Consider the following 922,746-nt stretch of genomic DNA (forward strand, 5'->3'; position numbering starts at 1 on the left):
TTGGAACATATTGATGAGTTATGGGATAAAGTACTCTCAGAAGCGAAGCAGAAGATCTCCAAACCGAGCTTTGAAACTTGGCTCAAATCAACGAAACTTTTAGCCTATAAAGGCGATACTGTTACAATTGCTGCGCCCAATTCCTTTGGTCGCGAATGGCTTGAAAATCATTATGTACATTTAATCGCAGCTATTTTAGCTGAAATTACAGGTAAGGATTTGCATATTCGTTTCGTTGTTCAGCAGGATCCGAACTTAGAGGATTTTGATATCCCATCACCTAACATTCCAGAAAAACATGAAGAACATCCTGAAACTTCTTCAGGTATGTTGAACACAAAAAATACATTCGATACATTTGTCATCGGATCTGGTAATCGCTTTGCACATGCTGCTTCATTAGCAGTAGCAGAAGCACCAGCCAAAGCCTACAATCCGCTATTTATATATGGTGGAGTTGGACTTGGGAAAACGCACTTAATGCACGCAATTGGCCATTATGTATTGGAGCATAATCCAAATGCAAAAGTAGTTTATTTATCATCAGAAAAATTCACAAATGAGTTCATAAATTCAATCCGAGACAATAAGGCCGAACAGTTCCGGAATAAATACCGTAGTGTAGATGTACTTCTTATAGATGATATTCAATTCTTGGCCGGAAAAGAATCAACTCAGGAAGAATTTTTCCATACTTTTAATACTTTACATGAGGAATCGAAACAAATTGTTATCTCAAGTGACCGTCCTCCAAAAGAGATTCCTACTCTAGAAGATCGCTTACGTTCACGCTTTGAATGGGGACTTATTACAGATATTGCACCGCCAGATTTGGAAACTCGTATAGCTATTTTGCGTAAAAAGGCGAAAGCAGATAATTTAGATATTCCAAATGAAGTAATGCTCTATATCGCTAATCAAATCGATTCTAATATTCGTGAATTAGAAGGGGCCCTCATACGAGTAGTTGCGTATTCATCACTTGTAAACGAAGACATAACAGCAGAATTAGCAGCTCAAGCATTAAAGAATATTATTCCTAATGCGACACCACGAGCTCTAACCATTTTAGATATTCAAAAGGCTGTTGGTGAGCATTATCATATTAAACTTGAAGATTTTACGGCTAAAAAGCGAACAAAATCAATTGCATTTCCTCGCCAAGTGGCTATGTATTTATCTCGCGAAATGACGGACTTCTCCCTACCTAAAATCGGGGATGAATTTGGTGGACGTGATCATACAACCGTCATCCATGCGCATGAAAAAATATCAACTTTACTAAAAGATGATCAAGGTCTTCAACAAGATATTAAGCAAATTAAAAGTATGCTAGGTAAATAATTTTGCTGTGGATAACCCAAAAGTTAGTAACAAACTTACACACAGTCTATCTACATGTGGATAGACTGATTTTATTTGCTTCAATCAACTTATCCACAAATCCACAGCCCCTATTACTATATCTATTATTCTTTTAAATAATAAATAATAATAAATAATATATAAGTGAGGTCGTAAAAATGAAATTTGATATCATGAGAGATCGTTTACTTGATGGGCTAAATGATGTCATGAAAGCAGTAAGTTCAAAAACAACCATTCCAATTTTGACTGGTATTAAAATTGATGTTTCAACAGAAGGCATGACGATAACAGGTAGTGATGCAGATATTACTATTCAAACATCTATTCCTGTAGAAGAAGACGGAAAGCAATTAATCCACGTAACTGAACCAGGTTCTATTGTGCTGCAAGCAAGAATGTTCAATGAAATCGTACGCAAATTGCCAACGAATGATGTCGAAATTGAAGTTACAGAACAATTTCAAACTAGAATTCGCTCTGGTAAATCAGATTTCCACCTAATTGGACTTGATGCATCAGAATATCCTATGTTGCCTGAAATTTCCCCAGAACGCCAAATCACTTTACCTGCAGATTTATTGAAATCTATTATTAGAGAAACTGTTTTTGCCGTTTCTACAAGTGAAAGTCGTCCAGTGTTGACAGGTGTAAAGTGGCAAATTAAAGAAGATGGATTAGTTTGTATAGCTACTGATAGTCATCGTTTAGCTCGTCGTAAAGTGAAGTTAGAACAATTACCAACTGAAGAAGCAAATGTTGTTATTCCAGGTAAAAGCTTAACTGAATTAAGCAAAATTTTAAGTGACACAACAACTCCTGTTGATATATTTATGACGAACCAACAAGTATTATTCAAAACTTCTGACGTAATATTTTTCTCTCGTTTGTTAGAAGGCAATTATCCTGAGACTGCTCGTTTAATTCCAGATGAATACAATACAACTGTGACTATAAACGGGAAATCACTATTACAAGCAATAGATCGTGCATCATTACTTGCACGCGAGGACCGAAATAATGTCGTTCGCCTTTCGACTTTATCTGATAACAGTGTTGAGATTTCCTCTAACTCACCTGAAATTGGTAAGGTTGAAGAAGAAATTCCTGTTGAAACACTTGAAGGTGAAGAATTGCGAATTTCCTTTAGTGCAAAATATATGATGGATGCTCTAAAGGCAATAGACGGACAAGAAGTTGTCATTTCATTTACTGGTGCAATGCGTCCGTTTACAATTCGCTCAGTTCATGATGATGCAATATTACAACTAATTTTGCCTGTCCGTACGTACTAAAAGTTTTGTTAATATAATTACTACGAAATTATTTCCCAAATAAGATTAGTACCAGGTACTAATTAGATAAAATTAGACAGAATTAGACAAATTATTCTAAGAAGGATAGTCATTTTGGTGACTATCCTTTTTACTTATGCGCAAAAGTTCGGTAAAATAGAAGTAGACATGATATAGAAGCAGAGGATGAAAAATGTGAATGATATTGTATTAGAAAGTGAATTTGTAACACTGGGGCAGTTTTTAAAAATGACCGATGCAATTAGCTCAGGTGGAATGGCCAAATGGTTTTTGCAAGAAAATGATGTCTATGTAAATGGTGAAGTTGATCGAAGAAGAGGCCGTAAATTACATGTAGGAGATTTAGTTAACATTCCAGGATGCGGAAGATTCCGCTTGGTAGAATTGCAGAGCGAGAATTAGCATGTATATTGAACGACTAAAGCTAACCAATTATCGAAATTACGAATCTCTAGATTTATCCTTTTCGAATAAGATTAATGTTTTCATTGGTGAAAATGCACAAGGTAAAACAAACGTTATGGAATCAATTTATGTTTTAGCTATGGCAAAATCACACCGCACGTCGAGTGAAAAAGAATTGATACAGTGGGAGCAAGACTATGGTAAGATAGAAGGTGACGTTCAAAAGAAATATGGTCATCTACCGTTAGAGCTGACAATATCGAAAAAGGGAAAAAAGGCAAAAGTAAATCACTTAGAACAAAGTCGATTAAGTGATTATATCGGACAGATGAATGTAGTAATGTTTGCCCCCGAAGACTTAACTGTAGTTAAAGGCAGTCCTCAAGTTAGAAGACGTTTTCTCGATATGGAAATCGGACAAATTTCTCCAGTATATTTACATGATTTATTGACTTTTCAAAAGTTGCTAAAGCAACGCAATCATTTACTTAAACATAATCAAGGAAAAAAGACATTACACGATGTAATGTTTGATGTTTATACAGAACAATATATTGAAGCAGCTGTAAAAGTTATTCATAAAAGATTCCACTTTATGGAATTACTTCAAGAATGGGCAGGTCCAATTCATTATGGGATTTCTCGGAATCTTGAAGAAATGAAGATTCGTTATCGTCCGGTAAGTGGTATGGAAGCTGAATGGTCACAAGAACAAATGGCTGCTCATTTAGAAAAAAAATTAAAAGAGGCCCTTCCTAGAGAATTAGAAAGAGGCGTTACACTAATTGGTCCACATCGTGATGATTTACAGTTCATTGTAAATGGTTATGATGTTCAAACATATGGTTCACAAGGGCAACAACGGACTACGGCCTTATCACTTAAATTAGCTGAAATAGAACTTATTAAGCAAGAGATTGGGGAAGCGCCTATCTTGTTGTTAGATGATGTCCTTTCAGAATTAGATGATTACCGTCAGTCACATTTACTTAATACAATTAAAGGTGAAGTACAAACCTTTGTGACAACTACTAGGGTAGAAGGTATAGATCATGAAACAATCCAAGAAGCAAAGATGTTTCATGTGAAACGAGGTTCCGTGGATGCTGTGAAAGACTAGTATTCCGCGGATTTTGTAGGTTTAAGAGAATAATAAATAAAGCATACTAATGCCATGAAAGAGTAGGTGGAACAATAATGGCAATCGAAAATAATCAAAATCCTGTTGCTTATGATGCAGATCAGATTCAAGTCTTAGAAGGTTTAGAGGCCGTTCGCAAACGTCCCGGCATGTATATTGGTACAACAAGTTCCAAGGGGTTACATCATCTTGTTTGGGAAATTGTAGACAATAGTATTGATGAAGCATTAGCAGGTTTTTGTACAGAAATCACAGTAGCGATAGAAAAAGATAACTGGATTCGAGTTGAAGATAATGGCCGTGGTATTCCAGTTGATACTCAAGAAAAAGTTGGTAAACCAGCAGTTGAGGTCATTATGACAGTACTTCATGCCGGCGGTAAATTTGGCGGTGGCGGATATAAGGTATCGGGTGGTTTACATGGTGTTGGTGCATCCGTAGTTAATGCACTTTCTGTAGAAACGATTGTTCAAGTACACAGAGATGGACATATTCACGAAATTAGATTTGAACGTGGAAAAACTGTTCAACCATTAAAAATCATTGGGGATACAGACCATAACGGTACTACAACAAGATTTAAAGCAGACAGTGAAATTTTCAAAGAAACTACTGTTTATGAATTTGATATATTAGCACACCGCATTCGGGAACTTGCTTATTTAAATCGTGGCATAGTTATTTCTATTGTTGATGAACGCGGAGATGAAATACGAAAAAACACCTATCATTACGAAGGTGGTATCAAATCATATGTTGAACATATCAACGAGAAGAAAGAACCACTTCATGAAGCAATTGATTTGAAAGGTGAAAAAGATGGCATATCTGTAGAAATTGCTATGCAATACAATTCTGGTTTCTCATCTAATATTTTCTCTTTCGCAAATAATATCAATACTTATGAAGGTGGTACTCATGAGTCTGGCTTCAAAACAGCACTTACACGTGTGATCAATGATTATGCTCGCAAAAATCATTTACTAAAAGATTCTGATGCCAATTTATCTGGTGAAGATGTACGTGAAGGTTTAGTAGCCATTGTTTCAGTTAAACACCCTGATCCCCAATTTGAAGGTCAAACTAAGACAAAATTAGGGAACTCAGAAGTAAGTACTATTACAAATTCATTGTTCTCAGAACGATTCGAGAGATTTTTATTAGAGAACCCAACCGTTGCAAGAACAATTGTAGATAAAGGTTTAGTTGCATCACGTGCACGTGTTGCAGCGAAGAAAGCACGTGAAATGACACGTCGCAAATCAGCATTAGAAGTATCAAGCCTACCAGGTAAACTAGCCGATTGTTCTTCACGTCATCCAGAAGAATGTGAAGTTTACATCGTTGAAGGTGACTCTGCAGGTGGTTCAGCAAAATCAGGACGTGATCGCCACTTCCAAGCAATTTTGCCACTAAGGGGTAAAATCCTAAACGTCGAAAAAGCTCGTTTGGATCGAATTTTATCAAATGCTGAAATTCGAGCTATGATTACAGCAATTGGTACAGGAATTGGTGATGACTTTGATTTAGCAAAAGCGCGTTACCACAAGATTGTAATTATGACAGATGCCGATGTCGACGGTGCTCATATAAGAACTTTATTATTAACATTCTTCTTCCGCTTTATGCGACCACTTATTGAAGCAGGTTATGTGTATATTGCACAACCACCACTTTTTAAGGTGGCTCAAGGTAAGCATGTAGAATATTGTTACAATGATAAAGAACTACAAGAGATCTTAGAACGATTACCAAAACAACCTAAGCCAGGCATTCAGCGATATAAAGGTCTTGGTGAAATGGATGCAGAACAGTTATGGGATACAACAATGGACCCAGACCACAGAGTATTACTACAAGTTGAATTAGATGATGCTATAGAAGCAGATCAAACATTCGAACAATTAATGGGTGATGATGTAGAACCAAGACGTCAATTTATCCACGAAAACGCTGTTTATGTAGAAAACTTAGATATCTAGTAATTTCCGAAGGGAGGTCAGCACTTTGTCTGAAACAAACAACTCCGGTGTAAAAGGAGTTAATATTACTAAAACAATTAAAACTTCATTTTTAGATTATGCAATGAGTGTTATCGTCTCTCGTGCTTTGCCAGATGTCCGTGATGGCCTAAAACCAGTACAACGACGTATTTTATACGGCATGCAAGAATTAGGTAGCACATCAGATAAACCATATAAAAAATCAGCTCGTATTGTTGGGGATGTAATGGGTAAATACCATCCCCACGGTGACTCTTCAATCTATGAAGCAATGGTGCGTATGGCGCAAGACTTCAGTTACCGCTACATGTTAGTAGATGGTCATGGTAACTTTGGTTCTGTAGATGGTGATGGTGCTGCAGCAATGCGTTACACTGAATCTCGTATGTCTAAAATTTCAATGGAAATGCTGAGAGATATAAATAAAGATACAATTGATTATCAAGACAACTATGATGGAAATGAAAAGGAACCAGTAGTGTTACCAGCACGTTTCCCTAATTTGCTCGTCAATGGTGTTTCAGGGATCGCTGTAGGGATGGCAACAAACATTCCACCTCATCAATTAGGAGAAGTAATTGATGGCGTTTTAGCTGTCTCAAACAATCCAGCGATAACAACAGAAGAATTAATGGAAATCGTAACGGGACCTGATTTTCCTACTGGCGGTATTATTTTAGGTAGAAGTGGTATCCGCCGTGCTTACGAAACTGGCCGTGGATCTATTGTAATTCGTGCACGAGTAGAAATAGAGCAAAAATCAAGTGGTAAAGAAGTAATTGTTATACATGAACTTCCTTATCAAGTAAACAAAGCGAAACTAATTGAAAAAATAGCAGAACTAGTACGTGATAAGAAGATTGATGGTATTACAAATTTACGTGATGAATCAGACCGTACAGGAATGCGTGTAACTATAGATGTGCGCAAAGATGCGAATGCAAATGTCGTATTAAATAACTTATACAAACAAACTGCTATGCAAACAAGCTTTGGTATTAACATGCTAGCTCTTGTTGATGGCCAACCAAAAGTATTGAGTTTAAAAGAAACTCTTTACCATTACTTAGAACATCAAAAAGTTGTTATTCGCAGACGTACAGAATTTGAATTGCGTAAAGCTGAAAACCGCGCTCATATCTTAGAAGGTTTACGTATTGCGTTAGATCATATTGATGAAATTATTAGTTTAATCCGTGCATCTCAAACGACGGAAGAAGCAAAAAATGGCTTAATGGAAACATTTGATTTAAGTGAACGTCAAGCTCAAGCTATTCTAGATATGCGTCTACAACGTTTGACTGGTTTAGAACGTGATAAAATTGAAGCAGAATATCAAGAATTATTGGCACTAATAAAAGAATTAAAGGAAATACTCGCAGATGAAACGAGAATTCTCCAAATTATCCATGATGAACTACTTGAAATAAAAGAACGCTTTAACGATGCAAGACGTACTGAAATTACCTCTGGCGGCATGGAAATGATCGAGGATGAAGATTTAATTCCTGTCGAAAATTCAGTAATCACAATAACTCATAATGGCTATATTAAACGTCTTCCTGCTAACACGTATCGTAGCCAACGTCGTGGAGGACGTGGGGTACAAGGTATGGGGACGCATGAAGATGACTTTGTAGAACATTTACTATACACATCAACCCACGATACAATTCTATACTTTACTTCAAAGGGTAAAGTATTTAAGACAAGGGGCTATGAAATTCCAGAGTTTGGACGTACAGCTAAGGGTCTTCCATTAGTAAATTTACTGAATGTAGATAAAGGTGAAAAGGTAACTGCTGTAATCCGGGTACCATCTTACGATGAGGACGCATACTTTGTCTTTACCACTCGTACAGGTGTTACAAAACGTACACCACTATCAAACTTTGCCAATATACGTACAAATGGATTAATTGCGATTTCATTACGTGAAGATGATGAATTAATATCAGTTCGCTTAACAGATGGCAAAAAGGAAATTATTATTGGTACACATGATGGCATGTTAGTTCGATTTAATGAAGAGGACATTCGATCAATGGGGCGTACTGCAGCGGGTGTTCGAGGGATTAGACTAAGGAAAGAGGATTTTGTTGTTGGAATGGAAATCCTTGAACCAGGTCAGGAAATCCTTGTTGTAACTGAAAAAGGCTATGGTAAACGTACTCCAGAATTAGAGTATCGACTACAAAATCGTGGTGGCGTAGGAATTAAAACTTGCCACATTACGGATAAAAACGGTCCATTAGTAGCTGTTAAGACAGTTGATGGTCAAGAAGATATTATGCTTATGACAATTAACGGAATGCTTATTCGTATGGATATTGATGATATATCAATAACAGGGCGGAGCACTCAAGGTGTTCGTTTAATTCGCTTAGCTGATGATGAACTTGTTGCAAGTGTTGCAAAAGTTAAAAAAGAATCAGATGAAGAAGTGTTTGAAGAAAATGATAGCGAATTAGATGAATCAGAAACATCAGAAGAACAAGTTACAGATGACGAAACTACTGACATTGCTAATAATGACGAAACAACAGAAGAGTAATTAGTATGTTAAAGATATATTAATGAGAAGAGGAACGCATTTGCGTTCCTTTTTTATTTGTAGACTTTAGTCTGTTGATTTTATAGCCATGTGCTGAGTAGGCTGTAGAATAGTCTTTAAGGAGTTTAATACCTCTTCTACTGGCTGGAAACCACCTTTTTGAATACAAGCAAGTCATTTTTTTTAGTGTTGTAATTTCTGCCTCTTTATTTCCTGGGGAAGGATTTTCTTATATGGATTGATTACTTTTATAAACCAGTATTTGAAACCATCGATTAATTAAATGAATGATATACTTAAAAGGTCTTTGTAAATACTAATTAATGGATTTTAATATAAGGCTAAATGAGCTATCACTTCCTCCGTTTGAAACCATCCTTAAATATGAAACTCATATATAGCAATCTCTACACAGTGGAATACGTTTATGCATTTGAATGCCTCTTGGAGAAGTTCTAGTCCTGTTTTCATTTCATAAGTGGTTTCTTAAATATTATGAAATTCAACTCTGTAAAAATTGATTTAATTGTTATTGAACAAGTATTACTATTGCAATTGAAAAATAACTTGGTTACATTAAATCCTTTATATAATAAAATAGTCTAAAAGGAGGAATTTTAATGGATGCTAAATTAGTAAAAGTGTCAGAATTGCGTTTGGGCAGTATTATTGCAGAGGATATTATAGCTAATACAAATTATCCTATTATTAATAAGAATACGAAGGTTACTCGTGAACATTTACCAGTATTAAAGGCTTTCCAAATTCCACAAGTACCAGTATTTATTTTTTCTATCGAACATGTAACTGAAAAACAACAAGAAAATAACACAATTACAATTGACACAGAAGATAAGAATAATGAAGTTTACATACCTCCGTTTGAAAGAAAGTATCACGATGTTGTAGAAAAATTTAAATTAGAGTTTTTAAAATGGGAATCTGGTAGCAGAGTAGATATTACGAAAATAAGGGCAACTATTATACCGTTAATCAATGATATATTAAAAAATCGGGAAATAATATTTACTTTAAATGAGCTTTCTAATAGCAAAGATTACATTTACCACCACTCTGTAGCTTTAAGTTTAATTTGTGCAGTTATCGCACAAAAGATGGGATATAGCAAGGGGGACATTCTTCAAATTGCAATAGCAGGTGCGGTTGCTGACTGTGGTATGGCAAAGATTAATAAAAAGGTAAGAGATAAAGGTGGGCTTTTAACAGAGTTTGAATTTAAGGAGATAAAGGAACATCCTTATTACAGTCTTCAGATGATTAATGGTATATCAATCATAAAGAAGGACATGAAAATAGCAGTATATCAACACCACGAGAGATTAGATGGTAGTGGTTATCCACGGGGAGATAAAGGAAATACTATTTCAATATATTCTCATATAATTGCTGTAGCAGATGTATTTCATGCGATGACATGTGAAAGAGTATATCGCGCAAAAGAATCTCCATTTAAAGTTTTAGAAATGATACGTGAATCTGAATTTGGTAAATTCAATATTAAAGTCGTTCAAGCACTAATTACTTGTGTAATGGATTTGTCATTAGGGACAAAAGTGAAGCTCTCAAATGGATATAAAGGATTTATTGTATTTACTAATAAGAATTCTGTAACAAGACCGGTTGTCAAACTTGAGGAATCTAATAAAATAATTGATCTTACAAAAAATAGAGATATTTATATTGAACGGTTAGTTTTAAAATAATAAATAAAACCCTATTTCCTTTATAAATATCTTAATTTATGATTTTTATTATTGACATAATAGTATTAGGTAGATATAATATAAAAGTCGCAAATAAGTGATGAATAATTTTATATCAACTCTTTCAAAAATATCGTTTTAAAAAAGATATTGACGTTAAAAGACTATAATGATATAATAATTAAGTCGTTAAGATAACGACACGATATGAACCTTGAAAACTGAACAAGCAAGACGTTAATCAATAAACTTTGTTTGCTAACTTTTGTTAGTGACAAGGACAAACTATAGATATCATCTTTGATGATACGCTAGCAAAGCTAATGAGCTTTCAAACTTTACTTTTATGGAGAGTTTGATCCTGGCTCAGGACGAACGCTGGCGGCGTGCCTAATACATGCAAGTCGAGCGAATGACGAGGAGCTTGCTCCTCTGATTTAGCGGCGGACGGGTGAGTAACACGTGGGCAACCTGCCCTGTAGACTGGGATAACTTCGGGAAACCGGAGCTAATACCGGATAATCCATTTCACTTCATGGTGAAATGTTGAAAGGCGCTTTCGCGTCACTACAGGATGGGCCCGCGGTGCATTAGCTAGTTGGTGGGGTAACGGCCTACCAAGGCGACGATGCATAGCCGACCTGAGAGGGTGATCGGCCACATTGGGACTGAGACACGGCCCAAACTCCTACGGGAGGCAGCAGTAGGGAATCTTCCACAATGGACGAAAGTCTGATGGAGCAACGCCGCGTGAGTGATGAAGGTTTTCGGATCGTAAAACTCTGTTGTAAGGGAAGAACAAGTACGTTAGGAAATGAACGTACCTTGACGGTACCTTATTAGAAAGCCACGGCTAACTACGTGCCAGCAGCCGCGGTAATACGTAGGTGGCAAGCGTTGTCCGGATTTATTGGGCGTAAAGCGCGCGCAGGTGGTTTCTTAAGTCTGATGTGAAAGCCCACGGCTCAACCGTGGAGGGTCATTGGAAACTGGGAGACTTGAGTGCAGAAGAGGAAAGTGGAATTCCAAGTGTAGCGGTGAAATGCGTAGAGATTTGGAGGAACACCAGTGGCGAAGGCGACTTTCTGGTCTGTAACTGACGCTGAGGCGCGAAAGCATGGGGAGCAAACAGGATTAGATACCCTGGTAGTCCATGCCGTAAACGATGAGTGCTAAGTGTTAGGGGGTTTCCGCCCCTTAGTGCTGCAGCTAACGCATTAAGCACTCCGCCTGGGGAGTACGACCGCAAGGTTGAAACTCAAAGGAATTGACGGGGGCCCGCACAAGCGGTGGAGCATGTGGTTTAATTCGAAGCAACGCGAAGAACCTTACCAGGTCTTGACATCCCAGTGACCGCTCTAGAGATAGAGTTTTCCCTTCGGGGACATTGGTGACAGGTGGTGCATGGTTGTCGTCAGCTCGTGTCGTGAGATGTTGGGTTAAGTCCCGCAACGAGCGCAACCCTTAATCTTAGTTGCCATCATTTAGTTGGGCACTCTAAGGTGACTGCCGGTGACAAACCGGAGGAAGGTGGGGATGACGTCAAATCATCATGCCCCTTATGACCTGGGCTACACACGTGCTACAATGGACGGTACAAAGAGTCGCTAACTCGCGAGAGCACGCTAATCTCATAAAACCGTTCTCAGTTCGGATTGTAGGCTGCAACTCGCCTACATGAAGCCGGAATCGCTAGTAATCGCGGATCAGCATGCCGCGGTGAATACGTTCCCGGGCCTTGTACACACCGCCCGTCACACCACGAGAGTTTGTAACACCCGAAGTCGGTGAGGTAACCTTTTGGGGCCAGCCGCCGAAGGTGGGATAGATGATTGGGGTGAAGTCGTAACAAGGTAGCCGTATCGGAAGGTGCGGCTGGATCACCTCCTTTCTAAGGAATATTTCGGAATAGAGAACGTGGTTCTCTAAGATTAACGCTTGCTGTTCAGTTTTGAAGGCTCATCGCTTTCAAAACATTGTTCTTTGAAAACTGGATAAAACGACATTGAAAAATTCTTAAGTAACACATTTTTTTATATTAAGTTTTAAATTTTTAGGCTTAATAACTTATAGGTTAAGTTATTAAGGGCGCATGGCGGATGCCTTGGCACTAGAAGCCGATGAAGGACGGCACTAACACCGATATGCTTCGGGGAGCTGTAAGTAAGCTTTGATCCGGAGATTTCCGAATGGGGAAACCCACTATTCGTAATGGAATAGTATCTTGACGTGAATACATAGCGTCATGATGGCAGACTCAGGGAACTGAAACATCTAAGTACCTGAAGGAAGAGAAAGAAATTTCGATTCCCTTAGTAGCGGCGAGCGAAACGGGAACAGCCCAAACCAAGAGGCTTGCCTCTTGGGGTTGTAGGACACTCTATATGGAGTTACAAAGGAATGAATTAGACGAAGCGGTTTGGAAAGACCTACCGAAGAAGGTAACAGTCCTGTAGTCAAAAGTTCATTCTCTCCTGAGTGGATCCTGAGTACGGCGGAACACGTGAAATTCCGTCGGAATCTGGGAGGACCATCTCCTAAGGCTAAATACTCTCTAGTGACCGATAGTGAACCAGTACCGTGAGGGAAAGGTGAAAAGCACCCCGGGAGGGGAGTGAAAGAGATCCTGAAACCATGTGCCTACAAGTAGTTAGAGCCCGTTAATGGGTGATAGCGTGCCTTTTGTAGAATGAACCGGCGAGTTACGATTACATGCAAGGTTAAGTTGAAAAGACGGAGCCGTAGCGAAAGCGAGTCTGAATAGGGCGAATGAGTATGTGGTTGTAGACCCGAAACCAGGTGATCTACCCATGTCCAGGGTGAAGGTAAGGTAACACTTACTGGAGGCCCGAACCCACGCACGTTGAAAAGTGCGGGGATGAGGTGTGGGTAGCGGAGAAATTCCAATCGAACTTGGAGATAGCTGGTTCTCTCCGAAATAGCTTTAGGGCTAGCCTCGTGATAGAGAATCTTGGAGGTAGAGCACTGTTTGAACTAGGGGTCCATCCCGGATTACCGAATTCAGACAAACTCCGAATGCCAATGATTTATGCACGGGAGTCAGACTGCGAGTGATAAGATCCGTAGTCAAAAGGGAAACAGCCCAGACCACCAGCTAAGGTCCCAAAGTAATTGTTAAGTGGAAAAGGATGTGACGTTGCTTAGACAACCAGGATGTTGGCTCAGAAGCAGCCACCATTTAAAGAGTGCGTAATAGCTCACTGGTCGAGTGACGCTGCGCCGAAAATGTATCGGGGCTAAACAATTCACCGAAGCTGTGGATAGACATCTATGATGTCTGTGGTAGGAGAGCGTTCTAAGTGCTGTGAAGTCAGACCGGAAGGACTGGTGGAGCGCTTAGAAGTGAGAATGCCGGTATGAGTAGCGAAAGATGGGTGAGAATCCCATCCACCGAATGACTAAGGTTTCCTGAGGAAGGCTCGTCCTCTCAGGGTTAGTCGGGACCTAAGCCGAGGCCGATAGGCGTAGGCGATGGATAACAGGTTGATATTCCTGTACCACCTCCCTACCATTTGAGTAATGGGGGGACACAGTAGGATAGGGTAAGCGCACTGTTGGTTATGTGCGTCTAAATAGTAAGGCGTGAGAGTAGGCAAATCCGCTCTCTATAACGTTGAGCTATGATGGCGAGCGGTTTACCGCGAAGTTCCTGATTTCACACTGTCAAGAAAAGCCTCTAGCGAGGTAGGAGGTGCCCGTACCGCAAACCGACACAGGTAGTCGAGGAGAGAATCCTAAGGTGAGCGAGAGAACTCTCGTTAAGGAACTCGGCAAAATGACCCCGTAACTTCGGGAGAAGGGGTGCTCTAGTAGGGTGCAAGCCCGAGAGAGCCGCAGTGAATAGGCCCAGGCGACTGTTTAGCAAAAACACAGGTCTCTGCAAAACCGTAAGGTGACGTATAGGGGCTGACGCCTGCCCGGTGCTGGAAGGTTAAGGGGATTGCTTAGCGTAAGCGAAGGTGAGAACCGAAGCCCCAGTAAACGGCGGCCGTAACTATAACGGTCCTAAGGTAGCGAAATTCCTTGTCGGGTAAGTTCCGACCCGCACGAAAGGCGTAACGATCTGGGCACTGTCTCAACGAGAGACTCGGTGAAATTATAGTACCTGTGAAGATGCAGGTTACCCGCGACAGGACGGAAAGACCCCGTGGAGCTTTACTGTAGCCTGATATTGAATTTTGGTACAGCTTGTACAGGATAGGTAGGAGCCTGAGATACCGGAGCGCCAGCTTCGGTGGAGGCGTCCTTGGGATACTACCCCAGCTGTATTGAAATTCTAACCCGTACCCCTATATCGGGGTAGGAGACAGTGTCAGGCGGACAGTTTGACTGGGGCGGTCGCCTCCTAAAGAGTAACGGAGGCGCCCAAAGGTTCCCTCAGAATGGTTGGAAATCATTCGCAGAGTGTAAAGGCACAAGGGAGCTTGACTGCGAGACCTACAAGTCGAGCAGGGTCGAAAGACGGGCTTAGTGATCCGGTGGTTCCGCATGGAAGGGCCATCGCTCAACGGATAAAAGCTACCCCGGGGATAACAGGCTTATCTCCCCCAAGAGTCCACATCGACGGGGAGGTTTGGCACCTCGATGTCGGCTCATCGCATCCTGGGGCTGTAGTCGGTCCCAAGGGTTGGGCTGTTCGCCCATTAAAGCGGTACGCGAGCTGGGTTCAGAACGTCGTGAGACAGTTCGGTCCCTATCCGTCGTGGGCGTAGGAAATTTGAGAGGAGCTGTCCTTAGTACGAGAGGACCGGGATGGACACACCGCTGGTGTACCAGTTGTTCTGCCAAGAGCATCGCTGGGTAGCTATGTGTGGACGGGATAAGTGCTGAAAGCATCTAAGCATGAAGCCCCCCTCAAGATGAGATTTCCCATTACGCAAGTAAGTAAGATCCCTTGAAGACGACAAGGTAGATAGGTTCGAGGTGGAAGTGTGGTGACACATGGAGCTGACGAATACTAATAGATCGAGGACTTAACCAAACGTTATTTTAAGAACTTCAATGAAAGTTTATCCAGTTTTGAAAGAACAATTCTTTCTTTATAAATAGTCTAGTAATGATGGCAAAGAGGTCACACCTGTTCCCATGCCGAACACAGAAGTTAAGCTCTTTAGCGCCAATGGTAGTTGGGGGCTGTCCCCCTGCGAGAGTAGGACGTTGCTAGGCACACAAAAAAGCACGACTGATTATTCAGTTGTGCTTTTTTTTATTTTATATAAGTTCTTGGGGATGCTTATATAATTTTGTGCAGAATAAGACTCCAACTAATTTGGCAAATGTGTAAATTTAGTTGCCTTATCTCTTGAGAAAAAGAAAATATTTATTCTACAGGAATAAACGGAACACAAATGTGCATACAAGGAGTAACGGGGAATACTTCTATATTTAGAAGTACTTTCTAACACTTTGTGTAAAGATTCCACCATTGCCCAATCTAGAATTAATTCCTCTAGAGCTAACAGAATTTTGTAGGAAATTTGTTGAAGAAAAATCATTTGAAGAATACAGTTGTATTAAAGAGAACAAAAAGGAGGATAGAAAAATTGAATATATACGATTTTGTTGTAGAAAAGGCTAACGGCGAACAGCAATCATTAAAGGAGTATGAAGGACATCCGATGTTAATAGTAAACACTGCTAGTAAGTGTGGATTTACTCCTCAATTTAAAGAATTGCAAGATTTATATGAGAAATATAAGGATCAAGGTTTTATAATCCTTGGTTTTCCTTGTAGCCAATTCAATAACCAGGAATTTTCAAGTATTGATAAGACGTTAGCTTATTGCCAAATGAATTATAATGTTAAATTTCCAATGTTTGCTAAGGTAGAAGTGAAAGGTGAAAATGCTTCACCTTTATTCAAATATTTGATTTCAAAAAAGAAGGGAATCCTAACTGAAAATATCAAATGGAATTTTACAAAATTCTTGATTGATAAGAATGGTGAGGTTATTGCTAGATTTGCACCACAAACTGCTCCTTCAAAGATAGAAAATGATATAAAAACGTTATTTTAGAGAAAAATCTAAATAATCTTATTTATTTGTGAATCCTTGACAAGTAATCGTGTACGTTGTTAATCTTACAATTAATATATTTTATAGGAGGAGTTCAAGAAATGTGGGAAACAAAATTTGCCAAAGAGGGTTTAACATTTGATGATGTATTGCTTGTACCAGCACATTCCGAAGTATTGCCAAAAGAAGTGGACTTATCAGTTAATTTAACACCGACGATTAAACTAAATCTCCCTATTATCAGCGCAGGTATGGATACAGTAACTGAAGCACCAATGGCTATTGCAATGGCTCGTCAAGGTGGCTTAGGAATTATTCATAAAAATATGACGATTGAAGAACAGGCTGAACAGGTCGAAAAAGTTAAACGATCAGAAAATGGTGTAATTACAAATCCATTTTTCCTAACTCCTTCTCATCAAGTTTTTGATGCAGAGCATCTAATGGGGAAATATCGTATTTCAGGTGTTCCAATTGTTAACAGCATGGAAGATCAAAAACTAGTAGGCATTATTACAAACCGCGATTTGCGTTTTGTACAAGACTACTCTATTAAAATTGATGATGTAATGACAAAAGAAAATTTAATCACAGCACCAGTGGGTACAACATTAGAACAAGCCGAAGAAATGTTACAACAATATAAAATAGAAAAACTACCGATTGTTGATAATGATGGCACTTTAACAGGTCTGATTACTATTAAAGACATAGAAAAAGTAATTGAATATCCAAATGCAGCAAAAGATAAACACGGTCGATTACTTGTTGGAGCTGCTGTAGGTGTTACAAAAGATACAATGTTACGTATCCAAAAATTAGTTGAGGCACAAGTTGACGTGATTGTTATTGATACTGCTCATGGTCATTCACAAGGAGTGTTAAACCAAGTAAAAGCTATACGTAATGAATATCCAGAGTTAACAATCATCGCAGGTAATGTAGCAACAGCAGAGGCAACTAAAGCATTATACGAAGCTGGTGCAGATATCGTAAAAGTAGGTATTGGACCTGGCTCTATTTGTACTACTCGCGTTGTAGCTGGAGTAGGCGTACCACAAATTACTGCAATATATGATTGTGCTTCAGAAGCACGCCGTCAAGGGAAAACAATTATTGCTGATGGTGGGATTAAATACTCAGGCGATATAGTGAAGGCATTAGCCGCTGGCGGACATGCAGTTATGCTAGGTAGTCTATTAGCAGGAACTTCTGAATCACCAGGGGAAACTGAAATCTTCCAAGGACGTCGCTTTAAAGTATACCGTGGAATGGGTTCAGTAGCAGCTATGGAAAATGGATCAAAAGATAGATACTTCCAAGAAGATGCTAAAAAGCTTGTTCCAGAAGGTATTGAAGGTCGTCTTCCATACAAAGGTCCTCTATCTGATACAATTCATCAATTAATTGGTGGTGTTCGTTCTGGTATGGGTTATTGCGGAGCAAAAGATCTCCATAATTTACGTGAAAATTCACAGTTTGTTCGAATGACTGGAGCAGGTCTTAGAGAAAGTCATCCGCATGATGTACAAATTACGAAAGAAGCACCAAACTATTCATTAGCGTAAGATAGTATCTTTAGCACCCTTTTCGCTTCAATATATGGAGCGTAAAGGGTGTTTTTTATTACCAATGGTTGAAAGCATAGGTTCTGTGTTAAAATGAGCGAGATAAGCTTATACATAATTGGAGGTAGAATAGTGAAGACGTCAAGAAAAAGAAAAATTTTTAGCATTTTCGTAGCTGTTGCGCTCATGTTTACTATGTTTGCGGCAATTCCAGGCGGAAATACAGCAAGTGCTGAAGATAATCTAGGCTTAAATAATGTAAAAGGGGCTATCTTAATCGATGCTGTATCTGGGAAAATCCTATATGAGAAAAATGCCGATCAAGCCCTTGGTATTGCAAGTATGTCTAAAATGATGACAGAGTATATTTTGTTAGATGCGATTAATAAAGGTAAAATAACTTGGGATCAAAAATATAAAGTCTCAGATTATGCCTATAAAATCTCGCAAGACCGAGCATTAAGTAATGTTCCATTGCGAGCAGATGGAGAATATACAATAAAAGAACTATACGAAGCAATGGCGATTTACTCTGCCAATGCAGCAACCATCGCAATTGCCGAAACAATAGCAGGATCTGAAACAGAATTCTTAACATTGATGAACAAAAAGGCAAAAGAACTTGGATTAAAAGATTACCACTTTGTAAATGCTACAGGCCTTAACAACGCACAATTACAAGGTATGCAACCAAGCGGAACATCTGATAGTGATGAAAACAAAATGCCTGCTAAATCTGTAGCACAACTTGCATATCATTTATTGAAAGATCATCCAGAAGTATTAAAAACTTCAAGTATTTCAAGAAAAACATTCCGTGAAGGCACTGATGATGCAATTAAAATGGATAACTGGAATTTCATGCTACCTGGTCTTGTAGCTGAGTATGAAGGTGTCGATGGTCTTAAAACAGGTACTACTGATTTTGCTGGACAATGTTTTACGGGTACAGCAAAACGTAATGGTACTCGCTTAATAGCTGTTGTAATGCATGCAGAGGGAGCAGAACATCTTGCACGTTTTAATGCAGCACGTACATTATTTGATTATGGCTTTGGCCAATTTACTACAGAAAAGCTTGTTCCAGAAGGCTATTCCTTCAAAGGCCAAAAAACCATTAAAGTAAATGATGGGAAGGATTCTGAGGTTAAAATTGCTACAAAGAATGCTATTTCAATGATGGTAAAAACAAGTGAAATAGACAATTACAAAGCAAATTTAGTGTTGGACAAACAATCAATTAATGCACCTGCTAAAAAAGGTACCGTTGTCGGACATGTAGAGATTGATAAAAAATCTGGTAATGATTATGGATTTATCGATAATTCGGCAAATGGTACAGAAGTAGTAACTACAGCAACAGTAGAAAAAGCAAATTGGTTATCACTTACATTTAAAAAATTTGGTAAATGGATAACTGGATTATTTTAGTAGCATAAAAAAAAGGGTTGGCTCTAATGCCAATCCTTTTTTTTATCTGCCTTTATTCCCCAACAACTCATAAGTTGTTGAATAGCGTTAGGTATTTCATTTTCTTCTAATCCCCCAAATCCTAGCAAAAATTGATTATCTCGATTTTCTTTTGTCGGTGCAATTGTATATTCTTTAATAGGTGTAATCCGAATTCCATGCTCAATTGCAATTTGACTTAGTTCATGTGCGTTAAGAGTATGTTTTGCCGTTAAAACGACATGCATGCCAGCCTGTTCGCCAGAAATTGTGACGCAAGGTTCAAATGATAAAAGCGCATCAGTTAGTTTTTCTAATTTTTTTCGGTAAATTTTCCGCATACGATTCAAATGTTTTGAAAAGTGGCCATCTGACATAAATTGTGCCAAAATATGTTGCTCAAAACGGGGCACTGTAGATGTATAATAATTAAATATTTTATGATATTGCGATAATAACTTTTCGGGTAATACAAAATACGCTATACGCAAAGAGGGCATAAGTGACTTAGAAAAGGTACTAATATAGATGACTTTATCTCGATGGTCCATACCCTGTAGTGAGGCAATAGGTTTGCCAATATATCGAAATTCACTATCATAATCATCTTCAATAATAAAGCGTTCATTATCAGAAGCTGCCCAATTTAATAGCCGTGACCGACGTGTAGCGGAGAGAATTGCTCCTGTTGGAAATTGATGTGATGGTGTAACGTAAGCAATATTTGCGTTAGATTGTTCGAGTTGAGCGATTTGCATTCCATCATCATCTACATCAATTGGAACAACCTTTTGATGATATTGATTGAAAATATGATGAGTTAAAGTATAGCCTGGATTCTCAATTGCATATTGGTTATCATCGCCTAACAGTTTCAGAATCATGGGTAGCAGTTGTTCCGTACCAGACCCTAATACAATTTGTTCAGGAGAGCAGAGTACACCACGAGATTGATATAAATAGCTTGCAATTTCTTCACGTAATTCAATTTCACCTTGAGGAGAACCAATTAGCAATAAATCCTTTTCATGGTAGTCAATTGCATCTTTTGCATACTTACGCCAAGTGGTAAAGGGAAAAGATGAGGTATCAATTTTACCAGGGTTAAAGTCATATTTTATCTGTTTTTTTGGGATACTTTCCAGTTCTTTATGAGGAAGTGTCTTCTCTACATAAGCCAATTCTTCAATCGTTTCTACAAAGAAGCCAACACGTGCTTTCGATGTAATATACCCCTCCGCAATTAACTGTGCATAGGCTAGTTCAACTGTTGTTTGACTAATTGATAAAAACTCTGCCAGTTTTCTTTTCGAAGGAAGTTTTGTATTAACAGCAATAGTACCTTCAATAATGCCTTTTTTAATTTCTTCGTATAGCTGTTCATATAGTGGAGTTACCGAATCTTTTTCTAATTGAATCATTAGCATATCCATTTAATCGCCCCTAACTGACCATATAAAAAAGTTAATAACTGAATCTTTTTGTATGGTCAATTTTCTTTATACTTACATCATACTAGTTTTTGGGAGGGAAATAAATAAATGGTTATTCAAACAGGTACGGATCGAATTAAAAGGGGTATGGCAGAAATGCAAAAAGGTGGCGTCATAATGGACGTAATCAATGCAGAACAGGCTAAAATTGCAGAGGCAGCTGGTGCAGTAGCGGTAATGGCATTAGAACGTGTACCATCCGATATTCGTGCTGCAGGTGGCGTTGCACGTATGGCAGATCCACGGATTGTTGAAGAGGTAATGAATGCAGTTTCTATTCCAGTTATGGCGAAGGCACGTATTGGACATATTGTAGAAGCACGAGTATTAGAGTCTATGGGGGTTGATTACATAGATGAAAGTGAAGTACTAACACCGGCAGATGAAGAGTTTCATCTACTAAAAAGTGAATATACTGTACCATTTGTTTGTGGTTGTCGCGATTTAGGGGAAGCTGCCCGCCGAATTGGGGAAGGCGCTTCTATGTTACGTACAAAAGGTGAACCTGGTACAGGAAATATCGTTGAAGCTGTTAGACATATGCGTAAGGTAAATGCTCAAGTGCGTAAAGTTGCTAATATGACAAAAGATGAGCTAATGACAGAAGCTAAAGTTTTAGGAGCACCTTTTGAAGTATTACTGGAAATTAATCGTTTAGGTCACTTACCAGTTGTAAATTTTGCAGCAGGTGGTGTCGCTACACCAGCTGATGCTGCTCTAATGATGGAATTAGGTGCAGATGGTGTATTTGTCGGTTCTGGTATTTTTAAATCAGAAAATCCGGAGAAATTTGCTCGTGCCATTGTGGAAGCAACTACAAATTATCAGGATTATAAATTAATTGCCGAAGTATCGAAAGAACTTGGGATTCCAATGAAAGGCATAGATATTTCTAAGCTCGCACCACAAGATCGTATGCAGGATCGAGGTTGGTAATATGGTAACTGTGGGTGTTTTAGCCTTACAAGGTGCTATCCGTGAACATATAGAGGCTATTGAATCAATTGGAGCAAAGGCAGTAGCAGTTAAACATAAGGAAGAATTTCAAAATTTAGATGGTCTTGTTCTACCAGGTGGAGAAAGTACTACAATGAGGAAGTTAATTGACCGTTATGATTTAATGGAAGAATTGCGTTCATTTGCAGCCTCTGGAAAGCCAATGTTTGGTACTTGTGCTGGAGTAATTCTACTAGCAAATAAACTTGTAGGTTATGAACAACCACATATTGGAGTAATGGATGTGGAAGTTCTTCGAAATTCTTTTGGACGCCAAGTGAATAGCTTTGAAGTAATGCTTAACATAAAAGATATTGGGAACAACTTTCCAGCTGTGTTTATTCGTGCACCGCATATCGTAAATGCGGGTGTTGATGTGGAAGTTTTAGCTGAATATGATGGACGAATTGTACTTGCAAGAGATCGACAATTTTTAGGGTGTTCCTTCCATCCTGAGTTGACAAAAGATTTACGCATAATGGAATATTTCATCAATATGGTTGAGGAAAGTAAGGACGCAATACTTGCGTAACTTTCCGATGTATTGTAAAGTATGGTTAACTTAACATTTAACACGATGATAGGAAGTAGTAGCGAGTACGTTTTTTTAAGAGAGTCGGCGGTTGGTGAAAGTCGGTAAAAACGCTTGTGAATCCGTCCAGGAGTTGCTCAGCTGAATACATAGTAGGCTGCAGCCGGTTACAAAGCCGTTATGAAACAAGTGGATTAGATCTTTTTTCTAATCAATTAGGGTGGCAACGCGGGTATGCTCTCGTCCCTTATATGGGGACGGGGGCTTTTTTTGTCCATTTTTATAAGTGTTAGTACGAAGCTACTTTTCCAAAGTCGAATACAATTGGAGGAATTATATATGTTAGACATTAAACGTGTCCGCGCAAACTTTGCGGATATTAAAGAAAAATTATCTCATCGTAATGAAGACCTTGGAACAATTGATCATTTTGAGGAATGGGATCAACAACGTCGTGATTTAATTGCTAAAACAGAAGTGTTAAAAGCAGAACGTAATAAGGTTTCTGAAGCAATCGCACAAAAGAAACGTAACAAAGAAAATGCAGATGAAGACATTGCTCATATGCGCAAAGTTGGCGATGAAATTAAAGAATTAGATGCAAAATTAAATGATGTAGAAGCAAAATTTAATGATATGATGATGCGCTTGCCAAATATTCCACATGAAAGTGTACCAGTTGGTGACTCTGAAGATGACAACGAAGAAGTTTACAAGTGGGGCAACGTGCCAACTTTAGACTTTGAAGCTAAAGCTCACTGGGATCTTGGAACAGACCTTGGCATCATTGATTTTGAACGTGCCGGTAAAGTAACAGGCAGCCGATTTGTATTTTATCGTGGTTTAGGTGCTCGTCTTGAACGTGCGCTTTGGAACTTCATGATGGATTTACATGCTGATAAACACGGCTATGAAGAAATGCTTCCTCCATACATGGCAAACCGCACAAGTTTAACAGGTACTGGCCAACTTCCAAAGTTTGAAGAAGATGCATTTTTAGTAGAAGAACCGGATTATTTCTTAATCCCAACAGCTGAAGTACCTGTAACAAACTTTTACCGAGATGAAATTTTAGAGGGTGCTAAACTTCCACAAGCATTCACAGCGTTTAGTGCATGTTTCCGTTCAGAAGCAGGTTCTGCAGGACGCGATACACGCGGTTTAATCCGTCAACATCAGTTCAATAAAGTAGAGCTTGTACGTTTTGTTAAACCTGAAGACTCTTATGATGAGTTAGAAAAACTAACAGGACACGCTGAAGAAGTACTACAATTATTAGGCTTACCATATCGTAAACTAAAAATGTGTACATCTGATCTTGGCTTCACTGCAGCTAAGAAATATGATTTAGAAGTTTGGATTCCAGCACAAAACATGTATCGTGAAATTTCATCTTGTTCAAACTTTGAGGATTTCCAAGCCCGCCGTGCGAATATTCGTTTCCGTCGTGAACCAGGTGCAAAACCAGAATATGTACACACACTTAATGGCTCAGGTCTTGCTATTGGTCGTACAGTGGCTGCCATTTTAGAGAACTACCAACAAGCTGATGGAAGCGTGAAAATTCCTGAAGTATTAGTACCATATATGGGTGGAGTAGAAGTAATTAAAGCACCAGCTAAATAATTTATTGAATGCAAAAGCGATTCATCAACATTGTGGTGAATCGCTTTTTTTATTATTATGTTTGAAAAAGTACTACATTAAAACGCCTAGATATGCAGTAAAGAACATAATATTAACAGTGACATTAAGAAATAGTTTGTTCTAGGGATTTTATGAATTCCCTTCTTTTAGCTTTCTTGTTTTCTTTTCTTCCTTTTTTCGTGTACGTAAGTCTTTAAAAAACTTAGATAGCACAGTACCACATTCTTCTCCCAAAACGCCTTCTGTTACTTCACACTCATGATTAAAACGCTTGTCATTTAAAAGATGATATAGTGAATCAACACAACCGGCCTTGCTATCACGGGCACCATATACTACACGTGGAATGCGGGATTGCAAAATAGCACCTGCGCACATTGGACAGGGCTCTAATGTAACATACAAAGTAGTTTCTTCTAAACGCCAACTTCCAACAACATCACAAGCTTGTTGAATAGCCATTAGTTCTGCATGAGTGACAGCATTTTGTGAAGTCTCTCGTAGATTATGGGCACGAGCAATGATTTCATTTTGATAGACGATGATCGCACCAATTGGCACTTCTCCTAATGCGGATGCCTTCATTGCTTCTTCCATTGCTAATTGCATATAATAGTGATCTTTATTCATGATATTCTCTCCTTGTCAAATAGTTTAGCATGATTTGCAGGACAAAAGCATATGTTAGTAATCATGAAGAAATAGAGGAGGCTTTATTTGATATACGTTGTAAAGCAAGGTGATAGTTTAAGTAAAATTGCAAGAGATCATCATACAACATCTGCAACCATTGCCGCACTCAATGAACTACCAAATCCAGATGTACTAGTAGTAGGGCAGACACTTGTATTACCTGAAACACCAAATCCTAATCGTAGAACAATCGAAACAAATGCTTATGTCGAGTGGTATACAAATGATGTTCCAGTACTTCTTTCGAATGAATTGAGAAAACGAGCTCCTTTGCTCACGTATATGATGCCATTTGCATATGAAGTAAAAAGAAATGGCACATTAACCCCACTTAATTGGGGAGATTTAGGTGATATTGCAGCAGCAAATAGAACAGCATCAGCAGTTGTTCTGACGAATATAGAAAATGGAGCCTTTAGTGATACTTTAGCCCATGAAATCTTTATGGATACAAATTTACAGGATTTAATCATCGGAGCGGCAATTGAGGAGGCAAAAAAACACGGTGCAAAAGATATCCATATGGATTTTGAATATTTGCCACCGGAAGATAAGGAAAAGTATGTAGAATTTCTAAAAAGATTTGCTTCCAAGGCTCATCCAGAGGGGTTAACTATATCTGCAGCATTAGCACCTAAAACAAGTGCTAACCAGCCAGGGAAATGGTATGAGGGGCATGATTATAAGGCAATCGGAGAAGTTGTAGACTTTGTAGTCATCATGACATATGAATGGGGCTATAGTGGAGGCCCTCCAATGGCAGTATCACCCATCAATCCTGTAAGACAAGTGCTGGAATACGCCGTCACTGATATACCAGCAGCCAAAATAATGATGGGACAGAACCTATATGGATATGACTGGAAATTACCGTATAAAGTCGGAAACCCCTTTGCAGCTGCTGTTAGTGCTCAAGCTGCAATTGAACTTGCTAAACAAAATAATGCTGCAATATCATATGATGAAGTAGCTCAAGCACCATTTTTCCACTATTGGAAAGATGGCATTGAACATGTCGTGTGGTTTGAGGATGCCAGGTCTATTGAGGCGAAATTCAAACTATTGGATAGACTTGGACTAAAGGGGATAGCATATTGGCATCTTGGTTTTCCATTCCCACAAAACTGGGCACTTTTACAACAAATGTTTCATGTGAAACATATCGTCTGAATTTATAAAATATTTCAAAGCCCGGCTTAAAGCTAGGGCTTTTTGCTTTAGTTAAAGTAATTTTCCTCTCCATATAGTTCATTGGCCGGCTTTCGATTATACAATATATGTTGCTATATTCTCTAATTATTTACCGATAAATCGAAAATGGACATTATGTCAAATTTATTTCTTGTACTGTCCTTCACTTTTCTCCTGTGTTAGAATTATAGTCATTGACTAAAAGATTACTGAAGGGGGACTTCTGATGCCTGTTCCGTTTATCACGGTGGAGGGGCCTATTGGCGTCGGGAAAACGTCACTTTCTAAAATAATTTCGGAGACTTTCGGGTTTCATTTATTGAAAGAAATTGTAGACGAAAATCCGTTTTTAAATAAATTCTATGAAGATATTGATGAGTGGAGTTTCCAGACTGAAATGTTCTTCTTATGCAATCGGTATAAACAACTAAATGATATTAAAAAATATATCGTTGAAAATAATCGTCCAGTAGTAGCTGATTATCACATTTTTAAAAATTTAATATTTGCTAAACGTACATTACAACAATCTGAATTTCGAAAGTATGAAGAAATTTACCGGATTTTAACGCAAGATATGATAAAACCAAATGTTATTGTTTACTTGTATGCTAGTGTGGATACATTAATGAAACGTATTGCTAAGAGAGGTCGGGGATTTGAAAAGATGATTTCTCGCGACTATATGGAACAGTTAGTGATAGATTATCATGAATCTATCTCTTTATTTGAAAGGGAACATTCAGATATTCCTGTTATTCGCTTCAATGGTGATGACATAGACTTTGTACAAAATCCATCAGATTTGAGAAGCATATTGAATACTATAGAAGAAACGTTAGAAAAAGGGAGCTTTAAAGCATGAATTTAAGAGAAAAGTATGGCATCCCATCGAATGCCGTAATTACTATAGCAGGAACAGTCGGAGTCGGAAAGTCAACAATGACAAAAGCATTAGCACAAGCATTAGATTTCCGCACATCTTTTGAAAAGGTAGATACAAATCCATATTTGGACAAGTTCTACGATGACTTTAGTAAATGGAGTTTCCATTTGCAAATTTATTTCCTTGCTGAACGTTTTAAGGAGCAAAAGCGTATTTTTGAATATGGTGGGGGTTTTATCCAAGATCGATCCATTTATGAAGATACAGGAATCTTTGCCAAAATGCATTTTGATAAAGGAACAATGAGTCCAACTGATTATCAAACATATACAAATCTATTCGATGCAATGGTCATGACACCTTATTTCCCACATCCGGATTTATTAATTTATCTTGAAGGTTCAATTGATGATATTATTGCTCGTATTGAAGAACGTGGTCGTCCAATGGAACAACAAACAGATAAAGAATACTGGTATGAGATGCATAACCGTTATGAAAATTGGATTGATAATTTTAATGCATGCCCAGTACTCCGTTTAGATATCAATGATTATGATTTATTGCAAAATCCAGAAACAATTGAAGTTATTTTAGAGCGAGTTGGTCATTTTATGGGGCAAACACAACATTTACGTCGAAGATAAATGTTGTTAAATATAATAGGATCCTGAAGTGGCGAGTCACTAGATAAAGGGATGTGCGGAAGGTTAAGGCTAACTTTTTGTACATCCCTTTGTGCATAAAATTTAAGAAATTGCTGAAAATCTATTTATGGAATACCTTTCTAAGCAAGTTTATTTATAAGAATTCTTAATACTTTTCCTGTTCTATAGGTATGATAAATACACATATACATTTGATAATAGTATTTTAACTATTTGGTACATGGGGAAAAGCTTTGTAAATTTTATATTTAAGTTATGTAATATAGTTGGTATTTGGCAACTTGATAATTAAAATTAGGACGAATGAAAAGAAATGAATTGGTGGTGATTACTATATGCGTGTTGGAATTTATTGTGGTTCAAAAACAGGAGGCAATTCTCTTTATGCAGAAAAAGCAGAAGAATTAGGTGTATTTTTAGCTAAACACCATATCGGTATAGTATATGGAGGTTCTAATCAAGGATTAATGGGGAAAGTAGCAAATGCTATTCTTGAACATAATGGTGAAGTAATTGGCGTTATGCCAGATTTTTTACAGTGGAAAGAAATAACACATCAAAACTTAACGAAAATACACTATGTCACATCAATGTATGAACGCAAAGCGAAAATGCTGGAGCTAGCAGACGTTTTACTTGCATTACCTGGTGGTGCAGGGACGATGGATGAACTTTTTGATGTAATGACTTTATCTCAAATTGGCCATCATCAGAAGCCAATATGTTTATATAATATTAATAATTTCTATGAATTTCTTCAATTGCAATTGCAACATATGGTAAACGAAGGATTTATGCAACAAGAACAATTAAAAAGTATAATTACTATTCACAGCCCTACTGAATTATTTGAAATTATCGAAAGAGAGATTGTCTTACAAGATAAGAATTACCCTAAGGATAACATTGGGTAAATTCTTTACATATCAGATAAACAGATAAACTCCTATAAATGGAAAAACCAGTTCTAAAAGAAATGAGTTCCACAATTCTCTCAGAACTGGTTTTAATTAATATAAAAATAAAGCAAAAAAAAATCCGTTACATTATGTAACGGATGGATAGTTAAAAATATGGAGGAGGAAGAGGGATTCGAACCCCCGCGCGGTCTGACCCGCCTGTCGGTTTTCAAGACCGATCCCTTCAGCCAGACTTGGGTATTCCTCCAAAAAAATTATGTCCTTATTGACAAAATATAATTTATCACTACATTTGAGATTTGTCAATAGCTTAATGGAAAATGGCCGAAGTTTTTTAGTGCAACTAAGCAGTACAGAAAAGGGAAAGGTTATGTATCTTTTTCACTCTACACCAGCATATTAATTTGATTTAACGGAATATATCCGGAACAAAAGGGGTTATTGCCATGTAAGAATTATTCCGCAAGTAATATTATCTATACTGCTGATGGATAAAGGGACATAATAGAATCTCATATATAATATTTTGATTAATAAATCAATTACCTTATTTTAAATAATGTATTTTAGTTGATTTTTCTTTTTGATGTTTGTATACTAGTAATTACCGTGCTAGGTGGGAAGGTAGCGGTGTCCTGTAACTCGCAATCCGCTTTAGCGAGACTGAATCCCTTTTTGAGGCTGTCCGTATGTTTGGCCTGCCTCTTGCACGTGGTGTTGACGATTGGGTCCTGCGCAATGAGCCCCCACGAACCATGTCAGGTCCGGAAGGAAGCAGCATTAAGTGGTATCGCTCATGTGCCGCGGGGTAGCCTAATCCGAGCTAACGACAAGAGTAACGCTTATGTACGGCTGTCGAGGAAAGGTGCACGGTATAACCGTGTAAATTCAAACTCACTTGTCTTTTTGACAAGTGAGTTTTTTCTTTATATACATATATCACAATAAAGGCTTCTAACTAGCTCTTATGCTATAATTAAATTATCAATCTACAATGGCGAAAGGAGAGGGAAACATTGTCATATCAGGCTTTTTATCGAGTATATCGTCCGCAATCATTTAGAGAAATGTCAGGACAATCCCATGTAAAACGAACACTTCAAAATGCTCTCCTAGCCAATAAAACAACACATGCCTATCTATTTTCAGGCCCCCGTGGTACTGGTAAAACAAGTACGGCAAAAATTTTCGCAAAAGCTTTGAATTGTGAGCACGCGCCAACTGATGAACCATGCAATGAATGTGCAACTTGCAAAAGCATTACAAATGGTTCTCATCCAGATGTGATTGAATTCGATGCAGCTTCTAATTCTAGTGTAGATGAAATTCGTGAAATTATTGAAAAGGTTCGCTTTGCACCAGCTAGTGCCCGCTTTAAGGTTTATATCATAGATGAAGTTCATATGCTTTCTACAAGTGCTTTTAACGCTTTGTTAAAAACGTTAGAAGAACCACCATCACATGTTGTATTTATATTAGCAACAACTGAGCCACATAAAATACCAGCAACGATTATTTCGCGTTGTCAAAGGTTTGATTTTAAACGGTTATCTTCCATAGATATTTTAGATCGTATGAAAATTGTACTGGAAGACATTCAATTATCTTATGATGAACAAGCATTAAAGGTTATTGCAAAGTCTGCTGCTGGTGGTATGCGTGATGCACTTAGCATGTTAGATCAAGTTGTTTCTTTTAGTGGTGACAAAGTAACTCTTGAAGATGCATTGTTTGTAACAGGTTCTATTAGTCAGGATATCTTTTATGATTTGGCGAAAAGCTTGGCTCAAAAAGATGTAGCAAATGTTTTAGCGATGTTGGAACAATTAATGAGTGAAGGTAAGGATGCTGTACGTCTTTCAGAAGATCTTATTACATTCTTTAGAGACTTATTATTAATTCAATCAGCTCCTGATTTAGGCGATTTGCTTGAATTAGCAACAACCGACGAGAAATTTCAAACATTAGCAAATGAATTTACAATGGATGCGCTCTATAGTTACATCGATATTCTCTCAAAAACACAACAAGAAATGCGCCTTTCTTTGCATTCAAAAGTATATTTAGAAACAGCCTTATTGAAAATGTCACAATTAAGTAATTTCCGTTCAACTATTGTTGGTAGTGAGAACTCCGCTGAGACTACTCCTCAAATGGCGGATTTACAATCAAAGATTAATATGTTAGAAACAATAGTTCACCAATTGCAACAAGGTGTACCAGTTCAACAACAAACAGAAGTGCAATCTCAGCCAAGACAACGGGCGAAAACATCAAATGCCTTTAATGTTCATGTTGGAAGAATTCAGGAAGTATTAAAAGTAGCGACAAAGCAAGACATCCAAGCGATAAAAACTGCATGGGCAGATGTGCTGAATCAATTACCAAAATCTCAATCTGCATTACTGGAAGATTCAGAACCGGTAGCAGCGTCTTCGAGTGCTTTTGTGTTAAAATTCAAGTATGATATTCATTGTCAAATGGCAGCAGAAAACCAAGAACTTGTTTCTAACTTTAGTCGTTGCATGGCAGGAATTACAGGGAACCTTTACGAAATTGTATTTGCGCCAGAAGAAAGTTGGCTGAAAATTAGAGCAGATTTTATCCAACATCATAAGATGGATAAAAAGGATCAACAAGAAGATTTAGGTGGCGAACAGTCTTTAGAGGTTGTACAATCAATTTTAGTTGATGAACAACAAGCTTCAGAAGACCCGCTTGTCACAGAAGCCGAAAAGTTATTTGGCAAAGATTTCGTAGAAATTGAAGAATAAATTCAAATCCTAGGAGGAATTTAATAATGCGTGGAATGGGCAATATGAACAATATGATGAAACAAATGCAGAAAATGCAAAAGAAAATGATGCAAGCACAAGAAGAATTAGCTGCACAGACTTTTGAAGGTACTGCTAGTAATGGACTTGTAAAAGTAGTGATGAATGGTCAAAAGCAAGTGCAAGAAGTTGTTATTGATCCAGAAGTTGTAGATCCAGAAGATGTAGAATTATTGCAAGATATGATTATTATTGCTACAAATGCTGCTATTTCAAAAGTTGAAGAAACAACAAATGAAACAATGGGGCAATTCACTAAAGGAATCAACCTTCCTGGATTCTAGGAGGAATAAAGGATGCATTATCCTGAACCAATATCCAAACTGATTGATAGTTTTATGAAATTGCCAGGTATCGGGCCAAAGACAGCCTCCCGTCTGGCATTTTTTGTATTAACAATGCAGGAAGATACGGTGCTGAATTTTGCTAAAGCTCTTATTGATGCTAAGCGAAATTTAAGCTATTGTTCAGTTTGTGGGCATATTACGGATGTTGACCCTTGCCATATATGTCAGGATCCACAACGTGACCGTTCAACAATATGCGTTGTACAAGATACGAAAGATGTTATTGCAATGGAAAAGATGCGAGATTACCATGGTCTGTATCATGTTTTGCAAGGTGCAATTTCACCAATGGATGGTATAGGGCCAGAAGATATTAATGTTCCCTCTTTATTAAAAAGATTGCAAAATGAAGAAGTTCAGGAACTAATATTAGCCACTAACCCTACTATAGAAGGGGAAGCTACAGCTATGTATATTTCACGCCTTGTTAAACCATCTGGTATTCGCACTACCCGTATAGCCCATGGGCTACCTGTAGGTGGAGATTTAGAATATGCAGATGAGGTAACTTTATCAAAAGCATTAGAAGGTAGACGGGAACTATAGAATGGGGTGTGCAAGATCTTATGTTTTTTCGGAAACAAAAGTTGCGTAAAGAATACGATGATAAGCTTGTCCAACTAATGAGGCAAACTAAAGAAGATTGGCAACATACACAAGAAATAGAAAACCTAATGGCAGATTATGATTTGAATATTATCGCAGAACGCAAAATTGCCGAAAGTAAACACTTCTACTTATTTAAAGAAGCTCGCATTCGGAAAATTTTAATTAAATAACGAATGACAAACAGTATTCCTGTCATATATATCAGTTACATCATATATTAATGGAGCGTGATTATATGGCCAAGCTTGTAATTAGCTTGATAGGTATACTGTTTGTTTTTTATTTGGTTGTTCGAAAACCAAAGGGAATTAGAAAGGTACTCGAATTATTTTCGAGTGTTGCCTTTCGTATAACACTATCTTTTTGCATTTTGTATGCTTTGTCATATGGTGCAGGTTATCTAGGGATTTGGGTTCCATTAAATTTTGCCTCCATATTGATTGTTGCGTTGTTGGGTATACCAGGGGTTTTTTTAGTTTTATGCTTAGCCGGATTTAACTATTTTTTCATGTAGACATATTGCAATAACTATAGTGTAGTAATATATTAAATAAGTTGCTAAATGAAGCGATAATATAAATGAAATTAATTCATTTAAAAAAGCATTGACTTTAAATTAATATTTCGATATAATGGAATAGTCGCTTAAAGAGTGATAAAATAATTGGATTTCGATACAATTTAATGAAGTTTAAAAGTTGTTGACAAAACAACATATCTTTGATAAGATATAAAAGTTCGCTACTGAGTGAACTGAGATATGAACCTTGAAAACTGAACAAGCAAGACGTTAATCAATAAACTTTGTTCGCTAACTTTTGTTAGTGACAAGGACAAACAATAGACATCATCTTTGATGATGCGCTAGCAAAGCTAATGAGCTTTCAAACTTTACTTTTATGGAGAGTTTGATCCTGGCTCAGGACGAACGCTGGCGGCGTGCCTAATACATGCAAGTCGAGCGAATGATGAGGAGCTTGCTCCTCTGATTTAGCGGCGGACGGGTGAGTAACACGTGGGCAACCTGCCCTGTAGACTGGGATAACTTCGGGAAACCGGAGCTAATACCGGATAATCCATTTCACTTCATGGTGAAATGTTGAAAGGCGCTTTCGCGTCACTACAGGATGGGCCCGCGGTGCATTAGCTAGTTGGTGGGGTAACGGCCTACCAAGGCGACGATGCATAGCCGACCTGAGAGGGTGATCGGCCACATTGGGACTGAGACACGGCCCAAACTCCTACGGGAGGCAGCAGTAGGGAATCTTCCACAATGGACGAAAGTCTGATGGAGCAACGCCGCGTGAGTGATGAAGGTTTTCGGATCGTAAAACTCTGTTGTAAGGGAAGAACAAGTACGTTAGGAAATGAACGTACCTTGACGGTACCTTATTAGAAAGCCACGGCTAACTACGTGCCAGCAGCCGCGGTAATACGTAGGTGGCAAGCGTTGTCCGGATTTATTGGGCGTAAAGCGCGCGCAGGTGGTTTCTTAAGTCTGATGTGAAAGCCCACGGCTCAACCGTGGAGGGTCATTGGAAACTGGGAGACTTGAGTGCAGAAGAGGAAAGTGGAATTCCAAGTGTAGCGGTGAAATGCGTAGAGATTTGGAGGAACACCAGTGGCGAAGGCGACTTTCTGGTCTGTAACTGACGCTGAGGCGCGAAAGCATGGGGAGCAAACAGGATTAGATACCCTGGTAGTCCATGCCGTAAACGATGAGTGCTAAGTGTTAGGGGGTTTCCGCCCCTTAGTGCTGCAGCTAACGCATTAAGCACTCCGCCTGGGGAGTACGACCGCAAGGTTGAAACTCAAAGGAATTGACGGGGGCCCGCACAAGCGGTGGAGCATGTGGTTTAATTCGAAGCAACGCGAAGAACCTTACCAGGTCTTGACATCCCAGTGACCGCTCTAGAGATAGAGTTTTCCCTTCGGGGACATTGGTGACAGGTGGTGCATGGTTGTCGTCAGCTCGTGTCGTGAGATGTTGGGTTAAGTCCCGCAACGAGCGCAACCCTTAATCTTAGTTGCCATCATTTAGTTGGGCACTCTAAGGTGACTGCCGGTGACAAACCGGAGGAAGGTGGGGATGACGTCAAATCATCATGCCCCTTATGACCTGGGCTACACACGTGCTACAATGGACGGTACAAAGAGTCGCTAACTCGCGAGAGCACGCTAATCTCATAAAACCGTTCTCAGTTCGGATTGTAGGCTGCAACTCGCCTACATGAAGCCGGAATCGCTAGTAATCGCGGATCAGCATGCCGCGGTGAATACGTTCCCGGGCCTTGTACACACCGCCCGTCACACCACGAGAGTTTGTAACACCCGAAGTCGGTGAGGTAACCTTTTGGGGCCAGCCGCCGAAGGTGGGATAGATGATTGGGGTGAAGTCGTAACAAGGTAGCCGTATCGGAAGGTGCGGCTGGATCACCTCCTTTCTAAGGAATATTTCGGAATAGAGAACGTGGTTCTCTAAGATTAACGCTTGCTGTTCAGTTTTGAAGGCTCATCGCTTTCAAAACATTGTTCTTTGAAAACTGGATAAAACGACATTGAAAAATTCTTAAGTAACACATTTTTTTATATTAAGTTTTAAATTTTTAGGCTTAATAACTTATAGGTTAAGTTATTAAGGGCGCATGGCGGATGCCTTGGCACTAGAAGCCGATGAAGGACGGCACTAACACCGATATGCTTCGGGGAGCTGTAAGTAAGCTTTGATCCGGAGATTTCCGAATGGGGAAACCCACTATTCGTAATGGAATAGTATCTTGACGTGAATACATAGCGTCATGATGGCAGACTCAGGGAACTGAAACATCTAAGTACCTGAAGGAAGAGAAAGAAATTTCGATTCCCTTAGTAGCGGCGAGCGAAACGGGAACAGCCCAAACCAAGAGGCTTGCCTCTTGGGGTTGTAGGACACTCTATATGGAGTTACAAAGGAATGAATTAGACGAAGCGGTTTGGAAAGACCTACCGAAGAAGGTAACAGTCCTGTAGTCAAAAGTTCATTCTCTCCTGAGTGGATCCTGAGTACGGCGGAACACGTGAAATTCCGTCGGAATCTGGGAGGACCATCTCCTAAGGCTAAATACTCTCTAGTGACCGATAGTGAACCAGTACCGTGAGGGAAAGGTGAAAAGCACCCCGGGAGGGGAGTGAAAGAGATCCTGAAACCATGTGCCTACAAGTAGTTAGAGCCCGTTAATGGGTGATAGCGTGCCTTTTGTAGAATGAACCGGCGAGTTACGATTACATGCAAGGTTAAGTTGAAAAGACGGAGCCGTAGCGAAAGCGAGTCTGAATAGGGCGAATGAGTATGTGGTTGTAGACCCGAAACCAGGTGATCTACCCATGTCCAGGGTGAAGGTAAGGTAACACTTACTGGAGGCCCGAACCCACGCACGTTGAAAAGTGCGGGGATGAGGTGTGGGTAGCGGAGAAATTCCAATCGAACTTGGAGATAGCTGGTTCTCTCCGAAATAGCTTTAGGGCTAGCCTCGTGATAGAGAATCTTGGAGGTAGAGCACTGTTTGAACTAGGGGTCCATCCCGGATTACCGAATTCAGACAAACTCCGAATGCCAATGATTTATGCACGGGAGTCAGACTGCGAGTGATAAGATCCGTAGTCAAAAGGGAAACAGCCCAGACCACCAGCTAAGGTCCCAAAGTAATTGTTAAGTGGAAAAGGATGTGACGTTGCTTAGACAACCAGGATGTTGGCTCAGAAGCAGCCACCATTTAAAGAGTGCGTAATAGCTCACTGGTCGAGTGACGCTGCGCCGAAAATGTATCGGGGCTAAACAATTCACCGAAGCTGTGGATAGACATCTATGATGTCTGTGGTAGGAGAGCGTTCTAAGTGCTGTGAAGTCAGACCGGAAGGACTGGTGGAGCGCTTAGAAGTGAGAATGCCGGTATGAGTAGCGAAAGATGGGTGAGAATCCCATCCACCGAATGACTAAGGTTTCCTGAGGAAGGCTCGTCCTCTCAGGGTTAGTCGGGACCTAAGCCGAGGCCGATAGGCGTAGGCGATGGATAACAGGTTGATATTCCTGTACCACCTCCCTACCATTTGAGTAATGGGGGGACACAGTAGGATAGGGTAAGCGCACTGTTGGTTATGTGCGTCTAAATAGTAAGGCGTGAGAGTAGGCAAATCCGCTCTCTATAACGTTGAGCTATGATGGCGAGCGGTTTACCGCGAAGTTCCTGATTTCACACTGTCAAGAAAAGCCTCTAGCGAGGTAGGAGGTGCCCGTACCGCAAACCGACACAGGTAGTCGAGGAGAGAATCCTAAGGTGAGCGAGAGAACTCTCGTTAAGGAACTCGGCAAAATGACCCCGTAACTTCGGGAGAAGGGGTGCTCTAGTAGGGTGCAAGCCCGAGAGAGCCGCAGTGAATAGGCCCAGGCGACTGTTTAGCAAAAACACAGGTCTCTGCAAAACCGTAAGGTGACGTATAGGGGCTGACGCCTGCCCGGTGCTGGAAGGTTAAGGGGATTGCTTAGCGTAAGCGAAGGTGAGAACCGAAGCCCCAGTAAACGGCGGCCGTAACTATAACGGTCCTAAGGTAGCGAAATTCCTTGTCGGGTAAGTTCCGACCCGCACGAAAGGCGTAACGATCTGGGCACTGTCTCAACGAGAGACTCGGTGAAATTATAGTACCTGTGAAGATGCAGGTTACCCGCGACAGGACGGAAAGACCCCGTGGAGCTTTACTGTAGCCTGATATTGAATTTTGGTACAGCTTGTACAGGATAGGTAGGAGCCTGAGATACCGGAGCGCCAGCTTCGGTGGAGGCGTCCTTGGGATACTACCCCAGCTGTATTGAAATTCTAACCCGTACCCCTATATCGGGGTAGGAGACAGTGTCAGGCGGACAGTTTGACTGGGGCGGTCGCCTCCTAAAGAGTAACGGAGGCGCCCAAAGGTTCCCTCAGAATGGTTGGAAATCATTCGCAGAGTGTAAAGGCACAAGGGAGCTTGACTGCGAGACCTACAAGTCGAGCAGGGTCGAAAGACGGGCTTAGTGATCCGGTGGTTCCGCATGGAAGGGCCATCGCTCAACGGATAAAAGCTACCCCGGGGATAACAGGCTTATCTCCCCCAAGAGTCCACATCGACGGGGAGGTTTGGCACCTCGATGTCGGCTCATCGCATCCTGGGGCTGTAGTCGGTCCCAAGGGTTGGGCTGTTCGCCCATTAAAGCGGTACGCGAGCTGGGTTCAGAACGTCGTGAGACAGTTCGGTCCCTATCCGTCGTGGGCGTAGGAAATTTGAGAGGAGCTGTCCTTAGTACGAGAGGACCGGGATGGACACACCGCTGGTGTACCAGTTGTTCTGCCAAGAGCATCGCTGGGTAGCTATGTGTGGACGGGATAAGTGCTGAAAGCATCTAAGCATGAAGCCCCCCTCAAGATGAGATTTCCCATTACGCAAGTAAGTAAGATCCCTTGAAGACGACAAGGTAGATAGGTTCGAGGTGGAAGTGTGGTGACACATGGAGCTGACGAATACTAATAGATCGAGGACTTAACCAAACGTTATTTTAAGAACTTCAATGAAAGTTTATCCAGTTTTGAAAGAACAATTCTTTCTTTATAAATAGTCTAGTAATGATGGCAAAGAGGTCACACCTGTTCCCATGCCGAACACAGAAGTTAAGCTCTTTAGCGCCAATGGTAGTTGGGGGCTGTCCCCCTGCGAGAGTAGGACGTTGCTAGGCACACACTAGAGCACAACTGATTATTCAGTTGTGCTCTTTTATTTTTTTGTAGTTTTAAATAAACATGAGCTTTATTCAGCATTATGGCCAATTTTAATAGCGCATTTTGTGCAAAGGATTTAAGTTTGGACTCATTTTCATTAGGACTATGCTTACATTTACTCTATGTCCCTTTGAAACATTCACCTAGTTCCTTTTTTGTTGGGCAAAAATTCAATAATCATTTTGAGTCATTTTGTCAATGCCTCTAATGAGCATTCATCAAGACTTATGGTGAGCGCGAATGACAATGCAATGAATGCTTCTTTGTAAAAAAATTAGGTGGATCTGATTAATATTGAAACGCCATAAGTTACTTCAAAAGGCAATGCAAATTCGTATATTATTGAAATTTCAACCCTAAGTATAACCTTGCGAAAGTATAGCAGGTAGAACATATAGTTGGAGAGTTAAATTGTTGGGAGGGTGAATAGGAACCTTCATAAATAGAAAGGGATGTAGTCAGTATCAATGTTCAGAGTGCTCTGTATTGTTCACAACCATCAAAGGAAATTTGCTTATTACAAAAACGTAGACTAGATAAAGCAAGATTACAGGAATAAACGGCGATAGCATAGAGAGCGACAATAATGCGAAAGTACAAGTGCAAAAACAGAATGCATGCATTAGGTTCTACTCATCTATCAAAAACATTATTATAGGGTTAGAAGATTTACTTGAAAAGCGACTATTTTGCAATTATTACTAATGCATAAGCCAGTTCTATATTTTAATTTCAAGTTTCCTTATGAAAGATACAGATAATCTGTTGCAAATTTATCACTCCCTAGAATGTATTAACAGATGAAGAGATTTTTAGATTGAGTGAAGCAGCTTTAGTTAGGATAAACAACGATGTTAAATACAATTAATTCAATTAATCATAAAGCGTTATTTATCCTATGCTATTAAGATTAGGGAACAATTAATGATATATGTAATATTATATGGGAGTAGATTAGAAAATGCTCAGAAGAGTCGGATTTATAAATTTAATAGCTGGTAAAATAATCAATATTAAATGGTACAGTTTGAACGATGCCATATATATATTCAAAATCGTAAAGTTAAAAATTCTAATAGCAAAAATCAGATCACTTACTTAAGCACACACCAGAATAAATAATTTAAATCTATGGAAGTATAATATAATTTACTAATAATGTAGTGATGAAAAATATTGACCAATTTATTTTCATATGATATTATATTAAAGTCGCAAAAAGACAACGACAAATTTAATATGAATCTTTCAATAAACGATGAAAGTTATTGATTTCATTATATTAATGTGATAAGATAATTAAGTTGTTGTTAAAAGAAACGACAACAAAATAAATCTTTGATAAAAAGTTGTTGACAAAACAACATATATTTGATAAGATATAAAAGTTCGCTACTGAGTGAACTGAGATATGAACCTTGAAAACTGAACAAGCAAGACGTTAATCAATAAACTTTGTTTGCTAACTTTTGTTAGTGACAAGGACAAACTATAGATATCATCTTTGATGATACGCTAGCAAAGCTAATGAGCTTTCAAACTTTACTTTTATGGAGAGTTTGATCCTGGCTCAGGACGAACGCTGGCGGCGTGCCTAATACATGCAAGTCGAGCGAATGATGAGGAGCTTGCTCCTCTGATTTAGCGGCGGACGGGTGAGTAACACGTGGGCAACCTGCCCTGTAGACTGGGATAACTTCGGGAAACCGGAGCTAATACCGGATAATCCATTTCACTTCATGGTGAAATGTTGAAAGGCGCTTTCGCGTCACTACAGGATGGGCCCGCGGTGCATTAGCTAGTTGGTGGGGTAACGGCCTACCAAGGCGACGATGCATAGCCGACCTGAGAGGGTGATCGGCCACATTGGGACTGAGACACGGCCCAAACTCCTACGGGAGGCAGCAGTAGGGAATCTTCCACAATGGACGAAAGTCTGATGGAGCAACGCCGCGTGAGTGATGAAGGTTTTCGGATCGTAAAACTCTGTTGTAAGGGAAGAACAAGTACGTTAGGAAATGAACGTACCTTGACGGTACCTTATTAGAAAGCCACGGCTAACTACGTGCCAGCAGCCGCGGTAATACGTAGGTGGCAAGCGTTGTCCGGATTTATTGGGCGTAAAGCGCGCGCAGGTGGTTTCTTAAGTCTGATGTGAAAGCCCACGGCTCAACCGTGGAGGGTCATTGGAAACTGGGAGACTTGAGTGCAGAAGAGGAAAGTGGAATTCCAAGTGTAGCGGTGAAATGCGTAGAGATTTGGAGGAACACCAGTGGCGAAGGCGACTTTCTGGTCTGTAACTGACGCTGAGGCGCGAAAGCATGGGGAGCAAACAGGATTAGATACCCTGGTAGTCCATGCCGTAAACGATGAGTGCTAAGTGTTAGGGGGTTTCCGCCCCTTAGTGCTGCAGCTAACGCATTAAGCACTCCGCCTGGGGAGTACGACCGCAAGGTTGAAACTCAAAGGAATTGACGGGGGCCCGCACAAGCGGTGGAGCATGTGGTTTAATTCGAAGCAACGCGAAGAACCTTACCAGGTCTTGACATCCCAGTGACCGCTCTAGAGATAGAGTTTTCCCTTCGGGGACATTGGTGACAGGTGGTGCATGGTTGTCGTCAGCTCGTGTCGTGAGATGTTGGGTTAAGTCCCGCAACGAGCGCAACCCTTAATCTTAGTTGCCATCATTTAGTTGGGCACTCTAAGGTGACTGCCGGTGACAAACCGGAGGAAGGTGGGGATGACGTCAAATCATCATGCCCCTTATGACCTGGGCTACACACGTGCTACAATGGACGGTACAAAGAGTCGCTAACTCGCGAGAGCACGCTAATCTCATAAAACCGTTCTCAGTTCGGATTGTAGGCTGCAACTCGCCTACATGAAGCCGGAATCGCTAGTAATCGCGGATCAGCATGCCGCGGTGAATACGTTCCCGGGCCTTGTACACACCGCCCGTCACACCACGAGAGTTTGTAACACCCGAAGTCGGTGAGGTAACCTTTTGGGGCCAGCCGCCGAAGGTGGGATAGATGATTGGGGTGAAGTCGTAACAAGGTAGCCGTATCGGAAGGTGCGGCTGGATCACCTCCTTTCTAAGGAATATTTCGGAATAGAGAACGTGGTTCTCTAAGATTAACGCTTGCTGTTCAGTTTTGAAGGCTCATCGCTTTCAAAACATTGTTCTTTGAAAACTGGATAAAACGACATTGAAAAATTCTTAAGTAACACATTTTTTTATATTAAGTTTTAAATTTTTAGGCTTAATAACTTATAGGTTAAGTTATTAAGGGCGCATGGCGGATGCCTTGGCACTAGAAGCCGATGAAGGACGGCACTAACACCGATATGCTTCGGGGAGCTGTAAGTAAGCTTTGATCCGGAGATTTCCGAATGGGGAAACCCACTATTCGTAATGGAATAGTATCTTGACGTGAATACATAGCGTCATGATGGCAGACTCAGGGAACTGAAACATCTAAGTACCTGAAGGAAGAGAAAGAAATTTCGATTCCCTTAGTAGCGGCGAGCGAAACGGGAACAGCCCAAACCAAGAGGCTTGCCTCTTGGGGTTGTAGGACACTCTATATGGAGTTACAAAGGAATGAATTAGACGAAGCGGTTTGGAAAGACCTACCGAAGAAGGTAACAGTCCTGTAGTCAAAAGTTCATTCTCTCCTGAGTGGATCCTGAGTACGGCGGAACACGTGAAATTCCGTCGGAATCTGGGAGGACCATCTCCTAAGGCTAAATACTCTCTAGTGACCGATAGTGAACCAGTACCGTGAGGGAAAGGTGAAAAGCACCCCGGGAGGGGAGTGAAAGAGATCCTGAAACCATGTGCCTACAAGTAGTTAGAGCCCGTTAATGGGTGATAGCGTGCCTTTTGTAGAATGAACCGGCGAGTTACGATTACATGCAAGGTTAAGTTGAAAAGACGGAGCCGTAGCGAAAGCGAGTCTGAATAGGGCGAATGAGTATGTGGTTGTAGACCCGAAACCAGGTGATCTACCCATGTCCAGGGTGAAGGTAAGGTAACACTTACTGGAGGCCCGAACCCACGCACGTTGAAAAGTGCGGGGATGAGGTGTGGGTAGCGGAGAAATTCCAATCGAACTTGGAGATAGCTGGTTCTCTCCGAAATAGCTTTAGGGCTAGCCTCGTGATAGAGAATCTTGGAGGTAGAGCACTGTTTGAACTAGGGGTCCATCCCGGATTACCGAATTCAGACAAACTCCGAATGCCAATGATTTATGCACGGGAGTCAGACTGCGAGTGATAAGATCCGTAGTCAAAAGGGAAACAGCCCAGACCACCAGCTAAGGTCCCAAAGTAATTGTTAAGTGGAAAAGGATGTGACGTTGCTTAGACAACCAGGATGTTGGCTCAGAAGCAGCCACCATTTAAAGAGTGCGTAATAGCTCACTGGTCGAGTGACGCTGCGCCGAAAATGTATCGGGGCTAAACAATTCACCGAAGCTGTGGATAGACATCTATGATGTCTGTGGTAGGAGAGCGTTCTAAGTGCTGTGAAGTCAGACCGGAAGGACTGGTGGAGCGCTTAGAAGTGAGAATGCCGGTATGAGTAGCGAAAGATGGGTGAGAATCCCATCCACCGAATGACTAAGGTTTCCTGAGGAAGGCTCGTCCTCTCAGGGTTAGTCGGGACCTAAGCCGAGGCCGATAGGCGTAGGCGATGGATAACAGGTTGATATTCCTGTACCACCTCCCTACCATTTGAGTAATGGGGGGACACAGTAGGATAGGGTAAGCGCACTGTTGGTTATGTGCGTCTAAATAGTAAGGCGTGAGAGTAGGCAAATCCGCTCTCTATAACGTTGAGCTATGATGGCGAGCGGTTTACCGCGAAGTTCCTGATTTCACACTGTCAAGAAAAGCCTCTAGCGAGGTAGGAGGTGCCCGTACCGCAAACCGACACAGGTAGTCGAGGAGAGAATCCTAAGGTGAGCGAGAGAACTCTCGTTAAGGAACTCGGCAAAATGACCCCGTAACTTCGGGAGAAGGGGTGCTCTAGTAGGGTGCAAGCCCGAGAGAGCCGCAGTGAATAGGCCCAGGCGACTGTTTAGCAAAAACACAGGTCTCTGCAAAACCGTAAGGTGACGTATAGGGGCTGACGCCTGCCCGGTGCTGGAAGGTTAAGGGGATTGCTTAGCGTAAGCGAAGGTGAGAACCGAAGCCCCAGTAAACGGCGGCCGTAACTATAACGGTCCTAAGGTAGCGAAATTCCTTGTCGGGTAAGTTCCGACCCGCACGAAAGGCGTAACGATCTGGGCACTGTCTCAACGAGAGACTCGGTGAAATTATAGTACCTGTGAAGATGCAGGTTACCCGCGACAGGACGGAAAGACCCCGTGGAGCTTTACTGTAGCCTGATATTGAATTTTGGTACAGCTTGTACAGGATAGGTAGGAGCCTGAGATACCGGAGCGCCAGCTTCGGTGGAGGCGTCCTTGGGATACTACCCCAGCTGTATTGAAATTCTAACCCGTACCCCTATATCGGGGTAGGAGACAGTGTCAGGCGGACAGTTTGACTGGGGCGGTCGCCTCCTAAAGAGTAACGGAGGCGCCCAAAGGTTCCCTCAGAATGGTTGGAAATCATTCGCAGAGTGTAAAGGCACAAGGGAGCTTGACTGCGAGACCTACAAGTCGAGCAGGGTCGAAAGACGGGCTTAGTGATCCGGTGGTTCCGCATGGAAGGGCCATCGCTCAACGGATAAAAGCTACCCCGGGGATAACAGGCTTATCTCCCCCAAGAGTCCACATCGACGGGGAGGTTTGGCACCTCGATGTCGGCTCATCGCATCCTGGGGCTGTAGTCGGTCCCAAGGGTTGGGCTGTTCGCCCATTAAAGCGGTACGCGAGCTGGGTTCAGAACGTCGTGAGACAGTTCGGTCCCTATCCGTCGTGGGCGTAGGAAATTTGAGAGGAGCTGTCCTTAGTACGAGAGGACCGGGATGGACACACCGCTGGTGTACCAGTTGTTCTGCCAAGAGCATCGCTGGGTAGCTATGTGTGGACGGGATAAGTGCTGAAAGCATCTAAGCATGAAGCCCCCCTCAAGATGAGATTTCCCATTACGCAAGTAAGTAAGATCCCTTGAAGACGACAAGGTAGATAGGTTCGAGGTGGAAGTGTGGTGACACATGGAGCTGACGAATACTAATAGATCGAGGACTTAACCAAACGTTATTTTAAGAACTTCAATAAGGTTTTTCCAGTTTTGAAAGAACAATTCTTTCTTTATAAATAGTCTAGTAATGATGGCAAAGAGGTCACACCTGTTCCCATGCCGAACACAGAAGTTAAGCTCTTTAGCGCCAATGGTAGTTGGGGGCTGTCCCCCTGTGAGAGTAGGACGTTGCTAGGCACACACTAAAACACAACTGTTTATTCAGTTGTGTTTTTTCGTTTGCTAAAATTTTTATTTCCAGCGAACAATTCAATGACAGGAAGTATAAGAGTAGAAATAAATGCATTCATTATTTGCTATTAACGATGACTTATTCTAATGAGCTTGTTAAGCAATGCAACAAAAGGCACTATAAAAAGAGCAAATAAAGCGAATCGTTTGTTTTAAGTGCAAAAGAGAAACTGGATGCTTCAATAATAGAAAGATTGAAAATATGATACTTAAACGTCTTAGATTTCTTCGATATCCTTGATTATCAACCGGGAAATATAATCATTCTACAAATTGAAATTTAAAATCATTAGATGCTAATATTAATCAATAGATATATAAGTAAAAATATTATCCTGTTTTGTAAAGGAGTAAGTATGGCAAAAAAGATATATATGCTTAAAGCAATAACAATTATTTTTACCTTTACTCTAACGTTTTTTTTGAAAACTAAAAAGACAAAATAAGAGAATTGAATATAGGCTTATTCATCGCTTATTACATATTTTCGCGCATTCAATAGTATTATTAATTAGAGGATGTTGGCCAATCATGTATAATGTAATGTAATAGTAAAAATGAGAGGGTTTAATCATGGTAAATAAATTATTTATTTCATTTGAAGGTCCAGAAGGAGCGGGAAAAACTACTGTTCTTAAGCTGGTAGTTACAAAATTGCAAGAAGAGGGTATAGAGGTAGTAGCAACTCGCGAACCTGGTGGCAGTATTATAGCCGAAAAGATACGTGAAGTCATTTTGAATCCAGCACATACAGAGATGGATGCAAAGACTGAAGCATTATTATATGCTGCAGCAAGGAGCCAACATTTTGTCGAAAAAATAGAGCCATCTCTAAAAGAGGGAAAAGTCGTTTTATGTGATCGATTCATTGATTCGTCATTAGCATATCAAGGAATTGGCAGAGATTTAGGCATTTCAGGAGTAAAGGCCATTAATCAATTTGCTATAGGTGACCGTATGCCAGACGTGACAATTCTTTTTGATTTAGACCCTGAGATAGGCTTAGCACGCATTAACGCACACAAAGAGCGTGAAGTAAATCGCTTAGATGCTGAAAGTTTAGTATTTCATCAAAAAGTCCGTAAAGCTTATTTGGACTTAGCAAAGGAATTTCCTGAACGTATTCAGATTATTGATGCAAACCAACCATTAGAGTTAGTTTTTCAAAGCGTATGGAAAGTTTTGAGAAATGCCATGTAAAGAAATGAAGAGATATTAGGAAGTATGTTATAATTAGAATAGAACCTAAAAATTAAAGGGGTGAATGCCGATGAAGTTAGTTGTGGCAGTTGTACAAGATCAGGATAGTAACCGTCTTTCAAACGCTTTAACGAAAAATCAATTTCGCGCAACAAAATTGGCCAGTACTGGAGGATTTCTTCGCTCAGGAAATACGACTTTCTTGATAGGTACTGAAGATTCACTGGTTCAAAAAGTATTAGATATAATTCGCGATAATTGTCGTTCCCGTGAACAAATGGTGGCTCCTATTTCACCAATGGGTGGAAATGCAGATGCGTATATTCCATATCCAGTCGAAGTAGAGGTAGGGGGAGCAACTGTTTTTGTACTACCAATAGAGCAGTTTCATCATTTTTAGTAGTCGGAGGATATAAGTACGTGAAGATTAATCAGGATTTGCGTATAGGGTTAGATGCAACTAGACACAGGCTACCGAATCATCAGTCAACATCAAGTTTTGGTGATTTAGTTGTAAAATCTGGACAACGTATGCAGACAGAGCAAATTACAAGATTATTAGGTGATATTTCAACAGCGGGAGACCGCATTGCAAAATCTAAAAATTTACGTGATTTGGCAAAGTTTAAAATGTTAGTGAAGCGCTTTTTGAAGGAGTCTGTTTCGTATGGAATGGAGTTAAAACAATCTCATACTTGGAATCGCTTTGGAGAAGGTCGCCGCTTAAAAATAGTAGATACAATTGATGCTAAACTAATTGAGTTAACAGAAGACGTTCTCAGTGAAGAAAAGGATTCTGTTGATTTATTAGCTAAAATAGGTGAGATTAAAGGCTTGTTAATCAACCTATATACGTAAACCCCGTGTCTTTCGGAATTCCGAAGCACGGGATTTTTTCAAACAATGAAAAGGTGATGAAATGCACATGTATACAGCTGAAGAACTACTTAAATTACAACCAGTAGTGATGAAGCAGCTCCAAACAATTTTCGATAAAAATAGAGTGGGTCATGCGTACATATTCGAAGGTGGTAAAGGTACTGGGACAGAAGAAGCTATGCTTTTTTTTGTACAATTATTATTATGTGAGAATCCACAAAACAATGTTCCATGTGAAACATGTCGAAGCTGTCAGCGTATTAAGTCAGGAAATCATCCTAATTTTCATCAAGTATATCCTGAAGGCCAATTCATTAAAGTGGATGCAATCGAAGAGCTACTTAATGAGATGAGTAAAACGGGACTAGAGGCAGGACGTAAAGTATATGTTATCCATAGTGCAGAGAGGTTAAATGTAAAATCTGCAAATAAATTATTGAAGTTTTTAGAGGAACCTGAGGGTATTGTTACAGCAATATTTGTTACACAAAATATAAATGCCATTATTTCAACTATTCGCTCTCGTTGTCAGCATATTAAATTTCAAGAAATTCCACGTGATGAAATGATAAAAAGACTGATTACAGAAGGAATTACTATGTCAATGGCAGCAACTGTTAGTATGGTGACTAGTAATCTAGAAGATGCATTTTCTCTTGCAAAAGATGATGCGTTTGCACAGGCTAGAAAAACAGTGTTAAAATTGGTAGAGGCCACATTCAGAAATGTACATGAGTCAATGTTGGTTGTGCATGAAGAGTGGCTACCATTATTTAAAGAAAAAGAGCAAATAGGGTTAGCTTTAGAACTAATGCTGTTTGCCTTTCGAGATATAGTAGCGATAAAGGCAAATCCGGAAGCAATCTGTACGTATCCTGATTTACTTTCAACATGGAAGGAAGCGGCTCTTCATACAACTTTTGATAAGTTATCATCGCAGTTACAAGCGATACTAAAAGCTCGTAAGCAATTGCTAAGTAACATGAATAAAACGTTGATGATGGAGCAACTAATGCTGAATCTGCAGGAGGGAAAATCCTTTGTATAAAGTAGTAGGTGTCCGTTTTAAAAAGGCGGGTAAAATATATTATTTTGACCCTGGAGACTATATTCTAGAAAAAGGTCAATATGTTATCGTAGAGACAGCAAGAGGTATTGAGTATGGGAGAATTGTTGTTTCTATGAAACAAGTTGGAGAAAGCGATGTTGTTCTTCCACTTAAGCAAGTTGTTCGTCCAGCAAATGAGCGAGATCGCTTACAAGTTAATGAAAATGCGGTTGAGTCTAAGCGTGCATTTGATGTAGCTACAGAAAAGATTGCTGCGCATGAATTGAAAATGAAGCTAGTAGATGTTGAATATACATTTGATCGAAATAAGATAATCTTTTACTTTACAGCTGAGGGAAGAGTTGACTTCCGTGAATTAGTAAAAGACTTAGCAGCAATTTTCCGTACGCGGATAGAACTAAGACAAATTGGTGTGCGAGATGAAGCAAAGATGCTGGGCGGTATCGGTCCTTGTGGAAGAATGCTATGCTGTTCTACTTTTTTAGGAGACTTCGAGCCAGTATCAATTAAAATGGCTAAGGATCAAAACTTATCCCTTAATCCTTCGAAAATATCAGGATTATGTGGACGTTTAATGTGTTGTCTAAAGTATGAGAATGATGAGTATGAAGAAGCACTTGAACAAATGCCTGATATGGGAGAAACAATTACAACTCCAGATGGTAGAGGTAAAGTAACCGGGTTAAACATATTAGAACGAGTGCTTCAAATTGAGTTGTTTGAAGAACAACGAGTCTTAGAATATACTTTGGATGAAATTTTAGAGTATGAAAAAAGTTCAGTCCAATAGAGAAATAATGAGGTGGCTTGAGTGGAGGACCGTAATTTCTTAGATACTGTTATGGAGTTCGAACAACAGCTCGAATCGATGCAAAAACAATTTGAGGCATTGAAGAAATTCGTTGCACTCATGATGGAAGAGCATCAAACACTACAATTGGAAAATCGTCATCTTCGCACAAGATTAGAAGAAGTTCTCTCTGTAAATCCAGAGAAGCCTGATGAACCAGTTGCTGAAGAAAAGAAAAAAGAGATCATTGATGTGGGGGAAGGATATGATAATCTTGCTCGACTATATCATGAGGGATTTCATGTTTGCCATGTCCATTTTGGCAGTTCGCGAAAAGGCGAAGATTGTTTATTCTGCCTATCATTTTTAAATAAACAGTAATTGATAATAAAGACTGATTCCATCATAATAAATGGATGTCAGTCTTTTGTTATGTGGAGGGTAAATGAATGGAACAATGGTTGAAAGAAGATGAGAGAATGGATTACTTATTGGCAGAGGACCTACGTATTATTCAAAGCCCATCTGTTTTTTCATTTTCATTAGATGCCGTGTTATTATCGAAATTTGTAAGTGTCCCTTATCAAAAGGGAAATTTAGTTGATTTATGCGCTGGTAATGGAGCAATTCCACTGTTTTTAAGTGTACGTACAAAGGGTCACATTACGGCTGTTGAATTGCAAAATCGCCTTGTCGATATGGCAATGAGAAGTGTACAATATAACAATTTACAGGAGCAAATTACCATATTGCAAGGTGATGTTCGAACAATTTCACAACAAATAGGTGTAGAAAAGTATGATGTAGTAACATGCAATCCTCCTTATTTTCCTGCACATGAAGCTAGCGAAAAGAACTTAAAGGAACATGTTGCTATTGCAAGACATGAAATTTACCTAAAGCTGGATGAAATGGTTTACTCTGCTAGTAAGCTTTTAAAGCAAGGTGGTAAAGCTGCATTTGTTCACCGACCAGGTCGCTTACTCGATATCGTAACTGCAATGCGTGCTAATAGATTAGAACCGAAACGTATTCGCTTTGTATATCCAAAGGAAGGAAAAGAGGCAAATACATTATTAATAGAAGGAATAAAAGATGGAAAGCCTGATTTAAAAATTCTACCTCCATTATATGTATATGGAGAAGATGGTGAATATACTACCGAAGTGAGAGAAATGCTATATGGCGATAGGCAATAATCACGTTATGTATGTACTAGAATGTGCTGATGGTACTTACTATACGGGGTATACTAATAATCTTGAAAAAAGAGTTGCCGTTCACAATGCAGGAAAGGGTGCAAAATATACTAGAGCACGGAGACCCGTGCACTGTATTTATTTCGAAACCTTTGAAACCAAGCATGATGCGATGAGTGCAGAATATCACTTTAAACAATTAACAAGAAAACAAAAGGAAGAATTTTTAGCAACTAGGAGTGAAGATTGAGTGAAGACACAAAAAAGTGCGATGCATGAAAAGGGTAGTTGTTTATATTTAGTTGCTACGCCTATAGGTAATTTGGAAGATATGACAATGCGTGCAATCCGCATTTTAAAAGAAGCAGATATTATCGCGGCAGAAGATACACGCAATACTAGAAAGCTTTGCAATTATTTCGAAATAGAAACGCCATTGATAAGCTATCATGATCATAATCAAGAGCAAGGCGGAGAGAAATTACTTCAATTTTTGCGTGAAGGAAAAACGGTTGCCCTTGTAAGTGATGCAGGATTACCGTGTATTTCAGACCCCGGTGCAGATATCGCTATAAAGGCAATTGAGGAAGACTTTGCGGTCGTACCTGTACCTGGCGCAAATGCAGCATTAACAGCATTAATAGCCTCTGGATTAGCACCCCAGCCTTTCTTTTTCTATGGATTTTTAAGCCGTCATAAAAAAGAACGTAGGGAATCACTGGAGTCATTAAAAAAACGCCATGAGACTGTTGTTTTTTATGAAGCGCCACATCGTCTAAAGGAAACACTAAAGGATATGCAAGCGACTTTTGGAAATCGGCGGATTGTAATGGCACGAGAGTTAACTAAGAAATTTGAAGAATTTCTACGTGGAACTTTGGATGAAGCAATTGACTGGGCAAATAACAATGAAATACGTGGGGAATTCTGTCTAGTAGTGGAAGGGAATCTACAAGGAGTAGATGAAGTAGAAGAACATTGGTGGAGTGAATTAACAATTGTAGAACATGTTGATCGACTCATACTCGAACAAAAACTATCTTCAAAAGAAGCTATTAAAGAAGTAGCAAAAGTTAGAGGCATAGGGAAACGTGATGTTTACCAACAATATCATATTTTAGAACCATAAATCTTAGTAGTTCTAAATAAAAAGCCCATCAGAAATGGCGAATATTTCTGATGGGCTTTTTTATATATAAAATCACATTAGAAAACAAGGTAGGTAATAAAAAGGTTTTTTCATTAATATATATCTTGTCGATCGAATTGATTTACTACATATACTTATTTGTTTAATTTTGCTTGGATTTCTTTCATAAGAATTTGTGCACCTTCTGGGCTAAGGATTAAGTTACCTCCAGCTAAACGGAAGTTATCATCAGATACTTCACCAGTTACAGCACAAGTCATATTAGGCATATATTTTTTTAGAATGATTTTATCATCATCTACATAAATTTCTAAAGCATCTTTTTCTGCAATACCTAATGTACGACGAAGTTCAATTGGAATTACCACGCGGCCAAGTTCATCAACTTTACGCACAATACCAGTAGATTTCATAACGAGAGTTCCTCCTATTATTTCTTGAAATTATTTTTCGTCAAATTTCGACATATAATCTGTTTCTGTAAGATATCATACCAACTAATGCCATAAACGTCAATTATTTTTGTATGCATTTTTGTATATCCTTTCAAAAAATTTCCGTTCTTTAAGGTAATAAATCATATGGATTTGTTTTATTTTGCCCGAATTTTGTACTTTTATCCGCTTTTTTGATTATATTTTAAATAATAATAGTTCTTGTATATCATTCGACAAAATTAGACAAAATTGAGTAAAGTAAACTTTAATTGAAAGGTTTTTCGTACTCCGATAAAATAATAGGTATACTGTATAGCACTGGAGGAAGTTTTCGTGACAAAAGAAAAGAAAACATTCTATATTACTACACCAATTTACTACCCAAGTGGTAAATTCCATATCGGCACTGCATATACAACTGTAGCTGCTGATACAATGGCACGTTACAAGCGACTACGTGGGTACGATGTCCGTTTCCAAACAGGTATGGACGAACATGGTCAAAAGATTCAAGAAAAAGCAGAAGAAGCAAACAAACATCCAAAAGAATATGTTGATGAGATCGCAGCGGCTGCAAAAAAACTTTGGAAACTGATGGACATCTCCTATGATGACTTTATCCAAACAACAGAAGAGCGCCATACAAAGGCCGTAGAGAAAATCTTCAAAAAGTTCTTGGATAATGGCGACATATATAAAGGTGAATATGAAGGATGGTATTGCACGCCATGTGAATCTTTCTTCACGGATACACAACTAGATAACGGAAATTGTCCAGATTGTGGCCGCCCTGTTCATAAAGTGAAAGAGGAATCTTACTTCTTTAATATGAAAAAATATGCGGACCGACTATTACAATATTATGAAGAAAACCCACAATTCATAGAACCAGAATCACGAAAAAATGAAATGATTAATAATTTCATCAAACCGGGTCTTGAAGACCTTTCAGTATCTCGTACTTCATTTGATTGGGGTATTCGTGTTCCTGGAGATCCAAAGCATGTCATTTATGTATGGGTTGATGCCCTTACAAACTATTTAACAACTTTAGGTTATGATACGGAAAACGATGAAAACTTCAAAAAGTATTGGCCTGCAGATGTTCACGTGGTTGGGAAAGACATCGTGCGATTCCATACAATCTATTGGCCAATTTTCTTGATGGCTTTAGATTTACCACTTCCAAAAAAGGTATTCGCTCATGGTTTTATCATGATGAAAGATGGCAAAATGTCAAAATCTAAAGGAAATGTTGTATATCCTGAAATGCTAATAGAAAGATATGGTCTAGATGCTACACGATATTTCTTATTACGTGAATTGCCGTTTGGCCAGGATGGTGTATTCTCACCTGAATCATTTGTAGAGCGTACTAATTTTGACCTTGCGAATGACCTTGGTAACTTATTAAATCGTACTGTATCAATGATGAATAAATACTTTGATGGCGTTATACCTACTGAAGGTTTGGAACCAACAGAATTTGACGCTGCTCTAGATGCACAAGCAAAGGAAACGCAAGCTAAATATGAAGCAGATATGGAAAAAATGCAGTTTAGCGTTGTATTAGCAGATGTTTGGGCATTGGTATCTCGTACGAATAAATATATAGATGAAACACAACCATGGGTACTTGCTAAAGACGAAGAAAGTATTGGCCAATTAGCAACAGTAATGCATAATTTAGCTGAAAGTCTACGCCGCGTTGCAATCATGATTCAACCTTTTATGACGAATTCACCAAAGGAAATTGTACGCCAACTAGGTTTATCAGAAGAATTACTAGCGTGGGAAACATTAAATGAAGAAAATGTTATTAAATCAGGCACAAAAGTAATCGAAAAAGGTGTACCGATTTTCCCTCGTTTAGATTCAGATGAAGAAGTTACTTATATTCGCGATCAAATGCGTGGATCTGTAAAGACTATTGAACAGCCAAAGGTAGAAGAGGTTGAAAAGAAAGAGGAAGTTCCTGAAATTACAATCGATGATTTTATGAAAGTAGATTTACGTGTAGCGACAGTTACAGCTTGCGACAAAATTCCAAAAGCAAATAAATTATTAAAACTTCAACTAGATTTAGGCTATGAACAACGTCAAGTTGTGTCAGGAATTGCGGAATATTACAAACCAGAAGAATTAGTAGGCCGTAAAGTAATTGTTGTAGCAAACTTAAAACCGGTTAAATTACGTGGTGAATTATCACAAGGAATGATTTTAGCTGGTAGCAAAAATGGCATACTTACATTAGCAACAGTAGATGAAAAACTAGAAAACGGTGCTAAAGTTAAATAATTCTTTTACTTCATTTTAGAAGAAATGCATTTAGCATCAAGGTTATAAAAAATTAATAACTATTAGAACTAACTCCGCGCGCCCGCTATGGTCTTTTTCCCTCTATAAAATAGAGGAATGTAATTGATCAAGCTAAAGGGCGTGTGGAGTTTTTAATGTATGGGCAACCTAGTTAGATTGGTATTAGAAAGTTGAACTATAACATTTTTAGATTATGATTTGATAAATGAAATAGACGAAAAAATAAGCAATTTTCGAATGATTCTATCTAGCCTTTAAAATTGTAAATTAGCTAAAGTTTGACAATAAAACAATTCAAACGACATAAAATATTAGGTATAAATATCTATTTTGATAATAAAAAATAAATTACGACACCATGTTACATAGGTAGTAAGTACAATACTCGTTGTAATGTTTGTAATAAAAATGTAATTTTGTTGTGAACACTGAAATGTTTAATTTCGCTAAAATGTTAACCATGTGAGGAGAATGAAAATGTTTATAGACACGCATGTTCATTTGAATGCTGAACAATATGAGGATGATTTACAAGAAGTAATTGACCGTGCATTAGCAGCCAAAGTTAATAAAATGGTGGTTGTTGGATTTGACAAACCTACAATAACCCGTGCTATGAGGCTAATTGAGGATTATGATTTTCTTTATGCAGCGATTGGTTGGCATCCAGTTGATGCAATCGATTGTACTGAAGAAGATTTACAGTGGATTGAAAAGTTAGCAGCACATCCTAAAGTCGTAGCAATCGGTGAGACAGGACTCGATTATCATTTTGATAAATCACCGAAAGATGTACAACAGGAGTTATTAAGAAAACAAATCCAACTCGCTAAAAAAGTTAACTTACCAATTGTCATTCATAACCGTGAAGCAACTGAAGATTGTGTGCGTATTTTACAAGAAGAGCATGCTGAAGAAGTTGGTGGAGTGATGCATTGCTTTAGTGGTAGCGTAGAAACCGCTAAACGTTGTGTCAAATTGAATTTTATGATTAGTTTAGGTGGTCCTGTTACTTTCAAAAATGCCAAAAAGCCAAAAACAGTGGCAAAGGAAATCCCATTGCAATATTTGATGATTGAAACAGATGCACCATACCTTGCCCCACATCCATATCGGGGTAAGAGAAATGAGCCTTCATTAGTTCCATTAGTTGCTCAAGAAATTGCTCAATTAAAAGGTTTGACTATTGAAGAAGTTGCAAAACAAACAACTGAAAATGCTCATCGCTTTTTCAAGATTCAAGCTTAAAATTTTTAAAATACAAGCGTCTCCCACATTCAAAGTAAGACTAGCTCTTTTGTAAAATTAGGTAAACTACTATCGATTGACAGTCAAAAAGAGTCTTTAAAATTCAATGAGTGAAAAGGAGACGATTTTATGTCAAAGAATCCTATGGAAAACGAAAATTTAAAATCTAAGAGGTATCAGAAAAAGAAAAGGAACTTTGCAACGTTTATGCTTCCATTTGCTGTCGCCACAAGCGCAGTTTTGGGTACTGCAATTTATACTGTAAGTGCAAGTGCAAATGATGTACACAATGAATCACGAATTAACGATTTTGTAAGTTCACATATTTCAATCGAGAAATTAGCAGGAGAAACTTCGACTACGGTCGCTGACTTTTTAAAGCAACCCACAGTTGAGTCAGGAGAAAATAGCGATCTTCAAAAGAACAATGATACGCAAAAAGCAAATGACACGAAGGCATCTGGTGTTCGAGTAGAAAAGGCCATCGATGTAGTGGAAGAATCCCGTGATTCTGAAAATAAAAACTCAGGTAAAGAGATTACACAAGTAAGTCAACCAAGAACATATCACACAACAGCTAATTTAAATTTACGTAAAGGTCCAGGAACGAAATACGGAGTTAAGATTACAATTCCAAGGGGCAAGAATGTTACGTATAAAGGCAAAAAGGGAAATTGGTACAAGGTTTCGTATAAAGGCAAAATAGGCTATGTATCAAAAACCTATTTACGATCAGGTTCCATAAAAAAAGTGTCTAATTCTCTTAATGGAAAATCCATGTATGTGTCATCCACTGCATATACTGCCAATTGTAATGGTTGCTCTGGAAAAACAAGTATTGGTATTAACTTACGTAAGGACCCTTATAAGAAAGTAATCGCAGTCGATCCAAGAGTCATTCCTTTACGCAAAATGGTTTATGTTGAAGGATATGGACTTGCGATTGCCGGAGATACTGGCGGCGCTATCAAAGGTCATAAAATTGATGTCTTCATGCCAACAAAAAAGAAAGCTTTAAACTGGGGTAGACGTACCATTAAAGTTACAATTCAAAAATAAACAACTGAAAAAAAGAAGCTCATCTCACCATACTATGAGAAGAGCTTCTTTTTATTGTAAAGAGAATAGAGGGAATTAGAGAAATGTCTATTTTCCCCCACCTTACTGTACAATAAGTGTAGAAACGAAGTAAAATGGTCAAAGGAACTTTAGGAAAAGAGGATTTGAGGTTCGTGGATATAAAAGAAATTATTGTCGTAGAAGGAAAGGACGATACGACAGCAATCAAAAGAGCTGTAAATGCCGATACAATCGAAACAAATGGTTCAGCAATTTCAGAGGAGACTTTACGTAATATACAACATGCACAAGATGTGAGAGGTGTTATTGTTTTTACAGATCCTGATTATCCAGGTCGTCGTATTCGTGCTATTATAGAAGCTCGTGTAAAAGGTATAAAGCATGCATTCTTGCCAAAGCAAAAGACTATTGCAAAAAACGGTAAGGGCTTAGGAATAGAGCACGCAAAGGACGAGGATATTCGATTTGCGTTATCAAAAGTCTATACTCCAAAAGATTCAGAACAACAATCAACATGTACCATTACTATAGATGATTTAATAGCGACAAACCTAATATCTCATCCTAATGCAAAAAAACGTCGTGATCGTTTAGGAGAGCTGTTGAATATCGGTTCGACCAATAGTAAACAGCTTGTAAAGAGATTAGAAATGTTTCAAATTACAGAAGAGCAATTCGGAAAGGCAATTGCAACGATGAATCAGGAGGAACAAAATGCATAAAGATATAGCAACACCTTTACGCACACAAGAAATATTAAAAAAATACGGGTTTTCATTTAAAAAAAGTTTAGGTCAAAACTTTTTAATTGATCCAAACATTTTACGCAACATTGTAAGTTATGCGGACTTATCAAAGACAAGTGCAGCGATAGAAGTAGGACCGGGAATTGGGGCTCTAACAGAACATTTAGCACGCCAAGCGGGTAAAGTCGTATCCTTTGAAATTGACCAACGTTTATTACCGGTTTTAGAAGACACTCTTAGTTCATATGACAACGTGAAGATTGTACATTCTGATGTTTTAAAAGCTGATGTGGCTACTATTATTAAAGATGAATTATCTCAATACGAAAATATTATGGTGGTAGCAAATCTCCCTTATTATGTAACAACGCCTATCTTACTTAAACTTCTTATGGAGGATCTACCAATTCGCGGAATGGTTGTTATGATGCAAAAAGAAGTGGCGGATCGTATTTCAGCTGTACCTGGTACAAAAGCTTACGGTTCCTTGTCTATTGCGGTTCAATATTATATGAATGCGGAAGTAGTTATGACCGTACCAAAAACAGTATTTATGCCACAGCCAAATGTAGATTCAGCTGTATTACGATTAATTCGCCATGATGAGCCACCTGTAAAAGTAATTAGTGAATCATTCTTATTCGAGGTTACTCGTAGTTCATTTGCACAACGACGTAAAACGATATTAAACAATTTACAATCTCAATTGCCAAATGGTAAAGAAAAAAAGGAACAAATACTCTCCGCTTTAGCTGAGTCAAATATCGAACCTACGAGACGAGGGGAAACTTTATCGATTAAGGAATTTGGGCTGTTAGCAGACAACTTATATCCTCATTTTAAAAACTAAACCATATATTAGTATAATATTAAAAAATGTAAGGTGTTCAAAAAAAGTGATTGACATGGCTTTTTTATCTTGATAAAATATAATTTTTGTGTTGACAAAAATGGTTTTATTATGTATACTGGTTAATAGTGAGGTGTAAGCGAAAATGCCAAAAACTTTAGCCGACATTAAAAAGTCGTTAGATTGTCATTTGGGTAGACGTTTGCAATTGAAAGCAAACGGTGGTCGCAAGAAAACGATTGAGCGTGCTGGAATATTACGTGAAACTTATCGCGCAGTATTTGTAGTTGATCTTGATCAAGACGAAAACGCCTTTGAGCGTGTGTCTTACAGCTACACAGATATTTTAACAGAAGCAGTAGAGATTACGTTTGATGATGATGCAACTTCTCAAGTTGCAGCAGCCAAATAAGTACGTGTAATTATAATCGAATATTTAGTTCGGACACTTGTAGAACATTCTTTCTCGTTAAAGGAATGTTTTATGAGTGTATTTTATTTTTAGGGATATACTATTAGCGTCAGTAGCTAAAGGAGGAAAATTTCGTATGGCGAGAAAGTCAATTATGTCAGATCGTTTGAAAGTAGAAATCGCAAAAGAGTTAGGATTTTACGATACTGTTGAACGTGAAGGCTGGGGCGGAATCAAAGCACGAGATGCCGGCAACATGGTGAAAAAGGCAATTGAGATGGCAGAACGAGGGCAATTACTAGACGATAGTCAAAAGTAAAGTTATCTTAGTCATATAACCACATTAAGCATACTGACAAAAAGCAGTTCTCTATTATGGAGAACTGCTTTTAATTTTGAAAGTATCTTTTCCGTATACTTTTATAGACAATTGAAAATTCCATTTATGTTATCTATTAATTAATTTCTTAATAAGTTTTAAACATCCCACTGTTTATGAATCATTATTGTTGGGAAAGCTTTTACATATCAGCAGATGAATTATCTCAACATTCTTTTACTGTGGTAGAATAGAATTCAGTGAATAAAGAACGGAGATAGCTTCTTCTTTTTTATATTTTTCGAGAGGAGGCGGAGATATGCTTTATGTAAAAGCACCTGCCAAAATTAATCTAACACTTGATGTATTATATAAACGTCCAGATGGTTATCATGAAGTTGAAATGATTATGACGACGGTTGATTTAGCTGACCGAGTAGGCTTGAAAAATCGCCATGACGGACACATTCAAATTCAATCTAGTAGCAATTTCGTTCCTGATGACGCTAGAAATCTAGCATATCAAGCTGCGAAGCTTTTGCAAGATACATATAATATTAAGCAAGGTGTATCTATTACGATTGATAAACAAATTCCTGTTGCGGCTGGCTTAGCAGGTGGAAGTAGTGATGCAGCAGCTACATTAAAAGGACTCAATACGTTATGGAACTTAAACTTATCAATCGATGAATTGGCAAAGTTAGGTGCTGAAATTGGTTCAGATGTTTCATTTTGCATTTATGGAGGCACAGCAGTTGCTAGAGGACGCGGGGAAAAGATCGAACATATTGATGCCCCACCCACTTGTTGGGTAATATTAGCAAAGCCAACTATTGGCGTTTCAACAGCAGCAGTTTATGGTGGTTTAAATATTGACGGGATAGAACATCCAAATACGATGCAAATGAAACATGCTATAGAGGATAAGAATTATGTACAAATGTGCGAGAATCTTGGAAATGTATTAGAAAGTGTAACTCTAAAATTACATCCAGAGGTTTCCATTATTAAAGAACAAATGAGCAGATTTGGGGCAGATGCTGTATTAATGAGTGGAAGCGGGCCTACTGTTTTTGGCTTAGTACAAAATAAAGCTCGTGTCAGTCGTATTGTAAATGGACTTAGAGGTTTTTGCGATGAAGTGTATGCTGTACGTATGTTAGGTGAAAGAGATGCCCTTGCTTAAATGCGTATAATTGTGGTATTTTTTTAATAAAACATTCGTGTTTAGGAGAGGATTTTATGAAATGGAAGCGTAGCGAACGTCTAGTCGATATGACGCATTATTTAATGGAGCATCCACAGCAGTTAATCCCCCTTACATTTTTCGCAGAATTGTATCAGTCTGCAAAATCTTCAATCAGTGAAGATTTGTCGATTGTTAAGGATACATTTGAGGAAAGAGGGATTGGCCTTCTAATGACGGTCCCAGGAGCTGCAGGGGGAGTGAAATATATTCCTAAAGTACCAAACGCAGCTGTAAAAGAAGTGATACAAGAGTTAATAAAAGAATTGAGTCATTCCGATCGTTTATTACCAGGTGGATATTTATTTATGACCGATTTGTTAGGAAATCCTGATTTAATGAATCGAGTTGGTAAAGTTTTTGCTTCTGCCTTTTGCGATCAAGAAATAGATGTCATCATGACAGTAGCAACAAAAGGAATTTCAATTGCTCATGCAATTGCAAGACATTTAAATGTACCAGTTGTTGTAGTACGTCGTGACAACAAAGTAACAGAAGGATCTACTGTTAGTATTAATTATGTATCTGGCTCATCTCGCCGTATACAAACAATGGTTTTATCGAAACGTAGCATGAAAAGTGGCCAACGTGTATTAATTACCGATGACTTTATGAAGGTCGGGGGAACAATGAACGGGATGAAAAACTTATTGGAAGAGTTCGACTGTACTTTAGCAGGTGTTGCTGTGTTAGTAGAAGCTGAACATCCCGATGAGCGTTTAGTGGACGATTATTATTCATTAGTAAAACTCAATGAGGTAAATGAAAAAGATCGTACCATTGCTTTATGTGAAGGAAACTATTTTGAGAAGGGTGGAAATTAGTAATGAATGTTGTATCAACAAACAATGCACCAGCAGCTATTGGACCATATGTTCAAGGAATGGTTGTGAATAATCTTTTCTATAGTTCAGGACAAATTCCATTAACAGCATCAGGCGAATTCGTTGATGGTGATGTCACTGCACAAACAAATCAAGTTTTCGAAAATCTTAAAGCAGTTTTAGAGGAAGCAGGCTCTTCATTAGACAAAGTCGTGAAAACTACTGTATTTATTTCAGATATGGAAGATTTCGCAGCTATGAATGATGAATACGCACGACATTTTGGTTCTCATAAACCAGCACGTACAACTGTCGAAGTGGCAAGATTACCAAAAGATGCGAAAGTCGAAATTGAAGTTGTCGCTCTAATCTAGTAGCTCATTTCTAGACTTATTTCAAGGCATAAAATGTAAAGATTGTTATTATTAATAAATGGAATGTAAAGATTAGGCCACATTATTGTGGCCTTTTTGTATATATTGTAAATTTTTCTAAAAATATAAAAATAATTTTTTAAATTTTTAAAAAATTGATTATAATTAAGAAGGAAATAGTTATACTTTTCTTGAATATAAGTTAAGTAGATTTTAATTAAACACCAAAGAGGAGAGGTGGTGAAATAATGGAAGTAACTGATGTTAGACTTCGACGTGTAGAGACCGATGGCCGCATGCGCGCTATTGCTTCCATCACACTGGACAACGAATTCGTGGTGCATGATATCCGTGTAATTGATGGAAATACTGGGTTGTTTGTTGCAATGCCAAGTAAAAGAACTCCTGATGGAGAATTCCGCGATATTGCGCATCCGATCAATTCAGGCACACGATCCAAGATTCAAGAATCTGTATTAGCTGCATATGCTGATACTAGCTTAGAAGAAATGGAAGCTTTGGAAGAACCTGAATTACAAAGTTAATAAAGTAAGAGCCCTTCAAAGTATTGAAGTAGGCTCTTTTTTTATTGACTATATAAATGTTATTTTTGCAATACATATATTGAAATAGAAAATTATGCTGAACTAGAAGAACAAAGATTAACAATCTATTAAACATGATTTAGCATACGCTGTAGTGATAGTATCGCATCAATTGTAGTCTTAGTATCTACATGGATGGTATTGCCTTCCTTACCCTCTACAATGAGTTCTAAAGCCCATAGAAGATGTGGTAAATCAATTCGATTCATCGTCATGCAAGGGCACATATTTGGATTTAATGAGATGATGTGTTTGTCTGGATACTGCTGAATAAGTCGATTAACTAGATTCATCTCTGTACCGATTGCCCATGCCGAGTCAGCTTGCGCAGCTTTTATTGTATCGATAATATATTTCGTAGAGCCATTATCATCGCTTGCCTCTACCACTTCATGGCTGCACTCTGGATGTACAATGATACGCATTTCAGGGTACATTTCGCGTACTTTTTTAATATTAAAGAGATTAAACCCTTCATGAACCGAACAATGTCCTTTCCAAAGAATGACGCGAATATCCTCTAGTATTCCATCAAAAATCAACTCTTCTTTAATAGGATTCCAAACAGCCATATGTTCTAATGGTACACCCAAGTCAAATGCTGTATTGCGGCCTAAATGTTGATCAGGCAAGAATAGTAGTCGTTCTTTTTGTGTAAATGCCCACTTTACCATTGACTTTGCATTGGATGAAGTAACGCATGCACCACCATTACGCCCAGTAAATGCTTTAATGGCTGCTGTTGAGTTTACATATGTGAGTGGAATGATTGTGTCGCCAAATAGCTTTTGAAGAGCATCCCACGCAATCTCAGTTTGATGAATGTTTGCCATATCAGCCATTGAGCAGCCTGCACGCATATCTGGTAAATATACCTTTTGTCCATCTCCTGTGAGCATATCAGCAGTTTCTGCCATAAAGTGTACACCGCAAAAGACAATGTATTTTGCTTGTTCATTTTTAGCACAAATTTGTGCTAGTTGAAGAGAGTCTCCTGTTGCATCTGCAAATTGAATAACTTCATCTTTTTGATAATGATGTCCTGGTATAAAGAGTTCGTTTCCTAACTGCTCTTTAATAGTCCATATACGAGCTTCCATTTCTTCTGTTGTAAGGGTCCGATATTTATCAGGTAACTGCGACATTTTTTCAAATAGAGTAGGGTTAATTAGCATTTAAAGTAGTAGCTCCTTTCCATTGCACAAGTGCACTGATATCTAATGCTTTAACGGAGTGCGTCAAAGCACCAAGTGAGATCCATTCAATACCTGTTTTTGCATAGTCTTTAATATTTTCAAGTTGAATACCACCGGAAGCCTCCGTTGTAATATGCGTTGGTACAAGGGGTAACCATGCTTCAATTTCTTCGGGTGTTCGGTTGTCAAACATGATAATATCAGCGCCTGCTTCAATTGCTTCTAGTAGTTGTTCTTTGGTTTCAATTTCAACTTCAATTTTGGTGATATGTCCAATTTTTGCACGGACCGTTTTTATGGCGTTTGAAATTCCACCAGCAAAAGCAATATGGTTGTCTTTCAACATAACGCAGTCATATAGTCCGCTCCGATGATTAAAAGCACCTCCAATTCGTACCGCATACTTTTCAAGCATTCTTAATCCTGGAGTTGTTTTCCTTGTATCACAAATGCGTGTAGATGTCCCAATCGTTTCGTATACAGCAAGATGAGCAGCAGTCGCAATTGCAGACATACGTTGGAGTAAATTCAATATAACGCGTTCTCCCACAAGCAATGTGTGCATAGGCCCTTCTATTTCTGCAATAATGTCTCCTTTATGCAAAACATCTCCGTCATGTATAACTTGTGAAACAGTTACCTCTTTGCTTAATAATGCAAAGCCTGTTGCTATTATGTCTTCTCCACAAAATATCCCCTCTTCTTTTGCGTATAATGAGAAGACGCCTTTTGTATCTTTTGAAAATAGCCGTTCTCCTGTTAAATCACCATCGCCAATATCTTCTATAAAAAATTCTCTAAGCATAGACTGAAGTTTTATTTGATTCATACAATTCACTCCCATGAAATAATTGTTCAATTCTTTGGATATTCCTTTTTCCAGCTAGTAGCGAATTTTCCTTAGGATAGTCAGTACGGATATGAGCACCACGTGATTCTAATCGAGCAAGTGCACCTTGTGTGATGAGCTTTGCAACAATATGCATGAATAGGAGCTCCAGTTGTTCAATAGATAATTGCTCCAAATCAACCTTTGTTGGATCTATAAGAAAATTGAAATGATGAATAGCTTCTAACAATTGTTGCTCATTACGAATAATCCCTACGTTATTAGACATTAGTTGTTGTAGTTCATGTTTTTGCAACAAGGGCATTTCTATAAGGTTAGATATTGTTTCGACAGGTTGGAAATCAATCTTGCAGGTTTCTTCACGTAAGATGTAATCAGCCATCTGTTTACCAAATGTAATACCTTCTAAAAGAGAATTGCTTGCTAATCGATTAGCACCATGTACTCCTGTGCATGCAGCTTCTCCTACTGCATAAAGACCTTCAAGAGAAGTACGACCGTAAGAATCAGCAACAATGCCCCCCATCAAGAAATGGCTTCCAGGTGTAACAGGGATTTGATTTTTGGCTAAATCAATTCCAGCCTTTTTGCAAAGCCCTGTAATGGTCGGAAATTTCTCTTCAAACTGAGTGATAGATGAGATATCAATAAAAACCTCTTTACCAGATAACCGAGATTTATACATTTCGTATGCAGTGATATGGCGCGGAGCAAGATCACCAAGCGGATGAACACCTTCCATTAATGGATTTTTATTTCCATCTACAAAGCGCCCTCCGGCACCACGTACAGCTTCGGATACAAGACCTATAACTTGATTCTTTGCGAGTAAAAGACTTGGGTGGAATTGAACAAATTCCATATCTGCGACAATTGCCCCTGCTAAGTACGCAAGTGCTATGCCATCACCAAAGCTATTTGGGCGATTAGAGGTATGTGTATAAAGAGCACCTGCGCCACCTGTTGCAATAATAATATGTGGTGCGAAGTAAGTGTTTCTCACACCATCGACTCGAATAGTCTTCACTCCAATACAGCGCCCAGCATTATTTTTTAAGAGTTGATAGGCCATTTCAAATTCGTTAATCGTTACTTGGTCTGAAAGTTGATGGAGCAAATGTTCCACAACATGTCTACCAGTAGCATCCCCACCTGCATGAATAATCCGACGTCTGCTGTGAGCACCTTCTAGACCGAGTGAAATTCCCCCATCTTTAAATCGGTCGACTGGGAATCCATCTTCTATCATTTCCTCTATACATTTAATGCCTTCAGTAACGAGTGTTTCCACATTGCAAGAATCATTATGGTGAATACCTGCTTCGATCGTGTCTTTTACATGAAGCTTTCGAGAATCAGTTGAATCTTGTACAACAGCGATTCCACCTTGTGCATAATAGGAGCTACTACAACGCAACTGGGATTTGGTGATAATTTGTACATGACGCGTTTTTCCAAGTATACGAGCGGATTGTAGTGCTGCTACACCACTACCTAAAACTATGACATCTGTATAAATCTCCATTCCATTACCTTCTTTACAATTGTCTTGTCACATATCTTGACATAAAATATTAATTAAAACAAGTACTTTCAAGTAGATAGAATGGCAAAAAAAGAGGGGGAAGTTACATATATGATTTATGTTGATTACGCAGCAACAGCACCGATGAGTGAACAAGCAATAGCAACTTATGAAGAGATAGCAAAAAGGTTTTATGGTAATCCATCAAGCCCACATGATGAGGGAACAAGTGCTAAGCAAATCTTAGAAAACGCACGAGGTATGATTGCTGATTGTGCAGGTGTTCCGTCAGAGGGAATTTACTTTACTGGGAGTGGAACCGAAGCAAATTTGATAGCCATATTGTCCATTTCTCATGCAAATGCTCAGCAAGGAAAACATATTATTACAAGCGCTGCAGAACATACATCTGTACATGCTGCAATGAACGTATTAGAGAAGGAAGGTTTTCGTATAACAAGATTACCTTTGGACAAAAATGGATTAGTAAGCGTAGAAAAAATCCGAAATGAAATAAGCAAAGAAACGATTCTTATATCTGTTCAACATGTGAATCCTGAAATAGGTACAATCCAACCAATTGAGAAAATTGCTCGGTTAGCTAAACAACATGGTGTACGATGTCATGTAGACTGTGTTCAATCCTTTACAAAATTACCGCTCGAGCATTTTGCAACTATTGTAGATGCCATGACGTTTTCTGCACATAAAGTTGGCGGGCCAAAAGGATGTGGTGCTGTTTACATACATCCAAAATGTAAAGTTGCTCCTCTTTTCCCCGGTTTGACTCATGAGGGAGGCTTGCGAGGTGGAACAGTAGATGTACCGGGGGTTGCAGCATTTGCAGTAGCAGCGGTAGAGAGTAAAGAACAAACAAATATACCCTATCTTTCTTCTCTTCGAAATGCATTAAAAGGATTATTAGAAAATAGTCCTTATCAATTTGTTGAGGCACCAAGTACGTCTCAATATCCTGCTGTATGTGGGATGCGTATGAATGGCTTAGAAGGACAGTATATTATGCTACGTTTAAATCAACGTGGAATATATCTATCAACTGGTAGTGCATGTGATTCGTTTAGTGCGACGGGTACTAAAGCAATTATGGCGATGGGATATCCTATCGATAAAGCAAAGCAATTTTTCCGCATATCATTTAGTAGACAAACAAGAATGGAGAATATTGAACAATTAGCAGGAGCATTAATTGATCTTTCGAAGGAATTTGAAAAGGGGAAAGATGTTTAATAATTGAAATAGAGATAATTTTATTGAATACTTAGTAAAATAAAACAGATAAAATTTATAATATTAATTTGAAGTTCACTGTTTTGTCAAGTCAAATAGTCTTGAAAATTAACTAAATTTGCTTTATAGTCAAAAGAGAAAATCTGCTTAAATGGAGGACTTGTGAAATGACAAATATTTACGCAGTAATTTTGGCTGCTGGCCAAGGCACGCGTATGAAGTCCAAATTATATAAAGTTCTTCACCCAGTTTGTGGCAAGCCAATGGTTGAACACGTAGTAGAACATATCCAAGAACTGAATGCAGAACGTATTGTGACCGTAGTTGGTCATGGTGCTGAAAAGGTTCAAGAGCAATTAAAGGATAAAAGTGAATACGTATTGCAAGCTGAACAACTTGGAACAGCTCATGCAGTTCAACAAGCAGAACCACTTCTTGGTGAATTAGACGGCACAACAATTGTTATTTGTGGTGATACGCCATTAATACGTCCAGAAACAATGAAAGCGCTATATGAATATCATGAAGCAAATCATGCGAAAGCTACGATTTTAACGGCGATAGCCGAAGACCCAACAGGTTACGGTCGAATTATTCGAGGAGAAGATGGTCAGGTTGCTCAAATCGTCGAACAAAAAGACGCAACGCCTGAACAAAGAAAAGTAACTGAAATCAATACGGGCACTTATTGCTTTGATAACAAAGCATTATTTGAAGCTTTAAAATTAGTCAAAAATGATAATGCTCAAGGTGAATATTATTTACCTGATGTCATTGAAATTTTACAAAAACAAGGTGAAGTTGTAGCAGCTTATGTTACAGAAAGTTTTTCTGAAACACTTGGTGTAAACGATCGATTTGCTTTATCACAAGCAGAAAGTATTATGCGTGCTCGTATTAACGAGGTTCATATGCGAAATGGCGTTACAATCATTAACCCAGAAAACACATATATTAGCGCTGATGCTAAAATTGGTCGCGATACAGTTATTCAACCAGGTGTATTAATTGATGGCTCTACTATCATTGGAGAAGATTGTTTAATAGGACCTAATAGTCATATAAAAAATAGCCAAATTGGTAATCGAACTTCAGTTCACTCTTCTGTAGTAGAAGATAGCCAAATTGGCGATGATGTTGCAATTGGACCATTCGCGCATATACGCCCAGCATCAAATGTTGGCAACCATGCAAAGGTAGGTAATTTTGTAGAATTGAAAAAGACGACTCTTGGAGAAGGTAGTAAAGCATCGCATCTTACTTATTTAGGTGATGCAACAATAGGTACTGATGTCAATATTGGCTGTGGAACAATTACTGTGAATTATGACGGTAAAAATAAATACCAAACCATTATTGAAGACAACGCTTTTGTTGGATGTAATGCAAATCTTATAGCTCCTGTTACAGTTGGCAAAAACTCCTTTGTCGCTGCTGGCTCTACTGTTACAAACGATGTTCCAGAAAATGCACTTGCTATCGGTCGTTCTCGACAAGAAAACAAAGAAAACTATGTTAACAAATTAAATTCAAAATAATTATAAATTAACAGGAGGGCATCATGCCGTATCAATATGCTAACTCAAATTTAAAAATCTTTTCACTAAATTCAAACGAACCACTTGCTACAGAAATTGCTAAAGAAGTAGGTGTAGAATTAGGGAAAAGTTCTGTAAAACACTTCAGTGATGGAGAAATACAAATTAGTATTGAGGAAAGTATTCGTGGATGTGACGTATTTATCGTTCAATCAACTTCAGCTCCAGTAAATGAAAATTTAATGGAACTACTTATTATGGTTGATGCTGTGAAACGTGCCTCTGCACGCACAGTAAACGTAGTAATGCCTTATTATGGCTATGCTCGTCAAGACCGTAAAGCACGCTCACGTGAACCGATTACGGCTAAATTAGTGGCAAACTTATTAGAAACTGCTGGTGCAACTCGTGTAGTTGTTCTTGATTTACATGCTCCACAAATTCAAGGATTCTTCGATATTCTAATCGATCACTTAATGGGTGTACCATTGTTATCAGATTACTTTAAACAAAAAGGCTTCAATTCTGAAGATGTTGTTGTAGTATCCCCTGACCATGGTGGTGTAACACGTGCACGTAAAATGGCTGAACGACTAAAAGCACCAATCGCTATTATTGATAAACGTCGTCCAAAACCAAACGTTGCAGAAGTTATGAACATCGTAGGTAATGTCGAAGGGAAAATTTGTATCCTAATCGATGATATTATTGATACAGCCGGCACAATTACAATTGGTGCTGAAGCTCTTGTAAAAAGTGGTGCAAAAGAAGTCTTCGCTTGCTGCACACACCCTGTTTTATCTGGTCCAGCAATTGAACGTATCGAAAAATCTGTTATTAAAGAATTAGTTGTAACAAACTCAATTCAATTACCAGAGGAAAAGAAAATTCCAAAAATTAAAGAGTTATCAGTAGCTACATTACTTGCTGATGCAATTGTTCGTATTTACGAAAACAAATCTGTAAGTAAATTATTTGATTAATTTTTAGACAATAGTTTTAGGGATGAGCCAATCGTGATAAATATCACCTTTGGCTCATTTTTTTTGCCTGAGATTAAATTGAAGGATCAATAAATGTTTGAACCTCTATTTAAATGGGTACATTGTGTAATGTGATTATTTATTTAAAATGAGGAAGGGGATTCAAATAGATGAGTACAATAGTTCATGCAAACAAACGTGAGGCTGGCCATCGTTCAGTCATTTCAAATTTAAGAAAAAACGGTTTCGTGCCGGCTGTGGTATATGGTTATCAAACAGATTCAACATCCATTGCTGTGAATGCAAGAGATTTTGAAAAGACATTACGTGAAGATGGAAAAAATGCCGTTATTACGCTGGACATTGAGGGCAATCAAATTAAAGCTGTTATTAATGATGCACAAAGAGACACATTAAAAGGTCAGTTAATTCACTTGGACTTTTTAGCAGTAAATATGTCTGAATCGCTTGAAGTAAGTGTACCAATTGTTACCACAGGTGAATCGGTTGGTGTTAAGGAAAACGGAGTTTTACAACAACCAAATCGTGAAGTGACAATAAAAGTTAAGCCATCTGATATCCCCGAAAATATAGAAGTTGATATTACAAATCTAGCGATTGGCGATACGTTAACGATTGGTGATATACGTGAAAAAGTGAATTATACAATCGTGGGAGAAGATGATGTAACATTAGTAACTATTTCAGCTCCTGTTGAGTTAAAAGTAGATGAAAACGAGGAAGGTACCTCTGCAGATATAGGTACAGAAGATAATGAAGAACAGGAATAATCTATAGAACTAGATCAGCACCTTGCGCTTCATATAGAAGCGTAAGGTGTTTTTTTCTTTCTTGAAACAGTCTCTCGGTCAAAAGCTGGAAAGACGCTTTTGATTCGAGCATGAAAGCAACTGTCGGGGCTAAACGGGCGCCTTCAGCACTTATGTGGTATCCGCAGCGGCTAGACCCTCGAGGGTTCACAGGATGTGATCCCGATAGCCGTTGCCGCAGGACATGGCGCTCTTAGGCTATCTTCTTTGAAACAGTCCCTCGGTCGAAAGCCGAAAAGACGCTTTCGCTTCAGGACTTTCAATGATTTTCGGGTCTAAACGAGCCGCTTCAGCACTTATGTGGTAAAATAACAGTGATTAGTTTGTAAAGGAAGATGCCAAATATGAAGCTAATTATTGGCCTAGGGAACCCTGGGAGAGAATATGAACATACACACCACAATGTTGGATTTGATACAATTGATTTATTAGCAAAAAAATGGGGCATTGCGTTAAATCAACAAAAATTTAATGCTATGTATGGTACAGTCCATCGTCCAGAAGGAAAGGTAATGTTGATGAAGCCTCTTACATATATGAACCTTTCTGGAGAAGCCGTGCGCCCTATGATGGACTATTATGATATTGATTTAGAAGATATCGTTGTTATTTACGATGATTTAGATTTGGAAAAAGGCAAATTACGCCTTCGCCAAAAAGGTAGTGCAGGTGGTCATAATGGGATTAAATCATTGATACAACACCTTGGAACGCAAAATTTTAATCGTATTCGTATCGGAATTAGCCGTCCACCAGCAGGTATGAAGGTTCCGGATTATGTGCTTTCAAGATTTCTAAAGGAAGAACAACCATTGATGGAAGAAGCATTCGAACGTTCAGCGCAAGCATGTGAATACTGGCTAGAGAAATCATTTGCAGAAGTAATGAATCGATTTAACTAAATGAGTAAGCATAAAAAGGTCAAAAGCTGTCTATACTTTTTATAAAGGGAGGCATGCTTATGGCTATTCGTTACAGATGTCGTCATTGCAACACGGAGATAGGCGTATTGCCATTTGATTCTGAAGAAAGTATTCGAAAACTTCATCAACTAAATGAACAAGATGCTAAAGAATTTATCCGTCATGAGCAAAATGGAGACAAAACGGTAGAAAGTATATGCGAACATTGCGAAGACTCACTAAAGAAGTTCCCAAATTATTACGCATTAAAAAATTGGTTACAGTAAATTGCTTTGGCGCATTCGCGTCCAAGGCCTTTTTCTGTATATTCTAATAAATTAGGGATTTAAGTTTTTAGAGGGGAGGCCATTATGAAATTATTACGCCAATTATTAACCAAAGATCCACATGTACAAAGACTTTTGGAGGACATAAAAGGCCGTGAAGACGCTCAATTAATCACGGGGCTTTCCGGAAGTGCAAGACCAGCGTTTTTAGACACTATTTATGATTACATCAATAAGCCTATTTACATAATTTCACCTAATTTACTGCAAGCACAGAAAATGTTTGACGATTTAGTAAAACTTATTGGTGAAGACTATGTTCACTATTATCCGGCTGATGAATTTATTGCCGCAGACATGTCCATAGCAAGTCCAGAATTACGTGCTAACCGCATTGAAACATTAGACCATATGTTACATCACCAAAAAGGTGTTTATATCATACCCATTGCCGGTATGCGTAAAGTTATGGCTCCAAAAGAAGTTTGGCTCACATTACATCTTCAGGTTGCAGTAGGTGAAGAAATTAATGTTGAAGAGTGGCTACAAAAATTAATAACAATGGGTTATACGAGAAGTCAAATGGTAACTGCGCCTGGTGAATTTGCTTTAAGGGGTGGTATTTTAGATATTTACCCTCCGTATGTAGATAACCCTATACGTATTGAATTATTTGATACAGAAGTCGATTCTATTCGTACATTTTCAGCGGATGACCAGCGCTCTATAACAAAACAAGAGAGATTAAATATTTTACCTGCTTCTGAATTTGTATTAACGAAAGAACAACGTCTAAGTTTTGCGAAGAAGTTAGAAGATGCACTTTCAGATAGTTTGAAAAAGGTAAAAAAGAAGGAAGTTCAAGAACAACTATATCAACATGTACAATCCGATATAGAATTGCTTAAACAAGGAGAACTACCAGAATTTGCAAACCGCTATGGTTCACTCTTATATGATCACCCATCTTTCTTAGGAGATTACTTTGCTAACGATGGTCTTGTTGTATATGACGAACTTGGAAGAATTCAAGAAGTAATGGACGCATGGGAAAAAGAAGAAAGTGAATGGTTCCTATCTCTAATTGAGGAAGGCAAAATGGTACATGCAGTCAAGCCATCTTATTCTCTAAAGGAAATTATGGCCATGATTCATTTACCAGCTATTTACTTTGCACTGTTTGCAAGGACTTTCGCTGGAATCCGATTCACGAAAACAACAAGCTTTTCTTGTAAGCCTATGCAACATTTCCATGGTCAAATGCCGCTTTTGAAAAGTGAAGTAGAACGATGGGAACAAGGTAAGTTTACAGTACTCTTTGTAACAGAAGATGAAAAACGTCTTCCAACCATTCAAACAACTTTGGAAGATTACGATATTCATATACAAATTGGAAACCCACAAGAAGAAGGCATCTTTGCAATAACAGGTCAACTATCTGCTGGTTTTGAATTGCCATTGCAGCGCTTAGCACTCGTGACGGAGGAGGAGCTTTTTAAACAAAAGCCAAAGAAAAAAAGTCGACCTCAAAAAATGACAAATGCTGAGCGAATTAAAAGTTATACAGAGATAAAACCAGGAGATTATGTCGTACACGTCCATCACGGGATTGGTAAGTATATAGGTATTGAAACACTCGAAGTTAACGGTAAGCACAAAGATTATCTGCATATCCGATATCGTGCGGATGATAAACTTTATGTCCCTGTTGATCAAATAGATTTAATACAAAAATATGTGGGCTCAGAAGATAAAGAGCCTAAGCTTCATAAACTTGGTGGGGCAGAATGGAAGAAAACGAAAAGCAAAGTCTCCTCTGCAATTCAAGATATTGCAGATGATCTTATTAAGTTATATGCAAAACGTGAAGCTGAAAAAGGTTTTGCCTTTTCTCCTGATGGGGATGAACAACGTGCCTTTGAGGAAGCATTCCCATACGAAGAGACAGAAGACCAATTACGAACCATTCAGGAAGTTAAGATTGACATGGAAAAAGAGCGTCCAATGGATCGACTCGTGTGTGGAGATGTGGGATATGGTAAAACAGAAGTAGCTATTCGAGCTGCATTTAAAGCCGTTTTGGATGGCAAACAAGTTGCCTTTTTAGTACCAACGACAATTTTAGCGCAACAACATTTCGAAACACTTCAAGAAAGAATGCAAGATCAAGCGGTATCAATTGGTTTGTTAAGTCGCTTCCGTACACGTAAGCAACAAAACGAAACAATAAAAGGTTTAAAGGACGGAACCATTGATATTGTTGTCGGTACTCACCGCCTATTGTCAAAAGACGTAGTTTATAAAGACCTTGGGTTACTTGTGGTAGATGAAGAACAACGCTTTGGCGTAACCCATAAGGAAAAAATTAAACAGCTAAAAACAAATGTCGATGTATTAACATTAACAGCTACTCCAATCCCACGAACTTTACACATGTCAATGGTGGGGGTACGTGATTTATCTGTTATCGAAACGCCACCAGCAAATCGTTTCCCAGTGCAAACATATGTAATGGAACATAATGGAGCATTAGTACGTGAAGCGATTGAACGTGAAATATCGCGTGGTGGGCAAATATTCTATTTACACAATCGTGTAGATGATATGGCAAAAAAAGTTGAAGAAATCCAAATGCTTGTGCCAGATGCACGGGTTGGCTTTGCACATGGACGAATGTCAGAATCCGAACTTGAATCTGTCATTCTACAATTTTTGGAGGGAGAGTATGATGTCCTCGTTACAACAACTATTATTGAAACAGGTATTGATATTCCAAATGTTAATACATTGATTGTAAATAATGCGGACCGTATGGGGCTATCACAACTCTATCAATTGCGTGGACGTGTTGGTCGTTCCAACCGAGTTGCATATGCTTATTTCATGTATCAACGAGATAAAGTGCTAACAGAAGTTGCAGAACAACGTTTGCAAGCTGTTAAAGAGTTTACGGAACTTGGATCAGGGTTTAAGATTGCAATGCGAGATTTATCAATTCGTGGGGCTGGGAATTTATTAGGTTCTCAACAACATGGTTTTATCGACTCAGTAGGGTTCGATTTATACTCTCAAATGCTTGAAGAGGCAATTACTGAACGCCAAACAGGTGAGAAGAGAGAAGAAGAAAAGGAAATTGAAATCTTACTTCCGTATGATGCATATATTCCGGACTCCTATATTCCAGATGGGTTTCAAAAAATTCAAATGTATAAGCGGATAAAAGGAATGGATCAAGAGGAAGATTACTTCGAAATTATTGATGAGTTACAAGACCGATTTGGAAATCTACCAGCCGAAACAGAACGACTCTTACGTATTGCACGAATCAAAGTCTGGGCAAAACTTGTAGATGTAAATTCTATCAAAACCAAAAATAAAATAATCACCATTGATATTTCAGAAGAAGGAACTGCAAAACTCGATGGTGGTAAGATTGTTTCTGAATCTATGCAGTTTGGTCGTGCAGTGGGATTCCAATTAGAAGGCCAAAGACTTATTTTAACCATTGATGAGAAAAAGGCTGAGCAACAATCAACGTTTGATATTTTAGAATCACTGATGAAATTATTACCTGATGCAATTCGTGAAAGGGCGGAGCAAAAAGACTAATTATTGTCATGTATATTTTTTCCGTTTATGTACCATACTAGCGACAAGAACCATCATGAAAATTTGTCGAAAGTGAGGCAACACGAATGAAAGCAACAGGCATCGTACGTCGGATCGATGATCTTGGACGTGTAGTAATCCCAAAAGAAATCCGAAGAACTTTACGCATTCGTGAAGGGGATCCGTTAGAAATTTTTACTGACCGTGAAGGCGAAATCATCTTAAAAAAGTATTCTCCAATCAATGAGTTAAGTGATTTTGCACTTTCATATGTCGATACATTATTTGATACATTGGGTACAAGTGCAATTGTAAGTGACCGGGACGAAATCATCGCAGTAGCAGGAGTCTCAAAAAAGGATTATATGCATCGTCAAATATCTTCTTTCGCAGAAGACTGCATTTTACAGCGAACAATTCTCGTTGAAAAGCATGAAAACACAATAGAAATAGTACCTGGCCAAATCGAACAAATAAAATCCTATTGTATTGCACCTATTGTCGTTTCAGGAGATGCAATAGGAGCTGTCTATATCTTATCGAAGATGCATTTTATCGGCGATACAGAGCAAAAAGTAGCAGAAACAGCGGCACATTTTTTAGCAAAACAAATGGAAGATTAATCGCAAAAAGACCATTCAACTGTTGATAATACAAAATCAATAGAGAATGGCCTTTTTTTTCGGAGTCGTTTAAAGGCATGGGAGTAGTATGCTATACTGTTGTAAAATATTAGTATTGCAATTGACGTAATAAATAGGAAAGAGGAAGATCATGTCCGGAAAATGGGGGATGAAGGTTTACTTAAAGGGCGTTGCGTTGCTTACTGTAGCTGCACTTTTTGTGAAGATATTAAGCGTGGTTTACCGTGTACCATTTCAGAACTTAGTAGGAGACCATGGTTTTTATATTTACCAGCAGGTATATCCCTTTATAGCTTTATTCGTTACTTGGACATCTAGCGGTCTTGCAGTAGCAATTTCTAAAATGCTCGCAGATATAGAAAAAAGTGATGGACAAAATCAAAGAAATATAGTGTTACGCACGATATTTTACTTTTTAACATTACTTTCAATTGTTTGTTTTATTATATTGTTTTTTGGAGCACCACTCTTTGCCTATTTAATGGGGGATAGGCAACTTGCTGGATTGTTACGGATAGGCGCATTTGTTGTATTTTGCATGCCGCTACTTGCTATTTACAAAGGTATTTTCCAGTCAACAGGTACGATGCAACCAGTTGCATATGCTCAAGTAGTAGAACAATCTATTCGGGTAGCTGTTATTTTAGGGGGAACATGGATCATCATGTCCATGACAAAGTCCCTTTATGATGTAGGCAAAGTAGCAGTTGGCGGAACAGTTATAGGCGAGCTGGCTGGAATTTTATTATTATCATGGTTTATGAAAAAGCACGTATTCGACAGAACAAGAGTAAACCTACAAGTAAATTCAGATTTGGCAAAATGGCCAATACTTAAAAAGTTATTAATCCTAAGTATTAGTGTTAGTATGAGCAGTTTAGTATCGCTTGTATATCAATTAGTGGATTCGTTTACTATATATAGTGCATTAAAAGAATTAGGGTTTTCCTCTATAAAAGCAATGGAGACAAAAGGAATATATGACCGGGGTCAACCTTTAGTGCAAGTAGGACTCGTCATTGCATCTTCTCTTTCGCTAGCTATAGTGCCACTTATTGCACATGCATCTAAAAAAAATGATGGTCATAATACTGATCGATTTATAAAGTTAACGTATCGTGCCTCTTTATTATTTGGTATAGCTGCAGCGGTGGGCTTAATACTTGTTATGCCAGATATGAATATCATGTTATTTGAAACTGCCGACTTATCAAACGTTCTATCAATATTTGTATTACAAATCGTCTGGCTCTCATTAATTATGATATTAACTGCAATGCTGCAAGGATTAGATCGATTGAAAATACCCGCATTGTTATTAATTTTAGGAATTATCGTAAAGATCATTTGTAATAAATTATTTATTATGACTTTAGGGATTAAAGGAGCAGCATGGGCAGGAAACTTGGGGCTTTTTGCAACGACAGTTGGGCTTATATGGTATTTCAAAAAGACAAAGAGTATTCGTTTTGCAACAAATCATTTTTATAGTGGTGTGGGGGTTGCAACGCTTTTAATGGGGCTTTTTGTGTTATTATTTGCAATTCTAGTTGAACCTATCATTGTACCTTCAATACCTGAGCGAATACGAGCGGTAATCCTTTGTCTATTTAAAGCAGGAATTGGTGCCTTTGTCTTTTTAACAACCATCGCTAAGCTAAACGTGCTATCTGTTAGGGACTGGTATCTATTGCCTTTAGGCCGACATATGGCCAATTATCAGCTTTTTTTACATCGAAAAAATAAATAAAATAGGTGATTAACATGAATCAACTTACAATCATTGGTTTAGGCGCAGGAGATTTTGAACAATTACCAATTGGCGTCTATAGGAAATTAAAACAAGCAAAAAAAATATGTGTACGAACAAAAGAGCACGCAGTATTAGACGAATTGGCAAACGAAGGCGTTGTGTTCGAAAGTTTTGATGCAATCTATGAAAAACATGATGACTTTCTTCCTGTTTACGAGGAAATTGTGGCAACATTACTTGAACTTTTAGAAACAGGAGATATCGTCTATGCGGTACCAGGTCATCCTCTAATGGCTGAAATGACAGTCCAATTGCTTATACAAGCTGAAAAGGAAGGAAAGGTACAATTAAAAATTGAAGGTGGCCAAAGTTTTTTAGATGCTGTATTTGGTGCACTTCGAATCGATCCAATTGAAGGTTTTGAATTAGTGAATGGGACTACATTCTCTATTCATCAAGTCAATATGTATAAGCATTTACTGATTGCACAAGTTTACGACCAAATTAGTGCTTCAGAAGTTAAACTTACATTATTAGAAAAGTATCAGCCAGACTATCCAGTTACTATTGTGACAGCTGCAGGATCAAAAGATGAAAAAATCCTCACTGTACCATTATATGAATTAGATCATGTAGCTGAAATAAATAATCTAACTACAGTTTACGTACCACCGATTGAGCAAAAAGAAGATGCATTACGTGAATGGTCTACATTCCGTGATATTATATCAACTCTGCGTAGTCCAGAAGGTTGTCCGTGGGATCGTGCGCAAACACATGAAAGTTTAAAACGCTATATGTTGGAAGAGGTTCATGAGTTTTTACAAGCGATTGATGAGCAAGATGATGTTCATATGATTGAAGAACTTGGCGATGTATTGTTGCAAGTATTCTTACAAGCTCAAATTGCAGAAGACTCAGGATTTTGGAATCTAGAAGATATCTTAGAAAGTATTGCAGGTAAAATGATTCGACGCCACCCTCATGTCTTTGGAAATGTAGAGGTAAATAGTGTAGAAGATGTCAATGCAAACTGGGAAAAGATTAAGAAAAAAGAACACCAAGATGACCAAGAAGAACCACTTTTAAAAGGTGAATATCGTGCAACTTCATCATTGCAAACTTCTTATAACTATCAACGTAGAGCAGCAAAAGTTGGGTTTGAATGGCCAACTATTGAAGGTGTTTGGAACAAGGTAGAAGAAGAGTGGAAAGAGTTCCGCCAAGAAGTAGAAAACGGAACACAGGAAACAAGACTTGATGAATTTGGTGATGTATTATTTACACTTGTAAATTTAGCGCGGGTATATAAAATTTCAGCTGAAGATGCAATGCTCCATGCAAATAAAAAGTTTGCTAAGAGATTTGGACACGTTGAACAAAAAGTCATGGCAGGAAAAAAAGATTTTAAAGAATATTCTTTGGAAGAGCTAGATCAATTTTGGCAAGAAGCAAAACAAGAAGAAAAGAGGATATAATTATGAGACTAGATAAATTCCTGAAAAATTCCCGATTAATTAAACGTCGTACACTTGCAAAAGAAGTAGCAGACCAAGGTCGTATTACTATTAATGGAAAAGTAGTGAAAGCAAGCAGTGCCGTAAAAGTGGGAGACGAATTAGCTATTCGCTTTGGACAAAAAATAGTAACAGTACGAGTAGAAGAGCTATTAGATATAGTGCGTAAAGAGGATGCAGCGAAAATGTACACAATCTTAAAAGAAGAAAAATTAGATAGAATTGAACCTGAATTCATTGATGATGAAGATTAAAGAGTAAGTATAATTTGAAAAAAAACGCAAGAATAGTTAACTACATATTCTTGCGTTTTTTAATTGTTTTTTAATGTGTTTAATAGGGTATAGTTGTATGAGATTTCTGCGTAAATTTCTAGTTAAGACGGATTCTTTTATTTTCCACTTCATCTTCATATTTTAGAATGTCCAAGCATATAGTTAATGGACAGGACAAGGAGGGGAATAGAAGATGACATTTCAACAGGATAACGCGACTTATACAATTCCAACAGGAGATCACTTATTAACCGTTCGAAATCGTAAAAGAATGGATGTAACATCTGTAAAATCTATTGAACGTTTTGATCAAGAGGAGTTTTTAGTACTCACCTCTCAAGGACATTTGCAAATTCGCGGAGAAGAATTAAGAATTGTACATTTAGATGTAGATAAGGGGTTACTTACACTAGAAGGTACTGTAAAAACCCTACAATATGATGAAGAGGACAGTGGACTATCCCGCGGAATTTTGCATAAATTATTTGGATGACAATTTCAGAACAATTCCTTAGCATAGCATCACTAATTATTAGTGGTGTTATAGGAGCAGCTTGTATTGATTTGGTAAGAAATCTTAGTTATTACGGGCCACCGAAATCATTACGGCGAAAAGGCTACATCATATTTGAAATATCTACATGGATTTTTCTTGGGATTGGCACATTCCTATTGTTAATGATTGTAAGAGATGGAGAATGGCATTTTGTGGATTTCCTCTCGCAATTATTGGGCTTTTGCATATATCAGTTATTTTTGCAAAGACTCTTCCGATTTGCTGGACGAGTCTTCAATCGATTAGTGATTCAACCCATTTGGTTTATCTTCCATTTACTCGTGACTACCATACGACAAATCATTCGACTAATTATAGCAATTTTCAAAATCCTTATGTTTCCAATACTATATATCGTCAAAAAGTTTAAAAAGAAACCTCTTAAAAAATAGGTAAAAGTTAGATATAATAGCATTGATATGTAAATAGTGAGGATTATATTCAAAGGGAGGGTACCCGCATGTCACAATCATCTAAACAACCAAATAAAAAAACTACCCAAATGCCAACAGACTACACTAAAATTGAAACTCAAAAAAATAAGGCAAACCGTAACCGCAAAATTGGCTTATATCGACGCTTAACAGTTATGGCAATCGTGTTTGCTCTTATTGCAGGTTCCCTCGTCTTCACTTTGATTAAACAAAAGCAAGTGTTAGCAGAGAAAGAACAGCAAAAAGTTGAGCTAAAACAGGATTTAGCAAAGCAAAAAGAAAAAAAAGAGGACTTGAAGATTCAAATTGCTAAATTAAAAGATGATGACTACATCGCTAAGCTCGCACGAAAGGATTTATTCTTATCTGAAGATGGAGAAATTATTTTCTCAATTCCAAAATCGCAAGAAAAAGATAAGAAAAAAACAGATTCAAAAGAGTAGTCTTATTGACACTCTTTTTTTGTTGGATATAATTAAAGATAAGATTCACTAAAAGAATTACAAATTGATCATGGGCTTTTAAGCCGCTTACACATTTTAAGGAGGAGCATTTTTTTTATGTCAATTGAAGTGGGCAGCAAGGTACAAGGTAAAGTAACAGGTATCACAAATTTTGGAGCATTCGTGGAGCTGCCAAATGGCTCAACAGGTCTTGTTCATATTAGCGAGGTTGCTGACAACTATGTAAAAGATATTAATGACCATTTGAAGGTTGGAGAAATGGTTGAAGTAAAAGTTATGAATATTGAAGCTGACGGTAAAATTGGTTTATCAATCCGTAAAGCAAAACCTCAAGCAGAACGACCAGAACGTCCTCAACGTTCACGCCACAATAACAATCGTTCAAATGATCGTGGCGAAAATCGTCAACCGAAAGAAAACTTTGAACAAAAGATGGCACGTTTCTTAAAAGATAGTGAAGATCGTCTTGCAACATTAAAACGTGCACAAGATTCTAAACGTGGTGGCCGTGGCGCAAGAAGAGGGTAACTTGCTGGCTATTTTAATCGTAGAAAAAGTGTTTTATTAATATTTATAGGCTATCATATAATCGTAAAAACGATTATATGATAGTTTTTTTTTACAATTTAATTATCGACAAATATAAAAGAAGCTTCCAAAGTGAATGGAAGCTTCTTTTTCTTATAAGTAATAGATCATATCTACATAAATTTATCTAAAATATGGCGGCAGAGGGGATCGAACCCCCGACCTCACGGGTATGAACCGTACGCTCTAGCCAGCTGAGCTACGCCGCCTTCGTGAACAACCTAATTCATATTACAAGAATTATAAAATGAGTGTCAAGCGATTTTTGTTAAAATACTTTAGACTATGCTATTTAACGTCGAACGATTTTTGGTCCGTACTTTCACAAACAGACAAACTTTACACAACCTTCCAGGTATACTAGCAGAAATGTATATTGGAGGTTATGTGACGATGAGAAAAGCATTCGTACAACCAAACAAACTATCGATCCCTAATGTAGCTGTAAGTTTCAAACAACAATACCCCTTGTTATTTGCTGTATCGTTATGTTTTGCTGCTTTTTTGTTATCAAAAGCTGTACTATTCGAAGCAATTGTGCCGTTCTTTTTGCCAATATTAGCGGTAGCCCTAAAAAATCACCGAGATTATTTTATTTGGGCACTCATTGGAGGAATAATTGGTAGTTTTACACTTGGAATTGGTGAACTATCCATTCATGTAATTGAATTGCTGCTCTTTTGTCTATTTATGAAAACCTTTATACGTAGATGGCCATTAGCAATTGTTGTTGGTATCACTATCTTCCTCACACAAATTGGGTGGCAGATGTTCTCGTACCATGGAAATCCACCGATGATGATACTATTATATGTTGGATACGAAAGTATATTATCAATTTTCATGACTTTATTTTTAACTCAAGTTTTATTGCCAATGCCTGCTCTATGGACAGCTACGTGGTCTTTGGAACGTATGGGAGCAGGATTAATTGTTTTATCTATCATCCTAACTGCAACAAATAATATTGTTTGGAATGTATTATCGCCTACTTATATAGCATTGCAGTTCATTATATTAGTTGCTGCATATGTAGGGGGTGTCACGTTATCAACAGCCATTGCTGTTTTGATGGGGACAATCATCAGTCTTTCTCATTTGTCTTTTAGTGGAATGATTGCTGTATATGCCTTAACAGGACTCTGTGCAGGAGTATGTAATAGATTAGGAAAGTTTGGCATCATTTTAGGAAGTGCTATTGCAACAGCATTTTTTGCTCTTTATGACGCTACACTTCCTATCGATAAAACATATTTCACAGCATTAGCAGTTGCTACTCTACTATTTCTTACGATGCCAAAAAGTTGGCTGCAATATTGGCAACGTCAATTATATCCAAATCATGAAGATGTATTGTTAGAAAGGCAGCGCTGGCTCACTGAAAAAGTAACAATGAAATTAACCAATTTTAATGACTTTGTTGTATTCATGAAGGAACTAGTGAATGATCGTTTTGGAGTAACTGAACAACATGAAGCTATGGAAATTGAAGCAAGGCCTTTATCACCTTGCGAAAGTTGTTATAAATACGAAAAGTGTTGGGGAGCCGGAAGAAATGAAATGGAACAACTTGTACAACAATGGCTAATGGCAGAAACAATTGGCCATAATGCATCTAGGATACAATATAGTGATAAAATTAAAAATAGATGTGTTCGATCGACCCTATTCCTAAGTGCATTAGCTGAATTTGTTTCTAAACAACAACTTAGTGGGCAATTTCAACATGGTAAAAAGATGATTGCTTTACAGTTAAGAGATATGTCTGCACATATTGATAGCGTAATGAAAGACATGACAAACGATACTGTATCATTTCAGCAACAAGAAGATATACTGGTAAATCGATTTAAAGAAATCGGCATTGATTTCTTCCAAGTTGATATATTAAAAAACGATCCAGGAAGTAGAAAGGTCGTATGTTGTATTCCGTATAAAAAAGCACAATGGGAAACAGATCAAATGGTTGCGGAAAGATTAATACTTCCTGTTTTACAGGAGGTATTTAAAGAGCCGTTTGAAATTCACCAAACAATAAAGAAAACCAAACCATATTCACATTTGCAAATTACTTTCCAATCCGCAATCCGCTTTTCGATGCAATATGATGTATTATCCATGTCAAAAAACAATACGATGTATTCAGGTGATTCACATGCAGTATTTTCTCTCAATCCGGGATTAACAGCTATTATGTTATCCGATGGCATGGGACACAATAAGCGTGCGCATAAAGAAAGTAGAAAATTGATACGTTTAATGCGAGAATGTTTAAATCACCAAATGTCTCCAGAAACAGCAATGCACACGTTACATTATGTTATGTCACTAAAACAAGAAGAGATGTATGCAACAATGGATTTTGCGTTAATCGATTTGCAAAACGGTAAGTTATGGTCATGGAAAGCCGGCAGTATGGCAACCTATTTAGTAAGAGGGAGAGAAGTAACTAGGGTTGAAGGTGCAAGTGAACCATTTGGGTTGTTTTCTTCATTTTCAGTAGAAGCAGAACAAAGAAATCTAAAAGCTGGAGATATCATATTTATGTGTACTGATGGACTATTCTTTGAGGATATGCCATGGGAACAACAAGAAAAACTACTTCGTTATAGCTTGCTTCAAAACAGAAGCCTTCCAATTCACGAGATTTGTCCAGAAATATTGAATACTTTTCGTAATAATGATCAGCCGATTGATGATTGTACAATCGTCTGTGTCGAAATTCAGCATAAAACCGTAGATTGGTCATTATTTAAGCCTACTTTCCAAGAAATTTCCCGGGAAAGAATGGTAAAATAGTGATGAGGTGAGAAGATGTCTAAACTCGAACAAAAGGTTTATGAATATATACGGCAATATAATTTGTGTAAAACGGGCGATCGTCTTCTTGTAGCTTGTTCTGCAGGGGCAGATTCAATGGCATTGCTCTATTATTTATATCGTGAACAAAATAACTTAGGTGTTTCTGTCGCAGCTGTGCATGTAAATCACATGCTTAGAGGTGAAGATGCAGAAGGCGATCGTCGATTTGTAGAATCATTCTGTAAGGAACGCGACATTCCTGTATATGCCACAAATATTCCAATACCTGCTATATTAGAATCAGAACGCGGTAATATGCAGGCAGTTTGTAGAAGAGAACGCTACGCTTATTTTGAACAAATAATGCTTACGACAAATAGTTCAAAATTGGTCGTTGCTCATCAAGCAGACGATCAAATTGAAAGTGTATTAATGGCATTGATTCGAGGATCCCATGATATTGGAATACAAGGTATTAAACGATGCCGTCCATTTGCAAATGGAGAATTGATCAGACCATTTCTTTCAATAACAAGAGAAGATATTTTAGAATATCTACAAAAATATAACCAAGGGTATAGAGAGGATTCCAGTAATAAAAAAGATTCTTACACGCGTAACCGTATGAGGCACCATGTTGTTCCTCTACTAAGAGATGAAAATCCAAAGGTTGCAGAAGCAGTTATGCATTATACAGAAAAGGTGCAAGCAGATGAAGAATTATTACAGTCACTTGCTGAGCAAGCTTTGGAAGATGTATTAGTTGAAAAGCAGCCTGATTTATGGAAAATAAATATTAATACATTCCAAGTTAAACCACTTGCTTTACAAAGGAGAATCATTCTACTACTATTAAAATATCTATATAAAGATACAATCATTGCACAAAGTTACACTCTTTGGAATTCCATTCTAAGACTGACACAAACAACAGCTGGAAATGCAACAATTAATTTACCCAAAGGAGCAAAGGCAATTCGTCAGTATGATGAATTAGTCCTTATAAAGGCGGAGGTAAATACATCAAGTCCAATGCCTGTAGCGTTACTTTCTGGACATTGGACTAATTTACCGAACAATTTACGTGTTTATATGGGGAAAGCAGATGAAGTCACACCTCAAGATGTAACCCCAGAAGCTAAAAGCTACTTTGTAAATGCAACAAGTTTTGCACAACCACTACATATTCGTGGCAGAAAGGATGGGGACCGTATACAGTTGCTTGGTGCAAATGTACAAAAGCGGATTTCTCGTCTATTTATTGACGAAAAGGTTCCAATGGCTCTTAGAAAAGATTGGCCTGTTATCGTGTCAAATGATAATGAGGTATTAGCCGTCCCAGGGCTCCGTGTAAGCAGCTATTTTTCTAATAGCAAAAGATCGAATGATGATACGATATTCATCTTCGATCAACAAACTTTGTAGTGTCTATATACAATCAAGGAGGAACAAAAGATGCTTCAGAATGACATCGAAAAAGTATTAATTTCAGAGGAAGATTTACAAAACAAGATTAAAGAACTTGGGGAATCTCTAACAGCGGAATACCAAGATAAATTTCCATTATTAATAGGTGTACTTAAAGGTGCAATGCCATTCATGGCTGATTTGATGAAACGCATAGACTCTTATGTTGAAATCGACTTTATGGATGTAACAAGTTATGGAAATGCAACTGTTTCTTCTGGAGAGGTGAAAATTGTTAAAGACTTAAACACAAGTGTTGAAGGCCGTGACATTATTATTATCGAAGATATTATTGATAGCGGTTTAACTTTAAGTTATCTTGTGGACTTATTTAAATACCGTAAGGCAAAATCTATTAAAATTGTTACTTTATTAGACAAACCATCTGGCCGCAAAGTAGATTTACAAGCGGATTATGTTGGTTTTGAAGTTCCAGATGCATTTGTAGTAGGTTATGGATTAGACTACGCAGAAAAATATAGAAACTTACCATATATCGGAGTCTTAAAGCCAGCGGTTTACTCATTCTAATGTTGATTTTAGAATTTTGACAATTTTAATAAGAAACATCTAAAATGAGAGGCTTTTCATTTGTACGACAAAAAATTCATATGTTAAGATTTACTATAGTTTTTCTGTTTATCTTGTGAGGAGGCTGGGGATGAATCGAATATTTCGATACACCATATTTTATTTGTTAATTTTCCTCGTGATTATCGGGATTTTTGGTACGTTTAATAATGCGAACCAACCTACAAAAGAAATACAATATCACGAGTTCGTTACAGCATTAGAGAACGGCAAGATAACTGAAGCTGACATTCAACCAGATCAGTTAGTCTATGTCGTTAAAGGTAAGATGGAGGGATATAAACAAGGCGAATCATTCGTTACAAATATCCCTGTTGATGATCAAGAGTTGATGAATGAGATTCGTAAAGAAGCGAAAGCTAATACGAAAATCAACTTCTTAAAAGCTCCAGAAACTAGTGGATGGGTTCAGTTCTTTACTGGTATTATTCCATTCATCGTTATCTTTATCCTGTTCTTCTTTTTATTGAATCAGGCTCAAGGTGGCGGCAATCGTATGATGAGCTTTGGTAAAAGTAAAGCAAAACTGTATGACGATCAAAAGAAAAAAATTCGTTTTACAGATGTAGCTGGTGCCGATGAAGAGAAACAAGAACTTGTAGAGGTTGTAGATTTCCTAAAAGACCATACAAAGTTTGACCAAATTGGCGCACGTATTCCAAAAGGGATCCTATTAGTAGGACCTCCAGGTACAGGTAAAACTTTATTAGCCCGAGCTGTAGCTGGTGAAGCTGGCGTTCCATTCTTCTCAATTAGTGGTTCAGATTTCGTAGAAATGTTCGTCGGTGTGGGTGCTTCTCGTGTACGTGACTTATTTGAAAATGCTAAGAAAAATGCTCCTTGTATTATATTCATCGATGAAATCGATGCAGTTGGTCGTCAACGTGGTGCAGGCTTAGGTGGCGGTCATGACGAACGTGAACAAACATTAAACCAATTACTTGTTGAAATGGATGGTTTCAGTGGAAATGAAGGTATTATTATTATCGCTGCAACCAACCGCCCAGATATTCTAGACCCTGCATTATTACGTCCTGGTCGTTTTGACCGACAAATTACTGTAGGCCGTCCAGATGTAAAAGGCCGTGAAGCCGTACTTAAAGTACATGCTCGTAAAAAACCATTAGATGAAACAGTAGACTTAAAAGCAATCGCACAACGTACACCAGGGTTTTCTGGTGCAGATTTAGAAAACTTATTAAACGAAGCAGCGTTAGTCGCAGCTCGTCGAAATAAGAAGAAAATCGATATGGGCGATATTGATGAGGCAACAGACCGTGTTATTGCAGGGGTTGCTAAAACAAGTCGTGTCATTTCTGAAAAAGAACGTAACATTGTTGCATTCCATGAAGCTGGTCACGTTGTAATCGGCCTGACATTGGATGAAGCAGAAAAAGTGCATAAAGTAACAATTGTTCCTCGCGGTCAAGCAGGTGGTTATGCTGTAATGCTTCCAAAAGAAGACCGTTACTTCATGACTAAACCAGAACTTCTAGATAAAGTAGCTGGTTTACTTGGGGGACGTGTAGCTGAAGATATTGTCTTTGGTGAAGTTTCAACAGGTGCGCATAATGACTTCCAACGTGTTACAAGTATTGTTCGTTCTATGGTTACTGAATATGGTATGAGTGATAAATTAGGACAATTGCAATTTGGCTCTAGCCAAGGTGGCAACGTATTCTTAGGTCGCGATTTAAACTCTGAACAAAATTATTCAGATCGAATTGCATATGAAATTGACCAAGAAATGCAACTAATGGTTAAAGAGCAATATGAACGTACGAAAAGGATTTTGACCGAACGTCGCGATCTTCTAAATCTAATCGCTACAACTTTACTAGAAGTTGAAACGTTAGATGCTGAACAAATTGAGCACTTAGAGAAATACGGTAAACTTCCAGAACGCTCATATGACAATAAGAATAATAGAGCTGAAAAAGGAACAGATACTGGAATGAAAGAATCTACAGATGCAACTATTGTTCAAGAAACCAAAGTTGATGCCAGCCGCAACACTGACCCTACGACTAATGATTTACCTAAAGATTCAAATGGTGAACAATCAAATGGCGGTATTCAAGAAGATCGTAATTAAATGCATCCAAGAGCTGACCCCTCATAACTTTAAGGCGGTCAGCTTTTTTTAATCCAAAGATATGTGATATGATTCTTTGGAGAAATTGCGATAAGTGAGGAAAATTTTCATGATTTTAGTGATGGATGTAGAAAATATGAATATTTCAATAGGGATGTTTGATAATAATCATCTCAAGCATCATTGGCGATTGAAAACAGATTTATTAAAAACAGAAGATGAATATGCTATGCAAATTAAATCGTTGTTTACGCATGTTGCTTTATCTTTCGAGGATGTACATGGTATTATAATTTCTTCAGTAGTACCGCCAATTATGTTTACATTTGAAACAATGTTTCGTAAGTATTTTTCAATCGCACCAATCATAGTTGGACCAGGGGTGAAAACAGGGCTAAACATTAAATGCGAAAATCCAAGGGAAGTTGGATCTGACCGAATTGTGAATGCAGTAGCTGCTATTCACGAATATGGATCACCTCTCATAGTTGTTGATTTTGCAACTGTCACAACGTATTGCTATATATCTGCGAATGAAGAATTTATGGGTGGTGCAATTGCTCCAGGGATTTCTGTTTCTGCAGAAGCATTATTTATGAAGGCCTCTAAGCTTCCTAGAGTTGAAATAGTAAGACCACATCAAGTCATCGGAAAGAATACGATAACTTCTATACAGGCTGGTATTGTCTATGGTTATTTAGGTCAAGTTGAGGGAATTGTTAATCGTATGCGTGATGAAAGTAAAGAAGATGCACTAGTTGTTGCAACAGGTAGTTTTGCGAATATGTTATCTAAAGAGACGAAAGCTATAGATATTGTTGATCCGTTTTTAACGTTAAAAGGATTATATTTGATTTATAAAAGGAATCATTAGGAAAAGAGGAAAAAGAATGGCTGATTATTTAGTTAGAGGATTAGGATTTAATGGGAATGTTCGAGCGTTCGCAGTGCGTACGACAGAAACTGTAGGTGAAGCTCAACGTCGTCATAATACATGGCCAACTGCTTCAGCTGCACTTGGTCGGACAATGACTGCATCTGTCATGATGGGCGCTATGCTAAAAGGTGACGATGCTATTACAGTGAAAGTAATTGGTAATGGTCCAATTGGTCCTATGATTGTTGGCGCTAATGCCAAAGGTGAGGTACGTGGTTATGCTACTCACCCGCAAGTTCATTTTGATTTAAATCCACAAGGGAAATTAGATGTGCGTCGTGCCGTTGGTACTGAAGGTACTTTATCAGTTATCAAAGATTTAGGCATGCGTGAACATTTTACAGGACAAGTCCCAATTGTATCTGGTGAAATTGGTGAAGACTTTACTTACTATTTCGCGAAATCTGAACAAGTACCATCTTCGGTAGGACTTGGAGTTTTAGTTGACACGGATAACACAATTCTTGCAGCTGGCGGGTTTATTATTCAAGTATTACCAGGCGTGGATGATGAAACAATCACAGAAATTGAAAATCATCTTGCAAAAATTGAACCTGTTTCTAAAATGATTCAAAAAGGATATACACCAGAGCAAATTTTAGAGGCAGTGCTTGGAGAAGGAAATGTACAAGTGTTAGATACAATGCCTGTTAAGTTCCAATGTACATGTTCTAAAGAACGCTTCGGTGCAGCAATTCTTAGCCTTGGCGAAAAAGAAATTCAAGATATGATTGATGAGGATGGAATGGCAGAAGCGCATTGTCACTTTTGTGAAGAAAAATACCACTATTCAAAAGAAGAGTTGGAAGGATTTATTCAAGAAATTCAAGCACAAAAAGACTAACATAAGTAAAAATATGGTATATAGTCCGTTAATTATTCAATTGTTTTGAAAATAAGCAGCTTACATAAAAAATGTAGGCTGTTTTTTATTGACAAACTCTTCCTGAAAGATGTAAAATCAAATCAATAAAACCTATTCAAATACTAGGGATTGGGAGTGGAGAGATATGAGTAAATTAGTTAGTTCAGTAACAGAATTAATCGGTAATACACCGATCGTAAAATTAAACAATGTGACTGGTCCAAATGATGCAAATATGTATGTAAAACTAGAATACTTTAATCCTGGTAGTAGTGTGAAAGACCGTATTGCAGCTGCAATGATTGAAGCTGCAGAAAAAGAAGGTAAATTAAAACCAGGTAGCACAATTGTTGAACCTACTAGTGGTAATACAGGTATTGGTTTAGCAATGGTAGCAGCTGCTAAAGGTTATAAAGCAGTTTTAGTAATGCCTGACACAATGAGTTTAGAACGTCGTAATTTACTACGTGCATATGGCGCAGATTTAGTATTGACACCAGGTGCAGAAGGTATGAAAGGCGCTATTGCAAAAGTTGAAGAATTAGCAAAAGAAAATGGTTGGTTTATTCCACAACAATTTGAAAACCCAGCAAACGCTGAAGTTCACCGTAAAACAACTGGTCCAGAAATTATTGAAGCATTTGAAGGATTAACTCTAGATGCCTTTATCTCTGGCGTAGGTACTGGTGGTACAATTACTGGTACTGGTGAAGTATTAAAAGAAAAATATCCAGAAATCGAAATTATCGCAGTTGAACCAAAAGACTCTGCAGTTCTATCTGGAAACAAACCAGGTCCACATAAAATCCAAGGTATTGGTGCAGGTTTCGTTCCTGAAGTTTTAAATACTGAAGTATACACTTCTATTTTCCCAGTTGATAATGACGATGCATTTGAAGCTGCTCGTAAAGTGGCAAAAGAAGAAGGTGTACTTGGTGGTATTTCTGCAGGTGCTGCTATATTTGCAGCAATTGAAACTGCAAAACGCCTTGGCAAAGGTAAAAACGTATTAGCGCTTCTTCCAGACAATGGCGAACGTTACTTAAGTACATCTCTATACCACTACGACGACTAAGAAAAATACTTATTTATTCAAAAGGACACCCGTTTGTAATGAACGGAGTGTTCTTTTTTATTGACTTTCAAAGTTAACCAAGCATGTATTAAATTAGATTATACTTTTGCTTAATATAAGGTGTTGTTATACTGAAAACAGATATATAGATTTAGAAAAACTTAAATTTGCGGAGGTTTTCTATTGGGAATTCAACTGGTAAGGTCCAATTCTTTTTCGATAAACAAGGATGATTTTTTTAATAGTTATAAAAAGCAGACAGAAAATGAAATTCACCATATCTTTTTAGAAAGTGGAAGGGGTGGAGAAAAAACAATTGCTGCATGGAATCCACTTGCAGTTGTTCAATCCACAGAAAACGGGCTTCAAATTAATTGGCGTGACGGTAAAAGTGAGCATCGAATAGGCGAACCACTCCTATTAGTTGAAGAGATACTTTCTCAATACAAATTTGAAGCGCCAAGTGATTCCTTTTATGGAGGAGCTATTGGATTTATCACATACGATTATGTGCGGAGAATTGAAGTGCTTCAAAATATTGCAATGGATGATCTGTGTATTCCTGATATCTATTTTTATATTGTGGATTGCTGGACTGTACTTGACGTTAAAAATGAAATAGCAACAGTTATGAAATTATCTACTAGCGAGGTAAATGTAGAGGAGCTTGTGGAAAAATGGAAAACAGAATATTCTACATCTGTTTTCATGAATCGTACTGCCCAAGTAGTAGAAAGTGATGAGTCAAGGATAGTGGATATGACACGTGAACAGTTTAAGGCTGCTGTTGAACAAATACAGGACTACATTTCCCAAGGTGATGTATTTCAAGTGAATTTATCTGTGCGACAAGCAAAAGAACTTGAAGCAGAACCGCTATTAATGTATGAAGCGTTACGTGCTTTTAACCCTTCTCCTTATATGGCGTATATCCAATCACCTAACTTTGCGGTTGTTTCGGGATCACCTGAATTATTGATTCAAAAGCATAGTTCCTCTGTATCAACTCGCCCGATTGCAGGGACCCGCCCGCGCGGTAGAAATGATGCTGAAGATTTAGTTCTTGCAAATGAGCTAATTCAAAGTGAAAAGGAACGTGCAGAGCATGTGATGTTAGTCGACCTTGAACGCAATGATTTAGGACACATTGCAGAATACGGTACAGTCCATGTAGATGAGTTTATGGTTATCGAAAAATACTCGCATGTTATGCACATAGTATCCAATGTACGTGGCCGAGTGTCAAAAGGGCGTAGTAACGCAGAAATTATTCGTGCAGTATTTCCAGGAGGTACAATTACAGGTGCTCCGAAAATCAGAACAATGGAAATAATTGAAGAGTTAGAACCAATACGTAGGGGGCTATATACAGGTTCTATTGGATGGTTAGGATTTAATGGGGATTTGGAGCTTAATATTGTGATTCGGACTGCATTTATAAAAGATAAAATAGCTTATATTCAGGCAGGGGCGGGTGTTGTGATTGATTCAGATCCTGAGCGAGAATATGTTGAGTCACTTAACAAGGCAAAAGCACTCTGGCAGGCAAAGAAAATGGCGGAAGGGATGTGTGTACAATGATTCTAATGATTGATAATTATGATTCTTTCACATATAACTTGGTGCAATATTTAGGTGAGTTGGGAGAACAATTGCTAGTTAAGCGTAATGATGCAATAACTGTTCAAGAAATTGAAATTCTTCAACCAGAGATTATTGTCGTGTCACCTGGACCTTGCACGCCAAATGAGGCTGGGATAAGTCTAGATATTATTAGACACTTTGCAGGTATGATACCTATTTTTGGGGTATGTTTGGGACATCAATCAATTGCCCAAGTATTTGGAGGTAAGGTTATTCGCGCAAAAAGGCTAATGCATGGAAAGACTTCACAAATATATCATGACAATAGAGGGGTAAATAAAGGCTTACCTAATCCTTATGTTGCAACCAGATACCATTCATTAATTGTTGAGGAAGAAACATTACCTGATTGCTTAGAAATTACCTCTTGGACAGAGGAAAAAGAGATTATGGGAATTCGCCATAAAGAGTTTGCTATTGAAGGCGTACAATTTCATCCAGAGTCAATAATGACTGAAGGTGGAAAAAAGCTCTTAAAAAATTTTATCGATACGTATTGTAAGGAGCGGATATCATGATTTGCTGGATGAATGGTGAGTATATGGAGATTTCGAAGCTTTCTGTATCACCCCTAGATCATGGTTTCTTATATGGATTAGGATTTTTTGAAACTTTGAGAACATATAATCATGAACCCTTCTTGTGGGAGCAGCATTGCACACGTATAACTCAAGCTCTAGAAGAGTATCGAATTAGCATACCTTATACTTTTGGAGAATTACGAAGTGTTATAATAGAATTGAATAAACGGAATGGACAAACAGATGGCTATTATCGCTTAAATATTTCCGCTGGTGAAGGCGGAATTGGATTGGCACAAACAAATTATCCTAACCCAAACGTTATTATTTTCCGTAAAGACCTTCAGGTTGATCCGAGAGGACAAGAGAAGGATGCTGTATGGTTACAAACCATCCGTAATTCACCTGAACAAAAAATTCGTTTTAAATCTCACCATTATGCAAATAATGTCCTAGGTCGATTGGAGTTACCTTCTTTAAAGAATCTAGAAGGTTTTTTTGTGAATATGGATGGATTTGTCGCTGAAGGTATAACTTCGAATATTTTTTGGGTAATAAATAACGAATTGTATACTCCTTCAATATCTACAGGAATCTTGCCAGGTATTACTCGCCAACATGTATTAAATTTGGCTAATAAAGAAAATATTAACATCTACGAAGGCGAGTATACGCCAAAAGATTTAGAAAGTGCAGATGAATGCTTTGTTACGACATCCATTCAAGAATTGATTCCAATTCGATCTTTAAATGATAAAAGGTTCTCAGGCAATGAAGGGACAATCTATCGGAGATTACATAATTTGTACATTGAATCAATTGAAAAGAGGTAGCAAGATGAATTTAGATAAATATAAAATATTAACAATCGATGGTCATAAATTAGATTTCGCAAAAGAAACATTTGTTATGGGAATTTTAAATGTAACGCCTGACTCATTTTCAGATGGAGGAAAATTTAATTCCGTTGAAAATGCAGTAATGCATGCTAAGGAAATGGTTGCAGATGGTGCCAAGATTATTGATATTGGTGGTGAATCTACTAGACCAGGTCATACACCAGTTACCGCAGAGGAAGAGTTGTCACGAATCATCCCTGCAATTAAGGCTATTCGTGCAGAAGTGGATGTATTAATCTCAGTAGATACATTTAAATCAGAAGTGGCACGCGCTGCTATTGAAGCAGGTGCGCATATCATTAATGATATCTGGGGAGCACAATATGATTCTGAAATTGCAAGGGTAGCGGCAGAACTCGAAGTACCTATTATTTTAATGCATAATCGTACAAATGAAGAATATGGTGAAGATTTCTGGAAAGATGCTAAATCAGATTTAGATAAAAGCATAAAAATTGCGCATAATGCCGGTGTAAAAGATGAGTATATTTGGTTAGACCCTGGTATTGGTTTTGTTAAATCTCATGAGCAAAACATCGAAATGATGAAAGCATTGCCTGAACTAGTAGACATGGGCTATCCAGTATTACTAGCAACATCACGCAAACGTATGATTGGAACAGTACTTGACCTTCCTGTGGATGAACGAATGGAAGGCACAGGAGCAACCTGTTGTTACGGTGCAGATAAAGGTTGCCATATGGTTCGTGTACATGATGTGAAACCAATTGCACGAATGATGAAAATGATGGATGCATTGAAGTAAGAGCCTATAGGAGGAACAAATGGATTATATTCATGTTAAGGATATGGAGTTTTACGGATATCACGGCGTCTTACCTGAAGAAACAAAATTGGGCCAACGTTTTCGGGTAACGCTATCTATAGCTTGTGATTTGAAGCATGCTGGCGAAACGGATAATCTTGGTAACACAGTGAGCTATGCAGAAGTCTATGAAATTTGCAAAGAGATTGTTGAAGGAAAACCTTTTAAACTAATTGAGACAGTCGCGGAGAAAATTGCTCAGGAAATACTCAAAACATATCAAGCTTACGTAAGTGGAATTCGTGTGGAAGTTATAAAGCCTGATCCACCCATTCCAGGTAACTATAAAGAAGTATCTGTAGAAATTACTAGAGGGGTGTTTGCATGAACAAAGCTTATATCTCACTAGGATCTAATATGGGTGATAGAGAAGTGAGTTTGTGTCATGCAGTGCAACTATTACAAAAATATGATGCTATTGATGTTATTAAAGTATCTTCTATCTATGAAACAGATCCAGTTGGCTATGTAGATCAAGATTTATTCTTGAATATGGTAATTCTTGTGCATACTACATTAACAGCAGAGGAATTACTTGAAGTATGTCAAGAAGTAGAACAGGAGTTAAAAAGAGTACGAATTATTCGCTGGGGTCCAAGAACGATAGACCTTGACATTTTACTTTATAATCACGACAATATTGAAACAGAGACATTAATCGTACCTCATGCTCGTATGCACGAGCGTGCATTTGTTCTCGTACCGCTAGTTGAAATTGAACCAGAGTTGAAATACCCTAAAACAAATGAACCATTTAAAAGCCTTCTCTCTCATGTTGGGACAGAAGGTATTAGACGATGGAAGTCAATTTCTAATACTCAAGAATTCATCAATTCAGAAAGTGAAAATGTATAAGTAGATGAATTCAAATATTGCCAGATTTTTGGCAAGGAGCCAAACAAAAAATAGTAACCTTTTGAAATAAATTTTATAAAAGGTTAAAGCTAAGATTCACCTTAATAGAAGGAGGAAAAACGGTGACTTCAGTACAAGAAAAACCGTTCAAAATTGGCGATATCGTTATGAACAATCGTGTCGTACTAGCACCTATGGCAGGAGTTTGTAACTCTGCTTTCCGTTTAACTGTTAAAGAATTCGGAGCAGGTTTAGTATATGCAGAAATGATTTCAGATAAAGGAATTGTTCAACGCAATAATAAAACGATGAGCATGCTTTATATTGATGAACGTGAAAATCCGTTATCTCTACAAATTTTTGGAGGAGATAGGGAAACATTAGTAGAAGCAGCTCAATACGTAGATAAGTATACGACAGCTGATATTATCGATATCAATATGGGTTGCCCTGTTAACAAGATTATTAAATGTGAAGCAGGAGCAAAGTGGTTATTAGATCCGAATAAAATTTATGAAATGGTATCTGCAGTTGTTGATGCTGTAGATAAGCCAGTTAGCTGTAAAATGCGTATCGGCTGGGATGATGACCATGTCTTTGCAGTAGAAAACGCAAAGGCAGCAGAACGTGCAGGTGCTTCAGCTATTGCTATGCATGGGCGTACCCGACTTCAAATGTATGAAGGAAAAGCAAACTGGGATATCCTGAAAGAAGTAAAAGAAAACATTAGTATCCCGTTCATTGGTAATGGCGATGTTGAAACTCCAGAAGATGCAAAACGATTACTAGATTATACTGGTGCAGATGGTGTAATGATAGGTCGAGCTGCGCTAGGAGATCCATGGATGATTTATCGTACAGTTGAATACTTAGAATCAGGCAAATTAATGCCAGAGCCGCCAATCCGTGAAAAGATTGATGTTTGCTTATTACACTTTGAACGCTTAATGCAACTAAAAGGGGAAGTAATTGCTGTTCGCGAAATGCGAAAACACGCTTCTTGGTATTTAAAAGGTGTTCGTGGTAACGGAAAAGCTCGTAATCTTATCAACCATGCTGAAACAGCACTAGAATTACGAACAATTTTAAACGAACTTGTTGAAGAAATCGAAGAAAGCGATGCAGCTTCTAAATCTATTCAGATTGGCTAAGAGCCCTATGAAAAACTAAAAGTCGCCGCTAAATAAGTGGCGACTTTTTCCTCTTTATTGCATATAAAGTAAGGGTTAATGGGGAAAATGAGTAGAAAGACGTGAATCGTTAGTGAAAATTGTGTACAATAAGTACATTATGGACTGCTTAGCGGAACAAATATAAGGAGTGAAAATCGTGGCAGAAGAATTAAACGACCAACTTTTGGTGAGACGTCAAAAGATGGATTCTATAAAAGAAAAAGGGTTAGATCCATTCGGTCAACGTTTTGAACGTACACATCTATCAAACGAATTAAAAGAACAATATGCAGATCTTTCAAAAGAAGATTTAGAAGAAAACGAACATCCAGAAGAAGTTATTATTGCTGGTCGTATTATGACAAAACGTAGTAAAGGAAAAGTGGGATTTGCAAATATCCAAGATATAGGCGGACAAATCCAAATTTATGTACGAAAAGATGCAATTGGTGAAGAAGCTTACGATATTTTTAAACATGCTGATCTTGGTGATATTGTTGGGATTAAAGGGACAATCTTCAAAACACATGTTGGTGAATTAACTATTAAAGCATTAGAATTCACTTTCCTTTCTAAATCATTACGTCCATTACCTGAGAAATACCATGGTTTACAAGACGTAGAACAACGTTACCGTCAACGCTACTTAGATTTAATCACAAATGAAAGTAGTAAAAACACTTTCATCACTCGTAGCCAAATTATTCGTTCAATCCGAAGTTTCTTAGATAGAAAAGGCTATTTAGAGGTTGAAACACCAATGTTGAATTCAGTAGCTGGTGGTGCAGCAGCTCGTCCGTTCGTTACTCATCACAATGCATTAGATGCAACGATGTATATGCGTATAGCGATTGAACTATACCTAAAACGCCTAATTGTAGGTGGACTTGAAAAAGTATATGAAATTGGCCGTGTATTCCGTAACGAAGGAGTATCTACTCGCCATAACCCAGAGTTTACATTACTTGAGCTATATGAAGCATTCGCAGACTTCCACGACATCATGGATTTGACCGAAGATTTATTTGTTCATGTTGCAGAAGAAGTTCTAGGTACAACTCAAATTCAATATGGTGAAGATACAATCGATCTTTCAAAAGGTTGGAAACGTCTACACATGGTAGATGCAGTAAAAGAAGCTACAGGCGTAGACTTCTGGAAAGAAATGACGAAAGAAGAAGCACAAACATTTGCACGCGAACACCATATTGAAATCAAGGATACTATGGAAGTTGGACATATTATCAATGAATTCTTTGAACAAAAAGTAGAAGAAACATTGGTACAACCTACTTTTGTATATGGTCATCCTGTGGAAATTTCTCCACTTGCAAAGAAAAATCCAGAAGACCCTCGTTTCACTGACCGTTTTGAATTATTTATTGTACGACGTGAACATGCAAATGCATTCACAGAATTGAATGATCCAATCGATCAACGTGAACGCTTCGAAGCGCAAATGCGTGAAAAAGAACTAGGTAATGATGAAGCACACGAAATGGATGAAGACTTCTTAGAAGCATTAGAATATGGTATGCCTCCTACTGGTGGGTTAGGTATTGGTATTGACCGCTTAATCATGCTTTTAACAAACTCTCAATCTATTCGTGATGTTTTACTGTTCCCATTAATGCGATCACGTGATTAATCTTTAAAAAAATCAAGCAACGACGTTCTATGCACTATTAGAACGTCGTTATTTGTATTTTTGTATGTAAATTAGTAATGGTGTTAATCAACGAGTGAATAAGGGTATATAACTTTTTAATAAAAAGCTTGCAAGCAAAATAATATAGTGGTATATTAAATGAGTTGCTAATTTAGTTAGCATGTCATTACGAAAGAGACTTTTAAAAAAAGTTATTGACGCTGAATTGATAAATTGGTATAATAATTAAGTCGCTCAAATGAGTAAACTTAATTATAAAAGAATCGAAAATGAAAAAGTCCTTGACAAACAATTCCTTGTTTGATATAATAATTAAGTCGCTTACGGGTGATTATATGAACCTTGAAAACTGAACAAGCAAGACGTTAATCAATAAACTTTGTTCACTAACTTCTGTTAGTGACAAGGACAAACTATAGATATCATCTTTGATGATACGCTAGCAAAGCTAATGAGCTTTCAAACTTTACTTTTATGGAGAGTTTGATCCTGGCTCAGGACGAACGCTGGCGGCGTGCCTAATACATGCAAGTCGAGCGAATGACGAGGAGCTTGCTCCTCTAATTTAGCGGCGGACGGGTGAGTAACACGTGGGCAACCTGCCCTGTAGACTGGGATAACTTCGGGAAACCGGAGCTAATACCGGATAATCCATTTCACTTCATGGTGAAATGTTGAAAGGCGCTTTCGCGTCACTACAGGATGGGCCCGCGGTGCATTAGCTAGTTGGTGGGGTAACGGCCTACCAAGGCGACGATGCATAGCCGACCTGAGAGGGTGATCGGCCACATTGGGACTGAGACACGGCCCAAACTCCTACGGGAGGCAGCAGTAGGGAATCTTCCACAATGGACGAAAGTCTGATGGAGCAACGCCGCGTGAGTGATGAAGGTTTTCGGATCGTAAAACTCTGTTGTAAGGGAAGAACAAGTACGTTAGGAAATGAACGTACCTTGACGGTACCTTATTAGAAAGCCACGGCTAACTACGTGCCAGCAGCCGCGGTAATACGTAGGTGGCAAGCGTTGTCCGGATTTATTGGGCGTAAAGCGCGCGCAGGTGGTTTCTTAAGTCTGATGTGAAAGCCCACGGCTCAACCGTGGAGGGTCATTGGAAACTGGGAGACTTGAGTGCAGAAGAGGAAAGTGGAATTCCAAGTGTAGCGGTGAAATGCGTAGAGATTTGGAGGAACACCAGTGGCGAAGGCGACTTTCTGGTCTGTAACTGACGCTGAGGCGCGAAAGCATGGGGAGCAAACAGGATTAGATACCCTGGTAGTCCATGCCGTAAACGATGAGTGCTAAGTGTTAGGGGGTTTCCGCCCCTTAGTGCTGCAGCTAACGCATTAAGCACTCCGCCTGGGGAGTACGACCGCAAGGTTGAAACTCAAAGGAATTGACGGGGGCCCGCACAAGCGGTGGAGCATGTGGTTTAATTCGAAGCAACGCGAAGAACCTTACCAGGTCTTGACATCCCAGTGACCGCTCTAGAGATAGAGTTTTCCCTTCGGGGACATTGGTGACAGGTGGTGCATGGTTGTCGTCAGCTCGTGTCGTGAGATGTTGGGTTAAGTCCCGCAACGAGCGCAACCCTTAATCTTAGTTGCCATCATTTAGTTGGGCACTCTAAGGTGACTGCCGGTGACAAACCGGAGGAAGGTGGGGATGACGTCAAATCATCATGCCCCTTATGACCTGGGCTACACACGTGCTACAATGGACGGTACAAAGAGTCGCTAACTCGCGAGAGCACGCTAATCTCATAAAACCGTTCTCAGTTCGGATTGTAGGCTGCAACTCGCCTACATGAAGCCGGAATCGCTAGTAATCGCGGATCAGCATGCCGCGGTGAATACGTTCCCGGGCCTTGTACACACCGCCCGTCACACCACGAGAGTTTGTAACACCCGAAGTCGGTGAGGTAACCTTTTGGGGCCAGCCGCCGAAGGTGGGATAGATGATTGGGGTGAAGTCGTAACAAGGTAGCCGTATCGGAAGGTGCGGCTGGATCACCTCCTTTCTAAGGAATATTTCGGAATAGAGAACGTGGTTCTCTAGATTAACGCTTGCTGTTCAGTTTTGAAGGTTCATCACTTTCATTAATATTTAATCTCAAAAGGGGCCTATAGCTCAGCTGGTTAGAGCGCACGCCTGATAAGCGTGAGGTCGATGGTTCGAGTCCATTTAGGCCCACCATTTAAATACTCTTTTGGGGCCTTAGCTCAGCTGGGAGAGCGCCTGCCTTGCACGCAGGAGGTCAGCGGTTCGATCCCGCTAGGCTCCACCAATTGTTCTTTGAAAACTGGATAAAACGACATTGAAAAATTCTTAAGTAACACATTTTTTTATATTAAGTTTTAAATTTTTAGGCTTAATAACTTATAGGTTAAGTTATTAAGGGCGCATGGCGGATGCCTTGGCACTAGAAGCCGATGAAGGACGGCACTAACACCGATATGCTTCGGGGAGCTGTAAGTAAGCTTTGATCCGGAGATTTCCGAATGGGGAAACCCACTATTCGTAATGGAATAGTATCTTGACGTGAATACATAGCGTCATGATGGCAGACTCAGGGAACTGAAACATCTAAGTACCTGAAGGAAGAGAAAGAAATTTCGATTCCCTTAGTAGCGGCGAGCGAAACGGGAACAGCCCAAACCAAGAGGCTTGCCTCTTGGGGTTGTAGGACACTCTATATGGAGTTACAAAGGAATGAATTAGACGAAGCGGTTTGGAAAGACCTACCGAAGAAGGTAACAGTCCTGTAGTCAAAAGTTCATTCTCTCCTGAGTGGATCCTGAGTACGGCGGAACACGTGAAATTCCGTCGGAATCTGGGAGGACCATCTCCTAAGGCTAAATACTCTCTAGTGACCGATAGTGAACCAGTACCGTGAGGGAAAGGTGAAAAGCACCCCGGGAGGGGAGTGAAAGAGATCCTGAAACCATGTGCCTACAAGTAGTTAGAGCCCGTTAATGGGTGATAGCGTGCCTTTTGTAGAATGAACCGGCGAGTTACGATTACATGCAAGGTTAAGTTGAAAAGACGGAGCCGTAGCGAAAGCGAGTCTGAATAGGGCGAATGAGTATGTGGTTGTAGACCCGAAACCAGGTGATCTACCCATGTCCAGGGTGAAGGTAAGGTAACACTTACTGGAGGCCCGAACCCACGCACGTTGAAAAGTGCGGGGATGAGGTGTGGGTAGCGGAGAAATTCCAATCGAACTTGGAGATAGCTGGTTCTCTCCGAAATAGCTTTAGGGCTAGCCTCGTGATAGAGAATCTTGGAGGTAGAGCACTGTTTGAACTAGGGGTCCATCCCGGATTACCGAATTCAGACAAACTCCGAATGCCAATGATTTATGCACGGGAGTCAGACTGCGAGTGATAAGATCCGTAGTCAAAAGGGAAACAGCCCAGACCACCAGCTAAGGTCCCAAAGTAATTGTTAAGTGGAAAAGGATGTGACGTTGCTTAGACAACCAGGATGTTGGCTCAGAAGCAGCCACCATTTAAAGAGTGCGTAATAGCTCACTGGTCGAGTGACGCTGCGCCGAAAATGTATCGGGGCTAAACAATTCACCGAAGCTGTGGATAGACATCTATGATGTCTGTGGTAGGAGAGCGTTCTAAGTGCTGTGAAGTCAGACCGGAAGGACTGGTGGAGCGCTTAGAAGTGAGAATGCCGGTATGAGTAGCGAAAGATGGGTGAGAATCCCATCCACCGAATGACTAAGGTTTCCTGAGGAAGGCTCGTCCTCTCAGGGTTAGTCGGGACCTAAGCCGAGGCCGATAGGCGTAGGCGATGGATAACAGGTTGATATTCCTGTACCACCTCCCTACCATTTGAGTAATGGGGGGACACAGTAGGATAGGGTAAGCGCACTGTTGGTTATGTGCGTCTAAATAGTAAGGCGTGAGAGTAGGCAAATCCGCTCTCTATAACGTTGAGCTATGATGGCGAGCGGTTTACCGCGAAGTTCCTGATTTCACACTGTCAAGAAAAGCCTCTAGCGAGGTAGGAGGTGCCCGTACCGCAAACCGACACAGGTAGTCGAGGAGAGAATCCTAAGGTGAGCGAGAGAACTCTCGTTAAGGAACTCGGCAAAATGACCCCGTAACTTCGGGAGAAGGGGTGCTCTAGTAGGGTGCAAGCCCGAGAGAGCCGCAGTGAATAGGCCCAGGCGACTGTTTAGCAAAAACACAGGTCTCTGCAAAACCGTAAGGTGACGTATAGGGGCTGACGCCTGCCCGGTGCTGGAAGGTTAAGGGGATTGCTTAGCGTAAGCGAAGGTGAGAACCGAAGCCCCAGTAAACGGCGGCCGTAACTATAACGGTCCTAAGGTAGCGAAATTCCTTGTCGGGTAAGTTCCGACCCGCACGAAAGGCGTAACGATCTGGGCACTGTCTCAACGAGAGACTCGGTGAAATTATAGTACCTGTGAAGATGCAGGTTACCCGCGACAGGACGGAAAGACCCCGTGGAGCTTTACTGTAGCCTGATATTGAATTTTGGTACAGCTTGTACAGGATAGGTAGGAGCCTGAGATACCGGAGCGCCAGCTTCGGTGGAGGCGTCCTTGGGATACTACCCCAGCTGTATTGAAATTCTAACCCGTACCCCTATATCGGGGTAGGAGACAGTGTCAGGCGGACAGTTTGACTGGGGCGGTCGCCTCCTAAAGAGTAACGGAGGCGCCCAAAGGTTCCCTCAGAATGGTTGGAAATCATTCGCAGAGTGTAAAGGCACAAGGGAGCTTGACTGCGAGACCTACAAGTCGAGCAGGGTCGAAAGACGGGCTTAGTGATCCGGTGGTTCCGCATGGAAGGGCCATCGCTCAACGGATAAAAGCTACCCCGGGGATAACAGGCTTATCTCCCCCAAGAGTCCACATCGACGGGGAGGTTTGGCACCTCGATGTCGGCTCATCGCATCCTGGGGCTGTAGTCGGTCCCAAGGGTTGGGCTGTTCGCCCATTAAAGCGGTACGCGAGCTGGGTTCAGAACGTCGTGAGACAGTTCGGTCCCTATCCGTCGTGGGCGTAGGAAATTTGAGAGGAGCTGTCCTTAGTACGAGAGGACCGGGATGGACACACCGCTGGTGTACCAGTTGTTCTGCCAAGAGCATCGCTGGGTAGCTATGTGTGGACGGGATAAGTGCTGAAAGCATCTAAGCATGAAGCCCCCCTCAAGATGAGATTTCCCATTACGCAAGTAAGTAAGATCCCTTGAAGACGACAAGGTAGATAGGTTCGAGGTGGAAGTGTGGTGACACATGGAGCTGACGAATACTAATAGATCGAGGACTTAACCAAACGTTATTTTAAGAACTTCAATGAAAGTTTATCCAGTTTTGAAAGAATAATTAGCTTATCAAAAAAATATTGACTTTTCTTTAGATAAGTGATAAAATAATTCTTGTCCTTAAGAAGGATACATAGTCTAGTAATGATGGCAAAGAGGTCACACCTGTTCCCATGCCGAACACAGAAGTTAAGCTCTTTAGCGCCAATGGTAGTTGGGGGCTGTCCCCCTGCGAGAGTAGGACGTTGCTAGGCTGAATATGGAGGATTAGCTCAGCTGGGAGAGCACCTGCCTTACAAGCAGGGGGTCGGCGGTTCGATCCCGTCATCCTCCACCATATTTTAATTTGCCGGTGTAGCTCAGTTGGTAGAGCAACTGACTTGTAATCAGTAGGTCGAGGGTTCGACTCCTTTCGCCGGCACCATATTCTATTTTAAAGTGAGTCATTAGCTCAGTTGGTAGAGCATCTGACTTTTAATCAGAGGGTCGCTGGTTCGAATCCTGCATGACTCACCATTTTAAATAAACCTAGCGGGTGTGGCGGAATTGGCAGACGCACTAGACTTAGGATCTAGCGCCGCAAGGCGTGGGGGTTCGACTCCCTTCACCCGCACCATTTATTCTAAAACTTTATAATTGCCAGATTTTAAAAAAACTTGAAGCATATGCGGAAGTAGTTCAGTGGTAGAACATCACCTTGCCAAGGTGGGGGTCGCGGGTTCGAACCCCGTCTTCCGCTCCAAATATGCCGGGGTGGCGGAACTGGCAGACGCACAGGACTTAAAATCCTGCGGTAGGTGACTACCGTACCGGTTCGATTCCGGTCCTCGGCACCATCTTTATTTAACATATAAGCAATAATTAATATAAAATATGCGCCCATAGCTCAACTGGATAGAGCGTCTGACTACGGATCAGAAGGTTGTGGATTCGACTTCTGCTGGGCGCACCATATCGGGAAGTAGCTCAGCTTGGTAGAGCACTTGGTTTGGGACCAAGGGGTCGCAGGTTCGAATCCTGTCTTCCCGACCATTTAAAATTATATTGGGGCCTTAGCTCAGCTGGGAGAGCGCCTGCCTTGCACGCAGGAGGTCAGCGGTTCGATCCCGCTAGGCTCCACCAATTATTTTATGAACCTTGAAAACTGAACAAGCAAGACGTTAATCAATAAACTTTGTTCACTAACTTCTGTTAGTGACAAGGACAAACTATAGATATCATCTTTGATGATACGCTAGCAAAGCTAATGAGCTTTCAAACTTTACTTTTATGGAGAGTTTGATCCTGGCTCAGGACGAACGCTGGCGGCGTGCCTAATACATGCAAGTCGAGCGAATGACGAGGAGCTTGCTCCTCTAATTTAGCGGCGGACGGGTGAGTAACACGTGGGCAACCTGCCCTGTAGACTGGGATAACTTCGGGAAACCGGAGCTAATACCGGATAATCCATTTCACTTCATGGTGAAATGTTGAAAGGCGCTTTCGCGTCACTACAGGATGGGCCCGCGGTGCATTAGCTAGTTGGTGGGGTAACGGCCTACCAAGGCGACGATGCATAGCCGACCTGAGAGGGTGATCGGCCACATTGGGACTGAGACACGGCCCAAACTCCTACGGGAGGCAGCAGTAGGGAATCTTCCACAATGGACGAAAGTCTGATGGAGCAACGCCGCGTGAGTGATGAAGGTTTTCGGATCGTAAAACTCTGTTGTAAGGGAAGAACAAGTACGTTAGGAAATGAACGTACCTTGACGGTACCTTATTAGAAAGCCACGGCTAACTACGTGCCAGCAGCCGCGGTAATACGTAGGTGGCAAGCGTTGTCCGGATTTATTGGGCGTAAAGCGCGCGCAGGTGGTTTCTTAAGTCTGATGTGAAAGCCCACGGCTCAACCGTGGAGGGTCATTGGAAACTGGGAGACTTGAGTGCAGAAGAGGAAAGTGGAATTCCAAGTGTAGCGGTGAAATGCGTAGAGATTTGGAGGAACACCAGTGGCGAAGGCGACTTTCTGGTCTGTAACTGACGCTGAGGCGCGAAAGCATGGGGAGCAAACAGGATTAGATACCCTGGTAGTCCATGCCGTAAACGATGAGTGCTAAGTGTTAGGGGGTTTCCGCCCCTTAGTGCTGCAGCTAACGCATTAAGCACTCCGCCTGGGGAGTACGACCGCAAGGTTGAAACTCAAAGGAATTGACGGGGGCCCGCACAAGCGGTGGAGCATGTGGTTTAATTCGAAGCAACGCGAAGAACCTTACCAGGTCTTGACATCCCAGTGACCGCTCTAGAGATAGAGTTTTCCCTTCGGGGACATTGGTGACAGGTGGTGCATGGTTGTCGTCAGCTCGTGTCGTGAGATGTTGGGTTAAGTCCCGCAACGAGCGCAACCCTTAATCTTAGTTGCCATCATTTAGTTGGGCACTCTAAGGTGACTGCCGGTGACAAACCGGAGGAAGGTGGGGATGACGTCAAATCATCATGCCCCTTATGACCTGGGCTACACACGTGCTACAATGGACGGTACAAAGAGTCGCTAACTCGCGAGAGCACGCTAATCTCATAAAACCGTTCTCAGTTCGGATTGTAGGCTGCAACTCGCCTACATGAAGCCGGAATCGCTAGTAATCGCGGATCAGCATGCCGCGGTGAATACGTTCCCGGGCCTTGTACACACCGCCCGTCACACCACGAGAGTTTGTAACACCCGAAGTCGGTGAGGTAACCTTTTGGGGCCAGCCGCCGAAGGTGGGATAGATGATTGGGGTGAAGTCGTAACAAGGTAGCCGTATCGGAAGGTGCGGCTGGATCACCTCCTTTCTAAGGAATATTTCGGAATAGAGAACGTGGTTCTCTAAGATTAACGCTTGCTGTTCAGTTTTGAAGGCTCATCGCTTTCAAAACATTGTTCTTTGAAAACTGGATAAAACGACATTGAAAAATTCTTAAGTAACACATTTTTTTATATTAAGTTTTAAATTTTTAGGCTTAATAACTTATAGGTTAAGTTATTAAGGGCGCATGGCGGATGCCTTGGCACTAGAAGCCGATGAAGGACGGCACTAACACCGATATGCTTCGGGGAGCTGTAAGTAAGCTTTGATCCGGAGATTTCCGAATGGGGAAACCCACTATTCGTAATGGAATAGTATCTTGACGTGAATACATAGCGTCATGATGGCAGACTCAGGGAACTGAAACATCTAAGTACCTGAAGGAAGAGAAAGAAATTTCGATTCCCTTAGTAGCGGCGAGCGAAACGGGAACAGCCCAAACCAAGAGGCTTGCCTCTTGGGGTTGTAGGACACTCTATATGGAGTTACAAAGGAATGAATTAGACGAAGCGGTTTGGAAAGACCTACCGAAGAAGGTAACAGTCCTGTAGTCAAAAGTTCATTCTCTCCTGAGTGGATCCTGAGTACGGCGGAACACGTGAAATTCCGTCGGAATCTGGGAGGACCATCTCCTAAGGCTAAATACTCTCTAGTGACCGATAGTGAACCAGTACCGTGAGGGAAAGGTGAAAAGCACCCCGGGAGGGGAGTGAAAGAGATCCTGAAACCATGTGCCTACAAGTAGTTAGAGCCCGTTAATGGGTGATAGCGTGCCTTTTGTAGAATGAACCGGCGAGTTACGATTACATGCAAGGTTAAGTTGAAAAGACGGAGCCGTAGCGAAAGCGAGTCTGAATAGGGCGAATGAGTATGTGGTTGTAGACCCGAAACCAGGTGATCTACCCATGTCCAGGGTGAAGGTAAGGTAACACTTACTGGAGGCCCGAACCCACGCACGTTGAAAAGTGCGGGGATGAGGTGTGGGTAGCGGAGAAATTCCAATCGAACTTGGAGATAGCTGGTTCTCTCCGAAATAGCTTTAGGGCTAGCCTCGTGATAGAGAATCTTGGAGGTAGAGCACTGTTTGAACTAGGGGTCCATCCCGGATTACCGAATTCAGACAAACTCCGAATGCCAATGATTTATGCACGGGAGTCAGACTGCGAGTGATAAGATCCGTAGTCAAAAGGGAAACAGCCCAGACCACCAGCTAAGGTCCCAAAGTAATTGTTAAGTGGAAAAGGATGTGACGTTGCTTAGACAACCAGGATGTTGGCTCAGAAGCAGCCACCATTTAAAGAGTGCGTAATAGCTCACTGGTCGAGTGACGCTGCGCCGAAAATGTATCGGGGCTAAACAATTCACCGAAGCTGTGGATAGACATCTATGATGTCTGTGGTAGGAGAGCGTTCTAAGTGCTGTGAAGTCAGACCGGAAGGACTGGTGGAGCGCTTAGAAGTGAGAATGCCGGTATGAGTAGCGAAAGATGGGTGAGAATCCCATCCACCGAATGACTAAGGTTTCCTGAGGAAGGCTCGTCCTCTCAGGGTTAGTCGGGACCTAAGCCGAGGCCGATAGGCGTAGGCGATGGATAACAGGTTGATATTCCTGTACCACCTCCCTACCATTTGAGTAATGGGGGGACACAGTAGGATAGGGTAAGCGCACTGTTGGTTATGTGCGTCTAAATAGTAAGGCGTGAGAGTAGGCAAATCCGCTCTCTATAACGTTGAGCTATGATGGCGAGCGGTTTACCGCGAAGTTCCTGATTTCACACTGTCAAGAAAAGCCTCTAGCGAGGTAGGAGGTGCCCGTACCGCAAACCGACACAGGTAGTCGAGGAGAGAATCCTAAGGTGAGCGAGAGAACTCTCGTTAAGGAACTCGGCAAAATGACCCCGTAACTTCGGGAGAAGGGGTGCTCTAGTAGGGTGCAAGCCCGAGAGAGCCGCAGTGAATAGGCCCAGGCGACTGTTTAGCAAAAACACAGGTCTCTGCAAAACCGTAAGGTGACGTATAGGGGCTGACGCCTGCCCGGTGCTGGAAGGTTAAGGGGATTGCTTAGCGTAAGCGAAGGTGAGAACCGAAGCCCCAGTAAACGGCGGCCGTAACTATAACGGTCCTAAGGTAGCGAAATTCCTTGTCGGGTAAGTTCCGACCCGCACGAAAGGCGTAACGATCTGGGCACTGTCTCAACGAGAGACTCGGTGAAATTATAGTACCTGTGAAGATGCAGGTTACCCGCGACAGGACGGAAAGACCCCGTGGAGCTTTACTGTAGCCTGATATTGAATTTTGGTACAGCTTGTACAGGATAGGTAGGAGCCTGAGATACCGGAGCGCCAGCTTCGGTGGAGGCGTCCTTGGGATACTACCCCAGCTGTATTGAAATTCTAACCCGTACCCCTATATCGGGGTAGGAGACAGTGTCAGGCGGACAGTTTGACTGGGGCGGTCGCCTCCTAAAGAGTAACGGAGGCGCCCAAAGGTTCCCTCAGAATGGTTGGAAATCATTCGCAGAGTGTAAAGGCACAAGGGAGCTTGACTGCGAGACCTACAAGTCGAGCAGGGTCGAAAGACGGGCTTAGTGATCCGGTGGTTCCGCATGGAAGGGCCATCGCTCAACGGATAAAAGCTACCCCGGGGATAACAGGCTTATCTCCCCCAAGAGTCCACATCGACGGGGAGGTTTGGCACCTCGATGTCGGCTCATCGCATCCTGGGGCTGTAGTCGGTCCCAAGGGTTGGGCTGTTCGCCCATTAAAGCGGTACGCGAGCTGGGTTCAGAACGTCGTGAGACAGTTCGGTCCCTATCCGTCGTGGGCGTAGGAAATTTGAGAGGAGCTGTCCTTAGTACGAGAGGACCGGGATGGACACACCGCTGGTGTACCAGTTGTTCTGCCAAGAGCATCGCTGGGTAGCTATGTGTGGACGGGATAAGTGCTGAAAGCATCTAAGCATGAAGCCCCCCTCAAGATGAGATTTCCCATTACGCAAGTAAGTAAGATCCCTTGAAGACGACAAGGTAGATAGGTTCGAGGTGGAAGTGTGGTGACACATGGAGCTGACGAATACTAATAGATCGAGGACTTAACCAAACGTTATTTTAAGAACTTCAATGAAAGTTTATCCAGTTTTGAAAGAATAATTAGCTTATCAAAAAAATATTGACTTTTCTTTAGATAAGTGATAAAATAATTCTTGTCCTTAAGAAGGATACATAGTCTAGTAATGATGGCAAAGAGGTCACACCTGTTCCCATGCCGAACACAGAAGTTAAGCTCTTTAGCGCCAATGGTAGTTGGGGGCTGTCCCCCTGCGAGAGTAGGACGTTGCTAGGCACACACTAAAGCACAACTGATTATTCAGTTGTGCTTTTTTATGTTAAAAAATATACATACAAAGCTAAAAGAAAAGACGAATCACTTGCATCTTGTTATATACAATATAGAACAGAATCTGTTATACTAATTGCATAACAGATAGGAGGGATAAAGTGTTTCTACAAATAGAACCAAATTCAGATGTCCCTATTTATACACAACTAACGCAGCAAATAATTGAAGGCATTGCCAATAAGAATATAAAGCAAGGAGAATCACTACCTTCTGTACGAATGCTTGCAGCTGATTTAGGTGTAAATATGCATACAGTTAACAAAAGCTATCATGAATTAGAAAGGAAAGGCCTAATTTCTATTGTTCCTAAATCAGGCGCAATTGTGAACGTAATTGGTAAAAAGAGTAGTGATAGTGTACAGCAATTAGACTATATAGAGAAAATGCTGCGACCTGTCGTTGCTGAAGGAGTCGTCAAAGGATTAGAGATGAGCGATTTCGAAACTTTAATTGGTAGGATTATGGATAACTTAAATGAGGAGGTTGAAAAATGATGGGTTTTGGAATATCAATTATTATGCTTGTGTTTACAGGTCTAGTACAAATATTCATTCCATATATGGTGAAAAAAACAGTAGTATTTGGCGTTTCTATTCCCGCAACATTTATAAATCATATAATGGTAAAGCGAGTAAAAAGAATCTATAGTATGGCTTTAGCATCTATTTGGATTGTAATGTTCATTGGATATATTGTTTGGTGCCTTCTTATTCCAAGTAATGACGACCTTCAGGTTATCGTCGGCACTTCTTTATTGTTTCTATTAATCATTATGAGTATGCTATTTTACGCGTATTTCCATCGTAAATTGCAGTTAGAAAAGCAACAACAGCAATGGGGAATAGATTTAAAAGAGGTGAAATTAGTGGACACCTCATTACGAGGGAAAGATGAAATGTTGCCTCTTGCTTATTATATCGGTTTAGTAGTTATCCCATTGATATTAATTATTTATACTTATTCTCAATATCCTTTACTCCCTGAACAAATCCCAACACATTGGGGGGCAAATGGAGAGCCTAATGCTTTTACTGAGAAGAACCCTTTTACTGCAATATCATTACCTCTTATGATGCTTGTTTTGCAAATTATGTTTGCAGCTATGAGTCAGGGAACTAAAATATCTGGTATTAAAATAAGTGTCATTAATACAAAAGAATCTACTCGAAAACAAATAGAAAAAAGAAAATATACAAGTTGGTTTATGTTTTTAACAGCCTTGCTAATTACGATGTTATTTAGTCTTCTTCAATTAACTACTATACACCATAATGTAATTGGGCAAGGAATAATGCTAACTATCTTTATCATTTTTATGGTGGTCATTCTTGTGGGGAGCATTATTTTCTCCATTAAAGTTAGTAGTTTGGAGAAAAAGAATAAGTATCTAAACTATCCTAACGGGGTAATGGATGTAGATGAGGATCGTTATTGGAAAGGTGGATTACTTTATTTCAATAAGGATGATTCATCCCTCTTTGTAGAAAAGAGATTCGGAATAGGATGGACAATCAATTTTGCTAGACCTATGAGCTATTTGTTAGTATTTGTCCCACTTATTATTATTCTTTTCATTGCGTTTTTTTCTAGCTAGTAAGAAGCTCTCTTAACAGAAGGTAATACTTTTGAAAATGTCTTTAATGAGCCAGTTTTTAATATATCGTTGATAACAACGATTATTAAGGCTGGCTCTTTTTGTTGAACAATTAATTTATAATAAATTTTCGATTATTCACAGAAACAATTAAAAAACTCCCTTCTTTTGCCGATTCATTGTGGAAAAAGAAGAGAGTTTGCAAAATAAATGTGAAGCCTTTACTTCGAAGGCCTTTTTTGTAAAAGGGTAGGTAAAGACATACCGACTAATACTAAGACGATACCACATACTTGAAGAATTGTTAGTTTCTCATGAAGTACTATTACAGATGCCATTATAGCAACAGGTAATTCCATCGCGCTTAATATAGAAGCTAATCCTCCTCCAACTCTTGGAACGGATATGGTGAACAATAAAATTGGCAAAATAATACCGAAAAACCCTAGGGCTAGACCGTAGTAAAGTAATTGCGTTTCAAATAGTTTGCCGTTTACTATGATTTCAGGTGTTTGGAAAAGGCAAATCATGACCATAGCAAAGAACGACATAATTGTCATACGACCAATTGTTGATACTCCTTCTACAGGTCTAGAATTAAATTGCATAAAGCAAGCAAAGCTAAGGGCTGAAGCAAAACCAAATGCCCATCCACGCCAATCGAGACCGCTTAAATCGACATCTAAAATTCCAGCGGCTAAAATTGTACCAATTACAAGAAATACAAGTGAGATTAGCTCATTACGTGTGGGCCTCCGACGATGAAGTATGCAATCTAAGAAAAGGCCAATCCATGTAAATTGGAAGAGCATTACTACTGCAAGAGAAGCGGGTAGGTAGCGAACTGCTTGTCCATAAACAATACCAGTGTTCCCAGTTATAAGACCTGACAGCATAATAATTAAAAAGCCTTTACCAGTTACTTTTGGTAAAGAACGGTGAGTACAGATAAAAAGAATCAATGCTAGTATAAAGCCGATTACATACTGGCTTGTCACTGCTTCCTCTGTTTTAAAGCCGTGTTGCATTGCAACTTTAATAATTGTTGATAAAATCCCATAAGAACTCGAACCCAGTACAATAAGCAATGGAAATATTAAATTTTTGTTCATATAGACACTCCTGTATTTAAAAATACCAAAGAAAAATTATAACACGAATCGTATAAATTAATTGAAAAAATGCGCTATATGGCACTTTTTGCTTTTATCATCATAACAACTCAAACTATAATGAAAAAGGACATATGTCCAAAAGGGGGATAATCTATGAAAATAATTGAGGACGTATCGTTACTTTTTGAAAAGTTGACCAAATATAACTTCGAAGAAATTTTCTCAGATATTCATTCAACACCATTTGTCCTTCAAAAATATTGCGCAGGAGAAATTATACTAAATGAGGGCGTTGAACTTCATACACTTCTTTATTTAGTTGAGGGTAAGGTCAAGGCGACTTCAAGCGTAGAAACGGGGAAATCCCTATTACTACGATTCAGTCATCCTCTCTCAATTATTGGAGATGTAGAACTAATCCGTCATGTACCTGTTCAATCACAAATAACAGCAATAACCAATTGTTTATGTATAGCATTACCATTTGACTATATTTATATGAATGAAATGAGTAATCCATTGTTTTTACAAGACCTATTGAAGGCTCTAAGCTACAAACTTCAAACAGGTACCACGGCTTCTCGAGTCAACCTACTTTCTTCGGTGGAAGATCGCTTTGCAAGTTATCTATTATCCACTACTACTCCTGATAATGAGTTTGGTTTAGAATTACAAACCGCAAATATTGGGGAAATTGCTGACTTACTGGGTACAACCCATAGGCATTTAAATCGGGTCATTCAACATTTAAGTGAGCGGGGAATAATCAACAAAAGCAAAAAGGCCATTCGAATATTAAATGAACAAGCATTAGAGAAAATGTCGAAGGGGATTCGATATGAATGAGCAATGAAAAAAGATGACCGAAATGATGGTCATCTTTTTTTCAAAGAGAGTAATTTAAACTTTCTTCACCATATGATCAAATTCCTCACCAATAATCATCCATGGCTCTGCATAAACAAATCCCATTTTTTCATAAAGATGACGAGCGCGATCCTTATGTTTTTCGACATTTAGGGATACTTTACGATAGCCATTTTCTATTGCTACGTTGTCTGCATACTTTAGCAAAGTGGTGCCAACACCATGACCACGAAATAGTGGGGCCGTGCAAATAGTATCGATATAGAATTCGTCTGTATGTGCCTCAACTTCTATGGTTTGAGTATCTGCATGTTTTGCTGCTAACCACTCTTCTAAATTTTGATCTAATGTTGGTGCTAAATCCCCGCTGTAGACTACCATTATTCCCGCGACATTTCCTTTGATTTCAGCTATATACGTATTTTTATAGGAATGACGATTATCCTCTTGCTTAAATAACATTTCTAATTCATTAAGGATAGCTTGGGGATCATCTTCTCCTGTAAGGCGGTTCGCAATTTCGCCAATAGCATCAACGATTAAAGGTGCCGCAAAGGGAGCGTCTGCCAATTGTGCAGGTCTTACAGTAATACTCATAATATCTATCTCCTTTAACAACTAGTATATCAAAGTGGAATATTTTTGCTAAAGAAGCTGATATGTTTTGACGAATTTATCCAAAAGTCAGTGTATTTCTTCGTATCTTATGATTTTTTACCTAAATTGTTACTTAATTTACTTTTGTGTTGTCAGACTTCATGGTAGGATAGATATAAGATATCTTGTGAAGGAGTTTCGACATGTTAGAGTCCAGTAAAGAATTCGTTCTCGTCTATGGGGATGCATTTGTTGATTTTATAGCCAATGATACAACTAATACATCGTTTACAAAGTTTTTGGGTGGGGCAACTGTCAATGTAGCTGCCGGTATTAGCCGAATAGGTGCTCCTGCTGCGCTAATCACGGTAACAGGAGATGATGAAACATCTGAGTTTGTTCGCAATGAACTAGATCACGAAGGTGTTATCATGAATTATGCTAAGATCATTCCAGAAAAGCGGGTAAGTGGTGTTCACGTTCATTTAACGGAAGAACGTGAACGTATTTTTACAAATTATATGGATGATACACCTGATCTTCAAGTAGAAACAATTCACTTGCAAGAAGAAGCTTTTAAACGTGCTTCAATCTTTAATTTTTGTTCAAATACTATGTTCCATCCAATTGCTTTAGAAACTACAAAGGCGGCGGTTGCATTAGCAAAAAAACACAATACGCTTATAGCAATGGATGCGAATATTCGTCCTTTAAGATGGGAAAGTCCAAAAGTTTGTCATGATACAATAGCAGCTTTCTTAAAAGATGCTGATTTATTGAAGTTAGCAGTTGAAGAAATGCTCTTTTTAACACAAACAAAAACAATGGAGGATGGAATTCAAGCACTAAAAGAGTTCGATATTCCATTAACTTTGATTACTGTAGGTGAAAATGGAGCATATGTTGTATTTAATAATGAAATAAAACATGTACCCTCTATTAAAATTAACTGTGTAGATACTACAGGTGCAGGTGATGCATTTATGGCCGGTGTACTTCGCCAAGTTCATCTACATGGTATGCCAAAGACAATAGATGAAGCGTATCATTACGTTCGTTTTGCTAACAAATTAGGTGCATATGCTGCCACAAAAGCAGGTGCTATTACAGCCATGCCACATTATGAAGAGATTAAAGAATTGCTTCATGAGGAGGATACATGTGGAAAAGAACTATCAGCAATTAGTTGATAATCGTATTTTCTTTGGGGGAGTAGCTGATGCACAAACAGCCATTGCAAACGAAAATATTGATGTAGTAATTGATTTACGATTGAAAGAACCTGAAAAAGTAGATTACAATCGAATTCATGCACCTATTGCAGATGAGGAAGAAAAAATTATTCCATCCATTTTGTATGCATTAAACGAAGTAATGAATGCGTACAACAATGACAAAAAAGTATTCTTTCATTGCGGAAGTGGGAGTGGCCGAGCGGGTACACTTGCAACGGCAACATTATTAGAAATTGGACAGGCAAAAACAGTTGAAGAGGCAGAACAAAAGGCAAAAGAAATCCGTTCCAAAGTTAATGTACGGGAACCAATGAAAAAAGCATTAAAACAAATTTTTGAATAAAATATATGGATGAGAAAAAGGAGTTATACTTAAAATAGTATAACTCCTTTTTCAATAATCTAAAATAAGGGGATTATGTCGATTTATGAGAATATTTCCTGGGGAATTATAGGGAATAATGCTGCTTGCTAAAATGGGTAATTATTCTGTTTTATCATTCTTTGTTGACTTATTTTCTTCTCGGGTACATATATACAAAGAGCCATCTGGTTGAAATTGTGCATAAAAGACTTCTTCAATATTTTCTATATCCTTTTTCTTGAGTTTTTTTATTAACCAATCATCTGTTAAATTTAATTCTTCCATTGAGCTTCGCACGATTTTCCCCTCAGCAACTACCTCAACTGGAATATGTGGTGGAATCGAGACATCCGCATTTACATTTTGCTTTGTAGCAGGTTGTTCAGCAGGTTTCAATAGGATACTGAGTTCTCCATTTGTTTCTAAGATTGCATAGTGTACGTCCTTAATTGAAAAAACGGATTTCTCACGCAACATCATTAGCAGATCATCCATATGGAGTTTGGATGTTTTCATCGCCTGAACGGAAATCTCTCCATTTTTGATAATAATTGTTGGGCTACCATCAATGAGAAACCTTAGCTTGGTGGACTTAAGTGCAATAAAACTTGCTAAAATGGTTAAGATTGACCACCATACCAATGAAACGAGACCATCCATAAATGGAGTTTCTTCCACTGAAGCGATTTGAGCAGCTGTTGAACCAATCGTAATGCCGGTAATATAGTGGAAATAAGTAAGTTGACTTAATTGTTTTTTACCGAGTAGACGCGCTAATAAGAGCAATACTATAAAAGAAAGTGTTGTTCTTAGCATCATCTCCCAAAAATTCAATTCAAAGAAGTTATCCATTGTTTTAATCACTCCTCTTTCTAAACACATGCTTAGTATGAACATTAAAAAAGAGGATATTCTCACCTTAAACATTATTAATTGTTGAAAAATTGTTATAATTGTAGCATCAAATTTATTTGAACATTCGAATATTAAGGAAGTGAGATCTTATTATGTCAACAACATTAGCAAGGACGAGTCTAGGAAATCCTATTTATCCTATTATGGTGGCAATCGGTATTTGTCACCTTTTTAATGATACGATGCAAGCTGTTGTACCTGCGATGTTTCCTATTTTAGAAAAGGGAATAGGCTTAACTTTTACTCAGCTTGGACTTATAACATTTGTTTTAAATATGACATCTTCTGTATTACAACCAGTTGTAGGTTTCTTTAGTGACCGCAATCCAAAGCCATACGCATTGCCATTAGGAATGAGTTGTACTTTTATAGGTCTTGCTGGGATTGCAGTTGCTTCGAATTATTGGTTGATTCTTTTATCAGTCATATTCTTAGGATTAGGATCTGCTATTTTCCACCCTGAAGGTTCCAAAGTTAGCTTTATGGCTGCAGGACCAAAACGTGGCTTATCACAATCTATTTATCAAGTGGGTGGTAATTCTGGACAAGCTTTAGCCCCACTTATAAGTGCCTTTGTGTTAGTACCATTTGGTCAAATTGGAGCAGCATGGTTTTTAATTGTTGCAGCTGCCGGAATTCTGCTAACTTCACGGATATCGTCTTGGTATAAAGAACAATTAGAAGAGGAACGTGTAACGAAAAAGAAAAAGGTATTGGTTTCTAATTTACCTGTCTTAACGAAGAAGCAAGTTGGTATTGCCATTGGTCTATTAATGGCTGTAATTTTTATTCGTTCCTTTTACGTTACAAACATGACAAACTTTTATATTTTTTACTTAATGGATAAGTATCATTTAACTATTCAGAATGGGCAATTATTCATCTTTATCTTCCTTGCAGTTGGTGCGGTTGGAACGTTTTTTGGTGGTCCAATGGCCGATCGGATAGGCAGGAAAAATGTAATTTTGTTATCATTTTTAGTCCCATTGCCATTTGCTCTTTTACTACCATATGTTCCGCTATGGTTAGTTATAGTCTTCCTTACTGTGATAGGATTTTTCATTATGTTAAGTTTTTCTGTTACAGTAATTTATGCACAAGAGTTAGTGCCTAGCAAAGTTGGCACAATGGCAGGTCTAACAGTTGGACTTGCCTTTGGTATGGGAGCGATTGGTTCAGTAGTTATTGGTATGTTAATGGACCATTATGGTGTTTTTGATACTATGGTTTTCATATCTGTACTGCCTATATTTGCTTTTGTCGCATTTTGGCTCCCAGCAGATCACAAAGCAAAAGCATGATTTTTAGAAAACCTTCGATGAATTAAGGAATCTTTTTTATCGAATCTTTTTTCATTAATCGATAAATGAACTAATGCTTAATAAAGATTGATTAGGAAATATGGTTTAGAAAGTTAATACTCCAAAATATTGTTGAAGCTGAATGGATCTGCCACTCCATTATAAGTAGACGATAGAAGGGGATGGTTTCAATTGAAAATAATCTTAGAATTTATTCGCATTATGGTAATATTCCTTATACTTGGTGGTTTAATGGGTGCCTTTGTAAAGTTAGTATATTCTAGTTTTGGAATAAATGTAGATAATACCATAGGTACCTGGTTAGTTGGATTATCAATTCTTGTGATGCTTTTTGTATTGTATAGAAACAAACTCCAATTTTCTGGGTTTTACAATGGATCAGGAAGGGTGAAGCTTTCAAAAAGACTTAGAAATTCTCTAATTTTCTGTTCAGTAATCATGTTATTTTTAGCCCCCTTCTTTCACTAATAGATGTGTTTAATTTTAACAAGAATGGAGGAAACTCTGATTAACGGGGTTTCCTCTTTTTTTTTCAATGATTAACAAAAGCTTAACCAAGATTAAATGAACATTAAACAATTAGAGGAATAGCTTAAACAAAATACTGTTGGAAATCAGTGCTCCAAGAAATTGACTATGTACAAAAAGTGTTTTGATTGACAAGTTTTGAATAAAGGATGCATAGGATAAGCAGTATGAACAATTTGGAAGGTGGAATCCTTGTGTATTATCAAATTCCTCATCAAGTACCAAGTAATCAGATACGTGTCATCACAGTAACTGGCACCGGAAAGATTGATGTTGCGCCGAACTATGCTCAAGTCCAAGTGGAAGTTATTACTCAAGGGGATGATGTAAAGACGGCAGGGCAACAAAATGCTGCTACGATGAACCGTGTCATCCAAGCACTACTATCTCTTGGGATTTCTCGAGAGGATATTCAAACAGCACTTTATAATATTGCACCAAAATATGACTACATCGATGGGAAACAAGTTTTTAGGGGATATGAAGTCACTAATGCCGTAACAGTAAAGATAAGAGATATTAACCAGGTTGGAAATGTCCTTGATACGGCAGTAAAAAATGGGGCAAATAGTGTTTCTAGCATACAATTTAAAATTGATCATGAAGATCGTTATTATAACCAAGCCTTGTCCCTTGCATTGCGTGATGCACAGATAAAAGCAAAGACAATTACAGAGACTATGCATTTACATATTCCTCCGCATCCAATTGAAATTGTAGAAGAAAGTAATGCTCAACCTCCAATCGTCTATAAATCAGCAAGTTTAGCGACCCAAAACTTTGGAACACCAATCGAGCAAGGAACTATGACTATTAGTGCAAACTTAAGAGTGAAATTTCAATTTTAGTTTGATGAATGCTTATAACACCCTTATAACAACAATTTTAACCAATGTGTTCTATAATTTTTTTCTGTTGATTACACTAAAGTATAGGACAGACTAAACAAGGTGGAGATGACATGGCAAAAAGACTAGGCATTGTAGCGCTATTGTTATTTAGCGTTTATGCTGTAGGAATGTACTTTTATATTTTTCAAAGTAGTAGTGGAGAAATACCTGCTGCTTTGAAGGGAACGGTAGCAGATCCAGCTGTATTCATGTCCCAACATGAATTACTTCTAAGTGGCGAATATTCGAAAATAAGAAATTACCTTTTCTTTGTAGCAACACCTTTTGAATGGCTTTTATACCTCTTTATCTTATTAGCTGGCGTTTCTCGATTATTTGAAAAATGGTCTATTTCACGAGCTAAATCAACTCTTTTCCAAACGATGATTTATGTATTTTGGCTTTCATTACTGATGTATATCGTATTATGGCCATTAGATTTTTACAGATATCATTTAAGCAAGGATTATGGCATTAGCACGCAAGCTTTTTCTTCTTGGTTTAAAGATGGGCTGATTGATTTTGGTGTTAATTTTGTCACATCTGTATTAGTCATGTCAGTGATTTATTGGTTAATCAGAAAAAGCACGAAGAAATGGTGGCTATATGCATGGCTTTTATCTATTCCTTTTTCTATCTTTGTTATGTATATTCAACCGGTTGTAATTGATCCCTTATATAATGATTTCTACCCATTACAAAATAAAGAATTAGAAACTAAAATCCTCGCCTTAGCAGAGCAAGCTAATATACCAGCAGACCATGTATATGAAGTGAATATGGCAGAAAAGACTAATGCATTGAATGCCTATGTAACAGGGGTAGGAAGTAATTCTCGAATTGTTTTATGGGATACAACGTTAAATCGTTTAACAGATAGAGAAATACTTTTCATCATGGCACATGAGATGGCACATTATGTAGAAAAGCATATTTATATCGGCATCGCTTGCTATTTAGTATTATCATTTGTCGGATTGTGGCTTACTGCAAAAATAATGAATTGGATTATAGCGCGCTTTGGAAGTAGATTGAAAATCAATAAATTAGGGAATATGCATTCAATGCCACTATTTTTACTTGTCACTTCTTTTCTTCTATTTGCATCAAGTCCATTGTCTAATTATATTTCTAGATACCAAGAAAGTAGAGCAGATAACTATGCCATTAACTTAACCGGAGATCATACAGCAGCTGTTACTTCATTCCAAAAGTTGACGAAGGCTGGGCTAAGTGAAGTAAATCCGCCATTACTTGTGAAATGGTTCCGATATACACACCCACCTATGTTAGAAAGAATATATAAGGTATATGAGCAAAATCCAGATATAGAGCAAGAAAAGAAAGAAGAACGAAAGAAAAATAAATAGATAAATAAAAGGCTGTTCAGGAGGTATATGATTCTCTTGAACAGCCTTTTTGTATGGCATGCATTCTTCATTCAGGTAGTTCTGATGGTTTTGTAACGACATTATCAGAAATCTGTACTTCGTGCATTTTATTTTTGTGCATAAATTTGAAAATACCATTATCAAAATCTGTTCCAATTTCTTTGAAGAAAATGCCTGAATGATAAAATTCCTTAGGACAAGTGAAAGAGACCTTGTAGTCCTTAGCTTCCTGTACTAAATAAGCCCTTACGCCTTTTTCATAAATTGTATCTTTGTTTTGGACAAAGCGTTCAACAGAAACAACATGCATATCCACAAAAGGGAGTTCTTTTAAGAGTAAGTTCATAAAAGAACCTTTAGTGATTTCTTCCCAACGACTTTGTGCGGTTTGGCCGATAATTACTTGTGTAATATTAAGGTGATTAGCAACCTCTGCAATAACATGTTGAATTGGTTTATTCTCACGATCTCGAATGATAAATTCCTCGACATTATATTCTTCACAAAGCTCTTTCCAACGTTCGATGTATTCTAACTTTTCAGCGTCCAGCTCCGCGTATGGAAGCGAATCTACGGTAAGAATATAAAGTGGGCAATCAAGCATTTTTGCAATTTTATGTCCCCTGTTTATCAATCGCTCTCCATTCGGACCATAATATACACATACCAAAATCCTTTCATCCATACGACCGTGTAAATGTTTCACGCTCTATTCCACCTTCTTTTCAACAATTTTATGACTATTTTTTATAGATTGATAAGAAAATATAAGTTTTTAGGCACTTAAAAATAGGATTGTAGAGATAATCATGTATAATTTTATTAGATAATTAAATTTTCTAAATTTTAAATTTAATTATATTATTAGTACATTACTAGATTAATACTGTTATTGATTAGAAAAAAATCCACAATTTATAATCCCCATTTTTCATTTATTTCTATTTGGCTCCTTATTATGATGGCACTTTAACAGTAAGTCAAGTACCATAATTTATAAAAAATACCAATTAAACATTTACGTAAAGGAGGAAGGTTTTTGACACTATTGACAATTAATTTAGCAATCTTACTGCCATTCGCTATGGCAATTATAGTGCCGATAATGTATAAGCGGCTTAATAAAATACATATTGGCTGGTTAGCTTTAATGGTCCCACTCGTTGTATTCACTATGCTAGTCAGGCTTATTCCAAGCATAGCGACAGGACATACTTATACCCATACTTATCGATGGATTCCGTCTTTAGATATTAATTTTACAACGTATTTAGACGGCCTTAGCATGATTTTTGGTCTATTGATATCAGGTATAGGTAGTTTGGTTATTTTATACTCTATATTTTATTTATCTACTAAAGAAACTCTTCATCAATTTTACTGTTATTTACTTCTCTTTATGGGCGCAATGTTAGGTGTTGTATTTTCAGATAACCTGATGGTGCTTTACGTATTTTGGGAATTAACAAGTGTTTCCTCGTTTTTATTAATCGCTTATTGGCATCACAGAAAAGCATCCAGAGCGGGTGCACAAAAATCAATGCTCATTACTGTATTTGGTGGAGTATCAATGTTAGTAGGTTTTATCATGTTGCATATAATGACGGGGTCTTATAGTGTGCATGAAATCATTCATAACTTGAACAGTCTATCTAATCACCCATTATTTACCTCAGCAATGCTATTAATCCTTTTAGGTGCATTTACAAAATCTGCGCAGTTTCCATTTCATATATGGTTGCCAGATGCAATGGAAGCGCCAACCCCTGTTAGTGCGTATTTGCACTCGGCAACTATGGTGAAAGCGGGAATTTACCTTGTTGCACGTTTATCACCAATCTTCGGAGGCAATATGTTATGGTTTTGGCTTTTGACAATCGTCGGCTTTATCACGCTTATATGGGGGTCTTTTAATGCGGTGAAGCAAACAGATTTAAAAGCATTACTCGCATTTTCAACGGTAAGTCAACTCGGATTAATCATAAGTTTATTTGGGATGGGATCTGTTGCGTATGAATTAGATTATGGAGAAGATACAGTTATCTACACACAAGCTACATTTGCCGCATTGTTTCATTTAGTCAACCATTCGACTTTCAAAGGGGCACTTTTCATGATGGTCGGCATTATAGATCATGAAGTAGGAACAAGAGATATTCGCCGTTTAAGTGGTTTAATGTCTATTATGCCTTTCACATTTTCGATTGCAGTAATAGGTAGTTTATCGATGGCAGGTATGCCTCCATTTAACGGTTTCTTGAGCAAAGAAATGTTTTTTGCAGCAGCTCTTCAAATAAAAGACTTGGAGCTATTTTCTATACATTATGTAGGAATTTTATTCCCAATTATCGCTTGGATAGCAAGTGTGTTTACGTTTATCTATTGCATGATTATTATTTTCAAAGCTTTCTTAGGAAAAGCTTTTATACAAAAAGTAGACCGCTCTGTCCATGAAGCGCCTTTTTCAATGCTTGTAGCTCCATTTATTCTTTGCATGATTGTGGTTGGTGTTTTTTTCTTTCCAAACTTATTGGGACAATATATTTTGAAGCCAGCAATGACTAGCATTTATCCGAACCTTGCAAAACCAGAAATATTATCTCCTGAAATACATGCTTGGCATGGATTAAATGGGGAGTTGTTGATGACAGTGGCTGTGTTGTTTATTGGAATTATACTTTATCGGTTACTTGAAAATTGGAAAGACGTCTATCGGTTATTTCCATCTGGTTGGTCATTAAATGAACTTTACATGAAAACGCTATCGGGATCTGAACATATTGGATATAAATTGACAACTAGTTATATGACAGGTTCACTACGTCATTATACGATTTATATTTATAGTTTCTTTATCCTCTCAATTGGTGGCTTTTTTTTCGCTAATGATGTATTTCATTTTAGCCTTGACCATAATGCGCAGGTAGCTTGGTATGAGTTAGTTTTACTAGTGGTAATGTGTGCGGCAGCTGTATCTATGCTCGTAGTAAAATCACGCATTACCGCTATTATTTTAAACGGCGTATTAGGATTTGGTGTGACGATCTTTTTTGTGTTATTCAGAGCTCCAGACTTAGCATTAACACAACTTGTTGTTGAGACTGTGACAACCGCTTTATTTTTACTATGCTTTTACTATTTACCAGAATGGAGGAAAGAAAAAACTTCGAAGATTACTAAAGTTTCCAATGCTATTATTTCACTTGCGATTGGAATGATAGTTGTTGTTATTTCGCTTACAGTACTCGATTATGATCAATTTGAAAGGATTTCTATATACTTCGAGAATGCTTACGAATTAGCAGGTGGAGCTAATATTGTAAACACTATTTTAGGAGATTTCCGTGGGTTCGATACAATGCTAGAAGTGGTAGTCCTCTTTATCGCTGGACTTAATGTATACACATTAATCAAGTTTAAGGTGAAAAAAAGGGGGACTGATTTTGAAGGTTAACGAGGTCATTTTAAAAACTGTTACAAAAATCGTTGTATTTATCATTTTAACGATGGCAGTATATCTCTTCTTCTCCGGACATTATTCACCAGGAGGTGGATTTATCGGAGGTTTGGTGTTAGCTTCTGCTATTGTATTACTTTATCTAGTCTTTGATATAGAGACAGTTCATCAAGGTATGCCGATTGATTTTAAGATGATAGCTGCAATTGGTGTAATGCTTGCAACAGGTACAGGCTTTGCATCTGTTTTGTTTGGAGTGGACTTTTTGACGCAAACAGCAGTAACAGTATATTTTCCGTTGATTGGCGAAAAGGAATTAGCAAGCGTTGTATTATTTGAAGCAGGTGTAGCAATGACAGTGGTTGGCGTTGTTGTCACAATAATTTTAAGTATTAGTGAAGGAGGTGAGTAGCATTTGGAGACATTTATTATTTTGTTAAGTGGTTTGCTTGTATCAATCGCTACTTACTTAATTCTTTCAAGGAATATGATTCGAGTGATAGTAGGAACAGCTGTTTTATCGCATGCGGTACATCTATTGATCCTAACTATGGCAGGTTTGAAAAAAGGAAATGTGCCTCTTTTAAAGGAAGCAATTGGACCTTATACGGATGCGCTTCCGCAAGCATTAATATTAACTGCTATTGTTATTAGCTTTGCTGTAACTGCTTTTGTTTTAGTTCTTGCCTTTAGAATTTATCAAACAAACAAAGCGGATGACTTTGAAAGTTTGAGGGGGCAAGAATATGAATAATTTAATCGTGATGCCATTGGTTTTGCCCATCATGATGGGCATCGTCCTGGTGTTTTTTAGAAAACATATTCAATTACAAAGAGTTCTCAGTTTGTTAACGATGGTAGCTTTGATTGTGATAAGCATTGTCTTGCTACAAAAAATTCAAACAACTGGCATTATGCGTGTAGATTTAGGGGGATGGTTACCCCCGTATGGCATTTCATTTGTTGCAGATTCTTTTGCAGTTTTGCTTATATTAGTTGGGAATACAGTGGCAATGATTTGTTTATTTTATGCTTTTTCATCAATTGGTGATCAGCATGAGAAAATGTACTTTTACCCATTTTACTTGTTATTAGTTTCAGGAGTGAATGGTTCGTTTTTAACAGGGGACATTTTCAATCTTTTCGTTTGTTTTGAAGTAATGTTACTCGCTTCATATGCATTAATCACACTTGGGGGAGATAAAGTTCAACTTAGAGAATCCTTAAAATACGTACTGATCAATGTACTCGCTTCCTGGTTTTTCCTTGTAGCTCTCGCTTATTTATATGGAGCTTTAGGTACTCTTAATATGGCTCATCTATCTGTCCGGGTTGCGCAAGTAGGGCAAGATTCTCTTCTTACAACCATTGCTCTATTATTTTTGCTTGTTTTTGCATTAAAAGCAGGGTTGTTACTATTTTTCTGGTTGCCTGGTTCTTATAGTGCCCCTCCAACGGCAGTAGCTGCACTATTTGGTGCATTATTAACAAAAGTCGGGATTTATGCTCTTATTCGAATTTTCACTTTGGTCTTTTATCATCAACCTGAAGTAACTCATGTATTAATTGAAAGTATGGCTGTTGTTACAGTATTAGCGGGATGCCTTGGCGCGATTGCCTATAAGGATTTACGCCAAATTGTTGCATACAATGTTGTCATTGGTGTTGGCTTTGTTCTAATGGGACTTGGAGCAGCAACAGAGGCTTCCTTGCAAGGTTCAATCTATTATTTAATGCACGACATGATTGCAAAAGCAATGCTCTTCCTGGTTGTAGGTACAATGATTTCTTTAACAGGGAAAGGGAAGTTTGATCGAATAAGTGGGATGATCAGACATTACCCGTTATTCGGTTGGCTGTTTTTTGTGGTTATGTTAGCTCTTGCTGGATTCCCACCTTTAAGCGGATTTGTTGGCAAAATTCTTATTGGGCAAGGGCTTATTGAAACAAAATCTTATATTTTACTAGCGATTGCCTTTTTCTCAAGTGTGGTTGTGCTCTATTCCTTGTTACGGGTTTTTTTACAAGCCGTATTTGGAGAAACATCAGTTAGGATTGGTGATGAAAAACCGCTACCTAAAGGTCAATTAGTACCAATCATTTTACTAGCAAGTTGCACTATTTCCTTAGGAATTGGAACAGAGGGAATTTCTAACTTTGTAGAAGATGCCGCAATGACATTGAGTAATCCAGAAATTTATATACAAGCCGTATTAGAGAAATAACTGGGAGGAGGCTTATAGTGCCAGCACAGTTTTTATTGAATCTATTTATCGCTGTACTTTGGATGCTTCTGAAAGATGAAAATGAAGCGTATTTTACAACATTTTTCACAGGATTTTTAATTGGAGTCGGGATTTTATATGCTATGCATCGATTTTTTGGTATGCAATTTTATTTAAAGAGAATATTCTCCGTAGTGAAGTTATTTTCCATTTTTATTTGGGAATTGATCCTATCAAGCGTGCTTGTTTTACGGCAAATTTGCAGTCCAAAGCTTAAGATAACACCAGGGATTTTTGCATATGAGACGGCATTGCAAAGTGAAGGTGAAGTTACAACGCTTGCCATTTTATTAACATTGACACCGGGTTCTGTCGTAATGGAGGTTTCGCCAAATGGTAAAGTGTTTTATATTCATGCAATGGACATTGAAAAGTCTAAGGAGGATGTGCTGCGTTCAATTGGAAACTTCGAAAAAGTAATTATGGAGGTGACGCGAAAATGACTGAAAAGATATTAATCGTATCATTAGTTTTATTTTCTATAACAATTGCAGTTGCACTTTTTCGAATTATACGAGGTCCTTCTATGCCTGATCGTGTAGTAGGACTTGATATGATAGGTGTCAATCTATTATCCATGATCGCAATTATTTCCATTTTGTTGGAGACAAAGGCTTTTTTAGAAGTAATTTTAATATTAGGAATCCTATCATTTATTGGTACCATTGCCTATTCAAAGTATTTAGAAAGGGGGAAGATTATTGAACGCAAATCCAATTCTTGAGTGGACAGGAGTAATAATGATATTTATAGGTAGTTTAATGAGTGTTGTAAGTGCCTTTGGTATCATTCGGTTACCTGATGTCTATACTCGTTCACATGCAGCAACGAAAAGCTCCACATTAGCAGTAATGTTGTCATTGCTCGGAGCGTTTTTATACTTTTGGGCACATGATGGATTCTTTAGTATCCGGATTTTACTAGGCATTCTCTTTGTCTTTTTAACTGCACCAGTTGCAGGGCATCTTATCTGTAGAGCTGCATTTCGCTCAGGCGTAAAGCTATCAAATCAATCTGGCGAAAATGCACTACACCCTGTGTTGTTTTCTGGAGAAGTAGAAGAAAATAAGTCATCTTATCCAGAACAAGCTGGATAGGATGGCTTTATTAATCTTTTTTGGAAAAATATTTTGTGATTGATTAGAGGATGTTACAATAATGATTAGAAAAAAGGTGGAAGGGGAAATGCTATATGAAGCTCGCTGTTTTCGGTGCAACAGGTAGAGTTGGTAGCGAAATTGTCCGCTTGGCATTACAAGATGGTCATGATGTTTTTGCACTTGTTCGAACACCCCAAAAATTAAAATTGCAAAACCATTTAACAATTCAACAAGGTAATGTTTTTAAAAAAGAAGATATTGAAAAGACAATGATTGGAGCAGACGCATGTCTATGTGCACTAGGAACTGATCGTACCACCACTTTATCTGAAGGGATTCCACATATTATTTCCTCAATGAAGAAACATCATATAAAAAGAATCGTCACTATAGGCACTGCAGGAATTTTAGATAGTCGTATGGAACCTGGAAAATTACGTTTTCAGTCCAATGAATCAAAACAAAGGTTAACATTTGCAGCAGAAGAACATGCAAAAGTGTATAAAATGCTTGTGCAATCCAATTTAGATTGGACGATTATTTGTCCAACCTACTTACCGGATGGCGCAGCAACTGGAGAGTATCGCGTAGAAATTAATAAACTACCTCTTAATGGGGAGAAAATATCAGTAGGAGATACTGCTGAATTTGCATATCATGAATGTTTTAAACAGCAGTTTTTGCGTATTAGGGTAGGGATTGCCTACTAAATGATGGAAAGCAGATGGGGAATGAGGATAACATGAAAAAAAGTCATAAAGCTTTAATGGTTGCTCTATCTTTAGGTTTTGCTTTAGTGAAATACTCCAAAAACAAAAACGGTAAAATGACATTAATAAATGCTGTTCACCAACAAAATTTACCTGCAGTGAAAATGTCAATAAGTGGCGGCGCAGATTTAGATCAACAAAACGAACGTGGAAGAACGCCACTCATGATTGCTACATATAACAATGATTTAGATATCGCAAGAATCCTTATTGAGACAGGTGCTGATGTCAACATTCAGGATGATATGCAGAATAATCCATTTTTATATGCTGCAGCAGAAGGTTATTTAGAAATTTTACAATTAACTACAAAAGCTGGAGTTGACCCAACGATTATCGATCGTAATGGAAACACGGCCTTAATACCAGCAGCAGAACATGGCAATGTCAAAGTGTTGCAATGGTTATTAGATGAGACTCAAATAGATGTAAATCATATTAATAATTTAGGTTGGACAGCATTGCTTGAAGCAATCATCTTGGGAGATGGCAGCAAAAAGTATCAAGAATGCGTGAAATTATTATTACAGAACAAAGCAAATCCGAACATTGCTGACAAAGATGGAGTTACACCAGTTGAGCATGCCGAAAAACTTGGATATAAAGAAATCGAAGCATTATTAAAGAAATATGTATACTAATTTTGCGAAGCTCACCCTTTAATAGGTGAGTTTTGTTTTTATAGTCTAAAAAAGTTTCAAAAAGCTGAAAAAGCGAAAAAACGATAAGAAATGTTCATAAACTAAAGAAATGGTGAAAAAATTCTCTAGTTACCTATAGAAATTATGATAGAATCTAAATAATTACTTTTATATAAGGTTTGGACTGGAATTTTACAAAAGGGGGTCCTTTGATAGGACATGAGGGAACAAGAGAATTGGCCTTTACCAACTGTGTCGTTTGAAACGCATGATACTCAAAATGGCCAAAAAAACAACCAGAATTTATTAAATCTTGAAAAAATTGAAGCCATAAAGGAGCAATATAAACAAGATGCCAAAAAGAGAATGCATCAACACTTTTCAGCTGATAAGAGAATGAAAGTACAGGCGTTATCAAAGGAAGAGATTGAGACAAATGGATTGCCCAAAGAAATATTCTGGAAGATGGTTGAATTTAATGTTAGTGCAAGAGGTGGCGTATCATTTGAGCGAATATCTGCTATAGGGGAACATATTAATTTTTTAGCATCAGAATATAGTACCTATAAAGCCCGTATAAATCGGGACTTTGAAGGTGAAGAAAGAGAACAACAGCTTAGAAAATTACATGATATTTTAGGTCGAGGCTTTGAACGCCTTTCAAATGCATATGTTGATACAGTTGGCACTTTTTTTGAACGAAATGAAATCACAGGTGAAAAAGAGGTAATGCGTAAGTCAATTGCAGAACTATATCACCGTAAAATACAACAGTATGAGCAATTTATAAGTATCTATCCTGATTATGCTAATGTTAAAGGAAAAAGGGATGAATGGCTTGAAAGAGATTCCTATTTTATGGGGGATATCTTACGCTTAGTTGTATCAAGTGTCTATTCACAATGTATTATTCTTCCCAAGAATGTATATTCTGCACAAGACTTAGCTGCTGCTGGTGCTTTCTATCAATCAGCTCATCGATATTTAATCAACCAAAAGTCTACAGCGATTAGTGAAGAACAATTAGGCGTAGAACTCGGGTTTTTAGGGATGAAATTAGAAGTCTTGTTAAGTAAAAGGGAATTATCTAAAGGATTAAAAGATAAGTTAAGTAAAGTTTATCAATCGTTTACTACTTATAAAATCGAAGATATCAATAAACGCCAAGAAGAGTCAAAATACTATCCTTATACCCGTTCTAATGAAAAATACGGCAAATTAGATGAGACTGTTGTTCTGCATTGGGCGAAGATTATGAGAAGATGTGTAAGAGAAGAGCACATTGAAACGGTTTTTTTAGAGGTGATATCAGATGCATTCACTGAATTTCGGAAAAAGGTGGAGGCTGGCAGTCCACTTGAACGTTATCAAGAGCAAAATGATTGGGACGAGTTTTATGATAATGCAGAATCCATTACTTATCCTGCAGGAAAACCAGATGTCTTCCATTTTAATACGATGATTGAGGATTGGAATGCCTTTGTCGAAAAAATAGCACTTCAACCCTCTATGATTTTCTCTGCTAGCGATTGGTTCGCATGATATTCAGAATAGATTGAATCGTTGCAATTAGTTACTTTAGAGGGAAAAGTAGAGGAGAATATTCAAATAAAAAGGCGTGTTTTGATAATAATTTCAAAACACGCTTTTTCACTTTTACATTAATACTTTCGTCATCTGTTCAAGCAGTTGTTCAGCAGAAATTGTTGCTTCGCCACCACCTTGGACAAAGGTATCATTCCCGCCACCTTTACCATGTATTACTGGTAAAATAGTGTTTGCGATTTCCTTCATGCTTCCTACTTGCGCGGCAGTTCCTTTTGCAGCAACAAATTGTAATTTATCTGCTTGTTCCGATACGAATAATGCAGTGCTTTTTTCATTCTCTGAAACAATAGCACGCGCTAATTGTTGTATCTCTTGTACAGAGCGAGAAGTATAGGTGTTACTAATAAGATGGTCACCTGTTTTCTGTAACAATTCTTTTGCTTCAAAGGTTAATAATTCGTTTTTTGCATCAGCTAAAGCTTTTTCAAGTGCCTTTTGTGTATTTAAAAGTTTTGTCACAGCTTGTGCTGTATCTTCTTCAGGAACATTTGCGAGACGTGCTGTTTCAGATAATTCCTTTTTGCGCCAGTGTAATTCGTGAAGAACACGACCTCCACATACAAAATGCACACGTGTTTTCTTTTTTTGTTTTTCAGTCCCAAGAATTTTAATGCCTTGAACTTGTCCAGTTGAAGTAGGATGAGTACCTCCACACCCGTTGTAATCATAATCTGGAATGATTACAAGGCGAATCTCTCCCGTAACAGAGACAGCTTTTCGGAGTGAATAATTCGCAAGCTCTTCTTCTGCGACCCATTTTGTTTCGATTGGGCGATTTTCTAAAATAATGTCGTTCGCTCTTTTCTCTGCATCAGCCAGTTCCTCATCGGAAAGTTTTGCTGCATCAATATCGATTGTTACTGTTTCAGTCCCCAGATGGAAGCTCACTGTTGGGTAATTGAACAACTCTACAAATGCAGCAGTTAAAATATGCTGACCAGCATGTTGTTGCATATGATCGAAGCGCCGTTGCCAATCTAGTACACCATGTACTTTTGTAGCATTTGGTAAAAACCCAGTTACATAATGTCGAATTTCACCATCAACTTTCTCCACGTCGATTATTTCTACATCATTTAATGTTCCTGTATCATAAGGTTGCCCTCCACCGGTTGGATAAAAGGCTGTATTATCTAAAACAATAAATTTTCGGCCGTCATGATCTACCTCTTGTTTTAGAATTGTCGCATCAAATTCTTTCATCATAACATCTTGATAATAGAAAAGTTCCTGCATTTTTACTTCACTCCTTAGTAGTTACGCTTTTTAGGATTGTTGAATTAGGTCTTGATAAGAAAATCATTAAAAAGTGTTTAATGTGCTTTTCTTTTGCAAATAAATTAATAGTATCCATTTATAGCATTACCATAAAACTTTACTAATTGCCATTTTCCTATATTATAAAATAATGAAAGATACAAAAGGAGCGATTTTTTTTGGATATTTTAGCATATACAATGGAGGAAATTTTAGATCCAACCAACATTATTGAAGGAGAACGCTTCGAATTTCTATTGGATATCGAAGTAGATGAAGAGGACGAACTTTATACAGAGGGCGGTCTTGAAATTCGAGCAATCGTAGCTAAAAAGGAAGATGAGATTTCTTTGGCTAATTATTTTATTACTTCAAAAGCAGAAGAAAAGTTATTAGATTTTGCATTAGAAGAGGATGAAGAAGAACTGATTTTATCTTTTTGCAAAGAACATATCGCTACAGGGGAATAACTATACGCTTGTAAAATGCTTTTAATAGGAATAGGACATTCGGGAATGCTAATTTAAAGGACTCCTGGATGTCTTTTTTACTTAGTCAAAACTTAGAGAAACGAATGCTTATACACAACAAAAAAGAAGATGGCTGCAAAATCCTCCTAAATATTCACAAAAATTAAGTTTGATGCTAGTATAAAAATAATTCTCTTACAAGGAGGAATCGAAATGGGCGCATTATTTAATAATGCATACTCTAGAGCAAAAAACTTTGGTGCCTAAGAATACTCCATTAAAGTTTTTAAAAAATGCTTGTCTAAATCTATTTTTTATAAAGCTAAAACTTGGATCATTTCTTTAGGCATAACCTGAATTACCAGCCTAAATAATTGGAGTGATTTCAAATGGAAAGACAAACAATTCAACCGTTTTTATCAGTAGCAAACTATCACCTTATCGAACAACAAATGAATAAAATTATAAATGCCTTTACTACAACGAAAGATCGTAATGTGATACTTGCTGTTAAAGGATTAGCGGAAACAGAAATTGAACAAAATATCCAGCCTTCCGATGATCAATTGGATATAATTTCACAATTATACAGTATTACAGATCATGTGCAAGGTGATTTATATTTAGAAAGCTTGAAACCTTATGTTATTCCCTTCAAAGAAGTAACTGAAAGTAATTTAAAAAATCTTTTCAAAAAGGAAAAGAAATTAAAATTGCCTAATTTAGAAAGTATTGACCTACAACATACGTGTTATCTCACGTGGGATGATATTAGTACCCATAGAAAATATGTTGTATTCGAGCAACAGGGCAAACTAAAATCGATAAAAGGCCAAATCGATGCAAATTCAATTAAAGGGATTTGTGCAGTATGTAACCATCATTCAAATGTTAGCCTCTTTACAACAACCAAAAAAGGGAAAACGATGGATACCTTTACAAAGCACAGTAATTATATTTGTACCGATGGGCAAAGTTGTAATCGGAATGTTACTGATCACATGAGAGTCAGTGATTTTTTTGAGCGTGTAACTCAATAAGTATGATTGATAATAATGATTGAAATAGATTAGTATAAGAGAAAAAGCTCATGAATAAACAAAATGTTTTTCATGAGCTATTTTTTGTCTTTGAACTAAAATTATGAAATTTTCAACTCTAATTTCCTTGCAACAATGGATAAAGCAAAGTTAACAACCCAGTACATCAATGCAGCTAATAAGAAAATGGGAATAATAAAGTTTACATTTTGTGCGTTAATTACTTGAGCATTGTGCATTAATTCTGGGAGGGCGATGACAACTGCAAGGGATGTATCTTTTAAAAGTGAGATAAATTGGCTAACAATCGGTGGGATCATTCTTCGTAATGCTTGTGGCAGAATGATATGCCATAATGTTTGTATATATGTTAAGCCTGATGAACGTCCAGCTTCAATTTGACCCTTATCAATGGAGTTTAAACCACTTCGAATAATTTCTGATATCATGGCTGCTTCGAATATAGTTAAGGCTATAATAGCTGCCATTTCAATACTCATCTCGATCCCAATTTCTGGCAGTGCGAAGAAAGTAAAGAAGATGATTAACAGTAATGGCAAGTTTCGAATAACCTCAACAATAAGTGCTAGTACTTTAGAAAGAACAGGGATTTTGGTATAGCGAATAATACCAACCAATGCAGCTATAATAAAACTTGCAATAATAGAAATAACCGCTATTTTCAAAGTGATAAGAAAACCATCAAGCAAAAACTTTAAATGATCTTGTGAATAAGCCCCAGCAAAATCCATGACTAGACCCTCCTTTAATTACTCTTTGCTAGGCGTTTTTCTAAATAGTTAACACCGGTGCTAAGAGGTATAGTTAGAACTAAATAAAATATGGCAACGAAGATATACACATCAAATGTAACGAATGTACGTGTAGAGATTAAATCAGCTTGATACATCAAGTCTCCCGCTGCTAATATGGTTAAGATAGATGAGTTTTTAACGAGATTTATAAATTGGTTTCCAAGTGGCGGAATGACGATTTTAATAGCTTGTGGTAAAACGACAAGACGCATTGTTTGAATGTATGTTAAACCAGAGGATCTAGCCGCCTCTGTTTGGCCTTTTGGAATTGATAATATTCCAGCACGTACTGCTTCTGCGATGAAAGCAGATGTATAAATAATAAGTGCTAACGTACCCGCTTTAAAACCGTCTAATTGTATACCAATTGTAGGTAGGCCTGTGAATAAGAAGAACGCAATAATCAATAATGGGATGTTACGAAAAAACTCAACATAAATTGTTCCAATCCAATTTAATGGTTTAAATGGGGCGATTCGGAATATAGCTAAGATTGTACCGAAAATAAAACTACCTACTAGCCCAATTAAACTTATATAAATGGTATTGATAAAACCTTCTATGTACATATCCCAGTTCTCTGTCAAAATTGAAAAGTCCAGCATAATTGATCACCCCTTACTACGATTTAGTGTGCAATAGAGAAAGAAACGGACAGTATTTACCTAATATCTAATTCTATCCATTAGAATAGGTGAGACTGCCCGTTAAAATTACATCAAGCTCACTTCATAACTGTGAAAGGAATTAGTTGCTTGTTTTAATCCACTTTTTGTAAAGTTCATCATATTTGCCGTTGTCATGAAGTTCCTTTAAAGCATCATTGATTGCTTGAACTAATTCTGGACTATCTTTTTTCACAGCAATTCCATAGGGCTCGTCTGTGAAGAGGTCACCAACAACTTGATAATTTGGATCTTCATCCACCATGCCGTATAGAATAGCGTTATCAGTTGTTAAAGTATCCCCTTGTCCCGCTTTTAAAGCAGTAAAGGCTTCAGCATAGTTTTCAAATTCCAAAACAGTTGCATCAGGTGCCTTTTCACGGATATTCACTGCTGAAGTTGAACCTTTTACAGCAAGAACCTTTGTCCCTTTTTTGATATCAGCAATACTTTTAATTGGACTCCCTTTTTTGACTAATAATGCTTGACCTGCCTTAAAATATACATCTGAAAAGTCTACTTCCTTTTTGCGCTCATCTGTAATAGTCATTGTTGCGACGATTGCGTCAATGTCGCCTTTTTGAAGCATAGGAATACGAGTTTTCGATGTAACCTCTTTGAATTCAGCTTTTGATTCATCGCCTAATACAATCTTTGTGATTTCTTTTGCAATATCAATATCAAAACCTTCAACGTTACCCGTTTTCGGGTTTTTTAGTCCGAATAAGCGAGTATCGTTTTTGACCCCAAATACGATTTTATCTTTCTCTTTAATTGCTTCTAGAGAATTTTTACTGCTTCCGCTTGAATCACTTTTTGTAGAGTTTGACTTTTCCTTTGTCCCGCAAGCAGCTAGCATAAGTACTGAAATCATTGCGAAAAGCAAAACTGTAAATAATGCCTTTTTCTTTTTCAACATCCATTTCTCTCCCTTTTTATATTATCTATTAATGATTTAAAATCCGACTTAGGAATAACTTTGCACGTTCTTCCTTCGGTTCCTTATAAAACTCAGTCGGATTTGCATCCTCAAGAATTTGTCCCTTATCGACAAAAATAATTCGATCCGCTACTTCCTTTGCGAAGCCCATTTCATGAGTAACAACAACCATTGTCATGCCTTCTTTTGCTAAATGTTTCATAACATCTAATACTTCACCAATCATTTCAGGATCAAGAGCAGATGTTGGTTCATCAAATAACATAATTTCAGGATGCATAGCTAGTCCCCTTGCAATAGCAACTCGCTGTTGTTGTCCACCTGAAAGTTGTGATGGATAGGCATCTGCTTTATCTGGAATTCCTACTTTTTCTAAATAGGCTAGTGCTGTCTTTTTTGCCTCATCCTTCGATTGGCCAAGTGCCTTTACAGGAGCTAACATTATATTTTCTAATACGGTTTTATGTGGATAAAGGTAAAAGTGTTGAAAGACCATTCCGATTTTACGCCGAAGATTGTTGATATCTGTTTTTTTATCATTTAACTCGATACCATCAATCCTTAATGAACCGTCAGAAATTGTTTCTAAACGATTCATGCATCGAAGAAGTGTACTTTTACCAGAGCCTGATGGCCCAATGACCACTACAACTTCACCTTTTTTTATAGTAAGGTTAATATCTTTTAAAACTTGAAATTTTCCAAAATACTTATTTACACCTTTGAACTCAATCATGATAAATCCTCCTATGCAAACAAAAACGGAATGTTTGAGATTTGTGGATAATGTTGCAAATACAAATATATTATTTACAATAGTTGTTTCTGAATCATATGTATGAGGGCTATATAATTAGAACCATGTTTAAAAATAGGCATTCATAAAATTTACTCATTTTAAAAAGAACGATAGATTTAATTCAATGTTTTTGGATTATTGCCTGTGTATAACCATTTCAAATTAATGTGGATAATATAAAATAAAAATACTTTATGCACATTGAACATAAGACTTATGCACAAACTGTTCATAACAAGTGCATAAAATTAATTATTCACCCTTTATCCACAGTTTTTTCTTTTTTATGTATCAGAAAAAATAGAACTGTGAATTGTTTAAAATGGAAAGAGTTTTTGAAACTTAATCAAAGGTTTAGACGTAAATAGAGAAGAATAGAAGGAGTTGGTCAAATGTTAAAAAAACTAGCCTCAGATGCGCTTGGATTAAGCGATATTGGGATTGTCGTGCCAAAAGAAGAGTTTGATAAAACAGAATCCGATGATTTTGTGAAACATGAAGCAGGGGAAGTAGTGTATTTCTTGATTAAAACAAAGTCAGATGAATATTGCTTTACAAATGAAGCATTAATCCATGTAGACGGTGATTCAGCAATCAGCAAAAAACGTCTATTAAAACGATATGATTACCAAGATAGTACCATTTCCGATGTGATGTTAGAAACAGCAGGAACAATTGATCTAGATATCGAGATAAAGTTCACGATTGATAACATACCGATGTCAATTGATATTCACAAGAAATTTGATACCGAAATTAAAGATTTATATAAGGCATTACACACGATTTCAGTTGAAATGATTCATAATAAGAAAAACTTTGAAATCGCTCAAAATAGCTTGAGCTATGCAGCGCAATCTATTGGAAAGATCGAATCCGAAGAAGTAACGCCGGCACAATCTTTCGAACAAATTACGCGTTTTTCCAATGATTGGGTATTAAAAAACAAAGAGCAATATATAAAGAAAGATTATGGTGACATTTTCGAATTGTATATTAATCACTAAAAGTAAAAACCTTCGTGATGACAAATAAGAATCACGAAGGTTTTTCTTATGAACGAGCGCCCTTTTACATTATATTTATCCAGCTTCGGGCGCTAGACCCTCGAGGCATTTCAGCCCCTCATTCGAAAGCGGAAAAGATGCTTTCGATTCGGGTCTTCCAATGATTTTCGGGACTAGACGAGCGCCCTCAGCATAAAAAAAGGCCTTTAGCTTTCGCTAAAGGCCAAAAAAATTAGGTTTATACTCACACGAAGTTCAGTATTTTAATAATAAAATACTGAACTTTTAGGATTCTATCATACTATTAGTAGGCGTTCAATAAATGTTCAAGCCTTGTAAATATATTGACACAACAATGAGAATTATTACCATAGTAGTAGATTTTCCTTTATAATTTCTTATTGTTTCTTTTTAGGTTTTTCGTAACTAAAAACTGCGACGACTATATAGAGTAATAGGAAGAGGATAACAGATCCACCCCAGGTAACATCAATACGGTCAAATCCAGCAATAATACACTTTTTGAAAATAATAACACTAATCGCAAACTGAATAATAGTACTTAATGTATCCATTTTTCCTGTCAATTTTAAATTGCAACTTGCAATGACAAAAAGACTGATTAAATCCAGTAAAATAATCATTGAAATGATTAATACTATCAACCAGCCAAAATAGAAAAAGTTGTGATATCCATTTTCGAAAATCTCAATACTGGCAAGGCCGAATTTAGACATTATATTAAACAAGCCGTAAAACCCAAAAAAAGGAACGGAAATGGCAAGAGCAATGAAAATACATATAACTGCAATGATTAGTAGCAAAGCAGGCCATCCAGAAACTCGAATTTTAATCTTTTTATTTCTAAACATTGAAATCCCTTCTTTTACCTATAAAATAATATAGGATTTTATTCGTTAATAGTAAGAGTTTTTAAGCTCGGGGTATATCACATTATAAAACAGGGAAAATGACATTGCACTTGAACTATATGTTTTCTACTGAAATTTTCACCTTTTGTATATTTTTTAGAAAAACTATTACAAAATACATTATATAGTTCCTGTATTGAAAAGAATAATGTTGAAGCATTTTATATGAAATGTGAAGCAGAGTTGATAAGTTTGTAAGGGAATAATGCTCCATTTACATGTTACTATAAAAGTGTCAAAAAAAGTTCTTAAAGATATTGGAAATCATATAATCGTGATTCGATTAATTGAGCGGAAATTCTATTTATAATAAACTCCAGTCATAACAATATGAAATATAAAACGCCTAGAGCTTGATACTCTAAGCGTCTTCTATAATATTTAATCTTTTTTAAAATTTTGGTTCCATTTTCACACAAATGTGTTAACCTATATTTAATATAAGTTAACACAAGGGGTGGGAATCGAATGACAACAAATATTTCTGGAACAAAAAGTAAACTTACTACATTAGAAATTGTGTATTGTGGATTGTTTGCTACATTGATGATGATTGGAGCAAACATTACATCTTTTGCACCATTTTTGGTAGTAGGTGGGGTACCAATCACGCTACAACCATTATTTGCTATTTTAGCAGGACTAGTATTAGGTAGCCGTCTTGGTGCTATATCACTATCGGTTTATACATTACTTGGTTTGGTAGGGGCACCTGTATTTGCAAAGTTTAGTGGTGGGTTTTCTTCAATTTTAAGTCCAACATTTGGCTTTATTGTAACCTTTATTATAGCAGCATATGTAGTAGGGAAAATGGTAGAATTTCGACGTACCAAAACAATGTATATAGTAGCAGCACTTGTTGGGGTATTGATTAACTATTTATTAGGTACGAACTGGATGTATTTTGCATACAAGCTTTGGGCAGCAGCACCTGAAGGTTTTACTTATAAAATGGCTTGGTTATGGATGGTTCCTCCATTTCCAAAAGATGTTATTTTAGCTGTGTTTGCGGGGATTTTTGGCTTTAGACTACAAAAAATTATAAAGGTGGCGCACTAAGATGGATTATTCAAAATTAGCTCAAAATGTTATCGATGGATATGTAATCACGGATGAAGAAGCATTAGCAATTTTAGAATGCCCAGATACCGATTTGTTAAAAGTCCTTGATGCATCTTACCAAATTCGCCATCATTACTATGGAAATAAAGTAAAATTAAATATGATTATCAATACGAAATCAGGTTTATGTCCAGAAAACTGTGGCTACTGTGCACAATCTATTGTCTCAAAAGCACCAATTGAAAAATACCCAATGATGAAACAGGCAGAAATTATAGCTGGAGCAGATCGAGCAGCGTCATTAAATGTTGGAACATATTGTATTGTTGCAAGTGGTAGAGGTCCCGTGAACCGAGAAATTGATATTGTAGTTGATTCTGTAAAGGCCATAAAACAAAAGCATAAAGATATGACAATTTGCGCATGTCTTGGTATTTTAAAACCCGAACAAGCTGAACGCCTAAAAGAAGCTGGTGTAGACCGTTACAATCATAATATCAATACATCTGCTAGAAACCATGCCAATATTACAACATCCCATACGTATGATGATCGCGTGCAAACTGTTGAAAGAGCTAAAGCAGCAGGGATTTCTCCATGCTCAGGTGTAATCGTTGGAATGAAAGAAACAAAACAAGATGTCATTGATATGGCACGTAGCCTTCATGTTTTGGACGCAGATTCAATTCCAGTTAACTTTTTAAATGCAATTAACGGAACACCTCTTGAAGGTACGCATGAGTTAAATCCACGTTACTGTCTTAAGGTGTTAGCGCTATTCCGTTTCATAAACCCAACGAAGGAAATTCGAGTATCGGGTGGCCGGGAAGTAAATTTAGGTTCTCTACAACCATTTAGTTTATATCCTGCCAATTCAATTTTCCTTGGAGACTACTTAACAACTGATGGACAACCAGGTGAAGAAGATAAGAAAATTCTTGAAGAATTAGGATTTGAAATCGATCTAGCTCCGTTACAAGAAAGAGCTTGTATGTAACAATTTAGATTTTTTCTAATATTATATTGATAAAAGAGCATCCATTAGTAAATTGTTGAGGTAATTTTCATGGAATCTATTAATATACTAGTAACTATCTATATCGACTATTAATGAAAAACCCGGACAATAATTCTATAATGTCCGGGTTTTGTAGGTGGATTATGATGAAAACTTCAAACGTTTAATCTACTGTGCCTCTATCAAATTTAGGCAGAATTCTTCCTCCGCAAACTTCGAATTGTTGAACTTGTAATACTTTTAAGAAGATATCCACAACGATTTTTTCACGTAATCTTTCAAACGAACCTCCTGGTCTTACAGTTTCTGGTGAGAAGTCGAGCTCAAAGAAATTAGCCCCTAATAATTCACCAAAAGGTTGCTCATTGTATTTTACATCATTTTCGAAGAAGTTTTTATCTAATCGAGGGATTTCACCATTTTTATCATTTAAGAAATATGATTTACTGCTATCAGATATACCGATAATAGGGTTAATTAGGAAGTCGTCTTTATCAAGTTCAGCGAATCCAGAAAATGGTACATTAACGATTCGATCTTGCAATACACCTTGACATTCGTTAGAAGAATATTCAATATTTTTTCTAATAAAACCTGATACAAATAATTTTGCCTTTTTTACTTTGAAAAAGTCTGTTTTATCAATTCGCTCAAATTTTACAGGAACGAGTTTCACTTGCTCTAGGAAGACATTCTTTGTTACACGTTTAATTTCTGTTGCCCCTGGGTCTAGGTGAATATCAGCCTCTACTACAACTTGTAGTTTTCTTTCTGCAAGCACAACCGGTACTTTAAATATTGGCTTAAGATCATGAACTTTATGTGGTTTTGCATCCTCATCAAATAGTGGGATTTGCTGCTTAGCTCTTATCTCGCAATGTTGCTGATTGTTTGATCTACAATTGTTACAATTACAGTGATTATCCATTTTTCCTAACATCTCCTTTGGTTTTTTTTTTTTTGAGCTTTTTTAAACTCAATAGTAAGATATGTTGATTAAACCCTAGTGGATAGGCAATTAAAATGGTAGAAGATTAATTGTTAAAATAATTTTATATATCATTCAAGAGCCTAAAGAGAGTAGCTAACTATTACTTATAGCAATATCAAAAATAAAATTGGATATTAGCACAGTTTATTCATTAAAAATTTTCATTGAGTAAAATTGCAACTCATGTTTTGAAAGCTGAATGCATTAATTTTTCCTTTGTTATTTCATATATTATAAGGGAGTATTTATCTTGATGGTTTTCACAATAAACATCTTTCTCGTGCTCTATGTCATCATCGTTTTCTTGAAATATACTTGCATCATGGCTGAATCCGGCCGTATTGCTATTTGGTTGCTTAGATTGAAACCGCGTTAAACCATGGAATATCCATTTTTATTTACTTCTATAAAAATAGATTTCCTTCCTTATATTTATTTATGTTGCTCTTGGCTTTTTTCGGTCCTTGTAGCACATTGTTTGTCTGGCAACTGACTGTTTTTTTATCAAATACAACAGCGCTAATCTACTAACATAGGCATCTATATCATATTCAAACAAAAAGTTTGAATATAATACATCGCTGTTCATTTTTAAATAAATGAGAAGGGATGCTCAAAATGATTACAATTAGTCTTTGTATGATAGTAAAAAATGAAGAAGATACGCTTGCACGATGTCTTGATTCTTCAAAAGACATTGTTGATGAAATCAATATTGTAGATACAGGTTCTACAGATAAAACAAAAGAGATTGCGAGTTTATACACAGACAGAATTTTTGATTTTAAATGGGTAGAAGATTTTGCAAAGGCACGGAATTTTTCCTTTGATCAAGCGACCATGGATTATATTCTTTGGCTTGATGCAGATGATGAAATCTTAGAAAAAGACCGAAAATTACTAATGGAATTAAAGAATTCGTTGAGTACAGATGTAGATTCAGTTATGATGGATTATCACTTGGGGGCTGATGAATTTGGAAATGTGACATCTAAATTAAAGAGAAATCGATTGTTGAAGAGAAGTTGCTCATTTAAATGGATAGGTGCTGTTCACGAATATATAGAGGTTTGGGGAAACGTTATTTCAAGTGATATTGCCATTACGCATAAAAGTATTCATCATGATACGAATCGTAATATTTTGATATATGAGAAAAAGCTTGCTAGGCAAGAAGAGTTTACACCACGTGATTTGTTTTATTTTGCCAATGAGTTAATGGACCATCAAATGATAGGCAGTGCGATTAACTATTATGAGAAATTTTTGGAAACCAATAAAGGGTGGATCGAAGATAATATATCATCATGCGGTAGACTGGCTGACTGCTACCATAATATTGGTAATACAGAAAAGGAAGTAGATTCTATCCTTAGATCATTTCGTTATGATAAGCCTCGTCCTGAAATGTGTTGCCGTCTTGGGTTCTTTTTTATGAATAAAGAAGAATTTCAACCAGCCATTTATTGGTTTAAGGCTGCAATTGAATATGATCAGGAGGATAATGGAGGTATGGTAAATACTGAAGATTATACATGGCTTCCAAATTTACAATTATGTGTATGTTATGATCGACTTGGTAATTACGAACTTGCTTATTATCATAATGAGGTGGCTAGAGGTTACCGCCCAAAAGATAAAAGTATTCTCCATAATAAAAAATATCTAGAAACAGTCTTAGGGCGAGGTGATAAAGATGACATCCAACAAGCCTAAAATATTACTGGGATCTCCTATACATCAGAAGCCTGCTATACTTAAAGAGTTTTTATCAACTATCGCAAAATTACAAAATGAACATTATTATCTCAACTACTTTTTTATAGACAATAATGAAGATCCACTATCGAAAGAATATTTACGAGATTTTAAAAACAGTAATGACTGCACAAGTATTGAATATGCAGAAGATATAAATGTCTATGTTCGAGATGACCAAAGACATTATTGGAATGAACAGTTAATTTGGAAAGTAGCAGAATATAAAAACAAAATGATAGATAAAGCGATGGAAGAGGATTATGATTATCTGTTTCTCGTTGATTCAGACTTAATCTTACATCCAGAGACAATTAATTATCTATTAAAAGCGAATAAGGATATCATATCAGAAGTTTTCTGGACAAAATGGGAAACCCATGCAGATGAACAACCTCAAGTATGGATTTCTGATGAATATAAGCAATGGGTACAACAACGTGGAGAAACACTTTCAGAAGAAGAAGTTGTTGTGCGTTACCAACAATTTATATCAAAAATGCGTACACCAGGTGTTTATGAGGTCGGTGGTTTAGGGGCGTGTACGTTAATTAGTCGAAATGCGCTGCAAGCTGGTGTGAACTTTAAGCAGATTAAAAATTTATCGTTCTGGGGAGAAGATCGACATTTTTGTATAAGGGCTTGTGCACTCGGCCTATCATTGCATGTAGATACGCATGTTCCACCATTGCATCTATATAGGGATTCTGACTTGCAGAAAGTAGAATCATATAGAATGAATTGGAAAACTGAAAGCCCCCTCTCCAAAATAGAAGTTACTAAACGTAAACCAAAACTAACTCTTTCAATGATAGTAAAAAATGAAAGTGGACGTTTCCTTAAACAAGTGCTCAAATCACATCTAAATTATATCGACGAAGCAGTCATAATTGATGATGCAAGTACAGATGATACTGTAGAGATCTGTTTAGAAATTTTAAAGGATATTCCTGTTCGCTTAGTGAGAAATAAAAAGTCAAAATTCGCTAATGAGGTATCACTTCGCAGACAACAATGGGAAGAAACGATTAGTACGAATCCAGACTGGATTATCAATCTAGATGCTGATGAAATTTTTGAGGATAGCTTTGCAAAGGAAGTTCAACAGTTACTAGAACAAGATGATTTTGATGTATATAGTTTTAGACTATATGACTTTTGGAATTCAACCCATTACAGAGAGGACGAATTTTGGCAAGCACATCAAATCTATCGTCCATTTCTTGTAAGATATCGTAAAGAAGTTAACTATACCTGGAATGAAGTACCTTTACACTGTGGCCGTTTTCCTGAAAATATATTTGAATTACCCAATAGTATTAGTGATTTACGGATTAAACATCTAGGTTGGATCAATTCTGAAGAACGTTTAGCAAAATTTAAGCGATACCAAGCATTAGACCCGGAGTCAAAATATGGTAACATACAACAATATCTCTCGATAATGGACGAAAATCCAAAATTGATTCCTTGGGAAGAATGAGTAAACTTTACAAAAAAACTAAAAGTTATCTTAAATACTAAATCTTAGATTAGTATTTAAGGTAACTTTTTTTTAAAGAAAATATATGCTAAATCATTTAAAAAGGTGTATGCATATAGCATACACCTAAATATTAAAAGAAGATTAATTGTTAGAAATCCTAATAATAGTAATTGCAGCAGAAACGGAGTGATCTCCATTTATGCAATCGGAATTAATCGTTTCTTCGTCTCCTTTAAACTTCAGTCTAAGTGTAGAATTAGCTGGAATATTTTGTATTATTGACATTGTAATACCGTCTCTTTGAGAGTATAGTGTTGATGGTGAAATTTCGGAACCATTTAATTCTAATACAAACGCACTTGTTCCATCAAAGTTAACAAAGGCATTGACTAGATAGAATCCAGCGTTAAGAATGATAATTCTTGAGGAGTCGATCGTGATACCTGTTGTTCCATCAAAGTTTTGCCAATTGACGTATGGACTTGAGCTAGATAATCTTTGATCACTATTGCGACGAATATAAGCATATGGAGAATTTGATGAGGATCCAGTAGCGCCAGTACGTCCAGTAGCACCAGTACGTCCAGTAGCACCAGTAGCACCAGTAGCACCAGTACGTCCAGTAGCACCAGTACGTCCAGTAGCACCAGTAGCACCAGTAGCACCAGTACGTCCAGTAGCACCAGTAGCACCAGTAGCACCAGTACGTCCAGTAGCACCAGTAGCACCAGTAGCACCAGTACGTCCAGTAGCACCAGTACGTCCAGTAGCACCAGTAGCACCAGTACGTCCAGTAGCACCAGTAGCACCAGTAGCACCAGTACGTCCAGTAGCACCAGTAGCACCAGTACGTCCAGTAGCACCAGTAGCGCCAGTACGTCCAGTAGCACCAGTAGCGCCAGTACGTCCAGTAGCACCAGTAGCGCCAGTACGTCCAGTAGCACCAGTAGCGCCAGTACGTCCAGTAGCACCAGTAGCACCAGTAGCACCAGTACGTCCAGTAGCACCAGTAGCACCAGTAGCACCAGTAGCGCCAGTAGCGCCAGTACGTCCAGTAGCACCAGTAGCACCAGTAGCACCAGTAGCGCCAGTACGTCCAGTAGCACCAGTAGCACCAGTAGCACCAGTACGTCCAGTAGCACCAGTAGCACCAGTAGCACCAGTAGCGCCAGTAGCGCCAGTAGCGCCAGTACGTCCAGTAGCACCAGTAGCACCAGTAGCACCAGTAGCGCCAGTACGTCCAGTAGCACCAGTAGCACCAGTAGCACCAGTAGCGCCAGTACGTCCAGTAGCACCAGTAGCGCCAGTACGTCCAGTAGCACCAGTAGCACCAGTAGCACCAGTAGCACCAGTAGCGCCAGTAGCGCCAGTACGTCCAGTAGCACCAGTAGCACCAGTAGCACCAGTAGCGCCAGTACGTCCAGTAGCACCAGTAGCACCAGTAGCGCCAGTACGTCCAGTAGCACCAGTAGCACCAGTAGCGCCAGTACGTCCAGTAGCACCAGTACGTCCAGTAGCACCAGTAGCACCAGTAGCACCAGTAGCACCAGTACGTCCAGTAGCGCCAGTAGCACCAGTAGCACCAGTACGCCCAGTACGTCCAGTACGTCCAGTACGTCCAGTAGCACCAGTTTTGCCCATAAATCCTCTAGGCCCTCTAGTTCCACGAATTACATCTTCTTCCTCACCACAAATACATAAATATCTATTGCAAGAATTACATCTTCTTCTTTCTGAACTCATTTTCTCACCTCCAATCATAGTATCCTATTCACTTTGAACCTATCAGAACGGGGCAATTATCTCTAAATAAAACATTAAGATTTAAAAGATAGATGAACATTAATTTTGTATTGCCTCCAAAAAAGAGTATAAGAATAAGAATGTAAGGAAAAGAGCTAATAAAAAACGACTGCTCTTTTAGAACAGTCGTTTGTGCAAATTGTTATTAACTTAACTTTTTAATAAAAACTACTTTCAAATAATTAAATTCTGGAAAATCACGATTAGCTCGGAAATCTTTGGGCAATCCAAATTGATCAACAATTTTATATTTTATATTCATGTCTTTAAAGGCTTGATCGATAAAGGATTTAAACTTTTTCATACCGAAGCTTGCGTTATTTGTTGAAGCAACAATGATTCCGTTCTTTTCAGTAATTGCAATAGCATCAGCTAATAATTTTGGATAGTCCTTTGCAGTAGAAAAAGTCATTTTTTTCGTACGTGCGAAACTTGGTGGATCGAGAACAACTAAATCAAATTTCAATTCATGTCGTACGGCATATTTAAAGTAATGGAAAACATCCATTACTTTAATATCTTGAGCTTCATAATCGATGCCATTCACACTAAATTGTTCGATTGTTTTTGCTAGACTACGTTTTGCTAAGTCAACACTAGTCGTTTTTGCAGCACCACCTAATGCAGCAGCTACTGAAAATGCACCAGTATAAGAGAAAGTATTTAACATTTTTGTAGCATCTGCATAATGATCTCGAATCGCACGACGAACATCACGTTGATCGAGGAAAATACCTGTCATTGCACCATCGTTTAAATTAATGGCAAAATTCATGCCATTTTCTTTTATGATAATAGGGAAATCTCCCTCTGTACCCATTACAAAATCATCTTGGTCAATATACTGTCCCTTTGTATCAAAGCGTTTTTTTTCATAGATTCCTTTATATTCGACGAGTTCATTTAGTGCGTTGTATACATGTTCTCTAAATGTATAAATTCCTTCACTATACCAGCTTACCATATAGTAACCATCGAAATAGTCAATGGTTAATCCACCAATACCGTCACCCTCACCGTTGAAGATACGAAAAGCAGTAGTATCTTTGTCCTTGAAAAAGTCTTCGCGATGAGATAGTGCAATGGCTATCTTCTTATTAAAAAAGGCTTGATCGATTTGCTCATGTTCTTTTGTTGTTAGAACCCAACCAATCCCTTTGTTCTGATTGCCGTAATAACCAGTACTGATATAGTGGTTATGTTGGTCAACTAAGCGAATGATGTCGCCTTCTTCTTCTAATAATTCTTTATTTTGAATTGCGTCTTTTAAAATTAATGAATATCCTTTTTTTAAATCGTAAACATATTTAGGGTCTACTCGTAATGTATGAGTTGTCATCTTGTCATCCTTCACGTTTTTCGTTTCCCTCATTATCGCATTTTTTACTCAGAAAAGCGAAGTTAAGTCTATACCAGCTTATCCATAGTTTCATTAATTAATGCCTATTTTGTTTTTCATGAAGTCCTCTCCCTTATAAATTGACGAAGAAATCATGATTCCCATATACTTAAAAACGCAAATAATGAGATTACCAAACTTTTAGATTTAAAGGAATGGAGGAAAAAGCAAGCAAATTGTTTAGATAAGGTACAAAAAAATTCATCTAATACTGGTAAAGGATTGATACAAGATGATTAAATTAAGCAAATTTCTTAAACCGTTCCAGTTTTCAATCTTTATTGTTTTAGTTCTTATTTTCCTACAATCATTATCTGAACTATATTTGCCTACCTTAATGGCTGATATCGTCGATCATGGTGTTGTGAAAGGGGATACGCATTATATCTGGAAAATTGGCGGTATCATGCTTGTTGTTGCAGTAGTGGGCATGATTTGTTCTATTATTGCTAGCTTTTATTCTTCGAAAGTGGCATCTGGATTTAGTAAATCGTTGAGATCTAAAGTTTTTAATCATACAGAAAATTTTTCATTACAAGAATTTGACCAGCTAGGAACAGCTTCTTTAATCACGAGAACGACGAATGATATAGCACAGATACAACAAGTACTAATCATGATTTTGAGGATGATGATTAGTGCTCCAATGATGTGTATTGGTGGAATTATTATGGCATTATCAAAAGATGTTAAGTTAACGTTGGTATTAGCTGTAGCTATCCCGATATTAATACTGACGATTATCGTCATTGCAAAAAGTGTGATGCCATTATTTAAAAAAATGCAGTCAAAATTAGATACGCTCAATCGAGTATTAAGAGAAAACTTAACCGGGATTCGTGTTGTTCGTTCATTTAACAGAGTAAGTCATGAGGAAAAACGTTTTGATGAGGCAAACTTTGATCTTACTCAAACCGCTATTAAGGTCAATAAACATATGGCTTTTGTGATGCCAGTTATGATGCTTATTCTAAATCTAACCACAGTAGCAATCATTTGGTTTGGAGGCATTAGAATCAGTAATGGTCATATGGAAGTTGGTGATATGATGGCGTTTATACAATACGCAATGCAAATCATGTTCTCTTTTGTCATGCTTTCTATGATGTTTGTAATGGTTCCAAGAGCTTCTGTATCAGCAATGAGGGTTAATGAAGTACTAAATACAAATTATGATATAAAGGATTCAACGGTAACAGTAGAATCAGATGTTGAAAGAGGCATAGTAGAATTTCGCGACGTAACGTTTAGTTATCCTGGAGCAGAAATGCCTGCCATTTCCAATATCTCTTTTAAGATGAATCCGGGAGAAGTAACTGCTATTATCGGGGGGACTGGCTCAGGTAAATCAACACTTATTCACTTAATCCCTCGTTTTTATGATGTGAATCATGGAGAAGTTTTGGTGGATGGAGTAAATATTCGTAATATGTCACAAGAATATCTTCGAAAAAAGATTGGATATGTACCGCAACAGGCTCAATTATTTTCTGGAACGATATCAGAAAATATTAGATTCGGCAAAGAGGATGCTACAGATTATGAAGTTGAGCATGCAGCAAATGTAGCTCAAGCAATTGAGTTTATTAAAGATATGCCAGATGGATTCAACACAACCATTGTCCAAGGAGGTACGAATGTCTCAGGAGGACAAAAACAGAGACTATCGATTGCACGTGCATTAATAAGGAAACCAGAAATTTATCTATTTGATGATAGTTTTTCCGCATTGGATTTTAAAACAGACGCCAAGCTTAGAAAGGCATTAAGGGAAGAAACATCCAATACCACTTCTTCAATGTTAATCATTGCTCAGCGTGTAACAACGATTATGGATGCAGATCAAATTATTGTTCTAGATAATGGAGAAATCGCTGGAATTGGACAACACAAAGAGTTGATGGATACATGTGCGACTTACCGTGAAATTGTTACGTCACAGTTATCTGAGGGGGAAATCGCATGAGTAAAGAGTATAAAGAAACAAACACTCATAAGCGAAGAGGGGGACCTGGTGGATTTGGAATGCCTCCTCAAAAGGCCAAAAATTTTAAAGGGACATTAAGAAGATTAATTGGCTATCTTAAGCCGTATAAACTCCAATTACTATCCGTGTTGCTAGCAGCAGTTGTTAGTACAATCTTTTCTATTGTCAGTCCGAAAATAATGGGGAATGCGACAACGAAACTCTTCGAAGGATTGATGATGAAGTTAAAAGGAGTACCGGGAGCAAAAATAGACTTTGGCTATATTGGCCAAATTATTCTTCTATTAATAGGGCTATATATAGTAAGCTTCATTTTCGGCTATTTGCAACAATATATAATGGCCGGAGTAGCTCAAAAGACCGTTTATAATTTGCGTAATGAAGTGGTGGATAAGCTAAATCGTTTGCCACTAAAATACTTTGATTCTCGTAAGCATGGTGAAATACTTAGTCGAGCAATAAATGATATTGATAATATAAGTTCAACATTACAGCAAAGTTTAACCCAACTCATAACATCAATCATTACAATAATTGGTGTTATCGTCATGATGCTAACGATTAGTCCAATCATGACACTAATCGTACTATTAACACTTCCATTAAGTTTTATAAGTATTATGAACATCGCCAAAAAGTCACAAGGCTATTTTAAAAGCCAGCAGAAATCACTTGGTCAACTAAATGGACATGTAGAAGAAATGTTTACGGGGCATAAAGTAATAAAAGCTTTCGGACAAGAGAAAAAGTCTATCGAAAAATTTGAGGAAACAAATGAAATACTGTATCAAGCAAGCTGGAAAGCACAATTCATGTCAGGATTAATGATGCCAATATTGATGTTTATCAATAATATCGGATACTTATTAGTAGTGGCAGTAGGTGGCGTAATGGTTACAAAAAGGGCAATCGAAATTGGTGATATTCAAGCTTTTATTCAATATGCAAGACAATTTAGTCAGCCTATTGCACAAACAGCCAATATCGCAAATGTTATTCAATCAACAATAGCCAGTGCAGAACGTGTTTTTGAAATATTGGATGAACCAGAGGAAATTCCAGACCCTAAACAACCGAAACAAATCCCATCTCCGAAAGGGGAAGTGGTATTTGATCATGTTTCATTTAGTTATTCAAAGGATGAACCACTTATTGAAGATATGACAATACATGTTAAACCGGGGCAAAGAGTAGCAATTGTTGGACCAACAGGTGCTGGTAAAACAACGTTAATTAACTTACTTATGCGGTTTTATGAAATTAACAAAGGAAAGATTGAAATCGATGGGATTAATACAATAGAGTTAAAAAGAGAAGAACTCCGTGGATTATTTGGCATGGTTCTTCAAGAAACATGGCTATTCAATAATACAATTCGAGAGAATATAGCTTATGGCAAATATAATGCGACGGAAGAGGAAATCATCAATGCAGCCAAGGCAGCACACGCAGATCATTTTATCCGAACTCTTACTGATGGATACGATACAGTATTAAATGAAGAAGCATCAAATATTTCTCAAGGGCAAAAGCAACTATTAACAATTGCACGCGCAATACTCGCAAATCCAGCAATACTTATTTTAGATGAAGCGACAAGTAGCATTGATACACGAACAGAAATTCAAATTCAAAAAGCAATGGATCACTTAATGCATAATCGAACAAGCTTCATCATTGCTCATCGTCTATCAACCATTCGTGATGCAGATTTAATACTTGTGATGAATCATGGGAAAATTATTGAGCAAGGGAATCACAAGGAATTAATTGAAAGAAACGGATTCTACGCAGAGCTATATAATAGTCAATTTGCAAATAATCAAAAAGACGCTGGATAGATAATTGATATTTAAAAAGCATGTCGAAAGCTTAAAGGAGCTTTTGACGTGCTTTTTTTAAATTCAATAATGGAAAAAATATACATAAAGATTACTAAAATATTAAAAAGCATGCAAATTTATGTCACATTGTATTATTTGTAATAAAAAGTAATAGCTTTGTAAATGAAATCCCATTGTTTCTTCCCAGCAATTTCCGTAACATTAGGTAGGTAAGTTAATAAGAAAACAATATAATTCATCGAATACATCAAAAATTAACAAAAATAAAATTGACGGGGGATTAACATACATATGAAAATAAACAAGAGTAAAATTGTAAAGACCATTACCGCCAGTACATTGACATTAACATTAGGACTTAGCACATTACTAGGTGCAGCTCCACATCATACATTCCAAGCACAAGCAAAAACTAACATAGATCAACCTTCAAAAAACATTACCACTGTATCTAGCTCAAAAGCAATTAAGATCTCAGGTAAATATAAAACAAAAGCAGCACTTAACATGAGAAAAGGTGCTTCAACTAAATATAAAAGAATTATGACCTTAAAAAAAGGTGCAGTTGTAACAGCTACATATAAGAAAACAGTAAGTAATAAAAAATGGTATAAAGTAAAATATAAAGGCAAAACAGGATGGGTTTCAGCCACTTATTTAAAAAAATATACAAAAACTAAAAAAGTTTCAAATGCAGTAGCAGGCAGTAACGTTATTAGTGTTGGAAGACAATATCTTGGTGTACCCTACGTATGGGGCGGTATGTCACCATCAGGATTTGACTGCTCAGGATTTACAGCATATGTTTACAAAAAAGCAGGTTACGGTTCACTACCTCATAGCAGTCGTTCACAATATGCTGTTACAAAACGAGTAAGTAGCCCAGATGTTGGCGATTTAATCTTCTTTGGTGCAACACCAAGTAGTAATACGATTACGCATGTAGGAATCTATGCGGGAAATGGACAAGTGTTACATGCAGCTGGTAACAAAGTTCAATTCCAAAGTGTAGCAAAAGGTAGTTACTGGGCAGCACGTGTAATTGGTTACGGTTCACTATAATAAAAGAATTGTAGAGTCATACTTTTTATCCAAAACGGATAAAGGGTATGGCTTTTTTTCATGTTTAATTTCACTGGGAGATGGTAATGGATGAATATAGAAAAAACAAGGAGGTTATTTGAAATGGATATCAGCAAGCAACAAAAAGGTGGACAACCCGCACAAACGCAAAGTAAACAGCCAGGTATTGAGTCAATTATGAATCCTGCTCCCATTCAACCATTTGATTATATAGGAAGTAATAAGCTTAAAGACCGCGTAGCTATTATTACAGGAGGGGACTCTGGAATTGGACGAGCAGTGGCGATTGCCTTTGCAAAAGAAGGGGCCAATCTTGTTATCAATTATTTAGAGGAGCATGAAGATGCTAATGAGACGAAGAAACTTGTAGAACAGGAATCGGTTACATGTTTACTTATTCCAGGAGATGTTTCGAAAGAGGAAACTTGTAAAGAAATAGTAGATCAAACCTTGAAACAATTTGGTAAAATTGATATTGTTGTGAGTAATGCAGCAGTACAGTATCCGGTGAAAAACTTCACAGATATAACAACGGAGCAGTGGCATAAGACATTTGCAACTAATATTGATCCTGCGTTTTATTTAAGTAAGCATGCAATCCCACATTTAAAAGAAGGCAGCTCAATTATTAACACTACTTCTATTACGGCGTATAAGGGGCATGACCAATTAATTGATTATTCTGCTACAAAAGGTGCAATCGCAAGTTTTACAAGAGCGCTTGCGCAAAATGTAGCAGGAAAAGGCATTCGTGTGAATATGGTAGCACCTGGGCCCATTTGGACACCACTAATCCCATCTACATTCGATGCTAATCAAGTAGAAGTATTCGGAACAGATACACCTATGAAGCGTCCTGGACAACCACGTGAATTGGTGGGCGCCTATGTATTACTTGCTTCAGATGAAGGAAGTTATATGACAGGACAATGCATTCACGTTAATGGCGGATCAATTATGAATTCATAAACGAAAAGATATAACAAATAAAAAGGGCTCTAGTAAGATACTTAGTCATCTTACTAGAGCTTTGTTGTACATATTAAGCTTTAGTAGCTGTACCAATACTTGATACGATTTCTGCTACAACAATTTGGCTACCTAATAATGGGGATTCTTTTGGCGCTTCACCAGTTTTTGCTTCAGGGCGTTTATGAGCTTGTTTAAATGCATCACTTTCACGCCATTTTTTGAAGCCATCAAGATTTTCCCAATACATATTAACGCTCATTTCATCGTACTCTTCAAAATCTTTGCAAACTGCAACTTCAACTTTTATAAATCCTTCAAAAGATTGTAATGCACCAGGACGCGTGAAGTTTGGCGCCATCTTTTCTGCAAATCCTTTTTTCACTTTAATACGGTTCGTTACTACATACATGGAAAATCGCTCCTTTTTAAATGATATCTATTCAAAAATAGCGTATCTTATTTTAATCAATGAATGCAAATGAGAACTTCGAATAAAACAAAAAACACCAGTAGCCATTGAGGGGTGGATACCAGTGTCAAATAGGAGAGTTCTTCATTTTTGCCCTACAAATATATAACCTTAAAAGGATTGTAGCAAAAATTATAAACCTGCTAACACTCATGAAATGTCAGCTATCAAAATAAGAAGCTCTTAACTTCAATATTCCAATTGGATAGTATTATAAAATGTTAGCTTATTAAATGCAATAAAATCACTAAAAAATAATAAAAAAATTAGGTTTAACAAGCCTCTTCTAATAATATGGACATAATGTTAGTGTTTAATATTAATTTCATGTAAAATATAAGTAAAGAATATTCAGAACATTAGTCAACCGTATTAGCGAATGTATGTACATGTTAAGGGGATGGTTGGATGTTTAAAAAAATACTATGGTTATTAGGATTTATAAATGACGATTTAGATGATGATTATGATGATACAATAAACCGTTTTTATGCTTAATAAATAGAAAAAGCTAGACTGATGAGAGGAAATCAGTTTAGCTTTTTCTATGCATAAATTAATCTTTTAATCTAAAAATAAAAAATCTCAATATATAAGAAATTTCTTGTTCCTAAATTAGAAATACATTTATGAAATTGACTCAGTCAGGTAGAATAGAAGAAAAACAGTGAATAAGAGAGGAATAAATGAAAAAGTCTCAACTTAAACTGCAACATCTAATTATTGGTGTTGTGATTTTAGCGTTTATCTTAACGATTGCAAGTAGTCTATGGAGTAGTTATCGCATGAACAATGAAACATTGATGAATAACACACTTGAAACAAACAGAGTTTATGCAGAAAAGCTTGCTACAACGGCAAATAATTATTTAAAAGAAACACTTCAAACGCTGGTTTTTAATTCAAATACAATTGCTAAATACATAGACAACGAAGAAAAACTAAATACAGAAGCAGAACGTCTTAGGATGCAAACCAATACATTCAACTCAATTTCGATAGTTGCTAAAGATGGAAGGGTACTTTCTACCTCTCCACAAACACTACATATTAAAGGAAAAACATTAACATCTAAGGCGATTAAAGATGCCATAAGAGAACAAAAGCCAATGATTTCAGATCCATATAAAGGAATTACAGGTCGGGAGTTAATCTATATTTCTGCACCAATTTTTGATAAAACGGGTAAATATTTAGGTCTTGTAGGCGGAACCATTTATTTGGAAGAGGATAATATTTTGTATGAGCTATTAGGAAAACACTTTTATGACGATGGTTCATATGTTTATGTAGTTGATCGAAATGGGCGAATTATATATCACGAAGATCATTCACGTATAAATGATGTAGTAAAGAACAATGCAGTTGTAAAAAAAGTAATGAATCACAATATCACTGGTGCTCAAAGAGTGACCAATTCCAAAGGTGTAGATATGCTAGCTGGCTATTCAACAGTGGATACTGCTGGCTGGGGAGTGGTTTCACAAATAACAACGGAAATCGCGTTACAGCCTGCAGAAAATATGGTAAAAGAAATGCTCTATGTAGCATTACCATTACTGCTCATTACTTTAGCCATCATTATTTGGGCATCTATTAAAATTGCTAGACCCTTACAGCGATTAGCCGAATTAACAGAGAGTAGTATGAAAAGGGATGAAGGAAAGAAATTATCTACTGTACCTGCTTGGTATTATGAAGTCGTTCAACTAAAAAATGCATTGATTCGAAGCTTGACCTTTTTGCACGAACAAGTGAACTTCTTTATGGACCAATCAACAACCGATCCGTTAACAGGATTGACGAATCGACGGACATTAGATGCCAAAATGGAGGAAATGATAACAGCTAAAATACCATTTTCACTTATTTTAATGGATATTGATCATTTTAAATCCGTCAATGATACGTACGGACACGGTGAAGGGGATAAAGTTTTACAATACTTATCCTTTAAAATGAAGGCTGCTACAAGGGCAACTGATCTTTGTTGCCGATATGGTGGTGAGGAGTTTATAGTTCTCTTACCAAATGCAACAAGTGAAAATGCCTTTCAAGTTGCAGATATTTTACGTAAAGATCTAGAAAATTCAACCAGCCCAACAGGTAAAGCAATAACGATATCAGCTGGCGTTTCAGAATATAGAGAAGCTTCATGCACTGCTGCAGAGGTAATTGAACAAGCCGACAAATACTTATATCAGGCAAAAGAACAAGGGAGAAATCGCGTTATAATGGCGAATAGTTTAACCCCAACTAGATAAAAATAGTTGGGGTTTCATGGGAAATAGAGGAGGAATAAAAAGGAGGAAGAGAAAAGTGAGTTATTTAAGTTTAGTATTCTTTCAAGTTGTGGCTCCTATTCTAGTTTTACTTATTGTAGGCGGCATTATGCAACGCAAATTTCAATTTAATTTGAAAGCGTTGTCTAATTTAATTACTTATTGTTTAATGCCAGCTGCAGTATTTTTAAACATTTACGAAACAAAGGTAAATCCGCTAGTCTTGGGGAAAATCTTAGTCTATTTATTAGCTTTTAGCATAAGTTTGATGATTGTTAGTACAATTATTAGTAAGATGTTAAAGCTTGAAAAGAAGGAAGCAGCTATTTTCAAAAATAGTATTGTCCTTATTAATTCTGGGAATTATGGCATACCTGTCAGTCAGATGGTATTTCATACTCAACCACTTGGAACTGCTATTCAAATTATCATGGTCATTTATCAAAATTTAACTACATATACATATGGATTATATAATTTAATCTCTACTACAAAAACGGGATGGGGGATTGCGAAAAGTATTTTTAAATTACCCATCGTACATGGTTTAATACTTGGTATTATTTTAAATGTATTACATATTCAATTGCCGCAGTTTTTGTCTATTTCTATTGGACACATGGCAGAAGCGTTTGTAGCAATTGCTCTTCTTACTTTAGGAGCACAGTTATCAAAAATTAAGTTTAGCTCAATGTTTAATAAAACGCTTTATATGAGTTGTCTCGGTCGTTTACTTTTAGGGCCATTACTTGCATTATTGTGGATTAAAATTTTCGGATTCGATGGAGTTGTCGCACAATCATTGCTTATTGCTAGTTCTTTTCCAACATCACGAAACAGCTCATCACTTGCGCTTGAATATGATGTTGAGCCAGATCTTGCCGCACAAAACGTTCTTTTTACAACGCTCGTTAGTTGTATTACCGTGACTATTGTGATTTATATAGCTAAATTATTATATGTGTAGGTTTATAGCTATTAAAAATTTTATCTAAAGTGCAAAGAAAAAATAGTAGGGGACTTTTCCTTACTATTTTTTTTGTTGTGCATATTCAGTAACGAAGTGAATAAAATGCTGTACAGCAGGCGAAGTATAGCCTTGATTTCGCCAAATCATCCTTGTTACACGAGTACATTTTGGATGATTTATCTTAATAGATGAGACTTTTTCTTGGTTGAGTGTCAAAGCAATCGGAACTAATGCTACACCAAAATTAGCACTAACTAGATCAACTATTGTTTTTTCATCGATCCCTTCAAAAACTACTTTAGGATAGAAGCCAGCTTGTTTACAAAGTTCCTCAATTACATCTCTTAGAGCAGTTTCTTCCTTAAATAAAATGAAATCATCTTGTGCAACTTCAAATAAATCAATCTCCTTTTTATCACTAAATTTATGGCTTTTAGGTACTATAAGTACTAATTCTTCTTCCAATATTGTCAAAGTTGAAATGCCTTCATATGTACTAGAGGGGGAACAAAATCCAATGTCAATGCTATTTGTTTCAACCTGATTCATAATCTTTTGAGTAATGTCTTGGTACAATCGGAATTTTATATTCGGAAATTGTAGTTGGAAGAGTCTAATCAACTCAGGAATATAGCTTGAGCCAAGCGTTTGGATAAAAGCTAACTCAATTGTCCCACTGAGCGGATCTACTAAATCGTTAATTTGCTTTTTAGCAGTGTCAATTTCAAGAAGTGCATTCGTAGCATGTTCTAAAAATAATCTACCATAGCGATTAAGCTTTACTCCTCTACTTTCTCTCTCAAATAAAGGAACTCCTATTTCTGTTTCTAGACGTGCAATAGAACGACTAAGCGCAGACTGAGATAAACTTAAGAGTTCTGATGCTCGTGTAATATTTTCTGTCTTAGCTAATGTTTGAAAGTAATGTAGTTGATACCATTCCATCGGGTTTCCTCCATAATAATACTTGATATTACAATTATGCATAGTTACTATGATAAACACAATTATTTATACATAGCAAGAGGGCGTATAATAATATCCGTACTGATTTTTCGTATGAATGCTGGTCTTTTACAACATTCTATCAAAATTTAATAGGAGGATTTTTTATGACAAAAGAAAAGTTGTGGACAAAAGACTTTATAAATATAACAGTAATAAGCTTCTTTATTTTCTTAGTATTTTATATCCTAATAACTGCTTTGCCACTACTCTTAGTAGAAAAGCTAAATGCAGGAGCAGATAAAGCTGGACTTATTCTTACATTATTCCTTTTTGCAGCTATCGTTATTCGACCAATAGCTGGGAAATGGGTAGAAAAGGGTAATCAAAAGAAAATTCTAATTTACTCTGCAATCGCCTTTTTAGTTGGATGTGTCTTATATCTGTTCACGAATTCACTATGGGCCATCTTAGTTTTACGTGTTTTGCATGGTTTCACATTTGGTGTGATCACAACAGTTAAAGGAACAATCAGCGCTGAACTTATTCCTGCATCTAGACGTGGAGAAGGTATAAGTTACTTCTCACTTGCTATGGGGTTAGCGATGGTATTTGGTCCGGTAATTGGTTTAAACTTAGCTAATTTAGATATGTATACAACTAGTTTTATTTTATGTATCCTTCTTTCCGCAATCAACATTGTATTAGCTGTAACACTTAAAGTGCCTAAATTAGAATCTACATCTTCAACTAAAGAAAAACATAAATTCTCTTGGAATGATATTCTTGATAAGAATACGATTCCCTATGCGGTTCCAACATTCTTATTGGCTATTGCCTATTCATGTGTATCTGCATTCTTATCTCTATACGCAAAAGAATTAGATTTAGTTGCTGCTGCAAGTACATTTTTCATCGTTTACGCTGTGTTTATGATTGTGTTACGTCCATTTACTGGTAAATATTCCGATGTTTATGGACCAAAGGTAATCGTTGTGCCATGTATCATTATTTTTGGGATTGGTATGTTCGTCTTACAATTACCGCTTACTGGTTTCTTAATGATTTTAGCAGGTATTCTTATAGGTATCGGCTACGGTTCTGTTACACCAGTATTCCAAGCGCAAATTATTAGTTCTGTTGAAAAACATCGTGTTGGTATTGCCAACTCTGTATTCTTCAATGCAATGGACTTAGGTATGGCTGTTGGTGCTTTTGCACTTGGAATCGTTGCAAAAAATATAGGATACAGTAAAATGTATTTAGTCGCTTTATTTGTCATCGTTGTTACATTCCTTATCTATCTGTTAGTGACACGTAGTAAAAAGGCTAACGCGAAATAATATATTTTATTAATTTTAATCTACGGCAATGCTGTTGACTGTTTAATGATTGAATAGTAAATCGCATTGCTGATGCTAATAAATTCATTTTATTAATAAATAGTAAACCCATACTATTTAATCCAAAAAAGACTGTAGACAAATTTCCGTTGTCTACAGTCTTTTTTAATTGTGGATAATTGTCGAATTAATATTTTAAAGAATTTTAGTGGTATTGAACTTCTTTTAATACATCGATTGTGTTAATATCGATGCCCATTGCGTTTGCAACGCCTTCACCATATTTAGGATCTGCTTTGTAGCAGTGGATAATATGACGTTCTTTGATGAAATCTTCTACGCCTTCCATATTACGAGCTGTATTTTCAAATAAACGTTGTTGTTCATCTGGGCTCATGATGTTGAATAATTTACCTGGTTGTTCAAAGTAATTATCATCATCTTCGCGGAAGTCGTAGATATCTGCTGGACCTGCTTCTTCGCTTGGGTTTTTGAATTCTGGTTGTTCTTGCCATTCACCGTAGCTGTTTGGCTCATAGTGTAAAGTGCTGCCTAAGTTGCCATCTGTACGCATTGCACCATCGCGGTGGAAGTTGTGAACTGGGCATTTTGGAGCGTTTACTGGAATTAAGCTGTGATTTACACCTAAACGATAACGTGCAGCGTCAGCATATGCAAATAGACGTGCTTGTAACATACGGTCTGGTGAGAAGCTAATGCCAGGAACTACGTTTGAAGGTGCGAATGCAGCTTGTTCTACTTCTGCAAAGTAGTTCGCTGGGTTGCGATTTAATTCGAATTCACCCACTTCAATTAGTGGATAATCCTTTTTGTACCAAACCTTTGTTAAGTCAAATGGATTATCAGGATGATTTTTTGCTTGTTCATCTGTCATGACTTGGATGTACATTGTCCATTTAGGGAACTCCCCACGTTCGATTGCTTCATATAGGTCGCGTTGTGAGGATTCACGGTCCTTTGCGATCACTTCTGCAGACTCTTCATCTGTTAGATTTTGAATTCCTTGTTGTGTTTTGAAGTGGAATTTTACATATACACGTTCGTTTTCTGCATTGATCATTGAATAGGTGTGAGAACCAAAACCATGCATATGGCGGTAATCCGTTGGGATACCGCGATCGCCCATTACATAAGTAATTTGATGTAATGCTTCAGGAAGGTTTGTCCAGAAGTCCCAGTTGTTATTTGCTGAACGCATATTCGTACGTGGATCGCGTTTTACGGCATGGTTTAAATCAGGGAAGTGCATTGCATCACGGAAGAAGAAAACAGGCGTGTTGTTACCAACTAAGTCCCAGTTACCTTGTTCTGTGTAGAATTTCAATGCAAAACCACGGATATCACGTTCAGCATCAGCTGCACCGCGTTCGCCTGCTACTGTTGAGAAACGAGCGAACATATCTGTTTTCTTACCAACTTTCGAGAAGATAGCTGCTTTTGTATATTTTGTAATATCGTGAGTAACTGTAAATGTTCCGAAAGCACCTGAACCTTTAGCGTGCATACGACGTTCTGGAATAACTTCACGGTTAAAGTTTGCTAATTTTTCAATCAACCAAACGTCTTGTAATAGTACCGGACCACGCTTACCTGCAGTCATAGAGTTTGTATTACTTACAACAGGAGCACCAGCGGCAGTAGTTAACTTTTTGTTGTGACTATTTGTCATGAAATGATTCCTCCTAATAAGTTAATAATTTCTTAGAATTACCTCTTTGAACATAACTATAACAGACCGATAATTAAATGTAAATTATAATAATTCTATTTTAGTAATTTTTACTTTAAAGTATATGATATAAAATATCCGACTGTTAAAGTACTATATAAGTTGATATATGCGCTCATAAGACACAAAATAGAAACAATTGAATTTCAAGTATTATGTTATTTATAGTGTTATTTATAATATGAGAAGCTGATGAGAATAAGAAATGAATTTATTCAATCAATCTTCTCATTAATTTAAAAATAAAGTAATTAATTGCATATTATAATAATTATAATTATCAATTTAACTATAAAATAGGCCTTAATTGAAAATAGTGTTAAAGGTATTGGAAGTCATGAATCTTTGAAAGCGTGAATTTACATATTTATGAAATAATAATAAATTGATGAAAAGAGAAATTGGTTAGTGATTAAACTTTCATACTCCCTAAACAGTTTGTGAGCTAACTATAAAAGGAGAGTAGCAAGCAGATGAATTGTCCAGCTTGAAGTCTCTCTAAAACAGTATAAAATCTAATTGTTGATTGTTCAGTCGATTGTAGCAACAAGTGCATTCGTACCGTTTACCATTACCATATTTATGTTTGTATCCAGTATTTTATCTCCAATTGATATTAGAAAATGGGAATTTAATTTAAATTCTCTCGATAAAGATAAAAAAATGACGATGTATCATTATAAAGTCGAAATGAAACACCTCTTTTTGTATTCAACAGAGAACGATAAGTAACTAGATGAACTGGATATTAGTAAAAGCTCATCTCAGGAACTTCTATTCATTTTGAGAATTCTGAAACGTAAATCAGTATCTAATCTACATATTTTTTAGTTAAAATATTTCATTTATGATAGAGGTATTGAAGTTTTTAAGTAGGAGGTTTCTGATAAGAAAATGCCAATGTTAAATAAGGCAATTGATTTTATAAAGATGTATTATGCTGAGAAGAGTTTGCCAAAAGAGCAGTTGGAACAGCGGCTTAAAGAAGTGGAACAACAAATTTCAGAGCATGGGAGTTATTCTCATACGACAAATGAGCTAGAATTTGGTGCAAAAGTAGCTTGGCGAAATAGTAATAAGTGTATTGGGCGCTTATTTTGGCAAACGTTACAAGTAAAGGATCAACGAGAAATAGTAGATGAAGAAGCCATTTATGAAAAACTTTTAGAACATATTGAGTTTGCTACAAATAAAGGGAAAATACGGCCGACTATTTCCATCTTTGAACCAGAAAAGGTTCGTATTTGGAACCATCAGTTAATTCGTTATGCTGGTTATGAGCAAGAAGATGGATCTGTAATTGGAGATACTGATTCCATTGTTTTTACAAAGAAGTGTATTGAATTAGGTTGGCAAGGAAAAGGTGGACAGTTTGATGTATTGCCACTTGTTATACAGATTGGGGATAGAGAACCTCGTATCTTTGAAATTCCAAAAAGTTATATAAAAGAAGTGTCTTTACGTCACCCTGAATTTGAGTGGTTCGAAAGTTTACAGTTGAAATGGTATGCTGTGCCTATGATTTCTTCTATGAAGCTTGAGGTAGGGGGGATCGTCTATGCAGCTGCTCCTTTTAACGGATGGTATATGGGCACTGAAATCGGTGCTCGTAACTTGGCAGATGAATCTCGCTACAATCAATTACCGATTATTGCAGAGAAAATGGGATTAAATACGTCTTCGAACTCAAGTCTATGGAAAGACCGTGCGTTAGTGGAGCTCAATGTTGCAGTACTTCATTCTTTTAAGGAAGACGGTGTAAGTATTGTGGACCATCATACTGCTGCGCAACAATTTAAACGATTTGAAGCAAATGAAGAATCTGCAAATCGTGATGTTACGGGCAATTGGACATGGCTGATTCCACCCTTGTCACCTGCTACAACGTATATCTTCCACAAACCATTTGATAATACGAAAAAGTCTCCATCATATTCTTATCAGAAAAGTCCTTATTGAAATATTTGAGGGTTGCCCTGGCGTAAATAATCTAAAAATTAAATGAAAAGGGAGCAAACGTATTGTTGCTCCTTTTTGTCTTCTATTTCTCAGGTGTTACAAAGCGGTCTTTTGCTGATATCCAGGCAGCTATAAATAACCCTATTACGACAATAGCGTAAAGCATATTTGCCACATGAAAGCTGCTCCATAAATCATGAACGTATCCATAAAGTACGGGACCTATTGCAGCAAGTAGATAGCCAATGGATTGTGCAGTCCCACTAAGTTCTGCAGCTTCTATTGCATTTCGGGAACGGAGTGAAAAGAACATCATTACAAGACCGAATGATGCACCACCTGCAAGGCCAATTAGAACCATCCAAATAATCGTTAGAGACGTCCAGTTCAGCAATATTCCTGTAAAGCCAATTACATAAAATATAGTAAACAATGCTACTAAAGGACGTTGGTCTGTCCTACGCCCAGCGAGTATTGGAATCAGGAATGTCATAGGTAATTGTGAAAATTGCAAAATAGAGAACATCCAGCCCGCTTGACTTGCGCTCATACCTTGGGATTCTAACATTGCTGGAATCCAAGCAGCTGTTGTATAGAAGATAAATGATTGTAAACCCATGGCTACAGTGATAGCCCAAGTTAAAGGATACTTCCATATAGGTTTTCTTCCATTTTGTTTTTTTTCTTTTTCCTTTAATTCCGCTTGCTTCCTAACATGAGGTAACCATACGGCGATGGCGATTATGGTTAAAACAACCCAACACCCAAGAGCGCCTTTCCATCCTAAAGAAGTACTAGCTATTGGATAACTAACGCCTGCTGCAACACTTGCTGTAACGTTCATAGAAAGTGTGAAGATGGACGTTAATAGTCCTACTTGAAAAGGGAATTTTAGCTTGATTAGCGCAGGTAGCAATACATTACCAAAGGCAATTGCAATCCCGATTAATCCAGTTCCAATTAATAGGGAGAAAGTATTTCCAAGTGAGCGACTGAGAATCCCTATCGCTAAAATAATCATGGCACCAAGCAGTGTTTTTTCGAACCCAAAACGACTAGCCAATTTAGGGGCAAATGGGGATACAATCGCAAATGCTAGTAATGGGATTGTCGTGATGAACCCTGCTAATACATTTGAAATATCCAAACCTTCTTTTATGTAGGAAATAATAGGACCAACAGAAGTGAGTGGAGAACGTAGTGTAGAAGCAATGAAAATAATACCAAGAACAAGAAGCCAAGTACTTCGATTCCATGGTATTTTTTTGCTATTTCGAGTTGATTGTTGTGAAGCCAAGCTACATAACCTCCTCGTAAAACAGATTCTTTTAGCAACAGTATCATTAATAGAGAGTAAATTTCAATATTTAGTAAAAAATTAGAAAGCTAAGGTATTATAAAACTTAAATTGTATCTTTAAATCTATCAATTTACATCTTGTTAATAGAGCTTCTCTGTACTATAATGGGGAGCGTAATAAAAATTATATATTGCATGCCTCATCCAATAGATGGGGTAGAGGTCGCGATCTTCATAAGTATAATCGACGAGATGAAAAAGCATTATTGACTCGATTAAAAAGGGAATATCGCCGAAGTATTGTTAAGCTTTTTATTGGCAATGCTGGGGCTGTTATCGAAAGGGACAGAACTGTCACGCAAAAAATGCGTGTTGAGCTATCTTTATCAAGGTTGATGGGGAATTTAGATACCATCCACAAATATTTTGCGGTGGTTTTTTTATTTTCCTTTACCCGCCTCATCAGCAATGAAAATCGGAAAGAGGAGAATTATGAGTACAAAAAATACAGGCGATAGCGTTCAGCAGAGCTTAAATAGAGGATTAAAAAGTCGCCATGTTACGATGATTTCACTCGGTGGAACCATTGGTACAGGATTGCTACTTGCGAGTGGTAACTCAGTTGCTACTGCAGGACCAGGTGGCGCGATAGTAGCTTATGGTTTAATTGGGATAATGGTATTTTTCCTAATGACTAGTCTTGGAGAAATGGCTGCTTATATGCCAGTTTCAGGTTCATTTAGTACGTATGCATCAAAATTTATCGATCCAGCATTAGGCTTTGCATTGGGTTGGAACTATTGGTATAACTGGGCAATTACTATCGCAGCAGAAATTTCAGCTGTATCTATTGTGATGAAATATTGGTTCCCTGATAGTCCTTCCTATATATGGAGCGCATCATTTTTAATTCTTATTTTTGTTTTAAACTACTTATCTGTTAATAGTTTTGGCGAAAGTGAATATTGGTTTGCTTTTATCAAGGTAGCTACGGTTATCATCTTTATTATTGTAAGTTTCTTAATGATCTTTGGTATCCTTGGTGGACATGCACCGGTTGGGTTTACGAACTTCTTTAAGGGAGATGCACCTTTCCATGGTGGATTCTTTGCGACATTTGGTATTTTCTTAGCTGCAGGTTTCTCATTCCAAGGAACTGAATTACTTGGTGTTACTGCAGGCGAAACAAAGAACCCAAGCAAAACAATTCCAAAAGCAGTGAAACAAGTTTTCTGGCGTATTTTGCTATTCTATATTTTAGCGATTTTGGCAATTGGTTTGTTAATTCCATATACAGATCCACGTCTTGCGAATAGTGATGATGTAACTGTAAGTCCATTTACATTAGTATTTGAAAATGCAGGGATTGCCATTGCTGCATCTATTATGAATGCAGTCATTTTAACAGCAATTCTTTCTGCTGGTAATTCAGGTTTATATGCATCATCACGTACGCTTTGGGAATTAGCGATGGAAGGTCATGCACCTAAAATATTTAGAAAGCTAAACAAACGAGGAGTTCCAGTGGCGGCACTTGTTGCCACAGTGCTTGTAGCATGTCTATCATTTTTAGCATCCTTATTTGGTTCAGGTACAGTCTATACATGGTTATTAAATGCTTCAGGTATGTGTGGATTCATCGCATGGCTTGGAATTGCGGCTAGTCATTATCGATTCCGCAAAGCGTTTATAGCACAAGGTCATGATTTATCTGAGTTACCATATCGATCTAGGTTCTTCCCGTTTGGTCCAATTTTTGCATTTGTCTTATGTGCAGTTGTTGTATTAGGTCAAAATTATACAGCATTCACAGGTGGACATATTGATTGGTACGGAATATTAGTATCGTATATTGGCTTACCAATTTTCCTAATCCTTTGGTTCGCCTATAAATTGAAAAACAAAACAAAGATAGTAAAGTTAGAAGAAGCAGATTTGACATCAAATCGTCCAATTAAAGACTAATCAAAAGGCTAATCTCTTGTAGGGTAAAATACCTATATTGGATTAGCCTTTTTATCATGATTATTTTTAATTGAAATGAAAAATACGATAAAAATACATCAGAACGTTCGTAGATTAGCCTAATTTAAGCCGCTAAAACTGTAAATATTCGGTTTTTCGGAGATTTCTGAATTATTTTATATTTTGTGTTTTGTTGAAAAATAATACTTTCATGCTATAATTGTGACATTCTTAATATTACAACAAAATATCATTCACTCATATAATAGCGAGAATATGGCTCGCAAGTTTCTACCAGCTCACCGTAAATGAACTGACTATGAGAAGCAATATAGATTGGAAATAGACTATTCTATTTACCAATCCCATCGACTAAACTCGAAGGACTTGCTCCACTCATAGATGACTGGATGCAAAGTACTTCGAGTTTTTTTATTTAAAAGCGGAACACGCCCGTTAAGCCCCGACAATCGTTGGAGGGCCCGAATCGAAAGCGTACTTTCAGCTTTCGACCGAGGGAACGAAACGACTCGAGGGGCTGGCGTGTGGAGCTGGATAAGGTAAAAGCGGAGGTGGCTCGTTCAGCTGCGACAGTTGCTTGCGGGCTCGAATCGAAAGCATCTTCTCAGCTTTCCACCGTAGCTGGGTAATAGTAAAAACACAACACGCCAATAACTCTAAGTATATGAAATCAAGAAGGGAGTTCCTAAGTTTGAAAGCACTTCAGGACAAAATCATTAATGAAGGTAAAGTTTTATCAGGAGATGTATTAAAAGTAGATTCATTCTTGAATCACCAAATCGATCCACAACTTATGCAAGCGATTGGACAAGAGTTTGCAGAACTATATAAAGATGCTGGTTTAACAAAGATTTTAACAATTGAATCATCAGGAATTGCACCAGCAGTAATGGCGGGACTTATTTTAGGAATTCCTGTTGTCTTTGCTCGTAAAAGTAAATCTGTAACGTTAACTGATAACTTCTATACTACAGAAGTTTATTCATTCACAAAGAAAATAACTAGTACTCTTACAGTTTCAAAAGATTATGTAAAAGAAGATGATGTCATTCTAATCATCGATGATTTCTTAGCAAACGGTGAAGCAGCAAAAGGATTACTTGATATCGTAAAACAAGCAGGTGCTACTACTAGTGGTATTGGTATTGTCATCGAAAAAGGCTTCCAACCTGGAGGTAAGTTACTACGTGAACAAGGATATCGAGTTGATTCATTAGCAATCGTTTCTTCGTTAGAAAGTGGAAAAGTACAATTTGCTTAGGAGGCAACTAAACAATGAATAAGGCAAAACTGGCAACACTTGGTATTCAGCATTTGTTAGCAATGTATGCAGGAGCTATTTTAGTACCATTAATCATTGGTGGAGCGCTTAAATTTGATTCTACGCAGTTAACTTATTTAGTATCCATTGATATTATGATGTGTGGTATTGCTACATTATTACAAGTGGTTCGCGGTAAAGTTTTTGGAATCGGATTACCATTAGTTTTAGGATGTACATTTACAGCTGTAACACCGATTATTGGAATCGGTACTAAGTTTGGTCTAGGAGCTATTTATGGTGCGGTAATCGCATCAGGGTTAATCGTTGTTCTTATTTCAGGTGTTTTCGGTAAGTTAGTAAAATTCTTCCCGCCAATTGTGACAGGTTGCGTTGTTACAATTATCGGGATTACATTAATTCCAGTCGCTATTAATAATGCCGGTGGTGGTCAAGGAGCGCCGAATTTTGGCTCTGCCTCTAACATTTCACTGGCCTTTGGTACACTCATAGCAATTATTTTGTTATATCGTTTTACAAAAGGATTTGTACGTTCAATCTCTATTTTAATCGGTCTAGTACTTGGTACCGTTGCAGCAACGTTCATGGGTATGGTTGATTTTACACCAGTTAGTAATGCTGCATGGGGCCAATTGGTTACACCATTTTATTTTGCAAAACCAGAATTTCACTTTGTTCCAATTATGACAATGACATTAGTTGCAATTGTATCGCTTGTTGAATCTACTGGTTCTTACTTTGCCTTAAGTAACATGACTAAAACACCTATCAATGATAAAGCACTTGCTCGCGGCTATCGTTCAGAAGGTTTAGCCTCAATCATTGGTGGTATTTTCAACTCATTCCCTTATACAGCTTTTTCTCAAAATGTGGGTTTAATGCAAATGACCGGTGTAAAAAATCGCGCTGTAATTTTTATCACTGGGATTTTACTTGTGGCTCTAGGATTCTTACCTAAAATTGCTGCATTAACAACAATTATTCCGACAGCCGTACTTGGTGGAGCTATGATCGCGATGTTTGGTATGGTAATTTCTCAAGGGATTAAAATGCTAGGTACTGCTATCCAAGGTTCTGAAGGCAATGCAATGATTATCGCTTGTTCCATTGGTATGGGGCTTGGTGTGACAGTTGTTCCTGATATTTTCAAAGTATTGCCAGAAACTGTTCGTATCTTAACAAGTAATGGTATTGTAGCGGGAAGTATTACAGCAATCGTATTAAATATCGTATTTAATATGATTCCTTGGAGACGCGATGTGCAAGTCCAAGCAGAACCTGCACAAGTGAAGGATAAAGCAAAAGAAGCTACTCCTAATTTCACTGAAAAACATGCTTAACCGTTGAAACGTTAAAACGAGGTCTCATCCAATAAGGATGAGACCTTTTATATTTTATAGGTAATAGATAAAACATGCGTTTAGCGGATTCTATATTCTAATTCGACTAATCATGAATTAGAATAATAAATTAATTTTTAAGGAATAAAGTAGTTCAGAAACCACATAGATACTAAAATCTAAAAGATTTATAAAAAGATCCACCAAAATTAAATTTTGACTTTTTAAAAAATTAATTATATAAATATTCTATCAACATCAACTCCCTTAGTAATTTGACATTTACATATGGGGAGAAATGAATAAAGGGGGAATTATTGTGGAGTTGAAAAATCAAACTATAAATGGAAGCAAGCTAAATTATGCAGAATACCCAGGAAGCAAGGGGACGATTATTGCTATTCACGGATTAACAGGGAATAACAAGCAAATGCACTATTATGCAGAATTGCTTAAAGGCGAATATCGCTTTATCTCAGTAGATTTAAAAGGAAGAGGAAATAGCGCAGAGGCTCCAGAAAATACTGGCATCCAGCAACATGCCTCTGATATTAATCAGTTAATTGATGAATTACATATACAAAATCCAATTATTATGGGTTATTCTATGGGCGCTTTTATAGGCGCTACTGTAGCAAGCAAGCGGGATGATGTACAGGCGCTTATTTTACTAGATGGGGCTGCAACATGTACTGAACACCAAAGAAATATAGTCCAACCTTCGTTAGGACGATTAAGTAAACAGTATTCTTCTATCGAAAGCTACTTAGAAGAAATCCGTACAATTTATGGTAATCTAGGTGTCACTTGGACTGACCATCTTGAAGATGTCGGAGAATATGAAATCCACCAAGTAGGAGATCATTGGAAAAGTAAATCTGATGAAAAAAAGATAACCCAAGATTTTAATAGCTTCTATGAATTTGTGCCAAAAAATATACTTTCAAAAGTAGACTGTCCAGTGCTACTTGTCCATGCAAAAGGTCAAATAGGTCAAATGCCACCTCTATTTTATGCTGAGGCATATGAGGATACTAAGAAATATACTAAACATATTGAAACGTTTACATCTGAATGCAATCATTACACGCTTGTTTTTGAAGAACGCCCTGAAATCAATACCGTCATTACAGATTTTTTATTGAATATTCCAAAAAAGGACTGGACGCTAATCTGATTTTATGTAATATTTAAAGTATTAAATTAATATTAATGCCTATTCGATAGCCATAAAAAAATTACCTTTTTTTATGTAAACTATTGAACTTGTTGGCTACACCCTTCCTTTTATGTACTTTTAAATATAAGGAATGGTGTAGCTTTTTATTATTTTTAAGGGGGAAATCGAATGATTACTAGTACTGGTTTGGAATATTTCAAAAATATTTATGATGTTGTGCCTCAATGGGTTCAAAAAATGTATGACTATAATCCAGCAATATTGGATCATTATACAAATTTACGTAGTGAAGCTATGAAGGCTGGCTCTTTATCTGTAAAAGAAAAAGATACCCTGTTAGTAGGAATGAATGCAGCACGGTTATATGAACGTAGTATGGTTTACCATACAAAAGGAGCAATTGATGGAGGACTCACTTTACCAGAATTAGTGGAGTACCTACTTGTATCGTATTTATACAATAACGAAAAAGCTTTACTAGTTAGTGTAAAATCATTTGATTATGCATTGGAGTTATTAGGTATTGAAAAAACTACTAAAATTTTAAAATCTGATTCAGCATTAGATATTATCTCTTACTATAAATCCTATTTGAAACAAGAGGAAAGAAGCTATATTGAAAAAATTGAAGAGCTTTTAAAAGCTAATGATGAAAACGCTTTATCGAAAAAATTATTAGAGAATGGTTTTGTTTCTTCCCAATTAAAGCATGCATTAATGGTGGGAATATATACAACTGTACTTCAAAATCAACCAGTTGAAACTTGGACAGTAAAGGCGCGAAATATTGGCGTTTCGGAAGAGCAACTAGCAGAGGTCGGATATATTTGCCTTTTAACAGCAGGTATTCCAGCGTGGTTTGAGATTAGCGATTCTTTAGTTCAGAAATAAAGAGATGGGGTGTTTAGGATGAAAATTTTTGATACAGCAAAAGAAGCTCTAGAGTGTGTAGAAAGTAATCAAACAATTATGGTAGGGGGCTTTGGATTAATTGGTGCACCCTTAACTTTAATCGATGGGTTAATCGATAAAGACGTTCAAGGATTAACTGTTATTAGTAATAATCTTGGAGAAAAGGGTAAGGGATTAGGATTGCTATTAAATCAAAAAAAGATAAAAAAGGCAATAGGTTCATATTTTACAAGTAATCGCGATGTTGGCGATGCATTTCAAGCAGGGGAAATTGACCTTCAATTGTTGCCACAAGGCACTTTAGCTGAATCTATTAGAGCAGCTGGTGCAGGTATAGGTGGTTACTATACTAAAACAGCTGTAGGAACAAATTTAGCAAAAGGCAAGGAGACAAAAATTATTAAAGGTGTTGAATATGTGTTTGAGGAAGCTATTCATGCGGATGTCGCAATTATAAGGGCACATAAAGCTGATAAATTAGGCAATCTAGTATATTACAAAACGGCTAGAAATTTTAACCCGCTAATGGCAACAGCAGCGGATCGTGTCATCGTAGAAGTAGATGAAATTGTGGAATCAGGACAATTACCAGCAGAATCTATTGTTACGTCGCATCTATTTGTAGATGGCATTATTCTAGCAAAAAAAGTTTTGACGAAAGATGGTGTAGTCGAACATGGTTAATATACAAAAAACTTTAAGCGTTCAAGAAAAAATAGCAAAAAGAGCAGCAGAAGAATTAAATACACGTAGCATAGTGAATCTTGGGATCGGTATTCCAACACTAGTCGCAAAATATATTACTCATGACGAAGTACACTTTCATACTGAAAATGGCTTATTAGGTGTTACGGATGTCGACGAAGATCATATCGATCCCAACCTTGTAAATGCAGGGAAATTGCCTGTAGGTGAAGAAGTAGGCGCCTCATTCTTCGATAGTGCGGAATCTTTTGGTATGATTCGCGGTGGACATGTTGATGTAGCTATACTAGGTATCTTACAAGTTAATGAAAGAGGGCAAATTGCTAACTGGGCTGTACCTGGAAAGAATATTATGGGTGTTGGTGGCGCAATGGATTTGTTAGTAGGTGCAAAAAAGGTTATTGTCACTACTACTCATACTTCAAAAGACGGGAAAAGTAAAATATTAAAAGAATGTACTTATCCAATTACTTCAACTAGAAGTGTAGATATGATTATTACAGATTTAGCAGTGTTCTGTGTTGAAAATGAAACATTACATTTAATTGAATTAATGCCTGGAATTGAATTGCAGCAAGTTATTGATCATACAGAAGCAAACTTTGTAAATAATTTAGAGAAATAGATAGGGGAGAATTTGTTATGTCAATTCCAGAAGTAGTAATAGTTGAAAGCGTACGAACAGCTATTGGAAAGCTCGGAGGCGCATTAGCTAATGAGACAGTTGATTTTCTTGCATCTGCCGTCATGAAAGAAGTAGTAAATAGAGCAGGGATTGATCCGGAGAGGATTGATGAAGTCATTCTTGGCCAAGCAAAACAAAGTGCTGATGCATCGAACTTAGCGAGACTTGCGACATTGCGTGCAGGATTTCCAATAACTGTTCCAGGATATACTGTGCATCGGCAATGTGGTTCTGGCGTTCAGGCAATTAATAATGCTGCTCAACAAATTCAATTAGGATTAAGTAATGTCATTGTGGCAGGTGGTGCAGAATCTATGAGCACTGCTCCATATTATCTTCGTAATGCGAGATTTGGTTATAGATCTGGCAATGGAATGTTGCTCGATCCAAATACAGAAAGTCAAACTGGTTCACAGCCGTATGAAGAATATGGATTAACAGATATGGGTACAACAGCCGAGAACCTAGCAGAAAAATACCATATTAATCGTGAAGAACAAGATGCGTTTGCACATCGCAGTCAAGAAAAAGCGGATACTGCCATTAAAAACGGTTATTTCGTGAAACAAATTCTCCCATATGAAGTTAAACAACGTAAGCAAACAATCGAATTTAAAGTAGATGAACACCCTAGATTATCAAGCATTGAAAAGCTTGCAACATTAAAACCAGTTTTTAAAGATGGAGGTTCTGTTACTGCCGGAAACAGTAGTGGTCGTAATGATGGTGCAGCAGCATTATTATTAATGAATCAAAATGAAGCAGTTGCATTAGGTTTGCAACCTAAAGCGAGGATTGTGGCTCAAGCATCTGCAGGAGTTGATCCGAGAATTATGGGGATAGGTCCAGTACCTGCTACTCTTAAAGCCTTAAAACAGGCTAACTTATCTTTGGATGACATTGATATTATTGAGCTAAATGAAGCTTTCGCTGCACAATCTTTAGCTGTAATCAAAGAATTAGGATTAGATGAAGAACGTCTTAATCCTAATGGCGGCGCGATTGCAATGGGCCACCCAATAGGTGCAACAGGTGCAATTTTAATGACGAAGCTTGTACATGAACTAGAGCGCACTGGTAAACGATATGGCTTAGTTACCTTATGTATTGCTGGTGGGCTTGGAATTGCAACAATTATTGAAAACCTTCAAAGATAAAAAAGTGTTGCTCAAATTTTAATTTGGGCAACACTTTTGCAAATAATAAGGCTTTTTTAAGTCCTTTAAAGCAGTAATTTATTATCAAACGCCAAGTCCTATTTTTTCTAAATAACGTTTTTGCGCAGATTTTAAGGCCACAATAACAGAACCTGTAGAAGGCGCAAAATAATGCATTTCAATTCGTTCAACTAATTTATCAAGATTTGAACTAAAATCGTAGCCAATAATCAAACGTTTAAAGAAGTTTTGAGCTAGATTAGTAATAAAAGTAAATTCAGCATCGATAATTTTATGAGTTTCAGAATCAATCTCAAGAACGATTCCGGCATGTTTATAGTTTTCATACATTGCAGTACCTTGTGGCGCTTTGGCATATGCAGTTACTAATATTGAAGATAAAGATTTCATCATATTTAAACCTCCATAAGCAATAGGTTTTTATAAAATTATATCAGAACATACTAATTTATTGAAATATAAATAATTATTGACTCTTTCAGAAAATTAAAATAATATATAAATGTAATATATCTCTTTAATTATGAGAAGTTTTTCTAACAAAAGGCAATTTCTTAACGATGGAATCCACCAATTCCATTTAACTTAAGGGACCTAGCTTTCTGTAGAGGATAAGATTCTGTCTTATTGTCTTCATTCAGCTGGGTCTTTTTTACTTGAAAAGGGGGATTATATGGGGATTGATGAACACATAGCAATTATTGGCGCCGGAACAATGGGAAGAGGAATAGCCATCTATTTTTTAAAACAAGGTTGTAAAGTGAAATTAATAGATTATGATCAAGAAAGTTTATTGAAAGCTCTACAAAGTATACAAGAAAATTTGCCTTCAGAATGGCATGGTTCATTAGAGTTTGCAAATGCATTGAAAAAAGAAGATCAGATAACACTTGTAATTGAAGCAATTCCAGAAATCTTAGAAGCTAAACAGCAATTGTATAAAGAGATTGAAGCCATTGTACCTAAGGGTACCATTATTGCAACCAATACATCAGGTATTCCAATTAACCGATTAAGCGAATCTTTTATTCACAAGGATAGATTTCTAGGTATGCACTTTTACATGCCCGCTGATACAATTCCAGTCGTTGAAGTGATAAAAGGTGACAATACATCACAAGAAATAATTGATCATGTCATGAATTGGTTGAAGAGAATGAAGAAGATGCCAGTGTATGTCAGAAGGGATATACCAGGTTTTATAGGTAACCGGTTACAGCACGCAATGGCAAGGGAAGCAATTTCTTTGTTAGAGCAGGGGATAGCAACAGCTGAAGAAATAGATTTAATAGCAAAATATGCACTAGGAATACGTCTGGCGATTTCAGGTCCATTAGAGCAAAGGGATTTAAATGGCCTTGATGTACACTTTAATATCGCTGACTATTTATATAGACAATTAGAAAATAGTCAAATACCCTCTCAACTTTTAAAAGATAAGGTGGAAAGAGGCGAATTAGGTATTAAAACTGGTAAAGGGTTTTACCAATGGCCGGTTGAAGCGGAACAAGTAAAACAATGGAATAATGAAAAATTATTAAAAGTATTGAAAGCGCTTCAACAAGCTTAAACAAGGGGGAATTGGAATGGAAAAGTTGACAAATTTCTTTACAGGGGTAATGAGGAAGTATTTACCGGATCCATTTGTATTTGCAATTGGCTTAACGTTGTTAACGTTTATATTAGCTTTAGTTTTTGAGGGAAGTAATTTTATAGATTTAACTACTGCATGGGGAACTGGCTTTTGGGACTTATTAGCGTTTACTACCCAAATGGCTGTTATTTTAGCTGCAGGTTATGTACTTGCTACAGCACCATTAGTAGATAAGCTATTAAATAAAATTGCTAGTTATGTACATACCCCTCGAATGGCAGTTATTGTTGCAACTTTAGTTGGCGGTATAGGAAGTTACTTAAACTGGGGATTTGGATTAGTAATCGGTGGAGTAATCGCAAAAAAATTAGCTTTAAAAGTAAAAGGCGTTCACTATCCATTAATCATTGCTGCAGCGTATTCAGGTTTTACATTTTACGGATTAGGTTTGTCAGCAAGTATACCTATTTTAATCTCTACACCTGGACATCCATTAGAAAAAGCGATGGGTGTAATTGGTCTTCACGACACCATTTTCACATGGCCAATGATTGTTACAGCTATTGTTATGTTGATCACATTACCAATTGTGAATGCTATGCTACATCCAAAGAAAGCTGAAAATGTAATTGAAATTGACCCATCTCTTTATGAAGATAAAACAGCTGCAACGGTACATTTGTTAGAAGATAATACTTTTGCGACTAAATTAAATAATAGTCATATTTTATCTTATTTGATTGGTATTTTAGGCATTATCTATGTAGTGATTTATTTTACAAAAGGTAATACTTTGAATTTAAACGTTTTGAATTTTATCATTTTATTCTTAGGCATTATCTTGCTTGGAACACCAATCCGTTATGTTGAAAGTTTATCTGAGGGAATTAAAACTATCTCAGGAATTATTCTTCAGTTCCCATTCTACGCTGGGATTATGGCTATAATGGCTGCTTCTGGCTTAGTAGACTCAATTGCGAAAATATTTGTTAACTTAGCAGATGCACAATCGCTTCCGTTTTGGGGATTAATAAGTTCGTTCTTTATCAATTTCTTTGCTCCATCTGGCGGGGGTCACTGGGTTGTGCAAGGACCATTTATGATTGATGCTGCTAAAGAATTAGGCGCTTCACTATCTAAAACTTCTATGTCAGTAATGTTAGGAAATGCTTGGAATGATATGGTACAACCTTTCTGGATTCTACCAGCATTAGCCCTTTCTCGATTAAAGCTAAAAGATATTATGGGCTACTTAGTAATGATTATGTTCTGGGTTGGGCTTGTATATATTGTCTCTATTTTATGTTGGGGATATTTATTCTAATCAAGGAGTGGGTACCATGAAAGTTGTTGATTTATCAGTATTATTATATGACGGGTTAGTTTCTTTTCCGTCACATCCAAAAGTTGTATTTATGGATCATATCACACACGATTTTTCAAAACCTAGATATCAAGCTCCGTGCGAAGGATATGCAAGTAAAACCATTATTATGTCTGATCATAGCGGTACACATTTAGATGCACCCTATCACTTTTTCAAGGATGGTTTAACGGTTGAGGATATTCCAATAGAAGCGACAATGGGAAATGCAGTCCGTATTGATGTATCGCATAAGGCGGTGTATGAACCTGTAACTCGTGAAATGATTGAAAAAGTAGTTGAGGATAAAAATATTATTATAAAAGAGCATGATATTGTGCTATTTAGATGCTGGCAAGGGGAGTGGAATGCAGAAGGTTTTCACGATTGTATGTCATTAGATGCTTCAGTTGCGGAATGGGTACTGGACCATCATATAAAAGCCATCGGTCTCGATTTACCTAATGCAGATATTAATAGTAACATGCAAAGAACCGTTCATCTGGAATTATTAAGCCGTAATATTATGATAATGGAGAATATCGTTAACCTTGAAAAGCTTTCTCAAGATCGCTTTTACTTTATTGGCACTCCATTAAATTTAAAAGGATTAACCGGATCCCCTATCAGAGCGATAGCTATTGAAGAATGGTAGAAGTTTAAAGTTCAATAAAATTAGAAGTTGCTAATCTGAATAATAAGGAGGAGATTGAAGTTGAAAGCTGTCATTAAAGAACATGAAGAAAAAGGAATCACCATTAAAGATGTAGCTAAACCAATTCTTCAAGATGGGGAAGTATTAGTACAGATTGAAGCTGCTAGTATATGTGGTAGTGACTTGCACATGTATGAAAGTATGAAAGCGTATGAATGGGTACCAATGCCTGTTATTTTAGGACATGAGTTTGTTGGGAAAGTTGTAGAAGTTTCCAATACAGAACACCAACATTTAGTGAATCAACGTGTCGTCATTAATCCTTATATTCCTTGTGGGCACTGTGATAATTGTTTGAGAGGTAATACAAATCTTTGTGATGCTGGTACTGGTTCAATAAGTAAAACACCAACAGAATCATTACAGTATGGTTTTCGCAAAAATGGCGGAATGGCTGAATTTGCAGCAATCAATGCTTCAAATGTATTACCCATTCCGAATCAAGTGCTTGTTGAAGTAGCTGGAATGTTAGAAGCAATTGCTATTGGTGTTCATGCAATTGAAAGAGCAGATATCAAACCTGGTAGTACAGCAGTTGTGATAGGACCAGGACCAATTGGGTTAAGTCTAGTAACTAGTTTAAGTAATTTTGGTTTTGAAAAGTTAATTGTTACAGGGCTTCGAAAAGATGAGAAAAGACTCTCATTAGCAGAGGAAATTGGCGCTACGCATATTGTATACGCTGATGAAGAAGATGTTCTAGAAAGAATTTCTACATTAACGAATCATAATGGTGTAGACCATGTATTTGATACAAGTGGTTTTCATGGTTCGTTAGTAGAAGCAATCAGAATGAGTCGAAAAGGAGGGGAAGTGTTATTGGTAGGAATCAGCTCACTCCCTTCTGAAATACTAACGCATGAAATTGTGCGCGGTGAAATCACAATTAAAGGTGTTTACGGAGTTACAAAAGAAACAATGCAAAGAGCAATAGCAATGGCTGCATCTGGAAATTATGCATATAGCAAACTTGTATCTCATGTAATAGACCTTCATGATGCAAATAAAGGTTTTGAATTAGGGTTAGATAAGGAAGCGGTTAAAGTAGTACTAAAACCTTAGGTGGGGAGGTTTATATGCGATATGCAATATATCGAAAAAAGAAGTGAAATGCTAAATGTACTAAAACCAAATAATCCAATTATTGAAACCTATATACGAGATTATGAAAAAGAAGTATTAAAAGAAAGTGCATTATCTACTAAAGACAAAACTTTATTGTTAGTTGCGATTTGTGCTGCAAGAAGAGATGAGCAATCGATGCTTTATTACACTGAACAAGCTGTCATAGCAGGAAACGGGGTTGTTGAAATAGCTGAGCTCATTTCTAGCGCGATTATTTCTAGAGGTATTCCAACATGGTTGTCAGGAATTGAAGCTATTACCCATGCTATTTCAATCATAAGTGATGAAGAGTTGAAATTACAAAGAAATACGGGCCAAAAGCTGGATATAGCAACTTTTCAAACCCAGGAAGAGTGCATTCACTACTATCAAACTGAATTTAGTGTATTACCTAAATGGGTTCAATATTTAATAGATTATCAACCAGATATGCTATTGAAATACAGTAATCTTCGTATAACATCATTACGGGATGGCGAAGTTTCAAGGCTTTTGAAGGAGTTATTATTGTACGCTATTAACGTGAGTGACAATTATTCTAAAGGTATGGAAATTCATCGTACGAATGCATTGAATCTTGGTGCAACACAAGAAGTTCTCTTTGAGGTTCATATTCTTTGTACATTATTAATTGGATTTAAAGCAATTCAAAATCTTCAAAAGTAAGATAGAGAAAAGGTGTATTAAGCAAATTGCTTAATACACCTTTTTTAATTAAACACCATCTTGCATATGATCAATGTATGCGCTTTAAAATATTTTAAATATAAAAAATAGTTTGATAATTTAAGAAATTGGTATTATAATGGAAAAACATTAAAGGGGGGTTATTAACATGCAGATGTTAGAAAAGATTAGTAAATTTGCAGGGAATACCTTTGCAATCTGGGTATTGTTAGCTGCAGGCTTAGCGCTATATGCTCCGGACCAATTTGCGTGGATTGGACCTTATATATCATTATTACTTGGAATTGTCATGTTTGGTATGGGGATGACATTATCACTAGGGGATTTTAAATTAGTATTAAAACAACCTAAGGGAGTTTTTATTGGCGTATTAGCACAATTTATCATAATGCCTTCAGTTGCATATTTGTTGGCAAAAGTTCTTCATTTACCTGCTGAAATTGCAGTTGGTGTTATTTTAGTTGGAGCTTGCCCAGGAGGAACAGCATCAAATGTTATGACTTTCTTAGCTAAAGGGAATACAGCATTATCCGTAACGATTACTTCTATTACAACTTTACTTGCACCAATTTTAACTCCAGCTATTATTTATCTTTTAGCAAGTCAATGGTTAAACGTATCAGCTAGTGCTATGTTCTTCTCAGTTGTTAAAATAGTATTAATTCCTATTTTCTTAGGAATCATTGTGAAGGCAATTTTCAAAAATAAAACCGAAGTGGCAAATGGCGTTATGCCTCTTGTTTCGGTAGTAGCAATTGTAGCAATTGTGGCTGCAGTAGTAAGTGGTAGTCGTGACAAAATCTTAGAAACTGGTTTACTGATCTTCGCAGTGGTCATTTTACACAATGGCTTAGGCTTACTTTTCGGTTTCTTAGTAGCAAAAGTACTAAAGCTAAACTACGAGGATCAAAAAGCTGTTTCCATTGAAGTTGGGATGCAAAATTCTGGTCTTGGTGCAGCGTTAGCACTAGCCCACTTTAGTCCGCTGTCAGCTGTGCCTAGCGCAATCTTTAGCGTGTGGCACAACATCTCAGGCCCGCTACTTGCAACATATTGGGGATGGAGAGCAGAGCGTATAAAGGAGAAAGAGGAAAATGAAGAAGAGCTGGTAAAAGAAGGGCAAACTTCATAATCTTAAAAAGTTACTAATATGCAATGGCTCATCAGGGAAATGTGAACTGATGGGTCGTTTTTAATTTAGTGAAAAATAAATAAATAAGTCTATTTCATGAGTGTTAATTAAATGAGAGATATAAAATCTTTTCTAATTAGGTATCTATATATTTTAAATAAATAGGCATTTCTATATATGTATATCAGAAAATATAAAATAATTAGGCATTTATACTCTTGGGCGAAAGTATCATTTTAGGTAATTTCCCAATCATTTACTATAAATTCATATCTCCTTTACATTTGTTTTCTATCATCATAGTGAAAGAAACATAAAATAGGAGTGAATAAAAATGAAAAAGAGAAAAATGGTTGCACCACTATTAACGTTAGCTTTTTTATTTCCAACAGCTACAAATGCTTTTGCCGAGCCTCATAAAGCGGTGACTGTAGATAAAGTTGAGTTTATCGGAATGGATGCTCCAGATACAGATGAAGAAAAGTCAAAAATGTACACTGAAGCCTCGGTTAAAGTTACATATAATAACGGCGCCCAAAAGATCCTTCCGCTTGAATACAAATCATTGTTTAAACCAGGTGAAGTGATTAATGGAAAAACAGCAGGTGCTGCTTATGATGTAAATGGAAACTTAATTAAGAATGCGGATGGAAAAACCAATATCTCTTCTTCACCAGATAGCAATACCCTTTTAAAAGTGAATGGAAAACTTTTTATGGTGAACCACTTTGAAAGCATGGGTTCCAATGAAATTGGAAATATGCCTGAAAGTATGATGCTAAATACTGTTGAACAAGATAAAACTACTGGAGAACTTAAAATAACAGATATGACTCCAATTGATTTTTCAGCTGATGGGGGGATTTGGACACCTTGTGCTGGTTCATTATCTCCATGGAACACTCATTTAGGAAGCGAAGAGTATGAGCCAGATGCACGCGCACACGAAGCAAATCCTGAAAAGTCTTCTGTGACACAATTTGCGCGCAACTATTATAGCAGCAGCACAATAATTGGTAATCCTTATCTTTACGGACATGTGCCAGAAGTTAAAGTTAATCAAGACGGCAAAGCTACTGCAGTTAAACACTACAGTATGGGACGTCTTGCAACTGAAAATGTAAAAGTAGCACCTGATAATCGCACGGTCTATTACGGTGATGATGGATCTTATACAATGTCATTTATGTATATAGCTGACAAAGCAAAAGATTTATCTGCAGGGACCTTATATGCAGCTAAGTGGGTTCAAACAAGTGAAGAAAACGGCGGTTCTGCTGACTTGAAATGGATTAAGTTAGGCCATGCAAATGATAAAGAAATCAAAAAATTAGCTCAAACACTTAAGTTTAGTGATATCTTTGAAGTGACTACAGACGCACAATATGCGCAAGAAAATGGATTTAAAAAAGTAAAAGCTAATGGAAAAGAAGAGTGGTTAAAAGTGAAACCAGGCATGGAAAAAGCAGCCGCTTTCTTAGAATCACGCCGCTATGGTGCACTTTTAGGAGCCACTGCAGAATTCAATAAGATGGAGACAGTAGAAATCAATAAAGCTGACAATAAACTCTATATGACCATGTCAACAATCAGTGGCGGGATGACAGCAAGCACTACGGATCCTGTTGATGATATCCATGTGTCAAAAATCAATGCTGGCGGAATTTATGAGTTAAATTTAGCAAGTGGACAAAAGGATAGAGACGGTAAAAGAATTGACAGTAAATACGTAGCAAATACAATGTCTGGACTTATCTTCGGAGAAGACCTCCCATCCAAGGATGCCGCTGGAAATACAGCAAATCCTGATAAAATCTCTAATCCTGATAATATCGTATACTCTGAAAAAATGAGAACTTTATTTATTGCAGAGGATGGAGGTAAGCATCACAATAACTATGGTTGGGCTTATAATGTAGATACAAAGAAACTCTCTCGTATTATTTCAGCTGCTGATGGTGGAGAAGTAACAGGTATTCAAGCGATTGACAATTTAAATGGATTTACTTATCTTATGGTTGGTTCACAAAGCCCTGGAAACTCTGGTTATTTATCTGGTCTTCCTTCATTAGGAAATAACGGAGAGAATTTCAACCGTGATCAAAACAATAGTAAACAAGAAAATCAAAACAAACAACGATAATAATGTCGGGACTTTTAGGTTAAATGAATAATGACGCGATTAAGGACTTAGTGCTTTCAAGCTTATAATGGATACGTAAAAAGAGGTGAATCTTTAAATTTAGATTCACCTCTTTTATATTGTCTAATTTCAATTATTATGTGACAGTTCTAAAAAGTTACTTAGATTTAAACCAAAGCTTGTTCTTTTGCTAATGCTTCACCTAAAAATTTAGCAAGTTCTAGCATACCGTATTTTCCAGCTTTTGCTTCAGCATCGCTGTTGTAGTTTGTGTTTGTGTTGATATCGTATGTGTAAACTGTTCCATTTTCGTCTTTGATAAATTCGATACCAGCAACAGTAATGTTTTGTGCTTTTAAGAATTCTTCGTAAGACTTGATTTGATTCATATCTAATGCAGAATTATCTACAATTTGGAACTTCGGTTTTTCTTCAACTTGTTCGCCAACTGGGCAGAATAAGTCATTGATTTGGCAAGCATCTGCTGGGCATAACTCGAAGCCATTTGATGTATCTACTTGAACCGCATATACGAACTTCGCATTCACGAATTCAGCACGTGTGATGTATGACTCTGGAGATTTGATATATTGTTGGATTAATGTAATACCATCCACAGGTTCTTCATATAAAGGACCAAATACATAAGATTCTAGCGCTTCAATAGAGTTGAATAATTGAACACCAAGACCTTTTCCTGCACGATTATGTTTGGTGATGAAGGAAGGTGCATCGATTTTTCTAGCCGCTTCAATAATTTGTTCTTTACCAACAGCTGCAATTGTTTTTGGTGTACGGATGCCTGCCTTTTCTAGTGCTAAGTATTGATTCACTTTACTTAGTTCTAGTTTAAGGGCGTCTGTTCCGTTGAATACAGTGCGACCATGGAATTCTAACCAAGCAAGTACTGCATTCGCCAATTCAGGAGCGTAGCGGTGATCTCGTGTATGAGATGATGCACTCATGCGGCTATAAAAAACGCCTTCAGGTGGTACGGAATCTAAATCTACATTCCCTTGGTCAAGGAACCATTCTTCATAAGGAATATTTAATTCGTCTAAACGTTTTGTTAAATGAACAGTCCATTCGCTATTTTCATGAATAATATATACTTTTGACATTATTTTACTTCCACCTTTTCATTTCTAAATTGTTCTACTAATGGCATTACTTTTTCTGCAAAGATTTTCATTTCTTCGAGATGTGGGGAGAATTGAAGAATTAATAAGTTTAAGCCCACTTCTTCATATTTTAATATTTTTTTAGCGATTTGTTCAGGCGTACCGATTAAATTTGGACGTAAACCACGATTTGATACACAGTAGTCTTCCATGCTGACTTTTACGTTTAATTGTGATTTACCTACGAAGTCTTGGTATCCAGCATACGCTTTACTATCTGGGTTCATCGTTGTAACGCGTTCTAATTCCGCTTTTACTTCTTCTTCTGTATCGCGGCAAATAATGTACGCAGCCATACCAAATGTATCGAAATCTGGTTTGCCGAGTGCAGTGCGGAGACCATTCATCTCTTCAATTTTCGTTTTAATTTCTTCTAATGTACCACCATGCATAACGTAAGAATCACAAGTTTTAGCGATTGTTTGTTTACCAGTTTCTGATTCGCCACCAGCGTATAGTGGAATATGGTTATTATTCACTGGTTTTGGTACTAGATAAGTATTTTCAAATTCGTAAAAATCGCCTTTAAAAGAGGCAGGTGTTTTTGTAAATAATTCTTCTAACGAAGCCAAAAACTCCTCAGTACGTGCATAGCGTTCATCGTGAGCAGTAAATGCACCGCCATATTGACGAGCTTCTTCTGCCCACCATGCAGATACAACGTTTAATGCAAGGCGGCCTTTACTGATATTGTCGATATTAGAAGCCATTTTCCCGAAAGTTTGCGGGTTGTAATAACCGGGGCGAATTGCTGTAAGGATCTGAAGTTTTTCAGTGACAGCTGCAACTGCTGCAGTAGTAGACCATGCATCTAATGCTGGTTCCTCAATTCCTTTAATATCGTTTAAAAATAATTCAGCAATCAATGTCATATCAAAGCCGAGTTTTTCTGCTTGTTGTGCAACTTCTTTTACATAATCAAATGTTGCTGGCATTTGTTTGTACTCGTCCTCTATATTACGTAACCAACCTCCATAAAGAGGTGACCAATATCCATATTTCATTTCACCAACCGCCTTCCAATTAATTCAAATAGTCTGATTATTCTGTGGAGATATCTTAACATATAATTCTGCAATAAACAATACAATATCTACAAAACATAGTTGACAAATAGGAATTAAGGTATTAAGATTACGAAAATGGTTGATTCAGAAAATTTAAAATTATTAATTTTTTAATTTTGGTTTCTTAAGGTTGCGAATTGACATGAGAGTGTAAATTTGAAGAGGGGGAAATTACAAATGACTTTACAATTTGCTTATTGGGCACCAAATGTAAGTGGAGGACTTGTTGTTTCGGATCTTCCGCAAAAAACTGGATGGAACTTTGAGGATAATAAACGTTATGCACGGCTTGCAGAACAAATTGGTTTCGATTATGTATTATTGCAAACACGTTTTTTATCAAGTTATGGCGCTGAAAATCAATTAGAAGCAGCAACTCTAGCATCTGCATTAGCTGCATCTACGGAAAGATTGAATATTATTACGGCTGTTCTTCCAGGGTTATGGCAACCAGCAGTCTTTGCTAAAATGATGGCAACTATTGATCAAATCGGTGGCGGACGCGCATCTGTCAATGTTGTAAGTGGCTGGTTAAAAGATGAATTCATTAGTTATGGCGAATACTGGCTGGATCATGATGAACGATATCGCCGTTCTAAAGAATTTATCGAAGTCCTAAAACTTCTTTGGAATGAACCAGTGGCAAACTATCATGGTAATTTCTATCGACTTAACAATGCGACGTTAGAACCAAAGCCAATCAACCCGATTAAGGTTTTCCAAGGTGGATTATCTCGTGCAGCAAAAGAAATGGGCAGTCGTGTATCTGATGTCTTCTTTATGAACGGTAATACTCTTGAAGGTCTCAAAGAAACAATTGAGGATGTGAAAAAACTTCGTGAAGAAAACGGTCAAGGGCCAATTCAATTTGGTGTTAACGGCTTTGCAATCGTTCGAGATACGGAAGAGGAAGCGCAACAAGTATTACGTGATATAGTATCAAATGCAAATGAAAAAGCTGTTAAAGGCTTCAAAAAGTCAGTTCAAAAAGCAGGTGCCTCTTCTCCAGAGGGGAAAGGAATGTGGGCTGATGCATCATTAGAAGATTTGGTCCAATACAACGAAGGTTTTAAAACAGGTTTGATTGGCACAGCTGAACAAGTTGCAGATCGCATTATTGAATTGAAAAAAATCGGTGTGGATATTGTGTTAACTGGATTTTTACATTATGAAGAAGACTTAAAGGCATTTGGTGAAAAAGTTATACCTCTTGTACGCGAGAAAGAAGAAGCACTTAAATCAGTTACAATTTAATATAACAATGTCATAAAGAAACTGGGAATCCATTAGAATTCCCAGTTTTTCATTTGCTCTTCTTCCGCAACTACTTGCAAATCGTAAGCGTTAATTAGAAGGATTTCGTATTCATTTTTGTCTACATATTGCTCAGCCAGTTTTTTGATGTATTTCGGAGAGCCTTCATTTTCATCATCATAAACAATGAGTATGCCATCGGAATTCTTTAAAAAGAATTTGTTCTTTTCGATAAATTGCCAAGGTGCCTCATATGGGCGCTTTGTTAGACTTGTAACAAAATCGGCCTGAGCTAAAATCATTTCATACTTTTCTTGTTTTGCTTCGTTCCAATTCTTTTCTTGGTCTAGAAAAGGTGTCATGATGGCATATTTCAAATCTGGATAATCTAATTGTAAATCCATAACTACTTCCGCAGCCCATGTTTCAACTCCGAGTTGACCACTTAAAATGACCCATTCAAGCCCATTTTCTATAAGAGGAATCAGTCGATCCAAAATAGCTTTTTTAATAATAGGAATTCCAGGGTGGTTATCGTTGAAAATGCCTAGCTCATGAGCTTTATAGCCTGTAATGACAAGTCGGCTTAACAAGAAGAATCCCTCCTTTAAAATAATTTAATCATATATAGTTACATCTGGTGAGAATCATATTCCTTCTTCACGAGTTGAAATCTCCCATGTTTTCTCTTCAATTACAAGCTTTCTATAAATATAGCGTATTTTGATCTGAAATAAGTGTAGAATGCGTCTATTATCCAATTCTTCCATCCTCAAAGCTATTAGAGAATTGACGAATTTCTTAATTTATTTCTATCAATATTATCAACTTATTAGAATATATTGATTTACGCGAACATACTATGTTCACATACTCGAGTTTTTCAAACAAGGAGTATATAATGTTCGCCACATTTTAAGTTTATCGTTAATTTTAGTTGTCGTTCTATTTAATATATTTCAACTGTAGGCGCTGCATTGCTAGTTTTTACAATTGAACGTTATTTTACACTATAGGGGGATTAAAATGGAAAATATTAAAATTGGCTTTATTGGATTAGGAAACATAGGACTCCCAATGGCTACAAATTTAATCCGCGCGAACTATCAAGTAATTGGCTTTGATACTAATTCAGAAACAGTGAAAAAGTTTATTGAAGCTGGTGGAAAGGAAGCTTCCTCGGTAGAGACTTTGTCTAATCAATCAGATGTAATCATGACAAGCTTACCTACACCGCAAATCGTGAGACAAGTATATTTAGGGGTAGGTGGTATTTTAGAAAGCGCCAAGCCTACAAGTTTATTAATCGATTTTAGTACAGTTGATCCTGGATTGAATGATGAAATTAGAGCAAAATCTGAAGAGTTAGGATTGGATTATTTAGGAGCACCAGTAAGTGGCGGTGTTATTGGTGCGGTGAATGCAACATTAACCATTATGGTCGGTGGAAAACAAACTATTTATGAACGTGCTCTTCCTTACTTGGAACCTTTGGGTACTAAGCCATTCCATTTAGGGGAATCAGCTAGCATTGGTACGCAGATTAAGCTTTTAAATAATTTAATGATTGGTTTTTATACCGAGGCTGTTGCTGAAACAGTGACATTAGCTGAACAAGCAGGGATAAGCGCAGAAAAACTTTATCAGGTTCTACACGTAAGTTATGGACAGAGTAGTATCTATGAAAGAAATTATCAAGAGTTTATTAAAAGAGAAGACTATGAACCAGGATTTTCAACGAACTTACTATTAAAAGACTTAAAACTAGCTAGTGTAATGGCAGAACAAGTTGGATCCCCGTTGCCAATAGGAAATCAATTAATTGAACTTTACGAGAATCTAGTTAACGAAGGTTATGGTGAACAAGATATTTCAGCTGCTTATCTAGCTGTTAAAGATAAGGTATCAAAAAATTAACTATACAAAAGAATAGGTGAATTTCCTATACTTTGAACATTCCAGAATCAAATTCCATATCAGATAAATTCTCAAAAAAAGCTGTAGATACATCCCGTTTTTGAGGTATCTACAGTTTTCCTTCATATTTAAGCGAAAATCAGTTGATCAGCATTATCAGGAACAGGAGGTTTCACGTCGTCTGGAATACCTGCTTTAAATACTTGTCCATTACGGTTTTTCTCGAATTCAGCTTTAGCCTTTTCGATAATTTCAGGAGTAGTTAATGCATCAAGCGCAGCTCCAGCCATGATTTTCGCTGCGTAGTGCATTCCTTTCATACCAATTGATGAACCGAATGATGCAGTTGCTTGCCATGTATGCAGTTGTACAGAGGCAGAGGCGCAAGTTGTTGTGACTTGTCCCATTGGAGCAATCCATGAAACATCGCCAATATCAGATGAGCCAGTCATTGATTTGCGGAATGTTTCTGGAAGGTGGTAGAAGCCCCTGATTAATTCTTTAGAAACATCGATGTTTAGCGCAGCTGCTAATCGTATAGAACTTTCGATGATTGATGGATCGATATTTTTTTGAAGATTTGCAGCAAAAGTTAATTCTTCCTCTGTATATTCAATTGGTTTAATGATTTTAGATTGTTCATACATAGACTCGTTTAAAGTCAAGTTTGGTAATGTGTTATAGCAACCAGCTTTTATTTCGTAAGTGACTGTTGTTTCCGTCATTATTGAAGCACCCTCTGCCACTTTTATTATACGACGGAGTATATCATCTACAGATGGACGATCAACGCCTCTTAGGAAATAATAAACACTTGCTTTATCTGGTACGACATTTGGGGCCATACCGCCATTTGTAATTTGGTAATGAATGCGTGAGCCATCAGGAACATGTTCGCGTAAATAATTAGCACCAACATTCATCAATTCCACAGCATCGAGTGCACTACGACCTAGATGAGGCGCAGCTGCGGCATGTGCTGTTCGCCCTGAAAAGAAGAATTCAACTCCAGTTAGAGCTTGCATTGAGAAGTTTGTCGTCATATTAAAGGTACCGGGGTGCCAAGTATAGACAACATCTAAATCATGGAATACACCAGTACGGGCCATAAATGTTTTTCCAGATAATAATTCTTCAGCAGGACAACCGTAATAGCGAATGGTTCCTACGATATTGTTTTCTTCTAAGTAGTTTTTTAATCCGATTACTGCTTCAACACCAGCTGTACCTAATAAGTTGTGACCACAGCCGTGACCAGGAGCGTTTTCTACAACTGGATTGAATTCAGGGCTAATGCTTTGAGAGAGGCCGGGAAGAGCATCAAATTCTCCTAGGATTCCTACAACTGGTGATCCACTGCCGTATTCCGCGATAAACGCTGTTTCTACCTCACCGATATTCGTAGTGATTTTGAAACCAGCTTCCTTTAATACTTGTTGTTGTAGAGAGGATGCATACGTTTCGTTATAACCTAATTGTGGGTGATGCCAAATATCTTGGGAAATTTTGGTGAATTGTTCTTCGTGTTTTTCCATCCAATCAAATAGATCTTGCTTTGCCATATACATTCATCCTTTCTATACTTCTGATGTTGTTGCTTGTATTAGTACTTCTTTTCCTGATTTTAGAGGTAATGTAAGAGCAACAAGACAAGCCATGCCACATGATGCTGCTAGGAAGATAAAGGCTACATGGTATGAACCTCCTGATGCAGTAATTAAAGCACCCATAATGGTTGGAGATAAAATACCTGCAGCTTGTCCTCCAAAATTCACAATTCCGAATGCGCTCCCTACAACATGTTCTTCCATCACACGATGCGGTGCTGTGAAAATGAAAGAAAAGAGGAATCCCATAAATGCCATTGCAATAGATTGATACGTTATGATTATTGCAATGCTTTGTGCGTTAGACATAAGGAATAGCGTAATTGCTATTATTGCTGCACCAAGGACAACGCCATATTTGGCCTTGTCCCCAATTTTTGTTATGATTCGGCCACTGAAGAACATGCCTAATGCAGCAAAAACAGAAGGAATAGCTGCTATCAAACCGATACTAGAAAGATTAACATGATGCACCTTCATCAAATAAGATGGCATCCATGATAAGAGCCCCCAATTGGCAATGTTGACGAAGAAGAAAAGTAATAAAACTTTCCAAAGATAGCTGTTACGTAATAACTTTTTGTACTCGCCCTTCTCCATTTTGCGGGGCTCCTCTTGCTCGTTAGCATGATAGACCTTTGCGTTATGTGATGCCCACAAAAACCACACGATTATAAGAACTCCCAGAAGGGATATGACTAAAAAAACATGTCTCCAGCCAAGAGCTATGAGTAATGGAGCACATATTATAGGTGCAATTGCGGCACCAATTGAATTTGAAGACATCATAGTAGATTGTGCTTTTGTACGTTTCTTAGGAACAAAATAGGTCGCGATTGCCTTTGTACTAGCTGAAGGATAAGCACCTTCCCCAATACCAAATAAGAAACGAATCAACATTAAAGAGGTTAATGACCAAGCAAAACCAGTGAGTGCAGTAAAGATGGACCATCCTAAAATTGCAATTACAATGACTTTTTTTGAGCCGAATTTATCAGCTAAAAAGCCGCCTGGTATTTGCATAAGAGCGTAGCCCATAAAGAACGAACTCAAAATAACACCTAATTGAGACTCTGTGAAGCTCATATCAGCTCCAATATCAACGAGCGCTATGCTAATAGCTGTTCGATCGATAAAAGAAACAACCCATGCACAAAACAGTGCAGCTAATATAATATTTCCTTTGTTTTTTAAGACAGTTTCTTTCATACAATACCCCCTAAATAGTGATAATTAAATGGTATAAAATATAATGCAAAAATACATTGTTAGAATATATTAAATATTCTAAAATTAATTAGAAGATGTTCTAATAGAATATAAATGCACTGTAAAGAATTCTAATTATGTGTGTCATGGAGGGAATGATATGACAACTTTACGAATAGAGGATTATTTTGAACCTAAGAAATGTTCCGTTTATCGCCTTAATGCATCAGGGCAAATGAAAAAGATTTATGGACTAGGTGAGGAAACTCTACTTATTTTAAAAACGATGAAATGGAAACTCGCTGCTAACGGTATTCAGACATATTATGATGAGCCAGATTGGAAATTGTATATATATTTGCAATTAGAAGAATTGGACAATACGGATTTGATCGTATGTCTTAACTTAGAAAAACCAATACAAGATAATCAGGCAATGTTACTTGCAGTCCACACGTGCAATTATTTTTTCAAGAAACAGTTAATCAATTTGCAAAATCAGCAGAAGGCTTGGTATGAAGGGATGCGTGCATTAACCTCCTCGTTAGAGCTAACCGAACTACTTTCGACAATTATTGATAAGGCACTAACTGTTCTCCAAGGGGTAGTCCGAGGATTTTTCACTTTATATGATGAGGAATTACAGCTACTTATTCCTATTGCAAGCGCAGGTTTTACAGATTCTATATACTTTTTTAAGACGAAAGTTGGTGAAGGGATTGCGGGGAAGACGTTTGAAGATGGAATTCCGCGTTCTTATACGAATGAAGAAGCCGATAGGGCAATAGAAAATTTAACGCCAGAAAACTACCATCATCTAATGGTAGCGATGAATAATAAGGAACTTGGAAGTCAAATATCTATGGCAGCTCCTGTTAGATTAAAAGATAAGCGTTACGGTGTATTAGTTGTTCATCAAATCTCGACAATACCAGTGCAAAGTAATTTACAACTGTTGCAAAGTTTCGCAGATCAAGCAGCAATCGCAATTCGTAATGCACAGCTATATACCGAGATGAAGCAGATGAATGAAAATCTTATGAAGCAACAGCAAATTCATGATTTATTTACGGAGATGTCATTAAAGAACTATGGTATTCAGCAAATTGTGAAGGCATCTCAAGAATTAATCGATAAAGAAGTTGTTTTTCTGGATGTGCAACAATCGAAGTTGTATCCACAGCATGAGCAGCTTCAAAATTTCTTTAGACGATCTCAACAAATAGAGTGGTTACAAAAAAGTCCAACAATTATGGGGGTAGATGATGAGAGATACTATGTCCAACCAGTATTTAATAATGAACTGTTAATTGGATATTTCTTTGTAAAATCAAATATCGAAATACAGCTATTAGATTCAATTGTATTAAAGCAGGCTGGTGTTTTAATTGCTTTAAAAATTGTTAATACACAATCACTTTCTGATGAAATACATGCGCAACGACGAGAATTCTTTAATGAGCTAATCACTTCTAAAAATATAGGTGATCTATATAAACGTTTAAGTGGATTTGGACTTGACCAATATAAATCTTCTTATGTAATGCTTTGTCGATTTTTATTAAAAAAACAAAATCAGCCGTTTTTATCGATACGTATGCAACAGTTTATCGAAAGATTAGAATATGATTTGGGTATCTCGTTATTCTCGTTTAAGTTAAACGATCAACTAACCATTGTATTGCAAAACAATCAGAATTCTACATTCGAAAAACTTCATCAAAGTATTTCTTACTTTCAGGAAAGCCAAGAGGGAGATATACGGATTAGTATCGGAGGCGAATATAATTCACTTGCTCAAATACATAACAGCTACGATGAAGCGAAGCGTACGATGCGTTATTTAAATACCCGCAGCAAAACGGGGGTTATGCGTTATACCGATCTTGGTATTGGTCAACTGTTTGTAAATCAAGAAGGAGCAGTTATGGAACATTTCATTTCACATATTATGGGTCCACTTCAAACGCCTAAAAATAGAGCAATTCAATTGGAGGAAACTTTACGTGCTTATATCGAAAATAATCGTTCCATTGGCTTAACGGCGAAACAACTTCATATTCACCAAAATACTTTATATCACCGTCTACATAAAATCGAGGAGTTATTAGAAGTAAATTTAAATGATTGGAATGACTACTTAGAACTGTCATTGGCAATCCATTTACAGCATTTTTAATCAAGAGGAGAAACGGTGTATGGGGAATGGAAGAAAAGGTGAAAGTAAAGAATGCACCATGCATTCAATTATAATAGAAGGAATTAAGTGTCTATAAAAGATAATTTGAATTCCAGTTTATTTTTTGTAAAAAATCATTGACACTATTAAAATAATTAGATATACTATCAAAGTCGCTAAAAGATATAGCGATTAAGAAATAGAAACTTCAATAAAAAAAGTTGTTGACTTGTTTCGGGTAGTTTGATATAATAACTAAGTCGCTGAAACAACGACAAGATATGAACCTTGAAAACTGAACAAGCAAGACGTTAATCAATAAACTTTGTTTGCTAACTTTTGTTAGTGACAAGGACAAACAATAGACATCATCTTTGATGATGCGCTAGCAAAGCTAATGAGCTTTCAAACTTTACTTTTATGGAGAGTTTGATCCTGGCTCAGGACGAACGCTGGCGGCGTGCCTAATACATGCAAGTCGAGCGAATGACGAGGAGCTTGCTCCTTGAGATTTAGCGGCGGACGGGTGAGTAACACGTGGGCAACCTGCCCTGTAGACTGGGATAACTTCGGGAAACCGGAGCTAATACCGGATAATCCATTTCACTTCATGGTGAAATGTTGAAAGGCGCTTTCGCGTCACTACAGGATGGGCCCGCGGTGCATTAGCTAGTTGGTGGGGTAACGGCCTACCAAGGCGACGATGCATAGCCGACCTGAGAGGGTGATCGGCCACATTGGGACTGAGACACGGCCCAAACTCCTACGGGAGGCAGCAGTAGGGAATCTTCCACAATGGACGAAAGTCTGATGGAGCAACGCCGCGTGAGTGATGAAGGTTTTCGGATCGTAAAACTCTGTTGTAAGGGAAGAACAAGTACGTTAGGAAATGAACGTACCTTGACGGTACCTTATTAGAAAGCCACGGCTAACTACGTGCCAGCAGCCGCGGTAATACGTAGGTGGCAAGCGTTGTCCGGATTTATTGGGCGTAAAGCGCGCGCAGGTGGTTTCTTAAGTCTGATGTGAAAGCCCACGGCTCAACCGTGGAGGGTCATTGGAAACTGGGAGACTTGAGTGCAGAAGAGGAAAGTGGAATTCCAAGTGTAGCGGTGAAATGCGTAGAGATTTGGAGGAACACCAGTGGCGAAGGCGACTTTCTGGTCTGTAACTGACGCTGAGGCGCGAAAGCATGGGGAGCAAACAGGATTAGATACCCTGGTAGTCCATGCCGTAAACGATGAGTGCTAAGTGTTAGGGGGTTTCCGCCCCTTAGTGCTGCAGCTAACGCATTAAGCACTCCGCCTGGGGAGTACGACCGCAAGGTTGAAACTCAAAGGAATTGACGGGGGCCCGCACAAGCGGTGGAGCATGTGGTTTAATTCGAAGCAACGCGAAGAACCTTACCAGGTCTTGACATCCCAGTGACCGCTCTAGAGATAGAGTTTTCCCTTCGGGGACATTGGTGACAGGTGGTGCATGGTTGTCGTCAGCTCGTGTCGTGAGATGTTGGGTTAAGTCCCGCAACGAGCGCAACCCTTAATCTTAGTTGCCATCATTTAGTTGGGCACTCTAAGGTGACTGCCGGTGACAAACCGGAGGAAGGTGGGGATGACGTCAAATCATCATGCCCCTTATGACCTGGGCTACACACGTGCTACAATGGACGGTACAAAGAGTCGCTAACTCGCGAGAGCACGCTAATCTCATAAAACCGTTCTCAGTTCGGATTGTAGGCTGCAACTCGCCTACATGAAGCCGGAATCGCTAGTAATCGCGGATCAGCATGCCGCGGTGAATACGTTCCCGGGCCTTGTACACACCGCCCGTCACACCACGAGAGTTTGTAACACCCGAAGTCGGTGAGGTAACCTTTTGGGGCCAGCCGCCGAAGGTGGGATAGATGATTGGGGTGAAGTCGTAACAAGGTAGCCGTATCGGAAGGTGCGGCTGGATCACCTCCTTTCTAAGGAATATTTCGGAATAGAGAACGTGGTTCTCTAAGATTAACGCTTGCTGTTCAGTTTTGAAGGCTCATCGCTTTCAAAACATTGTTCTTTGAAAACTGGATAAAACGACATTGAAAAATTCTTAAGTAACACATTTTTTTATATTAAGTTTTAAATTTTTAGGCTTAATAACTTATAGGTTAAGTTATTAAGGGCGCATGGCGGATGCCTTGGCACTAGAAGCCGATGAAGGACGGCACTAACACCGATATGCTTCGGGGAGCTGTAAGTAAGCTTTGATCCGGAGATTTCCGAATGGGGAAACCCACTATTCGTAATGGAATAGTATCTTGACGTGAATACATAGCGTCATGATGGCAGACTCAGGGAACTGAAACATCTAAGTACCTGAAGGAAGAGAAAGAAATTTCGATTCCCTTAGTAGCGGCGAGCGAAACGGGAACAGCCCAAACCAAGAGGCTTGCCTCTTGGGGTTGTAGGACACTCTATATGGAGTTACAAAGGAATGAATTAGACGAAGCGGTTTGGAAAGACCTACCGAAGAAGGTAACAGTCCTGTAGTCAAAAGTTCATTCTCTCCTGAGTGGATCCTGAGTACGGCGGAACACGTGAAATTCCGTCGGAATCTGGGAGGACCATCTCCTAAGGCTAAATACTCTCTAGTGACCGATAGTGAACCAGTACCGTGAGGGAAAGGTGAAAAGCACCCCGGGAGGGGAGTGAAAGAGATCCTGAAACCATGTGCCTACAAGTAGTTAGAGCCCGTTAATGGGTGATAGCGTGCCTTTTGTAGAATGAACCGGCGAGTTACGATTACATGCAAGGTTAAGTTGAAAAGACGGAGCCGTAGCGAAAGCGAGTCTGAATAGGGCGAATGAGTATGTGGTTGTAGACCCGAAACCAGGTGATCTACCCATGTCCAGGGTGAAGGTAAGGTAACACTTACTGGAGGCCCGAACCCACGCACGTTGAAAAGTGCGGGGATGAGGTGTGGGTAGCGGAGAAATTCCAATCGAACTTGGAGATAGCTGGTTCTCTCCGAAATAGCTTTAGGGCTAGCCTCGTGATAGAGAATCTTGGAGGTAGAGCACTGTTTGAACTAGGGGTCCATCCCGGATTACCGAATTCAGACAAACTCCGAATGCCAATGATTTATGCACGGGAGTCAGACTGCGAGTGATAAGATCCGTAGTCAAAAGGGAAACAGCCCAGACCACCAGCTAAGGTCCCAAAGTAATTGTTAAGTGGAAAAGGATGTGACGTTGCTTAGACAACCAGGATGTTGGCTCAGAAGCAGCCACCATTTAAAGAGTGCGTAATAGCTCACTGGTCGAGTGACGCTGCGCCGAAAATGTATCGGGGCTAAACAATTCACCGAAGCTGTGGATAGACATCTATGATGTCTGTGGTAGGAGAGCGTTCTAAGTGCTGTGAAGTCAGACCGGAAGGACTGGTGGAGCGCTTAGAAGTGAGAATGCCGGTATGAGTAGCGAAAGATGGGTGAGAATCCCATCCACCGAATGACTAAGGTTTCCTGAGGAAGGCTCGTCCTCTCAGGGTTAGTCGGGACCTAAGCCGAGGCCGATAGGCGTAGGCGATGGATAACAGGTTGATATTCCTGTACCACCTCCCTACCATTTGAGTAATGGGGGGACACAGTAGGATAGGGTAAGCGCACTGTTGGTTATGTGCGTCTAAATAGTAAGGCGTGAGAGTAGGCAAATCCGCTCTCTATAACGTTGAGCTATGATGGCGAGCGGTTTACCGCGAAGTTCCTGATTTCACACTGTCAAGAAAAGCCTCTAGCGAGGTAGGAGGTGCCCGTACCGCAAACCGACACAGGTAGTCGAGGAGAGAATCCTAAGGTGAGCGAGAGAACTCTCGTTAAGGAACTCGGCAAAATGACCCCGTAACTTCGGGAGAAGGGGTGCTCTAGTAGGGTGCAAGCCCGAGAGAGCCGCAGTGAATAGGCCCAGGCGACTGTTTAGCAAAAACACAGGTCTCTGCAAAACCGTAAGGTGACGTATAGGGGCTGACGCCTGCCCGGTGCTGGAAGGTTAAGGGGATTGCTTAGCGTAAGCGAAGGTGAGAACCGAAGCCCCAGTAAACGGCGGCCGTAACTATAACGGTCCTAAGGTAGCGAAATTCCTTGTCGGGTAAGTTCCGACCCGCACGAAAGGCGTAACGATCTGGGCACTGTCTCAACGAGAGACTCGGTGAAATTATAGTACCTGTGAAGATGCAGGTTACCCGCGACAGGACGGAAAGACCCCGTGGAGCTTTACTGTAGCCTGATATTGAATTTTGGTACAGCTTGTACAGGATAGGTAGGAGCCTGAGATACCGGAGCGCCAGCTTCGGTGGAGGCGTCCTTGGGATACTACCCCAGCTGTATTGAAATTCTAACCCGTACCCCTATATCGGGGTAGGAGACAGTGTCAGGCGGACAGTTTGACTGGGGCGGTCGCCTCCTAAAGAGTAACGGAGGCGCCCAAAGGTTCCCTCAGAATGGTTGGAAATCATTCGCAGAGTGTAAAGGCACAAGGGAGCTTGACTGCGAGACCTACAAGTCGAGCAGGGTCGAAAGACGGGCTTAGTGATCCGGTGGTTCCGCATGGAAGGGCCATCGCTCAACGGATAAAAGCTACCCCGGGGATAACAGGCTTATCTCCCCCAAGAGTCCACATCGACGGGGAGGTTTGGCACCTCGATGTCGGCTCATCGCATCCTGGGGCTGTAGTCGGTCCCAAGGGTTGGGCTGTTCGCCCATTAAAGCGGTACGCGAGCTGGGTTCAGAACGTCGTGAGACAGTTCGGTCCCTATCCGTCGTGGGCGTAGGAAATTTGAGAGGAGCTGTCCTTAGTACGAGAGGACCGGGATGGACACACCGCTGGTGTACCAGTTGTTCTGCCAAGAGCATCGCTGGGTAGCTATGTGTGGACGGGATAAGTGCTGAAAGCATCTAAGCATGAAGCCCCCCTCAAGATGAGATTTCCCATTACGCAAGTAAGTAAGATCCCTTGAAGACGACAAGGTAGATAGGTTCGAGGTGGAAGTGTGGTGACACATGGAGCTGACGAATACTAATAGATCGAGGACTTAACCAAACGTTATTTTAGAAACTTCAATGAAAGTTTATCCAGTTTTGAAAGAACAATTCTTTCTTTATAAATAGTCTAGTAATGATGGCAAAGAGGTCACACCTGTTCCCATGCCGAACACAGAAGTTAAGCTCTTTAGCGCCAATGGTAGTTGGGGGCTGTCCCCCTGCGAGAGTAGGACGTTGCTAGGCACACACACTAAGCACAACTAGTTAATAGTTGTGCTTTTTTTTATTGTAAAGAAGAATGGGACATTTTTAATTAACATCTAATCAACTTTTTACCGAAATTTAAGTAACTTTTTCTGTCTAAATGGCACAATAAGAATTGTCTAAAGCGTTACTCTTTTAAGGCATACATTTAGTTGTGTAAGGAAAGGAGCCACTCCTATTTCTTTTATATGGTATTTGGGGAGAAGGTTAATATATGTAATGAAGAGGATAGTTTGATGCACAAAAATTGATGGAATTTATTTTAAAGGGAACTAAATTAACCATCGTTTATAAAAACAATGAAAGTAGGAGTTTTATATGAAGTTAAACGCTCATTTAATAAGTGCTTTTTTAGTAGCACTCGTATCAATTTTGGGATTTAGTTGTATGGCTATTTTTATTAGTACTCATAAAATTGTCTACTTTGATCAGACAATTATTTCTTTTATTCAAGGGTATGAATCCCCATCGCTTACTTTAGTCATGAAGTTTTTCACCTATTTAGGTGCATTTCCTGCTGTGATGGTTCTATTTATTGTCGTTTCGTATTATCTATATATAGTATTAAAGCATCGTGCAGAATTTGCTTTATTTGCAACAGTTATTATTGGAACGGCTATTTTCAATCAAATATTAAAACTCTTGTTCCATCGAGCACGTCCGGAATTTCATCGGTTAATTGAAGCAGGAGGTTATAGTTTTCCAAGTGGACATGCAATGACTGCATTCGCTTTTTATGGAATTGTTACATTCTTGCTATGGCGTCATATTTCAACTCGTATAGGTCGCACAGGACTGGTTTTGGCTAGCATCATTTTTATAGTTATGATTGGTACGAGTCGTATTTATCTAGGGGTACACTATCCAAGTGATATTGTTGGTGGCTATTTTGCTAGTGGTTTATGGCTAACGATTGCTATATGGTTTTATCAAAGATATAAAGAAAAACAATATGAAAGAAAATATGTTTCTTAAAATTGGGCCCTTTTGTTATTATGGATAGAGAAGATAATTGCCAGAGAGGAGAGCTAAATTGCAAAATTGGATTATAGAAGTGATGAATACGTATGGGTATATCGGTATTCTCCTTTTAATCGCTTTAGAAAATATTTTCCCGCCAATCCCTTCTGAAGTGATTTTGACATTTAGTGGTTTTTTGACAACTACATCAGATGCAACTGTTATTGGTGTTATTATTTTTTCTACGGTTGGATCAATTGTGGGAGCTATTGTGCTATTTGGAATAGGACGGCTTCTAGACGTAAAGAGATTAGAGAGAATTGTTGACAGATGGGGACATATTTTACGATTGACGAGGAAGGATATTCAAAAAGCAGATGCATGGTTTCGTAGGTTTGGGGTTTGGGCAGTATTGATTGGGAGACTTGTTCCGTTGGTACGAAGCTTAATCTCAATTCCAGCTGGTATGGCTCGCATGAACTTTGGCGTTTTCTTATTCTTTACAACAATTGGCTCATTGATCTGGAACACTGTCTTAGTATACTTAGGAGCAACAGTTGGCTCTAATTGGAGTACAATTGCTGGTTATATGGATACATATTCGAATGTAGTAGTAAGCATTTTGGGCGTGCTATTTGTATTGCTCATTATTTTGTATTTTAAAAGTAGAAAAAAGTAGAATTATTTTAGCTGTAGAGCGTTAATTGGAACGCTTCTACAGTTTTTCTTATTCATTTTAAAAAAATTTGAGAATATTAATACATTGCTTTCCTTGTACATAGTGAAAAAGCCAAGGCTGTGCATCCTTGGCTTTATTGATGGGTTATTTAAAAAAGTAATCATAAATATTTTTCGCAAGCAATGAGCATGTCACAATGATAAATAATACGCGTACATAGCCGGTTCCTTGTTTTAGGGCAAATTTAGAACCTACGATTGCACCGAAAATTTGTGCAATTCCCATTGGAATACCATAGGCATAATGAATTTGGCCTAAAGACATGAACATAAGTAATGCTGCAATATTACTTCCGAAGTTTAAGAATCGGGCATTGCCCGCTGCTTTAAGAAAGTCAAAGCCAACCATTAAAAAGGCGAAAATAAGAAATGAACCTGTTCCAGGCCCTAAGAATCCATCATAAAATCCAATAGCAAAAATAACGACTATAAAAAGGGCCAATTTGGCTTTTGATAACTTTTTATAAGTAGAAGTGCTGCCCCAATCTTTTTTGAAAATAGTATAGATAGCAACTGCTGCAAGCATAATGAGCATAAGAGGTTTTAGGACATTTGGATCCATTAAATGGACAATCCATGCACCAAGGGCAGAACCAACAAATACTAACGGGAAAAACTTTGCTACGGTTTTGAATTCCATTTTTCCTGAACGATAAAAGGTAATAGTACTTGTGAGAGACCCCATTGTACCAGCAAGCTTATTTGTTGCAACCGCTGCTGCAGGTGAAAGACCAACAAATAGAAGTGCAGGTAAGCCTATCAATCCGCCCCCTCCAACTACTGAATCTATAAATGCTGCTAAGAATCCAAAAATCACGAGTATTAGTAATAATGAATAATTAATATCTAAATCAAATGGCATGAAATCAACCTTTCTATTTAGTAACTACTACAATAGTAACTAAAAATATTTTGATTGTAAATAGTTCGAAAAGATTTGGTATGATAAAGGTAGATAATAACGGAGGAATGCAAAATGGAAAACTTAGTATTACAGTTAAAGGCAATGGGTTTTACTGAGTATGAAGCAAAATCCTATGTTTCCCTAGTTAAGCAAGGGACAGTAACTGCTTACCAAGTAAGCAAAGACTCTGGAATCCCTCGTGCACGAATCTATGATACTTTAAAAACTCTTGTGGAAAAAGGGATTGTGTTAAAAGAAGAAAAGACAGATGGTGCATTGTATTCGCCACTGCCTGTTGATGTTTTTCTTGAAAAGGCTCAGTCTACTTGGCAAAGCAACTATCAAAGCATGAGTAAAAAGTTAAAACAATTAGAAACAACTGTAGAAAAGCCTGACAACCAAGTCCTTACAATAAAAGAGAAAGAAACAATAATTAGTTATTGCAAAACGCTTATTAAAAAAGCAGAAAAGCGAATTATTATATCAATGTGGGATGATATGTATGAAGAAGTACGAGAGGATATAGAAGCGGTTTCACAGAAAGTGCAAATTCAAGGTATAACATTACATGTGCATCATCCCGTAGGTAATATAGAAATGCACCGTATTACATCATTTACTGAGGCACCAACTAGCGCAAAATGGTTTATTCTATCAGTAGATGCAAAGGAAATGATTTATGGCTCATCTCTTGATGATAGGAAATTAGCTTTTTATACAGACGATCCCGTACATATCTATTTATTAGAGGATTATGTTTGGCATGATGTGCTGGTCAACCGCTTAGTTCGACGTAGCAGTGATGATTTAGAAAAGTGGATTACAACAGAACGAAAAAGATTCTTCATGGAAGAATAGGTTGAGGTAAAATTCATTACAGAAAAAGAAAGACCCTCACTTAAAGCTCCTTTTACAAAAGGGCTTTAAGTGAGGGTCTATTATTTTAAGGTATAGTGAAAAGAATTAGCACCAATGTTATACTCGATGAATCGTTCTAATATGATCAAGGGTTATATAAGATAATTGACCTCTAGCTGTTTGAATTTCTACAATACGACCTATTATGTTGTTTATTCTCCCTAAATAATGGTTCTTTTCGCCAAGATTAACTACAACAAGTTCATGTTTCATTTGCTCAATTTCTTTTTCAAAAATGTTGGATAATGAAATATTATAGGGCTTAACTGAGAAAACAAGATCCGTTAACCCATAAGGCTTATTATTGTTAGGATATGGAATTATCCATTTTAAATGATCTAATGCGATATACATTGTTTTATATACTGGAGATTGAAATACAAAATAATCATCCATAATTTTTGAAATGTAGCCGTGTAGCGGAATGCTACCAGTTACATAAATTTCTGTATAGATGCCTTTTGCTGCCTCGAGTACCTTTGCTAGAGTTAAGTCACTATTCTCATCCTTTGAAAGAATGCTAGGAGGTTCAGTAGGTGCATCTATTGAATCATCATCATTACTACTAATCATTATATTATGGATATGGGTAAGTGGAATATAAAGGTAATCCGTTCCGTCAAAAATAACAATGATCTCGTTGCTCGAATCGATAATAGAACCGGTTATAAATTTACCTCCCGATATCTCGAGCTCAACGATTTCTTTATCAAAACCTTCAATCAGTTTATGCAAAATAATCATCCTCAAGTAAGATATTTTAAAACCTAAAAGCAATAGAAATATATAGGTACACCACAAAAGAAGGAAGGACGTGATACTTTTTAAGATATTATTTTTTTAATCGTTGGTTTCTTAAGTGAAGATACATTTTTTCAGCATGCTTCATTAATGCATAGTACTGTTTTTCAATCATTATTTTATCTTCAATGGAAGATTTCTCACTAACAAAAGGAATAACAAATGGATTAACAAGTTTTTTATTAGGACTTGAATTATAATAATAAACTTCATAATCCTTCTTATTTTTTTCTTGCTTTGATGATAATTGTTTTGGCAATTTAATAGGAGTATCATCAAACGAACTTTGGTCTGAAGGCGAAATATTCGATGTTGTTTCTAGATTCTTCTGTGTACTATCTATTATTGATGTATCAACGCCCGAAGTATTTATAAATCTTAGTTTTTTTGCCGTATTGTAACGATCTTTTAATAACTTTTCATAGTTTTTCTTATTCTTCTGTCTAGTGATAAATTGTTTATTAACCGGATTAACTTTCTCTGGATCGGGAAGATGTACAGAATTAGGATTTGAAATTTCAGTGATTTGGTTTTCGAGTTCTATCATGCCATGGCCAGTTTTAGTGAAAGAACTAGAATCTGATGTAGTAAATGTAGAAGCAGAAATAGAACTGGATTCTGGAGTAGAGCAATAACTGGATTCAGAATCAAAGAGAGATCTCGATTCAGGAGTAGATAAATAACTGGATTCAGAATCAAAGAGAGATCTCGATTCAGGAGTAGATAAATAACTGGATTCAGAATCAGAGAAAGATCTCGATTCAGGAGTAGGTAAATAGAGTTCTTTAGAATTTGAGAAGGAACTCGACTCAAGAGTAGGTAAAGAGTTAGATTCAGTTGCCGAGTAAGAATCCGACTCAATATTAATCAAATGGTTGGATTCAGAGACAGAGTAAGAATCTAAATCAAAAGTAGTTAAAGAATTAGATCTATAATCCGAGAGAGACTTCGACTCAAGAGTAGATAAATAACTTGATTCAGAATCCGAGAAAGACTTCGACTCAAGAGAAGTCAAATAGCTTGATGATTCAGAATCCGAGAAAGATCTCGACTCAGGAGTAGACAAATAACTTGATTCAGAATCCGAGAAAGACTTCGACTCAAGAGTAGATAAATAACTTGATTCAGAATCCGATAAAGACTTCGACTCAAGAGTAGACAAATAACTTGATTCAGAATCTGAGAAAGACTTCGATTCAAGAGAAGTCAAATAGCTTGATGATTCAGAATCCGAGAAAGACTTCGACTCAAGGGTAGACAGATAACTCGATTCAGAATGCGAGAAAAATCTTGACTCAAGAGTAGATAAATAACTTGATTCAAATTCCAAGAAAGAACTCGAAGACTCAGGAGAAATCAAATAGCTCGATTCAGAATCAGCAAAAGTTCTCGAATCAAGAGAAGTCAAATAACTTGATTCAAAATTAGCGAAAGAACTTGATTCAAGAGTAGATAAAGAACTCGATTCAGAATGCGAGAAAGAATTTGATTCAAGAGAAGTCAAAGAACTTGATTCAAAATCAGCGAATGAACTCGATTCAAAGGTAGAAAAAGAATTCGATTCAGAATCCGAGAAAGACTTTGATTCAAGAGAAGTCAAAGAACTTGATTCAAAATCAACGAAAGAACTCGATTCAAAGGTAGATAGTGAACTCGATTCAGAATCCGAGAAAGGTCTTGATTCAAGAGAAGTTAAAGAACTTGATTCAAAATCAGCGAAAGAACTTGATTCAAAGGTAGATAAAGAACTCGATTCAGAATGCGAGAAAGAATTTGATTCAAGAGAAGTCAAATAACTCGATTCTTTAGCAGAGAAAGATCTCGTTTCAGGAATAGACAAAGAGTTAGGTTCAAGGTTCGTTAAAGCGTTGGATTCAGCAACTATTGAAATCAGAGGCTCAAATAAAATAAATTTGCTGGATTTGAAATTTTTGAAAGAGCTGTAATAAGGTATCGCCAAAGGCGTATTTAAAGAATTAGATTCAGAAGCAGAAGCAGAATAAGAGTCAGAGTCAGGTTCTGGAGTCATATATGTATAAAAGTTAGATGCAGCGAAAGTAGTAAGTTTTAGAGTGGAGAAGGAGCTGGATTCTTGTGTAGAAGAAGTAGTAGGTTCAGAATTTGAACTTGGTTCAGATTCTGTGGATGAAGTATGATCAGATTCAATCAAAGAAGTTGATTCAGAATAAGAGCTCGATTCAGGTGTAGAAGAAGTTGATTCAGAGTAAGAGCTCGATTCAGGTGTAGAAGAAGTTGATTTAGAATAAGAGCTCGATTCAGGTGTAGAAGAAGTTGATTCAGAATAAGAGCTCGATTCAGGTGTAGAAGAAGTTGATTCAGAATAAGAGCTCGATTCAGGTGTAGAAGAAGTTGATTTAGAATAGGAGCTTGATTCAGGTGTAGAAGAAGTTGATTTAGAATAAGAGCTCGATTCAGGTGTAGAAGAAGTTGATTCAGAATAAGAGCTCGATTCAGGTGTAGAAGAAGTTGATTCAGAATAAGAGCTCGATACAGGTGTAGAAGAAGTTGATTTAGAATAGGAGCTTGATTCAGGTGTAGAAGAAGTTGATTCAGAGTTTGAACTAGATTCGGATTCTGGGGATGAACTAATTTCATCCTGTTTAGATTTAGATTGTTCAGCATTTTCTTCTTCGGGTTTATTTAAAACACCATTAAAAACATTGGTTATATACGACTTTTGAACAAAGAATTGTTCTGTATTATTTATTAAAATTATATAGTCTTCATAAACTCTACTCAAAATACCAGAAAAGGCTTGATTACTAATGCAATTGATAGTAATCCAGCTATATGTTAAGTCATTCAAAACATCCGTTAATTGTTTTTTATCTACATATGGAACATCTTCCGAGGAAACTTTAAAATATCTTGTGTTTTTGGAAAATGCCTGGATTTGCTCGAGAGCAAAGTAAATTACTCGTTGATCTACATTTACGATAATGTGATCGTGTTTAACAGCCAACAACGTGCCTTCCATGTACTGGTTTCCGTGAAGATAGAAACCAATTTTAACACCAATAAGACCCCCTATTGAATTATTAAATTTATTTTCCATCAAATAGGGGGCCCCTTTCAAAATGTATTTATAATTCATTATATGAAATGAGGTGGGTTATTGACCCTAAAAAAGACAAAAAAGTATTATGAAAAGTTTTACGTTTAACTTTTCTATAGTTAATTATGAATTTTCTTTATTACTGTTTTTAGAAGAAGAGTTTTCTTCCTCTTTTTGTTCTTCCTCTTTTTCAACCTTTAATCCATAGCTGATACTCCGTAGATGATATTTAGAAATGCGTACGATTTCATCGTTTGAGATAATTGTTAAAAAGTCATCATTGTGACTGTCTAGAACGCCTTCTAATTTTTCAGGGCCACCGCGATTGATTTGAACCCAGTATAAATTCAGTGAATCTAAAATACCGTTAAAGTCTTTGGCTTGCATAAATTCAAAATCCTCAGGGACTTCAGTATTGAATTCTAAACCGCCTTTAGCAGCATGTGTTATGCTTTTGATATGTTGAGTTCTGTAGTAAACAACACCGTCATTTTCTGTAAGTACTGTGATGTGATCGTCTTCAGCAGCTAACATCATGCCGATATTAGATTCAGGGCCACCTCTATCCACTTTAATTACTTTATTTAATAATGCACTAGCCATTTCCTTATTCATATTGCTAATTACCTCCTTTTTTTCGTTCATACTATCCATATGTATAATTAGAAATGAATTTAGGGCAGTAGCCCAAAATTTAATCAATAAATCATAAATTTAATCAATTAGGATCAAATGAAACGAGGATAAGCTAATGCAATGTAAGCTTGGCTGATTTTTCAAGGTCAAAAGTTTGAAATAAGGGAATGAATTGAAATTAATTAATTCAACAGAAGAGTCGGGAGCGCGATTTAAGATTCCTACTTTGTTTATCGCTTTTTTTATTGAAGCTAAAAGATGCTTTCTATAAATTCCTTTTCATTATGGAGAAACCTAACTTAACACATGAGGTCCCTTGCTTGATCTTTTGAATAAACGTTTTACCAATTAAGGGACCCCTTCAAATGTTATTTAGAAATTTATAGGTTAAACCTTCTCTCGATGAATAGCTATTTCTTATTACTGTTTTTAGAAGAAGAGTTTTCTTCTTCTTTTTGCTCATCTTCTTTTTCAACCTTTAATCCGTAGCTGATACTACGAATATGGTATTTTGAAACACGGATGATCTCATTATTTGAAATAAGTGTTAAAAAGTCACCATCGTGTTTGTCTAAAACACCTTCAAATTTTTCAGGGCCCCCACGATTGATTTGAACCCAATTTAAATAAAGAGAATCTAATATTCCGTCAAAGTCTTTTGCTTGCATAAATTCGAAATCCTCAGGGACCTCCGTATTGAATTCTAAACCGCCTTTAGCAGCTTGGGTGATACTTTTGATATGTTGAGTTTTGTAGTAAACAACTCCATCTTTTTCTGTAAGTACTGTGATATGATCGTCTGCTGCTGATAATACCATGCCTATACTAGATTCATGTCCACCTCTATCCACTTTAATTACTTTATTTATTAATGCTTTGGCTAATTCTTGATTCATTTCCTTCTTACCTCCTTTTTCTTTGTTCTTTATATCCATATGTTAGGTAAGAAATGTACTAAAGGCTTTAGCCCTGAATTTATCAATAAGATTATCTAACTTTGAATGAAGTGAAGTAATTACTTAAACGAATGCCTGTCATCCGATTATAGGAAAAGGGCCTGTTTATTATTATAAAATGGAGAGATGGCCTAATCGATCTTATACATATTATTGGAAAAAGGTACTATACTTTTCTTCTAATGAAGTAAGTAAACAAGATTTTGAAGAATGCTATAAAAAACAATAAAAAATATATTGACGTCATGGTGAATATCATGATATATTATTTGAGTCGCTGAAAGAAATAGCGATGATAGAAAAAAACAATAAAAAAGTTGTTGACAGCATTTACTGAGTTTGATATAATAATCAAGTCGCTGAAACAACGACACGATATGAACCTTGAAAACTGAACAAGCAAGACGTTAATCAATAAACTTTGTTCACTAACTTCTGTTAGTGACAAGGACAAACTATAGATATCATCTTTGATGATACGCTAGCAAAGCTAATGAGCTTTCAAACTTTACTTTTATGGAGAGTTTGATCCTGGCTCAGGACGAACGCTGGCGGCGTGCCTAATACATGCAAGTCGAGCGAATGACGAGGAGCTTGCTCCTCTGATTTAGCGGCGGACGGGTGAGTAACACGTGGGCAACCTGCCCTGTAGACTGGGATAACTTCGGGAAACCGGAGCTAATACCGGATAATCCATTTCACTTCATGGTGAAATGTTGAAAGGCGCTTTCGCGTCACTACAGGATGGGCCCGCGGTGCATTAGCTAGTTGGTGGGGTAACGGCCTACCAAGGCGACGATGCATAGCCGACCTGAGAGGGTGATCGGCCACATTGGGACTGAGACACGGCCCAAACTCCTACGGGAGGCAGCAGTAGGGAATCTTCCACAATGGACGAAAGTCTGATGGAGCAACGCCGCGTGAGTGATGAAGGTTTTCGGATCGTAAAACTCTGTTGTAAGGGAAGAACAAGTACGTTAGGAAATGAACGTACCTTGACGGTACCTTATTAGAAAGCCACGGCTAACTACGTGCCAGCAGCCGCGGTAATACGTAGGTGGCAAGCGTTGTCCGGATTTATTGGGCGTAAAGCGCGCGCAGGTGGTTTCTTAAGTCTGATGTGAAAGCCCACGGCTCAACCGTGGAGGGTCATTGGAAACTGGGAGACTTGAGTGCAGAAGAGGAAAGTGGAATTCCAAGTGTAGCGGTGAAATGCGTAGAGATTTGGAGGAACACCAGTGGCGAAGGCGACTTTCTGGTCTGTAACTGACGCTGAGGCGCGAAAGCATGGGGAGCAAACAGGATTAGATACCCTGGTAGTCCATGCCGTAAACGATGAGTGCTAAGTGTTAGGGGGTTTCCGCCCCTTAGTGCTGCAGCTAACGCATTAAGCACTCCGCCTGGGGAGTACGACCGCAAGGTTGAAACTCAAAGGAATTGACGGGGGCCCGCACAAGCGGTGGAGCATGTGGTTTAATTCGAAGCAACGCGAAGAACCTTACCAGGTCTTGACATCCCAGTGACCGCTCTAGAGATAGAGTTTTCCCTTCGGGGACATTGGTGACAGGTGGTGCATGGTTGTCGTCAGCTCGTGTCGTGAGATGTTGGGTTAAGTCCCGCAACGAGCGCAACCCTTAATCTTAGTTGCCATCATTTAGTTGGGCACTCTAAGGTGACTGCCGGTGACAAACCGGAGGAAGGTGGGGATGACGTCAAATCATCATGCCCCTTATGACCTGGGCTACACACGTGCTACAATGGACGGTACAAAGAGTCGCTAACTCGCGAGAGCACGCTAATCTCATAAAACCGTTCTCAGTTCGGATTGTAGGCTGCAACTCGCCTACATGAAGCCGGAATCGCTAGTAATCGCGGATCAGCATGCCGCGGTGAATACGTTCCCGGGCCTTGTACACACCGCCCGTCACACCACGAGAGTTTGTAACACCCGAAGTCGGTGAGGTAACCTTTTGGGGCCAGCCGCCGAAGGTGGGATAGATGATTGGGGTGAAGTCGTAACAAGGTAGCCGTATCGGAAGGTGCGGCTGGATCACCTCCTTTCTAAGGAATATTTCGGAATAGAGAACGTGGTTCTCTAAGATTAACGCTTGCTGTTCAGTTTTGAAGGCTCATCGCTTTCAAAACATTGTTCTTTGAAAACTGGATAAAACGACATTGAAAAATTCTTAAGTAACACATTTTTTTATATTAAGTTTTAAATTTTTAGGCTTAATAACTTATAGGTTAAGTTATTAAGGGCGCATGGCGGATGCCTTGGCACTAGAAGCCGATGAAGGACGGCACTAACACCGATATGCTTCGGGGAGCTGTAAGTAAGCTTTGATCCGGAGATTTCCGAATGGGGAAACCCACTATTCGTAATGGAATAGTATCTTGACGTGAATACATAGCGTCATGATGGCAGACTCAGGGAACTGAAACATCTAAGTACCTGAAGGAAGAGAAAGAAATTTCGATTCCCTTAGTAGCGGCGAGCGAAACGGGAACAGCCCAAACCAAGAGGCTTGCCTCTTGGGGTTGTAGGACACTCTATATGGAGTTACAAAGGAATGAATTAGACGAAGCGGTTTGGAAAGACCTACCGAAGAAGGTAACAGTCCTGTAGTCAAAAGTTCATTCTCTCCTGAGTGGATCCTGAGTACGGCGGAACACGTGAAATTCCGTCGGAATCTGGGAGGACCATCTCCTAAGGCTAAATACTCTCTAGTGACCGATAGTGAACCAGTACCGTGAGGGAAAGGTGAAAAGCACCCCGGGAGGGGAGTGAAAGAGATCCTGAAACCATGTGCCTACAAGTAGTTAGAGCCCGTTAATGGGTGATAGCGTGCCTTTTGTAGAATGAACCGGCGAGTTACGATTACATGCAAGGTTAAGTTGAAAAGACGGAGCCGTAGCGAAAGCGAGTCTGAATAGGGCGAATGAGTATGTGGTTGTAGACCCGAAACCAGGTGATCTACCCATGTCCAGGGTGAAGGTAAGGTAACACTTACTGGAGGCCCGAACCCACGCACGTTGAAAAGTGCGGGGATGAGGTGTGGGTAGCGGAGAAATTCCAATCGAACTTGGAGATAGCTGGTTCTCTCCGAAATAGCTTTAGGGCTAGCCTCGTGATAGAGAATCTTGGAGGTAGAGCACTGTTTGAACTAGGGGTCCATCCCGGATTACCGAATTCAGACAAACTCCGAATGCCAATGATTTATGCACGGGAGTCAGACTGCGAGTGATAAGATCCGTAGTCAAAAGGGAAACAGCCCAGACCACCAGCTAAGGTCCCAAAGTAATTGTTAAGTGGAAAAGGATGTGACGTTGCTTAGACAACCAGGATGTTGGCTCAGAAGCAGCCACCATTTAAAGAGTGCGTAATAGCTCACTGGTCGAGTGACGCTGCGCCGAAAATGTATCGGGGCTAAACAATTCACCGAAGCTGTGGATAGACATCTATGATGTCTGTGGTAGGAGAGCGTTCTAAGTGCTGTGAAGTCAGACCGGAAGGACTGGTGGAGCGCTTAGAAGTGAGAATGCCGGTATGAGTAGCGAAAGATGGGTGAGAATCCCATCCACCGAATGACTAAGGTTTCCTGAGGAAGGCTCGTCCTCTCAGGGTTAGTCGGGACCTAAGCCGAGGCCGATAGGCGTAGGCGATGGATAACAGGTTGATATTCCTGTACCACCTCCCTACCATTTGAGTAATGGGGGGACACAGTAGGATAGGGTAAGCGCACTGTTGGTTATGTGCGTCTAAATAGTAAGGCGTGAGAGTAGGCAAATCCGCTCTCTATAACGTTGAGCTATGATGGCGAGCGGTTTACCGCGAAGTTCCTGATTTCACACTGTCAAGAAAAGCCTCTAGCGAGGTAGGAGGTGCCCGTACCGCAAACCGACACAGGTAGTCGAGGAGAGAATCCTAAGGTGAGCGAGAGAACTCTCGTTAAGGAACTCGGCAAAATGACCCCGTAACTTCGGGAGAAGGGGTGCTCTAGTAGGGTGCAAGCCCGAGAGAGCCGCAGTGAATAGGCCCAGGCGACTGTTTAGCAAAAACACAGGTCTCTGCAAAACCGTAAGGTGACGTATAGGGGCTGACGCCTGCCCGGTGCTGGAAGGTTAAGGGGATTGCTTAGCGTAAGCGAAGGTGAGAACCGAAGCCCCAGTAAACGGCGGCCGTAACTATAACGGTCCTAAGGTAGCGAAATTCCTTGTCGGGTAAGTTCCGACCCGCACGAAAGGCGTAACGATCTGGGCACTGTCTCAACGAGAGACTCGGTGAAATTATAGTACCTGTGAAGATGCAGGTTACCCGCGACAGGACGGAAAGACCCCGTGGAGCTTTACTGTAGCCTGATATTGAATTTTGGTACAGCTTGTACAGGATAGGTAGGAGCCTGAGATACCGGAGCGCCAGCTTCGGTGGAGGCGTCCTTGGGATACTACCCCAGCTGTATTGAAATTCTAACCCGTACCCCTATATCGGGGTAGGAGACAGTGTCAGGCGGACAGTTTGACTGGGGCGGTCGCCTCCTAAAGAGTAACGGAGGCGCCCAAAGGTTCCCTCAGAATGGTTGGAAATCATTCGCAGAGTGTAAAGGCACAAGGGAGCTTGACTGCGAGACCTACAAGTCGAGCAGGGTCGAAAGACGGGCTTAGTGATCCGGTGGTTCCGCATGGAAGGGCCATCGCTCAACGGATAAAAGCTACCCCGGGGATAACAGGCTTATCTCCCCCAAGAGTCCACATCGACGGGGAGGTTTGGCACCTCGATGTCGGCTCATCGCATCCTGGGGCTGTAGTCGGTCCCAAGGGTTGGGCTGTTCGCCCATTAAAGCGGTACGCGAGCTGGGTTCAGAACGTCGTGAGACAGTTCGGTCCCTATCCGTCGTGGGCGTAGGAAATTTGAGAGGAGCTGTCCTTAGTACGAGAGGACCGGGATGGACACACCGCTGGTGTACCAGTTGTTCTGCCAAGAGCATCGCTGGGTAGCTATGTGTGGACGGGATAAGTGCTGAAAGCATCTAAGCATGAAGCCCCCCTCAAGATGAGATTTCCCATTACGCAAGTAAGTAAGATCCCTTGAAGACGACAAGGTAGATAGGTTCGAGGTGGAAGTGTGGTGACACATGGAGCTGACGAATACTAATAGATCGAGGACTTAACCAAACGTTATTTTAGAAACTTCAATGAAAGTTTATCCAGTTTTGAAAGAACAATTCTTTCTTTATAAATAGTCTAGTAATGATGGCAAAGAGGTCACACCTGTTCCCATGCCGAACACAGAAGTTAAGCTCTTTAGCGCCAATGGTAGTTGGGGGCTGTCCCCCTGCGAGAGTAGGACGTTGCTAGGCTATAAATGGAGGATTAGCTCAGCTGGGAGAGCACCTGCCTTACAAGCAGGGGGTCGGCGGTTCGATCCCGTCATCCTCCACCATTTATTTAAAATGAGTCATTAGCTCAGTTGGTAGAGCATCTGACTTTTAATCAGAGGGTCGCTGGTTCGAATCCTGCATGACTCACCATTTTAATTGAATATTAGCGGGTGTGGCGGAATTGGCAGACGCACTAGACTTAGGATCTAGCGCCGCAAGGCGTGGGGGTTCGACTCCCTTCACCCGCATTTTTAATGTATTTTGCGGAAGTAGTTCAGTGGTAGAACATCACCTTGCCAAGGTGGGGGTCGCGGGTTCGAACCCCGTCTTCCGCTCCAATTTATATGAATCTTTACTTTAAAAAAATAAGATATATATATGCGCCCATAGCTCAACTGGATAGAGCGTCTGACTACGGATCAGAAGGTTGTGGATTCGACTTCTGCTGGGCGCACCATATCCGGGAAGTAGCTCAGCTTGGTAGAGCACTTGGTTTGGGACCAAGGGGTCGCAGGTTCGAATCCTGTCTTCCCGACCATTACATATTATTTAAGATATTTGGGGCCTTAGCTCAGCTGGGAGAGCGCCTGCCTTGCACGCAGGAGGTCAGCGGTTCGATCCCGCTAGGCTCCACCAATTTATATTGTTTTTTTTTTGGAGGAATACCCAAGTCTGGCTGAAGGGATCGGTCTTGAAAACCGACAGGCGGGTCAAACCGCGCGGGGGTTCGAATCCCTCTTCCTCCTCCATATCATTAATTGGTCCGGTAGTTCAGCTGGTTAGAATGCCTGCCTGTCACGCAGGAGGTCGCGGGTTCGAGTCCCGTCCGGACCGCCATTCAATTAAAATATATGAAATTATTATGGGTCGGTAGCTCAGTTGGTAGAGCATTAGATTGAAGCTCTAAGTGTCGGCAGTTCGATTCTGTCCCGACCCACCATAGTAATTTGCCGGTGTAGCTCAGTTGGTAGAGCAACTGACTTGTAATCAGTAGGTCGAGGGTTCGACTCCTTTCGCCGGCACCATTTTTCGGAGGGGTAGCGAAGAGGCTAAACGCGGCGGACTGTAAATCCGCTCCTTCGGGTTCGGCAGTTCGAATCTGCCCCCCTCCACCATTTATAATGGGCCTATAGCTCAGCTGGTTAGAGCGCACGCCTGATAAGCGTGAGGTCGATGGTTCGAGTCCATTTAGGCCCACCATTTAATTATTCCGAAGTAGCTCAGTTGGTAGCAGCATCTGACTGTTAATCAGAGGGTCGCAGGTTCGAGTCCTGCCTTCGGAGCCATATTGGCCCCTTGGTCAAGCGGTTAAGACACCGCCCTTTCACGGCGGTAACACGAGTTCGAATCTCGTAGGGGTCATACTTATAATCCTTTAGAATCAATTTGATTCTAAAGGATTTTTTATTTTTAACGCCATCTATAGTCTATTCATCGGTAATGAAAGTCAAAATTGGTCTGGCTTGTTGAAATTTTTAAAGAATATCAAGGGTATTCATGCTGGCCAAGGAAATGGTTTAATGGTCAATAATATGTGGGTATAATTTCCAGAACAAAATTCATTCATAGACAACAGTCAGCTATTTGCAAAGAATCGAACAATTGTTGATATCTAAATGGATAACATTATATTTGTCATATTTTATCAATGACAAGGTATACTATTTCCACTATCTAAAATATTGAATAATAGAAATGAAGGGTGTGATTAGATGACGCAAGTTGTAAATATAGAAAATAGTTATAGTAAAAAAGAAGAGTTTTGGAATGCACTTACACATGGTATTGCTTTCTTGCTAGCATTTCCGGGATTATTTTTACTTGTTACAAAGGCGAATCAGACTGGATCAGAAATTGAATTATTTAGCTATATTGTTTTTGGTATTTCTATGATGATGTTATTTTTAAGTTCAACCCTTTACCATAGTGTTCCCACACACAAAAGCTTTTTTAAAAAGATGGATCATTGCTCGATTTTCTTATTAATTGCAGGTACATATGCACCGATTGCACTTGTGGCGGTGGGTGGAAAAATAGGATGGACAATCTTCTGGATTGTATGGATTCTAACGATTATTGGTATGGTGATGAAGATATTCTTTGTTTATCGGTTTAAGACCTTATCGTTAATTGTTTACATCGGAATGGGTTGGCTCATAATTTTCGCATATAAACCACTTGTAGCACATATCACGGGAAAAGGCTTTTTGGTATTGTTACTAGGGGGATTATTTTATACAGCAGGAACTTATTTTTATAAGAATAAACGTATCCCATATAATCATGCAATTTGGCATGTATTTGTTTTAGCGGGATGCGCAGCAATGTTTGCTAGTATTTATTTTTATATCTGATATTATGCTGAGTTAAGTTTTATAGAAGACATTTGAATTAACAACAATATCATATATTAACAATGGAGCTCTTACCGAATAGGTAAGAGCTTTTTTCTTCTTTTTATTATTTCATTAATTCCTCGGCTAGTTGCCAATAAGCATTTTAAGTAATTCTCTTGTAGCAAATGATTGATAAGCATCTTTTTTAGTAATGATACAAAGATTCCAGAGGAAGGGGTCTCCTCTAATAGGAATCATCTTAATATGAGGATTATTTTGTTTGAAAAAAATAGATTTTGGTAAAAGTGCAACTCCCATTTTAGCAGCGATTAGTTCAATTATTAAATCCCATTGTGAAGTTTCGTACGATACGTTTGGTACAAACCCATTTTCTTTGCATGCATTGATTACTGAATCATGTAGGGTGAAATCAGTTGAAAAGAGGATGAAGTTATCATCTTTTAATTCGCTAATAGCCAATGATTCACGATTGGCGAGTGGATGATCATCATAGAGAAACACAACAAATTCATCTGAAATAAACGGATAGACGTTTAGCTTTTCTTCAGGAACTGGCAAAACACTAATTCCTACGTCCACCTTGCTCTCTTCAACCAGATTGATAATTCGCTTCGCACCTAATTCAACGAGCTCAAACAATACTTTAGGGTACTTTGTATGAAATCTAAGTGCCATATCAGGAAATACAAGCGTTCCTACTAAAGGGGGGATCCCTATTTTAATACTCCCAGTAGTTACATTTCGAAGTTCTTCTAAAAGAATTTTCAATTCAGAAAGAGACTCTAATGATTTCTTGCCTTGCTGGTATACAATTTCTCCTGCATCTGTTAACCAAAGATGTCGTGTGGAACGGTCAAACAATTCAACTTGTAATTCATCTTCTAGTTTTTTTACAATTTTGCTGAGAGATGGTTGAGTTAAGTATGTTTGTTCTGCTGCCTTCGTAAAACTTTTGCAATCTGCTACTTTCATAAATAATTGTATTTCGCGTAAATCCATGTTCCACCCTCCATTTATTCGCCACATTCATGTTATTTATTCTATCTATGAATTTTACTTATAAAATATCAAAATGTAAACTTAAAGAGTAGTAAAAGTATCTTAGCAACTATTTACGTAGGGAGGTAGTTATATGAAAAAAGATAAAGTAATGGATTCATTTTTGGAAGCGGTTTCTGATATTAAAGACGGCTCTACTTTAATTGTCGGGGGCTTTGGACTTTCGGGAATTCCTGAATATACAATACAAGCACTAAAAGAACAAGGAACAAAAGATTTAACAGTTGTTAGTAATAATTGCGGGGTAGATGATTGGGGATTAGGTTTATTATTAGCAAATCGCCAAATTAAGAAAATGATTGCATCATATGTAGGTGAAAATAAAATATTCGAACAACAATTTTTGAGCGGTGAACTAGATGTTGAATTAGTACCTCAAGGCACACTTGCAGAACGTATACGTGCAGGCGGTGCAGGAATTCCTGGATTTTATACAGCTACAGGTGTGGGTACTCCAATTGCAGAAGGAAAAGAAACTAAGGAATTCGACGGAAAAACATACCTTCTTGAACGAGGAATTGTTGGTGACTTTGCACTTGTAAAAGCTTGGAAGGCAGATACTTTAGGAAACTTGGTATTTAGAAAGACTTCCCGTAACTTTAATCCAATTGCTGCAACAGCTGGCAAAATTACAATTGCTGAGGTAGAGGAAATTGTTGAACCTGGCGAATTAGATCCGGATGAAATTCACTTACCAGGTATTTATGTTCAACGCGTATTATTGGGTTCAAATTATCAAAAACGAATTGAGAAGCTAACAGTAAGAGAAGCTTAATATTTTAATAGAAGGGAGTTTCAAAAATGAAAGATACACATCTAAAAATAATAAAAAGAGCTGTAATGGAAATTGAAGATGGTATGAACGTAAATCTTGGCATCGGCATGCCGACACTTATTGCAAATGAAATCCCTGCTGATATCAATGTATTACTTCAATCAGAAAATGGCTTATTAGGCATTGGGCCATATCCTAAAAGTGGCACGGAAGACCCTGATTTAATCAATGCTGGTAAAGAAACTGTTACAGCAGTTCCAGGTGCTTCATTCTTCGATAGCGCAGAATCTTTTGCCATGATTCGCGGTGGCCATATCGATCTGGCCATTCTTGGTGGTATGGAAGTATCAGAACAAGGAGACCTAGCCAACTGGATGATCCCGGGAAAAATGGTAAAAGGTATGGGCGGAGCAATGGACCTTGTGAATGGTGCAAAAAAAGTAATTGTTGTTATGGAGCATGTGAATAAGTATGGCGAGTCAAAAATTAAAAAAGAATGCACATTGCCTCTTACAGGGAAACAAGTTGTGCAACGATTAATTACAGACTTAGCAGTTTTTGATTTTGATTCAAATAAAATGACACTTGTTGAATTGCGAGATGGAGTAACACTTGAAGAAGTAAAAGAAAAAACTGAAGCCTCATTTGAAATATCCGCTAATTTACTTGCGACAAAATAAATAATCTTAGGCGAAATAGTGAACAGGAGGGATTAACATGCAAGATGTTGTGATTGTGAGTGCTGTTAGAACGGCAATTGGGAGTTTTAGAGGGGCACTACAAAATACACCGGCTACTGAATTAGGCGCCATTGTCATTAAAGAGGCTGTAAAGCGTGCAGGAATACAACCTGACCAAGTAGATGAAGTAATCATGGGTAATGTCCTACAGGCTGGTCTCGGTCAAGGCCCTGCTAGACAGGCTGCTCTTCTTGCAGGTTTACCATTTGATGTAACTGCCACAACCATCAATAAATTATGTGGTTCTGGTTTAAAGGCTGTACATCTCGCTACGCAAGCCATTCAAACAGGGGATGCTGAAGTTGTCGTAGCAGGTGGTATGGAAAATATGACCATGGCACCATACCTTTTGATGAAAGGGCGCGATGGTTATCGCATGGGGGATGGAAAAGTCTACGACAGCATGATCTTAGATGGCCTCCAATGCGCTATTAACGATTATCATATGGGTATTACAGCTGAAAATATAGCAGAAAAATATAATATTAGTAGAGAAGCTCAAGATGAATTCGCTGCTTGGAGTCAGCAAAAAACAGAAAGAGCGATTAAAGAGGGTACCTTCAAAGATGAGATTGTACCAATTGAAATCCCACAACGTAAGGGAGAACCAATCATATTTGATACGGATGAATTCCCACGTGCTGGCGTAACTGCTGAGAAACTTGCCAGATTAAGGCCCGCATTTAAAAAAGAGGGAACTGTAACAGCAGGAAATGCTTCAGGAATAAATGATGGGGCTGCAGCGCTTATATTGATGAGCCGACAAAAGGCAGAAGAACTAGGTATAAAACCAATGGCTGTAATTCGAGGCAATGGGAGTGCAGGTGTTGACCCGAAAATTATGGGGATTGGCCCAGTTCCTGCCACGAAGAAGGCATTTAAAAAAGCAGGATTAACAATGGATGATATGGATTTGATTGAAGCAAATGAAGCATTTGCAGCGCAATCTCTTGCAGTTGGGCAAGAGTTGAATATTCCTAACGAGAAACTAAATGTTAATGGTGGAGCTGTTGCATTAGGCCATCCGATTGGAGCAAGTGGGGCTAGAATTCTTGTTACATTGTTATATGAAATGCAACGTAGAAGTTCACATTATGGATTAGCTACGTTATGTATTGGTGGCGGCCAGGGGGTTGCTACAGTTATTGAGATGTAGAATTAAGCAAGGGGAGTAGTCTTTTTAAGTCTTACTTAAATGAGATTGTTCATGTTTGATATACAGGAGGAAAAATATGGATGTAGTTATTATATTGCTTGCACTTGGACTCTTAATATTCTTTGCATATAAAGGATATTCAGTAATATTAATGGCACCAATCTTCGCATTATTTGCCGTATTATGTATAGATCCAGCCAATATTTTGCCATTCTTTACTGGCGTATTTATGGAGAAAATGGTTGGGTTTATTAAAAACTATTTCCCAGTGTTCTTATTAGGAGCGATTTTCGGGAAAATTATTGAAATGTCTGGTATTGCGGAATCCATTGCAAAAACGATTGTACGAATAATAGGCAAGAAACAAGCTATGTTAACAATTGTACTTCTAGGTGCAATTTTAACTTATAGTGGCGTTAGTTTGTTTGTAGCTGTTTTTGCAATTTATCCATTTGCTAAGCAATTATTTATAGAAGCAGATATTCCAAAAAGATTGATGCCAGCTACCATTGGACTTGGCGCGTTTACATTTACAATGGATGCACTTCCAGGTACGCCACAGATTCAAAATGTTATACCTACTACTTTCTTTGGCACCAATATTTATGCTGCGCCATTACTTGGAATTATAGGAGCAATTATTGTGTTAGGTGGTGGCCTTGCTTATCTTGAGTTTAGAAAAAGACAAGCTAAAAGAGCAGGGGAAGGCTATTATGGGCTAGCAGATGAAACCGCTGCTACAATAGAGATGGATTCAAATGAAGATAATACCAATTCTATTAATTTGAGTTCAAACCACTCCGTATTCCGTCAAATTTTCGCGTTTGTACCACTTGTTCTTGTGGCAGTGATGAATCGATATTTAACAACAGCTATTCCTAAATGGTATCCAAATGGATTTGACTTTGCTGCTATTGGCTTAGATGCTTACACGGTTGATGTAAAAGCAAATGCAGCAATCTGGGCAGTTGAAATTGCATTAGTTGTTGGTATTGTAACAGCACTTGCCTTTGACTGGAAACGCGTGATGTCAAAAATGAAAGAAGGACTCAATGAAAGTATTGGTGGTTCATTACTTGCAGTGATGAACACAGGTTCTGAGTATGGCTTTGGTGGAATTATTGCGGCACTTCCAGGATTTGCACAAATCAATCATGGTTTGTCAGGGACTTTTACGAATCCTTTAGTCAACGGTGCCATTACAACCAGTACGCTTGCAGGTGTTACAGGATCTGCATCTGGCGGTATGGGGATTGCATTAAGTGCGATGGCTGAAACATACAATAAGGCAATTACTGCTTCAAACATTCCACCGGAAGTTATGCACCGTATTGTAGCTATGGCATCAGGTGGTATGGATACACTGCCTCATAATGGTGCAGTAATTACTTTACTTGCTGTAACCGGACTAACACATAAACAATCATACGGTGATATATTCATGATCACAGTTATTAAAACATTGGCCGTATTTGTTGCGATTGCTCTTTATACTTGGTTTGGACTCGTATAAAAAGGGATATTCAATAGCTAAGGAGGAGTAACAAATGAGTAAATTACTAGAAGGCAAAGTAGCGTTTATCACAGGTTCTGCAAGTGGAATTGGCTTAGAAATTGCTAAAACTTTTGCAGAAGAAGGTGCGAAAGTTGTCATTTCAGATTTGAATAGTGAAAAAAGTGATCAAGTAGCAGCAGAACTAAAAGAGCAAGGATTTGAAGCTCTATCAGCACCGTGTGATGTGACGAATGAAGAAGCGTATAAAGAAAGTCTTGAAAATGCATATAATACTTTTGGAAGACTTGATATTCTAGTTAATAACGCGGGACTTCAACATGTGGCACCAATCGAAGAATTTCCAACAGAAAAATTCGAGTTGTTAGTGAAAATCATGTTAACTGCACCATTTGTTGGGATAAAAAATGTCTTTCCAATCATGAAAAAACAAGGCTTTGGACGTATTATTAATATGGCTTCGGTAAATGGTGTGATTGGATTTGCAGGCAAGGCTGCATATAATAGCGCAAAACATGGAGTAATTGGATTAACAAAAGTAGCAGCATTAGAAGGTGCTGAGCATGGAATTACAGTCAATGCATTATGCCCAGGCTACGTAGATACACCGCTTGTACAAAATCAATTACAAGACTTAGCAAAAACAAGAAATGTAAGTGTTGATAAAGTGGTAGAGGAAGTATTTTTCCCACTTGTTCCGCAAAAAAGATTATTAAATGTATCTGAGATCGCTGATTATGCTGCCTTCTTGGCGAGCGATAAAGCAAAAGGCGTTACAGGACAAGCTGTCATTCTTGATGGCGGTTATACAGCACAATAATATACTACTCATACAAAGGGGCCTATTTGATTGTTCGAATAGGGCTCTTTTTTTCTGTTCTCATACTGACGCTAAGCTATTATTGTTTCCCTAAGTATATACGGGGAGGATTTAAATGTTCGAGATTTTTCAGATTATTATGGTACTTTTTTAGATGCAGCTACGGTAGCGCAAACGGTTGTTTAGCTGCTAATCCCCCTATTTCTCTCTTATTAAATAAACGGGTAGCAGTATGGTTAGCAGTAACAATTGAAAAAATAAAAAAGCACCTACATAAAGTAGGTGCTAAAAACGTTATGAACACGTTAGATTATAAAAATTAGGAAGCCGCCTTTGCCGTAATTTTAAATACTGAAAGTTTTAAACCACCACTCCTCAAAGTGGGTGTTCGCAGAGCATTTCATGTTCGTCCGCATTAACGTGGAATGCGGCATACCAGTCCGTACTCAATTAAAACTCCCTATTACAGCTCAAAGGTTAAAACTTTATATTATTACGTACAACGCAGCTTGTATTCTTATAATACTGCATGAGTCATTAAACTGCAAGAAAGAACTCCTCAAAAATGTCGGGAATAAATGCCACATTTTAAACCATTCTAAAGTCGAGATTTTGTGGAGTATTTTTCCCGCAGAAGGGGAAAATAAATTGTTTAAATATTTAAAATTTTTAACGACTCCGTATTGTAATGTAAATCTTTCAATGCTAAAATAAACCCTATCAGCATATAGTTTATTATTCTTATAAAAAAACTATGTTTTAAAAGGTGCTTGTATAGGCTTTAGTAACAAGGAGGAACAAGAATGACAAAGAATTTCTATGATGCAGTTGAGGGTAGACGTTCTATTTATGGTTTGTCAGATGACTTTGTTATTTCTGATGACCGCTTAGAAGAAGTGTTACATACAGCAGTGAAGAGCGCTCCGTCAGCATTTAATTCACAAACAGGTCGGTTAGTGGTATTACTCGAGGAAAATAATAAGCTTTTCTGGGAACTAGCTTTCGAGGAGATACGGGATGGCCTTAGTGAAGAAAGATATGAACGCAATAAAAAGCGTTTTGAAGGCTTTGCGAGTGGGCATGGCACGGTATTATTTTATGAGGATGAGAAGGTAATTGAATCTTTCCAACAGAAGTTTGCCGATATGGCAGATCAATTTCCCATTTGGTCTCAACAAGGGACAGGAATGCTTCAGTATCTTGTGTGGACTACATTAGAAAATGAGGGATTTGGAGCAAGCTTACAACACTACAATCCTGAAATTTCATCTAAACAGAAACAACAATGGGGAATTCAGGAGGAATGGAAGCTGATTGCGCAAATGCCATTTGGTGCCCCAACTACATCTCCAAAGGATAAAGAAATTCAGCCGGTGGAAGAAAGAGTTATCATCGCAAAATAAAAGAGGAGGTATGTGTAATGACTCAACAAGAAGAGTTTAAAAAAGCATTAGGAAATTATCCAACGGGGGTAACGGTTGTTACAACTTTTGATCAGGAAGATGTCCCAGTAGGACTTACTGTTAATTCATTTGCATCCGTTTCAATTGATCCTTTATTAATCCTTTGGTCGATCGATAAAAAATCAAAATCCTTGGACGTATTTAAGAATGCCAAAAAATTCGCCGTTAATATTTTAGCAAGTGATCAAGATAAGCTTTGCTTCCTATTCTCAAGTAAAGTAATTGACCGATTCGCAGAATGTAAATGGAATCGTTCAGAAAACAGTTTGCCTGTATTAGAAGACACAGCATCTGTACTAGAATGTGAGACATACCAACAGGTAGAAGCAGGAGATCACTTAATTTTAATCGGTAAAGTTAAGAATATTGTGAATTCTGGAAAAGCACCATTGCTTTATCATCAACGTAATGTTGGGGAAATTCCTAAAACCTTTTATCAAACAATATAGAAACGATAAACTGCAAGCAACTAGGAATTAGATTGTTTGCGGTTTATTTTTTTGTAAAAAAAAAGCATATGCCTTATTTTTAAGGCTTAAGCTTCAGATAATACTTCTTCAGTGAGCGCAGTAATATCAACTGGTGTTTTTTCCGTAATCACATCCGCTAAAATGACGGTTTTGAAATAATCAACACTTTTGGGCAATGGAATAACTAACAATTTTTTTAAAGCCTCTTGATACATACTAACGAATTCTTTATCCGTATTGCCTCTTTTTAATTCTGCAAATGCTTCATAGAAAAGATCCAATTTATCTGCAAATTCAAGTAATCGGCCTTCGACAGTTGCGTCTTTACCTTCTTTCATTCGATTAAAGAAAATTTCTTGGAATTCTGCAGGAATTTCGTTGAATATGAACTTTTCCATCATTTTCTCTTCTACATGAGAAATCATTTGTTTTAACTCAGGTGAAGCATGTTTTACAGGTGTTTTAATATCACCAATAAATACTTCTGCGAAATCGTGATTGATTGTTTTCTCATATAAGGATTTCCAATCAATAATTGCACCGTTCATTTCTTCAATAGTTCCAAAAAACATGGCATATTGAGATACTTTCCAAGAGTGTGCTGCCACATTGTGCTCTTCAAATTTGAAGCGGCCCGGACAACGAATAATACGTTCTAAATCATTTAAACTTGTAAAAAATTTATGGATTCCTATAAAAATCCTCTCCTTTAAATTTTTATTTATTGTATGCTACTTTATCAAGAATGTGTGGGGATGTCCAATAATATGGATTTCTTCTTGATGTGACTATTATACAATAAAGTTTTTAGATAATTTACGTATTTACAAAGAACGAAAGATAATTTTACATTGTATTAATAAAGTTGTAAGCGTGTGTTCACCTTTTTGTCGATTGCTTGTATTTGTAAATTCAACTATTGTTGAAGTAAGAAATATTTAGAAAAGGAAGCCCTTAAAATGCTTTACTCTACAGTAGTTTTTTTACATGTTATAAGTGCAATTTTATCAATTGGGCCTTTTTTTGTAGTAATTCCTATGTTGAAAAAAATGGGGAATGCCAAATCACACGAAGAGATGACTGCATATGTCACAACATTCTCACTGGCGATTCAAATTGTAAAACATTCTGGTCATGTCCTGATTTTATCGGGAATCTATATTCTTATACGTGGAGGTTACTCGATTACAACACCTTTTGTCTCAATAACGATTGCTTTATTGATAGCATCTCTTGTCTTCTTAGCGAGAGCTTTTAAACCTACCATGCGAACGTTTAACACACCAGCATTTGACCAACAACAGTTTGTCAGGAAATTAACGAAAACAGTTTGGATTTATACGATTCTTTTATTAATAATGCTTTGGTTTATGGTGACAAAACCAGTATTGTGGTAAGAAATAAGGATGCCTCAATTAAAAATGAGACATCCTTTTGCGTCTTAACTCCCATAAGTTTGAAGTAACTTATTTTTCAAGATATTGAATCAAAGGCTTGGCAAGCTCTGTAGCTGTTTTGCCTATTTTTTTATGATCTTCCACAACAGACAATACCAAGAATTCATGTTTCTTTTTTGTATCAAAAGCGACAATAAAACTATTTTCTTGGCCTTCTGTACCTTGTGTTAGTTTTAACTCAGCAGTACCAGTCTTGGCTGCTAAGGTAGAGCTAATACCATTTAAACTATGTGCTGTACCGTTTGCATTTTGTACTACTGCAAGCATTTCCTTTTTGACGATGTTAGCAGATTTAGTGGTTACGGCTTTTTTTGATTTTGTCTTTTGGTCTTTTAATACATTCGCATATATTACTTTTCCGTTGTTCGCAAATGCGCTATACGTAATGGCTTGTTGAATAGGGGACATCAATACTTGTCCTTGGCCATATGCACTATCGGCTAACAAAATATCGGAACCAAAAGAATCTTTGTTTGAAATTTGAGCAGGCTTCATATCAAAGGGTAAATCTAATTCTTCGCCAAAGATAAATTTGTTGAATCCTTTTCGTAAAACATCCTCGCCCATTGCTAAACCTTCTTGGGCAAAATAGATATTATCAGAGTATATAAAAGCACTTTCTAGATTTACTTTAGGAACATCAGATACACGCGTTATAAAATAATTCCCCCAAGATTTGTCCTTTTGCCATTTTAGTCCGTGAATTGTACGAACCTTATCTGGGATTAAAGTTCCAGCATCAAGTGCAACACTCGCTGTTACGGTTTTTAAAGTAGATCCAGGTGCAAAGCGTTGTGTAAAGCGATTTGTAAATGGATTTCGTACGTCATTCATATAGGCATCATATTCTTTTTGAGAAATTCCTCGAATCATTTTGTTTGGATCGTATGTTGGCTTGCTGACAAGTGCGAGCAGTTGTCCTGTTTTAGGCTGCATTATAACAGTAGCACCAGTAGCATTTTTAAGCGCATCATATGCCTTAAGCTGCTTTTCTACATCTATTGTTAAATCAATATTCTTGCCATCTTCTCGGTAGGCTTCTAATAATACTTCTTTAACTTTGCCGTCTTTATTGATTAAAGAAATTTTTCCACCGTTTTTCCCACGTAATTCTTTATCATAGGCTCTTTCTAAGCCACTTTTCCCAATGATTGCATCTGCAGATAGTGTGGGGTTCTTTTTAATATCTTCTTGAGTGGCTTTTCCTGTGTAACCGATTAAAGTTGCAGCAGCTTCGCCTAGAGGATAATGGCGTACATCAACAGCTTGATATTGGACCCCAGCTATTTTCTTGATTTGGTTATTATCGATTATTTTCAATGGAACAAATAAATCCTCTTTAACCCATTTTTGTGCTAGCTTTGCTTTGATTTCCTTTTCTGTGACATCAAATTGTTTTGCAATAGTTTTTATATTGTTTTCTCTTGCAGTGCCTTTTCCTAAATCTTTTGGAATAATTCCTGCTTGGCGAAATTCTGCATTGGTTGCGAGTTTGTTGCCGTACCTATCTAGAATTTCCCCTCGAATGGCATCATCTTCTGTATAAGAAATTTTATCTGTTGCTTCCATATGAGGGAAGACTAAATCTGGACTCCAATCGACTACAAAGTCCTTGCCTTCTTTCACAATCTTTCCTTTGTAAGAAAGGGTAGGTATTTTGCCAAGTGCCGTTGTCATCTTTAACTTGTACATGAATTGATATTGACCTTTTTTCATTTTGGTAACAGACAAATCACTAGCTTGTATGTTTTCTGCGCCAATACCGTTAAAAATCTTTGAATATTTATCAATTAATAATTGCTTGTCGTAATTATATTTTTTCAGTTCTGTATTGGATACTAGTGATGGTAATTGTTCATATTGTTGTTTTGTAATTGTCGTGACAAATTCTTTGGCTTTATTTTCAGCCTTCTGTTCAGCGTTTTGCTGTGCCATATAATAAGAACCACCTGATATGGCAGCAATAACGATGATAATAATGCTAATTAGTAGCGTTTTTTTCAAGATTATTCCCCCCTTAACGATATTATCAATGAACTATTGTGAAAAGTATAATAGAAAGAATTATTAATGGTAAAATAATAATTGAAAATGCTATAAAGGGTTTAAAAGAGAGGATTATATATGAAGAAAACCAGAATAGGGCTTATTCTAATAGCTATTGTGCTTATTGTTCTTGGATGGACAGCTTATCAGGAAAAACAGGATAGGAAACAAATAAATTCGATTATAAATGAGCAACCAGGTGTCAATGGTATTGATATAAAAATAAACAAGACAGACAAAACTATATCCTTAGGCAAGAAGGACGCAGTTTTATATAAGGAACAATATCCATTAAGCCACATAGAAAAATTAGAAAAGGCAGAAGAAAGTTTATTTGCAAAAAAACCAGATTATATAATTACCTATAAAAAGAATGGTGAAGAATTATATTCAGTTGAAATTCTTCGTCTTTTAGACAAAAATAAAGCAGTCCCCAAAAAATTAAAGCCATTTTTATTTACTGTAAAAAGTGCCTCTTATATCATTTATTGGCCAGAACAAAATAAAATATTCGAGCAATCAGAGAATACGAAGGAATTATTAAAATCTCTATGAATTAAATAAAGTAGTTCAAGAAGTACAGCTATTAAGGCGGTGTTTTTCATGACAAAATGGTATAGAGTATTCCCTAAGAATCCAGTAATGAGTGCTGTTGCATGGATTGCTTTTTGCTTTATCCCTTTTTATCTCATATTTCATTCAGCACAGAAGCTTCAATTATCGATTGTATTAGCAGTATTAATCATGTATTTAATATGTTTCCGCTTTGCTTATGCTTCTAAAAACGGACTAGTGTATATGTGGATTGCACTCGGAATGTTGATTAATGCTTCCATGACCGTATTATTTGGTTATATTTATTTTGCTTTTTTCACATCATTTTCAATCGGGAAAATCCATCAGCCAGTTGGTTTTTATATTATGTATGGCCTTCATATTGCTATGACAGTAGGATCGGTAATTGGTGGGTTCTTTATAGAAACAGATTTGTTTATCCAAGAGCTTCCTTTAATTGTTGTCATCTTGTTTAGTGCAATTTTGGGACCTTTCTATCTTTATAGTGAAAGTAAAAGTAAAAAGCTTGAGGGTGAATTAGAAACCGCAAATGCACGTATATCTGAATTAAGTGTGTACGAAGAAAGACAACGTATTGCAAGGGATTTACATGATACTTTAGGACAAAAACTTTCGATGATCGGCCTTAAAAGTGATCTTGCTATGCGATTAGTGGAAAAGAATCCAGAAGCTGCAATACAAGAAATTCACGATATACGCCAAACATCTAGTATTGCATTAAAAGAAGTACGTGAAATGGTTTCAGATATGAAGAATGTTACATTGCAAGATGAAATTATACATGTGCAGCAGATTTTAAAAGCAGCAGATATTCATTTGAAAATGGAAGGAAATCCTCAGTTTGGGAAAATCCCAACAATGCTGAGTAACTCACTTAGTATGTGTTTAAAAGAAGCTGTTAATAATGTGGTACGTCATAGTCAAGCAACTGAGTGTACAATTGCTATACTACAAACAACGGATTTTATAGAAATAATCATTCGGGACAACGGCGTTGGTGTAACAAAAAGTGTTAAAAATCACTCATGCAATGGACTAAATGGCATGAAAGAACGCATTGAATTTGTTAATGGTGAATTGGATATTCGCGAAAAAAATGGAACAACAGTGAAAATAACAGCACCAATTGTTATTGCACATGCTAAAGAATAAACATGACTCGGATATCAATTGATATTCGGGTTTTTAATTTCAAAAACTAATTAGCAATAACGAAATAGTTAGCAAAAATTTGAAAAAGTTTTATTTTAAAAGATAAAATTCATTAAAAAGAAAAGGAATCTTCTGTTTAATGTCGAAATATTTAGTATAGTCATTATTTTAATCAGAAAGGTTGAAAGGGGAATGGATCAAAATCAAATTAATGCAATCCAAGATGATTATTCAGACGAATTTGCATGGTGTTATGGGTGTGGCAGATTAAATGATGAAGGTTTTCATGTAAGAACATATTGGAAAGATGACCAAACGGTTTCTATAATTCAACCAGATCAAAAATATATAGCAATACCCGGTTTTGTGTATGGGGGATTTTTGGCTTCCTTTATTGATTGTCATGGTACTGGTTCAGCATCATTAGCTTTACACCGGAAAAATGGACATGAGCCAGGAGAGGGCATAGAGCCACCGCGCTTTGTAACGGCTTCCTTGCATGTAGACTTTCTAAGACCAACACCACAAGGGGTGCAACTAAAAGCAATTGGTAAGGTCGAGGAAATTCATCCAAAAAAGTTCAAAGTAGAAATTCAAGTATTTGCAAACGATCTTCATGTGGCAAATGGGGAAGTAATAGCAGCTGTTATGCCGAAAAGCTTCATTAGAGGTTAGGCAAGTAATTATGTAAGCGTTTTACTTAGTTTAATTACAGGGGGAGAGATGAGAGAATGTTTAGTCCACAAGAATTTGGTTTAAAGTTAAAAGAGTTACGCATTCAGAATGGGTATTCAATGTTATCGTTAGGAAAAGCAATAGGAACATCCGCAAGTCGTATTAAAAGTTGGGAAATGGGTGAAAGCGTACCTTCTGCTAGTTGGATCGTAAAGCTTAGCAATATCCTGCAAGTTTCTGCTGATGAATTATTACTTAATATAATAGAAGAAGTACCATCTAAAGGGGAAAGGATGTTTCCGAAAAAAAGAAATGCTATTCTAAATGACTTAAATGCACTGTTACACGAACTAGATCAAAAAGATTTATGGGAGATTTATACATTAGTTGAATTGAAAACTATGCAAAAAGAAGTTATATCATAATAGAAGAGTTTATAAGTTTGATATGTAAGAAGAACTGTACAAAGTTGTTTTGTACAGTTCTTCTTTTTTTCTATCGTTTTCAGGGTAGAGAGATCTCTTTTCGAAGTAGCGCCACCCAAAAACATGTAAATTTCCAATATGAAGAAGAAACTTTGTAACATTTCGATCCAAAAAAAGGGGTTTTTTATTAATAAATTATAAAGATTTTACTTTTTTATATACAAATTGAAAAAAACTTATGAAATTTCTACTTCCTCTTTAACAATACATCGAGTAATTTTCTTTTGAAAGTTAATTTATTCCAAATGTTATGAAGCCTAGCATATCAATATTCTATTAATATTTGGAAAAAATATAATAGAAATCGTGAATGAGATGTCAGAATATTGGGAAAGAATGTAACACGATTGTTACAGTGTGTACATCGAATAGCAATATGAATGACATGTAGCGATGGTAAAGTTATTCGTGTTAGTACAAAGGAGGTCGTTTTTAAACGATGAAAAAATATTTAATTGCACTAGCAGGTGTTTTCGCACTAGGAACAGCAGTAATGACAACACAGGCATCTGCTGCAAGTTACAAAGTGGAAAAAGGGGATACACTTTGGAATATCTCTCAAGATCAAAATGTATCAGTGAAAGACTTAAAAGAATGGAATGACTTAGATTCAAATGTCATTGTTCCGTCTCAAGAATTGGAAGTTAGTAATAAACCATATAAAGTAAAAAAAGGTGACACCCTAATTGGAATTTCTAAAGATACAGGGGTCTCTGTAAGAGAATTGAAAGCAAATAATAATCTTACTAATGATGTTATTATTGCAGGTGAAACCATTTCATTAAATGGCAATTCAAATCATGCGAAAGTGGATACTGTTTCAAATAACAATCCACAAACACCAGCTAAAGCACAGCCAATGAAAAAACAAACTGTGGTAAATACAAAATCAACGAATACACAACCAACAACTAGTCAAGCAAATCCTACATCAGGTAAAACAATGACAGTAACAGCAACAGCTTATACGGCTAACTGTGCTGGTTGCTCGGGTGTAACAGCAACAGGTATTAATGTAAAATCAAATCCAAATGCGAAAGTAATAGCAGTAGATCCACGAATTATCCCACTTGGTTCAAAGGTTTGGGTTGAAGGCTATGGTACAGCAATTGCTGGCGATACAGGCGGCGCTATCAAAGGACATAAAATTGACCTGCTAATGGCAAACAATGGCCAAGCGAATAGCTGGGGCGTACGCACAGTTACCATTAAAGTATTAGATTAATTAAGTCATAATATTAGAAACTATACTTATGATTAAAATTAGCTATACAATTGGTATTATTAATAAAAAATCATATACAATTGATAAAAATCTACTTTTCTATTCTATAGAAGGGTAGATTTTTTTAGTTATCCATGTTGATTGCATAACCTACAACAAAGAAAATCAAAGTGAATTTTATCTTTCAGAACTCATACATATAAAGTTTTCAAAATAATGAAAACCTTGAGTTGGCTTTACTGCAAATATTTGTACATAATTGTATAGTAGAACTACGAAGATAAAAAATTGGGTGGTAATGGATGAAATTCAATAAATCAACGATTATTCAATGGCTAAAAGTCATTTTGCCAATATTGCTAATGATATTCGCTATTCACGAAATCGTTAAAATTATAGGGAATGTAAATGGACACGAAATTGCAACGAAATTAAAATCTCTAGATGTCCGAACAGTTGCATTATTAGCCCTACTCTCACTAGTACTTGTATTCCCTATGTTTTTTTATGATTTTTTTATTGTAAAAAAGTTAAAGATTAAAAGGCCGTTACGTCGTTTGTTGAAAGAGTCACTTATCATTAATTCTTTTTCAAATCTCATTGGTTTTGGCGGATTAGTTGGTGTGTTATTACGAACGCACTATTTTAAGAAGAAAGAAATGGATAGTACAACATTTTTTAAAACAATTGCTTCCGTGACTTTGTTTTATCTTGCTGGAATTTCACTATTTACTTGGGTATTGCCAATTTTCTATAGAGACTTTCCTATGTTTAAAGATCATAAAATATTAATAGTAGCGGCTGGTGCCATCGGATTGTACTTGCCATTTCTAATTATCAAGGCCCTTGTGCAATTGATGAAGGGAACAATTACAAATGTTCGCTTGCTTGGTGATACTGCATTATTAGGTGTTTCTGTATTAGAATGGCTTGGAGCGTTTATATTCATAACCGTTTTGGTGAATGTGCTTCAAATTCCAATCAGTATTGCTAATCTAATTCCTATTTTTATTGTCGCCTCATGTGCAGGAATTGTAAGTATGATTCCAGGCGGACTTGGTTCCTTTGACTTGGTTTTCATATGGGGAGCTCAGAGCCTACAAATTCCTGAAGAATCAATCTTAGTATTGCTTCTATTTTATAGAATTGGTTATTATGTTGTACCGTTTTTAGCGGGGCTTGTTTTATTTATCCGAGAATTATGGGGGAAATTTAATATCGGCTTTAATGCCATCCCGCGTTTCTTTTTAGAAAAAACAAGTCATATTTTAGCCACAGCTCTTGTATTTATGGCTGGACTTATTTTACTTTTGTCCTCAGTAGCTCCAGGAGTGATTGAACGTATTCGTTATGCGAAAGACTTGATGTCATTTCCAATCGTTAGTTTGTCCCATCAATTAGCAGTAGCAACAGGCTTTGTGTTATTAGCATTATCAAATGGGATTTCATATAAAGATAAAAGTTCCTATCGCATGACTATATTTGTTTTACTCTTTGCGTCAGCGTTATGCATTATTAAGGGCATTGAATATAAGCAGGCATTATTTATGTTATTTGTTGCAGGATTATTGTATTTATCACGCGGTCGATTTTATAGAGAGAGTTATATTGTCACCTGGGGCCGAAGTATTTTAAATACTTTTATTATTTTTGTGATTTTATTCCTTTATATTTTCACAGGTTTATTCACCAATCCGTCTATAAAATATTCAATTCCAGAAAAATTGAGGCCATTTGTGACAACAGATTCCACCGATTTATTAAAAAGTGCATTTATGGGCTTAATTGTCATTACTGTTGTTGTAATATTCGAAGTATCATTACGTAGACTTACACAGTTTAAAAAGATTCCATCATTAGATTATGAAGAGGAAATCTTCCTCCATCTAAATAAATACGGGGGAAAGGAACTATCGCATTTAATTTTCCTTCATGACAAGTATGTATACTGGAATAAGAAAAGGACAGTATTATTTCCTTATCAAGTAGTTGCAGATAAGCTTGTTGTATTAGGAGATTTAGTTGGGGAAAAGAACGACTTTAAAAACGCGATTGAGGAATTTATTACCTTTGCGGATTATTATGGATATACCCCTGTTTTCTATGAAATTGGTGATCAATTTGTGCCTTATTTACATGGCTTTGGCTATAGCTTTTTTAAATTAGGAGAAGAAGGTTATATTGATTTATCAGAACTGAAACGTTCAAAAGAGTTCATTCATAAGACAAACGAGATAAATGTACTCTTCCATAGCGAAGGGTATCAGTGTGAGATTATGCATCCGCCTTACTCAGCTGAAGTGATGAACCAGTTACGAGGTATTTCGGACGAATGGCTTGATAATCGAAAGGAAAGGGGCTTTTCATTAGGATACTTTAATGAGGATTATTTACAATATACGCCACTTGCTATTTTAAAAAACAACAACTTTGAAATAGTAGCTTTCGCCAATTTAATTCCTTTATATGATGATGAACGCACGGTAACGATTGATCTAATGCGTTCAAAAAGAGAAGGATTACCAGACCAAGCAATGGACCTATTCTTCTTGAAAATTTTCTCCGCCTCTGTAGAACAGGGATTTAAACGTCTAAATGTTGGAATCTCACCGCTCTCACATGTGGGCGTATCGCGATTTGCTGGGATTAATGAGAAAATTGCGGCACAAATTGTGGTAACTGGACAGGATTATTATAATTTCAAAGATGTACAAAGCTTCAAAGAAAAGTTTGCAAATATCTGGAAACCGAAGTATCTTGCTTATCGAAAGAGAATTACACTACCATTCACAATGCTACAAATCATGATGTTAACCGGTGACAATAAATATTCAATTATGAGGGAAAATGTAACAGAGGCAAAAAAATCCAGGAGAAACTAATAAGTGCTGAAGCGGCTCGTTTAGGCCTGACAGGCGTTGGAAGGCCCGAATTGAAAGCGATTTTCCAGCTTTCAACCGAGGGACTGAAACGACCCGAAGGCCTAGCCGCTGAAGCTGGATAAAAATAAGTGCTGAGGGCGCTCGTCCAGCTGCGACAAGCGCTGGAGGGCTCGAATCGAAAGCGTCCTTTCAGCTTTCGACCGAGAGACCGAAGCGACTTCGAGCAGCTAGCGCCCGAAGCCGGATAAAAATAAGTGCTGAGGGCGCTCGTATTAAGGAAGATAGCCTAAAAAGCGTGACATCGTGCCGCAACGGCTATCTGACCCACATCCTGTGGACCCGCGACAGCTGCTTCCGGGCTTGAAAGATGCGCGTCCTTTCAGCTTTCGACCGAGAAACAAAAAGTAAAGAACGTTTGATTCTTGACTTTTCTTAAACTCAGCAGAATTTAGCTCCATATCATGGTCAGGCTCAATTGGAAGATTCTTTGGTAAAAGCAAAAGTTTTGGAGTATGATGAAAAGCAAATGTATTGAGGTGATGAAATGACAGTCGATGAACAAATCCTTGAATGGTTCGATTACTTTCATGAACATCCAGAAATAAGCTGGAAGGAACATGAAACAACAAAGAAAATTGCAAGTATTTTAGATGATTTACATATTTCCTATCGATTATTTGGGGATGTACCTGGTCTAGTTGCAGAGATTGGAGAAGGGGACGAAATTGTTGCAGTCCGTGCTGATATTGATGCGTTGTGGCAAGAAGTAGACGGTGAATGGAGAGCTAATCATTCTTGCGGGCATGATGGTAATATGTCGATGGTACTCGGCGCATTATTACGCTTAAAAGATCAGCCGTTAACACATAAAGTAAGGTTTATCTTCCAGCCAGCAGAAGAGCTAGGAAATGGTGCAGTTGCTGCATTTGAACATGGGGCAGTAGATGGGGTTTCACATCTATTTGGGGTCCATCTAAGACCAATCGAAGAATTGAAGTTAGGGAAGATTTCACCAGCGATTCATCATGGTGCAGCAATTTTCCTTGAAGGGGAAGTACATGGCACGGATGCTCATGGTGCAAGACCACACCAAGGGCAAAATGCAATTGATGTAGTCATGAGTATTCATCAAATGATTAAAAGTATCTATATTTCACCATTTGAAGCACATTCGGCTAAACTAACAAAAATCCTGGCTGATGGCGGTAGTATAAATATTATTCCAGGTGCTGCAAAATTCACGATGGATATTCGTGCGCAAAAAAATGGGGTTTTAAAAGAGCTTCAAGGAAAAATTGAGCATGGTCTAAATTCAATCCAACAACAATTCAATATTGACCTTCGTTGGAAGTGGGTTGACTTTACTCCAGGAGCTGAAGTCTCAGATGAAGCAGCAAAAATGGCAGAGCAAGCAATTATTGAAACATTAGGAGAAGAACATTTAGCTCCACCAGTCATAACACCAGGCAGTGATGATTTCCATTTTTACACAGTAAAAAAACCAGAGTTGAAGGCAACCATGATTGGGATTGGTGCAAACCTTTCCCCAGGATTACATCACCCCAAAATGACATTTAGTCACGAGGCATTGTTAGATGCTTCGAAAGTTTTGGCTGCAGTATTAGCCAAATCCCCAATTAAATAACAAAATTAAACCATCTAACTTTGATTAGTTAGATGGTTTTTTATTTGAAATTGATACTTTAATTATAAGTTGGAAAGTTTAGCTCGTATATTGCGCGAGGCCGCCCTTGCTGATATGACATCTCTTCTCCTACAACTTTGGCATAGCCATGTTCAACTAACTTTTTTAAAATGCGTTCAGTAGTTCTTCTAGTAACTTGTAAGTATTCTGCTAAATCAGGAGCAGTGAATTGTATAGACTTTCTAGATATGCTAAACGCCATGATCTTCGAAATATTAAGTGGACTCAACTTTGTTTCTTTTGCCATGTGTAGCACATAGGGATCCCTTGTTTGTAATGCAAGCATTGTTGTTTTCTCCGGAAATGGACCTTGCAATTCTTTGTTTTCATTCATGACGAAAATAGCGTTCGGTGTTGCAAATTCTAATGCTTTCCGTGCGTTATTTTGAGCCTCTACTATAGAACTACCATAGCCGAATGTGAGTTTAATGGGATGTTCTGAAGAATCACTAAATGATTCGAATAAATTTTGTTGAAAAGCATTTTGGATATGGCCTAATGTAGTAAACAGCTCATAATGTTGAGCATCTATTTTTTGATAGGAAGCATGAGTAGCTGTCGCGATTTGTTGTAAAATAACTTCATGGCGGTTTTCTGGACCGAGAAGTTCTAACATACCAACAACCGCCTTTGCAGATTCAGACTTTGTCATTTGGGACAATGCTTTAGTCTGTTCTAAACGATGGATAATTGAACTTTTAGAATCATGCATTCGCATAGCTGGAATACCTTCTTTAGCAAGAGCATCGTATACACTATGGATACTAGTGATGACAAATTTGACTTTGCCTTCTTGCCATAATTGTTTATGATGTAGGAAGATATCATCAAAAGATTTTTCTATATGAATTTCTTGAACAAATGGTTCTCTCCCTTTATAAAGAATATCATTCATGACATTTAGGACATGTTGTGAATTCATCACATCTATCGAAATTTGAGATAGCTGTATATTAAAATTTGCAAATACAGATAGTATAGAAGTAGAGATAGCAAATTCATCTTGGCGTAAATATGTCCATGGAATTGGCCAATTTGCTAATAATGGCTTTGCATATAAATAAGGTAATGTACCTGACAATAACAATACATCGCATGGTTTAACTTGTTTCATCAATTTAGGTGTTTCTTCTGGAGACTTATAGATGTAAAATTCTAATTGGATATTCTCCACTTCTTGTGCAATACTTATTAAACGGTCTCTAAAGGCAAGAGAACTTATGACTGCAATTTTAGTAGACATTCGATTAATTCCTTTTCTATTTTTTTAACATCAATAACGACTATTTAACGACAATATATCAATCAGAAATTAATTTGTAAAGAAAAGAGTGCTAAGACATGAAAATAACTGAAGTTGAAATTTATGCAATAGAATTACCGTTAATTGAACCATTTATTATTAGTTACGATACGTATAACACAATGCCTTCTATCATTGTGAAAATGACAACTGATGAAGGTATCATTGGCTATGGGGAAGCAGTACCAGATGAACATGTAACAGGCGAAACATGGGAAAGCACATATGCCGTATTAAAGAACCAATTAGTTCCAGCAATAATTGGCCAAAACCCAATGGAATTTGAGAAAATCCATGACATGATGAACAAAACAGTGTATCAAGTACCAGCTGCTAAAGCGGCAATTGATATTGCTTGCTTTGATCTAGCAGGTAAAAAGTTAAATGTCCCTGTTTATCAATTAATCGGTGGCCGTTACCATGAAAAATTCCCAATTACACATGTATTAAGTATTGGAACTCCTGAAAAGATGGCAAGTGAAGCAGCTGAACGTGTAGCCATGGGGTATCGTTCATTTAAGATGAAAGTCGGTACAGAAGTTATGAAAGACGTAGAGCGAATCCAAGCTGTGCGTGAAAAAGTAGGAGAAGATATTGATATTCGCGTAGATGTCAACCAAGGATGGCATAATGCCTCTACTACTTTAAAAGGTTTACGTGCATTACGTAACGTCAATTTAGATTGGCTAGAACAACCTGTTGATGCAGATGATATTGATGCCATGGTTGAAGTTAAATCGAAAACAGATGTAACGTTAATGATTGATGAAGGATTACATGGTATAAAAGAAATGCGCGAAATTATTGCGAAACGTGCAGCAGATAAAGTGAATATTAAATTAATGAAATGTGGCGGTATTTATCCTGCGATGAAGTTAGCGAATATGGCCGAAATGGCTGGAATCGAATGCCAAGTTGGTTCGATGGTAGAATCTTCAATCGGTTCTGCAGCTGGTTTCCACGTAGCGTTTTCTAAGAAAATCATGAAGAGTGTTGAACTGACAGGACCACTTAAATTCTCTAAAGATGTTGGAAATCTACAGTATGACGTTCCATTTATTTGTTTAAATGATCGTCCAGGTTTAGGTGTAGATGTTGATGAAGAAGTAATACAAGAACTTTGCCGTTATTCATGCATGGTTCGCTAGGAGGATGTTATTAGATGACTTATATTGCACAAGGGTATCTTGGTGAAACACCATATAAAGTGAAGGTTTTAACATTGGCACAATTACCTCAACTTGAGAAATTACAAACAGAAGTAATAGAAGCATTATCTGATGAAAATACATTACAACCTCTTAGCGAAGAAGAATTCACCTACATTTTAGATGGTCATGGTCTAATGATTGGCATATATGTAGGAGAAGAAATAATTGCATTTAGAGCGTTACTTGAGCCACCGATTGACGATGAACATTTAGGAAGAGATTGTGGACTCTCTGAAGAAGAATTGTCGCGCGTATTATATCAGGAAATTTCCAATGTATCACCTCGATATCGAGGATATGGCTTACAGAAAAAAATGGCTCAAATTATTATGGAACAAATTGATCTTAGTAAATATGATTATATTTGTTCAACTGTAAAACCGATGAATATTCCAAGCTTAAAAGATAAATTTTCTCAAGGTCAACAAGTCAAAGGGCTAAAAGAAAAATATGGCCATAAATTACGCTATATTTTCTTTAAAAATCTTCATGAAGTAGATCCTCATTTCACAGAAGCTCGAGCTTTGTTAATGACTGATACAACAGGTCAACAACAATTATTAAAAGAGGGCTTTCTTGGAACAGATATGTTTGAAATAGATGGCAAATGGTTTGTTATGTATAGAAAATAGTTAAGATGAAAATTTTCCTGAAAAACGATACAATGACAAAAGAAAAGATAATTGATTGATGTTGTCTCTAGTTACACTCTAGACAGCCTTCGTGAGGAGTAGAATTTATGAACAAAACACCTGTAATAATAGACTGTGATCCAGGAATAGACGATGCAATGATGTTAACATTAGCCTTTTCTCGTCCAGAACTAGATATTTTGCTTGTCACAACAGAGGCAGGAAATGTGACAACTGATAAAACTACCTATAATGCCTTAAGCTTTTTAACATATATAGGACAAGACGTAGAAGTAGCTCGTGGTTTGAATCAACCTATTTTCCGTTCTCAAGAAATAGCCGATTATGTTCATGGTGAGGGAGGACTAGGTAATGTAAAATGGGCTGATCCTATTCTAAAAGAAAGTAAACGTCCAGCTATTACAGCTATGTATGAAACTTTACTTGATAGTGAAGAGCCTGTAGTCATTATTGCAACAGGTCCTTTAACGAATATTGGTGCACTATTACTTGCTCACCCAGAAGTAAAAGAGAAGATTAAATTGATTTCTTGGATGGGTGGAGCAGCTGTTGGAGGCAATACGTCTACAACTGCAGAATTCAATGCTTATGTTGATCCGCATGCAGCAGAACTTGTCTTCCGTTCAGGTGTACCAATCGTAATGAGCGGATTAGATGTAACACATAAAGCGTACATTACTCGTGATGAGATGAAAGAGCTTCGTACACAAGGTACACCATTTGCAGAAAAGTGCGCAGATATGATGAAATTCTATACATTTACACAATCGCAAACACCATTCTATGCGCCACATTATTCAGAACAGATTCGTGTGCATGATGTTTGTGCAGTTGCAGTATTAGTTGCGCCGCAAATTTTTAAAGGTGACGATTACTTTGTGGAAATAGAATTAGAAGGTCGCCTTACACAAGGCGCAACCATTGTAGACTACATGCACAAAACGGGAAAAACACCTAATGCAAAGGTTTTACATAGCGTAGATCGTGAAGGCTTTGTAAAACTATTCTTTGAAGCATGCGAAACCATTGGACAACAATTAGTCGAGGGAAAATAGAATTTTAAGAAGAGTAGCTAAATGCTACTCTTTTTTAATTGAACCGAAATTAATATTGAAGATTTCCTAAAATCTATAGGCATCAATACTGGAAAAAGGTAAATCAAAATTACAACAATCAGCTGAAAATAAAAGGAAGACTCAATCCCTCTAAAGAGTAATGAGTCTTCCACAAATAGTTACTATTTCTATGACCATTTGCCGTCATACTTGGCATCTTTGGCTTCGTTCTCGAGCCCCATAGCTTGTGATTCCATTGGGATCGAATCGACAGTGTGCATATCTTCATGTAAATCATAAATGCTGATATTTTCTGAATCTAACATATCAGGACGATCCCTATAGTCCATATCCACGAACTTCTTTTTATCTTTTGGCAATGAGTCTTTATTCATCGTATCACGCCTCCTTGTTTAAAGGTAGTGTGTTCAACGACTTCAATATTATGCACCAATTGCTGTTTGAATCAGGAGATAGATATTCAGGCAGACTACAATTGCTGCAACAATCCATCCCAATATAGTTGTTATCTTATGATTAACAAGCCCACCCATAATTTTCTTATTACTTGTGAACATGATTAGTGGAATTAATGCGAATGCAATCCCAAAGGATAAGATTACTTGGCTCCATACAAGTGCTTTTGTCGCATTGGCACCAAATGCAATGATTAAAAGTGGAGGAATCATTGTAATGGCTCTTCTTAAATAGATGTTGATATGTTTGTTTATAAATCCTTGCATCACAACGTCCCCGGATAAAGTACCAACAGAAGAGCTTGCTAAACCTGCGATTAAAAGGCCCAATCCAAACGAAATAGATGCCATGGGTCCGACCATATTACCCAGTGAATGAAAGGCTATATCTAAATCTTCAACATTCATCCCTTTAGTGTGAAATACTGCAGCTGCGATGATTAACATGCTCATATTGATGGCACCTGCAATAACCATTGCTATTAAAATATCGATGAATTCAAATTTGAAAATTTTCCGTTTTTCTTCTTCGTTACGACCAACAACGCGGTGTTGAGTTAGTGATGAATGCAAATAAATGGCATGTGGCATCACAGTAGCTCCTAAAATTCCAGTTGCAAGTAAAACAGAATTTACATCCTTAAATTGTGGAATAAATCCTGCAGCAATTGAGCTAGCATCAGGATGTGCTAAAAACGTTTGTAATGCGAATGCCAGAACAACCATCAAGACCATAGCAGATATTCCTGCTTCAAATGCGCGTACACCACGTCGTTGAAGTTCTAAAATGGCGAATGAACCAACAGCTGTAATAAGTGCAGCAGGTAGCATAGGAATATTAAACAATAAATACATACCTAGCGCTGCGCCGATAAACTCTGCTAAGTCCGTAGCCATAATGACGAGTTCTGCCTGAATCCAAAGTAGAATGGATGTTTTTTTAGAGAAGTTTTCTCGCGCAACTTCAGGTAGGTTTTTACCCGTTGCAATCCCAAGTTTTGCAGATAATGATTGGATTAATACTGCCATTAAATTTGAAAAGGCAATAACCCATAACAGCAAATAACCATATTCAGAGCCTGCGGTAATATTCGTAGCAAAATTTCCTGGATCTATATAAGCAACAGCTGCAATAAAAGCGGGGCCTAAGAAAGGAAGGATGCTCTTAATCCCATGTGTTTTGCCAGTTAGAACATCGTTAGCAGATAGGTGATTAAACTTAGAGCGTGTAGAGTGTTCGATTTGTTTACTCATAATTTTCCTCCGTTCCCAAAAGTGTTGTATTTGAAATAATGTTTCCTAAAGGAAAGTTTTTGTTATGAGTATTTTACTGCAATTACTGAAAAATGTAAAGGCAATGAGCCTACATTTTAGTGGTTTTATTTTTTACTAAAATAGGCATTCGTACACACTTATTGGGAATATTAAAATGACGAGAATTTACTTCAAAGGGCAAAATCCACACTGCATCCATCCAGGGATATCCTTAGAAAAACAACATGTCTTTCGAACAGGGATATGGATTAGTTTGGAAGGATGCTCGCCACCTGTATAGCTTTTAAAATAGGAGTGTTTTGCAAAAGAAGACCATAGTGAATCATCTTCTAATAACCCAATATCAGTTTGAGCCTGATCACTTGTTCCAGGGTTAGAAAATAAAACGTGAAAATGCCATAACATATATCCAAATACATTTTCCCACATTAGTTTTGGGGAAATAGACGTAATTTTACGAAGCTGAACGAAAATTGTATGGCAACCATTTAATATTTTTCTAAAGGTTTCTTCTCGTTTATCTTCATCAACCCATTGCCAATCTGCTGAATTTGTAAACATACATAAGGCTTTGTTGCCAAATTCCTCTTTGATACCAAACTTTAAATGATCAATTGGACCATCCCAAAACTCGTCATACATTGTCAGCATGTAAAATTGCATAGCGATGAACATTCCGTAACGACGTGTAAAATATGATAACGCGATTGTTTCAGAGTCAACTTGGCTGATTGTCTTAATAAGTGTTATAAAATCAGGCAAGAACTCATCGTTATGTAATTGTTTTAGGTTAAAGATAGTATTAGCGGAATCGTCTAAATAGATACTGTAGGATTGTAGTTGTTGTATTTGATCTCTAGATAAAGAACTCATCTTATCACCCCTTGTTTATTAATATACATTAAATATGCAATTTTCTAAAAGAATAGTTGAAAGTATTGACAATATAATTGATAATGATTATCATTGTCATATAGAGAGAAAAACCTCCTCTTAATTTGCAAGTAGAGCAGGATTAAATTAGCTACTTTTCTCCAAAACTTAGCTGATCAATAATGATATTCCTAAACCCCCCTCAAAAAATTTAGGAATACGAGATAAGACACTTAGCGATAAGATTTCAATCTTATCGTTTTTGTTTTACAAAAAAATTGCCCGAAAAGTTTTTTGGCTTTCGGACAATTAATTTCTTCTATTCTTGAACACTATCATCTGATGAAGCATGTATGATAACACTACTCTTTTTCTTTAACAACATAGTGTGATAGCTGTGTAGTGACATTCCGATAATAATAACAGCTATTCCAACAAGTGCAAGTGGTGCAGGTAGGGGAACTCCTAAAAGCAACATTTCTCCTAGAATAACAAATAAAATTTCTGCAGATTGTGTTGCTTCTACAGCAGCAAGTTTACCTTGATCATAACGTACTCGATCTGTAGCAACGAAGAATAAGACCGTTGCGATAACACCAGAGCTAATACCGACGATTAATGATTGAATTAATTGGCTAACAGATGGAAGTCCAACTGTTGAAAGTGCATAGATTGCAATAATAATCCATGCAGGCATAGAAGCAATGGTCATTCCAAGTACCCTTTGGAATGTATCTACGCGGCCATCGCAAACTTCCATCATCTTGCGGTTTCCAAGTGGATATGCAAATGCTGCAATGATAACAGGAAATATACCTAAAAATAAGCTTTCCAGTGATACATTATTTGCGCTTGGCATCTGTATTAAAATAATACCTACTAAAATAATGCTAGAAATAAATAAAGAAATAAGCGGTATTTTTTGACGAACCGCAAAGCCATTAACATATTGGACAAAAAAGGGCGCTAATAATACACCTGCAACAATTGTAAATTGCCAAGTTCCCGATACAAGCCAACCTGGTCCATATGCTGCTGCAAATGTAAGCGGTGCATAAAAGAGTACAAAGCCTACAAAACTCCAAAGTAGCCAAGCTTTGGGCTTTGCCTTGATTTCACCTTTTACAGCAGACAGACCTTTACGTGATGCAACAATGATGATTAAAAAGGGAAGCATGAAGAAATAGCGCAATGAAGAACTCCATAACCAGCTTCCACCTTCTAATTCCATCGAATGGTTCAAAATAAACGTAACAGCAAAAAATAATGAGGCAAAAATACCGATTGCTATTTCTTTCAAAAGGTCACCTACTTATTCGTTACCAATTATTATGCTTTTTGCTCAAACAATTGAACGATTTCTATGATTACTTCTGTAGCTTTGACCATTGTTTCAGCAGATACATATTCATATTTACCATGCATATTTTCGCCACCAGCGAAGATATTAGGCGTTGGAAGTCCCATGTATGATAATTGAGAGCCATCAGTACCGCCACGGATTGGTAAAATTAAAGGTTTTATATCTAAATTTTCCATTGCCTTTTGTGCAATGTCAACAATTTCTTTAACAGGTAGGATTTTTTCTGCCATATTGTAATATTGGTCTGATAGTTCAACAGTTATAGCATCTTCACCGTACTCCGCTTTGATTGCTTTTTCAGCTTCTTTAAATAGAGCTTTTTTTGCTTCGAATGCTTCGCGATTATGGTCACGAATAATGTATGAAAGAGTAGTGTTTTCAATTTCACCTTTAAAATACATAAGATGGATGAAACCTTCATGATCTTCTGTTGCTTCCGGAACAGCTTCTTTAGGCATCATTTCTTGGAATTTAATGGCCATTGTAATAGAATTGACCATTTTACCCTTAGCAGAGCCTGGATGAACATTCGTACCGCGAGTTGTTACTTTAGCTGCAGCAGCATTAAAGCTTTCATATTGAAGCTCTCCAAGAGGACCACCATCCATTGTGTAAGCATAATCAGCATTAAAACGCTCAACATCAAATTTGTGAGGACCACGTCCAATTTCTTCATCAGGAGTAAACCCTACACGGATTTTGCCGTGTTTTACTTCTGGATGTTGAATCAAGTATTCCATAGCAGTCATAATTTCTACGATTCCTGCTTTATCATCAGCACCAAGTAATGTTGTACCATCTGTTGTGATCAGTGTTTGACCAACATAGTTTGCTAATTCAGGTGAATTCTTTGGTGATAAAACAACATCAGCATTCAGTTGAATATCGCCACCATCATAATTGTCATGACGCTGAGGATTTACATTTGTACCAGTATAGTCAGTTGCTGTATCAACATGAGCTAAAAAGCCAATGGTTGGTAATTCCTTTTCAGAGTTTGCAGGTAATGTTGCAAATAAATAGCCATTTTCATCAACTGAAACTTCTTCCATACCAATTTCTTTTAATTCAATTTCTAATACACGTAGTAAATCCCATTGCTTTTCTGTAGAAGGCGTTGTTTGGCTTTCTTCGTTAGATTGAGTATCAATTTTAGCGTAACGAGTTAATCGTTCGATGACCGTTTCTCTCATTTTTGTGAATCCTCCTTAAATTTAAACCATTGTCATAATTCTAACACTTTCCTTCGAACTACGGAATATTTTAACAAGTGTATTGTAAAGAAAATAAAGTATATCTAAAACTTCCTTAGCTCAATTCTAAAAAATATCATTAATGCTTTTATTTTTACATTACAAAATGCGACAATAATACAGATATGACTAATTAATAACTAGATGTAAGGAATCGTCTAACATTTTCTTTATGCAATATTCTTTATAATTTATACCCAATAAATTTTGAAACAATAATTCATAAGTAAAAATAAATGAAACTTCTCAAGTTTAGAGTCGTATCTTAAATATGAGAAAGGATGAGTAAATATGACAACGACGTTAATCATGTCAGCGGTTATCGCAATTGTAGCGACTATATTAATCGTACCTCTAACGAGCAAAACGCCTGATGGTGATTATAAGACAAAGTTTAAGTTACAAATGGTTATTGCTATTTTTATCTTAGTTTTAATTATTGCAGCAGTAGGTTTTTATATTACAAAAACTGATCAAAACTGGTCGGGACTATGGCCAGCACTTCTTGTAATTTCAATAATAGGTACACTTTTATCTAATGGAAATGAAAGAAAGATTAAGGGAATCATAGCTTTGGCAAGTTTAGTGTTTGGAGCTTATCTTTTAGCAGCTCCACTTTTTAATGCAAATCAAAAATACCAATCAGCAGAGATGGCAAAGAAAGTTGAGCTAAAGGCGTTTGATGATACAAAAACGCCTGCAAGCGTACCACCAAAGTTTGCCCGCAATAAAATGAAGAAGGCATTTAGCCAAGTACCAAATACAAGTTACTATGAATTAGGCAATCTACAAATCCAAAAAGTAAAAGGTGAATACGTTTATATTGCACCTGTTGAATTCTCTGATTTCTTTAAATGGATGAAAGGGAAAGAATCTCCTGGTTATTTGATGATGAGTGCGACTAATTCGTCTGACAATCCTAAATTTGTTAGTTCGCCGATGGTGTATACAACCTCAGCCTATTTAAATAACAATGTGGAACGTCATATGAGATTAGCAAATACGAAGGAAATCTTCTATGGTGATGCACAATTAGAGGTTAATGATGATGGAAAGCCATATTATATCCGTACTTATGGGACATTTATATCTGGACGTAACGGCTTTGACCCAAAAGGGATTGTTATGATTGATGCAGAAACAGGAGATTCTAAAACATATGAATTAAAGGATGTACCTGAATTTATCGATGGTGCAATTTCTCCAGAAGCTGTAAGTCGCCAAAATGAATATTTTGGAAAATACGTCCATGGTTATTTGAATAGTATCTTTGGCAAAAAAGATGTCAAATTACCTTCAGATGAAGGAACAGAAGCAAATGTTAGTCCAGTATTTGATGAAAATGGAACAATGTTTTACTTCACGGATTTCACAAGTCCTAAAAAAGGCGTAGATTCTATGCTCGGTTATTCATTGACGAATGCTAGAACAGGCCAAGCTACGTACTATTCAGGAAACAAGCAAGAAGCATATATGGATTCACAAGGCGCTATACAAATTCTCGAAAAGAAATTCATCGAGAAAAAGTGGCAAGCTGCTATGCCAATTATTTATAACTTTTATGGTGAAGCAAGTTGGTTAGTACCAGTGCTTGACTCGAATGGCTTCTTACAAAATTATTCAATAGTTTCAGCAGCAAGCCCAGAGCTTTCTGTTTCAGCAGCTACGCCAAATGAGGCATTAAGACAATATAAAACAATTATTAACCGTTCGAAGAGCAGCTCTTTAAATAGTAGTTCTTCAAATGAAGAAAAAACGGCAAAAGGTAAAGTTGTCCGTGTTTACAAAGAGAAGAGTGGGGATTTCACTACCATCTCATTCCTATTAGACAACAAAGAAAACTATATTGTTAGCTCAGAAGCAGCTCCTCTTGCAGTTTATTTAAAAGAGGGTGACCAAGTAGTAGTAACCTATTTGAATTCTAATGATGTCTTTTTACCTGTTAAAGAAATGACAATTGCAGGTATTGAAAGTAAATAAAAAGAAAAGCAAGCTTGTCTTGTACCCACAAATTAAAAGAGAGCCACGAAAAGACTAAACACTTTTCGTGGCTCTTTCTTTATGATGATTTATGTTCGAAATGAATTATGTTACTTCCAAGTAAATCCTTTGCTTGCTAGGAATTCTTTCATATATGGTCGGCGTTGTTCAATTAGATAATCGGCCATTTGTTTAGTCCAATTGGCTGATTTCTTATTAGAAGAACGACTTTCATAATATTTTTCTAAGAGTGTATCGTATTCATCTAATAGTTGGTCATACTTTTCTACGTTATAGCTATTTTCGTGCAAAACTGCATCTAAAGGAAGACGAGGTTTTGTTTCGTTTCGTTTTGTTGGTGTACCAATAGTCATTGCAAATAGTGGGAAAACGTAATCAGGTAAATCGAATAAATCACTAATTTCAGCAGGTTTGTTGCGTGCACCGCCGATATAGCAAATACCATATCCTTTTGATTCTGCTGCAATAACAAAGTTTTGTGCGAATATGGCAACATCTGCAACACCGGCCAAAAGATTTTCTGCAGAATCAGCAACAATTTCTACACCTTGTTTTTTACCCGCAGATTGAAGACGTTTAAAATCTACACAAAACAAGAAAGCAGCTCCTGCTGTTTGGAATTGAAATTCATTATTGGATAGAACACCAAGTTTTTGTTGCTTTTCTTCATCGGATACCCAGATTACACTATATGCTTGGATAAAATGTGATGTTGCTGCCATTTGAGCAGTTTCAACTAAATCTCTCACAACATCTTTTGGAATTTTTTCGCCTGTATATTTTCGAACTGATGTATGACTGCGTAATAATTCTTTAACCATTCTTAAATGTCAGCTCCTTATATGGTAAGTTTCATCTCTACTATACGGGATTTTACTCAAAATTGCATCTCTGCTAATTTTGTTATTTAAAAAATTCAGAAAAATCTTGACTTTTATCCTAGTATTCTTCTATACTTACTTCAATAAGATGGAATAAAAACCAAATAACCTTTATCAAGAGCGGCGGAGGGATAGGCCCTGCGATGCCCAGCAACCAGTAACATACCGTTTACCAAGGTGCTAATTCCTACAGGTTCACATCGGATCTGAGAGATAAGGGGAGGATAATGCTAAATTTAACCCTCTTCTTACGTGAAGAAGGGTTTTTCTTTTTATAGAAACCCTTTTACACACCTCCGTTTTCCATCTATCACATTTAAATTTTAGGAGGAATTATCAATGACAGAATTACGTAAAGAGACTTTAGCAGTACATGGTGGTCAAACACCTGATCCAACAACAGGAGCAATTGCCGTTCCTGTGTATCGCACAACAGCATACAAATTCAAGGATTCTGAACATGCCCGTAAATTATTTGCACTTGAAGAACCAGGTAATATCTATTCTCGTATTATGAATCCAACTGTAGATGTTTTTGAGAAACGTATCGCATTGCTAGAAGGTGGTACAGCAGCAGTTGCCCTTTCTTCAGGTATGGCAGCTATTGCATTTTCAATTTTAAACATTGCTCGCGCTGGCGATCATATTGTTTCAGCAGCTAGTATTTATGGTGGTACTTACAATCTATTTGCAAATACATTGCCTCGCTATGGCATTACAACGACATTTGTTGATGAAAAAAACAATGCAGAATTTGAAGCAGCAATCAATGAAAATACAAAAGCAATTTATGCTGAAACAATTGGTAACCCAAGTCTTTCAATTGTAGATATTGAAGCATTAGCAGAAATTGCACACAAACATGAAATTCCATTAATTATTGACAATACATTTGCTTCACCTGTAGGTTGCAATCCAATCGAATTTGGTGCAGATATCGTTGTTCATTCTGCAACGAAATGGATTGGTGGTCATGGTACAACAATTGCTGGTGTAGTAGTGGATGCCGGTAAATTTGATTGGACCCGTGGAAAATTCCCTGATTACACTGAGCCAGATGCATCTTATCATGGTTTACGCTATGGTATTGATACGAGTGATGCAGCTTTCGCAACTCGTTTACGCGTTCAATTACTACGTGACTTTGGACCAACACTTAGCCCAGATGCAGCATTCAATCTATTACAAGGTTTAGAAACACTTCATTTACGTGTTCCATATCACAATGAAAATGCACGCAAAGTAGCAGAATATCTTCAATCTAATGACCAAGTTGAATGGGTACATTATAACGGATTTGATGACAGCGAATTTGCATCACTTGCTAAAAAATACTTAAAAAATGGTTTCGGCTCTGTACTTACATTTGGTATCAAAGGGGGCCGTGATGCGGGGCGTCAGTTAATCGACAATATTGAATTATTCTCCCATGTTGCAAATGTTGGGGATGCACGTTCATTAATCATTCACCCAGCATCTACAACACATCAACAATTGAATGCTGAAGAACTTAAAAAAGCAGGTGTTCCCGAAGAATTAGTACGCCTATCCATTGGTTTAGAAGCAGCAGAAGATATTATCAATGCATTAGAAACTGCGTTTGCAAAAGTAAACACAAAAGCAACTGCGAAATAAAGCGAAACTTTAATTAGTGGGGGTTTTCTGACGTACAGGAGGTATCAGTGCCAACGTTGTGATTGACGTGGCGGTTTTAGTTGGCCATACCCCACTAATTGTTAGTCCCGTTCTACTGTCGATTAGTTCAACTAAACCTCTGCTAACGCATCGGTAAGTTTCACTGTATCTCACCGATCGGGTTTTTACGGGCAGTTATCTCAACCGCTGCTTCTTCAAGTTCTTTAAAGCCTTGAGGTGGGAGGCAAAAGCCAGTTAATGCGGGATAAAAGAATATAGTCAGTTTCAACTATATGAAAGAGTGACGCTTTTATGGCAGTCACTCTTTTCTTTTCAAAAGTGTATTAAAATTATTTTTAATCTCCTACTAATCAGAAAATTCCATTAAATCAACGTTGTAAGCGCTTTTCATGACCTCCTAGAAAAAACAATTGTCTTTCTGAGAAAGATTTTCCTTGTAATCTGTCCGTAGGTAGTCTAAAATCATCAATAAGTAAAATTATTCAGTTTTTTTAATAGCGTTTTAGTTTAGTATTATTCATCAAGCTTAAGAAGAGCTTCACGTGGATAGGATGAACCTGAAAAAAGCAATTCTACAATATAAGAAAGAAAAAATTTGGAGGCGAGAAACATGACGGCAGTGAAGGTGGCAATTTTAGGTTTTGGAACGGTTGGCCAAGGTATTCTTCGTATTGTCAATGAGAAGCGTGAATACTTTAAAAACACTTTAGGTGTGGATATCGAAATCGCTAAAATTCTCGTAAATAATGTGAACAAACCACGCCCGCATGCACCAAAAGAATTACTAACAGATAATTTTGAGGATGTTTTAGCAATTCCAAACTTAGAGGTTGTATTTGAGGCTATCGTTGGCGAAGAACCAGCGTATAGCTATTTATCTCAAGCAATCAAAAAAGGTTGCAACATTATTACAGCGAACAAAGTGATGTTCTCAAAATATGGTTTAGCTTTACAAGAAAAAGCAAAACAATTTGGAGTGCAAGTTGGCTTTGAAGCTACTGTTGCTGGTGGGGTACCTGTGATCAAAACAATGCAAAATATTCTACGTGTAAACAAAGTTAGCCATATTCAAGGAATCCTAAATGGCACTTCAAACTACATCCTAACTCAAATGCGCAGTGAAGGCATGCCATTTAATGAAGCACTAAAAGATGCACAGAAGTTAGGTTATGCAGAAGCTGATCCATATAATGATATTTCTGGTCAAGATCCATTCCGTAAGTTAATGATTTTAAGTGCACTAGCATTTGGGGAACAGCCGAATTGGGATGATGTTGATGTGGTTGGAATCGATGGAATTACTGCCGAACAAGTAGAAGAAGCCAAGGCAAAAGGATTACGGTATCGCCATATTGCTGATGTACGCAAAGATGAAGCAACAGGTAAAATCATTGCCACAGTGGGTCCACAATTGATGGGGCCAGATCATCCGCTCTATTCTATAGAAGGAGTTAATAACGCAGTAGCACTTGATACAAATTATATCGGTACACTTACACTTGTGGGGCCAGGAGCAGGCATGTTCCCTACAGCTAGTGTTATGGTGGAAGACTATGCAGACATGTTAGTAAAAGCACCAGTAGTCGTTTCAATTTAATATTGCACTCATTCCTAGTGTTCTTAAATATTCTTCATTCATATTATATAATCGTAGTGGGTTGCTAATAGTGTCTTAATATTTAGTGAACAAATTAGCACCCCTGACGAGCTTATGCTTCTTATATAAAAGACGCCTACTGATACATAATAAATAAGAAAGTAAAAGAGGGATATGGTTAGGGTTGTACTTTAAAGCTTATAAGAGTGTTTTAAAAAAAGAACTTCTTTTTGCTTTTAATCATTGTAGTTTTATTATTTTTACATTTGGTATTTGGATGGAAATTCCTGTTTTTGTGATATTCCGCATTAACGGGCAGTAAGACTAACTGCGAGGCTATAGAAAATTCGAAGAAGCATAGGTGTGGGATAACTGCCCGTAAATGCCCGATTGGTTCAACTAACAATCAGCGGGGGAACCCCACTGATTGAAGTTTCACTTTATCAATATGGATTGAAAAAATGACTGCGAGTGGTGTTGATTTCGATAGGGGTATTGAATCAATTTAAAAGTAGCGCACAAGTTTGTGAATAACGGTAGAAACATTATTTGGATATTTCTTAAAATCGAAGTTTGTTTTATTTTCATATGTTGTGCAATTGTTGAATTAATCTTTCTACTCATTGTGATTCAATAAGAGGCATACCAAAAGTTAAGTATTCCTAACTTTTAGTATGCCTCTTATATTTAGTCTTCGTCTTTAATATCAATATCCTCAGGGATGGGTGTATTTTTCCATATTTCAATTTCTTCTTTTATTCTTTCTAGCTGCTCGTAGTATCGATCGAATTGATCACTACTAATCAATAACTGTTCTCCATCATAAACTGCACGAATGCGGCCTTCTAAAACATAACGCATCACTTGATGTTCTGGCATTGAGATATCCTTCGCAGTATCCACAATGGTTTTGTACATAGCGCTCGGCCTCCTTTGCATCATTATAATTGAAGAAAAGTATATCCTCAAGCTTACAGAATATATGAGTGGACAGAGAAAAAATAATCCACAATTAAAAGCAACAGTGAATAACTATGTGGAAAAACTGTTTTAAATGGCAAATAAGACATTAAAGCAGTTTTTTTTGTGGATAACTTTTGGAAGAATAATTACTGAATGCTATACAAAATGTAGCCTCACAAAAATTCTTAAGAAATTCTTCATTTTTATCCTCATTACTTTTTAAGATTTAATCTGTAAAATGATACCCATAAGAGAAACGAAGGGAGTGTAAAAAGTGACAACATATACAATTTTAGTGACAGATGATGATCAAGAAATTCGAGATGGCATCGAGATTTACTTGGAAAATGAAGGATATAACGTTCTGAAAGCAGCAAATGGCATGGAAGCTATCGAACAATTAATGGAACATGAAGTACATTTAATCATTTTAGATATTATGATGCCAGAATTAGATGGCATTCAAACAACATTTAAAATACGAGAAGAACGTAATATCCCAATTATCATGTTGAGCGCAAAAGTAGAGGATTCAGATAAAATTCATGGACTATCGGTCGGAGCAGATGATTATGTAACAAAGCCCTTCCATCCTTTAGAGTTAATGGCACGCGTGAAATCACAGTTACGTCGTTATGTAAAGTTAGGAACATACAGTGAGCAACAGGGAAAAGTGACAGTTGGAGGATTATCTTTAGATTCTGATGCCAAGACAGTATTGCTAGATGGAGAACCAATTAAATTAACGAAAATCGAATATAACATAACAGAGCTGTTACTAACAAATGCGGGTAGAGTATTTTCTATTGAAGAAATATATGAGCGCGTGTGGAATGAACAAGCCTATAATGCGGATAATATCGTGGCCGTACATATAAGGAAAATTCGTGAAAAAATAGAGGTTGATCCAAAAAATCCGAGATACTTAAAGGTGGTGTGGGGAATTGGCTACAAAATTGAAAAAGCATAGTTCATTCATATGGTCAATTATCGCCCTCATTTTAGCATTCTGTAGTTTACTGTATTGCTTAAGTTTTATATTTCATGTAATGGACTTTAGCTATGTCGAGTCATTTGCAAAACTAACACGTACGATGGGGGGAGTGTAGCATGAGGAAGTCTAAAAACACTATACTACTTTCCTTAATCTGTATGATTCTGATTGGTGGTTTTACATTTTGGGAATACGGTAGTCGATATTTTATGAAAAATTTCTTCGAGTCAGATATTTTTCAATCAGAATATGATAGTTTTACCAATCAACTGGGACCGCTTATACTAAACCCTATAGATGTAACCTTAGCAAAAAAGAATATTAGAGTGTCAAAATCAGAAATAGAGCAATATCGTACTTATTATGGAAGCTTAAGTGAACAAATTACTAATATCAATGCGCAATATACTGATAAAATTGAAGAAGCAAGAACCTCAAAAGCAACGTCTGTGGAAAAAGCCCTGATTAATGAGCGAGATAAAAAGATAAGAGATATTACAAAGAACTTTGAAGATGAGGACTATGTATCTCGTAAAATCATGAAGATAAAAGAAGAGGAAATTGAACAATATGAAAAATATATAGCGGATCAAAAACAGAATTTCCTCGATCAATATGGTTATTTTGCCTATGAATTAACTGATTTACAAACAGGCCAAACCTTTACTTCAGGACATTATTTACAAGACCCTACAGTTTATACTCGAAAATATAATAAGAACCAAAATGCATTGCAAACATCAACTATTGAAAACAACTATTATTCAGCAGTAGATGACAATAAAATTTCATTTAATATAGAAGATATAGTGCAGAATCCAAGGCATCAGTATACAGGGGAAATCTTAATTTTAAAGTCAGCATTTACGAATTCTGGATTCTATCAGGAATATAAAGATTTTAAATTCCGCCAAATATTTTTAATGTGTGTATGGATTTTAAGTTTATTGTCCCTAGTAGTATTATTCTTCAAAAGACCATTTAAATTAGAAATGAAAAATAACCATTCTTTGTTGCGTATTATTCGAAAATGGCCAATTGATATTCGAGCGATTTGCTTAATCATTAATGGATTTGGCATAATGACTAACTTGTTCATTATTTCGGATCATCTAGCTCTCGGATATTTACATAATCTGTTTTCATTTGTAGCTGTACTTGTCATAGCTACTGCTATATTGTATCTTCTTACTTGGTTTGCGGTGATGCAGTTACTTTCGATAATTGAAGATATGGATACAGAAGAAAAACGAATCATTCAATATAAAAAGTCAGTTACTTTACGTATAGCTCAAGATATTAGCAATCTATTTTTATCAATGAGTATTGGGCTCCAATCAGTGGCATTATTAGTCATAATATTTTTAGCGGGCGTTGGAGTAGTAGGTGCGTTTTACGATGGTCGATTATTGCTTATTTATCTATTCTTATTCGTTGTTGTAGCACTTCCTACAATTATTATTTTCTTACGTCGCATGGGCTATTTAAATAGTATCATGAAGCTAACTGAAGATATGCTAGAAGGACGATTGAATAGCGAGATTGCGGTGCGTGGTAAATCTGTATTAGCCAAGCATGCTGCAAATTTAAATCGATTGCGAGAAGGCGTTCGCATTTCATTAACGGAGCAGGCGAAAAGTGAACGTTTGAAAACAGAGCTCATTACAAATGTAAGTCACGATTTACGAACACCGCTTACGTCAATTATTACGTATACTGATTTATTGAAAAATCCAGAGTTAACAGAGGATGAGCGGAAAAGTTACGTAGAAATTTTAGATAGAAAATCACAGCGCCTTAAAACGCTCATTGAAGATTTGTTTGAAGTTTCTAAAATGGCTTCTGGCAATATCGAATTGCAAAAGCAAAAAGTCAATTTAAATCAATTGTTGCTACAAGCATTAGGAGAACAAGAAGATAATATGGAGAAAGCCACGATGGATTTCCGTATCCAAATAACAGATGAACCTTTAATGGCTTATGTTGACGGTCAGAAATGGTGGCGTGTACTAGACAATCTTATTAATAATGCGTTGAAATACACCCTGGAAGGAACGCGAGTGTATATCTCATTAGAACGAGTGGGTGATCAGGCACAGTTTGTGATTAAAAACATTGCAAAATACGAGCTTGGTAATCAAAATGTAGATGAATTATTTGAACGCTTTAAACGAGCAGATGCATCTCGTCATACAGATGGATCTGGACTTGGCCTTGCTATTGCGCAATCTATTGTAGAATTACATGGTGGAACAATGGATATTTCAATAGACGGTGATTTATTTAAGGTTATTGTCAATGTACCAATAGTTAAATAAACGAACATATAATAACCCCCAAAGCTATGACAAATAGAGTCAAGCTTTGGGGGTTATAATGATACAACTGTTAAATAATGTTTTCTACTATGATAAATCTTCCCACCCCTGGATATTTTCAATAGTATATACCACATCATTTGCTATTTGATAATAGTAAGTAGCCTTTTGATACTCCTCATTTTTACATAACAGATTACCAAGTAATGTCGCATATTTATAAACATTTTTGTAGTCCTTTATTTGTCGGAAATAGTCAATGCAACTTGAAATAAGATCCTCGTCAAAGTCAATAATATGGTGAATAATTTTATAGATAGAAAAATGATAGAAGAACTCGATTGCCTCCTGTTGTAAATGGGAATTTTCTATCAACTGTAATCCTTTTTCACACCATGTTTCTACACACGTTGTTCTTTTGAGCTTGGAATATTCTTTAACCATTGAATGAATTGTAATAAGAATCCGTAAAGGTGCAGTTTCGACAGCTAAACTTTTTCGAAAATAAGAAATGGCACCCCTAGAATCGCCTTCACATGCATAGACATTACCAATATTTTGGTAAATAGCTCCATGGTTCTCAGCCAAATTGTATTTAGAACATACTTCATAGCATTCATCAAGCTTTTCTAAAGCGGTACTATAATGTCCATTTTGGATATAGCATAGGCTTAACTGAATGGTACAATTAACCATTTGTTGAGGATGTTGTAATTCAGTGAATAGTTTCAATGCTAGTTGCGCGTATTTAATTGCATTTATTGTTTGATGCAATTGATAATAGACCGTGCTAAGCATACAATAATATCTAGCTTTTTCATCCTTCTTTAGTGGAACTTTCGGTAATAATAATCCAGCTTTTTCTAAGTAAGATAGTCCGTCTTGGAATTTTTTTTGACGTTTGCAATATAGATAACAGTTTATATAATAAATGAATTTTTGGGAATTATTTAATTTTTCTTCTACTGTAGAAAAAGCATCTCGAAATGTATCAATTTCTGAGAGTGGGACATCCGCTAAAAGATATAGATGAAATAGTCTTAAATTAAAAGAGTAGAAATTTTCAATTTTTTTAAATTCCAAATTCATGGAAAGATAGTGATCAATTGTTTTTTTCATTTCGACGCAATCATTTTTTAAAATAACACGATTAATTTCATTATAGCTATCACTCATAAATTGTTCTTCATCTACATGAATGTAATGTTCTAAGTTAATTTGTAGACGATTGATTAGGGCATTCATTACTTCATCTTGTGGTATTTGTTTGCCCCTTTCAATTTTACTTAGGTAAGATGTAGAACAAATATTTTCGGCCAAGGCTTTTTGGGTAATGTGTCGTTTAATCCGCTCAGATTTAATGATAGTTCCGATATTTTCCATAGTAACCCTTTCATTCTATTATCCTATTTATAAAATTATTTCATGATTTCGAGAGAATTTGAATCCGTAAAAAGGTTTATTTTACTCATTAATTTTACATATATCTGAAAATACTTTTATAAACTGGAAATAGAAAGGAAAAAACCACTAGTTTTAAGCGGTTTTTATCATTTAGTAGGGACGAGTTCATGGTTAAATGCATAAACGACTGCTTGTGTGCGGTCTTGTACTTCTAATTTGGAAAGAATATTACTTACATGTGTTTTGACGGTTTTTAATGCGATAAATAATTCGTTTGCAATATCTTGATTGTTTTTTCCTTGGGCCATTAATAGAAGGATTTCATGTTCACGGTCTGTTAGATCTTCGTGAAGCGGTTTATCCTTGTGACGCATACGTTGCATCATTTTATTGGTGACTTCAGGTTCCAAAACAGGCTGACCATTATATGTGTTGCGAATAGCATCAGCAATTTGTCTAGCATTAGTTGTTTTGAGTAGATAGCTGATAGCGCCAGCTTCTAGTGCAGGATATACTTTATCATCATCTAAGAAACTAGTGACAATCATGATTTTAGCTTCGGGCCATTGTTTAATAATTGCTTCTGTTGCTTCAGCTCCTGTCATTATGGGCATCACCATATCCATTAAAATAATGTCTGGTCGATGTTTTAGTGCTAATTCAACAGCTTTTTCGCCATTTTCTGCCTCTGCCACAACCTCCATATCAGGTTGTGCTTGTAAATATGCAGAAACACCAATACGTACCATTTCATGATCATCAGCTAATAGAATCCGTATCATTTTGTAATAGCTCCTTCTCTACCGGAATTTGAATTTCAACTACTGTACCTTGTGATGGGACAGAAATAATTTTACACGTTCCTCCAATTTCAACTGCGCGTTCTTCTATATTATGCAAGCCATAAGATCCTGCTTTTTCATCAACTTTCGTAAAGCCAATACCGTTATCTTGTATCCGAAAGATAACACGCTCATTTCGTTCAACTAGTAATAACTCTAATTCCGTTGCTTTTGCATGTCGCAAGGTATTGGAGAGAGTTTCTTGTGCAATTCGGAATAAGTGATCCTCAGCACCTTTGGATAGATGGACTTTTTCCAAACGATACTTAATCGAAAAGGCCACTTTTTGTTGTAGCTCAACGAGTAGGTCCTCAATGCCTTGTGTTATTGATTTATTATTCAACGCAACAGGTCGAAGGTGAAGTAAGAGTGCTCGCATTTCAAGTTGTGCCTGTTGAATAATTTGTTCAGTTTGTGCAAGTGTATTTTTTGTGAATTCAGGTATCTCTTCAGGTACAGTTTCGTTGACTGTTGAAAGCAGCATAGATGCAGCAAATAATTGTTGCGAGACGGAGTCATGGAGTTCTCTTGCTAATCGTTGTCTCTCCTGAATAATTTGCTCTTGTATGATTTGATCTTGATTGCTTGCTTTTTCATTTGTTAATTTTTGGAGACTTTTTCGTTGTGTACTGATTAATTCTTTTGTGTCGTTTAATGTTTTTTGTACACTAGGATCTACAATTATTTCCGGGGGAATATTGTCGTTTTTTAAGACGTATTGTAATGCTTGTAAAAATTGTCGCTCTTTTTGCTGAACTAAGAGCATACTCCAAACTGTGATACAAATGCTGAATATGAATAGTAAAATCAAAAATAAAAGGATGATTGGTAAACGCCAATAATTAGTCTCCCAAAGAAAGGCCCAATCAGTTAAATGTGTACCGTAAAGGATTATGAAAATCGTAGCTAAGATAATTATTTCAAAGAAGAAAATGCTTATGACTCGCGTCAAAAATTTCGTCATTGGCGAATCACCTCAACATCTCCAAAAAATGATGAAACTGTGATAATTAGTTCAGAGCTTGCTTCTTCAATATTTTCATATCCGTCACGAAGCGAAAGGGTATCGTGCCAAATACGTGGAAATGTTGTTCCAAAGCATTTTGCCTCACCAACAAACGTGTTGTAATGCAAACGGATAGGAACTTCGTAAGGGACAATAATCTGAACTTTTCCAAATCCTTGCCGAATAGAAATAAGCGAAGCGCCCTTTGGTAATACAGTTTGAGTTGTATCAATATGCAAGTTACCTACAAAACTTTGAATATGCACATCATGCCATTCATATGACTGTATTGGTGTACTTTGAAATGAAAATAAGTAGTTTTTAATTGGGTGACTAGAAGCATGTTTAGAAACTGGTTTTGCAAATGAAATATGTATCGGATCGCCTTTTTTCATTTGCCATAATACATAGATTAGGGTTACCACAACGATAATGCGCAAACTCCACATGCTTAGTAACGTAATCGCTATACAAAATACGCCAATCCAAAAAAGCCATTTCCGTCTTTTGCGCATGCTTATATAAATGAAAAAAGCACCCATTATCGCAAACATAATACTGCCATTTTGAAAGAATGTAGCTTCTATAAAGATAAGTAAGAATGCAGTAATCGCAAGCATTGTCAGCTTATTAGTTGAAAAACGCGTCATTGGTTGCCTCCTTCTGAATTTAATAAAGCAAAAAGAGAAGGACGTCCTTCTCTTTTTTAGTATAACGATAGTCAAGTGGAAGTCTAGTTATTGTAGCTTTTTACGGTAATTCTTTTTGTGAAACTTGATTTTCAAGTTGTGTTAGACGTTCTTCCATTGTAGTGATTTCATGTGCACGATCAATTTTTTGACCTAGACGTTCGATGTAGTTTTCCATTTCATCAAACGAAGCAAGTCTCTTATCCATATTTCCAGTAGATTCTGGATTTAGAACGTGATCCATTTGATTATGTGCACGAACGACATTTTCTTTTTCCATCAATTGCAATTGACGAACTTTCATATCTTTAATCTTGTGTTTCATTTCTTCAAATTTGCGTTCTAGACCGAATAATTGTTCAGTAGTTTTACCAATACTATTTTTTAAGACGTTGCTGCGCTCGGCGTATGCTTGAACTTCTTGTTCAGCAAAACTGATTAGATCGGATTCACCACTTAATTTTGCAAGTTCTAATTGTTGTGAGCGCTTTTCAACCATTTCCATCGTATCTTCAAGCTCTTTCTCAAGCTTTTGTTTCAGCATGCTTTGTCTTTCTAATAATTTGCCTGTTTCTTCAGTTTGTTTTTCTGCTTCGCGGACATATTGATTTAACATTGCGATCGGATTCTTTGCCTCTTTTTTATCAAAGAGATTATGAAGATCCGCTTCAATTGTATATTTTAAACGTTGTAATAAGTTGACCATGGATGGTACCTCCTGTTATTTTGTTAGTTCATTCCATTGATATTCGAAATTTGTGAATGGGTCGTCTTTTGTTGGAGCGATGAAAGAATTGCTTTGTTCTGAACTGTTCCATTTACGGATGATCACCCAGAAGATAGCAATTGCAGCTAATCCGATAAGGCCAGGAATATTAGCAGCGGTTGTTAATAATCCAGCAATAGCAACAAGTGCCCATACAATTTTTGAAAATGTAGAATTACTTTTCAAATAATAGTGAACCCCTGCAAAAAGGATAGCTGCTGAAATGGCTAGACCAGTTAAAGCTCCTAAAGAACATAATATTGTAATAGCGGCTATGACACCGATGATCAATAAACCAAACTTTTTCATTGGTTATTTCCTCCCTTCGTTTGTACCTTTATGATAGGCAAAAAAAGGATTTGCCAAAACGGGCTAGGAGTGGATTTTCCTCTAGGTCTGGAGGCTGAGTCCTTCTTATGAATTGAAAATAATCACATCGCTTTGTAAAATGTTTACAGGTATATGACACCTGAACTCTAAAAGGAGATTACCAAATATGCGAAAGAATATAATAGTAGGAATTTTAATTTTCGTTTTATATAATGCCATTGTTTTTTATCTTGGATTTAATGTGTACCATTGGTTAAATGGGGCATTTCATCTTAAGATGCCTATTCTGTTTACAATTATTTGGTTATATATCGCCTATAGTGTAGTAATAAGTAATTACAATGAACGGTTTCGAATAACAAAAGTAATTAGTGGTTATTGGATGATATTTTTTGAATATGGAATTTTTTTATTTCCTCTTGCCAATTTGTTGTTATGGTTCTTTCCTTCGATTCATATGGTCCTAGTAGGGTTTGTTGTTTTGATGGTTATGTTAGTAATTGTTGGTTTTGGTACCTACATGGCCTATTCACCGGTTGTTCATGAAAAAACAATTCAAATAAAAAAACAATCTTATAAAATGCAACATTTACGTATGGTGATTGCTTCAGACTTTCATCTTGGCATTATGTCTAACAAGAGACTTTTACAAAAATTTGTTACGCGTTCAAATAACGCATCACCAGATATCATCTTCCTTGTTGGGGATATTGTAGATGATCATCCATATTGGTATAAGGCATATAAAATGGATGAAGTCATGAAAACTCTCACTTCTACATATGGTGTTTATGGTGTATTAGGAAACCACGAGTACTATGGAAGACAAATTCCGTTGTTTATCGATGAAATGAAAAAGTCGGGCGTAACAATTTTGCAGGATGAAACAATTTGTGTTGCTGATTCGTTTTACATTACAGGTAGGGAAGACAAAACAAACAAAGATCGCAAAACTTTACAACAACTATCTTCTATTGTGAATCATCAATATCCATGGTTTGTCATGGACCATACACCTTCAGATTTAGTTACACCTGTTAAACTAGGCGTGGATTTACATCTTTCAGGACATACCCATCTAGGACAATTGTGGCCAAATCAGTGGATTACAAAGAAAGTCTTTGAACTCGATTACGGATACATGTTGAAAAAGACAACCCATATTCTAGTGTCTTCTGGTTTTGGCTTTTGGGGGCCACCGATTCGTACGAATAGTAGATGTGAGATGTGGGTAGTGGATGTTGAATTGATTGATTAATTTAATGAAATCTTAAGAAACCTTCTCATCCTAGTATGATATGATAGTTTTGCTCAAGTAAAATTGGAAGCATATGTTTTCTTAAATAAAAAAATAGAATAAAGGAGATACTATGGACTTTTTAGAGTTGTTAAAATCCATTATTTTGGGTTTTGTAGAAGGTATGACTGAATTCGCCCCTGTTTCATCTACAGGTCATATGATTATTGTGGATGATATGTGGTTGAAAACGAAAGACTTCTTAGGAGATTCTTCTGCTAATACATTTAAAATTGTCATCCAATTAGGATCCATTTTAGCTGTAGTGGTTGTAATGTGGAAACGAATGTTAAGTCTTATTGGTCTATATAAAATAGAGGGGCAAAGACCACATCATCGATTTAACCTATTGCATGTTATTATCGGGGTTATTCCTGCTGGTGTATTAGGTGTGTTATTAGAGAACTTCATTGATAGTCATTTATTTGGTATTAAGCCAGTAATCTTTAGTTTATTCTTTGGTGCATTATTTATGATTGTAGCAGACAAGTTTGGACCAAAGAGACCATCTGTTACTTCTTTAGATGATTTATCTTATGGGCAAGCATTTAAAGTGGGACTTATTCAATGTTTATCATTATGGCCAGGATTTTCTCGTTCTGGCGCGACAATTTCAGGTGGTGTATTACTAGGCTTAGATCACCGCACAGCATCTGATTTCACCTTTATCATGGCTGTGCCAATCATGGCGGGTGCTAGTGGTTTATCACTTGTAAAACACTTTGACCAAATCAATTTCGGCGACATGGGCTTCTATATCATAGGATTTATCAGTGCATTTGTCTTTGCGTTGATTTCTATTAAATTCTTCTTAAAACTAATATCAAAAGTGAAATTAGTACCATTCGCTATCTATCGTATTGTATTAGCAATAATACTTGCTATTATTGTTTATATGTAATTAAAAAGAGATTGTCTGATAAGTATATATTAAAAAATATAGTATAAAATTGATAAAAAGCTGTTTTTCTATTTTTAATAGTAAAAACAGCTTTTTTTGATATGTATATTAGTCTTCGAATGCTGAAATTCCTTAGGAGATTAATAAAATTTTGATTTGAATTTTTAATGTAGATTAGTAATCCAAAGATTATTGAAGTGGAATTGAGCTGCGACTCCCAGCTAGAAAAAGCGAGACAGGTGAGACCCCGCATCGAAGTGTGGAGACTCACAGCTCGCTTAGCTCGGAAAGCGAAGCTAATTCCACTTCTATTTAAAATTAAATTAGTATTAAATAGTTTATCAATACAATAAAAGGTTGAGGAGGATAAAAAATAACGCTCGACTTTACCGGAAATCAACCTATTAGAATTACCGATAATTTGTCGTTAATTCTAATCAGAAAATCAATTAGTATATCCTAGACAGTCCTTTTTCAAATTTGAATTCTCATCATTTTATAATCAATACATGGTACCATAAAGTGAAACTCAAATCAGTAGGGGCTTTCGACGTACAGGATGTACTAGTGCCAACGTTGCCACAGGACGTGGCGTTTTTAGTTGGCCTTTCCTCACTGATTGTTAGTCCCGTTCTACTGTCGTTAAGATCGCAGAGCGTACGCTCTGCGATCAATCGACAGTACGAACCCGATTAGTTCAACTAAACCGCTACTAACGCATCGGTAAGTTTCACTGTATCTCACCAATCAGGCGTTTACGGGCAGTTATCTCAACTGCTGCTTCTTCGAATTTTCTAAAGCCTTGAGATGAGAGTTTTACTGCTCGTTAACGCGGGATAAACGTAAGACGATAAATATTTAAACAAAAAATAGCAGGTGAATACAATATGCCAGAACGTATTTTAATAATCGAAGACGAAGAAAAAATTGCCCGCGTTTTGCAATTAGAATTAGAGTTCGAAGGCTATGAAACAGGAATTGCTCACACAGGCTTAGACGGACTTAATTTATACCAAGAACAAAAGTGGGACTTAGTATTATTAGATATCATGATGCCTGTAATGGATGGTATTAAAGTGCTAAAAAGAATCCGAGCAATAGAATTGACAACACCCATTATTATGCTCACTGCAAAGGACGAATTGGATGATAAAGTATCAGGTTTAGACCAAGGCGCTAATGACTATATTACAAAACCTTTTGCAATAGAAGAATTACTAGCCCGTATACGTGTGGCATTACGATTGAACAAGAACTATCAAAAAACGGATACATCTACTAAAAAACAAGATTTATTTTTGCACGAGTATGGTGGGCTTTCTATACATGAAAAAACGCGTGAAGTAATAAGAGACGGGGATTCAATTAATCTAACACCTCGGGAATTTGAACTTTTGCTCTATTTGCTAAAGCATCCCAAACAAGTACTTACGCGCGAACAAATTTTAGATAGGGTATGGGGATTCGACTATTATGGAGATACCAATGTTGTGGACGTTTATATTCGATATGTCCGTCAGAAATTAGATAAAGGTAGCAATAATCCGCTCATCCATACAGTGCGCGGTGTAGGCTATGTGCTAAAGGAACAAACAAATGAAGCTTAAGACAAAAATACATATATTCTCGACCTTACTAATGTTGATTATCTTAGTACTTACTACAATCGGTATCTATTTTATGTACAAGAAGATGGCATATGATACAGAATATCAGCAATTGTTAGATGAATCGAAGGAACTTGTAACATCGATTAATCAGACAAGCTCCTTTAACGATCCTGCAACTATTTTAAGAGCATATATTCCAGTGAATGGTGCCATTCGTATTGTAGACCATACTGGAAAGTTAATCGTTAATGTGCAATCGATAGAAGGTATTGAAAATTACAATCCTGAGCTACTTCTTAACAGCTATCGAGTAGAGGATTATCAAAGCAAAGCCATCTTATCGTTTAATGTCCCAGTAATTTGGAAAGATGGTTCTATTGTTTATGTGCAAATGATGAAATCGATGAAAAATGTAACGAATACATTATCGCTTTTACGACTTGTTTTAATTGGGATGATTACATTAGCAGCAATTCTTGTATTACTTTCTAGTATGACACTCGCTGAAATTGTTTTAAGACCCATTCAGAGTTTAACGTCCACAATGAAACGGATTAGTCGATCCGGTACATTTGAGAGAATTGATATGAGTAGAAAGGGTAAGGACGAGCTCGGAGAAATGAGCCAGACTTTTAATCATATGATGGCTCAACTGGAACAAGATTATCGAAAACAGGAACAATTTGTATCAAATGCTTCCCATGAGCTAAAAACCCCATTAACAGTAATAGAAAGTTATGCGCGTTTATTGAAACGTCAAGGCTTTAAAAATAAAGATGTGGCAGAAGAATCGGTAGAAGCAATTTTAAGTGAATCAGTGCGAATGTCTGAAATGATCCAGCAAATGCTTGAACTGGCAAAAAGTAAAGAACGAACATCGCTACAAATGGAAAAGGTTGATGTATATCATTTATTAAACCAAACATTACAGCAAATGCATCAAGCTTATAATCGAAATTTTTATCTACATGGAGAGGGGCCACTATTTATTACAACGCATGAGCAAAAAATCAAGCAATTGTTTTTAATTTTCCTTGAAAACGCTCGTCGTTATAGTGAAGAGGATATTCATGTTTTTTTAACAGCTAATCCCCTCGTTATTAAAATTCAAGATAATGGAGAGGGTATTGCGAAAGAACATATACCACACTTATTTGAACGTTTTTATAGAGTGAGCCAAGATAGAAATCGCAAAACAGGAGGAACGGGTCTTGGACTTGCGATAGCGTCAGAAATTGCTACACAACTCCATATCGATTTATCTGTTGAAAGCACGGTAGGAGAAGGAACTACTATGATTTTGACGTTTAACGAGCAAAAGGAGGAACGCCCATGACTAAAGTAAAGCATTGGACAGTCCTAACGTTTATCGTATTAATCATCATTGCTGTTCTGATCTTATTGTCAATGTGGAGTCATATAACCAACGAAAGTGATAAATCCACTTCAGAAGTTTATAAAACAATCAAGGAAATGTATGGTGGGGAAATTACCTCTTTTAAAAACAATGGAAAAGAGTATGTGATGGAGCTTTCGAAAAACGGTGCGAGATATCATGTAGAAGTTGAAGCAAAAGACGGTAAAATTACTAAAATGGAAAGAACAGATTTAGTAGGATTAAAGCATGAAGATTTAATTTCAGAAGATGAAGTGAAACAAATAATTAAGGAAAATTACGAAGGGAAAATAGTGCAATCACTGTTAAAGACAGAGCAAGATATACTTGTATACCAAGTGCAAATTGTTAATCAGACTAAACAGAAGAAACGAAATGTATTAGTTGACGCGACTACAGGTGAAATTCTAGCTGAAGCGGGGGAAGATACAAAAACTGCTAATGCCATCGTAAGCAAAAAGAAGGCTCAACAAATTGCTAAAAATAGGTTAAATGGTACGATTCGTGATACGACTTATTTTGAAACAAGTAGTGGAGGCTATTATTTAGTGGAAATTGTTTCTAATGGAAAAGTAACAACGTTTCAAATTCATGCAGTAACGGGTAAAATCATGTCTTTTACAAATAATTAGATTTCTAAATAAGATTCACACTTTATAATAATTACTTCAAAGCCACTTAAAAAGAGAATGGAGGGCTGAAAAATGAAGAAAATGATTATTGCATTAATAGTCACTTGCTCTCTAGCGGTTTCGGTTTCTTGTGTTGTGATAGCGCAGAATACGAGCCAACAACATATTTTGTCATCAAAAGAAATCTCTCAAAAAGCTTTAAACTATGCAACCGGGAAAGTATATAAAATTAAACTAGACAATAAAAAAGGTGATCCTGTTTATGTAGTGAGTGTAATGGATAAAAAAGCAAAGTATGAGTTGAAATTGAATGCTAAAACAGGTGAGCTCTTAGAAAAAACAACAGAGTATAAAACCTTAAGCATTGCAAGAGAAAAGATTAGCTTAGAAAAGGCAAAGAAAATTGCTTTAAAATCAGTAAAAGGTCAAATTCTAAGAGCCAAATTAGATAAAAAAGATAAAGTATACGAAATTACTATAGTTAAAGGAAAGCTCAAATATGAAATAGAGATTAATGCGATTACAGGAAAAATTGTTAGTAAAGAAAAAAAGACAGCCATAATTAGCAAAGCAATTAGTTTAAAAAAGGCAAAGAAAATTGCGTTAAATACTATGGGCGGAGTGGTGCAACAAGTTAACTTCAATCGCGATGGTGGTATTTATGAAATTCACGTAGTTAAAAACAAAACGTCTTATAAATTTAATATCGATGCCTATTCAGGAGAAATTATTAATCGTCAAAGTGACGGACCAACAGAACCTGATTCCGAAAACGGAATTGGACTTGAACAAGTAAAGCAGATAGCTATAAACACTGTAGGTGGAGCAGTAACAGAGGCTAATTTAGATCAGGGTAATAATATTTATCAAGTGAAAGTACAAAATGGAGATACTGTGTATGACATTGAAATTAATGCAAATACCGGTGCCGTAATTAGGCAAGAAAAGCAATCTGCTTCTCAAACTTTTGCAAGCTTAGAACCAACATCGATTGGGATTGATAAGGCCAAAGAAATTGCTTTATCCAAAATACCTGGAACAATAACTTCAGCAAATTATAACCAATCAGATGGAGTTTATGTCATTACAATTGCTGCTAATGGCAATGAATATACTGTTGAATTGAATGCCCAAACCGGTGAAATGGTTAGACAAGAGCAAAAAGAAAATAAAGTTTCAAATAATAGTAACGAATCTACTATTATTACAACCGAACAAGCATCTCAAATTGCTTTAACAAAAGCAAAAGGGACTGTTACAAAAATTAATTTAGTAAATAATATTTATGAAGTAGAAGTAAAAGATGGGACGTACTTATATGCAATTAAAATTGATGCGAATACAGGAGATGTCCTAAACTTTGATAAGGAATATGAAACAAAAGACTAATTAATTCCTATTAGAGAGTGTTATTTTCTTTAATTATGCTATTGTACTTGTGTAATATAAACACAATATGTTAGATTGTATATATCGAAAAACACAATATCTAGTATGTGAGCGGAAGTTGGTACCAGCAATGGTTTAATAGGGAATTCGGTTAGAAGCCGAAGCTGTCCCCGCAACTGTAAGTGTGGACATTTGTCAATTAGCCACTGAGCTATGCTTGGGAAGGATGACAAAATGGAGGAAACACAAGCCAGTAGACCTGCCAAATTTTCGTTTTGTGACACTTTCTTCGGGGCCTTAAGAAGTGGAAGTACATAATTCACAGTTGGTTTAGCTTGTATAAATCCCTTACTGTGACTTTATTTGTTTCCATTTCAATTAAAGCGACTATGCTGCCGATGAAGGCAGATAGTCGCTTTCTTTTTGGCTGATACGAATTAGCATAATGAAAAGGAGACTACAAATATGGTAACGATTAAAGAAGAAAAAGAAACGGTATTGCAGAGACTAGAAGATGAATTTGGCCAAGAGGAAATGAGTCCCTTACGCCGTAAGCATGAACGTTTCATGCAAAAACACCCTGATGCAACAGAAAAAGAATGGATAAAAGCATTAGCGCTCCATGCACTAAGTTTTCTCGATGAGGAAGAACCTTATTGGACTTTTGTTGCGGCAAAATTATTGCAAATAGAAATTTATCATGCTGCAGCAGATGTTAGACAAGTTTCAATTGAAAAAATATATCAAGTTTTTCCACAACATATTCGTAAATATGTTGGTAAAGGTCTATATAATCCTGTACTGATAGAAGCATATTCAGAAAATGAACTACAACAATTAGCGGCTGAACTTGACCCGAAACGAGATGAATTATTTACATATATAGGATTAAAGACATTAATAGATCGTTATGTTACGCGTGATTTTGACAAAACGCCAATCGAATTACCTCAAGAGCGCTGGATGATTATTGCGATGACATTAATGCAAAATGAAAAGGAAAATCGACTTGAAAAGGTAAAAGAAGCTTATTGGGCGATGAGTAATCTCTATATGACAACAGCAACTCCTACTCTATCAAATGCAGGTAAAACGCATGGTCAGCTATCAAGTTGCTTCATCGATACTGTAGATGATAGTTTGCAAGGTATATATGATTCCAATACAGATGTTGCGACACTTTCAAAATATGGTGGCGGTATCGGAGTTTACATGGGGAAAGTTAGAAGCAGAGGGTCTTCTATTCGGGGATTCAAGGGCGCTTCTAGTGGAGTCATTCCATGGATTAAGCAATTAAATAATACAGCTGTATCAGTTGACCAACTTGGACAACGCCAAGGGGCAATAGCCGTTTATTTAGATGTTTGGCATAAAGATATTTTTTCATTCCTTGATTTGAAATTAAATAATGGAGACGAACGTATGCGAGCTCACGATATTTTCACAGGCATTTGTCTTCCTGATTTATTCATGGAAGCTGTAGAAAACCGTGAAGATTGGTGTTTATTTGATCCTCATGAAGTTCGTTCGTTAATGGGGTTTGACTTAGAGGACTCTTATGATGAAAAGCGTGGTGAAGGCACATTCCGTAAGAACTATCTTGCTTGTGTTGCCAATACATTATTATCACGTGAAGTCGTTCCAGCAATTGATATTATGAAACGAATTATGCGTAGCCAGCTTGAAACAGGTGTACCATACATGTTCTATCGTGATGAAGTAAACCGCAAGAATCCAAACAAACATGAAGGTATGATTTACTCTTCGAATTTGTGTACAGAAATAGCGCAAAATATGTCAGCAACGGAATTTGAGTCTGTTGAGCTTGAAAATGATCTTATCGTTACACGCCGTAAACCTGGAGATTTTGTAGTATGTAATTTATCTTCCATCAACTTAGGAAGAGCAGTCCCTGAAAACGTATTAGAACGACTTATCCCAATTCAAGTAAGAATGCTGGATAACGTCATTGATTTGAATAATATCCCAGTAAAACAAGCACAACGTACGAATGCACGCTATCGCGGAATTGGTCTAGGAACTTTTGGATGGCACCATTTACTTGCAGTTACTGGTATTGCTTGGGAATCAAAAGAAGCTGTTGAATTTGCTGATCAATTGTATGAGAAAATTGCTTACTTAACAATCCAATCATCTATGAGACTTGCAGAAGAAAAAGGTGCTTATCCATTATTTGAAGGCTCTGAATGGAAAACAGGGACTTATTTTGAAAGTCGAGACTATCAAGATGCAAAATGGAGAGCCCTTCAAAAAGAAGTTGCAACAAAAGGAATGCGTAATGGGTATTTGATGGCTGTCGCTCCAAATTCAACGACTTCTATTATTGCGGGAAGCACAGCAAGTATAGATCCTATTTTCCAAAAAAGCTATTCGGAAGAGAAAAAGGATTATAAGATTCCAGTAACGGTACCAGATTTGAACAAAATGACAACCTGGTATTACAAATCAGCTTATTTTATCGATCAAAACTGGACAATCGAGCAAAATGCTGCGCGTGCACGCCATATTGATCAAGGGATTTCGTTGAATCTTTATGTACAAAATACGATTAAGGCAAAAGACTTGCTGGCACTTCACCTAAATGCATGGAACAGTGGTATTAAAACAACCTATTATGTTCGATCTACATCTGTTGAATTACTAGAATGTGAATCATGTGCAAGCTAAGGGGAGAGATGAATAATGGTTGAAGTAAAAAAACGCGAACTCATGGACAAAAAAGCACCCAATCGCGCTACGGGAATCGTTAATGGACGTTCATCCAATATATTAAATTGGGACGATGTTCAATTTAGTTGGGCATATCCTAAATATAAAAAAATGCTAGGGAACTTCTGGACGCCATTTGAGATTAATATGAGTAGTGATATTAAACAATTTCCGCAGTTAACGAAAGAGGAGCAACAAGCATTTAAAAAAATCATTGGTTTACTAGCACTACTTGATAGTATTCAAACAGATTATGCAGGAAGAATTGCCGATTATTTAACGGATTCTAGTTTGAATGCACTGATGATTATCTTGGCTCAACAAGAGGTTATTCATAATCATTCTTATTCCTATATTCTTTCTAGCCTTGTTTCAAAAGATGAACAGGATGAGGTATTTGACTTTTGGCGTACTGAACCGGTATTAGAAAAACGCAATGACTTTGTGATTAAAGGTTATAAACAATTTGCACAAGATCCAACTGTTCCACATATGTTAGACTCCATTGTCTATGATGTGATTTTAGAAGGGCTATTCTTTTATTCGGGATTTTCGTTCTTCTATCATTTAGCACGCAATCAAAAAATGGTAGCAACAAGTACAATGATCAACTATATCAATCGTGATGAACAATTACATGTTGATTTATTTGTGAAGATTTATAAGGAGTTGTTAGAAGCATACCCGGAATACAATACACAAGAACGTGCAAGTAAGGTTGAAAAAATATTCCGTGAAGCGGCTGAGCTTGAAATTGAATGGGGTCGGGAAGTAATAGGTGATAAAATCGATGGCTTGGATATTGAGGATGTAGAAGATTATATCTACTTCTATGCCAATGTTCGCTGTTCACAACTTGGATATGAGCGACCTTTTGAGGGCTATCGCAAAAACCCAATGAAATGGATTAAAGCTTATGAAGATGTAGATTTAGGGAAAACGGACTTTTTTGAACAACGCTCGCGCCAGTATGTGAAAGTTAATGTTCAAGATAATGGGTTTGATGAATTATAGATTACATAAAAATGCTGCACTAGTCATGTCTTTGACTAATGCAGCATTTTTAGTTTCCCAAAGCTTAAAGTCATTCAGCTTTAATCGTTACTGAAAAGGTCAAAAAGTCCGCCAATTCCTTTTTCGTCTGTTGATGAACCTCCAAATTTCCCTGGTGCTGCAGCAAATACTCTACTCGCTAGTCGGCTAAATGGAAGAGATTGAACCCAAACAGTTCCAGGGCCGCTAAGTGTTGCAAAGAATAAGCCTTCCCCGCCAAATAAAGCAGTTTTAACTCCACCAACAGCTTCGATATTATAATCTACTGAGCCTGTCATCGCCACAAGGCATCCTGTATCAATTCGAAGTTTTTCTCCAGGTTGGAGATCTTTGCGAACAATTGTACCGCCAGCATGAACGAATGACATGCCATCGCCTTCTAGTTTTTGCATAATGAAACCTTCACCACCGAAGAAACCTGTACCTAGTTTTCTTTGAAATTCAATGCCGATGGAAACACCTTTTGCCGCGCATAAGAAAGCGTCTTTTTGGCAAATGATTTTACCATTATATACACTTAAATCCATTGGGATGATTTTACCTGGATAAGGTGCTGCAAACGAAACATGTTTTTTTCCCGTGCCTTCATTTGTAAATGTAGTAACAAATAAACTTTCTCCTGTTACCAAACGTTTACCTGCACCCATTAACTTGCTCATAAAACCACCGCCACGACCAGAGCCGTCTCCAAATAACGTTTCCATACGAATGCCGTCTTCCATCATCATTAATGAGCCTGCTTCAGCCACAACAGTTTCATTTGGATCTAACTCCACCTCAACAAATTGCATATCATCGCCATGAAGCTTGTAATCAATCTCATGATTATTCATTCCAAATACCTCCAAATGGTTAGATTAGTTCAATATAAGTATAAATACGAATGGCAAATAAAAAAAGTTTCAACATTCAAACATATGTAAATAAGTGAAAAATATAGCTCATGAATTAATGGATATTATTTTTGTGTAAATTTTAATGTAAAGAAAGGAAAATGCATTGAATAGTTTGTGGCAAAAATGTTGGCTTTGGTCATAAATGAATTAAGTATTAGATTGTTCTTTTATCTTTGCTTTGCATTCACAGCAGATTGTACAGCATGATGTTCCATGAACATGCATACAGATATATTGGAAGGTTTAAACGGGACGACTAGATTCGAAGACACCTTTCTTAGTTCGATTTTTCCTAAGTATATTTTATTTAAAAAAAGGCTAATCCTACTCAAATCAATGTGAATAAGACAAAAGGGGGAGCAAAGTATGAAAATTGCAGTATTAGGTGCTGGTTTAATGGGTAAAGAGGCTGCTCGTGATTTAGTGAAAAATCCAAATATCGAGAAAGTTTTCTTGGCAGACTTAAATCTTGCACAAGCACAGCAATTTGCAGATACACTTCAAACGGACAAAATTGAAGTAATAAAATTAGATGCATCTGACGATCAACAACTAAAAGTAGTCATGTCTAAAGCAAACGTTGTAGTCAATGCACTATTTTATAAATTCAATGAAAAAGTCGCACGTACAGCTATTGAAGTAGGTGTACATTCAGTTGATCTAGGTGGACATATTGGTGGTGTAACGGACGAAATATTAAAGTTAGATAGCGCGGCTAAGGCAAAGGGGATTACACTTATACCAGATTTAGGTGTAGCACCAGGTATGATCAATATCTTAGCGGGATTTGGAGCTTCCAAATTAGATACTGCAAAATCTATTAAAATTTATGTAGGTGGTATTCCAGTGGAAAAAGAGCCGCCTTTAGAATATAATGTTGTATTTTCATTGGAAGGGGTTTTCGATCATTATACAGATACTTCCCATGTAGTTCGTAATGGAAAATTACAAGAAATACCATCCTTATCCGAAGTTGAACCATTTTACTTCAAGGGATTTAGTGGATTAGAAGCTTTCCATACATCGGGAGGATTATCTACTCTTCCAAAATCATATCCAAATGTTCAGACACTTGAATATAAAACAGTTCGATATTCCGGGCATGCAGAAAAGTTTAAATTACTTGTTGATTTAGGCTTAACTAGTAAGGAAACATTCGTTAAAGTAAACGGAGATACCATAAAAGTTCGTGATGTATTACGTGAAGTATTGCAAAGTAAATTAGAGCTTGGTAATAAAAAGGACGTTGTGTTACTTCGCGTCTTAGTAAGTGGAGAACGCAATGAGGAAGTGGTAACATACGAATACGAAATGGTCACATATAGAGATCAAAAGAATAATGAAACAGCTATGGCGCTAGCAACTGCTAATACGATTGCTGTAGTTGCTCAATTAATAGGGGATGGTACAATTACGGACCGAGGTGTATTCCCTCCGGAAAAAATTGTACCAGGAGAAGAATATATACGAGAAATGCAAGCGCGTGGTGTAAGCATTACTGAAACCAAACATCGCTCAACGAACATCGTCAAAGGATAAAAAAATAGGGCTTCTAAAAGTTCAAAAAGAATTTTTAGAAGCCCTTATTATTATTTTAATTGAGTTTGATTTAGCTCTGAAACTGTTACGAATGTATAGCCTTCTTTTTCAAGATAATTAAGAACTGCATCTAGGCCATCTGCAGTTGGCATATGGACATCATGCATTAAAATTATCGATCCTGAATGAGTTTCCTTTTTTACATATGCTAATATTTTTTTTGCGTTACGATGCTTCCAATCTAATGTATCAACATTCCACAAAGTGACAGGCAACGAAGTTTGAGAACGGACTCTTTTGTCAACACAGCCATAGGGTGGTCTAAATACAGTAGGATTACGACCAGTTGCTTTCTGGATAGCTTTATTTGTTTTGGCTATTTGTTCTTTAATTTGTTTGTTCGTAAGCGTTAGTAAATTCGGATGTGAATAAGAATGGTTCCCAATTTCGTGACCTGCATCTTTTACTTGTTTTGCAATTTTAGGGTGAGCGTTAACTTGCGCTCCAACCATAAAGAAGGTAGCTTTTGCATGGTGTCTTTTCAAGATTTTTAAAATTTTCGGTGTTACAGTATTATTTGGACCATCGTCAAATGTAAGTGCTACAACTTTTTTATTTGATACTATTTTTTTCTCTTCAACTTGAAAAGATTTTGCAAGTATACTGTTTATAGAAGATAATGGAATCGTTACAAGATTTACTTGTTGCATAAATTCATCATTGTTGAAATAAATAGTAAGCGTATCATCTGTAAGAGTAAAATTTTGAAAGTTTATCCAAAGTGGTTTTAAATCGTCATTTAAATCTTGCGTTTTTATAACTCTTTGTTGATCGTAACTTTGGGCTATTTGCTTCTTTGCAGCATTAGATAGAGGTGCAAGATGATCCTTAGTTTGTATAACATCTTGTAGTAATAGTTGTTTCTTGTTTTTTTCATCATACATAAAAGTTTTTACAATTTTTTGTTTAGAACCTATACCAGTATCAATAATTTGTGTTAAAACAAATGAGTAATAGTTTTTTTTGTGTACATTGGTTTTGAAGGAGATAGTGAGATTACCAACCTGACTACCATTTTTATGTAATAATACAGACATATCCTTTAAATATTGATCACGAATTGTATGTACAGTGTCTGTAACAGATTGATTGAATACTTTACTTGAAGTATAGGGATATTGAATACTATATGGAGCACTTTTATCGGTGGATTTTTCCGTTACAATATCTATACCATTAAATGTTGACTTTTCCTTTACAATATCTGACGATGCAGCAAGTGCGGTATGATTAGAATCGCCTTTTAAAATGCTTCTGTATTGCGAATTTAGTATGCAAAGAATTAAAACGGTGATCGTTAGAATAGCACTAATGAGGGTGAAATTTATCCAACTTATTTGCTTTCTTGGATGCAATGTAGCCATATTTCAAAACCTCCTTCTTATATTGTTGATATTATTCTAACTTATTCGACATAGATATGGAGTGAAAAGTTTTAGAAAATTACAGTAAATTTATATAAAATTACTATTGGATTATTTTATGTATGAGGTGAGGGGTAAAATGATTGAAACAACACAGGAAGAATTGGCAATCGATTGTTTTCTTCTCGCAGGTCGTCTGCTTATACAAAGTGGTGCAGAAACATATCGAGCAGAGGATACGATGTTAAGAATGGCCAACTCGCAAGGCTTAACAGATGCACAAAGCTTTGTGACCCCTACTGGTATTATTTTCTCTGCTGGGCATAAGCGACCTACTAGAATAGCTCAAATATCAAGTCGAACAACGGATTTAGAGAAGATTGCATTGGTCAATTCAGTCTCAAGAAAGTTGACTGCAGGTGCAGTTTCATTAGAAGATGCATATCAAGAGCTGTTGCAAATTGAACGTACAAATTTATTTTTCCCAATATGGGTGCAGGTTTTAGCTTCTGCCATTGCCAGTGGTTGCTTTTTAATCTTATTTAAAGGTCCATGGATTGACGTTCCATATGCTGTAATTATTGGTGGAATCGGATACCTAATCTTTTTATCTATGCATTCTTTGACAAAGGTAAGGTTTTTTGCGGAATTTACAGCTTCATTTTTTGTAGGATTACTTTCTGTATTGGTTTATAAAATTGGGTTAGGCTTACAACTTGATAAAATTGTTATAGGTTCCGTTCTGCCTTTGGTACCGGGGTTGCCAATTGCAAATGCTGTTCGGGATTTAATGGCAGGGCATTTTGTGTCAGGTGTAGCTAAGGGAATGGAAGCACTTCTTACTGCCTTCGCAATTGGTGCGGGAGTAGCGCTAGCGCTATCGTTTTAGGAGGAATATCATGGACTTTATTATTCAAGGAATTCTTAGTTTCATAGGAACTGCAGGATTCGGTATTATTTTTAACGCACCTAGAAAGACATTATTTCATTGTGGGCTAGTAGGTATGACGGGCTGGCTTATCTATTCTGCCTTTTTGCAACAGGGTGTTGATGCAGTTTATGCAACGTTTGCAGGTGCCTTTCTGATTTCCATTGTGGCGCATATTCTTGCAAGACGATTTAAAACGCCGATGATTGTATTTAGCGTTGCAGGCATTATTCCCTTAGTTCCTGGTGGGCTTTCCTATAATGCAATGCGTACAATCGTAGAAAATGATTATGTAGAGAGTATTCAATTTGGTGCAAGAGTATTTATCGTTGCAGGAGCGATTGTTATGGGCCTAGTATTTGCGGAAGTATTTATGCAGTTGATATTCACCGAATTAAGAAAGCGAAAAGCGAGGAAACTGGCAAAAGCCTCTTAATAGAAAAGGCTTCATCAAACGGTTTAACCATATCCAATGTATGATTGGTTCTAATTTATAAAATAAAAAAGCGATTGATTCCTTAAATTACAGGATTCAATCGCTTTTCCTTTACAATAATTTTTCGATTTCTACAGCCTCTACCGGTCGACTGATAAAATACCCTTGAATCGCATCACAGCCATATTCTGTAAGAATATCTTTTTGTTCCTGTGTCTCAACACCTTCTGCAAGAACGTTCATATTCATGGACTTTCCAAATTGGATCATACCACGAATCAATTTTTGACATGTATTTTGATATTGAATAGAAGAGATGAACGTTTTATCAATCTTAATTTGAGATAAAGGCAATAGCTGCATATATCTAAATGATGCATAACCTGTTCCAAAATCATCTAGTACAAAGACAACGCCATCATTTTGTAATTGTTTCATTTGTTGAATAATAGACGTTTCAGCCTCTGCTTCTAATGCGAACTTTTCTGTTATTTCAATAATAATTAGATTTGCTGGGCAACCGGTTTCTTCAAGGATTCGATGAATTTGACTAACCATATTCTTGTCGCGGAATTCACGTACAGATAAGTTGATGCTAACTTTTAAATCGAGTCCTTTTTTCTTCCAATTGACAGCCTGTATGCATGCTTGCTCAATCATAAATGTTCCAATGTCATTGATTAACCCTGTCTCTTCAGCAAGAGGTATTAATATATCAGGAGTAATTGTTCCGATTTCTTCATCATCCCAACGTACTAAGGCTTCTGCAGTCGTGATTTTTCCAGTTCTTAAATCCATTTGTGGTTGATACAAGACTCTCAAATCTTTTTTGTCCAGTGCTACAAGCAGACGTTTTTCGATAATTGACTTTGTATGTAATGCTTTGTGGTCGGCTTTTGATAGACTAACAATATTGCCCCCACCGTCAGACTGGACTTTTTGGATGGCAGCATGAGAAGCTTTCATCAATTGTGAAAATGAAATTTGGTCATCTGGATACTTCGTCATCCCTCCACTGATTGAAAGAGGTAAAGTAGTATTATTTATATAAATTGGGTGTTGTTCTAAATAAGTTAGAAAACCTTGGATAAACCATTCGCCAAGCGGAGTTAGAACAGCAAATTCATCGATATTCACTCTTGCCATTGTGCTATCTTGGAAATAAATCTTCATACGTTGTGTAAATTCTTGAAGCAATATTTGTTGAGCTTGGTTACCATATAGCTCTTTTAAAGAATAGAATTTATCGATTCTTAGATAGACTAAAGTAAAATGATGCTTTTCTGTTATCATTTCATTGACAATTTGCTCTAAACGGAATCGATTGATTAATCCAGTTTCTTGATCAATATAAGCAATCTTTTCAAGTCGATTTTGTAATTTTTTCTTTTCAGTTATATCATTTTCTAATAATAGAAAGCTTGACGGATTTCTTGGAGTACCAAAAATAGGGATGGCAGTAAGGTCTACCCAATATAATTGGCCATCTTTTGTTATTTTCTCAACTTCACCTTTCCATTGTTTTCCTTCTTGTAGAGATTCCCAAATCTTATCTGAAGTTTCAGAAGTTTGAGGGAACATTTGCCAGAAGGTTTTTCCAATTATTCGTTTCGGTGTCCATTTACTATATTTTAAGTATAAGTCATTTGCGTATGTAATTAACCCTTCGTCATCTACAGAAAGCATCATATATGATGATTCTAGACCATCACGGATACTTGAATACTCGCTATGTGTTAAAAGGTCTTGTTTTTCGAAATCACTAAATAGAAACTGGCAAGATACATAGCGATCACTATCAATAGTAAATGCTTTAAATGCGGCAGGAGCAAAAAGGATTTCGCCTTTTTTTGTTTGAAAATTCATTGATTCTATTTGTATAGGATCAGCGGAATGAATAATAGATTTCCAAAATTTACTATAAAAATATGCAGATTCTTTCTCATCAAAGGGCGTAAAAGACCCTATTATTTCATCAGCGCTATAACCGAATGTTTTTTCTGCTTGACGATTCCAAGCAACAACTATTCCCTCAGTATCCAAAATAGCCATTGGATAAGGCATTTGATTTAATATTGGATTAGTCGTATCAAAAATTGTTTGAATGTCATTCATGGATTCTACTTCTCCTCGAAATTTCTATATTTATTATTATAGTAAATAGAAAGTGATAAGTCATTAGTAATAGATAGGGTTATGAAAAATAATTTATTAGGACATATGATTAATAATTTCATTATAACTTAAAAGAATGTTGTTTTGAATTCAGTAAAATTTATTTAAAGTATATTTACAAAGTAGTGTTTTTACGGTTTGAATTTTAATTTATTGACTATTTCTAAAGTCCTATAAAAGGCAGTTGGAAGGAAATTAAACTTTATGCTTGATTGTGGCATAATAAGGTTTACCTACCATTTTATTTGCAATAAAACAATTTCATAATCCAATCCAATGACTAATTAAAAAGCAACATTCTATTCGATGTACAAAGTTACTGATTAATTGCCAAATAAACACTATATAAAATATTATCAGAATTATCTAATTATGCATTTTGAAAACCAACTTATTAATTAACTAGAAAAGCGCTTAGTTCAGAAGGGGGATTTATATTGAAGACAATTTTTCAATACATAAGACCATATAGAGTGCCTGCTATTATAGCTATTTTGCTTATGTTTGTTGAGCTTTTTGTCGAGCTTTCACAGCCTTTGCTGATTCGAAAAATTATTGATGAAGGCATAGTTCAAAAAGAGGGGCACACGATTCTAATTTGGGGAACTGTTATGCTAATGCTCTCGTTGCTATCATTTTTTGCTGGTATTTCGAATTCCTTTTTTTCAGGGTATGCAGCGCAAAATTTTGCTTATGATTTACGCAATGCGTTGTTTAGAAAAGTTCAATCATTTTCCATGACCACTTTTTTGCGCTTTCCAACTGCAGGTTTGATTACAAGATTGACAAATGATGTGTCACAAGTTCAACAAGTGTTTTTTATGAGTTTGCGTGTGATGATGCGAACGCCATTAGTAGTATTTGGTAGTTTAATCATGGCATTTTATGTGAACGCATCACTAGCAATTTATTTAGTCATTGGTGTACCCATACTTGTTCTATTCATTTATATGATGGTGAAAAAAAGTATTAGTCAATTTAGTGCGATGCAACGAAGGATTGACCGATTGAATCGAATGATCCAAGAGAATTTACAAGCAATGAGATTAGTAAAAGCATATTTACGAGGATTATATGAAGAAAGCCGTTTTCAAAAAGTGGCAAATGCATTAAAGGATGATACATCTAATGCTTTACGATTAATGGAATATATGCAACCAATCCTGTTAATGATTATGAATTTTGCGATGTTGGCAGTGTTATGGTTCGGTGCTGAGCAAATTCAAACAGAACAAACCAAAATTGGTGATTTAGCTGCTATTGTCAATTATACAATGAGAATGACAGGGTCCTTTTCCATGTTTGCATTCATCATCACACTCTTTTCTCGTGCAAAGGCGTCAGCTAACCGGATGGAAGAAGTCCTTTTGGTTGAAAGGGGAATAGAGGATGCTAGTGTAGATCATCAATCATTTTCGTCAACACAAAAAGGTGAGCTTAATTTCGAAAATGTTTCATTTCAATATCCATTAACAGATCGTTATGTATTGAAAGATATATCGTTTACTTGTAAACATGGTGAAAAGATTGCCATTATGGGTGCGACAGGTTCCGGAAAGTCCACTTTACTTCAGCTTGTTCCTAAATTTTATAACATTACAAGTGGTCGTATTCTAATAGATGGTGTTGATCTAAAAGATTGGGATGTAAAGAAGCTTCGCAACAAGATTGGCTATGTACCCCAACGCTCGTTACTTTTTACAGGGACCATTTTAGAAAATGTCACTTGGGGAAAAGTCGATGCATCGCTAGAAGAGGTTGAAAAAGCAGCAATACAGGCTCAAATTCATGATTCAATTATGCATTTTCCAAAAGGATATCAAACACGAGTTGGGCAAAAAGGTGTGAATCTATCAGGTGGGCAAAAGCAGCGATTATCCATTGCACGCGCTATTATACGGAAGCCTGAGTTTCTACTATTAGATGATAGTACGAGTGCACTTGATGTCAAAACAGAATCAGCGCTTTGGGAGTCACTTGCTGATGAACAAGCAACAATGCTTGTTGTAACGCAGAAAGTCCATACAGCAAAAGGGGCAGATCGAATTTTACTATTAGAAAACGGTGTAGCAATAGCTTTTGGAACGCATGATGAGCTGATGGAAGACTCACCAATGTATCAGAAAATTGCAAAGTCCCAAATGTCTAAGGGGGTGTTGTAATGCTTAAATCATGGCTACATTCGCATTTGTATGAGCCTATTCTTACAAAAGAAGATATCAAATCTTCTAAGAAGAAAAAAGGCGCAAGAGCAAGTAATTGGCAAAAGGCATTAAAGCGTATCTGGAAAATTGTTGATGAACAAAGAACCTTATTTATTGTCGTATTATTAATGGTTATTGTAAGTACTATTTTGTCATTATTAGGACCTTATTTAATAGGTAAGATCATTGATAAACATATAATAGCAAAAGATTTTGCTGGCCTTAAGACAATGATTCTAATACTTATTTTTGTTTATATTGGGTTATCAATTACACTTTTTTTACAAAACTATTGGATGATTGGTATTGCACAGCAAACTGTTTATCGAATGCGTTCGGATCTGTTCACAAAACTACAACGCTTGCCCATCTCCTTTTTTGATAAAAGACAGCATGGTGAGTTAATGAGCCGAATGACAAATGATATGGATAATATTAGCTCTACATTAAATAGTACCTTTATCCAAGTTTTCTCGAGTGTTTTAACGTTAGTAGGAACAATAATTGTCATGCTTTCAATGAGTCCGTTTCTAACATTGCTCACGATGTTAATCATACCAGCCATGTTCTTGGCAACACGATGGATCACAAGAAGAACAGGAAAATTATTTAAAGGCCAACAGCAAGCATTGGGTGAATTAAATGGGATGATAGAAGAAATTGTTTCAGGACAACGCGTGGTGAAGGCTTTCTCTCAAGAGCAAAGAGTGATGGAAGAATTCGCGGAAAAAAGTAGCCATCTTCGTCGAGTAGGATACTGGGCAAATGTCTATTCTGGTGGCATTCCGAAAGTGATGAACTTCTTGAACAATGCAAGTTTTGCCTTGGTAGCAGGCGTTGGTGGAATTATGGCATTAAAGGGATATGTATCGATTGGAACAATTGTAATTTTCGCAGAATATGCTCGCCAATTTACGAGACCATTAAATGATTTAGCCAATCAATTTAATAATGTATTATCAGCTATTGCTGGGGCAGAAAGAGTATTTTCTATTATAGATGAGAAAGAAGAACAAGATGAGGCAAAGAATGTGCCCATTCGTAAAATTCTAGGTGATGTCAAGTTTTGTGATGTATCATTTCAATATGAAACTTCTGAGGAAGAGCAGACGATTTCAGCTATCAATTTTCATGTAAAAAAAGGCCAAACAGCTGCATTGGTCGGTGCAACGGGGGCTGGTAAGACAACGATCATGCAACTGCTTGCTCGTTTCTATGATGTACAAAAAGGACAGATTTTAATCGATAATATACCAATTCAACAATATTCTCGAAAAAATATTCGAGAGAATATGGCATTTGTACTCCAAGAACCGTTTCTTTTTGAATCAACAGTAAAAGAAAACATCCGCTATGGCAGACTAGATGCCACTGATGAAGAAGTAATTGAAGCAGCGAAAAAGGCAAATGCACATGAATTTATCACATCATTACCACAAGGATATAATACGTTTTTACAAGCAGATGGCAGTGAAATCAGTCAAGGGCAAAAACAATTATTATCCATTGCTAGAGCACTTGTAGCAAACCCTTCGATCTTGTTACTAGACGAAGCAACAAGCAGCATCGATACAATCACCGAATTAGAAATCCAAGAAGCCTTAGAACACCTAATGGAAGGCAGAACAAGCTTCGTCATTGCCCATCGACTTAACACAATCCAAAAAGCCGATGTAATCTTAGTCATGCAACAAGGAAAACTAATAGAATATGGATTAAGAGAAGACCTTATAAAGAAAAAAGGCATATTTTATAGCATGTTGGAACAATCCAAGTTATAAGACAAGGGATTAGTTAATTTGTTAGCATAAATTAAATGTTAAGTAATTTCTTTTGTGATGAGCAACCGCAGGAGTAACCACTGAAAGGGAATGCTAAATGCATTCAAACTTTTACAAAAATAATTGAAATAAAAAAAGCTAGAGGCTGTCCAAGTATACTGTATGGTGTTTAATTTGCCTTTCTATTTGAAATGGAAAGGCAAATTTTTTTCTTTAATCTGTTGATTGTAGTGGAAGGCGAATCCTCTTTGACCCATTTTTGTGCTAGCTTTGCTTTGATTTCCTTTTCAGTGATATCAAATTGTTCTGCAATAGCAACGATTGGTTACTAAAAAGTTGGAGTGAAAGAATATTTTCAATAAAATTACAGGGAGAATTTAATGGAGATTAGTATCCCAAAATTATTGAAGTGGAATTAGCGAAGACTCCCGCGGGAAAAGCGAGATCAGGTGAGGCCCCGCAGTGAACGAAGTGAGCGAGGAGACTCACCGCTCGCCCGCAGGAAAGCGTAGCTAATTCCACTTCATTTCAAAATAAAATGAGTATAAGATTTGTTTCTCACTACCCTAGAGGAATTTCGTAACAATTCATCAAAGTATCCCATTTTTTAATGTCACACTGTTTTCGTCTTAACAGGATTCTTAAATCTAAAATTCCCCATTAATAGCCCTGCATATGGCATAAACCGTTTCATCAAAACAGAAATAATAATTGGGATTATGAGACAAATCAATGTATAACCAACTAGCCCATACTCAATAAAATCATTCATAAATTTATCGACTGAGATATGGAAATACATTATGGTAATGGAATGTACCTCAATAAACTCAAAAATCTTTAATCGAAGATGTTTTGTAACAAACTGGAAGATACCGAAAATCATAATAAGAAACGCCATTGGAATGACAATATCTAAAATTGGATGATTATAATGAACAAACTTCATACTTTGATGATAATCAAATCGTCCATTCCAAGTAAGCCACATAGCAGTCAATGCAATGACTGTACCTGTAATCCATAAAGGCAATTTTACATGTAAGAAAACTTCTTTAGCAAAATAACCAATTGCGAAATACACAACGGCAATTAACACGACATCTAAATTCCAAGGAATCAGAATTGTTTGGGAAGCTTCATCTACAGATCCACCAATAATATTGACAATATAATGACTTTCTACCTCAGCTAAAAAGTAACAAATAATAAGAACTAGGATTTGACCTACACGTTTTAAATAGCGTGTGATAAGTAAGAATAAGAGGTATGTGAAGAATAATGTAGTGATAAACCAAATAACCCCGTAAGAACCTCTGGCAAAACGGCCGCCAAAAATGATTGTAAGTAAATCGTGTAAATACCATCCAAGGTCCGTATTTCCTGTTACAAATGCTAGTATATAGCGGAAACATGTTATGATGGTTACAAAGAAAATATAAGGAACCATTAATTGCATAAATCGTTTTTTAATCGAAAGAATCATGGATTCATTTGAATCTGCTGGTTTAAAAAATAAGCCGCTAAGTACAAAAAATGCGGGCATATGAAACCAATAAATATACGTTAGCAAAGGGTAATCTAGATCTTTAGGGTAATGTCCAATGACTACTAAAACCATTAAAAGACCTTTTACTGCATCGACCCAAGTTAATCTTTTTTTAGACATTTTTTAAACCTCCAAAGCGATTTTATATCTTTAGTCGCAATGTGAGAAGTAGGTAAAAATAATATTTTAATATCATTTTAATTTCAAAACTGTTACAAAATGGAGGACTTATGGATATTTTTTTAATGAAAGCCTCTTTCCCTCTTGATGAATTGACAATTGATGAGATGAAAGAACTAATGCAGCATGCGAACACACTGGACCAACAAGAATATTCCCATTTATTCCATATGGATAGATTGGGTGAATATATGAATCAGGGCTTCGTTGTATTAGCATATAACGAACAAGATCAACTATTGGGCTATCTAAGCGCAATTGATTTATATGGACTAAATACTTATGAATGGAGTGCAATTGTACACCCTGATTATCGTCGCCTGGGTATTGGTACAGCGATGGTTCAAGGTTTTGCCAGTGCGTTAGCAGAACGTGATGCATTAGGTGAGATGGCTCTAACATTTAATAGTGAAGCGGGTCATCAATTCCTTGAGAAAATGGAGTACGAATACAGTTCTACGGAAGCAACATTACATGCTATTGCAAAAATCTGTACGATATCAAAGAATATTACCGTTCGGCCATTTGAAGAGCAGGACAGAGAAACACTCATAAAATTAATGCATGACGGCTTTGGTGATTTGCCTGAAGAAACGAATGAACTGATTACTTATAATACGGAAACACCAGGACGCACACTTTATATGGTAGAAGTTGAAAACCAAAAAGTTGCCACTGTATCATTAGTAGAAAATGATATGGGTATTTGGATAACTGCCTTTACAGTTCAACAATTGTTCAGAAGAAAAGGAATTGGCTCGGCTATACTACAATGGGCAAAAAACGAAACTTTTGAAAGACAACAGGAAAATGTGCTATTGGATGTAGAAATAGATAATAGAAACGCTCTTAGTGTTTACAAAAATGCAGAATTTACACCTATACAACAAGTAGATTTTTTCATAAAGAAATAAAAGCAAATTTAGATATGGAGAGTGTTATCGTGAAAGTAGTTTGCTTTGGAGATAGTATAACCGCAGGAACAGAAGGGCAACCAAAACCTATGTTAACATCCATGCTAGAAAAACAATTACCAAAACACCAATTCATCAATGCAGGTGTACCAGGAGATACAACTGTAAAAGCCGAAAAACGCTTAAAACAAGATGTATTAATTGAAAAGCCAGATTTGGTTGTCATCTTCTTTGGGGCAAATGATTCAGCAACGCATAAACTCGTACCAATAGAAGGTTATGAGGAAAATTTGCGAAGGTTTGTTAATGATATTGGAGCGGAAAAATCCATTCTCATTACACCTGCTCCAGTAGACGAATCGTTGCAACCACACCGCTTAAATGAACGGATTAAGTTGTATGGAAATTCAGTAAAGAACATTGCAAAAGATACAGGGAGTTCTATCATAGACTTTTTTGCAGAACTTTTTGAACGTGAAAATTATAAAGAACTCCTTGTTGGAACAAACAACGATGGATTACATTTTGGTGTATCAGGGTATTCTATTTTATCTAAACTAATTGCAAATGAAATTAAGGCAATTGAAGAAAGAAAATAAGGAATCAATTTTCCACAAAAGTAATCATATTTTTAGATTATCCTTTTACGGAACTCATATTTTGTAAAAGTGAACATATTTATTTAGATATAACGTACTTTTAGGAGGGAATATTCATGAGACTACCTGCATTGCAAAAAGTAGAAAGTTCACATAAGAATCTTTTTAGCCAAATCCTCTCTAAAATCGTGGGGCGTAATTTAAATAAACCAGAAAATCGAAAAAAACGTTATGACCCATTACATCGTCGAAATTAAAGGTGATATTCGCCTGTACTAAAAAAGCCGAAGACCTGTTAGTAATTTTCTACAGGACTATCGGCTTTTCTTTTTATGAACCATAATAAAAAAGAATATATTTTCTCTCAAAACAAGTGGAGTTGGCATATCGATTTGATTTATGTAGACTTATTCATCCTACAATAATAAATCTTCCTTTTTAGGTGCAACTAAATGTAATTCATGCATGGCACGAGTTAGGGCAACATATAAGAGCTTGCGGTCAATTGGTGTATCACGGAAAGGATGATCGATGGCAGCGATAATTACGGCATCAAACTCAAGGCCTTTCGCCAAATGACTAGGTACAATAAGCAAAGCCTCTTGATCAATTTCAGAAGTCTCTGATAGAGTTTGCACTTTTACTTTCGTTTTTTGTAATTGCTTCGCAGCTTTTTTCGCTTCTTCGGTTGTTTTGCAAATTAGCGCGATGGAATGATGACCCTTATCCCGAATTTGTTCATAAATTTCCGCAATTTCGATAGCATCAAAAGTAGCCATTTCATGAAATATTGGCTCAGCACCATGACGAACGACCGGTTCAACTAAAGGTAAATCTTCATCCATTTTCTCTAAAATTTGATTGGCCACTGCCATAATTTCGATTGTGGTACGATAACTCTTTTGCAACGTTTTGTAGCTAGCTCGAGGGAACAGTTCACGAACAGGAGCCCAATCAGTTAAAGAGCGATAGCTGTGAATACCTTGTGCAAGGTCACCAACCATAGTGAACATATCTGTTTCGAGTCCCTCTTTTAAAGCGGCAAGTTGAAATAAACTGTAATCTTGTACTTCATCTATAAAGACAACCTTCATCTTCCAGTCATCTTTGATCCCTTTGATTTTAGCTTGTAAATAAAAGATTGCAGCTAAATCTTCTAAAGCCCAAGTCTCTTTTCTGTGTGCTTCGAAAAATCGGTCATGTTCTTCTTTTGTCCAATTAGGAGCAAACTCTTCTTGTAGTACTCGATTGGTTAAAAACTCCCGGTAAAGCGGTTTAATCTTATATTTTTCAAAGCGTTTCATATAACGTGTGACAACGTTTTTTGCTTCTTTTTCGACGGCTGGAATTCGTTCATCACGCTCATCTATCCATTTTGTGACTACTTCTTTTCGCTTCGAATCATCACGGATACCAAACAATGCTTTGTCTAATACGGCATCATATCGTTTTTTGAGAGTGTATAGAAGCTGTTTCTTTTTTTGACGAACATGATTTTGCATGACTGCGCGGACCTTAGCGATTCTCTTTTCTAAAGGTAGATAATTATAATCTTCTAAAAAGAGCCTGCGTATATGGGAAGCTTTTAATATTCGATATTTTTCAATATAGACGTCTTCGAATTGATCTGCGATTTGATTTTCAATTTTTTTGACGTAACGAGACATTATGTCACGGTACTCTAAAGTTCCTTTCATTTTGGAAACCCATAGTGCGGTATCATCCGTACTTTCTTGTTGAACTATTTTTTCAAGTTGTTCATCTGGATTTTGCAATTTTAACTTGATACTTGTAGCATTTTGTACATATTCCGCATAGGTTGTTTGACATATGTGTCCAACACCGAGCTCTGGAAGAACATCCGCGATGTAATCGATGAATAATTTGTTCGGAGCTAAAATCATTAAATCTTGTGCGCGAAAATGTTCGCCCATAGTATATAAGAAATAAGAGATTCGGTGAAGGGCGATAGTCGTTTTTCCACTACCTGCAGCACCTTGCACGAGAATGGGTTGTTTTAAGTGCGCGCGGATGACTTCATTTTGCTCAGCTTGGATGGTTGAGACAATTTCAGTCAAGCGAACGTCAGCTTTTCCAGCCAAAGCATCTTGCAAAAGTTCATCATTTGTTGTGAGATCAATATCGCGAACTTCGAGTAACCGACCTTTTTCAATTTTATATTGTCTTTTAGAAAAGAGGTGCCCCTTAGATTCCTCGCCGTTTACTTCATATGTTAAGTCTCCAAGTCTGCCATCATAGTAGACATTTGCAACGGGTGAACGCCAATCAACGATGATTGGTTCTTGTGTTTCACGGTCAAATAGAGAGGTTTTTCCAATATATAATTTTTCTGCAGGTTCGTTTTCCTTCTGGAAATGGATGCGTGCAAAATACGGCTTTTGGCGAATGGCCTCTAATCCTTCACGTTGGTTTTTCGCCATATCAAAGAATCGAGCATTTGTTAGGATATTTTGATAGCTCAAACTAGAATCTAAATAATCTAAATCAGCCATGGCTGTACGAATATTTTCTTGAGCAGTTTGCACATCACGTTTTGATTCATCTAACAATTTTTGCATATAATATTTTGTGTATGCTAAATGTTGTTCTTCTTCCTTAAAATCAGGATGTTGTGTCAAGAAATCGACCTCCTATCTTTCATAGGGTGATTAACTATTACTATACTCTTTTTACTATTGTATATGAAGTTTTGCGTTATTTGAAAGGAACTGTGGTATAGAATAGAGAGCATAGAGAAATTGTATTGTTGGAGGAATGGAACAAATGGACATATTTGCACATCGAGGGGCATCAGGCAATTTTCCAGAAAATACATTAGCCTCATTTAAAGAAACAGCAAAATTACCTATATATGGAATTGAATTGGATGTTCAGCGTACTAAAGACGGTGTATTAGTGATAAACCATGACGAAAAAATCGATCGAACATCAAATGGCAAAGGCTATATCCGAGATATGACGTTTGAAGAAATTCGTTCCTACGACTTTGGAAGTTGGAAAGGGAAGCAGTTTACAGGAGAGAAAATTCCAACTCTTGATGAAGTGCTCGATTTATTTAGAGCAACTCACCATATGATTAATATCGAATTGAAAACAGACGTATTTGAATATCCGTGTTTAGAAGATGATGTGATAGAAACAGTGAAATCTCACGACATGATGGAACGTGTATTATTCTCATCATTTGATCATGAAATCGTAGAAAGAGTGATTGAAAAGGCGCCAAACAATGACGTAGGTGCCCTTTTTATGAAAATTTTAATAAACCTCGATGAGTACGGAAAGATGATTGGCACAAATGCCCTTCATGTGTCCTTAGTTGCAGCAAAGCGACAAGCCGTGAAAAAAGCAATTGAAGCGGGCAATCGCCTAAGAGTTTACACAGTCAACTCAACAGAGGACTACGATGAAATGGAAGAACTTGGGGTAAATGGAGTTTTCACAGACTACCCAGAAAAACTATATCGTCATGCCTATCATAAAAAGTATGGTGATTAGCGAAAAGATAAAAAGAATTGAATCCATCATTAGAAAGGGCTGTTCCAAAGTATATGTTTATACTTTGGAACAGCCACTTTCTTTTTTATTACCATTTTGCAATATGTTCTTCCACCGTTCCAAGCAATTGTTGAATAGGCAGCATGCGACCGTTTTGCAAACGAATACGACCGTTGTAGTAACCAACCATTTGATGAGTGGAAGACTTCATTAGTTTTATATCTGTTTTTGCTTCACGTTCAAAAAATGGTGTAAAAGTAAGACGGACATCATCTGTAAATTTCGTGGTAATCTGCCAAGGCTGCATATAATTTTTGCTATTATATTGGAATATAACATCTTCATGGATTTTTTGCATACGCCCGTCAATGAAGATAGCATTCTCGGTCATACCTGTTCCATCTGTCCACTTTCCACCAAAGTTTAAAGCAATACGCTTATGATTGCCGCATCGTTGCGAAGCCATGCCAAAGTTCCAAGTAGCTTCTCGTGGCCAAACACCTCGGCCGTAGTCAAGTACTGCAAAACAATCTTCTTCGTAAAAGTTATATCGTTTATCTCCAATCTTTACATAGCCGCTTGTTGGGAGTGAATGATGTTTTGCGGTGAACTGAAAGGTTTGACGATTCCAAGGGATGACAACGTTGAGCGAGTCATCCTCTTCCGGATGTAGGATTGTTAAGTCTGCATGTAAAAGGTCTCCATCAAAATCAGGAATTGTTACAGTCATTTGTGTTTCACCTTGACCATACAATAATTGTATTTTGAGGTCATTAGTATTGAATGACACGGTATCTAAAACCTCTTCTGGCATTTTCAATTTGTAACCAAGAGGAATAGTGACAGTTTTCTCAAAATAGCGTTGCGTTTCATATTCGAGAAAATAGACATAGCAAATTGCTGCGTAGTCTAGATGGCTTATGGTTGCAGAGAACATAATGTCGTCCCCGAAGATACACCAAGAGTTCCACTTTTTCTTACGCATCATATGCCCTTTTAAATTACTTATTATGATGGGCTTTCTTGAAAACCCTATAGCGGCAGGATTCAAGTTGCCTTTTCTATCACAGAGTAATGTCGCGTCAACAATCTCTTTTTCAGCGTGCTGTGTCAATTCGAACATCCTTTCAAACCATAAATTAGGAGATAGTAAATTATGTTGCTTTCATTGTATCAAAAAATATGTGAAATTGGTCACTCCTATTAGGAAAGTTGTAAATGTAATTAATTTGTCATATCAAATCCAAAATCAGTATCAATTGGCATTGATCTTACATACAGTAAAATAGGAGGTTATGGACTATGTATAATAGGCTAAAAGCAGTTGAATATGCAAATCGTTGGTGGAATAATTTCAATCCTGCTTTTCCAAAATTCGATGATGATTGCACGAATTTTATCTCACAATGTTTGTTAGCAGGTGGTGCGCCGATGACAGGAGCTCCAAACAGAGTGAAAGGTTGGTGGATGAAGGGAGGGACTTGGAGCTACAGCTGGACGACTTCAAACTCACTTCGTTGGTATTTAGAAACTTCGAAAAAGGGATTAAGAGGAATAAGAGTAAATAGTGTAGAAGAATTACAGCTGGGAGATTTAATTTTTATAGATTTTGATGGGGATGGTAAGATTAACCATACTTTAATGATTACAAGTATTATAAAAGGTGTTCCTTATGTCAATGCACATACAACAAACAGTTATCATCGTCTATGGACATACGAAGATTCAAGTGCATATACGCCAAATATAAAGTACTACTTCTTTAAAATTGAAGTCACTCCGTAGTTGCAGTTCTTTTAACTTTTAAACTGACTGTGGTAATGTGAAGAGGGTAATATACATACAAGTATATCCATCGTAAATTGTGTACGAATTATAGGAGTGATAATGTTGAACGAACAATCTTTAACGGTGAAAGAAGCAATACGTAGTCGTCGATCTATTAAATTATTTAACGGGCAACCTGTGAATCGCGAAGATTTAATGGAAATTATTAATGATGCTGTGTGGGCACCAAATCATGGTAATCGTCAACCTTGGCGTATTGTTCTAGCTGCTGGGACTGAATTAGACTCATTAATAGAGCTGATTCGTGAGTATGCAGTGCCTGATTGGAAAGAAATTTCTTCTGATGCACTAGTAAAGAAAATGTTGAAATTCTCTACACCGGGTGCTTATGCATTTATCATTGTACCTCAAGACGTTCGCCAAAAAGAACGTTACGAAGACTTTGCAGCTGCTAGTAGCTTCATTCAAAATATGCAATTATTAGCATGGGACAAAGGAATCGGAGCTTGTTGGAAAACACCAAACTGGATAGACAATCCAAAATTCCGCGAAGCATTAGGTGTAAAACCAGAAGAACGCATCATCAGTATGCTTCAATTTGGCTACTATGACGCTGTTCCAAAAGAAAAGCCACGCAAATCAGCTGAAGAAATTGTTACGATTTTTGGTGAGTAAATAAAAGCTGAAGCGATTTGCTTCAAGGAAGATAGCCTAAAAACGCCACATCGTGTGGCAACGGCTATCGGGTACACATCCTGTGCACCCTCGAGGGGCTAGCCGCTGAAGCTGGATAAAAATTAAAGCTGAAGCGATCTGCTTCAAGAAAGAAAAAGTAAAGCCAGCATTCCAAATTTAGAATGCTGGCTTTTTTGTAATTGTTTATTTTGATAATTTTTCGATTTCATAGTAATAATCACTAATCACGCGAAGACCTTTATCAAAGTTTTCTAAGTGGAAATGTTCATTTGGAGCATGGAAGTTTTCAGTTGATAAGGCAAAGCCCATCATGATAACAGGTGCACCTAAAATTTCATCGAACGTTGAAACGATTGGAATAGATCCACCAGCACGGATATAAGCTGTTTTCGCATCATATTGTGTTTCATATGAACGGCCTGCAGCTTGAATATATGGGTGATCAAGTGGTGTGATAAATGGTTTTCCTTTATCAAAGTCAGTGACTGTAATGTCAACACCAGCTGGTTTATGCTTTTCTATATGTGCACGTAATTGCGCTACAATTTCATCTGGATCTTGGTCTGGGACTAAACGACAAGTGATTTTAGCACCAGCAGTTGCAGGAAGTACTGTTTTAATACCTTCTCCAGAGAATCCACCAAATACACCGTTTACTTCTAAAGTTGGTCGAGCCCATGTACGTTCAAGGTAAGTGTAACCTTTCTCACCGTATAGTTCTTTAACACCAGCTTCTTCTTTAATGCCTTCTTCATCAAAGTCTAAAGCTTCATATGCGGCTTTTTCCTCAGCTGTAATAGGACGAACTTTATCGTAAAAACCATCTACTGCGATTGTGCCATGTTCATCATGGAAAGAAGAAAGAATATCTGCTAATGCATGAATTGGATTTTGAATGCCACCACCATAAATTCCTGAGTGAAGATCACCTTTTGCAGCACGAACATCGACTTGCACGCCTGTTAATCCGCGTAATGCATAACATACAGCAGGGCGGCCTGGAGCATAAAGACTAGTGTCAGAGATTAACACTAAATCTGTAGCTAATTCATCTTTGTGTGCTTCTACAAAAGCGGGTAGATTAACACTACCAATTTCTTCTTCGCCTTCAATTAGGAATTTAACATTTACAGGTAGTTCACCGTTTTCTTTCATAAAAGCTTCGATTACCTTTACATGCATAAATACTTGGCCTTTATCATCACTTGAACCACGAGCATATAAAATATTGTCTCGAATTTCAGGTTTAAATGGTTCACTATCCCATAACTCTAAAGGATCTACTGGTTGGACATCATAGTGACCGTATACAAGAACAGTAGGCTTGCCTTCAGCATGTAACCAATCTGCAGTCACCACTGGATGACCTGCTGTTTCATTAACTTTGATATTTTCTAGTCCTGCGTTTTTCATCGATTCGCCTAGGAAAGCAGCAGCTTTTTTCATATCTTCTTTATGTTCAGACAAAGAACTGATACTTGCGATGGACAAAAATTGCTTCATTTCTTCAAGGTGATTTTCGCGATTTGTAGTAAAGTAAGTATTTAATACTTCTAATTGACTCAACTTTATCCCTCTTTTCAATATTTCAATAACAGAACGATTATACCATAGCAGTCATTTTATAGAGAAAGGACAGCTTTCTAAAATGTGGTATTCACTAAATTATGGTATATTATGTAGTATAAATGATGCACGGAATATGAACGCTTTTTTGGGGAGGAATTTAGTTGGAATTTTTTTGGCTTGCCATCTGTTTGTTCATCTCCTTTTTCTTTTCTGGAAGTGAGACAGCATTAACAGCTATCAATAAGATGAAGGTCCAGCTACGGGCAAATCAAGGGGATCGTATGTCTCAAAAATTGAACTTATTAATAGAGCAGCCCGACCGCATGATTACAACGATTTTAATTATTAATAACACAGTCAATATTTTGATGCCTACTTTATTGACAATAATTGCAATTAGATATAACTGGCAATTATCAATTGCTACGACCGTCTTGACGATTATTGTAATTGTTTTTGCAGAGGTATTACCAAAAACGATTGCTGTAACATTTGCGGATCGATTAGCATATATTGTTGCACCAATTATTGCTTTGTTTGTGAAAATTCTAAGCCCGATTACTTGGATTTTACAAAGCTTTACGAATATGTTTATTCGGATTATTTCCAATGGAACAGTAACAGAGGCAACTTTAACGAAGGAAGAGTTTCGTAGTATGGTCGATGTTGCTTCAATAGAGGGGGCATTTGACGAAATAGAATCGGTACGTTTAAAAGAAGTGTTGGATTTTCCTGATAAGGATGTGTCAGACGTTTTAGGAACGCATCGAACAGATGTTGTTGGGTTACCAGTTGATGCTACATATGAGGAAGTACGAGATACAATACTTGAGTACTCATTTACACGTTACCCTGTTTATGAAGAAAGCTTGGATACGATTGTTGGGATGTTTTATTCTAAGAAATTCGTTGAATGGTCATTAGATCCAACAAAGAAGTTGGTAGACTTTATGGATCCTGATCCACTTTATGTTGTCTCTACAGTTAGCATTGAAAAAGTGTTTACATTAATGCTTACTCAAAAGAAACATTTAGCGATTGTACTAGACGAATACGGTGGAACACTGGGCATTGTTTCGCATGAAGATTTAATTGAGGAAATGATTGGGCTTGAAATTGAAGATGAATCGGATGAAGAAGAAGAGTCATTAATCTATGAGCTAACTGAAGATACATTAGTCTGTCATGGTCGTTTAGAAATCGAAGAGGCAAATCGTAAATTTACTGTTGAAATCCCTCAAGACCATGAAACTGTAGGTGGATTTGTGTTGGAACTGAGCTTGCATATTCCTGAACCAGGCGAATCATTCGATTTTGAAAATCTTCATATTGTAGTAAACGAAGTAGATGATAGTCGAATCACAAAATTAACAATTACCAAGAAGCAGCTTGAACAAGAATCAGATGAATAAGAAAACAAAAGAAGGCTTAGTAGAAATTGCTACTAGGTCTTTTTTTGTGCATAGGGAAGCGCGAAGTCTAATATGTATGGATATATAATACTCTAATTATTTAGGATGACACTGTAAAAGTGATTATAGAAAAATTTGTATCAGTACCACAAATGCTATTGAAGTGGAATCGGCGAAGACTCCCGCAGGAAAGCGTAGCCGACTCCAAAAACCCAATTAGAATTAAAATAGTTTCTCAGTGCCTTAAAGTGTGGCAAAGGAGAATGCTCAAACTCTAGGCTTCATGGAAAGCACCAACGGACTAGAACCGCAAAGAATATTCGTGCTTTTTAGAGATTGAATGATAGGACGAATTATTACATCAAAAGTATCCCAACCTTACACGAATGTAATGTAATTGAAAGTTAATCCGATAGAGTGAAATATATATTTTTGCGAAAATAGGTTTATCAAAGCAAGACGATAACCGGAGGATTTAAAAATGAAAACTACAATTGAAAATGTTTATGAAGAATTTAATCGTTATATATATCACTTATGTTTAAAATTAACTCGTAACAAATCTGAAGCTGAGGATCTAATGCAAGAAGTTTGGGTAAAAGTTGTTCGCTATGAATCTTATGTTGCTGAAGTAGAACATGTAAAAGCTTGGTTAACAACAATCTGTATGAATACATTCCGCGACCGCTATCGCAAAAATGTTCGTCGTAGTAAGTACATGATGAGTCAACCTGAAGCTTTAGACGTTCCAGTATTAGATTTGGTTCCCAACAATGAGCCATCTACTGAAGCGGTAGTAGAGCAAGAAGCCGTTTCTAAAATTGTGCAAGAGAAAATTAACCAATTAGACAGCATTTACCGTAATACTCTTTTATACTTTTATGTAAATCAATATTCTTTAGTAGAGATTGCAGAATTAATGAAAGTATCAATCGGTACCGTAAAATCACGTCTTTTCCGTGCAAAACAACGTTTAAAAGACATCATGATGTCTGATGTAACGTCAGCAGAGGTAGTTTTACCGGCTTAGTATGAACTACAGTCTTAAAATAGCAAAAGATAAAAAAACAAAACTCGAAACTCTTAATCATTTTGAAGAGTGACGAGTTTTTTTTATGGGAATTTAAATTTTTTAGCCTAATAGACATTTCGAGAAGATGTTACGTAAAGAATGAATCTCTTCTTCTGTCAGCATACCGAACATTCGATCAACGATATTCATAATATGTTCATGGGCAGTTTCTAAAAGCGATTGACCAGCATCAGTAATCTCTAGCTGAGAGGCACGGCGATCAGTTGCATTTTTGGTTTTTGTAATGTAGCCGGCCTTAATCAACTTTGTAGTGAGTACAGTCACACCACCTGTAGTAACGTGAAGTCTTTCTGCTAGAGAAGAAGGCCGCATGGGACCTTCTGTTTCAAGCAAATCGAGTATGAAGATATGTGTTTTGGACAATCCCATAGTATTGTGGCTATTCCATTCATTTGCCCATTTTCTTTCCACAGAAGATACAATTTCAAAAAGGGAAGTAATGCTTTCTCTTCTTGTTTCATTCATAATTTTCAACTCCAAAATGTACTATTAACATTCAAGCGACAAGCGTTGCATTTCATATAATTCATATTCACGAACCTTACGAGGTACAAAACGACGAATATCCATTTCATTGTAGCCAACTTGTAGGCGCTTATCATCTAAAAGAATTGGACTACGTAACATTTTAGGGTGGTCTTTTATAATTTCATAAAGTTCTTGGATTGATAATTGTTCAATATCGCAACCTAAGTTTTTGAAGTCCTTTGAGTTTTTAGAAATGATTTCATCTGTGCCATCTTCCGTCATGCTTAAAATACGCTTAAATTCAGGAAGTGTTAATGTTTCAGAAGTGATTCTTTTTTCTTTATAAGTAATATTATTATCTTTAAGCCATTGTAAAGCCTTTTTAGAAGAGGTACAGCTTGTTTGAGTGTAAATTGTAACAGTCATATAGATTCCTACTTTCCGTAATTTCATTATATTTATATCTTATCAGTAAGATATTTATAAGTCAATGTAGATTTATGAAAAAATGAGTCAAATTTGTGGATAAATGAGCATATCCTTAAATTTATCAACCCTATAGATTGCAGGTAAATGAAAAAATCACTGTATCAAAATGGATGCAGCGATTTGTTGTAGGATTAGTGAATATCTTTTTTCTTAAAGTTTCCCCCTTGAATTTCGGTCATATTACTAAATGCCAGGAATGCAGTGGAATCAACGTCTTCCACGATACTTTTAAGCTTTGCCTCTTCAAGTCGGTTAATAACACAGAAAATGACTTGTTTTTCATCTTTGGTATAGCCACCCTTACCATTGAGATATGTAATACCTCTTCCTAAACGGTCCATAATAGCTGAGCCAATTTCATCTGCTTGATCACTAATAATCCAAATAGATTTTGTTTGGTTGAAACCTTCTGATACTAAATCAATTGTTTTAAAAGCGATAAAATAAGCGATTAACGAATACATAGCACGGTCTAAACCAAATACAAAACTTGCACTCCCTAAAATAAATAGATTCATGAACAAAATAATTTGTCCAACAGAAAACGGAAGCTTTTTATTGAATAAAATGGCTAATGTTTCACTACCATCCAAGCATCCACCTGCACGAATCGCAATCCCTACACCAAAACCAAGCATAATTCCTCCAAGCACAGTTGCTAAAAGTGTATCATTTGTGAATGCGCTTCCATGTGGGAAGAAAGAAGTTGTTATTGATAAAATGACAATCCCATATGCTACTGAAATAGCAAAACTTTTACCAATTTGTTTATACCCTAAATATAGAAAAGGTAAGTTAAATAAGAAGAGGAAAATACCAAGTGATATACCCGTTATATGGGATGCCATCATGGCAATACCGGTAACACCACCGTCAATTAAATGATTGGGGATTAGCACCTTTTCAAGGCCAATTGCCATGATTAAAGCGCCTAGAGTAATTAAAGCAAAACGAATGAAGATTCTTTTATGTCTTGCTTTTCGTTTCGTTATACTGTCCGAACTGTCACTATTGCTCATATAAAACACCATCCTTACACCTTTTGTACCATGTTAATTATACGACTTCAAGCGATAGGTAATAGATGATGCAAAAGTGGAAAAAAGAGTTGAAGTATTCGGATATAAGAGTGGATTCTGAAATACGGGTAATTTTTGTATAAAATGGTATAATTGTTAGTGGTAACTAGTCGGGTGGGAGGTTGCCTTCATATTCCCTTGTTTTCGTAAATTGCGAGAGGGGGGAGGTGACCAAATGGAAATTCTAACGAGCGTATTAGTGGAAGCGGTTAAAGTGATTGTCAGTCAGACGATTATTTTATTATTTAAAGTAATTTCCACTAAAAAACGTAAAAAGAAGACCACCCGCCTTGCAACCAACAAAACCGGGAAGTCTTCTAGCAACAAATAAAGAAGCAACTGACCACGTTGGGTAGTTACCAGGCGAGATGTTACCGCATCTCGTCTCACTTATATATGTTTCATTATAACATAATTATACATATTATAAAAAACAAGAGCCTTTATTTGGTAGTGCAAAAAATCATTTTAGGAAAAATAAATGAAAAGGAATGGTACATTGAAGAGAAATGAGTTTACTACGATTAAATACACATTTTATATAATAACGTTAATTTCTTTTATTTATATTGTGTATCTCTTAATGTTTTCATCCTATGTATCAGAATATCTTCTTGCTAGAGCAGTACCTTGTGCTATTCTATTTTTCGCATCTTCAATTTGTAGCTGTATATTATTAGTGAATGAAAAAATAAACCACCTGAAAAAGAGTGTAGCAAAAAAACATCCCTAAACGGGATGTTTTTTGCTACAAATGAAAATTGAATTTTGATTTAGATGTCAAAAAGCTTTTATTATTGATGCCCTTGAGAGAACCATTCTGCTACATTCCAAACTTTTGTAACAAGGCCATCATAAAATTCGGGTTCGTGGCTGACTAATACGATTGTACCTTTGTATTCTTTCATCGCACGTTTTAATTCGTCTTTTGCATCGATGTCTAAATGGTTTGTAGGTTCATCGAAAAGCATCCAGTTACTTTCTTCCATCATTAATTTACATAAACGTACTTTTGCTTGTTCTCCACCACTTAGCTGATTTAGAGGGCGAGAGATATGTTCATTCTTTAATCCGGTTTTGGCAAGTAAGGCACGAACAGTTGCTTGCTCTAGTGAAGGGAATGCATTCCATACATCCTCGATCGGTGTAATATTACCTGCTTTGACTTCTTGTTCGAAATAAGAGGGGAATAAGAAATCTCCACGTTCTACTTTACCGCCTAGTGCAGGGATTTTGCCCAACATGGTTTTTAATAATGTAGATTTACCAACGCCGTTCATCCCAACAAGTGCAACTTTTTCCCCACGTTCAATTTGGAAAGTAAGTGGTGGAAGCAATGGTTTGTCCTTGTCATAACCAATTAGTAAGTTTTCAGCTTCCACTACAAAGCGACTTGAACTACGTGATTCTTTGAATGAGAATTGTGGTTTTGCAGCTGTTTCAGGACGGTCAATACGTTCCATACGATCCAATTGCTTTTGCCGAGATTTTGCACGACCGGTTGTAGAGAAGCGTGCTTTGTTCTTAGCGATAAATGTTTCTTGTTTTTTTATAAAATCCTGTTGCTTTTCATAGGCATCAATATGTTGGCGCTTATTAATTTCTGCAAGTTCAAGGAATTTCTCATAAGTTGCAGTATAACGTGTTAGTTTTGAAAATTCTAAGTGGAATATAACATCTACTACACCATTCATAAATTCAGTATCATGTGAGATTAAAAGAAAAGCGTGTGGATAATCTTTTAAATAAGTGCTTAACCAATTAATATGTTCTTCATCTAAATAGTTAGTTGGTTCGTCTAATAGCAAAACTTTTGGCTTTTCTAAAAGAAGTTTTGCTAATAATAATTTTGTTCGTTGACCACCAGAAAGGGCAGTAACGTCACGGTCTAAACCAATCGCATCAAGACCTAGACCACGTGCAACTTCTTCGATTTTCATATCTAATGTATAGAAGTCACCAGCATCTAAGGCATCTTGTATAGCTGCCATTTGTTCTAATAGGACCTCTAATTCTTCAGGTGTAGCATCCGCCATCTTTGTTGTGATTTCGTTTAATTCTTCTTCTTTTTTGTAAAGAGGTAAGAAAGCATCGCGTAATGTATCGCGCATAGTTCTACCTGGTGTTAATACAGCATGTTGATCTAAATAGCCATAGTGTGTGCCGGGAAGCCATTCAACACGGCCTTCATCATGGATTAACTCGCCTGTTAGAATATGCATTAATGTTGATTTACCAACGCCATTTGCGCCTACAAGACCAACATGTTCGCCTTCTACAATTCTAAAAGATACATCTTTAAAAAGGGTACGATCGCCAAAACTATGGCCTAATTTTTCAACGGTTAATATCATTTGTTTTATAGTCCTCCGTATCCATGCACTGATTAGAGCATGGGTAGTGTGATTTTTGGTATGTTGGTGAGTGTTTCTTAGTTAAAGGTTTTCAAAAATATATTCTTATTATTGGTAGTAAAGCTCCATAATAAGTTTAAAGGGGAGACCCTAAGTTGAAGTTTAAAATTAATTCACAGCAAAAAGCGCCTTATCAACAGGCGCTTTAGTCTTTAAAAGACTCTAATTGTTTATTTAGTTCAGCAAGTTGTTTTTCCATATCTGAAAGACGTTGTTCTGCTTTTTCAATTAGTTCTGGATAGCCAGTAGATTCTAGCTTTTCAATATCACCTTGTTGGCGAATATAGTCACTTTTAAGTTCTGCTATTTGATATCGTAATTCGTCTTTTGTTGGCATGTTGAAACTCCTTATTCATTAGGGCATTTTGTTCTGTCTTTTTTGTTATTGTATCATATCACTGGTTTTCTTGGCTTGTTCTTCTACTAAAAATGCTGCAGATTTTGAATGGCTTGTAAAGAAGCTTTTTAATAGTGATTGAATATATTGGTTATTTCTGTTTAAATCAATACTCAATTGCTTACGCACAGCGTGTTCGACTCTCGCTTCGTGTAAAAGAAACTCCATAACAGCATTTTGTAATAGGGACTGTTTTAGCTTTTTTCCCAATCCAAGATTGATGAATCCGTTTGCTTCAGAAGGGAAAATATGTTGCATTTCAATTTCATCATAGCAAACAACGATACATGGAATGCCAATGGTTGCAACTTTATAAGGAGTATATTTTGCGCCACAAATTACAATATCTGCCTCACCTAATAACTCATAGAGGGCATTGTCTTTTTGTATAATTTTAATGTTTTTTCGACTAAGAGCCATAAGTTTTAGTTCATCTACATCATGTTCATAACTGGATTGTACGATAACTGAAATTTTAATTGGGATTTGTAATTGTAATAAATGGCGTAAAATACGGTAACTTGTATTATCCGGATCCGTACCCTCAATCGATACAACGATGTGCGGCTTATCAGATGAAGTATCTGTTTTTTTTTGAATAGCTTGTAATTGTTTCGGTACGACATAAGAAGAAGGTCCGATTAAATAATGTGGCAATAGTTTTTCACGTTTTTCTTGATACAACGTGTGGAATACACAATCTGCAGCTGATCCGCCTTCTCCGAAATCATCAAAATGGATAATGGTAGGGATAAAAGTTTTTAAATGGTCGATTAAAGGTAATTCTGTACTACCTGCATCATGGATGAGTAAACTTGGTGATAATTTGGTAAGCTCTGAAATTAATTGCTTGTCATTTTTATAGACAGTAGGATTGAAACCCTTATTAATTAAATATTCAACTGCTCGATCGTCTTCTTTAACCAAAATTTGAGTATGTTGTCGATCGAACATGGCAGAAAGAGTAACGATTCTTTCAATTGGGTATAAATTATGGCAAGGAGTCACTGCTCCAATAAAAACGGTCTTTTTGGTTGTTTCCTCAGTTCGTTGAAATTTCATCATACATCTCCATCCTTTCCCCTGCTCTTTTCAATTTATGGGATGAAGCGGTGTAATATGTATAAAATTAAAGATTATGAGTTTACTTTGTTCAGGAGAATCCTAGGTTGTTTACTCTTTCCGTCAAAAGACTGAATTGTTGTGAATTGAAGTATTGCACCTTCTGAAAGCTATTTGCATTTGTTACAATAACTTTAGGAATTTTGAATTGGAGGTAACACCTAATGAAAATCTTACTTGTTGACGGCACCATTATTGGACGAAAAACAGGTGCTATTTTAGAGCAAGTTGAACAATATATAAAAGAATTTGATGACAGTTTAGAAATTTCTCAGCTCCATCTTGGTGATTTTGATCACCAATTTGTAGATGGTCGTCCATTTGATCAATACAACGATGATATGAAAAAGTTAATAAAAACATTAGAAGAAGCGGATGGCTATATTTTCGCAACTCCTATTTTCCAAGGTTCAATTCCAGGTGTTCTTAAGAATACGTTTGATTTTCTTAATCCAAAAGCCTTGAGATATAAACCAGTGTCAATCGTAGCGAATGGTGGTACATACCAACACCATTTAGTAGTAGAAAATCAACTAAAACCTATCCTTGATTATTTTCGTGCATTAGTGACGCCAAACTATGTCTATACACATGCTAGCCATTTTGATAAAGACAATAAAATTATCGATGAAAATATACATGATCGTCTTCGTGAAATGGCACGTGTCTTCGTAAAATATTGCGAACTCAGCCAAGATTTACCTAAGGAAACAATTGATCAACATTAATTCAAGTGAAAAAGCTGCTCAATTTTTTGAGCAGCCTTTTTGTTTCTTCAGGTAAAATTCATGCACTAGGAGATATAGGTCTATTTTCAAAAAATTCGATATATGTTATAATTCAAATAATTAAATTGAATCGGAGGTGAAAAGAATGAAAAATTCAGCTATGAAGACAGGTGTAAATTTAGATACAGCTATGTATTTTGCACGTGTCATTACTTTTGATTTTGCTAATAACGGGATAAGTATGTCCTTTTTTCAATGCAAATCAAATAAAAAACACGTAGCTGATTAACCATTCTTTTCACAAGTTTAGACTTGTAAAGACTGCTCGTTAATGAGCAGTCTTTTTCTTTTTGCTTTTATGGATTTTCGCTACGTAAATGGAGTGGATCAAATGTATATAAAAGCTGAAAACATCACCAAATCATTTGGTGGTCATCTAGTATTTGAAAATTTAACAGTTGACATAAAAGCGTCGGATCATGTAGCTATTGTTGGAAATAATGGCTGCGGTAAAACAACATTATTACAACTATTAGCTGGTGTTGAAACACTTGATGAAGGAAGAATTATTAAAAAGAAAGATAGTACCATTGGCTATTTACATCAAATTCCCTTTTATCCTAACTTCACAGTCAAAGAGGTTCTAATGGAGGCGTTCTCCAATTTATTGACTATTCAGCAGAAAATGGCTGAACTTGAGCTACAAATGTCTATCGAAGAAAACTTAGAAAAAATATTATCGGAATATGGTCGATTACAAGAGCAATTTATGCAACTTGATGGGTATGAAATTGATTCAAAAATGGCAAGTGTTGCAAATGGCTTAGGTATTCAAACATTACTTGATCAATTATTTATTGATTTAAGTGGTGGTGAGAAAACAAAAGTTATGTTAGGTCAAATATTGCTAAAAAATCCTTCTATTTTATTGCTAGATGAACCGACTAATCACTTGGATTTACATGCAATTGAGTGGTTGGAAGAGTATGTAAGTACTTTTTCTGGAACTGTTATTGTTGTCTCACATGACCGACAATTTATGAATAATGTCGTTCAAAAAGTAATTGAACTAGAAGATGGAGAAGCATCTACTTTCCTTGGAAACTACGATGCATACGTCAAAGGCAAAGAAGAAAAGATTGAACAAGAGTTTGCTCAATATGAGGAACAACAAAAGAAGATAAAAAAAATGAAAGAAGCAATCAAACGTTTAAGACAGTGGGCAAATGAGGCCATTCCTCCTAATCCTGACTTGTTTAAAAAAGCTAAAAGTATGGAGAAAGCTTTAGAGCGAATTGAGCTAGTAAAGAGACCCAAAGTCGAAAAGAAAATGAATTTACAATTAGATGTGTCAGATCGTAGCGGTAAAGAAGTTATAACGATTGAAAACGTTACGAAATCATTTAAAACACCTTTATTTAATGAAGTAAACTTTTCTGTTTATTGGCAAGATCGTATTGCGATCGTTGGTGAAAATGGAACGGGAAAATCAACTTTGCTGAAAATGATGCTTGGTCATGATAAACCTGATGAAGGGCGATGCATAATCGGGAGCAATGTAAAAATTGGTTATCTTGCTCAACAATTTGAAACGGTGGACGATCAAATTCGGTTAATCGATGCTTTTCGTGAAAATATTTCAATGACAGAGGAGGAGGCAAGACATGTACTCGCAAAGTTTCTGTTTTATCGCTATGATGTTTTCAAAAAAGTAAAGAATTTAAGCGGTGGAGAGAAGATGCGATTACGCCTTGCACAGTTAATGCAACAAGATATTAATCTTCTCATATTAGACGAACCAACGAACCATCTAGATATTGAATCGAGAGAGGTTTTAGAAGAAAATCTTCAAAATTTTGCTGGAACAATAATTGCTGTAAGCCATGACCGCTATTTTCTGCAAAAAATATTTACTAAAATTGCGTGGATTGAGCAGCAAAAAGTAGTAATACATCAAGGCGATTACCTATGGGCGAAGGAAAAGCAAAAGGCAAATAGACAAAATTCGATAAAAGAAAAAGACGCAAAAATCACTAAGCATCCAAAGCAACATACTTTGGAAGAAGAAATAGAAAAAGTTGAAAGGAAAATGTTGAAGCTAAAGAATTCGGAACTAGAATATGACAAGCTACAAAAGAAATTAGATCAGTTAAATGAAGAGTGGTTAGCTGAGTCTTAATATTTTTCTATAAAATAGGAAAACAACCTAAGGTATCCGATAAAATGCCTTAGGTTGTTTTATGAATTTTTATTAATACGCAACATTTTTCTATACAATCCCTATTTCCGTTATAATAGTAGACATTGAGAGGAGCGGAATTATGTCAAAATCTTTAGTTTTAGCTGAAAAGCCATCTGTAGCACGTGACATTGCACGCGTATTAGGTTGCCAAAAGAAAGGAAACGGCTTTTTAGAAGGTACACAATATATCGTGACATGGGCACTTGGTCATTTAGTGACACATGCAGACCCAGAACAATACGATAATAAATATAAAGAATGGAAAATGGAGGATCTTCCGATTATTCCTGACCCATTTAAATTGGTTCCGATTCGTCAAACAACGAAGCAATTTAACGCAGTTAAGTCGCAACTAGCACGCCAAGATGTCAATCAAGTCATTATCGCAACAGATGCTGGGCGTGAAGGAGAGCTTGTAGCACGCTGGATTTTAGCAAAAGCGAAATGTCACAAGCCGATTAAACGTTTGTGGATATCTTCTGTCACAGACAAGGCGATTAAAGACGGATTTGCACATTTAAAGGATGGACGCGCTTATAACAATTTATATGAAGCGGCCGTTGCTCGTGCAGAAGCTGACTGGGTTGTAGGGATTAACGCCACGCGTGCCTTAACGGTAAAATACAATGCCCAGTTATCAACAGGTCGTGTACAAACACCAACTTTAGCGATGATTGCAGAACGTGAAGAGCAAATTAAGAGCTTTAAACCGAAAACCTATTATGGTCTTCAAGCTATTGCAAATGATGCAACATTTACATGGTCTGAAAAGGGGACAAATCAAACCCAATCGTTCAACAAAGAGAAAATAGAACAATTACTTAAAAAACTAGACAATGTACAAACGGCAACAGTACAAGATGTACAAACTGTTCCTAAAAAGACATTTGCCCCGACACTATTTGATTTAACTGAGCTACAAAAAGAAGCACATAAACGATGGGGATGGTCTGCAAAAGAAACGTTATCCACATTACAAAATTTATATGAGCATCATAAAATCGTGACTTATCCACGGACTGATTCCAAACACTTAACATCTGATATGGTCGATACGTTAGCAGATCGTATTAAAGCATCAGCAGTTGGGGATAACCGTGCAGCAGCCAATACACTTTTACGAAATAAACAAGTCAAACCGCAAAAAGGGGTTGTGGATAACGCACGGGTTTCAGATCACCATGCCATTATTCCAACAGAAGAGCCTGCGATTTTGCCAAATCTATCAGATAAAGAGAAAAGACTATACGACTTAATTGCCAAACGCTTCTTGGCTGTGTTCTTTGGACCTTACCAATACGACCAAACAACCGTCACGATTGAAGCAGGTGGAGAGATCTTTAAAGTAAAAGGAAACACAGTTCGTGATGAAGGTTGGAAGAAAGTTTATCACCAAGATGATGAGGAATCTGCAAGCAAGTCTTTACCTCCATTTAAAAAAGGCGAGTCCATTAAACTTCGCGCGATTGCCATCACTCATGGTGAAACAAAACCACCAGCTCGTTTCAATGAAGGGACACTTCTTGCAGCAATGGAGAACCCTACCCAATTTATGAGCGGGGAATCAAAAGAGCTCATCCAAACATTACATGAAACAGGTGGTATTGGTACGGTTGCAACTCGTGCAGATATTATTGAAAAACTATTTAAGTCATTTGTTATTGAGAAAAAGGGTAAAGACTTATACACAACATCAAAAGGTCGCCAACTACTAGATCTTGCTCCAGCAGATTTAAAGTCCCCTGCATTAACAGCGGAATGGGAAAAAGAATTGACGAAAATCGCAAAAGGTTCAGCTAAGAAATCTGATTTTATAAATCAAATGATAGGTTTTACAAAAAAAGCGGTAAAAGACATTAAATCAAGTGATAAAAAATTCAAACATGATAATGTTTCTGGAAAACAATGCCCAGACTGTGGAAAACTTTTACTTGAAGTGAATGGCAAACGCGGTAAAATGCTCGTTTGTCAGGACCGCACTTGTGGATATAAGAAAAAAGTATCCACATTAACAAATGCACGCTGTCCTGTTTGCCATAAAAAACTAGAGTTACGCGGTGAAGGGGAAGGACGTATCTTTGTATGCTCCTGTGGACACCGAGAAAAACTATCTGCTTTTGAAAAACGCAAAGAAACAGCGGGTAATACAAAAGTGTCAAAACGTGATGTTCAAAAATATATGAAAAAACAAGAAGAGCCAGCAAATAATGCAATGGCTGAAGCATTACAAAAATTGTTTGGAAATAAAGAATCAGAGTAATACTTGCTAAAATAGTATATTTTTCCTTCGAATAGATTAGCTAAATATAAGAAATTATACATTTCTAATTCTCAAATATTGGTGCTACTATAATTTTAACTATTTTAGGGAAGAGGTGGTTGATTTGAATATTACTTCTCTTGTAAGTAATCGCTTTGCAGATGTGGAACATCGAAAGAGAGTGCTTCGTCACAAAACGGCAGATGCAATTTATCGTAGGAATGCTCAATACTTTAAACCTAAAACGAATCCAGCACTTGAAAATCTAGTGGATTTATTGACAGGGAAAAAAGAGCAAGAGCATAAGCCTGAAGTGCAATCTTCAATCCGCAAATTACAGCAATTGCATAAACACGATGACCAAGTAAATCAAACGATACAGGATGTTTCTTCAACAAGGATTACCATTCAAAGTCAATCATCTCAGATCCCTGATTCTGCAACAAGAACAAATCAAAAGAAAACTTATACAGATACTGCAAATTCATCTAAAACGACTGTCGAAGAAAAAGTAAAACACCGCTTGTTTGAAAAGGCAATATCTCATTACACTTTTCAAGTGCAAGTAGCAAAACAAGGATTTCAACTTGCACAACCAACTATTTATCTTTCAATCTGAGGAAGTGATGCTATAAATGGCTAAACATAAAATTCAAAAGACCAACGCTGTACGTCTATTAGATCAACAAAAAATTCCCTATATACTAGCAGAATATGAAGTGGAAGATGGCAAAATAGATGGTGTCTCTGTTGCAACGAAAATCAATGAACCGCAAGAATTAGTTTTTAAGACACTTGTAGCCACTGCAGGTAAAGGAAATCTCTACGTCTTCGTCATTCCTGTCGCAGAAGAATTAGACCTAAAAAAAGCTGCAAAAGTGGTAGGCGAAAAGAAAATTGAAATGTTACATGTAAAAGACTTACTACCAAACACAGGTTATATTCGAGGCGGTTGCTCACCTATTGGTATGAAAAAACATTACCCAACATTCATCGATAGCACTGCTGAACAAGTGGACAAACTATTCGTAAGTGCCGGTAAAATTGGTATGCAAATTAACATCACCCCAGAAAACCTAAAAAAAGCGACCAACGCCACATTCGTTTCACTTACTTAATAAAAGTGAAGTAAATTATTTTGGAAGCTATTATCATTTCAAAATGCCCCATTTCTTGATAAACTAGATAAGTTATTTTAAAGTAAGCCTTTTATGTCAATTCATAAATAGGCTTTTCTTTTCTCAAAAGAAAGAAGGATATAGATGAACAAAGCATATATATGGCGCTGGCTATTCTTTTTTATAGGTATTACAACCATTAGTCTTGGTATATCTTTGACAGTGAAAGGACAACGATTTGGCGTAAGTTCTTGGGATGTTCTACATATTGGATTATATAATCATTTGGGCTTATCAATCGGATTATGGTCCGATATAGCTGGTTTAGTCATTATTACGATTTCTTCGATTGGTTTACGCCAATTCCCTAAAGTTGGAACGTTTATCAATATGATTTGCATTGGATTAATACTCGATTTCTTTAACTGGCTTTTACCGGATGCGCATAGTATCTTAATCCAATTCTTCGACTTTATACTCGGTGTTATTTTGGTAGCAGTTGGAGGGGGCATTTATATTTCAGCTAATTTAGGTGCTGGTCCACGTGATAGTTTAATGTTACTAGCAGTTGAGAAGTTCCATTGCAGTATTACGTTAGCACGTACTATTATGGAGGTTGTTGTCGCATTTGCAGGTTACCTTCTGGGGGGACCTGTAGGAATTGGTACCATCATCATGGTGTTCGCTCTTGGTCCGATTGTCCAATTTTCACTAGGAATTTGTCGTAAATTACTGTTGAAATGTATTGGTGATCAACACGTTCCAATATATTAAAAATGAATAGAGTTCCCTAGTAGTAAGAGTTTCCCGAAAAGTTCGTCTGTCGGGAAACTCTTTTTTTGTCGATACTCTATGCATTTGATAATAATTCGAAATTCGAAAAATCGTTCTCTCGAATTATTTTCAGAAAAATCTATCATGTTAGAATATTTATTAAGAGTTTCAAATTATGGAATGGGGGAGGTTTTTTCTTGAAGAAGATGAAATGGGTTCCTTTATTACTTTCAAGTAGCCTAGTACTAGCATTATTGAGTCCTTTGTCGAGTGAAAAAGTCAGTGCAGAAACAAAATCTTATGAGAAGTGGAATACCGAGCGCTATGGTGATCGTATCGATATTGATCAAGAGTTAAATAAACAAACTGAAAGTGCTGATTTCCAAAAGAAAGCAGAGGAAAAGATTAAAGCACAAGCAGATGAGGCGAAGGAATTAACAGAATCACAGGAAGCAGCAGACCCTAATTTCACATATGATGGGGGCACCAAAGTATTTTTAAACAGGAATTTAGAATTTAAGGAATTTACTTTACGAAGCGTTGGCGACAATGTAGAAGTATGGGTGGCAAAGGATTTAGCATATGGACCGAATAACCCTCGAAAAGCTGATGTTGTCACACAAGCGCAAGTGGACAAGCTTCGTGATGAATTTGACAAAAATATATATCCGAAAGCAACCGATTTCTTTGGTACACCTAATCCGCTGGATGGATCTAAAGCGATTCTTCCAGGTTTAGTAGGATTACCTAGTGATTATTACAAAGGATCAGACAAGGTAATCATGCTTGTAGATAACATTAAAGACGAAGGGTGGAATAATCCAAACTATCCATTCTTTGTTGCTGGTTTCTTCTGGCAAACGTTAGAAAATTATATAAATCGTAACATTATAACAATTGATACTAACTCATGGGATACTCGCTTAGAATCTACTTACTTTGGTACAACGATTCATGAATTGCAACATCTAATCCAAGCAGATAATGACCCGTCTGAAGAAACTTGGGTCAATGAGGGGATGTCAACATTCGCTGAATATTTAGGTGGATATAGTCATGATGACGGTTCGATTAATTTCTTCCTCGACCACCCCGAAAACTCACTAGTGAACTGGGATGAACATTATAGTGCAGAAACGGGCCCAGAAACAATTGCAGATTATGGAGAAGTGTATTTGTTCATGCTTTATCTATACGATAAATTTGGCCATGACTTTATCAAATCGTTGGCAACTGATGGCACTTCCCAAGGCATTGAAAGTGTAGAAAAAGTCTTAAAACAATACAAAACAAACAAAGATTTTACGAAAGTCTATCAAAACTTTATGACAGCATTAGCACTAGATGATAGTACCGTAAGCAAAGATTATAATTTTGATAGTATCAATTTACGTGATTTAGTAGTGGATAATAAGGGGACAAAACGTGGGAAAACAGTCGATTTTGAAAAAGCGTTAACGTATGAAAAACAAGGTGTACCTGCATGGGGCGGTGATTTTAAGTCCCTTGATTTTACAAGAGAAATAAGAGGTATGAAATTTAATGGTGCGGACTTCTTGCCGCTACAATGGAAATCGGTAGCAGACCCACTAGGTTCAGGAAAACAAGTTCTATGGGGCAATACAGGTAGCCAAGCTGATAATCAGATGATTTTTGAAGCAGATTTATCTTCTACGAACAAAGCTACTTTAAACTTTGACCATTATTATAATATTGAAGAAAACTGGGATTTCGGGGCTGTTCAAGTATCTACAGATAACGGGGAAACATGGACAAGTCTAGCGAATGACCATACAAGGTCAGATATTGTTCCAGAAGGCTATCCAAATACAAAAGCTAATTTACCTGGTTTTACTGGAACAAATAAAACATGGACAAAAGAATCATTTGATCTATCCAAATACGCAGGCAAAAAAGTATTAGTTGCTTTCCGTTATATGACAGACTGGGGCTCAGAAGAAGCTGGCTGGTATGTAGACAATATTAGCATCCCAGAAATCGGCCTATCTAAATCAGGTGTATCAACTGACGGTTTTGAATCCATTGGCCAAGTGAAAAAAGATTATGTTGATTATACGGTGACATACATTCAAACAAAGAAAAATGGGAAACAACGTGTTTATCAAGTAAATCCATTTAATGTATCCGATGCACAAGCGCTTGATATTCAGAAAATACTAAGAGAGGGCAATGTAAAAATGATTACTTCTTACGCTGCGAAACCAGGTCAATTAAACCCGGTAGACTTTTCATATGAAGTAATCTTAAAAGGTGATCAACCAAACAAAGGGAAAAAGTAAGGTGAGTAATAGGGCATGCGGTAATTGCATGCCTTTTCTCTGTAAATACAACTGTTCCCCTCAAATGAACATTAGATGTTATTTTATTAGGGAATCTAATTAAAATAATAATATTAGTTCTTTTCAGGAGTACAAAACGGTTATTCGTTATGCTACAATATCGGTATAATCGTATGAAAGGATGATGACCTTGTCAAACGTACTCAATACTTTCGTTAATGACAATTTACAACAGCTTCGTGACCAAGGTTTATACAATGAAATTGACCCAGTTGAAGGTGCCAATGGTCCAGTAATACAAGTCCGTGGTAAGAAACTAATCAACCTATCTTCAAATAACTATCTTGGCTTAGCAACAAATCCTGAATTAAAAGAAATTGCTAAAAAAACAATCGATGAATACGGTGTAGGTGCAGGTGCTGTTCGTACAATCAACGGTACTTTGGATTTACATGTTAAATTAGAAGAAAAGCTAGCAGAATTTAAGGGAACAGAAGCAGCAATTTCCTATCAATCTGGTTTTAACTGCAATATGGCAGCTGTCTCTGCTGTTATGGATAAAAATGATGCGATTTTATCAGATCAATTAAATCATGCTTCCATCATAGACGGCTGTCGCTTATCAAAAGCGAAAATTATTGCATACAACCACTCTGATATGGAAGATCTTCGCCAAAAAGCGAAAGAAGCAACAGAATCAGGTCTTTACAATAAAGTCATGGTTATTACAGACGGCGTTTTCTCTATGGATGGCGATATTGCAAAACTTCCTGAAATTGTAGAAATCGCAAAAGAATTTGACCTTATTACATATGTTGATGATGCCCATGGCTCAGGTGTAACAGGTAAAGGGAAAGGGACTGTCAAACACTTCGGTCTACAAAATGAAATCGACTTCCAAATCGGTACATTATCTAAAGCAATTGGTGTAGTCGGCGGATATGTAGCTGGTAAGAAGAACTTAATAGACTGGCTGAAAGTTCGTTCACGTCCATTCTTGTTCTCAACTGCTTTACCACCAGGTGACGTTGCAGCCATTACTCGTGCTGTTCAAATGTTAATCGACTCAACAGAACTTTGTGACAGACTTTGGGAAAACGGCGATTATTTAAAAGCAGGATTGAAAAAACTTGGCTTTAACATTGGTCACTCCGAAACACCAATCACACCATGTATCATCGGTGACGAAAAGCTAACACAACAATTCTCATCCCGTCTAATCGAAGAAGGCGTATACGCAAAATCCATCGTCTTCCCAACTGTTCCAAAAGGCACCGGCCGTGTCCGCAACATGCCAACCGCTGCCCATACAAAAGAAATGTTAGACGATGCACTAGCTATCTATGAAAAAGTAGGGAAAGAACTAGGAGTTATTTCTTAAAGCTAGAAATCTTTATAAATGATAAAAAGGTGTGGATAAGTATTTGAAATACTTTATCCACACCCTTTATTATTTTGCTAACTCTTAATCCTTTTTTAAATTTGCGGCTAAACGATTGCCGAGGGATTGAACCACTTGAACAATCACAATTAATAAGAAAACTGTCGCATACATAACATCTACTTCATAACGTAAGTAACCAAAACGGTATGCGAGATCACCAAGACCACCAGCACCGACCATACCTGCCATTGCTGTTGCACTAATTAAACTAACGGTGGAAATTGTAAGAGCCAAAATAATGGAAGGTCTTGCTTCACGTAATATAACATTCCAGATGATATGGCGTGTTTTGATTCCCATTGCTGTATAGGCTTCTACTACACCAGCATCTACTTCTAATAATGCAGATTCTATTAAGCGGGCGATATAAGGGGCTGTATAAATAACAAGCGGAACAATTGCACCACGAACACCTATAGTTGTACCGACAATTGATTTTGTAAAAGGCAAGATAAAGAATAATAATATGATGAATGGAACAGAACGAACGATATTAATGAGTAAATTTAAAATTTGATAAACAAATTTATTTGCTAAAGCTTGTCCTGGTCTAGTTAGAACCACAAGAATTCCTAAAACAATCCCAATCACAACTGCAAATACTAGAGAAACCCCAACCATTTGGAACGTTTCTAAAATAGCTTTCCAAATGATAGGTAGCCATTGATCAATAAATTTTTCATAACGATCCATTAGTTTACACCCCGCAATTCTTCTGTACGGACACCTTGTCCCTCTAAATATTGAAGTGCTTTGTTAACATCTTGTGCATCTCCATTTAAATGGACGACGATATTACCAACAACACCATTTTTCAATTCAATAATATTTGCCGTTAAAATATTTGGCGTAACATTAAATAACTTACTGATTTCAGCTAATGCAGGTTTACCTGTACTTTCTCCAACGAAGGTAAGGCGAGTAACGCTCCCTGTTACATTTAGTTGTTCGATTAATGAACTGGATAAGTTACGCTGTGAAATAGTGTTTAAGAATTTTTTTGTAGTAGGTTGTTGTGGATTCGTGAATAAGTCAATCGTAGATCCTTGTTCAACAATATGGCCACTTTCTAATACATACACATAATCGCAAACTTTTTGAATAACGTTCATTTCATGAGTAATGAGTAAAATTGTAATCCCAAATTCCTTATTAATCTTAAGTAAAAGATCGAGAATGGAATCTGTTGTTTCTGGGTCAAGAGCACTTGTCGCCTCATCACTTAGTAAAATTTCAGGTTCCTGAGATAATGCTCTAGCAATAGCAACACGCTGCTTTTGACCACCAGATAATTGAGCTGGATAGTTATTTGCTTTGTCTTCCAAATTGACAATTTTTAAATACTTGTCAACCCGCTTTTTAACTTCTTTTTTATCAAAGCCTAATAGTTTAAGTGGAAGTGCAATATTGTCATAAACCGTAGCTGTTTTTAACAAATTAAACCCTTGGAAAATCATACCGATTTTTGTTCGGACTGTACGGAGATTCTGAGGCGAGAGATTAGTAATTTTTTCGTTGTCTATGTATATATCACCGTTTGTTGGCTTTTCAAGTAAGTTTACGCAGCGAATAAGTGTACTTTTCCCAGCGCCACTATAACCAATTACACCGTGAATTTCTCCTTTTTTGACATCAATATTGACATCATCTACTGCAGTAATCGTTTTATTATTAACGGTAAATTTCTTTGTAACATGCTCTAATTTAATCATCATATTACTCCTTTTTAAGGAGATTGCCACCGCCAAAGATGGCAATCTATTCTAATTAACTTCTACCAAGAAGGGATAAGAGAGCCTTCATATTTCTCTTCTATGAATTTCTTTATTTCGTCAGAATGATAAGCTTTCACGAATTTCTTAATAGTTGGGTCGTTTTTGTTTTCTTTACGTACAACAATTTGATTTGCATAAATTGAATCAGCACCTTCAACCAAGATGGCGTCTTTTTTAGGGTTTAGACCTGCTTCTAAAGCAAAGTTTGTATTAATTGCTGCTGCTGCAACTTCAGATAATTGTTTTGGAATTTGTGCAGCTTCTAGTTCGATAAATTTATAATTCTTTTTGTTTTCATCAATATCATAGATTGTTGGAAGATCGCTTCCCGTATCTTTTAATGTGATAAATCCTTCTTTTGCTAAAATCTCTAATGCGCGAGAGCCATTTGTTGGATCGTTCGGAATAGCTATTTTTGAACCATTTGGAATCTCATCAAAGTTCTTGTATTTTTTAGAGTAGATACCCATTGGACTTAAGATGGTTTTGCCAACAGCGACAAGATCGTCACCTTTGTCTTTGTTATATTGTTTTAAGTACGGAACATGTTGGAAGCTGTTTGCATCTAAGCTACCTTCGCTCAATGCTGTGTTTGGTAATACATAATCTGAGAATACTTTTAACTCGATATCTAATCCTTCTTTTTTAGCAATTTCAGCTACTTTTTCCGCGATTTCTTCATGAGGTCCTGCTGTCACACCAATTACCAATTTCTTGGTATTTAATGCAGCAGTTTTACTGTCTTCTGTTTTTTCGCTATTGCCACAAGCACTAACAATCGCTACAAGTAATAATAAGATCAATGCGAAACTAAATTTTTTCATTTGATTTCCTCCCTTTAATTTAAAGAATTTAAAAAAAGCCCCCCTTTTTAATAGCAAGAGGGGCTTCATCTTTTGGAGTTCGCCTCTCTTATCTATCAAAACGTTTTGCACGTCTTGCAGGATTTAGCACCTTTCCATGATTGAGAAGGTTGCCGAGCTTCATAGGGCCAGTCCCTCAGCTACTCTTAATAAGAGGTTTTTATTTAATTAAAAACTTTATGATAATTCAATCTACAGCAAAAATTCAGTATAGTCAATGATTTTTTGTATAATTCCACCTAGAATAGTAGGGATTTTAAATGCCTTTTTGTAGGGAATGCGGATATTTGCTGGTTTAAATGAATTTATTAAACTAAATGTTTTAATGGTTTTGCTATTATTAATTGTTTACTTGCTGTTACTCATTACAAAATTTTAATAAATATCTAGTAAAATTATATTATTCACTAGTATTTAACTAGGAATTATAAGAATTAATATTGACTTTTCATTTTCAGGCAATTACAATAAATTACAAGAAAAGGGGATTCGATTAAATTATTTAATAGTAACCTATTGTAAAGGGGAGAAATTTGTATGACTCAAAAGTTAAACGAGGATTCAGAACAAATTAGAGCCATTATTAAAGCGGTCCAAGGATTACAATTTGGTGAAGTGCATATAACGATTCAAGATGGAATCATCGTACAAATAAATCGTATTGAAAAACAAAGATTTAACAAATCAAAATCAAAATAGCACATGCCAGTTGGCTGGAAAACTTGAGCCACATAATCCGAATCAAAGAACTACATTTCTTTGATTGGGGTTATGTGGCTTTTTTCGACGTGTGAGTGGTAAAAAGGATTATATATCTGAAATAGTAAAGGTGTGAATCATACTAAAAAAGCTTGATCCACACACCATTTGTTTGATTTTTTATCGTCTAAATTATTGTTTTACAATGCTTAACTCTTTTGCATGTTTTACTTCAGTTATGCCTGCCATAGATAGAGTGACTTCTGTTTCTTTTAGAATTGTAGAGAAAACACGTTTGACCCCTTCTTCTCCAGCGATTGCTAGTCCGTAGACAAAGGGACGACCGATTAGGACGGCATTTGCTCCAAGTGCTAAAGCTTTCACTACATCGGTTCCTCGCCGAATACCACTATCAAATAATACAGGGATTTGTCCATTTATCGCTTCTACGATTGCTGGAAGTGCATCGATACTTGGAATCACACCATCCAATTGACGACCTCCATGATTGGAAACAATAATCCCATCTACACCATTTTCTAAAGCAAGTTTTGCATCTTCTGGATGAAGTATGCCTTTTATTAATACAGGTAATGTCGTTCGTTTCTTTAGTTCTTTGATATTTGCCCATTGTAGTGTCGGATGATGCAGGTTTGCAAGTATTCCTTCGATAATAGAGTTTAAATCATTGTTTGGTATTGATTTCAGAAAAGCTGGGTCGGTTGCCCAATTTCCTTTCCCATACCCTTCGCTAATAGGAGAGAACTGGTTACGCATATCAGTCTCGCGCCAACCAAGCATCATCGTATCAATCGTTAATACAATTGCTTCGTAGCCTGCTTGTTCTGCGCGTTTTACCATACTATAAGAAATCTCTGGATCACAAGGTGCCCAATATAATTGGAACCATTTAGATGAGTCAGGAGCAGCTGATGCAATTTCTTCAATGGAGTAACTTGAGACAGTACTTTGAATATAAGGTATGTTTAAATCCTTCAATGCACGTGCAACTGCTAACTCGCCTTCTGGTGAAATCATTTGTAATACGCCTACCGGAGCTGCTAACAAAGGGGTAGGATATTCTTTGCCAAATAACTCAATCGATGTATCCAACTTTGAAACGTCTTTTAAATAGCGAGGAATGATGGAATACTTCTGGAAAGCACTTTGGTTTTGGTGTAATGTTTGTTCGCCGCCAGCACCGGAGCGAACATATCCATATTGATTCTTAGGTAAGACGCTAGCTGCAGCTCGTTCTAGTTCAACAAACGAAATAGGAAATGTATCGTCTGGTGAAAGATCTTTGACTAGTAAATCCACATTTGTTGGATTTGTAGGTTGAGCCATTAAACTTGCCTCCTTGATATTTAGTTTTTTGCTAGTTCTTTGAATAGATTCAGCTTTTCAATTCTTTTAACAGCCTCCACTAGTCGCTCTTCATCTACTAATAAGCCAATCCGAATATATCCTTCGCCATGCTCTCCAAAGCCATTTCCAGCAGCTACTGCTACATCTGCTTTTTCCAATAGAAGGTCTGCAAATTGTTGACTTGTAAATCCTTCTGGTACAGGAAGCCAAGCAAAGAAGGATCCTTTTGGTGCTGTTACAGGCCAACCGATATTTTGACATGCGTTAATTAATGCATTTCTGCGACTTTCATACATATCAACTTGTCTTGAGACACAAGATTGGTCGCCAGTTAACGCTTCCACTGCAGCTTGTTGTACGGCAGGGAATAGACTAACGAAAAGGTGATCTTGTATTAAGTTTAGTGCTTCAATCATTTGAGCATTACCAACCGCAAAACCTACGCGCCAACCTGCCATATTATAGGTTTTGGATAATGTGTAAACTTCAACCCCGACTTCTTTAGCACCTTCTAATTGCAAGAAGCTAACGGGTTTTTTGCCTTCAAAGCCAATGGCACCATAAGCAAAGTCTTGAAGGACAGCGATATTATTCTCTTTCGCTAGTTTGATTGTTTCTTCGTAGAATTCTTTGGTAGCAACGCCACCTGTTGGATTGTTAGGATAGTTTAAATACATTAACTTGGCTCTTTTTTTGATGTCTTCAGAAAGCAAACTGTAATTTGGAAGGAAGTCATTTTCAGCTAAAAGTGGCATTGTTTCAAATTGAACGTCTGCTAATGTCACACCTGATAAATAATCTGGGTAGCCAGGGTCTGGCAGTAGCATCGTATCACCAGGATTTAGAATTCCAATTGGTAGTTCAACGAGGCCTGCTTTGGCACCGAAAAGAATTGAAACTTCTGTATCTGGATTGATGTACACACCGTATTCGCGTTTATAAAATGTGCTAACTGCTTTTTTTAGTTCAGGTATTCCACGAAAAGGTGAATATCTATGCATTTCTGGATTTGCTATTGCTTCTTGCATAGCTTTTACGATATGTTCTGGTGTTGGTCGATCAGGATTTCCTTGTCCTAAATTTATAACATCACGGCCTTCTGCAACTGCGATTGCAACTTGCTTCACAAGATTTGCAAAAAACTGCTTTGGTAAACTTTGTAGCTTTTTAGATAACTCCATCAATTTTTCCTCCTATTATGTTTAAGTGAGAATACTATACATTTCAATTATATATAGATAGAATAGTATAAAAGTGACTTTTCAGAATTGATTAAAAAAATAATTAGTTTTAGTGAAAATACTATAACCTTTTTAGAAAAATGTCTATAGGTGGTGCAGAAAATGAAGATAGGATGTATTCAATTAAATGTAGCATTTGGTGATGTTGAAAAAAACTTTACAAGAGCAGAATCATTTATCCGTGAAGCAGCGAGTAGTGGGGCCGAGCTTATTATTTTACCTGAAATGTGGAATACGGGTTATGCGTTAGAAAAACTAGAGGAATTAGCTGATATAAATGGTGAAAGGACGAAGAAATTCCTTCAATCATTAGCAACAGAGCTTCATATTCAAATTATAGGTGGTTCTGTGGCGACTAAAAAAGGTGAGGACTTTTTCAATACGATGTATACCGTAAATGATCGTGGGGAAATTGTAGGAGAATATGATAAAGCACATTTATTCCGCTTAATGGATGAACATCTATACTTGTCAGCAGGCGAGGGGAAAAACAACTTTGAGCTAGGCGATGTAAAAGCAGCTGGTGTGATTTGCTACGATATTCGCTTTCCAGAATGGCTTCGCCTTCACGCATTAAATGGTGCAAAGGTTTTATTTGTATCTGCACAATGGCCAACTGCACGAATCGACCATTGGAAAGTATTACTACAAGCCCGTGCAATTGAAAACCAATGCTTCATTATTGCGGTGAATCGTATAAGCAACAAACCTGAAAACTTCAATGGCCAGTCAATGGTGATTGAACCATGGGGCGAGGTATTGTGGACAGGTGGCGAAGATGAAGAACTTGCTATAGTTGATGTTGATTTTTCTAAAGTCGATGAAGTGCGTAAGAAAATACCTGTATATGATGATAGACGTCCGGAATTGTATGGAGTAATTTTGAAATAACAAAAGAGCTTATAGTCATAACGCATCGAATCAATTGATTCGATGCGTTTATTTTTATAGTTTATTCTTCTACAAACTTAACTAATCTGTTTCTCCTGACGTCATAGCTAAGAGTACGAACCCACTGCTTTTTGTATGGAAAGAAGTGTAGTGTTAAAGTGTACATTAACGCTAGAAAAACTTTAAAAAGTTCCCCAGTTTAAGAGTGAATACCCTTGACTTAAAGTGAACTTTAAATGTTAGATTCAATATATAGAATATTCGAGGTGAACAATATGAACATTTCACAGGTAGCAAAACAGTTTAATTTAACAGCAGCAACTCTTAGATATTATGAAAATGTAGGCTTAATCCCACCTGTTCATCGAAAAGAAAGTGGTATTCGAGATTATGATGAGCATGATATAAAATGGATTGAGTTTATTATATGCATGCGAAATGCTGGTTTAACTATTGAATCCTTAATTGAATACACGCATCTATTTATGGAAGGTGAAAATACGGTAGAGGAAAGGAAAAATATCCTTATTGTTGAAAGAGAAAAATTAATTGAAAAAAGAAATGAAATAGAGAACACAATCAAACGATTAGATGGAAAAATCATGAACTATGATGAGCTATTGGCTGAGAAAGAACTGGAACTCAAATTAAAGATTTAATAGAGAAGATTGATCAGTCATTTGTTTCTATAGCTAATAAAATTCTTTTGCCTATAGTGAAGTAAAACGATGACTGTAGGGTATGTTAGTTATGCCATTTACAAAAAGAGGTGGCAGCATGACATATTCAATTGGAGAATTTGCCAAAACGGTTGGTGTTGCAACAAGCACTGTCAGATATTATGAAAAAGAAGGTCTATTAATCCCTGAGCGCCATGAAAATAATTTGCGACAATTTACTGATCAAGATATAGGTTGGTTTCGCTTCTTACTTCATTTAAAATTTAAAGGGAACGGGCATGTCCATGAAAGAATTAAAACAATATACGAACTGGCGTGCAATGGGTGATTCCACTATATGCGATCGTTTGAATTTACTTGAGAATCGAAAAATTTTAGTTGATAAGAAAATTCAAGAATCACAACAAAATTTGGATGTGTTGAATCGTAAAATTGATTTTTATCATGAAAAGTTGGACGGAAAAAAAGCGAGTTTTTACTTTACTCTGATGAACAAGCGAATACTTGAGCAGGCTAAATATACTGTCACTGATATTGCCAAAGTTAGGGTTTCTGACAAACTAAATACCTTTATCTATCAATCGTGATTAAAGCATGTCTAAAATAGCCAAGATAAATAATTGCCATATGAAAGATAAGGGCATTCCATAAATGTATTTTTAAATATATTAATATATTAATTAGAGAGGCTAATATAGTAACTATAAATAGAAGGTAGTCAATAACTATTCTTGAAACTCAAAAACGATAAAAATTATGAATATGACCTATTTTTAATTGATTATATAGTGTATATTGTTGTATATTATTTAAGTCACTAAAAATATCGTGAATGAAAAAATAGTAATTGACAATTGTTTTAGTATTTTATATACTATTTAAGTTGCTGAAAAAACAACTTAAAATGTTTAAGTTGAAAGAATGCATGTCAAATTAATATTTAAAATTTATTGTTGACATAATGTAATTATTGCGATATAATAATTAAGTCGTTAAGATAACGACAAGATATGAACCTTGAAAACTGAACAAGCAAGACGTTAATCAATAAACTTTGTTCACTAACTTTTGTTAGTGACAAGGACAAACTATAGATATCATCTTTGATGATACGCTAGCAAAGCTAATGAGCTTTCAAACTTTACTTTTATGGAGAGTTTGATCCTGGCTCAGGACGAACGCTGGCGGCGTGCCTAATACATGCAAGTCGAGCGAATGATGAGGAGCTTGCTCCTCTGATTTAGCGGCGGACGGGTGAGTAACACGTGGGCAACCTGCCCTGTAGACTGGGATAACTTCGGGAAACCGGAGCTAATACCGGATAATCCATTTCACTTCATGGTGAAATGTTGAAAGGCGCTTTCGCGTCACTACAGGATGGGCCCGCGGTGCATTAGCTAGTTGGTGGGGTAACGGCCTACCAAGGCGACGATGCATAGCCGACCTGAGAGGGTGATCGGCCACATTGGGACTGAGACACGGCCCAAACTCCTACGGGAGGCAGCAGTAGGGAATCTTCCACAATGGACGAAAGTCTGATGGAGCAACGCCGCGTGAGTGATGAAGGTTTTCGGATCGTAAAACTCTGTTGTAAGGGAAGAACAAGTACGTTAGGAAATGAACGTACCTTGACGGTACCTTATTAGAAAGCCACGGCTAACTACGTGCCAGCAGCCGCGGTAATACGTAGGTGGCAAGCGTTGTCCGGATTTATTGGGCGTAAAGCGCGCGCAGGTGGTTTCTTAAGTCTGATGTGAAAGCCCACGGCTCAACCGTGGAGGGTCATTGGAAACTGGGAGACTTGAGTGCAGAAGAGGAAAGTGGAATTCCAAGTGTAGCGGTGAAATGCGTAGAGATTTGGAGGAACACCAGTGGCGAAGGCGACTTTCTGGTCTGTAACTGACGCTGAGGCGCGAAAGCATGGGGAGCAAACAGGATTAGATACCCTGGTAGTCCATGCCGTAAACGATGAGTGCTAAGTGTTAGGGGGTTTCCGCCCCTTAGTGCTGCAGCTAACGCATTAAGCACTCCGCCTGGGGAGTACGACCGCAAGGTTGAAACTCAAAGGAATTGACGGGGGCCCGCACAAGCGGTGGAGCATGTGGTTTAATTCGAAGCAACGCGAAGAACCTTACCAGGTCTTGACATCCCAGTGACCGCTCTAGAGATAGAGTTTTCCCTTCGGGGACATTGGTGACAGGTGGTGCATGGTTGTCGTCAGCTCGTGTCGTGAGATGTTGGGTTAAGTCCCGCAACGAGCGCAACCCTTAATCTTAGTTGCCATCATTTAGTTGGGCACTCTAAGGTGACTGCCGGTGACAAACCGGAGGAAGGTGGGGATGACGTCAAATCATCATGCCCCTTATGACCTGGGCTACACACGTGCTACAATGGACGGTACAAAGAGTCGCTAACTCGCGAGAGCACGCTAATCTCATAAAACCGTTCTCAGTTCGGATTGTAGGCTGCAACTCGCCTACATGAAGCCGGAATCGCTAGTAATCGCGGATCAGCATGCCGCGGTGAATACGTTCCCGGGCCTTGTACACACCGCCCGTCACACCACGAGAGTTTGTAACACCCGAAGTCGGTGAGGTAACCTTTTGGGGCCAGCCGCCGAAGGTGGGATAGATGATTGGGGTGAAGTCGTAACAAGGTAGCCGTATCGGAAGGTGCGGCTGGATCACCTCCTTTCTAAGGAATATTTCGGAATAGAGAACGTGGTTCTCTAAGATTAACGCTTGCTGTTCAGTTTTGAAGGCTCATCGCTTTCAAAACATTGTTCTTTGAAAACTGGATAAAACGACATTGAAAAATTCTTAAGTAACACATTTTTTTATATTAAGTTTTAAATTTTTAGGCTTAATAACTTATAGGTTAAGTTATTAAGGGCGCATGGCGGATGCCTTGGCACTAGAAGCCGATGAAGGACGGCACTAACACCGATATGCTTCGGGGAGCTGTAAGTAAGCTTTGATCCGGAGATTTCCGAATGGGGAAACCCACTATTCGTAATGGAATAGTATCTTGACGTGAATACATAGCGTCATGATGGCAGACTCAGGGAACTGAAACATCTAAGTACCTGAAGGAAGAGAAAGAAATTTCGATTCCCTTAGTAGCGGCGAGCGAAACGGGAACAGCCCAAACCAAGAGGCTTGCCTCTTGGGGTTGTAGGACACTCTATATGGAGTTACAAAGGAATGAATTAGACGAAGCGGTTTGGAAAGACCTACCGAAGAAGGTAACAGTCCTGTAGTCAAAAGTTCATTCTCTCCTGAGTGGATCCTGAGTACGGCGGAACACGTGAAATTCCGTCGGAATCTGGGAGGACCATCTCCTAAGGCTAAATACTCTCTAGTGACCGATAGTGAACCAGTACCGTGAGGGAAAGGTGAAAAGCACCCCGGGAGGGGAGTGAAAGAGATCCTGAAACCATGTGCCTACAAGTAGTTAGAGCCCGTTAATGGGTGATAGCGTGCCTTTTGTAGAATGAACCGGCGAGTTACGATTACATGCAAGGTTAAGTTGAAAAGACGGAGCCGTAGCGAAAGCGAGTCTGAATAGGGCGAATGAGTATGTGGTTGTAGACCCGAAACCAGGTGATCTACCCATGTCCAGGGTGAAGGTAAGGTAACACTTACTGGAGGCCCGAACCCACGCACGTTGAAAAGTGCGGGGATGAGGTGTGGGTAGCGGAGAAATTCCAATCGAACTTGGAGATAGCTGGTTCTCTCCGAAATAGCTTTAGGGCTAGCCTCGTGATAGAGAATCTTGGAGGTAGAGCACTGTTTGAACTAGGGGTCCATCCCGGATTACCGAATTCAGACAAACTCCGAATGCCAATGATTTATGCACGGGAGTCAGACTGCGAGTGATAAGATCCGTAGTCAAAAGGGAAACAGCCCAGACCACCAGCTAAGGTCCCAAAGTAATTGTTAAGTGGAAAAGGATGTGACGTTGCTTAGACAACCAGGATGTTGGCTCAGAAGCAGCCACCATTTAAAGAGTGCGTAATAGCTCACTGGTCGAGTGACGCTGCGCCGAAAATGTATCGGGGCTAAACAATTCACCGAAGCTGTGGATAGACATCTATGATGTCTGTGGTAGGAGAGCGTTCTAAGTGCTGTGAAGTCAGACCGGAAGGACTGGTGGAGCGCTTAGAAGTGAGAATGCCGGTATGAGTAGCGAAAGATGGGTGAGAATCCCATCCACCGAATGACTAAGGTTTCCTGAGGAAGGCTCGTCCTCTCAGGGTTAGTCGGGACCTAAGCCGAGGCCGATAGGCGTAGGCGATGGATAACAGGTTGATATTCCTGTACCACCTCCCTACCATTTGAGTAATGGGGGGACACAGTAGGATAGGGTAAGCGCACTGTTGGTTATGTGCGTCTAAATAGTAAGGCGTGAGAGTAGGCAAATCCGCTCTCTATAACGTTGAGCTATGATGGCGAGCGGTTTACCGCGAAGTTCCTGATTTCACACTGTCAAGAAAAGCCTCTAGCGAGGTAGGAGGTGCCCGTACCGCAAACCGACACAGGTAGTCGAGGAGAGAATCCTAAGGTGAGCGAGAGAACTCTCGTTAAGGAACTCGGCAAAATGACCCCGTAACTTCGGGAGAAGGGGTGCTCTAGTAGGGTGCAAGCCCGAGAGAGCCGCAGTGAATAGGCCCAGGCGACTGTTTAGCAAAAACACAGGTCTCTGCAAAACCGTAAGGTGACGTATAGGGGCTGACGCCTGCCCGGTGCTGGAAGGTTAAGGGGATTGCTTAGCGTAAGCGAAGGTGAGAACCGAAGCCCCAGTAAACGGCGGCCGTAACTATAACGGTCCTAAGGTAGCGAAATTCCTTGTCGGGTAAGTTCCGACCCGCACGAAAGGCGTAACGATCTGGGCACTGTCTCAACGAGAGACTCGGTGAAATTATAGTACCTGTGAAGATGCAGGTTACCCGCGACAGGACGGAAAGACCCCGTGGAGCTTTACTGTAGCCTGATATTGAATTTTGGTACAGCTTGTACAGGATAGGTAGGAGCCTGAGATACCGGAGCGCCAGCTTCGGTGGAGGCGTCCTTGGGATACTACCCCAGCTGTATTGAAATTCTAACCCGTACCCCTATATCGGGGTAGGAGACAGTGTCAGGCGGACAGTTTGACTGGGGCGGTCGCCTCCTAAAGAGTAACGGAGGCGCCCAAAGGTTCCCTCAGAATGGTTGGAAATCATTCGCAGAGTGTAAAGGCACAAGGGAGCTTGACTGCGAGACCTACAAGTCGAGCAGGGTCGAAAGACGGGCTTAGTGATCCGGTGGTTCCGCATGGAAGGGCCATCGCTCAACGGATAAAAGCTACCCCGGGGATAACAGGCTTATCTCCCCCAAGAGTCCACATCGACGGGGAGGTTTGGCACCTCGATGTCGGCTCATCGCATCCTGGGGCTGTAGTCGGTCCCAAGGGTTGGGCTGTTCGCCCATTAAAGCGGTACGCGAGCTGGGTTCAGAACGTCGTGAGACAGTTCGGTCCCTATCCGTCGTGGGCGTAGGAAATTTGAGAGGAGCTGTCCTTAGTACGAGAGGACCGGGATGGACACACCGCTGGTGTACCAGTTGTTCTGCCAAGAGCATCGCTGGGTAGCTATGTGTGGACGGGATAAGTGCTGAAAGCATCTAAGCATGAAGCCCCCCTCAAGATGAGATTTCCCATTACGCAAGTAAGTAAGATCCCTTGAAGACGACAAGGTAGATAGGTTCGAGGTGGAAGTGTGGTGACACATGGAGCTGACGAATACTAATAGATCGAGGACTTAACCAAACGTTATTTTAAGAACTTCAATGAAAGTTTATCCAGTTTTGAAAGAACAATTCTTTCTTTATAAATAGTCTAGTAATGATGGCAAAGAGGTCACACCTGTTCCCATGCCGAACACAGAAGTTAAGCTCTTTAGCGCCAATGGTAGTTGGGGGCTGTCCCCCTGCGAGAGTAGGACGTTGCTAGGCTGTACATATGGAGGATTAGCTCAGCTGGGAGAGCACCTGCCTTACAAGCAGGGGGTCGGCGGTTCGATCCCGTCATCCTCCACCATATTTTAATTTGCCGGTGTAGCTCAGTTGGTAGAGCAACTGACTTGTAATCAGTAGGTCGAGGGTTCGACTCCTTTCGCCGGCACCATATTCTATTTTAAAATGAGTCATTAGCTCAGTTGGTAGAGCATCTGACTTTTAATCAGAGGGTCGCTGGTTCGAATCCTGCATGACTCATCATTTTAATAAAATATTAGCGGGTGTGGCGGAATTGGCAGACGCACTAGACTTAGGATCTAGCGCCGCAAGGCGTGGGGGTTCGACTCCCTTCACCCGCACCATTTATTTTAAAACTATATAATTGCCAGATTTAAAAAAACGTAAAGCATATGCGGAAGTAGTTCAGTGGTAGAACATCACCTTGCCAAGGTGGGGGTCGCGGGTTCGAACCCCGTCTTCCGCTCCAAATATGCCGGGGTGGCGGAACTGGCAGACGCACAGGACTTAAAATCCTGCGGTAGGTGACTACCGTACCGGTTCGATTCCGGTCCTCGGCACCATTTTTATTTAACATATGTACAATGACTATTGTATAATATGCGCCCATAGCTCAACTGGATAGAGCGTCTGACTACGGATCAGAAGGTTGTGGATTCGACTTCTGCTGGGCGCACCATATCCGGGAAGTAGCTCAGCTTGGTAGAGCACTTGGTTTGGGACCAAGGGGTCGCAGGTTCGAATCCTGTCTTCCCGATTATTTCATAATATTTAAGATCTTTGGGGCCTTAGCTCAGCTGGGAGAGCGCCTGCCTTGCACGCAGGAGGTCAGCGGTTCGATCCCGCTAGGCTCCACCAATTTTATATTTAAATTATATTATGGCGGCCTAGCTCAGCTGGCTAGAGCGTACGGTTCATACCCGTAAGGTCGGGGGTTCGATCCCCTCGGCCGCCATAAACTCTGGAGGAATACCCAAGTCTGGCTGAAGGGATCGGTCTTGAAAACCGACAGGCGGGTCAAACCGCGCGGGGGTTCGAATCCCTCTTCCTCCTCCATTTAAACTTTATAATATTATCGCGGGGTGGAGCAGTTCGGTAGCTCGTCGGGCTCATAACCCGAAGGTCACAGGTTCAAATCCTGTCCCCGCAACCAAATGGTCCGGTAGTTCAGCTGGTTAGAATGCCTGCCTGTCACGCAGGAGGTCGCGGGTTCGAGTCCCGTCCGGACCGCCATTCTATAAATGATTTAATATATTATTGTGGGTCGGTAGCTCAGTTGGTAGAGCATTAGATTGAAGCTCTAAGTGTCGGCAGTTCGATTCTGTCCCGACCCACCATAATGCGGGTGTAGTTTAGTGGTAAAACCACAGCCTTCCAAGCTGTTGTCGGGAGTTCGATTCTCCTCACCCGCTCCATTTATGGGCCTATAGCTCAGCTGGTTAGAGCGCACGCCTGATAAGCGTGAGGTCGATGGTTCGAGTCCATTTAGGCCCACCATTTAATTATTCCGAAGTAGCTCAGTTGGTAGCAGCATCTGACTGTTAATCAGAGGGTCGCAGGTTCGAGTCCTGCCTTCGGAGCCATATTGGCCCCTTGGTCAAGCGGTTAAGACACCGCCCTTTCACGGCGGTAACACGAGTTCGAATCTCGTAGGGGTCATACTTAAAAATCCTTTAGAATCATTTTGATTCTAAAGGATTTTTTTATTTTTAATGTATGTATGTAAATTCGATTATAACTTCTCTGATTGTATAATCTCCTGTTATCGCCAATTGTTGGAAAAACACTACTTCCCACTTGTCATCTCATGTATCTCATTTTAAAATAAGAACAAATGTTCTTTTTGGAGGTGCTATAGATGTATGAGAATATGCCGAGAAGGTCGATTATGTGTGTAGATATGAAATGCTTTTATGCTAGTTGTATGGCATCTTGGGCTCATTTGGATGTACTAAAAGAGGCCATCGCTGTTGTAGGGAATTTTCAGCAAAAAGGTAGTATTGTTCTTGCTGCTTCTCCGCTTATGAAAAAACGATTTCAAGTGAAGACAGGAACAAGGGTTTATGAAATACCGAAGCATCCAGATATTCATTTGTTTGAACCAAAGATGGAATACTTTGTCCGCATGTCCGTCGAAATTACAAAGCTACTTCATAGCTATGTACCAAAGGAAGCAATTCATGTATATAGCATTGATGAAAGTTTTGTTGATCTCACAGGGACAGAGAAACTGTGGGGAGATCCGGTTGAAACAGCACACAAAATCCAAGAAGAACTTTATCGGCAATTTGAAATACCAAGCACTGTAGGAATGGGACCGAATATGCTTTTGGCAAAGCTTGCTCTTGATTTAGATGCAAAAAAAACGGGTTTCGCTAAATGGGACTTTGAAGATGTGGAAAGAAAGCTATGGCCTGTTACACCTTTGTCGAAGATGTGGGGGATCGGACATCGAACAGAACGTACGCTGAACAATATGGGGATTTTCTCTGTTGGAGATTTGGCTCACGCTGATTTAGCGACATTAGAAAAGAGATTCGGCATTATGGGCAATCAACTTTATCATCATGCATGGGGAATTGATTTGTCAAAGGTAGGCGAAGCACCACTTGTAGAAGGGCAAATTAGTTATGGTAAGAGCCAAATATTAATGCGCGATTATAACACTAAAAAGGAAGTGCTCGCAGTGCTCCTGGAAATGTGTGAAGATGTGGCGAGAAGAGCACGAGAAGCCTATAAAGTAGGGCGTACAATCACATTAGGTATTGCTTATAGTAAAAATGCCTTTGGAGGAGGTTTTCAGCGTTCACATACAATTGATGAAGCCACCAATGATACGATGGCTATTTATCACGTTTGTCAGCAAATATTAAGCGAACAGTACAATGAACGCCCAGTGCGCCAAATAAGTGTTAGTATAACAAAATTAGAATCAGAACATTCTATGCAGCTCAGCTTTTTTGATACATCCCGCTGGAAGCGCCGTAAGCTTGGTGCTGCAATGGATCACCTCCGAACACATTATGGCTCAACAGCGGTGTTGCGAGCAGTATCGTATACAAATGCAGGAACAGCAGTGAAGCGCTCCCAATTGCTCGGAGGTCATAAGAAGTAATTGGAACTTACAAAAGGAGGTATCCTATATGTTAAGAGATCGTGGGAATATTAAGTGGACGGCTATGATGTTACCAGAACATGTACAAAGACTGCGAAACTGGCAACAGGAGACAAAGCAAATTGCGAAGCCGATATATGACGAATGGACATTGCAAGCATTAGGAGAAGAACTCATGCAAGCATATTGTGGTCAGAAAGAAGTACTACTAGAAGTTTGGCATCAGCAGGCAAGTACTGAGTACAGAGGAATCATCACAGCGCTCAACAACGAAGATAAAAAACTATGTCTGTATAATATAATAAAAAGCCAAACGAGCTGGATTGAAGCAGAATTAATCCTTCATGTTCGAATATTTGATTAGAAGACACAATTCAATATTCAATAGTAGTAAGGCTAGTCATGGAAAAGTTGAAGTAATAGTTAATGATATTTTTAATTTAATTTCAATTAGCAATTTTTAGTGTACTAAATACCTATCCAAGGATTAAGGACACCGAGATATCGTGCCGCTAGAAAAAGTTAGCAAAGGGATGCAGACACAAAAGAAGTGACTCGGTTTCCTAAACGAAGCATGCAATCTCATTTCAAACAATACTTGTAATGTATAAATTAGTGGGAATATATTTTTTATATAGAAGAGAAAAATATTTTAAAATAGTTTACTTTTTCTAAAAATTCATTGACAAATGACGTAAAAGTAAATAATATAAATATCATAAACTTACAACTTAACAAATGGAATTTATCAAGAGTGACTGAGGGATAGGCCCGATGAAGTCCAGCAACCCCCACTAGGGAAGGTGCTAATTCCTACAGAATTTATTTCTGAAAGATAAATGAACGTCGATCATAAAGATACATCTTTCAGTTGAGAGATGTATCTTTTTTAGTAAAAATAGATAGTTTTCCGATAGAATAAGAGGATTTTAAAAAGCAATTTAACAAAGATTAGAGGGATGTATATGCTGGAAATACAAGAGGTATCAAAGGTTTACAAAACAAGAAAGAAAATAGTAACTGGTGTAGATCATGTCTCTTTAACTATTGGAGATGGAGAAATATTCGGAATAGTAGGTTATTCTGGAGCGGGTAAAAGTTCACTACTACGCTGTATTAACCTACTAGAACAACCAACAGATGGGCGAATATTAATCAATGGACAAGATTTAACAAAGTTAAAAGGAGAAAAGCTTCGTCAAGCACGTCTGAAAATCGGTATGATTTTTCAACACTTTTACTTAATCAGCCAAAAAACAGTTGGTGAAAATATTGAATTTGCTTTAAAAGCTGCAAAAATACCAAAGGGAGAGCGAGAGAAAAGAGTAAAGGAACTTCTCGAAATGGTTGGCCTAGCGGATAAAAAAGACGTATTTCCAGCACAACTAAGCGGCGGTCAAAAACAACGTGTAGGTATTGCAAGAGCATTAGCAAATAATCCATCTATATTATTATGTGATGAAGCTACATCAGCACTTGATCCGACAACAACCACTTCGATTTTGCGATTACTAAAAAAAATCAATCGTGAACTCGGTATTACGATAATTTTAATCACACACGAAATGGACGTCGTGAAAGAAATTTGCGACAGAATGGCAATTATGCAGGATGGGAAAGTAATAGAAGAAGGTTCTGTTTATGATATTTTCGCTGAGCCTCAAAAGCCATTAACAAAAGAATTCATCAGTAGTGTCGTGTCGTTCGATATTCCACAAGAGATTATGCAAAGTGTCACAGGACAAGTTGTGAAGATTCTATTCAAAGGTAGTGTAGCAGGTGAAGGAGTTATTTCAGATATGCTTCAACAGTTTGAAGTGCAAGGGAATTTCCTTCATGGCACTATTGAATATATTCAAGAAAGACCGCTTGGCATCTTCCTAATGGAGTTAAAGGGCCAAGTAGCAGATATTAATCGCTCGATTACTTATATGGAAAGCCGTGGCGTAACAGTGGAGGTGCTAAACGATGTTATTTGATCCAAGTCATTTTACTGAAATGCTACCAGATATTTGGAAGGCGTTTGGACAAACAATTGAAATGGTGGGCATTGCCTTAGCGATTGCGTTAATCATTGGTTTACCGCTGGGGCTCTTGTTATTCATCACAAGTAAGGGACTATTTTCAACAAGTAGAACAGGATTACTTGGAAATCGTTTCGTTAATGGAGTAGTTGGTTTTATCGTCAATCTTGTTCGTTCAATTCCATATATCATCCTATTAGTAGCACTATTCCCATTCACGAAATGGCTAATAGGCGACACAATCGGACCAATCGCAGCGAGTGTTTCTTTATCCGTTGCATCCATCCCATTCTTCGCGAGACTTGTTGAAACATCTCTACGTGAAATCGATAAAGGGGTGATTGAAGCTTCAATTGCTGCTGGTGCAACTCGTTGGATGATTATTAAAGACGTGCTACTTCCTGAAGCGAAATCAGGCGTTATTCAAGGGATTACAATGACAATTATTAGTTTAGTTGCATACTCAGCGATGGCCGGCATTATTGGCGGTGGTGGTATTGGTGACTTAGCCATCCGCTTCGGTTATTACCGATACGACAACACCATCATGATCGCAACAGTTGTCATCCTAATCATCATCGTCCAAGTAATCCAAATAGCAGGCGATACAATAGCAAAAGCAGTAGATAAAAGATAAAAGCGGAACACGCCCGTAAGGGAAGATAGCCTAAAGGCGCGACGTCGTGTCGCAACGGCTACCGGGTACACATCCTGTGCACCCTCGAGGGGCTGGCGTGTGGAGCTAGATAGAGTTAAAAGCGGAACACGCCCGCAACAGGGAAGATAGATGGAAAATCGCTATTATAGGATTTTTTCTATATAAATTAAAGAACATATAAAATGGGGGTTTTACAATGAAAAAAATTTTACTAACAATTTGTTTGCTAGTAGTAGCAACAGCTCTTGCTGCATGTGGAGGCGGAGATAACGCAAAAAAAGATACAAACAAAGCAACAGAAACAAAAAACATTAAAATCGGTGCAACAGCAGGCCCATACAGTGATATGTTAAAAAAAGCAATCGTTCCTGAACTTGAGAAAAAAGGCTACAAAGTAGATGTAGTAGAATTCAGTGATTATATCCAACCAAACAAAGCATTAGATTCAGGCGATATTGATGCAAACTTATTCCAACACTCAGTGTACTTAGAAAACTTCAATAAAGAAAATGGTACAAAAATTAAAGGCCTAATTATCGTACCAACTGCACCAATGGGTTTCTTCTCTAAAAAATATAAAACAGTTGACGAAATCAAAGCTGGCTCAACAGTAGCAATCGCCAATGACCCATCAAATGCAGCACGTACTTTAAAATCTTTACAAGAACAAGGCTTAATCAAAATTAATGGTAAAATTGATCAATTAAAAGCATCAACTAAAGATATTGAAGAAAATCCAAAAAATCTAAAATTCCAAGAAATCGAAGCAGCAGGTTTACCACGTGCAGTGGAAAGTGCTGACTTAGTAGGTGTACCAGGAAACTTCGCATTAGCAGCAAACATGAAGTTAGAAGATGCTGTATTCCTAGAAAATATGCCTGACCAATTCCGTAACGTTGTAGCAGTTCGTGAAGCAGATGAAAACTCACAACTATCAAAAGATTTAAAAGCAGTAGTAGAATCACCTGAATTCGAAAAAGTAATCGATACAGACTTCAAAGGCTTTGGTAAACCTGAATGGATGACAAAAAAATAAGAGTTAAGTGAGAAAAACACCTTGAACATAGACAATACAAAAGTCTAAGTTCAAGGTGTTTTTATATGCAAAAGTAAACAAAAAGAGAGGAAACAGTCAGGCTAAAGAGGATAGAACTCTCTAAAAAAGATATTCACTTAATCTTTTCTCCCAACTCATGAAAACTATGAGCGAGTAGATACTTTTGAATGCCTCGTGCTTGTTTAATAGCTTCAGATGAATGATGTTTAAAATTTATTTTATCCTGCTTTTTAAAGGAGATTAAACTTTCAATTGAGGACAACATCCATTTCTCCGTTAGGTTTGGCATTAAAGCATGTGCTTGTTCAAAATTTCCGAAGTACGCCTCACTATGGGCAATCATATAACTTTGATAAGGTTCCTTGGCGATTTTCTTTGCTTCGGTTATTGCCTGATCATAATTGTTTTCGAGAATAGCGAGTAATGATGCATAGTTGTGCTGTACATAGGGCTGTTTATATAAAGTGATGATTTTTTGAAGAGCCTCTCTTTGCTCTTCGATTGTTTGATTGGCGATGGCGTAAGGGTAGGCATAAATGGCACGATGTTTATTTGCATTAAGGAATCGATCCACAGTTTTTAAATTATTTGTCCAAAGTAATGCATTGAAATGAGGGTACATAGTAAATGAAGCAATATAAAGGAAAAGAACGATGAATATGAGCCATTTAGGGATCTCCATTAATAATAAAAATGTACAAGCAATAATTGCGATTAAATAAATGAACGTTAATTTCCATAATTGCATGAATTTCACTCCTTTTAAAGACATTATAATCTCAATTTTCTAAAAAGTCTTATTCCACATGTGTACATTGTTAAAAAACAAATATTGTGTTTTTAAAAAATACATCATATAATAACTTTAAAGAAAATGTTGATGTTTATTGTGTTTGTAAAACTACAATTGTGCATCCGAGAAATACAAATGTATTTTAAAACCAAATGTACATTCCTGAAATACAAATGTAGCCGTTAGAAGGAGGAAATAAGATGAAGAAAATTATGATTACAGGTGCATGCGGACAAATTGGTTCTGAGCTAGTAGCAAAACTACGTAAAGAATATGGTAATGAGAACGTATTAGCAACAGATATCAGAAAAGTATCAACACAAGCAGGACCTTTTGAAGTGCTTGATGTGATGGATGCAGAGCGTATGCATAATATTGCAAAAGACTTTGGTGCAGATACTATGATGCACATGGCGGCATTACTATCTGCAACAGCAGAGGAAAAGCCATTATTTGCTTGGAATTTAAACATGGGTGGCCTTGTGAATGCATTAGAAGTTTCTCGTGAATTAGGTATGCAATTCTTTACTCCAAGTTCAATCGGTGCATTTGGTCCTTCAACACCAAAACACAATACACCACAAGATACGTTACAACGCCCAACAACAATGTATGGTGTAAACAAAGTGGCAGGTGAATTATTGTGTGATTACTACCACACACGTTTTGGTTTAGATACTCGTGGTGTTCGTTTCCCAGGTCTTATTTCAAACGTAACGCCTCCAGGTGGTGGTACAACAGATTATGCTGTAGATATCTACTATAAAGCCGTCCAAGAAGGTAAGTATACATCTTACATTGCACAAGGAACTTATATGGATATGATGTATATGCCAGATGCATTACAAGCAATTGTTGATTTAATGGAAGCAAATCCTGATAAGTTAATCCATCGTAATGCATTCAACTTAACAGCAATGAGCTTTGAACCAGAAGAAATTGCAGCTTCTATTCGTAAACAAATGCCAAACTTTAAAATGGACTATAATGTAGATCCTGTTCGTCAAGCTATTGCAGATAGCTGGCCTGATTCACTTGATTCAAGTGCTGCAAAAGAAGAATGGGGCTTTAAAGCACAATATGATTTAGATGCCATGACCATTGATATGTTGAAAAAACTCGCAAAAAAAATTAGCCATTCAGCTTAAGTAATGAAATAAAATAGAGTGCGTCTGCAATCCTTAAAATTGAAGGGCTGCAGACGCACTCTTTTGTTTATCTGAAGTGGTAGTGAAGGGGACTTTTAGTTATTGTAATCCTTTTGCGATAATAATGAGTTTACCTTGGTCTAATTCCTTTTCTGCTGCTGCAGCTTCTTCTTTACTTAGACCAACAGCTTCCATTTGACTGCGTAATTCGTCACCACGAGAAACCACAAAGTTTTTCATCGTTTGAATAAAGCCTTGGTCCTTCATAGAAACTTCTCCAGTATCGAGTGCATCTGTAATATCTTCTTCGCGTTCAGTGAAATGAGCGAAGATATAGATATCATCTCGATCAATACCTTGTGATTCTAACTTCTCAACCTGACTTTTTGCCTGTACGGCATTCTCTACAGAAATGTTATTCATCATGAAATCTCCTCCTTATTGGATTCTACTTATGGTATTCCCGAAATGAAAAAGATTAAACATAGATTAATGTGAAAAAAATGATTTCCTTATTATAGTTGAGTGTCATATTTTTGAATAGAAAGTCATACATAGTAATTGGGTTAATAGAAGCTTTTATAGTAATCTAACGTGAATATTTTTTAAGTCCACTAAATATTAGAAAGACGTATTTGGATTCTGAAGTTGATGAATACAAACAAGGGAGTTGAGAAAAATATGATGCAGATACCATTAGTATTAACGGATTTTGTAAAGAGGGCTGAGCGTTATTTTCCAAATAAATATATTATTTCAAGAACGGCAGAAGATACGATTCACCGTATTACCTATAAAGAATTTGGGCAACGTACTAGAAAGTTAGCGTATGCTTTAACAAAGCTAGGAATGAAACGCGGGACAAAAGTGGGGACATTTGCATGGAATCATCATAGGCATCTGGAAGCCTATTTTGCTGTTCCTTGTGCAGGTGCAGTTTTGCACATGATCAATATTCGCCTATCTCCTGAGCATATAATTTATATTATCAATCATGCAGAAGATGAAATATTATTGATTGATGGAGATTTATTCCCATTAGTAGAGAAAGCAATCCCATTATTAAAAACAGTGAAATATATTGTTGTTATGCAAGATGGACAAGAATTGCCCAAAACCAATTTGCAAAATGTCTATTCATATGAACAATTATTAGCAGAAGCTGGAGATTACGAGTTCCCTGAAGATTTAGATGAAAATATGCCAGCAGGAATGTGCTATACAAGTGCAACTACAGGATTCCCAAAAGGCGTTGTTTATACACATCGTAGTTTAGTGCTCCATAGTATTGCACTAGGTTTAGCAGATTCGCTCGGAATTCGGGAAAATGATGTAGTAATGCCTGTTGTACCAATGTTCCATGTAAACGCATGGGGAATGCCATTTGCTGCAGTAAATTTCGGAACCACACAAGTATTGCCAGGCCCAATGTTTACACCTGGATTATTACTAGATTTAATTGAGCAAGAAAAAGTGACATTAACCGCTGGAGTCCCAACGATTTGGCTAGGCGCATTAAAAGAGTTAGAAGAAAAACCTAGAGACATTTCTTCGTTACGGACCATTGTATGTGGTGGTTCTGCCTCTCCGAAAGGATTGATTCAGATTTTTGAAGAAAAGTATAAAGTGCCATTTATCGTTGGGTACGGCATGACAGAGACTACGCCCATCGTAAGTCTATCAACTTATACTACTGAAATGGAGAATTGGTCTAAAGAGAAAAAGCTAGATATCCGTGCAACACAAGGGTTAACTGTTTCATTGGTTGAGACACGAGTTGTGAATGATGACGGGGAAGTTCCATGGGATGGCAGGACGATGGGAGAGCTAATCATTAGAGGGCCGTGGATTGCAGATGAATACTATAATGATGAAAGAACGGCAGAAGCATTCAAAAACGGTTGGCTTTATACAGGTGATATCGCTGCAGTCACTAAAGAAGGATATATTAAAATAATGGACCGTGTAAAAGATCTGATTAAAAGTGGAGGAGAGTGGATTTCCTCTGTTGATCTTGAAAACGCTTTGATGACACATGAAGCAGTTTTTGAAGCAGCTGTCATAGCTATTCCAGATGAAAAGTGGCAAGAACGACCATTAGCATGTGTCGTTTTAAAAGAAGGATACAAAACAACAAAAAAAGAATTACTGACTTATTTAGAGAGGCAATTTGCTAAATGGTGGGTACCAGATGATGTAGTGTTTTTAAAAGAAATTCCAAAAACCTCTGTCGGTAAATTCCTGAAAGCAAAGCTACGCGAGGATCTAGTTAAAAAATAAATAATAGGAAGCAATATTAAAAAAGAGCATTTCAATGTTAATTTACACATTGAAATGCTCTTTTTGCATATCAAGAATAAAGACTAATCTTCTATTAATTTACTAAGATTAATGCGTTTATTTAAAGCAGTCATAACAGGAATGCCGACAACCATTACCACGAATTCACCTACTGCACAAGTGAACCAAGTAAATAGGAACGGTAAGTCAATAGCAAGATGTAACTCAATCGCTATTAAGAACATTGTAAAAGTGAAAACGATTGTGTTGAAAATCATGCGTGTTAGAGTTCCTTTAATAAAGCGAGTGGAGAAGATAGTAATCGCTAATGCGACAATTGACTGACCCACACCAAATACTAAATCATATGTACCTAGTGGTGAGAAAAGGTTGGTAATGAATACGCCGATTACAATGCCAAGCATATATTTCTTGTTGAAAACCACAAGATGGTTGAACATTTCTGAAATACGGAATTGTATATTCGTAAAACCAAATGGTGCAATGAGCAGTGATACAGCGATATATAGTGCAGCAATAATTCCACTAACTGTCAAAGATTTAACTTTCATTTTTTAACCCCCTAGTTTTTTTACGTGGGATGGTTTCGAACCACGTTATTTTAGAAAACAATTAATTATTCTATATGTATTACAGAAGAATGTCAAACTTTCCTTAATGAATAAGGAAATAAAACAACAGAAGTCTTTATTAAAAAATAATTCGAAAAATTGTCACATTTAAATGGTGGTTTGCATAAACCTTTATAGATTGGTGATTTAGCGCTTTAAAGTACTGAACTTTAAGTAAATAAAGTTATTAGAAGATTCATAATATTATTGACGATTTGATAAGACTTTTGTAATATAACAATAATTAGTTATAACAATAGTAGAATGTGAGTTTATCGAAAGATGAGGGGGATTTTTATGGAGAAGACAAAAAAGTATTTATTGCTTTTAATGACAGCAATCATCGTGCTAGCTCTAGCTGCATGTGGTAGTAAAGCAGATTCATCAAAATCAAGTGACAAAGAAACAAGTGGAGCTACAGATGAAAAAACATATAAAATTGGTATTACTCAAATAGTTGAGCACCCATCTTTAAATGCGGCAACTAAAGGATTTAAAGCAGCACTTAAAGATGCAGGCTTAAAAGTTGATTATCAAACTGAAATCGCACAAGGTGACCAAAGTGTCAATACAACAGCTGCAAATAACTTAGTAGGTAGTGGAGTTGATTTAATCTTTGCTAACTCAACACCAAGCGCTCAAGCGGTAGCAGCAGCAACTACTGATATTCCAATTGTATTCACATCAGTAACGGATGCAGTTGGTGCTGAACTTGTAAAATCAATGGAAAAACCAGGTGGCAATGTAACAGGAACAGTGGATACTCATCCAGATGCAATTCCTAATACAATTAAATTCTTAAGTGAACAACTAAATGCCAAAAAAGTTGGTATGGTGTTCAACTCAGGTGAGCAAAACTCACGAGTACAAGTGGATGCAGCGAAAAAAGAAGCAAAAAATGCGGGCATTACAATAGTAGAAGCTTCAGCTGCTACTTCAGCGGAAGTAAAACAAGCGACTGAATCATTAGTAGGTAAAGTAGATGCCATGTACATCATTACAGATAACACAGTGGTTTCAGCTCTTGAATCCGTTTTAGATGTTGCAAATGAAAAGAAAATTCCTGTAATGGTAGGAGAACTTGATTCAGTGGCACGCGGCGGCTTAGGGGCTTATGGATTTAGCTACTATGATATTGGATATGAAGCAGGACAAAAAGCTGTGGAAATTTTAAAAGACGGTAAAAAACCTGCAGATATCCCAGTTGCATATCCAGCAAACCTAAAACTAGAAATTAATAAAACAACAGCGAACAAAATCGGCGTAAACATCAAAGAAGAATGGAAAGCAGAAACAGTCGACTAGATAGGGGATGATTCTATATGTTTATAGCAATTTTCGGCTCTGTGGAGCAAGGGATCATCTATGCAATAATGGCACTCGGAGTGTATCTAACATTCCGAGTGTTAGATTTTCCTGATTTAACAGTAGACGGTAGCTTTGTAACAGGCGCCGCAACAGCAGCAACGATGATTACATTAGGATACAACCCAATTATCGCAACAATATGTGCAACTGTAGCTGGCTTTGTTGCCGGTTCAATTACGGGAATTCTTCATACGAAAGCCAAAATCAACTCACTTTTATCCGGGATATTAATGATGATCGCTTTATACTCCATTAACTTGAGAATTATGGGGATGACAACAGATACGGCTGTTGGGCGTCCAAATATTCCACTCTCAAACGCAGAATCAATATTCACCTTATTCAATGGGTTTTGGGAAAAACTTGGATTAGACAAAGCGTTAAATGGCATGTTATCAAGCATGGGAGTAGAAAATGTACCTAAAACTTGGGGTATCATCTTCATCATGCTAATCTTAACTTTTGCGATTAAAATTATCTTCGACTGGTTCTTAAAAACCGAAATGGGCCTAGCAATTCGTGCAACAGGTGATAACGATAGAATGATTCGCAGTTTTTCAGCCAATACAGACACATTGACCATCTTAGGTTTAGGTTTATCCAATGGATTAGTGGCGTTATCTGGTGCACTAATCGCTCAATATGGTAAGTTTGCCGATATTGGTATGGGGATTGGGATGATTGTAATTGGATTGGCTTCAGTAATCATTGGTGAAGCTATTTTCGGTACAAAGACTATTGTACGCACAACATTAGCGGTTATTTTTGGTGCTATCATTTATCGAATCGTTTTAGCATTAGCACTACAAGTAGAGTTTTTAGATACAGGCGATATGAAGCTCATTACAGCTGTCATCGTGATTATTGCATTAGTCGTACCAACTATCAGAGCGAAACAAAAAGAAAGAGTTCGCATAGCCAGACGCCGGGTAGAACGTGAGACAGCGAAACAGGAGGCGAAGACAATTGCTTAAACTAGAAGGAATCAACAAAATCTTCAATGAAGCAACGCCTGATGAGAAAATCGCATTAGATGATATTAATTTAGACTTAAGAGCAGGAGATTTTGTTACAGTTATTGGAAGCAATGGTGCTGGTAAATCAACGATGATGAATATGATATCGGGAGCATTAAAGCCTGATCTTGGTCAAATTATAATCAATGGGAAAGATGTAACACGACTACCAGAACACAAACGTTCTCGCTATATCGGGCGTGTGTTTCAAGACCCAATGGCCGGAACTGCACCGATGATGACAATTGAAGAGAATCTAGCAATTGCGTATTCACGTAACAAAAAACGAACACTCCGGATTGGCGTTGATAAAAAGCGACGTGAATATTTCAAGGAGTCACTAGAAACATTAAATCTAAATTTAGAAAACCGATTAAATGCAAAAGTAGGTCTACTCTCTGGCGGGGAACGACAAGCATTATCATTATTAATGGCTACGTTCACAAAGCCGGATATTTTATTACTTGATGAACATACAGCAGCACTGGACCCATCACGAGCAGAACTAATCACAAACCTGACAAAACAACTTGTTGCAAAAGACCAACTGACGACATTGATGGTAACGCACAATATGCAACAAGCAATCGACTTAGGAAACCGCCTCATCATGATGGATAAAGGCCAAATCATTTTAGAAGTAGAACCAACAGCCAAAAGTGACCTGACAATAGACGATTTGATGGCCCAATTCCATCGTATCCGCGGTGAAAAAATGGTGTCGGACCGTACATTACTAAGCGTATAGCTGTAACGCACGCTAAAAGCGCAAAGCAAACCTTCTGTGTAGTCTTACAAGGTTTGATTTTGCGCTTTTCTTTACTTTACTTTCTCCTCTTCTTGTAATAGGATGAATAATATATTTAAAGCTATAAGATATAAAATTATTAAATTAAAAATATAAATACAGTCCTATCACTTAATATCCGTTATAATAGAATCAAATTGTAACAATAACTACCTTTAGCAATCAACGAGGAGCATATAGATGAATAAATTTTTGCCGAATTTATGGACTACGCTTTTATTGTTAATAGTGGGCCTTTTAAGTGTCGTTGGTGTCATAGAGCAAATTGCCAACAACCCAGATTTATACAATTGGAATTGGCGACAGTTGGTAATGCTTATTGCTTTGATACTTGTTTATTTTATATTTTCCTTTGTCGGTTTTTACTTCTTAATTTCCCGTATTAAAGCTCGTGGAATTTGTTGGGATTCAGAAGGAGTGTATGTTGACTTTAGTCACCATAAAATATATTGGTATGAAATAGAGGAAATACATCGCTTGGGTTATCCGGGAGTTGGGAAAGTAACAGTCATTTCAACTTCCTCAAAATATGAAAAAGACATTCAACATCGACTAGATAAATTAAAGACAACCATTTCAAAAAACTCTTTTGATATATTATGGATGACTGTCCAAAAGCCAAAAGCCATGCATGAGCAACTCCTTTATGAATTTGAATCGTATAAAGAAAAACATGCCCAATCAATAGTTAAATAATAGACAAAAGCCTCCAAAAGAATACTTTGGAGGCTTTTTACTTACTTGAGTAGAAGTTTGCTTTAAATACTTATACCAACAACGTAAACAACGTTGCATCATTATTCAATTCTTTAAAGGCAAAGTTGTTATTTTTCATACGTTTAATTAGCCCTGTGTATTCTTCAGGGTGTTTTAACTCGATACCAACGAGGGCAGGGCCACTTTCTTTGTTGTTTTTCTTCGTGTATTCAAAAGTAGTAATGTCATCTTCTGGTCCCAAAACTTCAGTTAGGAATTGACGAAGAGCACCCGCGCGTTGTGGGAAACTTACTAAGAAATAATGAAGTAATCCTTCGTGAATCATTGATTTTTCTTTGATTTCTTGCATACGCCCAATATCGTTATTACCACCACTGATAACGCAGACTACACATTTTCCTTTGATTTGTTCTTTGTAATAATCAAGTGCAGCTACAGAAAGTGCACCTGCAGGCTCTGCGATAATCGCATGCTTATTATATAAATCTAAAATCGTTGTACATACTTTACCTTCTGGTACTGCAACGATATCATCAACATATTTTTTAGAAATCTCAAATGTTTTTTGACCAACACATTGAACAGCAGCACCATCTACGAATTTATCAATGTGAGGCAATTCAACCGGATGATCTTGAGCTAACGCTGCTTTCATACTAGCAGCACCAGCAGGTTCAACGCCGATAATAGAAGATTGTGGAGAAACGTTTTTCACAAATGTCGAAATCCCAGAAATTAGTCCGCCTCCGCCAATACTTGCGAAAACGTAGTCCACAGGCTCTTCAATATCGTTCATAATTTCTACAGCTAACGTACCTTGTCCTGCGATGAGATCAGGATCATCGAATGGATGGATGAAAATATGGCCTTCTGCATTAGAGAATTCGATTGCATTTTTTGCGGATGCATCGAAAGTATCTCCAGCTAAAATAATTTCGACGAATTCACGACCAAACATACGTACTTGGTCAATTTTTTGTTTTGGTGTTGTTGTAGGCATGAAAATATGACCATGAATGCCTAAATGTGAGCAAGCGTATGCTACACCTTGTGCGTGGTTACCGGCACTGGCACAGACAATACCCTTTTCGCGAGCAGCATCTTCAATTGTTTTAATTTTGTAGTATGCTCCACGTATTTTAAAGGACCGAACATTTTGTAAGTCTTCACGTTTTAAGTAAACGCTACACTCATATTTTTCGGATAAATAATCATTCTTTTGTAATGGTGTGTGTGTGACGACATCTTTTAAAAGTTGATAGGCGATGAGTACATTTTCCACCTGTACAGTTTTTTCCTCTTTCACTGTCATATAAAAACCTCCTGCTTTCTTAAAAAATAATAATTTAACTTATTATATCTCTAAAATTATGAAATTTTAAGTAAATTCTAATTTTTTATCAAATTTAAAATACTCTGTACTTATTTGTTAAGAGAAAACAACAAAATCTTATTAAGAATGATTGTTTGATTATGTTTCAGTTATAATAGAAAGAACATAGAAAAGAAAGGTCAATGCAGTATGAATTATTTTGATAAGATGCAGGAATTGACTGGTGTCTTTTTAAACGAAGTACAACAAAAAGCAGTACGTTATTCTAAGGGACCATTATTATTACTTGCATCCCCAGGATCGGGGAAAACAACTACATTAAATATGAAAATTGGTTATCTATTATTGGTAAAAAAAGTTCCTGCACATAAAATTTTAGCAATCACCTTTAGTAAAGCTTCTGCTATGGATATGGCAAAGCGATTTGATCAATTTTTCTCTACAATCATTGATGAAACGGTTCATTTTTCCACCATTCATAGTATTGCCTTTCAAATTGTACGTGAGTATTTCTCGATTCATCACCAAAATTTCGAAATTATTGAAGGGAATATGAATCGCAATCTTGATAAAAAGGCGATACTTCGCAATATCTTTATTCAGCATCGCAAGACCACGCCTTCCGAGGATGAGATGGACGAGCTTATGTCCTATAGTAGTTTTGTTAAAAATAAAATGATTCCAGAAGAGAAACTGGTTCAGAAAAAAACGATGATGCCAGGGATTGTTGAGATGTATAAACAATATGAAGCGTTCAAAGTACAATATCCTGGGGTGGTATTGCTAGACTTCGACGATATGTTGACATATTGTTTTAAAGCTTTAACTGAAGATGCACGTTTGCGAAACAAATATCAACAACGATTTGAATATATTTTAACGGATGAAAGCCAAGATAATTCAGTGATACAGCATGAGATTGTCTATTTATTAGCAGCTCCGCAATTTAATATTTGTGTAGTGGCGGATGATGATCAATCTATTTTCATGTGGCGTGGGGCAGATGTAAATAGACTCCTTCAATTTAAGAAGATTTATCCTAATGCGAAGACAATGACGATGGCACAAAATTATCGTTCGACGAAAGAAATTGTTGATATAGCCAATACATTTATTAAACGCAATCGTCACAGATATCAAAAGAATATGTTTACAGAAAATGAGCAAGGTGAAAAAGTAGAAATTCATAATACCAAACGTTATGATTTGCAGTTGAATTACGTTGTAGAAGAAATACAAAAAGCAGACAACCCTTCTGAAGTTGCGATATTATATCGTAACAACAACTCAAGTATTCTCCTCGTTAACAAACTATACAAAGAGCAAATTCCGTTTTATATGAAAGATGTTGAACTGAAGTTTTTCCATCACTGGATTGTGGAAGATATCTTGAATATTATGAGACTTTCTTATAACGACTCACGAGTAGATATTTTAGAAAAGGTTTATACAAAGATGAATGCCTATATAAAGAAAAGCCAGATCGCACAGTTGCAAGAAACTGTAAGTAAAGTATCAGCATTCGATCGATTATTGGAAATAATCCATGCACCATATCAAGAAAATGTGTTAAAAAAAGCAAAGCAAAATATTCGTAAGCTTCAAATGCAGGAACCATACGAAGCGATACAAACGATTCGCCAAGATTTAGGGTACGACAAATCACTAAAACGAACAGCAGAACATTTGCGGATGAATGAAGAAAATTTGTTTGATATTTTAAATACAATTGAAATCATCGCAAAAGAACTCCCATCACTTGAGTCGTTTGCTTATCGATTAAATGATATTGAACAACTCATGCGTACGTCTAAAAAGTATAAGGGACAAAATGTGGTGACACTTTCTACTTTGCACAGTGCAAAGGGATTAGAATATGACCGTGTATATATAATTGACTTAATTGAAGGAATTCTCCCAAATAGGGAAGACATAAAAGCGTATGAAGCAGGGCATATAGAAGAAATGGAAGAAGCCACACGTCTCTTCTATGTAGGTATGACACGTGCACGTCACCATTTAGAATTACTAACCTATAATTCGCGAAGCGATGCTCACGTAAAAGAATCACGTTTTGTGCAAAATGTAAGGAAAATTATTTCACCAGAGCAAGTAAGTGAACCTCTTACACAGAATAAAGCCAAGCAACCAAAATACAAACCAATGTTTGAAAATGCCATAACAAAAGAATCAGAACTACAAATAGGGTTGAAAATAGAACACCATTTATATGGCCAAGGCCAAATTACAAACATAGTTGAAGACTCTATCGAAATCGATTTTGAAACAGTAGGGGCCAAAAACTTCATGCTCGACTTTTGTTTGAATCATGGATATTTAAAAATGGTTTAATGAAAAGCATCGATCTTCATCGATGCTTTTTTTATGGTAGTTATTATACGGTTTATTCAAACTGTATAACTAAAACTAGTTTACATAATTTTTCCAAAAGTAACTAAAGGATATAAATCAGCTAAAAAAGGAAAATTCTTTGATTTAATTTTTGCCAGATATTTAGAATGAATATCTTTTCTACTTTTTGACGATTCAATGGGAAATATGCCAGTTTGTATAATATCTCAAAAAACGGCAGTAAAAAGCGTGATTGCAAAATCCTACATAATAAGATAAAAAAGAAGAGGCGAATCAAAAGTGAACAGCTCACTTTGATTCGCCTTAATTACATATATTAAAAGCTTTCTTCAAAATCCTCATGCCAATTATAGGAATACATACGTTCAATTGTGAACCAATTATCCGCATCTGTGGCACCTTCAGCTCTACGTTTTGCTGCTTCTTGTAGCATCCATCCAGTTTGTGAGATATGTGCGCTCATTGAATTCCATTTATTATCTTTTACATCAACAATATCATTCACGATATCTGGTTCACCTAGACGCTCTAATGTGTTGTTTGCAAAAGCAACACAATATAGACGTGGGCGAGCGACTTCAGGCATTCTGCGAACAGCTCGTACAACAGCTCTTGCGGTTGCTTCATGATCAGGATGAACAGCATAGTTTGGATAGAATGTAATGATTAATGAAGGATTTAGTTCATTGATTAACTTGGTAATCATTTGAACCATATCTTCATCATCTTCAAATTCCACAGTTTTATCACGTAAACCCATCATACGTAAATCTTTAATACCAATTGCCTGGCAGGAAGCTTTTAATTCTTCTTTACGGATTAGCGGTAGCCCTTCACGAGTTGTGAAAGGTGGATTACCAAGATTACGGCCCATTTCGCCTAAGGTTAGGCAAGCATATGTAATGGGTGTACCTGCTTTTGCGTATTGTGCCAATGTTCCTGATACTCCGAAGGCTTCATCATCGGGATGTGGGAACACGACAAGAATTTGACGTTCAGGTTGTAGCATTCTCTTTCAACTCCTCTTAATATGCAAATGGTGTTTCGCTAATTTCTAATGCAACTGCCAATTTTCCATCATAACCATGGCCTGCCATTAGCAAACGATTTTGGTCGTCCAATTCAAAGTGGGTAATACCTTGTGCATATACCCAACCACCGTTAGCTAATTTCAATCCAACGCGGTGAGGTTCATCAGGTGTTACTTTACCTAGTTCATAACGTAAAAGTACATTCCGTATAAAGGCACCAGCATTAAATACTTTTTCATCGAAATGACTAGCATATGCACCATTGGTTGTTTCTAAGTGTATATAGACATCCTTATTCGCAAAGGAATTAAGAAGTTCTTGTAACTTTTTTGTATCTACTATTTCCATCTAAATGCTCCTTCCTAAAGATAGAATCCACTCTATAGTATAGATAATTATTTCTATAAATGCGATTGCTAAGCATTTTCAGTTATATAGCAAAAGCAATCATCAAGGTAAAACAATAAAATATATACAAAAAGATGGCGTTTTACTTCAAGGTATAACTAATTATTAAGGTAGAAAAAAATTCGTAATATAAAAATGTTTATAATTAAAAAGTCTATGGGAATAATAGTTATTGAGGTGACGCTGATGAAGCTTACATTACCAAATATAGTAGAGGAGCATATGATCTCCAAAGCATGGTTAATCACGATGATGCCATTTTCTTTCGTTGCAAAAAAAACTCATATGTTAGCTGAAGAGTTGCTCCATAATGGGTATTCTTTTTTTGACCTCCAAGATGTATCACAAGAAGCTACTTACTACGGTGATATCCATATCTCAAACATTGCCTTAAGTCAGCATTTTTTGCCTTACATAGAACGACGCCTTTTCCCTCGAAGTATGGATGAGGATGCATTTTATCGCTTTTCAAAATCAATCCTTCAAAACGGTGTAATGAAAATCCATAACCGGCAATATGCTTTTACTATTTTAAGTGTAGACGTAGTGCTTTGCCCATTCGGTATAGGCTTTGTATCGGTTCGTGTTGAGCTAAAACATGAATATTCCTTGTCAGAAACCTTGGACTTTATGCACCACTTTCGAATATTGGAGCCGAAAACGGTAGATGAAATTGGTATGGAAATTCAAGTTGAATCCAAGTCTTACGAAAGTATGAACAATTTGATTATGGATTTTCTTTGCCCAGAAATTCAAGCTTTTACAATACATGATGAAAGGCGTGATGGGTACTTTGGAAGTTTACCGTATTTTGAAGATGAACGTATGCTTGTCGCCACCTATATTGAAATAGATGAAGATGAAATACCGATTGAACAAATCTATAGAGCAAGCCAACTAGATGGTTTTACAGAAGATGGCTTACCTTTAATTTCTGCTGCAAATACCGAACATATGGAAGAGTATTTAAAAACGAGGATGAATACAAGGTATATGCCTAACTTCTGCGATATTATAACAGAGCATGTTCAAACAACCCTTGTATTCGGACAAGCAGATAATATATTGAAGGAGAAAATAAGAATCAGATTCATGGGAATCCATTATTACAATATATTACTGCACTATTTTTATAAATTAACGCTTTTAGAATTATCCTTTAGATATTGTGAATTGGCGTGGAAAAAAGATGCAATCTTTGTAGAACAGTTAATGAAGCAAATTACCATATTCTCAGCAAAATATTATTTTCAAGAAATAAGCAGTCGTTCATCTACCCGTGAGACAGGAAAGCGACTACGGACAATTTTCAAGATCGATGAATTATTTGCTGAAGTATCCAAAACACTCGATGCACTTTACATTAATCAGGAGAAGTTTTCAGATCAAAGACAAAACCAATTGCTATTCATCCTGACGGTGTTCACTGTATTATCTGGTATATTTGGTATGAATCTGGTCACCAATGATTGGGGAGATAAGTTTAATTGGTCAGAGATTTTCAAATATAACCTTTTTGAATGGATTTGTTTAATAACAGCAGTTTCAGGGATTCTAATGTCTGCTATATTATTGTTAAGCACCATATTCAGTTGGATTAAACGCAAATTTTTATTTAAAAAGAATAGTAAATTATAGCAGAGGATTGTATGTTAATTCCACTGCAACTAACAAAGATTAGTTGAATTCAATCATAAAATGCAAAAAAGCTTCCACTTATTACTTAGTGGAAGCTTTTATTGTATAACCAGTTATTTTGTAAAAGATTAATGGTAAAAAAAGAAATTTTTTTGAGAAGCCTTACCTTTCGACAAAAGGAGGGTTTTCTCGCTACAATACAAAAAGTAGAGTAATAGAAAGATATAATAGAAGTATGAAAAGAGGGAAGCTTATGTCTTTAAAAAATAGAGAGCTAGAAAAAGTGTTGCATGACTTTCAGGTAGAGGGACAACAAGCTGCAACAATCATGGAAGCTGCAACTAGTTCACATATGCATGTTCGAAACAATTGGATCATCAATCTATTTAAGAACTGGCAGACATGGGTAGCGATACTGATTCTATTAGCCATTTTAATATTGCCTTTTGCTTCATGGAAGTTAATGCAAGGAAGTAGTTTTGCTGAACAAAAAGGTGCCATTGTTGAACGAATTCAAAACTTAAACGAATTAACCACTGCCGAAGCTTATACAAAGGTGATGATAGAACAGGAGAATAATGAGCTCTTTGGTAAAGAAATTGGATTAGATATACCAGGCACTAAGCGAGAATTGTTAGTAGTGATTCCAGGTGGGGTAAAGGCAGGTGTGGATTTTTCTAGTGTAACGGAAAAAAACATTGACCTCGATGAAAAGAAGAAAACTGCAACGATTTATTTACCAAAAGCTAAAATACTTGGTGAGCCTGATATAGACTTTAAAAAGGTGCAAGTTTTCTCTAGTGAAGGATTATTCCGTAGCAGACCAGATATTACAGAAGCATATGGACTAGCAGCACAAGCCAAAAAGCAAATGATTGAAGAGGCTACGACACAAGGAGTATTAAAAACAGCTGAGAAAAACGCCGAAGCTTCAGTCGCAGATATGTTTTCACTTGTTGGGTATGATGTCACAGTTAAATTTGAGGAGTAGGTTATCTTGACGAAGAAAATTTTTGATAATGATTGGCAGGATGTTTTAGGAGAAGAATTTGAAAAGCCGTACTATTTACAATTAAGAGAGTTCTTAATACATGAATATTTTACAGAAACAATTTATCCACCGATGGAAGATATGTGGAATGCTTTTCGTTATACCCCTTACCATAAAGTGAAGGTGGTAATACTAGGGCAAGACCCCTATCATGGACCAGGTCAGGCTCATGGTATGAGTTTTTCGGTTAAACCGGGTGTTCCGCATCCCCCTAGCCTCCAAAATATGTTCAAGGAGTTACAACAGGATTTGGGATTTGCTATACCTCGTGATGGTACATTAACTAAGTGGGCCAAGCAAGGAGTATTGTTATTAAATACAGTACTGACCGTTCGAGCACATCAAGCTCATTCCCATAAAGGACACGGTTGGGAGCAGTTTACTGATACAGTCATACAAAAACTATCTGATCGAAATACGCCTATTGTTTTTGTACTATGGGGGAAACCTGCGCAGCAAAAAGAGAGACTTATTGATACAAGTAAACATGCAATCATTAAAGCACCTCACCCAAGCCCACTAAGTGCGCATAGAGGTTTCTTTGGAAGTCGTCCTTATTCAAAAATCAATAACCAACTTGAAATTTGGGGAGAACAACCAATTGACTTTGATTTGACAAAATAATAGAAGATAGTTGATATCTTTAAGCCTCAGGACTTCATTACAATAGAAAATCATGGTAAAGTGAAATTAATTGTTAGACAAGCACAGAAATAGTTAAGAATGTGACTTAAACTCTTAAGTCTTAGTCAAAAGAATTCGTCAGCAAGAATTACTTAAAGTTTGAAGAGAAGAAAGAGGGATTGACAATGATTTCATATGAAGTAGTTGTAGCCGAAATTGCGAGACACGTGGCACAAGCACAAGCCGTAAGAAATGAAGCACAAATGCGTGAAGAGCTGTCTGCTATTCGAGCATTATGTGATGTGGCATTACATAAACAAGGTCTTGAATCATCGATTAAAGCAATTCCTAAAATGATGACAAATACGGTCCCTCCACTAACGCAGAAAACTTCTGTACAGATGTCACAGTCTCTGACAGCAAATAAGCTAGAAGAAGACGATGCAAATGGCGATTCAATTTTTGATTTCTAGAAGGGAATGTAAAAGGAAATGAAATTTTATATTATTTTAGGTGCTGTATTTGCTTTTTTATCAGTAGCATTTGGTGCGTTCGGTGCACACGCATTAAAAAATATTCTAACTGATTCCTACGCTGCCGTATGGGAGACTGCTGTACACTATCAAATGTTCCATGCACTAGGCTTAATTGTAATTGGTATTTTAATGAGTAAGGGCTTAATTGGACCTACACCGTTACTATCACGTGCAGGAATTCTAATGTTCATCGGAATTCTTTTATTCTCAGGAAGTTTATATGTATTAGCTATCACCCAAATCAAAATATTAGGTGCAATTACACCGATTGGCGGAGTATTATTCCTAATCTCATGGGTTCTTATCATTGTAGCTGCTGCGAAAAACTTATAACTGCAAAATGGGGAACTGATTTCTAAAATATAAAAGGGGCGTCCAAAAGTCGAAAATACGACTTTGGACAGCCCCGTTTTATATACCTGGAGTTTGATTGAAATAAGCAAGTTCTTCATCAAATTCAGCATAATCAAAGTAAATCATTGGGAAAAGGTACCGATGATTTGTGGCAAGATCTCGTAAAATCACATGATCTCGCCCAGCTGCTTCTACAACACCTCTTATAGTTACTACATTTTGACCTGTTTGTGGCATAGCATGTTCAAAAGAAAAATGGAAATTCCCTGGTTTCCCACGATTTAAACGTAAAATATTTTCGATGTATGATTGCTCTCTTCCTAGTGTTGGAGTTGCAGGTTGTGCAGGAGGTAATTGTGAAGTACCAGTTGGAAATGTTGTACCACCAGGATAAGGCGTTGTACCAGTAGGATAGTTTGGTGTCCAATAATATTGAACCATGTCATCTTCCTTTCATTTGTAAATTATACTTGTGGAAAATTTGTGGATGGAGCATAAAAGCAATGCATTTGGTAACGGCATAATTTCTTCTGTTGTTAAGTGAAATCGATAGGCATTCATAACGTGTAAGAGCAAGCCTTAGAATATCTTGATGTTTAGCATGTTGAAGATGCATCCTTTTGTTTACATTAAAGCTCTTCTGGTTTTTGATAAAACGTTTGCTCTAGAGTGTGATTGTCGTGATAAGTCTAAAGATTCAGCTAGCCCCCCTGGGTTAACTTCAATATTCTAAAACCGTTAACACACCAAGATTCCTATCACTCTTTAGCCTTTAAAGCTGCAAGGCGAGCAATATGTCCACTTCTCATGGTGTTGCCTTCACAACAGGCATTGCAAACCTCCTCTTCTTTATATATGACTGTGAAAGAAAATAAGAACCCCATTTTGTGTATAAATTTGTCGGAAGTAGGGTAATAATTCAGATAATGAAACGTCCCTTCGTATGCAAAAAAGGCCAGAAGGTAGTGGAAGTTCACTAACTTTTTAGAGGTTCTAATACGGGAATGACTGAAAAATACAGAAGGAAGTGTTCGTTCATATGCAGTTTGTTTTCGATTTAGAGGGTACAATTTACTTTCAAGAAGATCATATTACGGAACCTATTCTATATAGTTTAGGTCATTTAACAGAAAAAGGGCATGAAGTAATTTTCACATCTTCTCAACCACTTCGCCACGTGTTACCGGTTCTATATAAGGGATTCCATGGCTATAAAATGGTGGGATTAAACGGTTCAATTATATGTAAAAATGGAAATGTAAAACATTGCGCAGAATTTGATTTGATGACGTTTAAAAAAATCAAATATTTAATGGAAGAATACCATGCTACGTATTTAGTGGAGAGCGTCTGGGATTATTCATATACTGGTCCTATCGGTCACCCTATTTTAGAAAATCTAGATCCGTATAAACTTGCGGTTAATAAACCTATTGAAAGATTAGATAATATTGTTAAAATTACAATTGTAACGGCATTTAACATGGCAAACTTACGAAAAAGATTAGCTAATTTAAATTGTATAATACATACTCACTATCAAGAGGGTATGTTAGATATTACGCCATGTGGTATTCAAAAATGGAAAGCCCTTAGAGCACTGGGTATCCAAAAGGGAAAATACATTGTATTTGGAAATGATGAAAATGATATTAACGTATTTGAAAACGCAAAACATAGCGTCATGATTGGCGAGCATCCTGTATTATCACATTATGCAGATGAGAGCATTAACTATGATTCATCCTTTGAAGAACATATCGTGGATAAAGTAGCTGAATTAGATAGTCGCTTTGCATATTAAAGATAGAGTAGAGACCTTATAACAACATGTTATAGGGTCTTTTTCTTGAATTAAGTAAGAAGTAAATTTAGAGAGGAAACAATTGAGCAGGTGTCAAAATATAGGGTATACAAACACTCTAAAAAGATAACAAAATCCAGAATAGCAACAACTACTCCAATATAAAAAGATGATCCCTGCACAGTACAGGAATCATCTCTAAAATAGTTTTTTAATGTAATTATTTTACATTCAAGAACTTTACTAATTTTTCATTGTCCATAATGTTACCAACGAAGAATTCACCAAATTCAGCATAACGAGCAGAAACTTCATCGAAGCGCATTTCGTAGATTAATTTTTTGAATTCTAGAACGTCATGTGCAAATAGAGTAACTCCCCATTCATGGTCATCAAAACCGATAGAACCAGAGATGATTTGTTTTACTTTACCTGCATAGCTACGGCCGATTAAACCATGAGAACGCATTAATTCACGGCGTGCATCCATTTCCATCATGTACCAGTTTGCGCCTTCTTGACGACGTTTGTCCATTGGGTAGAAACAAATATGTTCCCAACGTGGTAATTCAGGATATAAACGTGCACGTATATGTGGATTTTGGTATGGATCTTCTGCTGGTTCGTCACCAGATTTCTTACCAGCTAAGTAGTTAGAAAGCTCAACTACAGATACATAAGAATAAGTTGGAATCGTAAAATCAGCAATAGCCAATTTGTTGAATTCGTTTTCAATATCTTGTAGTTCTTCCATTGTTTCGCGCAATGTCATTAACACGAAGTCTGCTTTTTGGCCTACGATAGAGTAAAAAGCATGACTACCAGTTTTTTCAATGTCAGCTTCGTTGATTTTAGCTAGGTATTGGATAAACTCATCTACTGCTGCTTTTCGTTCCTCTTCAGAAACTAATTTCCAAGAAGCCCAGTCAATTGAGCGGAAATCATGTAGTACGTACCAACCATCTAGTGTTTGTGCTGCTTCGATCATTATTAAGACACTCCTTAACCTCTAGAATCATTCACATTTATTTTAACATAATTGCATTGAAGTAGTGAGTGGGAGCTATTGTTTCACTAAATTGACATGAGATATTTCGTCAAATATTGTATGCTTAAGTAAAAACAAAACGAATACAGGAGATCAAACGATGAAGGATTATTTACAACAATCAATATGGCGTTTTTGGGATCAATCTGTTAGTGGAAGAGGCCATTCGCCATTAGAATCATTTGCGGCTGATGATACACTTTGCCAGTTAGTTGGCCAAGGGCAATCTCCCGCTACCATTCGTACATGGGTTCACGATGCATCTGTTGTTCTTGGTATTCAAGATCACCGTTTACCACATATTCAAGATGGTATGGAATTATTAGAAAAACGCGGGTTTAAGCCAATTGTACGTAACTCAGGTGGATTAGCTGTTGTATTAGACCCAGGCGTATTGAATATTTCACTCATATTATCAGAACTTAAAGGCAAAATTGATATTAATACAGGTTATGATATTATGGTTGAATTGATCAAACGATTATTTCCACAAGTAGCAGATCAAATAGAAGCATATGAAATTGTAGGTTCATATTGTCCAGGTTCATATGATTTAAGTATAAATGGAAAGAAATTTGCTGGTATCTCACAAAGACGATTACGACAAGGAATCGCTGTGCAAATCTATCTTTGTATAGAAGGAAGCGGAGCTAATAGAGCACAACTTGTTCGAGATTTTTATGATATCAGCTTGCAAGGTGAAAAAACGAAATTCCAATATCCTGAAGTTCATCCTGAAGTAATGGCTTCTTTAAGCGAATTACTAGATGAACCTTTATCTGTCCAACAAACAGTGATTGCTCTACAACAATTACTTTCTTCTTTTTGTGATGAATTTAAAATAGGAACGTTGCAAGAAGATGAAATGGAGTTGTACACCTTTTATTTAAAAAGGGTCCTTGATAGAAATCAATCAATGTTATCAAAAGAATAATTCCTAAGAGAGTTATTTTCTATTTTGTCGATTTCCTGGGAAATATGCAAAAAAAGCTGATTGCTAAATTCTGAAATTTGCAATCAGCTTTTTGTTTTAGAATATGTTATTTTTAAGACTAAATTATTCTTCAACACTTACTGTAGAGTCTTCTTTTTTTACGAGATTTCCATTTCGCTCCATTGTAAATACTGGTGCGATATGTTCATCTTCTGTGCCAAGTGTCATTAGTCGTCTTGCACGATTCATTACTTGCATAAATTGATCGTAGTCTTTTTTCATATTACGATGTTCTTTTTCTAAACGAGTTACTTCTTTTTCCAATCGTGATGCTTTGTCGTTAGCAATATTTGCTAGATGGCGCCATCTCGTTACTTCTTCATCATGGAAGTCACTTTGTTGTAAACGCATTAAGTATGCGATGACAAGATCAATGGACATTGAAGAAAGTGGAATCGTGCGTGTTACTTCATTATGTTTTTCATTTGGTAGTAAATAGAGTCCTGCAGATCTTCTGCGAGCAGTAGTGCCATAAATTCTCATTCTCTCTTTTCGTTCTTTCTTTGCAGAAGATAGTTCTTTCTCATAGTTTTTGCGAACCACTGCATTCCAGCGGAAACCGCAAGCTGCAGCAGTACGATTTAACGCATCCCCAGCTTCTTCGAATGCAGTAAGTTGTGTACTACCTTCTTTTACATGACGTAAAACAGCTTCTGCTAATAATTCATCGTTTTCTGGTAACCAAGCATCCTGTCTTGTTTTCATCATTTTTAAACCTCCTATATGTTTCATAGGATTAGCGTAGACAGTTTTTATATTTTTTATTCATAAACTTGTAATAGCTTTATGAATATTATGTCTTGAATGAAAGATAGAAAATGCGATACACTATTACATAGACTTTAAACTGAGATATAGAAAGGGTTGTAGACAGATGGCAAACGAATTCCGTGTTTGCGATGAATGTCAGGCCGTTAATTTAAAAACATTAATTCCTAAATTAAAAGCAATAGATCCCGATGCTATAATAGATATTAAATGTCAATCTTATTGTGGGCCTGGACTTCGTAAAACATTCACAATCGTAAACAATCGTCCATGCGCAGCACACACAGAAGAAGAATTAATGCCTAAAATTATCGCCAAATTGAAATCACAAAAGAAACTACCGGAAAGTTATAAAGAATAAAAATAAATAAAAGCGGAATACGCCAAAAGGAGGATAGCCTAAGAGCACCGCGTCCTGCGGTAACGGCTATCTGACCCACATCCTGTGGGCCTCCATAATACGACTTTTTCCACCTTTCAATAAGGTGGTTTTTTCATTTATAATGATACAATATAGTACAATGAAGAACTCATTGATAGAGTGAGCGGAGGTGCTGAGATTTGAGTTATGCAACAAAAAAGTTAGCGGAAGAAAAGGTATTTAAAGATCCTGTCCATCGCTACGTACATGTGCGAGATCAAGTGATTTGGGATTTAATAGGTACTAGAGAATTTCAACGATTACGCCGTATTAAACAGCTTGGTACGACTTATTTAGTATTCCATGGAGCTGAGCATAGCCGTTTTAGTCACTCTTTAGGAGTTTATGAAATTGTACGTCGAATGGTTGATGATGTGTTCAAGGGTAGACCAGAATGGGATGAAAGTGAGCGTCTAGTTGTACTATGTGCAGCGCTATTACATGATTTAGGACATGGTCCATTTTCGCATGCATTTGAACATGTTTTTGACCTTGATCATGAAGAATTCACAAGAGCAATAATAAAAGGAAACACGGAAGTAAATGAAATCTTGAGCCGTGTGTCACCTGATTTTCCGCAAAAGGTTTCAGATGTAATTGCTAAAACATATGTAAACAAACAGGTTGTTAGTATGATTTCTAGCCAAATTGATGCAGATCGCATGGATTATTTACAAAGAGATGCATACTTTACAGGCGTAAGCTATGGACACTTTGATATGGAAAGAATTCTACGAGTCATGAGACCAAAAGAAGAACAGGTAGTCATTAAAGAAAGCGGTATGCATGCAGTAGAAGACTATATTATGAGTCGCTATCAAATGTATTGGCAAGTCTATTTCCACCCAGTGTCTAGAAGTGCAGAAGTAATATTGACCAAAATTCTTCATCGTGCAAAAGAATTGAGTCATGAAGACTATCAATTCATTCAAGAACCCACACATTTCAAAGCATTTTTTAATAATAAAATTGAATTAGAAGATTATATTTCACTAGACGAAAACATCTTATTGACCTATTTCCAATTGTGGACAAAGGAAGAAGATCCGATATTAAGTGATTTAAGTCGACGTTTTATTAATAGAAAGCTATTTAAATACATTGAATTTGATCCGGCAAATGAATATGAGAAGCTAAGAGATTTGGAAGATTTATTTATAAAAGTAGGTATTAATCCAAAGTATTATCTAGTACACGATTCTATATCTGATTTACCGTACGACTTTTATCGTCCAGGTGAAGAGGAAGAACGGGTGCCGATTCAATTACTAATGCCAAATGGAGAGATTAAAGAATTATCTCGTTGCTCTGAAATTGTTGATGCTATATCAGGAAAACGTAGATCAAACCATAAATTATATTTCCCAGAAGATGCATTACTACAAAATGGAAAGCAAAAAACGTTAAGAAAACAAATACTAAATGTATTGAGAGGATAATACTTCTCAAGAAGGGAGAAAAATGTGCTAGAAGAACACGCAAAAGTAGTACAATTTGTGTCGTTAGCAGGACAAGTCACTGGCCGAAAAAAATTGCAAAAGATGGTCTATATTGCAAAGAAGATGCAATTTCCATTTCACGAAAAATACCATTTTCACATTTATGGTCCTTACTCAGAAGAATTAACACTACGTGTGGATGAATTATGTACGATGGGTTTTTTAACAGAGCAAATGGAGGATAAGGGTTCGTATGTTCAATATTGTTATGAAGTAACAGATAAAGGGACGGACTTTTCCAATGCATTTTGCAAAGAACAACAAAATTTATATGAAGTCGTTGAAATATTAAACAGTAAAAGTGCACGATTTTTAGAGCTTGTTTCAACTCTATTATATTTTGACGAACTACCTAAAAATGAACAAATCGAAAAAGTACATGTAGTAAAAGGTAAATTGAAGTTCACAGAACAAGAAATGAATGATGCATTCGAATTAATTGAAATCCTTACAAAATACAAAGTGAATTAAAAAAGAATCCTATTAAAAAAACCGCTTTAAGAGCGGTTTTTTAATAGGATTTATTGTTCACTTTTGCGTACGCCACCAACAGCGTAATGTTCTTTTTTCATTTCTTCAATAATAATTGTGACACTTTCCTTTGATGCATCAACAGTCTCAGAGATCGCTTCTGTCACTTTTTCAACAAGATTGTGTTTTTGTTCATCTGAACGACCTTCAATCATTTTAATCGTAACTATAGGCATTTTAGGTCCTCCTCGTGTGAATTTTAGTGTATATTCGTTATAATAACAAAAGCGGAGGGATTAAGCGAATGGCAAATGAAGATAAACCTAAAAAAATGGAATTTACAATTATAAAAAATAATCCAACAGATGGCCATAAAGGTTATGGAATTGGCTCATTATCACTTGAAAATGTTTCACCAGTAATTATCGATGTCGAAGAAAAAACAGCTGAAGTGGATGTCGGTGCTATGCATGCTCGTAGTGCAGTAGAGAAAGGCATCAAATTTACAACAGATCGTGCCGATTCAGAAGGTGGAAAACCCTATTGGTTAGTATGGGTAACGATAGAACAAAAGCCAAATGGTGCCTATTACGCAGGAGTTACAGCATGCGAAATGGTAGTAAACCGCGAAAAACGCAGAGGCTATAAAATTCTTGCAGACCATGTAAATAAAATGGATAAATCCATGAAACGCCAAATTATCGTGGACAACATGGATGCTTCTTCAAAACAGGTTTTAGGAGAATACTTGAAGAATTTCAATGAAGAAATGTGGCAAAATAGCAACGCAAAATTGCGAGAAGAGTTAGGTTTTTAAATCAGTAAATCTTGAAAAAATCTGTGTCACTTTACAAAGCGTTTTCAAGTCAATAGTTGAAACTGTCATGGAAAGGAAGTAAACTTGAAATAAAGCTTACAAAAGTAAGCTAGGACATTTTATGGAATTGCATGAGACATATGACATTTTAAATTACCCAAGGAGATGCCTTATGCCCCCATCTTTTTCATAAACGTAAAAGCTTTTACTAAGCGGATAACGGACCTGCTTAGTGAAAGCTTTTTACGTTTCAAAGAGAGAATGTATTATTCTAAGCATTAAAAAAGCTTTGCTCAAAAATTGTGAGCAAAGCTTTTATTGACCCCATAACTTATTCGAAAAACGAAAACGGAAATAAGCTCCATGTATCTTTTGTATCCCTCGTCAAATCTTTAACAATCGAAGGGTCCGTACATTTTTTCTTCGGTACATCTTTTTTCTTTAAATAAACTAAACGTTGTCGGCTACAACTTTTGGTTGCAATACCGCCTGTCTCTACATCGACAATAGCAGCTTCAACGCCCTTAGGAGCAACAAATGGTTCACTTGGTAAATCTTTATGGGCATTTTCCATAAAGTCAATCCAGATTTGCTTAGTAGCCCGAGAATCTGCATCGCTCGTCAATTGTTTTCCTTGATCATAGCCATTCCAAACGCCAGCTGTTAAAGAAGGAGAAAATCCAATCATCATTTGATCTGTCAAAGTGGTACCAGATTTTGCAGCGTAAGGTCTTGTTTGTCTGTTACGAAGGCTAATACCTGTTGCTGGTGCATAATCATTAAACACAGGATCGAACATTCCTGTCATCAGCTGGGTCAAAATAAAGGAATCATCTTTTTTCATAATTCTCTTTGATTCTCTATCTTTTACTTTGTAAATTACGTTACCTGCCTCATCTTTAATCGATAAAACGGTAATCGGTGTTCTTTTTACACCACCAGCGGCAATGGTGTTATAGGCAGCGGTCATATCCTTTAACGTAACCTCTGTTGTGCCTAAAGCTACTGAAGGAGTATTTTGTATCGTTTCGCCTAAACCAAAGCGATCTAGCATTTGTTTGAATTTCTTATAACCAACTTCTTCATACGTTTTAACGGCATAAATATTATCTGAGATAGCAAGAGCCTGTGCTAACGACAATGGATGGTTTGCAAATTTACCATTTACGTTTTTCGGTTCATATTCAGACCGTCCGCTGTCATATGTGAAAATCGTTTGTTCAGCATTCATAAATGTTAAAGGCGAAAAATTATTCTCTAAAGCCGTAGCATATAGGAATGGTTTAATAGCTGAACCGGGTTGTCTTTTTGCTTGTGTTACACGATTATATGGACTCTTAACATATTGACTGCCACCAACTAAAGAAGTAATATAACCTGTTTTTGGGTCCATGCTGACAAATCCTACTTCAAGACCTGACTTCGGAAGATTCTTTGCAATTGCTTCTTCAGCAGCTTTTTGATGGTATGGATTTAACGTTGTCTGAATTGTCCATCCGCCTTCTTCAATACTATGTCCACTACGCTCTAATATTTTCGAAGCCTCCGCCCATACGGTATCGATAAAGTACGGTGCACTGATTTTACCGCTATCCCATTCATCATACTTAAATGTCACTTTTTCTTGTTGTGCGCGTTCTTTTGCTTCTTTTGAAATCAAATTCTGATTTTGCATTAAAGATAGAATAAGTTGTTGTCTAGTATGGTTTTTATCCTCATTCGCAAGGGGTGAGTAAATACTTGGTCCCTTAGGAATTGCAACCAATGCTGCTGCTTCTGCAAGTGTTAAGTCTTTAGCAGATTTTGCAAAGTAATAACGGCTTGCTGCTTCAATGCCATACATGCCATGTCCAAAGTAGACTGTATTTAAGTAACCTTCTAGGATTTGATCTTTATCATAAAAAGTCTCAAGACGGTAAGCATATAAAGCCTCATTTATTTTCCTCATCCATGTTTTATCATGTGAGAGGTATAAGTTTCTGGCATATTGTTGAGTAATTGTACTAGCACCTTCCACTTTTCCCATAGCTTTTAGATCTTTCAATAGGGCTCCGGCAATACGAGTATAGTCAAAACCATGATGATGATAGAAATCTTGATCCTCCGTTGCTATAAGTGCTTCTACTACGAAGGGAGAAATTTCATCTAAATCCACCCAATAACGCCTTTGTTGTGCAAACTTATCACCAATTTGTTCTCCATCGGCATCTAAGAAAACGGTCGCTTTCGGGACAGTTAAGGAAGGAGCTCCTGTGATTTGAGCATATACACGGAGTGACAACAGAACGGTTGCAAATGCTGATGCACACACGATAGCCCAAATAACTATTTGCTTGAGTCGTATTTTCTTTTTCCGCTGCCGATGATAATCAGCTCGTTTCATCAAAATCGCTTCCTTTCCAATCGATGAAACTAGTATGTGAAATGTTTGGATAAACTAAACGAAGGAAAAGCACGAAAATTGACAAATTAGTGATGATTTGTTCGACATGCATCTCTAATAAGCTTTTAGAACTTGAATTTAAAGGCGTTTATCACATAAAAAAAGATATCCAATTGATAAAATTCAATTGAATATCTTTTTAGATTAAGAGGAAGTATGAACATTATTAACATGAACAATTTGATTTTTACCTTGCATGGCAGCCTGATCTAAAGCCTGATTTGTTGCAATAATAAGAGAAGGAATATCTTCTCCATTATCAGGATAGTTGGCGATTCCTATAGATACAGCAATCTGGATTTTACGACCTTTTGATAGGATTATTGGATTTTGATGAATCTGCTTGCTAATAGCATGTGCATAATGTAAAGCAAATGCAGGTGCAGTATGTTTACAAACAACATAAAATTCTTCGCCGCTGATTCGAGCTGTATCCATACCATCATGTTCTAGAACAAATTGATTTAGGCACTTACCAATTTGCTTTAAAACCTCATCGCCAACAATATGGCCATAAGTGGTATTAATCTCTCTAAAATGGTAAATATCAATTAATAGTATTGAAAAGTCTTCGTTGTTTTGTAAATACTCATCTATTATACTTTTGAACTTTTTAATGTTCGGCAAATTAGTTAAATAATCTGTTTCTGCTAACTTTTCAATTGCATGTATTCTGTCAAATCGCTTTCTCATTAAATTTAAAACAAACACTGTAGCATAGAGAGCAGGGACGGAATTAATGATTAAAGTAATAATAAAGATAAGATCTTCTGAATCTTTGCTTAGTAGAGCAAGAGCAATACTAATTTGTAAAATAGTATAAACCAAGTAATAATGCATGTTACGAAGTGAAATAGGCTTCCATATCGCAAATAGTGAAAGGAATAATCCCATAATCATGGTGTTTAAACCAGCAAAAACTGAAGAGTAAGAAATACCCGCAATATAAATTCGAAATAAACCAATTAATACAGAAGAAACTGCTATTGAAATTGGACCACCGATTAATCCTGCAATGATTATAATAACATTTCGAATATCTTGAATGACATGATTATTAAAGTGAATCGCTGTTACCATTAGAAGTAGTCCAGTAATCGCCGATGCTACTCCAACATACCATGGATGTAAATCTAAATATGAATCAAGGATTTGTTGGAGATATTCATACACAAAATAAAAGAAAACAGTAAAAGTAAATAATAGTGAGAAATTGATAATTAAATCAAGGATCAATTGGAATCACCACCGAATTAGTACGTACATTATAACATCAAATTTTACATTAAATTAGCAAATTCGCTAAAATGTGACGTAAAATGAAATAATATAAAATAAATGATGTAATAATAAGAAGTTATATAAATGTTGTATCTTGAAAAGAAGTGTTATCCTATCCTATAATAAGAAGGTTATATTAAGAAGGAAGCTGAGGCGTCGTAATTTGTCAGATACACTTACAGCACCCATAAAATTAAAAATTATTACCACCATTAAACAACCAGATACTCCCTTAGAGAAATATGAACTTTGGTCTGAAGGTACAATTCTGAAAAAACGTGATCAAATCTATTTGCGATATGAAGAAGTACAAGAAGATCAACATATGAACACGACACTACGATTTGGTCAGGAAGACGCAATTATTATTCGCAATGGCGATCTTAAAATGCGCATGCCATTTGTACTTGGACAAGCTCAAAGAGGGCACTACAATAGTCAATATGGACAATTACCAATCGTGACAGTAACGAAAGTGATGAAATTCGAACCGTCAGAAACACTTCAAAACGGTCGATTTTATTTACAATATGAATTGTTTATCGGCGGAGAATCTGTCGGAGACTATGCATTAGAACTGAACTATACGGAGGGAAATCAATGAACGCAGTAGAACAAGTACAACAAGCCATTAAAGAAGCGCTTGTTGCAGCGATTCAAAAATCGGAACTAGTAGAAGATACAAGTTCTTTAGACATCCACTTAGAAACACCAAGAAATAAAGAAAATGGCGACTACGCTACAAATATTGCAATGCAACTGACTAAATTAGCAAAAAAACCACCACGTGCTATTGCAGAGGCAATTTTAGAAAATCTAGATACAGAAAATACTAATATTGAAAAAGTAGAAATTGCAGGACCAGGCTTTATGAATATCACTATCCGCAAAGACTATCTTGCAGATGTCGTAACAACTGTTCTTGATCAAGGTACTGAGTATGGCCGCAGCAATGCTGGAAAAGGCGAAAAAGTTCAAGTTGAATTCGTATCAGCAAACCCAACAGGTGATTTACATCTAGGACATGCGCGTGGAGCATCTGTAGGTGATTCTTTATGTAATGTATTAGATTTTGCTGGTTACAACGTATCACGCGAATACTATATCAATGATGCAGGTAACCAAATCACTAAATTGGCAAAATCTCTAGAAGCACGCTACCGCGAAGCGCTTGGATTAGATTCAGATATGCCTGAAGATGGTTATCACGGCAAAGATATTATCAAAATCGCAGAAGAATTATCAAAAGAATTTGGGAAAGATGTCTTAGAAAAATCAGAGGAAGAACGTTTTGAATTCTTCCGTGAACACGGTCTAAAACACGAATTCGGCAAACTTCAAAAAGATTTAAGAGACTTCCGTGTAGATTTCGATGTATGGTTCTCTGAAACTTCTTTATATAAAGATGGTAAAGTTCAAACTGCACTTCAAAAACTAAAAGACAATGGTCATGTTTTTGAACAAGACGGTGCTACTTGGTTCCGTTCAACTACGTTTGGTGACGATAAAGATCGTGTATTAGTTAAATCTGATGGTTCATACACATATCTAACACCAGATATCGCATACCATGAAGATAAATTAAATCGTGGTTTTGATAAGCTGATCAATATTTGGGGAGCTGACCACCACGGCTATATTCCACGTATGAAGGCAGCGATTGAAGCACTTGGCTACAACCGTGACACATTAGAAGTAGAAGTAATCCAAATGGTAAACCTTCTACGTGACGGCGAAAAAGTGAAAATGTCAAAACGTACAGGAAACGCAGTAACTCTTCGTGAATTAGTAGAAGAAGTAGGCCTAGACGCTGTACGCTATAATTTTGCAATGCGCGCAGGTGACACACACTTAGATTTCGACTTAGATCTAGCAGTAAAACAATCAAACGAAAACCCAGTGTACTATGCTCAATATGCACATGCACGAATTTGCTCTATCTTACGTCAAGCAACAGAAAAAGGCTTCACACCTTCAACTGAACATCTTGACACATTATCATCAGAAAAAGATATAGAAGTATTGAAAAAAGTGGGCGATTTCCCACAAGTTGTAGCAGATGCAGCTCGCGTACGCGCACCACATCGTATCGCAAACTACATCCAAGAACTAGCAGCAACATTCCACAGCTTCTATAACGCAGAAAAAGTACTAGACGCGGAAAACAAAGAACGCTCTGAGGCACGCCTTGCCCTAATCACAGCAGTCCGCACAACAGTAGCAAACGCACTAAAACTAATCGGCGTATCAGCACCGGAATCAATGTAGTGCTGAGGCGGCTCGTTCAGACCCGAAAATCACATAAGCTTTCGAATCGAAAACGTCCTTTCAGTTTTCGACCGAGAAAGCGTTGTGACTCGAGGGTCTAGCCGCCGAAGCCGGAAAAATGTAAGTACTTCAACCGCTCATTAAAGCGTAATAAAAAAGAATGATCTATAAATAAAAAAAGGACATCGCATATTTTAAATAATATGTAATGTCCTTTTTTGCTTCATTTGTATTAAATACATTCTAGTCTTTTTCCTCTTCAGTAAAGGAAAGTTCGCTATCTTTATATGGTATATGTTCTACGAAAACCTCTATTGCATTTCCGTTTGCATCTTTTCCGATTCTTTTATAAACATACTTGTCCTTCGTTACTTCTGTTAACTCAACAATAGATTTGGTTCCTTTGGATTTAGATATGAGGATACGAAAATTACCATCATTCGTTATAAAGAAAAACCCATAATCGCGACTCTGTTTTGTTGTTTTATCAAAGAATTCATATTTTGATGTTTGTGCATCATATTTTGCAAGACCAATAAAACCTGCATTTTCTTTTGTTAAATCATTATGATTTTTATCATAAACAATGGTTCCTTGCCAAGCAGTACTTCCAAGAATCCTTGAAATTCTCTCACCCTTACTTAATGAAGCTTCCTCATTTCCCTTTACTTCTGAACTAACCGGTATTTTTGTTTCATTTGCGGTAATATCCTTTTTGTCAAAAACCTGCCATTGACATGCGGATAAAATCATTACACTTGCAAGAATAACGACCATCAATATTCTTTTCATATTTCACCCTCCATATTTTACTATCAGTACCACTGTTACCGATTTTTAGACTTTTAATACTTTTAAAATATTTACTTTTTAAACTGAGTGGATGGAGGTAAGGGGAGGGGGTCTAAATAATCCTAGTAAGTCTAAGAACAGCTTGAGTAGATCTAATCCATGCTCGAGTGGTTGTAATCCTGCGCGAGTATTTCTAATCCAACCCAAAATACTCTACTCCCAAGACATAAATAACTACTTTCCATTCCACACCTTCCACAAAAACCAAATATTCGGTATAATGAAAAAGTAATTGAATTGATCAATACGGTTCTCAGGGATTATTTTTGTTTCTGAGTAAAAGGGGAAATCGGTGAAAATCCGATGCGGTCCCGCCACTGTAAGTGCAAGCAAATCGTAATGCCACAAAGACATTGCTTTAATTGGCATGAAAGCACAAGTCAGGATACCTGCCGTATTTAAAACCACCGTTACAACTACGAGGATAGATTAGGTGTTTAGAGTCATTTTATATGTCTGTAAACTAATCTCTCGTTTGTACGGGAGATTTTTATTTTTATAGGAGGCTTTACAGTGAAGAAAATATGGCAACTTGGGTTTATGCTTGTAATGGCATTCATTTTATTAGTTGGATGCAATCAATCAAGTACTCAAAAATCAGCAACTGACAAAACAGAAAAAACAACGCAATCTACTGAAAAAACAGCTACATATCCAATGACAGTAAAAGATGCATTAGGAAATGATGTGGTGTTCAAAGAAGCACCGAAAAAGATAGTATCACTGATTCCTAGTAATACTGAAATATTATTTGCCCTTGGTTTAGATGACAAAATCGTTGGTGTAAGTGACAACGATGATTACCCAGCAGCTGCTACGAAAAAGGAAAAAGTAGGCGGTATGGAATTTAACGTTGAAAAAGTTTTAAGCCTAAAACCAGATGTGGTTTTTGCACATGAATCTAGTGCAGAATCAGTAAAAACAGGATTACAACAATTAAGAGATGCAGGGATCAACGTCTTTGTTGTAAAAAATGCAGCAAACTTTGAAGAAACTTACCAAACGATCGAACAAATTGGTCAAATTACAGATCAAACAGAAAAAGCAGACAAAATCGTTGCTGACATGAAAGCAAAAGTAAAAGAAGTACAAGAAAAGACTGCTAAAGTAAAACAACGTACTGCATTTGTTGAAACTTCAGATGAACCTGAAATCTACACAGCGGGTAAAGATACATTTATGGAAGAATTCTTTAAACTAGCAAACATCAAAAATGTAGTAGATGATCAATCAGGTTGGTTTAAAATTGATTCAGAAGAAATCGTAAAACGTAATCCAGATACAATCATTGTTATGTACAATTACGTTCCAAATATCATAGAAAAAGTGAAGAAACGTCAAGGCTTTGATAGTATCACTGCAGTCAAAAATAATGCAGTTGTACAAGTCGATGCCAACTTAACAAGTCGTACAGGTCCTCGTCTTGCTGAAGGGTTAGAGGAAGTAGCGAAAGCTGTTTATCCAGAGGCATTTAAGTGAGGAAAATCTTCGTAAGATATATCGTGTCCATTGCTATTCTTGTCTTAAGCATTTGGCTTGGTATATCGATTGGTTCTGTAAAGGTTCCGATTAGTACGTTATGGAATATGGGAGCAGATGAAATAGCAACCAATATTTTATGGAAGATACGTATGCCTCGTGTCATATTAGCAGGTCTTGTGGGTGCAGCATTAGCGATTGCTGGTGCTGCCTTCCAAGCATTGCTAAAAAACCCGCTTGCAGATCCATATACGTTAGGAGTGTCATCAGGTGCCTCTGTAGGCGCTGTAATGACGCTCTTTTTCAGTATTTCGACCCCTATTTTAGGTATTTACACATTACCCACTTTCAGCATGATAGGGGCGTTATTATCATTACTTATCGTTATAGGGTTTGCTAAATTGGTCGATCGAACGATGAAAATGGAAACCCTTATTTTAACAGGAATTATCGTAAGCTCATTTTTAAGTTCCATCATATCCTTAATGATTGCTTTAACAGGAGAAGAACTTCGCCAAATTATTTCATGGTTAATGGGAAGTGTCTCCATGAGAGGGTGGCCATATGTGAAGATGATTTGGCCGTTTATTGCAATCGGCACAGTTCTTATTTGGATAAACAGACGTGAACTGAACGCTATTGTTTTTGGTGAGGAACGTGCAAAATATTTAGGAGTAAATGTTAAGAGAAGTAAGATGATGTTATTACTTGGTGGCTCCATGTTAACCGGTTCAGCTGTTGCAGTATCTGGCACGATTGGATTTGTAGGGCTAGTAGTACCACATATGACCAGGTTATTGTATGGTTCAGACCATCGCCATTTATTGCCGCTATCTTTTATAAATGGGGCATCATTACTTATCCTTTGTGATTTAATAGCACGTACAATTATTTCACCTACAGAATTACCGATTGGTGTCATTACAGCATTTTTGGGTGCACCTGTATTTGCTTATATTTTCTTCCGTCAACGTAGAACAAAGGGGGCATAATCGAATGCTTACTATTAAACAACTTAGTGGTGGTTATGATCCGAAAAAGCCAATCGTGAAAGATGTTACCTTTACGATTGAAAAAGGAAAATTCGTTGGAATTCTAGGACCAAATGGAAGCGGTAAATCCACATTAATAAAAGTAATTAGTGGCATTTTAAAGGCTTCAGCTGGTTCTATTAAGATTAATGACAAAAATTTAGAGGATTATTCCTCCAAAGAGTTAGCACGTACTATGGCTGTTTTGCCACAATTAAATGCTCAAAGTTTTTCTCATACTGTTCGCGAAACGGTTTCAATTGGCCGTTATCCACATCAAAATAGTTGGTTTTCCACATGGTCAGATGAAGATGAAGTAGCAGTGACAACCGCTATGAAACAAACGGGCATTATACAATATGAAAATCAACAAATAGAATTTCTCTCTGGGGGGGAACAGCAGAGAACCTTTGTAGCTCAAGCATTAGCACAAAGAGCAAATCTATTGCTATTAGATGAGCCAACAAATCATTTAGACATTGAGCATCAAAGAAAATTGATGGATATGATTCGATATGAAGTTGTACATAATGGTTTGACTGTTGTTTCAATTTTCCATGATATGAATTTAGCTTCGATTTATTGTGACCAGCTAATATTACTAGAAGATGGGCAAATCCATTCAATGGGTGAGCCACATGAAGTTTTAAAGGAACAACATGTATTGGATGTGTATCAAACAAAGGTTTCAAGATATCCTCATCCAATTTATCCAAAGCCACAAATTACGTTAATACCGGAGCTTCAAGAGAATGCTCAAAAGATAAATACGATTACAGCAGAACAAATTCAAATTCGGGATGAGTATGTAGAGCTGCAGACAACATTCCCATTAAAAACTGTCTCTTCTGCTGTTCACAATGCTGGTTTTGGATGGTTCCAAACATTTATCAATCGAACGGTAGAAATAACGTATATGATAGATAACGCACATGAAGAGCTAGAAGATTATTTAGAGAGACACGGGTTTTCTCCAACAAATACAGTAGCTATGATGACAGCGGTAGCAGCAAAACATGTGGTAGTTCGTGAGTATTCGTCATCAGTTGGAAGTATTGTAGTAGCAGTCACAGCAGGAGTAGGGAATGCAGTGGATGTATCAAAAGCATATGAACGTCAAGAATTGCCTCATATTGGAACGATTAATACATGGGTGTTTGTCAATGGAACTTTAACAGATGAGGCTTTTATGCAAGCGATGATCACGGCTACAGAAGCCAAAACCAAGGCTCTTACGGTAGAGAACATCAAAGATGATATTTCAAATACGATAGCGACAGGGACTTCAACAGATAGCGTACTTGTTGCCGCTACTCAAAAGGAACCATTCTTTGAATATGCAGGAACGGTTACAGGAATCGGTAAACTCATTGGTCGCGGCGTTTTTGAAACAACTCGAAAAGCGTTACAAGACTACAAGCGGGCGAAAGGGATGGCTTAATATGTTAGCACATGTAATCGCTTGTACACTTGGTGTCATTCTTGACCGTCTGATTGGGGATCCACCTAAATTACCTCATCCAGTCATGTGGATTGGCAATCTAATTCAATGGCTTACAAAACGTTTAAACAAAGGAAGATACAGAAAAGTAAAGGGACTGTTGCTCGTTATTTTAGTGGTCGGTATAACAACAGCGCTATCCTATTTCATTGTATTTGTTGCATTTAAAATTGGAACTGTTTTTGGAATCTTAGTCGAAGGAATAATGATTGCAATTGCTTTAGCACAAAAGAGCCTAAGTAGTGCAGCGATGGATGTCTATAATCCGCTAATAGAAGAGGATTTACAAGAAGCAAGAGTGAAGCTTTCGTGGATTGTAGGGCGAGATACGGAAAATTTATCTGTCCCAGAAATCACAAGAGGTGTAGTTGAAACTGTTTCCGAAAATACAAGTGATGGTATCACCGCACCATTATTTTGGGCATTTCTTTTTGGAGCGACAGGGATTTGGATGTATAAAGCAGTAAATACACTCGATTCAATGGTAGCTTATAAGAATGAAAAATATGGTGAATTCGGATTTGTCGCAGCACATACAGATGATGTATTTAATTACATACCAAGTAGAATCACAGGATTTCTTATGCTGATTGGAACGAAAAAAGAAACAACACATACCTTTTCTTACCGCTACAAAAGTTGGTTAAGAGATGCTAAAAAACATCCAAGCCCAAACAGCGGATTTTTGGAAGCCGCAACAGCTTATCAGCTTGGCATTCAATTGGGCGGTACAAATTGTTATGAAGGTGTGATTTCCAAACGAGCTAAGATGGGGGAACCTGAAACAGAGCTTGCACCAAGACATATTAAATTAGCCATTCGACAAATGCATACCGTCACTATTTTGTTTTGGTTATGCGGTGTCATCTTAGGAGGGGTTTTCATTGTCTTTACCTAGTCATGGTGCGAATCCGCATCGTTTATATGACCAACTAGCAATCAAGCAACCACTGGAAGTCATCGATTTTAGTGAAAATGTGAATCCAGCTGGGCCGCCAACATGTATAGAGCAAAATTGGAAAGCATTATTGAAGCGAGTGGCAAAATATCCAGACCCAAAGGGAGAGCCTTTTCTATCGGCAGTAGCAAAATATCATGATGTTCCAGTTAATCAAGTATTACTTGGTAATGGAGCAGCTGAAATCTTTTCATTACTTGCATCGATGTTTCAAAAAAAGAAAGCAATCATTATTCATCCGACATTTTCGGAATATGAAGCAACGTTAACTGCAAATCATGTTGAAATGATCCATTTAGAAGTGGAGGATATCATCACATGGAGGCTTCCAATCAATCGAATCATAGAAGAGATGAGACAAGCAGATATTCTATATCTGTGTACGCCAAATAATCCAACAGGAGTACTCCCTCCCAAAGAACAATTACTTTTGCTAATTGCAGAAGGAAAAAAGGCCAATTGCCATATCGTATTGGATGAAGCATTTATCGATTGGATTGATGAAGGGGTCTCAATGATTCCTTACTTAGCTGACAATCCACATGTGATGGTGGTGCGATCTATGACGAAAATGTATGCCATTGCAGGTGTTCGCCTAGGGTATCTAATTGCATCCCCCAACATTGTAGAAGATTTACAAAGCAGGACATCCCATTGGCATATTAATGGAATAGCTATAGAGATTGGCGCTTGGTGTTTAGAAGAGCAAGAATATCGTGTGAGTGCAATTGAATCGGCAAAGAAAACAAGAGAACAATTTATACACTTTTTACAACAACAAGGCTGTAAAACAACAGATAGCAAAACGAATTATGTAAGCTTTCAATTACCTTTAAAAGAACAGTCAAAGAGATTCTTTATGGCGATGCTTGAAAGGGGATTTGTTCTTCGTCATACAGAAAACTTTAGAGCGATGAATGGTGAGTGGTTTAGAGTAGGGATGAAACAAGAGGTTGCGATGAAGGCGTTGCAAGAGGAGATGAGCAAATGGCTAGAGCAGAACTCCTCTTTATAACAGGTGGTGTTCGAAGTGGCAAGAGTGCCTATGCGGAAAAACAAGTAAAACAGTTAGCAGACCAATATCATGCGAAGCGACTTGTTTATCTAGCAACAGGAGTAGCATTTGACGATGAAATGAGAAGACGGATAACAAGGCATAAACTAGACCGCGATAGTCAGCATCTCAATTGGGTAACGCTTGAACAGCCGACCGAAATAAGTCGTATAGTAAAAAACATACAACCTGGAGATGTGTTGCTTTGGGATTGCGTCACTACATGGCTGACGAACGAATTTTATGAAGGCTATGAAACGGGTCTTTGTCATTGGCAACAACCTGAAAAGCTAAACAAACGAATAATTGATATGAAAAATACCATTTTACAATTGCAAAAAAGTCGAATTCCTATTGTCATTGTTTCAAATGAAGTGCTCGATGAACCGCTATCTACAATGGAGGACGTTAAGCTTTATCAGCAATACTTAGGAAAACTTCATCAATGGTTTGTGCATGTTGCTACCCAAGCTATTGAAATTGAATATGGCTTTGTTCATCAATGGAAGTAATGAGGGAGATGGGTTTATGAAAACCATGATGAGTGGCATACTATTGGCTTTTCAATTTTTTACCATAGTACCGATTCAAAAAGAATTACCTTTAACTAAAAAAACGGTTACCGCTATGTTTTCTTTCCTACCATGGCTTGGAATGATCATAGGGATTGTGATGGCTGCCATATTTTATATACTTCAAACATATACCGATATAAGCTCATTGCTAATTGGATTTATATTAGTATTCGGTTACGTAATTTGGACAGGTGGATTACATTTAGACGGTTTTGTAGATATGGGAGATGCTTATTTTTCATATCGTAATATAGAAAAGCGTCAGGAAATTTTAGATGATCCAAGAATTGGAGCTTTTGGAGCGATATCATTACTCTTCCTGGTCTTAACGAAGATATTTTTCTTATCTGAATTAGTGGGAAAGCATAACTTGAATTGGGTTTGGCTTATGGCTGTACCGTTTTATGCAAGGCTTGGCATGTCTATTTATTTCGTTCAAACAAAAAGTTCTAAGGAAAAAGGGTTAGGGTATTTCTTTAAACAGCATTTACATACATCATCATGGCTTGTGGGCTTGATATTCTCGACAATTGTTGGGACTGCACTGTTGGTTTGGTTAAGTGGTGTTTGGCTTGTGCCAATTGTTATCCTTCTTGTAGTGGTGATAGTGGCATGGTGCTATAAATGGTGGACTATTCGAAATTTCCATGGTAGTTCTGGGGATTTACTCGGAGCATTTATAGAAGGTATGGAGGCGCTATTATGGATTACGCTGTTACTGTTTACTTAATACGCCACGCAAGGACAAAAAGTAATTTGGAAAGACGGTATCTTGGCTGGACAGATGAAGAAATCTTGCCTAATCAAGTGTTACCCATTCTTGATAACACATGTAGCACTGTTTTCGGAAGTGATTTAATACGTTGCAAACAAACAGCTAGAAGCTATTTTCCAAATGCTAAATATATAGGAGATAGTGGTTTTCGTGAAAGTAATTTTGGAGAGTTTGAAGGAAAAACCTATGAAGAGTTGAAAGATATAAAAGACTATCGGTTGTGGATTGATGACCCATTAGTCTTTGCACCACCAGCAGGAGAAACATTACAAGAAGTAACAAAACGTTGTATGAAAGCTTTCAAACATTTATCTAAAGGATGCAAGAAATATCCACTCATATTACATGGAGGAACAATTCGAACATTACTTGTAAAACTTGCACCAAAGCCTACTGAATTCTGGGATTGGCATGTGACACATGATGAAGTATATAAACTTCAATGGTCGACAAGAAAAGATTTCGAGGAGGGAAAACGATGCACATCTTTATCGGTGGTTCCCATAACGGAAAACATGAATATGTAAAAAAGTGGCTACAAGAAAAAGAGTTTTATGATGTGGAATGGTTCATAGGGCAACTTCCTAAAAACCCATCAAGCAAAACAATCGTTGTCTCAGGACTAGAAAATGTAATCAAAAAAGATCTAGAAAAAGATGAAATCACACTCGCAACCGAAATCACAGAACACCTCAAAACAATAGATGAAAACCATCAACTAATTGTCATAGCAACCGAAATGGGAAGAGGCATCGTCCCAATCGACCCAAAAGACCGACAACTAAGAGACACATCCGGAAGACTCTACCAACAGCTGTTTGAAGTTAGTGAACACGTAACAAAGATTTGGTATGGGATAGCGGAGAGGCTAAAGTGATTGTTTAAGGATATTAATAAGTAAGATTTGAAATTGCTAGTTTATGTATTATCCCTTTTACAGATTTTACATCTACGGTTTATTACTTTTTTATTTGGATATTTTTTAAATTCCAATTTAGTGTGTTAGAGATTAGTATTCGAGACTTAATAGTGAATTCAGAGAGAATCATGCTTAATTAAGAGGGATATTAAAAGAGTAGAGTGAGAATATTTTCATTAAAATTTTGACTGGCAACTTTTGATGGAGATTAGTACATCTAATTTGTAGAAGTGGAATCGGCGAAGACTCCTAGCTAGGAAAAAAGAGACAGGTAAGGCCCCGCACGTAGCGAAAATTCTTTTTGCCTGCAAAAAGAATTTTTTGCGACGAAGCTAGCGAAGCGATGCAGGAGCACGGGTTTTTGGAGACACACCGCTCGCCCGCAGGAAAGCGAAGCCGATTCCACTTCAAACTAAACCCAATTAGAATTAAATTTGTTTTCAGTGCTCTCAAGCATTGTGAAGGGGAAGACGCTTCGCTAGTCTAGCTAAGACAGGAAAGCTAATTCCACTTCAAATAATGTAAAATTGATAATTAGTTATTAAGTACCCTATTAACGGATTTAAAAGAATTTAATATACATTACAAATCAAGAGAGAGAAGGATGAAAAAATGAATCTATACACAAGAACAGGCGACAAAGGCAAAACAAGTATTATCGGTGGGAGAGTAGACAAAGACGACCTACGAGTAGAAGCATATGGCACAATCGATGAACTAAACTCATTCATCGGAAAAGCCATGACAGAACTAGACCAAGGAAAATTCCAAGATATCCTACAAGACTTAGAAAATATCCAAAATGAATTATTTGACTGCGGTGGCGATCTTGCAAATGTCATGAAAGAACGTCACTATAAAATGACCGATGCACCAATTGAAGAAATGGAAAAACGTATTGATATTTTAATGGATGAACCACCACTACTTGAGAGATTTATCTTACCTGGAGGATCACCTGCAGCAGCAACATTGCACATTGCTCGCACCGTTGCAAGAAGAGCAGAACGCCAAACAGTAACATTAATGAAAAATGCAAAAGAAGGAGACGTCTCTCCAGTTGTACAACGCTATTTAAATCGTCTATCAGATTATTTATTTGCAGCAGCACGTGTTGCCAACTCTCGAGTAAATGTTGCAGATGTTGAATACATCAGAAGCGCAAAAGTATTTAGAAATGGCGGCCGAAAAGACCAAACAAAGGACTAGATGAAAATGAAGTTACGAATAATTACATTAACAGCGATGATATCCGCATTATGTGCAGTAGGAGCTATGATTAAAATTCCAGTAGGGATTAGCTCAGCAGCTCTTGATTCAGCTCCGGCATTTTTAGGAGCTGTTTTTCTACCAGCCCCCGCAGCAGGATTAGCTGCAGCAATTGGACATCTTGTTTCAGCATATATAGGTGGTTTCCCAATGGGGCCTTTTCATATAATAATCGCAATCGAAATGTTTCTTGTAGTATGGGGATTTGCGATATTACACCAAAAAAATCATCCAATATTGAAATGGATTTTTGCAATAATTACCAATGGCCTTTTATCACCATTGCCATTCTACTGGTTAATTTCGCCGGAAGTGTTCTTTACTATAACACCAGAAATTTTCATTGCAACATTGGTGAATATAGCAATTGTAGCTGTTTGTATACCAATATTGTCAAAAGCGTTTGCAAGAAAAGAGGCACATTAATCAATGAGAAATGCGCTGCAATTGACGAATGGTTTTATCGTTACTACTGATAACTCAGGTGCTATTGGACAAAAAGAACAGGATGTAGTAAAAGTGCCTGATGATATTACAAGCTATTTTTCGGCTCGAGTTACATTACTCGAACAATGGGCAGCAATGGCTCAACCTGAAGCAGTGATTATTCATAATTTTAGTGGAGAAGATGCATGGGGACGCTACGTAAATGGCATCCGTCGACTATTTGGTGAAATCGGTATTGCGCTACCTAAAATCACAGGAAGCACAGAATCCAATATGCAAACATTACAATCAGGACTAGCTGTTACGATGATTGGTGAACCAACCAAAAGAATCTCATCAAAAGGTAGCTTAAATTGGTTTACATATGGCAAGCCCCTAGTAGGCGAGCAACTTATAGAAGAACCAGAGAAAATAGCAAACATGAAATCTATTTATGTGGCGATGCAACAAAGCATTGTTGAACGTATATGGCCAGTAGGATCAAAAGGAATCGCAAAAGAGCTTCAAGAACTTTTGGGTCATACAGTATGTAACTGTAAATGGGATATCCATACATCAGCAGGCCCGTCAACTGTTGTATTACTAGGCATCCATCAAGACAAAATTCAAGAAGCAAAGCAAATCTTCGGCGAATTATTAATACCGCTTGATTTAAATACATTATAAAAAAGTAGTGCCAACAAAAAATTATTAATAGTCTCGATACAAAATCGTTTAAGTCCAAAATAGTTATTTTTCATTTTTTATAAATAGTTAACATTTTTATAGTAAATATATACCACTATCCATGTATGAAAAAAATACTGTTTGATTATTCATATATTGCATTTTTTGGTAAAATGGGAATGTAAGATGTAATATATTGAAATCAAAGGACGCTAGAATTTAAGTAAAGTTAAATTCTTTGTCATCTATTCGTAAGAAGAAAGGATTTTTTTATGTGGATAGTAGCTATATTACTTATAATAGGACTGATTATTGCATGTCTACGTTTAAACTCAGAACGGATAAAATTACAGCAACAAATCAATCAATTAACCCCGATGATTCAAGTTGTAGAGAACTCAAAAGATATACTTTATTTTTGCGATATAAAACCCAAATTTAAATATCGTTATTTAAGTCCTGTGATTGATCATATACTTGGACCAAACTCATTAAAGGAACATTTAGAGTGTCCCGATAAAGTGTTTGAAATTGTTCATCCTGATGATTATGAGACGCTAGAAAAGAAAGTAACAGGTCAATTAGATTATGATAAACCCATTATTCAAAGATTGAAAAACCAAAGCGGGGAATATATATGGTTTGAAGAATACGCAACACCGGTCTATGAGAATGGTGAAATAGTGGCAGTTTTAGGGATACATAGAAATATAAATGAAAAAGTAGAGTTGCAGAAAAAGCTGGAGTATAAAGTTTCTCATGATGCTTTAACAAACATTTATAATCGTGAATACTTCGAATCAAAGTTTGAATATTTCGATAGGGAATGTGACACGCCAATTGCCATCGTTATCTGTGATTTAGATGAGCTTAAATTTGTAAATGATCACTTTGGACATAAAATGGGAGACACATTAATAAAAGAAACAGCTAAGTTATTAAATAGCATCACTAGCAAAAATAAAACTGTTGCAAGAATTGGTGGAGATGAATTTGCAATCATATTAAATGATACAAATCTACCAAAGATTGAACTGTTTATGGCTAATATTCAAAATGATATAGACTTATACAATAGCAGTAATCCATCTTTTCATATCAAGGTCTCAAAGGGCTATGCATATAGTTCCTCATCACTCTCAAAAATGATGGAGTTATTTATTGAGGCAGATAACCAGATGTATGAAGAAAAGAGAAATAAAAAGAAAGAACAATTATTAGTTGAATTAAAAAATCAGTATTAAGATCGTCTATTCACTTAAAACATCGTCTATATATTATGACGGTGTTTTTCTATTCTCTATTACTCGGTAAGCTTGCTAAAGTTCGTTTTCTTCTAACTTCTAAATATTTATAAATAACATAGAAAATTCCAATTAAATATGATAGAATATTTAAAAAACTTAGAGAATACGATTTAATAGAGAAATATTAATATTTTAAGAGAAACTATCATATATTATTTTTAGAATTAGATTGACTGAACGCTCATTCATATTTTACAATATATAAAACAACCAATTTTGAAAGCGTTTTATAATTGTTGGAAATGTCTGACCAGTCTAAAGCTAGGGGGGAAGAGGAATGAATCCACTATTATACATTAACTGGATTTTATTTTTAGCTGTAGTCGCTTATGGTTTAGCACTATTTACGTACCTAATTAAAACTCGCTATCAATTCATCAAAATGGGGAAAAAAGTTGAATTTGATAACGATGTAAAAGCGAGATTGAACAAAATTTGGGTTTATGTTTTTGGGCAAAAGAAATTATTAAAAGATAAAAAGAGCGGCGCGATCCATGTCATGTTCTTCTATGGATTCATATTAGTACAATTTGGTGCCATCGATTTTATCTGGAAAGGATTAAATCCCGGGTCACATTTACCTTTTGGACCAGTATATCCATACTTTACATTTTTCCAAGAAATAGTGACTCTAGTTATTTTAGTTGCGGTTGTTTGGGCGTTTTATCGACGTTATATTGAAAAGCTAGTTCGATTAAAACGTGGCTTAAAATCAGGGCTTGTATTGATCTTTATCGGGGGCTTAATGGTTTCTGTACTTGTAGGAAATGGGATGGGCATGATTTGGCATGGTGAAGAGGCTACTTGGTCAGAACCAGTTGCATCTGCAATTGCCGCAATATTCGGATTCTTACCACCAGTTGCAGCGATAACTGTGTTCTTTATCATGTGGTGGATTCATCTAGTCATCTTATTAACATTCTTAGTGTATGTACCACAATCTAAGCATGCACATTTAATCGCAGGACCTGCAAATGTGTACTTTAACCGTTTAACACCAGTTGGTAAATTAACACCAATTGATTTTGAAGCATTAGAAAGTGAAGATGAGGATGCAAGCGAGGAAATGCCGTCATTTGGGGTTGGGAAAATAGAAGATTTTACTCAATTACAATTGATTGACCTTTATTCATGTGTGGAATGTGGTCGCTGTACCAATATGTGTCCTGCAAGTGGGACAGGCAAAATGCTGTCACCAATGGATCTAATTACAAAACTTCGTGATCATTTAACATTTACAGGTGCTGTACAAACACATCAACAACCATGGGTACCGAAAATGATGTTCAAAAATACACAAGGAAATCAGCTTGCTATCGCTGCAGGTGCAGAAGCTGCAACAATCGAGGATGTTTACAGTCCATCACTAATAGGAGATGTCATTACAGAAGAGGAAATTTGGGCTTGTACAACTTGCCGTAACTGTGAAGACCAATGTCCTGTTATGAATGAACACGTAGATAAAATCATCGACCTTCGCCGTTATTTAACGATGACAGAAGGACGCGTAAACCCAGATGCACAACGCGCGATGACAAACATCGAACGTCAAGGAAATCCTTGGGGCATCAATCGTAAAGAAAAGGAAAACTGGAGAGATGCTCGTCCGGATGTACACATTCCAACTGTAAAAGAAGCTTCAAAAGCAGGGGAAGAAATTGAGTATCTATTCTGGGTAGGGGCAATGGGTTCATTTGATAATCGCTCACAAAAAATTGCTCTATCATTCGCTCATCTGATGAACGAAGCGGGCGTTAGGTTTGCCATTTTAGGTAACAAAGAAAAGAACTCCGGTGATACTCCGCGTCGTTTAGGAAATGAGTTTTTATTCCAAGAACTGGCTGAAGCAAATATTAAAGAATTTGAAAAAGCGGGGATTACGAAAATCGTCACAATCGATCCACATGCATACAATATCTTTAAGAATGAATATAGTGATTTTGGTTGGAGTGGAGAAGTATATCATCATACAGAATTATTATTTGAGCTTGTGCAACAAGGGCGTCTTAAACCACAATATGAAGTCAATGAAACCATTACGTTCCATGATTCTTGTTACTTAGGCCGATATAATAATGTATACGATGCACCACGTGAAATTTTAAAATCTATCCCTGGTGTAAAACTTGTGGAAATGGAACGTAATCGTGAAAGGGCAATGTGCTGTGGTGCAGGTGGCGGTTTAATGTGGATGGAAGAGCATGTTGGAAATCGTATCAATGTTGCTCGAACAGAACAAGCGCTATCAGTTAACCCTACAATCATTTCTTCTGGTTGCCCATATTGCTTAACGATGTTGTCAGATGGAACAAAAGCTAAAGAGGTAGAAGAACAAGTAGGCACATATGATATTGCAGAATTGCTAGAGAAATCCGTATGTGGTGATGTTCAAGTGAAACAAGAACAAGTAGAAGAAACTGTATAAGAAGCAGAAAAAAATAACGTATTGCATAAAATATGAAACTTTTATACAATTATTTACAAGAGAAAAAAGAGAGTGCAAGAAGCCCTCTCTTTTTTTCTAAAACTTAATTGAGCGAGCGTTCAGTCAAAATGTGCTTGTGATGAAGCGATTCGTTTTTATTATTTGTAAGCGTAACCAATGACAATAAAAGGGGTGTCCAACTTGCAAAAAGCGGTAATTATTGATGGAGCACGAACAGCCTTCGGAAAATTTGGCGGTAATCTTAGTGAGTTTTCAGCTAGTGATTTAGGTGGCGTGGCAATAAAAGAAGCATTAAAACGTTCTAATATTGGAACGGAGCAAGTAGATGAAGTCATTATGGGAACAGTTTTACAAGCGGGGCAAGGCCAGATTCCATCTCGTCAAGCAGCTACAAAAGCAGGAATTCCATGGAATGTAAAAACAGAAACCATCAACAAAGTTTGTGCTTCAGGAATGCGTAGTGTCACACTTGCAGACCAGTTGATCAGACTAGGGGATGAACAAGTGATTGTAGCTGGTGGAATGGAGTCTATGTCGAATGCACCGTATTATTTACCAAAAGGTCGATTTGGTTTGCGAATGGGAGACGCAAAACTAGTTGATGGCATGGTATATGATGGTCTCTCTTGTGCTTTTCATGAGAAAAACGTACATATGGGAACATATGGAGATGAAACAGCAACGAAATTTGAAATTAGAAGAGAAACGCAAGATGAATGGGCACTGCGTAGTCATCAAAAAGCAGTGGCAGCAATTTCTGAAGGTAAATTTGCAGAAGAAATCGTTGCTGTAACCATCCCACAAAGAAAAGGGGATCCACTTGTAATTGAAACGGATGAAGCACCACGAAAGGATACATCTCTTGAAGTATTAGGAAAATTGAAATCAGCATTCACTGCAAATGGCACAATTACTGCAGGAAATGCACCTGGGGTAAATGATGGTGCATGTGCCCTTGTTGTAACTAGTGAAAAATATGCAACGGAACAAAATCTATCTCCACTTGCATATATTGTTGGTCATGCAGAAGTAGGAGTCGAACCAAATGATTTTCCACAAACTCCAGGTCTTGTCATCAACAAGATTTTAGAAAAGACAGGGAAGTCATTAGAGGATATTGATTTATTTGAAATCAATGAAGCATTTGCTGTTGTATCACTTGCAAGCAGTCAAATTGCAGGCCTTGATTTAGAAAAAGTAAATGTTAACGGTGGAGCTGTTGCCTTAGGACATCCGATTGGTGCATCAGGAGCAAGAATTATTTTAACGCTTTGCTATGAACTACGTCGTCGTGGTGGCGGTCTTGGGATTGCAGCAATCTGCTCAGGTGGCGGTCAAGGGGATGCCATTATGATTGAAGTACCAAAACAAGGGGGAATGTAATTTGGCTATTCAAAAAGTGATGGTAATCGGAGCAGGTCAAATGGGTTCAGGAATTGCGCAAGTTTGTGCGCAAGCAGGCTTAGAAGTATTACTTAATGACATTAGTGAAGAATCATTTGCAAAAGGTATTCAAACAATCACAAAAAACCTTTCAAGAAACGTTGAAAAGGGAAGAATGACAGAAGCTGAAAAAGATTCCGTACTACAACGACTAACAAAATCTTTAACTCTTACGGATGCTGCAGATGTGGATTTAGTAATTGAAGCTGCAGTAGAGAATATGGAAATCAAGCAATCTATTTTTAGGACTCTTGACGAAATTACACCACAAAGAACCATTCTAGCTTCAAATACATCATCTTTGCCAATCACTGAAATTGCGGCAGTAACAAAACGAGCAGAACAAGTAATTGGCATGCACTTTATGAATCCTGTGCCAGTCATGAAACTTGTTGAAATCATTCGTGGTCTAGCAACTTCAGATGAAGTGTATAACACAATCGAAGAATTAACTAAAAAGCTAGAAAAAGTACCAGTAGAAGTAAATGATTTTCCTGGATTCGTTGCAAATCGAGTGCTGATGCCAATGATCAATGAAGCAATCTACACTCTTTATGAAGGTGTAGCAACAAAAGAAGCGATTGATGAAGTCATGAAACTTGGCATGAACCATCCAATGGGCCCACTAACTTTAGCAGATTTCATCGGACTAGATACATGTCTCTACATCATGGAAACATTACACGAAGGATTCGGCGACAGCAAATACCGCCCATGCCCACTACTACGAAAATACGTAAAAGCAGGCTGGCTTGGGAAGAAAACAGGCAGAGGATTTTATGTGTATTAAATAAAAGCGGAGGCGGCTCGCAACAAGGAAGATAGCCAAAGAGTAACACATCTAGATAAATATGAATGAAATTGAATACTCAAAAAGGGGGAGATTCAATGGATTTTCAATTCAACGAAGAACAAGTGATGATGCGCAATATGGTTCGTGATTTTGCAAAGGATGTTATTGCACCTAAGATCAATCAAATGGAAAATGGGGATTTTCCACGAGATGTTCTGGCGAAAATGGGAGAGCTAGGGCTTATGGGAATAACAGCACCAGCAAAATATAGCGGTTCTGAAATGGATTTTACATCCTATATTATCGCAATCAACGAATTATCTAAGGTAAGCGCAGTCATCGGGGTGATTTTGTCTGTGCATACATCGGTCGGAACAAATCCTATTCTCTATTTTGGTACGGAAGAACAGAAGCAACGCTATGTTCCAAAGCTTGCCACAGGAGAATATTTAGGCGCGTTTTGCCTAACAGAACCATCATCGGGGTCAGATGCAGGTTCATTAAAAACTAGAGCAATTAAAAAAGGGGATTTCTTTGAATTAAATGGTTCAAAGGTTTTTATTACGAATGGAGGAGAGGCGGATGTGTATATCGTATTTGCCTCTACCGATCCATCCAGAGGAGCAAGAGGAATATCAGCATTTATCGTTGAAAAAGGTACACCGGGTTTAATTATTGGGAAAAATGAAAAGAAAATGGGATTACATGGTTCGAGTACAGTACAGCTTACATTCGACCAAATGAAAGTCCCAGCCCAAAATTTGCTCGGGAAAATTGGAGACGGTTTCAAGATTGCAATGGCGAATTTAGATATAGGCCGCATCGGCATTGCTGCCCAAAGCTTAGGGATTGCAGAAGCAGCATTAGAAGCAGCAACTAAATATGCATCAGAGCGAAATCAGTTTGGAAAACCAAAAGCAGCTAATCAAGGTGTTTCATTCAAACTAGCTGATATGGCAACTTCTATTGAAGCAGCGAGATTACTAGTATACCGAGCTGCAAATTTACGCTCGCTCGGGAAACCATGCCGAAAAGAAGCATCTATGGCAAAGCTATTCGCTTCGAAAACAGCTGTTGAAGTCACTACAGAAGCAATTCAAATATTTGGAGGATACGGGTATACAGAAGATTATCCTGTAGAGCGTTACTTCCGAGATGCAAAAGTAACCGAAATCTATGAAGGAACAAGTGAAATTCAGAGAATAGTAATATCACGATGCTTATAAAAGGGGTTTTTTATAGATCAAGGCATTGCAAAAATAGCCTAAATATAAAACAAAGGGGATATAAGAGATGAATTTTACACTATCTGAAGAACATGAAATGATTCGCAAAATGGTAAGGGACTTTGCAGAGAACGAAGTAGCGCCTTCTGCTGCAGAACGTGATGAAAACGAAACATTTGATCGTGCGATTTTTGACCAAATGGCTGAACTGGGCTTAACAGGAATTCCATGGCCTGAAGAGTACGGTGGTATCGGCTCTGATTATTTAGCGTATGTCATTGCAGTGGAAGAATTATCACGAGTTTGCGCCTCAACTGCAGTAACACTATCAGCACATACTTCACTTGCTGGCTGGCCGGTTTACAAATTCGGTACAGAAGAGCAAAAACAAAAATACTTACGCGCAATGGCTGAAGGGAAGAAAATTGGTGCTTATTGTCTAACAGAACCAGGTTCAGGTTCAGATGCGGGTGGAATGAGAACAACTGCAAAACTGGATGGAGATCACTATATTTTAAATGGTTCTAAAATTTTCATCACAAACGGTGGTGTTGCCGATATATATGTTGTTTTTGCTGTAACTGATCCAGAAGCTAAAAACGGCACTTCTGCATTTATCGTAGAATCTAGATTCGAAGGCTTTTCTGTAGGTAAAAAAGAAAAGAAAATGGGTATTCGTTCTTCTCCTACAACAGAAATCATCTTTGATAACTGCCGTGTACCAAAAGAAAACTTACTTGGTTCTGAAGGCGATGGCTTTAAAATTGCGATGAAAACGTTAGATGGAGGTCGTAATGGTATTGCAGCTCAAGCTCTCGGCATTGCACAAGGCGCATTAGATGCAGCTGTTGCCTATTCAAAAGAGCGCGTTCAATTCGGTAAACCTATTTCTGCTAACCAAGGGATATCGTTTAAATTAGCAGATATGGCAACTGCTACTGAAGCTTCAAGATTATTAACTTATCAAGCAGCATGGTTAGAGTCGAATAATTTACCGTATGGTAAGCAATCAGCAATGGCAAAATTGATGGCTGGTGATACGGCGATGAAAGTAACTACTGAAGCAGTTCAAGTATTTGGCGGTTATGGATATACAAAAGATTATCCAGTGGAACGCTTTATGCGTGATGCGAAAATTACTCAAATTTATGAAGGTACACAAGAGATTCAGCGTCTAGTAATCTCTCGTATGCTTTTAAAATAATAGATGGAAAAAGAACAAAAAAGGCAGGTTCTATCATCTATTAAGGATGAAAGCTTAATAGAAAAAAGACGAACTGAATTAATCCACGCTGCAGTCCGTCTTTTTAAAGAAAAAGGCTTTCATCGAACAACGACAAGGGAAATCGCCAAAACAGCAGGCTTCAGTATAGGTACACTCTATGAATATATTCGAACAAAAGAAGATATACTCTATCTCGTTTGTGACAATATTTATCTAGAAGTTCGAAAAAGACTAGAACTCAGGAATAAACATGATGGCACAATCGATGGGGTGATCAAAGCAATTCATCAATATTATCATTTGGTAGATGATATGCAAGATGAAATGCTCGTTATGTACCAAGAGTCAAAATCATTGCCAAAAGATGCACTAGAATATGTCCTAACGAAAGAAATTGAAATGGTAGGTCTTTTTGAAAACTTACTATTAGAATGTTTGAAAACAGGAGAAATACAGTTACCTAAAAAAGAAATAAAACTACTAGCTCATCAAATTGTTATCCAAGGTCAAGCATGGGCTTTCCGCAGATGGGTATGGCGCAAGGAATTTAAAATAGAAGACTATATTCAAATGCAAACTAAAATATTATTGAATGGTATTAACTATTAAGGTTTAGTGATGCAAGGGAGAAAACACAAACAAACGATTGATTTGGGTTTTTACCCTTGCATTTTCTATTATGTTGCATTCTTCAAATGTTTAAGGGGGAGACTTACTATGTCAAAGGTGGGAGTATATAAACCACAACATCACGTTCGTTTTGTTACTGCATCCAGCCTATTCGATGGTCATGATGCATCCATTAACATCATGCGTCGTATTCTACAATCAAGTGGTGTAGAAGTGATTCATCTAGGACATAATCGTTCTGTAGAGGAGGTTGTGAATGCTGCTATTCAAGAAGATGCACAAGGAATTGCAATCTCTTCTTATCAAGGTGGACATATGGAATACTTTAAATATATGTACGACCTTTTAAATGAGAAAGGGGCACCACATATCGGAATCTTTGGCGGTGGTGGCGGTGTTATTTTACCGAAAGAAATAAAGGAATTACAAGAATATGGAGTCCAAAATCTATTCTCGCCAGAAGATGGATTATTGCTTGGATTACAAGGTATGATAAATAAAATGATTGAAAAAAGCGATTTTTCAACAGTTACCGATAATTTAGTAGATAAATTACATCAATTGAATACAGATAGACCTGAACTACTTGCACAGCTTATTACAGCAGTAGAAGAAGGGGATAGCTCTGAAGTGGATGATTTACTACAAACTGCTAGAGAATTAACTAAAAAGACTCCTGTTCTAGGAATCACAGGTACAGGTGGTGCTGGGAAGAGTTCTTTAACAGATGAACTTATTCGTAGATTCTTACATGAGTTCCCAGATAAGAAGATTGCGATTGTTTCAATTGATCCTACAAAACAAAAAACAGGCGGGGCACTGCTTGGAGATCGAATTCGTATGAATGCTATATTCAATAATCGTGTGTATATGCGAAGTTTGGCTACTCGTAATTCGCATACAGAATTGTCAGCTGCACTTGGTGATATATTGGATATTGTAAAAGTAGCAGGATTTGATTTGATTATGGTAGAAACAAGCGGGATTGGTCAAGGGGATGCAGCAATTACAAGTGTTTCAGACTTTTCGATGTATGTGATGACTGCTGAGTTTGGTGCGCCAACACAACTAGAGAAAATTGATATGATTGATTTTGCGGATTTAATTGTAATCAATAAATTTGAAAGAAAAGGCTCAGAAGATGCATTACGCCAAGTACAAAAACAATATCAACGTAGCCATGAATTATGGAATCAGGATCTTGATACAATGCCTGTTTACGGAACAATTGCGAGTCAATTTAACGATAAAGGAACAAACTCTTTATTCGCTGCATTAATCCAAATTATAAATACAAAATGTGGTTATGATTGGCAAACGTCTTATGAGCTTTTTGCAAAAACGCAAAAGCAAAATGTCATTATACCAAATGACCGACGCTATTATTTACGTGAAATTTCTGAAACAGTACGAGGATATCACAAAAAATCAGAACAACAAGTTGAGTTAGCTAGAAAGCTATTCCAACTAGAAGGAACTCTTAAAATAGTAAAAGAAAAATCACCAGAAGATGCACTAGTGCAATCATTACAGCAACTAATCAATGGAATCCAAGATCAGCTATCAACACAATCGAAGCAAATTCTAGAAAATTGGGAAACGTTAAAAGAAAGTTATAGTGGAGATGAATTAGTAACGAAAGTGCGTGATAAAGAAATTCGCACACTTTTAACAACGACAAGTTTAACTGGTTTGAAAATCCCTAAAGTCGTACTGCCTAAATTCGTCGATTATGGTGAGATCCTTCGCTGGGTATATGCAGAAAACGTACCTGGATCATTTCCATACACTGCTGGTGTATTCCCATTCAAACGACAAGGTGAAGACCCGAAACGTCAATTTGCTGGGGAAGGTACACCTGAGCGAACAAACCGTCGCTTCCACTATTTATCAAAAGATGATGATGCGAAACGTTTATCTACTGCATTTGATTCGGTTACATTGTACGGTGAAGATCCAGACGAAAGACCGGATATCTACGGTAAAGTAGGTGAATCAGGTGTTAGCATTTGCTCATTAGATGATATGAAGAAATTGTATGCTGGCTTTGATCTTTGTGCACCATCAACCTCTGTTTCCATGACGATTAATGGTCCAGCACCAATCATTTTAGCTATGTTCATGAATACAGCTATTGATCAACAAGTACAATTACGCGAAAAAGAGTTAGGTCGGACTTTAACAGTAGAGGAATTTACAGAGACAAGAGCTAAGACCTTAAATGTCGTACGTGGCACAGTACAGGCAGATATTTTAAAAGAAGATCAAGGGCAAAATACATGTATTTTCTCAACAGAATTTGCATTACGTATGATGGGGGATATTCAACAATACTTTATTGATCAAAAAGTTCGTAATTATTATTCGGTTTCAATATCTGGATATCATATCGCAGAAGCAGGAGCAAATCCTATTTCACAACTTGCTTTCACATTAGCGAATGGCTTTACGTATGTAGAGTACTATTTAAGTCGAGGTATGAATATAGATGACTTTGCGCCGAATCTGTCATTCTTCTTCTCCAATGGACTTGATCCAGAATATAGCGTCATCGGTCGTGTAGCGCGCCGAATCTGGGCAGTAACAATGCGCGATTTATATGGTGCCAATGAACGAAGTCAAAAACTAAAATATCATATCCAAACATCAGGAAGAAGTCTACACGCGCAAGAAATCGACTTCAATGATATTCGCACAACGCTGCAAGCATTAATGGCTCTACATGATAACTGTAATTCGTTGCATACTAATGCATATGACGAAGCCATTACAACACCAACGGAAGAATCAGTTCGTCGTGCAATGGCCATTCAAATGATCATTACAAAAGAACATGGTTTAACCAAAAACGAAAACCCATTGCAAGGTGCATTTATCATCGAGGAATTAACAAAACTCGTAGAAGACGCAGTACTTGCAGAATTTGATCGTATAAATGACCGTGGTGGGGTATTAGGTGCCATGGAAACACAATACCAACGAGGTAAAATCCAAGAAGAGTCTATGTACTACGAACACCTAAAACATTCAGGAGAACTACCGATTGTTGGGGTTAACACATATTTAAATCCAAACCCACCATCAGAAGAAGCCATCAACAGTATGGAAATCGCACGTGCATCAAAAGAAGAAAAAGATTCGCAAATTCAAAACTTACGCAACTTCCAACAACAACACGCAGAAGAAGCCAAAATAGCACTACAACAACTAAAAGAAACAGCAAAAGTCGGCGGCAACCTCTTCAAAGAACTAATGGAAACCGTAAAAGTAGCCAGCCTAGGCCAAATCACCAACGCACTATATGAAGTAGGCGGGCAGTACAGACGGAATATGTAATTAAATGCTGAAGCGGCTCGTTCAGACCCGAAAATCATTGGAAGGCCCGAATCGAAAGCGGCTTTTCAGCTTTCGACCGAGGGACTGATTTAAGGAAGATGGCCTAAGAACGCCGCGTCCTGCGGCAACGGCTATCGGGCACATATCCTGTGCACCCCGAGAGTCTAGCCGCTGAAGCTGGATATCACTGTAAGTACGAGCCCTCATGAATTAGAAGACCGCTCGTAGAATGCTACCAAGCTTATGTAAGAAAGCGGAAAAATCATGAATTGCTGTTTCAATTGCTGCTAACTGAAAAAATATGAATGGAAGAACTTTATAATAAAATTTTTGATTGAAAATTTTTAGTGGATATTAGTACTACAAATATAGTTGAAGTGGAATTAGCGTAGACTCCCGCGGGAAAAGCGAGACAGGTGAGGCCCCGCAACGTAGTGAGGAGACTCACCGCTCGCCCGCAGGAAAGCGAAGCTAATTCCACTTCTAACTAAAATTAATTAGTTTAAAATTATTTTCAATGCGTTAAACTTCCAAAGAGACTCACTAATTAGAATCAAGCTCAACAAGCCGTAACTTCTTCAATTAGTCTATAATCAATCAGTTTTATCCTTCTCCTACTTTACGAAAAAGCAATTGAGGAGTATGCTTATTCAACAGAGTAAAAAAATAGTAGCTTTGAACGAATTTATGTGACTACAAAAGAGTCTAGTCGAACGATTAGACCCCTTTTCGCGTTTATATAGAATACTGATTAGACTATATTGAAGGAGTGACGGTAAAGTGAAAATCGTCATGCATTTCATGGTAATAATATTGTTATTTGTACTAACTTACTATATTTACGATAAACAATTAGGAGCTATTTCATTCCTTCTTCTTGCAATTTACCTGTTTATCTATGGGTACTTCCGGTTAAGAACTGAAAAAAAGAAGAATTGAATGTGGCAAAAATAAAGTAAAATTGTTTATAATGGATATTATGTTTATGTAGAAGAAAGGACGTGCACGAATTGAACCTTCGTGAATTAAATCAAGAACAACTTACAGAAGAATCATTAATCGAATTAGCATATGCTATCTTAGAAGAAAAACATCAACCATTACTATTCGCTGAACTTATGCAAGCAATCATTGACTTAGGAGCTCGCACTTCAGAAGAAATGAAAGCTTCAGCTGCTCAGTTCTATACAGACATCAATATTGACGGCCGTTTTCTAGTATTAGGAGAAAACCGTTGGGGAATTCGCGAATGGTATGCAATCGAACAAGTTGAAGAAGAAACAGCACCAACTGTTAAAGTACGTAAGAAAAAAGCAAAAGCAGCAATCGTTGAAGATGATGATCATGAAGACGATGAAGAAATCGAATTTGACGAAGATTTCGACGAATTTGTAGATTCAGATGACTTAGATGACGATGATGATGACTTAGATGAAGAAGAAGACTTCGATAGTACAGACATTGATAACGATATCGACGAAGATGATTTGGATGAAGAAATTGAAATCGACGATGAAGAATTCGAAATCGATGACGACCTTGAAGAAGATACAGATGAAGAAGACTTGGAAGACGACAAAAAAGAAAAATAATAGCTTCTTGACAACTTAAGTATTTTCAATTACTCTTTTACTTGGGCTCCTTTTAAAAGGAGATTGACCGTATAAGTAATACGCTCCCCCTGCAAATTATTGCGGGAGGGGCGTTTTTTGTATTTTTTATAAGTGTTTTAGAAACACTAACATCAAGGAGGAATTTGCATTGACCAAATATATTTTCGTTACTGGTGGCGTAGTTTCATCACTCGGCAAAGGTATCACAGCAGCATCACTTGGACGACTACTTAAAAATAGAGGATTACAAGTAACAATCCAAAAATTTGACCCATATATCAACATCGACCCAGGAACAATGAGCCCATATCAACACGGAGAAGTATTCGTAACAGATGACGGCGCAGAAACAGACTTAGACCTTGGACACTATGAACGTTTTATCGATATTAACTTAGGAAAACATTCAACTGTAACATCTGGTAAAGTCTACTCAGCTGTTTTGAAAAAAGAACGTCGTGGCGATTACAATGGCGGAACTGTACAAGTAATCCCACATATCACAAATGAAATTAAAGACCGCATTCAACGTGCAGGTCGTGAAACAAATGCAGATATCGTAATCACTGAAGTTGGTGGTACAGTTGGTGATATCGAATCACTACCATTCCTTGAAGCAATCCGCCAAATGAAGAGAGACCTTGGAAATGAAAATGTACTTTACTTACACTGTACATTAATTCCATATATCGCTGCAGCTGGCGAATTAAAAACAAAACCAACACAACACTCTGTAAAAGAATTACGCTCTCTAGGTATTCAACCAAATATTATTGTCGTACGTACAGATCGTCCAGTACCTCAAGAAATGAAAGACAAATTGGCATTATTCTGTGACGTAAAATCACACGAAGTCATCGAATGTGTAGATGCTGAACATTTATACGAAATTCCTTTGAATTTACAAGCTCAAGATTTAGATGATATTGTTCTTGAACATTTCGGTATCCAAGCACCAGAAGCCGATATGGAAGATTGGAAAGCATTAGTTGATAAAGTGAAAAACCTTAAAAAATCAACAAAAATCGCTCTCGTTGGTAAATATGTAGAATTACAAGATGCATACATCTCAGTAGTAGAAGCACTTAAACATGCAGGTTATGTGTTTGATACAGACATTGAAGTCAATGCTATCAATGCAGAACATGTAACACCTGAAAATGTAAAAGAATTACTTGAAGACGCAGATGGTATCCTTGTACCAGGTGGATTCGGTGATCGTGGGGTAGAAGGTAAAATTCTTGCGATTAAATATGCTCGCGAAAACGATGTGCCATTCCTAGGTATTTGCTTAGGTATGCAACTTGCATCAATCGAATTTGCTCGTAACGTACTAGACCTTAAAGGCGCACATTCTACTGAATTAGATCCAAATACAAAATACCCAATTATCGACTTACTTCCAGATCAAATCGATGTAGAAGATCTTGGTGGTACACTTCGTCTTGGTTTATATCCATGTAAACTAAAAGAAGGTACTCGTGCTGCACAAATCTATGACGATGAATTAGTATATGAACGCCATCGCCACCGCTATGAATTTAACAACGAATACCGTGAAGCAATGGAAGCAGCAGGACTTGTATTCTCAGGTACTTCACCAGATGAACGCTTAGTAGAAATCATCGAACTACCAGAGAAAAAATTCTTCGTGGCATGCCAATTCCACCCAGAATTCAAATCACGTCCAAACCGCCCACAACAATTGTTCCGTGAATTCATTGGCGCATCAGTAAAATAATCAGTATTAAAAAACAGGTTCTTCTTTATCGAAGAACCTGTTTTTTTACATATTAAACACGAAATAAGCTTATTCTTTATTCTGTTACCATTTCATCATATGCTATCTTTATTGCTTCATAGATAAATAATGCAACCATCGTATACGGTAAAACAATACGTTCACCTAAATCATTAGGCAATAACCCTTTTTTGATACCCATTGAAACATAAGTATAAGCTAAATTAGTCATTTCCCCTGCATCTTCTTCGCTTTCACTCGCAATAACAGCAAATGGGATAAACCGATCAAATAAAGTTTGAGCTAATTTTAACGCATCAGGATGATTTGCATGGCGTGTGAAAATACATACACGATCTACATCCGTAATGTTTGCATCTTCAGTATATGGACGTAATTTTAAAAACGGTTCAGCTGCATGTAGTGCGTTAATCTCGATTGCTTGCATTTCATCAAAACAAGCAAAGTAAACGTAGCCTTGTCCTATACCAGCTTGAGCAAGTAAACGAGCCGTCTCTTCAATAGTCTCTTCTTGATTAGTAGCAACCCGTTGGAACAACCCACCAATTTGAGTAGTTAATATCTTTAACATTCTATTCACCTCATGCCATTTATTATAGGGATGGATGATATCAAATGCAAAAAAATGATAGATACCAACATCCGTACAATGAATAAATTTTTTTTAGTACCTTGTTCTGGCGATTTCTTCTTAAAATGAAGATATACAAACGTTTTAATTCTTATTAAGTATTCAAAAATGTCTTTTTGCTAACTCCCGCGGGAAATCTGAAAGGCAATGAAAAAGTATTGGCGAAAAAATTTTTATAAAATTATAATTTGACTAGAAGTTTTCAGTGAAGATTAATACCTCAAATATTATTGAAGTGGAACTAGTGAAGATTCTTAGCTAGAAAAAGCGAGACTGGCGAGGTCCCGCAACGCAGTAAGGAGACTCACCGCTCGTCAGCAGGAAAGCGAAGCTAACCCACTTCATATAAAAGAAAATTAGTATTAAAATTCTTTACTAAGAAGAGAAGGAGACTCGACGCTCTCAAAATTCTTATTTCCAACAGGAAAAGCTATATTTTTAAACTTCATGCAGGAGAAAACAATAAAGGCTCGAATAGTATATATTGAGCGAACAATAAGGAGTAGAGGTATAGTGAAAAAGATATTAATCGTTGATGATCAACAAGGAATTCGACTACTACTAAATGAAGTTTTTAAAAACGAAGGTTACGATACATTACTAGCTAAAAATGGTGCAGAGGCCGTTCAATATGTAGATAACAATGCAATAGATTGCGTTCTACTAGATATGAAAATCCCAGGTATGAATGGTTTAGAAATCTTACAACATATTAAAAAGTCATTTGCGCACCTACCAGTTGTTATGATGACAGGTAATAGTGATTTGGATTTAATTAACGATGCTAAGGACTTAGGTGCCAGCCACTTTTTTACAAAGCCATTTGATATTTTTGAGGTAAAAGATACGATTAACAAAATGTTGAAAGAATAAGTATAGACGGTGGTCATTACTTATTCTTTTTGTTATGATGATAGTGTCATTATTCAATAAAAGCACTATGCTATCATCCTAAAGGAGGATTTACTAATGGCTTTGGTTTCAATGAAAGAAATGTTAATTACCGCAAAAGAAAATGGTTATGCTGTTGGTCAATTCAACATCAATAACCTTGAATGGACTCAAGCAATTCTACAAGCAGCTGAAGAAGAAAAATCACCCGTAATTCTTGGTGTTTCTGAAGGCGCTGGAAAATATATGGGTGGCTTTGTTTCTGTTGTTCATATGGTTAAGGGACTTATGGAAAGTTATAAAACAACAGTACCAGTAGCAATTCACCTAGATCATGGTTCAAGCTTTGAGAAATGTAAAGAAGCTGTAGATGCAGGTTTCACATCTGTTATGATTGATGCTTCTCATCATCCTTTTGAAGAAAACGTTGAAATCACTTCAAAAGTTGTTGAATATGCACATGCAAAAGGTGTTTCAGTTGAAGCAGAACTTGGTACAGTAGGCGGAAATGAGGATGGCGTAATCGGTGGTATCATGTACGCTGATCCAGAAGAATGCCGTAAATTGGTTGAAGCAACATCAATTGATTGCCTAGCACCAGCACTTGGTTCAGTTCACGGTCCTTACCATGGTGAACCAAACTTAGGTTTCAAAGAAATGGAAGAAATCTCAAATTTAGCAGCACTACCATTAGTATTACACGGTGGTACTGGTATTCCAACTAAAGACATCCAACGTTCTATTTCACTTGGAACTGCTAAAATCAATGTTAATACAGAAAATCAAATTGCAGCTACAAAAGTAATTCGCGAAATCTTAGACAACGATAAAGAAGTTTACGATCCACGTAAATTCTTAGGTCCAGCTCGCGAAGCAATCAAAGCAACAGTTATTGGTAAAATGCGCGAATTCGGTAGCTCACAAAAAGCATAAGAAACACATATTTTATAGAGAGAAGTAGGAGAAGATATCGATTTTGGAATCGGATCTTCTCCATTTTTCCATCATATAGGAGGAAGTTAAATTGAAATTTTTCATCGATACAGCAAACTTTGAAGAAATTAAAGAAGCACATTCTTGGGGTATTATCTCAGGAGTTACAACAAACCCATCTTTAGTAGCAAAAGAAAAAAATGTTTCTTTCCATGATCGTTTAAAAGAAATCGCTAATTTAGTAGATGGTTCAGTAAGTGGTGAAGTCATTGCATTAGATGCTGAAGGTATGATTAAAGAAGGCCATGAACTAGCTAAAATTGCTCCAAACATTACTGTTAAATTACCAATGACTCCTGCAGGTCTAACTGCATGTTCTCAACTTTCAAAAGAAGGCATTAAAACAAACGTTACCCTTATTTTCAGTGCAAACCAAGCATTACTTGCAGCACGTGCAGGCGCAACTTATGTTTCTCCATTCTTAGGACGTTTAGATGATATCGGCCAAGAGGGTACGGAATTAGTAAGAGAAATTGCTGAAATCTTTGCAATTCACGAAATTCCAACTCAAATCATTGCTGCTTCAATCCGTCATCCACAACATATTACGGAAGCTGCCCTTGCAGGTGCACATATTGCAACAACACCATTTAAAGTATTAAAACAATTATTTAATCATCCGTTAACTGATAAAGGAATCGAAGGATTCATGAAAGACTGGGAAAATAAAGATAAATAATTAAGGAGATTCAAATGGACGTATATAAAATTGCAGGGGAAAAACATTTGAAAGGTACAATTAAAGTAAGTGGTGCTAAAAACAGTGCCGTTGCTTTAATACCAGCGTCTATCTTGGCTAATTCTCCTGTGACCATTGAAGGATTACCAGAAATTTTAGACGTTTGGACGTTAAAAGCATTACTCGAAGAAATTGGTGGAAAAGTTGAATTTAATGATGGTCATATGGTCATAGATCCAAGTTCAATGATTGATATGCCATTACCCAATGGTAATGTGAAAAAACTACGTGCCTCCTATTATTTGATGGGTGCTATGTTGGGCCGTTTTAAAAAAGCAGTCATTGGTCTTCCAGGGGGATGTCATTTAGGTCCTCGCCCAATAGATCAACACATTAAAGGTTTTGAAGCTTTAGGGGCACAAGTTACCAATGAACATGGTGCCATTTATTTACGTGCAGAAGAACTACATGGGGCGAAAATTTACCTAGATGTTAGCAGTGTAGGTGCTACGATTAATATCATGCTTGCTGCTGTCCTTGCAAAAGGTAAAACAGTAATTGAAAATGCTGCAAAAGAGCCTGAAATCATAGATGTTGCTACATTATTAACAAATATGGGTGCGAAGATTAAAGGTGCAGGTACGAATGTGATTCGTATTGAAGGTGTAGAAGAACTACATGGTACAAATCACACCATCATTCCTGACCGTATTGAAGCTGGGACATATATGATTATGGCGGCTGCTGTAGGGGATGGAGTTATTATCGATAATGTAATCCCGCTACATTTAGAAGCCGTAACAGCTAAATTACGTGAAATGGGTGTTGAAATCATTGAAGAGGAAGAACGCGTTATAATTCCGAAAACAAACGCCCTAAAAGCAGTCGATATTAAAACTCTTGTATACCCAGGTTTCCCAACTGACTTACAACAACCCTTTACTGTTCTTTTAACGCAAGCAACAGGATCATCAATTGTAACGGATACCATTTACTCTGCACGATTCAAGCACATTGACGAAATAAGTAGAATGAATGCTAATGCAAAAGTAGAAGGACGTTCGGCAATTATTACAGGTCCTAGTCAATTAGAAGCTGCTACAGTCACTGCAACAGATTTACGCGCAGGCGCTGCTTTAATCATTGCAGGATTACTTGCTAAAGGTGAGACAGAAATTCATGATATCTATCACATAGAACGCGGTTATAGTGATATTATTACGAAACTGCAAGCTTTAGGAGCGGATATCCATCGAGTTACAATTGAGCCTAACCCAAAGAGTGGCGTGACAAATAAACCAAATTGAAAAAAATCTGCAGAGAATTTTCTGTGTGCTATAATAGGTTTAGTTTGAAACGATTCCAGTCACAAAGACAGGAAAACGGGAGGAACAGTAAAAAATGAAACGCAGTTTATCAATGGAAGTAGTACGTGTAACAGAAGCGGCAGCAATCGCCTCAGCAAGATGGATGGGCCGTGGATTGAAAATGGAAGCAGATGACGCAGCAACAACAGCAATGCGTCAAGTATTCGACTCTATTCCAATGGATGCAGTTGTCGTAATTGGAGAGGGCGAAATGGATGAAGCACCAATGCTTTACATAGGTGAAAAGCTTGGTTGTGATCCAAATGGTCCTCAAGTTGACATCGCAGTAGATCCACTTGAAGGTACTAACATCGTAGCAGCAGGTAGTGGTAATGCACTAACAGTACTAGCTATCGCAGATCGCGGTAACTTACTCCATGCGCCTGATATGTATATGGAAAAAATCGCAGTTGGTCCTGAAGCAGCTGGGAAAATTGATATAGAAGCTCCGGTTATTGACAACTTACGTGCGGTAGCAGAAGCTAAAAATAAAAACATCGAAGACGTTGTAGCTACATTATTAAATCGCGAACGTCACCAACCAATCGTTGATCAAATTCGTGCAGCTGGTGCTCGAATTAAATTCATCTCAGATGGTGATGTAGCTGCTGCTATCAATACTGCATTTGATGAAACAGGTGTGGATATCTTATTTGGTACAGGTGGTGCACCAGAAGGCGTAATCGCAGCGGTTGCATTGAAATGTCTTGGTGGAGAATTCCAAGGTAAACTTGTTCCTTCAAATGATGAAGAAATAGAACGTTGTCACAAAATGGGAATCGAAGTCAATAAAGTCTTGAAGATGGATGATTTAGTCAAAGGCGATGACGCTATTTTTGCTGCTACTGGTGTAACAGATGGCGAATTATTAAAAGGTGTTCAATTTAAAGGTAGTCACTGTACAACAGAATCAGTGGTAATGCGTGCAAAATCAGGAACTGTTCGTTTTGTAGAAGGCAGACATAGTTTGATTAAAAAACCAAAACTATTTATGCAAGAATAAACTTCAATTTTTACTAACCCGGCTTTATGCCGGGTCTCTTCTTACTTTTCAATCCATTCAAAAATTCGTAATACTCACATACCTATATTCGATTTATCTTTCTAAACAATATTATATTAAGAGTGGTGTTATGCCTATGACAACAATGACAATTTCTCAACTTGAAGATATGAAATTAAAAGACTTGTATGCGCTTGCACGGGAATATAAAATTTCATATTATGGAAAGTTGACTAAAAAAGAATTAATTTTTGCTATTCTAAAATCTCGTGCTGAAAGTGAAGGGTATTTCTTCATGGAAGGCGTTTTGGAGATTATCCAACAAGAGGGATTTGGTTTCTTACGTCCTATTAACTATTCACCAAGTTCAGAAGATATCTATATTTCGGCATCACAAATTCGTCGCTTCAGTCTTCGAAACGGTGACAAAGTAACAGGGAAAGTACGCCCTCCAAAAGAAAATGAACGTTACTATGGTCTTTTACATGTTGAAGCAGTCAATGGGGAAGACCCTGAAATAGCAAAAGAACGTGTGTATTTCCCAGCACTTACTCCGCTATATCCTGATCGACAAATGAAACTGGAAACAACAACTACCAAACTATCCACACGTATTATGGATTTAGTTGCACCGGTTGGCTTTGGACAACGTGGCTTAATCGTAGCTCCCCCCAAAGCAGGTAAAACCTTATTATTAAAAGAAATCGCTAATGCAGTTACAGAGTTATATCCAGAATCTGAATTAATCGTCCTATTAATCGATGAACGTCCAGAGGAAGTAACGGATATTGAACGTTCAGTAAAAGCAGATGTGGTTAGCTCGACTTTTGATGAACTTCCAGAAAACCACGTAAAAGTGGCAGAGCTTGTTTTAGAACGAGCAATGCGTCTTGTAGAGCATAAACGTGACGTTATTATTCTAATGGACTCTATTACAAGACTTGCACGTGCATATAATCTAGTTATCCCTCCGAGTGGCCGTACGCTATCAGGTGGTATCGACCCAGCGGCATTCCATAGACCAAAACGTTTCTTCGGTGCTGCACGTAATATCGAAGAAGGCGGAAGCTTAACAATATTAGCCACAGCACTAATCGACACAGGCTCACGCATGGACGAAGTAATCTATGAAGAATTCAAAGGAACAGGGAACTTAGAGCTTCACTTAGATCGAAGTCTAGCAGAACGCCGAATCTTCCCAGCAATTGATATCCGTAGATCAGGTACCCGTAAAGAAGAATTACTCATTCCAAAAGACCAACTGGACAAACTATGGGCAATTCGCAAAACCTTCTCAGACTCACCAGACTTTGCAGAACGGTTCCTAAAAAAACTGCGTAATACTAAATCGAATGCCGAATTCTTTGAAACTTTGAACTCAGACATGAAAGCAGCGCGTAACGGTAAAGGACTAATATAGAAAAAAGGCAATAAAGCTTTAAAAAACGCTGTTTTACGAATACTTAGTGCAATTTTTAATATACTTAGCTTTATAAATTTGACTGTAACTGAATTGATTATTGATTGTTTATTGAAGTTTTAGTATTACAAACTGAGTTGAAACTTGATTCGTAATTTAAATTTGTGCTAGAATGCTTTTCATGCATTATATTGAAAAATATAACTAAAATAATATAGTTGCACGATTTAAAAATTCTTGTTATACTACCGTTATTGCATTTCATACGTGTTGCATATGCGACAAACTAATCTGGGTCGTGTAAGGCAACAGTTCTATAATACTCTGTTCCAGATGGTTCAGGGCGAGAGGAGATACCAAACATGAAACCAGGAATTCACCCAGAATATAAAGAAGCTACAGTAACTTGCTCTTGTGGTAATTCTTTCAAAACAGGATCAGTAAAAGAAGACATCACTGTTGAATTTTGCAGCGATTGCCACCCATTCTATACTGGCCGTCAAAAATTCGCGTCTGCTGATGGACGTGTGGATCGTTTCAACAAAAAATACGGTCTTAAATAATTTCTTTATGAAACCTAAATACCTGCCTAGCATTATTTTGCAAGGCAGGTATTTTTCTTGCGCTAAAACCCATTATCATGTAGTATAAATCTCGTTGTTTCTATTTAAATAGCCATCATACATACCACATAATTGAACGAAAAAAAGAGCAGTAAACGAGCTCAATTTTCGGTATGATGATTGATATACGTTTTGAAAGGAGTCTAGTCCATGTATGTTATGACTCAAAATGGCTGGATTGAAGTAATCTGCGGTAGCATGTTCTCAGGGAAATCGGAAGAACTGATTCGCCGTGTACGCAGAGCACAATTTGCAAAACAAAAAATTGCTGTGTTTAAACCTAAAATTGATAATCGATATAGTGAAGAATCAGTTGTTAGCCATAATGGTACAAGTGTGATAGCTCACCCAATTGAAAAAACTGCAGAAATGTGGGGTTTTCTTACTGATGATTTTGATGTGGTTGCAATCGATGAAGCACAATTCTTTGGAATGGACATAATCCAAACTGTTCAAGAACTAGCAAATCACGGATATCGTGTAATCCTTGCAGGTCTTGATCAAGATTTCAAAGGTGTCCCATTCGGCCCAATGCCAAAATTAATGGCAATTGCAGAGCAAGTCACAAAACTCCAAGCAGTTTGTAGTGTTTGCGGCTCACCAGCAAGCAGAACACAAAGACTCATTAATGGACAACCTGCAAAAGCAGACGATCCCGTCATCCTAGTGGGTGCGGCAGAAGCATACGAACCTCGTTGTCGTCACCATCACGTAGTACCAGCTGGACAAACCAATATGGTAAAATAAAGTGAAACTTTAATCAGTGGGGGGTCTCCATTGATTGTTAGTTGAACCAATCGGGCGTTTACGGGCAGTTATATCAACCTATGCTTCTTCGGATTTTTTGAAGACTTGAGGTGGAAGTTTTACTGCCCGTTAATGCGGGATAAATTCAAAAAGGAGGAGTGGCAAAATGCTATTCCTCTTTTATTTTGAACCTTAATGGAGTCAATGAAGTGAATTTAAGACGCAAAATATCAAGAAAAACACAAAATTACAATCCTCATTTCTAAAACAGTAGCGATAATAGCTATTTTTCATTATACTAATGTAGGAGCATTTGCACTAAAAATGCATATGCAGATCGAATAAACATAAACTTAGATCGAATTTAATAAATCGGATTTCCACTCTGCACACCTAACAAGCAAAGTGGGATGTACGAAAAAATCAAAATGGAAGCATACTATAAATAATATTTAGTCTTCCTAACTTTTGAGAAGTAATTATTTTAAACTCTATCCTATTGAAGTGGATTGGCGAAGACTAGTAAGAGGATGCCGTTGAGATAGTAAGAATGAGGAAATATTTTAATTAAACTATGACTGGAAAATTTCGGGCTTGATTAGTACCCAAAAAATATTGAAGTGGAATTGAGCTGCGACTAATAGCTAGAAAATGCGAGACAGGTGAGGCTCCGCAACGCAGTGAGGAGACTCACCGCTCGTTCCGCTTTAAACTAAAATAAATAAGTATTAATTAATTTTTCAGCACCTTAGCTAGAAACAGGTGAGAACCCATGATAAAAGAGTGGAGCCTCTCTTGTGTTCAGAAAGCAAAGTCATTTCCACAACAATAAAAATGATGGATAAAAGACCATCAAAATATAAATTGAATAAAGAAAGGTACAGGTGAATTTAATGTTTGATCGCCTACAAGCAGTCGAAGATCGTTACGAAAAGTTGAACGAACTTCTAAGTGACCCAGATGTCGTATCTGACTCAAAAAAATTAGCAAAGTATTCAAAAGAACAATCCGATATACATGAAACTGTGGATGTCTATCGCGAATATAAATCTGCAAAAGAACAACTAGCAGATGCAAAAGAAATGTTAGAAGAAAAACTAGATGCAGAAATGAAAGAAATGGTGAAGGAAGAAGTAAATGATTTAGAAAAACAAATCGTAGACTTCGAAGAACGCCTTCGCATTTTATTAATTCCTAAAGACCCGAACGACAACAAAAACGTTATCATGGAAATCCGTGGTGCAGCTGGCGGGGATGAAGCAGCACTATTCGCAAACACACTTTTCCGTATGTATAGCAAATATGCTGAAACACAAGGTTGGAAGATTGAAATTATGAACGCCAACCCAACAGAACTTGGCGGCTATAAAGAAATTGTCTTTATGATTAATGGTCAAGGTGCGTACTCTAAATTCAAATTTGAAAGTGGCGCACACCGTGTACAACGTGTACCAGAAACAGAATCACAAGGCCGTGTGCATACATCCACTTCAACTGTCGTAGTAATGCCAGAAGCGGAAGAAGTAGAATTAGACCTTCAAGACAAAGATATCCGCGTAGATATTTATCACTCATCAGGTGCAGGTGGTCAGCACGTCAACAAAACAGCATCTGCCGTGCGTATGACTCATATTCCAACAGGGATTGTAGTTGCCATGCAAGATGAACGTTCACAATTGAAAAACCGTGAAAAAGCGATGAAAGTCCTTCGCGCACGTGTTTATGATAAATTACAACAAGATGCACAAAGTGAATATGATGCAGAGCGTAAGTCAGCAGTAGGAACAGGAGACCGTTCAGAACGTATCCGTACGTATAACTATCCACAAAACCGTGTAACAGATCACCGAATCGGTTTAACTATTCAAAAACTCGACCAAATCATTGACGGTAAATTAGATGAAATCATTGATGCGTTAATTTTAGAAGAACAAGCCAAAAAATTGGATGCATTAAATGACACAACACTTTAAATATATTTATGAGGCCCTGAATGGGGCTTCTTCTTTTTTACTGGACAATGGCCGAGAAGAAGTAGCTGCAAGAATCCTACTGCAACATGTATTAAATAAATCATACACAGATTTATTAACAAGTATGCGTGAACCAATTTCTAAAGAAGATAGTGAAGCCTTTTGGCAAATGGTTGAATCCCATGCTAAAGGAATGCCAGTGCAATATATCACGGGCTCAGAAGAATTTTATGGCCGAACATTTACGGTAAATGAATCCGTTCTAATCCCTAGACCTGAAACTGAGGAATTAATTGTAGAAACAACAAAGCGTATTAAACGTATATTTGGCGAAAGCTCTGATTTAAACTTAGCAGACATTGGAACTGGAAGTGGGGCAATTGCCATCACCATGAAAAAAGAAATGCCGAGTTTAAATGTAACAGCTACGGATATCTCGCTAGATGCGTTAAATGTTGCGAAAAAGAATGCTGAACTGCTAAATGCAGATATTGATTTTGTAGAGGGCGATTTAACAACGCCGATAGAAAATCAAAAATGGCAAGTCGTACTCTCCAATCCTCCATATATTGCTTTAGATGAAGCAAAAGAAATGTCAGAAGTTGTGCTTGAACATGAACCACACACAGCACTTTTTGCAGAAGAAGATGGACTAGCACTTTATAAAAAACTAGCAAGGAATCTACCGAACTTGATGACGAAACCTAGTTTTATAGGAGTAGAAATAGGTTATGCACAAGGACCAGCCGTGGCAGCGCTGTTCAAAGAAAGTTTTCCACAGGCGCAAATTGATATTCTACAAGATATCAATGGAAAAAATCGAATGGTTTTTTGTGAATTAGGTGAATAAATAGTAATCTCTTTGTCCATGATAGTTTCATGGAGGGGATACAATATGATAGAAGATTACAACGCTATTAAACAACCTGAAGATTTATCTTATTACTCTATTAAACAACCAAAAAAACAATCACAAGTAAATATATTATTACAATTTATAACAGCGCTATTACTTTTACAACTAGGACTTCTAATTGTCCAAGGATACTTAACAAAATCATATAGCACGGAATTAGAACAACCTAGATTCCGCATTATTGCAAATAGCAACACAACAGCAGATCAAAACTACAAACATAAATTAGTAGAAGAAATCAAACCGATTCTTGAATACGAAGTTCAACATTCATCCACAGGGGTAAACTTATCAACAATTGAGGAAAAGCTAAAAAATAAATTATCCACAAAAATTGCATCTGGGGATATCCAAATTACAACAACGAATGCATTATTTCCACCAAAGCGTAATGATTACAAAATGTACGCACAAGATAAGTACCAAGCAATTATAGTAACAATTGGCGCTGGAAGAGGAGATAATTGGTGGTGTGGCTTGTTTCCTAAGATTTGTTACCGTGATGAAGAAGCAACAAGTGATGTAAAAGATAAAGAGGAAGTAAAAGAAGAAAAGCCGAAATTTTTTATAATCGAATGGATTAAAAGCCTTTTTGAAGATTAGAGTTACCCACAATACCTGAATAATTGTCCACAGTTTTCAGAAAGTTATCAACAAATTGTGCATAACTTTCTGAAAACTCTTTTATATAAGGAGGAAATAGCATGGAAACACAACGTCTCATTGTGGATAACAATGTGGATTCTGAAAAAAGTTATGCACAAGCAGTGGATTTATTAAATGCTGGAGAGCTAGTTTCTTTCCCTACAGAAACAGTCTATGGCCTTGGTGCAGTTGCTACAAATGATTCTGCAGTCAAGAAAATTTATGCAGCGAAAGGGAGACCTTCAGATAATCCACTTATTGTCCACATAGGTACTTTTGAAGAATTAGAAAAATATGTAGACGATATTCCAGATAGAGCAAGAAAATGTATGGATGCCTTTTGGCCAGGCCCTTTAACAATGATATTAAAAGTAAAGCCAAATGTTTTAGCAACAAGTGTGACAGCAGGACTTGATACAGTTGGAATTCGTATGCCCAAACACCCAGTTGCCATAAAATTATTGCAAAAGCTAGGTAAGCCCGTAGCTGCTCCAAGTGCCAATCTAAGCGGGAAACCAAGTCCAACTGAAGGGATTCATGTTGAACAAGACCTTGCTGGTAAAATCCCCTTAATATTAGATGGTGGTGCAACAGGAGTAGGGTTAGAATCTACAGTAATCGATCTAACTCGAGAAACACCTGTAATTTTGCGCCCAGGTGCAATTACAAAAGAAATGTTCGAAAAAATAATAGGTCCAGTAAACCAACCTACACATATCGAACAAAAAGCAGGTGCTCCACGTGCCCCAGGTATGAAATACACACATTACGCACCAAACGCACCAGTGTATTTAATAGAGCAAGATGAGCAACAAATTTCACAAGCAATTCAAACAATCCATCAACAAGGCAAAAAAGTTGCTTTGCTTGCTCCGCAAAGTTATGAACATCTTTCATCAAATTGGTTCTTTACATTGGGAGAAAACAAAGAAGAAATGGCTGCCAATCTGTTTCACGCATTACGAGCATGTGATTTAACAGATGCAGACATAGTATTGGCAACAGTAACCGGAACAGATGGTGTCGGCTCAGCAATCATGAATCGCCTCGAAAAATCAGCAGGCGGCAAATGGTTTGCAACAGATTATCAAAAGTAAATGATCTGGTGTAACCTTAAGGAATAGCGATGATTGAGAATATGCAATTAGTATAATGTAACAACTAAACTTGAGAAAAAATAAAAGAATCTGCTTTTCTAATTAAAAAAGAAGAGCAGATTTTTTGATGTTAATTGTTTGAACTACAGATCAACCTATGTTAATCCTAAAAAAGAATAGGAATATACTAAGAGATAAAATGACTGGCCTTTTGGTGAGAATTAGTACCCATAAGTTATTGAAGTGGAATCGGCGAAGACTCCCGCGGGAAAAGCGAGACAGGTGAGACCCCGCAGGAACGTAGTGACGAGGAGACTCACCGCTCGCCCGCAGGAACGCGAAGCCGATTCCACTTCATACTAAAACCTAATTAGTATAAAAATAAATTTCCAATTCTCTCACAAGAAGCAGAATGGAATCTAATTTGATAAAACTTTACCAACATAAAATAAACCGCATATATGATGAGCCTCTTTTCATAGGATATAGTGATTCCTAATAGAACGGAGGAACAAGAATGACAGAAATTCTTGCGGCTATTTTCACAGCTATTGACGTATTGACGATTTATTTACTACTACCGAATATAAAATACCGATTTTGGCTTTCGGTATGGACAGGTGCTCTACATATGCTATTTCCCTTCATTGGGTTTCATTTTGGTGAATGGTTAGCTTCCTATATATCCAACCTCACTCAAAATATTTCAGGTATATTATTAAGTATGATTGGTGTACAACTATTATTAGCCGCAAAAGACCAAAAAGCTGCACAGATTCCAGTCGTATTATTAGCAATTACAACAAGCTTAGATACCTTTTCAGTCAGCGTTTCTTTTGGTATGCTTCAATTAAGAGAAACATTGCTAATATTTAGCATGGGGCTCTTCGCTTTTCTTTTTTCATACACAGCATTGCTTATAAATAAAAAAGTTTCAAATAAAATAGGCGTATACTTACAAGTTGTTGCGGGTATAGCGTTACTTTTGATGGGTATTTTTTCATTTGATTTATAAAAAAAGTAGTACATTTAGACTGAATATTACTATATAATGAAGGGTAAGGTGGCATGATGAATATTTATTTTGTATGTACAGGGAATACGTGTAGAAGTCCAATGGCAGAAGCTATTTTAAAGTCTAAAAAGATTCCGTCAGTTGATGTGAAATCTGCGGGGATTTTTGCTATGTCTGGCAGCCCTATGTCGGAAAATTCACAATTGATTTTAAAAGAACAGCAAATTGACTATAATCATCTTTCTAAACCGGTTAGTCTAGAAGAATTGAAGTGGGCTAATTTAATATTAACGATGACTAGTGGTCATAAAGAAGCACTTTTACAAGTGTATCCTCAAGTAGCAGACAAGACATTTACATTGAAGGAATACGTCCTTGAAAATAATCATGACAGGGATGTACTCGATCCATTCGGTGGAGATCTTTCCATGTATCGTGTAACCTTTACAGAGCTTAATCAATTAATGGATGAACTGGAAAAGAAACTATTGGAGGAATAACCATGGAAAAAAAAAGTGCGCGGCATTCTTTTGGTTTAAAAAAGAAACTTATTCTATTTGTTACAGTGTTAGCTGTCATTACATATAGTGTTTGTTTCTTCTTTATCGACTATTTACAACCTCAATTTTTCCCTAATGTAAGTAAAAATTTATTTGGAATTATTACATATACTTTAGGTATTGTATGGTCCGGTATTTTAGCAGGAGTATTTAGCTCTCTAATGATAAAACCGTTGCAAAAACTTGAGAATGTTGCAATCGAAGCGGCTGAAGGTAAAATTCACAATGATATAGATATGCCGAAGAGCTCAGATGAAATTCGATCACTTTCTGAAGCTTTTCAAACTATGCTTGTCAGCTTACGTCAAATGGTTTCAAGTATCAATCAAAATTTCCAATCTACAAATAAAACTGTCCTAAACTTATCGGAAGAAACAGGACAAGCATCAAAACAAACAGAATCAATTGCTGAAACAATTACTAATATCTCTGAAGGTGCACAAAGCTCCGCAATCGCAATCCAAGAAACAGCAGAAGCATTAGAAGATGTACGCTTGTTAGCTGAAGAGGTAAACGTTCGAGCAGTAACTTCATCCAATCATTCAGCTCAAATGGTGAGTGAACTAAAACACACAACTGATGCTATTAACAAACTTGTTGAGGGAATCGAAAAAATAGCATCCGGAAATAAACTAGCCTTGCAAGACATACATCAACTTGAAAAAAACGCGTTAAAAGTTGAACAAATTATTCAACTAGTTGGGGATATTGCAGAACAAACCAATCTACTTGCACTAAACGCGTCTATTGAAGCAGCAAGAGCAGGTGAACATGGCAAAGGCTTCGCAGTAGTAGCAGAAGAAGTTCGGAAACTTGCTGATGAGAGCGCGGGAGCTGTAAAAGGAATCACGCAACTTATCCAAACAATTCAACTTGATGTGCAAACAGTCGTTGGGAAAATGACAGAACAAGTAGACATTGCAGAAAGTGAAGTAGCCCGAATCTCGGAAACAACCACAGCAGTCGATGGAATGACGGATATGGTCAACGAAATGGCCGGCTCTATCGTGGAAATTTCGGAGTTCGTAGGGAAACAATTACATAACATTGAAAGAACTGCACACCAATCACAAGAAGTAGCAGCTATAGCTGAACAAACTTCTGCGGGAGCCTTAGAAGTTCAAAGTGCAACGGACGAACAAGTTAGATCAATTGAACAAATTGATCAACTATCACAAATACTAAAAAAACAATCCGAAGAACTCTATCAAAAAATTCAACAATTCGAACGGTAAAAAACTAATTAAAAAGCAGGCAAAGGGAAAAGTTATTCTCTTTGCCTGTTTTTTATGAAAAAAGATGATTCCTTAGATTGAAATAATCTACCAAGCATTTCTCTTTTGGAGTTTTCCCTACTAAAAATACATTTATATTAGCAATAGATTGTGGGAAAAGTTAAAAAATTCTTATCTATACTAATATAAACATCCCTACTAATTTGTAAGATAAGCATAAGATAGATTGAATCTACTAATAAAGGAGGGATAGATATATTACTAAATGCAAAGCTCATTTCATGGGATCCTAGCACGGGTGAGTTGACCTACAGTGTTGCAGGTGTTACACAGACATCAAAAGTCGTGTCTACTACGACTCCGCACCGAGCGCCAATCAACCGTTTCTTGCCAGGCGACCAAGTTAGACCCTTGGTTTTGCGCTGGAACGAACCTATCAGAGGCATCAAGGGGAGGGTTTTTTTCGGAGACACGAATCCACCAACCGACATCCAAAACACCTTTAGTGGGATAACTGCTGATCTAGCTGCTGCAGGAGCAAATATGGCAATCCATCTCAAGCCCCATAGCGATATCGTAGCAGCTCTTCACCCGATACCTTTTATACCTCCTAATCCAGTATAATAAAGTGAAACTTCAAATAGTGGGGGTTTTTTCATCCCCCACTATTGCCTCTCAAAAGGTACAACTGTATCAAAAAGAGTAACAACTCCTCCGAAAAGGCGACAACCCTAAAATACCACAACAATTCTTTTGAAGCTAAAAATACTCAGTCACTCCAACCTTTATAAAAGACGAACTTAAAATAACAAAATAAGAAATATATTCGTATTTAATAGTAAATTACAACAAAATAAATCAATAAATAACAAAACATTCGTATTTCATGAAAGATACTATCGCATTTAGGCTAAATATATGTCATTATACATATAGAAGTGGTAAACTGGTGATGAATAACAATTGAAAAGAGGGAACCCATTGAAAATTGCAATTTCATCAGATCATGGCGGTAACAACTTACGAAAAGAGATCATAGCGTTACTTGAAGAATTAGGTATTAGTTATGAAGACTTCGGTCCAAAATCATCTAATTCAGTAGATTACCCAGACTATGCATTACCAGTTGCAAATGGAGTGGCAAATGGAGAATTTGACCGAGGCATTTTAATTTGTGGTACAGGTATCGGTATGTCAATTACTGCAAACAAAGTAAAAGGCATCCGTTGTGCATTAGTACATGACGTATTCAGTGCAAAAGCTACACGTTGCCACAATGACTCAAATGTTTTAGCAATGGGTGAAAGAGTCATCGGCCCTGGCCTTGCGCGTGAAATTGTTCAAACTTGGTTATCAACTGATTTTGAAGGTGGACGTCACGAACGTCGAATTGATAAAATCAAAGCATTAGAAGAACAAGAATAATAATAGATTCGAGGTCTTAAAAGATGAATTTACATCAAATTGAAGAACAACTACAAACGTTGCTAGCAGAATTTGAACAACAAGTGACTTTCCGTAAAGGCCAAATATTTGTAGTCGGTTGCTCCACTTCAGAAGTAAAAGGCCAAAGAATAGGCACTGCAGGTGGATTAGAAATTGCAGAAGCATTATATAAGCCATTAAAAGCATTTGCTGATAAACATGAATTATATTTAGCGTTTCAAGGTTGTGAACATTTAAATCGCGCCTTAACTATAGAAAGAGCTGCAGCAGAATACTATCGACTAGAGCCTGTCTCAGTTGTTCCAGTTCGTACTGCTGGTGGTTCGATGTCTACGTATGCGTTTAGTCAATTCGAAGATCCGGTAGTTGTTGAAGAAATTGCTGCGCATGCAGGTATTGACATAGGTCAAACATTAATTGGTATGCATTTGAAGAAAGTGGCAGTTCCTGTACGTACTTCCATCTCACATATTGGAGATGCAGTCGTGACAGTTGCAAAAACTCGTCCTAAATTGATTGGTGGCGAGAGAGCTATATACAACGAAAGTAAATAGGGGGATTAGGTCTAATGGAAAATCTTGTAGCACAAGAAAAATCAGTAATTGCATCTCAAGACAAAGCTGTATATGAAGCAATGGAAAAAGAATTTGCTCGTCAACAATCTAATATTGAGCTAATTGCATCTGAAAATATCGTTTCAAAAGCGGTATTAGAAGCTCAAGGCTCAGTTTTAACGAACAAATATGCTGAAGGCTATCCTGGTAAACGTTACTATGGTGGTTGTGAATTTGTAGATGTAGTAGAAAACATAGCACGCGATCGTCTAAAAGAAATTTTCGGCGCTGAATATGCAAACGTACAACCACACTCAGGTGCACAAGCAAATATGGCTGTGTACTTCACAATTCTACAACCAGGTGACACTGTTTTAGGTATGAACTTATCTCATGGTGGTCACTTAACACATGGTAGTCCTGTTAACTTTTCAGGTGTTCAATACAACTTCGTAGAATACGGTGTAACAGAAGATACAAACTTAATCGATTATGAAGATGTTCGTCAAAAAGCTCTTGAACACAAACCAAAGCTAATCGTAGCTGGCGCATCTGCATATCCACGAAAAATTGATTTTGCTAAATTCCGTGAAATTGCTGATGAAGTAGGAGCATATTTCATGGTAGATATGGCTCATATTGCAGGTCTTGTAGCTGCAGGAGAACATCCAAACCCTGTACCATATGCTGACTTTGTAACGTCAACAACTCACAAAACATTACGTGGCCCACGTGGTGGTTTAATTCTTTGTAAAGAAGAATGGGGTAAGAAAATTGATAAATCCATCTTCCCTGGTATACAAGGTGGCCCATTAATGCACGTAATCGCTGGTAAAGCAGTGGCATTTGGTGAAGCACAACAACCAGAATTCAAAGAATACATTAAACAAGTAGTCCAAAATGCTAAAGTATTTGGCGAAGCATTACAAGCTGAAGGAATCAAACTAGTATCTGGTGGTACAGACAACCACTTATTACTATTAGATGTCCGTTCTCTTGGATTAACAGGTAAAGTTGCAGAAAAACTATTAGATGATGTGAACATTACTGCAAACAAAAACACAATTCCATTTGATCCAGAAAGCCCATTTGTTACTTCTGGTATTCGTGTAGGTACACCAGCAGTTACTTCTCGTGGCTTCAAAGAAGAAGATATGAAAGAAGTTGCTTCTATTATTGCATCTGTATTAAAAAATCCAGAAGACGAAGCAATCAAACAAGAAGCAATCAAACGCGTAAAAGCGTTAACTGATAACCACCCAATCTATTCAAAATAATAAAGGCGTTACCCTTAAGCTGCTTTTGCCACAACGGCAAAAGCAGTTTTTTTATGGGGAAAGTTCACCATAAAAAATAATACTAAATAATGAAAATACAAAATGCGCAACCTAAATTAAAAACTAGCGTTATATTCAATGTGAGAGAAAGTCTATTTAACGAGCACGACATTGCATTAAACACGCAAAGAACATCGTAAGTAAGCAAGTAATCTACATTATAACTATCTACAATATGCTAGAAAAGAAAAACGTAGACAGTAAAACAAGCCAAATAAACCCACCGCAGAATAAAGACATTTTTAAAAATAAAAAAGCAAACCCATTAATTACTATTTAGATAATCGGATATTTTATAGTATTAAAGGCAACGAATTTAAAGACTAGAACGAAAAAAAGTCAAAATAGAAGGATGCCTTTTATAAAATTTAGTATCCCAAACAAATTGAAGAATAATCGGTGTAAGTTAAAAATCGAGAGTATCTTCTATAAAAGCATTAGTACTATTGTTAAAGTGGAATTGAGCTGCGACTCCTAGCTAGAAAAAACGAGACAGGTGAGACCCCGCACAGAGCGAAAATTCTTTTTGCTCTGCAAAGGGAATTTTCTGCGACGAAGCGATGTAGAAGCATATGCTTGAGACGACTCACTGCTCGCCCGCAGGAAAGCGAAGCTAATTTTGAAGTATTATATTAATTTTTCACTCCTTAAAAGCTAGAAGGACTGAACCTGCAACAATCAAGGATAAAAAGAGATCTTTATCAGTACATAAATCAATTTAAAATATACTAACTTTTCAAAAGATTAGAATATCCAAATGAACTATAAAAAATGTAATACCATTACATAACATGTTTTCTTTTCTGTTATAATAAGCAAGATAAACATATAGTAGGGAGAGAAAACCGTGGGTAAAGTATACGTATTCGATCATCCATTAATCCAACACAAACTAACATATATTCGAGATAAAAACACAGGAACAAAAGAATTCCGTGAACTAGTAGACGAAGTAGCAACACTAATGGCATTTGAAATTACTCGTGACATGCCAACTGAAGAAATCGAAATTGAAACACCAGTAACTAAAACACAAACAAAAGTATTATCTGGTAAGAAAATTGCTGTTGTGCCAATTCTTCGTGCAGGTTTAGGCATGGTAGACGGTGTCTTAAAACTAATCCCCGCTGCAAAAGTAGCTCATATTGGTCTATACCGTGACCCTGAAACATTAAAACCAGTTGAATATTATGCAAAATTCCCAGCTGATTTAGAAGAACGCGACTTTATCATTGTTGACCCAATGTTAGCAACAGGTGGTTCTGCAATTGAAGCTATTAACTCACTTAAAAAACGTGGCGCAAAAAATATTAAGTTTATGTGCTTAATTGCCGCTCCAGAAGGTGTTAAAGCAATCCAACAAGAACATCCTGATATTGATATTTATATTGCTGCTTTAGACGAAAAACTAAATGACCACGGTTATATTGTTCCAGGTCTTGGTGATGCTGGTGACCGTTTATTTGGCACAAAATAAATACGTTTAGGTGGTGCAAAGAAATTGTCTAAAAAGTGGAAAGTAATGACTGTGTTCGGAACTCGCCCAGAAGCGATTAAAATGTCTCCTCTAGTATTAGAGCTAAAAAAGCATACCGAGGAAATTGAAACAATTGTTACTGTAACTGCTCAGCATCGGCAAATGTTAGATCAAGTTCTTGATACATTTCAAATCAAGCCAGATTATGATTTGAATATTATGAAGAATCGACAAACGCTTATTGATGTCACAACAAGAGGTCTTGAAGGTTTGGATGCAATTATGAAAGAAGCTAAACCGGATATCGTTCTTGTACATGGTGATACAACGACAACATTTGTCGCAAGTTTAGCTGCGTTTTACAATCAAATTGCCATTGGACATGTAGAAGCGGGATTACGAACGGGCAATAAGTATTCACCTTACCCAGAAGAGATGAACCGTCAACTTACAGGGATTATGGCGGACATCCATTTTGCACCAACTGAACAAGCAAAACAGAATCTACTACGTGAAAATAAACTAGAAAAAAATATCGTTGTAACGGGTAATACAGCTATAGATGCATTAAAAACAACTGTGAGCGATCATTATGAACATCCTGTTATAAAGAAAATGGGTCAAGATAAAATGATATTACTCACAGCTCATCGTCGTGAAAACTTAGGCGAACCAATGCGTCATATGTTCAAAGCGATTAAGCGCTTACTAGTTGAGTTTGACGATATCCAAGTAGTCTATCCAGTACACTTAAATCCAGTAGTTCGTGAACTTGCAAATGAAATACTTGGTGATGAGGAAAAAGTACATTTAATCGAACCGCTGGAAGTATTTGATTTCCATAACTTTGCCTCAAGATCTTATATGATTTTGACAGATTCGGGTGGTGTGCAGGAAGAAGCGCCATCGCTTGGAAAACCAGTGCTTGTATTACGTGATACAACCGAAAGACCAGAAGGCATTGAAGCGGGTACATTGAAACTAGCAGGTACGAATGAGGATACGATTTATAAGCTAGCAAAAGAATTGATAATAGATAAGAGTGCCTATAAAAAAATGGCTCAAGCATCCAATCCATATGGTGATGGTCATGCATCTGAAAGAATAGTAGAATCTCTTCTATCATTTCTTTCGCAAAAATAATATTTAAACCTACCTTACAAATTCTATATAGACTTTGTAAGGTATTTTTTGTCTATATTTCAATAAAAAATATAATAATAATGAAATTTCCGTTCAAAATTTGTCTACAATTTGACAAATACGATAGGTTGTGAAGTTTTTCCCTCTAACCAATTGACATGAAATATTCACTATTGTATGCTTACAAAGGGTAAGAATGATAAGGGTTTCAGCTATAAATTATAACGGAAACTCTTTAGATACCAAGTTTCTACTAATTTTGCAGTGAATATCATTTACTGTAGAATTTTAGCGGTTTTTGTACGTCTATTTGATGTCCTTATGAAAGCGGTGGGTTATCATTAAGGCTTATCTCTCACAAATTGGATTCGATTCAGCTCAAGAAGATAGAGTTAAACCGTTTCCACCCCGCGTGTAGTTTTTAACTACTTATCCGACATCCATTCGGTGGTCAGCTATTACTTCCATCATTCGAAAATAAGATTCAGGAGATTAAGACCAATGCTAGAATTGCATCAGATTTTTGCAAAGCAGAAGAAATTGCTCTTTTTTTTGCTCGCATTTTGTGCGTTAGGCTGGGGATTTACTTCATTCAAAACAGTATTTGCTGGCCTTGCAGTAGGTGTGCTTTTTGGTCATTATAACTTTTGGATTCTCGTCCGAAGAATGGAACGTTTTGACCAAGCATTAAGTGAAGGTAAAAAGGCGCCATCTATTGGGTCGGGCCTACGCTTTGCATCCGGTGTTGCTGCTGCTGCAGTAGCAATCACATGGCCAAAGTATTTTCACTTAATTTTTGTGGTCATTGGGCTAATGATTCCGTACGTTCTGCTTTTAGTAGACAGGATCGTATTTCATGTAAAAACCAATAAGCACATTTGAAAGTGAGGTGAATGCAAAGTGCAACATGAAAATCCGCATTTTGATTTTTTGGGTCTAGGGTTTAACCCAGCTAATATCCTAGTATTACTGGTTACAGCTGTAATTGTTTTCTTAATTGCTTTCATTTCAACTAGAAATCTGAAGTTAAAGCCAACGGGCATGCAAAACTTTATGGAGTGGGTAATGGACTTCGTAAAGAACATCATCAACAACAATATGGACTGGAAAACAGGTGGTAGATTCCACGTTATGGGGATCACACTGATTATGTTCATCTTTGTTGCGAACATGCTAGGTCTTCCTTTCTCAGTTCAAGTAAATGGAGAACTATGGTGGAAATCACCAACGGCTGACCCAACAATCACAATGACTCTTGCCGTAATGATTTTAGTATTTTCTAACTACTACGGTGTTAAACTACGTGGTGCAAAACACTATTTCAAAACGTTTACTTCTCCAATGGCGTTCTTATTCCCATTGAAGATTATCGAAGAGTTTGCTAATACTTTAACACTTGGTCTACGACTTTACGGTAACATTTTCGCAGGTGAAATTCTTTTAGGTTTACTTGCAACATTAGGTACAAGTTGGCATGGCATGGGCTTCTTAGCAGCAGCAATACCAACATTAGTTTGGCAAGGATTCTCCGTATTTATCGGTTCAATCCAAGCATTTATTTTCGTTATGTTAACAATGGTTTACATGTCTCACAAAGTGAGCGAAGACCATTAAGTATAAATTTTGTTTAGCAAAAGCTAAACGGCTGACAACCATAAAAAAAAATAATAACATTTCCAAGGAGGAAAATTTACAATGGGTTTATTAGCAGCAGCAATCGCAGTTGGTTTAGGTGCACTTGGTGCAGGTATTGGTAACGGTTTAATCGTTTCAAGAACAGTAGAAGGTATCGCTCGTCAACCAGAAGCTCGTAGCGTTCTTCAAACAACTATGTTCATCGGGGTAGCATTAGTCGAAGCCCTTCCAATCATCGCGGTAGTTATCGCGTTCATCGTAATGAACAAATAATCGTCTTTAATTGTTTTATGAAAATGGCGAAGAAAATTCCATTTAATGAATCCTTCGCCATTCCTTTATGCCTATAAGTTTTTGGCATAGTTCCTTTTGAATTTATATCTTACTAAGAATCAATCATAAATGATTTGAACTCTAAGCTCTTGAAGGGAGTGAAACAATCGTGTTTTTAGACTATCTATCACTAGGTGAGGCAGCTCACGTTGGAGTTAACTGGGGAGATATCCTTGTAACTTTAATCGTTTTCATCGTCCTTATGTTGCTTTTGAAAAAATTCGCATGGGGTCCATTGATGGGCGTTATGCAACAACGTGAAGAACAAGTTGCTAGTGACTTAGACGCAGCTGAAAAAAGCCGTCAAGAAACGAAACAATTATTAGAAGAACAACGTAGCCTTCTTAAAGAAGCTCGTGTAGAAGCGCAAGCGATTGTTGAAAACGCTAAGAAACAAGCTGATCTTCAAAAAGAAGAAATTGTTTCTGCAGCTCGTAACGAAGCTGTACGTTTACAAGAATCTGCTAAACGTGATATCGAGACTGAAAAAGAAAAAGCAATCGCAGCTGTTCGCGAAGAAGTGGTTTCACTTTCTGTCCTTGCAGCATCTAAAGTGCTTAACAAAGAAGTCTCAGAAGAGGATAATCGTTCTCTAATCGAAGAAACGATTGCGAAGGCAGGGGAAAATCGATGAGTCAATCGACTGCAGCGAATCGCTATGCTAAAGCATTATTCCAATTAGCACAAGAACAAAATGTTCTTAAAGAAGTAACTGAAGATTTACGTGAAGTGAAAATCGCTTTTGAGGAAAACAATGAATTATTCCAATTACTTGATTCTCCTAAAATCGAAGATGATAAAAAGAAAGCAATCCTTTCTGAAATCTTCGCTTCCGTACAACCTATCATTGTGAATACAGTAAAACTTTTAGTTGATAAAAAGCGTATTCACGAAGTGGTAAGTGTAATTGATGCATTCGTAAGCCTTGCTAACAATGCTCAAGGTGTTGCAGATGCTATTGTATTCTCAACTCGTACACTTGACGAAAAAGAAAAAAATCGCATTTCTACTGCATTTGCTCAAAAAGTAGGGAAAACTGCGCTTAATATTACAAACGAAATCGATAATACACTACTTGGTGGAATTCGAGTTCAAATCGGAAACCAAATTTACGATAACTCTGTCGCAACAAAACTTGCTGGCTTAAAACGTGAATTAATCGGTTAATCCAATAATTATTTGAGAGGTGACAAACGTGGGCATCAAAGCTGAAGAAATCAGTGGACTTATTAAAAAACAGATGGAAAATTACCAATCTGAAATGCAAGTTAGCGAAGTAGGTACGATCATCACTGTTGGTGACGGTATCGCTCGTGCTCACGGCCTAGACAACGTAATGGCTGGAGAATTATTAGAATTCTCTACTGGTGTACTTGGTATGGCACAAAACCTAGAAGAAAATAACGTTGGTATCGTTATCCTAGGCTCAGCTAAAGGCATCAAAGAAGGCGATGAAGTTCGTCGTACAGGTCGTATTATGGAAGTACCAGTTGGTGAAGAACTAATTGGTCGTGTAGTAAACCCACTAGGTTTACCAATTGATGGACAAGGTCCAATCAATACTACAAAAACTCGTCCGATCGAAAGCCCTGCTTTCGGTGTAATGGCTCGTAAATCAGTTGACGAACCACTACAAACAGGTATTAAAGCAATCGATGCTTTAGTTCCAATCGGTCGTGGTCAACGTGAATTAATCATTGGTGACCGTCAAACAGGTAAAACATCTGTTGCTGTCGACACAATCTTAAACCAAGCTGACCAAAACGTAATTTGTATCTATGTTGCAATCGGCCAAAAAGAATCAACTGTACGTAGCTTAGTTGAAACTTTACGTCAAAATGGTGCACTAGATTACACAATCGTAATTTCAGCATCTGCAGCTTCTCCAGCTCCATTATTATACTTAGCTCCTTACGCTGGTGTATCAATGGGTGAAGAATTAATGCTTCAAGGTAAAGACGTATTAATCGTATATGATGATCTTTCTAAACAAGCAGCAGCTTATCGTGAACTTTCATTATTATTACGTCGTCCTCCAGGTCGTGAAGCATATCCTGGTGATGTATTCTACCTACACAGTCGTTTATTAGAACGTGCTGCTAAATTGAACGAATCTTACGGCGGTGGTTCTATCACAGCTCTTCCATTCGTTGAAACTCAAGCAGGCGACATCGGTGCTTACATTCCAACAAACGTAATCTCAATCACAGATGGTCAAATTTTCTTACAATCTGATTTATTCAACTCAGGTGTTCGTCCAGCAATCAACGCAGGTCTTTCTGTATCTCGTGTTGGTGGTTCAGCACAAATTAAAGCAATGAAAAAAGTTGCCGGTACACTTCGTCTAGACTTAGCTGCATTCCGTGAACTTGAATCATTCGCTGCATTCGGTTCTGATCTTGATGCTGCTACTATGGCAAAACTTGAACGTGGTAAACGTACTGTTGAAGTTCTAAAACAAGATCTTAACAAACCAATCAAAGTTGAAAAACAAGTTGTAATTCTATATGCATTAACAAAAGGATTCTTAGATGATATCCCAGTTCAAGACATCGTTCGTTTCGAACTAGAATTATATGCTTGGTTAGATGTTAACGACGACAATGGCGCCGGCGTTTTAAATCAAATTCGCACTACTAAAGGCCTTCCTTCTGATGAAGATATGGCTTCAACAATCAATGCATTCAAAAAAACTTTTGCTCCATCAGCTGAGTAAGATTGTATAGATTTAGTGAATTTAAAAATAAAACGGTAAGGTGGTGAAATACCAGTGGCATCATTACGCGAAGTCAAACAACGTATAAAATCTACAACTAGTACAAGTAAAATTACGAACGCGATGCAGCTTGTGTCATCTTCAAAAATGTCACGTGCTGAAGCAAACGCAAAAAGATACGTTCCTTATATGAATAAAATTCAAGACGTTGTTGCAGCGATTGCAGCAGGTACTCCAGATGGTTCACATCCAATGTTAATCACACGTCCTGTAAAGAAATCTGCTTACTTAGTAATCGCATCCGATCGTGGATTAGCAGGTGCATACAACTCTAACGTTATTCGTAAAGCTCTTGATGGAATGCAAAGCCGCAACCAATCAAAAGAAGACGTTGTTATTTTTGCAGTTGGTCGTGTTGTAAGTAAATTCTTTAAAAAACTAGGCTTTAACGTAGTTGATGAAGAAATTGGTCTACCGGACCAACCTTCATTTGCAGATATTAAACAAATTGCTCGTAAAGCTGTTGGTATGTTCACAGACGGTACATATGATGAACTTTATATGTACTATAGTCACTTTATCAGTGCAATTTCTAACGAACCTACGGAGAAAAAAGTATTACCAATTAGTGATATTACTCCGACAAGCGCTACAACAGCTTCTTATGAATTTGAGCCATCAGGCGAAGCAATCTTAGAAGTATTGTTACCACAATATGCAGAAAGCTTGATCTATGGTGCGTTACTAGACGGTAAAGCGAGTGAACATGCTTCACGTATGACAGCAATGAAGAGCGCTACAGATAACGCTCATGACTTAATAAATGATTTAACAATTCTGTATAACCGTGCACGTCAAGCGGCTATTACACAGGAAATTACTGAAATCGTTGGTGGAGCTGCGGCCTTAGAATAGGCCTCTCCCTAACTTTTGTAATTAGTTCGATAGGAGGGAATACAAGTATGAACACAGGACACGTTCTTCAAGTAATGGGTCCAGTTGTCGACGTACAATTCGATAACAACTCATTACCAGATATTAACAACGCGCTAACTGTAGAAATTAAACGTCCTAATGAAGAAGCTGTTACTCTTACTTTAGAAGTAGCCCTTCACTTAGGCGATAACGCTGTTCGTACCATTGCAATGTCATCTACAGATGGCTTACAACGTGGCGCAGAAGTAACTGATAAAGGTGCTGCAATTTCAGTACCAGTTGGTGAAGTAACTCTAGGTCGTGTATTCAACGTATTAGGTGATACAATCGACTTAAATGATCCAATCCCAACAGAAGCTCGCCGTGATCCAATTCACCGCGAAGCACCAAAATTCGAAGAACTTTCAACAAAAGTTGAAGTACTTGAAACAGGGATTAAAGTAGTAGACTTATTAGCACCATATATTAAAGGTGGTAAAGTCGGACTATTCGGTGGTGCCGGTGTTGGTAAAACCGTATTAATCCAAGAATTAATCAATAACATCGCTCAAGGACATGGTGGTATTTCCGTATTCACTGGTGTTGGTGAACGTACTCGTGAAGGTAATGACCTATTCTACGAAATGAGCGATTCAGGCGTTATTGCCAAAACAGCAATGGTATTCGGACAAATGAATGAGCCACCAGGTGCTCGTATGCGTGTAGCATTATCTGGTCTTACAATGGCTGAATACTTCCGTGATGAAATGGGACAAGACGTTCTATTATTCATCGATAACATTTTCCGTTTCACTCAAGCAGGTTCAGAAGTATCTGCCCTACTAGGTCGTATGCCTTCTGCCGTTGGTTACCAACCAACTCTTGCTACTGAAATGGGTCGTTTACAAGAACGTATCACTTCTACAAACAAAGGTTCTGTAACTTCTATCCAAGCGGTATATGTACCAGCCGATGACTATACTGACCCGGCTCCAGCTACAACATTCGCTCACTTAGACTCTACAACTAACCTTGAACGTAAACTTTCTGAAATGGGTATCTACCCAGCAGTTGATCCACTTGCATCAACTTCACGTGCTTTATCACCAGAAATCGTTGGTAAAGAACACTATGATATTGCTCGTCAAGTTCAATCAACATTACAACGCTATCACGAATTACAAGATATCATCGCTATCTTAGGTATGGATGAATTATCTGATGAAGATAAATTAGTTGTTGCACGTGCTCGTCGCGTTCAATTCTTCTTATCTCAAAACTTCCACGTAGCAGAACAATTTACTGGTCAACCAGGATCTTACGTACATGTAAAAGATACTGTTCGTGGCTTCAAAGAAATTCTTGAAGGTAAATACGATAAATTACCTGAAGATGCATTCCGTCTTGTAGGTGGTATCGAAGAAGTTGTTGCGAAAGCAAAAGATATGGGCGTAGAACTTTAATACTAGGGACTTGGAGGAAAAAATATGAAGACAACTGTAGTCAACATTGTCACTCCTGACGGCCCAGTATACGATTCAGAAGTAAGCATGGTTATTGTGAAAACTGTAACTGGTGAAATGGGGATTCTGCCTGGACATATTCCAACAGTAGCTCCATTAGCAGTTAGTGCTGTTCGTATTAAAAAAGAAAACAGCGCAGATGTTGTTGCAATAAGCGGTGGCTTTGTCGAGATTCGTCCCGATAAAGTTACAATCTTAACTCCTTCTGCAGAAATTGCCGAAGATATCGACATTGCTCGCGCAAAAGAAGCTGTTAAACGTGCTGAGTCTAGACTTCAAAGTAAGCAAAATGACATTGATTTCAAACGTGCTGAATTATCATTAAAACGCGCGATGAATCGTATCAACGTTAAAGAGGGTAACATCTAAGTAATAGATTAATTTGAAAGCGAGCAGAAACGGTTCTGCTCGCTTTTTAAAGGTTATGGAGGGGAAATATGAGTTCGGTATCATCTATAATCGGACAAAATGCACTACTTGGGATATGTTCACATATATTTTTTATCGGTGTAACGTTTTATGCATTACAAGCATTAATGTATGAGAAAATTTTCAAAAAAAATCACGTATTTCAAATTCAGCTTTTATTTATTCTAGTGAGTATTGCGATTGGATCAGCAGTGTCAAATTTCTTTTTAACTGTTTCTACATGGTCAAGACAATTACCTTTTTTATTTAATTAACAGTATTCTGTATGCAAAAGAAATAATGGCACAAACTTATTATACAAACGTTAGTATATTGTTCAGTACTCAAAGGATTTATACATTATAATAGAAGTATACGTTTTAACTGTTCTTGAAAGTGCTTTTACATTATTTCTTTTGCATTTAGAGTAACCATTACCCAGGAAATATTTTGTTGAAGATTGTTTTATTTCCGCAAATGAAGGGTAATTATCGATGGCACAGAGAATTGGAAATTTTGTAACACATTTCTAGCATTTTTACGTAATATAGTATTACTATAGTTATTTATTCGTAGAAACCTAAAATAGTGTAATCGGTTCTTGTCAACAAAGTGAAAAAACGGTAATATGTAAGATGCTTTGTTACTAATTATTGACATCAAACAAGTTAAAAACGTGAATTTTATGGACTGAAATATAAAGATTTTATTTAGAATAAGTTCGGAGGGACATATTGTGGAGAAAATTGTTGTAAAAGGCGGCAAGGTTTTACACGGAAATGTAAAAGTAGAAGGAGCAAAAAATGCAGTTCTACCAGTACTTGCAGCATCATTATTAGCGTCTGAAGGAAAAAATATAATTAATAATGTGCCGAACTTGGCGGATGTATATACAATTGATGAGGTGCTAAAAAGTTTAAATGTAAATTTATCTTTTTCACCTAAAGAAAATACCGTTGTGATTGATGCCTCTGGACAATTATCTTCAGAAGCTCAATTTGAATATGTACGTAAAATGCGTGCTTCTATTTTAGTAATGGGACCACTACTTGCTCGCAATGGTTATGCACGTGTAGCAATGCCAGGTGGATGTGCAATTGGTTCAAGACCAATTGATCAACATTTAAAAGGCTTCGAGTTAATGGGCGCTAAGATTTCAACAGGACACGGTTATGTAGAAGCATCAACTGATGGCCGTCTAAAAGGTGCTAAAATCTATCTTGATTTCCCTAGTGTTGGTGCTACTGAAAACATTCTTACAGGAGCAGCTCTTGCAGAAGGTACAACGATTATCGAAAATGCTGCAAAAGAACCTGAAATCGTGGATTTAGCAAACTTCATCAACGAAATGGGCGGAAAAGTTGTTGGTGCAGGTACTGACACAATCCGTGTTGAGGGCGTTGAGAAATTATATGGCACAACACATTCTATTATCCCTGACCGTATTGAAACAGGTACCTTTATGGTAGCAGCTGCAATTACTGGTGGAGATGTTATAATCGAAAATGCTGTACCAGAACATTTAACAGCTTTAATCGCGAAAATGCGCGAAATGGGCGTTGAGATTGAAGATGTAGATGCAGGTTTACGTATTCGTGCAAAACATCCTTTAAAAGCTGTAGATGTAAAAACAATGCCACATCCTGGTTTTCCAACGGATATGCAATCACAAATGATGTCACTAATGCTTGTAGCACAAGGTGCAAGTGTGATTACAGAAACTGTATTTGAAAATCGATTTATGCATGTTGAAGAATTTCGTCGAATGAATGCTAACACAAAAATCGACGGTCGATCTGTTATTATTAATGGTCCAAGTAAACTACAAGGTGCAGAAGTCGCTGCAACAGACTTACGAGCAGCGGCCGCTTTAATTCTTGCTGGATTAGCTGCAGAAGGAATCACACGTGTTTCTGAGCTTCAACATTTAGACAGAGGATATGTGGATTTCCATAAAAAATTAGCTGCATTAGGCGCAGACATCGAACGCGTCTCAACAGAAGAAATTCATGAAAAAGAATTACAAACAAACTAAGTATTTTAATTAATTCGTTTAAAAAAGTCTACCCATTACATTCTTAGTATGTAATGGGTATTTTTATACATAAATTTCGAAATTTATTTATTAAAAATTAAATTCTTTTCACAATCGTGAAATGTAGGTATGGTTTTATGCTCTCTAAACAAGTAAGGATTTAGAGGGGGATTTGGAGGGCTTTGAGAAAAGGAAGGTGCAATAAGTTTTAGAAATGAAGTAACCGAAAGAGTAAAAATAGAAGATTACATTAGAAATGCTTTTTACTGAAAGCATTTAAAGGAGATTAGTACCCTAAAGTAATTGAAGTGGACTCGGCGCAGACTCCTAGCTAGAAAAAGCGAGACAGGTGAGGCCCCGCACGTAGCGAAAATTCTTTTTGCTCTGCAAAAGGAATTTTCTGCGACGAAGCTAGCGAGGCGATGCAGGAGCAAAGGCTTTGCGTAGGAGGAGACTCACCGCTCGTCCGCAGGAAAGCGAAGCCGAGACCACTTCCAACTAAAACCCGATTAGTATTAAATTTGTTTTCAATTTCTTATTATATACGAGCAACAGCCTGGAATAAAAACTTGTACAAGCCAATACAACACATAGAGTACTACATTCATAAATAAAGCCTGTCCTTCATACGCTTCTATATGAAAAAAATACACCTTTATATTCTTATTATGATCGTCGTCCTATTCGCATTGCCTACTTTATTTATGAAGAAAGAAGAAACGAAAGCAATTCCTGCTTCAGATTCTGCAGCACTTGAACCTCAGCAAACAAGTAAAAAAACAGCAAACCCAAAGAACGATGAGTGCAACATCCTAATTCAAATTCAAGGGGAGGGAGAAAAGTATTCACTTGAAGAGTATATCGTAGGTGTAGTAGCAGCTGAAATGCCTGTATCCTTCGATATTGAAGCGCTCAAAGCCCAAGCCATTGCTTCCCGTACATTCGCCTTACAGCGCACAAATTTTGGTGAAAGTTCTATTGAACCAAGCGTCTCAGCCCAAGCCTTTGCAAATGAAGAACAGAGAAGAAAAGACTGGGGCAAAAGCTTTGAAAAAAATGAAGAAAAAGTCCGCAAAGCTGTACAAGCTACAAAAGGACAAGTTCTGGTTTATCAAAATAAGCTGATTACAGCGATGTTTTTTTCAACGAGCAATGGAAAAACAGAAAGCTCAAAAGACTTTAGTGGACAATCTATCCCGTATTTGCAATCTGTAACAGTTCCATCGACTGAAAAGTCATCTCCAAGATATCACACAAACTATAGCTTTACATTAGAACAATGGAATGCATTATTTAATCAGCCATGGACAAAGGCAAAGATACAAAATATGAAAATCTCTCGAAATGATTCAGGTAGAGTTGAAACAATTCAATCGGGAGACTTTAAATGGTCTGGTAGAGAAGTGCGAGAAACACTTCAATTAGCCTCAACAGACTTCACAATACAGTGGAATGATAGCGAGAAAAATGTACAGGTGAACACAACCGGATACGGCCACGGAGTAGGGATGAGCCAATATGGTGCCAATGCTCTCGCTGAGAAAGGAGCAAGTGTAAAAGAAATCTTGTATCATTTCTATCAACACGTAAAAATAGAAAATCTAAAAAAATCTTCTTCTCTATGTTTAAACTCTCAAGCTATTGACAACAATAGCAAATGAGGTGATGAAAATGAGAGAGGAAAATAATCAAAAACCTACTCCAGAAAAAGGAAACATGACAAAACAACGCTGGTTCTGGCCAGTAATTTACGCAGGATTTTCAGTTTTACTAGTAGGAGGTGTTTGGGGCTACTCAGCTTTAACAAATCCTTCAAGTGAAACAAAAGGTACCTTAACAGCTACTAATGCTCCTAGCCAAGAAGAGGATCCAAACAGTCCAACTGTCGAAACCAATGCAACAGCAGAATCTATGAAGTACCCATTTAAAGAAGCACTTTTAAAAGATGCCAAAGTTGTTCAGGACTTTTATGACGTTAATGCAGATGAAAAGCAAAGAGAAGGTGCATTACTTGTATTTAATCAAACATTCACTACAAGTGATGGTATCGCAATTGCAGTAAATGGAGAAAGCTTTGATGTTCTTGCTGCACTTAGCGGAACAGTTGAAGAAGTAAAAGAAGATCCATTCGTAGGAAACAAAATTACAATTTCACATCCTAATGGTATGACAACAATATACAGTTCTGTCGGTGAAATTGATGTCAAAAAAGGGGACAAGGTTGACCAAGGTCAAAAACTTGGTAAAGCAATCGATAACCAATGGAACCCTGCTGCAGGAACACATGTGTATTTTGAAGTAATGCAAGAAGGTAAATACATCAATCCAAAAAGTTTACTTGCATTTTAGTTAATTAGGCTAATTTCGTTCTAAGCTTCAATTTTTAGACATAAGGTGAAGAAACGTTCGTACATCATTGTGGAAAGGAAGAGAATGTGCACGAACATATTCGCAACCGCTGTCTAAAGCTTGGGTTTATGCTCAAAGAATCACAGCAAACTGTGAGAGCCTTAGCACAAAAAACGGGTTACTCCAAAAGTACCATTCATAAGGATCTCACTGAAAGATTATCGCAAGTGAATGAAGATTTAGCGAAAGAGGTAAGTGAGATCTTAGCTTACCACAAATCCATCCGTCATATACGCGGTGGAGAGGCAACACGCCAAAAATGGCTAACACGCAATACAGAAAAAGAGACACCTTCGCCTAATGAATAGCGAAGGTGTCTTTTCTTTGGTTTTTTATTTCAAAAAGGTTGAATGAAACAAGTAAAAAAAATACAAAATATAGAAGTCTAACTTTATGTGTAAAGTCTTATCGATATAACCTAAATTGCCTACAAATTTTGTATGAATCAGATGTATTTAACCCGCTGCTATGTTAAAATATTCAAGATACATATACATTTTTTAATTGTACTTGAAAAGGAAGAAAGGGGAAACAATATGTTTTCTAGAGATATAGGAATTGATTTAGGAACTGCAAACGTACTTATTCACTTAAAAGGCAAAGGAATAGTATTAAATGAACCCTCTGTAGTTGCAATCAATAAAAATACAAACAAAGTATTGGCAGTTGGAGAAGAAGCAAGACAAATGGTAGGTAGAACACCTGGGAATATTGTAGCGATTCGTCCATTAAAAGACGGAGTCATCGCTGATTTCGATGTGACTGAATCCATGTTAAAATATTTTGTCAATAAATTGAATATTTCAGGCTTTATGTCTAAACCAAGAATACTTATTTGTTGTCCAACCAATATTACAAGCGTAGAACAAAAGGCTATTCGAGAAGCAGCCGAAAAATCAGGTGGCCGAACTGTTTTCTTAGAAGAAGAACCAAAAGTAGCAGCAATAGGAGCTGGTATGGATATCTTCCAACCAAGCGGCAATATGGTAATTGATATTGGTGGTGGTACGACGGATGTTGCTGTACTATCAATGGGCGATATTGTTACATCAGAATCCCTTAAAGTAGCAGGCGATGTATTCGATAACGATATTCTCCAATATATTAAAAAACAGTACAAGCTATTAATCGGTGAACGCACAGCGGAAAATATTAAAATTACAATTGGTACAGTACAACCTGAAGGCCGCGATGCGAGCATGGAAATTCGTGGACGCGATTTACTAACAGGTTTACCAAGAACTGTTGAAATCCACTCAAAAGAAATCGAACGAGCATTGCATGAATCTGTAGCATTAATCGTCCAATCAGCCAAAAATGTACTCGAAAAAACTCCACCAGAACTTTCAGCAGATATCATTGACCGCGGTGTTATGGTAACCGGTGGTGGCGCCCTTATTCATGGTTTAGACCACTTATTGGCACAAGAACTTAAAGTACCAGTATTTATTGCAGAAAACCCAATGAATTGTGTAGCAGAAGGAACAGGAATTATGTTAGAAAATATCGATAGAACTACAAAACATCACAAAAAATAGTCGAAATAATAAATAGAATAATTAAAACGTACCAATTGTTCATCCCATGTTTTTCACGTATTTTGAAAAAATCACTTATATCGAAAGGATGAAAACCATGTTTCGCGGTTTTTACACAGTCGCTTCCGGCATGATTTCGCAACAACGCCGAACAGAACTTCTATCAAACAATATTGCAAATGCCAATACACCAGGATTTAAAGCAGATCAATCAACGATTCGCTCATTTCCAGAAATGCTTTTGACACGGCTTACTAAAAGCGGTCCTGCAAATGTCCAAAATGGTTTTGAAGGCAGTTCTGCAAATCAAGTAGGGGCTCTTAGTACAGGTGTTTATTTACAAGAAACATTACCAGACTATTCCCAAGGCCAGTTGACAGAAACACAGTTACCGACCGATTTTGCACTCGTAGATACCAATCTACCGACGAATAATCAAACGGGTAAAAAAGGTGCTATTTTCTTCCGTTTACAAAGTCCAACGGGGAAAGAGGCATACACTCGTAATGGGAACTTCACCTTAGATGCAGCTGGTAATTTAGTAACTGCACAAGGATATTATGTACTATCTGATCAAGGACAGAAAATTACATTACAAAATGATAATTTTAAGCTTACAGAAGATGGGGCGATTTTGGAGAATGGAAGACAAGTTGCACGATTAGGCGTTTCCTATTCAGCGCAGCCCGATACTTTAGCAAAACGCGGTACAGGTCTATATTACACAAGCAATGGTCAAAATCTACCATCTGCTTATACCACACAAAATCTTCGTCTTTCAACAAAACAAGGTTTTATCGAACGATCAAATGTGGATGCTACTCGTTCTATGACAGATATGATGACAGCTTACAGAGCCTTCGAAGCCAACCAAAAAATATTACAAGCTTACGATCGCAGCATGGACAAAGCTGTAAATGAAGTAGGGAAAGTTTAATCAGAATATCAGGAGGATTAACTGATGAATCGTACAATGATTTCTGCTGCCAATACAATGTCACAACTTCAACAACAATTAGATACCATTGGAAATAATATGGCGAATAGTAATACTCATGGTTATAAAACAAAAGAAACCAAGTTTAATGAATTACTATATCAACAATTCGAAAACGACGGACAAGACAAAGTACGTCGTCAGTCGCCTATTGGTATCCGAATTGGAGTGGGAGCAAGTCTTGCACAAGCGCAAATGAATTCCAAGCAAGGTACTATTCAACAAACGCAACGTGCGCTAGATTTTGCATTCACAAAAGAAAAACAATATTTTAATATTTTAATGCCAGACGGTAAAAACACCAAAACAGTCTATACACGCCAAGGTGATTTCTATCTTTCTCCATTAAAAAATGGTAATGTGATGTTAGTAAATACAGATGGCTATCCAGTAGCAGATGCCTTTGGTAATGCCATTGTATTAAAAGATGATGCAAAAGACTTTAGCGTGACTGCAGACGGAACGCTAAATGTTAAGTATAATAATAATACTAATGCAAAAATTGAATTGGGTGTAACTGAAATTCAAAATCCCGAAAGCATGGAGCATATTTCAGATACATACATTGGCTTGCCTACAAATTTTAATCAGCTTGGTGTAGCACAAAGAGATGTCCTGCAAAATTTAACAGGTAATCAGAGAAACCAAGTGGCAATGCAAAATGGAGGCCTTGAAATGTCGAATGTAGATATTTCAAAAGAAATGACCGACCTCATCAACACCCAACGTTCATATCAATTTAATGCAAGAACCATAACAATGGCCGATCAAATGATGGGACTAGTGAATGGAATCAGATAAGTAATTGATTAAAGAGGAGAACAGGTAATGACAAATAATTCAACAAAACAGAAAGCTGAAAACACATCTCCACAGCCACGTACGCGTAAAGAAGCAAAACAAAATAGACAAAATGCGACTGATACAAATGAACGTGATATCAAAAAATGGAGTTCTTCAGGTGCATTATCAATTGGTCTCCGATTGATTGTTATTGTTGTATTAATTGTAATTGCAGCAATTGCTGGCTCCATGATCGGTTACGGCGCTATCGGTTCTGGAAGCCCACTAAGCGTATTTAATCCTGCGACATGGCAACACGTATTTGATATCTTAAACGGAGTACAATCATCTAAATAATAATCAATTGGAGGAACAAAATGTTAACAGCAGATCAAATTCAACAAATCTTACCACATCGATATCCATTTCTTTTAGTGGATCGAATCATAGAAGTGGATGAAGGAAAAAAAGCAGTAGGCATTAAAAACGTCTCTATTAACGAACCATTCTTCCAAGGACACTTCCCAGGATACCCTGTAATGCCAGGCGTCCTAATCATCGAAGCAATGGCACAAGTTGGTGGCGTAGCACTTTTAAAATCCGAAAAATTCCAAGGACATCTTGCTTTCCTAACAGGCGTTGATAACGCACGCTTCAGACGCCAAGTCATTCCTGGAGATCAACTAACAATCGAAGTCGAATTCACTAAACTTCGCGGTGTAATGGGAAAAGGCCACGGCAAAGTAACAGTCGGTGACGAATTAATATGCGAAGCAGATATTCTATTTGCTATCGGACCAAAATCAGAAGCAGAATAAATATATCTAAAATGAAAAAAGAACCACTTTGAGCTTAGAAAGCTTAGAGTGGTTCTTTTTTAGAATAATGCATAAAAAATACTAAAAATATCAAATTAATATTATTGAACATGATTGAGTCTTGATGACTAAAATGGGACTTAAATTGTTACCAGTGTGGATGACCTGTTGCTTTCCGTAGGTATCGTCCGCAAAGTCGTGGATTAAAAAATCAATTACTCAAAAGCATTATTCGCGGAAGCAAATCGTATATCATTTAGTCTGGTGGCCGCGGACAAGGGAGCATTTCCTCTTTCATTACGAAGAAGCCATTCGATTTACCGTGGATAAACGCTCTATTCGCTATTTTTGCTTTCCAATTCGCTCTTTCTGCATTCCATTTCGCCCATTTGATACTCCAATTCGCTATTTTCACAACTCAATTCGCCATTTTCTAAAATGTGTTTGCATTCTAAGTAATTTAAGTCCTTACACACAGTAAGCATTCTACAAACGAAATATTATCCTATCTTGCAATTTCACGACAATCAATCTGAATGACTTTTTCTGTTTCCGTTTGATATGTGATTGTGACATACACTCCGAATTCATGATCGCCTTCTTGTAGCCATAGTTTAAACTTTTCGATTGTGGAGTCTTCTTTTGTTTCACTTCCTTGATGTAGGTAGTCGATGATTCTTGCGTTGGGGTATTTCGAATGGATAACTTTTATGGCAATTTATCCCCATTTTGCATAATTAGGAACTTTTTGGTTTGCTTCAAGAGTAATTGTTGGGGGTTGATTAAGAATTGGACTACTTGTGAGGATGCCAAGTGCGATCATGATTTTCTGCATGCAAAGCCTCCTTTAAATCGTGTTATTCTCCATTATTATCTCCAAATTAATCGAAATCATTTTTTTTATCAAAGGATAGTTTTACTTTTTCCGCACATGCTATTTTCGAATCGCACACAGTGTTGTAGTGGTTTAAAAAAATTGTGAAAGGAGTTATGCGAATATGTGGAAGAAATCTTCTGCAATCTTGCTTTTTTCAGCACTTTTATTAGTTGGATGTAGCAGCAACAAGGCCTATGAGGGTACTCGTACTGAAACGCCAATGGAGGATGTGAATAGACACGTCAATGAAGGTGTAACGGACGACGGCATTACAAATGACGGTGTCAACAACGGTATGAACAATGGTACAAACAATGTTGAAAGAGGCGCCAGTGATGTAACAGAGGACGTCAAAGAAGGAATTAATAAAGTTCTTCCTGGGACACCAGCAACTCCAGCACCAACAACTCCAGCACCAGGGACTCACGATAAAACAATCGTAGATGATAATATTGGAAATGGTGCCGCTCTTCCTCACGATAGAGACGACAATAAATAAAGTGAAACTTCAATCATGGGTATTAAAAGCCTGATGGGAGTTACTGCCCGTTATTTTGGGATAAAAAGAACTTGGCATATCAATAATGGTATGCCGAGTTTTTTTATTTTTAGCTTTTGAAATCTTTTAGTCGAGGTCGGGATTTCATATCGGCTTTGAATTTTTCCAGTAGTTCATTACCTGTTAGTCCTTGTTCAACGAGCTCTAGCAGTAATTGCTCAGCATACTGGCGGCGGATTGAATTTAATGTCCCTTTCAATAATACGGATACATGTTTTTGATCTGGCATTTTCACAATATCCTGAACAACGACACGGAATGTAGCAGGCTCGTTGTCTGGATACGAAATGACAGCACGAACGTTTAAAATTGTATCGGTAGCTAAATATGGAGAAAAATCAGCAGCATACTGCTCTTCTAAATATAATTCTAAAATCCAAGATTTATGGCTATTTTCTTGATTGATAATTATTCCATCAGTTAGGGGAAATGACTTTAACTGTTCATCTTTTAATAGTTCTAAGGATAACATTTTAAATGTTTTCATTTAGACTTATCACCTATCTTTCGACGAAAATATGCAAAATAATTATAACATACATAAAAACTGCTAAAACAGAATTTTGCATACTTTTTGAAAAATTAGGAAATGAGTAATGGCGCGTTTTTTTCAAGATAAGGCCTTTTTATAATTAAATTTCACAACCCAAAATGCTTAAGAAATCGACATTTCGCCATTTTGCGCAAAATATGCAATCCGATTATGATATGTGTAATTCAAGCGGGAGGAGGTGACAAATTGAATCGAGTTTCACTTGTAGGAAGGATCATTACAAAAGATCCTGAATTACGACATTTATCGGAAGGAAGGGTTCAAACAAGTTTTATCATTGCGATTAACCGAAACTTTAAAAATGCAAATGGCGAAATAGATGCTGATTTCGTAACATGTTCAATCTGGGGCAGGCTCGCTACTAATGTAGTGAAATATTGTGGGAAAGGTTCATTAATTGGGGTTGGTGGCCGACTACAATCAAGGTCCTATGAACGGGGAGACGGAAAACGTGTTTATGTCGTCGAAGTCATTGCAGACGAAGTACGCTTTTTAGCATTAAAAGAACGTGATGGGAACAACGATCAAAAAATAGAGCAAAAACAACAACTGAATACACAAACAAATGCAGAACCAGCAGTACCATCTGGTTTCACGTTACCAAAAGAAGAAGCAGAAGGATTACCAATGGGTTAAAACAGCTCCTATTGGAACGACCGCACCAATAGGTTTGATGAATTGGTCCAAATAAAATCAACCAATCGATCATCCAATGGAACAATTCAGATCGCTGTAAGTATGCTTGCAATATGCTTAATGAATACCAAGGGTTGTAAATGTAAGGGTACAAAATCAAATGAGAATAGAATAAATGTTATATGGGGATATAACAAAAGCGTTAACTGTCTTTGGGGAAGACAGCGGATGAAGTCATCAAGTATGGCTTTATCTGTACATATCAGCACTTTTTTTAGGTGCTAGACTATTATAAAATTCATAATAAATCCCAAAGCCTCATAGTAAAAAAGCTGCTCAGAAGTGAGGAAAACTACACTTCTAAACAGCATAATAACTTAACTAAAAGCTAAACGAAAGGAGATCCTTAATCTCATCATCATTTAATTCTGTAATCCATTGACTAGACTGGATGAGTTCTTCAGATAACGCTTGCTTCTCTGTTAGCAATGCATCTATCTTTTCTTCAATCGTACCTGTTGTGATGAACTTATGCACATGGACAAATTGCGTTTGGCCAATCCGATAGGCACGGTCTGTTGCTTGGTTTTCAACTGCTGGATTCCACCAACGATCGGCGTGTAGCACATGATTTGCTGCTGTTAAATTTAAGCCAGTACCGCCTGCTTTTAATGACAAGATGAAAATAGGAAACTCGCCATTTTGGAAAGACTCTACAAAATAGTCACGCTGTTGCTTTGGCATACTACCTGTCAAGAATGGTACATCAATATCATACAACTCGGACAAGCAGTGTTGTAACAGATGACCCATGCCAATATATTGCGTGAAGATCAAACATTGCTCTTGATTTGAAGCAATGTCAGATGCAAGTGTTACAATACGATCTAGCTTTTCTGAACGACTTAGCATATCTTCAGCTGCTTCAAATGGTTCCTTTAAATACAGAGCAGGGTGATTACAAAGCTGTTTTAACTTGTTCAGCATTTTTAAAATAAGCCCTTTACGCTCGAAGCCTGATAATGTTTCAAGCTTTTGTACCGTTTCTTGGATAAAGCTTTCATATAATACTGCTTGTTCTTCAGTAAGAGGACAGTATTCACGCTGTTCGAGCTTATCTGGAAGATTGAGCATAAGTGCTGGATCTTGCTTCGTACGGCGCAATAAGAACGGTTGAATTTTCTTACGTAAACGAAGTACTTGGCTTTCTGATTCATCACGTTCGATTGGGGCGATGAATTCCTCTTGGAAACGAGAAAAGCTACCAAGATACCCTCTATAGATAAAGTCGAAAATAGCCCATAACTCAGATAAGCGATTTTCTACGGGTGTACCTGTTAAAGCAATATGGTGTCCGCCATGTAGTTTGCGTATGGCTTTCGATTGCTTGGTATGCATGTTCTTAATATTTTGGGCTTCATCCAGTGTAATATTGGTCCATTGGAAGGATTCAAGCATTTCAACATCTTGAGTAATCGTACCGTATGTGGACAATACCACCTGAGGCTTTTCTTTTTCAATATACGTCATAAACGCTTCGTCTTTTAAACGATTGGCTCCATAGTGCAAATACACCTTTAAAGAAGGAGCAAAACGTTCTAATTCTTTTTGCCAGTTTCCAAGTACGGAGGTTGGACAAATAATAAGAGTAGGCGGTGCATCAAGATTTTGGTCATATATATTCAATAAGTAAGAAATAAGCTGAACCGTTTTTCCAAGACCCATATCATCCGCAAGACAAGCGCCAAAGTTTTGTTCACGCATAAAGACAAGCCATTCAAAGCCCTCTTGTTGATAAGGGCGTAACGTAGCATGAAGGCGGTCTGAAGGCTCAACAGATGGTAATCCTTTTTTATCAATCAATTTTTGCATATAATCACGCAATGATTTTTGCATTTCAAATTGGAAGAACGGATCATCTCGGTCTTCATCATCATCCTCATCTGGAATCAATAGCTCTTCAGGCAACTCCTGGAACAACAAATCTCGAACTGTCCAGTTTTCATTCTCAGCTCGATCCATTAATTTACGAATTTCTTGCATCCATGCTGCGTCTACGCGGACCCATTCTGTGCCTGCACGGATAAATTCTCGGTTATCATTAACCATTTGTTGGAACTCTTCTATAGAAATCTCTTGCCCATTTAAAGAAAGTTTCCAATCAAATGTTAAGATTTCTTGTAATCCAGCGGCAGATTTATAAGTTGACGACGTACTTGCACTTGCTCGAACTTTGATACGAGAGTCTTTTAAATCTTTTAACCAAGCTGGCAGAACAATTTCAAAGCCGAGCGCTTGTAGACGCGCAAAATCTGAGCGCAAAAATTCACGTACATCTGGATCCTTCATTTGAAGTGAAAGGAAATTGTTTGGATTCACATCTTGCATATAATCTTGTGTGTGTAGTAATTCTACCATTTGCTGTTGCAACTCTTTGATGCCAGTCGCATGCTCTGCCCATTTACCAGGTAATGCATTTTCAATTTGTAGTACACGCTTACGCATTGGGGGAGCCCAATAGTTCGTACTTTTCTTATTCCGAATCACCGTTTCGAGGAACCATTCTTCGCTATTTTCAGCGGGTTCGCGAAGACGTAACCCTACGTAAATTTCTTCGTCCACAGTTTTTGATTTAATTGGCCACCCACCATTACGGAAGAATGGCAGTAGGGATGGAAGATCATGGACGGTAAGACCAACTTCCACTAACTTTTGTGTTAAAGCCATATTCAAAAGCTTTTGGGACAACTCATCAACTGGTAAATCAAGCGTAAAACCGTCTTCATCAAGCGAAATATGGTTCCACAAATCTTCACTATACCAGTGAGTTGAAGCATTTGAAGAAGCGTTTAGGTAGCCAGTTGATTTTTCGTCCATTCCTTCATATGTGATAAATGGATGTTTTTGTTCATCTGAAAATAATTCCACCAGTTCAAGTGGGGTAAGTATAATTTTATCTGTTGAATGGTTTGCTGTTAGGCCATAAAAGGCTGGTTCATATTGAAAGAATAGGAAAGAAAGCCATTCACTTGTGGGCATTAGTTCACCATTTTGAGTATGTGCCTGTATAGAAAAAGATTGTCCTGATTCAGTTTCTATATCAAGTAAGATTGTTTTCAAAAAGGTATCAGGCACTTTTGCATTCATTGTCATAGCTTCAAGTTTCCTTTCTCCATTTCTTCTTGTAATGCACGAAGTCGTTTGTATTGGTTTCGAGTTTGGTCTACGTATTGATTCCAAAATTCATTTTTACCACTCTTTTTCGCTGCAGCCTTCATCTTTTTCCACACGCGAACGGCTTGTTTATAATGTTGACGTGATTTTTGATTGAGCTCATTTGTGGCTAGCACATGATACAACGGAAGGAGTGCCTCTGGTTTCTCTTCTAACACCGTTTTTAAGCCGCATAGCTCTAGGTAAGCGAGTGACGATGGAAAACGATGATGTAGTGCTGTCCATTCTTTAAAGCGACTACGTTCAATCAAAAACAGTGAATAAGGTTGCATCCCATACATACCAGAGGATGAAAACAAAACTTCCGCTTCCTCGTCATTAAGATTAACTTTCGAACATAGTTTATTGAAAGCGCTAACAAAGGCTGAACGGTACCTAGTATTTAACCAAGTATTGATAAAGCCATCCAAGACGGGTAGCATTGCTCGAACAATCATTGAAAGGGCATGATCATCTTCATTTCGATCGGCAAATCGTGCCAAATCCATCCAGATGAGCATGTCTTCTTCTTTAATACCTGCAACCGATTGTTCTAGCTGATCGTATTTTTTTAACATCACAAAGAACATCGATTCAATGCCGGTAAGATTAACGTCTTCAGCAATATGACGGTCATTATTAATCGAAGTTAGTTCAGTTTCTCGTCGAGATTTCTCATTAAACATGGATTCCCAGAATAAGGTATATATATATAGCCTATGTTCAAAATAACCAGTTTGGTGTAAAAGGAAATAGTTGACGATTTTTTGCAAAGTATCATAAAAAGGATCCGTCGCAAAAAGACGAGATTTTGAAGAGGTTACTCGAATGTGCTCCTTCACTTTCTCGGATTCATGCTCTATAAACTGGGTGTAATACGTTTTATATGATTCAGAAGTTGGTTCTAAATGCTTCCAAGTATGTGATAGTAGCGCTATATGTGTAAATAACTTATACAAACTTTGCCACTCACGTTCAAGTGGTGTTTGCTGATTAATTTGACGTTCCATATCTGCAAAAATACTCTCAATTAAATATGGATTGAAAGAAGATTGATTATATAAATTTGCTTTATAGATATTTTGCACAAGTCGTAACCAAGCTTCAGGGGATCGTTCTTCCTTCAAAAATTTTAATTGTGAAGTCTTTTTTGAACGAAAATTATCAAGAAAGGAAGATAAGGAATCAATATATTGATATAACACGAATAGGGCCGCCAACTTATGACGACACCATTTATTTTTCGGACAATCGCAAGTTAAACTATCAGTATTTATATGAAATGTAACATTCGTAGGTGTTGCATCTTGCACAACAAACGAAATCACATTACGTTCTTCACTAAAAGATGTAACTTTCACATAGTTGTGACGGGCCAAAAATGCAGCGCGTCGAATTAATTCTTCATCTTCAGCGTTTGAAGCATCAAGATCTAAGCCAATTTGGGCCATTTGATTACGAATAAAATCCTCGTAACTTTTGGCAATATCAGAAATATTCGTATTCATAGCATTCGCTCCTGCAAAAAAACTTTCCTTTCATTATAAAGCTTTTTAAGGCTATCCGTAAATGCAAAAGGAATTATTTCGTTAGAAGTCCAATTATATATTGGTTAAAGATAGGGAGTGTTCAGTATTTACGAGAAATATTTTTGTGTCACTTAAAGGTATTCCGTGATATTATATTAATAATCAGAATATTCCTTCAAAGGAGGGGCTTTGCATGTTAGAAGTGAAAAGAATGGAACCATTCTACACGAAACGAGATGGAGCGCGTTTGAAAATGGTGTTTGCGTACCAATACTTCTCCATTGTAAAGGATGAAGAGCTATTCCATTTCATCCCTGTAGAAGGAAAAGAAATTGTGATTAACTTAACTTCGTTGAAAATTGAAAACCTATCAGAAGTCTTCGTATTCCAAAAAGGAAGCAGGTTTATACGTTTACCTTTATATCAATTATTACTTGTTTCGAATATTAATGACCATCTTGAACTCATACTAGATGAACTTGAACTGAAAAGAGGTGTGCAACTCTTAAACGCGCCATCAGAAATCGACGTTCTAATTGAAGAACTGGAAGATTGCAACCGCTTGCGCCTAATCGATCATGCCTTAGCTACAGGCGACAAAGAACTATTCCATCAACTAGCTAAAGACTTAAAAACTACGGAGGACAAAAAGAGTTGAATAAGCAATTCCCATAGAAAGCACCTACTCATTCGTTAAACTGACTAGGTGCTTTTTGATTTCTAAATTTCCATTCAGAAAACATTCCCCTAAAAAATACATCCCCATATATTAAAAGTGACAAAGAATTAGCACACAATAAAAATAATATGCTCAATACTTTGAAATGTACCCTTATTTATGAAAATTTAATCTAAAATTTTGAATTTAAAAGAGAGCATATTTGCTTGAATCGTTCTAGAGAGGACTTAAATTATTATCAGCGTGGATAAACCAATGAAACCGTGGATTAGTTAGTTGGAACGAAGGATAAAGACTTTAAAGCCAAAGCACGAAAGAGAGGCCTATTTGCCACGACCAAAGGGAACCTTAACGAAAAGGTTGGTGAATGATGAGCGAAAACGTGTATTCAGTTATGCAGTATTTGCCTATAAACGCAAAGCTATTAGTACTACCAAATAAAGGACCTGCAATTTTATTAGCAGATTTAGACGGAGATTGGATCAATGAGCTAATCATTGCTTATCACTATCAAAATGAAAATTACCTAATGATATTGAAATGGTCGCACGGAAATTGGATACCGATTTTAAATAGTAAAGGAGCAGGATATGGCATAACTGATTTACAGGCGGTCCCTCTTACAAGGCCCGGCGTTAACACGTTGATAGTCGGTTGGCGAATTGGGAGCATTTGGTCGAAACTGGATTTATTGCAATGGATGAATCATCAATTTGTCCATCTGCCGACAAATAATATTGTGTACAGTAAGTTAGAAGTGGAAGACATGCCAGGAAAATATGGTCGCGATGGCCAGTTTGAAATGGCAGTCTGGGTACACGATACAGGGGAGGCCTACAAAGTACAGGTTTACCGACTTAACGGTTTAGTGTGGTCGGTTGCAAAAGATGCTTATCCATATTATTTCAAAAAAGTAGCAGCTTTTTATAAAAAGCAATTACAAAAAGATGATTACTCGTTTTACTGGTACTACTTAGCAGATGCTCAAATGAAGGCCGGTGAACTAGACCAAGCACTTCAATCCATCAATAGGGCCTTAACATTTCCAGACCCCTATCCATCTAAAGAAAAAATGTTGGAATTGAAAAATGAAATAATTCAACGTCTCTACTCAAACCTATCATCCGCGGCACAAAAGAGAAGTCAACATAGATAATTACTGCCACCGCCAAGCGAGCAATCAGGGGGTTAATTAAGTATTCAGCAAGAGATCGTTCGTTAGTGGTGACTTAAAGTGTTTGGAACGTGACTGTAATTGAGAAAATAGCGAATAGACGGGTCGAATGAGCGAATTGGCCGGCGGAAAGGGCGAATAGAAACGCCAAAAGAGCGAATTGGATGGTGAAAAGAGCGAATTGGCAATGAAAATGAGTAATCAGTGGTTTAATTAAGTGTTCAGCGGAGATCGTTCGTTAGTGGTGACTTAAAGTGTTTAGAACGTAACTGTAATTTAGAAAATAGCGAATAGACGGGTCAAATGAGCGAATGGGAACTAGGAAAGGGCGAATAGAAACGCCAAAAGAGCGAATTGGATGGTGAAAAGAGCGAATTGGCAATGAAAATGAGTAAATAGGATGCCCACCAAATAGAGAATAGCAGTACTAAGAGAATATGGCTGATCCAATGAACGAATAGCCCGACCAAAATAGGCAAGAAACCAGCTCTAATCGCAAGTGAAATCACCCACTCCCAAGCATCTTCTCCTTTTGCGCATACATTAGATAAAAGGGGTGGATGAGAATGAGCGAAAGCGAAGATTGGTTGAGAGACACCTTGCCACCGTCAGCAACAGTTCTGGAATTGCGAAATGCCAATAGACCGGCGATTTTATTGGCAGATATAGATGGAGATCGAGTAAAGGAATTAATAGTTGCTTATCAATATCGAGGAGAAAATTTCCTTCTACTATTTAAGAAATACTACAATCAATGGTATCCAATTGTAGAGATTAAAGGGAAGGGATACGCGATAACAGATCTAATGGTTGTTCCACTTACGAACCGCGGAGTCAATACATTGGTTGTTGGCTGGCAAGTAGGAGAAATGCGATCACAGTTGTTTTTACTGCAATGGTATACCCATGGATTTAAGAATCTACTAACAGATAGTGTGGAATATAGTAAGTTATATGCGGAAGATATTTATGGTAGATACGGGAAGGACGGTCAATATGAATTGGCTGTTTGGATTCATGATATAGGGGAAGCCTTTAATATTAATGTGTATCGTTATCATAATGTGAGAGGACTTATGAAAGCGAATGATTTTTATCCAAGTTATTTCAAGCGAATTGCGACGAATTACAAGCAATTATTACAGACAGACAACTTTCCTTACTACTGGTACTATTTAGCGGACGCGCAGTTTAAGGCAAAAGAGTTCGATGAAGCACTCATTTCGATAGAAAATGCCTTAACGTTTTCAGATCCATATCCATCAAAAGAAAAAATGATGGAATTGAAGAATGAAATCATAAGTAAGCAAACGCAAATGGGGTCCTCATGAAAAAAGCCCTATCAATTTTCTTCCCATTTTTCGACTGTTTGGTATAATAGATTTAAGAGTTCAAGTGAATGAAGAATGTGGGGGAGCTGGTAATGCCAGCTGAGAATGTATCCAATAGGTACTGACCCTTAGAACCTGATCTGGCTAACACCAGCGGAGGGAACATCACCTAAAAATCAAAGTAAATGTAAAACAACGACTTTTAGAATGAATGTTAACGTCCGGAATGGTTCCGGGCGTTTTCTTTTTTCTTTATATGACTCGGGAAAACGGTTCTATGACAATTCATAGAACGTGTCAAAAAATAATGGGGGCAAGAATGATGAAAAAGTTATATGCATTTCTATTAGTTGCCATACTTGTACTGGCAGGCTGTTCATCGAAGAGTTCTAATAGTACAAAAGAAAAAGCAACTGATTCTAAGAAAGAACTAAAGAAAGTAACAGTCGTTTTAGACTGGACACCAAATACTAACCACACGGGTTTATATGTGGCAAAAGAAGAAGGATACTTTAAAAAACAAGGATTAGACGTTGATATAATTCAACCTGGTGATACAGGAGCAGATCAATTAATCGCAACAGGTAAGGCTGATTTTGGTGTTAGTTACCAAGAAGGCATTACACAAGCTCGCGTACAAGGGGTTCCGCTCGTATCAATTGCGGCCGTAATCCAACACAATACCTCTGGCTTCGCTTCACCTGTTGCCAAAAATATTAAATCACCTAAAGACTTTGAAGGTAAAACATATGGCGGATGGGGTTCACCTGTTGAAAAAGCCGTCATCGATTCATTGATGAAAAAGGAAAATGCAGATGTCAAAAAAGTTGATATTATCAATGCTGGCGACGCAGATTTCTTCACAATGGTTAAAAAAGATGTAGACTTTGCTTGGATTTATTATGGATGGACAGGCATTGAAGCAGAACTTCGTGGCGAAAAATTAAACATGATTTATTTAACAGACTATAGTAAAAAATTGGATTACTACACACCGGTTTTAGCAACAAATGAAAAAATGATTCAAAACGCCCCAGATACAGTAAAAGCATTTGTCAAAGCAGCTTCACAAGGATACGAATATGCGATTAAAAATCCAGACAAAGCAGCTGATATCTTAGTGAAAGCAGCACCAGATTTAAATCCGAAACTTGTGAAGAAAAGTCAAGAATGGCTTGCTGACAAATATCAAGACGATGCAAAACAATGGGGCGAGCAAAAACTTGAAGTATGGGAAAACTACGCAAATTGGATGAGTGACAGAGGTTTATTAGAAGGTAAATTCGATGCCAAAAAAGCATTCACCAATGAATTTTTACCAAAATAATGGAGGAATTTAAAATGGCCAATTCTTTAATTAGTGTTCAAATCATACCAAAAACTAAAAAGTACGAAGACGTCATTCCTTTTGTTGATGCAGCAATCAAAATCATCGATGAATCCGGCGTAAAATACGAAGTACACCCTCTAGAAACAACAATGGAAGGTGAAATGACCGAAATAATGAGCATCATCACGAAGATGAATGAAAAAATGATTGAATTGGGATGTGTCAACGTTATTACACAAGTAAAAATCCTGTACCAACCATCTGGCATAACAATGGATACACTTACGGAGAAATATCGCTAATGAAATGGCTACGGAACAATGGAGGGGCAATTTTTCTGCTCCTCTTTCTTTTAGCTTTATGGGAAATCATCGTAAGAATAACAGACACACCCGCATGGTTATTGCCGGCACCATCTAAAATTTTTGCAGAAGGCTTCAACGTGATTCCAACTTTTTCAGTAGATATTCTCGCAACGACAAAACTATCCATACTTGGCCTTGTCATTGGGAGTGTAGTTGGATTCGCAATTGCTGTAATTCTACATATTTTACCGATAGTCCAAAAGATGACGTACCCATTGCTCATACTATCGCAAAACATTCCAATTATTGTACTCGCACCATTGCTCATTATTTGGTTTGGTTTTGGTATGATGCCAAAACTTATTGTCATAGGACTTGTTTGTTTCTTCCCAATTGTTGTTGCAGCACTTGATGGCTTTAAAAACACGGCACCTGAGCTTAAATATTATATGCAAATGGCGGGTGCATCCAAGACGCAACTGTTTTGGAAACTGGAATTGCCTAATGCATTACCATCATTATTCTCAGGGTTGAAAATTTCAGCGACCTACAGTGTGATGGGAGCGGTCATTGCAGAATGGCTAGGGGCAAAACAAGGAATTGGCGTGTATATGACGTTATCGCAAGCATCATTTCGTACAGATCGCGTATTTGTCGCTATCTTCACAATCATGCTTTTAAGCGTACTTTTATTTGGCCTCATTCGCCTAATGGAAAAGATGTTCATAAAAGGCAGGGAATAAAATGTTATTAAATATGGAACATGTAAAGAAGCGCTTTGCTGATACAGAAGTCTTGCAGGACATCGAACTCCATGTAAAAGAGGGAGAATTCGTTGCGCTGCTTGGCCCTTCAGGAAGCGGGAAAAGTACGATTTTCAACCTGATTGGCGGCATTATAGAGCCTGATGAAGGAACGATTACCTTAAATAATCGAAAAATTCACGGCAAGCGTGGGCTAATCGGCTACATGCCACAACAATCATCCCTTTTCCCATGGAGAACGGTGCTTGAAAATGTAGTGCTTGTACAAGAACTTTCAGGAAAGGCAAATAAAGAAGAAGCAAGAGATTGGCTAGCAAAAGTTGGCCTGCAGGAATTTGAAAATGCTTATCCAAACGAGCTTTCAGGTGGCATGAAACAACGTGTTGCCTTTATCCGAGCAATGTTAAGCAAACAAAATCTTCTATGCCTTGATGAACCTTTCTCAAGCCTAGATGAGTTCACGAGAATCAATATGCAAAAATGGCTGCTCTCTGTATGGGAAGAAAACAGAAAATCTATTCTATTCGTCACTCACAGCATTGAAGAAGCGCTGTTTTTAGCAGATCGAATTTATATTCTAACCAAGCGACCAACAAAGGTAAAAAAGGAAATTATCGTACCATTCGCAAGACCAAGAGAAGAAGGCCTTCTAAATGACGGTGAATTTTTCCGCATGAAGAAAGAGATTTTCGAACTACTAAAAGATGAATTGGAAGAGGGATAACTATGATTGTCGATGCACATATACACTTCGACCAATACAATGAGGAACAACAAGAACTGATTTTAAAAGAAATGCAAGATTATGACATCACACAACTGATTTCCGTTTCAACTGATTTAGATTCATGTGAAGCGAATTTGGCACTTTGCAAAAAGGATGGGCGAATACTACCGGCATTCGGTTTCCATCCAGAACAAAGCGTGCCAGACGAAGTAGCGGTGGCTATACTTTTCGATTGGATTAGGGAAAACAAAGATGCCATGATCGCAATCGGAGAAGTCGGTTTGCCTTATTATTTAAATAAAGGCGTTTCCTACGAACCCTATATTGAGTTATTGGAAAAATTCATCACGCTAGCGGCTGAGCTCAAGTTGCCCATCGTTTTGCACGCTGTCTACGAAGACGCACGTATTGCCTGTGATCTACTAGAAAAACATCAAGTAACGGCAGCTCACTTCCACTGGTTCAAGGGAGATCCACAAACCGTCGACAGAATGATTGCAAAAGGCTATCACATCTCCATCACTCCGGATGTCCTATACGAAGAAGAAATCCAACAACTCGTATCACACTATCCACTTGAACAAATAATGGTTGAAACAGATGGACCTTGGCCGTTTGAAGGACCCTTCACCGGACAAATGACGCACCCAAAAATGATCAAAGAAACAATCGGTAAAATCGCAGAGATTAAACAGGAACCAATTAATATAGTAGAAAGTAAATTGTTTGAGAATGCTAAGCGATTTTATCGTATTGGTGAATAGAGATATTTGAGAGGACAGTGCCTTGATGGGTGCTGTTCTTTTTTTGATTGTGTGTTCCTCCAGGTGGTGAGGAGGACTTAAAATGGTTGGATTGTCGGTGTAATTTAGAAAATAGCGAATAGGATGGTCAAAAGAGCGAGTAGACGAGCCGAATGAGCGAATTGGCCAATGAAAAGAGCGAATAGATCGACCAAATGAGCGAATAGAACCTCCACAATTCAAAGTCCAATAATTGTTCAAAACCCAAGAATACTCAAAAGCATCGTCCGCGACTCAAAAGTCATAACATCCACAAACAGATGCCGCGAACAATTAGAGCAACCAGGTTCCTCCTCGAAACAGCTGGGGGAGAATTGTATTCAGGTGCTGATAGAGGACTTAAAAAGTTGAGAACACCATTACAATTTAGAAAATAGCGAGTTGGTTATCCAAAAGAGCTAGTAGACCAGTAGAATGAGCGAATTGATCGTCCAAAAGAGCGAATTGTCTGGCGCCAACCCCGTCTTCCCCCCCAAAATGTTTGATTTTAGTAACTAATAGTAAATACTAATACTACAATCTTTTTAATAGGAGGGATTTCATGTGTAGGTTGCCTTGGGTGATGATGCAGGACTGGCATGATGTGTATTTTATTCATTGGCCGATTAATATGGAGGAAATACGTTTGTTTGTGCCACTGGAACTTGAGATTGATACGTTTGAAGATCAAGCTTGGATTAGTTTTGTCTATTTCCAGATGAAGAATATGCAGATTAGGGGGAAGGTTCCTATTCCATGGGGTCGCTCGTTTTTAGAATTTAATACTCGAACATATGTGAAGTACAAGGGTAATGTTGGGGTTTATTTTTTCAGTTTGGATGTGAATAAATTGCCAATGGCAAGGATGTCTGCAACAGGTGGATTTCTTCCTTTTCGATATGCGAATATTACATCAAAAATGGGACAGCAGGGGATTACTATTCAAAATAGATTTGAACAGACTGGTCGTGAGATTGAGGTGCTAAGGGCATCGGTGGAAGTAAAGGCAAATCCTATTTCGCGAACGCCATTTGAATATTGGATCACAGAGCGGCATTTTTTATGGACAAAGGTTGGAGGAATGCTATTTCGCCAATATAATGGCCATTCCCCTTGGATATTGCAGCCTGCCCATTGCACAATCCATGAAAACTCGATGGTGCCATTTTTGAATAGCCATATCCAAGAAACTCACCCCATTGCCCACTATTCCAAATTTAAAAGAGCTTTCCTTTACATGCCGGTAAAGGAAAGCTAGTATAAAACCTTCTAGCAATAGCATCTTGGAAAATACTGATAAAATTGCTTGATGACTGCTTCTGCAATCATATCAGACATGAGTAAAGCTTCCATTTCAATTTGGTCAAATATCTTAATGTCTTCTTCGTATTTTTTCTGAATCATTGTAACTGCTTCTTGTTTCGTCAAATCTAAATGAGTATAGAACATTTTTTTGACTTCTGATTCGCTTAAATAAGGGTTGATTCTACTTAAAAATAAAGCAATGTCATCTGCATTTTGATACCAAGCCTTTTCTTTAGCAGCCGCAGTTGCAGTATCACCTTTTGCAGCAGCTGATACAAGTTCCGCGGCAATTAACAAATGATCGTGGATAAGCGAAGCATAGCGATCTGCAATTTGGTCTCCATAAAATGGGCGAAGGCAATTTCCTAAATCAGTCGCGTTTCTAAGGAGTCTTGCTTCTACAAATTGTACATCTGGTAAGTTGAAAACAATACTTGTGATAGCCATCCTGGTCCAATTGACATGCTCCATCCAAAGCAATCGATTCATACTGATAAAATCAAACTCTAGCTTGCTTCTGCAGCGATTGTCATTGATGGAAGGCGGTTGCACTAGAAAATATCTTATGGGAGCAGTGTATTGTGAATGCGGTTGTCTATACATCTGTCCAAGTGAATACGAGTTAAAAACACTTGAATAAGGATACAAATGTCCATCCTCCTCTAATTAATACGCCTACAATGTTGGGCGAATGTTACCTATAAATTAGAATATGCGGAGGTACTCTTTGGTGATAATGAATTGATACTGTCGGTGAGTATTTATGCAAATGACTTATGAATATGAGTTAAAATTTAGAAAGATGCGGCATAAGGAATGGTAGAGAAATTAGCGAATATAAAAAAGTAAATCGATTTAGAAGATGTACAAAAAACGTTATTTATTTATACAAATACTGTATTAATCACAAAAACATGTTGTTTCACAATCAGAGAATGATCTAGGCAAGGTTAAAATAGACATCGACTGCATCAGAATCAATTGGTAAAGATTTAATTTTTGCAATGTCTTGTGTTTTAGACTCTTCAATCATCTTTACCGCGATACGACGTAATAACTCGTCTTCTAATAAACGTATAAAGTCAGGATTTAATTTATATGTTTTAGCTTCCTTATATGCCTTAATCAATAATTCGTCTGATAGTGTGTCCATTTAAAATTCACCTCCAACTATTTGAATATTTTTGTTCTAATATGTGAAATGGAAGAATATATTGATAGTTGCTAAGTTGTACACTTAATTTAGCAGATTGTTAAAAACAAGACAATATGCCATTTATCCACAGAAAATAGTGGATAAGTTGTTATTAAGTTGTGTGGATAAATTCGAAAATACAGATAAATCAGTGTGGAAATTGTGTATAAACTTATCCACAATTTACTAATTTGCTAAAATTTGTCGAAAAATTTTTTTTAAAACCACGAATTTACCTATCAATTCGAGTAAAATCGATAGAAAACAGACACAGATTTGAAACAACAACGGTTTACTAACTTCAATTTTTTTACATTCCGCCATAGTTTATTGACATATGAAATATAATTCTTAAGTTGGTTAAACAAACAATTGGTTTCTCAAATTATGCCATGATTATTCTTAAGGTAAAAAAAACTTTCTTTATTAGGTAATAAGATATTTAATTTTTCAGATTTATGTATATAATTGAATGTAACATCAAAAACGAAAGAAGGATTATTTCACATGTCTTTATCAATGAATCCGCGCGTGGATGAGCTAGGCTTGCCTGGTATTCGTAAATTTGCAAATCAGTTAGTCAACTATCCCGATGCGATTAATCTAACAATTGGTCAACCTGATTTTCCTACTCCAGAAGCAGTAAAAAAAGCAGGGATTCGATCAATAGAAAACAATTTAACAACTTATTCTGCAAATGCAGGTTTAATAGAATTGCGTAAAGCAGTGGCGGCCTTCTTCGAAGAAAAATATAATTGTCACTATAATCCGGTAGATGAAATCATTGTAACGAACGGTGCATCACAAGCTATTGACTCAGTTTTCCGAGTTATTTTAGAGCCTGGGGATGAAGTCATTTTACCAGCACCGATTTATGCAGGTTATGAACCGGTAATCACATATCATGGTGGAAAATGTGTTTACTTAGACACAACTGATACAGATTTCCAACCTTCTGCAGAGCGACTAGCAACATTGATCACGCCAAAAACTAAAGCAGTATTATTTAATTTCCCATCAAATCCTACTGGTGCAACCATTTCACACGAACAAATGGATGCTCTTGCAAATGTGCTAAAGGATCAAGATGTTTATATCATTTCAGACGAAATTTACAGTGAAAATACCTTTGCTGGAGAACATCGCTCATTTGGTTACTATCCAGAATTAAAAGACCGTCTATTCTTCATCCATGGATTATCAAAATCACATTCAATGACAGGTTGGCGTATCGGCTTTTTGATGTCAGATGCAAAGTTGCTTGCTGAGGTAACGAAAGTCCATTCGTTCAATGCCATTTGTGCAGCGCTTCCAAGCCAATATGCAGCAATCGAAGCCTTAACAAATTGCAAAGACAATCCACAAGAAATGAACAAAAGCTACATCAGACGCCGCAATTATGTGTATGACCGTTTAACCAAAATGGGCCTTGATGTGAGATTGCCAACAGGTGCATTCTATATTTTCCCATCCATCAAAAAATTCGGCCTAACATCCGAACAATTTGCACTTCGTTTGATGAAGAGGAAAGAGGGCGGAGTAGGCGTAATCCCTGGCTCAGTCTTCACACCATATGGCGAAGGTTACCTACGCATCACATATGCGTACTCCGATGAAGAACTAAAAGAAGGCATGGACCGTCTAGAAGCATTTATTAAAACACTTTAATAGATGAAATCATATGTCAATAAAGGGCTGCTCTCTGTAATAAGGGGGCAGTTCTTTATGTTTTTAGAGGTTGAATTTTGGTTCGCGGCTGCAAAAATTTATATCAATCAGTTTGTTCGCCGCGCCTAATGGAGCATTCATCAATAAAAAAACTCCCTCTAGCATTAAGCTAGAGGGAGTCTCATAACGCTATTTTACAGTAGTTGCAGCAGCGTTCAAATCTTTTTTAATTTTCGTAGTAGAAATGCCTTCTGTACGAGGAAGGTAGATGACTTCGCAGTAATCTTTTAAGAAATCGAATTTGCCTTCCCAGTCATGTCCCATTACGAAGGTATCTATGTTATGGTCTTTGACGTCTTGGATTTTTTGTTCCCAATTGTTTTCTGGGATGACTTCGTCTACATATTTGATGGCTTCAAGGATGGTTTTACGATCTTCGAAGCTGTAATAAGCTTTTTTACCTTTTAAAGCGTTGAATTCATCGCTTGAAATTGCAACAACTAGATAGTCGCCAAGTGCTTTGGCACGGCGAAGAATATTAATATGACCTACATGAAGTAAATCAAAGGTACCGTAAGTAATTACTTTTTTCATAATGTGCCTCCATTGATATGCTATTGCGTATTATAGTACACTTTTTTCAAAAATGAAAGAACCCTTAAATTGGTTCGTAGGTTTTACTTATTTGTTAAATAATCCGCTAATTTGCTACTCGCATGTCCATCTGAAAACTTGTTCCATGTATCAGAAAACGCTTTTATACGATCAAAGTCAAATTCATCCTTTTGCAAAACGTATACAAGTTCATCGTCGGTTGATACTACGGGTCCAGGAACTAATTCATGATAATCTGTCCAAAATCCACGTGCCATTTCGTACTTTTCTAAATCGTACGGGTAAAAAATTTGCGGTTTACCTAATAAAGAAAATTCAAATGGTATGGAAGAATAATCACTAATGACATAATCAGATACACATAATAATTTATTAATCGCCACATCATTTTTTACAGAGATAATGTTTGGATGATGTAAATCGCTCATATTTTGCGCAACAGCAGGGTGTAATTTAATAATCATAACGTAGTTTTCACCAAGAAGTTGCATTATATCCTTAAAATCTAAAGGAATACGTTGTGCCTCAAGTTGTTGGTCCCGGAAAGTAGGCGCATATAAGATTACTTTTTTACCCTTTATAATAGGGTATTTTTTCATTATTTCATTCTTTGCAGCATCCATTGCCTTTTGGTCATAAAAGAAATCCGTTCTAGGGATTCCTAAACGCAAAAATTGATGATCTTGCATGCCAAATGCAGATTTGAAAATTGGGATCATCTCATCTGAACCAACAACCACTTTTGTCATCCGTCCATAAACGTGCTTAAAGCGTCGGTTTGCAACAGGAGAACGGAATACTACACTTGGATCTTGTAAAGCAAACTTTTTCACCGCTCCTGCAGCATGCCATAATTGAATGCATTCCACATTTTCACGGAAACTTGTGGCGCTTAAAAGCGGAAAATAATTATCAAGTAAAATCGTCTTCGCAGTCGCAAGGTGATAAAGCCCTTGAAGATAGTCGAATATCTTTGTTAGCTTAAATGACAGCACCATGCGTGCTCCAGACTGTTTAAAACTTTCCTTACACTTTCCCGTACGTAAAACCACGATATCTTTATAATCTCGACTTGCGAGTTCTTCCACTACAAACCGTGCATTATCACCGAAATCACAAAGTAAAACGATTTTATTCTTTAAAGGAAATAAATTAAAAATAGAAAAAATACATCTATTAAAAAGTAAAAACAGTCCAATTAACCATTCTTTTCGCATTTATTCACCCAATCTAGAAATTTTAATCTATAAATATTAAGTATACCATATATTGCCCCTCTTTTTTCTGAAACTTACGTTATTACTAGAGCTCTTATGATAAAAATAAGATAAATATGGGTAAATTTAATTATTTTATACTAAATTCCATTAAAGGTCCCTTTTTTTCTCATCAAATTCTAATTTTTCCATGGGATAATTGAAAACACGCCTTAAAATTCCTCATTTTCTCGATTAACAGAGGAGAAATCAGGGAATCCAAGTGGAAAAGGGGAGTCTTAAATGGAACACATTGTTAGTGTAATCATACCTGTACATAATACCGCAGAATTTTTAGAAGCATGTTTGCAATCGATTATTAATCAGTCCTATGACAAGCTACAAATCATCATTGTGAACGATGCCTCTACAGATCAATCTGCGAAACTAATTGATAAATTTAAAGTAGAAGATTCTAGAATTGAATGCATCACCAATTATAAAAAAATGGGCGTCGGCTTCTCACGTAATGTAGCGATACAAAGTGCAAAAGGAGATTTCGTATTCTTCGTAGATAGCGATGATATGCTACATGAAAAAGCAATCGAATATCTAATGCAAGCAAGTGAGCCGGATACAATTTACACAGGAAATACCGTGAAAATCAATAAAAAAGATGAAATAGAAGCGTTAATCCATCAACAAGAGGAAGCACTTCAAACTAAATCACTTGGTTCTTTTGAATTTTTTAAAAAAATATCTGTATTAAGTACGCTTTTTCCAGCGAGACTCATTTCTGATTTACACTTACGATTTGACGAACAAGTAGGAAGTTATTCAGAGTTGTCTTTTTTAATGCCAATTTACAATAAAATTCAAATGGTTAGAATTAATAATTCTTACTATTTTAGAAGAGATCGCAATGATCCAATTTCCAATCCTTCTTTGACACAGCGTGAGAATGATGAATTATTACGTGATTTTGCTGATATCTACAGTCGTTTAAAAAGCACCTATTCAAACAATCAAGAAGTGAACTTTTTTTTAGACAAAGAATTTATCAGACTCTATCGCTCCAAATTCATCTTGTTGATGAAAGATGAAAAGAAGCAAAAGACAGCCTTTGAGGTACTTTCGCCTACTATGAAATTACTATCAGCACGTGAGCTGAAATCACAAAATTTCGTCATCCGTGGTGAGCTTCGTGCAATACAAAATGGTGAATATAAAAAATACTTGCGAATCCTAAAACTCCATCATTTCGGAAGAGATACGAAGAGGTCATTAAAAAGTATGAATAATTTCTATCGCCAAATTTATAATGATATCTTTTTGAAAAGACCGTTAAATGACAAAAAGGTAGTATTTAGCAGTTTCTTAGGAAAACAATATGCGGACAGCCCAAAAGCAATCTATGAATATATGGTGGAACATTATTCAGATTATGAGTTTGTGTGGGTGTTTAATGAAACGGGAAGAAAATTACCTGGCAATGCAAAGCAAGTGAAACGATTCAGCTTGGCTTATTACTACCATGTAGCGACAGCAAAATATTGGGTAAGTAATATGCGCCAACCGCTACATTTGAAAAAAAGAGAGGGTAATATTTTCTTAGAAACATGGCATGGTACACCATTAAAACGACTTGTTTTTGATATGGATGAAGTGTACTCAGCGAATCCAAAATATAAGAAAAACTTTTACCAACAATCACGGCTTTGGGATTATCTGATCGCTGCAAATTCCTATTCATCAGACATTTTCAAATCTGCGTTCAAATTTGATGGGAAAATGCTTGAATATGGGTATCCTAGAAATGACACATTGTACAAAAATAACAATGATGAATATATCAAAAAGGTCAAAAAATCACTCAATATGCCATTAGATAAAAAAGTGATTTTATATGCTCCAACATGGCGCGATGACGAATTTTATGAAGCAGGTAAATATAAATTCGATATAAAATTTGACCTACAAATGCTACGTGAAAATCTCGGCGATGACTATATCGTTATTTTACGTATGCACTACTTTATCGCAGATCATTTGAATATTGATGGCTATGAAGGCTTTGTTTATAACCTATCAAAACACGATGATATAGCAGATTTATATCTCATTTCAGATATTCTAATCACAGACTACTCATCCGTGTTCTTTGATTACTCAAATTTAAGAAGACCAATTCTTTATTACGCTTACGATTTAGAAAAATACAGAGACCAATTACGCGGATTCTATCTGGACTACGCAACCCAACTGCCTGGTCCAATCGTCAAAACTACTGACGAAATGATTCATGCAGTACAGCATATAAACGATGTTGAGGAACAGTATAAAGAAAAATACGATGAATTCTATGATAAAATCTGCAGCTGGGAAACAGGCCATGCAACAGAGAATATCGTGCAAGAAGTATTCGGCAGACAACCAATGCAAGGAACAGAGGAAGTTTTTAGGGAAATTAGTGCTACGAAATGATATAATTTACGTGAGAAAAAATCGGAAGTAAGGTAAATGACTTACAAGTAGAAGAAAAAACGATATGTTCGTTCTATTAACTGGAAAGAACAGGCCGTTTAAACTGGAAATATAAAGTTAATTGTCTATACATTTTGGAAAAAAGAGAGGGAAAATATTTTGAGCGAATCTAGTATATTAGTTACGGGAGCGGCAGGATTCATCGGTTCTCATACATGTGTTGAACTTTTAGAAGCGGGTTACAACATCGTAGCATACGATAACTTACAAAATAGTAGTGCCACTTCACTTGAAAGAGTAAAAGAAATCACTGGCAAAACATTTCCTTTTATCGAAGGAGATATAAGAGATGGCGAAATGCTCGATCAAGTTTTTGAACAATATAAAATTGATGGTGTCATCCATTTTGCAGGATTAAAAGCAGTAGGCGAATCAGTCGAAAACCCACTGATGTATTATGAAAACAATGTTCAAGGATCCATTGTGCTATTCCAAGCGATGAAAAGACATAACGTGAAGAAAATTGTATTCAGCTCATCAGCAACCGTTTATGGTATCCCAAAAACAGTTCCAATCAATGAAACATTCCCATTAAGCGCCATCAATCCATATGGCCAAACAAAACTAATGGTAGAAAATATACTACAAGATGTTGCGCATGCTGACTCACAATGGAGAGTGGCGTTATTACGCTATTTCAATCCAATTGGCGCGCACGAAAGCGGTAAAATTGGCGAAAATCCATCCGGCATTCCAAATAACTTAATGCCGTACATTACACAAGTAGCCGTTGGAAAACGCGAAAAGCTCTCTGTCTTTGGCGACGATTACGATACACCAGACGGCACTGGCGTACGTGACTATATCCATGTAGTTGACCTAGCAAAAGGACACCTAAGCGCACTAGAATATCTATCCGATCATTCAGGCGTTGAAACCTTCAACCTAGGCACAGGCAATGGCTATAGCGTACTGGATCTTGTTAAAGCATTCGAAAAAGTCTCAGGCAAAAAAATTCCATATCAAATCACAGACCGCCGCGAAGGAGATGCAGCAACTTGCTACGCCGACACAACCAAAGCAGAACAAATCCTGCACTGGAAAGCAAAATTTGGCGTCGAAAGAATGTGCGAAGATTCATGGCGCTGGCAGTCAAATAATCCGAATGGGTTTGAATAAAACATTTGAGAGAGTCACAAAAACAGCTTTTGTTTTTGTGGCTTTTTTTGTGGACTTTTTATGGGGATATGGAGCTGTGGTGTGGGGGAACAATCAGACGATGGGTGGCGGGACTTAAATTGTTTGGATTCCAGTGAAATTTAGAAAATAGCGAATTAGAGTAGGAAAAGAGCGAGTAGACCAATAGAAAGAGCGAATAGAATCGGTAAATGAGCGAATTGAACGGCGAAAAGAGCGAATAGAATTAATGGAGGAATGAAAGGATTCTAGCTAGAAGGGGAGTGGGAGGAAGACTTAAACTGTTGGGATTTCAGTGAAATTTAGAAAATAGCGAATTAGAGTAGGAAAAGAGCGAGTAGGCCAATAGAAAGAGCGAATAGAATCGGTAAATGAGCGAATAGAGCGGAGAAAAGAGCGAATAGAAAATGAAAGAACTGTCGGAGCGACAAGATTACTCCTACTCAAGAGGAAAACCCAAAATGCTCAAACCCATTATTCGCGGCACCAAATCCAAGTACAATCTGAAAAGTTGCCGCGGATGATGAGAGTAATTGGCTCAGCATCGTTGAAACCTCTAAGAGAATGGAGGGATGGGACTTAAATCGTTGGGATTCCAGTGAAATTTAGAAAATAGCGAATTGGAGTGGGAAAAGAGCGAGTAGACCAATAGAAAGAGCGAGTAGAATTGGTAAATTAGCGAATAGAACGGAGAAAAGAGCGAATAAAAAATAAAAGAACCGTCTGAGTGACAAGATCCCTCCAACCCAAGAGGAAAACCCAAAATGCTCAAACCCATTATTCGCGGCACTCAATCCAAGTACGAACTGAAAGTTGCCGCGGATGATGAGAGTAATTGGATTTGCTCCGCCGAATCCTCTAAAAGGGTGGAGAAGGACTTAAATTGTTGGGATTCCAGTGGAATTTAGAAAATAGCGAATTGGAGTGGGAAAAGAGAGAGTAGACCAATAGAAAGAGCGAATAGAATTGGTAAATGAGCGAATAGATTAACCAAAAGAGCGAATAGTCCCAACCTATGAGTACGTAGAAAAAATCCCTAATCTCTCAATAAATAAAAAAGTCTAAAATCATGCAAAATAAATTTTTGCATACCAAAAATAACTAATTTCACAATTTCATAGCCATTTTGGTAGTCAAAACTCAATTTCACCATCAAAAATGCTATAAAAGTTTGCTTCGCCATTTTGCTAAAAAAAGTAAAACCCGTTATGCTTTGATTAAAAACGGAATGGGAGAAGATACTGTGATTGTCAAAGCATATTCTGATACGCATTATTTACAAGCTATTAAAAATTTGAGCTATCGCCTTTCTTCAACAAACCCGAAAAGGCAGGAGCTGGAGTTCGAATATAATCGCATTAAAGCTGGGGATACTGGTGAGAAATTTGTCATGGAGAAACTGGCACAACTTCAGCTACCCTATGACTTCTATCTATTCCATAACTTATTTTTAAATTTAGGATCAAAAATGCAGATTGATATTCTTTTTCTAACAAAATATTATGCAATCATTTTTGAGATAAAAAATATAAAAGGCAAGATAGAATTTACAAAAAATCCTGATCAGCTTATGCGAACGTTACCAAATGGTGATATAGATGGCTTTGACAGTCCGGAACTTCAATTGAAGGAATATATCTATGAATTAAAAAGCTTTTTCTTGAAACAGGGTATGAATATCCCGGTGTCCGGTGCTATTATATTTCCTTTTTCATCAAGCTTTATTATGCGGCCGCCAACGGACACAAAGGTATTGCGGAAAAATGGAATTAAAGCATTTATTCGAGAAATGGAAACAAACAAAGTATTTCTAAATAATAATCAAATTGAATTTCTGAAAAAGCGTTTTCTCAGAAATCATTTAGAATATAATCCCTACCCATTAATGAATCGATATAATATTTCGAAAGAAAGTATTATAAAAGGTGTTTTGTGCCCAAAATGTGGAGTTTATGGGATGCAACGCTCTGCATATTATTGGTACTGCAAAAGTTGCCAACATAAAAGCAAAAATGCCCATGAAAATGCGATTAAAGATTATTTAACAATAATAAGTGATTCAGTTACGAATAAAGAATGTAGAGACTTTTTGAACGTTCAAGATATTGATCAAATGACTAAAATGTTAAGAAAGATGAACCTCAAAAAGGTTGGCAAATTTAGATACACAAAGTATATGTTAAATTGAAGTTGACCTTTATAAGTTGAAATTTCATATTAGGAAAAGACTTTAATTGCTTAGAAAGCCAATGCAATTTAGAAAATAGCGAATAGACAGGTGAAAAGAGCGAGTAGTCCCTTGAAAAGAGCGAGTAGAACATCGAAAAGAGCGAGTAGGCTCCAGAAAAGAGCGAGTAGAGCATCCACAAAAGAGCGAGTAGAGTATCCAAAAGAGCGAATAGCCACCCGAAAAGAGCGAGTAGAACATCAGAAAGAGCGAGTAGCCCATCGAAAAGAACGAATAGAACATCAAAAAGAGCGAATTACCTCAAGAAAATACCGAATGAAACCCCAAAAAATACTCAACCCCATCATCCGCGTCAACCAATCCAATAACAAACCGGAAAATCGCCGCGAACAATAAGAGCAATCAGATCTCTACCCTCGAATCCACCCCAAGCAAAAAAGCCACCCTGATAATGTCAGGGTGGCTCAATTTATATACTATCCACGAATCTCGCGATAGAAGTTTTCAATGGCGTTTTTATTATATTCTAGGTAGTCAAATTCTTTAAATGTCAATTCAGGTTCTTCGTAGATTTTCTTCATGGCACGATAGATGCTTTCGACTTCCGTATCTTCTGTTAGTAAGCCGTAGTCGCCATCGTCTAATGCTGCACGATTGGCCACGATGTTGGTTGCTACGATTTTCATTTTCAATGTGAGTGCTTCTAGTAGTACCATTGGTTGTCCTTCGTATTTTGATGAAAGGACGAAGACGTCGCATTGTTTCATGAATCCGAATGGGTTGTCTAATTGACCTGTTAAGAAGACGGAATCTGTTAGTTTTAGCTTTTTGGCTAATGAATCTAGTGACTTTCTTAGTTGACCGTCACCTAGTAAATACAACTTTGTATTTGGGTATTCTTCGTGAATTTTCGCGAAGGCTTTGATTAGCTTGTCTTGTGCCTTTTCCGGTGATAGGCGACCCATTGTGACGAATTTAAAGGAATCATCATCGTCTAATTTAATAATGTTGTTGCGAATATCAATCCAGCAGTTATAAGGTGTGACAGCACTTTTATTTACCCAGCCGATTTTTTTGTCGCCGTCATAAAGCAATGCAGAGTAACCATGACCTGTACGCATTTCCTTTTTCACGGTTAATGGTTTTGAATAGTATTCATCAGGTAGTATAAAATCAGCATCCTCTTGTGGAGTAGGGAGATCTTTGAATACTTCAACAGAATCTGCTCTCACAATTGCTGGATAAGTGATTTCTTTATCGTCAATGAATACAGAATAATCGTTTGGAACTAAACGGAGACTCTTACCATCCATCCAGCCTTCTAGATATTTACCTTTCTTTAAAAAGTAATAAGTGTGCTCCTTAAATACTTGTTTTTTATGAACGAAAACAAGTTCACCACGTAAATCCATTTTATGTTTGACAGGTTTGCTGTCTGGACGATTTGGTGGCGTTGTATAAAGTTTATAATCTTCATTTTCTAAAACATAGCCATATTGTTTGACTGGTTCCTCTGCTTTGGCAAGGCGACTCGCTTTATCAATCAATTCTTGGTGCTTGCTGTAGCTTGCTTTTACATAAGTATTTGCAACGGCACGTGAAAGTGGATTGCTATTTGCCATCGCTCCGATTTTCTCTAAAACAGTCACGGCATGATAGTTAATCCAGCCAAGTTCATTATGATCAATGGAAATGAGATAGTACGTATCAAACTGCGTAACGGCCTTTTTCGAAATATGAACGATCATATCTTTGAAAAATGTTACATCTGATTTTTTATGTGCATCTGGTTCACCAAAAGGTAAGTTCCACACATAATATTTTGGTGTGACGTTTGTCAGTTTTCCAAACATATTGACATCTTCATAGATAATTTCTGCATCTTGAACTTCTTCCACTTCTTTTTGAAGTAGCTGTGATTCCTTGCACCATCCAACATAAATATCATTAATTGAGATTTTGCAATATTCTTCGTTGTGCCAATGGTATTTTGCGAAAATATGCATTTCATCATCTGCTTGAACAACATGTTGCATTGTAGGATGATCCTGTACAATTTCATCTAGAGTTCGATAAATCAAAACGGTATTAGTAGAGACTTGCCATGTACCCATTTCATTTACGAGCTCAATATGATTGCTGTCTTGGTGATTGCCAATCTCGTTTTTCGGTGGGTTTAAGATACGATCTGGATCGATTGTATTGACGCAATAGCCAAATTGGTCGGCTGTTGTGAATCTTGTAAGTTTGGATATATTTAATTCCATCGTCGCTTTTGAAACGGCTAATAATTTATCATATTGATAATAAACAGAGAACATCGTCAGTAAATTTTGAAAGTGTGGTTTCACGCCATTTACTTTACGATTTCGATCGGCTGCCATATCACTGTGTAAGAAACAAATTTTCCGTCTACTATTAGAAGCAAGTACTAGTTTTGACCAGTAGAAGCTATAACCACTAAAGTCAATGGCATAGTCAAAATGTACGCCACCAGTTAGTCGGCGAATTTCACGTTCATAAGCTTTCTTAGGATAATGCGGTTTTAATTTTGGCGTTAAACCATGTGAACGGATGAGACGATCAAGAATTGCCTCTTGGAATGTATAAACCGGCACACCTGGTTTGAAAATGAAACGCACTTTTGGGTGAATCCGGTTTTGATTGTGCAATACTTCTGCTTTCTTTGAAGAAGAGACAAAAGCAGTCACATCGTAGCGGTCATAATCAATATTTTGCGTTAAGTTGATAAAGCTGTTTGTAATCCCATTATTAATCAGACCACCAGGATAGATGAAAATCTTCTCTTTTTTATTCTCAAATTTTACGATTTTCAAATCATCGACTTTTTCATTCTTAAATACTAATTGAAACAAACGCTCCGTAACTTTCCCGTCATCATAATTGACAAAGCGGTTTTTAGCTGCTCGATAAACATCTCGGTACTCATTTTTCACGTCATCAATATGAAGAATGGCATTTCCTACTTGTTCAATTTGTTCGTAAATAGGGCCAGGAAGTTCTTGATCTTCTAAGTACATACCGCGATTTTGGGAATATAAATCCTTATCCCATGCATAGAACAAGATAGGTTTGTCCGTTACTAAATAATCAAAAAATACACTTGAATAGTCCGTGATGAGTACATCCACGACACTTAGTAATTCGTTCATATCCATCTGATCAGAAATAAGACGTATACGTGCTTCTGGATAATTCGTTGCAACGCTATATAAAAATGGATGGACCTTCATCAAAACGTGATAGTCTGGTCCGATTTGCTCTGCTAATTTGTCCATTTCTGCAATGATTTGCTTCATATTATCATCTGCATTATTTGTATCTGTCCCTTTCCAAGTAGGGGAATACAAAACAATTTTCTCATCTGAAGAAACGTTCAAGCCTTGTTGATTTAGCTGTTTAATGACATCTTCGCGCTTTGAATTAAAGGTCAAATCATTACGCGGGTAACCCATTTCTAAAATAGACCCTTCGTAAATGCCGTCTAGTCGGAAAGCGTTCGCAAAAAGCTCCGTAGAATGTGCATTTGGACTAATAATATAATCAGCATTCAAATAGTTACGGACTACATTTTGACTACCTGAAGGATTTCCAGGAATATCATAGCCCATATACTTTAAAGGAGTGCCATGCCATGTATTAATGTAGATTTGTTCAGGACGTGGAACAAAAAATGATTGGAAAGTAGAGTTATTAAGCAGATACTTTGCTTGTGCAAGCCACTTTAAATAATCATCACTATTACGTTCAACAAAATGCACATTTGACATTTCACGATAAGGGGCAATCACCTTTTCTAATTCTTCAGAAGGCTGAATAGACCAAATATGTTGATATGTTTTATTGGTATCATGCTCTAATATATATTTAAATACGGCAAAGGGTGAGTCTGTCATACTTTGGCCGTCTCTAACTTCATATAAAATAGAGTGATCTATAATAGGTAACGTATCATAAAATTTTGCGTATAATTGATTTCTTCGATGAGCTTCGTTATGCTTACGGTCGTCTAAGACGTCTTTAAAGTTGTCATATAATTCATTTACGATCATCGAAAATCACCTCATTTATTTAAAAAATATTCCTATAGTATAGTAGCACTTTTTTATGGCAGTAAAAATATAATTAATGATAGTTTAATGAAAAAGTTACCAAATTTAAATTTAACGTCACAAAATCCGATTACTTATATTCCTTCAAATTGTCAAGAAATATACATCAATGTGCTGTTATACTAACGATTTCTAGTTTGAAGCACATCAGCAACTATGATATGATAATCTGCAGTTAATTTTTTAATATAAGATTGCGTACATAATGGTATTGAATTTTAAAAGCAAGTAAATTGAATGAGTATTTGATAGTAGCATATCCTAAATGAAATACCCGATGAACCAAATCCTACACAAAAAGTTCAAGATTATTGGATAAGAAGTCAATTTTCTTAAAACAGCAAGAAAGAGTGAGAAATGAATGGCAAATAAAACGTTTAAAAAATTTTTCGGTAAAGCTTTCCGATTTATCGGCCGTAAAGCGCCACGCATTAAGAACCTTGTCGTATTCGAAAGCTTTCATGGCAAACGATACAGCGATAACCCACGAGCGATTTATGAATATATGAAGGAACACAATCCGGAATATAAACTACTTTGGAGTGTGGATAAAGGCAGTATTCCATTGTTCGAAGAAATGGGCGTACCGTATATGAAACGCTTCACACTTAGATGGTTACTAACATTCCCACGGGCAAAATATTGGATCAACAACGTGCGCTACCCAAAATGGATGACAAGACCAAAAGACACAGTCTATGTCCAAACTTGGCACGGTACACCTCTAAAAAAACTAGGAACAGACATTGAAGAAGTTCATATGCCTGGCACGAAAACAAAGAAATATCGCAAAAACATCATTTCCGAATCAAAAAACTGGAGCTATTTAGTAGCACCAAACCCATATACACATGAAATTTTAGGGCGTGCATTCCACTTCAATGGACCAATGATTGACTCTGGTTACCCACGAAATGATGCATTACAAAACGAAGATCCAGCGAAAATAGCGAAAATCCGCAAATCACTGAACATCCCTGATGATAAGAAAATCGTCCTTTACGCACCAACATGGCGTGATGACCAGTTCTTCAAAAAAGGAAAATACAAATTCGAATTCCAATTTGATATTCAAAAACTAAAAGAACAATACGGTGACGACTTCGTATTACTAGCACGTATGCATTATCTAGTATCCGAAAACTTCGATTTCAGTCAATACGGTGACTTCATCAAAGACGTTTCAAACTATTACGATATCGCAGACTTGTATTTAATCAGTGACTTACTGATTACCGACTATTCATCTGTATTCTTTGACTATGCCATCTTAAATCGCCCAATCATCTTCTACATGTACGACTTAGAAGACTACCGCGATCGCCTACGTGGCTTCTACATCGACATCGAATCAGACGCACCAGGCAAAATCGTCCAAAACGAAGAAGACCTCTTCTCAGAAATTGGACGTGCTCTAAAAGAAGGCCACTATTCACAAGAACAATTCAATCGTTTCAACGAAAGATTCTGTGTATGGGAAGACGGCAAAGCCGCAGAACGCGTAGTGAAAGAAGTATTTGGAAAGTAGTAGGGATATGAACCAACGGAAATTTCGTTGGTTCTTTTTTTGTGGGAGAAGATTTTAAGTAATATCCACGCAAATGACAATTTAAGTCACAAACAGTACCTCACAAAAAAACATTCAAGTCAAAAATCCCTAAAAATACTCAAGTACCGTAATCTTTCTACAAGAAAAATAAATAATCTCACTCAATACTTTTATATTACGCAAATAAAGGGTATTAATAATAGATAAATAAATCGTAGTGTTTTTGGCGAAATAGCTCTTACAATATGGCCATTGCGCTATCGGAATAACTGGAATATGTTATACTATGTGAAGTGTTTTTCTAGGGATATCAAGGAATGTTATAGGAATTTCATTTGAAATGGCATAGTGATTTATTTAAATAGAGGAAACTAAAGAAAAGGCAACTTTCAAGAGTGAAATTCGTCGCTCTTTGAAGTAGCTAAAAGCTATTGAAATCGTTATAACATGATATAATTTCTAGAAATTCAAACTTACTAAATTCACTACATGAAATTGAGGAAATTTGAAATGAGAGCATTTATAAACATTATAAAAGAACAAGTGAATTCTTTTTATTTGATTATGCGCTTAGCAAAGTTCCAGTTGCGTATTGACAATCAGAATAACTATTTGGGATTTGCGTGGGAGATTCTCAATCCGGCAATTCAAATGGCGATGTACTGGTTTGTCTTTGGCTTTGCGATGGACCGCGGTATGATGAAAGGCGAAAATGGTAATGAGGTTCCGTACGTTTACTGGATGCTAGCAGGGATTTCGATGTGGTTCTTTATCCAAAAGGCGATACTAAATGGATCAAAATCGATTTACCAAAAATATTCAATGGTAGCCAAGATGAACTTTCCACTTTCCGTGTTACCAAGTTATATTATCATGGGAAGATTTTATGGACATGTTGCGTTAGTTGGCATCATTATGGTTGTCTTTTGGATTAGTGGATTTTATCCAAGTATCTATTATATACAGCTGATTTATTTCCTAGCGATGAGTTATATATTAGCATTTGCCATCACATTAGTGACATCTACATTAACTGTCGTTGTGCGAGATATTCAAATGTTAATCCAATCATTATTACAAGCCATGTTCTTCCTATCTCCAATTTTGTGGGATCGTTCAAAGAATATGCCGGATTGGATTCATAACATTTTGATGTTGAATCCATTCTACTATTTAGCAAACGGCTATCGTTCATCCTTGTTATTTAATGACTGGTATATCGTAACGCATTGGGAACTAACTTTGTATAACTGGGGACTGATTTTAGTGTTATTACTAATTGGTTCAGCAGCGCATTATAAATTCAGAAACCGCTTCTCTGACTTTATCTAAAAAACGTATGGAGGACAGTATTATGGCGGAATCAGTAATTATCAAAAACGTAACAAAAACCTATCGTATGTATAAAACAAAGGGTGAGCAGCTAGGGGATTTAGTTTTCCCTGGTAAAAAGGGCAGTGACTTCAATGCTATCGAGAACATTTCCTTCGCAGTAGAAGAAGGGGATGTTGTCGGTCTTGTCGGCATCAACGGCTCTGGTAAATCAACCCTTTCTAATATAATCGGTGGCATTATTCCTCCAACGTCAGGCGAGATTATCGTCAATGGGGAAGTCAATGTCATCGCGATCAATGCAGGATTAAACAACCAACTAACAGGTATAGAAAATATTGAATTCAAATGCCTACTCATGGGCTATAGTAAAGAAAAAATCGCCAAAGTGATGCCTAAAATTATCGAATTCTCAGAGCTCGGCGATTTCATCTACCAACCCGTGAAAAAATACTCAAGTGGTATGAAATCAAAACTTGGCTTTGCTATCAGCGTTACAGCTGACCCTGATATTCTAATCATCGACGAAGCCCTTTCTGTAGGGGACCAAACCTTTGCGGACAAGTCACTTGCTAAGATGAATGAATACAAAAAACGTGGCAAAACCATCTTCTTCGTCAGCCATAACCTTTCCCAAGTAAGAAGCTTCTGTACGAAAATTGCGTGGATTGAAGGTGGCCATCTAAGAGAATTCGGCCCAACAAACGTAGTCATGAAAAACTACTCAGCCTTCATCAAAAAATACCACAGCCTACCAGCAGAAGAGCAAAAAGCCTTCCGGGACAAGCTTGCAGACAGACGAAAACAAGGCTAGAAGTAAGGACAACCACACCAATCACGGATTAGACGAATAATCCGTGATCTTTACATAGTGCAAAAGGATGTGACAATCTGTTGAAAAGAACGATATTTATGACAGCATGGGATATGGATGTTGAAAAAGGCGGCGTCAACAAAGTAATGCTTCGCCGTTCAGCTTTATTCTCTAACCAAGACTATCGCTCAATCCTGTTAACCATGGACTTTAAAATGAATTACCCTGAAATTGCATCAGAACTACGTGCAACAGGACAACTTGGCCAAGACGTTGAAATCATGAATGTTTATGATTATTATCGCGAAAAATTTGCCTCAAAAGATGTCTCAAGCAAACAAGTAGAGATGTATAAACAAAATATAAAAAAATTCGAAGGGGACTACTGGGTTCAAGATGGCGACTATTTCGCGCGCTATTTCATGAACGGTTCCTATATCAAATATAAACAATGGGACGATGACGGCATCTTAAAATTCATCGATTACTTCGACGAAAATCGTGTCCGCACTCGTCGTGAAGAGTTCCACCCAGAAGGCTATAAAATTCGCGAAACATTGTACCATCCAGCCAACAATAAAAAGAATCAGGAACGCTATTTCACACCGGATGGCTTCTGTTTCTTAACAATGTGGTTCAACTATCAAACGGGTAGTCAACAACGCATCTACTTATTCGACCCTTCTCACAAAAAAGTATTGGACTTTGCCAACCGCGCAGAATTCCATACTTACTGGTTAGAAGAACTATGCCGAACAGAAGTAGCGAAACCAGTAATCATTGTAGACGGAGCAGCAACGGCAGAACGTGTGATCAATGTGGACGATGATTTAGCATATAAAATCTTCATGATCCATGCAAACCATTTCCAAGAACCATATACACTTGGCAGCCCATATCTAGAAGCAGTCCAACCGATTTTGGACATTATTCCAAAAGGCTACCCAGTAGTGGTATTAACAGAGTTGCAACAACTCGACTTGCATAAAGAAATCGGCAACCGTGGCAATATCCACGTTATCCCGAACTACGTAGAACTACCAGTAGTAAAGGCTGAGAAAGATCCAATGCTTGTCACTTTAGTAGCTCGACTAGCTAAAGAAAAACGCATTGACCAAGCAATCGAAGCTTTCATTGAAGTAGCTCGCGATGTACCGGGAGCGAAACTTGAAATCTACGGTATCGGCGACGAAGAAGCGGAATTGAAAAAGCTAATCAAAAAGCTAAAAATCAATCATAGCGTGAAGCTAATGGGCTACACCAACCGAATCGACGAAGTATTCGCCAAATCAACTGTCTCATTAATAACATCCAAAGCAGAAGGATTTAGCTTCGTCATGCTCGAATCATTCGCCAACCACACACCAGTAGTCAGCTACAATATCAACTACGGTCCAGCCCAAGTCATCAAAGATGGCGAAAACGGCTACCTAGCACCAGATGGCGATATCGAAGCACTAGCAGACCGTATTAAAAAGGTACTAGAAAACCCAGACGAAGCTGAACGCATGGGGAACAATGCATATAATTTAATAGAAGAAACATATACTCCAGAAATTTACTACAGCAAATGGAAAGACTTAATCGAGCAAACGATTGCTGAAGATATGGAAAAACCTTTGTTGTAATAGGGGAATAGCGAAAAAACAGCCGGATGGCTGTTTTTTTGTTTGCCTTTTTAACACTTAACCCCCCTCCCCTCGACATTTCCCGATATAATTTCCCATACTTCTGTTTAAACTCCTTCCAGTTTCGGTTACAATAACCATATATGCAACATACCAACCAACGAAAGGAGAGCAAGATGAATAGGTCTTTCAAAGCAATCGGATTCATTCTTACCATTTTTCTAGCTGCCATTTTCTTCTCGCAGGGACAAGCTTCAGCAGAAGAAAAGAAAGCTTTCATCAAAACTACGGTTAACGAGATTACTCATATTCAATCAAAAACCGACAAGATTTACCGAAGTCCTGATAAAAAAGACGACTTTATACTTGCCGGAACTACCTACACAGGCAGAGCGTATTATGCCAAGAGCAAAACGAAAATTGGCAAAACTACCTACTATCAACTTTTCCAAGGTTCAAAGGAAATCGGTTGGGTAGTACTAGGAGATTTAAAACACAACACTCGTTCATTGATTAACACAACGAAATCCACTGTATACATAGCGGGTTCAGGAGAAGCATACAACATGCCATGGGGCGGAACGAAAAACAAAATTTATACACTAAGTGACTACCGTGCAAAATCATTCAAAGTCACACGTACCGAGAAAATCGGAAAAGCCATTTGGCATCAAGGCACGCTAAACGGCAAAACCGTTTGGATCTCAGCTGCCTATGTGGAAACGAACCCATACATTGCACTCAACTTAAGAAAAAGTTCCAACATAACAGCAAAAGAAATGCAAGAGTTCTTAATAAAAAATGGAAAATCGAAAACAAACATCCTATATAAACTAGCACCAACGTTTATAACCATCCAAAAAGAAGCGGGCATCAATGCACAATTTATGTTCGCACATGCCATTCTTGAAACAGGGTGGGGTGGTTCAACAATTTCCCAATATAAAAACAACTATTTCGGCTACCAAGCGTATGATTCATGCGCGCTTACTTGTGCGAAATACTTCCCAACAGGAAAAGATGGCTTAAACGCCTATGCGTACAAAATTTATCATGACTACTTAACAAAAACTGGCCCATATTACAACGGCCCAACATTGCTAGGCATGAATGTTAGATACGCATCAGATAAAGCCTGGAGTGAAAAAATTGCCAACCTAATGGCTCTAATGAAACCTTACAGCAGCTCGTATTACAGCAAAGCAGTAGCAAGCACAAAGGTTTTCTCACAGCCAAAAGAATATAATAACGTCATTCCAGAAACGAATAAACAACCAGCACAATTCATGAAAATGCCATCAAGCATTACAGCAACAGTCGACGTAACAGCAGGTGCAACTGTGTACAGTATGCCGTACGTCTACGCAAGCCCATATGGCACATACAAAAAAGGTAAGAGCATCACGCTTAAGGCATATCACACAGATGTCCGCGACTTTAAAAACGATAGCGGCAAAACCGTCCGGTGGTATCGCATCAGCTACAGCGGCAAACAAGGATGGGTACGAAGCGACCAAATCGCCGTCTCAAACCTAGGCTTCACAACAAGTGACAGTGCCAACCTAAGAGCAGGTGCAGATACAAAATACACAAAAGTAGCATCCGTTAACAAGAACACACCTGTTAAATTTGTGAAAACTGGTAGCAAATACGTAACTAAAAAGGACAAGAACAAAACGCTTTGGTATCAAATTTATAAACCGGGTACTACTCAAAAAGTTTGGGTTAGTAGTTCTTTGATACAGATGTATAACTAATGGAAACGAGATCACTTTGTGGTCTCGTTTTTATGTTGGGGAAAATTTGAGTTGTTGCTGAATCAGGGGTTGAAGAGGACTTAAAATGTTAAGAACACCATTACAATTTAGAAAATGGAGAATAGAGTGGTGAAATGGGCGAGTTGACCATCTAAAAGAGCGAATTGGGCAATGAAATTAGCGAATAGATAGGCCAAAAGAGCGAATAGAACCTCCCAAATAACAATTCCTCAGCCATATAAAACCCAAGAAGATGCTCAAACCCATCGTCCGCGGCCCAAAAATCATAAAATCTACAATGGAATGCCGCGAACAATCAGAGCAATCAGGAGCCTCTTCGAATACTCTGGATGGAAGACTTTAATTGTTTCAGAATCAGGGGGCAAGAAGACTTAAAATGTTGAGAACACCATTATAATTTAGAAAGTAGCGAATAGAGTGGTGAAAAGAGCGAATAGACTAGCCGAAAGAGCGAATTGGCCAATGAAATTAGCGAATAGATCGACTAAAAGAGCGAATAGAACCTCTCCAATATCAAAACCTCAGCCGTATAAAACCCAAGAAGATGCTCAAACCCATCGTCCGCGGCTCAAAAATCATAAAATCCACAAATAGATGCCGCGAATAATAAGAGCAATAAGGATCCTCTTCGAATCCACTGGGGGAAGAGGACTTAAAATATTAAGAACACCATTACAATTTAGAAAATAGCGAATAGGATGGTGAAAAGAGCGAGTAGACAGGCTAAATGAGCGAATTGGCCAGTGAAAAGAGCGAATAGATCGACTAAAAGAGCGAATAGAATTTCTACAAATCAATTTCACAATCAAAATAAAAGTATATAAAACGTATGGGAAGTAGACAAAAGGAGATTTATTATGACCAGATTAGAAGGCGAGGGGTTCTATTTAATCTAATAAGCTCACAAGACTTACACCACATATGATTTGTAATACTTGTGTTCCAAAATGACATACACAATGCATCGTGTGAATGTCATTTTGGTAACCAGATTCAATTTTCCTTATGCGTTATACAATTAATTATTCTGGGCAGATGTATTGTTAGTTAAGTTTTTAGCAGGGTTTTTCGTGGATTTAACGTTTAGAATATAATATAGTACTACAAAAGTAAGAACAGCAAGAATGAAAATAGCAATCATAAAACTATTAGAGATAATATCCCATTCGCCGATTAATAATAGAATTGCAGGAATTGTACATGTAATCCACGATTGGATAAGAGCTACCCATCCAGTATAAATTGCAATATTTGCGCCCCTCGCTAATAATAAATAGAACAGCAACCAAAGGAATGACCACATAAGCCAAATAAGACCAAATTTTAAATCTGAAAAATAACTAATATTTATAAAAGCATAAATAAAAGCTAATATAGAGACCCAAAGGGAATAATAGCCCACACCATTAGAAGGAAAATCTGCTAAATTACTTATTCCTACATATAAATAAGTAAAGCCAAATAAAAATAAACCTGCTGCAGATAAAATAGTAGCAGAATCACCATTAGCTGTAATGATTAAATAAATAGGAGTGAATATTTGTAAACAGCCAATAAAAATATTAAACACTCCTGCACTTTTGCCATCAATTTTTCCTAGGATCATTAATCCATTTATAAATAAAATGCATCCGACATATAAAAGTCCAACATTAGACATTCAGTGTCCTCCCTCTATAAAATCTATAATAATTAATCGTTCTTTGAAAAGGTTAATTTGTTATTAGTTGTGCTGATCAAAATATCAAATTCTTTATCAGTGTATGTTAGCTCAGTTAAATACTTAGCTAACGGTACTTCAAGTAATTGGCGCAATTGTCTTTTCATAGCACGTGCTCCGTATTGACGGTTAAAGCCTTTATTTAAAATATAACGCTTTGCTTGATCGTCCAAGATTATCTTACAATTATGATTTTTAATCCTTTTATTTAAATCCGCTATCATTTTATTGAGAATAGAATCGAAGGTTTCATTTTCGAGCCAATTAAAAATTAAAATGTCGTCAATTCGATTAATAAACTCAGGAGCAAATTCTTTTTCCAATTCAGTATAAATAATCCTTTTCAAAATATCTTTATTGCTTTTCCCAAAATTTTTAGGTAACAATAACTGTAAAAAGCGACGGCATTTAGCTGTCCAAGAATTGTCAGTCCAACGAATAATTTGGCTAGCAGCAATATTACTAGTCATAAAAATCATTGTATTTCTAAAGTTGATAGTTCGTTCTCCATTGGACAAAATCATTTTTCCATTATCTAAAACATTCAATAATGATTGAATAACAGTTTTATCCGCTTTTTCAATTTCATCGAACAATACCATCCCCGGTTTACTAAATGAGCCGTTTATTTTTTCTTCATCAAATAAAGTACTACCTTCTTTACTTCCGATATATCCTGGAGGTGCTCCAGTTATTGCTGCAGCATAATGTTCTTGCGCAAGCGTATTCATATCTATTCTTGAAAAAGCATCCTTATCTTTATAAATTGCATCTGCTAAAACACGTACTGTTTCAGTTTTACCAACACCTGTAGGTCCCAAAAATAAAGCAACATATAATGGCTTATTTTTCTCTGTAATATCTGCTCGGACCACATGCAGCATATTAACTACTTGATCAATGATATCGGTTTGTCCGATAATTTCCTTTTGTAGTGTTTGTTGAATATTGTTAACATCAAATGTAAATCTAGATTTAAATTGAGAATTTGTAGAGTGTTTTACGTCAATTGATATTACTGGGGCTTCTTTACTTTCACTGAATTCATTATTTTTCATGCTCTGAATTCGGTCGCTAACAAATGGCATAGTTTTCCTCCTTTAAAAAGAAGCAAGCAGTCACAACTATTTAGCTATGACTACTTGCTTAGTGTTAAATGCCAGCTTCAAGTTTCTTTTCTTCATAAGGAATCCCCTCAATTGGGCATTCTGCTGTCCCTACAGTTTTGCGAGTAAATTGCTCTACATTTTCACGTGCCTGCTCGGCATCCATAACCCATGTACGATAGAAATCAAACGGACAATCTGCTACCCCTTTATCGCCATCACCAGATTTAATTGTACCTGTATAGCCGCGATGTAAAAGTTTAAATAAATGATTTTGTGATTGCCAGTTAGCACGGGCATCTCGAATTTGAGAGACCGATAATTCTGCGTACTGAACCCCATTTTCTTCAGTTCCACATTCACCTAATGTTCCGCCATCGAAACCAACGATACTAGAGTGGCCGAAGTAAGAATATACGCCATCAAAACCTGTTGCATTTGCTACTGCAACATAAGATGTGTTCATCCAAGCCATTGTTTTTGCAACCATGATTTGTTGCTCTTTAGCCGGATACATATATCCTTGGCAACGAACAATTAACTCTGCACCCTTCATAGCACAGTCACGCCAAATTTCTGGGTAGTTTCCATCATCACAAACGATTAAACTAATTTTCATACCTTTAGGGCCTTCTACTACATGTGTTGAATCACCAGGGTACCATGGTTCAATTGGATTCCATGGTAAAATTTTTCTATATTTTTGAACGATTTCACCGTGGTTGTTGATAAGAATTAATGTATTATAAGGTGTTTTATTTGGATGATCTTCATGTTGTTCACCAGTAATTGAAAATACGCCCCATACATTCGCTTTTCTACATGCGGCAGAAAAAATTTCAGTTTCTGGACCAGGGATTGTAGAAGCTGTTGCATACATTTCTTCTTCGTCATACATAATCCCTTGAGTACTATACTCAGGGAAAACAATTAAATCCATCCCTGGTAGACCAGTTTTGATGCCTTGAATCATTTCACTAATATTATGACAGTTTTCAAGTACCTCTTCTTTTGTGTGTAAACGTGGCATTTTATAATTGATTACCGCTACGCCAACTGTATCTTTAGAACTACTGATGTCTCCATGTCTCATAAGAACACTCCTCTTTAATTTTTTTATTAATAATTTTTGTATTTCTTGCTGTTCATATATTTACAAGCAAAAAGCATGCCAAACCCGTCAAGGTTGGTACTATCCATTTTCTAGTGAAAACTAAGAAATTAATTGTCTCATTATGATACAATTAATTTGAAAATTCCAAAAAAACGTTGAATTCTACATATCATGATTAGATGTATCATTTTGATACAATGGTTCACTTTAGGACAAGGGGGAGATAGTAAATGATAAAAATAGGCGGATTATTTTCTTTGACTGGTACAACTTCGATAACAGAAAGAGGTCAGTATCAAGCAGCATTGTTTGCATTACAGGAATACAATCAATCTGTTACTGAAAAAAGTAAACTAGTTGAATTTATAATTTGTGATATTCAATCAGATCCTCAAAAAACTTACAATGCTGTAGAAAAATTGATTGAGAATAACGTTAAAATATTTATTGGAACATATACATCTGCATGTAGAAAAGCATTATTAGAGATTTTAGAGAAGAATGATTGTTATTTAATATATCCTTCTTTATATGAGGGACAAGAATTGCATCCTAATGTTTTTTATGCCGGTGAAGTAACGCATCAGCAAATATATCCTACTCTACGATACATTATGAATAATTTTGGACCGAAGTTACATCTAATAGGAAATGATTATATTTATCCTAAAGCTACAAATAAGGAATTAAAAAGGTACTGGGAATTTTTAGGTGGTCAAATTACTGGAGAAGATTATGTCCCATTCGGTCATGAAAACTTTGAAGGAATATTTAGTAAATCAATTTCGCAACAATCGGACGCTATTTTTTCAACACTAGTAGGCGACAGTCTTATCCATTTTTATAGAATTTTTAAGCGATTAGGTCTATCGGCAACAACGTTACCAATCTTTAGCGCAACTACTAAAGAAAGTGAAATAAAGGAAATCGGGAGCGCTTATGTTGAAGGACACTATAGTTGTGGAGGATACTTTCAATCGATAGATTTTCCTGAAAATCATAGGTTTGTAGCCAAATTTAAACAGTCATTTGAAGAGGATCAAGTTATTTCTTCCGTTATGTTTAATACTTATATAGGAACAAAGCTCATTTTAGAGAAGTTAGCTAAATTAAATAAAGATGAGCCACTTCACTTTAAATTTTATGAAAGTAAATTTTTTTCACCGTCTGGTTTGTTATATATAGAGAAAGGAAGCAATCACTTTGCACGTTCAATAAAAATAGGAAAAGCTCAGAAAGATGGTCAATTTGCAGTTGTTTGGGATTCTAAGGAATTAATATCCGTGAAATATAGTAACGCAGATTCCGGTTATAATTTGTTAGAATGGACTGATATTTTTTCCAATCTAAATTCATCCCCAAAACACCCCATTTTTTTGATTAATCATTGTGATGAAGTGATATATATGAACGGTGTTGCGAAATCGCTATTCCCGTATGAAAAAGAGCAGATTGTATCATTTGAAACAATAAGACGGACCTATATCAATTGTGAATTTAAAATAGAGAGTATGGATAACAGTAATAATTTTAGAAAAGTTACCATTACAAATGAGTTGAATATTCCAAAGGTAGAAAGTGTAATGGAATTCGGTGAAATTTCAACTTTAAACTCAAGTTATAAAGAACAGTTATATCTAGCTGAAGCTGCAGCAAATTCAGATGCTAATGTACTAATTTTAGGTGAAACAGGTACAGGAAAAGACATCCTTGCTAATGAAATTCATAAAAAAAGCAAAAGAAATAAAGGACCACTAATTACAATTAATGCAGCTTCCATACCAAGAGAATTAATTGCAAGTGAATTATTTGGATATGTGGACGGTGCTTTTACAGGAGCATCTAAAAAAGGAAAGATAGGAAAGTTTGAGGCAGCAAATGGGGGAACACTGTTTTTAGATGAAGTTGGGGATATGCCATTAGATTTGCAAGTTTCGTTGTTACGTGTCCTTGAAAACAGGACTGTTACATCCTTAGGGGACAGCAAGGAACGAAAAATAGACGTTCGTATTATTGCAGCTACAAATAAAAATTTGAAGGAAGAGATAGCGTATCAAGGAACATTTAGAGCCGATTTATTTTATCGGTTAAATGTAATTTCAATACAGATGCCGGCACTACGAAACAGGAAAGAGGATATAGCTTTATTAATTAGGGAGTTCATCTCTGGGCTTAGTCATTACTACAGTAGCCAACCGAATGATATTACTGCAGAAGCTTTATCGCATTTAACGGCTTATTCTTGGCCAGGAAATATACGTGAACTTAGAAATGTTATTGAACGTTCCTATTTATTAGCAAAGGATCGCTCAGAATCGGTTATAGATTCGCATCATTTACCACCTGAGTGTAAATCATATGAATTCTCTGTTCAAAATCCTAAATTTAACCTAGAAAGAATAGAGCGTGAAACGATTCAAAAAGCTTTGAATGCATCTAGTACGTTAACCCAAGCTGCAAAGTTATTAGGTATTTCTCGAAGTACTTTATATAGAAAAATAGCATTACATCAATTAGAGATAAATCTTTAATAGTGTAACTTTGTAAGAGGCATAGTAGGAAATCAATCGACTCGTAATATTACATAAATGGTGAAGCAGGTTCTTTATTATGCTGTTCGAGAGGAGATAAGTGCGTATGAATTATCATTTAACTCAGAATTTAGCATTAACACAAAAATTATCGTTAACACCAACAATAAAGCAATCACTGGCTATTTTAGGTATGAACTCTCAGGAAGTTCTACAATTGGTAGAGGAGATGCTAGAGGAAAATCCATTTCTATCACATGAAAATAAATTATTATATCGTTTAATGAAAGAAGATAAAACTATCACTCGTAAATTTTGGGGAAGTTCATCAAAAGATACTTTTTATACAATTGCTACCTCTAGCGGTGGCATGGAGGAGTATTTACGCGACCAACTTTTATTAGAAAAAGAATGTAAAGGGAAGAAACGTCAAGGCTTGCTTTATTTAATACAAAACTTGACTGATCGTGGCTACTTAAAATGTTCTTTAGAGGAAATGCAGGCGAGATTTGAATTGACATCTGATGAGGCTACGAGTGTGTTAAAGGTACTACAAAGCTTTGAACCGGCTGGCATCGGTGCACGGTCCGTATCTGAATGTCTGCAATTACAATTACGCTCTTATTCCTGTATTCCACCTTACACCGAGTCAATTGTTATTCACCATTTAGAGCAAGTAGCAGCAGGAGACTTGAAAGCACTTTGTACAATTTATAATTGTAGTACAGATGAAATTCGTGATGCAATTGACTTTATTAAATCGTTAAACCCATATCCAGTAGATAATTTTTCTAATGAAGAAAGTCATTATATTGTGCCGGATTTAACTGCTCGTTTTTACAATGGAGAAGTTATATTAACCGTCAATGATTCTATTACTTCCGGTTTAATTATTGATGAAATGATGGAAGAGAATTATTTAGATGATGAATCCAAAATGAAGAGAAACGAGGCACTCTTGTTAAAGACCGGTATAGACAAGCGTTCGGCTACTCTATATCGAGTAAGTTTAGCAATTTTAGAAGCACAGCCTACATTTTTAGAACACGGTATCAAAGCACTGGGTTCGTTGAAGTTGGCCGATATTTCAAAAGTTGTAGGACTTCATGAATCTACTGTTTATCGAACGATACGTGGTAAATATATTGATACTCCTCATGGTTTATTCCAAATGAAAGATTTATTTATGAGAGGTTTAAAAAATTCTACAGGATTCGACCAAAGTATTCAATTGATAAAGAATCGTATTAAAGAACTTATTGCGATGGAGGATAGAACTCATCCTTACTCTGATCAAACTCTTTCAAATATCCTTAGACAGGAAAATATAGAGATAGCTCGCCGTACGGTTGCCAAATACCGTCAAAAAATGGGAATAAAAACAGCTAAAGAACGTTTTTTAACTTAAGGGATATCCATTTACTTTATTCAATTTGCTACTCGTTGGTATAGTTACTTATATTTCTTATCGGTGCTCTGATTATAATCACTTTAAGTATCGGTAATAATCCATCTACAATGCTAATAAGTAATGGAGCACTATCAAAAACACGCTTCAATTGACTAAAAGATTTCTATGAAGTTAATTATCTCGGTCCGAATAGACTGCAACGGATATTAAAGGTTCTAAAGGTAATAGTGGGCGAATGATCAACCCTTTCAAAGCAGCCATTAATTTATTTACTAAAGCATCTTTTTCTTATTAAAATCTATTGTTTAATAGTTATGGAGAAAATCAGCTTACACATGGAAGTAGACAATTACAACATGTATATCTAAGTTATTTGAAACAAATAGTATAACTATTAAAGTCAAAAGGAGGTGGCTACAATGGACGCACAACGAGCACAAGAAATTTCTTCTTCGCCAATTATGGCGAATGTAACCTTTAATGGAGAGGGTATTTACATTGAGCATGTGGATCGACATAATGGAACAGCTACAATCCATTTCCTAGATGATCCAAATAATAAAAAAAGCGTATCTGTAACAAGCTTAAGTGAACAATAATTTATCCGTAATTCCCACAATAAACCTCCACCTTCTGAGTGGAGGTTTTACGTTTGATTAACTTTAGTTGGATTCTCCTTCTTCTTTACAATAAAATGACGCTTTCTTTATCTTAAGAAAGGCGACAAAATTTGAAGAAGTTACTCTAATGTTTATCTTTCCCCAGCCTCATCCACTTCGCTTATTTTCAAATTTATCTTTTAATTCAATAAAGTATAATGTATAATAAAACCAAAATTGAATAGAAATAACTAGGGGAGTCCAATAAGTTGGGCTGAGAAAGAAACACGTTGAAGTTTCTTGACTCTTGGGACCTGATCTGGTTCATACCAGCGTGGGGAAGTTAGAAGCATCATTTTAGTTATACTACTTCTGTATACATATTAGCCGGGTCCAGCCATTTATTGGACACCGGCTTTTTTATATACTTCATAAGCTTGTATAAGCTCTCCACTTGTTTTGTTCTATATCTCGTCCTTCTATTCGAAAAAGGAGAGATTAACTATGTCAATGTCAACTTCTTCATCTAGCAAACAAAGTATTTCCATCATGTCTAATTTTCCAGGGAGCAAAAAAGTATATGTAACAGGCTCTAGACCTGACATTAAAGTTCCAATGCGTGAAATTGAGTTAAGCCCGACAACCGGAGCGTTTGGAGAAGAGGAAAATTCTCCAGTACGTGTGTATGATACTAGCGGACCTTATACAGACCCTGATTATTCTGTCGACATTACTAAAGGTCTTCCTGCCATTCGAAGTTCATGGATTCAAGAACGAGGAGATGTTGAGGAATATGATGGTCGTGTAATCAAGCCAGAAGATAATGGTTATAAAGATGAAAACGATCCTCGCACGACTCATAACGTATTTCCAGGATTAAAGCGGAAACCGTTACGTGCTAAAAAAGGGAAAAATGTTACACAACTTCATTATGCAAGAAAAGGAATTATCACGCCTGAAATGGAATTTATCGCAATTAGGGAAAATATGAAACCTGAATTCGTAAGGGATGAAGTTGCAAAAGGTCGAGCAATTATTCCTTCTAATATCAACCACCCAGAATCGGAACCAATGATAATAGGTCGAAACTTTCATGTGAAAATTAATGCGAATATTGGCAATTCTGCTGTTTCATCTTCTATCGAAGAAGAGGTTGAAAAAATGACCTGGGCAACACGCTGGGGGGCTGATAATATTATGGATTTATCAACCGGCAAAAACATCCACACTACACGGGAGTGGATTATCCGTAATTCATCGGTTCCTGTTGGCACTGTCCCAATTTATCAGGCACTCGAAAAAGTAAATGGTGTTGCTGAAGATCTTACCTGGGAGGTTTACCGTGATACCTTAATTGAACAAGCAGAGCAAGGTGTTGATTACTTCACCATTCATGCTGGTGTTCTTTTGCGATATGTCCCGCTAACAGCTAAACGTGTAACAGGTATTGTATCTCGCGGTGGGTCTATCATGGCACAATGGTGTCTATACCATCACAAAGAAAGTTTTTTATACACACACTTTGAAGAAATCTGTGAAATCATGAAATCCTATGATGTTGCATTCTCTTTAGGGGATGGTTTACGTCCTGGGTCTATTGCAGATGCGAATGATGAAGCACAGTTTGCAGAATTAGAGACTCTTGGAGAGCTAACAAAAATTGCTTGGAAGCATGATGTACAGGTGATGATTGAAGGGCCCGGGCACGTGCCGATGCACCTTATTAAAGAAAATATGGATAAACAATTGGAAGTGTGTCAGGAAGCACCATTCTACACACTTGGACCTCTTACGACGGATATCGCTCCTGGTTATGATCACATTACATCTGCGATTGGAGCTGCAATGATTGGTTGGTATGGAACAGCGATGCTTTGTTATGTAACGCCAAAAGAACATTTAGGTTTACCGAATAGAGATGATGTTCGTGTAGGGGTTGTCACATATAAAATTGCTGCACATGCTGCTGATTTGGCAAAAGGACATCCAGGAGCACAAAAAAGAGATGATGCCTTATCAAAAGCTCGTTTTGAATTCCGTTGGAGAGATCAGTTTAATTTATCTTTAGACCCTGAACGTGCAATCGAATATCATGATGAAACATTACCTGCTGAAGGTGCAAAAACAGCACATTTCTGTTCTATGTGTGGACCTAAATTTTGCAGTATGAGAATCTCTCAAGATATTCGTAATTTTGCAAAGGAAAAAGAACTAGATACGAAGGAAGCTATTGAATTAGGTATGAAGGAAAAAGCTGAACAATTTAAGCAATCTGGTGGTAAGATATATCAATAATTTTCATATGAAATAAAGCAAAGAAATGCCACAAACAACCTTGCCCTAATTACTTAGTTGAGGCAAGGTTGTTTAACTTTCTATTTTTAACTATTAGCTGTGAGGATTTCAGACACTTAATATCGTGTATACTAGCTTATCTCATGTAAATAATCGCCCAGAAACCGTGAAATCTCAGCTCTCAAACATGAATAAAACCCCACCTCAAAAAATCTCCTCAATTTCAAACTACCATTCTATTGACTCTCCCTCCATCTAACACTACAATGGGTAATGTAACGAAGTGAGGTGTCCAAATCATGAATATTCGTAAGTTCAAAATGCATGAAAGTGGATTGAATCGATTTTTTGGTCCACTGGAAGCGAAGATTATGGACGTTTTGTGGAGCAACTGTGAGATGACCATCAAGGATGTCCAACACGCGCTTGAGAAAGAAAAGGCAACGAACTTCAACACGGTGATGACAGTCATGAATCGACTAGTGGAGAAGGGGATTCTTCAAAAAAGAACAGAAGGAAGATCCTCGATGTACAAGCCTGTTCAGACGAGATGCGAGTTTTTGGATACGCAGTCCAAGGAAATGACTAACGAGCTCATGGACGAGTTCGGCAATGTCGTGGTAAGTCATATGCTTGATGCATTGGAAGATGTGGATGATGAGCTTGTTGCGAAACTTGAGATGAAGATTAAAGAATTGAAAAAGGATCGCTAGCCTATGGAAAAACGACAATCTACTTTTATGTTATTCGTGTCGCTTTTAATTTCGGGAACTATTTTTGTTCAAATGGCTTTATACGTAGCAGCTTATTTTGCTGGTTGGCAGATGAAATTCAACCTTGTTGAAGTATGCCACAGCACGCTAAAAGCAATAGGCATGTCATCGCTTGAATATGCACTCGATGCACTCGTTGTCTATACGCTACTCTTTACATTTTGGAAATTCACGTCGCAACTGTTTCACGCGATGAAAATGAAAAGGAAATTCCAGCAATATCAAGATACTTCGCAATCGCTTAAACTAAACGAGCATTACAGTACCAAAAACATCATGGTCATTTCATATCCAGTGCCGCTCGCAATTACGATGGGATTCATTTCACCGAAAGTGATTATCTCAACAGGATTGATGAATCTATTAAATCAAGACGAACTAGACGCTGTAATCTATCATGAAATGTATCACCAAAAGAACTATGACCCTTTGAAAATATTTTTGCTATCGCTGTGCGCATCGACTTTTGTCTACATACCGATTTTGAAATGGTTCAACCAAAAATATCGAATCATTCAAGAAATCATGGCAGACAATTTAGCGACTGAAAAACAATCGACTTCGATGTACATTGGCAGCGCATTGTTGAAAATGTTGAAAGCAGGGAAGGCAGAGCCGATGCCATTTATCTATGCATCGTTTGCCGATACGTCAGTCAATTACAGAATTGAATATATGCTCAACCCTTTGAAAGAATTTCAAATAAAGATACCAACTGAAATGGCCTTCAGATCATTTACGATTTTTGGCTTAATCTGTGCCTTTTTTATTTACGCGCTTGCGTAAATTTTTTACCCAATTACACTACATCACGTAGTTTATAAAGGAGTTTAAACATGTCTAAGAAAATATTTTGGATTATCGGCATTATCGCCGTATGTGTGATTGCCCTTATTGTGATTAATGGACAAAGTGGGAAATCAGGAAAATCATCCGCAGCAATTGACTACACAAATCAACCATTTTTAGGGGACAAAGATGCACCAGTTGAAATCGTGGAATTCGGCGATTACAAATGTCCTCACTGCGGCGAGTTTAACAAAAGCGTAGTACCATATCTAGACCAACAATTTATTGAAACAGGAAAAGCAAAACTATACTTCATGAACTATGCGTTTATCGCACCTGATTCAAAAACTGCAGCACTATTTGCAGAAACTGTTTATCAACAACTTGGCAACGAAAAATTCTGGAAGTTCCATGATTTACTATTTGCCAACCAAACAACAAAAGACGGTAAAGAAAACTTAATGACAGAAGACTTTTTGAAAACTGTCTTAAAACAAGTGGCTAGCGATGCTGAAACAGAAAAAGTTGTGAAAGCATTCAGTGATAATAAGGCGCAAAAAGCATTTGACCAAGATATGAAAACGGCGAACAAACTAAAAGTACAAGCAACACCTGCTATCTACATTGGTGGCAAAGAATTCAAAGGCCAAACAATGGATGATTTTAACAAGATGGTAGAAGAGGCAGCAAATGCTAAATAAACCGCTATTACTAGCATGGATTACATCAATTATTGCCATGGGAGGAAGCCTATTCTTCAGTGAATATATGGGCTTCATCCCGTGCGACTTTTGCTGGTATCAACGCATTATGATGTATCCACTCGTTATTATCTTAGGAGTCGCCTTTTATCATAACGATCAAAAGATTTACAGATATGTCCTACCTATTTCAATAATAGGAATGATTACAGCCGGCTATCACTACGCATTGCAAAAAATTCCGTCCATGCACGAATTCGCAACATGCACAAGCGGCGTTCCATGCTCAGGCCAATACATCAATTGGCTAGGCTTCATCACCATCCCATTCCTATCGCTTATCGCGTTTATCATCATCACCATCACGATGATTATACTTTTGAAAAGCAATAAGAAAGGAGAAGAGGTCCGTGAAAAATAAGAAAAAACGCTTTTACATCAGACTAGTCATTCTAGCTGTATTATGCGCAGCCATTATTTTCACCATCTATAACACGGCAACAAAAGACTCAGCTAAAATGATAAAAGTAGGGGACCAAGCACCAGACTTTGCGCTAATAGATATGAACGGCCAAAAACACCAACTATCCGAATACAAAGGCCAAGGCGTCTTCCTGAACTTCTGGGGAACCTGGTGTAAACCATGCGAAAAAGAATTCCCACTGATTGATAAACAATATCAACAAGACAAAAACAAAGGAATTGAAGTTCTAGCAGTCAACGTTGCTGAACCCGAACTGTCAGTACAGAAATATATAGACCGAAAAGGCTTAACCTTCCCAGTCCTAATCGATCACACCAAATCGGTCATGAGAGCCTATAACATCGACCCATTGCCAACAACGCTACTCATTAGTCCAGAAGGCAAAATCGAAAAAATTATCACAGGCGAAATGAGCGAACAAGATATTAAACAAAACATGCAACAAATTATGCCAGAATCATAAAAGGAGTGCCGGTATCGGCACTCCTTTTAATGTTTTTGAGTTAAAATTCATACCAACTAAAAAGAAATCCACGTCCATAAACAATTAAATCCCCACTTCTTTACCATTAAAAAGAAAATAATAGACTATAGTACCTATATAAATTACCTAAATAAACCAAAAAATTAATAGTATAATACAATTTAGGTCTCGCTTAATATATTAATATACGATAAAATGATATAATATCGATGTTTGATTTTAATCGAATTTTAATTTTCAGTTCGCATATTGAATGGTGAAGATGAGAATGAGTGTTTCTCATAGAATCTAAATAATCACTGTATGGATCAGTGATAGATTCGTAAAGAAATTCATAATCACACTACTACATCCAATAAGGAGTTTTCATGTTTTGATAAAAGAATGGAATTTACTTCGTGTAGTTGCCTGCTTATCAATCGTCATGTTGCATAGTACAACGCAAACCGGTTGGAAGCATGGTTATCCGGATATTGACCACTACCAAACGATTCGAGCAATCCTCTGTTACGCTACACCCACATTTGTAGTGCTTTCAGAAATTATATTAGCCAACAAATATCCAAATGGGTTACCAAAAGGATTTTGGCTAAAGAGATTTAAATTTATTTATTTACCTTTTCTTTGCTTTGCGATTATCGATGCATTAGCAACATTCTATCAAAATCCTAAAACAGATTTATTGACTAAGCTAAAAGACAATATTATCGAAGGCGATTTTGAAGGATACTTCGTGTTAATAATTATCCAATTCTATATATTGCATTATATTGTAACAAAATTTAAGTTTTCAATGCTGTGGTTCATCCCACTAAGCGTTATGATTATGGAACTTAGTTTAAATGTACTTCGACTAGAAATTCCATTTGTGTCAGATAACGAGCATAGATTAACGGTATCATTCACAACATGGATTGCCTATTTCGCAATTGCCTTTTTAATAGGAAAGCATTATACAGTAGTTGCGGAAAAATTAAAAATCTACAAATGGCATACCATTCTAATGGTCATCGCTTCCGTATTATATATATTCGTAATGTCTGAAACAGGCCTAGAAGGAGTCACATCACGACGCGTTGATTTACTACCATTAGTCGTTTCAATGAGCTTAATGGTACTAGCATGGGGACAATATATTCCGCAATCTAAAATTGTCAACCTAATCAGCAATTACTCATTCGGAATCTATTTGCTTCACTGGCAAATCCAAAGATTCATCGCACAATATACTGCAAACTATTTTAACCATACGTCAACACGCGTATTAGGACTATTCTTCATCTCATTAATCTTAAGTATGATCATCATAAAATTACTATCATACTTGCCATTCGGTAAATACATCGTCGGCAATACAACAAGAAAATGGGATAAAATGTTCAAAAAGAAAAAAATAAAAGAAATGCCATCAACTGAAACTGCAGATGTAAAACTGCATGCTTAGGGATTGATATAGAAAGAGTGCCGGTAATTTAATCGGCACTCTTTTTGTGTTTGGGGAAGGGGGTTTTGGAAGACTTAAATTGCTGAGGATGTGGTGAAATTTAGAAAATAGCGAATTGGATTGGGAAAGTAGCGAGTAGAACCGAGGAATGGGCGAATAGACAAGCCGGAAGAGCGAATGGAATCCAAAAAAGAGCGAATAGAATGATCGAATCTCCAAACCCCGAAAAGGAGAGATTAGAAGACTTAAATTGCTGAGGATACGATGAAATTTAGAAAATAGCGAATTGGGTTGGGAAAGTAGCGAATAGAACCGAGGAATGAGCGAATGGACAAGCCGGAAGAACGAATTGAATCCAAAAAAGGGCGAATAGAATGAGAGACTCCCCAAACCTTCTCTCTAAAACCCGAAAAGGAGAGAATAGAAGACTTAAATTGCTGAGAATACGATGAAATTTAGAAAATAGCGAATAGGATTGGGAAAGTAGCGAATAGAACTGAGAAATGAGCGAATAGACAAGCCGGAAGATCGAATTGAATCCAAAAAAGGGCGAATAGAATGATCGAATCCCAAACCTTCTCTCTCAAACCCCGAAAAGGAGAGATCAGAAGACTTAAATTGCTGAGAATACGATAAAACTTAGAAAATAGCGAATTGGATTGGGTATAAAGCGAATAGAACTGAGAAATGAGCGAATAGACAAGCCGAAAGAGCGAATAGAATCCCAAAAAGAGCGAATAGCCCCCTCCATTTCAACCCCAAAAGTTCAAAACCCCAACCCTAAAATGCTCAAAACCCATCATCCGCGGCCAAAAACTCCATATCATCAAAAACATAAGCCGCGCTCAAGCAAGAGCAATCATAAAATGATAGTACCAGATACCTAATCTACCACCAAATGCCCCCTTAAAACCCTTCTTCACCTACAAATCTCCCAAATTGTTAAGATTCCAATAATTCGCCACTATTCACCACCCTTTGTACTCCAATCCATGCTATAGTTAATAAAAATCCACTATTTTCATAGAAAGGAAGGATACACATGTCTTCACAGCAAAAGGCAGTTGCAAGACTAACTGCAGCAGCTCTATCCGCGACAATGCTGGCAACAACAGCTTCAATGGCTTTACCAGCGTTAAGAGCAGAGGCGCAAACTACGACTCAATCAAATACTGTCAAAACAACAAATACTAGTAGACTCGGCCAAATCAAATCTGGCACAGCCTTAATATATAAAACGCCCAATTCAAGCAAAGGAACAAAAGCAGGTACTTCGAAACTACAACTAACTTATTACATAAACAAATCAGCGAAGTACAAAAACGTAACGTATTACCAAATCAGTAATTATAAAAGCACAACAAAGACAGCAATCGGCTGGATTAAGGCACAAGATCTTACATCAAATGCCTATACGATTAATAAAAACACGACATCAAGATATATCACTGGGTCCGGCAAAGGCTACACAAGACCGTGGGGTGGCTCACGCAATGTGCTTTTATCATCACTAACAGCTTATAAAGGTGCGCTATTCAAAACCAAAACAATCGAAAAAGTTGGGAATGAAACCTGGTATAGTGGCACGCTAAATGGTCAAACAATTTGGCTTAAATCGAACCAAGTTACTACCAAAAATCCAGCCATAACAGTAAATAAACTAGGTCGCATCAAAACAGCAGCTGCCAAAGTATATTCAGATATTAACAACCTGACAAAACAATCCCAAGCATCATCAACTAAAGTAGGTAAGACTTATTACATTACAAAGCAAGTGACAATTGGATCGAGCACTTACTATCAACTAACTGGTATTGGATGGGTTAAAAGTACAGACGTAACAGCAGTAGCCCGAGCAACAGCTCAAAAGCCATCTGCAAAACAAGTACTAAACGGCACAGGATCAGGTTACAACATTCCATGGGGTACTACGAAAAATATCACGCTAAAAACGCTGAAAAAAGATGAAGCATTCACGATTAAAACAGCAACAAAAGCTGGCACTGAAACATGGTATCAAGGTACAACAGCAAATAACACAACCATCTGGGTTTCATCCAAACAAGTGAGTAACGTAACTCCAGTAAAACCAATAAACCCAGTAGAACCAACAGTCCCAGAAGAACCAACAAAGCCGACTGAACCAACAAACCCAGAACCACCAGCTCAACAACCAGAAACAACAGCAATTACTAAAGTCGGCACACTAAAAAGCACAACAACCAAGATCTATCAAGACCTAACCGATTTAAACAAAACAATCGATGCAGGCACTACCTATACAAAAGAGAACTTCTATGTATATAAACAAGCAACTGTAGATAACAAAACCTATTACCAAATCAGCCGAACAGATGGCACCAAAATAGGGTGGGTAGAAAAGGATCAAATTACCTTATCTGACATCACGTCATCTACAGCTGCAAACCTAAAACTATACCTAACAGGCTTCGGTACAGCTTATAACATCTCAAACGGCACAACAAACAATGTCGTTTATAGCTCACTAGCAAACTACCGAACAAAAGCCATCACAGTAAATAGAATTGAAATCATTAACGGCAAAACCTTCTACCAAGGCAGCATCGGAGGCAAAACCGTCTGGATTACACCTGAACAAACAGGTAATGACTATCTTGTAGAGAATTTGAGAAAAACATCCAATATTACGCAAAGTGAAATGGAAGCATATTTGATTAAGAAAAAAGGTACAAGCATTACATCAAACAATTTATACAAAATGATTCCAACTTTCCTTGAGGTTCAAAAGGAATACGGCATCAATGCTCAATTTATGTTAGCTCATGCGATTTGGGAAACAGGCTGGGGAAGTTCAACAATTTCACAATACAAAAATAACTTCTTCGGTTATCAAGCATATGATTCAGCACCATTCACATGTGCCCTTTACTTCCCAACAGGAAAAGAAGGTCTTGAATATTATGCTGATCGTATTTACTACAACTACCTAAAAGATGGCGGTCAATATAACAACGGTGTCAGCATCGCAGGTATGAATGTAAGATACGCTACCGACACAAATTGGGGTCGTAGCATCGCACGTCTAATGGAAGAAATGAAGCCATATGACAGCAAATACTATACTGGTAAAACAGTCAGCACACTAAATCCAGCACCGGTAACAGCAACATATAGCAACATCATCCCAGCGGACAAGCCACAACCAAGTGTGTTCTACACATTTGACAAAGGCATCACCGCAACAGCAACACTGACAACACCAGTCTACGGAATGCCATATAGCAGTTCAAAGACAATCGGCTCTCTATCAATTGGTAAAGAGATTACGATTCTTGGTCATAACGGTGACATCAAAGACTACAAAGATAAAAATGGCAAACTAATCGGGCGTTGGTTCCGAGTTAGCTATAACGGCAACGATCAAGCATGGGTAAGAAGCGACTATCTAAATATTAATAATTTATTAGTAACCAATGGAGATGGTTGCAACGTCCGCGACAAAGCAACAACAACAGGCTCTAAAGTTCTAAAAGTATTAAACCACGATGCATACCTAAAAATAGTAACAGACTCTAAAGGTAAAATTGTTACAGCAAAAGACGAAAAAGATACGACCTGGTACCAAATCATGATTCCAGGAACTACAACGAAAGCTTGGATTAGCTCAACAATTGTAACGAAGTTTTAAATAAAAAGAACTCAGTCAAAATTATGACTGAGTTCTTTTTCATGCTAGGAAACAACGTCTCCCTCTAAGTTCTTCCAAAGGTGATGAGCTTCCCTTGCGATATGTTCTAACAAATCCGGAGGCGAGGTTGTAACGAGTGCACAATGTTTGATTAAGTCATCTACTTCTAGTTTAAATTGCTCTAAACTTTTTGCTTCTTTAATAATCATTTGCTTGAAATTTGTTAAAACCGGTAACATTTCATTGCGTGGCATGCGTACCATTGTTTTTAATGCATTTGCTTGCAAAAACAACCGCTCGAATTTTTGCTTCATATTTGTTACTTGAAAGTTTATTTCATAATTAGATACATCAGAATAATGAAGGATATAGCCAAGGTGGTCTGCCATTTGCCTTAACCAAAATACAGTTTCATGTATAGTAGCATCTGCAGGTGTAACGTATCCACCACTCTCTATTAGTTGATAGACCTTTTGAGATTCTTCTGATTCCCTCATCATGTGGTCGAGAAGTGAAGCGGGTGTTGAAATAATTACATCACAGTGTAAGGATTTATCCAATGTAAAGCCAAGTAAACTGTGAAACTCGCGTGAAGCATGTTGCGCTTCATTGATTAAAGTACCGATATCCCCTTGTTTTGCTTCCGCCTTTTTCCATACCTCTCCTAAACGCTGAATATTATTCTGATTTGCACGGGCTAGTTCCATTTCATAATGGCTAATTTCCCTGTCAAAAAATCGGCCATGATCATAATCATTCCGTAACCAAAAAGCAATAACCCCATAGGTATCCCTTTCATACTTATCCGTATATGCCATTCCGCTTACCTCCCAATTAATATGATGGAAGAAAACATGAAAACTAAGTGATTTACATGAGATGTTAAAAGACTCAACAATGGGATTATATTCATGGTAAGCAACCTTTATGTTTTATTTTGTTTTAGTAAAAGGAATAGAATAAGAAAATGTAAGATTTGCAGAGCTAAGCATTTTGACACGATTCCTATGAAACAATACACAATCAACTGAACAACAAACCTAGCAACAGCAACGTTAAAAATTTGCGAAACATTATCGTTTGAATGAAACCCGTATATTAAAGTTTTTAAACTGCATTTATTCGACTATTGTTTTTTAGGAATAAAAAGATTCCCACCCCTAAAGGAGTGGGAACATTAATTTAATGCATAATCCAAAATCGAATGTGCACTACATAAGAATTATCTAATAATGAAGAAACTCATTCGGCAGGAAAAGTATAGATACATTTCTTTTCTTTTTTATTATGAATTATTTTTGTACTTCATCAATAGTAGCTGAAAGTGCTTCAGATACATCACCAGCTTGAGGAGAGCCATCTAATAACTCATTAGCATCTTTTGCAAAGTTTTCAGTATCAGCGTTTGCTTGGTTAATTTGATTGTTAGCTTCTTCTAGTTGTTTGTTTTTATCGTCAATTTCCTTATTACCTTTAGCAATTTCGCCATCAGCTTTTGTGATTTCTCCGTTCGCTTTATCCAATTCAGTGTTAGCAGCGGTGAATGCATCAGTAGCTTCTTTTTTATCGTTCGTTAAATTTTGAATAGTAACTTCATCAGCTTGTTTTTGCTTTTGAGCATCTGCTAATTGACCTTGAGTTTCTGTTAATTGTTTTTGTAGAGCTGCTTTATCAGTGATGGCTACTGCCAATTCTTTTTTAGTTTGTTCAAGTTCCGCTGATGTTTTAGACAATTCTTCTGTTTTAGCATTTAGTGCTGCTTTAGTTTGTTCTAATGATGTATTAGCTGTTTTAAGACGCTCTCTTAAACTAGCTGCTTCATTATTAGCTTGAGTTAACTTTTCTTTTGTAGATGTTAATTCAGCTTGAGTGGCTTCATTTGAAGTTACCAAAGCATTATATTTATTATTTAATTCCTCGTAGTGGTTGCCTGCTTCGGCAAGAGAAATTTTTAATCCTTTAATGATGTTTTCTTGTTCAGAAACTCTACCTCTTAAATTAGTAACATCATTTTCTAAGCCTGCTACACGAGTTTCTAAGCCAGCAATTTTTGTTTTTTGAGAAGCAATAAATGTATTAGCATCAGCAATTTTGCTGTTGGCATCCGCTGCTAAATCAGTTACTTTTCCTTTTAAAGCCTCTTCATTTGATTGAAATTTTAAAATTTCTGCACTTTGAGAAGCAATTTTAGATTTAACATTGTTTAATGTGTCTGAACCACCCCAAGTTGCAACGCTAACTGTACTTCCTACTAATATACTTCCTGCTAATACTAGTGCTTTTCCTGTGAATAATGGCATGTGATAATTCCTCCGATAAATTGTTATTTTTTTGAAGCAACGTAATTGTATTATGCAGAAAAATATTTGTAAATATCCCATAGTTGGTAAAAAATGTATCATTTGGTGTCTAAAAGATAGGGTAAAAGTATGTAAAAAAATGTAATTAAATAGATTGTTAATAAATAATGATTCAATAGATGCATTAAACAATATTTAAAAAATTCAAATTTCAAAGATAAATAATGAAATGTGACTATTATAAATATTTTAAATAAAAAAATTTTAGAATTATGTAGGTCTATGTATATAGATGTAAAAAAGAGTTGGAATAATTAGCTGCAATTTAAGTCTTAAAAAGAGAGTAAAGCCTAAAAAATTGAGTGAGATTTCTAGCATAAACTAAGTCGCCCCTTTATATGGCAGATTTAAACTAAATTAAAATTGAGTATCACAGCTGATTTTTTAAGAATGATTAACTGTAATTATTAATTAAGGTTTATTTTATGTGGCGGAAGGGTTTACAGTTTTTGGGGAATGATTTAGGTTTGTTGATTATCCCTCTAATTAAACCTGAGTCATTCTCTATGAACTAAGTGGTTACAAACGAGCTATTAGCATACTAGTAGCTGGATATATCAGCTTGTATATGGATTGAAGTCTGAACGAGGGCAGTACAACTTACGGAAATATTTAAATAAGTTCATTTAAAGAATGGAGTATATAGCACTAGTTCTTTTCATTTTAACTTTTTGTTAACAAGAGTTTAATATAAGGGAGAGAGATTTTCTCCAACTACAACGATGGATAATGAAAAATAGTAATGACTATATTGATGATAAACGAATTTAATAAGCTAACTATTATAGATCATAAATAAAAAATAGTCAGAATCAGAAAGGATGTTACCAATATGAAGTTAAGCATTTTAGATCAAGTACCAATCGCAAAAGGATTAAAACCTGCACAAGGATTAGAAAATAGCGAAAGATTGGCGTTGCTAGGGGAAGAGTTGGGGTATCATCGGATGTGGTTGGCAGAACATCATAGCATGCAGTCGCTTGCAAGTTCTGCACCGGAGATTATCGCTACACACTTAGCAGCAAAAACGAATCGGATTCGAATCGGCACAGGTGGCGTTATGATGATGCACTACTCACCATTAAAATTAGCGGAAGTGTTCAAGACGTTAAGTGCATTCTCACCAGGGCGCATTGATTTCGGCGTTGGCCGTGCACCAGGCGGAGACAACTATTCAACATTTGCGCTTGCAAAAGGGAGACGCCCGGAGATGAGCGACCAATACAAGGATATTGAATTGACGCTAAAATTATTGAGTGATCAAAGGCCAAATCATCCATTATATGATCCAGTAATCGCTTCACCAACACAAGTTGAACTACCAGAAGCGTGGCTGTTAGGATCTACAGGCAACAGTGCATTGCGCGCGGGAAGATTAGGGGTAGGTTACTCTTTTGCCCAATTCTTTAATGGTGGAATGACTAGAGAAATTTTCGACACGTACAGAGATAATTTCGAGCCATCTGAATTCATGCCAGAATCACAAATCCTTGTGACATATGCAGCAACAGTAGCCGAAACGAGAGAAGAAGCGGAATACTTAGCAAAACCAATTGATATCCAAAGAATGCTACTGATGAGAGGAAAGTTAATCCAAACAATGTCACCGGAAGAAGCAAAAGACTACCCATTAACCGAAATGGAAAAGACCTTCATCCAAGATAACCGAAAACTTAACCTAGTCGGAACTGCCAAAGATGTTGCGGATGTCATACTTTCAGACCAACAACAATACGGTTTTGACGAAGCCATGTTCAACTGCAATCAATACAACTTTGAAAGTAGAGTACAAAGTTTTACATTATTAGCGAAGGAATTAATATAGGGGAATTTGTAAAATATTTGCGGCTGGAGCATCTTAACATTACCGTAATAAATTCTTGCTTCAAATTTATTTAATATAAACCGATAAAGTTTAGAGAATGAATTAGAAAGAGGCAATTGTTTTGGATAGTAAAGAACTTATTCTTATAATTAATAAAGCAGTGGATGAATTGGATTTTGTTTCTGCAAGAAGATTAATGGAAGAAAATTTGGGATTTGTTGAACAATTCAAAGTACATTTAAAAAGTAACGCTAGAGAAATACTAAATTTTATCAATGAAAAATTAGAACAAGGTGAAAAGCCCTTAACACGTTCAGAAATAGGTACGATTAATGCAATCAACATTTATGCGTCTAAATTTGATGTGAGAGGTATAAAACTGACCATAAAAGGTAAAGAACAACTCTTCTTAAGAGAAGAAATTATATCTTATCTAAATGCTGACGCAAGGATTATGTTAGAAGGAATGGGAACAATAAAAAAAGCTTTTAAAAATGTAGCCAATCGACTAGCATAAGTTTTTATAAGACTCGAAATTTATTAAAGGTAAAATCTTCCTCTTAATCCAAAATTGTATCTTGGTTGGAGGAAGGTTCATTTGGGTATCTACTTTAGTGATTTTAGCATTAAATTATTCGGAAACACTAAATCATACGCTTAATAAAGGACCAGCCAAATCTATGACTGATCCTTTTCTTTTTACCTAGCACACAAAAAAAGACAAAGGCCAGTAACCGTAGTTACTGGCCCTTCTTTACTTCCCATCTTCCGGTAATTCCAAATGCTTTCGAAGTTCCTTAGATACACTAGCTAACTCGGTTGGATCCATTTTATAATACCAGATGCCATTCATGATTTCGCCTTGGCCCTTTTCAAAACTGATTTGTTCAATGTTGCCGATACAGTCTTTATAGTTTTGTTGTAGGCTGTTCAAATCAGATAGGGTAAAGCTTGTTTGTACGTTTTTACCTAGGGCATTGAAGATGGCATCATAGTTAGTTAGTGTTTTTGCTGATGTTACTTCTTGAAGGATACCTGAGATGATCTGTTTTTGGCGATTTTGTCTTCCAAAGTCACCTTGTGGGTCTTCGTGACGCATGCGAACATAGGCAAGGGCAGCATCGCCAGTTAGATTTACAGGACCTTTAGGGAAATTATATTTAAATTGTTTGAATGCTAAGTTGTTGTTTACTGTAATCCCGCCAACGGCATTGACGATGTCTTTGAAACCTTCCATATTAACCTTTGCGACATAGTCAATCGGAATGTTGAGCAAATTTTCTACAGAATCGGTGGCCATTTTGATGCCACCAAATGCATAGGCATGATTCAGTTTGTCTTCCGTTCCATGACCAACGATTTTTGTATACGTATCACGTGGGATACTCACCATTTTAATATCCTTGGTTTGTGGATTTGCCGTAAGAACAATCATGGTATCGGAACGGCCTTTGTCACCTTTTCGTTCGTCGACGCCCAATAACAAAATTGAAACAGGGTCGACTTTCTTAAGAGATACTTCTTTCGTTCGTTTGTCAGTCATATGTGTAACTTGCATTTTGGCAAAGTTTTTGTGAAAACTTTGATAGACATTAAAAGCATAAGCCCCACCAGCTACCAGAAGTACGGCGAATATGCCGACAATCCACCGTAATAAGTGCTTCTTCTTACGTTTCTTCGTTCGACGTTGCTCCATTTTAAAAAGCCTCCAATAGTAATCTATTAAATAAGAACTATAATTAATCAATCTTTCAAAATTAAAGATAGGAAAACGGTCATTCACTTCAAGAGCTTTCTATACTATAAGACCACAATATAGTTACATAGGTTTCATGAAAATGTCTATCACAAAATTTAAATAATTTACATAGAGATATCAAATGTACCTTTGTTAGGAATATTTTACTGTGTCATAATATACATACTATATAAACAAAGAAAAGGGGAGCATTGCGTGACACATATTCTATATAATTCATGGAAAAAAGCAGATTTACCAAAAGAGCTACAACAAGAACTTGGATCCATTGAAAATAACTCAGATGCGATTAACGACCGTTTCTACCAATATATAAAATTTGGTACTGCAGGTATGCGCGGTTTACTTGGTGTAGGTACAAATCGAATCAATATATTTACTATTCGACGAGTTGCATTTGGATTGGCTCAATATATTGTTAAAAATGGAAAAGATGCAATGGAGCGTGGTGTTGCTATTTCATATGATACGCGCCATTATTCACGAGTATTCGCATTAGAAACAGCTCGCGTTCTTGGTGCAAATGGGATTAAATCCTTTGTGTTTACGGAGCCACGACCTACACCAGAACTTTCCTTTGCGGTTCGGCACATACATGCTTATGCAGGGGTCATGATAACTGCGAGCCACAATCCAAAAGATTATAACGGCTTTAAAGTGTATGGTGAAGATGGGGCGCAGTTAACACCTGCACATGCAACGACCATTATTCAAATGATGAATCAGATTAATGATATTTTTGAAATTGAAGTAGAAGATGTCGAAATCTTGAAGAAAATGGAACTCTATACTGACATTCTAAAAGAAATCGACACAACTTTTCAAGAAAACCTTAGAACCATTTCTGAGCGGGAAGATATAAAAAGAGACTACTCTATTATTTACACACCACTCCACGGTGCTGGATGCATTCCTGTAATACAAGCATTAAAATCAGCAGGATATACAAATATTCATGTTGTAGATGAACAAGCAATTCAAGATGGTAATTTCCCAACAATAAGGAATCCAAACCCTGAAGAGCCAGCTACCTTTAAAATGGCTATGGATTTAGGAAAAAAAGTTTCGGCAGATCTATTATTAGCTACAGACCCAGATTCCGATCGATTAGGTGTTGCCGTTCGAAACGAGGATGACTATCAGTTGTTAACGGGCAATCAAATTGGCGCTTTAGTAACAGATTATTTAGTTAAATCAAAATCAGAGAAAAACACCTTACCAACAAATGCTGTGTTAATAAAAACAATTGTAACTTCTGAATTTGGTGCTAAAATTGCTAAAAACTATCAAGTGCAAACTATCAATACATTAACAGGATTCAAATACATTGCTGAAAAAATTGAAGAGTTTGAAATAACAGGTACTCATCGTTTTCTTTTTGGTTATGAGGAAAGCTATGGCTATTTAGTAAAAAACTTTGTCCGCGACAAAGATGCTGTTCAAATGGCATTGTTAATAGCAGAAATTGCCGGATACTATTCAACTAATAATCAGACATTATTAGACGCATTAGAAGAATTGTATATTACCTATGGTTATCACCGTGAAGCATTTGTCTCACAAGTATATGAAGGACAAAGCGGGGTTCAACAAATGTCGCTATTATTAGACAGATTGCGTGCACATCTTCCAAAAGAAATCGCGGGTATTCCTGTTTATTGTATAGAAGATTACCTAAGTAGTGAAGCAAAATTTGCAAATGAACAAGTAGAAGTATTAACCTTGCCGAAAGAAAATGTCCTTAAATTTAGGTTAGTAGATGAGTCGTGGATTGCTGTGAGGCCATCTGGTACAGAGCCAAAATGCAAGTATTATTTTGGCGTAGTTGGCACGACCGCAGCAGAAGCAGATGCAAAGTTAGAAAAAATTAAAAACGAATTTTTGAAAATGAATAGGGTAATTGAATAGGACTTTTAGTAAACATTGGATACTGGTAAAGTAATTTAAAATGGCCTTATTTCAATAGGTCATACAATCGTGATGGCCTAATTTGTGATAATGAGTGGATTTCATAGAATCATTCCAGTAGATAATGAATTAAACAATTGTTATTTGCCCGTATATAGGAAAATCTAATTATTATAAAAATAATTTAAAATATAATTTTAAAAAACTACTTATTTCTAAAGTGAAATCAAGTAGTTTTTTTATTTTACTAAATATTCAGTCCATTCTAGCTGATAAATCTTTTTACTCATTGGATGGATTTGGCATTACATCAATATTAACAACAAATATTTATATAAAAAAGATGTTTTGAATATTTTGATAATGGGAAGAAAAGGATATAAGAAAGCTAGTTAGTAAGTAGAAAAGTTATATCAAATTTTTACCTAAAAATACAAACTATAAAAAAAACCATACATTTTCCTTAGTAATATTTACTAATTCAGGTTATAAAATGTGTTAGTATGATAGCGAATGTTGAATATTGTGTAAAAAGGAAATATTTTTACTATTAATGGAGGTTATCGATTGATGGAGGAAATGATAAGTATCCGAGATGTGACGAAAATATTACGAAAGCGATGGGGGATTATAGCACTCATTACAATACTAGCAGTCGCTCTAACTGCAGCAATAAGTTATTACCTCCTAACCCCGCAATACCAAGCTACAACACAGATTCTTGTCAATAAAGAGTCGAAAGATAGGCAAACACAGTTTCAAGATACGCAAACAGATTTGCAGTTGATCAATACCTACAACGTTATTATTAAAAGTCCCGTAATTCTTAACCAAGTAATCAATAATTTATATTTAGATACTAAGGCAAGCCAACTTAATGGAAAAATTGAGGTGAACAATGAACAAAACTCCAAAGTTATGACTGTTGTAGTGACGGATACTAAGCCTGAACAGGCAGTGGCCATTGCAAATGAAGTAGCTAATGTTTTTGAAAAAGAAGTTAAAAAAATGATGAAAGTTGATAATGTCAATATCCTAATGCCTGCAGAATTAAGTGACAGCCTTGTTCCTGTTAAACCAAATCCTGAGTTAAATATGGCTATAGCGTTGGTAATTGGATTAATGGCGGGGATAGGAATGGCCTTTTTACTTGAATATTTAGATAAGACTTTCAAATCCGAGAAAGAAGTGGAAGAAATGCTTGGGTTACCGGTACTCGGTGTAATTAGTGTTATGCCAAAAATGAAAAAAAGCAAATCAACTGTACCTCGTCAATCAGAAACAGAGAAAAGGGAGGTTGTATCATGAGAAAAAAGAAAAAATTAAAACTACAGCAGGCAGCACGAAAGCTGATCGTACGAAAAAATCCTCAATCTTATATATCAGAGCAATTTAGGACATTACGCACCAATATTAAATTTTCGAAACCGGCGGATGAATTGCAAACGATTCTTGTTACTTCTTCATTTGCAAATGAAGGGAAATCCACAATTTCTGCTAATCTAGCTTGCCTTTTTGCAGAAGAAGGTAAAAAAGTATTATTTATCGATTCTGATATGCGCAAGCCCACTGTTCAATATACTTTCAATTTGACCAATACAACTGGTATATCTAGTGTACTATCCAAACAATCTAAATTAAACGAAGTAATTCGGAGGTCGGGTATCCCGAATCTAGATATTATAACAAGTGGCCCTATCCCCCCCAACCCTTCAGAATTACTTGGCGGGAAGATGTTGTCAGAAATCATTAATTATAGTAAAGAAAAATATAACATTATTATATTTGATGCACCGCCTATATTAGCAGTAGCAGATGCACAAATTTTAGCAAATGCAGTGGATGGCTCAATTTTAGTGATTAATTCACAGGAAACAGATCGAAAGGCAGCAGAAAAGGCTGTTGAAGTATTAAAATCATCAAATGCACAAATTTTAGGGACAGTATTAAATAATGTGAAAGTTGAAAGGAGTTCATATTATTATAATTCCTATTATAGCTATAGCTAAGATGTGTAATAAGGAGGAGCTTTTAAATGATTGACTTACATAGTCATATACTTTTTGGAGTTGACGATGGGCCATCGTCGGAAGAAGAATCGATTCAAATGTTAGAGCAAGCAGTTAAAGAAGGTATAACCGGAATCGTTTCGACTTCCCATGCAAAACAACCACAATACCATGTCGATGCAATTGAAGTAAAGAATCAACTTGATAAGTTGCAAAAAGAACTAGAGAAAAGACGAATACCGCTTACTCTTTATCAAGGTCATGAAATTCGTCTACATGAAAGGATTATTCCAGGGATAGTTGAGGAAGAACTACTCACATTAGCGGATTCAAAATATTTGCTATTAGAGTTACCATCTCAAAATGTACCACACTATGTATTTAGCGTGGTGAATCAGTTACTTTCTAACAATATTATTCCAATTATTGCTCACCCAGAACGAAATAAGGGGATAGCTGAAAAACCAGAACTATTAGCAAAATTAGTATGCCAAGGTGCAATGGGACAAGTTACAACTGGGTCTTTATGTGGACATTTTGGACGTGGGGTTCAGAAAGTTGCGCTAGAATTACTTGATGCCAATCTTGTACATACGATTGGATCAGACGCTCATAACTTAGACAATCGGCCGTTTCTATTCAACAAATGCCTTACTTATTTGGAAAAGCGTGGCCTAGGAGATTATATAGATATTCTTTTAGAAAATAATGAGAGAGTTATAACAAATAGAGATGTTATTTTGTTAGAACCAGAAACACCAAAGAAAAAAGCTTGGTGGAAAATAGGTGTTTAGAAATTTTGCTATTTGGAATATTAAGACTCTTTGAGGTTTCAAAGAATAAATAATAGGAGGTAAGTATGAGTGAAGCTGAAAAATAGAATGTTATTACTGGCTACTTTAGATTCAGTGATCGTTTTATTTTCGATTTTTGTTGGATATTTTCTTTTACATCCAACGATTAACCCCTTTAAAGAAAAAATTTTACTTGTAAGCTCTTTAACATTCTTTTTTGCACATCATGTTTCGGCCATGTATTACGGTCTATATCGAAAAGTATGGGAATATGCGTCTATAGGTGAGCTAACATCCATTTTCAAAGCAGTAACATATTCAATATTTATAGTAGCAATTGTTCAATTCATTTTTATTCGAAATATTATGTTCACTCCGTTAATGATTACATGGATGTTACATCTATTGTTAATTGGTGGTTCACGAATTTCGTGGCGAATGTTCCGCGATAAAATTTGCCATAAAAGTTGTCCCAAAAATCAAAAACGAACACTAATAATTGGCGCAGGGTCAACAGGTTCAATGATTGTACGACAACTTCAACGAAGCAATACCTCACGATTGAAGCCTGTGGCATTTTTGGACGATGATCCCTCTAAGGTTGGTTTAGAAGTACTTGGAATTCGAGTATTAGGAGGGAGACTTCAACTAAAACAAGTGATTGAAAGTTTTGAAGTAGAACATATTTTAATTGCTATCCCTTCTATGAATCGCAAAGATCTTGCGAACTTATCACAACAATGCCTAGCAACAGGAATCAAAACACAAACCGTCCCATTAATAGATGATTTACTCACTGGGGAAATTTCCATCAAAGAAATTCGAGATGTCAATATAGAAGACTTACTTGGTCGAGAAGAAATCAAGCTTGATATGAAAACTGTTTCAAACAAACTTACCGAGCAAATTGTATTGGTAACAGGTGCAGGTGGTTCAATTGGATCTGAAATCTGTAGACAGGTGATGAATTTTAAACCAAAGCAATTATTATTGTTAGGTCATGGAGAAAATTCTATTTACAACATTTATATGGAATTAAAAGGTATGGAAACTGTTCAAAACGGACAAACAGAACTAGTTGAAATTATTGCAGATATCCGTGATCGGAATAGGATTTTTGATATTATCAATAACTATCGACCAAATGTCATATATCATGCAGCTGCTCATAAGCATGTTCCTTTAATGGAGGATAATCCGATGGAGGCAGTTAAAAATAACATCTTCGGAACTAAGAACGTTGCTGAAGCAGCACATACCTTCAATGTTCGCAACTTTGTCATGATTTCAACAGACAAAGCTGTGAATCCACCTAATATTATGGGCGCAACAAAACGTTTTGCTGAAATGATTGTGCAAAATTTAGCGCAAGAAAGCAAAACAAAATTCGCAGCTGTGCGTTTCGGTAATGTATTAGGTTCTCGAGGATCTGTTATTCCACTTTTTAAAAAACAAATTGCAAAGGGTGGACCCGTGACTGTTACCGATGAACGTATGACAAGGTATTTCATGACCATTCCTGAAGCAGCTCGATTAGTGATACAAGCGGGATCGCTAGCAGAGGGAGGTGAGGTATTTGTTCTCGATATGGGGGAACCTGTGAAAATTGTGGATCTTGCCAAAAACTTAATTCGATTAACTGGGTACTCTGAAGCAGATATTCCAATCGAATATACAGGTGTTCGTCCAGGTGAAAAACTCTATGAAGAATTACTAAATGACAACGAAATTCAACAAGAAAAAGTATTTCCCAAAATTCATATCGGGAAAGCAGAACCGATGGAGAAAGAAAATCTATATGCAATTGCCGAATCTTTATCACATATGAGTCAAAAGGAATTGAAACAAACACTTCTCAACATAGCCAATACCAAGTATGGCAAATCTGATTCATTGATGAGCATTTCATAAACTTAATAAGTGAGGTTTCTAACATGAATATTACGAGTAATAGAAATATATCTTTTTCTCCTCCTGATATTACAGAACAAGAGATTTATGAAGTAATTGAAGCAATGAAGTCAGGCTGGATTACCACGGGTCCGAAAACAAAAGAATTTGAAAAGAGACTTGCCCAGTATGTGGGGGTAGAGAAGGCGGTTTGTTTGAATTCTGCAACAGCTGCTTTGGAATTAACATTACGAATTCTGGGCATCGGACCTGGTGATGAGGTTATCACAACAGCATACACGTATACAGCCACTGCCTCAGTCATCAACCATGTTGGTGCAAAAATAGTTTTAGTTGATACAGCACTAGATTCATTTGAGATGGATTACGAAAGGCTTGCTGCAGCAATTACTGAAAAGACAAAAGCCATTATCGCGGTGGACCTAGCTGGTAAAATGTGCGATTACGATACAATTTATGAGGTAGTTGAGGAGAAAAAAGAGCTCTTCCAAGCAAACACGAAATTACAGGAATTATTTAATAGAGTAATTGTCATCACAGATGCTGCTCATGCTTTAGGAGCAAAAAGAAAAGGTAAAAACTGTGGACAAGTTGCAGATTTTACATGTTATTCCTTCCATGCAGTGAAAAATCTAACAACAGCAGAAGGTGGCGCAGTCGTTTGGCGAGATATTTGTGGCTTAGATGATGAATGGCTTTATAAACAATTTATGCTGTATAGCCTTCATGGACAATCAAAAGACGCACTGGCGAAAACGCAAAAAGGTTCATGGGATTACGATATTATCTATCCAGCTTATAAGTTTAATATGACAGATATTACAGCAGGTATTGGATTAGCACAACTAAATCGATATGAAAGTTTGCTAGAGAGACGCAAGGAAATTATAGAAATGTATGATCAAAGTCTCTGTCCTTTAGGTATACAAGTATTAGAACATTTTGGTACAGATTATTCTTCCTCTGGTCATCTCTATATAACAAGAATTCCTGGTATCGATACGGAAAAGAGAGATGAAGTAATTTGCAAAATGGCAGCGAAGGGAATTGCTTGTAATGTTCATTATAAGCCCCTTCCAATGTTTACAGCCTACAAAAATTTAGGCTTTGACGTTGAGTATTATCCAAATGCATTGAACTTGTTTAAAAATGAAATTACTTTACCACTTCATACCTTATTAAGTAATGAAGATGTTACATATGTTATTCAATGTTTCAAAGATGCAATAAGATAAGTCGGTGATGTCCGGGGTGATAAAAAGTGTATAAAAAGTGCGTAAAAAGAGCGTTTGATTTAATCCTCGCAATAGTTGCGTTACCAATTTGGATTGTAGTTTTAGCAATCATTGCTCCCATTATATACATTCAAGATAAAGGTCCCATTTTCTACAATGCTTCAAGGTTAGGCAAAGATGGAATAGTGTTTAAAATGTATAAGTTTCGCTCTATGAAAGTAAATGCACCAGATCTACGCAATAATGATGGGTCTACTTTTAACGCGGAGGATGACCCTAGACTCACGAAAATAGGGAAATTTATCCGAAAGACAAGCTTAGATGAAACTCCGCAACTTTTAAACATTATAAAAGGAGATATGAGTATTATTGGTCCTCGCCCAGATTTACCAGAACACCAAAAGCTATATAGAGGGAATGAAAGTAGAAAGCTTGAAATTCGTCCTGGAGTGACAGGGTATAACCAAGCATATTTTAGAAATACCGTTCCGTGGAAAGAAAGAATTCAACATGATATTTACTATATTGATCATTTATCATGGTGGCTTGACCTAAAGGTTCTATGTAAAACAGTTATTTCAGTTTTAAAACGTAAGGACATTTATCTCACACAAGAATCTGTGGAGAATGATGAAACGAAGGCTGTATAGAAAGGAACATCCACATGACAAAAGTGATAGAAAGTGCTGTATGTTTTATTGAATTAAAGTGGGATACTGAATTTTTTGGAATTACTAGCGCCAAAGCTGTATTGAACAATACGCTGTCGTTGAAAGAGTGGGAAGAATTAAGAGGCAAAAGCAAAAGTTACCAATTTGTATCAATTATCAATCAATATTCAAATCCAACTAATGCACAACTAATTGGAAAGGACACACAAGCGTTTTTGGCAGATGTCAATATTCAATTTAGTAAGAAACTAGTAGCTTCACAGGAAAAACCCGAAAATATTACTTTTCATCAAGGACTAGAGAAAAATAATCAAATAGTAGAACTGGCTGATTTTTCTTTTTCAAAATTTATAGAAGATCCTGAGTTTGCTAAAAGAGGTGGAGAAAAAGTCTATAAACAATGGCTTTTAAATGCCTTTATAAAAACAGATAAATATTTTGCTCTATCAAAAAATAAAAACGGTGACATAAACGGTTTTATTTTATATTCCTATAATTCAGACCGCTGCATAATCGAACTAATTGCCGTTTCCCCTAAAGAGGCAAACGGAGGAATCGGAACAAAGCTATTTCGGGCTATTGAATACAAAGCTAAACAGCATGGTAGCAAGGAAATTAATGTAGGAACCCAAATTCGCAATATAGGCGCTATTAATTTCTATCATAAAGTAGGTTGTAGACAAACCGAATGTCACCAAGTTTATCATTTATGGAATTTAGATATATAACTAAAACTTTTAAGACAAGCAAGGAGATGGGAATTCTTTGAGAATACTTTATATTGCGACGTCCTTTCCAGAACCAACAAAAGGAGCCACAATTTATACTGATTTGGCGGAAGCATTACAAGGTGCTGGCCATCAAATGACAGTTGCTGTATCAGAACAAGCAAAAAACAAGCAACAAACAGAAATTAAAAAAGAGCGAGGATTCGATGTTCTTCGAATTGTGACGGGCAACTATTATGACGTGGGCTTTATAGAAAAAGGTTTTACTACGTTGAAAATGCCCGTACTTATGAAAAGAGGAATAAAAAAGTACTTAGGAAATAAGGAGTTTGACTTAATTTTATTTGAATCACCACCAGTCACAAATGAAAGTGTTGTGGCATGGGCAAAGCAACATTTTAACTGTCCAGCCTATTTAATGCTAAAAGATATATTCCCACAAAACGGTGTAGATATAGGGATTATCAAGAAAAACAGCATGATTCATCATTTTTTTATCAAAAAGGAAAAGAAATTGTTGGAAACGGCAGATTATATAGGTTGTATGTCGGATGCCAACAAGCTATATGTTCTTAAGCATAATCAATGGATAGATTCTTCAAAGGTTGAATTGTTTCCTAATACCAAAAAATTGACGGCTAATTTTGTTGTAAACAAATACTCCCTAAGAACGAAGTTTGGGATTCCAAAAGAGGCTTGTGTTTTCTTGTTTGGAGGGAATATGGGGAGACCACAATATATTGACCTTCTTTGTGAGGTCATTAAGGCTTGTAAAGATGATAGACAAATCTACTTTCTTTTTATAGGAAGAGGAACAGATCGTTATAAATTAGAGAAGACTATTGAAGAACATAGTATACAAAATGCTCAAGTAATTGGGAACTTACCAAGAACTGAATATGAACAAATTACAAAAGAGTGTGATGTTGGGCTAATTGTTCTTGACCCACGTTTTACGATTCCAAATTATCCCTCACGTATTTTATCCTATATGGAATATGCAAAGCCTATTCTAGCAGTAACAGACAAAGTGACGGATATAAGAGAATTAATTGCACAAGAGAAATGCGGTAAATGGGTTTGGTCAGGTGATGTACAAGCATTTATCGATATGGTAAAAGAAATGACATTAAGCAAAAACTTGCGATTGATGGGTATGAATGGTCGGAAATACTTAGAAGAAAATTTAAATGTGGAATGTTCAGTCGAAATTTTAGAACGTCATTTTGAAAAAGTGAGGTAGAGGGAATGTTTGAAGGTAAAACTTTATTAATCACAGGTGGTACTGGCTCATTCGGTAACGCTGTAATGAAAAGATTCTTAAATACAGACATCAAAGAAATTCGAATTTTCTCTAGGGATGAAAAAAAGCAAGATGATATGAGAAAACATTACAGAAGCGATAAATTGAAATTTTATCTTGGCGATGTGAGAGATCTAGCTAGTGTCAAAAATGCCATGCATGGGGTTGACTACATATTTCATGCAGCAGCACTAAAACAAGTACCATCTTGTGAATTTTTTCCTTTAGAAGCAGTGAAGACAAATATCGTGGGGACAGATAATGTACTAACTGCGGCTATTGCATTTGGTGTTAAAAAAGTAATTTGCCTTTCAACAGATAAAGCTGCATACCCCATTAATGCAATGGGAATCTCAAAAGCGATGATGGAAAAGGTATTTGTATCGAAATCGAGAACTGTCTCCCCTGATGAAACCATTATTTGTGGTACAAGATATGGCAATGTTATGGCATCTCGAGGATCTGTTATCCCATTATTCATAAATCAAATAAAAAGTGGACAACCACTAACTGTTACGGATCCCGAAATGACAAGGTTTTTAATGAGCTTAGAAGAAGCTGTAGAATTGGTAGTCTTTGCTTTCTGTCATGCACAGTCAGGGGACATTATGGTACAAAAATCCCCAGCAAGTACAATCGGTGATTTAGCTACGGCTGTTAAAGAACTTTTCGATGTGGAGAATGAAATTACAATTATCGGCACACGTCATGGGGAGAAAAGATATGAAACACTACTAACAAAAGAAGAGTTTTTAGTAGCAGAAGATATGGGCGACTTTTATCGAGTACCAGCCGATCAAAGAGATCTCAACTATAACAAATATTTTGAAGAAGGCGAACAAAAACTAACATTTGAGGAAGAATATAATTCTGATAATACTCAGATTCTTACAATTGAACAAATTAAAGAAAAATTACTAAAACTTGAATATGTTCAGCAAGAATTAGCGGAGTGGAATCAAAAAGTTCACGTAAACAATTAGAGGAGGCGGTTCTATGAATATCCTGATTACAGGTGCAAATGGCTTTGTTGGAAAAAACTTAGTAGCGGAGCTGAAAAATAGAGGATACGACCAAATCTTTACTTTTACAAAAGACGATAGCGAGTCTGTGCTTGATTATTATACAAAACATTGTGACTTTGTATTTCATCTTGCTGGTGTGAATCGACCAGCTGATAATAGGGAGTTTCTTCATATTAATTATGGACTAACAGAAAAGTTACTCGAATTACTAAAATTCCATAATAATCCTTCACCTATATTAATGACTTCATCGATACAGGCGGAAAGGGATAACCCATATGGACTAAGCAAAAGGGCAGCAGAAGGTTTACTTTTCGATCATGGAAAAAAGAATGGTTCGCCTGTTTATATCTATCGACTTCCAAACTTGTTCGGTAAATGGAGTAAGCCTAACTACAACACAGTTGTTGCAACGTTTTGTCATAATATTGCAAGGAACTTAAAAATTGAGGTACACCATCCAGGAGCAGAATTGAATCTTTGTTATATCGATGATGTATTAGAAGAGTTTATGAAAGCTTTGGAAGGAAACCCAACAAAGAAAGAAAATTACTGTGTTGTACCAGTTACACACTCCATTCGCCTAGGAGAGTTAGCAAAACTATTAAGAAGTTTTAAAGATAGTAGAGGGAATTTAAGTATTCCCAATATGGAAAATCCTCTAACGAAAAAACTGTATAGCACATATTTAAGCTTCTTACCAGAAGATGAATTTTCGTACGATCTCAACATGAATATAGATTGTAGAGGATCATTTACAGAATTCATTCGAACATCCGAATGCGGACAAGTATCTGTTAATGTTTCCAAACCTGGCATTACAAAAGGCAACCACTGGCATCACACGAAAAACGAGAAATTCTTAGTTGTAAGTGGTGAAGGGTTAATTCGTTTTAGAAAATGGGACTCAGACAAAATAGTTGAATATCGAGTAAGTGGTGATTCCTTACAAGTAGTTGATATCCCTATAGGGTATACCCACTCCATAGTGAATATAGGACCAAACGATTTAGTCACCATCATGTGGGCAAATGAATCTTTCAACCCTGAAAAACCCGATACATATTATCTGGAGGTGGAAAATGAAAAAGTTGAAAGTTATGACAGTAGTCGGTACTAGACCAGAAATTATAAGGCTTTCAGCAGTTATCAATAAATTAGAAGACTCAGATGCAATTCAACATTACCTTGTACATACAGGGCAAAATTATGATTATGAATTAAATGAAGTATTTTTTAACGATTTCCATCTAAAAAAACCAGACTTTTTCCTCGAGGCAGCAACAGGTACTGCCATTGAAACAATAGGAAATATATTAGTTGAAATTGACCCTATTCTAGCAGAAGTACAACCGGATGCCCTTCTTGTTTTAGGAGATACCAATAGTTGCTTATGTGCCATTGCAGCAAAGAAGAGACATATACCTATTTTCCACATGGAGGCTGGCAATCGTTGTTTTGACCAGAGAGTACCCGAAGAAACGAATCGTAAAATCGTAGATCATATTTCAGATATCAATCTAACATATAGCGATATTGCAAGAGAGTACCTATTAAAAGAGGGTTTACCAGCAGATAGAATTATCAAAACTGGGAGTCCAATGTTTGAAGTCTTGCATTCACGGAAAGATGACATTGAAAAATCGGATATTTTAAATCAACTGAATCTTGAGGCGGAAAAATATTTATTAGTCTCAGCACATAGAGAAGAAAATATTAATTCAGAAGAGAACTTCAAGGATTTAGTGGAAAGTTTAAATGAAATTGCAGAACGATATTGCTACCCAGTAATCGTAAGTACGCATCCTAGAACAAGAAAAAAGATTATAGAAAAAGGAATTGCCTTTAATCCATTGGTACAAACGATGAAGCCCCTTGGATTTAATGATTACAATAAGCTTCAAATGAATGCAAAAGCCGTATTAAGTGACAGTGGAACAATCAGTGAAGAATCCTCCATTCTTGGATTTAAAGCACTCAATATACGACAGGCTCATGAAAGACCTGAAGCTATGGAAGAAGCATCAGTCATGATGGTTGGTTTAAAGAAAGAAAGAATTCTTCAAGGATTAAGAATTTTGGTGACACAGGAGCCATCAACACTAAGAAAAGTTGCCGACTACAGCATGCCAAATGTCTCGGAAAAAGTTTTGAGAATCATATTATCCTATACAGATTATGTGAATCGGGTTGTTTGGTATAAATAACAAAATCATTTATGTAGTAATTAATCTGTTTAGAGGATTTATCTTACTACACAACCTAAAGCAATTATAGGGAGATAGTAAATGAAAAAAATTTGCATTTTAAGTACAGTGAATTTTAAACATATGACAATGATCTCATTATATACAGATTTTCTAGATCAAAATGGTATTCCATATGATGTGATTCATATTGATAAATATGACGAAACAGAAACGAATCATGCTAAAAGTGTGTATCGGTTTCCATTAAGGATTCATAGAGACTGGCCAATGTTAAAAAAAGTAATGAAATATTATGGCTTTAGAAAATATGCAAAAGGGATTATACAACAAAATAAATACGATTTCATAATTGTTTGGAATAGCTATACAGCTTTTATGTTCGCTGACTTTTTAGCATTCAAATATAGAAAAAGATATTGCTTAAATATTCGAGATTACAATAAGGAAAAACTTTTGCCAGTATATTTAATGATGAAAACTGCCATAAGATCAGCTACATTTACAACCATATCGTCAGATGGGTTTAAAAAATTCTTACCGCCATTGGATTATGTAAATGTATATAGCTTTAATGAAAAAATGTTGCAGTCTATAGAGCCTAGAAAATCTTTACAGAATAAGGACGAACCAATCCGAATATCGTTTATAGGCTATGTACGCTTTTATAATAATGACAAAAAATTAATCGATGCACTCGGAAATGATAGTAGATTTATAATCCAATATTTTGGAGAAGGTGCAGAAGCACTCGAAAAATATGCAATCGAAAAAGGCTATAGAAATGTTAAATGTCATGGGAGATTCGATTCAATCGATACACCTAAATTTTTAGCTGAATCGGATATTATAAACAATTTATATGGAATCGGAACATTGGACTTAGATACAGCTTTATCAATCAAGTTATATTATGCCGTATATTTGCGGGTACCTATCCTTGTTTATGGTGGAACATATATGGATGAAATAGCAAGTCAATATCATATCAATATAACGGTGGATCCTCAATCTTATGACCATCTAGGAGATTATATATATAACTCTTATATTAATAAGGATTTTAGCGATTTAAAAAATGGATGTGAAGAATATATCTCTCTTGTTAAAAAAAGTAACAACCATTTTCATGAGTTATTACTTAAAAATATGTAAAGAAAAATGGGGGATAAATATTATTTACGAGTATGAGGAATCTATATGAGAATTCTAATTTTAATTTGCTTATTTATTATTTCAATTTTAGCGTCCTGTATATCATGGATATCTAATAATCATACAGGGTATATGCTAATGCCATTTTTGCCAATAGGTTTTTATATTGCTTATTTATTATTTTTACAAAAGGCGATTTTTGGTAATAAATCAATCGTGGCTACTATCTTTAGTATTTTATCTTTTTTTAGATATATTGTTCTTCCTTTAACAGTGTCGTTAACACAAAATTATGGAATCGGATATATCCATATATCGAACGATACTTACTATCATAAAGCTTTTGCTTTAATGATTTTTGAGCTATTTGTGATTAGTATTATTATTTATCTTTATACAAATCGATATAGAAATGCATTTACATTTAAGCGAACAACAGCTCTAAAACTTTATGGGACAAGGTTTATATATTGCTTATTTCTTGGAGTAGCTATTCTTATTTACTTGGCATACCCAGGGGCTACAGAAATGCTTCAGTTTCTGAAAATAAATATTACTGGAGAGCGAATAGTTGAAGAAATTTCAACTACTGATATGATTGTTCGCCAAATTTTAACGACTGCTACGATTATTTTTTATTTAATTTGTTTAGACCATTTCCATAAATTATATGAAAGAACCAAATCAAGTAGATATGTCTATTTTTCAGTCATTATTTCTGTTATACAAATTTCAATCATTATTGGGGAAAGACGATCATTTCAGCTGTATACGACCTTTATCGTCTTATATATCTTATTAAAAATTTATAAAAATCATAAAAGAAAAATCACTCTAATCATTGTTTCAAGCGCCAGTCTAGTGTTGATTGGAATGAGTATCTATAAATTCTTATATGCATTCGAATATAATTCATATTTTGAAGCAATACAACAGAGTGATAAGAATTACTCAAATTTTGCTAATTACCTTCAATTATATTTATTGGGACCACAAAATATAGCGATAACTTTGGAATTTGCGGAGAATGTGAATACCAATATCAGTAATCTTTTATTTGATCTATGCAGGTCAACAATTGGATTAAGCTTTTTGGTTAAAAATCTAGATGTTATAAATACAACAGCATTATTTAATTCTTATATTTATGGAGGGGAGACAAACACAGGTCACCTGATCTCAAGTATAGGATATGGCTATATATACTTTGGCTTTTTATTGTCACCGATTTTTTCAGGAATCATCACTGTTTTTGCCCTTACTATAGAAAAGGCATTTAAAAAAGCCGATTCATATGAAGTCGTGTATTTATTGGGATACATACTAATTAGAGCAATGATGGGGATATTCACAGCAATTACTGCCTTATTAAATATAGTTTCCTTGATGTTTATAAGTCTTGGTATTGTTTACTTGGTTGCAAGAATCGCCCATATACTTTTGCCCAAAAAAGTAGTGAGTAAGAAATCAAGTAGGGAGGTTTCATATGAGCATTATCAAGAAAATATTACAAGTAAAATTCATTAGAAATGTTTTTGTCTTTATCAATAAGCTATTACTATCGCCTTTTTATGATCAAAAGTATTTATCCGGTTACTACTTTGATGTGAAAATAATGGGTTGGTTATGGGCATGGAAATCCATACCATTCAAGCTGATTGGAGTAAATAATAATATCCCTTGGCCAGCGTCCCCTGATATAAGAATTCATAAAGCAGAAAATATAATATTCCCGGTTGATGCGATAAATATATTTCAGTCTCCCGGCTGCTATTATAATAACTTCTCTGCAAAAATCATAATAGGAGATGGCGTTTATATAGCACCAAACGTTGGAATCATCACAGCTAACCATGATGTGAACGATTTAGATCGGCATATTCCAGGAAAAGATGTGGTTATTAAAAATGGCTCTTGGATTGGGATGAATAGTGTCATACTCCCAGGCGTAGAACTTGGTGAAAAAACAATTGTAGGTGCTGGTTCCGTCGTAACAAAAAGCTTTCCAGTTGGAAATTGTGTGATTGCTGGTAATCCGGCGAAAATAATAAAAATAATAGAAAAAGTGTAGTTGGGCAAATTTTATGATGATGTTAGAAAAAGTGCATAATAGCAAATTTATGAGAAATGTTTTAGTGATGTTTTCTGGGTCTATTCTCTCGCAGGTAATAGTGATTATTATATCTCCTTTATTAACAAGGTTATACACTCCTGCCGAGCTTGGACAGTTTACGGTATTTCTAACAATTTGTACGTTACTCTTACCTATTTTAAATGCAAGATATGATTTGCTTATTGTCAGTGTAGAGAAACAGGAAGAGGCTAATCTATTAACTACTCTAAGTTTGTACATATCAGTCATATTTTTAGCGTTTGCAAGTTTATTAATTTTTCTACTAAATATATTGAAAGTAGATATATTCGGTATTAATTTAGGGTATTTATATTTGGTCATACCGTTTATTGTTATTGGTTCTATCAACAATATACTAAATAGTTATATGAATAGATTAGGAAAGTATCAATTAATGTCTAGAGTTTTAATTGTACGATCACTTTTGCAATCGCTATTACAAATAGTATCAGGATTATATCATTTCAGTATTTTAGGGTTGGTTTTAGCATATGTAGTTTCGTATTTTAGTGGATTAATAGTTCAGAGCAAAGAGTTTTTGAAAAGTTATAAATTCACTTTTCCTAAGAAACGATTAAAATCATTATTTTTGAGCAATAAGGATCAACTATATTACTCTACACCTTCTATATTTTTTAATGGGCTCTCGTATTCTATAATCATTTTCTTAATCGCAAATTTATTTAATTCATATGAAGTAGGGATCTATTCGATTACCGTTCGAGTATTAGGTCTTCCATTAACCTTGCTTTCATTAAGTTTTTCTCGAGTTTTCTTTGAAAAAGCATCAAGAGATTATAATCAAAACGGTGAATTTAGAAGTATTTTGAAAAAGACTACTGTTTTGCTATGCCTAGTTTCAATTCCATCATTTACTTTATTGACTTTTCTATCTCCAATCCTATTTCCGCTTGTATTTGGAGAAGAGTGGGGAGACGCAGGAAAATATGTTGCGTTTTTAGCACCACTGTACGCAATTCGATTAGTTGTGTCAACCATTTCATTAGCAATCATAATCATTGCAAAACAAAAGGTTGAATTGTTGTTACAACTTAGTTTTGTAATAAGTTGTGCAATCGTTTATGTGATAACTAAATTATTTCATTTTGATATTTACACTTTCCTTGGCTTACTTTCAATTATGTTTTCTATCAATTATATTCTCTTTTATATCTATATATACAAGAACAGTAGTACAAAAATAAAAAAACGGAATTAAATATGAATCGTAAGGAGATCATTTAACTATGATTAATGTTATTGGATTAGGTTATATAGGCTTGCCGACTGCCTTAATGTTTGCAAAGAGTGGTATTAAGATAGTTGGCACCGATTATAATGATGAACTGGTAAAATCGCTAAACGACAAAAAACTAACTTTTGAAGAAGATGGTTTAATAGAGCTTTTCAAGGATGCTCTCTCAAATGGAATAGAATTTACTACGGAATATCAAAAGACTCATACATATATCATTGCAGTTCCTACACCTTATATAAAAGAAAGTAAAAAGCTAGATGCTCAGTATGTGATATCTGCAGTCAAGAGTGTCCTTGATGTTTGTGAAAAGGGAGCAGCTATTATTATCGAGTCAACGATTTCACCGGGGACAATTGATAGATTTATTCGTCCAGAAATAGAAAAAAAGGGTTATGTCATCGGCCAAGATGTACATTTATTCCATGCTCCAGAAAGAATTATCCCAGGAAACATGATTTATGAGCTTGAACACAACTCTAGAACAATAGGCGCAGATAACGTTGAAATGGGTAAAAAAATCAAAAGTTTATATGAAAACTTTTGTAAAGGTGAAATTGTAGTAACAGATATTCGTTCAGCTGAAATGTCGAAAGTTGTCGAAAATACCTTTAGGGATATTAATATAGCATTCGCAAATGAATTAACTAAAATTTGTCGTACTGACAATATGAATGTTTACGAAATTATAAAAATTGCTAATAAACACCCTCGAGTAAATATATTACAACCAGGCCCGGGAGTAGGAGGTCATTGTATCTCAGTAGACCCATGGTTTTTAGTTGGAGATTACCCGGATTTGACTAATCTCATTCTTACAGCACGTAAAACGAATGATTCCATGCCGAAATATGTCTTGGGAAGAATTAGAGATATTATGAGGGAACATAACATTAAGGATATAACGAAGGTTGGTCTGTATGGATTAACTTACAAAGAGGATGTTGATGATATAAGAGAAAGCCCCACTCTACAATTACTAGAGAGAATGGATGAGCACTTGGCATTTGGGGTTAAAGTATTTGACCCATTTGTAAAAGAAAGAATGGTCGATCACCAATTTTTAAACTTTGAAGATTTTTTAAATGAAATAGAGATTCTAGTGATTATGGTCGGTCACACCCATATAAAAAATAATCTGAATCTACTGAAGGATAAAATTGTTCTGGATACAAAAAATATCAGTGTAAAAGATTCTTATAAATTATAGAAAAAGTAGGTGAAATAATATGAAGAAAGTAATGGCTGTCTTCGGAACGAGACCCGAAGCGATTAAAATGTGTCCGTTGATTAAAGAACTAAAAAGTAGGGATAAGTTAGAAACAATTGTTTGCGTTACTGGTCAGCATAAAGAAATGTTAGATCAAGTTTTAAACGCATTTCATATAATACCTGATTACGATCTAGCAATTATGAAAGAAAAACAAACCTTAATTGAAGTAACAACCAATATTTTGGATAAAATAAAATCCGTCCTTGAAGAAGTAAAGCCAGATGTTGTTTTAGTACATGGTGATACTTCAACTACTTTTGTTACATCCTTAGCATGCTTTTATTTACAAATTCCAGTCGGCCATGTGGAAGCAGGATTACGTACTAATAATATTTATTCACCATTCCCAGAAGAATTTAATCGGCAAGCAGTTGGACTTATCGCAAAATATCATTTCGCTCCTACAGAAATGTCAAAAGAAAATCTTCTTAAAGAGGGAAAAGATGCTTCTACTATTTACGTAACGGGTAATACAGCAATAGATGCACTTAAAACCACAGTCAAAGATAATTATTCTCACGGACAACTTGATTGGGTAGGTAATAGCAGACTTATTCTCATGACGGCTCATAGAAGAGAAAATCTGGGTGAGCCAATGAAAAATATGTTTAAAGCTATTAAGAGAATTATTGATGAATATCCAAATATTAAAGCAATCTATCCAATTCATATGAATCCTTTAATAAGAGAAACAGCCAATGAAATATTGGGAGATTGTGAAAGAATCAGAATAATTGAGCCTTTAGATGTTTTAGATTTTCATAATTTTCTAGCAAAGTCCTATCTAATTCTGACGGATAGCGGTGGTATTCAAGAAGAAGCCCCAAGCTTAGGTAGACCTGTTTTAGTCATGCGAGATACAACAGAGCGTCCTGAAGGAATTAGAGCTGGGACATTAAAACTAGTGGGTACTGAAGAACAATATATATATCAATCTTGTAAGACACTACTCGATTTTAAGGGAGAATATGGAAAAATGAGCCACTCCAATAATCCATATGGGGATGGACAAGCTAGTAAAAAGATAGCTGATATATTAGAGCAATCTGAATTAGCAATTTTGGTCTAAGAGTTTTGAATTTGGAAAATGACGTCATACTTTCTTCAATTCCGATAATTTCCTAATCACAAACTATCTAGTATTCAAATAGATTTGGGATTGGTAATTATAAATAAAAAAAGAAAAGAAGGGTGAAAAAATGAAACTTACAAGTAAAAATCTTAAAAAAGCTTCAATTGCAGCTGCATTAGGAATGGGGCTTTCTGCATTTGGAGTAGTAGCAGAGCCGGGAAATACGGCTTCTGCTGCACAAAGTGGTCAAGCACATGCACAAAAGTTAGTAAATTCATTGGAAGCATTAAAGGTTGACCATGTTGATTATCTATACGCTTATCTTCAGTCTATCAGTTTGAGTAACTCAGAATATAAGGGAATTGTTCAGAATGCACATCAAGTTCGTAATATTGTTGGCGGGCAAAATGTTGCGAATCTTTCAAATGAGGAAAAAGCAAAAGTTTTACGCCTTTTCCTAGACAGTATAAAATTGGCTCATCTTCAAGCTTCTTTTGTAGATGATAAAGGTAATCCAATTGATGTGATAAGTTATCGTCCTGGAACTACGGGTCTAAATATTGTTTTAAAAGACTTAAAAGGGAATGTTCTTGCTACAATTGATCCAACCAAAGCGGATTTAACAGCAAGTGCTCTTTCAGCTAAAATTAACGCATTGGTTCAAGCTGTTAGTGCTAAAAGGGCATTAGATCAATCATCTGATAAATTTGTACCAATGCCAGTAGGGGAACTTCCAGATACAGATGCAAATAATTTGGAATATATGCTTCTTGGTGGCTTATTAATTGCAATCGGTTCAATCGCCTTAGTGCCTGCTACGCGATCTATCCGTAAAAACAGTAACATAGTAGAAGTATAAACTTCTATGAGAAAAAGTAGAAAACGATGGAAATGGGTTATTCTTGCAATACCCATTTTCATCATCTTAATTGGTTTGGGGATAGTCTTCTATTTTGGAATAGGCACATCCAAAGAGGCTGCGTTACTAGGGTATACAGCAGTAACAGATTATAAACCTGAATTACCAGACAAAGAATTCAATCAACCATGGTCTAAACTTCCGGAACCTGGTTCTAAAATAGGCGATTTGAAGTTTCCGAGTGTAGGGTTAGACGTACAAGTTGTACAAGGAACAGATGATAATGAATTAAAACAAGGTGCAGGTCACTTCGCTGGAAGTAGTTTACCTGGACAAGGTGGAAATGTTGTTTTAAGTGGACATAATGATACGGTTTTCAAAGATTTGGAGAATCTTAAAAAGGGGGATGAAATTACATTCACAACTCCATATGGTGATTTTGTCTATAAAGCAACCAAATTTAAAATTGTTAATGCGGATGATCAAACAATTATTGTACCAAAAGATTATGAAACACTTACACTCACCACCTGTTATCCTTTCAGTTATATAGGAGATGCACCAGAACGCTATATTATCTATACAAAACTCATAACAAGTCCCAAAATTGCATTAAAATAATTCCTAAATTGTGAGATTCCTCCTTCTATGGGAGGCGATAAATGGAATAACCAAATGATGGTTAAAGGAAGTATTTGAATGAGGAAACTTATAGTAATAATCTGGCTTGGTGTGATATTTTACCTTACAGCTTCTCCGTCCGCAACAGGGGCAAATACACAATATTATTTGGAAAAAATTTTGGGGATTGAAGCGCCACTAGCAAATACTTTAAATGCAATTATTAGAAGATTGGCACACATCATTGTTTTTGGCTTATTAGCAGTTTTTTTATACTTTGTTTTTAGCAAAAATAAACTCTTCTGGTCGTGGTTTTGTACAACTCTTTATGCGGCTACGGATGAATTTCATCAAACATTTGTAAGTGGTAGAACACCTGCTTTTTATGATATTGCATTAGATTCTTTCGCTGCAATAATTGCTTTAATGATTGTCAGGAAACACCAAATTTTACTAAATTACATAAGTGAAAGGTTATGGGGGTAATTGAATTGGACAGTAATATCAAGGAAATGCAAGAACATTTTAAAGAAACTCTGTTTTATGGTTACCAAAGAGGAATTGAAAATCGCTCAATCACTGCAAAAGAACTGGTACAAGAACTCACCGACAAGATGAGAGAATTTATGACTGAAGGTGAGTACACAAGAAACTGAAAGTCACAAGTAATATGAATATTGTTTCCAATCAAGCTTATGAAGATGATTTCTTTGTCTATGGAAATCATCTTTTAATTGTACGTTTCTAGTAATATCTAATGTACAGTTGAGTCTAACAATTACAGCTTGTGTTAAAGAATCTTTGACAGTTCACAGAAAGACTACATAATCGAAAACGGCTTATTGAGGATGAAGCCATTTTTTTATATTCAAACTTGGTGACTCAATAATGAATCTTAATTTTAGATATAGTTTAGCAAATAACATATAATTAATATAAATGTATGTTGCTGGCGTCTTGCCAATAATAGAATAAACTACTTCGAATAGAAAAAAGTTAAATGTAAATAATTACTCAGTAATCCCACTGTTCCAAAAGACATAAATTTATTTTTATTAAATGAAGAGAATAATTGGAAAAGAGGAACGAGAATGAAACTTTCAGGTAATACAATACTTATTACAGGTGGAAGCGCTGGGATAGGATTAGCTTTTGCAGAGCGCTTTATAAAAGCTGGAAATAAAGTCATCGTTATTGGAAGACGTGAAAATGTACTTGAAAATGCAAAAGAAAAATTCCCGGACCTTATTACTCATGTATGTGATTTGAGCAGTGAATCTGAGCGTGTTTCTTTGTTTGATTGGGTAACAGAGAACCATCCGGAAGTGAATGTGTTAGTGAACAACGCAGGGATTCAACAACGTTTTAATATATTAAAAGCGGATGCAAAGAACAATTGGTCTTATTTCGATAATGAAATCACAACCAATATTGAAGCACCTTTTCACCTATCTATGCTGTTTGCTCCCTTCTTTGCTTCAAAAGAAGCGGCAGCAATCATTAACATTACATCTGGGTTAGCTTTTACTCCGCTTGTCATTGCGCCAATCTATTCAGCAACAAAAGCGGCATTTCATTCATTTACAATGAGTCTACGTCACCAATTTTCTGATACTTCTGTAGAAGTAATTGAAGTTGCTCCTCCGGCAGTTAATACAGATTTAGGCGGAACAGGGTTGCATACGAATGGGGAACCAGTAGATGAATTCGCAGATGGGATTTTTAAAGGATTAGAAGAGGGTAAACAAGAAATTGGCTATGGCTCTTCACAGGAACGACTTCGCATGTCACGAAATCAGGTTGATGAATACGTAACAACTATGTACAATGCAATGAAAAATACAATTGAATAACAATCTCGCTTCATGTTGGAACATGAAAAAAACAAATCTTTAACTTCATTGTAAGTATAAATTAGATTACAAAAAAACGGATTCCTGTTGAACAGGAATCCGTTTTTTTATATTAATCTTACTGCGCACCTTCTAGTCTTTCGTTCAACACTTGTGTGGAATCATTAAATAATCTAAACGAATTCTTCCCACTATTTTTCGCGTCATATAAAGCAATATCAGCCTTTTTCATCAATGAATGCTTCGTGCATTCTCCTGAATGGGCCATGGCAATCCCCATACTTATTGTGACTGCTAAGACCTTATCTTCAATTTTCCATGGCCTCTGTATTACTTCCAAAATCTTTTCTGCTACGGCGATGGCATTGTCCACCGTTTGAATGCTAGGCATTAGGATGATGAATTCATCGCCCCCTAAGCGAGCAACCATATCGGTATCCCGAATAGTCTGACTTATTCTATGCCCTAATTCTTTTATCGCACCATCACCAATATCATGACCTAGGTGATCATTGATCGATTTAAAATTGTCAATATCGACCATGATTACAGCTAATCCATCTTTTTTGTCTTGAAAATGAATCAGTTCTTTTTCAAATTGTTTCATAAATAATAGGCGATTCGGCAGGCCAGTAAGTGAGTCATGATAAGCAAAATGCTCAAGTTTCTCTTCATACTTTTTCTTTAATTGGATGTCCCTGGTGATTACGACCATCTGGTGGAAATGATGATGTTCATCATAGATAGGCGTTCCATTCGTTTCATACCATCTCAAATCTCCGTTTTTAGTAGATTGTCTAAATTCAGCTTTAAAAGGTACACTATTTTGAATAGAATAGGTTAGTTTTTTATTTAAAATTACTTTATCATCTGGATGTACATTATGAAGAAATAGCTTTCCCATAAACTCTTCCTTATCGTAACCTAACGCTTTTTCATAAGATGGGGAAACATACTGGATGTATCCTTTATTATTAATCACCGTTATTAAATCATTGATATTCTCCGCAATAATTTGAAAGCGTTTTTCGCTTTTTATTAATTTTTTGGTAGATTCTATCGTTTCAGTAATATCCCTTATGATTCCGTATATTCCTCTCACTTCATCATTTAAGATTAGGGGAACAATTTTTATAGAAATATTAACTTGTTTTTTTGATTTGTGTTGAATAACCAATCGATAGCTTTCTGTTACACCAGCGATTGCTTTCGTCAAAAGATTATTAACTTTATAATGGGAGCTTTCTAATACCAATAAATTAAATGCTTTTCCCACAAGTTCAATTGGTTGATATCCAGTAATATGCTCAATGGCTATATTGCCATTTACGATCGTACCATTTAAGTTAAACAATAGTATCCCATCTGTGTTATGGGAAAATAAAGAATGGTAGCGTTCATTACTTTCAAAAAGCTTCGATAACGCTTCTTGACCATCTAATAGTGCATTTTTTTCGTTGGTAATATCTTTTACTACCGCTACGATATATTCGCATTCTTGTAAGTCATTGAAAATGGGGGTTAATGTTGTTTCTGAGTAAAAGTTTTCACCCAAAGACCCTATATATGAATCTTCATAAATAATAGTTTCCCGACTAGTCAGTACTTTTTTGTATTGCTTGTAAAAGAAATCTGCCGTTTCTCGAGAATACACATCATAAAAAGAAGTATGTAGAACATGCTCAGTTAGGCCTGTCTTTTCCATTGCTGAAAGATTTAAAAATTCATATAAAAACTCTGAGTTATTAACTACTTTTACTACAAAAACCATGTCACTAATTCCATGCATTAAGAAATTGAAATAAGCTTTTTCCATTAATGTATTAATCCCTGTTCTTTCTGTAAATTAAAATTTATTGAAATAGATTACTGCGCTTTCGGTTATAAAGTTTGTATCAGGTATTCTTTTATTATTTTTTAGTAAGGCACTCATTCGATTAATAATCGGTGCTAAAGAATCTTCGATGGAATGATTTGGATTGAATGCTACGCCATAATTAAATAGATGATGATCTTCTTCCATCCATCTTAAATGACCTTCTATTTCAAACGTTTCATTCATCAGTGTAAAGTTGAATTGAAATTTCATATTCGAATTGATCGGTAACTTTAAGGAAGACACGACTTTAATGCCCCCTAAACTAATATTCTCTAACAATATTTCAGTGGAACCGACATTCACTTTTCGATTATTTACTTCTATGATTGTCATGGTAGTCGTTACTGGATAGGGTAATTCAAAACGATAAAAGTTTCTTCTTTCGATCGTTATTGTTTTTTTCTCCATTTTCTTTTTAGGCTTAATCCATCCAAGCTTTAAAATCGGTTCAAATTGATCCTTTGGGATAGGGGGAGAAAAGAGATATCCTTGGATTATTTCGCAGCCTTGTTGTTTTAAAAACTCAAGCTGCTCATATTCTTCTACGCCTTCAGCGATTATTTCCATATTTAAGCTTTTACCAAAATGTAAAGTAGAAGATATGATTGCTTTTTCAACCTCACTACTTTGATGAAAATTTTGGATGAAGACTTGGTCAATTTTTATAGTATCTGGTTTGAACTTTCGTAAAGAATCTAACGAGGAATAACCAACGCCAAAATCATCAATAGCGATCGTAATACCAAGTGATCTTAGTTCTTCTAATGTTGAGAGAACATGTTTCTCATTTCTTAGTAGGGAAGACTCTGTGATTTCAAATTCTAAATAACTTCCTGGTATTTGGTAAAGTTCTAACTGTTCCTTTACTAAATCAACTAATCCCTTTTTCATAAAACGAATGGGCGAAACATTGATGGCAATGGGTTGAATAGTATAGCCACAATCTTTCCATATTTTCAGTTGGAAGCAAATTTGCCGTATCACCCAATCAGTAATGGAATTAATCAAATGATTTTCTTCCGCTAAGGGAATAAATTCTCCAGGCGATATTAATCCCCATTCATTATGATTCCATCTAATTAGCGCTTCAGCGCCGCGAAGAGATCCGGTATGTGGCTCTACTTTCGGTTGGAAATATAATTCAAACTCATTTTTTTCAATGGCATGATACATATCTTTATCGAGCATATATTTCTTTAAAGAAGGGATGTCCTTTGAATAAGAGTAGATTTGGTAATTTTTTTTTCCTTGTTGTTTTGCCTGATAAAGAGCTGAATGTGCATTTTCTAGTAATGTTAATTTATTGTCTCCATCTTCAGGGAAGAAGCTAATACCGATACTAGTAGAGATATGTATTCGATATTCTTCTACTGTAAAAGGCTCTTGAATCTTTTGGATTAACTGTTCTGCAAACGTATAAAGCTCATTTTTACATAGATAATTTTTAACAAGAATGATAAATTCATTGCTACTTAGGCGGGCGATAAATCCGTTTTTCGGAATCATCGCTGCAAACGTATCTGCAATTCTTTTTAAGGCTGCATTCCCTATTTGATAGCCTAGTGAATCATTTATCACACTAAAACGATCTATATCTAAGTAAAAAACGGCAAAATGTTCGTTTTGTTTGCAATATGTATCAAGCGTTTCATAGAGCTTTTGTTGATTAGGGAGCCCTGTAAGATAGTCATAATTCGCTAGGTTTTGAAATTGTTCTTTTATCTTCATGCTATCTGTTATATCTGTTACAATCCCAAATATATTTGTGATTTCTCCCTGGTCATTTAAAGTAGGAACGTTTTGCTCGAAAATCCATTTTTCTCCATTAACACTATCCATACAGTAAAAATACTGTACACTTTCTCCGTTTTTAAGTCGCCTGATATTTTCACATAGTTCTTGCTGATAGGCGGGGAGAATTCTTTCTTTCCAGATTTCTGAATTCTTGTACAGCTGCGTTAAAGGAATGCCAATAATATCTTCCAATCCTTTAGAGGCATAAATAATATTGTCATCAATATTTTCTCGCATCCAAACACCGGCTGATAAATTATCGAAAATATATTCATAACCTTCACTTTTTTCTTTCAATGCCTTTTCTAACATTCGTTGATCCGTACAGTCTTTAATGACGCCTATTACTTTATATGGCTGATTGTCTTTCAATAAAACGTCTGCCTGTACTTTTATGTAACGCAACTCTTTAGTTTTACCGTGATAAATACGAAATTCATTAGTAAAGCTTGTCCCTTTACAAGCTTCTACTATTTTATTGTAGGCACTGTCATAGTCTTCTGGGTGAACTAATTCATAAGGTCTTTTTATTCTGCTAAATTCAGATTTCTCCATACCAAAAATATCATGAAAATAATCTGAACAATACAAGCGATCTTCCTCAATCAAATATTCCCAACTACCAATTTCAGCAATTTGTTGGGCGTGATTTAAGTGCTTCTGGTTTAATTCCAATGACTGCTCTAACAGTATTTTGTCTGTAGTATCTTGTATAACTAAGTAAATACCTTCAACCTCTTTTTCCTTACCTAAAATAGGGATGAATTTGAGTAAAAGATAGTTCGTCTCGTTTTCTTTTGTTATAAATTCTATTTTTTGCCTATTTGACTTTCCTTTTAATGTAAGGTTAAACGTTGATTTGAATGTATTAAATGCTTCATTCGAAAAAAGAACCTTAAAATCTTGTATATTGGTGGGTATAAATCCTAAAAGTGACGCACTATTACTCTTATTTTGTGTGATAATCTCACCAGAAGGTAAAAAGAAAATTATAGTATCTGGATGATTGGTAACTAAGGAAGCATAGTAATCTAATAATGCACCATTATCTTCTTTTGACATTTTTTGTTGATCTTTTGATGCATCTTCTAAGTTGCTATTTTTTCTGAATGATTTTGTTAAATTGCTCATTTTCGTCAGTTTTCCCATATACTATATACCTCATTTTGAATTAACTTAAAATTTATAATAAATAAAAAGTAATAAAAAATAAATAGTTTTTTGATAATTTATTGATATATTTTGACTATTAAAGTGCTAAAATGGTCACAAAACTAAAACGAACTTACTGGATCATGACACAAACTAAAGACGGTTAACTTCAACTGTTCAAAAAAGGGCTTAACGATAACATCTTTTGCACCATTTTGTATCCCCTCTATCACAACATCACGCTGGCCTCCTACGGCTGTACATAAAATGACTTTCGCGTTTGGATCGATATTCATGATAATCTTCAATGCATCGATTCCACTCATACCAGGCATGGTAATATCCATGATGACAAGATCCGGTTTATATTGCTGATACAACTCAATTGCTTGTACACCACTATTTGCTTCAACTATATGATAGGAATTTGACTCATTTAGAATATTTTTTATATGCTTCCTCATAAAACGAGAATCATCTACGATTAATATACTTTTCACTTTAAAGCGACCTTTCTGTTAAAGTTTTATCATTTCATAAATGCTCATTTGGTTTAAAACACGGAATGCTATATTACATTACATATATGGAACTTATTTATACAACTCTTGAGCTGGTCGGCGCTGGTGATCTCCGTTCGATGAGTAGGATCTTGGGGTTAATATGCGTAGAGAAATTCTTAATGCAATAGCAAAAGAATTTATGGCGGTGTCTCACCTGTATCTGACTTGCAAATCATTGTTCTTATTAAAAAGTCCATCTTCAAAATTTGTGCTTTTATCAAAACGTTGATTTATGAAATTGGCTCATTTATATAACAATTCAACAAAAGTGAGATTTTCGACAAGTGACTATTGACTTATGCTAGGGAAATCACACTAGGAAATATATTAACACACTTATGTCAAAAGTTATAAAAAAAGATAATTCTTAAAGCATAGGTCATAAAGTATTATGAATTGTAGAAAATATCTATTATTTTAGTTCATATCTCGAATGTCATAAGAGTTTACAAAGCAATTTCACTATTCCTAGCTTCCTCTGCATATACCTCAATCATCTCCATCATAAACGCATCCAATTTTCTACTTAACCGATCATGCATATAACCAAATGGATTTCGAATAAACTTCTTTTTCATTTTTTGAATTGTTTCTTTAAACGCCGTAAAACTAATGTCTTCTAGTTTTTTTTCATTCGTTTTCCAAACATCCCATTTTAGAAGAGGATTTAGTTGCTTCTGGATGACATCAAGATATCTTTTCGTTTCTGATGTATTCCCGGTAGTGGAGGATAGGTAATGGAATATACGATTTCGTATTGTTGAATTTAAGACCGGGTACGTATGTTTTACATAATGATGTTTAGGATTAATAGAAAAGAATGGTTCTTCCTCAGTTTGTGTAGGTTCGTCCTTACGCTCACAAGCGATTTCAGCTTTTTCCTGATGTGACATGGCCGATGTGTCATGACAAGGCAAAATGGAAAAGATGTTAGCACCTTTAATGCCATTCATCTTTTTCGTTTGGATGCGTCGGATAATCTGAAGTTCTTCCAAATGCTTTAGACTCCGAAAAACAGTTCTCAAAGAAATATGTAATGCGTCTGCAATGGTTTGAGCCTTTAAATGTCATGCCCCTGGAAAGTCTAGTGCGTGTGAAGAGATTTTATAAAGGACTTTTTGGTCTGATGCGGTCAAATCATAAAAGTGTTTTCGAAAGTGAGATTCCACTTGCTCATCCATTTCTTGTACAGATTTAAAAGTGATATAAGGTGCCAAATAATCAAAACGTGCCATACTCTCCCTGCTTTCTACTCTTTTATCTATTAAATAGAAAGGAGAGGGATAATCAGGGACATGTTTTTGAAAATTTTGAGTGCCTATCATACCAAAACGTATTTATTGCACCAATGTAGGCAACACAAAAAATGCCTACGATCAAACAGGTGGGCATGTAAGTACATATGTTCTACTAATGGTAATAATAAAATCCACCTTTGTGTAGATGGATTTTATTAAATATTTAATTTGAATGGCCTATTACCTTTATACTTTCAGCTGTCATTTGTGGAACCGAATTAGAACCGCCAATTTTTGTATCATATTCTAATTTCTCTTCTAAGCTTCCCCAAACTTCTACAAAATCGCCGTCAATTGCGTCTGTAGTATTAGGATAATTAATAGCCATTATATCATCCCAGAAACCATATCCTTTATCAGTTAGTTCAACTAATAGCATTGTTTCTCCATTACTTTCCATAGCTTGCATTACATAGCCTTTGGTAATATGATATGGCTCTCCAATATAACCATCTTGTGATTTATTTAACATACCATAAGAAAGTTTCGCTTCATTATGTAAAGCGTCTTCCTTTTCTTTCTTTTGAGCAATAGCTCTTTGTTTGCTTTCGTAAATAGCGTTTGCTGTTGAATTATCTATCTCAATCATCTCTGATTGTGTATCATCATCTGAGATAAAATCTACGTAATACATACCTGAATCTTCTTTTTTGCTTATCTTTCCACTTAAAATATAATGATTACTGTCTTTTTTAGTAATGTTTGCACCGTCGTCTTCTGATAAGGTTGGAACATAACCATCAAGTACTTTAATGGGTACTTTAAAATCGCCATTATTATTGGCATTTGTGTTCGAATCTTTATAGCTGAATGCTACTGGTTTTTCTTTCTTTGTAGCCTTTGAATCATCGCTTGTAGATTTTACTGTGTTTGTAGAGTCATCTGCTGGGGACATTGCTCCACCAGCAAATCCAAAAATAAATCCCAATACGATTAATCCTGAAGATACTAGAATAGGTTTTTTATAACTTTTATGCCCTTTTTTAAACCTATTGATTACAAATAAAACCGTAAATACTATAACGCCAATGAAAGATAAAAATATTACTAACGTACCTATTAAAATTAATGCAGTACCCATAAAATCCTCCTGTTTTTATTAAATAAGTAATACTAACTAATACATAGAATGGTAGAAAGTCGATACAATATATCGATTATATCAAATATATATCGTTTTTGTATCAAATATATATCAAGTTTATCTTTTTTTGGCCTTTCTGTTTTCTAATGATTCATGAAAGCTATTCAAGACGCGCGCCATAATCTCTCCGCTATCTACTTTTTTTCTATTTAATAGAGAGAAGAGGACCAAGCAGTAACATGTTCAAAAAAAGTTTTGGTTAACGTACGGTACTTATGGATAAAAGTTTCGATCATCCTGTCCCTCTTTCCTGGAAAACTATCTATTTAAGAGGTGAGGAGGAGATCACATGATATATAAGGGAGTGCCCGTACTAACAACAAAAAACTTGGCAAAAAGACTAGAAGTAGGACCGAGAAGTTTGATTAGAGGGTTTGACCGTCGGCGTGAAAAGTTTATTGAGGGAAAGCATTTCTTTATCGTGACTGGAAATGATTTGGTCAAAGTAAAACGGGAGATCAATGATTCTAAGCGTGCTTGTATTCTTTATTTATGGACTGAGGAGGGGGCTTTTTTGTTGGTTCAATTTATGCGAGAGGGCAGGTCATGGGCAGAATATTGTAAGAATGTGTTTAGTTATTATGAGGAGAATAGGTAGCATCAAAATCTTTGAAAAACCCTTTTAGGATATGCCGGATGAGTAGAAAGTACACCATCCAGTGTTTTTTGAATTCTTCCCAAAAAGTTAAAAGGCGCAACAATCGCTGCGCCTTAAGGGTTCTATCTTTCACAAGCAATATGATCTTTATCTCGATCTAAATCAGAATTATATTTCATAGCTGTTTTATAAATACTTGCAGAAACTTTGGCAGGTGAATATTCATAAACGATTGTGCCATTACGTTTCTTAACCTTATTTTTAATCTTAGAAGAACTTTTTACACCATGATGATATTTACTGTTAAATGCTGTGCAATTTTTATAAATGCTCGCAGCTTGTACATTACCATCGTTATTGCTTACATAAGAAGTTCCAAAAATGCGGCTGCAGCAAAAGTTGTAGCCATGCCAAATTTCATTATTTTGTTCATAATATGTCCCCCTAAAAATTATATGATATAAATAATATATTTTTATCAAAAACAAATATATTAAATATTTGATATTTTTGATAAAAAACGATTTACCAATTATTACATATGTATTATCAGGATATTCTAGTTCATTCAGAATAATTCCTCTGCCATCCCACTTTGTCGTAGATTTTGATTAATAGAGATAAGGAGAGTGATCATTGTTAAAATAATGATTGCTCTTCTTTTGCTTTTTTTGTAGATTTAATTATAAACGGGATTGAAATGATAAAAATATGATATTGTGAGAGATTGGTTGTGGGCAAAACGTAGATATTTAATTTAAGAATTAAACACTGTTTTGAAGTTAGTTGCAATTAGTTAAGTTGGAGGGCAAATATGAAGAAAGTATTTATAGTCTTGTTGTTTTTGATGTGCATTCCTTTTGTTACCGCACATGCCTCAGAAGATAAAGTGGAAGAAATTGAAAAACTCAATTTGAATGTACCCACCTACACGGTTCCTAGTGATAAGAGTTTCCCGCAAGCGTCTGGGTATGGTGATGGTAAATATAGATTAACTGGAGGTTATGACCAAGAACCTTACCGAGGGGTGTTCTTTTTAGAAAAAGGATCTGAAAAATATTTATATAATGTAGATGAATCAGGCTATCTAAAGGTTAATTCACAGGTTGTAGATTTAGATAATCATGTGGTCTATTTTAATGTTTGGGGAATGGCTCATGAGGGAGTACAAATAGTTGATGGAAAAAAATATCTTTTTATTCACGGGATAATACAAAAAGGATGGTCAAAACTTACAAATGTTTCATATTTTGAGGAAGATAAAAAAAGAGATTACTGGAGTTACTCGGATGTAAACACGGGTGAGCTACAAACGGGGTTAGTTCAGATTAATGGTGAATATTATTTGTTCTCAGACTCTTATAGTAATGACACTTCTAATGGAAACTATTATAGTTCCTACTACCCTGGAAGTTTATGTCAAGACCAATTTGTATACATAGATGGAAAAACCTATTATGCAGATTCTGACGGGCACCCGGTAACGGGATTAAAAAAGCTTGTTCGTTCGACCTACAAAAGTGAGAAACTATTTTATTTTGATGAAAATGGGGTTATGCAGCAAGAGAAGTTAGTCAAGATTGGTGACGATTATTACTATTTTGAATTTGGGGGTGGAGCAGTTACCAACACGATCGGATATGTGTTTGACGGAAAAATATATGGATTTGATTCCGAGGGGAAAAATTATAAAGGTACCTGGGTAGGAGAATATTATTTTACTGATGATGGAACAGGTGCTGATGGCTTTGTGACAATCGACGGGAAACACTATCATTTCGGTTATTACAGTTATCAATATTCAAGAGGATTAATAAAGTTAATAAATCCAGAAACGCAAGAATTAGAAGATTATTTATTTGAAAAGAATGGACAAGCCTATGCAGGCATTCATAATCATTATAACTACAACCAAACGATCATAGCTAAATATTACACGGATGAATGGGGAAAAGTCATAAGATTAAGTAGTGGATGGAATCAAATTGATAATCGATTTATTTACTTTAATAGTGATGGCACAGTAAAAAGTTTATATGGTTTACAAACCATTTCGGATTCAAAGTACCTTTTGGATGAAAATGGGGTTGTTCAAACAGGACTCCAAACCATCTCAGGCAAAAAGTATTATTTTGGAGCCGATGGCAAAATGCAAACCGGTTGGCAAACCATTTCTGGAAAAAAGTATTATTTCGGAACAGATAGCACCATGAAAACGAGCTGGCAAACGATATCTGGAAAGATGTACTTTTTTGATACGAATGGTGTGTATCAATTAAAATACGGTATGCAAACCATTTCTGGATATATTTACTATTTTGGAACAGACGGAATAATGAAAACGGGCTGGCAAACTATTTCTGGAGCGAAATATTATTTTGATTCAAATGGGAAAATGAAAACAGGCTGGCAGACCATTTCTGGGAAGAAATATTACTTTGGAACAGATGGCAAAATGAAAACAGGCTGGCAAACAATTTCTGGGACGAAATATTATTTTAGTTCAAATGGTGTGTTCACTTTAAAATATGGTTGGCAAACGATTTCAGGATATGAGTATTATTTTGGCCTAGACGGAAAAATGAGAATTGGATGGCAATCTATCTCTGGTAAGAAATATTACTTTGGAACAGATGGTAAAATGAAAACAGGTTGGCAAACTCTTTCTGGGAAAAAATATTATTTTAACTCAGAGGGCATTTATACTCTGAAATTTGGCTGGCAAACGATTTCTGGAAAGAAATATTATTTTGGAATAGATGGCAAAATGAAAACAAGCTGGCAGACTATTTCAAAGAAAAAGTATTATTTTGGAACAGACGGTACAATGAAAACAGGTTGGCAAACCATCTCTGGGAAGAAGTATTATTTTGATTCAAGTGGTGTGTATAAGATCAAGTACAGCTGGCAGACTATTTCTGGAAAGAAATATTACTTTGGAACAGATGGAAAAATGAAAACAGGCTGGCAAACCATTTCCGGGAAAAAGTATTATTTTGATTCAAGTGGTGTGTATAAAATAAAGTATAGTTGGCAAACCATTTCTGGATATATTTATTATTTTGGAACAGATGGAAAAATGAAAACAAGCTGGCAGACTATTTCAAAGAAAAGGTATTATTTTGGAACAGACGGTAAAATGAAAACCGGAAAAGTTAAAATTGGTAAGGTGAATTATTTGTTTGATAAGAATGGTGTTTATATAAAAAAACTCTAAACTTTTGCAGATGATCGTTTACACCCTAATGCTTTAGATGAAAATAATGCCAATTTGGTTGTTTCTAAGATGAATAGATTGTCGCTAGCCTCACAATTTACGTGTAATAGCAACGCCTTCAACAGGATTTAATAAAAAACGAGTACGACAGCCGGATGGGCAATTCTTTATTTCATATACCCATCCTCCTTTATTATTGTAATAACCTTTTGACCGCCAAATGGCACCACATTTAGGGCATTTTAAAGTATCAACATCTGGGTTGGATGATTGGATTATTTTATTGGTATTCATAAAAAATCACTCCTATTTATAAATTTTGCACTATTATATCACCAAATAATTGAAAATTTTGTCGGAATATAGGCTTATTAGTAAATGTTAATAAATTATTCTGATTTGCATTTGGAACAAACTGTGTCGTAAAGTTTTACAACAACATTATTTGCTTTATGGTCAATCATTTTCTGGAAGTTGGGAATTTGCTTGGATATCATTGGTCAGAATCGAAGAAAGTTTTGAAGAAGATAAATTTGGATTAAATGTGAAGTTAGAATATATAAATGTACAAAAAAACGGATTCCTCATCGAAAAGGAATCCGTTTTTTCTATTCAATTACTGAGCACCCTCAGGCCCTTTATTAAGTTCATTTTCTTTTTCTTTCGCTTCAATTGTTTCTTCCAGCCACCATAGGGCATCTTCAGGGTCTTGTTTCAACACGGCCTTAAAGTCTTTTTTGGTATCAACAGTAGGGTAGGAGCCTTTAAGGGCAAGGCCTGATGTACTGGTGTGTAACCATGTAAAGACGATGAATCCAATCACACTTACGACCACAAGATAAATAGCAGGTGCCAATGAATTGCCTGAAGCATGGACGAGATAAGAGGCTACAAGTGGGGTTGTCCCACCAAAAATTGATACGGAGATGTTAAATGATACAGCTAACGCGCGGTAACGAACATCTGTGAAGAACAATGTTGGAAGAAGTGATGGCACTGTCCCTTCGTAACAACTTAAAAAGAAGCCTAGTAGTAAAATGCCTACAAAAACTAAACCAATATGCCCAGTGTCCATTATCATAAATGCGGGTATAGCAAGTACAAGTAACCCAACAAGTCCAATTTGCACAACCAATTTGTTGCCGATTCGATCACTAAGTCGACCGAAGAATAGGGCAAGGGGAATCATCAGAAGCATGACAATGAGTAACATGATTAGACTTGCTGTTTCTTTAATATGCAACGTCTCTGTCAAGTAGGATGGAATATAGGAGAGAACCATATAATTGGTAATATTATAAAAAGCAACAATCACGATACTTAAAAGTAAATCTTTTTTGTAATACTTCAATATATCTTTAAAAGTAGGTTGCTCTGCTTCTTCTTGCGCTTGTTCCATATCTTCATAAATAGGTGATTCATCTAAATTCTTACGCAAATACAAACCAATTAAGCCAAGAGGTGCTGCGATGAAGAATGGTAAACGCCAACCCCAAGACATCATTTGATCATTTGATAGAAATACGGTTAGCAATGTCACAATACCAGAAGCAGCGATATAGCCAACCAGTGTACCAATTTCAAGTCCACTGCCGAGTCTTCCGCGCTTTTTATCCGGTGAGGATTCAGCAATATAGACCATGGCGCCTGAATATTCGCCACCTGTAGAAAAACCTTGAATCATACGAGCTACTAATAAGAGGATAGGTGCCCAAATACCGATTTTTTCATACGTAGGAAGTAAACCGATGAGTAAAGTTGAAAAAGCCATCATGATAATGGTGACACTTAACACAATTTTTCGACCATGCTTATCGCCGATTCGTCCAAAAATAACTCCTCCGATTGGTCGAACTAAAAAGGCGACTGCAAAGGTAGCAAATGTAAAGACTAATTGTAGACCGCTATTGCCTACACCTGAGAAGAATAATTCACTAATTATTACGGCAAGATAAGCGTAAAGTCCAAAGTCAAACCACTCCATTGCATTCCCAATGCCTGTTGCGACGACCGCTTTCCTTGCCTTTTTCGTGCTAACGACATTTATATCGTTAGGCTCAATTGTTAAATTATCTTGATCCAAAAAAACCGCTCCTTATTGTTGGATAATGGCTATATAAAAGATTAATAGTATCGAATTGCCTTATCCGTCATTAACAATTTGTTTTTTAAATAAACACAGCTGTCCATATTAAAATACCCTGTTGTGTAAAAAGTAAACGTGAAAATGTAAATTTAAAATTTTAAGTTTAAACAATTAAAGATCGTGGTAAGAATAGATGTCATTACAAAAAAAGCAAAAACTATCAATTAAAAAGGTAAGCGGTCAAATCAAAAAACTACTATAAAATGGTTCACAACGTGCTACAAATTCACATATATTGGGGACGCATCAGACTGATATAGATCTATACTTAGCTTGCTTAAAACTTGAAATTGCTATGAAATAGATGGAGTATAATCGAGGGGAGTATTATTTGCATGAAATCACAATTAGTCTATTGTATATTATTTATTTAGAGACATCTTCCTTTTGGGAGTTGTTTTTTTGCTCTGATTGCATTAGATGGATAAGTTGGGCGACTGATGGATAAGGCCTCGGACAGTTGGATTAGAATAGGACTTAAGGTGTTTGAATACGAATTGATTTTGAAAATAATTCCAAAAATAATTTGGCAAAAGGTTGATTTCAATACAGGAAATCAACCTTTTTTGTCTAAATAATATCAGTGATAAGAACTTTTGTTATTAAGCTTAACGAGCTAATACTTCATCATCAATTTTTCCCTAGTAATAAGAGAAATCATTACTTTAAAAAAAACTAATGATAACATGAATTGCATCTCTTAATGTGATAGATTACAAGTTTACGATATGCGTACAATTCATTTATCTATAAAAATTGTGGGGGTAAATCAAATGACAAATCAAAAGGTTGTAGTAATTACTGGTTCGGGTCAAGGGATTGGAAAAGGATTAGCAGAACGTTTAGCAAAGGACGGATTTTCACTTGTACTTAGCGATATCAATGAAGAAACATTAAGTGAAACAGTAAAGGGATTTGAAGAAAAAGGCGTTAACGTCACTTCATTTGTAGGGAATGTTTCTAAATTAGAAGATCAAGTAGCCCTAGTTCAAAAAGCAGTGGATACATTCGGCAAAATAGATGTATTTATTAATAATGCAGGTATTGAAGGACAAGTGGCACCTCTAACAGATGCAGATCCAAATTCTGTTGACCGTGTTTTAGATATTAACGTTAAAGGTGTTATATATGGAATTCAAGCGGCTGCAAATCAAATGAAAAAGCAAGGAACAGGTGGCAAAATTATTAATGCATGTAGCATAGCTGGTCAGGAAGGTTTTGAAATGTTAGGGGTATATTCAGCATCAAAATTTGCTGTTAAAGGATTAACACAAACTGCAGCTAAGGAACTTGCAAAAGATAAAATCACAGTAAATTCTTATTGCCCTGGAATTGTCGGAACATCTATGTGGGAACGTCTCGATGAGAAAATGATGGAATATATGGGCACTAAAAAGGGTGAAGCCTTCAACCAATTTGCAGAAGGAATAGCACTTGGTCGATCTCAAACAGCTGATGATGTAGCGGATTTAGTAGCTTTCTTAGCATCCTCGAACTCTGATTATATTACAGGTCAAAATATTATTACCGATGGTGGTATGATTTACAATTAAGTTAATATCTGAAATTAAATAAAGGGGAGACCAGGGACATCTGGTCTCTCCATTTTTTATAATAAATCTATCCGAAGTTATTAAATCTTATCAACCTTCGCACGAACCTTCTCCAATATCCGCATTCGTCTCTTCTTCAACGCCGATACCGAAGCATGATATTTCACCGATAACTCTTCATAAGAATAGCCCAATATATAAAACTCTATCAGAAATTGTTGTTCGTCTTTTGATATTTTGTTAAGTAATCCTTCTAATAACATAGAAGCTTCCGAGTCTACTACCTGTGGTGCAAAGAATTCGATGATGTCATCTTGTTCTGGTTGGTAGTGTTCTGCGTAGCGGTTTTCACTCTGTAGTTGGTCTAGGATGCTGCCGCGGATGCAAGTGTAGGCATAGGGTGCAAAATCTCCTTCGCGGTCATTATAGTTTTCCCATGCTTTCCAAAGGGCGATGCGGGCAGTTTGCCGATAGGATTCGTGGTTTTTGAAAATACGACATTTGAAAATTGCGCTTGAGATCATTGGTTCATATTGCTTTAATACTTGCTCAAATTCATACATCAATGGTTTCCATTCTCATTGTGCACAACGGTTGTTTTCCTAGGTGCCTTGAGAATACTGGTTTTGATTGGAAACTGTAAAATCGCCAAAACTCACTTTTTGGGGGTGAAAACGTCGAAATAAACATGTCGAGGAAATGTAGTATTTTAGCGAAACCGCATCATTACTGGTTTTTTTTGATAGTAGGAATTTGATATGACGTAAATTGTTAAAGAGAATCGTGTACTTTTGCATATTTTTATAAAATTTAAAATATTGTGTATAATTTGTAAATTAACTGTGAAAATGAACAACTATAGAACTAAATATGCTACCGTAAATATGTAAAAAGATTCAATGGAAGGGAATCTTTTTAACAAATTATGATTAAGGAGCTGAACAACCGTGATAAATGTCATGGATGCAGTAAAGGATGAAGGCAAAAACGAAGTTTCGGAGGATGATGTTGTAATTAATACAACGAGAGGACGCTTCGCAGTTATCGATGGGGAATCAGGCTTTGGTCCATTTTCTGGGAAAGAAGCAGCAAAAATACTAGCTAATGCTTTGAGTAGTCCGAAATATAATGATTTATCATTGGAACAAAGTGTGATAGCTGCGAATAATGAATTAAGATTGATGAAAAAGGGCAATAAGATTTGGGAGTCTTATCCTGATGTACAGAAAGACATTCGAAATTCTTGTAGTTTTGCTGCTATCCAAGTGACGGATGAATGGCTCTATTATCTCCAAACAGGCAGCTGTATGATCTTCGTGCAGTATAGTAATGGCACAATTCGCTCACTAACTTACGACCATACTGCAAAATTTAAAGAAAAGTACATTGAGAAACATAAGAAATACTTTAATCAACTTAAAAAAGGCCTCAATCGCAATTACTCACAAAAGAAGCTAGAAGATTGCTATAAAAACGCAGCAATACTCAGTCAGGCATATCGAATGCAATGCCGCGAAAGTTCCAATACATATGAAGGCTTTGGTACAGTCGATGGCAGCAGAAATTCCTCAAGGTACTGGGAAAGCGGCCGAATCCCACTAATGGACATAAAGAAAATCCTCCTTTTATCAGACGGCTTACAAATACCTGGCCATAAACCTCCATGCCAAGAAACCTGGCTCCAAACCGCCAAACATATTTTTAACAAAAAACTCACGAGCACCAACAAGAAAATCAACCAAATGGAAAAAGACGACCCATTATGCCAACAATACCTAAGATTCGAGCAAAGTGATGATAAAGCAGGGATTTTGTTGGAAGTTGTAAGAGATTAGAAGATAGGGAATAGGCTAAACGAAACTCATCATTTTTGGTATGATGAGTTTTTTTGATTAAGTTGTCCTCTTTTGTACTAGCAGATCTATTTAATTAGTGGGGAGTGGTCGGAGGTGTTGGAAGAATGATGGTAGGTTGAATGAATGAAACCTTAGAGAAAGCTTTTTGACGTCCGCTTATAAAACAAATTGATATGACCAAGGATATAAATTGACCCTCATCATTATTTCAAACTGCCCCATTTATAGTGACCAAAATGATACGATATTTAATATAAGAAAGAAAAAAGAAAAAAGAGATAATATATGCTTCGACTGGCATCGAACTTAAAATCCTGCAAGGAGGGGATAACATGAACTTTCGAAATTATTTATTTATATGCCTAAGTATTCTATGGGCTTTCGTCATTTTCCTCATTACAGCATCACCTACAGCAACAGGATCCAATACACATGACATCATCCAAACATGGCTTGGAATCGATGGACGAATGGCAGATATTCTCAACTTTATCATTCGCAAACTTGCTCACGTTACAGTATTCGGCCTATTAGCTATCTTTCTATATTTTGCCTTTACTAAAAATAGGTTCCTCTGGGCATGGTTATGTATTACTCTATACGCGGGAACAGATGAATACCATCAATCATTGGTAGGAGGGCGTACACCATCTGTTTATGACGTAATGATAGATTTTGCGGGTGCGATCGTTGCTTTGGTGTTAATTCGATTTGTTGTGAGGAAGATACGGGAAAAAAGAATGAAAGTGAGCTAACTTCTGATTATAAGGAAGTTAGCTTTTTTGTAATGAAAAAGATACAGGATAGTATTAATGTTGAAAAGTTTTGATAACTTAGGTTGGTTAAAATAAGAAAAAACGGAATATAGTTTATGGAGGAAGTATTATTGTGACTACTGAACAATTACAAGAAGAATTTAAGCAAATATTGGCTTATGGATACCATAGAGGAAATGACGAAACTCCAATTTCAACTCAAGATCTTGTTCAAGAGTTGGTTGAGATGATGAAGAAAACGATGATGAAGATGGAAGAACAAGTATAAGAATAAAAATTATATGATAATATACATAGGAATTTATATCTATACATAAGTGTATGATATTTTATTATTTGAATTATCATTTTTGTAACATTTGTAATAGTAATGGAAATTCATGGTTGCGTAAACGTTTAATAGATAAGGCCGTAGAAAAAGATTTACCCCTCGTAAATACCTATATATAAAGGAAGAAACTCAAAATAATATCCAATTATCCCCGTTATAATTTTACCAATAATGCATAAATATAATATTTCATTTATATGAAATTATTACAATTGTAAAAATACAATATTATTTAGTGAAAATAGTAAAATATTGACCCCTAAAACAGTTCTGAATACCTAGTGCGCATGTGAAAATTGTATTAATACTATATAATTATCAAAAATAATTTAATTTTTAATAAAAATAATATTATTTTTCTGTCTATTTTATCAAAATGGTGATATTCTACTTTTTAAGTTCAATATTTTTACAGAAAAAAAGGTGGAAATTCTCCCTACGATAGTCGATAATTAGGCTAAAGCATGATTAGCTGTTAAACAAATACCAGCAAAATGCTAATCATATCCAATAAGGGAGGATTTTTATTCATGGCAAATTTCAAATTTGTTAAGTCTGCAACAGCACTTGTACTTGGTGCTTCAGTACTAACAACTGCAGTAGTTGTTCCAGGTGCAGATGCTTCAGCAAAAACTACTTATAAAGTAACTTCAAAAGGTACACTAGTAAACGCAAAAACTAACAAAGCAATCAAAGGTTACAAATCTTATAAAGGTAAACTTTACAAAGATGGTAAAAAATTCACTGGCCTTTACAACAAAAAGTACTATTATAAAAGCGGCGTTAAAGCTACTGGTACTTACGCAGGTGCTTACTACTACAAAGGTTATAAAAAAGTAACAACTGGTACTTACAATGGCGCTTACTACTATAAAGGCGTCAAAAAAGTAACAACAGGTACTTATAACAAAGCTTACTACGTAAAAGGTGTTAAAAAAGTAGCAACAGGTACTTATAACGGTGCTTACTATGTAAGTGGTGTTAAAAAAGTAACAACAGGTACTTACGCAGGTGCTTACTATGTAAGTGGTGTTAAAAAAGTAACAACAGGTACTTACGCAGGTGCTTACTACGTAAAAGGTATTAAAAAAGTAACAACAGGTCTTTATGATAGCAAATACTATAAAGACGGTGTACTTAACGTAGGTCTTGCATTATTCGGTGAAAAACTTTACAACGGTGCAGAAGAAAATAAAGGTTTAATTAAATTTGAAGAAAACGGTAAATTCTACTTCGATGCTGATTTAGCAAACGGTCTTCTAAAAGATGCAAACGGAGTTGAAAAATTATACAAAGATGGCGCAATTGTTGATCTTGCTGTTGACTCAGTAAGTGCGATTAACACTACTTCTGCTACTATCAACTTTAACCAAGCAGTATCAGCAGATACTTTAGATAAAGCAGCTGTAACAGTAACTAATAAAGCAACTGGTGAAAAACAAGTTGTTAAAGCTGTAACACTTTCTGATGACAAAAAATCTGCTAAAGTAGAATTCTACAGCGAAGTAGCTGCAAATACTACTTACACAGTATCACTTAAAAATGGTGAAGAAACTCTAACTGGTGATTTAGTTATTGGTTCATTAGCTCCAGCATCAGTTCAAGTAGCAGATCAAGTTCTTGAAAATAACGGTACAATCGCATACAAAGTATTAGATGCTAATGGGGTAGATGTAACTTCTTTATACCCAGCAACTTCTTCACAAGTAACATTTGATACTACTGCAACAAATGGTATCTCTACAGATGGTGTTGTAACATTAACAGCAGGAACTTCTGCTAAAGTAAAAGTTGTTATTAAAGATGCAACTGACGCTACTAAAGTATTAGCTGAAAGTGCACAAGTAAATGTATCTGTAGCTGCAAATGACTTATCATCTATTTCTACAGTAACATTATCAGATGGTTCATTTGATAAACCAAATACAACTATTTATGGTCCAACTGGTACTTTAAAAGCTGAATTTAAAGATCAATTTGGCAATAAATTTACAGCTGATGACTTTGCTACAGGTGAAGTATTTGCTGGTTACAGTGTTTCTTATGAATCTCAAAACCTAGATGTAGCAGTAGTAGATAAATCTACTGGTAACATTACTGCACTTTCTAACGGTACAGTTCCTGTAAAAGTAACTCTTACTAACAAAGATGGTAAAGTAGTATCTACAAAAACTGTAGAAATTACAGTGAAAGCTGCAAAAGCAACTGATAAAGTTGTAGCAGATAAATCATCTTTAACTCTTACAAACACAGTTGCAGATTCTGCTACAGTAACTTTAAATGTAAAAGATCAATATGGTAATGGATTCAACTCTACACCAACTGTAGCTGTATTTGAAGCAGATGGTACAACACCTGCAACAGCTGTATCAGCTGGATCTGTAACTCCAGACACAACTGTTGATTTTGATGGTCAATATACTTTTGATTTAACAACAGCTGTTGGTGCAACAGCAGGAACTTATGTTGTTAAAGTAACTGCTGATGATAAAACAACTACATTAAATGTAGTAGTTAAAGCTTCTGGTTCTGCTACACAATATGTAGTAAAAGATTTAAATTCAACATTTGACATCAAAGATAGTACTCCAGTTTCAATTGAACCATCTGTTTATACAGCTGATGCTGAAGGTTTAACTGTTGAAGATGTAACAACAGGTGCTACAATCGCTGTCTCTGGTAATGACAACTTTGAAGTAGCTAGTGGTAAAGTAGCAGCAAAATCAGGTTATACTCCAAAAGCTGGAGATAAATTCACTGTAACTGTTAAATATGGTGCTACTACAGTTGCACAAAAAGAAGTAACAATTGTTGACACAACTGCTAAATATACAACTGATTTCACAGCATATTCTGTATCTGCAAAAGCAAATGATACTTTAGCTGATAAATTAGAATCTATCGTAAAAGTTTATATCGATGGCAAAGAAGATACAACAAACACTTATACTGTAACTGGTTTAACTTTTGTATCAACAGATTCTAAAGTTGCAGATAATGCTGTTGTAAGTGGTGAAGACTACTCAGTAGGTACACTAGCTGAAGGTACAGCAACAGTATTGGTTAACTCTATTACAGTTAACGATGGTGCTGCAGATAAAACTATCACATTCTCAACACCAGTGAAATTCACTGTAAATGTTGCTAAATAATAAATTTATAATCTATCCCTTATAGGTTGATCGGGTTTTAATACAAAGAAGATCCTAATCTTTTCGGAGTTTAGGATCTTCTTTTTTATGGCTCTATACAATTTGTTAGGGTATACAAACAATTAAGATTTTCATACAATTATAGATAATAGACTGGAGATTAAGAACTTAGTCTCTGTCAATGAAGTGATGAAATATCCTTACCCTTTCCTTATTTGGCGAACGGATTCAAAGACTCCTATCTTCTTCGGAAGATGGGAGCTTTTTTGATTCATAGAGTAATGAATCTCTTTTTAAATATATATTATTATCTTAAATTACTAGCTCTCATGTATTTGTGCATGAGGGCTTTTATATTTAGGAGGGATATTCATGAGTGCTAAAAGAGTAAATATAGTGAGTCTAAAAATGGTGAAGAATAAGGGGTTAACTCATTATCAAAAATTGTAGTAAATTTTAAACGATTTTTTTATAAATAGAAATTGTAGCAAACATCAAAACAGTGTTCCAAATGATCAATAGTTGATAAATATAAGTTTTTTATTAAATTCATGTTTAAAATTTACAACAATGTCTATAATGGTAATGTTACTCTTTCAACAAAATGAAAGAGCATATAAGTTGGTCTTAATAAAGATAAACAATTAAAATTTTAAATTTGCTTAGTTTAAATTACTAATAAATATTACTGGTGACTATTATTTGGAAAACATCGATGTAGTCATGTTAATTAAATACTATAGGGTTATCGCGACCAATTGCGATAGCCCTTTTTCCCATGCTCTCGTATAAAAACAAAATATTTGGTAATAATGGTGCTATCACACCGATGTCGGAAATAACACCAAGAATAAAAAAGAAAGGAGATGAAAAAGGGTGAACCGTTCTCAGAATTATTGGCAATGCACCAATGAAGCTATTCCAATACAAGCTAAAACAATTTTAAACGAATACTTGCTAAGTTTAAAACTAGCAAATAAAGCAGAAGCAACCATTTCAAAATATTGTTCAATATTAGAGCGCTTTTTTAGTGAATGTGCTGTTCCTATCAATGATTTAACTTCAAACGACGTTCTAAAATGGTTCCAAGAATTCTCTGTCGGTAAAAAAGAAAGGACTTTGGATCTTGTGCTTTCGACGCTTTCTTCATTTTTCAAGTTTTGTATTGCTGAAGATTATTTGGAAACTATGGTCATTAAAAATCGTTGGCGACCAAAAATTCCTCATTCATTGCCAAAATACCTGAATGAGCATGAGTATGCTCGTGTCAAAATGGCTGCAGAACAATTACCTCTTCGGGATCGAGCACTAGTACTCTTTCTATTTTCCTCTGGATGTCGAAGATTTGAAGTCTCTCAATTAACCATTCAAGATGTCGATATAGATCGACGCACGGCCAAAGTTAAAGGAAAAGGGAAAAAAATAAGAAATATACACTTTTCTCAAGAATGCACAATCGTATTGAAAGAATACTTGCAGACTCGGTCAGGAAATCCAACAGAACCGCTATTCATGAACAAATTTGGCAATGCTCTTGGACAAACTGGAATTTACAAAATTACTACGAAACTTGGAAAAATGGCAGGTCTTGAGCAGACGTTACATCCACATTGTTTTCGTCATACGTTTGCCACAAACATGTTGGCAAGAGGAGCAGAAATTGAATTTATTGCGGATGAAATGGGTCATGCGGATTTGAATACGACACGAATTTATGCACGTATTCCCACTGAAGACATGATGTTAGCCTATCAAAATAAAATGGGGTAGATACCTATGAATCTTGAATCTTTGAAGTCTTTTTTTGATGATAATAGAGCTCGGTTTAGCCCAGAAACGATTCGAAGCTATAAAATAGCTCTCACACAATTTTTTTCGTTCTGTGAAAAAAATTACAATGAGATAAAGTCAACAGATATCCGTTCCTGGTTAGCTTCTATGGAGGAGCAAGGACTAAAACCGCGTACTATTCACTTAAGATTAAGTGCTATAAAATCATTTTATCAATATTGTATGGAAGAAAATAAAATAAAGAAAAATCCAACACTGACTATCCATACTCCCAAAAAGGATGATTCGCTTCCATATTATTTAAGTAAACGTCAAGTGGTCTTACTTCAAGAACAGACAAAGGAAAATCCAAGAGACCGGGCTATTGTAGAGGCTTTATATACAACAGGCGCAAGGGTAAGTGAGCTTTTGGAGATTAAACTGGAAGATATCAAATGGGAAACACGGCAGATTTGGATCCGAAAAGGTAAAGGAAATAAAGAGCGGTTTGTGCTATTTACGCATGATTGTGCAGAACGATTGAAGACGTATCTTTCTCAGCGAAAGTATAACAATGAATACTTATTTTCCAACAATCGTGGAGGACATTTAAGTCGAGTTTATGTGGAAATGAAATTCCGAGAGTATTCGCAGGCGCTAGGATTTAAAGTCAAGCCTCACACCTTGCGGCATACTTTTGCAGCACATTTGGCAGAAAAAAACATGCCACAAAGCTATATTCAGGAATTACTCGGTCATGCCAATATTAATAGCACAAGGATATACACTCGATTAATGGAGCATGCTCGGAAAAAACAATATGACCGATATCAGAGTTAAATAATAGAAGGAGATTAAGGCAAATGGACAATTACTGGGAGTTAACAAAGCAGTTATTGAATAAGGAAAACCAAGAGAAGGTTAGTGAATTTTTATTAAACCTAAAACTGTCCAATCACAGTGAGTCGACCATTAAAACATATCGACTATTTTTAGAAAAGTTTTTTATCAACCAACAAGAATCCTTTTCCTCTCTTTCCTCTGAAGCCATCATAAAATGGTATAGGGAGCATTATGAGCATGTAAAAGAATCGACATTCAAAAGATGTCTTAGCATTTTATCCTCTTTTTTTACATTTTGTGTACAAGAAGGCTATCTCGAACTTTCTCCTATCAAAAGGAGTTGGTTTCCTCGACTCCCCAAGCCTGTTCCAAAGTATTTAGATAAAGCAGATATTGCAAAAATACGCCAACAAAGTGAGAAAGGGCCCTTGCGAAATCAAGTCTTGGTTGAATTAATGCTAACATCCGGATGCCGCGTAGGAGAGGTTCACAGACTCAATTTAAAGGATGTGGATATGGAAAACCGTATAGCAACCGTTGTTGGAAAGGGAAAAAAGGTTCGCCAAGTTCATTTTAACGATAAGTGTGCCATTTTACTAGACCGCTATTTAGATACCAGAAAAGAAGTTTCATCCTCAGCTCTTTTTATTTCATTTACGACAGGCAAGCGTCTTGGCATTAGACAGATTCAAGGGATTATTGAAAAAACCGGTGAAAAAGCAGGACTAGATAAGAAATTACACCCTCATCGGTTTCGCCATACATTTGCAACAGAACTATTAGCAAAAGGGGCCGAATTAACATTTATTGGAGCGGAATTGGGGCATAGTGACATTGCGACAACACAAATTTATGCTCGACTCCCGAAAAAGGAGATTATTGCCGAATACCGAAAGTTTATGGGATAGGGGAATCAATATGGTTTATCAAGAATGTATGAAGAAATTCAAAGAAGATTATGAGTATAAGTTTGTGACAAGCACGCTTTCAGCTATTCAATGTAATGTATATCAATTTTTTGCGTACTGTAAAAAATCGATTCAGGATGTTACCTCCAGTGACATCCGTAGCTGGTTGATTCAATTACATGAAGATGGCTATGCATCTACAACAGTAAGAACAAAGTTATTTCGAATTAAGCCATTTTTTGGTTTTTGCTTAGAAGAGAAAATTATCACGCATAATCCAACGGTCTCAATAATAATTCCAGAAGAAAAACAAATAACTCCGCGGTACTTAGAAATAGACCAATTGAACCAACTGAGACAACTGGTATCAGGAAAATTACGTCAAAAAGCAGCGGTTGAATTGTTATACGCTACTGGAGTTCGCATTCGTGAATTATGTGCCATAAAGCAGGACGATATTAATTGGTCAGAACGGAGTATTCTCATTCAAAATGGAAAAGGTAAAAGAGAACGGATTGTATTGTTTACGAATGAATGTGGGAATCATCTAAAGGCATACTTACAAGAAAGAACGGATTCCCTTCCGTTTTTGTTTATAAACCGTTACGAGAATGGGCCAATTTCTCCTAGAGCCATTCAACGTTGGTTTGAAAACTATCAGAAAGAACTGGGGATTCAGATATCCCCTCATACCATGCGGCATACGTTTGCCGCACATTTAGCAATCAAAGGAATGTCGCAACTATATATCCAAGCATTATTAGGACACGAAATACCTCGACATACCGAATTGTATACCCGTTTATATAACCATGCGCGAAAGCAACAATATGATGAGTGGATGTAAGGATAGCATCCCCCTGTGGCAAGGGAAAACAGTTTCGTTTTCCCTTGCTACAGGGGGATGAGCTACTGCAGAAAATCTACATTACCCATAATCATAAATTAAAAGTAAAGCACTACAAACTCAGTAATACCAAGGGCTTGTGGTGCTTTTAATTGTGGGGAGAAGACATAGAAAGTGCGATTAACGCTAAATCTTTAAAAGTTACTTTCAACCAAGCTGCAAATGATGTAAAAGAATCTGATTTTTCTGTAGCTAAAGGTTCAGTTAAATCAAACGTTACAAGCGTTGTAATTGCAGCAGATAAAAAATCTGCAACAATCGAATTAACTTCAAAATTAACTAAAGGTGATTACACTGTATCTGTTAAAAATGGTGAATCAACTTTAACTGGTACTGTAACTGCTGCTGATGAAAAAGTTGCTGGTATCCAAGTGCTTTCTGATGTAGCTCCTTTAGCTGATGATAAAGCAACAGCAACAGCAGCACTTCAAGTAACAAACCAATATGGTGAAGATGTTACAGCTGCAAATTACAGTAACTTAGACATCACTGCTACTGGTACTTCAGTAAAAGCGGTAGCTGGCGAAACAGCTTCTGTAGATAACAAAGGCCAAATTACTATTAACTTAGATTCTACTTTAGCTAAAGCGGATGATAAAGTAGTTATTACAGCTGTTGATAAAACAACAGGTACAGTAACTAATAAAACAATCACTCTATCATCTTCAGCGGTAGCTTCAGATGTCGAAGTCGGTACTTTATACAATAAAGATGGCGAAACATTATCAGAAGATTCTACTGGTGATTTCTACCTACCAGTTACAGTGAAAGATCAATATGGTAAAGAAATTACTGATGCAGACGTTGCAAATACAGCAGTTCTTGTAACTAACACTAATGCTGCAGTAGCAACAGTACCATCATCTAATCCAATTGAGTCTACAACAATCAATGGTAAATCTGTTCTTGCAGTAAAAGTTACAAATGTAGCAGCTGGTTCAACAAACTTAGTATTTGTTGTAAAAGCAACTGGTAAAACTGCTCAAAGTACTGTAACTGTAAAAGCAGGTAAATCAATTGCTGGTATTACTCTTGGTGCTCCAACAAATGAAGTTGTAGCAGCTGGTGAAGATATTAAATTGCCATTGACTCTTACAGATAATGAAGGCAATGAAATTAAAACATTAAAAGAATACAATGCAATTAATTCTGCACGAGGTTTAAATGATTTAGATACATCAACTACAGGTTTAAGCATTCAAGAAATTAACGGTACTCTTTACCTTGTTAAAGATGCTTCTAAAGTAACAAAAGGAACTTCTAGTATTCTTGTAACTACAAAATCAGGAAAAATTGCTTCACAAGTTGTGACAGTAAAAGACGCAGCAGAAGCAACTACAATTACTGGTGTTCAAAAAGACTTCATCACAAGCTTACGTGAAAATGATACAACAGGTATTACATTCGATGCAGCAGACTTTGTTATCGAAGATCAATATGGCCGCACTATTGATACTGATTCAAGCTTATTATCTGGTGTAACAATTGAAGCAGTAGCAGCTTTAGGTGCTAACTCTCCATTTGATGTTACTACTACTCCAGGAACAGTTAAATTAACTTCAACTCCAGGTATTACTGCTACATCTGATACGATTACTTTTAACATTGATAATTCAGATGCAAAAGCTGAAGGCGCAAGTGCATATAGCAAAAAATTCACTGTTGTTAAAGATGCAGATTTAGCATCATACAGCGCAGTAGCAGTACCAACTGTAGCATTAGTAGCAGGAGATACAACTGATTATAAACTTGCTGGTGCTCCTTATACTGATGATTCAATTACTGTAAAAGCTTCAACTAAAGCAGGAGAAACAGTACTATTAGATGAAAGTGCTGGAGAATTCTCTGTAAAAGGCTTACCAACAGTAGCTGAACTTACAACAGCTGATTTCAAAGATGTAAATGGTAAAGATATCACAGAAAAAACTTACAATGCAACTGTTACAATTAATGCAACAGGTGAAAAAATCACTGTACCTGTGACTTACTCAATTGCACCATCTAAAGCTCAAAAATTAGATGTATTTACTAAAGATACTGATAAAGTAACTTCTACATTAAAAGTTGCAGATACTTCTGTAAAATACACTACTGCACAAGTATTAGATGCATTAGATTTCAAAACAACTGACCAATATAAAGTTCAATCTAGTGCATTATCTTCAGTTGATGAAGTAACATTCACAAAAGTTTCTGGAACTGTTTCATTTGAAGGTAACGGTACATCAACAGCTGCAGTTAAAACTGCATCTGCAGGTTCTGTAGTAAAAGCTACTGTAGTAGTAGATGGCCAATCAACAACTGTTGAAATTACTTTCGACGCAGCAGTTACTGCTGAATAATTTCTACCTGTAAAATCCCTTATTGATTTGAACGGTTAAAGAAAATCCTAATCTTTAAAGAGATTAGGATTTTCTGCTTTTATCTAACGATATAAATATTTAGTGCCAGTCACCGAATTTATTAATTAAATCCATCCCCTTACCTTATTGGGCGAACGGATTAAAAGACTCCTATCTTCTTCGGAAGATGGGAGTCTTTTTGTTTCATAGAGTAATGAATTTTTAAAATATATGTTATCTTGAATCACAATCTCTCGTGTATGTGTGAATGTGGGCTTATTTGTTTGAATAGTATCCTCAACCGCTTCGTTGAATCCATAAAAGAAGACCCCCGCCATGCAACCAACAAAACCGGGAGGTCTTCTAAACACAAGAAATAAAACTTAGAGGCAACTGACCACGTTGGGTAGTTACTAAGCAAGATGTTAGCGCATTTTATATTATATGCTATATAAAACAGATATATTCTAAAAATAAATTAAAATGAGCCACTATATATCCTAAACAATAGTAGCAATTTCTATTAGTTCAACATAATTTTGGATCAATTGAACCAACTAAGGCAACATATAACAGGAAAATTACGACAAAGAGCAGTTGTTGAATTGTTATATGCTACTGGAGGGCTGATATAAAATCGATAAAAATGAAACAATTTGATGATTATGCTCCTTAATATTTTTGTAGTAAAATTCTGTGTATAGACAAGGTTTGTCGGTATTAACAAATATTTGCTTAAAGAAAGGATAATTATGTCTAAATTCTCAACTGCATTTAATGAATACTTTTATGCTTGGGGCGATAATGACCCTAAAAAAGAAGTTTGGAGATACGGGAAATATGTATCATTAAAACAATTGCATGGATATGACGATTATGTATATTACAGACCACGTAGGCAAATGGCAGGAAGTGTAATCATTTTGGGTGGTTTAGCGAGTGGATATTGTCTATATAAAGGTGGCACTTACCTCAAAGCCAAGTATGATAAAAGAAAGACAGAAAATCTCTAGCCTATTTTGACTAGAGATTTTCTTTATACTATTTTCTGAAAGATTAAACACTATCGTTTGTATGACCTTGTATATAATCATACATTGGAAGCAATAGTTGTGGCTGCGAGGTTGTTTTGTAATGCTGTTTTGTAAAAGATTGTTGTTTTTAGTTAAAAATTTGGCTATGTAAAAAATAACGTTGAGTTTAAACTAACGACAGCATTAGTGAAAGAGGAACTAAATGATTTTTGGACAGAGGTCATATTTTTATTATTCCATTAAAGGGCGCTATTATTGAAGATCATAAGGATGAAGAAAAAGTCTACTCATCAGGACTGATAATGGGGAAAATAACATACATATGTAAATTAATACATCTTTAAATAATGTTAATGATACTTAATATTACTTAAACAAGGTTTTAATAATTTAATGTTTTACTAGTATAAGAGGAAAAATTATCTATTAAAGGAATATTACCTATAGATAGAGAAATTGATTTTGTGTTAATTGCATTAAGAAGAAGCAACAACAAATTCGAAATGAAGGAAGGGACTAATTAAAATGAGTAAAAGAAAATGGAAAAAGCCTGTAAATGCATTTTTATCGACACTTTTAGCAGCAAGTATCGTAACGCCAACTATTCCAACTTATGCAGAAACAGGACATGCTGCAGAATTGCTGATCTCTGAGTACATTGAGGGGAGTAGCTACAATAAAGCAATTGAACTTTATAATGGGACTGGATCTGCCATTGACTTAAGTCAGTATAAATTGGAGTTATATGCAAACGGAGCTACTTCAGCAAGTCAAGCTTTAACACTTTCAGGAACCCTTAATGCTGGAGAAATTTATGTAATTTATAATAATAGCGCGAATAGCGAGATAAAGAGTAAGGGGAATTTGGCTAATTCTATTGTTATTAATTTTAACGGGGATGATCCTGTCGTATTGAAAAAAGGAAATACTGTCATTGATTCAGTTGGACAAGTTGGTCAAACAGCAAAAACCTTGGAAAATGTAACATTAGTCCGAAAAGCCAACATTACATCAGGCGATACAATTATTAATGATGCATTTAATCCATCTAATGAGTGGAATCAATTTCCGATAGATGATGCAACTGACCTCGGCAAACATACAATGGATGGTTCATCTGTAGAAGAACCAGGAAACCCAGATGATCCAGGTCCAGCACAAGGAATTCAAATTCATGATATTCAAGGAGAATCGCATCAATCACCTGAACAAGGTGAGACAGTTTCAAGGGTAGAAGGAATTGTCACTTATGTATATAAAATAGGAAACAGCAACTATTTCCATATGCAAACACCTGATGATAAAAAAGACAACAATCCAAACACTTCAGAAGGTATTGTTGTTTATACTGGAAACACTGCAGCTAACGTTAAAATTGGTGATCTTGTAAGTGTTGATGGAAAAGTAGATGAATACCAAATTGATGGATATACTGACACGAAAAGAGACACAGATTTATCTGTCACAGAAATTAATGCTCGTAACGACCAAGGTGGTAAAGTGGCCGTTGTAAAGAGCAATGTCACACTTCCAGCACCAGTAGTAATTAATAGCGATAATTTGCCATCTAAAGTAATTGATAACGATGGGTTTAGTAAATTTGATCCTGAAGAAGATGCAATCGATTTCTGGGAATCTCTTGAAGGTATGAGAGTGGAAGTAGGCAATGTGAAAGCTGTAGCACCACAGGAACATGGCGATCTGATTACCGTTCTAGAAAACAGAAAAACGGATACTATTCATGGTGGGGTCCTACTTACAGCAGATAATGCAAATGCAGATAAAATTCAATTTAAACTTTATGATAATACGCAAGCTCGAGATTTTAAGGTAGCAACTGGTGATAAATTTGTTGGCCCGATTACTGGTGTAGTCAATTATGGCTTCCAAAATTATAAAATCTATGCTGATTATGATGAGATGAAAGCAAAGCATGTTGAAGGAAATACAGTTCCCGAAACAACCACAATCCAAAAGGAAGATGACAAATTAACTGTTGCTTCTTATAACTTAGAAAACTTCTCCAATAATACGAAAGAAACAACGGATGATAAAGCACGCAAATTAGCTCGCGCATTTGCAACTGATATGCAAAGCCCGGATATTATTGGTGTGACAGAAGTTCAGGATAATAATGGTTCTACTGCAGGAGGAACTGCTGCAGATCAAAGTTATCAACGCTTAATTTCTGAAATTGAAAAAGCTGGTGGCGTTAAATATAATTACGTCAATATTGACCCTGAGAACAATGCAGACGGTGGTGCACCGAATGCGAATATCCGTGTAGGATTCCTATATAATCCAGAACGTGTACAATTAACAAAAGACATTCCAGGTGGAGATGCTACAACGGCTGTAGATTATGAAAATGGGAAACTAACACTTAACCCGGGTCGAATTGATCCAACAAATAGTGCATTCAACAATAGCCGTAAACCACTCGCTGCACAATTTGATTTTAATGGCGAAAGTGTTGTAGTTATTGCAAACCACTGGAACTCTAAATCAGGTGATACACCATTATTTGGTTCAACACAACCACCTCAATTGGAAAGTGAAGTACAACGTCATAAAATTGCAAATGTAGTAAATGGCTTTGTAGAGAAAATTAAAGCGGATAACCCAAATGCCAATATTGTCTCTGTCGGTGACTATAACGATTTCCAATTCACTGATTCGTTGAAAATCCTTGAAGGAAAAAATATGACGAACATGATTAATAAAGTACCTGAAGCGGATCGCTATACGTACCTTTTCCAAGGGAATTCGCAAGTGTTGGATCATATTTTAGTATCGAACAATCTTGCTGATTCAACCAAAATTGATATTCTCCATATTAATGCTGATTTTACGGACATGGCTGGCCGTGCAAGTGACCATGATCCAGTAATGGTACAACTTGATTTATCTGATAATATTGTTGCTGAAAAAACATACAACATAACAAACATCAAAGAGAAAGAACTAACTTTTTCTGAGCCAAGCATTTCTGTGAACTTTGAAAGTGGCAAGATTACAAAAGGAATTACCATTACAAGTTCTAAATACGCTGAGCTAAAAGGGGCAGGATTCACGAGCAAAGGCTTTAATGGCTCAACCGTGACGATTAAACCAGAAGAAGCTGGTGCCATTATCGACTTCACAGGTCTTCCACTAAAAAAGGTCACAATTGATGGACCGAATGTGAAAGAAATTAGAGGCGCTGAAAATATCAAAAAAATCAAATATAAGAATGGAGCAAATCCAGAAAGCATTTTGTTTAAAGATTCAAAAGGTGAAGGAAATACGACACCTCCAACAACTGAAGAAAACCAAGCTCCATTAGCAATAAAAGCGTTTGAGAATAAAACTGTGGCGGTAGGCGAAAATGTAAATTTTTCTTTAACAGATTATTTTCATGATCCGGATAACGATGAACTAACATTTAGTTCTACATTAGGAACAATTAATGGTGCAACGCTGAATTTAAACAGTTTATCAATTGGCACACATACTGTGAAAGTTACAGCTACAGATGGTAAGGAATCTATCACTTCTAGTTTTACTGTAACTGTTACTGCTAAAGATACTACGGATGAATATTATAGCGATGCTATTGGGAAAAAGGGTCAAGCGTTAAAAGCTGCATTACATGATGCCATCGATAATAATCGTGTGCTTTCTTACAGTGAAGTGTGGGATGCATTAAAAATAACAGATGAAGATCCAAATAATCCGAATAATGTCATCCTCCTTTATACTGGGGAATCTCGTCCAAAGACTAAAGCCGGTGGCAATGTAGGAGACTGGAATAGAGAGCATACTTGGGCTAAGTCACATGGTGATTTTGGTACAAGTAATGGCCCGGGTACAGATATTCATAACCTACGTCCAAGTGACGTACAAGTTAACAGTTCAAGAGGAAATTTAGATTTTGATAATGGTGGCAGTGCGGTAAACAATTGTTCTGAGTGTAAAAGAGATTCTGATTCATGGGAGCCACCAAATGATGTAAAAGGTGATATCGCTAGAATACTATTTTATATGGCAACACGTTATGAAAAAGATGACAGAGTTGACTTAGAATTAAATGATCAAGTTAACAATGGATCAAATCCTTTCCACGGAAAGCTTTCTGTTTTACTACAATGGAATGAACAGGATCCAGTAAGTGAGTGGGAAAAACAACGAAACGAAAAAATATTCAATATTCAAGGAAATCGCAATCCATTTATCGACCATCCTGAATGGGTGGAAGAGATTTGGTAAGACATTAGTGGGTTCTAAGGTAAATCTAAGAATGGATGAAAAAAGTCTTATCATTATTAGTACATTAACCATCCTAAGAAGAAAAAGCAAAGAGCATGTTTTGTAAAAGATTTTTAATAGTTTACACCAATAAGAGGATATTACGGTCAATAAAAGAACATATTATCCTCTTACTTTTTTACATAATTAAATAATAGATATACAAGTTAGAAATAATATTGCATTTGGTGACTCTTAGTTCAACTCATACAAAAAAGGATATTGGATACTAAATTCGCTATATACCATCATTGATATGATAATATTTAATTAAGATATATACAAAAAAGAGAGGAAAACTCCTCTCTTTTCTTTTTGGCCGATCATGGACTTTCTTTAAGATTGACTTATAAATTTTATACAAACTGGATGGGGAATAGTAAGATTTGACTTAAGTAAAGTAAGCTTTCCTGTTTCTTTGTTTCGTCTATAAATAACCAGATTACTGGATTGCTGGTTCGATCCAATTAAATAATCTTCAGTTGGGTCTAAGGAAAAGTCCCGTGGCCAATCACCTCCTGAGGATATTGTTTCAACAGGAGCCAATAAATTGGTTTCTACATCAACGCTAAAAACGGCAACACTATTATGCCCTCGGTTACCAGCATAAATAAATCGGCCATCTGAAGAAATATGAATAAAGCTACCTTGATTATTTTCTGTAAAATCTGCCGGAATTGTAGAAATATATTGCTCTTCTGTAAATGTACCATTCTCAGTTTGATATCTTAATACAATAACTTCAGAACTGTACTCTGTCATGATATATGCATAGCGGCCATTAGGATGAAATACTAGATGTCTAGGACCGCTGCCAGCTTTTAATGTCAAATGCGTTATTTCTTGTAAAGCATTATTAACAATTTCATAAGTATATAAGTGGTCAATTCCCAAATCAACTACTACTACATATTTTTCATCAGGTGTGAAACATGCATAGTGAGTATGTGGAACTTGTTCAGGAGTTGCTCCTTGGTGCACAATGACAGAAGGATTAGCGTTAATCGTCCCCGTTTCTTTATTTAGGGTATACGCACTAATTGTCCCTTTATGGTAATTTGTTACTAGTAGGTAGCGTTGTTCACTATCTACAAAAAGGTGGCAGGGCTGAGGTCCTTCCGATAATTGCCTGTTTAGCTCTTGAAGCTTGCCTGTCGAACTATCGAGTGAGAAAGAAGCCACTCCACCCATGGTGCCTTCTTGTATAATGCTATATAAAAAACGTTTATTTTTTGAAATTGTTAAATAGGTAGGATTATCAATTTTAGCGGCAACTTGTAAATTTTCGATTTTGCTTGCGGCAATATCTAATTGAAAGGAATATATTCCCTCGCTGTTTCCTTTTGTATAAGTACCGATAAAGCCAATAAATTTATCCTGATTCATTATAATGTTCTCCTTTTTATTAGCTATCCTCAATCATGCTAGTATTATCATACCTTAAAGAAATGGATACTTTAGATCACTTAAAGTTTGAAATTGCTGTTAGAAGGTTGAGGGATATTACTTAATCAATCTTTATTCCAAATCTACACTAATTAGGTTGAAGTTTTATGACTTTCACAACATACTTGTTATTTTTGATCACTTAGATATACAAGTTCAATTTCATCTCGCACTTTATCTACTATTTGCAAGGTCGTATATGAATTTTTGTATGAATTAATAACAGACTCTGTTTTTCCATGTTGAATTAACTCAACAAACTCTTTCACTTCATAATACATAGGTGGGTGAGATTGTTCTATTGACAAAGGTTCTATTGTTCCATCATTGTAGTGGATTTCTACCTTTTCAGGCGTATGGATTTTATCAATAATGATACTTCCCTTTTCACCTTGAATTTCACTTGGTAAATAGGAGTTCGTAATTTTTGAATACATGATGATGGCATCTTTATCGTCATATCTTAAGAGTATACTTCCTTCACCATCTACACCTGACTCAAGCATCATACCGGTTGCCTTGACTTCGTTTGGTTCACCAAATAATACAATAAGTGGATATAGACAATAAACGCCAAGATCCATTAAAGAACCGTTTGAAAACTTGGGATTGAAGGCATTAAGGATTATCCCTTCCTTATATTTATCGTAACGGGATGAATATTGACAGTAACTTGAAAAGTATCTCCGAATGGGGCCGATTTTATTTAAGTGATCTTGAATGATCTTAAAGTTCGGAAGCAGTGTCGATTTCATGGCTTCCATTAATAAGACATGATGATCTTTTGCTGCTTGAATCATTTTTTTGGCTTCGGTAGCATTCGCAGCCATTGGTTTTTCACATAAAACATGTTTGCCGTTTTGTAAAAATAGAATCGCTTGTTCGGCGTGAAATGAATTGGGAGACGCAATATAAACGGCGTCTATTTCATCACTAGCAGCCATTTCATTTAAATCTGTATACCATTTTGATACATTATATTGGTTTGCAAATTCTTCAGCCCTTTCCAGTGTGCGAGAATAAACTGCAGTAAGTTTAAATCCCTGTACCATTCTAGCTGCCTCAATTAATCTACTTGTTATCCAATTAGTACCAATTACTCCGAATCGGACCATTTATTTGACCTCATTTCGTTATTTTATAAAATGAATTTTAATATAAAGGAAAGACCGCAAGTTCAACAAAGGAATCAATGCGGTCTTTCTGTTATTTATTTTGGGTGTATTTTATTCAAGATTGGCATGTTTGCCATACATTTTATTGGAATCCAAGCCCTTTTTCTCCATAAATCGCAAGATGACGGAATCATAAAATAACAACATCGTTTGCTCAAATAAAGATCCCATTGGTTGAATGGTCTTGAAATCACCTAGAGACTGATCTTTTGTTACTCCTGGTAATTTCACAATGATATCAGCTAATTTTCCAATGGTTGACTCGGGAGAAATCGTTATAGCTGCAACTATACCACCTAAGCTTTTCGCTTTTTCTGCAATGGCAACTAAGGTCTTGGTTTCTCCTGAACCTGAACCAAGGATTAATAAATCGCCTTTTTCCATGTTTGCTGTTACGGTTTCTCCTACTACATAGGCATCAATCCCCATGTGCATCATTCGCATCACAAAAGATTTACCCATCAATCCAGATCTGCCCGCACCAGCCACAAAGATTTTCTTGGATTCTAAAATTTGGTTTACTAATTTCTCTGTTTCAGCATCAGAGATTAAGTTGACTGTTTGACTTAATTCTTGAATGACTTCGGCTAAATACTGAGTAGTTTTCATTGTTGAATCAACCTTGTTGAATTAATTCTTGCATTTCGCGTGCAGTAGATTTTTTATCTTCTTTACTTGTGATACCACCACCTACAATTATAAGGTCAGGGTGTTCTTTAATAACTTCTGGAAGTGTTTCTAATTTAATTCCACCAGCAATAGCTGTTTTGGCATTTTTTACAACGCTTTTAATCGTGTGTAAATCTTCAAAAGAATTTTTCCCTACAGCTTGAAGATCGTAACCTGTGTGTACACAGATATAATCAGCACCAAGTTCATCTAATTCTTTAGCACGAGCTGCAATGTCTTTCACTGCAATCATATCCACGAGAATTTCTTTTCCTTGTTTTTTTGCTTCTTCTACTGCGCCTTTAATGGACTCGTCTTCTGCTGTTCCAAGAATAGTAATAATGTCTGCACCAGCAGCAGATGCTTGACTTACTTCATATCCAGCAGCATCCATAATTTTTAAGTCAGCTAATACAGTTAAGTTAGGAAATGCAGCTTTTACTTCTTTCACTGCTTTAAGACCTTCATTGATCACCACAGGTGTACCAATTTCTACAACATCAATATACTCTTCGACTTCTTTCACTACTTCAATTGCTTGTGGAATATTGACTAAATCTAAAGCTAATTGTAATTTCATTTATATTCGCTCCTTATAGATGATTTATATGTGTGATTATGCTAAGTGACTTTCTGTTAGGAATGTGTAAAAGTTTCCTTTGAAAATCTATTTACTCACTAGCACGATGTTAGTATACTCAGTATATATTTAAATTAAAAGTACGCACTTTAAAAGCATATAGTGCTAAAAAGTATACTATTGGTTAAAATAAGGGAGGAGGTGATGTGTATGCCAAATTTAGGTGAGAAAACTTTTAACTGCGAAAAAGAATTAACCCTTGCAATAATTGGCGGCAAATGGAAGATGTTAATTTTATGGCACTTAGGTAAAGAAGGAACAAAACGATTTGGTGAGTTAAAGGCCCTTATGCCGGGCATTACCCAAAGAATGCTTGTCAATCAATTACGAGAGCTTGAAGATCATTTAATTGTACATCGTGAAGTGTACCCCGTAGTTCCACCAAAAGTTGAATATTCATTAACTGAGTATGGGGTAAGTCTTATGCCGATTTTAGATGCAATGTATGAATGGGGCAAAGACTATATTGCGAACGTATTGGAAGGCGAAACAGAAGATCTGTCCAATGTTAAGTAAACAGCCTGTAAATAACAGTTGTAAGTTATGAGTAATTAGAAAAATAAAAACCACATTATAATAAAAATATTCCTAAAACCCTTTAGTAGTAATTAGTACATCATTGCTGCTAAAGGGTTTTTTATTTTTATAATTTTTATTATTTGCGGAAAAGTTTAAATGATGAATCCTATCCTCATTTATTATTTCTCATGTTTGTATTTTAAAGAATAGGGTTTAGATGGATGTATACTCTACACGTAGTATTGAAAGAAGGAAAAACGAGTGTCCGAAAAATATCCCTTTTTAACGCAAAACAAAGGCATTTTAATTTTATTAATAGTATCATTTTTAACACTATGTTCATTGGTTGGTACTATATGCGAATAAAGTGCGTACTTTTTAAAAATAACTATACATAATATACTGTTTGAGCAATAACAAGTTGTTTATGCGAAAGGAGAGATTCTAATGGAAAGACATAATGGGAAAGATTTTTGGGTTTGTGATAAATGTTTAACTATTACCCAAAATAATAAAAAATGTCCCAAATGTGGACATACTCATTTAAGAGAAATTAGGATTTGCAATTATGCGGGGAACCAAAACTTTCGTTTAGAAATAGGGGAGTAAGTAATCCTAAAACTCGAATCAGAATGTGAGGAATTTTAAATGGATTCTATGACTTTTGTATTATTTGGGGCAACGGGAGATTTAGCTAAAAGAAAAATCTATCCAGCCCTGTTTAATTTATATCTCAATCAAAAATTACCGCAGTCCTTCTCCGTTATTGGTGTAGGAAGAAGTGAATCTTCTGACAGTGAATTTCAATCAAGGGTCATTGATTCCTTGTATACATTTTCTAGACATTTGATGAATGATAAAACTAAAAAAGATGAGTTCGTCAAGGCGTTTCATTATTGTCAGTTAGATGTAACAGATTCTCAAGGCTATAAAAAATTATTAGAACTTGTTCAACAAAATGAAGAAAACCAGAATATTGAAGAGAATAGAATGTTCTATTTGTCAGTCGCCCCAGATTTTTTTGACGTGATTGCCATGAACATTAAAAATAGTGGATTGGGCGCAACAAATGGATGGAAACGATTGATTATAGAGAAACCATTTGGACATGATTTAAAATCAGCACAAGAATTAAATGAAAAGCTAAGTAGAGCTTTTGAAGAAGATGAAATTTATCGTATCGATCATTATCTAGGAAAACCAATGGTTCAGAACCTTGAAGTCCTAGCCTTTGCTAACCCTGTATTGCAATCATTATGGGACAATCGATATATTGCCAATATCCAAATTACGGCAAGTGAAATCGTTGGCGTTGAAGAAAGAGCTGGCTATTATGACAAAGCAGGAGCCATTCGTGATATGGTTCAAAATCACATGCTACAGCTGTTAATGATGACAGCCATGCATTTGCCTAACCGGATTACCACAAATGAAGTTCGCAATGAGAAAAGAAAAGTGTTGGAATCATTGCGGCCATTACAGCTGGAAACTGTAGGTGCTAACGTAGTCCGTGGTCAATATGGGCAAGGAGAAATAAACGGAAGCTCTGTAGTTGCATATAGAGAAGGGACTGGTGTTGACCCATCTTCTCAAAACGATACATTTATTGCGGCTCGTCTATGGATTGATAATTCCTACTGGGATGGGGTTCCGTTTTATATTCGGACAGGGAAAAGAATGAAGGAAAAGACAACAAAGATTGTCATTGAATTTAAAAATCCATTAAAGGGTTCCTATAGTTCTGAAATGGAACAGATTGAACCTAATCTTTTAACAATCAATATAAACCCAGTTGAAGGCGTGTCACTACGGTTAAACAGCAAAAATCCAATAAACGGGGAAATGGAACCTATCATTATAGACTTTTCCGCAGGTAAACAAGATGTTCCCGAAGCATATGAACTATTGTTATTTGATGCTCTTATTGGGGATGCAACATTTTTTGCACATTGGGACGAAGTAGAACTGTCTTGGAAATGGGTAGAGCCTATTTTAGAAGCATTTAAAGAAAATAGAGTTCCCCTTCACACCTATTTATCCGGATCAATGGGGCCAGAGGCAGCTCATCAATTATTAGAAGAGGATGGATATAAGTGGTGGTAAAATCACCGCGAATGTAATTCTAACCAGAAAGAATTATAAAAAGTAATTAAGAATTTAGGAGGAATAAATATGAAAGTTGGATTAATTGGATTAGGGAAAATGGGATTAAATTTAGGCAAAAATTTAATTGACCATAAACACGAAGTAGTCGCATTTGATCTTAATTTAAGTGCGGTGGAAGAAATGAAAAAATACGGAGCCAATGGTGTATCGAATTTACAAGATCTAGTTCAAGGGTTGGAAAAACCACGTGTTCTCTGGTTGATGGTCCCTCATTCTGTGGTTGATTCTGTTCTTGATGAGCTGACACCACTTTTAAATGAGGAAGATATCGTGATAGAAGCAGGTAATTCTCACTATAAGGAATCAATCCGTCGATATAATCAACTAAAAGAAATGGGGATCCATTTTATGGATGCTGGCACATCCGGGGGGATGGAAGGCGCTCGTAACGGAGCTTGTTATATGATTGGCGGAAATCCTGAAACATGGAATATCGTTGAGCCAATTTTTAAAGATACATCTGTAGAAAACGGATATTTATATGCCGGACAAGCAGGGAGCGGCCATTTCTTAAAAATGGTTCACAATGGAATCGAGTATGGAATGATGGCAGCAATTGGAGAAGGCTTCGAGGTATTAGAAAAAAGTCAATTTGAATATGATTACGAAAATGTAGCGCGGGTTTGGAATAATGGTTCCGTTATTCGTTCTTGGCTAATGGAGTTAACAGAGAATGCATTTACCAAGGATGCTAAATTGGATGAAATTAAAGGGATTATGCACTCATCTGGGGAAGGGAAATGGACGGTTGAAACGGCCCTAGATCTACAAGCTGCTACACCTGTTATCGCTATGTCATTATTAATGCGCTACCGCTCCTTAGACAAGGATACGTTTACAGGGAAAGTAGTGGCTGCTTTGAGAAATGAGTTTGGTGGACATGCTGTGGAAAAAGTTGACTAACTAAAATATAAGAAAAATCAAAATAGCTTTACTGGAGGAAAGAAAGATATGACTATTACATTTGATTACACTAATGCTTTACCATTTATGAAAAAGAGTGAACTAGAAGGATTAACCCAATTTGTAAAAGTGGCCCATGATATGCTTCATGAAAAGAAAGGTCTTGGTTCTGATTTTCTTGGGTGGGTTGATTATCCACTTTCATATGATAAAGAGGAATTTTCGCGTATTAAACAAGCTGCAAAGAGAATACAAAATCAATCAGATGCCTTGATTGTTATTGGCATAGGTGGTTCTTATTTAGGAGCAAGATCGGCTATTGAAGCTTTGTCTCATACTTTTCACAATCAAGTAAAGGGTAAGACTCAAGTATTTTTTGCTGGCAACAATATCAGCTCTATTTATTTGCTGCAACTATTGGATTTATTAGAAGGAAAGGATATTTCAGTTAACGTTATTTCAAAATCAGGAACAACAACGGAGCCTGCTTTAGCCTTTCGCGTCTTTCGTAACTATCTGGAACAAAAGTATGGTAAGGAAGAGGCAAGAAAACGTATTTTTGCCACTACTGATAAAGAAAAAGGTGCATTAAAGAAACTTGCTGACGAAGAAGGGTATGAAACATTTGTTATTCCAGATGATATAGGTGGTAGGTATTCTGTTCTAACAGCAGGCGGTCTCTTACCTATAGCTGTTGCTGGTCTAGACATTGATCAAATAATGGCAGGGGCTGCATCTGCTGCACGTAAGTATAATAATCCTGAACTCATGACAAATGAGTGCTACCAATATGCGGCAGTACGAAATGCATTCTACGATAAAGGAAAAGTGATTGAATTACTGGTAAATTATGAGCCATCCCTTCATTTTGTATCTGAATGGTGGAAACAATTATTTGGGGAAAGTGAAGGAAAGGATCAAAAAGGCCTCTTTCCTGCTTCTGTTGATTTTTCGACTGATCTACACTCGATGGGGCAATATGTACAGGAAGGTAGACGAGACCTGATCGAAACAGTATTACAAATTAAGAAACCTAAAATGGATATGACTATTCAAGAAGATCCAGACAATCTCGATGGATTAAACTTCCTTGCTGGAAAAACAATGGATGAAGTCAACAAAAGTGCATTTCGAGGGACTTTGTTAGCTCATGTTGATGGTAAAGTACCAAATTTAGTGATTGAATTCGATGAGTTGAATGAGTACACATATGGTGAATTGGTATACTTCTTCGAAAAGGCATGTGGGATTAGTGGTCATCTATTAGGCGTCAACCCATTTGATCAGCCAGGAGTGGAGGCGTATAAAAAGAATATGTTTGCGTTACTCGGCAAACCAGGATATGAATCAGAGAAAGAGGCCATTATAAAACGGCTATCTTTATCGAATCAATAGATAACAATACAGTGTACTATAAAATATAATTGTTGGTTTATAAAATAAGCATGATTACTAAAAAAAATGATGCATAGCAAATATTTCCGTATATGAAGCAAACGATAGCAATTCCCCAAGATATTAATTGACCAAATTTACTTATTCATAAAACAATATTGTAAACAACTACACTTTATCTTCGGTTACTTTTCTTCAATTAAGTCGAAAAATATTATTTAAACAAACATTGCAGGTTAGCGAAAGAATAATATAAAAAGCAGATTCATTATTGGATTGAATCTGCTTTATTATTTTAACAAGAACTGATTACCGTCTTCATCTGCACCTTTATTACGACATAAATATTGATTATCTTGATAATCAAATAGTTAAGTTAATTAGTGAAAGAAGTAGATACGTTTTTGAACAAGCTGCAAAATACAAATATTCAGCAAAGAAAAAAGGACATTACATATTAGTCAAATAAAATATGTAATGTCCTTTAATTTATCTATCTTTTTAAACTTAGCTCATGATAAATTCATTGAGCAAAAGACATGCTCTTATTTATGTTTTCTATAAAAAAGCTTTTTAAAAGACTCATTCATTTATGTTTGTAGTCTTTTCTTTAATACTATTAACAAAATCCATAACGCGTTTGTCTAGGATGACTAAATACTTTTTTCCAAGCGTGACACTAAAAATGATTAATGCAATGATGGCCAAATCAAATAATAATCCACCGCCATATATCCACTCTTTGAAGTTATTTATGTAGAAGGCGTCGATGATCGGTAAAACGATACTTGGTATATAATCCAACATTGCAATCAATAGTACGGATACCCATGATAATACTTTCGATTGAAAGAAATAGCGTGCAAAGACAAATACTATTGTAAAGACCCACCCCATAATTTCTGAGAATAGTAGGATATACCACTTATAATTTAAAATCGTTTCAATCAAATTGAGGTCCTCTCCTGAGTAAAATTAATTTGCCTGGTGTGCAAATGGATTTATCTCTTTAAGATTTTATCTCATAAAACATAATTACCTTTTTAACTATTTTACCCAACTTTCCACCCTTTTTTTCATATATGAATTTTAAAAATTAAGAATCAGTATGTATTGATTACATTTACAATTATAAAAGAAGTGAGTGTGAAAAAAACACACTCACTTCAAATTGTGTAGGCATATATGAGTAATATTTTTGTGGTTTAGATACCACATGGATATTGAACTTTTTGATTAGAATGGGTAGTCCATAGGTTTTACTTGTACTGATACCCATTTTGCTTGAGTGAATTCATCAACGATCCATGGGTTGCCGAAGCGACCGATACCGCTGCCTTTCATACCGCCGAATGGTGTATTAGATAGGCAGTTTACTGTTTGGTCATTGACATGTGTCATACCTGCTTCGATTTGTACGGCTGCTTTTTCGCCTTGTTCTAAATCACTTGTGAAGACAGCAGAGCTTAAGCCGTATTCCGTGTTATTTGCGATTTGAATTGCTTCTTCATCAGATGATGCTTTGATAAATGATACGACTGGTGAGAATAATTCAGTTTGTGCTAATTTACTGTCTGCATCAACATTGCCGAAGATGTAAGGTGTTAGGACATTGCCTTCACGTTTACCTTCTAATAATAGTTCATGACCAGCTTCTTTTGCTTTATTGATATAAGCAATTGCTTTATCCAATTGTACATGGTTGATAAGTGGTCCAATGACTGTTGATGGATCTTTTGGATCGCCGTATGGAAGTGATTTTGCATGTTCTACAAATTTACTTACGAATTCATCGTATAAATCTTCGTGAACAATGATACGGTTAATACTCATACAAATTTGACCTTGGTGTAAATATTTACCCATGATCGCTGATTTCACAGCTTGGTCAACGTCTGCATCTTTCAACACTACGAATGGGTTATTACCGCCTAATTCTAGTGCAACTCGTTTTAATAATCCGCCAGCAACTTCGCCGATATGTTTACCAACACCAGTTGAACCAGTAAAGCTGATGAATTTTGAATGTTGGTTTGTAATCATTTCATCGCCAATTTCAGGAACATCAGTAAGGATTGAGTTGAATACGCCTGCTGGGATGCCTGCTTCTTCAAATGCTTTTGCAATTACAGAACCGCCAGATAAACCTGTTTGAATATCTGCTTTATGAACAACAGTATTGCCTAGTGCCAATGCCGGTGCAATTGTACGCATAGACAAATAAAGAGGGAAGTTGAATGGAGAAATAGATGAAATAACACCAAGTGGTAAACGATATACTTTGTTTACTTTATCAGGAATCACTGACGACACTGTTGTTACTTTGCCAACTTGGTCGATCATTTTCAATGATTCTTCCATATCTGCAATAGTAAAGCTTACTTCGACACTACTTTTTAACACGCTGCTGCCAGATTCTGCAACAAGGATATCGACGATTTCTTGTTGATTTTCTTTAAAGAAAGCGATTGCTTTTTCAAGAACAGATTTACGTAATTCCGCATCTTTTGCCCATTCTTTTTGCGCGTTATTCGCAAGTTCGAATGCAGATGCTAATTGAGCTTTTGAAGCAATTGAGACAGTAGCGAATGTTGAATCATCAAATGGGTTTACATCGTTATAAGTACGACCTGTAGCGCCTTCAACCCATTCACCGTTAATATAACTTTTTGCTAATTCTTGTACGTTCATTATATTATCCTCCAATTTATAGGAAAGGGGAGTGAACCCCCATCCTTTTTTATGCTTTGTATTCTTTATCAATCACGAGGATTGGTTTAATGGTAGAGCCATTTTTTGAATCCTCGAAGGCTTGTTCGATATCTTCTAATTCATAAAATTTCACTAATTTATCAATTGGGAATTGTCCATTTTGATAGAACTTCACTAATTTTGGAATGATTAATTGTGGAACAGCGTCTCCTTCAATTACTCCTTTTAGTGTAATCGCATTCAAAACAACTTCATTTGTAACGTTGAATGTTAAATCACGTTTACCAACTGCAACTGTTGCACATTCACCTTTAATACATAGGCAACGTAGAGCAGATAAAGTTACTTCTGGTACACCAGTTGTTTCAAATGAGTAGTGTGCACCTTTACCAGTAATCTCTTTAATTTTTTCAACAGGGTCAACTTTCGTGCTGTTGATTGTATGTGTAGCACCTAATTCTTTTGCTAGTTCAAGACGGCTGTCATGAATATCAACTGCAATAATTGGGTAGCAGCCAGCAATCTTTGCTGCTAACATACCACTTAGACCAACTGCGCCTGTACCGAACACGACAAAGCTTGAACCTGGTTCTGGAGCCAATGAATTTAAAACAGTTCCACTACCAGTCATGATGCCGCAACCGAATGGTCCTAAGTAACGTAAATCAGCTTCTTTATCTACTTTCACGACGTTTTTCTCGTCAACTGTTGTATATGTTGCGAATGAAGATTGACCAAAGAATTGAGAAACTTCTTGTTCATCTTCTGTATGAATTGGAGAAACTCCGTATTTATTTTTTCCTGTAAAGTTTAATGCCATCATATTTTCACAGCCACCTGCATTACCGTCTAAACAGTTATCACAGTGACCACAATAAGCGAACCCAAGTACAACATGATCCCCCGGTTGGACAGTTGTCACGTTGCTACCTACTTTTTCAACAATACCCGAACCCTCATGTCCCAAAACAGCAGGATAAGGTACAGGTAAAGTGCGGTCCAAAACTGTAGCATCAGTATGACATACACCTGAAGCAACAATTCGAACTAGCACTTCATCAGCTTTCGGATCATCTAAAAGTAAAGTTTTTTTCTCAAAATCCTTTTCTGGTGTGGTCATCATAGCTTGAATTTCCATTATATAACCTCTCCTAACAAAACCTATTTGTATGAATTATATAGTTGAATTAGTTATAATTAACTACAAGCTCATTTTATTCGTAACATAATTGTGCTTCAATCACTAAAAATTCTTTTTTGTAACGGTTTTCACCATTTTTTTAATCGTGTACCGTTAGTCAGCGAAAAAGTTTCCTTGTACTGTTTTTCAACACTTTTTGAAGAAATGTTGTTTTAGGGGAGAGATTATGGAAAAGAAAGAGGATCGCAGAATTGAACGAACAAAGGACTCATTACGCACGACGTTTAAAGAACTTGTCCTTCAAAAGGGATATTCAAAAGTAAAAGTAAAAGATATTGTAGAAGTCGCTAATTATAATCGCACGACATTTTATGTGCATTATGAGGGGAAATTAGAATTAGCAGAAGAAATCATCCAATTGGAAATGGAACGATTCGTATATGAATTTTGTAAACCCGTTCGTGATAATCCGGTTTTAGATTTAAATGTGATGCAACCGGACGGAACAGATGTGTTTCATTATATAAAAGAGAACCGTAGCTACTATGATTTACTAGTTATAGAGGATACAGTTCCCGGAATGCATGCGGCATTATTAGATGAATTAAAAGAGATATTCCTTCATCGCATGTATTTTCTAGGGGACAAAGCTTCTGAAATTAATGCTCCGTATTTTACACATTACCGGGCCTATGGAATATATGGTTTTATTTTAGAATGGATCCGGCAAGACTATAATGCCTCACCATCAGAAATGGCAAGAAGAATTATTAATCTCCTACATTATCAATCTTCGTTTATGACTCAAATTGGAGAAGAGTAAACACAGTTGCAGCCAAATGAAAAATTAAGTCCTGTATCTCTTTGGAGGGGAAGGGCTTTTTTATTGGTATAAAATACCTCAGCAATCTAGTACAAAAATAATAATACCTACTAGTCATCGCTCAAAAATCATATTAAAATAGAGTGAAAATAACATAGACTGGGTAAAAGGTGGTTCTACCATGAGAAAATTGTCATACATAATTTTAATCGGAGCATTATTAGCTGGGTGTGGAAATAGTGATACGCCAAAAAAGAATGCAGAAAGTGATAATGCTACCTATACAAAAGCGGTGGAGCAGGGGAAACTGGCGTTAACGAATGGGGATATTGATAAAGCATTAGCCTCTTTTGGATTAGCATTAGATGAAAAGCCAAAAGATCCACAAGCTCAAAAATTCGTGACGCAATTAAAGAAAACGAAGGAAATTGAGCATTTAATCGAAGCTAAGGACTATAAAAAAGCGATCAATGAATCCAATGTCATGCTTGATGATACAGAGTTACTTAATAGTGTCAGCGGAGAAATAGAAAATTTACGTGCTGAAGCAAAAAGTAAACAAGAAAAAGCACAGTCTACCAAAACGAAAAAAGTAGAAACATTGCAAACGACAACAACTTCCCAATCTCAACCACAAGCACAACCAAAAGTGAATATGTATCAAGTGTATTCAAACAAAGCCTCTTCCATTGTGACAAATTATGATAACTATGCACAAAGTATTGACGGCACAACACAAGGATCAGAAGATAGAATGATCAACGCAGAAAATGCTCGTTATTCACAATGGGATGCGTTACTTAATAATATTTATGGCACATTAAAGACAAAATTGTCATCAGTTGAGTTTAATAATCTAAAAACGTACCAACGACAATGGATCCAAGACCGCGATGCATCAGCAGAACAAGCAAGTATTGATGCAGAAAACATGGATTCCTATACACCAAAAGTAATGCACGCCCTGACTTTAGCAGATGTGACCAAAGAGCGCTGTTATGAATTGCTGAATGATTATGCAGCTCAGTTACAACGATAAAGAGTTCATCGAGGTAAGTTTTAATCAAATCAACTTAGAGAATCAAACAAAAGTGTAGGATTGAATTCTGTATATATGAACTGCGCCCTTAATTTTGGACAGTTTAATAAAAGCAACCTTGCTACTTAAGCAGCTATAAGATGACTTCGGTATTCTACTGGAGTCATCTTATTTAGTTTCCATTGTCTTCTTGATTCGTTATAGAAGATTATGTAATGATCTACTAATTGTTTTAACTCTTCAAAAGTATGTACTTCTTTAAAATCCATTTGTGTTGAGCTGATGTCTTTATAATCCCCTTTACTACAAATATCTGGAGAAAACTCTACATAATTTACTTCCTCTCAACATTAGACATAAATTTCTTCTATGGAATTATATAAAATAATAGTATTTTAATAATACCTTGTTTTACCGTACTATTAATCTAAAGAAACACAAATTTTTTAGGGGAGGGAAATATATATGGAGAATTATGATGTAGTTGTAGTAGGAGCAGGGAATGCAGCTTTGTGTGCAGCCATTGCTGCAAAGGAAAAAGGTGCTCAAGTTCTGGTTTTAGAACGTGGTCCAGTAGAAAAACGTGGAGGAAATTCATTTTTTACAGATGGCGCGATCCGTGTTGCCTACAATGATTTAGATAGCATTAGGAAGATAATACCTGAGATAACAGATAAAGAAGCGGAAAAGATTGTAATGCCTGAATACAATTATTCTGACTTTTATGATGATTTAATGCGAGTAACAGAAGGAAAAAGTGATCCTGTACTTGCTAATCAGCTTATTTCTAAATCTTATGAAACAATCTCTTGGATGGCCGATTTAGGAATTAGATTTGAATTAAATGAAAATCAATCCTTCGAACAAGATGGTAAACTTCACTTTTGGGGCGGGCTTCCAATTAAAACCCAAAACAAAGGCGTGGGTTTAATACAAATGCTATTGGAGAGGGCAGAAAAAATAGGAATCGACATCTGGTATGATTCCCGTGCAATTGAGTTAATAGAGGACAATGACCAGATAACAGGGATTATTATTGATCAGAAGGAAAAAGTGATTACAGTCAATACATCTAGTGTAATTTTAGCATGTGGTAGTTTTGAGGCTAACAAAAAAATGAGAAGTGAACATCTTGGGGAAGAATGGGAAAAAGCAATTGTAAGAGGGACAGAATTCAATACTGGTGACGGAATAACAATGGCATTAGCGGTGGGTGCACAAAAATATGGCGAGTGGTCTGGCTGTCACTCTATAGGAACAGATTATAATGCTCCTAAAGTTGGCGATTTTAACAAACCAGGTGATATTTATAAAAAATCTTCATTTCCTCTTGGTCTAATGATTAATGGTAATGGAAATAGATTTGTTGATGAGGGCGCAGATTTTCGAAACTACACATATGCCAAATATGGTCGTGAAGTGTTAAAACAGCCTGGTCATACTGCTTTTCAAGTTTTTGACGCTCAGGTACGCCCTATGTTGCGAAAAGAATACAATTTAGAGGAAGCTACTTATTATAAGGCAGATAGTATTGAAGAGTTAGCAGAATTAATGTCAGTAGATAAAGATCAACTTTTAAAAACAATTACTGAATATAATTCAGCAGTTCAAGAGGGAGATTATAATCCGACAGTAAAGGATGGTAAAGGAACAGTTGGAATAACTCCACCAAAGACAAATTGGGCATTACGACTAGACCAGGCACCTTATTATGCATATCCACTTACTTGTGGTATCACCTTTGCTTTTGGTGGGTTACATGTAAATCAAGAAGGCGAGGTTTTGAACCAAGATGGGGAACCTATATCGGGGCTATTTGCCGCTGGTGAAATGATTGGTGGATTATTTTACCAAAATTACCCTGGGGGATCAGGATTAATGTCAGGGGCTGTTTTTGGAAAATTGGCTGGTACATCTGCTGCACATTATTCTAAAGAAAAGATTGAAATTTCATAGATTATAATCAAAAGAGCATCTGCCATTACTTCAGGCAGATGCTTGTGTTTTATATAAAATGTTACATAAAAGGTTATTTTATTACTTTTCCATAATAATTAGTAATTACTATCCTTTAGAGTTCGATTTTCAATAAATTCAACAAATGCCTTAACGATGTTTAATTTTAATGAATCCTCATGATAGATCATCCATGTTTTACGAATGATAGGTTCTCCGTCAATAGTTTTAATATCAGTCTTATAAACATCTTTACTATCATTTAAAATCATGCTTGGCAAAATAGCATATCCCAACCCATTGATAACCATTTTTTTACAAGTATCAGCTTTATCTACTTCTATGCTAACTAGTGGTGGTTGGGCGAAATGTTCAGACCACCAATTATCTATGGAATTCTTCAACAATGGGTCAGTATGATAATCGATTCTTGGTAAGTAAGGGAGGTTATGTACGTCTATTTTTTCTTTAGAAGCAATACAAATGGTCTCTTCAAATAATAAATGCTTTTGATCTTTCCAACTGTAATCCCCTCTAACAATACCAATATGGACATCTTGATTGTAAGCTAAATGAGCTATGTGACCGCTAAAGTTTGTTGTTACCTTGAATTCAATATTAGGATACTGTTCTTTGAATAATTTTAATAGGTTTGGAAGCATGTAATCCGTAAAAAATGTAGAAACACCTAGTCTTAATGTTCCTTCTAGGTTATCCTCCATATTTAGGACATTCTCTTTGATTTTTTGTATCTTTAATAACATTTCATGTGCACTTTTTGCCAAATATTCTCCTTGTGGAGTAAATTGAACTCCACGCCTACCTCTATTTACAATTTTCACGTTAAACTCATTCTCCAAATTTTGCAAGCGCGTTGTCAAACCTGGTTGAGAAATATGCAAATGCTGAGCTGCCTTTGTAATATTTTTTTCTTTATAGAGTGTTTGCAAAACCATCCAATCCCGTTCGTCCAAAATCCCCACCCCATTTCTGCCATAAATATTATTTATGGATAATTATAACGAAACAGAATTTTAATTATTTAGGAAATTATACTATATTTGATTTAATAAACAAAGGTTACAAAATAACTTCACATAAATAAATTATCGAAAGAAGGATGAGAATGGACAAATATGGGGGCTTTTTTCGATTTGTTTGGTTTATAACAGTAAGTGGATTAGGAGGATTTTTGCTTTCACTAACGGGTCTTCCTATTGGATGGATGATTGGGACACTCCTAATAGCAACTTCACTTTCTATTCTGCGTCCGAAGTTTTTGCAATTAGCTCATCAACCAACTGGTCTTCCAAAATATTGGTTATATATTGGACAGTGTATTTTAGGGATTGAATTAGGGCAAAAAGTGAATAGTTCTGTCCTATATACTTTTCAAGAAAACTGGTTAGCCATTACCATCATGCTTATTTTATCTATCTTATTTTCCTTAATTTCAGGTATTATATTGTGGAAGTACAGTAATTTGGATATGTTAACAAGCTTTTTTGCTACTGCACCCGGAGGCCTTTCTGCTATACCAGGTATTGCAGAAGAAGTTGGTGCTAACACCGGAGTTGTTAGTATTATTCAGGCGATGCGTGTATTTTTAGTAATACTAACCATTCCCGTAGTTATTTCATTCTTGGTTGCGGATTCTGAAGGGCATTTATATAACTCAATTCGTACAGAATTAACGAAATTTAACATTGAACAAGTTTCTGTGACAATTTTGTTTGTATTGATCGCGTTGATTGGATATTATATAGGAAAGTTTTTGAAGTTTCCAGCTCCCTGGTTGATTGGTAGTATCGTTAGTATTGCTGCTGTAAAATCTTTTAGCATAGGAATAATTGGATACGAACTTGTAGCTTGGTGGCCTCATAGTTTAATCATCCTATCACAAGTTTTAATCGGTGCAAGTATCGGCTCGCGTTTTCATAAAAAGATGTTTATAGGGTTAAAGAGAACGTTGTTCGTTTCACTTTCGTGTACTATTGGTTTAATTGTATTTGTTTTTATATGTGGGTATGTTGTATCGGTTATAACGGATATAACCTTTCTCACTGCAGGTTTAGCATTTGCACCAGGAGGTATTGCTGAAATGACAACTACAGCCCTTGTTCTCCATGGTGACGCGACATTTGTGGTAGCCGTCCAAGTGCTTAGGGTCGTAACGGTCTGTATCACTCTCCCTCCATTTTTTAGATTTTTAAAATACTTGGAGGGAAGAAAGAAATCGCATGCACACCTATCAGTATAGATTTAGTTATTTGAATTATTGAAAATAAGTTTAAGGGTGATGAGTGAGTGTGTCCTTTTTATTATGAAAAAGAAAAAAAGAGTGAAGTAGGATTTTCATACTATTTGAATTCTGAAGAAGTAGATGAAAATGAAATTGAATTATTAGGGCTTAAAATCAGTGAAATTATTCGCCAGTCATCACGGAAGTATAGCGATATTGTTTTTTTATGTATCGGAACTGACCGATATGTCGGCGATTCATTGGGCCCTTTAGTAGGATCAATGCTTAAAGATAGCGGAGTTCCTTTTCAGGTATATGGAACCTTAAAAGAACCCATACATGCATTTAACTTAAAAAAAGTATTAAAGGACATCCATAAACACATAAAAAATCCTGTTGTTATTAGTATTGATGCCTCTATAGGTAATAAAGAAGAAGTGGGTTATGTTTTGTTTAAAGAAGGGCCTTTAACACCAGGGACAGCACTTCAGAAGATACTTCCAAAAGTAGGGGATTACCACTTCATTGGGGTTATAAATTATATAGACCCTTTACCAACTTCTCAATTTTTAAATGATACAAGATTGTATACTGTCATGAATCTTGCAAAAACAATTGTAAAGGTGATTACTAAAATTAAGGTGTGCGACAATATAGTAATGGATAAAGACAGTTAGGCAATTGTCTTACCATGAAAAGGAAAAGCCATCCAAATCAAGTTCAAACTTGAGTTTGGATGGCTTATTTATTCCCAGTAAGTTTCAAGGCATAGGTTTAGCTGATAGCACTTGTTACAAAAGCAATAACAATGATGAATAAAGAGCAGAGAAGCGTCCATTTAAATGCAAAACGTTGGAATTCTCCAAGATCCTTTTTTAGCATTCCTGCTAATAAAAGAGTTGAAGCAACAAGAGGACTTAAAAAATGTACAGGTTGTCCTAAAACAGATGCTCTTGCAACCTCTAAAGCGTCCACCCCGTAAGCTGTTCCTGCTTGTGCCAGGATTGGCAAAACGCCAAAGTAATAAGCATCGTTGGATAAAACAAAAGTAAATGGCATGCTCGTTAGTGCAACGATTAGCGGGAAGAATCCTCCTACTGAATCTGGAATAATTGATATTAATGCATTTGAAATTGCGTCTACCATTTTCGTTCCAGAAAATATTCCAGAGAAAATACCAGCACCAAACACTAATACAACAACCGTTATAGCATTTCCTGCATGTGATATAATACGTTCTTTTTGTTCTTCTAAATTCGGATAGTTAATCACGGCAGCGAGTACAAATCCAATTAAAAATAAGACTGAAGGTGAAATAATCCCCATTATTAATAATCCAATGACTGCTATTGTTAAAATTAAGTTTACCCATCTTAATTTAGGACGTTTCAGCTCATTTTCTAGTGCACCAGCAGATGCTACCTCGATCAAATCTAAAGAGTGTTGTGGAATTTCCTCCATATTGATGATGCCAATTCTTGCTCTTTCTTTTTTTCCAAGAACATAGGCTATAAAAAGGATACTTACGATTCCTCCTAGCATTGTAGGTACTAGAGGCGGGAAAAATTCATTAGGATTGAGGCCAAGAGAAGCAATGGCTCTTGTAGCTGGTCCACCCCAAGGAGTCATCCCGCTCATTATACTAACAGATAGTAAAGAGATTGTTCCTAGAACAAGAGGATTCATACCAATCCTTAGATAAAGTGCCAACATAGCAGAAATAGTAATCATATGGGTTGTTGTTCCATCACCATCTAATGCGACAGTCATAGCGATTATTGCAGTTCCAATAGCTATTTTTACTGGATCCCCTTTAACAAATGCCATCATTTTATTGATTAGTGGATCAAATAGGCCCGCATCAATTAAAATTCCAAAAAACAAGATAGCAAACAGTAATAATGCAGCTGAAGGAGCAACTTCTTTTAAACCGTCTAACATCATCTTCCCGAGCTCTAAACGGAACCCAGCAATTAATGCAAATACAATGGGTACGATTACAAGAGCGGAGACCGGCGATAATTTTCTTGCCATAATTAAGTAAGTAAAAACGACAACCATTAAAATTCCTAATACTGTAAGAATAATAATTCCCCCTTTGTTGAAAACGCTTTTATTTTAAAAGACGCTAAATATTTTGTTATTTCAGATTATTATAAATACATTGATAAGTAAAATATAAATTTTTTTACTTGTTTCTAAAAAAAAACTAATAATCCACAAAAGGGGATAGCGCACTGACCTAAAGAATGAAACAAATAAACGAAAGTCAGTACCTTGTTTAGAGAGTTTCTCACCATATATGCTTAATGATAAGTTTTTACGAAGCATTTACGATAAAAAAATCAAGAAGTATAACAAGGCGCAAAGAATTTTTTTTATATTAAGAAGAAGCGCTTTGTAATAAGTTTGATATACCAATTTTAATTAGGAAAGTGTTGAACTGAAAATGTTAGTTATCTGAATAACAAGTTGAAAGAACCACAGAGCACTAGGGGGGGGGAGAAAGAGGAACCTCCTCCTTCTTAAAATAAAAATAATTACTCCGTACAATCCTTATTTTCATTTAAAAAATTTATGAAATTTTTAACTGTAGAAAGCTGTAATGAATCTAGATTATACATTAACCATGTATATCTATATACAGGTTCGCCATCGTTATAGAATAGTTCATAGGTTTGTAGATTGTCTGAAGGTTGTAAACAAATTTGAGGTACAATGGCAATACCTAAATCATTTTTGACCATTTCTTTACATGTTTCTAGTCGATCTGTTTCCATCATTATGAAGGGTGGTTCAGAATATCTGTCATGCCACCATGAAGTAATAAGAGCTTTTAGAGAATTATCCGTTTTATAATTGATAAATGGTAGTTCAGGTAAGTTCTCCATATCTATACTTCTTTTTGAAATTAAACAAAGTTTCTCCTTATGTAACAATGTCTTTTTTCCATACCATTCATAATTTCCACGCATTATTCCTAATTGAACAGTAGAGGAATTGAGAAGATCCATAATATCAACACTCCAACCTGTATTTATATTAAATTGTACATTTGGAAATTTAGATGAAAATTGTTTTAATAGCTTGGGTAACTTATATTGAGCAAAGTTACTTGAAACTCCTAATCTTAATGTTCCTCTTACCTCATTTTGCATATTCAACATATAGTCTTTCGTTTCTTGTAACTTGTTTACCATTTCCTCTGCGTACGCTACCAAGTGCAAGCCTTCAGTAGTAAACTCAATGCCACCCTTTGTTTTAAAAAATATTTTAGTATCAAACTCATTTTCTAAATTTTTAAGTCTATAAGTTAACGCTGGTTGTGAAATGTATAGACGTTCTGATGCACGGCTAATATGTTTCTCCTGATGTAAAATGCGAAGTGCGTTCCAGTCTTTTTCATCCATAGTGTTCTCTCCAATCGAATGATTATAAGTTTTTTATTGGATTTATCTAAGAAAATATCTATTTTACTTATGACATTGTATATCATACTATATTTTCATAAGCACCGGTACTTTGGAAAAAATATGAAAAGAGGTAATTTAGATGAGAGTGCCAGTAGTCGTTATGCGTGGAGGAACTAGCAAAGGAGTATTTCTTAACTTTGAAGATATGCCTACTAATCGTTTACTATGGGATGAATTTTTACTGGATATAATGGGAAGTCCAGACCGTAGACAAATTGACGGGCTCGGCGGGGCAAATTCATTAACGAGTAAAGTTGCAATCATCAAAAAATCAGATTTAGATGGGCTTGATGTAGAATACACATTTGCCCAGGTAAGCATTGCAAATAAATTAGTTGATTTTAAGGGGAATTGCGGTAATATTTCTTCTGCGGTTGGTCCTTATGCTATCGAACAGGGTTTAGTGCCAGCTGTTGAACCTATTACAACTGTCAGGATTTATAATACAAATACGAAAAAGATTATAATTGCTGAGGTAGAGGTTGAAAATGGTCAAGTAAAAACGGATGGTATGTGTTCGATTCCTGGAGTTCCTGGAACAGGCTCACCGATTTATCTATCATTTACTAATGCTGAAGGTGCAGTAACTGGAAAGCTGTTTCCAACTGGAAATCCTATTGATTTAATTCAATCATCTAAGGGCCCTATAAATGTATCTATTATCGATGTTGCCAATCCGTTAGTCTTTGTTAATGCTTCAGATGTTGATTTAACAGGATCTGAATTACCTCATGAGTTTACACAAGAAAAATTAATTGAATTAGAGGAAATCAGATCGATTGCAGCCGAAATGTGTCAATTAGCTCCCAGAGAAGATGCAACTATGAAATCACCTGCTGTTCCTAAAATGACAATTATTGCTCCTCCTATGGATTACATTGATGTAACAGGCATGAAAAGAAAAGCCTTAGATATGGACTGTAGAATAAGAATGATGTCCATGCAAGAGCCACATCAAGCTCTTGCAATATCAGGTGCCATTTGTACAACTGCAGGTGCATTTTTAGAAGATACAATCTTATCTGAAATTATGAAGGTGAATCAAGAGGTTATTCGATTAGGTCATCCCGGCGGAATAATGGAAACAAAAGTCGATTTAATTGCTGGGCATATTAGTGCAATTAAGGTAGTTCGTACAGCGCGTATTATTTTGGAAGGCCATGTATATACAAAGAAAAATTACAAGATTGCCGAAGTTACCTCTCAGGCATTGGCGTAAATTGTATACTTTCTTTGAAAAAGAATTGAATAGATAATCATTGTAAAATCGGAATATAAAAGCTAGTAAAACTTGGAGGAAGTTGGAGGAACTGTTTATGTGGATAATTACTATATTTTTAAACGAAACCTTGAAAATGTACGAATTTAATACAAGAGAAGAGGCAAATGCAGCCTTAAAGAACATTAACGGTAATAAATTTCTTTCTGAAATTCTTTAATATAACGATTCTTTTTAGTTTAAATATGTGTTTTTCTCTTATAACATGCTCTAATCTTTTTCTTATACAACTTTTTAATTGAATTGTAGCATATCTAAATTTCTCTCTATATTAATACGTGTATTTCCGATTACTCAAATAAAAGTAACTCCTCAATGTTAATTTTTGGTATTTACTTATTTTGTTTATAAAACAGTATTTAATAGAAGTAGTTTGCGAACATAGCCTTCATGGTTATCCGTTATCCTTCTTAAAAAGAGAAGTCCTTAACCTTCTAAGAGGTTGAGGACTTATTTAGTACTTTGTTTTTAGAATTGTTCCGGTGCCTGGCACCAACCTTTAGACTGCTTTGCTTTCAACCTTGCCATCTTGCTTGTAGACAATCTCCTTTTTTTCTCTCCAACGATAAAACATTTTCATCAAAGGCATAATGATAATAAAAATGAACAGTAGCCTAAATGTTTGGAACATCGAAACAAGCGAGACTTCTGCTTTAACTGAATGAGCTAGTAATACCATTTGATCTAAGCCACCTGGAGCTGTGCTTAGAAAACTTGTAGCGAATGTTGTGTCCAATACAAACGACATCAGGAAGCTTGAGCCAAAGGTTAGGGCAATCAGTGCTAATGCACTAACAACGCCACCAACAAGTACTCGTACTGGAAGCTTCACCATATCGGGCTTGAGCATTAGGCCAATATGGGCACCGATTAGTAGCTGTGCGATGACCATGATGAAACCAGGCACTTGTGGCATCGGGAGTGGTGTTAAGAGTTGCAACGTAATTAACAAAATAATTGGTGTGATGAAAAAGGCGACAGGCAAGTGAATGCGGCTCATTAAATAGGAACATCCCCATGCAAGGGCAATGATTAATAGTAAACTAATCGTTAGCTTCGCGTCAGTATGAGGCTTGCTGATTGCATGGCCTGCAACGATAAACGGTACGAAGACAACGACTAGTAACAGCCGAATGACTTGAAAATAAGAAATAACACCGATTTCTTCCACTTTTTCTTCCTCAGCAAATACGACGATTTGGCCTAAACCGCCTGGGATAGCGCCTAATATGGCAGCTTTCAATGGGATTTTTGTCCATTTACTCGTTAAGTAGGCGATGCCGATGGAGCCGCCTATTAAAATAACGTTTAATAGTATCATATAAAATAGTATGGAGCCTATCATACCAAATAAATCGATGTTAAATTGTACACCTATTACGGTACCGACCATGACAACACCTATATCACGCAATTGACCAGACCATTTGAGCGGTCCTTTATAAACAAATTGGGTTAACATGACAACAACAATTGGGCCGAGCATCCAAGGAATAGGGATGTGCAGCAGGTTAAAAATATAACCGCCAATTAAAGATAAGACCAACACTTTTAACATTGCCTTCAACTGTAACACTCCTTCTTATAAGGATTATCCCTATTCGTATTTATTACTCAAGAAACCACCAGCGTTCATCCTCATGAATACTGGTGGTTTAGTTATTACGCTTTTGTTAATTCTTTTTCTTGCGCTTCACGATCTACATCATCGCGGCGACGATCTCCCCAGTATGCAGAGCCGTTTTTCAAATATTCTTCATAAGTCCATTTCACTGGCTCCCAGTCAGGCTCGAAGATTAAGTATCCATTTGTAAAGATTTCAAGACGTAAACCACTTCCTGGATCTTTTACGTAAATATACATAGCTTGAGAAATACCGTGTTTACCAGGACCTACGAATTGTATATCCGCCTCACATAAAATATCAGCAGCACGTAGTAAGTCTTGTGCGTTGTCTAACCAGTACGCAATATGGTGCATTTCGTTTGGCTCTTTTGAACGTGGGGTAGACATGATGGCTACGTCATGAACTAGGTTCGTTACGGATAACCAACTTGCAACCTGTACGTCATCTGGATTTACGAAATATTCACGCAATTTAAAGCCTAGTGCTTCTTTTAAATATTGTACAATCTCAGCGTTGTCGTGAGATGTTTGTAAGTTTACATGGTCGATACGACGTGGAGATACACCTTTCGCCCAAGATTTATACGTTTGATTTTTAAGCACTGATTTACGCGTTTCATCAGCAGGCGTTTTTTCCATATCATAGTAAAGTTCAAAACGATGGCCACTTGGTAATTCGAATCGGATGGCTTCACCTTGTGCAACTTCTTCGCCAGCTTTTACGAAGCGGACTTCTGTGCCAGCATCCTCTAATAATTTTGCGAAAGTCTCTATATCCTCGCGACGTTTTGTACGCCAGCCGATATGATCGATATAAGATTTTTCACCAGCTGTAATGGATAATGTATGATGTTCGAAATCGCCCCAAGCTCGTAAATAGTGTACGCCATCGACAACTTCTGTTTCTTCTAAGCCAATTGTATCGCGGAAGAACTCTAAAGACTTTTCAAGGTTTGCTGATACTAAAGCTACGTGTCCTAATTTTGCAATTTCTGGTACGTAAATAAATTTTTCCATTTATATTCACCTCATAGATTGTTATTTTTATAAATCGGTATGTTTGTTACCCTTGAATGTTTGTATTAACACCGAATAAATGTCTACCGTAACCTAAAATGCCATCTTCATATAAAGAAGTAATGTGTGTTGCAATTGCCATTAAGTCACGCGTGAATAGTTCGACTGGGTGACCTTTTAATAATGCGTGCCCACCTAAAGTAAGTAGGGCTTTTACGCCGATTTGTGTACACTTATCAATAATTTTTGCACGGATTGCTTTATATTCGGCACCTTCGTATGGGCCGCCTTTATCTGTTTCCATCATTCTGATATATTCATTTAATAGAGTTTTAGCAGAAAGCATTTCAAGCTTTAACTCTGAAAGTACGCGTTGGCTCGTAGGTGAGTCTTTTTCATTTACACCAGAGAAGCGGACGCGACCTGCAGTATGCTTTTCAAATTCGTCAAGCACACGCTGTGCACCACCAACAGCCATTGCTGCGAACCCTACATAGAAGCCAGGGTAGAAAGGTGTGTTGTAGTATAAGTAGTCTTGATCAAAATCTTCATACGGTGGTTGGCTCTTTTCGATAATTTTGTTGAAACGTAAAATGGCATCAGGCTTAATGAAAACATCGTCGATGATTAATGTATTACTACCTGATCCACGAAGGCCAAATGAATCCCACGTTTTCACAACTTTTAAGTCAGAAACCTTTAATAAGATCCCTACACGCTCAGGAGTGTCACTGTCCTCAAATTTCATCATTGCGCCAACGCCAACCCAATCACAATAATTGATACCGCTTACAAAGTTGTACTTACCTGAAATGGTATAGCCGCCTTCAACTGGTTCCACTTTCCCGATTGGTGCAAATACATCAGCCACAAAGCCGCCTTGATTGATGACTTCATCTCGAATATGCTTTGGATAATAGCATACCCAAGAGTTATGCGCTGAGAAGAAATAGGTTAACCATGCAGCAGATAGATTGTAGTAACCAACTTTGCTTACCATATCAACAAAAGTGCGCCAATCAAGTTGTGGATAACCAAACTCTTTCGGTAAAATTAAACGATGAATTTTCTCTTCACGGATTATTTCAGCAATGCGTGGAGAAATTGTCGAGTTTTTATCAGCTTCGAGTGCTTCTAACTCTGCAGCTTCACCGATACGCTTTGCTTTTTGCATAATTTCTTCATAAAGCACTTTATTTTCAACTACTGTAACCATTTAATCATCCCTTCCAAATTAATGTTTGGTAATAATTTCTCAAACTTTTAAGCTGTATCAACTGGTGCAACAGTAAATCAAGTTGAGGATAGTCAAACTCTTTCGATAAAATTAAACGATGAATCTTCTCCTCACGAATTATTTCCGCAATGCGTGGAGAAGTTGTCGAATTACAATCAGATTCTAACACTGCAACTTCACCGATTCGATTTGCTTTTTGCATAATTTCTTCAAAAGGCATTTTATTTTCAACCACTGTAACCATTTAACCATCCCTTAAAAAATAGTCTATTGTGCTGAAACTGCTTGAACGTTTTCCGTTGCTAAAAAATCGCTGACAAGTTTGTTTACGATTTCTGGTTGGTCAGTTTGTGCTTGGTGACCGCAGTTTTCGATATATTCAAATTGAATGTTTGGCAATAATTTCTCAAGTTTATATCCTGTCTCAACTGGTGCAACAGTATCTTGGTTGCCCCAAATGAATAGGCCTGGAATCTTCAATTTTGGTAGTGCATCTTTAATGCAATAACGATCCCAAAGCTTTGGTTCTTCATTCATTCTTGCTAGATAAGCGTCGAATGCTTGATTGGATTCTTTTATGCCCGGGCGAGTTGCTGCCTGATGACGTAGTTGAATTAGTTCTTCAGGAATGACTGTGTCTTCACTTGAATTACGGTACATAAACTTGCGTAATGATTCTTCTGTATAGTCATAACCAATCACTTCTAAGAATGAACGTAGTTTTCTTTCAGGTACTTCTTGCATCGCCTGATAAACGGTATTACTGCCGATGTAAACAACTTTATTCACTTTTTCAGGATGGTCGATTGCATATTTAGCTGCAACGTAAGCACCTTGTGAGTTCCCGACAAGTGATACTTCATCTAGACATAATGCTTCAATGAAATCATGTACATGATCCACTAAGCTTTGATGACCATTTACTGGCCATGCTTGAGGGCGTGCATCTGTGAAGCCCATTGATAGTTGGTCTACTGCATATGCTCGGAATCCAGCTTTTGCTAACGCAGGTAACATAAAGCGCCAACCTGCTGCGCCGCAAGCTCCAGGTCCTGCACCGTGTAGTAATATGACAGCTGGTCCTTCTGTTCCAGCCCACGAATAATGTGTACGTACACCATTTGCTAAAACGTAACTATTATGAAATCCTTCAAAAATTGTCATTTTTTTGCCCCCTTGTGCTGATTGGTTAATCTTTATGTTCTGAGTATAACGTTTAAAGGTTTTGAACATCATAGCGATTTTTATTGAAATAATGATAAGAATCTTTAAAATTTATTGAAAATTCATTCCTATTTATGTAACATAGGGAATTAGAAAATCAAAGGGGATGTGATTTTGATGAATCAAGTTGCATTTAATTCTGGCGAAGCCCAAAATATTTTAATGTCTGCAAATGCTTTCCAGACATTAAAAAGTAATTTAGTGAACAACATTGGTTCTCATAAAACGAAAGGCTTTTTATTTCGATTTGGTAAACAGTTTGGGATGGAATCAGCAGCAAAAAACAAGCTCCAAAATACAGTAAATCCTGTCGGTAAAAGCCATTCGCGCTTAGGTCACGTAAAAGATGTTATTTTCATGGGGGAAATTGTGCGTCATACGGATGGCACGATTGAATGCATCGATACGTGGGGGCAATGGGTAGAGTCATTCGAAGCGGCGATGCATCTTAAGAATTACGGTTTATCTGAAGAATGTGTTTGTCATATGTTATGTGGCTTTGCGAGTGGTGCATTGTCATATGAGTTTGGCGAATCCATTATTGCCATTGAGCACAAATGCGTCGCAAAAGGTGATCCTTGTTGCGAGTTTGAAGTGCGTTTGGAGCACGATTGGCTTGAGGAAGAGGAGGAGCTAATTTCTCTTTATCAAAACGACAATATTTTGTCTGAACTAGAAATGACATACGATGCACTTTTGCATCATAAGCAAATGCTTGAAAAAATTTCAATATTTCAGGGTCAGCTCACACAAAAAGTAACAGACAAGCATTCATTAGACGAAATTGTGCAGACTGCTTATGATCTTTTGAACATTCCAATTTTGATAGAGGATATTCACGAAAATCCATTAAGTCAAATTGGTTTAACGGAAGAGCAGCAGCTAGAAATCAAAAGAGATACTGAGAAACTATTACGTTTTGACAATAAGCACAACGTTTCACATTACAAAGGTGATCGATATTGGAAGTTGACAGCTCCTGTTCTAATTAATAAAAAAAATTATGCCACATGCTCTTTTTTTTACTTTGATGAAGAGCGTCTAGATGAAAACGACCACTTATTTTTAGAGAGTATTTCGACGGTCGTGGCATTATGTATTTTATACGAGGAGGCACATTTTGAAGAGCAACAACGTATGCGCAGCTCGCTATTAGAACGCTTAATTCATAATCAGAATATTAAAGATATCGAATCTTACTATAAATTTTTACCCTTTAAGTTTCAGCCACCGTTTTCTACAGGTATTATTAGTGTGAAAAAGAAAAAGAAGAATAATGAAATTATTGACATTCATGAACAACTAACACAGCTATCAAAATTAGCAAAAAAGTGGGAATTGCCTTGTATTTTTGCGGTACTCGGGGAGGAAATCGCGCTCCTTAATCCACAAAATAGCAATAAGGAGCAAGGCTGGAAAAATAAAATGATGAAAATTTTCCAAGGATTAGAGAAGCAAAACAGCAATTATGCCTATTCGGTTGGAATCAGCGGAACATTTAGCAACTTTAAAGAATTCGAACGTTCGCTAAATGAGGCACGTATCGCACAACGTTTTCCAAACCAAAAACTAATTACAGATTACGAGGATTTAGGACTGCTAGGTGATATCGTCAAGAATATGAGTATTGAACAGCTACATGAAATGGCAAAAAAGACGTTAAAAGACTTATACGATTTTGATGACCCACGTAAAAAGGAATTGCTATACACACTTTACGTCTATTTACTAAATAGCCAACGCTTAAAAGAAACGACAGAAGAGATGATGTTATCCATCGGCGGTGTTCAATACCGTATAAAGCAAGTGGAAGAGAAACTTCAAGTTTCACTAAAGGATGCATCAGCAGCAGCCTATATTTTATTAGTTATTCAGGCACTTATATTATCAAATAGTTTAAGTTTTGAAGAATTTGCTAATTAGAAAGAGTCTATTTCTAGAGATAAAATTTCTAAGTCATGCTCCCGATGAATGAGGGAGCATTTTACTTGCGCTTTTCTAGGATTTACTTGTGTTTTTTAGTGGTTTATTTGCGAAATATGGATCAATACTTGCGTTTTTTTGAATTGTATTTGCATTTTCAACAATTTAAGTCACCCTGACCATGATTTTTTTATATATAAAAACTATTAAAATCTAAACTTAGTCATGCTCCCGATATATGAGGGAGCAATTTATTACTTGCACTTTTCAAGGGTTTACTTGCATTTTTAAGTAGTTTATTTGCAAAAAATGGATCAATACTTGCGTTTTTTCGAATTGTATTTGCGTTTTCGACAATTTAAGTCACAATAACAATGATTTTCTTATATAAAGTTAAGCAAAACAAAAAAAGACTATAAACAAACTCATTTTTAGAGCTTGTCTATAGTCGATTAGCTTGTCTTTAGGATAAATTGATTAATCTATTGCCACACCTAGATTCATTTCTTCTTCAGCATTACGATTTGCCTCGTCTTTTTCAGTTGCAGCTATTTTAGATTTACGTGTAGCAAATAACACGATGGTAGTTATAACGTATAAGCTAACGATAATTAACACCCCTGAATTGAAGCCAGCTCGTACGTCATTACCTGCAAGTGTAATTAAATAACCAGTAATCCATGGACCGATTATGCCCGCCATACTTGCTACAGATAACGAAATTCCAGATATACTGCCTACTAAGTTTTTCGGAATCATCAACGTTTGAATCGCAGCGTTTAGCGGTAATAGACTTGTGTTCATAACTAAACCTATCCCTAAGAAAATACATGCTAACACTGGTGAAGATACAATTGTTGTCATTGCATAAGAGGCAGCACCAACAAGTAATACTGTAACTAATACACGATCGTAAGACTTGACAAGGCTTTTATTTTTCTTGAATAAGATGTCTGTAAATTTACCTGCAAAAATCGCAAAAACTGTACCTGTGATACCCATTCCAGCAAATATTAAGCTCATACTTTTGGGTTCAAGACCAACGATTTTCGTTAAGTAAGTTGGTGCCCATGTAAGAACCCAAACGGTAATCCACATGGATACGAAGCCGATCACTAAAATTGACAATACATGAGGAGTAAATAATACTTTTAAAATATGTTTGAACGGTACTTCCTTGTTTGAAGCTAAAGTTTTTACATCTTCAACTAGTGGTTGCTTTGGCTCGTCCCTCATAAAGAAGAATAAGAGTGCCCACGCAAGACTTGCTACCCCTAACATGGCGAAAGTATGTTGCCAACCTAAATTGGTAATACCCGCAACAATCAGTGGTGCCGCTAAGTACGTACCAACTGTTGTACCAGAGGTCATAATCGCTGTAGCGAGACCACGTTGTGCACTAGTGAACCAACGTGCAAGGTGGACTAGGCACAAACCAAGCGTACCTCCCTCGAAGAAACCTAAAACAGCACGTAGTAAAATCAATTGTGGCAACGTATCTACAAAATAAGCACTTGCTAATGATAATGTCCATCCAGTAGCAATCATCATTAATAAATATTTTGAGTTGAAGCGATACGTTAATGTACCCAAAGCAATACTTCCAACAGCGTATGCAGCAAAGAAGCTACTTCCTACTAAACCAAACTGATCGTAGGATAAATGTAGTTCCTTCATGATTGGCTCTGCGGCTAAACCTAAAACCGATTTATCCGTATAGTTTAAAACAGATATTAAAAATAGAAATCCTAATACAACCCAACGCATAAAAGACCCCCTTGTATACCGTAATTTTCCATCCACTTTGTTTCTCAAAAAAGGATAATCACTTTCAATAGACTTAAGAAACATGTCCGCTTTCGTACATCTTAAATAGTTTGATTTTTCGGAAAACTATCAAGACAATTGTACGACTCTTTTTTCTACAAGACATCTGTTAGCGTTTTCAAAATGTACCGTTGGATCACTTTTCACCCCCATTCGTGTTTGCAAGAAACAGCGTTCATTTCAAGCGTTATTGAAAAAACAGTAGTGTTTTGAAGAAAAATTCGATAATACGAATCTTCCATGAACAGAATTCTATTTGAAAAAAAGAGGATTGACAAGAAAAAATTAGGACGGAAAAGTAGCTCATGTTTGAAATGTGAAAAAAGATAAAATGAAATTCCTATCAAAAAACCAAGATTATTCACAGTAGAAAATATTGATAAATCTATGTTTTTTTTAAAAGATTCACACAAAATTCAAATTAATTTTTAACATAAACTTTATTGATTATTTCTGAATTTTCAATAAAAAATGCAATGATATTTTTAAATCGACTCATATATCATGTAATTATTCAGTAAACGAATGGAGGAATTGGGATGGATGATCGGTTGTTTAGAGATGCAATGGGGAAATTTGCTACAGGTGTAACAGTTCTTTTAACAGAAAACGAAGGAGAAACACATGGAATGACAGCAAACGGTTTCATGTCCGTATCATTGGATCCAAAGCTTGTTGTCATTTCTATTGGACATAAAGCAAAATTTTTAGAGAAAGTTTCACAATCAAAAAAATATACAGTCAATATTTTAGCGGAAGATCAAGAGCATTATTCGCGTCATTTCGCTGGGAAGCCTGGTGAATTAGTAGAATTCGAGACATTAGCTGAGCTACCAGTATTAAAAGGGGCTATTGCTCAAATTGCATGTGAAGTCGTATCCGAACATGTTGAAGGTGACCATACATTATTCATTGGTAAAGTAGTAGATTTACATCTTGAAGATAAAAATCCGTTATTGTTCTTCGGTGGTAAATATCATCAATTAGCTCACTTAGAAAGTATTGAGTCATAAAGGGGAATGTCTATGAGTATTCAAAAAATGGCTGAAGCATTGCTTGAAGCAGAACAGTCGAAAAAGCCAATCGCACCATTAACTGAAACCAATGAAAGTATGACTGCAGCTGATGCATATGCCGTGCAATTAGCGCAAATTCGTCAAAAGATGGACGCGGGAGCGACCGTAAAAGGTCTAAAAATTGGATTAACAAGTAAGGCAATGCAAGAGATGCTGAATGTCTATACACCAGACTATGGCTTTATTTTAGATACGATGGTATATGACGAGGTAGAAGATTTACCAACTGAGCCGTTTATTCAACCAAAAGTAGAGTTTGAAATTGCTTTTGTGTTCAATAAAGAGCTAATGGGCCCAAATGTGACAGTAAAAGATGTCATCGATGCTACTGCCTATGTTGTACCCGCAATAGAAATAATTGATAGTCGTATCGAGGATTGGAACATAAAATTTGAAGATACAGTGGCAGATAACGGTTCTTCAGCAGGTGCGATTCTAGGTAAGAAACGCACACCACTTAAAGATATTGAAGACATTACAACTATTCCAATGATCGTAAAGAAAAATGGCGAATTTTTGGATGAAGCAACAAGCTCGGCAGTGTTAGGTAATCCACTTAATGCAGTTGTTTGGCTAGCAAATGAAGTGAGTGTTTATGACATTTCGATCAAGCCAGGCATGTTTGTGTTATCAGGAGCACTATCAAAAGCTGTACTCTTCGAAGCTGGCGATGAGTTCGAGGCTGACTTCGGTATACTCGGAAAAGTAAGCGTTAACATTTTGAAGGAAGTGGTGAAAAAATGACAAAGCTTAAGGTTGGCATTATTGGATCAGGAAATATCGGAACGGATTTAATGTATAAAATTGAGCGCAGCCCAGTACTAGAAATGAGTGTTATGGTCGGCATTGACCCGAACTCTGATGGTTTAAAACGTGCAAAAGGTCGCGGTTATGAAGTTATTTCAAATGGAATCGACGGCTTAATGGAACGCCTTGATTTAGTTGATATCGTATTTGATGCAACAAGTGCATATGCACATAAGCGGAATAGCGATTTATTAACAGAGGCAGGTAAAAAAGTAATTGACCTAACACCTGCAGCAATCGGACCCTTTACTGTTCCACCGGTCAATTTAAAAGAGCATATCACAAAATCAAATGTGAATATGGTTACATGCGGCGGCCAGGCAACGATTCCGATGATTCATGCAATAAATCGTGTTGTGCCTGTAGATTATGCTGAAATTGTGGCAACAATTGCTAGTCTTTCTGCTGGTCCTGGTACTCGTGCAAATATCGATGAATTCACAAGTACAACATCGAAAGCAATCGAAGTTGTAGGCGGTGCGAAAAAAGGGAAAGCCATCATCATATTAAACCCTGCAGAGCCACCAATAATTATGCGTGATACAATCCATGCCTTAGTTGAAGAAGAAGGACATGAAGAAGCAATATCGAAGTCACTTCAGGATATGTTAGCGGAAGTGCAGGCTTACGTACCAGGTTATACATTTAAAGCAGAACCCATTTTCGAAGGCAAAAAAGTATCTGTATTTATAGAAGTAAATGGTGCAGCAGACTATTTACCGTCATACGCTGGGAACTTAGATATTATGACGGCAGCTGCCGTGCAAGTTGGCAATGAAATGGCGCGTCACCTACAGCGCGAGAAGGAGGTCATCTCATGACATTAAATATTCTAGATGTATCATTACGAGACGGAAGTCACTCAGTACGTCATATGTTTACAGAGGAACAAGTACATGCAGCAGCAAAAGGTTTAAATGCTGCGGGTGTCCGCTATTTTGAAGTATCACACGGAGATGGCTTAGGTGGCTCTTCCTTACAATACGGTTTGTCGGGAACTGACGAATTAAAACTTATTGAAGCTGCTGTATCTGAATGTACAACTTCAGAAGTATCCGTGTTACTAATCCCTGGAATCGGAACAAAACAAGATTTAGAAAATGCAGCGAAATTAGGAGCAAAAATGGTTCGTGTAGCAACGCATGTAACAGAAGCTGATGTGGCTGCACAACATATTGAGCTAGCTCGTAATCTTGGCATGAAAACAGTTGGATTTTTAATGATGAGCCATATGGCATCCGCTGACAAAATTGTGGAACAAGCAAAATTATTTGAAAGTTACGGAGCTGAAATCGTTTATGTAACAGATTCTGCTGGTGCAATGATACCAAAGGATGTAACAGAGCGAATTACAGCACTGAAACAAACGATACAATGCGAAATCGGCTTCCATGCGCATAACAATTTATCATTGGCAATGGCAAATACAATTGCTGCAGTAGAAGCTGGAGCAACTTATATTGATGGCAGTATGCGTGCATTAGGTGCTGGCGCTGGGAATACACAAACAGAAGTTATGGTCGCTGTCTTAGAACGATTAGGTTATGAAACAGGGATCGATTTATATAAATTAATGGATACAGCAAATGAAGTGATTGCGCCACTCATGCAACAATCACAAGAAATAACTGGTGGCAGCTTAACTTTAGGTTATGCAGGAGTGTACTCAAGCTTTTTATTACATGCACAAAAGGCTGCCAAACAATTCGGTGTCGATGAACGTGACCTTTTAGTGAAAATTGGGCAAATGAAGGCTGTTGGTGGACAAGAAGATTTAATTTATGAAGTAGCACAAACGTTAGCACGATAAAAGGAGAAGGAGAGGATCTCAAATGTTGGTAATCTATGTGAATGCTGATAACTTACAAGACATTAAACAATCTTGTCCGAATGTAGCAATGGCACTTGGTTATTTTGATGGTGTGCATTTAGGGCACCAAAAAGTAATTCAAACAGCTAAAGAAAAGGCAAAAGCACAAAATTTATCACTAGCGGTTCTCTCTTTTTTCCCGCATCCTAAAAGTGTGTTATTTCCTGACAGAGAAGTTTCCTATTTAGAACCACTAGAACAGAAGATTGAAAAGTTAGAAAAGCTTGATGTAGACATTTTTTATATCGTAGAGTTTACAAAGGAATTAGCAAAAGTAGAAGCAAACGATTTTTTAGATGAGTATATTATCGGTTTGCATGCAAAGGAAATTATTTGCGGCTTCGACTACACATATGGTGCAAAAGCAAGTGGTACTGTTAGAACACTAGCAGTTTATGCGGCCACACAGCAAGTAGGCCTAACTGTTGTCGAGGAACTAAAGTGGAATAATCAAAAAATTAGTTCAACTTTGATTCGAGAACACTTAACAGAACGAAAGCTTAGTGAATTACCAAGTTTATTGGGAGGCTTTTATAAAACCAAGTATTGTCAAAAAAATGGTTTATTACCGAACTATTCGTTACCCAATGTAGGTAGTTATAAAGTATTGATTGAAAACCATCATTCTTATATTGAGTGTGTCGCTACGGTTAAGTGTAAAAAACATATACAGATTCATCATGAAATGTCCGCACTACCTGATTTATTAACGATACAATGGGTTGATCAATTAGAAACAATAACAAACTAATTTTTTAGCTTTTTAATGGACGCTATGGCTTTAGCGGATGTGACCAAAGAACGTTGTTATGAATTACTGAATGATTATGCAGTTTAGTTACAACGTTAAGGATTTCATCGAGGTAAAATTTTAATCAAATCAACTACTAAAAGAATCAAACAAAAATGTAGGATTGAATTCTGTATATAAACAGGAATCAATCCTTTTTTTAATCAGCAATATTTTTATATTTTACATATTACCTGCAAAAATTTTATTAATTTCCATAAAATTAAGGAATGTGATTCAAAATTCATATTATATATAGTACTATATGTTTATATATATAATGGAGGGAAAATAATGAAGATATTGCAAAAAGCTTTTTATGGACTTTTATTTATGTTGATCCTCATGGTCGGCATTGCAACGCCAAAAGCTGAGGCAGCAGAGGGGGTTGTTCTTCCGTCTGTAAATGAAAATCTATCTTATTATACGTTACAAGGGATTTTAGGAGATACACCATATCATACCAACGCTCTAGTAGAGAACAATAAGATTATTGACTTGATGACAGGGAATACTTTAAAGGAATTTGACGGTTATTATTACACGTCAGCAGTAAATCAAGATGGATCTATTTTTGCGTTTGGAAATTATAGTAATCTAACTATTTCTGATGGATTTAATGAAAAAGAGTATAACTTAAGAGAATTAACGGATGACTATGTAGACTTAGATTATTATAAAACAACTGATGGCTATTATTCACTTGATAGTTTCATTCCGAATGAAGATATTGTGTTGTTATCTTCTAAAACGAATTTAGTAGCATTTAATGTAAAAACAGGTCGAGTTGAGTATACAGTTGGCTTATCAAATTCTAACCATATTATCGCAACACCTTCTAATATTTTCTCAATATCAGATAACCAAATTAATGTCTATGATACTAAGGGGAATTATTTAGATGTTATTGTACCTGAAGGAACGATACAAACTGCTATTGTATCACCAGATTACACCAAATTATATGTAGCAACGACCGATAAGCAAATTAAGGTGTATGGCTTAACTTCTAATTTTGATGAGGTTTCTTTAAAATCAAATGCCTTTTATGTAGGGGATTATCCAGTAAGTCAAATGCATATTGATACAACAGGAAAATATTTGGCTACAACTTCAGAAAATATAGGTTTCAGATTATACGAAGTAAATACTGGATTACGCATTTACACACAAGAAGATGGGAATAGAGGCCCTTCATACGTAATGCCTAATGGTAAATTCCTTCTTATTGGTAACGAGCTATATAATGGTAAGAATTTAAATAAGTATGTGAAAGCTATTAAACTATCTACAAAGCTAGAAACGCTGGAAGTTGGAACGTCTTATACACCTGCAATTTTAGCCACTTTAGCAGACGGTACAACTCAAACCATTTCAACTGGCGTAAAACTTCAATCAAGTAGCTTACAAATCGCTTATTTTGATAAATACAAAAATAAACTTATGGCTACTAAAAAAGGTACAACCACAATTCGCGCAAGTTACTTAGGGTTTAATGTAGATAAGAAAATAAAAGTCGTAGATACAAAAAAACCTATCATCAAAGGAGCAAAAAACAAAACCATTTATCAATGGAGCTATTTTGGCATACGGAACGGCATCACAGCCTACGATGGGAACATTAATCTAACAAACAAGATTAAAATAACAGGTAAAGTAAACACAGCAAAACCTGGCACATATAAAATTACCTATTCTGTTTTAGACGGAGCAGGACATAAAACAACGAAAACCATTTCAGTGAAAGTGAAGAAATGGTAATGTAGGTGCGGTTGCTGTACAAGAAATTATCCAAAAACCGAAAATGAGGGATATGCTTGAAAAAGATAATAGTGACTATATTTAGTTTTGCTCTTCTTTTTACTACTTACTTTGTAAGCGAGGGTATAGCACATGCAAAAATAAATCAATCAGAAAAATGGAATAATCAAAAGATACTTTCTAAAAATGATCAAAAGAAATTGCTAGCACGTTACGAAATTTCTGGTGGTAGCGCGACCTATTATGCTCATAAAAACTTATATAAAGGTTTATTCAACGAACGCTATTTATTTAAATTTGAACCAAATTCTTATGCATGGCATAATGAAGATTATTTAAAATATGATGTGAAATTAAAGTCATCAAATAAAATTATGTTAAAAAAGATTAAAGTGACTGTCGGCAAAAAAAGTAAAACTATAAATTTACATTATCCAAGTTACTATGATGGGTTTGCAAGTGCAGAAGCTGGAAAGAGTAATGAGATGCAAGCATTCTTAAAAAAGAACATTCGCATGTCGAAAAAAGCAACAGTAACGTATTATACAAAAACTAAGAAAATAACAAAGACTTTAAATGCTAAGCAAAAAGAAGTTATTTTGGATAATATCACGTTACACACAAAAGTATTGCATTAAAACTAATTTGAAATATTTACCGAAGTGAATACCTGTACATATAGGTTTTCAGTATGTAACTTTTCCAAGTAAATATTTAGTAAAAATAAATCATATCAAAAAATACCCTGTATTAACTTGTTAATGCAGGGTATTTTTGTATGTACATATAATTAATTTAACATATATTTTTGTTTATTTCGCATGGATAAGGGAAGAGAAAAATAATAGGACGGGGACTAAATAGGCTTTAAAATCAGCTTTTAAATTAGAAAAAAAGTTATCTGGAAGAATCAGCTTATACCCAAAACTATACCTTGAGTCATAAAGATAACTATCCTAATTAAGCTTCTAATCTGTAAATGTATTGAGTAAATATTTGAAATAATTCTATCAAAGGAGTGAATACATGAAAAACGTAGTAAAATTCCTAACCGTACTCATGTTGTTGATCAGTATTTTTCCTATAGGAAATGAATCAAATGCTCAAGCAGCAAACAGCCTATCCTATAATCAAGTAAAAAAATATCAACCCAATAGCAAAAAGGTATCCTTTGTTTATCAACAATATGGCAATGGAATAACAAAAAAGGCAACACTTAAATACAATAAGGCAGTGGATGGATGGATTTCGAACAAAACGGATGTCATGCCTAATCTGGGATACAACATAGACAAAAAAAGATATCTAGTTGGTGCACCTAGCTCTGACTTCATTTACACGATGTTCGAAGTACCAATCAAAAAGGGAAATGTATATAAATTAAAAGATTTCGATGGAAGAGTGAATATCTATACAAAAGTAATAAGTACGCAGCAAACTGTAAAAGTCAAAGCGGGTACATACAAAAATTGTATTGTCATTAAAGACCAACTAAGTGGCGCGCATTATTATTTTGCTAAAAATGTTGGATTACTATTAATCAAATCAGGCAGCTCTCGTTTTGAACTTGCGAAAGTAATAAAATAATTTAAAATGCCAACTGGTAGTAATTTGAGACTACTAGTTGGCTTTATTTTGTATTGGGTAGAGGCCGAATCGCGTTGCGACAAGAATTTATCCATGCAAAGCAAAGCACTATCCACGTTAAAAATGAGTAAATCCATGGCATCAAGCCGTTTATCCACGCTTAGGGAAAATAAATCCACGCCGCTAAAAGTTAAGTCTCCCAAAACACATGGTTATATATAGTTCTAGACACTCATATCAATAATTGGGAGGTCTAGAATGAGAAAACAAAGAAAAATTTTTATCGTAGGAATACTTATGATGTTTGCTGTCTTGCTTTTCCAACCCCTTGGGCAAACTTCAGCGGTTGCAAAGGAATCCTTCAACGATAGTCTTTCAAAAGAATTAAATAATTATATAAAAAAGACGGGTGGCGATATTGCCATCGAGTACAACGATTTAGCAACGAATGAAACATTCAAAATGAAAAGTACAAAAGGATATATGGCCGCAAGCACGATTAAACTGCCACTTGCTTTGTATGTGATTGAACTAGCAGACAAGAAAAAATTGAATCTCAGCCAAAAACTAACCTATAAAAGTTACCATTATGTAGGCGGAAGTGGTGTCATTCAATATCAAAAGGTAGGCACCAAATACACCATCAAAGATCTCGTTCATAAAGCAATGAAATATAGTGATAATATTGCCTTTAATATGTTAAAAGAAAGAGTGGGAGAAACGAATTTTGTTAAGTATATGCGGAATTTAGGGGCAAGCAATAGTACACCAAATGCTCTTCGATATACATCTACCCATGATTTAGTGATTTACGCGAATCGGTTATATCAATATAGTAAAACAAGCAAAAATGGAAAAATGATAGTAGATTATTTGCAACATACTATTTATAACAGTGCAATACCTGCTGGAATCAAAGGGGGAAAAATATCACATAAAGTTGGCATGATGCCTATTTATAAAGTATCGCATGACTATGGAATTGTGTATGGAGAGGATCCCTATATACTTGCTGTGATGACAAAAGGATTTACATACGAACGATCCAACCATGTAATTGCAGGGATTGCCTCAATTGTGAATAAGCATCATCAAAAGAAATTGAAATACATTAAAACTTCAAAAGATACCGTAGTTTATAAATCGCAAGACGGAAAGACGATTATCGCTACGCTAAAAAAGGGAGAAATATTCCGATTCAAAACCATGACAAACAGTAAATGGCTAGGCATCCAAATAGGGAGCACAACAGGCTATATAAAGAATGATCAGGTTACAAAATATACGAAATCGCCAAAAGAAATAAACCATACAAATCGAGTGATGAATGGCGCCGTTATGACAATTGCCGAAGCAAATGTACTGGATAACGGCTCAACAAAAGCAACAACGTTTGCCACAATCAGCAAAGGTACGCGCATTTCAGTAGCAAAAGTTAACAAAACATACTATTGTACAACTTTTGGCACCCGTGTTGGCTATATCAAAGCTTCAGATCTCAAGACTGCGAAGTAATAGGATGATTACACATTCATAGTGTTAAAAAGATGGTATAAATTTTGTGCCATCTTTTTTTATTTTCAGTGTGGAATAAAAATACGAATACATAGGTATTTAAGTCATAGTTAGAAATAATGCATAAGTTATATAAATATGCTGTACACTATGCGAAAAGTGACGAGAGGTGAGTCAATGAAAAAGTACTTAGTATTGATTATTAGTGTATTTACGATGTGTTTATTTCTTTCAACAGGAATATCAGAAATAAAGGCACATTCATCTGAACCTAAAATAACCATTAAAAAATATAAGAATAACAAACATTACCAATATGCTGCTATAAGTGGTCTAAAGTATAAAGCTGCCAATGCAAGGATGCTAGCCTATACGAAACAAGTTTATAAAGATAATGAAAAACTTCAGCAACAGCTAAAAACTGATATAGAAAAGGGCTATGTCCCAACGGATATGGAATATTGGTCTATTGTAAGTTGTGAGAAAAAGTATAACAAAAAGTCAAAAGTAAGCATCTTATGTGTTAACTATACGTACACGGGAGGAGCTCATGGATTAGAAATATCCAAAACATTTAACTTTATCAATGGAAAAAGCACTAGTTTAAAATCAGCTTTCAAATCTGAAAAAAGCTATGCTGAAGGCAAAGCGTATGCCAAAAACTATATTTTGAAACATAAAGACAAATATCCTTTTGCTGATCAAACGACAACAATTGCGGGGCATTCATTTTATTGGACGACTGATGGTCTTAAAGTTATATTCGAGCCTTATGAAGTCAATGCCTATGCCTATGGATTTCAGTATGTAACAGTGCCGAGTAAATATTTGAAGTAGGGTAGTTACCACAAAATAGTCTGTATTAATCTATTTAGGTTAATAGAGGCTATTTTTTTATTAAATTTAATTGTGCAGATGAAAATTTGAGTCATGGAAATCTCCTATCAGACATCAATTTATAGATCAAATTGAAGAAGCAAATTAAGAACCTACAATTCTCAACATATCCAAAAATAAAAAATACTTACTTGACGTAACTAGATTCTGATTATATACTTAGTTACGAAAAGTAAGTAATAAAACATTTTTGGAGGAAAAATTAATGAAGAATTATGAATTAGGGACATTTATTTTACGTGTAGTGTTAGGGATTACCTTTTTAACTCACGGAATCTTAAAATTTAGTGCAGGTATCGCAGGCACAGCAGGTTGGTTTAGCAGCATTGGATTACCTGGATTTTTAGCATATATCGTTGCTATTATTGAACTTGTTGGTGGTTTAGCAATGATTCTTGGAATTGGTACACGTATCGTGGCAGTATTATTTGCAATTGTAATGGTAGGTGCTATCTTTACAGTGAAACTTTCTATTGGATTTGTAGGTAATGGACCAATGGCAGGTTGGGAACTAGATTTAGCATTCTTAGCTACTTCTGTATTTTTAATCCTTAATGGCAGTGGGAAATTTGCATTACTTTCTAAAAAGAACGATTAATTATTGAAATACTCGTAAAGCTGATTAGTGATTTTGCTAATCGGCTTTTTTGATTGAAATTTAAGACCTTTTTAAAATCTCATAACTAATAGGATTAGAACCCCTCACCACACATTGAGATTCACACTATAGAAAAAGAGAAAAGACCACCTAAAGTAAAGTGATCTTAAAAAGAAAATTAATGTAATTTGAAATCAACATCTTTTGTTTCTGGTCCCATTAGAGCTCCGATTGTGATGCAAATGCCGCCGACAACCAGGATAACAATTGGTGTATAGACGTATGGCATAAATGATTTTAATCCCAACATAATGTACGGTGTCAATGATGGTATGACTAGAGCTAGACTGTAGCCCACCCCGTATCCGGACGCACGAACACTCGTATCAAATCTTTCAGTAATATAGGAGGTTAAGACTCCGAAAATTGGAACTGATAGTACATGTAAAAGAATAGCTAGTCCAATTAAAGAGTAAACATTTTCGTATCCACCTCTAAGTAGGAAGAAGTAAATAATTGGAGCGATTGTGAAACTTGATACGCCAAATAATGTTAAGACTTTTCTTCGACCAACTTTTTGGCTAAAAGCGCCAGCAAGGATGAAGAATGCAAATAGGAATATGTTTGATGCAAATTGTGAGTACGTTGATAATGTACTATCCACTTGCAAAAATTTCAACATACCTGGCAATGATGAGATGATTGCATTGGTAATAAACCAAACACCGGTCATTAATACAAACACCTGGAATAGACTTTTTGAATGCTTTTTGCTAAATAAAGCTTTTAATGGATTTTCTGTTACTTTCGAATTTGCCCATACTTCTGATTCTGGAAGTTCGTAATAAGAGTAGATAAATAAACTAACAGAGATCAAAACGCCTAACAAGAATGGAATTCGCCAGCCCCAAAGTGAATAAAGAGCTGTTGCATCGCCAGCCGGTAAAAAGTGCAATGTAATGAGTGTTACTACCGATACAATAATAGTTGCAAATGGAAAACCTGCATTGATAATCCCACCAAATAATCCACGTTTTTTCTTTGGACTCATTTCCATTGCTAAGGGATTAGCCGAAGTATATTCTCCTCCCATAAATACACCGGAGAGGAATCGAAGTATGGCCATTAATACAATTCCTGTTAAACCCCATGTTGAGTACCCTGGCAAAATAGCGATAAGCAGTGTGGTAGCGCCAATTCCTGCAATTGCGATTAATGTTGTTTTTCGACGTCCAATTTTATCTCCAGCATAACCGAAGATAAATGAACCTATAGGACGTCCTAAAAGTGAAAGAATAAAGATTGTAAAGTAAATAGTCGTTGCTAAAGTTGGTGACAAATGACTTGGTTGGAAATAGATCATTGCTGGAGCTAAAGCAATGATTGGCAAGTAAACATCAATCATATCAATCGTAAAGCCCATAAAAGCTGTTAATAGTGTCTTTTTCCCATCCTTGCTCATCTTAGTGGGTGACGTTTCTTGGGTTGCATGCAATTCTTTTGCAGTACTAGTCATACATTACCTCCTATTATTGATATTCGTAGTCAATGCTTGTGTGTAATCTTTAAAGAAGGATACATCAGATCCCCATACTATATAAGGGATGTTATTTTCTAGTGCAAATTGATATTGCTCCATATTATTGACTGCGATGCCAACGAGCTTTTCGTTTTCTTTACATGTTCTTAAGATAGCTTCTACAGGATTCTTTAGGCCACCAGATATAAAGTTTGAGTCGGTTTGCAAAGAGACGCTTAAATCTAGCGGTCCAATAAAGAAAAGATCCGCATGCTCAACAGAAGTAAATTCTTTCAAGTTATTAAATGCACTTTCTGTTTCGATATGGATAGAGACGACTGTATTTTCATTTTCCTGCTCCATATAGTTAGTAGGTTGGTAACCATAAGATGCAGCTCGATGTCCATACGTCAATCCTCTTGAACCGATTGGTAAGTATTTAGCTCGATCAATTACTTGAGATACCTCGCTTACATTGTTTAATTGAGGAACCTGGATACCATCAGCGCCTAAATCAAGCGCTTTCAAAATTGAGCTTCCCGAATGATCAGGTATGCGAATAATAGAGTGTAATCCTGCTAAATGAGCAGCACGCGTCATATCTTCGGCATCTCTAAAAGTTAATGTGGTATGCTCCATATCAATGATAATGAATTGGAATCCTGATAATCCCAAGATAGAGATGAATTCCGGAGCATTCACTTTAACAAAAGTACCTAATTGCGGCTTTTGACTTTGCAGTTTCTGTTTAAATGTCATTTGGTTATTGGATGTCATATTCATCTCTTTTCGGTGTAAAGACATCAAGATTATAAACTGGTTGGTCGCCAACAACTTCCGCATAATGCATTATGTTTGGAGGAACAACTAGAAGCCCTCCTTTTTCTAATCGAACAACTTCTTCACCAATGTGAAAATCCACAACTCCGTCTAAAATGTAAACGATTTGCTCATAAGTATGACTATGTGGCTTTGGCTCATGATCGGGCTGTAAAACGTGCAAAGCTAATGTAGCGCCTTCGCCTCCAAAACCTTTACGTGTAACACCTTCACGAACAGTAATTTCTTTAATATCATCCCAATTGCTAAATTTTAGATTGCTAGATTTAATATTTGACATGTATTTTCCTCCTAATCAACTAAAAATGATGTATTTTCAACAGTCATTTGACGAATTTCTTCATCAGAAAATCCATTTGCTGCTAGTCTCTCTACAAAATCAATCATGCCTTCATCAGGATAAGGTGTATCTGTTTGGCCTAGGTCACTGGATAAAATGGTTTTAGACGTGCCAACGTAGTGCATTGTTTCATATAATTCGGGCCAATCAATTCCATAGTGAGGAGCAATAACGCCATAGCATTGTTCCATAAAAGCACCCATTTGTGTTAATTCTAACTGCTCTTCTTTGGTGAATTGAATAGAAGAAAAAGTAGGGTGAGTGACTACAACTTTTTTTAGTCCCATTTCTTTTGCTTTTTGAACTATTGCATAAGTTTCCTTTTTGCCTAAATGACCTGTAGCTAATATTAAATTTTGTTCTTTAATAATTGATAGAATTTCAAGTACTTCGTTTTTAATTTTGTCGTCATCCCAAATCGTAATCCCCGATGTTGCTTTTCCTTGTTCTTTCAATTCAAACTGTAGTTTAGCCCATGGTGGTAATTGCTCATAACTACTTTGATTGAACATATATTCCAATTCATTTGCTGCATCAAAAGTGGGCATCCAAATAATTTTAGCTCCATCCCTTGCAGCCATATCAACTGCAGCTGGATTTAACCCGCCTGAAGAATGATTTAATGTAAGGGCCCCAATTGGCGTCACATCTGGATAAATTTTTTTAACTAATCTTGCCCGTTCAGCAGAGCAGAAATAATGCGATTTAATTCCAAACCCCTTTAAACCAAGCTTGATAGCCCGCTCAGCCATTTCAAAATCATCAAGTTTCCTTTCATTTACATCTGGGCCAGTATGGATATGCAAATCATAACCACCTTCTAACAATCTATGTCCCATATAAATCACCCCTTTGATAATATATAATCTCTTTACGATTATATATTATTACAATTTTCAGATTATTACAATAGAATCGTATATAAAATTCTGGAAATAATATATAATATTAATAAATAAGCATAGAAAGGTTGATTAAATGACTTCTTTTAACCAAGTTAAAGGACATTCAAAATCAGAAAAGGTATACGATTACATAAGAAACGCTATCCTTACAGGAATATACAAGCCAGGAGATCGCTTAATCATTCGAGAGATATCCAAAAAACTGGGTGTCAGTGATATTCCAGTAAGAGAAGCAATCAAGAATTTAGAATCGGATGGGTTAGTACAATTAAAGAAAAACAGTGGGGCAAGAGTCGCTACTTTAGATTTAGAGACTTTAGAGGAAATATTCATGCTGCGCTTGGAATTAGAAACCTTGGCAACAAAACTTGCTGCGAAAAACCGAACGGCAGAGGAAGTAGAAGATATAAACTTTTATGTTGAAGTAATGGAAGCATGCTCAGAGAAAATGGATGTTGCAAATTATACAAGGTACAACAGAAAATTTCATGATACAGTTTATCAAGCCTCGCATTCTCCGATATTACTAGATTTTATTTCAAATTTATTAGTCAGAAGTGAAAATTCAAATAGCATTTTTAAGCATAATCCCGATCGAATCGAAACTTCTATTAATGAACATCGATCAATTGCTATTGCTATTGAACAAGGTAATGAACAAGAAGCTGAAAGACAAATGCATAAGCACAAAGAAGTAGGATTTGATATGGTGATGAATTCACTGAAATTTTCTCAATCTTATTTAGGCATTTAGCTCATATTAAAAGGACAGCGAAATTATTCGTTGTCCTTTTAATATGATTGAATTAATCCATGAATAGGGGAGGAGAGTCCGCTCTTTTTTAATTCACACTAATGAAGTTTAAGTCCTAAACAAAAAATACCCCCATCATCCGCAACAAAAAATTTTGTCGCGGACAATAAGAGCAATTAAAAGTAATCCTAATATTTAAATTTAGAAATCAATACCCGCAATTCCTCAGCCATTTCCGTTAGCTTTTGTGCGGAGGCAGAGATTTCTTGCATCGCGGCAAGTTGTTGTTCTGCTGAGGCAGCTACTTCTTCGGATGCAGCGGCATTGCTTTCTGCTAATGCGGCGTTTTCGCTTGTTCGTACTTCTACTTCTTGAATAGAAGCAGTTGCTTGTTGAACAGTTGCTGATACTTCTTCCATTTGAGGGGTTACTTTATTCATACTATCAATGATTTTATAGAATTTTGTAACAGACTCATTTGAAACTTCAACGCCATTTTCAACTTCTTTTGTTACTCTGGACATGATTTCAACGGTATTTTCTGTATCATGTTGAATAGCAGAAATAATGTCTTGTATATCCTTTGCCGATTCACGAGATTGTTCAGCTAGTTTTTTTACTTCATTTGCTACCACTGCAAATCCTTTTCCGTGCTCGCCAGCTCTTGCAGCTTCAATAGAGGCGTTTAGGGAAAGTAAATTTGTTTGTTCTGCAATGCCAGTGATGATTTTTAGAATAGAATCGACTTGTTTAGAACGTTCCGTTAAAGAATGGATGATCTTATTTGATTCTAAGACAGAGTCATGAATGGATTCCATTTGGTTGACTATTTTTCCAACGGATTCGCCACCTTCTACAGCTTGCTTCGATGCTTCCGTGCTAAGTTCAGTAACTTTTGAAGATAAGTCAACGATATGTACAGCACCATCTGATATTTCCGATAAAGCAAGCGCATTTGCATCAACGCTTTCCTTTTGTTTTTCAGCTGACTCTGCAACACTTTGAATAGATGAAGAAACCTGTTCAGTAGCCGCACTTGTTTCTTCTGAACTTGCTGATAATTCTTGAGCGGATGCAGCGACTTGTTCGGCATTTTGTTCAACATTTTGTAATAGTAACTTCAAATTCTCTTTCATCTCGATGAAGGCATGGCCTAATTGACCGATTACGTCTGTTGATTTTACTGTAATGGTTTTAGTTAAGTCACCTTTACTGATGGCCATTGCTTTTTCTTTCAAGTCCCTAATCGGTGCTACAATCGAACGAATGATAAAGTAGATTAGAACTGCTCCGATGATGATGGAGATGACGATGACCAAAAGTGTTGAACTCAAAATAGGTGCAGCCGCTTGGTCAATTTCGGAAGTATACATGTTTCCGCCAAGCTTCCATCCTGTTAAACCATTCGTTGTATAGGCCATGACCTTAGTTTGACCATTTAATGTGTATTCGAAAATTCCACTTTGACCCTTGTACATATTGTCATAGAAAGATTCCTTAGCATTTGAACCGGCCTTACTTTCAGGATGAACGATGAAGTTTCCTTTTCTATCTAATATTAAGGCGTATCCCTTTTTCCCAATATGGATTCGGTTTGTTAAATTTTTCAGATGGCTTAGTTTTAAATCAATACCGACAACACCTGAACCATCTTTAGTACTTTGTGAAATGGTAACGACGACATTATGGTTATCTGCAGAAACATATGGATCTGAAATAATCGCTCTCCCTTTTTGAGCAATAGCTTCTTTATACCAAGAGCGTTGTGTTGCATCAAAATTCGGCCCTAAATATGTATCCGGCTTAATAATTACTGACCCATCATTAAGGCCGACATACATTGATTCTACTTCTGGGTGAAGTTCAACATAATCACTTAAAAAATTTTCAATATCACTCTTATTTTTCTTTTTAAGGATATTTGTATTGAATTTTCCGGTGAACATTCGAACATCATTCATCTTTGGTTGAATCTCATTGTCTATTGAAAGATTTAAAGTGTTCAGATTCGCTTCGATGGAAGATTGAAGCTCATTGCTCACAGCTGCCTTTGCAGCAAAAAATGCTCGTGTACCAATCACAAGGGAAGGAACAATTAAAATAAGCGCAAAGGCAAGAATTAATTTTGGCTTAAGATTATTAAACCTAGGCAACCTCATTTTCTTCATGATGTATTTCCTTTCTGGATGAAAATTTATTTTTTAAATAATAATTACCATAATTAGTTGGTGGTGACATCTTAATGATGTTTCAATCTATTTATCGACAAAATATTATTAATTCTTAAGTACTAATTTTCAAAAAATTGCTTCTCAAAATCTTTAAAACGAACAATCAGTTCAATTGGCATTTATCTAAGAAAAGCCGAGCAAAATCCAAGTAAATGAAAATTTAAGTCCTATAATCCAGAAGCAACACAACTTAGGTAAGACTCCAAAAATAGTAGTTGAAAAATTTAAGAAATCTTTACAATTCTCTAATACTGGGCATACTTCAATATGATAAGTTTAATAAGTTTTCTTAGTATAATTTTTGGAGGAGTATCATGCAAAATGATGGAAAGTTAAAAATTCGTGATTCTAATTTTGAGTTGTTAAGAATCCTTTCGATGTTTATGATTGTAATTTTGCATATTGGTACGCATGGACTTTCGGAGTATGTAGATATCTCGCATTCTTTTGAAGAGAAAAATCAGTTTCTTTATTACTTTATTCGTTCAATGGCTATTATCGCCGTTAGCCTATATGTGTTGGTAAGTGGCTATTTTCTATCAAAATCAACATTTAAGTTAAAGAAATTAGTGAGCCTTTTTTTAGAAGTGAGCTTTTTTTCAACCATACTTTATGTAGTGAGCGTATTGGTTGGAAATGCGGATTTTCATGTGGGGATGTTCATCAAATCTGTACTGTCTGTATTTACAGGAGAATACTGGTTTGTAACGGTTTATTTTGCCTTGTATGCACTTTCACCATTTTTGAACAAATTACTGTCAAATTTGAACAAAAAAGAGCATGGCTATTTACTGATTACATTGTTCCTTATTAGTTGCGTTTGGCAATTCACCTATGATAATCAGTTTGTCGGTGTATCAAATGGATATGGTCTCATCTACTTTATTTTTCTATATTTTTTGGCAGCCTATATTCAAAGGTATGAATTTCTACTGTCTGATTTAAAGAGAAGTATCTATTTATCCATTTATATCATTGTGGCGCTACTGAATGGTTATCTGGTGTATCAATTCGGATGGGCCGATCAATTGTATTCTTACAATTCACCATTCGTGCTGATTATGTCGTATTGTCTATTCCAATTCTTTAAGAAAATAAAAATCCAATCACCGAAAATCAATTTTGCTTCGAAATATGTTTTTGGTATCTATTTAATCCATGAACATTTTACGATTCGACCTGTCATATGGAAGAAGCTCGGAATAATAGAAGACATTATTTCATCAAACGGGATTGTGGTAATCGCTAAAATCATTGGCTATTGTATTATTGTTTTTATCAGTTGTTGGGTATTGTCATTTATTCTCAGTACTATGTACAAGGCACTGTCTCGTAAAATCATTCGATAAAATAAAAAAGCACAAATCGTATTTGGATTTGCGCTTTTTTTTATTAGATAACCTCAATTTCTTCCGAACGAGCAGAAACTTTATGCTTAAAGTTGTTCACCGCGAATGCTTTCACATAATAGTTGCCAACTTGATCGAAAGTTACAGAAAGTACCGGGTCAGTAGAGTAGTTTGTTGTTTGAATACGCTCCTGATTACGATAAACATACCATGCAATCTTACACTTTTCCGAGTCAGTATTTGCGACAAATGTACATATTGAACCGATGGACTGTTTACCTCGCGCTGATTGGCTAATCTCAACTAAAGGAAAGTGCAAGTACTTTCGGATTTTGTCTTTAAAAATAGAAGGGAAGAATTTGCCGACATCACTGTGTTTACTATAGTTACCTAAATCAACATCAAACGGAATTTGCATAGTTTTCAATTTGGCTAATAGCGGTTTGACGTGATTTTCATAGTGAGGTTCATCTTTCCCTAGGTGAATGAAAATCTCCGGTTTGTTTTGTGTCTCCTCAATCATTTTCGGCATAATCTTATTTAAAAATTTGTGATCATCTTCACCTGAAGAACCAGACATAAAGTCCGTTACATCCTGTGAATTAGTCTGATCAAGCAAATAATCTCCTAAATAATATTGAGGAGAAGCAGCAATCACATAATCGAATCCATATTTAATGCCATAATATAATGCCGCATATCCGCCTTTACTGGAACCCGCTGTAATAACCTTATCAATTTGATTTTCTTCTATAATAATACGAATCAAAGAAATCACCGACTGCTCAATAGCAAAATCTTTCTTTTCGCAAAGATAGTAGCTCGCTCTACAACCAAAATCATCTAAGATAAATAGCTTATTGCAATCAAATTCTGATAAAGTTCGAACAAAATTATATCTCGGTTCACTACCTTTAGAAGGGAATGCCGAAAAGATGATGACTAGATTCGTAGTTTTGTTATATGATTTTTGAAACAAATATTTAATGGGTCTTTCGCTTTCGAATACTTTTTCGCCTGATAACATTAAAAATCTCCTTTAGTAGGAATAAATTTGTGAGTTTATTTTACTGCAATTGAAGTTAATAGTATTCGATTGTTAGTATTCTTTACGTTAAATTAACAATTTGCAGGGGAGAGTTATTGAGATTTGGGATTATACATGGAGGACCGTATCATAAGTAAGTGAGGTTTATTTAGGAAAATTTAAGTTGACTGAGACTATCTTATTTTTTGTTAATGCTGAACCCAATTTTCATGTTATTTAATTAATGGAGATTGGTTAATAATTCATTTGTTTGTGGTTCATTTCACCGTAGTTTAACAAATTAAGGTTATGATAAACTACGGTAACATTCAAATTTTAATCTATAGATATACTAAACAGTAAAACGAATGTTGCTATTATTGAAAATGCAGATTAGACGCTTAGAAAATAATAAAATCTTGATTTCGAAGTCTCATTTATGAAACCTCATTATGTTCTTCTATCCGGCTCCGAAAAACGCCATTTCTTCCATTGTTTTTAGCCTTGTAAAGGGCCATATCGCAATTTGTATAAAGGGTTTCCAATTGTGTATACTGCTCTGGAATGACGGTAATGATGCCCATACTAATTGTATATGTCACAGGCAGACTACGGCTGTTGGCACCATTAAGTGACTGTTTGATTCGCTCAGTCATCTTATTTGATTCGGCTACATCCTTTCCGGGCATCAGGATTCCAAATTCATCGCCTCCATAACGCCCAAACAAATCGCCTTTGCCTAGATGCTGTCGAATTTGTATAGTAAGGTCCTGCAGCACTTGGTCACCAATATGATGTCCATATGTATCGTTAATGCTTTTAAAATTGTCAATATCAAAAAGAATATAGGTTAGGGATTGCCCCCTCTTAGCATATTTAATAAGATGTTGTTTCGCATTTTCTGTAAAGGTTCTACGATTCAGTGTGCCTGTTAAATCATCATAACTAGCTAAACGGATTAACTCGTGATCTGCCTTTTCCTTCATTAACAGGATAAATCCCATACTTCCTAAATTCGTAAAAATATAAATAGATAGCAAAGAAATCAATTGGTAAGCTCCTGGAGTATAAAAGCTTGTCGAAAAAGTAGTTGAAAGTAGCGCAGTTACCCCTCTGACCAAAGTAGCTACGACAACAAGAAGGTAAATACTACCGATGATTCTCATAAGCAAGGTGAGGGCTTTCCCAATAACAATTCGATAAACCGGGATATAGATTACCGCAGTAACAAAGGAGAAATATGCAATCCGGACGTTCTCTTTGTTATAAAAGATATAAATGAGTTGAAATCCGATAATACTGAGGAGAGTCAAAACAAGATATATCATCTTTGTCCTTAAATGTAGAGATTGTTTTAAGCTCAATAGTGCGATTATTTCTAAAGAATATCCAATAAATAGTAGCGAGTTAGCAAAAGAAATTGATAGAAAATCATAAATTCCTCCACGCAAAATCATACAAAACCATGCTATAGTCTGAACGCATTTTGCTAAAAAAAAGGTATTGGCTGTTAAATTCTTTATGTGTTTATGTTCATAAGCAATAATCAGGATTAATGTAAATAAGTATCCTATACCAAGCAATAGAATAATTACTTTCGTATCTAAAGATAAATTCATTATGAGCCACCTGTTATTAGTGAGTTTCAAATCATTATGATTATAACAAAAGTAGGGGGCTATTTATACTATATATATTCCTTCTTTAGCGTTGCAAAAATACTCTACAAGGGATACTCACAAGACTATCTTTATACTAATACTTCAAATGACTTGCCAATGGATAAGTCATTTTATTATGAACAATATCCCTTTATATTCAAGTTATTTTAAGGTTTGTCAAATCTTTTAGAAGAACTTAAGACTTAGCTGAAGAGGGGGATATGGACATAGACACTATAATTAGATTTTTCAGTGGTTATATATAAAAAATCCCAACACCAAAGAGGGGTGTTGGGATTTACATATTAAAGCTCTAACTTATTTGCTTACTTTAACTGTACGAGCAGCGCTTTTGTTGCCTGCTTTGTCTTTTGAGTAGACTTTTAAAGTAGTGCCTTTCTTTTGCGCTTTGATTTTTAATTTGTATTCGCCTTTTGAATTAACTGTTACTTTACCTAGTAACTTGCCTCCGTTGTAGACTAATACTGTAGCATTAGCTTCTGTTTTACCAGTTACAGAAGTAGCTTTTTCAGTGATTTTGTTCACTGTTGGTGCTTTCGGTGCAGTTACGTCTGGCGCATTGATTACTTTAATAGTACGAGCAGAGCTTTTGTTACCTGCTTGATCTTTTGAGTAGATTTTTAGAGTAGCGCCTTTCTTTTGCGCTTTGATTTTTAATTTATAATCGCCTTTTGAATTAGCTACTACTTTTCCTAGTAAAGTGCTTCCGTTGTAAACTAATACTGTAGCATTAGCTTCTGTTTTACCAGATACATCAGTAGTTTTTTCAGTGATTTTATTCACTGTTGGTGCTTTTGGCGCAGTGAAGTCTGGCATATTCGTGAAGGATGGTAGGCCAGAGATGTAGCCGATACCGCCTGTTTTGTTGATACCGATTTGTGTATCGATTGCTTTTTCTAGTTCGTCTCTGTTCACTGCAGTAATTGCTTTTGTATCAAGTTCGTCACCAGGATGTTGGAAGTTACTGAAGATGTAAGAGAATCCATTACGGTTGTCTGCAGCGAATAATCCAGTTGATTCAGCTCCTGCTGGTACAGATAAAACGCGATCAAGTTTTTTTGTATCTACGTTATAAGCCCATACAAAGTTATTTGTGTGCTTACTACTATCTTCACCGATAAACAATGTGCGCATTTCATCAGAATAGCTCAAGTTGTCAGGGTTTGCGACTTTGTCCACGTTTGCTGTATTACCATAAGCATCCGCATCTTTCATGTCTTCACCTACAAGTAACCCGTTCATTGATGAAGCAACATATTTACTAAGAATTGTTTTCCCTTGGCTATCTTTTTGACCACCAGTCAAATTCAATTGATAGGTTACACCAGATTTGATTTTATCTAATTGAATATGGTCTGCTGGATCAGTTGGATTTTTTTCCATACCTTTACTTTGATCTGAAATCGCTACATAGACTTTTTTGTCTTTCGCGTTTAAAGTAACACCTTCCATTTTGTTAAATTCAGAAGTTGCTCCAAGGTAAGCTGCATAACGGCGAGATTCAAGGAAAGCAGCTGCTTTTTCCATACCTGGTTTAAGTTTTAAGAATTCTGTTTTCTCATATTGCTTAATTTGTTTGAAGCCTTCTTTAGCAGTATCAGATGTTTCGAAAATATCGCTGAATTTAATGTCACTGTCGATTAATGACTTTACTTCCTTATCAGTTGAGTGGCCAAGTTTAATCCATTGTAAGTTACCTGAACCCCCGTTATCTGTCCCAGTTTGGTTAAATTTAGCTGCATATAATGTACCTGAAGACAAATCTTTTTTCTTATCAGCTACGTACATGAACATCGTTGTATATCCACCATCGTCACCAAAGAATGCTGTACGTTCATCAGGCATTACTTTTACTAATTCGTGAGAGAAACGACCTGTGCTATAGTGTTTTTCAACTTTTGCATCGCCATCTTTTGTTACTGTAATTTCAGGAATGAAACCGTAGTAATAAGGATTTGCTTTTTCTACATCACCAAAATAGAATTTTGCGAAGCTTTCAGTTTGAATTCTGTCTTTTGATTTTGGATCATTTTCAAATGCACGAGCATCTGGTTCGTATTCTTCTGAACCCAGATGAGTGTTCCAAGGTGAGAGGGAACCATTACATGGAATCCAAAGTCCATTTACATCAGAGAAATCAATTTTCTTAACAGATTTTGCTTTTAACTCACCTGTTGTTTTATCTTGATCAAATTGTGTTAGAGACATAGAGGCAGGTACTAAACCGTAAGCAGATTGACCAGCAGCATCAACTGTTTGGTATTCATAGTGTGTAACCATGTAAAGTTTACCGTCAATTGGATTCAAGATGCTGTTTGAGTCTGGTGCATCTGATACGAAATATTTGTTTCCAGGAACACTTGGGTCAACGATTGGTTCGCCATAATAATCAATTGGTGTACCAGCTGGCACCATTGTACCGTTCACATTTGCTACTGGGTCTTCTGATTTAAATAATGATTTATAAGAAAGAGGGAAAGTTTTAACCTTGCCGTTACTGTATTTCACACTAACTGAAGCGTTTGTATATGTGTTTACCATTTGTTGAATAGTAGTTGGAGCATTCATTCCGTTAAATTGAACGGATTCAATTTTGATATTTTCTTTAGCAGCAGCTTGAGTTGGTGCAACAGCTGGAATTGCAATAGATAATGCCAATGCAGCAGCAATACCTTTTTTCACAAGTTTTTGATTTATCATTCTTATAAAGCCTCCTAGTGAGTTAGTTACATCTATACTCTATTAGATAAAAAAATTATTAATAGGATATTAATAGATTGTTAAGGTTGTGTTAGGATATGGTAAATAGAGTTAATAGTGGAGGATTTTGAATTATTATATTTATCTGAAGAGCTATTTGTTGTTTAAAAGAAGTTTATGTCGAAAAAATTTACATAATTATGTTTTAATTAATAGTTTTTTAGGGTAGTAAGTGATTGGTTGCTTAATGACTTATACCTTTTCTGAAATAATTAATGTTTTGAATGAAAAAAAATTTGGAGAATGGAGATGAAAATCAATTGGAGAGTAAAAATATACAAGAACAATTTAAAGAGATTTTGTTATATGGATATAAAAGAGGAAACGAAGATAGATCACTTTCTGCTCAAGATTTGGTCCAAGAGTTAACTGAGAAAATGAGAGAGTTATTATGGAGGGAAGAATATCAAGATTAAAATAATAGATAGGATAAATGAAAGAATGCTCCCCTTATTCGCGGAATGATTGGTCATTAAACCAATGATTATAGCCGTGGCTAAGGGGAGTATTTTTGGTTTTTTTCTCGTTCCAGATGGTAATTATTGACTTAATATTAATAATTCTATTTCAATTATTAATATTCTGTAAAATACATAGATTACTGACTCATTTTCTATATAATGGTATAGAAGAACTATTAAAATGATTATATAGTAGGGGGACACTTGAGTGGGAAAGTATAATTTGAAATTTGTTAAACCAATCGCGTCATTGATTTTGGGAGCAACAGTTGTATTGGGAGCAGTAGGTACAACACAATTAGAAGCGGATGCAGCTCAAAATAATTATAAACTTTCACATGGACAACTTGTTCACGCATCAAATGGTAAAGTAGCGAAAGGCTATAAAACATTTAAAGGGAAGCTTTACAAGGATGGCAAGTTATACACAGGTGTTAAAGGCAATGTTTACTATAAAAGTGGCAAAAAGGCTACGGGCAAATATAAAGGAATTTACTATGTAAGTGGAAAAGCATTTACTGGTGTTGATTCAAAATCAGGTAAGTATTATGTAAAGGGGAAAATTACAAAAGGTTTAGTTATTTACAAAGACAAATTATATAATAACGGCTCTTTAAATAAGGGGAAAGTAGTTTATAAAGGTAAACTTTATAACGGAAGTAAGTTGAATAAAGGGCTTGTAATTTTCGATAACAAACTATACAACGGTGCTACTTTAAACAAGGGATTTGTAACTTATAAAGGAAAACTATACAACGGCACTACTTTGAACCAAGGCCTTGTATTGTATAAAGGAAGTCTTTTTAAAGATGCAACTTTAAACAAAGGCCTTGTATTATATAAAGGTAGTCTTTATAACAATTCCAAATTAAATAAAGGTACTGTACAATTCGATGGACTTTGGTATGTAAATTCTAAAGTTGCAAATGGTCATATCAAAACTTCTGATGGTGAAATTCGTGTAGTAAATGGTAAGGAAGAAAACTTTACCCTTTCTGTTATGCACACAAATGATACACATGCACATCTAGATAATGTAGCAAAACGTGCAACAGCGATCAACAATGTAAGAGCGGAAAAACCAGATTCCTTGCTATTAGATGCAGGGGATGTATTTAGCGGTACGCTTTACTTCAATACATTTAAAGGACAAGCAGATTTAGAATTTATGAACTATTTAAAATATGATGCGATGACTTTTGGTAACCATGAATTTGACCTTGGTTCAAGTCCTAAGGGGCACCAAGCTCTTGCTGATTTCATCAAAGGTGCAAACTTCCCGTTTGTTAGTGCTAATGTAGACTTTTCAAAAGATGCTCGTTTTACAGGTCTATTCTCAGATTTAATCTCTAGTGATCCTGCAAATGGCAAAATCTACAATGGTATTATCAAAGAAATCGACGGTGAAAAAGTAGGTATCTTTGGTTTAACAACAGAAGAAACAGCAGGCATTTCAAGCCCAGGAAGTATTGCGTTTGAAAATTATATAGATGAAGCTAAAAAAGCTGTGAAAGCTTTTGAAGATAAAGGTGTAGATAAAATTGTTGCCCTATCACATATCGGCTATGATGACAATGCGACAATCGACAATGATTTAACATTAGCTTCATCCGTTAAAGGTATCGATTTAATCGTTGGCGGACATAGTCATACAAAACTTGATACACCGGTAGTCGTTGATAAAGACAATGAAAACAAAGCAAAAGATCCAACAGTGATTGTCCAAGCATATCAATACAGTGATTACTTAGGTACTGTTGATGTTGAGTTTGATGTTCATGGTAAAGTTTTAAAATCAAATGGTAAATTAATTGAAGTAGCGCCATTACAAGAAGATCCAAAGGCAGCTTCTATGTTGAAAAAATACTCTGATAAACTAAAAGAAGTTTCAGATGAAAAAATCGGCGTTAGCTTAGATAGTGATCTGATAAACCCAAGAACATCCGATCCAGGTAGCAATGGAATAAGTGTTCGAAACAGCGAAACAGCCCTAGGTGACATTATCACAGACGGTATGTTAGCGAAAGCAAAACAATATGATAGTAAAGTCGTAATGGCACTTCAAAACGGAGGTGGCATAAGATCTTCTATTCCAAAAGGTGACATCACAGTAGGTCAAGTGATCACTGTTCTACCATTTGGTAACACATTAGCTACTATGCAATTAACAGGTGCTGAACTAAAAGCTGCATTTGAAATCGGCGTTGGATCTGAGCTTCAAGAAAATGGTTACTTGAAGGAAAATGGTGGTTTCCTACACGTAGCTGGAGGAAAAGTGGAATATGATTCATCTAAACCAGCAGGTAGCCGTGTTGTTTCCATTTCATACAAAGATGCAGATGGTAACTTCAAACCAATCCAAGATAACGAAACATACACAGTTGCTACAAATGCCTTTACAGCAAAAGGTGGAGACAATTATACAGTCTTCGCTAAAGCCTACGAAGAAGGCCGCGTAACTGATCTTGGTTTGTCAGACTGGGAAAACCTAGAAGAACACTTGCAAAATCTAAAAACAATTACACCTAAAACGGAAGGCAGAATTGTCGACGTTAATAAGAAATAGTAAATTATTTAAACACACCATCTGGTCTTTGCCACCAGGTGGTGTTTTTTGATGGAGAAATGTGCAAGTATTCCTCTCAAATTCGCAATTGAAAAAATTCCAGTACAAACTCATTCCAGCAAATCAAAACAATTTCCAATTAACATCAAATAATCTCTGACTAGAAATTAAAATTTAGTACATATTAAACCTAATAAATCATCACAAACTTAACAATAATTTACCGTAGCATTTACAAAACTATGAAATCAATACCAATCGTTTACATTAAATTAATCCCTACTTTAAATACTATTTTTATAATGGAATTGAAGAGCTGTAAAATCAAGGGAGGAATCACGAAAATATGGCTAAGAAAATCGTTACATCCGCATTAGCAGCAGGAGTTATCTTTTCGTCACTAGGGCTTCAAGATATAGGGGTAAAACATACATATGCAGCGGGCACGGCTCCGTCTATTTTAATCACGGAATTAAATCCAAACACAACGAATGTTGGTAGTGCGGATGGTTATGAATTTATCGAACTTTATAATAACTCAAACAAGGAAATCTCCTTGAAGGATTATAAGCTATTCTATCGCTATCCAACTTCTAGCACCCCAGACGCAGAATGGGGATTCAATGAAGATAAAAAAATACCAGCTCATGGTACTGTTGTTGTTTGGGTTAAGAATGCTGATAATAAGGATTTAAAACTATCTGATTTCAATTCATTTTACAAAACGAATTTAACATCAGACCAAGTTGTAGAAATCGAAACGGCGGGTATGAGTAATACGACTGAGCGTACGTTAGTTGTCACTGATGCATTTAAAAATGAAATAGTGAGCGCTAAATATCTAGGTACAGATGTCAAAAATGATGTTGGTATTCAATATAAATGGTCAGGCGAAGGTAAAGCCATGTCCATTCTCAAAAATGACACGGGAGCAACACCTGGACAAACGATTGAAGGTCAAATTCCTGCACAACAAGGTGAAGTAATCGCAGATGTCAATTTACCTGTCATCGATCATACGCCAGTAACTAAAGTGAATTCTGAAAATGGTCTCAACATAAAAGCCAATGTGACAGATGATGTCCAAGTGAAAAATGTTCGACTTTCTTACCGATCAGATAACCAAGCAACTTGGACAGATATACCGATGACGATTACTTCTGACAATAATTATGAAGTAAATTTAACACCTGCACAGTTAACAGGGGATAACTTAACTTATAAGATTACTGCCTATGATGGAACGAACCTTGCGGAAACAGCGGAATATAAAACAGAAATTACGCATCCAAAATATAATCCACAAGATGTCCCATACCTATTGGTAACAGAGGTCGTACCTGATTCAACAAATGTCGGAACTGCAGACGGATATGAGTATATTGAAGTCTACAATAACTCTGACAAAACCTTGAACATGAAGGACTATAAGCTGCATTATCGTTATCCAGACGAAGGTCCAGCAGGGGATTTAATTTGGGGTTCAGAAAAAGAAGATATTGAATTAGCACCTGGTGAAACACTTGTGTATTGGGTCATCAATGGAAGCAATAAGGACAAGACAGTAGAGGATTTCAATAAAAACTATGGCACCAACTTAGTTGAAAACAAAAATATCGTCAAAATCTACAATAGTGGTATGTCAAACTCAGGTAAACGTGCACTTACTATTTCCACAAATACAAGTGAAGATATTTCCATTGCTTATTACAATGACAATGGTGCAACTTTAGACACTGCTAAGGATAAAGGAATTTTCTACACATTCTCTAAAACACCTGGCGACAAAGTGATGCAAAAATATAGTTCCAAAACAGACCTAGGTACACCGGGATCAGTGTCCCCATTTCAAGTTCCGAATGAAAAAGTGAAACTTGCCGAAGACTATAATGCACCGGATATTACCGACTTATCGAGTAACTTAGAAGTAACAGACCAAACGGATGTACAATTGAATTTTGATATTAAAGACGATCAAAGTGTAAAAACAGCTCGCCTTTATTATAAAAATGATCAAGAATCTACCTATCACTCTGTAGACTTGAAAAAGGATAACGCGGACGGTTTTTACAAATATAAAGTGTATGCAGCCAATTTAATTGGCAAAAAGTCACTTGACTATTATTTAGTAGCTTCTGATGGTACCAATGATGTGAAAACTGCTACAAAGAAAATTAGTGTCCATCAAGATCAACGTCCAGAAGGTCTTTCATTAAATGTTCAGGATAATTCATTACTTACTCAAAATGTTTTATTAAAAGCATTTCATTCAAAAGATAACAGCGTGACAAAACTTGCGCTCGATGGCAAAGATATAACAAATGACATCACTTACACGTTGCCAGATAAAGCATATTTCGCAGTTGATGTGAAAAAAGTGAATCTCTATTTCAAAAACGGTATCACAATTGGTGATGATGTATTGAAAATTTTCGATGATACGATCAACCAATATACAACATTAACCGTTCCGGTAGATCCAAAGTATTTTGAAAAAGGAAAGGATACCATGATTTCAATTCGTTCCGGGAACAAGGTATCACCATTCGATATGACTTCTACAGAAAATCGAGATGACTTTTATGTCAAAAATATTCGCTTAATTTTAACTGATGGTACTGTCATTTACGATCCAAAATACAATGATCCTACAAAGGAAATATCTATTGGCGATAGTAGTAATATGTCTCCTATTATTAGTGGAAACTTTACGATTCCAGAAGAAAAATTCACGGCTAAATCTTATGCGTGGGATACTAAAACGGCAACTGACGGTATACACACATTCAAGGCAGACAATGGCAACGATTCTGCAGAAGCAAAAGTATTAGTCGATAATACAGCTCCTGTCATTACACCATCTGTTGAAGAAGGTAAAGAGTACAAGGGAGATTTCACGCTACAAGCAGAAGCAGAAGATAAATTTTCAGGTGTTCATGAAGTAAAAGCAACATTAGATGGTAAAGAAATTACATTACCAATGAATACATCATCTGCCGAATTATCGCCTGGTGCGCACACATTCGAAGTAACATCAAAAGACTTAGTCGGAAATACCGCAACAAAAACCGTACACTTTAAAGTGGTGGAAGAGCAACCATATCAACCTGAATTGATTTCACCAAAAGATCAGGCAAAAAGAGTTTCTTTATCTCCTGACCTAAAAGTAAAAGTTTCAGATCCAACAAATGACCGACTAGATGTTACATTCAATCGTGGGTATCAATACACTGCGGACCAAAAAGAAAATATGACTGTTTATGAAAATAATGTAGACCGTGAACCGCCAAAAACTGTCACTTCTGAAGGTGAAAAAGTTGTGACAGATGTAGATAAGTTAACAAAAGCAGATGGAAAATATATCACAACAAAAGATAAAACAAAATATCCTTACCATCGATTTGAAATCAACCTTGATAAAAAAGTTGATGCAAATGATGAAATTGAAGTGAACTGGGAAGGTAAATCAATAATCGGCCGAAAAGTGTCCATGTATGTGTGGAATTATGACACGAATAAATGGGAAGTGAAGGAATGGAAAATCGCTGAAAATAGCGATAACTTCAAACTGCACGCATCATTTAAAGGCCAAGCATATATAAAAGACCATAAAGTCCAAGTGATGGTACAAGATGAAATCGCATCAACGAACCAATTTGATTATTCATTAGTCTGGATGTCAGATACACAATACTATTCTGAAAGCTATCCACATATTTACGACAAAATGACGAACTGGATTGCTAAAGAAAAGGAAGCGATGAATATCAAATATGTATTCCATACAGGGGATTTGGTCGATAAATCTTATCGGGAATATGAATGGCAAAATGCGGATAAATCGATGAAAGTGCTCGATCAAGCCGATGTCCCATATGGCGTATTAGCAGGGAACCATGATGTCAATCATAAAGATGAAGACTATACCAAATTCGGTCAATATTTCGGCGAAAATCGCTTTAAAGGGAAAGACTATTACGGCGCTTCTTACAAAAACAACCGTGGTCACTATGACTTAATTAGTGAAAAAGGTAATGATTTCATCATGCTTTATATGGGGTGGGGCGTAAACGAGGAAGATATGAAATGGATGAATAAAGTTCTTGCACAATATCCAGAACGTAAAGCGATTCTGAACTTCCATGAATATTTACTCGTATCCGGCACTCGTAGTCCAATTGGCGATGAAATTTTCAAAAATGTCGTTGTGCCAAATAAAAACGTAATTGCCGTATTATCCGGTCATTACCACGATGCCGAAACATTAGTCGATACGATTGATGACAACTTAGATGGTAAACCAGATCGTAAAGTTTACCAAATGCTTGCAGATTACCAAGGTGGTCCAGAGGGTGGACAAGGTTTCATGCGTCTCCTTCAAGTTAACCCAGTTGAAAACAAAATTTATATGAAAACTTACTCACCGTATCTAGATAAGTTCAATTTCTATGACACAACAGAGTATCCAAGCAAAGACGAATTTGTCATTGATACAGACCTAACACCAAAAGAAAAAGAAGTCTCAACAGATGCAATCAATGTTAATGTCTTCACAGATGATGAAATCGGCAAAGTGGAAAACGTCAAAAATGGAAAAACAGCATCTGTTAAATGGAAAAAACTTGATGGTAATAAAGTTTACCAATGGTTCGTCAATGTCACAGATCAATTCAAGGGAAAAACACGTTCTCCAATCTGGTCATTTACAACAGCTAACGACAAAAAATCACAGAACCAAAACGACAACGGAGAAAATAACCACAATAACGGAAACAATGGAAATGGTGAAAATAAGAACAACGGAAACAATGAGAATAAAGGAAACAACAGCAATAACGGAAATGGCAAAGCAAAAGAAGTCAACAAATCCGAAAACAGTGAAGTAGTAAATGAAAAGGGCACAAGCAATCAAGATAGCCAAAAGGCATACTCAATTACAATTAAAGATGACACCGGAAAGGTCCTAGCAACACAAACAATCCTTGATGGCGAATCCTTAAAAGAACCACAAAAAGCAGGGTATACATTCAAAGGCTTCTACAAAGATGATAAATATAAAACACCGTTTGATGTAGAGACTATAGAAGATAGTGATGAAACAACCATTTTCGCTAAATTTGAGAAAGACAAGTAAAAATCGTCAAAGGCACCACATGATTCTAGGATCGGGTGGTGTTTTTTATTGATTGTAGTGACCTAAATTGCTGAGAACGCAAACACAATTCCAAAAAACGCAAGTATTAATCCATTATTCGCAATTAAACCATTGAAAAATGTAAGTAAACTGCTGAAAAGTACAAGTGGATTTTTCTCATACATTCTGAGTATGACTGAATTAATATTAGATTTAATAGATTTTGTATTATAATAAGTTTTCAAATAAGTTATAATGTTACAATAATTGCAATATTAAAGAAGTGAAGCTGAAAATTCTTCGACTACTTTTTAAGATGCACTTTCTGCAAGTACACATTTCCTTTTTATATTCATGGCGGACGGTCATATTTTCATATTATCGAGTATGTCTTTACAAATCCGCAACATGATTTACCAAGTCCTTTATCGGACAATTAAATAAATAAGCAAAAACTTGAAAGAAGGCGACTTTTCATGAGTGAAAAATTACAAGAGAAGCTGGTAGCGTATCGACGTGAACTTCATGAAAATCCAGAGTTATCTCTTAAAGAATATGAAACTACAAAACGTATCCGTACATGGTTAACTGAAGCTGATATTGAAATTAAAGAATATCCTTTAGAAGTAGGTGTGGTAGCTGAAATTAAAGGTGAGCTTCCAGGGCCAACCATTGCATTAAGATCAGATATTGATGCATTGCCAATTTTTGAGCAATCAGGCGTACCATTCTCATCTAAAAACGAAGGCGTTATGCACGCATGTGGACATGATTTCCATGCAGCTTCTATTCTAGGTGCGGCTATTCTTTTAAAAGAAAGAGTAGCAGAGTTAAAAGGGACAGTTCGAATTATCTTCCAGCCTGCTGAAGAAACTTCGCAAGGTGCCGAATATGTAGTGAAGCAAGGTGTTCTTGAGGGGGTTGAAGCGATTTTCGGTATGCACAACAAGCCGGATCTTCCTGTTGGAACTATTGGTGTTAAAGCAGGTGCATTGATGGCAAGTGTTGATCGATTTGAGCTTGATATCATTGGTATTGGCGGTCACGCAGGCATTCCAAATGATGTCATCGATCCAATCATCATTGCAAGTCAAATTGTTTCAAATTGGCAATCCATTGTAAGTCGAAATCTAAGTCCATTCAGTAACACAGTAGTCTCTGTGACGAAATTCCAATCAGGCAACACTTGGAATGTCATCCCTGAAAAGGCGGAATTAGTGGGAACAGTTCGTACATTCCAAGAAGAAGATCGCGCTCTAACCCATGAACGTATGCAAAAGCTTGCTGAAGGAATTGCAGAAAGCTATGGTGCTCGTGCTGAATTCAGATGGTTCCCACATATGAATGTTGTGGATAATGATGAACGGTTTGTTGAGGTTGCAACAGAAGCTGCTCTTGATGCAGGTTTTGAAGTAGTTGAGGCGATGCCTGCTCCAGCAGGAGAAGATTTCGCGTATTATCAACAAAGAGTTCCAGGATTCTTTGTATGGATGGGCGTAGACGGACCATATGGTTGGCACCACCCATCATTTAAGCTCAATGAAGATGCAATAATTGTAGCGGCAACCTATTTTGCAAACTTAGCAGTGAAGGTATTGGAAAATGATAAAAAGCTTAACAGCAAAATTCTTTCAACAAATCTTTGAGGCAACTCCACTCAAAATGCCCTTATTATTCGCGGCAAGTTTAGAAGTTTTACCACTTCACTTGGTCGCGAACAATGAGGGCATTTTTTCTTTCCTTTCAAAGGCATAAATTGGTGTAAATGCAAGTAAACTTTGAAAAATCCCAAGTAAACCATCAAATTCTTCTAGTAAATCCCATCAAAATGCAAGTATCTAATCTGAAATTACAAGTAAACCAGTAGAGGATACAAGACTTCTTTTGATTAAAAAACAAGAGAGAGTGTATTAATAAGTTAAATAGTATAACACAATTAAAAATTATTTCATAAGTTCTTCAAAAGAGTGAAAATATTTTTAACGAAACTAACCCTGATTTCCTGCGTTTTCTACTAATCTTCTAACCAAATAATCTCGAAAATTCGTTTAGTATGTCACAATTAAATAATTGTGTTGACACATAATTAGATTTTAAGTATATTATGTGTAATCGATTACATATGTAATCGGTTACACAAAATAAAAGATTAATATTTTTCCTTGCAACACTAGAATAGCTGATAAAGGAGGGAAAGCATGGTAACGATTAAGGATGTTGGCAAGCATGCAGGTGTATCTGTTGCTACGGTTTCTAGGTATTTAAATAAAGGATACGTTAGTGAGGAAGCCAAACAAGTAATTGAGAAGGCAATCAAAGAATTAGATTATAAGCCAAATCAACTCGCGCGATCACTTAGCACGAAGAAAACAGATATCATAGGTTTGCTTGTCCCTGATATTACCAATCCTTTCTTTCCTGAATTAGCTCGAGCTGTGGAAGACACAGCTTTTGCACATGGCTATACCGTTGTGCTATGTAATTCCGGTGAACAAAAGGAAAAGGAAATTCATTATATAGAGTCGCTTCAGCAAAAGTATGCCGCGGGATTTATCGTGACAACCAATCGACTTGAAGCTGACTATTATCGCAATATCGAATTACCGATTGTGGCGCTCGATCGACGATTAGACCCGTCTATTCCAACAGTAACGACGAACAATGTGGAGGGCGCAAAAATTGCAACCGAGTATTTAATCGCTCGTGGCTGCAAGCATATTCTTTGCATGCGGGGCCCTGTTGGATTAGATGTTGCAGAAGATCGCATGACTGGCTTTGCCGAAACGATGAAGCTTCATCCAGACATTCAAGCTGATAGCATTACTAGTCAATTTGAGTTTGAAGAAGCAGAGCAAAAAGCATTTGATTTTCTGAAAACACATGAAACGGTTGATGGCATATTCGCTTCAAGTGATGCATCCGCAATCGGTGCGATGAAAGCAGCCCAATCACTCGGTATTCCTATTCCTGGAGAACTTCAAATCGTAGGTTTTGATGGAATCAGCATCGGGAAATTGCTTACACCAGAACTGACGACGGTAGCTCAAGACATCTACAAATTGGGTACAGTTGCGACAGGATTGTTAATACAAAAAATTGAAAATCAATCAATCGAAAATAATTTAATCGAATTGCCCACAACACTTGTTGTGAGAAGTTCAACCAAGTAAGGAGGATTTTAATGATCACTGTAATCGGCAGTATTAATATGGATTTAGTCGTAGATACAACGATATTTCCTAAACAAGGTGAAACGGTATTAGGAAATCGTTTTGAAACGGTACCTGGTGGAAAAGGCGCAAACCAAGCAGTGGCAGCGGCGAGACTAGGTGGAGACATCCATGTGGTGGGAGCAGTTGGTGAGGATGGCTTTGGTCGTGAGCTAACGACGAATTTGAAAAACGAAGGCATTAACACACAACATATTTCTTTCACAACACAAGCTGCTACGGGGATTGCGAATATTCTTCTTTATGAAAATGATAATCGGATTATCGTAGTACCTGGAGCAAATAACGAAGTAACAAAAGCAGAAGTAGATGCGGCAAAAGATCTCATAACTCAAAGTGACATGGTGATCATGCAACTCGAAATTCCTGCGACAACCGTTCAATATACGTTAAATCTTTGCAAAGAATTAGGCGTCCCTGTGTTATTAAACCCAGCGCCGGCAGAGAACTTTGATGAATCATGGATGGATTTAATAGCCTATGTAACACCAAATGAAACAGAATGTGCAGATATTTTCTCTGGTGATTTAGTTAGTGCATTAGAAAAATATCCTAATAAATTGATTGTCACATTAGGTCATGAAGGTGCTCGTTACTTTGATGGACAAGAACATATTTTTGTCAAAGGTTATCAAACACAAGCGGTTGATACAACGGGTGCAGGGGATACGTTCAACGGTGCTTTAGCTTATGCATTAACAACTGGACAATCTCTGAAAGAAGCAGTGCGTTTTGCGAACATTACTGCATCATTATCAGTTGAAAAATTTGGCGCACAAGGTGGTATGCCAACACTTGAAATGGTAGAAAATCGCTTGGGAGGACAATGATTTTGAAGAAACAAGGCATTTTAAATCGGGAACTAGCTGGAGTCTTCGCCAAAATGGGTCACACCGATACGCTGATGATTGCAGATTGTGGATTACCCATTCCAGATGGCGTTCCTTGCGTAGATCTTTCTTATACACTAGGAAAACCTAGTTTTGCAGATATTTTAGATACAGTTTTAGAAGATTTCCAAGCTGAAAAGGCTTGGATTGCAACAGAAATGAAAGCTCAAAACGAAGTGCTACACACACGTGTTCACGAAGTGCTTGATCTTCCAATTGAAACAGTCAGTCATGAAGAGTTAAAGCAACTTTCTGCAAAAACAAAAGTAATTATCCGTACTGGAGAAGCAACACCGTTTGCAAATATCATTTTGCAATCAGGCGTGATTTTTTAAATAAGGTGGTGACATCAAATGATTGAAATGACAGGCATTGATAAAGCTTTTAACGGCAATGTTGTGTTGAAGGATGTACAGTTTTCACTATTAGATGGTGAAATTCATGCACTAATGGGCGAAAACGGTGCTGGTAAATCAACGTTAATGAAGATTTTAACTGGAATTTACGGGCGTGATGCAGGTGTCATTAAAGTAGATGGCAAAGAAGTTGATTTTAAATCTCCGAAAGAAGCAGAAGCGATGGGGATTGCTGTTATTCATCAGGAACTCAATATTTTACCTGACTTAACGGTTGCCCAAAACCTATTCTTGGGAAACGAACAAACTTTTGGCAAATCAGGAATTTTAAAAACGAAAAAAATGAATGCAGAAGCAAGCCGTATTTTAAGCCAGCTTGGTTTAGATATTGATGTGAAAACATCTGCTGGCAATTTATCTGTCGGAAAGCAACAAATTATTGAAATCGCAAAAGCCATTGAAACGCATGCCAAAGTGATTATCATGGACGAACCAACAGCTGCCTTAACAGATCGTGAAATCGAAACATTGTTTAAAACCATTCGTAAACTTCAATCACAAGGTGTATCTTTCGTCTACATCTCACACAGAATGGAAGAAATTTTCGCTATTTGTGATCGAATTACGATTTTACGTGATGGCCAATATGTTGGTGTTCGAGTGATTAAAGAAACGAACTTCGATGAAATTGTCAAAATGATGGTTGGACGTGAACTAGGTGATCGATTCCCAGATCGTAATGCAGTAATCGGAGATGTTAAGCTTGAAGTGAAAGGGCTTACAAGAAATGGTTATTGCGAAGATATTAATTTTAAGCTAAGAAAAGGGGAAGTTCTTGCAATCGCTGGTCTAATGGGTGCAGGTCGTACAGAAGTAGCTCAAGCATTGTTTGGCTATCGAAAAATGAATAAAGGTGAACTATTCATCGATGGTCAAAAGGTGAAAATTTCTAATCCATTACAAGCGAAAAGACTTGGAATTGCCTATGTCACAGAAGACCGCAAATCAGAAGGTTTAGTGGTTGATTTTTCGATAAAAGATAATATTATGCTCACAAACTTGGACAAAGCATCGAATATGGGCATTATCAATGGTGCGAAAGAAATTAGTTTTGTAGAGAACTTAATGAAAAAATTAGGCGTTCGTTCATCAGGTGCGAACCAAAGAGCAAAATCATTAAGTGGTGGGAATCAACAAAAAGTTGTCATCGCCAAATGGTTAGGCAATGAACCCAAAATCTTAATATTAGATGAACCAACTCGTGGTGTTGATATCGGTGCCAAAAAAGAAATCTATCAAATTATCAATAACCTTGCAGAACAAGGTGTTGCCATCTTAATGATTTCATCTGAATTGCCAGAAGTCATCGGCATGGCAGACAGAGTACTTGTCATGCATGAGGGCAAGATTACAGGTGAAGTGAAAAAAGAAGAAATGACACAAGAAAAAATTATGTATTATGCAACTGGAGGCGACAAAGTTGTCTAAATCTAAAGATTTAGTTCAAAAACTTGGTCCATTACTTGGGCTACTTTTAATCATCATCATTATTTCCATTATGAGCCCGAGCTTTTTAACGGCTACTAATATATTCAACGTTTTACGCCAAGTTTCAATTAGTGCGTTAATCGCATTTGGGATGACTTTTGTTATCTTAACAGGCGGAATCGATTTATCCGTCGGTTCTACATTAGCGCTTACTGGTGCAATTAGTGCAGGTTTCCTAGCTAGCGGCATGGATCCATTTTTGGCAATGTTGATTGGATTAGCACTAGGAGCAGTTCTTGGTGGAGTTAATGGTTTCATCATTGCAAAAGGGAAAGTTGCTCCTTTCATCGCAACTTTAGCAACTATGACAATTTACCGTGGTTTAACACTTGTTTATACAGATGGTAAACCCGTTTCAGGTCTTGGAGATTCACTTGCATTTCAAATGTTCGGTAAAGGGTATTTTTTAGGTATTCCAGTACCCGTTATTACAATGATTGTCGCGTTCTTCGTTCTATTCTTTATTTTAAAGAAAACAACATTTGGCCGCCGCGTATATGCAATCGGTGGGAACGAAGAAGCATCTCGTCTTTCAGGGATTAATGTAGACCGCATTACTATCGCTGTTTATTCATTAACAGGTATGCTTGCAGCGTTATCCGCTTTAATCTTAACTTCTCGATTGAATTCAGCTCAACCAACAGCTGGAGCATCTTATGAACTTGATGCCATCGCTGCTGTAGTTCTTGGCGGTACTTCTTTAACTGGTGGTCGCGGTTGGATTTTCGGTACATTAGTTGGTGCATTAATCATCGGTGTTTTAAATAATGGTTTAAACCTAATTGGGGTGTCTTCATTCTTCCAACAAGTTGTGAAGGGTGTCGTTATTTTAATCGCGGTTCTTATTGACCGTAAAAAAACAGCATAGGAGAGAATTTAAAATGAAAAAACTATCTTGGACTCTTGCATTATCAGCTTCTTTACTACTAGGCGCATGCTCAATGTCACCAAATGGCGATACTGGCTCATCTGACAAAGCAGCAAAAAAATCAGCAGATGATATCAAAATCGGTATGTCTGTTTCAACATTAAACAACCCATTCTTTGTAACATTATCTGATGGTGCAAAAGATGAAGCGAAAAAAGAAAACGTTGATTTAACAGTTGTCGATGCACAAGATAACGCATCAAAACAAGCTTCTGACGTAGAAGACTTAATCCAACAAGATGTAGACTTAATCATCATCAACCCAACAGATTCAGAAGCAGTTGCTTCAGCAGTAGAATCAGCAAACTCTGCTAACATCCCAGTTATCACTGTTGACCGTTCTTCAGACGGCGGTAAAGTCGTATCACACATCGCATCTGATAACGTAAAAGGTGGCGAAATGGCCGGCGAATACCTAAAACAATTAGTTGGCGACGGAGCAAAAGTTGCTGAACTTGAAGGCGTAGCAGGTTCATCAGCAGCACGTGACCGCGGACAAGGCTTCCACAAAGTAGCAGACAAAGGCCTAAACGTAGTCAAATCACAAACTGCCAACTTCAACCGTTCTGAAGGCTTGACTGTAATGGAAAACATTCTTCAATCAAACCCAGACATCAAAGGTGTATTCGCTCACAATGACGAAATGGCTCTAGGCGCTCTTGAAGCAATCGAAGCATCAGGCAAAGACATCAAAGTAGTAGGCTTCGACGCAACTGACGATGCACAAAAAGCAGTCAAAGAAGGTAAACTAGCTGCAACAATCGCTCAAAAACCAACAGAAATCGGTGAAAAAGCAATCGAAACAGCTGTCAAATCACTTAAAGGTGAAAAAGTTGAAAAGAGTATTCCTGTTGATCTTGAATTGATTAAGAAATAATAAATAAAACTTATTATTAGTCCCAGCTCTCTATGAGGGTTGGGGCTTTTTTTTATGGTTTTTGTGGCTTTCTATGATTTACAAAAATTAGTAGCGTGCATATCTTGACTTTTCCTGATGTTTGAAAAGTATATATAAATTTTTTAGGTAGTTGACAAAGGGGACATTACATTATAAAATTATCTCGAATTCAAGATATTTGCGAGATAAGCTACTGAAAATGTGAAAACCAATTAAAGGTTTTTAATTTTTTTAGAAATATATCTCGAATTAAAAATATATGAATTCAAAATAAATGACAGTAATTGTTTAAATAAGTTTCAATCAATAAGAAGGCATGAGATTTGATTTGTAAAACTTGCTATGAATATAAAAGATACTTCAAATGAAGCAAGCATTAATTACAGAAGAAATTAATACCACAACGGAGAATATTTATGGAATTTCAGGAAGAGTATTTTCTTTGATTAAACGATTAGATTAACTGGTTAAAATATTATTAGTTCAAGTTAGATTGAGATATATGAGTTCGTGGTAATGGACGTAAAGGAAACAAAAAAAGGAGAGAATAAATATGAAAACAGAAGGAATCCACCATATTACTGCAATTGTTGGGCATCCACAAGAAAATGTTGATTTTTATGCAGGGATTCTAGGATTACGATTAGTGAAGAAAACGATTAACTTTGATGATCCGGGTACGTACCATCTTTATTTTGGAAATGATGGCGGTAAGCCTGGAACCATTATTACATTTTTCCCTTGGGCAAACGCTTATCAAGGCAAAATAGGCGGTGGGCAAGTTGGGGTTACGACCTATGCAATTCCAACTGGCAAAATGTCTTACTGGGAAGAAAGATTAGGGAAATTCAACATTAACTTTAAAAAATCAGAACGATTTGGAGAAACGTATTTACAATTTGAAGATTTCCATGGACTTCACCTAGAGCTTGTCGAACGAAAAGAAGGGGAGCTAAACCAGTGGACATTTGGAGATGTTACACCGGATGTAGCGATTAAAGGATTTGGTGGGGCGATTCTATACTCAGTACATCCAGAACAAACAATCCAAACACTTCAAGATGTATTAGGTTTAGAAAAAGTTGGAGAAGAAGGCGATTTAATACGCTTTAAATCTTATGGTGATATTGGAAATATTATTGATATCAAGAGAACTCCTATTGAACGGGGGCAAATGGGTGTCGGTACTGTTCACCATATTGCATGGCGTGCGAAGGATAATGAAGAGCAACTAGAATGGCAAAAATTCGTAGCGGAAAACGGCTATCATGTAACAGATGTCAAAGACCGAAATTATTTTAACGCTGTTTATTTCCGCGAACATGGCGATATTCTTTTTGAAATTGCGACAAACCCTCCAGGATTCGCTCATGATGAATCTTATGAAACAATGGGGAAAGATTTAAAACTACCCGCACAATATGAAAAATACCGTGAAAAACTGAATGACACGTTAATCCCAATTAAAGTTAGACAATTAGATTAGGAGGAACTTTTTTCTCCATTGAACTGAATGAGAATATAGAACAGTAAAATTACAAATTATTAATTGGCAGTATTATTCAAGGCTAACTTTTGAGACGCTCTCGCTAGAAAGACCAAAATAATGGAGGTAGAAGAACATGAATGATATTAAAGGAGTTCACCACGTAACAGCGATTACAAGTAGTGCAGAGAAGATTTATGAATTTTTTACCTATGTATTAGGGTTACGTTTAGTAAAGAAAACGGTAAACCAAGATGATATCCAAACGTACCATTTATACTTTACAGATGACGTTGGTAGCCCGGGAACAGATATGACATTCTTTGATTTTCCAGGTATTCCAAAAGGGGTTCATGGTACAGATGAAATTTCTAAAACATCTTTTCGTGTACCAAATGATGAAGCATTAGCTTATTGGGTAAAACGCTTTAATCGATTAAATATAAAACACGATGATATAAAAGAACAGTTTGGCAAAAAGACACTTTCTTTTGTGGATTTTGACGACCAACAATATCAACTAATATCAGATGAAAATAACCAAGGGGTGGCTTCAGGTACACCTTGGCAAAAGGGGCCGATTCCTTTAGAATATGCGATTACTGGACTAGGACCTGTCTTTGTCCAAGTTTCTAATTTTGATTATTTTAAAGCAATATTGGAAGAAGTCTACTTATTTAAAGAAATGGCACAAGAAGGTTCATCTCACTTGTTTGAAATGGGTGAAGGAGGTAATGGTGCTCAAGTTATTGTTGAATATAATGCTATTTTCCCTCGTGCTCGACAAGGATACGGAACAATACACCATGCGGCATTCCGTGTAGATAATCGCGCCGATCTAGATGAATGGATGAAGAGATATCAATCTTACCGTGTACCAAACTCAGGTTATGTAGAGCGCTATTACTTTGGTTCATTATACGCAAATATTGCCCCAGGCGTATTATTCGAATTGGCAACAGACGGTCCTGGATTCATGGGAGATGAACCTTATGAAACACTAGGCGAAAAATTATCGTTACCACCATTCTTTGAAGAAAAACGAGAAAAAATTGAAAACCTAGTTCGCCCTATCGACACAGTAAGAAGTACAAAAGAATTTGTTAAGGAATATGAAGACTAGATTGAAACATGACCTAAAAAATGAGGTGTAAAATAATGAAACATATCTTTCAAAAAGGAAATAATCAAGCCTTACCGACGTTGTTATTATTACATGGAACCGGCGGAACAGAACATGACCTGCTAGCTCTTGCAGACAAAATTGACCCAGATGCGAATGTTTTAAGCGTAAGGGGAAATGTATTAGAGAATGGCATGCCACGCTTTTTTAGAAGATTAGCAGAAGGCTTATTTGATGAAGAAGATTTGATTTTCCGTACAAAAGAATTACATGAATTCCTTGATGAAGCAGCTGAAAAATATGAATTTGACCGTGACAATATCTTAGCAATAGGCTATTCAAATGGTGCTAATATTGCTGCAAGTTTATTATTCCATTATCAAAATTCACTAAAGGGTGCAATCTTACATCATCCGATGGTTCCAAGACGTGGAATTGAGCTACCTGATTTAGCGGGGAAATCTGTATTTATTGCAGCTGGAACAAACGACCCGATTTGTTCACCATATGAATCAAAAGAACTCGTCTCTTTGCTAGAAGGAGCAGGAGCAAAAGTACAACTTCATTGGGAAAATAGAGGCCACCAATTAAGCATTAGTGAAGTAGAAGCTGCTAGAGAATGGTATTTGTCTTTATAGATAGTTTCTAGTGCAATTTTCGATTTAAGTATTTTTTAAAAACTACCGATTTCTTACAAAATGAGAAACCGGTAGTTTTTTTGGTGCGTTCAATTTTTGCTCTTTAATGCTCCGAAAATTCTTGTTATCTCAATAGTCAACATTCACTAATAAAACTTCAGAAAACTTTTACAATTGTACGGTAATTATTAACAAAAAGTTAACTTAGAAGGTTGTTGACAATGTATTTGATAACTTACTAAAATAAGATAGAATTAAGAGAAGAAGCGAAGATATCAACTGAAATACTAAGTGTTTATTTAGCTCTGTAATGAGAAACTTCTCCTACAGAGCTTTCTATATTTTTATCGTATGATGCAATCAATTTTCGTTTAGGATTTGAATTTTGCATTGCAAATAGTAAATTGGTATTGACTTCAGAGTAGGATAGAAGGTGGATGGTTGCATTAGGTACATATATTCATATAGCACCATCAAGACTAAAAGGAGAAGAAACATGACACTGAACGTACGGCCGTTAGTAGGTATTTTAAAACCAGAGAAATATAGAACGAATTTGCAGGAAGCTGAAGATTATTCACACTTTAAAATTAATATTTTTATACTTTTTATAATAAGTATTTGTGTTAGTGTTTTGAGTGGTGTTCTTGGATTAGGATCTGAGTCACTTTCAACCGAATTAACGAGCCTTAATGGAGATGCGTTTGAAGCTAGAAAGCAGTTATTTTTAGTTGGTAGAGTGTTCCAAGGGATTTTGATTCCTTGTGTATTTTTGTTTGCTAGTGCCTTGTATTATTTTGCTTTTCTAAATGGAAATTATCGCAAGCTGCTTGTTGTTCAAATGAATATTTTGGGCGTTTTCTTAATTGAAAAGATCATCCAAATTCCTTTATTTTTAATGCTGAATATTGATATGACTTCTAATGTTTTTTCATTTAGCATTATTGCACAATACTTTACGGATAATGAAGTAGCTATTCACTTTCTTAGTGAGATTACCCTTTTCCGCATCGCTATGATCATCTATTCCTACTATTATTTGTCTAGAGTAGTAGAAGTACGCAAAAAGTCATTAATTTTAGCTATCGGCATTTTGTATTTACTATTGTGGATTATTGCAAGTTTAATATCTTATATCAAAATAGGATTCTTTTTCTAAGGGAGGATGAGAAACTTGAAAAAATGGGGCAAATCTAAATCAATAATTGCTGCAGTGGCCGTTGTTTTTATCGGAAGTAATCTTTTCCTCTTATTAAAAGATGACAGTAAAGCAGCTAGAACGGTCAATATCAGTGAATGGACTAAAATTGAGCAAGGTCATGTGAAGAAGTTACTGCATACAACAGGTGTGACAAAGCCGGAGTCGGAAACACATGTGTACTTTGATAGTCAAAAAGGATCGCTCGATACCATCCTTGTTAAAGAGGGGGATGTGGTAACGACAGGAACTCCTTTATTTTCATATGATTCACACAAACTAGATCAACAAAAAGCAGACTTGGAGGATGAGGGAAGTCGATTGCAGGGAGAAATTGATAGTGCTGATCAAGAAATTTCTTCATTACAACAAATCACGCCAGATCAATCATCGGACGAGACTAGCTCAGCATCAGACGACAACAAAGTTAAAGTTGATGTGAATATGAATGTTTCTTCTATAGTAGATGGAAATGTTCAAGAAAGAATAGCAGAGGTTGAGGGCGAAAAGGGAAAACTGGAAGCAGCCTTATCAGCCAATGAATCTAAAATTTCAAGAGTGGAAGAGCAGTTGGCAGATTTAAGCGTATCAAGTACGGTAGATGGCCAAATTGTAAACATCAATGCAGATTTAAAAGATCCAATGATCACCATTGCCTCTACCATGTCAGTAGTGAAGGCAGTAGCAACTGCTAAACAAATTGAAGAAATCACTCAAGGCCAAAAAGTGAAACTGTACTCAACTTTGACGGATAAAACTTATAACGGGATCGTTTCACAAGTAATCACTTATCCGAACGAAGTGGAAAAAGACAATGCAGCTAAGAAAAATAAAGAAAAAACTACGCCAACTTATTCATTTTTGGTTAAGTTACAGGGAGAAGTTAAACCAAAAATCAAGAAAGCAAATGCAAGCCAAACAGCGAATACTCAATCTTCATCTAATGAGCAAACAATGCAAAATCAAACCACCGATGACGCTCAAAGTCAACAAGCTGACCAAGTTGAAGGTGCAGAAACAACTAAAGCAAACGTTGAAAAACCATTATTGGTCGGAACAGATATGAAATTACAAGTAACAGTAGCGGAAGCAGCAGGAACGCCGATAATCTCATCAAAATCAGTGTTGAATAACAACAAAAAACACTATGTATATCAATTAAACGATAAAGGTCTCGTACAAAAACAACCAATTGAATTAGGCGTGACATACAAAGGTAAAAACCAAATCGTGAATGGCCTGAAAATCAACGATATGGTTGTCAGCGACAAAGATGCCATCACACTAGCATCACCAGCAAACTTCATCACACCGCTGAAAACAAGTACGATACAAAATAAAGAAATAAAAAACATGCCTAAAAAACAACATGCAAAATATATTCTGATGGGGTTGTTTGAATAGAGGAGTTTAAGTCTAAAAGCTATACTTTTTGTCTATATGACAGGAGGTATGGCTTTTTTTCGATATGAATCCTCGCACCACAATTAGACCAACCCGCCACTTCCCGAAATATACTCCGCCTAAAAAATAACTTTACAAAACTTAATCTTTCCTTAATAAATCATTCACCACTGGTTAATATTTACTATTTATATTAAAAAATATAAAAGTCTTTTTCATTTCGCGTAAAAAGATTAGAAGATTATAAAGAAATGATGTGAACTGACAACATGAACAATTTTAAAGAGGCTAGGCATCAGTATATTTTGGATTTAATCAAAGTGAACAAACGTGTGTATGTTGCAGAAATCGCTAATCATTTTCGTGTTTCACCTGAGACGATTCGTCGAGATTTGCATGAGCTTGAGATGATGCAGCGTGTTTCTAGATTTCATGGCGGAGCAGTTGCATACAAAAAGAAGCCTATTTTCAATAAGTCAGGGTCTGATTACTAGAAATGGGGGCAAGCAAGCTAATAGGAGTTATATTCTGAGTGCTTGTATCTTGAATCTGAATGTAAGAATCAGGTTGAGTAAATAGAAAAAAGTTCCAACTCTCTTATAAGGGTTGGAACTTTAAAGGATTTTCAAAATTATCCGCTGACAATCAAACAAGCCAAATATTAATTAAACCGAAATTCGATTTAAACAAAAGTCCAAATCGTTTTGAAGATGTTCTTTCATTAATCTTTCGGCTTCGTCCCCGTTATGCAAAAGGATGGCCTGAAAGATTTTGTCATGTTCTTCTATCAAATTTGGGCGTTTGTGGTAGACTACGGTTTTGCGGAAAAGATAGATAATGGATTGCATGCGGTCGATGATGTCAATAATCATGGGATTGTTTGTTGCACCTACGATGATTTGATGGAAATCATAGTTTGCTGCCATAATTTCCTCGGTATTACCGGTAGTGCCGATTTCCACGCAAGTTCTTAAATCTTCTAGTTGTTTCTCTGTCATGTAGTTTGCACAAAATTTTGCTGCAAACCCTTCTAGTAGGATACGCACTTGGAAAATATGTCGAAGATCTGTATCAGTCGGATTCACAACACGTTTTTTTTGGATGAGACCCTCTTGCTCTAGTTTACGGATGGCTTCTCGTATAGGCGTTCTACTGATTCCCATCTCTTCGGCAAGTCGTTCCTCTGTGAGCTTTGTCCCGCGCTCCAATTCGCCATTTAATATGTGATCGCGAATATATTCATACGCCTGTACATAAGCTGGCACATTTTCCTTTTTTCTCAATATAATCGTCTCCTAAAGTCCTGTAGTTCTTAGTTAAAGTATAAAGTGAGGCACTATGTTTTAAAAGGATTAATTATTATTTAAAACAATATCAAATAAAAAAGAATATTTTTTCAACTATAAAAGAACTATTAAAATAGATTCGTTTGTATACAAATTATATAAAATTGTATACAATAAATAAAATGTATACAATATTATTAAACTTTTTCGAAAGGGCTTTATACGCGAAATATTAAAAAAACTCAAAAGGTTCTTAGTATAGGTTTCGATAGACAATTTTATAGATAAATAGAGCCCATAGTTTTCAGTTTTTGAAATCTGTGGGCTGTTTTAGTATCTAGATATTTAAAAATGACCTTTCTATAAGACTTAAAATATCAAATATGCAAATACAATTTGAAAAGTGCAAATAACTGTTCAAAAAATGCAAGTAGAGCATGTGTGTTGCAAGAACATTATTTGCAACACAAAAAATCTCCCTAAAAATAAAAATCTCCATTCTATAAAATGAATGGAGATAAAAAGAGTTAGACAGTTATTTATAGAAATCGCCTATTTTTGAATAGTTTAATTTCATAAGTTAGATAGATAAATAAATAAATTAAATAGCCATCCCGCCGCTTGCCGGCATTTGTTCTTTATCTTCATGGTCGACATCTATTTGTTGCAAATCATTCACTGGCTTGTCTAGTTGATTTGTTGATTTGGATGGCTTTTCTTTAACTGTATTTGAACCATCGTTTTCCGGAATGAGTAAATTGTCAATCTTACTATTCATGAAATCCAATGAAGTCGTGATGACAATTTTCAAATCGTCGATTGCGGTATTAATGTTTTCAGGTGTAGAAGCAAATAGACTCACGCCATTTTTCTTCAAATCAAAGAGGTCAGTGGAAGGATTATTCTTTGTATAATACGATCCTGCTACGAAAGATATCAAACCTATTAAAACAACACTCATTAACTTCTTAAGCATACATTCCACCTCCTTTTTCCTTAATAGATAAAACCATCCTTTCCATAAAAGTGAAAAAGTATACGTTCACTGGTAATTGAGGAAGTTTTGTCACCAATTATCGAAAGCTTTCAATAAAAATATCTTATAATTCATGTTATTTGTGGAAGGATAAAAGTAGTTATTGGAGGTGAATAAATGGGTAAAGATTTTTCGGAAAAAGACTCTAAACGAAACATTGATTTGAAGAAAGTGATGGAGGAAAACGCTCAACCAGATGCAACGAACAATGCGATTAAAACCATCGTTGGCGATTTTGGAGGAACGCAAACCTCAGCTTACAGCCATCCAGTGGATTATAATAAAACTCCGCTATTTTCTTCCGGTGGACTCAGTATCCATGAAGCAGAAGGGCAACCAGTTGTACCACTATCAACTGAAAACAGTGAAAACCAAATTGGTGCAGAGTAAAGCAGTTTTTAAATTATAAAAATAATGATTTCTATTCATAATATGTCTCTCAAATGGAAAACTAACCTATACGAAGGACGGAGGTGAAAGAATGGGCAAAAAATTTACATCTGTTGGAACGGACATTGACGAAGTAAAAAAGCAAAATGCCGAATCAGGACCATCTTATAACGAAATTAGAGATATCATCGCAGAGCATGATATAGGGTCAACCCCAACAAGTCAAGTTATCGACCATGATGAGCCAAAAAAGTATACATGGACTGGAACGGATATTAACGAAGTGAAACGACAAAATGCCGAATCTGGTCCTAGCTACAACGAGATTTATGAAATGCTAGATCAAAAATATGGTACCAAATAAAATTGGAAATTAGGCCTTATATGAGAGAACTCTGTCTAATAGTGTGACGGAGTTCTCTTTTTTATTACTTTGTTGTTGGTCTGGTTATCCACATATATTGTTAGAAAATTCATATTAATTAGGATATTATCAACAGAAATTGGTCATTTATCCACAGTGAACTGTGGAGAATCCACTTGAAATGTTCAAATTAAGCGCGATAGGAGATAAGGTCTAACCAAAAGCAATCACCGTGAAAATAAATCCGCGTTTATAAACAAGAAATCCACGCACAACAGGGAGTTATCCACGGGAATGGACCATTTATCCACGCAAAAGCAAGATGAATCCACGTTGGCGACAATTCAAGTCCTAAAAGTAGATTATTTTACAAAAGCTCAAATCAATTTAAGTCCTCCCATACCCCTTCGACATTAGTAACCATTCAATATTCCTTTTCATACTATAATTTTAGGCGAATAACTGATGGAAACGATTGGGTTTTAGATTACTTTAGGAGGGACAATATGCCTGCGATTACAGGGAGCCAATATATTAATCGGATAAATAACTTGAAGTCGAATGTTTGGCTTGATGGTAAAAAGGTAGAAGGGAATATTTCTGAGCATCCAGCGTTTAAGGGAGTAATGAAGAGTCAGGCTAGGCTTTATGATTTGCAAAATGATGATAATTTAAAAGATAAGATGACTTATATTTCTCCTTTAACAGGTGATGCTGTGGGGCTTTCTTTTTTAATGCCGAAGACGAAAGAAGATTTGGTCCGTAAAAGAGAGATGGTGCAGCTGTGGGCTAGAGAGAGTAATGGGATGATGGGGAGAAGCCCAGATTATATGAATACAACGTTAATGACATTTGCATCATCCGCTTATAAGATAGAAGGCGAAGAGAATTGCTTCCCCGAGAATATCAAGAAATACTATGAATATGTAAGAGAAAATGATTTATCTATGACTCATACTTTTATTGAACCACAAGTCGATCGAAGTAATCTTTATTGGGAAAAAACAAAAGAGCCAATTGCTGCGCAGATCGTTGATAGAACAGAGGAAGGCTTAGTTGTAAAAGGAGCTCGACTACTCGCAACACAAGGTGGTATTACAGATGAGATGCTGTTTTTGTCACCTGGTAGACCCTATGATGATGAGAGTGGTTATGCATTTTCTATTCCAAGTAATACGAAAGGACTTAAGTTTATCTGCAGAGAGTCCTTCGCTCCTGGCGATTCAAAATTTAACTACCCATTAAGCTCTCGATTTGAAGAAATGGATACGATTGTTGTGTTTGATAATGTAGTCGTTCCATGGGATCGTGTCTTTTTCTATGACAATATCGATGTTGCACAAAGTTTCTTAAGCCAAAGTTCGTTTCAACCGTTTGCGTTGCATCAAGTACTTTCCAGACAAATTGTCAAAACTGAATTTATGTTGGGGATTGTTCAATCTATTATTGAATCAATCAATATTTCTTTATACCAACATGTTCAAGAAAAGGCGACGGAAGTGATTATTGCGCTTGAGTCTTTAAGGGCGCTACTCATTAAGTCTGAGGTCGAGGCAAAAATAAATGAAGCCGGCTTAATGCAACCTGACTATGTAACTTTAAGAGTTGCGATTAGTCTTTTCCCGAAAGTATATCCGAGATTTACAGAAATCGTTCAACTATTAGGTGCGAGTGGGCTCATGTCCATTCCAACAGAGAACGCATTCCAATCTCCTATTCGAAAGGATTTAGATTTATATTTGCAATCTGCAGGGAATCAAGCAGAAGAGCGTGTTAAAATTTTTCGATTAGCTTGGGATGCAACAATGAGCTCATTCGGTACACGGCAAACACTATATGAACGATTCTTCTTTGGAGATCCAGTAAAAGTCGGAATGGCTCTCTATAGCGATTATGATAAAAAGCCATATGTGGAGAATGTGAAAAATTTCTTGAAATAGCTTCAGCAAAAGGAGAATCCACGCCAATAAAATATTTAAGTCTTAGGTAATGCTCAAATTTGTTCAGATAAAAATTTAAGTCCTAAAAATGAATGCTCTTAAAAGAATATTTCATCAACTTCCACCATCTGATTACTTCTCTTAATCAGGTGGTTATTTTTTAAAAATATATATACCACATCGTACATATAGTGAAGAGACGAGCATTCCATACAGTAAATTTAATAAGATTGGATGATGGATAGTTGGATAAGTCACTTCTTATGATGGTTATTTTGCGTATTATGTCAGGAAGTCTTGAAGTAACGGCAGCTTTGTTTATGCTGAAATTCAATAGTTTAGAAAAGGCTTTTTATATTAACACAATGTTGGCTCTTGTTGGGCCCACTGTTTTAATCGTTACAACGGCAATTGCTTTGTTTGGACTAGCAGATAAAATTTCAATCCCACGAATGATTTGCCTTTTTGCAGGCATAACGCTTATTCTTGTTAGTTTAAATACTAAATAAAAATGACTGATTCGCGTACCGCGAATCAGTCATTTTTACTTTGCCGTTTCCGGAGTGTCTTTTGATTTCTTGCCTATGGCATCAATATCAATACATTTGATCACTATAAATAATAAAATAAATCCTAAAATACCGGCAATAATATAACTTGTGTTTAAATGGTTCTTCATGACGAGTGACATGATGGGAGGACCTGCAGCTACGCCAATATACCGAGCAGAGCTATAGAAAGATGTTACTGTACCGCGTTCTTCTTTCTTAATATTCTCTGTAATGATTGCATCAAGTACAGGGAGTAGGGCACCTAAGGCAATACCAGCAATGCTTGTTATGATCAACAAAAAAATTAAATTTTCTTTAAAAAAACCGACGAATACAATACTAATTGAAACAATGATTAAGCAGATTAATATCATTCTTTTAATGATTTTAAGATCGGTACCGATTTTTCGTCCGGTTATAAAAGATGCAATACATAGCATGAGTAGTGGAATAGCTAAGACAAAACCTTTTTTTATGCCTTCTATATTGTGGATTTTTTCAAGTATTTCAGACAGAAAAAATAGCATGCCAAAAAGAACGAGCATGACATAAATACCATTTAGAAAAACTGTGAACAACCATTTCCCATCACGTTTAAATGTTTTTTTAACATTTTGGACGAATTCCTTGAATGCGATTGGTTCGTCTTTTTCCTTTGGTGCTTTTACAAAGAAGAGAATTAAAATAATGGAGATTAGACTAAAAGCGGAAATAGAGAAAAACGGTAAGAACCATAAAAAAGCTGCAAAAAGCGAACCGAGGATAGGGCTAAGAACCTTACCAAATGTATTAGAAGTTTCGATAATGCCTAAGCTTGCTGTCGTTTTTTCATCATCACCATTATAAAGGTCACCTACTAATGGAATAACAATAGGCATGGCACCTGCAGCACCAACACCTTGCAGAATACGTCCAATAATTATGATGAAATAAGGATTCTCTAGTTTCCATGATGCGAATGCAGAAATAAGACCACCAATCAGTGCTAAGGCTAAGCTTGGCAAAATAACAATTTTTCGGCCAAAGCGATCTGATAAATAACCGGCTACAGGAATAAGTAAGATTGCAGCAATAGAGTAACTGGTTATTATCATACTCGACTGAAACGAAGTGATACCTACTTTCTTCTCTAAGATAGGAAGAACAGGGATTAGCATTGAATTGCCTAGTGTCATAACAAGAGGAATCGACGCTAAGCTTATGATGCATAATATGCTAACTTTATTTTCGCTAGGCGCACTTTTTTGCATAAAAACACCTCTATCGATTTAATACTAATATTGTTTCCAGAAGTGTTTAATTTATGTGGAAGCGCTTAATTAATAATAACTATTTTAAAATAATGAATCGTAAGCAAGCATACCAAATCGAATTCCAAATCCAATCATTGAAATGGAGGAAATAATGGATATACCATTTAGAAATTTAGTGGATAAAATCTTCCGTGAACCACTTGACACAGAAGCTAGTATGAAATCGACTAAAATAATACCTAACAAAATACAGATACTATAAAGTCCAATTTGAATATGGTTTAAGTTATGGGAACCGCCTACAAGAACGGAACCGTAAATTCCTAGCCAGAAAAGAATGGTTAAAGGATTTAAAAGGGCAATTAGAAATCCAGAAAGAAATGAATGCCGCAAACGTGACATTTTCTTAAAGTTTGATTCCAACTTCATTTTGTGAAGGGTAAGTAAATTTTCAATCCCTGTGTACAGTAATACGAAGCAACCAAATGACCATAAAATCGATTTGATAAATGGATATTCAATAAAACGTCCAATCCCTAAGTAAACTAAAACCATATAAGTCAAATCGGTTGCAATTGCTCCAAGGCTAAAAAACCATGCATGAAAAAAGCCATTTTTGATTCCTAGATTTAGTAAGGTTGCTTTTACTGGACCAATTGGAGCAGCTAAAGAAACTCCCAGAAAAAAATAAGGTAAAATAGAGCTCATATGTTTTCCTCCATCTCGATTATACAAATAATGGTTCCTACTATCCTATTCTGATGAGACAAACACTATTCGGTGCATTATTGATATCAAATAAATTCATTTACAAAAAATATTTTATATGTTGTTTGTTGGATATCTTAAAGAGATATTGCCTATAACTGTCAGGGGCACAAAATCAGATGAAAATTATGAGGTGTAGTTAAAAAATGAAAGAATTTAAAGTCACATACTTTTTTGATCAAGAGCATTATGTTAGGAGGTTTATCTTTGTTGATTCACAAGAAGAGGCTGAACATCTAGTTCAGAGTGAAAGAGATCAGTATATTTCCTTTACAGACTCAAGGGGGATTTATCATGAATTAAATACAGGGAAAGCTCGGGTTATTCAAATTTCCGAATATCATAGAGTCGACAAAAGTAAAAAGATAAAAGAAGATGCAATGAATCACAATAACTTTTTCTCATAATTGGTGGATCATCGGAAATAGTAAGAAGGAGAGATGGAGGTGCTAAGTTGACAAATTTTAAACGGGATGGCTTTACTTCTGTTGGAACGGATATCAATGAAGTGAAACGTAAAAACGCTGAATCTGGAATGAGTTACAATGAAGTAAAAGCAATGCTTGCCAAAACAAATGGACAAGGAACTGCAATTTACAGCGATACAGACCCAGAAGAGATAAAAAAGAAAAATCAGATGAATATGTAAATATTTTTTTATACTAAAGGGATTCACTAATTTTAATTAGTGGTCCTTTTTTTATCAAAATTAAGTTTAATAGATTGGGGATTATGTAAATTTTATTAACTTTTCAACTTTTGTTGGTAAATTTGTAATATGAATTTGATGCTCTTATTACATTCTTGTCACATTAGCTCTCTATAATAGATTCTGCATATTAAATATTAAGGGAGTTAAGATAATTGAAGAAAACGATTCTATCAGTAGCAGCATTAAGTTCAATCATGTTATTTTCAAGCATAGGCGATCAATCAACTGCATCAGCAGCAACTAGTACATATACAGTAAAATCAGGGGACACTTTATCAAAAATTGGTGCTAAATATCATACATCATACAAAACAATTATGAGCTGGAATAACTTAAAATCTACGAAAATTAAAGTAGGACAAAAGTTGAAAATCAAATCTAGCACTTCTGCTAGTAAATCAACGACTTCAAAAAGTACAGCAACTTCAACCTATACAGTAAAACGTGGCGATACACTTTCAGGAATCGGTAAGAAGTATGGTGTGTCATACAAAACGCTGATGAGTTGGAATAACTTAAAATCAACAAATATTCAAGTTGGCCAAAAACTAAAAGTCAAAGGTTCAACTACTACTAGTAAATCAACAACAAAGAAAAGTACAGCAACTTCAACCTATACAGTAAAACGTGGGGATACACTTTCAGGAATCGGTAAGAAGTATGGTGTGTCATACAAAACACTGATGAGTTGGAATAACTTAAAATCAACAAGTATTCGAGTTGGCCAAAAACTAAAAGTCAAAGGTTCAACTACTACTAGTAAATCAACAACAAAGAAAAGTACAGCAACTTCAACCTATACAGTAAAACGTGGGGATACACTTTCAGGAATCGGTAAGAAATATGGCGTGTCATACAAAACATTGATGAGTTGGAATAACCTAAAATCAACAAATATCCGAGTTGGTCAAAAGCTTAAAGTGAAAGGTTCAACTAAAAAAGTAAGCAATAGTGTTACAACAGCATCTTCAAGTTCAAACCTGTCAAAAGCGGTATCAATCGCGTTGTCTCAACAAGGAGTACCATATGCATTCGGGGGATCAACACCAAGTGGATTTGATTGTAGTGGATTAATCTACTATGCATATAAAAATGCAGGTATTTCTGTTTCACGTACATCAGCTGCAGGCTTTTACTCTATATCAAGCCCTACAAGTTCACCTAAAGTAGGAGATTTAGTATTTTTCAAAAATACATATAAATCAGGTATCTCACATATTGGACTATATATGGGAAGCGGAAAATTTGTAAGTGCAAGTGGCTCAAAAGTACAAGTAAGCTCAGTTAACGAATCATACTGGAGAAGCCATTTCGCTGGATACAGACATTTATAATCAGTGCCTAGCACAGAAAATAAGATAAACATGTAGAAATTTTTTCTATAGGAAGAGGGCTCACTTAACTAAATTAGTGAGCCTTTTTTATAGAGAATACTATTTTGTCTCCAAAATCAGAATTAATAGAATAGATATGTATTTTTTAGTATATTTTCAACTTCTACCGACATATTTGTAACATAAATTTGATACTCCTATTACATTCCTGTTACATTAGCTCTTTATAATAGAGTTTGTAAATAGAATATTAAGGGAGTTAATATAAATGAAGAAAACAATCATATCGGCGGTAGCGTTAAGTTCGATTATGCTATTTTCAAGTATAGGCGAACAATCAACTGCTTCAGCTGCAACTAATACATATACAGTAAAATCAGGTGACACTTTATCAAAAATTGGTGCCAAATATCATACGTCATACAAAAATATCATGAGCTGGAACAACTTAAAATCTTCTACAATTAAAGTAGGACAAAAGTTGAAAATCAAATCTAGCAAAACAGCTAGTAAAACAACAACAACCACTACATCAACTTATACAGTAAAAAGTGGTGATACACTATCAGGAATTGCTAAAAAATATGGCGTATCATACAAAACATTGATGAGTTGGAATAACTTAAAATCAACAAATATTCGAGTTGGCCAAAAATTGAAAGTCAAAGGTTCAACTAAAAAAGTAAGTAATAGTGTTTCAACATCAAGTTCTACTACTAAACAATCAAATGCGGTTTCAATCGCATTATCATTACAAGGTGTACCATATGTATTTGGTGGATCATCACCAAGCGGAATCGATTGCAGTGGTCTAATCTATTATGCTTATAACAAAGCAGGTATTTCAGTTCCACGTACTTCAGCTGCTGGCTTCTATTCTATGTCAACTGCTACAAGCTCACCTAAAGTGGGGGATTTAGTATTTTTCAAAAATACATATAAATCAGGAATCTCACATATTGGATTTTATATGGGTAACGGAAAATTTGTAAGTGCAAGTGGCACAAAAGTACAAGTAAGCTCAGTTAATGAATCTTATTGGAAAAGCCACTTTGCTGGATACAGACATTTATAATCCGTTGATTGAAATATAATTTAAATCTTGAATTTGAAAAGAGAACTCAGTTATTAACAATGACAGAGTTTTCTTTTTTTATCCATGTGTTAGGTGAAGAATCCATATTTCTAGAACGCCCTATCCAAGCCGATACTAGTTAATACCCTGCTGAAGATAATTTAAAACATTAGCAGTCTAGATATAGAGATATAAAATTCATGGCGAATAAAAAATGCCAAGACTTATAAATAAGTCTTGGCATTTTCAAATATCAATTATCCAGATAACTACTAAACCTTAAATTTTGCAATGGATGTCCGAAGTTCTTCGGCCATTGATGCAAGGTTATTAGAGGAAGCGGTGATTTCTTCCATGCTTGCAGATTGTTCCTCTGAGGCAGCAGCTACATTTTGAATGCTACTAGCATTTTGCTCAACAATTACGCTTACTTCTTCCATTGAGTTTTCGATATTGTTAACACCTGTATTCATGGCATCAATGCTTTTATTGACTTGTGCCATTTGCGTTGTTAAATCGGAAACGGCTGTGTAGATTGTTTTGAAAGCTTCGCCTGCTTGATCGAAAGCTTCTACGCTTTCTTGAAGATTATCATAACTTTCTGCCATAGAATCTACCGCATTGGATGACTCTGCTTTGATAGAATTGATTCGATTACTTATATCGCTTGCAGCATCTCTAGATTGATCAGCCAGTTTTCTGACTTCTTCAGCTACAACAGCAAATCCTTTACCGTGTTCTCCTGCACGTGCTGCTTCGATTGAGGCATTCAGTGCAAGTAAGTTTGTTTGATCGGCAATTTCAGTAATGAGCGAAACAATTTGGCCAATTTCTTTTGTATAAATATTTAATCGGTTTACCACTTCAGAAGTGGAATGAATCTTTTCATTTGTACTATTCATTTTCTCAACCGCATTTTGAATAATTGCATTACCAGTCTCAGCAGTTGTTGTCGTACCGGTTGCCTTTAAAGTAACTTGTTTTGCATAGGTTGTAACATGGTCCATTTTAGTCGAAATATCATGAACATTAGCCCCGATTTTCTCGACCGAATCGGTTTGCTGATCAGAACCTGCAGCTACTTCTTGCATGGATGCGGTAACTTGTTCGATAGAAGCGCTTGTTTGTTCAGACGATGCGGATAACTCTTCTGACGTTGCGGCAACTTGTTCGGCATTCATACTAATTTGAGTAATAAGATGTCTTAAATCATCTACCATACGATAAACACCGTGGGATAGTTGTGCGATCTCATCTTTACCTTTTATCTTAAATTGTTTTGCTGCTAAATTTCCTTTTGCAACTTCCTCTACATAACGTTTGATTGCTTTTAGCGGCTTAATAATTTGTTTACTAATAATGAACGCAATGACAGCCCCAATTACTACAAACAATACTGTAAGGATAATTGCAGTCCATAAAGTATCATTTTGTACTTTATTGATAAATGATGCATCCATATCTAAACCAAATATAATATCTGTACCATTAAATGGTATGAAGATGGATTTATGAATACCATATTGGTCTTTATAAATATCACTAAACTTAATTTTTTGTTGATCGATTGCATCATTCATCTTTGGATCAAATGTATAGGAAGCATTATGGTTATCTGTATCACTTAAAGCAACAATATGTTCCTTACCATTTGAACGAGATAGAACATAAGCATTCTCAATACCATGATCCTTTTTCGCATTATTTAATGCTGTTAATAATCTATCGTATGCAACCTTATCGTTGTTATCTGCATTACTAACAAGATCAGAATCTAGATGTGTCATCACTTCATCAGAAACAAGCTGTAATTTATCATCAAATAGACTCATCACACGTTCTTTAATAATTTTGTTTGAAGAGTAGTACAAAATAATTCCGAATATTAAAGAAAAAATGGCAATCGGAATCGTTAAGGATAAAACAAACTTTAGAAACAGTGAATGTTTATTTTTCTTAAATAACTTCAAGATTTTCTTCCTCCTGCTCATGTATTGAGTGTTTAAGTGACTCAATAATTGCTGGAATATGTTCTACATTTGTATATGGAGAAATTGAGAAGAATTTAGCTACCCCAACAGGTATACGATTTTTACTGTCAGATGCCTCCACTGTACATACACGTGTTGTATCGCCAAAGAATACTTCATTACGGTGTTTCCCTAATATTTCGAATAGATCAGAATTTAATCTATTTATTGTTTCAATTTCAGATTCCGTATATTTTCCAGCTTGTTCAGCAATCCAATTGAAGCTATCAGGATACAAGCGGAATGCAGTAATCGGTCCGATATTGGTTACGTTAACAACTTGTAATGATGGGATTTCCACTGCTAGTTGTTTACGGAATGCAAGGTTAACCCGCACATAATTTGCTAGTATTTTTTGATAACCTGTTTTTCCAAACGCCATAAGGGCTGCATAGATTGCGATGGAGCTTCCCATTCGAGAACATTCAAGTGTATAGCCTGTATGATAAGAGCCGTATCCACGATTTCCTACATAAGGTGTATCGAAATCTTCTAAATCAAGAAGGCCTAATGCACTACCATCTTTTACTAAGAATAGACTCGTTAGATAAGGCGTTTGACCAAGTTTTTGGAAATCAAAACATAAAGAGTCAGCAATGTGTAAGTACTGCATGCGTGAACGAATGACGTTTAAGCTTTCAAGCACTTCATCTTCAAAGTGAAGGGGATTTTGTTCAAAATCATAATCATTGAAAAATGCATAGAAACCACCTAAAGCTGAGTCTGCATGAATATGTATTGGCTTTAAGCTGTATCGATTTTCAAGAGTAGTTGTAATTTCTTTTATTTCTTTAATATCGTCGATTGCAAAACTGTCAGTAGCACCAGTAGTCGCAACGATATAAACTGGAATTCCGCCTTTTTCAACAACCTTCGTTAATTGCTCTTGTAAATCATCCATATCCATAGAATGGTCTTTTCCAGCTTTGACACGGACTAAATGATTGCTTCCGATTCCTACTGCTTCAATGGATTTGAGTAAACTGTAGTGTGCATTTTCAGAAGCAAAGCAATATAAGTTATTTGGAATCCCTTTTTCTTTGGCATGAGGGAATTGTTTTGCGATTGCTACTCGTAAGCCGCTAAATACAGCTCCTTGTCCACCCCAAGTTGTGTAACCAAAGCTTTTTTTATAATCATAGCCAACCAACTTAGACATCATAGAAATGACTTTTACTTCAGATTCTGTCGCTGCAGGACCATAAACATCCCATAGATTATTACCATTTAATAATGAGTTCACAAATAAACCTAATACCCCTGGAACGCTCGCCATTGGTAAAACATTTGTGACAAAATTATGTGTATGGAATGGATGACCTTTCATTAAATTTGTTAATTCATGTACAACAGTATCTAATTCGAAACCTTCCATTGGAACTGTATGATTTTCCATTAATTCTTGATAAAAATTTGAAGAACGTTCTTGCATAGGGCCAAGTGTTGTCTTCGATGGATCTTTCAATGTATCCATTGAAGTTAGAATTTCCTCCAAATATTTTATTAGCTGTTCTCTCTGTACCTTATTACCATCTTCACTTTGAAAAAGTTCATGTATCTTGTTCACTATAATAAACACCTCTTCTAGTTCTTATATCATGAATATAAATTTCTTAAATATAGTTCATAATACATAACATTATATATAAAGGATATAAATAAATCTATCTATTTAGTAAAATAATGAAAATTCTAACAATTTTGTAAATAGGATAAACGCCCAGCTATTTATAAAATCCACTCATATGTTATGAAGAAGAATAAAGAAGGAGTGGAAGAAGAATGGTTCAACCATATGGCGGACAAAATTATGGGCACCACCCTGGACATGAAGAGTATTACCACCATCATTATCCATACCATCACTATTACCCAACTCATTACTATCCACATCATCATCACTATTACCCAACTCATTATTATCCACATCATCACTATCCAAGCCATCAATGGCATCAAGGATCGTGGAACCCTGGGCATCCATGGATGTAGTTTAGAGAAGCTTGTTACTGACATATCTTCGTAATAGGTCAAAAACAATTAAATCCATAATCAGAAAAGAAAAATGGTATCCAAATCTCTGTCATTTTGAGGAGATGGATACCATTTTTTATTTAATAAAAGCTTTCAGTATTTCAAGTCTTTTTGAATATATTGCATTATTATGCGCAAGACTTTAGTTTAGGGAACTGAATTTAAAGGGGGAATTAACTCTGGAAGAAAAAATTTCGACCAATTTACAATACAAACTTCCTATAATGGGGGCAGTTCTACTATTCTTATGTACTTTAGATGCACTATTCACGGACTTTGGGATTCGACATCATCATATATCAGAAGCTAATCCTATGATGAATTGGATTTATACAAATGATATCGTAGGATTCTATGGGATGAAAATCATGATGCCACTATTCTTAGTGTGGATTTTGAGCAAAATCCGGCCAACAAAGCTCATAAATTTTTTAATGATCACTGCAGTATGTATATATAGTGTAATCATACTTATACATTTCATCTGGATTGGAATGATTTTATAAAAAGTATTACGTAGAACTGTTTATTGAGTATAAATCATTGTTAATTTATAAATTAAGTTTGCTGTGGTGAAACCTAATAGCTAATAAGATTTTTGTACTATGAATCGAATATAAATGCAAAGGAAAGAATAATTGTAAAATCGCTGTAAATATGTAGTAAATGCTTCTGTATAAACATTTCACGAACTTTTTACAAAACGCATTTTATGGATAATTGAAAAACAAGCATAATTTGACAGTTGTTTGTACCTAACTCTAAACTGAGATAAATGGATTATATGAGTATGCTAAATTTACTATTACTTTGAATGATTCATTTATGAATAAGGAAAGGATGATTACTTTGTGCTGTTAAATGGAGTTCATGCTGTCAAATGGAGCGTGCAGCATCTAGAGGAATCTACAGTATACTAACCGTTTATGTAAATAGGATTCGTTATAGGAGGCTTTCGAGCAGAATGAAAGAAATTTATACAGTAAATGAAAATACTATCGCATTTATACCAACGATTAATGGCTTCGGAAATGTTCAAACAGATATTCTAGAAGTAGACCATCTTATAGAGTCACATCTAAGTCCGATTGAACTTGTGGATATGAATTTGCGTTTTTATGGCTCTAGTTTAAAAGGTGCACATGAAGGAACGCGTTATATTCTAGGAAGAGTAAATATGTGCCCAGTTATCATGAACCTCAAATATCATTTTGTTTGGTTCCCGACAGATTCTCCAAAGAAGAATGACTGTGTATGGTTATCGCTAAATCATATTAAAAGCTATCATGAAAATCCTAACAAAAGTACCCACATTATTTTTACAAACAATTCATCACTTACTTTAGAGGTCAATTATAACAAATTTAAAACGCGCATCAGTAATGCATACGAATTAAAATGTCGACTCGAATATAGTACAACCCATATGTTCATCTCTTCTAAGAACGACTTTATACAATTTGAAATTGTTAAAGATCATCATGATATGAATTATCAAATACATATGAGAGAAGAGGGGAATGATGAGGATTCCAATATCAAATAGCCATTAATAAAAAGAATAATTAAGAAGGTAATAAAAAAGCGACCCAAAATTTGAAAAGAATTGTCTACATTCTTTTCAGTTAATAGGGAAGCTTCTTCATTGTATTAATTTGTGTTGATCACATGAATTTTTTGCAGTAATCATTATCATACTACTTTAAAGGAATTACATGATTCCTTTAAAGGTGGATGTAGCAAGGCCAACAAGTTCTTGATCTTCGTCATATAGCCGCCCTTCCACAATAACAGTTGAACGAGTTTTAGTAATCACTTGACCAAGTGCTTGTACACGTCCTTGCGTAATTGGTTTCAGAAACCTTGTCTCCAATTGAATCGTAACGACTTTATCAAAACCGAGTGTATGTGTTGCAATGCCCATTACGGTATCAAGTGCTGCCATAAATACGCCACCATGTAAGGTTCCAACGACATTTGTAAGATCTTCTCTATAGTTAAAGGCAATTTCAGCCATACCATCTTCAGCTTGAACGAATTCAAATCCAAGTGTTTGCCAGAAAGTACTATCCTCAAAACGTTGTTGTACTGTTTTCATCGTTGTCAATAATATCTCCCCCTGTTACTAACTATAACTTTTTAAGTCTTTTTAGAAAAGAGTTTTCGTTTACGTTTTGTTATTGTGCTCAAAAAGTGAGACGCTATGACTTTAAAACAAGACCCATTAAATTTGTCGAAAAATGAGAATAAATCGAAATAACTTAGCGTTTCATTTTATAAAAGATGAAGGAGGTGATAGAATAGTAGTAAGTGATACATCACAAACCATCTATGGAGGGAATATTAATTGAAATTAAAAAAACTTGCGGCAGCTTTATTTGCAGCAACACTTACTTTTTCAACAGTTGGTACGATTGTAATGGAAAGCCATACGATTACAGCTGAAGCGAAATCTTACAAATCAGGAAAACGTGGATTCAATTCAAATGGAAACACTAATTCTTTTAATACAAATCCAAACCGAAATACACAAGACAACAATAAAAACTCAATTTTTGGTAATAAAACAAATAATAATAAAACAACTACAACAAATCCTACTACTAACAAAGGCGGATTCCTTAAAGGGATGATGGTAGGTGGATTAGCAGGTATGCTATTTGGCGGTATGTTAGGCCATATGGGCGCAATGGGTAATTTCTTCGGATTACTTGTCAATGTGATTGCTATCTTAGTGTTGATCATGATCGTTATGAAAATCTTCCAAATGTTTAAACGCAACAAGCGTAGAGATGAGGATCGTAACTCATGGAGACAATAACTTTATCCGAAGATCAATTGATCAATGCATTATGCGTTTACCATGCAAGACAAATCAACGTTATGCCTGAAAACGTGGAAATCGAACTTTGCTTCGATGACGAGGAAGGATATTCTGCAGAAGCCTACTACAACGGCCGAATGGACACGTATAGAGTAGCGAATATGCTATCAGCTATTCGCACATTTCTTCAAGAAGAAATGAATATCGACGCCTATGCAGCAAGTGTTCGCTTAGAAATTGATGATGAGCAGGGCATGGTTGCAATCGTAGAATAATTTAAAATGAAAACACATTAGAATCTAGTATTTTGGATTCTAATGTGTTTTTTGTTTTAAATTGGAATATAACCACTTCTGCATAGGGGGCATTGAAAAACTGATTTAATACTAATTTTATTTTACATGAAGTGGAACTAGCTTCGCTTTCCTGCGGACGAGAGGTGAGTCTCCTCCTTCGTGCGGGGCCCTCACCTGTCTCGCTTTTTCCGCGGGAGTCTTCGCTAGTTCCACTTCAAAAAATTTGAAGTACTAATTTTTATAAAAGATTCTAGTCATAAACTTTTTATCAATAATCTACTATTGGCTTATTCAGTTGTTTACTTTTCCACACAAATGAATCAAAAGCAATCCTATTCATTCAAAAAATAGGATTGCTTGAACTCTATGAAATATATTCATAATAGAAGAAACTCTCTAACTCGTCTATGATACAAGCCACATTATTTCTTCAAAGTTGCTAGTTTATCTTTTATCTTCGGTGACTTCACTGCTTTCTTAGCTACAGTTAAAAACTCAATTGCTGTTGCCTTTTCGCCTTTTCCTGCATAAGCATCCGCCAATAGTAAATGGAATCTTGCTGATTTTGGATGGATTTCTAAGGCTTCTTTTGTATAGTGGATACTTTCATCATATCTTTTCATTTTTATCAAAATCTCAATACGAAGTGCTAATGAACGATCATATTTGGGCGCTAATTCGATAGATCGATTAGCGAGATTGAGTGCCCAATTTAATTTGTTATGTCTTCTACAATGTATTCCCAACACACGATGATATTCAGCCGATTTTCTGCGTAATTGACGGTCATGCTCAGGGATTGGCTTTTCATTTAAAAACAATCTAACAATTTCCTTTAAAACACCTGTTTCTCTTAAATAAGTAGGAACTCGATGTCCGGCAAAATCATAATGTTTATAAATCCCATTTGGATAAGACTTTTGAATTTCTTTTGTAATATAAGGATTATCAATTCTCTCTTTTGAATCATAAGCAACAATTGGTTGTACTTTTGTATTTACAGGGTGTGATAACGGATGTGTAAACTTATTATACTTTCTTTCCTTGGTACCATAAGTTGGATGCACAGGATTTCTAGGAGCAAACGCTAGAATATGAATATCTGGAATCATGGAACCCATAAATAAAGCATTGTATCCACCTAAGCTTGTTCCATACGCAAACCGCTTATCATAATAAAGTACTAACTTTTCAATTGCTTGATAATAGTCTTCTCGCGTTAAATCTTGATGGTAATTGCTCATTGTTCTGCGTCGAAGTGAGATTAAATCAACAGACATTTTCTTCAATAGATTATATGCAAATGGCAGCCCTTTATCCGTTTTGTCAATTGCATCGAACGTTGCAACGACGCGTTTTGTAGGATGAATGGATTTGTAGAATTCGATTGAGCTTTCGCCATTATTGAAAATAACTAGTTTTACATAGTGATCAGCAGAAATTTCAGGAAGAATATCGGCATATTCCTCTCTGCAATAGGCAAATTGCTTGTCAGCTTCCTCAAAATCTCCACAAAGCATATGAACCATACCGATTTTCATATTAATTTTGGCGAGCTCAGTGGGTTCACTTATTAACACTTTAAGCTGTTCAAAATAAGGTAGTACCTCTTCAAAATGCCCTAAATTTAATAACTGTTGGATTACTTGTGTTAATAACTCGATATCCTGTGGACTTTTTTGTAACTGCTGTTTACTAACCGTAAGTGATGTTTTAAATTGATTATTTTTGGACAGAACATTTTGTAGATGTTCAAAATATTGAAGCGGTCTTTTCTTTACATACCTTTTAACCGTTCTAGGTATATGCAAAATCTTCTCATTTTTAGCGTGGTGTTTCGTATAAAATTTCCATAACGAGCGATGAAGCTGAATATTTGCGGGATACAGTTGAAGACCTTCTTGCAAAACATACTTAACATTTTTCGGTTGTTTCAACTCTTCGAAAAGTTTGGCAAGTAAGATATAGCTTCTCGCACTAGGCGTTGTTTCTTCATCAACTTGCTTTGCAATTTGTTCTGCCAAATTATCTGTGCTAAACGATTTATTCAAATGATGTGACTCCTTTAACTGCTTTACGTATTGAAATTAGTTTAGATTACACCTAATTTGCTACTCTTATTTGATTAATACATAAAAATATTATACAAAACCAAATCAATTTATAGTGTTATGTTACAAAAATTTAACGTTGAAGAAACGTTATTGATATATTATATGGCCCATGATGATTTATGTGGAAGGATAGAAATGAAAAGGATTTTTTACAAATAAATTCCCAAATTTAATTATAATAACATAATGTTACGTAGATTTAATAATCATGCGCGAATTGTAACGAAGAATAGTAAATTTTTGTGCTAATATATTCTCAAGGATTACCAAGAGGAGAGAAATGTGGAATGGAATCCATACATATGAGCTTGACAACAGGGGAATCCAATTTTGAAAAAAGAGGAGTTTTAAACATGAAAACATTCGCATTAAAATTCACAAAATCTGCAGCAGCATTAGCTCTAGGTGCTTCTGTATTAACTTCAGCAGTAGTGGTAACTGATTCAACAGCATCTGCAAAAAATACACACAAAATTTCACATGGTAAACTAATTGATTCAAAAACTCATAAAACAATCAAAGGATATAAAGTTTTTAAATCAAACCTTTATAAAAATGGCAAAAAATTCTCTGGTAACTACAAAGGTAAATACTATAAATTAGGTAAAGCATTCACAGGTGAAGTTGGACACCGTTACTATAAACAAGGTAAAAAGTTCACTGGGAAAGCTAATCGTGACCGTTATTACTTCAATGGCGTTCTTGCAAACGGTATCTATGAATTGAATGGTAAAAACGTTCAATTCAAAAACGGTAAAATTGTAGCCGATCGTATTGCTCCAATCATTACTCTTGAAAAAGATGCAAAACCTGTATACTTTGTTAAAAATGGTGAAGAATTTAAAGCACCAATTGCAACAGCAAAAGACAATTTAGACAAAACTGTTGATGTTACATCAACTATTTTCGATTCTCGTGGCCACAAATTGGATAAAATCGATACAACAAAACCAGGTACTTATTTTATTAAATACACTGCCAAAGATGCTAATTTCAACACTTCAAATGTAAGAGTGAAAGTAATCGTTGAATTAAAAGCAGTTGCTCCTGTAAATGAGAATGAAAATGCTCAAGGTGAACAAACTGAAAAAGAAGACCAAAACGCTCAAGGTGAACAAGCTGAAAAAGAAGATCAAAATGATCAAGGCGAACAAGCTGAAAAAGAAGATCAAAACACTCAAGGTGAACAATCAGAAACTGTAGAAAAATAGAACATTCTAATAGTAGAAACTAGAAATCTATAAATGAAGAGCTATATTAAAAGCGATTGAATTAACTTTTAATATAGCTCTTTTACTAATTTCTATTAATAAACATCACGAGAATGGGTATGTGTTATGTAAGGATGGTGTTTTTAAATGATTAAAACATATGGTTTAAAAATTTTACCCCAATATTTTAAAGATGTATGGAATGGGCGAAAAACTTTTGAAATTCGCAGAAATAACGGAGGTTTTGAAGTAGGTGATTGGCTTGTCTTAAGAGAATGGAATGGTAAAGAATTTACGGGCTCTATAATAACTAAACAGATCACATACATTACAGATTATGAGCAAAGGCCAGGATATATTGTTATGTCCATTAAATAATGAAAGTAGAATGATGAGCATGGCAAAATAAAAAAAGGGCAATATGAATTGCCCCTGTAGTTTACCCTTCGATATGGTCTACATGCATTGGAGGAGGAATGAGCCAACCTTTTTCTTTATTAAGTTTAAGAAGTTTCGCGCCGAATTGTTCTTTTTTCATATGGAATTGAGTAAACATCATCCCAATGTCTTCACGTGTTGACATGCCAATTGCTGCGCTACATGCGCCCAAACCAGTAGCTACATCGCGAGTAAGAGCAGCGCTTATTTCAGGATCATAGAATCTTGCACCAGCTGGAATATCCTCTAGTCTTGCATTTGGACGTTCAGGCGGCGCAGGAGGAAGAGCAACACCATTAATTTTTAAGATATTTTCTAATTGTTCATTCTCATCTTTACAACATTGAATGGATTCTTCAAGAATTTTCGCTAAATCTTCATCACCCGTGTGATTATAAAATGTTTGATACGCAGCTATTAATCCATTGTTAGTAGCTAGATTCGTCCAAACAGCCATTACTTCTCCATAGTGTAAAGGTTGATCCTTTGGATTTCCACTTAGAATACCCATAATAACACTCCAATTCAAATTATTTTGTTCACCGTAAATATATTGTGTAAAAAAGAAAAAATTATTCAAGTAAATAGGAACTTCACAAAACTATAACAAGAGCACACAAAGGTATGATTTTGAACAGTATAAAAATAAAATCAACTTTAAAGAATGCTCCAGATGAGTTGAATATTGATGTGATAATAATGAAATCCTCGTTAATAGAATGAAAATCCACGTATTACCAAAGAAAATCCACGGGAAATGAATAAGAATCCACTTACACGAAAATTTAAGTTCTCACAAAAGGAATCTTCAAAAGAGTAAACACAATAACGAAGTACAACCACAAAAAAATCTCTGTCAATACAATGATAAACAAAAATTCTACCCTAGGTAAAAAGTTAAATACAAATAGTACATAAATCTCTAAATGTCTTTTTCGACAATCATTTACAACCCTTTTTCAGCAAACTTAGTATAGAAATTTATTTTTAATAAAATAAAAAGTTTTAGTAATCATTTTGAAAAGAAAAAAAGATGTGTACACATATTTGTAACATCATTGCAAAATTTGTCGAATGAAAAATTCTGAAGTGCCATATTCAAAAGTTGAATAAAAAAATCAATAACTGATCTCCGAAATCTTTGTAATAAAGGTAATATGAATAGATTTTTGGTTAAAAGAAGTATATGAAATGTTCAATATGACGTATTTCGTAGTTCATTTGATGAGAGATGTTCACATTATACTAGTAAAATTTTGGGCGAATTAGAGATGAAAATAGGTTCATTTATCTACTGAAGTATGTTCAATAGTAAACGAAAATTGTTAAATAATTGAATTATTATAAGTTGATGATAGTAAGTTTTAGTCTAATTTATGTCCTAATAAGTAATGAGAATTGGTTAGTGTGAAAATACAACTATTAAACGCATAAGTTACCGTTATTAGGAATTGAATATACTAAATCACGAACGGGTGTCGAAAAAAGTCGAAAATAGTCGTTAATTTTTGTCGTAAATCCGAACATTTAGGTCAATTATAATAGGTTTTAGAGTAGAAGACTACGTGAATACCAATTGGAAAAACACCGTAAATAGTAGGCATTAGCGTACGAAATACCTTATAAATTAGCAATTTTTATTAAAAAAGGGCCTTCTGTTTGAATCCTGATTCCTTAATAAAAATCCTTTTTTGAATAGTGATGTAAAATTTATCAAATTGTTCCCTATATTTCTTTTGTATCTATAATTTTTAGTAGATTTTTCGTAACAAAAATAGGTAATTAATATAAAATTAATAGTAATAATTAATTATTATTCGTGTTTTTGATAAAAAAATAACTAAATCTATTAAAATCATTAATTTTTTGTGCTAGTATAGTCATTAAGGATTACGAGGTCGAGATATGGTGAATATCATCGAGTATGAAATGCAATTCATGTGATCCAAAAAGTTCATCTATAAGGAGAATGGAAAATGTCAAATTACAAATTAAAATTTGTTAAATCTGCAGCTGCATTAGCTCTAGGTGCTTCTGTTATTACTTCTGCAGTCGTAGTTGCCGATACTTCAGCTTCAGCAAAAACTACTTATAAGGTATCAAATGGTAAACTAGTTAACGCAAAAACTAAAAAAGTAGTAAAAGGTTATGTATCTTACAAATCAGTACTTTATAAAGATGGTAAAGCTTATACAGGTACTTACAAATCTAAATAATACAAATCAGGTAAACTATTCACTGGCGTAGTTAGCAAAACTTATTACAAGAATGGTGTAAAAGCTACTGGTACATACAAAGGCATTTACTACAAATCTGGTAAAGCATTCTCTGGTTACGTAGGTCAAGTGTATTACTATCAAGGTAAAAAATTCACTGGTCTTGCTAAATCAGGTATCTACTTAGTGAACGGAGTAAAATTCACAGGTTTCAAAGGTCAAGTATATTACTACCAAGGTAAGCCATTCACTGGTGTTTCTAAATCAGGTAATTACTTAGTAAACGGTTTATACGCAAACGGTATTTACACAATTAACGGCGTAAACGTTGAATACAAAAATGGTAAAGTTGTTGCAGATAAAACTGCTCCAGTTATCACTTTAGAAAAAGGTTCAGAATATTCATACAAAGTAAAATACGGTGAAGAATTCACAGCACCAAAAGCAACTGCAAAAGACAACTTAGATAAAACTGTTACAGTTGAAACTTCTATCACTGATGCAGAAGGAAACAAAATCGATAAAATCGATACAAATGTAGCTGGTCTTTATACAATTACTTACACAGCACAAGACAGAGCTAAAAATGCATCTGTTGTTCAAGTATCTGTTGAAGTTGAAGGCATTCCATTTAAATCTGTAAATGCACTTAACGAAAACACAGTTGTGGTTCCATTATCAAGCGATTTCAAACTAGATCTTAAAGATAAAAAAATCACTTTAACTACTGACAAAACTTCAGTAACTGCAACTTATGTAAGCACTGATAAAGATGTAGCTTCATTTAAACTTGATGGCGACGCTAAATTAGTAGATGCAAAAGAATACACTGTAACTTCTGATTGGGCTAAATTTGAAACTGGTTTTGTAGCTAAAATTGCAACTCCACAAGTTGCTTCATTTGAAAAAGTTACAACTGGTATTGCAGCAAAATCAGGAAATTCAGCACTTACTTTTGAAGCATTAAACCAATACGGTGAAAAAATTGCTCTTCCAGCAGCAAATACATCTGCAAAAGTAACAGTAAATGGTTTATCAACTCCTTCTACTTATGCTAACGGTATTGTAACAATCCAATCTGCATTACATGAAGGCGACGTTGTAAACGTTACATTAACTTACACTGATGGTGCAGCAACACCTAAAACATTAGCTGAAGATACATTTGACTACACTGTAGGGGCTGCACAAGATGTAAAAGTTTCTAAACTTACAGTTAACCCAACAAAAGTTTCTTTACCAGCTAAAGAAGCAACACCACTAAATGTTGCAGTTAGTGATCAATTTAACTCACTAATTGATAATGCAGAAGTAACTTACCAAGTAAATGGTAAAGTTGTAACAGTTGATGGAACAGACTCACCAATTCAAACTGTTGGCGGAAAAGTATCATTCCAAACTTCAACTCCAGGTGAATACAAAATTGAAGTATTCTCTAAAGCTGATTCAAAAATTCAAGATTCTGCAACTATTACAGTAGGATCTGCTACTCTAACTGGCTTAACAGTAACTCCTGTTGTTAATGCAACTGCAAACAACTTTGAATCTGCTGACCTAGGTACAGTAAAACCAAATGAAGGTGCAGCATTAGTAGCTTCAAACGTTAAATTTAACGTAACTTCTGCAACTCCAGGATTTAAAGCTGAAGATGTAACAGTAACAACTGGTACTGATAAAGATGGTAATATTACAGTTTCTGCAACAGCTACTAAAGCAGGTTCATATACTGTAACACCTTATGTTGGTGAATCATTCACTGCTGAAACAGCAATTAAAGGTTCATCATTCACATTTACATCATCAAAATTAGCAACTGTTGCTTCAATCAGCCCACTGTCATTTACAGCTAAAGAATTAAAAACTAGTAATGCAGTGAAAAAAGAAATCGTATTTAAAAACAAACATGATGAAGTATTAACAGCTGCTGAAGCAAATGCAACAGTTACTTCTTCAAATACATCAGTAATTGGCAATGCTCATATTACTTCTGATGAAGCTGGTAAAACTTATGTTGAATTCACTCCAGTAAAAGCTGGTCAAGCTCGTCTAAGCGTAGAAGCAGATAACCAATTATCAACTGCTTTATTGAATGTAGTAGACTCAGTAGTAACAACTATTGATGCTGGTTCTGACGTAACTGGTGTTGTTGCAGATGATGATTCTACTTTTGCAAAATACAATACTATTAAATTCTTCGACCAAGACGGTACTGAAATGACTAATCAAGCTGCCGATGTAACTGTTGCTGGACTACCAACAGGTGTAAATGCTAGCGAACTAGTAACACTAGGCACTGCAACTAAAGACCAAAATGGTAATGTAATAAACTTTGTATCAACAGGATTAAAATACAACGCTGTTAAAGTTAATCCAACAGATAAAGTTCCAGCAGGTACTTATACTGTTACAGTGAAAAGTAATAATGTTTCTAAATCATTCAAAGTAACTGTAGGCGCAGCTCGTGCATTAACAGCTACAACTGTAGAAACAGATTCATCTAAACTAGTACTAAACGGAACTACTGAAGTTCTTGTTAAACCAGTTGATCAATATGGAAATATTGTTGCTGCAAGCAAAGTAGCTTCAATTGATTTAGCTACTAACGCTAATGTATCTCTAGTTCAACAAGGTGAAGAAAAAGCTAATTTCACTGCTGTAGAAGACAAAGAAGGCAAATTACTTGGCTATAAAGTAATTGTAAAAGGTGACGCTAAAGGTACTTCAACTGCAACATTCAATGTAGTTCAAGGTTCAGGCACAACTGCGATTACTAAATCAGCAACTCAAGATTTCACTGTAGCATCTGTTGATGAAGCAATCAGCTCAATCACTATTGCTGATACTGCATTAACTTCAGCTGAAGACGCTTCTACTGATGGCATTGATTTAGCAGCTAAAACAACTGTAAAAGATATTGAAGGTAACAAAGTATCTGTTGATAAAGCAGAATTAACATGGTCTGTAAAATCTGTAAAAGATGCAGAAGGACATGTATACGCAGATAATGGTGATGATACATTCACATTTGACGGAAAAACAGTTACTGTAACTGTTGATAACGGGGTATTAAAAGTAACTGATGCTAATGGTGTCGCTATTACTGGTCTAAAAATCGCTGTAGAAGCTCAAGTTGAATCTGCAAACTTAAAAGCAGCAACTACAACTGTAACAGTTGATGGCTTTACTCCTGCATATGTATCAGGTTTAAAACTAAAAGCTGCAGCTAATGCAGTTACCCTTAATGACAAAACTCCTGTAACCTTATCATTTGAAGGTGTAAACCAATTTGGAAAATCAATTGATGTTACTCCTTCATCATTAACATCTGGTGATAAATCAGTTGTAACTGTAAATGGTTCAACAATTACTCCAGTTGGCAATGGTACAGCAACAGTTTATGCTAAATACGGCAATGATACTGTAAAAGTAACTGTTACTGTAACTAACCAAGATGTAACTCCAGCTCAATAATAATTTTATTAACTAAATTAGAAGAGGTTGCCCAAAGTCAGTAGACTAGGGGTAACCTCTTTTTCTAAAATTAAAATTCAATTATTTGCACCATAATCCAAATTCTAGTAAATTAAAACTAATCAAATAGAAAGAGGTGAAGCCAAATCATCATTGAAAGAAAGAAGTATCCAAGGATAGAGGCAATTGAGAGGTTATTACTTAGAATTCCTGATCAGGATTCTGAACTTGCGTTGCAACTACAACGAATGCATAGGACCATACAAGCTGGCATTCATGAAGAAATGAATGCTGATCAATTTGTTCAAGAATCTTATTTAGAGGAGCCATTTATCTACTGGCAAAATACGAAGTTACAAACTTCGCCAAATCTTAATACTCATCAGGATGCCAATCTTTTTACCCAAAACTTTTCTCGCCTATTTGAAGTGAATAATAAGCGAGGTACTATCAAATTCAAAGAGAACCCCTTCCACCTATCCCAAAGCGTAGAAGGCTATGAGAAAAATTATGAATATCCCCAAAACATAGTTATATTCAAACAACTACCCATATACTCTAAAATCATATTTTCTAATAGTAAAATCCAAAATTTAGATGAAAGTCCAAGAATCCTAACAAAACAAGAATTTGCAAATGTTGCAATTCAACCCCAAACGATGAAAAAACCATTAAACCCTTTTCCTTTATTAAAGATATTTGATTCTACAATTGAAATTATCGAAGGAATTATCTGCCGGTGCGGTAATAGCATTGATCTAAAAACAAATCCTATTAAGCATTGTCCTGCCTGCGGTTGCTCTAAAAGAGAATTCTTTGAACAAACGATGTCAGATTGGTTTACAATTTTTAGTTCAACGATAACAAATAAAGAGTGCAGGGAATTCTTAGGGATTGAGAATAAGGTTTATATTTCAAAACTATTTAGTCATATGAATTTGACAACTGAAGGAACAACATGGAATAGGGTGTATCACTATGACTATCAAAAGCCACTATTCAAATGAAATTTCCTTGAAAATAAAAAAGCCAGCTTTATAGCTGGCTTTTTAATCGTTATTTTGATTTTTTTACTTCTAATAGAAATTCCGGTATTTTCAACATTCGTTTGAAACGCGTTGGTTGAGTGATCAACCGGTAGAACCATTCAAGATTTAATTTAATGAAAAATTCAGGAGCTCGTTCAACTGTACCGGATAAGACATCAAGGCTACCGCCAATTCCCATCATGACAGCGTTTGCAAACTTATCGCGATGTTTTGCAATCCATTCTTCTTGTGATGGAGCGCCAGTAGCCACAAAAATAAAATTAGGTTGAAGATCCTCAATTTTCTTAGCAACTTCATCACCATCGCCATCTCCACCATAACCATCAGCTACACCTACAATGTTTATATGAGGATATAAAGATTTCGCATTCTCAGCAGCACGTTCAGCTATTCCAGGCTTTCCACCATAAAAGAAGAAACGGTTATAGTTTTTGTTTGCCGTTCTCAGAAAATCATGGACTAACTCATATCCAGGAATACGCTCCTTCAATGGCGTACCTAGTATTTTAGATCCAATGACAACCCCAATCCCATCTGCAACTACATAATTTGAGTTCAATAAACACTCTTCATACGTCTTATTTTCCTTTGCTAACATAATAATTTCAGGGTTCGCCGTCACAATACAAATCGGCTTTGTGCGTTCCTGCATCTCATCTATCACATGATCCACAAACTCAGCCTTCGTAGTATCGACTACCGGAATCCCCAGTATCTCAATCTTCTTCATAATCGTACCTTTCCACATACTCTGAAATAATATCTTCTATTATATACCACAAAATCATAACTTCAAATGAAGAACCAAAACTTAAAAAAACTAAACAATCAGAAAAAAATATAAGGTTAAAAACAATTTACCAATAGGACGAATAGACATGCAAAAAGATTCAAGAAAATTATTATAATTAAACTTATGCGATGTATAAAGAAGCAAACCCGTGAAAAACCAATTTTCGTGTGTGCAAGATTTCTATTAAATAATTTCGTTGGCAGCGGAAAATTGTGCACCCCCCTCCCATCACTCAAACACCATAAAAATCCCTCTCAAATCTATAAACTTTTTCTAGTTTTCCACGCATATTTTCTCGAAAATAGGGTAGAACATAAAAGGAGAATTTTTCTAAATAATAATCAAAATTTCTCACTCTATTTTAATGAAAATGTGCTATTATAGTCTTTGTGAAAATTGAATAGAGTGATGAGTTTAATGGTCATTTTGAAACTTAAGGTACGATTCATCCGTCTATATATAATAAAGAATTTTTAGAATAGGAAGTGGATGTGAAGTGACGAATAATCGACGGTATAAACCAAAGAAAGCATCCATCAAAAGAATTGCTGTTTCCATTATTTTGGTATTAGCAGTGGTATTGGGTGCATATTTGCTCCTAGCGAAAAATGATTCAGCAGCAAATGATCAAGATAATATTAAAGTTCAAACGATCCATAAGGCAACGAAGGAAGAGCCTACTGAAAAGAAAAAGGCCCCGGTGGAACAGAAGAAGGAAACGGCGGTAGCGGTCACGACGCATAAAGAGGGGACCGTTACAAAGAGTATTCAACCAACGACTGAGGATACTACGACAAAGGATAAAACAGATGTCATCATGCCGAAAAATGATACATCTGCCATTATTGCCAATGCCAAAACGCAAGTATATACCGTATATACTGATCTTCAACAAGGTTCAGGCTTCTTGTTCAATAAAAAAGGGGATATCATTACAAATGCTCATGTAGCAAAAGATGCCTCTTATGTATTTGTAACAAATGAACATGGTCAAGAATTTGAGGGACAAGTCATTGGGATTTCTAAAAAAACGGATGTTGCATTAATTCGAGTTCCTGATTTAGCAGGTAAGGATCCATTAGTATTAGATACAGCCCCAGCAAAAGTGGACACACCTGTTATTGCAATTGGTAGTCCGAATAATAAAGGCGGTACTTCAACAGAGGGGAAAATCACAAGCGTTGGCGCTGATTTTACGGATGAATACGATTATACTGGTTTATATGAAATGACTGCACGCCTACACTCAGGTTCAAGTGGTGGTCCACTCATCAACGCCCAAACTGGTAATGTTATCGGTATTAACTCAATTATACTTACTGACCAACCTGAAATTGGATATGCAATACCAATAAGTAAGGTCATGTCACTGATTACAAATTGGTCAAACAAAGATGTTAAAATTAACTTAGATGATAACCAAGATTTTTCTGATAATCATAAAGAAGAAGCGTATTTGGGTAAAAGCCTGATTAAAGATTACGTAGATGGCTTTTATGAATTATTCCCATACGCCATTAAAAACAAAGCGCAAAACTACTATGAAACATATATTTTACCAGGTAGTAGTGCCATCAATACCGCTAAAAAAATGGTTGATGGTTATTCAACAGAAGAAAAGAAATACAAGAACTTACAACATACAATCGGTAAAATAAACATATACGATGAATACGCAACAGCAGAGGTCAATTCAACCTTTGTATACACAGATAAAGCAACGAAGGAAGAACATAAACTAAATGAATCAATCATTTATACAATCGTGATTGATGATTATGGTGATTATCAATTTAAAAACATTGAAATCACAAGCTCATCTGATGATAGCCAACAAGCAAACACAGATACTCAAAATCAAGAAACAAAAGACCCTGCCCAAACAACAACTGAAGAGAACTCAAACACTACCACGGATGAGGCTACAACAGTTAAAAAAAATAGCGTAAATAATAAAGATGTTCAAGACAGTCAAGATACAACGAACAAGCAAGATACAACAAATAGTGAGGATTCATCTTCAACAAATAATCCATAACTTAAACAACCTCAGGCCTAATTGCCTGAGGTTGTTTTTTAGTGATGATTAACTGGCCAATGTTCGACTGAAGAGAAGGAGGGAAAGGGGAGCGGAGTAAAGAAACACTAAACAAATTTCTCTTCTTCTATGACATTTGTTTATGTAAGAGGCTCTTTTGAGAGGAATCACTCCATATTGAATTGCTCATGAAATGGAAGAAATAAAAAACCCTAAGCAAGAATTTTTTCTTACTTAGGGCCATACATTCGACGAAAAGTTGAGAATATTATTTATTTATCTTACTGTGCCGTAGCTGTGTACGTAATATTTCCAGTAAGTGCTCATTGTTTGGTATTGAACACGATTGCCTGCTGCGTGTACTAACATGCCGTTACCAGCGTAGATTGCAACGTGAGTGATTGCGCCACCACCAACGTTGAAGAATACTAAATCCCCAGGTTGTGGATTGTTTGTGTATTTAACAGCTGCGCGTTGTGCACGGCTTGTACGTGGTAAAGAGATACCGTGTTTAGCGTAAACGTAGCGAGTAAAACCGCTGCAGTCAAAACCAGCAGGAGTAGTACCACCATATACATAAGGAACGCCAAGATATTGTTTACCAGTGCTTACGATATCGCTTAATACAGTGCTTTCTGATGTTTTCTTAACTGCTGATCCTTTTTTAAGGTAGGCAGCTGACATCCAGCCTGTTTTACCTTTGACAGTAACTTTTAACCAAGTTTTGCTTCCAACAACTTTTTTGTATTTTGCAGAGACTGTTGTGTTTTTGCTGATATAAGCTAATGCTTTAGAGCTTGTAGAATAACTTGAACGTAAAGTTAGTGAACTAGCAGTAACGTGATATTTTCCGCTAATAGCTGTTGCTTGAGAATTAGCTACCATAGTGATTTCGTTATGATTTGATACTTTTGTTGTTGTTTCTCCATTTTCTGCGGCTTTTGCTTGTCCAAAACCAATTGTTAGTGCTAATGCACCAGATGCGATTGCTGTAAATAATGCTTTCGTATTCATCCTATTCCTCCAACTATTCTAGTGAATGTTTTATATGTATTGTTTTTTCGATAATATTCTTGTGTTGTTGTTTACGTTGTTCTTACATTTATAACTTTATAAAAAATCTGATAATAGAACAACCGCATTTCGTTTACAGATATATTACAGTTGTGTAACAAAGGCAGATTTTAGTATTTTCATAGGGGAAAAAGGGGGAATTTGTTGAATTTTATATGTATTTGTCGTTTGAGTCATAAAAAAGTTTAAAATATAAGAGACGATTTTTCCGTTTATAAGCGAAACAATAAATTAATTACTAATAATTTATAGAAATGAAGTGGAATTAGCTTCGCTTTCCTGCGGGCGAGCGGTAAGTCTCCTCACTTCGTTGCGGGGCCTCACCTGTCTCGCTTTTCCCGCGGGAGTCTACGCTAATTCCACTTCAACCTTTTAGGAGTACTAATCTCCTCCAATAGCATATTTAAATATATAAATTTTACAACTTTATACAAGCTTCTCCTTTTTACGACATGCTCTTAAAAGAGATTATATACGCCAGATAATTAGCTTGGTTTTTTCTATTTAATTAAAAATTAAAGTAACAAAATAAAAGACCGTATCATTTTTCCTGATACGGTCTCTAGTAAATATCAATATTAGTAATCTAAATCATAGAATCGTTTATAACTATCAAAATGGCTTTTCCAATAAGAGTCGTTTACTGATGAGACTTGGACATAGTCTCCTCCGGCGTGAACGAATTGGCCGTTTCCTATATAGATTCCTAAATGTGAAATGCCTTGTTTGTATGTGTTTTTAAAGAATACTAGATCTCCTACTTTAGGTGTTGAAACGTAGTAGGATCGTGCCTCGTAATCAGCAGCGCTTGTACGAGTTATGTTATTGTATCCTGCTTGTTTGTAAACATAATAGATAAAACCGCTGCAATCAAAGCCGCTTTTTGAAGAACCACCCCATACATATGGAATGCCTTTTAGAGATAGGGCTATTGACACAGCATTTTTCACTGCGTTAGAAGATGGTTGTGCACTTTGTGTTGGGTTTGAAACAGATGTTGTATTTTCTAATTGTTGTTGACTTGTGCTGGCAGAGTTTTTGACTGATAAAACTTGACCAACACGAATAATATCAGATGTTAACCCATTCCAAGATTTTAACTGTGTAATCGTAATGCCGTAGTGATTCGCAATGATTGATAATGTTTCACCAGCACTAACAGTATGCTTTGTCGCGTTAATCGAAGGTGTTTTTGATGGTGCATTAGTTGTTGTGCTAGGCTTTTGTGACGTACTAGAATTAGCGCTTGAACTGACTCCAGGAATCTTCAACGTTTGTCCAACATAGATTGTAGTGCCTTTTAGGTTATTGCTTTTTTGAATGGCTGAAATTGTTACATTAAATGATGAGGCAATTTTCCCTAAATAGTCACCTGATTTTACTTTATAGGAAACAGTTTTAGTAGAGGTATTACTAGTTGTACTTACTTTACTTGTAGATTCTGTCTTGGCATTTGATATACTAGCAACTTCAACAACTGCTGCACCCGGGATTTTCAAGGTTTGACCAACGTAAATTAGATCATTTTTAAGATTATTTGCTTGCATAAGAGCTGAAAGAGAAATATGATGTTGTGCTGCAATCTTCGCTACATAATCACCTGATTTTACTTTATAGGTCGTTGTCGTTTTTGAAGTAGTAGAAGATGTTTTTGAAGCTGTGGTATTACTTACTTTTGTAATTGGCTGTCCATTTGTTTTTAAAGCTTGTCCTACATAAATCATATCTCCGTTCAGGTTGTTTAGCTTTTTGAGTTGGGCAACGGTCGTATGATATTTTTGTGCGATTACATATAATGAATCCCCACTTTTAACCTTATATGTATTGGAGCTAGCTTCGGCATTATGTGTGTTAACGACAAACGCTGCCGTCCCAATGGCTAAAAAAGAATATATAGCTTTCTTCACAAAAATCACTCCTTTTTTGTTGGATAAAATCGTAGAGATGTCGTTATATCCATTTTAGAGAAAAATAGAAACTAAAACAATGTACTTATAAAAAAGGGTAAAATTGATAGATTAGTAATCAAATAAATTCGGTTATTAAATCGAAAATACATGTATTAAGGACTATGAAGAAGGGATTAAGAGTAAAATCTCGTTAATTTTTCTATGAAAATAACAAGCATTTAGATAAAAAAGAGCACAGTTTCTATTAAAAAATTGTGCTCTTTTATAATAAATTTATAATTTGAATGCTCGAATTGATTGATTAAGGGATTCAGCCATTTGACTTAATTCCTCAGTAGATGCAGTAATTTCTTCTATTATTGCATATTGTTCTTCAGAAAGACTAGCAATATGTTGTGTTTTGTCTGTGGTTTCTTGTGAAATCATGTTAATGTTCTCAAGTGAAGCAGCTGTTTCTTGAGAGGCCGCTGCTATTTCTTCTGCTACATTTGAAACTGCATGAATTTCAGTTGAAAGTGATAAAGACGTTTCATAGATTTCTTTGAATGCTTGATCGGTAGATTGAATACTTTCATATCCTAATTGTGCCTTATCGTGGACAATCTCCATTTGTTCCACCGTTTGCTTCATACTTTTTTGGATGTTTTCAGTAGTTTGGCGTATTTCATTTGCAGATTGAGCCGATTCTTCAGCAAGTTTTCGTACCTCATCTGCAACGACAGCGAAACCTTTTCCGTGTTCACCAGCTCTTGCAGCTTCGATGGCCGCATTTAATGCTAGTAAATTCGTTTGGTTTGATATATCCGTAATCGTACTTACCATAATATTAATTTGATCCGTACTACTAGCTAAATTTAAAAGAGAGTGTTGCGTTTCTTCAATTGATTGTTGAATTTCTTTTAAGTAATCTACAGAAGCTTTTAAATTGTTTCCTCCAGTTACAGTCTTATCGGTTGCTACGGCTGCAGATTGTGCAGCTGAAACAGCAGATGCTGCAACTGTCTGAATCTCGCTAGCTACAAGATTCATTGATTGCGTACCATTTGATACATATTGCATCTGAGTGCTCGCATCAAGTGAAAGTTGGTCAATTGCTTCACTTACTTGCTTTGTGGCTTCATTTGTTTGGTCAGTGCTTGCATTTAGCTCTTCTGAAGATGCAGCTAAATGCTCACTTGTTTGTGATACGGTTTTAATCATCTGTTTTAAATTGCTGTACATATGATTAAACGCAGTAGCTAGTTGTCCTATTTCATCTTTCGAACGATTTTGCAATAAATCTAATGTCAGATTTCCATTCGCTATTTCAGAAGCGAAATTAGTCATAGCATATAATGGACGTATTTTGCGATTTAATAGAATAAGAATAAAAATAAAATAAATAAGGACAAGGGCAGATGTAATAGCCGTCACAATCACACTTAATTTTACTTGTGAATTAGCGTATTGGACTTGCGCTTCTGTCCATTGCGAAAGCTTATTATTAAATGAACTTATGGTATTACTTACATTATCTTTGAGCAAACTATATTGTGAGCCATAAAGTAAATCTTTTGCTTTTGCAGTTTCCTCAGCCTTGACATGGTCAATTGCTTGTTCTTCAATCGGTTTTAAATGAGTAGATTGTTGAATGGCGTATTCAGCAAGTGCCAATGTTTCGTCAGGTAACTGGTCGCTTTTAAGTTGCTTGATAGTTTTATCGACATCAATCGATTCTTTATCTTCTCTTTGATAAGCTTGCAAAAATCGGTCGGATCCAGATTCTATATATGTACGAACGTTAGAAGATTTTGTTTCGACATTTTTCAATAAATTCACTGCAATTTGACCGTCACGTTGATCAATTTTCAAAGCTCTGGATTGATCGTTTAAGCTTTTTACTAAATAGCCAATACTCAAGCCGTTGAATAAAAGCAACACAATGGCTACGAGACTTGCGTATTTTAACATACTACTTATTTTCAAATTCCCACTCCTTACTGCTATGTAAAATTGTTCACTTATTTTGTGATATGTAGTACTTAACTATTATTCAATTATCATACTTATTGCCGTGACTTTCAATAGGGTATTAAACTATTTTACTAGGATTAAAGTAATGTGTGAGGATAAAATTGTTTAAACAGAGCAAAGAACCACTATCTAGGGGGGATAGCGGTTCTTTGCAGAGCTGAGGAGGTTAATTGTGCCAATTTGCAAAGAGATTTTATTTCAAATATAGAAATAAGCGATTTTATAAAAAAGGTTTCAATCATGTTTGGCTCAGAAGTTAAATAATTGAACTTCTGTATTTAAAGCATTCCCCAAAAATGGTGTTTTGAAACAACTTTAAATACTGATTATACTGATGATTTTGGACTTTCTGTAAAGCATTTGTAGTCATATTTACGTTTAAGATAAATAATAGTAAAATGGACTTCTATAAGCCGTAAAATAGTCACAAATTCAGGTTGAAGGGATGGAGGAATTGTTTTGTCAGTTCAAAATATTATTCGTAATCTAATAGTAGAAACACCGTCAAAACCAGGTAATTTTGCAAAAGTTGCAAAAGCAATAGGTGATCATGGTGGTGATATTGGTGATATTCAAACAATAAAAGTTGGGACATTGTCAACGATACGTGATGTTACCTGTACTTGTGAAAACTTAGCTCAATTAGATGAGATTGTGAGTGCAATTAATGCACTTGATTATATATCGGTTCATGCTGTTTCTGATGATGTGATGAAAGCACATGAAGGCGGAAAAATACATATGACTAGAAAGGTTGATGTGCGTTCCTTAAGTGATTTACGTCGTATTTATACACCTGGAGTAGCAAGTGTTTGTCAAGAAATTCAAGCGTCTCCAGAGAAGGCACATTATTTTACTAGCATTGGAAATACCGTTGCTATTGTGACAGATGGTACAGCAATCCTTGGGCTAGGGAATATTGGTCCAGTTGCTGGGATGCCTGTAATGGAAGGAAAAGCCGTATTATTTGACCAATTTGCAGATATTAGCGGAATACCTATTCTGTTAGATACAAGTGATCCGGATGAAGTAGTTGAAACAGTAAAACATATTGCATCAGGTTTTGGTGGAATCTTATTAGAAGACATCGGATCACCCCATTGTTTCGAAATCGAAGAACGTTTGAAAAGTGAATTACAAATCCCAGTCATGCACGACGATCAACATGGTACAGCAGTTGTAACCTTAGCTGCGGTTCTATCTGCTAGTCAATATGCAGATGTGAACTTAAAAGAAGCTGTTGTCGGTCAAATTGGACTTGGTGCAGCTGGACTTGCAATTAGTCGAATGTTATTAGAATACGGAGTAAAAGAGGTATGTGGTACAGACTTACAAGAAAGTTCACTTATTAGACTTCGCAACTTCGGTGGTGTTGTATTAAACTCTGTCGAAGAAATTATGGAACGCTGTGATATTGTCATTGCGACTACAGGTGTAAAAGATTTGATTAAACCAGAAATGGTAAGAAAAGGCCAAATCATCTTAGCATTATCCAATCCATATCCAGAAATTACGCCTGAAGATGCACTGAGAGCTGGAGCAGCCTACGCAGCAGACGGCCGCCTCGTAAACAATGTTCTCGGTTTCCCAGGTATTTTCCGAGGCGCCTTAAACGCTAACGCCAAAGCTATCACATACTCAATGCTCCTAGCCGCAGCTAATGCTATTGTAGAAGCAACCCACAACGGTGACCTAGTACCGCATCCACTTGATCCAAACGTCCACAAATTTGTTGCAAAAGCAGTTGAACGTATCGCACTCAAAGAAATGAGCTAATGGAAACAATATAATATAGTAGAAACTCATGAGAGAAGATCGCTTTGGCGGTCTTTTTTTTTGGGGTTTTTGGGGTGAGAGGGAGTGCACCTGGGACTTAAAAAGTGAAATATGCAAATACAAATTGAAAAAGCGCAAGTAAACTGTTTGAAAATGCAAGTATATCCCGGTAAAAAGCAAATATCGCTTGAGAAAATGCAAGTTAAAAAAAGACTCATCTTGCACGCGGCAAGGTATAGAGTACTAACAAAGAGAGGAGCCGCGAATAAGAAGAGTAGGTGGCCGTGGAGACTTGAAATGTTAAAAATGCAAATACTATTTAAAAATGTGCAAGTAAACTATTTGAAAGTGCAAGTATAACCCGGTAAAAGGCAAGATTTACTTGAGAAAATGCAAGTAAGAATGATAAAGAATAAAAAAACTCACAAAATTAAATTTTACACCTATTAAATTTTCCTAGAATCCCATCGTTACACAATCTTGCAAAATCAAAACTCAATTTCACTATTTAAAATGCCTCTAATTTTTAATTTTGCTATTTTGCAAAATTCATTAGTTCACTTTATACTGTGAAATCATAATAAAAATTGGAGGTAACTAATTGATAAAAAAGCCATATTCTTCAACGCATTATCTGGATGCATTAGGCAATTTAGCGAAACGACTAACTTTATCAAATCACAAAAGGGAAATGGTAGAAAATGAATATAATCGAATCAAGGCAGGGGATATAGGAGAAAAGTTTGTAATGCAAGCGCTAGAACAATTACATCTGCAGTATGACTTCTATGTATTCCATAATCTTTCTTTATTCATCGAAACAAAAATACAAATAGACATTTTAATAGTAACTAAATATTATTTAATTATTTTTGAAGTAAAAAATATCAAGGGAGCCATTGAATTCAGACAAAATCCGAGCCAACTTATTCGAACTTTACCAAATGATGAAATAAATTCGTTTAATAGTCCAGAAACCCAATTAGAAGAATATATTTATCAGCTAAAAACTTTTGTATTAAATCAAGGGATTAATATTCCAATCTATGGTGCAATCGTTTTCCCTTTCTCAACAAGCTTTATTAAGACTACTTCATCAAAAACTACTATTTTACTAAAAAGTGAAATAAAGCCCTTCTTACGTAAGATTCCAATAAAAAAAGAATATTTATCTGCTAGAGAAGTTGAACAACTAACAGCATATTTATTAACCAAAAACAATGACTACAATATATATCCTTTACTAACTCGTTATAATATCGCACGTGAACAAATTTTAAATGGAGTAATTTGCACAAATTGCGGAGAACTAGGAATGAAGAGAAGTGGACACTTTTGGTTTTGCCCAAAGTGTAAAATCAAGAGTAAAACTGCACATGAACCTGCCATTTATGATTATTTAAAAATAGTAAATAACACAATAACGAATGCGGAATGTCGAGAGTTTCTAAATTTAAGAGATATCTATCAATCCAGTCGAATATTAAGGAATATGAATTTAGAAAAGTTAGGTAATTATAGAGGTGCAAAATATAGGATTCCGAGGAAGCGTTAATTTGGGAGTATTTTATGTGAATCAAAGAAGAGTTGGTACCGAGAAAGGAGTTATCTAATGACATATAAGTTCAAAAACGCAAATACAATTCAAAAAATCGCAATTAAGGTATCTAAATTGGCAAGTAAACCCCTAAAAAATACAAATCGCCAATTTGAAAATACAAATAAACAAAATGCTCTGCTTGCACGGGGCTCAGAAAATCTGATTCCGAAAGATTGATCCACGTGAAATAAGAGTAATTATAATAAATCTATTAAAAGTATAAAAATCCCCTTGCAACCAAGTTGCAAGGGGATTCATTTCAACCATTCTATTATCCAACTCTTTTAACAATTGGATTTTGGTCAGGTGTTTTCTTTTCAGTTAAGTTTTCAACTGAGAAGACGCGACCATAATCGTCTTTGTATACGATGTGTTGGCTGTTGAATTTAGTTGGTGAGTCTAGGCCAGCAGCAGCAGCTACTCGGAATAGACCCTCACGCATAGTTAGAATATAGTTTGTTACACGGTATTTCTTTTCATCTACGATTAAACCGTTTTGTAATTTTGGATCTGTTGTTGCTACACCGACAGGGCATTCGTTTGTATGACAACGTTGAGCCATGATACATCCAACAGAAATCATAAATCCACGTGCAACATTGATTAAGTCAGCACCTAAGCCAAGGATAACAGCGGCGCGGTCTGAAGTAATAATTTTACCAGATGCAATAATTTTTACGCGATCACGTACACCGTGTTTTACAAGAGCATCATGTAAAAGAACAAGTCCTGAATGAAGTGGAAGACCAACGCTATCTGCTAAGTCTTGGAATGTTGCACCAGTACCACCTTCAGCACCATCAATTGTGATGAAGTCTGGGCCTTTACCAGATTGTTTCATATAAGCAGCAAGGTCATCTGCATCTTGTGGACTACCAATAACGATTTTAATACCTACTGGAAGTCCGCTAGCTTCACGAATTGTGTCGATAAATTTAAATAATGATGGGAAATCATCGAATTCGTGGAAACGGTTTGGACTGTTGATTGTTGTATGTGGTTCCACATTACGAATTTTAGCGATTTCTTCTGTTACTTTATCAGCTTCAACGTGACCACCACGAGTTTTTGCACCTTGAGCAAGTTTCAATTCAAAGGCTTTGACTTGTGGGATAGCAGCTTTTTCTTTCACCAAATTAATATCAAATTCGCCTTCTTTTGTACGGAAGCCGAATAATCCAGAACCAATTTGAACGATTAAGTCTGCGCCACCATCTAAGTGATGTGGAGATACGCCACCTTCACCAGTGTTCATCCAAGAACCTTTTGCTAATCGAATACCTTTAGATAAAGCAGAAATTGCATTTTTACCAAGTGCACCGTAACTCATTGCAGATTGCCCAACCAAACTACGAACGTTAAATGGTTCACGGCAATTAGGTCCAATTACAACTGCATCTTCTTTAGGTAGTAACCAAGGTTTAACTGTAACTTTTTCTGTATGTTCTTTACGGTTGAACAAACCATCTTCATCTATTACATATTTTTGTGTTTCAACTGTTTCGCTTTGATCTACGCGCATTTCTTCTACTTGTTTAGTAAACATAGCATTACGGATGTAGAATCCTGCTTCTTCAAAATTCCGCTTAGAACCAAACCCTATGACATTACCCAAGTATTTCCCAGGTAATACGACATGTAAATAATCTTCTCGACTAAATGGTTTAGCTTTATTGTCGTCATCAAATAAATATTGTCGAAGTTCAGGTCCGATTTTTTCTGTAATGTAACGCATTCTACCTAGTATCGGGAAATTTCTTAAAATCGCATGTTGGCTTTGATGTTTATCCTTTTCATAAAAAGATAAAATTGTGATTAGTGCTATTGCTAATAGAACAGCAATTATTGTTAATACTATTACCATAATATTGTCACACCCCGTATTTTTCCTTTGTGTCTAAAATGTGAATGTATCTCATTTGCGTATTAAATATATCACAATTTGAGATAGATTCAAGATGTAAAATGAAAAAATTTAATTATTTCATGATAAAGTTGAAAACGTTTACCTTAAAAAGAAATTCTGTGATGTTTAAGAGAGGTAGAGTAGTATTAAAGAGAGGGAAAGTGGTGCCAATAAATCTGATAATCGAACTACATAAAAAGACGATCAGAGATTTAATCTCTGATCGACTTTATCTTCTTCTATTTAATTGAAGTTATTTTTTAGTAACTAATGAAATAATATAACCTACAATAGCTCCAACGATTGCTGGGATTAGCCAACCAATGCCTGTTGAGTATAGTGGAATATGGTTTAGTAAGTTTTCATAGCCAGTAAAAGTGATGCCAGCGCCTTTGATTCCGTCATAAATACTGACAAAGGCTGTGAAGATTAGGGCTGTGATGTATACAGCGCGTGCATCATTAAACCATTTTGAAGCAAGTGTTAATACCATTAGTACGATTGCAAGTGGATAAATTGCTAATAGTACTGGTAAAGAAATAGCGATTAATTGTGCTAATCCAATGTTTGCAACAAAAGTAGAGAAGATTGCAAAAATCCAAACCCATCCTTTATAAGATACTTTAGGGAAGATTTTGTGGAAAAACTCAGATGATGCAGTCATTAAACCAATTGAAGTTGTCAAACATGCTAGTAAAATAACAGCTGTTAATAGAATGTTACCAAATTGTCCGTAAAGAACATTTGCAGATTTTGTAATAATATCTGCACCATTATCGAATCCGCCAATTGTTTCGAAACTTGAAGAACCGATATAACCAAGTGATAAGTAAACTAGTGCTAGTCCAGCAGCTGCAATGAATGCAGCGAAGATAGTAGTTTTAACAACAGTTGGTTTATGCGTAATATTTTTTCCTTTTAAAGCTTCAACGATTACAATCCCGAAAATTAGGGCTGCAAGGAAATCCATTGTTAAGTAACCTTGAACGAAACCTTCACCAAATGGATTTGAAACATATTTTCCTACAGCTTTGCCTGCACCATCCATTGGTGTAACGATTGCTTTCACTGCAAGAGCTGCGATTACGATTAATAATGCCGGAGTTAGCATTTTACCAACGCGGTCAATTAATTTACTAGGATTCAAAGCATAGAACATTGTGATTGCAAAGAAAACAATAGAGAAGATCAACAATGGCCAAAATGATGCACTAGTTGCTTCTGAAAGATAAGGTTTTACACCTAATTCATAAGATACTGTACCTGTACGAGGCATAGCGAAGAATGGTCCGATTGCTAAATATACAATTGATGTGAAGATAACCCCGAACATTGGACTGATTCGACCAGCCATGTCTTGTAATTCTCCACCAGATTTTGCTACTGTAATAACCCCTAATAATGGAAGACCAACGCCTGTGATTAAGAAACCGATAATTGCTAAGCCGAAGTGATCACCAGATTGTTGTCCAAGTAGAGGAGGGAAGATAATGTTTCCGGCACCTAGGAACAATGCAAATAGCATAAATCCTACCGAAACCTTTTCCCAAAGAGAAAGATGTTGATTTTGCATAAAAAAGACTCCTTTATAGATACTTGCGTATAATCTCTTTAAAAAGTTATGAAATTAAAACGCATTTGTAATATTATTAAATATTCGTTGTTATCAGAAAATTTAAATTACAACGGTTGTAAAAGTTACTTGATTAGATTATCACGAATAAGGGAATAATGGAATATCAAATTTTAAAAAAATAGTGAAAATTTAAATCTTTATGCTCGACTTTTGAAAAATATGGAGGAAATTGTAGGTAAATGGTATGCGAATTGGAATATTATTATAATTTTGTATTAGATATAAAGATGTATGTCTGATAGAAAAAAAGAATTGAGCAGGTAATTCTGCATGCTTTAAAAGTTTGATGATGTATGATTTGAGGAATTAAATAGAGTATTTGAATTGTAATTCATTCAATTTAGGCAAATGGAACTTTAATTATAAAAATACGATTCTTTCTATATAAATGATTGCGAAAGTATCATCAAGTGTAAAATATAAAATGTGCAAGAATACTAGATGGTCAAACAAATAAGTAAATACATAGAATTTTCGTAGGGTTGTCTTAGCGTTGCAAAAGGAGTATTATAAGCATCTGCCAACTACAGAGAAGAAATGTTGGCAACAAACATAATGAACTGACAAAGAAGTGAGCAAAGTGAAACATTTTAATGCATCACAGCGTCATAAAAGCAGATTAAATAAAAAAGTATGAATATAGTAATGTACTAAAGAATTAATTGAAACAGAGTGTTATTTTCATAAAATCGTGCTATAATACTTCTTGTATTCGATGATGAACAATTGAATGCGTTTTTTATTGCGCATTATTAATATATGTAGAGTTTCTAAGGAGGATGGGTAAATGATTTACCTAGCATTAGTTGTAGCCTTTGTCGCTTCAATTCTTTTGACTCCGCTTGTTAAACGACTCGCATACCGTGTAGGTGCCGTCGATAAACCAAATTATCGTAAAGTGCACGACCATATCATGCCACGACTTGGCGGATTAGCTATTTTCATAGCATTCCTAATAGGCGTAGTTATTTTACGACCAATGGATGAATCAATGATTGCGATATTAATCGGAAGCTTTGTTATTATTGTGACAGGCGTCCTTGATGATATGTATGAAATCTCACCAAAAGCTAAAATGTTAGGGCAAGCAATTGCTGCTGCCATCGTTATTTTCTTTGGTGACATTCAAATCGAATTTATCAACCTACCATTTGGTGGGGAATTAAATTTTGGTTATTTAAGTATTCCATTAACATTAATTTGGATTATCGGTATTACAAATGCGATCAACTTAATAGATGGATTAGATGGCCTAGCAGCCGGCGTTTCAACAATTGCTTTATTAACACTTGCTGCAATGGCAGCTATTATGGGCAACGTGTTCGTACTTGCTATTGCATTATTACTTGCAGCAAGTTCTAGCGGTTTCTTATTTTATAATTTCCACCCAGCTAAAATTTTCATGGGTGACACAGGATCATTATTCCTTGGGTTTATGATTTCTGTCCTTGCATTACTTGGTTTTAAAAACGTAACATTTGTATCTTTAGTAATTCCAATTATTATGTTAGGTGTTCCAATTTCAGATACTTTCTTTGCGATTGTGCGTCGTTTGTTAAACAAACAACCACCATTTAGCCCAGATAAATCTCACTTGCACCACCGTTTAATGAGTATTGGCTTTACACATCGCCAAACTGTTTTAATCATTTACGGTATTGCTGCAATGTTCGGTTTAGCAGCGATTATCTTCTCAATGGCAAAACTTTGGGGAGGCATCCTATTAATCGCAGTATTACTAATCGCAATCGAGCTATTTGTAGAAGTCATTGGACTAGCTGGACAAAACTACCGTCCACTTTTAAATCTAGTACGAAAAAAATAACTTATAAGATAAAAAGAGTGACTTAAAAGATCCTTGGTAATCAACGATCTTTTGGAGTTGCTCTTTTTTTTATTTTGTTGGATGTTTAACATATTTGGGATGGTGGAATTAAATTAGTAATTGATTTTTAAAGTAAGAAGAGTGAAGAATGCTCATCTTATCCGCGAGGCTATAAGGGGATAATAGGAATATTCTTACCGCGAACAATTAGAGCAATTTGAGAACGTAATTTGTTTGGTGCGATAATGGAATTTAGTTAATAGCGAATAGAATGGTAGAAAGAGCGAATTGGACAGGTGAATGAGCGAATAGAACGACTGATTCAGCGAATAGAATCTTGAAAAGAGCGAATAGACAAATCCAAGAGTGGAATGGTAAAAAGCGATTTTGATAGGCGAGTGAGTGAATAAATAAAGTCTTGAGGATATAAGCTGTATGGGGATGAAAATAGAATTTAGTCAATAGCGAATAGAATGGTAGAAAGAGCGAATTGAACAAGCAAATGAGCGAATAGATTAATCAAATCAGCAAATAGAACTTGGAAAAGAGCGAATAGAATATGCGAATAGAATATCCAAGGGTGTGTTAAATGGTAGAAAGCGATTTTGATAGGCGAGTGAGTGAATGAATATAGCCTTGAGGATATAAGTTGTATGGGATGAAAATAGAATTTAGTCAATAGCGAATAGAATGGTAAAAAGAGAGAATTGGGCAACCGAAAGAGCGAATAGGACGGCCACATCAGCGAATAGAATCTCGAAAAGAGCGAATAGACCACCCAAGAGCGAAGCAAATCGGCGAATAAACTCAAAATGCCTAATTATGAACTCAACAAAAAAAGCATCTAACACCATTCCATTCTGATGTTAGATGCCTTTTTATTATTGGCCACTATACGTATTATTATTCGAATTGTAGTCTGAACTAAAGTTGCTGCTATTATTAGTTCCACTATTATTCGTATTGGTGTTGCTGTTTGTTGTGCCTGTTTGTGTGTTGGCCTGATTAATGTTATTTTGTCCTAGTTGATTTTGCAGGGTTTGTTTGATTTCTGCAAGATTATTATTATCTAATTTGTAATAGTAGACTCCTGTTGACATGTCATCATAACCTTTTAGTGAAAGGGAATCAACTTTTGGCATGCCACCTTTTACGTAAGCTGCAAGTGATTTCATTTCGCCGAATGTCATGTTAGTTTTCATGTTTTTGCCTACTGCAGCAAGGATGTCATCGTATTTTGTTAATGATTGAACGGATGAAGCTTTCTTGATGATTGCTTCAAGAATCATTTGTTGGCGTTCACCACGTTGGATATCGCTATCCTGATGTCGTGTACGTGCAAGTGCTAAAGCTTCGCGACCATTTAGTAATTGTTTACCCGGTTTTAAGTTCACTGTACGTTTATCGTTTTCATCAAGTTCGTGAAGTGCATAAGGTACATTTACTTCAATCCCACCAAGAGCATCTACGATATCTATGAAAGCATCAAAGTTTAAACGATAGTAATAATCGACTGGAACATTTAATAGATTTTCGACTGTATCGATTGTTGCCTGAGTGCCACCATAAGCATGTGCATGCGTGATTTTATCTTCATACCCGACATACGGAATATATACATATGAATCACGTGGAATGCTTAGTAGTTTAACAGATTTGTCTTTGTTATTTAATGTTGCGAGCATTAAAGCATCTGAGCGAGAGTGGTCTGAACCTTGTTCTCGTTCTTTACTATCATCGATCCCAACAAAAAGAATCGTTATATTGTCTTTCAATGGTTCTACTTTTGAATCCCTTAATGCGGATTTAACACGGGTGTTTGATTTATCGAAAGCTTGATTGGCAGCTTTTTCGCCTGATTTATATAGATGGTAAGCATAACTTCCGCCAGAAATAAGGATTAAAGCAATTAATACAAAGAAGGTTTTTAGAATCGGATGTCTTTTCTTTTTCTTCGGTTCCTTCTTTATACGCTTCTCCTTTTTGGCCTGTACTCTTGAATTTGTCATATATAATCTCCTCTAAAATAGGAATACTAACCTTTGTATTTGACGTCGGCACAAAAAATAAAGTTGCTACATTTTTAGTGTAACGAACTTTATTATACTATGAGGAGATAAATCAGTAAATTTAAATTCTGATGTTTTTCGTTACCTCTTGTCAAATTCCAGAAATAATTTGTCGTCACATGTAATAATTGCTTGGCCACTTGTACATTCTGTTATCCATTCTGAAAAAGATGATTCCTCTTCTTTTTCTACATAAACTAAAAATTCGACATGTTCCGCATAATTTATGTCTTTTAATATATAGGAAGAATTTCGAATTTCATTTTCGAGTTTTCCTAACCATCCATAGTCTATGACGACTTTCATGAGATGATGCAGACGTCGTTCCACAACACCTGATGCATCAATTCCGGCTGTAGTCGCTTTACCATAAGCACGGACTAATCCTCCTGCACCTAATTTAATACCTCCAAAGTACCGCGTGATAACAACTGCCGTATCTTGCAAATGCTGTTTCTTTAGTACTTCTAATATAGGTACACCCGCCGTGCCACTTGGCTCGCCATCATCATTTGCTTTTTGAATTTGATCATGCTCACCGATTATATAGGCAGAGCAATTGTGTGTTGCTGAATGATGTTCCTTCTTTATGGATAGGATAAAATCCATAGCCTCTTGTTCTGATTCCACTCTTTTACAAGTAGCGATAAAGCGCGATTTAGAAATCACAATTTCACTAGTTCCAACAGCTTTTACTGTTAAATAATTTTTTCGCATGTTACACTCCTCATCATATAGGTAATAAATAATGAAACCTTTGACATCTGTCTGTCATCATAATTTAATAGTCTTAGGACTGACAAATGATATAATAAATTTTGGGATGCAGTAAAAAAGATATATTTTTTGTGAATCTTTTCTGTGTATTATTTATTTTAAATGTAGCACAAAATGTAAGGGTGATGTAAATTGGCAAATGAGAAAATTGATTTGAAATCATTAGACTTGATATTCAATCGAATGGTTAAAACGATTGATGAGTCGAAAAATGACATCTTTACGATTAGTGAACAAAGTAGACAAAATTTTGACGAAATGAAACTTGAACTTGAAGAAGTTCGTTCTAATATAGAGCATGTTATTGCTGAAAACGATGTTCTCGAAGTGAAATCAAGGCTTTCAAGACGTCGCCTAGCTGAAGTATCCAAGAATTTTAAAATTTTTTCTGAGGAAGAAATTCACAAAGCTTATGATCAAGCCAATCAAATACAAATCCGCTATTCCGTTCTCCAAGAAGAAGAAAAGAGACTTCGGGAGAAACGTGACGATTTAGAGCGAAGGATGAGAAATCTACTCGATACCATTGAAAGAGCAGATCATTTAGTAAATCAAGTGAATGTCGTGCTCAATTATTTAACCTTCGACTTAAAACATATTGGCCCTGCACTTGAGAATGCCAAGATGAAAGAAGATTATACAATTAAAATTATTGAAGCAACAGAAGAAGAAAGAAAACGTATCTCAAGAGAAATCCATGATGGACCAGCTCAAATGCTCGCAAATGTGTTATTACGCACAGATTTAGTTAATCGAACATATCAAGAAAGAGGTATTGAAAAAGCACTACAGGAAATATTAGAATTAAAGGACATGGTACGAGACGCTCTACATGAAGTAAGGCGTATTATCTATGATTTGCGGCCTATGGCATTAGATGACTTAGGTATTGTACCAACGTTAAATAAGTATCTAAAATCTGTAGAAGAGTACAACGAAGGGACTATTGTTCACTTTAATTCTAGAGGCGAACAAGTCCGTTTAGGTACAAATTATGAAGTAGCTGTTTTTAGATTAGTTCAAGAATGTGTAAATAACGCAATCAAACATGGTCACGCAAGCGATATATTAGTAAATTTTGAATGGTGTAAAGAATATGTCAATATTACTATTAAGGACAATGGTACAGGATTCGATACAAATATTGTAAAAAAGAATTCATTTGGTCTTATCGGTATGCGCGAAAGAGTTGAGTTATTAAATGGTGAAATGGATATTACATCGATTGTACAAAAAGGGACGCGTCTTTCATTTAAAATCCCAACACATCAAGAATAGAAAAAATTAACGTACTCATTAGGAGGAAACACTCATGACGAAAATTATTATTGTAGATGATCACCAATTATTCCGCGAAGGCGTAAAACGAATCTTAGATTTTGAAGATTCATTTAATGTAATAGCAGAAGGTGATGATGGTATAGATGTTTTAAATTTATACGAGACTTACCAACCTGATGTTGTGTTAATGGATATCAATATGCCACAAAAAAATGGTGTAGAAGCTACATCTGAACTATTAGAAAAACACCCAGATGCAAAAGTAATCATCCTATCTATCCATGATGACGAATCTTATGTATCACATGCGCTTAAATCAGGTGCTCTAGGTTATATGTTAAAAGAAATGGATGCCAATGAAATCGTCGATGCGATTAAAATCGTAGCAGCTGGTGGTTCATACTTACATCCAAAAGTAACGAAAAACTTAGTGGCAGAATACCGTCGTTTAAGCGAACGTGAAAACAAAGGTTCATTCCACCAAACAGAAATTCGCCGTCCTTTCCACTTACTTACAAAACGTGAATGTGAAGTACTTCAACTTTTAACAGATGGTCAAAGTAACAGAGCAATCGGTGAAACACTGTTCATCTCTGAAAAAACAGTTAAAAACCATGTATCCAGCATTCTTCAAAAAATGAACGTAAACGACCGTACACAAGCCGTTGTTACTGCAATCAAAAACGGTTGGGTAGAAGTTCGATAAACTAATCACAAGATTTAAGTCTAAATTAGAGCTAGAGAGACTGAAGAAAAGTCACTCTGGCTCTTTTTTGCACTATTGGCATGTTGGAAAACTACTAAACTTCTATTCCCCTGGAAAAAGTCTCCTAAACAGGAATTTATAAATTATCAATAATGACAGATGAATAGATTCTAGTTATACTAACTTAAGTATGTCGAAACATATTTTTATTTTCCGCGTCTTATCTTTTTGAAGATTACAGAAATTATGAATTATAGAATTTTTGGGTATTCTATGCTTAAGGAGAATGTAGGAGGGTTTAAAAATGATTTTTAGAAAACTAGCACTTGTCTCAATTTGTGCGCTAATGCTCGCAGCTTGTGGCAATAATAACAGTGCTAAAGAAACAAATGCTCAATCTGGCTCTACAAGTGATACGGATTATACTTCACAAAATAACTCGATTAACCATGGAATAACAGATACAAAACAAGCTGAACCAGAAGCTGGTACACCTACGGAAGATTCAACAGCAAATTCAAGTTCAACTAAAGAAGAAACAAAATCAACTAGTAAAGATGAAACGAAATCTACTAGTTCACAAGCAGATGATCAAATAGGTTTTGAGCTAAATTCAGATGGGAAAGTGGACGAAGCAAAATCCATTCCATCAGATGAGAAGAAAGCAATTGTAGGTGTATTTAACGAATATATTGATGCATTTAACGACCAAGATATCGACCGATACGCAAAAACAATCTCCAAAAATCCAAAAGGCTTTAATTACGATGAAGAAATCGATTATACCAAACAAGCCTTCAAAGAATACAAAGTAACACGCACAGCAAAAAATATTACGATTAAAAAATACAAAAAAGATTATGCAGAAGTATTTGCCAATATCAAAACAGTAGTAAAGCAAGACAACAACTCATTTACACAACCACTAAACCAAGTCACAGTGATGACGAAAGAAAATGGAAAGTGGGGCATTTCAGCTGTATATGTAATGGGTACAAAAGAATAAGATTGTTTTTATGAGAGAATGCAGGGGAATGCCTTGCATTCTTTTTTTGTTGGAGGAAATAGAGACTTTACAATACTGGTAGTTCATTTCATATGAAAAGTAAGTTACTATAGTATTATGTTAAAGCTAGGAGTGTGAATATTTTTTATGACGACAGCAATAGTAACAGATAGTACAGCCTATTTGTCCGAAGCTGAAAAACAACAATATAACATTCACGTAGTACCGCTCAGTGTCACTTTTGATCAAGAAACGTATGCAGAAGGCGTCGATATTGACGTTACTACTTTTTATAATAAAGTTCGCGAAGCAAAGGAGCTTCCGAAAACGTCTCAGCCACCCATTGGCTCATTTGCTACTTTATTTGAACAGCTTGCAAAGGATTATGATGAAATAGTCACAATCCACTTATCAAGCGGTATCAGTGGTACATACCAAGGCGCTGTCCAAGCAGGGGAAATGGTCGAGGGAGTCAAAGTCTTTGGCTTCGACAGCCAAATTGCCTGTGCTGCTCAAGGTTTCTATGTGATAGAAGCCGGCAAAATGGCTAGTGAAGGTGCAACCGCAAAAGAAATCATCGCAAAGCTCGATGAAATAAAAAAATCAATGCGCGCGTATTTCATGGTAGATGATCTCTCTCATCTGCAACGCGGGGGACGACTATCTGCAGCCTCTGCATTAATCGGTGGCTTATTACAAATAAAACCCATCCTGCATTTCCAAGACAAAGTAATCGTCCCATTCGAAAAAATCCGCACACGCAAAAAAGCGCTAAAGCGAGTGGAAGACTTACTTGGCGAAGACGTAGCTACTCATCCAAACATCCAAGCAGTCGTGATTCACGGGAATTGTGAAGAAGATGGAAAAGAGTGGATTGCTACACTTCAAGAAAAATATCCATCTGTTGACTTTAAATTAAGTTATTTTGGACCTGTAATTGGTACACATTTAGGAGAAGGTTCGTTGGGGATGGCGTGGTATAAAAGATAATTTGGTTGGACCCCATCAAGCTTGCTTGATGGGCTTTTTATGATGATCTTAATAATCCGCGGCCATTTTCTCCATCCAGCACTATTCCTGTCTGCGAACAACTCTTCTTGCAATTCACCACCATATTTTGTAAACTAAACTCAATCCAACCCCAGAATTGGAGGAATCTATTGCACTTCAAACTAAGTAAATCACAACCAGCAAAAAACCCTTCCCCAACCAAACTATTCAACTATCAACTTCGAGATTTCTTAACTGGTCGTTTATGGCTTCGCGAACATTCCCCATTCAAAGCCGAAACAATTGATCGCCATATCCAACTGGGCTATATTCAAACGCTATCTGGAATTCAATCAATCCAATCTACTAAAAAACTATTCTCAAATACCAAATATATTTGCAATCGTTGTCGAAATCAGAATCAGGAATTTTTCGCAACTTTTCATTGTGCGAAATGCGAGCAAATCTGTGTTTACTGTCGCCATTGTATCAACATGGGTAGGGTGAGCAGCTGTTCTGATTTGATGAAATGGGTAGGTCCACAACGTAAATCAAACCTGTCAAGCAAAAAACTTTTCCAATGGAATGGCACTTTTACTCCGCAACAAATGCGAGCATCTGAAGAATTGATAGAGAGTGTACAAATGAATCGATCGCATCTTACCCATGCAGTTTGTGGAGCAGGGAAGACGGAGATCTTATTCCCAGCTATTGCAGAATGTCTCAAGCAAAATAAACGTGTTTGTGTAGCAACGCCAAGAACAGATGTTGTTCTCGAGCTGACTCCGCGTATTCAAAAGGTTTTTCCAACTACTTTTGTACAAGCACTACATGGTGGGGCAACTGTTGAAAATCGTTATTCGCCCCTCATTATTGCCACAACGCATCAGCTGTATCGATTTGAAGATGCATTTGATGTGGTCATTGTCGATGAGGCAGATGCATTTCCGTATACATTTGATGAAACGCTGCAAGAAGCAGTCCAGAAAGCAAAGAAACCAGATGCACCAATTTTATTCGTCACGGCAACGCCTTCTGAAGAATTAAACGACAAAGTGAAGAAGCTAAATGGAGGATACTCGTTTATCCCGAGAAGATATCATGGCCATCCACTCCCTGTTCCACGATATGATTCACTTTTTAATTACAAAAGACAAATAAAGAAAGGGAGGATTCCAGAAAAATTGAAAGAGTGGACAGACATGTGCCTCTCGAATAATGAGCCATTTTTAATCTTCTTTCCTACTATTGAGTTAATGGAAAGGGCAGTAAAGCTTTTTCAAAAGCTACATCCTGAAATTGAAGCCGTGCATGCAGAAGACCATGACCGCAAGGAAAAAGTAATTGAACTTAGAGAAAATAAGGTACCGGGATTATTGACGACAACGATTTTAGAACGAGGTATTACGATTCCAAGAGTACAAGTGGCTGTTGTTGGTGCGGAAAGTGGCATCTTCACTTCAAGTGCTCTCATACAAATCGGAGGGCGAGTAGGTCGGTCTGCTGATTGTCCTACGGGAGATTTAGTATTCTTTCACCATGGCATAACGCTTGAAATGGATGCAGCGCGTAAAGAAATCTTAAAGCTCAACAAGATGGAGGTGCTGACATGATGCGAACCACAAACCATTGTTATCTATGCAGCACACCCTTACAAAAAAAGCCCACATGGCACACGCTACTCACAAAAACAATTGAACCTGTTATGTGCGAAAAATGTTTTCAAAGATTTAAAGCGGTCACACCTGATCAGCAAAAATATAAAGATATTAAATCGCTATACCACTATAACGAAGCAATGAAAGACTTCCTACATCGCTATAAATTTTTCAAAGATGTGGTGCTTGCAGAAGTGTTTCGGGAACAAATCTATGATTATTTAAAAGATCAGCAAGCAACTATTGTTCCCATTCCACTGCACTCTGAAAAATTGAAGGAAAGAACATTTGCACATATTGATGAGTTGTTGAATGCGGCAAATATTCCATATAAACATTTACTTGAGAAAACTACTACCGCCACGCAATCAAGTAAATCAAAAATAGAGCGGGAGCAGTCTGAGCAACTTTTTCAACTAAAATCAAATACCCAAATTGAAGCAGTACACTATCTACTAGTCGACGATATTGTAACAACAGGCACCACTTTAAAACATGCAAAATCACTACTACTGAATGCTGGAGCACAAAAGGTTACAGCATTTACGCTAATCCAAGGTTGAGGTAGCTAAAAAATCTCAAATTATTAACCGATATACTATCTAAAGTACTATTATATTGCTATGATATAAGTCGAAAAGTAATATGGATTAGCAATTGATCGAGATAGATTTGGAGGTTTTTTATTTGGGTGAGTTACGAAATTGTCCGAAATGTGGGGGATTCTTTAATTACACGAGAGTTAGTGAAGTGTGTCCGAAATGTGCGCAAGCAGAAGAAAAACAATACGAAGAAGTTTATCGTTTTTTACGTAAAAGAGAAAATCGTGCAGCAACTGTTGAGAGAATAGTAGAGGTAACAGGTGTTGAAGAGGATTTATTATATAAATGGGTAAGAAAGAATAGACTACAGCCTGCTTTATTTCCGAATTTAGGTTATCCATGCGATAATTGTGGTCGTTTAACAACGAGCGGCAAACTTTGTGAGAATTGCAGAAAAGAATTGAAGACGGATTTAAATAAGTTCGAAGCAACTCGTGAATTCAGAGAGACTGTTGCGAAAAATGAGCGCACTACTTATTTATCGAATAGTCGAAATAAATAAAAGACCTATGACTCCGTACGTGGATATTTCGTATGGAGTTTTATTTTTGAAAGGAAAATAGCCCTATACTTGTGTAACGACACTAGTAAGTCTTTCGCTTTTCTTCGTTTTTACTTAACATCACGTTAAAATATCCGAAACAATAGGTATACAATAGAACGATGAGAGGTGGTCATGAACGTGAAAATTAATAACTATGGTGTCAATAAGATTAACCCATATCAAAATCAAGCGATGAAAACTGACCAAATTAAGAAAAGCACAAAGAAAGCTATCGACCAAGTTGAAATTTCATCTGCTGCGAAGGATCTTCAAGGAATGAAAAGCTATGCAGACGAAAGAGCTGAACGTGTTCAAAAACTAAAGGAACAAGTTGATTCAGGTAATTATCAAGTTGATCCACAAAAACTAGTAAAAGATATATTGAAATATTACCGCGGTTAAAAAGGAGTATGAGAAATGTCCATTAATCCACTACTATCCATTATGGAGAAACTCGAAAAAATGCATAAGAGCCTACTCAATCTAGCATATCAAAAAACAGAGCTGATAAAAGTTGGGGACATGGATGGACTTGATCAAATGCTCAAGGACGAGCAAACACATATAGCGGCCATTTCACAACTTGAGCAACAACGCCAAAAAACGGTAACGGATTACCTGGGAGCAAAAGGGATTGCTCCATCTGGCCAAGCTACTGTTGCCGATGTTTTGAGGGTAGCTGATGAACCGAAAGAAAAAGCAAAATTAGACGCAATCAGTAAGAGATTAATGCTTAACATCGATGAATTAAAACAGCAAAACGATTTAAACCAAAAATTAATTTTCCAATCCTTACAATTCGTCAATATGTCACTAGAATTGCTTCGCCCACAGCCTAATCAGATTAACTATTCAAAATCGGCAGTGCGTGGTCAAGGCATGCCAAAAACACATTTTGACTCACAAATTTAAAGCACCTTTGAAGAAAGGTGCTTTATTTGTTAATTAAATCTTCAAAAACAAACATTTCATCCGATTAAATACATAGATATTATCGAAAATATGAAATAAACTGCACATAGCGATTTTACATAGGAGGGAATACAATGAGCTCCACTTTCATGGGCCTAGAAACAAGTAAACGAGGCCTATCCGCACAACAATCGGCACTATACACAGTTGGGCACAATATTTCAAACGCCAATACAGAAGGCTATTCGCGCCAACGAGTAAATTTACAACCAACTCAAGGCTTTCCTGGAATGGGTACAAATGCGCCTAAAATGCCTGGTTTCCTTGGTACAGGCGTTGAAGCAGGCTCTGTTGAACGAGTTCGAGATAAATTTATTGATAACCAATTCCGCCAAGAAACAAATAAATTAGGCTATTGGCAATCAAAATCTGAAGTCATCACACAAGTAGAAGATATCTTAAATGAACCTTCTGATTACGGTCTTGCCCAAACATTAAATGAATTCTGGAATTCACTACAAGATTTAAACGTCAATCCAGAAGATGGCGGTGCCCGTGCAGTCGTTGCACAACGCGGGGTAGCAGTAGCCGATTCTTTCAACTATATGGCCAATTCTATTTCTCAAGTTCAAGAGAATACAGGAAATGAAATCGGCATCTCATTGAAAGACATCAACTCCGTTGTAGAGCAAATTGCGAATCTAAATAAACAAATCAAAGATATCGAACCAAACGGCTATCTACCTAATGATTTATATGATGCACGTGATACATTACTCGACCAACTTTCTACATACTTGCCGCTTGATTTGAAATACACAAATTCAGGTGGTAATGCTGTTGCACAAGCAGAAGGTGCAGTTACTGTTTCAATCAAATTAGCGGATGGCAGTAAGTTGAAACTTGTAGATGGCCAAAACTTTGCACAGCTTCGAACAGCAGGAGCAACAGATGGAGTAACACCAACAAGTACAGTTACAGGTCTATATTTAGTGAAATCAGAAAAAGCCCAAGATGGTACAGAAGTATTTTTAAACAAAGATTGGACAACAGAAGGTACGCAAGAAATTCAAAATGCAACGAATTTCACCGATGTTGGGAAATTAAAATCATTAATTAATTCTTACGGCTATTCTGCAGATGGAACGGCAACTGGTGCCTTAAAAGGTGTATTACCAGATATGCTTGCAAATTTAAACAAAATGGCGAAAGCCTTTGCCACAGAGTTCAATAGACTGCATACAAGTGGAACTGATTTAAAAGGAAATCTTGGACTAGAGTTCTTTGTAAAAGATAATGCGACCGATACAGATATCACTGCAGCTAATATTAGCGTTGCGCAAACAATTATCGATGAACCAAGTACAATCGCAGCATCCGATTCGACTACAGTTGGCACACCAGAACCAGGGAACGGCAACCTTGCATTACAATTAGCGAATATGAAATTTACAGGTCTGCCAGGTTTAGGTGGCGTAAGTACACAAACTTATTTTGAAGGTTTAATCGGCCAACTAGGTGTCGATGGTCAACAAGCATCTCGTCTACAATATAACTCAGAAACATTACTGCAGTCCGTAACAGAACGCCGAGCATCCGTAAGCTCTGTGTCTCTAGATGAAGAAATGACCAATATGATTTCATACCAAAAAGCATACAACGCATCGGCTCGTATGATTACAGCAATCGACGAAACACTAGATAAAATCATCAACGGCATGGGCCGTGTAGGACTTTAATAGGAGGTACAAACAATGCGCGTAACCCAATCTATGCTATCCAATAATATGCTGCGTAACTTATCCAACAGCTACAACAAAATGGGTCAACTACAAAGCCAAGTAGAATCCGGCAAAAAAGTAAACCGCCCATCCGATGACCCTGTAGTAGTCATGAAAGGAATTGGCTATCGAACAGCATTAGATAAAGTTACCCAATACCAACGCAATATTGGGGAAGTCAATAACTGGTTAGATACATCCGATAACACATTGGATAAAGTGAATTCAGCATTACAACGTACCAATGAATTACTTATAGAAGCTTCAAATGATACAACAACAGCCGATGACCGTGAAAAAATTAAAGCCGAAGTAAACCAACTAAGACAACATGTCCAAGACTTAGCCAACACAAAAATCGGTGAAAAATATATTTTCAGCGGAACGAAAACATCAACTGCACCATTTGATAAAGCTACAGGAAAATACCTGAATCCAACAACTGATACAGCACTAGAAAAACCTGTTGAAATCGAAGTATATGATGGTATTACATTGCAGGCAAACACCACACCAATTCAAACATTCCAAAGTATTGATCAAATGTTTGCGGACTTAGATAGTGCTACAACATCCGGAGAGTTTTCAAACATGCTATCAGATTTAAATGATAATATGAATAAATTATTGACAACACGTTCAGATATCGGTGCTCGCCAAAACCGTGTAGAACTAATGGATGACCGTCTTTCATCACAAGAAATCATTGCAACAAAGCAAATGTCTGACAATGAAGATGTTGACTACGACCAAGCAATCACCAATATGATTACACAAGAATCCATCCACCGAGCAGCACTTTCAGTAGGTTCTAAAATCATTCAACCATCATTAGCAGACTTTTTAAGATAATGTAAAAAGCGTTTGGATTATAAAGTCCAAGCGCTTTCTTTAAAAGAGGTGAATCATATGGACATGCCAAAACTTCAACTAGAGTCAACACCTGCAAGACTAGGATTAAACATTCAAAGACCTGTTCAAGAAATCGAACAGCCACCAGCGCAATTAGACATTCAGCAACCGGCGGCAATTTTAGCCATGTCTACAAGAAAGCCTCAGCTTAACATTGACACAACGGAAGCACGAGCTGATGTAGATTTAATGAGTAGCATCAGAAGAACAGCAGAAGTTGCAAGCTACAGTAAACAACAAGCATTAAATGGCATCGGAAGAAGAGCTGAACAAGGTGATGAACTAATGCGAATTGAAAACGGCGGCACTCCCGTCGCATCTCAAGCTACGGAGTGGGGGTATCAACCTTACTCGGAAATAGGAATCAAATTCATCCCATCATATGGCAGTGTCAAACTATCATTTGAACCAGGCAAAGTGGACATCCAAGCACAACCACAAAAAGTTATAAATAACACTAAAATCAATAAGCCAATCCATCAATATACACCAGGAAAAGTAACAGCGGAAATGTTACAGTATCCTTCTCTTAAAATTGATTGGCTAGTTTAAGGGGCAAATATCTTATGAAAATCAAAACTGCTTATCTTGGAGAAGTAGAAATTGAACAATCTCAAATTCTACAATTTGAACATGGGATTCCAGGGTTTGAAAACGAAAAGCAATTTGGCTTGTTACCGATTGAAAATAATGATGCATTCCATGTGTTGCAATCAATCCAAACAGAACAACTGGCATTTATTGTTACGAATCCTTATGAAATAACAATAAATTATAATTTTGAAATAGACGAAGCAATTGTACATGCTTTGCAAATTGAAAAAACTACAGAAGTTGCAGTTCTTACTATCGTATCTTTAAAAGAAACAATCGAACAATCTACTATCAATTTAAAAGCACCAATCGTTTGGAACACAACTAATAACAAAGCAAAACAGGTTATCTTAAACAACGATGAATATGAAATCCGTCACCTTATTTCAACAGAAAGTGTGAAGGAGTGATGAGATGTTAGTATTATCACGTAAAGTAGGAGAAACCATCTGGATTGGCGAAAACGTAGAAATAATCATCACAGAAATCAAAGGCGACCAAATCAAGCTTGGCATCAAAGCTCCGAGAAATATTGACGTTATTCGAGGGGAATTAAGAATAGAAATTTCAGAATCAAACGCAGAAGCATTACTTAAGAATTTTGACATTTTTAAACCTGAAATATAAAAAAATCTCTCTAAACTATTAAACAATCTACTAATTCTCCGATATTAAGATTGTAACAGGGAAAACGGGGTCCGGCCGGCGGCTCGATTCCCTTGGTACATACCAAGGTTCACAAGGACGTGAACTATATAATCCAAGGAGGAACTAAATATGATTATCAATCACAATATTGCGGCTCTTAACACACATCGTCAATTGAACAATGCTTCTGAAGCACAATCTAAATCAATGGAGAAATTATCTTCAGGTCTTCGAATTAACCGTGCTGGAGATGATGCTGCAGGTCTAGCAATATCAGAGAAAATGCGTGGACAAATTCGTGGTTTAGACATGGCTTCTAAAAACTCACAAGATGGTATCTCTCTAATTCAAACAGCTGAAGGTGCTTTAAACGAAGTACATTCAATTCTTCAAAGACAACGTGAACTTGCAGTACAATCAGCTTCTGACACAAACGTTGCTGCAGATAGAACTGCTTTAAAGGATGAATTTACTCAGTTAACATCAGAAGTTTCTAGAATATCAGGTCAAACTGAGTTCAATACAATGAAATTGTTGGATAAATCAGCTGGTACTGCTGGAGTACTTAAAATTCAAGTAGGTGCAAATGCAACTCAATCTATGGATCTTGATTTAAGTACTGCTGGGGTAGATTTAACTGCAGTTAATACTGCTCTAGCAGCAGCAGATATTTCAACTCAAACTGGTGCTGATACTGCTTTAACAACATTGGATACACAAATTGCTTCAGTTTCATCAGGGAGAAGTTATCTTGGTGCTACTCAAAACCGTTTAGAGCACACAATCAATAACTTAAACACATCTTCTGAAAACCTAACAGCTGCTGAATCTCGCGTACGTGACGTAGACATGGCGAAAGAAATGATGAATCAAACTAAGAACTCTATCCTTGCTCAAGCAGCTCAAGCTATGCTGGCTCAAGCTAACCAACAGCCACAAGGTGTTCTTCAATTATTACGTTAATTTTAGATTACAAGAAGGGGACTCTAATTTTACTAGGGTCTTCTTTCTATTTTGTGAGGTATCAGTTTGATGGTATTTTCAAAAGGTGATAGGGTTAAAATAATACATATAAATTATCATCATGCACGTGTTAACCAACAGATGCCTATAATTGAAGGTGACGGTGACGCTTATAACACAAAACAAGATGATGGAAATTTAGTTTTATTATATGATGAAATAGAAATATTGTTTTTTAACTAATTAGATTAACCCATTTACAATAAATCAACTCAACTATATATCATAACATTGTCATATTTGTACACAGGGCTTTTATCTACGGAGGAAAGTCCCTTTTCAATTTTGATGGATGGGAAAATTGAAGGTATTGAGTAAGATCCGTGATGTTCGGCAAATAGGAAAATTAGAAACTTCAACAGAAGTCATCAGGTACTTGGTACAAGAATGATATGCTTTACAATCCTTAACTTGAGATATATTAACACTACTTCATAAAATAGCAAAATATACATATATTTATTTTTCTAATTAACGACTGAAAATCTCCACAATCTTTCCGATACAAAAGATAAAGTAAAGTCAAACGCTAATTATAATTGGAGGAAACCATACATGCGAATTTCTTCACAAATACCGCCGATTGAAGCGTCGAATAATGGAGCAACAACGCAGAAAAACGCTCCTGTAAAGACAGAAACAAATACAAAAATCATGCAAAAAGAAGAACAGAATCAATTTTCAAAAGCAATATTTCAAAAGACCGTAGACAAGCTAAACGAGTTTATGGAAGTGCATAATAATAATTTGAAATTTATTTATCACGAAGGATTAAAAGAATACTATGTAGAAGTGGTTAACTCCAAAACGGAAGAGGTTGTTCGAGAAATACCTTCAAAAGAGTTATTAGATGCTTATTATGAAATGCAAAAAATTATTGGTAATATCGTAGATGAAAAGATTTAAGGAGGAGTTTTAATGGCAAGCGTTTCTTCCAATTATTCATATATGCAAACAGCAAATAATCGGATCACAGGTTTAGCATCAGGTATTGATACAGAATCAATGGTTGAAAAGTTAATGAAGGCAGAAAGTGCCCCAATGGAGAAATTGCAACAACAAAAACAACAATATGAATGGCAACGTGATGCTTATCGTGATGTGAACACGAAATTATCGACGTTTAGTACAACTTTGTTTGATCAATATGCGTTGCAGGGTAATTTCTCATCAAAGACTGTCAGTGTTTCAGATATCAATAAGGTATCAGTGACTGCATCATCAAATGCATCAGGGACACTTAATATACAGAGTGTTAGCCAATTAGCAACTGTAGCATCTATTACTTCTACTCTTACTGGATATACTTCTAACTTATCTACATTAAAAGATTTGGGAATAACAAATGATGGTAGTGTCACATTAAACGTTATACAAAGTGATGGTTCAATAAAAGAAACAACAATTGACTATAAAGCAAATGATACGCTTGATACATTTATGAAAAATCTTAATAATTCCGGAGCGGGTATTACAGCACTAGAAGCTAATGGCAATATGTCTTTAACTGCAAATGCTACTGGCTCAATTGCAGGAGGTGCTATTGCTGTAAAATCTGATACGAATAGTACAAGCGGAGTTTTTCAGAAAATGGGTTTTTTGACAGATTCCTCAGGTGAAATTGCTAATGGACAGAATGCCAAATATACAGTCAATGGTTTAGACATGGAAAGTACTTCAAACACATTTACCATTTCTGGCTATAGCGTGACATTGAAAAATCAACTTGATGCAACTGCTTCTCCAATTACCATCTCATCTTCTACAAACGTAGATGCCATGGTAGATAAAATCAAAGATTTTATCAAAACATACAACGACTTAATCACATCTCTAAACGATAAAGTAAACGAAGCAAAATACAAAGATTATCCACCGTTAACTGATGCGCAAAAATCGCAAATGTCTGAAGATCAGATTACGAAATGGGAAGAAAAAGCGAAATCTGGTTCGCTTCGCAGTGATTCAATTGTTCGAAATGCACTATCTAATCTTCGTGGTACACTGTATAAAACTGTTGATGGCGTAGATGGAAAATATAATGCGCTCTACACAATTGGCGTGACAACAACTAGTTCCTATACAGATGGTGGTAAACTACAAATCGATGAGACAAAACTTCGCGAGGCTTTAAACAGCGATCCGGATAGTGTGATGAAACTCTTTACTCAATCAAAAACAGGCGTTGTCGCTCAAATGCGAACAATTGCGCAAGATACGGTTAAAACAATTGAAGCAAGAGCAGGTAAAGCATCTTCTGTTGATAATACGTATACACTAGGTAAACAATTAGTAGATATAAATGGTAAAATTAGTGATTGGAAAGATCGTTTGAAGGATATTGAAAATCGTTATTTTAAACAGTTTTCCGCTATGGAAGATGCTATTCAAAAAGCCAATTCACAAGCTTCTTACTTCTCACAAGGCTAGATTATATTTAAAGGAGTTGTTCCATTTTGCAAGCACAACAAGCCTATAATGCTTACAAACAAAACAGTGTGACGACCGCGTCTCCTGGAGAATTGACATTAATGCTTTACAATGGTTGCCTTAAATTTTTACATCAAAGTAAAAAAGCCATTGAAGCCAAAAATATCGAGATGAAAAATACTAATCTCTTAAAAGCTCAAAATATCATTAAAGAATTGATGTCTACTTTAAATATGGACGTTACTGTATCAAAAGACATGATGGCTTTGTATGACTATATGAACCGTCGCCTTATTGAAGCAAATATCAAAAATGATATAACTATTATTGATGAGGTAGAAGAACTCGTAACAGAATTCCGTGATACTTGGAAAGAAGTCATCAAAATCAATCGTCAAAAACAATTTGCAGGGAATCAGCTGTAATGGAGTTACTCCAAGAATTACTGCAAGTTTCGGCACAACTTTATAAGCTTTTGACAAAATTACCATCAGAAAAAGATCGCGATGAGTATATCAAGAAAGTTGATGACTATTTGGACAACCGTGGTGCGATTATTGAACAGTTGCAACAACTTGAAGTGAACCCTTTACCTTTTGAGAAACAATTGTGCGAATTGGATTCTGGTATTCGTAAACAATTAGAATCCTTAAAGTCTGAGATTGCCCAAGATATGAAAAACTTACAAAAGTCGAAAAAGACTGAGCGTCGCTATGTAGATCCATATGCCAGTGTTCGCGTAATGGACGGGACTTATTTTGATGGACGAAAATAAATTTTTTCTACTATTAATTTGCTGATGAAAGTATCATGTTTTCATCAGTTTTTTTCTTAAGTCTTTTTCGATATTTTATTTCCTCCAATTAACAAAGTCTATATAATAAGTACTATCAAAAAAGAAGGTGACGTGTTCTATGATATATAATCGTAAAGAGTCTTTTCGTCTTGAATTAGAGCGAGCAGTAGATGTTCAATATAAATTGATAGTAGAAGAAGCTGATAGCGGTCAGCTTTCGAATTTAAAAGATTGCCAAATGATTGAGATTAGTCCAAGCGGTGCAAAAATTGTTATGACAGAAAATTTACAGACAGCCCATTTAATCCAAATTGAATTGAACTTTGTATTATATGCGAAGCCCTTTTCCATACAAGGTGAAATAAAATGGAAGCGTATCAAAAACGCTGAGGAGTATCTCTACGGAGTCGAATTGGATACAGATGAAATGACAAAAGCATTGATTATATCCGAATTAAAACTACGTCGCCATCAAGAAGTGTTTGAAAAAAGTAAATAGGATTATTTACAGATTCTCGTATAAGATAGAAGATTCTTATGCGAGGATTTTTTGTGTTTGTTAAGTTTCTTTTAAGTAAGATAAATTGCAAATCACCTAATACTCTTAAAATTTTTTAGCTAAAACCGATATTAAAATTATAAGTTTATATTCAATAATCAAAAAAGAAAAAGATTGTTAAAATAATAGTTCTTGAAAAGGGAGGATTCTAGTGCGTATAAAATCATTCGTTTCAATGGGATTAGCCGCTATGTTAATTGCGCCGACACTTATAACAGCAGCGAACCCAGAGCTGGCGCATGCCAAAACAGCTTCAAAGACTTCATCTAAAAAAGTTAGTGCAAAAGCAAAGTCAGTCATTGCAAAAATAAAAGCAATTAACCCTAAAAAGACCAACTATATTGCAAATACCAAATCAGCTGAAAGTGCTTATAAAAAGCTATCCAGTAAAGATAAAAAGATGGTTTCTAACTATGCCATCCTCAAAAAGCATTGGAGTAAAATTCAGCCATCTTTAAAGAAGATTAATAACCTTACCAAAAAAGTTGCTACCTTAAACACGAAAAACTATGCAACGAAAATTGCATCATTAAAAAAACAATACGACAGTCTAAACAGAATTACGAAAGCAGCAGTTCCAAAAACAACTGTTACAAAGTTAAACTATTATGATAATCGAAAGGCAAATTTAGTGATTGCACAGATTAAAGCAATCAATTCGAAAAAATCCGATTACATAGCAAAAACAAAATCAGCAATGAGTGCCTATAACAAACTATCTAAAACGGATAAAAAGAAAGTTACGAACTATTCGACGCTCAAAAAACATTGGACAAACATACAACCATACCTAAAAAAAGTAGATTCATTTAACAAGAGTGTCTCTACATTAAGCAAGACCAATTTTGCAACGAAATCTGTAGCTCTAGAAAAACAATATGATAGCTTAAACACGATAACAAAAGCAGCTGTCCCAAGCACAACTCTAAAAAAGCTTAGTTACTATACAGATGTCGTAGGCACACAAAAATTAATGTTGATGTCTGTAGCTCCAAGTACTACTGTAGGTACTCCAGATGGAACAAACATTTTAAATACCATTAATGCTTACAAAAAATTATCTGGTGCGCAACAAGTATTATTGAGGGATTTGGTTGACAAAACTACGACTGATTCGAATGGAGAAACAAGTTTACAAAAACTTGATCGATATTTAGCTTTAGAAGATGTAGTAAAAGATGCAGCTGACATTCAAAAGAAGTATGTAGCGGTAAAGCCTTCTAGTAAAACCTATGCTCAGGATTTAGTCGCTGTGTTGAATGATTATAATGCAGTAAAGGGTAAATCAATCGATTATACAAATAAAGATAATAATGTTACTACATTTAAAGTAAGTGAATTTGTACCTCAAGCTAGTAAAATTAGTGACATTGGGACAGCTTATGCTACACAAATTTCAGCAAAAGATAGCTTTACTAACGCTGTAGATGGATTAACAAGCGCTTCAACGAATAATGATGTTCAAACTGTTGTAACAAAGTATAAAAGTATTCAAGCGAAGAGCCCTGCTGATAATTCCGTATCTGGCAATTACCCATCATTAGCACCAATTGATTTGGTAGGTAAGACCACGCTTACAACTTATAACAAATTTGCACCAATACCTGATATGGTTAAGAACTTTGGTAACTTGCCAACATTCCCAACTACACCTGGGTCTTTAAATTCAACTGCTGTTTCGAATGCAGCGAATTTACTAACTCAATATAATAAATTAGGTGCAGATCAAAAATCGATTGTGCAAAATACTCTTGCAACAGCTTCTAATAATGCGAAAGACTATCTGCCAGAAGCTAAAAATATTTCTAGTGCACAAGCAATCGATAAAAGCTATGACACAGCTTTAAAAAATAAAGCGAAACCTAGCTATTTTGTAGATTTATTGAAAGCTCATGACGCTTATATAAATGCAATTCCTGAAGTACAACGTTTTGTGGTAAATGCTACTGCGATTAATAAAATTCCGAGTGATTCAGGTTATAGCGCAGCAAAAACAGCTGTCGACAATTTCACAAATGCTGTTAATTCAATTCCAAGTGCAACAGATAGTACAACTGCTAATGATGCGATAACCAAAATAAACGGAGTAATGAATCAATACAAAACCATTTCATCCAAGCCTTCTTGGTTAGCGCTTGTTGATAGAACAACATTAACAACCTATAACAACTATGCTCAAGTTCCAGATGTTTTAAGTTTAGGTGCTAAATTGCCATCTTCAGTGCCGTATCAAGCAAAAGACATCACCAATATCCTATCTGCTATTAGTGGATATAAAAAACTCGCTACACCACAAAAACAAATTGTGGATATTAAATATCCATCACTCAGTGATTTTGTAGCGGATAGTGCCAATATTAATGCAGCGCAAAAAATAGATAGTTCTTATTTAAAATTGAAAAAGTCAAGCAACACATATCCAAAAGATGCAAAAAACGTGTACGATACGTTTAATGACGCCTCAGCTGGTGTTCAAAAATATGTAGTAAATAGTTCTAAAATTAATAGCCTTTTGTCAGCTTTTACGCCTTCTCAAAATATAGCTAATACTTTTGAAAATAAAGTCAATGCTTTGAGTAAAAAAAGTAACCCTAGCGATGTAGAGGGAGTAGTTGATTTTTATACTACAAATATTAGTACAAGTCCTAAAGTTAGCAGCTTGGTGGATAAAGCAGTGCTGAAAAAATACAATGATTATGCTCCAGTCTCAAATGTTGTGAGACTACTTAGCCTGATTAAAGAGTCTTATGTGAATTCACCAGCAGTTACGCCAACTGATGTGAAGTATATTCAACAAGCAACAATTGCTTATAACGCACTAAAGCCTGATCCAAAAATGATTATAGATGATGCAGACCGTTCAAAATTCCCATTCTTATATGATGGGAAATATATTAAAGAAGCTGTAGCTATTGATCAGGCTTATGAAAAAGTGAAACCAACAGATGATAAATATGAATTAGAAATACTTGATGTCTATTACAAAATGTATGATCGTGCACCCGCGATTGTACAAAAATATGTGGCGAATAAAGCAGAACTTGATAAAATCGGCACACGCTATCAACCACAATTAACAATTGCAAGAGATTTTGAAACAAAAGTAAGGCAAATGTCGCATATTAGTGAATCTGGTTTTACACCAACAATCATTACTGTTCGTAGTCTTGAAAAATATTATGATGATAATGTGAAATATAATAAAATTAATGCTAAATATAATGTTCCGTTATCGACGTTGATCGACCCGAATATAATGGAAGAGTACCGTAAATATTCATTGATTTTACAAATACAAGATATTGCTAAAACAATCTATGTACTATATGGGAAATTATTTAATGATGAAAATGTGGAATTTGACAAAGTAAAAGATAATTTTTATTGTAATAATGCTCCGACTAAGGATCCAAGTCGTTGTCATCCTAAAAATGGTGAGCCTAGTGACTATTATGAAATTTCCAAAAAAGGATTTACGGATTCTGGAAGAAAAGACGGAAATCCTATTAAAATCACAAATCCAAATGATATTAAACTGATTTATAAAGCAATCGATTATTTCCAACAATTAGATACGCCGCAAACTTCCATTTTGAAGAAAGCACCATCGTCACTAACAGACACATATTATAAAGATCGATATGGTGGTAACAATAATCCTAATACGGAAGAAGGGGATGTTCACCTATCTATCCCAATGAGTGATGGAGAAATTAAAAACTTCCTAAAGGCACAAGAAATTGATAAAGAATATGAAGCTCTAAAACCATCAAGCAAAACATATATTCAAGATGCTATTGTGCTGTATTATAAGTTTTATAAAGCTGGAAGACCGGTTCAACTATATGTTATTCATGAAAAAGATTTAAAAGCTTTTAAAGATGGCTACGGTCAAGCACCAAACAACAAAATAGACAAGTTAATCAATGGTGTTGATACTTTTGTAAAAGCTGTGAATTTATTGTCAAATGATAGTTCTCTTAGTGACGTTGTAGACGGTGTTGTTGATCAATATAATAAATTAAACGAAGCCCAATTAGCTGTTATTGATCAAGGTGTTTTATCAAAATACAATGCGTATGCACCGATAGCGGATATTGAGGCCTTAACAAAAACTTTACCGGCAAGTGGAGCATATAGTGATCCCAATATTGATAACATGCTCAAGGCGATTGCAATTTACAAAAAGCTAGCAAAAGATCCAAAAGCAATCGTTGCAAACCTAATAAAAAGCGATTCAAATTATTACTATTTAGCAGATGAAACAGAAATAAAAGCGGCTCAAAAAGTGGATAAATCTTTCAAAGCCTTAGATAAAAGTGATGATAAATATTTAACAAATCTTAAAAGTGTCATTAAAAGTTATGATGCCTTATCTTCAACTGCTAAGACATATGTTACTTCTAATATTGAAGTAGCTAGACAAAGTGCCATTTATGCAAATCCTAATACTGCAGCTTCCGATTTTGAAAAAGCCGTAAATGATTTGCTTGATAAGTATCCAATGACCTATACGAATGTAAAAGATGTAGTAGATAAATATAATCTTTTGAGTTCTAAAGCGAAATCGCTTGTAGATAGTAACGTATTAAAAACTTACAACAAATATGTACCAATTGTAACGGTAGTAGCAAATCTAGGTGGGATAACTCTTCCGGATTATAATAATCTTGATGACGATCCAACTACATCTAAACCACCTGTTATTGGATATTATCAAAATAACGGCGAAGGAGATGTAGGCACGGTTATTCTTGATGCTATCCAGCTATACAACAAACTTGGTTCAATTCAAAAAGATATTGTTTTAAATACAGTTTCGACTAGTCTTCCAGTGACTTCAGATAAACCATTGACTGCTCAACAATTTGCATTATTAAAAGAAACCAACAACATCAAAGCTGCACAAGCATTAGATAAAAAGATTGCAGCTATTAAGCCTAAAACTTCAAGCTATATAAATGGAATTATTGATGCTAAAAAAACATTAGAGGTAATGCCAAAAGAGCAAAGGGTATACCTACTCAATGCTGCAACACTTGATGGTTATGAAACAAAATCTCAAACAAAAAAAGCTATTGATGATTTATCTACATTTGAAAAGGGTGTCCAACAAGTTGATCAATGGACTTCTGAAATCCAAAAAGATGCAAGTGGAAATATCATTGGTACATGTAAGGATACGACTACGAATCCTGAAACGGATGCCGCTTGTAACACTTTAATTACTAATAAAATGGTGGAATTAAAAAATCTATTCGATTTATTAAATACACCAAGAATTGTTGATGGGGCAGAAATTACATTAGCTCCATTAATTGACCGAACAATATTGACACGCTATCAATATTTCCGTGCAATATATGATGTCATCGATCAATTATAAATAGAATCAATCTGATAAATATTAATATTTACTTCCCTCACTTCAATATAGAGAGGGAAGTTTTTGGTTGAATAAAGATTCAATTGGCGAATAACTCCATAATGATTACCTTGAATAAAATTTTATGGTATTTCCATAAAAGAATTGATATTAGAATTGGGCATTTGAAAAATTTTTTATACGATATGATTTCGATAGAGAAATTAACCAGTTTACTTGCATATTTAGAAGATTTACTTGCGTTTTTACAAATTGTATTTGCATATTCAACATTTTAAGTCCTAACAGCTATCTTTGTTTCCACGCAATAAGGTGAAACATCATCATATTTTAAACATCTTAACTACATTTCCAAAATTTACAATAACTTAACAAATACCAATAGTAGACTAAGAAATCTTAACATACATTTAAAAGAAGGTCTCTGCCTAACTACTTTTTCATAGAAAGGATGTTTGTTAAACGGATTTTTAATAACAATCATGAATAGTTCGTATGAATATCAAAAATTTGATATTAAAATCTTGTAATTGTAATAATTTGCGTATTTTTTTGAGAATAATAGACAAAATTCGCGCAATTACTAGTTCAAAAAAACGTAAAAAATTAAATTGTTTTTAGGTTTTAAGAAGGACTTTTTGGGGAAAATGTAGAATATGTAAGTAAGGTTTAATAAAGGAGGAGTTTACATGCTAACATTTAACATTCGTGGTGAAAACATTGAGGTAACTCCAGCGATTCGCGAGTATGTTGAAACGAAAATTCAAAAATTAGAACGTTATTTCAATAATGAATTAACAGCAACTGCTAACGTGAATTTAAAGGTTTACAATGATAAGAATACGAAAGTGGAAGTAACGATTCCTATGAAAAACTTAACATTACGTGCAGAAGAACGTCATGCTGATATGTATGCTGCAATTGACTTAATCTTAGCGAAATTAGAACGTCAAATTCGCAAACATAAAACAAAAGTGAACCGTAAATTCCGTGATCGTGAAGGTGTTGGTCTTTATTTCGCAAATGTTCAGTCTGAAAACTCACCTACAGCAGTAGCGGATGATGAAGATGATTTATCTGTAGTTCGTACAAAACAATTCTCTTTAAAACCAATGGACCAAGAAGAAGCGATTCTTCAAATGAACCTTCTTGGACATGATTTCTACATTTTCACAGATGCAGATTCCGATGCTACCAATATCGTTTATAAACGAAGAGACGGTAAGTACGGATTAATTGAAACAAACTAAGTTCATGTGTAACTTTAACCAGTTACTTATATTAAAACCCAGTTGATTAGTCTCAACTGGGTTTTTTAATGGTCAGAAACAAATTCACTTCAAGTTACCGAATTATAAAAGACCTAAATGTTTACGTAATGTAACTGAAACATGCGCTAATTCTTTTGGATCCATGATGTAATACCAAACGTCGTTGACGATTTTATTTTCTCCTTTTATAAATTCAATTTGTTTAATATCGCTAAATGATTGTCGATAATTTTGTTGTAGGTCGATTAATTGATCAAATGTTAGATTTGTTGTGATGTTGCTGCCTAGAATTTTGAAAATGTCTTGATATTTCATCATCGTTGATAAGGCTGTTCCTTTATCAATGATGGATTGAATGACAAGCTTTTGGCGATTTTGTCTTCCAAAGTCACCAAGCGGGTCTTCTTTTCTCATACGTACATAATCAAGTGCTGCAACTCCGTCTAATGTAATTGGACCCTTTCTAAAATAGTGGTTGTCTTGCTTGAACGCTGTTTCATTATGGACTTCAACACCACCCATGGTATCGATAATTTGTTCAAAACCTTCCATATTAATCTTTGCTACGTAGTCGATTGGGATGTTCAAAAGTTTCTCTACTGAGTTCATGGACATTTCAACCCCACCGAAAGCGTAAGCGTGGTTGATTTTGTCGCTTTTGTTTTTTCCTACGATGTTTGCATACGTATCGCGGGGAATACTGACCATTAATGTATTTTTTGTTTTGGGGTTTACGGTTAGAACAATCATCGTATCTGAACGTCCAATATCTTGACCCCGTCCATCAACGCCAAGGAGTAAGATGGAAAATGGCTGTTCTTCTTCGAAAGTAATTGGTTCATTACGTAGATTAGTTGATGTACGATTTAATGGTGTATACATTTCTTCAAATGTGGAAGCGGCATTATGATAGACTTTAAATGCGAATACACCTATAATAATGGCCAAAAATATAAATATGCCGATACACCATTTCAATACCCTACGTATTTTCAAATATGTAGCCTCCTTGAATTGTTTTTAAAAGAATTGCAATCTATTTTTTGATTGATACAAAAAGAAAGCGTTTCGTCTATTTTATGTTTTTCATAGCTTGATTATTTGTTCGTAATTATTAGAAAAATTATAGGTTCATAGTAAGAGGACATTTGCTTTAAATAGATATACAGTGTTAAAATGGAGCTTGAGACTATATAGGATGTGAAAATTAATGCCTAGTTTATTAAATAAAATTTTTGATCCAAATAAAAAAGAACTTAAACATTTAGAAAAAGTCGCAAGTGCTGTTGAAGCTCTTGCTAAAGATATGGAAAAACTTTCAGATGAGCAATTAAAAGCAAAAACTGATGAGTTTTATCAACGTTATTCAAATGGAGAAAGCTTAGACAGCATTCGTCCAGAAGCTTTTGCAGTTGTTCGTGAAGCATCTAAACGTGTATTAGGTATGTTCCCTTATCCCGTGCAAATCATGGGTGGTGCCACACTACATGAAGGAAATATTGCTGAGATGAAAACAGGGGAAGGTAAAACATTAACATCTACTCTTCCTGTATACTTAAACGCGCTTACTCATAAGGGTGTCCACGTAGTAACTGTCAACGAATACTTATCTAGTCGTGATGCTGAAACAATGCGTCCATTATATGAATTTTTAGGTTTAACAGTAGGTTTGAACTTAAATAGCATGTCTAAAGATGAAAAACGTGAAGCTTATGCGTGTGATATTACTTACAGTACAAACAATGAATTAGGTTTCGACTACTTACGTGATAATATGGTTCTTTATAAAGAAGAACGTGTTCAACGTCCCCTTTACTATGCGGTAATCGATGAAGTTGACTCTATTTTGATCGATGAAGCGCGTACTCCATTGATTATTTCAGGACAAGCCAATAAATCAGCTGCTCTTTACAAACAATCAAATGCCTTTGTACGTACGTTAAAACAAGATGAAGATTACAACTATGATGTTGAAACAAAAGGCGTTACGTTAACTGAGCAAGGGATTGAAAAAGCAGAAAAAGCATTCAATATTGATAACTTGTTTGATTTAACACATGTTGGATTAAACCATGCAATCAACCAATCTCTAAAAGCACATGCAAGTATGCATTTAGATGTAGATTACGTTGTACAAGATGGTGAAATTTTAATTGTCGACTCATTCACAGGTCGTATCATGCAAGGTCGCCGCTATTCTGATGGACTTCACCAAGCAATTGAAGCAAAAGAAGGCGTGGAAATTCAAAATGAATCGATGACAATGGCTACAATCACATTCCAAAACTACTTCCGTATGTACGAAAAGCTATCTGGTATGACTGGTACTGCTAAAACAGAAGAAGAGGAATTCCGTAATATTTACAATATGTACGTTGTTGTGATTCCAACAAACAAACCAATTGCTCGTGATGACCGTCCAGATTTAATCTATGCATCTATGCAAGGTAAATTTGAAGCTGTAGCAAATGATATTGCAGAACGTCATAAAAAAGGTCAACCAGTGCTTGTTGGTACAGTAGCCATCGAAACTTCTGAGTTGATTTCACATTTATTATCTAAACGTGGCATTCCTCATAATGTGTTGAACGCGAAAAACCATGAACGTGAAGCAGAAATTGTAGCAGAAGCAGGTACAAAAGGTGCTGTTACAATCGCTACAAACATGGCTGGTCGTGGTACCGATATTAAACTTGGCGAAGGCGTGCTTGAACTAGGCGGTTTAGCTGTAATCGGTACAGAACGTCATGAATCACGCCGTATTGATAACCAATTACGTGGTCGTGCCGGTCGTCAAGGGGACCCTGGTGTTACGCAATTCTATCTTTCACTTGAAGATGAATTGATGAAACGTTTCGGTTCTGAAAGCATGAAAAACATGATGACGAAATTAGGTATGGATGATACGCAACCAATCCAATCTAAAATGGTATCAAAAGCTGTAGAATCTGCACAAAAACGTGTTGAAGGTAACAACTTCGATGCTCGTAAACGTTTATTGCAATATGATGATGTTTTACGTCAACAACGTGAAATTATCTACAAAGAACGTTATGAAGTATTAGAAACTGAAAACATGCGTGCATTAGTTGAATCTATGATTGATGAAGAATTAGTCAATGCAGTTCATTCTTACACTGCTGAAGAAAATGCAAATGACTGGAACTTAAAAGGTCTAGAAAGCTTCGTCGCTGCTAACTTACTTCCAGAAGGTGTTGTAACGGAAGCAGAACTTCGTGGTAAATCACCTGAAGATATCATTGAACTTCTTCGCACTGAAGTGAAGAAAGAATACGATAGCAAAGAAGAAGAACTTTCTCCTGAACGCATGCGTGAGTTTGAAAAAGTTATCTTACTTCGCGGCATTGACTCTAAATGGATTGATCATATCGATGCAATGGATCAATTACGTCAAGGTATCCACCTACGTGCGTACGCTCAAACAGATCCACTTCGCGAATATCAATCAGAAGGTTTTGCTATGTTCGAAGCGATGGTTGAGGCAATCCGCGCAGATGTCGCTAAATATGCGATGAAAGCTGAAATCCGCAACAACCTAGAACGTGAAGAAGTAGCAAAAGGTGAAGCAGTCAATCCGAAAGCAGATGAAAACGGACCTGCAAAACGCAAACCAGTCCGCAAACAACAAGACATCGGCCGTAACGACCTATGCCCATGTGGTAGCGGTAAAAAATACAAAAACTGTCACGGTGCCGTTTAATCTCAGGCACCAATAGATTCAAACATAAACAATGCTGGCAAAGGGGTTGCCCCAAAGAAATATCTCGGGCAACTCCTTTATGGCTTTAAAAGAGGGAACTGAAAAAGTAAGAATCCCTTATAAAATTTTGACTGAGCTTTTAATGGGATTAGTACACCTAAAATGATTGAAGTGGAATTAGCGAAGACTCCCGCGGAAAAAGCGAGACAGGTGAGGCCCCGCAACGAAGAGAGGAGACTCACCGCTCGTCCGCAGGAAAGCGTAGCTAATTCCACTTCAAACTAAAATAAAATTAGTATAAAATTAGTTATTAATCCTAAGACGAGCTAGTGAGAAGGCTCAGTGGCCATGCTTAGCGTATAGAATCTGTTACATTATATAGAAATGACTTTGGAGGAATAGAAATGATCGAATTATCAGATGTTCGAAATGAGTTAGATAATACGGCTAAAAAATTAGCAGACTTTAGGGGGTCTCTTTGACTTAGAAAACAAAGAGGCTCGTATACAAGAATTAGATGAAATGATGCTTGAACCATCATTCTGGAATGACCAAAACCAAGCTCAAAAAATCATCAACGAATCAAAAGGCTTAAAAGATGTAGTGAATGAATTCCATACATTAGTCGACACACAAGAAAATCTTGAAATGACTTTAGAGTTATTAAAAGAAGAACCAGACGAAGAATTACTACAAGAACTTGGCGACGAAATGAAAGAATTCACAAATCGAACAGCAGAATTTGAATTACAATTACTTTTAAGCGACCCATACGATCAAAACAATGCCATTTTAGAATTGCATCCAGGTGCAGGGGGTACAGAATCCCAAGACTGGGGTTCTATGCTTCTACGCATGTATACTCGTTGGGCTGAACAACATGATTTTAAGGTAGAGACATTGGATTATTTACCAGGTGATGAAGCAGGGCTAAAATCTGTAACGCTAGCAATTAGAGGTCATAACGCATATGGCTACTTAAAAGCTGAAAAGGGCGTTCATCGTCTAGTTCGTATTTCTCCTTTCGATGCAGCTGGTCGTCGTCATACATCCTTCGTTTCTTGTGATGTCATGCCAGAATTCACAGACGAAATCGTTGTTGAAATCCGTCCGGAAGATTTGAAAGTTGATACGTATCGTTCAACAGGTGCAGGTGGTCAGCACATAAACAAAACAGAATCCGCTGTCCGTCTTCACCATTTACCAACAGGTGTTGTAGTGGCGTGCCAAGCTGAACGTTCTCAAATTAAAAACCGTGAAAAAGCAATGGCGATGTTACAAGCGAAATTGTATCAACTAAAAGTAGAGGAACAACAAGCACAATTGGATGATATCCGAGGCGAACAAAAGGAAATTGGCTGGAGTAGCCAAATCCGTTCATACGTATTCCATCCATATTCAATGGTAAAAGACCACCGTACCAATACGGAAACTGGTAATGTTAATGCTGTCATGGATGGCGACATCGACCAATTTATCAATGCTTACTTACGCTCACAATTATAAAAACGAAAAAACTGTGGAAGAATGAAAATATTCTTCCGCAGTTTTTTTGTGCTTGCAGATAGGAAAAAGTTAATTCCAAATTTTACATCATCCATCTACTTGTCAAAAGTTAATCTACAATGTAATATGGTATTAGAACGTTTGTTCTTATTTTGGAGGTGGAATGATGTTAAACTTATCAAAAGAAGCAATCCAAATGCTAGAACAGGTTATTTACTTACCAATGATTTTACAAATATTACAAAGAGACTGTCAGGCGTTTGAACAAGGTACATTTAAATTAAAACAACCATATATAAAATTAGTCGAACAGACCATCCGCTTTGTTCAAAAAGAATTAGTGGAGGCCAAACGTTATTTACGTCAAAATCAATTACAAGTATTCCGTGGGGAACGAGACGATTTATTTTCAGAGTACATTTTTGTACGCCAAAGCGCACAGGATTGTCGCCGTTATTCCAATATCCGTCTACGCAATCATGTGGAGGATTTGCTGTCCTATTATTTAGCTAAGGCACAAGAAATAAGTCGTGTTGAATAGTCGTTTGTAAATGAGCTGGATAATATTGCTCGAGCATCTCATCCATATGACGGAAATATAAAATGGATGCATAGTATTGCTGCCTTGAAAGAGTAGTAAAGCTAATTTGCTCTTCTGTATAAACTCCATTTTTGAAATGTAAGCCGATGCTTCCATGATTATTGAGTGTTGAGTGTCCTCTAAAATTTTGCCATAAAATCCATGAGTTATGGTTTTTCTTAGGTGACGCAGTCGGAAAGAAAATATAAGATTGATTTAGAACAGACAAAGTGATTGGTAATTTAATCTTGTCTTTACCAGTATTATCATTTGAATCGCTGAAAATACTATTTGAATAAGCTAATGAATTATCTAATGTTGTTCCTAATGAAGCACAAATCCGATTCATCAACCGCGTCACTGAGCATGGTACCACATAACTCTTTTCTAACTCCAAGACAAACGAATAATGATGCCCATCGAATTCGAATGGCTTTAACATACAAATAGTGGGCGTTAAGCAAAAATCATAAAGTTCAACTATTCTATAACTCATCTTTAATTCCTCCATAAAATTTATACATTGAGTAAATCAAATCATCCTAAACATCAAGAAAATATAAGATATAAAATGTATTTAGTGGCACCTGCTTTCTTCCTTGAAAAGTGACATTAGAAGTAAAAAAGTGTGAATAATCATGAGGTTATTTTGATACTACCAAAAAGGGTTTGGCATAGAAAAATATCAAAAAGTCCGGTTTTATTGGCGATTTTAGTCGTTTTATTGGACTAAACATGGCCTTTGATTGGACATTATTATTTTAAATAAACTCTTTTTTTAGTTTACTTTTTCGTAAAATCTCCCAATGAAAGCAAAGCAAAAAAGACTTAAGTTTACTTTTAGCGAAAGGGAGTATGAATGAAAAACGTACGTTCGCACTTTTCTCGAAATTTCTTAACAGCTATGTTAAAATATAGCTAATTGATGACGATTTAGCAGGGAGGAAGAAAATAATGGGGCAGGAATTTGATTTACACTCGCACTACAAGCCAAGCGGAGACCAGCCGGCTGCTATTAAAGAGCTTGTAGAAGGTGTACGACAAAATAAACAACATCAAACATTACTAGGAGCAACTGGTACAGGGAAAACCTTTACCATTTCGAACGTAATTAAAGAGGTTAAAAAGCCAACATTGGTAATTGCTCATAATAAGACGCTCGCAGGACAACTGTATAGTGAGTTTAAAGAGTTTTTTCCTAACAATGCAGTAGAATATTTTGTTAGTTATTATGATTATTACCAACCAGAAGCTTATGTACCTCAAACCGATACGTATATCGAAAAGGATTCCAGTATAAATGATGAAATTGATAAACTACGACATTCTGCAACATCTTCATTATTTGAACGAGATGATGTCATCATTATTGCATCCGTTTCTTGCATTTATGGCTTAGGTTCGCCAGAGGAATATAATGAAATGGTTCTTTCAATTCGTACAGGAATGGAAATTGAGCGCAATCAGTTATTACGAAAGTTAGTTGATATCCAATACGAACGAAATGATATTAATTTCATTCGTGGCACTTTTAGAGTTCGAGGGGACGTAGTTGAAATTTTCCCTGTATCACGTGATGAACGTTGTATACGAGTAGAGTTCTTTGGGGATGAAGTTGACCGGATTCGTGAAGTAGATGCCTTAACAGGAGAGGTGTTAGGCGAACGTGAACATGTAGCGATTTTCCCAGCTTCCCACTTCGTAACACGTGAAGAGAAAATGTTAAAAGCGATTGAAATGATTGAAAAAGAATTACAAGAAAGATTAGCTCAACTCCGCTCAGAAGATAAACTTTTAGAAGCACAACGATTAGAACAAAGAACAAATTATGATTTAGAAATGATGCGAGAAATGGGCTTCTGCTCAGGGATTGAAAACTATTCACGTCCTTTAACATTACGTCCACCTGGGGTAACACCTTATACATTGCTAGACTATTTTCCTGAAGACTTTTTATTAGTTATCGATGAAAGTCATGTTACGTTACCTCAAATTCGTGGTATGTATAATGGAGACCAAGCGCGAAAGAATGTTTTAGTAGAACATGGTTTCCGCTTACCATCTGCACTTGATAATAGACCGTTAAAATTTGAAGAATTTGAGAAACATATTCATAACGCTATTTATGTTTCGGCAACACCAGGTCCTTTTGAATTAGAACATTGCCCTGAACCAGTAGAACAAATTATTCGTCCGACAGGTTTATTGGATCCGGAAATCGAAGTACGACCAATCGAAGGTCAAATTGATGATTTAATCGATGAAATTCATCAACGAATCGAACGCAATGAACGTGTTTTAATTACTACTTTAACAAAGAAAATGTCGGAAGATTTAACGGATTACTTAAAAGAAATAGGAATCAAAGTACAATACTTACATTCAGAAATAAAAACATTAGAGCGTATCGAAATCATTCGAGAATTACGCATGGGAACCTATGATGTTTTAGTCGGGATCAACTTGTTGCGAGAAGGATTAGATATTCCAGAAGTATCACTCGTGACGATATTAGATGCAGATAAGGAAGGTTTCTTACGTTCTGAACGTTCACTAATTCAAACAATTGGCCGGGCAGCGCGTAATGCGAATGGTCATGTCATTATGTACGCAGACCGAATGACAGATTCGATGACAAAAGCAATTGAGGAAACCAATCGTCGTCGCGCCATCCAAATTGCTTACAATAAAGAACACAACATTACACCTAAAACAATTCAAAAAGAAATTCGTGATGTTATTCGCGCAACGCAAGCAGCAGAGGAACCAGAAACTTATTTAGCAAAAGTAACAAATGGTAAGAAATTAACGAAAGCAGAAAAGGCAACCTTATTAGAATCGCTTGAAATAGAAATGAAAGATGCAGCAAAAGCACTTGATTTTGAACGAGCTGCAGAATTAAGAGATACTATGTTGGAATTGAAAGCGGAAGGATGAGCAGTTTGAAAAATCAAGAAATCGTTGTAAAAGGAGCACGAGCTAATAATTTAAAAAATATCGATGTAACCATTCCGCGAGACCAATTAGTCGTCATTACAGGTCTTTCAGGTTCTGGTAAATCCTCACTTGCATTCGATACGATATATGCAGAAGGACAAAGACGTTATGTTGAATCTCTTTCTGCCTATGCGAGACAATTTTTAGGACAAATGGACAAACCGGATGTAGATACGATTGAAGGACTTTCACCAGCCATCTCAATTGACCAAAAAACTACTAGTCGGAATCCGCGTTCAACAGTAGGAACCGTAACCGAAATCTACGATTACTTACGTTTACTCTTTGCGAGAGTAGGAAAACCGATTTGTCCTAATCACGGAATCGAAATTACATCTCAAACGATTGAGCAAATGGTTGACCGAATCGTACAATATCCAGAGCGTACCAAACTCCAATTATTAGCACCCTTAGTGTCAGGGAGAAAAGGTTCACATGTAAAATTATTAGAAGACTTGCAAAAGCAAGGCTTTGTACGCGCTCGTATAGATGGAGAACTACGTGATTTAGATGACAATATCGAATTAGAAAAGAATAAAAAGCATAATATTGAAGTGGTCATTGACCGAATTGTGTTAAAAGAAGGCGTTGAATCACGTTTAAGTGACTCATTAGAAACAGCTTTAAGATTAGCAGAAGGCCGTGTAATGGTTGACGTCATGGAACATGAGGAACTACTTTTCAGTGAGCATCATGCATGCCCGATTTGTGGATTTTCGATAGAAGAATTAGAGCCACGGATGTTTTCATTTAATAGCCCATTTGGTGCTTGTCCACAATGTGATGGTCTTGGAACAAAGCTAGAAGTAGATGAAACACTTGTGATTCCAGATTGGGATGCAACTTTAAACGAAGGTGCAATTGCTCCATGGGTTCCAACGAGTTCTCAGTATTACCCTCAATTATTAAAAGCAGTTTGCGACCATTACGGCATTGATATGGATATTCCTGTAAAGGACATTCCAAAAGACCAAATGGATAAAATCTTACATGGCTCAGGCACAGATAAAATTCACTTCCATTATGAAAATGATTTTGGCCATATTCGCGATCAAGATATTCAATTTGAGGGTGTATTACACAATATTGAACGTCGATTCAAAGAAACGTCTTCTGATTTTATCCGCGAGCAAATGGAAAAGTATATGGCGCAACAACCTTGTCCATCATGTCATGGTTATCGTTTAAAACCGGAAACATTGGCTGTTAAAATCGATGGCAAGCATATTGGGGAAGTAACGGAATTCTCCATTAAAGAAGCCTATACATTTTATGAAGAGCTAAAGCTATCAGAAAAAGATTTTCAAATTGCTCGTCTAATTTTAAGAGAAATTCAAGAACGGCTTAACTTCTTAATAAATGTTGGCTTAGATTATTTAACGTTAAGCAGAGCTGCAGGCACTTTATCAGGTGGGGAGGCGCAACGTATTCGTTTAGCCACTCAAATTGGCTCACGATTAACGGGTGTGCTCTACATTTTAGATGAACCATCCATCGGTCTACATCAACGGGATAATGATCGATTGATTGCAACACTACAAAGTATGCGTGATCTAGGAAATACGTTAATTGTTGTAGAACATGATGAAGATACAATGATGGCAGCAGATTATTTAATTGATGTTGGACCTGGTGCAGGTGTACATGGTGGTGAAATTGTAGCAGCTGGCACACCACAGCAAGTGATGGAGGATAAAAACTCATTGACTGGTCAATATTTAAGTGGCCGAAGATTTATACCTCTTCCAACAGAACGTAGAAAACCAGATGGTCGTTTCCTTAAAATTAAAGGTGCAAAAGAAAATAATTTAAAAAATGTAAAAGTTGATATCCCATTAGGGGTCTTTACAGCAGTTACTGGTGTATCAGGTTCTGGAAAAAGTACATTGGTTAATGAAGTGCTTTATAAAACATTGGCACAAAAGCTAAATCGCTCAAAGGTAAAACCGGGTGAAGTCAAAGCAATTGAAGGTATCGAACAACTAGAAAAAATCATCGATATCGATCAATCGCCAATTGGTAGAACACCACGCTCAAATCCAGCCACTTACACAGGAGTCTTTGATGATATTCGCGATGTCTTTGCGGTTACAAATGAAGCAAAAGTACGTGGCTATAAAAAAGGTCGTTTTAGCTTTAATGTCAAAGGTGGACGTTGTGAAGCATGTCGTGGTGATGGAATTATTAAAATTGAAATGCACTTTTTACCTGATGTTTATGTACCATGTGAAGTATGTCATGGGAAAAGATATAATCGTGAAACACTCGAAGTAAAATATAAAGATAAGAGTATTGCAGATGTGTTAAACATGACGGTTGAAGACGCATTGGAATTCTTTAAAAACCTTCCAAAAATCGCACGGAAATTGCAAACTTTAGTAGATGTAGGTTTGGGCTATATTAAATTAGGACAACCCGCTACCACACTTTCTGGTGGGGAAGCTCAACGTGTGAAACTGGCATCTGAATTGCATAAACGTTCAAATGGAAAATCAATATACATTTTAGATGAACCAACAACAGGTCTTCATGCAGAAGATATTGCCCGCTTATTAAAGGTATTGCAACGCTTGGTTGAAAATGGAGATACGGTTTTAGTGATTGAGCATAATTTAGATGTGATTAAAACAGTAGACTATATCATTGATATGGGGCCAGAAGGTGGCGATAAGGGTGGTACTGTCATTGCAAAAGGTACACCAGAAGAAGTCGCTGAAACAGAAGGTTCATATACTGGTATGTATTTGAAGAAAGTCTTGCACCGAGACCGTGAACGAATGGAAGAAGCCGTCACTAGTGCAGCGAACAGAGCTTAAAAGTGAATTCGATAGTGGGGAGTTTCACAAAAGTTTCTTTGGTAACTCAAATCAAGCTAAAGAAATATTATGAAACTTTTTTGTAGGCGAGTCGTAAATAATAGTAATACGAACAAGGAGGCCATTTTTAATGCAAGATGAACGTAAACGCATATTAGACTTAGTCGAAAAGGGCACCATTACAGCGCAAGACGCGATAGTATTATTAGAAAAACTTGAACAGCCAACGAAACAAACAGAAGAAAACACTAGTTCAACACATGCAAGCGAGCAGGCTTCGTTTGAACAAACACAGTCAAACACGCAACAAAATAATGATCATGAACAACCCTATTCACAATCAAATAGCGAATATAGTTCATGGCATCAACAAGGACAATCACAAGGACAATCTTCCCAAAATAATCAATCATCTAAAGGGATGGATGAAACATTCTTCGAGGATTTAAAAAAAGATTTTACCCAATTCAGCTCCAGATTTGTTGATCTTATGAATACTGCTGTTTCAAAAGTAAAAGAATTTGATTTTGAAAAGTCATTCATTGAGCCAAATACGTTTGAAACAGAACAAATAATTGAACCAACAAACTTTACAAATATCAGTATCGATATACCAAATGGTAATGTCGAAATAAAGCCATCAATTGACGACAATGCAAGAGCAGTTTATAAAGTGAAGCCTTCGTTTGTCAAAGTTAGTGATGATATTGAAAAAGAATTCCAAGGGCATTTTATTTGTAAAAATGATAATGGTACATTACGAGTAATTTGTACAACGAAGAAAATTCGTGTAGATGTTACTTTATATATTCCACAAGCTGACTATCATACAATCACCGTTCATCAGTTTAATGGTGGGTTCAGTACTCGAAACCTAAACATTGAAAAATTGAAAGTAAAAACGATGAATGGCGGAATTGAATGTAGAGAATTCCAATTCAGAAGAATCGATTTAGAAACAGCAAATGGAGCAATTGAAGTTCGGGAAGTTTCAGGCGACGAATTAGAAGCAGAAACAGTGAATGGCCGCATTTATGTTGATGGCGCAATACGTGAAATAGAGGCAGAGTCAGCAAATGGTCATGTCGTTGTAACAACACGATCTCAAGAAGCAAGAATAGTGAAAGCTAATACAGTAGCAGGAACAGTAGAAATTTACATTCCAAGCACTGTTTCATTACAAGGTGAAGTATCTTCAAACTTCGGCAAAATGGATGTTCGACTACCAGATGTTGAACGCTTAAATGAACAAAGTCAATTCTTGCAAAAGAGCGTTCAATTCTCTAAAAGAGTCGAAAACACTGAAGCTTTAGTCATAGATGGAGAAACCAAAACAGGCTCAGTCATTGTAAGATATAATTTATAAAATTAACATCTATATTATAGTTAACACCAAAAAAGGATTGAGAGTTTCTTCTCTCAATCCTTTTTTATTATTAAAAAGAGATTTAAAGTATTTTGTTATCCAACAAATCAAGTCAGTAGTAAATACAAAGTTAGTATGTAGTTAATTTTTATATTTTAAAGTTTTTGACTGAATATTTTGATGTAAATTTGAATTAGTATTCAATATTTCGATGTGGAATCGGCGAAGACTCCTAGCTAAGAAAAGTGAAACAGGTAAATTGCTTATGAAATTAATCATGGAAAAAAAGATATACCATTAAAAATTCGAGGCAGACGAAATTACCTCTTCTTCTATTTTTTTTGCTGTAATTCGACTATTAATATCTCTTAATATAAATTCAAACAAATGAAATAAAACTGTAATGATAGTCTTCTAGTACCATGTTATAATAGGCATGTTAAATTAATGGTTATGTTTTACTATAAAATAGGTGGTCAAAAAATGATAGAAATGAAAAATGTCTACAAGAAGTACCCGAATGGTGTCGTGGCGGTTAACGGAATTAACATTAAAATTAACCAAGGCGAATTTGTTTATATCGTTGGACCTAGTGGTGCAGGAAAATCGACATTTATTAAAATGATGTATCGCGAAGAAAAAGCGACAACCGGTGAAATTCTCGTCAATGGAATGAATTTATCCAATTTAAAAAATAAGGAAGTTCCTTATTTAAGAAGACAAATTGGTGTTGTCTTTCAGGATTTTAAATTATTGCCGAGATTAAATGTATATGAAAATGTTGCATTTGCATTAGAAGTTATTGAAGAAGATCCTGCGAAAATCCGAAAACGGGTTTTAGATGTCTTAGATTTAGTAGGCTTAAAAAAGAAAGCAAGAATGTTTCCTGATGAACTATCAGGCGGTGAACAGCAACGTGTATCAATCGCACGTTCCATCGTTAATGTACCGAAAGTGGTCATTGCCGATGAACCGACCGGAAATCTAGATCCTGATACATCATGGGAGATTATGAATTTGTTTGAAGAAATTAATGCTCGTGGAACAACGATAATTATGGCAACGCATAATAGAGAAATTGTGAATACGATGAGACGTCGTGTAATAGCGATTGAAGGCGGTCTGATTGTTCGTGACGAACGTGGAGGTGACTACGGTTATGAAATTTAGCACCTACAGACGACATGTGAGAGAAAGTTTTAAATCAATAGGACGAAATAGCTGGATGACGTTCGCATCAGTGAGTGCTGTAACCGTTACATTATTATTAGTTGGCGTATTCATGGTCATCATGATGAACTTAAATAAAGTTGCCAGTGATTTAGAAAATGATGTAGAAATCAAAGTTTTAATTGATTTACAAGCAGATGCAAAAACAGAAACCACCTTGCAACAACAAATTAAGGACATGCCAGGTGTAGAATCGATAAAATATTCATCAAAAGAACAAGAGTTAAATGGATTAGTCAAAGACTTTGGTGAAGATTTAAGTTTATTTAAACAAAGTAATCCATTACGAAATGTACTATATGTGAAAGCAGAGAATCCACAACAAACAGCAAAAGTAGCTAAACAAATTGATGCTTTAGATAATACATATGAAGTGTTATACGGAAAAGGCAAAATTGAAAAGCTATTTAATTTCTTAAATATTAGTAGAAATGTTGGAATTGTATTAATCATTGCATTGCTTCTTACTGCTACGTTCTTAATTTCTAACACGATTAAAATTACAATTGCTGCAAGAAGAAAAGAAATTGAGATTATGAAATTAGTAGGGGCAACCAACTGGTTTGTTCGAATTCCATTCCTTTTAGAAGGAATGTGGTTAGGGTTACTAGGATCCATCATTCCAATTGTCATTGTCACTGTCTTATATGTACAACTTCATGGTGTTGTTGCACCAAAATTACACGGAGAAATCTTCCAACTATTAGATGTTACGCCATTTATCTATGAAGTAGATTTATTGATTTTATTGATGGGTGTTGTGATTGGTGTTTGGGGAAGTTTTATGTCCGTGCGAAAATTCTTAAAAGTATAATGTCGGATATAAAGTAGGAGGAACACTGGTTGAAAAAGAGATTGCAGAATGTTTCAAGCACAATTGCCGCAACATTAGCACTAACATTAATCTTGCCAACAATAGATGTACATGCAGAATCTATCAATGATTTAAAAGATAAGCAACAACAGATAAACCAAAAAAAATCTGACTTAAACTCAACTATCCAAGAAAAATCATCAGAGATTCATAAAAACGCGTCTAAAATGGATGGCATCATGGAGCAAATTACAAAACTCGATCAGAAAATCCTACAGACAGATAAAAAGATTTCCATCGCATTAGAGAATATTGATCAAACAACATCTGATATTAATAGCCTAAAATCATCGATTGATGAATTAGAAAAGAAGATTAAAGAACGAGACATTCTTCTTCAAAATCGTGCTAGAGCTATTCAACAAAATGGCGGTTCTGTAAGTTATGTTGACGTTTTTTTAAGCTCAAAAAGCTTTAGTGATTTGATCGACCGAGTGTCAGCAGTAAATATGTTACTAGAAGCTGACCGAACAATCATGGAAGAACAAAGAAACGATAAAAAAAAGCTAGAGGAACAAAAAGCAACGCTAGAAACAAAATTATCAAAGCAAAAATTGTATCGCGATGAACTGACATCGTTAAAACAAACATTGGATGAAAAGAAAAAAGATAAAAACAAACTAATCGATGCTTTAGAAGCAGAGCAAAGTAAATTAAAATCTCAGAAAAAGCTATTAGAAAAAGAATATTCTGAAGCGCTAAGTATTAGTAAAGAGGTTGAAAATGATATTGCGAAAGAACAAGCGCGTTTAGCTGAAATTGCACGTAAACAAGCAGAGGCTGCAGCAGCAGAGAAACGCAAAAATGCAAGCTCTGCAAGTTCTAGCAGTAGTACTACTCAAGTTTCTAATCCTGTTGAAACTGGCGATATTCCAGAGGTTGCAAGTGGAACCTGGACAAAGCCAACAAATGGTCGCCTAACATCTGGTTTTGGATGGCGTAATATCGGTGCAGGTCCTGAATTCCACTATGGTGTTGATCTTGCAAATGTTCAAGGAACACCAATTGTTGCAGCCGCTGATGGTGTCGTATTCAAGGCTAGCCCATTATCAACATACGGCAATGTCATCATGATTACACATTCCATTGAAGGACACACGTTCACAACGGTTTATGCACACTTAAGCGGATATAATACAACCGTTGGACAATCTGTAAAAAAAGGACAAGTAATCGGCTATATGGGACAAACAGGCCGAGCATTCGGAAGCCATCTCCACTTTGAAATCCACACAACAGCATGGCAAGGACAAAGAGTTGGAGCAATCAATCCACTACGTTATATCTCTTTGTAACAAGGGTTAACTTTTAAGGCTAAATTAATAGTGTTTAATTATTGAAAATCTGCATTTCTATTTGAGATAGAATGCAGATTTTTGTTTTTGTACAGGTTAAATTGATTAAAATACATTTTAGACGGGGACCACTTAGTTAAATGAGGAAGCCATTGATTTAGTAAGAAGAGGAGAATATTTTTAAAGGATTTATCTAGAAAATTTTGATGTAGATTAGTACTCCAACTATTATTGAAGTGGAATTAGCGAAGACTCCTAGCTAAGAAAAGCGAGACAGGTGAGACCCCGCACGTAGCGAAGCGTAGGAGGAGACGCACCGCTCGCCCGCAGGAAAGCGTAGCTAATTCCACTTCACATTAAATTAAAGATTTAGTATTAAGTTAATTATTAAATGTCCTAGTATTGTTATCGAAAAGGCTTATCACTAGCTTACAAATAAGCACCAATGTAAATATAAAAGATGGTATGATTGAATTTGTACTAAGAGTTTGTGTATGCTGAATATAAATGGGATGAATTACTTGAACTATTTTTTGCAACCGAGGAGGTTACAAAGTTGAAAAAGAAAATCTTTGGTCTGCTACTAATTGTTGCATTAATCGCAATTGCCTTAACGAATGTAGTGAAATCAAAATTAGCAGATGAACAAAAAGTGGATACCTCATCCACACAAGTTTCAGCTCAAATCAATGAAAAAAGTGGCTTAGCTAACAATCAACTTGCACCTGATTTCAAATTAAAAACATTGGATGGTAAGGAAGTTAAACTTTCAGATTATCGAGGTAAAAAAGTTATTTTGAACTTCTGGGCAACTTGGTGTCCACCATGTAAAGAAGAAATTCCACATATGGAAGACTATTATAAAAAACAAGCAAAAGATGATAATGTTGAAATACTTGCGGTTAATTTGACAAAAGCAGATAAGGATAAAAATTATATTGCAGATTTTGCAAAATCTTATGATATCACATACCCGATTCTTTTGGACGAGGAAGGCAAACAACAAGAGCAGTATGAAATTGTGACCATTCCTACCACTTATTTAATTGATTCAACTGGTAAAATCCAAAAGAAAATTGTTGGGCCAATGGATCAAAAAATGATGGAAAAATCAATTACTACATTAAAATAATGATAAATGGCTACCATTTTTGAGTTTTATTTTTTGTTCTCTATTCATACATTAAATGGATATGGGAGGGACGAGATATATGCGAAAAAAATGGTGGCTTTATTTATTATTAGGACTTGTATTATGTGTTGGGGTTTTTGCTTTCGTTAAGAACCAGAAAGCAGATAAGGCAGTAAAAGCGGAAAATAACGTTTTGCAATCAGTTGGCGAAGCTTATGATTTAATTCGCAATGAGTCTGTCCATGAAACGACAGAGAAGCAGCTTGTTGAAGGCGCTATTAACGGGATGGCTGGAGCACTAAAGGACCCGTATAGTACATACTATACGAAGGAAGAAGCAAAACTTCATAGAGAACAACTAGCAGATGAGCGTGTAGGAATTGGTGCTGAAATTACGGTAAGCCAAGGGCGGTTTATCATCGTATCTCCGATGAAAGAATCTCCTGCTGAAAAGGCAGGGTTAAAACCATATGATGAAATTGTACAAATAGATGGTGTGCGTACGGATGGTAAATCGTTACCAGAAATTATTTCTCTCATTCGTGGGGAAACAGGTACAACCCTGAAAATGACGATCTTCAGGCCCCAAGAAAATCGTCATTTGGAATTGAAAATTACAAGAGCTGCGATTCCTCAAACTTCTGTAACAAACAAAGTGTTAGTTTCGGAAGGAAAAAACATTGGGTATATTTCCATTTCAGTATTTGGAGAGAAAACAGCGGAAGAATGGTACAAAAATACAAATGAGCTTCTAAAACAAAATATCACTGCATTAATCATCGATGTTCGAAGTAATCCTGGTGGTTATTTGAAGAGTGTTCAGCAAGTCATTGGTAGTTTGGTAAAACCTAATAGTACGTATGCTTATATGGAAGATGCATATGGACATCAGGAACCACTTAATATAACGAATAAGGATTTGGAATTTAAGTATGATGAGAAACTGAGAACATTGCCAACTGTACTTTTACAAGATGAAGGAAGTGCGTCTGCTAGTGAGGTGTTAAGTGCTGCATTAAAGGACTTGAAACGTGCATCTATTATTGGCGTAAAAAGCTTTGGTAAAGGAACAGTTCAAGAGACATGGCCATTGTCAAACGGAGGGGAATTGAAACTTTCAACTCATAAATGGCTGACACCGAAACGTGAATGGATTCATGGTAAAGGAATCAAAGCAAATTTAGAAGTCGAACAAAATCCATTATTCAATATGAAATTACCTCCAATGGCAGGTAATTTCAAAGAAGGGGATTTTTCTGAAGACATTCAAACCGTTCAAGAGATACTAAAAGCTGAAGGATTCCCTGTTAGTAGAGTTGATGGATATTTTGATCGCACAACAGCAGAGGCAATCAGTGCTTATAACAAAAAGCATCAATTATCAGAAAGTACACAAATGGATGAAGTATTCCTTACTTCACTCTATAAAGATATGGTGAAATATAGAAACGATATAAGTAATGACTTACAATTACAAATGGCTGTAGGCTACATCAATCATGAATTAAAATAATAAGATGAAACTTCATTCAGAGTAGTTACTCTAACTCTAGCTGATTGAACATAGAACGTATCGGGCATTATCCCAATTGAGGATTACTGCCCGTAATTCTTTAGAAACTGTAAATCTATTTGACAGATAGTTCGAAAATTACTTCGTTTTCACCTGGTCGTTTGGTACAATGAAGAGAAAACATATTTGTAGCAAATGATTGAAAGGTGATGCAAAACTATGTTCTTAGATTTTGTCATGGAAATATTAAAAGGCATCGGCCGCTTCTTTTTAAATCCGTTATTATATGTTGCGATTATTTTCTCAATTTTGATTGGTTATCGCCGCGTAAAAGATGAGAGAAAATCCCTTAATATTCGAATTTTTTGGGGATGGTCAGAAACCATTCTGATGATCAAAGAAGGTTGGCTACTTGGTTTAATCATTTCTATAATTAGTATTGCAATTGGATTAGTTGTACCGATTCAATTGATCATATTAAGTGCTGCTGTAGGTGTTATTTGCTTACTAACATTCTACTACCATCTTGCATCTGCAGCGTATTCTCTTGGGATAGCGTTTGTTATTCTTTGGTATACATATATTGCTGATGGCTCATGGCATTTCTTAAAATGGGATATAACAAGTGCTTCCATGCATATTGGAATGCTTGTAACCATTCCTGTCATGATTGGTATTTTACTAATTGCAGAAGGTTATTTAATCAAAAAGAATGCAGCATCTCTTGCATCTCCTAAAATCCTAAAGACAGAACGTGGATTACCTTCAGCAATCTACTTAGCAAAACGTTTATGGATGTTGCCAATATTCTTTGTACTTCCTGGTGGAACAATCCAAGAGTATGTTCCTTATTGGCCTCAATTTTCATTAGGTAGTGAATCATTTTCATTGATTCTGGTACCATTTGTCATTGGCTTCCAACAACGTGCACGTAAAATGCTTCCAGTCCACTTCTACCCACAACTTGGGAAAACAATTGAAATGTTAGGGTTACTCGTTTTGGCAGAAGCAATAATTGCTTATTTCTTACCGATTATGGGGATTGCATCCGTTTGTGTAGCCATTATCGGACGGGCATTAATATCCATCATCTATTCACTTAGTGAACGTCATGGTGGTTATGCTGTCACACCTCAAAATTCAGGCGTGATGGTAGCGGGTGTCTTACCGGATTCACCTGCAGAAGCTATGGGGATTCAAGTAGGAGAATGCATTCGCAAAGTAAATGGTATTCCTGTAAAAACAGAGGAAGAACTTTATGAAGCGTTGCAAATTAACGCTGCACATTGTCGACTAGAAGTAATCGATCAAGACGGAGAAGTTCGTCTAAGACAACATGTTATTTATCGCCATGACCATTTTAGAATCGGATTGCTCGTTGTCCGCTAAGGAGTGATCAGATGTCGGTGATGAAATTTTTGATGGCGCTTATTTTACCTGGTCTATTGGTTGTGTTATTTACAAGAATAACATTTCAACATTATGTAGGTTTAGCACTTTCGGTAGCATTAATGGCTGCTTCTATTTATGCGGGCTACACACATCCACCAATCTTGTATGTAATCGATGCGATTTCACTGACAATTGGTTTCTGGTATGCCTCTCGCATGAAAAAACAGCATAAGAATTAAAAAAGAAGCTTGTCCTTTATGGACGAGCTTTTTATGTTGATTAGGAATATTTTTCTATCCATTATGTCCTTTTACTTAAATTTGTAACTATTTTGACAAAAAGTCGAAAAATTGGACAAATGAATCCTTTCTAAGATGAAGAATAGTAGAACTATTGTATAATGTATGAAAGAATAGAATGCTTAAAAGTGATCGTTTTACATACATTGTAAATTCCTTTTTGTATACGTAGCTTTTCACAAAAAATAATTCTTAACTTGTTAAACAGAAGTTTGAAGGAGGAAAATAGAGTGCCAGAATGGTTATCTCTAGAATATTTTCAATCACTTGCACATGAATATCGCTTAATTGGTACTCTACTCGCTGTTTTCTTACCGTTTTTAGAAGCGTTTTTGCCATTTTTGCCATTGGCTGCATTTATTGTTGCGAATGCAAGTGCTTATGGATTATGGTGGGGTTTCTTATTTTCATGGGTTGGTTCAGTATTCGGTGCATATTGTGTATTTTTGCTCGCTCGAAAATTTGGTAAATCAAAAATGTTTCGGTTTATCACTCAAAAACCAACCGTCCAGAAATTAATTCATTGGGTGGAGTATAAAGGATTTACCCCATTGTTAATTCTTTTATGTTTTCCATTTACTCCTTCTGCAATCGTCAATATAGTGGCAGGGTTATCGAATTTAAAGCGGAAACATTATTTATTTATCATCATGTTAGCAAAATTAATGATGATCTTTATCATTAGTTGGATTGGTTCAGATTTACGTGCCTTAATCACAAATCCAGTTCGGACAATCCTCATTATTGTCCTTATTATCTTGCTGTGGTGGGGAGGAAAACAAGTGGAAGCTAGGACAAATAAGAAACTTGAAAATGAAATGAGAAATCCCCCTAAAAAGTAAGATTAAAATAGAACGTTTGTTCTTAAAATATGTTAAGATATGTATAGATATTATAGATAATAAGGAGGGGAAATTCATGTCTTTACGTATTGTAACAGGAAGGTCTGGGACGGGGAAAACGACATTCATACAAGAAGAGATAGTTGCTGAAGTAGAAAAACAGCCGATGGGTTCACCCATTTTCTTAATAGTGCCAGACCAAATGTCATTTTCTGCTGAATATGATATGACACATGATTACAATATTACTGGGTTAATCAGAGCACAAGTTACTACGTTTAAACGTTTAGCATGGCGTGTTTTGCAGGAAACAGGTGGGATTAGCCGTAAAGAAGTAAATGGCTTCGGTTATCGCATGCTTATTCGAAAATTATTAGAAAATCATAAAGAAGAGTTTGCATTGTTCCGTAAAGCTGCTGATAAACGTGGATTTACAGCAGAAATGGAGAGACTATTAAAAGAGTTTAGTCGCTATAGTTTAGATAGTTCGGCATTAGTAAACCTTGAAGAAAGTTTCGAACAAGTAGATGCGCCAAGAACGTTAAAAGATAAAGTGCATGATTTACAAATTCTTGTCCAAGCTGTCGAAGAATCATTAGGCACAACATATGTTGACAGCGAAGGATATTATCCATTACTTACTTCAAAACTAGTGAACTCTGAAATGATTAGACAGTCAGATCTTTATATAGATGGTTTTACAGCATTTACAACGAGAGAGTTTGAATTAGTTGAAGAGCTTTTAAAAGTGGCCAAACGCGTCACAATTGTTTTACCTATGGAAGCTGAAGCGGATGCTGATGACGAACAAGCTTTGTTTTATCAATCTGCGCGTACATGTGCAAGATTAAAAGAGATTGCTTTTGAAAATGGTATAGAAGTCGAACCAATTAAACATTGCTCACATCCACATCGATTTAAAACAGCGGATTTGCGACATATAGAAAGCCAATTTGAAGTCTTTCCACCTTATTCAAAAGATAGTGATGGAAGCGTGCAAATAATAGAAGCTGCAAATAGACACTCAGAAATCCACGAGGTTGCAAGGCAGATTCAAAATTTGACACAAAATGAACAGATGCGTTATCGAGATATTGCCCTTTTATACCGTCAACCTGATGCATATGATCCACTAATTTCAACGATATTCCCACAATACGATATTCCATTCTTTGTCAGTCAGAAAAAACCAATGCTCCATCATCCATTAATTGAATTGAGCCGATCAGCATTAGAAACGATTCAATCCGATTGGAAGTATGAGCCGATTTTTCGTGCGATTAAAACAGATTTATTTTTCCCTGCGACAAAAGATATCCAGGTTTGGAGAGAAAGAGCGGATATCCTTGAAAACTTTGTATTAGCACAAGGGATATATGGAAAACGCTGGTTCGAGGAAAGACGCTGGATTTATAAAAAATATCGTGGTTTAGAATTGTACACAAAAAATCAAACGGATGAAGAACGTGCATATCAACAAGAAATCGAAGCAGTACGTCAAGTTATCCGTGAACCAATCAAGTCTTTAGAAGATCAATTACAAGAAGCGATTACTGGTCGTGATATTGTGACAGCTCTTTATGATTTTATGGAAAGATTAGAGGTCTTTGATAAACTCCAAGCATTGAAAGACCGTGAAATTGAAAAAGGGCGTTTACTTGCTGCAAGTGAACATGAACAAGCATGGAACAAGTGGGTAGAGATCTTAGAGCAGTTTGATATGCTTTTTGGCGACCAACAAATGTCTTTAGATGAGGCATTAGAAATATTAGATGAAGGCTTTGATACATTAGAATTTTCTCGAATTCCACCATCTCTTGATGAAGTAACAGTTGCAAATGCTGATATTGCAAGGCTTACGAAGATGAAGGCAGTGTTTGTCATTGGAGTGAACGAAGGGGTTTACCCAAAACGTATGGATCACGAGGGGATTTTAGCTGATAGTGAACGTGAATGGTTTAGTCAAATTGGATATGAAATTGCCCCAACTTCCAAAGCACGGTTGCTAGAAGAGGAATTCATCACATATCATGCATTCACAATGGAGTCTGAGCGTTTAACCGTATCTTATGCCATTGCAGATGAGGAAAGCAAAGCACTATTACCATCACTCTATGTAAAACGGTTAGAAGAACAATTGAAAGGCATTAAGAAATCAATTGTTTTAATGGACCCTAGTGAATCAAAAGAAGAGCAAAGTGCACTTTCTTATATTACACATCCAAGAACATCTCTTTCTTACTTGATGAAACAACTCAGATTGCATCAAGATGACCATGAATTAGGTGCAGAGTGGCTTGCATTGCAACGATATTATGAAGAAGATCCTTATTGGAGCAGTGTATTAGAACGTTTAATGCGCCCATTAAAGACACATAACCAAGCAGAACATCTTACACCAGAAATTACAGAAGCTCTATATGGGGATACCTTAACTTCTAGTGTTTCGCGTATTGAAAAATTCTATCGTTGTCCTTTTGCGCATTTTTCAACCTATGGATTGCATTTAGAAGAAAGGGCAGAGTTCCGTTTGGAAACTCCTACAATCGGGGATTTATTCCACGCGGCCTTAAAATGGATTGGCGAAGAAACAGATCGATTGAACATCACATGGGCCCAATTATCAAGTGCCCAATGTGCATTATTAGCTAAACAAGCAGTGGAAGCAATATCCCCACTTCTTTACCATCAAATCTTGCTTAGTACCGCACGTTATCGTTATATCGCACGTAAGCTTACTTATATCGTACAACGAACATTACAATCCCTAAGTCAACATGCAAGAGTTTCAGGATTTAAGCCGATTGCAGTGGAAGCAGCATTTGGTCCTGGTGAACCATTACCACCACTAGTTATTCAATTGAATGATCATAAGAAAATGCAAATGCGTGGAAGAATTGACAGAGTCGATGCGACAACAATCAATGGTAAGCCGTATATACGTGTGGTGGATTATAAATCATCTGCTCATAAATTAGATTTAAATGATGTTTACAATGGATTATCACTTCAAATGCTAACCTATTTGGATGTAGCTATTACTAATTCAGAGGAATGGCTACCAATTCATGCAGAAGCGGGCGGTGTATTATATATTCATATCCATAACCCAATGATTAGTTCAAATAATAGCTTATCACAGGAAGAAGCCGAAAACGAAAGACTAAAAGACTTCAAAATGCGCGGATTACTATTAGATGACTACGATGCCATCATTGCCATGGACGATCAATTAGCTGATGGTGGGGGGTACTCTCAAGTCGTTCCGATTTATATGAAAAAGGATGGAAGTAGATCACCAAACAGGTCATCAATCATTGGTCCAGATGATATGAAGACATTAAACAGCTTTGTTCGACACAAACATAAAAGGGCGGGTGAACAGATTTTAGAGGGCTGTACAGATATTAGTCCTTTTAGGATGAATCAAAAAACAGCGTGTGAGTTCTGTTCGTTTAAGAGTGTTTGTCAGTTCGATACAACGGACACCGACCAGCATTATCGCCAATTACACGTAGAAAAGTCAGATGAAATCATCGAGAAAATAAGAAAGGAGGCAACGAGTGATGATACAAATTCCTAAGAAACCGGAAGAAGCAACTTGGACGGATGAACAATGGAAAGCCATTTGGGCAACCGGTCAAGATACTTTAGTATCTGCAGCAGCGGGTTCAGGAAAAACCGCAGTTCTTATTAATCGAATGATAGAAAAAGTTATTTCTACGACAGACCCTATTGATGTTGACGAGCTTTTAGTTGTGACATTTACAAATGCTTCAGCAGCTGAGATGCGACACCGCATGGCTGAAGCGTTGGAAAAGGAAATCACTAAAAATCCACAGTCTAAACATTTACGGAGACAACTAAGCTTAATCAATAAAGCACAAATTTCAACGTTGCACTCATTCTGTTTAAATATTGTTCGTCAATATGCCTATTTACTAGATATTGATCCAGGCTTTCGCATTGCAGATGACACGGAAGCGGCCCTATTAAAGGATGATACATTAGCTGAAGTTTTAGAAGCAGCATATGATGGCGAGCATGTTGAGGATGTGTATCGCTTGGTCGATAGTTTTACTTCAGACCGAGATGATCAAGCCATTGAAGTATTGCTAAATAAGTTGTATGAAATGTCTAGAGTAAATCCTGAACCTATTAAATGGTTACGTTCATTACCAGACCATTATGCAATTGATGAAGATACAACGATTGATGAATTGGAATTTACGCCACATATTAAAAAAGCGATATTACACAGTATCGATGGGGCAATTGCTCTTATAGAAGAAGTCAATCAGATTTCATTGCAACCGGATGGACCATATGCATACGGTGAAACTGCACAAAAAGATTTGATATTATTCCAAGAAGCAAGAGCGTTTATTTCTGAAAAATCTTGGGTAGAGACCTATGACTTCTTTCAAACTGCGAAACTGGACCGTGCAAAGGCTCAAAAAAAGGGAAGTTGTGATGAAGAGTTATTAGAACTTGCAAAGTCCAAACGAAAACAAGCAAAGGAATTGTTTGAAGGACCAATCGAGACATTCTTTAAACGGCCCCCTGACCGCCTATTAGATGAAATTCGATTTATGAAACCAATAATTGAAACATTGGTTGAGCTAGCAATTCAATATAGTGAACAATATGGCAAAGCCAAAAGTGCGAAGGGAATTGTCGACTTTTCCGATTTAGAACATTTTGCCTTATCTATTTTAACGGATGAAGTTGACGGCAAACTTGTGCCTTCTTCTGTAGCCCAAGATTATCGAGCACAGTTTAAAGAAGTGCTAGTAGATGAATATCAAGATACGAACCGCCTACAAGAAACGATTCTACAGTTAGTGAAAAGTGGGAATGCAGAAGACGGCAATATGTTCATGGTTGGGGATGTAAAGCAATCTATTTATCGTTTCCGATTAGCTGAACCGACATTATTTTTGCACAAATATTTAACATATAGTGATTCACCAACTGATACAGGATTACGCATTGATTTGAATGCTAATTTCCGTAGCCGACCGGATGTATTGCATGGGACGAACTTTATTTTTCAGCAAGTAATGGGGGAATCAGTCGGTGAAGTTGATTATGATGAGGCAGCTGCATTAAAACCAAAAGCACCATATGATCAAAAAGAGATGCCACTTGAATTGGCTATCTTACATACAGCTGAAAAAGAAGAAGAAGAAACAGATTCAGATTTAATAGTTGAAGAAGAGTTGAAAAAATCCCAACAAGAAGCACGTTATATCATTAAAGAAATTCGCCGTATTATGGATTCGAATAAGACGGTTTATGATCCATGGTCGAAAACTGAAAGACCTGCTGAATATCGAGATTTTGTGATTTTAATGCGTTCTATGACTTGGTCAGTAGACCTTGTAGAAGAATTTAAAGCAGCAGGTATTCCACTATACACTGAAATTTCATCAGGTTATTTTGAAGCACTTGAAGTTATGATCATGATTAACACGTTGAAGATTATCGACAATCCATATCAAGACATTCCGTTTGCTTCAGTATTAAGAGCTCCATTTGTTGGCTTAACTGAAAATGAACTTGCAAGTATTCGTTTAGCTGATCCTAAGGCCTCGTTTTATGATGCCTTAAAACAGTTTGTTCGAAATGAGGGAGCAGGGCTAAAATCTTCTACTGCGGAGAAATTACAACGCTTCTTATTACATCTAGAAGATTGGCGGGATTTAGCAAGACGTGGTTCACTTTCAGAGTTAATTTGGCGTGTCTATATGGATACGAATTATTATGAAATGGTTGGAGCTATGACCAATGGTAAACAGCGTCATGCTAATTTGCGTGCTTTATATGATCGTGCAGTTGCTTATGAAAAAACATCATTCCGAGGATTATTCCGTTTCTTACGATTTGTAGATCGGATGCGTTTACGAGGAGATGATTTAGGAGAAGCGCGTGCAGTTAGTGAGAAGGAAAATGTTGTTCGTTTAATGACCATTCACTCTTCTAAGGGATTAGAATTTCCATTTGTCTTTGTTGCAGGACTAGGAAGAGAATTTAATAAAATGGACTTCCATTTACCTTATTTATTTGACCAAGAATTCGGATTAGCTGTCAAAATGATTAATCCAGAAAAACGAATTCAATACACGTCACTACCTTTTCTCGCAATGGCTGAAAAGAAAACGTTAGAGATGAAATCGGAAGAAATGCGTATTTTATATGTTGCGATGACAAGAGCAAAAGAAAAATTATATTTAGTTGGTACTGTGAAGGATTGGGAAAAGACTAGAAAAACTTGGATGGATGCTAAACGTATCCCACCAGGTGAAATGCTTCCTGATTATTTACGAGCAAAAGCAAAGAGTTATCTGGACTGGATTGGACCAGCATTTGCAAGACACCCAGATTTTGAAGAAAATGAAGGAAACATTTGCGAATTATCACATTGGAAGCTAACTGTTATTGATACAGATGATTTTAAAACAACTAATGTACAAGCTACTGAAGAAGAGGCAACCGTTGAAGAAGAGCTGCCTGTTGTTGACGAAGCGATTTTAAAAGAAATTCAACAACGCTTTGATACGCCATATGCTTATGAGCGTGCTGTTAGTAAACGTTCTAAAACATCAGTTAGTGAGTTAAAACGTTTGCAACATTTAGAAGCACAAGTTGAGCCAGAGCTGTTTATTCAAACTGCAGCTAGTCAGCAAAGGGTAGCATCTAGACCTGCGTTTTTACAAAAGAAATCATTAACTGCAGCGGAAATTGGTACTGCCATGCACACCGTTATGCAACATGTCTCGCAAGAAGGACTACATGAAAAAGAAGCAGTCCAACAATTTGTTCAGACTTTGGTTGAGAAACAATTATTAACAGTAGAAGAAGGGTCTAGTGTACAAGCAGATAAAATCATTGCCTTTTTTGAAACTGAAATCGGGCACCGATTTATGGGAGCAACAGAGTTACACCGCGAAATGCCTTTTACAATTAGCCTTGAAGATCAAGATGGGGATACACAAATTGTTCAAGGGGTAGTGGACTGTTTACTAAAAGATACAGATGGAAATTGGATTTTGCTCGATTATAAAACGGACCGAATTCAACCAAGTATGAAAACTATTGAAGGATTGCGTAAAGCTATGATTGACCGATATGGTGTACAACTTTCAATATATAAGCAAGCATTAGAAGAAATTTTAAAAATCAATGTACATGAAAAAGTAATCTATGCATTTGATGCAATGCAGTCAGTGGAATTGTAGGAGGAAATAAGAAGTGAATAGTACACCAACAACTAGTAAACAACGAATTGATACATTAGATATCCTTCGTGGTATCAGTTTGTTGGGCATTTTACTAGTCAATATGTTTGCGTTTAGTACACCCTTGCCATACATTGATTTGAAAACGTGGTTTACAATCCCTGCAGACAAGCAATATCAACAATGGTTAGATATTTTCGTGCAAGGAAGCTTTTATCCATTATTTTCAATGTTATTTGGTTACGGGCTTGCCATGCAATATACAAAAACAACGCAGTTAGGTGATTCTTTTTATAAATTGAGCATGAAACGTCTAGTTGTGCTCTTCATCATTGGAGTGTTGCATGCAATCTTCATATGGTGGGGAGATATATTAATGACATATGCTTTTTGCGGTTTTGTGTTGATAGCACTTATTCGCTTACGACCAGGTTTTTTGCTTGCGATTGGTTTAATCTTCTATATGGGGATTAATGGATTAATGGCATTACTATCAGGGCTTGCCTCTATAGTAGATGGAGAAAATACAGATCCTGCTCAATTTGTAGATATTCAATCGGTAGAGAAAGCAATCAAAGCATATAGTGGAGGGTCATGGACGGAAGCATTTATGCAGCGTTTAGCAGATTTATCCGTTCAATTTTCTCCTTCTATGTGGATTATGGCGTTATTTACAATTTTACCGTATATGCTGATTGGAGCAGCTGCTTCTAAATGGCAATTGGTCGAAAAGGCAAAAAGTAAATGGCTATTATGGAGCATACTAGCAGTGATTATGATTCCATTAGGGGTTTATTTGAAATCATTACCCTATACAATGAATCGCAATTACTTTTTAGATTATATACAAACGTATTTTGGAGGACCTATTTTAACAGTAGGCTATGCAAGTGTGATTGTCTTAATTTGCTGTATTCCGTATGCGACTAGGATTTTATCACCTATTGTAAAAGTTGGTCGAATGTCGATGACCATTTATCTTATGCAATCAATCATCGGTACATTAATCTTTTATCATTTTGGTTTAGGGCTCTATGGGAAAATTGGAGTAGATACAGCAACTTTGTTAGCTGTTGGTATTTACGTAATCCAATTAATCTTTGCTACCATTTGGTTTATGCTCTTTAATCAAGGTCCGATTGAAACAGTTTGGAAGAGAATAACTTATGGAAAATCTGTATTAAAAAAAGAGGAAATAAATCTGTAAATGTTGTATCATTGTAAAAAAAGAAGGAGTGCCAATATTCATGAAAATCTTATCTTTTCGTTATAACGATGTTTTAAGTTTTGGTCCAAAAGTAAAAAAAGAAGAAGCTGTTTGGGACGTTTTAGCAATTCAAAAAACGCTTCAAGTACTCCCTTCTTATGCTAATACCATTGTAGAAGGTATGACAAACGGTTATGAATTTGTCGAACAAACTCGTAAACTAGTAAGCGCCGCACAAGAATCAGAAAATCCATCACAATTTAAACATGACTTTACTGAAATCGAATGGTTAGCTCCAATTCCACGTACTACGAAAAACATTATTTGCGTTGGTAAGAACTATGATAAACATGCAAAAGAAATGGGTGCTGAACAAGCACCAGAAGATATTATCGTATTTACAAAGGCACCAACTTCTATTGCAGCAGATGAACAAACATTATCATTACATGCAGAAGTCACTTCACAATTAGATTATGAAGGTGAATTGGCTGTTGTCATTGCTAAAAAAGGAAAAAACATTCCTAAAAATTTAGCATTTGATTATGTTTTTGGTTATACAATCGCAAATGATATTACTGCACGTGATTTACAAGATAAACATAAACAATATTTCTTAGGTAAAAGTCTAGATGGTTCATGCCCAATGGGACCATATTTAGTAACGAAAGATGAAATCCCTAATCCACAAAATTTAACTGTCGTTACAAAGGTAAATGATGAAGTTCGCCAAAATGGTTCAACTAGTCACATGATGCATACAGTTGAAGATCTCATTGTAGAGATTTCTAAATTAGTAACTTTAGAGCCTGGCGATGTTATTTTAACAGGAACTCCAGCAGGTGTTGGTAAAGGGATGAATCCGCCACAATATCTTAAATCAGGGGATGTTGTAAAGGTTTCAATTGAAGGAATCGGTACTTTAGTGAACCGCTTCGAATAAGATACTATATTGAATATTCACAATTTTGACAAGAGACCGGTGGAAGTAGTTTTCCACCGGTCTGTTATATTTGTATAGTTCTTACTGTTTTGATAGGATAAATGTGACTAGTAAAATTTAATATGGAGGATTTGAAAATGGTACACATGCATTTAACTTCGATTGTAATCGCAATCATTTTATTCTTTGTGTCAGCGTCTATGGCAACAGGTTCTAAAGGGCAAAAAGTGACACACATGATTTTACGTGTATTCTACATCTTGATTTTAATCACAGGTGGAATGTTATTCAGCACAGCAATGGCTGGCCCGATGGCAATGCAATATGGATTAAAATTACTAGGTGGTATTCTAGTAATTGGTATGATGGAAATGGTATTGGTTCGCAAAGAAAAAAGCAAATCTACTGGTGTACTTTGGACACTATTTGTGATTTTCTTACTCTTCACTTTATACATGGGCTTACATCTACCATTAGGTATGAAATTCTTGTAGGAAAAAAACGATTCCGTTTGACACATCCTGATTATGTTGGGGTGTGTTTTTTTGTTTTGCTCATTTTAAATTGAAAGTAACTTTTTATATAATTGTGGATGTATATGTTAGAACAATTGAATCTCTTGCTCAGGAAGCGAATTTAATCCCACTTCAAGTAGTAGCAGTTATGTCATGAAAACTAGTGTGTGCAAAGTACATGACACAGTTTTGACGAAATTGTGTATGTTTTTTTAGGAAAACATGGAGAGATTTGAAATGGTTTGTTAAAATTACTTAGGACAGTTCTGCAAAAGGAGGACTTGATAGTGAACGTTGCAAAATGGATAAGTACAGCTGTGGCTACAGCGTTGTTAGCTTCAACAATTGGCACAACAACGATTGCGCAAGCAAAAGAAGAAACAAATCATCAACTTCAAGATGAAAGTATATACGATGTATTAGTCGATCGCTTTTTCGATAAGAGTGTAGAAAATGACTATAATATTAATGCAAAAGATCCAAAAGCATTTCATGGTGGTGATTTTGCTGGGATTGAAACAAAGTTGAGCTATTTTCAAGATTTAGGTTTCACCATGATTTCGCTGGGCTCTGTTTTTTCATCTGCTACATATGATGGTAATGCTGTTGTTGACTATAGTAAGATCGAACGTCATTTTGGTACAAGTGCTGAATTTAAATCGTTAATAAATAATCTCCACAAAAATCAGATGAAAGCAATGATTGATTTCCCGATTAATAATGTCAGCAAAGATCATGCTTGGGTATTACAAAATGATCATAAGGATTGGTATACCTCTACTGATTCTGACCGCATTAACTGGAATACAAATAACAAAGAAGTGCAACAAGCATTAATCAATGCGGCTGTTGAATTTGTTGGGAAATATAAAGTAGACGGAATTCGCTTAACACAATTAGGCAATGCAGATACAGCATTTATCAATAAGATGATTGCTGCAATAAAAGAGCAAAATCCTAAACTATATGTTATTTCAAATGAAAAAAGTGATGCCAATTTTGATTTACAATATAATCCACAAACTCTTGATATTTATCAATCAATCTTTAAAAGTGTAAATCAAGATTCTTCTAAAATGGAAAAACCCTTCAAATCGTATGCAAACAATGAAACGCAAAAACCGGATGCCTTGATCATTGACGATTTGAATAGTGCGCGTTTTACTCATGCTGCTGCTACGGAAAATATGTTTCCACCAACACGTATTAAAGTGGCACTAGGGACTATATTGACATTACCAGGTGTGCCAATTGTTACTTACGGCACTGAGATTGCCCAAAATGGTGTGAAAACAACAGAAACTCATGCGCCAATGGATTTCCGTACAAAAGAAGATATCATTTCATATATTGGTGATGTTCAATCAATTCGTAACAAATCAGAAACGCTTCGCACAGGAAAATATAAATTATTAGAAAACAAAAACGGCTTAATGGTTTATGAACGTTATTCTGATAAAGAAAAATGGATTGTAATGGTCAACAATACAAGCAAAACCCAAAAGTACCAATTGGATCCTTCTGTTATTGGGAAGAATAAAGAACTTCATGGTTTATTTGAAAATGATATTGTCAGACAAGCGGATAATGGCAAGTACAATTTAGTAATAGAACGCGAAATTGTAGAACTTTACCAAGTAACTGAACATAAAGGAATCAATATTCCGTATATGATTGCATTAGGTATTGTTTATTTATTATTTATTGGCTTTATCGTTGTTATATTACGCAGAGGTCGGAAAAATAGAAAAGCATAAATAATAAAAAGAAAAGCCTCTTGATTTCTTCAATGAAATCAAGAGGCTTTTCGCATTATCCTACTAGAATATTATTCTGATAGCATTTTGTTTAGGAAGAATATTGCAATGGTTCCTATTCCTGTGTGTGCTGTGATGACAGAACCAATTGAATGAATTTCCACTGCTTTTGGATGGAAGTTTTCAATGATTAATGCTTTCATCTCCTCGGCAGCTTCAATGTCATTACTATGTGTGATGGCGATTACTTGTTCTGATAGTTGATCACCGCGTTCTTTCATGAGCTCAATCATTCGCTTCATCACTTTCTTGCGACCACGGTATTTTTCGATTGGTACGAGTTTTCCATCTTCCATTTGCAGTAAAGGTTTAATGCTTAATAGTCCACCGATAAATGCACTAGCTTTAGAAACTCGACCACCTTTTGCTAGATGATCTAAATCTTCTACCGTAAATAGATGTTCCATATGTTCAGCCATGAAACGAACTTTTTCGACAATCTCGTCTGCATGACAACCTATTTCGCGTAGGTGAGCGGCTTCTTTTACTAGTAAACCAACTCCTAAAGATGCGCATTTTGAATCGATGATGGTTAATTTTAAATCAGGGTATTGTTCCTTCACTTGTTCAGCCATCATAACAGCAGTGCTATAAGTACCTGAAAGTTGAGAAGAGAAAGCAATATAAATGCCTTCTTCTCCAGACTGACCAAGTGCTTTAAATTCTTCTAAAAAGAGTTCAGGAGAGGCTTGAGATGTTTTGAGCATCTCTCCTTGAGCAATAGCCTTGTAAATTTCTTGAATGTCGATACCAACCACATCATCGTACTCTTGGCCTTTCATTTGAACTCGTAAAGGTATTAGTTTGACATTATTCTGTTCGTAAAAAGATTTGGGTAAATCAGAGGCGCTATCCGCGAATATCTTCATTACTACATCCCCCTAATTTCTATATTTGAAGACGATCAATAAGAATTTCTGCGATTCCATCTTCATTATTTGATTTGGTAATTTCATTGGCAATATTTTTTAGCTGACCGATTCCGTTACCCATCGCAACACCGACGCCTGCATATTCAATCATTTCCAAATCATTGTCTTCATCGCCAAATGCAATGATTCGTTCACGTGGGATGCCTAGGTCCTTTGCTACATGAGATAGACCGACAGCTTTGTTTAATCCATGTCTAACAATTTCGATGACAGGGAAGGGATCTCCCCAACGTCTATGATCAATAAGCTCAGCCTTTGTATCCGCTAAATATTTTCGGATAGTCGGAACGCTTTTTTCATTTGATTGGATTAATAAACTGGTAGGATTCTCTTTTAAGTAATTCTTTAAGTCACCAGTTGTAACTTTCGGATCACCCATATTAAAAATATTGAGTAATTTTTCATCATGATATTGCACATATACATCATCCATTACTTCTGCTATCAAGTTTTCATATTGATCTCGATGTAGTGATTCAACTACATCTTTGACAACTTTTAAATCAATTGGGCTGTGTATAGTGTGCCAATTTTGATTTAATGGATGATGAACAAACGCACCATTAAAATTGACAATTGGTGTATGTAAGCCAAGTTCATGATAATATATTTTACTCGCACGATAAGGACGTCCAGTTGCAATCATTACTTCATGTCCTGCTTCTTTTGCCTTTAAAATCGTACGCTTTGTTTTGTCAGAAATCACTTTTTCATCGGTTAATAGGGTACCATCTAAATCTAAAACAATCAAATGGGGTTGTACCATTCGTAACACGCCCTTTCTAAATATGTTTAGTTTGTATTTTTTCTCTATTTTAGGTGATATATACGAGCTATATCGATGAAAGAGATGTCCATTATAGGAAATACTACTTACCTAAAGTTTATCCTTTCTACAAGCTTCTAGTCAAAGTTTTGTAACAGTTCCCTTTTTTTGTTACCATGAAGATATAGAAATAAGGGAGTGAATGAATTGAAAGTCGACCATGAGATTTGGGGCAACATCCCTTTACTTCATATATATAATGAGGAAACTGTTAATGATCAAACACCGGTTGTGATTTTTTTACACGGCTTCGAAAGTGCAAAGGAGCATAATCTTCACTATGCATATCAGCTAGTAAACAAAGATATTCGTGTAATCATGCCAGATGCTATTTTACATGGAGATCGCGAAGATCATTTGGATAAGATTCAACTGAGTCTACATTTTTGGGAAATCGTATTAACTTCAATTGAAGAAGTGAAATATTTATATGACCAATTAAAAGAACGAGGATTACTTACGAATGATAAAATCGCTCTTTCTGGGACTTCAATGGGAGCCATTATAACGATGGGTTGTCTTACTGTCTATCCATGGATTAAAACAGCAGCAGTGATGATGGGTGCTCCTGCCTATGTTGAATTAGCAAAATTACAACTGGCTGAAATGGAAGAAAGAGGATTTAAAATCCCTCTAACTGAAGAAGAGTTAGATAAAATGTTAACAACATTAAGTTATTTTGATATGAGCCAACATAAAGAAGCTATGGAGGGACGTCCAGTATTATTTTGGCACGGTAAAAAAGATCACATGGTCCCATTTGCTCCCACTTATACATTTTATGAAAGTATTAAGCAGGATTATGCAGAACATCCAAATGACTTAGCTTTCATCGTAGAAAAGTCTGCTGGCCATAAAGTAAATCGTTCAGGTATGCTAGCGGGAACAAAGTGGCTTGCAGACCATTTGGCATAAGATAGATAGTAATGTTATGATGGATATACACTGTAAAGAGAGGGGAAACATCATGGACGCAGATTTAAAAGAAAATATTATGGGAGCCTTAGAAAATGTCATTGACCCAGAACTTGGTATTGATATCGTGAATCTAGGTTTAGTATATGATGTAGACTTAAATGATGAAGGTTTATGTCTAGTCACAATGACACTTACATCAATGGGCTGTCCATTAGGTCCAATTATTGTTGATCAAATCCGTACAGCATTAGCTGATATCCCAGAAGTAAAAGATGTCGATGTAAATGTTGTTTGGAATCCACCATGGTCAAAAGATATGATGTCTCGCTATGCTAAAATGGCACTAGGCATTAAATAATATACAAAAGACTTAATCAGTGAGGAATAACATTGTCCTCACTGATTTTTTTTTGAGTCATAAATAAAATTCACCATTCTACGCTATATCAAAAAAGATATAGTGTATTTTTTTGCTTTGACACATTCCTGATACATTCACTTTATATACTTTGTTTGTAAACAAGAGATTGTCATGGATGATTTCAATTAGTACGAGCTCGGATTGGAATCATGATGATCAAAAAAATAGGACATCTTAAACAAATAAGGAGGATATGAAGTGAATTTTTTAAAGCGTGCTTTTTATAGTACAAAAGCGAAAAAAGGGAGAACCCTTCTATTAACTTTTGTATTCTCAGCGATATTAATTTTCATTTTAGCAGGTCTAACGATACAAAGTGCTTCACTTAAAGCAACCGAAAATGCCAAGAAGAGTATGGGGGCAACGGTAACGCTCACTACAAATATGAAGAATGCTTTTAAAAAAGCAAGCTCATCTAGTGACAGCAGTTCGACTGATACCAACAGTGATAGACCAGATCATGGTAGTTTCTCTATTACGCCAGTTGATATGAAAACGGTAAACAAACTAGCAAAATTGGACAATGTGTCATCTTATAGTCTTTCATCTTCTACATCGGTGAATGCAAAATCATTCGATGCCATCTCTTCTAATGATAGCTCAAGTACAGATGAATCTAGTAATGATCAAAATAGTCAACAAGGTGGGCCAGCAGGTGGCATGCGGATGATGGGGATGTCATCAGGTGATATCACGATTCAAGGTACGAATTCAACTGATACTGCAAGTAAATTTACTAGTGGTACTGCAAAGATAACTGAAGGTGTAGGGATTACAGCTCAAGATGAAGGTACAAATAAGGCTGTGATTGAAACGAACTTAGCAAAAGCAAATGATATTTCTGTAGGAGATACGATTAAAGTAACAAATACGGAAAATGAAGATATGGTTTACAAACTAAAAGTGGTTGGTATTTATAAAACTTCTGAAACAGCTGATGAAAGAAGTATGCGTATAGAAGCATTAAACCCATATAATGCAATTTACACATCGTATACATTAGCCAATAAAATGAAAGGTTCCGTCTACAAAAACACTGCAGATTCAGTAATCTATACATTATCAGATCCAGAGAAAATGGATACATTTGTGAAAGAAGCAAAAAAGGCAGGACTTGATACTGATACGTATAGCTTAACAACGAATGATCAAGTATATCAACAAATGATACAACCTTTAACAAATGTTGAAAGCTTTGCACAAAAGATTGTTATTCTTGTATCTGTCGCAGGAACAGTCATTTTAGCACTGATCGTTATTCTAATGATTCGTGAACGAAAATATGAAATTGGTGTATTGCTATCGCTCGGTGAAAAACGGAAGAAAATTATTAGCCAGTTCTTTACAGAACTACTTGCGGTATTAGTAATTGCTTTATGTATTGCGGGGGTGAGTGGCAAATTTGTAGGGAATATGGTTGGAAAACAACTTCTAGATCAACAAGCTACAACAACTGTTTCAGCCTCATATGGACAAAATGGTCAAGATGGTCCAGGACAAGGTCAACGAGCACTTGGAAATGGAGGACCAGGACGAACATTTGCTAACTTTGGCGCAGGGAGTGCTAGTGAGGCAAAACAAATTAAAGATCTTAATATAACAATGTCATTGGAAGAACTAGTTAAATTAGGTGGTTTTGGTTTAGCTATTAGTTTCCTAGCCATTATTATGGCATCAATTGGCGTAATGCGTATGCAACCGAAAAAAATCTTAATCTCATAAGAGGGTGATCCGAATGTTAGAAATAAAAGATGTGAATTATTGGTATAACAATAAGGAAGATGTATTGTATGATGATATTAACTTAACATTTGAAAATGGCAAGTTGTACAGTATTCTAGGTTCAAGTGGCTCAGGCAAAACGACATTTCTTTCTCTTCTAGCTGGCCTTGATGTTCCCAAAAAAGGTGAAATAGTATATGAAGGAAAACCATTGAAAAAGATTGGTTTGACCAACTACCGCAATAAATATGTATCAATTGTATTCCAATCCTATAACTTACTTCCGTATATGTCAGCAGTAGATAATATCGTATCTGCAATGGAAATTACTCGAAGTACGCAAGTAAACAGGAAGGATTATGCATTGTCCATGCTAAAAAAAGTGGGAATCACAAAGAAAATGGCGCAAAAAAATGTGCAACATCTTTCGGGGGGGCAACAACAGCGAGTGGCAATCGTTCGTGCGATGTGTTGTGATGCAAAACTAGTTGTTGCAGACGAACCAACAGGAAATTTGGACGAAAGAAATTCCTTAGAAATTATAAAATTATTTAAAGAACTAGCACATGAGCAAGATAAATGCGTCATCGTGATTACGCATGAAAGAGAAATTGCCAATCAATGTGATATAGTCCTTGAATTGAAAAATAAAAAATTCAACCAACTGCAGCTTCAACATTAATGTAAAGAATTATTATATAGAAAAAACACAAAAGCTTGGTCGCATATAAAGTTGCGTACCAAGCTTTTTGAATAGTTATTTTGTAGTTGGGTATATATAGTATGTCTATTAATCAATACGACAAACGCTCACAGGGCAGTTTTCACATTCACATGCTTCTTTTAAATAGTTTAATTTATGAACAGTTATGATGCCTTTGTCAAATGATAATATAGTCAATTTTTTTAATTCATGGAGCATTCGATTGATGACTTCACGGCTAGTTGCACACATATTTGCGAGTGCTGTATTGGTTAAAGGATAGTTGATTACAATATCTCCATTTTCCTGAGGAATGCCGTAAGTATTCGTTAATCGAATAATGGTAGAGTATAGAGCACCTTTTTTCCCATACAATAATAGATCGCGGAGTTTTGTCTGTGATTTTAAGTTTTGAAGTTGTAACCATTTAATACATTCTATTAAAACTTGGGGTTCTTGACTTAGATACATTTCAAAATGTTTTTTGTCCAGTGTCAGAATGATTGAGGCTTCTAAGGCTTTTGCAGTGTATGGATAGTTATCTGTATTACTTAAAATAATTCCATCGCCAATACAGTCGTTTTGATCACAAATACGAAGCGTTAATTCTTTTCCACTGACTGTTTCTTTGGATACCATTACTTTTCCAGAAACTACGAAGAAGATTTCCTTTGTAGGTTCTCCTTCTAAACATAAATGGCTCCCCTTTGAAACTTTCAGTGTAGAACCATTATTTTTAAAAATCTCTCTTAATTTAAATGGGAATGGCTCAATTTCATGGAAAGATTCCACAATCATCTCAACACCTGCTTATATTTTTGTTCATTATAACATAGTGATTTCGAATTAGTGGAAAGGTTTAAAATTGTCACACTTCGTTTGAAAATAGGTATTATTTATTTTCTCTATAATAATTATGTAACAGAAAAGAAGATGAGAATAATAGGAGAAAACACATATTTCATTTCAGATTGTAACCAAATATTGAATATGGAAGAGAGATAATGATTAGTCAAAAAAGGTCAAACAAATCGCTTTACTTTTAAAATAGATGGAACTATAATGTAATTAATCGAAAGGTCAAAAAAGGTCAAACAAAGGAGTTAGATCTTATGCAAATGCAAATGAATAACGAAGAACAAAAAAGTCCATTAGAACAATTCGGACGTAATTTAGTAGAAGAAGTTAAAAAAGGAAAAATGGATCCTGTTATTGGTCGAGATCAAGAAATTCGAAATGTCATTCGTATCTTATCTCGGAAGACAAAAAACAATCCTGTTTTAATAGGTGAGCCAGGGGTAGGTAAAACAGCTATTGTAGAAGGGCTTGCACAACGTATTGTGAAAAAGGATGTTCCGGAAGGTTTAAAGGATCATCTGATTTATGAATTAGATATGAGTGCTTTGATCGCAGGAGCAAGTTTCCGTGGTCAATTTGAAGAACGTTTAAAAGGTGTTTTAAAAGAAGTGAAAGAAAGTGAAGGTCGTATTATTTTATTCATCGATGAAATTCATACGATTGTAGGAGCCGGAAAAACAGATGGTGCGATGGACGCTGGAAATATGTTAAAACCAATGTTAGCTCGTGGTGAACTTCACTGTATCGGGGCTACAACTTTAGATGAATATCGTATGTATATTGAAAAAGACCCTGCACTTGAACGTCGGTTCCAACAAGTTTTAGTTCGTGAACCTTCCATTGAAGATACGATTTCTATCTTGCGTGGTTTAAAAGAAAGTTTTGAACTGCACCATGCAGTTAAAATTCATGACCGAGCAATTGTTGCTGCAGCAGAACTTTCTAATCGCTATTTAACTGAACGATTCTTACCAGATAAAGCAATTGATTTAATCGATGAGGCGTGCGCGATGATTCGTACGGAAATCGATTCTATGCCACAAGAATTAGATGAAGTGACACGCCGACAAATGCAATTAGAAATTGAAGAGCAAGCATTAATGAAAGAAAAAGATGAGGCAAGTAAAAAACGCCTTGTTGCGCTACGTGAGGAATTAGAAAAATTAAAAGAATCTTCAAAAGCTATGAAAGAACAATGGGAGTCTGAAAAATCCTCATTGCACAGAATACAAGAAAAAAGAGAAACTTTAAATAAATATCGCCGTGAATTAGAAGAAGCAGAAAACCAATACGATTTAAACAAAGCAGCAGTTCTTCGTCATGGTAAAATTCCTGAACTTGAAAAAGAGTTACATGAATTAGAAAACTCACTTCAAGAAGGAAATGAAACACGTCTTTTACGAGAAGATGTAACATCAGAAGAAATTGCTTCCATCGTTTCAAGATGGACAGGTATTCCAGTAACAAAATTAGTAGAAGGCGAACGCGAAAAATTATTGCATTTAAAAGATACTCTACACGAACGTGTAGTAGGACAAGATGATGCAGTACGTTTAGTAACAGAAGCAGTATGGCGTGCTCGAGCAGGTATTCAAGATCCAAACAAACCAATTGGCTCATTTTTATTCTTGGGACCAACTGGTGTAGGGAAAACAGAGTTAGCAAAAGCATTAGCTGCACAACTATTCGATTCTGAAGATCACTTTATCCGTATCGACATGTCAGAATACATGGAAAAACATAGTGTATCTCGTCTTGTCGGAGCACCTCCAGGCTATATCGGTTACGAAGAAGGTGGTCAATTAACAGAAGCTGTGCGTCGTAATCCATATTCAGTAGTTTTATTAGATGAAATCGAAAAAGCGCATCCAGATGTAGCAAATATTTTACTACAAATTTTGGATGATGGCCGTATTACAGATAGTCAAGGTCGTACAGTAAACTTTACGAATACTGTAGTAATCTTAACTTCTAATATTGGCTCAAATTATTTAATGGAAATCAAAGACCAAGAAAATGAACACGCAGTTGAAGATTTAGTCATGGCTGCATTAAAACAACATTTCAAACCAGAACTATTAAATCGTCTAGATGACATTATCATGTTCCATTCATTATCAAACGATCAATATTATGAAATTGCAAAGAAATATGTTGCGTTACTACAAAAACGCGTTGGTGAACAAGAAATTGAATTACAAGTGGAAGATGATGTCTTGCAATGGGTGATAAAAGAAGGTGTAGATCCTGCATTTGGCGCAAGACCACTACGTCGCTTCGTACAACGTCATATCGAAACACTCGTTGCCAAAGAACTACTAAAAGGTGAAGCGGTGGCTGGAGATAAAGTAATCGTCTTTATGAATGGCGATCAAACAGCTGCACGTGTAGAAAAATCAAATAGCTAATTTAAATTCAGCCGCAATAGTATGTATATTGCGGCTGTTTATTTTATAAAAGAAAAAATCCTGCCACTAAATGGGGCAGGATTTTAATTATTCTTGATGACCAATTTCTTTAGGTGAATCTTTTGGAATTACTGCATCAACGATTAATAATAATACAGAAATAACAAGTGAAATCCATAAGCCTTTTGTGAAAGCTGGGCCATCTAATGGTACATTGTTGATGGAGCTGACAACATAGTTTAATGTAGAAACTAATAGTGCAGACCAAATAACTAACATAATATATCTCATTTATTTCACCTCTAACTTACTTTTCTACCTATACTATAATATCACACAAAACCTCTAAATTAAAACAAACTTTTAAAGAGGTAAATGGCAAAGTGATGAAGAATTATTGAAATGAAAACAATAATTCGTTATAATTAAGACCAGATACTAATAATTGATAATAAAAGAAGAGAGGCGCTACCTCATGAATGCTGGTATTATTGGAGTAGGAAGATGTGTCCCAGAAAAGGTTATAACAAATTTTGACCTTGAAAAAATGATGGACACTTCAGATGAATGGATTCGCACTCGTACGGGAATTGAGCAAAGACATGTAGCAAGTGATGATCAAAATACATCAGACATGGCATTCGAAGCTGCAAAGAAGGCAATAGAAAATGCAGGTATTACTGCTGAACAAGTAGGTTTAATCCTTGTAGCAACTGTAACACCTGATACGCCATTTCCAAGTGTAGCTTGTATGATTCAAGAAAAGCTAGGCGCAACAAAAGCAGCTGCGATGGATATCTCAGCAGCTTGTGCAGGTTATATCTATGGATTAGTCACTGCAAAACAATTTATAGAATCAAATGCATACGATTATGTTTTAGTTGTAGGCGTAGAAAAGTTAACAAAAATTGTAGACTGGACTGACCGTAATACAGCAGTACTATTTGGTGATGGTGCAGCAGCTGCAGTAATTGGTAAGGTTTCTGAAGGAAGAGGTATTATTTCCTATGAACTAGGTGCAGATGGTACTGGTGGCAAATACCTTTATGAAAACGAAGAAAATCATATTGCGATGAATGGTAGAGAAGTGTTTAAGTTTGCTGTTCGCCAAATGGGCCAATCGGCGATCAATGTAATCGAAAAAGCAGGTTATACAAAAAATGATGTAGATTATTTAATTCCACATCAAGCGAATATTCGTATTATGGAAGCAGCAAGACAACGTTTAGATTTACCACCTGAGAAAATGTCAACAGTCATCCAAAAATACGGTAATACATCAGCTGCTTCTATCGGAAACGCTCTAGTAGAAGAATTAGAGTCTGATAAGATCAAAGACGATGATTTAATCGTATTAGTAGGATTTGGCGGCGGCTTGACTTGGGGCGCAGTAGCGATTAAATGGGGAAAATAACTCAAAAGAAGCGAGGAATAAAATCATGACAAAACGTCGAGTAGTAGTGACTGGTATTGGAGCAGTAACACCACTAGGAAACGATATTTCAACAACTTGGGAAAATATTAAAGCAGGGAAAGTTGGAGTAGGTCCTTTAACAAGACTAGATCAAGAAAAATTCCCTGCTAAAGTTGCTGCCGAAGTAAAAGACTTTGATATTGAAAAGTATATTGCTAGAAAAGATGCACGTAAAATGGACCGTTTTACACAGTTTGCACTTGCTGCATCAATCATGGCAGTAGAAGATGCTAATTTAGAAATTACACCAGAGTTAGGGTTACGTACTGGTGTATGGATCGGTTCAGGAATTGGCGGTATGGAAACATACGAACAACAATTTATGAACTTTATCGAAAAAGGACAACGTCGTGTAAGTCCATTCTTCGTACCAATGATGATTCCTGATATGGCAGCAGGCCAAGTATCTATTCACTTTGGAGCAAAAGCTATTAACTCATGTACCGTTACAGCATGTGCATCTGGTACAAACTCAATTGGTGATGCGTTTAAAGTAATTGAACGCGGTGAGGCAGATGTAATGATTGCTGGTGGAGCTGAAGCACCTATTACAAATATGGCCGTTGCAGGTTTCTGCTCAAATACAGCATTAACATTAAATCCAGATCCACTAACAGCATCACGTCCTTTTGATAAAAACCGTGATGGATTTGTTATTGGTGAAGGTTCAGGTATTGTTATTTTAGAAGAATATGAACATGCTGTAGCACGTGGAGCTAAAATCTATGCAGAAATCATAGGTTACGGTGCAACAGGTGATGCACATCATATCACAGCACCAGCTCCTGATGGTGAAGGTGCAGCTCGTGCAATGCAACATGCACTTGAAGATGCGGAAGTAACGCCTGAACAAATTGATTATATTAACGCACACGGAACAAGTACACAATACAATGATTTATTTGAAACAATGGCAGTTAAAACAGTGTTTGGAGAACATGCTTATAAATTAGCGATGAGCTCTACAAAATCAATGACAGGTCATTTGCTTGGAGCAGCTGGCGGTATTGAATCAATTTTCTCTGTTTTAGCGTTAAAAGAAGGCATATTACCACCAACTATGAATATTGAAACTCCTGATGAGCAATGTGATTTAGATTACGTACCAAACGAAGCACGTCATCAAGAAATTTCATATGCATTAAGTAACTCATTTGGTTTTGGTGGCCATAATGCATCATTATTGTTTAAAAAAATCTAATTGATAATTATGTTGATTTTTAATATAAACCACAGGGCATATTAGTCCTGTGGTTTTTTTGAATTCTTGACTATAAACTGCAGAATAGCAATTCATTTTTCGTCAAAAATAAATGCGAAACAATTCCCTTTACATACCCCTTATAGGTATAGTACAGTATTAGTGTAATACCCCTATACAGTATATACCTTATTATTCCTAAATAAATTTAGATAGTTAATGTTCATAATTGATAAGAGGGAGGTAAGTAAGATGAGTGCGGAACTGAAAGAAACCAATTTGCAAATAACAGGTATGACTTGTGCTGCTTGTGCGATGCGGATTGAGAAAGGGTTAAACAAGATGGATGGTGTTGAGCAAGCAAATGTAAACTTAGCGCTTGAGAGATCATCGATTCAATATGATCCCACCAAACTTAGTGAAGCCGATTTTGAGAAGAAAATTGAGGCATTAGGATATGGCGTTCTGAAGCAGAAAACAGAGTTAGACATTACAGGGATGACATGTTCAGCCTGTGCAACGCGTATAGAAAAAGGATTAAACAGAATGGAAGGAATCTCTTTTGCAAATGTCAATTTAGCTTTAGAAAAGGCAACGGTTGAATTTAATCCTTCCGATTTAGCTGTTTCAGATATCATTGCAAAAGTGGAAAAATTAGGTTACGGCGCACATCAAAAAGCAGAGTCACAAGATACAGAAGACATACGTGCTAAGACAATAAGAAAACAACAAATAAAATTTATAGTATCAGCTTGTTTATCTCTGCCGTTACTCTGGACGATGGTTGGACATTTTTCATTTACATCAATTCTATATGTACCGGATTGGTTGATGAATCCTTGGATACAGTTGATTCTTGCAACACCTGTTCAATTCATTATCGGTAAGCAATTTTATGTTGGTGCTTTTAAAGCTTTACGAAATGGTAGTGCAAATATGGATGTTCTTGTTGGCATGGGAACTTCAGCTGCCTATTTCTATAGTTTATATCAAGTTATCATATCGATTAATTCACAACATATGCCGCACCTATACTTTGAGACAAGTGCGATACTTATTACGTTAATTCTTTTAGGTAAATTATTTGAAGCGAAAGCAAAAGGACATTCTTCAGAAGCAATTAAAAAATTAATGGGTTTACAAGCTAAAACGGCGATTGTAGAAAGAGATGGAATGGAAAAAGAAATCCCATTAGAAGAAGTTGTATTAGGTGACATAGTGCTAGTAAAGCCAGGCTCAAAAATACCTGTAGATGGTGAATTATTAGAAGGAACCACTGCCGTCGATGAATCGATGTTAACAGGTGAGAGTCTTCCGTTAGATAAAAAACAAGGCGATCAATTATACGGTTCTACGATGAATAAAAATGGTTTCATTAAAATGAAAGCAACAAAAGTCGGACGGGATACAGCACTTGCACAGATTATTAAAGTTGTGGAAGATGCACAAGGTTCTAAAGCGCCAATTCAACGTTTAGCTGATAAAATCTCTGGTATTTTTGTACCGATTGTAGTAGGAATAGCAATAGTTACATTCCTTGTTTGGATTTTATGGATCAAACCAGGTGAATTGACGCAAGCGCTTGAAGCCTTAATTTCAGTACTTGTAATTGCTTGTCCGTGTGCTCTTGGATTAGCAACTCCCACCTCTATTATGGCAGGTTCGGGACGTGCAGCTGAGTTCGGAATTCTATTTAAGGGCGGAGAATATCTAGAACAAACTCAAAGCATTGATACGGTAGTTGTCGATAAAACAGGTACAGTAACTCATGGTAAACCCGTTTTAACCGATGTTATTGTAAAAAAAGATCAAGACAAAGACCATTTCTTATCTTTAATCGGTGCCGCAGAGAAGCAATCTGAACACCCATTAGCAGAAGCTATTGTTCAAGGAATTCAAGAAAAGGGAATTCACTTTGGTAATGTTCAGTTTTTTGAAGCAATTCCCGGTTTCGGAATCCGAGCAACTGTTTCTGGCCAAGGCGTCGTGGTAGGTAATCGAAAACTAATGCAGCAGTTTGGAATCGATATAAAAAGCATGGAAAAAACAATGGAACAGCTCGAGGGAAACGGTAAAACAGCTATGCTTGTAGGAATTAATGGGGAATTTTCAGGGATTGTTTCGGTAGCCGATACGATTAAAGAGACATCAAAAGAAGCTATTCGCCGCCTACATGAAATGAGTATAACTGTTATTATGTTGACCGGAGATAACAAGCTTACTGCAAATGCAATTGGCCAAGAAGTAGGGGTAAATCAAGTCATTGCGGAAGTATTACCTGAAGGCAAGGCCGATGAAGTAAAGAAACTCCGTGAGTCAGGTAAAAAAGTAGCAATGGTAGGTGATGGAATCAACGACGCACCTGCTCTTGCTACTGCAGATATCGGGATGGCAATAGGAACAGGAACAGATGTTGCAATGGAAGCAGCCGATATTACACTCATTCGAGGTGACTTAAACAGTATTGCAGATGCAATACTAATGAGTCGTAAAACAATGCGCAATATAAAACAAAATCTATTCTGGGCATTTGCTTATAATATTATCGGTATTCCAATCGCAGCAGCAGGATTATTAGCACCATGGGTAGCAGGAGCAGCAATGGCATTCAGCTCTGTTTCCGTAGTGTTAAATGCCCTTAGACTACAACGAATAAAACTATAAATAAAAATAGAGTTGGTTCAGATAGTTGAACCAACTCTTTATTATTGTTTAAGCTTTTTGGAATGAGCAGGATTACTCCAAGCCTAGAAATGAGTAGCTGAATCATTTCTATCAATACTCGATTTGTGGCTAATAGCAAAAGCCTTTTCTATGAATAGAGAAAGGCTTTTCCACATAGAATGTAAAAAATAGAAAAGGATTCGTGCTAATGAGAATATTATTTTTTCTAATTTTTTACGGCTTAATCGTTCTTACATCCACCCACATGATTTTATACTTAAACTATCATGCGTTAGGATATAGTTGGACATCCGTCTTTGCATTTATCTTACATTCTGTAGATTTCAAAATTTTCATTGGATCATGGATAGGAATGCTTATCGTCTTCTTCTTCCCAAGCCCATCGCAGTCTCCATCTTAGCAATCGTTTCGCTAGCAATAGCATTTGCTTTTTCAGCACCATGATCAAGGATTTCATCTAATTCAGGTGAATTGATTAATTCAGCAAATCTTTCTTGGATTGGCGTTAGATGGCTGATGATACTTTCAGCAACACCAGCTTTGAATGCACCATAGCCAAGGCCTTCATATTTTGCAACTAAATCATCAATTGAAACACCTGATAAAGCAGCTTCTATTGTTAATAAGTTAGAGACACCTGGTTTGTTTTCTGTATCAAATTTCACAATGCCTTCAGAATCTGTAACTGCAGATTTTACTTTTTTCTCAATATCTTTTGCAGGATCTAAAATACGAATCGTTGCTTTTTTGTTTTCATCTGATTTACTCATTTTTTTCAATGGGTCTTGTAATGATTTAATGCGAGCACCGTTTTTAGGTAAATGAATATCTGGAATTTTAAATGTATCCCCATAGCGTTTGTTAAAGCGTTCTGCTAAATCACGTGTGATTTCAAGATGTTGTTTTTGGTCTTCACCAACTGGAACGACATCCGTGTTATAAAGCAAAATATCTGCTGCCATTAAAGGTGGGTAAGTTAATAATCCAGCTGATACAGCGTCTTTGCCTTTTGATTTGTCCTTGAATTGAGTCATACGTTCTAGTTCACCAATATAAGAAGTACAAGTTAAAATCCATCCAGCTTGTGCATGTGCAGGTACTTCAGATTGGATAAATAATGTTGACTTATGTGGATCAATTCCTGCAGCAAGATAAGTTGCAGCTAGTGTACGAATGCTTTTGCTTAGTTCTTCTGGATCTTGTTGTACAGTGATCGCATGTTGGTCTACAATGCTGAAGATGCATTCATAGTCATCTTGTAATTCTACGAATTGGCGGAATGCACCGATATAGTTGCCTAGTGTAATAACGCCTGTTGGTTGAACACCTGAAAAAATTCTTTTCATAATGTAATTCCTCCTTAAAATAAAAAAACATCATGCATCCCTAATAGGGACGAATGATGTTTTGAAATCCGCGGTACCACCCAAGCTTGTCGAATAAATCGACCACTCAATCTCGTAACGTGAGAAAAACGAGCTTCACTACTCAACAATGTGGTTCATAAAGCCAACTCGGAAGTCCATTCCCCATAGTGTATGATCTGTTCACACCTTCCACAGACTCTCTTGACATACTTTCTATAAGTACTACTCTTCGTCTTCGTTTTACTATATAATGTGCAAATTATAATATAACTCAATTTAAATATCAAGTTTACACTCTGATTGTATTATATGTCATTCAATCATGGTTCATACATAACAATAAATGAATATAAATTTGAATTATTTTTATTAGGTAAATTGAAACTTTTTGAACTATTAAACGTAAATATAGTAGAATACAGATTATTTTCAATTCAAAATTCTAAATGAGAAAATTTATATTTAAAATTAAATGTTTAAGAGCTGAAAAAATTGGTAATAATGTATATGTGATTGTGAATTACTCAATATTGAAAACTTAAAAAGCTTAAAGTAATAGAATAATTAGACATAAATCAGTCGAAATTATTTCATTTAACTGTATATCCAAAAGAATTAATCTGTTGTATAATGTTGTTAGACCTCTTTATTAGAGTAATTCTAATTTAAAAATAGCTAAACGTTAATATAACTAAACCACATTTGAAAGGTTGTGTTAGATATGATGGTAACATTATTTACTTCACCAAGTTGTACTTCATGTAGAAAAGCAAAAGCATGGCTAGAAGAACATGAGATTCCATATAAAGAACGAAATATTTTTGCAGAACCACTTAGCATAAGTGAAATAAAAGAAATTTTACGAATGACTGAAGATGGAACAGATGAGATTATTTCAACTCGCTCTAAAATTTTTCAAAAACTTAAAGTGGATCTAGAATCCTTACCACTTCAACGTTTATATGAACTAATTCAAGAAAATCCAGGCTTATTACGTCGTCCGATTATTTTAGATGAAAAACGTTTACAAGTTGGTTATAACGAGGATGAAATTCGTCGTTTCTTACCTCGTAAAGTACGCGCATACCAATTACAAGAAGCACAAAAATTGGTGAACTAACCGCATAGTTCAAAGACTTATGTACAAGCTAAGCTAGAACTCTTTTTGGGGTTTTAGCTTTTTTGCTTTTTGTTTATTTATTGTATTTGAAGGGTATATAAGATGAATTGAGTGGCATTCTACATAATAGCAAAATAGTATTGTAATCCGAAATTATTACGAAATCATGTATTTTACTTGTATTTGTAAACATACTCTATTATATTTCATATACTATTGTTATTTCTTAAGATTTATTCTTTTCATTTTTCGCCATATCGTCATACAATAGTAAGAGACGCTGTTTAAAAGGTACACCTTCAATAATCTGGCTAACAGACAAATCTTTTAAGAAGTAGTGACCGGAGGGAGTTGTGTAAAATGGATATGGAGCGCATTAACGAGAATACACTAAAACTCTTCATTTCTTATCTTGACATTGAAGAACGCGGATTCACGAAGGACGAAATATGGTATAACCGAGATAAAGGCGAAGAACTTTTCTGGGTAATGATGGAAGAACTAAACGATGATATAGATTTTGAAATGGATGGTCCATTATGGATTCAAGTCGTAGCCAAAGAAAATGGCCTAGAGTTAACAGTTACTACAGCTAAATTTTCTGAAGATGGAACGTTGGATCTCCCAGCAAATCTAGAAGATAAAAGGAAGTTTTTTGAAAATGCATTTAACGGCATGGATTTGAAACCTCATGAGTTTGAGGAAATCTTCGGTGATGAGGAAGACTATTTAGACGGCTATACGTTCGTTCTAAATGATTTTGAAGATATCATTGATATCGCTCATAGAATGCCTGCAGAAGCAAAATTCGAAAATTCGTTATATGAATTAAATGGTAAGTATTACTTGCATGTTGAGTTTGATGAAGAGTCTACAATAGAAGAATTAGAAAATTATTTGAGTGTTATTTGTGAAAGTGCTGAAGAAGCAGACACGACAATTCATCTGTTAGAAGAGTACGGTAAACCAATTATGGCAGAAAATTGTTTTGAAACTGTTCGTAAATTTTTTTAAAGAATAAATAAAAAAGGAGTGACTAAAAAAGTATCGAAACTTACTTTTTAGTTACTCCTTGTTTTTTCGTTCTATTGATATTAGGCAATCATAATACTTGTAAATAATTCAGAAAATTCATAGAATTATAGCTGGAGGTGATCACATATTAACAGCATTTAATTCGAACAAGCAGTTAATTGTATTAACAGGACAAGATACTAAAGACAAATTGAAAGAACTTCGAAAAACAGAGCAGTTTTTCTGCCCACAATGTGAAGAAACTGTTCACCTGAAAATTGGACAAATTATGATTCCTCATTTTGCCCATCAAAAAAAGAGTACCTGCGCAGAGTCTTTTTCAGAAGGGGAGACTACGGAGCACTTATTAGGTAAACAGAAATTATATGAAATGTTTCAAAAGTTAAAGATGACAGTTCAACTTGAACCCTATTTGAAAGAGTTAGCACAAAGGCCTGACATTTTACTAGATTATAACAAAAAGCAGTTTGCTATTGAATACCAATGTAGTACGATTCCTATCCCCCATATGGAACATCGTACACGAGGATACCATCAATCAAATATAAAGCCAATTTGGATTTTAAAAACCCCGATTAACAAACTAACTTACAAAAATGGTATTCAACAAATTAAATTATCCCCATTTAAACAACAATTTATCTCATACATTCAAGGTCAGGCGCATATGATTACTTTTGATGCTGAATCAGGTGACTTTGTATATTTTTCCTATTTAATGCCGATTTCAGGATATCGGTATATTGCATTGGTGAAGCGTTTACCGATTGAAGCACAACGTTTTCCTTTTTTACAAGTAGAGGTGCCTACAGAACAGGAATTCTTAATCTATTGGAAGTTATGGAAGAAAGCTAGACTACAATTTTTAAAGAGTAGATTACTTAGTAGTAATAGAGGTGTGCAAGATACCTTTTTACGGGCATGTTATGATATGCGCTATCAATTGGGAAATTTACCTTTGTTCGTAGGCATTCCTGTATCTAAATCATTTGGGTTTTCAGTTTTTAATGCAGAATGGCAGCTTTTATGGATACACTATCTGGAGGAAATAGGAAAAGACCTTACCCATATATCTTCTTGTATCATTCATGGATTTAGGGAGAAATATCCAAATATTTTTATAAATAAACAAGCTATTGAATCAATAAAAAGTTATAATGAAATAATAAAAGGAATAAATATTTCTAAAATTAATAGTGCATTTGATGAAGAAATGTTATACCGGCATATATATGTTCAATTCCTTGCAAAGCATTGAGAAAATTGAGAAAATATGAGAAGTACTTCGTTTCTAGATAAAATTATATGAGGAGGTCATATTATGGCTGAAAATCAAAAAAGCAAAGTATTAACAAGGGAAGAGGTTCCTACAGAGTTAACTTGGAAACTAGAAGATATATTTGCAACGGATGCTGAGTGGGAAGAAGCCTTTAAGGAAATCAGCGAATTAGGTAAACAAGCTGCTACCTATAAAGGAACAATTAAAGACGGAGCCGAAGCATTACTTACGGTCTTACGCTTCCGTGATGATGTATATAGTAAGTTAGGACGCCTATATGCTTATGCTCATATGCGTAATGACCAAGATACAACAAATGGAGTTTATCAAGCTATGGACAGTCGCGCAAATACTTTATATGCGCAAATTTCTACAAGTCTTTCTTTCTTAACTCCTGAAATCTTATCACTAGATGAAGCAGTACTTGAAGGATATCTAGAACAAAACGAAGATTTAAAATTATATAAACATGAAATTGAAGAGATCAATAAAGAGCGTCCTCATATTTTACCAGCAGAACAAGAAGCAATCCTATCACAAATGTCTGAAGTGACAGGTGCATCTTCCAATGCATTTAGCATGTTAAATAATGCGGACTTAGAATTTCCAACAATTCAAGATGAAGACGGTGAACAAGTTCAATTAACACATGGTAATTATGTTCACTTTTTAGAAAGCAATGATCGTTCAGTACGCGAAGCAGCTTTCCATGCAATGTATGGCACATATGGCAACTTTAAAAACACATTTGCTGCTACATTAACAGGTAATGTAAAAGCTCACAATGTAAGTGCTCGTATTCGCAAATATGACTCTGCACGTCAAGCAGCAATGTCTGCAAATAGTATCCCTGAAAAAGTGTACGATCAACTGATTGAAACGATACACAAATACTTACCGCTTATGCACCGCTATATTTCATTACGTAAGAAAATTCTTGGTGTCGATGAATTGCATATGTGGGATGTCTACACACCATTAGTACCTGAATCTAAAATTGATATGACTTATGATCAAGCAAAAGAACATATGTTAAAGGCGTTAGCCGTGATGGGTGACGAATATGTAGGAATTCTTGATCAAGCATTAAAAAATCGTTGGGTAGATGTGGTTGAGAGTAAAGGTAAACGTAGCGGAGCCTACTCATCTGGCTCATATGGTACAAATCCATATATCTTATTAAACTGGCAGAACAATTTAGACAATCTATTTACACTTGTACATGAATTCGGACACAGTGTACACAGTTACTTTACGCGTAACAATCAACCATTTGTTTATGGAGACTATTCTATTTTCGTAGCAGAAGTTGCTTCTACATGTAATGAAGAATTACTAAATGATTACCTATTGAAAACAATCGATGATCCAAAAACACGTATTTACATTCTAAATCACTGGCTAGAAGGCTTCCGTGGTACAATTATTCGCCAAACAATGTTTGCCGAATTTGAACACATTATTCATGAATTAGACCAAAAAGGGGAAGCACTTACTGCTGAACGTATGTCAGAAGAGTACTTTAAATTAAACAAACAATACTTTGGTGAAGATATGGTTGTTGATGAAGAAATCGGTCTAGAATGGGCACGTATTCCTCATTTCTACTACAACTACTATGTATATCAATATGCAACAGGGAAGAGTGCAGCCATCGCTTTAAGCTCACAAATCCTATCAGAGGGCGATGCAGCGGTAGAACGTTACATTAACAAATTCCTAAAAGCAGGTTGCTCAGATTATCCAATCAACGTATTAAGAGCAGCTGGCGTAGACATGGAATCAGCCACACCAATTGAAGAAGCATGCAAAGTTTTTGAACGTAATTTAAATGAGTTAGAAAAACTTCTAGCTGAATAATACTACTAGTTATAAGCCTCGGAGGAAATATACTCTGAGGCTTATTTTTTCATACATAGACATAATAAGGATGCTAAATCTAAAGTAGTGATAATTTCTTTTGTTACACGAAATAAGATGCAGGAATTTAAACCTATAAAGTATAATTATTGTCAATTTCGTGTAAAAATATACATAAAAATACTCTAGAAACATTGGAAACGCTTACTATATGACAACTTTGTGAATATAAGTTTGAATCGTTGCTATAAAAGATTTTTCATGCTAAAGTTACAGATGTGAAATAAATCACAAACAAACATACACCCCTTTGTTTGAACGTGAACATTTCTCCCATCCCCTTTGTGAAAAGAAGCATCTCTCGTAGAGATGCTTCTTTTGTTTATGGTCAGAAAACAAGGGTATGTAAGTTACATAAAGCATAGTAGAAAAATTAATCAATCATTGCTTCTGATTCAATCTAACACGATGATCCCTTCAACTCTCCAAAAACTTATCCAAAACTCTTAGCATCAACATAACGTTCCGTATAATCGCATGCAATGAGTGAATTGTATATCATCCATCCATAAACAAAAAAACCAATCATAGTAATCTACTATGATTGGAAGAGAATCTAGTATTATTAAAATCTATTTTAAACGCCAGAGCGATAATTCATCACATGTTACTCGATCAAGCTTCTGTTGTAGCATCTTTTTCTTTAACTCACGTTCAGCAGTATTTTGAGAAATTTGATAAATAGCTGCAACCTCTTTAGTTGTTAAAGTATGATAACGTTGAAACAAATCTTCTACTGAAGGTGGTTGCTGACAAACTAATTTTTGATCTAATAGTTCTTCTAATATTTTTTCATATACATAAAAAGGATAGGAACCAGAAACTTTTAAACCCTCATCTTCAATGTTTTCATTGAAGAATACAAAACTTGGAACTTCGTCTACTTCCATTTCACGTGTAATACATAAATCACTTTGGAATGCGCGTGTTGCTTCCATTGATAGAAAGTCAGATTGGAATTCTTCAATATCTAATCCTATTTCATAAGCAATCTCTTGTAATGTACTACAAAGGGATACGTTTTTAATATTTGTCAAAGCATATTCCTGTAATTTCATTAAAAAGCGATAACCTGCTTTTTTTCCTTGAAGTTCGGCCGCTTTTACAGCAATTGAAGGAAGAACTGGATGGGATACATCAACAAGTTCTTCATGAGATTCACAACTATTAATACGTTGGCAAGCTGTGTTTAACGAATTCAATTCTGTACTTAGGACAATACGTAAGGAAAAATAATGTCCATAATTTAACTGTAATTGTCGGATTAATGATTGTAACTCCCAACAATCTGGAGAAAGCAAATCCATAAATACATAAAGCTCGATCGGTTTACTTAGGGCAGTAGAAGTTGATACAGTAGGTTTTTCAGTTAAATACTGAATCTTGTTCACTCTAAAACCTCCTCGTCTTCATCCGGTGAGTTAATCATATGGTGCGCTGTAAGGACGAGACGTTGATAATATACTTCTCGAAGTTTACCTTCAAGGCCTACTTCATCCATTGCTTCAGACATGCATTCTAACCAAGCTTGTGCGCGTTCCGGCGTAATCTTGAATGGTATATGTCTAGCTCTTAGCATTGGATGACCATGTTCTTCTGTATATAGGTTTGGACCACCTAAATATTGGGTCTGAAATTGTTTTTGTTTGCGGGCTGTCTCGGATAAATCATCAGGGAATATTGGCTTTAGCTTCGGATTTTTGGCAACTTTGGAATAGAAAATATCAATCATTTTATAGAGTTTTTCTTTACCAATTTCCTCATAAGGAATTATAGGTTTCTGCATCATAGATGATTCTCCTTTGCTTTAGCTGTAATTCTATTTTATCAACCTCCTCGTATTTTCTCAAACAAATGATTCGCTCAATACTCCGATTATCATATTTTACGATAAAAAAACCAACAATCGTTACAGCGATAAGCCGTTCATCTTAAAAAATAGAGGATGAATGAATAGTAGCGAAATTGTTGGTATTTTGTCAAATTATGAGTTGTATGTATTCATAATATTTGTTACGTAATTCATAGTTTCTTTATAGGGTGGAACTCCGGCGTATTTTGTTACTGTACCAGGTCCAGCGTTATAAGCAGCTAACATGAGAGGGAAGCTTCCGTTAAATTGGTCGTACAATTGTTTTAAATACTTTGTACCACCCATGATATTTTGCTCTGCATCGTAAACGTTAGAAACTCCTAAATAGTTAGCAGTGCCAGGCATCAATTGCATCAATCCACCTGCGCCTGCTGAACTTGTTGCACTTGCATTAAAGTTCGATTCTTGTTTAATTACAGATTTAATCATTTTCTCGGGTAAACCATATGTTTGTGCTGCTTTTTTAATAATAGAATCATAACTTGTATTTGCGGATTCACTATTTGAATCTGATTTTTTCGTTGTTAATTCATCCAAAGAAAAGTTTGAGTTGGTATTCAAAGATGCTGGTGTAAAAATAGGTGTTAGACCGCTGTAATTGACAGCGTAATTGTTCAGCGTTTCTGGATTGCTATAGCTACTTACACTTTGACTATCACTTGTTGTACTTAACTCAAGCCCACCTAGCAATTGGCTATAGTCAATTGGAGAGCTAGTACCGTACCCTAATGAATTATTAATCAAACTTGGTGAAGATAACAGCTGTGATAAATAGACATTACTGTTCGGGCTTGAAAGTGAATTCGTAAGTCCAAGAATTTGAGAAGCTTGCGAAGTACTAGATGATGGAGCAGTTAACTGTGACAACATTTGAGCGAATAAGCCAGAAGTAGGAGTTGAACTATTTGTCATACTAGTAGTACCAACGGAATTCATTCCTTGTAAATTTGGTAGTTGTGATAATGATTGCGTATACATCGATTACCCTCGATTCTTATTGACAGCGCTCATAAAACGAGCGACTTTTTTATCAGCTGGTCTTGATGGGATAGAATATTGTGCAAGAAGTTGTTCGAAGATTTTCTTTCCAGTCTCCTCATCTTGAACCTCATATTCTAATTCATAATCCTCAACTTCTGCGTAAATCGAATGATCAAATACTAAAAGACCGCCTTTATACTCTATTTCGGCTCTTTTTGTAGAGAGTGAACCTAATATTTGCAAATCTTCTGTATGGACGTTTAATGCATGCAGCCGCATTTCAACTTCTTCTGCATGAAGTGGAGAGTTGCCGGCTAAAATAGATTGAACTGTCTCCTGTTGAAGTAAGTCCGTTGTTTCGGTTAACCCGATGCCTTCAGCCGGTTCCTTTAATGTACATTCAAAGCGGTTTTGTACTTCTCGAATTCGTAAACCAGATCCTACATTTTTTAAAGCAAAATCAGGCGTATCAAAATAGTGATTTGTTTGTTCATGAAACTTATCTTTTGTTAAATTGAAGGAATGACATAACGTGTAAAATTCCTCTTTTGTTAACATATTTTTGAATTCGATTTCTAATTCTTGGGTCAATATCTACACACCCTTTCTATTTATGAATTATAGAGGAATTTTATAACAAAATGCAATTTGCATAAGAAAATGATACAAGCCCTGAAAAATCTCCGAAAAATTCGTTAGAAATGAAGAAGCCTATGATAAAATAGAGTGCATATTCACAGAAAGGAAGATCGGCCTTGCGTAAAACTTATTTAATTGAAAATGGTGTATTACAAGATTCTCAAATTTTCTTTGAGTTGCATAATCCTGAAAGTGATTTAGCAATTCAACCAGCGGGTAAGATGATTACTGATTCAGATGAAAAAGCATTTATATATTTATTGGATGAGAATGATGGTTATAGTTATTTGAAATTCCCTCAAAAAGTTTGGCCAATATTAGTCGAAACTCTACATTCAAAAGCAAATCCTGTGTTAAAATGGGGAATTGAGCGAATTGAATTAGTTGGTTTTTTGGATGAATTACAATCGCTAATATATAATATTGAAGGTAACTATAATTATGGAGAAGATTTTACAACTGCAGTTGAAAAAACTTTTGCACAATTACTTGAGTAAAGCCTAAACGTGTTAGGGGGACTTATCATGGGACAGTGGGATCGCTTTTTACAGCCCTATAAGCAAGCAGTAGACGAACTTAAAATAAAATTAAAAGGGATTCGTGCGCAATTTGAAAAGTCAAACACGACATCACCTATTGAATTTGTCACTGGAAGAGTTAAACCGCTTGCGAGTATTTATGATAAGACGTTAGAAAAAGGATTAATTTTTGAACCGTCAGATACACTTGGACATGAATTGCAAGATATTGCAGGGGTTCGTATCATGTGTCAATTTGTAGATGACATTCCAACTGTTATTGATTTATTACGTCAGAGAAATGATTTACATATCATTGAAGAAAAAGACTATATTACTAATGTGAAGAAAAGTGGATATCGGTCGTACCATATCATTATCGAATATCCAGTTGGTACCATCCAAGGTGAAAAGACGATATTAGCTGAAATTCAAATCAGGACACTTGCGATGAACTTTTGGGCATCAATTGAGCATTCACTTAACTACAAATATAAAGGGATTTTCCCAGATGATATAAAGCACCGTCTACAAAATGCGGCAGAGGCAGCGTTTAAACTTGATGAAGAGATGTCAGAGATTCGTGAGGAAGCTCTAGAAGCACAAGCCTATTTTACGGAATATAAAGAAGCGTCTAATCCTAAAGTACGTCATGAAAACACGAAAGGAGCTCACGAGGATATATGAAGAAATTTTCCATCCAATCACGTAATGATCCACAATCAAACGAACTCATGGAACGTGCAATTTCCTATTTAACCGATTTTGGACTTGAATTAGATGAAGAAAAACCGGATATTGTTCTATCGATTGGCGGTGATGGAACGCTTCTTTATGCGTTCCATCGGTACACCCATATGCTATCAAAAGTTGCGTTTGTTGGTATCCATACGGGTCATTTAGGATTCTATGCTGATTGGAAACCAAGCGAAATTGAAAAGCTAGTAAATTCAATCGCTAAAGGGGAAATGAAAGTGATCGAATATCCACTTTTGGAAGTTACGATCAATTATCAAAATAGCGAGGATAGTTATACGTATTTAGCGTTAAATGAATCTACTGTTAAATCCCCAGAAGTAACTCTTGTCATGGATGTTGAATTAAATGGGCGTCCTTTTGAACGATTTCGTGGTGATGGTCTTTGCATATCAACACCTTCAGGAAGCACAGCTTATAATAAAGCACTAGGCGGCGCAATTTTACATCCATCATTACATGCAATTCAATTAACAGAAATGGCATCTATAAATAATCGTGTATTCCGTACAGTGGGCTCTTCTCTTGTTCTACCCGCACATCATAACTGTATTTTAAAACCTGTTAAGGCTGAGGATTTTATGGTGACAGTCGATCATGTGCAACTGTTGCATAAAAATGTTAAGTCGATCCAATATCGTGTTGCGAAAGAGAAAGTGCGTTTTGCAAGGTTTAAAGCCTTCCCGTTTTGGCAACGAGTGCACGATTCTTTTATCGATAGTGATTTAAAAGATTAATGAAAGATTTTAGATATCGCCTCTCCTTTAAGGCGCAAAAAGACGGTCAATTATTGCGAGAAGCATTAAGTGACGTTGAAATTTCAAAACGTGCATTAACAGCGATAAAATTTGATGGTGGGACATTACTTGTTAATGGAGTAGAGCAAAATGTAAGACATCCATTAACAAGTGGTGATGAGGTAACAGTTATATTTCCTATAGAGGAAATTAGTGATGGATTAGTTCCGGAAACTGGTGTTTTAACTATCGTGTACGAAGATAATGAATTACTTATTATAGAAAAGCCTCCTTATCAAAGTACTATTCCATCTCATGATCATCCTACAGGGAGCATTGCCAATATAATTGCAGCACATCTTAAATCGCAACAGATTGCTTCAACTGTTCATGTTGTCACACGCTTAGATCGAAATACATCAGGGTTAATGTGTATTGCTAAACATCGCCATATACATCATCTTATGTCCATGGCTCAAAAAGAACATACCATCCACCGAACATATGAAGCTTTCGTTCATGGCAATATGCAAGAGGACTTCCAACAAATCATTGCACCAATAGGACGTAAAGATGGCAGTATTATTGAAAGAGAAGTCCGGCAAGAAGGCCAATTTGCACATACAGATGTGCAAGTGTTGAATCGTTTTTGCTTACAAGGTGAATTAGTTAGTCATGTAAGACTAAACTTACACACAGGAAGAACTCATCAAATTCGCGTGCATATGGCATCAATTGGTCATCCGTTGCTAGGAGACGATTTATATGGTGGAACAAGAGAACTTATAGATAGGCATGCACTACATTGCGTTACACTGGAACTTGAACATCCGATTACGCATGAGAAAATGGTATTTAGGAGCAAACTTCCAGATGAGATGAAGAATATTATTTCTGGAGAACTGTGAAAAAAGATGTCTCTACAATGAGTACATCTTTTTTTGACCTTTAAGACTTAATAAGGAATTGATAGGGAATAAAAAAAGAAGAGATTGAGTATCTTTAACTTTTAATGTTACTATTTATCTTGTTCCAAATTAATTTATTAAAAAGTAATTGCCCTTATGTAATGTTCGAACTATTATAATAGGGTGTTAAGTATTGTAAAACAGTCGAGAGGAGGGGACATGCATGATAGACGAAACAACGGATAAAGATGAAGTGCAATTTGATGAGGAACATTTAATATCGTTATTACTTAATGGCGAAACAGATGCTTTCAGGGAAGACTATTTGTCACTACATCCATACGATCAGGCACAGTTTTATGAGAAGGTGGAACCTGATATACGACAGATCATTTATCAGTATTTGTCCCCGGGAGAGATGGCGGGAATTTTCGAAGCTCTCGAACTTGACAATCAAGAATATAAAGGTTTCCTTGAAGAGATGTCTCCGGCATATGCTGCACAAATGATTGCTGAAATGTATACGGATGATGCAGTGGATGTATTAAATGAATTGGATAATGAGCAAATTAGTCATTTTCTTAAAATAATGGGGAATGAATCAGCAAAAGAAATTCGTGATTTACTGAATTATGAAGAGTACACAGCTGGTTCTATTATGACTACTGAATATGTTGCCATTCCCGAAAATTCAACTGTACGTTCAGCTATGACCATTTTGCGAAATGCTGCTCCAGAAGCTGAGACAATTTACTATATTTTCGTAGTAGACGAAACGAATCAATTGGTAGGAGTTATCTCTTTACGTGATCTCATCATTGCTGAAGAAGATACTCTAATTCATGATATTATGAATGAACGTGTTGTGAGCGTAAATGTCACAGACGACCAAGAAGATGTTGCTCAAATTATGAAAGACTATAATTTTTTAGCTGTACCTGTCATTAATTCAAAAAATATATTGCTTGGCATTATTACAGTCGACGATATTATCGATGTCATCGATGAAGAAGCATCAGAAGACTATTCTAAATTAGCCGGTGTCTCAGATATGGATACATTTAATACAAGTCCGTTTGCTGCGGCTAAGAAACGATTACCTTGGTTAGTTGTCCTATTATTCTTAGGTATGATTACTGCTAATTTAGTTGATTTGTTTGCAAATACTCTTGCAAAAGTTACTTTACTTGCTGCATTTATTCCATTAATAGGCGGTACATCAGGGAATAGTGGGACACAGGCTCTAGCAGTAGCTGTACGTGGGATTGCAACAGGTGATGTTGAAGGTGCAAGTAAGCTAAAGTTATTGTTACGTGAATTGATTACCGGAATGATTATGGGCCTTGTTTGTGGAAGCATTGCACTCGGAATTGTTTTCTTTTGGCAACATACATTCTTAATTGGTTTATTAGTAGGTGTAGCGATTTGTTGTTCAATCGTTGTTGCGACATTAGCTGGATCTTTTATTCCAATTTTAATGAGTCGATTAAATATTGACCCTGCTGTTGCTTCAGGACCTTTTATCACCACATTAAACGATATTACAAGTATATTAATCTATCTCGGAATCGCCTCAGCTTTCATCAATCATCTAATGTGAACCAAATTTGATTTTTGGGCATAATATGAAAATAAAAAAAGGAAGTGTTATCGTGGGAAATCGCCCACTCCTTTTTGTCAAAACACCACCACCTTTTTTTAAAGAGATTGAGGAAGCTGAAAAGGAAGTTCAACATGACGTTGAAGTATTTGTTAATGAAGAAGAAACCATTGAATCCATTGAAGAAATATCTGAAAATTTAACTGAAGAAGTGCCGATTATTGAAGATGGCGAATTACGTAAACGAAAAGAAAGGCTGATATTCTTATCTAATCCTTTCCAACAAAAAGCCTATCAACCCCTTGTGTTTATTGTGAATGATGGAAGAAAAATCCAAGGAGAAGTTCTTGAGGTGGATGAAGAATCTGCAGAAGTTGTTATTAAAACTGCCAATGAAGGGATCCAACCAATCGCCATATCGAAATTGGATGATCTTTTATGGAGAGGCAGATCGTTTTTATAGGGATTTGATATTAGATTTTGGAGTTTTTTCAATACTAGAGTAATAGTTAGAGCACAACACTTTAAAGAAATTTCTTTTACTTATTCAATGCCAATTTTCGTAAATCACATATATTAAATAGTAATTAACAAAAACGAGTATCAGAATGAATTCTGAACTCGTTTTTGTTTATATTAAAGATTGAAAATCAAAAATATTATTGTACTACTTGCTGAGGACGCTTTCGATTCGGGCCTTCCAATGATTTTCTGGGCCACAGGATGTGGGTCAGATAGTCGTTGCCGCACGATGCGGCGCAGTTAGACTATCTTCCCTAAAACGAGCCGCTTCAGCACTTAATAGATTTATCCAGCTTCACGCGCCAGCCCCTCGAGGGTTCACAGGAAGTGATTCCGATAGCCGTTGCCACAGGACGTGGCGAACTTAGGCTATCTTCCTTTTTTCGGTCTCTCGTTCGAAAGCTGACAAGCTGCTTTCGATTCGGGCCCGCAAGCAGCTTGTCGGGGCTAAACGGACGCGTTCAGCATTAAAATTAAAAAACGATTGCTTGATAGTAGTACCATCAAACAATCGCTTCTTTTATTCCGACGCTGCTTCACCTATCTATTAATCTTGGCAAACCCCTAAGAAAACATCACGAATACATTGCACTCCGCAGAAACAATTTAGGTCAACTGTTATACAGCTATCTGTAGCTTCAAAACGTCTTACTTTGCAAAGAGTTGTTAAGTCAACGTCAGTGCCTTTATCGTTCAGAATATCTACATCCATACCTTCTCTATCAAGTGGTTCTAGTACTCTCAAAGTAGCACAGCATCCATCGAAAACATCTTCTACGCGGAAAAATACTGAGAAGCAAGTGCAATCTGGTCTGCCTCTTTCTCTAAAGAATGCTTTAAATGGTGTTCCGTCTTTTGTAAGTAGCATGAATACTCGGGTATCAGCATTGTTTCTTGCAGGACTTACTAAACCTCCAAGTGGCTCTAGGAAACAATTGGTAGGACATTCACATTCTTCATTTACACCTTGGTTTTGAATATCTAAGATAGCGCGAACTACATCACATACACAGTTTCTAGAGTGACTTGATTTTGAGCCTGAAGAACTAGAACTCTCTCTTTCTCTTCCACACCCCATCTTGTTTTCACCTCCTCTTTCGAACTCTCTATACCATATGAGTATTTCAAATATTCACTCGGGCTGATGTCATACCTTGAATATTTTTATTAAAAAAGTTTCATACTAAATCTCAAAAAGGGTGAGAAGCATGAAAAAGGGACTTTTGTTGCTCGTGGTCTTCTTGTTAGTTGGTTGTAGTAGTTCAAAAACGGAATATTTTACTGCAAATCATGACGATAAGTTTAAGACGCAGCAACAAGACGTAGAAAACGTTGTAAAAAATGATAAACACATTAAAAGAGTAACTGCTCTTTTTTCAGAGGATGCGGCCATTATAGGAATAGAAGTCAAACAAGCATCAAAATGGAAAAAACAGAAATATGAAAAAGAATGGCAAAAAGAATTAGAAAAAGCTTTACCAAATCATAAGGTTTTGGTTAGTACAGATTTGAAAATCATTTGGGAAACCGAAAAATTAGCCAAACAAAAACTAGATGACCAACAGCTAAAAGAAAAAATTAAAAAGCTAAGAGATCTAGCTAAGGAGGAAACTTAATAATGGATGCAAAGCAATATGAAAACTTACAGCAGTCATTATCACCAAAACCATCGATTTTCGTAAATTGTATTAAAGCTTTTCTTGTTGGTGGTATTATTTGCACGATTGGCCAACTTATTACCTTCTTTTATATCGCTTATTTTGATTTTACGGAAAAGACAGCGGGAAATCCTACTGTTGCGACAATGATCTTTATTGCAATGTTACTAACAGGTTTTGGGCTATATAAAAAAATTGGACAAATCGGTGGAGCTGGTTCTGCAGTACCTGTTACTGGATTTGGTAATGCCGTTATTTCGTCAGCAATCGAACATAAAACAGAAGGTTATGTATTAGGAGTCGGCGGTAATATTTTCAAGCTAGCTGGATCGGTCATCGTTTTTGGCGTAGTATCAGCATTTGTTGTAGCACTAGTGAAACTTATCTTTGTATCAATGGGGGTGGCGAGCTGGTGATGGATCAAGGTGTAATTTATTTTCCCTCAAAGCCGGCGTTATTGGCATCTGGTGTAGTCGCGGGACCAGTAGAGAAACAAAGTGTATTTGCAACTGATTTTGATAAACTATTTGACAGTGAAAGAGCGGATGAGGATACAAATGAGAAGGGCCATCAAACAATGACAGAACAAGCATGTCAGATAGCCTTAGATAAGGCAAAAGTAAAAAAACAAGATGTAGATTTTATTATGAGTGGTGACTTGGTTAATCAAATGACACCATCCAATTTTGCAGCAGCTACAATTGGAGCTCCTTATATAGGGTTATTTTCTGCTTGTGCTACAGCAGTTTCCAGCGTCATTATTGCATCCTTATTAACGGAATTGGGCGCGAGTCGTTTTGCACTTGCGGGAGCTGCTAGTCAACATAATTCCATTGAGCGCCAATTTAGATATCCAGTTGAATATGGAAGTCAAAAACCTGGAACTGCGCAATGGACTGTGACGGCCGCTGGATATGTATTGGTTGCAAAAGGACAAATCAATACTCCTGCTATAGAGGCTGCAACCATTGGAAAAGTGATTGATTTGCAACAAACTGATCCGTTTCACATGGGAGCAGCTATGGCACCGGCTGCTTGCGATACTATTTCTAGCCATTTAAAGGGGAGAGGTCAAAAACTAAAGGATTATGACTTAATAATGACAGGTGATTTAGGAAAAGTTGGACTCTCCATATTAAAAGAAATGTTAATTAAAGAAGGAATGGCAGAGGAAGATGTAATGAAAATCAGAGATGGAGGAGCCGAATACTACGGCGATGATGATGGTTTCTTAGCGGGTGCAAGTGGTGCTGGTTGCTCTGCATCGGTGTTTTTTAGTTATATTCTAAAACAATTAAATGATAAAAAAGTTGAGCGAGTTCTTGCTATTGCAACTGGGGCATTATTATCACCATTAACAGTACAACAAAATGAATCAATACCTTGTACTGCACATGCTATTGAAATCACGATGAAATGAGGAATTGACATGATTGTATCACTTTTGATGGCTTTTATCGTTGGGGGTTTAATTTGTGTAATTGGACAATTATTAATGGATGTTGGAAAACTAACCCCAGCACATACTTTAAGTCTTTTAGTGGTTATAGGTGCAGTTTTAGATGGATTCAATCTTTATGAACCTTTAATTGATTTTGCGGGTGCAGGTGCGACGATTCCAATTACTTCGTTTGGTAACTCACTAACACATGGCGCAATGGCAGAAGCTGAACGGCATGGGTGGATTGGTGTACTTACGGGAATGTTTGAAGTAACGAGCTCAGGGATTAGTGCCGCCATTGTTTTTGGGATGATTGGTGCAATAATATTTCGTTCAAAAGGACAGCAACCCTAGTCATCCGCCCGATTCCTCTTTTGCTCCCTGCATAACATAAGGGAGAAAAGAGAGGAGGGATTGCAATGAATTCAGGATGGGGAGGATACGGATACGGTTGTGGATATCCATCTGGTGGCTACGGTGGCGGCTACGGTGGCAACTACGGTGGCTCAACTTTTATTCTAATCGTTGTTTTATTCATTTTGTTAATTATTGTTGGCACTAGCTTTATCTACTAAGGAGGGCGAATAGATGAATCCATATTTCTTTCGGAAAATCGAAGAGAAAACTGGAGTTCCAATGGAAGAAGTCTTCGCGCTAGCTAATGCTATTCAAAACGCTAATTTTCAGGATGAACGACAAGTCCGTAAAATTGTTCGTAAAGTTGCGAAACTAGCAAATAAGCCAGTTACAAAGGAACTTGAAGAACAAATTGTTGCGTCTATTCTCAAAAATGGTAAATCCTTGGATTTAAGCAGTATTCAAAAAATGATGTAAAGCATATCTAAGGCATATCTAAACTGCCCCTATAGTATCTTTTACTTTTAGAGCATAAAAGTAATTGTATTATAGGGGGGTTACTATGGGATATATTTTACCAATTAGTGATTTTCAAACGATACAATATATGAATCAATCTCTGCAAAAAAAACGTAAATATTCTTTTATCAATAAAATAGAAGAAATAAAAAAACAATCAAACTTTGGCAGAGAATTGGTACAAAGACATCAACAGTCTAAAAGTAAGTATTGTAATCGGCAGAAAATACAACAAGTTTATGATAAAAGTCTTACTTTATATGATTTGAATATTGCAGAATTGACTAGTAAAGGATTAAAATACGATTTTTGTATATAGACCAATCGGATATATCACAAAACACAATCATCATGAAAACGAACAAACTAATGCGAATTTACTTCCATATAAAAAGCTACGATGTGTTATGATTTTTATCTCATAGTACATCGTAGCTTTTTTTTAACTATCTAATACTTTTTCCATTGCTCGATGAGGAATTCCTGCATCTAAAAACTCAGGAGAAGTGATGTAATACTGTTGTTTTTCATAAAATGGAATAGCATGAGTTTGTGCATTAATTTTCACTTTTTTTATGTTAGATCCCTGGATGTATTGTTCTAGACTTTCCATCATTAAAACCCCAATTTGTCTCCTACGGAAATTTGGCAAGACACAGACACGGTCTACAGAAGCGATTAGATTTTCGGTAAAACGAACTCTACCCGCTGCTATTGGTCGATCATCAAAGTAAGCGACAAAGTGGGTAGCATTTTTATCATACTCATCTTTTTCTAATGGTAGAGGAATCCCTTGTTCTTTGACGAAAACTTCTTCTCGAACAAAGAAGGCATCTTGTAATTCTTTTTCACTTTCGACAATCTTTGCAAAAACCAAGTTTACGCCTCACCTGATAATCGATAAGTTTCATAAACAGTCCAAGAGCCATCCTCTAATTGATACAATAGATGAATACGGTTGATTGTTTCGCTAAAGTCAACATTTGTCATACGAAGCTGACCATAAATATCATCATGCTCACCAGAACTTAAATCTTGTGCAAGCGTAATATGAGGGACAAATTTATATTTAGCTTCCGTGCCAATAACTTTATTATGCAACTCTTCATGTAATTCTTGAAGTTGTTTAGTCACATCAACTTTTAAGTAGATTACATTGTTGACAGGTGCAAAAGAGCTTACTTTTGAAACTTGAATTTTAAGAGGAGAGAATTGACTACAAACCTCTTTAATAGATTCTGAAATTGTGTCAATTCGAGAATCATCTATTTCTGTTACTCCTAATGTAATATGAGGTGTAATTTGCGCGTAATGCGAGTCATATCTTTTTCGATAAGAATTTGCAAAGTCTTGTAATTGTTTAGATGGAAAGGCAACAATTCCGTATTTCATCGTGCAGAACCTCCTTGGATAATTTCTAATAGTTCTCAATTTTCAGTATAACAATAAAAATATTAACATGAAATAATTAACTATCCTAAATTCCAAATTTTTGTTTTATAGCTCTTTTCAAATCAGGTTGCCAATACTTCCATGAATGATTGCCCTCAAATTCTTCGTAAAAATGAGAGAACCCTTTTTCTTTTATTAAGTCATGAAGTTTTCGGTTTGGTGTTAAAAAGTCTTTAATCGTTTTATTTGTCGTCATTACTTCAAACTCCAATGTGCCTACTACATGGTAAATGGAAAATGCATGTGGATTCTTCACTTCTCGAACTTTATCCAATACCAAATCGTCAACATAAGGTGATTGTAAGATTACGTTGCCGAAAATATTTGGGTAAGCGATAGCAGCAAGGAGTGAAACGGTTGCAGCTTGTGAATCACCAATTAATGCTCGACTCATGCCCATACAATAAGTTGAATATTGCTGATCGATATATGGTACTAGTTCGTGAGCTAAAAAGCGTAAATAAGCAGCGTGTAGGTCGCCGTTAGGTAAATATTTACGTCTTCTATCTTCAATATTTTTATAGGGAACACCAACAATAATTAGATTTTCAATATCTTCTTTCTCTAAGTATTCATCTGCAACTCTACTTATACGACCTAATTGAAAATAATCTTTACCGTCTGAAGCAATTAAAACGGAATATTTATAAAATGGAGAATAGTTAGCTGGCATATAGATTAATAATTCCAGCTTTTCTTGTAGGGCTTCACTGTAAAACTCTACATCTGAAATGGTACCATGTTCCAAATTGAACACTCCTTTAACATGTATGTAGGGAAATTGTAACATATGCGTCAATAAAGGTATAATCTTATAATGATATAATTATTTAGGGGAAATGAGGTTTTTCAATGTATAATGAGAAACTGAAAGTGTCTTCAGATATTGTGGCAAAAGCAGCAAGAGAAGCATTAGAACGCCGTGGTGTAACGATTACTGATATTGCAGAAATAGTATATGAAATGCAATACCCTTATAATAATAATTTAACTTTAAAACATTGTATATGGTCAGTAGAACGCGTTCTAAACAAAAGGGAAGTGCAACATGCCCTTCTTGTAGGTATTGAACTCGATGAACTTGCTGAAAAAAAGATGTTATCCCAACCCCTTCAGCAGTTAATTGAATCAGATGAAAGCTTATTTGGAGTTGACGAAACCCTTGCAATTGGTTCTGTATTAACATATGGGAGCATAGCAGTAACAACTTATGGACATTTAGATAAGAATAAAACAGGAATCATTCAACAACTTGATACAAAAGGAATCAATGGCGTGCATACATTTTTAGATGATTTAGTAGGAAGTATCGCTGCATCAGCATCATCACGGTTAGCTCACCGAATTCGAGATCTTGAAGAATCAGGTGAGATAATTGGTGAAAAGGATAAAATTTAGTATTTTTATTTTACCTTTCTTCAATGAAATTTAAACATTATATTAAAGTGGAATTGGCAAAGCCAGCTTTTTAGAAAATAGGGTAGTAACCTGAAAGTGTGAAAAGCGAAGCCAATTCCACTTCCAACAATGATAAAATACAAAGTAAATAGTAAGAATGAGAGTGAATGTAATGATAAAATTATGGATGGTTGTTTTATGTAGTTTTGTACTCCTTGTTTTGGCAGGATGTACAATGGGACAATCTCTCAAATCTACCAAGAACCAAAACCAGAACCAGAACGAAAATCAAAACCAAGAACATGTAGAAGTCGTCAGTGTCATGGATGGCGATACAATGAAAGTAAAATATAATGGCGAAACGAAAAAAGTTCGGTATTTATTAGTAGATGCTCCTGAAATGTATCATAAAAAATTAGGTGAGCAACCATTTGGCCGTGAAGCGCAAAGAAGAAATAGAGAAATCCTAAATAATGCTAAAGAAGTCACTTTAGAATTTGACGTTGGTGGAAAAGAAGACAAATATGGCCGCTTATTAGCTTATGTCTATGCAGATGGAAAAAGTGTACAAGAACAATTAATTCGAGAAGGTCTTGTGCGAGTTGGTTACATATATGAACCAAACACAAAATATGTGGACAAGTATAAAGCGATTCAAGAAGAAGCAAAAAAAGAGAAAAAAGGTATTTGGCAATACAATGGATATGTAACAGATCGTGGTTTCGATAAAAGCGTTGTGAAAAATTGGAAACCAGGTGAAGATTCAACAAAGGGGACAACCAATAGTTCCTCTTTTGTAAATAACAAATCTCAAAATGAAGAGACACATGTAAACACAGGAGCAACCTGCAATATCAAAGGTAATATTAATAGCAAGGGGAAAAAGCTATATCATTTACCGGGTATGAATAATTACAATGCCGTTAAAGCAGAGAAAATGTTCTGCTCAGAAGAAGAAGCACAAAAAGCTGGCTTCTCAAAAGCATCCTAAAATAAAGTAGATTATTTTAAATGGGTAGCAAAGGTAGATACTAATCGCCTTTGCTATCTTTTATTTATTAGCAATAACTGGTTTTTGATTCAACTGTTAGCCTTTAAAATTATCCAGGAAGCATAGGTGAAGCAAAACTGACCGTAAAAGCTCGATTGGTTCAACTAACAATTAGGGAAGCTCTGATTGTATTGATTTAAAGAAATATAGTTGTGGTGTATTTTCCAATTTTTATGGTACTATGTTCTCAAAGTAAATAATGGGGTGTGTGTATGACAAGAATATTCATAGTGCGACATGGCGAGACAGACTGGAACTGTGAAGGAAGACTTCAAGGTGGAACAAATACGACATTAAATAATAGAGGAGAACAACAAGCAATTGCATGCAGAAGCTATTTTGAAAATATAAAATGCGATGCACTATATTCAAGTACTCTTCAAAGAGCAATGCTTACGGCAACGATTATGAACGAGGCTTTGCAATTACCATTCATACCAATTAAAGAATTTTCTGAGCGTACTTTCGGAATAGCGGAAGGGATGACTTACGAAGAGCGGAATAATGCATACCCACACAAAGAATATCCAAATCAAGAATCGATTGAAAATCTTCAAGAAAGAATAGCAAATGGACTGGAGAAAATTCAATCAGAGTACCCTGATGGCAATGTAATCTTAGTAACGCACGGAGCAGTTATTCATACGCTATTTACTATGGTAGAAAACCCACAATTATTTCCTCAAAGCGCCAGACTTTCAAATGGCGGCGTAAGCACCATTCATAGTCAAAATAAGTTGTGGCATTTAGATAAATATAATGAAGTTCAACATTTATCCTGCATTAACGGGCAGTAAGATTCAACTATAAAGCTGATTGAAGTTTCATTTTATTGGATTTATAAAAAGGATACGCAGATTGGCGTATCTTTTTTCTTTTGAAAGATATATTGTAAAGAATATGACAATAGGAAATAAAAGAAAAGTGTTCTATAAAAATAGAGAATTTACAATGGTGAAATTATATATTGACATGGTATTAAAGAATGTAACAAAAGAAAAAGTACTATCCTCAATACTTTCTACCGACTAACTCTACTTCAAATAACAAAAATTCGAGAAAAAACATGTTAAATAATTGAATAGTATTTTCGAATTTGTGAACGCTTATGTTACAGGATTGTAAATGTTACGTAAAGTTGTGTAAATTTAAGCGATATTTTTTAAATTTATTGTTAAGATATTTTCCGTTAAACAACAAGTTTTAGCACTAACTTTTCAGGAGGAATTTATGTTTAGTCGAAAAAAAGCAGATCCATTCTTTGAGGTATTAGCAAAAATTTCAGCCAACGTTCAAGAAGCATTACACTATGCGAACGATTTTCGTATACACAATTTAGAGGATTTATCAGAAATTAGCAAAAGAATGAAAATATATGAAACAGATGGAGATTCTCTTATCCATGAATTGATTGTAATGCTAAACAAATCATTTATGACTCCAATTGAAAGAGAAGATATCCTTGCTTTAGCAAATAGTATGGATGATGTTCTTGATGGTATGGAAGAATGTATTGCACATTTCGATATGTTTGCATTAACAGAAATTGATGAATCCATGAATACATTCATCAGTTATATCGTAAAAAGTACTGATGAAATCGTAAAAGCTATGGAGAAATTACAAAATAAAGAATTAGCTAGTATGCGAAATCATGCTATTTTAATAAAAGATTATGAAAGTAAATGTGATGAAGTATTGCGTACTTCTATTAAGCAACTGTTCTTACATGAAAAAGATCCAATCCGAATTATTAAATTTAAAGATATTTATGAACAACTAGAAGATATTGCAGATGATTGTCAAAACGTAGCAAATACGATGGAAACAATTATTATGCGTAATGCATAAGGAGCGAATGTAAACGAATGGATTCAATATTTGTACTGACCGTATTAGTCGTAATTTTCGCGTTAGCTTTTGATTTTATCAACGGATTTCACGACACAGCCAATGCTATTGCAACATCCGTTTCAACGAGAGCTCTGCCACCCAAAGTCGCTGTTGTATTAGCGGCAATTATGAATTTTATTGGTGCAATTACTTTTACAGGTGTAGCCAAAGCAATCACAAAAGATATCGTGGATCCATTTGCATTATCAAATGGTTCTCTTGTTATACTAGCTGCATTAATTGCAGCAATTATTTGGAATTTGGCCACTTGGTATTTTGGAATACCATCAAGTTCTTCACATGCCATTATTGGTGCAATCGCTGGAGCAGCTATTGCAGCAGCAGGATTTGGCATTTTGAACTACAATGGCTTTATTAAAATTCTTGAAGGGCTATTGATTTCACCAATTATCGCTATAGTGATGGGCTTCTTAATGATGAGCCTATTCAAAATAATTTTCAGAAAAGCACATCTTTATAAAACAAATAAAGGTATTCGCTTGTTACAAATTTGTACGGCATCATTACAAGCTTTTACACATGGTACGAATGATGCTCAAAAGGCGATGGGTATTATTACAATGGCGTTAATCGCTGTAGGTTGGCAGTCTGGTGATGATATCCAATTTTGGGTGCGTGTAGCAGCAGCTACTGCAATGGGGTTAGGTACTTCAATTGGTGGTTATAAAATCATCAAAACAGTAGGTGGTAAAATAATGAAGCTTCGACCTGTCAATGGAGCAGCAGCAGACCTAGCATCAGCTTCTGTTATCTTCGGAGCAACATTAATCCATTTACCTGTAAGTACGACTCATGTTATTTCTTCAGCTATTATGGGTGTAGGTTCTGCGCAACGTATAAAAAGTGTTAAGTGGGGAGTAGCACGTAAGATTGTACTGACATGGATTATTACGATGCCAATCGCTGCATCGCTTGCAGCAATTTGCTACTTTATTTTAAACATGCTTTTCTAAAAGTAAAACTGTCTAGCAGCATAGCTGTAGACAGTTTTTTTTATGTAATCTTGGGTTAGTAGGAGTGGATGATTATTGTATTAAATGCAAAAATAAAAAAAGCAGGCGCTCATCTGCCTGCTCATAAGAAAAGAACTCCCGGCAATCCGTGCCGTTACGGAGCTCTTTTTTGTGATGATTTACAAGTAAATCTCACATAGGTTTGGCACCTAAAATAAAATTATACATGAATTTGTGAAAAAAACAAGTGAAATATTTGGAAATGCATTTAATGAAGATTGATTAATGACTAAAAAGTAAAATGTAAGATAAAAAATTTGCGAATAGGGCTGGTTTTTTACTATAATAATTAAATAGGTTTATATTTTCCTATAAAAATATGCTCAAAATATGAGATTTTTTATATAAAAAACAATAATCTTAGATTATTTTGTGCAACATATTTTAAATGGAAGGTGTTTGGAATGCTAGTAGGAATTGCTGGATTAGTAGCTTTTTTAGTTATTAACATAACTGTTTTTAGTATTTGGGGAGATACTGAATACTAAGAATAAAAGCCTTACATATTTTATAATTGTGTAAGGCTTTTATTTGAGATTATTGTGTCTTAGCTATGTAAGAATCATAGTTTTCTATTGAGCAAAAGTCAATGGATAAAAAGTTATTTTAATATATAAAGCGGATACGAATTGTATCCGCTTTTTGTTTTTAATTAACATTAATGGAATAGACCTGAATCTCTTGATTTTTGTAACATCCTTCGTGTTAAATAATTTATGCGTTTTTTGAATATGCTCCCAAAAAGTATGATAAAGGAGAAAACAATGAATAAGAATAGAAAATCGGTTCTTATTTTTGACCATATAATGCCGCCAATTGCTTCTCTAGTCATTGAAATTGCATAAGTAAATGGCAAATATGGATTTATAGCTTGGAAAAACTTAGGCAGTAATTCGACTGGATACGTTCCTCCAGATCCTGCAAGTTGTAATACAAGCAAAATAACGGACAATGCTTTACCTATGTCGAAAAAGACTGAGACTAATGTATAAACAATTGTCATAAAAACAACGCTTATAAATAAACTAAATAAGCAGAACCAAACTGGCTCTTCAACGGATATCTTTAAAATGAAAAGATCACCCAATACAATAATGGAAGTTTGAAGCAGTCCTATTGTCCAAAAAGTGAGCAATTTCCCGAAATAAACTTCACGCGTTTTAAATTCGGATTCCTTTCTTAAATCGATTGCTAAAATGGAAATTAATAATAAACAGCCAACCCAAATGGCTAAAACAGAATAGAATGGCGACATACCTGTTCCATAATTTTCAATAGGAAATACCCGATGCTCCTTCATTTTAATAGGTTCCTCAAAGAAGGATTTTTCTGCAGTGGGATTATTCAATAATAATTGGATTAAACTGTTTAAGTCGGTCTCTTTTTCAAAAGCACGAATTTGATTAGCTAATCGATGAACCCTTTCATTTATTAATGGGTATTCACCAATAAAGGTATTAAGGTAATTATTTGTATCTCCAAGAAATCGATTTGTATTATTTAATAATGATTCTACACTAGGAATTGTTCCTTGTATATCTGTTAATACGTTCTTTGCTCCAGTTAAAGTTTGTTTTGCATTATTGATTTGATTAAAAATAGTTGGTTCTATTGTATCTGAATAGATGTTAATAAAATTGTCTAATCCACTAGAAGTATCTGAAGTAATTTGTTGCAACTGATTTAGGGAATTTGTGATTTCATGTTCTTTATCTGACAGTGTATTGTCAAATTTTTTTGAATTTATTTGTATTTCATTTACTATGTTTTGTGCATTTTCTGTTTGCGTAATTGCTTGATTCAATGTTTTCTCATTTGTCGTGTTATTATTTTTTTCATTGTATTGTTTCAAATTAAGTAGAAGTTGGTTAATAGATGAAATATTGTCTTTTGCTACTGAAATGCCATTATCTAAATTTGTTTTAATTGTTTTAATATCTGTAAAACTTATACCTGATTGATTTAATTGTTTTAGTAACTGATTTGCTTGCTTCGTAACCTGTTGTACGTTTTGCATGTCTTTTTTTACTTGCGGTGCGATCGCATTCAAATCAGATTCAGCTCGATCTATAAACTTTAGCGTCTCATTGACTGTTGAAAGACCTTGTGAAGTAAGTTCTTTTGCTTTGGGAATAGATTCTCTTGCATGATTGATAATTTGGGTAGCGTTGTTAGCATCTTGCTTAGCTGATTGTAGTTTTTTATATATAGTAGGTAAGTCTCTTTCAAGCGTAAATACATAATTCCTGAATTTTTCAATATCAGGTAAATCTTGTTTCATCGTGATGCCGAGACGATTTAATATTTCGAAAATTTTTCCATTGACCGTACCGACAAATTTGCTACTCATTGAATCTACTAGAACACTAGCGCCTTTACTTGTAATTTTTGGGGTAATAGAATTGATCTTTTCATTTACATAGTAATCAAGTTGCGCTTTTGTAGGTGTATCGTTTACGACAGTGGCAAGATGGTGAGAGAAGTCTTTTGGAATAATAATGACGGAAAAATAATCGCCATGCTCTAAATGCTCAAGTGCTTGTTTACGGTTGGTAAATTGCCAATTCATCTCATGATTCGTTTGTAGTTCTTTAATAAGCTCATTTCCAGCATTGAATTTTTGGCTTTGTAGTGTGGCACCATTGTCTTCGTTTACAATCCCCACTGGAATTTGGTTTGTCCTGCCGTATGGATCCCAAGTTGCTATGATATTAAGCCATGCATAGAGTGAAGGCAATAAGACAAGGGCACATATGATAATAGCTGATACCCAATTTGTACCGATGACTTTTATATCTTGAAGATATATTTTTAAGCTGTTTTTCATTTTGGACCACCTTTTAGAAGAGGAAAAAAGTATGTATACGGCTTTTTACCGTATACATACTAGGGAATGGAGTGGAGAAATAAAGATAAGAAAACAAATACTATGTTGAAACTTCTTCATTGGGATCTGAATCGCTTAAATTTTGCAAAAACAAGAATTCCTCTTCTTCTAACTCTTGTTGACGTTCAAGTGAAATACCAATTGACAAATCTCCGGAAAATAATGATTCCCACCAAGTTTTTGTTTTTAACATCGTCTGTTCTCCCTTCGCGAGTAGAATTCAAATTTTACAAATGGTACAATTTGAAAAGACAATACGTGCTGGCAAATCAACATGTTATTAGCTTGAAAATAGTATGGATGACAACACCTTTTTTATACGTTGAAAGGAGATCGCTATGGCGAATTTTACTGTACAAGATGTAGAGTTAATGGTTACGGAACAACGAAATTATTTTTTTTCGAGTGCTACAAGAAAGTTTGAATTTCGTAAAGAGCAATTAAAAAAACTAAAAAGTACAATTGTAAAATACGAAAAGGAAATTCTTCAAGCTTTATATGATGATTTACATAAAAACGAGTTTGAAGCTTACTCAACGGAAATAGGCTTGGTATTAGAGAGCATTAGTTTTATGCAAAAGTATTTAGAGGAATGGATGCATCCTGTTTCAGTTCCAACACCAATCCATTTTCTCCCTGCAAAAAGCTTTATCGTGCGTGAACCATATGGAGTAACCTTAATTATAGGACCATTCAATTATCCGTTTCAGTTAGTAATGGAACCATTAATAGGAGCAATAATTGGTGGTAACACAGCAATTGTAAAGCCATCTGAATCAGCACCGCATACAGCGGCAATAGTGAAGAAAATAATTCAAGAAACATTTGAAGAAAAGTATATATGTATTGTAGAAGGTGAAGTTGAAGAAACAAATGCTCTAATCCATGCATCTTTTGACTATATTTTCTTCACAGGAAGTGTTGCTGTCGGCAAAATTATTGCTAAGGCATGCGCTGAACGGTTAATCCCTTATACTTTAGAACTGGGCGGTAAAAGTCCTGTAATTGTAGATCAAACGGCCAATATAGATGTGGCGGTCAAACGGATTGTATGGGGAAAATTTACAAATGCGGGTCAAACTTGTGTGGCACCTGATTATGTACTTGTCCATGAGTCTGTGAAAGTGCCTTTTATCCGCCATTTGAAAAAAACTTTACAAAAATTTTATGGTAAAAATGCGAAAGAAAGTCCTGATTTTGGCCGGATTATTAATACGAAACATTTTAACCGCTTATCAGAATTATTGAAACAAGAACAAGATAATATTTTATTTGGAGGTCAATTAGATCGTGATGACCTCTATATTGAACCCACTGTATTACAAGACATTACATGGAATAGCCCGATAATGGAAGATGAAATTTTTGGTCCAATAATGCCAATACTAGTTTATGATGATTTGCGGCAGGCTATTCATCAAATTCGACAAAAACCTAAACCTCTTGCTGCATATTTCTTTTCAGAAACAGAAAAGGCAATCCAATTTTTCTTAGATGAATTACCTTTTGGCGGAGGATGTATTAATGACACGGTTACGCATGTTGGAAATGCATATTTACCATTTGGTGGAGTAGGAACATCAGGAGTTCATAATTATCATGGCAAAGCAAGTTTTGAATGCTTTACACATCCGAAATCTATTTTGAAAAAGTCAACAAAGTTAGCGAATAATTTGTTATTCCCACCATATAAGCAAAAGGCAAAATTGGTAAAAACAATTTTGCGATAGATGTCTGTTTTAGAGATTATGCCTAGGAACTTTCTTGCTTAGCAGATCAATTTCTTTAACGATAAATAAAAAGGATTGTCTAACATTAAGACAATCCTTTTTCTGCTGTACTTTTAATTTGTTCTAGACTGTGTTTACCTTCCTTAAATGGAAATTGAATTGTTATTTCAGTTCCGACCCCCACAGTGCTTTCAATCTTGATACATCCATTATGCTCACGAATGATTTTCTCAGTAATAATCATGCCCAAACCCGTTCCGTTAGCTTTGGTCGTGTAAAATGGCTCGAAGATATGTTTGATTACTTCCTCTTCCATCCCAGCCCCTGAGTCTACTATGCTTATTGAACAATATCCCTCTGGAGTAGTATCAGTTGAAATCGTAATGCATCCATCTTTTTCAATTGCTTCTACTGCGTTTTTGATTAAGTTAATGAGAACTTGCTTAATTTGATTTGGATCTCCAGAAATGATAAGGTCTTTAGCATGCAAATTTTCAGTTAAGAGTATATTTCTGATTTGTAATTCAGGTTTATATAAAGTAGATATTTCGGATACTACTTGGTCTACCTTAAAGTTTACTTTATTTATAGAATTCGGCTTAGATAGCTCTAAAAACTCACTAATAATTAGATTAACACGGTTTATTTCAGAATCGATTAAATTGACATAGTAGCTATAGGGCGAATTTTCAATATTGCTCATCATTTGTACAAAACCTGAAATAACGGTTAATGGATTACGAATTTCATGAGCAACACCCGCTGCAATTTCTCCAGCCATTTTGAGCCTTTCTGATTGGATACGCATTTGTTCTGCTTCTTTTTTATATGAATTATCACGTGTAATAACAGAAGTTGCAATAATTTTTCCGTTATTATCATGTATTGGTGCTAAAGAAATTTCTGCATCAAATATAGTACCATCTTTTTTCATATCTTTTGTTTCTAACAAGTGAAAGCTTTCTCCATTTAGCATTCGTCTAAATCGGTCATTTGCGCTTTCAATATCTTCTGGTGGAACAAGAGGAATAGATTGTCCAATACATTCACTCTTCTTCCAGCCATAAAGATTCTCGAAGGCTGGATTTACCGCTATAACGCGATTGTCTAAATCAAAAACAGCAATACTTTCTTTGGCATTTTCAAAGAATAATTTTAGGTAACCTTCTTTGGATAACATTTCTTGCTCTTTGTGATTTGCTTTTTGCTCTACCTTTTTCCATTTTCGATTTAAGTACGAACTTTGGATTATGCCAATGACGGCGATCAAGCTCATGACAAGAAAGAAAATCGTAATATCATTCTGATTATAGTAATGCGAAAAGTGATAATAATGGTATTTAAGTAATAAAGTAAATTCCAATATTGTGACAACCATCATAACAATGTTTAGCAAAAACGATTGATATAACGCAAGTACAAAAAGTAGTAAAATAAGAAAGATTAAATGATGCGTGTAGTCTGATTGTAAGTTAATCATCAAACCAATGCCATTTAGCCCAATGGATAGGAGAATACATATTAATCTTTCATCTGTTTTTAGCCAAGATAAGACAGTGATAAAAAGGCAATAGATAATCATGATTGTTGTGAGCAATATTTCACTTTTGGTCAGACCTAATAAACTAAACAATGTAAGAATTATAACGGTAGCCGTAAGTATAAATAAAACGAAATGATTTCTTTTGCGCAAAAATGCAGAGTGCTTCATCAAAACACCTCGAATATGGTTATTAATACCATCATACAACATTTAGCGTTGTCGTAAAATGTCATATTTTGATATTATAAAAGGATAAGCGGGAGGGATTACAATGAAGAGCGATTTTAATGAAAAGGAAACTGTCGAATTGTTAGGAGAATTAGTGAATATTGCTAGTCCGTCAGGTTATACGACAGAGATTATGAAATTTATCTCAAGATTATTAAAAGAATTAGGTGTACAATTTAAAAAAACCAATAAAGGCGCAATCATCGCAACAATCCCTGGAAAAAATACTGTGCGCCATCGTTTACTAACAGCACATGTAGATACACTAGGTGCCATTGTAAAAGATATTAAACCAAGTGGTCGATTAAAATTATCTATGGTTGGAGGTTTTAATTGGAATGCTGTAGAAGGTGAATATTGTACAATCAATACGGCGTCAGGTAAAAAGATTCGGGGCACCATTTTAATGCATGAAACTTCTGTCCATGTATATAAAGGAGCAGGAGATTTACCACGAAATGATGAACATATTGAAGTACGTGTGGATGAAAAAGTTTTAAATGATGTAGATACTCGTTCTAAAGGCATTGAAGTAGGAGATTTTGTTTCGTTTGATCCGCGTTTTGAAGTAACAGAAACGGGATTTGTAAAATCACGTCACCTTGATGACAAAGCAAGTACCGCTTTATTGCTTCAACTACTTAAAAGAATTACTACGGAAAAAATCGAATTGCCATATACTACTTATTTCTATTTTTCAAATAATGAAGAAATAGGATATGGTGGTAATGCAAGTATCCCTAATGAAGTTGTAGAATATATTGCTGTTGATATGGGAGCAATAGGTGACGGACAATCTACTAATGAATACACTGTTTCAATTTGTGCAAAAGATTCCAGCGGCCCATATCATTATGAATTGACTCATCAATTAGTAGCACTCGCAAATGCTAATGAAATAGATTATAAATTAGATATCTACCCATATTATGGCTCAGATGCATCATCTGCTATACGGGCTGGGTTCGATGTTCGACATGCGTTATTTGGTGCAGGCATTGAATCATCACATGCTTATGAACGAACTCATGTCGATTCACTACGCAATACAGCTGCATTACTGCTTGCGTATGTTACATCATCTATGATTGATGAATAATAGGAGGAACTAATTATGCAAGCAACACAATTATTACAATGTTTACCAACTAAACGAATTATAGGTACATTACCTGAGAATATAAAAGACATGGCAATTGATTCAAGAAGTGTTCAACCAAAAAGTATCTTTATCTGTATTAAAGGATACACAGTAGATGGTCATGATTTCGCACAAAAGGCAGTCGATAATGGAGCCATCATTGTTGTAACAGAACGCGAGTTAGACTTGAAAGGTGAAGTTGCTCAAATAATCGTTAAAAATACAAATCGAACTCTTGGGTTACTTGCTTCAAAATTCTTTGATTACCCTTCAAAAGATCTTACAATGTTTGGGGTTACAGGCACAAATGGTAAAACAAGTGTAGCCACAATGATTGAAACCATTTTACTTGGTTTAGGTGTTCCCTCTGCTTTAAAAGGGACAATTGGCTTTAATCTAAATGGCATTATGTATGAATCAGGAAACACAACAAGTGATGCGTTATCTACGCAACAAATGATTTTCCGGGCAAGAGCTGAAGGGTGTAGTTCCATGGTTATGGAGGTTTCATCTCATGGTCTTGTATTAGGAAGAGTTGCTGGGGTGGACTTTGATGTAGCCATCTTTACGAACCTTACACATGATCATTTAGATTTTCATGGCACAATGGAAAACTACGGAAATGCAAAAGGCTTGTTATTCTCTCAACTAGGTCAAGACCTTGAAAAAGACAAACATGCTGTCTTAAATGCTGACGATGAATGGACAGAAAGATATGCAGGTTTAACCCCGTATCCTATATGGACATATGGTTTGAAAAATGAAGAAGCTATTTTTAGAGGGATTAACTGCGAATATCATGATCATATGACTTACTTTGATATGGTGACGCCAGAAGGTACTTTCCCTGTCCAATTACATTTACTAGGCGAATTTAATGTGTATAATGCTTTAGCTGCCACTGCGGCACTATATTGTAAGGGCTTTGCAATCAAAGATATTATTGAACAATTAGAAGTAATGGAACCTGTAAAAGGTCGTATGCAACAAGTTTCACCAAAAGGCTTCCCAATTAGTATTTTTGTCGATTATGCTCATACGCCAGATGCAATTGAAAAGGCGATTACAGCAGCAATGCCTTATAAGAAAAATAAATTGATTTTCTTAATAGGAACTGGTGGTAATCGTGACAAATCAAAACGTCCAGATATGGCAAGAGAAGCATCAAAAGCAGATTATGTAATTTTAACAACAGATGATCCACGCTATGAAGAGTACGACAGCATCATGAATGATCTCGAAAAAGGTATGTTACATGATCAGTATAAATGTATCGGTGATCGAGCAGAAGCTGTGCGCTATGCTGTAGAAGTGGCTGAGCCAGGGGATATGATTATCTTCGCTGGGAAAGGCCATGAAGATTATCAAATTATTGAAAATACAAAATATCCACATAGTGATGCTGATATAGCACTAGAAGCAGCTAAAATAAAGTTCAAAATTACTAACAAATAACACATTACAAATGCTACAAATGTTACGAATAATTAACATTTGTAGCATTTTTTTGTGTTTTTTAGGAGAATGGGTAAATAGATGATAGAAAGATGTTATTATACATGTAAAGAAGGAAAATGAAGGGAGAATATAGGTCTATTGACATATAATAAAAAATTCAATAAAAAACGTGAATCAAATAAACTCTTAGTCGCAGGAATGTCAGCTATCATTACTACAACAGCACTTTCTACTGTTGCAGAAGCAGCAGTAAATAGTCAAAACGATAGCAACCAAGTAAGTATACAATCTTATTCAGTAAATTCGTTTATAAATGGCATTGCTCCAATTGCAAGATCTCTTGCAAATAATAATGGTTTATATGCTTCGGTCATGATTGCGCAAGCAACATTAGAAAGTGCTTATGGGACAAGTGCGCTTGCTTCCTATCCAAATTATAATTTATTTGGAATGAAAGGTTCATACTATGGAAATTCTGTATTATTCCCAACATTAGAAGACAACGGTAAAGGACAATATTCTCAAATAAATGCTAAATTTCGAAAGTATCCTTCCTACCAAGAATCGCTACAGGATTATGTGAGCTTAATTAAAAATGGGCTTTCATGGAATCCATTTTTCTATGCAAATGTTTGGGTAGCAAATACAAATACATATCGAGATGCAACTGCCGCATTAACAGGTACCTATGCGACTGATACGCGTTATGCAGCTAAACTTAATAATCTAATAGAAACATATAACTTAACACAATATGACACACTAAACGGGTATCAGGATACATCTACGGGGAATACTTCACAAACAAGTACCCCTACAGCAAATAATTCAAATACGACTTATACAATTGTAAGTGGAGACACACTATCAAAAATCGCACAGAAATACAAAGTATCAGTCGCTAATTTAAAGGAATGGAATAATTTAAAATCCGATACCATCTATGTTGGTCAAAAATTAACTCTTGGCAAAACCACCACAACACCATCTAAAACAACGAGTACAACAAATACGCCAACTACAACAAGCAGCATATATAAAGTAGCAAGCGGGGATACACTATCAAAAATCGCACAGAAATATAAAGTATCGGTTGCCAATTTAAAAGCGTGGAATAATCTAAAAACAGATACCATCTATGTTGGTCAAAAATTAAATATAAGCAAAATCACTACAACACCGACTAAAACAACAAGCACAACAACAACGCCAACTACAACAACTAGCAAGACGTATAAAGTAGTGAGCGGTGATACACTATCTAAAATTGCACAGAAATATAAAGTATCAGTTGCTAATTTAAAAGCGTGGAATAATTTAAAATCCGATAATATTTATATAGGCCAAAAATTAAATATAAGCAAAACTACCGTAACACCAGCTAAAACAACAAGTACAACGAAAACGACACAGAAAGCATCGACTACAACAACTAGCAAAACGTATAAAGTAGTAAGCGGAGATACGCTATCGAAAATCGCACAGAAATATAAAATATCAATTGCGAATCTAAAGGCGTGGAATAATCTAAAATCCGATAATATTTATATAGGCCAAAAATTAAATATAAGCAAAACTACCGTAACACCAGCTAAAACAACAAGTACAACGAAAACGACACAGAAAGCATCGACTACAACAACCAGCAAAACGTATAAAGTAGTAAGCGGAGATACGCTATCGAAAATCGCACAGAAATATAAAATATCAATTGCGAATCTAAAGGCGTGGAATAATCTAAAATCCGATAATATTTATATAGGCCAAAAATTAAATATAAGCAAAACTACCGTAACACCAGCTAAAACAACAAGTACAACGAAAACGACACAGAAAGCATCGACTACAACAACCAGCAAAACGTATAAAGTAGTAAGCGGAGATACGCTATCAAAAATCGCAAAGAAGTATAAAATATCAGTTGCGAATTTAAAAACGTGGAATAATCTAAAATCCGATCGAATATATGTAGGTCAAAAATTGAATGTAAGCAAAGCGATTATTACTAAGACAAGTAACTCTTCCGTTAAAACAACGGCAACTTCTATATCAAAAAGTCCAAGCGACTTAACCACTTATACAGTAAAAACAGGTGATTCACTATCGGTTATAGGGAAGGTTTATAATGTTTCAATCAATAATTTAAAAGCCTGGAATAATCTAAAAACAGATACAATATACGTTGGGCAAAAAATTAAAATCCAAAAGCCACAAAAGAATACAAATAATGTTACAATTTCTAATACGAAGTCAACATCTTCAAAGAAATATACCGTTCAAAGCGGTGATTCTTTATCAGTTATAGGTAAGATTTACGGAGTCTCCATTAACAATCTAAAGGTTTGGAATCATTTGAAATCTGATTTAATTTATGTTGGACAACAACTAATTGTAAAAAAATAAGATGCTTTATATAAAGTGGGGTATTAAAAGCTCCACTTTTTTTGTTATAATTGAAAGGTTAGGTTTTGAAGAAGAAAAATATTGGTAAACTAAATAAATAAGTAAGTAAGTAATGATAAACTTAAGGAACGTGATTTCCAGTGTAGAATAAGTTGTCATCAATAAGATGTAATTTATATAAAAAAGAAGAATTGATTAGAAGGAGAAAAAAATACATGAGTTCTAAGCTTGAACAAGATATATTAGCTCGTCGTACTTTCGCCATCATTTCCCACCCGGATGCTGGTAAAACGACTATGACTGAAAAGTTACTATACTTTGGTGGTGCCATTCGTGACGCAGGTACTGTTAAAGCAAAAAAATCAGGCAAATTTGCCACTTCTGACTGGATGGAAATCGAAAAACAACGTGGGATTTCTGTTACATCATCTGTTATGCAATTTGACTATAATGATTGCCGTGTGAACATTTTGGATACACCAGGACACCAAGACTTCTCTGAAGATACGTATCGAACACTAATGGCTGTAGATAGTGCTGTCATGATTATCGATGCGGCAAAAGGGATTGAGGCACAAACATTAAAATTATTTAAAGTTTGTAGTATGCGTGGTATTCCAATCTTCACATTCATCAACAAATTAGACCGTCAAGGGAAAGAACCACTTGAATTGATGGAAGAACTTGAAGAGGTATTAGGCATTCAAGCGTATGCAATGAACTGGCCTATTGGTATGGGAAAAGAATTTCTAGGTATTTACGATCGTTACAACCAACGTATTGAACAATTCCGTACAGAGGATGAAGATCGTTTCCTACCATTAGACGAAAATGGGGAATTAGCAGTAGATCATGAGATGAAAAAAACATCTTATTATACTCAAGCAATGGATGATATTATGCTTCTTAATGAAGCTGGAAATGAATTTTCTAAAGAGAAAATCATTAGAGGTGAACTAACACCAGTATTCTTCGGTTCTGCATTAACGAACTTTGGTGTCCAAACATTCTTGGAAACATATCTACAATTTGCGCCAACACCACAACCTCGTTTAACTGAAGAAGAAACAATAGTAGAACCATTAGACCAAGAATTCTCTGGTTTCATATTCAAAATCCAAGCAAATATGAACCCAGCACACCGTGACCGTATCGCTTTTGTGCGAATTGTATCAGGTAAATTTGAACGAGGTATGAACGTTACGTTGACTCGTACACATAAATCATTTAAGGTCACTCAATCAACACAATTCTTAGCCGATGACCGTGAAACAGTAGATGAGGCTGTCGCCGGAGATATCATTGGTTTATATGATACAGGTAACTACCAAATTGGGGATACCATCGTTGGTGGAAAGAAAACATTCAAATTTGAAAAGCTACCACAATTCACACCAGAATTGTTTGTTCGAGTTACTGCCAAAAACGTAATGAAATCTAAACACTTCCATAAAGGTATTGAACAACTTGTACAAGAAGGAGCGATTCAATACTACAAAACATTGCACACAGAAGATATTATCCTTGGTGCAGTGGGTCAATTACAATTTGAAGTATTCGAAAACCGTATGAAAAACGAATACAATGTAGACGTTCGTATGGAACCAATTGGCAACAAAATGGCACGTTGGATTGAAAATGAAGAAGATGTGAAAGAATCCATGTCAGGCCCACGCAGTACATTAGTACATGACCGTTATGATAATCTTGTATTCTTATTCGAAAACGAATTCGCAATGCGTTGGTTTACCGACAAAAACCCAGATATCAAACTGTACAGTCTGCTTTAATAACAAGCGCAAGACATTCGTATAATTTAATACGTATTATATAAATGTACCAGCACACTAAAAATTAGTGTGCTGGTACATTTTTTATGAGTAAGTATAAAATGATGTATAAATAAGTCTCATACAAATGCATTATTTGATATAAGCTAATGAATTGTCTCAAATTCAAAATTTATATTTTGATGAAAAGTAGAATAGAAGAATATTGTTTAAGAATATTATCTATAAAATTGTGTTCGGCAATTTTTGATGTAGATTAGTACTCCAAAAATTCTTGAAGTGGATTAGCAAAGACTCCCGCATCCACTTCAAACAAAATAAAATTGAATTAAAATATTTTCACAGTTTCTTAAGCGTCCTAGAAGATACACCATCTGAATTATTGAATTAACTTTTTAATCAGAAAAGTACCTATAAAATAGACTCAATTATTAAAGTTTTGTAAATATAATTAAGATTCATAATTATAACCTTGAAATATTGTTAATATAATTCTAATGGAATTAAAACTGGCCATTCTTATTTCAAATAGAAAGAGGGAATCCCAATGACAGTAGCGTTATTTACAGGCTTTCCAGGATTTATAGCTAGTAGAATTATTCGCGAGGCATTTGAAAAATATAATTATGATCGTATATATACTATTGTTCTAGCTACTCAATTTGAAAAGGCAGAAAAAGAGAAGAAAGCGATTCTTACACAATTTCCAGATAAAGAAATTGTGTTGATTGAAGGAGATATTACAAAATCTCAGCTTGATTTGAGCGATGAAACAATGATTTACCTTCAAGATCAAGTGGAAGTTGTCTGGCATTTAGCTGCCATTTATGACCTAGCAGTACCAAGACCTATTGCATGGACAGTGAATGTGGTTGGGACAGATATGGTAAATCGCTTTGTAGAAGAGTTACCGAATTTAAAACGATACATGTATTTTAGTACCGCCTATGTAGCAGGTACTCGAGAAGGAAACTTACTAGAAACAGAGCTAATACGGCCTGAGGGATTCAAAAACTTTTATGAAGAAACTAAATTCGAAGCTGAAAATTTAGTTCATATGCTAAAAAGTCGTGTACCTCTTACGATTATTCGTCCTGGAGTTGTTCGAGGTGATTCGAAAACAGGTGAGACTATTAAATTCGATGGTCCATATTTTTTCTTGAATATGATTGATCGATTGAAAAGGCTCCCTGTGTTACCGTATATCGGTAACACATCTTCTAGAATCAATGTTGTTCCAGTAGATTATATTGTTGAAGCGTCACTTTATTTAAGTGAGAAAGCCGAAGCTGTTGGGACTACAATTCACTTAACGGATCCAAATCCGCATCCAGTACAAGAAGTGTACCGTGCTTTTGTAAAAGAAATGACAGGGAAATCTCCAAAATGGCATATTCCATTAAATGTAGCAAAAGCATCATTAGGAATACAATCTATTCGCAAAAAGCTTGGCGTAGAATATGAATCACTTGATTATTTGACTTGGAATGCATCATTTGATACGTCAAATGCAACATCATTATTAAAAGACTCTGGGATTGAATGTCCTGATTTTATCAAAACAATTCCGACCATGATTGAGTATTACACAGCGCATAAAGACAATCAGAATTATCAAATTGAAATTAAATAATTATTGTTTACTTTAAGATAAATATTCGTTATACTAAGCTTACAAACGAATAAATACTTTTGACATTATTGTCAAAGGGGAGTAGCTATAGGGAAACCTAACTCATAGTCGTCATTACATGGCTTAACTGTCATCGGGTATGAGAGCAAAATTACTTTTAACAATTGCTAAGCGAGACCTTTGCCTTTTATAGGCAGAGGTCTTTTATTTTTGCAAAAAAGGAGGAAATTGGATGGAATCGATTATTTTGGAATATGGCTGGGTATTATTGGTGCTAATTATTTTGGAAGGATTATTAGCAGCGGATAATGCTGTAGTTATGGCAGTTATGGTAAAACATTTACCACCAATTCAACAGAAAAAGGCATTGTTTTATGGTTTAGTCGGTGCGTTTGTATTAAGATTTGCAGCACTGTTTTTAATTACTTTTTTAGTCAACTGGTGGTGGGTACAGGCGATTGGTGCGCTGTATTTACTATTCATATGCTGTAAACATATTTACGATATGAAAAAGCATAAAGAAACGAATGGCTCCGAGCAAAAGGAAAAGAAAGCTTCAGGATTTTGGGTTACAGTAGTTAAAGTAGAATTGGCCGATTTAGCTTTTGCAATTGATTCAATGCTAGCGGCAGTTGCACTTGCTGTTACTTTACCTGAATTAGGGAACATCCAAATAGGTGGGATTAATGGCGGTCAATTTATGGTAATGTTCTTAGGTGGAGTGATCGGATTAATCATCATGCGATTTGCAGCACAATGGTTTGTACGTCTTTTACAACAATACCCTTCGCTCGAAACTGCAGCGTTCATCATTGTTGGTTGGGTAGGGGTAAAATTAACTGTTATGACATTAGCTCACCCAAGAGTAGGAATTCTAGATGAACACTTTCCACATAGTACGCTATGGAAAAGTATTTTCTGGAGTGCACTAGTATTAATAGCACTAGGTGGTTATTTCACAAGTGTGCGAAGTAAGAAAAAAGAAAATATAAAAGAACCTAAGGGTATTAAAGAAATAGAAGAATAGAAAAACGAATAGATTTACATCTGCATTCCAGAATCACGCTCCTTAAAAGCGTCAATAGTCGAAAAATGAAAGTCTTTTCGATTATTGGCTTCTTTTTTTACCTTTTTTAAGAACAATTTGGATAATCTCTTTCCCTTATAGGCATTTTTAGTTGTAATTAGGGAATTGCTATTATAAGTGACATTGTAAAGTGAATCGTAGCTACTTTCTTTTTTCTTCATTTTTAACTACAATAGTTTGTAGCTTGTTTCAAGAGTGAAAGGATCGATATTATGGGAACTGCTAAAGATATAAATAAGCGTTCAACGCCATTCCAAGCGATCGTCTTATATTATTTTGGCGCAATAGCTCTTTCGTTTTGTCTATTAATCATACCAGGGGTGCATCGAGATGGTGTACATGTATCCTTATTAGATAGTTTATTTACAGCAGTAAGTGCAGTGAGTGTTACGGGATTAACTGTTGTAAACATTCAAGAGACTTATACTACATTTGGAATGGTGATGCTGTGTTTAATTATGCAGCTTGGAGCTATAGGTATTATGGCATTAGGAACTTTTACGTGGCTCTTATTTGGAAAGAAAATCGGTTTACGTGAGAGACAATTAATCATGGTAGATCATAATCAGTATAATTTGTCTGGTGTTGTACATTTAATAAAAGAGATTATGAAAATACTATTTGCAATTGAATTTGTTGGGGCAACCATATTAACTTTGTATTTTGTTCATTATTTTGACTCTTTCAAAGAGGCTCTTTATAACGGCTTATTTGCTGCAATATCTGCAACCACAAATTCTGGCTTTGATATTACAGGAAACTCACTCATACCATTCCATCACGATTATTTCGTACAATTGATTAATATGGTTATGATGGTACTTGGAACTATTGGTTTTCCAGTATTGATTGAAGTGAAAAGATTCCTCTTAAATAAGGATAAAAATTTTAAGTTTTCTCTATTTACGAAAATAACAACATCAACATACGCAATTCTTTTTGTAGTCGGTACATTGGGAATCTTATTATTGGAATCATTCCATGCATTTAGAGGAATGAGCTGGCATGAAGCATTGTTTACAGCCATGTTTCATTCTGTTTCTTCAAGATCATCGGGATTCATAACAATTGATATCACAAAATTTAATGAAGCGACAGACATCTTATTAAGCCTTCTTATGTTTATTGGGGCTTCACCAAATTCTGTTGGTGGTGGTATTCGAACAACCACTTTTGCAGTTGCTATTTTATTTTTAGTTAACTTTGCAAGAGGTAAAACAGAAATTCAAATTTTCCATCGTGAAATTCATACAGTGGATGTATATCGCTCTTATGTTGTTATTATTTTATCCATTTTCATGGTTGTCCTCGCTACGATGATTTTAAGTTTATCAGAAACAAATACAAGTTTAATGCAAATTGTTTTTGAAATAACATCTGCTTTCGGGACAGTTGGAATGTCTCTAGGGTTAACGGAACATTTATCTGGATTTGGTAAAGTTGTAATGATAGTTCTCATGTTTATTGGGCGAGTAGGAATTATTTCATTCCTTTATTCAATTGGAGGAAAAGGTAAAAAAACGAATTTCCATTATCCGAAGGAACGTGTAATTATTGGATAATAAATTAGTCAAATAAAATTGAATCAAAAAGGAATCTCACGTAAGCATGTAAGCTCACTATGAGATTCCTTTTTATGATTGTTACATAATCAAGATAAATATCTATACTAATTGTGATTCAGCAATTGTAGTGAAATATGGCGTTTGGTTTTGACGGAACAGTGTTAGTAAGTAGCCTTTTTGTTTTTTTATATCACCGTTTTTATATGCTTCATAATCAATAATAAAAGGTGTTAATAATGTATGTTTGTATAAATCTTTTTCGGAAAGATCCATTTTGGCAAATTCTTGACCTGCTATTTCAGGATTTTCACGTAATGCCTTGAATATGACTTTCGATGTAATTTCTTTCGTTCGGTTTTGCCACCAAATTTTACGTGGCTGGAATTGTTGGAATTTAAGATAATCCAACTGCATTAAATTGGTTACGATATCGAGAGGGACATTTCCTCGTTGTTCTAAAAAGTCTAACAATCGGGTAAATAAGTTTTCCAATTGATGTCCAATACGTGACCAACCTTGGTTGTCCCAATATGTTCCAAATTCTTGGAAAAAGTCGAATGGTGTTGGAAATACATTGGTTACCAAAAACTCAATTGTTTGATCCATGCGATGATCATTCCAATATTTTTCTAAAATATCCTCCGTCTGTTTAATATGTAGAATATCATCAAATGAGAGAACATTATTCGCGAATATTTCATATGGTGCCATATCAATATATTGGTATCCGTATTGTTCTGCTTGTATCCTTAGCCCAGTACCTCTTAATAACTTTAAAAAGCCTAGTTGTAGTTCTTCTGGACGCATAGCAAAGACATCATTAAATGTTTTACGGAAACTCATATAATCTTCTTCAGGCAATCCGGCAATTAAATCCAAATGTTGATCAATTTTGCCTCCTTCCTTCACCATATTTACGGTTCGAGAAAGTTTTTCAAAATTTTGCCGACGTTTAACTAAATCATTTGTTAGTTCATTTGTTGATTGGACGCCAATTTCAAAACGGAATAAACCACTAGGTGCGTTTTCGTTTAAAAACTGTATGACTTCAGGTCGCATAATATCCGCAGTAATTTCAAATTGGAATACAACATCTGAAGTATGTTCGTCTATTAGAAATTGGAACATTTCCATAGCATAACTTCTACTAATATTAAATGTACGGTCAACAAATTTTACCGTTCGCACACCGTGACTCATTAGATAACGAATATCTTCTTTAATTTTCTCTCTGTTAAAATAGCGCACGCCTACTTCGATGGAAGATAGACAAAATTGACAATTAAATGGGCAGCCACGACTTGTTTCAATATAAGCAATTCTGTTTGGAATATGTGGAATGTCCTCTTCAAAGCGGAATGGACTAGCCATTTCACGTAAGTCAATTTTAGGTGCTGCGGGATGAATTGTAACTTTCCCATCTTTTAAGTATGCAATACCTGGTACATCGTCTAATGAAATATTCCCATGTAAATAATGAAGTAATTGTTTAAAGGAAAACTCGCCTTCTCCCATAATGATGTAATCAATTTCATCGATTTGTTTTAACCATTCGTGAACATCATAAGAGACTTCAGGTCCACCTAAGATAATTTTCGTATTTGGGCTTACCTTTTTGAACATTCGTATGACACGAATCGTTTCTTCAATATTCCAAATGTAACAACTGAATCCGAGAATTTCCGGCTTTTTTTGATAAAGGTCTGAAACGATATTAAAAGACGGATCTTTTATAGTAAATTCAGCTAGAATAGGGTTGAATTCAGGATTTGCATAGGATTTTAAATACCGGATTGCAAGATTTGTATGAATATATTTAGCGTTTAGTGTAGCAAGAACAATGTTCATGTGAAAAACTCCTTTTAATTTTTTACTGCTCTTTATAAAGTGCGATTTTAGAATTAAAGAGATTGTGGGAATTTCTTGAATATTTTACACGAAACAATTAGAATAATAGTAAGCAGGGGAAAGTAAAATATTGTATTAATATGAGTATAAATACCTATTTAATATGAATGTAATTTATGGAATAATCTGAATATTAGTGTAGATATTAAATCAACTTACTATTATTACATTTTATATAATAAAAAAAGAATTGTCATAGTTTTTGGACAAGATTCATATATTTATAAAAAAAGAAGGGCTTGGTGAGTATCTAATGACTAAAGAAATTTTTCAAGTTTTTGATTTTTCGTTTCAAGAATGTGAAGAACCTATAATCATTGTCGATCATAGATACCATGTTTTGCACGCAAATGAATTAGCTCAAAATCTATTACAAATCGAAGAAGATACTAATTTTAGCGGTTGGTTTAACAAAGAATCCTACAAATCGTGGATGAGAATTTTTGAAAATACTAAAAATCATTCGTATGTATCTGAGAAAATGACGATTGATACTTTACATTACAAAATAGAAGATATGGAAGTCTCTTGTTATTATTCAGATTTATACGATTGGATTTTACTATGTTTCCATTACTCAAAAGCCCATTCTAAAATTGAAAAACACTATGATATTGAGAAGAAATTTAAAAGTGTTTTCGATCAACCTGGGAATGGACTTGTTTTAGCAGATTCTCATGGCAAAATTTTAGAAGTAAACGAAAAAGCAGAAAAATTACTTAATATTTCTAATAAAGGATTAATTGGGCAATATTCTACAGTATTAATGTCATTATTCCCTAAAGATAGATGTAAAATTCAAAACTTCTTTAGAAAGTTAAAAGAGACAAGTACTGCAGATGTAACGATACAAGTCCCAACAATAGACGGAATTCGATATGTACATATCACGTGTAACTATGATTGTCTTTCCGATATCCACTTGATAATATTACGTGATGAAACAGAAAAAACAATGTTATTAAGACAAATTGAGCATCAACAATCTCTACAAATGATTGGTGAAATGGCAGCAAGTATTGCTCACGAGATTAAAAACCCTATGACTTCTCTAAAAGGTTTTACTGATTTGATGAAAATGACTGCAACTGACGAAAATAAGCGCTATTTGTCAGTTATTGACAGTGAAATAAGGAGAATTGAAAGCATTGTAAATGAGTTTTTAAATCTTTCAAAACCTGGTGAATATGAGATGAATATTCTCTCAATTGGTGAACTTGTTGAGGAGACAATTGAGTTGATGCAACCTCAAGCATTAATACAAAATGTCCAAATGGTCTATGAGAAAGAAATTTTCCAAGACGATAATATCTTAGGTAATAAAAATAAATTAAAACAAGTGTTAATCAATTTAATCAAAAATGCAATTGAAGTATTGCCTACAGGTGGCAATATCATCATTCAACAGAATGTAGACTATTATGATCGTGTAACATTAGCAATCAAAGATAATGGGTCTGGTATGTCAGATGGCCAGCTTCAAGAGATTTTCCTTCCATTCTATACAACAAAGAAGGAAGGCACCGGATTAGGGTTGCCATTTGTAAGCAAAACTATTGAAGAGCATGGTGGGAAAATTATCGCATCAAGCAAAGTGGGTGAAGGTACAACTTTTGAGTTGACGATCCCATTAGTCGTGAAAAAAAATCAAAGAAATCAAGTAGCCGAAGAGAATATTCCAATGAATATTCCTCATTTAGAAATTCAACGTAATTTTTTATATCCAGTATAAACTACACGTTTTGACAAATCTTCTGTCCTATCGATATAATAGTTTTAAATCAAGACAATCGATATAGAGGATGAATAGTATGGAAATAGATGAAGTGAAACAATCGCTAAAATTGTTTATTGTTCTTTCTAGAGCAAATAAAGCGATTCATGAATGTACAAATCAATTTTTCCAAGAAAATGGATTAAATCCAACTGAATTTGCAGTATTGGAATTACTTTATCATAAAGGACGTCAACCCCTTCAAAAAATTGGAAGTAAAATATTATTAGCAAGTGGATCGATAACATATGTAATCGATAAGCTTGAAAAGCGTAACTTTCTTTCTAGAATTTCTTGCCCTTCAGATAGACGTATCACATATGCAGAAATAACAGATGAAGGTATTGCTTTTATGGACGAGCTTTTTCCAAAACATGAACAGCAACTTCACGAGTTAACAAGTGCTTTGTCTTCTGAAGAGAAAGAGCAAGCTATAGAACTATTGAAAAAATTAGGTCTCTCAATTAAAGACTTATCTTATTAAATTAACCAATTAAAACGAGTGATGGTATTTCATCACTCGTTTTAATTTAAAGGCAGAAAAGTATTTCATCAATATTATGTATTAATGTTTAAAAGATGTATTAAATGGTAATAATGGTATATAAATGCTAATATGGCGATATTAAGCATATTATAAAGAAAACGCTATGCAATAATTTTAATCATTGAATCAACTTTTTAATTCAAAGACTTGATAAAAATCAAAAAATAAATAAAAATTGTTATATGTCTATTAACATCTAAGATGTGGAAGAGATGACTGCTCATAGGAAGTACTAAACCCACATGAGGAATTTTTAGTAAAAATATTATTTAAAGGATTTTACCCTACTTACTAATTTTGTGCCTTCAGTAAAAGACAGTGTAGATTCTATAGAAATCGAAAGCTGGGTTTGAATGGCCTAATCTTTCCTAAGAGCTATAACGTTAAATAAAACCGTATAATACTTGAACACTATATTAGTGAAGCGAACTATTGAAATGCTCTTTAAAAAATAATCGTTTTAACTACATAAAATGCAGATGAAATGGATTTTAAATAAAAAAATATAGCCATTCTCCAATATAGAGAATGGCTACCAGCGAAATATGAAAAACATTTAAGCTTAGAGTCATGATCATAAGTTGTTAAAATTTGTTATGGAATATGTAGTACAAGAAAGTTTTTCTCGCTATTTTTCAGCAACATTTGCCAATATTTTATAGCGTTTATGGTTTACTACTGTTCTCTCTTCCATATCTAGTTGGTTGAAGTTTTCCATGTAAGTAAGGTTAACAATTACTGAGTTTTCATTGACTTTTTCTACAATTCCTTGTAGACCATCGCCAAATTCAATGACATTACCAATTTCTGCTATTTTCATGAAAATCATCCCCTCTTTCTACTAATACTTTACAGTTTGCCTTAATTTTGCCCTTACGTAAAGTAATAACTGTAGAGATTTTAGATTTATTTTATAAACAATATACGAAAAGGAAGTTATTACTATGAATGATTATAAAAATAAACTAGAAGACTTAAAAAACGGAGACATAAAGGAAATAAAAGTTGATAAGAATGAATTTTATGCTTTAAGAGAAGCGTTAGTTGAAAGAGAGGATTTTAAGCATTTTAAAGGGATTGCACAACAAGGTGGAAATATTGTCTATGTGTATTTAGAAGAAGCAAGAAGTTGATTTGTCGAATTTTGTCGGAAATTTCTTTTCCAAATATGTGGGAATAATAGTATAATAATGAACATGAATTTTGCTGAAAGGAGGATGGTGTATGTCTGAATCCATCTTGAGAAAGTTGGAAAGAACTAGGGAGAAAATGATACGCTCTGGAATTGAGAACGGTTTTTCAAATGTTGAGACCATCCGCTTAAGTAAAAAGCTTGACCAATTGTTAAATACGTATCAATTACAAAATTCATCAGAGATGAATGATTATTCTATAAAGTTGGATTTAATGAAGCATTAACTCTTAACTGATGAGTCAATCAGTTTTAATAATTTTTTCAAAATGATGTTTAAAAATTATAAATGGTGGAATATTAATAAAGAACACAGCAACAATCTCATTTCCCCCTTTATTTGGCAGATACCTTTTGTATCTGCTCTTTTTTTGCATTAACGAGCAGTAGGCTCCCACCTCAAGTCTTTAGAGAAATCGAAGAAGTATAGGTAGGAGCTAACGTTCCTTTATGTATTGTAAAAAAGTCTGTTACAATATGGATAAACATTCTTAATAACCAAAAATTTAGAGGAGGTATTAATAGTGACTAGTAAAAAGTCGATAGGTTTTATTGGAACAGGGGTAATGGGTACAAGTATTGTTAAACACTTTTTAAAAAATCAATATGACGTACATATTTATACTCGCACAAAGGCTAAGGCAGAACCGCTAATTAATTTAGGAGCAATATGGCATAATACTCCTGGTGAGGCTTCTAAGGAATCGGAAATCGTATTTACGATGGTTGGTTATCCAACAGATGTAGAAGAAGTATATTTTGATAATGATGGTATTTTTGCAAACAGTAAAAATGGCACAATTGTTGTGGATATGACAACGTCAAAACCTACACTGGCAAAAAGGATTGATGAGCATGCAAAAACTTTGCAAATGTATTCTTTAGATGCTCCAGTCTCGGGTGGAGACGTAGGTGCAAAGAATGGCACATTATCCATAATGGTTGGAGGGGAAAAGGCTGTTTTTGAGCAGGTGTTGCCGTTATTTGAATTATTCGGTGATAACATTGTTTATCAAGGTGGTGCAGGGGCAGGGCAACATACGAAAATGTGTAACCAAATTGCCATTGCAACAAATATGATTGGCGTCTGTGAAGCTTTGGCATATGGCATGAAAGCCGGGTTAGATATTGATACTGTTCTTAAGTCTATTTCTGCAGGAGCAGCTGGTTCTTGGTCATTAAGTAACCTTGCTCCGCGTATGATTAAAGGAGATAAAGAACCAGGCTTTTATATCAAACATTTTATTAAGGATATGCGTATTGCATTAGAAGAAGCTGAATTAATGGGAATCAATTTACCAGGTCTTAAACTTGCTAAACAGATGTATGTAGAATTATCTGAACATGGCTATGACGATAATGGAACACAAGCATTAATCGATTTGTATAATAAACACTAAGGTGAAGCCTCAATAAGATGAAACAAAAATGAGTTGATCAAATATTACGTTTGAACAACTCATTTTTTGTTATAAAATTGTAAATTTTTGTTATAGAATTGTAAATTTTAATTGAAATTTATGAAATGAAAAATAATTTATGAAATAATATTTTAACGGAGGTAGAGCATTGGAGAAACAGTTCGGTAATTCAAAAGTACGTAGATCACTTACTTTATATCTCTCTTTACCCATATTATCTTGGGCATTGTATGATTTTGCCAATACGATATTTTCATCCAATATTAACACGATATTCTTTCCTTTTTACATGGATGAAACATTAGGTTCAAATGAAGTAAAGCAACAGATCGCAAGTACATTTATTTCCTATGCTAACGCCATTTCGGGTTTTTTCTTAGTTATATTTTCACCACTCTTTGGAGTATGGATTGATCGTACAGGATTAAAAAAGAGATTTATCGTATGGTTTGCGCTAATTTCAATTCTTTTTACATTTCTAATGGGAGTATTTAGTTCGGTTGAATTTGGAACTTCTCATGCTGGTATTCCAATTAGTTTGTTTTATGTCGTCGTTAGTTTTGTTATAGCAAAATTCTTTTTCAATTCTAGTTTAGTATTTTATGATGCGATGATGCCTGATTTAGGAACAAAAGAGGAAATGCCACTGATTTCTGGCTTTGGTGTAGCGGTGGGCTATTTGGGTACGTTATTTGGATTACTTGTTTATCTTTACGTTGGAAATTCAAATTTCCACAAGGCTTTCATTCCAACTGCCGTACTCTATTTATTATTTTCATTGCCATTATTCTTTATCAATAAAGATCAGCCTATATCAAAAGAGGAACGAAGGAAATTTTTCTTTTTAGAAGGATATCGAGAAATCATTGCAACCTTTAAAGACATGAAACAATATAAAGCAATTTTCACTTTCATGATTGCTTACTTCTTTATAAATGATGCCATTGCAACGACCATTGCGATGATGGCAGTTTACGCTACAGCTATTGTAGGATTTACTTCGAATGAATTTATATTGCTATATTTAGTATCAACCGTTGCAACAATTATTGGCTCTTTAGCATTTGGTTATATTACAAAGAAAATTGGAGCCAAACGTGCAATAACCTGTGTTTCCATATTAATGATTATTGCATTAATTATAGCCGTTCTTGCAGTAGCTCCATGGATGTTCTGGATTGCAGGAAGTATGTTTGGAATTTCTCTTGGGTCGATGTGGGTTACTTCACGGACATTTATTATAGAAATGTCGCCTAAAGAAAAACGAGGACAATTTTTTGGATTATTCGCCTTCTCAGGAAAAGTATCATCAATTATTGGTCCAGCTATCTATGGAACAGTTACTTTATTACTAAGAGATTATGGTACGATTGCAAGTCGATTTGCCCTCTCGTCGCTAATTATAATGACGATAATTGGTTTGATTATACATTTGAGAGTTCGTCCAAATGTCACAAATTAAAGTAAATGCAATTTTGCTTGTATGATACAATAGACTTAGTATAAAGTGGCTTTTCAGGAGGCGAAACTAATGTATGAAAATAAAGGTATTTTATTAGAAAGTGGAACAAATGAACTTGAAATTGTTGAATTCGAAATCGATTCTAACAAATTTGGTATTAATGTAATTAAAGTGAAGGAAATTATCCAACCTACTCCATTGACCTTCATTCCACATGCTCATCCATATATTGAAGGCATTATTCAATTGCGGGGGGAAGTATTACCTGTAGTTGATATGAAAAAAGTATTAGGGTTAGCAAATACTCCTTACCAAAATCAACAAAAATATATCGTTGCAGAATTTAATAGACAAAAGGTAGTATTTCATGTTGATAATGTAACGAAAATTCATCGCATAACATGGGAATTAATTGAGAAGCCATCAGATATGTATCAAGGTAGTAATTCACAAGTAATTGGTGTCATTAAGCAAGATGACTTAATGTTACTACTATTAGATTTTGAAAAAATAATGGTGGATATTAATCCGGAATCTGGTATTAATGTAGCATCTGTAAGAAAACTCGGAAATCGAGAACGATCAGAAAAGAAAATTATTATTGTCGAAGACTCTCCACTATTGCGTAAACTGTTACATGATACCATGGCAGAAGCAGGGTATGTAAATGTTGAGCTATTTGAAAATGGTAAAGACGCATTAGAATATCTTTTGAGTATTGTAGATCAAACAGATGATATAAGTGATTTTGTTCAATTGATGGTAACAGATATTGAAATGCCTCAGATGGATGGACATCACTTAACAAAACAAGTGAAATCACATCCAATTTTAAAAAAATTACCAGTCATTATTTTTTCAAGTCTGATAACGGATGATTTACGTCATAAAGGTGAAGAGGTTGGAGCGGAAAGTCAAATTAGTAAACCGGAAATTGCTGAGCTAATTTTGAAAGTTGATGAACTAGTTTTATCCCGCAATAACGGGCGGTAAGCCTCAACCACAGGGTTTTAGAAATTTGAAGAGGCAGAGGATGAGATAACTGCCCGTAAATGCCCGATTGGTGAGATACAGTGAAACTTACCGAAGCGTTAGCAGAGGTTTAGTTGAACCAATCGGGTGGCCAACTAAAAACGCCACGACAATCGCAACGTTGGCACTAGTACATCCTGTACGTCGGAAAACCCTACTGATTGAAGTTTCACTTTATAAGAATAATAAAAAACCGGATATCTATTTAGTGAGATTCCGGTTTTTATCTAAAAAATGCATTAATGTCCATAAAAATAGCTGCTTGTTTTATAGTATTCATTTTTCTTCATTTGATCGTGAATTTTCCTTGGTGTTAAACGATTAGTATGAGCAACTTGCTTTGGATATGTTAATTCAAGGAAATCATTTAAGATACCTTTAGCAACATTGAGACTCATTTTTCTTCGAGGATTACGATAGGATTCATCAAGACTACCTAAATGGGGTAAGTGTTTAAAATCCTCTTTCTTTGGTAATGTGTGAAAATAATAATCACCGCATTTAATCACTACAGCAGATTGCTGCTGACTAAAACGAGGTTTATTGACAAAATGTAAACCAATTTTCGTAGCACGACCCGAACAAATCATTTTCTCGAGAGCTAGGCGTTTTAATGTGTAAAGTGGTCGATTATCGAGGGCAGTTTTTGCATGTTTGTTAACTGTATAAATAGCAGTTGCTATTTCTCCATCTTTATGTTGAGTACTCATAAAAACCTACCTTTCATAGAAATTAATTTTTACTTTAAGATATGAAGGAAAATTCTGACCATTCAATCTATAATATATTATAATACCAATATTATAATTCATTGTATATAGTAAGTGGACAAATCAAGAGGAAGTGACTAAATGCATTTTAAAACTGCAATTATTGATATCGGGTCTAATACGATAAGACTAGTTTTGTATAAATATACCCAAAAACAAGGGTTAAAGGAAATAGAAAATATCAAAGTAGTTGCACGTTTACGTAACTATATTTTATCTACTGGAGAATTGTCAGAAGAAGGAATTCTAAAACTACAAAATACTTTAGTCGCTTTTAATGATCTGTTAAATGACTATGGAATATTTGATATTCTAGCAACAGCTACTGCATCTATTCGCCAAGCTACAAATGGGCAAGAAATATTAGAAAAGATGAAAAAGGAAATTGGTATCGATATTCAGTTATTATCTGAGGAGCAAGAGGCATATTACGGTTATTTGGCAGTGACTCACACATTAGCTACCCCATCAGCGGTAACGATTGATATGGGTGGTGGAAGTACTGAAATTACATATTTTAAAGATAAAGAATTAATCTATTCCTATAGTTTTCCATTTGGGTCTGTTTCACTAAAACAACAATTTATGAATAGTAACACGTTATTAGCTGAAGAGCGTCAAAAAATCTATCAATTTGCGCGAGAGCAGTTTTCATCTTTGAAGTGGTTAAAGAATCTTCACCTACCTGTTATCGGTATCGGAGGTAGCGCGCGTAATATTGCCAGAATGGATCAGCGGAAAAAGGGCTATCCAATTTCCGGAATACACCAATATAAAATGTCAAAACTAGATTTTGATGCAATTCGTATAGAAATTGCAGAGTTAAGTTTTGAAGAGTTGAAAAATTTAGACGGTTTATCTAGCGACCGAGCAGATATTATTGCACCAGTTTTAGAAGTTTTTCAGGCGTTAATGGATGTTGTAGGAAGTCCTATCTTTCAATTTAGCAGAAAAGGGCTTAGAGAGGGTCTAGTGATTGAAAGAATACTTAAGGAAAATCCAAATGCTTTTGACAAACAACATGTTTTTGAAGCTAACGTAAATACGATAGCTCAAGAGTTTGGAAAATCAGAAGAACATAATCAGTATTTTATCGAGTTGTGTGAAAAAATATATCGTGAGTTTTGCAAAAATGGTGTATTGCAATATAAGTATGAAGAATTAGACATGATGATGCAAGCAGCAAAGTTATTTAATTTGGGTGAATATTTAGAAGCGGATGCAGCAAGTCAACATACATTCTACCTTCTATCAAATCGTTCAATAGACGGGTTAAGCCATAAAGATCGAATAAGATTAGCTTTGTTATCCTCTTATAAAAACAAAGACGATTTTAAAAGATATACTGAGCCGTTTCTTACATGGTTTTCAAAAGAAGAGTTAAAACAAATTCAGATAATTGGTGCTGTACTAAAGTTCACATATGCACTCGATGCATCAAAACGTAAAATAGTAGATGACATAAAGTTGGAGCCGAATGGACAAAATATGGACATTCAAATTTACACTAAAGGAAATGCATTAGCAGAAAAGTATAGAGTTAACCGTCAAAAAAAACATATAGAAAAGTTATTTCCAGGAACGGTTACTTTACACTTCTTTGAAAAGGATGGATAGATGATGGTAGCTACAAAAAATATTTTAAGTGAAATTGCAAAACCACAGTATTATAACAATCGAGAATTAAGCTGGTTGGCATTTAATGAACGCGTACTTCAAGAAGCTGAAGATAAAAATAACCCGCTTTTAGAACGATTGAGATTTTTAGCTATCGTTAGTTCTAATTTAGACGAATTTTTTATGGTAAGGGTTGCAGGGCTACAAGATCAAATAAGGGCTGGATACCATAAGCCAGAAAATAAAGCGGGTTTGACACCCAAGGAACAATTGACCCGAATAGCAGAAGATACACAATTACTTGTTAAACGTCAAAATGAAGTATATAAGGAATTAGTATTGAAACAACTTCCAAAAGAAAAAGTCTTTCTGCAAAAAACAAGATCGATTAATGAAGAACAAAAGAAATTCTTAAATGAATACTTTGAGGATATTATTTTTCCAGTATTGACACCCGTAGCAGTAGATGCGTACAGACCATTTCCTACTTTGCTAAGTAAAACGATGAACATTTTTGTACTCCTTGAACATGATGAAGCAGAACCAGAATTTCGTGAAAAAATAGCAATTGTACAAGTTCCATCTGTATTGGAGCGTTTTATAAAAATTCCATCTAAAGACGATGAAATTCGTGGCGTGTTATTAGAGGATGTCATTACTGCTAATATTGATAAATTATTTTTGGGTTATAAAGTAAAGTCTAGCCAAGTTTTCAGATTGACACGTAATGCAGATTTAACTCTTCATGAAGAGGGAGCACGAGATCTTCTTGTTGAAATTGAAAAAGAACTGAAAAAAAGAAAATGGGGTGCGGTTAGTCGCATTGAAATCAGTGCAGGTGAAATGGATCAATTCGTCTTACAATACCTTTTAAACACATTAGATGATTGGGAAGCAGATATATATAGTTTTGATTCCCCTCTAGATTTAACATTCTTATTCTCATTCTGCAACGAAGTTGCTAAGGGTAGGGAGTATTTAGAATATGAAAGTTTTATTCCTCAGGCTCCGCAGGATTTAGCTTCTGAAGAAGATATTTTCGAGAAGGCTTTAACCCAAGATATTTTCTTCCATCATCCATATGAATCATTTGTACCAATTGTTGATTTTGTAACTGAAGCAGCAGAAGATCCTTCTGTCCTTGCAATAAAACAGACTTTATATCGAGTAAGCGGTAACTCACCAGTGATTAAAGCATTAAAGCAAGCTGCAGAAAATGGAAAACAAGTTACCGTTCTTGTGGAATTAAAAGCAAGATTCGATGAAGAAAATAATGTACATTGGGCTAAAGAATTAGAACAAGCAGGTTGCTTAGTTATTTATGGAATGCATAATGTAAAAACACATTCGAAAATTACATTGGTTGTTCGAAAACGCCAAGGAAGAATTGAACGATTTGTTCATTTAGGTACTGGAAACTACAATGATGCAACTGCAAAAGTTTATACAGATATGGGCATCATTACAACAAATAAGAAAATTGGTATTGATGCAACAAACTTTTTTAATTATTTAAGTGGATATACTCAAAAACCTAATTTTAACCATTTAGTTGTTTCGCCCTACGATATTCGTGATGAATTTATTAAACTGATTGACGAAGAAATTGTATGTCAAAAGAAATATGGTAATGGCCACATTTATGCAAAGATGAACTCATTAACTGATAAAGAATTAATCATGAAAATGTATGAAGCATCCATTGCAGGGGTGAAGATAGATTTAATTATACGTGGTATTTGTTGTTTACGACCAGGTGTGTCAGGAATAAGTGATAATATTACAGTCACAAGTATTGTAGGAAGATTCTTAGAGCATTCACGCGTTTACTGGTTTGCTCATAACGGTGAGAATAAAGTGTATCTTTCCTCAGCAGACATGATGACGCGAAATATGGTAAAACGTGTAGAAATTTTATTTCCTATTTTCAATACAGACATTAAAAAACGTATTATGAAAATTGTGGAAACTGAAATTTGTGACAATGTAAAAGCACGTGTTCAGGGTTCAGATAGCATTTATCATTATAAAGAAAAAAAAGAATCTGATCCTTCAATTAATAGCCAAGAAATTTTCTTAAAAGAGGCATTCCGCGAATTGGCAGATGAAGAATAGTAGAGTAAATCAATAACGAATTTTCATAAAATTTTCAATTAATTTACTTTGTTATTGTATTCAATTTATTCGAAATCTATTAGAATAGTCATATAGTATATGTTTTCGTTGGAGGCAGTACATGAAAAAGACAACTTTAGACCTGATGCCTTTACGGGGAATTGAGAAGTACTACAGTGGATTCGAACAAAACTCCCTATTTTTTTTAATTCATCGTCTAGGAGATCAATTCAATATTATTTTTACAAATGATTATTGCCAAAAGAAATTTGGACATTTACACAAAGACGTTCAATTAGCGGAACACTATTTGCCGACAACTATTTGGTCGGTATTAAAACCTATGTTATTAAACCCAATATCTGATGTGATGATGGAAAGTATTGATTCAAATAAGCAAATCAGCGTGAATGTAGGAAAAGATGAATTTGATTCTTACTATTTTTGTAAGATAGTGAATCACCTTCATGATAGTGAATTCATAACTTTATTTGAAGAAAATTTAGACCCAATACTAATAATTGATTATAATAGTACAATCCTAAATAGCAACCAAGCAGCAAAAGCAAAATTTGGTTACATGGATGAATCAACGATTGGAAAGTCAATATATGAATTCACAACATTTTTTTCGAAAGACAATTTGCGTAAGTTGGTGGAAGAAACGCTTTTTCTAAAGTGCCCTGCTGAATTATCTGATTGTGGTATGAGAACAATAGAAGGAAAAACAATAGTTACATATATAAAAAGTGTCCCAATTATTGCAGAACAATCGGATGGTAATGTTTTACTCATATTACGTGATATTATTCCTGAAAGTGAAAAACTCATTAACTATTCTTACTTGTCATATCTTGATCAATTGACAGGATTAGGGAATAACAAAGCATTGAATGAACATTTTCTAGAAGTAATACAAGCAGCAAAAGAGAAAAAACAATTGGTAGCTGTCCTATCAATTGATTTAGATCGTTTTAAAAAAGTCAATGAAACATATGGTTCTACAATAGGGGACAATATTATAAGAGAAGCATCGAATCGTCTTTCTCAAATAACAAATGAAAATACCCATCTTTATAGAATAAATGGAGATCATTTTATTTTTATTGTCCAGGATGAAACTATAAAAGGAATTCAATCGATTGCCATGACTGCAATTGAAAAAATAAAAAAAACATTCATCGTTGCAGAATTAGAATTATCTATAACAGCATCTATTGGAATCTCCATTTATCCAAGTGAAGGGAAGAAACTTGAAGAATTGATCAGAAAGTCAAATCAAGCACTTTCTTATGTAAAAGAAAGAGGTCGTTCAGGATATCGCTTTTATCAAAATAATATGGAGGATCAATTCCGTAATACTGCACTTATAGAAGGGCATTTATGCAATGCAATAAATAAAAATGAATTAATGGTATATTATCAACCACAAATTGATTTAGAAACTGAAAAAATAACAAGCTTTGAAGCATTGCTTAGATGGCAAAATCCTAAATTTGGATTTGTCCCACCAAGTACTTTTATTCCAATTGCAGAGGATTCAGGATTAATAATAGAAATTGGTGATTGGGTATTAGAACAGGCCTGTAAACAACTATATGAATGGAAAAAACAAGGGATTTCTAATATTAGAGTAGCTGTGAATATTTCACCAAAGCAATTTAGAGAGGATAAATTTTCTTCTAAAATTTTCCGGTATTTAAAGGAATATGATATAAAACCAGAATTACTGGAGTTGGAAATTACTGAGAGTTCAATGACAGACGCTGAAGATACCATGACTATACTAAAACAGTTAAAAAGTATGGGGCTAATTATTTCTATTGATGATTTTGGAACAGGATATTCTTCATTGAGTTATATAAAAAGATATCCCATCGATATCATTAAAATTGATCAATCATTTATAAGAGATATGGATACAGATGAAAAAGACCGCGCCATTGCAAAAACAATTATTCACCTGGCACATAGTCTAGGATTAGATGTAATTGCTGAAGGCGTTGAAAAGGACGAGCATGTTGGTTTTTTAAAAGATCATCATTGTAAAAAAGCACAAGGCTTTTTATTTAGTAAACCATTACCAATCTGTGAATTAATGGAGAAAATACCAATGACAATGCTCACATAAATTGTACTTAAAATGATTTTTAGACTGTAGGTAAACTAAAAATAAGTTTACCTACAGTCTTTTTTATTTTCTTTGTATATGTAGTGTGAATACACGTGAACTTCCTGAGCCATAATATGATAAAAAGAAAGAGGGGATTTCTATGGGTGTATGGACTTGGCCATTAATTTTCGTCATTGTATTGATTAGTTTAGCTTCATTAGTATGGACAATGCGAGTTGCAAAAAGACAAGAAATACAAAGTGGAGCACATGATGAAGTCTATTCCAAAACAGTTGAAAATAATCCAACCATGTTGAATCCAATTATCTGGATGTATGGAATTGCTGGACTCTTTATAGGTTTAGTTATGATTTATTATATTTTATTGTATAGATAAAATCTAAGTGTACATGGCAACTTTTGATGAAAAGTGAGGGAAATGAAAATGCTTTCACGTACAATAATGGAAAACTTTGAATAGTCTATGGTAAGATGGAATTGTAGTTTTTGTTCAATTTTGAACAAGTGAAGGGGTAGAATATACTATGATTTCTATGACTAGCAGAGATTTTCTTGAAATGCCGATTACTGATTTGATTATATCTTCAGAAAAAGTTGCACATGTACAATTAGGAAATAATGCAGAGCATGCCTTACTTGTCCTCACAAAAACCGGTTATTCCTCTATTCCCGTACTCGATGCGCAATATCGCTTACATGGTTTACTAAGTATGCGCATGATTACAGAATCTATATTAGGACTCGACCATATTGAATTCGAAAAATTAGACAGCATTAAAGTAAATGATATTATGGAAGCAAATGTAGCTACGCTTAATATCAATGACAATTTTAAAAAAGCACTCGATCTCGTGATTAATCATGCTTTTTTATGTGTTGTAGATGATGAAGAAAAATTTGTTGGTATTATGACAAGACGTGTAATCCTTAAACAATTAAAAAAACATATCTATCAAGGTTAATTCTAAAATTTAAGATTGAAAGAAAAAGGGTCCATTTTTAATTTGGACCTTTTTTTCTTTTTATAAAAACGTAAAACTCGTCTATAATTATTCATGTATATAGAAAAGGAGGTACTTTGAATGACAACTACAGAGGCTCAAATCATCAAAGTTCTTTCTGAAGAAGGAAATATGCGAAAGGCTGCAGAACGGTTATTTCTGTCACAACCAGCATTATCCCAACGTCTACAGTCAATTGAAAAAGATTGGGGAGCGCAACTTTTTATTCGGTCACAAAAAGGATTAACCGCTACTCCAGCTGGAGAACTTGTTATTCAATATGCAATTGAGATGATAACAAAAAAAGAAGATATATACGAAATTATCCAATCGTCAAATTCTAAAGTCCATGGTACTTTAAAAATTGCTTGTGCATCTATCGTTGGTCATACATGGTTGCCAAAAGTGTTAAAAGATTATGTGACGCAATATCCAGAAGCGAAAATTTCACTCATCACAGGCTGGAGTTCTGAAATTATAAAAGCACTATATGATGGTGAAGCGCATGTTGGAATCGTACGTGGTCATATTGATTGGAAGGGTGTAAAGCAACATCTTTTTAGAGATACTTTATACTTAGTTGATAAAGAGATTACATCAATTGAAGATGTTTTTAATACGGATAGACCATTCATTCAATTTAAAAGTGATTCAAATTACTATCAAGAAATTCAACAATGGTGGCAACGACATTTTTCATCGAAACCTAGACATCTAATTACTGTCGATCAAATTGAAACCTGTAAACAAATGGCGTTAAATGGAATTGGTTATGCGATTTTGCCATCTATTACGTTAAGTGGACACGAAAAGGTTAATAAAATTCCATTAACGAATGATGAAGAAGAATTCGAGTTAACAAGAGATACTTGGTTAGTTGGGTATGAATCTTCATTTGAGCTAAGACAAGTAGCGGCATTTGTAGAACTTGTGAAAAAACGTGCAGAATGCTTGTATGATTATTCCAAAAATAAATGAAATTTTGTTATTTTTCATGTTACAATAGGGGCATATTGCATATTTATAGGAGGAATTGTCGAATGCAAAAATTAAACGCGCAAGAAATCATTTCATATTTAGCAAATGCTAAAAAAGCTACACCTGTGAAAGTTTATGTTAAGGGGAATAATGTATCTACCTTAGCATTTGGAGAAGGCAGCAAAGTTTTTGGAGAAGGCAATTCTGTAGTAGTATTTGGAGAATGGGCAGAAATCCAAAAAGCATTAGAAGACAATAAGGATCTTATTGAAGATTACGTTGTTGAAAATGATCGTCGTAATTCAGCAGTACCAACATTAGATCTTAAAGGTATCAATGCACGTATTGAACCAGGCGCAATCATTCGTGACCAAGTAACGATTGGTGATAATGCTGTTATTATGATGGGCAGTGTAATCAATATCGGTGCTGAAATCGGAGATCGTACAATGATCGATATGAATGCGGTATTAGGCGGACGAGCTACAGTTGGTAAAGATTGCCATATCGGTGCTGGTGCAGTTCTTGCTGGCGTTATTGAGCCACCAAGTGCAGATCCAGTAGTAGTAGAAGATAATGTTTTGATTGGTGCGAATGCAGTAGTTCTAGAAGGTTGTCGTATCGGAAAAGGTGCTGTTGTTGCAGCAGGCGCAATGGTAACAAAAGACGTACCACCTTATACTGTTGTAGTTGGAGCACCAGCTAGAGTCATCAAAGAAATCGATGAAAAAACAAAATCTAAAACAGAAATTATGCAAGACCTTCGTCAATTATAAGAGGTGTTGATACGTTGAAGTCTTTATTAGAGATAAGAAGGGATTTGCACAAAATCCCTGAAATTGGGTTTCAAGAGAAAAAGACACATCAATATTTATTAAATGTGATCGAGGAATTGTGGAAGCCGTATTTCAAAATTGATACGTGGAAAACAGGGATTATTGTTACCATTACAGGGTTAAATCCAAGCCTAAAATTAGGCTGGCGTTCAGACATTGATGCATTGCCAATTACAGAGAATACTGGTTTGCCTTATGCTTCAGAACATCCAGGATTCATGCATGCTTGTGGGCATGATTTCCATATGACAATAGCGCTTGGTTTGGTAGAAGCATTTTCAAAACAGCAACCTGAAAATACAATCATTATTTATTTCCAACCTGCTGAAGAGGGCCCTGGTGGTGCAAAACCAATGCTTGAATGGATGCAACAAGAACGTCCAGATCTATTACCAGACTATATCTTTGCGATGCATATTGCTCCGGAATACCCTGTTGGAACAGTCGCAACAAGAGCAGGTATGCTTTTTGCAAACACTTCAGAACTCTTTATTGATCTACATGGTGTAGGTGGGCATGCTGCGTATCCTCATAATACAAAGGATATGACAGTAGCAGCGGCTAATTTAATGATACAGCTTCAAACCATTATTAGTCGTAATCTTAACCCGCTTGATAGTGGTGTCATTACAATTGGTAAAATGACTTCAGGCTATGTGCAAAATGTCATTGCAGAAAATGCTCGATTAGAAGGCACAATCCGAACTATGTCTGCAGAATCAATGGCTCTAATCAAAAAGCGTATAGAAGCATTATGTAAGGCAACTGAAATTGCTTACGAATGCAAAGTAGAGATTGATTATGGCTCATCGTACTATCAAGTATATAATCAAGAACAATGTGCAAATGCGTTACTGACTTTCGCACAAGAAATGCCTGGAGTAGAAGCTTATGAGTGCCCACCAGCAATGACGGGTGAAGACTTTGGTTTCTTTTTAAAGGAAATTCCAGGAGCAATGTTCTGGGGTGGTGCAAATACTGAATTTGGATTACATCATGCATCAATTCAACCAGATGAGGATTTGATTGATGTAAATGTTCGTTTTGTTGAGCAATTTTTGCGAAAGATAACGTTATAATTGAATGACTTAGTTAGTAAAATTATTTAAATGATAAAAAGAGCAAAAGGTATAAGTTTACTTAATATCTTTTGCTCTTTTTTATCTTTCATTTTAGTTTCCATATGAGATTCAATATCGTTTTAATAGGAATTTTGTCATAATTAAATATTTTTTACAGTTATGGAACTTTTACTATCGAAAAAACGTATAAAAATCTGGGGGTATAGTATTAAAGAAAAGGAGGTTATTTTTTGAAGAAGAGGCTGACAATGTTTTTTGTATGTATGATTTTATTTATATCGTTCTTACTCTTAACAACCTTCTCGCTAAATGTTTCAGCCAAAACACAGTTAGATATCAAAGTAAATGCAGGTTTTGACAATAAGGGGAAAGAATCTAAAGGCCTTCCAGTTTTGTTGACAATAACAAATAAGGGTAATGCATTTTCGGGGGATCTCGTTATAGACCATCAACAAGGATATTCAGGCGGGATGGGAATAGTCGTTCCTTTAGATATTGGATCAAATGAGAAAAAGAACATAAAAGTAATGCTGGATTATTTCTCGACGATGTACTCAAATGGTAATCCTAACCAAAAAACAATTCATATTTATAAAGACAGTTGGAAAAAAAACGATGAGATAAGTTTTACAGGCGATAAACAAATAAAACCTCAAATGCGAGAAGCTGAAGATACATTTTTATTAACATTTACGAATAACGTAGATCGCTTATCTGCCCTTTCTAAATTATTTACAAACAATCCACATCCTTCAGAAATCATTCATCTTGGCCAAATGAAACAAGACCTAATTCCAACAACGGCAAATGGATGGTCAATGGCTGATATTATCGTGATAGATGAATACGCCATGTCTTCTTTAAATGAGGAAGAACAACGATCATTATTGGAATGGGTGAAATCAGGGGGAATTATTGTTATTGGAGCATCTGATAATTTAAGCGCTGAAATTGGAATATTCCAAAATTATTTACCTCTATCTTTAAGTAATAGAATGGTAGAAATTTCTCCCAAAGATATTCAGAAAGAAAAAATCAAGTTTTCTTCTAAATTATCCGTCTATCAAGCTATAAAAGAAAAACAAGCTAAAACAATACTAGAGATAAATAATAATATTTTAGCGGCAAAGGAAATCTTAGGAAACGGCCAAATTATCCAAACAACTTTTTCGTTAGGTGATGAGCCACTTTCAAATGAAAAAGACTATGATCAGCTGCTTGGAAAAGTGATTCCACTAAATAAAACAACAAGCGAAGCAAATGATAAAATGAGCTTTTTTGAAGGGAATGCTAATTCCAATGAATTGTTCCCAACGTTCCAAGTTTCAACTATGCTTTTGATTATAGTTATTATTATTTATATTATTATCGTTGCACCACTATTATATTATGTATTGAAAAGGAAGGATAAAAGGGAATATGCCTGGTGGATTATTCCAGCACTCTCTTTCTTGGTTTCCGTTTTGGTCTTTGCTTATGGAGCAAAAGATCGCCTAGCAAGACCACAAATTCAGCAATCTGCAGTTTATAAAATCAACGAGGATGATAGTATAAGCGGATACTATTTGAATTCTTTACTAACAAACCGTAGTGGTGATTTTACTTTTGCATTATCGCCATATAGTACGACAACATTAATGCAAAATTCCAATGATTCTGGAACGATTCATAAAAAGGTAATAGTAGAACAAGATCAAAATGAGAAGGAAGTAACCCTTCGCAACAATCGATATTGGTCAGTCGCCACTTTGGCGGGTGAAATGCATATTCAAAATATAGGTAGTTTCGTAATTGATTTGAAAGTTGCAGACAGTACGATAAAAGGTAGTATTAAAAATAATTTACCTTATACAGTAAATGATGTTTCGATTTGGTATGGTAGTCAGTGGCTAAAGTTAGGAACGATGAAGCCAAAACAAACACTAAAAGTAGCACAAACAATTAATGGCGCAATGTTGTTACCAGCGATGCCGATTATATCAAACAGCCAAAGTCCTGTGAAGAATAAAGAAGATATTATGGATAATCGAAAGCAATTCCTTAAATATTTTGCATACGATCTAATTGGCAATGCAGAAAATCCTGCATTGGTCGGTTGGATTGATGAATCCATTACACCAATAGACTTGAAAAATGGAAAAGTAGATATGTCAGCAGTTAATTTAGTTGTACAAAGCTTTACTCCGAGTACAAATTTGAAAGGAGAATTTGTCTTACCTGCCAACTCAATGAATATGGATCTATATCCGATTTCTAATGCTGGAAATGCCAACCAAGATCCACAAAACACTATGGTCTGGTATCTCGAGGAAGGTACGTATGACTTTATATGGACGATTCCTGAGATGCTAAAAAGTAAAAAAATTACCTGGAAAGAATTACAGTTAGCAAATACAGATACAGAAAATGTAAAGTTACAAATTTATAATGTAAAAACATCCAATTATGTACCAATTAATGAAAATCGTTTTACATTATCAAACAATATCGGAGAATATATCTCAAAAGATTCTAAAGTGAAATTTAAATTGGAGAAGAAAATGTCTGAAAATCCGGAAACGACAATTCCTACATTACAATTAAAAGGGGAGGTCAAACCATGATTGAAATTAAAGGATTATCAAAGAAATATGGTTCCTTTTATGCATTACAAGGTCTTGACCTAACGATTAAAGAAGGAACAGTATTTGGATTTGTAGGTGCTAATGGTGCAGGTAAATCTACGACATTTTCTATTCTTGCAACACTATTACAGCCAACAGCCGGTGATGTCTATATTGATGGAATCAGTGTTACGCAAAGCCCAGAGGAGATACGAAAACAAATTGGTTATATGCCTGACTTTTTCGGTGTATATGATCAACTAAAGGTGGAGGAGTACTTAGACTTTTTTGGATCGAGTTATGGAATTTCTGTCGAGCAAAGAGAAAAGCTGATTCCTCAGTTATTACAGCTAGTAAACTTATCACATAAAAGAAATGAATATGTCGATGTGTTATCTAGAGGGATGAAACAACGTCTGTGCTTAGCTAGAACATTAATCCATGATCCTAAAATTTTAATACTAGATGAACCTGCTTCTGGTCTCGATCCCAGAGCCCGTGTTGAGATGCGAGATATTCTAAAACATTTAAAAGGCATGGGGAAAACGATATTAATCTCATCTCATATTCTTCCTGAACTTGCAGAAATGTGTGATGAAATAGGCGTTATTGATCAAGGAAAATTAATTGCACATGGGTCTGTTTCTGAAATACAAGCCCAGTTAATTGGGGAAAGATTTATTACAGTAAAATATCAAGTTGGATTTGATATGAACAAGGCAGTTCAATATTTTAAAGAAAACCCATTCGTGTCAGCAATTGAAGTGAAAGAGCGTAAAGTACTATTTCGTTTTAGTGGTTCTGAAGAAGAGCAAATGGAATTACTAAAACAATCAGTGCTTCAAGGTTTTCCTATTTTATCCTTTGCAGAAGATGAGAAAGATTTAGAAGATGTCTTTATGTCTTTACTAAAGGAGGTAGACCAAGCATGAAGTCATTATGGCAAAATCCTGTATTGATAAAAGAATTGAAGCTTCGTTTTCGATCTTTTAAAAGCTTCACAGGTATTCTGTTTTATCTGATTGTTCTTAGTATATTCGTGTTTGGATTCATCTTCATTTCAACGAATTTTACTGGAAGCGGTTTTATCAATCCACAGCAAAGTGTCCTTCTCTTTGGTTTGTTGACTTATGTTCAACTAGCGTTAATTTTATTTATCACACCTGGTTTAACAGCAGGAGCAATTAGTACTGAACGTGAGAAGCAAACGTTGAATATTTTACTTACAACTTCTCAAAGTTCTTTTCAGATTATTTTCGGCAAAATGAGTTCATCTATTGTGTTTCTACTTCTATTACTGATTGCTGGACTGCCACTATATAGTTTAGTTTTCTTATTCGGTGGTATTTCACCGTCGCAATTACTGATTATCTTTGCATATTTAATTGTTACGATGATTGCGATTGCGAGTATTGGAATTATGTTTTCAACATTAATTAGAAAAACGATTATTTCTATGATTACCACATACGGATCCATGCTATTTTTGACAGGTATCACAGGTTTCTTTTTTATAATGGGGATTAGTATGATGGGGGATACAGTAGAAATAAAAACAGAGGCTGCCCCCATTTCACATTTTTGGGCAATGATTAATCCAATTGCATTAATGATTACATTAATTTCACCAGAAATATCAGACTCTCTTTATGAGATGACAAATATCCAGTTGCCTGTTTGGGCAGGCTATTTAATTTTTTATATAATCATTTCAGTGATTTGTCTTTCGATTTCTGTGAAAAAACTTCGAGTCAATATGAAAAAAGCAAAATAAAACTTCAAAATAAAAAAGAAAAGCGACACTATTTATAGTGTCGCTTTTAACTATTGTTTAACTGAAAAAGATTTTTTGTTCCAGATAAAAGTAATGCCATAACATAAAATCAAGACAATTGTTCCGAGTATAAACGGTAAATTTAAATGCCAATCAAGTAGCGTACCTGCTATTGCTGGACCAATCATATATCCTAAACTCATATAAGCATTATTCATGCCAGCCGCATAACCTTGCTCATCACCAGCTACTTTTGAGATAAGCGTATTTACTGCTGGTCTTATAAGCGTTGTGGAAGTTTGGAATACTGTTGTAACGAAAAGTATAGCAAAGTATTTGCTAACTAAAACCATACCAAGCATAGAGATGGCAGCGATAATAAGACCGACTAAAATAATGTTCATTTCGCCAAATCGCTTGAATAAGCGGTTAAGAAGAACCCCTTGAACGATTACCCCGGCAAATCCACCAACAGTCATAATAATCGCAATATCATTTGGCGTATATTGGAATTTATAAGTTAAAAACATCGTTAGAGTAGCTTGGAAATTTGCGATACCAAATGAAAATACAAGTACTACAAGCAAAAGGACAAAATAAGGTTTCTTAATTGAACGAAGTATTTCTTTAATAATATTATTTCCAGTTGGTTTTTCAACAACAGTAGGTTTAACATTTGGTAAAAAGAATAATGATAAGATTCCTGCTAAAATTGTAGCACTACCAGCTACGATGAAGGGGAAGTGAATGCTTACATTTGACAGAGCTCCACCAATTCCAGGTCCAATCATAAAACCAAAGGAAATAGCCGCGCCAATCAAGCTCATAGCTTTTCCGCGTTCTTCCAATGTTGTGATATCAGCTGTATAGGCCATAATAGGCGGAACTATAAAAGCAGAGCCAACGCCTGTTAAGAAACGTAAAACAAAAAGTTCCCATATATGAGTGGAAAAGCTAAATAAAATTTGAGTTGTACCATTTAAGATTAATCCAAAAATGATTAGCTTTTTTCGACCAATTCGGTCAGATAGACTCCCTGCGATGGGAGAAAAAATAAATTGTGCAAAAGCAATACAAGCAATTAAAAACCCAAGTACTTGACCTTTAGCACCAAATTCTTTTAAGTAACTTGGCATAATGGGGACAATTAACCCAATTGCACTCATCGTTATAAAAATATCAAACATTAATAAAATAAGCACAAATTTTTTGTGTTTGTTCATATATATATCTTTCTCCTTATTTTTCCGCATTAACGGGGCGGTTAGACTCCGACCCTATGGCTTAAGAAATGCGAAGAAGCATAGGTGGGGGATAACTGCCCGTAAATGCCCGATTGGTTAAACTAACATTCAGTGAGGGTGGAAGCAAAAAGCGCCACGACAATCGCAACTTTGGCACTAATCGTGCTGTACGTCGGAAAATTTCTACTGATTGAAGTTTCACTTTATTTCGTATTACTAAGTATTTTTGCGATAAATTCAATTATATATCTTGTTACTCCTTGAATCAATAAAATTGATTGATAGAAAATATTCTAATAGCAATTTAAAAAGACTGCCCTAGAATGATAAACTCATACTTGTATTGGACAGCCTTTAGAAAATTTTACCTTATAGACATTTTAAATTTCAAGAACAACTCATTGTATTCGCCAATTTTTTCTTTCCCTAAGTTTTTATATACATGAAGCTTACTACGCACTTCTTTTGAAGGATAGTATCGTTCATCATTAACAATCTCAGAATCAAGCAATTTTAATGCAGCTTTGTTTGGGGTAGAGTAACCAACATAATCTGCATTTTGAGCAGCTACTTTAGGATCCAACATGAAGTTGATAAATTTATGGGCACCTTCTATATTTTTAGATGTTTTGGGAATCACCATATTATCAAACCATAAGTTTGATCCTTCTTTTGGGACAGTGTATGTTAAATCTTCGTTTTCAAACATCATATCAGCTGCTTGACCTGACCAAGTTAATGCAACTTCAGCATCTCCATTGATCATCAATTGTGTTACTTCATCGCCAATAACTGCTTTTACATTGGGTGCCATTTTAATAAGCTTGTTGGTTGCAGCGTTTAATTCATCACTATTAGTAGAATTTAATGATTTCCCCATACTATTTAATCCAACACCCATAACTTCACGTGCACTATCAACTAAGATGACTTGGCCTTTTAGAGAAGGATTCCATAAATCATCCCAACTATTGAAGTCATAGCCTTTTAATAGCTTCGTGTTATAAACAATACCTACAGTTCCCCAAAAATAAGGGATAGAGTATTCGTTATCTTTATCAAAGTCTAGATTTAAGAAATCAGGGTCAATATTTTTTAAATTTGGAATTTGATTATGATCGATTTTCTTTAATAAATGACGTTCTTTCATCTGCTCAATCGTGTATTCAGATGGAACTGCGATATCATAATTTGTTCCACCTTGTTCAATTTTCGTCATCATGGCTTCATTTGAATCAAATGTTTCATAAATAACATGAATACCTGTTTCTTTTTCAAATTGTTTTAGTAAATCAGGGTCAATATATTCTCCCCAGTTATAAACAGTTAATATATTTTTGCCAGTCTTACCTGATGTTGAATCCAATGTATGCGCAGAATACATAAGTACAGCACACACTAATAAAATAGCAATGGTTGCTCGAATGATCGATTTCATTTTTGTGCCCCCGTTCTTGTTTGACGATTCGCAATGAAATAATATCCTAATACAAGGATAAGTGTTGCAGAGAATACTAATCCGGAAATTGCATTAACAGTTAAGGAAACACCGGCTCTTGCCATGGAATAGATTTCAACGGATAAAGTACTAAATCCATTACCAGTGACAAAGAATGTTACAGCGAAGTCATCTAAAGAATAGGTTAAAGCCATGAAGAAACCAGCGAAAATACCAGGTTTAATAAATGGCAAAATGACACGAGTCATGACATCTAGACGGCTAGCGCCCAAATCTAATGCTGCATCAATAAGCGAAGAACTCATTTCTTGTAATTTAGGTAATACCATTAAGACGACAATCGGAACACTAAAGGCAATATGTGCGAGTAATACAGATGTAAAACCTAATTTAATCCCGACTAATGTAAATAAGATTAAGAATGAAGCACCAATAATAACGTCAGGGCTAACAATTAGGATGTTATTCAATGATAATAGTATATTTCGTAATTTATAATTTTTAATTGCTATCATCCCAATCGCTCCAAGAGTACCAACAATCGTAGAGACTAGCGCAGACAAAAGGGCTACAACAACTGTATTGATCAAAATGACAATTAACCTGGAATCTTGAAACACATCTTTATAATGTGTTAAAGAAAAAGATTTAAAGTTCGTCATTGTATCACCACTATTGAATGAATAAAATACGAGGTAGAAAATTGGTGCATAGAGGACGGCAAATACAAAAAACATATACAATTTTGACTTTTTACTTAGTTTTTCCATGTTGTGCCGCTCCTTTTTCGTCTCTCACTAGTAATAAACATTATGATAAACATAAAGATGATTAAGAAAACAGCTATTGTTGAACCCATACCCCAATTTTGTGTGACTAAGAATTGTTCTTCAATCGCAGTACCTAGTGTAATCACATGATTTCCAGCAATTAATCGAGTAATCATAAATAAGGATAGGGATGGGATGAATACAGCTTGAACTCCTGCTTTAATCCCATTCATTGTTAACGGAATCACTACTCTTTGTAAAGTCATTAATTTTGAAGCACCTAAATCGCGTGATGCATAAATTAGTGCAGGGTTAAGTTTATCAAGTGCATTGAATATCGGTAATATCATGAATGGTATGAAGATATATACGGAAACAAATACGAAAGCATAATCTGTAAATAGTATTTGTTGATGTGGTAATCCAATCGCTTGAACAAATGCATTTATTGGACCCTTATTTCCGAATATACCGATAAAAGCGTATGTTTTTAATAGAAGATTAATCCATGAAGGAATAATGATTAAAATGAGCCAAAGACGTTTGTGTTTTAATTTCGTAATGACATATGCTGCTGGATAGGAGACCAATAATGAAAATAAGGTTATGAGAAATGCATACCAAAACGAACTTAATGTCATTTTTAAATAAACGCTTGTAAGGAAGTTTTTATAATTTTCAAGAGTAAAATGGCCATGTAAATCTAACAATGAATAGTACACTACTAAAAGAATCGGTGCGATGACAAAGAAAAGAATCCAAATATAGTAGGGGATAATAGAGCGTAAATTCCCTTTTTTACGCATTGGTAATATCTCCGTAAGATTCTAAACGTCTATCAAAATCTTCTTCGGATTCATTTAACCGCATAACATGGATTGCTTCAGGATCAAAATCCAAGCCGATTTTTGCACCAACATCTGCTTTTTTTAATGAGTGGACAAGCCATTCATTGCCATCTTGATCGTAAGTAGAAAGTTCATAATGAACACCGCGGAATAGCTGAGTATCTACGATTACAACAAGCTTACCGTTTGTGGCATCAGTTATTTCTAAATCTTCAGGTCGTATTACTACATCTACTTTTTCGTTTGGATTTAATCCTTTATCTACACATTCAAAAGTCTTTCCAGTAAATGTTACCTCAAAATCTTTTACCATTGTCCCTGTTACAATATTAGACTCTCCGATAAAATCTGCTACAAATCTGTTTATAGGTTCATCATAAATATCAACAGGAGAACCACTTTGTTCAATTTTTCCCTCATGTAGAACGAAAATTTCATCTGACATGGCAAGCGCTTCTTCTTGGTCATGTGTTACAAAGACAAATGTCTTGCCTAATCGTTGTTGCAATTCGCGTAATTCATATTGCATTTCTGTACGAAGTTTTAAGTCAAGAGCAGAGAGTGGTTCATCTAAAAGGATAATTTCTGGATCATTGACAATCGCTCTAGCAATGGCTACGCGTTGTCTTTGCCCACCTGACATTTCTGAAATTTCTCTTTGACTATAACCTTCTAAATTAACAAATTTTAAGGCTTCTTCTACTCTTTTTGTAATCTCTGTATTACTTATTTTTTTAATCCGTAAGCCAAATGCTACATTTTCAAAAACATTTAAATGCGGAAATAATGCGTAGTCTTGAAATACAGTGTTCACTTGGCGTTCGTTTGCGGGTACATGATTAATCTTCTTACCGTTAAAATAAATAGAGCCGCTCGTTGGTTCCATAAAACCAGCAATGAGACGAAGTATGGTTGTTTTCCCACAACCAGAAGGGCCTAGTAAAGTATAAAACTTACCACGCTCCAGTTCGAAGCTAATATCTTTTAATACATTGGTACCATCGCTATATGATTTCGAAACTTGATCGAAACGTATAATTGTGTTTTCCGACATTTACGGGCCTCCTTAGCTACAAATATGATTCAGTTACGACAAGTAAAATCTCGGTCTTTCCTGAATAATCATTGAATAATTGATGTTCATCTGAAGCATCAAAGTAGATCGTGTTTCCTTTTGGGGCAACAAATTCTTGTTTTCCTAAAACAAGTCTTATTCTTCCTGTTAACACATAAATAAAAGTTTCAGATTGAGATGGTTCAAATTGTTTGAATTCTCCATGACTTTCAAAGGTGATTAATACGGGTTCCATTTCTTTTTCATTTGAAGTAGGGATGAGCCATTCCATACAATACCCCTTTTCTTCATCTGTAAAAATGGTATGGTCTTCTTCTGTGTAAACAATTTTTTTGGCCTCTATATCATCATCAAAGAAATCTTTTGGGGTTGTGCCCAATACTTCTAATAGTGCAAAGAATGTCTCAATTGATGGAGAATTTAAATCTCTCTCTAGTTGAGAAATGTACCCTTTACTCAAATCAGTTCTTTCGCCTAATTCTTCTTGCGTAAGACCTTTTTTTAGGCGGAGACGTTTTATTTTTTGACCGATCTGCATGTTTCTTACTCCTTGTTTCGTTTGTTATTCTTAAATAACGAGAAATAGTTTACTTTTATTAAACTTACAGTAACAATAGTTTACTTTAACAAAACTTTTAGTTTACTAAACCGCTATCTATTATACAAAATAATTTACGTGTTTCAAGGCTTTTTTGATTAGATACAGAAATACACTTAAAAACAAATAAAAAAAGAGCCTATTAGACTCTTTTTTTATTTATCTATTGATAGCTAAAATTCTAAAACCCTCTTTACCTCATTTAGGTATGATTGACTGACAGTTAGTTCTGTGCCGTCTTGCATCGTGATGATTAGATTTGAGGAGAAGTCTCGTGTAATTCTATTGATTGCATGGATGTTAATAATATATGAGCGGTGAATTCTTAAAAAATAGTCTGGTAATCTTTTTTGTAGTTCTTTTAATGTTAAGTTAATTTTGTATTGTTCATTGTCAGCATAAAACCAGTTTTTCTTATTTAGACTTTCAAAATGTGAGATTTTTTCTATAGGAATGGGGGCCCATTCATCTTGTTGCTTACCTGTTACAAAACGCAAAAAATCCTTTTTCGTTTCTGGGATGTCTCGTGAATAAATGACAATTAAGGCAGCGTGTTCTCCTAAAAAATCGATGGGATACCCAACTTCAAATATGGATATATTTTTATTTTCCTGCTCTATAACAGCTTCGATTTTTATTCTTTCCTTAATCACACGCTCTGCTATACTTCCTTTTTCAATTTCATTTCCCTTTGCTAAAAGGATGTCAGTCGCTCCAACCTTATAATAGACATAAGAATTCCCAACACCTATAGCTATAGAGGAATCTTTAGGAATCCAATCTTCTAACACTCGACAATATTGCTCTGCTAATTCCTTAACTAAAATTGCACTGTTTTGTATCATTTAGCTCCTCCTCAACTCAACCTGAATAATCATTCATCTGTCGTCAAAAAAAGGGATTTTATCCAAAAACAATAACAAAATACATTATCTGTTGTATATTAGTTTACAACAACGGTAGCTGTTATGCAACAAAACATAGGGGTGCAATAATTTTATAAAGTTAGCTAGCGTTCAACAAAGGGAAGGTGTGAATTGATATGTTAACAAGACAACAACAAATCGAGCAACTTGAAAAAAGCTGGGCACAAGAAGAAAGATGGAAAGGGATTGTACGTCCATATACAGCAGAAGAAGTAGTAAAACTTCGCGGTTCTGTTCAAATTCAACATACGTTAGCTGAAAAAGGTGCACAACGTTTATGGAAGTCTTTACATGAAGAAGATTTCATCAATGCATTAGGTGCTTTAACAGGGAATCAAGCGGTTCAACAAGTAAAAGCAGGTCTTAAGGCAATTTACTTAAGTGGGTGGCAAGTAGCTGCAGATGCAAACCTTTCTGGCCAAATGTATCCTGACCAATCTTTATATCCTGCTAACTCTGTACCACAAGTAGTTAAGCGAATCAACCAAGCATTGCAACGTGCAGACCAAATTGATCATGCTGAAGGTCGCTTAGACAAATTTGACTGGTTTGCACCAATTGTAGCGGATGCAGAAGCAGGTTTTGGAGGACCATTAAATGTGTTCGAACTTATAAAAGGAATGATCGAAGCAGGTGCAGCCGGAGTTCATTTGGAAGACCAATTAGCTTCAGAGAAGAAATGTGGTCACTTAGGCGGAAAAGTATTATTACCAACTCAAAATGCAATCCGTAATTTAGTTGCAGCTCGACTCGCAGCTGATGTATCAGGTGTACCTACTATTCTAATCGCACGAACTGATGCAGATGCAGCTGATATGGTAACAAGTGATATCGATCCTCGAGATGCAGCATTCATCACAGGGGAACGTACACCAGAAGGTTTCTTCCGTACAAAATCAGGTATTGATCAAGCGATTGCTCGTGGTTTAGCTTATGCACCATATGCAGACCTAGTATGGTGTGAAACATCGAAACCTGACTTGGATGAGGCAAGGAAATTTGCAGATGCAATTCGTGCAAAATTCCCTAATAAGTTATTAGCGTATAATTGTTCACCTTCATTCAATTGGAAAGCAAACTTAGATGATGAAACGATTGCAAAGTACCAAGTAGAGCTTGGAAAGATGGGTTATAAATTCCAATTTGTAACATTAGCTGGATTCCATGCATTAAACCACAGTATGTTCAAATTGGCAAATGACTATAAAGACAATGGAATGGCTGCCTACTCAAAATTACAACAAGAAGAATTTGCAAGTGAAAAACAAGGTTACACAGCAACAAAACATCAACGCGAAGTAGGTACTGGTTACTTTGATGAAGTAGCTCAAGTTATTTCTGGAGGAACATCTTCAACTACTGCTATGAAGGATTCAACAGAAACAGCACAATTTATCTAATTCAACATATTTATTTATGCTGTTAGTTCCATGTCTAAATCTTACTTATGAGTATTTTTATCGCTTACAATAAAAATCAATATGCAAGAGTTAAAGATATGGTGACTAACGGCTGAAGAAAATAGGAAATTGAATGTGAAAGGATGATAGATTTTGAGTACTCAACAAGCTACCACACCTACAATTAAAATTATAGGTAAACAAAATGCATCAACCAAGCAAGTATTAACTCAGGATGCATTGCAATTTATCGCATCGTTGCAAACCTTATTTAATGATCGTAGAAAATCCTTACTCAAACAAAGAGAAGTACGCCAACAACAATTAGATTGTGGTGCTACACTAAACTTTTTAGAAGATACAAAGTCAATTCGAGAAGGGGACTGGACTATTGCTCCATTACCAGAAGATTTGCAAGACCGCCGTGTTGAAATTACAGGTCCTGTAACACGTAAAATGGTGATCAATGCACTGAACTCTGGAGCAAAAATGTTCATGGCTTGTTTTGAAGATGCAACTTCTCCAACTTGGGAGAATATGATAGAAGGTCAAATTAATATGATGGACGCAGTACGCAAAACCATTTCCTTCACTCAAGCTGCAAATGGAAAAGTATATCGTTTAAACAATGAAACAGCTACATTATTAGTTCGGCCGCGTGGGTTACATTTAATAGAAAGAAATGTAGAAATAAATGGAGAGCCAATGTCTGGAAGCCTTTTTGACTTCGGATTATTTTTCTTCCATAATGCGAAAGAATTAATATCACGTGGGTCAGGGCCATATTTCTATATTCCTAAATTAGAAAGTCATTTAGAAGCAAGATTATGGAATGACATTTTTGTCTACGCACAAGATTACGTTGGTATCCCACAAGGAACGATTAAAGCTACTGTACTAATCGAAACAATCACAGCAGCATTTGAAATGGATGAGATTTTATATGAACTAAAGGATCATTCTGCTGGTTTAAACTGTGGACGTTGGGATTATATTTTTAGCTATATTAAGCGTTTACGTAATCATTCAGATGTTATTTTGCCGGACAGAGGTCAAGTAACGATGACGTCACCATTCATGAGAGCATATACGCAATTATGTATACAAACTTGCCATAAGCGTAATGCTCCAGCAATGGGAGGAATGGCTGCACAAATCCCAATAAAAGATGATCCACAAGCTAATGAAATTGCCTTTTTAAAAGTAAGTGAAGATAAACGACGCGAAGCAAGTGATGGCCATGATGGAACATGGGTAGCACATCCAGGTCTAGTACCTGTAGCGATGGAACAATTTGATGAGCATATGAAAACACCAAATCAGATTCATCGTAAACGAGAAGATGTCCATGTAAATGCTTGCGATTTACTAGAAGTTCCAAAAGGTTCAATTACTGAAGAGGGTTTACGTGTAAACTGTAGTGTTGGCGTTCAATATATTGCATCATGGTTACGTGGTAATGGTGCAGCACCTATCAATAATATGATGGAAGATGCTGCAACAGCTGAAATCTCTCGCACACAAGTATGGCAATGGATTAGACATCCAGAAGGAAAACTGGAAAACGGTCAAAAAATTGATGAGACCTTGTTCAAAGCTATTTTACAACAAGAATTGCAGAAAATTGAAGATTTTGTAGGGCAAGAAAATTTCTTAATCGGACGGTACGAGGAAGCTGCTGAAATCTTTAGTAATCTGACATTACAAGATACATTCGAAGAGTTTTTAACTATTCCAAGCTATCAGCATATTAGATAAAAAAACTGGTAGCGAAACATTTACTTATAAATAGGAGGAGATTGTATGCAAAACGAGAAAAATGAAAAATATCCAAAGCTTTGTACTGAATGTGGGTGTGAGATTGTTGAGCAAGTCGAATCTATTATTTTTGAATGTGAACGCTGCCTAGGATCTAAAGAAGAATAGAGTTTAACTTGCAAAATGCTTATTACAAATTAAAAACAATGGATTGCATCTAATGAGGTGCAATCCGTTGTTTTTTTTTAGTGTTAAAATAGTTTTGCTTTATTAAGAAGATAATGAGTACTTGGACATGTATTGGTAGAAATATATCCGAGACAAAAGAATTGTTAAATATGTTAGTCTTCATAGAAACTATTTATGAATTTCGTAAATCAACAATAAATAACATTTTGTCACTTTAACACTTAATTAAGAACATTTTGTAAGCTAATTCTTTGATTTAAACAAATGTATTTGTTATTGTAATAAGTGGATTGTGGCACATATAGCTACATACATTTATACAATATTCACTTTTGGAGGGATTTATCAATGGCAGAACGTATGGTAGGAAAACAAGCTCCACGCTTTGAAATGGAAGCTGTAATGCCAAACAAAGAATTTGGTAAAGTTAGTCTTGAAGAAAATATGAAAAATGACAAATGGACAGTTCTTTTCTTCTATCCAATGGACTTCACATTTGTTTGCCCAACTGAAATCACAGCTATGTCAGATCGCTACGATGAATTCGAAGATTTAGATGCAGTTGTAATCGGTGCATCAGCAGATACAATCCACACTCACAAAGCATGGATTAATACAGATCGTGCTGATAATGGTATTGGTCAATTAAACTACCCATTAGCTGCTGACCATACTCATCAAGTAATTCAAGAATACGGCGCTTACATCGAAGAAGAAGGTGTAGCACTACGTGGTCTATACATCATCAACCCAGAAGGTGAATTACAATATCAAGTTGTACACCACAACAACATTGGCCGTGACGTTGATGAAGTTTTACGTGTACTTCAAGCATTACAAACAGGTGGCCTTTGCCCAGCAAACTGGCACCCAGGTGATGCATTACTAGAAGGTTAATTCGACTAGTATTGATTGAATTTTGAGGGCCTAACAAATTTTTGTTAGGTCCTTTTTTGAAAAAATGCATATAGTAAAACGTAAATTATTAAATCATGGGGTGATAAATTATGAAATTACGTTCAGAAATGCCTGAATTAGATGGAGAAGTAGCATGGTTAAATGGAGAAGTTTCAAAATCTGATTTAGTAGGTGAAAAACCAACTTTAATTCACTTTTGGTCAATCAGCTGCCATTTATGTAAAGAAGCTATGCCAGAAGTAAATAATTTCCGAGACAAATATAAAGACGAATTAAACGTTGTAGCAGTTCATATGCCACGTTCTGAAAAAGACTTAGATCTTAATGATATTAAAGAAGTTGCTGCAGAACATGGAATTACTCAACCAATCTTCGTCGATAGTAAAATGAAATTAACAGATACATTTGAAAATCAATATGTACCTGCATATTATGTTTTTGACAAAGACGGCAAACTTCGTCATTTCCAAGCTGGCGGCAGTGGCATGAAAATGTTAGAAAAACGTGTAAATCGTGTGCTTGATGAAGTTCGTAATGACTAATTAATGTTATAAATAAAGGTTGCTCTGTTTATTTTATTAAAAGTCAAGATTTTAAGTAATACACTTAATGCATCAGTATTCTTTATACAATGTGTAACATTATAATAAGTTATTTTAAAGCTTAACTAATTTTTGTATTAGTTAAGCTTTTATTTGTGTTTAAAGATATAACTTATGTTCAACAATCGGGACATATTGTTGAATAACATTCTTCTATGAAAGGTTACTCAAACGATACTTGATGAACATTATAAAGAAGGATATAAAATAGATTTGTCGAAAGAGTTATGTTATTAGGAGGGGAATTCAATGAAAGTTACCGATAAGGAAACACAGAAAAAAATTAGATATACATATATTGAAAATGATTCTAACACGGTATGTTTTATGTTATCAGGTTCAAATTATTTATACGACAAACCTCTAATGTACTATTCGAAAATGGAAATGCTTCAGAATAACTTTGATGTTGTTCAAGTTCATTATTCTTATGAACCAACAATTTTTGAAAAAGAAATAGACTATCTTAGTAATTTAATAATCGAAGATGTTGATTCTGTGGTTGAAGAAGTCCTTGCTACAAAGAAATATAAGGAAATTATTTTCTTAGGAAAATCTTTAGGAACAATACCAATTAGTTTTAAATATGCAAATAATGTTACTTCAAAAAAGACTAAATTCGTATTGCTTACCCCTTTACTAAAGCTTGAAGGTTTATATAAAAATATAATGCGAAGCTCGAATGATATTTTAATGGTAATTGGTACAAATGATGGTCATTATGAAACTAATAAAATTAAAGAAATTCAAGTGAAGCCTAATTTAAATTTAATTGAAATAGACGGTGCTAATCATTCATTAGATGTTGAACCAATCAACACAACTCAGTCCTTAAAAGCTATGATAAAAGTAAATGAGGCACTACATCACTTTATTACCAACAAATAAAAAAATGCACGTTACGTATAAGGTTCTTCAACAATCGGGCGCAATTGTTGAAGAAGCGTCTCTTTTCTTATTCAACAAAAGGGTGAATGAGAAAGTAAGGTAGCCTTGTTAAAAATATTTTAACAAGGCAATTTTGTATCTCATTAATTATCTATTTAAACTGCTCAAAATGATTAGCAACCCAACGCCTTTGATTCTCTGCTATATATTGCTCCATAGCTATCAGCTCGTTCACTAATTCTTCCTTTGAGAGCTTCATGTACTTCTTTTTAACAACATCTATATTACGTTTAGAGGAAATCTTTCTTAAAATTGATTCATCAAATTTAGGAGGCGTTTTGAGCTTTTTACGAACCCTATTTACTTTATATGTTTTGCTATGCTTTTTGTAATAAGTATACAATTCATCATTACTCTTTATTGTATTGGGATGAATCCCTTTACCTTGAGTGTCGAACTGTTTCGAATGCTGACTTATATTATGGTAGGTTACAGGGATACCTTGTTCGACGAGATATTCAATTGTGTCAATCCCTATGGAAACAGAACGCTCTTTACGCTGTTGATGCACTTTATCGAGCCATTGTCGCTTATCTGAATGGATTGTGTTGGATGGTTGGTTCATAGTGACGTTCCTCTCTATATTTCTTGATTAAATCAATTTCTTTCAATTCAATCTTTGCTTGTTTTGCCATTTCTTTGGCTTTCCGTACTTCAACTTCTAATCCTAACTCTTTAAAACGCTTCTCCATGTCTTTCGATAATTGAATAACTTCCAACAGTTCATCTTCTTGGTCTGGTTCAGGCACTTTTGCTTTACAACCTAAACATTGCATTTTCGTTGGACATACATAATCTGTTACACAAGTCCCACCTAATACTTTATTAAATACACCGACCTTTTCTGTATAATCGTCTAATTCTTTTTTTAGTTCTTGTGGACTTCTTAAATACGCATCATCAATATCAACATAACTTGAAATCACATCATGCAATTCACTAACCGACTCCGAAATTTGTGAAGGTGTTGGAGCTGAATAATAACCTGTTACGTTCAAATCCTTTTGATGCAACATTTTTGCAACAATATCAATCGGCATTTTTTGTCGTTGAACAGCTTCTGTTGCGAACGCATGACGTAAAAGGTGTGTCTTAATAGTTACAGCTTTCCCACTCTGTGTTTCAAAGACTAAACCATGAAGGAGAAAACGAATAGAACTGTAAATTGCATCTGTTTTCAATGCTTTCCCTTCATATTGAAAATAATAAGGTAAAGGTTGTGTGAATATGTGTTTTCTATCTCCTCTATATTGAACACTTGGAATTTTATCATCATTATAGTGTTCTCTTAGCATCCTTGATAAAGTCTGAATGTGTTCCATTGTTTGCTTGCTTACATAATATTCTTCTAATAAATCTCTACCTTTAGGAATGGCTTTGAATGAAAAATGTAGCTTGTTGTTAACTTTTTTCACTTCAATACATTCTTTTGTATTATTGATTTGAAGCAACTCATTAATTCTTGCCCCAGTTGTAGTTAAAATATCGATAGCTAATAAACCAAATGTACATGCTACATAAAATGGTTCTATATCTATTAATAAACCTTTAGCTTTGTCTTTGTGTAAAGACACAAATATGGAAGGCGTTAAAAGTCCTTTATGATATGAAGCAAATGGTATTGGTTTTTGCTGGTTTTCAGATTCATATCCCCATATTTTTAAAAAATCTAAGATGTTCTCATGTTCTTCAATAGGTCTATTCTGAGACCAAGCACCAATAACATTTTGCTCAATTAATTCATTAAACCAAAGACCATTTGCTGTTGATTCATTCTCTATTGATACTGCATGAATAAATTCAAGGAAATAAGTATTATTCTCATCCGAATAAGTTACTTTTCTTTGAGTAGCTTGTTTAATAATAGTATCGGAAAACTCAATTTGGTGATTTAACACAAAAGAAGGTTTATCCCATAAACGGAAATGAAATCGTTCCCCAACACGTTCAGGTTCGTCATAATAAAATTCTATCGGAAGGGATAATACTTCATTTTCAACTTTTTGAATTTGTTGATGAAAGGCATCCCGTAACCTTTTCATTTGATTCCATCTAAAGTTAGCTTCTGCACGTATCGTAGGAAGATGAGGAACAATGGCATCAGTTTCATCTTTACGAGTAGTTTGAGCCTCTTCGCTTGCTAATTTACGGAATGAAAAATCTCTTGAATCAAAAGATATATTTTGAAGTAAATATTGTCTAAAATACATTTGTTTTTCAACAGAAATATTACTCCTTATCCATTTATTCGTATGATTTAAAGATGTTCTATAATATCTAAATAAATCGTTTTTCATATTGTTAGTCGAATCATGAAGAACTTCCCCTTTTAAATATTTATACATATGAACATTTGCATTGAAATCAGCCATTGTTGAAAGTTTAAAGGCATTAAATATATCTTTGAATCTCAAGTGTAATACGCGTATAGGGTTATAGATACTTACGAAATCATTATTTCTATCTGTTTCAATAAGTGCTACTAATAATATATGATTTCTCCAGTCGTACTCTAAACAATTATTATTGAGATATTTCATAGTCCGTTCATCAATTTTATCAATTAAAAATTCACCTCTTCCATTTTGTAGACACATTAATTCTGTATCCATTTTTTCTTGCCAGACCTTATACCATTCTGTTGATGGTAATTGTTGTATCGTTTCATTCAAGCCTATTCCAACCCTTCTAATAACTCTTGTAAATCTGTATCTAATATTTCAGAATCAATTGTTTCTATGACTTTTAACTTTGGTTTTATTTTCTTCGAGGATTTAAGTTGTTTATTGTATTCTTTTTCTCTTAGTTCCATTTGCTTAAGCATTTGTTCGTGTGCTTCCCGATGTTTAACTTCATCAAAATGATGTTCATAAACAGTTATTGTTTTGGGATTTTTCCATTTTATATAATTAATTAATTCATTTTTTCGTTGATGAATTTCAGCTTCATTTTCTGATATGTTATAAATCACTCGCAATCGTGACGTTACAAACCAATGTCTTGATTTATGTGGATTTAAACTTAGTTCATTAGCTTTCATTGCCCGGCTCCAATGATAATACCAAGCAGGATAATTAAAAGAAGTACCTTTTTCTGTTAGAAAAATAGATGCATCATCTGATAATGAATTAAAATTTAAATGGTCTTTATCAAATTTTTTACGTTCAGATTCTATATAGTGAAACAAGAGTTTAACTGTTTCTTTGCTAAAGCGTAGAAACTTTATCTTCTTGCCATGGCTCCCTTTGTTAAACGTAATTACTTCTTGATGACTTTTACGCTGTCTATAATCCCCAACAGTTAGTTCAATAATTTCTGTTGCCCTTGCTCCAGTTTCAAATAGCATTCGTGCAATAACCATATCTCGTTGTGACCAATTAACTTTTTTACCTGCTTGATATACTTGATACGGTAAATCATCATCATCAATTATTTGAGGCTGCCATTCTTCATTAATAATTTTAAAATAAGAATCTGTTAATCTGCGATGAACGATAGGTTGTTCAGTTCCAGCAATGGAAGGCATTCTTGGCTTATCTTCTCGAACTCCCTTTAGTTCTTCTTTATACTGATGCAAGATAGCTTGACCATCAATTAATGGATTGTTATAGAGGTATTGTTTTAAACGAATCATAGATTTATAAAATGATTTTAATGCTGATAAGAAACGGCTAATTGTGTTAGGACTTTTATTTGTTAATTTCACAATACGAAATGAATCTTTATCACGAATCTTACAGTTCGATTCATGAATCAAATAATCCTCCACAGCTACACGTATTTTCTCTACTGAATCATTCCATTGCACTTGTTTCCCTTGAAAATTGCTCTCTTCCTCTAACCACTTAAAAAAGGGAAGTAAACACTTTAAATAGGATGTTGCAGAACTCTTATCAATTCTCCCTAAACAATCATGGTAGTAATCCGTTAAAGGTAAAAAAGGCTGATTTCCTTTGAACACAAGTAACTGATATTTACTTTCGATATGTTTCGGGCAATATTCATACCAATACATTTATTTGCACCTCACAGAATAGAACGTCAACTTTAACCTTTTCCCAGTTTATTGTAAATTATTCAACCATTTATTAAGCAATAGAAATGAAAGCAAAAAAATGTACATCACTAAATTGAATTTAGTAATGTACATTTTTATAATATGTGCAACATTATAAACAAGTTATGATGTAATGAACAATTAAGTACATTTACTTGTCTTTAATATTACAGAGTAGAGCAGCCTTTTTTATTTTTCAATTAAAAATGCTCATTTTGTTCAATAGCTAAAGCACCATCCAATCAGCAAAAATAGTTAACTTCTGCTAAAATAAGTAAAGAGCTTTTTAGATGTGCTATGGAATCGGAGGTATTTAGCTTGGAAAAAGAATTTGTTGTCATCGGTTTAGGAAGATTTGGGGGAAGTATTGTCAATGAACTTGTCAATCAAGGAGCAGATGTCATGGCCATTGATAAGCAACCGGAACGTGTCGATGAATTTGCATCTATTGCAACCCAAGCTGTTGTAGCAGACACAACAGATGAATCTGTATTAAAGTCTTTAGGAATTCGTAATTTCGAACATGTCATCGTTGCGATTGGTGATGATATACAATCAAGTATATTAACAACCCTTATGTTAAAAGAAATAGGTGTGCAGAAAATAACGGTCAAAGCACAGAATGATTATCATGAAAAAGTGCTTCGTAAAATAGGTGCTGACCATGTTGTGCATCCAGAACGTGATATGGGTATTCGTATAGCGAATAATATGATGTCTAACAATGTACTTGATTACTTAGAGTTATCAGATGAGCACTCCATTATGGAGATTAAAGCGAATCACCAACTTGAAGGTCATACAATCATTGGATTAGATATCCGTGCGCGATATGGTATTAATATTGTAGCCATTAAACGAGAAACTGAGATTATCGTATCACCTCAGGCAGACGAACCAATTCATGAAGGGGATATACTGATTGTAATTGGAGCAGATGCAGATATAAGTCGCTTCGAGAAAAAGATGTTGAATTAGAAATAAAACAAATCAAAATAATGCCTTAAATATTCTGGGCTGGGACATATATAAGAAGTAAAATTCCACCGGTTTTTTCATCTAAGAGGTGGGTTTTATCCCAGCCTCTCATGTATATACTCATGCTAGTCATTTCGATCAAACAATAAAATTATTGATGAGAATATTCATGGTAGTATAATCATCAAATACTGCGAAATAAGTAAAGGTTTTCGGAAAAAAACGGTTGACCAACATTAAAATGATAGTGAAGACTGCTTATTTATGAGCAGTCTTTTTTGTGTGTGTAAATATTTTCTAATGTGTCTGTTTTAAGAGCCTACCTTTTTTTTGAAAAAAGTGGTTGACATATTATTGTCGGTCATTTATTATAATTCCTATAGATTTAATAAGGTATAATATTTGGAAACATCACCACACATGAAGTGCTGATTGGACAACCGAAAGCACACGCCTATTTTAGATAAGCGTGTGCTTTTTTGTAGGTAACTTGAGAGGAGTGATGGCAATGAAATGCGACTGCGACTGTGATGGAAAAAAGGAAAAATTTATATTGCTGATCGGATAACCGAAGGCTCTCTGCTCATTTGAACAGAGAGCTATTTTTTTTAAGAAGGAGGAGCAAATATGGCTATTTCTATTCACGTGGATGAAAAAGCATTTGGATCGGAGGTGGTGTTAGACGACATCAACCTGGATATTCCAAAAGGAGAATTTCTAACTATTATCGGTCCGAGTGGTTGCGGAAAAAGTACTTTATTGAAAATCATCGCAGGTCTCGATACGGAATACAGCGGTGGCGTGGATATTAATGGAAGGAAAGTGAAAGGACCTGCAATCAGCCAAGGATTTATTTTTCAGGAGCACCGTCTTTTTCCTTGGTTAACAGTCGAACAAAACATTGCCGCGGATTTGAATTTGCGCAATTCTGATGTGAAACAAAAGGTGCAACAGTTGATTGATATCGTCCGATTAACAGGAAAGGAAAAGGCCTACCCGGCAGAGCTATCAGGAGGCATGTCACAACGCGTTGCTATTGCAAGGGCGTTGCTTAGGGAGCCGGAAATTCTTCTGCTTGATGAACCGTTTGGTGCACTCGATGCCTTTACACGTAAACATTTGCAAGATGTTTTAATTGACATATGGCATAAGAAAAAAATCACTATGATTTTGGTGACACATGATATTGACGAATCGATTTATTTAGGAACACAATTGGCGATTTTACGAGCCAATCCAGGACGTCTACAAAGATGGATACCCATTAAAATGCCTTTTCCGCGAAATCGAACTGACATGTCATTTCAACATTTACGAAAGGAAGTATTAGAGGAATTTGAAAAGACTGAATCTTCAATCTATTGATATCTTAAGGAGGGATACTATGAGAAAATGGTTGATTTTTATGATAGTCGCACTGTTTTTAGCGGCATGCTCTGCACAATCATCAGAAAAGCAAAAAGAATTAAAAGAAATAAATATTGGTATTCAGCAAAGTCTTAGCCCTCTATGGATAGCTAAAGAAAAAGGCTGGTTTGAAGAAGCATATGAAAAAGAAGGCATCAAAGTGAAATGGATAGAGTTTCAAAGTGGACCACCTCAATTTGAAGGACTTGCAGCAAACAAACTTGACTTTTCGCAAGTTGGTAACTCACCTGTAATTGGCGGTCAGGCAGCGGGTGTCAATTTTAAAGAAATTGCTCTTTCACAAGATGGTCTTAAAGCAAATGCTATTTTGGTGAAAGAAGGAAGTAATATCCAATCCGTTAAAGATTTAAAAGGAAAAAAGGTGGGAGTTGCTAAAGGGAGCAGTGGTTTTGACTTTCTTCATAAAGCTTTAAAAGATGCCGGTGTATCACCAGATGATGTAGAAATAATTCAGCTGCAGCCAGATGAGGCTATGCCGGCATTTGAAAATGGCACGTTGGACGCTTGGTCTATATGGGAACCTTTTATCTCGCTTCAAACCATTCAAAACCATGCGAAAATCTTAGCTAATGGAGAAACAATTAAATCATATTCACCAAGTTTTACCCTTGTCCGAAGCGGTTTTGCCAAGGAACATCCGAAAGAAGTAGAACGGTTCCTTCAGGTATATAACAAAACTGTCGAATGGCAGAAAACCAATAAGGAAGAGGCAATCTCGATTTATGCCAAAATCAAAAAATTGGATAAAAAAGTCGTGAAAAATGTCCTTAACAATACGGAGCAACTAAATGAACCAATCAATGGAGAGATCATTCAAGCGCAGCAGGAAACGGCTGATTTCCAATCTAAACTGGGCGTCATTAATAAGGAAATTGATGTCTCAAAAGTAGTTGATAACCAATTTATTGAAAAAGTTAAGAAGGAGGAAAAAGACGAATGAAAACAGTAGCCTATACGGAATTGAAAAGACGGGAAAAAGCAATAAAAGTGAAAAAAAGCCAAACAGTTCCCACATGGCTGAAAGGATTTATAGTCCCTGTCCTCATTTTAGTGCTATGGCAGTATGCAGGAACTGCAGGACTCATCTTACCTACAGTCCTTCCAACTCCTCTTGCCATTCTTACATCTTTTTATGAGCTGACGATATCAGGAGAATTGGCGGAGAATTTGCAAATCAGTATTATGCGTGCACTTGGGGGCTTTTTACTAGGCGGTGGACTGGGCCTTTTGTTCGGAATATTGATTGGTTTCTCAAAAAAGGCAGAGTCTTATCTAGATCCGACTCTCCAAATGCTCCGGACTGTTCCGCATTTGGCTGTAACGCCGCTTTTCATTTTGTGGTTTGGGTTTGATGAATTGTCTAAAGTTTTATTAATTGCTCTTGGTGCTTTCTTTCCAATTTATATCAATACGTTTCTAGGAATACGTAGCGTTGATGCAAAACTATTTGATGTAGCACGCGTACTGGAATTCAACTGGTATTCACAAATTACCCGGCTGATTTTGCCGGCAGCACTTCCAAATATTTTGCTGGGGGTGCGATTGTCTCTCGGTATTGCTTGGCTCGGTCTTGTTGTAGCGGAATTAATGGGGTCTAGTGCTGGTGTAGGATACATGATTATGGATGCACGTCAGTTTTCCCAAACAGAAAAAGTATTTGTAGGAATTATCATTTTTGCGGTTGTCGGCAAACTGACGGATTCGCTGGTACGATTTTTTGAACAGAAACTTTTAAAGTGGAGAAGTAGCTTCCAAGGAGTAAATAAAAAATAATAAGGGAGAGATATTAATGGAAATTTTATGGTTTATACCAACACATGGTGATGGTCGTTATTTAGGAACAGAGATTGGCGGGAGAGAAGCGGATCATACGTATTTCAAACAAATTGCACAAGCGGCTGACCGGCTTGGCTATACAGGTGTATTAATTCCAACTGGAAAATCATGCGAAGATCCATGGCTTACAGCTGCCGCACTTGCAGCGGAAACAACACGGCTGAAATTTTTAGTTGCGCTTCGGCCCGGCTTAATGCAGCCATCAGTTGCAGCACGTATGACATCAACGCTTGACCGGCTTTCAAATGGCCGTGTCCTAATCAATGTCGTTGCAGGAGGCGACCCTGTTGAACTAGCAGGTGACGGTCTTTTTCTTAAACATGACGAACGTTATGAGGCATCTGATGAGTTTTTAACTATTTGGCGTCGACTTCTCGCAGGGGAAAACGTTGATTTTGAAGGAAAGCATTTAAAATCAAAGGGAGGAAAGTTATTATTTCCACCTGTTCAGCAACCTGCACCGCCTGTTTATTTTGGAGGATCTTCTCCAGCTGGCCAGCATGTGGCGGCCAAACATTCGGATGTATATTTGACGTGGGGCGAGCCACCAGCACAAGTAAAGGAGAAAATAGACAGTGTACGTCTACAGGCTGAAAAAGAAGGTCGTACTGTACGTTTTGGAATACGTCTGCATGTTATTGTGAGGGAAACAAACGCAGAAGCATGGGCTGCTGCAGACAGGTTAATCTCCCATTTGAATGATGAAGTGATTGAAAAAGCGCAGAAAGCATTAAGCAGTTACGATTCAACAGGGCAAAATCGGATGGGTGCTCTGCATCAACAAGGAAAAGAAGCAAATTTAGAAATCAGCCCGAACTTATGGGCTGGAATTGGGCTCGTACGTGGAGGTGCAGGTACAGCACTTGTTGGCGATCCAGAAACTGTAGCGGCCCGAATTAAGGAGTACCAGAGTCTAGGTATTGAAAGCTTTATTTTCTCCGGTTATCCGCATTTAGAAGAATCATATCGGTTTGCGGAGCTTGTATTCCCGCTCCTTACATTTGGTCAAGGTGAAAATCTACATCGTTCACGAGGAAATTTGGGTGAAACGATTGGCAACAGTATTTTGGCAGGGGAAATCAAAAAGCAGCCTGTGTCTCATAAGACATCATGAAATTATTGGAACGCCATCACAAATAGTGGAGCAATTAGAAGAGTGGTTTGTAAATAGGGTAGCAGATGGATTTAATTCCATACACCGCTCTTTCCTGAGGGATTTGAAGACATAGTCAATTTAGTTATTCCAGAATTACAGCGTAGAGGATTATTCCGTATGCCGTACTGAGTATAGTGGTAAAAAACTACGCGATTTTTTAGGACTCCTCAAAGTACCTATACTACATGATAAAAACGTGGGAGTTCATTCAGAATAATAAAAGATAATGCAAATAACCCCCAACATTATAGAATGTTGGGGGTTATTGTTTGAAATATAATTAAAAGTAAGATAGATGCGTCTCATATCTTGGCCGATTGCGGGCCAAAGCGATAAGAATGTATGACCGTTTGGGCTAAACAAACGTTTACTTAAATTTATCTATCAAACTTCCATAATGATCGGTAAAATCATTGGACGGCGTTTAGTTTTTTCGAATAAGTATGGTCCTAATACGTCTGTAATCTCGTTTTTCAATTCAGACCATTGTGTTGGTTTTTCTTGTAGTGTTTGTTGTAAGTGTTTGTTTAACATCTGTTGAGCTTCGTTAATCATCATGCCTGATTCTCTCATATAAACAAATCCACGTGAGATAATGTCAGGACCAGCAACGATTTTTTGTTGCTCCATATCGACACTTACTACAACTATAACGAGTCCTTCTTCAGATAGGATACGACGATCACGTAGTACGATATTTCCGATATCACCAATACCGTTTCCATCAATATAGACAGCACCTGATTGGATACGACCTGCAACATGTGCTTCATCAGAACTTAATGCTAGTACTTCACCATTTTCCATAATGAAAATATTGTCAGGATCTACATCACAATCTTCTGCTAAGCTTGCATGCATACGAAGCATACGATACTCACCATGAATTGGCATGAAGAATTTAGGCTTGATAAGTCGTAGCATCAGTTTTTGTTCTTGTTGAGAACCGTGACCTGAAGTATGGATGTTATTTAGTGAACCGTGTATAACTTCTGCACCTGCACGATATAACAAATTGATTGTTTTGTTAACGCTAATTGTATTTCCTGGGATTGGAGAAGAAGAAAATACAACCGTATCGCCAGGTTGAATTTGTATTTGTCTGTGTGTACCGTTAGCAATACGTGAAAGAGCAGCCATTGGTTCGCCTTGACTTCCAGTACAAAGAATCATTACTTCATTTGCAGGTAAACGGTTTAAAGTTTGAGTATCTACAAATGTTTCTTTCGGAGCAGTAATGTATCCTAACTCACGTCCAATAGTAATCGCATTATCCATACTTCTACCAAAAACGGCTACTTTTCGACCGTGTTTTGCAGCAGCATCTGTAACTTGTTTAAGACGGTGAATATTAGATGCAAATGTTGCGAAAATAATACGAGATTCTACATTGCGTAGTATCTCATCAATACTTTCGCCGACTTTACGTTCTGACATTGTAAATTCAGGACGTTCAGCGTTTGTACTATCTGATAGTAAGCAAAGCACACCATCCCGACCGATTTCAGCCATTTTAGTCAAGTTAGCTGGCTCTCCAACTGGTGTAAAATCAAATTTGAAGTCACCAGTATGTACGATATTACCAGGTGGTGTTTTTACAACTATTCCAAACGCATCTGGAATACTATGAGTTGTTCTAAAGAAACTCACAGAAGTTTTACGGAATTTAATCACGTCATTTTCTTTAATTTCAATAAGTTTTGTTTGACGTAATAAGCCATGCTCGTCCAATTTGTTTCGTAATAATCCTAGAGCTAATTTGCCACCATAAACAGGTATATTAATTTGACGTAGTAAATATGGTATACCCCCAATGTGGTCTTCGTGACCGTGTGTGATAAATAGCCCTTTAATTTTATCGACGTTTCTTACTAAATAAGTGTAATCAGGGATTACATAGTCGATTCCGAGAAGATCATCTTCCGGAAATTTAATACCTGCATCAATTAAGATAATTTCATCTTGAAATTGAACTGCATACGTATTTTTACCGATTTCGCCCAGTCCGCCGAGTGCGAAAACCGCAGTTTGGTCATTTTTGACAAACTTCATTTAATTAGATTTGCTCCAATTTATAATGTTCACTTGCTTGTTCGTATTCTAAATAATTTCCTTCAAGCAATTGAATATATTCGATGTTGTAACCGCGGCCTTGAAGTTTTTCACGGACTTCACGAACTTCGTCTGCTTCAAGGTATAAGCTTTTAGTATTTTCGCGAACTGGTACTTCAAGCACATTTTCTTGGTAATAAATTTTGTAAATCATTTTTTTGCTCTCCTTTAACACGTTCAAAATATTTTCATTTCCTTTATATTATCATGTAGGTAAACTAAAATAAAGAAAAGCCCTTCAAAATATGAAGGGCAAAGTATTTTAAGCTATGGATTTTTTCTCGAGTAAGCCACGAAGCCTTTTCAATAGTTGTTTTTTAAGACGTTTGAACATGGCATATCACTCCTTATGCTTAGTATACTATATGATTTTTAAAATGTAAAGGTAAATTACTTAACAGTGACAAATATTAATGAAAGGTTGTTAGAAAAAGTATGGAAAAGAAATTGTTGTTTTTTGATATTGACGGAACGCTTTATAATTCAGAGAAAAAGCTTCCACAAGCAACCTATGACGCAATTCAACAAGCGAAGCAACTGGGGCACGAAGTTGTGATTGCAACGGGGCGTTCACCATTCTTTTTAAAGCCAGTATTAGATGAACTTGGTTTAAATTCATTTGTAAGTTTTAATGGGCAATACGTTGTTTATAAGGGACAGGTTATTTCGAAACGACCGATTCCTATTGAAACAATCGAAAGATTAGTAGCTCAAGCAACAAAGGAAAATAATCCAATTGTCTATTTAGATGATGTGAGAATGACTTCTGCAGCAAAGGATGATGTGAAAGTACGTGTAAGCATGGATTCGTTATTCTATCCGATGCCAGAAGTAGATGAAGAATACTATAAGCAATCTGATACGTATCAAATTTTGTTATATGTCGATCAAGAAGATGAAAAGAGATATGCCAAAATGTATCCTGAGTTAAAATTGATACGTTGGCATGAATTTTCAGTCGACGTCATTAATAATGATGTGTCAAAGGCATATGGTATTGAGCAATTTATAAAACATACTGATTTCAATATGGAAGATACAATTGCTTTTGGTGATGGACTGAATGATGTTGAAATGCTACAAGCAGTAGGCACAGGCGTTGCAATGGGAAATGCTCATGAAAAAGCGAAAGAAGTTGCCACCTTTGTAACGGACCATGTTGATTGTGATGGGTTATCAAAAGCTATGAAAAAATTAGGATTATGTCTATAAAAAAGGAGTTGACCAAATAAAAATGGGTCAACTCTTTTTTTCTTAATCTTCAAATGGTTGTGCATTTGGAATCTCAGCGAATGGGTTGTCCTTATTTATATGATCGTAGAACATAATACCATTCAAATGATCAAGCTCATGTTGGAAAGCGATAGCAGGAAGTCCTTTTAGACGCATTTTCTTTTCTTCACCTTCTGGAGTGAAAAATTTGACTGTAATGCGTGCATGTCTTGGTACATATCCGGGTATATCACGATCAACAGATAAACAACCTTCACCAACAGATATATATGTACCCTCAACGGAATGACTTACAATCTTAGGATTAATAACAATCAAACTAAGTTGCTTTCCTTTACTGTCAGGCAAATGTAGGGCAAATATTCTTTTTGATACATTCACTTGTGGAGCTGCTATACCGATTCCTGAACGTAAACCATGTTTATCGGAAAATTCAGGGTCTTGACTATTGATTAAAAATTGAAGTAAGTCCTCGCCGAGCTTTTTATCTTCTATTGATAAAGGGAAAGTCACTTCTTTTGCAACTTCACGCAAAGTAGGATGACCATCTCTAATTACATCATGCATTAAAATCATTTTGCTCTTCCTTTCAAAAAAAGTTCCTTACTAATTATAACTTACTATCTTTTTCATTCAATCAAAAGAAACTCCCTTAAAGTAAAAAAATTGTTATAGATATGCGGGAAAAGGTAATAATTGTAGTGACATAACTGTACTAACCTGTGCTAGTAAAGAGTTGAAAAGTAATACTGTTGTATAATACAGATAGGTTGAAAGGTGTAATACAGAAATTGAGAATCTAAATTCCAAAAAGTATACAATTATTACGCACACTAAGGTTGACCGATGAATTTTAATTCAGTATACTTTAAATTAATAGTTGTTGTATCACTAAATTTGGTTTATTATTATGATACAGATATAAAGGAGATGTGATAATATGGCTTCTAAGCAAGCTCAACAATTTGATCCTGTAGCTAATTTACACGAGATTGAAGAGAAGTTTGAAATGTTCCAAATTTTAAATGAAGAAGGGGAAATCGTAAATAAAGGGGTAGATCCACAGTTATCTGACGAAGAATTAGTGGAACTGATGAGTCGTATGGTATTTACACGTATTTTAGACCAACGTTCCATTTCACTAAACCGTCAAGGACGTCTGGGATTCTACGCTCCAACTGCTGGGCAAGAAGCATCTCAAATTGCTTCACATTATGCCCTTGAAAAAGAAGACTATATACTACCTGGTTACCGCGATGTACCACAAATCGTTTGGCATGGCCTTCCTCTTTGGAAAGCATTCTTATGGTCTCGTGGACATTTTGTAGGCGGCCAAATACCTGAAGATGTGAATGTACTTTCACCACAAATCATTATCGGTGCTCAATACGTTCAAACTGCAGGTGTTGCACTAGGTATTCAAAAACGTGGCAAAAAGGCTGTAGCCGTAACATATACAGGTGACGGTGGTTCTTCACAAGGTGATTTCTATGAAGGAATTAACTTTGCAGGAGCTTTCAAATCACCAGCAATTTTCATTGTACAAAATAACCAATATGCAATTTCAACACCACGTGAATTACAAACAGCTGCTTCAACAATCGCTCAAAAGGGTATTGCAGCAGGGATTCCAAGTATTCAAGTAGATGGTATGGATCCTTTGGCAGTATATGTAGCAACACGTGATGCAAGAAAACGTGCAGTAGCAGGTCAGGGTCCATCATTAATCGAAACAGTATGTTATCGTTATGGTCCACACACAATGGCCGGTGATGATCCAACACGTTACCGTACTTCAGAAACTGATTCTAAATGGGAAAAGAAAGACCCAATCGTTCGTTTCCGTAAATTTTTAGAAGCAAAAGGTTTATGGAGTGAAGAAAAAGAAGCAGAAGTAATTTCGAATGCAAAAGAAGAAATCAAAGCAGCTATCAAAAAAGCGGACGAGACACCAAAACAAAAAGTAACAGATCTAATCCGTAATATGAATGATGGCGAATTACCATATAACTTAAAAGAACAATATGAAATCTATGCAGCAAAGGAGTCGAAGTAACCGATGGCACAAATGACAATGATTCAAGCAATTACAGACGCACTTCGTTGTGAATTAAAAGATGACGAAAACGTGCTAGTATTCGGTGAAGACGTTGGTGTGAACGGTGGGGTATTCCGTGCAACTGAAGGTCTTCAAAAAGAATTTGGTGAGGATCGTGTATTTGATACACCGCTTGCTGAATCTGGTATTGGCGGACTTTCAATCGGTCTTGCATTACAAGGTTTCCGCCCAGTTCCAGAAATTCAGTTCTTCGGCTTCGTTTACGAAGTGATGGATTCAATTAGTGGTCAATTAGCACGCATGCGTTATCGTTCAGGTGGCAGTCTTAGTGCTCCTGTAACAATTCGTTCACCATTTGGTGGGGGTGTACATACGCCAGAAATGCACTCTGATAGTTTAGAAGGTTTGGTAGCATCACAACCAGGGTTAAAAGTGGTTGTCCCATCTACACCTTATGATGCGAAAGGTCTTTTAATTTCATCTATTCGTGATAATGACCCAGTAGTCTTTTTAGAACACTTAAAACTTTATCGTTCATTCCGTGAAGAAGTACCGGAAGAATCATATACAATTCCGCTAGGTAAAGCAGATGTGAAACGTGAAGGTAAAGATTTATCAATCTTTGCTTATGGTGCTATGGTGCATGAATCATTAAAAGCAGCTGAAGCATTGGAAAAAGAAAATTATTCTGTTGAAGTGGTAGATTTACGTACTATTCAACCATTAGATATTGAAACAATTATTGCATCTGTAGAAAAAACAGGCCGTGCAATCGTTGTTCAAGAAGCTCAAAAACAAGCAGGTATTGCAGCTAATGTAGTAAGTGAAATTACAGAACGTGCTATTTTAAGTTTAGAAGCTCCTGTGCTTCGAGTAACTGCACCTGATACAGTATATCCATTCCCACAAGCAGAAGCTATTTGGCTACCAAATTCAAAAGACATCATAGCAACTGCTAAAAAAGTTCTAGAATTCTAACTCTATTTATAAACGAAAGGGATGACTTACATGGCATATAAATTTCGCTTACCTGATATTGGTGAAGGAATCCATGAAGGAGAAATCGTAAAATGGTTTGTTAAACCAGGGGATAAGATTGAAGAAGATGCATTATTAGCAGAAGTTCAAAACGATAAAGCAGTAGTTGAAATTCCTTCTCCAGTAGAAGGTACAATTGAAAAAGTACTTGTTGAAGAAGGTACTTTAACAACTGTCGGTACAGTGCTTTTAGAAATTGATGCACCTGGATATGAAGATCTTGAACTTCATGGACATCAGGAAGAGGAAGATTCAGCTGAAACAGAAGCGCAAGTTCAAGCAACTGCTGAATCTGGAAAGAAAGTTGAAAAAGAACCTGCAGAAAAGCAAGGACAAACTGAATCTGCGGTAGAAGTTAAAGAAACTGAAGCTCCTTCTTCAACTACTCGAGTAATCGCAATGCCTTCAGTACGTAAATTTGCACGCGACAATGGCATTGATATTAACCAAGTAGTTGGTACAGGTAAAAATGGCCGAATCTTAAAAGAAGACGTTGAGGCGTTTAAAAACGGCGATTCAAAACAAACTGTAGTAGAAGCAGAAACTTCAAAGCAAGTAGTAGATGAAACAGCAGTAGAAGCTCAAACAGTACCTGTTAATCTAGAAGGAGAGTTCCCAGAAACTCGAGAAAAAATGTCAGGTATTCGTCGTGCAATTGCTAAAGCAATGGTTCACTCTAAACAAACTGCACCACATGTTACTTTAATGGATGAAGTAGATGTTACTGAGTTAGTTGCACACCGTAAAAAATTCAAATCAATTGCTGCAGAAAAAGGTATTAAGTTAACATATCTACCTTATGTAGTAAAAGCATTGGTAAGCACTTTACGTGAATTCCCTGATTTCAATCGTTCATTAGACGATGCAACACAGGAAATTATAAAAAAACACTATTACAACATTGGAATTGCAGCAGATACAGAAAAAGGTTTGCTCGTACCTGTAATTAAGCATGCAGATCGTAAATCTGTTTTTGCAGTATCTGATGAAATTAACCAATTAGCAACAAAAGCTCGTGAAGGCAAATTAGCTCCAAACGAAATGAAAGGTGCTTCATGCTCAATTACAAATATCGGTTCAGCAGGTGGTCAATGGTTTACTCCAGTAATAAACCATCCTGAAGTAGCGATTTTAGGTATTGGTAGAATTTCAGAAAAACCTGTAATAAAAAATGGTGAAATTGTAGCCGCACCTGTGTTAGCATTATCATTGAGCTTTGATCATCGAATGATCGATGGCGCGACTGCTCAACATGCATTAAATCATATTAAACGTTTGTTGAGTGAGCCTGAACTATTATTAATGGAGGCGTAAAAAAATGGTAGTAGGAGATTTTCCAATCGAAACAGATACAATTGTCATCGGTGCCGGTCCTGGTGGATATGTAGCAGCAATTCGTGCAGCACAACTAGGACAAAAAGTAACAGTAGTAGAACGTGAGTTTGTAGGCGGTGTATGCTTAAATGTTGGTTGTATTCCATCTAAAGCTTTAATCTCTGTAGGTCACCGTTTTGAACAAGCAAAACACTCAGAAGATATGGGTGTTGTAGTACCAGAAGTAAACCTTGATTTCACAAAAGCACAAGAATTCAAAAATTCTGTTGTTAAGAAATTAACTGGCGGTGTTTCAGGATTATTAAAAGGCAATAATATTGAAGTTGTGAAAGGTGAAGCTTATTTCCATGATGCTAACTCATTACGAGTGATCACAGAAAATTCAGCTCAAACTTACAACTTTAAAAATGCAATTATTGCAACTGGTTCTCGTCCTGTTGAAATTCCAACATTTAAATTCACAAATCGAGTGTTAAATTCAACTGGTGCACTTAATTTACAAGAAGTACCTGAAAAACTTGTTGTTATTGGTGGCGGTTACATAGGTACTGAATTAGGTTCAGCTTATGCTAACCTAGGTTCTGAAGTAACAATCCTTGAAGGCGGCAAAGACATCCTAGCTGGTTTCGAAAAACAAATGACAGCAATTGTTAAAAAAGGTCTTAAGAAAAAAGGCGTAACAATTGAAACAGAAGCTTTAGCACAAGGTGTTGAAGAAACTGAAACAGGCGTTACAGTTAAATACGAAGTAAAAGGCGAAGCAAAAACTGTTGAAGCTAATTACGTATTAGTAACTGTAGGTCGTCGTCCAAACACAAATGATATGGGCTTAGAAGAAGTTGGTATCGAATTTGCAGAACGTGGATTATTAAAAGTAGACAAACAATGCCGTACAAATATTCCAAACATCTATGCAATTGGAGATATCGTAGCAGGTCCTCAACTTGCTCATAAAGCTTCTTACGAAGGTAAAGTTGCTGCAGAAGCAATCGCAGGAGAAAAATCAGTAGTTGATTATCTTGCAATTCCTGCTGTATGCTTCACAGATCCTGAAATGGCTACTGTAGGTTTAACAGAAGCACAAGCTACAGAAGAAGGTTTCGAAGTATCTACTGGTAAATTCCCATTCGCTGCAAATGGTCGTGCATTAGCATTGAACCAAACAGAAGGGTTTGTAAAACTAGTTGCACGTAAAGAAGATGGCCTATTATTAGGTGCTCAAATTATCGGTGCTGGTGCATCTGATATGATCGCTGAATTAGGCTTAGCAATTGAAACTGGTATGACACTTGAAGATGTTGCTTTGACAATTCATGCACATCCAACATTAGGTGAAATTACTATGGAAACTGCAGAAGTTGCTCTAGGTAACCCAATTCACATTATCGCTAAAAAATAATAATAAATACGTAAAAAGCCTCTTAAGATGAAAATCTTAAGAGGTTTTTTTGCAGTTGATTTCAACTTTTAGTAAGCAGAAAGGTCTTATTCCTCTTCATTTACGATGACATTCTTACCACGCATTTTCATAAGTAAAGGTACTAGAATCCACGCAATTGCAATGACTAAAAAGACACAAGATAATGGCTTTGAGACAAAAATACTAAAATCACCATTAGATATGGTGAGAGCACGTCTCATATTATTTTCAATCATTGGTCCTAAGACAAGCGCTAACACAAGCGGTGCCACAGGAAAATCATTTTTAGCGAATAGATAGCCTAAAATTCCGCAAATCAATAATAAATATAAATCGAATGTTGTATATTGAACTGCATAAACACCGAAAAAGGAAATCGCAATTATTATGGGTAGTAAATATTTAGCTGGTGTTTGAATTACCTTTGCGAATACCTTAACTAGTGGCATATTTAATATTAATAACATAAGGTTGCCGATGAACATGCTGGCTATTAAACCCCAAGCAACCTGAGGATGTTCTTTAAACAATAATGGACCTGGTTGAATGTTATACATAATTAATGCACCCATTAAAATAGCAGTGGTACCTGAGCCTGGAATGCCAAGAGTCAGTAGAGGAATCATTGCACCACCAGAAGCTGCATTGTTAGCAGATTCTGGACCAGCTACCCCTGCAATATTTCCTTTACCAAAGGATTCTGGGTTTTTACTAAATTTTTTCTCAGCAATATAAGAGAAAAAGGAAGCAAGAGTAGCACCAGCACCTGGTAGTACACCGATAAAAAATCCAAGGATGGAACCCCTTGCAATAGGGCCTGTACTATCTTTCATATCTTGCTTTGTAGGCAAAATACGAGAAATTTTAGCAATTGGTCCATCATCTTTATCTTTGACAAGTATCGTTTTAAAAACTTCGCCAAGAGCAAATAACCCAACAGCAATCGTTAAAAATTCAAAACCTGAATAAAGAACTGGTAAATCAAAAGTAAAACGTGAAATACCAGAAACTGAGTCGATACCTACAGTACCAAGCATTAAACCCAGTATAGTCATAATTAATGCTTTAGTAATGGATTTCCCAGCAAGACCACTGACTGCAGCCAGACCGAGCAACATAAGTGAAAAATACTCTGCAGGACCAAATTTTAATGCTACAGATGATAAAGGTTTTGCTAATAATATAAGGCCAATTAAAGCTATGATACCAGCGCAAAAAGATCCAATAGCAGAAATCGCTAATGCTGCTCCTGCACGGCCTTGTTTAGCCATTTGATAACCATCAAGTGTTGTAACAACTGAAGATGATTCTCCAGGTGTATTTAACAAGATGGAAGTTGTAGAACCTCCATACATTGCACCATAATATACCCCAGCTAGTAGTATAATTGAGCTCGCAGCAGCATCACCAGTTGGCATACCAGAAGTAATACTTGCTGTAACTGGGATTAAAAGAGCAACACCACTCATAGGTCCGATGCCAGGAAGCACGCCAACTGCAGTACCAATAACAACTCCTACAAAGGCAAAAAGTATATTATGCCATTGGAGTGCGATAGTAAAACCATCCGCTAAAAATTGTAAAGTATCCATTGATTAACTCCTTTCTATTAAAATGTCGGAAATCCTGGTAGGGAACCACCAAGTAAATTGGAGTAGAAAACATAAACTCCAGCTGAGAAAGCAGCTGAGATTAAAACAGAATATATTAGTTTACTCCGTTCCATTGTTTGGAAAGTTACAAGTAAAAATAAAAATGTTGAAAGAATATAGCCAATCTTCTCAAGTAATAAAGCATAAAGAAATGCGCTAATAAAGATAATGAGAAACTTTTTAATTTCCAGCTTTGAAGATTCATTATTCGTGTTTTCTTTATATTTTTTAGTAAACGTTTCGTAAATAAGTCGTATGCTGAGTAAAATTAAGATAATACCTAATCCCATTGGAAAAGTTTTAGGGCCAATTTTAGAGCCATATGCACTATTCGAAATATGAAGACTACCGACAAAGAATAATATTCCGATGACTAAAAGAACAATTCCTGCATAGCGATCGAATAATTTATTCAACTTCTTTACACCTCCATGGTGAAGAAAAGACGACTATTAGAGTCGTCTTTAAAAAATTATTATTTTTGCATTTTTAAAGCAGTTAAAAGTTCGACAATTACTTTATCCTGTTCTTCTAAATAAGAAGTAAACTCTTTAGCATCGCGATATTCACTTTCCCAACCATTCTTTTGCAGCTCTTCTTTCCATTCATCAGAAGAAGCCATCACTTTTAGTTTTTCTGACCAGTAGTTAAATGCTTCATCAGACATGTCTTTAGGACCGAAAATTCCGCGCCAAATGGTAAATTCTGCGTCAATTCCGCTTTCTTTATAAGTCGGAACATTAGCTAATTCTCCTTTTAGTCGTTCAGAAGAACTTACAGCTAGTACACGAACATCTCCAGACTTTACATAAGAAACAATTGAGGAAGCATCTGTTGCTATAACGTCTGCGTTGCCACCAAGCAATGCTGCAATTGCTTCGCCACCACCATCATAAGATACATATTTTACAGAAGATGGCTCAATACCAGCCTTGTATGCAGGTAAAATACCTACTAAGTGGTCCATTGAACCTGGTGCAGAACCACCTGCAAGCGTGATAGCCTTTGGATCTTTTTTAATTGCATCTAAAAGGTCTTTTAATGTTTTATAAGGAGAATCCTTTTTAACTACAATTGCACCGTAGTCACGAGTTAGTTGTGCTAGTGGACGAGTATCTTTGTAGCCATAAGGACTATTTCCTTCCGCTTTGTCATGGTTGATTAAAATAGGTGGCGATTTAACCATTAACATATAATCGTTTTTAGCTTCTTTTGTAGCGAATTGCGCCATAAATACAGCGCCACCGCCCCCAGGCTTGTTTTCAACCTGAATTGGTTTTTCAATTAATTTTGTTTCATTCATTATTTTCGCGACAGAACGTGCAGTTAAATCCCATCCACCACCTGCTCCAGATGGTGCTACAATTGAAATATTACTTTTCGGATATTCAGATTTTGAACCGGAATTTGACGATTTACTACTAGAAGAACATCCTGTAATGCCAATTGCTAAAACACTAGCTAGTGAAATGGTTAATAATTTCTTCCACATGAATATACCCCCTATAAAATAAAAAAGATGATAGCGTTTTCATAACGCGTATCATCAATTTATCAGATAATTCTTTTAATTAGTTATTTTGATAATAAGGTATATAAGTAGCATAAACGTAATTGTGCTCATAAATTTCATGAGCGTTTAGAAAAATAGCGACGTTCTGGGCGACCAACCGTCCCGTAGATTAGCTCAGTGTAACCAAGATCAATTGAAATAATATATTCTAAATACCTGCGGGCTGTTGATCTGCTTACGCCAATTTCTTTTCCTAGTATTTCGGCAGTTACACCATTTTCTGCGGTAACCAAATATTCTAATACTTTATTTTTAGTAATAGAGTCAATTCCTTTAGGAAGAGATGTATCTTTTGATGTTGAATCAGAAGTAGTGGACCGATTCCATATGGTTTGTATTGTATCTTCATTTAAATTACCATCAGTCATTAGCAGTTGAAATTTAGCCTTATATGATTCTAAACTTTCTTTAAACCTTTCAAATGTAACAGGTTTTAATATGTAGTCGATGACGCCTTTTTTATATGCTTTTTTTACGATTTGACTTTCAGAAGCAGCAGTTATAAATATAATATCCGTTTCTGGTTTTTGTTCATGGATTAATTCTAATATATTCGTTCCCAATGTATCAGGTAGATATACATCAAGTAATACGAGATTCGGCGAAAAAACTGATAGCCAGTCAGATGCTTCTTCACCTGTTGATGCGCATCCTATTACCTTAAAACCAGAAAGTTTTTCAATGAACCGCTGATGTATTTTAGCAATACGTGTATCATCTTCTATAATTAGAACTTCAATTTCCCTAGACATGTCTAATTCCCCCTATAGGTATTGAAATAAGCGTCTTATAAATCCCCTTTTTCTAAATATATCGAACCAATAAAATTAGTCAATACATCCTATAATATTGTCATACTAACCTATTTTTAAAAATCTTATAATGAATTTTTCATAGTGTAAAATCTCTGTTATTGGGTATAGTTTTAAAGTGGAATCATTTTATATGAAATTTAGTAAAAAATCAGACTTTTTTTGCAATACTTTAAAGCATGTGAGCCAATTTATGCTCTAATAACACCAGATATGGTAAAGTAAAATGAAATTATAAAAAATATTAGCTAAAATGGTGAATAAAAAGGGTATACCGAATAAGAAATTATATTCTACAAAATAGTAAAACAATCACTTCCATCTATTAAAAGGTTATTAAGTTCTTTTGATTACCAAAAATACTTATTTAACCTACATTTTAACACAGGGCAAATTTAGTCCTGCTTTTAATTGAAAAAATTTTGAAGAAAATTAAAGGGGTGCATGAAATTGGAATTAGGCTTAAATGGTAAAGTGGCAGTGATTACTGGAGCAAGTAAGGGGATTGGCCTTGCAACAGCAAAAAAACTGGCAAAAGAGGGTGCAGAGGTTGTAATTTGTGCGAGAACAGGGTCATCACTTGATCAAGCAGCAAAAGTGATTAAAGAAGAAACGGGCAAAGAAGTGCTTGCTGTTGTAGCAGACGTAACAAATGAAAAAGATTGCCAAAATGTCATTGCAAAAGCAGTTGAGAAGTTTGGAAAAATCAATATTTTAGTTAATAATGCAGGTACTTCAGCAGCTCATGCATTTCAGGATGTTGAGACGAGCTATTGGAAAAGCGATTTAGATTTAAAAGTATTTGGTGCAATCAACACATCCATTGCAGCATTACCTTATATGGAACAAGCAGGTGGCGGGGCGATTGTTAACGTGACAGCTGTAGCAGGCAAAACGCCACCAGCATCTTCACTCCCTACATCTGTAAGTCGTGCTGCAGGAATGGCATTAACGAATGCAATGAGCAAAGATCTAGGTGCCAAGAATATTCGTGTTAATACCGTCTGCATTGGTTTAATCCGAAGTGCACAAATTGAACATAAATGGCAACAAGAAGAGCCAACATTATCTTGGGAAGATTACTCTAAAAAAGTGGGAGAAGATATACCTCTTGGTCGTATTGGTGAAACAGACGAAGCAGCGAATGTTATTACATTCTTGGTATCGGATGCCGCTTCATATGTAAGTGGAACTTCAGTCAATATTGACGGAGGAGCTGCTCCAGCATTATAAATCTCGAATAAACGCATTTTTTCTTATTTAGTAAAAAATATATTCAATAATAATAATTAAAACAACTCTAACTAAAAATGTTAGGGTTGTTTTAATTTATTTATAAGTATGAAAACGCATACTTTATGGAAAATAAAGGAATAATATTAATTTTTAAGTAAAAAACAGGGTGGTTTAAGCGCTTTCAAGAGGCGTTAGATGTATTTAAAAATCTATGTACACAAATTATTCAAACTAAAGCCACAAAACGTTCATAATCTAGTGAACTAATTGTGATATTGGTGGATTTTTTATTTTTTTATTAAATGTGTGGGAGTATAATGGCAAAGGAATCGAGTTATGATTGAAAGTTTCTATAGAGAAAAGGATGCGAATGTTATAAGGTATCTACTTTTCGTTATATAGATTATGAGGATAGTTTAATAACGTCCGTTCGTATGGCATGTAGTTTTTAATATAATGAGTGATTGTCATATGCTTATAATTTATAGCTATAGCAGAATTCAGTCGGATAACGATTTAAGTGTTCAATAGGTAGAACAAATTTTAGGAGGACAATATTTCAATAAAACATATTTTAATTGTTTTTTTGAGAAGGGAGTACATTATGAAGAAAAAAGTGCTAATTATGCCTGCAATTATGGCATTTTTGACATTGATGTTATCAGGATGTCAACCATTGATGATTTTCGATCCAAAAGGGCCAAATGCAAAAACATTATCCAATACAATTATCCTTTCCATAGTTGTTATGGTAGTTATCTTATTAGTTGTTTATATATTGCTTATCAACATGTTGACAAAATATCGCGCTTCAAAACAAGCAGCTGATTATGAACCACCACATGAAGAGGGCAGTCATGTATTGGAAATTATATGGACAGCCATCCCATTCTTAATCGTTGCTGCTTTGTCTGTTGTAACAATCGTTACAACTTCAAAAGTTGAGCATCAACAAACAGGTTATGAAAATAAAAAACCGCTTGTTATTTATGCTGCATCTTCTAACTGGAAATGGCATTTTAGTTATCCAGAACAAAATATTGAAACAGTAAACTATGTTAATATTCCAACTGACCGTCCTATTGAATTTAGATTATATTCATACGGACCAATCACAAGTTTTTGGATTCCACAATTAGGTGGTCAAAAATATGCAATGAGTGACATGGTCAACAAACTTCATCTTGCTGCTGATGTAGAAGGATCTTACATGGGCCGTAACTCAAACTTTAGTGGTGAAGGGTTCGCTCAAATGGAATTCGAAACACAAGCAATGAAACAAAAAGACTTTGATCAATGGGTAAAAGATGTAAAAGCAAATGAACCAAAATTAACAGAAACAGAGTTTAATAAATTATTAAAAACTTCCTTCGTTGGACGTGAAAGCTTTTCTTCTACTCACTTATCATTCAGACCAGCTCCTGAAATGGATATGAGCAAACATGGGGAAAAGAAAGCAGAAAATAAAGATTCTCATGATATGAGTAATATGGAAGGAATGGACATGTCTCACTAGTGAGACAAGAAAGGAGTAACACATATGAGTATGGAAGAATTATTTGCGCCGATGAAAGAGCCAATGATTTTAGCTGCTGGTATTAGTATTTTAGTTGGTGCTATTGCCGTTGTCGCTGGTTTAACCTTCTTCAAAAAGTGGGGCTGGCTTTATAAAAATTGGCTCACAACAGTTGACCATAAAAAAATCGGTGTCATGTATATATTCGTAGCATTGATTATGCTATTTAGAGGTGGCGTCGATGCATTATTAATGCGTGGACAAACTGCCATTCCTGAAAATGGTTTGTTAGATGCAAACCATTATAATGAAATCTTCACTACACATGGTTTAATCATGATTCTATTCATGGCTATGCCATTTATCATCGGTTTAATGAATGTCGTAGTTCCACTACAAATTGGGGCACGAGACGTAGCATTCCCACGATTAAATGCATTAAGCTTCTGGCTATTTGCTGCTGGATGTGGGTTATTAAATATTTCTTTCGTTATTGGTGGATCACCTAATGCTGGTTGGACTGCTTACTTCCCACTAGCTAATACAGAATTTAATCCAGGTGTTGGTAATAACTATTATGCTTGGTCATTACAAATTGCTGGTCTTGGTACACTAATGACAGGTATTAACTTCATTACAACAATTATGAAAATGCGCGCACCAGGTATGAAATTGCTAAAAATGCCAATGTTCACTTGGTCAGCATTAATTACAAACGTTATTATTGTCTTTGCATTCCCTGCATTGACTGTAGCACTTGTATTAATGACTTTAGATCGTCAATTCGGTACTAAATTCTTTGCAATGCAAGATGGCGGTATGGATATGCTTTGGGCAAACTTATTCTGGGTTTGGGGACATCCTGAAGTATATATTCTTATTCTTCCTGCTTTTGGTATTTACAGTGAGGTTATTTCAACATTCTCACGTAAAAACTTATTTGGCTATAAATCAATGGTCGGAAGTATGGTAGCAATTTCGTTACTATCATTCATGGTTTGGGCCCACCACTTCTACACAATGGGTCATGGTGTAATGGTTAACGGTGTATTCTCTATTACAACAATGTTAATAGCCGTACCTACAGGTGTTAAAATCTTTAACTGGTTATTAACAATGAGACACGGTAAGATTACATTCAGTGTCCCTATGCTTTGGGCAATGGCATTTATCCCTGTATTCACAATTGGTGGGGTAACAGGTGTAATGCTTGCAATGGCAAGTGCTGACTATCAATATCATAATACAATGTTCTTAGTAGCTCACTTCCACTATGTAATCATCCCTGGGGTAGTATTCGGGGTATTAGCAGGTTTTGATTTCTGGTGGCCAAAAATCTTTGGCTTCCGTTTAAATGAAAAAATAGGTAAAGCAGCATTCTGGTTTATCGTAATTGGTTTCAACGTAGCATTCTTCCCATTATTCATCTTAGGTTTAGATGGATATGCTAGACGTATGTACACATACTCAGCAGATACTGGTTTTGGACCTTTGAACATGCTATCCTTTATCGGAGCATTAGGATTGGCAGTAGGCTTTGTATTAATTTGCTATAACGTTTACTATAGCTTCCGTCATAGCCCACGTGATGAAACAGGAGATCCATGGGATGCTCGTTCTTTAGAATGGGCAACACATAGTCCAGTTCCAGAATATAATTTTGCTGTCGTTCCAAATATCAATCAACTTGATGAATTCTGGTTTGCTAAAAAAGAAGGAAGAGACATTACAGCTGGTAAATATGAAAGAATTCATATGCCAAACAATAGTGGTGCACCAATGTGGATGGCCGGTGTATTCTTCTTATTCGGTTTCTTCTTCGTATTTAGTATTTGGTCAATGGTTATCCTATTTGCTTTAGTAATCTTAGGATTTATGACTGTTCGTTCATTTGAAAAAGATGAAGGTCATTATATTGAAGTGGCTGAAATCGAGGAAACTGAACGTCGATTGAGAGGTGAACAATAATGTCAAAAGAAAATAAATCACTCCCTCTAGAGTATAGAACCGAAGAAAACCAAATGAAGATTTTTGGTTTCTGGGTATTCCTTGGAGCCGAAATCATGCTCTTTGCGACATTATTTAGTGTGTATTTTGCTTTAGAAAATCGCCCAGGTTCAGGTCCAACAGGTCATGAAATTTTCGAATTACCACCAGTTTTAATTGAAACATTTGTACTCTTAACAAGTAGTTTCTTAATCGGTTTGGGTGTTCATGCAATGCGTCTTGGACGTAAAACTGCAATGATGGTGTTCTATGCAATTACATTGTTATTAGGTTTAGTGTTCCTTGGCGTAGAAATCAATGAATTTCTAACATATATCCATGATGGTGCTAATATTACAACAAGTGGTTTTATGTCTGCATTAATGACATTACTTGGTACGCATGGTGCCCACGTAACATTTGGTTTCCTATGGGGCTCAAGTATTTTAATTCAAGTGAAAAAACACGGTTTAAATACAAAAACAGCTAACAAAGCATTCATCTTCTCACTATATTGGCACTTCCTTGATGTAGTTTGGATCTTTATCTTCAGCTTTGTTTACTTGAAAGGAGTGTTGTAATATGAAAGAACTATTTCCTAAAGAGCATTTACTTGGATTTATCGGTTCTCTTGTTTTAACACTCTTAGCATTAACCGTTGTTATGTTCAAAGGAATGTCATATGGTATTGCTTTAACAATATTACTTGTAACAGCTGCAGCTCAAGCGCTTGTTCAGTTAGTATTGTTCATGCATATTGGTGAAACGAAAGATAAAAATAGTCTGTATACTACAATCATCTATGCCGTAGTTCTTGCATTAATTACTGTATTTGGAACATTACTTGCAATGATTTGGGGATACAATTATTAAAAAAAGAGCAGCACAACTTTTGTTAGTTGTGCTGCTTTTTTATAACTCATCACAATATTGCTTTAGTAAAACATAAAGCCATCGTAAATCTTTATTTTTAGATAAATTAGAGGTCATTCCTTGTAGCAATGCAATTCGAGGATGATCTTTTTTTAGTTCTTCCATTAGGAGTTCGAAAGTATCTAGAAGAAAAGGATTATCTGAATATTCTTCTTTGCACTTTTTTATTCCAGCAATAATATCATCTTTATCTATATGACTGATGTTATGGTGGACATTTTCAAACATCTCTTTTGTTATTAATGTTTTTAACTTTGCGTGTACTAGCACATCAATTCGGTTTACCAAAAGTTTACTTAATTCGTAATAGTCTATTGTTTGTTTTTGAATTACAATAAATTCACCATAACCTTTGATCATTCCTTTGATACATATTAGTAAATCATATTGGCTCTCTGTAATTTGAGTTGAATAGACTTCTCTAAGCAACAATAAAGTCATTTGGTCAGAAGCTTGAAAATTTTTGTGTATTTTTTCTAATGCATCTTGATCAAAAATAGTAAATAGCTCGCGAATATGGCTTGTGATAAATGGCGAATATTTTTCAAGTAACTCAAATGACAAGACAAAAAATTGTATTAGCTTTTCTCTAGGCTCTGCTTGTAAATTTAATATCTCTTGATATTCATGTGTAGAATCATTGATGATGTACTCAAAAATAGCAATAAGAAGTTCCTCTTTTGATTTAAAAGAAAGATAAAAGGCCCCTTTCGATATACCACATGCATTGGTGATATCTTGAATAGATGTTGAGGCAATCGTACGTTTAGATAAAATTTCAATAGACTTCTTTATAATTATATCTCTTTTTTCCATTATTCCACTCTTTCTATCATTCTATATATGCTATAGTTTGACTTTTGACCTAGTAGTCATTATTATATTGAATTGTGACCAGAAAGTCAAAAAGGATGGTGTATGCATGAATTCGCTTATTAAGTTTGTCTTAAAAAACAAACTGGCTGTGTGGCTGTTAACAATAATAATTGCAGTTGCCGGTGTGTATTCAGGGTTGAAGATGAAGTTAGAAACACTTCCTGATATTACAGTTCCAGTTGCAACAATCACGACTGTATATCCAGGAGCTACTCCAGAGCAGGTAGCTAATGATATTTCGATTCCATATGAAAAGGCAGTGAATCATTTAAAAGGTGTATCTGCTGTCTACTCCAATTCATATCAGAATGCTTCTAGTCTACAAATAGAGTTTAAGTATGGTACTGACATGAAAGAAGCAGTAAGCAATATTAAGGAAGCACTTGAAAAAGTGACACTTCCAGAAACTGCGCAAAAACCAACAGTGGATCGTGTCAATATTAATGCATTTCCAGTTGTAGCGCTTAGTGTTGCTGATAAAAACCAATCTATAGCTGATTTAACGAAGACAACTGAAAACTATTTCGTACCTAAACTTGAAGGAATTGATGGTGTTTCTTCTGTAACAGTTTCAGGGCAACAAGTAGAAAAAGTTGAACTAAGATATGATCAAAAGAAATTAACTAAATATGGTTTAACAGAAGATTCTATTAAGCAATATGTAAAAGCAATGGATACAAAAGTACCGCTTGGTATGTTCCAATTTAAGAATGAGGAACAATCTGTTGTTGTCAATGGTAAAATGACAACGATTAAAGATTTGAAAAACCTAGAAATTCCCGTAGCGATGTCAAACAGTAGCAATTTGCAAGCTCAAAGTGCTCAAGCTCAAAAGATTGCAGCGCAACAAACTGTACAGGCAAAACCGTTTGTGAAATTAGGAGAATTAGCTTCTATTAAAGAAGTTGGTGAAATCGAATCTGTTTCACGTACTAATGGTCAACCTGCGATTTCAGTGCAAGTTGTAAAATCTCAAGATTCCAATACAGTAGATGTTGTTAATGCTGTTAAGGATCAGGCTAAACAATTTGAAAAAGAAAACAAAGGCTTGGATATTAATATTACCCTAGACCAGGGACAACCAATCCAGGATTCAGTTCAAACGATGTTAGATAAAGCATTATTTGGTGCAATCTTCGCGATCATCATTATTATGCTGTTCTTGCGTAATATTCGTTCAACAATTATTTCCATTGTATCTATTCCGATGTCATTATTAATTGCGGTGTTGATATTAAAACAAATGGATATTTCATTAAATATGATGACACTCGGTGCTATGACTGTGGCTATCGGACGTGTAATCGATGACTCAATTGTTGTAATCGAGAATATTTTTAGACGTATATATCTTGAAGGTGAGAAATTACAAGGTCGTGCATTAATTAGGGAAGCAACAATTGAAATGTTCAAACCAATTTTATCTTCAACAGTTGTAACAATTGCTGTATTCCTACCACTAGGCTTAGTTGGAGGTATGGTTGGCGAATTATTCTTACCATTTGGACTAACAATGGCGTTTGCCTTACTAGCTTCCTTAGCAGTAGCAATCACGATTGTTCCCGTAATGGCACATTCACTATTCAAAAAAGAACTTTATGGTAAAAAACGTTCTAAAAAAGAGGAACATGGTAAATTATCTAACGGATATAAACGCATTCTTTCATGGGTATTAGACCATAAACTAATCACTTCAATCGGTTCTATCGTTGTATTAGTAGCAAGCTTGTTCTTAGCTCCCTTAGTTGGATTTAGTTTCCTACCAGATGACCAACAAAAAATGGTGTACTTAACGTATACTCCAGCACCTGGTGAAACAAGAGACAAGGTAATCGATGAAGTTGAAGTAGTCGAAAAAATGATTATGGATAAAAAAGATGTTGATACTGTTCAGTCATCAGTCGGTGGTAATAATCCAATGATGCCAGGTTCAACAAATAGTGCGTTAGTTTATGTTATCTATAATCCTGATACTCAAAACTTTGGTAGTCTAAAAGAAAAACTGATTAAAGAAGTTACAAATACCAAACAAAAAGGTACATGGAAAAGCCAAGACTTTACATCGACAGGCTCAAATAATGAAATTTCATATTCTGTATATGGAAACACTGTAGAAGATATTAAGCCAGTTATTAAAGAACTTGAAACAATTATGAAAGACCAAAAGAATTTAAAAAATGTTAAATCTTCCTTAGCAGAAAACTATACAGAAAAGACCTTAGTTATTGATCAAGATAAAGCAAAAGTACTTGGTCTAACAACAGGACAAATTGCGATGGCAATCAATCCAAATGCACAAACAGAAGTATTAACAACTGTTACAAAAAACGGCAAGGAACTAGATGTTACCGTGCATAAAGAAGCTGCTTCGAAGGAAGAATTCAAAGATGTTTTAGCAGAGAAAATTGATACGCCTACGGGACAAAAAGTAAAAGTTTCAGACGTAGTCAAAGTTAAAGAAGGTATTACTGCATCACAAGTAAACCGAAGCAAAGGAAAAATCTATGCTAGTGTAACTGCTACTGTAACATCAAAAGATATTACAAAAGCATCTTCGGCTGTTCAAAAAGAAGTAGACAAGTTAGATTTACCTAACAGTGTTGAGGTGAATACTGGTGGTGTAGCTGCTGATATGCAAGATGCCTTCACAAAATTAGGTCTAGCAATTGCTGCCGCTATAGCGATTGTGTACTTCACATTAGTTGTGACTTTTGGAGAAGGATTAGCACCGTTTGCAATCCTATTCTCATTACCGTTTACTGTAATCGGTGCACTAGTCGCATTATGGATTTCAGGTGAAACAATCAGTGTATCTTCAATGATTGGATTATTGATGTTAATTGGTATTGTCGTTACGAATGCAATCGTATTAGTTGACCGTATAATTCATATGGAGCATGCAGGGATGTCAATGAGAGAAGCAATACTTGAAGCAGGAGCAACACGTTTACGTCCAATCCTGATGACAGCTATTGCAACGATTGGTGCATTAATCCCACTAGCAATGGGAGCAGAAGGCGGAGGTCTTATTTCTAAAGGTGTTGGTGTTACAGTAATTGGTGGTTTAATCAGTTCTACAGCACTTACATTAATCATTGTACCTTTGGTGTATGAACTAATTTCAAAAATCTTGAAAAAAGACCGTGCACATGAAAATAAAGTGGACTAACCTTACTGAAAATTGATATTAAAACAACGCTAGTTAGACTTCATTATTAAAATTGAATTTTAATTGAATAATTTAATAGGTACTTTGCCAGCTTTTATAGAATACTATATAAAGGCTGGTATTTTTTAATTACCTAATATGTATAATAATGGTAATTTATAAAAATTTTATATAATTCAAATGAAATGGAGGTTCTTTTATGCAACAACTAGGGCTAAAGTTGTTAAGATTAATAGCGCAAGTTTGTGCTTTATTTTTACTATCTGAATTAGGACAATGGATTATGGCAAGCTTACATATTAAATTCCCAGGTAGCATTGTTGGGCTATTCATTTTATTAATATTACTATTCACAAAAGTCATTCCTGAAAAGTGGATTGCGAGTGGAGCAGAATTACTACTTGCATATATGACGCTATTCTTTATTCCAGTAACGGTTGGAATCATTGGCTATCCAGAATTATTTTCATGGAAAGGACTACTTATAATTGGAATCATTTTAATAAGTACAATTTTATCCATTATTTCAGCAGGAAAAACAACTCAATTAGTAGAAAAATATTATATAGACAATCAGAATGAAAATCAAAATGAGAGTCAGAAAGAAGAAGTTTCGGAGACGCGTTTTGAAACAATCCCACAAAAAGGGGAGGTATAGTATGCTTGGAATACTTTTTGGTATCACTACTATATTGGTTTTTATTCTAATGAAAAAAGTTTATATACACTATAATCATCCGATTCTTTTTCCAGTATTTACAAGTTCAATTATAATTGTCGGTGTATTATTACTTTTCCATATTCCATACAATACGTATATGATTGGTGGACAATGGATTGATCAACTACTTGGTCCCGCTGTTGTAAGTATGGCATTACCGTTGTATAGAAATAGAAGGTTAATCATGAAGAATTATAAAGCGATACAGACTGGAATTGCAGTTGCTCTAATTACAGGAATAGGCAGTGTATTGTTGTTTGCAGAGTTATTTCGATTAGACAAATCATATATTAAAACTCTAATTCCAAAATCCATCACTTCACCTGTTGCAATGGAAATTAGTAAAGCAATTGGCGGCAATCCGACATTGGCAGCGGTATTTGTCATTTTGACGGGTATGATAGGTGCCATAATTGGTCCATATCTCTACAAAAAGTTCAAAATTGAGACACCAATTGCAAGAGGGGTAGCGCTTGGAAGCAGCGCACATGGAATAGGCGTTGGAAAGCTTACTGAGTATGGAGAAAGCGCATTGTCTATGGGATCAGTTTCAATGACCTTAACAGCAATTGTGGGTTCAATATTGTTACCGATATTGGTAATAATATTTTTATAGAATAAAGTCATTTCCCAGGGAATATACTAGAAACAGTAAAGAACAGTTGCAGTCTTTTCAAGAAGCAGTTTACAATAATATTTATAGTTCTTTTACTAAATACCATTGTAAAGGTAGGGGATCCAGATGGAATATTCTTATCCATTTTCAATCGATTGGTCTACAGATGAAATCGTCGACGTTATTGCATTTTTCCAAACAATTGAAAAGGCTTATGAAAAAGGCGTAAAACGTGAAGAAATTTTAACAAAGTATCGTCGTTTTAAAGAAATTGTACCTTCAATGGCAGAAGAAAAAACCATTTTTCGTGAATTTGAAGAAGAAAGTGGTTATGTTAGTTATGATATTGTTAAACAGACAAAAACAAGTCAAGATGGAACAATCATAAAAGGTACTAGCAATCGTAAAAGATAATAAAAGGCAATCGGCAGACTTTTCATAAAAGGAACAACCGATTGCTTTTATATTAATTATCCCTTTTTACCATAATTTTATAAATTGGTATCAGTTTATCAAAAGTTTTTTCAACTACCTTTGTAAATTCTTCAGGGGAAAGTTGTACCGCCTTTTCTTTTGGTAATTGCAGTCCTATCATAAATTCACCTTTTTTGATATCTCGCAAGCGAATTAACATTTTTTCTAATGAACCATCATTAATTGCATCTCTAAGTACAATGCCCTTTGGATCAAAATGATCACCTGTTATATAAAAGTTGCTTGGCAGCTTCTCTAAAGATTTCAGATTATTCAATAAATTAATAGCTATTTCTTTTTTTGAAGGTGCTTCATAAATTGCGCATAAAAGGATAAAAATATGTGATTTAAAAAGTCCAATTTCAAAATGGGGTAATGCCTTATAACCTCTTTTATTTGTTGCAAATGCCACCCAGCTGTCTATAGGAGGATTCACTTTTCTTCTTGCATGTTTTGCTACATGGGGGTAAAATTCTTCTCCAAGTTTTGATGAGAAGTATGTAGAGTACGTTGTTCCCATTTCTTCAAATTTAGGTCGTACCTTCTCAATCAATGCAGACATGCGTTGCTCAAGTCCCGGTATTGTAAACACTTCAAAGTCTGTGTCTGTCCATCTTACTTTCACTTTTTTCCTCTCCTTTGTTAACTTTATGTTTATTTTATTTGAAAAATGGGAAAAAATCTTGTAGAAGGACTTACCATTCTTTCTTAAGTGAATATAATGTATAAAACGATTAGAAATTTTAATTTCTAATCATTCATACCTCAAATTAAAGGAGATGATCAATATGAAACAGGTAGTTCATATTATTCGCAAAGTGGATTTTGAAAAGCAATATGTAAAGGGGCTCCAGTTAGAAGTGGATTATGAGTTAGCAACTTTATTTGATGCAATGCAAACAAATGATACAATTCAAATTGATCAAAGTAAGGCGAGGTTAGCTGAAATTCATATGGAGCTGGAGACATTCCATGCATTCGCCTAGGTATACTAAAAATATTTTATGGTGACACTTGCTTATCATTATGAGAAGCAGGTGTCTTTTTTGGTATAATATACAAAAAAATAAAAATATTTTAGGTATTCGAGGAAAGGTGGGGGAAACATGCACATTGATGAAGTTCATGAGTTTGCAAAAACAATTATATTGGAAGCTGGGGAACGTATACGTAAATCATTCTCAGAAAAATGGACGATTGAAACAAAAGCTGATGCAAATGATTTGGTAACAAATATTGACCGTGAAACGGAATTGTTTCTAAGGGATAAGATTAATGCTTCCTATCCATCACATAAGATATTAGGCGAAGAGGGAATGGGAAAGCAAATCGATTCACTTGAAGGGGTTGTCTGGATAATTGATCCAATTGATGGAACGATGAATTTTGTAAGACAACATCGTAACTTTGCAATTTCAATTGGAATTTATATAAACGGTACTGGTAAATTAGGGTTTATATATGATGTTATGAGGGATCATTTATACTACGCTGAGGTAGGAAAAGGTGCATTTGTGAATGGAGTGCCCCTAAAACCATTAAAAGAAATTACGTTAAATAAGGCAATCATTGGTCTTAATGCCATATGGGTTACGCCCAATAAAAGAATCAACCATGAACCAATGATTGAACTAGTTCATAAAGTGCGTGGGACAAGATCATATGGATCAGCTACATTAGAAATTGCCTCAGTAGCTAGCGGAAGAATGGATGCATATATTTCCATGAGATTATCACCTTGGGATATAGCGGGTGGGGTTATTATAGCAAATGAAGTCGGAGCTATTTCAAGTAATTTAATGAGTGAACCTATTAACTTATTAAAACAAGACACGTTTATAGTTGCCAATCCATCAATTCATAAAGAAATACTTCGTGACTACATTCAATTAAAAAATTGAAAATAACTAAAAAAGAGATTGTCTTACTAGCTGAAATAACAACTAGTAGGACAATCTCTTTTTACTTTATATTGTAATTACCATTATTAAAGTAATCCTTGGTCACGAAATTTACGTTTTGTTTTAAAGCCTAAGCCAAAAACTACAATAACAGCAACGATTCCACCGATAATCCCTGAAAAACTACCAGCAGCTATTGCATAACCAATTGAACATATAGCTAATAGCCCTGCTAATGCAAAGATAGCCATGACGATTTTTGCTCTATTCATAATAATCCTCTCCAAAAAATAATTATAATTCTATTCTCAAACGAAATACTAATATAAGCAAGGTTTTTACTTGAGAAAAATAAAAAAAGTTTAAAAAGCCAAGCAAATATGACAAAAAACTATTTTTTTATGTTATAATAGCACAGTTATGGACTCGAAAAAAGAATGTGGAGTGGAACAATGACAAATTTAAGAGAAGATCTCAGAAATATAGCAATTATTGCCCACGTCGACCATGGTAAAACAACTTTAGTCGACCAATTATTAAAACAATCAGGGACATTCCGTTCAAACGAACATGTAGAAGAACGTGCAATGGACTCTAACGATATTGAACGTGAACGCGGTATTACAATCTTAGCAAAAAACACTGCTGTTCACTACGGAGATACTAAAATCAATATCTTGGATACACCAGGACACGCCGATTTCGGTGGTGAAGTTGAACGTATCTTGAAAATGGTAGATGGGGTTTTACTAGTAGTTGATGCTTATGAAGGTTGTATGCCTCAAACTCGTTTTGTTCTTAAAAAAGCATTAGAACAAAAATTAACACCAATCGTAGTAGTAAACAAAGTTGATAAAGACTCAGCTCGCCCAGAAGAAGTTGTCGACGAAGTTTTAGACTTATTAATCGAATTAGGCGCAGATGAAGATCAATTAGAATTCCCAGTTGTTTTTGCTTCAGGTGTAAACGGTACTGCTTCATTAGATCCAGACCCAGCTAAACAAGAAGAAAACATGAAATGCTTATTCGAAGAAATCATTAGTCACATTCCTGCACCAGTAGATAATCGTGAAGAACCTCTTCAATTCCAAGTTGCGTTACTTGATTATAATGACTTCGTTGGACGTATCGGTATTGGTCGTGTTTTCCGTGGAACAATTTCAGTTGGCCAATCTGTATCTCTAGCAAAACTTGATGGTACAGTGAAAAACTTCCGCGTTACGAAAATGTTCGGCTTCTTCGGTTTAAAACGTGAAGAAATTCAAGAAGCGTATGCTGGTGATTTAATCGCTGTATCTGGTATGGAAGAAATCAACGTAGGTGAAACTGTATGTCCTCAAGATCACCTTGATCCACTTCCTCCAATGCATATTGACGAACCAACTTTACAAATGACTTTCTTAGTAAACAACTCACCATTTGCAGGTCGTGAAGGTAAATGGGTAACTTCTCGTAAAATTGAAGAACGATTACTATCTCAATTACAAACTGACGTTTCTTTACGAGTTGAACCAACAGATTCTCCAGATGCTTGGACAGTATCAGGTCGTGGTGAACTTCACTTATCAATCCTTGTTGAAAACATGCGTCGTGAAGGATACGAATTGCAAGTATCTAAACCAAAAGTTATCATCAAAGAAATTGATGGTGTTAAATGTGAACCAGTTGAACGTGTACAAATCGATGTGCCAGAAGAATCTGTAGGTTCAATCATTGAATCACTAGGTGATCGTAAAGGTGAAATGCAAGACATGATCAATGAAGGTAATGGACAAGTTCGTCTAATCTTCATGGTACCAGCTCGTGGCTTAATCGGTTACACAACTGAATTCATGTCACTAACTAAAGGTTTTGGTATCATTAACCATACATTCGATTCATATCAACCAGTTGCATCTGGGCGCGTTGGTGGCCGTCGTAATGGTGCACTTGTATCTATGGAAACTGGTAAATCTACAACTTATGGTATGATGCAAGTAGAAGACCGTGGTGTACTATTTGTACAACCTGGTACTGAAATTTACGAAGGTATGATTGTTGGTCAAAATTCACGTGATAACGACATTACAGTAAATATCACAAAAATGAAACAAAAAACGAATGTTCGTTCAGCTACAAAAGACCAAACAAACGTTATTAAAACACCAAAAATCTTAACTCTTGAAGAAGCTTTAGAGTTCTTAGACGATGATGAATACCTAGAAGTAACACCAGAGTCTATTCGTCTTCGTAAACAAATTTTAAATAAAAACGAACGCGAAAAAGCAGCTAAAAAAACTCGTAGCGCAGAAGTATAATTTTCGCTAGACTGGAGGATGTTGATCTTGTTTAAGTCCGGTTTATTATTAAAACTGAATTTTTTGCAAGCTGCTACATCTACATCTACTGATGGCCATGATTTAGTTTTTAATCGTATGTCTGGTATTGCTCGATATATTTATGAGAGTGCACCAAGCTACACGGTTGCAGGTTATATTCTACTTGTAGTTATTTTCTTACTGACTGCAATTGTTTATCATCTTGGATTTGCAAGATCGGCATTAAAGGCATGGCAAACAGCTGTGATTTATGTGTTTTTGTTTTTCGGATGTATTATATTAACCTTTTTAGCATTCTTCTTACCAATGGTAGAGGGATTAATCGTGGCAGCTTTAGTATTAATCGTCTACAAAATTCGTTTACGTAGAGATAAGAAAAAAGAAGCTACATCATAATATAAAAGAGATACCGGGTCATGACTTGGTATCTCTTTTTGATTTTAAATTTTATTCATCTAAATAAAAAACATGGCAGAGTACCTAAAGATACTCTGCCATGTTTTTTATAATTCTTCGTCTGTTTGTACAGCTCTTCTTATAAAATGGAATTTCCCTGTCGCAAGTCTTGCATTGGTCTTCTCTGTAATTCTGTCGTGACAAGTGGGACACATATATGTGTGTATAGGACGATTGCGTAATTTTTTTGCTTCTTGTGAGAAATCTGGAATGTCGTTTATAATATCACAGATTACGCATTTTACTCGCATAAAATAACTCCTCCTTATACTACTTGCATACCTACGATTCCTTTTATAGGATTTTCGTAGTTTGAGCCATCTTCTGCTAACAAGTAGACAGGACCATCCTCTTCTAGCATTTGACCTTCTTTACTAAATTGGAATATAAGCTTTTTGGCATCTTCAATGTTATAACGATATTCTTTACCGGCTGTTGTCTCAAAAATCACAGTTGTTGCATTCTCTTTTGGTTCAGCGTTATTTATAAAAGGCTCTATTTTTATACCGAAAGTACCTGTCGACATACTTTTACGGTCAAATTTTCGTTCTGATTTCAAAGTTGGTGGAAAAATTGCTCCTTCCATGATTTCGCGTGACCAGAACTTGCCGGCTTTTTCGATATATTCTTCATCAGCATTTACCTCAACAGGCTTTTCGATGAAATAGGTTTCTAAATTTAGTTTACGGTCATCAAAAATCCAAACTGAAGAATCTAATGTAATTTGAAAGTTGACGTTACCTTTAACTTGAATGATGGATTCCATTGATTTTCCTCCTCCAATGTTGCATTCCATCATTTAGTATACCGCTTTTTATATTGATATAGAAAGAAATAATATTATGATTCTCATTTTGAAATATAGATGCTTGCATTTTCTCTTAGCAAAAGATAAACTTTATTAAGATAGAATTGAAGAAATATCAGGTAATGGGGGCGTCCTCATGGATACAAAATCACAAAGTTCGTATCAGGAGAAAGCATTGGAACTCCTAATTGCCGATGCGGATAAAATAGTAAAATTAATTAGAGTCCAAATGGAGCATTTAACAATGCCACAATGTCCTTTGTACGAAGAAGTTTTAGATACGCAAATGTTCGGTTTATCGCGAGAAATTGATTTTGCAGTTAAACTGGGCCTGCTTGAGCGTGAAAAGGGAAAAGAAATTCTCGATTCACTTGAAAAAGAGTTGTCTGCATTGCATGATGCATTCACGAAAGAATAAGTAAAAAACTCAAACACAACGCTGTTTGGGTTTTTTTGCTAATAATGAATGAGGTTATATTATGAAAACATATTTCAAAAAGTATATGAAATTTTTTGATTACCCGTTGTTTTTTACATATGTAATATTGTGTCTTTTTGGGTTAGTAATGATTTATAGCGCTAGTATGTTCTGGGCAGTGAACACTTTACAAACAACACCAGATTATTTTTATAAAAAACAACTGATGAATTTAATTCTTGCTGCTGTTGCGTTTTTTGTAGGATTAGTCATTCCATATAAACGCTATAAGGATCGCAATATGATGTTATTAATTATTTCGACAATGCTCGCTTTATTGTTTGCAGTCTTTTGTTTTGGATATAGTCCTGGCCATTCAGGTGCAAAGAGTTGGTTGAACTTAGGCTTTTTTAACTTACAACCATCAGAACTTACTAAATTAGGTATGATCCTATATTTTGCAGCGTTTTTTTCAAAAAAGAGAGAAAAAGGAAAGTTGGATATTATTAATGAGTCCATTGTTCCACCATTAATGGTATTAGGAACAGCTATAATATTAATTGGTTTAGAGCCGGATTTAGGTGCAATTGGCTTAATTACAATAATCATCTTGTCGGTAATGGCTGCTAGCGGTATGAAGTTTGCTACTTTTGGTAAAATCTTTGGGTGTTTAATAGGATTGGCTGCAATAGCTCTTTTTGGACTTTTGATTTTCAAAGATTCATTTTTTACTGAACGTCGAATGGGCCGTTTAAAAGCATATCTTAATCCATTCCAGGACGCTGATGCATTTGGTTACCAAATGGTTAACGGCTATTACGCAATTGGCTCAGGTGGCGTAAAGGGTTTAGGGTTAGGACAATCAGTTCAGAAGATGGGATATCTTCCTGAACCTCAAACAGACTTTATTTTAGCTATTATTTCCGAAGAATTAGGTACTTTCGGTATTGCAATTGTTTTATTTGGTTTAGGATTTATTGTATTTAAAGCAATGCGTATTGCGATTAAAGCAAAAGATCCTTTAGCAAGAATGATTGCAGCTGGCATTGGAAGTTGGATTGGAATTCAAACTTTCGTCAATGTAGGGGGATTGAGCGGTATTATTCCATTGACAGGTGTACCACTTCCTTTTATTAGTTATGGCGGAACTTCGATAATTCTGTTATCTTTAGCTATGGGGATACTGGCAAATGTCTCCATGGTTGTTAAAAAAGATTACATAAGCTAAGGGGGATTTTTTATGGCGATTAATAAAATTTTAGTGGCGAATCGTGGTGAAATTGCGATTCGCGTATTCCGAGCATGTACAGAAATGAACATTCATACCGTAGCAATATATTCAAGGGAAGATAGCGGTTCGTACCATCGATATAAGGCAGATGAGGCTTATCTTGTTGGGGATGGCAAAAAGCCAATAGATGCTTATTTGGATATTGAAGGAATTATTGAAATCGCCAAAGATGCTGGAGTAGATGCAATCCACCCCGGCTACGGTTTTTTATCTGAAAATTTGGAATTTGCAAAAAGGTGCGAAGAGGAAGGGATTATCTTTATCGGTCCAACATCAAAACACTTAGATATGTTTGGCGATAAAGTAAAAGCTAGAGAACAAGCTCTATTAGCAGGGATCCCTGTTATTCCTGGTACAGATGGTCCTGTAGATTCTTTAGAAGAAGTTTTAGCTTTTGGGGAACAACATCAATATCCATTAATGATCAAAGCTGCCTTAGGTGGTGGAGGACGTGGGATGCGTGTTGTGCAAAATGCAGAGGAAGCAAAAGAAGCATATGATCGTGCAAAATCAGAAGCGAAAGCCGCGTTTGGTTCAGATGAAGTATATGTAGAAAAATGCATTCTTCACCCAAAACATATTGAAGTGCAAATTTTAGGTGATAAAGAGGGAAATCTTGTTCATTTATATGAACGTGATTGCTCAATTCAACGTCGTCATCAAAAAGTAGTAGAAATTGCACCGTCAAATTCTATTTCTCATGAGTTACGTGAGAGAATTTGTAATGCTGCCGTAAAGTTGATGGAAAATGTAAATTATATAAATGCGGGTACTGTAGAGTTTTTAGTAGCTGGTGACGATTTTTACTTCATCGAAGTAAATCCACGAGTTCAAGTTGAACATACCATTACAGAAATGGTTACAGGTATTGATATTGTTCACGCACAAATTAACATCGCAAATGGATATACATTGCATGGTGATGTGATTAATATTCCTGAACAATCTAAAATTCCGCTATTTGGATATGCTATTCAATCACGTGTGACGACAGAGGATCCACAAAATAATTTTATGCCTGATACAGGAAAATTAATGGTTTATCGTTCGAGCGGTGGCTTTGGTGTTCGTTTGGATGCAGGTAATGGATTCCAAGGAGCTGTTATTTCACCACATTATGATTCTTTATTAGTTAAAGTTTCAACTTGGGGAAATACATTTAAAGAAGCAGCATCTAAAATGGGGCGTAATCTACAAGAATTCCGTATTCGTGGTATTAAAACGAATATCCCATTCTTGGAGAATGTTGTAAAACATCCTAAGTTTATAGACGGTCAATTCGATACTAGTTTTATAGATACAACACCTGAATTATTCTTATTTAAACCGGCGCGTGACCGTGGTACAAAATTACTTAGCTATATTGGTAATGTAACAATTAACGGTTTTCCTGGCATAGAAAAGAAATCAAAGCCAATTCATCCAAAACCTCATAAGCCTCAAATTAATAGAATCGAAACAATTCCAGCAGGAACAAAACAAATTTTGGATGAGAGAGGACCAGAAGGGTTAGTAAAATGGATTAAAGAACAAAAGGATTTGTTATTAACAGATACAACTATGCGTGATGGTGCGTGATGCGCATCAATCATTACTTGCAACACGTGTACGATCTCGTGATATGTTTGAAATTGCTGATGAAACTGCGCGCATAATGAACAATTATTTCTCTCTAGAAATGTGGGGAGGAGCAACCTTTGACGTTGCATATCGTTTCTTAAAAGAAGACCCATGGGAGAGATTGCTTAAATTACGTGAAAAAATCCCAAATGTTATGTTCCAAATGTTATTCCGTGGGGCAAATGCAGTAGGGTACAAAAACTATCCAGATAACTTAATTAAAGAGTTTATCCAAAAATCAGCTGATGCGGGAATCGATGTATTCCGTATTTTTGATAGTTTAAACTGGATTAAAGGTATGGAGGTAGCAATTGATGGAGCAAGGAATGCAGGGAAGATTGCAGAAGCAACTATTTGCTACACAGGAGACATTTTAGACGACACTAGAGCGAAATATACTGTTCAGTATTATAAAGATATGGCGAAGGAATTAGAGGCATCTGGTGCGCATATTCTTGCCATTAAAGATATGGCTGGACTATTAAAACCTGAAGCAGCTTATCGATTAATTTCAGAATTAAAAGAATCGACTGATTTACCAATTCATTTGCATTCACATGATACAAGTGGTAATGGTATTTATCTATATGCAAAAGCAGCTGAAGCTGGAGTAGATATCGTAGATACAGCTTTAGGTTCAATGGCTGGGTTAACATCACAACCGAGCTCAAATAGTTTGTACTATGCGCTTAAAGGTAGTGAACGTCAAGTTCGTGCCAATATTGAAGGATTAGAAAAACTTTCTTACTATTGGGAAGATGTTCGCAAATATTACAAAGACTTTGAAAGTGGAATGAATAGTCCACATTCAGAAATTTATGTTCATGAAATGCCAGGTGGCCAATATAGTAACCTACAACAACAGGCAAAAGGAGTAGGGCTAGGGGATCGCTGGGAAGAAGTTAAAAAAATGTATTCTCGCGTAAACTTATTATTTGGTGATATTGTCAAAGTAACGCCATCATCAAAAGTGGTTGGTGACATGGCATTGTTTATGGTTCAAAATGATTTGGATGAAAAGTCAGTACTAGAACGCGGGAAAGTAATTGATTTCCCAGATTCAGTTATTGAATTCTTCCAAGGGTACTTAGGACAACCATATGGTGGCTTCCCTGAAGAATTACAAAAAGTAATATTAAAAGATCGTGAACCAATTTCAGTTAGACCAGGCGAACTATTAGAGCCAACTGATTTAATCGAAATCCGCGATAAATTATTTAATAAATATAATAGACCAATTACAGGTCATGAAATATTAGCATCAGCACTATATCCAAAAGTATTTGAAGAGTATATGGAAACGTATAATAAATTCGGTAATGTTTCTGTATTAGATACACTTACATTCCTATATGGTATGAAGCTTGGAGAAGAAATCGAAGTAGAGATTGAAAAAGGAAAAACATTAATTATTAAATTAGTGTCAATTGGTGAACCACAACATGATGGTACCCGTGTCATTTATTTTGAACTAAACGGACAGCCTCGTGAAATTGTCATTCAAGATATGACTGTTGAAGTAGCTGGTGAAAGAAAAGCAAAAGCAGATCCATCAAATGCAAATCAAATTGGTGCCACTATGCCAGGGACAGTATTAAAAGTGGTTGTATCACCAGGAAGTCCTGTAAAACGTGGTGAACATTTATTAATCACAGAAGCGATGAAAATGGAAACAACTGTACAAGCACCAAAAGATGGAATCATCAAAGAAATATTCGTCAGCGAAGGAGATTCAATTTCAACAGGTGACTTACTAATCGAAATGGAATCTTAAATTAAATGCTGAAGTGGCTCGTTTAGACCCGAAAATCATTGGAAGGCCCGAATTGAAAGCGTCTTTTCAGCTTTCAACCGAGGGACTGAAATGACTCGAGGGTCTAGCCGCTGAAGCTGGATAACTGTAGTAAATGCTGAAAACGCCCGTTTAAAGGAAGATAGCCTAAGAGCGCGACGTCCTGTCGCAACGGCTATCGGGTATACTTCATGTATCCCCTCGAGGGGCTGGCGTGTGAAGCAGGATATCTCTATTAAATGTATCACTAATGTCATAAGGGAATAGCTTAAGAAAACAAAAGCTTATTGAATACATCCTGTATTTCAATAAGCTTTTACACAGTAAAATGAGAAAACCCGTCTTTCATTTGAAAGACGGGTTTTTAGTAGGATTATTTCTCATAATGGCTTCTTGAAATGAGCATAATCATATAGCATAGTAGACCAAATAACAGAGAGATGAATAATGTGTGTAACAATGCAACAATGAGATTTAAACGCGTTAATACAACACCCATTCCTGCTAAAACTTGCAAACATACAATTCCAAATGCAGTAATCCAACCCCAATATAGAACAAGTTGATTCTTATAATTTTTTACTACATGGATTAGGATAATTAATATCCATATGAATATCAAAGCTGCTGCTAATCTATGACCCATTTGAACCCATTCATAAAAGTTGTCCGGTAAACCAATCGAATTATTATGACATAATGGCCAGTCGGGACAAATTAGACCTGAATTTGTATGACGTACGAGTGCACCTGTATAAACTACAAGATAAGAGTAAATCGTTACCCCAATCGTATGCCATTTTAGTGTACGACCGATATGTACATTGTTTGCATTGAACTTCTGATCAATTTCAAAAATAATTAATGTTAGTAATAATACCGCTGCAAAAGAAATGAGAGAGATACCAAAATGCAATGCTAAGATGAAGTCACCTTGTCCCCATAACACTTGTGCAGCCCCTATCAGAGCCTGTGCTATTAAAAAGAATAATGCCAAAAAGGAAAGAAATTTTACTTCACGTATGTGACCGAGTTTTCTCCAAGACCAAAATGATAATATGAAGATTAAAATTGATACCGAGCCAGTCACTACACGATGTGAAAATTCTATCAGTACTTCAGTTGTAATGTGTTTTGGTATTAAGGATCCGTTACAATCAGGCCAGTTTCTACCACAGCCCATTCCACTATCCGTTTTTGTGACGAGTGCCCCGCCCAATAAAATGAGCACCATTCCAATTGTTGCAGCAACAGCAAACCATTTCATGAATTTACTTTGTTGCATAATAAATTGACACCTACTTTAAATATAGTAATCACTTTTTTGTGATACCCTCAAATTTGATAATATCGAAAATAGGAAGAAAATACAACTTGTAAAAAAATATTGATATTTTGATACAATTTTATTTCACAAACTGTTCAAAAATTCTAACAATAAACTTCACATTTTCCAAGAATAAAATGATTTACTATAAATATGGTATATTAAAACACCGGTCTACTATTTCGACATGAATTTTAGCTTTCGTCTAGAAAAATTTCAAGATATTAGTTATAGTAAGGTTAACAGAATATGCTTATCAAATAGAAAGGAAGGGTATAATGTCTAATAGTCGGGCAATAGCTACCAGTGGAAATAGCGAGCCAAGAACCAGTTCATTCGTAAAAGCTTTTCTTGCACTTATTAAAATTGGAATTGTTAATTCAAATTTAGTAACTGCTTTTACCGGGCTGTGGTTAGCTTTTCAATTTACAGACAGACATTTTTTGCAGGAATTAGATATATTGTTCTATACTCTGATAGGCTCAGCTTTCATAATTGCTGGATCCGGAGCAATGAATAATTATATAGATCAAGATATAGATCCTGTAATGGCACGTACTAAGTCAAGACCAACAGTTACTGGTAGATTTACACCAAGATTTGTAATGACTGTAGCACTCATCCTTTTATTTGTGGGTGAATTTTTGTTATTTATGGCATCATTTGCTGCCGGTATGTGGGGACTAGCAGGTATTTTAAGCTATGTAGTCTTATATTCAATGTGGTCAAAAAGAAGATACGTTAGTAATACAATTGTAGGAAGTATATCAGGTGCTATTCCTCCTGTAATAGGTTGGGCCGCTGTCGAACCTTCATTAGGCTTAGGTGCATTTGCTTTATTTTGTATTATGTTTGCATGGCAGCCTCCGCATTTCTATGCACTTGCTATGAAACGTACTGAAGAATATCGAGAAGCGAATATACCTATGTTACCAGTTGTTAAAGGTTTTGATAGGACTAAAAAATCTATTCTTTTGTGGGTTGTATTATTATTTCCACTTCCGTTTCTATTAACTAAACTTGGAATCGGATTTATCATTCTTGCTACTACGTTGAACCTTGGTTGGTTCATACTTGCAATAACAGGAATTAAAGCCAAAGACGATTTAATATGGGCTAACAAAATGTTTATATATTCATTAAACTATATGACCATTTTATTTGTTTCCATGATTATTTTTTCTATCTTTAGCTAACTTTGGAGTTCTTTCTGTTAAAGAATTCATATAAATCAACCATAGTCCTGGTTACACATGAAATACGACAAAGAAAGAGGGGTTAATTAAGCTATGATGAAAGGGCTTAAAAAGTGGCGTCTATACGCTTTGCTAACAGCACTTATTGTTTTTCTTTCTGGTTGTGGTAAGGATTATTTATCAACTTTATCTCCAGCAGGTGAAGTCGGTAAAGAACAACACAATCTAATGCTATTATCAACAGCTATTATGGCGCTCGTTATCGTGGTAGTATTAGTAATTTATGTACTTGCACTTATTAAATTCCGACGTAAAAGAGTTGGAGAAAATGTTATACCAAAGCAAGTAGAAGGTAGTACTACTCTAGAAGTTATTTGGACAGCTGTTCCAATTATTTTACTTCTAATCTTAGCAGTACCAACAGTAGCTCTTACTTATAAGCTCGCTGATACAAAAGCGATGGATGCTAAAGACGCTAATGGTCATGCAAAAGCATTAACTGTAAATGTAACAGCGAAATTATATTGGTGGCAATTTGAATATCCTAATGAAGGAATTGTAACTGCTCAAGAATTAGTTGTTCCGACAGGTGAGAAAGTTTACTTTAATCTAAAATCAGGTGATGTAAAGCACTCATTCTGGATACCTACTATCGGTGGTAAAATGGATACGAACGTTGAAAATATCAACAAGTTTTATTTAACATTCGATAAAGAATCTAAAGATCTTGAAACTGGTGTATTTTATGGTAAGTGTGCAGAGCTTTGTGGTCCTTCACATGCATTAATGGACTTTAAAGTTAGAACTTTAAGTAGAGCAGATTTTGATACTTGGGTTAAAGAAATGAAAGCTTCTGATAAACAAGTAGCTACTGGCGCTCTTGAAAAACAAGGTGAAGCGCTCTTTAAAACAAGCTGTATCTCATGTCACGCAACATCTGGTGTAGGTACAGGCACAGGTATTGCACCTAACTTAGCTACATTCGGTGATCGTCATCGTGTTGCTGGTGTGTTAGACCATAACACTGAAAATATCAAAAAATGGATTAATGATCCGCAATCTGTAAAACCAGGCAATACAATGCCACAACCTGAAAAAATTAATAACGGTAAAAAATTCACAGATCAAGAGCTAGATGCTTTAGCTGCCTACTTAATGGGCTTATCTGTAGAAAAATAACGTTGAATTTTATTTGAATTATTCTGAAGGAGGTTAAAGTTGTGAGCTCAACAGCAAAGAAAAAGGGCTTCGGCGGTACTATATGGGACTTCTTAACAACTGTAGACCATAAAAAAATCGCCATTCTTTACCTTATAGCCGGTACACTCTTCTTCGTAATCGGTGGTATTGAAGCAATGCTCATCCGTATTCAACTTGCAAAACCTAATAATGATTTTGTAAGTGCTGGACTTTTTAATGAAATTATTACTATGCATGGGACAACAATGATTTTCCTTGCTGCTATGCCATTGTTGTTTGCATTTATGAACGCTGTTGTTCCATTACAAATTGGAGCACGTGACGTTGCATTCCCATTCTTAAACTCATTAGGTTTTTGGCTATTCTTCTTTGGGGGACTTTTCTTAAACCTTTCATGGTTCCTAGGTGGAGCTCCTGATGCTGGTTGGACATCTTATGCATCATTATCATTAGCTTCTCCAGGTCATGGTATTGACTTTTATACAATCGGTTTACAAATTTCTGGGGCAGGTACATTGATTTCAGGGATTAACTTCCTTGTGACAATTATTAATATGCGTGCTCCTGGTATGACGTTTATGCGTATGCCTTTGTTCACTTGGACAACTTTTGTTGCAAGTGCTTTAATTTTGTTTGCATTCCCTCCACTTACAATTGGAATATTCTTTATGATTTTTGATCGTCTGTTTGGAGCGAACTTCTTTGATCATACTATGGGTGGTAACACAATCATCTGGGAACATTTATTCTGGATTTTCGGTCACCCTGAAGTATATATTCTTGTACTTCCTGCATTTGGTATTTTCTCAGAAATATTCTCAACATTCTCACGTAAACGCTTATTTGGTTATTCATCAATGGTATTTGCGACAATCTTAATCGGTTTCCTTGGATTCATGGTATGGGCTCACCATATGTTTACTGTAGGTCTTGGCGCAACTGCTAATGCTATTTTCGCTGTTGCAACAATGGCAATTGCAGTACCAACTGGTATGAAAATCTTTAACTGGTTATGTACTATGTGGGGCGGTTCTATTAAAGTAACGACTCCAATGCTTTATGCACTTGGATTTATTCCATCATTCGTAGCAGGTGGGGTAACAGGGGTAATGCAAGCAGCAGCACCACTTGACTACCAATTACATGATTCATACTTTATCGTAGCTCACTTCCACTACGTTATCGTTGGTGGTGTAGTATTAGCTTTACTAGCAGGAACACATTTCTATTGGCCTTTAATGTTCAATAAGGTGTTAAATGAAACTTTAGGTAAAATAACTTTTGTATTCTTCTTTGTTGGTTTCCATTGTACATTCTTTGTACAACATTTCTTAGGTTTAATGGGTATGCCTCGTCGTGTATTCACATATCTACCAAATCAAGGACTAGATACATTTAACTTTATTTCATCAATTGGTGCATTATTAATGGCTATTGGTGTAATAATTTTAGTTATTAACGTAATTATCACAACTGCTAAAGCAAAACCATGTGGCCGTGACCCATGGGGAGATGGACGTACCCTTGAATGGGCAGTTCCACAACCGGTACCATTTTATAATTTCAAACAAACACCACTTGTTCGTGGTTTAGATACTTACTGGATTGAAAAAATGGAAGGAAATAAAGAAGGAATGTCATATGCTGAGCCAATTTCAGATATTCACATGCCTAATAATTCTTTCGTACCATTCATAATGGTTGTTGGTTTATTTATAGCAGGATTCGGTGCACTATATCATCCAGATGCTGATAAACCATGGTCTTTAGCAGTATTAATCGTTGGTTTAGCAATAACTGTTCTTTCAATGGCATATCGTTCATTAAAAGATGATTTAGGTTACCACGTCCATAAAGAAGAATTAATGAATGAAAAAGGGGGTAACAAATAATGGATTTGAAAACTAAATTTACCCCACAATCATGGCCAGAACACCCAGAGCAATCAACAGTTGAAGGGAAAAACAAATTTCTAGGATTTTGGATTTACTTAGGTAGTGATGCGGTTTTATTTGCAACTTTATTTGCTACCTACTTAGCTCTAAAAGACAAAGGTCCAAGTGGTATGGAGTTTTCTACTCATAGCTTATTTGAATTACCACTTTCGTTCATCATGACAATGTTACTGTTAACTTCTTCTTTAACAAGTGTGTATGCAATGTATCATATGAGGAACTATAATTTCAAATCAATGCAAGCTTGGTTAGCGATTACAGTAATTTTAGGTCTTGCATTCTTAGGATTTGAAATTTATGAATTTAATCATTATGTACACTTAGGATTTACATTTACACAAAGTGCTTTCGGATCTGCCTTCTATACATTAGTAGGAACTCACGGTTTGCACGTTGTTATTGGTTTAGTCTGGTTTATCTTATTGATGCTTCGAAATGCCAAACGTGGATTAAACCTTTATAATGCTCCTAAGTTTTTCATCGCATCACTATATTGGCACTTTATCGATGTAGTTTGGGTATTTATCTTCACAGTAGTATACTTGATGGGAGTGATGAAATAATGGCACATGACGAACATGTAGAAGCTAGAAGTGAGGCTGCATATAAACAATATCGCCGCCAAGCTGGTCAAGAGATGCGCAACCAAGTAACAGTTTTTGCGATCATGATTTTCTTAACATTTATCGCATTTGCTGCAGTTGAAGCTGGTTTTTCATTATATCTAGTTATACCATTGATTTTATTGTTTGCTGCTGTTCAAGTTGGACTTCAATTGTATTACTTCATGCACTTAAGTGCTAAGAATACAGGATTGATTCAATTCTTTATGTACTCAGCGGTTATCGTTGCATTCACCATGATTCTTACTTTTGTCACAATCATTTGGTGGTAATAAATTTAAAATTGACCGAGTCTATTGATGATAGACTCGGTTTTTTTAATTTTTTCTATTTCACATTTCGATTTTTTCTTAATATTTTACGTTACACCAATTCAAGAAGAAATTGTCAAGATTCGTTCATTGCTATTTTTGATGTAAGCACTTTATAATGAAGATATTGAATGAAAAGGAGCGAATTTCGATGCCTTTGAGTATTTTTGGATTTCGAGCACTGTGGAGTCCAACGTTAATTGGAGTGTTATTGTTTTTTACAGTGTTATATTTCTTAATTACAATTAAGTGGAGAAAAGACTTTAAATATAGTGAACCTTTAAAAAAGGGAGAAGCAATTTCGTTTGTATTTGCGATGATCATGTTATATATCATAGTCGGTTCGCCTATCGATTTAATGTCACATATAATATTCACAATGCATATGGTCCAAATGGCTTTCTTACTATTATTTATTCCTATTTTCTTTATAATTGGTATTCCAAATTGGTTATGGAAAAGTATGATTAATTTACCTTATATCAAACCGGTTTTTCACTTTTTAACTAAACCAATCATTGCTGTTTTCGTGTTCGTTTTTCTATTCTCTTTTTATCACTTACCTTTAGTGTTCGATTTTATTAAGTTAGATGCAACATTACATGGTATTTATACTTTTGTTCTATTTATGTCTGCATTATTTATGTATTGGCCATTACTTAATACGGTTGAAGAAGAACCTGTTATGAAGGATTTACATAAGTTCTTCTATATAATTGCAAATGCGGTCTTAATTACACCTGCATGTGCATTAATCATTTTCTCAACAACGGCATTTTATGCGACTTATACTGATGGTGAAACATGGATGAAAGCAATGGAACTATGTGTACCCACTTCTACATTACAAGGTTTATCGTTATCTGGACCGGAATTATTTACTAACATGTCACCAGTTGAAGACCAACAATTAGGTGGAGTTATTATGAAGATTTTGCAGGAGATTATTTTCGCATGTATACTTGGTAAAGTGTTTATTACTTGGTATAAAAACGATCAAAAAAATGCAGATCAGATGACAGAAGAGGCATTAAAAGAAAGAAAACGTTTATATGCCAATCAATACCATGAAAATATAGATTAGATTGTTAGGGGTTAAAAAATGAGTTTACCTATTTTACCGACGATTAGTACCTCATTTATCCTACTTAGTGCAATACTAATTGCAATAGGTTGGGGACTAATTAAACAAAGGAAAGTTGAAGCGCATAAGAAAACAATGACTGCTGCTGGTATTTCGGCATTGTTATTTTTCATTATCTATGTGTCAAGAACTGTGTTTATTGGTAATACTGCCTTCGGTGGACCGGATAATTTAAAAGTATTTTATACTGTATTTTTAGTATTTCATATTATCTTGGCAACTACTGGAGCAATTTTCGGATTGATTTCAATCATTACAGGATATACAAATAAGTTAGATGGCCATCGGAAAATTGGTCCGATAACAAGTGTTATTTGGTTTTTTGTTGCCATTACTGGTATTGCAGTTTATTTATTATTATATGTATTCTACAGTGGTGGTCCAACAACCTCTGTAATCAAAGCTATTTTGAACAATCATTAACAGAAAAAAAGACTAATTTCTAATTTAATAAAGAACTTAGTCTTTTTTATTTACATATACCCAGCTCTTTCGAAGTTGACCGATAACAACGACTAAAATGGCAACTAAAGGGCCTATCAAAAAGCCAATAAAACCAAACATTTGAAACCCAACATACATGCAAATAAGAGTAATTAATGGAGGTTGACCGAGGTGCTCACTGGTTACTCTTGTTTCAAGTATCTGCCTTAATAAAATAACTATTACAGCTAAAATTAGAAGAATTGTACCATCAAATGTTTGACCACTAATCCAACAAATGATTGCCCACGGTATTAAAACCATCATTCCGCCTAACATAGGGAGCAAATCTACAAACCAGACAAGAATAGACATGGGGAATGCAAATCGAGGTGTTATCCATAATAAAGTAACGATTGTCACGCAAAAAATCACAATACTTACAATTAACTGCGCTTTTAAAAATTCAAGTGTGCTTTTTTTGAAATGTTGTACAAAAGTCTTTGCATTGGGGTTATTTTCAATCCGTAACCATCTATTAAAGGATTTCATAATCCCTGGCAATTCAAGCATGGAGTAATAGAGTGCTAAAAAATAAATAAAAAGTTTAAAAACAGCCATCGGAACTCTCTGAAGGAAACTTAAGAGACGATCAGCTTGAAAATATGTCGTTACAACTTTTTGTAAACTACTTAACATTTGCTCAATCCATTGTTGCATGGAGAGAATTATTGGCCGAGGTAAATCATGAGTAAGATTCATTAGCTTAGATTGAAAATTAATCCATCTTTCATTCATTGTATCAACTAGCTGTGGAATCCATAGAGAAAGTTCACTAAACTTGAGAAGTATAAATACATATAACAAATAACAAAGAATAATCACCACAATGCTGAAAATGGAAAATAAAACAATAACGATAAAACGGCGAGACTTATCCCATTGTTTTTCATATTTATGAATTAGTGGATTAAAACAGAGTGCGGTCAAAAATGCTAAAAGAATTGGTTGAGCATAGAATATAGAGAACAGTAATGAAATCCCTAAAACGAGCCATGGAAAGAATTTTTTAATAATTTGTTGTAAAGCCATCCTAATCACCCATATATTTCTGACAAGTTTAGTATGGGAAGTTTTTAAAAAAACATTCTAAAGAATAGTACTTTTAGAAATTATTTTATAAATGAGTCATATGACGCTTTTATTAATCCTTCTAAATAATAATCATATTGTTCACATGTTGTAGCGTATTCTTGAGTAAGGTAGAAAGACTTTGATCGAATTATTATTTTTTCACCTATAAACTTGAGATAGGATTTTATACTTTTCATTGCTTTTTAAGAAAAGAACACATAAAAATGCCATACAAAGGAAAGAATTTCTTTGTATGGCACTTTCGTTATAATAATTATAGTATTAGTTCGAATTAAAATTTTTCTAGTTCTTTTGAAATTGAGTCTAGTACTTCTTGACAAGTTTTGACTATATTTGCTGGGTAGAGTTCATCTTCGCCATATTCAACGCCATGTGGATAGTAATGTTTGCCAAGAGCTGGTTTCAAAAGGGTAATGTTAGCATCGTTTGAACCATTATCACCTTCTTGAGTGTATCCAAATACTCTTAGATAGTAAATACCTTCACTGACATCGAACTTTTTATCCCAAGTTACTCGTTCATAGTCCCAACCTGTAGAACGGATTAAACCATATTTGCCCATAAGATCATCAAGTAATGTAATATGTGCAACTTTGTTTTCTAGTCCAGTGTTTTCAAAATACATTATAATATCCTCCTTCGACACTTTCGTACAATATACCTTCCATTTTATAATAGAGCAAATTGTCAATGGTTGCAATGCCAACATTGTGTATCAGAGTATGTAATTGGTATAATGAATTCATAAAATAATTGGAGAGAGATTAATTTGAAAGTCTTATTACGTGTATTAATTATTTTAGCGGCGCTCTTAGTCGTTTTTTACTATATTAACCAACCTGTTAAAGAAAATGAACCATTAAAGGCACCTAATTCAAATGGGATGGTAATCCCTCAAAAGGAGGCACAAAATGTTAACGTTTCTGCAGTTGAAAGACCAACAAATGGGCTATCAACACTAGTTGGTCAATCAACTAAAAAACTTCAAGAGAGACTTGGGACACCAAATCGAAAAAGCCCGTCAGCATATGATTTCGAATGGTGGGTATATAAGAAAACAGCTAATAATTATATACTTGTTGGTGTAGAAAATGATCGAGTTAAACAAGTGTATATGACTGGAGCAGATGCCAATGCATCTCCGTTTAAAATTGGCCAAAGTATTGATGAATTATATCGCAATACAATTACAGATTCCGAAGTTACTGTGAAGATTAAAGGAAATGTGTACACTTTTATCTTAAACGAAGAGGATTTACAGTCTCGAATTTTAGTCATGTATAATGGTTTGTATGCACAAGTTTACTTTGATGCAATCGACCAAACACTTGAAGCAGTTCGATTCATTGATGGAGAAACACTTGTGAAACAACAACCATATGACATGACCTATGTGGGGGATCTGATTACACCATCAATACCATCTTCATATAAGCAAGAAGAAATAGACCTGGAAAATCAAAGACAATTATATGAACTGACAAATGTTTATCGGCTTCAAAAGGGATACCCATCATTATCATCAGTAGAACAATTAAATGAATTGGCTATGGCACATAGCGAAAAACTTGCTGTAAAAAATCTTACTCAAGAAGAACAAGCAAGTGATGCGTTAAAAGATAGATTAAAAAATTCAACAATACAATTCGATTCTGCTGGAGAAAATGTTACTGAGGATTATTTGGACGCGCCAGAAGCAATTAACGGGCTGTTAAATTCTAAAAAGCATCGAAATACATTATTAAATAAGAATTTTAATTATATGGGTACAGGTGCTTTTGGTAAACATTTTACACAGGTGTTTATCCAAAATAATGCAACTAGTAAAGACTAAACGTCATCCGGATATACAAATGTTCCAGTTTCTAAAGAAAAGACGTTTCGAATATGCAGCGTGAGATGGTGTTGTTGCGCCATTTCCGCTGCTTTTTTTTGAATGATGGGATGCACACTATTCAAGAGTGTTAGAAATTTTGAATAGGAAAGTACTTTAATAAGTTCTGTATCTTTTTCTAATTGAGGATCTCCAGTCATAACACCAGGTACATCTTTGTAATACTCAATTATGACACTCGGCAATGTTGCACCTAAAACCACGGCAGTCAAATCACTGCCACCTCTTCCAAGGGTTGCGATTTCTCCATCTTTTGTAATTCCTTGAAATCCGGGAACGACAATACAATCATATTGATTTAGGGCGGAAAGAATAGTTTCTTCCCGAATATCAATAATCTCTGCATCTCCGAAATTATTAGTTGTAGTTATCCCCAATTGATCTCCATACAACAACAGATTTTCTATCCCAGATTGCATTAGCTCTGAAGATAGAACAGCAGCTGCTATAAGCTCTCCACATGCAGCTACTAAATCCTTCGCTTTTGTTGAAGTACTTAATGCATCCGTTATATTCAATAAAGTATCAGTTGCATAAGCATCACCAAATCTGCCCATTGCAGATACTACAACAATTGTTTTTCCATGTTCCTTTATTGCTCTTTGAATATGGAGCAGGCAATGCTTACGCGAAGCTTTTGATTGCATAGCAATTCCGCCAAATTTTTGAATAATCATTTTGTGACTCCTATCTCCTCGTGACATATTCTGCAGGTTCTTCATACGATATAAGTGGTGAAGGGGTTATAGTAATGTATTCATATTTTATTAAAAGGTGCAGGAGGAACATAGTTGATCTTGGCAGAGCTATTGAAGGAATGGCCGTGTGAATTAGAATGTGGTTCAATACGAACTGAAATCCATGGGATAACTGATCGTGCAAGTGACGTAATGCCGGGAGACATATTTGTAGCGAGAAAAGGAAAAAATTTTGATGGATGGGACTATAAAGAACTTGCTATAAAAAATGGAGCTGCAGCAATCGTACATAGTAGATACGAAGCAAAAGCTAATTTACAGCTTCCAGTAATTTGGGTACCTAATTGTTCAACTTTTTTATCGTATGCGAGTAAGAAGTTATATGGAGCTTATGATGAAAAGCTAACCATTGTTGCAGTAACTGGAACGAACGGAAAGACGACAGTCACTCATTTTATCGGTCAGTTATTACAATCACTTGAAACAAAAGTAGCAGTACTCGGGACGGTTGGTTTATTTATAAATGGAAAGAAACAAACCGTGAGACTTGAACCTTTAACAACTCCACTTGCAACAGAATTATATAGAATTTGCGCTTATTGTGTAGGGCAAGGCGTAACCCATCTCGTGATGGAAGCTTCATCACTTGCTTTATCAGAACATCGTCTGGATGATTGTAATATTGATATAGGTGTATATCTAAATGTTAGTAGAGATCATTATGAAGAACATGGCGGAGAAAAGTACTATCTCGCAGCAAAAAAGCGATTATGTCTATTCTCTGAGCAAATCATTATTAATATTGATGATTCATTCTGTAAACAATTGCAAAATGAACATCCCGTTGTAAAAAGTTTCGGTAAGAGCTTATTAGCGGATTGCAGTATTATTCATGAGCAACATACAGCAGACGGAATGCAATTACTCATTCAAGATAATGATATTCCAATAGATATTGCGATTCCGTTTCAAGGAGAGTATTTACAATATAATGTACTTGCAGCTATTACAACGCTTACAGAATTAGGATTTCCTTTACAAGAAATAGCTAAGCATACAAATAAGCTTACTTTACCTTCAGGAAGAATGCAGGAAATTACAAATTCACTAGGTTTTCGAATTATTATAGACTTTGCGCATACACCAAGTGCTTTAGAAGCTGTGCTTAGTGCATTGCGGTCGCAAGCATCAAAGAATTTAGTGGTCGTTTTTGGGTGTGGCGGAGATCGCGATCAAGGGAAAAGGATAGAAATGGGAGAAATAGCAGATGAATATGCAGATTACATTTGGCTAACTGATGATAACCCAAGAAGTGAGTCATCAAGCGCAATTTTAAACGCTATTGTAAAAGGCATTCACATGAAACCATACCGAATGGAGCCTAATCGCAAAAAAGCAATACAAAATGCAATCAAGAGTTGTAAACAAGGTGACATACTAGTAATTGCAGGTAAAGGCCATGAAGAAGGCCAAATCATTGCTGGTAAAGTCATTCCGTTTTCAGACGAAAAAGTAGTGAAAGAAATAATTAGCGTATTAGAGAACAAGCAAAATGATGATTAAAGTTACTAATTGAATTATTTTAAGTAAGTGGAATTGTTAAAGTGATGCTTGGGAAGCATAGACGATTCCACTTCAAACCTAACCCTCAATTAATATTAAATTAGATTTTCAGTGCTAAAGTGAAGGTAGAATCGCACCACTCACTAAGAACGAAAGCGCAATTTAAAGCAAATAAAAATAGAATATAATATATGAAAAAAATCAATCCTCTAATCATACAATTTCTTGATAAATCTGTTATGATAGAAGTAGATTGGGGGAAAAGAAAATGATGATAACTTCTGATTGGGTTTTGATTCTTGAAGAAGTTGAAATGTTGAACAAAATGATCCATTCCTCTGAACAATATACAAACCTTCAAAAGGCACATCAGGCGGTTTATACAGATGCTGATCTTATTCGTGAAATTAATGACTTTAAGCGAATAAAGGAACAGTATGAGGATGTTCAACGTTTTGGAAAATACCATCCAGACTATCAAACTATTATGAAATCCATTCGTGTAAAAAAACGTGCACTTGATGTTAATAATAAAATTTCTGCACTTCGAATTGCAGAAAATGAATACCAAGATTTATTAGATGAAGTGGCTCTACTAATTGGGAAAACAGTTTCTGAAGCTGTTAAAGTTCCTGTAAGCAACCCATTCTTTCAATCTGATTCATCTTGTAGTAGTGGAGGCTGCGGATCAGGCGGTAGCTGTTCATGTTCAGCCTAAGATAAGAAAAAAGCTATATCAAAAGTTGGATTTACCCATACTTTTGAATATAGCTTTTTTAATTTACAATTTTACAATCTTTATCGCCAAATCTGGGCGATCAGTAACAATCCCTCTAGCACCCAAATCGACTAATTTTTTCATGGTCATTGTATCGTTAATAGTCCAATAATGTACTGGGATATTTAAATCACTTAAAAACTGTATGAATCCTTGGGTATCTAAAGCTAACACGCCATACTTATCTGGGATTTGGAAAACATCGACTTTTGGATGATATAGATGTCCAAATTGACTAGTATATGAAGTATAAGCTTTCCGAACTTCTGCTTGTCCGGCACCTAGTGCAACTTTGTTTTGTGCATAAAGATTGAAACGGTCAATTTGCTCATCGTAGAAACTTGTAACAACTACACGACTAGTGGCATCAAGTTCTTCGATTAACCGCCATAGCTTAGAAGGCATCAGGCCACCTTCATATGTATCTGGTGCATCTTTCATATCTATATTTACAAACATGTTTGGGAATTGTGTCAAAAGTTCGCGCAAAGTAATGATTGATTCAAACTCATCTCGATATGAGAGATAGCCATCTAAATCTACAAAGTTATATCCAAAATTAAATTTTCTTAGTTCATCTATTGTTAAGTCAGCAACTCGTCCAGTTCCATCGCATGTACGATCTATATAATCATCGTGAATTACAACGATTTCTTCATCTTTTGATAGTCGAATATCAATCTCAAAACCATCTACTCCAAGTTCGTAAGCTTTTTGAAATGCTGCCATAGTATGTTCTGGTGCTAATAGTGATCCGCCACGGTGTGCCAAAACTACTGGACGCTCATAATTTAATGCATCTTTATTCTCGCGCTTTTGTGGTTTAGAAAGAGCCTTTGACCCTGCCCAAGCCGCAGCACTAGCCGCAGCAATTGCGATTGCTACTTTCGTTTTCTTACCCATATTAGTCCTCCTTAGAATGCAGACTTATTGTTCTATTATAACGGATTATCCTTCATTCTGTCAGCTAAACTCCGGTTGCGTGAAAATTCAATGCTATGGTATTCTTGATGGTAAGAAAAGAGGGAATCTAAATGAAAGATAGACAAGGCTTAATCGTATACGTACATCATTTAAAACAGGCAAAATCAATGCGCAGATATGGCCATGTACACTATATTTCACGCAAACTAAAGTATGTCGTAATATATTGTAATCAAGAAGACATAGAAAATACTATAGCCAAATTGACACGTCTCCCTTATGTGCGAGAAGTCCTGCCTTCTTACCGTCCATTTGTTTCAACTGAATTCGAAAATGCTAAACCTGATAAAGCAAAAGAGTATGATTACAAAGAAGGTCTTTAAAACTTTTACATTTATGTCGATACTATATTTAAGTAGCATTATATTAACACTTAAAATTCATAAGAGATTTCACTACAAAAGTATTTAGTGCATTGATGGGATGTAGTGATAAAGGCGTAATATGCCAATTAAATATTGATAATACAGGTCCTTTTCAACATAAACAGAGGAATGTTTTACTTCTAAAGTAATTAGAGTTTGATCTAATTCTTTTGCAGTTTCCTCGAAAATTTCTAAACGTTTTGAGGGCTTTTCAGTCGAATAAGGAATTCCTTCACGACAGATATAAATTGGTGTAAATTTACTGTCTCCTACTGGTTTAAAAATGGCAGCAATCGATGCTACTTTTTTATCACCTTTAGTTGCTGTAAATACAATGGTACGACTAATACGATGCTTATTTGTTCTCATGAGTTCGCATAATTCGTAAATATCACCGTAGCCTTCACCAAGTTCAATGAATTGTTGAATCATCAATCATACACGTCCTTTCTTAACACATAGTATCATGATTTGGAGGATTAGCATATGAAATTTGCAGCCAGTTTATTTTCTATCCTTTTGTTTATTAATGGTATTATGTTAACTTTTCAATACCATGTCTACTCAGATCAATTGACTGAAGAAGACAAGGCATTTCACTACAACCAAGATATTGATATTATTTATCGTAAAGGGGAACTGATTGTTCATCATCACTTAAGTTCTTTACCAAAGAATAGCGTGAAATTTATTTGGCCGACAATTAGTATCAAGAAAGAATGTTCATCAACAGACAAAAATAACTGTAATCGGTTAAATAAAACACTTACTGGTTTAAAGGGTGGGAGCACGGAGGAACAAACAGTTTCATATGTAATTCCAGTATCAAAAAAAGGCTTACAATCAGGGAAAATCTTGCAGGATGTTTTTTTAACTTTAGAAAAAGGATCTCCCCTACATTCAACTCTACATATTACTGACGAGACTCGTTCAGGGGGGCAATGGATTACTGGCTTACCTGAAGTGGATAGTAAATCATTGGCACTCGTTCAATATACAATGTTCAGTGGTGATGGACCAATCACCTCACTATATTGGCAAAAAAGTAAAATGAAAAAAGTTTTTACAAATGATCAAATGACTCTTTATGGTAATAATAGTATATCTAATGATTTAGCAAAATCTCTTAAAGATATCGAGTTAATGAACTTCGAACATGTGGCAATTATCGAAACGGATAAAAAGAAAAAATCTGCAGGCAGGATATTATTTACTTCTGAAATAAACGAAAAGTCAATTGAGCAAAAAGTAATCCTTTCTCAAATTTATCAAAAGTATAAATTTGGAACTAGTCCATCTTGGGTTCCATCGATTGTTGCATCTTATTTAACGGCGCATACGATGGGGAATGCAAAGGCTGAGAAAATGATCGATGTACTGAATGATTACATGAACCATGATCAATTGGCAACATGGAAAAAAGGATTAGAAAATTTACAAGGTAAAGAAGTCAATACGGATAAATTAGATGAGTTATTGTCTGATTCTATCGATTTAAAAACGTCATTCTTTAAGATGAATGCAAATAATGGATCTGAAATAGCTCCGCTATTATTTGAAGATAAACGTCCAATCTATTTAAATGAATTGCATCAGAAAAATCTACAAGCTATATTTAAAGATGGACGTATAATGTACTCAGTTAAACCTATTTTAAAAAGCATGGGATATCATTCAAAAGTTGGTCCACACGGATTTTATGTGACAAGTGAATCTAGGAATTTTAGATTTCCGATGGATGAACCTTTTTATGTATATAATGCCCATCGATATGATATTATTTCTCAACCAATAGAGAAATATGGAAATGATTATTATATAGAAGAAGCTTGGTTAGTTCGTTTATTCCTTGTAAATATCGAAAAGGCTGATAGCCGTATTGATATCCATACAACCAAGGAAAGTAGATAGAATGCGCCAATATTTTATGAACTAAAGGTATGGTGAACAATGAGAGTAATTTCGGGTGAACGGAAAGGAATGCCCCTAAAAGCAGTAAATGGCATGACCACACGACCGACAACAGATAAAGTAAAGGAATCTTTATTCAATATTATTGGTCCATATTTTAATGGTGGAATTGTATTGGACTTATTTGCAGGAAGTGGCGGGTTAGGTATCGAATCATTAAGTAGAGGAATGGATAAAGCCATTTTTATAGAAAAAGATGGACGTGCCTTCCAAAACTTAAAGGACAATATTACGAAATGTCGATATGAAGATCGTAGCGAATTATATAGAAATGATGCAACTCGTGCTTTGAAGATTCTTATCAAAAAAGAAGTTCAAGCTGATTTGATTTTTTTAGATCCACCCTATAAAAAACATCAATATTATGAAATGGTAGAGGACATTGTATTAAATAATGTCATTTCAAAAGAAGGTACCATTGTTTGTGAGCATGATACAGAAATTGAATTGCCAGTTGCATTCTTAGACTTTCATAAAGTTCGCGAAGAAAGATATGGTGGCACGATTATTTCATTCTATCGTCTAGCCGAGGAAGAAGGGGAGTAAAATGGATAAAATCGCAGTTGTACCCGGTAGCTTTGATCCTATTACAAATGGTCATTTAGATATTATTAAACGTGCTGCCGATATTTTCGATGTTGTTTATGTAGCAGTTATGAATAATTCAAGCAAACATCCATTGTTTGATGTTTATGAACGAATGGATTTAATTGAACAAGTAACACAGAATATGCCTAATGTTAAAGTGGACTCTTCTTCAGGCTTACTAATTGATTATGCAAAGTCGATTAATGCCAATGCTGTAGTCCGTGGATTACGAGCAATATCTGATTTTGAATATGAAATGCAAATTACTGCGATGAACCGGTATTTAGATGAACATATTGAAACATTTTTTATCATGACACAAAATAGATTTTCTTTTTTAAGCTCGAGTATTGTAAAAGAAGTATCTCAATATGGCGGAGATATTCATGGCTTAGTACCTGATATCGTTGAAAATGCTTTAAAAAAAAAATTCCAAATTCAAAAATAGGGGAAAACTGTCTTATAAAAACGTAAATTTACAGTGATCTTTTATTTGAATAAAGTAGGCTATCCTTTTAGGTGAGAGAAATCCATCACTATTAGGATAGCCTTCTTGTTCTGATTGCTCTTTATAAATATCTATTTTACATAAAGATCGTCCAATATAATAACGGGATTAATACAGCTTGGACAATTCTTGTGAAGAAATAGGGTACTAACGAAATTTGTGCCTCTTTTGCTAGTACAGCCACTTGCAAGTGTATACTCAAACCTTGTACAGATAAAATGGATAGTACAATTAACTCTAGCCATTTAGAACTTGCAAATAAATGATGGGACTCAGCTAAACCTGAAGTCATCTCAAGAAGACTAAATACAGAGAGCATCAATCCTTCTGGTAACTTTACAAAATGTAATAATGTCTCTGTCAATACGAAGCTTATTGTAGTAAAAAAAATCACAGTAGCAGCAACAAGTAAAACTGTAGGTAGGCTGTTTTTGATACTCTCTATAAGTGGAGAGGTTGATGAACTCTCTTCTTTATGAGACGCAGCAGGTAAAGAATTTAATTTTCGAAACTTGAGAATAAAAAAGGCGAGCATGACAATATTAACAAAATGGAATAGCGCAAGCATATACCAACCGCTAATTGGCTTATTTAGTATTTCGATACCAACAAAGCCAACTACAAACAAAGGACTTGGTGCATGACATATAGCTAATAATAGCGGTGCTTCTTTTTTGGTAATTTGATTTTGCTTATACAAAAAACTAATAGTTGCAGCACCTGTTGGAAAACCACCAAGTGCACAAAGAAAATAAACTTGTAAATAAAATCGCCATTTTGAGTGCTGTGGTATACTTGTGACATTTGTTAATCTCAAAAGCCACTGAGTAAGGATTAAATACGGAAGTAAGTATGGAAATAGATGGTCTATAAAAAGTGCCATACCTGTATCCGCGCCTTCATGGGCTAGTCCAGGTTGTAATAATAATAATAGAATAAAAAGCCAGCATAAAAGGATATTGCTGTAATGTAATACGATAACATCATCCATTCTTAAAGTTTTATAAATTATCGAACAAATTTTTTACCTTGGCGTCATATCATTTGCTAGAGATGGTTGTAATTTTGGAGGTGCAATTTAATGAAAATAAAAAAGTTTTTAGCACTATTAATATTAACAGTGCTTATAATAATCGGTTTTGTATATCCGATGCATTATTATATTATGCAGCCAGGCGGTGCATATGATTTAGATAATTATGTAAAAGTAGAGAATGCTGATGCACCTGGCAAAGGTAAACTCAATATGATGACTGTGGCAATGTCTGTAGCTACACCATTTACTTTTGCTTTAGCTCATTTTAGTGATGAAAAGGAAATTTTAAAAGATATTCAAGTGCGTAATCCCAATGAAAGTGATCGAGATTATAATACTCGTCAGTTTAAACTTATGTCTGATTCTCAATTCAATGCAAAATATGTTGCTTATAAAAAGGCTAATCTTGACTATAGAATTCATTTTAATGGTGTATATGTGTATTATATCGTTGCAAAAGGTGCTGCTGACGGTATTTTGAATACAGGTGATGAAGTAATTGGAATAGATGGTCGTAGTATTCATAAACATACTGAGCTTGTTAAATATTTAGAAACTAAGAAAAAAGGCGATCAAGTAAAAATCAAGATTAAACGTGATGGCAAAACAATGGAAAAGAATATTGAACTAAAAAAAATACCAGGTGCAGATGGTAAGATTGGTCTAGGTATTTCATTTATCGATAGTAAATCAATAACAACAAATCCTAAAGTAAAGATTAATGCAGAAGATATCGGTGGTCCATCAGCAGGATTAATGTTCACGCTGGAAATCACTGATCAAATAACAAAAGGTGATTTGACTAAAGGCTATAATATAGCGGGTACAGGTGAAATGCTCGAAACTGGAGAAGTTGGTCGTATTGGTGGAATTGATAAAAAAGTCATTGCTGCAAACAATGCAGGTGTTGAAATATTCTTTGCACCAAATGATACACTACCGGATATCGTCAAGAAAAGAAACCCTGGAATCCAAACAAATTACCAAGAAGCAGTAAAAGAAGCAAAAAAAATAGGTACGAAAATGAAAATCGTACCGGTGAAAAATGTAGATGATGCTTTGAATTATTTAGAAAAACTTCCAGAAAAAGAATAATAACTAATATCGAATGGGCGGGATTTTATAATCCAAGCCCATTTTATTTTTCGAAAGAGCATACATATATAAATCTGTTGCATGAATATCTTGTAATAACATCGAGTCGGATGAACTAGCAACTCGGCTTATTAAGGGCAATGTAAAACTCTTTTTTCTTTCTGATAAATAACGTTGCCCATTTTGGGTCATACCAAGTAAGCGAATATAGCTAGGGAGATTCGATGACCTTAATTGTTGCCAAGTAAAGTTAGTGAAAATATGGGTTAACATCCGTTGTATTCTTGTCCATGTATAACGTTTAGACTTTACTTTTTGCATAAAACTACTAAAGTCGTTGCAATCCTTCGCGGCTTCTAAAATCAAGAATTCAATCCCTTCAGTAACTTCTGCGTAAGAGGCAATTTGCTCAGGTTTTAGTCGAAGTATAGAAAATTTTAATAACGGCCAAAAAAGTTCCCAAGAAGCAAAATGATGATATTCATTATACCATTTTGTTAGCTCATTAAATGACGCTTCCGGTAAAAAAGTAGTGACACTATTTATGGAATCTTGATCTAAAATGGCTTGGCGAATTCCTGTAGCACTTGCAATAGTTGTACCTTCAGAAATTGCATCGTGGTAACCAGCTTGTATCCGTTTAATAGTAACTGGCTTAACTTTTGTGTGATATTTCATAGAATTTTCCACGTAATGGTAGCCTAGTATATTATTAGGTTTTGTTAAATCAGCGTATGTAACATCGCTATTTGGGATAAGCTGTTGATAGGCAATATTTAAGCTTTGCGGATAGCTTAATCCACTTTTAACATGTTCCTTTATACTTTGCTGAAATTCAGCACGTCGAGTTGTTAAAAGGCTGTAAGTGTCCAAAAAAGGCATAATGTCTCCTTGTTCACTACCAAAAGAAAAATAATCACATTGTAATGCTTCTAGTAGTAAGACGCCACCTTTGGCAAATTCACTTGCCTGAGCCGTTGCAAAGACATAAGGTAATTCAATCACCAAATCTGCGCCACTTTCTAGTGCCATTTTTGTTCTAGTCCACTTATCAACAAATGCTGGCTCACCCCTTTGCAAAAAATGGCCACTCATTACTGCAATCATTACATCTGCATCTGTATGTTCTCGTGATTGTTTGATATGATAGAGATGTCCGTTATGAAATGGATTGTATTCGACAATTACACCAGTTGCAATCAATTCTTCACCCCGTTTATACTTAGTATTATGATTATACGAGTACTTTTGCCTAGTGACAAGAAAATAACTTGACATCTATAAATTAGCATTATATAATCAACTTTGTTGTCTTGAGGTGATAAACGTATGAAATGGGCAATCCCACAATTATCTAAATATCGCCAAAACGGGATGCCAATTGACGAAATTGTTCAATTGGACGGACTTAAGCGTCGTAATACGGATATACGCCGTAGTACACCCGTTCATGTAGAAGGTTTCTGCACGTTTGGTGCAGGCCGAATTAACTGTCATTTCCATTTGACAGGCACACTTGTACTTCCTTGTTCACGAACATGGGAAGATGTTGAATTTCCTTACGATATTGAATCAGATGAAGTGTTTAGCTGGTCTGAATCAATTAATGCAGATGATTATGATAATGTTCATCCTGTGCAAGGGGAAGTAATCGATGTTGACCCTGTATTAGAAGAACTAATTTTATTAGAAATTCCAATACAAGTGTTCAAAGAAGGTGCTGAAAATCCAGCTCCCAAAAATAATGGCGATTGGTCATATTTGACGGAAGATGAATTTTTAAGTCAAAAAGAAAAAGACGCACAAAAAACGGATCCAAGACTGGCTGCTTTAGCTAAGTATTTTGATCAAACAGACGAATAACCGATCTGTAAGGAGGTGCCATCAATGGCTGTACCATTTAGAAGAACTTCTAAAACTGCGAAACGTCAACGTCGCACACATTTTAAACTAGCTGTACCAGGTATGGTTGCTTGCCCAAGCTGTGGTGAACTTAAATTGGCTCACCATGTATGTAAAGCATGTGGACAATACAAAGGTAAAGAAGTTGTGAGCAAATAATTCAGTATTTGTTCTGAAAAAGACTACTAGAGAGACCATGGCTCTTTAGTGGTCTTTTTTTATTTGGTGTAATTTCTATTTTGAAAATTCTTTATATGATAAAATGAATAATAATTTCTATTATTTCACAAGGGGGATGAAAACTATGGATTATTATTTTTCGGAACAAGATGGGGTTTTAACGTTTACTATTAATCGTCCAGAAAAACGCAATGCAATTAATGATGCTGTGATGGAAGGTTTTAAAGAAGTTATTGCATATGTACATAATCACGATTCAGTGCAGTTTTTAGTAATAACTGGCGAAGGTGAGAGAGCATTTTGTTCGGGTGGAGATTTAGCTGAGTTTCACGATCTCTATACAGAAGAACAAGCTTTTGGCATGTTAAGTAAGATGGGGGAAATACTATATGAAATCGCAACATTACCAGTTCCTACTATTGCACTTGTAAATGGTACTGCAGTTGGTGGGGGATGTGAAATCGCAACTGCATGTGATTTTCGATTAGTAAAAAAAGATGCTAAATGTGGCTTTATACAAGGAACGTTAGGTATTACTTCTGGATGGGGTGGAGGAACATACTTATTTGAAAGTGGAATGCGACATGATGTTATCTTGAAAATGTTAGTAGACGCCAAAACATATCCTGCATCATTACTTTATGAAATTGGCTTTGCGATACGAGTTTTTGAAAATGATAAAGAACAAGCGTTAACAGAATTTATATCAGATATGAAAAAAATCTATCCGAATGTCCATAAAGCTTATAAGGAAATAAAGTTACGTAAGTGGCGTGAATGCCATTTATATGAACGTGTAATGGATGAAATAAAAACATGTGCTAAGTTATGGGAAAGTGAAGAGCATCATAATGCTGTAAAACAGTTTCTATCAAAAACAAAATAACTTCTAAACTTAAAAAACTCGCATATAGTAATAAAAAATGCGAGGTGATATGTGTGGAATTGAAAAAGCGAAAAGACCAGTGGCTTCAACAAGACGATGACCGATTAGCACAAATTGTGCTTCAAGCAGTTAGTGAAGGACGCTCACAATTAGCAGGCTTCCAAGAGGCGGCAGACGCTTTAGGTAGAACGAAACAAGCTTGTGGGTTTAGATGGAATAAAACACTACGCAAAATTCATGAAAAAGAACTAGAAAATGCAAAATCACAACCTAAGCAAATGATGAGGACGCATTTAAAACAAGCACTAACTAGTTTTGATCAATTATCAGAAGCTTATTTTGAGCTGAAAGATGAATATGATCAACTTCAACATAATTATTCGGAGCTAATCCATTGGCTAGAAACAGGTACACAATTATTAAAAAAGGAAACATCTGAATAGATGTTTCCTTTTTTAATATAAAGCGTAACGCGACCGCAACAGCTATCTGCCCCATATCCTGTGGGCCTCCGACAGCTACTTTCAGTTCCAAATAGAAAGTGTGGTATCAGCTTTCGACTGAGGAACTAAAAGAGAATAAGAGGAGCTTGCGCGTGTATAGAATACATTAAATATATTATTTCTTCTTTAATATTCGAATTTTCTACTTAAGAAGTTTATAGAATAGTAAGTAAAGAGTCTATAAAGATTGAGGATGGGGGAATAATAGATGACAGAAGTATTGGCAACAATGGCAGGCATGGTATTTCATATTGATGTTCATGTTGGAGATGAAGTGACTGTAGGTCAAACAGTAGTCATATTAGAATCGATGAAGATGGAGATTCCTATAGAAGCAACTGTTGCAGGTAAGGTTAGCGAGATTCGGATTCAAGAAGGTGACTTTGTCAACGAGGATGATGTATTAGTTATATTAACTTAAATTTCTAAAAGTAGGGGAGGTGTATGAATGTCAAATGGTTCATCAAATTATAGCCGTTTAGCAACTGCTCTTGAGACAATCTTTGCAGGTGGTGATCAAAAGTATCATGAACAACTGGTAAAATCAAATAAGCTTTTTGTTCGAGACCGTTTGGAACTATTATTTGATAATGGAAAGTATGAAGAAGATGGTCGATTTGCAAACAACGAGGCAAAGGGTTTACCAGCAGATGGTGTCGTTACTGCTATTGGTAAAGTGAATGGGCAAACTGTGTGTGTAATGGCAAATGATTCAACAGTTAAGGCAGGATCATGGGGAGCACATACCGTTGAAAAAATTATTCGCATTCAAGAAACGGCAGAAAAAAGTCTGGTGCCCATGCTTTATTTAGTAGACTCTGCAGGAGCGAGAATTACAGATCAACTTGCTATGTTCCCGGGAAGAAGGGGAGCTGGACGTATTTTCCACAATCAAGTTCATTTATCCGGACTTATACCGCAAATTTGTATATTATTTGGCCCTTCTGCTGCAGGAGGAGCTTATATTCCTGCATTTTGCGATATTGTCATCATGGTAGAAGGGAATGCTTCTATGTATTTAGGATCTCCACGGATGGCTGAAAAGGTTATTGGAGAAAAAGTCTCACTCGAAGAGATGGGCGGAGCAACCATGCATTGTACAATTAGTGGATGTGGAGACGTTTTAGTAAAAACAGAGGAAGAGGCTATAAGAGAAGCTAGAAGATACTTAACTTACTTTCCAGAAAATTGTTTTGCTCAACCAGAAAATGGAGTATCAGTTCAACCTATAGAAGGAAGAGGTTTAATTGATATTATCCCACAAAATCAAAATGTACCCTTTGATATGTATGAAGCGATAGGTCAATTAATCGATGATGGTAGTTTTTTTGAAATCAAAAAATTATTTGCAAAAGAACTGATTACGGGATTTGCACGTATTAATGGAAAAGTAGTTGGAATAGTAGCAAATCAGCCAAAAGTAAAGGGTGGGGTGTTGTTCATAGATTCTGCTGATAAGGCGGCCAAGTTTATCACTCTTTGTGATGCGTATTCCATCCCGCTACTCTTTTTAGCCGATGTACCAGGATTTATGATTGGTACCAAAGTTGAAAGAGCTGGTATTATCCGTCACGGTGCTAAAATGATTTCAGCTATGAGCAGTGCCACAGTCCCAAAGATATCAATTATAATTCGAAAAGCGTACGGTGCCGGTTTATATGCGATGTGTGGACCTGCATTTGAGCCCGATGTATGTATTGCGTTACCAACTGCCCAGATTGCAGTAATGGGTCCTGAAGCTGCGGTAAATGCTGTTTATGCAAATAAAATTGAATCAATTGAAGACCCAAAAGAAAGAAGAAGTTTCATACAACAAAAACAACAAGAATATCAACAAGAAATTGATATTTTCAAATTAGCATCTGAACTCATTATTGATGATATCGTTGCACCAGAAAATCTTCGAGAAGCGATTATCCAACGATTAAATCATTTAGAGACAAAGCAAATATCAACACCTTATCGTAAACATCCAGTATATCCAGTATAATATTGTTAGCCAAAAGATCCGCTTATGTCTGGCGGGTCTTTTTTAGTAAAGAAATTGAGGTGTGAAAATGCATTTCGTAATCGTTGGTGGGGGTGCTGTTGGACTTGTAATGGCTAATTGCTTAACTCACCTTGGAAATACAGTCGAATTACTTGTCCATTCTGAAAAACAAAAAACAGCTATTGAAAAGCATGGTGTTTCATTTACAAATTATTATGGAGAAAAGAGAGTTCAACCATTTTTTGTAAGTACAAACCCAAAGAATCTAAATCAACATGCATTATGGATTATCGCAGTCAAATATCATCATCTAAATGGATTAACAACGTTATTTAATGATTTACCACAAGAAACGGAATTATTATTTATTCAAAATGGAATCTTACATATAGATTTTGCAAAGAGTCTTAAACAACAGACAATATTAATGGGATCAGTGGAGTTTGGTGCAGAAAAACTAGATGAATGTACTGTAATCCATCGAGGAATTGGCGCACTTAACATTGCCTACCTAAGAGGTCAAAATTCTAATATTGAAAAATATAGAATGGTTGCATCAAAAGAGTTTCCTATTGCTTTAGTGGATGATTACAGTAAAATGTTATTACGCAAAGCACTCTTAAATTGCTTTGTTAATACACTTACTACTATACTAAGAGTGAAAAATGGAGCGCTCATTGAAGGTCAAGCTAGCGCAAAAATTCTAAGGCAATTATATCTAGAAGTAATGACTGCCTTTCCTGAACAGCAATCACAACTATCATTTGAGGATGTATTAAATGTTTGTAAAAATACTTCACAAAATACATCATCTATGCTTGCTGATTACATGAATGGAAGAATGATGGAAATTGATACGATTATAGGTGGCATCATTGAACTAGCGCAAAGTAGAGGATATTCCGTATCAATGCTATCAACTTGTTATTCATTATTACAGGCGATTCAAGAAGGTGGTGGAAAAATTGATGGCAATCCTATCAATAATCCTTGAGATTATTGAGTTATGTCCATTTCTTATATTAGGAATTTTATATGTAACGTTAAAGAAATTCGCAAAAAAATCTATTAACTCTTTTGGTAGAGCAGCGGACATTACTACCGTAATTTTATTTTTTTCAATTCCAGCAACAATTAAGTTTTTTTGGGGTTACGATATAGGATATATGGTGCTAATAATAGCCACAATAATAGCTATTGTATTTACCGTTTTTGAATATAGTTCAAAAAAAGAAATGGAGTTAGTCCCATTATTCCAGAAGATATGGCGTTTTTTATTTTTAACCCTATTATTTACATATCTTGCAATATTGCTTGTAGGAGTAATTCAAAAAATAACTTTGCTGATTGCCTATTTCAATGGACAGTAAGAAGGAAAAAAGAAGTTGTACAATGGAAAGTGTTTTTAGAAAATTGTTTTCTTGAAAACTTATGAGCTTATTTTTTTTTATAATGAAAAGTAAATGCTATACTTCAATATAGTTAACTATTATAGAGGAGTTTACAATATTATGAAATTGGAACAAATTGAGATTCCTGTAACGAATCCTTTGCTTGACGATTATAACCATGAAAAATCGTCAATTTTATCATTTTTTCACTATCCGAATAATACAAACTCTTTTTCGCAACGATTAAAAGATTTAGAAAATCATCCAATTCGTCGAGAACAGTTGGTGGCGATTATACGAGATTTTATGTCACCATTAGAAATCTCTGAAAAGGCAAAAACACATTTAAAAGAGTTAGAAAATAATGCAGTTGTCATTGTTGGAGGGCAACAATCAGGTTTGCTAACAGGTCCTCTGTACTCTGTTCATAAAGCAATTACAGTTATATTGCTTGCTAAACAACAACGTGAAAATCTAGGTATACCTGTTGTTCCAGTATTCTGGATTGCTGGGGAAGACCATGATATTGATGAAATTAATCATACTTTTACAGCGGTAAATGGTCGTTTAGAAAAACATATATATGGTGAACGTTCTAAAAAGAAAACAATGGCGTCTACAACAAAATTAGATGTAGAAACAACCCGAAGTTTGATTAATGAAACGTTTAAACAATATGGTGAGACTGCTTATACTGAAAGTCTTCTTGAAAATATTGATACCATATTACGAAAAAGTACAACTTATACAGACTTCTTTGTGCAACTTATGAATTGGCTGTTTAAAGAAGAAGGATTATTATTCATTGATGCAGCACATCCAAAATTAAGGGAATATGAATCACCTTATTTTGAAAAGTTAATTCAACATTCAGAGACTATTGCAAATGTAGTAACTATTCGAGAAGCGGATCTCACTGAATTAGGATATGGTACTCCTATTGGTGCAACCAAAAATGCGGCCAATCTGTTCTATGTGAGAGATGGTGAACGATTTTTATTAGAACGTCATGAAGGTAAATTTATCAACCATATGGCAAATGTGCAATTTACAGAAAATGAAATGCTTGAATTGGCGAAGAAAGACCCAAACGCTTTTAGTAATAATGTTGTCACAAGACCATTAATGCAAGATATGGTATTTCCGGTACTTGCATTTGTAGGAGGCCCTGGTGAACTTGCCTATTGGTCAACACTAAAAGACGCATTTGAAACATTGAATATGAAAGTACCTGTATTTGTACCGCGTATGAATATGACCATTATTGATCGACAAGTACAACCTCTTCTAAATGAATTGCAAATTTCAGCACGAGATGCAATTGCTGGGAAAACAACATCATTGAAATCTTCTTTTGAAGAGAATGTATATGATGCAGATGCAAGAGATTATATTGAAAAAACAAAACAATTATTGCAAACCCAATATGACAAATTACAAGAACATTTATCTAAATCTCAAGTCCATTTAGAAAAAATTGTGGAGAAAAACTTATCAATTCATCGCACGCAACTAGACTTCATCTTGCGTAAAATAGAGCAAGAAGTACTTTTAAAACATGATGTGGAATTACGAAAATACAGAACAATTGAAGATTGTATTCTGCCTGAAGGTACTTTACAAGAAAGAATTTTCAATCCATTCCAGTTTATGAACGAATATGGTGTAGAACTAGTGGGAGATATGATGGCCTTACCGTTTTCTATAAATGGAAAGCATAATGTCATCTATTTATAACAATAGTACTAGTAAAAGAGTATGGTTTGCACAAATTTCGCTAGTGCAAACCACAAAAAAATATCACGATGAAAAAGGTTATCTCATAGAGATAACCTTTTTCTATGAGAAAAGTAATAAATGCTATGTTTAACTTAAAAATGAAATTTACAAAAAGCGCATGAATTACGCAAATTATCTATTTTACTGTGAAAATGTTGACTAAAACAAGATTTCAAGGACAATTTTCACATTTTTAAAGTTTGTCAATGATTTATCTATGAATTAGTGGTGGAAAGTGGGGGAATGTGGTACTCTATTTTCATATAGTGGGGTGAGTACCATGTTCATGGGGGAATATCAACACAACATCGATACCAAGGGGCGCTTAATTATACCCGCAAAATTTAGAGAGCATTTTGCAGAAGGTTTTGTCATCACTCGTGGGTTAGATCAATGTTTGTTTGGATATCCTATTGATGAGTGGGGCAAGCTTGAAGAAAAGCTTAAAAAGTTGCCTGTAACTAAAAAAGATGCACGTGCATTCACACGTTTCTTCTTTTCAGGTGCTACCGAGGTAGAAATCGATAAGCAAGGTCGAGTTAACATTCCCATGAATTTGCTCTCATATGCCCATATAGAAAAAGAATGCGTCATTCTCGGTGTGTCTAATAGAATTGAAATTTGGGCGCAGCAATCTTGGCAAGATTACTTTGCTGAATCTGAGGATTCGTTTAACGAGATTGCAGAGAATATGATTGACTTTGATATATAACAACAAGAGGAGGTTTTCAGTTGTTCAATCATACGACCGTATTACTGAAAGAAACCGTTGATGGATTGAACATTCGTCCTGACGGTGTATATGTGGACTGTACATTAGGTGGTGCAGGCCATAGTGAGTACCTAGTTAGACAATTATCTGACGAAGGACGCCTCATTTGTTTTGACCAAGACACGACAGCTATTGAAAATGCAAAAAAACGACTAGCTCCTTATTTAAATCGTTTAACATTTGTACATTCAAACTTCCGATATCTAAAAGAAGAGTTAGCAAATTTAGGTATTTCTAAAGTGGATGGAATTTTATACGATTTAGGTGTTTCGTCGCCACAACTAGATAATGCTGAAAGAGGATTTAGTTATCATCAAGATGCCCCTCTTGACATGAGAATGGATACAACGGCAGAACTGTCTGCTTATCATGTTGTCAATGAATGGGACTACAACGACTTAGTGAGAATTTTTTTCCGTTACGGGGAAGAGAAGTTTTCAAAACAAATTGCTCGTAAAATCGAAGAAGCAAGAAAATCACAACCAATTCACACTACTGGTGAATTAGTTGAACTGATCAAGGAAGGTATTCCAGCAGCAGCAAGACGTAAAGGTGGGCATCCAGCTAAACGAGTTTTCCAAGCAATTCGTATTGCAGTAAATGATGAATTAGGTGCGGAAGAGGAATCACTCCAACAAGCTTTAGATTTAATTGGAATAGGCGGACGTGTGAGTGTGATTACATTCCATTCACTTGAAGACAGATTATGCAAGACAATCTTTAAAGAGGCTTCATCTTTACCAGAATTGCCACCTGGCTTACCAGTAGTTCCAGAAGAACTATCACCCCCTATTAAACTTGTGACTAGAAAACCGATATTGCCTTCAGAGGAAGAGTTGCAAGAAAATAATCGTGCAAGATCTGCAAAACTGCGCATTGCAGAAAGAATAAAAGACTAAGAGGAGTTGATAAAATGGCACTACTTGATCAAAGAGAAGAACATGTTTATATAGAGCAACCTTCAATGCCTATAAAAACTGGCAAAAGAACAGCGCCTAAAACATTCAAAAGTAGAATCACGAAACTAGAAAAGATGATTATGATTGTAATGGTTGCAACAATTGCATTAATTGCTGTAGCGAATTTAAACACTCAATCTACTATCAATAACACTTCAGTAGAAATTCAAAATACTGAAATGAACATTGATGAAGCTAAAAAACAAAACTCAGAATTGTCTATGGAAGTAAGCGAACTTTCGACATATGATCGTATTTGGAAAAAAGCAAAAGCTTTAGGCTTAAAACTTAACGAAAATAACGTGAAAGTAGTGTCAGGACAATGAAAAACAGTAAGTTTCAATGGGGAGCCGCAACGATGCTAATCATCTATGGGCTCCTATTTTTTTTAATGTTTTTTAGAATTTTCTATATTCAAGTTACTGGACAAGCAGAAGGTCAACAATTGGCTGCCAAGGCCGCAGCAAGGTATGAAAAAACGAAAACTATTACAGCAAACAGAGGAAATATATTAGACAGACAAGGCAAAATTATTGCAAAAGATGGTATTAGTTACAAACTTGTAGCTGTTGTTAATCCGAAAGCGTCACAAGGTACAAATAAAAAATTGCATGTGGAAAATCCCAAAAAAACAGCTGCTATATTATCAAAGTATGTCCCAATGGACGAGGAAGACATTTATAAAAGATTAACACCAGCAAATAAGAATACTTACCAGGTTGAATTTGGTAAAGCTGGTCGTGATATTAGCCACGAAACCATGACTGCAATTACAAAGGAAAAGCTTCCAGGGATTACTTTCCTAGAAGATAATAAAAGATTTTATCCAAATGGTGTTTTTGCATCTAATTTAATTGGTATTGCAGGTAAACAAGATGGCACTAATAATACTGCAACAATAGGCAAAATGGGGTTAGAAGCTATATATAATAAGGAGCTTTCAGGCGTGAATGGTAGTCTCCATTATAAAAGTGACTTATTTGGATACCTCTTACCAAATAGTAAAAAAATGATTCAGCCTGCAAAAGACGGTGATGATATCTACTTAACAATCGACAGGACCATTCAAAATTTCTTGGAAGATTCAATGAGTACGGTATATGAGAAATACAAACCCGAGTCGATGATGGCCATTGTAGCAAATCCAAAAACAGGTGAAATATTAGCTGTATCGCAACGTCCAACTTTTAATCCCCAAACCGGCGAAGGATTAAACAATAGTTGGATTAATGATATGACAGAAACTACAATTGAGCCTGGTTCTACGATGAAAATTTTTACTTTGGCAACAGCAATTGAAGAAGGAAAGTGGAATCCAAATGATACTTTCCAATCTGGACAATATAAAGTGTTTGACCGGACCATCCGAGATGCTAATCAGGTTGGATGGGGAAGGATTACATATTTAGAGGGGATTCAACGCTCGTCTAATGTTGGTATGGCCAATTTGTTAAAGAAAATTGGAGATAAGACATTCATAAATTATTTAGGGAAATTTGGCTTTGGCCAAAAAACAGGAATCGATTTACCAAATGAATCAACAGGTAAAATCTTAGATGAATACCCAATTAACAGAGTAACAACTACCTATGGACAAGGGTCCACTGTAACGCCTATTCAAATGATTCAGGCATTAACTGCTGTTGCAAATAACGGTAAAATGATGCAACCATACGTAATTGATAAATTGGTTGATCCAAGTACTGGAAAAGTCATTAAAGAGCACACGCCTGTTGAGAAAGGACAACCTATATCAGCAAATACTGCTAAACAAGTTAGAGAGACGCTTGCAACAACAGTAACCTCTGATAAAGGGACTGCACAGAAATTTGCAAGTAAGGAATATGATGTAGCAGGTAAAACAGGTACCGCGCAAATTCCAAATCCTGCAGGTGGTTACTATTGGGGCAAAGATAATTTCCTTTATTCATTTTTAGGGATGGCACCAGAAAAGGATCCTAAGTTAATCATGTATATTGCAGTAAAAAAACCACATTTAGGTATTACAGAAGGTGGAACAGACCCTACATCACAAGTATTTAATAAGGTGATGGAAAGTAGCTTAAAGTACATGAATATTAAACCTTCAAAAACAGCTACTACAAAGTCAATAAGAATGGATCAATTAGTCGGCCAAAATTCAAACGAAGTAATAACCAATCTTGCGGCGAATAAAATTAACACTGTAATCATCGGGGCTGAGGGGAAAATTACCAAACAATATCCAGAAGAGGGTAATTCGATACTAGCTAATAGTCGTGTATTCATCAAAACTTCAGGGAATATCAAAATACCTGATTTTACAGGTTGGTCTATGCGTGAAATTTTAACCTATAAAACTATTTCAGGGATTGATATAAAAGTTAAAGGAGATGGTTATGCGCAAAGTCAAAATATTAAAGCAGGAACGATATATGAAGGAAATAATAAAGTAGTCGTAACATTAGAAAAACCACAAGCACAATACAGGTAGTTAGAAAAGAAATCATGTACTTTAGCATAGCTTGCTTTTTGTAATCATACTTTAAATGTAAAAAAGGTGTGATTTGCCGTACAATGTGGGTAACTAAACAAGCAAGTGTGAGATTGAAAATTGTCATTGGGATATTCTTCGTATTGGGTTGTTTGTTAATTGGGAAATTAGTATTCGTGCAGTTTATCCAACATGATTTTTTAACGAAAAAGGCAGAGCAAAACTGGGACAGAGAAGTACCAATGAAAAGTTTACGGGGGGATATAAAAGACCGGAATGGTAAGCTTTTAGTTGGAAATAGCTTGGCGCCTACACTTTACTTTATGCCAGCTCAAAATAAAGAACCAGCGCAGGTAGCAACACAACTTGCCCCCTTACTTCAAATGAATGAAAAAGAATTAGAAAAAAAGCTAATGCAAAAGGTAACTATTATTAAAATTGCACCACAAGGTAAAAATATCTCTTATGAATTAGCAGAGAAAATTCAACAATTGCAAATCCCTGGATTATATACAGGGTTAGATTATATTCGGGATTACCCATATGGTTCTTTACTTTCTAGATTATTGGGATTTACAGGAAGTGATATGCAAGGATTAGCAGGGTTAGAATATCAATATAATGATTTATTATTAGGTAAGGAATCAGCCATCCGCTTATTTACCGATGCAAAGGGAGCAAACTTACCGCATGTGGAAGATGGGTGGAAGGAAGGGCAAGATGGAGCTACATTAGAGTTGACCATCGATGTAGATGTGCAAAAGGTAATTGAGAGGGAATTATCTCAAGCGATGGAAAAGTATAATGCAGATCAAGCAATCGGAATAGCTATGAATCCAAAAACTGGAGAAATATTGGGATTAGCCTCTTTTCCTACATATAATCCAGCACAGTACCAAAAAGTAGATTCAAAGATTTATAATCGAAATTTGCCGGTTTGGATGACGTATGAACCGGGATCTACATTTAAAATTATAACTTTAAGTGCTGCTCTAGAAGAAAATGTAGTTGACCTAAAAAAGGATTCTTTTTATGATCCAGGTTATGCCATGGTTGAAGGGGCTAGGCTTCGATGCTGGAAAAGAGAAGGCCATGGACAAGAATCATTCCTTGAAGTTGTTGAAAACTCATGTAACCCTGGTTTTATAGAGCTAGGAAGACGTGTTGGTCCAACAAAGCTTCAACAGTATATACGTGATTTTGGATTTGGACAGGTGACAGGCTCTAATATGGCTGGAGAATCAACAGGTATTTTATTCTCCCCCAAAAATTATGGACCTGTAGAGCATGCAACAACTTCGTTTGGGCAAGGAATATCTGTTACACCTATTCAACAAGTGCAGGCCGTCGCCGCAGCTGTTAATGGTGGAAAACTAATGACACCATATATCGTCAAAAAGATTATTGATGGTAACAATGGTAGTGTATTAAAAGAATACGAACCCACTATGAAAAAACAAGTGATTCGTCCAGAGACTTCTGCAAAAGTTCGTGAAGCACTGGAATCGGTAGTAGCAAATGGATCAGGTAGAGGGGCTTATAGAGATCATCTTAGAATTGGTGGTAAGACAGGAACTGCCCAAAAGGCGGAGAATGGTCGTTATAAAAACGGAGAGTATATTGTATCATTTATAGGATTTGCTCCAGCAGATGATCCGCAAATTGTTGTATATGTAGCTATTGATAATCCAAAATATGGACCGCAATTTGGCGGGGTCATTGCAGCACCTATCGTTGGACAGATTATTGAAGATGTTCATCCAATTGTTGGAATTAAAGATCGTAAAGACCAACTAGAAAAACAATATCGGTGGGGAGATATTGAAAAAGTGCGTGTTCCTAACTTAGTAGGGAAAACGAAAGAAGAAATTTCCGGAATGTTGTATCCGTTCCGACTTGAGTGGCATGGAGAAGGAGATAAAATTGTTTCTCAACTTCCAAAAGCAGATGCACAAATCGTAAAAGATGGGACTATTCACGTTTATTTAGAAAAAGAGTAATGTTAGTCTTTAAAAATGTAATTGAAACTACTATTATAATACATGTACTAAAGAAGGTTAGAAGGAGAATTTTTTCATGTCAATCGCAACAATGCTAATTATATTAGCAATTTCATTTATTATTTCGGTCATATTAGGGCCGATTGTTATACCTATGTTAAGACGTTTTAAATTTGGTCAAAGCATTCGCGAAGAAGGGCCAAAATCACATATGAAAAAGGCAGGAACCCCTACAATGGGTGGTGTCATTTTCTTACTATCAATTATTGCAACAACCGTAATTATGAGTTTAGTAAAAGGTGCATTTACTTCTCAAACAATTATTTTGATTCTTGTATTGATTGGTTTCGGAGTAGTTGGATTTTTGGATGATGGACTTAAAATCATCTTCAAACGTAATTTAGGTTTGACTTCATTACAAAAGCTTATTGCACAAATTGTTATTTCGATTGCGGCCTATTTCTTAATGAAATTAGGAACGTTTCATAATATAGTTCAAATTCCGTTTACAGATTTTGCAATACATCTTGGTGTATTCTATGTTCTGTTTCTAATTTTCTGGTTAGTTGGCTTCTCTAATGCAGTCAATTTAACAGATGGATTAGATGGGTTAGTATCAGGTACAGCTTCCATTGCTTTCGCAGCTTATGGGGTGTTGGCACTGTTAAATGATCAATTGGATGTTGCTATTTTCGCATTTGCAGTTGTAGGTGCTTTACTTGGTTTCTTAATTTTTAATGCAAACCCTGCAAAAGTATTTATGGGCGATACCGGTTCACTAGCATTAGGTGGTGCACTAGCAATGCTATCCATCCTAGTTGGTCATGAATTACTATTATTATTAATCGGAATAATCTTTGTCCTTGAAACTTTATCTGTTATTCTTCAGGTAGCAAGTTTCAAATTGACAGGAAAAAGAATTTTTAAAATGAGTCCACTTCATCACCATTTTGAACTTTCAGGTTGGTCCGAATGGCGTATTGTCCTAACGTTCTGGTTATCAGCATTAGTGGCAGCATTGATTGCAGTGGTTCCGGAGGTATTATGATGAAAAACTTGAGCTTGATGGAACACAAAAAAGTACTAGTATTAGGTCTAGCCAAAAGTGGAGTAGCAGCCGCAGAATTACTTCATAAATTGGGTGCATTTGTTACTGTAAATGATGCGAAACCTTTTGAAGAAAATAAAGATGCACAAAAGCTCTTACAACAAGGAATTACAGTTATTTGTGGTCGTCACCCAGAAGATTTACTGGATGAAGGATTTGAATTAGTTATTAAAAACCCTGGTATTCCCTATACAAATATTATCGTTAGTGATGCAGTAAAACGAGGGATTCCGGTTTGGACAGAAGTCGAATTGGCTTACTTAATTAGTGAAGCACCTATGATAGGTATTACTGGTTCTAATGGTAAAACAACAACTACAACTTTGCTTTATGAAATTTTAAACGAAGGCGGCAAAATGCCATTAATCGCAGGTAATATCGGTACAGTAGCATGTTCAGTAACTGAGAACGCAACTGCAGAAAATGTTATTGTAACTGAATTATCTTCTTTCCAATTAATGGGTACTGAAACGTTTAAACCGAAAATCGCGATTTGGACGAATTTATATGAAGCACATATAGATTATCACGGTTCAATGGAAGCCTATGGAGAAGCGAAATTTGGAATTACTCGTAACCAAGATGCATCCGATTATTTGATTTTTAATGCAGATCAAGAAATTGTTTCTTCTTATGCGAAAAAATCTAATGCACATTTAATTCCATTTACGACGACTCAAATTAACACAGATGGTATTAGTGCAGATGATGAAATGATTTACTGGTTAGGTAAACCATTTATGAAACGCGATAAGATTGCACTTCCTGGAAAGCACAATTTAGAAAATGTACTAGCAGCTGTTGCAGCAGCGATATTGATGGACTGCCCTAAGGATAAAATGGAACATGTTCTACAATCATTTACAGGTGTTAAACATCGTACACAATATGTTCGTGAATGGGAAAAACGTAAAATTTATAATGATTCAAAGGCAACAAATACACTTGCCACTCGTAGTGCACTTGAAGCATTTAAACAACCAATTGTATTGCTCGCAGGTGGTTTAGATAGAGGACATTCATTTGAAGAATTACGACCATTTATGGAAAATGTACATGCGGTAGTTGTTTCAGGGCAAACTGCAGATCGATTTGCAGAGTTTGCTAAGTCTTGTGGTGTAAATACTATTATCCATACCGAAAATATTCAAGAAGCAGTACCTAAAGCAGCAGAAGTTTCAGTTGAAGGTGATGTCATATTACTTTCGCCTGCATGTGCAAGTTGGGATCAATATCCTAGCTTTGAAGTACGTGGAGATTTATTTATCGAAGCAGCTATGAAGCTAAAATAGTTGCCATATTACGTGATAGGAAGGATGCCTTGCCTGATACAGCGTGAAAGACTATGGTTAATGATTGCAACGTTATTTTTGACTTTCGTTGGCATTGTTTTTGTTTACTCGGCCGGTAGTTACTGGGGTAAGATTCATTACGGACAAACAGCACCGTTTTTAGTGAAACAGTTAGTCTATTTAGGAGTAGCGTTAATTGCATTTTACATTTGCGGTAACTATAAAGCTTTGCAATTGGAAAAGACCTGGACACTTTTTTATTGGCTGTCCATCATTCTACTAGTTGCCGTCCTAATTCCAGGAATTGGCGTTGTAAGGAATGGGTCACAAAGTTGGATTGCAGTAGGTCCGCTTAGTCTTCAACCTTCAGAACTTACTAAGATTGCAACAATCATCAAACTAAGTTTTATCTTAGCAAACCAGAAATCAACACAATCTAAAATCCATTGGCGGCATTTCTTATATTTGTTCATTCCAATTATTCTTATCATGTTGCAACCTGACTTTGGATCTGCGTTTATACTAATCGTCTCTGTTTTTATGCTTTTCTTTATAGCAGGATATCCAATTCGGTTTTATGCTTTTTTAATCATTGCCGGTATTTTAGGCCTTGTTGGGTTAATTCTTTCAGCACCGTACCGTTTAAAACGAATTGAAGCGTTTTTAGATCCATGGTCAGATCCACTAGGTAGTGGGTTTCAAGCAATACAATCATTACTTGCCATTGGACCAGCAGGGTTATATGGCCACGGTTTCGGGAATAGTAGACAAAAGTATTTGTACTTACCCGAGCCTCAAAATGATTTCATTTTCTCAATTATCGCCGAAGAGATGGGGTTTATCGGAGCAGCAGCAATAATTTGCGCCTTTGGTTTACTCATCTATTCGGGGTATAAATTAGCTTATAAATCGAGTCTAAAAGTTTCCTTATACAGTATTGCAACATTAGTCGGAATGATTGGTTTTCAAGCATTTTTGAATATCGGTGTTGTTTCAGGGTTATTACCAGTGACGGGTGTTACTCTACCATTCATTAGTTATGGGGGGACCTCACTCGTGGTTACTTGGATTGCTATAGGAATTGTTTGGAACTTTTCTAAACAGAAATAGTTATTATAGAAGGGAGTGATCAGTATGGAAAAAATAATAGATATCGAAGAACGGATACCAACATTGAAAGAACGCCGAAAAAAAAGAACAAATAGACGTTTTCTAATACTTATAGTTATTTTTATGGCTACCTTACTGACACTTCTATATTTTCAATCACCTCTTAGTCATATAAAAAAAATAACAGTTGAGGGAAATCATCTAAAGAGTAAAGAATTTTACATAAAACATAGTGGAATAGTAAAAGGAAACTCCTTATGGGAATTCAATAGCAGCAGAGTGGAATCACTATTAAAGGACCAGGGAATCGTACAGAATGTGTCGGTAAAAAGAAAGTGGATCAATGAAGTGACTATTTCTGTGTCTGAGTATAAGCAAGTAGCCTATATTAAAGAAAATGACCAATATAACTTGGTGTTAAATAATGGTGGCATTTTGCAATTGAATAGTACTCCTACTAGCTTGAGCGTTCCTATATTAGTAGGCTTTGAGGACGAAAAAGCGAGAAAGAAAATAATTCAACAGTTGAACAAGCTGGATGAAGAATTAATCTCTTTGATTTCCCAAATAAATGCGATTCCAAATGATACAAACCCTTATGCCATTCAAATGTTTATGAATGACGGATTTGAAGTAAGAGCATCTATTCCTACGCTTGCTTCAAAATTAAAATACTATCCATCGATTATTTCACAAATTAAAAAAGGTGAAAAAGGGGTAATAGACTTAGAGGTAGGAACGTTTTATCGCTCTTATAATAGCGAATATGGGGCATCTGAGAGTAATTAAAGCATTTAATTGTATAATTAATCTCTATTTTTGCTATTTCCATTAATAATCAGTTTTAAATAGATTCCAAATGTAGTAATCTTAGCTTAAAAGATGTTAATTTGAATATTTTAAACATTTCAGACTTTTACATCTAGCTTTTATCACGTCATAAATTATAAAAAATGCATCAAAAGTTAAAAAAAACAGTATAAATGAAGGAATTTCGGGTGGCTTTCAGGAATTTATTTAGACAAGTTCATCATTTTACAATAGAATAATTACTAACAGTAGTTGAAGGAGGTGCCACAGTTTTGAATCATTCAGAATTATACGTTTCATTAGATATAGGATCTTCTTCTGTAAAAGTCCTCATTGGAGAGGTTAATGATGAAACTGTGCATGTAATCGGTGTAGGCAATGTAAAATCAGCCGGGATACGTAGAGGTAGTATAGTAGATATTGATGCTACCGTTCAATCTATAAAAAAAGCAGTTGATCAAGCTGAAAGAATGGTTGGATTAAATATTAATAAAGTAATCCTTGGAATTCCTGCAAATCAGGTACAATTGCACAATGTAAAAGGAGTAGTAGCAGTAAATAGCGAGAATCGCGAAATTACCGATTTAGATTTGGATCGCGTAATTGAATCTGCTCAATTAATGTCCATACCACCCGATCGGGAATTAGTCAATATTGTGCCAACACAATATATAGTTGATGGATTGGATGGAATCAATGACCCAAGAGGTATGATTGGCATTCGCTTGGAAATGGATGGAACAATGATTACAACATCAAAAACAGTTTTGCACAATCTTCTACGTTGTGTTGAAAAAGCTGGTTTGGAAATCCAACAAATATATTTACAACCTTTAGCTTCAGGAGAATTTGCCCTAACTGAAGATGATCGCAATCGTGGGACGGCATTCATCGATATTGGTGGAGGTTCAACGACACTTGCTGTATTCAAAGATGGACATTTTATTGACACTGCTATGATACCAGTTGGTGGTGAAAATATAACTAAAGATTTATCCATCGTATTAAAAACGCCTACAGAACAAGCCGAGAAGATAAAAAACGAATATGGACATGCGTACTATGATGATGCTTCAGAAGATGAACTATTTGAAGTACCAGTAATTGGTGCTGATACAAAAGAGCAATTTAGTCAAAGATACATATCCGAAATTATTGGTGTAAGACTTGAAGAGCTTTTCGATTTAATTATTGATGAGTTGTATCGAAAGGGTATTCAAGATTTACCAGGCGGTGTGGTTTTGACTGGGGGCGTTGCGAAATTAGAAGGATTACCTCAACTAGCGCGTCATGTGTTACAAACTAGCGTAAAGATTTATGCACCTAATTACATTGGCGTAAGAGAACCTGAATATACTTCAGCAGTTAGCTTAATACGTTATGCTTATAAAGAATCGCAATTTAATCGAGATTTTAGTGATAACACACCGTTAGGACCAGTTGAGCATGAAGAACATCATATTGAACAACATAGTGCTACTTCAGCATTCGAAACAAAAGAACATCATGATGGAGTGCTAACGAAAGTTAAAGGATTCTTTAATAGATTTTTAGAATAATCTAGGTGATATTCTCTACACATTATGAGCTAAATTAGGAGGAATAGAGATGTTAGAATTTGAAATAAACGAGGAGCAACTGGCTGTAATTAAAGTTATCGGTGTCGGCGGCGGCGGAAATAATGCAGTCAATAGAATGATTGAACATGGTGTACAAGGTGTAGAATTTATCTCCGTAAATACTGATGCACAAGCGTTAAAATTATCTAATGCTGATGTAAAGTTACAAATAGGTGCTAAATCTACACGTGGCCTAGGAGCAGGTGCTAACCCAGAGGTTGGTAAAAAAGCCGCAGAAGAAAGTAAAGAACAAATCGAAGAAGCATTAGGCGGCGCAGATATGGTATTTGTTACTGCTGGTATGGGAGGCGGTACTGGTACCGGTGCAGCACCTGTTATTGCTCAAATCGCCAAAGATCTTGGTGCTTTAACAGTTGGTGTTGTTACACGACCATTCTCATTTGAAGGAAAAAAACGTCAAAAGCAAGCTCTTTCTGGTACAGCTGCAATGAAAGAAGCAGTTGATACATTAATCGTCATTCCAAATGATCGTTTATTGGAAATTGTTGACAAAAATACGCCGATGGTAGAAGCGTTCCGTGAAGCAGATAACGTTCTACGTCAAGGTGTTCAAGGTATTTCAGATTTAATCGCTGTTCCTGGCTTGATTAACCTAGACTTTGCCGATGTTAAAACAATTATGTCTAACAAAGGTTCTGCATTAATGGGAATCGGTATCGCATCAGGTGAAACACGTGCTGTTGAAGCTGCTAAAAAAGCTATTTCAAGTCCATTACTTGAAACTTCTATCCATGGAGCAAAAGGTGTTCTTATGAATATGACTGGTGGCTCTAACTTAAGTTTATATGAAGTTCAAGAAGCAGCTGATATTGTATCTTCAGCTTCAGATGAAGATGTAAATATTATTTTCGGTGCCGTAATTAATGATAATCTAAAAGACGAAATTGTTGTAACAGTTATAGCAACTGAGTTCAATGAAGAAGAAACACAATATGAAAATCACCGTAATGTTGGTAACCGTGGCGGTATTGGTACACAAAGACAACAACAAGCACCAGTACAAGTACAACAAATGACAAGTCGTGAAGTACGTACAGAAGAACCAGTACAACCTGTACAAGAAAGCCCTCGTCAAACGCCAAGTTATAATACAAATACACAAGACGAAGGATTAGATATTCCAACATTCCTACGTAACCGTAACAAACGTCGTTAATCTAAATAATCTCAGGTAAGCTATCTACTAAACTATTAGTAGATAGCTTATTTTTTTATATGATTTACTCCTTTTTATTATTCAATATTTTTTGAAAAACAAATTGGACTAATCTGAATGGTTGTCTTTCGAAGTTGCTTTCATTATAGGTCATATTTCAATTTTGATTGAAGTGATAAAGAAGATGATTTCTACATAGCATGAAAAAGCCGTTGGAAAAGAAAGAATGGAAGAATATTTATTATAAAATTCAGAATGGAAATTCCAGGGGTATATTAGTACTCCAAAAATTGTTGAAGGGGAATTAGCGAAGACTCACCACTCGCTTAGCTTAGAAAGCGTAGCTAATTACACTTCAAACTAAAATAAAATTAGTCTTAAACTAGTTTTCAGTATTCTGAATTTAGACGCCCATATATTCAATTAATCCATAAATTTATTCCCTAGAAAAATGAAAATTAGTGTCGGAAAGTTTCTTCTCCTATCATTCACCCTTTGACATTTTTTGAAGTATTTATGTGTTATTTTGTCTATGTGGGAGGTGGTGAATTGTATGGCGAAGTTCTAATCTTAATTAATGCACTCTTTAATTATGTCATTCTTTCCTTTACCAATTCAATTTGCTATATGCAGCAAAAAAGAGTGCGACTTTTAATTAGTGCTATAATTGCTGGTATTTGGATTGTTGTTTTTGGTCACCATTTTCTCATGATGGTAATAGCATTTGTGCTAATGATTACAACTGCTTTTGGTTTTCAGATTCGTAAATTATGGAAAGGGGCCCTGATGTGTTTTGTAGGGGCTTTATTTGCAGGAGGTTTATTAACTGCAGTAGAACCACTATGGATGAATAGATCCATTTTTACCCTAATGATTGTTTGGGGTCTTGTAGCAACTGCAGGCTTATATTTATTAAAAAGTCGAATACTTGTTGTACGTGGTGATAAATTACAACAAAATCTCGTTCAAATGTGTAAATTGCAATTAGATGAAATGATTGTTTCACTAAAATGTTTTGTAGATACAGGAAATACGACAGTTGAGCCGTTATCGGGAAAACCTGTTCATTTTGTTCGTTATAAAGCAATAGAACATTCCTTACCTGAGAAATTGAAAATGGCTTTGTTTCAATGGGATGTAAATGAGCCATATGATTTAGAAATGTTTTCAGATAAAGACCGTAAAAGAGTGGCTGTAATTCCTATTACAACTGTTCAAGAAAAGAAAACATATAGTTTAGCCCTTCGTTATGATAAGTGGCTTATCCAAGACGAAGAAACTCGCCCGATATCACCCGGTTTTTTAATTATTTCAATTCAAAACACCCCGTTTCCACAAGATGCAGATGCCATATTACATTTTACTGCTTTATATCACATTTAATGAATGGAGGTTTTTTTATGATTCGTCGTTTTTGGCGTTGGTTAATGGAAACTATTGCAAACTTTAGGCAGACAGGCACGTTTTATATTGGTAGTCATGAATCCTTGCCTACTCCTTTGAAAAAGGAAGAAGAGCATGAAATGATTGTTGCTTTTAAAAATGGAGATATGCATGCAAGAGATGTACTTATTGAACATAATTTAAGATTGGTTGTGTATATAGCAAGAAGATTTGATAATGCTAAAACACCAATTGAAGATTTAATTAGTATAGGATCTATTGGATTAATCAAAGCAATTGAAACATTCAATGCTGATAAAAAAATAAAACTAGCTACATATGCCTCTAGGTGTATAGAAAATGAAATTTTAATGCATTTACGTAAAACGAGTCGTATGAAAGGCGAAGTTTCATTAGATGAGCCATTAAATTCTGATGGCGACGGCAACGAGCTTCTACTGTCTGATATATTAGGAACAGATGAACATTTAATAACGGACGATGTTGAGAAAAAAATGGAACGTCAACATATGTTCCATGCTATTCAAAAACTAGATGAAAGAGAACGTTATATAATGGAATGCCGCTTTGGTCTTGCAGGAAAAGAAGAAATGACTCAAAAAGAAGTAGCGGATCATTTAGGTATATCTCAATCCTATATTTCCCGATTAGAAAAGAAAATTATTCAAGAATTGCGTAATCATTTAAATCAATTAACGTCATAATGGTTGAAATTGGAGAGAAATAATACGCATATTATTATCCATTCCGGACACACTTAACTTACTAACAGTGATAAAGCATCCGGAGGACAGAATATGCGAACAAAAGTTGAAATATGTGGTGTTGATACATCCACGTTACCTGTTTTGAAGCATGAAGAAATGCGACAATTATTTGTTGCATTGCAAAGCGGACAAGAAGAAGTCAGAGAACAACTAGTGATGGGAAATTTACGGTTAGTATTAAGCATTGTTGGTCGATTTGCCTATAGAGGCGAACAGGCTGATGATTTGTTTCAAGTTGGATGTATTGGGTTGTTAAAATCAATTGATCATTTTGATTTATCTCATAATGTTCGATTTTCAACTTATGCAGTTCCAATGATTATCGGTGAAATTAGAAGACACTTAAGAGACCATCATCCTCTACGTGTCTCAAGATCACTACGAGATATTGCATATAAAGCAATGCAAGCAAAGGAACAATTTTTGACAGAAGAATTACGAGAGCCAACATTAACGGATTTAGCAAGAATGACAGGCTTACCACAGGAAGATATTTTATTTGCTTTAGATGCAATTCAAGAGCCTATGTCATTACATGAACCAATCTATGCTGATGGTGGAGATCCTGTGTATATGATGGATCAATTGAAGGACCAAACAGTTTCAGAAGATCGTTGGTTAACGTATGTATCAATTAAAGAACAGATTCAAAAATTAGATAGAAGACAACAAAATATCCTTTCTAAACGATATTATTATGGCCATACTCAAACAGAAATTGCGAAAGACTTAGGTATTTCACAAGCACAAATTTCTAGATTAGAAAAAAGTGCGTTAAAAACAATACAAGAACAGGCAAGCGAAAAATAAATTCATACAAACTAATTAGCATCAATCATCAAGATTGATGCTTTTTTTTCATATAAATAAATAACATACATTTAGGAGGGATGTTTTTTGCGTTTTTCCGAACTTCAACGAAAAGAAATCATCGCTGCGAATAGTGGACGTTTTTTGGGCTATGTGGAAGATGCGGTTGTTCAACAAGATACTGGATATGTTATAGCATTTGTTGTAGCTGAACCCAAAAAAATCATGTCATTTTCAGGTGCTAAAAAGGAAACTTTGAAAATACCGATAGAAGATGTCCTCGTTGTAGGGAAAGATGTAATACTAGTAAAAGGATTAGACTGAAAAAAATGGGTATTCGTTGCTAAATCTCGGTATGCTTGATACAATTAAGTAACAAGTATCTTTGAAAAGATGAGGCTATTATGACATTAATTATTAATAATTTACATGATATTCAAAACAACATTGTAGCTGCTTGTAAACGAGCTGGAAGAAATGTTTCTGACATCACTATTATAGCCGTCACAAAGCAAGTTACAACAGAACGTGCAATTGAAGCACTGGAAGCAGGTTTAACTCATCTGGGTGAAAATCGCCCAGAAGGGTTATTAGAAAAATATGAAACCATTAAAGACCGAGCTACATGGCATTATATTGGCTCAATGCAAACAAGAAAAGTACGCAAAGTAATTGAACAAATTGATTACTTACATTCACTTGACCGTATTAGTTTAGCAGAAGAAATTGATAAAAGAGTAAATCGCCCTGTTAATTGTTTTGTACAAGTTAATGTATCAGGCGAAGAGTCAAAACACGGTCTTACATCAGAGGAAGTGCCTGCATTTATCGAGAAGTTGTCAGACTACCCAAATATACGTGTAGTTGGTTTAATGACTATGGCACCTAACACAGAAGACCAAGAAATTATACGAAATGTATTTAAAGGATTAAAAAAACTACAGTTAGAGATTGCTAGTAAGGGATATGATTATGCGCCTTGTACTGAACTATCAATGGGGATGTCTAACGACTATGAGATTGCAATCGAAGAAGGTGCAACGTTTGTCCGAATTGGCACAGCTCTAGTTGGCAATGAAGGAAGGGATTCTTATGAAGGTAAAAGATAAACTAAAAAACTTTTTCTATTTAGAAGAGGAAGAAACCTACGTAGAAGAGCAAGTTGAGAAAAAAGAATCTGTTCGTCAACAAGAAGCACCTCAAAGACAACAAATGAAGCCGGCAGTAAGCAGACCAGCAGCAATTAAAAAACCATCCGTTAAAGAACGCCCAAGATTTGTGGAACATTCAAACGTACCAAATCTTGTTAGTATCAAACAAAAAACTTCAAAAGTAATTTTATCAGAACCTCGAGTTTATGCCGAAGCACAAGATATCGCTGATAATCTGAAAAGCAAACGTGCTGTAATTGTAAATTTACAACGCATTGATCGTGAACAAGGTGTACGCATAATTGATTTTATCAGTGGGACTATTTTTGCTTTAGGTGGAGATATTAAAAGAATCGGTACAGATATTTTTTTATGTACACCTGATAATGTAGAAATAGATGGCAGTATTTCTGATTATTATTATGAAGATTTACAATAGAGGAGTATAACTTTTCATGTTAATTTTTACAATTGTAAAGTATTTATTTGAATTTTATTCGATTGCGCTAATTATTTATATTCTAATGTCTTGGATACCATCAGCGTATGATTCAAAGTTTGGAAGACTATTGTCTCAAATTTGTGATCCGTATTTAAATTTCTTTAGACGATTTATCCCGCCAATAGGCGTAATTGATATCTCACCAATTGTCGCATTATTTGTTTTGAATCTTATTCAAACAGGTGTCTTCTACGTTTTAAGTTATATTATATTTTAATTCACCTCCCCACATTTATTTTAAGGTGGGGATTTTTTTACGAAAGAAGGGAAATCGATGGAGGAAATTTTCCAACATTTTAGACCTGAAGAGAAACCATTTATAGAACAAGCAATGGGATGGCGAGATGAAGTCGAAGATCGTTATGCACCAAAATTGACAGATTTTTTAGATCCACGTCAGCAATTGATTGTACAATCTATCATTGGGAAAAATAGCAATGTCCTGGTGACGGCTTACGGATGTTTTGAAGAATCTGAACGCAAACGATTATTGATCTATCCAGACTATTATCAAGTATCTGATGAAGATTTTGAAATTGCCATTTGTGAGCTTCAATTCCCTTCTAAGTTTGTCCAATTAAAGCATCCGGATGTATTAGGGGCATTAGTCTCCCTTGGTTTAGAACGTGCTAAATTTGGAGATATCCGTCTAGATGAATCTTTTGTTCAATTTGCTGTTGCAAGAGAAGTAATTGACTACGTGCTTATGAATCTTATAAGCATTGGTAAAGCGAAAGTACAAGTGAAAGAATTGCCACAAAATGCTCGTTTACTTCCTTCTGAATCACACTTTATAGAACAAGTCATTACTTCCAGTTCTATGCGTTTAGATACAATACTTGCCTCAGTCTATCCCATATCTCGGCAAAAAGCGGCAATGCTTATTAATAGTGGTAAAGTTAAAGTGAATTTCGTTGTACGTGAACAAGTTGCTTTTGAATTACATGAATCAGATCTTCTGTCAATCAGAGGGCATGGTCGTTTAGTCATAAAATCTATAGAAGGAAAAACCAAAAAGGAGAAATTTCGCATAAAAATTGGTCGAATTGATCGTAAATAATAATTCACAGATTTGAAAAATAATTAAATAAATGAGAGCATTGTTATAGATTGTATTTTTCAACTGAAAAGCACTTGTGAATTTGACATAAATGATAAATTTATTTTAAATTTTTGTTTTTCTTGATGAACTTACCAATATACAAAGGTATAATAATGTATAAATGCTGCTAAGGAGAGGTGCAAAAATATGCCGTTATCACCACTTGACATACATAACAAAGAATTTAGTCGTGGTTTTAGAGGTTACAACGAAGATGAAGTAAATGAATTCCTAGAACAGATTATTAAAGACTATGAACTAATCTTGAAAGAAAAAAAGGAACTTGAAGACAAACTGCTTTCTAGCAATGAACAAATTGGGCATTATAATTCAATCGAAGAAACACTTCAAAAGTCAATTGTCATTGCCCAAGAAGCAGCAGAAGAAGTCCGCCGTAACTCTCAAAAAGAAGCAAAGCTCATTGTTAAAGAAGCAGAGAAGAATGCAGATCGTATTGTCAATGAGGCTCTATCTAAAGCACGACGCATTGCATTGGAAATTGAAGAACTAAAAAAACAATCAAAAGTTTTCCGTAATCGATTCAAAATGATTGTTGAAGCACAATTAGACTTAATTGAATCAGATGATTGGGATCATTTGATGGAGTATGAGGTAGATACAACAGAATTGGAACACTTAGATTTACCTCAAGATTAATTAAGATACTTGACTGCGTGGCTTCATTTTTCTATAATGTCAACATATCTATATAAAAAAAGTAATGATGGAGACAGTAATTTATAGGTGCGTACTCAGCGATTTGAGGATAGTGAAAGCTCAAACAAAACACTTATAAAAGAAAATCACTCCTGAACTAGGTTGCTGAAATACTTTAAAGTAAGCAATTTCGTATACACCACGTTACGGTGTCTTAAGAGGCGTCAGCAGTATTGACGCAATTAGGGTGGTACCGCGAGATAACTCCTCCTCGTCCCTTTTATGGGATGAGGAGGTTTTTTATATTTAAAAGGAGGAATTTATTCAATATGGAATACAAAAATACCTTATTGATGCCAAAAACAGACTTCCCGATGCGAGGAAATCTTCCAAACAACGAACCTAAAATCCAAGAAAAATGGGAAGAAATGGACATCAATGCAAAAGTTCTTGAACGTACAAAAGACCGTCCAGCCTTCATCCTACATGATGGTCCTCCATATGCAAATGGTGATCTTCATATGGGGCATGCACTAAACAAAGTGTTAAAAGACATGATTAACCGCCATCGCTCAATGACTGGATACTATGTACCTTACGTACCTGGTTGGGATACACATGGTCTACCAATCGAGCAGGCATTAACAAACAAAGGTCATGATCGTAAAAAAATGTCTATCGCTGAATTCCGCGAATTATGTAAAGACTACGCATATGAACAAGTAAGTCGTCAACGTGAACAATTTATGCGTATCGGTGTACGCGGTGACTGGAAAAATCCATACATTACTCTAAAACCAGAATTTGAAGCTCGTCAAATCGGTGTATTTGGTGCAATGGCTAAAAAAGGATATATCTATAAAGGTTTAAAACCAGTATATTGGTCTCCATCAAGTGAATCAGCACTTGCTGAAGCAGAAATTGAATATAAAGATATTAAATCACCTTCAATTTACGTAGCATTTAATGTATTAGACGGTAAAGGCGTTGTAAATAATGATGAAAAATTCATTATTTGGACTACAACTCCTTGGACAATGCCTGCAAACCTTGGTA

General features: G+C 36.1%; 779 protein-coding genes, 46 tRNA genes, 24 rRNA genes, 2 other RNA genes, 3 pseudogenes, 10 riboswitches and 3 other annotated features (1 of these 867 only partly in view). Of the genes and pseudogenes, 650 read left to right on the forward strand and 204 right to left on the reverse strand.

Features of this window, described 5'->3' with window-relative positions:
• The 13 genes from dnaA to ACWV26_RS00065 all read left to right on the forward strand — a co-directional run bounded on the left by dnaA (position 1) and on the right by ACWV26_RS00065 (position 19,545).
• Positions 1-1,344 (forward strand): chromosomal replication initiator protein DnaA, encoded by a 1,344-nt coding sequence (gene dnaA, locus ACWV26_RS00005; RefSeq protein ID WP_455896392.1) that lies wholly within the window; start codon positions 1-3, stop codon positions 1,342-1,344.
• 179 nt (positions 1,345-1,523) lie between these two features.
• Positions 1,524-2,660 carry a DNA polymerase III subunit beta gene (gene dnaN, locus ACWV26_RS00010; protein WP_455896393.1) on the forward strand — a complete coding sequence of 379 codons (1,137 nt, stop codon included), beginning with the start codon at positions 1,524-1,526 and terminating at the stop codon, positions 2,658-2,660.
• Between the two features lie 186 nt (positions 2,661-2,846).
• A complete protein-coding gene (gene yaaA / locus ACWV26_RS00015; RefSeq protein ID WP_455896394.1) occupies positions 2,847-3,083 on the forward strand; it encodes a S4 domain-containing protein YaaA in 237 nt (78 codons plus the stop codon).
• 1 nt (position 3,084) lies between these two features.
• Complete coding sequence (recF, locus tag ACWV26_RS00020) at positions 3,085-4,206, forward strand: DNA replication/repair protein RecF (protein ID WP_455896395.1); 1,122 nt, start codon at positions 3,085-3,087, stop codon at positions 4,204-4,206.
• Positions 4,207-4,289: 83 nt separating this feature from the next.
• A complete protein-coding gene (gyrB, locus tag ACWV26_RS00025) occupies positions 4,290-6,209 on the forward strand; it encodes a DNA topoisomerase (ATP-hydrolyzing) subunit B (protein WP_455898308.1) in 1,920 nt (639 codons plus the stop codon).
• Positions 6,210-6,234: 25 nt separating this feature from the next.
• Positions 6,235-8,784, forward strand: coding sequence for a DNA gyrase subunit A (gyrA, locus tag ACWV26_RS00030; protein ID WP_455896396.1), 2,550 nt, complete (start codon positions 6,235-6,237; stop codon positions 8,782-8,784).
• A gap of 620 nt (positions 8,785-9,404) precedes the next feature.
• The gene (locus ACWV26_RS00035; protein ID WP_455896397.1) at positions 9,405-10,508 is read left to right on the forward strand and encodes an HD-GYP domain-containing protein; all 1,104 of its coding nucleotides are present in this window, start codon (positions 9,405-9,407) and stop codon (positions 10,506-10,508) included.
• A 343-nt stretch (positions 10,509-10,851) separates the two neighbouring features.
• A 16S ribosomal RNA gene (locus ACWV26_RS00040) occupies positions 10,852-12,399 on the forward strand.
• A 181-nt stretch (positions 12,400-12,580) separates the two neighbouring features.
• Positions 12,581-15,510: ribosomal RNA gene (locus ACWV26_RS00045) — 23S ribosomal RNA — on the forward strand.
• Positions 15,511-15,578: 68 nt separating this feature from the next.
• Positions 15,579-15,695 (forward strand): 5S ribosomal RNA (gene rrf, locus ACWV26_RS00050).
• Together the 16S, 23S and 5S rRNA genes form the textbook arrangement of a ribosomal RNA operon.
• A 377-nt stretch (positions 15,696-16,072) precedes the next feature.
• Positions 16,073-16,546 carry a glutathione peroxidase gene (locus ACWV26_RS00055; RefSeq protein WP_455898146.1) on the forward strand — a complete coding sequence of 158 codons (474 nt, stop codon included), beginning with the start codon at positions 16,073-16,075 and terminating at the stop codon, positions 16,544-16,546.
• 101 nt (positions 16,547-16,647) lie between these two features.
• Complete coding sequence (gene guaB / locus ACWV26_RS00060; protein ID WP_455896398.1) at positions 16,648-18,114, forward strand: IMP dehydrogenase; 1,467 nt, start codon at positions 16,648-16,650, stop codon at positions 18,112-18,114.
• Between the two features lie 132 nt (positions 18,115-18,246).
• The gene (locus ACWV26_RS00065) at positions 18,247-19,545 is read left to right on the forward strand and encodes a serine hydrolase (RefSeq protein ID WP_455896399.1); all 1,299 of its coding nucleotides are present in this window, start codon (positions 18,247-18,249) and stop codon (positions 19,543-19,545) included.
• Positions 19,546-19,568: 23 nt separating this feature from the next.
• Here the strand turns inward: ACWV26_RS00065 and pdxR are convergent, their stop codons facing one another.
• The gene (gene pdxR, locus ACWV26_RS00070; protein ID WP_455896400.1) at positions 19,569-20,996 is read right to left on the reverse strand and encodes a MocR-like pyridoxine biosynthesis transcription factor PdxR; all 1,428 of its coding nucleotides are present in this window, start codon (positions 20,994-20,996) and stop codon (positions 19,569-19,571) included.
• 108 nt (positions 20,997-21,104) lie between these two features.
• Here pdxR and pdxS point away from each other — a divergent pair, with 108 nt between their 5' ends.
• The 3 genes from pdxS (at position 21,105) to serS (ending at position 24,210) form a co-directional block, all read left to right on the forward strand.
• Positions 21,105-21,992, forward strand: coding sequence for a pyridoxal 5'-phosphate synthase lyase subunit PdxS (gene pdxS, locus ACWV26_RS00075; RefSeq protein WP_455896401.1), 888 nt, complete (start codon positions 21,105-21,107; stop codon positions 21,990-21,992).
• A gap of 1 nt (position 21,993) precedes the next feature.
• Complete coding sequence (gene pdxT, locus ACWV26_RS00080; protein ID WP_455896402.1) at positions 21,994-22,584, forward strand: pyridoxal 5'-phosphate synthase glutaminase subunit PdxT; 591 nt, start codon at positions 21,994-21,996, stop codon at positions 22,582-22,584.
• A 36-nt stretch (positions 22,585-22,620) separates the two neighbouring features.
• Positions 22,621-22,835 (forward strand) — a binding site (T-box leader).
• Between the two features lie 88 nt (positions 22,836-22,923).
• Positions 22,924-24,210: a serine--tRNA ligase gene (gene serS, locus ACWV26_RS00085; RefSeq protein ID WP_455896403.1), complete on the forward strand. Its 1,287-nt coding sequence runs from the start codon at positions 22,924-22,926 to the stop codon at positions 24,208-24,210.
• A 150-nt stretch (positions 24,211-24,360) separates the two neighbouring features.
• Here the strand turns inward: serS and tadA are convergent, their stop codons facing one another.
• Complete coding sequence (tadA, locus tag ACWV26_RS00090) at positions 24,361-24,861, reverse strand: tRNA adenosine(34) deaminase TadA (protein ID WP_455896404.1); 501 nt, start codon at positions 24,859-24,861, stop codon at positions 24,361-24,363.
• Positions 24,862-24,948: 87 nt separating this feature from the next.
• Between tadA and ACWV26_RS00095 the strand changes: the two genes are divergently transcribed.
• The 4 genes from ACWV26_RS00095 (at position 24,949) to ACWV26_RS00110 (ending at position 28,583) form a co-directional block, all read left to right on the forward strand.
• Positions 24,949-26,094, forward strand: coding sequence for a glycosyl hydrolase family 18 protein (locus ACWV26_RS00095; RefSeq protein ID WP_455896405.1), 1,146 nt, complete (start codon positions 24,949-24,951; stop codon positions 26,092-26,094).
• A 247-nt stretch (positions 26,095-26,341) separates the two neighbouring features.
• Complete coding sequence (locus tag ACWV26_RS00100; RefSeq protein ID WP_455896406.1) at positions 26,342-26,980, forward strand: deoxynucleoside kinase; 639 nt, start codon at positions 26,342-26,344, stop codon at positions 26,978-26,980.
• Positions 26,977-27,648: a deoxynucleoside kinase gene (locus ACWV26_RS00105; protein ID WP_455896407.1), complete on the forward strand. Its 672-nt coding sequence runs from the start codon at positions 26,977-26,979 to the stop codon at positions 27,646-27,648. The genes ACWV26_RS00100 and ACWV26_RS00105 overlap by 4 nt, the downstream gene beginning before the upstream one ends.
• A 356-nt stretch (positions 27,649-28,004) precedes the next feature.
• A complete protein-coding gene (locus ACWV26_RS00110) occupies positions 28,005-28,583 on the forward strand; it encodes an LOG family protein (RefSeq protein WP_455896408.1) in 579 nt (192 codons plus the stop codon).
• A gap of 160 nt (positions 28,584-28,743) precedes the next feature.
• Here ACWV26_RS00110 and ACWV26_RS00115 read toward each other — a convergent pair.
• A tRNA-Ser gene (locus ACWV26_RS00115) sits at positions 28,744-28,836 on the reverse strand.
• Between the two features lie 360 nt (positions 28,837-29,196).
• Here ACWV26_RS00115 and ffs point away from each other — a divergent pair.
• The 21 genes from ffs (at position 29,197) to rsmI (ending at position 50,872) form a co-directional block, all read left to right on the forward strand.
• An RNA gene (gene ffs, locus ACWV26_RS00120) (signal recognition particle sRNA large type) lies at positions 29,197-29,462 on the forward strand.
• Positions 29,463-29,605: 143 nt separating this feature from the next.
• Positions 29,606-31,363, forward strand: a complete 1,758-nt coding sequence (gene dnaX, locus ACWV26_RS00125) for a DNA polymerase III subunit gamma/tau (protein WP_455896409.1) — start codon at positions 29,606-29,608, stop codon at positions 31,361-31,363.
• 26 nt (positions 31,364-31,389) lie between these two features.
• A complete protein-coding gene (locus ACWV26_RS00130; RefSeq protein ID WP_455896410.1) occupies positions 31,390-31,707 on the forward strand; it encodes a YbaB/EbfC family nucleoid-associated protein in 318 nt (105 codons plus the stop codon).
• A gap of 12 nt (positions 31,708-31,719) precedes the next feature.
• Entirely contained in the window at positions 31,720-32,316 is a 597-nt protein-coding gene (gene recR, locus ACWV26_RS00135; protein ID WP_455896411.1) for a recombination mediator RecR, read from the forward strand.
• A gap of 20 nt (positions 32,317-32,336) precedes the next feature.
• A complete protein-coding gene (locus ACWV26_RS00140) occupies positions 32,337-32,549 on the forward strand; it encodes a YaaL family protein (RefSeq protein ID WP_455896412.1) in 213 nt (70 codons plus the stop codon).
• Positions 32,550-32,614: 65 nt separating this feature from the next.
• Positions 32,615-32,893, forward strand: a complete 279-nt coding sequence (locus tag ACWV26_RS00145; protein WP_455896413.1) for a pro-sigmaK processing inhibitor BofA family protein — start codon at positions 32,615-32,617, stop codon at positions 32,891-32,893.
• A gap of 382 nt (positions 32,894-33,275) precedes the next feature.
• Positions 33,276-34,823: ribosomal RNA gene (locus ACWV26_RS00150) — 16S ribosomal RNA — on the forward strand.
• A 181-nt stretch (positions 34,824-35,004) separates the two neighbouring features.
• Positions 35,005-37,934: ribosomal RNA gene (locus ACWV26_RS00155) — 23S ribosomal RNA — on the forward strand.
• A gap of 68 nt (positions 37,935-38,002) precedes the next feature.
• A 5S ribosomal RNA gene (gene rrf / locus ACWV26_RS00160) occupies positions 38,003-38,119 on the forward strand.
• A 1,590-nt stretch (positions 38,120-39,709) separates the two neighbouring features.
• A 16S ribosomal RNA gene (locus ACWV26_RS00165) occupies positions 39,710-41,257 on the forward strand.
• A gap of 181 nt (positions 41,258-41,438) precedes the next feature.
• Positions 41,439-44,368 (forward strand): 23S ribosomal RNA (locus ACWV26_RS00170).
• Positions 44,369-44,435: 67 nt separating this feature from the next.
• Positions 44,436-44,552 (forward strand): 5S ribosomal RNA (gene rrf, locus ACWV26_RS00175).
• A gap of 627 nt (positions 44,553-45,179) precedes the next feature.
• Complete coding sequence (gene tmk, locus ACWV26_RS00180; protein WP_455896414.1) at positions 45,180-45,806, forward strand: dTMP kinase; 627 nt, start codon at positions 45,180-45,182, stop codon at positions 45,804-45,806.
• 70 nt (positions 45,807-45,876) lie between these two features.
• Entirely contained in the window at positions 45,877-46,206 is a 330-nt protein-coding gene (locus ACWV26_RS00185) for a cyclic-di-AMP receptor (protein ID WP_455896415.1), read from the forward strand.
• Positions 46,207-46,226: 20 nt separating this feature from the next.
• A complete protein-coding gene (locus ACWV26_RS00190; protein ID WP_455896416.1) occupies positions 46,227-46,664 on the forward strand; it encodes a YaaR family protein in 438 nt (145 codons plus the stop codon).
• 61 nt (positions 46,665-46,725) lie between these two features.
• Positions 46,726-47,733: a DNA polymerase III subunit delta' gene (gene holB, locus ACWV26_RS00195; protein WP_455896417.1), complete on the forward strand. Its 1,008-nt coding sequence runs from the start codon at positions 46,726-46,728 to the stop codon at positions 47,731-47,733.
• Positions 47,726-48,544 (forward strand): PSP1 domain-containing protein, encoded by an 819-nt coding sequence (locus ACWV26_RS00200; RefSeq protein ID WP_455896418.1) that lies wholly within the window; start codon positions 47,726-47,728, stop codon positions 48,542-48,544. Before holB ends, ACWV26_RS00200 begins: the two co-directional genes overlap by 8 nt.
• Before the next feature lie 21 nt (positions 48,545-48,565).
• The gene (gene yabA / locus ACWV26_RS00205; protein ID WP_455896419.1) at positions 48,566-48,925 is read left to right on the forward strand and encodes a DNA replication initiation control protein YabA; all 360 of its coding nucleotides are present in this window, start codon (positions 48,566-48,568) and stop codon (positions 48,923-48,925) included.
• 68 nt (positions 48,926-48,993) lie between these two features.
• Complete coding sequence (locus ACWV26_RS00210) at positions 48,994-49,743, forward strand: tRNA1(Val) (adenine(37)-N6)-methyltransferase (RefSeq protein ID WP_455896420.1); 750 nt, start codon at positions 48,994-48,996, stop codon at positions 49,741-49,743.
• Positions 49,727-49,993, forward strand: a complete 267-nt coding sequence (locus ACWV26_RS00215) for a GIY-YIG nuclease family protein (RefSeq protein ID WP_455896421.1) — start codon at positions 49,727-49,729, stop codon at positions 49,991-49,993. The genes ACWV26_RS00210 and ACWV26_RS00215 overlap by 17 nt, the downstream gene beginning before the upstream one ends.
• On the forward strand, positions 49,994-50,872 hold the full coding sequence (gene rsmI / locus ACWV26_RS00220; protein WP_455896422.1) for a 16S rRNA (cytidine(1402)-2'-O)-methyltransferase: 879 nt from the start codon (positions 49,994-49,996) through the stop codon (positions 50,870-50,872).
• Positions 50,873-51,027: 155 nt separating this feature from the next.
• On the opposite strand, the gene ACWV26_RS00225 is transcribed toward rsmI, so the two are convergent.
• Positions 51,028-51,306: an AbrB/MazE/SpoVT family DNA-binding domain-containing protein gene (locus ACWV26_RS00225; RefSeq protein ID WP_102693395.1), complete on the reverse strand. Its 279-nt coding sequence runs from the start codon at positions 51,304-51,306 to the stop codon at positions 51,028-51,030.
• A 357-nt stretch (positions 51,307-51,663) separates the two neighbouring features.
• Between ACWV26_RS00225 and metG the strand changes: the two genes are divergently transcribed.
• The 11 genes from metG (at position 51,664) to spoVG (ending at position 61,293) form a co-directional block, all read left to right on the forward strand.
• On the forward strand, positions 51,664-53,628 hold the full coding sequence (metG, locus tag ACWV26_RS00230) for a methionine--tRNA ligase (protein WP_455896423.1): 1,965 nt from the start codon (positions 51,664-51,666) through the stop codon (positions 53,626-53,628).
• A gap of 498 nt (positions 53,629-54,126) precedes the next feature.
• Positions 54,127-54,897 (forward strand): TatD family hydrolase, encoded by a 771-nt coding sequence (locus ACWV26_RS00235; RefSeq protein WP_455896424.1) that lies wholly within the window; start codon positions 54,127-54,129, stop codon positions 54,895-54,897.
• A 129-nt stretch (positions 54,898-55,026) separates the two neighbouring features.
• A complete protein-coding gene (locus ACWV26_RS00240) occupies positions 55,027-55,956 on the forward strand; it encodes a 3D domain-containing protein (protein ID WP_455896425.1) in 930 nt (309 codons plus the stop codon).
• 173 nt (positions 55,957-56,129) lie between these two features.
• Positions 56,130-56,699, forward strand: coding sequence for a ribonuclease M5 (gene rnmV / locus ACWV26_RS00245; protein ID WP_455896426.1), 570 nt, complete (start codon positions 56,130-56,132; stop codon positions 56,697-56,699).
• On the forward strand, positions 56,692-57,573 hold the full coding sequence (gene rsmA, locus ACWV26_RS00250) for a 16S rRNA (adenine(1518)-N(6)/adenine(1519)-N(6))-dimethyltransferase RsmA (protein WP_455896427.1): 882 nt from the start codon (positions 56,692-56,694) through the stop codon (positions 57,571-57,573). Before rnmV ends, rsmA begins: the two co-directional genes overlap by 8 nt.
• A gap of 145 nt (positions 57,574-57,718) precedes the next feature.
• A complete protein-coding gene (gene veg, locus ACWV26_RS00255) occupies positions 57,719-57,985 on the forward strand; it encodes a biofilm formation stimulator Veg (protein WP_455896428.1) in 267 nt (88 codons plus the stop codon).
• A 136-nt stretch (positions 57,986-58,121) separates the two neighbouring features.
• A complete protein-coding gene (locus ACWV26_RS00260) occupies positions 58,122-58,304 on the forward strand; it encodes a small, acid-soluble spore protein, alpha/beta type (RefSeq protein WP_455896429.1) in 183 nt (60 codons plus the stop codon).
• Positions 58,305-58,623: 319 nt separating this feature from the next.
• Positions 58,624-59,490: a 4-(cytidine 5'-diphospho)-2-C-methyl-D-erythritol kinase gene (ispE, locus tag ACWV26_RS00265; protein ID WP_455896430.1), complete on the forward strand. Its 867-nt coding sequence runs from the start codon at positions 58,624-58,626 to the stop codon at positions 59,488-59,490.
• Between the two features lie 56 nt (positions 59,491-59,546).
• Entirely contained in the window at positions 59,547-60,374 is an 828-nt protein-coding gene (purR, locus tag ACWV26_RS00270) for a pur operon repressor (RefSeq protein WP_455896431.1), read from the forward strand.
• A 2-nt stretch (positions 60,375-60,376) separates the two neighbouring features.
• The gene (locus tag ACWV26_RS00275; RefSeq protein WP_455896432.1) at positions 60,377-60,748 is read left to right on the forward strand and encodes a RidA family protein; all 372 of its coding nucleotides are present in this window, start codon (positions 60,377-60,379) and stop codon (positions 60,746-60,748) included.
• Between the two features lie 248 nt (positions 60,749-60,996).
• Positions 60,997-61,293, forward strand: a complete 297-nt coding sequence (gene spoVG, locus ACWV26_RS00280; RefSeq protein WP_455896433.1) for a septation regulator SpoVG — start codon at positions 60,997-60,999, stop codon at positions 61,291-61,293.
• Between the two features lie 128 nt (positions 61,294-61,421).
• Here the strand turns inward: spoVG and nadA are convergent, their stop codons facing one another.
• Genes nadA through nadB form a run of 3 tightly spaced genes read right to left on the reverse strand, consistent with a single transcriptional unit; the run spans position 61,422 to position 64,924 of the window.
• Positions 61,422-62,528: a quinolinate synthase NadA gene (gene nadA, locus ACWV26_RS00285; RefSeq protein WP_455896434.1), complete on the reverse strand. Its 1,107-nt coding sequence runs from the start codon at positions 62,526-62,528 to the stop codon at positions 61,422-61,424.
• Positions 62,518-63,378: a carboxylating nicotinate-nucleotide diphosphorylase gene (nadC, locus tag ACWV26_RS00290; RefSeq protein WP_455896435.1), complete on the reverse strand. Its 861-nt coding sequence runs from the start codon at positions 63,376-63,378 to the stop codon at positions 62,518-62,520. Before nadC ends, nadA begins: the two co-directional genes overlap by 11 nt.
• The gene (nadB, locus tag ACWV26_RS00295; protein ID WP_455896436.1) at positions 63,347-64,924 is read right to left on the reverse strand and encodes an L-aspartate oxidase; all 1,578 of its coding nucleotides are present in this window, start codon (positions 64,922-64,924) and stop codon (positions 63,347-63,349) included. The genes nadC and nadB overlap by 32 nt, the downstream gene beginning before the upstream one ends.
• Before the next feature lie 111 nt (positions 64,925-65,035).
• Between nadB and ACWV26_RS00300 the strand changes: the two genes are divergently transcribed.
• The 15 genes from ACWV26_RS00300 (at position 65,036) to ACWV26_RS00370 (ending at position 80,492) form a co-directional block, all read left to right on the forward strand.
• Positions 65,036-66,172, forward strand: a complete 1,137-nt coding sequence (locus tag ACWV26_RS00300; protein ID WP_455896437.1) for a cysteine desulfurase family protein — start codon at positions 65,036-65,038, stop codon at positions 66,170-66,172.
• Positions 66,173-66,339: 167 nt separating this feature from the next.
• A complete protein-coding gene (gene glmU / locus ACWV26_RS00305; RefSeq protein WP_455896438.1) occupies positions 66,340-67,710 on the forward strand; it encodes a bifunctional UDP-N-acetylglucosamine diphosphorylase/glucosamine-1-phosphate N-acetyltransferase GlmU in 1,371 nt (456 codons plus the stop codon).
• A 23-nt stretch (positions 67,711-67,733) separates the two neighbouring features.
• Positions 67,734-68,693, forward strand: coding sequence for a ribose-phosphate diphosphokinase (locus tag ACWV26_RS00310; RefSeq protein ID WP_455896439.1), 960 nt, complete (start codon positions 67,734-67,736; stop codon positions 68,691-68,693).
• Positions 68,694-68,863: 170 nt separating this feature from the next.
• Positions 68,864-69,484, forward strand: a complete 621-nt coding sequence (locus tag ACWV26_RS00315; protein WP_455896440.1) for a 50S ribosomal protein L25/general stress protein Ctc — start codon at positions 68,864-68,866, stop codon at positions 69,482-69,484.
• A 383-nt stretch (positions 69,485-69,867) separates the two neighbouring features.
• Positions 69,868-70,425 (forward strand): aminoacyl-tRNA hydrolase, encoded by a 558-nt coding sequence (pth, locus tag ACWV26_RS00320; protein WP_455896441.1) that lies wholly within the window; start codon positions 69,868-69,870, stop codon positions 70,423-70,425.
• Between the two features lie 59 nt (positions 70,426-70,484).
• The gene (locus tag ACWV26_RS00325) at positions 70,485-70,712 is read left to right on the forward strand and encodes an anti-sigma-F factor Fin (RefSeq protein WP_455896442.1); all 228 of its coding nucleotides are present in this window, start codon (positions 70,485-70,487) and stop codon (positions 70,710-70,712) included.
• An 84-nt stretch (positions 70,713-70,796) separates the two neighbouring features.
• On the forward strand, positions 70,797-74,321 hold the full coding sequence (mfd, locus tag ACWV26_RS00330) for a transcription-repair coupling factor (RefSeq protein WP_455896443.1): 3,525 nt from the start codon (positions 70,797-70,799) through the stop codon (positions 74,319-74,321).
• 86 nt (positions 74,322-74,407) lie between these two features.
• The gene (gene spoVT, locus ACWV26_RS00335; protein ID WP_455896444.1) at positions 74,408-74,944 is read left to right on the forward strand and encodes a stage V sporulation protein T; all 537 of its coding nucleotides are present in this window, start codon (positions 74,408-74,410) and stop codon (positions 74,942-74,944) included.
• A 151-nt stretch (positions 74,945-75,095) separates the two neighbouring features.
• The gene (locus tag ACWV26_RS00340; RefSeq protein WP_455896445.1) at positions 75,096-76,715 is read left to right on the forward strand and encodes a putative polysaccharide biosynthesis protein; all 1,620 of its coding nucleotides are present in this window, start codon (positions 75,096-75,098) and stop codon (positions 76,713-76,715) included.
• A 14-nt stretch (positions 76,716-76,729) separates the two neighbouring features.
• Complete coding sequence (gene yabN / locus ACWV26_RS00345; protein ID WP_455896446.1) at positions 76,730-78,196, forward strand: bifunctional methyltransferase/pyrophosphohydrolase YabN; 1,467 nt, start codon at positions 76,730-76,732, stop codon at positions 78,194-78,196.
• A gap of 2 nt (positions 78,197-78,198) precedes the next feature.
• On the forward strand, positions 78,199-78,489 hold the full coding sequence (locus ACWV26_RS00350; RefSeq protein WP_455896447.1) for an RNA-binding S4 domain-containing protein: 291 nt from the start codon (positions 78,199-78,201) through the stop codon (positions 78,487-78,489).
• Between the two features lie 214 nt (positions 78,490-78,703).
• Entirely contained in the window at positions 78,704-79,003 is a 300-nt protein-coding gene (yabP, locus tag ACWV26_RS00355; RefSeq protein WP_455896448.1) for a sporulation protein YabP, read from the forward strand.
• The gene (yabQ, locus tag ACWV26_RS00360) at positions 79,000-79,458 is read left to right on the forward strand and encodes a spore cortex biosynthesis protein YabQ (RefSeq protein WP_455896449.1); all 459 of its coding nucleotides are present in this window, start codon (positions 79,000-79,002) and stop codon (positions 79,456-79,458) included. The genes yabP and yabQ overlap by 4 nt, the downstream gene beginning before the upstream one ends.
• 68 nt (positions 79,459-79,526) lie before the next feature.
• A complete protein-coding gene (locus ACWV26_RS00365) occupies positions 79,527-79,943 on the forward strand; it encodes an FtsB family cell division protein (protein WP_455896450.1) in 417 nt (138 codons plus the stop codon).
• Positions 79,944-80,060: 117 nt separating this feature from the next.
• Positions 80,061-80,492 carry a S1 domain-containing RNA-binding protein gene (locus ACWV26_RS00370; protein ID WP_455896451.1) on the forward strand — a complete coding sequence of 144 codons (432 nt, stop codon included), beginning with the start codon at positions 80,061-80,063 and terminating at the stop codon, positions 80,490-80,492.
• Between the two features lie 195 nt (positions 80,493-80,687).
• Here ACWV26_RS00370 and ACWV26_RS00375 read toward each other — a convergent pair.
• Positions 80,688-80,761 (reverse strand) — tRNA-Met (locus ACWV26_RS00375).
• A 184-nt stretch (positions 80,762-80,945) separates the two neighbouring features.
• Here ACWV26_RS00375 and ACWV26_RS00380 point away from each other — a divergent pair.
• The 34 genes from ACWV26_RS00380 to ACWV26_RS00545 all read left to right on the forward strand — a co-directional run bounded on the left by ACWV26_RS00380 (position 80,946) and on the right by ACWV26_RS00545 (position 111,091).
• Positions 80,946-83,351, forward strand: a complete 2,406-nt coding sequence (locus ACWV26_RS00380) for a SpoIIE family protein phosphatase (RefSeq protein WP_455896452.1) — start codon at positions 80,946-80,948, stop codon at positions 83,349-83,351.
• Positions 83,352-83,366: 15 nt separating this feature from the next.
• Positions 83,367-84,779 carry a tRNA lysidine(34) synthetase TilS gene (gene tilS / locus ACWV26_RS00385; RefSeq protein WP_455896453.1) on the forward strand — a complete coding sequence of 471 codons (1,413 nt, stop codon included), beginning with the start codon at positions 83,367-83,369 and terminating at the stop codon, positions 84,777-84,779.
• Between the two features lie 30 nt (positions 84,780-84,809).
• On the forward strand, positions 84,810-85,352 hold the full coding sequence (gene hpt, locus ACWV26_RS00390) for a hypoxanthine phosphoribosyltransferase (protein ID WP_455896454.1): 543 nt from the start codon (positions 84,810-84,812) through the stop codon (positions 85,350-85,352).
• Positions 85,353-85,482: 130 nt separating this feature from the next.
• Entirely contained in the window at positions 85,483-87,507 is a 2,025-nt protein-coding gene (gene ftsH, locus ACWV26_RS00395) for an ATP-dependent zinc metalloprotease FtsH (protein WP_455896455.1), read from the forward strand.
• A 109-nt stretch (positions 87,508-87,616) separates the two neighbouring features.
• On the forward strand, positions 87,617-88,381 hold the full coding sequence (locus ACWV26_RS00400) for a type III pantothenate kinase (protein WP_455896456.1): 765 nt from the start codon (positions 87,617-87,619) through the stop codon (positions 88,379-88,381).
• A 16-nt stretch (positions 88,382-88,397) separates the two neighbouring features.
• Complete coding sequence (hslO, locus tag ACWV26_RS00405) at positions 88,398-89,288, forward strand: Hsp33 family molecular chaperone HslO (protein ID WP_455896457.1); 891 nt, start codon at positions 88,398-88,400, stop codon at positions 89,286-89,288.
• A 166-nt stretch (positions 89,289-89,454) separates the two neighbouring features.
• Complete coding sequence (gene cysK, locus ACWV26_RS00410) at positions 89,455-90,384, forward strand: cysteine synthase A (protein WP_455896458.1); 930 nt, start codon at positions 89,455-89,457, stop codon at positions 90,382-90,384.
• 189 nt (positions 90,385-90,573) lie between these two features.
• Positions 90,574-91,965 (forward strand): anthranilate synthase component I family protein, encoded by a 1,392-nt coding sequence (locus ACWV26_RS00415; RefSeq protein ID WP_455898147.1) that lies wholly within the window; start codon positions 90,574-90,576, stop codon positions 91,963-91,965.
• Complete coding sequence (gene pabA / locus ACWV26_RS00420; RefSeq protein WP_455896459.1) at positions 91,962-92,546, forward strand: aminodeoxychorismate/anthranilate synthase component II; 585 nt, start codon at positions 91,962-91,964, stop codon at positions 92,544-92,546. Before ACWV26_RS00415 ends, pabA begins: the two co-directional genes overlap by 4 nt.
• The gene (gene pabC / locus ACWV26_RS00425; RefSeq protein WP_455896460.1) at positions 92,543-93,382 is read left to right on the forward strand and encodes an aminodeoxychorismate lyase; all 840 of its coding nucleotides are present in this window, start codon (positions 92,543-92,545) and stop codon (positions 93,380-93,382) included. Before pabA ends, pabC begins: the two co-directional genes overlap by 4 nt.
• A 4-nt stretch (positions 93,383-93,386) precedes the next feature.
• Positions 93,387-94,214: a dihydropteroate synthase gene (gene folP / locus ACWV26_RS00430; protein WP_455896461.1), complete on the forward strand. Its 828-nt coding sequence runs from the start codon at positions 93,387-93,389 to the stop codon at positions 94,212-94,214.
• 19 nt (positions 94,215-94,233) lie between these two features.
• On the forward strand, positions 94,234-94,602 hold the full coding sequence (gene folB, locus ACWV26_RS00435; RefSeq protein WP_455896462.1) for a dihydroneopterin aldolase: 369 nt from the start codon (positions 94,234-94,236) through the stop codon (positions 94,600-94,602).
• The gene (gene folK, locus ACWV26_RS00440) at positions 94,599-95,129 is read left to right on the forward strand and encodes a 2-amino-4-hydroxy-6-hydroxymethyldihydropteridine diphosphokinase (RefSeq protein WP_455896463.1); all 531 of its coding nucleotides are present in this window, start codon (positions 94,599-94,601) and stop codon (positions 95,127-95,129) included. Before folB ends, folK begins: the two co-directional genes overlap by 4 nt.
• A gap of 122 nt (positions 95,130-95,251) precedes the next feature.
• The gene (dusB, locus tag ACWV26_RS00445; protein ID WP_455896464.1) at positions 95,252-96,280 is read left to right on the forward strand and encodes a tRNA dihydrouridine synthase DusB; all 1,029 of its coding nucleotides are present in this window, start codon (positions 95,252-95,254) and stop codon (positions 96,278-96,280) included.
• 178 nt (positions 96,281-96,458) lie between these two features.
• On the forward strand, positions 96,459-97,949 hold the full coding sequence (gene lysS / locus ACWV26_RS00450) for a lysine--tRNA ligase (protein WP_455896465.1): 1,491 nt from the start codon (positions 96,459-96,461) through the stop codon (positions 97,947-97,949).
• Positions 97,950-98,441: 492 nt separating this feature from the next.
• Positions 98,442-99,989 (forward strand): 16S ribosomal RNA (locus ACWV26_RS00455).
• Between the two features lie 99 nt (positions 99,990-100,088).
• Positions 100,089-100,165: transfer RNA gene (locus tag ACWV26_RS00460), tRNA-Ile, on the forward strand.
• A gap of 15 nt (positions 100,166-100,180) precedes the next feature.
• A tRNA-Ala gene (locus ACWV26_RS00465) sits at positions 100,181-100,256 on the forward strand.
• 97 nt (positions 100,257-100,353) lie between these two features.
• A 23S ribosomal RNA gene (locus ACWV26_RS00470) occupies positions 100,354-103,283 on the forward strand.
• Positions 103,284-103,409: 126 nt separating this feature from the next.
• Positions 103,410-103,526: ribosomal RNA gene (rrf, locus tag ACWV26_RS00475) — 5S ribosomal RNA — on the forward strand.
• Positions 103,527-103,533: 7 nt separating this feature from the next.
• A tRNA-Val gene (locus tag ACWV26_RS00480) sits at positions 103,534-103,609 on the forward strand.
• 11 nt (positions 103,610-103,620) lie between these two features.
• Positions 103,621-103,696: transfer RNA gene (locus tag ACWV26_RS00485), tRNA-Thr, on the forward strand.
• 16 nt (positions 103,697-103,712) lie between these two features.
• Positions 103,713-103,788: transfer RNA gene (locus ACWV26_RS00490), tRNA-Lys, on the forward strand.
• 15 nt (positions 103,789-103,803) lie between these two features.
• Positions 103,804-103,888: transfer RNA gene (locus ACWV26_RS00495), tRNA-Leu, on the forward strand.
• A 51-nt stretch (positions 103,889-103,939) separates the two neighbouring features.
• Positions 103,940-104,014 (forward strand) — tRNA-Gly (locus tag ACWV26_RS00500).
• Positions 104,015-104,019: 5 nt separating this feature from the next.
• A tRNA-Leu gene (locus ACWV26_RS00505) sits at positions 104,020-104,108 on the forward strand.
• 39 nt (positions 104,109-104,147) lie between these two features.
• Positions 104,148-104,224: transfer RNA gene (locus ACWV26_RS00510), tRNA-Arg, on the forward strand.
• Positions 104,225-104,227: 3 nt separating this feature from the next.
• Positions 104,228-104,304: transfer RNA gene (locus tag ACWV26_RS00515), tRNA-Pro, on the forward strand.
• A 14-nt stretch (positions 104,305-104,318) separates the two neighbouring features.
• Positions 104,319-104,394: transfer RNA gene (locus ACWV26_RS00520), tRNA-Ala, on the forward strand.
• A 144-nt stretch (positions 104,395-104,538) separates the two neighbouring features.
• A 16S ribosomal RNA gene (locus ACWV26_RS00525) occupies positions 104,539-106,086 on the forward strand.
• A gap of 181 nt (positions 106,087-106,267) precedes the next feature.
• A 23S ribosomal RNA gene (locus ACWV26_RS00530) occupies positions 106,268-109,197 on the forward strand.
• 126 nt (positions 109,198-109,323) lie between these two features.
• A 5S ribosomal RNA gene (gene rrf, locus ACWV26_RS00535) occupies positions 109,324-109,440 on the forward strand.
• A gap of 155 nt (positions 109,441-109,595) precedes the next feature.
• Positions 109,596-109,991, forward strand: a complete 396-nt coding sequence (locus ACWV26_RS00540) for a GntR family transcriptional regulator (protein ID WP_455896466.1) — start codon at positions 109,596-109,598, stop codon at positions 109,989-109,991.
• Entirely contained in the window at positions 109,988-111,091 is a 1,104-nt protein-coding gene (locus ACWV26_RS00545; protein ID WP_455896467.1) for a DUF1648 domain-containing protein, read from the forward strand. Before ACWV26_RS00540 ends, ACWV26_RS00545 begins: the two co-directional genes overlap by 4 nt.
• 221 nt (positions 111,092-111,312) lie before the next feature.
• Here ACWV26_RS00545 and ACWV26_RS00550 read toward each other — a convergent pair whose 3' ends face one another.
• On the reverse strand, positions 111,313-112,203 hold the full coding sequence (locus ACWV26_RS00550; protein ID WP_455896468.1) for an EamA family transporter: 891 nt from the start codon (positions 112,201-112,203) through the stop codon (positions 111,313-111,315).
• Between the two features lie 156 nt (positions 112,204-112,359).
• Here ACWV26_RS00550 and ACWV26_RS00555 point away from each other — a divergent pair, with 156 nt between their 5' ends.
• A complete protein-coding gene (locus ACWV26_RS00555) occupies positions 112,360-113,052 on the forward strand; it encodes a Crp/Fnr family transcriptional regulator (RefSeq protein WP_455896469.1) in 693 nt (230 codons plus the stop codon).
• A 54-nt stretch (positions 113,053-113,106) separates the two neighbouring features.
• Here ACWV26_RS00555 and ACWV26_RS00560 read toward each other — a convergent pair whose 3' ends face one another.
• Positions 113,107-113,670 (reverse strand): GNAT family N-acetyltransferase, encoded by a 564-nt coding sequence (locus tag ACWV26_RS00560; protein ID WP_455896470.1) that lies wholly within the window; start codon positions 113,668-113,670, stop codon positions 113,107-113,109.
• Between the two features lie 203 nt (positions 113,671-113,873).
• On the opposite strand from ACWV26_RS00560, the gene ACWV26_RS00565 reads away from it, so the two are divergent.
• Entirely contained in the window at positions 113,874-114,860 is a 987-nt protein-coding gene (locus ACWV26_RS00565) for a carbohydrate kinase family protein (RefSeq protein ID WP_455896471.1), read from the forward strand.
• Entirely contained in the window at positions 114,832-115,248 is a 417-nt protein-coding gene (locus tag ACWV26_RS00570; RefSeq protein WP_455896472.1) for a protein-tyrosine phosphatase family protein, read from the forward strand. Before ACWV26_RS00565 ends, ACWV26_RS00570 begins: the two co-directional genes overlap by 29 nt.
• Before the next feature lie 141 nt (positions 115,249-115,389).
• Here the strand turns inward: ACWV26_RS00570 and ACWV26_RS00575 are convergent, their stop codons facing one another.
• Complete coding sequence (locus ACWV26_RS00575) at positions 115,390-116,121, reverse strand: DUF421 domain-containing protein (RefSeq protein ID WP_455896473.1); 732 nt, start codon at positions 116,119-116,121, stop codon at positions 115,390-115,392.
• 155 nt (positions 116,122-116,276) lie between these two features.
• Here ACWV26_RS00575 and ACWV26_RS00580 point away from each other — a divergent pair, with 155 nt between their 5' ends.
• From ACWV26_RS00580 to ACWV26_RS00590, 3 genes are all read left to right on the forward strand, one after another.
• Positions 116,277-117,485, forward strand: coding sequence for an MFS transporter (locus ACWV26_RS00580; RefSeq protein WP_455896474.1), 1,209 nt, complete (start codon positions 116,277-116,279; stop codon positions 117,483-117,485).
• 743 nt (positions 117,486-118,228) lie between these two features.
• A complete protein-coding gene (locus tag ACWV26_RS00585; RefSeq protein ID WP_455896475.1) occupies positions 118,229-118,882 on the forward strand; it encodes an SIMPL domain-containing protein in 654 nt (217 codons plus the stop codon).
• 113 nt (positions 118,883-118,995) lie between these two features.
• Positions 118,996-120,294 carry a M48 family metallopeptidase gene (locus ACWV26_RS00590; RefSeq protein ID WP_455896476.1) on the forward strand — a complete coding sequence of 433 codons (1,299 nt, stop codon included), beginning with the start codon at positions 118,996-118,998 and terminating at the stop codon, positions 120,292-120,294.
• Between the two features lie 67 nt (positions 120,295-120,361).
• Here ACWV26_RS00590 and ACWV26_RS00595 read toward each other — a convergent pair whose 3' ends face one another.
• Entirely contained in the window at positions 120,362-121,021 is a 660-nt protein-coding gene (locus ACWV26_RS00595; RefSeq protein ID WP_455896477.1) for a universal stress protein, read from the reverse strand.
• Positions 121,022-121,363: 342 nt separating this feature from the next.
• On the opposite strand from ACWV26_RS00595, the gene ACWV26_RS00600 reads away from it, so the two are divergent.
• The 10 genes from ACWV26_RS00600 to ACWV26_RS00645 all read left to right on the forward strand — a co-directional run bounded on the left by ACWV26_RS00600 (position 121,364) and on the right by ACWV26_RS00645 (position 130,110).
• Positions 121,364-123,769, forward strand: coding sequence for a Na+/H+ antiporter subunit A (locus ACWV26_RS00600; RefSeq protein ID WP_455898148.1), 2,406 nt, complete (start codon positions 121,364-121,366; stop codon positions 123,767-123,769).
• Positions 123,759-124,184: a Na(+)/H(+) antiporter subunit B gene (locus ACWV26_RS00605; protein WP_455896478.1), complete on the forward strand. Its 426-nt coding sequence runs from the start codon at positions 123,759-123,761 to the stop codon at positions 124,182-124,184. The genes ACWV26_RS00600 and ACWV26_RS00605 overlap by 11 nt, the downstream gene beginning before the upstream one ends.
• Before the next feature lie 3 nt (positions 124,185-124,187).
• Positions 124,188-124,526, forward strand: a complete 339-nt coding sequence (locus tag ACWV26_RS00610; RefSeq protein ID WP_455896479.1) for a Na(+)/H(+) antiporter subunit C — start codon at positions 124,188-124,190, stop codon at positions 124,524-124,526.
• A complete protein-coding gene (locus tag ACWV26_RS00615) occupies positions 124,519-125,997 on the forward strand; it encodes a Na+/H+ antiporter subunit D (RefSeq protein ID WP_455896480.1) in 1,479 nt (492 codons plus the stop codon). The genes ACWV26_RS00610 and ACWV26_RS00615 overlap by 8 nt, the downstream gene beginning before the upstream one ends.
• Before the next feature lie 17 nt (positions 125,998-126,014).
• Positions 126,015-126,500: a Na+/H+ antiporter subunit E gene (locus tag ACWV26_RS00620; protein WP_455896481.1), complete on the forward strand. Its 486-nt coding sequence runs from the start codon at positions 126,015-126,017 to the stop codon at positions 126,498-126,500.
• Positions 126,497-126,781: a Na(+)/H(+) antiporter subunit F1 gene (locus ACWV26_RS00625; RefSeq protein ID WP_455896482.1), complete on the forward strand. Its 285-nt coding sequence runs from the start codon at positions 126,497-126,499 to the stop codon at positions 126,779-126,781. The genes ACWV26_RS00620 and ACWV26_RS00625 overlap by 4 nt, the downstream gene beginning before the upstream one ends.
• Positions 126,759-127,154 (forward strand): Na+/H+ antiporter subunit G, encoded by a 396-nt coding sequence (locus tag ACWV26_RS00630; RefSeq protein WP_455896483.1) that lies wholly within the window; start codon positions 126,759-126,761, stop codon positions 127,152-127,154. The genes ACWV26_RS00625 and ACWV26_RS00630 overlap by 23 nt, the downstream gene beginning before the upstream one ends.
• Before the next feature lie 95 nt (positions 127,155-127,249).
• A complete protein-coding gene (locus ACWV26_RS00635; protein ID WP_455896484.1) occupies positions 127,250-127,867 on the forward strand; it encodes an NAD(P)-dependent oxidoreductase in 618 nt (205 codons plus the stop codon).
• 32 nt (positions 127,868-127,899) lie between these two features.
• Complete coding sequence (locus ACWV26_RS00640) at positions 127,900-128,568, forward strand: ankyrin repeat domain-containing protein (RefSeq protein ID WP_455896485.1); 669 nt, start codon at positions 127,900-127,902, stop codon at positions 128,566-128,568.
• Between the two features lie 219 nt (positions 128,569-128,787).
• Positions 128,788-130,110: a hypothetical protein gene (locus ACWV26_RS00645; RefSeq protein WP_455896486.1), complete on the forward strand. Its 1,323-nt coding sequence runs from the start codon at positions 128,788-128,790 to the stop codon at positions 130,108-130,110.
• A 114-nt stretch (positions 130,111-130,224) separates the two neighbouring features.
• On the opposite strand, the gene ACWV26_RS00650 is transcribed toward ACWV26_RS00645, so the two are convergent.
• Positions 130,225-131,412 carry an alanyl-tRNA editing protein gene (locus tag ACWV26_RS00650; RefSeq protein WP_455896487.1) on the reverse strand — a complete coding sequence of 396 codons (1,188 nt, stop codon included), beginning with the start codon at positions 131,410-131,412 and terminating at the stop codon, positions 130,225-130,227.
• A 200-nt stretch (positions 131,413-131,612) separates the two neighbouring features.
• Between ACWV26_RS00650 and ACWV26_RS00655 the strand changes: the two genes are divergently transcribed.
• Both ACWV26_RS00655 and ACWV26_RS00660 read left to right on the forward strand, forming a co-directional pair.
• The gene (locus tag ACWV26_RS00655) at positions 131,613-131,903 is read left to right on the forward strand and encodes a DUF6509 family protein (RefSeq protein ID WP_455896488.1); all 291 of its coding nucleotides are present in this window, start codon (positions 131,613-131,615) and stop codon (positions 131,901-131,903) included.
• Positions 131,904-132,292: 389 nt separating this feature from the next.
• Positions 132,293-132,943, forward strand: a complete 651-nt coding sequence (locus tag ACWV26_RS00660) for a FusB/FusC family EF-G-binding protein (RefSeq protein WP_455896489.1) — start codon at positions 132,293-132,295, stop codon at positions 132,941-132,943.
• Positions 132,944-133,044: 101 nt separating this feature from the next.
• On the opposite strand, the gene ACWV26_RS00665 is transcribed toward ACWV26_RS00660, so the two are convergent.
• From ACWV26_RS00665 to ACWV26_RS00680, 4 genes are all read right to left on the reverse strand, one after another.
• A complete protein-coding gene (locus ACWV26_RS00665) occupies positions 133,045-133,695 on the reverse strand; it encodes an amino acid ABC transporter permease (RefSeq protein ID WP_455896490.1) in 651 nt (216 codons plus the stop codon).
• 14 nt (positions 133,696-133,709) lie between these two features.
• Positions 133,710-134,363 carry an amino acid ABC transporter permease gene (locus tag ACWV26_RS00670; RefSeq protein ID WP_455896491.1) on the reverse strand — a complete coding sequence of 218 codons (654 nt, stop codon included), beginning with the start codon at positions 134,361-134,363 and terminating at the stop codon, positions 133,710-133,712.
• 142 nt (positions 134,364-134,505) lie between these two features.
• Positions 134,506-135,342, reverse strand: a complete 837-nt coding sequence (locus ACWV26_RS00675; protein ID WP_455896492.1) for a transporter substrate-binding domain-containing protein — start codon at positions 135,340-135,342, stop codon at positions 134,506-134,508.
• Positions 135,343-135,370: 28 nt separating this feature from the next.
• Positions 135,371-136,099, reverse strand: a complete 729-nt coding sequence (locus tag ACWV26_RS00680; protein ID WP_455896493.1) for an amino acid ABC transporter ATP-binding protein — start codon at positions 136,097-136,099, stop codon at positions 135,371-135,373.
• Between the two features lie 455 nt (positions 136,100-136,554).
• Between ACWV26_RS00680 and ACWV26_RS00685 the strand changes: the two genes are divergently transcribed.
• The gene (locus tag ACWV26_RS00685) at positions 136,555-137,169 is read left to right on the forward strand and encodes a PH domain-containing protein (RefSeq protein ID WP_455896494.1); all 615 of its coding nucleotides are present in this window, start codon (positions 136,555-136,557) and stop codon (positions 137,167-137,169) included.
• Between the two features lie 398 nt (positions 137,170-137,567).
• Here the strand turns inward: ACWV26_RS00685 and ACWV26_RS00690 are convergent, their stop codons facing one another.
• Positions 137,568-138,041, reverse strand: a complete 474-nt coding sequence (locus ACWV26_RS00690; protein WP_455896495.1) for a hypothetical protein — start codon at positions 138,039-138,041, stop codon at positions 137,568-137,570.
• A gap of 528 nt (positions 138,042-138,569) precedes the next feature.
• Between ACWV26_RS00690 and ACWV26_RS00695 the strand changes: the two genes are divergently transcribed.
• Both ACWV26_RS00695 and bioB read left to right on the forward strand, forming a co-directional pair.
• Positions 138,570-139,160, forward strand: coding sequence for a biotin transporter BioY (locus tag ACWV26_RS00695; protein ID WP_455896496.1), 591 nt, complete (start codon positions 138,570-138,572; stop codon positions 139,158-139,160).
• A gap of 1 nt (position 139,161) precedes the next feature.
• Positions 139,162-140,160 carry a biotin synthase BioB gene (bioB, locus tag ACWV26_RS00700; RefSeq protein ID WP_455896497.1) on the forward strand — a complete coding sequence of 333 codons (999 nt, stop codon included), beginning with the start codon at positions 139,162-139,164 and terminating at the stop codon, positions 140,158-140,160.
• A 184-nt stretch (positions 140,161-140,344) separates the two neighbouring features.
• On the opposite strand, the gene ACWV26_RS00705 is transcribed toward bioB, so the two are convergent.
• The gene (locus tag ACWV26_RS00705; protein ID WP_455896498.1) at positions 140,345-141,109 is read right to left on the reverse strand and encodes a CsxC family protein; all 765 of its coding nucleotides are present in this window, start codon (positions 141,107-141,109) and stop codon (positions 140,345-140,347) included.
• Positions 141,110-141,790: 681 nt separating this feature from the next.
• Here ACWV26_RS00705 and ACWV26_RS00710 point away from each other — a divergent pair.
• The gene (locus ACWV26_RS00710) at positions 141,791-142,888 is read left to right on the forward strand and encodes a glycosyltransferase (protein ID WP_455896499.1); all 1,098 of its coding nucleotides are present in this window, start codon (positions 141,791-141,793) and stop codon (positions 142,886-142,888) included.
• Positions 142,869-144,413, forward strand: coding sequence for a glycosyltransferase (locus ACWV26_RS00715; protein WP_455896500.1), 1,545 nt, complete (start codon positions 142,869-142,871; stop codon positions 144,411-144,413). Before ACWV26_RS00710 ends, ACWV26_RS00715 begins: the two co-directional genes overlap by 20 nt.
• Positions 144,414-144,805: 392 nt before the next feature.
• Here the strand turns inward: ACWV26_RS00715 and ACWV26_RS00720 are convergent, their stop codons facing one another.
• Together ACWV26_RS00720 and ACWV26_RS00725 are read right to left on the reverse strand one after the other, a co-directional pair.
• Positions 144,806-146,083 (reverse strand): hypothetical protein, encoded by a 1,278-nt coding sequence (locus tag ACWV26_RS00720; protein ID WP_455896501.1) that lies wholly within the window; start codon positions 146,081-146,083, stop codon positions 144,806-144,808.
• A 281-nt stretch (positions 146,084-146,364) separates the two neighbouring features.
• Complete coding sequence (locus ACWV26_RS00725) at positions 146,365-147,558, reverse strand: class I SAM-dependent rRNA methyltransferase (protein WP_455896502.1); 1,194 nt, start codon at positions 147,556-147,558, stop codon at positions 146,365-146,367.
• A gap of 292 nt (positions 147,559-147,850) precedes the next feature.
• Between ACWV26_RS00725 and ACWV26_RS00730 the strand changes: the two genes are divergently transcribed.
• The 4 genes from ACWV26_RS00730 to ACWV26_RS00745 all read left to right on the forward strand — a co-directional run bounded on the left by ACWV26_RS00730 (position 147,851) and on the right by ACWV26_RS00745 (position 153,501).
• Positions 147,851-149,584 (forward strand): ABC transporter ATP-binding protein, encoded by a 1,734-nt coding sequence (locus tag ACWV26_RS00730; RefSeq protein ID WP_455896503.1) that lies wholly within the window; start codon positions 147,851-147,853, stop codon positions 149,582-149,584.
• Positions 149,581-151,446: an ABC transporter ATP-binding protein gene (locus ACWV26_RS00735; protein ID WP_455896504.1), complete on the forward strand. Its 1,866-nt coding sequence runs from the start codon at positions 149,581-149,583 to the stop codon at positions 151,444-151,446. Before ACWV26_RS00730 ends, ACWV26_RS00735 begins: the two co-directional genes overlap by 4 nt.
• Positions 151,447-151,740: 294 nt before the next feature.
• Positions 151,741-152,511 carry a C40 family peptidase gene (locus ACWV26_RS00740; RefSeq protein WP_455896505.1) on the forward strand — a complete coding sequence of 257 codons (771 nt, stop codon included), beginning with the start codon at positions 151,741-151,743 and terminating at the stop codon, positions 152,509-152,511.
• Between the two features lie 123 nt (positions 152,512-152,634).
• Positions 152,635-153,501, forward strand: coding sequence for an SDR family oxidoreductase (locus ACWV26_RS00745; protein ID WP_455896506.1), 867 nt, complete (start codon positions 152,635-152,637; stop codon positions 153,499-153,501).
• Between the two features lie 73 nt (positions 153,502-153,574).
• Here the strand turns inward: ACWV26_RS00745 and ACWV26_RS00750 are convergent, their stop codons facing one another.
• Positions 153,575-153,913 carry a heme oxygenase gene (locus ACWV26_RS00750; RefSeq protein WP_455896507.1) on the reverse strand — a complete coding sequence of 113 codons (339 nt, stop codon included), beginning with the start codon at positions 153,911-153,913 and terminating at the stop codon, positions 153,575-153,577.
• 746 nt (positions 153,914-154,659) lie between these two features.
• On the opposite strand from ACWV26_RS00750, the gene ACWV26_RS00755 reads away from it, so the two are divergent.
• Together ACWV26_RS00755 and ACWV26_RS00760 are read left to right on the forward strand one after the other, a co-directional pair.
• Positions 154,660-156,237 (forward strand): sensor domain-containing diguanylate cyclase, encoded by a 1,578-nt coding sequence (locus ACWV26_RS00755; RefSeq protein ID WP_455896508.1) that lies wholly within the window; start codon positions 154,660-154,662, stop codon positions 156,235-156,237.
• Between the two features lie 55 nt (positions 156,238-156,292).
• Positions 156,293-157,222, forward strand: coding sequence for an AEC family transporter (locus ACWV26_RS00760; protein WP_455896509.1), 930 nt, complete (start codon positions 156,293-156,295; stop codon positions 157,220-157,222).
• A gap of 63 nt (positions 157,223-157,285) precedes the next feature.
• Here the strand turns inward: ACWV26_RS00760 and ACWV26_RS00765 are convergent, their stop codons facing one another.
• Positions 157,286-158,170 carry a LysR substrate-binding domain-containing protein gene (locus ACWV26_RS00765; RefSeq protein ID WP_455896510.1) on the reverse strand — a complete coding sequence of 295 codons (885 nt, stop codon included), beginning with the start codon at positions 158,168-158,170 and terminating at the stop codon, positions 157,286-157,288.
• A 167-nt stretch (positions 158,171-158,337) separates the two neighbouring features.
• Here ACWV26_RS00765 and ACWV26_RS00770 point away from each other — a divergent pair, with 167 nt between their 5' ends.
• Positions 158,338-159,513, forward strand: coding sequence for an MFS transporter (locus tag ACWV26_RS00770; protein WP_455896511.1), 1,176 nt, complete (start codon positions 158,338-158,340; stop codon positions 159,511-159,513).
• A 205-nt stretch (positions 159,514-159,718) separates the two neighbouring features.
• Here the strand turns inward: ACWV26_RS00770 and ACWV26_RS00775 are convergent, their stop codons facing one another.
• Entirely contained in the window at positions 159,719-161,203 is a 1,485-nt protein-coding gene (locus ACWV26_RS00775) for a catalase (protein WP_455896512.1), read from the reverse strand.
• Between the two features lie 954 nt (positions 161,204-162,157).
• On the opposite strand from ACWV26_RS00775, the gene ACWV26_RS00780 reads away from it, so the two are divergent.
• On the forward strand, positions 162,158-163,222 hold the full coding sequence (locus ACWV26_RS00780) for a nitric oxide synthase oxygenase (RefSeq protein WP_455896513.1): 1,065 nt from the start codon (positions 162,158-162,160) through the stop codon (positions 163,220-163,222).
• A gap of 82 nt (positions 163,223-163,304) precedes the next feature.
• On the opposite strand, the gene ACWV26_RS00785 is transcribed toward ACWV26_RS00780, so the two are convergent.
• Positions 163,305-164,519 carry a CynX/NimT family MFS transporter gene (locus tag ACWV26_RS00785; RefSeq protein WP_455896514.1) on the reverse strand — a complete coding sequence of 405 codons (1,215 nt, stop codon included), beginning with the start codon at positions 164,517-164,519 and terminating at the stop codon, positions 163,305-163,307.
• A 211-nt stretch (positions 164,520-164,730) separates the two neighbouring features.
• Positions 164,731-164,909, forward strand: a riboswitch (Lysine riboswitch).
• 104 nt (positions 164,910-165,013) lie between these two features.
• Between ACWV26_RS00785 and ACWV26_RS00790 the strand changes: the two genes are divergently transcribed.
• The 8 genes from ACWV26_RS00790 (at position 165,014) to ACWV26_RS00825 (ending at position 173,768) form a co-directional block, all read left to right on the forward strand.
• Positions 165,014-166,486: an amino acid permease gene (locus ACWV26_RS00790; RefSeq protein WP_455896515.1), complete on the forward strand. Its 1,473-nt coding sequence runs from the start codon at positions 165,014-165,016 to the stop codon at positions 166,484-166,486.
• A gap of 238 nt (positions 166,487-166,724) precedes the next feature.
• Positions 166,725-166,826, forward strand: a riboswitch (purine riboswitch).
• Between the two features lie 345 nt (positions 166,827-167,171).
• Complete coding sequence (locus ACWV26_RS00795) at positions 167,172-167,768, forward strand: xanthine phosphoribosyltransferase (protein WP_455898149.1); 597 nt, start codon at positions 167,172-167,174, stop codon at positions 167,766-167,768.
• A 14-nt stretch (positions 167,769-167,782) separates the two neighbouring features.
• Entirely contained in the window at positions 167,783-169,129 is a 1,347-nt protein-coding gene (locus ACWV26_RS00800; RefSeq protein WP_455896516.1) for a nucleobase:cation symporter-2 family protein, read from the forward strand.
• A 319-nt stretch (positions 169,130-169,448) separates the two neighbouring features.
• The gene (locus ACWV26_RS00805) at positions 169,449-170,306 is read left to right on the forward strand and encodes an alpha/beta fold hydrolase (RefSeq protein ID WP_455896517.1); all 858 of its coding nucleotides are present in this window, start codon (positions 169,449-169,451) and stop codon (positions 170,304-170,306) included.
• A 171-nt stretch (positions 170,307-170,477) separates the two neighbouring features.
• Positions 170,478-171,200 carry a carboxymuconolactone decarboxylase family protein gene (locus ACWV26_RS00810; protein ID WP_455896518.1) on the forward strand — a complete coding sequence of 241 codons (723 nt, stop codon included), beginning with the start codon at positions 170,478-170,480 and terminating at the stop codon, positions 171,198-171,200.
• Positions 171,201-171,218: 18 nt separating this feature from the next.
• Positions 171,219-171,905 carry a CoA transferase subunit A gene (locus tag ACWV26_RS00815; RefSeq protein WP_455896519.1) on the forward strand — a complete coding sequence of 229 codons (687 nt, stop codon included), beginning with the start codon at positions 171,219-171,221 and terminating at the stop codon, positions 171,903-171,905.
• Positions 171,898-172,551, forward strand: a complete 654-nt coding sequence (locus ACWV26_RS00820; protein WP_455896520.1) for a 3-oxoacid CoA-transferase subunit B — start codon at positions 171,898-171,900, stop codon at positions 172,549-172,551. The genes ACWV26_RS00815 and ACWV26_RS00820 overlap by 8 nt, the downstream gene beginning before the upstream one ends.
• Before the next feature lie 17 nt (positions 172,552-172,568).
• Positions 172,569-173,768, forward strand: a complete 1,200-nt coding sequence (locus ACWV26_RS00825) for a thiolase family protein (RefSeq protein ID WP_455896521.1) — start codon at positions 172,569-172,571, stop codon at positions 173,766-173,768.
• A gap of 84 nt (positions 173,769-173,852) precedes the next feature.
• Here ACWV26_RS00825 and ACWV26_RS00830 read toward each other — a convergent pair whose 3' ends face one another.
• Positions 173,853-174,182 carry a DUF3870 domain-containing protein gene (locus ACWV26_RS00830; RefSeq protein WP_455896522.1) on the reverse strand — a complete coding sequence of 110 codons (330 nt, stop codon included), beginning with the start codon at positions 174,180-174,182 and terminating at the stop codon, positions 173,853-173,855.
• A gap of 280 nt (positions 174,183-174,462) precedes the next feature.
• On the opposite strand from ACWV26_RS00830, the gene ACWV26_RS00835 reads away from it, so the two are divergent.
• The 7 genes from ACWV26_RS00835 (at position 174,463) to ACWV26_RS00865 (ending at position 182,548) form a co-directional block, all read left to right on the forward strand.
• Positions 174,463-175,359 carry a 3-hydroxyacyl-CoA dehydrogenase NAD-binding domain-containing protein gene (locus ACWV26_RS00835; protein ID WP_455896523.1) on the forward strand — a complete coding sequence of 299 codons (897 nt, stop codon included), beginning with the start codon at positions 174,463-174,465 and terminating at the stop codon, positions 175,357-175,359.
• A 16-nt stretch (positions 175,360-175,375) separates the two neighbouring features.
• A complete protein-coding gene (locus ACWV26_RS00840) occupies positions 175,376-176,707 on the forward strand; it encodes a short-chain fatty acid transporter (RefSeq protein ID WP_455896524.1) in 1,332 nt (443 codons plus the stop codon).
• A gap of 16 nt (positions 176,708-176,723) precedes the next feature.
• Positions 176,724-177,401, forward strand: a complete 678-nt coding sequence (locus tag ACWV26_RS00845; protein ID WP_455896525.1) for a cyclase family protein — start codon at positions 176,724-176,726, stop codon at positions 177,399-177,401.
• 60 nt (positions 177,402-177,461) lie between these two features.
• Entirely contained in the window at positions 177,462-178,523 is a 1,062-nt protein-coding gene (locus ACWV26_RS00850) for a zinc-dependent alcohol dehydrogenase (RefSeq protein WP_455896526.1), read from the forward strand.
• Positions 178,524-178,544: 21 nt separating this feature from the next.
• The gene (locus ACWV26_RS00855; RefSeq protein ID WP_455896527.1) at positions 178,545-179,252 is read left to right on the forward strand and encodes a carboxymuconolactone decarboxylase family protein; all 708 of its coding nucleotides are present in this window, start codon (positions 178,545-178,547) and stop codon (positions 179,250-179,252) included.
• Between the two features lie 169 nt (positions 179,253-179,421).
• Entirely contained in the window at positions 179,422-180,405 is a 984-nt protein-coding gene (locus tag ACWV26_RS00860) for a bile acid:sodium symporter family protein (protein WP_455896528.1), read from the forward strand.
• 334 nt (positions 180,406-180,739) lie between these two features.
• Complete coding sequence (locus ACWV26_RS00865) at positions 180,740-182,548, forward strand: PhoX family protein (protein WP_455896529.1); 1,809 nt, start codon at positions 180,740-180,742, stop codon at positions 182,546-182,548.
• A gap of 167 nt (positions 182,549-182,715) precedes the next feature.
• Here the strand turns inward: ACWV26_RS00865 and ACWV26_RS00870 are convergent, their stop codons facing one another.
• Entirely contained in the window at positions 182,716-183,669 is a 954-nt protein-coding gene (locus tag ACWV26_RS00870) for an ATP-grasp domain-containing protein (RefSeq protein WP_455896530.1), read from the reverse strand.
• Positions 183,669-184,733 (reverse strand): LLM class flavin-dependent oxidoreductase, encoded by a 1,065-nt coding sequence (locus tag ACWV26_RS00875; RefSeq protein WP_455896531.1) that lies wholly within the window; start codon positions 184,731-184,733, stop codon positions 183,669-183,671. Before ACWV26_RS00875 ends, ACWV26_RS00870 begins: the two co-directional genes overlap by 1 nt.
• Before the next feature lie 240 nt (positions 184,734-184,973).
• Here ACWV26_RS00875 and sfnG point away from each other — a divergent pair, with 240 nt between their 5' ends.
• Positions 184,974-186,050: a dimethylsulfone monooxygenase SfnG gene (gene sfnG, locus ACWV26_RS00880; RefSeq protein ID WP_455896532.1), complete on the forward strand. Its 1,077-nt coding sequence runs from the start codon at positions 184,974-184,976 to the stop codon at positions 186,048-186,050.
• Between the two features lie 32 nt (positions 186,051-186,082).
• On the opposite strand, the gene ACWV26_RS00885 is transcribed toward sfnG, so the two are convergent.
• Positions 186,083-186,643, reverse strand: a complete 561-nt coding sequence (locus ACWV26_RS00885; protein ID WP_455896533.1) for an SLOG family protein — start codon at positions 186,641-186,643, stop codon at positions 186,083-186,085.
• A 400-nt stretch (positions 186,644-187,043) separates the two neighbouring features.
• Between ACWV26_RS00885 and ACWV26_RS00890 the strand changes: the two genes are divergently transcribed.
• Complete coding sequence (locus ACWV26_RS00890) at positions 187,044-187,967, forward strand: NAD(P)-dependent oxidoreductase (protein WP_455896534.1); 924 nt, start codon at positions 187,044-187,046, stop codon at positions 187,965-187,967.
• Positions 187,968-188,095: 128 nt separating this feature from the next.
• Here ACWV26_RS00890 and ACWV26_RS00895 read toward each other — a convergent pair whose 3' ends face one another.
• Together ACWV26_RS00895 and ACWV26_RS00900 are read right to left on the reverse strand one after the other, a co-directional pair.
• On the reverse strand, positions 188,096-189,529 hold the full coding sequence (locus ACWV26_RS00895; protein ID WP_455896535.1) for an amidohydrolase: 1,434 nt from the start codon (positions 189,527-189,529) through the stop codon (positions 188,096-188,098).
• Positions 189,530-189,544: 15 nt separating this feature from the next.
• Positions 189,545-190,783, reverse strand: coding sequence for an MFS transporter (locus ACWV26_RS00900; RefSeq protein ID WP_455896536.1), 1,239 nt, complete (start codon positions 190,781-190,783; stop codon positions 189,545-189,547).
• Between the two features lie 160 nt (positions 190,784-190,943).
• On the opposite strand from ACWV26_RS00900, the gene ACWV26_RS00905 reads away from it, so the two are divergent.
• The 6 genes from ACWV26_RS00905 (at position 190,944) to ACWV26_RS00930 (ending at position 199,884) form a co-directional block, all read left to right on the forward strand.
• Complete coding sequence (locus tag ACWV26_RS00905; protein ID WP_455896537.1) at positions 190,944-192,962, forward strand: helix-turn-helix domain-containing protein; 2,019 nt, start codon at positions 190,944-190,946, stop codon at positions 192,960-192,962.
• A gap of 417 nt (positions 192,963-193,379) precedes the next feature.
• Positions 193,380-194,928, forward strand: a 16S ribosomal RNA gene (locus tag ACWV26_RS00910).
• A gap of 181 nt (positions 194,929-195,109) precedes the next feature.
• Positions 195,110-198,039 (forward strand): 23S ribosomal RNA (locus ACWV26_RS00915).
• 68 nt (positions 198,040-198,107) lie between these two features.
• Positions 198,108-198,224, forward strand: a 5S ribosomal RNA gene (rrf, locus tag ACWV26_RS00920).
• A gap of 339 nt (positions 198,225-198,563) precedes the next feature.
• Positions 198,564-199,220, forward strand: a complete 657-nt coding sequence (locus ACWV26_RS00925; RefSeq protein WP_455896538.1) for a phosphatase PAP2 family protein — start codon at positions 198,564-198,566, stop codon at positions 199,218-199,220.
• A 58-nt stretch (positions 199,221-199,278) separates the two neighbouring features.
• Complete coding sequence (locus ACWV26_RS00930; RefSeq protein WP_455896539.1) at positions 199,279-199,884, forward strand: DedA family protein; 606 nt, start codon at positions 199,279-199,281, stop codon at positions 199,882-199,884.
• Between the two features lie 144 nt (positions 199,885-200,028).
• Here ACWV26_RS00930 and ACWV26_RS00935 read toward each other — a convergent pair whose 3' ends face one another.
• Positions 200,029-200,805, reverse strand: a complete 777-nt coding sequence (locus ACWV26_RS00935; protein ID WP_455896540.1) for a sulfite exporter TauE/SafE family protein — start codon at positions 200,803-200,805, stop codon at positions 200,029-200,031.
• A gap of 114 nt (positions 200,806-200,919) precedes the next feature.
• Between ACWV26_RS00935 and ACWV26_RS00940 the strand changes: the two genes are divergently transcribed.
• Positions 200,920-201,705 (forward strand): TrmB family transcriptional regulator, encoded by a 786-nt coding sequence (locus ACWV26_RS00940; RefSeq protein WP_455896541.1) that lies wholly within the window; start codon positions 200,920-200,922, stop codon positions 201,703-201,705.
• 117 nt (positions 201,706-201,822) lie between these two features.
• On the opposite strand, the gene ACWV26_RS00945 is transcribed toward ACWV26_RS00940, so the two are convergent.
• The 4 genes from ACWV26_RS00945 to ACWV26_RS00960 form a co-directional block, all read right to left on the reverse strand.
• A complete protein-coding gene (locus tag ACWV26_RS00945; RefSeq protein ID WP_455896542.1) occupies positions 201,823-202,500 on the reverse strand; it encodes a DUF2642 domain-containing protein in 678 nt (225 codons plus the stop codon).
• 97 nt (positions 202,501-202,597) lie between these two features.
• Positions 202,598-205,642 (reverse strand): hypothetical protein, encoded by a 3,045-nt coding sequence (locus tag ACWV26_RS00950; RefSeq protein ID WP_455896543.1) that lies wholly within the window; start codon positions 205,640-205,642, stop codon positions 202,598-202,600.
• Between the two features lie 123 nt (positions 205,643-205,765).
• Complete coding sequence (locus ACWV26_RS00955; protein WP_455896544.1) at positions 205,766-206,257, reverse strand: hypothetical protein; 492 nt, start codon at positions 206,255-206,257, stop codon at positions 205,766-205,768.
• A gap of 431 nt (positions 206,258-206,688) precedes the next feature.
• Positions 206,689-207,174, reverse strand: a complete 486-nt coding sequence (locus tag ACWV26_RS00960; protein WP_455896545.1) for a hypothetical protein — start codon at positions 207,172-207,174, stop codon at positions 206,689-206,691.
• 573 nt (positions 207,175-207,747) lie between these two features.
• Between ACWV26_RS00960 and ACWV26_RS00965 the strand changes: the two genes are divergently transcribed.
• The 19 genes from ACWV26_RS00965 to trhA all read left to right on the forward strand — a co-directional run bounded on the left by ACWV26_RS00965 (position 207,748) and on the right by trhA (position 214,966).
• Positions 207,748-209,295, forward strand: a 16S ribosomal RNA gene (locus ACWV26_RS00965).
• A gap of 181 nt (positions 209,296-209,476) precedes the next feature.
• A 23S ribosomal RNA gene (locus ACWV26_RS00970) occupies positions 209,477-212,406 on the forward strand.
• A 68-nt stretch (positions 212,407-212,474) separates the two neighbouring features.
• Positions 212,475-212,591: ribosomal RNA gene (rrf, locus tag ACWV26_RS00975) — 5S ribosomal RNA — on the forward strand.
• 7 nt (positions 212,592-212,598) lie between these two features.
• Positions 212,599-212,674, forward strand: a tRNA-Val gene (locus tag ACWV26_RS00980).
• A 12-nt stretch (positions 212,675-212,686) separates the two neighbouring features.
• Positions 212,687-212,762: transfer RNA gene (locus tag ACWV26_RS00985), tRNA-Lys, on the forward strand.
• A gap of 16 nt (positions 212,763-212,778) precedes the next feature.
• Positions 212,779-212,860: transfer RNA gene (locus ACWV26_RS00990), tRNA-Leu, on the forward strand.
• Between the two features lie 15 nt (positions 212,861-212,875).
• A tRNA-Gly gene (locus tag ACWV26_RS00995) sits at positions 212,876-212,950 on the forward strand.
• A 42-nt stretch (positions 212,951-212,992) separates the two neighbouring features.
• A tRNA-Arg gene (locus tag ACWV26_RS01000) sits at positions 212,993-213,069 on the forward strand.
• A 4-nt stretch (positions 213,070-213,073) separates the two neighbouring features.
• Positions 213,074-213,150 (forward strand) — tRNA-Pro (locus tag ACWV26_RS01005).
• A 22-nt stretch (positions 213,151-213,172) separates the two neighbouring features.
• Positions 213,173-213,248 (forward strand) — tRNA-Ala (locus ACWV26_RS01010).
• A 20-nt stretch (positions 213,249-213,268) separates the two neighbouring features.
• Positions 213,269-213,361 (forward strand) — tRNA-Ser (locus ACWV26_RS01015).
• An 11-nt stretch (positions 213,362-213,372) separates the two neighbouring features.
• Positions 213,373-213,449, forward strand: a tRNA-Asp gene (locus ACWV26_RS01020).
• A 27-nt stretch (positions 213,450-213,476) separates the two neighbouring features.
• Positions 213,477-213,552: transfer RNA gene (locus ACWV26_RS01025), tRNA-Phe, on the forward strand.
• Positions 213,553-213,561: 9 nt separating this feature from the next.
• A tRNA-Thr gene (locus ACWV26_RS01030) sits at positions 213,562-213,637 on the forward strand.
• Between the two features lie 6 nt (positions 213,638-213,643).
• Positions 213,644-213,727 (forward strand) — tRNA-Tyr (locus ACWV26_RS01035).
• A gap of 8 nt (positions 213,728-213,735) precedes the next feature.
• Positions 213,736-213,812: transfer RNA gene (locus ACWV26_RS01040), tRNA-Ile, on the forward strand.
• A gap of 9 nt (positions 213,813-213,821) precedes the next feature.
• Positions 213,822-213,898: transfer RNA gene (locus ACWV26_RS01045), tRNA-Asn, on the forward strand.
• Positions 213,899-213,902: 4 nt separating this feature from the next.
• A tRNA-Glu gene (locus tag ACWV26_RS01050) sits at positions 213,903-213,974 on the forward strand.
• Between the two features lie 350 nt (positions 213,975-214,324).
• A complete protein-coding gene (gene trhA / locus ACWV26_RS01055) occupies positions 214,325-214,966 on the forward strand; it encodes a PAQR family membrane homeostasis protein TrhA (RefSeq protein ID WP_455896546.1) in 642 nt (213 codons plus the stop codon).
• Positions 214,967-215,092: 126 nt separating this feature from the next.
• Here the strand turns inward: trhA and ACWV26_RS01060 are convergent, their stop codons facing one another.
• A complete protein-coding gene (locus ACWV26_RS01060; protein WP_455896547.1) occupies positions 215,093-215,968 on the reverse strand; it encodes a LysR family transcriptional regulator in 876 nt (291 codons plus the stop codon).
• Between the two features lie 133 nt (positions 215,969-216,101).
• On the opposite strand from ACWV26_RS01060, the gene ACWV26_RS01065 reads away from it, so the two are divergent.
• The 5 genes from ACWV26_RS01065 to ACWV26_RS01085 all read left to right on the forward strand — a co-directional run bounded on the left by ACWV26_RS01065 (position 216,102) and on the right by ACWV26_RS01085 (position 221,032).
• Positions 216,102-216,803 (forward strand): CoA transferase subunit A, encoded by a 702-nt coding sequence (locus ACWV26_RS01065; RefSeq protein WP_455896548.1) that lies wholly within the window; start codon positions 216,102-216,104, stop codon positions 216,801-216,803.
• Positions 216,804-216,829: 26 nt separating this feature from the next.
• Complete coding sequence (locus tag ACWV26_RS01070) at positions 216,830-217,483, forward strand: 3-oxoacid CoA-transferase subunit B (protein WP_455896549.1); 654 nt, start codon at positions 216,830-216,832, stop codon at positions 217,481-217,483.
• A gap of 37 nt (positions 217,484-217,520) precedes the next feature.
• Positions 217,521-218,699: an acetyl-CoA C-acetyltransferase gene (locus ACWV26_RS01075; protein WP_455896550.1), complete on the forward strand. Its 1,179-nt coding sequence runs from the start codon at positions 217,521-217,523 to the stop codon at positions 218,697-218,699.
• A 76-nt stretch (positions 218,700-218,775) separates the two neighbouring features.
• Entirely contained in the window at positions 218,776-220,212 is a 1,437-nt protein-coding gene (locus tag ACWV26_RS01080) for a GntP family permease (protein WP_455896551.1), read from the forward strand.
• Positions 220,213-220,246: 34 nt separating this feature from the next.
• Positions 220,247-221,032, forward strand: a complete 786-nt coding sequence (locus ACWV26_RS01085; protein WP_455896552.1) for a 3-hydroxybutyrate dehydrogenase — start codon at positions 220,247-220,249, stop codon at positions 221,030-221,032.
• Positions 221,033-221,352: 320 nt separating this feature from the next.
• Here ACWV26_RS01085 and ssrS read toward each other — a convergent pair.
• Positions 221,353-221,546, reverse strand: a non-coding RNA gene (gene ssrS / locus ACWV26_RS01090) — 6S RNA.
• 289 nt (positions 221,547-221,835) lie between these two features.
• Between ssrS and ACWV26_RS01095 the strand changes: the two genes are divergently transcribed.
• Positions 221,836-222,435, forward strand: a complete 600-nt coding sequence (locus tag ACWV26_RS01095) for a nitroreductase family protein (RefSeq protein ID WP_455896553.1) — start codon at positions 221,836-221,838, stop codon at positions 222,433-222,435.
• 17 nt (positions 222,436-222,452) lie between these two features.
• Entirely contained in the window at positions 222,453-222,944 is a 492-nt protein-coding gene (locus tag ACWV26_RS01100) for a flavin reductase family protein (RefSeq protein ID WP_455896554.1), read from the forward strand.
• 86 nt (positions 222,945-223,030) lie between these two features.
• Here the strand turns inward: ACWV26_RS01100 and ACWV26_RS01105 are convergent, their stop codons facing one another.
• The gene (locus tag ACWV26_RS01105) at positions 223,031-223,660 is read right to left on the reverse strand and encodes a YfbR-like 5'-deoxynucleotidase (protein ID WP_455898150.1); all 630 of its coding nucleotides are present in this window, start codon (positions 223,658-223,660) and stop codon (positions 223,031-223,033) included.
• Between the two features lie 342 nt (positions 223,661-224,002).
• Between ACWV26_RS01105 and ACWV26_RS01110 the strand changes: the two genes are divergently transcribed.
• Positions 224,003-224,362, forward strand: coding sequence for a hypothetical protein (locus ACWV26_RS01110; protein ID WP_455896555.1), 360 nt, complete (start codon positions 224,003-224,005; stop codon positions 224,360-224,362).
• A 69-nt stretch (positions 224,363-224,431) separates the two neighbouring features.
• Here ACWV26_RS01110 and pbp4 read toward each other — a convergent pair whose 3' ends face one another.
• Positions 224,432-226,426 carry a penicillin-binding protein PBP4(5) gene (gene pbp4 / locus ACWV26_RS01115; protein WP_455896556.1) on the reverse strand — a complete coding sequence of 665 codons (1,995 nt, stop codon included), beginning with the start codon at positions 226,424-226,426 and terminating at the stop codon, positions 224,432-224,434.
• Between the two features lie 120 nt (positions 226,427-226,546).
• Between pbp4 and ACWV26_RS01120 the strand changes: the two genes are divergently transcribed.
• The 7 genes from ACWV26_RS01120 (at position 226,547) to ACWV26_RS01150 (ending at position 235,108) form a co-directional block, all read left to right on the forward strand.
• The gene (locus ACWV26_RS01120) at positions 226,547-227,023 is read left to right on the forward strand and encodes a hypothetical protein (protein ID WP_455896557.1); all 477 of its coding nucleotides are present in this window, start codon (positions 226,547-226,549) and stop codon (positions 227,021-227,023) included.
• 48 nt (positions 227,024-227,071) lie between these two features.
• The gene (locus ACWV26_RS01125) at positions 227,072-228,196 is read left to right on the forward strand and encodes a sensor histidine kinase (RefSeq protein ID WP_455896558.1); all 1,125 of its coding nucleotides are present in this window, start codon (positions 227,072-227,074) and stop codon (positions 228,194-228,196) included.
• 192 nt (positions 228,197-228,388) lie between these two features.
• A complete protein-coding gene (locus ACWV26_RS01130; protein WP_455896559.1) occupies positions 228,389-228,871 on the forward strand; it encodes a PaaI family thioesterase in 483 nt (160 codons plus the stop codon).
• Between the two features lie 56 nt (positions 228,872-228,927).
• Positions 228,928-229,296, forward strand: coding sequence for a helix-turn-helix domain-containing protein (locus ACWV26_RS01135; protein WP_455896560.1), 369 nt, complete (start codon positions 228,928-228,930; stop codon positions 229,294-229,296).
• A gap of 499 nt (positions 229,297-229,795) precedes the next feature.
• Positions 229,796-230,581, forward strand: a complete 786-nt coding sequence (locus ACWV26_RS01140; RefSeq protein WP_455896561.1) for a LysM peptidoglycan-binding domain-containing protein — start codon at positions 229,796-229,798, stop codon at positions 230,579-230,581.
• A gap of 302 nt (positions 230,582-230,883) precedes the next feature.
• Entirely contained in the window at positions 230,884-233,463 is a 2,580-nt protein-coding gene (gene mprF / locus ACWV26_RS01145) for a bifunctional lysylphosphatidylglycerol flippase/synthetase MprF (protein ID WP_455896562.1), read from the forward strand.
• A 544-nt stretch (positions 233,464-234,007) separates the two neighbouring features.
• A complete protein-coding gene (locus ACWV26_RS01150; protein ID WP_455896563.1) occupies positions 234,008-235,108 on the forward strand; it encodes an amidohydrolase in 1,101 nt (366 codons plus the stop codon).
• A 58-nt stretch (positions 235,109-235,166) separates the two neighbouring features.
• Here the strand turns inward: ACWV26_RS01150 and ACWV26_RS01155 are convergent, their stop codons facing one another.
• Positions 235,167-236,411 (reverse strand): hypothetical protein, encoded by a 1,245-nt coding sequence (locus ACWV26_RS01155; protein ID WP_455896564.1) that lies wholly within the window; start codon positions 236,409-236,411, stop codon positions 235,167-235,169.
• Positions 236,412-236,509: 98 nt separating this feature from the next.
• Between ACWV26_RS01155 and ACWV26_RS01160 the strand changes: the two genes are divergently transcribed.
• From ACWV26_RS01160 to ACWV26_RS01170, 3 genes are all read left to right on the forward strand, one after another.
• Positions 236,510-237,619, forward strand: coding sequence for a mandelate racemase/muconate lactonizing enzyme family protein (locus tag ACWV26_RS01160; protein WP_455896565.1), 1,110 nt, complete (start codon positions 236,510-236,512; stop codon positions 237,617-237,619).
• Positions 237,620-237,633: 14 nt separating this feature from the next.
• Positions 237,634-238,314: a GNAT family N-acetyltransferase gene (locus tag ACWV26_RS01165; RefSeq protein ID WP_455896566.1), complete on the forward strand. Its 681-nt coding sequence runs from the start codon at positions 237,634-237,636 to the stop codon at positions 238,312-238,314.
• 107 nt (positions 238,315-238,421) lie between these two features.
• Entirely contained in the window at positions 238,422-239,390 is a 969-nt protein-coding gene (locus tag ACWV26_RS01170; RefSeq protein WP_455896567.1) for a nucleoside hydrolase, read from the forward strand.
• 188 nt (positions 239,391-239,578) lie between these two features.
• On the opposite strand, the gene ACWV26_RS01175 is transcribed toward ACWV26_RS01170, so the two are convergent.
• The 5 genes from ACWV26_RS01175 to pepT form a co-directional block, all read right to left on the reverse strand.
• A complete protein-coding gene (locus ACWV26_RS01175) occupies positions 239,579-239,785 on the reverse strand; it encodes a hypothetical protein (protein ID WP_455896568.1) in 207 nt (68 codons plus the stop codon).
• A 48-nt stretch (positions 239,786-239,833) separates the two neighbouring features.
• The gene (locus ACWV26_RS01180) at positions 239,834-241,120 is read right to left on the reverse strand and encodes an Nramp family divalent metal transporter (RefSeq protein WP_455896569.1); all 1,287 of its coding nucleotides are present in this window, start codon (positions 241,118-241,120) and stop codon (positions 239,834-239,836) included.
• Between the two features lie 186 nt (positions 241,121-241,306).
• On the reverse strand, positions 241,307-242,014 hold the full coding sequence (locus ACWV26_RS01185) for a Fe-S oxidoreductase (RefSeq protein ID WP_455896570.1): 708 nt from the start codon (positions 242,012-242,014) through the stop codon (positions 241,307-241,309).
• 319 nt (positions 242,015-242,333) lie between these two features.
• Positions 242,334-243,314, reverse strand: a complete 981-nt coding sequence (locus tag ACWV26_RS01190) for a DMT family transporter (RefSeq protein ID WP_455896571.1) — start codon at positions 243,312-243,314, stop codon at positions 242,334-242,336.
• Positions 243,315-243,343: 29 nt separating this feature from the next.
• Positions 243,344-244,570, reverse strand: a complete 1,227-nt coding sequence (pepT, locus tag ACWV26_RS01195; RefSeq protein ID WP_455896572.1) for a peptidase T — start codon at positions 244,568-244,570, stop codon at positions 243,344-243,346.
• A gap of 351 nt (positions 244,571-244,921) precedes the next feature.
• Between pepT and ACWV26_RS01200 the strand changes: the two genes are divergently transcribed.
• Complete coding sequence (locus ACWV26_RS01200; protein ID WP_455896573.1) at positions 244,922-246,610, forward strand: hypothetical protein; 1,689 nt, start codon at positions 244,922-244,924, stop codon at positions 246,608-246,610.
• A 110-nt stretch (positions 246,611-246,720) separates the two neighbouring features.
• On the opposite strand, the gene ACWV26_RS01205 is transcribed toward ACWV26_RS01200, so the two are convergent.
• On the reverse strand, positions 246,721-247,452 hold the full coding sequence (locus ACWV26_RS01205; RefSeq protein ID WP_455896574.1) for an NADPH-dependent oxidoreductase: 732 nt from the start codon (positions 247,450-247,452) through the stop codon (positions 246,721-246,723).
• 168 nt (positions 247,453-247,620) lie between these two features.
• A riboswitch (SAM riboswitch) is annotated at positions 247,621-247,732 on the forward strand.
• A gap of 119 nt (positions 247,733-247,851) precedes the next feature.
• On the opposite strand from ACWV26_RS01205, the gene ACWV26_RS01210 reads away from it, so the two are divergent.
• Both ACWV26_RS01210 and ACWV26_RS01215 read left to right on the forward strand, forming a co-directional pair.
• Positions 247,852-249,147: an O-acetylhomoserine aminocarboxypropyltransferase/cysteine synthase family protein gene (locus tag ACWV26_RS01210; RefSeq protein WP_455896575.1), complete on the forward strand. Its 1,296-nt coding sequence runs from the start codon at positions 247,852-247,854 to the stop codon at positions 249,145-249,147.
• 631 nt (positions 249,148-249,778) lie between these two features.
• Entirely contained in the window at positions 249,779-250,765 is a 987-nt protein-coding gene (locus tag ACWV26_RS01215) for a homoserine dehydrogenase (protein WP_455896576.1), read from the forward strand.
• A 687-nt stretch (positions 250,766-251,452) separates the two neighbouring features.
• On the opposite strand, the gene ACWV26_RS01220 is transcribed toward ACWV26_RS01215, so the two are convergent.
• Positions 251,453-251,683, reverse strand: coding sequence for a DNA-binding protein (locus ACWV26_RS01220; RefSeq protein WP_455896577.1), 231 nt, complete (start codon positions 251,681-251,683; stop codon positions 251,453-251,455).
• 319 nt (positions 251,684-252,002) lie between these two features.
• Between ACWV26_RS01220 and ACWV26_RS01225 the strand changes: the two genes are divergently transcribed.
• A complete protein-coding gene (locus ACWV26_RS01225; protein ID WP_455896578.1) occupies positions 252,003-252,698 on the forward strand; it encodes a response regulator transcription factor in 696 nt (231 codons plus the stop codon).
• A 140-nt stretch (positions 252,699-252,838) separates the two neighbouring features.
• Positions 252,839-255,040 (forward strand): sensor histidine kinase, encoded by a 2,202-nt coding sequence (locus tag ACWV26_RS01230; protein WP_455896579.1) that lies wholly within the window; start codon positions 252,839-252,841, stop codon positions 255,038-255,040.
• Positions 255,041-255,127: 87 nt separating this feature from the next.
• Here the strand turns inward: ACWV26_RS01230 and ACWV26_RS01235 are convergent, their stop codons facing one another.
• The 6 genes from ACWV26_RS01235 to ACWV26_RS01260 form a co-directional block, all read right to left on the reverse strand.
• Positions 255,128-256,423 carry a helix-turn-helix domain-containing protein gene (locus ACWV26_RS01235; protein ID WP_455896580.1) on the reverse strand — a complete coding sequence of 432 codons (1,296 nt, stop codon included), beginning with the start codon at positions 256,421-256,423 and terminating at the stop codon, positions 255,128-255,130.
• Positions 256,424-256,590: 167 nt separating this feature from the next.
• Entirely contained in the window at positions 256,591-257,226 is a 636-nt protein-coding gene (locus tag ACWV26_RS01240; protein ID WP_455896581.1) for a response regulator, read from the reverse strand.
• Positions 257,204-258,250, reverse strand: a complete 1,047-nt coding sequence (locus ACWV26_RS01245) for a sensor histidine kinase (RefSeq protein WP_455896582.1) — start codon at positions 258,248-258,250, stop codon at positions 257,204-257,206. The genes ACWV26_RS01240 and ACWV26_RS01245 overlap by 23 nt, the downstream gene beginning before the upstream one ends.
• Positions 258,247-258,942 carry a cell wall-active antibiotics response protein LiaF gene (gene liaF / locus ACWV26_RS01250; RefSeq protein ID WP_455896583.1) on the reverse strand — a complete coding sequence of 232 codons (696 nt, stop codon included), beginning with the start codon at positions 258,940-258,942 and terminating at the stop codon, positions 258,247-258,249. The genes ACWV26_RS01245 and liaF overlap by 4 nt, the downstream gene beginning before the upstream one ends.
• Positions 258,943-259,042: 100 nt before the next feature.
• On the reverse strand, positions 259,043-259,687 hold the full coding sequence (locus tag ACWV26_RS01255; protein ID WP_455896584.1) for a PspA/IM30 family protein: 645 nt from the start codon (positions 259,685-259,687) through the stop codon (positions 259,043-259,045).
• Positions 259,688-259,702: 15 nt separating this feature from the next.
• On the reverse strand, positions 259,703-260,056 hold the full coding sequence (locus ACWV26_RS01260; protein WP_455896585.1) for a lmo0954 family membrane protein: 354 nt from the start codon (positions 260,054-260,056) through the stop codon (positions 259,703-259,705).
• Between the two features lie 187 nt (positions 260,057-260,243).
• Between ACWV26_RS01260 and ACWV26_RS01265 the strand changes: the two genes are divergently transcribed.
• From ACWV26_RS01265 to ACWV26_RS01300, 8 genes are all read left to right on the forward strand, one after another.
• Complete coding sequence (locus ACWV26_RS01265) at positions 260,244-261,335, forward strand: metallophosphoesterase (RefSeq protein ID WP_455896586.1); 1,092 nt, start codon at positions 260,244-260,246, stop codon at positions 261,333-261,335.
• Positions 261,336-261,447: 112 nt separating this feature from the next.
• Positions 261,448-262,275, forward strand: coding sequence for an undecaprenyl-diphosphate phosphatase (locus tag ACWV26_RS01270; RefSeq protein WP_455896587.1), 828 nt, complete (start codon positions 261,448-261,450; stop codon positions 262,273-262,275).
• Between the two features lie 887 nt (positions 262,276-263,162).
• Positions 263,163-263,882 (forward strand): response regulator transcription factor, encoded by a 720-nt coding sequence (locus ACWV26_RS01275; protein ID WP_455896588.1) that lies wholly within the window; start codon positions 263,163-263,165, stop codon positions 263,880-263,882.
• Positions 263,872-265,221: a sensor histidine kinase gene (locus ACWV26_RS01280; protein ID WP_455896589.1), complete on the forward strand. Its 1,350-nt coding sequence runs from the start codon at positions 263,872-263,874 to the stop codon at positions 265,219-265,221. The genes ACWV26_RS01275 and ACWV26_RS01280 overlap by 11 nt, the downstream gene beginning before the upstream one ends.
• The gene (locus ACWV26_RS01285) at positions 265,218-265,913 is read left to right on the forward strand and encodes a PepSY domain-containing protein (protein WP_455896590.1); all 696 of its coding nucleotides are present in this window, start codon (positions 265,218-265,220) and stop codon (positions 265,911-265,913) included. The genes ACWV26_RS01280 and ACWV26_RS01285 overlap by 4 nt, the downstream gene beginning before the upstream one ends.
• Before the next feature lie 72 nt (positions 265,914-265,985).
• Positions 265,986-267,302 (forward strand): PepSY domain-containing protein, encoded by a 1,317-nt coding sequence (locus ACWV26_RS01290; protein WP_455896591.1) that lies wholly within the window; start codon positions 265,986-265,988, stop codon positions 267,300-267,302.
• A gap of 102 nt (positions 267,303-267,404) precedes the next feature.
• A riboswitch (cobalamin riboswitch) is annotated at positions 267,405-267,583 on the forward strand.
• 184 nt (positions 267,584-267,767) lie between these two features.
• Positions 267,768-269,990 (forward strand): ribonucleoside-diphosphate reductase subunit alpha, encoded by a 2,223-nt coding sequence (locus ACWV26_RS01295; protein WP_455896592.1) that lies wholly within the window; start codon positions 267,768-267,770, stop codon positions 269,988-269,990.
• 15 nt (positions 269,991-270,005) lie between these two features.
• A complete protein-coding gene (locus ACWV26_RS01300) occupies positions 270,006-271,046 on the forward strand; it encodes a ribonucleotide-diphosphate reductase subunit beta (RefSeq protein WP_455896593.1) in 1,041 nt (346 codons plus the stop codon).
• 80 nt (positions 271,047-271,126) lie between these two features.
• Here ACWV26_RS01300 and ACWV26_RS01305 read toward each other — a convergent pair whose 3' ends face one another.
• Positions 271,127-271,918 carry a TIGR00266 family protein gene (locus ACWV26_RS01305; protein WP_455896594.1) on the reverse strand — a complete coding sequence of 264 codons (792 nt, stop codon included), beginning with the start codon at positions 271,916-271,918 and terminating at the stop codon, positions 271,127-271,129.
• Between the two features lie 429 nt (positions 271,919-272,347).
• Between ACWV26_RS01305 and ACWV26_RS01310 the strand changes: the two genes are divergently transcribed.
• Positions 272,348-273,520 (forward strand): saccharopine dehydrogenase C-terminal domain-containing protein, encoded by a 1,173-nt coding sequence (locus ACWV26_RS01310; RefSeq protein ID WP_455896595.1) that lies wholly within the window; start codon positions 272,348-272,350, stop codon positions 273,518-273,520.
• Between the two features lie 50 nt (positions 273,521-273,570).
• Here the strand turns inward: ACWV26_RS01310 and ACWV26_RS01315 are convergent, their stop codons facing one another.
• Positions 273,571-274,944: a polysaccharide deacetylase family protein gene (locus tag ACWV26_RS01315; protein WP_455896596.1), complete on the reverse strand. Its 1,374-nt coding sequence runs from the start codon at positions 274,942-274,944 to the stop codon at positions 273,571-273,573.
• A 139-nt stretch (positions 274,945-275,083) separates the two neighbouring features.
• Here ACWV26_RS01315 and ACWV26_RS01320 point away from each other — a divergent pair, with 139 nt between their 5' ends.
• Together ACWV26_RS01320 and ACWV26_RS01325 are read left to right on the forward strand one after the other, a co-directional pair.
• Positions 275,084-275,833 carry a threonine/serine exporter family protein gene (locus ACWV26_RS01320; RefSeq protein ID WP_455896597.1) on the forward strand — a complete coding sequence of 250 codons (750 nt, stop codon included), beginning with the start codon at positions 275,084-275,086 and terminating at the stop codon, positions 275,831-275,833.
• Positions 275,834-275,843: 10 nt separating this feature from the next.
• Entirely contained in the window at positions 275,844-276,308 is a 465-nt protein-coding gene (locus ACWV26_RS01325) for a threonine/serine exporter family protein (protein ID WP_455896598.1), read from the forward strand.
• A 111-nt stretch (positions 276,309-276,419) separates the two neighbouring features.
• On the opposite strand, the gene ACWV26_RS01330 is transcribed toward ACWV26_RS01325, so the two are convergent.
• The gene (locus ACWV26_RS01330) at positions 276,420-278,423 is read right to left on the reverse strand and encodes an EAL domain-containing protein (RefSeq protein ID WP_455896599.1); all 2,004 of its coding nucleotides are present in this window, start codon (positions 278,421-278,423) and stop codon (positions 276,420-276,422) included.
• A 497-nt stretch (positions 278,424-278,920) separates the two neighbouring features.
• On the opposite strand from ACWV26_RS01330, the gene ACWV26_RS01335 reads away from it, so the two are divergent.
• Together ACWV26_RS01335 and ACWV26_RS01340 are read left to right on the forward strand one after the other, a co-directional pair.
• The gene (locus tag ACWV26_RS01335; protein WP_455896600.1) at positions 278,921-280,645 is read left to right on the forward strand and encodes an ABC transporter ATP-binding protein; all 1,725 of its coding nucleotides are present in this window, start codon (positions 278,921-278,923) and stop codon (positions 280,643-280,645) included.
• The gene (locus ACWV26_RS01340; protein WP_455896601.1) at positions 280,645-282,468 is read left to right on the forward strand and encodes an ABC transporter ATP-binding protein; all 1,824 of its coding nucleotides are present in this window, start codon (positions 280,645-280,647) and stop codon (positions 282,466-282,468) included. Before ACWV26_RS01335 ends, ACWV26_RS01340 begins: the two co-directional genes overlap by 1 nt.
• Before the next feature lie 613 nt (positions 282,469-283,081).
• Here ACWV26_RS01340 and ACWV26_RS01345 read toward each other — a convergent pair.
• The gene (locus ACWV26_RS01345; protein WP_455896602.1) at positions 283,082-284,137 is read right to left on the reverse strand and encodes an acyltransferase family protein; all 1,056 of its coding nucleotides are present in this window, start codon (positions 284,135-284,137) and stop codon (positions 283,082-283,084) included.
• A 110-nt stretch (positions 284,138-284,247) separates the two neighbouring features.
• Between ACWV26_RS01345 and ACWV26_RS01350 the strand changes: the two genes are divergently transcribed.
• The 3 genes from ACWV26_RS01350 (at position 284,248) to ACWV26_RS01360 (ending at position 285,967) form a co-directional block, all read left to right on the forward strand.
• Positions 284,248-285,111, forward strand: a complete 864-nt coding sequence (locus tag ACWV26_RS01350) for a GNAT family N-acetyltransferase (RefSeq protein WP_455896603.1) — start codon at positions 284,248-284,250, stop codon at positions 285,109-285,111.
• A 29-nt stretch (positions 285,112-285,140) separates the two neighbouring features.
• Positions 285,141-285,710: a GDSL-type esterase/lipase family protein gene (locus ACWV26_RS01355; protein ID WP_455896604.1), complete on the forward strand. Its 570-nt coding sequence runs from the start codon at positions 285,141-285,143 to the stop codon at positions 285,708-285,710.
• Positions 285,711-285,826: 116 nt separating this feature from the next.
• Positions 285,827-285,967 (forward strand): hypothetical protein, encoded by a 141-nt coding sequence (locus ACWV26_RS01360; RefSeq protein WP_455896605.1) that lies wholly within the window; start codon positions 285,827-285,829, stop codon positions 285,965-285,967.
• Positions 285,968-286,126: 159 nt separating this feature from the next.
• Here ACWV26_RS01360 and helD read toward each other — a convergent pair whose 3' ends face one another.
• Positions 286,127-288,289 carry an RNA polymerase recycling motor HelD gene (gene helD / locus ACWV26_RS01365; protein ID WP_455898151.1) on the reverse strand — a complete coding sequence of 721 codons (2,163 nt, stop codon included), beginning with the start codon at positions 288,287-288,289 and terminating at the stop codon, positions 286,127-286,129.
• Between the two features lie 205 nt (positions 288,290-288,494).
• Here helD and ACWV26_RS01370 point away from each other — a divergent pair, with 205 nt between their 5' ends.
• Positions 288,495-289,229, forward strand: coding sequence for a glycerophosphodiester phosphodiesterase (locus ACWV26_RS01370; protein WP_455896606.1), 735 nt, complete (start codon positions 288,495-288,497; stop codon positions 289,227-289,229).
• 88 nt (positions 289,230-289,317) lie between these two features.
• Here ACWV26_RS01370 and ACWV26_RS01375 read toward each other — a convergent pair whose 3' ends face one another.
• Positions 289,318-290,343, reverse strand: a complete 1,026-nt coding sequence (locus ACWV26_RS01375) for a DUF2804 domain-containing protein (protein ID WP_455896607.1) — start codon at positions 290,341-290,343, stop codon at positions 289,318-289,320.
• Between the two features lie 188 nt (positions 290,344-290,531).
• On the opposite strand from ACWV26_RS01375, the gene ACWV26_RS01380 reads away from it, so the two are divergent.
• Together ACWV26_RS01380 and ACWV26_RS01385 are read left to right on the forward strand one after the other, a co-directional pair.
• Positions 290,532-291,014 (forward strand): amidase domain-containing protein, encoded by a 483-nt coding sequence (locus tag ACWV26_RS01380; RefSeq protein ID WP_455896608.1) that lies wholly within the window; start codon positions 290,532-290,534, stop codon positions 291,012-291,014.
• A 105-nt stretch (positions 291,015-291,119) separates the two neighbouring features.
• Positions 291,120-291,692: a nitroreductase family protein gene (locus ACWV26_RS01385; RefSeq protein ID WP_455896609.1), complete on the forward strand. Its 573-nt coding sequence runs from the start codon at positions 291,120-291,122 to the stop codon at positions 291,690-291,692.
• A 204-nt stretch (positions 291,693-291,896) separates the two neighbouring features.
• On the opposite strand, the gene ACWV26_RS01390 is transcribed toward ACWV26_RS01385, so the two are convergent.
• Entirely contained in the window at positions 291,897-293,279 is a 1,383-nt protein-coding gene (locus ACWV26_RS01390; protein ID WP_455896610.1) for a dipeptidase, read from the reverse strand.
• A gap of 164 nt (positions 293,280-293,443) precedes the next feature.
• On the opposite strand from ACWV26_RS01390, the gene ACWV26_RS01395 reads away from it, so the two are divergent.
• Positions 293,444-294,694, forward strand: coding sequence for a hemolysin family protein (locus ACWV26_RS01395; protein ID WP_455896611.1), 1,251 nt, complete (start codon positions 293,444-293,446; stop codon positions 294,692-294,694).
• Positions 294,695-295,175: 481 nt separating this feature from the next.
• Complete coding sequence (locus ACWV26_RS01400) at positions 295,176-295,724, forward strand: RNA polymerase sigma factor (protein WP_455896612.1); 549 nt, start codon at positions 295,176-295,178, stop codon at positions 295,722-295,724.
• 102 nt (positions 295,725-295,826) lie between these two features.
• Here ACWV26_RS01400 and ACWV26_RS01405 read toward each other — a convergent pair whose 3' ends face one another.
• From ACWV26_RS01405 to ACWV26_RS01415, 3 genes are all read right to left on the reverse strand, one after another.
• Positions 295,827-296,252 (reverse strand): MarR family winged helix-turn-helix transcriptional regulator, encoded by a 426-nt coding sequence (locus ACWV26_RS01405; RefSeq protein WP_455896613.1) that lies wholly within the window; start codon positions 296,250-296,252, stop codon positions 295,827-295,829.
• A gap of 24 nt (positions 296,253-296,276) precedes the next feature.
• Positions 296,277-296,681, reverse strand: a complete 405-nt coding sequence (spx, locus tag ACWV26_RS01410; RefSeq protein WP_455896614.1) for a transcriptional regulator Spx — start codon at positions 296,679-296,681, stop codon at positions 296,277-296,279.
• A gap of 194 nt (positions 296,682-296,875) precedes the next feature.
• Positions 296,876-297,763 carry a YitT family protein gene (locus ACWV26_RS01415; RefSeq protein ID WP_455896615.1) on the reverse strand — a complete coding sequence of 296 codons (888 nt, stop codon included), beginning with the start codon at positions 297,761-297,763 and terminating at the stop codon, positions 296,876-296,878.
• A gap of 235 nt (positions 297,764-297,998) precedes the next feature.
• On the opposite strand from ACWV26_RS01415, the gene ACWV26_RS01420 reads away from it, so the two are divergent.
• Positions 297,999-298,154, forward strand: a complete 156-nt coding sequence (locus ACWV26_RS01420) for a hypothetical protein (protein WP_455896616.1) — start codon at positions 297,999-298,001, stop codon at positions 298,152-298,154.
• Positions 298,155-298,617: 463 nt separating this feature from the next.
• Here the strand turns inward: ACWV26_RS01420 and ACWV26_RS01425 are convergent, their stop codons facing one another.
• From ACWV26_RS01425 to ACWV26_RS01435, 3 genes are all read right to left on the reverse strand, one after another.
• Positions 298,618-300,177, reverse strand: coding sequence for an ABC-F family ATP-binding cassette domain-containing protein (locus ACWV26_RS01425; RefSeq protein WP_455896617.1), 1,560 nt, complete (start codon positions 300,175-300,177; stop codon positions 298,618-298,620).
• 205 nt (positions 300,178-300,382) lie between these two features.
• On the reverse strand, positions 300,383-300,574 hold the full coding sequence (locus ACWV26_RS01430) for an SE1832 family protein (protein ID WP_455896618.1): 192 nt from the start codon (positions 300,572-300,574) through the stop codon (positions 300,383-300,385).
• 45 nt (positions 300,575-300,619) lie between these two features.
• Positions 300,620-301,699, reverse strand: coding sequence for a PseG/SpsG family protein (locus ACWV26_RS01435; RefSeq protein ID WP_455896619.1), 1,080 nt, complete (start codon positions 301,697-301,699; stop codon positions 300,620-300,622).
• Positions 301,700-301,920: 221 nt separating this feature from the next.
• On the opposite strand from ACWV26_RS01435, the gene ACWV26_RS01440 reads away from it, so the two are divergent.
• From ACWV26_RS01440 to ACWV26_RS01480, 9 genes are all read left to right on the forward strand, one after another.
• Positions 301,921-302,484 carry an NADPH-dependent FMN reductase gene (locus tag ACWV26_RS01440; RefSeq protein ID WP_455896620.1) on the forward strand — a complete coding sequence of 188 codons (564 nt, stop codon included), beginning with the start codon at positions 301,921-301,923 and terminating at the stop codon, positions 302,482-302,484.
• Positions 302,485-302,629: 145 nt separating this feature from the next.
• Positions 302,630-302,773: an RAxF-45 family protein gene (locus tag ACWV26_RS01445; protein WP_455896621.1), complete on the forward strand. Its 144-nt coding sequence runs from the start codon at positions 302,630-302,632 to the stop codon at positions 302,771-302,773.
• 102 nt (positions 302,774-302,875) lie between these two features.
• Positions 302,876-304,663: a ribosomal protection-like ABC-F family protein gene (gene abc-f, locus ACWV26_RS01450; RefSeq protein WP_455896622.1), complete on the forward strand. Its 1,788-nt coding sequence runs from the start codon at positions 302,876-302,878 to the stop codon at positions 304,661-304,663.
• Positions 304,664-304,805: 142 nt separating this feature from the next.
• Positions 304,806-306,986: a DNA topoisomerase III gene (locus ACWV26_RS01455; RefSeq protein ID WP_455896623.1), complete on the forward strand. Its 2,181-nt coding sequence runs from the start codon at positions 304,806-304,808 to the stop codon at positions 306,984-306,986.
• Positions 306,987-307,110: 124 nt separating this feature from the next.
• Complete coding sequence (locus ACWV26_RS01460; RefSeq protein WP_455896624.1) at positions 307,111-307,605, forward strand: hypothetical protein; 495 nt, start codon at positions 307,111-307,113, stop codon at positions 307,603-307,605.
• A gap of 16 nt (positions 307,606-307,621) precedes the next feature.
• The gene (gene ybaK, locus ACWV26_RS01465) at positions 307,622-308,104 is read left to right on the forward strand and encodes a Cys-tRNA(Pro) deacylase (protein WP_455896625.1); all 483 of its coding nucleotides are present in this window, start codon (positions 307,622-307,624) and stop codon (positions 308,102-308,104) included.
• 144 nt (positions 308,105-308,248) lie between these two features.
• Positions 308,249-308,878, forward strand: coding sequence for a YczE/YyaS/YitT family protein (locus ACWV26_RS01470; protein WP_455896626.1), 630 nt, complete (start codon positions 308,249-308,251; stop codon positions 308,876-308,878).
• A 206-nt stretch (positions 308,879-309,084) separates the two neighbouring features.
• Entirely contained in the window at positions 309,085-311,178 is a 2,094-nt protein-coding gene (locus ACWV26_RS01475; RefSeq protein ID WP_455898152.1) for a choice-of-anchor J domain-containing protein, read from the forward strand.
• Between the two features lie 181 nt (positions 311,179-311,359).
• Entirely contained in the window at positions 311,360-312,559 is a 1,200-nt protein-coding gene (locus ACWV26_RS01480; RefSeq protein WP_455896627.1) for a glycine C-acetyltransferase, read from the forward strand.
• Positions 312,560-312,643: 84 nt separating this feature from the next.
• Here ACWV26_RS01480 and ACWV26_RS01485 read toward each other — a convergent pair whose 3' ends face one another.
• From ACWV26_RS01485 to ACWV26_RS01495, 3 genes are all read right to left on the reverse strand, one after another.
• Positions 312,644-313,315, reverse strand: a complete 672-nt coding sequence (locus ACWV26_RS01485) for a methionine ABC transporter permease (protein ID WP_455896628.1) — start codon at positions 313,313-313,315, stop codon at positions 312,644-312,646.
• Complete coding sequence (locus ACWV26_RS01490; RefSeq protein ID WP_455896629.1) at positions 313,315-314,334, reverse strand: methionine ABC transporter ATP-binding protein; 1,020 nt, start codon at positions 314,332-314,334, stop codon at positions 313,315-313,317. The genes ACWV26_RS01485 and ACWV26_RS01490 overlap by 1 nt, the downstream gene beginning before the upstream one ends.
• Positions 314,335-314,396: 62 nt before the next feature.
• Complete coding sequence (locus ACWV26_RS01495; protein WP_455896630.1) at positions 314,397-315,221, reverse strand: MetQ/NlpA family ABC transporter substrate-binding protein; 825 nt, start codon at positions 315,219-315,221, stop codon at positions 314,397-314,399.
• Positions 315,222-315,306: 85 nt separating this feature from the next.
• A riboswitch (SAM riboswitch) is annotated at positions 315,307-315,416 on the reverse strand.
• A 381-nt stretch (positions 315,417-315,797) separates the two neighbouring features.
• Between ACWV26_RS01495 and ACWV26_RS01500 the strand changes: the two genes are divergently transcribed.
• Positions 315,798-315,959: a YezD family protein gene (locus ACWV26_RS01500; RefSeq protein ID WP_455896631.1), complete on the forward strand. Its 162-nt coding sequence runs from the start codon at positions 315,798-315,800 to the stop codon at positions 315,957-315,959.
• A gap of 192 nt (positions 315,960-316,151) precedes the next feature.
• On the opposite strand, the gene ACWV26_RS01505 is transcribed toward ACWV26_RS01500, so the two are convergent.
• Positions 316,152-317,306 (reverse strand): alpha-hydroxy acid oxidase, encoded by a 1,155-nt coding sequence (locus ACWV26_RS01505; RefSeq protein ID WP_455896632.1) that lies wholly within the window; start codon positions 317,304-317,306, stop codon positions 316,152-316,154.
• A 20-nt stretch (positions 317,307-317,326) separates the two neighbouring features.
• Entirely contained in the window at positions 317,327-318,508 is a 1,182-nt protein-coding gene (locus tag ACWV26_RS01510; protein ID WP_455896633.1) for an aminotransferase class I/II-fold pyridoxal phosphate-dependent enzyme, read from the reverse strand.
• 162 nt (positions 318,509-318,670) lie between these two features.
• Here ACWV26_RS01510 and ACWV26_RS01515 point away from each other — a divergent pair, with 162 nt between their 5' ends.
• From ACWV26_RS01515 to ACWV26_RS01655, 29 genes and pseudogenes are all read left to right on the forward strand, one after another.
• Complete coding sequence (locus ACWV26_RS01515) at positions 318,671-319,459, forward strand: carbon-nitrogen family hydrolase (RefSeq protein ID WP_455896634.1); 789 nt, start codon at positions 318,671-318,673, stop codon at positions 319,457-319,459.
• A gap of 275 nt (positions 319,460-319,734) precedes the next feature.
• The gene (locus ACWV26_RS01520) at positions 319,735-320,118 is read left to right on the forward strand and encodes a MerR family transcriptional regulator (RefSeq protein WP_455896635.1); all 384 of its coding nucleotides are present in this window, start codon (positions 319,735-319,737) and stop codon (positions 320,116-320,118) included.
• Between the two features lie 118 nt (positions 320,119-320,236).
• Positions 320,237-320,647 (forward strand): annotated as a pseudogene (locus ACWV26_RS01525) (MerR family transcriptional regulator).
• Positions 320,648-321,285: 638 nt separating this feature from the next.
• Positions 321,286-322,833, forward strand: a 16S ribosomal RNA gene (locus ACWV26_RS01530).
• A gap of 181 nt (positions 322,834-323,014) precedes the next feature.
• A 23S ribosomal RNA gene (locus tag ACWV26_RS01535) occupies positions 323,015-325,944 on the forward strand.
• A gap of 68 nt (positions 325,945-326,012) precedes the next feature.
• Positions 326,013-326,129: ribosomal RNA gene (rrf, locus tag ACWV26_RS01540) — 5S ribosomal RNA — on the forward strand.
• A 9-nt stretch (positions 326,130-326,138) separates the two neighbouring features.
• Positions 326,139-326,214, forward strand: a tRNA-Val gene (locus ACWV26_RS01545).
• A gap of 11 nt (positions 326,215-326,225) precedes the next feature.
• Positions 326,226-326,301: transfer RNA gene (locus tag ACWV26_RS01550), tRNA-Thr, on the forward strand.
• Between the two features lie 16 nt (positions 326,302-326,317).
• Positions 326,318-326,390 (forward strand) — tRNA-Lys (locus ACWV26_RS01555).
• Positions 326,391-326,409: 19 nt separating this feature from the next.
• Positions 326,410-326,494: transfer RNA gene (locus ACWV26_RS01560), tRNA-Leu, on the forward strand.
• Between the two features lie 50 nt (positions 326,495-326,544).
• A tRNA-Gly gene (locus ACWV26_RS01565) sits at positions 326,545-326,619 on the forward strand.
• A gap of 5 nt (positions 326,620-326,624) precedes the next feature.
• Positions 326,625-326,713, forward strand: a tRNA-Leu gene (locus ACWV26_RS01570).
• Between the two features lie 39 nt (positions 326,714-326,752).
• Positions 326,753-326,829, forward strand: a tRNA-Arg gene (locus tag ACWV26_RS01575).
• Positions 326,830-326,833: 4 nt separating this feature from the next.
• Positions 326,834-326,907: transfer RNA gene (locus ACWV26_RS01580), tRNA-Pro, on the forward strand.
• Between the two features lie 25 nt (positions 326,908-326,932).
• Positions 326,933-327,008 (forward strand) — tRNA-Ala (locus tag ACWV26_RS01585).
• Between the two features lie 23 nt (positions 327,009-327,031).
• Positions 327,032-327,105, forward strand: a tRNA-Met gene (locus ACWV26_RS01590).
• Between the two features lie 8 nt (positions 327,106-327,113).
• Positions 327,114-327,206, forward strand: a tRNA-Ser gene (locus ACWV26_RS01595).
• A gap of 20 nt (positions 327,207-327,226) precedes the next feature.
• Positions 327,227-327,303 (forward strand) — tRNA-Met (locus ACWV26_RS01600).
• A 3-nt stretch (positions 327,304-327,306) separates the two neighbouring features.
• Positions 327,307-327,383 (forward strand) — tRNA-Asp (locus ACWV26_RS01605).
• A 28-nt stretch (positions 327,384-327,411) separates the two neighbouring features.
• Positions 327,412-327,487, forward strand: a tRNA-Phe gene (locus ACWV26_RS01610).
• Between the two features lie 4 nt (positions 327,488-327,491).
• A tRNA-Gly gene (locus ACWV26_RS01615) sits at positions 327,492-327,565 on the forward strand.
• 5 nt (positions 327,566-327,570) lie between these two features.
• A tRNA-Ile gene (locus ACWV26_RS01620) sits at positions 327,571-327,647 on the forward strand.
• 9 nt (positions 327,648-327,656) lie between these two features.
• Positions 327,657-327,733 (forward strand) — tRNA-Asn (locus ACWV26_RS01625).
• 4 nt (positions 327,734-327,737) lie between these two features.
• Positions 327,738-327,809, forward strand: a tRNA-Glu gene (locus ACWV26_RS01630).
• A gap of 199 nt (positions 327,810-328,008) precedes the next feature.
• Complete coding sequence (locus tag ACWV26_RS01635; RefSeq protein ID WP_455896636.1) at positions 328,009-329,265, forward strand: Y-family DNA polymerase; 1,257 nt, start codon at positions 328,009-328,011, stop codon at positions 329,263-329,265.
• Positions 329,266-329,293: 28 nt separating this feature from the next.
• The gene (locus ACWV26_RS01640) at positions 329,294-329,629 is read left to right on the forward strand and encodes a YolD-like family protein (RefSeq protein ID WP_455896637.1); all 336 of its coding nucleotides are present in this window, start codon (positions 329,294-329,296) and stop codon (positions 329,627-329,629) included.
• 378 nt (positions 329,630-330,007) lie between these two features.
• Positions 330,008-330,107, forward strand: a riboswitch (SAM riboswitch).
• 123 nt (positions 330,108-330,230) lie between these two features.
• A complete protein-coding gene (locus ACWV26_RS01645) occupies positions 330,231-331,244 on the forward strand; it encodes a methionine ABC transporter ATP-binding protein (RefSeq protein WP_455896638.1) in 1,014 nt (337 codons plus the stop codon).
• Entirely contained in the window at positions 331,234-331,926 is a 693-nt protein-coding gene (locus tag ACWV26_RS01650; protein ID WP_455896639.1) for a methionine ABC transporter permease, read from the forward strand. The genes ACWV26_RS01645 and ACWV26_RS01650 overlap by 11 nt, the downstream gene beginning before the upstream one ends.
• 217 nt (positions 331,927-332,143) lie before the next feature.
• Positions 332,144-332,983 (forward strand): MetQ/NlpA family ABC transporter substrate-binding protein, encoded by an 840-nt coding sequence (locus ACWV26_RS01655; protein ID WP_455896640.1) that lies wholly within the window; start codon positions 332,144-332,146, stop codon positions 332,981-332,983.
• A 133-nt stretch (positions 332,984-333,116) separates the two neighbouring features.
• Here the strand turns inward: ACWV26_RS01655 and ACWV26_RS01660 are convergent, their stop codons facing one another.
• The gene (locus tag ACWV26_RS01660; protein ID WP_455896641.1) at positions 333,117-333,752 is read right to left on the reverse strand and encodes a hypothetical protein; all 636 of its coding nucleotides are present in this window, start codon (positions 333,750-333,752) and stop codon (positions 333,117-333,119) included.
• 245 nt (positions 333,753-333,997) lie between these two features.
• Between ACWV26_RS01660 and ACWV26_RS01665 the strand changes: the two genes are divergently transcribed.
• On the forward strand, positions 333,998-334,945 hold the full coding sequence (locus ACWV26_RS01665; RefSeq protein ID WP_455896642.1) for an L-threonine 3-dehydrogenase: 948 nt from the start codon (positions 333,998-334,000) through the stop codon (positions 334,943-334,945).
• Between the two features lie 99 nt (positions 334,946-335,044).
• Here the strand turns inward: ACWV26_RS01665 and ACWV26_RS01670 are convergent, their stop codons facing one another.
• Positions 335,045-335,368 carry a general stress protein gene (locus ACWV26_RS01670; protein WP_455898153.1) on the reverse strand — a complete coding sequence of 108 codons (324 nt, stop codon included), beginning with the start codon at positions 335,366-335,368 and terminating at the stop codon, positions 335,045-335,047.
• A gap of 258 nt (positions 335,369-335,626) precedes the next feature.
• On the opposite strand from ACWV26_RS01670, the gene ACWV26_RS01675 reads away from it, so the two are divergent.
• The gene (locus ACWV26_RS01675; RefSeq protein WP_455896643.1) at positions 335,627-337,225 is read left to right on the forward strand and encodes a long-chain fatty acid--CoA ligase; all 1,599 of its coding nucleotides are present in this window, start codon (positions 335,627-335,629) and stop codon (positions 337,223-337,225) included.
• Positions 337,226-337,308: 83 nt separating this feature from the next.
• Here the strand turns inward: ACWV26_RS01675 and ACWV26_RS01680 are convergent, their stop codons facing one another.
• Positions 337,309-337,797, reverse strand: a complete 489-nt coding sequence (locus tag ACWV26_RS01680) for a QueT transporter family protein (protein ID WP_455896644.1) — start codon at positions 337,795-337,797, stop codon at positions 337,309-337,311.
• Positions 337,798-337,802: 5 nt separating this feature from the next.
• A riboswitch (PreQ1 riboswitch) is annotated at positions 337,803-337,847 on the reverse strand.
• 307 nt (positions 337,848-338,154) lie between these two features.
• On the opposite strand from ACWV26_RS01680, the gene ACWV26_RS01685 reads away from it, so the two are divergent.
• The 4 genes from ACWV26_RS01685 to ACWV26_RS01700 all read left to right on the forward strand — a co-directional run bounded on the left by ACWV26_RS01685 (position 338,155) and on the right by ACWV26_RS01700 (position 341,745).
• The gene (locus ACWV26_RS01685) at positions 338,155-339,162 is read left to right on the forward strand and encodes an ABC transporter substrate binding protein (protein ID WP_455896645.1); all 1,008 of its coding nucleotides are present in this window, start codon (positions 338,155-338,157) and stop codon (positions 339,160-339,162) included.
• Between the two features lie 17 nt (positions 339,163-339,179).
• Positions 339,180-340,199 (forward strand): ABC transporter permease, encoded by a 1,020-nt coding sequence (locus ACWV26_RS01690; protein WP_455896646.1) that lies wholly within the window; start codon positions 339,180-339,182, stop codon positions 340,197-340,199.
• Complete coding sequence (locus ACWV26_RS01695; protein ID WP_455896647.1) at positions 340,192-340,989, forward strand: ABC transporter ATP-binding protein; 798 nt, start codon at positions 340,192-340,194, stop codon at positions 340,987-340,989. Before ACWV26_RS01690 ends, ACWV26_RS01695 begins: the two co-directional genes overlap by 8 nt.
• 240 nt (positions 340,990-341,229) lie before the next feature.
• The gene (locus tag ACWV26_RS01700) at positions 341,230-341,745 is read left to right on the forward strand and encodes a hypothetical protein (protein ID WP_455896648.1); all 516 of its coding nucleotides are present in this window, start codon (positions 341,230-341,232) and stop codon (positions 341,743-341,745) included.
• Between the two features lie 70 nt (positions 341,746-341,815).
• On the opposite strand, the gene ilvA is transcribed toward ACWV26_RS01700, so the two are convergent.
• Positions 341,816-343,078, reverse strand: coding sequence for a threonine ammonia-lyase IlvA (ilvA, locus tag ACWV26_RS01705; protein WP_455896649.1), 1,263 nt, complete (start codon positions 343,076-343,078; stop codon positions 341,816-341,818).
• Between the two features lie 210 nt (positions 343,079-343,288).
• Between ilvA and ACWV26_RS01710 the strand changes: the two genes are divergently transcribed.
• Entirely contained in the window at positions 343,289-345,451 is a 2,163-nt protein-coding gene (locus ACWV26_RS01710) for an ATP-dependent helicase (protein ID WP_455896650.1), read from the forward strand.
• A 337-nt stretch (positions 345,452-345,788) separates the two neighbouring features.
• On the opposite strand, the gene bshB2 is transcribed toward ACWV26_RS01710, so the two are convergent.
• Positions 345,789-346,481, reverse strand: coding sequence for a bacillithiol biosynthesis deacetylase BshB2 (bshB2, locus tag ACWV26_RS01715; RefSeq protein WP_455896651.1), 693 nt, complete (start codon positions 346,479-346,481; stop codon positions 345,789-345,791).
• 16 nt (positions 346,482-346,497) lie between these two features.
• Entirely contained in the window at positions 346,498-346,851 is a 354-nt protein-coding gene (locus ACWV26_RS01720) for a YojF family protein (protein WP_455896652.1), read from the reverse strand.
• A gap of 246 nt (positions 346,852-347,097) precedes the next feature.
• On the opposite strand from ACWV26_RS01720, the gene ACWV26_RS01725 reads away from it, so the two are divergent.
• The 5 genes from ACWV26_RS01725 to ACWV26_RS01745 all read left to right on the forward strand — a co-directional run bounded on the left by ACWV26_RS01725 (position 347,098) and on the right by ACWV26_RS01745 (position 351,093).
• Positions 347,098-348,549: a hypothetical protein gene (locus ACWV26_RS01725; RefSeq protein ID WP_455896653.1), complete on the forward strand. Its 1,452-nt coding sequence runs from the start codon at positions 347,098-347,100 to the stop codon at positions 348,547-348,549.
• A 253-nt stretch (positions 348,550-348,802) separates the two neighbouring features.
• Positions 348,803-349,540 carry a DUF4230 domain-containing protein gene (locus ACWV26_RS01730; RefSeq protein WP_455896654.1) on the forward strand — a complete coding sequence of 246 codons (738 nt, stop codon included), beginning with the start codon at positions 348,803-348,805 and terminating at the stop codon, positions 349,538-349,540.
• Between the two features lie 6 nt (positions 349,541-349,546).
• A complete protein-coding gene (locus tag ACWV26_RS01735) occupies positions 349,547-350,224 on the forward strand; it encodes a uracil-DNA glycosylase (protein ID WP_455896655.1) in 678 nt (225 codons plus the stop codon).
• A gap of 185 nt (positions 350,225-350,409) precedes the next feature.
• Positions 350,410-350,697, forward strand: coding sequence for a YwdI family protein (locus ACWV26_RS01740; RefSeq protein WP_455896656.1), 288 nt, complete (start codon positions 350,410-350,412; stop codon positions 350,695-350,697).
• An 18-nt stretch (positions 350,698-350,715) separates the two neighbouring features.
• A complete protein-coding gene (locus ACWV26_RS01745) occupies positions 350,716-351,093 on the forward strand; it encodes a DUF423 domain-containing protein (protein ID WP_455896657.1) in 378 nt (125 codons plus the stop codon).
• Between the two features lie 78 nt (positions 351,094-351,171).
• Here ACWV26_RS01745 and gerQ read toward each other — a convergent pair whose 3' ends face one another.
• Positions 351,172-351,555, reverse strand: a complete 384-nt coding sequence (gene gerQ / locus ACWV26_RS01750; RefSeq protein WP_455896658.1) for a spore coat protein GerQ — start codon at positions 351,553-351,555, stop codon at positions 351,172-351,174.
• Between the two features lie 598 nt (positions 351,556-352,153).
• Between gerQ and ACWV26_RS01755 the strand changes: the two genes are divergently transcribed.
• Positions 352,154-352,918, forward strand: a complete 765-nt coding sequence (locus ACWV26_RS01755; protein ID WP_455896659.1) for an HAD hydrolase family protein — start codon at positions 352,154-352,156, stop codon at positions 352,916-352,918.
• Positions 352,919-353,138: 220 nt separating this feature from the next.
• On the opposite strand, the gene hemQ is transcribed toward ACWV26_RS01755, so the two are convergent.
• Positions 353,139-353,906, reverse strand: a complete 768-nt coding sequence (gene hemQ, locus ACWV26_RS01760; RefSeq protein ID WP_455896660.1) for a hydrogen peroxide-dependent heme synthase — start codon at positions 353,904-353,906, stop codon at positions 353,139-353,141.
• Positions 353,907-354,066: 160 nt separating this feature from the next.
• Between hemQ and ACWV26_RS01765 the strand changes: the two genes are divergently transcribed.
• Complete coding sequence (locus tag ACWV26_RS01765) at positions 354,067-354,900, forward strand: lipoate--protein ligase family protein (RefSeq protein ID WP_455896661.1); 834 nt, start codon at positions 354,067-354,069, stop codon at positions 354,898-354,900.
• Between the two features lie 123 nt (positions 354,901-355,023).
• On the opposite strand, the gene ACWV26_RS01770 is transcribed toward ACWV26_RS01765, so the two are convergent.
• Entirely contained in the window at positions 355,024-355,668 is a 645-nt protein-coding gene (locus ACWV26_RS01770; RefSeq protein ID WP_455896662.1) for an RsfA family transcriptional regulator, read from the reverse strand.
• A 166-nt stretch (positions 355,669-355,834) separates the two neighbouring features.
• On the opposite strand from ACWV26_RS01770, the gene ACWV26_RS01775 reads away from it, so the two are divergent.
• From ACWV26_RS01775 to ACWV26_RS01785, 3 genes are all read left to right on the forward strand, one after another.
• Positions 355,835-356,089 carry a DUF1450 domain-containing protein gene (locus tag ACWV26_RS01775; RefSeq protein WP_455896663.1) on the forward strand — a complete coding sequence of 85 codons (255 nt, stop codon included), beginning with the start codon at positions 355,835-355,837 and terminating at the stop codon, positions 356,087-356,089.
• Positions 356,090-356,289: 200 nt separating this feature from the next.
• Positions 356,290-357,588 (forward strand): HD domain-containing protein, encoded by a 1,299-nt coding sequence (locus ACWV26_RS01780; protein ID WP_455896664.1) that lies wholly within the window; start codon positions 356,290-356,292, stop codon positions 357,586-357,588.
• Between the two features lie 24 nt (positions 357,589-357,612).
• Entirely contained in the window at positions 357,613-358,119 is a 507-nt protein-coding gene (locus ACWV26_RS01785) for a YwgA family protein (RefSeq protein ID WP_455896665.1), read from the forward strand.
• Between the two features lie 50 nt (positions 358,120-358,169).
• On the opposite strand, the pseudogene ACWV26_RS01790 reads toward ACWV26_RS01785, so the two are convergent.
• Positions 358,170-358,385: pseudogene (locus ACWV26_RS01790) on the reverse strand (2-hydroxymuconate tautomerase); the annotation flags it as partial.
• A 38-nt stretch (positions 358,386-358,423) separates the two neighbouring features.
• Here ACWV26_RS01790 and ACWV26_RS01795 point away from each other — a divergent pair.
• Positions 358,424-358,936 (forward strand): YwhD family protein, encoded by a 513-nt coding sequence (locus ACWV26_RS01795; RefSeq protein WP_455896666.1) that lies wholly within the window; start codon positions 358,424-358,426, stop codon positions 358,934-358,936.
• Positions 358,937-359,267: 331 nt separating this feature from the next.
• Here ACWV26_RS01795 and ACWV26_RS01800 read toward each other — a convergent pair whose 3' ends face one another.
• Together ACWV26_RS01800 and ACWV26_RS01805 are read right to left on the reverse strand one after the other, a co-directional pair.
• The gene (locus ACWV26_RS01800; RefSeq protein WP_455896667.1) at positions 359,268-361,319 is read right to left on the reverse strand and encodes a transglycosylase domain-containing protein; all 2,052 of its coding nucleotides are present in this window, start codon (positions 361,317-361,319) and stop codon (positions 359,268-359,270) included.
• A gap of 204 nt (positions 361,320-361,523) precedes the next feature.
• A complete protein-coding gene (locus ACWV26_RS01805; protein WP_455896668.1) occupies positions 361,524-362,615 on the reverse strand; it encodes a GGDEF domain-containing protein in 1,092 nt (363 codons plus the stop codon).
• A 208-nt stretch (positions 362,616-362,823) separates the two neighbouring features.
• On the opposite strand from ACWV26_RS01805, the gene ACWV26_RS01810 reads away from it, so the two are divergent.
• Both ACWV26_RS01810 and argS read left to right on the forward strand, forming a co-directional pair.
• The gene (locus ACWV26_RS01810) at positions 362,824-363,264 is read left to right on the forward strand and encodes a DUF1934 domain-containing protein (RefSeq protein ID WP_455896669.1); all 441 of its coding nucleotides are present in this window, start codon (positions 362,824-362,826) and stop codon (positions 363,262-363,264) included.
• Positions 363,261-364,928: an arginine--tRNA ligase gene (gene argS, locus ACWV26_RS01815; RefSeq protein WP_455896670.1), complete on the forward strand. Its 1,668-nt coding sequence runs from the start codon at positions 363,261-363,263 to the stop codon at positions 364,926-364,928. Before ACWV26_RS01810 ends, argS begins: the two co-directional genes overlap by 4 nt.
• Positions 364,929-365,171: 243 nt before the next feature.
• On the opposite strand, the gene ACWV26_RS01820 is transcribed toward argS, so the two are convergent.
• A complete protein-coding gene (locus ACWV26_RS01820; protein ID WP_455896671.1) occupies positions 365,172-365,720 on the reverse strand; it encodes a DUF4822 domain-containing protein in 549 nt (182 codons plus the stop codon).
• Positions 365,721-366,010: 290 nt separating this feature from the next.
• Positions 366,011-366,191, forward strand: a riboswitch (cobalamin riboswitch).
• Between the two features lie 102 nt (positions 366,192-366,293).
• Between ACWV26_RS01820 and ACWV26_RS01825 the strand changes: the two genes are divergently transcribed.
• From ACWV26_RS01825 to ACWV26_RS01930, 22 genes are all read left to right on the forward strand, one after another.
• Positions 366,294-367,259, forward strand: a complete 966-nt coding sequence (locus ACWV26_RS01825) for an ABC transporter substrate-binding protein (RefSeq protein WP_455896672.1) — start codon at positions 366,294-366,296, stop codon at positions 367,257-367,259.
• A gap of 5 nt (positions 367,260-367,264) precedes the next feature.
• Entirely contained in the window at positions 367,265-368,251 is a 987-nt protein-coding gene (locus ACWV26_RS01830; protein ID WP_455898154.1) for a FecCD family ABC transporter permease, read from the forward strand.
• Positions 368,252-368,255: 4 nt separating this feature from the next.
• Entirely contained in the window at positions 368,256-369,731 is a 1,476-nt protein-coding gene (locus ACWV26_RS01835; RefSeq protein ID WP_455896673.1) for an adenosylcobinamide amidohydrolase, read from the forward strand.
• A gap of 1 nt (position 369,732) precedes the next feature.
• The gene (gene cbiB / locus ACWV26_RS01840; protein ID WP_455896674.1) at positions 369,733-370,689 is read left to right on the forward strand and encodes an adenosylcobinamide-phosphate synthase CbiB; all 957 of its coding nucleotides are present in this window, start codon (positions 369,733-369,735) and stop codon (positions 370,687-370,689) included.
• Positions 370,676-371,764, forward strand: coding sequence for a pyridoxal phosphate-dependent aminotransferase (locus tag ACWV26_RS01845; RefSeq protein ID WP_455896675.1), 1,089 nt, complete (start codon positions 370,676-370,678; stop codon positions 371,762-371,764). Before cbiB ends, ACWV26_RS01845 begins: the two co-directional genes overlap by 14 nt.
• Positions 371,737-372,315, forward strand: coding sequence for a bifunctional adenosylcobinamide kinase/adenosylcobinamide-phosphate guanylyltransferase (locus ACWV26_RS01850; RefSeq protein WP_455896676.1), 579 nt, complete (start codon positions 371,737-371,739; stop codon positions 372,313-372,315). Before ACWV26_RS01845 ends, ACWV26_RS01850 begins: the two co-directional genes overlap by 28 nt.
• Before the next feature lie 16 nt (positions 372,316-372,331).
• Positions 372,332-373,108 carry an adenosylcobinamide-GDP ribazoletransferase gene (gene cobS, locus ACWV26_RS01855; RefSeq protein ID WP_455896677.1) on the forward strand — a complete coding sequence of 259 codons (777 nt, stop codon included), beginning with the start codon at positions 372,332-372,334 and terminating at the stop codon, positions 373,106-373,108.
• Positions 373,081-373,680 (forward strand): histidine phosphatase family protein, encoded by a 600-nt coding sequence (locus ACWV26_RS01860; RefSeq protein ID WP_455896678.1) that lies wholly within the window; start codon positions 373,081-373,083, stop codon positions 373,678-373,680. The genes cobS and ACWV26_RS01860 overlap by 28 nt, the downstream gene beginning before the upstream one ends.
• Positions 373,632-374,030: a bifunctional adenosylcobinamide kinase/adenosylcobinamide-phosphate guanylyltransferase gene (locus tag ACWV26_RS01865; protein ID WP_455896679.1), complete on the forward strand. Its 399-nt coding sequence runs from the start codon at positions 373,632-373,634 to the stop codon at positions 374,028-374,030. Before ACWV26_RS01860 ends, ACWV26_RS01865 begins: the two co-directional genes overlap by 49 nt.
• Positions 374,031-374,684: 654 nt before the next feature.
• The gene (locus ACWV26_RS01870) at positions 374,685-375,281 is read left to right on the forward strand and encodes a cob(I)yrinic acid a,c-diamide adenosyltransferase (RefSeq protein WP_455896680.1); all 597 of its coding nucleotides are present in this window, start codon (positions 374,685-374,687) and stop codon (positions 375,279-375,281) included.
• A 6-nt stretch (positions 375,282-375,287) separates the two neighbouring features.
• Positions 375,288-375,767 carry an ECF transporter S component gene (locus tag ACWV26_RS01875; protein ID WP_455896681.1) on the forward strand — a complete coding sequence of 160 codons (480 nt, stop codon included), beginning with the start codon at positions 375,288-375,290 and terminating at the stop codon, positions 375,765-375,767.
• Positions 375,768-375,770: 3 nt separating this feature from the next.
• Positions 375,771-376,454 carry an alpha-ribazole-5-phosphate synthase gene (locus ACWV26_RS01880; protein ID WP_455896682.1) on the forward strand — a complete coding sequence of 228 codons (684 nt, stop codon included), beginning with the start codon at positions 375,771-375,773 and terminating at the stop codon, positions 376,452-376,454.
• A 272-nt stretch (positions 376,455-376,726) separates the two neighbouring features.
• Entirely contained in the window at positions 376,727-377,698 is a 972-nt protein-coding gene (locus ACWV26_RS01885; RefSeq protein ID WP_455896683.1) for a diguanylate cyclase domain-containing protein, read from the forward strand.
• A 340-nt stretch (positions 377,699-378,038) separates the two neighbouring features.
• Positions 378,039-380,186: a (Fe-S)-binding protein gene (locus tag ACWV26_RS01890; protein WP_455896684.1), complete on the forward strand. Its 2,148-nt coding sequence runs from the start codon at positions 378,039-378,041 to the stop codon at positions 380,184-380,186.
• A 201-nt stretch (positions 380,187-380,387) separates the two neighbouring features.
• Positions 380,388-381,590, forward strand: a complete 1,203-nt coding sequence (locus ACWV26_RS01895; RefSeq protein ID WP_455896685.1) for an acetyl-CoA C-acetyltransferase — start codon at positions 380,388-380,390, stop codon at positions 381,588-381,590.
• Position 381,591: 1 nt separating this feature from the next.
• Positions 381,592-382,440 carry a 3-hydroxybutyryl-CoA dehydrogenase gene (locus tag ACWV26_RS01900; protein WP_455896686.1) on the forward strand — a complete coding sequence of 283 codons (849 nt, stop codon included), beginning with the start codon at positions 381,592-381,594 and terminating at the stop codon, positions 382,438-382,440.
• A 98-nt stretch (positions 382,441-382,538) separates the two neighbouring features.
• Positions 382,539-383,669 carry an acyl-CoA dehydrogenase gene (locus ACWV26_RS01905; RefSeq protein ID WP_455896687.1) on the forward strand — a complete coding sequence of 377 codons (1,131 nt, stop codon included), beginning with the start codon at positions 382,539-382,541 and terminating at the stop codon, positions 383,667-383,669.
• Positions 383,670-383,736: 67 nt separating this feature from the next.
• On the forward strand, positions 383,737-384,873 hold the full coding sequence (locus tag ACWV26_RS01910; protein WP_455896688.1) for an acyl-CoA dehydrogenase: 1,137 nt from the start codon (positions 383,737-383,739) through the stop codon (positions 384,871-384,873).
• 3 nt (positions 384,874-384,876) lie between these two features.
• A complete protein-coding gene (locus ACWV26_RS01915) occupies positions 384,877-385,503 on the forward strand; it encodes a TetR/AcrR family transcriptional regulator (RefSeq protein WP_455896689.1) in 627 nt (208 codons plus the stop codon).
• 108 nt (positions 385,504-385,611) lie between these two features.
• On the forward strand, positions 385,612-388,860 hold the full coding sequence (icmF, locus tag ACWV26_RS01920) for a fused isobutyryl-CoA mutase/GTPase IcmF (RefSeq protein ID WP_455896690.1): 3,249 nt from the start codon (positions 385,612-385,614) through the stop codon (positions 388,858-388,860).
• Positions 388,861-389,861: 1,001 nt separating this feature from the next.
• On the forward strand, positions 389,862-390,452 hold the full coding sequence (rpoE, locus tag ACWV26_RS01925) for a DNA-directed RNA polymerase subunit delta (protein ID WP_455896691.1): 591 nt from the start codon (positions 389,862-389,864) through the stop codon (positions 390,450-390,452).
• A 169-nt stretch (positions 390,453-390,621) separates the two neighbouring features.
• A complete protein-coding gene (locus ACWV26_RS01930) occupies positions 390,622-392,214 on the forward strand; it encodes a CTP synthase (protein ID WP_455896692.1) in 1,593 nt (530 codons plus the stop codon).
• 76 nt (positions 392,215-392,290) lie between these two features.
• Here the strand turns inward: ACWV26_RS01930 and ACWV26_RS01935 are convergent, their stop codons facing one another.
• A complete protein-coding gene (locus tag ACWV26_RS01935; protein ID WP_455896693.1) occupies positions 392,291-392,806 on the reverse strand; it encodes a DUF2529 family protein in 516 nt (171 codons plus the stop codon).
• Positions 392,807-393,379: 573 nt separating this feature from the next.
• Here ACWV26_RS01935 and ACWV26_RS01940 point away from each other — a divergent pair.
• The 39 genes from ACWV26_RS01940 to fabZ all read left to right on the forward strand — a co-directional run bounded on the left by ACWV26_RS01940 (position 393,380) and on the right by fabZ (position 430,097).
• Positions 393,380-393,739: a response regulator gene (locus tag ACWV26_RS01940; protein WP_455896694.1), complete on the forward strand. Its 360-nt coding sequence runs from the start codon at positions 393,380-393,382 to the stop codon at positions 393,737-393,739.
• 96 nt (positions 393,740-393,835) lie between these two features.
• The gene (locus tag ACWV26_RS01945; protein ID WP_455896695.1) at positions 393,836-394,690 is read left to right on the forward strand and encodes a class II fructose-bisphosphate aldolase; all 855 of its coding nucleotides are present in this window, start codon (positions 393,836-393,838) and stop codon (positions 394,688-394,690) included.
• A 91-nt stretch (positions 394,691-394,781) separates the two neighbouring features.
• Complete coding sequence (gene fsa / locus ACWV26_RS01950; RefSeq protein ID WP_455896696.1) at positions 394,782-395,429, forward strand: fructose-6-phosphate aldolase; 648 nt, start codon at positions 394,782-394,784, stop codon at positions 395,427-395,429.
• A gap of 14 nt (positions 395,430-395,443) precedes the next feature.
• A complete protein-coding gene (locus ACWV26_RS01955; RefSeq protein WP_455896697.1) occupies positions 395,444-396,736 on the forward strand; it encodes a UDP-N-acetylglucosamine 1-carboxyvinyltransferase in 1,293 nt (430 codons plus the stop codon).
• A gap of 94 nt (positions 396,737-396,830) precedes the next feature.
• Positions 396,831-397,799: a class II fructose-bisphosphatase gene (gene glpX, locus ACWV26_RS01960; protein ID WP_455896698.1), complete on the forward strand. Its 969-nt coding sequence runs from the start codon at positions 396,831-396,833 to the stop codon at positions 397,797-397,799.
• Positions 397,800-397,935: 136 nt separating this feature from the next.
• Positions 397,936-399,219 carry a transcription termination factor Rho gene (gene rho, locus ACWV26_RS01965; RefSeq protein ID WP_455896699.1) on the forward strand — a complete coding sequence of 428 codons (1,284 nt, stop codon included), beginning with the start codon at positions 397,936-397,938 and terminating at the stop codon, positions 399,217-399,219.
• A gap of 362 nt (positions 399,220-399,581) precedes the next feature.
• Positions 399,582-399,782 carry a 50S ribosomal protein L31 gene (gene rpmE, locus ACWV26_RS01970; RefSeq protein ID WP_455896700.1) on the forward strand — a complete coding sequence of 67 codons (201 nt, stop codon included), beginning with the start codon at positions 399,582-399,584 and terminating at the stop codon, positions 399,780-399,782.
• Positions 399,783-399,992: 210 nt separating this feature from the next.
• Positions 399,993-400,589 (forward strand): thymidine kinase, encoded by a 597-nt coding sequence (locus tag ACWV26_RS01975; RefSeq protein WP_455896701.1) that lies wholly within the window; start codon positions 399,993-399,995, stop codon positions 400,587-400,589.
• Between the two features lie 893 nt (positions 400,590-401,482).
• Positions 401,483-402,562, forward strand: coding sequence for a peptide chain release factor 1 (prfA, locus tag ACWV26_RS01980; RefSeq protein ID WP_455896702.1), 1,080 nt, complete (start codon positions 401,483-401,485; stop codon positions 402,560-402,562).
• Positions 402,546-403,412, forward strand: coding sequence for a peptide chain release factor N(5)-glutamine methyltransferase (prmC, locus tag ACWV26_RS01985; protein ID WP_455896703.1), 867 nt, complete (start codon positions 402,546-402,548; stop codon positions 403,410-403,412). Before prfA ends, prmC begins: the two co-directional genes overlap by 17 nt.
• A 45-nt stretch (positions 403,413-403,457) precedes the next feature.
• On the forward strand, positions 403,458-404,081 hold the full coding sequence (locus ACWV26_RS01990) for a stage II sporulation protein R (protein WP_455896704.1): 624 nt from the start codon (positions 403,458-403,460) through the stop codon (positions 404,079-404,081).
• A gap of 101 nt (positions 404,082-404,182) precedes the next feature.
• Positions 404,183-405,220, forward strand: a complete 1,038-nt coding sequence (locus ACWV26_RS01995; protein WP_455896705.1) for an L-threonylcarbamoyladenylate synthase — start codon at positions 404,183-404,185, stop codon at positions 405,218-405,220.
• Between the two features lie 517 nt (positions 405,221-405,737).
• The gene (locus ACWV26_RS02000; RefSeq protein WP_455896706.1) at positions 405,738-406,235 is read left to right on the forward strand and encodes a manganese efflux pump; all 498 of its coding nucleotides are present in this window, start codon (positions 405,738-405,740) and stop codon (positions 406,233-406,235) included.
• A 53-nt stretch (positions 406,236-406,288) separates the two neighbouring features.
• A complete protein-coding gene (locus ACWV26_RS02005; protein WP_455896707.1) occupies positions 406,289-406,735 on the forward strand; it encodes a low molecular weight protein arginine phosphatase in 447 nt (148 codons plus the stop codon).
• Between the two features lie 2 nt (positions 406,736-406,737).
• The gene (locus tag ACWV26_RS02010) at positions 406,738-408,030 is read left to right on the forward strand and encodes a methyl-accepting chemotaxis protein (RefSeq protein WP_455896708.1); all 1,293 of its coding nucleotides are present in this window, start codon (positions 406,738-406,740) and stop codon (positions 408,028-408,030) included.
• Positions 408,031-409,011: 981 nt separating this feature from the next.
• The gene (gene rpiB / locus ACWV26_RS02015) at positions 409,012-409,455 is read left to right on the forward strand and encodes a ribose 5-phosphate isomerase B (protein WP_455896709.1); all 444 of its coding nucleotides are present in this window, start codon (positions 409,012-409,014) and stop codon (positions 409,453-409,455) included.
• A 23-nt stretch (positions 409,456-409,478) separates the two neighbouring features.
• Positions 409,479-410,030, forward strand: a complete 552-nt coding sequence (locus tag ACWV26_RS02020) for a TIGR01440 family protein (RefSeq protein WP_455896710.1) — start codon at positions 409,479-409,481, stop codon at positions 410,028-410,030.
• A 14-nt stretch (positions 410,031-410,044) separates the two neighbouring features.
• Positions 410,045-411,307: a serine hydroxymethyltransferase gene (glyA, locus tag ACWV26_RS02025; RefSeq protein ID WP_455896711.1), complete on the forward strand. Its 1,263-nt coding sequence runs from the start codon at positions 410,045-410,047 to the stop codon at positions 411,305-411,307.
• 907 nt (positions 411,308-412,214) lie between these two features.
• Positions 412,215-412,844, forward strand: a complete 630-nt coding sequence (gene upp, locus ACWV26_RS02030) for a uracil phosphoribosyltransferase (RefSeq protein ID WP_455896712.1) — start codon at positions 412,215-412,217, stop codon at positions 412,842-412,844.
• A 24-nt stretch (positions 412,845-412,868) separates the two neighbouring features.
• Complete coding sequence (gene wecB / locus ACWV26_RS02035) at positions 412,869-413,987, forward strand: non-hydrolyzing UDP-N-acetylglucosamine 2-epimerase (RefSeq protein ID WP_455896713.1); 1,119 nt, start codon at positions 412,869-412,871, stop codon at positions 413,985-413,987.
• Positions 413,988-414,488: 501 nt separating this feature from the next.
• Complete coding sequence (locus tag ACWV26_RS02040; RefSeq protein ID WP_455896714.1) at positions 414,489-414,869, forward strand: ATP synthase subunit I; 381 nt, start codon at positions 414,489-414,491, stop codon at positions 414,867-414,869.
• 18 nt (positions 414,870-414,887) lie between these two features.
• Positions 414,888-415,601, forward strand: coding sequence for a F0F1 ATP synthase subunit A (atpB, locus tag ACWV26_RS02045; protein ID WP_455896715.1), 714 nt, complete (start codon positions 414,888-414,890; stop codon positions 415,599-415,601).
• Between the two features lie 81 nt (positions 415,602-415,682).
• On the forward strand, positions 415,683-415,895 hold the full coding sequence (gene atpE, locus ACWV26_RS02050) for a F0F1 ATP synthase subunit C (protein WP_455896716.1): 213 nt from the start codon (positions 415,683-415,685) through the stop codon (positions 415,893-415,895).
• Between the two features lie 169 nt (positions 415,896-416,064).
• Positions 416,065-416,589, forward strand: a complete 525-nt coding sequence (gene atpF / locus ACWV26_RS02055) for a F0F1 ATP synthase subunit B (RefSeq protein ID WP_455896717.1) — start codon at positions 416,065-416,067, stop codon at positions 416,587-416,589.
• Positions 416,586-417,122 (forward strand): F0F1 ATP synthase subunit delta, encoded by a 537-nt coding sequence (locus tag ACWV26_RS02060; protein WP_455896718.1) that lies wholly within the window; start codon positions 416,586-416,588, stop codon positions 417,120-417,122. The genes atpF and ACWV26_RS02060 overlap by 4 nt, the downstream gene beginning before the upstream one ends.
• A 28-nt stretch (positions 417,123-417,150) precedes the next feature.
• Positions 417,151-418,671 (forward strand): F0F1 ATP synthase subunit alpha, encoded by a 1,521-nt coding sequence (gene atpA / locus ACWV26_RS02065; protein ID WP_455896719.1) that lies wholly within the window; start codon positions 417,151-417,153, stop codon positions 418,669-418,671.
• Positions 418,672-418,725: 54 nt separating this feature from the next.
• Positions 418,726-419,586: an ATP synthase F1 subunit gamma gene (atpG, locus tag ACWV26_RS02070; protein WP_455896720.1), complete on the forward strand. Its 861-nt coding sequence runs from the start codon at positions 418,726-418,728 to the stop codon at positions 419,584-419,586.
• Positions 419,587-419,633: 47 nt separating this feature from the next.
• Positions 419,634-421,049 carry a F0F1 ATP synthase subunit beta gene (atpD, locus tag ACWV26_RS02075; RefSeq protein WP_455896721.1) on the forward strand — a complete coding sequence of 472 codons (1,416 nt, stop codon included), beginning with the start codon at positions 419,634-419,636 and terminating at the stop codon, positions 421,047-421,049.
• A 24-nt stretch (positions 421,050-421,073) separates the two neighbouring features.
• Positions 421,074-421,478: a F0F1 ATP synthase subunit epsilon gene (locus ACWV26_RS02080; protein WP_455896722.1), complete on the forward strand. Its 405-nt coding sequence runs from the start codon at positions 421,074-421,076 to the stop codon at positions 421,476-421,478.
• A 68-nt stretch (positions 421,479-421,546) separates the two neighbouring features.
• Positions 421,547-421,792 carry a DUF1146 family protein gene (locus tag ACWV26_RS02085; protein WP_455896723.1) on the forward strand — a complete coding sequence of 82 codons (246 nt, stop codon included), beginning with the start codon at positions 421,547-421,549 and terminating at the stop codon, positions 421,790-421,792.
• Positions 421,793-422,253: 461 nt separating this feature from the next.
• Positions 422,254-423,552 carry a UDP-N-acetylglucosamine 1-carboxyvinyltransferase gene (gene murA / locus ACWV26_RS02090; RefSeq protein WP_455896724.1) on the forward strand — a complete coding sequence of 433 codons (1,299 nt, stop codon included), beginning with the start codon at positions 422,254-422,256 and terminating at the stop codon, positions 423,550-423,552.
• A 638-nt stretch (positions 423,553-424,190) separates the two neighbouring features.
• Complete coding sequence (spoIID, locus tag ACWV26_RS02095; RefSeq protein ID WP_455896725.1) at positions 424,191-425,213, forward strand: stage II sporulation protein D; 1,023 nt, start codon at positions 424,191-424,193, stop codon at positions 425,211-425,213.
• A gap of 10 nt (positions 425,214-425,223) precedes the next feature.
• Entirely contained in the window at positions 425,224-425,901 is a 678-nt protein-coding gene (locus ACWV26_RS02100; RefSeq protein WP_455896726.1) for a peptidoglycan DD-metalloendopeptidase family protein, read from the forward strand.
• Positions 425,902-425,987: 86 nt separating this feature from the next.
• The gene (locus ACWV26_RS02105; protein WP_455896727.1) at positions 425,988-426,269 is read left to right on the forward strand and encodes a sporulation transcriptional regulator SpoIIID; all 282 of its coding nucleotides are present in this window, start codon (positions 425,988-425,990) and stop codon (positions 426,267-426,269) included.
• Between the two features lie 228 nt (positions 426,270-426,497).
• Positions 426,498-427,499 (forward strand): rod shape-determining protein MreB, encoded by a 1,002-nt coding sequence (gene mreB, locus ACWV26_RS02110; protein WP_455896728.1) that lies wholly within the window; start codon positions 426,498-426,500, stop codon positions 427,497-427,499.
• Positions 427,500-427,596: 97 nt separating this feature from the next.
• Positions 427,597-428,436, forward strand: a complete 840-nt coding sequence (locus tag ACWV26_RS02115) for a flagellar hook-basal body protein (protein WP_455896729.1) — start codon at positions 427,597-427,599, stop codon at positions 428,434-428,436.
• A 24-nt stretch (positions 428,437-428,460) separates the two neighbouring features.
• Complete coding sequence (locus tag ACWV26_RS02120) at positions 428,461-429,297, forward strand: flagellar hook-basal body protein (protein ID WP_455896730.1); 837 nt, start codon at positions 428,461-428,463, stop codon at positions 429,295-429,297.
• 27 nt (positions 429,298-429,324) lie between these two features.
• Entirely contained in the window at positions 429,325-429,636 is a 312-nt protein-coding gene (locus ACWV26_RS02125) for a DNA-directed RNA polymerase subunit beta (protein WP_455896731.1), read from the forward strand.
• 20 nt (positions 429,637-429,656) lie between these two features.
• Positions 429,657-430,097, forward strand: coding sequence for a 3-hydroxyacyl-ACP dehydratase FabZ (gene fabZ, locus ACWV26_RS02130; protein ID WP_455896732.1), 441 nt, complete (start codon positions 429,657-429,659; stop codon positions 430,095-430,097).
• A gap of 505 nt (positions 430,098-430,602) precedes the next feature.
• Here fabZ and ACWV26_RS02135 read toward each other — a convergent pair.
• On the reverse strand, positions 430,603-430,815 hold the full coding sequence (locus ACWV26_RS02135) for a DUF3889 domain-containing protein (RefSeq protein ID WP_455898155.1): 213 nt from the start codon (positions 430,813-430,815) through the stop codon (positions 430,603-430,605).
• Positions 430,816-431,095: 280 nt separating this feature from the next.
• Between ACWV26_RS02135 and ACWV26_RS02140 the strand changes: the two genes are divergently transcribed.
• Positions 431,096-431,473 carry a hypothetical protein gene (locus ACWV26_RS02140; RefSeq protein ID WP_455896733.1) on the forward strand — a complete coding sequence of 126 codons (378 nt, stop codon included), beginning with the start codon at positions 431,096-431,098 and terminating at the stop codon, positions 431,471-431,473.
• A gap of 109 nt (positions 431,474-431,582) precedes the next feature.
• On the opposite strand, the gene ACWV26_RS02145 is transcribed toward ACWV26_RS02140, so the two are convergent.
• Positions 431,583-432,020, reverse strand: a complete 438-nt coding sequence (locus ACWV26_RS02145; protein WP_455896734.1) for a YwpF family protein — start codon at positions 432,018-432,020, stop codon at positions 431,583-431,585.
• 252 nt (positions 432,021-432,272) lie between these two features.
• Here ACWV26_RS02145 and ACWV26_RS02150 point away from each other — a divergent pair, with 252 nt between their 5' ends.
• Positions 432,273-432,722, forward strand: coding sequence for a single-stranded DNA-binding protein (locus ACWV26_RS02150; protein ID WP_455896735.1), 450 nt, complete (start codon positions 432,273-432,275; stop codon positions 432,720-432,722).
• Between the two features lie 381 nt (positions 432,723-433,103).
• Here ACWV26_RS02150 and ACWV26_RS02155 read toward each other — a convergent pair whose 3' ends face one another.
• Positions 433,104-435,875 carry a DEAD/DEAH box helicase gene (locus ACWV26_RS02155; RefSeq protein ID WP_455896736.1) on the reverse strand — a complete coding sequence of 924 codons (2,772 nt, stop codon included), beginning with the start codon at positions 435,873-435,875 and terminating at the stop codon, positions 433,104-433,106.
• Positions 435,872-437,443, reverse strand: a complete 1,572-nt coding sequence (locus ACWV26_RS02160; RefSeq protein WP_455896737.1) for a hypothetical protein — start codon at positions 437,441-437,443, stop codon at positions 435,872-435,874. Before ACWV26_RS02160 ends, ACWV26_RS02155 begins: the two co-directional genes overlap by 4 nt.
• Before the next feature lie 214 nt (positions 437,444-437,657).
• Here ACWV26_RS02160 and ACWV26_RS02165 point away from each other — a divergent pair, with 214 nt between their 5' ends.
• From ACWV26_RS02165 to ACWV26_RS02205, 9 genes are all read left to right on the forward strand, one after another.
• Positions 437,658-438,122, forward strand: a complete 465-nt coding sequence (locus tag ACWV26_RS02165; RefSeq protein WP_455896738.1) for an IDEAL domain-containing protein — start codon at positions 437,658-437,660, stop codon at positions 438,120-438,122.
• A 388-nt stretch (positions 438,123-438,510) separates the two neighbouring features.
• Positions 438,511-439,299, forward strand: coding sequence for a hypothetical protein (locus ACWV26_RS02170; RefSeq protein WP_455896739.1), 789 nt, complete (start codon positions 438,511-438,513; stop codon positions 439,297-439,299).
• A 584-nt stretch (positions 439,300-439,883) separates the two neighbouring features.
• On the forward strand, positions 439,884-440,648 hold the full coding sequence (locus ACWV26_RS02175; protein WP_455896740.1) for a hypothetical protein: 765 nt from the start codon (positions 439,884-439,886) through the stop codon (positions 440,646-440,648).
• A 69-nt stretch (positions 440,649-440,717) separates the two neighbouring features.
• Positions 440,718-440,827, forward strand: a riboswitch (TPP riboswitch).
• Between the two features lie 143 nt (positions 440,828-440,970).
• The gene (locus tag ACWV26_RS02180) at positions 440,971-441,975 is read left to right on the forward strand and encodes an ABC transporter substrate-binding protein (RefSeq protein ID WP_455898156.1); all 1,005 of its coding nucleotides are present in this window, start codon (positions 440,971-440,973) and stop codon (positions 441,973-441,975) included.
• 14 nt (positions 441,976-441,989) lie between these two features.
• Positions 441,990-442,280, forward strand: a complete 291-nt coding sequence (locus ACWV26_RS02185) for a thiamine-binding protein (protein WP_455896741.1) — start codon at positions 441,990-441,992, stop codon at positions 442,278-442,280.
• Positions 442,280-443,026, forward strand: coding sequence for an ABC transporter permease (locus tag ACWV26_RS02190; RefSeq protein WP_455896742.1), 747 nt, complete (start codon positions 442,280-442,282; stop codon positions 443,024-443,026). Before ACWV26_RS02185 ends, ACWV26_RS02190 begins: the two co-directional genes overlap by 1 nt.
• 1 nt (position 443,027) lies before the next feature.
• The gene (locus ACWV26_RS02195) at positions 443,028-443,771 is read left to right on the forward strand and encodes an ABC transporter ATP-binding protein (RefSeq protein WP_455896743.1); all 744 of its coding nucleotides are present in this window, start codon (positions 443,028-443,030) and stop codon (positions 443,769-443,771) included.
• Between the two features lie 2 nt (positions 443,772-443,773).
• Positions 443,774-444,538 (forward strand): TatD family hydrolase, encoded by a 765-nt coding sequence (locus tag ACWV26_RS02200; RefSeq protein WP_455896744.1) that lies wholly within the window; start codon positions 443,774-443,776, stop codon positions 444,536-444,538.
• Positions 444,539-445,118: 580 nt separating this feature from the next.
• Complete coding sequence (locus ACWV26_RS02205; protein WP_455896745.1) at positions 445,119-445,814, forward strand: YqjF family protein; 696 nt, start codon at positions 445,119-445,121, stop codon at positions 445,812-445,814.
• 11 nt (positions 445,815-445,825) lie between these two features.
• Here the strand turns inward: ACWV26_RS02205 and ACWV26_RS02210 are convergent, their stop codons facing one another.
• Both ACWV26_RS02210 and sda read right to left on the reverse strand, forming a co-directional pair.
• Entirely contained in the window at positions 445,826-446,509 is a 684-nt protein-coding gene (locus tag ACWV26_RS02210; RefSeq protein WP_455896746.1) for a hypothetical protein, read from the reverse strand.
• A 292-nt stretch (positions 446,510-446,801) separates the two neighbouring features.
• On the reverse strand, positions 446,802-447,014 hold the full coding sequence (gene sda, locus ACWV26_RS02215; protein WP_455896747.1) for a sporulation histidine kinase inhibitor Sda: 213 nt from the start codon (positions 447,012-447,014) through the stop codon (positions 446,802-446,804).
• Positions 447,015-447,563: 549 nt separating this feature from the next.
• Here sda and ACWV26_RS02220 point away from each other — a divergent pair.
• Positions 447,564-448,724: an aminotransferase class I/II-fold pyridoxal phosphate-dependent enzyme gene (locus ACWV26_RS02220; RefSeq protein ID WP_455896748.1), complete on the forward strand. Its 1,161-nt coding sequence runs from the start codon at positions 447,564-447,566 to the stop codon at positions 448,722-448,724.
• A gap of 189 nt (positions 448,725-448,913) precedes the next feature.
• On the opposite strand, the gene tagD is transcribed toward ACWV26_RS02220, so the two are convergent.
• Positions 448,914-449,318, reverse strand: a complete 405-nt coding sequence (tagD, locus tag ACWV26_RS02225; protein WP_455896749.1) for a glycerol-3-phosphate cytidylyltransferase — start codon at positions 449,316-449,318, stop codon at positions 448,914-448,916.
• Positions 449,319-449,401: 83 nt separating this feature from the next.
• Complete coding sequence (locus ACWV26_RS02230) at positions 449,402-450,556, reverse strand: CDP-glycerol glycerophosphotransferase family protein (RefSeq protein WP_455896750.1); 1,155 nt, start codon at positions 450,554-450,556, stop codon at positions 449,402-449,404.
• 282 nt (positions 450,557-450,838) lie between these two features.
• Between ACWV26_RS02230 and ACWV26_RS02235 the strand changes: the two genes are divergently transcribed.
• The 3 genes from ACWV26_RS02235 (at position 450,839) to ACWV26_RS02245 (ending at position 456,404) form a co-directional block, all read left to right on the forward strand.
• Positions 450,839-453,019, forward strand: a complete 2,181-nt coding sequence (locus ACWV26_RS02235; protein ID WP_455896751.1) for a bifunctional glycosyltransferase/CDP-glycerol:glycerophosphate glycerophosphotransferase — start codon at positions 450,839-450,841, stop codon at positions 453,017-453,019.
• Between the two features lie 159 nt (positions 453,020-453,178).
• On the forward strand, positions 453,179-454,198 hold the full coding sequence (gene galE, locus ACWV26_RS02240; protein ID WP_455896752.1) for a UDP-glucose 4-epimerase GalE: 1,020 nt from the start codon (positions 453,179-453,181) through the stop codon (positions 454,196-454,198).
• Between the two features lie 1,261 nt (positions 454,199-455,459).
• The gene (locus ACWV26_RS02245; RefSeq protein WP_455896753.1) at positions 455,460-456,404 is read left to right on the forward strand and encodes a nuclease-related domain-containing protein; all 945 of its coding nucleotides are present in this window, start codon (positions 455,460-455,462) and stop codon (positions 456,402-456,404) included.
• 476 nt (positions 456,405-456,880) lie between these two features.
• Here ACWV26_RS02245 and ACWV26_RS02250 read toward each other — a convergent pair whose 3' ends face one another.
• The gene (locus ACWV26_RS02250) at positions 456,881-460,477 is read right to left on the reverse strand and encodes a CDP-glycerol glycerophosphotransferase family protein (protein ID WP_455896754.1); all 3,597 of its coding nucleotides are present in this window, start codon (positions 460,475-460,477) and stop codon (positions 456,881-456,883) included.
• A 421-nt stretch (positions 460,478-460,898) separates the two neighbouring features.
• On the opposite strand from ACWV26_RS02250, the gene ACWV26_RS02255 reads away from it, so the two are divergent.
• From ACWV26_RS02255 to ACWV26_RS02275, 5 genes are all read left to right on the forward strand, one after another.
• Positions 460,899-462,065: a CDP-glycerol glycerophosphotransferase family protein gene (locus ACWV26_RS02255; protein WP_455896755.1), complete on the forward strand. Its 1,167-nt coding sequence runs from the start codon at positions 460,899-460,901 to the stop codon at positions 462,063-462,065.
• Positions 462,066-462,596: 531 nt separating this feature from the next.
• Positions 462,597-463,418 (forward strand): ABC transporter permease, encoded by an 822-nt coding sequence (locus tag ACWV26_RS02260; RefSeq protein WP_455896756.1) that lies wholly within the window; start codon positions 462,597-462,599, stop codon positions 463,416-463,418.
• Positions 463,419-463,440: 22 nt separating this feature from the next.
• Positions 463,441-464,232, forward strand: coding sequence for a teichoic acids export ABC transporter ATP-binding subunit TagH (tagH, locus tag ACWV26_RS02265; protein WP_455896757.1), 792 nt, complete (start codon positions 463,441-463,443; stop codon positions 464,230-464,232).
• Between the two features lie 80 nt (positions 464,233-464,312).
• Positions 464,313-465,860: a glycosyltransferase gene (locus tag ACWV26_RS02270; protein ID WP_455896758.1), complete on the forward strand. Its 1,548-nt coding sequence runs from the start codon at positions 464,313-464,315 to the stop codon at positions 465,858-465,860.
• Between the two features lie 176 nt (positions 465,861-466,036).
• Complete coding sequence (locus ACWV26_RS02275; protein ID WP_455896759.1) at positions 466,037-467,617, forward strand: glucosaminidase domain-containing protein; 1,581 nt, start codon at positions 466,037-466,039, stop codon at positions 467,615-467,617.
• Positions 467,618-468,656: 1,039 nt separating this feature from the next.
• On the opposite strand, the gene ACWV26_RS02280 is transcribed toward ACWV26_RS02275, so the two are convergent.
• The 3 genes from ACWV26_RS02280 to ACWV26_RS02290 form a co-directional block, all read right to left on the reverse strand.
• The gene (locus ACWV26_RS02280) at positions 468,657-469,298 is read right to left on the reverse strand and encodes an AmiS/UreI family transporter (RefSeq protein WP_455896760.1); all 642 of its coding nucleotides are present in this window, start codon (positions 469,296-469,298) and stop codon (positions 468,657-468,659) included.
• Positions 469,299-469,330: 32 nt separating this feature from the next.
• Positions 469,331-470,446: an AAA family ATPase gene (locus ACWV26_RS02285; protein WP_455896761.1), complete on the reverse strand. Its 1,116-nt coding sequence runs from the start codon at positions 470,444-470,446 to the stop codon at positions 469,331-469,333.
• Positions 470,447-470,510: 64 nt separating this feature from the next.
• The gene (locus ACWV26_RS02290; protein ID WP_455896762.1) at positions 470,511-471,557 is read right to left on the reverse strand and encodes an aliphatic amidase; all 1,047 of its coding nucleotides are present in this window, start codon (positions 471,555-471,557) and stop codon (positions 470,511-470,513) included.
• A 251-nt stretch (positions 471,558-471,808) separates the two neighbouring features.
• Here ACWV26_RS02290 and ACWV26_RS02295 point away from each other — a divergent pair, with 251 nt between their 5' ends.
• The 11 genes from ACWV26_RS02295 to ACWV26_RS02345 all read left to right on the forward strand — a co-directional run bounded on the left by ACWV26_RS02295 (position 471,809) and on the right by ACWV26_RS02345 (position 486,759).
• Positions 471,809-474,109: a transporter substrate-binding protein gene (locus ACWV26_RS02295; protein ID WP_455896763.1), complete on the forward strand. Its 2,301-nt coding sequence runs from the start codon at positions 471,809-471,811 to the stop codon at positions 474,107-474,109.
• A gap of 106 nt (positions 474,110-474,215) precedes the next feature.
• The gene (rpoN, locus tag ACWV26_RS02300; protein ID WP_455896764.1) at positions 474,216-475,517 is read left to right on the forward strand and encodes an RNA polymerase factor sigma-54; all 1,302 of its coding nucleotides are present in this window, start codon (positions 474,216-474,218) and stop codon (positions 475,515-475,517) included.
• Positions 475,518-475,939: 422 nt separating this feature from the next.
• Entirely contained in the window at positions 475,940-476,119 is a 180-nt protein-coding gene (locus ACWV26_RS02305) for a small acid-soluble spore protein H (RefSeq protein WP_455896765.1), read from the forward strand.
• A gap of 243 nt (positions 476,120-476,362) precedes the next feature.
• A riboswitch (TPP riboswitch) is annotated at positions 476,363-476,477 on the forward strand.
• 152 nt (positions 476,478-476,629) lie between these two features.
• Positions 476,630-478,414, forward strand: a complete 1,785-nt coding sequence (gene thiC, locus ACWV26_RS02310) for a phosphomethylpyrimidine synthase ThiC (RefSeq protein WP_455898157.1) — start codon at positions 476,630-476,632, stop codon at positions 478,412-478,414.
• A 299-nt stretch (positions 478,415-478,713) separates the two neighbouring features.
• Positions 478,714-479,127 (forward strand): BlaI/MecI/CopY family transcriptional regulator, encoded by a 414-nt coding sequence (locus ACWV26_RS02315; protein WP_455896766.1) that lies wholly within the window; start codon positions 478,714-478,716, stop codon positions 479,125-479,127.
• Positions 479,128-479,130: 3 nt separating this feature from the next.
• Positions 479,131-479,973: a M56 family metallopeptidase gene (locus tag ACWV26_RS02320; RefSeq protein WP_455896767.1), complete on the forward strand. Its 843-nt coding sequence runs from the start codon at positions 479,131-479,133 to the stop codon at positions 479,971-479,973.
• A gap of 50 nt (positions 479,974-480,023) precedes the next feature.
• Complete coding sequence (locus tag ACWV26_RS02325; RefSeq protein WP_455896768.1) at positions 480,024-480,677, forward strand: DsbA family protein; 654 nt, start codon at positions 480,024-480,026, stop codon at positions 480,675-480,677.
• Complete coding sequence (locus ACWV26_RS02330; RefSeq protein WP_455896769.1) at positions 480,667-481,098, forward strand: disulfide oxidoreductase; 432 nt, start codon at positions 480,667-480,669, stop codon at positions 481,096-481,098. The genes ACWV26_RS02325 and ACWV26_RS02330 overlap by 11 nt, the downstream gene beginning before the upstream one ends.
• Positions 481,088-481,624 carry a thiol-disulfide oxidoreductase ResA gene (gene resA, locus ACWV26_RS02335; protein ID WP_455896770.1) on the forward strand — a complete coding sequence of 179 codons (537 nt, stop codon included), beginning with the start codon at positions 481,088-481,090 and terminating at the stop codon, positions 481,622-481,624. Before ACWV26_RS02330 ends, resA begins: the two co-directional genes overlap by 11 nt.
• A 394-nt stretch (positions 481,625-482,018) precedes the next feature.
• Positions 482,019-483,089, forward strand: coding sequence for an acyltransferase family protein (locus ACWV26_RS02340; protein WP_455896771.1), 1,071 nt, complete (start codon positions 482,019-482,021; stop codon positions 483,087-483,089).
• A gap of 1,042 nt (positions 483,090-484,131) precedes the next feature.
• Entirely contained in the window at positions 484,132-486,759 is a 2,628-nt protein-coding gene (locus ACWV26_RS02345; protein WP_455896772.1) for a GW dipeptide domain-containing protein, read from the forward strand.
• Positions 486,760-486,803: 44 nt separating this feature from the next.
• On the opposite strand, the gene ACWV26_RS02350 is transcribed toward ACWV26_RS02345, so the two are convergent.
• Both ACWV26_RS02350 and ACWV26_RS02355 read right to left on the reverse strand, forming a co-directional pair.
• Positions 486,804-487,577: a DUF2935 domain-containing protein gene (locus ACWV26_RS02350; RefSeq protein WP_455896773.1), complete on the reverse strand. Its 774-nt coding sequence runs from the start codon at positions 487,575-487,577 to the stop codon at positions 486,804-486,806.
• Positions 487,578-488,051: 474 nt separating this feature from the next.
• The gene (locus ACWV26_RS02355; RefSeq protein WP_455896774.1) at positions 488,052-489,059 is read right to left on the reverse strand and encodes a hypothetical protein; all 1,008 of its coding nucleotides are present in this window, start codon (positions 489,057-489,059) and stop codon (positions 488,052-488,054) included.
• Between the two features lie 892 nt (positions 489,060-489,951).
• Here ACWV26_RS02355 and ACWV26_RS02360 point away from each other — a divergent pair.
• Both ACWV26_RS02360 and ACWV26_RS02365 read left to right on the forward strand, forming a co-directional pair.
• Positions 489,952-490,944, forward strand: coding sequence for an LLM class flavin-dependent oxidoreductase (locus ACWV26_RS02360; protein WP_455896775.1), 993 nt, complete (start codon positions 489,952-489,954; stop codon positions 490,942-490,944).
• A 121-nt stretch (positions 490,945-491,065) separates the two neighbouring features.
• Positions 491,066-491,461, forward strand: a complete 396-nt coding sequence (locus ACWV26_RS02365; protein WP_455896776.1) for a hypothetical protein — start codon at positions 491,066-491,068, stop codon at positions 491,459-491,461.
• 237 nt (positions 491,462-491,698) lie between these two features.
• Here the strand turns inward: ACWV26_RS02365 and ACWV26_RS02370 are convergent, their stop codons facing one another.
• Entirely contained in the window at positions 491,699-492,640 is a 942-nt protein-coding gene (locus tag ACWV26_RS02370; protein WP_455896777.1) for an LCP family glycopolymer transferase, read from the reverse strand.
• Between the two features lie 258 nt (positions 492,641-492,898).
• Between ACWV26_RS02370 and ACWV26_RS02375 the strand changes: the two genes are divergently transcribed.
• From ACWV26_RS02375 to ACWV26_RS02485, 23 genes are all read left to right on the forward strand, one after another.
• A complete protein-coding gene (locus ACWV26_RS02375; RefSeq protein ID WP_455896778.1) occupies positions 492,899-494,611 on the forward strand; it encodes a phospho-sugar mutase in 1,713 nt (570 codons plus the stop codon).
• 570 nt (positions 494,612-495,181) lie between these two features.
• Positions 495,182-495,919, forward strand: a complete 738-nt coding sequence (locus ACWV26_RS02380) for a YveK family protein (protein ID WP_455896779.1) — start codon at positions 495,182-495,184, stop codon at positions 495,917-495,919.
• Positions 495,916-496,620 carry a CpsD/CapB family tyrosine-protein kinase gene (locus ACWV26_RS02385; protein ID WP_455896780.1) on the forward strand — a complete coding sequence of 235 codons (705 nt, stop codon included), beginning with the start codon at positions 495,916-495,918 and terminating at the stop codon, positions 496,618-496,620. Before ACWV26_RS02380 ends, ACWV26_RS02385 begins: the two co-directional genes overlap by 4 nt.
• Positions 496,621-496,646: 26 nt before the next feature.
• Positions 496,647-497,414, forward strand: a complete 768-nt coding sequence (locus ACWV26_RS02390; RefSeq protein ID WP_455896781.1) for a tyrosine-protein phosphatase — start codon at positions 496,647-496,649, stop codon at positions 497,412-497,414.
• A 69-nt stretch (positions 497,415-497,483) separates the two neighbouring features.
• A complete protein-coding gene (locus tag ACWV26_RS02395; RefSeq protein ID WP_455896782.1) occupies positions 497,484-499,325 on the forward strand; it encodes a polysaccharide biosynthesis protein in 1,842 nt (613 codons plus the stop codon).
• A gap of 23 nt (positions 499,326-499,348) precedes the next feature.
• Positions 499,349-500,560: a DegT/DnrJ/EryC1/StrS family aminotransferase gene (locus tag ACWV26_RS02400; RefSeq protein WP_455896783.1), complete on the forward strand. Its 1,212-nt coding sequence runs from the start codon at positions 499,349-499,351 to the stop codon at positions 500,558-500,560.
• Positions 500,561-500,586: 26 nt separating this feature from the next.
• Positions 500,587-501,210 (forward strand): sugar transferase, encoded by a 624-nt coding sequence (locus ACWV26_RS02405; RefSeq protein WP_455896784.1) that lies wholly within the window; start codon positions 500,587-500,589, stop codon positions 501,208-501,210.
• Positions 501,211-501,224: 14 nt separating this feature from the next.
• Entirely contained in the window at positions 501,225-501,959 is a 735-nt protein-coding gene (locus ACWV26_RS02410) for a GNAT family N-acetyltransferase (RefSeq protein ID WP_455896785.1), read from the forward strand.
• Positions 501,960-501,996: 37 nt separating this feature from the next.
• On the forward strand, positions 501,997-503,202 hold the full coding sequence (locus ACWV26_RS02415; RefSeq protein WP_455896786.1) for a glycosyltransferase family 4 protein: 1,206 nt from the start codon (positions 501,997-501,999) through the stop codon (positions 503,200-503,202).
• 5 nt (positions 503,203-503,207) lie between these two features.
• The gene (locus ACWV26_RS02420; protein ID WP_455896787.1) at positions 503,208-504,245 is read left to right on the forward strand and encodes a polysaccharide biosynthesis protein; all 1,038 of its coding nucleotides are present in this window, start codon (positions 503,208-503,210) and stop codon (positions 504,243-504,245) included.
• Between the two features lie 13 nt (positions 504,246-504,258).
• Positions 504,259-505,407 carry a polysaccharide biosynthesis C-terminal domain-containing protein gene (locus ACWV26_RS02425; protein ID WP_455896788.1) on the forward strand — a complete coding sequence of 383 codons (1,149 nt, stop codon included), beginning with the start codon at positions 504,259-504,261 and terminating at the stop codon, positions 505,405-505,407.
• Positions 505,370-506,494: a non-hydrolyzing UDP-N-acetylglucosamine 2-epimerase gene (gene wecB, locus ACWV26_RS02430; protein ID WP_455896789.1), complete on the forward strand. Its 1,125-nt coding sequence runs from the start codon at positions 505,370-505,372 to the stop codon at positions 506,492-506,494. Before ACWV26_RS02425 ends, wecB (ACWV26_RS02430) begins: the two co-directional genes overlap by 38 nt.
• A gap of 81 nt (positions 506,495-506,575) precedes the next feature.
• Positions 506,576-507,649, forward strand: coding sequence for a capsular biosynthesis protein (locus tag ACWV26_RS02435; protein ID WP_455896790.1), 1,074 nt, complete (start codon positions 506,576-506,578; stop codon positions 507,647-507,649).
• Positions 507,650-507,787: 138 nt separating this feature from the next.
• Positions 507,788-509,176 carry a hypothetical protein gene (locus ACWV26_RS02440; RefSeq protein ID WP_455896791.1) on the forward strand — a complete coding sequence of 463 codons (1,389 nt, stop codon included), beginning with the start codon at positions 507,788-507,790 and terminating at the stop codon, positions 509,174-509,176.
• Positions 509,136-509,720, forward strand: coding sequence for an acyltransferase (locus ACWV26_RS02445; protein ID WP_455896792.1), 585 nt, complete (start codon positions 509,136-509,138; stop codon positions 509,718-509,720). Before ACWV26_RS02440 ends, ACWV26_RS02445 begins: the two co-directional genes overlap by 41 nt.
• 13 nt (positions 509,721-509,733) lie before the next feature.
• On the forward strand, positions 509,734-511,002 hold the full coding sequence (locus ACWV26_RS02450; RefSeq protein WP_455896793.1) for an oligosaccharide flippase family protein: 1,269 nt from the start codon (positions 509,734-509,736) through the stop codon (positions 511,000-511,002).
• A 28-nt stretch (positions 511,003-511,030) separates the two neighbouring features.
• Positions 511,031-512,248 (forward strand): nucleotide sugar dehydrogenase, encoded by a 1,218-nt coding sequence (locus ACWV26_RS02455; protein ID WP_455896794.1) that lies wholly within the window; start codon positions 511,031-511,033, stop codon positions 512,246-512,248.
• Positions 512,249-512,267: 19 nt separating this feature from the next.
• Positions 512,268-513,380 carry a non-hydrolyzing UDP-N-acetylglucosamine 2-epimerase gene (gene wecB / locus ACWV26_RS02460; protein ID WP_455896795.1) on the forward strand — a complete coding sequence of 371 codons (1,113 nt, stop codon included), beginning with the start codon at positions 512,268-512,270 and terminating at the stop codon, positions 513,378-513,380.
• A gap of 130 nt (positions 513,381-513,510) precedes the next feature.
• A complete protein-coding gene (locus ACWV26_RS02465) occupies positions 513,511-514,242 on the forward strand; it encodes a cell wall anchor protein (protein ID WP_455896796.1) in 732 nt (243 codons plus the stop codon).
• 6 nt (positions 514,243-514,248) lie between these two features.
• A complete protein-coding gene (locus ACWV26_RS02470; protein WP_455896797.1) occupies positions 514,249-514,863 on the forward strand; it encodes a class D sortase in 615 nt (204 codons plus the stop codon).
• Positions 514,864-514,941: 78 nt separating this feature from the next.
• Positions 514,942-515,349 carry a VanZ family protein gene (locus tag ACWV26_RS02475; protein ID WP_455896798.1) on the forward strand — a complete coding sequence of 136 codons (408 nt, stop codon included), beginning with the start codon at positions 514,942-514,944 and terminating at the stop codon, positions 515,347-515,349.
• 5 nt (positions 515,350-515,354) lie between these two features.
• Positions 515,355-515,519, forward strand: a complete 165-nt coding sequence (locus ACWV26_RS02480) for a hypothetical protein (protein WP_455896799.1) — start codon at positions 515,355-515,357, stop codon at positions 515,517-515,519.
• Positions 515,520-515,954: 435 nt separating this feature from the next.
• Entirely contained in the window at positions 515,955-516,716 is a 762-nt protein-coding gene (locus ACWV26_RS02485; protein ID WP_455896800.1) for an SDR family oxidoreductase, read from the forward strand.
• Between the two features lie 118 nt (positions 516,717-516,834).
• On the opposite strand, the gene ACWV26_RS02490 is transcribed toward ACWV26_RS02485, so the two are convergent.
• From ACWV26_RS02490 to ACWV26_RS02515, 6 genes are all read right to left on the reverse strand, one after another.
• A complete protein-coding gene (locus ACWV26_RS02490; RefSeq protein ID WP_455896801.1) occupies positions 516,835-518,532 on the reverse strand; it encodes a diguanylate cyclase domain-containing protein in 1,698 nt (565 codons plus the stop codon).
• A gap of 30 nt (positions 518,533-518,562) precedes the next feature.
• On the reverse strand, positions 518,563-521,538 hold the full coding sequence (locus ACWV26_RS02495) for an EAL domain-containing protein (RefSeq protein WP_455896802.1): 2,976 nt from the start codon (positions 521,536-521,538) through the stop codon (positions 518,563-518,565).
• Positions 521,539-521,663: 125 nt separating this feature from the next.
• Complete coding sequence (locus ACWV26_RS02500) at positions 521,664-522,041, reverse strand: response regulator (protein ID WP_455896803.1); 378 nt, start codon at positions 522,039-522,041, stop codon at positions 521,664-521,666.
• A gap of 509 nt (positions 522,042-522,550) precedes the next feature.
• Positions 522,551-523,099, reverse strand: coding sequence for a hypothetical protein (locus ACWV26_RS02505; RefSeq protein ID WP_455896804.1), 549 nt, complete (start codon positions 523,097-523,099; stop codon positions 522,551-522,553).
• A 72-nt stretch (positions 523,100-523,171) separates the two neighbouring features.
• Complete coding sequence (locus tag ACWV26_RS02510; RefSeq protein ID WP_455896805.1) at positions 523,172-523,339, reverse strand: hypothetical protein; 168 nt, start codon at positions 523,337-523,339, stop codon at positions 523,172-523,174.
• A gap of 226 nt (positions 523,340-523,565) precedes the next feature.
• A complete protein-coding gene (locus ACWV26_RS02515; RefSeq protein ID WP_455896806.1) occupies positions 523,566-524,483 on the reverse strand; it encodes a hypothetical protein in 918 nt (305 codons plus the stop codon).
• 352 nt (positions 524,484-524,835) lie between these two features.
• Between ACWV26_RS02515 and ACWV26_RS02520 the strand changes: the two genes are divergently transcribed.
• Positions 524,836-525,144: an ORF6N domain-containing protein gene (locus ACWV26_RS02520; RefSeq protein ID WP_455896807.1), complete on the forward strand. Its 309-nt coding sequence runs from the start codon at positions 524,836-524,838 to the stop codon at positions 525,142-525,144.
• 122 nt (positions 525,145-525,266) lie between these two features.
• Here the strand turns inward: ACWV26_RS02520 and ACWV26_RS02525 are convergent, their stop codons facing one another.
• Positions 525,267-525,632, reverse strand: a complete 366-nt coding sequence (locus ACWV26_RS02525) for an excalibur calcium-binding domain-containing protein (RefSeq protein WP_455896808.1) — start codon at positions 525,630-525,632, stop codon at positions 525,267-525,269.
• 326 nt (positions 525,633-525,958) lie between these two features.
• Between ACWV26_RS02525 and ACWV26_RS02530 the strand changes: the two genes are divergently transcribed.
• Positions 525,959-528,361: a hypothetical protein gene (locus tag ACWV26_RS02530; RefSeq protein ID WP_455896809.1), complete on the forward strand. Its 2,403-nt coding sequence runs from the start codon at positions 525,959-525,961 to the stop codon at positions 528,359-528,361.
• 90 nt (positions 528,362-528,451) lie between these two features.
• Here ACWV26_RS02530 and ACWV26_RS02535 read toward each other — a convergent pair whose 3' ends face one another.
• Together ACWV26_RS02535 and ACWV26_RS02540 are read right to left on the reverse strand one after the other, a co-directional pair.
• On the reverse strand, positions 528,452-528,655 hold the full coding sequence (locus ACWV26_RS02535) for a hypothetical protein (RefSeq protein WP_455896810.1): 204 nt from the start codon (positions 528,653-528,655) through the stop codon (positions 528,452-528,454).
• Positions 528,656-528,977: 322 nt separating this feature from the next.
• A complete protein-coding gene (locus ACWV26_RS02540) occupies positions 528,978-530,444 on the reverse strand; it encodes an MFS transporter (protein ID WP_455896811.1) in 1,467 nt (488 codons plus the stop codon).
• 836 nt (positions 530,445-531,280) lie between these two features.
• On the opposite strand from ACWV26_RS02540, the gene ACWV26_RS02545 reads away from it, so the two are divergent.
• Positions 531,281-532,060: an acetoin reductase gene (locus ACWV26_RS02545; RefSeq protein WP_455896812.1), complete on the forward strand. Its 780-nt coding sequence runs from the start codon at positions 531,281-531,283 to the stop codon at positions 532,058-532,060.
• A gap of 80 nt (positions 532,061-532,140) precedes the next feature.
• Here ACWV26_RS02545 and ACWV26_RS02550 read toward each other — a convergent pair whose 3' ends face one another.
• A complete protein-coding gene (locus tag ACWV26_RS02550) occupies positions 532,141-532,623 on the reverse strand; it encodes a sigma-70 family RNA polymerase sigma factor (RefSeq protein WP_455896813.1) in 483 nt (160 codons plus the stop codon).
• A 384-nt stretch (positions 532,624-533,007) separates the two neighbouring features.
• Between ACWV26_RS02550 and ACWV26_RS02555 the strand changes: the two genes are divergently transcribed.
• The 11 genes from ACWV26_RS02555 to ACWV26_RS02605 all read left to right on the forward strand — a co-directional run bounded on the left by ACWV26_RS02555 (position 533,008) and on the right by ACWV26_RS02605 (position 550,227).
• Positions 533,008-533,895, forward strand: coding sequence for a PP2C family serine/threonine-protein phosphatase (locus ACWV26_RS02555; RefSeq protein ID WP_455896814.1), 888 nt, complete (start codon positions 533,008-533,010; stop codon positions 533,893-533,895).
• Positions 533,896-534,248: 353 nt separating this feature from the next.
• Positions 534,249-534,671: a VanZ family protein gene (locus tag ACWV26_RS02560; protein ID WP_455896815.1), complete on the forward strand. Its 423-nt coding sequence runs from the start codon at positions 534,249-534,251 to the stop codon at positions 534,669-534,671.
• Positions 534,672-534,804: 133 nt separating this feature from the next.
• Complete coding sequence (locus ACWV26_RS02565) at positions 534,805-534,960, forward strand: hypothetical protein (protein ID WP_455896816.1); 156 nt, start codon at positions 534,805-534,807, stop codon at positions 534,958-534,960.
• 593 nt (positions 534,961-535,553) lie between these two features.
• Complete coding sequence (locus ACWV26_RS02570) at positions 535,554-538,175, forward strand: Ig-like domain-containing protein (protein WP_455896817.1); 2,622 nt, start codon at positions 535,554-535,556, stop codon at positions 538,173-538,175.
• Between the two features lie 876 nt (positions 538,176-539,051).
• Entirely contained in the window at positions 539,052-539,945 is an 894-nt protein-coding gene (locus ACWV26_RS02575; RefSeq protein ID WP_455896818.1) for a tyrosine-type recombinase/integrase, read from the forward strand.
• 6 nt (positions 539,946-539,951) lie between these two features.
• Entirely contained in the window at positions 539,952-540,785 is an 834-nt protein-coding gene (xerA, locus tag ACWV26_RS02580; protein ID WP_455896819.1) for a site-specific tyrosine recombinase/integron integrase, read from the forward strand.
• Positions 540,786-540,808: 23 nt separating this feature from the next.
• Complete coding sequence (locus ACWV26_RS02585; RefSeq protein ID WP_455896820.1) at positions 540,809-541,696, forward strand: tyrosine-type recombinase/integrase; 888 nt, start codon at positions 540,809-540,811, stop codon at positions 541,694-541,696.
• Between the two features lie 10 nt (positions 541,697-541,706).
• A complete protein-coding gene (locus ACWV26_RS02590; RefSeq protein WP_455896821.1) occupies positions 541,707-542,543 on the forward strand; it encodes a tyrosine-type recombinase/integrase in 837 nt (278 codons plus the stop codon).
• A 152-nt stretch (positions 542,544-542,695) separates the two neighbouring features.
• Positions 542,696-544,945 (forward strand): hypothetical protein, encoded by a 2,250-nt coding sequence (locus ACWV26_RS02595; RefSeq protein ID WP_455896822.1) that lies wholly within the window; start codon positions 542,696-542,698, stop codon positions 544,943-544,945.
• 752 nt (positions 544,946-545,697) lie between these two features.
• Complete coding sequence (locus ACWV26_RS02600; RefSeq protein ID WP_455896823.1) at positions 545,698-545,958, forward strand: hypothetical protein; 261 nt, start codon at positions 545,698-545,700, stop codon at positions 545,956-545,958.
• A 546-nt stretch (positions 545,959-546,504) separates the two neighbouring features.
• Entirely contained in the window at positions 546,505-550,227 is a 3,723-nt protein-coding gene (locus tag ACWV26_RS02605; protein ID WP_455896824.1) for an endonuclease, read from the forward strand.
• 375 nt (positions 550,228-550,602) lie between these two features.
• Here ACWV26_RS02605 and ACWV26_RS02610 read toward each other — a convergent pair whose 3' ends face one another.
• The 4 genes from ACWV26_RS02610 to hxlA form a co-directional block, all read right to left on the reverse strand.
• Entirely contained in the window at positions 550,603-551,655 is a 1,053-nt protein-coding gene (locus ACWV26_RS02610) for a lactonase family protein (protein WP_455898158.1), read from the reverse strand.
• Between the two features lie 185 nt (positions 551,656-551,840).
• The gene (locus ACWV26_RS02615; RefSeq protein WP_455896825.1) at positions 551,841-552,827 is read right to left on the reverse strand and encodes a Gfo/Idh/MocA family protein; all 987 of its coding nucleotides are present in this window, start codon (positions 552,825-552,827) and stop codon (positions 551,841-551,843) included.
• Positions 552,828-552,938: 111 nt separating this feature from the next.
• Positions 552,939-553,496: a 6-phospho-3-hexuloisomerase gene (hxlB, locus tag ACWV26_RS02620; protein ID WP_455896826.1), complete on the reverse strand. Its 558-nt coding sequence runs from the start codon at positions 553,494-553,496 to the stop codon at positions 552,939-552,941.
• 7 nt (positions 553,497-553,503) lie between these two features.
• Positions 553,504-554,136: a 3-hexulose-6-phosphate synthase gene (gene hxlA / locus ACWV26_RS02625; protein WP_455896827.1), complete on the reverse strand. Its 633-nt coding sequence runs from the start codon at positions 554,134-554,136 to the stop codon at positions 553,504-553,506.
• A 210-nt stretch (positions 554,137-554,346) separates the two neighbouring features.
• Here hxlA and ACWV26_RS02630 point away from each other — a divergent pair, with 210 nt between their 5' ends.
• The 4 genes from ACWV26_RS02630 to ACWV26_RS02645 all read left to right on the forward strand — a co-directional run bounded on the left by ACWV26_RS02630 (position 554,347) and on the right by ACWV26_RS02645 (position 559,179).
• The gene (locus ACWV26_RS02630) at positions 554,347-554,712 is read left to right on the forward strand and encodes a winged helix-turn-helix transcriptional regulator (protein WP_455896828.1); all 366 of its coding nucleotides are present in this window, start codon (positions 554,347-554,349) and stop codon (positions 554,710-554,712) included.
• A gap of 651 nt (positions 554,713-555,363) precedes the next feature.
• Positions 555,364-556,818, forward strand: a complete 1,455-nt coding sequence (zwf, locus tag ACWV26_RS02635; protein WP_455896829.1) for a glucose-6-phosphate dehydrogenase — start codon at positions 555,364-555,366, stop codon at positions 556,816-556,818.
• 69 nt (positions 556,819-556,887) lie between these two features.
• Positions 556,888-557,784: a phosphogluconate dehydrogenase (NAD(+)-dependent, decarboxylating) gene (gnd, locus tag ACWV26_RS02640; RefSeq protein ID WP_455896830.1), complete on the forward strand. Its 897-nt coding sequence runs from the start codon at positions 556,888-556,890 to the stop codon at positions 557,782-557,784.
• Positions 557,785-557,832: 48 nt separating this feature from the next.
• Positions 557,833-559,179, forward strand: a complete 1,347-nt coding sequence (locus ACWV26_RS02645) for a glucose-6-phosphate isomerase (RefSeq protein WP_455896831.1) — start codon at positions 557,833-557,835, stop codon at positions 559,177-559,179.
• Positions 559,180-559,761: 582 nt separating this feature from the next.
• On the opposite strand, the gene ACWV26_RS02650 is transcribed toward ACWV26_RS02645, so the two are convergent.
• The 3 genes from ACWV26_RS02650 to ACWV26_RS02660 all read right to left on the reverse strand — a co-directional run bounded on the left by ACWV26_RS02650 (position 559,762) and on the right by ACWV26_RS02660 (position 563,029).
• Entirely contained in the window at positions 559,762-560,130 is a 369-nt protein-coding gene (locus ACWV26_RS02650) for a hypothetical protein (RefSeq protein ID WP_455896832.1), read from the reverse strand.
• Positions 560,131-560,415: 285 nt separating this feature from the next.
• Complete coding sequence (locus ACWV26_RS02655; RefSeq protein ID WP_455896833.1) at positions 560,416-561,870, reverse strand: aldehyde dehydrogenase family protein; 1,455 nt, start codon at positions 561,868-561,870, stop codon at positions 560,416-560,418.
• Positions 561,871-561,919: 49 nt separating this feature from the next.
• Complete coding sequence (locus ACWV26_RS02660) at positions 561,920-563,029, reverse strand: NAD(P)-dependent alcohol dehydrogenase (RefSeq protein WP_455896834.1); 1,110 nt, start codon at positions 563,027-563,029, stop codon at positions 561,920-561,922.
• Positions 563,030-563,258: 229 nt separating this feature from the next.
• Here ACWV26_RS02660 and ACWV26_RS02665 point away from each other — a divergent pair, with 229 nt between their 5' ends.
• Entirely contained in the window at positions 563,259-563,855 is a 597-nt protein-coding gene (locus tag ACWV26_RS02665) for a TetR/AcrR family transcriptional regulator (protein ID WP_455896835.1), read from the forward strand.
• Positions 563,856-564,036: 181 nt separating this feature from the next.
• A complete protein-coding gene (locus ACWV26_RS02670; protein ID WP_455896836.1) occupies positions 564,037-564,894 on the forward strand; it encodes a lysozyme inhibitor LprI family protein in 858 nt (285 codons plus the stop codon).
• A 125-nt stretch (positions 564,895-565,019) separates the two neighbouring features.
• Here ACWV26_RS02670 and ACWV26_RS02675 read toward each other — a convergent pair whose 3' ends face one another.
• Positions 565,020-565,163: an IS3 family transposase gene (locus tag ACWV26_RS02675; RefSeq protein WP_455896837.1), complete on the reverse strand. Its 144-nt coding sequence runs from the start codon at positions 565,161-565,163 to the stop codon at positions 565,020-565,022.
• Positions 565,164-565,359: 196 nt separating this feature from the next.
• Here ACWV26_RS02675 and tcuA point away from each other — a divergent pair, with 196 nt between their 5' ends.
• Positions 565,360-566,850 carry an FAD-dependent tricarballylate dehydrogenase TcuA gene (gene tcuA, locus ACWV26_RS02680; protein ID WP_455896838.1) on the forward strand — a complete coding sequence of 497 codons (1,491 nt, stop codon included), beginning with the start codon at positions 565,360-565,362 and terminating at the stop codon, positions 566,848-566,850.
• A 98-nt stretch (positions 566,851-566,948) separates the two neighbouring features.
• On the opposite strand, the gene ACWV26_RS02685 is transcribed toward tcuA, so the two are convergent.
• Positions 566,949-567,824: a LysR family transcriptional regulator gene (locus ACWV26_RS02685; RefSeq protein ID WP_455896839.1), complete on the reverse strand. Its 876-nt coding sequence runs from the start codon at positions 567,822-567,824 to the stop codon at positions 566,949-566,951.
• A gap of 152 nt (positions 567,825-567,976) precedes the next feature.
• Here ACWV26_RS02685 and ACWV26_RS02690 point away from each other — a divergent pair, with 152 nt between their 5' ends.
• Together ACWV26_RS02690 and yyaC are read left to right on the forward strand one after the other, a co-directional pair.
• Entirely contained in the window at positions 567,977-569,110 is a 1,134-nt protein-coding gene (locus ACWV26_RS02690; protein ID WP_455896840.1) for an AbrB family transcriptional regulator, read from the forward strand.
• 47 nt (positions 569,111-569,157) lie between these two features.
• Entirely contained in the window at positions 569,158-569,769 is a 612-nt protein-coding gene (yyaC, locus tag ACWV26_RS02695) for a spore protease YyaC (protein WP_455896841.1), read from the forward strand.
• Between the two features lie 97 nt (positions 569,770-569,866).
• Here yyaC and ACWV26_RS02700 read toward each other — a convergent pair whose 3' ends face one another.
• Positions 569,867-571,177 carry a CitMHS family transporter gene (locus ACWV26_RS02700; RefSeq protein WP_455898159.1) on the reverse strand — a complete coding sequence of 437 codons (1,311 nt, stop codon included), beginning with the start codon at positions 571,175-571,177 and terminating at the stop codon, positions 569,867-569,869.
• Between the two features lie 455 nt (positions 571,178-571,632).
• Positions 571,633-572,502: a LysR family transcriptional regulator gene (locus ACWV26_RS02705; RefSeq protein WP_455896842.1), complete on the reverse strand. Its 870-nt coding sequence runs from the start codon at positions 572,500-572,502 to the stop codon at positions 571,633-571,635.
• A 142-nt stretch (positions 572,503-572,644) separates the two neighbouring features.
• Between ACWV26_RS02705 and ACWV26_RS02710 the strand changes: the two genes are divergently transcribed.
• Positions 572,645-573,784 carry a PrpF domain-containing protein gene (locus ACWV26_RS02710; protein ID WP_455896843.1) on the forward strand — a complete coding sequence of 380 codons (1,140 nt, stop codon included), beginning with the start codon at positions 572,645-572,647 and terminating at the stop codon, positions 573,782-573,784.
• Positions 573,785-573,881: 97 nt separating this feature from the next.
• A complete protein-coding gene (locus ACWV26_RS02715) occupies positions 573,882-574,004 on the forward strand; it encodes a hypothetical protein (protein ID WP_455896844.1) in 123 nt (40 codons plus the stop codon).
• Between the two features lie 339 nt (positions 574,005-574,343).
• Here ACWV26_RS02715 and ACWV26_RS02720 read toward each other — a convergent pair whose 3' ends face one another.
• The 5 genes from ACWV26_RS02720 to ACWV26_RS02740 all read right to left on the reverse strand — a co-directional run bounded on the left by ACWV26_RS02720 (position 574,344) and on the right by ACWV26_RS02740 (position 578,888).
• Positions 574,344-575,402, reverse strand: a complete 1,059-nt coding sequence (locus ACWV26_RS02720; RefSeq protein WP_455898160.1) for an AbrB family transcriptional regulator — start codon at positions 575,400-575,402, stop codon at positions 574,344-574,346.
• 104 nt (positions 575,403-575,506) lie between these two features.
• The gene (locus tag ACWV26_RS02725; RefSeq protein ID WP_455896845.1) at positions 575,507-576,487 is read right to left on the reverse strand and encodes a VOC family protein; all 981 of its coding nucleotides are present in this window, start codon (positions 576,485-576,487) and stop codon (positions 575,507-575,509) included.
• Positions 576,488-576,533: 46 nt separating this feature from the next.
• Positions 576,534-577,703, reverse strand: coding sequence for an acyl-CoA dehydrogenase family protein (locus ACWV26_RS02730; RefSeq protein WP_455896846.1), 1,170 nt, complete (start codon positions 577,701-577,703; stop codon positions 576,534-576,536).
• A 4-nt stretch (positions 577,704-577,707) separates the two neighbouring features.
• Positions 577,708-577,968 carry a hypothetical protein gene (locus ACWV26_RS02735; RefSeq protein WP_455896847.1) on the reverse strand — a complete coding sequence of 87 codons (261 nt, stop codon included), beginning with the start codon at positions 577,966-577,968 and terminating at the stop codon, positions 577,708-577,710.
• Positions 577,969-577,991: 23 nt separating this feature from the next.
• On the reverse strand, positions 577,992-578,888 hold the full coding sequence (locus ACWV26_RS02740; protein ID WP_455896848.1) for an alpha/beta fold hydrolase: 897 nt from the start codon (positions 578,886-578,888) through the stop codon (positions 577,992-577,994).
• A gap of 177 nt (positions 578,889-579,065) precedes the next feature.
• On the opposite strand from ACWV26_RS02740, the gene ACWV26_RS02745 reads away from it, so the two are divergent.
• Positions 579,066-580,871: a V4R domain-containing protein gene (locus tag ACWV26_RS02745; RefSeq protein WP_455898161.1), complete on the forward strand. Its 1,806-nt coding sequence runs from the start codon at positions 579,066-579,068 to the stop codon at positions 580,869-580,871.
• A 477-nt stretch (positions 580,872-581,348) separates the two neighbouring features.
• Here the strand turns inward: ACWV26_RS02745 and ACWV26_RS02750 are convergent, their stop codons facing one another.
• Positions 581,349-582,638 (reverse strand): MFS transporter, encoded by a 1,290-nt coding sequence (locus tag ACWV26_RS02750; RefSeq protein ID WP_455896849.1) that lies wholly within the window; start codon positions 582,636-582,638, stop codon positions 581,349-581,351.
• A gap of 599 nt (positions 582,639-583,237) precedes the next feature.
• Between ACWV26_RS02750 and ACWV26_RS02755 the strand changes: the two genes are divergently transcribed.
• The 11 genes from ACWV26_RS02755 to ACWV26_RS02805 all read left to right on the forward strand — a co-directional run bounded on the left by ACWV26_RS02755 (position 583,238) and on the right by ACWV26_RS02805 (position 593,599).
• Complete coding sequence (locus ACWV26_RS02755) at positions 583,238-583,711, forward strand: flavin reductase family protein (RefSeq protein ID WP_455896850.1); 474 nt, start codon at positions 583,238-583,240, stop codon at positions 583,709-583,711.
• A gap of 12 nt (positions 583,712-583,723) precedes the next feature.
• The gene (locus ACWV26_RS02760; protein WP_455896851.1) at positions 583,724-584,518 is read left to right on the forward strand and encodes a 2-keto-4-pentenoate hydratase; all 795 of its coding nucleotides are present in this window, start codon (positions 583,724-583,726) and stop codon (positions 584,516-584,518) included.
• The gene (locus ACWV26_RS02765) at positions 584,515-585,402 is read left to right on the forward strand and encodes an acetaldehyde dehydrogenase (acetylating) (protein ID WP_455896852.1); all 888 of its coding nucleotides are present in this window, start codon (positions 584,515-584,517) and stop codon (positions 585,400-585,402) included. The genes ACWV26_RS02760 and ACWV26_RS02765 overlap by 4 nt, the downstream gene beginning before the upstream one ends.
• The gene (dmpG, locus tag ACWV26_RS02770; RefSeq protein WP_455896853.1) at positions 585,399-586,391 is read left to right on the forward strand and encodes a 4-hydroxy-2-oxovalerate aldolase; all 993 of its coding nucleotides are present in this window, start codon (positions 585,399-585,401) and stop codon (positions 586,389-586,391) included. Before ACWV26_RS02765 ends, dmpG begins: the two co-directional genes overlap by 4 nt.
• A 22-nt stretch (positions 586,392-586,413) precedes the next feature.
• On the forward strand, positions 586,414-587,202 hold the full coding sequence (locus tag ACWV26_RS02775) for an adenylyltransferase/cytidyltransferase family protein (protein WP_455896854.1): 789 nt from the start codon (positions 586,414-586,416) through the stop codon (positions 587,200-587,202).
• Between the two features lie 333 nt (positions 587,203-587,535).
• Positions 587,536-589,002, forward strand: coding sequence for an immunoglobulin-like domain-containing protein (locus ACWV26_RS02780; RefSeq protein ID WP_455896855.1), 1,467 nt, complete (start codon positions 587,536-587,538; stop codon positions 589,000-589,002).
• Between the two features lie 56 nt (positions 589,003-589,058).
• Positions 589,059-589,640 (forward strand): hypothetical protein, encoded by a 582-nt coding sequence (locus ACWV26_RS02785; protein WP_455896856.1) that lies wholly within the window; start codon positions 589,059-589,061, stop codon positions 589,638-589,640.
• A 388-nt stretch (positions 589,641-590,028) separates the two neighbouring features.
• The gene (locus ACWV26_RS02790) at positions 590,029-590,589 is read left to right on the forward strand and encodes a hypothetical protein (RefSeq protein WP_455896857.1); all 561 of its coding nucleotides are present in this window, start codon (positions 590,029-590,031) and stop codon (positions 590,587-590,589) included.
• Between the two features lie 258 nt (positions 590,590-590,847).
• Complete coding sequence (locus tag ACWV26_RS02795; protein WP_455896858.1) at positions 590,848-592,104, forward strand: serine hydrolase; 1,257 nt, start codon at positions 590,848-590,850, stop codon at positions 592,102-592,104.
• 177 nt (positions 592,105-592,281) lie between these two features.
• Positions 592,282-592,941 (forward strand): PdaC/SigV domain-containing protein, encoded by a 660-nt coding sequence (locus tag ACWV26_RS02800; protein WP_455896859.1) that lies wholly within the window; start codon positions 592,282-592,284, stop codon positions 592,939-592,941.
• Positions 592,942-593,206: 265 nt separating this feature from the next.
• Positions 593,207-593,599 carry a DoxX family protein gene (locus ACWV26_RS02805; RefSeq protein WP_455896860.1) on the forward strand — a complete coding sequence of 131 codons (393 nt, stop codon included), beginning with the start codon at positions 593,207-593,209 and terminating at the stop codon, positions 593,597-593,599.
• A gap of 178 nt (positions 593,600-593,777) precedes the next feature.
• Here the strand turns inward: ACWV26_RS02805 and ACWV26_RS02810 are convergent, their stop codons facing one another.
• The 4 genes from ACWV26_RS02810 to ACWV26_RS02825 are packed head-to-tail and all read right to left on the reverse strand — an operon-like array spanning position 593,778 to position 597,137.
• On the reverse strand, positions 593,778-595,115 hold the full coding sequence (locus ACWV26_RS02810) for an MFS transporter (protein ID WP_455896861.1): 1,338 nt from the start codon (positions 595,113-595,115) through the stop codon (positions 593,778-593,780).
• Between the two features lie 3 nt (positions 595,116-595,118).
• Positions 595,119-595,895, reverse strand: a complete 777-nt coding sequence (locus ACWV26_RS02815) for an HpcH/HpaI aldolase family protein (RefSeq protein ID WP_455896862.1) — start codon at positions 595,893-595,895, stop codon at positions 595,119-595,121.
• Complete coding sequence (locus ACWV26_RS02820; protein ID WP_455896863.1) at positions 595,882-596,238, reverse strand: cupin domain-containing protein; 357 nt, start codon at positions 596,236-596,238, stop codon at positions 595,882-595,884. The genes ACWV26_RS02815 and ACWV26_RS02820 overlap by 14 nt, the downstream gene beginning before the upstream one ends.
• An 11-nt stretch (positions 596,239-596,249) precedes the next feature.
• Positions 596,250-597,137: a DUF6282 family protein gene (locus ACWV26_RS02825; protein ID WP_455896864.1), complete on the reverse strand. Its 888-nt coding sequence runs from the start codon at positions 597,135-597,137 to the stop codon at positions 596,250-596,252.
• A 139-nt stretch (positions 597,138-597,276) separates the two neighbouring features.
• Between ACWV26_RS02825 and ACWV26_RS02830 the strand changes: the two genes are divergently transcribed.
• Positions 597,277-597,957 carry a GntR family transcriptional regulator gene (locus tag ACWV26_RS02830; protein WP_455896865.1) on the forward strand — a complete coding sequence of 227 codons (681 nt, stop codon included), beginning with the start codon at positions 597,277-597,279 and terminating at the stop codon, positions 597,955-597,957.
• A gap of 188 nt (positions 597,958-598,145) precedes the next feature.
• On the opposite strand, the gene ACWV26_RS02835 is transcribed toward ACWV26_RS02830, so the two are convergent.
• On the reverse strand, positions 598,146-600,125 hold the full coding sequence (locus ACWV26_RS02835; protein WP_455896866.1) for a methyl-accepting chemotaxis protein: 1,980 nt from the start codon (positions 600,123-600,125) through the stop codon (positions 598,146-598,148).
• A gap of 377 nt (positions 600,126-600,502) precedes the next feature.
• On the opposite strand from ACWV26_RS02835, the gene ACWV26_RS02840 reads away from it, so the two are divergent.
• A complete protein-coding gene (locus tag ACWV26_RS02840) occupies positions 600,503-601,537 on the forward strand; it encodes an acyltransferase (protein WP_455896867.1) in 1,035 nt (344 codons plus the stop codon).
• A 43-nt stretch (positions 601,538-601,580) separates the two neighbouring features.
• Here the strand turns inward: ACWV26_RS02840 and ACWV26_RS02845 are convergent, their stop codons facing one another.
• From ACWV26_RS02845 to ACWV26_RS02855, 3 genes are all read right to left on the reverse strand, one after another.
• Positions 601,581-602,564, reverse strand: a complete 984-nt coding sequence (locus ACWV26_RS02845; protein WP_455896868.1) for a Two component regulator three Y domain-containing protein — start codon at positions 602,562-602,564, stop codon at positions 601,581-601,583.
• 437 nt (positions 602,565-603,001) lie between these two features.
• On the reverse strand, positions 603,002-604,183 hold the full coding sequence (locus ACWV26_RS02850) for a GGDEF domain-containing protein (protein ID WP_455896869.1): 1,182 nt from the start codon (positions 604,181-604,183) through the stop codon (positions 603,002-603,004).
• Positions 604,184-604,543: 360 nt separating this feature from the next.
• Entirely contained in the window at positions 604,544-606,946 is a 2,403-nt protein-coding gene (locus ACWV26_RS02855; RefSeq protein WP_455896870.1) for an Ig-like domain-containing protein, read from the reverse strand.
• A gap of 296 nt (positions 606,947-607,242) precedes the next feature.
• Here ACWV26_RS02855 and ACWV26_RS02860 point away from each other — a divergent pair, with 296 nt between their 5' ends.
• The 16 genes from ACWV26_RS02860 (at position 607,243) to ACWV26_RS02935 (ending at position 629,360) form a co-directional block, all read left to right on the forward strand.
• Positions 607,243-607,422, forward strand: coding sequence for a hypothetical protein (locus ACWV26_RS02860; protein WP_455896871.1), 180 nt, complete (start codon positions 607,243-607,245; stop codon positions 607,420-607,422).
• 979 nt (positions 607,423-608,401) lie between these two features.
• Positions 608,402-610,033 carry a bifunctional metallophosphatase/5'-nucleotidase gene (locus tag ACWV26_RS02865; protein ID WP_455898162.1) on the forward strand — a complete coding sequence of 544 codons (1,632 nt, stop codon included), beginning with the start codon at positions 608,402-608,404 and terminating at the stop codon, positions 610,031-610,033.
• 346 nt (positions 610,034-610,379) lie between these two features.
• Positions 610,380-615,167: a lamin tail domain-containing protein gene (locus ACWV26_RS02870; RefSeq protein ID WP_455896872.1), complete on the forward strand. Its 4,788-nt coding sequence runs from the start codon at positions 610,380-610,382 to the stop codon at positions 615,165-615,167.
• A 476-nt stretch (positions 615,168-615,643) separates the two neighbouring features.
• Positions 615,644-616,813 (forward strand): amidohydrolase, encoded by a 1,170-nt coding sequence (locus ACWV26_RS02875; RefSeq protein WP_455896873.1) that lies wholly within the window; start codon positions 615,644-615,646, stop codon positions 616,811-616,813.
• A gap of 552 nt (positions 616,814-617,365) precedes the next feature.
• Complete coding sequence (locus ACWV26_RS02880) at positions 617,366-618,337, forward strand: LacI family DNA-binding transcriptional regulator (protein ID WP_455896874.1); 972 nt, start codon at positions 617,366-617,368, stop codon at positions 618,335-618,337.
• An 11-nt stretch (positions 618,338-618,348) separates the two neighbouring features.
• Positions 618,349-619,227: a ribokinase gene (gene rbsK, locus ACWV26_RS02885; RefSeq protein WP_455896875.1), complete on the forward strand. Its 879-nt coding sequence runs from the start codon at positions 618,349-618,351 to the stop codon at positions 619,225-619,227.
• A gap of 2 nt (positions 619,228-619,229) precedes the next feature.
• Positions 619,230-619,622, forward strand: coding sequence for a D-ribose pyranase (rbsD, locus tag ACWV26_RS02890; protein WP_455896876.1), 393 nt, complete (start codon positions 619,230-619,232; stop codon positions 619,620-619,622).
• Between the two features lie 18 nt (positions 619,623-619,640).
• Complete coding sequence (locus ACWV26_RS02895) at positions 619,641-621,131, forward strand: sugar ABC transporter ATP-binding protein (protein WP_455896877.1); 1,491 nt, start codon at positions 619,641-619,643, stop codon at positions 621,129-621,131.
• The gene (gene rbsC / locus ACWV26_RS02900; RefSeq protein ID WP_455896878.1) at positions 621,103-622,059 is read left to right on the forward strand and encodes a ribose ABC transporter permease; all 957 of its coding nucleotides are present in this window, start codon (positions 621,103-621,105) and stop codon (positions 622,057-622,059) included. Before ACWV26_RS02895 ends, rbsC begins: the two co-directional genes overlap by 29 nt.
• A gap of 13 nt (positions 622,060-622,072) precedes the next feature.
• Positions 622,073-622,996 (forward strand): ribose ABC transporter substrate-binding protein RbsB, encoded by a 924-nt coding sequence (rbsB, locus tag ACWV26_RS02905; RefSeq protein WP_455896879.1) that lies wholly within the window; start codon positions 622,073-622,075, stop codon positions 622,994-622,996.
• 574 nt (positions 622,997-623,570) lie between these two features.
• Positions 623,571-624,503, forward strand: a complete 933-nt coding sequence (locus tag ACWV26_RS02910) for a ring-cleaving dioxygenase (RefSeq protein WP_455896880.1) — start codon at positions 623,571-623,573, stop codon at positions 624,501-624,503.
• A 136-nt stretch (positions 624,504-624,639) separates the two neighbouring features.
• Positions 624,640-625,626 (forward strand): ring-cleaving dioxygenase, encoded by a 987-nt coding sequence (locus tag ACWV26_RS02915; protein ID WP_455896881.1) that lies wholly within the window; start codon positions 624,640-624,642, stop codon positions 625,624-625,626.
• Between the two features lie 32 nt (positions 625,627-625,658).
• Positions 625,659-626,264 carry an alpha/beta hydrolase gene (locus tag ACWV26_RS02920; RefSeq protein ID WP_455898163.1) on the forward strand — a complete coding sequence of 202 codons (606 nt, stop codon included), beginning with the start codon at positions 625,659-625,661 and terminating at the stop codon, positions 626,262-626,264.
• Between the two features lie 496 nt (positions 626,265-626,760).
• Complete coding sequence (locus ACWV26_RS02925; protein ID WP_455896882.1) at positions 626,761-627,423, forward strand: hypothetical protein; 663 nt, start codon at positions 626,761-626,763, stop codon at positions 627,421-627,423.
• Positions 627,424-627,438: 15 nt separating this feature from the next.
• Positions 627,439-628,866, forward strand: coding sequence for an efflux RND transporter periplasmic adaptor subunit (locus ACWV26_RS02930; RefSeq protein WP_455896883.1), 1,428 nt, complete (start codon positions 627,439-627,441; stop codon positions 628,864-628,866).
• A gap of 269 nt (positions 628,867-629,135) precedes the next feature.
• A complete protein-coding gene (locus ACWV26_RS02935; RefSeq protein WP_455896884.1) occupies positions 629,136-629,360 on the forward strand; it encodes a DeoR family transcriptional regulator in 225 nt (74 codons plus the stop codon).
• Positions 629,361-629,531: 171 nt separating this feature from the next.
• Here the strand turns inward: ACWV26_RS02935 and ACWV26_RS02940 are convergent, their stop codons facing one another.
• Positions 629,532-630,152 carry a GntR family transcriptional regulator gene (locus tag ACWV26_RS02940; protein ID WP_455898164.1) on the reverse strand — a complete coding sequence of 207 codons (621 nt, stop codon included), beginning with the start codon at positions 630,150-630,152 and terminating at the stop codon, positions 629,532-629,534.
• A gap of 601 nt (positions 630,153-630,753) precedes the next feature.
• A complete protein-coding gene (locus ACWV26_RS02945) occupies positions 630,754-631,128 on the reverse strand; it encodes a hypothetical protein (RefSeq protein ID WP_455896885.1) in 375 nt (124 codons plus the stop codon).
• Positions 631,129-631,305: 177 nt separating this feature from the next.
• On the opposite strand from ACWV26_RS02945, the gene ACWV26_RS02950 reads away from it, so the two are divergent.
• The 4 genes from ACWV26_RS02950 (at position 631,306) to ACWV26_RS02965 (ending at position 634,391) form a co-directional block, all read left to right on the forward strand.
• Positions 631,306-631,578 (forward strand): hypothetical protein, encoded by a 273-nt coding sequence (locus ACWV26_RS02950; RefSeq protein WP_455896886.1) that lies wholly within the window; start codon positions 631,306-631,308, stop codon positions 631,576-631,578.
• 91 nt (positions 631,579-631,669) lie between these two features.
• Positions 631,670-631,942, forward strand: a complete 273-nt coding sequence (locus ACWV26_RS02955) for a hypothetical protein (RefSeq protein ID WP_455896887.1) — start codon at positions 631,670-631,672, stop codon at positions 631,940-631,942.
• A gap of 506 nt (positions 631,943-632,448) precedes the next feature.
• A complete protein-coding gene (hpaB, locus tag ACWV26_RS02960; protein ID WP_455896888.1) occupies positions 632,449-633,882 on the forward strand; it encodes a 4-hydroxyphenylacetate 3-monooxygenase, oxygenase component in 1,434 nt (477 codons plus the stop codon).
• Between the two features lie 245 nt (positions 633,883-634,127).
• Positions 634,128-634,391, forward strand: a complete 264-nt coding sequence (locus ACWV26_RS02965) for a YqhV family protein (RefSeq protein ID WP_455896889.1) — start codon at positions 634,128-634,130, stop codon at positions 634,389-634,391.
• A gap of 35 nt (positions 634,392-634,426) precedes the next feature.
• On the opposite strand, the gene ACWV26_RS02970 is transcribed toward ACWV26_RS02965, so the two are convergent.
• Complete coding sequence (locus ACWV26_RS02970) at positions 634,427-635,683, reverse strand: MFS transporter (protein ID WP_455896890.1); 1,257 nt, start codon at positions 635,681-635,683, stop codon at positions 634,427-634,429.
• Positions 635,684-635,767: 84 nt separating this feature from the next.
• On the reverse strand, positions 635,768-636,394 hold the full coding sequence (locus tag ACWV26_RS02975) for a LysE family transporter (RefSeq protein WP_455896891.1): 627 nt from the start codon (positions 636,392-636,394) through the stop codon (positions 635,768-635,770).
• Positions 636,395-636,600: 206 nt separating this feature from the next.
• Here ACWV26_RS02975 and ACWV26_RS02980 point away from each other — a divergent pair, with 206 nt between their 5' ends.
• The 4 genes from ACWV26_RS02980 to ACWV26_RS02995 all read left to right on the forward strand — a co-directional run bounded on the left by ACWV26_RS02980 (position 636,601) and on the right by ACWV26_RS02995 (position 639,575).
• Entirely contained in the window at positions 636,601-636,861 is a 261-nt protein-coding gene (locus ACWV26_RS02980) for a hypothetical protein (RefSeq protein WP_455896892.1), read from the forward strand.
• 47 nt (positions 636,862-636,908) lie between these two features.
• On the forward strand, positions 636,909-637,103 hold the full coding sequence (locus ACWV26_RS02985; RefSeq protein WP_455896893.1) for a gamma-type small acid-soluble spore protein: 195 nt from the start codon (positions 636,909-636,911) through the stop codon (positions 637,101-637,103).
• A 215-nt stretch (positions 637,104-637,318) separates the two neighbouring features.
• Positions 637,319-638,500 (forward strand): LysM peptidoglycan-binding domain-containing protein, encoded by a 1,182-nt coding sequence (locus ACWV26_RS02990; RefSeq protein ID WP_455896894.1) that lies wholly within the window; start codon positions 637,319-637,321, stop codon positions 638,498-638,500.
• 268 nt (positions 638,501-638,768) lie between these two features.
• Positions 638,769-639,575 carry a LysM peptidoglycan-binding domain-containing protein gene (locus ACWV26_RS02995; RefSeq protein ID WP_455896895.1) on the forward strand — a complete coding sequence of 269 codons (807 nt, stop codon included), beginning with the start codon at positions 638,769-638,771 and terminating at the stop codon, positions 639,573-639,575.
• A gap of 272 nt (positions 639,576-639,847) precedes the next feature.
• On the opposite strand, the gene ACWV26_RS03000 is transcribed toward ACWV26_RS02995, so the two are convergent.
• Entirely contained in the window at positions 639,848-641,545 is a 1,698-nt protein-coding gene (locus ACWV26_RS03000; protein ID WP_455896896.1) for a methyl-accepting chemotaxis protein, read from the reverse strand.
• Entirely contained in the window at positions 641,532-643,172 is a 1,641-nt protein-coding gene (locus ACWV26_RS03005; RefSeq protein WP_455896897.1) for a pyridoxal phosphate-dependent decarboxylase family protein, read from the reverse strand. Before ACWV26_RS03005 ends, ACWV26_RS03000 begins: the two co-directional genes overlap by 14 nt.
• A 215-nt stretch (positions 643,173-643,387) precedes the next feature.
• Here ACWV26_RS03005 and ACWV26_RS03010 point away from each other — a divergent pair, with 215 nt between their 5' ends.
• The 3 genes from ACWV26_RS03010 (at position 643,388) to ACWV26_RS03020 (ending at position 645,185) form a co-directional block, all read left to right on the forward strand.
• Complete coding sequence (locus ACWV26_RS03010) at positions 643,388-643,597, forward strand: hypothetical protein (RefSeq protein ID WP_455896898.1); 210 nt, start codon at positions 643,388-643,390, stop codon at positions 643,595-643,597.
• 266 nt (positions 643,598-643,863) lie between these two features.
• Complete coding sequence (locus ACWV26_RS03015; RefSeq protein WP_455896899.1) at positions 643,864-644,145, forward strand: DUF5658 family protein; 282 nt, start codon at positions 643,864-643,866, stop codon at positions 644,143-644,145.
• 458 nt (positions 644,146-644,603) lie between these two features.
• Positions 644,604-645,185, forward strand: coding sequence for a competence protein ComK (locus tag ACWV26_RS03020; RefSeq protein ID WP_455896900.1), 582 nt, complete (start codon positions 644,604-644,606; stop codon positions 645,183-645,185).
• Between the two features lie 165 nt (positions 645,186-645,350).
• Here the strand turns inward: ACWV26_RS03020 and ACWV26_RS03025 are convergent, their stop codons facing one another.
• Positions 645,351-645,737, reverse strand: coding sequence for a PaaI family thioesterase (locus ACWV26_RS03025; RefSeq protein ID WP_455898165.1), 387 nt, complete (start codon positions 645,735-645,737; stop codon positions 645,351-645,353).
• A 249-nt stretch (positions 645,738-645,986) separates the two neighbouring features.
• Between ACWV26_RS03025 and ACWV26_RS03030 the strand changes: the two genes are divergently transcribed.
• Together ACWV26_RS03030 and ACWV26_RS03035 are read left to right on the forward strand one after the other, a co-directional pair.
• Positions 645,987-646,460 carry a hypothetical protein gene (locus tag ACWV26_RS03030; protein ID WP_455896901.1) on the forward strand — a complete coding sequence of 158 codons (474 nt, stop codon included), beginning with the start codon at positions 645,987-645,989 and terminating at the stop codon, positions 646,458-646,460.
• Positions 646,448-646,738, forward strand: coding sequence for a DUF2653 family protein (locus tag ACWV26_RS03035; RefSeq protein WP_455896902.1), 291 nt, complete (start codon positions 646,448-646,450; stop codon positions 646,736-646,738). Before ACWV26_RS03030 ends, ACWV26_RS03035 begins: the two co-directional genes overlap by 13 nt.
• Positions 646,739-647,181: 443 nt before the next feature.
• Here ACWV26_RS03035 and ACWV26_RS03040 read toward each other — a convergent pair whose 3' ends face one another.
• A complete protein-coding gene (locus ACWV26_RS03040) occupies positions 647,182-648,810 on the reverse strand; it encodes a tetratricopeptide repeat protein (protein WP_455896903.1) in 1,629 nt (542 codons plus the stop codon).
• A 416-nt stretch (positions 648,811-649,226) separates the two neighbouring features.
• On the opposite strand from ACWV26_RS03040, the gene ACWV26_RS03045 reads away from it, so the two are divergent.
• Together ACWV26_RS03045 and ACWV26_RS03050 are read left to right on the forward strand one after the other, a co-directional pair.
• Complete coding sequence (locus tag ACWV26_RS03045; RefSeq protein WP_455896904.1) at positions 649,227-650,084, forward strand: immunoglobulin-like domain-containing protein; 858 nt, start codon at positions 649,227-649,229, stop codon at positions 650,082-650,084.
• 147 nt (positions 650,085-650,231) lie between these two features.
• Positions 650,232-650,462, forward strand: a complete 231-nt coding sequence (locus ACWV26_RS03050) for a DUF3850 domain-containing protein (protein ID WP_455896905.1) — start codon at positions 650,232-650,234, stop codon at positions 650,460-650,462.
• A 61-nt stretch (positions 650,463-650,523) separates the two neighbouring features.
• On the opposite strand, the gene ACWV26_RS03055 is transcribed toward ACWV26_RS03050, so the two are convergent.
• Positions 650,524-651,033 carry a DUF3231 family protein gene (locus ACWV26_RS03055; RefSeq protein WP_455896906.1) on the reverse strand — a complete coding sequence of 170 codons (510 nt, stop codon included), beginning with the start codon at positions 651,031-651,033 and terminating at the stop codon, positions 650,524-650,526.
• Between the two features lie 1,465 nt (positions 651,034-652,498).
• On the opposite strand from ACWV26_RS03055, the gene ACWV26_RS03060 reads away from it, so the two are divergent.
• From ACWV26_RS03060 to ACWV26_RS03070, 3 genes are all read left to right on the forward strand, one after another.
• Complete coding sequence (locus tag ACWV26_RS03060) at positions 652,499-652,738, forward strand: hypothetical protein (protein WP_455896907.1); 240 nt, start codon at positions 652,499-652,501, stop codon at positions 652,736-652,738.
• 129 nt (positions 652,739-652,867) lie between these two features.
• Positions 652,868-656,209, forward strand: coding sequence for an immunoglobulin-like domain-containing protein (locus tag ACWV26_RS03065; RefSeq protein WP_455896908.1), 3,342 nt, complete (start codon positions 652,868-652,870; stop codon positions 656,207-656,209).
• Between the two features lie 284 nt (positions 656,210-656,493).
• On the forward strand, positions 656,494-657,216 hold the full coding sequence (locus ACWV26_RS03070) for a hypothetical protein (RefSeq protein ID WP_455896909.1): 723 nt from the start codon (positions 656,494-656,496) through the stop codon (positions 657,214-657,216).
• 49 nt (positions 657,217-657,265) lie between these two features.
• Here ACWV26_RS03070 and ACWV26_RS03075 read toward each other — a convergent pair whose 3' ends face one another.
• A complete protein-coding gene (locus ACWV26_RS03075) occupies positions 657,266-657,988 on the reverse strand; it encodes a WecB/TagA/CpsF family glycosyltransferase (RefSeq protein ID WP_455896910.1) in 723 nt (240 codons plus the stop codon).
• Between the two features lie 559 nt (positions 657,989-658,547).
• Between ACWV26_RS03075 and ACWV26_RS03080 the strand changes: the two genes are divergently transcribed.
• Positions 658,548-660,089, forward strand: a complete 1,542-nt coding sequence (locus ACWV26_RS03080) for a S1C family serine protease (protein WP_455896911.1) — start codon at positions 658,548-658,550, stop codon at positions 660,087-660,089.
• A gap of 276 nt (positions 660,090-660,365) precedes the next feature.
• Here ACWV26_RS03080 and ACWV26_RS03085 read toward each other — a convergent pair whose 3' ends face one another.
• The 3 genes from ACWV26_RS03085 to ACWV26_RS03095 all read right to left on the reverse strand — a co-directional run bounded on the left by ACWV26_RS03085 (position 660,366) and on the right by ACWV26_RS03095 (position 665,038).
• Complete coding sequence (locus tag ACWV26_RS03085) at positions 660,366-661,103, reverse strand: C40 family peptidase (RefSeq protein ID WP_455896912.1); 738 nt, start codon at positions 661,101-661,103, stop codon at positions 660,366-660,368.
• Positions 661,104-661,741: 638 nt separating this feature from the next.
• Complete coding sequence (locus ACWV26_RS03090) at positions 661,742-663,070, reverse strand: LysM peptidoglycan-binding domain-containing protein (protein ID WP_455896913.1); 1,329 nt, start codon at positions 663,068-663,070, stop codon at positions 661,742-661,744.
• Between the two features lie 276 nt (positions 663,071-663,346).
• On the reverse strand, positions 663,347-665,038 hold the full coding sequence (locus ACWV26_RS03095; RefSeq protein WP_455896914.1) for a methyl-accepting chemotaxis protein: 1,692 nt from the start codon (positions 665,036-665,038) through the stop codon (positions 663,347-663,349).
• A 507-nt stretch (positions 665,039-665,545) separates the two neighbouring features.
• On the opposite strand from ACWV26_RS03095, the gene ACWV26_RS03100 reads away from it, so the two are divergent.
• From ACWV26_RS03100 to ACWV26_RS03110, 3 genes are all read left to right on the forward strand, one after another.
• Entirely contained in the window at positions 665,546-666,862 is a 1,317-nt protein-coding gene (locus tag ACWV26_RS03100; protein WP_455896915.1) for a malic enzyme-like NAD(P)-binding protein, read from the forward strand.
• Positions 666,863-667,463: 601 nt separating this feature from the next.
• On the forward strand, positions 667,464-668,417 hold the full coding sequence (locus ACWV26_RS03105) for a nuclease-related domain-containing protein (RefSeq protein WP_455896916.1): 954 nt from the start codon (positions 667,464-667,466) through the stop codon (positions 668,415-668,417).
• Between the two features lie 57 nt (positions 668,418-668,474).
• Positions 668,475-668,639 carry a hypothetical protein gene (locus ACWV26_RS03110; protein WP_455896917.1) on the forward strand — a complete coding sequence of 55 codons (165 nt, stop codon included), beginning with the start codon at positions 668,475-668,477 and terminating at the stop codon, positions 668,637-668,639.
• A gap of 94 nt (positions 668,640-668,733) precedes the next feature.
• Here ACWV26_RS03110 and ACWV26_RS03115 read toward each other — a convergent pair whose 3' ends face one another.
• Together ACWV26_RS03115 and brnQ are read right to left on the reverse strand one after the other, a co-directional pair.
• Positions 668,734-670,326, reverse strand: coding sequence for an FMN-binding glutamate synthase family protein (locus ACWV26_RS03115; RefSeq protein WP_455896918.1), 1,593 nt, complete (start codon positions 670,324-670,326; stop codon positions 668,734-668,736).
• Between the two features lie 295 nt (positions 670,327-670,621).
• A complete protein-coding gene (brnQ, locus tag ACWV26_RS03120; RefSeq protein WP_455896919.1) occupies positions 670,622-671,941 on the reverse strand; it encodes a branched-chain amino acid transport system II carrier protein in 1,320 nt (439 codons plus the stop codon).
• 850 nt (positions 671,942-672,791) lie between these two features.
• Between brnQ and ACWV26_RS03125 the strand changes: the two genes are divergently transcribed.
• A complete protein-coding gene (locus tag ACWV26_RS03125) occupies positions 672,792-673,829 on the forward strand; it encodes a glycosyltransferase family 4 protein (protein ID WP_455896920.1) in 1,038 nt (345 codons plus the stop codon).
• An 881-nt stretch (positions 673,830-674,710) separates the two neighbouring features.
• Here the strand turns inward: ACWV26_RS03125 and ACWV26_RS03130 are convergent.
• Positions 674,711-675,838 (reverse strand): LCP family protein, encoded by a 1,128-nt coding sequence (locus ACWV26_RS03130; protein ID WP_455896921.1) that lies wholly within the window; start codon positions 675,836-675,838, stop codon positions 674,711-674,713.
• A 141-nt stretch (positions 675,839-675,979) separates the two neighbouring features.
• Positions 675,980-676,615: a YigZ family protein gene (locus ACWV26_RS03135; RefSeq protein ID WP_455896922.1), complete on the reverse strand. Its 636-nt coding sequence runs from the start codon at positions 676,613-676,615 to the stop codon at positions 675,980-675,982.
• A gap of 192 nt (positions 676,616-676,807) precedes the next feature.
• On the opposite strand from ACWV26_RS03135, the gene ACWV26_RS03140 reads away from it, so the two are divergent.
• From ACWV26_RS03140 to hpf, 23 genes are all read left to right on the forward strand, one after another.
• On the forward strand, positions 676,808-677,953 hold the full coding sequence (locus ACWV26_RS03140) for a sensor histidine kinase (RefSeq protein WP_455896923.1): 1,146 nt from the start codon (positions 676,808-676,810) through the stop codon (positions 677,951-677,953).
• A 34-nt stretch (positions 677,954-677,987) separates the two neighbouring features.
• On the forward strand, positions 677,988-678,662 hold the full coding sequence (locus ACWV26_RS03145; RefSeq protein ID WP_455896924.1) for a response regulator: 675 nt from the start codon (positions 677,988-677,990) through the stop codon (positions 678,660-678,662).
• A gap of 304 nt (positions 678,663-678,966) precedes the next feature.
• Positions 678,967-679,668 (forward strand): nuclear transport factor 2 family protein, encoded by a 702-nt coding sequence (locus ACWV26_RS03150; protein ID WP_455896925.1) that lies wholly within the window; start codon positions 678,967-678,969, stop codon positions 679,666-679,668.
• A gap of 147 nt (positions 679,669-679,815) precedes the next feature.
• Entirely contained in the window at positions 679,816-680,658 is an 843-nt protein-coding gene (locus ACWV26_RS03155; protein WP_455896926.1) for a DegV family protein, read from the forward strand.
• A gap of 170 nt (positions 680,659-680,828) precedes the next feature.
• Complete coding sequence (locus tag ACWV26_RS03160; RefSeq protein ID WP_455896927.1) at positions 680,829-682,271, forward strand: DEAD/DEAH box helicase; 1,443 nt, start codon at positions 680,829-680,831, stop codon at positions 682,269-682,271.
• Positions 682,268-682,879, forward strand: coding sequence for a ComF family protein (locus ACWV26_RS03165; RefSeq protein ID WP_455896928.1), 612 nt, complete (start codon positions 682,268-682,270; stop codon positions 682,877-682,879). Before ACWV26_RS03160 ends, ACWV26_RS03165 begins: the two co-directional genes overlap by 4 nt.
• A gap of 124 nt (positions 682,880-683,003) precedes the next feature.
• A complete protein-coding gene (locus ACWV26_RS03170) occupies positions 683,004-683,420 on the forward strand; it encodes a TIGR03826 family flagellar region protein (protein WP_455896929.1) in 417 nt (138 codons plus the stop codon).
• A gap of 180 nt (positions 683,421-683,600) precedes the next feature.
• Positions 683,601-683,864 (forward strand): flagellar biosynthesis anti-sigma factor FlgM, encoded by a 264-nt coding sequence (gene flgM / locus ACWV26_RS03175; protein WP_455896930.1) that lies wholly within the window; start codon positions 683,601-683,603, stop codon positions 683,862-683,864.
• 15 nt (positions 683,865-683,879) lie between these two features.
• Positions 683,880-684,374, forward strand: coding sequence for a flagellar protein FlgN (locus ACWV26_RS03180; RefSeq protein WP_455896931.1), 495 nt, complete (start codon positions 683,880-683,882; stop codon positions 684,372-684,374).
• A gap of 134 nt (positions 684,375-684,508) precedes the next feature.
• On the forward strand, positions 684,509-686,113 hold the full coding sequence (gene flgK / locus ACWV26_RS03185; RefSeq protein WP_455896932.1) for a flagellar hook-associated protein FlgK: 1,605 nt from the start codon (positions 684,509-684,511) through the stop codon (positions 686,111-686,113).
• Between the two features lie 15 nt (positions 686,114-686,128).
• On the forward strand, positions 686,129-687,007 hold the full coding sequence (gene flgL / locus ACWV26_RS03190; protein ID WP_455896933.1) for a flagellar hook-associated protein FlgL: 879 nt from the start codon (positions 686,129-686,131) through the stop codon (positions 687,005-687,007).
• 57 nt (positions 687,008-687,064) lie between these two features.
• Positions 687,065-687,619 (forward strand): DUF6470 family protein, encoded by a 555-nt coding sequence (locus ACWV26_RS03195; protein WP_455896934.1) that lies wholly within the window; start codon positions 687,065-687,067, stop codon positions 687,617-687,619.
• A gap of 14 nt (positions 687,620-687,633) precedes the next feature.
• Positions 687,634-688,071, forward strand: a complete 438-nt coding sequence (gene fliW, locus ACWV26_RS03200) for a flagellar assembly protein FliW (protein ID WP_455896935.1) — start codon at positions 687,634-687,636, stop codon at positions 688,069-688,071.
• Positions 688,072-688,075: 4 nt separating this feature from the next.
• The gene (csrA, locus tag ACWV26_RS03205) at positions 688,076-688,288 is read left to right on the forward strand and encodes a carbon storage regulator CsrA (protein ID WP_455896936.1); all 213 of its coding nucleotides are present in this window, start codon (positions 688,076-688,078) and stop codon (positions 688,286-688,288) included.
• A gap of 150 nt (positions 688,289-688,438) precedes the next feature.
• Positions 688,439-689,272 carry a flagellin N-terminal helical domain-containing protein gene (locus ACWV26_RS03210; RefSeq protein WP_455896937.1) on the forward strand — a complete coding sequence of 278 codons (834 nt, stop codon included), beginning with the start codon at positions 688,439-688,441 and terminating at the stop codon, positions 689,270-689,272.
• 66 nt (positions 689,273-689,338) lie between these two features.
• Positions 689,339-689,515, forward strand: coding sequence for a hypothetical protein (locus ACWV26_RS03215; protein ID WP_455896938.1), 177 nt, complete (start codon positions 689,339-689,341; stop codon positions 689,513-689,515).
• Between the two features lie 372 nt (positions 689,516-689,887).
• Entirely contained in the window at positions 689,888-690,238 is a 351-nt protein-coding gene (locus tag ACWV26_RS03220; protein ID WP_455896939.1) for a flagellar protein FlaG, read from the forward strand.
• Between the two features lie 12 nt (positions 690,239-690,250).
• Positions 690,251-691,762 (forward strand): flagellar hook-associated protein 2, encoded by a 1,512-nt coding sequence (locus ACWV26_RS03225; protein ID WP_455896940.1) that lies wholly within the window; start codon positions 690,251-690,253, stop codon positions 691,760-691,762.
• Between the two features lie 26 nt (positions 691,763-691,788).
• The gene (gene fliS, locus ACWV26_RS03230) at positions 691,789-692,187 is read left to right on the forward strand and encodes a flagellar export chaperone FliS (RefSeq protein ID WP_455896941.1); all 399 of its coding nucleotides are present in this window, start codon (positions 691,789-691,791) and stop codon (positions 692,185-692,187) included.
• Positions 692,187-692,537: a flagellar protein FliT gene (locus tag ACWV26_RS03235; RefSeq protein WP_455896942.1), complete on the forward strand. Its 351-nt coding sequence runs from the start codon at positions 692,187-692,189 to the stop codon at positions 692,535-692,537. Before fliS ends, ACWV26_RS03235 begins: the two co-directional genes overlap by 1 nt.
• A gap of 139 nt (positions 692,538-692,676) precedes the next feature.
• A complete protein-coding gene (locus ACWV26_RS03240) occupies positions 692,677-693,057 on the forward strand; it encodes a PilZ domain-containing protein (protein WP_455896943.1) in 381 nt (126 codons plus the stop codon).
• A gap of 211 nt (positions 693,058-693,268) precedes the next feature.
• A complete protein-coding gene (locus tag ACWV26_RS03245) occupies positions 693,269-698,503 on the forward strand; it encodes a hypothetical protein (protein WP_455896944.1) in 5,235 nt (1,744 codons plus the stop codon).
• A 689-nt stretch (positions 698,504-699,192) separates the two neighbouring features.
• Positions 699,193-699,753: a ribosome hibernation-promoting factor, HPF/YfiA family gene (hpf, locus tag ACWV26_RS03250; RefSeq protein ID WP_455896945.1), complete on the forward strand. Its 561-nt coding sequence runs from the start codon at positions 699,193-699,195 to the stop codon at positions 699,751-699,753.
• Positions 699,754-699,855: 102 nt separating this feature from the next.
• On the opposite strand, the gene ACWV26_RS03255 is transcribed toward hpf, so the two are convergent.
• Positions 699,856-700,770 carry an LCP family glycopolymer transferase gene (locus ACWV26_RS03255; RefSeq protein ID WP_455896946.1) on the reverse strand — a complete coding sequence of 305 codons (915 nt, stop codon included), beginning with the start codon at positions 700,768-700,770 and terminating at the stop codon, positions 699,856-699,858.
• 214 nt (positions 700,771-700,984) lie between these two features.
• Between ACWV26_RS03255 and secA the strand changes: the two genes are divergently transcribed.
• The 3 genes from secA to ACWV26_RS03270 all read left to right on the forward strand — a co-directional run bounded on the left by secA (position 700,985) and on the right by ACWV26_RS03270 (position 705,542).
• Positions 700,985-703,495, forward strand: coding sequence for a preprotein translocase subunit SecA (gene secA / locus ACWV26_RS03260; RefSeq protein WP_455896947.1), 2,511 nt, complete (start codon positions 700,985-700,987; stop codon positions 703,493-703,495).
• A 407-nt stretch (positions 703,496-703,902) separates the two neighbouring features.
• Positions 703,903-705,001, forward strand: a protein-coding gene (prfB, locus tag ACWV26_RS03265; protein ID WP_455898166.1) for a peptide chain release factor 2 whose coding sequence is annotated in 2 segments (ribosomal slippage) — positions 703,903-703,974 and positions 703,976-705,001 — 1,098 coding nt in all. Because the reading frame shifts where the segments join, the coding sequence is not laid out codon by codon here.
• Between the two features lie 166 nt (positions 705,002-705,167).
• Positions 705,168-705,542, forward strand: coding sequence for a hypothetical protein (locus ACWV26_RS03270; protein ID WP_455896948.1), 375 nt, complete (start codon positions 705,168-705,170; stop codon positions 705,540-705,542).
• Here ACWV26_RS03270 and ACWV26_RS03275 read toward each other — a convergent pair.
• On the reverse strand, positions 705,511-706,077 hold the full coding sequence (locus ACWV26_RS03275; protein ID WP_455896949.1) for a competence protein ComK: 567 nt from the start codon (positions 706,075-706,077) through the stop codon (positions 705,511-705,513). The two genes, ACWV26_RS03270 and ACWV26_RS03275, sit on opposite strands and share 32 nt — an antisense overlap.
• A gap of 458 nt (positions 706,078-706,535) precedes the next feature.
• Between ACWV26_RS03275 and uvrB the strand changes: the two genes are divergently transcribed.
• The 17 genes from uvrB (at position 706,536) to ACWV26_RS03360 (ending at position 733,000) form a co-directional block, all read left to right on the forward strand.
• Positions 706,536-708,518, forward strand: coding sequence for an excinuclease ABC subunit UvrB (uvrB, locus tag ACWV26_RS03280; protein WP_455896950.1), 1,983 nt, complete (start codon positions 706,536-706,538; stop codon positions 708,516-708,518).
• A 5-nt stretch (positions 708,519-708,523) separates the two neighbouring features.
• The gene (gene uvrA / locus ACWV26_RS03285; RefSeq protein ID WP_455896951.1) at positions 708,524-711,394 is read left to right on the forward strand and encodes an excinuclease ABC subunit UvrA; all 2,871 of its coding nucleotides are present in this window, start codon (positions 708,524-708,526) and stop codon (positions 711,392-711,394) included.
• 130 nt (positions 711,395-711,524) lie between these two features.
• Positions 711,525-712,760: a DUF4097 family beta strand repeat-containing protein gene (locus tag ACWV26_RS03290; protein ID WP_455896952.1), complete on the forward strand. Its 1,236-nt coding sequence runs from the start codon at positions 711,525-711,527 to the stop codon at positions 712,758-712,760.
• Between the two features lie 483 nt (positions 712,761-713,243).
• Positions 713,244-713,930: a cell division ATP-binding protein FtsE gene (gene ftsE / locus ACWV26_RS03295; protein ID WP_455896953.1), complete on the forward strand. Its 687-nt coding sequence runs from the start codon at positions 713,244-713,246 to the stop codon at positions 713,928-713,930.
• Positions 713,920-714,804: a permease-like cell division protein FtsX gene (ftsX, locus tag ACWV26_RS03300; protein WP_455896954.1), complete on the forward strand. Its 885-nt coding sequence runs from the start codon at positions 713,920-713,922 to the stop codon at positions 714,802-714,804. The genes ftsE and ftsX overlap by 11 nt, the downstream gene beginning before the upstream one ends.
• 29 nt (positions 714,805-714,833) lie before the next feature.
• Positions 714,834-716,159, forward strand: coding sequence for a murein hydrolase activator EnvC family protein (locus ACWV26_RS03305; RefSeq protein ID WP_455896955.1), 1,326 nt, complete (start codon positions 714,834-714,836; stop codon positions 716,157-716,159).
• Positions 716,160-716,715: 556 nt separating this feature from the next.
• On the forward strand, positions 716,716-717,291 hold the full coding sequence (locus ACWV26_RS03310; RefSeq protein WP_455896956.1) for a peroxiredoxin family protein: 576 nt from the start codon (positions 716,716-716,718) through the stop codon (positions 717,289-717,291).
• Between the two features lie 79 nt (positions 717,292-717,370).
• Complete coding sequence (locus ACWV26_RS03315) at positions 717,371-718,804, forward strand: S41 family peptidase (RefSeq protein WP_455896957.1); 1,434 nt, start codon at positions 717,371-717,373, stop codon at positions 718,802-718,804.
• Positions 718,805-719,023: 219 nt separating this feature from the next.
• On the forward strand, positions 719,024-720,193 hold the full coding sequence (locus ACWV26_RS03320; RefSeq protein WP_455896958.1) for a PDZ domain-containing protein: 1,170 nt from the start codon (positions 719,024-719,026) through the stop codon (positions 720,191-720,193).
• 11 nt (positions 720,194-720,204) lie between these two features.
• Positions 720,205-720,435 (forward strand): CsbA family protein, encoded by a 231-nt coding sequence (locus ACWV26_RS03325; protein ID WP_455896959.1) that lies wholly within the window; start codon positions 720,205-720,207, stop codon positions 720,433-720,435.
• Positions 720,436-720,725: 290 nt separating this feature from the next.
• The gene (locus tag ACWV26_RS03330) at positions 720,726-721,337 is read left to right on the forward strand and encodes a TVP38/TMEM64 family protein (protein WP_455896960.1); all 612 of its coding nucleotides are present in this window, start codon (positions 720,726-720,728) and stop codon (positions 721,335-721,337) included.
• A gap of 76 nt (positions 721,338-721,413) precedes the next feature.
• Positions 721,414-724,920, forward strand: coding sequence for a helicase-exonuclease AddAB subunit AddB (gene addB / locus ACWV26_RS03335; protein ID WP_455896961.1), 3,507 nt, complete (start codon positions 721,414-721,416; stop codon positions 724,918-724,920).
• Positions 724,904-728,578, forward strand: coding sequence for a helicase-exonuclease AddAB subunit AddA (gene addA, locus ACWV26_RS03340; RefSeq protein ID WP_455898167.1), 3,675 nt, complete (start codon positions 724,904-724,906; stop codon positions 728,576-728,578). Before addB ends, addA begins: the two co-directional genes overlap by 17 nt.
• A gap of 13 nt (positions 728,579-728,591) precedes the next feature.
• A complete protein-coding gene (locus ACWV26_RS03345; RefSeq protein WP_455896962.1) occupies positions 728,592-729,785 on the forward strand; it encodes a DUF418 domain-containing protein in 1,194 nt (397 codons plus the stop codon).
• Between the two features lie 40 nt (positions 729,786-729,825).
• Entirely contained in the window at positions 729,826-730,728 is a 903-nt protein-coding gene (locus tag ACWV26_RS03350; RefSeq protein ID WP_455896963.1) for a fumarylacetoacetate hydrolase family protein, read from the forward strand.
• Between the two features lie 137 nt (positions 730,729-730,865).
• Positions 730,866-731,222, forward strand: coding sequence for a YisL family protein (locus ACWV26_RS03355; protein ID WP_455896964.1), 357 nt, complete (start codon positions 730,866-730,868; stop codon positions 731,220-731,222).
• A gap of 308 nt (positions 731,223-731,530) precedes the next feature.
• Complete coding sequence (locus tag ACWV26_RS03360) at positions 731,531-733,000, forward strand: alpha-amylase family glycosyl hydrolase (protein ID WP_455896965.1); 1,470 nt, start codon at positions 731,531-731,533, stop codon at positions 732,998-733,000.
• A gap of 71 nt (positions 733,001-733,071) precedes the next feature.
• On the opposite strand, the gene ACWV26_RS03365 is transcribed toward ACWV26_RS03360, so the two are convergent.
• Both ACWV26_RS03365 and ACWV26_RS03370 read right to left on the reverse strand, forming a co-directional pair.
• Complete coding sequence (locus tag ACWV26_RS03365) at positions 733,072-733,929, reverse strand: DegV family protein (protein WP_455896966.1); 858 nt, start codon at positions 733,927-733,929, stop codon at positions 733,072-733,074.
• A gap of 19 nt (positions 733,930-733,948) precedes the next feature.
• Positions 733,949-734,758, reverse strand: a complete 810-nt coding sequence (locus ACWV26_RS03370) for a Cof-type HAD-IIB family hydrolase (protein ID WP_455896967.1) — start codon at positions 734,756-734,758, stop codon at positions 733,949-733,951.
• A gap of 198 nt (positions 734,759-734,956) precedes the next feature.
• Between ACWV26_RS03370 and ACWV26_RS03375 the strand changes: the two genes are divergently transcribed.
• The 4 genes from ACWV26_RS03375 (at position 734,957) to ACWV26_RS03390 (ending at position 738,561) form a co-directional block, all read left to right on the forward strand.
• Positions 734,957-735,733, forward strand: coding sequence for a serine aminopeptidase domain-containing protein (locus ACWV26_RS03375; protein ID WP_455896968.1), 777 nt, complete (start codon positions 734,957-734,959; stop codon positions 735,731-735,733).
• Between the two features lie 52 nt (positions 735,734-735,785).
• Positions 735,786-736,094: a metal-sulfur cluster assembly factor gene (locus ACWV26_RS03380; protein ID WP_455896969.1), complete on the forward strand. Its 309-nt coding sequence runs from the start codon at positions 735,786-735,788 to the stop codon at positions 736,092-736,094.
• Between the two features lie 261 nt (positions 736,095-736,355).
• Positions 736,356-737,879 (forward strand): ABC transporter permease, encoded by a 1,524-nt coding sequence (locus ACWV26_RS03385; protein WP_455896970.1) that lies wholly within the window; start codon positions 736,356-736,358, stop codon positions 737,877-737,879.
• A gap of 4 nt (positions 737,880-737,883) precedes the next feature.
• Positions 737,884-738,561: an ABC transporter ATP-binding protein gene (locus ACWV26_RS03390; protein WP_455896971.1), complete on the forward strand. Its 678-nt coding sequence runs from the start codon at positions 737,884-737,886 to the stop codon at positions 738,559-738,561.
• Positions 738,562-738,669: 108 nt separating this feature from the next.
• On the opposite strand, the gene ACWV26_RS03395 is transcribed toward ACWV26_RS03390, so the two are convergent.
• Positions 738,670-739,380, reverse strand: a complete 711-nt coding sequence (locus ACWV26_RS03395) for a Crp/Fnr family transcriptional regulator (RefSeq protein ID WP_455896972.1) — start codon at positions 739,378-739,380, stop codon at positions 738,670-738,672.
• Between the two features lie 314 nt (positions 739,381-739,694).
• On the opposite strand from ACWV26_RS03395, the gene ACWV26_RS03400 reads away from it, so the two are divergent.
• A complete protein-coding gene (locus ACWV26_RS03400) occupies positions 739,695-741,848 on the forward strand; it encodes an ATP-dependent Clp protease ATP-binding subunit (protein ID WP_455896973.1) in 2,154 nt (717 codons plus the stop codon).
• Positions 741,849-741,935: 87 nt separating this feature from the next.
• On the opposite strand, the gene ACWV26_RS03405 is transcribed toward ACWV26_RS03400, so the two are convergent.
• A complete protein-coding gene (locus ACWV26_RS03405) occupies positions 741,936-742,139 on the reverse strand; it encodes a YjzD family protein (protein ID WP_455896974.1) in 204 nt (67 codons plus the stop codon).
• 184 nt (positions 742,140-742,323) lie between these two features.
• Between ACWV26_RS03405 and ACWV26_RS03410 the strand changes: the two genes are divergently transcribed.
• The 3 genes from ACWV26_RS03410 (at position 742,324) to ACWV26_RS03420 (ending at position 747,187) form a co-directional block, all read left to right on the forward strand.
• Entirely contained in the window at positions 742,324-743,262 is a 939-nt protein-coding gene (locus tag ACWV26_RS03410; protein ID WP_455896975.1) for a beta-ketoacyl-ACP synthase III, read from the forward strand.
• 25 nt (positions 743,263-743,287) lie between these two features.
• Positions 743,288-744,523, forward strand: a complete 1,236-nt coding sequence (fabF, locus tag ACWV26_RS03415) for a beta-ketoacyl-ACP synthase II (RefSeq protein ID WP_455896976.1) — start codon at positions 743,288-743,290, stop codon at positions 744,521-744,523.
• 252 nt (positions 744,524-744,775) lie between these two features.
• On the forward strand, positions 744,776-747,187 hold the full coding sequence (locus tag ACWV26_RS03420; RefSeq protein WP_455896977.1) for a heavy metal translocating P-type ATPase: 2,412 nt from the start codon (positions 744,776-744,778) through the stop codon (positions 747,185-747,187).
• 377 nt (positions 747,188-747,564) lie between these two features.
• Here ACWV26_RS03420 and trpS read toward each other — a convergent pair whose 3' ends face one another.
• Positions 747,565-748,554 (reverse strand): tryptophan--tRNA ligase, encoded by a 990-nt coding sequence (gene trpS / locus ACWV26_RS03425; RefSeq protein WP_455896978.1) that lies wholly within the window; start codon positions 748,552-748,554, stop codon positions 747,565-747,567.
• Positions 748,555-748,596: 42 nt separating this feature from the next.
• Positions 748,597-748,820: a binding site (T-box leader), on the reverse strand.
• A gap of 479 nt (positions 748,821-749,299) precedes the next feature.
• Between trpS and spxA the strand changes: the two genes are divergently transcribed.
• From spxA to pepF, 4 genes are all read left to right on the forward strand, one after another.
• A complete protein-coding gene (spxA, locus tag ACWV26_RS03430; protein ID WP_455898168.1) occupies positions 749,300-749,695 on the forward strand; it encodes a transcriptional regulator SpxA in 396 nt (131 codons plus the stop codon).
• Between the two features lie 360 nt (positions 749,696-750,055).
• Positions 750,056-750,709: an adaptor protein MecA gene (gene mecA / locus ACWV26_RS03435; RefSeq protein WP_455896979.1), complete on the forward strand. Its 654-nt coding sequence runs from the start codon at positions 750,056-750,058 to the stop codon at positions 750,707-750,709.
• A 178-nt stretch (positions 750,710-750,887) separates the two neighbouring features.
• Entirely contained in the window at positions 750,888-751,988 is a 1,101-nt protein-coding gene (locus tag ACWV26_RS03440; protein WP_455898169.1) for a competence protein CoiA, read from the forward strand.
• A 63-nt stretch (positions 751,989-752,051) separates the two neighbouring features.
• On the forward strand, positions 752,052-753,869 hold the full coding sequence (pepF, locus tag ACWV26_RS03445) for an oligoendopeptidase F (protein WP_455896980.1): 1,818 nt from the start codon (positions 752,052-752,054) through the stop codon (positions 753,867-753,869).
• A 632-nt stretch (positions 753,870-754,501) separates the two neighbouring features.
• On the opposite strand, the gene ACWV26_RS03450 is transcribed toward pepF, so the two are convergent.
• The 4 genes from ACWV26_RS03450 to ACWV26_RS03465 all read right to left on the reverse strand — a co-directional run bounded on the left by ACWV26_RS03450 (position 754,502) and on the right by ACWV26_RS03465 (position 757,374).
• Positions 754,502-755,320 (reverse strand): DsbA family protein, encoded by an 819-nt coding sequence (locus tag ACWV26_RS03450; RefSeq protein ID WP_455896981.1) that lies wholly within the window; start codon positions 755,318-755,320, stop codon positions 754,502-754,504.
• Positions 755,317-755,718 (reverse strand): globin domain-containing protein, encoded by a 402-nt coding sequence (locus ACWV26_RS03455; protein ID WP_455896982.1) that lies wholly within the window; start codon positions 755,716-755,718, stop codon positions 755,317-755,319. Before ACWV26_RS03455 ends, ACWV26_RS03450 begins: the two co-directional genes overlap by 4 nt.
• A gap of 195 nt (positions 755,719-755,913) precedes the next feature.
• Complete coding sequence (locus ACWV26_RS03460) at positions 755,914-756,780, reverse strand: lytic transglycosylase domain-containing protein (RefSeq protein ID WP_455896983.1); 867 nt, start codon at positions 756,778-756,780, stop codon at positions 755,914-755,916.
• Positions 756,781-756,783: 3 nt separating this feature from the next.
• Entirely contained in the window at positions 756,784-757,374 is a 591-nt protein-coding gene (locus ACWV26_RS03465) for a CYTH domain-containing protein (RefSeq protein WP_455896984.1), read from the reverse strand.
• Positions 757,375-757,538: 164 nt separating this feature from the next.
• Between ACWV26_RS03465 and ACWV26_RS03470 the strand changes: the two genes are divergently transcribed.
• The 6 genes from ACWV26_RS03470 (at position 757,539) to ACWV26_RS03495 (ending at position 762,404) form a co-directional block, all read left to right on the forward strand.
• Entirely contained in the window at positions 757,539-757,919 is a 381-nt protein-coding gene (locus ACWV26_RS03470; protein WP_455896985.1) for a UPF0738 family protein, read from the forward strand.
• Positions 757,920-757,946: 27 nt separating this feature from the next.
• Positions 757,947-758,627, forward strand: coding sequence for a GTP pyrophosphokinase (locus tag ACWV26_RS03475; protein ID WP_455896986.1), 681 nt, complete (start codon positions 757,947-757,949; stop codon positions 758,625-758,627).
• Entirely contained in the window at positions 758,624-759,433 is an 810-nt protein-coding gene (locus tag ACWV26_RS03480) for an NAD kinase (protein ID WP_455896987.1), read from the forward strand. Before ACWV26_RS03475 ends, ACWV26_RS03480 begins: the two co-directional genes overlap by 4 nt.
• Positions 759,433-760,341, forward strand: coding sequence for an RluA family pseudouridine synthase (locus ACWV26_RS03485; RefSeq protein ID WP_455896988.1), 909 nt, complete (start codon positions 759,433-759,435; stop codon positions 760,339-760,341). Before ACWV26_RS03480 ends, ACWV26_RS03485 begins: the two co-directional genes overlap by 1 nt.
• 223 nt (positions 760,342-760,564) lie before the next feature.
• On the forward strand, positions 760,565-761,941 hold the full coding sequence (mgtE, locus tag ACWV26_RS03490) for a magnesium transporter (protein WP_455896989.1): 1,377 nt from the start codon (positions 760,565-760,567) through the stop codon (positions 761,939-761,941).
• A gap of 52 nt (positions 761,942-761,993) precedes the next feature.
• Positions 761,994-762,404, forward strand: a complete 411-nt coding sequence (locus tag ACWV26_RS03495; protein WP_455896990.1) for a hypothetical protein — start codon at positions 761,994-761,996, stop codon at positions 762,402-762,404.
• Between the two features lie 606 nt (positions 762,405-763,010).
• Here the strand turns inward: ACWV26_RS03495 and ACWV26_RS03500 are convergent.
• A complete protein-coding gene (locus ACWV26_RS03500) occupies positions 763,011-763,541 on the reverse strand; it encodes a CotY/CotZ family spore coat protein (RefSeq protein WP_455896991.1) in 531 nt (176 codons plus the stop codon).
• Positions 763,542-763,671: 130 nt separating this feature from the next.
• On the opposite strand from ACWV26_RS03500, the gene ACWV26_RS03505 reads away from it, so the two are divergent.
• From ACWV26_RS03505 to ACWV26_RS03535, 7 genes are all read left to right on the forward strand, one after another.
• On the forward strand, positions 763,672-764,079 hold the full coding sequence (locus tag ACWV26_RS03505) for a hypothetical protein (protein WP_455896992.1): 408 nt from the start codon (positions 763,672-763,674) through the stop codon (positions 764,077-764,079).
• Positions 764,080-764,081: 2 nt separating this feature from the next.
• The gene (gene spoVAC / locus ACWV26_RS03510; RefSeq protein WP_455896993.1) at positions 764,082-764,537 is read left to right on the forward strand and encodes a stage V sporulation protein AC; all 456 of its coding nucleotides are present in this window, start codon (positions 764,082-764,084) and stop codon (positions 764,535-764,537) included.
• Positions 764,537-765,541 carry a stage V sporulation protein AD gene (locus ACWV26_RS03515; protein WP_455898170.1) on the forward strand — a complete coding sequence of 335 codons (1,005 nt, stop codon included), beginning with the start codon at positions 764,537-764,539 and terminating at the stop codon, positions 765,539-765,541. The genes spoVAC and ACWV26_RS03515 overlap by 1 nt, the downstream gene beginning before the upstream one ends.
• Before the next feature lie 9 nt (positions 765,542-765,550).
• On the forward strand, positions 765,551-765,916 hold the full coding sequence (gene spoVAE / locus ACWV26_RS03520) for a stage V sporulation protein AE (RefSeq protein ID WP_455896994.1): 366 nt from the start codon (positions 765,551-765,553) through the stop codon (positions 765,914-765,916).
• Between the two features lie 65 nt (positions 765,917-765,981).
• The gene (locus ACWV26_RS03525) at positions 765,982-766,137 is read left to right on the forward strand and encodes a YjcZ family sporulation protein (RefSeq protein WP_455896995.1); all 156 of its coding nucleotides are present in this window, start codon (positions 765,982-765,984) and stop codon (positions 766,135-766,137) included.
• Positions 766,138-766,150: 13 nt separating this feature from the next.
• Positions 766,151-766,396 carry a stage VI sporulation protein F gene (locus ACWV26_RS03530; protein WP_455896996.1) on the forward strand — a complete coding sequence of 82 codons (246 nt, stop codon included), beginning with the start codon at positions 766,151-766,153 and terminating at the stop codon, positions 766,394-766,396.
• Between the two features lie 85 nt (positions 766,397-766,481).
• Positions 766,482-766,757: a hypothetical protein gene (locus ACWV26_RS03535; protein WP_455896997.1), complete on the forward strand. Its 276-nt coding sequence runs from the start codon at positions 766,482-766,484 to the stop codon at positions 766,755-766,757.
• A gap of 123 nt (positions 766,758-766,880) precedes the next feature.
• On the opposite strand, the gene ACWV26_RS03540 is transcribed toward ACWV26_RS03535, so the two are convergent.
• The 3 genes from ACWV26_RS03540 to ACWV26_RS03550 form a co-directional block, all read right to left on the reverse strand.
• Positions 766,881-767,315, reverse strand: coding sequence for a GNAT family N-acetyltransferase (locus ACWV26_RS03540; RefSeq protein ID WP_455896998.1), 435 nt, complete (start codon positions 767,313-767,315; stop codon positions 766,881-766,883).
• A 2-nt stretch (positions 767,316-767,317) separates the two neighbouring features.
• Positions 767,318-767,830, reverse strand: coding sequence for a YjcG family protein (locus ACWV26_RS03545; protein ID WP_455896999.1), 513 nt, complete (start codon positions 767,828-767,830; stop codon positions 767,318-767,320).
• Between the two features lie 85 nt (positions 767,831-767,915).
• On the reverse strand, positions 767,916-768,638 hold the full coding sequence (locus ACWV26_RS03550) for an alpha/beta hydrolase (RefSeq protein ID WP_455897000.1): 723 nt from the start codon (positions 768,636-768,638) through the stop codon (positions 767,916-767,918).
• A 104-nt stretch (positions 768,639-768,742) separates the two neighbouring features.
• On the opposite strand from ACWV26_RS03550, the gene ACWV26_RS03555 reads away from it, so the two are divergent.
• From ACWV26_RS03555 to ACWV26_RS03575, 5 genes are all read left to right on the forward strand, one after another.
• Positions 768,743-769,288 carry a phosphatidylglycerophosphatase A family protein gene (locus ACWV26_RS03555; protein WP_455897001.1) on the forward strand — a complete coding sequence of 182 codons (546 nt, stop codon included), beginning with the start codon at positions 768,743-768,745 and terminating at the stop codon, positions 769,286-769,288.
• A 172-nt stretch (positions 769,289-769,460) separates the two neighbouring features.
• On the forward strand, positions 769,461-770,279 hold the full coding sequence (locus ACWV26_RS03560; RefSeq protein WP_455897002.1) for a thermonuclease family protein: 819 nt from the start codon (positions 769,461-769,463) through the stop codon (positions 770,277-770,279).
• 272 nt (positions 770,280-770,551) lie between these two features.
• A complete protein-coding gene (locus tag ACWV26_RS03565; RefSeq protein ID WP_455897003.1) occupies positions 770,552-771,136 on the forward strand; it encodes a histidine phosphatase family protein in 585 nt (194 codons plus the stop codon).
• 433 nt (positions 771,137-771,569) lie between these two features.
• Positions 771,570-772,190, forward strand: a complete 621-nt coding sequence (locus ACWV26_RS03570) for a DUF47 domain-containing protein (protein ID WP_455897004.1) — start codon at positions 771,570-771,572, stop codon at positions 772,188-772,190.
• 17 nt (positions 772,191-772,207) lie between these two features.
• A complete protein-coding gene (locus tag ACWV26_RS03575; RefSeq protein WP_455897005.1) occupies positions 772,208-773,206 on the forward strand; it encodes an anion permease in 999 nt (332 codons plus the stop codon).
• A 718-nt stretch (positions 773,207-773,924) separates the two neighbouring features.
• On the opposite strand, the gene ACWV26_RS03580 is transcribed toward ACWV26_RS03575, so the two are convergent.
• Both ACWV26_RS03580 and ACWV26_RS03585 read right to left on the reverse strand, forming a co-directional pair.
• Complete coding sequence (locus tag ACWV26_RS03580; protein WP_455897006.1) at positions 773,925-776,093, reverse strand: YhgE/Pip family protein; 2,169 nt, start codon at positions 776,091-776,093, stop codon at positions 773,925-773,927.
• A 100-nt stretch (positions 776,094-776,193) separates the two neighbouring features.
• Positions 776,194-776,346, reverse strand: coding sequence for a hypothetical protein (locus ACWV26_RS03585; protein ID WP_455897007.1), 153 nt, complete (start codon positions 776,344-776,346; stop codon positions 776,194-776,196).
• A gap of 145 nt (positions 776,347-776,491) precedes the next feature.
• On the opposite strand from ACWV26_RS03585, the gene ACWV26_RS03590 reads away from it, so the two are divergent.
• Complete coding sequence (locus tag ACWV26_RS03590; RefSeq protein WP_455897008.1) at positions 776,492-777,883, forward strand: aldehyde dehydrogenase; 1,392 nt, start codon at positions 776,492-776,494, stop codon at positions 777,881-777,883.
• An 85-nt stretch (positions 777,884-777,968) separates the two neighbouring features.
• Here the strand turns inward: ACWV26_RS03590 and ACWV26_RS03595 are convergent, their stop codons facing one another.
• Positions 777,969-779,594: a two-component system sensor histidine kinase NtrB gene (locus ACWV26_RS03595; RefSeq protein ID WP_455897009.1), complete on the reverse strand. Its 1,626-nt coding sequence runs from the start codon at positions 779,592-779,594 to the stop codon at positions 777,969-777,971.
• 103 nt (positions 779,595-779,697) lie between these two features.
• On the opposite strand from ACWV26_RS03595, the gene ACWV26_RS03600 reads away from it, so the two are divergent.
• The 7 genes from ACWV26_RS03600 to ACWV26_RS03630 all read left to right on the forward strand — a co-directional run bounded on the left by ACWV26_RS03600 (position 779,698) and on the right by ACWV26_RS03630 (position 790,728).
• Positions 779,698-780,753 carry a M42 family metallopeptidase gene (locus tag ACWV26_RS03600; protein WP_455897010.1) on the forward strand — a complete coding sequence of 352 codons (1,056 nt, stop codon included), beginning with the start codon at positions 779,698-779,700 and terminating at the stop codon, positions 780,751-780,753.
• Between the two features lie 15 nt (positions 780,754-780,768).
• Positions 780,769-782,250, forward strand: a complete 1,482-nt coding sequence (locus ACWV26_RS03605; protein ID WP_455897011.1) for a UDP-N-acetylmuramoyl-L-alanyl-D-glutamate--2,6-diaminopimelate ligase — start codon at positions 780,769-780,771, stop codon at positions 782,248-782,250.
• A gap of 141 nt (positions 782,251-782,391) precedes the next feature.
• Positions 782,392-784,656: a LysM peptidoglycan-binding domain-containing protein gene (locus tag ACWV26_RS03610; protein WP_455897012.1), complete on the forward strand. Its 2,265-nt coding sequence runs from the start codon at positions 782,392-782,394 to the stop codon at positions 784,654-784,656.
• Between the two features lie 215 nt (positions 784,657-784,871).
• The gene (locus ACWV26_RS03615; protein WP_455897013.1) at positions 784,872-786,446 is read left to right on the forward strand and encodes a peptide chain release factor 3; all 1,575 of its coding nucleotides are present in this window, start codon (positions 784,872-784,874) and stop codon (positions 786,444-786,446) included.
• Positions 786,447-786,993: 547 nt separating this feature from the next.
• A complete protein-coding gene (locus tag ACWV26_RS03620; protein WP_455897014.1) occupies positions 786,994-788,079 on the forward strand; it encodes an SDR family oxidoreductase in 1,086 nt (361 codons plus the stop codon).
• Positions 788,080-788,311: 232 nt separating this feature from the next.
• Positions 788,312-789,106, forward strand: a complete 795-nt coding sequence (locus ACWV26_RS03625) for a TerC family protein (protein WP_455897015.1) — start codon at positions 788,312-788,314, stop codon at positions 789,104-789,106.
• A gap of 272 nt (positions 789,107-789,378) precedes the next feature.
• Complete coding sequence (locus ACWV26_RS03630; protein ID WP_455897016.1) at positions 789,379-790,728, forward strand: TrkH family potassium uptake protein; 1,350 nt, start codon at positions 789,379-789,381, stop codon at positions 790,726-790,728.
• Positions 790,729-790,830: 102 nt separating this feature from the next.
• On the opposite strand, the gene ACWV26_RS03635 is transcribed toward ACWV26_RS03630, so the two are convergent.
• Positions 790,831-792,579 carry a B12-binding domain-containing radical SAM protein gene (locus ACWV26_RS03635; protein WP_455897017.1) on the reverse strand — a complete coding sequence of 583 codons (1,749 nt, stop codon included), beginning with the start codon at positions 792,577-792,579 and terminating at the stop codon, positions 790,831-790,833.
• 313 nt (positions 792,580-792,892) lie between these two features.
• Here ACWV26_RS03635 and ACWV26_RS03640 point away from each other — a divergent pair, with 313 nt between their 5' ends.
• Complete coding sequence (locus tag ACWV26_RS03640) at positions 792,893-794,371, forward strand: ATP-binding protein (RefSeq protein ID WP_455897018.1); 1,479 nt, start codon at positions 792,893-792,895, stop codon at positions 794,369-794,371.
• Between the two features lie 79 nt (positions 794,372-794,450).
• Entirely contained in the window at positions 794,451-794,897 is a 447-nt protein-coding gene (locus ACWV26_RS03645; RefSeq protein ID WP_455897019.1) for a MarR family winged helix-turn-helix transcriptional regulator, read from the forward strand.
• Positions 794,898-795,588: 691 nt separating this feature from the next.
• On the opposite strand, the gene ACWV26_RS03650 is transcribed toward ACWV26_RS03645, so the two are convergent.
• Positions 795,589-795,780, reverse strand: coding sequence for a YkvS family protein (locus tag ACWV26_RS03650; protein WP_455897020.1), 192 nt, complete (start codon positions 795,778-795,780; stop codon positions 795,589-795,591).
• A gap of 124 nt (positions 795,781-795,904) precedes the next feature.
• On the opposite strand from ACWV26_RS03650, the gene ACWV26_RS03655 reads away from it, so the two are divergent.
• The 5 genes from ACWV26_RS03655 to ACWV26_RS03675 all read left to right on the forward strand — a co-directional run bounded on the left by ACWV26_RS03655 (position 795,905) and on the right by ACWV26_RS03675 (position 800,028).
• Positions 795,905-796,093 (forward strand): hypothetical protein, encoded by a 189-nt coding sequence (locus ACWV26_RS03655; protein WP_455897021.1) that lies wholly within the window; start codon positions 795,905-795,907, stop codon positions 796,091-796,093.
• Between the two features lie 91 nt (positions 796,094-796,184).
• Positions 796,185-796,379: an aspartyl-phosphate phosphatase Spo0E family protein gene (locus tag ACWV26_RS03660; RefSeq protein ID WP_455897022.1), complete on the forward strand. Its 195-nt coding sequence runs from the start codon at positions 796,185-796,187 to the stop codon at positions 796,377-796,379.
• 297 nt (positions 796,380-796,676) lie between these two features.
• Positions 796,677-797,552 (forward strand): NAD(P)-dependent oxidoreductase, encoded by an 876-nt coding sequence (locus ACWV26_RS03665; RefSeq protein WP_455897023.1) that lies wholly within the window; start codon positions 796,677-796,679, stop codon positions 797,550-797,552.
• Between the two features lie 169 nt (positions 797,553-797,721).
• Positions 797,722-799,035: an MFS transporter gene (locus ACWV26_RS03670; protein ID WP_455897024.1), complete on the forward strand. Its 1,314-nt coding sequence runs from the start codon at positions 797,722-797,724 to the stop codon at positions 799,033-799,035.
• Between the two features lie 69 nt (positions 799,036-799,104).
• Positions 799,105-800,028: a chemotaxis protein gene (locus ACWV26_RS03675; protein ID WP_455897025.1), complete on the forward strand. Its 924-nt coding sequence runs from the start codon at positions 799,105-799,107 to the stop codon at positions 800,026-800,028.
• A 278-nt stretch (positions 800,029-800,306) separates the two neighbouring features.
• On the opposite strand, the gene ACWV26_RS03680 is transcribed toward ACWV26_RS03675, so the two are convergent.
• Positions 800,307-800,777 carry a YkyB family protein gene (locus tag ACWV26_RS03680; protein ID WP_455897026.1) on the reverse strand — a complete coding sequence of 157 codons (471 nt, stop codon included), beginning with the start codon at positions 800,775-800,777 and terminating at the stop codon, positions 800,307-800,309.
• Positions 800,778-800,918: 141 nt separating this feature from the next.
• Between ACWV26_RS03680 and ACWV26_RS03685 the strand changes: the two genes are divergently transcribed.
• From ACWV26_RS03685 to ACWV26_RS03735, 11 genes are all read left to right on the forward strand, one after another.
• Positions 800,919-802,454 carry a Ppx/GppA phosphatase family protein gene (locus tag ACWV26_RS03685; protein ID WP_455897027.1) on the forward strand — a complete coding sequence of 512 codons (1,536 nt, stop codon included), beginning with the start codon at positions 800,919-800,921 and terminating at the stop codon, positions 802,452-802,454.
• Entirely contained in the window at positions 802,455-804,569 is a 2,115-nt protein-coding gene (locus tag ACWV26_RS03690) for an RNA degradosome polyphosphate kinase (protein WP_455897028.1), read from the forward strand.
• 121 nt (positions 804,570-804,690) lie between these two features.
• Positions 804,691-806,700, forward strand: coding sequence for an EAL domain-containing protein (locus ACWV26_RS03695; RefSeq protein ID WP_455897029.1), 2,010 nt, complete (start codon positions 804,691-804,693; stop codon positions 806,698-806,700).
• A 142-nt stretch (positions 806,701-806,842) separates the two neighbouring features.
• Complete coding sequence (locus ACWV26_RS03700) at positions 806,843-807,079, forward strand: hypothetical protein (RefSeq protein ID WP_455897030.1); 237 nt, start codon at positions 806,843-806,845, stop codon at positions 807,077-807,079.
• Between the two features lie 148 nt (positions 807,080-807,227).
• Entirely contained in the window at positions 807,228-807,665 is a 438-nt protein-coding gene (gene cbpB, locus ACWV26_RS03705) for a cyclic-di-AMP-binding protein CbpB (protein ID WP_455897031.1), read from the forward strand.
• 120 nt (positions 807,666-807,785) lie between these two features.
• On the forward strand, positions 807,786-808,682 hold the full coding sequence (locus ACWV26_RS03710) for a LysR family transcriptional regulator (RefSeq protein WP_455897032.1): 897 nt from the start codon (positions 807,786-807,788) through the stop codon (positions 808,680-808,682).
• A gap of 62 nt (positions 808,683-808,744) precedes the next feature.
• A complete protein-coding gene (gene dapD, locus ACWV26_RS03715) occupies positions 808,745-809,458 on the forward strand; it encodes a 2,3,4,5-tetrahydropyridine-2,6-dicarboxylate N-acetyltransferase (protein WP_455897033.1) in 714 nt (237 codons plus the stop codon).
• Between the two features lie 14 nt (positions 809,459-809,472).
• Positions 809,473-810,597: an N-acetyldiaminopimelate deacetylase gene (locus ACWV26_RS03720; protein WP_455897034.1), complete on the forward strand. Its 1,125-nt coding sequence runs from the start codon at positions 809,473-809,475 to the stop codon at positions 810,595-810,597.
• A 233-nt stretch (positions 810,598-810,830) separates the two neighbouring features.
• Positions 810,831-813,203, forward strand: coding sequence for a hypothetical protein (locus ACWV26_RS03725; protein ID WP_455897035.1), 2,373 nt, complete (start codon positions 810,831-810,833; stop codon positions 813,201-813,203).
• Complete coding sequence (locus tag ACWV26_RS03730) at positions 813,200-814,135, forward strand: ATP-binding cassette domain-containing protein (protein WP_455897036.1); 936 nt, start codon at positions 813,200-813,202, stop codon at positions 814,133-814,135. Before ACWV26_RS03725 ends, ACWV26_RS03730 begins: the two co-directional genes overlap by 4 nt.
• A complete protein-coding gene (locus ACWV26_RS03735; RefSeq protein ID WP_455897037.1) occupies positions 814,132-814,977 on the forward strand; it encodes an ABC transporter permease in 846 nt (281 codons plus the stop codon). Before ACWV26_RS03730 ends, ACWV26_RS03735 begins: the two co-directional genes overlap by 4 nt.
• Before the next feature lie 50 nt (positions 814,978-815,027).
• Here the strand turns inward: ACWV26_RS03735 and ACWV26_RS03740 are convergent, their stop codons facing one another.
• The 7 genes from ACWV26_RS03740 to ACWV26_RS03770 form a co-directional block, all read right to left on the reverse strand.
• Positions 815,028-816,200, reverse strand: coding sequence for an MFS transporter (locus tag ACWV26_RS03740; RefSeq protein WP_455897038.1), 1,173 nt, complete (start codon positions 816,198-816,200; stop codon positions 815,028-815,030).
• Positions 816,201-816,585: 385 nt separating this feature from the next.
• Entirely contained in the window at positions 816,586-817,659 is a 1,074-nt protein-coding gene (locus tag ACWV26_RS03745; RefSeq protein WP_455897039.1) for an ABC transporter substrate-binding protein, read from the reverse strand.
• The gene (locus ACWV26_RS03750; RefSeq protein ID WP_455897040.1) at positions 817,656-818,450 is read right to left on the reverse strand and encodes an ABC transporter permease; all 795 of its coding nucleotides are present in this window, start codon (positions 818,448-818,450) and stop codon (positions 817,656-817,658) included. Before ACWV26_RS03750 ends, ACWV26_RS03745 begins: the two co-directional genes overlap by 4 nt.
• Positions 818,438-819,256, reverse strand: coding sequence for an ABC transporter permease (locus ACWV26_RS03755; protein WP_455897041.1), 819 nt, complete (start codon positions 819,254-819,256; stop codon positions 818,438-818,440). The genes ACWV26_RS03750 and ACWV26_RS03755 overlap by 13 nt, the downstream gene beginning before the upstream one ends.
• The gene (locus ACWV26_RS03760) at positions 819,249-820,352 is read right to left on the reverse strand and encodes an ABC transporter ATP-binding protein (RefSeq protein ID WP_455897042.1); all 1,104 of its coding nucleotides are present in this window, start codon (positions 820,350-820,352) and stop codon (positions 819,249-819,251) included. The genes ACWV26_RS03755 and ACWV26_RS03760 overlap by 8 nt, the downstream gene beginning before the upstream one ends.
• Before the next feature lie 16 nt (positions 820,353-820,368).
• Positions 820,369-820,911: a helix-turn-helix domain-containing protein gene (locus ACWV26_RS03765; protein WP_455897043.1), complete on the reverse strand. Its 543-nt coding sequence runs from the start codon at positions 820,909-820,911 to the stop codon at positions 820,369-820,371.
• 233 nt (positions 820,912-821,144) lie between these two features.
• Positions 821,145-821,816, reverse strand: a complete 672-nt coding sequence (locus ACWV26_RS03770; RefSeq protein ID WP_455897044.1) for a LytTR family DNA-binding domain-containing protein — start codon at positions 821,814-821,816, stop codon at positions 821,145-821,147.
• A 197-nt stretch (positions 821,817-822,013) separates the two neighbouring features.
• Here ACWV26_RS03770 and aceA point away from each other — a divergent pair, with 197 nt between their 5' ends.
• From aceA to ACWV26_RS03800, 6 genes are all read left to right on the forward strand, one after another.
• Positions 822,014-823,297 (forward strand): isocitrate lyase, encoded by a 1,284-nt coding sequence (gene aceA, locus ACWV26_RS03775; protein WP_455897045.1) that lies wholly within the window; start codon positions 822,014-822,016, stop codon positions 823,295-823,297.
• 153 nt (positions 823,298-823,450) lie between these two features.
• Positions 823,451-825,055 (forward strand): malate synthase A, encoded by a 1,605-nt coding sequence (aceB, locus tag ACWV26_RS03780; RefSeq protein WP_455897046.1) that lies wholly within the window; start codon positions 823,451-823,453, stop codon positions 825,053-825,055.
• Between the two features lie 45 nt (positions 825,056-825,100).
• Positions 825,101-825,223, forward strand: a complete 123-nt coding sequence (locus ACWV26_RS03785) for a protein YhfH (RefSeq protein WP_455897047.1) — start codon at positions 825,101-825,103, stop codon at positions 825,221-825,223.
• Positions 825,224-825,592: 369 nt separating this feature from the next.
• A complete protein-coding gene (locus tag ACWV26_RS03790; protein ID WP_455897048.1) occupies positions 825,593-826,141 on the forward strand; it encodes a peroxiredoxin in 549 nt (182 codons plus the stop codon).
• A 110-nt stretch (positions 826,142-826,251) separates the two neighbouring features.
• Entirely contained in the window at positions 826,252-826,704 is a 453-nt protein-coding gene (locus ACWV26_RS03795) for a TlpA disulfide reductase family protein (RefSeq protein WP_455897049.1), read from the forward strand.
• 309 nt (positions 826,705-827,013) lie between these two features.
• Positions 827,014-827,652 carry an alpha/beta family hydrolase gene (locus ACWV26_RS03800; RefSeq protein WP_455895507.1) on the forward strand — a complete coding sequence of 213 codons (639 nt, stop codon included), beginning with the start codon at positions 827,014-827,016 and terminating at the stop codon, positions 827,650-827,652.
• A 151-nt stretch (positions 827,653-827,803) separates the two neighbouring features.
• On the opposite strand, the gene ACWV26_RS03805 is transcribed toward ACWV26_RS03800, so the two are convergent.
• The 3 genes from ACWV26_RS03805 to ACWV26_RS03815 are packed head-to-tail and all read right to left on the reverse strand — an operon-like array spanning position 827,804 to position 831,727.
• Positions 827,804-828,277, reverse strand: a complete 474-nt coding sequence (locus ACWV26_RS03805; RefSeq protein WP_455895506.1) for a hypothetical protein — start codon at positions 828,275-828,277, stop codon at positions 827,804-827,806.
• Positions 828,243-830,384, reverse strand: a complete 2,142-nt coding sequence (locus ACWV26_RS03810) for a site-specific integrase (protein WP_455895505.1) — start codon at positions 830,382-830,384, stop codon at positions 828,243-828,245. Before ACWV26_RS03810 ends, ACWV26_RS03805 begins: the two co-directional genes overlap by 35 nt.
• A 2-nt stretch (positions 830,385-830,386) precedes the next feature.
• Positions 830,387-831,727: a tyrosine-type recombinase/integrase gene (locus tag ACWV26_RS03815; RefSeq protein ID WP_455895504.1), complete on the reverse strand. Its 1,341-nt coding sequence runs from the start codon at positions 831,725-831,727 to the stop codon at positions 830,387-830,389.
• A gap of 360 nt (positions 831,728-832,087) precedes the next feature.
• On the opposite strand from ACWV26_RS03815, the gene ACWV26_RS03820 reads away from it, so the two are divergent.
• The 5 genes from ACWV26_RS03820 (at position 832,088) to ssuD (ending at position 837,125) form a co-directional block, all read left to right on the forward strand.
• Positions 832,088-832,747 (forward strand): potassium channel family protein, encoded by a 660-nt coding sequence (locus ACWV26_RS03820; protein WP_455897050.1) that lies wholly within the window; start codon positions 832,088-832,090, stop codon positions 832,745-832,747.
• A gap of 627 nt (positions 832,748-833,374) precedes the next feature.
• On the forward strand, positions 833,375-834,112 hold the full coding sequence (locus ACWV26_RS03825) for an ABC transporter ATP-binding protein (RefSeq protein ID WP_455897051.1): 738 nt from the start codon (positions 833,375-833,377) through the stop codon (positions 834,110-834,112).
• A gap of 19 nt (positions 834,113-834,131) precedes the next feature.
• A complete protein-coding gene (locus ACWV26_RS03830; RefSeq protein ID WP_455897052.1) occupies positions 834,132-835,115 on the forward strand; it encodes an aliphatic sulfonate ABC transporter substrate-binding protein in 984 nt (327 codons plus the stop codon).
• Positions 835,112-835,948, forward strand: a complete 837-nt coding sequence (locus tag ACWV26_RS03835; protein ID WP_455897053.1) for an ABC transporter permease — start codon at positions 835,112-835,114, stop codon at positions 835,946-835,948. Before ACWV26_RS03830 ends, ACWV26_RS03835 begins: the two co-directional genes overlap by 4 nt.
• 16 nt (positions 835,949-835,964) lie before the next feature.
• A complete protein-coding gene (ssuD, locus tag ACWV26_RS03840; RefSeq protein WP_455897054.1) occupies positions 835,965-837,125 on the forward strand; it encodes an FMNH2-dependent alkanesulfonate monooxygenase in 1,161 nt (386 codons plus the stop codon).
• A 426-nt stretch (positions 837,126-837,551) separates the two neighbouring features.
• Here ssuD and rnjA read toward each other — a convergent pair whose 3' ends face one another.
• Complete coding sequence (gene rnjA, locus ACWV26_RS03845) at positions 837,552-839,219, reverse strand: ribonuclease J1 (protein WP_455897055.1); 1,668 nt, start codon at positions 839,217-839,219, stop codon at positions 837,552-837,554.
• Between the two features lie 4 nt (positions 839,220-839,223).
• On the reverse strand, positions 839,224-839,433 hold the full coding sequence (locus ACWV26_RS03850) for a DNA-dependent RNA polymerase subunit epsilon (protein ID WP_455897056.1): 210 nt from the start codon (positions 839,431-839,433) through the stop codon (positions 839,224-839,226).
• A 281-nt stretch (positions 839,434-839,714) separates the two neighbouring features.
• Between ACWV26_RS03850 and ACWV26_RS03855 the strand changes: the two genes are divergently transcribed.
• Positions 839,715-840,491 (forward strand): Cof-type HAD-IIB family hydrolase, encoded by a 777-nt coding sequence (locus ACWV26_RS03855; protein WP_455897057.1) that lies wholly within the window; start codon positions 839,715-839,717, stop codon positions 840,489-840,491.
• A gap of 42 nt (positions 840,492-840,533) precedes the next feature.
• Here the strand turns inward: ACWV26_RS03855 and def are convergent, their stop codons facing one another.
• A complete protein-coding gene (gene def, locus ACWV26_RS03860) occupies positions 840,534-841,088 on the reverse strand; it encodes a peptide deformylase (protein WP_455897058.1) in 555 nt (184 codons plus the stop codon).
• Positions 841,089-841,452: 364 nt separating this feature from the next.
• Here def and pdhA point away from each other — a divergent pair, with 364 nt between their 5' ends.
• From pdhA to lpdA, 4 genes are read left to right on the forward strand one after another with little or no spacing between them, the layout of a single operon-like run.
• Positions 841,453-842,568: a pyruvate dehydrogenase (acetyl-transferring) E1 component subunit alpha gene (pdhA, locus tag ACWV26_RS03865; protein WP_455897059.1), complete on the forward strand. Its 1,116-nt coding sequence runs from the start codon at positions 841,453-841,455 to the stop codon at positions 842,566-842,568.
• 3 nt (positions 842,569-842,571) lie between these two features.
• On the forward strand, positions 842,572-843,549 hold the full coding sequence (locus ACWV26_RS03870) for an alpha-ketoacid dehydrogenase subunit beta (protein WP_455897060.1): 978 nt from the start codon (positions 842,572-842,574) through the stop codon (positions 843,547-843,549).
• Positions 843,550-843,579: 30 nt separating this feature from the next.
• Positions 843,580-844,923, forward strand: a complete 1,344-nt coding sequence (locus tag ACWV26_RS03875) for a dihydrolipoamide acetyltransferase family protein (RefSeq protein ID WP_455897061.1) — start codon at positions 843,580-843,582, stop codon at positions 844,921-844,923.
• A gap of 4 nt (positions 844,924-844,927) precedes the next feature.
• Positions 844,928-846,343 (forward strand): dihydrolipoyl dehydrogenase, encoded by a 1,416-nt coding sequence (gene lpdA / locus ACWV26_RS03880; protein ID WP_455897062.1) that lies wholly within the window; start codon positions 844,928-844,930, stop codon positions 846,341-846,343.
• An 86-nt stretch (positions 846,344-846,429) separates the two neighbouring features.
• On the opposite strand, the gene ACWV26_RS03885 is transcribed toward lpdA, so the two are convergent.
• The 4 genes from ACWV26_RS03885 to ACWV26_RS03900 form a co-directional block, all read right to left on the reverse strand.
• Entirely contained in the window at positions 846,430-847,956 is a 1,527-nt protein-coding gene (locus ACWV26_RS03885) for a tripartite tricarboxylate transporter permease (RefSeq protein ID WP_455897063.1), read from the reverse strand.
• Positions 847,957-847,973: 17 nt separating this feature from the next.
• Positions 847,974-848,432: a tripartite tricarboxylate transporter TctB family protein gene (locus ACWV26_RS03890; RefSeq protein WP_455897064.1), complete on the reverse strand. Its 459-nt coding sequence runs from the start codon at positions 848,430-848,432 to the stop codon at positions 847,974-847,976.
• Between the two features lie 59 nt (positions 848,433-848,491).
• Positions 848,492-849,508 (reverse strand): tripartite tricarboxylate transporter substrate binding protein, encoded by a 1,017-nt coding sequence (locus ACWV26_RS03895; RefSeq protein ID WP_455897065.1) that lies wholly within the window; start codon positions 849,506-849,508, stop codon positions 848,492-848,494.
• A gap of 137 nt (positions 849,509-849,645) precedes the next feature.
• Positions 849,646-850,341, reverse strand: a complete 696-nt coding sequence (locus ACWV26_RS03900; RefSeq protein ID WP_455897066.1) for a response regulator — start codon at positions 850,339-850,341, stop codon at positions 849,646-849,648.
• A gap of 510 nt (positions 850,342-850,851) precedes the next feature.
• On the opposite strand from ACWV26_RS03900, the gene ACWV26_RS03905 reads away from it, so the two are divergent.
• The 5 genes from ACWV26_RS03905 to qoxD all read left to right on the forward strand — a co-directional run bounded on the left by ACWV26_RS03905 (position 850,852) and on the right by qoxD (position 856,012).
• Positions 850,852-851,634: an SDR family NAD(P)-dependent oxidoreductase gene (locus ACWV26_RS03905; protein WP_455897067.1), complete on the forward strand. Its 783-nt coding sequence runs from the start codon at positions 850,852-850,854 to the stop codon at positions 851,632-851,634.
• Between the two features lie 607 nt (positions 851,635-852,241).
• Positions 852,242-853,153, forward strand: coding sequence for a cytochrome aa3 quinol oxidase subunit II (qoxA, locus tag ACWV26_RS03910; protein ID WP_455897068.1), 912 nt, complete (start codon positions 852,242-852,244; stop codon positions 853,151-853,153).
• A gap of 24 nt (positions 853,154-853,177) precedes the next feature.
• A complete protein-coding gene (gene qoxB / locus ACWV26_RS03915) occupies positions 853,178-855,121 on the forward strand; it encodes a cytochrome aa3 quinol oxidase subunit I (protein WP_455897069.1) in 1,944 nt (647 codons plus the stop codon).
• Positions 855,121-855,720: a cytochrome aa3 quinol oxidase subunit III gene (gene qoxC, locus ACWV26_RS03920; protein WP_455897070.1), complete on the forward strand. Its 600-nt coding sequence runs from the start codon at positions 855,121-855,123 to the stop codon at positions 855,718-855,720. The genes qoxB and qoxC overlap by 1 nt, the downstream gene beginning before the upstream one ends.
• A 1-nt stretch (position 855,721) precedes the next feature.
• A complete protein-coding gene (gene qoxD, locus ACWV26_RS03925) occupies positions 855,722-856,012 on the forward strand; it encodes a cytochrome aa3 quinol oxidase subunit IV (protein ID WP_455897071.1) in 291 nt (96 codons plus the stop codon).
• 39 nt (positions 856,013-856,051) lie between these two features.
• Here the strand turns inward: qoxD and ACWV26_RS03930 are convergent, their stop codons facing one another.
• The gene (locus ACWV26_RS03930; RefSeq protein ID WP_455897072.1) at positions 856,052-856,888 is read right to left on the reverse strand and encodes a TetR/AcrR family transcriptional regulator; all 837 of its coding nucleotides are present in this window, start codon (positions 856,886-856,888) and stop codon (positions 856,052-856,054) included.
• Between the two features lie 106 nt (positions 856,889-856,994).
• On the opposite strand from ACWV26_RS03930, the gene ACWV26_RS03935 reads away from it, so the two are divergent.
• The 4 genes from ACWV26_RS03935 (at position 856,995) to ACWV26_RS03950 (ending at position 861,868) form a co-directional block, all read left to right on the forward strand.
• Entirely contained in the window at positions 856,995-860,117 is a 3,123-nt protein-coding gene (locus tag ACWV26_RS03935) for an efflux RND transporter permease subunit (protein ID WP_455897073.1), read from the forward strand.
• Positions 860,118-860,316: 199 nt separating this feature from the next.
• Positions 860,317-860,775, forward strand: a complete 459-nt coding sequence (locus ACWV26_RS03940; RefSeq protein ID WP_455897074.1) for a CidA/LrgA family holin-like protein — start codon at positions 860,317-860,319, stop codon at positions 860,773-860,775.
• A gap of 1 nt (position 860,776) precedes the next feature.
• The gene (locus ACWV26_RS03945) at positions 860,777-861,454 is read left to right on the forward strand and encodes an LrgB family protein (RefSeq protein ID WP_455897075.1); all 678 of its coding nucleotides are present in this window, start codon (positions 860,777-860,779) and stop codon (positions 861,452-861,454) included.
• A 126-nt stretch (positions 861,455-861,580) separates the two neighbouring features.
• A complete protein-coding gene (locus tag ACWV26_RS03950; protein WP_455897076.1) occupies positions 861,581-861,868 on the forward strand; it encodes a UPF0223 family protein in 288 nt (95 codons plus the stop codon).
• 52 nt (positions 861,869-861,920) lie between these two features.
• On the opposite strand, the gene ACWV26_RS03955 is transcribed toward ACWV26_RS03950, so the two are convergent.
• Positions 861,921-862,553 (reverse strand): YktB family protein, encoded by a 633-nt coding sequence (locus ACWV26_RS03955; protein ID WP_455897077.1) that lies wholly within the window; start codon positions 862,551-862,553, stop codon positions 861,921-861,923.
• Between the two features lie 163 nt (positions 862,554-862,716).
• Here ACWV26_RS03955 and ACWV26_RS03960 point away from each other — a divergent pair, with 163 nt between their 5' ends.
• Together ACWV26_RS03960 and ACWV26_RS03965 are read left to right on the forward strand one after the other, a co-directional pair.
• Positions 862,717-862,914 (forward strand): hypothetical protein, encoded by a 198-nt coding sequence (locus tag ACWV26_RS03960; RefSeq protein WP_455897078.1) that lies wholly within the window; start codon positions 862,717-862,719, stop codon positions 862,912-862,914.
• A 120-nt stretch (positions 862,915-863,034) separates the two neighbouring features.
• Positions 863,035-863,829, forward strand: a complete 795-nt coding sequence (locus ACWV26_RS03965) for an inositol monophosphatase family protein (RefSeq protein WP_455897079.1) — start codon at positions 863,035-863,037, stop codon at positions 863,827-863,829.
• 86 nt (positions 863,830-863,915) lie between these two features.
• On the opposite strand, the gene ACWV26_RS03970 is transcribed toward ACWV26_RS03965, so the two are convergent.
• Positions 863,916-864,101 (reverse strand): DUF5325 family protein, encoded by a 186-nt coding sequence (locus ACWV26_RS03970; RefSeq protein WP_455897080.1) that lies wholly within the window; start codon positions 864,099-864,101, stop codon positions 863,916-863,918.
• Between the two features lie 180 nt (positions 864,102-864,281).
• Here ACWV26_RS03970 and typA point away from each other — a divergent pair, with 180 nt between their 5' ends.
• Positions 864,282-866,126 carry a translational GTPase TypA gene (typA, locus tag ACWV26_RS03975; protein WP_455897081.1) on the forward strand — a complete coding sequence of 615 codons (1,845 nt, stop codon included), beginning with the start codon at positions 864,282-864,284 and terminating at the stop codon, positions 866,124-866,126.
• An 18-nt stretch (positions 866,127-866,144) separates the two neighbouring features.
• A complete protein-coding gene (locus tag ACWV26_RS03980; protein WP_455897082.1) occupies positions 866,145-866,543 on the forward strand; it encodes a YlaH-like family protein in 399 nt (132 codons plus the stop codon).
• A gap of 107 nt (positions 866,544-866,650) precedes the next feature.
• Here the strand turns inward: ACWV26_RS03980 and ACWV26_RS03985 are convergent, their stop codons facing one another.
• Complete coding sequence (locus ACWV26_RS03985) at positions 866,651-866,854, reverse strand: YlaI family protein (protein WP_455897083.1); 204 nt, start codon at positions 866,852-866,854, stop codon at positions 866,651-866,653.
• Positions 866,855-866,868: 14 nt separating this feature from the next.
• Positions 866,869-867,369, reverse strand: coding sequence for a peptidyl-prolyl cis-trans isomerase (locus ACWV26_RS03990; protein ID WP_455897084.1), 501 nt, complete (start codon positions 867,367-867,369; stop codon positions 866,869-866,871).
• A gap of 178 nt (positions 867,370-867,547) precedes the next feature.
• Between ACWV26_RS03990 and ACWV26_RS03995 the strand changes: the two genes are divergently transcribed.
• The 3 genes and pseudogenes from ACWV26_RS03995 (at position 867,548) to pyc (ending at position 872,514) form a co-directional block, all read left to right on the forward strand.
• Entirely contained in the window at positions 867,548-867,829 is a 282-nt protein-coding gene (locus ACWV26_RS03995; protein ID WP_455897085.1) for a DUF1507 family protein, read from the forward strand.
• A gap of 61 nt (positions 867,830-867,890) precedes the next feature.
• Positions 867,891-869,057 carry an FtsW/RodA/SpoVE family cell cycle protein gene (locus ACWV26_RS04000; RefSeq protein WP_455897086.1) on the forward strand — a complete coding sequence of 389 codons (1,167 nt, stop codon included), beginning with the start codon at positions 867,891-867,893 and terminating at the stop codon, positions 869,055-869,057.
• Positions 869,058-869,069: 12 nt separating this feature from the next.
• Positions 869,070-872,514: pseudogene (gene pyc, locus ACWV26_RS04005) on the forward strand (pyruvate carboxylase).
• A gap of 391 nt (positions 872,515-872,905) precedes the next feature.
• Here pyc and ACWV26_RS04010 read toward each other — a convergent pair.
• A complete protein-coding gene (locus ACWV26_RS04010) occupies positions 872,906-873,817 on the reverse strand; it encodes a COX15/CtaA family protein (protein WP_455897087.1) in 912 nt (303 codons plus the stop codon).
• A gap of 320 nt (positions 873,818-874,137) precedes the next feature.
• Between ACWV26_RS04010 and cyoE the strand changes: the two genes are divergently transcribed.
• The 7 genes from cyoE to ACWV26_RS04045 all read left to right on the forward strand — a co-directional run bounded on the left by cyoE (position 874,138) and on the right by ACWV26_RS04045 (position 880,711).
• Positions 874,138-875,055 (forward strand): heme o synthase, encoded by a 918-nt coding sequence (gene cyoE / locus ACWV26_RS04015; protein ID WP_455897088.1) that lies wholly within the window; start codon positions 874,138-874,140, stop codon positions 875,053-875,055.
• Between the two features lie 93 nt (positions 875,056-875,148).
• Positions 875,149-876,234, forward strand: a complete 1,086-nt coding sequence (coxB, locus tag ACWV26_RS04020; protein WP_455897089.1) for a cytochrome c oxidase subunit II — start codon at positions 875,149-875,151, stop codon at positions 876,232-876,234.
• Positions 876,235-876,275: 41 nt separating this feature from the next.
• Positions 876,276-878,147, forward strand: coding sequence for a cbb3-type cytochrome c oxidase subunit I (locus ACWV26_RS04025; RefSeq protein ID WP_455897090.1), 1,872 nt, complete (start codon positions 876,276-876,278; stop codon positions 878,145-878,147).
• The gene (locus ACWV26_RS04030; protein ID WP_455897091.1) at positions 878,147-878,773 is read left to right on the forward strand and encodes a cytochrome (ubi)quinol oxidase subunit III; all 627 of its coding nucleotides are present in this window, start codon (positions 878,147-878,149) and stop codon (positions 878,771-878,773) included. Before ACWV26_RS04025 ends, ACWV26_RS04030 begins: the two co-directional genes overlap by 1 nt.
• Entirely contained in the window at positions 878,773-879,105 is a 333-nt protein-coding gene (locus tag ACWV26_RS04035; RefSeq protein WP_455897092.1) for a cytochrome C oxidase subunit IV family protein, read from the forward strand. Before ACWV26_RS04030 ends, ACWV26_RS04035 begins: the two co-directional genes overlap by 1 nt.
• A 190-nt stretch (positions 879,106-879,295) precedes the next feature.
• Positions 879,296-880,228: a cytochrome c oxidase assembly factor CtaG gene (gene ctaG / locus ACWV26_RS04040; RefSeq protein WP_455897093.1), complete on the forward strand. Its 933-nt coding sequence runs from the start codon at positions 879,296-879,298 to the stop codon at positions 880,226-880,228.
• Positions 880,229-880,246: 18 nt separating this feature from the next.
• A complete protein-coding gene (locus ACWV26_RS04045; RefSeq protein ID WP_455897094.1) occupies positions 880,247-880,711 on the forward strand; it encodes a DUF420 domain-containing protein in 465 nt (154 codons plus the stop codon).
• 36 nt (positions 880,712-880,747) lie between these two features.
• Here ACWV26_RS04045 and ytvI read toward each other — a convergent pair whose 3' ends face one another.
• Together ytvI and ACWV26_RS04055 are read right to left on the reverse strand one after the other, a co-directional pair.
• Positions 880,748-881,803: a sporulation integral membrane protein YtvI gene (gene ytvI, locus ACWV26_RS04050; protein WP_455897095.1), complete on the reverse strand. Its 1,056-nt coding sequence runs from the start codon at positions 881,801-881,803 to the stop codon at positions 880,748-880,750.
• Between the two features lie 334 nt (positions 881,804-882,137).
• Entirely contained in the window at positions 882,138-882,491 is a 354-nt protein-coding gene (locus tag ACWV26_RS04055) for a YugN family protein (RefSeq protein ID WP_455897096.1), read from the reverse strand.
• Positions 882,492-882,635: 144 nt separating this feature from the next.
• Between ACWV26_RS04055 and ACWV26_RS04060 the strand changes: the two genes are divergently transcribed.
• Positions 882,636-883,700, forward strand: coding sequence for a CAP domain-containing protein (locus ACWV26_RS04060; RefSeq protein ID WP_455897097.1), 1,065 nt, complete (start codon positions 882,636-882,638; stop codon positions 883,698-883,700).
• On the opposite strand, the gene ACWV26_RS04065 is transcribed toward ACWV26_RS04060, so the two are convergent.
• Positions 883,697-884,437: an amino acid kinase family protein gene (locus ACWV26_RS04065; protein ID WP_455897098.1), complete on the reverse strand. Its 741-nt coding sequence runs from the start codon at positions 884,435-884,437 to the stop codon at positions 883,697-883,699. The genes ACWV26_RS04060 and ACWV26_RS04065 overlap by 4 nt on opposite strands.
• A 114-nt stretch (positions 884,438-884,551) precedes the next feature.
• On the opposite strand from ACWV26_RS04065, the gene ACWV26_RS04070 reads away from it, so the two are divergent.
• Entirely contained in the window at positions 884,552-886,021 is a 1,470-nt protein-coding gene (locus ACWV26_RS04070) for a UDP-N-acetylmuramoyl-L-alanyl-D-glutamate--2,6-diaminopimelate ligase (RefSeq protein WP_455897099.1), read from the forward strand.
• A gap of 268 nt (positions 886,022-886,289) precedes the next feature.
• The gene (locus tag ACWV26_RS04075; protein WP_455897100.1) at positions 886,290-886,739 is read left to right on the forward strand and encodes a YlbF family regulator; all 450 of its coding nucleotides are present in this window, start codon (positions 886,290-886,292) and stop codon (positions 886,737-886,739) included.
• Between the two features lie 63 nt (positions 886,740-886,802).
• Here ACWV26_RS04075 and ACWV26_RS04080 read toward each other — a convergent pair whose 3' ends face one another.
• A complete protein-coding gene (locus ACWV26_RS04080) occupies positions 886,803-887,702 on the reverse strand; it encodes a glycerophosphodiester phosphodiesterase (RefSeq protein ID WP_455897101.1) in 900 nt (299 codons plus the stop codon).
• Between the two features lie 131 nt (positions 887,703-887,833).
• On the opposite strand from ACWV26_RS04080, the gene ACWV26_RS04085 reads away from it, so the two are divergent.
• A complete protein-coding gene (locus ACWV26_RS04085; RefSeq protein WP_455897102.1) occupies positions 887,834-888,106 on the forward strand; it encodes a YlbG family protein in 273 nt (90 codons plus the stop codon).
• 84 nt (positions 888,107-888,190) lie between these two features.
• Here ACWV26_RS04085 and ACWV26_RS04090 read toward each other — a convergent pair whose 3' ends face one another.
• Positions 888,191-888,580 carry a DUF7147 family protein gene (locus tag ACWV26_RS04090; protein WP_455898171.1) on the reverse strand — a complete coding sequence of 130 codons (390 nt, stop codon included), beginning with the start codon at positions 888,578-888,580 and terminating at the stop codon, positions 888,191-888,193.
• Between the two features lie 54 nt (positions 888,581-888,634).
• Here ACWV26_RS04090 and ACWV26_RS04095 point away from each other — a divergent pair, with 54 nt between their 5' ends.
• Genes ACWV26_RS04095 through coaD form a run of 3 tightly spaced genes read left to right on the forward strand, consistent with a single transcriptional unit; the run spans position 888,635 to position 891,155 of the window.
• Positions 888,635-890,059 (forward strand): hypothetical protein, encoded by a 1,425-nt coding sequence (locus tag ACWV26_RS04095; RefSeq protein ID WP_455897103.1) that lies wholly within the window; start codon positions 888,635-888,637, stop codon positions 890,057-890,059.
• A 39-nt stretch (positions 890,060-890,098) separates the two neighbouring features.
• Positions 890,099-890,665 carry a 16S rRNA (guanine(966)-N(2))-methyltransferase RsmD gene (gene rsmD, locus ACWV26_RS04100; RefSeq protein ID WP_455897104.1) on the forward strand — a complete coding sequence of 189 codons (567 nt, stop codon included), beginning with the start codon at positions 890,099-890,101 and terminating at the stop codon, positions 890,663-890,665.
• A gap of 1 nt (position 890,666) precedes the next feature.
• A complete protein-coding gene (gene coaD, locus ACWV26_RS04105) occupies positions 890,667-891,155 on the forward strand; it encodes a pantetheine-phosphate adenylyltransferase (protein ID WP_455897105.1) in 489 nt (162 codons plus the stop codon).
• Positions 891,156-891,291: 136 nt separating this feature from the next.
• Here coaD and ACWV26_RS04110 read toward each other — a convergent pair whose 3' ends face one another.
• Entirely contained in the window at positions 891,292-892,206 is a 915-nt protein-coding gene (locus ACWV26_RS04110) for a hypothetical protein (protein ID WP_455897106.1), read from the reverse strand.
• Positions 892,207-892,296: 90 nt separating this feature from the next.
• Here ACWV26_RS04110 and ACWV26_RS04115 point away from each other — a divergent pair, with 90 nt between their 5' ends.
• Positions 892,297-893,346 (forward strand): SepM family pheromone-processing serine protease, encoded by a 1,050-nt coding sequence (locus ACWV26_RS04115; RefSeq protein WP_455897107.1) that lies wholly within the window; start codon positions 892,297-892,299, stop codon positions 893,344-893,346.
• Positions 893,347-893,349: 3 nt separating this feature from the next.
• Here the strand turns inward: ACWV26_RS04115 and ACWV26_RS04120 are convergent, their stop codons facing one another.
• Positions 893,350-894,549: a nucleotidyltransferase gene (locus tag ACWV26_RS04120; RefSeq protein ID WP_455897108.1), complete on the reverse strand. Its 1,200-nt coding sequence runs from the start codon at positions 894,547-894,549 to the stop codon at positions 893,350-893,352.
• Positions 894,550-894,675: 126 nt separating this feature from the next.
• On the opposite strand from ACWV26_RS04120, the gene ACWV26_RS04125 reads away from it, so the two are divergent.
• The 30 genes from ACWV26_RS04125 to ileS all read left to right on the forward strand — a co-directional run.
• Positions 894,676-895,209 carry a YceD family protein gene (locus ACWV26_RS04125; protein WP_455897109.1) on the forward strand — a complete coding sequence of 178 codons (534 nt, stop codon included), beginning with the start codon at positions 894,676-894,678 and terminating at the stop codon, positions 895,207-895,209.
• Between the two features lie 24 nt (positions 895,210-895,233).
• The gene (gene rpmF / locus ACWV26_RS04130; protein WP_455897110.1) at positions 895,234-895,407 is read left to right on the forward strand and encodes a 50S ribosomal protein L32; all 174 of its coding nucleotides are present in this window, start codon (positions 895,234-895,236) and stop codon (positions 895,405-895,407) included.
• Positions 895,408-895,552: 145 nt separating this feature from the next.
• Positions 895,553-896,314, forward strand: coding sequence for an enoyl-CoA hydratase/isomerase family protein (locus ACWV26_RS04135; protein WP_455897111.1), 762 nt, complete (start codon positions 895,553-895,555; stop codon positions 896,312-896,314).
• 53 nt (positions 896,315-896,367) lie between these two features.
• Positions 896,368-896,757: a transcriptional regulator gene (locus tag ACWV26_RS04140; protein ID WP_455897112.1), complete on the forward strand. Its 390-nt coding sequence runs from the start codon at positions 896,368-896,370 to the stop codon at positions 896,755-896,757.
• Positions 896,758-897,025: 268 nt separating this feature from the next.
• Complete coding sequence (locus ACWV26_RS04145) at positions 897,026-897,238, forward strand: acetyl-CoA carboxylase biotin carboxyl carrier protein subunit (RefSeq protein ID WP_455897113.1); 213 nt, start codon at positions 897,026-897,028, stop codon at positions 897,236-897,238.
• Positions 897,239-897,265: 27 nt separating this feature from the next.
• On the forward strand, positions 897,266-898,807 hold the full coding sequence (locus tag ACWV26_RS04150; protein ID WP_455897114.1) for an acyl-CoA carboxylase subunit beta: 1,542 nt from the start codon (positions 897,266-897,268) through the stop codon (positions 898,805-898,807).
• A gap of 67 nt (positions 898,808-898,874) precedes the next feature.
• Positions 898,875-899,801: a ketopantoate reductase family protein gene (locus tag ACWV26_RS04155; protein ID WP_455897115.1), complete on the forward strand. Its 927-nt coding sequence runs from the start codon at positions 898,875-898,877 to the stop codon at positions 899,799-899,801.
• Entirely contained in the window at positions 899,776-900,177 is a 402-nt protein-coding gene (locus ACWV26_RS04160) for a DUF3397 family protein (protein WP_455897116.1), read from the forward strand. The genes ACWV26_RS04155 and ACWV26_RS04160 overlap by 26 nt, the downstream gene beginning before the upstream one ends.
• 141 nt (positions 900,178-900,318) lie before the next feature.
• Positions 900,319-901,935: a bacillithiol biosynthesis cysteine-adding enzyme BshC gene (bshC, locus tag ACWV26_RS04165; RefSeq protein WP_455897117.1), complete on the forward strand. Its 1,617-nt coding sequence runs from the start codon at positions 900,319-900,321 to the stop codon at positions 901,933-901,935.
• A gap of 322 nt (positions 901,936-902,257) precedes the next feature.
• Positions 902,258-902,689, forward strand: a complete 432-nt coding sequence (mraZ, locus tag ACWV26_RS04170) for a division/cell wall cluster transcriptional repressor MraZ (RefSeq protein WP_455897118.1) — start codon at positions 902,258-902,260, stop codon at positions 902,687-902,689.
• A gap of 20 nt (positions 902,690-902,709) precedes the next feature.
• Positions 902,710-903,648, forward strand: a complete 939-nt coding sequence (gene rsmH, locus ACWV26_RS04175) for a 16S rRNA (cytosine(1402)-N(4))-methyltransferase RsmH (RefSeq protein WP_455897119.1) — start codon at positions 902,710-902,712, stop codon at positions 903,646-903,648.
• Between the two features lie 14 nt (positions 903,649-903,662).
• Positions 903,663-904,034, forward strand: a complete 372-nt coding sequence (gene ftsL / locus ACWV26_RS04180) for a cell division protein FtsL (RefSeq protein ID WP_455897120.1) — start codon at positions 903,663-903,665, stop codon at positions 904,032-904,034.
• A complete protein-coding gene (locus ACWV26_RS04185) occupies positions 904,031-906,181 on the forward strand; it encodes a penicillin-binding protein (protein ID WP_455897121.1) in 2,151 nt (716 codons plus the stop codon). Before ftsL ends, ACWV26_RS04185 begins: the two co-directional genes overlap by 4 nt.
• An 83-nt stretch (positions 906,182-906,264) precedes the next feature.
• Entirely contained in the window at positions 906,265-908,181 is a 1,917-nt protein-coding gene (locus ACWV26_RS04190) for a stage V sporulation protein D (protein ID WP_455897122.1), read from the forward strand.
• 76 nt (positions 908,182-908,257) lie between these two features.
• Positions 908,258-909,229: a phospho-N-acetylmuramoyl-pentapeptide-transferase gene (gene mraY / locus ACWV26_RS04195; RefSeq protein WP_455897123.1), complete on the forward strand. Its 972-nt coding sequence runs from the start codon at positions 908,258-908,260 to the stop codon at positions 909,227-909,229.
• On the forward strand, positions 909,229-910,581 hold the full coding sequence (gene murD, locus ACWV26_RS04200; RefSeq protein ID WP_455897124.1) for a UDP-N-acetylmuramoyl-L-alanine--D-glutamate ligase: 1,353 nt from the start codon (positions 909,229-909,231) through the stop codon (positions 910,579-910,581). Before mraY ends, murD begins: the two co-directional genes overlap by 1 nt.
• Before the next feature lie 24 nt (positions 910,582-910,605).
• A complete protein-coding gene (ftsW, locus tag ACWV26_RS04205; RefSeq protein ID WP_455897125.1) occupies positions 910,606-911,691 on the forward strand; it encodes a putative lipid II flippase FtsW in 1,086 nt (361 codons plus the stop codon).
• A gap of 24 nt (positions 911,692-911,715) precedes the next feature.
• On the forward strand, positions 911,716-912,480 hold the full coding sequence (locus ACWV26_RS04210; protein ID WP_455897126.1) for a cell division protein FtsQ/DivIB: 765 nt from the start codon (positions 911,716-911,718) through the stop codon (positions 912,478-912,480).
• Between the two features lie 293 nt (positions 912,481-912,773).
• Complete coding sequence (ftsA, locus tag ACWV26_RS04215) at positions 912,774-914,060, forward strand: cell division protein FtsA (RefSeq protein WP_455897127.1); 1,287 nt, start codon at positions 912,774-912,776, stop codon at positions 914,058-914,060.
• 49 nt (positions 914,061-914,109) lie between these two features.
• Positions 914,110-915,297 (forward strand): cell division protein FtsZ, encoded by a 1,188-nt coding sequence (ftsZ, locus tag ACWV26_RS04220; RefSeq protein ID WP_455897128.1) that lies wholly within the window; start codon positions 914,110-914,112, stop codon positions 915,295-915,297.
• A 549-nt stretch (positions 915,298-915,846) separates the two neighbouring features.
• Positions 915,847-916,680 (forward strand): sigma-E processing peptidase SpoIIGA, encoded by an 834-nt coding sequence (locus tag ACWV26_RS04225; protein ID WP_455897129.1) that lies wholly within the window; start codon positions 915,847-915,849, stop codon positions 916,678-916,680.
• A gap of 17 nt (positions 916,681-916,697) precedes the next feature.
• Positions 916,698-917,405: an RNA polymerase sporulation sigma factor SigE gene (sigE, locus tag ACWV26_RS04230; RefSeq protein ID WP_455897130.1), complete on the forward strand. Its 708-nt coding sequence runs from the start codon at positions 916,698-916,700 to the stop codon at positions 917,403-917,405.
• A 93-nt stretch (positions 917,406-917,498) separates the two neighbouring features.
• Positions 917,499-918,278 carry an RNA polymerase sporulation sigma factor SigG gene (gene sigG / locus ACWV26_RS04235; RefSeq protein ID WP_455897131.1) on the forward strand — a complete coding sequence of 260 codons (780 nt, stop codon included), beginning with the start codon at positions 917,499-917,501 and terminating at the stop codon, positions 918,276-918,278.
• An 87-nt stretch (positions 918,279-918,365) separates the two neighbouring features.
• Positions 918,366-918,602, forward strand: coding sequence for a PRC-barrel domain-containing protein (locus tag ACWV26_RS04240; protein WP_455897132.1), 237 nt, complete (start codon positions 918,366-918,368; stop codon positions 918,600-918,602).
• 80 nt (positions 918,603-918,682) lie between these two features.
• Positions 918,683-919,387, forward strand: a complete 705-nt coding sequence (locus ACWV26_RS04245; RefSeq protein ID WP_455897133.1) for a YggS family pyridoxal phosphate-dependent enzyme — start codon at positions 918,683-918,685, stop codon at positions 919,385-919,387.
• Positions 919,371-919,868 carry a cell division protein SepF gene (locus ACWV26_RS04250; RefSeq protein WP_455897134.1) on the forward strand — a complete coding sequence of 166 codons (498 nt, stop codon included), beginning with the start codon at positions 919,371-919,373 and terminating at the stop codon, positions 919,866-919,868. Before ACWV26_RS04245 ends, ACWV26_RS04250 begins: the two co-directional genes overlap by 17 nt.
• A gap of 16 nt (positions 919,869-919,884) precedes the next feature.
• On the forward strand, positions 919,885-920,148 hold the full coding sequence (locus ACWV26_RS04255) for a YggT family protein (RefSeq protein ID WP_455897135.1): 264 nt from the start codon (positions 919,885-919,887) through the stop codon (positions 920,146-920,148).
• A 57-nt stretch (positions 920,149-920,205) separates the two neighbouring features.
• Entirely contained in the window at positions 920,206-920,991 is a 786-nt protein-coding gene (locus ACWV26_RS04260; protein WP_455897136.1) for a YlmH family RNA-binding protein, read from the forward strand.
• 189 nt (positions 920,992-921,180) lie between these two features.
• Entirely contained in the window at positions 921,181-921,690 is a 510-nt protein-coding gene (locus ACWV26_RS04265) for a DivIVA domain-containing protein (protein WP_455897137.1), read from the forward strand.
• 55 nt (positions 921,691-921,745) lie between these two features.
• Positions 921,746-921,972 (forward strand) — a binding site (T-box leader).
• Positions 921,973-922,019: 47 nt separating this feature from the next.
• On the forward strand, positions 922,020-922,746 hold the beginning of the coding sequence (gene ileS / locus ACWV26_RS04270; RefSeq protein ID WP_455897138.1) for an isoleucine--tRNA ligase. It continues 2,045 nt past the right edge of the window; the window shows 727 of its 2,772 coding nt (coding positions 1-727); its start codon is at positions 922,020-922,022; its stop codon lies beyond the right edge, outside the window.

The organism is Rummeliibacillus sp. JY-2-4R (assembly GCF_053847205.1).

Coding starts and splice junctions, on each gene's coding strand:
- dnaN (WP_455896393.1), top strand. CDS start 1,524: ATGAAATTTGATATCATGAGAGATCGTTTACTTGATGGGCTAAATGAT.
- yaaA (WP_455896394.1), top strand. CDS start 2,847: ATGAAAAATGTGAATGATATTGTATTAGAAAGTGAATTTGTAACACTG.
- recF (WP_455896395.1), top strand. CDS start 3,085: ATGTATATTGAACGACTAAAGCTAACCAATTATCGAAATTACGAATCT.
- ACWV26_RS00035 (WP_455896397.1), top strand. CDS start 9,405: ATGGATGCTAAATTAGTAAAAGTGTCAGAATTGCGTTTGGGCAGTATT.
- guaB (WP_455896398.1), top strand. CDS start 16,648: ATGTGGGAAACAAAATTTGCCAAAGAGGGTTTAACATTTGATGATGTA.
- pdxR (WP_455896400.1), bottom strand. CDS start 20,996: ATGGATATGCTAATGATTCAATTAGAAAAAGATTCGGTAACTCCACTA.
- pdxS (WP_455896401.1), top strand. CDS start 21,105: ATGGTTATTCAAACAGGTACGGATCGAATTAAAAGGGGTATGGCAGAA.
- pdxT (WP_455896402.1), top strand. CDS start 21,994: ATGGTAACTGTGGGTGTTTTAGCCTTACAAGGTGCTATCCGTGAACAT.
- serS (WP_455896403.1), top strand. CDS start 22,924: ATGTTAGACATTAAACGTGTCCGCGCAAACTTTGCGGATATTAAAGAA.
- tadA (WP_455896404.1), bottom strand. CDS start 24,861: ATGAATAAAGATCACTATTATATGCAATTAGCAATGGAAGAAGCAATG.
- ACWV26_RS00100 (WP_455896406.1), top strand. CDS start 26,342: ATGCCTGTTCCGTTTATCACGGTGGAGGGGCCTATTGGCGTCGGGAAA.
- ACWV26_RS00105 (WP_455896407.1), top strand. CDS start 26,977: ATGAATTTAAGAGAAAAGTATGGCATCCCATCGAATGCCGTAATTACT.
- ACWV26_RS00110 (WP_455896408.1), top strand. CDS start 28,005: ATGCGTGTTGGAATTTATTGTGGTTCAAAAACAGGAGGCAATTCTCTT.
- ACWV26_RS00130 (WP_455896410.1), top strand. CDS start 31,390: ATGCGTGGAATGGGCAATATGAACAATATGATGAAACAAATGCAGAAA.
- recR (WP_455896411.1), top strand. CDS start 31,720: ATGCATTATCCTGAACCAATATCCAAACTGATTGATAGTTTTATGAAA.
- ACWV26_RS00140 (WP_455896412.1), top strand. CDS start 32,337: ATGTTTTTTCGGAAACAAAAGTTGCGTAAAGAATACGATGATAAGCTT.
- ACWV26_RS00145 (WP_455896413.1), top strand. CDS start 32,615: ATGGCCAAGCTTGTAATTAGCTTGATAGGTATACTGTTTGTTTTTTAT.
- tmk (WP_455896414.1), top strand. CDS start 45,180: ATGGTAAATAAATTATTTATTTCATTTGAAGGTCCAGAAGGAGCGGGA.
- ACWV26_RS00185 (WP_455896415.1), top strand. CDS start 45,877: ATGAAGTTAGTTGTGGCAGTTGTACAAGATCAGGATAGTAACCGTCTT.
- holB (WP_455896417.1), top strand. CDS start 46,726: ATGCACATGTATACAGCTGAAGAACTACTTAAATTACAACCAGTAGTG.
- ACWV26_RS00210 (WP_455896420.1), top strand. CDS start 48,994: ATGGAACAATGGTTGAAAGAAGATGAGAGAATGGATTACTTATTGGCA.
- ACWV26_RS00215 (WP_455896421.1), top strand. CDS start 49,727: ATGGCGATAGGCAATAATCACGTTATGTATGTACTAGAATGTGCTGAT.
- ACWV26_RS00225 (WP_102693395.1), bottom strand. CDS start 51,306: ATGAAATCTACTGGTATTGTGCGTAAAGTTGATGAACTTGGCCGCGTG.
- ACWV26_RS00235 (WP_455896424.1), top strand. CDS start 54,127: ATGTTTATAGACACGCATGTTCATTTGAATGCTGAACAATATGAGGAT.
- ACWV26_RS00240 (WP_455896425.1), top strand. CDS start 55,027: ATGTCAAAGAATCCTATGGAAAACGAAAATTTAAAATCTAAGAGGTAT.
- rsmA (WP_455896427.1), top strand. CDS start 56,692: ATGCATAAAGATATAGCAACACCTTTACGCACACAAGAAATATTAAAA.
- veg (WP_455896428.1), top strand. CDS start 57,719: ATGCCAAAAACTTTAGCCGACATTAAAAAGTCGTTAGATTGTCATTTG.
- ACWV26_RS00260 (WP_455896429.1), top strand. CDS start 58,122: ATGGCGAGAAAGTCAATTATGTCAGATCGTTTGAAAGTAGAAATCGCA.
- ispE (WP_455896430.1), top strand. CDS start 58,624: ATGCTTTATGTAAAAGCACCTGCCAAAATTAATCTAACACTTGATGTA.
- purR (WP_455896431.1), top strand. CDS start 59,547: ATGAAATGGAAGCGTAGCGAACGTCTAGTCGATATGACGCATTATTTA.
- ACWV26_RS00275 (WP_455896432.1), top strand. CDS start 60,377: ATGAATGTTGTATCAACAAACAATGCACCAGCAGCTATTGGACCATAT.
- spoVG (WP_455896433.1), top strand. CDS start 60,997: ATGGAAGTAACTGATGTTAGACTTCGACGTGTAGAGACCGATGGCCGC.
- nadA (WP_455896434.1), bottom strand. CDS start 62,528: ATGCTAATTAACCCTACTCTATTTGAAAAAATGTCGCAGTTACCTGAT.
- nadC (WP_455896435.1), bottom strand. CDS start 63,378: ATGAATCAAATAAAACTTCAGTCTATGCTTAGAGAATTTTTTATAGAA.
- nadB (WP_455896436.1), bottom strand. CDS start 64,924: ATGGAGATTTATACAGATGTCATAGTTTTAGGTAGTGGTGTAGCAGCA.
- ACWV26_RS00300 (WP_455896437.1), top strand. CDS start 65,036: ATGATTTATGTTGATTACGCAGCAACAGCACCGATGAGTGAACAAGCA.
- glmU (WP_455896438.1), top strand. CDS start 66,340: ATGACAAATATTTACGCAGTAATTTTGGCTGCTGGCCAAGGCACGCGT.
- ACWV26_RS00310 (WP_455896439.1), top strand. CDS start 67,734: ATGCCGTATCAATATGCTAACTCAAATTTAAAAATCTTTTCACTAAAT.
- ACWV26_RS00315 (WP_455896440.1), top strand. CDS start 68,864: ATGAGTACAATAGTTCATGCAAACAAACGTGAGGCTGGCCATCGTTCA.
- pth (WP_455896441.1), top strand. CDS start 69,868: ATGAAGCTAATTATTGGCCTAGGGAACCCTGGGAGAGAATATGAACAT.
- ACWV26_RS00325 (WP_455896442.1), top strand. CDS start 70,485: ATGGCTATTCGTTACAGATGTCGTCATTGCAACACGGAGATAGGCGTA.
- mfd (WP_455896443.1), top strand. CDS start 70,797: ATGAAATTATTACGCCAATTATTAACCAAAGATCCACATGTACAAAGA.
- spoVT (WP_455896444.1), top strand. CDS start 74,408: ATGAAAGCAACAGGCATCGTACGTCGGATCGATGATCTTGGACGTGTA.
- ACWV26_RS00340 (WP_455896445.1), top strand. CDS start 75,096: ATGTCCGGAAAATGGGGGATGAAGGTTTACTTAAAGGGCGTTGCGTTG.
- yabN (WP_455896446.1), top strand. CDS start 76,730: ATGAATCAACTTACAATCATTGGTTTAGGCGCAGGAGATTTTGAACAA.
- ACWV26_RS00350 (WP_455896447.1), top strand. CDS start 78,199: ATGAGACTAGATAAATTCCTGAAAAATTCCCGATTAATTAAACGTCGT.
- yabP (WP_455896448.1), top strand. CDS start 78,704: ATGACATTTCAACAGGATAACGCGACTTATACAATTCCAACAGGAGAT.
- yabQ (WP_455896449.1), top strand. CDS start 79,000: ATGACAATTTCAGAACAATTCCTTAGCATAGCATCACTAATTATTAGT.
- ACWV26_RS00365 (WP_455896450.1), top strand. CDS start 79,527: ATGTCACAATCATCTAAACAACCAAATAAAAAAACTACCCAAATGCCA.
- ACWV26_RS00370 (WP_455896451.1), top strand. CDS start 80,061: ATGTCAATTGAAGTGGGCAGCAAGGTACAAGGTAAAGTAACAGGTATC.
- ACWV26_RS00380 (WP_455896452.1), top strand. CDS start 80,946: ATGAGAAAAGCATTCGTACAACCAAACAAACTATCGATCCCTAATGTA.
- tilS (WP_455896453.1), top strand. CDS start 83,367: ATGTCTAAACTCGAACAAAAGGTTTATGAATATATACGGCAATATAAT.
- hpt (WP_455896454.1), top strand. CDS start 84,810: ATGCTTCAGAATGACATCGAAAAAGTATTAATTTCAGAGGAAGATTTA.
- ftsH (WP_455896455.1), top strand. CDS start 85,483: ATGAATCGAATATTTCGATACACCATATTTTATTTGTTAATTTTCCTC.
- ACWV26_RS00400 (WP_455896456.1), top strand. CDS start 87,617: ATGATTTTAGTGATGGATGTAGAAAATATGAATATTTCAATAGGGATG.
- hslO (WP_455896457.1), top strand. CDS start 88,398: ATGGCTGATTATTTAGTTAGAGGATTAGGATTTAATGGGAATGTTCGA.
- cysK (WP_455896458.1), top strand. CDS start 89,455: ATGAGTAAATTAGTTAGTTCAGTAACAGAATTAATCGGTAATACACCG.
- pabA (WP_455896459.1), top strand. CDS start 91,962: ATGATTCTAATGATTGATAATTATGATTCTTTCACATATAACTTGGTG.
- pabC (WP_455896460.1), top strand. CDS start 92,543: ATGATTTGCTGGATGAATGGTGAGTATATGGAGATTTCGAAGCTTTCT.
- folP (WP_455896461.1), top strand. CDS start 93,387: ATGAATTTAGATAAATATAAAATATTAACAATCGATGGTCATAAATTA.
- folB (WP_455896462.1), top strand. CDS start 94,234: ATGGATTATATTCATGTTAAGGATATGGAGTTTTACGGATATCACGGC.
- folK (WP_455896463.1), top strand. CDS start 94,599: ATGAACAAAGCTTATATCTCACTAGGATCTAATATGGGTGATAGAGAA.
- ACWV26_RS00545 (WP_455896467.1), top strand. CDS start 109,988: ATGATGGGTTTTGGAATATCAATTATTATGCTTGTGTTTACAGGTCTA.
- ACWV26_RS00550 (WP_455896468.1), bottom strand. CDS start 112,203: ATGAACAAAAATTTAATATTTCCATTGCTTATTGTACTGGGTTCGAGT.
- ACWV26_RS00555 (WP_455896469.1), top strand. CDS start 112,360: ATGAAAATAATTGAGGACGTATCGTTACTTTTTGAAAAGTTGACCAAA.
- ACWV26_RS00560 (WP_455896470.1), bottom strand. CDS start 113,670: ATGAGTATTACTGTAAGACCTGCACAATTGGCAGACGCTCCCTTTGCG.
- ACWV26_RS00565 (WP_455896471.1), top strand. CDS start 113,874: ATGTTAGAGTCCAGTAAAGAATTCGTTCTCGTCTATGGGGATGCATTT.
- ACWV26_RS00575 (WP_455896473.1), bottom strand. CDS start 116,121: ATGGATAACTTCTTTGAATTGAATTTTTGGGAGATGATGCTAAGAACA.
- ACWV26_RS00580 (WP_455896474.1), top strand. CDS start 116,277: ATGTCAACAACATTAGCAAGGACGAGTCTAGGAAATCCTATTTATCCT.
- ACWV26_RS00590 (WP_455896476.1), top strand. CDS start 118,996: ATGGCAAAAAGACTAGGCATTGTAGCGCTATTGTTATTTAGCGTTTAT.
- ACWV26_RS00615 (WP_455896480.1), top strand. CDS start 124,519: ATGAATAATTTAATCGTGATGCCATTGGTTTTGCCCATCATGATGGGC.
- ACWV26_RS00625 (WP_455896482.1), top strand. CDS start 126,497: ATGACTGAAAAGATATTAATCGTATCATTAGTTTTATTTTCTATAACA.
- ACWV26_RS00635 (WP_455896484.1), top strand. CDS start 127,250: ATGAAGCTCGCTGTTTTCGGTGCAACAGGTAGAGTTGGTAGCGAAATT.
- ACWV26_RS00640 (WP_455896485.1), top strand. CDS start 127,900: ATGAAAAAAAGTCATAAAGCTTTAATGGTTGCTCTATCTTTAGGTTTT.
- ACWV26_RS00645 (WP_455896486.1), top strand. CDS start 128,788: ATGAGGGAACAAGAGAATTGGCCTTTACCAACTGTGTCGTTTGAAACG.
- ACWV26_RS00650 (WP_455896487.1), bottom strand. CDS start 131,412: ATGCAGGAACTTTTCTATTATCAAGATGTTATGATGAAAGAATTTGAT.
- ACWV26_RS00660 (WP_455896489.1), top strand. CDS start 132,293: ATGGAAAGACAAACAATTCAACCGTTTTTATCAGTAGCAAACTATCAC.
- ACWV26_RS00665 (WP_455896490.1), bottom strand. CDS start 133,695: ATGGATTTTGCTGGGGCTTATTCACAAGATCATTTAAAGTTTTTGCTT.
- ACWV26_RS00670 (WP_455896491.1), bottom strand. CDS start 134,363: ATGCTGGACTTTTCAATTTTGACAGAGAACTGGGATATGTACATAGAA.
- ACWV26_RS00675 (WP_455896492.1), bottom strand. CDS start 135,342: ATGTTGAAAAAGAAAAAGGCATTATTTACAGTTTTGCTTTTCGCAATG.
- ACWV26_RS00680 (WP_455896493.1), bottom strand. CDS start 136,099: ATGATTGAGTTCAAAGGTGTAAATAAGTATTTTGGAAAATTTCAAGTT.
- ACWV26_RS00685 (WP_455896494.1), top strand. CDS start 136,555: ATGTTAAAAAAACTAGCCTCAGATGCGCTTGGATTAAGCGATATTGGG.
- ACWV26_RS00690 (WP_455896495.1), bottom strand. CDS start 138,041: ATGTTTAGAAATAAAAAGATTAAAATTCGAGTTTCTGGATGGCCTGCT.
- ACWV26_RS00695 (WP_455896496.1), top strand. CDS start 138,570: ATGACAACAAATATTTCTGGAACAAAAAGTAAACTTACTACATTAGAA.
- bioB (WP_455896497.1), top strand. CDS start 139,162: ATGGATTATTCAAAATTAGCTCAAAATGTTATCGATGGATATGTAATC.
- ACWV26_RS00705 (WP_455896498.1), bottom strand. CDS start 141,109: ATGGATAATCACTGTAATTGTAACAATTGTAGATCAAACAATCAGCAA.
- ACWV26_RS00710 (WP_455896499.1), top strand. CDS start 141,791: ATGATTACAATTAGTCTTTGTATGATAGTAAAAAATGAAGAAGATACG.
- ACWV26_RS00715 (WP_455896500.1), top strand. CDS start 142,869: ATGACATCCAACAAGCCTAAAATATTACTGGGATCTCCTATACATCAG.
- ACWV26_RS00725 (WP_455896502.1), bottom strand. CDS start 147,558: ATGACAACTCATACATTACGAGTAGACCCTAAATATGTTTACGATTTA.
- ACWV26_RS00730 (WP_455896503.1), top strand. CDS start 147,851: ATGATTAAATTAAGCAAATTTCTTAAACCGTTCCAGTTTTCAATCTTT.
- ACWV26_RS00735 (WP_455896504.1), top strand. CDS start 149,581: ATGAGTAAAGAGTATAAAGAAACAAACACTCATAAGCGAAGAGGGGGA.
- ACWV26_RS00740 (WP_455896505.1), top strand. CDS start 151,741: ATGAAAATAAACAAGAGTAAAATTGTAAAGACCATTACCGCCAGTACA.
- ACWV26_RS00745 (WP_455896506.1), top strand. CDS start 152,635: ATGGATATCAGCAAGCAACAAAAAGGTGGACAACCCGCACAAACGCAA.
- ACWV26_RS00750 (WP_455896507.1), bottom strand. CDS start 153,913: ATGTATGTAGTAACGAACCGTATTAAAGTGAAAAAAGGATTTGCAGAA.
- ACWV26_RS00755 (WP_455896508.1), top strand. CDS start 154,660: ATGAAAAAGTCTCAACTTAAACTGCAACATCTAATTATTGGTGTTGTG.
- ACWV26_RS00765 (WP_455896510.1), bottom strand. CDS start 158,170: ATGGAATGGTATCAACTACATTACTTTCAAACATTAGCTAAGACAGAA.
- ACWV26_RS00770 (WP_455896511.1), top strand. CDS start 158,338: ATGACAAAAGAAAAGTTGTGGACAAAAGACTTTATAAATATAACAGTA.
- ACWV26_RS00775 (WP_455896512.1), bottom strand. CDS start 161,203: ATGACAAATAGTCACAACAAAAAGTTAACTACTGCCGCTGGTGCTCCT.
- ACWV26_RS00780 (WP_455896513.1), top strand. CDS start 162,158: ATGCCAATGTTAAATAAGGCAATTGATTTTATAAAGATGTATTATGCT.
- ACWV26_RS00790 (WP_455896515.1), top strand. CDS start 165,014: ATGAGTACAAAAAATACAGGCGATAGCGTTCAGCAGAGCTTAAATAGA.
- ACWV26_RS00795 (WP_455898149.1), top strand. CDS start 167,172: ATGAAATCAAGAAGGGAGTTCCTAAGTTTGAAAGCACTTCAGGACAAA.
- ACWV26_RS00800 (WP_455896516.1), top strand. CDS start 167,783: ATGAATAAGGCAAAACTGGCAACACTTGGTATTCAGCATTTGTTAGCA.
- ACWV26_RS00810 (WP_455896518.1), top strand. CDS start 170,478: ATGATTACTAGTACTGGTTTGGAATATTTCAAAAATATTTATGATGTT.
- ACWV26_RS00815 (WP_455896519.1), top strand. CDS start 171,219: ATGAAAATTTTTGATACAGCAAAAGAAGCTCTAGAGTGTGTAGAAAGT.
- ACWV26_RS00820 (WP_455896520.1), top strand. CDS start 171,898: ATGGTTAATATACAAAAAACTTTAAGCGTTCAAGAAAAAATAGCAAAA.
- ACWV26_RS00825 (WP_455896521.1), top strand. CDS start 172,569: ATGTCAATTCCAGAAGTAGTAATAGTTGAAAGCGTACGAACAGCTATT.
- ACWV26_RS00830 (WP_455896522.1), bottom strand. CDS start 174,182: ATGATGAAATCTTTATCTTCAATATTAGTAACTGCATATGCCAAAGCG.
- ACWV26_RS00835 (WP_455896523.1), top strand. CDS start 174,463: ATGGGGATTGATGAACACATAGCAATTATTGGCGCCGGAACAATGGGA.
- ACWV26_RS00840 (WP_455896524.1), top strand. CDS start 175,376: ATGGAAAAGTTGACAAATTTCTTTACAGGGGTAATGAGGAAGTATTTA.
- ACWV26_RS00845 (WP_455896525.1), top strand. CDS start 176,724: ATGAAAGTTGTTGATTTATCAGTATTATTATATGACGGGTTAGTTTCT.
- ACWV26_RS00855 (WP_455896527.1), top strand. CDS start 178,545: ATGCAATATATCGAAAAAAGAAGTGAAATGCTAAATGTACTAAAACCA.
- ACWV26_RS00860 (WP_455896528.1), top strand. CDS start 179,422: ATGCAGATGTTAGAAAAGATTAGTAAATTTGCAGGGAATACCTTTGCA.
- ACWV26_RS00865 (WP_455896529.1), top strand. CDS start 180,740: ATGAAAAAGAGAAAAATGGTTGCACCACTATTAACGTTAGCTTTTTTA.
- ACWV26_RS00870 (WP_455896530.1), bottom strand. CDS start 183,669: ATGTCAAAAGTATATATTATTCATGAAAATAGCGAATGGACTGTTCAT.
- ACWV26_RS00875 (WP_455896531.1), bottom strand. CDS start 184,733: ATGAAATATGGATATTGGTCACCTCTTTATGGAGGTTGGTTACGTAAT.
- sfnG (WP_455896532.1), top strand. CDS start 184,974: ATGACTTTACAATTTGCTTATTGGGCACCAAATGTAAGTGGAGGACTT.
- ACWV26_RS00895 (WP_455896535.1), bottom strand. CDS start 189,529: ATGGCAAAGCAAGATCTATTTGATTGGATGGAAAAACACGAAGAACAA.
- ACWV26_RS00900 (WP_455896536.1), bottom strand. CDS start 190,783: ATGAAAGAAACTGTCTTAAAAAACAAAGGAAATATTATATTAGCTGCA.
- ACWV26_RS00905 (WP_455896537.1), top strand. CDS start 190,944: ATGACAACTTTACGAATAGAGGATTATTTTGAACCTAAGAAATGTTCC.
- ACWV26_RS00925 (WP_455896538.1), top strand. CDS start 198,564: ATGAAGTTAAACGCTCATTTAATAAGTGCTTTTTTAGTAGCACTCGTA.
- ACWV26_RS00935 (WP_455896540.1), bottom strand. CDS start 200,805: ATGCCATTTGATTTAGATATTAATTATTCATTATTACTAATACTCGTG.
- ACWV26_RS00940 (WP_455896541.1), top strand. CDS start 200,920: ATGGAAAACTTAGTATTACAGTTAAAGGCAATGGGTTTTACTGAGTAT.
- ACWV26_RS00950 (WP_455896543.1), bottom strand. CDS start 205,642: ATGGAAAATAAATTTAATAATTCAATAGGGGGTCTTATTGGTGTTAAA.
- ACWV26_RS00955 (WP_455896544.1), bottom strand. CDS start 206,257: ATGAATAAGGAAATGGCTAGTGCATTATTAAATAAAGTAATTAAAGTG.
- ACWV26_RS00960 (WP_455896545.1), bottom strand. CDS start 207,174: ATGAATCAAGAATTAGCCAAAGCATTAATAAATAAAGTAATTAAAGTG.
- trhA (WP_455896546.1), top strand. CDS start 214,325: ATGACGCAAGTTGTAAATATAGAAAATAGTTATAGTAAAAAAGAAGAG.
- ACWV26_RS01060 (WP_455896547.1), bottom strand. CDS start 215,968: ATGGATTTACGCGAAATACAATTATTTATGAAAGTAGCAGATTGCAAA.
- ACWV26_RS01065 (WP_455896548.1), top strand. CDS start 216,102: ATGAAAAAAGATAAAGTAATGGATTCATTTTTGGAAGCGGTTTCTGAT.
- ACWV26_RS01070 (WP_455896549.1), top strand. CDS start 216,830: ATGAAAGATACACATCTAAAAATAATAAAAAGAGCTGTAATGGAAATT.
- ACWV26_RS01075 (WP_455896550.1), top strand. CDS start 217,521: ATGCAAGATGTTGTGATTGTGAGTGCTGTTAGAACGGCAATTGGGAGT.
- ACWV26_RS01080 (WP_455896551.1), top strand. CDS start 218,776: ATGGATGTAGTTATTATATTGCTTGCACTTGGACTCTTAATATTCTTT.
- ACWV26_RS01085 (WP_455896552.1), top strand. CDS start 220,247: ATGAGTAAATTACTAGAAGGCAAAGTAGCGTTTATCACAGGTTCTGCA.
- ACWV26_RS01095 (WP_455896553.1), top strand. CDS start 221,836: ATGACAAAGAATTTCTATGATGCAGTTGAGGGTAGACGTTCTATTTAT.
- ACWV26_RS01100 (WP_455896554.1), top strand. CDS start 222,453: ATGACTCAACAAGAAGAGTTTAAAAAAGCATTAGGAAATTATCCAACG.
- ACWV26_RS01110 (WP_455896555.1), top strand. CDS start 224,003: ATGTTGAAAAAAATGGGGAATGCCAAATCACACGAAGAGATGACTGCA.
- ACWV26_RS01120 (WP_455896557.1), top strand. CDS start 226,547: ATGAAGAAAACCAGAATAGGGCTTATTCTAATAGCTATTGTGCTTATT.
- ACWV26_RS01125 (WP_455896558.1), top strand. CDS start 227,072: ATGACAAAATGGTATAGAGTATTCCCTAAGAATCCAGTAATGAGTGCT.
- ACWV26_RS01130 (WP_455896559.1), top strand. CDS start 228,389: ATGGATCAAAATCAAATTAATGCAATCCAAGATGATTATTCAGACGAA.
- ACWV26_RS01135 (WP_455896560.1), top strand. CDS start 228,928: ATGTTTAGTCCACAAGAATTTGGTTTAAAGTTAAAAGAGTTACGCATT.
- ACWV26_RS01140 (WP_455896561.1), top strand. CDS start 229,796: ATGAAAAAATATTTAATTGCACTAGCAGGTGTTTTCGCACTAGGAACA.
- mprF (WP_455896562.1), top strand. CDS start 230,884: ATGAAATTCAATAAATCAACGATTATTCAATGGCTAAAAGTCATTTTG.
- ACWV26_RS01150 (WP_455896563.1), top strand. CDS start 234,008: ATGACAGTCGATGAACAAATCCTTGAATGGTTCGATTACTTTCATGAA.
- ACWV26_RS01155 (WP_455896564.1), bottom strand. CDS start 236,411: ATGTCTACTAAAATTGCAGTCATAAGTTCTCTTGCCTTTAGAGACCGT.
- ACWV26_RS01160 (WP_455896565.1), top strand. CDS start 236,510: ATGAAAATAACTGAAGTTGAAATTTATGCAATAGAATTACCGTTAATT.
- ACWV26_RS01165 (WP_455896566.1), top strand. CDS start 237,634: ATGACTTATATTGCACAAGGGTATCTTGGTGAAACACCATATAAAGTG.
- ACWV26_RS01170 (WP_455896567.1), top strand. CDS start 238,422: ATGAACAAAACACCTGTAATAATAGACTGTGATCCAGGAATAGACGAT.
- ACWV26_RS01175 (WP_455896568.1), bottom strand. CDS start 239,785: ATGAATAAAGACTCATTGCCAAAAGATAAAAAGAAGTTCGTGGATATG.
- ACWV26_RS01180 (WP_455896569.1), bottom strand. CDS start 241,120: ATGAGTAAACAAATCGAACACTCTACACGCTCTAAGTTTAATCACCTA.
- ACWV26_RS01185 (WP_455896570.1), bottom strand. CDS start 242,014: ATGAGTTCTTTATCTAGAGATCAAATACAACAACTACAATCCTACAGT.
- pepT (WP_455896572.1), bottom strand. CDS start 244,570: ATGAGAGAAACGGTCATCGAACGATTAACTCGTTACGCTAAAATTGAT.
- ACWV26_RS01200 (WP_455896573.1), top strand. CDS start 244,922: ATGACAACGACGTTAATCATGTCAGCGGTTATCGCAATTGTAGCGACT.
- ACWV26_RS01205 (WP_455896574.1), bottom strand. CDS start 247,452: ATGGTTAAAGAATTATTACGCAGTCATACATCAGTTCGAAAATATACA.
- ACWV26_RS01210 (WP_455896575.1), top strand. CDS start 247,852: ATGACAGAATTACGTAAAGAGACTTTAGCAGTACATGGTGGTCAAACA.
- ACWV26_RS01215 (WP_455896576.1), top strand. CDS start 249,779: ATGACGGCAGTGAAGGTGGCAATTTTAGGTTTTGGAACGGTTGGCCAA.
- ACWV26_RS01220 (WP_455896577.1), bottom strand. CDS start 251,683: ATGTACAAAACCATTGTGGATACTGCGAAGGATATCTCAATGCCAGAA.
- ACWV26_RS01230 (WP_455896579.1), top strand. CDS start 252,839: ATGAGGAAGTCTAAAAACACTATACTACTTTCCTTAATCTGTATGATT.
- ACWV26_RS01235 (WP_455896580.1), bottom strand. CDS start 256,423: ATGGAAAATATCGGAACTATCATTAAATCTGAGCGGATTAAACGACAC.
- ACWV26_RS01240 (WP_455896581.1), bottom strand. CDS start 257,226: ATGATACGGATTCTATTAGCTGATGATCATGAAATGGTACGTATTGGT.
- ACWV26_RS01245 (WP_455896582.1), bottom strand. CDS start 258,250: ATGACGAAATTTTTGACGCGAGTCATAAGCATTTTCTTCTTTGAAATA.
- liaF (WP_455896583.1), bottom strand. CDS start 258,942: ATGACGCGTTTTTCAACTAATAAGCTGACAATGCTTGCGATTACTGCA.
- ACWV26_RS01255 (WP_455896584.1), bottom strand. CDS start 259,687: ATGGTCAACTTATTACAACGTTTAAAATATACAATTGAAGCGGATCTT.
- ACWV26_RS01260 (WP_455896585.1), bottom strand. CDS start 260,056: ATGAAAAAGTTTGGTTTATTGATCATCGGTGTCATAGCCGCTATTACA.
- ACWV26_RS01265 (WP_455896586.1), top strand. CDS start 260,244: ATGCGAAAGAATATAATAGTAGGAATTTTAATTTTCGTTTTATATAAT.
- ACWV26_RS01270 (WP_455896587.1), top strand. CDS start 261,448: ATGGACTTTTTAGAGTTGTTAAAATCCATTATTTTGGGTTTTGTAGAA.
- ACWV26_RS01275 (WP_455896588.1), top strand. CDS start 263,163: ATGCCAGAACGTATTTTAATAATCGAAGACGAAGAAAAAATTGCCCGC.
- ACWV26_RS01280 (WP_455896589.1), top strand. CDS start 263,872: ATGAAGCTTAAGACAAAAATACATATATTCTCGACCTTACTAATGTTG.
- ACWV26_RS01285 (WP_455896590.1), top strand. CDS start 265,218: ATGACTAAAGTAAAGCATTGGACAGTCCTAACGTTTATCGTATTAATC.
- ACWV26_RS01290 (WP_455896591.1), top strand. CDS start 265,986: ATGAAGAAAATGATTATTGCATTAATAGTCACTTGCTCTCTAGCGGTT.
- ACWV26_RS01295 (WP_455896592.1), top strand. CDS start 267,768: ATGGTAACGATTAAAGAAGAAAAAGAAACGGTATTGCAGAGACTAGAA.
- ACWV26_RS01300 (WP_455896593.1), top strand. CDS start 270,006: ATGGTTGAAGTAAAAAAACGCGAACTCATGGACAAAAAAGCACCCAAT.
- ACWV26_RS01305 (WP_455896594.1), bottom strand. CDS start 271,918: ATGAATAATCATGAGATTGATTACAAGCTTCATGGCGATGATATGCAA.
- ACWV26_RS01310 (WP_455896595.1), top strand. CDS start 272,348: ATGAAAATTGCAGTATTAGGTGCTGGTTTAATGGGTAAAGAGGCTGCT.
- ACWV26_RS01315 (WP_455896596.1), bottom strand. CDS start 274,944: ATGGCTACATTGCATCCAAGAAAGCAAATAAGTTGGATAAATTTCACC.
- ACWV26_RS01320 (WP_455896597.1), top strand. CDS start 275,084: ATGATTGAAACAACACAGGAAGAATTGGCAATCGATTGTTTTCTTCTC.
- ACWV26_RS01325 (WP_455896598.1), top strand. CDS start 275,844: ATGGACTTTATTATTCAAGGAATTCTTAGTTTCATAGGAACTGCAGGA.
- ACWV26_RS01330 (WP_455896599.1), bottom strand. CDS start 278,423: ATGAATGACATTCAAACAATTTTTGATACGACTAATCCAATATTAAAT.
- ACWV26_RS01340 (WP_455896601.1), top strand. CDS start 280,645: ATGCTTAAATCATGGCTACATTCGCATTTGTATGAGCCTATTCTTACA.
- ACWV26_RS01345 (WP_455896602.1), bottom strand. CDS start 284,137: ATGTCTAAAAAAAGATTAACTTGGGTCGATGCAGTAAAAGGTCTTTTA.
- ACWV26_RS01350 (WP_455896603.1), top strand. CDS start 284,248: ATGGATATTTTTTTAATGAAAGCCTCTTTCCCTCTTGATGAATTGACA.
- ACWV26_RS01360 (WP_455896605.1), top strand. CDS start 285,827: ATGAGACTACCTGCATTGCAAAAAGTAGAAAGTTCACATAAGAATCTT.
- helD (WP_455898151.1), bottom strand. CDS start 288,289: ATGCAAAAATTGTTAGATGAATCAAAACGTGATGTGCAAACTGCTCAA.
- ACWV26_RS01370 (WP_455896606.1), top strand. CDS start 288,495: ATGGACATATTTGCACATCGAGGGGCATCAGGCAATTTTCCAGAAAAT.
- ACWV26_RS01380 (WP_455896608.1), top strand. CDS start 290,532: ATGTATAATAGGCTAAAAGCAGTTGAATATGCAAATCGTTGGTGGAAT.
- ACWV26_RS01400 (WP_455896612.1), top strand. CDS start 295,176: ATGAAAACTACAATTGAAAATGTTTATGAAGAATTTAATCGTTATATA.
- ACWV26_RS01405 (WP_455896613.1), bottom strand. CDS start 296,252: ATGAATGAAACAAGAAGAGAAAGCATTACTTCCCTTTTTGAAATTGTA.
- spx (WP_455896614.1), bottom strand. CDS start 296,681: ATGACTGTTACAATTTACACTCAAACAAGCTGTACCTCTTCTAAAAAG.
- ACWV26_RS01415 (WP_455896615.1), bottom strand. CDS start 297,763: ATGAGCAATAGTGACAGTTCGGACAGTATAACGAAACGAAAAGCAAGA.
- ACWV26_RS01420 (WP_455896616.1), top strand. CDS start 297,999: ATGGAAATTCTAACGAGCGTATTAGTGGAAGCGGTTAAAGTGATTGTC.
- ACWV26_RS01425 (WP_455896617.1), bottom strand. CDS start 300,177: ATGATATTAACCGTTGAAAAATTAGGCCATAGTTTTGGCGATCGTACC.
- ACWV26_RS01430 (WP_455896618.1), bottom strand. CDS start 300,574: ATGCCAACAAAAGACGAATTACGATATCAAATAGCAGAACTTAAAAGT.
- ACWV26_RS01435 (WP_455896619.1), bottom strand. CDS start 301,699: ATGATGAAATTTCAACGAACTGAGGAAACAACCAAAAAGACCGTTTTT.
- ACWV26_RS01440 (WP_455896620.1), top strand. CDS start 301,921: ATGAAAATCTTACTTGTTGACGGCACCATTATTGGACGAAAAACAGGT.
- ACWV26_RS01445 (WP_455896621.1), top strand. CDS start 302,630: ATGAAAAATTCAGCTATGAAGACAGGTGTAAATTTAGATACAGCTATG.
- abc-f (WP_455896622.1), top strand. CDS start 302,876: ATGTATATAAAAGCTGAAAACATCACCAAATCATTTGGTGGTCATCTA.
- ACWV26_RS01455 (WP_455896623.1), top strand. CDS start 304,806: ATGTCAAAATCTTTAGTTTTAGCTGAAAAGCCATCTGTAGCACGTGAC.
- ybaK (WP_455896625.1), top strand. CDS start 307,622: ATGGCTAAACATAAAATTCAAAAGACCAACGCTGTACGTCTATTAGAT.
- ACWV26_RS01470 (WP_455896626.1), top strand. CDS start 308,249: ATGAACAAAGCATATATATGGCGCTGGCTATTCTTTTTTATAGGTATT.
- ACWV26_RS01475 (WP_455898152.1), top strand. CDS start 309,085: ATGAAATGGGTTCCTTTATTACTTTCAAGTAGCCTAGTACTAGCATTA.
- ACWV26_RS01480 (WP_455896627.1), top strand. CDS start 311,360: ATGATGACCTTGTCAAACGTACTCAATACTTTCGTTAATGACAATTTA.
- ACWV26_RS01485 (WP_455896628.1), bottom strand. CDS start 313,315: ATGGATCGTTATGAAAAATTTATTGATCAATGGCTACCTATCATTTGG.
- ACWV26_RS01490 (WP_455896629.1), bottom strand. CDS start 314,334: ATGATTAAATTAGAGCATGTTACAAAGAAATTTACCGTTAATAATAAA.
- ACWV26_RS01495 (WP_455896630.1), bottom strand. CDS start 315,221: ATGAAAAAATTTAGTTTCGCATTGATCTTATTATTACTTGTAGCGATT.
- ACWV26_RS01500 (WP_455896631.1), top strand. CDS start 315,798: ATGACTCAAAAGTTAAACGAGGATTCAGAACAAATTAGAGCCATTATT.
- ACWV26_RS01505 (WP_455896632.1), bottom strand. CDS start 317,306: ATGGCTCAACCTACAAATCCAACAAATGTGGATTTACTAGTCAAAGAT.
- ACWV26_RS01510 (WP_455896633.1), bottom strand. CDS start 318,508: ATGGAGTTATCTAAAAAGCTACAAAGTTTACCAAAGCAGTTTTTTGCA.
- ACWV26_RS01515 (WP_455896634.1), top strand. CDS start 318,671: ATGAAGATAGGATGTATTCAATTAAATGTAGCATTTGGTGATGTTGAA.
- ACWV26_RS01520 (WP_455896635.1), top strand. CDS start 319,735: ATGAACATTTCACAGGTAGCAAAACAGTTTAATTTAACAGCAGCAACT.
- ACWV26_RS01635 (WP_455896636.1), top strand. CDS start 328,009: ATGTATGAGAATATGCCGAGAAGGTCGATTATGTGTGTAGATATGAAA.
- ACWV26_RS01640 (WP_455896637.1), top strand. CDS start 329,294: ATGTTAAGAGATCGTGGGAATATTAAGTGGACGGCTATGATGTTACCA.
- ACWV26_RS01645 (WP_455896638.1), top strand. CDS start 330,231: ATGCTGGAAATACAAGAGGTATCAAAGGTTTACAAAACAAGAAAGAAA.
- ACWV26_RS01650 (WP_455896639.1), top strand. CDS start 331,234: ATGTTATTTGATCCAAGTCATTTTACTGAAATGCTACCAGATATTTGG.
- ACWV26_RS01655 (WP_455896640.1), top strand. CDS start 332,144: ATGAAAAAAATTTTACTAACAATTTGTTTGCTAGTAGTAGCAACAGCT.
- ACWV26_RS01660 (WP_455896641.1), bottom strand. CDS start 333,752: ATGCAATTATGGAAATTAACGTTCATTTATTTAATCGCAATTATTGCT.
- ACWV26_RS01665 (WP_455896642.1), top strand. CDS start 333,998: ATGAAGAAAATTATGATTACAGGTGCATGCGGACAAATTGGTTCTGAG.
- ACWV26_RS01670 (WP_455898153.1), bottom strand. CDS start 335,368: ATGAATAACATTTCTGTAGAGAATGCCGTACAGGCAAAAAGTCAGGTT.
- ACWV26_RS01675 (WP_455896643.1), top strand. CDS start 335,627: ATGATGCAGATACCATTAGTATTAACGGATTTTGTAAAGAGGGCTGAG.
- ACWV26_RS01680 (WP_455896644.1), bottom strand. CDS start 337,797: ATGAAAGTTAAATCTTTGACAGTTAGTGGAATTATTGCTGCACTATAT.
- ACWV26_RS01685 (WP_455896645.1), top strand. CDS start 338,155: ATGGAGAAGACAAAAAAGTATTTATTGCTTTTAATGACAGCAATCATC.
- ACWV26_RS01690 (WP_455896646.1), top strand. CDS start 339,180: ATGTTTATAGCAATTTTCGGCTCTGTGGAGCAAGGGATCATCTATGCA.
- ACWV26_RS01700 (WP_455896648.1), top strand. CDS start 341,230: ATGAATAAATTTTTGCCGAATTTATGGACTACGCTTTTATTGTTAATA.
- ilvA (WP_455896649.1), bottom strand. CDS start 343,078: ATGACAGTGAAAGAGGAAAAAACTGTACAGGTGGAAAATGTACTCATC.
- ACWV26_RS01710 (WP_455896650.1), top strand. CDS start 343,289: ATGAATTATTTTGATAAGATGCAGGAATTGACTGGTGTCTTTTTAAAC.
- bshB2 (WP_455896651.1), bottom strand. CDS start 346,481: ATGCTACAACCTGAACGTCAAATTCTTGTCGTGTTCCCACATCCCGAT.
- ACWV26_RS01720 (WP_455896652.1), bottom strand. CDS start 346,851: ATGGAAATAGTAGATACAAAAAAGTTACAAGAACTTCTTAATTCCTTT.
- ACWV26_RS01725 (WP_455896653.1), top strand. CDS start 347,098: ATGAAGCTTACATTACCAAATATAGTAGAGGAGCATATGATCTCCAAA.
- ACWV26_RS01730 (WP_455896654.1), top strand. CDS start 348,803: ATGTCTTTAAAAAATAGAGAGCTAGAAAAAGTGTTGCATGACTTTCAG.
- ACWV26_RS01740 (WP_455896656.1), top strand. CDS start 350,410: ATGATTTCATATGAAGTAGTTGTAGCCGAAATTGCGAGACACGTGGCA.
- ACWV26_RS01745 (WP_455896657.1), top strand. CDS start 350,716: ATGAAATTTTATATTATTTTAGGTGCTGTATTTGCTTTTTTATCAGTA.
- gerQ (WP_455896658.1), bottom strand. CDS start 351,555: ATGGTTCAATATTATTGGACACCAAACTATCCTACTGGTACAACGCCT.
- ACWV26_RS01755 (WP_455896659.1), top strand. CDS start 352,154: ATGCAGTTTGTTTTCGATTTAGAGGGTACAATTTACTTTCAAGAAGAT.
- hemQ (WP_455896660.1), bottom strand. CDS start 353,906: ATGATCGAAGCAGCACAAACACTAGATGGTTGGTACGTACTACATGAT.
- ACWV26_RS01765 (WP_455896661.1), top strand. CDS start 354,067: ATGAAGGATTATTTACAACAATCAATATGGCGTTTTTGGGATCAATCT.
- ACWV26_RS01770 (WP_455896662.1), bottom strand. CDS start 355,668: ATGATGAAAACAAGACAGGATGCTTGGTTACCAGAAAACGATGAATTA.
- ACWV26_RS01775 (WP_455896663.1), top strand. CDS start 355,835: ATGGCAAACGAATTCCGTGTTTGCGATGAATGTCAGGCCGTTAATTTA.
- ACWV26_RS01795 (WP_455896666.1), top strand. CDS start 358,424: ATGGCAAATGAAGATAAACCTAAAAAAATGGAATTTACAATTATAAAA.
- ACWV26_RS01800 (WP_455896667.1), bottom strand. CDS start 361,319: ATGAAACGAGCTGATTATCATCGGCAGCGGAAAAAGAAAATACGACTC.
- argS (WP_455896670.1), top strand. CDS start 363,261: ATGAACGCAGTAGAACAAGTACAACAAGCCATTAAAGAAGCGCTTGTT.
- ACWV26_RS01820 (WP_455896671.1), bottom strand. CDS start 365,720: ATGAAAAGAATATTGATGGTCGTTATTCTTGCAAGTGTAATGATTTTA.
- ACWV26_RS01835 (WP_455896673.1), top strand. CDS start 368,256: ATGCTTACTATTAAACAACTTAGTGGTGGTTATGATCCGAAAAAGCCA.
- cbiB (WP_455896674.1), top strand. CDS start 369,733: ATGTTAGCACATGTAATCGCTTGTACACTTGGTGTCATTCTTGACCGT.
- ACWV26_RS01850 (WP_455896676.1), top strand. CDS start 371,737: ATGGCTAGAGCAGAACTCCTCTTTATAACAGGTGGTGTTCGAAGTGGC.
- cobS (WP_455896677.1), top strand. CDS start 372,332: ATGAAAACCATGATGAGTGGCATACTATTGGCTTTTCAATTTTTTACC.
- ACWV26_RS01860 (WP_455896678.1), top strand. CDS start 373,081: ATGGATTACGCTGTTACTGTTTACTTAATACGCCACGCAAGGACAAAA.
- ACWV26_RS01865 (WP_455896679.1), top strand. CDS start 373,632: ATGCACATCTTTATCGGTGGTTCCCATAACGGAAAACATGAATATGTA.
- ACWV26_RS01870 (WP_455896680.1), top strand. CDS start 374,685: ATGAATCTATACACAAGAACAGGCGACAAAGGCAAAACAAGTATTATC.
- ACWV26_RS01875 (WP_455896681.1), top strand. CDS start 375,288: ATGAAGTTACGAATAATTACATTAACAGCGATGATATCCGCATTATGT.
- ACWV26_RS01880 (WP_455896682.1), top strand. CDS start 375,771: ATGAGAAATGCGCTGCAATTGACGAATGGTTTTATCGTTACTACTGAT.
- ACWV26_RS01885 (WP_455896683.1), top strand. CDS start 376,727: ATGTGGATAGTAGCTATATTACTTATAATAGGACTGATTATTGCATGT.
- ACWV26_RS01890 (WP_455896684.1), top strand. CDS start 378,039: ATGAATCCACTATTATACATTAACTGGATTTTATTTTTAGCTGTAGTC.
- ACWV26_RS01905 (WP_455896687.1), top strand. CDS start 382,539: ATGGATTTTCAATTCAACGAAGAACAAGTGATGATGCGCAATATGGTT.
- ACWV26_RS01910 (WP_455896688.1), top strand. CDS start 383,737: ATGAATTTTACACTATCTGAAGAACATGAAATGATTCGCAAAATGGTA.
- ACWV26_RS01915 (WP_455896689.1), top strand. CDS start 384,877: ATGGAAAAAGAACAAAAAAGGCAGGTTCTATCATCTATTAAGGATGAA.
- icmF (WP_455896690.1), top strand. CDS start 385,612: ATGTCAAAGGTGGGAGTATATAAACCACAACATCACGTTCGTTTTGTT.
- ACWV26_RS01935 (WP_455896693.1), bottom strand. CDS start 392,806: ATGTTAAAGATATTAACTACTCAAATTGGTGGGTTGTTCCAACGGGTT.
- ACWV26_RS01945 (WP_455896695.1), top strand. CDS start 393,836: ATGGCTTTGGTTTCAATGAAAGAAATGTTAATTACCGCAAAAGAAAAT.
- ACWV26_RS01955 (WP_455896697.1), top strand. CDS start 395,444: ATGGACGTATATAAAATTGCAGGGGAAAAACATTTGAAAGGTACAATT.
- glpX (WP_455896698.1), top strand. CDS start 396,831: ATGAAACGCAGTTTATCAATGGAAGTAGTACGTGTAACAGAAGCGGCA.
- rho (WP_455896699.1), top strand. CDS start 397,936: ATGACAACAATGACAATTTCTCAACTTGAAGATATGAAATTAAAAGAC.
- rpmE (WP_455896700.1), top strand. CDS start 399,582: ATGAAACCAGGAATTCACCCAGAATATAAAGAAGCTACAGTAACTTGC.
- ACWV26_RS01975 (WP_455896701.1), top strand. CDS start 399,993: ATGTATGTTATGACTCAAAATGGCTGGATTGAAGTAATCTGCGGTAGC.
- prfA (WP_455896702.1), top strand. CDS start 401,483: ATGTTTGATCGCCTACAAGCAGTCGAAGATCGTTACGAAAAGTTGAAC.
- prmC (WP_455896703.1), top strand. CDS start 402,546: ATGACACAACACTTTAAATATATTTATGAGGCCCTGAATGGGGCTTCT.
- ACWV26_RS01990 (WP_455896704.1), top strand. CDS start 403,458: ATGATAGAAGATTACAACGCTATTAAACAACCTGAAGATTTATCTTAT.
- ACWV26_RS01995 (WP_455896705.1), top strand. CDS start 404,183: ATGGAAACACAACGTCTCATTGTGGATAACAATGTGGATTCTGAAAAA.
- ACWV26_RS02000 (WP_455896706.1), top strand. CDS start 405,738: ATGACAGAAATTCTTGCGGCTATTTTCACAGCTATTGACGTATTGACG.
- ACWV26_RS02005 (WP_455896707.1), top strand. CDS start 406,289: ATGATGAATATTTATTTTGTATGTACAGGGAATACGTGTAGAAGTCCA.
- ACWV26_RS02010 (WP_455896708.1), top strand. CDS start 406,738: ATGGAAAAAAAAAGTGCGCGGCATTCTTTTGGTTTAAAAAAGAAACTT.
- ACWV26_RS02020 (WP_455896710.1), top strand. CDS start 409,479: ATGAATTTACATCAAATTGAAGAACAACTACAAACGTTGCTAGCAGAA.
- glyA (WP_455896711.1), top strand. CDS start 410,045: ATGGAAAATCTTGTAGCACAAGAAAAATCAGTAATTGCATCTCAAGAC.
- ACWV26_RS02040 (WP_455896714.1), top strand. CDS start 414,489: ATGCTAGAATTGCATCAGATTTTTGCAAAGCAGAAGAAATTGCTCTTT.
- atpE (WP_455896716.1), top strand. CDS start 415,683: ATGGGTTTATTAGCAGCAGCAATCGCAGTTGGTTTAGGTGCACTTGGT.
- ACWV26_RS02060 (WP_455896718.1), top strand. CDS start 416,586: ATGAGTCAATCGACTGCAGCGAATCGCTATGCTAAAGCATTATTCCAA.
- atpD (WP_455896721.1), top strand. CDS start 419,634: ATGAACACAGGACACGTTCTTCAAGTAATGGGTCCAGTTGTCGACGTA.
- ACWV26_RS02080 (WP_455896722.1), top strand. CDS start 421,074: ATGAAGACAACTGTAGTCAACATTGTCACTCCTGACGGCCCAGTATAC.
- ACWV26_RS02085 (WP_455896723.1), top strand. CDS start 421,547: ATGAGTTCGGTATCATCTATAATCGGACAAAATGCACTACTTGGGATA.
- spoIID (WP_455896725.1), top strand. CDS start 424,191: ATGAAAAAAATACACCTTTATATTCTTATTATGATCGTCGTCCTATTC.
- ACWV26_RS02100 (WP_455896726.1), top strand. CDS start 425,224: ATGAGAGAGGAAAATAATCAAAAACCTACTCCAGAAAAAGGAAACATG.
- mreB (WP_455896728.1), top strand. CDS start 426,498: ATGTTTTCTAGAGATATAGGAATTGATTTAGGAACTGCAAACGTACTT.
- ACWV26_RS02115 (WP_455896729.1), top strand. CDS start 427,597: ATGTTTCGCGGTTTTTACACAGTCGCTTCCGGCATGATTTCGCAACAA.
- ACWV26_RS02120 (WP_455896730.1), top strand. CDS start 428,461: ATGAATCGTACAATGATTTCTGCTGCCAATACAATGTCACAACTTCAA.
- ACWV26_RS02125 (WP_455896731.1), top strand. CDS start 429,325: ATGACAAATAATTCAACAAAACAGAAAGCTGAAAACACATCTCCACAG.
- fabZ (WP_455896732.1), top strand. CDS start 429,657: ATGTTAACAGCAGATCAAATTCAACAAATCTTACCACATCGATATCCA.
- ACWV26_RS02140 (WP_455896733.1), top strand. CDS start 431,096: ATGTGGAAGAAATCTTCTGCAATCTTGCTTTTTTCAGCACTTTTATTA.
- ACWV26_RS02145 (WP_455896734.1), bottom strand. CDS start 432,020: ATGAAAACATTTAAAATGTTATCCTTAGAACTATTAAAAGATGAACAG.
- ACWV26_RS02155 (WP_455896736.1), bottom strand. CDS start 435,875: ATGACAATGAATGCAAAAGTGCCTGATACCTTTTTGAAAACAATCTTA.
- ACWV26_RS02160 (WP_455896737.1), bottom strand. CDS start 437,443: ATGAATACGAATATTTCTGATATTGCCAAAAGTTACGAGGATTTTATT.
- ACWV26_RS02165 (WP_455896738.1), top strand. CDS start 437,658: ATGTTAGAAGTGAAAAGAATGGAACCATTCTACACGAAACGAGATGGA.
- ACWV26_RS02170 (WP_455896739.1), top strand. CDS start 438,511: ATGATGAGCGAAAACGTGTATTCAGTTATGCAGTATTTGCCTATAAAC.
- ACWV26_RS02175 (WP_455896740.1), top strand. CDS start 439,884: ATGAGCGAAAGCGAAGATTGGTTGAGAGACACCTTGCCACCGTCAGCA.
- ACWV26_RS02180 (WP_455898156.1), top strand. CDS start 440,971: ATGAAAAAGTTATATGCATTTCTATTAGTTGCCATACTTGTACTGGCA.
- ACWV26_RS02185 (WP_455896741.1), top strand. CDS start 441,990: ATGGCCAATTCTTTAATTAGTGTTCAAATCATACCAAAAACTAAAAAG.
- ACWV26_RS02190 (WP_455896742.1), top strand. CDS start 442,280: ATGAAATGGCTACGGAACAATGGAGGGGCAATTTTTCTGCTCCTCTTT.
- ACWV26_RS02195 (WP_455896743.1), top strand. CDS start 443,028: ATGTTATTAAATATGGAACATGTAAAGAAGCGCTTTGCTGATACAGAA.
- ACWV26_RS02200 (WP_455896744.1), top strand. CDS start 443,774: ATGATTGTCGATGCACATATACACTTCGACCAATACAATGAGGAACAA.
- ACWV26_RS02205 (WP_455896745.1), top strand. CDS start 445,119: ATGTGTAGGTTGCCTTGGGTGATGATGCAGGACTGGCATGATGTGTAT.
- sda (WP_455896747.1), bottom strand. CDS start 447,014: ATGGACACACTATCAGACGAATTATTGATTAAGGCATATAAGGAAGCT.
- ACWV26_RS02220 (WP_455896748.1), top strand. CDS start 447,564: ATGTCTTTATCAATGAATCCGCGCGTGGATGAGCTAGGCTTGCCTGGT.
- tagD (WP_455896749.1), bottom strand. CDS start 449,318: ATGAAAAAAGTAATTACTTACGGTACCTTTGATTTACTTCATGTAGGT.
- ACWV26_RS02230 (WP_455896750.1), bottom strand. CDS start 450,556: ATGCGAAAAGAATGGTTAATTGGACTGTTTTTACTTTTTAATAGATGT.
- ACWV26_RS02235 (WP_455896751.1), top strand. CDS start 450,839: ATGGAACACATTGTTAGTGTAATCATACCTGTACATAATACCGCAGAA.
- ACWV26_RS02250 (WP_455896754.1), bottom strand. CDS start 460,477: ATGATCGTAAATGAATTATATGACAACTTTAAAGACGTCTTAGACGAC.
- ACWV26_RS02255 (WP_455896755.1), top strand. CDS start 460,899: ATGGCAAATAAAACGTTTAAAAAATTTTTCGGTAAAGCTTTCCGATTT.
- ACWV26_RS02260 (WP_455896756.1), top strand. CDS start 462,597: ATGAGAGCATTTATAAACATTATAAAAGAACAAGTGAATTCTTTTTAT.
- tagH (WP_455896757.1), top strand. CDS start 463,441: ATGGCGGAATCAGTAATTATCAAAAACGTAACAAAAACCTATCGTATG.
- ACWV26_RS02275 (WP_455896759.1), top strand. CDS start 466,037: ATGAATAGGTCTTTCAAAGCAATCGGATTCATTCTTACCATTTTTCTA.
- ACWV26_RS02280 (WP_455896760.1), bottom strand. CDS start 469,298: ATGTCTAATGTTGGACTTTTATATGTCGGATGCATTTTATTTATAAAT.
- ACWV26_RS02285 (WP_455896761.1), bottom strand. CDS start 470,446: ATGCCATTTGTTAGCGACCGAATTCAGAGCATGAAAAATAATGAATTC.
- ACWV26_RS02290 (WP_455896762.1), bottom strand. CDS start 471,557: ATGAGACATGGAGACATCAGTAGTTCTAAAGATACAGTTGGCGTAGCG.
- ACWV26_RS02295 (WP_455896763.1), top strand. CDS start 471,809: ATGATAAAAATAGGCGGATTATTTTCTTTGACTGGTACAACTTCGATA.
- rpoN (WP_455896764.1), top strand. CDS start 474,216: ATGAATTATCATTTAACTCAGAATTTAGCATTAACACAAAAATTATCG.
- ACWV26_RS02305 (WP_455896765.1), top strand. CDS start 475,940: ATGGACGCACAACGAGCACAAGAAATTTCTTCTTCGCCAATTATGGCG.
- thiC (WP_455898157.1), top strand. CDS start 476,630: ATGTCAACTTCTTCATCTAGCAAACAAAGTATTTCCATCATGTCTAAT.
- ACWV26_RS02315 (WP_455896766.1), top strand. CDS start 478,714: ATGAATATTCGTAAGTTCAAAATGCATGAAAGTGGATTGAATCGATTT.
- ACWV26_RS02320 (WP_455896767.1), top strand. CDS start 479,131: ATGGAAAAACGACAATCTACTTTTATGTTATTCGTGTCGCTTTTAATT.
- ACWV26_RS02325 (WP_455896768.1), top strand. CDS start 480,024: ATGTCTAAGAAAATATTTTGGATTATCGGCATTATCGCCGTATGTGTG.
- ACWV26_RS02330 (WP_455896769.1), top strand. CDS start 480,667: ATGCTAAATAAACCGCTATTACTAGCATGGATTACATCAATTATTGCC.
- ACWV26_RS02345 (WP_455896772.1), top strand. CDS start 484,132: ATGTCTTCACAGCAAAAGGCAGTTGCAAGACTAACTGCAGCAGCTCTA.
- ACWV26_RS02350 (WP_455896773.1), bottom strand. CDS start 487,577: ATGGCATATACGGATAAGTATGAAAGGGATACCTATGGGGTTATTGCT.
- ACWV26_RS02355 (WP_455896774.1), bottom strand. CDS start 489,059: ATGCCATTATTCACAGGAAAAGCACTAGTATTAGCAGGAAGTATATTA.
- ACWV26_RS02360 (WP_455896775.1), top strand. CDS start 489,952: ATGAAGTTAAGCATTTTAGATCAAGTACCAATCGCAAAAGGATTAAAA.
- ACWV26_RS02370 (WP_455896777.1), bottom strand. CDS start 492,640: ATGGAGCAACGTCGAACGAAGAAACGTAAGAAGAAGCACTTATTACGG.
- ACWV26_RS02380 (WP_455896779.1), top strand. CDS start 495,182: ATGGAGGAAATGATAAGTATCCGAGATGTGACGAAAATATTACGAAAG.
- ACWV26_RS02385 (WP_455896780.1), top strand. CDS start 495,916: ATGAGAAAAAAGAAAAAATTAAAACTACAGCAGGCAGCACGAAAGCTG.
- ACWV26_RS02390 (WP_455896781.1), top strand. CDS start 496,647: ATGATTGACTTACATAGTCATATACTTTTTGGAGTTGACGATGGGCCA.
- ACWV26_RS02400 (WP_455896783.1), top strand. CDS start 499,349: ATGAATATTACGAGTAATAGAAATATATCTTTTTCTCCTCCTGATATT.
- ACWV26_RS02410 (WP_455896785.1), top strand. CDS start 501,225: ATGACAAAAGTGATAGAAAGTGCTGTATGTTTTATTGAATTAAAGTGG.
- ACWV26_RS02420 (WP_455896787.1), top strand. CDS start 503,208: ATGTTTGAAGGTAAAACTTTATTAATCACAGGTGGTACTGGCTCATTC.
- ACWV26_RS02425 (WP_455896788.1), top strand. CDS start 504,259: ATGAATATCCTGATTACAGGTGCAAATGGCTTTGTTGGAAAAAACTTA.
- wecB (WP_455896789.1), top strand. CDS start 505,370: ATGAAAAAGTTGAAAGTTATGACAGTAGTCGGTACTAGACCAGAAATT.
- ACWV26_RS02435 (WP_455896790.1), top strand. CDS start 506,576: ATGAAAAAAATTTGCATTTTAAGTACAGTGAATTTTAAACATATGACA.
- ACWV26_RS02440 (WP_455896791.1), top strand. CDS start 507,788: ATGCCATTTTTGCCAATAGGTTTTTATATTGCTTATTTATTATTTTTA.
- ACWV26_RS02445 (WP_455896792.1), top strand. CDS start 509,136: ATGAGCATTATCAAGAAAATATTACAAGTAAAATTCATTAGAAATGTT.
- ACWV26_RS02450 (WP_455896793.1), top strand. CDS start 509,734: ATGATGATGTTAGAAAAAGTGCATAATAGCAAATTTATGAGAAATGTT.
- ACWV26_RS02455 (WP_455896794.1), top strand. CDS start 511,031: ATGATTAATGTTATTGGATTAGGTTATATAGGCTTGCCGACTGCCTTA.
- wecB (WP_455896795.1), top strand. CDS start 512,268: ATGAAGAAAGTAATGGCTGTCTTCGGAACGAGACCCGAAGCGATTAAA.
- ACWV26_RS02465 (WP_455896796.1), top strand. CDS start 513,511: ATGAAACTTACAAGTAAAAATCTTAAAAAAGCTTCAATTGCAGCTGCA.
- ACWV26_RS02470 (WP_455896797.1), top strand. CDS start 514,249: ATGAGAAAAAGTAGAAAACGATGGAAATGGGTTATTCTTGCAATACCC.
- ACWV26_RS02475 (WP_455896798.1), top strand. CDS start 514,942: ATGAGGAAACTTATAGTAATAATCTGGCTTGGTGTGATATTTTACCTT.
- ACWV26_RS02485 (WP_455896800.1), top strand. CDS start 515,955: ATGAAACTTTCAGGTAATACAATACTTATTACAGGTGGAAGCGCTGGG.
- ACWV26_RS02490 (WP_455896801.1), bottom strand. CDS start 518,532: ATGGAAAAAGCTTATTTCAATTTCTTAATGCATGGAATTAGTGACATG.
- ACWV26_RS02495 (WP_455896802.1), bottom strand. CDS start 521,538: ATGGGAAAACTGACGAAAATGAGCAATTTAACAAAATCATTCAGAAAA.
- ACWV26_RS02510 (WP_455896805.1), bottom strand. CDS start 523,339: ATGGCACGTTTTGATTATTTGGCACCTTATATCACTTTTAAATCTGTA.
- ACWV26_RS02515 (WP_455896806.1), bottom strand. CDS start 524,483: ATGGGTACTGCATTAATTTTAATAGGTACGTTAGTAATATTTTTATCT.
- ACWV26_RS02520 (WP_455896807.1), top strand. CDS start 524,836: ATGATATATAAGGGAGTGCCCGTACTAACAACAAAAAACTTGGCAAAA.
- ACWV26_RS02530 (WP_455896809.1), top strand. CDS start 525,959: ATGAAGAAAGTATTTATAGTCTTGTTGTTTTTGATGTGCATTCCTTTT.
- ACWV26_RS02535 (WP_455896810.1), bottom strand. CDS start 528,655: ATGAATACCAATAAAATAATCCAATCATCCAACCCAGATGTTGATACT.
- ACWV26_RS02545 (WP_455896812.1), top strand. CDS start 531,281: ATGACAAATCAAAAGGTTGTAGTAATTACTGGTTCGGGTCAAGGGATT.
- ACWV26_RS02550 (WP_455896813.1), bottom strand. CDS start 532,623: ATGTATGAATTTGAGCAAGTATTAAAGCAATATGAACCAATGATCTCA.
- ACWV26_RS02560 (WP_455896815.1), top strand. CDS start 534,249: ATGAACTTTCGAAATTATTTATTTATATGCCTAAGTATTCTATGGGCT.
- ACWV26_RS02570 (WP_455896817.1), top strand. CDS start 535,554: ATGGCAAATTTCAAATTTGTTAAGTCTGCAACAGCACTTGTACTTGGT.
- xerA (WP_455896819.1), top strand. CDS start 539,952: ATGAATCTTGAATCTTTGAAGTCTTTTTTTGATGATAATAGAGCTCGG.
- ACWV26_RS02585 (WP_455896820.1), top strand. CDS start 540,809: ATGGACAATTACTGGGAGTTAACAAAGCAGTTATTGAATAAGGAAAAC.
- ACWV26_RS02590 (WP_455896821.1), top strand. CDS start 541,707: ATGGTTTATCAAGAATGTATGAAGAAATTCAAAGAAGATTATGAGTAT.
- ACWV26_RS02600 (WP_455896823.1), top strand. CDS start 545,698: ATGTCTAAATTCTCAACTGCATTTAATGAATACTTTTATGCTTGGGGC.
- ACWV26_RS02605 (WP_455896824.1), top strand. CDS start 546,505: ATGAGTAAAAGAAAATGGAAAAAGCCTGTAAATGCATTTTTATCGACA.
- ACWV26_RS02615 (WP_455896825.1), bottom strand. CDS start 552,827: ATGGTCCGATTCGGAGTAATTGGTACTAATTGGATAACAAGTAGATTA.
- hxlB (WP_455896826.1), bottom strand. CDS start 553,496: ATGAAAACTACTCAGTATTTAGCCGAAGTCATTCAAGAATTAAGTCAA.
- hxlA (WP_455896827.1), bottom strand. CDS start 554,136: ATGAAATTACAATTAGCTTTAGATTTAGTCAATATTCCACAAGCAATT.
- ACWV26_RS02630 (WP_455896828.1), top strand. CDS start 554,347: ATGCCAAATTTAGGTGAGAAAACTTTTAACTGCGAAAAAGAATTAACC.
- zwf (WP_455896829.1), top strand. CDS start 555,364: ATGGATTCTATGACTTTTGTATTATTTGGGGCAACGGGAGATTTAGCT.
- gnd (WP_455896830.1), top strand. CDS start 556,888: ATGAAAGTTGGATTAATTGGATTAGGGAAAATGGGATTAAATTTAGGC.
- ACWV26_RS02645 (WP_455896831.1), top strand. CDS start 557,833: ATGACTATTACATTTGATTACACTAATGCTTTACCATTTATGAAAAAG.
- ACWV26_RS02655 (WP_455896833.1), bottom strand. CDS start 561,870: ATGAACGTACAAGAATTAGCAAAAAGTTATATTAACGGTGAATGGGTT.
- ACWV26_RS02660 (WP_455896834.1), bottom strand. CDS start 563,029: ATGGAAATTCAAGCTATGATGACCACACCAGAAAAGGATTTTGAGAAA.
- ACWV26_RS02665 (WP_455896835.1), top strand. CDS start 563,259: ATGGAAAAGAAAGAGGATCGCAGAATTGAACGAACAAAGGACTCATTA.
- ACWV26_RS02670 (WP_455896836.1), top strand. CDS start 564,037: ATGAGAAAATTGTCATACATAATTTTAATCGGAGCATTATTAGCTGGG.
- ACWV26_RS02675 (WP_455896837.1), bottom strand. CDS start 565,163: ATGGATTTTAAAGAAGTACATACTTTTGAAGAGTTAAAACAATTAGTA.
- tcuA (WP_455896838.1), top strand. CDS start 565,360: ATGGAGAATTATGATGTAGTTGTAGTAGGAGCAGGGAATGCAGCTTTG.
- ACWV26_RS02690 (WP_455896840.1), top strand. CDS start 567,977: ATGGACAAATATGGGGGCTTTTTTCGATTTGTTTGGTTTATAACAGTA.
- ACWV26_RS02705 (WP_455896842.1), bottom strand. CDS start 572,502: ATGGATGAAAAAGACTGGAACGCACTTCGCATTTTACATCAGGAGAAA.
- ACWV26_RS02710 (WP_455896843.1), top strand. CDS start 572,645: ATGAGAGTGCCAGTAGTCGTTATGCGTGGAGGAACTAGCAAAGGAGTA.
- ACWV26_RS02715 (WP_455896844.1), top strand. CDS start 573,882: ATGTGGATAATTACTATATTTTTAAACGAAACCTTGAAAATGTACGAA.
- ACWV26_RS02720 (WP_455898160.1), bottom strand. CDS start 575,402: ATGTTAAAAGTGTTGGTCTTATCTTTAATTGGCGGTTATATTTTTAAC.
- ACWV26_RS02725 (WP_455896845.1), bottom strand. CDS start 576,487: ATGGAAAAATTTATTTACGTACCAGAAATTGCAAAATTAGGACACGTA.
- ACWV26_RS02730 (WP_455896846.1), bottom strand. CDS start 577,703: ATGGTTACAGTAGTTGAAAATAAAGTGCTTTATGAAGAAATTATGCAA.
- ACWV26_RS02735 (WP_455896847.1), bottom strand. CDS start 577,968: ATGGTTACAGTGGTTGAAAATAAAATGCCTTTTGAAGAAATTATGCAA.
- ACWV26_RS02740 (WP_455896848.1), bottom strand. CDS start 578,888: ATGACAATTTTTGAAGGATTTCATAATAGTTACGTTTTAGCAAATGGT.
- ACWV26_RS02745 (WP_455898161.1), top strand. CDS start 579,066: ATGAATCAAGTTGCATTTAATTCTGGCGAAGCCCAAAATATTTTAATG.
- ACWV26_RS02750 (WP_455896849.1), bottom strand. CDS start 582,638: ATGCGTTGGGTTGTATTAGGATTTCTATTTTTAATATCTGTTTTAAAC.
- ACWV26_RS02755 (WP_455896850.1), top strand. CDS start 583,238: ATGGATGATCGGTTGTTTAGAGATGCAATGGGGAAATTTGCTACAGGT.
- ACWV26_RS02760 (WP_455896851.1), top strand. CDS start 583,724: ATGAGTATTCAAAAAATGGCTGAAGCATTGCTTGAAGCAGAACAGTCG.
- ACWV26_RS02765 (WP_455896852.1), top strand. CDS start 584,515: ATGACAAAGCTTAAGGTTGGCATTATTGGATCAGGAAATATCGGAACG.
- dmpG (WP_455896853.1), top strand. CDS start 585,399: ATGACATTAAATATTCTAGATGTATCATTACGAGACGGAAGTCACTCA.
- ACWV26_RS02775 (WP_455896854.1), top strand. CDS start 586,414: ATGTTGGTAATCTATGTGAATGCTGATAACTTACAAGACATTAAACAA.
- ACWV26_RS02780 (WP_455896855.1), top strand. CDS start 587,536: ATGAAGATATTGCAAAAAGCTTTTTATGGACTTTTATTTATGTTGATC.
- ACWV26_RS02790 (WP_455896857.1), top strand. CDS start 590,029: ATGAAAAACGTAGTAAAATTCCTAACCGTACTCATGTTGTTGATCAGT.
- ACWV26_RS02795 (WP_455896858.1), top strand. CDS start 590,848: ATGAGAAAACAAAGAAAAATTTTTATCGTAGGAATACTTATGATGTTT.
- ACWV26_RS02800 (WP_455896859.1), top strand. CDS start 592,282: ATGAAAAAGTACTTAGTATTGATTATTAGTGTATTTACGATGTGTTTA.
- ACWV26_RS02805 (WP_455896860.1), top strand. CDS start 593,207: ATGAAGAATTATGAATTAGGGACATTTATTTTACGTGTAGTGTTAGGG.
- ACWV26_RS02810 (WP_455896861.1), bottom strand. CDS start 595,115: ATGACTAGTACTGCAAAAGAATTGCATGCAACCCAAGAAACGTCACCC.
- ACWV26_RS02815 (WP_455896862.1), bottom strand. CDS start 595,895: ATGACATCCAATAACCAAATGACATTTAAACAGAAACTGCAAAGTCAA.
- ACWV26_RS02820 (WP_455896863.1), bottom strand. CDS start 596,238: ATGTCAAATATTAAATCTAGCAATCTAAAATTTAGCAATTGGGATGAT.
- ACWV26_RS02825 (WP_455896864.1), bottom strand. CDS start 597,137: ATGGGACATAGATTGTTAGAAGGTGGTTATGATTTGCATATCCATACT.
- ACWV26_RS02830 (WP_455896865.1), top strand. CDS start 597,277: ATGACTTCTTTTAACCAAGTTAAAGGACATTCAAAATCAGAAAAGGTA.
- ACWV26_RS02835 (WP_455896866.1), bottom strand. CDS start 600,125: ATGAAGAAAATGAGGTTGCCTAGGTTTAATAATCTTAAGCCAAAATTA.
- ACWV26_RS02840 (WP_455896867.1), top strand. CDS start 600,503: ATGCAAAATGATGGAAAGTTAAAAATTCGTGATTCTAATTTTGAGTTG.
- ACWV26_RS02845 (WP_455896868.1), bottom strand. CDS start 602,564: ATGTTATCAGGCGAAAAAGTATTCGAAAGCGAAAGACCCATTAAATAT.
- ACWV26_RS02850 (WP_455896869.1), bottom strand. CDS start 604,183: ATGAATTTATCTTTAGATACGAAAGTAATTATTCTATTGCTTGGTATA.
- ACWV26_RS02855 (WP_455896870.1), bottom strand. CDS start 606,946: ATGATAAATCAAAAACTTGTGAAAAAAGGTATTGCTGCTGCATTGGCA.
- ACWV26_RS02870 (WP_455896872.1), top strand. CDS start 610,380: ATGGCTAAGAAAATCGTTACATCCGCATTAGCAGCAGGAGTTATCTTT.
- ACWV26_RS02875 (WP_455896873.1), top strand. CDS start 615,644: ATGAGTGAAAAATTACAAGAGAAGCTGGTAGCGTATCGACGTGAACTT.
- ACWV26_RS02880 (WP_455896874.1), top strand. CDS start 617,366: ATGGTAACGATTAAGGATGTTGGCAAGCATGCAGGTGTATCTGTTGCT.
- rbsK (WP_455896875.1), top strand. CDS start 618,349: ATGATCACTGTAATCGGCAGTATTAATATGGATTTAGTCGTAGATACA.
- ACWV26_RS02895 (WP_455896877.1), top strand. CDS start 619,641: ATGATTGAAATGACAGGCATTGATAAAGCTTTTAACGGCAATGTTGTG.
- rbsC (WP_455896878.1), top strand. CDS start 621,103: ATGCAACTGGAGGCGACAAAGTTGTCTAAATCTAAAGATTTAGTTCAA.
- rbsB (WP_455896879.1), top strand. CDS start 622,073: ATGAAAAAACTATCTTGGACTCTTGCATTATCAGCTTCTTTACTACTA.
- ACWV26_RS02910 (WP_455896880.1), top strand. CDS start 623,571: ATGAAAACAGAAGGAATCCACCATATTACTGCAATTGTTGGGCATCCA.
- ACWV26_RS02915 (WP_455896881.1), top strand. CDS start 624,640: ATGAATGATATTAAAGGAGTTCACCACGTAACAGCGATTACAAGTAGT.
- ACWV26_RS02925 (WP_455896882.1), top strand. CDS start 626,761: ATGACACTGAACGTACGGCCGTTAGTAGGTATTTTAAAACCAGAGAAA.
- ACWV26_RS02935 (WP_455896884.1), top strand. CDS start 629,136: ATGAACAATTTTAAAGAGGCTAGGCATCAGTATATTTTGGATTTAATC.
- ACWV26_RS02945 (WP_455896885.1), bottom strand. CDS start 631,128: ATGCTTAAGAAGTTAATGAGTGTTGTTTTAATAGGTTTGATATCTTTC.
- ACWV26_RS02950 (WP_455896886.1), top strand. CDS start 631,306: ATGGGTAAAGATTTTTCGGAAAAAGACTCTAAACGAAACATTGATTTG.
- ACWV26_RS02955 (WP_455896887.1), top strand. CDS start 631,670: ATGGGCAAAAAATTTACATCTGTTGGAACGGACATTGACGAAGTAAAA.
- hpaB (WP_455896888.1), top strand. CDS start 632,449: ATGCCTGCGATTACAGGGAGCCAATATATTAATCGGATAAATAACTTG.
- ACWV26_RS02970 (WP_455896890.1), bottom strand. CDS start 635,683: ATGCAAAAAAGTGCGCCTAGCGAAAATAAAGTTAGCATATTATGCATC.
- ACWV26_RS02975 (WP_455896891.1), bottom strand. CDS start 636,394: ATGAGCTCTATTTTACCTTATTTTTTTCTGGGAGTTTCTTTAGCTGCT.
- ACWV26_RS02980 (WP_455896892.1), top strand. CDS start 636,601: ATGAAAGAATTTAAAGTCACATACTTTTTTGATCAAGAGCATTATGTT.
- ACWV26_RS02995 (WP_455896895.1), top strand. CDS start 638,769: ATGAAGAAAACAATCATATCGGCGGTAGCGTTAAGTTCGATTATGCTA.
- ACWV26_RS03010 (WP_455896898.1), top strand. CDS start 643,388: ATGGTTCAACCATATGGCGGACAAAATTATGGGCACCACCCTGGACAT.
- ACWV26_RS03015 (WP_455896899.1), top strand. CDS start 643,864: ATGGGGGCAGTTCTACTATTCTTATGTACTTTAGATGCACTATTCACG.
- ACWV26_RS03020 (WP_455896900.1), top strand. CDS start 644,604: ATGAAAGAAATTTATACAGTAAATGAAAATACTATCGCATTTATACCA.
- ACWV26_RS03025 (WP_455898165.1), bottom strand. CDS start 645,737: ATGAAAACAGTACAACAACGTTTTGAGGATAGTACTTTCTGGCAAACA.
- ACWV26_RS03035 (WP_455896902.1), top strand. CDS start 646,448: ATGGAGACAATAACTTTATCCGAAGATCAATTGATCAATGCATTATGC.
- ACWV26_RS03045 (WP_455896904.1), top strand. CDS start 649,227: ATGAAAACATTCGCATTAAAATTCACAAAATCTGCAGCAGCATTAGCT.
- ACWV26_RS03050 (WP_455896905.1), top strand. CDS start 650,232: ATGATTAAAACATATGGTTTAAAAATTTTACCCCAATATTTTAAAGAT.
- ACWV26_RS03055 (WP_455896906.1), bottom strand. CDS start 651,033: ATGGGTATTCTAAGTGGAAATCCAAAGGATCAACCTTTACACTATGGA.
- ACWV26_RS03060 (WP_455896907.1), top strand. CDS start 652,499: ATGTCAAATTACAAATTAAAATTTGTTAAATCTGCAGCTGCATTAGCT.
- ACWV26_RS03070 (WP_455896909.1), top strand. CDS start 656,494: ATGAATGCTGATCAATTTGTTCAAGAATCTTATTTAGAGGAGCCATTT.
- ACWV26_RS03075 (WP_455896910.1), bottom strand. CDS start 657,988: ATGAAGAAGATTGAGATACTGGGGATTCCGGTAGTCGATACTACGAAG.
- ACWV26_RS03085 (WP_455896912.1), bottom strand. CDS start 661,103: ATGAATACGAAAGCATTATTTACAGCAATCGCATCTGGTGCATTAGCA.
- ACWV26_RS03110 (WP_455896917.1), top strand. CDS start 668,475: ATGACATATAAGTTCAAAAACGCAAATACAATTCAAAAAATCGCAATT.
- ACWV26_RS03115 (WP_455896918.1), bottom strand. CDS start 670,326: ATGGTAATAGTATTAACAATAATTGCTGTTCTATTAGCAATAGCACTA.
- brnQ (WP_455896919.1), bottom strand. CDS start 671,941: ATGCAAAATCAACATCTTTCTCTTTGGGAAAAGGTTTCGGTAGGATTT.
- ACWV26_RS03125 (WP_455896920.1), top strand. CDS start 672,792: ATGATTTACCTAGCATTAGTTGTAGCCTTTGTCGCTTCAATTCTTTTG.
- ACWV26_RS03130 (WP_455896921.1), bottom strand. CDS start 675,838: ATGACAAATTCAAGAGTACAGGCCAAAAAGGAGAAGCGTATAAAGAAG.
- ACWV26_RS03135 (WP_455896922.1), bottom strand. CDS start 676,615: ATGCGAAAAAATTATTTAACAGTAAAAGCTGTTGGAACTAGTGAAATT.
- ACWV26_RS03145 (WP_455896924.1), top strand. CDS start 677,988: ATGACGAAAATTATTATTGTAGATGATCACCAATTATTCCGCGAAGGC.
- ACWV26_RS03150 (WP_455896925.1), top strand. CDS start 678,967: ATGATTTTTAGAAAACTAGCACTTGTCTCAATTTGTGCGCTAATGCTC.
- ACWV26_RS03155 (WP_455896926.1), top strand. CDS start 679,816: ATGACGACAGCAATAGTAACAGATAGTACAGCCTATTTGTCCGAAGCT.
- ACWV26_RS03165 (WP_455896928.1), top strand. CDS start 682,268: ATGATGCGAACCACAAACCATTGTTATCTATGCAGCACACCCTTACAA.
- ACWV26_RS03180 (WP_455896931.1), top strand. CDS start 683,880: ATGTCCATTAATCCACTACTATCCATTATGGAGAAACTCGAAAAAATG.
- flgK (WP_455896932.1), top strand. CDS start 684,509: ATGAGCTCCACTTTCATGGGCCTAGAAACAAGTAAACGAGGCCTATCC.
- flgL (WP_455896933.1), top strand. CDS start 686,129: ATGCGCGTAACCCAATCTATGCTATCCAATAATATGCTGCGTAACTTA.
- ACWV26_RS03195 (WP_455896934.1), top strand. CDS start 687,065: ATGGACATGCCAAAACTTCAACTAGAGTCAACACCTGCAAGACTAGGA.
- fliW (WP_455896935.1), top strand. CDS start 687,634: ATGAAAATCAAAACTGCTTATCTTGGAGAAGTAGAAATTGAACAATCT.
- csrA (WP_455896936.1), top strand. CDS start 688,076: ATGTTAGTATTATCACGTAAAGTAGGAGAAACCATCTGGATTGGCGAA.
- ACWV26_RS03210 (WP_455896937.1), top strand. CDS start 688,439: ATGATTATCAATCACAATATTGCGGCTCTTAACACACATCGTCAATTG.
- ACWV26_RS03220 (WP_455896939.1), top strand. CDS start 689,888: ATGCGAATTTCTTCACAAATACCGCCGATTGAAGCGTCGAATAATGGA.
- ACWV26_RS03225 (WP_455896940.1), top strand. CDS start 690,251: ATGGCAAGCGTTTCTTCCAATTATTCATATATGCAAACAGCAAATAAT.
- ACWV26_RS03235 (WP_455896942.1), top strand. CDS start 692,187: ATGGAGTTACTCCAAGAATTACTGCAAGTTTCGGCACAACTTTATAAG.
- ACWV26_RS03240 (WP_455896943.1), top strand. CDS start 692,677: ATGATATATAATCGTAAAGAGTCTTTTCGTCTTGAATTAGAGCGAGCA.
- hpf (WP_455896945.1), top strand. CDS start 699,193: ATGCTAACATTTAACATTCGTGGTGAAAACATTGAGGTAACTCCAGCG.
- secA (WP_455896947.1), top strand. CDS start 700,985: ATGCCTAGTTTATTAAATAAAATTTTTGATCCAAATAAAAAAGAACTT.
- ACWV26_RS03270 (WP_455896948.1), top strand. CDS start 705,168: ATGTTAAACTTATCAAAAGAAGCAATCCAAATGCTAGAACAGGTTATT.
- ACWV26_RS03275 (WP_455896949.1), bottom strand. CDS start 706,077: ATGAGTTATAGAATAGTTGAACTTTATGATTTTTGCTTAACGCCCACT.
- uvrB (WP_455896950.1), top strand. CDS start 706,536: ATGGGGCAGGAATTTGATTTACACTCGCACTACAAGCCAAGCGGAGAC.
- ACWV26_RS03290 (WP_455896952.1), top strand. CDS start 711,525: ATGCAAGATGAACGTAAACGCATATTAGACTTAGTCGAAAAGGGCACC.
- ftsE (WP_455896953.1), top strand. CDS start 713,244: ATGATAGAAATGAAAAATGTCTACAAGAAGTACCCGAATGGTGTCGTG.
- ftsX (WP_455896954.1), top strand. CDS start 713,920: ATGAAATTTAGCACCTACAGACGACATGTGAGAGAAAGTTTTAAATCA.
- ACWV26_RS03315 (WP_455896957.1), top strand. CDS start 717,371: ATGCGAAAAAAATGGTGGCTTTATTTATTATTAGGACTTGTATTATGT.
- ACWV26_RS03320 (WP_455896958.1), top strand. CDS start 719,024: ATGTTCTTAGATTTTGTCATGGAAATATTAAAAGGCATCGGCCGCTTC.
- ACWV26_RS03325 (WP_455896959.1), top strand. CDS start 720,205: ATGTCGGTGATGAAATTTTTGATGGCGCTTATTTTACCTGGTCTATTG.
- addB (WP_455896961.1), top strand. CDS start 721,414: ATGTCTTTACGTATTGTAACAGGAAGGTCTGGGACGGGGAAAACGACA.
- addA (WP_455898167.1), top strand. CDS start 724,904: ATGATACAAATTCCTAAGAAACCGGAAGAAGCAACTTGGACGGATGAA.
- ACWV26_RS03350 (WP_455896963.1), top strand. CDS start 729,826: ATGAAAATCTTATCTTTTCGTTATAACGATGTTTTAAGTTTTGGTCCA.
- ACWV26_RS03355 (WP_455896964.1), top strand. CDS start 730,866: ATGGTACACATGCATTTAACTTCGATTGTAATCGCAATCATTTTATTC.
- ACWV26_RS03365 (WP_455896966.1), bottom strand. CDS start 733,929: ATGAAGATATTCGCGGATAGCGCCTCTGATTTACCCAAATCTTTTTAC.
- ACWV26_RS03370 (WP_455896967.1), bottom strand. CDS start 734,758: ATGGTACAACCCCATTTGATTGTTTTAGATTTAGATGGTACCCTATTA.
- ACWV26_RS03380 (WP_455896969.1), top strand. CDS start 735,786: ATGGACGCAGATTTAAAAGAAAATATTATGGGAGCCTTAGAAAATGTC.
- ACWV26_RS03395 (WP_455896972.1), bottom strand. CDS start 739,380: ATGATTGTGGAATCTTTCCATGAAATTGAGCCATTCCCATTTAAATTA.
- ACWV26_RS03400 (WP_455896973.1), top strand. CDS start 739,695: ATGCAAATGCAAATGAATAACGAAGAACAAAAAAGTCCATTAGAACAA.
- ACWV26_RS03405 (WP_455896974.1), bottom strand. CDS start 742,139: ATGAGATATATTATGTTAGTTATTTGGTCTGCACTATTAGTTTCTACA.
- ACWV26_RS03410 (WP_455896975.1), top strand. CDS start 742,324: ATGAATGCTGGTATTATTGGAGTAGGAAGATGTGTCCCAGAAAAGGTT.
- fabF (WP_455896976.1), top strand. CDS start 743,288: ATGACAAAACGTCGAGTAGTAGTGACTGGTATTGGAGCAGTAACACCA.
- ACWV26_RS03420 (WP_455896977.1), top strand. CDS start 744,776: ATGAGTGCGGAACTGAAAGAAACCAATTTGCAAATAACAGGTATGACT.
- trpS (WP_455896978.1), bottom strand. CDS start 748,554: ATGAAAAGAATTTTTTCAGGTGTTCAACCAACAGGCGTTATTACACTA.
- spxA (WP_455898168.1), top strand. CDS start 749,300: ATGGTAACATTATTTACTTCACCAAGTTGTACTTCATGTAGAAAAGCA.
- mecA (WP_455896979.1), top strand. CDS start 750,056: ATGGATATGGAGCGCATTAACGAGAATACACTAAAACTCTTCATTTCT.
- pepF (WP_455896980.1), top strand. CDS start 752,052: ATGGCTGAAAATCAAAAAAGCAAAGTATTAACAAGGGAAGAGGTTCCT.
- ACWV26_RS03455 (WP_455896982.1), bottom strand. CDS start 755,718: ATGATGCAGAAACCTATAATTCCTTATGAGGAAATTGGTAAAGAAAAA.
- ACWV26_RS03460 (WP_455896983.1), bottom strand. CDS start 756,780: ATGTATACGCAATCATTATCACAACTACCAAATTTACAAGGAATGAAT.
- ACWV26_RS03475 (WP_455896986.1), top strand. CDS start 757,947: ATGGGACAGTGGGATCGCTTTTTACAGCCCTATAAGCAAGCAGTAGAC.
- ACWV26_RS03480 (WP_455896987.1), top strand. CDS start 758,624: ATGAAGAAATTTTCCATCCAATCACGTAATGATCCACAATCAAACGAA.
- ACWV26_RS03485 (WP_455896988.1), top strand. CDS start 759,433: ATGAAAGATTTTAGATATCGCCTCTCCTTTAAGGCGCAAAAAGACGGT.
- mgtE (WP_455896989.1), top strand. CDS start 760,565: ATGATAGACGAAACAACGGATAAAGATGAAGTGCAATTTGATGAGGAA.
- ACWV26_RS03500 (WP_455896991.1), bottom strand. CDS start 763,541: ATGGGGTGTGGAAGAGAAAGAGAGAGTTCTAGTTCTTCAGGCTCAAAA.
- ACWV26_RS03505 (WP_455896992.1), top strand. CDS start 763,672: ATGAAAAAGGGACTTTTGTTGCTCGTGGTCTTCTTGTTAGTTGGTTGT.
- spoVAC (WP_455896993.1), top strand. CDS start 764,082: ATGGATGCAAAGCAATATGAAAACTTACAGCAGTCATTATCACCAAAA.
- ACWV26_RS03515 (WP_455898170.1), top strand. CDS start 764,537: ATGGATCAAGGTGTAATTTATTTTCCCTCAAAGCCGGCGTTATTGGCA.
- spoVAE (WP_455896994.1), top strand. CDS start 765,551: ATGATTGTATCACTTTTGATGGCTTTTATCGTTGGGGGTTTAATTTGT.
- ACWV26_RS03525 (WP_455896995.1), top strand. CDS start 765,982: ATGAATTCAGGATGGGGAGGATACGGATACGGTTGTGGATATCCATCT.
- ACWV26_RS03530 (WP_455896996.1), top strand. CDS start 766,151: ATGAATCCATATTTCTTTCGGAAAATCGAAGAGAAAACTGGAGTTCCA.
- ACWV26_RS03535 (WP_455896997.1), top strand. CDS start 766,482: ATGGGATATATTTTACCAATTAGTGATTTTCAAACGATACAATATATG.
- ACWV26_RS03545 (WP_455896999.1), bottom strand. CDS start 767,830: ATGAAATACGGAATTGTTGCCTTTCCATCTAAACAATTACAAGACTTT.
- ACWV26_RS03555 (WP_455897001.1), top strand. CDS start 768,743: ATGTATAATGAGAAACTGAAAGTGTCTTCAGATATTGTGGCAAAAGCA.
- ACWV26_RS03560 (WP_455897002.1), top strand. CDS start 769,461: ATGATAAAATTATGGATGGTTGTTTTATGTAGTTTTGTACTCCTTGTT.
- ACWV26_RS03565 (WP_455897003.1), top strand. CDS start 770,552: ATGACAAGAATATTCATAGTGCGACATGGCGAGACAGACTGGAACTGT.
- ACWV26_RS03570 (WP_455897004.1), top strand. CDS start 771,570: ATGTTTAGTCGAAAAAAAGCAGATCCATTCTTTGAGGTATTAGCAAAA.
- ACWV26_RS03575 (WP_455897005.1), top strand. CDS start 772,208: ATGGATTCAATATTTGTACTGACCGTATTAGTCGTAATTTTCGCGTTA.
- ACWV26_RS03580 (WP_455897006.1), bottom strand. CDS start 776,093: ATGAAAAACAGCTTAAAAATATATCTTCAAGATATAAAAGTCATCGGT.
- ACWV26_RS03585 (WP_455897007.1), bottom strand. CDS start 776,346: ATGTTAAAAACAAAAACTTGGTGGGAATCATTATTTTCCGGAGATTTG.
- ACWV26_RS03590 (WP_455897008.1), top strand. CDS start 776,492: ATGGCGAATTTTACTGTACAAGATGTAGAGTTAATGGTTACGGAACAA.
- ACWV26_RS03595 (WP_455897009.1), bottom strand. CDS start 779,594: ATGAAGCACTCTGCATTTTTGCGCAAAAGAAATCATTTCGTTTTATTT.
- ACWV26_RS03600 (WP_455897010.1), top strand. CDS start 779,698: ATGAAGAGCGATTTTAATGAAAAGGAAACTGTCGAATTGTTAGGAGAA.
- ACWV26_RS03605 (WP_455897011.1), top strand. CDS start 780,769: ATGCAAGCAACACAATTATTACAATGTTTACCAACTAAACGAATTATA.
- ACWV26_RS03615 (WP_455897013.1), top strand. CDS start 784,872: ATGAGTTCTAAGCTTGAACAAGATATATTAGCTCGTCGTACTTTCGCC.
- ACWV26_RS03620 (WP_455897014.1), top strand. CDS start 786,994: ATGACAGTAGCGTTATTTACAGGCTTTCCAGGATTTATAGCTAGTAGA.
- ACWV26_RS03625 (WP_455897015.1), top strand. CDS start 788,312: ATGGAATCGATTATTTTGGAATATGGCTGGGTATTATTGGTGCTAATT.
- ACWV26_RS03630 (WP_455897016.1), top strand. CDS start 789,379: ATGGGAACTGCTAAAGATATAAATAAGCGTTCAACGCCATTCCAAGCG.
- ACWV26_RS03635 (WP_455897017.1), bottom strand. CDS start 792,579: ATGAACATTGTTCTTGCTACACTAAACGCTAAATATATTCATACAAAT.
- ACWV26_RS03640 (WP_455897018.1), top strand. CDS start 792,893: ATGACTAAAGAAATTTTTCAAGTTTTTGATTTTTCGTTTCAAGAATGT.
- ACWV26_RS03645 (WP_455897019.1), top strand. CDS start 794,451: ATGGAAATAGATGAAGTGAAACAATCGCTAAAATTGTTTATTGTTCTT.
- ACWV26_RS03650 (WP_455897020.1), bottom strand. CDS start 795,780: ATGAAAATAGCAGAAATTGGTAATGTCATTGAATTTGGCGATGGTCTA.
- ACWV26_RS03655 (WP_455897021.1), top strand. CDS start 795,905: ATGAATGATTATAAAAATAAACTAGAAGACTTAAAAAACGGAGACATA.
- ACWV26_RS03660 (WP_455897022.1), top strand. CDS start 796,185: ATGTCTGAATCCATCTTGAGAAAGTTGGAAAGAACTAGGGAGAAAATG.
- ACWV26_RS03675 (WP_455897025.1), top strand. CDS start 799,105: ATGTATGAAAATAAAGGTATTTTATTAGAAAGTGGAACAAATGAACTT.
- ACWV26_RS03680 (WP_455897026.1), bottom strand. CDS start 800,777: ATGAGTACTCAACATAAAGATGGAGAAATAGCAACTGCTATTTATACA.
- ACWV26_RS03685 (WP_455897027.1), top strand. CDS start 800,919: ATGCATTTTAAAACTGCAATTATTGATATCGGGTCTAATACGATAAGA.
- ACWV26_RS03690 (WP_455897028.1), top strand. CDS start 802,455: ATGATGGTAGCTACAAAAAATATTTTAAGTGAAATTGCAAAACCACAG.
- ACWV26_RS03695 (WP_455897029.1), top strand. CDS start 804,691: ATGAAAAAGACAACTTTAGACCTGATGCCTTTACGGGGAATTGAGAAG.
- ACWV26_RS03700 (WP_455897030.1), top strand. CDS start 806,843: ATGGGTGTATGGACTTGGCCATTAATTTTCGTCATTGTATTGATTAGT.
- cbpB (WP_455897031.1), top strand. CDS start 807,228: ATGATTTCTATGACTAGCAGAGATTTTCTTGAAATGCCGATTACTGAT.
- ACWV26_RS03710 (WP_455897032.1), top strand. CDS start 807,786: ATGACAACTACAGAGGCTCAAATCATCAAAGTTCTTTCTGAAGAAGGA.
- dapD (WP_455897033.1), top strand. CDS start 808,745: ATGCAAAAATTAAACGCGCAAGAAATCATTTCATATTTAGCAAATGCT.
- ACWV26_RS03730 (WP_455897036.1), top strand. CDS start 813,200: ATGATTGAAATTAAAGGATTATCAAAGAAATATGGTTCCTTTTATGCA.
- ACWV26_RS03735 (WP_455897037.1), top strand. CDS start 814,132: ATGAAGTCATTATGGCAAAATCCTGTATTGATAAAAGAATTGAAGCTT.
- ACWV26_RS03740 (WP_455897038.1), bottom strand. CDS start 816,200: ATGAACAAACACAAAAAATTTGTGCTTATTTTATTAATGTTTGATATT.
- ACWV26_RS03745 (WP_455897039.1), bottom strand. CDS start 817,659: ATGAAATCGATCATTCGAGCAACCATTGCTATTTTATTAGTGTGTGCT.
- ACWV26_RS03750 (WP_455897040.1), bottom strand. CDS start 818,450: ATGGAAAAACTAAGTAAAAAGTCAAAATTGTATATGTTTTTTGTATTT.
- ACWV26_RS03755 (WP_455897041.1), bottom strand. CDS start 819,256: ATGCGTAAAAAAGGGAATTTACGCTCTATTATCCCCTACTATATTTGG.
- ACWV26_RS03760 (WP_455897042.1), bottom strand. CDS start 820,352: ATGTCGGAAAACACAATTATACGTTTCGATCAAGTTTCGAAATCATAT.
- ACWV26_RS03765 (WP_455897043.1), bottom strand. CDS start 820,911: ATGCAGATCGGTCAAAAAATAAAACGTCTCCGCCTAAAAAAAGGTCTT.
- ACWV26_RS03770 (WP_455897044.1), bottom strand. CDS start 821,816: ATGATACAAAACAGTGCAATTTTAGTTAAGGAATTAGCAGAGCAATAT.
- aceA (WP_455897045.1), top strand. CDS start 822,014: ATGTTAACAAGACAACAACAAATCGAGCAACTTGAAAAAAGCTGGGCA.
- ACWV26_RS03785 (WP_455897047.1), top strand. CDS start 825,101: ATGCAAAACGAGAAAAATGAAAAATATCCAAAGCTTTGTACTGAATGT.
- ACWV26_RS03790 (WP_455897048.1), top strand. CDS start 825,593: ATGGCAGAACGTATGGTAGGAAAACAAGCTCCACGCTTTGAAATGGAA.
- ACWV26_RS03795 (WP_455897049.1), top strand. CDS start 826,252: ATGAAATTACGTTCAGAAATGCCTGAATTAGATGGAGAAGTAGCATGG.
- ACWV26_RS03800 (WP_455895507.1), top strand. CDS start 827,014: ATGAAAGTTACCGATAAGGAAACACAGAAAAAAATTAGATATACATAT.
- ACWV26_RS03805 (WP_455895506.1), bottom strand. CDS start 828,277: ATGAACCAACCATCCAACACAATCCATTCAGATAAGCGACAATGGCTC.
- ACWV26_RS03815 (WP_455895504.1), bottom strand. CDS start 831,727: ATGTATTGGTATGAATATTGCCCGAAACATATCGAAAGTAAATATCAG.
- ACWV26_RS03825 (WP_455897051.1), top strand. CDS start 833,375: ATGGCTATTTCTATTCACGTGGATGAAAAAGCATTTGGATCGGAGGTG.
- ACWV26_RS03830 (WP_455897052.1), top strand. CDS start 834,132: ATGAGAAAATGGTTGATTTTTATGATAGTCGCACTGTTTTTAGCGGCA.
- ACWV26_RS03835 (WP_455897053.1), top strand. CDS start 835,112: ATGAAAACAGTAGCCTATACGGAATTGAAAAGACGGGAAAAAGCAATA.
- ssuD (WP_455897054.1), top strand. CDS start 835,965: ATGGAAATTTTATGGTTTATACCAACACATGGTGATGGTCGTTATTTA.
- rnjA (WP_455897055.1), bottom strand. CDS start 839,219: ATGAAGTTTGTCAAAAATGACCAAACTGCGGTTTTCGCACTCGGCGGA.
- ACWV26_RS03850 (WP_455897056.1), bottom strand. CDS start 839,433: ATGATTTACAAAATTTATTACCAAGAAAATGTGCTTGAAGTACCAGTT.
- ACWV26_RS03855 (WP_455897057.1), top strand. CDS start 839,715: ATGGAAAAGAAATTGTTGTTTTTTGATATTGACGGAACGCTTTATAAT.
- def (WP_455897058.1), bottom strand. CDS start 841,088: ATGATTTTAATGCATGATGTAATTAGAGATGGTCATCCTACTTTGCGT.
- pdhA (WP_455897059.1), top strand. CDS start 841,453: ATGGCTTCTAAGCAAGCTCAACAATTTGATCCTGTAGCTAATTTACAC.
- ACWV26_RS03870 (WP_455897060.1), top strand. CDS start 842,572: ATGGCACAAATGACAATGATTCAAGCAATTACAGACGCACTTCGTTGT.
- ACWV26_RS03875 (WP_455897061.1), top strand. CDS start 843,580: ATGGCATATAAATTTCGCTTACCTGATATTGGTGAAGGAATCCATGAA.
- lpdA (WP_455897062.1), top strand. CDS start 844,928: ATGGTAGTAGGAGATTTTCCAATCGAAACAGATACAATTGTCATCGGT.
- ACWV26_RS03885 (WP_455897063.1), bottom strand. CDS start 847,956: ATGGATACTTTACAATTTTTAGCGGATGGTTTTACTATCGCACTCCAA.
- ACWV26_RS03895 (WP_455897065.1), bottom strand. CDS start 849,508: ATGTGGAAGAAATTATTAACCATTTCACTAGCTAGTGTTTTAGCAATT.
- ACWV26_RS03900 (WP_455897066.1), bottom strand. CDS start 850,341: ATGTCTAGGGAAATTGAAGTTCTAATTATAGAAGATGATACACGTATT.
- qoxA (WP_455897068.1), top strand. CDS start 852,242: ATGAAGAAAAAAGTGCTAATTATGCCTGCAATTATGGCATTTTTGACA.
- qoxB (WP_455897069.1), top strand. CDS start 853,178: ATGAGTATGGAAGAATTATTTGCGCCGATGAAAGAGCCAATGATTTTA.
- qoxC (WP_455897070.1), top strand. CDS start 855,121: ATGTCAAAAGAAAATAAATCACTCCCTCTAGAGTATAGAACCGAAGAA.
- qoxD (WP_455897071.1), top strand. CDS start 855,722: ATGAAAGAACTATTTCCTAAAGAGCATTTACTTGGATTTATCGGTTCT.
- ACWV26_RS03930 (WP_455897072.1), bottom strand. CDS start 856,888: ATGGAAAAAAGAGATATAATTATAAAGAAGTCTATTGAAATTTTATCT.
- ACWV26_RS03935 (WP_455897073.1), top strand. CDS start 856,995: ATGAATTCGCTTATTAAGTTTGTCTTAAAAAACAAACTGGCTGTGTGG.
- ACWV26_RS03940 (WP_455897074.1), top strand. CDS start 860,317: ATGCAACAACTAGGGCTAAAGTTGTTAAGATTAATAGCGCAAGTTTGT.
- ACWV26_RS03945 (WP_455897075.1), top strand. CDS start 860,777: ATGCTTGGAATACTTTTTGGTATCACTACTATATTGGTTTTTATTCTA.
- ACWV26_RS03950 (WP_455897076.1), top strand. CDS start 861,581: ATGGAATATTCTTATCCATTTTCAATCGATTGGTCTACAGATGAAATC.
- ACWV26_RS03960 (WP_455897078.1), top strand. CDS start 862,717: ATGAAACAGGTAGTTCATATTATTCGCAAAGTGGATTTTGAAAAGCAA.
- ACWV26_RS03965 (WP_455897079.1), top strand. CDS start 863,035: ATGCACATTGATGAAGTTCATGAGTTTGCAAAAACAATTATATTGGAA.
- ACWV26_RS03970 (WP_455897080.1), bottom strand. CDS start 864,101: ATGAATAGAGCAAAAATCGTCATGGCTATCTTTGCATTAGCAGGGCTA.
- typA (WP_455897081.1), top strand. CDS start 864,282: ATGACAAATTTAAGAGAAGATCTCAGAAATATAGCAATTATTGCCCAC.
- ACWV26_RS03980 (WP_455897082.1), top strand. CDS start 866,145: ATGTTGATCTTGTTTAAGTCCGGTTTATTATTAAAACTGAATTTTTTG.
- ACWV26_RS03985 (WP_455897083.1), bottom strand. CDS start 866,854: ATGCGAGTAAAATGCGTAATCTGTGATATTATAAACGACATTCCAGAT.
- ACWV26_RS03990 (WP_455897084.1), bottom strand. CDS start 867,369: ATGGAATCCATCATTCAAGTTAAAGGTAACGTCAACTTTCAAATTACA.
- ACWV26_RS03995 (WP_455897085.1), top strand. CDS start 867,548: ATGGATACAAAATCACAAAGTTCGTATCAGGAGAAAGCATTGGAACTC.
- ACWV26_RS04000 (WP_455897086.1), top strand. CDS start 867,891: ATGAAAACATATTTCAAAAAGTATATGAAATTTTTTGATTACCCGTTG.
- ACWV26_RS04010 (WP_455897087.1), bottom strand. CDS start 873,817: ATGCAACAAAGTAAATTCATGAAATGGTTTGCTGTTGCTGCAACAATT.
- cyoE (WP_455897088.1), top strand. CDS start 874,138: ATGTCTAATAGTCGGGCAATAGCTACCAGTGGAAATAGCGAGCCAAGA.
- coxB (WP_455897089.1), top strand. CDS start 875,149: ATGATGAAAGGGCTTAAAAAGTGGCGTCTATACGCTTTGCTAACAGCA.
- ACWV26_RS04030 (WP_455897091.1), top strand. CDS start 878,147: ATGGATTTGAAAACTAAATTTACCCCACAATCATGGCCAGAACACCCA.
- ACWV26_RS04035 (WP_455897092.1), top strand. CDS start 878,773: ATGGCACATGACGAACATGTAGAAGCTAGAAGTGAGGCTGCATATAAA.
- ctaG (WP_455897093.1), top strand. CDS start 879,296: ATGCCTTTGAGTATTTTTGGATTTCGAGCACTGTGGAGTCCAACGTTA.
- ACWV26_RS04045 (WP_455897094.1), top strand. CDS start 880,247: ATGAGTTTACCTATTTTACCGACGATTAGTACCTCATTTATCCTACTT.
- ytvI (WP_455897095.1), bottom strand. CDS start 881,803: ATGGCTTTACAACAAATTATTAAAAAATTCTTTCCATGGCTCGTTTTA.
- ACWV26_RS04055 (WP_455897096.1), bottom strand. CDS start 882,491: ATGTATTTTGAAAACACTGGACTAGAAAACAAAGTTGCACATATTACA.
- ACWV26_RS04065 (WP_455897098.1), bottom strand. CDS start 884,437: ATGATTATTCAAAAATTTGGCGGAATTGCTATGCAATCAAAAGCTTCG.
- ACWV26_RS04075 (WP_455897100.1), top strand. CDS start 886,290: ATGATGATAACTTCTGATTGGGTTTTGATTCTTGAAGAAGTTGAAATG.
- ACWV26_RS04080 (WP_455897101.1), bottom strand. CDS start 887,702: ATGGGTAAGAAAACGAAAGTAGCAATCGCAATTGCTGCGGCTAGTGCT.
- ACWV26_RS04085 (WP_455897102.1), top strand. CDS start 887,834: ATGAAAGATAGACAAGGCTTAATCGTATACGTACATCATTTAAAACAG.
- ACWV26_RS04090 (WP_455898171.1), bottom strand. CDS start 888,580: ATGATTCAACAATTCATTGAACTTGGTGAAGGCTACGGTGATATTTAC.
- ACWV26_RS04095 (WP_455897103.1), top strand. CDS start 888,635: ATGAAATTTGCAGCCAGTTTATTTTCTATCCTTTTGTTTATTAATGGT.
- rsmD (WP_455897104.1), top strand. CDS start 890,099: ATGAGAGTAATTTCGGGTGAACGGAAAGGAATGCCCCTAAAAGCAGTA.
- coaD (WP_455897105.1), top strand. CDS start 890,667: ATGGATAAAATCGCAGTTGTACCCGGTAGCTTTGATCCTATTACAAAT.
- ACWV26_RS04110 (WP_455897106.1), bottom strand. CDS start 892,206: ATGGATGATGTTATCGTATTACATTACAGCAATATCCTTTTATGCTGG.
- ACWV26_RS04115 (WP_455897107.1), top strand. CDS start 892,297: ATGAAAATAAAAAAGTTTTTAGCACTATTAATATTAACAGTGCTTATA.
- ACWV26_RS04125 (WP_455897109.1), top strand. CDS start 894,676: ATGAAATGGGCAATCCCACAATTATCTAAATATCGCCAAAACGGGATG.
- rpmF (WP_455897110.1), top strand. CDS start 895,234: ATGGCTGTACCATTTAGAAGAACTTCTAAAACTGCGAAACGTCAACGT.
- ACWV26_RS04135 (WP_455897111.1), top strand. CDS start 895,553: ATGGATTATTATTTTTCGGAACAAGATGGGGTTTTAACGTTTACTATT.
- ACWV26_RS04145 (WP_455897113.1), top strand. CDS start 897,026: ATGACAGAAGTATTGGCAACAATGGCAGGCATGGTATTTCATATTGAT.
- ACWV26_RS04150 (WP_455897114.1), top strand. CDS start 897,266: ATGTCAAATGGTTCATCAAATTATAGCCGTTTAGCAACTGCTCTTGAG.
- ACWV26_RS04155 (WP_455897115.1), top strand. CDS start 898,875: ATGCATTTCGTAATCGTTGGTGGGGGTGCTGTTGGACTTGTAATGGCT.
- ACWV26_RS04160 (WP_455897116.1), top strand. CDS start 899,776: ATGGCAATCCTATCAATAATCCTTGAGATTATTGAGTTATGTCCATTT.
- bshC (WP_455897117.1), top strand. CDS start 900,319: ATGAAATTGGAACAAATTGAGATTCCTGTAACGAATCCTTTGCTTGAC.
- mraZ (WP_455897118.1), top strand. CDS start 902,258: ATGTTCATGGGGGAATATCAACACAACATCGATACCAAGGGGCGCTTA.
- ftsL (WP_455897120.1), top strand. CDS start 903,663: ATGGCACTACTTGATCAAAGAGAAGAACATGTTTATATAGAGCAACCT.
- ACWV26_RS04185 (WP_455897121.1), top strand. CDS start 904,031: ATGAAAAACAGTAAGTTTCAATGGGGAGCCGCAACGATGCTAATCATC.
- ACWV26_RS04190 (WP_455897122.1), top strand. CDS start 906,265: ATGTGGGTAACTAAACAAGCAAGTGTGAGATTGAAAATTGTCATTGGG.
- mraY (WP_455897123.1), top strand. CDS start 908,258: ATGTCAATCGCAACAATGCTAATTATATTAGCAATTTCATTTATTATT.
- murD (WP_455897124.1), top strand. CDS start 909,229: ATGAAAAACTTGAGCTTGATGGAACACAAAAAAGTACTAGTATTAGGT.
- ftsW (WP_455897125.1), top strand. CDS start 910,606: ATGCCTTGCCTGATACAGCGTGAAAGACTATGGTTAATGATTGCAACG.
- ACWV26_RS04210 (WP_455897126.1), top strand. CDS start 911,716: ATGGAAAAAATAATAGATATCGAAGAACGGATACCAACATTGAAAGAA.
- ftsZ (WP_455897128.1), top strand. CDS start 914,110: ATGTTAGAATTTGAAATAAACGAGGAGCAACTGGCTGTAATTAAAGTT.
- sigE (WP_455897130.1), top strand. CDS start 916,698: ATGATTCGTCGTTTTTGGCGTTGGTTAATGGAAACTATTGCAAACTTT.
- sigG (WP_455897131.1), top strand. CDS start 917,499: ATGCGAACAAAAGTTGAAATATGTGGTGTTGATACATCCACGTTACCT.
- ACWV26_RS04245 (WP_455897133.1), top strand. CDS start 918,683: ATGACATTAATTATTAATAATTTACATGATATTCAAAACAACATTGTA.
- ACWV26_RS04250 (WP_455897134.1), top strand. CDS start 919,371: ATGAAGGTAAAAGATAAACTAAAAAACTTTTTCTATTTAGAAGAGGAA.
- ACWV26_RS04255 (WP_455897135.1), top strand. CDS start 919,885: ATGTTAATTTTTACAATTGTAAAGTATTTATTTGAATTTTATTCGATT.
- ACWV26_RS04260 (WP_455897136.1), top strand. CDS start 920,206: ATGGAGGAAATTTTCCAACATTTTAGACCTGAAGAGAAACCATTTATA.
- ACWV26_RS04265 (WP_455897137.1), top strand. CDS start 921,181: ATGCCGTTATCACCACTTGACATACATAACAAAGAATTTAGTCGTGGT.